At 47.6% G+C, this 694,591-nt stretch carries 555 protein-coding genes, 1 tRNA gene and 1 pseudogene (1 of these 557 only partly in view); 233 read left to right on the top strand and 324 right to left on the bottom strand.

The window, feature by feature from the left end; genetic code table 11:
• Window positions 1-273 carry the beginning of a hypothetical protein gene (locus tag AC1XUF_RS05815; RefSeq protein ID WP_483340725.1) on the bottom strand. Its footprint begins 408 nt before the window's first position, so the window shows 273 of its 681 coding nt (coding positions 1-273); its start codon is at window positions 271-273; its stop codon lies off the left edge, out of view.
• Window positions 274-602: 329 nt separating this feature from the next.
• Between AC1XUF_RS05815 and AC1XUF_RS05820 the strand changes: the two genes are divergently transcribed.
• The gene (locus tag AC1XUF_RS05820) at window positions 603-974 is read left to right on the top strand and encodes a hypothetical protein (protein ID WP_483340726.1); all 372 of its coding nucleotides are present in this window, start codon (window positions 603-605) and stop codon (window positions 972-974) included.
• A gap of 86 nt (window positions 975-1,060) precedes the next feature.
• On the opposite strand, the gene AC1XUF_RS05825 is transcribed toward AC1XUF_RS05820, so the two are convergent.
• Window positions 1,061-1,627, bottom strand: a complete 567-nt coding sequence (locus AC1XUF_RS05825) for a hypothetical protein (protein ID WP_483340727.1) — start codon at window positions 1,625-1,627, stop codon at window positions 1,061-1,063.
• Window positions 1,628-1,893: 266 nt separating this feature from the next.
• On the opposite strand from AC1XUF_RS05825, the gene AC1XUF_RS05830 reads away from it, so the two are divergent.
• Window positions 1,894-2,670 (top strand): DUF899 domain-containing protein, encoded by a 777-nt coding sequence (locus tag AC1XUF_RS05830; RefSeq protein WP_483340728.1) that lies wholly within the window; start codon window positions 1,894-1,896, stop codon window positions 2,668-2,670.
• 113 nt (window positions 2,671-2,783) lie between these two features.
• Here AC1XUF_RS05830 and AC1XUF_RS05835 read toward each other — a convergent pair whose 3' ends face one another.
• Window positions 2,784-3,158, bottom strand: coding sequence for a DoxX family protein (locus AC1XUF_RS05835; protein ID WP_483340729.1), 375 nt, complete (start codon window positions 3,156-3,158; stop codon window positions 2,784-2,786).
• Between the two features lie 123 nt (window positions 3,159-3,281).
• Here AC1XUF_RS05835 and AC1XUF_RS05840 point away from each other — a divergent pair, with 123 nt between their 5' ends.
• On the top strand, window positions 3,282-3,662 hold the full coding sequence (locus tag AC1XUF_RS05840; RefSeq protein ID WP_483340730.1) for a winged helix-turn-helix transcriptional regulator: 381 nt from the start codon (window positions 3,282-3,284) through the stop codon (window positions 3,660-3,662).
• Here AC1XUF_RS05840 and AC1XUF_RS05845 read toward each other — a convergent pair.
• From AC1XUF_RS05845 to AC1XUF_RS05880, 8 genes are all read right to left on the bottom strand, one after another.
• The gene (locus tag AC1XUF_RS05845; RefSeq protein WP_483340731.1) at window positions 3,637-4,566 is read right to left on the bottom strand and encodes a hypothetical protein; all 930 of its coding nucleotides are present in this window, start codon (window positions 4,564-4,566) and stop codon (window positions 3,637-3,639) included. The genes AC1XUF_RS05840 and AC1XUF_RS05845 overlap by 26 nt on opposite strands.
• A gap of 879 nt (window positions 4,567-5,445) precedes the next feature.
• A complete protein-coding gene (locus tag AC1XUF_RS05850; protein WP_483340732.1) occupies window positions 5,446-6,705 on the bottom strand; it encodes an ankyrin repeat domain-containing protein in 1,260 nt (419 codons plus the stop codon).
• Between the two features lie 310 nt (window positions 6,706-7,015).
• Window positions 7,016-8,644 carry an alpha-amylase family protein gene (locus tag AC1XUF_RS05855; protein ID WP_483340733.1) on the bottom strand — a complete coding sequence of 543 codons (1,629 nt, stop codon included), beginning with the start codon at window positions 8,642-8,644 and terminating at the stop codon, window positions 7,016-7,018.
• Window positions 8,645-8,704: 60 nt separating this feature from the next.
• A complete protein-coding gene (locus tag AC1XUF_RS05860; protein ID WP_483340734.1) occupies window positions 8,705-8,887 on the bottom strand; it encodes a hypothetical protein in 183 nt (60 codons plus the stop codon).
• A gap of 70 nt (window positions 8,888-8,957) precedes the next feature.
• Complete coding sequence (locus tag AC1XUF_RS05865) at window positions 8,958-11,933, bottom strand: glycosyltransferase family 117 protein (RefSeq protein ID WP_483341281.1); 2,976 nt, start codon at window positions 11,931-11,933, stop codon at window positions 8,958-8,960.
• A 437-nt stretch (window positions 11,934-12,370) separates the two neighbouring features.
• Window positions 12,371-13,021 carry a response regulator gene (locus AC1XUF_RS05870; RefSeq protein WP_483340735.1) on the bottom strand — a complete coding sequence of 217 codons (651 nt, stop codon included), beginning with the start codon at window positions 13,019-13,021 and terminating at the stop codon, window positions 12,371-12,373.
• 54 nt (window positions 13,022-13,075) lie between these two features.
• Window positions 13,076-14,413 (bottom strand): sensor histidine kinase, encoded by a 1,338-nt coding sequence (locus AC1XUF_RS05875; protein ID WP_483340736.1) that lies wholly within the window; start codon window positions 14,411-14,413, stop codon window positions 13,076-13,078.
• 505 nt (window positions 14,414-14,918) lie between these two features.
• A complete protein-coding gene (locus tag AC1XUF_RS05880; protein ID WP_483340737.1) occupies window positions 14,919-15,116 on the bottom strand; it encodes a hypothetical protein in 198 nt (65 codons plus the stop codon).
• A 259-nt stretch (window positions 15,117-15,375) separates the two neighbouring features.
• Between AC1XUF_RS05880 and AC1XUF_RS05885 the strand changes: the two genes are divergently transcribed.
• Complete coding sequence (locus AC1XUF_RS05885) at window positions 15,376-17,193, top strand: DUF1800 domain-containing protein (RefSeq protein WP_483340738.1); 1,818 nt, start codon at window positions 15,376-15,378, stop codon at window positions 17,191-17,193.
• Between the two features lie 28 nt (window positions 17,194-17,221).
• Window positions 17,222-18,487 carry a DUF1501 domain-containing protein gene (locus AC1XUF_RS05890; RefSeq protein WP_483340739.1) on the top strand — a complete coding sequence of 422 codons (1,266 nt, stop codon included), beginning with the start codon at window positions 17,222-17,224 and terminating at the stop codon, window positions 18,485-18,487.
• On the opposite strand, the gene AC1XUF_RS05895 is transcribed toward AC1XUF_RS05890, so the two are convergent.
• From AC1XUF_RS05895 to AC1XUF_RS05915, 5 genes are all read right to left on the bottom strand, one after another.
• On the bottom strand, window positions 18,440-20,962 hold the full coding sequence (locus tag AC1XUF_RS05895) for a zinc-dependent metalloprotease (protein ID WP_483340740.1): 2,523 nt from the start codon (window positions 20,960-20,962) through the stop codon (window positions 18,440-18,442). The genes AC1XUF_RS05890 and AC1XUF_RS05895 overlap by 48 nt on opposite strands.
• 231 nt (window positions 20,963-21,193) lie before the next feature.
• Window positions 21,194-21,895 carry a DUF4097 family beta strand repeat-containing protein gene (locus AC1XUF_RS05900; protein ID WP_483340741.1) on the bottom strand — a complete coding sequence of 234 codons (702 nt, stop codon included), beginning with the start codon at window positions 21,893-21,895 and terminating at the stop codon, window positions 21,194-21,196.
• Between the two features lie 24 nt (window positions 21,896-21,919).
• On the bottom strand, window positions 21,920-22,702 hold the full coding sequence (locus AC1XUF_RS05905; protein ID WP_483340742.1) for a DUF4097 family beta strand repeat-containing protein: 783 nt from the start codon (window positions 22,700-22,702) through the stop codon (window positions 21,920-21,922).
• 109 nt (window positions 22,703-22,811) lie between these two features.
• Window positions 22,812-23,600, bottom strand: a complete 789-nt coding sequence (locus AC1XUF_RS05910) for a HEAT repeat domain-containing protein (protein ID WP_483340743.1) — start codon at window positions 23,598-23,600, stop codon at window positions 22,812-22,814.
• The gene (locus AC1XUF_RS05915) at window positions 23,584-24,102 is read right to left on the bottom strand and encodes an RNA polymerase sigma factor (protein ID WP_483340744.1); all 519 of its coding nucleotides are present in this window, start codon (window positions 24,100-24,102) and stop codon (window positions 23,584-23,586) included. The genes AC1XUF_RS05910 and AC1XUF_RS05915 overlap by 17 nt, the downstream gene beginning before the upstream one ends.
• A gap of 204 nt (window positions 24,103-24,306) precedes the next feature.
• Here AC1XUF_RS05915 and AC1XUF_RS05920 point away from each other — a divergent pair, with 204 nt between their 5' ends.
• Both AC1XUF_RS05920 and AC1XUF_RS05925 read left to right on the top strand, forming a co-directional pair.
• Window positions 24,307-24,651, top strand: a complete 345-nt coding sequence (locus AC1XUF_RS05920) for a PadR family transcriptional regulator (protein WP_483340745.1) — start codon at window positions 24,307-24,309, stop codon at window positions 24,649-24,651.
• 2 nt (window positions 24,652-24,653) lie between these two features.
• On the top strand, window positions 24,654-27,281 hold the full coding sequence (locus AC1XUF_RS05925; protein ID WP_483340746.1) for an ABC transporter permease: 2,628 nt from the start codon (window positions 24,654-24,656) through the stop codon (window positions 27,279-27,281).
• Here AC1XUF_RS05925 and AC1XUF_RS05930 read toward each other — a convergent pair.
• The gene (locus tag AC1XUF_RS05930; protein ID WP_483340747.1) at window positions 27,259-27,561 is read right to left on the bottom strand and encodes a hypothetical protein; all 303 of its coding nucleotides are present in this window, start codon (window positions 27,559-27,561) and stop codon (window positions 27,259-27,261) included. The genes AC1XUF_RS05925 and AC1XUF_RS05930 overlap by 23 nt on opposite strands.
• 493 nt (window positions 27,562-28,054) lie before the next feature.
• On the opposite strand from AC1XUF_RS05930, the gene AC1XUF_RS05935 reads away from it, so the two are divergent.
• Window positions 28,055-28,873 carry a tetratricopeptide repeat protein gene (locus tag AC1XUF_RS05935; RefSeq protein WP_483340748.1) on the top strand — a complete coding sequence of 273 codons (819 nt, stop codon included), beginning with the start codon at window positions 28,055-28,057 and terminating at the stop codon, window positions 28,871-28,873.
• Here AC1XUF_RS05935 and AC1XUF_RS05940 read toward each other — a convergent pair.
• The 11 genes from AC1XUF_RS05940 to AC1XUF_RS05990 form a co-directional block, all read right to left on the bottom strand.
• A complete protein-coding gene (locus tag AC1XUF_RS05940; protein WP_483340749.1) occupies window positions 28,870-30,534 on the bottom strand; it encodes a hypothetical protein in 1,665 nt (554 codons plus the stop codon). The two genes, AC1XUF_RS05935 and AC1XUF_RS05940, sit on opposite strands and share 4 nt — an antisense overlap.
• Window positions 30,535-30,552: 18 nt before the next feature.
• Window positions 30,553-32,724, bottom strand: a complete 2,172-nt coding sequence (locus AC1XUF_RS05945; RefSeq protein ID WP_483340750.1) for a hypothetical protein — start codon at window positions 32,722-32,724, stop codon at window positions 30,553-30,555.
• The gene (locus tag AC1XUF_RS05950) at window positions 32,717-33,832 is read right to left on the bottom strand and encodes a BatA domain-containing protein (protein WP_483340751.1); all 1,116 of its coding nucleotides are present in this window, start codon (window positions 33,830-33,832) and stop codon (window positions 32,717-32,719) included. The genes AC1XUF_RS05945 and AC1XUF_RS05950 overlap by 8 nt, the downstream gene beginning before the upstream one ends.
• Window positions 33,832-34,731 (bottom strand): DUF58 domain-containing protein, encoded by a 900-nt coding sequence (locus AC1XUF_RS05955; RefSeq protein WP_483340752.1) that lies wholly within the window; start codon window positions 34,729-34,731, stop codon window positions 33,832-33,834. Before AC1XUF_RS05955 ends, AC1XUF_RS05950 begins: the two co-directional genes overlap by 1 nt.
• An 84-nt stretch (window positions 34,732-34,815) precedes the next feature.
• Complete coding sequence (locus AC1XUF_RS05960; RefSeq protein WP_483340753.1) at window positions 34,816-35,799, bottom strand: AAA family ATPase; 984 nt, start codon at window positions 35,797-35,799, stop codon at window positions 34,816-34,818.
• Between the two features lie 195 nt (window positions 35,800-35,994).
• The gene (locus tag AC1XUF_RS05965; RefSeq protein WP_483340754.1) at window positions 35,995-36,612 is read right to left on the bottom strand and encodes a DUF4159 domain-containing protein; all 618 of its coding nucleotides are present in this window, start codon (window positions 36,610-36,612) and stop codon (window positions 35,995-35,997) included.
• Window positions 36,613-36,634: 22 nt separating this feature from the next.
• Window positions 36,635-37,972, bottom strand: a complete 1,338-nt coding sequence (locus AC1XUF_RS05970) for a TldD/PmbA family protein (RefSeq protein WP_483340755.1) — start codon at window positions 37,970-37,972, stop codon at window positions 36,635-36,637.
• Window positions 37,973-37,983: 11 nt separating this feature from the next.
• Complete coding sequence (locus AC1XUF_RS05975) at window positions 37,984-39,621, bottom strand: TldD/PmbA family protein (RefSeq protein ID WP_483340756.1); 1,638 nt, start codon at window positions 39,619-39,621, stop codon at window positions 37,984-37,986.
• A 220-nt stretch (window positions 39,622-39,841) separates the two neighbouring features.
• A complete protein-coding gene (locus AC1XUF_RS05980) occupies window positions 39,842-41,158 on the bottom strand; it encodes a TldD/PmbA family protein (RefSeq protein WP_483340757.1) in 1,317 nt (438 codons plus the stop codon).
• Between the two features lie 171 nt (window positions 41,159-41,329).
• Window positions 41,330-42,973 carry a TldD/PmbA family protein gene (locus AC1XUF_RS05985; protein ID WP_483340758.1) on the bottom strand — a complete coding sequence of 548 codons (1,644 nt, stop codon included), beginning with the start codon at window positions 42,971-42,973 and terminating at the stop codon, window positions 41,330-41,332.
• Between the two features lie 252 nt (window positions 42,974-43,225).
• Complete coding sequence (locus AC1XUF_RS05990; RefSeq protein ID WP_483340759.1) at window positions 43,226-43,579, bottom strand: response regulator; 354 nt, start codon at window positions 43,577-43,579, stop codon at window positions 43,226-43,228.
• Window positions 43,580-44,101: 522 nt separating this feature from the next.
• Between AC1XUF_RS05990 and AC1XUF_RS05995 the strand changes: the two genes are divergently transcribed.
• Window positions 44,102-45,472: a thioredoxin domain-containing protein gene (locus tag AC1XUF_RS05995; protein ID WP_483340760.1), complete on the top strand. Its 1,371-nt coding sequence runs from the start codon at window positions 44,102-44,104 to the stop codon at window positions 45,470-45,472.
• Between the two features lie 2 nt (window positions 45,473-45,474).
• Here the strand turns inward: AC1XUF_RS05995 and AC1XUF_RS06000 are convergent, their stop codons facing one another.
• Window positions 45,475-46,833, bottom strand: coding sequence for an acyl-CoA dehydrogenase family protein (locus AC1XUF_RS06000; RefSeq protein ID WP_483340761.1), 1,359 nt, complete (start codon window positions 46,831-46,833; stop codon window positions 45,475-45,477).
• Between the two features lie 163 nt (window positions 46,834-46,996).
• Here AC1XUF_RS06000 and AC1XUF_RS06005 point away from each other — a divergent pair, with 163 nt between their 5' ends.
• Window positions 46,997-47,215, top strand: coding sequence for a hypothetical protein (locus AC1XUF_RS06005; protein ID WP_483340762.1), 219 nt, complete (start codon window positions 46,997-46,999; stop codon window positions 47,213-47,215).
• Here the strand turns inward: AC1XUF_RS06005 and AC1XUF_RS06010 are convergent, their stop codons facing one another.
• The 5 genes from AC1XUF_RS06010 to AC1XUF_RS06030 all read right to left on the bottom strand — a co-directional run bounded on the left by AC1XUF_RS06010 (window position 47,216) and on the right by AC1XUF_RS06030 (window position 52,864).
• Window positions 47,216-48,973 (bottom strand): glycoside hydrolase family 9 protein, encoded by a 1,758-nt coding sequence (locus AC1XUF_RS06010; RefSeq protein ID WP_483340763.1) that lies wholly within the window; start codon window positions 48,971-48,973, stop codon window positions 47,216-47,218. It abuts the gene before it with no gap.
• Window positions 48,974-49,011: 38 nt separating this feature from the next.
• Window positions 49,012-50,370 (bottom strand): NADH:flavin oxidoreductase, encoded by a 1,359-nt coding sequence (locus tag AC1XUF_RS06015; RefSeq protein WP_483340764.1) that lies wholly within the window; start codon window positions 50,368-50,370, stop codon window positions 49,012-49,014.
• Window positions 50,367-51,449 carry a shikimate dehydrogenase gene (locus tag AC1XUF_RS06020; protein ID WP_483340765.1) on the bottom strand — a complete coding sequence of 361 codons (1,083 nt, stop codon included), beginning with the start codon at window positions 51,447-51,449 and terminating at the stop codon, window positions 50,367-50,369. Before AC1XUF_RS06020 ends, AC1XUF_RS06015 begins: the two co-directional genes overlap by 4 nt.
• A 348-nt stretch (window positions 51,450-51,797) precedes the next feature.
• The gene (locus AC1XUF_RS06025) at window positions 51,798-52,211 is read right to left on the bottom strand and encodes a Dabb family protein (RefSeq protein WP_483340766.1); all 414 of its coding nucleotides are present in this window, start codon (window positions 52,209-52,211) and stop codon (window positions 51,798-51,800) included.
• 89 nt (window positions 52,212-52,300) lie between these two features.
• Window positions 52,301-52,864, bottom strand: coding sequence for a DUF1697 domain-containing protein (locus AC1XUF_RS06030; protein ID WP_483340767.1), 564 nt, complete (start codon window positions 52,862-52,864; stop codon window positions 52,301-52,303).
• A 58-nt stretch (window positions 52,865-52,922) separates the two neighbouring features.
• On the opposite strand from AC1XUF_RS06030, the gene AC1XUF_RS06035 reads away from it, so the two are divergent.
• From AC1XUF_RS06035 to AC1XUF_RS06050, 4 genes are all read left to right on the top strand, one after another.
• Window positions 52,923-53,366 carry a cupin domain-containing protein gene (locus AC1XUF_RS06035; RefSeq protein ID WP_483340768.1) on the top strand — a complete coding sequence of 148 codons (444 nt, stop codon included), beginning with the start codon at window positions 52,923-52,925 and terminating at the stop codon, window positions 53,364-53,366.
• A gap of 71 nt (window positions 53,367-53,437) precedes the next feature.
• Entirely contained in the window at window positions 53,438-54,304 is an 867-nt protein-coding gene (locus AC1XUF_RS06040) for a hypothetical protein (RefSeq protein ID WP_483340769.1), read from the top strand.
• A gap of 329 nt (window positions 54,305-54,633) precedes the next feature.
• On the top strand, window positions 54,634-55,677 hold the full coding sequence (locus AC1XUF_RS06045) for a hypothetical protein (protein WP_483340770.1): 1,044 nt from the start codon (window positions 54,634-54,636) through the stop codon (window positions 55,675-55,677).
• On the top strand, window positions 55,674-57,389 hold the full coding sequence (locus AC1XUF_RS06050; RefSeq protein ID WP_483340771.1) for an arylsulfatase: 1,716 nt from the start codon (window positions 55,674-55,676) through the stop codon (window positions 57,387-57,389). The genes AC1XUF_RS06045 and AC1XUF_RS06050 overlap by 4 nt, the downstream gene beginning before the upstream one ends.
• A gap of 8 nt (window positions 57,390-57,397) precedes the next feature.
• On the opposite strand, the gene AC1XUF_RS06055 is transcribed toward AC1XUF_RS06050, so the two are convergent.
• The 4 genes from AC1XUF_RS06055 to AC1XUF_RS06070 all read right to left on the bottom strand — a co-directional run bounded on the left by AC1XUF_RS06055 (window position 57,398) and on the right by AC1XUF_RS06070 (window position 62,819).
• Window positions 57,398-58,948: a carbohydrate-binding domain-containing protein gene (locus AC1XUF_RS06055; protein ID WP_483340772.1), complete on the bottom strand. Its 1,551-nt coding sequence runs from the start codon at window positions 58,946-58,948 to the stop codon at window positions 57,398-57,400.
• Window positions 58,949-59,036: 88 nt separating this feature from the next.
• Window positions 59,037-59,711 carry a response regulator transcription factor gene (locus AC1XUF_RS06060; protein WP_483340773.1) on the bottom strand — a complete coding sequence of 225 codons (675 nt, stop codon included), beginning with the start codon at window positions 59,709-59,711 and terminating at the stop codon, window positions 59,037-59,039.
• Window positions 59,712-59,714: 3 nt separating this feature from the next.
• On the bottom strand, window positions 59,715-61,118 hold the full coding sequence (locus AC1XUF_RS06065) for a sensor histidine kinase (protein WP_483340774.1): 1,404 nt from the start codon (window positions 61,116-61,118) through the stop codon (window positions 59,715-59,717).
• Between the two features lie 81 nt (window positions 61,119-61,199).
• The gene (locus tag AC1XUF_RS06070) at window positions 61,200-62,819 is read right to left on the bottom strand and encodes a hypothetical protein (protein ID WP_483340775.1); all 1,620 of its coding nucleotides are present in this window, start codon (window positions 62,817-62,819) and stop codon (window positions 61,200-61,202) included.
• A gap of 216 nt (window positions 62,820-63,035) precedes the next feature.
• Here AC1XUF_RS06070 and AC1XUF_RS06075 point away from each other — a divergent pair, with 216 nt between their 5' ends.
• Both AC1XUF_RS06075 and AC1XUF_RS06080 read left to right on the top strand, forming a co-directional pair.
• Window positions 63,036-63,815 (top strand): GLPGLI family protein, encoded by a 780-nt coding sequence (locus tag AC1XUF_RS06075; RefSeq protein ID WP_483340776.1) that lies wholly within the window; start codon window positions 63,036-63,038, stop codon window positions 63,813-63,815.
• Window positions 63,816-63,838: 23 nt separating this feature from the next.
• Window positions 63,839-66,583, top strand: a complete 2,745-nt coding sequence (locus AC1XUF_RS06080; RefSeq protein WP_483340777.1) for an outer membrane beta-barrel protein — start codon at window positions 63,839-63,841, stop codon at window positions 66,581-66,583.
• Between the two features lie 300 nt (window positions 66,584-66,883).
• Here AC1XUF_RS06080 and AC1XUF_RS06085 read toward each other — a convergent pair whose 3' ends face one another.
• The 5 genes from AC1XUF_RS06085 to AC1XUF_RS06105 form a co-directional block, all read right to left on the bottom strand.
• Window positions 66,884-68,896, bottom strand: a complete 2,013-nt coding sequence (locus tag AC1XUF_RS06085; protein WP_483340778.1) for a T9SS type A sorting domain-containing protein — start codon at window positions 68,894-68,896, stop codon at window positions 66,884-66,886.
• Complete coding sequence (locus AC1XUF_RS06090; RefSeq protein WP_483340779.1) at window positions 68,886-69,404, bottom strand: Riean_0653 family protein; 519 nt, start codon at window positions 69,402-69,404, stop codon at window positions 68,886-68,888. The genes AC1XUF_RS06085 and AC1XUF_RS06090 overlap by 11 nt, the downstream gene beginning before the upstream one ends.
• A 323-nt stretch (window positions 69,405-69,727) precedes the next feature.
• Window positions 69,728-71,275, bottom strand: a complete 1,548-nt coding sequence (locus AC1XUF_RS06095; RefSeq protein ID WP_483340780.1) for an alkaline phosphatase family protein — start codon at window positions 71,273-71,275, stop codon at window positions 69,728-69,730.
• Window positions 71,276-71,290: 15 nt separating this feature from the next.
• A complete protein-coding gene (locus AC1XUF_RS06100; RefSeq protein ID WP_483340781.1) occupies window positions 71,291-72,088 on the bottom strand; it encodes a YncE family protein in 798 nt (265 codons plus the stop codon).
• Between the two features lie 73 nt (window positions 72,089-72,161).
• Complete coding sequence (locus tag AC1XUF_RS06105; RefSeq protein ID WP_483340782.1) at window positions 72,162-74,873, bottom strand: PQQ-dependent sugar dehydrogenase; 2,712 nt, start codon at window positions 74,871-74,873, stop codon at window positions 72,162-72,164.
• Between the two features lie 166 nt (window positions 74,874-75,039).
• On the opposite strand from AC1XUF_RS06105, the gene AC1XUF_RS06110 reads away from it, so the two are divergent.
• Window positions 75,040-75,636, top strand: coding sequence for an OmpH/Skp family outer membrane protein (locus AC1XUF_RS06110; RefSeq protein ID WP_483340783.1), 597 nt, complete (start codon window positions 75,040-75,042; stop codon window positions 75,634-75,636).
• A 73-nt stretch (window positions 75,637-75,709) separates the two neighbouring features.
• Here the strand turns inward: AC1XUF_RS06110 and AC1XUF_RS06115 are convergent, their stop codons facing one another.
• The 5 genes from AC1XUF_RS06115 to AC1XUF_RS06135 all read right to left on the bottom strand — a co-directional run bounded on the left by AC1XUF_RS06115 (window position 75,710) and on the right by AC1XUF_RS06135 (window position 80,573).
• Window positions 75,710-76,465, bottom strand: a complete 756-nt coding sequence (locus tag AC1XUF_RS06115) for an MBL fold metallo-hydrolase (protein ID WP_483340784.1) — start codon at window positions 76,463-76,465, stop codon at window positions 75,710-75,712.
• A 304-nt stretch (window positions 76,466-76,769) separates the two neighbouring features.
• The gene (locus tag AC1XUF_RS06120; RefSeq protein ID WP_483340785.1) at window positions 76,770-77,192 is read right to left on the bottom strand and encodes an SRPBCC family protein; all 423 of its coding nucleotides are present in this window, start codon (window positions 77,190-77,192) and stop codon (window positions 76,770-76,772) included.
• Window positions 77,193-77,351: 159 nt separating this feature from the next.
• Window positions 77,352-78,851, bottom strand: coding sequence for a choice-of-anchor I family protein (locus tag AC1XUF_RS06125; RefSeq protein WP_483340786.1), 1,500 nt, complete (start codon window positions 78,849-78,851; stop codon window positions 77,352-77,354).
• Between the two features lie 145 nt (window positions 78,852-78,996).
• Window positions 78,997-79,809: a 3-keto-disaccharide hydrolase gene (locus tag AC1XUF_RS06130; RefSeq protein ID WP_483340787.1), complete on the bottom strand. Its 813-nt coding sequence runs from the start codon at window positions 79,807-79,809 to the stop codon at window positions 78,997-78,999.
• Between the two features lie 296 nt (window positions 79,810-80,105).
• Complete coding sequence (locus AC1XUF_RS06135; protein WP_483340788.1) at window positions 80,106-80,573, bottom strand: hypothetical protein; 468 nt, start codon at window positions 80,571-80,573, stop codon at window positions 80,106-80,108.
• Between the two features lie 157 nt (window positions 80,574-80,730).
• On the opposite strand from AC1XUF_RS06135, the gene AC1XUF_RS06140 reads away from it, so the two are divergent.
• The 3 genes from AC1XUF_RS06140 (at window position 80,731) to AC1XUF_RS06150 (ending at window position 82,187) form a co-directional block, all read left to right on the top strand.
• Window positions 80,731-81,207 carry a DUF1772 domain-containing protein gene (locus AC1XUF_RS06140; protein WP_483340789.1) on the top strand — a complete coding sequence of 159 codons (477 nt, stop codon included), beginning with the start codon at window positions 80,731-80,733 and terminating at the stop codon, window positions 81,205-81,207.
• 318 nt (window positions 81,208-81,525) lie between these two features.
• Window positions 81,526-81,795: a SemiSWEET family sugar transporter gene (locus tag AC1XUF_RS06145; RefSeq protein WP_483340790.1), complete on the top strand. Its 270-nt coding sequence runs from the start codon at window positions 81,526-81,528 to the stop codon at window positions 81,793-81,795.
• Between the two features lie 197 nt (window positions 81,796-81,992).
• Window positions 81,993-82,187 (top strand): hypothetical protein, encoded by a 195-nt coding sequence (locus AC1XUF_RS06150; RefSeq protein WP_483340791.1) that lies wholly within the window; start codon window positions 81,993-81,995, stop codon window positions 82,185-82,187.
• Here the strand turns inward: AC1XUF_RS06150 and AC1XUF_RS06155 are convergent.
• The 3 genes from AC1XUF_RS06155 to AC1XUF_RS06165 form a co-directional block, all read right to left on the bottom strand.
• Window positions 82,184-82,828, bottom strand: a complete 645-nt coding sequence (locus AC1XUF_RS06155) for a TetR/AcrR family transcriptional regulator (RefSeq protein WP_483340792.1) — start codon at window positions 82,826-82,828, stop codon at window positions 82,184-82,186. The genes AC1XUF_RS06150 and AC1XUF_RS06155 overlap by 4 nt on opposite strands.
• Before the next feature lie 63 nt (window positions 82,829-82,891).
• The gene (locus tag AC1XUF_RS06160) at window positions 82,892-83,725 is read right to left on the bottom strand and encodes a sugar phosphate isomerase/epimerase family protein (RefSeq protein ID WP_483340793.1); all 834 of its coding nucleotides are present in this window, start codon (window positions 83,723-83,725) and stop codon (window positions 82,892-82,894) included.
• A 103-nt stretch (window positions 83,726-83,828) separates the two neighbouring features.
• The gene (locus tag AC1XUF_RS06165; RefSeq protein WP_483340794.1) at window positions 83,829-84,389 is read right to left on the bottom strand and encodes a hypothetical protein; all 561 of its coding nucleotides are present in this window, start codon (window positions 84,387-84,389) and stop codon (window positions 83,829-83,831) included.
• A gap of 174 nt (window positions 84,390-84,563) precedes the next feature.
• Between AC1XUF_RS06165 and AC1XUF_RS06170 the strand changes: the two genes are divergently transcribed.
• The 6 genes from AC1XUF_RS06170 to AC1XUF_RS06195 all read left to right on the top strand — a co-directional run bounded on the left by AC1XUF_RS06170 (window position 84,564) and on the right by AC1XUF_RS06195 (window position 92,966).
• Window positions 84,564-85,259, top strand: coding sequence for a LytR/AlgR family response regulator transcription factor (locus AC1XUF_RS06170; protein ID WP_483340795.1), 696 nt, complete (start codon window positions 84,564-84,566; stop codon window positions 85,257-85,259).
• A 148-nt stretch (window positions 85,260-85,407) separates the two neighbouring features.
• Complete coding sequence (locus AC1XUF_RS06175; RefSeq protein WP_483340796.1) at window positions 85,408-87,579, top strand: ATP-binding protein; 2,172 nt, start codon at window positions 85,408-85,410, stop codon at window positions 87,577-87,579.
• 23 nt (window positions 87,580-87,602) lie between these two features.
• Window positions 87,603-88,439 carry a polysaccharide deacetylase family protein gene (locus tag AC1XUF_RS06180; protein ID WP_483340797.1) on the top strand — a complete coding sequence of 279 codons (837 nt, stop codon included), beginning with the start codon at window positions 87,603-87,605 and terminating at the stop codon, window positions 88,437-88,439.
• Window positions 88,440-88,450: 11 nt separating this feature from the next.
• On the top strand, window positions 88,451-91,060 hold the full coding sequence (locus AC1XUF_RS06185; protein ID WP_483340798.1) for a phosphatidylglycerol lysyltransferase domain-containing protein: 2,610 nt from the start codon (window positions 88,451-88,453) through the stop codon (window positions 91,058-91,060).
• Between the two features lie 34 nt (window positions 91,061-91,094).
• Window positions 91,095-91,787, top strand: a complete 693-nt coding sequence (locus tag AC1XUF_RS06190) for a hypothetical protein (RefSeq protein WP_483340799.1) — start codon at window positions 91,095-91,097, stop codon at window positions 91,785-91,787.
• Window positions 91,788-91,925: 138 nt separating this feature from the next.
• Complete coding sequence (locus tag AC1XUF_RS06195; RefSeq protein ID WP_483340800.1) at window positions 91,926-92,966, top strand: alpha/beta hydrolase; 1,041 nt, start codon at window positions 91,926-91,928, stop codon at window positions 92,964-92,966.
• Window positions 92,967-93,108: 142 nt separating this feature from the next.
• On the opposite strand, the gene AC1XUF_RS06200 is transcribed toward AC1XUF_RS06195, so the two are convergent.
• The 5 genes from AC1XUF_RS06200 to AC1XUF_RS06220 form a co-directional block, all read right to left on the bottom strand.
• Window positions 93,109-93,894: an oxygenase MpaB family protein gene (locus AC1XUF_RS06200; RefSeq protein ID WP_483340801.1), complete on the bottom strand. Its 786-nt coding sequence runs from the start codon at window positions 93,892-93,894 to the stop codon at window positions 93,109-93,111.
• Complete coding sequence (locus AC1XUF_RS06205; RefSeq protein WP_483340802.1) at window positions 93,891-94,292, bottom strand: ribosomal maturation YjgA family protein; 402 nt, start codon at window positions 94,290-94,292, stop codon at window positions 93,891-93,893. The genes AC1XUF_RS06200 and AC1XUF_RS06205 overlap by 4 nt, the downstream gene beginning before the upstream one ends.
• Before the next feature lie 74 nt (window positions 94,293-94,366).
• Window positions 94,367-94,771, bottom strand: coding sequence for a response regulator (locus AC1XUF_RS06210; protein ID WP_483340803.1), 405 nt, complete (start codon window positions 94,769-94,771; stop codon window positions 94,367-94,369).
• A 207-nt stretch (window positions 94,772-94,978) separates the two neighbouring features.
• The gene (locus AC1XUF_RS06215; protein ID WP_483340804.1) at window positions 94,979-95,455 is read right to left on the bottom strand and encodes a PH domain-containing protein; all 477 of its coding nucleotides are present in this window, start codon (window positions 95,453-95,455) and stop codon (window positions 94,979-94,981) included.
• Between the two features lie 55 nt (window positions 95,456-95,510).
• Window positions 95,511-96,443, bottom strand: a complete 933-nt coding sequence (locus AC1XUF_RS06220) for a TraB/GumN family protein (RefSeq protein WP_483340805.1) — start codon at window positions 96,441-96,443, stop codon at window positions 95,511-95,513.
• Between the two features lie 213 nt (window positions 96,444-96,656).
• Between AC1XUF_RS06220 and AC1XUF_RS06225 the strand changes: the two genes are divergently transcribed.
• Window positions 96,657-97,301, top strand: coding sequence for a hypothetical protein (locus tag AC1XUF_RS06225; RefSeq protein WP_483340806.1), 645 nt, complete (start codon window positions 96,657-96,659; stop codon window positions 97,299-97,301).
• Between the two features lie 91 nt (window positions 97,302-97,392).
• Here AC1XUF_RS06225 and AC1XUF_RS06230 read toward each other — a convergent pair whose 3' ends face one another.
• From AC1XUF_RS06230 to AC1XUF_RS06240, 3 genes are read right to left on the bottom strand one after another with little or no spacing between them, the layout of a single operon-like run.
• Window positions 97,393-98,277, bottom strand: a complete 885-nt coding sequence (locus AC1XUF_RS06230; RefSeq protein ID WP_483340807.1) for an alpha/beta fold hydrolase — start codon at window positions 98,275-98,277, stop codon at window positions 97,393-97,395.
• A 4-nt stretch (window positions 98,278-98,281) separates the two neighbouring features.
• The gene (locus tag AC1XUF_RS06235; RefSeq protein WP_483340808.1) at window positions 98,282-98,743 is read right to left on the bottom strand and encodes an SRPBCC family protein; all 462 of its coding nucleotides are present in this window, start codon (window positions 98,741-98,743) and stop codon (window positions 98,282-98,284) included.
• Window positions 98,733-99,065 (bottom strand): ArsR/SmtB family transcription factor, encoded by a 333-nt coding sequence (locus AC1XUF_RS06240; RefSeq protein WP_483340809.1) that lies wholly within the window; start codon window positions 99,063-99,065, stop codon window positions 98,733-98,735. Before AC1XUF_RS06240 ends, AC1XUF_RS06235 begins: the two co-directional genes overlap by 11 nt.
• A gap of 140 nt (window positions 99,066-99,205) precedes the next feature.
• Between AC1XUF_RS06240 and AC1XUF_RS06245 the strand changes: the two genes are divergently transcribed.
• The 7 genes from AC1XUF_RS06245 (at window position 99,206) to AC1XUF_RS06275 (ending at window position 109,493) form a co-directional block, all read left to right on the top strand.
• The gene (locus AC1XUF_RS06245; RefSeq protein ID WP_483340810.1) at window positions 99,206-100,480 is read left to right on the top strand and encodes a metal-dependent hydrolase family protein; all 1,275 of its coding nucleotides are present in this window, start codon (window positions 99,206-99,208) and stop codon (window positions 100,478-100,480) included.
• A 267-nt stretch (window positions 100,481-100,747) separates the two neighbouring features.
• Window positions 100,748-101,176, top strand: a complete 429-nt coding sequence (locus AC1XUF_RS06250) for a VOC family protein (RefSeq protein WP_483340811.1) — start codon at window positions 100,748-100,750, stop codon at window positions 101,174-101,176.
• Window positions 101,177-101,434: 258 nt separating this feature from the next.
• Window positions 101,435-104,824, top strand: a complete 3,390-nt coding sequence (locus AC1XUF_RS06255; protein ID WP_483340812.1) for a patatin-like phospholipase family protein — start codon at window positions 101,435-101,437, stop codon at window positions 104,822-104,824.
• 216 nt (window positions 104,825-105,040) lie between these two features.
• Window positions 105,041-106,981 (top strand): hydroxysqualene dehydroxylase, encoded by a 1,941-nt coding sequence (locus AC1XUF_RS06260; RefSeq protein WP_483340813.1) that lies wholly within the window; start codon window positions 105,041-105,043, stop codon window positions 106,979-106,981.
• Window positions 106,982-107,004: 23 nt separating this feature from the next.
• Window positions 107,005-107,673, top strand: a complete 669-nt coding sequence (locus AC1XUF_RS06265) for a transmembrane-type terpene cyclase (RefSeq protein ID WP_483340814.1) — start codon at window positions 107,005-107,007, stop codon at window positions 107,671-107,673.
• Window positions 107,670-109,076, top strand: coding sequence for a sensor histidine kinase (locus tag AC1XUF_RS06270; RefSeq protein WP_483340815.1), 1,407 nt, complete (start codon window positions 107,670-107,672; stop codon window positions 109,074-109,076). The genes AC1XUF_RS06265 and AC1XUF_RS06270 overlap by 4 nt, the downstream gene beginning before the upstream one ends.
• 150 nt (window positions 109,077-109,226) lie before the next feature.
• Window positions 109,227-109,493: a DUF3072 domain-containing protein gene (locus AC1XUF_RS06275; protein ID WP_483340816.1), complete on the top strand. Its 267-nt coding sequence runs from the start codon at window positions 109,227-109,229 to the stop codon at window positions 109,491-109,493.
• Between the two features lie 72 nt (window positions 109,494-109,565).
• Here the strand turns inward: AC1XUF_RS06275 and AC1XUF_RS06280 are convergent, their stop codons facing one another.
• Entirely contained in the window at window positions 109,566-109,985 is a 420-nt protein-coding gene (locus AC1XUF_RS06280) for a hypothetical protein (protein WP_483340817.1), read from the bottom strand.
• A gap of 285 nt (window positions 109,986-110,270) precedes the next feature.
• On the opposite strand from AC1XUF_RS06280, the gene AC1XUF_RS06285 reads away from it, so the two are divergent.
• Complete coding sequence (locus tag AC1XUF_RS06285) at window positions 110,271-111,245, top strand: 3-keto-disaccharide hydrolase (RefSeq protein WP_483340818.1); 975 nt, start codon at window positions 110,271-110,273, stop codon at window positions 111,243-111,245.
• 1 nt (window position 111,246) lies between these two features.
• Here the strand turns inward: AC1XUF_RS06285 and AC1XUF_RS06290 are convergent, their stop codons facing one another.
• Both AC1XUF_RS06290 and AC1XUF_RS06295 read right to left on the bottom strand, forming a co-directional pair.
• Window positions 111,247-112,008 (bottom strand): DNA alkylation repair protein, encoded by a 762-nt coding sequence (locus AC1XUF_RS06290; RefSeq protein ID WP_483340819.1) that lies wholly within the window; start codon window positions 112,006-112,008, stop codon window positions 111,247-111,249.
• A gap of 103 nt (window positions 112,009-112,111) precedes the next feature.
• On the bottom strand, window positions 112,112-112,516 hold the full coding sequence (locus AC1XUF_RS06295; protein ID WP_483340820.1) for a DoxX family protein: 405 nt from the start codon (window positions 112,514-112,516) through the stop codon (window positions 112,112-112,114).
• 170 nt (window positions 112,517-112,686) lie between these two features.
• On the opposite strand from AC1XUF_RS06295, the gene AC1XUF_RS06300 reads away from it, so the two are divergent.
• The 8 genes from AC1XUF_RS06300 (at window position 112,687) to AC1XUF_RS06335 (ending at window position 122,528) form a co-directional block, all read left to right on the top strand.
• Window positions 112,687-114,807: an alpha-glucuronidase family glycosyl hydrolase gene (locus tag AC1XUF_RS06300; RefSeq protein WP_483340821.1), complete on the top strand. Its 2,121-nt coding sequence runs from the start codon at window positions 112,687-112,689 to the stop codon at window positions 114,805-114,807.
• Window positions 114,804-115,523, top strand: a complete 720-nt coding sequence (locus tag AC1XUF_RS06305) for a hypothetical protein (protein ID WP_483340822.1) — start codon at window positions 114,804-114,806, stop codon at window positions 115,521-115,523. Before AC1XUF_RS06300 ends, AC1XUF_RS06305 begins: the two co-directional genes overlap by 4 nt.
• Window positions 115,524-115,806: 283 nt before the next feature.
• Window positions 115,807-116,604, top strand: a complete 798-nt coding sequence (locus AC1XUF_RS06310; RefSeq protein WP_483340823.1) for a LuxR C-terminal-related transcriptional regulator — start codon at window positions 115,807-115,809, stop codon at window positions 116,602-116,604.
• 52 nt (window positions 116,605-116,656) lie between these two features.
• A complete protein-coding gene (locus AC1XUF_RS06315; RefSeq protein ID WP_483340824.1) occupies window positions 116,657-117,925 on the top strand; it encodes a hypothetical protein in 1,269 nt (422 codons plus the stop codon).
• Between the two features lie 3 nt (window positions 117,926-117,928).
• Window positions 117,929-118,825, top strand: a complete 897-nt coding sequence (locus tag AC1XUF_RS06320; protein ID WP_483340825.1) for a glycoside hydrolase family 25 protein — start codon at window positions 117,929-117,931, stop codon at window positions 118,823-118,825.
• A 3-nt stretch (window positions 118,826-118,828) separates the two neighbouring features.
• Window positions 118,829-119,998 (top strand): S8 family peptidase, encoded by a 1,170-nt coding sequence (locus AC1XUF_RS06325; protein WP_483340826.1) that lies wholly within the window; start codon window positions 118,829-118,831, stop codon window positions 119,996-119,998.
• 464 nt (window positions 119,999-120,462) lie between these two features.
• Window positions 120,463-122,037, top strand: a complete 1,575-nt coding sequence (locus AC1XUF_RS06330) for a hypothetical protein (RefSeq protein WP_483340827.1) — start codon at window positions 120,463-120,465, stop codon at window positions 122,035-122,037.
• Between the two features lie 41 nt (window positions 122,038-122,078).
• Window positions 122,079-122,528: a D-Ala-D-Ala carboxypeptidase family metallohydrolase gene (locus AC1XUF_RS06335; RefSeq protein WP_483340828.1), complete on the top strand. Its 450-nt coding sequence runs from the start codon at window positions 122,079-122,081 to the stop codon at window positions 122,526-122,528.
• A gap of 84 nt (window positions 122,529-122,612) precedes the next feature.
• Here the strand turns inward: AC1XUF_RS06335 and AC1XUF_RS06340 are convergent, their stop codons facing one another.
• The 4 genes from AC1XUF_RS06340 to AC1XUF_RS06355 form a co-directional block, all read right to left on the bottom strand.
• Complete coding sequence (locus tag AC1XUF_RS06340) at window positions 122,613-123,107, bottom strand: DUF1572 domain-containing protein (protein WP_483340829.1); 495 nt, start codon at window positions 123,105-123,107, stop codon at window positions 122,613-122,615.
• A gap of 57 nt (window positions 123,108-123,164) precedes the next feature.
• Window positions 123,165-124,076 carry a hypothetical protein gene (locus AC1XUF_RS06345; protein ID WP_483340830.1) on the bottom strand — a complete coding sequence of 304 codons (912 nt, stop codon included), beginning with the start codon at window positions 124,074-124,076 and terminating at the stop codon, window positions 123,165-123,167.
• Between the two features lie 426 nt (window positions 124,077-124,502).
• Window positions 124,503-125,756: an RNA polymerase sigma factor gene (locus AC1XUF_RS06350; RefSeq protein WP_483340831.1), complete on the bottom strand. Its 1,254-nt coding sequence runs from the start codon at window positions 125,754-125,756 to the stop codon at window positions 124,503-124,505.
• 129 nt (window positions 125,757-125,885) lie between these two features.
• Window positions 125,886-126,227, bottom strand: a complete 342-nt coding sequence (locus AC1XUF_RS06355) for a YciI family protein (RefSeq protein ID WP_483340832.1) — start codon at window positions 126,225-126,227, stop codon at window positions 125,886-125,888.
• 159 nt (window positions 126,228-126,386) lie between these two features.
• Here AC1XUF_RS06355 and AC1XUF_RS06360 point away from each other — a divergent pair, with 159 nt between their 5' ends.
• On the top strand, window positions 126,387-127,553 hold the full coding sequence (locus AC1XUF_RS06360; RefSeq protein WP_483340833.1) for a DUF748 domain-containing protein: 1,167 nt from the start codon (window positions 126,387-126,389) through the stop codon (window positions 127,551-127,553).
• Window positions 127,554-127,571: 18 nt separating this feature from the next.
• Here AC1XUF_RS06360 and AC1XUF_RS06365 read toward each other — a convergent pair whose 3' ends face one another.
• The 3 genes from AC1XUF_RS06365 to AC1XUF_RS06375 all read right to left on the bottom strand — a co-directional run bounded on the left by AC1XUF_RS06365 (window position 127,572) and on the right by AC1XUF_RS06375 (window position 132,262).
• Window positions 127,572-128,018: a low affinity iron permease family protein gene (locus AC1XUF_RS06365; protein WP_483340834.1), complete on the bottom strand. Its 447-nt coding sequence runs from the start codon at window positions 128,016-128,018 to the stop codon at window positions 127,572-127,574.
• An 84-nt stretch (window positions 128,019-128,102) separates the two neighbouring features.
• A complete protein-coding gene (locus AC1XUF_RS06370; protein WP_483340835.1) occupies window positions 128,103-129,305 on the bottom strand; it encodes an FG-GAP repeat domain-containing protein in 1,203 nt (400 codons plus the stop codon).
• A gap of 74 nt (window positions 129,306-129,379) precedes the next feature.
• Complete coding sequence (locus tag AC1XUF_RS06375) at window positions 129,380-132,262, bottom strand: PVC-type heme-binding CxxCH protein (RefSeq protein WP_483340836.1); 2,883 nt, start codon at window positions 132,260-132,262, stop codon at window positions 129,380-129,382.
• Window positions 132,263-132,538: 276 nt separating this feature from the next.
• Here AC1XUF_RS06375 and AC1XUF_RS06380 point away from each other — a divergent pair, with 276 nt between their 5' ends.
• Both AC1XUF_RS06380 and AC1XUF_RS06385 read left to right on the top strand, forming a co-directional pair.
• Entirely contained in the window at window positions 132,539-132,952 is a 414-nt protein-coding gene (locus AC1XUF_RS06380; RefSeq protein WP_483340837.1) for an antitoxin Xre-like helix-turn-helix domain-containing protein, read from the top strand.
• Window position 132,953: 1 nt separating this feature from the next.
• A complete protein-coding gene (locus AC1XUF_RS06385) occupies window positions 132,954-133,427 on the top strand; it encodes an RES family NAD+ phosphorylase (protein ID WP_483340838.1) in 474 nt (157 codons plus the stop codon).
• Window positions 133,428-133,444: 17 nt separating this feature from the next.
• On the opposite strand, the gene AC1XUF_RS06390 is transcribed toward AC1XUF_RS06385, so the two are convergent.
• Window positions 133,445-133,831: an iron chaperone gene (locus tag AC1XUF_RS06390; protein WP_483340839.1), complete on the bottom strand. Its 387-nt coding sequence runs from the start codon at window positions 133,829-133,831 to the stop codon at window positions 133,445-133,447.
• Between the two features lie 454 nt (window positions 133,832-134,285).
• Between AC1XUF_RS06390 and AC1XUF_RS06395 the strand changes: the two genes are divergently transcribed.
• The 4 genes from AC1XUF_RS06395 to AC1XUF_RS06410 all read left to right on the top strand — a co-directional run bounded on the left by AC1XUF_RS06395 (window position 134,286) and on the right by AC1XUF_RS06410 (window position 137,475).
• Entirely contained in the window at window positions 134,286-135,206 is a 921-nt protein-coding gene (locus tag AC1XUF_RS06395; protein WP_483340840.1) for a hypothetical protein, read from the top strand.
• A gap of 70 nt (window positions 135,207-135,276) precedes the next feature.
• Window positions 135,277-135,945, top strand: coding sequence for a glycosyltransferase domain-containing protein (locus AC1XUF_RS06400; protein ID WP_483340841.1), 669 nt, complete (start codon window positions 135,277-135,279; stop codon window positions 135,943-135,945).
• 20 nt (window positions 135,946-135,965) lie between these two features.
• Complete coding sequence (locus AC1XUF_RS06405; RefSeq protein ID WP_483340842.1) at window positions 135,966-136,721, top strand: glycosyltransferase family 2 protein; 756 nt, start codon at window positions 135,966-135,968, stop codon at window positions 136,719-136,721.
• Between the two features lie 364 nt (window positions 136,722-137,085).
• A complete protein-coding gene (locus AC1XUF_RS06410) occupies window positions 137,086-137,475 on the top strand; it encodes a VOC family protein (protein WP_483340843.1) in 390 nt (129 codons plus the stop codon).
• A 162-nt stretch (window positions 137,476-137,637) separates the two neighbouring features.
• On the opposite strand, the gene AC1XUF_RS06415 is transcribed toward AC1XUF_RS06410, so the two are convergent.
• Window positions 137,638-137,976 (bottom strand): winged helix-turn-helix transcriptional regulator, encoded by a 339-nt coding sequence (locus AC1XUF_RS06415; protein ID WP_483340844.1) that lies wholly within the window; start codon window positions 137,974-137,976, stop codon window positions 137,638-137,640.
• A gap of 128 nt (window positions 137,977-138,104) precedes the next feature.
• Here AC1XUF_RS06415 and AC1XUF_RS06420 point away from each other — a divergent pair, with 128 nt between their 5' ends.
• Window positions 138,105-138,461, top strand: coding sequence for a hypothetical protein (locus tag AC1XUF_RS06420; protein WP_483340845.1), 357 nt, complete (start codon window positions 138,105-138,107; stop codon window positions 138,459-138,461).
• Window positions 138,462-138,594: 133 nt separating this feature from the next.
• On the opposite strand, the gene AC1XUF_RS06425 is transcribed toward AC1XUF_RS06420, so the two are convergent.
• Together AC1XUF_RS06425 and AC1XUF_RS06430 are read right to left on the bottom strand one after the other, a co-directional pair.
• Window positions 138,595-139,038: a hypothetical protein gene (locus AC1XUF_RS06425; RefSeq protein ID WP_483340846.1), complete on the bottom strand. Its 444-nt coding sequence runs from the start codon at window positions 139,036-139,038 to the stop codon at window positions 138,595-138,597.
• A 52-nt stretch (window positions 139,039-139,090) separates the two neighbouring features.
• Window positions 139,091-139,543 carry a hypothetical protein gene (locus AC1XUF_RS06430; RefSeq protein WP_483340847.1) on the bottom strand — a complete coding sequence of 151 codons (453 nt, stop codon included), beginning with the start codon at window positions 139,541-139,543 and terminating at the stop codon, window positions 139,091-139,093.
• 94 nt (window positions 139,544-139,637) lie between these two features.
• Between AC1XUF_RS06430 and AC1XUF_RS06435 the strand changes: the two genes are divergently transcribed.
• The 3 genes from AC1XUF_RS06435 (at window position 139,638) to AC1XUF_RS06445 (ending at window position 143,520) form a co-directional block, all read left to right on the top strand.
• The gene (locus tag AC1XUF_RS06435) at window positions 139,638-140,357 is read left to right on the top strand and encodes a CPBP family intramembrane glutamic endopeptidase (protein WP_483340848.1); all 720 of its coding nucleotides are present in this window, start codon (window positions 139,638-139,640) and stop codon (window positions 140,355-140,357) included.
• A 292-nt stretch (window positions 140,358-140,649) separates the two neighbouring features.
• Window positions 140,650-141,249 carry a DUF6436 domain-containing protein gene (locus AC1XUF_RS06440; RefSeq protein WP_483340849.1) on the top strand — a complete coding sequence of 200 codons (600 nt, stop codon included), beginning with the start codon at window positions 140,650-140,652 and terminating at the stop codon, window positions 141,247-141,249.
• 15 nt (window positions 141,250-141,264) lie between these two features.
• On the top strand, window positions 141,265-143,520 hold the full coding sequence (locus AC1XUF_RS06445) for a response regulator (RefSeq protein WP_483340850.1): 2,256 nt from the start codon (window positions 141,265-141,267) through the stop codon (window positions 143,518-143,520).
• 61 nt (window positions 143,521-143,581) lie between these two features.
• On the opposite strand, the gene AC1XUF_RS06450 is transcribed toward AC1XUF_RS06445, so the two are convergent.
• Window positions 143,582-144,457: an SDR family oxidoreductase gene (locus tag AC1XUF_RS06450; RefSeq protein ID WP_483340851.1), complete on the bottom strand. Its 876-nt coding sequence runs from the start codon at window positions 144,455-144,457 to the stop codon at window positions 143,582-143,584.
• A 95-nt stretch (window positions 144,458-144,552) separates the two neighbouring features.
• Here AC1XUF_RS06450 and AC1XUF_RS06455 point away from each other — a divergent pair, with 95 nt between their 5' ends.
• A complete protein-coding gene (locus tag AC1XUF_RS06455; RefSeq protein WP_483340852.1) occupies window positions 144,553-145,398 on the top strand; it encodes an AraC family transcriptional regulator in 846 nt (281 codons plus the stop codon).
• Here AC1XUF_RS06455 and AC1XUF_RS06460 read toward each other — a convergent pair.
• The 11 genes from AC1XUF_RS06460 to AC1XUF_RS06510 all read right to left on the bottom strand — a co-directional run bounded on the left by AC1XUF_RS06460 (window position 145,391) and on the right by AC1XUF_RS06510 (window position 162,467).
• Window positions 145,391-147,130, bottom strand: a complete 1,740-nt coding sequence (locus tag AC1XUF_RS06460) for a serine hydrolase (protein ID WP_483340853.1) — start codon at window positions 147,128-147,130, stop codon at window positions 145,391-145,393. The two genes, AC1XUF_RS06455 and AC1XUF_RS06460, sit on opposite strands and share 8 nt — an antisense overlap.
• A gap of 85 nt (window positions 147,131-147,215) precedes the next feature.
• A complete protein-coding gene (locus tag AC1XUF_RS06465) occupies window positions 147,216-147,953 on the bottom strand; it encodes an ImuA family protein (RefSeq protein ID WP_483340854.1) in 738 nt (245 codons plus the stop codon).
• Window positions 147,954-148,092: 139 nt separating this feature from the next.
• Complete coding sequence (locus AC1XUF_RS06470; protein WP_483340855.1) at window positions 148,093-150,366, bottom strand: FG-GAP-like repeat-containing protein; 2,274 nt, start codon at window positions 150,364-150,366, stop codon at window positions 148,093-148,095.
• 90 nt (window positions 150,367-150,456) lie between these two features.
• Complete coding sequence (locus tag AC1XUF_RS06475) at window positions 150,457-150,996, bottom strand: hypothetical protein (protein ID WP_483340856.1); 540 nt, start codon at window positions 150,994-150,996, stop codon at window positions 150,457-150,459.
• 90 nt (window positions 150,997-151,086) lie between these two features.
• Window positions 151,087-151,992, bottom strand: coding sequence for a prohibitin family protein (locus AC1XUF_RS06480; RefSeq protein WP_483340857.1), 906 nt, complete (start codon window positions 151,990-151,992; stop codon window positions 151,087-151,089).
• Window positions 151,993-152,117: 125 nt separating this feature from the next.
• Window positions 152,118-153,137 (bottom strand): DUF6807 domain-containing protein, encoded by a 1,020-nt coding sequence (locus AC1XUF_RS06485; protein WP_483341282.1) that lies wholly within the window; start codon window positions 153,135-153,137, stop codon window positions 152,118-152,120.
• 69 nt (window positions 153,138-153,206) lie between these two features.
• Complete coding sequence (locus AC1XUF_RS06490; RefSeq protein WP_483340858.1) at window positions 153,207-154,547, bottom strand: Gfo/Idh/MocA family protein; 1,341 nt, start codon at window positions 154,545-154,547, stop codon at window positions 153,207-153,209.
• Window positions 154,548-154,671: 124 nt separating this feature from the next.
• Entirely contained in the window at window positions 154,672-156,042 is a 1,371-nt protein-coding gene (locus AC1XUF_RS06495) for a 3-keto-disaccharide hydrolase (protein ID WP_483340859.1), read from the bottom strand.
• Between the two features lie 683 nt (window positions 156,043-156,725).
• On the bottom strand, window positions 156,726-158,405 hold the full coding sequence (locus AC1XUF_RS06500; RefSeq protein ID WP_483340860.1) for a RagB/SusD family nutrient uptake outer membrane protein: 1,680 nt from the start codon (window positions 158,403-158,405) through the stop codon (window positions 156,726-156,728).
• Between the two features lie 45 nt (window positions 158,406-158,450).
• The gene (locus tag AC1XUF_RS06505; protein WP_483340861.1) at window positions 158,451-161,588 is read right to left on the bottom strand and encodes a SusC/RagA family TonB-linked outer membrane protein; all 3,138 of its coding nucleotides are present in this window, start codon (window positions 161,586-161,588) and stop codon (window positions 158,451-158,453) included.
• 492 nt (window positions 161,589-162,080) lie between these two features.
• On the bottom strand, window positions 162,081-162,467 hold the full coding sequence (locus AC1XUF_RS06510) for a hypothetical protein (RefSeq protein ID WP_483340862.1): 387 nt from the start codon (window positions 162,465-162,467) through the stop codon (window positions 162,081-162,083).
• Between the two features lie 258 nt (window positions 162,468-162,725).
• On the opposite strand from AC1XUF_RS06510, the gene AC1XUF_RS06515 reads away from it, so the two are divergent.
• The 6 genes from AC1XUF_RS06515 to AC1XUF_RS06540 all read left to right on the top strand — a co-directional run bounded on the left by AC1XUF_RS06515 (window position 162,726) and on the right by AC1XUF_RS06540 (window position 172,463).
• The gene (locus tag AC1XUF_RS06515) at window positions 162,726-165,899 is read left to right on the top strand and encodes a glycoside hydrolase family 9 protein (RefSeq protein ID WP_483340863.1); all 3,174 of its coding nucleotides are present in this window, start codon (window positions 162,726-162,728) and stop codon (window positions 165,897-165,899) included.
• Window positions 165,900-165,936: 37 nt separating this feature from the next.
• Window positions 165,937-167,943 carry a CehA/McbA family metallohydrolase domain-containing protein gene (locus tag AC1XUF_RS06520; RefSeq protein ID WP_483340864.1) on the top strand — a complete coding sequence of 669 codons (2,007 nt, stop codon included), beginning with the start codon at window positions 165,937-165,939 and terminating at the stop codon, window positions 167,941-167,943.
• A gap of 112 nt (window positions 167,944-168,055) precedes the next feature.
• Window positions 168,056-170,830: an alanine--tRNA ligase gene (alaS, locus tag AC1XUF_RS06525; RefSeq protein ID WP_483340865.1), complete on the top strand. Its 2,775-nt coding sequence runs from the start codon at window positions 168,056-168,058 to the stop codon at window positions 170,828-170,830.
• Window positions 170,831-170,887: 57 nt separating this feature from the next.
• Window positions 170,888-171,244: a type II toxin-antitoxin system RelE/ParE family toxin gene (locus AC1XUF_RS06530; RefSeq protein ID WP_483340866.1), complete on the top strand. Its 357-nt coding sequence runs from the start codon at window positions 170,888-170,890 to the stop codon at window positions 171,242-171,244.
• Window positions 171,241-171,555, top strand: a complete 315-nt coding sequence (locus tag AC1XUF_RS06535) for a helix-turn-helix domain-containing protein (RefSeq protein WP_483340867.1) — start codon at window positions 171,241-171,243, stop codon at window positions 171,553-171,555. The genes AC1XUF_RS06530 and AC1XUF_RS06535 overlap by 4 nt, the downstream gene beginning before the upstream one ends.
• A gap of 53 nt (window positions 171,556-171,608) precedes the next feature.
• Window positions 171,609-172,463, top strand: a complete 855-nt coding sequence (locus tag AC1XUF_RS06540; RefSeq protein WP_483340868.1) for a HEPN domain-containing protein — start codon at window positions 171,609-171,611, stop codon at window positions 172,461-172,463.
• Window positions 172,464-172,537: 74 nt separating this feature from the next.
• Here the strand turns inward: AC1XUF_RS06540 and AC1XUF_RS06545 are convergent, their stop codons facing one another.
• Together AC1XUF_RS06545 and AC1XUF_RS06550 are read right to left on the bottom strand one after the other, a co-directional pair.
• A complete protein-coding gene (locus AC1XUF_RS06545; protein ID WP_483340869.1) occupies window positions 172,538-173,023 on the bottom strand; it encodes a CHRD domain-containing protein in 486 nt (161 codons plus the stop codon).
• A gap of 401 nt (window positions 173,024-173,424) precedes the next feature.
• Window positions 173,425-174,525, bottom strand: coding sequence for a hypothetical protein (locus tag AC1XUF_RS06550; RefSeq protein WP_483340870.1), 1,101 nt, complete (start codon window positions 174,523-174,525; stop codon window positions 173,425-173,427).
• Between the two features lie 199 nt (window positions 174,526-174,724).
• Between AC1XUF_RS06550 and AC1XUF_RS06555 the strand changes: the two genes are divergently transcribed.
• Window positions 174,725-174,985, top strand: a complete 261-nt coding sequence (locus AC1XUF_RS06555; RefSeq protein WP_483340871.1) for a hypothetical protein — start codon at window positions 174,725-174,727, stop codon at window positions 174,983-174,985.
• Between the two features lie 231 nt (window positions 174,986-175,216).
• Here the strand turns inward: AC1XUF_RS06555 and AC1XUF_RS06560 are convergent, their stop codons facing one another.
• From AC1XUF_RS06560 to AC1XUF_RS06575, 4 genes are all read right to left on the bottom strand, one after another.
• Window positions 175,217-177,037, bottom strand: coding sequence for an STN and carboxypeptidase regulatory-like domain-containing protein (locus tag AC1XUF_RS06560; protein ID WP_483340872.1), 1,821 nt, complete (start codon window positions 177,035-177,037; stop codon window positions 175,217-175,219).
• Window positions 177,038-177,052: 15 nt separating this feature from the next.
• The gene (locus tag AC1XUF_RS06565) at window positions 177,053-178,042 is read right to left on the bottom strand and encodes a FecR family protein (RefSeq protein WP_483340873.1); all 990 of its coding nucleotides are present in this window, start codon (window positions 178,040-178,042) and stop codon (window positions 177,053-177,055) included.
• Window positions 178,043-178,048: 6 nt separating this feature from the next.
• Entirely contained in the window at window positions 178,049-178,618 is a 570-nt protein-coding gene (locus AC1XUF_RS06570; protein WP_483340874.1) for an RNA polymerase sigma-70 factor, read from the bottom strand.
• A gap of 105 nt (window positions 178,619-178,723) precedes the next feature.
• Entirely contained in the window at window positions 178,724-179,050 is a 327-nt protein-coding gene (locus tag AC1XUF_RS06575) for a hypothetical protein (RefSeq protein ID WP_483340875.1), read from the bottom strand.
• Window positions 179,051-179,349: 299 nt separating this feature from the next.
• On the opposite strand from AC1XUF_RS06575, the gene AC1XUF_RS06580 reads away from it, so the two are divergent.
• Window positions 179,350-180,282 carry a LysR substrate-binding domain-containing protein gene (locus tag AC1XUF_RS06580; protein WP_483340876.1) on the top strand — a complete coding sequence of 311 codons (933 nt, stop codon included), beginning with the start codon at window positions 179,350-179,352 and terminating at the stop codon, window positions 180,280-180,282.
• A 249-nt stretch (window positions 180,283-180,531) separates the two neighbouring features.
• Here AC1XUF_RS06580 and AC1XUF_RS06585 read toward each other — a convergent pair whose 3' ends face one another.
• Window positions 180,532-180,942 carry a DUF4143 domain-containing protein gene (locus AC1XUF_RS06585; protein ID WP_483340877.1) on the bottom strand — a complete coding sequence of 137 codons (411 nt, stop codon included), beginning with the start codon at window positions 180,940-180,942 and terminating at the stop codon, window positions 180,532-180,534.
• A gap of 55 nt (window positions 180,943-180,997) precedes the next feature.
• Window positions 180,998-182,710 carry a PHP domain-containing protein gene (locus AC1XUF_RS06590; RefSeq protein WP_483340878.1) on the bottom strand — a complete coding sequence of 571 codons (1,713 nt, stop codon included), beginning with the start codon at window positions 182,708-182,710 and terminating at the stop codon, window positions 180,998-181,000.
• Between the two features lie 641 nt (window positions 182,711-183,351).
• Here AC1XUF_RS06590 and AC1XUF_RS06595 point away from each other — a divergent pair.
• The 3 genes from AC1XUF_RS06595 (at window position 183,352) to AC1XUF_RS06605 (ending at window position 186,098) form a co-directional block, all read left to right on the top strand.
• Window positions 183,352-184,620, top strand: coding sequence for an AGE family epimerase/isomerase (locus AC1XUF_RS06595; protein WP_483340879.1), 1,269 nt, complete (start codon window positions 183,352-183,354; stop codon window positions 184,618-184,620).
• A 162-nt stretch (window positions 184,621-184,782) separates the two neighbouring features.
• Complete coding sequence (locus tag AC1XUF_RS06600; protein ID WP_483340880.1) at window positions 184,783-184,980, top strand: CsbD family protein; 198 nt, start codon at window positions 184,783-184,785, stop codon at window positions 184,978-184,980.
• Window positions 184,981-185,096: 116 nt separating this feature from the next.
• On the top strand, window positions 185,097-186,098 hold the full coding sequence (locus AC1XUF_RS06605; RefSeq protein ID WP_483340881.1) for a 3-hydroxyacyl-CoA dehydrogenase family protein: 1,002 nt from the start codon (window positions 185,097-185,099) through the stop codon (window positions 186,096-186,098).
• 4 nt (window positions 186,099-186,102) lie between these two features.
• Here the strand turns inward: AC1XUF_RS06605 and AC1XUF_RS06610 are convergent, their stop codons facing one another.
• Window positions 186,103-187,338 (bottom strand): alpha/beta hydrolase family protein, encoded by a 1,236-nt coding sequence (locus tag AC1XUF_RS06610; protein ID WP_483340882.1) that lies wholly within the window; start codon window positions 187,336-187,338, stop codon window positions 186,103-186,105.
• A 133-nt stretch (window positions 187,339-187,471) separates the two neighbouring features.
• Between AC1XUF_RS06610 and AC1XUF_RS06615 the strand changes: the two genes are divergently transcribed.
• The 6 genes from AC1XUF_RS06615 to AC1XUF_RS06640 all read left to right on the top strand — a co-directional run bounded on the left by AC1XUF_RS06615 (window position 187,472) and on the right by AC1XUF_RS06640 (window position 194,031).
• Window positions 187,472-188,782, top strand: a complete 1,311-nt coding sequence (locus tag AC1XUF_RS06615) for a cytochrome ubiquinol oxidase subunit I (protein ID WP_483340883.1) — start codon at window positions 187,472-187,474, stop codon at window positions 188,780-188,782.
• Between the two features lie 39 nt (window positions 188,783-188,821).
• The gene (locus tag AC1XUF_RS06620) at window positions 188,822-189,844 is read left to right on the top strand and encodes a cytochrome d ubiquinol oxidase subunit II (protein WP_483340884.1); all 1,023 of its coding nucleotides are present in this window, start codon (window positions 188,822-188,824) and stop codon (window positions 189,842-189,844) included.
• A 222-nt stretch (window positions 189,845-190,066) separates the two neighbouring features.
• Window positions 190,067-190,822 (top strand): LytR/AlgR family response regulator transcription factor, encoded by a 756-nt coding sequence (locus AC1XUF_RS06625; RefSeq protein ID WP_483340885.1) that lies wholly within the window; start codon window positions 190,067-190,069, stop codon window positions 190,820-190,822.
• A gap of 100 nt (window positions 190,823-190,922) precedes the next feature.
• Window positions 190,923-192,176 (top strand): L-fucose:H+ symporter permease, encoded by a 1,254-nt coding sequence (gene fucP / locus AC1XUF_RS06630; RefSeq protein ID WP_483340886.1) that lies wholly within the window; start codon window positions 190,923-190,925, stop codon window positions 192,174-192,176.
• Between the two features lie 45 nt (window positions 192,177-192,221).
• The gene (locus AC1XUF_RS06635; protein WP_483340887.1) at window positions 192,222-193,010 is read left to right on the top strand and encodes an SDR family oxidoreductase; all 789 of its coding nucleotides are present in this window, start codon (window positions 192,222-192,224) and stop codon (window positions 193,008-193,010) included.
• A 7-nt stretch (window positions 193,011-193,017) separates the two neighbouring features.
• Window positions 193,018-194,031 carry a zinc-binding alcohol dehydrogenase family protein gene (locus tag AC1XUF_RS06640; RefSeq protein WP_483340888.1) on the top strand — a complete coding sequence of 338 codons (1,014 nt, stop codon included), beginning with the start codon at window positions 193,018-193,020 and terminating at the stop codon, window positions 194,029-194,031.
• A gap of 3 nt (window positions 194,032-194,034) precedes the next feature.
• Here the strand turns inward: AC1XUF_RS06640 and AC1XUF_RS06645 are convergent, their stop codons facing one another.
• From AC1XUF_RS06645 to AC1XUF_RS06675, 7 genes are read right to left on the bottom strand one after another with little or no spacing between them, the layout of a single operon-like run.
• A complete protein-coding gene (locus AC1XUF_RS06645; protein ID WP_483340889.1) occupies window positions 194,035-195,153 on the bottom strand; it encodes an ABC transporter permease in 1,119 nt (372 codons plus the stop codon).
• A complete protein-coding gene (locus AC1XUF_RS06650; RefSeq protein WP_483340890.1) occupies window positions 195,150-196,256 on the bottom strand; it encodes an ABC transporter permease in 1,107 nt (368 codons plus the stop codon). The genes AC1XUF_RS06645 and AC1XUF_RS06650 overlap by 4 nt, the downstream gene beginning before the upstream one ends.
• A gap of 2 nt (window positions 196,257-196,258) precedes the next feature.
• Complete coding sequence (locus AC1XUF_RS06655) at window positions 196,259-197,005, bottom strand: ABC transporter ATP-binding protein (RefSeq protein WP_483340891.1); 747 nt, start codon at window positions 197,003-197,005, stop codon at window positions 196,259-196,261.
• On the bottom strand, window positions 197,005-197,916 hold the full coding sequence (locus AC1XUF_RS06660; RefSeq protein ID WP_483340892.1) for an ABC transporter ATP-binding protein: 912 nt from the start codon (window positions 197,914-197,916) through the stop codon (window positions 197,005-197,007). Before AC1XUF_RS06660 ends, AC1XUF_RS06655 begins: the two co-directional genes overlap by 1 nt.
• Window positions 197,916-198,851, bottom strand: coding sequence for an HlyD family secretion protein (locus AC1XUF_RS06665; protein WP_483340893.1), 936 nt, complete (start codon window positions 198,849-198,851; stop codon window positions 197,916-197,918). The genes AC1XUF_RS06660 and AC1XUF_RS06665 overlap by 1 nt, the downstream gene beginning before the upstream one ends.
• A 33-nt stretch (window positions 198,852-198,884) precedes the next feature.
• Complete coding sequence (locus AC1XUF_RS06670; RefSeq protein WP_483340894.1) at window positions 198,885-200,165, bottom strand: TolC family protein; 1,281 nt, start codon at window positions 200,163-200,165, stop codon at window positions 198,885-198,887.
• 53 nt (window positions 200,166-200,218) lie between these two features.
• Entirely contained in the window at window positions 200,219-200,830 is a 612-nt protein-coding gene (locus AC1XUF_RS06675) for a TetR/AcrR family transcriptional regulator (protein WP_483340895.1), read from the bottom strand.
• 181 nt (window positions 200,831-201,011) lie between these two features.
• Between AC1XUF_RS06675 and AC1XUF_RS06680 the strand changes: the two genes are divergently transcribed.
• The 12 genes from AC1XUF_RS06680 to hslV all read left to right on the top strand — a co-directional run bounded on the left by AC1XUF_RS06680 (window position 201,012) and on the right by hslV (window position 213,066).
• Entirely contained in the window at window positions 201,012-201,371 is a 360-nt protein-coding gene (locus tag AC1XUF_RS06680) for a hypothetical protein (protein ID WP_483340896.1), read from the top strand.
• Window position 201,372: 1 nt separating this feature from the next.
• Entirely contained in the window at window positions 201,373-202,428 is a 1,056-nt protein-coding gene (locus tag AC1XUF_RS06685) for a hypothetical protein (protein ID WP_483340897.1), read from the top strand.
• Between the two features lie 70 nt (window positions 202,429-202,498).
• Window positions 202,499-204,286 (top strand): translation elongation factor 4, encoded by a 1,788-nt coding sequence (gene lepA, locus AC1XUF_RS06690; RefSeq protein WP_483340898.1) that lies wholly within the window; start codon window positions 202,499-202,501, stop codon window positions 204,284-204,286.
• Window positions 204,287-204,296: 10 nt separating this feature from the next.
• Window positions 204,297-205,985: a DUF6044 family protein gene (locus AC1XUF_RS06695; RefSeq protein WP_483340899.1), complete on the top strand. Its 1,689-nt coding sequence runs from the start codon at window positions 204,297-204,299 to the stop codon at window positions 205,983-205,985.
• Window positions 205,986-206,105: 120 nt separating this feature from the next.
• Window positions 206,106-206,837 carry a class I SAM-dependent methyltransferase gene (locus AC1XUF_RS06700; RefSeq protein WP_483340900.1) on the top strand — a complete coding sequence of 244 codons (732 nt, stop codon included), beginning with the start codon at window positions 206,106-206,108 and terminating at the stop codon, window positions 206,835-206,837.
• On the top strand, window positions 206,837-207,628 hold the full coding sequence (locus AC1XUF_RS06705) for a class I SAM-dependent methyltransferase (RefSeq protein WP_483340901.1): 792 nt from the start codon (window positions 206,837-206,839) through the stop codon (window positions 207,626-207,628). Before AC1XUF_RS06700 ends, AC1XUF_RS06705 begins: the two co-directional genes overlap by 1 nt.
• Window positions 207,625-208,449 (top strand): aldolase/citrate lyase family protein, encoded by an 825-nt coding sequence (locus AC1XUF_RS06710; protein ID WP_483340902.1) that lies wholly within the window; start codon window positions 207,625-207,627, stop codon window positions 208,447-208,449. The genes AC1XUF_RS06705 and AC1XUF_RS06710 overlap by 4 nt, the downstream gene beginning before the upstream one ends.
• Window positions 208,446-209,390, top strand: coding sequence for a D-2-hydroxyacid dehydrogenase (locus AC1XUF_RS06715; protein WP_483340903.1), 945 nt, complete (start codon window positions 208,446-208,448; stop codon window positions 209,388-209,390). The genes AC1XUF_RS06710 and AC1XUF_RS06715 overlap by 4 nt, the downstream gene beginning before the upstream one ends.
• Entirely contained in the window at window positions 209,390-210,133 is a 744-nt protein-coding gene (locus AC1XUF_RS06720) for a glycosyltransferase family 2 protein (protein ID WP_483340904.1), read from the top strand. The genes AC1XUF_RS06715 and AC1XUF_RS06720 overlap by 1 nt, the downstream gene beginning before the upstream one ends.
• 156 nt (window positions 210,134-210,289) lie before the next feature.
• A complete protein-coding gene (locus AC1XUF_RS06725; RefSeq protein WP_483340905.1) occupies window positions 210,290-211,981 on the top strand; it encodes a pyruvate dehydrogenase complex dihydrolipoamide acetyltransferase in 1,692 nt (563 codons plus the stop codon).
• Window positions 211,982-212,193: 212 nt separating this feature from the next.
• Window positions 212,194-212,430, top strand: a complete 237-nt coding sequence (locus AC1XUF_RS06730; RefSeq protein ID WP_483340906.1) for a hypothetical protein — start codon at window positions 212,194-212,196, stop codon at window positions 212,428-212,430.
• Window positions 212,431-212,523: 93 nt separating this feature from the next.
• Window positions 212,524-213,066 (top strand): ATP-dependent protease subunit HslV, encoded by a 543-nt coding sequence (gene hslV, locus AC1XUF_RS06735; RefSeq protein ID WP_483340907.1) that lies wholly within the window; start codon window positions 212,524-212,526, stop codon window positions 213,064-213,066.
• A 60-nt stretch (window positions 213,067-213,126) separates the two neighbouring features.
• Here hslV and AC1XUF_RS06740 read toward each other — a convergent pair whose 3' ends face one another.
• Window positions 213,127-214,149, bottom strand: a complete 1,023-nt coding sequence (locus tag AC1XUF_RS06740; RefSeq protein ID WP_483340908.1) for a hypothetical protein — start codon at window positions 214,147-214,149, stop codon at window positions 213,127-213,129.
• 82 nt (window positions 214,150-214,231) lie between these two features.
• Window positions 214,232-215,704, bottom strand: a complete 1,473-nt coding sequence (gene dacB, locus AC1XUF_RS06745) for a D-alanyl-D-alanine carboxypeptidase/D-alanyl-D-alanine endopeptidase (protein WP_483340909.1) — start codon at window positions 215,702-215,704, stop codon at window positions 214,232-214,234.
• Window positions 215,705-215,914: 210 nt separating this feature from the next.
• Here dacB and AC1XUF_RS06750 point away from each other — a divergent pair, with 210 nt between their 5' ends.
• Genes AC1XUF_RS06750 through AC1XUF_RS06770 form a run of 5 tightly spaced genes read left to right on the top strand, consistent with a single transcriptional unit; the run spans window position 215,915 to window position 221,256 of the window.
• Window positions 215,915-217,339 carry an MBL fold metallo-hydrolase RNA specificity domain-containing protein gene (locus AC1XUF_RS06750; RefSeq protein WP_483340910.1) on the top strand — a complete coding sequence of 475 codons (1,425 nt, stop codon included), beginning with the start codon at window positions 215,915-215,917 and terminating at the stop codon, window positions 217,337-217,339.
• A 31-nt stretch (window positions 217,340-217,370) separates the two neighbouring features.
• Window positions 217,371-218,324 carry an acetyl-CoA carboxylase carboxyltransferase subunit alpha gene (locus AC1XUF_RS06755; protein WP_483340911.1) on the top strand — a complete coding sequence of 318 codons (954 nt, stop codon included), beginning with the start codon at window positions 217,371-217,373 and terminating at the stop codon, window positions 218,322-218,324.
• Between the two features lie 6 nt (window positions 218,325-218,330).
• Complete coding sequence (locus tag AC1XUF_RS06760) at window positions 218,331-218,966, top strand: HAD family hydrolase (protein ID WP_483340912.1); 636 nt, start codon at window positions 218,331-218,333, stop codon at window positions 218,964-218,966.
• The gene (locus AC1XUF_RS06765; protein ID WP_483340913.1) at window positions 218,956-220,155 is read left to right on the top strand and encodes a site-2 protease family protein; all 1,200 of its coding nucleotides are present in this window, start codon (window positions 218,956-218,958) and stop codon (window positions 220,153-220,155) included. The genes AC1XUF_RS06760 and AC1XUF_RS06765 overlap by 11 nt, the downstream gene beginning before the upstream one ends.
• Window positions 220,156-220,212: 57 nt before the next feature.
• Window positions 220,213-221,256 carry a phosphotriesterase family protein gene (locus AC1XUF_RS06770; RefSeq protein ID WP_483340914.1) on the top strand — a complete coding sequence of 348 codons (1,044 nt, stop codon included), beginning with the start codon at window positions 220,213-220,215 and terminating at the stop codon, window positions 221,254-221,256.
• Between the two features lie 3 nt (window positions 221,257-221,259).
• On the opposite strand, the gene AC1XUF_RS06775 is transcribed toward AC1XUF_RS06770, so the two are convergent.
• The 8 genes from AC1XUF_RS06775 to AC1XUF_RS06810 all read right to left on the bottom strand — a co-directional run bounded on the left by AC1XUF_RS06775 (window position 221,260) and on the right by AC1XUF_RS06810 (window position 231,364).
• Complete coding sequence (locus AC1XUF_RS06775; protein ID WP_483340915.1) at window positions 221,260-222,555, bottom strand: sensor histidine kinase; 1,296 nt, start codon at window positions 222,553-222,555, stop codon at window positions 221,260-221,262.
• Window positions 222,552-223,925 carry a sigma-54-dependent transcriptional regulator gene (locus AC1XUF_RS06780; RefSeq protein WP_483340917.1) on the bottom strand — a complete coding sequence of 458 codons (1,374 nt, stop codon included), beginning with the start codon at window positions 223,923-223,925 and terminating at the stop codon, window positions 222,552-222,554. Before AC1XUF_RS06780 ends, AC1XUF_RS06775 begins: the two co-directional genes overlap by 4 nt.
• A 118-nt stretch (window positions 223,926-224,043) precedes the next feature.
• Complete coding sequence (locus AC1XUF_RS06785) at window positions 224,044-225,210, bottom strand: ABC transporter permease (RefSeq protein ID WP_483340918.1); 1,167 nt, start codon at window positions 225,208-225,210, stop codon at window positions 224,044-224,046.
• A 40-nt stretch (window positions 225,211-225,250) separates the two neighbouring features.
• Window positions 225,251-226,492 carry an ABC transporter permease gene (locus tag AC1XUF_RS06790; protein ID WP_483340919.1) on the bottom strand — a complete coding sequence of 414 codons (1,242 nt, stop codon included), beginning with the start codon at window positions 226,490-226,492 and terminating at the stop codon, window positions 225,251-225,253.
• Between the two features lie 50 nt (window positions 226,493-226,542).
• Window positions 226,543-227,205 carry an ABC transporter ATP-binding protein gene (locus AC1XUF_RS06795; protein WP_483340920.1) on the bottom strand — a complete coding sequence of 221 codons (663 nt, stop codon included), beginning with the start codon at window positions 227,203-227,205 and terminating at the stop codon, window positions 226,543-226,545.
• 14 nt (window positions 227,206-227,219) lie between these two features.
• Window positions 227,220-228,665 carry a TolC family protein gene (locus AC1XUF_RS06800; protein WP_483340921.1) on the bottom strand — a complete coding sequence of 482 codons (1,446 nt, stop codon included), beginning with the start codon at window positions 228,663-228,665 and terminating at the stop codon, window positions 227,220-227,222.
• A gap of 4 nt (window positions 228,666-228,669) precedes the next feature.
• Window positions 228,670-229,914 carry an efflux RND transporter periplasmic adaptor subunit gene (locus tag AC1XUF_RS06805; protein WP_483341283.1) on the bottom strand — a complete coding sequence of 415 codons (1,245 nt, stop codon included), beginning with the start codon at window positions 229,912-229,914 and terminating at the stop codon, window positions 228,670-228,672.
• Window positions 229,915-230,101: 187 nt separating this feature from the next.
• Window positions 230,102-231,364 carry an asparagine synthetase B gene (locus AC1XUF_RS06810; protein WP_483341284.1) on the bottom strand — a complete coding sequence of 421 codons (1,263 nt, stop codon included), beginning with the start codon at window positions 231,362-231,364 and terminating at the stop codon, window positions 230,102-230,104.
• A gap of 170 nt (window positions 231,365-231,534) precedes the next feature.
• Here AC1XUF_RS06810 and AC1XUF_RS06815 point away from each other — a divergent pair, with 170 nt between their 5' ends.
• Window positions 231,535-232,779 (top strand): ABC transporter permease, encoded by a 1,245-nt coding sequence (locus AC1XUF_RS06815; RefSeq protein WP_483340922.1) that lies wholly within the window; start codon window positions 231,535-231,537, stop codon window positions 232,777-232,779.
• 115 nt (window positions 232,780-232,894) lie between these two features.
• A tRNA-Leu gene (locus tag AC1XUF_RS06820) sits at window positions 232,895-232,978 on the top strand.
• A 302-nt stretch (window positions 232,979-233,280) separates the two neighbouring features.
• Here AC1XUF_RS06820 and uvrA read toward each other — a convergent pair.
• A complete protein-coding gene (gene uvrA / locus AC1XUF_RS06825; protein WP_483340923.1) occupies window positions 233,281-235,827 on the bottom strand; it encodes an excinuclease ABC subunit UvrA in 2,547 nt (848 codons plus the stop codon).
• 280 nt (window positions 235,828-236,107) lie between these two features.
• Here uvrA and AC1XUF_RS06830 point away from each other — a divergent pair, with 280 nt between their 5' ends.
• The 7 genes from AC1XUF_RS06830 (at window position 236,108) to AC1XUF_RS06860 (ending at window position 244,229) form a co-directional block, all read left to right on the top strand.
• Complete coding sequence (locus AC1XUF_RS06830; RefSeq protein ID WP_234612342.1) at window positions 236,108-236,401, top strand: putative quinol monooxygenase; 294 nt, start codon at window positions 236,108-236,110, stop codon at window positions 236,399-236,401.
• Window positions 236,402-236,500: 99 nt separating this feature from the next.
• Window positions 236,501-237,013, top strand: a complete 513-nt coding sequence (locus tag AC1XUF_RS06835; RefSeq protein ID WP_483340924.1) for a VOC family protein — start codon at window positions 236,501-236,503, stop codon at window positions 237,011-237,013.
• 94 nt (window positions 237,014-237,107) lie between these two features.
• Entirely contained in the window at window positions 237,108-237,323 is a 216-nt protein-coding gene (locus AC1XUF_RS06840; protein WP_483340925.1) for a hypothetical protein, read from the top strand.
• A gap of 176 nt (window positions 237,324-237,499) precedes the next feature.
• Window positions 237,500-237,724: a hypothetical protein gene (locus AC1XUF_RS06845; protein ID WP_483340926.1), complete on the top strand. Its 225-nt coding sequence runs from the start codon at window positions 237,500-237,502 to the stop codon at window positions 237,722-237,724.
• 719 nt (window positions 237,725-238,443) lie between these two features.
• Window positions 238,444-238,773: a PadR family transcriptional regulator gene (locus AC1XUF_RS06850; RefSeq protein ID WP_483340927.1), complete on the top strand. Its 330-nt coding sequence runs from the start codon at window positions 238,444-238,446 to the stop codon at window positions 238,771-238,773.
• Window position 238,774: 1 nt separating this feature from the next.
• The gene (locus AC1XUF_RS06855) at window positions 238,775-241,438 is read left to right on the top strand and encodes an ABC transporter permease (protein WP_483340928.1); all 2,664 of its coding nucleotides are present in this window, start codon (window positions 238,775-238,777) and stop codon (window positions 241,436-241,438) included.
• Between the two features lie 439 nt (window positions 241,439-241,877).
• Window positions 241,878-244,229 carry an ABC transporter permease gene (locus tag AC1XUF_RS06860; RefSeq protein WP_483340929.1) on the top strand — a complete coding sequence of 784 codons (2,352 nt, stop codon included), beginning with the start codon at window positions 241,878-241,880 and terminating at the stop codon, window positions 244,227-244,229.
• A gap of 280 nt (window positions 244,230-244,509) precedes the next feature.
• Here the strand turns inward: AC1XUF_RS06860 and AC1XUF_RS06865 are convergent, their stop codons facing one another.
• Complete coding sequence (locus tag AC1XUF_RS06865) at window positions 244,510-244,929, bottom strand: winged helix-turn-helix transcriptional regulator (RefSeq protein ID WP_483340930.1); 420 nt, start codon at window positions 244,927-244,929, stop codon at window positions 244,510-244,512.
• 101 nt (window positions 244,930-245,030) lie between these two features.
• Here AC1XUF_RS06865 and AC1XUF_RS06870 point away from each other — a divergent pair, with 101 nt between their 5' ends.
• Window positions 245,031-245,774 (top strand): SDR family oxidoreductase, encoded by a 744-nt coding sequence (locus AC1XUF_RS06870; RefSeq protein WP_483340931.1) that lies wholly within the window; start codon window positions 245,031-245,033, stop codon window positions 245,772-245,774.
• Window positions 245,775-246,036: 262 nt separating this feature from the next.
• Here the strand turns inward: AC1XUF_RS06870 and AC1XUF_RS06875 are convergent, their stop codons facing one another.
• Entirely contained in the window at window positions 246,037-247,779 is a 1,743-nt protein-coding gene (locus AC1XUF_RS06875; RefSeq protein ID WP_483340932.1) for a serine hydrolase, read from the bottom strand.
• A gap of 1,605 nt (window positions 247,780-249,384) precedes the next feature.
• The gene (locus tag AC1XUF_RS06880; RefSeq protein ID WP_483340933.1) at window positions 249,385-251,316 is read right to left on the bottom strand and encodes an LTA synthase family protein; all 1,932 of its coding nucleotides are present in this window, start codon (window positions 251,314-251,316) and stop codon (window positions 249,385-249,387) included.
• Between the two features lie 123 nt (window positions 251,317-251,439).
• Between AC1XUF_RS06880 and AC1XUF_RS06885 the strand changes: the two genes are divergently transcribed.
• From AC1XUF_RS06885 to AC1XUF_RS06900, 4 genes are all read left to right on the top strand, one after another.
• A complete protein-coding gene (locus AC1XUF_RS06885) occupies window positions 251,440-251,886 on the top strand; it encodes an SRPBCC family protein (RefSeq protein WP_483340934.1) in 447 nt (148 codons plus the stop codon).
• On the top strand, window positions 251,873-252,196 hold the full coding sequence (locus tag AC1XUF_RS06890) for an ArsR/SmtB family transcription factor (protein WP_483340935.1): 324 nt from the start codon (window positions 251,873-251,875) through the stop codon (window positions 252,194-252,196). The genes AC1XUF_RS06885 and AC1XUF_RS06890 overlap by 14 nt, the downstream gene beginning before the upstream one ends.
• Before the next feature lie 12 nt (window positions 252,197-252,208).
• Complete coding sequence (locus AC1XUF_RS06895; RefSeq protein WP_483340936.1) at window positions 252,209-252,586, top strand: SnoaL-like domain-containing protein; 378 nt, start codon at window positions 252,209-252,211, stop codon at window positions 252,584-252,586.
• Window positions 252,587-252,648: 62 nt separating this feature from the next.
• Window positions 252,649-253,119: an SRPBCC family protein gene (locus AC1XUF_RS06900; RefSeq protein WP_483340937.1), complete on the top strand. Its 471-nt coding sequence runs from the start codon at window positions 252,649-252,651 to the stop codon at window positions 253,117-253,119.
• Between the two features lie 58 nt (window positions 253,120-253,177).
• On the opposite strand, the gene AC1XUF_RS06905 is transcribed toward AC1XUF_RS06900, so the two are convergent.
• From AC1XUF_RS06905 to AC1XUF_RS06935, 7 genes are all read right to left on the bottom strand, one after another.
• A complete protein-coding gene (locus AC1XUF_RS06905) occupies window positions 253,178-254,212 on the bottom strand; it encodes an outer membrane protein assembly factor BamB family protein (protein ID WP_483340938.1) in 1,035 nt (344 codons plus the stop codon).
• 335 nt (window positions 254,213-254,547) lie between these two features.
• Window positions 254,548-254,763, bottom strand: a complete 216-nt coding sequence (locus AC1XUF_RS06910) for a hypothetical protein (RefSeq protein WP_483340939.1) — start codon at window positions 254,761-254,763, stop codon at window positions 254,548-254,550.
• Complete coding sequence (locus AC1XUF_RS06915; protein WP_483340940.1) at window positions 254,750-256,348, bottom strand: sulfatase family protein; 1,599 nt, start codon at window positions 256,346-256,348, stop codon at window positions 254,750-254,752. Before AC1XUF_RS06915 ends, AC1XUF_RS06910 begins: the two co-directional genes overlap by 14 nt.
• A gap of 129 nt (window positions 256,349-256,477) precedes the next feature.
• Window positions 256,478-259,042 (bottom strand): TonB-dependent receptor, encoded by a 2,565-nt coding sequence (locus tag AC1XUF_RS06920; protein ID WP_483340941.1) that lies wholly within the window; start codon window positions 259,040-259,042, stop codon window positions 256,478-256,480.
• A 270-nt stretch (window positions 259,043-259,312) separates the two neighbouring features.
• Window positions 259,313-259,633, bottom strand: coding sequence for a hypothetical protein (locus tag AC1XUF_RS06925; protein ID WP_483340942.1), 321 nt, complete (start codon window positions 259,631-259,633; stop codon window positions 259,313-259,315).
• A gap of 8 nt (window positions 259,634-259,641) precedes the next feature.
• Window positions 259,642-261,090: an arylsulfatase gene (locus AC1XUF_RS06930; protein WP_483340943.1), complete on the bottom strand. Its 1,449-nt coding sequence runs from the start codon at window positions 261,088-261,090 to the stop codon at window positions 259,642-259,644.
• Between the two features lie 22 nt (window positions 261,091-261,112).
• Window positions 261,113-262,351, bottom strand: a complete 1,239-nt coding sequence (locus tag AC1XUF_RS06935) for a mandelate racemase/muconate lactonizing enzyme family protein (RefSeq protein ID WP_483340944.1) — start codon at window positions 262,349-262,351, stop codon at window positions 261,113-261,115.
• 601 nt (window positions 262,352-262,952) lie between these two features.
• Between AC1XUF_RS06935 and AC1XUF_RS06940 the strand changes: the two genes are divergently transcribed.
• The 4 genes from AC1XUF_RS06940 (at window position 262,953) to AC1XUF_RS06955 (ending at window position 269,227) form a co-directional block, all read left to right on the top strand.
• Window positions 262,953-263,372, top strand: a complete 420-nt coding sequence (locus AC1XUF_RS06940; protein ID WP_483340945.1) for a hypothetical protein — start codon at window positions 262,953-262,955, stop codon at window positions 263,370-263,372.
• 114 nt (window positions 263,373-263,486) lie between these two features.
• Window positions 263,487-264,569: an efflux RND transporter periplasmic adaptor subunit gene (locus tag AC1XUF_RS06945; protein WP_483340947.1), complete on the top strand. Its 1,083-nt coding sequence runs from the start codon at window positions 263,487-263,489 to the stop codon at window positions 264,567-264,569.
• 28 nt (window positions 264,570-264,597) lie between these two features.
• Complete coding sequence (locus AC1XUF_RS06950) at window positions 264,598-267,804, top strand: efflux RND transporter permease subunit (RefSeq protein WP_483340948.1); 3,207 nt, start codon at window positions 264,598-264,600, stop codon at window positions 267,802-267,804.
• Window positions 267,794-269,227 (top strand): TolC family protein, encoded by a 1,434-nt coding sequence (locus AC1XUF_RS06955; RefSeq protein ID WP_483340949.1) that lies wholly within the window; start codon window positions 267,794-267,796, stop codon window positions 269,225-269,227. Before AC1XUF_RS06950 ends, AC1XUF_RS06955 begins: the two co-directional genes overlap by 11 nt.
• A 166-nt stretch (window positions 269,228-269,393) precedes the next feature.
• Here the strand turns inward: AC1XUF_RS06955 and AC1XUF_RS06960 are convergent, their stop codons facing one another.
• On the bottom strand, window positions 269,394-270,452 hold the full coding sequence (locus AC1XUF_RS06960; protein WP_483340950.1) for a hypothetical protein: 1,059 nt from the start codon (window positions 270,450-270,452) through the stop codon (window positions 269,394-269,396).
• A 170-nt stretch (window positions 270,453-270,622) separates the two neighbouring features.
• Between AC1XUF_RS06960 and AC1XUF_RS06965 the strand changes: the two genes are divergently transcribed.
• Window positions 270,623-271,804 carry a PQQ-dependent sugar dehydrogenase gene (locus AC1XUF_RS06965; protein ID WP_483340951.1) on the top strand — a complete coding sequence of 394 codons (1,182 nt, stop codon included), beginning with the start codon at window positions 270,623-270,625 and terminating at the stop codon, window positions 271,802-271,804.
• Window positions 271,805-271,905: 101 nt separating this feature from the next.
• On the opposite strand, the gene AC1XUF_RS06970 is transcribed toward AC1XUF_RS06965, so the two are convergent.
• Window positions 271,906-272,052 (bottom strand): hypothetical protein, encoded by a 147-nt coding sequence (locus tag AC1XUF_RS06970; RefSeq protein WP_483340952.1) that lies wholly within the window; start codon window positions 272,050-272,052, stop codon window positions 271,906-271,908.
• Window positions 272,053-272,300: 248 nt separating this feature from the next.
• Between AC1XUF_RS06970 and AC1XUF_RS06975 the strand changes: the two genes are divergently transcribed.
• From AC1XUF_RS06975 to AC1XUF_RS06990, 4 genes are all read left to right on the top strand, one after another.
• The gene (locus AC1XUF_RS06975) at window positions 272,301-273,836 is read left to right on the top strand and encodes a tail fiber domain-containing protein (RefSeq protein ID WP_483340953.1); all 1,536 of its coding nucleotides are present in this window, start codon (window positions 272,301-272,303) and stop codon (window positions 273,834-273,836) included.
• Window positions 273,833-274,525, top strand: coding sequence for a T9SS type A sorting domain-containing protein (locus AC1XUF_RS06980; RefSeq protein ID WP_483340954.1), 693 nt, complete (start codon window positions 273,833-273,835; stop codon window positions 274,523-274,525). The genes AC1XUF_RS06975 and AC1XUF_RS06980 overlap by 4 nt, the downstream gene beginning before the upstream one ends.
• A 92-nt stretch (window positions 274,526-274,617) precedes the next feature.
• The gene (locus AC1XUF_RS06985) at window positions 274,618-279,141 is read left to right on the top strand and encodes a M4 family metallopeptidase (RefSeq protein WP_483340955.1); all 4,524 of its coding nucleotides are present in this window, start codon (window positions 274,618-274,620) and stop codon (window positions 279,139-279,141) included.
• 3 nt (window positions 279,142-279,144) lie between these two features.
• Window positions 279,145-279,525, top strand: coding sequence for a T9SS type A sorting domain-containing protein (locus AC1XUF_RS06990; RefSeq protein ID WP_483340956.1), 381 nt, complete (start codon window positions 279,145-279,147; stop codon window positions 279,523-279,525).
• A gap of 357 nt (window positions 279,526-279,882) precedes the next feature.
• Here the strand turns inward: AC1XUF_RS06990 and AC1XUF_RS06995 are convergent, their stop codons facing one another.
• From AC1XUF_RS06995 to AC1XUF_RS07025, 7 genes are all read right to left on the bottom strand, one after another.
• A complete protein-coding gene (locus AC1XUF_RS06995) occupies window positions 279,883-280,380 on the bottom strand; it encodes a GyrI-like domain-containing protein (RefSeq protein WP_483340957.1) in 498 nt (165 codons plus the stop codon).
• Between the two features lie 106 nt (window positions 280,381-280,486).
• Complete coding sequence (locus AC1XUF_RS07000; RefSeq protein WP_483340958.1) at window positions 280,487-280,825, bottom strand: hypothetical protein; 339 nt, start codon at window positions 280,823-280,825, stop codon at window positions 280,487-280,489.
• Window positions 280,826-280,982: 157 nt separating this feature from the next.
• The gene (locus AC1XUF_RS07005) at window positions 280,983-282,236 is read right to left on the bottom strand and encodes a sensor histidine kinase (protein ID WP_483340960.1); all 1,254 of its coding nucleotides are present in this window, start codon (window positions 282,234-282,236) and stop codon (window positions 280,983-280,985) included.
• Window positions 282,233-282,910, bottom strand: coding sequence for a response regulator transcription factor (locus AC1XUF_RS07010; RefSeq protein WP_483340961.1), 678 nt, complete (start codon window positions 282,908-282,910; stop codon window positions 282,233-282,235). The genes AC1XUF_RS07005 and AC1XUF_RS07010 overlap by 4 nt, the downstream gene beginning before the upstream one ends.
• Before the next feature lie 167 nt (window positions 282,911-283,077).
• Complete coding sequence (locus AC1XUF_RS07015) at window positions 283,078-284,490, bottom strand: hypothetical protein (protein ID WP_483340962.1); 1,413 nt, start codon at window positions 284,488-284,490, stop codon at window positions 283,078-283,080.
• Window positions 284,491-284,571: 81 nt separating this feature from the next.
• Window positions 284,572-285,153: a DUF4136 domain-containing protein gene (locus tag AC1XUF_RS07020; RefSeq protein WP_483340963.1), complete on the bottom strand. Its 582-nt coding sequence runs from the start codon at window positions 285,151-285,153 to the stop codon at window positions 284,572-284,574.
• 138 nt (window positions 285,154-285,291) lie between these two features.
• Window positions 285,292-286,803 (bottom strand): Do family serine endopeptidase, encoded by a 1,512-nt coding sequence (locus AC1XUF_RS07025; RefSeq protein WP_483340964.1) that lies wholly within the window; start codon window positions 286,801-286,803, stop codon window positions 285,292-285,294.
• A gap of 394 nt (window positions 286,804-287,197) precedes the next feature.
• On the opposite strand from AC1XUF_RS07025, the gene AC1XUF_RS07030 reads away from it, so the two are divergent.
• From AC1XUF_RS07030 to AC1XUF_RS07060, 7 genes are all read left to right on the top strand, one after another.
• Complete coding sequence (locus tag AC1XUF_RS07030; protein ID WP_483340966.1) at window positions 287,198-287,752, top strand: RNA polymerase sigma-70 factor; 555 nt, start codon at window positions 287,198-287,200, stop codon at window positions 287,750-287,752.
• 19 nt (window positions 287,753-287,771) lie between these two features.
• Window positions 287,772-288,800: a FecR family protein gene (locus tag AC1XUF_RS07035; protein ID WP_483340968.1), complete on the top strand. Its 1,029-nt coding sequence runs from the start codon at window positions 287,772-287,774 to the stop codon at window positions 288,798-288,800.
• A gap of 207 nt (window positions 288,801-289,007) precedes the next feature.
• The gene (locus AC1XUF_RS07040) at window positions 289,008-292,340 is read left to right on the top strand and encodes a TonB-dependent receptor (protein ID WP_483340969.1); all 3,333 of its coding nucleotides are present in this window, start codon (window positions 289,008-289,010) and stop codon (window positions 292,338-292,340) included.
• A 20-nt stretch (window positions 292,341-292,360) separates the two neighbouring features.
• Window positions 292,361-294,007, top strand: coding sequence for a RagB/SusD family nutrient uptake outer membrane protein (locus AC1XUF_RS07045; RefSeq protein ID WP_483340970.1), 1,647 nt, complete (start codon window positions 292,361-292,363; stop codon window positions 294,005-294,007).
• A gap of 138 nt (window positions 294,008-294,145) precedes the next feature.
• Window positions 294,146-297,184 (top strand): PVC-type heme-binding CxxCH protein, encoded by a 3,039-nt coding sequence (locus tag AC1XUF_RS07050; protein WP_483340971.1) that lies wholly within the window; start codon window positions 294,146-294,148, stop codon window positions 297,182-297,184.
• A gap of 29 nt (window positions 297,185-297,213) precedes the next feature.
• Complete coding sequence (locus AC1XUF_RS07055) at window positions 297,214-298,554, top strand: neutral/alkaline non-lysosomal ceramidase N-terminal domain-containing protein (RefSeq protein WP_483340972.1); 1,341 nt, start codon at window positions 297,214-297,216, stop codon at window positions 298,552-298,554.
• Window positions 298,555-298,588: 34 nt separating this feature from the next.
• Window positions 298,589-299,392 carry a polysaccharide deacetylase family protein gene (locus AC1XUF_RS07060; protein ID WP_483340973.1) on the top strand — a complete coding sequence of 268 codons (804 nt, stop codon included), beginning with the start codon at window positions 298,589-298,591 and terminating at the stop codon, window positions 299,390-299,392.
• 72 nt (window positions 299,393-299,464) lie between these two features.
• Here the strand turns inward: AC1XUF_RS07060 and AC1XUF_RS07065 are convergent, their stop codons facing one another.
• A complete protein-coding gene (locus AC1XUF_RS07065) occupies window positions 299,465-300,070 on the bottom strand; it encodes an RNA polymerase sigma factor (RefSeq protein ID WP_483340974.1) in 606 nt (201 codons plus the stop codon).
• 402 nt (window positions 300,071-300,472) lie between these two features.
• Between AC1XUF_RS07065 and AC1XUF_RS07070 the strand changes: the two genes are divergently transcribed.
• Complete coding sequence (locus AC1XUF_RS07070; RefSeq protein WP_483340975.1) at window positions 300,473-301,612, top strand: thioredoxin-like domain-containing protein; 1,140 nt, start codon at window positions 300,473-300,475, stop codon at window positions 301,610-301,612.
• Between the two features lie 137 nt (window positions 301,613-301,749).
• Here the strand turns inward: AC1XUF_RS07070 and AC1XUF_RS07075 are convergent, their stop codons facing one another.
• Together AC1XUF_RS07075 and AC1XUF_RS07080 are read right to left on the bottom strand one after the other, a co-directional pair.
• Window positions 301,750-302,517, bottom strand: a complete 768-nt coding sequence (locus AC1XUF_RS07075) for a PIG-L deacetylase family protein (protein ID WP_483340976.1) — start codon at window positions 302,515-302,517, stop codon at window positions 301,750-301,752.
• Window positions 302,518-302,533: 16 nt separating this feature from the next.
• Complete coding sequence (locus AC1XUF_RS07080) at window positions 302,534-303,883, bottom strand: amidohydrolase family protein (RefSeq protein WP_483340977.1); 1,350 nt, start codon at window positions 303,881-303,883, stop codon at window positions 302,534-302,536.
• Window positions 303,884-303,922: 39 nt separating this feature from the next.
• Here AC1XUF_RS07080 and AC1XUF_RS07085 point away from each other — a divergent pair, with 39 nt between their 5' ends.
• A complete protein-coding gene (locus AC1XUF_RS07085) occupies window positions 303,923-304,162 on the top strand; it encodes a hypothetical protein (protein WP_483340978.1) in 240 nt (79 codons plus the stop codon).
• Window positions 304,163-304,337: 175 nt separating this feature from the next.
• Here the strand turns inward: AC1XUF_RS07085 and AC1XUF_RS07090 are convergent, their stop codons facing one another.
• Both AC1XUF_RS07090 and AC1XUF_RS07095 read right to left on the bottom strand, forming a co-directional pair.
• The gene (locus tag AC1XUF_RS07090; RefSeq protein ID WP_483340979.1) at window positions 304,338-309,068 is read right to left on the bottom strand and encodes a sialidase family protein; all 4,731 of its coding nucleotides are present in this window, start codon (window positions 309,066-309,068) and stop codon (window positions 304,338-304,340) included.
• A 140-nt stretch (window positions 309,069-309,208) separates the two neighbouring features.
• Window positions 309,209-309,742: a YceI family protein gene (locus tag AC1XUF_RS07095; protein ID WP_483340980.1), complete on the bottom strand. Its 534-nt coding sequence runs from the start codon at window positions 309,740-309,742 to the stop codon at window positions 309,209-309,211.
• A gap of 207 nt (window positions 309,743-309,949) precedes the next feature.
• Between AC1XUF_RS07095 and bla the strand changes: the two genes are divergently transcribed.
• Window positions 309,950-310,696 (top strand): subclass B1 metallo-beta-lactamase, encoded by a 747-nt coding sequence (gene bla, locus AC1XUF_RS07100; protein ID WP_483340981.1) that lies wholly within the window; start codon window positions 309,950-309,952, stop codon window positions 310,694-310,696.
• 5 nt (window positions 310,697-310,701) lie between these two features.
• On the opposite strand, the gene AC1XUF_RS07105 is transcribed toward bla, so the two are convergent.
• The gene (locus tag AC1XUF_RS07105) at window positions 310,702-311,157 is read right to left on the bottom strand and encodes a DinB family protein (RefSeq protein WP_483340982.1); all 456 of its coding nucleotides are present in this window, start codon (window positions 311,155-311,157) and stop codon (window positions 310,702-310,704) included.
• Window positions 311,158-311,368: 211 nt separating this feature from the next.
• Here AC1XUF_RS07105 and AC1XUF_RS07110 point away from each other — a divergent pair, with 211 nt between their 5' ends.
• Window positions 311,369-312,256, top strand: a complete 888-nt coding sequence (locus AC1XUF_RS07110) for a pirin family protein (RefSeq protein ID WP_483340983.1) — start codon at window positions 311,369-311,371, stop codon at window positions 312,254-312,256.
• A 222-nt stretch (window positions 312,257-312,478) separates the two neighbouring features.
• Complete coding sequence (locus AC1XUF_RS07115; protein WP_483340984.1) at window positions 312,479-313,567, top strand: hypothetical protein; 1,089 nt, start codon at window positions 312,479-312,481, stop codon at window positions 313,565-313,567.
• Between the two features lie 128 nt (window positions 313,568-313,695).
• Here the strand turns inward: AC1XUF_RS07115 and AC1XUF_RS07120 are convergent, their stop codons facing one another.
• From AC1XUF_RS07120 to AC1XUF_RS07150, 7 genes are all read right to left on the bottom strand, one after another.
• On the bottom strand, window positions 313,696-314,349 hold the full coding sequence (locus AC1XUF_RS07120; RefSeq protein ID WP_483340985.1) for an oxidoreductase: 654 nt from the start codon (window positions 314,347-314,349) through the stop codon (window positions 313,696-313,698).
• A gap of 20 nt (window positions 314,350-314,369) precedes the next feature.
• The gene (locus AC1XUF_RS07125; RefSeq protein WP_483340986.1) at window positions 314,370-314,579 is read right to left on the bottom strand and encodes a hypothetical protein; all 210 of its coding nucleotides are present in this window, start codon (window positions 314,577-314,579) and stop codon (window positions 314,370-314,372) included.
• A gap of 172 nt (window positions 314,580-314,751) precedes the next feature.
• A complete protein-coding gene (locus tag AC1XUF_RS07130; RefSeq protein WP_483340988.1) occupies window positions 314,752-315,990 on the bottom strand; it encodes an RNA polymerase sigma factor in 1,239 nt (412 codons plus the stop codon).
• A gap of 47 nt (window positions 315,991-316,037) precedes the next feature.
• The gene (locus AC1XUF_RS07135; RefSeq protein WP_483340989.1) at window positions 316,038-316,388 is read right to left on the bottom strand and encodes a YciI family protein; all 351 of its coding nucleotides are present in this window, start codon (window positions 316,386-316,388) and stop codon (window positions 316,038-316,040) included.
• Window positions 316,389-316,422: 34 nt separating this feature from the next.
• Window positions 316,423-316,875 carry a carboxymuconolactone decarboxylase family protein gene (locus AC1XUF_RS07140; protein ID WP_483340990.1) on the bottom strand — a complete coding sequence of 151 codons (453 nt, stop codon included), beginning with the start codon at window positions 316,873-316,875 and terminating at the stop codon, window positions 316,423-316,425.
• Window positions 316,876-317,041: 166 nt separating this feature from the next.
• Window positions 317,042-318,067: a sugar phosphate isomerase/epimerase family protein gene (locus tag AC1XUF_RS07145; RefSeq protein ID WP_483340991.1), complete on the bottom strand. Its 1,026-nt coding sequence runs from the start codon at window positions 318,065-318,067 to the stop codon at window positions 317,042-317,044.
• Window positions 318,068-318,095: 28 nt separating this feature from the next.
• Window positions 318,096-320,816 (bottom strand): PQQ-dependent sugar dehydrogenase, encoded by a 2,721-nt coding sequence (locus AC1XUF_RS07150; protein WP_483340992.1) that lies wholly within the window; start codon window positions 320,814-320,816, stop codon window positions 318,096-318,098.
• A gap of 136 nt (window positions 320,817-320,952) precedes the next feature.
• Between AC1XUF_RS07150 and AC1XUF_RS07155 the strand changes: the two genes are divergently transcribed.
• Window positions 320,953-321,717 carry an NUDIX hydrolase gene (locus AC1XUF_RS07155; protein WP_483340993.1) on the top strand — a complete coding sequence of 255 codons (765 nt, stop codon included), beginning with the start codon at window positions 320,953-320,955 and terminating at the stop codon, window positions 321,715-321,717.
• Window positions 321,718-321,739: 22 nt separating this feature from the next.
• Here the strand turns inward: AC1XUF_RS07155 and AC1XUF_RS07160 are convergent, their stop codons facing one another.
• The 3 genes from AC1XUF_RS07160 to AC1XUF_RS07170 form a co-directional block, all read right to left on the bottom strand.
• A complete protein-coding gene (locus AC1XUF_RS07160) occupies window positions 321,740-322,864 on the bottom strand; it encodes a T9SS type A sorting domain-containing protein (protein WP_483340994.1) in 1,125 nt (374 codons plus the stop codon).
• Window positions 322,865-322,980: 116 nt separating this feature from the next.
• On the bottom strand, window positions 322,981-323,613 hold the full coding sequence (locus AC1XUF_RS07165) for a response regulator transcription factor (protein WP_483340995.1): 633 nt from the start codon (window positions 323,611-323,613) through the stop codon (window positions 322,981-322,983).
• A 48-nt stretch (window positions 323,614-323,661) separates the two neighbouring features.
• Window positions 323,662-326,697 carry a ligand-binding sensor domain-containing protein gene (locus AC1XUF_RS07170; protein WP_483340996.1) on the bottom strand — a complete coding sequence of 1,012 codons (3,036 nt, stop codon included), beginning with the start codon at window positions 326,695-326,697 and terminating at the stop codon, window positions 323,662-323,664.
• Between the two features lie 169 nt (window positions 326,698-326,866).
• Here AC1XUF_RS07170 and AC1XUF_RS07175 point away from each other — a divergent pair, with 169 nt between their 5' ends.
• Complete coding sequence (locus tag AC1XUF_RS07175; protein WP_483340997.1) at window positions 326,867-327,358, top strand: heme-binding domain-containing protein; 492 nt, start codon at window positions 326,867-326,869, stop codon at window positions 327,356-327,358.
• Between the two features lie 104 nt (window positions 327,359-327,462).
• Here AC1XUF_RS07175 and AC1XUF_RS07180 read toward each other — a convergent pair whose 3' ends face one another.
• Complete coding sequence (locus AC1XUF_RS07180) at window positions 327,463-328,497, bottom strand: LLM class flavin-dependent oxidoreductase (RefSeq protein WP_483340998.1); 1,035 nt, start codon at window positions 328,495-328,497, stop codon at window positions 327,463-327,465.
• Between the two features lie 117 nt (window positions 328,498-328,614).
• Between AC1XUF_RS07180 and AC1XUF_RS07185 the strand changes: the two genes are divergently transcribed.
• From AC1XUF_RS07185 to AC1XUF_RS07200, 4 genes are all read left to right on the top strand, one after another.
• Window positions 328,615-329,727: a sensor histidine kinase gene (locus tag AC1XUF_RS07185; protein WP_483340999.1), complete on the top strand. Its 1,113-nt coding sequence runs from the start codon at window positions 328,615-328,617 to the stop codon at window positions 329,725-329,727.
• Entirely contained in the window at window positions 329,724-330,488 is a 765-nt protein-coding gene (locus tag AC1XUF_RS07190) for a LytR/AlgR family response regulator transcription factor (RefSeq protein WP_483341000.1), read from the top strand. Before AC1XUF_RS07185 ends, AC1XUF_RS07190 begins: the two co-directional genes overlap by 4 nt.
• Window positions 330,489-330,613: 125 nt before the next feature.
• A complete protein-coding gene (locus AC1XUF_RS07195) occupies window positions 330,614-331,396 on the top strand; it encodes a hypothetical protein (protein ID WP_483341001.1) in 783 nt (260 codons plus the stop codon).
• Between the two features lie 61 nt (window positions 331,397-331,457).
• Window positions 331,458-332,741 carry a Gfo/Idh/MocA family protein gene (locus AC1XUF_RS07200; RefSeq protein WP_483341002.1) on the top strand — a complete coding sequence of 428 codons (1,284 nt, stop codon included), beginning with the start codon at window positions 331,458-331,460 and terminating at the stop codon, window positions 332,739-332,741.
• 7 nt (window positions 332,742-332,748) lie between these two features.
• Here AC1XUF_RS07200 and AC1XUF_RS07205 read toward each other — a convergent pair whose 3' ends face one another.
• Complete coding sequence (locus AC1XUF_RS07205) at window positions 332,749-333,108, bottom strand: helix-turn-helix domain-containing protein (protein ID WP_483341003.1); 360 nt, start codon at window positions 333,106-333,108, stop codon at window positions 332,749-332,751.
• Window positions 333,109-333,118: 10 nt separating this feature from the next.
• Entirely contained in the window at window positions 333,119-333,421 is a 303-nt protein-coding gene (locus AC1XUF_RS07210; RefSeq protein ID WP_483341004.1) for a type II toxin-antitoxin system HigB family toxin, read from the bottom strand.
• 78 nt (window positions 333,422-333,499) lie between these two features.
• Between AC1XUF_RS07210 and AC1XUF_RS07215 the strand changes: the two genes are divergently transcribed.
• A complete protein-coding gene (locus tag AC1XUF_RS07215) occupies window positions 333,500-334,303 on the top strand; it encodes a DUF6597 domain-containing transcriptional factor (protein ID WP_483341005.1) in 804 nt (267 codons plus the stop codon).
• Between the two features lie 78 nt (window positions 334,304-334,381).
• On the top strand, window positions 334,382-335,338 hold the full coding sequence (locus tag AC1XUF_RS07220; protein WP_483341006.1) for a nitrilase family protein: 957 nt from the start codon (window positions 334,382-334,384) through the stop codon (window positions 335,336-335,338).
• A gap of 28 nt (window positions 335,339-335,366) precedes the next feature.
• Here AC1XUF_RS07220 and AC1XUF_RS07225 read toward each other — a convergent pair whose 3' ends face one another.
• From AC1XUF_RS07225 to AC1XUF_RS07270, 10 genes are all read right to left on the bottom strand, one after another.
• Complete coding sequence (locus AC1XUF_RS07225; protein ID WP_483341007.1) at window positions 335,367-336,221, bottom strand: endo alpha-1,4 polygalactosaminidase; 855 nt, start codon at window positions 336,219-336,221, stop codon at window positions 335,367-335,369.
• 472 nt (window positions 336,222-336,693) lie between these two features.
• A complete protein-coding gene (locus tag AC1XUF_RS07230; RefSeq protein ID WP_483341008.1) occupies window positions 336,694-339,315 on the bottom strand; it encodes an ABC transporter permease in 2,622 nt (873 codons plus the stop codon).
• A 3-nt stretch (window positions 339,316-339,318) separates the two neighbouring features.
• A complete protein-coding gene (locus tag AC1XUF_RS07235) occupies window positions 339,319-341,943 on the bottom strand; it encodes an ABC transporter permease (RefSeq protein WP_483341009.1) in 2,625 nt (874 codons plus the stop codon).
• Window positions 341,944-341,946: 3 nt separating this feature from the next.
• Window positions 341,947-344,616: an ABC transporter permease gene (locus AC1XUF_RS07240; protein ID WP_483341010.1), complete on the bottom strand. Its 2,670-nt coding sequence runs from the start codon at window positions 344,614-344,616 to the stop codon at window positions 341,947-341,949.
• Between the two features lie 3 nt (window positions 344,617-344,619).
• Complete coding sequence (locus tag AC1XUF_RS07245) at window positions 344,620-347,340, bottom strand: ABC transporter permease (protein ID WP_483341011.1); 2,721 nt, start codon at window positions 347,338-347,340, stop codon at window positions 344,620-344,622.
• Entirely contained in the window at window positions 347,337-347,675 is a 339-nt protein-coding gene (locus AC1XUF_RS07250; protein ID WP_483341012.1) for a PadR family transcriptional regulator, read from the bottom strand. Before AC1XUF_RS07250 ends, AC1XUF_RS07245 begins: the two co-directional genes overlap by 4 nt.
• A 152-nt stretch (window positions 347,676-347,827) precedes the next feature.
• Window positions 347,828-348,253 (bottom strand): VOC family protein, encoded by a 426-nt coding sequence (locus AC1XUF_RS07255; protein WP_483341013.1) that lies wholly within the window; start codon window positions 348,251-348,253, stop codon window positions 347,828-347,830.
• 114 nt (window positions 348,254-348,367) lie between these two features.
• Window positions 348,368-350,998, bottom strand: a complete 2,631-nt coding sequence (locus AC1XUF_RS07260) for an ABC transporter permease (protein WP_483341014.1) — start codon at window positions 350,996-350,998, stop codon at window positions 348,368-348,370.
• Window positions 350,995-351,330, bottom strand: a complete 336-nt coding sequence (locus tag AC1XUF_RS07265; protein WP_483341015.1) for a PadR family transcriptional regulator — start codon at window positions 351,328-351,330, stop codon at window positions 350,995-350,997. Before AC1XUF_RS07265 ends, AC1XUF_RS07260 begins: the two co-directional genes overlap by 4 nt.
• A gap of 21 nt (window positions 351,331-351,351) precedes the next feature.
• On the bottom strand, window positions 351,352-352,521 hold the full coding sequence (locus AC1XUF_RS07270; RefSeq protein ID WP_483341016.1) for an acetyltransferase domain-containing protein: 1,170 nt from the start codon (window positions 352,519-352,521) through the stop codon (window positions 351,352-351,354).
• Window positions 352,522-352,633: 112 nt separating this feature from the next.
• On the opposite strand from AC1XUF_RS07270, the gene AC1XUF_RS07275 reads away from it, so the two are divergent.
• Window positions 352,634-353,965: an ankyrin repeat domain-containing protein gene (locus tag AC1XUF_RS07275; protein WP_483341017.1), complete on the top strand. Its 1,332-nt coding sequence runs from the start codon at window positions 352,634-352,636 to the stop codon at window positions 353,963-353,965.
• A gap of 36 nt (window positions 353,966-354,001) precedes the next feature.
• On the opposite strand, the gene AC1XUF_RS07280 is transcribed toward AC1XUF_RS07275, so the two are convergent.
• A complete protein-coding gene (locus AC1XUF_RS07280) occupies window positions 354,002-355,204 on the bottom strand; it encodes a thioredoxin family protein (protein ID WP_483341018.1) in 1,203 nt (400 codons plus the stop codon).
• A 281-nt stretch (window positions 355,205-355,485) separates the two neighbouring features.
• On the opposite strand from AC1XUF_RS07280, the gene AC1XUF_RS07285 reads away from it, so the two are divergent.
• Entirely contained in the window at window positions 355,486-359,052 is a 3,567-nt protein-coding gene (locus AC1XUF_RS07285) for a two-component regulator propeller domain-containing protein (protein WP_483341019.1), read from the top strand.
• A gap of 183 nt (window positions 359,053-359,235) precedes the next feature.
• Window positions 359,236-359,592: a hypothetical protein gene (locus AC1XUF_RS07290; RefSeq protein ID WP_483341020.1), complete on the top strand. Its 357-nt coding sequence runs from the start codon at window positions 359,236-359,238 to the stop codon at window positions 359,590-359,592.
• A gap of 45 nt (window positions 359,593-359,637) precedes the next feature.
• On the opposite strand, the gene AC1XUF_RS07295 is transcribed toward AC1XUF_RS07290, so the two are convergent.
• Window positions 359,638-360,036 carry a GNAT family N-acetyltransferase gene (locus AC1XUF_RS07295; RefSeq protein WP_483341021.1) on the bottom strand — a complete coding sequence of 133 codons (399 nt, stop codon included), beginning with the start codon at window positions 360,034-360,036 and terminating at the stop codon, window positions 359,638-359,640.
• Between the two features lie 142 nt (window positions 360,037-360,178).
• Here AC1XUF_RS07295 and AC1XUF_RS07300 point away from each other — a divergent pair, with 142 nt between their 5' ends.
• Window positions 360,179-360,553 (top strand): hypothetical protein, encoded by a 375-nt coding sequence (locus AC1XUF_RS07300; protein WP_483341022.1) that lies wholly within the window; start codon window positions 360,179-360,181, stop codon window positions 360,551-360,553.
• A 75-nt stretch (window positions 360,554-360,628) separates the two neighbouring features.
• On the opposite strand, the gene AC1XUF_RS07305 is transcribed toward AC1XUF_RS07300, so the two are convergent.
• Together AC1XUF_RS07305 and AC1XUF_RS07310 are read right to left on the bottom strand one after the other, a co-directional pair.
• The gene (locus AC1XUF_RS07305) at window positions 360,629-362,740 is read right to left on the bottom strand and encodes a M56 family metallopeptidase (protein ID WP_483341023.1); all 2,112 of its coding nucleotides are present in this window, start codon (window positions 362,738-362,740) and stop codon (window positions 360,629-360,631) included.
• 8 nt (window positions 362,741-362,748) lie between these two features.
• A complete protein-coding gene (locus AC1XUF_RS07310) occupies window positions 362,749-363,150 on the bottom strand; it encodes a BlaI/MecI/CopY family transcriptional regulator (protein ID WP_483341024.1) in 402 nt (133 codons plus the stop codon).
• Between the two features lie 228 nt (window positions 363,151-363,378).
• Here AC1XUF_RS07310 and AC1XUF_RS07315 point away from each other — a divergent pair, with 228 nt between their 5' ends.
• Window positions 363,379-365,793: an ABC transporter permease gene (locus tag AC1XUF_RS07315; RefSeq protein ID WP_483341025.1), complete on the top strand. Its 2,415-nt coding sequence runs from the start codon at window positions 363,379-363,381 to the stop codon at window positions 365,791-365,793.
• A gap of 643 nt (window positions 365,794-366,436) precedes the next feature.
• Here the strand turns inward: AC1XUF_RS07315 and AC1XUF_RS07320 are convergent.
• The 4 genes from AC1XUF_RS07320 to AC1XUF_RS07335 form a co-directional block, all read right to left on the bottom strand.
• Window positions 366,437-367,447: an alkaline phosphatase D family protein gene (locus AC1XUF_RS07320; RefSeq protein WP_483341285.1), complete on the bottom strand. Its 1,011-nt coding sequence runs from the start codon at window positions 367,445-367,447 to the stop codon at window positions 366,437-366,439.
• A gap of 196 nt (window positions 367,448-367,643) precedes the next feature.
• On the bottom strand, window positions 367,644-369,341 hold the full coding sequence (locus AC1XUF_RS07325) for a GH39 family glycosyl hydrolase (RefSeq protein WP_483341027.1): 1,698 nt from the start codon (window positions 369,339-369,341) through the stop codon (window positions 367,644-367,646).
• 156 nt (window positions 369,342-369,497) lie between these two features.
• Window positions 369,498-370,352: a transglutaminase family protein gene (locus AC1XUF_RS07330; RefSeq protein ID WP_483341028.1), complete on the bottom strand. Its 855-nt coding sequence runs from the start codon at window positions 370,350-370,352 to the stop codon at window positions 369,498-369,500.
• A 44-nt stretch (window positions 370,353-370,396) separates the two neighbouring features.
• Entirely contained in the window at window positions 370,397-371,506 is a 1,110-nt protein-coding gene (locus AC1XUF_RS07335; RefSeq protein WP_483341029.1) for a fatty acid desaturase family protein, read from the bottom strand.
• Between the two features lie 345 nt (window positions 371,507-371,851).
• Here AC1XUF_RS07335 and AC1XUF_RS07340 point away from each other — a divergent pair, with 345 nt between their 5' ends.
• Window positions 371,852-372,520, top strand: coding sequence for a LuxR C-terminal-related transcriptional regulator (locus AC1XUF_RS07340; RefSeq protein WP_483341030.1), 669 nt, complete (start codon window positions 371,852-371,854; stop codon window positions 372,518-372,520).
• Between the two features lie 139 nt (window positions 372,521-372,659).
• Here AC1XUF_RS07340 and AC1XUF_RS07345 read toward each other — a convergent pair whose 3' ends face one another.
• Together AC1XUF_RS07345 and AC1XUF_RS07350 are read right to left on the bottom strand one after the other, a co-directional pair.
• A complete protein-coding gene (locus AC1XUF_RS07345) occupies window positions 372,660-373,028 on the bottom strand; it encodes a hypothetical protein (protein ID WP_483341031.1) in 369 nt (122 codons plus the stop codon).
• A gap of 24 nt (window positions 373,029-373,052) precedes the next feature.
• Window positions 373,053-373,226, bottom strand: coding sequence for a hypothetical protein (locus AC1XUF_RS07350; RefSeq protein ID WP_483341032.1), 174 nt, complete (start codon window positions 373,224-373,226; stop codon window positions 373,053-373,055).
• Between the two features lie 193 nt (window positions 373,227-373,419).
• On the opposite strand from AC1XUF_RS07350, the gene AC1XUF_RS07355 reads away from it, so the two are divergent.
• Together AC1XUF_RS07355 and AC1XUF_RS07360 are read left to right on the top strand one after the other, a co-directional pair.
• Window positions 373,420-374,232: a DUF6597 domain-containing transcriptional factor gene (locus AC1XUF_RS07355; protein WP_483341033.1), complete on the top strand. Its 813-nt coding sequence runs from the start codon at window positions 373,420-373,422 to the stop codon at window positions 374,230-374,232.
• 83 nt (window positions 374,233-374,315) lie between these two features.
• Window positions 374,316-375,089 (top strand): isocitrate lyase/PEP mutase family protein, encoded by a 774-nt coding sequence (locus tag AC1XUF_RS07360; RefSeq protein ID WP_483341034.1) that lies wholly within the window; start codon window positions 374,316-374,318, stop codon window positions 375,087-375,089.
• Between the two features lie 30 nt (window positions 375,090-375,119).
• Here the strand turns inward: AC1XUF_RS07360 and AC1XUF_RS07365 are convergent, their stop codons facing one another.
• From AC1XUF_RS07365 to AC1XUF_RS07395, 7 genes are all read right to left on the bottom strand, one after another.
• Window positions 375,120-375,908: a tryptophan-rich sensory protein gene (locus AC1XUF_RS07365; RefSeq protein WP_483341035.1), complete on the bottom strand. Its 789-nt coding sequence runs from the start codon at window positions 375,906-375,908 to the stop codon at window positions 375,120-375,122.
• A 50-nt stretch (window positions 375,909-375,958) separates the two neighbouring features.
• On the bottom strand, window positions 375,959-376,858 hold the full coding sequence (locus AC1XUF_RS07370) for an NmrA family NAD(P)-binding protein (protein WP_483341036.1): 900 nt from the start codon (window positions 376,856-376,858) through the stop codon (window positions 375,959-375,961).
• A 245-nt stretch (window positions 376,859-377,103) separates the two neighbouring features.
• Complete coding sequence (locus AC1XUF_RS07375; RefSeq protein WP_483341037.1) at window positions 377,104-378,333, bottom strand: hypothetical protein; 1,230 nt, start codon at window positions 378,331-378,333, stop codon at window positions 377,104-377,106.
• 20 nt (window positions 378,334-378,353) lie between these two features.
• Entirely contained in the window at window positions 378,354-379,259 is a 906-nt protein-coding gene (locus tag AC1XUF_RS07380) for a hypothetical protein (protein WP_483341038.1), read from the bottom strand.
• 11 nt (window positions 379,260-379,270) lie between these two features.
• Complete coding sequence (locus AC1XUF_RS07385) at window positions 379,271-379,852, bottom strand: hypothetical protein (protein WP_483341039.1); 582 nt, start codon at window positions 379,850-379,852, stop codon at window positions 379,271-379,273.
• Window positions 379,849-380,358, bottom strand: a complete 510-nt coding sequence (locus AC1XUF_RS07390; RefSeq protein ID WP_483341040.1) for an RNA polymerase sigma factor — start codon at window positions 380,356-380,358, stop codon at window positions 379,849-379,851. Before AC1XUF_RS07390 ends, AC1XUF_RS07385 begins: the two co-directional genes overlap by 4 nt.
• 89 nt (window positions 380,359-380,447) lie before the next feature.
• On the bottom strand, window positions 380,448-382,556 hold the full coding sequence (locus AC1XUF_RS07395) for a GH92 family glycosyl hydrolase (protein ID WP_483341041.1): 2,109 nt from the start codon (window positions 382,554-382,556) through the stop codon (window positions 380,448-380,450).
• 243 nt (window positions 382,557-382,799) lie between these two features.
• On the opposite strand from AC1XUF_RS07395, the gene AC1XUF_RS07400 reads away from it, so the two are divergent.
• Window positions 382,800-385,385: a galactose oxidase gene (locus tag AC1XUF_RS07400; RefSeq protein ID WP_483341042.1), complete on the top strand. Its 2,586-nt coding sequence runs from the start codon at window positions 382,800-382,802 to the stop codon at window positions 385,383-385,385.
• Between the two features lie 4 nt (window positions 385,386-385,389).
• Here AC1XUF_RS07400 and AC1XUF_RS07405 read toward each other — a convergent pair whose 3' ends face one another.
• The 5 genes from AC1XUF_RS07405 to AC1XUF_RS07425 all read right to left on the bottom strand — a co-directional run bounded on the left by AC1XUF_RS07405 (window position 385,390) and on the right by AC1XUF_RS07425 (window position 394,567).
• The gene (locus AC1XUF_RS07405) at window positions 385,390-386,955 is read right to left on the bottom strand and encodes a glycoside hydrolase family 43 protein (protein WP_483341043.1); all 1,566 of its coding nucleotides are present in this window, start codon (window positions 386,953-386,955) and stop codon (window positions 385,390-385,392) included.
• Window positions 386,956-387,021: 66 nt separating this feature from the next.
• Complete coding sequence (locus AC1XUF_RS07410) at window positions 387,022-388,332, bottom strand: glycoside hydrolase family 99 protein (protein WP_483341044.1); 1,311 nt, start codon at window positions 388,330-388,332, stop codon at window positions 387,022-387,024.
• 360 nt (window positions 388,333-388,692) lie between these two features.
• On the bottom strand, window positions 388,693-389,382 hold the full coding sequence (locus AC1XUF_RS07415) for a DUF3823 domain-containing protein (RefSeq protein ID WP_483341045.1): 690 nt from the start codon (window positions 389,380-389,382) through the stop codon (window positions 388,693-388,695).
• 136 nt (window positions 389,383-389,518) lie between these two features.
• Entirely contained in the window at window positions 389,519-391,414 is a 1,896-nt protein-coding gene (locus tag AC1XUF_RS07420; protein WP_483341046.1) for a RagB/SusD family nutrient uptake outer membrane protein, read from the bottom strand.
• 12 nt (window positions 391,415-391,426) lie between these two features.
• Window positions 391,427-394,567 (bottom strand): SusC/RagA family TonB-linked outer membrane protein, encoded by a 3,141-nt coding sequence (locus AC1XUF_RS07425; RefSeq protein ID WP_483341047.1) that lies wholly within the window; start codon window positions 394,565-394,567, stop codon window positions 391,427-391,429.
• A gap of 630 nt (window positions 394,568-395,197) precedes the next feature.
• Here AC1XUF_RS07425 and AC1XUF_RS07430 point away from each other — a divergent pair.
• The 4 genes from AC1XUF_RS07430 to AC1XUF_RS07445 all read left to right on the top strand — a co-directional run bounded on the left by AC1XUF_RS07430 (window position 395,198) and on the right by AC1XUF_RS07445 (window position 401,605).
• The gene (locus tag AC1XUF_RS07430) at window positions 395,198-395,443 is read left to right on the top strand and encodes a hypothetical protein (protein WP_483341048.1); all 246 of its coding nucleotides are present in this window, start codon (window positions 395,198-395,200) and stop codon (window positions 395,441-395,443) included.
• Window positions 395,444-395,545: 102 nt separating this feature from the next.
• Complete coding sequence (locus tag AC1XUF_RS07435; RefSeq protein ID WP_483341049.1) at window positions 395,546-399,898, top strand: CusA/CzcA family heavy metal efflux RND transporter; 4,353 nt, start codon at window positions 395,546-395,548, stop codon at window positions 399,896-399,898.
• Between the two features lie 11 nt (window positions 399,899-399,909).
• Complete coding sequence (locus AC1XUF_RS07440) at window positions 399,910-401,058, top strand: efflux RND transporter periplasmic adaptor subunit (RefSeq protein ID WP_483341050.1); 1,149 nt, start codon at window positions 399,910-399,912, stop codon at window positions 401,056-401,058.
• 124 nt (window positions 401,059-401,182) lie between these two features.
• The gene (locus AC1XUF_RS07445; protein WP_483341051.1) at window positions 401,183-401,605 is read left to right on the top strand and encodes a hypothetical protein; all 423 of its coding nucleotides are present in this window, start codon (window positions 401,183-401,185) and stop codon (window positions 401,603-401,605) included.
• Window positions 401,606-401,613: 8 nt separating this feature from the next.
• Here AC1XUF_RS07445 and AC1XUF_RS07450 read toward each other — a convergent pair whose 3' ends face one another.
• The 5 genes from AC1XUF_RS07450 to AC1XUF_RS07470 all read right to left on the bottom strand — a co-directional run bounded on the left by AC1XUF_RS07450 (window position 401,614) and on the right by AC1XUF_RS07470 (window position 404,933).
• Window positions 401,614-403,044, bottom strand: a complete 1,431-nt coding sequence (locus tag AC1XUF_RS07450) for a PQQ-dependent sugar dehydrogenase (RefSeq protein ID WP_483341052.1) — start codon at window positions 403,042-403,044, stop codon at window positions 401,614-401,616.
• Between the two features lie 35 nt (window positions 403,045-403,079).
• Complete coding sequence (locus AC1XUF_RS07455; RefSeq protein WP_483341053.1) at window positions 403,080-403,490, bottom strand: hypothetical protein; 411 nt, start codon at window positions 403,488-403,490, stop codon at window positions 403,080-403,082.
• Window positions 403,491-403,647: 157 nt separating this feature from the next.
• Window positions 403,648-404,157, bottom strand: a complete 510-nt coding sequence (locus AC1XUF_RS07460) for a DUF6265 family protein (RefSeq protein WP_483341054.1) — start codon at window positions 404,155-404,157, stop codon at window positions 403,648-403,650.
• Between the two features lie 12 nt (window positions 404,158-404,169).
• A complete protein-coding gene (locus AC1XUF_RS07465) occupies window positions 404,170-404,775 on the bottom strand; it encodes a GNAT family N-acetyltransferase (protein WP_483341055.1) in 606 nt (201 codons plus the stop codon).
• Entirely contained in the window at window positions 404,775-404,933 is a 159-nt protein-coding gene (locus AC1XUF_RS07470; protein ID WP_483341056.1) for a hypothetical protein, read from the bottom strand. Before AC1XUF_RS07470 ends, AC1XUF_RS07465 begins: the two co-directional genes overlap by 1 nt.
• 196 nt (window positions 404,934-405,129) lie before the next feature.
• Here AC1XUF_RS07470 and AC1XUF_RS07475 point away from each other — a divergent pair, with 196 nt between their 5' ends.
• Window positions 405,130-407,589 carry an outer membrane beta-barrel protein gene (locus tag AC1XUF_RS07475; RefSeq protein WP_483341057.1) on the top strand — a complete coding sequence of 820 codons (2,460 nt, stop codon included), beginning with the start codon at window positions 405,130-405,132 and terminating at the stop codon, window positions 407,587-407,589.
• A gap of 127 nt (window positions 407,590-407,716) precedes the next feature.
• The gene (locus tag AC1XUF_RS07480) at window positions 407,717-410,104 is read left to right on the top strand and encodes an ABC transporter permease (RefSeq protein ID WP_483341058.1); all 2,388 of its coding nucleotides are present in this window, start codon (window positions 407,717-407,719) and stop codon (window positions 410,102-410,104) included.
• 135 nt (window positions 410,105-410,239) lie between these two features.
• Here AC1XUF_RS07480 and AC1XUF_RS07485 read toward each other — a convergent pair whose 3' ends face one another.
• From AC1XUF_RS07485 to AC1XUF_RS07500, 4 genes are all read right to left on the bottom strand, one after another.
• Complete coding sequence (locus AC1XUF_RS07485; protein ID WP_483341059.1) at window positions 410,240-411,865, bottom strand: DUF5060 domain-containing protein; 1,626 nt, start codon at window positions 411,863-411,865, stop codon at window positions 410,240-410,242.
• Window positions 411,853-412,932, bottom strand: a complete 1,080-nt coding sequence (locus AC1XUF_RS07490) for a sialidase family protein (RefSeq protein WP_483341060.1) — start codon at window positions 412,930-412,932, stop codon at window positions 411,853-411,855. The genes AC1XUF_RS07485 and AC1XUF_RS07490 overlap by 13 nt, the downstream gene beginning before the upstream one ends.
• Before the next feature lie 102 nt (window positions 412,933-413,034).
• The gene (locus AC1XUF_RS07495) at window positions 413,035-413,784 is read right to left on the bottom strand and encodes a LytR/AlgR family response regulator transcription factor (RefSeq protein ID WP_483341061.1); all 750 of its coding nucleotides are present in this window, start codon (window positions 413,782-413,784) and stop codon (window positions 413,035-413,037) included.
• Entirely contained in the window at window positions 413,759-414,862 is a 1,104-nt protein-coding gene (locus AC1XUF_RS07500; protein ID WP_483341062.1) for a sensor histidine kinase, read from the bottom strand. The genes AC1XUF_RS07495 and AC1XUF_RS07500 overlap by 26 nt, the downstream gene beginning before the upstream one ends.
• Before the next feature lie 276 nt (window positions 414,863-415,138).
• Here AC1XUF_RS07500 and AC1XUF_RS07505 point away from each other — a divergent pair, with 276 nt between their 5' ends.
• Window positions 415,139-416,170: a GntR family transcriptional regulator gene (locus AC1XUF_RS07505; protein ID WP_483341063.1), complete on the top strand. Its 1,032-nt coding sequence runs from the start codon at window positions 415,139-415,141 to the stop codon at window positions 416,168-416,170.
• Here AC1XUF_RS07505 and AC1XUF_RS07510 read toward each other — a convergent pair.
• Together AC1XUF_RS07510 and AC1XUF_RS07515 are read right to left on the bottom strand one after the other, a co-directional pair.
• On the bottom strand, window positions 416,162-416,380 hold the full coding sequence (locus AC1XUF_RS07510; protein ID WP_483341286.1) for a hypothetical protein: 219 nt from the start codon (window positions 416,378-416,380) through the stop codon (window positions 416,162-416,164). The two genes, AC1XUF_RS07505 and AC1XUF_RS07510, sit on opposite strands and share 9 nt — an antisense overlap.
• Window positions 416,367-416,816: a hypothetical protein gene (locus AC1XUF_RS07515; protein ID WP_483341289.1), complete on the bottom strand. Its 450-nt coding sequence runs from the start codon at window positions 416,814-416,816 to the stop codon at window positions 416,367-416,369. The genes AC1XUF_RS07510 and AC1XUF_RS07515 overlap by 14 nt, the downstream gene beginning before the upstream one ends.
• An 832-nt stretch (window positions 416,817-417,648) precedes the next feature.
• On the opposite strand from AC1XUF_RS07515, the gene trpA reads away from it, so the two are divergent.
• Window positions 417,649-418,476 (top strand): tryptophan synthase subunit alpha, encoded by an 828-nt coding sequence (gene trpA, locus AC1XUF_RS07520; protein WP_483341064.1) that lies wholly within the window; start codon window positions 417,649-417,651, stop codon window positions 418,474-418,476.
• A 287-nt stretch (window positions 418,477-418,763) separates the two neighbouring features.
• Here trpA and AC1XUF_RS07525 read toward each other — a convergent pair whose 3' ends face one another.
• Both AC1XUF_RS07525 and AC1XUF_RS07530 read right to left on the bottom strand, forming a co-directional pair.
• On the bottom strand, window positions 418,764-419,066 hold the full coding sequence (locus tag AC1XUF_RS07525; protein ID WP_483341065.1) for a hypothetical protein: 303 nt from the start codon (window positions 419,064-419,066) through the stop codon (window positions 418,764-418,766).
• Window positions 419,067-419,285: 219 nt separating this feature from the next.
• Complete coding sequence (locus tag AC1XUF_RS07530) at window positions 419,286-420,239, bottom strand: RHS repeat-associated core domain-containing protein (protein ID WP_483341066.1); 954 nt, start codon at window positions 420,237-420,239, stop codon at window positions 419,286-419,288.
• A gap of 20 nt (window positions 420,240-420,259) precedes the next feature.
• Here AC1XUF_RS07530 and AC1XUF_RS07535 point away from each other — a divergent pair, with 20 nt between their 5' ends.
• Entirely contained in the window at window positions 420,260-420,505 is a 246-nt protein-coding gene (locus AC1XUF_RS07535) for a helix-turn-helix domain-containing protein (protein ID WP_483341287.1), read from the top strand.
• 31 nt (window positions 420,506-420,536) lie between these two features.
• Here the strand turns inward: AC1XUF_RS07535 and AC1XUF_RS07540 are convergent, their stop codons facing one another.
• The 4 genes and pseudogenes from AC1XUF_RS07540 to AC1XUF_RS07555 all read right to left on the bottom strand — a co-directional run.
• Window positions 420,537-420,944 (bottom strand): hypothetical protein, encoded by a 408-nt coding sequence (locus AC1XUF_RS07540; protein ID WP_483341067.1) that lies wholly within the window; start codon window positions 420,942-420,944, stop codon window positions 420,537-420,539.
• The gene (locus AC1XUF_RS07545; RefSeq protein ID WP_483341068.1) at window positions 420,941-421,291 is read right to left on the bottom strand and encodes a hypothetical protein; all 351 of its coding nucleotides are present in this window, start codon (window positions 421,289-421,291) and stop codon (window positions 420,941-420,943) included. Before AC1XUF_RS07545 ends, AC1XUF_RS07540 begins: the two co-directional genes overlap by 4 nt.
• A 423-nt stretch (window positions 421,292-421,714) precedes the next feature.
• Window positions 421,715-422,818: a hypothetical protein gene (locus AC1XUF_RS07550; protein WP_483341069.1), complete on the bottom strand. Its 1,104-nt coding sequence runs from the start codon at window positions 422,816-422,818 to the stop codon at window positions 421,715-421,717.
• A 242-nt stretch (window positions 422,819-423,060) separates the two neighbouring features.
• A pseudogene (locus tag AC1XUF_RS07555) lies at window positions 423,061-423,597 on the bottom strand (IS982 family transposase); the annotation flags it as partial.
• A gap of 27 nt (window positions 423,598-423,624) precedes the next feature.
• Here AC1XUF_RS07555 and AC1XUF_RS07560 point away from each other — a divergent pair.
• Window positions 423,625-424,245, top strand: a complete 621-nt coding sequence (locus tag AC1XUF_RS07560) for a hypothetical protein (protein ID WP_483341070.1) — start codon at window positions 423,625-423,627, stop codon at window positions 424,243-424,245.
• A gap of 42 nt (window positions 424,246-424,287) precedes the next feature.
• Here the strand turns inward: AC1XUF_RS07560 and AC1XUF_RS07565 are convergent, their stop codons facing one another.
• From AC1XUF_RS07565 to AC1XUF_RS07590, 6 genes are all read right to left on the bottom strand, one after another.
• Window positions 424,288-424,926: a T9SS type A sorting domain-containing protein gene (locus AC1XUF_RS07565; RefSeq protein WP_483341071.1), complete on the bottom strand. Its 639-nt coding sequence runs from the start codon at window positions 424,924-424,926 to the stop codon at window positions 424,288-424,290.
• 12 nt (window positions 424,927-424,938) lie between these two features.
• On the bottom strand, window positions 424,939-426,234 hold the full coding sequence (locus AC1XUF_RS07570; RefSeq protein ID WP_483341072.1) for a hypothetical protein: 1,296 nt from the start codon (window positions 426,232-426,234) through the stop codon (window positions 424,939-424,941).
• 151 nt (window positions 426,235-426,385) lie between these two features.
• Window positions 426,386-426,646, bottom strand: a complete 261-nt coding sequence (locus tag AC1XUF_RS07575; protein ID WP_483341073.1) for a hypothetical protein — start codon at window positions 426,644-426,646, stop codon at window positions 426,386-426,388.
• Window positions 426,647-426,717: 71 nt separating this feature from the next.
• Complete coding sequence (locus AC1XUF_RS07580) at window positions 426,718-427,008, bottom strand: hypothetical protein (RefSeq protein ID WP_483341074.1); 291 nt, start codon at window positions 427,006-427,008, stop codon at window positions 426,718-426,720.
• 4 nt (window positions 427,009-427,012) lie between these two features.
• Window positions 427,013-433,405, bottom strand: a complete 6,393-nt coding sequence (locus tag AC1XUF_RS07585) for an RHS repeat domain-containing protein (protein ID WP_483341075.1) — start codon at window positions 433,403-433,405, stop codon at window positions 427,013-427,015.
• Between the two features lie 77 nt (window positions 433,406-433,482).
• Window positions 433,483-434,472: a M43 family zinc metalloprotease gene (locus AC1XUF_RS07590; protein ID WP_483341076.1), complete on the bottom strand. Its 990-nt coding sequence runs from the start codon at window positions 434,470-434,472 to the stop codon at window positions 433,483-433,485.
• 300 nt (window positions 434,473-434,772) lie between these two features.
• On the opposite strand from AC1XUF_RS07590, the gene AC1XUF_RS07595 reads away from it, so the two are divergent.
• Together AC1XUF_RS07595 and AC1XUF_RS07600 are read left to right on the top strand one after the other, a co-directional pair.
• Window positions 434,773-435,231: a (2Fe-2S)-binding protein gene (locus AC1XUF_RS07595; protein ID WP_483341077.1), complete on the top strand. Its 459-nt coding sequence runs from the start codon at window positions 434,773-434,775 to the stop codon at window positions 435,229-435,231.
• A 12-nt stretch (window positions 435,232-435,243) separates the two neighbouring features.
• A complete protein-coding gene (locus AC1XUF_RS07600) occupies window positions 435,244-437,418 on the top strand; it encodes a xanthine dehydrogenase family protein molybdopterin-binding subunit (RefSeq protein ID WP_483341078.1) in 2,175 nt (724 codons plus the stop codon).
• 12 nt (window positions 437,419-437,430) lie between these two features.
• Here AC1XUF_RS07600 and AC1XUF_RS07605 read toward each other — a convergent pair whose 3' ends face one another.
• Window positions 437,431-440,208, bottom strand: coding sequence for a DUF6797 domain-containing protein (locus AC1XUF_RS07605; protein ID WP_483341079.1), 2,778 nt, complete (start codon window positions 440,206-440,208; stop codon window positions 437,431-437,433).
• 96 nt (window positions 440,209-440,304) lie between these two features.
• Here AC1XUF_RS07605 and AC1XUF_RS07610 point away from each other — a divergent pair, with 96 nt between their 5' ends.
• Both AC1XUF_RS07610 and AC1XUF_RS07615 read left to right on the top strand, forming a co-directional pair.
• The gene (locus tag AC1XUF_RS07610) at window positions 440,305-441,603 is read left to right on the top strand and encodes an NCS2 family permease (protein ID WP_483341080.1); all 1,299 of its coding nucleotides are present in this window, start codon (window positions 440,305-440,307) and stop codon (window positions 441,601-441,603) included.
• Window positions 441,604-441,611: 8 nt separating this feature from the next.
• Window positions 441,612-442,409 carry a 5'-methylthioadenosine/adenosylhomocysteine nucleosidase gene (locus AC1XUF_RS07615; protein WP_483341081.1) on the top strand — a complete coding sequence of 266 codons (798 nt, stop codon included), beginning with the start codon at window positions 441,612-441,614 and terminating at the stop codon, window positions 442,407-442,409.
• Window positions 442,410-442,422: 13 nt separating this feature from the next.
• Here the strand turns inward: AC1XUF_RS07615 and AC1XUF_RS07620 are convergent, their stop codons facing one another.
• A complete protein-coding gene (locus AC1XUF_RS07620) occupies window positions 442,423-442,716 on the bottom strand; it encodes a type II toxin-antitoxin system RelE/ParE family toxin (RefSeq protein WP_483341082.1) in 294 nt (97 codons plus the stop codon).
• Window positions 442,717-442,722: 6 nt separating this feature from the next.
• Window positions 442,723-442,962, bottom strand: a complete 240-nt coding sequence (locus AC1XUF_RS07625; protein WP_483341083.1) for a type II toxin-antitoxin system ParD family antitoxin — start codon at window positions 442,960-442,962, stop codon at window positions 442,723-442,725.
• Between the two features lie 119 nt (window positions 442,963-443,081).
• Here AC1XUF_RS07625 and AC1XUF_RS07630 point away from each other — a divergent pair, with 119 nt between their 5' ends.
• The gene (locus AC1XUF_RS07630) at window positions 443,082-443,615 is read left to right on the top strand and encodes a GNAT family N-acetyltransferase (protein ID WP_483341084.1); all 534 of its coding nucleotides are present in this window, start codon (window positions 443,082-443,084) and stop codon (window positions 443,613-443,615) included.
• 74 nt (window positions 443,616-443,689) lie between these two features.
• On the opposite strand, the gene AC1XUF_RS07635 is transcribed toward AC1XUF_RS07630, so the two are convergent.
• The 8 genes from AC1XUF_RS07635 to AC1XUF_RS07670 all read right to left on the bottom strand — a co-directional run bounded on the left by AC1XUF_RS07635 (window position 443,690) and on the right by AC1XUF_RS07670 (window position 452,341).
• Entirely contained in the window at window positions 443,690-444,421 is a 732-nt protein-coding gene (locus AC1XUF_RS07635; RefSeq protein ID WP_483341085.1) for a LytR/AlgR family response regulator transcription factor, read from the bottom strand.
• A gap of 15 nt (window positions 444,422-444,436) precedes the next feature.
• Window positions 444,437-445,588, bottom strand: coding sequence for a sensor histidine kinase (locus AC1XUF_RS07640; protein ID WP_483341086.1), 1,152 nt, complete (start codon window positions 445,586-445,588; stop codon window positions 444,437-444,439).
• 129 nt (window positions 445,589-445,717) lie between these two features.
• Window positions 445,718-445,951, bottom strand: coding sequence for a hypothetical protein (locus tag AC1XUF_RS07645; protein ID WP_483341087.1), 234 nt, complete (start codon window positions 445,949-445,951; stop codon window positions 445,718-445,720).
• Window positions 445,952-446,088: 137 nt separating this feature from the next.
• A complete protein-coding gene (locus tag AC1XUF_RS07650; RefSeq protein ID WP_483341088.1) occupies window positions 446,089-446,769 on the bottom strand; it encodes an START domain-containing protein in 681 nt (226 codons plus the stop codon).
• Between the two features lie 505 nt (window positions 446,770-447,274).
• Window positions 447,275-448,366, bottom strand: coding sequence for a type IX secretion system outer membrane channel protein PorV (gene porV, locus AC1XUF_RS07655; protein WP_483341089.1), 1,092 nt, complete (start codon window positions 448,364-448,366; stop codon window positions 447,275-447,277).
• A 91-nt stretch (window positions 448,367-448,457) separates the two neighbouring features.
• Window positions 448,458-449,228, bottom strand: a complete 771-nt coding sequence (locus AC1XUF_RS07660; protein WP_483341090.1) for a DNA-formamidopyrimidine glycosylase family protein — start codon at window positions 449,226-449,228, stop codon at window positions 448,458-448,460.
• A 157-nt stretch (window positions 449,229-449,385) separates the two neighbouring features.
• A complete protein-coding gene (locus AC1XUF_RS07665) occupies window positions 449,386-450,807 on the bottom strand; it encodes a T9SS type A sorting domain-containing protein (RefSeq protein ID WP_483341091.1) in 1,422 nt (473 codons plus the stop codon).
• Between the two features lie 562 nt (window positions 450,808-451,369).
• Complete coding sequence (locus AC1XUF_RS07670; protein WP_483341092.1) at window positions 451,370-452,341, bottom strand: phytanoyl-CoA dioxygenase family protein; 972 nt, start codon at window positions 452,339-452,341, stop codon at window positions 451,370-451,372.
• Between the two features lie 142 nt (window positions 452,342-452,483).
• On the opposite strand from AC1XUF_RS07670, the gene AC1XUF_RS07675 reads away from it, so the two are divergent.
• The 5 genes from AC1XUF_RS07675 (at window position 452,484) to AC1XUF_RS07695 (ending at window position 461,453) form a co-directional block, all read left to right on the top strand.
• On the top strand, window positions 452,484-453,329 hold the full coding sequence (locus AC1XUF_RS07675) for a helix-turn-helix domain-containing protein (protein ID WP_483341093.1): 846 nt from the start codon (window positions 452,484-452,486) through the stop codon (window positions 453,327-453,329).
• A gap of 148 nt (window positions 453,330-453,477) precedes the next feature.
• Window positions 453,478-454,125, top strand: a complete 648-nt coding sequence (locus tag AC1XUF_RS07680; protein WP_483341094.1) for a 2'-5' RNA ligase family protein — start codon at window positions 453,478-453,480, stop codon at window positions 454,123-454,125.
• Between the two features lie 592 nt (window positions 454,126-454,717).
• Window positions 454,718-456,211, top strand: a complete 1,494-nt coding sequence (locus AC1XUF_RS07685) for a S41 family peptidase (protein ID WP_483341095.1) — start codon at window positions 454,718-454,720, stop codon at window positions 456,209-456,211.
• Between the two features lie 702 nt (window positions 456,212-456,913).
• Window positions 456,914-459,253, top strand: coding sequence for a T9SS type A sorting domain-containing protein (locus tag AC1XUF_RS07690; protein ID WP_483341096.1), 2,340 nt, complete (start codon window positions 456,914-456,916; stop codon window positions 459,251-459,253).
• A 205-nt stretch (window positions 459,254-459,458) separates the two neighbouring features.
• Window positions 459,459-461,453 carry a tetratricopeptide repeat-containing sensor histidine kinase gene (locus tag AC1XUF_RS07695; protein ID WP_483341097.1) on the top strand — a complete coding sequence of 665 codons (1,995 nt, stop codon included), beginning with the start codon at window positions 459,459-459,461 and terminating at the stop codon, window positions 461,451-461,453.
• Here the strand turns inward: AC1XUF_RS07695 and AC1XUF_RS07700 are convergent.
• The 5 genes from AC1XUF_RS07700 to AC1XUF_RS07720 all read right to left on the bottom strand — a co-directional run bounded on the left by AC1XUF_RS07700 (window position 461,437) and on the right by AC1XUF_RS07720 (window position 466,421).
• Complete coding sequence (locus tag AC1XUF_RS07700) at window positions 461,437-463,140, bottom strand: T3SS effector HopA1 family protein (RefSeq protein WP_483341098.1); 1,704 nt, start codon at window positions 463,138-463,140, stop codon at window positions 461,437-461,439. The two genes, AC1XUF_RS07695 and AC1XUF_RS07700, sit on opposite strands and share 17 nt — an antisense overlap.
• Window positions 463,112-464,146 carry a hypothetical protein gene (locus tag AC1XUF_RS07705; RefSeq protein WP_483341099.1) on the bottom strand — a complete coding sequence of 345 codons (1,035 nt, stop codon included), beginning with the start codon at window positions 464,144-464,146 and terminating at the stop codon, window positions 463,112-463,114. The genes AC1XUF_RS07700 and AC1XUF_RS07705 overlap by 29 nt, the downstream gene beginning before the upstream one ends.
• Window positions 464,143-464,658, bottom strand: coding sequence for a hypothetical protein (locus AC1XUF_RS07710; protein WP_483341100.1), 516 nt, complete (start codon window positions 464,656-464,658; stop codon window positions 464,143-464,145). Before AC1XUF_RS07710 ends, AC1XUF_RS07705 begins: the two co-directional genes overlap by 4 nt.
• 306 nt (window positions 464,659-464,964) lie before the next feature.
• Window positions 464,965-465,621, bottom strand: coding sequence for a response regulator transcription factor (locus AC1XUF_RS07715; RefSeq protein WP_483341101.1), 657 nt, complete (start codon window positions 465,619-465,621; stop codon window positions 464,965-464,967).
• The gene (locus tag AC1XUF_RS07720; RefSeq protein WP_483341102.1) at window positions 465,618-466,421 is read right to left on the bottom strand and encodes a sensor histidine kinase; all 804 of its coding nucleotides are present in this window, start codon (window positions 466,419-466,421) and stop codon (window positions 465,618-465,620) included. The genes AC1XUF_RS07715 and AC1XUF_RS07720 overlap by 4 nt, the downstream gene beginning before the upstream one ends.
• A gap of 378 nt (window positions 466,422-466,799) precedes the next feature.
• On the opposite strand from AC1XUF_RS07720, the gene AC1XUF_RS07725 reads away from it, so the two are divergent.
• Both AC1XUF_RS07725 and AC1XUF_RS07730 read left to right on the top strand, forming a co-directional pair.
• The gene (locus AC1XUF_RS07725; protein WP_483341103.1) at window positions 466,800-467,534 is read left to right on the top strand and encodes a hypothetical protein; all 735 of its coding nucleotides are present in this window, start codon (window positions 466,800-466,802) and stop codon (window positions 467,532-467,534) included.
• A 17-nt stretch (window positions 467,535-467,551) separates the two neighbouring features.
• The gene (locus AC1XUF_RS07730; protein WP_483341104.1) at window positions 467,552-467,974 is read left to right on the top strand and encodes a hypothetical protein; all 423 of its coding nucleotides are present in this window, start codon (window positions 467,552-467,554) and stop codon (window positions 467,972-467,974) included.
• 25 nt (window positions 467,975-467,999) lie between these two features.
• Here AC1XUF_RS07730 and AC1XUF_RS07735 read toward each other — a convergent pair whose 3' ends face one another.
• The 4 genes from AC1XUF_RS07735 to xth all read right to left on the bottom strand — a co-directional run bounded on the left by AC1XUF_RS07735 (window position 468,000) and on the right by xth (window position 472,769).
• Complete coding sequence (locus tag AC1XUF_RS07735; protein ID WP_483341105.1) at window positions 468,000-470,246, bottom strand: xanthine dehydrogenase family protein molybdopterin-binding subunit; 2,247 nt, start codon at window positions 470,244-470,246, stop codon at window positions 468,000-468,002.
• 5 nt (window positions 470,247-470,251) lie between these two features.
• Window positions 470,252-471,250, bottom strand: a complete 999-nt coding sequence (locus tag AC1XUF_RS07740) for an FAD binding domain-containing protein (RefSeq protein WP_483341106.1) — start codon at window positions 471,248-471,250, stop codon at window positions 470,252-470,254.
• On the bottom strand, window positions 471,247-471,891 hold the full coding sequence (locus AC1XUF_RS07745; RefSeq protein ID WP_483341107.1) for a (2Fe-2S)-binding protein: 645 nt from the start codon (window positions 471,889-471,891) through the stop codon (window positions 471,247-471,249). The genes AC1XUF_RS07740 and AC1XUF_RS07745 overlap by 4 nt, the downstream gene beginning before the upstream one ends.
• 101 nt (window positions 471,892-471,992) lie before the next feature.
• Entirely contained in the window at window positions 471,993-472,769 is a 777-nt protein-coding gene (gene xth, locus AC1XUF_RS07750; protein WP_483341108.1) for an exodeoxyribonuclease III, read from the bottom strand.
• A gap of 267 nt (window positions 472,770-473,036) precedes the next feature.
• Here xth and AC1XUF_RS07755 point away from each other — a divergent pair, with 267 nt between their 5' ends.
• Complete coding sequence (locus AC1XUF_RS07755; RefSeq protein WP_483341109.1) at window positions 473,037-475,565, top strand: PAS domain-containing protein; 2,529 nt, start codon at window positions 473,037-473,039, stop codon at window positions 475,563-475,565.
• Here AC1XUF_RS07755 and AC1XUF_RS07760 read toward each other — a convergent pair.
• Window positions 475,562-477,310, bottom strand: coding sequence for an FAD/NAD(P)-binding protein (locus tag AC1XUF_RS07760; protein ID WP_483341110.1), 1,749 nt, complete (start codon window positions 477,308-477,310; stop codon window positions 475,562-475,564). The genes AC1XUF_RS07755 and AC1XUF_RS07760 overlap by 4 nt on opposite strands.
• Before the next feature lie 27 nt (window positions 477,311-477,337).
• Window positions 477,338-478,633 (bottom strand): YihY/virulence factor BrkB family protein, encoded by a 1,296-nt coding sequence (locus AC1XUF_RS07765; protein WP_483341111.1) that lies wholly within the window; start codon window positions 478,631-478,633, stop codon window positions 477,338-477,340.
• A gap of 130 nt (window positions 478,634-478,763) precedes the next feature.
• Here AC1XUF_RS07765 and AC1XUF_RS07770 point away from each other — a divergent pair, with 130 nt between their 5' ends.
• Both AC1XUF_RS07770 and AC1XUF_RS07775 read left to right on the top strand, forming a co-directional pair.
• Complete coding sequence (locus AC1XUF_RS07770; protein ID WP_483341112.1) at window positions 478,764-479,558, top strand: MOSC domain-containing protein; 795 nt, start codon at window positions 478,764-478,766, stop codon at window positions 479,556-479,558.
• Window positions 479,559-479,868: 310 nt separating this feature from the next.
• Window positions 479,869-480,960 carry a PAS domain-containing sensor histidine kinase gene (locus AC1XUF_RS07775; protein WP_483341113.1) on the top strand — a complete coding sequence of 364 codons (1,092 nt, stop codon included), beginning with the start codon at window positions 479,869-479,871 and terminating at the stop codon, window positions 480,958-480,960.
• 100 nt (window positions 480,961-481,060) lie between these two features.
• Here AC1XUF_RS07775 and AC1XUF_RS07780 read toward each other — a convergent pair whose 3' ends face one another.
• From AC1XUF_RS07780 to AC1XUF_RS07790, 3 genes are all read right to left on the bottom strand, one after another.
• Window positions 481,061-483,184 carry a metallophosphoesterase gene (locus tag AC1XUF_RS07780; protein ID WP_483341114.1) on the bottom strand — a complete coding sequence of 708 codons (2,124 nt, stop codon included), beginning with the start codon at window positions 483,182-483,184 and terminating at the stop codon, window positions 481,061-481,063.
• Window positions 483,185-483,573: 389 nt separating this feature from the next.
• Complete coding sequence (locus AC1XUF_RS07785) at window positions 483,574-486,825, bottom strand: error-prone DNA polymerase (RefSeq protein ID WP_483341115.1); 3,252 nt, start codon at window positions 486,823-486,825, stop codon at window positions 483,574-483,576.
• Between the two features lie 46 nt (window positions 486,826-486,871).
• The gene (locus AC1XUF_RS07790) at window positions 486,872-488,371 is read right to left on the bottom strand and encodes a Y-family DNA polymerase (RefSeq protein ID WP_483341116.1); all 1,500 of its coding nucleotides are present in this window, start codon (window positions 488,369-488,371) and stop codon (window positions 486,872-486,874) included.
• Between the two features lie 173 nt (window positions 488,372-488,544).
• Here AC1XUF_RS07790 and dinD point away from each other — a divergent pair, with 173 nt between their 5' ends.
• Entirely contained in the window at window positions 488,545-489,384 is an 840-nt protein-coding gene (dinD, locus tag AC1XUF_RS07795) for a DNA damage-inducible protein D (protein WP_483341117.1), read from the top strand.
• A gap of 14 nt (window positions 489,385-489,398) precedes the next feature.
• Complete coding sequence (locus tag AC1XUF_RS07800) at window positions 489,399-489,998, top strand: alpha-ketoglutarate-dependent dioxygenase AlkB family protein (RefSeq protein ID WP_483341118.1); 600 nt, start codon at window positions 489,399-489,401, stop codon at window positions 489,996-489,998.
• Window positions 489,999-490,444: 446 nt separating this feature from the next.
• Here the strand turns inward: AC1XUF_RS07800 and AC1XUF_RS07805 are convergent, their stop codons facing one another.
• Window positions 490,445-491,089: a hypothetical protein gene (locus AC1XUF_RS07805; protein WP_483341119.1), complete on the bottom strand. Its 645-nt coding sequence runs from the start codon at window positions 491,087-491,089 to the stop codon at window positions 490,445-490,447.
• Window positions 491,090-491,293: 204 nt separating this feature from the next.
• Between AC1XUF_RS07805 and AC1XUF_RS07810 the strand changes: the two genes are divergently transcribed.
• On the top strand, window positions 491,294-491,794 hold the full coding sequence (locus AC1XUF_RS07810) for a VanZ family protein (RefSeq protein WP_483341120.1): 501 nt from the start codon (window positions 491,294-491,296) through the stop codon (window positions 491,792-491,794).
• 254 nt (window positions 491,795-492,048) lie between these two features.
• On the opposite strand, the gene AC1XUF_RS07815 is transcribed toward AC1XUF_RS07810, so the two are convergent.
• The gene (locus tag AC1XUF_RS07815; protein WP_483341121.1) at window positions 492,049-492,291 is read right to left on the bottom strand and encodes a hypothetical protein; all 243 of its coding nucleotides are present in this window, start codon (window positions 492,289-492,291) and stop codon (window positions 492,049-492,051) included.
• A 434-nt stretch (window positions 492,292-492,725) separates the two neighbouring features.
• On the opposite strand from AC1XUF_RS07815, the gene AC1XUF_RS07820 reads away from it, so the two are divergent.
• Complete coding sequence (locus AC1XUF_RS07820) at window positions 492,726-495,233, top strand: HD domain-containing protein (protein WP_483341122.1); 2,508 nt, start codon at window positions 492,726-492,728, stop codon at window positions 495,231-495,233.
• 613 nt (window positions 495,234-495,846) lie between these two features.
• Here AC1XUF_RS07820 and AC1XUF_RS07825 read toward each other — a convergent pair.
• The gene (locus tag AC1XUF_RS07825; protein ID WP_483341123.1) at window positions 495,847-498,504 is read right to left on the bottom strand and encodes an ABC transporter permease; all 2,658 of its coding nucleotides are present in this window, start codon (window positions 498,502-498,504) and stop codon (window positions 495,847-495,849) included.
• Complete coding sequence (locus tag AC1XUF_RS07830) at window positions 498,501-498,827, bottom strand: PadR family transcriptional regulator (RefSeq protein WP_483341124.1); 327 nt, start codon at window positions 498,825-498,827, stop codon at window positions 498,501-498,503. Before AC1XUF_RS07830 ends, AC1XUF_RS07825 begins: the two co-directional genes overlap by 4 nt.
• A 475-nt stretch (window positions 498,828-499,302) precedes the next feature.
• Here AC1XUF_RS07830 and AC1XUF_RS07835 point away from each other — a divergent pair, with 475 nt between their 5' ends.
• From AC1XUF_RS07835 to AC1XUF_RS07855, 5 genes are all read left to right on the top strand, one after another.
• Window positions 499,303-500,319 carry an SIMPL domain-containing protein gene (locus AC1XUF_RS07835; protein ID WP_483341125.1) on the top strand — a complete coding sequence of 339 codons (1,017 nt, stop codon included), beginning with the start codon at window positions 499,303-499,305 and terminating at the stop codon, window positions 500,317-500,319.
• Window positions 500,320-500,417: 98 nt separating this feature from the next.
• On the top strand, window positions 500,418-501,113 hold the full coding sequence (locus tag AC1XUF_RS07840) for a class I SAM-dependent methyltransferase (RefSeq protein WP_483341126.1): 696 nt from the start codon (window positions 500,418-500,420) through the stop codon (window positions 501,111-501,113).
• A 10-nt stretch (window positions 501,114-501,123) separates the two neighbouring features.
• The gene (locus AC1XUF_RS07845; RefSeq protein WP_483341127.1) at window positions 501,124-501,936 is read left to right on the top strand and encodes an NYN domain-containing protein; all 813 of its coding nucleotides are present in this window, start codon (window positions 501,124-501,126) and stop codon (window positions 501,934-501,936) included.
• Window positions 501,937-502,040: 104 nt separating this feature from the next.
• Entirely contained in the window at window positions 502,041-502,427 is a 387-nt protein-coding gene (locus tag AC1XUF_RS07850) for an ArsR/SmtB family transcription factor (RefSeq protein ID WP_483341128.1), read from the top strand.
• A gap of 1 nt (window position 502,428) precedes the next feature.
• Window positions 502,429-502,938, top strand: coding sequence for an SRPBCC family protein (locus AC1XUF_RS07855; RefSeq protein ID WP_483341129.1), 510 nt, complete (start codon window positions 502,429-502,431; stop codon window positions 502,936-502,938).
• A 30-nt stretch (window positions 502,939-502,968) separates the two neighbouring features.
• Here AC1XUF_RS07855 and AC1XUF_RS07860 read toward each other — a convergent pair whose 3' ends face one another.
• Both AC1XUF_RS07860 and AC1XUF_RS07865 read right to left on the bottom strand, forming a co-directional pair.
• Window positions 502,969-503,211, bottom strand: a complete 243-nt coding sequence (locus tag AC1XUF_RS07860; RefSeq protein WP_483341130.1) for a hypothetical protein — start codon at window positions 503,209-503,211, stop codon at window positions 502,969-502,971.
• Between the two features lie 220 nt (window positions 503,212-503,431).
• Window positions 503,432-504,061, bottom strand: coding sequence for a WG repeat-containing protein (locus tag AC1XUF_RS07865; RefSeq protein WP_483341131.1), 630 nt, complete (start codon window positions 504,059-504,061; stop codon window positions 503,432-503,434).
• A 68-nt stretch (window positions 504,062-504,129) separates the two neighbouring features.
• Here AC1XUF_RS07865 and AC1XUF_RS07870 point away from each other — a divergent pair, with 68 nt between their 5' ends.
• Window positions 504,130-504,690: a hypothetical protein gene (locus AC1XUF_RS07870; protein WP_483341132.1), complete on the top strand. Its 561-nt coding sequence runs from the start codon at window positions 504,130-504,132 to the stop codon at window positions 504,688-504,690.
• An 86-nt stretch (window positions 504,691-504,776) separates the two neighbouring features.
• Here AC1XUF_RS07870 and AC1XUF_RS07875 read toward each other — a convergent pair whose 3' ends face one another.
• Window positions 504,777-505,589: a hypothetical protein gene (locus AC1XUF_RS07875; protein ID WP_483341133.1), complete on the bottom strand. Its 813-nt coding sequence runs from the start codon at window positions 505,587-505,589 to the stop codon at window positions 504,777-504,779.
• A 230-nt stretch (window positions 505,590-505,819) separates the two neighbouring features.
• Here AC1XUF_RS07875 and AC1XUF_RS07880 point away from each other — a divergent pair, with 230 nt between their 5' ends.
• The 4 genes from AC1XUF_RS07880 (at window position 505,820) to AC1XUF_RS07895 (ending at window position 508,242) form a co-directional block, all read left to right on the top strand.
• Window positions 505,820-506,146 carry an ArsR/SmtB family transcription factor gene (locus AC1XUF_RS07880; RefSeq protein ID WP_483341134.1) on the top strand — a complete coding sequence of 109 codons (327 nt, stop codon included), beginning with the start codon at window positions 505,820-505,822 and terminating at the stop codon, window positions 506,144-506,146.
• Window positions 506,136-506,639, top strand: a complete 504-nt coding sequence (locus tag AC1XUF_RS07885) for an SRPBCC domain-containing protein (protein ID WP_483341135.1) — start codon at window positions 506,136-506,138, stop codon at window positions 506,637-506,639. The genes AC1XUF_RS07880 and AC1XUF_RS07885 overlap by 11 nt, the downstream gene beginning before the upstream one ends.
• Window positions 506,640-506,651: 12 nt before the next feature.
• The gene (locus AC1XUF_RS07890) at window positions 506,652-507,074 is read left to right on the top strand and encodes a VOC family protein (RefSeq protein ID WP_483341136.1); all 423 of its coding nucleotides are present in this window, start codon (window positions 506,652-506,654) and stop codon (window positions 507,072-507,074) included.
• Between the two features lie 295 nt (window positions 507,075-507,369).
• Window positions 507,370-508,242, top strand: coding sequence for a CE1 family esterase (locus tag AC1XUF_RS07895; protein ID WP_483341137.1), 873 nt, complete (start codon window positions 507,370-507,372; stop codon window positions 508,240-508,242).
• 29 nt (window positions 508,243-508,271) lie between these two features.
• Here the strand turns inward: AC1XUF_RS07895 and AC1XUF_RS07900 are convergent, their stop codons facing one another.
• Entirely contained in the window at window positions 508,272-509,084 is an 813-nt protein-coding gene (locus tag AC1XUF_RS07900; RefSeq protein WP_483341138.1) for a DoxX family protein, read from the bottom strand.
• A 144-nt stretch (window positions 509,085-509,228) separates the two neighbouring features.
• Between AC1XUF_RS07900 and AC1XUF_RS07905 the strand changes: the two genes are divergently transcribed.
• Complete coding sequence (locus AC1XUF_RS07905) at window positions 509,229-510,518, top strand: hypothetical protein (protein ID WP_483341139.1); 1,290 nt, start codon at window positions 509,229-509,231, stop codon at window positions 510,516-510,518.
• A 53-nt stretch (window positions 510,519-510,571) separates the two neighbouring features.
• Here the strand turns inward: AC1XUF_RS07905 and AC1XUF_RS07910 are convergent, their stop codons facing one another.
• The 6 genes from AC1XUF_RS07910 to AC1XUF_RS07935 form a co-directional block, all read right to left on the bottom strand.
• Window positions 510,572-512,146 (bottom strand): SusD/RagB family nutrient-binding outer membrane lipoprotein, encoded by a 1,575-nt coding sequence (locus AC1XUF_RS07910; RefSeq protein ID WP_483341140.1) that lies wholly within the window; start codon window positions 512,144-512,146, stop codon window positions 510,572-510,574.
• Between the two features lie 31 nt (window positions 512,147-512,177).
• Complete coding sequence (locus tag AC1XUF_RS07915; protein WP_483341141.1) at window positions 512,178-515,339, bottom strand: SusC/RagA family TonB-linked outer membrane protein; 3,162 nt, start codon at window positions 515,337-515,339, stop codon at window positions 512,178-512,180.
• A gap of 464 nt (window positions 515,340-515,803) precedes the next feature.
• Entirely contained in the window at window positions 515,804-516,592 is a 789-nt protein-coding gene (locus AC1XUF_RS07920) for a sialate O-acetylesterase (RefSeq protein WP_483341142.1), read from the bottom strand.
• Between the two features lie 92 nt (window positions 516,593-516,684).
• Window positions 516,685-517,326, bottom strand: coding sequence for a response regulator transcription factor (locus AC1XUF_RS07925; protein WP_483341143.1), 642 nt, complete (start codon window positions 517,324-517,326; stop codon window positions 516,685-516,687).
• On the bottom strand, window positions 517,326-519,170 hold the full coding sequence (locus AC1XUF_RS07930; protein ID WP_483341144.1) for a sensor histidine kinase: 1,845 nt from the start codon (window positions 519,168-519,170) through the stop codon (window positions 517,326-517,328). The genes AC1XUF_RS07925 and AC1XUF_RS07930 overlap by 1 nt, the downstream gene beginning before the upstream one ends.
• A gap of 45 nt (window positions 519,171-519,215) precedes the next feature.
• On the bottom strand, window positions 519,216-520,535 hold the full coding sequence (locus tag AC1XUF_RS07935) for a nucleotide disphospho-sugar-binding domain-containing protein (RefSeq protein ID WP_483341145.1): 1,320 nt from the start codon (window positions 520,533-520,535) through the stop codon (window positions 519,216-519,218).
• A gap of 214 nt (window positions 520,536-520,749) precedes the next feature.
• Here AC1XUF_RS07935 and AC1XUF_RS07940 point away from each other — a divergent pair, with 214 nt between their 5' ends.
• Window positions 520,750-521,619 (top strand): AraC family transcriptional regulator, encoded by an 870-nt coding sequence (locus AC1XUF_RS07940; protein WP_483341146.1) that lies wholly within the window; start codon window positions 520,750-520,752, stop codon window positions 521,617-521,619.
• A gap of 40 nt (window positions 521,620-521,659) precedes the next feature.
• Here AC1XUF_RS07940 and AC1XUF_RS07945 read toward each other — a convergent pair whose 3' ends face one another.
• From AC1XUF_RS07945 to AC1XUF_RS08060, 24 genes are all read right to left on the bottom strand, one after another.
• Entirely contained in the window at window positions 521,660-523,036 is a 1,377-nt protein-coding gene (locus AC1XUF_RS07945) for a hypothetical protein (RefSeq protein ID WP_483341290.1), read from the bottom strand.
• 100 nt (window positions 523,037-523,136) lie between these two features.
• Window positions 523,137-524,216 carry a dipeptidase gene (locus tag AC1XUF_RS07950; RefSeq protein ID WP_483341147.1) on the bottom strand — a complete coding sequence of 360 codons (1,080 nt, stop codon included), beginning with the start codon at window positions 524,214-524,216 and terminating at the stop codon, window positions 523,137-523,139.
• The gene (locus AC1XUF_RS07955; protein ID WP_483341148.1) at window positions 524,197-525,057 is read right to left on the bottom strand and encodes a 3-hydroxyacyl-CoA dehydrogenase family protein; all 861 of its coding nucleotides are present in this window, start codon (window positions 525,055-525,057) and stop codon (window positions 524,197-524,199) included. Before AC1XUF_RS07955 ends, AC1XUF_RS07950 begins: the two co-directional genes overlap by 20 nt.
• A gap of 28 nt (window positions 525,058-525,085) precedes the next feature.
• The gene (locus tag AC1XUF_RS07960; RefSeq protein ID WP_483341149.1) at window positions 525,086-526,384 is read right to left on the bottom strand and encodes an aspartate aminotransferase family protein; all 1,299 of its coding nucleotides are present in this window, start codon (window positions 526,382-526,384) and stop codon (window positions 525,086-525,088) included.
• A 44-nt stretch (window positions 526,385-526,428) separates the two neighbouring features.
• A complete protein-coding gene (locus tag AC1XUF_RS07965) occupies window positions 526,429-527,412 on the bottom strand; it encodes a 3-hydroxyacyl-CoA dehydrogenase family protein (RefSeq protein WP_483341150.1) in 984 nt (327 codons plus the stop codon).
• 11 nt (window positions 527,413-527,423) lie between these two features.
• Complete coding sequence (locus AC1XUF_RS07970) at window positions 527,424-527,807, bottom strand: RidA family protein (protein WP_483341151.1); 384 nt, start codon at window positions 527,805-527,807, stop codon at window positions 527,424-527,426.
• 111 nt (window positions 527,808-527,918) lie between these two features.
• Window positions 527,919-528,698 carry an SDR family oxidoreductase gene (locus tag AC1XUF_RS07975; protein ID WP_483341152.1) on the bottom strand — a complete coding sequence of 260 codons (780 nt, stop codon included), beginning with the start codon at window positions 528,696-528,698 and terminating at the stop codon, window positions 527,919-527,921.
• Between the two features lie 232 nt (window positions 528,699-528,930).
• Window positions 528,931-529,857 (bottom strand): Gfo/Idh/MocA family protein, encoded by a 927-nt coding sequence (locus AC1XUF_RS07980; protein WP_483341153.1) that lies wholly within the window; start codon window positions 529,855-529,857, stop codon window positions 528,931-528,933.
• A gap of 58 nt (window positions 529,858-529,915) precedes the next feature.
• Complete coding sequence (locus AC1XUF_RS07985) at window positions 529,916-530,872, bottom strand: aldo/keto reductase (RefSeq protein ID WP_483341154.1); 957 nt, start codon at window positions 530,870-530,872, stop codon at window positions 529,916-529,918.
• Between the two features lie 9 nt (window positions 530,873-530,881).
• Complete coding sequence (locus AC1XUF_RS07990; protein WP_483341155.1) at window positions 530,882-531,682, bottom strand: HpcH/HpaI aldolase family protein; 801 nt, start codon at window positions 531,680-531,682, stop codon at window positions 530,882-530,884.
• Window positions 531,683-531,888: 206 nt separating this feature from the next.
• Window positions 531,889-532,821, bottom strand: coding sequence for a hypothetical protein (locus AC1XUF_RS07995; RefSeq protein WP_483341157.1), 933 nt, complete (start codon window positions 532,819-532,821; stop codon window positions 531,889-531,891).
• A gap of 21 nt (window positions 532,822-532,842) precedes the next feature.
• Window positions 532,843-533,619 (bottom strand): SDR family oxidoreductase, encoded by a 777-nt coding sequence (locus tag AC1XUF_RS08000; protein WP_483341158.1) that lies wholly within the window; start codon window positions 533,617-533,619, stop codon window positions 532,843-532,845.
• A 37-nt stretch (window positions 533,620-533,656) separates the two neighbouring features.
• Window positions 533,657-534,412 (bottom strand): phytanoyl-CoA dioxygenase family protein, encoded by a 756-nt coding sequence (locus tag AC1XUF_RS08005; protein WP_483341159.1) that lies wholly within the window; start codon window positions 534,410-534,412, stop codon window positions 533,657-533,659.
• Window positions 534,413-534,782: 370 nt separating this feature from the next.
• Window positions 534,783-535,982, bottom strand: a complete 1,200-nt coding sequence (locus tag AC1XUF_RS08010) for a sialidase family protein (protein ID WP_483341160.1) — start codon at window positions 535,980-535,982, stop codon at window positions 534,783-534,785.
• A gap of 21 nt (window positions 535,983-536,003) precedes the next feature.
• Window positions 536,004-536,720, bottom strand: coding sequence for a DapH/DapD/GlmU-related protein (locus AC1XUF_RS08015; RefSeq protein WP_483341161.1), 717 nt, complete (start codon window positions 536,718-536,720; stop codon window positions 536,004-536,006).
• 49 nt (window positions 536,721-536,769) lie between these two features.
• Entirely contained in the window at window positions 536,770-538,269 is a 1,500-nt protein-coding gene (locus tag AC1XUF_RS08020) for a hypothetical protein (protein WP_483341162.1), read from the bottom strand.
• 69 nt (window positions 538,270-538,338) lie between these two features.
• A complete protein-coding gene (locus AC1XUF_RS08025; RefSeq protein WP_483341163.1) occupies window positions 538,339-539,607 on the bottom strand; it encodes an MFS transporter in 1,269 nt (422 codons plus the stop codon).
• Window positions 539,608-539,803: 196 nt separating this feature from the next.
• The gene (locus AC1XUF_RS08030; protein WP_483341164.1) at window positions 539,804-541,255 is read right to left on the bottom strand and encodes a hypothetical protein; all 1,452 of its coding nucleotides are present in this window, start codon (window positions 541,253-541,255) and stop codon (window positions 539,804-539,806) included.
• Window positions 541,256-541,282: 27 nt separating this feature from the next.
• Window positions 541,283-541,981 carry a fibrobacter succinogenes major paralogous domain-containing protein gene (locus AC1XUF_RS08035; RefSeq protein ID WP_483341165.1) on the bottom strand — a complete coding sequence of 233 codons (699 nt, stop codon included), beginning with the start codon at window positions 541,979-541,981 and terminating at the stop codon, window positions 541,283-541,285.
• A 5-nt stretch (window positions 541,982-541,986) separates the two neighbouring features.
• Complete coding sequence (locus tag AC1XUF_RS08040; RefSeq protein WP_483341166.1) at window positions 541,987-543,447, bottom strand: hypothetical protein; 1,461 nt, start codon at window positions 543,445-543,447, stop codon at window positions 541,987-541,989.
• Between the two features lie 10 nt (window positions 543,448-543,457).
• A complete protein-coding gene (locus AC1XUF_RS08045) occupies window positions 543,458-544,936 on the bottom strand; it encodes a RagB/SusD family nutrient uptake outer membrane protein (protein WP_483341167.1) in 1,479 nt (492 codons plus the stop codon).
• Between the two features lie 30 nt (window positions 544,937-544,966).
• Window positions 544,967-548,197, bottom strand: a complete 3,231-nt coding sequence (locus tag AC1XUF_RS08050; protein ID WP_483341168.1) for a SusC/RagA family TonB-linked outer membrane protein — start codon at window positions 548,195-548,197, stop codon at window positions 544,967-544,969.
• 215 nt (window positions 548,198-548,412) lie between these two features.
• Window positions 548,413-549,939, bottom strand: coding sequence for an esterase/lipase family protein (locus AC1XUF_RS08055; RefSeq protein WP_483341169.1), 1,527 nt, complete (start codon window positions 549,937-549,939; stop codon window positions 548,413-548,415).
• 52 nt (window positions 549,940-549,991) lie between these two features.
• Window positions 549,992-554,041 (bottom strand): cache domain-containing protein, encoded by a 4,050-nt coding sequence (locus AC1XUF_RS08060; RefSeq protein ID WP_483341170.1) that lies wholly within the window; start codon window positions 554,039-554,041, stop codon window positions 549,992-549,994.
• Window positions 554,042-554,407: 366 nt separating this feature from the next.
• Between AC1XUF_RS08060 and ppk1 the strand changes: the two genes are divergently transcribed.
• Window positions 554,408-556,420, top strand: coding sequence for a polyphosphate kinase 1 (gene ppk1 / locus AC1XUF_RS08065; RefSeq protein WP_483341171.1), 2,013 nt, complete (start codon window positions 554,408-554,410; stop codon window positions 556,418-556,420).
• A gap of 3 nt (window positions 556,421-556,423) precedes the next feature.
• Here the strand turns inward: ppk1 and AC1XUF_RS08070 are convergent, their stop codons facing one another.
• The 9 genes from AC1XUF_RS08070 to AC1XUF_RS08110 all read right to left on the bottom strand — a co-directional run bounded on the left by AC1XUF_RS08070 (window position 556,424) and on the right by AC1XUF_RS08110 (window position 568,349).
• Window positions 556,424-557,488, bottom strand: a complete 1,065-nt coding sequence (locus AC1XUF_RS08070; RefSeq protein WP_483341172.1) for a cobalamin-independent methionine synthase II family protein — start codon at window positions 557,486-557,488, stop codon at window positions 556,424-556,426.
• An 85-nt stretch (window positions 557,489-557,573) separates the two neighbouring features.
• Window positions 557,574-558,119 (bottom strand): hypothetical protein, encoded by a 546-nt coding sequence (locus tag AC1XUF_RS08075; protein WP_483341173.1) that lies wholly within the window; start codon window positions 558,117-558,119, stop codon window positions 557,574-557,576.
• A 98-nt stretch (window positions 558,120-558,217) separates the two neighbouring features.
• Window positions 558,218-559,405, bottom strand: a complete 1,188-nt coding sequence (locus AC1XUF_RS08080; RefSeq protein WP_483341174.1) for a hypothetical protein — start codon at window positions 559,403-559,405, stop codon at window positions 558,218-558,220.
• Window positions 559,406-559,634: 229 nt separating this feature from the next.
• Window positions 559,635-560,675 (bottom strand): LamG domain-containing protein, encoded by a 1,041-nt coding sequence (locus AC1XUF_RS08085; protein WP_483341175.1) that lies wholly within the window; start codon window positions 560,673-560,675, stop codon window positions 559,635-559,637.
• Between the two features lie 24 nt (window positions 560,676-560,699).
• Window positions 560,700-562,199 carry a RagB/SusD family nutrient uptake outer membrane protein gene (locus AC1XUF_RS08090; protein WP_483341176.1) on the bottom strand — a complete coding sequence of 500 codons (1,500 nt, stop codon included), beginning with the start codon at window positions 562,197-562,199 and terminating at the stop codon, window positions 560,700-560,702.
• 20 nt (window positions 562,200-562,219) lie between these two features.
• Complete coding sequence (locus AC1XUF_RS08095) at window positions 562,220-565,657, bottom strand: SusC/RagA family TonB-linked outer membrane protein (RefSeq protein ID WP_483341177.1); 3,438 nt, start codon at window positions 565,655-565,657, stop codon at window positions 562,220-562,222.
• Window positions 565,658-565,661: 4 nt separating this feature from the next.
• Window positions 565,662-566,690 (bottom strand): FecR family protein, encoded by a 1,029-nt coding sequence (locus tag AC1XUF_RS08100; protein ID WP_483341178.1) that lies wholly within the window; start codon window positions 566,688-566,690, stop codon window positions 565,662-565,664.
• 110 nt (window positions 566,691-566,800) lie between these two features.
• Complete coding sequence (locus AC1XUF_RS08105) at window positions 566,801-567,412, bottom strand: RNA polymerase sigma factor (protein WP_483341179.1); 612 nt, start codon at window positions 567,410-567,412, stop codon at window positions 566,801-566,803.
• Window positions 567,413-567,623: 211 nt separating this feature from the next.
• Entirely contained in the window at window positions 567,624-568,349 is a 726-nt protein-coding gene (locus tag AC1XUF_RS08110; protein WP_483341180.1) for a 3-keto-disaccharide hydrolase, read from the bottom strand.
• Between the two features lie 309 nt (window positions 568,350-568,658).
• Between AC1XUF_RS08110 and AC1XUF_RS08115 the strand changes: the two genes are divergently transcribed.
• Window positions 568,659-571,436 (top strand): vWA domain-containing protein, encoded by a 2,778-nt coding sequence (locus AC1XUF_RS08115; protein ID WP_483341181.1) that lies wholly within the window; start codon window positions 568,659-568,661, stop codon window positions 571,434-571,436.
• Between the two features lie 41 nt (window positions 571,437-571,477).
• On the opposite strand, the gene AC1XUF_RS08120 is transcribed toward AC1XUF_RS08115, so the two are convergent.
• Window positions 571,478-571,750 (bottom strand): DUF4242 domain-containing protein, encoded by a 273-nt coding sequence (locus AC1XUF_RS08120; RefSeq protein WP_483341182.1) that lies wholly within the window; start codon window positions 571,748-571,750, stop codon window positions 571,478-571,480.
• Window positions 571,751-571,842: 92 nt separating this feature from the next.
• Complete coding sequence (locus AC1XUF_RS08125) at window positions 571,843-574,440, bottom strand: helix-turn-helix transcriptional regulator (protein WP_483341183.1); 2,598 nt, start codon at window positions 574,438-574,440, stop codon at window positions 571,843-571,845.
• A 127-nt stretch (window positions 574,441-574,567) separates the two neighbouring features.
• On the opposite strand from AC1XUF_RS08125, the gene AC1XUF_RS08130 reads away from it, so the two are divergent.
• Window positions 574,568-575,263, top strand: a complete 696-nt coding sequence (locus AC1XUF_RS08130; RefSeq protein ID WP_483341184.1) for an SMUG2 DNA glycosylase family protein — start codon at window positions 574,568-574,570, stop codon at window positions 575,261-575,263.
• Between the two features lie 90 nt (window positions 575,264-575,353).
• Here AC1XUF_RS08130 and AC1XUF_RS08135 read toward each other — a convergent pair whose 3' ends face one another.
• On the bottom strand, window positions 575,354-575,665 hold the full coding sequence (locus AC1XUF_RS08135) for a hypothetical protein (protein WP_483341185.1): 312 nt from the start codon (window positions 575,663-575,665) through the stop codon (window positions 575,354-575,356).
• A gap of 577 nt (window positions 575,666-576,242) precedes the next feature.
• On the opposite strand from AC1XUF_RS08135, the gene AC1XUF_RS08140 reads away from it, so the two are divergent.
• Genes AC1XUF_RS08140 through AC1XUF_RS08150 form a run of 3 tightly spaced genes read left to right on the top strand, consistent with a single transcriptional unit; the run spans window position 576,243 to window position 582,032 of the window.
• Window positions 576,243-578,468 carry a DUF7133 domain-containing protein gene (locus AC1XUF_RS08140; protein ID WP_483341186.1) on the top strand — a complete coding sequence of 742 codons (2,226 nt, stop codon included), beginning with the start codon at window positions 576,243-576,245 and terminating at the stop codon, window positions 578,466-578,468.
• A 17-nt stretch (window positions 578,469-578,485) separates the two neighbouring features.
• Window positions 578,486-580,651: an outer membrane protein assembly factor BamB family protein gene (locus AC1XUF_RS08145; protein ID WP_483341187.1), complete on the top strand. Its 2,166-nt coding sequence runs from the start codon at window positions 578,486-578,488 to the stop codon at window positions 580,649-580,651.
• A gap of 16 nt (window positions 580,652-580,667) precedes the next feature.
• Window positions 580,668-582,032, top strand: a complete 1,365-nt coding sequence (locus AC1XUF_RS08150) for an enolase C-terminal domain-like protein (protein WP_483341188.1) — start codon at window positions 580,668-580,670, stop codon at window positions 582,030-582,032.
• An 18-nt stretch (window positions 582,033-582,050) separates the two neighbouring features.
• Here the strand turns inward: AC1XUF_RS08150 and AC1XUF_RS08155 are convergent, their stop codons facing one another.
• The gene (locus AC1XUF_RS08155; protein ID WP_483341189.1) at window positions 582,051-583,538 is read right to left on the bottom strand and encodes a serine hydrolase; all 1,488 of its coding nucleotides are present in this window, start codon (window positions 583,536-583,538) and stop codon (window positions 582,051-582,053) included.
• 286 nt (window positions 583,539-583,824) lie between these two features.
• Between AC1XUF_RS08155 and AC1XUF_RS08160 the strand changes: the two genes are divergently transcribed.
• Together AC1XUF_RS08160 and AC1XUF_RS08165 are read left to right on the top strand one after the other, a co-directional pair.
• A complete protein-coding gene (locus AC1XUF_RS08160) occupies window positions 583,825-584,157 on the top strand; it encodes a PadR family transcriptional regulator (RefSeq protein ID WP_483341190.1) in 333 nt (110 codons plus the stop codon).
• Window positions 584,154-586,862, top strand: coding sequence for an ABC transporter permease (locus tag AC1XUF_RS08165; protein ID WP_483341191.1), 2,709 nt, complete (start codon window positions 584,154-584,156; stop codon window positions 586,860-586,862). The genes AC1XUF_RS08160 and AC1XUF_RS08165 overlap by 4 nt, the downstream gene beginning before the upstream one ends.
• Here the strand turns inward: AC1XUF_RS08165 and AC1XUF_RS08170 are convergent.
• Entirely contained in the window at window positions 586,848-587,582 is a 735-nt protein-coding gene (locus AC1XUF_RS08170; RefSeq protein WP_483341192.1) for a LytR/AlgR family response regulator transcription factor, read from the bottom strand. The two genes, AC1XUF_RS08165 and AC1XUF_RS08170, sit on opposite strands and share 15 nt — an antisense overlap.
• Window positions 587,557-589,074 (bottom strand): sensor histidine kinase, encoded by a 1,518-nt coding sequence (locus AC1XUF_RS08175; protein WP_483341193.1) that lies wholly within the window; start codon window positions 589,072-589,074, stop codon window positions 587,557-587,559. The genes AC1XUF_RS08170 and AC1XUF_RS08175 overlap by 26 nt, the downstream gene beginning before the upstream one ends.
• Window positions 589,075-589,275: 201 nt before the next feature.
• Between AC1XUF_RS08175 and AC1XUF_RS08180 the strand changes: the two genes are divergently transcribed.
• The 13 genes from AC1XUF_RS08180 (at window position 589,276) to AC1XUF_RS08240 (ending at window position 605,041) form a co-directional block, all read left to right on the top strand.
• Window positions 589,276-590,175 carry an ABC transporter ATP-binding protein gene (locus tag AC1XUF_RS08180; RefSeq protein WP_483341194.1) on the top strand — a complete coding sequence of 300 codons (900 nt, stop codon included), beginning with the start codon at window positions 589,276-589,278 and terminating at the stop codon, window positions 590,173-590,175.
• Window positions 590,169-593,699, top strand: a complete 3,531-nt coding sequence (locus AC1XUF_RS08185; protein WP_483341195.1) for a M1 family aminopeptidase — start codon at window positions 590,169-590,171, stop codon at window positions 593,697-593,699. The genes AC1XUF_RS08180 and AC1XUF_RS08185 overlap by 7 nt, the downstream gene beginning before the upstream one ends.
• 37 nt (window positions 593,700-593,736) lie before the next feature.
• A complete protein-coding gene (locus tag AC1XUF_RS08190; RefSeq protein ID WP_483341196.1) occupies window positions 593,737-594,054 on the top strand; it encodes a DUF6660 family protein in 318 nt (105 codons plus the stop codon).
• An 82-nt stretch (window positions 594,055-594,136) separates the two neighbouring features.
• Window positions 594,137-598,570, top strand: a complete 4,434-nt coding sequence (locus tag AC1XUF_RS08195) for a CusA/CzcA family heavy metal efflux RND transporter (protein ID WP_483341197.1) — start codon at window positions 594,137-594,139, stop codon at window positions 598,568-598,570.
• 154 nt (window positions 598,571-598,724) lie between these two features.
• Window positions 598,725-599,903 carry an efflux RND transporter periplasmic adaptor subunit gene (locus AC1XUF_RS08200; protein WP_483341198.1) on the top strand — a complete coding sequence of 393 codons (1,179 nt, stop codon included), beginning with the start codon at window positions 598,725-598,727 and terminating at the stop codon, window positions 599,901-599,903.
• A 24-nt stretch (window positions 599,904-599,927) separates the two neighbouring features.
• Window positions 599,928-600,785 (top strand): helix-turn-helix domain-containing protein, encoded by an 858-nt coding sequence (locus tag AC1XUF_RS08205; protein ID WP_483341199.1) that lies wholly within the window; start codon window positions 599,928-599,930, stop codon window positions 600,783-600,785.
• Window positions 600,786-600,865: 80 nt separating this feature from the next.
• On the top strand, window positions 600,866-601,981 hold the full coding sequence (locus AC1XUF_RS08210) for an FAD-dependent monooxygenase (RefSeq protein ID WP_483341200.1): 1,116 nt from the start codon (window positions 600,866-600,868) through the stop codon (window positions 601,979-601,981).
• Window positions 601,982-602,292: 311 nt separating this feature from the next.
• Window positions 602,293-603,186: a hypothetical protein gene (locus AC1XUF_RS08215; protein WP_483341201.1), complete on the top strand. Its 894-nt coding sequence runs from the start codon at window positions 602,293-602,295 to the stop codon at window positions 603,184-603,186.
• Window positions 603,187-603,227: 41 nt separating this feature from the next.
• Window positions 603,228-604,115, top strand: coding sequence for a hypothetical protein (locus tag AC1XUF_RS08220; RefSeq protein WP_483341202.1), 888 nt, complete (start codon window positions 603,228-603,230; stop codon window positions 604,113-604,115).
• A 33-nt stretch (window positions 604,116-604,148) separates the two neighbouring features.
• Window positions 604,149-604,277, top strand: a complete 129-nt coding sequence (locus AC1XUF_RS08225; RefSeq protein WP_483341203.1) for a hypothetical protein — start codon at window positions 604,149-604,151, stop codon at window positions 604,275-604,277.
• A 118-nt stretch (window positions 604,278-604,395) separates the two neighbouring features.
• Window positions 604,396-604,539, top strand: a complete 144-nt coding sequence (locus AC1XUF_RS08230) for a hypothetical protein (RefSeq protein ID WP_483341204.1) — start codon at window positions 604,396-604,398, stop codon at window positions 604,537-604,539.
• Between the two features lie 20 nt (window positions 604,540-604,559).
• Window positions 604,560-604,820: a hypothetical protein gene (locus AC1XUF_RS08235; protein WP_483341205.1), complete on the top strand. Its 261-nt coding sequence runs from the start codon at window positions 604,560-604,562 to the stop codon at window positions 604,818-604,820.
• Between the two features lie 14 nt (window positions 604,821-604,834).
• Window positions 604,835-605,041 carry a hypothetical protein gene (locus tag AC1XUF_RS08240; protein ID WP_483341206.1) on the top strand — a complete coding sequence of 69 codons (207 nt, stop codon included), beginning with the start codon at window positions 604,835-604,837 and terminating at the stop codon, window positions 605,039-605,041.
• 95 nt (window positions 605,042-605,136) lie between these two features.
• On the opposite strand, the gene AC1XUF_RS08245 is transcribed toward AC1XUF_RS08240, so the two are convergent.
• Together AC1XUF_RS08245 and AC1XUF_RS08250 are read right to left on the bottom strand one after the other, a co-directional pair.
• Window positions 605,137-605,541, bottom strand: a complete 405-nt coding sequence (locus AC1XUF_RS08245; RefSeq protein WP_483341207.1) for a globin domain-containing protein — start codon at window positions 605,539-605,541, stop codon at window positions 605,137-605,139.
• An 88-nt stretch (window positions 605,542-605,629) separates the two neighbouring features.
• Window positions 605,630-607,402: a tetratricopeptide repeat protein gene (locus tag AC1XUF_RS08250; RefSeq protein WP_483341208.1), complete on the bottom strand. Its 1,773-nt coding sequence runs from the start codon at window positions 607,400-607,402 to the stop codon at window positions 605,630-605,632.
• A 519-nt stretch (window positions 607,403-607,921) separates the two neighbouring features.
• On the opposite strand from AC1XUF_RS08250, the gene AC1XUF_RS08255 reads away from it, so the two are divergent.
• Complete coding sequence (locus AC1XUF_RS08255; RefSeq protein WP_483341209.1) at window positions 607,922-609,016, top strand: hypothetical protein; 1,095 nt, start codon at window positions 607,922-607,924, stop codon at window positions 609,014-609,016.
• Between the two features lie 138 nt (window positions 609,017-609,154).
• On the opposite strand, the gene AC1XUF_RS08260 is transcribed toward AC1XUF_RS08255, so the two are convergent.
• From AC1XUF_RS08260 to AC1XUF_RS08310, 11 genes are all read right to left on the bottom strand, one after another.
• A complete protein-coding gene (locus AC1XUF_RS08260) occupies window positions 609,155-609,496 on the bottom strand; it encodes a hypothetical protein (RefSeq protein ID WP_483341210.1) in 342 nt (113 codons plus the stop codon).
• A complete protein-coding gene (locus AC1XUF_RS08265) occupies window positions 609,493-611,172 on the bottom strand; it encodes a hypothetical protein (RefSeq protein ID WP_483341211.1) in 1,680 nt (559 codons plus the stop codon). The genes AC1XUF_RS08260 and AC1XUF_RS08265 overlap by 4 nt, the downstream gene beginning before the upstream one ends.
• Window positions 611,173-611,233: 61 nt before the next feature.
• Window positions 611,234-612,517 carry a hypothetical protein gene (locus AC1XUF_RS08270; protein WP_483341212.1) on the bottom strand — a complete coding sequence of 428 codons (1,284 nt, stop codon included), beginning with the start codon at window positions 612,515-612,517 and terminating at the stop codon, window positions 611,234-611,236.
• Window positions 612,518-612,535: 18 nt separating this feature from the next.
• Complete coding sequence (locus AC1XUF_RS08275; protein ID WP_483341213.1) at window positions 612,536-613,696, bottom strand: glycan-binding surface protein; 1,161 nt, start codon at window positions 613,694-613,696, stop codon at window positions 612,536-612,538.
• A gap of 32 nt (window positions 613,697-613,728) precedes the next feature.
• A complete protein-coding gene (locus AC1XUF_RS08280) occupies window positions 613,729-615,408 on the bottom strand; it encodes a RagB/SusD family nutrient uptake outer membrane protein (RefSeq protein ID WP_483341215.1) in 1,680 nt (559 codons plus the stop codon).
• Between the two features lie 12 nt (window positions 615,409-615,420).
• Window positions 615,421-619,002 carry a TonB-dependent receptor gene (locus AC1XUF_RS08285; RefSeq protein WP_483341216.1) on the bottom strand — a complete coding sequence of 1,194 codons (3,582 nt, stop codon included), beginning with the start codon at window positions 619,000-619,002 and terminating at the stop codon, window positions 615,421-615,423.
• A gap of 243 nt (window positions 619,003-619,245) precedes the next feature.
• Window positions 619,246-620,517 (bottom strand): FecR family protein, encoded by a 1,272-nt coding sequence (locus AC1XUF_RS08290; protein ID WP_483341217.1) that lies wholly within the window; start codon window positions 620,515-620,517, stop codon window positions 619,246-619,248.
• Between the two features lie 73 nt (window positions 620,518-620,590).
• The gene (locus AC1XUF_RS08295) at window positions 620,591-621,187 is read right to left on the bottom strand and encodes an RNA polymerase sigma factor (protein ID WP_483341218.1); all 597 of its coding nucleotides are present in this window, start codon (window positions 621,185-621,187) and stop codon (window positions 620,591-620,593) included.
• Window positions 621,188-621,344: 157 nt separating this feature from the next.
• Complete coding sequence (locus AC1XUF_RS08300; protein WP_483341219.1) at window positions 621,345-623,708, bottom strand: phosphoketolase family protein; 2,364 nt, start codon at window positions 623,706-623,708, stop codon at window positions 621,345-621,347.
• A gap of 5 nt (window positions 623,709-623,713) precedes the next feature.
• Window positions 623,714-624,940, bottom strand: a complete 1,227-nt coding sequence (locus tag AC1XUF_RS08305) for an acetate/propionate family kinase (RefSeq protein WP_483341220.1) — start codon at window positions 624,938-624,940, stop codon at window positions 623,714-623,716.
• A 192-nt stretch (window positions 624,941-625,132) separates the two neighbouring features.
• Window positions 625,133-625,534: a hypothetical protein gene (locus AC1XUF_RS08310; RefSeq protein WP_483341221.1), complete on the bottom strand. Its 402-nt coding sequence runs from the start codon at window positions 625,532-625,534 to the stop codon at window positions 625,133-625,135.
• Between the two features lie 284 nt (window positions 625,535-625,818).
• Here AC1XUF_RS08310 and AC1XUF_RS08315 point away from each other — a divergent pair, with 284 nt between their 5' ends.
• From AC1XUF_RS08315 to AC1XUF_RS08325, 3 genes are all read left to right on the top strand, one after another.
• Window positions 625,819-625,983 carry a hypothetical protein gene (locus tag AC1XUF_RS08315; RefSeq protein WP_483341222.1) on the top strand — a complete coding sequence of 55 codons (165 nt, stop codon included), beginning with the start codon at window positions 625,819-625,821 and terminating at the stop codon, window positions 625,981-625,983.
• Window positions 625,949-626,146, top strand: coding sequence for a hypothetical protein (locus AC1XUF_RS08320; protein WP_483341223.1), 198 nt, complete (start codon window positions 625,949-625,951; stop codon window positions 626,144-626,146). Before AC1XUF_RS08315 ends, AC1XUF_RS08320 begins: the two co-directional genes overlap by 35 nt.
• Window positions 626,147-626,209: 63 nt before the next feature.
• Complete coding sequence (locus tag AC1XUF_RS08325; RefSeq protein WP_483341224.1) at window positions 626,210-627,499, top strand: glucuronyl esterase domain-containing protein; 1,290 nt, start codon at window positions 626,210-626,212, stop codon at window positions 627,497-627,499.
• 318 nt (window positions 627,500-627,817) lie between these two features.
• Here AC1XUF_RS08325 and AC1XUF_RS08330 read toward each other — a convergent pair whose 3' ends face one another.
• The 5 genes from AC1XUF_RS08330 to AC1XUF_RS08350 all read right to left on the bottom strand — a co-directional run bounded on the left by AC1XUF_RS08330 (window position 627,818) and on the right by AC1XUF_RS08350 (window position 636,591).
• Window positions 627,818-629,176 (bottom strand): enolase C-terminal domain-like protein, encoded by a 1,359-nt coding sequence (locus AC1XUF_RS08330; RefSeq protein ID WP_483341225.1) that lies wholly within the window; start codon window positions 629,174-629,176, stop codon window positions 627,818-627,820.
• Window positions 629,177-629,459: 283 nt separating this feature from the next.
• A complete protein-coding gene (locus AC1XUF_RS08335; protein WP_483341226.1) occupies window positions 629,460-631,238 on the bottom strand; it encodes a RagB/SusD family nutrient uptake outer membrane protein in 1,779 nt (592 codons plus the stop codon).
• Between the two features lie 40 nt (window positions 631,239-631,278).
• The gene (locus tag AC1XUF_RS08340; RefSeq protein WP_483341227.1) at window positions 631,279-634,773 is read right to left on the bottom strand and encodes a TonB-dependent receptor; all 3,495 of its coding nucleotides are present in this window, start codon (window positions 634,771-634,773) and stop codon (window positions 631,279-631,281) included.
• Between the two features lie 136 nt (window positions 634,774-634,909).
• Entirely contained in the window at window positions 634,910-635,929 is a 1,020-nt protein-coding gene (locus AC1XUF_RS08345) for a FecR family protein (protein WP_483341228.1), read from the bottom strand.
• Window positions 635,930-636,039: 110 nt separating this feature from the next.
• On the bottom strand, window positions 636,040-636,591 hold the full coding sequence (locus tag AC1XUF_RS08350) for an RNA polymerase sigma-70 factor (RefSeq protein ID WP_483341229.1): 552 nt from the start codon (window positions 636,589-636,591) through the stop codon (window positions 636,040-636,042).
• 289 nt (window positions 636,592-636,880) lie between these two features.
• Between AC1XUF_RS08350 and AC1XUF_RS08355 the strand changes: the two genes are divergently transcribed.
• The 6 genes from AC1XUF_RS08355 to AC1XUF_RS08380 all read left to right on the top strand — a co-directional run bounded on the left by AC1XUF_RS08355 (window position 636,881) and on the right by AC1XUF_RS08380 (window position 642,691).
• Window positions 636,881-637,966, top strand: coding sequence for a helix-turn-helix domain-containing protein (locus tag AC1XUF_RS08355; protein WP_483341230.1), 1,086 nt, complete (start codon window positions 636,881-636,883; stop codon window positions 637,964-637,966).
• Between the two features lie 170 nt (window positions 637,967-638,136).
• Window positions 638,137-639,543, top strand: coding sequence for an outer membrane beta-barrel protein (locus tag AC1XUF_RS08360; RefSeq protein ID WP_483341231.1), 1,407 nt, complete (start codon window positions 638,137-638,139; stop codon window positions 639,541-639,543).
• A complete protein-coding gene (locus AC1XUF_RS08365; RefSeq protein WP_483341232.1) occupies window positions 639,492-640,304 on the top strand; it encodes an outer membrane beta-barrel family protein in 813 nt (270 codons plus the stop codon). Before AC1XUF_RS08360 ends, AC1XUF_RS08365 begins: the two co-directional genes overlap by 52 nt.
• A gap of 73 nt (window positions 640,305-640,377) precedes the next feature.
• Window positions 640,378-640,884 carry a GbsR/MarR family transcriptional regulator gene (locus tag AC1XUF_RS08370; RefSeq protein ID WP_483341233.1) on the top strand — a complete coding sequence of 169 codons (507 nt, stop codon included), beginning with the start codon at window positions 640,378-640,380 and terminating at the stop codon, window positions 640,882-640,884.
• Window positions 640,885-640,937: 53 nt separating this feature from the next.
• Entirely contained in the window at window positions 640,938-641,765 is an 828-nt protein-coding gene (locus tag AC1XUF_RS08375) for a thiol-disulfide oxidoreductase DCC family protein (RefSeq protein WP_483341235.1), read from the top strand.
• Window positions 641,765-642,691: a TIGR01777 family oxidoreductase gene (locus AC1XUF_RS08380; RefSeq protein WP_483341236.1), complete on the top strand. Its 927-nt coding sequence runs from the start codon at window positions 641,765-641,767 to the stop codon at window positions 642,689-642,691. Before AC1XUF_RS08375 ends, AC1XUF_RS08380 begins: the two co-directional genes overlap by 1 nt.
• 30 nt (window positions 642,692-642,721) lie before the next feature.
• Here the strand turns inward: AC1XUF_RS08380 and AC1XUF_RS08385 are convergent, their stop codons facing one another.
• The 3 genes from AC1XUF_RS08385 to AC1XUF_RS08395 form a co-directional block, all read right to left on the bottom strand.
• Window positions 642,722-643,657, bottom strand: coding sequence for a polysaccharide deacetylase family protein (locus tag AC1XUF_RS08385; protein WP_483341237.1), 936 nt, complete (start codon window positions 643,655-643,657; stop codon window positions 642,722-642,724).
• A gap of 13 nt (window positions 643,658-643,670) precedes the next feature.
• The gene (locus AC1XUF_RS08390; protein ID WP_483341238.1) at window positions 643,671-644,444 is read right to left on the bottom strand and encodes an OmpA family protein; all 774 of its coding nucleotides are present in this window, start codon (window positions 644,442-644,444) and stop codon (window positions 643,671-643,673) included.
• 70 nt (window positions 644,445-644,514) lie between these two features.
• Window positions 644,515-644,757: a hypothetical protein gene (locus AC1XUF_RS08395; RefSeq protein WP_483341239.1), complete on the bottom strand. Its 243-nt coding sequence runs from the start codon at window positions 644,755-644,757 to the stop codon at window positions 644,515-644,517.
• On the opposite strand from AC1XUF_RS08395, the gene AC1XUF_RS08400 reads away from it, so the two are divergent.
• The gene (locus tag AC1XUF_RS08400; RefSeq protein ID WP_483341240.1) at window positions 644,751-644,948 is read left to right on the top strand and encodes a hypothetical protein; all 198 of its coding nucleotides are present in this window, start codon (window positions 644,751-644,753) and stop codon (window positions 644,946-644,948) included. The two genes, AC1XUF_RS08395 and AC1XUF_RS08400, sit on opposite strands and share 7 nt — an antisense overlap.
• 713 nt (window positions 644,949-645,661) lie before the next feature.
• Entirely contained in the window at window positions 645,662-646,015 is a 354-nt protein-coding gene (locus AC1XUF_RS08405; protein WP_483341241.1) for a hypothetical protein, read from the top strand.
• On the opposite strand, the gene AC1XUF_RS08410 is transcribed toward AC1XUF_RS08405, so the two are convergent.
• Entirely contained in the window at window positions 645,982-646,269 is a 288-nt protein-coding gene (locus AC1XUF_RS08410; protein ID WP_483341242.1) for a hypothetical protein, read from the bottom strand. The genes AC1XUF_RS08405 and AC1XUF_RS08410 overlap by 34 nt on opposite strands.
• Window positions 646,270-646,450: 181 nt before the next feature.
• Here AC1XUF_RS08410 and AC1XUF_RS08415 point away from each other — a divergent pair, with 181 nt between their 5' ends.
• Window positions 646,451-646,786 carry a helix-turn-helix domain-containing protein gene (locus tag AC1XUF_RS08415; RefSeq protein ID WP_483341243.1) on the top strand — a complete coding sequence of 112 codons (336 nt, stop codon included), beginning with the start codon at window positions 646,451-646,453 and terminating at the stop codon, window positions 646,784-646,786.
• 195 nt (window positions 646,787-646,981) lie between these two features.
• On the opposite strand, the gene AC1XUF_RS08420 is transcribed toward AC1XUF_RS08415, so the two are convergent.
• Window positions 646,982-647,404: a response regulator gene (locus tag AC1XUF_RS08420; protein WP_483341244.1), complete on the bottom strand. Its 423-nt coding sequence runs from the start codon at window positions 647,402-647,404 to the stop codon at window positions 646,982-646,984.
• Window positions 647,405-647,538: 134 nt separating this feature from the next.
• Entirely contained in the window at window positions 647,539-648,687 is a 1,149-nt protein-coding gene (gene dgoD, locus AC1XUF_RS08425) for a galactonate dehydratase (RefSeq protein WP_483341245.1), read from the bottom strand.
• Window positions 648,688-648,908: 221 nt separating this feature from the next.
• Here dgoD and AC1XUF_RS08430 point away from each other — a divergent pair, with 221 nt between their 5' ends.
• The 6 genes from AC1XUF_RS08430 (at window position 648,909) to AC1XUF_RS08455 (ending at window position 653,738) form a co-directional block, all read left to right on the top strand.
• Entirely contained in the window at window positions 648,909-649,532 is a 624-nt protein-coding gene (locus AC1XUF_RS08430) for an ASCH domain-containing protein (protein ID WP_483341246.1), read from the top strand.
• Window positions 649,533-649,601: 69 nt separating this feature from the next.
• Window positions 649,602-649,994 carry a response regulator gene (locus AC1XUF_RS08435; protein WP_483341247.1) on the top strand — a complete coding sequence of 131 codons (393 nt, stop codon included), beginning with the start codon at window positions 649,602-649,604 and terminating at the stop codon, window positions 649,992-649,994.
• 120 nt (window positions 649,995-650,114) lie between these two features.
• Window positions 650,115-651,824 (top strand): circadian clock protein KaiC, encoded by a 1,710-nt coding sequence (gene kaiC / locus AC1XUF_RS08440; protein ID WP_483341248.1) that lies wholly within the window; start codon window positions 650,115-650,117, stop codon window positions 651,822-651,824.
• Between the two features lie 18 nt (window positions 651,825-651,842).
• A complete protein-coding gene (locus AC1XUF_RS08445; protein WP_483341249.1) occupies window positions 651,843-652,142 on the top strand; it encodes a circadian clock KaiB family protein in 300 nt (99 codons plus the stop codon).
• Entirely contained in the window at window positions 652,139-652,456 is a 318-nt protein-coding gene (locus AC1XUF_RS08450) for a circadian clock KaiB family protein (RefSeq protein WP_483341250.1), read from the top strand. The genes AC1XUF_RS08445 and AC1XUF_RS08450 overlap by 4 nt, the downstream gene beginning before the upstream one ends.
• A 13-nt stretch (window positions 652,457-652,469) precedes the next feature.
• On the top strand, window positions 652,470-653,738 hold the full coding sequence (locus AC1XUF_RS08455) for a sensor histidine kinase (RefSeq protein WP_483341251.1): 1,269 nt from the start codon (window positions 652,470-652,472) through the stop codon (window positions 653,736-653,738).
• 76 nt (window positions 653,739-653,814) lie between these two features.
• Here AC1XUF_RS08455 and AC1XUF_RS08460 read toward each other — a convergent pair whose 3' ends face one another.
• From AC1XUF_RS08460 to AC1XUF_RS08475, 4 genes are all read right to left on the bottom strand, one after another.
• The gene (locus AC1XUF_RS08460) at window positions 653,815-654,132 is read right to left on the bottom strand and encodes a hypothetical protein (RefSeq protein WP_483341252.1); all 318 of its coding nucleotides are present in this window, start codon (window positions 654,130-654,132) and stop codon (window positions 653,815-653,817) included.
• A 79-nt stretch (window positions 654,133-654,211) separates the two neighbouring features.
• Window positions 654,212-655,453 carry an ice-binding family protein gene (locus tag AC1XUF_RS08465; RefSeq protein WP_483341253.1) on the bottom strand — a complete coding sequence of 414 codons (1,242 nt, stop codon included), beginning with the start codon at window positions 655,451-655,453 and terminating at the stop codon, window positions 654,212-654,214.
• A gap of 136 nt (window positions 655,454-655,589) precedes the next feature.
• Window positions 655,590-655,973 (bottom strand): cupin domain-containing protein, encoded by a 384-nt coding sequence (locus tag AC1XUF_RS08470; protein WP_483341254.1) that lies wholly within the window; start codon window positions 655,971-655,973, stop codon window positions 655,590-655,592.
• An 80-nt stretch (window positions 655,974-656,053) separates the two neighbouring features.
• On the bottom strand, window positions 656,054-656,614 hold the full coding sequence (locus tag AC1XUF_RS08475; protein WP_483341255.1) for a helix-turn-helix domain-containing protein: 561 nt from the start codon (window positions 656,612-656,614) through the stop codon (window positions 656,054-656,056).
• Window positions 656,615-657,200: 586 nt separating this feature from the next.
• Here AC1XUF_RS08475 and AC1XUF_RS08480 point away from each other — a divergent pair.
• On the top strand, window positions 657,201-657,521 hold the full coding sequence (locus AC1XUF_RS08480) for a hypothetical protein (protein ID WP_483341256.1): 321 nt from the start codon (window positions 657,201-657,203) through the stop codon (window positions 657,519-657,521).
• A 137-nt stretch (window positions 657,522-657,658) separates the two neighbouring features.
• On the opposite strand, the gene AC1XUF_RS08485 is transcribed toward AC1XUF_RS08480, so the two are convergent.
• The 3 genes from AC1XUF_RS08485 to AC1XUF_RS08495 all read right to left on the bottom strand — a co-directional run bounded on the left by AC1XUF_RS08485 (window position 657,659) and on the right by AC1XUF_RS08495 (window position 666,602).
• Window positions 657,659-660,067 (bottom strand): ABC transporter permease, encoded by a 2,409-nt coding sequence (locus tag AC1XUF_RS08485; RefSeq protein WP_483341257.1) that lies wholly within the window; start codon window positions 660,065-660,067, stop codon window positions 657,659-657,661.
• Window positions 660,068-660,217: 150 nt separating this feature from the next.
• On the bottom strand, window positions 660,218-664,417 hold the full coding sequence (locus AC1XUF_RS08490; RefSeq protein ID WP_483341258.1) for a hybrid sensor histidine kinase/response regulator: 4,200 nt from the start codon (window positions 664,415-664,417) through the stop codon (window positions 660,218-660,220).
• 127 nt (window positions 664,418-664,544) lie between these two features.
• On the bottom strand, window positions 664,545-666,602 hold the full coding sequence (locus tag AC1XUF_RS08495) for a tetratricopeptide repeat-containing sensor histidine kinase (protein WP_483341259.1): 2,058 nt from the start codon (window positions 666,600-666,602) through the stop codon (window positions 664,545-664,547).
• Between the two features lie 319 nt (window positions 666,603-666,921).
• On the opposite strand from AC1XUF_RS08495, the gene AC1XUF_RS08500 reads away from it, so the two are divergent.
• Complete coding sequence (locus AC1XUF_RS08500; protein WP_483341260.1) at window positions 666,922-667,206, top strand: hypothetical protein; 285 nt, start codon at window positions 666,922-666,924, stop codon at window positions 667,204-667,206.
• Between the two features lie 26 nt (window positions 667,207-667,232).
• Here the strand turns inward: AC1XUF_RS08500 and AC1XUF_RS08505 are convergent, their stop codons facing one another.
• The gene (locus AC1XUF_RS08505) at window positions 667,233-668,030 is read right to left on the bottom strand and encodes a glycerophosphodiester phosphodiesterase (RefSeq protein WP_483341261.1); all 798 of its coding nucleotides are present in this window, start codon (window positions 668,028-668,030) and stop codon (window positions 667,233-667,235) included.
• Window positions 668,031-668,167: 137 nt separating this feature from the next.
• Here AC1XUF_RS08505 and AC1XUF_RS08510 point away from each other — a divergent pair, with 137 nt between their 5' ends.
• Window positions 668,168-669,691, top strand: a complete 1,524-nt coding sequence (locus AC1XUF_RS08510) for a glycoside hydrolase family 32 protein (RefSeq protein WP_483341262.1) — start codon at window positions 668,168-668,170, stop codon at window positions 669,689-669,691.
• 26 nt (window positions 669,692-669,717) lie between these two features.
• Here AC1XUF_RS08510 and AC1XUF_RS08515 read toward each other — a convergent pair whose 3' ends face one another.
• From AC1XUF_RS08515 to AC1XUF_RS08530, 4 genes are all read right to left on the bottom strand, one after another.
• The gene (locus tag AC1XUF_RS08515) at window positions 669,718-670,140 is read right to left on the bottom strand and encodes a hypothetical protein (protein WP_483341263.1); all 423 of its coding nucleotides are present in this window, start codon (window positions 670,138-670,140) and stop codon (window positions 669,718-669,720) included.
• 64 nt (window positions 670,141-670,204) lie between these two features.
• A complete protein-coding gene (locus tag AC1XUF_RS08520; RefSeq protein ID WP_483341264.1) occupies window positions 670,205-670,885 on the bottom strand; it encodes a GNAT family N-acetyltransferase in 681 nt (226 codons plus the stop codon).
• An 84-nt stretch (window positions 670,886-670,969) separates the two neighbouring features.
• Window positions 670,970-672,232: an amine oxidase gene (locus AC1XUF_RS08525; protein WP_483341265.1), complete on the bottom strand. Its 1,263-nt coding sequence runs from the start codon at window positions 672,230-672,232 to the stop codon at window positions 670,970-670,972.
• Window positions 672,222-673,379: a glycosyltransferase family 1 protein gene (locus AC1XUF_RS08530; protein WP_483341266.1), complete on the bottom strand. Its 1,158-nt coding sequence runs from the start codon at window positions 673,377-673,379 to the stop codon at window positions 672,222-672,224. The genes AC1XUF_RS08525 and AC1XUF_RS08530 overlap by 11 nt, the downstream gene beginning before the upstream one ends.
• Window positions 673,380-673,940: 561 nt before the next feature.
• Between AC1XUF_RS08530 and AC1XUF_RS08535 the strand changes: the two genes are divergently transcribed.
• From AC1XUF_RS08535 to AC1XUF_RS08555, 5 genes are all read left to right on the top strand, one after another.
• Window positions 673,941-676,994, top strand: coding sequence for a SusC/RagA family TonB-linked outer membrane protein (locus tag AC1XUF_RS08535; protein ID WP_483341267.1), 3,054 nt, complete (start codon window positions 673,941-673,943; stop codon window positions 676,992-676,994).
• Between the two features lie 12 nt (window positions 676,995-677,006).
• Window positions 677,007-678,392: a RagB/SusD family nutrient uptake outer membrane protein gene (locus AC1XUF_RS08540; protein WP_483341268.1), complete on the top strand. Its 1,386-nt coding sequence runs from the start codon at window positions 677,007-677,009 to the stop codon at window positions 678,390-678,392.
• A 36-nt stretch (window positions 678,393-678,428) separates the two neighbouring features.
• A complete protein-coding gene (locus tag AC1XUF_RS08545; protein ID WP_483341269.1) occupies window positions 678,429-679,919 on the top strand; it encodes a S10 family peptidase in 1,491 nt (496 codons plus the stop codon).
• A gap of 58 nt (window positions 679,920-679,977) precedes the next feature.
• Window positions 679,978-681,594, top strand: coding sequence for a S10 family peptidase (locus AC1XUF_RS08550; protein WP_483341270.1), 1,617 nt, complete (start codon window positions 679,978-679,980; stop codon window positions 681,592-681,594).
• 151 nt (window positions 681,595-681,745) lie between these two features.
• Window positions 681,746-683,284 (top strand): amidohydrolase family protein, encoded by a 1,539-nt coding sequence (locus AC1XUF_RS08555; protein WP_483341288.1) that lies wholly within the window; start codon window positions 681,746-681,748, stop codon window positions 683,282-683,284.
• A gap of 790 nt (window positions 683,285-684,074) precedes the next feature.
• Here the strand turns inward: AC1XUF_RS08555 and AC1XUF_RS08560 are convergent.
• Together AC1XUF_RS08560 and AC1XUF_RS08565 are read right to left on the bottom strand one after the other, a co-directional pair.
• On the bottom strand, window positions 684,075-684,956 hold the full coding sequence (locus AC1XUF_RS08560) for an AraC family transcriptional regulator (RefSeq protein WP_483341271.1): 882 nt from the start codon (window positions 684,954-684,956) through the stop codon (window positions 684,075-684,077).
• 410 nt (window positions 684,957-685,366) lie between these two features.
• Window positions 685,367-686,587 (bottom strand): proline dehydrogenase family protein, encoded by a 1,221-nt coding sequence (locus AC1XUF_RS08565; RefSeq protein ID WP_483341272.1) that lies wholly within the window; start codon window positions 686,585-686,587, stop codon window positions 685,367-685,369.
• A gap of 221 nt (window positions 686,588-686,808) precedes the next feature.
• On the opposite strand from AC1XUF_RS08565, the gene pruA reads away from it, so the two are divergent.
• Entirely contained in the window at window positions 686,809-688,434 is a 1,626-nt protein-coding gene (pruA, locus tag AC1XUF_RS08570; protein WP_483341273.1) for an L-glutamate gamma-semialdehyde dehydrogenase, read from the top strand.
• Window positions 688,435-688,541: 107 nt separating this feature from the next.
• The gene (locus AC1XUF_RS08575) at window positions 688,542-689,177 is read left to right on the top strand and encodes an NUDIX hydrolase (protein WP_483341274.1); all 636 of its coding nucleotides are present in this window, start codon (window positions 688,542-688,544) and stop codon (window positions 689,175-689,177) included.
• A gap of 18 nt (window positions 689,178-689,195) precedes the next feature.
• Here AC1XUF_RS08575 and AC1XUF_RS08580 read toward each other — a convergent pair whose 3' ends face one another.
• Both AC1XUF_RS08580 and AC1XUF_RS08585 read right to left on the bottom strand, forming a co-directional pair.
• Entirely contained in the window at window positions 689,196-690,113 is a 918-nt protein-coding gene (locus AC1XUF_RS08580) for a helix-turn-helix domain-containing protein (protein ID WP_483341275.1), read from the bottom strand.
• Between the two features lie 18 nt (window positions 690,114-690,131).
• Window positions 690,132-691,028, bottom strand: coding sequence for an NAD(P)H-binding protein (locus AC1XUF_RS08585; RefSeq protein ID WP_483341276.1), 897 nt, complete (start codon window positions 691,026-691,028; stop codon window positions 690,132-690,134).
• A gap of 277 nt (window positions 691,029-691,305) precedes the next feature.
• Between AC1XUF_RS08585 and AC1XUF_RS08590 the strand changes: the two genes are divergently transcribed.
• On the top strand, window positions 691,306-692,319 hold the full coding sequence (locus AC1XUF_RS08590; protein ID WP_483341277.1) for an OmpA family protein: 1,014 nt from the start codon (window positions 691,306-691,308) through the stop codon (window positions 692,317-692,319).
• Window positions 692,320-692,612: 293 nt separating this feature from the next.
• On the opposite strand, the gene AC1XUF_RS08595 is transcribed toward AC1XUF_RS08590, so the two are convergent.
• Window positions 692,613-694,418: a sensor histidine kinase gene (locus AC1XUF_RS08595; RefSeq protein ID WP_483341278.1), complete on the bottom strand. Its 1,806-nt coding sequence runs from the start codon at window positions 694,416-694,418 to the stop codon at window positions 692,613-692,615.
• Window positions 694,419-694,591: the final 173 nt, after the last annotated feature.

The raw sequence follows: 694,591 nt of genomic DNA on the forward strand, positions 1-694,591 counted from the left end.
CGACTGACCGATTTCTATTCGTGCTATTTTTTCTTTTCCCGTTAATAAAAGCGTATCCCCTGCCGCACTTATAAATTGAACCCGCCCATACTGATAATTGTAATTAAGCATCGCTTTCGCCCTGGTCCCATTCCGAAAATGAACGGTCCCTGCGCCAAAATTCTCATACCTGTAAAACCGCACAGGCATTATTACCTTTTCATGTTGGGTCACGGCTGCACTTACAGGACAAAAATCCCGGAACAGCAAAAGAAGCAATAGGATAGAAATCATCACAAAGCAAAGGTGAGGTGAACAGAAGTTAACTTGGTTATTTTAAAGACGTCCAAAGAGACCCTCCATACTCTCCTCATTGATCTCCCGCAGCCAAAATTTTCAACATGCTGCTGGACAGGCTCTTTTGCTGAACTATTCTACAATATGGGTGCGGATATCATAGATAATATCGAAATTTAAGTAATAGTATTACTACATTTTTTACGCTTAACGTATATATTTGAGGGTGAAGTAAGTGAATCCAGCGGTTTAAGGTCATCATCCTGTTATTTCTGGTCTGGGGTATAATTTTGGTACCAATACGCTTATTATCAAGAGACTAAATCATGGAAATAGGAACCATTAAAGCTGTTCACATTTATATTCACAACGAACAATATGTTACAGCTGAACTCGAACTGAATGTAAAAGGCGCTAAATATTCGTTTGGTGGCGATGCAATGTTTTTGTCGGGGCCAAACGGCGGAGGGGCCTTCGATGCTCCATATTTAGGCAGATTTCTTTTTAGATGTATGGAAATAGGGAATGTTGCGAGCTGGGATCTGCTAAAAAGTAATAAAGTCTTAGTTGAGCTCGTCGATGGCAAGGCGATTGCCATCGGCACCGTAGCCGGCAACAAATGGTTCAATCCAGCAACCGAGTTTGATACAATGCAAAGAGAAAAACGGGACATCCTGAACGAAAATCCAATTAAATAAGCATAAAGCGGGAATTTAGCCCAAAAGCAAGGCCTGCCGGAATTCCGGCAGGCCTTGCTTTTGGGACTGTATGATCAATGACCCGATTATTTTTGAGGTATTCTTCCAGCACCGCCAGGAATTGTAGAGGGAGTGGAAGTACTTCCTGGCACAGTCGCAGAAGGTGTTGTTGTGTTGTTAGGTATGGTCGAAGGCTGCGTGGTTGTACCTGGATAAGTTGTTGCTGGTACATTGTTGCTGTTAGGCAATGTCGAACTTCCCGGGATACTGGAAGACGGTACTGTGCCTGGCGCTGCCGCAGGTTGAGTTCCGGTCCTTGGAACATTCATGGAAGGCTGCGGCGTACTTACCGGATTGGTAGTCGTAGGAGTCGTTGTTGTAGACCTGTCTGGCAATGTTCCAGGCGGTATGGTTGCCGGCTGTGAAGAGCTGCCCGGTATGGTACTGGTCGCTGGTTGTGCTGTACTGCCAGGCTTGCTGGCACCAGGCAAAGTAGAAGGCTGAACTGTACTGCCCGGAACCGTTACCGGCTGCGTTGATGTGCCAGGTACTGTACTGGTTGGTGTGGTGCTCGATGGGGTCGTTGTTTGCGCAAACGCAACGGTTGATCCCATGATCGCCAGTGCCATGATGTTCAATTTTAAGGTTTTCATGATCGTCTATGTTTGTTGATTATATGAAATTACAGGTATAGTTATAAAAATAATCGTACCAGAAACGCAGGGCAATTCAACGGGTCTGGCTGCCCGTGTTCCGCCGCAAATCGGGCTTGTTTTTACACGCTTCACGATGATTGTAAGGCTGAGCGTGAGCCAGAAATCCAGTAGATGTCTCAAATACCCCCCATATTAGACGCTATCGCACATCCTGTTTTTTTATTTTATGTGAGAGATTTGTACAAATCAAAACCTTGCACACCATGGACAAACAGCAGGAACTTTTAGCCAAACTTCCGGGCCCGGGCCTGTCAGGTCACCCGGTTGTTTCAGAAAAAGAATGGATAGCAGCCCGTAAGGCACTTTTAAAGAAGGAAAAAGAATTGACCAAACTGAGCGATGCGCTTAGCGAACAGAGAAGAAACCTCCCTTGGACAAAAGTGGTTAAAGACTACCGTTTCGAAAGCGCGGAAGGTACCGCCACGCTCGCCGACCTGTTTGCGGGGAACAGCCAGCTCATGATTTATCATTTTATGTTTGCGCCGGATTGGGAAGAAGGTTGCCCAGGCTGTTCTTTTATGGCCGATCACATCGACGGCCCCAATCTGCATCTGGCCCATCACGATGTATCCGTGGTAGCGGTATCGCGCGCGCCGCTTTCGAAGATCCTTCCTTTTAAAAAAAGAATGGGATGGCATTTCAAATGGGTGTCCTCCTTCGAAAGCGACTTCAACTACGATTACCAGGTGTCCTTCACCGAGGATCAGATCAAAAATGGCGAAGTGTATTACAATTACGAATATGCGGCCCATGATTCGGGTACCGAGTCACCGGGAACCAGCGTATTTTTTAAAGATGCTTCCGGGGCAGTTTACCATACGTATTCGAGCTACGGACGAGGCGGCGACATTTTGCTGGGTGCGCACAACTTCCTGGACCTTACCCCAAAAGGAAGGAATGAAGACGGTGTTATGGATTGGCTGCGCCACCATGACAAGTACGATCATCTTAAAAGCGGTCCCGAAGGCTGCTGTCATTAGTGCTCCGGGTCATCTCGTCTAGAAACTTCTCAACGATATTAAACCAAGCTGCCTGCGAGGGAAACCGGTTGCGGGCAGCTTGGTTTACAGGCTTACGAGAAAAGGTCTGACTTTCAGTTTGCCGCAGTGGACGATCGCTGTGTTACAGGGAGGAAAATACTGGAATCCCTCAGAAATGCGGCGATCCAGATCAATACCATCGGCAACACTGCGTTGAATGGCGTGCCATGTGACAATTCGGTAGCGATAGCCCCAGCAAAATAACAGTTTAATAACAAAAAGCCGATCTTCATGGTCTTCGGATAAATGAACAGCGCGGTAAATCCGATTTCCATCATACCCAGGACCGTCAGATAATCCCCTACCCCTACTTTGCTGAGTCCGGCGACCACCTCCTCACTTTTCACAAGCTTCATAATGCCGCTAACAACCACGAGAAGAGATGCAATAGCGGTAAATGCAATGGTGATGATTTTTTTTGCTTTCATTATCATATTTGTTTTGAACAAAATTAGCTATCTTTACTAATAAAATGTTAGTAGTATACAAAAGGTTAGTGATAACCTTTTGGTAAGCAATCTCATATGCGCAAACTGGATAAAACGAAGACAATGCCCACTTCTGTCGAATGCAATGGCAAACTAGGCGCAGTGGGCGACGCTCTTTATGTAATTGGCGGGAAATGGAAATTAAGGGTCATTATCGCGCTGTCGGAAGGCAATAAGAGGTTCAACGACCTACAGAGGACGATTACGGGCATTTCGGCGCGGGTATTGTCCAACGAGCTCAAGGAACTGGAAATGAATGGTTTTGTAAAAAGAAAAATCTATACAGAACCGACCCTGATGATCGAATATGAGCTCACCGAATACAGCGACACGCTCGACCCTGTGCTCGAGTCGTTGATTAACTGGGGGGAAATGCATCGCGCGAAGATCAAAAGTGAGGCGAGGGCCGAGGCAAAACTTATTGCTCAGGGAGAGAGACAGTGATATGCCACATATCACCTGAATTGGTGACTTTTTCAGTACCCCAAACACCCTCACCGCCATCGGCCCGGAGATATACCCCAAACACCAGCGTACTGATATCCGATCCTTTGATCAGCACACTGCCGCAGGCGGCGCCGGTATCGCAATTGCCGGTAATGGGAGATTTGGAGTGCAGGATTTTCTTTTTCGACGGGTCGATCAACATTTCCTTGTTGCCAGATAGTCTTGTCAGGGTCAGTGTGGGCGTCTGCAATTCTAACTCAGTGGTGAAACCCAGTCGCTTATTGCCAAAGTTGGTCGTAGCACCCAGCCCCACCAATGAAATGACCGGGTTCTTTACCGGACGACTGAATTGCAGACGTAATTTGCCATAATAATATCTGTTGGTATCTGCCTTAGGTGCGTTCGAAAGCAATAGCGGCTTTGCGGACAGAAAAACCTGCAGCCCTGCATTCGCATAGAGGTTGATACCCCGCCCCGCGGGGCCGTCAGGATGGGCGGTGAATATAGTCCTGGTGGTGTCGGTATAATAATAATTAGTGTTCACAACCGGAGCCGCCTTGATCTGGGCTGTGCTGGCACCGGATGCTGCACCGAACGTCATACCGGTAACATGCTGCGGAACAGTCACATAAGGCTGATCATCAAAACTAAAAGTAACAGATAAATCAGTCCCTGGCTTTTGAAAATAGATGCCCTCATCTACGCTGCCATTTTTGTTAAAATAAAAAGTAAGCGTCTGGGGGATGGAAGTCGGCCCTTTGGGAACTGGCACCGGAGAGCTGTTATTTACGCCATCCTGAACAAATTCGAGTGTATTCTGGGCAACCAGCTGGAGTGATGCGCCGATCCAAATTAACAAGAGGGTTACCGGAAAGCCCGGCATAGATGATGAAATAAGCATGTGTGGAAATCAATATCATGGTGAATATCTAAGTGCAAGATATGATTTCAAAATCATGCTTGCCACTATTTATCCACACACCTTTTCAGTTTTACAGTAAAGTGCAAATTATTCTTGGATTATTTTTACATACCCCACATTGCATGTAATTAACTGATTGTTAACTTCATATAAATTCAACTGCGACTCAAATCTTAATTTCCGAACTAGTTTTTAGAGCCATTCTGCATTTTGTCATATAATTTCCCCGCCACAGCTACACCTAAATGCGAACGATCCTCTGTTTACGTCCGCAGCTGCCACCTCGTTGGCCGATACAATTTTCCACTTTTCGAAAAGTTTCTTCAAAAGGGTTACCCCACCGATTTCCTAACCAATTTTTACTTCCCCAGCCTCTTTTTTCACATTGACCTGGAATGCCGAGCTTTTCGAACGAAATTGTCTTTCCAGCCAGCAGGCTCAATGTGTTGTAGCTCAATAAACGCGTATAATTTGTATAAGCATTTCCCGCAAACCCGCTGCAAATGCCAAGTTTCCCTTTAGTGTAAAAGGGCGATTCCCTGTCATAAGGAATGTCAGAGTGTTGCTAGACAGTTTTGTAATCCTCCCTGGCAACTTGCTGCTGTATCCATTTTTACGAAAATTCGTCGCGGTGAAGACCAATCATTAGACCTCGAATCCCAAATAACCGCTCGTTCCGGTGAAAACCTTAGGTTACCTTCTTTTTTACCATATAAGCGAGCCAACGGTGCCACTTGTCAGCAGTATGCCTTCATCCCAGGCCTTGGGCAGGCTTTCCGTGTATTTCGAGTCGCTGGCGAGAAAGACCGCTACTACCCACAAGTAAAAAAACAACAAGTATAAGTTTGAGCATTACTCCTATATGTCATATCTCTGCAGGACCTCGGCAACCCGCTCGTCCAGGGGTGGAGTAAGACCAGCAAATAGCCACCATGAGTGTATTCTGGCACCGGCCTCAATCAATTTAGTAATAATTTCGAGGTGGTGGCTACCTAACCCTCTGTTGACCGTCGCCCAGAGCGTTTGATCTAGAACCGTCCCGCCGAATTCGTTACGGGCTTCCAGGGGCGCCTTTCTCTTCAGCAGCAAATCGATAATTTCAGGATAACCCAGGTATGCTGCCCAATGCAATGCAGTCCATTGTTTTTGGTCACGAGACAACGTACTGACGCCTCTGTCCAGCAGATAGGCAACGGTTTCTCTTCTGTTCAGCATAGCAGCCCAAACCAGTGCCAACTCTATATTGGCTTGCGGTGTTTTAACATTCTTAAGCCATCCAACGTTGATCAGCGGTGCCCCTGGAAGCAACCTGCCATAACCATCCAAGTATTCATCAAGCATTTCGTGCTTTCCCATCGCAGCGGCCAGAACCACATTGTCGATTCGTACCCCACGCCTTTCCAGCGCGTCTGCGGCTTCGGGCTGATGGAAATAAATGGCAGTGGCGAGCGGGGAGCCGTCATCCACTACCCCATTGATCGCCGCCCCATGGTCCAGTAATTTTTCTACCAATGCGGATAGTACTCCTGCTTTTGCAGGATGCGGGCTTGAAACGGTAAGTTCGAGAGTTGTACCCCATTTGTGTTCGCAGACGCTTGCCAGGGCATCCACTTCACTGCCGGAAGACAACAGGATCTCGGTGATGTCAACCGCATTTTCCGGCGTTTTCCGTCGGTAGCTTTCTATCCTGTTGGCAGCCACATAATGCAACAACGTAGCCTTATGAGCGCGCGAAGAGCGGCTCTGAACTAGCCCCCGATTGCTATGTATCAATGCGGCCAGCAAATCGGTGTCACCGCGAATGATAGCTTCCACTGCCTGCTCAAATAGCCTGGTAGACGATCCATCCTTGGCGTACTCGCCTATATGACTGCAAAATGCCTCAAAATCTTCAAACCCATGCTGCCTGGCGAGGATCAGTCGGGCATCATCCATTCTGAAATTGGTTACTGGCCTGTTGATATCTGCCAGCTTTTCAGGATTGGGATGGTATTTTCGGATATATTGAATGGTGTGATTGTCTACTGATTTACAGGCCTCAAATAACTCACATGCCTTTTTTTCATAATATTCTATAGTAGGGTATTCGATCAGAGGAATTACGTCTATGGTAGTCATTGAGTATATGAGTAAATAATCCAATCATCCGGTAAAATTTAAATGATTAAACCAAAATAGTACATCGATCAGGAACGGTGTCCAACAGGCGACCCTTGCCTCTCAAAAATGTGACAATAGGTAGACCCACTAAGAAATTTTACATACAATTTGAAAAGATAACAAAAGATAAAGGGCGAAACCACAAATCAAAAACTCGATTTTGGATTCCAAAACCCGCTGAATAAATAAAAATAAATGGAAAAATAATATTTATGCAAGTAAGACCTGTAATTATTCCTAAATGATGGCTACAAACTACTGGACTGACTTATTCGGGATAAGCCTTAAACCAGCGATAGCCATAGGCCTCCAATGTAATGGTGTGCCTGCCACGTTCATCCAGAACACTCTCAATGTTATTCATCAGGTCTACAAGCCTGCCGGTACCAGCCTGTTTTTCAGGAACAATAAGCTCTAGTGACTTTTCTTCGAAGTTGTGCCAGATCAATAATACCCTGCTTTTCCAGGTATATCTCATTCCGAGTATCTCTTTGTAACCTGTGTCCATGATTTCCCAGTCTCCGTATCCAATCTCCGGACATTCTTTTCGAAGGCGGATCAAGGTAGTCATCCAATTGAGCAGCGAGGACGGGTCCCTGCGCTGGTCTTCCACGTTCATATGTTCGTAAGAATAGTAGCCATCTTTAATAATGGGATTAACAAGCCGTTCGGCTTTTGAGAACCCTCCCTGCCTCTCCGAAGACCACTGCATGGGCGTCCTGACCGCCTCACGCTCGCTCAATGTCAGATCGTCTCCCATCCCAATTTCATCGCCATAACGGATTACAGGTGTACCGGGATAGGAAAACATCAAGCTATAAGCTAATTCAGTCTGCGCACGGTTTCCGAGCATTGGGGAAAGTCTCCTTCTGATACCACGGTTGTAAAGCTGCATGTCGGCATTAGGCCCAAACCTTTCGAAAACCTTTTGCCTCTCTTCTTCGGTAAGTCTCCCCAGGTCCAGTTCGTCGTGGTTGCGCAGGAAATGTGCCCATTGGCTCATTGCCGGAATATCCCTGGTGGCTTCAAGGGCCTTGATAAGCGGCGTGGTATCGGCAGTAGCCAGCGCGTAAAAAGTATACTGGTTTACAAAAAAATTGAACATCAGGTGGATCCCATCACCCTCATCGCCGAAATATTTCTTACTCTCGTTTGGCAATACATTGGCTTCGCCCAAAAGCACCGCATCCCCCTTCCGCCATTGGAGAAAGCTCCTCATCTCTTTCAGGTACTCAAAGTGCATGGAAGGTTTTCTACCGTCGAGAGACGGCGATTCCAGCATAAAAGGCACGGCATCTACCCTGAATCCGGCTATCCCGAGTTCGAGCCAATAACCCATAATACGGTTAATTTCCTCACGTACCTGTGGATTATCAGCGTTGAGGTCAGGTTGGAATTCGTAAAAACGATGAAAATAATAAGCCTTCGTCACCTTGTCCCGCGTCCAGGTTGCTTTCTGGACACCCGGAAAAACCATCCCCTTATTCCAGTTTTTGGGGCGCTTGTCCGACCACACGTACCAGTCCCTTCTTGGGTTATTCTTTGAAGAACGGGCTTCCCTGAACCAGCGGTGCTCATCGGAGGTGTGGTTCACGACCAGGTCGATAATCACTTTGATCCCAAGCTTTCTGGCTTTATGAATAAAATCGACAAAATCCCCGCTGGATCCATGGCGAGGGTCGACCCCATAAAAATCGCTGATATCATAACCATTGTCGCGATTGGGAGTAGGCTGAAAAGGCGCTAGCCAGATTGTGTCCAGGCCAAGTGCGTGTAAATAGTCCAATCGATTACACAAGCCCTCGAAATCACCGGTACCATCGTCATTTCCGTCCATGAATGTCTCGAGATCGAGACTATATATTACTGCGTTTTTGTACCAAAGCTCTTCAATCATAAACCAAGATTTTTTTCCAGGTCCCGCTAAAAAAGCAGTGCCATGCAGTTTCCGTGTTGCCTATATGTCTTCCATATAGCGCCATTCCATAATATCTGAGCTGTTATGGGTAACGGTTTCCTGTGCATAGATCTCGATGAACATCTGGTTCTGCTCATCGAACTCACCTTCTTTCCAGTCGTCTTCGTCAAATCTTTTGAACTTGACGAGTGAGCCGTTTTCCGGCAATTTCCTGTTATCCATTGGTCAAAATAAAAAGATGGGCAATGCTACAATTTCACATTGCCCATCCAATAATAAAACCTTGCCTATTCTATTTTTCCCCGCTGTACATATTGAAGGCCAGCAAATGCTTTCGGAAAACGGTATCGTATTTGTCGGCCTCGACATCCCTTTTCGCCCTTCTGCATTCCTGCACAATGCTCTGCAGAATAAAAAGATCTACGTTTACATCCCTGCTCTGCTCGCCTCCATTCTTCTTGATCCATGTGAGGTTTTCGTCAGAACGCAATGCCATGGTTTTGGCGGAATCCAATGCTTTTTTATTTTCGCCTACGTCAAAAAGCGGGCCAATGAAACCAACGGACACCTGATCAAATGGAATGGTATCGTCCGGCATAACGGCCATTGCTTTGTTCAATACCTTTTTGGCCTTATCCATTTTTCTTTCGGCAATAAGCTGCTGCGCCAGTCGAAGAAAAGATAGCCTGGCCGTGAATACCGGTGCGCCACGGTAGGTATCGTCGTAATAAACTTTCGGATTATCCATTTCCCGCCAATAGGTTTTGTTCATCAAATTATTGTACATCACGTCCGAATTGACATATCCGTCGGAGGCGCCTTCCACGCGCACCGGCAACAGCCTGTAAACATACCCTTCTAACTGAAAATACTCCTGGAGGCCAAGGTTATGGGAAGCCCCCATCGTGGATGAGAAGTAAATGGGCCGTTTCCAGTTATTGCTTGCAATAATGTCCAGCATCACCAGATCTCCTTTCAGCAAGTCCTTCTCTCCTATTTTCCAGCTCATGGAGTCGGCCATAAATGGCACTAATTCCTTTTTCACGATACCCATCGATCCGACCTGCCGCTTGTCTACGGGAAGAAACAAAGTCGACGAAGGCAAAATAGACGTCATATCGCCACTAGTAAGTGGTACCTGGATGGCCCTGTTATCCTGCCGGATCAGTTCCAGGTACTCCTTCAGGTTGATCCCGTTCTTGACCGATGCAATTTCATAGAACGGGACATATTCATTCTTGCCGGTCTGGTAATTATTGGTATCCAGCGTAAAGGGCAGCGCTTCCGACTGATTGATCTTACGCTTCAGTTGTTGGATATACCAGTCCGTGCCCAGAAATGTCTGAACACAGACGCGCACATCGGTCCTGAACCCCTCTACTTCCTGAACATACCACAGCGGAAAGGTATCATTGTCTCCGCCTGTAAATAAAATCGCATTGGGCGCGCAGGAATTGAGGAGGTTACGGGCAAAATCAACTGAATGGTATCTATTGCTCCGGTCGTGGTTATCCCATCCCTCGGCAACCATCATAATGGGGACAGACATGCTGGCAACAACAGCTAAAATCGGGTGGAGTAAAGGCTTTTGGATGAACCTCCTGGTGAAATCGGCGACACCCATTACGCCAAACCCTATCCACATGCAAAAAATGTAAAAGGAACCTACATAGATATAGTCCCTTTCTCTGGGCTCCGATGGCGGTGAGTTAAGGTAAATCACCAACGCGACACCGGTTAGTGCAAACAGGAGCCCAAGCACCAGTAGATCTTTGCGGCCCCGCGCATACATATAAACCAGGCCCGCCAGGCCCAACAGAAACGGGAGCATGAAAAAATTGTTATGTCCCCGGTTTTTCATCAGGGATGCCGGATAATCTTTAAACGAGCTCCATGGCAGCAAAACACCCGCACCTTCCTGGTCGCTTTCACGACCCACAAAGTTCCACAGGAAATATCGCCAGTACATATGCCCTATCTGATGTGAAAACATATAGGTCAGATTTTGTTTCATCGTGGGCTTTTGTCCTGCTGCTACACCGGTCATTTGCTGATAAAGCTGTGGGTGGCCGGGCTGAGAACTGTACATCCTTGGGAACAGCATATTGCTTCCTGGTTCGTACTCGTATATCGGACGATAGTCAATAACCACATACTTTCCGTCCTTTTTGACATATACCGGGGCACCTCTTTGCTGGCCTACCGGATGCGAAATAAATGACGGGCCGTAGAGAAGAGGCCGGTTTTCATATTGCTCCCGTTTCAAATAAGAAACAAACCGCAGTACGCCGCTGGGGTTGTTTTCATTAATAGGCGTGTTATATCCTGAGCGTACCAAAACCATTGTATACGAGGAGTAACCGATCAACACAAATGCGAGGGAAAGAAGGCCGGTGTTAAGTAAAATTTTACCCTTTTTCTGTGAATATCTGATACCCCAAACCAAAGCGCCAAGGAAGAAAATGATAAAAACAGCCACCCCTGAATTGTAGGGAAGCCCCAGCGAATTGACGAAGAATATCTCAAATTTACCGGCTAGTTCGGGCAGTCCAGGAATGATACCGGAATTGATCACTGCCAATACGATCAGCCCAAGCAGAAAAGCGGCAGAGGCCCCAAAAACACCTGGTTTGGGAAATTTCTTAAAGTAATATACCAAAGCAAGCGCAGGTATCGTAACCAGGTTTAGAAGATGGACGCCAATAGATAAACCGACGAGGTACGCCGTGAGGATTAGCCAACGATTCCCGGCAGCAGTATCTTCTATGCTTTCCCATTTGAAGGCGGCCCAGATGACAACGGCGGTGAAGAAAGAAGACATCCCATAAACTTCGGCTTCTGCGGCTGAAAACCAGAAAGAATCGGACCAGGTATAAGCCAATGCTCCAATGACCCCGGAACCTATAACGAGTATCATATCACCATGAGTCAGATCTGTATTTTTTTTTGCCAGCAGTTTGATAGCCAGCATGGTGATTGTTTTGTAGAGAAAGAAGATCGTAAACGCACTACTCAAGACGGAAACCATATTAACCCAATATGCAACTTGGGTAAGATCCCCGAAGGCTAACAAGGAGAACAACCTGCCAATCAGTAAGAAAAAGGGCGCGCCAGGTGGGTGCGGCACTTGTAACTTGAATGCGCAAGCGATAAATTCACCGCAATCCCAGAAACTGGCTGTACGTTCCATGGTAATCACGTAAGTGGCCAGAGCAATGGCGAACATACCCCAGCTGACCAGGTAATTCCATTTTTTGAAAAGCGTCATCATAATTAAAGGTGTTTTGATCTGATTTGGACAAGTGCCCAAAACTATTCACAACACCCCGAAGCGCTATTTGTGGAGGTCTTAAAAAACGTTAAGAAAAACCACAGCAAAAGCCGGTTTAACTTTATTTAACATGCTGATTATTTGAATAACAAACAGGAATGACACCTAACAGATTAGGTTTCTATCACACACCAAAAATGCCCGGCTTATCTGATGAGAAGCAGTTGATAAATAAGGTAAATAACTGTGGTCCATAATGCAGAACCCAAAGTGACTGTCAACAAGACAGTACCAAAAAAAGGTAATTCCGCCGATTTGGGGTAATTGACAGCCCTTTCCATTAATTAAAATCGTTGTTGTGAGGGGTAAAAACTACAATGATAAGCGTACTGCGCGCATGTAAGCGGGTATTTAAAATAGCTAAACGCATACACTTAAAGCATTCTTGCTTTTCGCTTTTTATAAATTTCAACTTTTTTAAAAAGCTCTAGAATATTGGTCACATTCAGCTTTTCAAAAATCCTAGCTTTGTAGGTACTTACAGTACTTTCTTTGATGTTCAGGTCCGTCGCAATATCCTTTGTCCATTTACCAATAAGCAGCATATCCATTATTTCGAGCTCCCTGTTGGATAAGATCTCCAGCGGGCTTTCTTTCCGCTCCCTTTCGAGCACTGCATTGCTGATCAGCTGATTTCGAACCACGTTGCTGAGATAGGTTCCGCCAGCCAGAACAGAAGTAATGGCGTTTTCAAGTTCTTCATTAGACGCATCTTTGGGCAAATAACCGCTTGCTCCCGCCTTATAATAGTGTAAAGCATAGAGCTCCTCATCCTGTGAAGAGAATACCAGTACTTTAACCTTGCTCTGGATCGCCTTGATTTTGTCCATCATGTTAAAGCCTTCACCACCAGGAATTTTGACATCCAGTACCACAAGATCAAAGGACCTTGACTGCAAATGTTTTAAAGTCTCGCTAAAACTGCCTGCCTCTATCACGTCGACAAATGGGAGAAAATCTTCAATCAGTAATTTCACACCCATTCGAACGATCGAATGGTCTTCTACCACAAGTACTGTCTTCATCGGCCATCTATATTTTCAAAACTTATTTAAAGGTAATCGAATATCCATAATTTCTTATAACGAAAATTCGTCACTAGAATTATTTTTCGAAAAAATAATATGAACCGACGTCCCAGAAGGCAAATTTGATTCCACAAAGAGCTTTGCGCTGACAAGTGAGCTCAATTCTTTCACGATCAGCAACCCCATTCCAAAGCTTTGGGAATTGTGTTCCGGTCCGGGGATTTTGCTGGGACTATTAATCCATCCCATAATTCTCGGGTCCATTCCCGGCCCCGTATCGCTCACTGTAAGGCGGACCTCGCTTCTGAAATCCCGGCTACTCACAGTGATCGTGCCGTCGTGAGTAACCTTATTGGCATTATCGATCAGATTATGTAAAATAATGCCGACCAGTTGCGGATTGTTTTTAAGAATGGCGCCTGGTAATATCTGGTTAACCAAGACATTGGAGTTGCTGTCGGCCTCGGTAGCAAAAATCTCGAACTTTTGTTCTACCAGTTCATGAAGATCGAGATAAACAAAGCCAACCGCATTACTCTTATATCTGAGCTCGGTGTATTCGAGCAGGTTCTTCATAAAATTATAAAGCCGGCTGCTCGATTGGCTGATTGCCCTCACGGTAGGAAGATCGGGATAATTTCTCGCCAGCCGCGTTGTGGTAGTCATCAGAAATCGCAGAGGACTTTTGATATCATGTGAAATACTTGCGAGCAAATGTTTCTGATGACTTAGTTCCTCCTCCTGTTTCCTACGCGACTCTTCCAGCGAAGTCAAAATGGCAGTAAGGTCGGTGGTCCGCGAGTCGAGCGCCTGGATGGTGTCGTAAAAAGAATTAAAAAAGTAGTAATTGATCAGGACCAGAAAGAAAAAGTTATGGAACAGCATGATACCCAGGCCGAAGTTACCGGAGCCTTCTGGCCCCCAGGGAACCACAACGCCTGCCTGGTGTCCGGTCAGAATATAAATCGCAAAAGGCACAGTTGCAGTTAACGAATAGGTCAACCCCCAGAAGTTACCCAGACCATAAAACGCGCATGTACTCACGATTGCGACATACTGAAGAGTTACCAAGTGGAACCCGTTGTCGAAAACAAACAGATTCGTCCAAATAATCGTAAGAAAGATCAGCACAGCCCCATGTATGGCTTTACGCCAGGCGAAGCCCAAGGCTACAGCAACATAGAAAAATATAGCGATACTAAACAGAACTGCGATCCGTATAGTCTGGATCTGATAATTCTGTGTGAGATAAAAAGCAAAGAGTAATCCGGTTGTCAAGAGCCTCAGATGTAGGGCGTATGATAAGATCCTGATCCGGGCTTTATGCAGGATATTTGTTTCCTTGGCAAGTTGCTTTCTAACCGGCCACTCCAGAAAAGATAAATTCATGCGTGCAGATTTTGAAACCAATCTGTTTGTACTGTCATCTATATACGAAGGGCAATCATCCTTAAATGTACAGACAAATTTTTCCCAAAAGAATATGCGGAGACTCCAAAACTAGGTAAAAATACTCAATCGAAGTTGTAGAGAAATTGCTACAACATAAATTATGACTATCTACACCCAAAATACAATTCGTATAGTATTATTGTAACTTATTTCTGGCTCTATTTGATCGAAGCGTTCGTTTTGAGGTTTTTGATCCGGAAGAAGCTGAAATATGTTATAAACGTTGAGTATATCTTACACCTTCCGGTAGCCATTACCTGAAGGTGTTTTGTTTTCGAACCTTGTGGTATTTTTGATATTGAAAAGTCATCTGGCCTAAAAGTACGGCTGGCCGTTGGAAGAGCATAAAATGGCGGATAGTACCCCTGATGGAACGCTGACGCTTGCTGTGTATGCCAGCGGGTGAGGTAGGAACGTTGAATAGTGTGATTTTTAGAATGATCTAGTTTTTGTCTCTCGTCTTTTTGGCCCTTTTTACCTCGCCTGGCGTAAATTCGCCATTGATCCATCTCACAAAATTCTTAGACTGAACCTGATAGACCTGAGCTGACAAAGGCTTAAGATCCGACTTTTGAATTTCCAGGAGGTAGTCCGCCAACAGACGATTAATTTCATCCAGATACTTGCTTTGCGTTTTCATAAAAGGGCAATTAAAATGTTAATGAATCAAGAACTTTTTAATATTCATTGTCAAAGCACCGCTTATCTAACTAGCTACAATTATAATTTATTCACTTTATATAGCTTGCTTTTTTGTGGTGACACTGCTGGTTTAAAGGGGTGTAACCTACCTTCGTTGGGGGCAGTATTTTTGCTGTGGCCCAATCCTTGCAGTAACTGTTAAACCTTTTTTAACTACTCTTTGTCTAACACCATTTATCAATTAAAAATGTGTTTCTATGATGAAGAAAACGAAAATGTCCTTGTTTTGGACGCTAATTGCCGCCTTTAGTTTTTCGTTGGTTTCCTTCAAAAAGGATGTCGGTTACAAACCCGCCGGATTTCCTTATGCGCAAGGCGGGCTTACCGAAAGACAAGCTGCCGCCCATTTGCTGAGCAGGTTCACCTATGGCGCAAAAACTGGACAAATCGAAGAAGTAATCAGACTAGGCCCAGAGCGATGGTTTGCACTCCAGCTGGAAGGCAACATGGACGACGATACACTGAAGCGCATGCTGGCATCGTACGATGCATTAAATCTTAGCAACAGTGAAATTGCGCGCATTTACCCCGCAGGAGGGAGTGTAAAGCGAATGGCCCTACGCGATGGCGGCACGAAGGATTCCTTGGCACAAAGCGACGGGAAGGATGATAAAGCTGAGCTTGCAGAATACATGAAAGCAAATGGTTACCTCCCACAAAATGATTTATTCAAACAGCTTATTAATCAAAAGATCTTACGTGCGACTTATTCTCAAAACCAGTTTCGCGAAGTTCTTACAGAATTCTGGTTCAACCATTTCAACGTCTCGCTGAGTAAAAATCCATGTGCTCCATTCGTGCTCGGGTACGAACGCGACGTAATCCGCCCTCAAGTAACGGGCAAGTTTGGTGATCTTTTACTTGCGACGGCTCAGGCCCCGGCAATGCTTTACTATCTCGACAATTTCAGTAGCTCAGTTTCGAACCAGGAAACGGATAAGGACGCCGCACAAATGAGCGCTAAAAAAAAGAACCGCGGATTGAACGAGAACTACGCACGGGAGGTGATGGAGCTTCACACCCTTGGTGTAGATGGTGGTTATACACAAAACGACGTTACCGAGGCTGCCAGAGTTCTTACCGGCTGGACGGTATACCCAATGGGCCCAAACGCTAGTGCGGGCATGATTCAAAACAAACCCCAGGCAAAGGCGGACGGTAATACGGAGAGCAACGATCCCGCGGAGCATGGTGATTTCAGGTTTATTCAGTCCAGGCATGACAACGGCGAGAAAACAATACTAGGGAAAAAATTCAGCGCGGGCGGAGGTTACAAGGAAGGTGTCGAACTGCTGGACATGCTCGCCCACCACCCTTCAACAGCACAATTTATTTGCAAAAAACTGGCTATCCGATTTGTGAGCGATACGCCTCCAAAAAGCCTGATAGACAAAATGGCCGCGACCTTTCGTGCAAAAGACGGTGACATTTCAGCCGTGCTTACTACGATGGTTTACGCTCCCGAGTTCTGGGCTAAAAGTGCCGTAAGAGAAAAGACAAAATCACCTTTTGAATTGGCCATCAGCACAGTTCGTGGTCTTGATGCAGATGTTCAGCAACCTAATCAGTTATATGTATGGACCAGGCGGATGGGGCAAGATATTTATCATTATCAGGCTCCGACCGGTTTTCCTGACTACGCTAAGTACTGGATTAATACCGGCGCTTTGTTGAATCGAATGAATTTCGGCCTGGCAGTCGCAAGCGGTAAATTATCAGGTGTTAAAATAGACCTGCTCCGACTGAATCATAATCATGAACCCGAAAGTTCCGACAAGGCTCTGATTACCTACGGCACGCTGCTTATGCCAGAAAGAAATCTTTCAAAAACTGTGACGATGCTGACACCCCTTTTAAACGATCCTGAATTGGAAAAGAAAGTAAGCAACGCGGTTAGTAAAGTCGATACGGCTAAAATCAAGGAGCCTTTACTGGCAAAAGCGCCGACCCCAAAAAGCATGATGGCCCAGGTGGTGGGTATCTTACTGGGTTCACCGGAATTTCAGCGCAGATAATTCTCAAAACTTTTAAAATATAAAATCTATGGCAACTAGAAGAGGATTTCTAAAAGCCGGCGGACTTGCCTTGTTTGGTATTGGAATGGGCGGGGTCCCACAATTTTTGACTCGGGCCGCAGCCGCCGGCAATAACTCCAATAAACTGTTTGAGAGAAAAAAAATCCTGGTGTGCATCTTTCAGCGGGGCGCCATGGACGGCTTAATGGCTGTAACCCCATTTACCGATCCGTATCTGAAAGCAGCCAGGCCAACTTTATTTATGTCTCCTACGGACACGGATGCTGCGCTACTGGACCTGGATGGCAAATTTGGTCTTCATCCGTCGTTCAAAGCATTTGAAAGCGTTTTCAAAGAAAAAAGATTGGCAATCGTACATGGTATCGGCTCTCCTAATAATACGCGTTCCCATTTTGACGCACAGGATTATATGGAGTCGGGCACCCCTTTCAGCAAGACAACACCGAGCGGCTGGCTCAATCGGGCTGTGGGTTTATTAGGCCATGAAGCTACCAGCCCTTTTCAGGCTGTAAGCCTTACATCGGCCATGCCAAGATCGCTTTATGGGGACAATCCATCTCTGGCGATCAGCAAGTTGAGCGACTTCGCAATTCAAATGAAGGGTAACCCCGGAGGTGTGAACATGGCAGCACAATCGTTCGAAGATCTCTACACAAAAACCTCCCAAAGCCTGCTTCAGGAAACCGGAAAGGAAAGTTTTGACGCGCTGAAAATTCTTAAAGCATCTTATGACCCCAAATACCAGCCGTCAAACGGAGCAAGCTATCCCAATTCCGCACTTGGCAGTTCGCTTAAGCAAATTGCCCAGTTGATTAAAATGAACGTTGGGCTGGAGGTTGCATTTGCAGAATCCGGCGGCTGGGACACCCATTTCAATCAGGGAACCAAAACAGGCGTTTTCGCCCGCAATGCCGCCGATCTTTCCGATAGTATCATGGCCTTCTGGGCAGATATGAATGGGTTACAAGATGATGTGACTGTTATGACCATGACAGAATTCGGACGTACGGTCAAGCAGAATGGAACCGGAGGGACCGATCATGGACGGGCTTCCTGTAACTTCATACTTGGGAACCAGGTAAAAGGCGGCCTTGTGCACGGCAATATCCAGCCGATGTCTGTAGATACTCTGGAGGATGGCCGTGATTTGCCCGTGTCTACCGACTTCCGTAGTGTATTCAGTGAAGTGGCCGACAAACACCTGAAAATCAACAATGACCAGAAGTTATTCCCTGAGTGGAACGGAAAGAAAATCGGGGTAATGCTGAGCTGATTGTGAGCAGCCGATAAAATCCATCAAGCCCATGATCGGCGCGCCGGGAGGCATTGCAAGTACTTCGGCAGGTTCAAACTTACCTGGGTTATCAATGAACTCCTTGATCTGATTTAAACCAAAGAGTAGGTTCGCTTTTTGCTTCGGTACAGCGGAGGCGACCTTCTCTTTCATCCATTGGCTGAGTTCTTCTACCTTCAAAAGGGCTTCTCCCCTGACATTTTCGGCCGCCTTTTTATTTGCCGACAATGCCAATAGATATTTGAGGCACAAGTTGTTAACCAAGATTTGCAGCTCACCCTGGTAACCGCCTTCCGGCGGCGACTTCCAGGTCGACTCAATGATTCTATCAAGAACCGGCATCAGGCCGGGTTGTTTCTCATCCCGTGCATGGTACTCAATCAATCTGGCTGCACGCTCTGGATCAAACAAATACGATAATGTCGTTCCCGCCGCAGTTTCAGCAGCAGCTATTGGATCAAAAGTAGGACCGGTGTGGCGATCGAAGATTTCCATACCGGCTGGGTAACCACTTGGCCTTGGCGGTATCTTACTGATCAATGCATCCGGCAAGGCGAGGGCATCGGGCCTAATTGTGCTCAGAAGAGATTCCAGTGCGCGCCATTGTTCCCCTGGCTCTACCATTTTAGTCACAACTTGCCCGTCATTTTTTACAGCATGGGTAAAATAGAGGCCTCCTACCGACTTGGCAACCGCTTCAATCTGGTAACGGTGTAGCAGGTAAACCGGAACCAGCACTTCTTCCATAGTCGCCATCGGCTCACCTTTCGGGATCGCCCTTTCTGAAAATGTATCCAATACCTTTCTCCTGACCGCTAAAATATTAGCCATCTGATCAATGGGATTGGCCCCATCGTCCCATTGGTGAGATGTTGGGTGCGCATTTCCGCCAATATCCGGAATGTACACAAATCCTTGTTTCAGGGTCTCCTGCATAATTTTCTCCAAACCTCGCTCTTCGCTTTCACTACTGGGAAATGGGGTATAACCCCACATAACGGCCCGCTTATCCCAAGCCCCAATGCCCTTTGCATAAGAATCGGAGATATCAACCGTCCCGTCCGCCTTCAAAGAAAATCTCGGAAAAGGGTAATCCATCACTGAGCCACGCTCCTTCGGACTGGCCGCAAAATTGTGGTTGAAACCGAGGGTATGTCCAATTTCATGCGCCGACAACTGCCTGATACGCGCCAATGCAAGCTCCTGCATAGCTTTACTGACGGGCTTTCCATCCTCGTAAGGCTGCAGTAAACCCTCAGCGATCAGATAATCCTGACGGTGACGGTCTGAACCCAATGTCACCACGCCTTTCATAATTTCGCCTGTCCGCGGATCAACGAATGAAGAGCCGTATGAAAAACCCCTTGGACTCCCGCTCCGGTTGATCCAGTTCACAACGTGATAACGAATATCCATTGGATCTGCGCCTTCAGGTAATTCCTTTACCTGAAAGGCATTCTTGAAACCCGCCGCTTCAAACGCTTCATTCCAAAACGCGCCGCCTTGGATCAAGGCTGTCTTAACCGGCTCTGGTGCACCTCGGTCAACATAATAAATGATTGGCTTAACCGCTTCACTGACAGCTAAATTGGGATTTTTCTTTTCAAGTCTGTGCCTTCTGATAAACCGCTTTACGATCGGTTCCGACATAGGCGCGGAGAAGTCCATATAACTGAACATGCCAAATGCAGAGCGAGGGTCAAATTTACGTGGCTTGTATCGATCGTCGGGCAATTCTGCAAAAGACTGATGCATATTGACCGTCACCGAAGTTGGATCGGGGGCAATGCCGCCGCCGGATCCGCCACCCGGTAATCCACCTGTAAACGTGATCAAAGCCTCAAATTCGGTGTTTTTTGGAAAGTTCTTTGTATTCTCCATATAGACCACTGAGCGGGTTTCATCGACGCGATAAGGATTACCGGCCGGCGCATTACCACGACGGGCAACTAATCTCCCCCCAATATTCTGGCTGTCACGGATTATGAACGGAGTGATATCGATCAGGAATTTGGCCCCTTCGATCGCTACGGGGACAAAGCCCCAGATTACTGACTTGGCAAAGGCATTTTCGACCGCCTTCTTTTCCGCTGCATGAGGAGAAATTGCCCTGTAATTGGTCACAGGTTCAATCAAAAGGATTTTAGACCCTACTTTCACAAATTTCGCAAGCGCCGAAGAGGCCTGCCCGCGCTCCGGCCCGCCATTGCCAACGCCGTCCGTAAGGGAAGAAAAATAGAGGAATTCCTTATCGAGCTTATCCACTTCCAGAAACAGCTTACCCGCCTTTTCGTCGTAATAGAAGTTGAAAAAGCCTTCAAATTTTTTCATTTCCTCGGCAAAGGAGGTGATCGTAGCGGGGGTTTGCGCCTTGCCCTGGCTGCTGACTGCATTCTGCGCAGGTACGATTTGACTAGCCAATACAAACCCCAATAAGCTGCAAATGAATTTCATATGTCCTGTTGTGTTTTCTCGCAGTAAACATGTACCAGACTAATTTAACTACTTATTGAGAAAATCAACGGAATGGATGCGAATGGTTCTACTTTGTATTGATAAATATCATTTTTAATTGAAATAATACTGAAAGTAACCTATTTGTGAAATTTTATTCTGTAATAAAAAAACAGGAGGTCCCTAAGAGACACTCCTGCTAGCGAACCAGACCTTAGTTATATTCAATCCTCAGTCTTTTTTGCGTAGATAAACATCGTTGCTGATCGATTCCAGCTTTACTGCCGGGCCTCCGCCATTTGAAGTTCCCTCGAGCAGATAACCCACAATAGGGTGTTTCTGCTTCTCAGTTCTAAAGTTGATATCAAAATCAGTGTAAACTTCTCCGGTAATGGTCTGCATTGCCACATTGATCCCTTTTGATTTTGGCCAGCTCATGTCCACATACCCGCTGATTGTCTTGGCAAAAACAGGCGTCCCTGTTCCCTGAATATCAATGTTTCCGTCGATGGTTTCCAGTTTGAGCTTGGCATTGCGGGGCAGGAAAACCTGATAATTGATTTCCTTGCACATGTAGTACCTGTTTTCGCCGTTATTGTCATTCCAGGTGCTTCTGTTTTTTCCCGGACAATCCTCCAATTTCCCCTGCTTCATCATTTCACGGTCGAAATCTATTTCCAGGATCACCTCATCGGCTGTGGTGCGATCTTTCACCAGCAGTGCGTCGTTCAGCTTGTTGCTGTTGATCACGGCCCTGATTTTTACAAATACTTCCTGCTTGTCCCAATACCTTACCCGAATGCTGTCTGCGAATTTCAGGTTCAGATTGGCGGTCTGCCCGTCTTTGTAAGGCATGTGTTTCTCGATGATCTTTTGGGCAAATAACTGCGAGATCAATAAGGTAAGTACGAATGTTAAAAGGCTTCTTTTCATGACGCTAGATGCAAAAGTGATTTGTTATTTTTTCCTGATATAAATATTGCTGCTGATCGTATTCAGCTGAACCTCAACGCCCCCGCCATTTGTAGTACCTTCAATATTGCTACCGCCGCCCACCTTGGACAGGCCGCCTTTGGCGCTTTTTACACCTAGGTCAAAATCAGTGTACATTTCACCGTTGATCGAGCGCAGTTTCATGTCCGACTTTGAATTAGCGGGCAGTGTCACATCAATTTCGCCGCTGATCGACGATATAGCAGTGGGCTTGGTTTGATTGAGGTTGGAAAAAACAACATTGACATTGCCGCTGGTCGTGTTCGCAACGATCGGGCCGGTCACGTTGTTCAGGTTGATGTCCGCTCCATTGGTCCGTATTTCCAAATCCCCGTCCATTCCGCTGACAGCGATTTTAGAGCTTTGCCAGTTTGTTTCCTGAAATAGCAGGGCGACGTTCTTAGGCAAACGGATTGTATATTTCGCGTCCTTCCGGGTTACTTTTTCGATCTTTACCCCGCTGGCCTCGGACGTGACGGATAAGCCGATGCCCGTATTGTCAACGCCTGTGTTATAAAGCGGTTTGAGACCTTTGGCTCGTTCCGGTGGTGCCTCAAATCCCGCATTGGCCTGTACGATCACCTCGTCTCCGGCATATCCTTCGACCTTCACATGACTTCCCGCCATTTCGATGATCACCTTCTTGTCTTTGGTATTGGCAAGCTTGACTTTGTACTCGCGTTCCTGTGCATGCAACTTAGTAAGGCACAACAAAATACCCATACTCATTAAAAGTACTTTTTTCATGGTCTCTGATTAAAATATGTAATTGATTGAAATTTAAGTTTGACTGATCATGCTGGCGACCAACACCACTTGGGATCATCTAATTTGCTGTCAAGATGTCACCGCCATCTCACACATCCTTGGCTCCGGCAGCCGTCAATTCATTAACGCCCTCTTCCGCCTTAAGCCTGACCACCTCCATCACTTCCTGATTGCGCACCAGCTGCTGGAAAGGGGCCACCGCCCTCTTTTCCTTGATAGAAACAAGCACTTCGATCAGTGAAATCTGGATATTCGGATCTGTCTGAATGGCAAGAGATTGCACCAATGCCTCGCTCACATTCGGCTCGTTCGCAAAATGCTGCAATGCCTGACACGCCGCCAGCCTGACATTGATATTGGGATCGAAATTGAGGGTGTTGATCATCAGTTGCGTAATGTCCCTATCAACATCCGACAGCTCATAACTTTGGTTTATCGCATGGATACGTTCGCTTGCCGACGTTACATTCATTTTTTCAAAAGTCAGCACATTCTTCATAGCCGTTTCAGAAGCAATGTCTTTTGAATTGGCGAACAAATTTTCACTTTCCCCTTCTTTACTCGCCTGGAACATCCAGCCACCGGTAAAACCGACAATCAGAAGCGCAAGACCCGCGGCAATCCGGATCAGCCAGCTTCCAAAGCTACGTACCGGGCCCTGCTTCGGCGGGTCAAGCTTCATGGCCAGCTCGCTGCTGAAAAGCAACGATGGAAACTCATTTCTGGCCTGCACAAAATAGCCGAATTGTGCCGCGTGGCTTTTCAGATGCTCTGGAACGACTTCGTTTTGAAAAAACCTTTTCAGCTCTTTTTCTTCCTCAATGGTTGTTTCGCCTTCGTAATATCTTTCCAGTAATTTTTCAATATCCTGTTTCATAGTCGTTTGCTTTAAGGTAATTCTCGCGCAGCTTCTGCCTTGCCCTCGAAAGGATCACCCGGATATTTGCATTGCTCAATCCCGTAACCTGCTCAATCTCTTCGAACGAATATTCTTCTACATCACGCAGATGCAACACCAGTTTATGTTGCTCCGGCAATTCACCGATCAGCCTGTGGATCAGCGCAGCGCTGTCTGCGTTTTCGAGCTGGCGATCCGGCGACAACTCGTTTGCCTGGACGCTCATGACGTCGGCGTCGTTCTGCATCTTCTGTTTGTGATGCGATTTAAGTCTATCCAGACAAAGGTTTTTGGTCATTTGAACGGCCAATGCATCGATGCTCTGGTAACTTTCGAGCTGGTTCCTGTTCGTCCACAACCTCAGCAGCACATCCTGAATGGCATCTTCCGCCTCCTCGCGATTGCGAAGAAACATTTGCGCCAGTCTGAAAAGGCGCCCCTGAACGGGAAGTATGCGTTGGTTAAAGGCTTGTAAATCCATTTCAATTACAAAGACGACTGGCCTCGCGATTCGTTACAAAACATCCTTAAATATTTTCGCCGCCTGTTCCAAGCCGGACGCTTCCTGTTCGCTTTCGGACAAATTAAAATCTACAAATCATCGATTCTAGCATTTAAAGGCGCATTTTGTAAACTGGCAAGCTATTTGTTTTGCATAATTAAAACTAATCGATCTTTTGGTTTTATGAAGAGAACATTCCTGGGCGAGTTCGAAGAAATCGTCCTGCTGGTCGTCGTCGCCTGCGCCGAGCCTGCCTACGGAGTCAACGTGTGGGAGAGTATTCAGCAGGCCACGGGCCGCAGTATCACTCTGAGCGCAGTCCACGCCACATTATACCGATTGGAAGAAAAAGGATTTCTCACTTCGGAGATGGGTGGCGCGACTACCGAACGGGGCGGTCGGAGAAAGCGCTTTTTCACCATCACCAATTACGGAAACCGTGCATTGCAGGAGATCCAGCAGATCCGCCAGCAATTATGGCAATCGATCCCGCAGGAAAAGCTTCAACCGAAACTTAGCTTTTCGTAATCATGCAAAGAGACAAGAATAATCCTCCCAAATGGATCGATAAGCTGCTCAAAACCATCATAGCGCCTCATTTTCGTGAAGATGTGATAGGCGATCTGCATGAAGTATTTGTGATCCAGACCAAATCAAATGGCCCAAAGAAAGCAAGCTTCTACTACCTGCTTGCAGCATTGAGATACATTCAACCCTATTTTATTAAAAGAAAACCCAGTCCCTATTCTTCCACTTATCTGTTTAGCCCTGAAATGATCAAGAACTATTTTAAAATCTCCCTGCGCACGCTGGTTAAAAACAAGGCGTACAGCTTTATTAACATTACCGGTCTGGCCATGGGTATGGCCGTAGCTATGCTCATTGGCTTGTGGATTTATGATGAACTCTCTTACGATAAGTATTTCAAAAACTTCGACACGATCGTGCAGGTAATGCAGCACCAGAGCCGTAATGGCGAAGTCAACACGCAAGTGTCCATGCCCTATCCACTTGGCGAGGAACTGCGCCGGACCTACGGCAACAATTTCAAATACGTATTAATGTCGACCTGGACCAACGGGCACGTGCTGGCCGTGGGCGATAAGAAAATCAAGAAAATGGGGAATTTCATTGACGAGCATGCGCCGGAAATGCTGACCCTGAGAATGTTAAAAGGGACTTGGGCGGGCCTGAAAGATCAAAACTCGATCATGCTGTCGGCAAGTACAGCAAAAGCTGTTTTCGGTGACGCTGACCCGATGGACAAAATCATCAAGGTCGATAACAAGATGGACCTCAAAGTGACGGGTATTTACGAAGACCTGCCTCATAACACTTCATTTAGACAATTGGAACTGATGATGCCCTATACATTGTACCAGGCTAATAATGCTTACCTGGAAACAATGGAAGATCCGTGGCGGCCCAACAGCCACCAGATTTTCGCGCAATTGAATGACAATGTCAATGTAGACCAGGTCTCTGCCCGGATCAAAGACGTAAAAAAGAAGCATATACGCCCGGAACAGCAGAAATTCAAGCCGGACGTTTTTGTGAACCCGATGGAGAAATGGTATCTCTATTCCACATTCAAAAATGGCCAGCGCGTGGGCGGCAGGATCGAGAATGTCTGGCTTTTTGGTGTGATAGGCGCATTTGTGTTGCTGCTGGCGTGCATTAATTTCATGAACCTGAGTACCGCGAGGTCCGAAAAACGGGCAAAGGAAGTTGGTATCCGCAAGGCTGTAGGTTCAATCAGGAAACAGTTGATCACGCAGTTTTTCAGCGAATCCTTCCTGGTGGTCGGTTTTGCATTCGTAATTGCGATTGCGCTCGTGCTGCTGGCACTTCCTTTTTTCAACGAAGTAGCCGACAAAAAGCTGACAATGTTATGGACAAATCCGCTGTTCTGGATTATGGGTGTTTGCTTCAGCATTGTTACTGCGATCATTGCCGGAAGCTATCCCGCGCTATATCTGTCTTCATTCCAGCCTGTTAAGGTTTTAAAGGGAACATTCAAAGCAGGCCGGTTCGCGGCTATTCCGAGAAAAACGCTGGTAGTAGTGCAGTTTACTGTTTCGATCATTCTCATCGTCGGCACCATTGTGGTTTACCGGCAGATTCAGTTTGCGAAAGATCGTCCAGTGGGCTATACCCGCGAAGGCTTGATTACGGTGTATCTGTCAACAGACGATATAATCAAACATTTCGACGCAGCCCGCAGTGAACTGATCAGCAGCGGGGCAATCCTGGATATGAGCGCGTCGAGTAGTCCTGCTACCAATTCCTGGTCGAGCACGAGCGGTTTGGTCTGGAAAGGAAAAGATCCCGCCATGTCTTCCGATTTTGATTTCAATGAAATTTCTTATGAATATGGAAAAACCGTAGGCTGGAAGTTTGTAGATGGCCGCGATTTCGATAAACAGCTGGCCTCGGACTCCGTAGGATTGGTGATCAATGAGGCGGCAGTTAAATTCATGAACCTCAAAAACCCCGTCGGGCAGGATATGAAGTGGTTCGATAACTCCTTCCACATCATCGGCGTGATCAAGGATATGATCACCGGCTCGCCCTATGAACCGGTCAAGCCGATCGTTTTCACCGTTGGCAAAGGCGGATTTGACGTAGTTAGCGTTCGAGTCAACCCTTCCATCAGCGTCAGCTCGGCATTGAGCAAAATTGAAGCCGTTTTCAAAAAATACGACCCGGGCGTTCCTTTTGAGAGCACATTTGTAGACCAGGATTATGCCGGAAAGTTCTACGAAGAAATGCGTATTGCCAAGCTGACGACATTCTTCGCGGTCCTCGCCGTGATCATCAGCTGCCTCGGACTGTTTGGCGTTGCGTCCTTCATCGCGGAGCAGCGTACCAAAGAAATCGGAGTGAGAAAAGTACTGGGCGCCACGATTGTCAATGTATGGGCCATGCTTTCCAGGGATTTCGTGATTTTGGTCTGCGTTGCATTCCTGATCGCGGCACCGATATCCTATTATTTTCTGAGCGGCTGGCTTGAAAAATATACCTATCGTACCAGCATTTCCTGGTGGATTTTCATCGTGACCGGCCTTGGCACTATGCTGATTACATTGCTGACGGTCAGTTTTCAAGCCATCAAAGCCGCATTGATGAATCCGATTAAGAGCCTCCGGTCCGAGTAGCCTTCACCTTGTAAGGTATGGCCTTAACCAGGCGGGTATTGTTAAATTCTTCAATAGTACGGACGTTCTCGGCGGGAATAATGCCCCTGTTGATCCAGTTAACCACCGTTTCGACATTCTTCACACCAAAACGATTACAATATTCCTTCATCGTAACCCATTCAGCCAGGTCGACTACTTCGCCCTGGCTGATGAGGTAATTGGTAGCCTCCTTTATCGCAATATCGGCTTCTGCCAGCAATCGTTCGATTTCTTGGGTTAACTCTGATTTCGTCTCCATCACTTCCTGGTTTAATCTTTTGAAAGCTTTTCTAAAACCTCAATCACGTCCTGCAACGCTTCAATTTGTTCCAAATATCTAACCTCTGATCATCAGTCATCTCTTCCGACTTGTCTCTTAATAGCTGTCTTAGTGCAGCAAAGTGCATTCGCAAAGTAAAGATTTGCATAGTGTGTTATTTTCCTAAAAAATAAAAAACGTTTGGTTACCAAACAAGAACCAGTAAGAACACCTGCAACGGCATGCAGTGACAACACCTACAAGAAAAAGAGCCAGAGGCTCGACCGATAACCTAACTCCGAGTTTCAACCCTGAGTACAAAAGTAGTGTACGGAGACACGCGCCCCAGGACAGGCTAACTCATCTGTCCGTCAACGGATTGAAATCCGTTGTTAGGATATCGGTCGAGCCTCTGGCTCTTTTAGATATGCTTCCCGGCTTGATTGCGCCAGTGAGTAAAATGATTATTTTTACTATAAACCTGCTGATAGCCATGAAACTCAACGCAATCATCCTCCTACTCTTCTTTTCAGCGCCTGCTCTTGCCCAGCATGTAGCCGATTGCTCGCGAAAATCATTTCAGGACAGCCTGTTTCATGTTTATTCCAAAAGGGCACACCAGTTCAAGATGGACAACCCCGCCTGGATCCAGACTTTCGACACGCTTATTTCCATCTGCCCCAGTATCGCAGAAGCATATCAGGAGCGGGGAATAGCCTATGTCCTCGCGGGGAATATCGAAAAGACCTTTGAAAATATCGACAAAGCAGTGGAGCTCGACCCGTACCGCTGGCTACCCTACCGTGGTTACCTGCACTGCATCTTTGCCAGGCAATATGAAAAAGCCATAGCCGATTTTGAAGCTGCCGAAAAAATGATGCCTTTTGCTTTCACGATGGACCACTCTTTTTCCTTTTTTCTGGCCATGGCTTATACAGGACTAGGCGAATACGAAAAGGCGGAAACGTACTTCCTGAAAGATATCGCGACGCAAAAAAGGGGCGAAGGGCAAAATGACATCCATTACAATACCTTGCTTTACTTCGGGATTATGTATTACCTAGATAATGAGCTGGATAAGGCCGAAGCCAGGTTGCATGAATGTCTCAGGCTCTACGAACAACATCCTACGGCCAATTACTATATGGGATTGATCATGAAAGTTACCGGTAACAAGCAAAAGGATCTTTATTTTGAAAAAGCCAGACAGTATATGCAGGAAGGCTACAAGATCAATGAACCCAATTCGTTTCTCGTTCCCTATCCTTATCAGGTAAATCTGGCAGATTTGGACCGGAAAGATAATCACTAGAACTTGGCTTCCACCCAAAGCGCGGTCAGGAAGACCAGCAGCCAGGTAAACCAAAACCACTCAGGAAGTTTTCTGCCGACCGTGTTTTCGCTGCTCTTCATCTTTGCGTTACTATTCGAGAGCAACGAGCGGTAGTTCTCATGGGAATGGATAAAATCATCCATTTGAGCGGCCCGCATAGTGGCACCGGCATTGCCAACGTACACTTCTGCGGCAGCCGAATCATGCCACATAACCCAGCCGGAATCCAACGGCACAAATGTGGCCGAACCTGAGTTTTCATTCAGTGGCGATTGATCTGCATATAGGGTATCACTTCCTATTTTCAACTCCCTCCTGAAATCCCCGAAACCGTTTACAGAAATCCGGGCCATTGTTCCGGCATAAACCGGCGCATCAATTTCAATGTTGCGGGACAGTCCTGGACGGACCAGAGCCAGAATTTCGTTCCAGATTTTGCCATAACGGATACTATCGCCGGTGAGCAGCATGGGAAACGTCTCCGTCAGTAAACTTACGCCTACCTTTCCTTTCCGTTGTTCGATAGCAACCGGATATTGGCCCAATGTCAGCTGAAAAGCCGATTCCGAAAAATGGTAAGGCAATGCGCTGAGTTCGGGAGCAATCCGGATGGTTTCGTCATTCGAGATTTTTCGGACCCGAAATTTCGTCCCCAATGCCGCATTAATAGCCGCAACTTCTGTTTCCGGATTGGTAAAGTTGACAAATAGGACGCTCCTGCCCTTGTCAACCGCCTTTTTTACTGAAACATCTCCCACATTTTCGGGGCCGGTCACAAGCAGGTCGGGCTCTTTGGCTGTATTGATATTTTGGCTGGATCGCAAGTCCTTAGACAATGCGGTCTCATATTTCACAGCATGCCCGTTTCTCCCAAGCCAGGTTGCCAGATTACGTGTCTCGAAATCGGGGCTGGTCAGTAAAAAACGGGCGGTCAGCGTCTCAGCAGGCCGGGCGTAAAAACGGATTGTATCCAGAGTCTTTCTTCCCAGCACCAGCTCCGTTTCGGTACGCCCCTGTATAAAAGCCGGAAATTTCAATCTGAAATCGTGCTGGCCGGGCTTAAGGAAGGCACTGTCCAGCGTTTGATTGCCATACCTGACTTTTATGATTTGATTTTGGGCAGATGCAACAGTCCCGCTAACCATTTGCATTTCCCCTTTCCGGAGAATCCCTTTCCAATGCAGGGCCTGAAGCTGATCCTTTTTAAAGTAAGGAAACCATTGAAGAACGGGCTGGCCCTCCAGTTGTCTTAATGCCGAAAACAACGCAGGCTGAAAATCCTGGCCGGCCAAAATGAGCGTATCTGCATTTGAATTTCGCAAGTCTGCCAGGGTAACGGGTTCGGCATGAAGGCTGTCTTGCAAATGATTGGTAAAACCGGAAGGAACATTTGCTGCAGCAATGATCCGGCTCCGGGAAGATACTTTTTTTGCAATAAAGGGTTGGGTGACAAAGCCGATGATGCCAATCCAAAGCAAGAAATGAAGGGTCAGCTTCAAACCGAAACGTCCCAAAAAAATGGGACTTCCAGTCGCGCGACCTCTGTAAAGCATCCGCAATTGCAAAGGTAAAATTGCAATTGCAAAGCCCAGGACCACTTTATTCAACAAATCCGACCAGTCAAAATCAAATTGGATCATTCGTATTGCTTTTTCAAATCAGCGAAGTTCTTTCCAGAACGCTTCTTCCAGTTTCCTCTCACCAGCATACCCCTGCCTGCTCAGCACCGACCGGTTTGCATATTTATATAATGCACTTTTTAAATTTTGTTTCTCATGGACAGTCAGCACTTGATTGCTCACCAGCTTTTGCAGCGATGCAATGACCGGCCAGTTCTGTAGACCGCCATTAAATGGCCCGGTCTGGATCAACCTTTGGCTCAGTGTCACACCCAGCCACTGTAGCCTGGCCTGCTGGTGTTTACTTAAAATTCCATAATCCAGAAACCCAAGTACCTCGTTTGCAAGTTGCTGTATTTGTTGGTCGGTAAACACTTTGCTTGAATTGAGGTTAGTCGCCAGGTCCTTCATCTCGCCGGTCAGCCGCTTTTCCTGTTGTTTGATCGGCGGAGGATCGTACCCGCTTTTCTTCACATAAGTCCTCGCCTTTCGCTGGGCAGATTTGAGGTATTCCAATGCCTTATTCTCATAGGGGAGCGCTTTTTCCGGTTCATACATCCGAAGATGCAGCTCCGACTGCCACATTTGCTCCAGGGCCATTTTCAGCAAACTTCGCGTTGATTGTTCGTAGAAAGTATTGGTTTCCTCATTGTCATGCGCATGCGTGTATTGTTCCATCAAAGCCGCCAGCGGGTCCTTGACAGTTTCCTCTTTAGGCTTATTTTCGTGATGGTGCTCGGGTTCAGCGACGCGCTGCTCGGCACCTTCACCGGTGCCATCGGAATGATGTGTGAAAGACGCGACAACATCGCCCTCCGCTCCCTGGCCTCCGATACTCGTCTCAAATTCCTCTCCCAAATACTGGCCGTACCGCAAGCGGAGCACTTTTTGGTCAAAACCAATTTCATTGGAAGCCGAATTGAATTCTTGTTTGGGAAGCTTCTTTCGCTTCGCGATCAGCTTTTCAGTATCAATGATAATCTGCCGCTGACTGCGGAAATACTCAGGCATAATGTTCACCGCCATGGTTGCCAGCTCTGCCTCCTCCACCTGTGCCGTGTCTTTGTAAACCAGAAAATAAGTATCCGATTTGCTGAAATTTGCTTCCGGCTGCTTGTTGTCAACGGCTGCCCAATAATAGTAAAGCTCATCGCCTGGAGCAAAATTGAGTTCATTCAGATGGATTGTCTTTTGCAGGCTCGACTGCTTAAAATTCGAAGACAATGGAAAACGCACTTCGCGGAACTTCACATTCTCCCCCGCTCCTCTTGCTACGGTCGCAACAATAAATGCCTGTTTCACCTGAAAATCGTCGGAAATCTTTGCCGAGATTTTGATCGTCGGGCTGTCTTTCAGATGATGGTATTGATATAGTTCTTTGGAAGCGGGCTCAATTTTCGGAGCGAGGTCCGGTATTGCTTCCAGTTTGTAAAAGCCTGACTGATACACCAATGAATCTTTCCAATAACCTTTGATCGAATACAATCCGGAACCCGTCAGACGGTCGCTATAGGTGAAGGAGGTGTGGCTTTTGGCAAAGGAAATTTCCTCGCCTCGGCTATTCACCAGCTTTACTGCAAGCTGGTCTGCGTCATCGAACCGCACGTTCCACCGAATCACTGAACCGTAAAGTGCGCTGACATTCAAGTCTTGCGATTGGCGCTTTGGCAATTGAGCATAAGCTGGTGGCTGCACCGAAACCAGCGCCGATTCGAAAGCGGGCGGCACCAGCGGGTCCTTCGTTTCAGTTACATGACGTTCCGCCGAAACTGCATTGGAGGATCGCTTTGCAGAACCAACGAACTTTGGATAAAGCAGATAAAAGGTCAGTGAGACCGCTAAAATCGCTAAATACCAGTTGATTCCGGCATAGAGTTTCCCGAATGGGAACGTAGCTTCCCTGTCTGCGATCCTTTCCAATTGCAACCTTTCCGCCATATTAAGGTCGTCTTTTCCCAGCAGATGCAAGCTATATTCCGTCTCTCCCGAATACTGGTGGATGAGGCTGATGGCTTTCTGTTTCTTCTTCTGATAAATCCGGGTGAGAAAGATACCGGCAAGCATACCTGCAAAAGCCGATGGAACCGCAAGGGATGGTGAAAAGCCGGCGCCCAGGAGGTACGCCGAACCTGCCAGCAAAATGCACCGGACCGCATCGGTAACATACAGTTGGTTGGTGACGGAGCTGACAAGCTTTTCTAATCTAGGCATAAGCGGGATTCAGATTTTTACGCAGCGACATCCAGCGTTCCAAAAGCGCAGTCAGCACGAACAATAAAAGCAGCCATTTCCTCGCCTGACCGGCCCCGAGGTCCCTGGCAGGCTTTGTTTGGACAAACATCGCATTTAACTGCCTGGTGCTCAACGGTAGGTTATTCTCATTCAGCCGGTCGTGCTCTATCAGAGCCTGGCCAAACAGTTCGGGCAACCGGCCGTTCTCAACAGCTTCCGAGGTCGGCAGCCGGAGCGAATCAGTAATTTGCAATACGTTGGTTGGCACGTTGAACTTCTTGACTTTGCCCGAAACAATGTACAACGTATGCGGATCGATTGATTTTGACACACTATCGGTCAGCACCAGGGCGTATTTTTCCTTCACATTTGCAATCACATCTATCTGAAAATGAACTTGGTACACATCCAACAATGCCATCAGGCCCGCCCTGGCTGTTTCCCTTTCAACTGAATTTTTATAATGCAACAACACCTTCACTGCTTTCCCTGGCCCAAATTTCAGCTTGTCCATCTTTTGCCCCGACGAATCTACCAGCGCATCTATTTGGAAAGAAGCAGGTACATACACTTTCGGCAACGCTGCCAGCTGCTGGGAAGGATGGAGATATATTTTAAAACTGCTCGCCGCTTCCGCCGTTTTGTTGATCGTTGATTGCAAATACAAGGCGCTATCATCCGAGCTGGGAAACCCGTAAAGTGCATCGACCCGACTTTTTTCAGGACCGATCCAGTACACCTTTTCCCCTTTTTTCAATGCATTTTCCAATTCAAAACGAAAATTACTGACCAGGGCGCGATCAGGCTGAACAAGGTGAATGGTTTGTTTTTCAGCCGATTGGTTCAACCAACCCAACACCGGCTTACCCAATATCAAAGCCAGTAAAGTAAGCAACAAACACCGGATCAGCATGAGGGGGATCTCATGAAGCCTGATCCCGCGGTGATTCAGTGTAGTTTTATCCAAAAGCCAGCGGAAGGCGGCCCATTCAAGGGTTATGCCCTTTTTTTGGTTCCAGAAATGGATCGCAACCGGCACCGCCAAAGCCAGCATCCCCCAAAGCCAGGAAGGCTGCAACAATTCCATTATCCTTTTCTTTTGGTTAAAAATGTCTTCAATACCATTCCTATCGGGTCACTCAGCCGGGCGGTAACCAGATGGACCTGCGGGATTCGCAACTGCTCCTTTAAATTCGCCAAATACTCATCCATTCCACTCCGGAATTTCTCCCTTACCGATTCCGCATCCAGTTCAATCTCGCGTCCGGTTTCCAAATCCACAAAGCGGTAAAAACCTTTTAGGTTGAAATTTGCCTCTTCATCACCTAAAATCTGAAAAATAACAATTTCACGGTAAGGGTTCGCAAGCGACTTGACGAGTCTCAGCCATTCGTCACTGGCCTGAAGGAGGTCGCTGACAAAAATCAACTGCTCCTTCTTTTTAGTTTGCAATTCGGGAAATTTTAAAAGCCCCTCCGCCTGATTGCCCCATTCGCCGGCAGCGACCGTCTTTTCCAACCCGACCAATATTTTCTGAAAGGCCTGCCGCCCGGAAGAGGCTGACCCGCCGGTGCTTAATGTCTGTACAGTCCCGTTTTTCAGGGAATATAAGCTCATCTGATCGTTCTGTATATAGCATAAATAAGCCAGTGACGCCAGCAAAATTTGTGCATACTGCAACCGGCTGACGCCCTTTTCAGTATAATTCATCGAGCCACTCAAATCCAGTACAAACCGGATCTGGCGGTCGCTTTCCGTCGAAGATTCGCGGATCAAATGTTTATCGGTGCGTGCAAATAACTTCCAGTCGATGCGTTTGGGGTCGTCTCCAGGCTCGTAATGCCGGTACTGTTCAAACTCAATGCCAATCCCGGAACGTTTGCTGCTATGAATCCCCAACATCAATTCCTCGCTCACCAGCCTGCCGGTCAGCTGAAGATTTTTGAGTTTGATCAGGTGGGAAGCCAGGAGATTTGTTTGGGCCATTTTTTGCTTTGGTTCGTTGCCCCAGAAAAGAGGCGGGTGGCATTCTGCTAATCATCGCTTTAGAGGCAGGGGGCATGGCCCAGACTACGGTTTTACTATTTTCAATAACTCCCCGATTACCTGATCCGTGGTGATATTTTCCGCTTCGGCCCTGAAATTCATGGCGATGCGATGTCTTAACACGGGATAAGCCAGTGTTTGAATGTCCTCCGGAACAACCGCAAACCGTTCATTCATGACCGCTCTGGCCTTTGCACATAGCACCAATGCCTGTCCCGCTCGTGGCCCGGCGCCCCAGTCACACCACTCTTTTACAAAATCCGAGGGGCTCCCCTCCGGCCGTGAGGCACGCACCAGTTTGTTGATCCACACGATCAGTTCATCACTGATATGTACCTGCCTGGTCAGTTTTTGGAGCTCGCCGATTTCTACATCGTTCAGTATCCGCCCGATCTGTACACGGGCCGAACCGGTAGTGCCTTTCAAAACATTGAGTTCCTCGTGCTCACTGGGATAGCTCAGCTTGATGTACAGCAAAAACCGGTCGAGCTGGGCTTCCGGCAAAGGATAAGTACCGGCCTGTTCGATGGGATTCTGGGTTGCGATGATCAGGAACGGCCCCGGCAGTTCGTAGTTTGTTCCTCCGTAAGTCACACTTTTTTCCTGCATGGCTTCCAGCAATGCGGCCTGTGTTTTGGGAGGGGTACGGTTAATTTCGTCGGCCAATACAACATTGGCAAACAGCGGCCCTTTGTTGAATTTGAAAAACTTCTTTCCGGTTTCGTGGTCCTCTTCCAGTATTTCCGTTCCTACAATGTCCCCCGGCATCAGATCAGGCGTAAACTGAATACGCTTGAAACTCATATGCAATGCCTCAGACATGGTTTTCACCATCAATGTTTTGGCCAGTCCCGGCACCCCCTCCAGAAGGCAATGCCCCGACGCCAGCAAAGAAATCAGTATCTCATCGATCGCTTCCTGCTGGCCAACGATGACTTTGGCGATTTCTCTTTTCAGCAAAGGTAGCTTGGCTACGAGCGTTTTATAATGTTCTAATGTTCTATCCAATTTTGAGTGATCTTTTTATTGTCACCCTGAGCGGATCCGAAGGTCGTTACTGGCTAGGAAGAGCGCCCAACGGCGTAGTGCCCAGCCAGAAACGTGCTTCGACCGCCCGGCGGCCCGGTCCGCTCAGGGTGACAACTTTAATGAGCTAACACTGAAACAATAAATGACAACACCTGACAATCCCTGACATTCCCTTTACGCCGTCAGCGCATACATCACGATATTCACACCAAACCGCGTATTATCCACTGCTAAAAACCTTTTGTTCCTGAAATCGTAGTCCCACTCGCAGCCGTAGTCTTTATTGCTATACAGAACCCCGATACGGCCGTTGATGGTGATCGCTTTCAGATAATCGTGCACGAGGTCGTCGCCCCAGCCGTTCAGTTCAAACGAAGTAGTTGGGGGGCCGTCTTCGAATTTGAAAAAACAATTGTAAATCGGGTGATTGTTCGGGATCTTCTGCAAGGCCTTGGGTCCGAATGTCCGTTCCATTTCCTGCTCAAACGATTTTGCAAAAAGTCCGTCGATATCATGATTGCAATCATCGACGAAAACGAAGCCGCCATTCCGGACATATCGTTTGAAATGGTCGCGCTCCTGGGATGAAAATTCGACCAGTTTATGGCCGCTGAGGTAACAGAACGGGCTTTTAAAAATCTCGTTACTATTGAGCTGTACCACTTTTTCTTTTTCATCGATGGGAACTGTAGTATACTCAACCAGCGAATGCAGCAGATTGGACGGCATCCGCTGGTCTGTATCCCAATTTCCAGAAGTATACTGAAGTCTTGTAAAGAAAAAAGGTTTCATGCCTCCGTATCAACCCATCAAACTAAACCGCGTCGGAAAGTGATGAAAATGTGAATTCCCTGATTTTCATTGGCGGGACCAAGTAATTCCGGTCCGATTCTGTACTTACTACCCTTTCAGGCTTGCCCAATGTCTCGAGATTATTGAGCATAATCACAGGGCTTTCGTTAAAACGGAAGTTTTTGATCGGATGTTTGATCACGCCGTTTTCGATATAAAATGTGCCGTCGCGGGTAAGGCCAGTGAGCAGCAATGTCTGTGGGTCCACTTCGCGGATGTACCAGAGCTTGGTTACCAGTATTCCCTGCTTGGTCGATTTGATCATTTCTTCCATTGTTGCGGTGCCCCCTTCCATGATCACATTACTTGGAAAAGGAACGGGTTTCACATTGTTCTTTTGCGCCCAGTACCTGGAATAGACCAGGTTTTTAACGACCCCTTTCTCAATCCAGTTGATCCGTTTGACGGGCTGCCCGTCGCCCGAATAAGGGGACCCTGGCAGGTCGGGATTTAAGGGATCGGAGTAAATATTGACGCGTTCGTCGACAATCTTTTCATTGAGCTTGGTTTTGCCTCCCGGCTTGCTCAGGAATGACCGGCCTTCATCCGCGCTCCTCGCGTCAAAATTGAAATAGATATTTTCAAGCAGGACAATCGCAGCCGTCGGCTCCAGAATCACGGTATATTTGCCCGGTTCCAAAGCCTTCGCCTCAACCGAACCCAATGATTTCTGAATGGCAATCCTGGTCGCAGCGGCCGTATCCAGTTTTTTCACATCACTGTATCCCCTCGCTACATATCCCGATCCCTTTCCGTCGGGGGTTCTCACAGTCAGCGTAAAATTGACGCTCGTACTCGGATAGTAAGCGAACAATCCTTTGGAATTCATCATGGCGGTGTAGCCTTTCTGATTTTCCAGAAAGCCGGCCGCGGTCAGGTTCTGGGCTCTCGACAATTCGAGGCTTTTCATGACCGCCTCCGCGCGGAAATCAGGATTGACTGCCGCTGTCGATTCAAAAAAACCGCTTGATTTGAGATAAGTCTGGGGATCGAGTACACTCACGTATTCGGGGTTCTCCGGGGCCAGTTGCGCCAGTTCTTCCGATCTTCGCACACATCGCTCAATGGATTCGTCACTGAATTCATCTACAGTGGCAACACCCACTTTCTTACCGTAGGCGGATTGGACCTGCAAATTTTGGTTGATCAGGGATCCGCTGGTTGATACTTCGTTTCTTGCGTAACGAAGGTTACCCCTTTCCTCGCCCAGAATGTTTGCCTCACACTCATCGGCTTTGGAATATTTGAGCACCTTTTGCAATAGTGCTTTTGCTTCTGCTTCAGTTAATATGATTGACATGGCTGTTCTGGTTAAATTTTTCTTGCAGTATTGATCACATTCACTCCGTTGAAACGGGCCGTTGCGCTTCCGTGCGAAACAGCGCTGGACTGGGACGGCTGACCTTTTCCATCAAAGAAAGAACCACCCAAGCGATAGTCTTTTTCATCACAAACCTGCACGCATGAATTCCAGAACTCCTGGGTATTGGACTGATAAGCCACGTCTTTCAGCATACCCACAATTTTTCCATCCTTAATTTCATAGAACAACTGGCCCCCAAACTGGAAGTTGTAGCGCTGCTGGTCGATTGAGAACGAGCCGTCACCAATGATGTAAATACCCTTTTTGACGTCCTTGATCATGTCATCGACGGACAAAGGCGTTTTGCCTGCCTCCAAAGAAACATTCGGCATTCTCTGGAATTGAACAGAGCTCCAGCTATCGGCATAGCAGCATCCCTGGGATTCTTTTCCTCCGATAATATGCACCTGGTCGCGGATCGCCTGGTAATTCACCAGCACACCGTCCCTGACGAGGTCCCATTTTTTGGTATTCACACCTTCGTCATCCCAGCCAACCGCTCCCAGCGAGCCCACCTGCAGCTTGTCGGCGACAAGGTTTACCTGCTTGCTGCCGTATTGGAAATTTTTGGATTGCCATTTGTCCAGTGTGGCAAAGGAAGTCCCCGCGAAATTCGCTTCATATCCGAGTACACGGTCAAGTTCCAGCGGGTGACCTACCGACTCATGGATCGTGAGCCACAAATGGGAAGGGTCGAGGATGAGGTCGTATTTACCAGCTTCCACAGACTTGGCAGTCAATTTTTCCTTAGCTTGTTTGGCGCCTGCCGTGGCGTCTTCAAGCATATCGTAGCCCATCTTATAACGGGTTGTCACGCCGGCAACCTTGTCTGCCGGGTTGCTTTGAAGATAGTCGTAGCCCATTCCCATGGGCGCACTCAGCGCGTTCCGCGTCTCAAACTTTCCGGTTTTGGGGTCAATGGCCGTGATGTTAAAAATGGGCCATATCCGGTGAATGTCCTGATCGATATAGGAACCGTCTGTCGAGGCGAAATATTTCTGTTCATTGACCAGAAAAAGAATGGAATTCACATAGTTGGCGCCGTTTGACATTGCCGCCGCATTCACAGAAAGCAACAGGTCAGCTTTTTCTTTTACCGGCACCTCAAATGCATTCTTTTTGATCGGCGCCTTCCAGCTTACTTCGCCAAAACCTTTTTGAGGGGCAAGCTGTACCGGTTCCTTCATGAGTTTGGCATTGGCTTTTGCGATCGCCACGGCATCTTCGGCAGCTTTCGCCATTTGGGCCTCGCTTTTTACATCTACCACGGCCGCAAAACCCCAGCATCCGTTGGCGATAACCCTTACACCTACCCCATAGGATTCGGTATTGACGATGTTCTGTACTTTGTCCTCACGGGTAATTACAAATTGATTAAGATAACGCCCGATCCTGACATCAGCATAAGAAGCGCCTTTGGATTTGGCTGCATTGAGGGCTGCATCGGCCAGCTTTTTCTTGACGGCAACGTCATCTCCCGGATTGAGAAATGCCTCCGGAGAAACAATCTTCCCCATTGCAAGGCCAGGTAGCAGGAACGCTCCGGTTCCTAATCCAGCCAATTGTACAAAGTCTCTTCTTTTCAAGGTGTAAATGTTTGCTATAAGTGATGATATAAGTTTGGGATTGGAAAACGCGCAATTCATAAGGTAATGAAAAGGGGCGCCCCGGTCAATCCACTTTGTATGTAAGGCCGGATATTAGTTTAAATGGCTTTGTCTTTCGAGAAGTAGCTTTTAGCCCGACATAGGGTAATTCCCTCATTTACACTGCGTCAGTTACACTGCGTCAGTTACACTGCGTCAGTTACACTGCGTCGGACAAGCTGGTGAATGTGAAGTCGCGGATCTTTAACGGCGGAATGAGGTTGCCGCTGGCACGTACCGGCTTGCCTATAGCTTCCAGGTTGTTCAGCATGATGACCGGGCTTTCGTTGAACCGGAAGTTTTTCACCGGATATTTGATCTGTCCGTTTTCAATGTAAAATGTACCGTCGCGGGTTAGGCCGGTGTACAGTAAAGTCTGAGGGTCCACCGCACGGATATACCAGAAACGGGTTACCAAAATCCCTTTTTCAGTTCCTTTGATCAGGTCGGCCAATGACTCGGTACCGCCCGCAAAAATAAAGCCCGACGGCGGCGGAATCGCCTTCAAACCTTGTTTTTGAGCCCAATATCGCGAGTAATACATGTTTTTAACCACTCCGTTCTCTATCCAGGATACCTTTTCCTGCGGCCTGCCGTCTCCACTGAACGGTGCATCCGGAATTTCAAGGTTCATCGGGTCCGAATAAATATTGACCCGCTCGTCGAATAGCTTTTCGCCAAGTCTGGTTCCGCCACCTTTTTTTCCTAAAAAGCTGCGCCCTTCGTCTGCGTTCCGGGCGTCCATACTCCGCATCATATTTTGAAGCAAATCTACGCCTGCCGTGGGTTCCAGGATCACGGTGTATTTGCCGGGCTCCAATGCCTTAGTATTCACAGAAGCCATTGCTTTTTGCATGGCAATCTCCGTGGCCGATTTGGTGTCGAGCTTAGAAGCATCATTGTAATCGCGGGCAACATAACCCGAACCCTTTCCATCGGCCGTCCTGACTGTGATCGAAAAATCGATCGAGGTAGCTTTGCTGTAACCAAACAGCCCTTTGCTGTTGCCAATGGCCGTAAAGCCGGCGCTATCCTGTAAAAAACCTGCTGCCGTCAGGTCCTTTTTGACGCAAGGGTCAATACTATTGAATGCGGCCTGCGCGCGATAATCCGGATTGATTGCCGCCGTCGCTTCCGAAAAAGGGTTGGTATCCAGATATTGCTGAGGCCCCAGCACTGGCATATACTCAGGGTTATCCGGTGCCAGTTTGGCGATTTCCTCAGCGCGCCTCACCGTTTTTTCCAGCGAGGCATCATCAAATTCATTAATTGTCGCCGTTCCCGATTTTTTGCCGAAAACGGAGGTTACGGAAAGTGAAAGGTCGTATGTCTCTCCGCTGGTTGAGACGGAGTTTCTGGCGTAGCGTATGTTCCCGCTCTTATCGCCTGCAAGACTGACACTCATCTCGTCGGCCTTCGAAAATGCCAGTACTTTATCGATTATTTTCTTTGCTTCTTCTTTGGATAAAATAGCCATTGGTTATCAGCTTTTATAGGAGCTTGTGAGTATGTTGTGTCTTTGGGTCAGGAATGATTTCTACGTCCTCCCTGGGGAGCCGGGCGGTCTGCCAAGGTCCAAGGGCGCATGCACGATGCAAAAAAGGCTTTGTGCGACTCCATGGCGTCATCGGACTCCGTGTAATGAGGTTCAAATTTTCCTCCCCGTATTAATCACATTTACACCGTCGAAACGGGTGGTCGAACTTCCGTGAGAGACAGCGCTTACCTGGCCTGGCTGGCCCTTTCCGTCAAAAAACGAACCGAATGTGCGGTAGTCGTCCTTGTCACATAACTGCGAGCACGAGTTCCAGAATTCCTGGGTATTGGATTGATAAGCTACATCGTCGAGCATCCCGGTGATCTCCCCATTCTTGATTTCGTAAAAGACCTGTCCGCCAAACTGGAAGTTATAGCGTTGCTGATCAATCGAATAAGAACCCCTGCCAATAATATAAATACCTTTCTCAACACCTTTGATCATATCCATCACACTCCGCTTCTCGGTACCAGGTTTCAGGGAGATGTTCGGCATGCGCTGAAACTGCACCGAATTCCAGTTATCGGCATAGCAGCAGCCATGCGATTCTTTTTCACCAATGATCTTGACCTGATCGCGGATCGCCTGGTAATTGACCAGGATACCCTCCTTGATAATGTCCCATTCCTTGCAAGGCACACCTTCGTCGTCATAGCCCACGGCGCCCAAGGTATGCGGCTGTGTTTTATCGGCAATGATATTGACATGCTTGCTGCCGTAAGCGAAACTTTTGGATTGCCATTTGTCCAATGTCGCGAAACTGGTACCCGCGTAATTGGCTTCATAGCCCAATACCCGGTCCAGCTCGGTCGGGTGACCCACTGACTCATGTATGGTCAATCCCAGATGGTTGGGGTCTAAAACCAGGTCATACTTGCCCGCCTGGACAGATTTTGCTGTAATTTTCTCCTTCGCCTGTTTTGCAGCAGTTACTGCGTCTTCCACCATATCATAAGAGTCCCGGTAACCGACAAGCCCATTGGGGCCTGCAATTTTTTCGGAAGCAAGTCCGTCCAGATATTCATATCCCATGCCCATTGGTGAGCTGATGGCGTCGCGCGTCTTGAATTTACCGGCTGCTTTATCTGTGACCGTTACCGTAAAAGTGGGCCAGATCCTGTGAATGTCCTGGTCAATGAACGACCCGTCGGAAGAAGCGAAGTACTTTTGTTCGTTTACAAAAAAGAGATTTGATGTAACAAAGCTGGCGCCGCCATCCACAGCTTTGCCATTCACATTCATCAATAAATCAATTTTTTCACGGATCGGGATTTCAAAGGCATTTTTTTTGATTGGTGTTTTCCAGGTTTTGTCCCCTACCCCTTTCTGTTCCGCAAGTACGACTGGCTCTTTCTGGAATTTTGAGTTGGCTTTTGCAATTTCTACCGCGGTTGCAGCGCACTTCGCAATACCATCGGGTGTCACATCGCTTGTCGCCGAAAACCCCCAGGTCCCATTGGTGATAACCCTGATCCCTATCCCATAGGACTCCGCATTGACAATGTTCTGGACCTGTTTTTCGCGTGTAAAAAGAAATTGCTGAAGATACCTGCCGATCCGTACATCCGTGTAGGTAGCACCCTTGCTTCTGGCCGCGTTCAAGGCAATTTCGGTCAGCCGTTTTTTTTCTGCCGCGTCCAGCCACGATTCCAGCAGGTATTCGGCAGCAACAGGATGGCCAATGACGGGAACGGAGGGCAACATCAAAGCGCCGATTCCCATACCAGACATTTGCATGAAATCTCTCCTTTTCATTATATAACGTTTGGCCTTTCGGTTGGAATGAAGAATGAAATCTATGAAATTGATCTCACAATGTAATCAATATATTTTCAACAAATATTCGTAAGGCAATTTTTTTGTACCTCTGTATGCCAGTGAAGTGCGCATTACCACTGCTTTTTTTCACAACAAAGCCACCATTGATCCTCGCCCTACAACCGGCAAAGACAATCGTGGCCTAAGTGGGTGCGGACAACCACACTTACTTTGATGTGAGTACAATACCTAGAGCATGTGAGAGATCATGAGGCGCCTCAGCTGCTGCTCGTCCCATGGCTTGTTAACATAATTATGAAAGTACCCTTTTTGCGCAGCCAGCTTAAATTCGTCGGTGTAGGCATTGCCGGTAAGTACAACCCGCACTGCCATCGGATATTGGCTGGATGCCATCTTCAGGAATTCCAGTCCTGTCATACCGGGCATTTGATGGTCGGCGAAAATTACGTCGATCTTCTTTTCGCTTAAAATCTTTAAGCCTTCGGCTGTTGAGCTGGCAACATATACTTCGGCATCCCTGCGGAAAGTCGCCTTGAAGGAATTGAGGTTATTAATTTCATGGTCAACGTAGAGTATGGACATTTTTTGGGTAGGGTTTACAGAGGTCAAAAATGCAAAGGAACTATGCTTCCAAAAACAATTCTCTCACTACACATAATCAATTTTATTCAATTGTTTAAATCAAATGTTCCTTTGATCATTTTCCGAAACATATTTCGCTTATAATCAATTACATTATGTTGAGATATACTTATTTAACGGTCATTTTCGGAAATCAAATTTCTATCTTTTTCCGCATTTTTGCCGCCCGGAAGGCCTTAATTTTTTTGTGCGCCTGACAATCAATAGTTTGCGCGGCATCCCGTGTCCGCTATTTTTCACGTTTCGACTGTCCTCCAACTTACTTCGTAGCTGTGTGCTTTTCTTCTGCTAGAGTAACTTCACATGAACACGTTGCAGCTCATGGGCGCCCAATCTGAGGGCTACGTCCGACACTCCGAAAGCGATCTGGCAGGGCAAACTGATGACAGAATTTAACAAAAACACAACAGGCGGTTACATAAAAAAATTTACATTTGAATGTCTCACCAAAAGCAGGTATTCATGAAATTCACTCTAAGCTTCGTTTTGGCGCTCCTATCCCTTTCAGTTTCAGCCCAGATTACATTCGTTGATCCGAACACTACCTGGGAACAATTATCAAAAAAAGCACGAAAGGAAAAGAAACTGATTTTCATCCATTTGGAAAACAGCCAGTGTGAGCAATGTAATGAGGTAGCTTCACAGGGTTTTGCGAGCTCTCTCTTAAAAGAAAAATTCGAACAGAATTTCGTGGCGATCCGCAGCAACGTGGAAACTGAGAACGGGAAAAAACTTGCAGAAAAATTACAGATCAAAGGGTCCTTGCTTTCACTGTTCGTGGACACGGAGGGGAACATATTACACCGTTACAATGGCTCGACCAATGCGGCGATGGTTTATGCGGAGCAGGCGGACATTGCATTGGGCAGAAAAGGAAGCAAACAATTAAACGATTATGAAAAGGATTACAAATCGGGTGAACGCAGCCCCCAATTGCTGAAGGAATATATTGTAAAGCGTCGTGCGGCACGGCTACCCGCAGATGACCTGCTGGACGAATACGTCAGGGGCCTACCGGCCGATTCCATGAACAATTTCAATACCCTCAAATTTATCTATCAGCAAGGCCCTGCCCTGGACAGCGAAACGTACCAAAAAATACAAAGCGCCACGAAGCCCTCGCTGATTGACAGTTTGTACAGATCCGTTCCTGTTAGTCAGGCCATTGCTTTCAACAACGGCATTATTGGCAGTTCGTTCAGGAATGCTGTCGCAAAAAAGGACGCCGCCCTGGCTACCAGAGTAGCGTATTTTGCCAATAATACATACACAAACCAACCCGAAAGAGGGCGAATGGCCTACTACGGAACTTTGCTGAACTATTACCACGCTGTGAAAGACACATCCATCTATCTCGCCGCAGCAGCTATTTTTATAGAAAGATACTACCTTCCGGTAACCCTGGATTCATTAAAAAGGATGGACCAAAAAGCCCTCGACCAGATGAAGGCAAGCAAGCCGGTCATCAAACAAGGCAGCAGTACGCAGACTTTCAAGACTTCCATGCCCTCTCAATTCTACCACATTGAGCTGAACAACAGGGCCTGGCACTTCTGGGAATGGGCCACAACGAAACAGGATCTTGAAAAAGCGCTGGGTTGGTCCCAAAGGTCTATTGAATGGTCTGACGAATTAATGGCACTCAGGACAAACAGCAAGCCAACCGGAAACCCCGGTTACCTCGATACTTATGCTCATTTGCTCTATAAACTGGATCGCAGGATCGAAGCCGTGGAATGGCAGACCAAAGCAATAGAAGCGCAAAAAGCCACCGGAATGACTTCTACTTCATTCGAAAATACGCTTAACCGGATGAAATCAGGGACTTTGTAGCCTTACACGAAAGCGCTTTCCCCGGTAATAGCCCTTCCGACGATCAGAGAATTGATCTCTTTGGTGCCTTCGTAAGAATAAATGGCCTCCGCGTCTGCCACAAAACGGGCAATGTCGTATTCCAGCAAAATACCGTTACCACCGAAGAGTTCCCTTGCGTGATCGACGATGGAGCGCATTCGTAATGTGCAAAATACCTTTGCAAGGGATGCATGCTCGTCGGTCAGCACACCGCCATCCTGCAATTGCGAAAGGCGAAAAACCATTGTTTGCATGGCGGTCAGATCACCGAGCATAGTAACCAGCAGATCTTGCACCAGTTGGAACCCGGCGATCGGGCGGCCAAATTGTTTTCTTTCCAGGGTATATTTTAACGCAAGCTCGTAAGCGCCCCTGCCACAGCCCACCGCCTGCCAGGCGACGCCAGCCCTGGTCATGCGCAGGATGTTCGCCGTGTCCTTAAAAGAATTGGCATTCTGAAGACGGTCTGAGTCCGGTACCCGGCAGTCCGTTAGTGTGATCAAAGCATTCTGTACCGTTCGGAGTGCCATTTTATCTTCCATTTTTTCGGGCTTGAAACCGGGATTCTCTTTTTTTACAATAAATCCTTTTACCTGATTGTCATCCAGATCTCTCGCCCAAATGATGGTAATATCAGAAAACGTAGCATTGCCGATCCACTTCTTCTGGCCGTTGATCACCCACTCGTCACCGATACGTTTGCAGGTAGTAGTTAACCCGCCGGCGGCTCCCGAACCCACTTCCGGCTCCGTAAGCCCAAATGCGCCAATGATTTCCATTTTTTGCATGATCGGAAGCCAGTACTGTTTCTGTTCTTCGGAACCACATAAGTAAATAGACCCCATCGCCAGACCGCTGTGCACCCCGAAAAAAGTGGAAATAGACGAATCCACTCTGGCCATTTCCATCGCAATAAAACCTTCCAACAGCGCCGACCGCCCTGCGCATCCGTATCCTTTATAAGTCAACCCGCAAATATCCAGCTTAGCCATTAATGGGATCATGTGCATCGGGAAATGCGCCTTGTTCCAGTAATGATTGGCGATGGGGCGGATCTCCGTTTCCATAAAGTCCCTTACTTTCTGCTGGGTTTCACGCTCTTCGGGCAAAAGTGTTCCCGCCAGTTCATAAAAATCACCATTTATAACCGGAGCCGCTTTTTTCTTTCCGGAGCCGCTTTGCATCAATTTTATCATTTTGCTCAGGTCCTCCTCACTCATTTTGGAAACGATGCCCATCAGTTGGTTGAGATCCACTTTTTTGGAAAGCTTGCTCACCGCACGGATATCAATGGTTTTTAGCAGCGTACTCAATTGGGAAAATGATTCGAAAATGCTCATGGCGGCAGATTTTTAGTTAGAAATGATGGTTTGATCAAAATAAAAGACTTCAGACCTTAAAATCTATTCCGATCGGATCCCTTTAAAGGGAGCGGGTGGGGAATTATAGGTACATGATACGGCAGGAATAAAAATTGACGGTGTATTGAAAAACACAATTACCATGAGCCAGCAACAAACCAACGAAGAAGAGGAAATCGAGGGAAGCACACCTTCTCCCTCTGGTCCGCATGATCAAACAAGGCAGGAAGATGACAGCGAGAAACCGTCAAAAGTTCTCAAAAAAGAGGCCATTGACGAATCCGAGTCTGAGAACATGAATGGAAAAAAGGGCTATAACGAAACCCCACCGACAGTGCCAGTAAAATCTGTTAAGCAATAATCATTTTGCTTCCATCAGCGCTTCCATCGCCGCCGCGAGATAGACCATTGGTGCGTTCCAGTTGATAGCTATCTCATTAGAAGCGTAGGAACAGTCGTTATCGGTAAAGGATTCGTCCGCGAACTTGCTGGGGTAGGTCGTACATTTGTCTTGCTGTCCCGGATTAGGTCCTCCAGAAAGCAAACCTGGAACGGGATCCGCAATGCCGTCTGCTATGGACGGCCTGTGGTGTGGATGCATCACTCTTTTGGAACCGAAGCCGGTCAGAAAGCAATAGCCGGTAGCGTTGCGGCCCAACAGATAATCCAGATTCCCTAATGCTGCCTGCGCATACGTTGGATTCTTCGTCAGACGATACGCATAGAGGAGCGCAATTCCCTGGTTTGCCGCTACCGAGCTGCTGCCCCACGCGTAGTCATTGGCGGTTTTACCCATAGCCGTGTGATAGGGTTGTTTTTCAAGATCGGTCAGTAACAGATCAGAAAATCGGATGATATGGCCCTTCAACGCCTCAGCCAGCTGTTTTTCCAGTTTGATATCATCTGCCAAACGCAGCAGCGTGTAATAACCAAGTGCTTGTACCTGGCTCCATGTGGGAAGCGGCATTGGTTTGCCAGTTTCCAAGTTCATGCCCTTGATATAATCTTCTTTTTGGGTCAATGCATACATTTCTGAGGCGGCCCATATCCATTCGTCACTTGCATTTCGGTCCCCATAAGCACCGGTTACAATGTCCGGGTCAAATGTTTTGTTCAGTTCATCCTGATTGTAAAAAATACCCGGGTTCTTTTTCGCCCACTCCCAGCCCTTCACCGCGGCAGTGATGCAAGAGTCGGATAATCCGGGAAATTTGTCTTCAAAGTTTTTAAGTATGCGCCCTGCCTGGGCGGTTACCGCGACTAAGTCCAGCGTGGCGATGGTATTTTTCTGAACCACATATCTTGGATTTTTTGCAGCATCCGGCATTACCATTCCATCAAAACGCGGATTGGTCAGTTTATGGTAAACGCCCCCATCGCCCGGGTCCTGCATGGTGAGCATCCAGCGAAGATTCCAGATTACTTCATCGAGCAGGTCGGGAACACCATTATTGCTTTCCGGGATGTTTACATTGAAATGCTCGAAATACGAAGGATAATCTTCGTAAAGTGAGAGAAGTGTACCCATGGTAATGCCCGAATTCACTACGTACTTATTGTAATCGCCTGCATCATACCAGCCCCTTGGCGAGCTGATGACCGCATTTTCAGGTCTTCCTTCCGAAGCAGCCGACGCGTGGACCAGTATTTTATCGTCTGGGTGCCCGGCTGGCCTGGCCCACTTTCCGGCGAATTTCTCAGGGAGTTCCAGGGAAGCACGCTGATAGTAAAAACCTTTCAATGCTGCTTCCGCTACTTCGCGATGGATATGTTCCTTAATTTCGAATGGCGCAGATTTACCGAGGGCGGGCACCGCCATCACATACTTACCTGCCTTTTGCAATTTTGTAAAGTCGGCCACCCGGCTGATTTTGCCCGAATGCTGGCTGGTGCGCGGCATGCCAAGTTTTCCCTTGAATACAATTTTGCCGGAGACAATGTCCTTTACTTCAAACTCTTCATTTTTTTCACCAATTACCACCGCGATCTTTTCTGCCTTGGGGTAAAACCCGATCTGGTTCATCCGGATATCTGATGAAAAGTCCTGTGCAAAAAGAGAGGACGGGACGAAAAACGAGGTCAGGGAAAGAGCAAGTATGATTTTGAAAAGAGGTCTCATATTTTAAGTTGGTCAATGACAGATAAAAACAAAAGACATCATGCGCCTGTCTTTACCTCTTCATTGAATATGCTCATGATTTCCGCGATCATAGACTGATAGCTTTCGAAACGGCTCTCGTCATAACAGCCCAGCGGATCTGTCAGAACATGTGCGAGGCATTTATTGCAATAGCTGCAGGGTTTTGATGGGCCATCGAGTCCCTGTTCGAACATTTGCGGCAGATCGGGATTCGCCATCAAGGGCCGGGCAATGGTTACAGCATCGCAAAACCCATCCTGAAGCGCCGCCCTGATTACCGGGGCAGTTTGAAACCCGCCGGTGCAAAGGACCGGGATCTGTACGGCCCGTTTGATCGCCCGACATTCTTCGAGGTTGATTCCCTCTCTCGTAACCGGCTGTCTCCTCGCCCAAAGCCATTTGATAAGCGGCCAGAAGAGTTTGTAGCGAAATGTGAGGTAGTTAAAAAAAGACAATTTTCCACTTGGTATCATCGAAACATAGGTTTCCGCTGCGCTTTCCACAGGCAGGGGCCCGACTGGGTTACGCGGATGGGGAAACTGGCTTCCGGTTGAAATATGCAATGCGTCCACTCCCGCGCGCTCCAGCCATTGCGCAACCTGGATACCGTCTGCCAAAGTGTTGCCCTTCCCGAAATTCAGGATATAATCGCTGTGATGGTCTGCCGCATTGAATTTGACCTGAAAGTGATAGTCATCGCCCACTTCCAACCTGACGGCTTTGACAACTTCCATCAGAAACCTGGCCCTGTTTTCCAGCGGCCCTCCAAATTCATCTTTTCTTTTATTGATCGCAGAACTCAGAAATTGCGTGAAGAGATAACCATTGGAAGCGTGCAGCTCGATGCCATCCATGTTTGCGTATCTGGAGCGGCCTGCAGCTTCGGCAAACTTACGAATCGCCCATTTAATCTGATGATGGGACATCTGCGCGCCCGCAATCCCATGAAAGTGCTCCGAGCCGCCGACGGAGCTCAATGGTAAATGGTATTTATTTTCTACACCTTTTATATCCTGCTGGTGCCCCGACATAGAAAGCTGACCGATGAACTTGCAATCGTGTTCGTGGACGGCTTGCACCAAATCCCGCCAGAAAGGGACTCTTTCTTCACGGTCGATCATGGCGTAATTGGGGAGTATCCTTTGGGACGGGTCCACAGGGATATGCGAGCTGATAATCGCGCCTACCCCGCCCCGGGCAAACTTTCGCTCCCAATTGATCCTCGCGGGCGTCCCCGAGCCGTCGTAGTTATCAATCCTGCCGGATATGCTGGAACGGAACAGCCGGTTTTTGACCGTCAGATTGCGAAAACGGACTGGCTTAAAAATGATGTCCTGCATAGTCGTAATGGAGGAACGTTGAACGACAAAGATCAATAATGCAGCGTTTCAGGCTCGCTCGAGAAATCCGCCGCCATCTGTTGCAGCGGTTTTCCGAAGCTATGATCGGGTGCAATGCCAAACCCCAGGTAATTGAACTCGCGCGCCAGCTTGCTCATGATTTCAGCCTGCTCCAAAGTAGGGTTACCAATTGAAAAATCTTCGTTCCAACCGGCTTTTGCGAGGAGCATGGTCTCTGCAAGGCAGGCAAAAGAAATTCCCTCTGGCAATCCCAAACGACCTATTTTGTTTGTCTTCAAATGATTGACTGAAACCAGCCCGCCGTCTATCAAAGTAATATCAGGCCTTTCCCTCCATGCTTCCTGGCTGATATTGCGGGGTTGGGTGGCGTCGACCACCACCGTGTTTCGCTTCAGCCGGGTAACATCCAAAGTGCTTTCTGCCGAGCTGGTCACAAGCACGACTACATCAGCCCGGCCCGCGTCACTCATATCAGTTGACAAAAGCGGGTTGATCTGACCATTCACAGCGGCCATTTCGGCAGCCAGTCGGGACAGCTTTCGCTTGTTTCTGGCAATCAGCAATACATCTGCCGAAATGCCGTGTCTTGCAAGAAGCAACGTAACCAGCGAACCAACGCTTCCGGTTGCGCCAACAATCGCTACCAAAGGTCGGCTGGCTGTCCTGGTGTGGACCAATTCCGCAATTTTATTCTCAAGGACCACGGCGGTATACGCATTGCCGTTAGTCAGTGCGAGGTTCGAAGTGCCCGCCAAAAGTTTACCACCCAACGTCACAGGCGAAGTAAGGGCGCCTAAACCTGCCACCTTCGCTCCTTTTGATACAGCCAGATCGAGCGCTTCTTTGATCAGCGGCAGCATTTGCTTTTGTTGTTCAAGAAGTTGTTTTCCCGAATAAGGAACCATTATGATGTATCCTTCCGGCTCGTCAAAGCCTGGCGTGAGCTGCACCTCGCTCCATATGAAAGGACTGAGTGGGCGGTTGCGCAAAAGAAAACGATATACCCGCTCGGGAATCCATCCCAAAGGGCGCCACATTTCGCCCAAATCCTCACGGTAACTACGCAAATGCACTAAAAAAGCGAATTTATGCATGGCTGGAGAAATGGACGGGGAAAAACTGGAACGCTGATAGAAATAATACGATGTCGGTTTTGACCAGCCTGCTAACTGGCGCACAAGTCGGTTCGGTCATATAGATTGCTTTGTTAATTTGATTTTCGGAAAGCCGTCAAATTAGCATTGCAGCCTTTACTAGCTCTGTAAATTGAGGGAATGGCGGGTCACAGTTAACCAAAGGAACTACACACAATCTCCTTTATTTCAGCAAGTTAAATAATTTTCAATAAAATTAATAAGTAATATCAAAAGGCAGGACCGAATTATTTTATGAGAACCAGGATAAACAAATTAAGTAGTTTCGGAAACCAGTTCACGGTCATTCTACGAGACCTTTTTTGGTCCAACCGAATCGTAGACAACCACTTTCTCCCACAAACCGGAATACTCCTCTATAAAAGCCAGGTGAATCGGGTGGGTCTGGTAAATTTCTTCTTCGATAATGTTTTTGAAAAAGCACATCCATGAAAACGTATAATCTCTGACGATCACCGGGCGGCTTGTCTGGGCAGGCCTGCCGATATGTACATACTGGATCGTCGGGACCTTGGCGAGCTTATGAAGCCCTTCCAGCAATTTTGCCTCATGTTGGGCATTGTTGGGTTCTTTCAGATAAAAATAGACGTGATGTATGAACAACTCTTTCGTCCTTTCAGGCTCGGCCGTCAGGGGCGATATGGACGCCAGGGTAGCCAAGCCGGCATTTTGTAAAAACCGGCGTCTTGATTTGTTTTTCATGATTTGTTAAGCGGAAGTAAGGCGGAATTTTGGATTTGAGATTTGCATTTGAAGCCAAGAATACCATTTCTCCGTCCATTATCCAAGGGTCAGCGTTTTGCTGCCAGTTCTCCTCCCAGCCTCACCAGCTCCGTGACTGTCTTCCAATTGCGGGTTGTAGCGGTGAGCCTGAGTTTATTTTCAAAAAAATGATTGGTCAGCCTGGTTTGCCCATAACCATTGGGACAGAACAGATAAATGGCCCGGTCTGAAAGAATGAACTCGTCGGGCAGGTATTTTTCGGTGTCAATTTTGTCGGCTTTCTCTGTTTCCGCGTCTCCGGAAAGGAATGTTACATGCAGTTTGGAAATGTCTTCTTGCCTGGTTTTTAAAAACGGGTTGTTTTCGAACACTTTCCTGACCGTTTTCAGTTCGAGTACATTCACCGGGACCGTCAGTTTGAATTCATCGTTAATTTCCCTTTCAATCTGTCGTGCCAACTCCCCGGTTTCCGAAGTTTGATAATTAAAAAGCACATTGCCGCTTTGTATGTACGTTTTGACATCTTCAAAGCCCGCGCGCTCGCACATTTTCTGCAATGCGGGCATTTTGATCATGTTGCTGCCATTGACATTGACGCCCCTTAAAATAGCGATGTAAGTTTCCTGCGACATACCGATAGGATTTATAGAAGAACCACTTTATACACGCAAACCATTCGACCAAAAAGTCATGACAATTACAAAACGAGACTTCCTAGTTGCTTCATTCACTGCATGTTTGACATTAACAGTCATTTTTGCCAGTTCCAAAACCAACGTGATGGATTCCTCCATTTTCGATTGGAATGACATTGCGGTCAAAAATACAAAAACCGGCTCGGTCAGAACGTTCTTCCGCTCACAAACCGCCACATTGGACGAACTAGAATGCCACGTCACGACATTAAATCCCGGAGAAGCTTCGCATCCACCACACCAACACCCCGAAGAAGAGATCCTGATCATCAGGGAGGGGACTGTTGAAGCATTGGTAAACGGCGTAATGAAGCAGGTCGGCCCTGGTTCGGTCATCTTTCAGGCTTCCAATCAGATGCACGCGATCAAAAACGTGGGAAATACTGCGGCGACTTACCATGTTTTCAGCTGGCATTCACCCGGAACAATGAAGAAGTGAGTTTTCAGGCTTGCTTTCTTTTTCTACTTCTGTTAAGTTGTGGATGAATTATTACTCACCGTCCCGATACCATGTTTTCTAATTTCAAGCATGCGACTCTGATCAAATTAATAGGCGCTTATGTTGCCATTCTGACTTTATTGGGACTTTGGCTGGATATCAAAGAAAAAGTAGGGCTGATGGGCCTGGCCGGCTTATCCGTTCTGGCAATCGGGCTCGCATTCGTTCACGAATATCTCCAGAAAGGACAAAGCAGTGGAAATCTGAAAACCTTCACCGACGAGCAATTCATGTTTGAATTCGTCGATTCATTTGTTGAGAAAAAGATCGAGGGCGTGCCGGATTACGACGAGCAACACAAAATCAGCCTGATCCGCAAGGACATGTACATTGACGGCGCCAATGTGTGGCAAACCCGCATTTACATAGGTAAAAACGTAAAACAAAAGCTGTCTTCGGGACTGATTGTCAAAAGGATAGGCGGATCCTCCATCAACAGTAAATCGATGAGGCTGAAATACTACAACTCGCCCGACACCATGACCCGGAGCGAGCTGATCCCGGACATTACGTATAACGGGGACAGGATAAAAGTATATACCATGCGCTTTGGCACTCCGATAGGCTGGGGAGAGAAATTTTACCTGGAACTCCATGAACCCAATTGGGAGGGTTGTATGAGGACAGACTATGACTTCACGTTTTTCAATATGCATAACTATTTCAAAGAAGGGATCGACGAAATGGATGTCAAAATCCACTTCCTGAGAGGGGAGCTCGAAAGTGTTAAAATTTACGTCTACAACCGGAAAACGAACAATATTGAAAAGGACAACATAGCCACCTTGACAAAGATTGATCCCAAAACCTACGAATGGAAGAGGTCGGTCTTTACGCAGGGCGAGACTTATTTGCTGATGTACCGTTATGTGGTTTGAAGGGTTTTGCGTCCCCGGGATAAATCCCAAGGTAATCGAAAATAGGTTTCAAGCAAAAAATGCCGGCAGGCATGACCGATATCCTAAGTAGGGATTTCAATCCCTACAGACAGATAGACCCACAGACTGGCAGACATACATACCGGCGCCCACAGAAAAATGCTGCCACACGAAACAATCCAAGCAATCCGGAAACCCTAGCAACCACACTCTCTTCCAAAAGCTCCCGCCTTCTGCTCATCTTGATGAAAACCAAGTAATAAAAAGTTACCTAAACATGATTCTGTTTTGACAAGTGTGATATCTTAGGCCCGTATTCAAACCTCCCTATGAAAATACGTTCTGCTTTTACCCCTCTCCTGCTGGCCTTAGCTTTCATTCCATCATTAACTTCTGCACAAAGCATCAGCGATGTGCGATGGATTTCTCAGGACACGACTGTCGGAAAAGTGCACGTCGTCGCCCAGTGGCAAAAGGGCGAACAAAGGAAATTCAGGGCGCGGAAAATCACAAAACAGTTTCAGGAGGACAGCCTGATGTCGGAAAAAACAGAACTGGATTGTATCGTCCAATTTGAAGTCTCCGATTCGACAGCCCATTCGTTTAAGCTTTCTTACCGGATGCTTGAAAACAAGCGCGACACCTCGAAGGACCCGAACATCGATTTCAGCGACCTGAACCTGACGGCAGAAGACCTCGAATTATACTACGACACAGACGCCAACGGTGCCATCACATCCTATGTGAACAGACAGGTCGTGGAAGAAAAACTGGACAAAGTCATGCAGCTGATCAGCGCCAAGGCGAAAGAGCAATTTAAACCCAAGACAGAAGCGGAGCGGAAAGTTTTTGAAGCGATGATGGCTAAGCTAGTGAATGGCAAGGCCATTTTTAGCAGCGTTTATGAGGTGTATGTCAGCTACTTCCATAATCTTCACGGTTACACTTCGGGTATCAACGACACGTTGAACTACCAGGAAAAAATGCCGCAGGTTTTCAGCGCAAAGCCGATAAACTATGATTGTTACCTGTATCTGACCTCCCTCGACTCTACCAATGAAGCCCGTTTTGATATCGAGAAATATGCCGATATGAAAGACTACATGGCCGAGTACGCTACATTTCTGCAAAAATCACGGGCCGAAGCCGGGGCTGAACAAAACGACCAATTTCAAAAGGAACTGGCGGCACTGGACATGAAAATGGAAACGTACATTACGAGTTACGTCGATTTAAATACTGGCTGGCCAACCTTCCTGAAAGTAGTACGATCGGTCATTGCCAAAGATCCCAAGACTGAAGTGACAACAGTGAAAGACGAAATCTGGTCACTGACCAATGATCTTTCCGATATCAAACCCAAACCTGAATGAAACTACACAAGCTTTTCTTTTTAGTAACATCAATCATCGGGTTCACAGCTCTTTTTGCCTGGAAAACCAGAAATCCTGATATTTCAAATCGGGCCCCGGAACGCCCAAACATCATTGTCATCCTCGCCGACGATATGGGTTATTCCGATCTGGGCTGTTACGGTGGAGAAATCCAAACGCCAAACGTTGATTTTCTGGCTAAAAATGGAATCCGTTACCGTCAGTTTTACAATACTTCCCGGTGCTGCCCGACGCGAGCATCTTTACTGACCGGTCTTTATAACCAACAAGCCGGTATTGGAAAAATGACGGACGCAGAAGATCTGCCGGGTTACCAGGGACATATCACAAAAAATACCGTCACATTGGCCGAAGTTTTAAAAACCGCTGGTTATCAAACCGGCATGGTCGGTAAATGGCATGTATCCAATACATTAGTCCAGCCCAACAAGCAGGACCAGCTGGATTGGCTTAACCACCAGAAAGATTTCGGTGCATTCTCGCCCATCGAACAATATCCTGTGAACCGTGGTTTCGACAAATTCTTCGGTACCATCTGGGGTGTGATCGATTTCTTTGATCCGTTCAGTCTGGTGAATGGAGTTGAGCCTGTGAAAACAGTTCCGGAGGACTATTACCATACTGACGCAATCAACGACACGACGGTTTCCTACATCAGAGCATTTTCGAAAAAAGACAAACCCTTCTTCCTATACATTGCGCAAAACGCGCCGCACTGGCCGCTCATGGCCAAGCCAGAGGATATTGCGAAATACAAGGATACCTATAAGATCGGCTGGGACGCGATCAGCGAGGCACGCTACAAACGAATGATTGCACTTGGATTGATCGACCCTGTAAAAACCAAGCTGCCTGAAAAACCAAAAAGCGCGATCAATTGGGAAGATAACCCCACCAGAGAGTGGGACGCCATGGCGATGGCTGTACATGCTGCCATGATCGATAACATGGACCAGGGTATCGGAAGGATCATCAATGCATTGAAACAAACCGGTGAACTCGACAACACACTCATTTTATTCCTGACCGACAATGGCGCCAGCCCGGAGAACTGCGCCAATTATGGCCCTGGTTTTGACCGTCCAAATCAGACCAGAAACGGCAAAGAGATCGTTTATGCTACCAAAAAGCAGGTAATGCCAGGCCCGCAAACGTCATACACTTCCATCGGACCGCGCTGGGCGGGAGTATCCAATACACCTTACCGGTATTGGAAAGCCGAATCGTACGAAGGCGGTGTCAACAGCCCCATGATTGCATGCTGGCCGAAAGGTATTACTGCGAAAAAAGGCAGTTTCAGTGATCACGTCGGGCACGTGATAGATTTGATGAAAACATTTTGCGAACTGACTGGCGCGAAATATCCTGAAACTTACAAAGGAAACCCGATCAAACCGACCGAAGGGATCAGCCTGGTCCCCTCCTTTTCGGGCAAGAAAACAACAGGGCATTCGACCTTATTCAATGAGCATTTCGGGGCCAGATATGCAAGAAGGGACAATTGGAAACTGGTATCTCTTGCCAGCGATTCGACCTGGCATTTGTATGACCTTGCAGCGGATCGGACGGAAATCAATAACCTTGCCGCAGAAAATCCTGAAAAGGTAAAGGAATTGACCGCCTTATGGAGCCGCTGGGCCGGGACTCACCAAGTTTTTCCGAAACCCGGCCCTGCGGTTCATCAGAAATAATTCTGCAATTACCTGCCGGGGCCATTGCTGCCTCCTGCAGAGGTTACCATGGAACTGGTGGTAAATGAAGTCCCTTTGGTCCCGTCGGTGTAGCTGCCGGCCAGAAATAGTCCGTTGTAATCTACACCTTCCGATACACTTCCACCCGTGTAGACGCTGTATGTGGTGTTGAGTTTCAATTTCGGACTTGAAAACAGCATGGTTGTAAAAGTTTTCGGTACTGTGAAAGTCAATGCTTCCGCGCCATCGTCGGACCGGATGTGGTAAATCTGGTTGGCAGAAGCGCCTCCCAAGATCACGGAAGGCTGCGTACTTACACTGGCGGTAGGAGAGCTCGTCGCCCCTCCTATACCCACCATGACCCCACCTGTAACCTTAAACGTATTCCGGTCACAATCAAACCCTTCCTCAGGCGATGCCGCTCCTACCGAAATGATTTTCCCGCCGGTGATCGTCATCGGGCCATTGCTGTCGATTCCGTCATTGGAAGTACTGTACACATACAAATTACCTCCATTGATGTTCAGCTTTGTTCCCGCATTCAGTCCGTCGTCGGCTGTTTTAATTGTAAAATCGCCGTTATTGATCGTCAGTGTGCTCTTGCTTTCTATGCCTTCTCCGGCTGAAGAGGTGATATTGAAAGTGCCGCCGTTGATCGTGACAAAGGGATCAATGCTGGCATCGGTATCCCAGTTGGCGGTGATGGCCTTATCCGCCACTTTGATGGTAAAATTGCCGTTATTGATCACGATATAACCTTCTTCGCACTGGATCCCGTCACCGGAAGTCGTGATATTCACTGTCCCGCCATCAGCGATAAATGCGTCATTGGCATGGATTCCATCAGACGCAGCTCCAGTCACCGTAATATGACCGCTGATCACCCGGATATAGTCGTCGCTGGCGATGGCATGCTTGTAATTTCCTTTGATACTGAGGCTGCCCGTTCCACTGAAAATCATCTGGCCTTCTGCAAACAATGTAGCTTTCATATCTTCTTCGCCGCTGGCGGCATATGTCGCACCATCGGTTAATGTATTGGTTGTGTTATCATTAACAACAATAAATGCCCTCTTTTTCGACTGTATATTGATTGCCGGGCCATCGGAATTGGTGATATTCACCCCGTTCAAAGTCAGTTTGAATTTTTTGTCGCTGTAAATCTTGACCGAACCGTTGGTGGTTGTGCCAGAAACCACATATTCCACTTCCGCGACTGTGGCAGTAATGACCACGTCCCCATTGGTTTCCGTAGCCGTTACACCGGCGGCGGCAAGCGGATTGGTAATCGTTACCGTGGTTCCAAACTGAATGGTTACCACGGAAGAAAAGGTCGAATTAGCCACCAGGTCCTCTTCGTCAGCCGCCGGATCGGTATTGCCTTCTACGGCAGTAGAAATCGTGGAAACACTGTCGATGCTGGTGGTTCCATCGGCATTTGTCCCGCCGGGACTTACCGTATCGTTGTCTTTGGAGCAGGAAATCAGGAAGGCGGTCAGCGCCCAGGCAATGACGCGCAGGTTGGCCATTTGGATTGTCTTAAAAAAGGAATTCATCATTGAGTTAGATTGGTGCCGTTGTAAATGTTCTTCAGCGTTTAGTACGCCGGCGAGCCAAATTCTGACGCAAAGCCTCTCCGTTTTATGCTCAGACAATCAGCTTATACCCGATCCCCCGAATATTGACGATCTGTATTTTAGGATCTTCGCGCAAATAACGTCGTAACCTGGTAATGAAAACGTCGAGGCTGCGTCCATTGAAAAACGAATCGTCACCCCACAATTCCTTTAATACGGAGCTGCGTTCGAGCACCTGGTTCTTTTGTTCAAACAACCGCCGGAGCAACTCGGCCTCCCTGTGCGAAAGAAGCGCCTCGTGACCATTGAACGTCAGTTTTTGTTTGGCGGGATCAAAAGCATACTGGCCGACATTTACCGTCGAAGTGATCTCCATCCTATAATTCCTGGGACGCAGCAGCGCATGGACCCGCACGACCAGTTCGTCCAGACTAAATGGTTTTTTGAGATAATCATTGCCGCCCAGCTCAAATCCGCGTACCACATCGGCCGTTTGCGAGCGGGCCGTGAGAAACATGATCGGGATATCCGGATCGTCCTCTCTAATGCGTTCAGCCATCGTAAACCCGTCCATATCCGGCATCATGACATCGGCTACAATGATATCGGGCTGGTTTGCGCGAAATTGTGCCAGTCCGTCATGGCCATTCTCAGCATAAATCACCGTAAATCCCCTGAATGTCAGGCTGTCGCGGACAATCATTCCAAGAGCAGGTTCGTCTTCGATCAGTAAAACTTTCGGCATAGGTTAAAATGTTAAGATAAACTCACTGCCTTTCCCGGGCTCGCTGGCTAAGCTGATTTTACCTCCGTGCCTTTCGACAACCTGCCTGACGTAGGCCAGCCCCAGTCCGAACCCCTTCACCGTATGCAAATTTCCCGTGGGAACCCTGAAAAACCGGTCGAAAACCGCATTTTGATGAATTTTTGCAATACCAATCCCATTATCAGCTACCGCGAGTTGCCAGCCTTCCGCTTCTTCACGGAACTTGAAACAGACCGTTACTTTATCGTAAGAGTAGTTGATCGCATTGTCAATCAGGTTGTTAATCACATTGGTAAAATGCATCCTATCCACCGAAACCGTCACTCCTGACGGGATATGCAAATCAAAGCGCACTGGTTTCGCTGCACGCACCCGGTAATTGTTCGTCAGGTCACTCACCATTTCGGCGAGGTTAACCGGCTCGGGATACAGTTTCATTTCCTGCTTTTCCTCCACGGCCAGGTTCAGGACTTTTTCGACAAGATCAGAGAGCCGGATCAGGTTATTTTGAGAAATCGCGAGGTATTCCCTGGTTTTTACGGGATTATTTAAAATGCCAAAATTCATCAGGGCTTCAACGGCGGCGGTGACGGTCGCAATGGGCGTTTTGAGCTCGTGGGTCATGTTATTGATGAAATCGTTTTTGATTTCCGACAATCTCTTTTGCCTCAGGATGGTGTTCAGCATCAGCAGAAAACAACCCGTAGTCAGAAACAACAAAAAGACAGAACCGCCGAGTAGCCAGCCCATTCTCTGCAACAAATAAGGGACGGGCGTGGTAAAAGAAGCCTGCACAAACAAGTGCTGCACCGGATTGATCGGTAAGGGTGCCGTTCTCACCAAACCATCTTGCTTCGACCCGTAGGGTTTGCTATCGAAAATCAGCACATTCTTACTAGATTTTGGGGGGGTAATCCTTAACGTATCCAATGTAAAACCGGCCGCGACGGAGCGCCTGGAAAGCTCTGCCCGATAAGCTTTTTCAATCTTTTTTAAGTTGATATGATCACCTTCTGCCCAGCCTTGTACCAGAATCTTTGAAATGCGCCGCGCCAATGTATCCGTAAGACTGGATTTTGGCTCACGACCAACAGTATCCCTTGCATGGTTGTAGGACAAACGGACTTCTCGGCCTCCCGGATAATCGTCCCGGCGGATGATCACGCGCTTTTCGTTCCCCGATAAGCCTAACTTTTTGCTGAAAAGCCTGTCGGCCTCCGCCACTTGCTGCCCTTCCAAAACCTGGAACAATGCATCCTGGACAGTACGGGAAAATTGCTGCCTGTTCAGCTGATAAGTAGTCCAAAGCCAATAACCCTGAAATGCATTGATCGACACAATGCAAATGGTCATCAGCCAGAAAATCGCCCGTATCCGTACGTTCATAGTATCACAAATCTACGATCGACAGATATTGTTTCTGAGGGGTTTAACACTATTTAACGTTAAATAGCAGTGGTTAAAGGATCACCTCTCCTTCTTCCTCTTAAAAACCAAAACCCCATTGAACCGCTCAAGAAAATCATAATGCCGCTCCACATATTCACGGACCACGGGGACTTTGTCGTGCGACAAAAATAGATTGCCGCGCTCGGAATAGTTCGGGACCATTGCTTCGATAAACAATTCGGGCTTATTCTGTTCCACATCGAACAGGAAATCCTTTGTCCAATACGGTACCAGGGGCGATTTCATCGAAAAATGAAACGGATGGACATCGCGGTAACCCATTGGTCTCTTTGTGATGACATGCAGCTTGTCACGCCAGCCCCATATGATCACCGCGTCCGACGGCTTACTGTTTCTATTGATACTTCCAATCAAATTTTGATCCAAAACCAGATTGTTCGGGTCGTCTATGTAGGGATTGAGGTATTTGATATTCACGGCTGTCTGCCCCAGGCTACCTAAGAGCAGAAAGAGCATCAGGTATTTCTGTACAACCGGCTCACTGATGGCAATCAGGATCGCGCTGAAAAGCAGCAGGGGCACAAACAGATAAAATTTATAGTGCTGAAAGTCGTTGCCTGCCTGCAAAACCGCATACATAGACGATAACAACAAAAGAAGCGCAAAGAGAAGCCATTGCTTTTGCCGGTTGGCAAGCCCCGGGATCTGCCTTAAACTGATCAAAAGGGCGGCAGGGATGAGCAATGCGAATACTGTAAAGTAGATACGGGAATTGGCCCAGTAAAACATGAAACGGAATATTCTCATCAGACTGAAACGCTCCTGTATGGGCATAGAAGAAAACTGGGTGGTGTAGGAGTAGTAGAAATAATTCCAGAAATACGAATTCCAGAAAACACCCGGCTGGCCCTGGGCTGCGTAATAGCCATTGATTAGCAACGTCGGCAATACACTTCCGGTGATCAGAAAAACCACATTGCGCCACCTGGCAGCCTGCACCATGAAAAAAATCAGAAAAACCCCGATCAGCATGCCCATCGGGACGTTTTGAAACTTGGCGTAGATCAGACTGCCCAGTAAACAGCCCATCAGAAAAGCGGTCCAATTGCCCTTCCATTTTCCATGGACGTAACAAACCAGCCCGTAGATACCCAACATGAGCATCAGAATGCTGACTTGCTCCGAATTATAGGCTGATAAATCGGGGGAGACGGTTGCGATATAAAGACATAAACTGCTAACCGCAAAGATGCTGACCGCTGGGCCAACAAGAAACAGACAAGTACGGTAAAACAGGTAAGAGGTACCCAGCCAAAGTAGCAAGCCAATGAGCTCCGCGCTGGTGTAGCTGACCGGCAGGCCCAGCCAGCTTCCTGCAATAAGGGGAAAAACGGTGAGAGGGCGCGCGTCGGTGTAGTTCAGTAGCGTCCAGAGTTTATCGGGGTAATGATTGAAGGAAATCACCGCGCTAAGCCAGGTGCTCGTGTCAACATCCAGTTCCATATCCCGCAAATACAAGCACCTGATCACGAAAGTTGCGCCTGTTATTCCCAGGACAAGCCGGTCTGCTCTCCTTCTTGGAATTTCAGGCGCCTCGAAATAATAAATCAACAGCCAGCCACCGGCCGATACCAGAAATACCAACAATAAGATCCTGAAATAAATAGCGTAGATCATTCGCAAACAGGAAGTTGAGTGTATAGATAACAAAGGTAACCCTTCTAACTATACGGAGAAAGCGGCTGTCTATGAAATTACTTAGTGGCGGGTAAGACCAGCACGATCAGTCCCTCCTAGAACCAAATGGTTTCATAACACTATTTAACACTAATTACCAGTGCCTAACAAAGCATCGCCCGACCTTTGATCCATAAATCAAAATCAGCGATTGTCATGAAAATCCAAACACTCATTTTCCCTTTGCTCTTTGCAGCAAATGTTCAGGCATATGGCCAGCTTTCGGGCCAGATCAATTATGAAGTAGTCAGGAAAGTAGATCCTGCAAATATCCGGATCGTATTCAACGGGGAGCAGCTTAAGCCCGGCGACCCCAACTTTCCAACGGATATACCCGATACCCGGACCTTCGGGCAAAAAGTGTTGTACACCCAAACCTTCGTCAAAGAAAACCGTGACGAGCAAAACGGAATGCTGCGGCGTTCCATGGATAGCAGAATGGGCGGCGCACCGCAAACGACAAACCTGGGGCGACCTTTTGAGGAACAGGCATTTGTGGATCTGGTCAATCAGAAAACCATTGTTTTGGTAACCGTCGGCAAGGATAAGGAAGCCAAAACCTACAAAAGTGAAACCCCGGTACAACGCGTGCCTGGCTGGCAATGGACCGACCAGACCAGGAAAATAGCAGGATATAACTGCCGGAAAGCAACCGCTGATTTCAAAAAAGAAACATACACCGTCTGGGTTACCACCGAACTGCCCCTCACCTATTCTCCTATTCCGGAGCTCACCCCCGAAAAAGGCGTGGCACTGCTGATTGAAGGAAGTCGGGAGCAGTACAGGGCGACCAAAGTGAGTGCAGAAAACGTCGACCCGAAAAATGTGGAGCCGACGGCACAGGGCGAGGCAGTCAGCAAGGAACAGTTAACAGACATCCGGGAAAAAGCGCGCGCTGATTTTCAACAAAAAGTGATGATGGGAGAAGGGAACTGATCCGGGTCCGACATCTTTTAGCCATGAAACTGATATTACCCTTGCTAGCAGCCATCTTTTCCCAAACCGCGCTGTACGCCCAAAAAAGTCTTCCCAAATCGGAAATAACAGGTATTGTCCTCGATTCAGCGAAACAAAAACCACTAAGGACGGCTTCTGTTTCGCTGTTGACCGCCAAAGATTCGTCCTATGTAACTGCTACCATCACAGATGGGGACGGACGTTTCCGGCTGAAAAATGTGTCGCCGGGTACCTACCGACTGCTGACAACGTTTGTCGGTTACCGTAATGGTTCGAAAACAGTTTCCGTGAATGGGGAAGCGCGTATTGCCGCCGACACGATTTTCCTGGACGAACAAGGGACGCAGCTGAATGAAGTGGTGATCAAACAGGAAAGTGCACCAGTCACCATCAAGGCGGATACTTTGGAATTCAATGCCGGATCATTCAAGACAGAACCCAATGCCCAGGTGGAAGAACTGCTTAAGAAACTTCCCGGAATGGAAGTCGGCCGAGACGGCAGTATCCGGGCCAATGGTCAGGCGGTGAGCAAAGTACTGGTCGACGGCAAACCGTTTTTTGGGAACGACCCGAAAATGGCGACGCGAAACCTGCCTGCCGAGATCGTGGATAAGGTGCAGGTTTACGACCAGTCCTCCGACCAATCGCAATTTTCGGGCATTGACGATGGAAACCGGGAGCGCACGATCAACATTACGATCAAAAAAAACAAAGGCAAAGGCTATTTTGGCCAGAATGCCGCGGGAATTGGCAATGCAGCAAGATACCTGGGCAGACTGAACGTCAATAGGTTCAACAACAGTAATGGCGGCCCCGGTAAGCAGCTCTCGCTGATAGGCCAGGCGAATAACCTGAACCAGCAGAACTTTACGCTGCCAGAGGGAGGCGGTGGCGAACCAGGCTCAGGCGTGCAGGATCTGAACACTTCCCCTTCCAATATCACCGAAGTGAAGGCAGCCGGGATCAATTACCGGACCGAAGGCTCCAGGCCAAGATGGGGAAAAAGAGCCGAAATGGCTTCCAGTTATTTTGTAAACCAGGCCATTACCACCACCGACCAGAAAAGCCACCGGGAGAATATAGTACCCGGCCAATCGTTCCTCACAGATCAAAACAATGATAACCGGAACAATATTATCACACATCGTGTCGCCGGCCGTTTAGACTGGCAGCTCGATTCGCTGACCAGCCTACGCCTGTCGCCCAATATTTCCTGGCAAACAACCGCTTATGAGAGCCGGAACCATAGTTTTTCATATCTCCCAGTCGGAGATTCGCTCAACGCCGGAAGTACCCATTACAATTTGAACAGCAATGGCCTGAATGGTTACAACAATCTCCTGCTGATGCGCAAATTGGCAAAGGAAGGCCGGACCTTTTCCGCTAACCTGAATTCGGTTTTGAATAACGGAAAAAGTATGGCATACAACCGGTCCTTCAACTCCTTCTACGAGGTAGCCGGCAGCAAACCAGTGACCAGGCAGCTGGACCAGCGCAGCCACCAGAACAATTACGCTTTGCAAAATACGCTCACCGTGTCGTTTACAGAGCCCCTTTCGCTCAATAAAAAGATGGAGTTTAAATACACATTTATTCGCAGCCTGAGCCGACAGTCGAGGGAAGTGTTTGACAGAAATGACGAAAACGAAATGTACAGCGTACCGGATTCAACGCTCAGTAATCGGTTTGCCGGATTGTTTTCGGCCCATCGCGCCGGCGCAGCATTGCAAACACGCAGGTTAAAGTACAATTACGCCTTCGGGCTCGACTTACAGCAGGCCAGATTATCGGCGGAAAACCGGACGAGCGACTCCTTGCTAAGCAGAAATTATACCCATTTCCTGCCCAATGCACTGTTCAGCTACACGTTTTCAGGAAACAGGAATATCAGGTTACAGTACCGGACCCGGATCACGCCCCCGTCGGCAAGCCAGCTGCAACCCGTTACCGACAACACCAACCCACTGAATATCAAGGTTGGAAATCCCGCACTTCGCCCCGAATATGACCATACTCTTACATTTACCTACAATGGTTCGGCCGATGCCGGACAAAAAAGCCTGTTCATTTCCGGAAACCTGAACATGAGCCGCAGCCACATCAATTCGGCTACAATCATAGCCGACAATGGCGTGCGGATTTCCCAACCCGTGAATACAAAAGGCTATCGCGCATTCAATAGCTTTTTGGCATGGAGCCAGCGCCTTAATCCGCTGAAGATGACCGTGAGCCTTACTACCCTTGCAAATCTGGCACAAAACAACAGCCCGATCAACAACCAGAACAATATGACGCGGAATATAACCGTGGGCCAGGAATTGCGGGTACAGTCCAATTACACCGGCAAAATCGACTATGGGATCATGGGCAGGATCAGTTACCAGCAGGCAAACTATTCCCTCTTACCGCAACAAAACACCAGGTATTGGTCCCGGTATGCGACAGCCGACCTGCATGGGCAGTTACCGTTCCGTTTTGTGCTGGCCACCGACCTAACCTACACGGCAACTTCCGGCAGATCAGCAGGATACAATCAGAAGTTTACACTATGGAACGCATCCATTGCCAGGCAGTTCCTCAAAGGACGCCAGGGGGAAGTCCGCTTACAGGTTTTTGATATTTTGGACCAGAACCGAAGTTTGGTAAGGAATACGGGCGAATCTTACATCGAAGACGTCCAAAGCAGGGTTTTGAAGCGGTATTTTTTGGTTAGCCTGGTTTACAATCTGCGTAAATTTGGAATTTAACCAGCGTGGTACTGTTGCAATCGAATTTGGAGATTTATCTACTGAAAGATATCGTTCGTGCCGCTGGCACTTTTTAGGATTTTTCTTTGCTATCGGTTGCCCAGGGATAAATCCCAGGGCAAAGAGATTGATCGTGCCGCTGGCACTTTGGCACAATGCAAAAAGTGCCAGCAGCACGACCCATCTCATCTCCCAAGCCAGGGTGGCCCCTCAAGGTGGCCCCGCCAGGGTTTCAACACTGGCGACTAGCTGCAATCGTGAAATCAAGGTAAGAAGCTGCAAGGAAATCCAATTCAGGAATTACTCCTTCACAATCATATGACTTCTTTCAACACCATTTTCAAAAACAATTTTCACTACATACTGACCTGGATTGAAACTTTTAATATTAATCTCATCAACAATCGTTTCTAAATAATATAACCTCCTGCCTTGCTGGTCATAAATACTTACATTTAAAATCCGCTCATCCCCAGTAAATAGCGAAAGCTTTCCGTCACTCTTAACCGGATTTGGATAAAGAATTACTTTATCATCTTCAAATTGTAATTCTTGCGTATGGCTATAGGCAAATGAGGCATCTTTATCGATCATTTTCAAGCGATAATAATTATTGCCAGGATATGGGTTTTGATCTGTGAAAGAATAAATACCCTTTAATGTCCCATCATTTGAAGGACGCACAGCACCAATATCTGACCAATTCTTTCCATCCCGGCTTCGCTCGACATTGAAATGATCGAAATTGATTTCCGAAGTCGTCTGCCACAGAAGCAATGCTGTTTTATGTTCTGGCTTTACAGAGAAATCAATCAAAGTTACAGGCAGCGCCGGATCTACACAAACAGGAACCGTTGCATTGAAAATTGAAACTTCGTTTAAAATCCAGTCGGCCAGTGCGAAATGAAATAAAAGAGGGAGTTTATGATCAAAATTATCGACTGTTGCAAATATAGATGCAAATGGCGTTTTCGCCATGCGATTAGGATCGGCGGAAATATTGTGATACCAATTGTTTGTCTCAAAGTCAAGGGCACTCACGGTGGGTATAAAACAGCCATTGGGCATTCGAATATTTGAGTTTACACCAACGCCATTCAGATTTTCCGCAACTTCCTTAAAAATTGGCGTGAAGCTGCCTGGCATTACATCTGCTGGGATCGGCGCGTTGTAATAACCAGTCTGATAGCTGCTTGTAAAGATCGCACTGGCCACTGATATGTACATCACTCCAAATGGTAATCCGGAAAAAGGGACTGTGATATTGTATGGAAGCGGGGCGGCTTGTCCGGCAAGAGCGTATCCGATAAAGGGCGCATTATTAGCCCCCGTAAAATTGAAAGCAAGGGGATTAGTAGGCAAAACGACTCCTGTATGATCAGTCCATTTGTCCGCATTATTCATATAGGCTTGTCCAAGACCTGTCCAATTCCCTAGGCTCGCTGCAATCTTTTTGCAGTCACTGGGATAGCCATTTCCACCAACCAACCCTTTCATCTGGTTATAGAATGCTGTAAATGCAGGATTTACAGTGACGTTGTCACCCGCAACATAATCCGTATGATATATTAGCATTTGCTGTGCAGCGTAGGAATGTATGGATCTAACCTGCTTTTGAATATCCGGGCTTAAACCGTAAGTGGCTATATTGTTATCAAGCCAGTTAATCATGTCCTGCATTCCCAAAGGAATGTTGGCCCCACGTTGGGGAGCGTCAAATGAAAAGAATAATCCTACATTATGAGGCAGCGCGTTTGCCTCCATATAGTTCAGGGCATATCTTGAAACAATTCCTCCCATACTGTATCCGGCCAGAATGATTGGGCAGGTTGAATTCTTTATAGCATTAATTTGCTGAATCAGTTTTACAAGCAGAAATGCATTTCTTTGAATTAGCTGACCTCCATCGTCATAATCCAGCACAACAAGATCGTATCCTTGAGTTCTTAAGTTTTTAGCCACAGCATCAAAACTTGATCCGCTGCCATTCATTAACTGAATAACATTATCTGTACTGTATTGGTCGTTAGGATCAAAGCCTTCTGCAATAATAATAGGCCTTATTATTTTACCTGATTTATTCTTGTCAGCATAATAAATAGAATAACTCCCACTAGCCACCTGGTAAGAATAGGGATCACCTGCAGAGCCAGGTGTTGCACCAGGTACAGAAAAATGTGTTTTTACTTCATTGACTGCAGCTGCGTACCCAATGTCGGCAGTAATAGGAATGTTGCCCTGTCCATTAGCTTTCATAGAAGCAATGCATAAACAAACCAAAATAAATAATTTGGTAGAATTGTTAGTTTCCATATTTGACATCGAAAATACCTTGTGTTAAATTTTTAATAGCATTTGTCTTTTTGCCCTTCAATTGAACTTCGAAGGTCCCTGATACAATCTTATTGACTGTATCCAACTTGGTAATATTGACTTTGTTTATTCCTCCGGCGTATGGGTAATAGTCATCGTCAACTAGTTTTCCATCATACTCAGTAGGAGCGCCTTTCTTTTCGTCAATACTGAGAGAATAAGTCCCCACGGACTTTACATTTAGGACGGTAATTTGAATTACCTCCTCATTAGTAGCCTTTTGTGCAGTTATGCCAAATAAGCCTTCGTCCTTGTAATACCCCGAATGGATTTTGTCCCCGCCAAGAATATCAAAACTTCCTGCAGGCAACCAAACCTTCCCGTCAATCTTAACCCCGAAAGTATTCTTCCCTTCCTCAGTCGCATCAGGCAGGACCTGCTTCACTCTGCAGCCGATACACAAACCAGCCAAAACAATTGCAATCAATCCTAGTTTTAGTTTTACCATTTTCGTAAAGGTTTAAATGTAAATCGACTCCAAATGACCCGGCTAGTTCCTGGGATTTGGAGTGGATTTTTGAAACTTTTTGGTGTACTTTTTTGCCTCATAGGATCTTGTTTTTTTGATGAATGAATAACAACTTCCCAGTCAACCGGATCAATGTACTATGACAAATGACCATCAGTTACTTTCAGGCAATATGAAATATATTTGATGGAGGAAAAGGATTGATTATCAAACGGCAGGGGGTGAATTAACCAAAGGAAAAATAAAAAAGCCGGACTGCGCAGCGATGCACAATCCGGCTTTCTGAACAAGATATGCGGATGTTATTTCGTAAAAACCCGCTCAGTCCTGCTGTAATCAAAGTACCGGTACTTGCCCAGAACAGTCATTTCCAGAAAAAGATTATACATGCCCCACGGATACTGGATGCCGGTTTTCACGATTTCTTTCGTTGCCGTTCCCGGAGATTTACCCCGTTTTTTCAGGATTTCCGAGATCACCCGACCATCCATTTGGTCAGGAACAGGGAGGTCGTACATGCCCAGAATGGTCGGGGCAATGTCGATATTGGACGTAGGCAGTTCCGTGATAACGGCATTTTTGAAGTCCGGGCCCTTGGCAAACAGTGCAATGTGGATCTCGTAAGGGCTCGAACCACCGTGCCCCGCTTTTCCTTTGGTGTAGTCGGTTCCCTCAAAACCTTTGTCGTTCTTGTGGTCGTTCCAATCCATCTCGACCAAAATATCCCCGGTGCGCTGCGGATGATTGAAATGGATCGCATCAAATGAAAGTGTCCCTTCGATCCAGCCGTGCATATCGCCCGCCGCTTTGGCTTTGGTAAAAATGGCCCCGAAAATTTCTTCCCTCTGAAGCGCTGAAACGATTTTCTGGATTTGTTCAGGGTCGTGGTTTTTCACATAAATGCTGCCTTCCGCAAGCACCACATCATCGGAATCCTTGTCCTTTTTCAGACCTTCCTGAATCAGGAAATCGGAAAGATTAATGCTTCCTACATGCGTTACAAATCCGTGGTCCGTAGAAACAATAATGTTGTACCGGTCAGCCAATCCCCGGCTTTGTAAGGCTTCCAGGATGCGCCCAAACTGGCTGTCCACAAATTGAATGGCTTCCACAGCCTGCGGCGAGCCGATGCCGTTGTCGTGTGCTGCGCCGTCAGGATCCGAAAGCCAGATCGCACTGACCAGCGGCGCGTTTTCAGCAATTCCGTATTTCAGCAATGCATCCGTTACCCATTTGTGACGGTTAAAATCTTCCGATCCCGTTGTCGGAACTGCTCCAATGCCACTCATTACCTGCGTCTTAAATCCTCTTGGAAGAATCAAGTCAGGATTGACAATGACACCGCCGCTCACCTTATAGTTTTGTAAAAAGGCCTGTCCGGTTGTACCTGAGCTGAAAACCGCCATTTTTTCTCCCGCCGATTCCAAAATCTCTCCCAACGTTGGTGCCGTCAGCAACGGCCCCGAAATCGTGCTGGCAGCCCGGCTGAGGTCACCGTAGCTGGTACCAATGGCTTTGGTGGAATCGACCTGTGGAAAATACACTGAGTTGCCCAATATCCCGTGCGTCCCGGGGTATGAGCCGGTTGCATAGGAAGCGGAATTGACCCGCGTGACCGTCGGAAAAACGCTGTGATGCTGCTTGCCGAAACAAGCTTTTTCTTTGAACGCAAATAAGTTAGGCATCTGCCCGGCCGTGATATAATCGGGTCTCAGCCCGTCAAAAAATACAATCAGCGTCTTGTTCCGGGGTTTCTTTGTCCCGGTCTTGGTTTTGTTTTGACCCCATGCTGCGAGCGAGAGCTGAACCGCAATGAGTAAAGCAAAAAAGGTCAATGTCCTGATTTTCATAAAGAGTCTGTTGAATTACCTGATTTCTGATAATGTCACGCTGTTCTCGGCGCGTCTGATGCCATAAAGCAAGGTTTTATTTTTGACAGAATGGTCAATCGCGATGCCCTGACCCTGGATGGGTGCGGGCAATGTTCCTACGTATTCCAGCGTATAGCCCGATTTCGGAATTTTTAAGGCATACACTTCCTCCCTGTCATGCCCGGTGCAATAGAGAATGCCATTGCTTCCCCACGCACCGCCCGAGTTACTTTTTGGCGTAAACAGCTCCACCAGGTTCTTTGGGAAAACCCAGGCTTCGAGCTGTCTCCATTCCAGATCATATTTGACCAGCGAAGTCCAGCGTACGTCCCTGCCTTCGCTCGCCTCCTTACCCGCGTAATGTGCAAAGCCAATCCACCAGAATCCATCCTTCTGGTCAAGCCAGGTTAATGAGCCATGTTGTGCGATACCAAAGCTATGGGTGCCCACATGCTGCATGGTATTGACGTCAAAAATCTCGACCGAGCTCGCCATCGGGATCTCCGGGTAATTGGAGTTGGCGCAATACATTCTGCCTTTGATCACGACTCCGCTGTTCAGGTGTTTGATGCCTTCACCGGCCCCGTCCCAGGTTTTGATGAGCTTTCCGTCCTGCTTATCGTATTTACTGATCGTGCTGTTATTGATCACGTAGAAGGACTTTCCATCCACAGCAACCGCCTGCTTTGCCTCCCTGACCTGAAATTTCCGGATTTCGGTAACCGTTTGCGCGGCAAGCCTGAACCCGATCAATAAGTAAAAGATCACAAAGGCTGCTGATTGTTTTTTCATTTCTTCTGTGTGTTATGAGTTTCTTTTTGAGCCACGGATGCCGAAGTTTCACGAAAGCGGAAAAAAAACCTGGTTACTGCTCAAAATACATCCAGTCGATATGGAAGAGCGGGCCTTTCGCCTTTTCGTTTCTGAAAACAAAATACAAGTCGTGCAGACCAGCGCCTCCGCTGACCGGCAGTACTATTTCTTTCCAGCCTTGTTTCAAATCTGCAATCTCGCCTGCAGCCAATGTTGTTTTTCCGAGAAGTAATCCTTCCTTGCTATCCTGCCTCAGCTCAATGGTCCCTCCCGCACCATGCTCCTGCACCCTTAGCCTGATCGCCCTGATCCCTTTCAGATCGATTTCGTTAAACCGTACATATTTCCCATTGGTGATGTTGGCAATGTAGGAAACGAAACCGGTGTTCAATGTCGCGATCACGACACCTGCGTTACCTTCCTGGTAATCTTCCAATTGCACCAGCGGGCTTTTCAAAACGATATACCCGGCAGTTTTCAGCGGCTCAATTCCGTTTGCGCCTTTATCGGTATAGGAAGCCTGAAGCACATAAGCACCTTCATTTCCTTTGCCAATATGCTCGTTCAGCCTGATTGTGCCGGACAGCGGCGTTGTCTTTTTCGGTTTACCCAAAGACAATATATAACCCGCCAGTTCACCCGCATCCTTTAGGGTCAGGTCGGGATGAGGCGGCATGGGATAAGACCCCCAGTTGCCGCTCCCACCGGAAATGATTTTTCTGGCAAGAAAATCCTGGCCATTTTCCTGGTCTCGGTATTTTTTTGAAACATCGGTTAAAGCTGGCCCAATGGACTTTGTAGAGATCGTGTGACAGGATTTGCAATCCAATGAGGCATAAAGTTTTGCCGTCGCTGCATAAGGAATGTCGTCATCCGCACCCGACAGCGCACTGGCAAGGTCTTTTCCAAATGGCAGATAGTGAAAGCTGGCCTTGACTTGCGCAGGATCAATTTTGCCATCTTCCTTATCGGAAACCTTTATGTTGTAAGTCAGAGAAGCATTATCCCAGTAAAAGCTACGGTTCCCGGTCGTTTCGATTTTAACAGCAGGGGGCGCGTTACCTACTTTAACTTCTGTCGTAGCCGTCGATTTTCCCCCATTCCGGTCTGTAACCGTAAGAATGATCTGATGAACGCCCGGTTTTGTAAATGTGAATGTTGCGTTTGTCTCCTTTTTGATGACATTTCCCGATTTCCATTCATAGGTCAATGCATCGCCTGCATCGAAATCTTTGGAATTTTTGGCCGAAAGCCTGACTGTCAATGGTGCGGCACCAATCGTGCTGCCTTCTACATCCACCTTAGCACTCGGATTGCGGTTCCCTTCCGAATATTCCACCCTGATAATCCCTGAATCTGTATTCCTGGCAAACCAGTTGGTACCATAAGCCAGAAGATATATGGCGCCATCCGGGGCAATGTGCATATCCATCGGCGCAACGACTTTCAGTTGCGGCAAAAAAGGCTCCATCGCTACGTAATCTCCATTACTATCCATTGTAACCGCCATAATCCATTTGCGGATCCATTCATAAATGAACAATTTGCCATTGTAATAATCAGGCAGCTTAAAGGGTGCATTGGGATATTGGTCACTGTAATAAACAGGCCCTGCCATGGCGCTGGCTGCTCCCTTCCCAACCATCGGCCATTTTTTGGAAGGCCCTTTCCCATACCAGATAAATGCAGGCTGAGCCGGGGGCAATTCCTTTACGCCCTTGTTGTTGGGAGAATCGTTTATAGGGCGAAGCGGGTCCTTTCCCGGGCCTTCCTTTTTTGTTTCAAAATCATAATCGGGAAATACCTCATTATTTCCCAAAAAATAGGGGTACCCGAAAAATCCCGGCTTGCGAGCCTGGTTGATCTCGTCATAACTTAACTTCCCTTCACTCGCCGGGACTTCAGTATCCGGCCCCACGTCGCCCCAATACACATATTTGGTTTTGGGATCAACCGAAATGCGGAAAGGGTTGCGGACGCCCATGACATAAATTTCAGGCTTGCCTTTGGAACCGTCTTTCGGAAAAAGATTGCCATCCGGAATGCTGTACCCATCTGCCTCCGGCTTAATGCGCAGGATCTTACCTCTGAAATCGTTACTGTTGGCCGTGGCGCCCTGATCGTCGGCAAGCTCGTGGCCCGGACGCTCGTCCGTGGGGTTATGCCCCTCTATTTCCTCGGCATTGGTATTGTCCCCGATCGACAGATACAACAACCCGTCGGCATCGAACGTGAGGTAACCCGCTGAATGGCAGCAATATTTACGCTGGGTAGGAACCTCCAGCAACACCTTTTTCGAGGCCTGCACCAATTTCTTGTCTTTCAGTTCGAAACGCGCCAATTGACTGATACTCTTATCTCCTGCCACTCCATAATAAAAATAGAGCCAGTTATTATTCCTAAAATCCGGATCAGCTGCCACGCCCAGCAACCCGTCCTCAATGCCACTGAAAACATTGAACTGCGCTATGGCGGAAAGCTCTTTGGTGGTGTTATTGAAATATTTGACCGCACCCTTTCGCTCCACAATCACCATATCGTAATTGGGCAGCAACGCCATTTCCATGGGTTCGTCCAGGCCCGAAACCAACGTGGTGTACGTAAACCGGCTCGAATCGGGGCCGCTTTTGACAGGATCCGACTGGATTTGCAAACTACCCGGGTGCGGCACTTCTAAAAAAACCGGCAACTCCTTCCGGGGAACCGATGCCAGGCAAAATAAGGTGATGATGAATAATCCGGAAAGAAATCTGATTTGCTTCACGATGCTGGAAGAGTTTAGGACGCTGAGTTGCGATTTCGGCGACATGCAATTTCAAAAAAAGGACGGAAAGTGTGATAAGGCATTTTTAACATTTTTTAAGACAATAGATCAACTAAGAACGCCGTTGTCGGATTGAGTTTCACCTTTTACAAACAATCCATACATAATGAGACACTTAACTGTACTATCGCTTTTTTTGCTGACCTGTCTGCATGTGAGCTACGGGCAAGGCACCGACCAAAAAATCGGCTATGTGGACCAGCAGCACATTTTTGAAAACCTGCCGGAATTTAAAAAGCTCAACCAGGAAATTGTGGTAAAGGGGGAGCAGTATGATAAGATTCTGAAAGACAAATACGACGAATTCAAAATGAAATCGGATGCGCTCGAAAAACTGGCTGCCGGAAAGGCCGATGAAGCCATCCTCAGGGATAAAGCCGCAGAACTTCAGAATCTGAAGAAGTCCTACGAAGATTTCGAAGTAACATCGATGAACGAACTGAGGGAATATTATGCCAAAAAATTTGAACCTATCAAACAGAAGGTCAATGAGGCTATTGTCTTTGCGGGGCGTCAGAAAGGATATGCATTCCTGCTGCGGATGGACCTCAACCCCAATGGCGGGGAAATATGGCCGATCGTTTTGTACGCCCGCGACTCCACGGCTAACCTCACCGCCGATATTCTTAAAAACCTCGGCATTAATGCACCTGCGGCTTCAACCAGAAAAATAGGCTTGCCGCAGGTTTTGAAACAGAAGTAACAACGCAGTTATCACGCAAAAAGACCTTTTCGAAGCTGGCGAAAAGGTCTTTTTGCGTGACAGAATCCTGTTATTATTTAATGGTATACCAATCCTTCAACCGCACATCGATCTTAGGGTCACCATCATTGACCAGTTTCTTGAAAGCGCTGGTATCGCTGAATCCATTCTGGCCGCGGTAATGATAGGGGTACACCATCTTTGGCTTGAAATCCAGCACCGCAGAACTCGCTTCCTTGATATCCATGGTGTAAGGCAGATTCATGCAAACAAATGCGACGTCGATGTTTTTCAAAGCACGCATTTCGGGGATACCGGATGTATCTCCACTGATGTACACCGACTTATCGCCAAATTTCAACACATAACCATTCCCTCTTCCTTTGGTATGCTTGGAATCGGCAGCCTCCGGAAGATTGTACATAGGGATTGCCGTGATGGAAACACCTAATTTTTCGATGGTCTGGCCATTGTTCAAAACGGTGGTTTTGGCTTTCAGCTTGTCCGACATCAGATCCACTACCGCTTTCGGGGCGATGATAATAGCTTTGCTGAGGTCCAGCGCATCCAGTGTCGCTGCGTCGAAATGGTCGCCATGGATATCTGAAATGACGATCAGGTCCGGCACTGCGATTCCCGCGAAGGTTTTGGCACCGCCGTAAGGATCTGCATAAATTGTTTTCCCGCTCCATGTCAGCGCCAGGGTCGCATGGTTGAGTGGCTGCACTTTCAAATCTCCTTTAGAAGTCTTGATCGCATCCGCGGCGGGCAATTGTGCCCAGGATGTGGCCGACAGGAGTACTAGTAATAGGGCAATGGCTGCTTTCATGATGTGTTGATTTGTTTTCCCCAAAGTTAACTGTCCCTACCTCTTAAGCAACTTCTTTCAGCGGTTTTACATGGTTACTGATCGAAGCTTACGAACCCGAGCACTATGCAGTTGATCCTCCCGATCCCATGGAGGCCATGAAGCTGAAAATGGATGAAAAACCCTCAAAAGTGAGGATCTGGCGCACTGGGTGGGAAGCAAAAGCTACGTGTTCCTGCCAAGCAACGGGAAGAAGCCCCTTACTTTGAAGCTTGCAAATGGTTCATGAAAAACCCGGCATTCGTGCTCAGGTACTGATGAGCTGCTACAAATTTTCGGTGTACTTCTTGAAATTATCCATGATCGCCTGCCAGCCCGCCTTCTGCAATTCAGGCGAATGTACGCTTTCGGCGTCGAAGCTTTCCGTGACAACCGTCTGATCGCCCTGAGATTCAAAAGTGATCTTTACGACTCTTCCATCGCCAAGCGTGTAAGCGATCAGTTGATGATCAATCACCTCATCATAGATCCCCGCAAAATCAAATCCGAAGCTGCCGTCTTTGGCCTCCATGCGTGATGAAAAAGCCCCGCCGGTACGTGGGTCGTTTTCAGCTTTTGTGGTATGCCAGTCGTCTGACGCCGCATTCCATTTGACAATGTGCCCGGGTCCGGTCCAGGTTTCCCATACCTTTTCGATGGGTGCGTCAATTGTTGCCCCTACGGTAATCACTTCAGGTGAATTTGCCATTTTTCGTGAATGGTTTGTTGGTTTTTGATTTGCTTTTGCGGGAAAAAGACGTTTGCATAATCATCTTACTGAAAAGAAAATGCGCGAAATGCAGGTACATCACAAAGTGAGCCGCCCCTGACAGGAACGGCCCACTTTCGGACTATATAACCGCTTGCCCTATTTGGTTTGATAGAACTTCACGGTACCATCGCCTTCGTTACTGGTCACCAGCAGGCTTTTGCCATTCGGACTTTTATCGGCGGCAATAAACAATATTCCTTCAGGTGCATCTCCGGTTTTGATAATCTGAAGAAACTGCGGGGCTGCCGGGTTGCTCATATCATAAACACCGATCGCGTCCGCCCTTTCCATCGCGATAAAAGCGACAGGCTTGTTATTCATCGTCCCAACGGTTACCCCCTCAGGCTCAACACCTTTGTCGTCGGACCGGTCGTCGTCGTAGAGATTGGCCGCCACCACTTTTTGCTCCATTCCCGAATCAGCATCGTGAACCAATTGCATATTCGAGGCGTCGAAAATGCTGAAACCACGTCCGCCAAAACCATATAGTACATCGTAATCGCCATCATTGTCCGTATCGCCCAGCGTCTTGGTAATTCGCAGACGGCCCAAGTTCGCAGGAAGCTGCAACGTAGCAGCGTTCGGAAAGACGGTAGGATCCAGTTTTACGGAACCGACGCGGGTCTGCTCATCAAAGGCGGCATATTCGCGAGCATCGCCTTCATTGGCGGTGATCAGGTAATTAGAGCCGTTTACAGAAAAATAGGATATTGCGTCGGGCAGGTACAGGGATTTAACTGGCGCGGTAACAAACGAGATTTTGCCGTCTTTATCGCTGGGATCCATAGCATTGGCCAGCTGGCTGATGTCCCTTGTGCCCAGCGGGTGAATTTTCAGGATCGTACCGTTTTCCAGGTCCACTTCGGCGATCCCGTTGTTTTCCTGAAGGGTTACAAACGCCTTTTTAGAATCACTTGAAATGGCCACGTACTCGGGCTCAATGTCCTGCGCAAAACTTGCATTGGGGCCATAAACACGGAAGCTCTTCTGAGCCAGTGTCGGGAATGAGCCTGCAAACGCGTCGAAAGTCAATGTTTTCACACTGAAATTGTCGGCAACATTGATAACCGAAACAGAGCCTTTCGGGTCGTTTGCGTAATCGGCACTCGGTTCGCCTTCGTCGGCCGTGACGATGTACTTTCCATCCGGACTGAAAGTCACCATGTCGGGCAACGCGCCGACCGGCACCTGCCTGATCTGGGCCAACGTACTCGTGTTCACCACGATCACGCTTCCGTTGGACTGCTTGTTAGTTCCTTCCAGGGCAATCGCCAGCATGCCGCCATGAACCGATACACTGTTGGCCACACCGCCAAGGGCAGAAATGTCGATCGGAGTGAGCTTTGTGATCGTGGGGAATGCCGACAAATCCAGCACGTCGACCAATGCTTTTGATTCATTGTTCACTGTGAAAAGGCGCTTTGTAGCAGGATCGTAAGCGGAAATTTCGGAAGCCGCGGCACCTCCCAGATCAATGCCGGCGACTTCTTGAAATGAAGAAGGATTTTCTTCAACGGGATTCTGCGGAAAATGGTCCATCACACAGCCATTCATCACTGCCGTCAGTGCAATGACCAGTACGTACTTGTTTTTCATTTTGAGTAAGTGAGTAAGTTTTAAAAATCAAATTTACTCTCCGTCAAAATGTACGGTTGATGGGATTCTGAATATTAACAATTTGATAATTTGAAGAGCATAGCCCCATCTTTCTTTAACGAACGTAAGACTGCCGGTAGCCTGTTCAGGGTTTCCGTATCCCTTCCGGCAAGCCATTGAGCGTAATCGGCTCCAAAACCAAATTTCGATAAAAAACTTCCGCTCCCTCGGACTGGAGCTGTATCTGGCCCCTGGTCAAAGGCTCTTCTTTCCCATTTACCATGTGCCGGGTATTCGTCAGAACCATGTTGACCTGGCCATTAATCATATGCACAGCAACTCCTCCGAAGCAATAGAGATCGATGGTATTCCATTCGCCGGATTTTAATTCGTTATCAAAACCTTTCAGGCACGTACGGCCATTGGGCGTTTTATCCCGGAATGTGACCCGCTCTGCCCCCTTCTTGTAAACATATTTTCCCTTCTCATTTTTGAGGGCTTCTACCTCGGCAAGCACATCCATGACACCCCAGAAATCCCCGCAGTCACCCTCCTGTACCTGAAATTCGAATGATTCCTTCCAGAGAAATGAAGAGCCGTAGTCTCCGACGCTGTGGAAAAGCAACCCGCTGTCCCGCGGTTGGTCCAGCTTGGGCGCCCACTTTTGTTTGCCCCATTTGAATTGCAATCGTAAATGATAATTTTCAAAACTTTCGAGCGTGGTAACCGCACCAAAGTTCTCTCCCGAAATCCGGATCGCCGGTTCGCCATCTTCGATTACTACTGAAAATACTTTGTTCGGGTCCTTATTAAGGCCGATCGGCCCTTTCTCTTTGTTTTTCTGGTCCTTATCCAGATAGGTTTCCCAGCCTGTGAGGTCTTTTCCGTTAAATAGTGGCTTCTGGGCGAACGAAGGGGTGACAACACCCAAAAAGAGCAAAAGGGCAATCGATCTCATAGTAACAGTAGTTTATGGCTATACAAGACCAGTCGCCCACCATCTTACTGCCTTGAATTCCAATCAGCAGCGACCTTCTGCAATGAAACTCAGGATCGCCGTCTGCCAAACCGTCAGTCTGGGAATATTGATGCAGCTTTTCTAATGCATTCCGGTCTGGTTTAAGCTGGTTTGGACGTCCACGGATCAATGTCGATCTGCGGAAATATTTCGATTGGGAACAAGGAGCTCCGCGTAGTAGAAGTCGCCTCGACGTATCAATGGAGCGCTTTACCAGTCGGAACCTGTTTGAGAAATCATTTCTTCAACCTGACGTACTTTTCTGTATTAATCCGTTCTACGCCCAGGTTGGCCACTTTCTCCACGCCACGCTGGATTAACGTGTCACCTTGAATTTTGATGGTAAAAGGAAAGTTATTGCCCTCCCATTCCCTGGCGCTGCAATATTCGAGGTATTCTGTGTAAAGGCTGTCAGCAAGGGTATATTTGCCTCCCCCTGCTACGAAAACAGAATCTTTGTCTCTTCCCTTTGCCAGGTCGTGCTGCAAAAAGGCAAAGTGGCTATCATTGATGATCTTGATGAATGAGACGTTCCCGGTATATTTTGTCACCGTGGTATCCCCTTTCTCTATCAGAGTCCCCTGTACCAGCTGCCATGTCCCGACAAGTGGATTTTTCGCGGTTTCAGGAATATCTTCGTCATTTTTTGAAACACAGGAAGCCAGCAGGCACAGGCTTAGGCCCAGGAAGTATAGATTTTTCATGTGTAAATATAACGACGGTCAGTCTCATTTTCGAAAGGTTTGTCTTTCATTTTCGCCAGTTGATTCCCATTTGGAGGCGCTGTCGCGGCTAATCACTTAGGTTTGCACGGTCATCCAATCCCCGTAAAGCCGGGCCAGATCAGCAACTGCCAAAAACATGCGTTTAACTTCTGAAATTCTCCTCACTCTTTTCGTCCTCAACCTGGGCATCGTATCCGGAGCGGGCATCTACGAAGCCAGGATCATACTTCCCATGTGGTTCCGCAAATCGGCAACCGGGGGTTATCAGGTCAACCGAGAGGCGGTCCATACCACAGATGTGGGAAGGAAATTCTGGGCCTATGCCTCGACGATCCCACTTACGTTGCTGACGTTATCCGGCATTTTTGTTGCGTGGCGATCCGCCCTGCCAGGCTATGATTGGTGGTTTGCCGCAGCACTGGTCGCATTGGTTGAACGGATCAGCACTTTTGCGTTTTTCATTCCCGGTATAATCAGATTGGCCAAAGCCGAACATCAGCCCGAAGAATCGGGCAGCCTGGCGTCACTTTGGATCATTGCCAATTATTTTCGGATCGGTTTGTCGCTCATCGCGTGGCTGGCAGCTTTGAAAGCACTGACTATCTGCCTCTGAAAACTCTTTTCTTTACCCGCAACCGCAATAGCACATACTCCCGCACCGGCCCGATATTGGTCCTGAACTTTTCGCAAACGCAATCCCTTTGGGTCCAGCCTGTACGAAAGGGCTACATTCGGTCAGGTTTTGGCGCAGGTGGGTCTGACGTTAGGAGCCGCCCCGTATGGGTCGATCATGTTGACATCGGAAAGATGGTCGATAGACATGACATCGAGAGCATTGGTTACATAGCAATTTCGCGAAAGCAGGCACTCCCGAAAAACGGGGCATGATTTTAGGATGGCTGTAGCCCAAACATTTTCAGAATACCCACCCATGGATTTTACCGAGATCATAGGCATCGCAGCCGGTGCATGTACTTCTTCATCTTTGATCCCTCAGGTGGTCACCACCATTCGAAAGAAACAGGCTGCCGAAGTTTCCACTTTTATGTTTATTGTCCTGCTGGCAGGAAATGGTCTGTGGATGTATTATGGCATTGAAAAAAAAGATGTCCCCATCATCGCAACCAATGCACTTTCGCTTACATTAAATATTGTGATGCTTTTTTTGAAACACAAGTACGCGAACAGGGAAGAGGCTTGAGAATAAAGGCCGGTTCGGTCGCAAATTTTTTTGGTTCCTATCCTCAGGTCTGGGCAACCCCGGTCTTGGAAAACAATATGAAGGTCGGCCGGGACGACTCCTTGCCTGTGGCAAAAACTTCCCGCCATTTGGCTATGAAAGAGCAGGCATGAAAATCATCATACGATCATGACAGTATACCAAATCAAAAACTTAAGATGGCTACAACCGGGGTTTTTAAGTTCAAAGAAGATGAGTCTGCCCAAATTGAGATCTCTGACAGCGAAATTGAGGAAATCGTACCTGATGCGGATTTCAGGTTCAGCCTGCTTATCCTTAAGAACGGCGACAAACATTTCATTTGCGGCACGGAAAAAGAAGTACGTGAAAAACTGGGGATGGAAGGGGATTAAACCGCATGCAGCTCCCTGAGAAACCGCTCAATATCCGTCAGGCCGCTTTGCGTCGCATAAGGCGTGAATAAAAATGCTTTCAGGCCCAGATAATGGTTCATCTCATCTTCCAGGCGGTGTCGGTTGCCCGAGAGTACGGCTTCCGACATCCAGAATCTATTTTGCAGGCTATTGGTCGACACGATCAGCAATTGCTCGGCTTCCGATTTGAATTTGAGGTAGTTGTTCTTAGCAAGCAGGCTGATGTCCTGATGCAATCCGCCCTGGCGCACAGTTTCAGCCCGTTCATAACTGGCGGCAATTTTAGGATTCTGCTCAATGAGGTGTACCATACTCAGCAGCAATGCCTTATATCGAAGGCCGTTCTCGAACAGAAGCTTGTTTTTTTTGAGAAAATCATAGAGGCTTTTGACCGGGTTATCCTTGTGGACCTGGAAATTGGACGCTGAATACGCCTCCGTCAGACTGAAAACAAGGTCGTCTTTGGTAGGGAAATAATACGTGAGGTTGCCGATCCGCAAGCCGAGCTCGCCCGCCAGTTCCCTCATGCCGACATACTCGATCCCCTTTTCATTGAACATCTCCAGCGCTTTGTCCAATATCCGCCGCTGCGTTTCATTTATTTTTTCAGATCTGTTCATTGTCGGTTTTTGAAGATTGAAAATGATCGGCTACCGGGTGGTCAGTTACCCAAACCCCTGGCACTATTTTTTCAGCTTCCCCAAATATGCCAGTGCAGCCTTCACATCGGCCATATTATGATCCCAGTTCGCTTCACGTTCGATGTAGGCAATGCCCGAGAAATTCTGCCTGTCCAGTTCCCGTACAATAGCCGGGTAGTCTAGTACACCCGTTCCGACGACAACGTCGTTTGCTTTAATATGGTTGAATGTGTCGAGATCCTTCACGTGGACTGCCAGGATTTTGCCCTGCAGCTTCCGCAGACATTCCACCGGGTCCAGCCCGCTGCGCACCCAGTGCCCGAGGTCGGCGCAGGCACCGATGTTGGGGTGCCCCTTCATGGCCGCCACCACCGAATCGGGATGCCAGTAATAACTCAACCCCTTGCCGTGCTCGTGGATGGCTATTTTCACTTTATATTTTCCGGCAAGACTGTCAATAAGGTCCCAATCCTTTTTTTCGGGCTCGCAGCTCAGGAATTCGATGCCCATCTTTTTGGCGAAAATAAAATTAGCCTCCCACTCTCCGGAGTTTTTCCCATTGCCTGCATAGAGCGACTTCATGGTCAACCCCTTTGCCGCAATCAGTCCTTTCATTTTTGTGATCTCTTCGTCGGGCAGGTTCGGGATCGTGTGACCGTTAAAATCCTTTCCCAACTGATGAAAGAAAAAAGACTCGATATACTTCGCATCGGCGCTGTCGGCCTTACTTAATGCTTCGCCAAACGAAAACCTGTTAAACGAGTAAAGTGCGACACCTGTTTTCCAGGCGGCTTTGGATGACTTGAAACTGTAAAAAGCGCCCGTAACAATTGAAATTGCAAGGATTCCTAAGGCAGCGGCAACACTTTTTTTCATAGCACCGTCAAAAAGGATTTGATTTTGGAATGGGCGATAAGATACAAAAAACTCCCGCGTGTGGCTGTGCGGGAGTTGTAATTATTGATGAAGTGCTTTTGGATCAGGATATTTTTTTGAAATAAGAAACATTACCATCTGTGGAAATCATCAGGGCGATCTCTTTGTTGCCTTTGGTGACGGTAATAAAGTAATGGTCGGCATTTTCAAACTGTGTTCCGAACATCATCATTTTGGTATCATTGGCCTGGTTATCTTCAAACATGACAACCGCTCCGGTGGTGTAATCGGCATAACGTTTTTTGATCTCTTTCTGCGCTTTTGCCGGAAGGTCGGAGAATTTCTTGATGCTGGTGGTACCTACTAGTTTGGAAGAATAGTCATAGTAAGCTGTAACCGGCTTACCATCTTTGATAAACGATGCCTCGTCGAATGCGCTGCCCCTGGACCATTTCACATTGGCAACATCCCCGAAATCGCTGTAAAAATGATCCTTTGTCAGAACTCCTACCCCGTCAGAAGTCTTATGGCCGGATTCTTTTTTTGTACTCAATTTCTCTGCTCTGGCTTCCTTTCTTGTTTCTTTGGCGAGGGTTTGCGCGTTAACCTGAACAGTAGCAACGGTTGCGAACATTAAAATGGCGGATGCGATTAATTTTTTCATTGTGATTTGCTTTTTTGTTTCTGGTAATTGATTGGTTCAAAGCTAGTTCAAGAGCAAAAAACCTGAAATACCAAATAGGCAGAAAGGCAAAATGGGTCGGCGAACTCCCCTGAAGTATCTTTATAATTGCTTTCTTTACATGGCTATAAACCCCTGCAAAGCATACTCGACACCATGAATTGCCTCATCATCGACGATAACATCATTGCCCGGACGACCCTGAAACAACTTGTGCGCAAAGATCCAAGCCTGGTATTACTGGGAGAATGCGAAAGTGCCGTGGAAGCTTACCAGATGATCATGAACGAACCTGTCGATTTACTGCTGCTTGATATCGAGATGGAGGCTATGACAGGCATTGAGCTGGTGAAAAGCCTGGGCAGCAAAAACCCGATCATCATTTTCACCACCTCTAAAAAGGAATACGCAGCGGAAGCATTCGAACTGAATGTGGCCGACTATATCACCAAGCCAGTCACAACTGCCCGGTTTTTACAAGCCATTGAAAAAGCACGGGAGATTTATAAGAGCAAAAAGCAGGAAGTGACGGTCCACGACAATTCATTCATCTTTATACGCGACTCCAATATTGTACGCAGGCTTAAAATCGACGAGATCCTGTACGCGGAAGCAATGGGCGACTATGTGAAGCTCTATACTCATGACAGGTTTTATTCTGTCCATTCGTCCCTCAAAGAAGTAGAAAGCAAACTGCCGGAATCGCTCTTTATGAGAGTACACCGGTCGTTCATTATCCAGGTCGGAAAAATCGACACCATTGAAGGCGGCACGCTGATCATCAATAAGAAAATGGTCCCGGTAGCCGATACCTACCGCTCTGCGCTGAACCAGCGTCTCCGCATTTTATAGATGAACTGGCAGATTTTACCGACAGTTTTCCGTTTTGTACCGACCAATTAGTGCTTTCCGGCTTTTGAATATTGCGCGACCAAAAGGGCATCTTTAAATTTATAACTGCAATCAGCCGTTTCAAGTACCCAGTTTAAAGGCGCTTTCTATGAGAATCAGGACACTTATCGTTTACATTACCACTGGTTTTGTCGTCGGCATCATTGCTTTGGTAGCAGTGCAATACGTGACACGTTCCAATGTGAAAGAGTTGATCCGCGGCAATGAAAGCCTTCTTCAGGAATATAAGCTCAGTAAAGAAATGGTTGGACTGCAGAAAGATCTTTTACTGCTGGATAATAGCATCAAAATCGCCACAACCTCCGGCGACTCTAGCAAGTTAAGGGATTTCGAAACAGGCATCTCAAAGCTCAGGGAAGATGCCGAAGCACTGAAAAAGTCGAACGCATCCCTGAAAGAGGGGCGCGAGCTAGCCTTGCTGATCGGGCAAAAAATTACATTCAGCAACCAATTGGTCGACAGTTTCTATAAGGTCCGTGCACCAATCCCGGAAAATCTGATCGCCCGCCACAAGGCACTGCAGCTATCCGAACAAATTACCAGCCTGATGCTCCGGATCGATACCACCGGGCGTATGACGCTTGCCCAAAAACTCAAAGTGGTGGACCGTAGCGGGCAAAAGGTGATGAACTGGAATCTCTACATCATCGTGCTCGTGCTTTTCTTGCTCACGGCGGTATTTTTCATCATCGTTAACCGCATGCGAAAACAGGCTGAGCTGATCCGGCAGCTTAATACCAGCGAGAAAAAACTGAAAGAGGCCGTTCTTGTCAAGGAGAATTTTCTCGCCAACATGAGTCACGAAATCAGGACGCCCCTGAATGCTATATTGGGATATACCAACTTACTCCAAAAGAAAAAGCTGGATGACGATGCACAACTGCATCTGGCAACAGTGCATCAGTCGGGAGAAACGTTGCTGTCTATCGTGAATGACATACTTGATCTTTCCAAAATCGAGTCGGGCATGATGCGCATTGAGCAGGTACTTTTTGACCTGCGCATTCTGGTGAGTTCAGTAATGGCGATGTTTCGACATAAAACGGATGAAAAAGGACTTGCCCTGACACTGAATATGCCGGGTGATATGCCCGAAACGCTGGTCGGCGACGCTACCCGGCTTACACAGATCCTGGTCAATCTGATTGGTAACGCAGTCAAATTTACATTTGCAGGCAGAGTTACACTCGACATCCATGCGCATCCTATCGATCGGGAATATCTTGAGGTTTCATTTGAAATCACAGACACCGGCATCGGTATCGCACCGGAAAAATTGGAAACCATCTTTGAAAGGTTTCGGCAGGCCGAGGATTCTACCACACGCAAATTCGGCGGCACCGGCCTGGGCCTCTCCATTGTGAGGGATTTGGTTTATCTGCAAAATGGCCATATTGGTGTACGCAGTACACTGGGTTCGGGCACCTCAGTCCTTGTAACACTTCCCTATCTTACGGGCGAAAACCAGGAAGTCACAATTCCAACAGATTCAAAGCCTGAAAACCTGCTCCTGACTCAAAAAAAAGTGCTGATTGCGGAGGACAACCCGATCAACCAGGGGCTGATGGCCCGGTTTATGCAGGAATTCGGACTACCCTATTCGATCGTCGGCAATGGGAAACAGGCGCTCAGTCTATTGGAGAAAGAGCACTTCGACCTGATCCTGATGGATATACAAATGCCCGATATGGACGGCTACACAGCCGCTTGGCAGATCAGGCACCTATTGAAACTGCATACGCCGATCATTGCCCTGACAGCCAACGCGATGGCCGGCGAAAAGGAAAAATGCATCAGCTACGGCATGAATGACCACGTATCGAAACCGGTGAGGGAGGCCGATTTGCGCAGGATATTCTCCCTTTTCCTCGAAACGCCGGATCCACCCATGGCCGAAAAGCTACCTGGCATCGCCAACGATTTTAAGATTATTGATCTCGCTTATATGAAAGAGATCAGCAGCGGCGACCAGGAGTACGAGAAACTGGTTACTGGCCAGTTCCTTGACCTCGTTCCCAAACAACTCGCACTGCTAAGCCAAGCTACAGACCAGCGGGACCATGCGGAAATCAGACGCATTTCGCACGACCTGAAAGCCAGCATTTCGATCATGGGGCTTGATGAAATACTGGGTGAAGAGCTGGACGACCTGGAAAAAAAAGACTTATCGGACGTCGATTCAGAAAAAATAGTCAGAAGGGTTACCCGTATCTGCCACGACGCACTGGCGGAAGCCGGGACATTTTACAGTCAGTTTTGATCATAATCCAACAGACCATCGCGATGAAATATTTGCTGTCATTGTCATATTTCTTACTGATTTACCCCGTTCATGCCCAACCAACCGCTCTGTTGAACGACCAGTTCCTTCACGGACTTTATCGGGATTCATCCTATATCCGAAAAAAAGACCAGGTCGACCGTGAGTTCGCGCATACATTGCCGGGAAGCTGGGGGGAATTTGTAAAAGGGGTCGACGAGGATATCATTACAGACAAAAAAATCATTGCGCTGACGTTCGACGCCTGCGGCGGACCACACGGAAGCCAGTACGATTCCGAACTGATCAACTATCTGAAAGAGCAACGGATTCCCGCAACGCTTTTTGTGACCGGCAAATGGATCGACGCCAATTACAGCACGTTTTTGGAATTGAGCAAAAATCCGTTATTTGAAATTGAAAACCATGGCCTGAACCACAGACCATGCTCCGTAGACGGCGAAAGCGAATACGGTATCAAGGGAACACCCGACATCCCCGACGCTTTTGATGAAATAGAAGCAAATGAGCGCAAAATCGAAGTAATCACAGGCCGCCGGCCCCTCTTTTTTCGTTCCGCTACGGCATTTACCGACGAAGCCTGTGCCAAAATCGCCCGGCATCTTGGCGTTACCATGATCAGCTTCGATGTCCTGTCCGGCGACGCGGTACCATTTACTCCTGTGAAAACCATCGAGCAAAGCGTCCTTGGACACGTGAGGCCCGGCGCATTGATCATCATGCATTTCAATCACCCGGAATGGAATACATTTGAATCCCTGAAAAAAATTGTCCCGCAGCTGCGAAAGCAGGGGTATTCTTTTGCCCGGTTACAGGATTATCCGCTTAAAGGAAAATAACCACACGATCCATGGCTATCAGCATGTCACCCGGCGGGTTTTCGAGTCACAAAAGCATCGTTTTTCTTCGTGAAAACGTCAAAATCATTGGCCAATACATCTTTACCGTATTCTTCATTGGCATGGGGATCTGGTTTGTCCGTCACGAAGAAACCGAGCTGCATCATGTCAGGCATATCCTTCTAGCGTCCAGATGGGAATGGCTTGCGGCCGGGACTGCCCTCGTGGTAGTTTATATTGTTCTTCAGGGACTCATGTATGTTGCTTCGTTCGCGGCCGTAACCGGGCACAAGATCCGGCTCGGCGATGCAGTCCTGCTCTTTTTAAAACGTAATTTCGTAAGTGTTTTCCTGCCGGCGGGAGGCATTTCATCACTGGCATTTTTTACGTCTTCCATTGAAAAAAAAGGGCTCAGCAAGTCGGAGATCCATTTTGCTTCCTCTATCTATGCATTTGTGGGCATACTTTCAGTGGTGCTGGTTGCCCTTCCGGTTTTCCTAGTCTCGGTCTTTAAAGCCAGTATTGGTGCCAGCGATTGGCTTGCATTGGCAGCTGTACTGATACTGGTGACAGCGCTATATCAGCTTTATAATTCCACCATTTCGCGCGGGCGCCTTTACCACCAAATGATCCGATTCCTGCCAGCTGCCGAAGCATATCTGGAGAACCTGCATATCAACAGGATCAACAAAAACCATTTCGCCCTCACTGTTTTTTACAGCATACTCATCGAATTGACCGGCATCGCCCATATTTACATTGCCATGCTCGCCCTGCGGATGGACCCGTCGTTATTGGCAGCTTCCATGAGCTACATCATCGCCGTGGTTTTCTTGATTGCCTCGCCGTTTTTGCGTGGAATGGGTGCTATAGAGGTTTCAATGAGCTATGTGCTGATCCGCTTTGGGTTTACCGACGCAGGTGCGATCTCCATCACATTCTTTTACCGTTTCCTTGAATTCTGGCTGCCGTTAGTCGCTGGCGCTGCCAGCTTTTTATTGAAGATCAACCGGTTATTGATGCGTGTATTTCCGGCGTTATTGCTGCTTCTTTTAGGAATGGTCAATATCATTTCGGTACTAACACCTGCGATCAGCCAGCGGCTGCATTTCATTAAAGGCTTTTTGCCGCTGGACGCCATCACGGTATCCAATTATTTCGTGTTGATCACCGGCCTGTTTTTACTGGTAACCGCTGCCTTTATGCTGAAAGGTTTACGGACAGCCTGGTTTTTCGCGGTCGCCTTCTGTCTGGTTTCCATCATTGGCAACCTGACAAAAGCAATTGATTATGAAGAAGCCATCTTTGCATCGGCCGTACTGGTGATCCTGGTAATCTCCAGAAAAGAATATTATATCAAAAACAATCCCAGGTTGGGTATCATTGGTATCCAGACCACGTTTTTGAGTTGTTTTGCGGTATTGCTCTATGGTTTTCTCGGATTTTATTTTTTGGACCAAAAGCATTTCAACATCGATTTCAGCTGGTCAAGCGCTGCCACGTATACTCTTCAAAATTTTCTGCTGGTCGGGAGCAGCGACCTCGAGCCACAGGATCAGTTCGCCAGAGATTTCCTGTATTCGCTCCATATCAGCGGTTTCTTGTGCGTCGGGTTCCTGGTTTACACCCTGGTAAGGCCCTACATCATCAAAGCGACCACCGGCGCCGCCGACCTGGAATGGGCAAAGCAGCATGTGAAAACATATGGAAACTCACCGCTCGATTATTTTAAATGCTACCCGGATAAAATCATCTTCAGGGCAGAGCAAGCCGACAGCTTTATCGCGTACCGCGTGGCGGGAAACTACGCCATTGCACTGGAAGGGCCCGTGGGACCAGCGGAAAGAGCCGGGGATTGCATCCGGCTATTCGACCGTTATTGCCTTGAAAGCGGGTTGAAAAGTGTTTATTACCGGGTGCCTGAGGAATGCCTTGGCATCTTCGCTGGAAAAAGAAACCTGATCCTGGGCCAGGAGGGTGTGATGGACCTGACCCTTTTCAGCCTGAGCGGCGGATCGAAAAAATCCATCCGAAACGCATTGAAAAAAATAACAGACAGCGGTTGTCACAGCAATATCTATCAAGCCCCGCTCAGCGACGACCTGTTGAAAAAGCTCGCGGCGGTTTCGGATGAGTGGCTTACGGAAACTGGCCGGTCCGAAATCGTTTTTTCACAGGGTATGTTCCTGCCCGACGAACTTCGAATGCAAACCGTGATCACGGTCGAAGACGCTGAAAAAAAGATCATCGCATTCCTCAATATCATTCCTGACTATGCACAGGGAGAAGCCACTTACGACCTGATCCGCAAGACTAAAGATGCCCCGAATGGCGTTATAGATTTCATCACCGTTGAAATGTTCCAATATCTTAAAGAACTAGGTTATGACACTGTCAATCTGGGATTTGCGCCGCTGTCTGGCATCGATGGGCCACGGAACTTCCCCGAAAGATCGATGAAATTCGCCTATGAAAAGATTCGGGCGTTTTCGCATTACAAAGGCCTGAGAGACTATAAGGAAAAATTCTCGCCGGTTTGGTATAACAAATACCTCGTTTACGATCAGGATTACGATTTATTTCAGATACCGACGGCGCTGAACAAGGTGATTAAGCCCTGACACCTGCAAAAAACGGGCTTGAAAGTATCTTTTTATGAAAGTATTCTCGACCAGTATCTGTAAAGCTCAAACTGCAGCATGGAGTATCATGGGCCTGCTTCTGTTTGCCTTCCAAGTCTCCGGCGAGGCGATGGACTCCGCCGCTGTCAATAAAAATCCCCGTTTCATTTTGAGCCTGGATTCAAGAAGCACATTCATTGACGGGCGGCAGGTAAGGATCAACGGTGCCCTGACGGGGCTTGGCTTTGGTGAAAAAAATCACAAAATCACGGTCGGCTACTATTGGCTAGGTTACGATGCGTCCAAAAGGCTGATCAACTGGCACAAGAAGTTATCACAGGCTGTGAACCTTTCTTACTACACCAAAACCGATGTCCAGTTTATCAGTTTCGCTTATTGGTATCCGGTGATACGGAATAACAAATGGATACTTTCGGTGCCCGTCGAACTCGGTGTCGGCCAGGAGGCAGCGCATTATCGACAGTTGTCCAATGATGCCTCCATCCGAAACAGGAACTTTCATTTCGTGCCTTGTCAGGTCGGCATTTATGGCGAATACCGCGTTACCAACTGGGGCGGGCTCGACGTACAACTGGGTTACCGCAATGCTTTCTCCAACGGCTACTTCCGCAAGCATTTTTCGGGAATTTACTATAGCTACGGGATTACGCTCTATCCCGGCAACATTTACCGCGACCTGAAAAACTATTTTGCAAAAAGAAAATAAGCCGGGCGCCGCTGCCGCCAGTGAATGGGTTGAAAGTTTTTGTTGCATAACATCATGGAACAATTTTCAAACGCGGCAACACGGTAGAGGCCTGCATCGCATGACTTTGTTGATAAAACACAAAGAATGCTTTCGTCCATGCATAGAAAACTGTTACCGGCTGCGATGCTCATTTTCCTTTGCGCTTCATCGCTATTATCCGCACAAAATCCCCTCCTGGGCTCAATAGAACGTATCAAGGTCCACGGAAAAGGACTGGAGGGTAACCTCGAAGGCAATTCTGCCGATCCGGATGTTTCGATCTATCTACCTCCCAGTTATAAAAAAGATACGAAGCGGCGCTATCCGGTCATTTATCTGCTCCATGGTTTTACGGATACCGATGCGCAATGGTATGGATTGGTAAAGCATTGGATTAACATGCCCGTGATTGTCGATCAGGTATTTGCGGCAGGTAAGGTAAATGAAATGATTATCGTCACACCTAATGCGTATACCCGGAGCGGCGGGAGTTATTATTCCAATTCCATCACCACCGGCAATTGGGAGGATTTTGTCGCTAAAGAGCTCGTCAGCTACATTGACCAGCATTATCGCACGGTACCAAAGGCTTCGAGTCGCGGGCTCGCGGGCCATTCGATGGGAGGATATGGCACGATCCGGATCGGGGAGCGGCACCCGGAGGTTTTTTCGAGCATCTATTTGCTGAGCCCGTGCTGCCTGGCACCGGGTGCAGAGCGGTCCGCAGAGTCTTTGGCGAAAATTGAGGCTGTCAAAGAGCCCGCCGATTTTGCCAAGGCCGATTTTTCAACAAAGGCAGCATTTGCATATGCGGCAGCATGGTCGCCTAATCCGTTGAAACCGCCTTTTTATACCGATCAGGTAGTTGAAAACGGTAAATACCAACCACAAACCGAAACCAAATGGACGGCTAACCTGGGTTTGACGACAATCGACCAGTACATTTCCAATTTGAAACAACTTAAAGGTATTGCGTTCGATGCGGGGGACCGGGATCAGCCTATTGCAAGCAACCTCAAAACTTTGCACCAGCTACTTGATAATTACAAGATTGAACATGCTTATGAAGAGTACCAGGGCGACCATTTGAACCGGATAGGCGAACGCATTGAAATGAAAATGCTGCCGTTCTTTTCAGAAAAGCTGCAAACCAGGTAAAAGGGGGCAGGCAAAACGATAACGAGCAGAAAGGTATCATTAAGAACATTGTTATGTTTGAGACACGATCGTTACCTGCTATTCCTCTCATGGCCGGCTCAGTTGAAACTGTTTTAAAACAAAAACATATTCCAGATTGAGGCTACCCAGCTGACATGGACCCAGCCTGATGCACGATGTCCAATTCAACGATTTGAGATTTATAAGCATCAGGCAGAAGCAGGTCCCTGAGCATATGATGGACTCCGAAAACCCGCATGAACTTGTATGCAGGGAGCAACATCTTAATCGCAGGGCTTCGTCCCAGGGAAAGCAGCTCATTCACTATTTCAGGAACGATTTCCGCCTGCACTTCTTTGAGTAAATAGTACCTGCCAAAACCGAGATGTTTCCTGTATTGCTTATACAAATCAGTAGAAAAACTGCTTTTTACAAGATCTTCGCGCAGGTGATCCACCCTCGTCATCACCCACTCGGAGTAAGAACCGGGCAATCCGGCTAAACCCATTCTCAATCCCACGCGATTAAATACTTCGAAAAGCTCTTCCTTTTCTGCAGGCGTCAACGCTCTTTCCAGTAACTCAAAAGATCTTATCGAATAATCCACCAGCATAAACAGAACGTCCCTGTAAGCCCAATCCGGGATTTGTGCCCCACGTTTGGCTTCAACTTCTTTGTGGATAGCCGTAATCTGATCAATCACCCTTATCGCATCGCCATATTCCGAAAAAACAATCTTCCTAGCATAGGTAACCGTTGAAAACAGCCTTCCGAGCGGATCAGCAGGGAGTTTTCCTGTAAAATACAGCCAGTCGACTGCTTTGTTCACCGCAAATTCAGCAGAAGCGCCGGCAAAAATGAAAAGAATGGTATCAGCCTTTCCCCAGATCTCCCGCACAATAGAACCTTTTTTGACGAACCATTTCATGTTTTCTGAAAGCTTGACGCAATTTTTTCGATAATCAAGACAACTGCAATGCCCAACGTATAAGCTAGCATGTCCGACCAGGAAAAATGAGTTCCTATGATCGTCCTCGCCAATCCGTTGTTTTCAAGGCCCAGCATTTTAATAAGCTGGAAAAACTGCAACGTCTCAATGAGATAGGAAAAAACAAGGACTGCTAACGCGGTATCCTGCACAGGAAGATTTGTAACGCATTGGAGCAGGCAATAAAGCAGAATCACTACCAAAAAATCACCTCCCCACGGTCGGATAAAGGTATCGGTAACAAATTGTGCAATGAAAACCTCGGCGACTAAAAGGATTAGTGTAGCAACCAGATAATTTCTTTTGAGAGCAAATTTGGACGGATGCACGCGAAGCATAGCCTAAATATTTAAAAGTACTTTGTATTGCAAAGTAAGTTTCAAAATGTTCAGAATCCAAATGTCCGGTTGAATTAGGCTGCGCCGAAAAATTTTGAGATGATTCTTTTGGCTATGTCAAGTAGCGCCCTGAACGAATTGGGCTTGACAATGAAATCATTGACCCCGGCAGCGAAGGCCTTCTTTTTTAGCTCGGGGTTATCGGAGGTCGAAAGCATGACGGCGGGCAAATCGGCCATTTCAGGCTCAGACCTGAGTTCCTTGATTGCTTCTATGCCGTTCATCCGCGGCATATTCATATCCACTAATACGACCGTGTCAGAAAGGTCATCAGAATTTTTTACATTCTCCACCAACTCTGCTCCATCTTCAGCCTCAATCACCGTCAAATTCGGATTCACTTCCTCCAAAGCGTCTTTGATGAGCATCCTGTCGTCTTCATCATCGTCTGCCAGGTGGACTGTCTGACCTTCTCCCATAGATATGTAAAAACTTAAAAATCAAATATAAGCAATGATTGCATTTTACAGAAGTAACCTTACCCGGAAAAAAAATGCGCCGCCAAGAACCTACCGGCGTGATCGTTCCCAAAAAGTACCTTTAAGACCTACTTGCCGTGCGGAATGCAGGCAGGAACAACCGTTGCTTACAAGAAATTTACCTTCTGCCGGGAAGCTCAGTGAAGCTCATTTCAGTTGGGCTGCAAACTGTTCGGCGTTGTCCGGTGTAAGTATCCAGTTTTTGCCTTCGGTGGTCTTCACTAACACGGTATTGCTGCGCCGTGTCGCATACCAGGTCATTCTCCCGATTTTAGAATTGTAAAATCTCCCGTAAAACCCAAACAGGCCCCCTACGCCAAAGACCCGGATGGTCCATTTCAATTGACTGTCATCCAGTAGCTGTGCACTCTCAATATTTCTTCTTTCGAGAGAGACTTCGTCGAAAGGCCTCTTGATGACCAATCGTGTTGATGTAAGTTCATAATGTACCGGTCTGAACGCATAAGTAATCAGATAGGTCGAAAAAAGTATAGCCCCAATCACATAGCGTGCGGCCGGCCCGGTGTTTAAGAAAAAGGAGCTTGTCAGGATTCCAATGTATAAAACGGTAACACCAATAGTGACAAATTTGGTAAAGTTATCCCAGGATGCTTTATAGGTCATCGCGCTATATTTAAACATTTTTACATTAATGAAATATGCAAATGAAAAGTTCGGATTAATCCCGTACGTTGTTTACTTTGACGGCCTCGACCCGATATCCCCTTTCCCGCAGCAAGCCAATCAGCCCGGTGCTGTACCGCAAATGCCCGAACCCCACGGCAATCAGGCAGGACTTTTCACGGATGTTTTTCTCGATCTTCGGTATCCAGTAGCGGTTCCTTTCCTGAATAGACATATACTCGTATTCACTTTCAATCCTGATATCCGTGGAATCAGTTTGATCGAAATGATACGGAACGTTCATTTGCTTGTACAACCGCATTATTTCCTCGATCTGATCCTGGTTCGAATAGATATTCCATTCCGGCCTGTCGCTGCCCGCGATACGACCTATCGCCTGTCGCATGACCAAACGCGCATCAGCAACCTGGGTTGAATCGAAGTCGTAATTTTTTATCTTATCCAGTCTATCGCTGCCCTTGCCCTGCGACTTATAAAGGCGGAACAAATCGAGATCCATGAATTTGGATACCCCATTTGCGCCCGGCCTGTCCAGTACCAGTGTTTGAAAAATAGCCGACCGCATTTCCCAAACATCCATTTCCTCCGCATCAGGATTATTCCGGAGCCCCTCCCCGACCCGTGCCACAAAAAAGGAATCCAGCATATTGTATTCCTCAGCGGTGAGCACGGACAAAGCCTTCAATGCACCCTGCTTTTTTTCAGGCATTTCCATTTCTATACTAAATGCCTCATTAAGAAGATATTCAGTGTTATCCACTACCGACCTGATCTCCGGAAAGCTTAGCAGCCAATCTAGTTCCAGCAAGTGCATGGTTCCCAGCAGGTAAGATGGCTTTTTCACATCCTTCCCGGTGATTTTCCACAGAATGGTTCGGGGATCCCGATTTACGATTTTTTGCCCGTGACGCTGCCCAAGGGCAGCGAAGGAAAGAAACAGGAGGATAACCGCCGTGAGCTGTTTCATAGGATTCTTCTTTTCCTGTATGGATTTCAAACAGCAAAGAACTTTGGCCCCGGATTATAATCGGCACATACTTGTCTGAACAAAAATAACTCAAAACAGTACCCAGGAAATGAACACGACGGGATTTGAAATATTCCAGTTTGACCTGCAACGTTTTATTTCGGCAGCGTGTCGTGGTAACATGTCACCTTTTCTTACGTTCCTGCCACTCTTATGAAAAAACGCTTTCGCCTTTTTCCCGTCGCATTGCTGTTTCCACTTATTTGTTCTGCCCAGTGGAACACCCAGTTGGGTCTGAACGTCGTACCACTGGTTGCCAAGTCCTGGGAGTTTACTTCGGAATTCAATAAACATCCTGGCTACTCGCTGAATTTGAATGCAGGTGCGACTTTTGGCGCCGAGCATCTCGGCATGGTAGACCATCAGGTGTTTGATGGAATAAGCCGCAGAAAGACGAACGGCGCTTTTATGAAAGCAGGCGGACGGCTATATCTGGCAAGCCTCAAAGGTCGCGAACGGTGGAGCAATTTTTATGTGGGGGGCCTCGTCATCCTTTCGCAGTACAGGCAAACCGCCATGCAAAGGACGCTCGATGAAGACCTGAATTATTCGCAGAGAGAAACGCCCGTTCTGGCAAAAGGAACCACGATTTGTCCAGCTTTTACACTGGGGTTTTCACGCCGGATCAAAGAAAACTTCACACTCGACTGGGGAATCCAAAAAGCGTTTGTCATCGGAAGAAATGACTATCTCGGCACCAAAAAACGCAATTACCAACCCGGTGTCGGCAGCAACCAATCGGATCCGTTTGTAGGGTATATTCAGGGTAATCTTTCTGTAAAATTCAGGTTGCACTAGGCCGAAGCTAAGTTAAACCCTGTCTGCGATTCAGGCCGAAATCCGGATCAACCGGCGATGGGTTCGGAATGGCAGCTTTTTTTTAATCCAGTTATTCGTTTAGGAATTCTTCTACCAACGCAGCTGTCATTTCCGGCATCCTGCTACCCTTTTTGGCCGTGCAAACCTCACCAATAAACGACCCATGTATGCCGGGAAGTACAGCTAGCTGCGCTTTGGGTATCAGACGGGACATTTTCACTACATGCTCAACCGTCATCACGTCCTTATCGGCCACCATCAGCAATGTCGGGGCATGAATGGATTGTAAATCGGCGTCGGTCCAGTCCTCAAAAGCCAGTCTTCGCGACCTGTCTTTATTAAACATGGATACAAACTTGTTTTTATCCGACGATACTTTGTCATAGCCTACTTTCAAAGGTGCAGGCATATTGTCCAATGAGGCATTTTGCATGTTCTCTGCAAAGCCGGGTATCATGCCCTCATTTTTGTAATTGGATGAAATCACTACGATTTTGTTAAGGATGTCTGGGTAACTCATGGCAATTTGCATCGTTGTGCACCCCCCGTCGCTGAAACCCAGCACGTCAACTTTGTGGATCTTAAGGAATTTCAAAAGTGCCGCCACATCCGCTGCATCCTGTTTGTAAGTTTCAGGTGTGTCCCGGTCGCTCGTGCGGCCGTGGGCTTGCATTTCAACTGCAATGATTTGACGACGGACCGAAAGCAGCGGCAGCAGCTCTCCAAAACTGGTTTCAATTGTGGAGCCGCCGCCGTGTATCAGCACAAGGGGGATAACGCCTTCTCCGTGGATTTCATAATACATGTTCAACCCGTTTACCGGGGCAAATCCTGATTTTTTTAAATTCTCCATCTGATTCTTAATTGTTTGGGCCTTTAATGGTATTGCCAGCACAATGAGGATCATCAGCAATACTGCTTTCGATTGACAGATATCGTATCCTGAGGTCTTCATCGCGTTATTTGATTTTCAGGTTTGCCAGGTAAACATTGAGCTTTTCGACATTTTGTTTTTGCCCTTCCGCAGCATTGTGTGCTTTGATGACCTTGATAAATGACTCCTTCGAATCGAAGAGCATGTGCCAATTAATCAGCGTTTCTTCCCCCTGGGCTTCAAATTCGACAGTTGCAACAAAATGCGGATGTGAAATATGCTCGTAAACGATCTTTTTGAAAAGAACGACTTCGCGGAAAATACTGTGATTGATAAAATTCGCACCGTCCGGGCCGTGCATTACCAGGTCCCATGCTCCGCCAGGCACCATATCCATTCTCTCAATGGTGTTTGTAAATCCGTTGGGTCCCCACCAGTTGGCAATATGCTCCGGCTTGGTCCAGACTTCCCATACCAGCTCAACGGGTGCATTCAGTTTTCTGGATAATCTCAGTTCCCGGTCTTCGGTGCTTGTGTTACTTTCCATATCGTTCTTTTTTTAGTTGTTCCAAATACTTTTCCATTGCATCCAACTTGCTTTCCCAATGCTGCTTGTACTGGTCTATCCAGGCAGATACTTCGCTCAGCCGGTCGAGCTGCGCTTCGCAAATGCGGTCCCGTCCTTGTTGTTTTATTTTAATTAAACCGCAGTCCGTCAATATCTTGACATGAAGCGAGACCGCCTGACGGGTTACGTCGAACTGTTCGGCTATGGCGTTCACATTCAAAGGTTTTGAAGCAATCATACTGATAATCGCCCTCCTAGTCGGGTCCGCTATAGCCTGGTATACATCACGTCTCGTTTCCATAATATGCAAGTAAGTGCTTGCAAATATATATGCAAGTATTTGCTTGCGCAATTTTTTGGTTAAAAATTTCAGCTAAAAGCCTGTTTCTTCTAAATGCCTGATTTTAAGATTGCATGAAGGCTTTTCATTATTTTTGAAATATGAAAATCAAAACAATCCATACTTTATACTTGTCGGCATTGGTGTTCTTCTATGGCGCTGCACCCCATGCTTTTTCTCAAAAAGCTTATCTGCTCCAGCCCGATCGGGTATTCGACGGAACGGAGGTGCATGAAAATTGGGCGGTGCTTGTAAGAGACAAAAAAATAGCTGCAGCTGGCCCGGCATCACAACTGGGCATACCAAAAGATGCGGAGGTTATCACGCTGAAAGGCTGCACGCTACTGCCAGGTTTGATTGAAGGGCATTCACATTTGTTCCTGCATCCCTATAATGAGACGCCATGGGACGACCAGGTTTTGAAAGAGCCTCGCTCCTACCGCACCGCCCGCGCAACGCTCCATGCACAGCGGACATTGATGGCCGGATTTACAACCGTGCGGGATCTGGGAACCGAAGGGGCTGAATATGATGATATAGGGTTAAAAATAGCTATCAATCAAGGCATTATTCCAGGGTCGAGGATGATCATCGCTACCAAAGCGTTGATCGCAACAGGAAGCTACGCGCCAAAAGGATTTAGTACAGATGTGACTGTCCCGCAAGGTGCCGAAGAGGCAGACGGCCATGATAACCTCATCAAAGCGGTTCGAAGCCAGATTGGAAAGGGTGCCGACCTGATCAAAATATACGCGGATTATCGTTGGGGACTGGAAGGAGAAGCCAGGCCAACATTTTCGGTTGAAGAGATTACTCTGATTGTTGCAACGGCCGCGAGCAGCGGAAGGCCTGTTGTGGCACATGCAAGCACAGCCGAAGGAATGAAACGTGCCATCCTCGGCGGCTGCCAGACGATCGAACACGGCGACACCGGCACGTCCGAAATATTTGCAATGATGCGCCAGCGGGGTGTCGCTTTATGCCCGACATTGGCTGCCGGAGACGCGATCAGTCAGTACCGGGGCTGGCAAAAAGGCATTGAGCCCGAACCTGAAAAGCTAAAGAACAAGCGGATCAGTTTCAGGCAGGCCCTTGATGCGGGCGTGACGATTTGTGCGGGTGGCGATGTTGGTGTTTTCGCCCATGGCGACAATGCGAGGGAGCTGGAAATGATGGTTGATTATGGCATGAAACCCATGGATGTACTTCGCTCCGCCACCTCAGTCAATGCAAAGGTCTTCCACCGGGACAACCTGGGTAATGTTAAAATCGGCTTTTCGGCCGACCTTGTTGCCGTTGAAGGCAGGCCCGATCAGGACATGAAGACAATTAGAAACGTAAAGCTGGTCATGAAAGACGGCACCATTTACCGCTAGGCCCCATTGGCCGCCCCCCCCCTGAGCCATGTACTGTATCCAGATCATAACCATCACAGAAAGCACCAGCCGATTCAGGATCAGGGTACTTCATCATTTGAAGTCCAGGCTTGTTTGAACAAGCCGCCTACCCCGGGGCACCTTCAAAATTTTGTCCTGGCCACCCCCTCTAAATGTCCGTTTCACGGATCTTGCGTGTCTGGAGGAAATGCTAGTTTTGGATAGGCAAATTGACAACTAAACTATTAACATTAAAAATTTCTATCCATGCCAAAATTAAACACTTACCTCAACTTCGACGGAACCGCGGAGGAGGCTTTCACCTTTTACAAATCCGTTTTTGGAGGGGAATTCGGAATGATCAACAAAATGGCCGACATGCCGGGCGCCGACCAACTGCCCGAAAATGAAAAAAACCGCATTATGCACGTTTCCCTGCCGATCGGCAAGGAAGATGTACTGATGGGTTCCGACATTGCGCCATCCATGGGTCACAAGCTTACTTCCGGCAACTACTCCTACATTTCTGTATTTACAGAAAGCCGTGAGGAAGCCGACCGCCTTTTCAGCGGGTTATCTGTGGGAGGAAAAATAGAAATGGCAATGGAAGATATGTTCTGGGGCGACTATTTCGGAAGCTTCTGGGATCGATACGGTATTGGCTGGATGATCAACTTCCCTGCACAGCACGCCTAGCCGCATCGCTTCAAAAACGAGGCCGTTCCAACTTTCGGAGCGGCCTCGTTTTTTGTTGCATAATCCACGCAAATGATTCCTGCAGTTTATCATTGGACCTACCTTATCGTGCATTGCTAATGAAGTAGTTGGCCAAAGACAGCGTTCGTTACCGTTCAATAAGAAAGTGCTGGAAAAAACAATCAATTTGATAAATTGACTGCCTTATGTTTTCAAAAACATATCAAGCACTCAACGCTCTTTTCCTGACACCCGACTATGCCTGTTTCTGCTACTCCCGAAGCCTCTTTACAGCTGTTCACCATTCTCGAAGAAGAATACAAGTACATTCATGAAAAAGGGAAAGACGAAGTTAAACCCCTGAATTATGAGATAGATCCAGGACTGATCACGCGGCTGAATATAGAAGCAGCGAATCAATCTGCCGCGGGTGAAGTCAAGCCCGCAGTTACCCCTGAGCCCGACAACATAAGAGGCAAACTCAAGAAAAGTCTTACAGCATTCATGGCTAAGAATCAGGACTATGAATCTCCCTATTCCAAACTGGCCAAATGGATAAAAGAGGACGAAAAGCATAAAAGCAGCAAAATCATAACCCTGCAGGTCATCGAGGAAGTCCTGGAAAGTAAAATTAAAAATCCGGCGCTCATCGAACAGGAGGCCTGGCTTCAGGATATCCTTTCCCTGCAACCCTATACACGAGGTTTGCTTTCGTCCTACTTCACTAATAAAGACACAAAAAAAGCGCTGACAACGGATGAAATCATCGAGTTGAACAGGCTTTTAATCCGTGATGCATATTCGGAATACATCAAGTCTACGGATAGCCTGACATTGGAAAGCATTTTTTCAAAAATGCGCGCCTCCGAACAATCTGCGCTCTGTTTTTCCGGTGGCGGAATTCGCAGCGCCACATTTGGATTAGGGATTATTCAGGGACTCGCCAACCTGAATGTGCTGGACCAGTTCAAATACATGTCCACCGTCTCGGGAGGCGGTTATCTGGGTTCCTGGCTCAGCGCGTGGAGCCACCATGAGGGTTTTGATACAGTGCTCAAAAAACTAAAATCAGAATCGAGCACGCCCTTTACAGTAGAGGCCGATCCGATTGTCCACCTCAGGAGGTACAGCAATTATCTTACACCAAAACTGGGGCTTTTCTCCGCTGATAGCTGGACGCTTTTTTCCACGTATCTGCGGAATCTGCTGCTGATCTGGCTGGTCATCGTGCCATTCCTGGCGGCGCTGGCGGCAGCGCCCTGGCTCGCTGTCAATGTTGCCGCCTCTAAATTTGGTTCATCTGGTCCGTACGCATTTTGGCCAATTGCCGCATTGGCACTCACAGCGGCAGTACTGCTGATCATCGCCATTAGGTTTCTGCACGCATTCATACCCGAATCGCAGCTCTTGTCGAAACCGGACGGGGCTTCGGCGAAAGGAGCCGTAAAGACCAGGGATACAAAGGCTTTCATCAGATATTGTTTTGCTCCATGCCTCATAGCCAATCTATTGCTGATGATCGCCTGGATCTGGTTTGTCCAATTAAAATCCTTCCCACTTCAGTTTGTTGAGGACATCCACAAATCGCTGCGCCTGCACACGGAGACCGATCTGCGGATCTGGTCGTTCGGCGGCAGGTACATCATGTTCAACACCGCATTTTGCCATCTCATCGGATGGTTACTGGCGAAGCCAACCGCCAAAAAGCCTGGCCTCATTATCGGACAAATATTGGTCGTCTCCGCCACCGGGGCTTTTGCAGGCTTTTTATTGCTGCTGATATTGGGGTTGTTCCGCCCGCATTTCCTGGGAGAAGCTCATCTACCCATATTCATCTGCCTGGGTTTTCCCAGCGCATTATTGGCAATTCTTTTGTCGGGATATGTTTTTGAAGGCATTATCAGCCGCTGGAACGATGACTCCCGGCGGGAATGGACCGCCCGTTACAGCGGATTTTTGTTGTTGGCAGCGTTATCCTGGCTGGTCTTAACCGCCATTATCCTCTATGGACCCGGATTAATTGAAGATATCAAGCTGAAAATTGCCAGTCTCGGTTTTGGGACCGGTATTTTGACCGCATTGCTTGGTGGCAGCACTAAAACTGCCGGAAAAGGAGAAGCTGCCGGGTCACGCCAGGGGAAAGGGCCCGCACCCGGCATTGGAAGCCTGATGTCCTATCTGAGCCTCCCAGTCGTGGCTTTGATCACGCTGGTTGTATTGATGACGATGTTGTCTGTATTGGACCTCAGGCTAATGCGGATCTTTCATAATTTAATGGAATACGGACAAGCCAATGTGTTTTGGGTAACACAGACAAATTTCCCCACATTTCCGGTTTATGTCCCGTTTTTAATACTGGCAACATTCATTATTCTGGGGTTCGGGATGGCTGCTGCCATTGATACCAACCGGTTCTCACTGCACGCCATGTACCGCGCAAGGTTAATCAGGGCGTATCTTGGTGCTTCCAGGCCACAGACCGAACGTACCCCGGACCCGTTTACGGGCTTCGACGAAAATGATAACATGCCCATGGGCGAGCTGGATCAGCAACAAAGTGCCTCCACAAGAGCCAGGTCTGTGAAAAAGCCCCCTTTCCACGTTGTTAATCTTGCGCTGAACCTGGTTAGCAGCCGAAACCTGGCTTTGCAGGAGCGAAAAGCGGCTGCATTTACAGTGACCACCCTGCATGCCGGGTCAGTAGCCCTGGGGTACCGGCGGACAAGGAAGCCCCCCTTCGCGGATGCCGATAAAAATCAGAACAATAAAAACGTCACTACCCGCCTGTATGGCGGCAAAAACGGAATAAGCCTTGGTACCGCCATGACCATCTCGGGAGCAGCCGCCAGCCCGAATATGGGCTATCACTCCTCTCCTCTGATTGCATTTCTGATGACCATGTTCAATGTGAGGCTGGGCTGGTGGCTAGGTAATCCCGGGCCGGCGGGCGACGAGACTTTCGACAGGACGACGCCCTTTTTTGCAGTGAAACCGATTTGGGATGAGTTACTTGCCAATACCGATGAACTTAACAATTACGTGTACCTGTCCGACGGCGGCCATTTTGAAAACCTTGGACTTTACGAAATGGTGCTGCGGCGCAATCGCTTCATTTTGGTCAGCGATGCAGGCTGCGATGAGAAATGCACCCTGGAAGATCTCGGTAACGCCATCCGCAAAATCCGTATCGATCTGGGTATACCGATTGATTTCACGGGGGATTTCAAAATCAGGGCCAGATCCGACAATGCTTCCGCAGAAGGTCGGCCATGGGCCCTTGGACGGATCCGTTATTCGGAAGTTGACAAACGAGGCGTCGGAGAACAGACCGCCGAAGATCTGGACGGGATCCTTCTCTACATGAAGCCGGGACTCTACGGAAACGAGCCGCGTGATGTTTTCAACTATGCATCTGCAAAACCCGCATTCCCTCACGAATCTACCGGGGACCAGTTTTTCTCCGAAAGCCAGTTTGAAAGTTATCGCGCATTGGGAAAACACATTATGGAAGATCTGAGCAGGTCGATTCAAACTGAGACTGGGATATCGCTTCAAGCGTTCTTTGCGAAGGAGGGGCGCCAGAAATATTGGCAGCATCTGGCCAGCCAGAAAAGCAAGGCAGATGTGGTCAGAGAATCCCTGCCTTAGTTGTCCCCACGGACCAAAACCGGGCAAGGCCCAACCGGTTCTTGTAAAAGTAATTGTATAAACGTATAGTAATTATAGTTCAAAACTCGGGAAAGTCGCCGGCCAGTGCGCAGCATATCCCTTGTAATTTGGATCTATTTTGCTAAATAGTTCATTTCGTTCCACTTAATGAAAATTAACTGTATATTGCCTTAGTACTACTATCCTCTATTCACTATGCCCAAGGTTGTCATTCTCGGAGGGGGGGTTGCCGGCATGAGCGCGGCACACGAATTGATCGAGCGCGGATTTGAAGTTGACGTTTACGAAAAGAAACCGCGCTACCTCGGCGGGAAAGCCCGTAGCGTGGATGTGCCAGGCTCCAATCTGCAAAGCCCGGACGCATATCTGCCAGGCGAACATGGTTTTCGCTTTTTCCCAGGTTTTTATCGGCATATTACCGACACGATGAAGCGCATACCATTTACGGATGCCAGGGGGCGTGCCAACCGTTTGGGCGTTTTTGACAACCTGGTGGATGTTTCGAGGGTCGGGATCTTAAGGAATGGGAAAAAGCCTATCATTACCATTGTAAGCTTCCCGAAATCGCTTGCAGATATCGAAGCCGCCATTTCCGTCCTGCATACCCATGACACTGGCCTGGAGCCCGGCGAAGCGAAGTTTTTTGGCATGAAAGTACTGCAGCTGATGACCTCCTGCCAACGCAGGCGCGACCTGGAATACGAGAAAATCGGCTGGTGGCAATACATGGACGCCGACAACCACAGCGACGGTTACCAACATTTGCTGGTCGAAGGGTTAACCCGGACACTGGTGGCCGCCAATGCGAAACTGGCCAGTACGAAAACGGGGGGCGATATTTTTATCCAGCTGCTGTTCAACATTGCCAATCCCGGCATGCATACCGACCGTGTGCTCAATGGTCCCACCAATGATGTCTGGCTCAAACCATGGGAAGAGTACCTGACAAAAAAAGGGGTACGTTTTTTTAAAGGAGCACTTGTTGAAAAGCTGATCTGTGAGAAAGGCCTGGTAAAAGGTGTCCAAATCCAGGACTGGCAAAAAGCGGCTAACAACGAACCATCGGCCTACGACCCGCCGGCGTCGGGAGATTATTATCTTCTGGCAACGCCCGTGGAAGTGGCCGCAGTTGTGATTCCGGATGAAGTAAAAAAAGAGAACGGAAGTCTGGAATATATCGACGAACTGGCGAAAGACGTAGCCTGGATGAATGGGATCCAGTTTTACCTGAACACCGAGCTGGATGTCGTGAAGGGGCATTGCATTTATGTAGATAGCGAATGGGCACTCACATCTATCTCACAATTACCTTTCTGGGGAGACTACGATATTCAGCGCCGCGGTGATGGCAAAGTGAAATCGATCCTTTCGGTAGATGTGTCGGATTGGGATGAACCGTTCCCTCCCTTACCCAAAAAAGATTCTTCGGGCAATCTGATCCACGATAAATCCGGCCTTGTCCCCATGAAAGCCAGTGACTGTCAAACCTATGATGATATTGAAAAGCGCGTATGGGAGCAGCTCAAACGCAGCCTGAATGTAAATGGCGTCGAAATATTGACCGATGACATGAAAACAGGGATTTATGTAGACAATACGCAGACTTACAAGGGCTATTATCTTGATCATTCCCTGAACGAAGAGGCGCCGCCCGCGTCAAAAGATGACACGGCTTCGGTTGTCGGGGCGAAAAAACCGGGAAAGTACACACTGGTCGATCATGAACCGTTGCTCATTAACACCGTCAACAGCTGGGCAAGCCGGCCGGATGCGTTTTTACCGGGGGTAAGCAATCTCTTTCTTGCATCCGACTACGTGCGCACCAATACCGACCTGGCTACCATGGAAGGTGCGAACGAAGCTGCGCGGCGGGCGGTCAATTGTATCATCGATGTATCCGGAACAGATGCTCCCGCCTGCGAAATCTGGAACCTGCACGAGCCGGTTTTCTTCGTTCCGTTTAAATGGTACGATGCATGGAGGTACCGTAAGGGAATGCCATATAAAAAACCGCCCAAGTGGTTCGATGCCATCATGGTTGTGTGGGGACTGATTTACGGAGCAGGCTTCACCGCATATACGGTATGGACATTAATGAAGTCCTGGTTTGCCAAGCTCACAGGGAAAAAAAGCTGATTATCGAATTCTGTCAAACCGCAATGGAAAATTCTTTACTAAACCTGAAAGACTATACGATCCCGGAACTTGTCACGTTCGGGACAGGCTGTTTTCTTTGGATTGTCGTCTACTTTTTCACGTTACGAAGTATTTATAAACATCAGTTTATAGAGATTCCGGTGTTGACGGTATGGGGAAATATTGTCTGGGAATTTTTGTGGAGCTGGGTATTTGTGCCGGACATTGGAAATCTTTTTACCTGGGGTTACAGGATTTGGTTTTTTATGGACTGTTTCATTGTGATCGGCGCATTCCGTTACGGCTACAAGCAAATGAACCTTGCCCCTTTTACCAGAAATTTCAAATTGCTGAGCATACTGGGCATTACGGCATGGATCCCGCTTTTGTATTATTATATTAGGATTTACGATTATCCCCTGAGCAGGATGGGTGCGTATTCAGGTTATGTGCTGAATGTGCTCATTTCCGCCTTGTACATTACCATGTCCCTGAGAATGAACCAATGGAAATTGTTTTCGTACCCGGCTGCCTGGGCAAAGGGTATTGGAACGTTGCTGATTTCAGTCTTTTGTTTTCTGCGTTTTACCGACGGCTTTTTACTGACTATGTGCGTGATTACAGGTATCCTTGACGGATTTTATATTTACATTTTCACCCGGGAACGTAGCAACCCTAACAATGTGGCATGAGACGCTTACTATTCGAAAAAGGCTATTTCTGGAGTCAGCTCGGTTTCGATGGTCTCGACGAAGAGGAATTCAAGAAAAGGACTACTGCCGTCCAGCTGGCTTTATATAGTGCCCTGGGCGGGGTGGTTTATTGCCTGATTTATATGTTCCTGGGCTTTCCTTTTGTAGGGTACGCGGTCGCTATTTACGTGATCGTATCTCAGCTAAATCTGCTTTACCTCAGGATTACTCACAATTACGGTGGATTTGGTATCATACAGCTTGTACTGATCCTGCTATTCCCGCTGTCGACCCAGTTGACCATTGGCGGGTATATCGAGGCCAGCGGCGTTGCTTTGGCTGCGTTTTATGCGCCGGCCGGTGCATTGCTTTACGCGAGGAAAGATGTTGCCAGATTGTGTTTCTATATTTTCGTCGTAGAAATTGTCGCCGCTGCTGTCTGGGAATATTACTACGGAAAACCCGAACCCACACTCCCAAGAAGTATCATTCTGTTTTTTTTTGCATCAAATACCATAACGACCTTCGGAATTCTCTATATTCTTCTTGAAAGTTTCTTAGAAAAACAAGAGGCACTGAGGATTGAGCTGCGTGAATCGTTAAGCAACCTTCGTAAGACACAAACCCAATTGATACAAGCAGAAAAAATGGCCAGCCTCGGTCAGCTTACCGCAGGTATTGCCCACGAGATACAGAACCCGCTCAACTTTGTGAACAATTTTTCGGAACTCAACACCGAGCTGACGCAGGAAATACAGGAAGAGCTTGAAAAGCCAATACCCGATTCCGGGCTGATCAAAGAGCTGGTCAGCAGCTTGTTTCAGAATCAGGAAAAAATCGTACATCACGGCCAGCGAGCATCTACAATCATCAAAGGCATGCTCGAGCATTCGCGGTCAGGAACCGGGAAGCACGACCTGGCTAATATTAACAGCCTCACAGAAGAATTTATGCATTTGGCTTACCACGGCCAGCGGGCAAAAGATGGCACTTTCAACGTGAAGCTGGTAAGCAGCTTCGATACCGATCTGCCGCAAGTCAACGTGATTGCACAAGATTTGGGAAGGGTAATTCTGAACCTGCTGAACAATGCTTTTTATGCAACAAAAAAGAAAGCCCTCCTTCACATCAAGGACTATAACCCTACCGTTTGGATCAGCACCGAAAAGCAGGGGAATGTCGTCAGGATCAAAATTAAAGACAATGGTACCGGAATTCCCGAAGACGTTCTCAAGAATATTTTTCAGCCGTTTTTTACTACGAAACCAACTGGTGAGGGTACCGGTCTCGGGCTATCTCTTTCCTACGATATCATCACAGGCGGACACAACGGTACCATTGAGGTGCAAAGTACGGCCGGCGAGGGGACTGAGTTTGTCGTTTCATTGCCGACCAAAATCTGATAATTAGTTCCAGATCATCAAAAATGGAGCTAAGTAATTGAACCCGTAGTTTATTTTTTGCGGATGAACGACATAAGTCTGAACAAAGTACTGAATCAATATCGGCTGGCGTAGTTTTTGTATCCGGTAATCGAAAAAACATCAACAAACATGGCCAATACACATAACACCCTGCCGGAAGAGGCCGAAGATCCGACCAATGACAGCAAAATAATCCCCAAGGGATCCAATACAATTAAAGATCCTGATGAATGGACCACAGGTGAAGAACCGATGACTGGCGCGCAGCAATCTTATTTGAAAACGCTTTCGGATGAAGCTGGAGAAGAATTGGATCCAACATTGACCAAAGCGGAGGCTTCGAAACGAATTGACGAACTACAGCATAAAACAGGAAGGGGCCTGACCAGTTCATAATGGATGATGAAGCATCGGCTGTAGGATCCGGGGCCAACAACATACCCGGATGGCAAACGATTTCAAAGATTATTACCTTTTATATTTCTTCACGTCGGAGGTCGTACAGCCGGTCATAATCATTTCACCAGCCCCATATGCGATCGTCCAGACCTGACATTGGGTGCAGCCGGCCGTACAGGCCTCATTACCAGGAATATTCAGGGGTTTATTGATGGGAATGATCGAACCATTGATATTTAATGAGGTCGGATGGCAGCATATGCGCCTTTCGTTGTTGTCCAGTATGACGCCATCAAACCTGATGTCGATATTGTTGTCAGCATTAAAAGTGACCGGCTGCCAGACGGTGGCCCCATTGTCCTGCACCTGGATTTCCGCCAGTTTCCAAACCCCGACGATCGGCTTGATCCTGGGGTTTGGTTCCGTGCTCTCCGTCTTGTTACAAGCGCAGACCAGCAATATCCATAAAAAGCTGTATCGAAAGTTCATGATCTACTTTTGATTAAATATAGTGGTTTAAAAAGTTTTTCAAAATTCTCCTCGCATTCAGATGCATATTCCGCCGGACGTGCCGGATAGCCTATGTATCCGGCGCATGCGAGGTGGGACGCCTGTGCAGCAACGCGTACAAACCGCGAGGACCTTTAAACTGGTGGCGGGCGAAGCACCTGTTACGCACTGAATATGGAAATAAGTTTTTGATCGCGATATTCAGGCAAAATCAATTTTCTAAATTTAATCTCTAAATTGACCCCTTTAATATCCAAAAAAATCATGAATAATAAATTCCAAACCTACCTGTGCCGGATTTCGCGGCAAGCACTCGCTTCAGCATTGAGCATGTTGCTGGCAATTCAATTTCAGGCGAATGCCTCCAGACCCGCTGCCTCTCCCCTCGAAGGCCGCTGGGACATTACGGTTGACGTCGAAGGCAAACCATTACCTTCCTGGCTGGAAGTAAGACATTCTGGTTACAGTACACTGGTGGGCCAGTTTACCGGCTTTTCAGGAAGTGCGCGCCCTATTGCCGAAGTCATTTTCAAAGACGGGAAGTTCAGCTTCGCTATTCCGAAACAATGGGAAAAAGGGGACAAAGAACTGAAGGTAGAAGGGACAGTTTCAGGCGAATCGATGACCGGTTCCCTTACCACGCCCGAAGGGAAAACTTACACCTGGAAAGGCGTGCGTGCCCCGGTATTACGCCCCAAAGCACAGCCTGCATGGGGTGCGCCCATTAAATTGACAGCCGGAAACGAAATCAAAGGCTGGCACCCAATGGGATCCACCACAAACCAATGGATCGCAGAGAACGGTATTTTGCGCAGCCCAAAATCAGGCGCGAACCTGGTAACAGATCAGAAATTCGGTGATTTCAAATTACATATCGAATTCCGTATCCCGAAAGGAAGCAATAGCGGCGTTTATCTCCGTGGCAGATATGAGGTGCAGGTAACCGACGCAAAAGGCATGGAACCCGCATTGGACCAAATGGGCTCTGTTTATGGTTTTATCAGCCCAAGCGAAATGGTCGCTAAGGAAGCAGGCGAATGGAACACCTATGATATCACCTTGGTGGGCAGGATGTTAACCTTGGTTGCGAACGGCAAAACGGTGATCAGCAATCAGGAGATTCCTGGTATTACCGGCGGCGCGTTGGACAGCAACGAAGGTGAGCCGGGTCCTTTGTACATCCAGGGAGACCATGGTCCGGTAGAGTATCAGAATATCGTGATCACGCCAGCCAAATAAATTATTTTGATTGCTTCAACCCCATGTAGTGGCTCCGTAGCGCCGGATCGAGATGTTCGATGGAATAGCGGAGCGCCGTACGGGGCATGCTAGCGGCATATTGATCCAGAAAGTTGAGCAGCAGCGGGCGGTTGATCTGTCCCGCGCTGCGCAACATCCAACCCGTCGCTTTGTGGATCAGATCGTGCCGATCTGCGAGAAGGATTTCCGCAATTTTGAAAGTATCGGCAATATCTCCCTGCCTGATGAAATAACCCGTTGCCACAATCGCGGTGCGCCGCTCCCACACGTTTCCTGATTTTGCCAGTTTAAAAAGAATATCCCGCGACTCATCCGATAGATACAGGTACCCTCCTACCACATAGGGCGCGCAGATATCCACAAGATCCCAGTTATTGATCCTGTCGGTCCTGCGCAGGTACAAATCATAAAGTACCTTCCTTTGGGCCATGGTAGTCTTCTTGCTGCGTGCCTGCTGATTGATGATACTCAGCCCGCCTGTCCTGATCTCATGGATAGGGCTTTCGAGAAGTTTTTCCACTTCCTCGGCCGACATATTGACATAAGCCTTGGCCAGGGCAAAGATCTGGCCCATCCGGACGCCCATGAAAATATCGCCCTCTCCGTACTCCCCTTCCCCCGTTTTGAAATAACGCATCAGTTTCATCGCCTCCGCCGGGGATCGGTAGGCTTCCATTTTGGCAGCGAACTCGGCAGCTGTGGGGGTTTCCGGTTTTTCGGGAACAGGTTGAATTTCAGGCATAACCAGGTGAGTATGAATGTGCGCTCCAAATATAGTCATATCACGATGATCGTCCCTTATCCATTTCGTCAGGTACCGGACCTATCGATGAGAGATACCTTCCCTATCTCCTGAACGGGATTAGCTCACGCAGTTTTTCATCCCTGAGATATAGTCCCGCCCAAACCAGTATCCCGAAAACCAGTGCGCAGTAAAGGGGCTGCCCGGCCCGCACCATGATGGCGATCGCGCCGCCAAGGTATCCGGTGATCAGGACCGCACCGAGGATCGCCGTACGCGGAATGATGTAGAGGATGGTCGAGATAAGCAGTACGATTCCTATGCTTTGAACCTGATCCACCGGCCAGCCCAGTTGTGCGGAGCCTTCTATGGAGTGTGATTCTTTGATGACTTTCATGATCGCGTCAAAAAGAAGGAACAAAATGCACAGGGCGCTGATGATTTTCCCGGCAAGTGCTGTTTTGGAGGTTTTGCTCTTGTCGGGCTGATTAAAAAATGTGGCTTCCATGATTTCCTGAGGTTTAAGTGTTTTTTTGATTGATCAATTGATATGACAAAGCTAACGACCCGGGATTTCCTTTAAGCTGTGCAAAAACGGCAATCATAGGGGCTCTTTGCGACATGAAGTAGAACCCAGACCGACCTGGCTTATCTAATACTGAAAAAAACCGCACATTGATGAAACTACTGAAACGCTGCATTTTCACCTTCTTCTTATCTGTTACGCTGGCCAATGCCCGGGCGGACGATGGTTACCGGCTTTGGCTTCAATATGATCTGATCAAAGTGCCGGCTGTACGGAACAGCTATCTTAAGTCAGCTCAGTATATTGCCATATCCGGGCAAAGCGACGTACTGAAAAGCGCTGCCTCGGAGCTGCAAGCGGGTTTACAGGGCCTACTGGGTGCTAACATCCCGATCGTCAAAACCCCGCTGGTAGGGAAAAACGGTATCAGGCTGGAAATCTTATCTGATAAAGACCCGGCTAGCTCATCCGTCCAAAGTGAAGGTTATATGGTTTCAAAACAATCGAATAACATATCGATAGGGGCAAAAACGGATGTTGGCATATTATACGGCACGTTCGCGCTCTTGCGGCATCTGCAGCAACACCTGCCGCTGAATAAGGTTGCTATTCAAAGTAATCCCCGGATACAGTTGCGGATGCTCAACCACTGGGACAACCCCGAAGGGACAATCGAGAGAGGTTACGCGGGGTCGTCGCTCTGGAAATGGTACGACCTGCCCGAGGGTGTAGACCCCAGGTACAAGGATTATGCACGGGCAAACGCTTCGATCGGGATCAATGGGACGGTTGTTAACAATGTCAACGCCAGCGCGCGTTTCCTCACAGCCGAATATTTGCATAAGGTAGCCGCCCTGGCGGGCGTTTTCCGGCAGTACGGCATCAAGACCTATCTCTCAGTTTATTTCGCCGCGCCCAAGACATTGGGCGGTCTGAAAACTTCTGACCCGCTGGACCCGGAGGTAAGACAATGGTGGAATGCAAAGATCAAAGAGATTTACAGCATCATTCCTGATTTTGGCGGCTTGCTTGTGAAAGCCAACTCCGAAGGTGAGCCCGGCCCACAGGACTACGGACGGACGCATGCCGACGGTGCCAACATGCTTGCAGAAGCACTGCAGCCGTACAAAGGTGTCGTGATCTGGCGTGCATTTGTTTACAAAGCAGATCCAAATGGCGATCGGTTTAAAGCGGCCCACGAGGAATTCACGCCCCTCGACGGGAAATTTGCCAGGAATGTCATTGTTCAGGTCAAAAATGGCCCTATCGATTTCCAGCCAAGGGAGCCGTTTTCGCCGTTATTCGGGAATATGCCCGAAACGCCGCTCGGGATGGAATTTCAGATCACGCAGGAATACCTGGGCTTTGCAACCCATCTCGTTTATGAGGCCCCGATCTTCAAAGAAAGTCTGGATGCGGATACCTGGGTCAAGGGTCAGGGATCGACGGTCGGGAAGGTTGTCGATGGGACACTTCATCACTATGCTGTAACTGCCATTGCGGGCGTGGCCAATACAGGCTCCGACCGCAACTGGACGGGACACCCGATGGCGCAGGCCAACTGGTATGCTTTTGGAAGGCTCGCCTGGGACCACACGCTCACTTCAGAAACGATTGCAGCAGAATGGGCCGGAATGACATTGACACAGGACCAGGATACAAAAGACAGGATTGTTAATCTCATGATGAAATCAAGGGAGATATACGTGAATTACAATACACCACTGGGGCTTTCACGGCCCTGGTCGGGTGCCCATTATGCCCCCGAGCCGTGGCAAAATCGCAGTTCACGTCCCGATTGGACGGCCGTTTATTACCACCGCGCCGATTCGATCGGTCTTGGCTTTAACCGCACCTCTTCGGGAAGCAATGCGTTGGCCCAATACCGTCCGGAAGTGACCGAACTATGGAAAAATCCGGAAACTTGTCCCCTGCCCTATTTGCTTTGGTTCCATCACGTGGCGTGGGATCAGAAGCTATCTTCCGGAAAGAGCCTTTGGGACGAGCTTTGCACCCGATTCTACACCGGCGCAGATTCTGTAGGCTGGATGCAGCATGAATGGGCAGCGGTAAAAAGTTACATTGACCCCGAAATCCACAGAGCTGTGGCTGCACGTCTGGCAAAGCAACAAAAAGAGGCAATCTGGTGGCGTGATGCCTGGGTATTGTATTTGCAGGAGTTTTCAAAAAGTCCGGTCCCAAAGCCATTCCAACCATCAAGCAGAACATTGGAAGAAGTAAAACAATCCGTTAACATCTATCTATTGCGATGAAAATCCATCCGGGCCCTCTGCTGCTGCTTGCAGTTGCATTATCCTTCTGTCAGTGCAAAAGCATGAAGGACAATGCGAAGTTCAATTTTGCCGATGGCGTCTATAAAACGAAGATCCAAGGCCATAAACAACACGTTTATGTTGAAAATACCGACGATTCCATCAGCATCTACTCGCTTCAGAGAGGTTGGAAACGAATGACTGTTAAAGCGTCCACGCTGTCCCGGAGGACATTTGCACAAAATACCGCCAAGGAGACCATTGGCGCAAACCGATATTGGCAAAACAGCTTCGACGTGGACATTCTGACCATTCCATTGAAATTCAGGCCCTCGGTTTCATCATTTCCCAAACAACTGAGCAACAACCTGAACGGTGTGGTATACATGGGTTACAGAAGCGATAACTACAGGCTGTCGTACGACAAAAATCCGATTGGCGGCATTAACCAGAAAATTAAACACTACGGGGTTTCTGCGGGCATCATCACAGGTTTCGGGATCACGGCTATGAACTCATGGGTAACCGATAACGCCATTTCCATTGAATACGACGGCCTGGTCTGGTCAAAAGGCATTGCAGTAATTATGGGCCTGGATAAGATCACATTCGGGCTGGTGGGAAGCATCGATCACCTGATGGATGAAAACAAAAATGTATGGCGCTACCAAGGCAAACCCTACCTCGGCCTGGCCGTCGGCCTGAATCTCAATTAGGCTCCCCGCTATTTATTATTCGGTTACTTTCGCAGCTTCTGGTTCTTTATTTTAGGGAAAATTACGGTGGTCAAAAGGGTGATTCCAACCGTGACACCCTGATTTTTAAAATACATATTTGCATACTTCATTGACATCACGAGGCTGCTAGCTTCTTCTTGCCTGTTTTCTGATTAACTGTTGTTCGACAGTCTGCCGCATGTCGGACAGTTTACGCCGTATACACACTACCGTAAATCTCGACAAATTGGAAACCCATTTTTTATCAACCTTCCTCTATCTTATGACAAGTACATCTACTGCAATTCAGCATTTCCCAATGCCGTTCTCCAAATCGGGGACTCCATTATCAGAACAGACCAATCCGTCCGGGCCGAGCACCAGTTTTAATTTCAGTGAAATCGGCTCCCAGCTTGCCTCTATCCTAAATCATTCAGCCTGTGTAACCTGGATATTGGATGTTGAGACCCAAAACTTTGATTTTATCAGCCACAATACGTTCGACTATTTTGGCTATGATCATTTTGAATACATTGGAAAGGGGCATCAATTCCACGAAACGATCAAGCACCCGGAAGACGCTGTCAACATCAGAAAATTAGACAATTGTATTTTCAATATCCTGAACAGGGTGACACCCGAAAGCCGTTCGGGCTACAAATTCAGCTACGATTACAGAATCATCCAGCCCAACGGCAAGGTTGTTCGCATTCTCGAGCAGAATACGATTCTTCGCCAGGATGCACAGGGCAATATTTCCCACCTGTTGGGCAGCTGCATTGATATTTCACTCTGGAAGAAAAATGAAACCCAGCTGGCATCCCTCTTTTCTGCGGAAAAAAAGCAATATTTTTTGTTCACAGCCGAAAACGACGCTTCGAAATCCCAAACACTGCTCAGCAAACGCGAGCTTCAGATCCTTAAACTGATTGCCGAAGGACGGAACAGCAAATACATTGCCGAAAAGCTGTTCATCAGCTTTCACACGGTAAACACACACAGACAGAAGATGATCGAAAAAACAAATACGAAGAACACAGGCGGACTCGTCCAGTTTGCGGTGTTTAATGGGCTGATTTAGTCCTCAATGGCCAAAAAACTAGTGATATAATAAACATCAAATAGCAACTGATATGTTTCAAACTCCTGTTTTAGACATTGTCATAGGACTTGTCTTTATTTACCTGCTTTACAGTTTGCTTGCTAGCATTCTTCAGGAAATGCTGGCCTCCAAACTGGCCTTTCGTTCAAAAATCCTGGAAAAAGCCATTATCAGAATGCTTGAAGATGGTAAGTCGACTACCAACTACGGCTTTCTGGACAGGTTCCTTTCTTTATGCCGACTGCTGGGAAAACCCAATATGCTGAAAGGCCGCGAAGTAGCATCCTGGTTCTACGCGCATCCATTGATCAAATATCTGGGCGAAGACAATTTTTACAGTAAACCGGCTTACATCTCTGCCCAGAATTTTTCAAAAGTAATTGTTGATCTGTTAAGAGGTTTTCATAATGATTCCGGCAGCGATATCCAGTCGATCAATAATTCGATTAAGTCGGGAACGATCTACAATCTGCCAGTCGATTTGAATAACGATACCAATAACCCGGCCATCAAGGCAGTACGAGCAAATATCCAGAATCAGAACCCGTCGCCTGATGAGGAAACGGTTGTTGTATCGCCGCTCAGCACGACTCCCATCAACAAAGACACTGCACTTTTCCTGCAATCGATATGGCTCGAATGTAACGGGGACCTGGATAAGTTCAAATTGCTGCTGGAAGGATGGTTTGATGGTACGATGGAACGTACAACGGGCTGGTACAAAAGATATAACAGGTATTTCCTGTTTTTAATCGGAATGATGCTGGCAGTGGGGTTCAATATTGATACAATAAGCATCGTAAAACGGTTAGGTTCAAACCCCGAGCAGGCAAAACAGTTGGTTCAAATGGCCGATGTATACCTGAAGAGAAGCGAAGCTGCTCAGAAAAACGCAGGAAAACCAGACACCAAAGAAAAGTCTCTCTTAGAACACAGGGACAGTCTGATCGCACAGGCAGACACATTGTTAAACCGCGATATCAGGGGAGTAAACCAGTTGATGGGGTTGGGCTGGGAAGCAGATAGTTTGCATAAAAAAACGTTTTTGGGAATAAAAACCAATGGCTTCCTTTGCTTCAGATGCAATCATCAGAGCCCGTCATCGATTATTGGCTGGCTGCTCACTGCTATGGCGATTTCATTGGGGGCACCATTTTGGTTCGATCTCCTTAACAAGTTCATGAAACTACGCGGCACCGGATCACGGATTGAAAGCTCGGATGCAAAGGCAGAGCCCGCATCCCAGGCACCGATCGCAGTTAACATCAACACTCTGGCCAGCGAGGAGGCGCAAGGATAATTTATGGAACTCATCGTAGTAGTAGCGAAACTGAATCAAAGGAGCTCTGTTCCCCAAAACCTGGCGGATAAGAGCAATGTAACGGGCGTAGTGCTAAAAGGGTTTAAGTTTGAGGGCGAAGAGGTTACTCCCGGACCTGGCATCACGTCGGGGAAATGGTACAAAGACAGGCAGGGCTTTCACTATTGGGGAGGCGGCTTGCTCATTCTGTCCCAATCGTCGGCAAAGCCCAATTTCGTAGAGGGCATTCTCCTGAATCTTCCACAAGGTTACAAGTTAGGGGCAGACCTATCTCACCACAATGACAAGCCCGACTGGCAGGGTATCCAAAAGGCGGGGGTTAGTTTTGTCTTTCTGAAAACCAGTGAAGGGGTAGGTACGCCAGATAAAAAAGTACCTGAACACGCTAAAAATGCGGTCAAGCTCGGTATCAAAGTTGGGTATTACCATTTTTGCCGTCCCGATACCAGAAATGGTGGAACGGCAATCGCAGATTCGACGGCGGAAGCCAACGACTTATTGAAAACTATCAAGCCACTGCCGGCACCTGATCTTCCTGTTGTACTCGACCTAGAGAATACTGATAAATTCGATACCCCTTTGAAACCAGCAGAGTACCTCGAATGGATCCATCATTTCATTGACATCGTAAAAAAGGGGACCGGCATGGATCCGATTATCTACAGCAGGAAGGAATACCTCGATAGGAAACTCCCGAAAACCCATGACCTGGGAAAATACCAGCTATGGATTTCACGGTATTCTATTAAAGATTGTAACAAAGTGGAAGTTCCGGTAGGCTGGAAGGATTGGGCTTTCTGGCAGTTTACGGAAAGTGCGAAGGTGGGAGGAAATGCCAAAATAGATCTTAATATTCTGAAAGATGGATCACTATTTTAGCTTATGGCCACACTCAAAGTTGTAGTTAACAAACTGAACAAACGAAAGTTTCCTGTCGATAACTTCGCGGATAAAAGTAATATTATTGGGGTTGTCTTAAAAGATTCCGAGCTCGAAGGTCAACTAGACCGTACCAACCAACTAGGCGATTGGTATAGGGACTCTGATGGATATTTTTATTGGGGAGGCGGGTTAGAAATTCGCGATTTGCAACGTCAACCGCGCTTTAATATCTCTTTCGACGCTACCAGGATGAGCTGGGGACACAACTTTTGCCAGATCCCATTTATTTGGAACGATCTGAAAACCTTTGGGGCAAATGTGACCGTTGCTGTGATTGATTCAGGAATAGACCATACCCACCCAGATCTGGCTACCAGCATTCATCCGGATTCAAAGAGCTTTATCAATAATCCCCTGGGTAAAAAGTTTTCCGAGGCTCCCGAATTAATTTCAGACTCCGATGGTCATGGAACCCAAATGGCAGGGATTATTGGTGCAACCGGCAAAAACCGAATTTTTGGGGTCGCCCCCAATGTGAAGTTGTTGGTTGTGAAAGCAACGGAAAAATCCGACGTGGTCTTGCCTGAAAATATCAAAATTTTCGCTGACGCACTGAACTATGTTTCTTCGATTGAAGAAGTCGATATCATTTCAATCAGTTATTCATTCGATGAAGATCAGAAAATACTGAGCCTTGCAATTAAAGCCTGTTTATTAAAGAATAAGATTATTTGCTGCGCAGTCGGGAACATCAGAAGCCTGAACCCCCAAGACAAAATTGACTTTGATACCTTCCCGGCTCACTATGACGGTTGCCTGGCCGTGGGATCTTTTGATCCTTCAGGTCAACTAAACGCTCAGTCAGGATGGAATGACAAACTAAAAGTATCCGGTTTGCTTGCTCCAGGTGATAACACGATGCTGACTACCTCAATCCACAATAGTACGGTATCCAACGGCGCCGGCACAAGTATAGCCACGGCCTTTACAGCCGGATCTATTGCATTAATGGTTTCCTACTCCAAAGCAAACAATAAGTCAGTCTCCAAGTGTGTCGCCACCCTTTTAGAGAACTGTGATGATATAGGTCCCACCATAGGGCCTGACGAAAAAACCGGTTCCGGTCGATTGAATTTGAGAAATGCCATAGCCAAACTAAAAGTCCCATGAAAAACATCTTCTTATTCTCTATTCTTTTTATCTTCAGTTTTGTTGAAAGATCATATTCTCAGATAGCATATTACGATGCGACTGATATCAGAAAAGATTTGGTAATTGAAAATAACGGACACTTCATATTTTCAGGGTCCAAGAAAGCAGAGCTCGCCAATTATTTAAAAAATTACCTTCTGGCTAGCACAGGGGAAGTTGGCGCCGACCAAATTTTCCGTACTTATAAGAACAACCCGTTTATCGGCCCAATGCTCTCATCTTCAGGTTTTTTTTCCGGCTCGTCTCCAAAAAATGTTTCTGGAAAGATCGAAGAAATCGCTTCTTCCGTTGGAAACCTTGGTGTCACAAACTTAACTGACGGGATTGCCAGGTTTCTGATTGAAAGGGGGCGGGAGGAACTGAATGTTGCATTTTTCAATCGCTTCAAAGTCTTTCTTGAAAAGCACGAGGAATGTAAGACTTTGTTTCCGGCAACAACGGATTTCTTAAGTAATATTGCGTCCCATCGATATGCAGAGTTCATACAAAGCCTGAGAGAATCATTCCATCAAGACCTCAGCAACATTGTTATTGGGCTAAATCAATTGGTTAATCTTCCGAAATACCAAACGCTGCTTAAAGAATTGCCCGAAATAAGGGCAGCGATTGCATCTCTCAGTATTGTCAGTGAATTATCCCAGTCCAATTTTTCAGTTCAGCCCGACCAGGTAATTGCCCGATTATCTCAATTACCTAATTGGACGGAAATCCATCCCAATCTTGGGAATTCATGGAAATTGTTGAATATCATTTCCGAAAGTGTCCGCTCAAAAGACACGCGTCAAATTTGGATTCCTATTAGCTCGGTCAATGGCTTGGTGCAGGATTCTGTTGCTCTGAAAATCTATCTCGGGCTGATATTTCAAAAAGCTGTCACGCAACAAATTGATTTTATCGATTCCAAAAACATCGCCACAAATAAATTCCAAGATTTTATGACGCAAAATAAGGACAACATTTATATGTTATCCGGCCTTGTCCAGAATTTTGCCTTATTGGCCAATGATGTTGATTTAACCATTCAGAATCTGAAAGAAAAAAAAACTAAGAATGCCTTGTCAGACGAAGATTATTACACCTATATCGGAAAGGCAATTAATATTACGGAATATGGATTCAAACTGGCGAATAGTGTAGATCCTAAGAGTATTCATATCCTGGATGATCGGTATGTCATTATTGCCCGTAATGCAAATGAATTGTACAAGAGCATTTATACAAAAAGTTACAACGATGCCGTAGTCAATACTTATAAAATACTTGATCAAATATTTAACCACAGCGAGGAACTTGCAGAAGAAAAAATTGCAAGAAAAAAACTTCCACTGAACCGTGCCACGGATTTGAAAAGTATTGCCTCTGATAAAAAGAATCTGCTTGATCCAAAGGTTATTGAAGAAATTTTAAGGTATGGAACACTCATGGCGTCCGTGGTTAAATCTGCATCTCCCGAGGATGTGCAGCATGCGATTGAGGCAGCCGCGCTACCCGCAGGCAGCTCGTCCATCAAGAAAAACGATTCATTTAATATCGCATTAAATGCCTATATCGGTTATGCGATTGGCCCAAAAGTTACCAGTACTCAAATCGATTCCTGGAATAATAACAGAGGAGTCACAGCGCCCATCGGAGTTACAATAAGTACATCTCTAGGTAAAGTCAAAAACTTTAATCTTGGGTCGTTAAGTTTATACGGGACATTGTTGAATGTAGGCTCGGTTGTGAATTACCGTTTGAATGATGATAGCACCGCTATCAAGCAGGAGATAAAGCTAGAAAATATTTTCTCTCCTGGAGGATATTTGGTTTATGGCCTATTTGCCAATCTTCCAGTTTCGATTGGGTACGGTTTTCAATATGGGCCGCGCATTTTCAAGGTGGAATCTGATAAAGTAGGGCTTTTGGACAAACCCACCTGGCGTTCCAATTTCTTTTTTACCATTGATATCCCGCTGGTTAATATCTATTCCAAAAGCCGTTTTAAAAGAAATCGTTAGATCTCGACCAGCATGATATTCTGATTTTAAACTCACCCCCTATGGCAACACATCTTTCCCCCCACTTTACACTGGAGGAGCTACTTAATTCTCAAACCGCGGTCCGGTTCAGGTACGATGAACAATTCGACCCGCCGGCCCATGTAGTGAAAAGTCTCGCCGAACTTTGCGAAAATGTACTTGAACCAATCCGGGTTACACTGAATAAATCCATCAGGATTTCAAGTGGATATCGTTGTCCGCGGGTGAACAAAAAAATCGGAGGTGCCTCGAAAAGTCAGCATATGGACGGAGAAGCGGCTGACATTCAGGTAGCAAATATGACGGTGGAAGCGTTGTTCCAATTGATCAAAAATGGGGACTTTCCTTATGACCAGCTCATTCAGGAGTTTGACTCCTGGGTGCATGTGTCGTTTGGTCCAAAAAAAAGAAAGGAGGCACTCAGGGCTACCAAGCTGGGCAACGGACATACTAAATATGAGCTGGCGTAATGCTGGTCACGATTTCCGATTCAGGTATTCGTCTGTAAAATGTGCCTTAGCTTTCGGTTCCTCAAATTTCTTGTCATTATATTGCTAAGAACCACCCCTCGGAATCGAGAGCGACTTCCATTGATCATCCAGGAGCATCTTTCCGATAAACACGATTTGTCCGACGTGATAGGGATAATGGGCGAGCTGCCGGTTTATGGCTTCTGTAACCGTGTGTCCCTGATTTCGGATGTAAATGACGGTTCCCATGTTCTCTTCGTTGACCGAATCCAATGCTTTGAAGAGACTATCCCAACCCTGGTTCCAGATATGCATCAATTCCTGGCGGTCTGCAATGTCATTTTCAAATTCAGCCTCTCTATCCCGCCATTTCTTTTCACCGTCGGAAGTCAGAAAATCGGTCCAACGGGAAAGCATATTGCCGCTCAGATGTTTGACGATCATTGCAATACTATTGCTTTCGGCATTAAACTGAAAAAACAACTGTTGGTCCGATAACTGTTCGATGGTTTTCTCCCCCAGCATTTTATAATACTCGAATTGCTTTCTGGCGCTTTCGAGATAGTCGCTTTTCATCATCAATTTTGACCTTATTCTATCATACTACGGGAAATATAAAGCATGACCTGCGGAAAATCAATCAGCACCCTTCGTGCCCTGCACCAAACTGATCTCCTCTGCCACAATCTTCCAGCCCGCATCCTGTAATTGCCAGACTCGTACAAAGAAACCCCGTCGGGCTGCCTGTCCATCGCCAAGGGTTACCTCGCCGTAACAATTGGCGAGGTCGCCTTTTTCTGAGAAACCTTCACTCATCCCTTTGAAATGATAAGACCCCGGTTTTTCATTGATGATCATTGAAAGATTAATTTCTTTGGATAAACCGGCGTGACTGTCATTTCTTAGCATCAGCGAGATTTCTCCCAGGTATTGGCTGTAAGCTTTTCGAGGATCGCGGGCCGCCGCAGCAGCAAAGGCCATTTCGGCCGCCCGGGGATCCTCTCTCGTATGCTCAGGTGAGTAAGTCATTTTGAGAAAGTCATCATCGGCGGTATCGGGCTTTGGATTGGAAATAAATACCTCAGAATGGTCTCTTGAACCCGGTACGCCGCCGTCCAGGATCAGCTTGAACTGCCCCTGCGCATTCCTTTTCCATATCGAAAAAAAATACCCCGAACCAACCGGCGCCTTGCCGCGCTCTGCAAAATACTGGTATGGCCCGGAGGTAAATCCTAAATCGCCGGAGACGGATACATGAGCCACTGTGGGATACCAGCTCAGCAAATCGTTCCGGTCGTCAGGTACATGTGTGTATGCTTCAATTCCATTGACCGGCTTTGCATGATTGAACAAAACACCGGCACTATCCAGATGAGCCAGGAAGGCATTGCGAATGCCCGTTTCTGCCGCCGACTGGGCAAAACTGTTTTCTACGCGGATCAAGTCCGTGAGATCACGCCCTGCTTCCTGTGATTTTGCATGAAAAGCAATGCAAAGAAGAGGCAGGAAAATGCTGCCCCATTTCACGAAGGCGCTTTTTTGTATCATTATATATCTCTTTTCCAAAAACTTAGCACTTCCTTTTTCCTGATTGCATTACAATAGTAAGTGATAAGGTTGTTCAAAAAAAGTTGGACAACCTGACCGTCGACGAAAAACCTGGTTCATCGATATATTGCATTGGGCGGCACTTGCATTATTTACCGACATCTACTTTTTCGGTCGGTCGTCGATAAAATTTCGTATCGTGGGGTCTTTTACTTTCGGAACGCATAACAGCCAGTCCATAACCAAAAGGGAAGATGATGAAAGGTTTGATCAAGGCGATGCACGAGATTTCCGCCACCGGGCTATTTGATCTGTGTTCATAGATCGTTCATTGTCGCATTGAGTAAAGTCAAAAGATTTGAGATAAACCCTTTATAATTGGGCCGAACCAGGTCCCGATCGAGAGGATTTACAGGAATGCGTTACTTAGACTGTTAAGCTGACTTTGGCGATCTTCTTCAAAATAATCGTCTGATCTGCTTTGGATTTGGTCAGCCCCAGGGAAGCACTGAAATGTTCAAGCGCTTTGGAATTGTCGATGTCGGTGTAAAGTTCTCCGAGGAGTGAATGGTACAGGTGGTGATGAGTCAGGTTCAACTTTTCGGCTTCTTTGATCGCCGCTTCTTTTCCGTTGGCTTTCGACAGCGCAAAAGTCCTGTTCAGCGCCGCCATCGGTGAATATTCAATAATCAGCAACTGATTGTACAATTGTAAAATATGCTCCCACTTTTCCTTGCTGTCTGTTTTGATGGTGTGAAAATAGGCTATGCCTGCCTCCAGATGGTATTTGGAAAGCCGGTGTCCGAATGAAGCCTGGTTCATAAAATATTCTCCCTGCCTGATCAGCTCTTTGTCCCATAGCGATTCGTCCTGATCCTGATACAGCACAGTTTCACCCTGGGCGTCGGTCCTGGCTTCGAACCGGGAGGCGTGAAAACACATCAGGGCGAGCAACGCGTAAACCGGAGGCTGGCTGGTGATTTTGCTTTCGAGAAGCAGGTTTGTCAGCCGGACCGCTTCCAGGCACACGTCCTTTCTTAGGTTAACATCCTGGCCGGACGAATAATAACCCTCGTTGAAAAGCAGATAAAGGGTGGTCAAAACATTTTCAAGCCGGTTGTTTACTTCGGCAGCATTGGGAAACTCGATTTTCACCTGGTTTTGACGCAGTTTTTCTTTCGCCCGGAAAAGACGTTTTTGAATGGTCTCCTTGTTCGTTAAAAAGGCGGCCGCAATTTCGCCGATCCCAAATCCGCAAAGAATATGGAGGGATAGCCCGATCTGCGCCTCAGCAGGAATGGACGGGTGACAAACTGCAAACATCATCTGGAGCTGGCTATCGGCAATGTTCCGGTCCGAAAGATCGATCTCGATCTCCTCAGGACCGGATAACCCCAAGCTGGTTTGTTGATAAGTGATTTGTCGGGCAATTTTCTCGTTGAACAGGGTATTGCGTTTGAGATAGTCTTTTGCCTTATTCTTCGCGACCGTATAAAGCCAGGCCGTCGGGTTTTCCGGAAGCCCCCTGATACCCCATGTTTCCGAAGCCAGCAGAAAAGTATCACTTGCAATATCCTGCGCAATTTCAATGTGTTCCAGACCGAAAAGCTTGGACAAAACGGCCGTTACCTTCCGGTATTCTGTCCTGAAAAGGTGTGGTAACAGGTCTGGCTGGGTCATTTCCTTTGATTTTTTTACCAGAAAACCCCTGAAGGCGCTTCTTTGCTTTATTTGTGCCGACCCAAAGGCAGGCTTTCAGTTACACTCCTTAGCAAAGATTAAAGTCACCTTCAGGGGATCGCGGGGGAACTACATACTTCCGATTTCTCTTACCTCCACGTTGCCTCCGAACATCAAGATCGGGCAGCCCTCGGCCAAGGCAGTGGCTTCTTCCAATGATGCGGCCTTTACAAGGGTGTAGCCACCAATTGATTCTTTAATCTCGGTGTAAGGGCCGTCGGTAATTACCATACCCGGGCGAACTACCTTGCCACTCGCCAGCAAGCGATTCCCTCGGTCAACCAGCTTGTTCTGGGCAGCGATGCCACCGATCCAATCCATCCACATCTTCATGCTCGCCTGCATTTCTTCGGGTGACGGTCCTGGTCCCGGACGTCCTTCTGCTCTGAAAATAAATAAGAAATCTTTCATGATAATCCATTTTAATGGTTAAAAACCAATGACGATTGAACCAGGCGTGACTGGACAGGGAATAGAAAAAAATCTGATTTTTTTTTGTAGCCTGCTGGTATGATTGTTTCCCAGTCTGTTAGCATTTGAAAATAACACATTCTCTAACAGCTGCAAAACATGACGACAGGATCTTCCACACATCAAAGAACAAAGAAAAGAAGGGTCGGAATATTTATTGTTGCGCTGGTGGTTATTCTTGTAATAATCAGGCTGGTACTGCCGTACATTGTGCTGCAGTACGCCAATAAAAGCCTTGCAAATATGCATGGTTACTATGGGCATATCGATGACATTGACCTGGCCATTATCAGGGGTTCCTATAAAATAGACAGCATTTATCTCAACAAATCGGATACACTTACGGGAAAACAGACGCCTTTTTTTGCCTCATCGGAAATCGATCTCTCGGTAGAGTGGAAAGCACTTTTCAAAGGATCTATTGTTGGTGAGCTCACTTTCCAAAAGCCGTCCCTGCTTTTTACCAAAGACAAAGTCGAGCCAAAAGAAGTCGTGAAAGACTCAGCCGACTTCCGGAAGATCCTAAATCAATTTATGCCGCTGAGCATTAACCGTTGCGAAATCAACAATGGTACGATCCAATACAATGATTTCACCTCATCGCCCAAAGTGGATATCGCGATGACAAACCTGCATTTGCTTGCTCAGAACCTTAAAAACAGTTACGATTCGTCTGCGGTCCTGCCCGCTTCCATCAATGCGACAGCCGATATCTACGAAGGAACACTGCGCATGGATGCCCAATTAAACCCGCTGGCCGAAGATCCCACTTTTGATATGAGTGCGGAGCTAAAAAATACCAATCTGGTTAAATTGAATGACTTTTTTCAGGCCTATGCCAAAATCGACGTCAACAAGGGCAGGTTTGGACTGTATACCGAAGTCGCAGCGAAGGACAAAGCCTTTGCGGGATATATCAAACCGCTGATCCAGGACCTGGACATCCTGGGCAAGGAAGACAGAAAGGATAATTTGTTTCAAAAACTTTGGGAAGCCGTCGCAGGCGGTGTGGGTGAAATTTTCAAGAACCAGCGAGAAGACCAGGTTGCCACGAAGATTCCATTCAAAGGAAGACTGGACGACCCGAAAACCAACGTATGGCTTGCCATTACCAGCATTTTGCAAAATGCCTTCATCCATGCACTGCAGCCCACCATTGACAATGAGATCAGCATTGCTTCTGTAAAAAACCCGAAAGAAGAGAAAAAGACCTTCCTTGAGAAAGTATTCTCAAAAGACAACAGGAAAAAAGACAGAAAGAAGTAGGGTCGGGCCAGTGACGTCTTAATCTCCCTGTGCCTTGTCTAACCCACCTTCTTTTAAAAGAGCCTTCTTGCGTTTATGGATGTGCTTAGCGACGTCGATCGAATGTGACTTGTGGATATCCGCGTCGGCTTCCGAAAGTTCTGCCAGTTCCTTATAAAACTGGTGCAAAATGTCCAGTTCCGATTCGCTCAGGTCTTCAATGTCCACCATTCTGTTGCTCGCCGATCTGCTTGCAGCGATCAGTTCATTGAGTTTAAGCTGAATCGCTTTGGAATCCTTATTCTGAGATTTCTGGATCAAAAACACCATTAAGAAGGTAATAACAGTGGTGCCGGTATTGATCACGAGTTGCCAGGTATTGGAATAATCGAAAATCGGGCCTGTTATTCCCCAAACCAGTATAACCCCGAAGGCAATTACAAAAGCAGCTGAGCTACCAGTCCAGCTGGTGATCTTGGTAGCCATTCGTTCAAACAGATTAACCTTTCCTTTTTGCATAATATTGAAAATAAAAGAACAAAATGTTCCCCTCAATATTACACCGAAAAGTTATTTTCCGAGCATGTTTTCGAATAAGAAGACTCCATTTTTATTAGCTATGACGATATCCGGCCTTTTATCTCCATTCATGTCCTCGACAGTGACATTCAGTCCTGATCCTGAGTTGTCGTCAATCTGATGTTCAATAAAATAGGGTTCCTTACCAGGCGTAAATTCAAACCACAATAAGATTGCCGGATCGCTGTCGCCTGGGTCGCGGCCGTGGTGCGCCAGGAACCGTTTTCCGGTTATGTAGTCTTTCTTGCCGTCGCCGTTCAGGTCAGCCATGATGGAGGAGTGCGTCTGCGCCGTGGTTTTACTCATCAAATGGGTTTTGAAATCGATCCTGCCGCCGTCATTGATCTGCTCATGCCACCAGATGCCCAGCGCGTGCGCCGAAGCGCTTACCACGTCATTTTTGCCATCGCCATTCACATCCAGTACCTGCATATGTGAACAGGCTTCTCCAAGATGGGCAGGCATAAATTTCCAGTCCCCGCCCTTTTTATCTTTGGTACCTTTGAACCAGCCCTCTTTAATCACCACGTCTGGGATACCGTCCTGATCTATATCCCCATAGCCGATCCCGTGAGAGAAATTCTCGGTGCCGTCTACATTTGGTTTACTGAGAGGGTATTTTTTCCATTCCGTTTCGCCCTTTTTTGTAGGGGCCTGCAGCCAGACGATTTGCCTGTTCGCCTTATCACCACAAAGTATTTCCATTCTGCCGTCGCCGTCCATATCAATAAAACCAGGTGATTCATTGGCTATGCCGGTGGTGTCTGCAATAAAGTGTTTCTTCCATTCGCCTGGCTTGTTCTTCGGGTTTTCAAACCAAAATCCCGGCTTTCCCGGAAAGTCGATGATCACTGCGTCAGCCCAGCCGTCGAGGTTGACATCCATGCCGATATTCAGAAAAGAGTTGCTATATTCTTTTCTCGGATCAAAAACCCGGGAAGGTGCCATTTCGTGTCGGGTCCAGGACGGAGCTTCAAACCAATAATATCCGGCGATAATGTCCATTTTTCCATCCTTATTCAAATCTGCGACTGCTGCCCCTTCCGAAATAAAATCCCTTGTCAACCTGGTCTTTCTGAAACCATGGGCTACCGGGGACTGGACTGGTTGTGCGAGTGCCGTATGCATCGCTAAACAAGTTGCAAGCACAATGCCCAAAACGTGTACCATGTGATGCCATACCGCATTTTTCATCTGATTTCCCTTTTATTGTTCTTACTAATCCTATTCAAATAGGTGCTAACCTTTGATCCATAACCATTAACCCATTATTCATCAAGCACTTTGCTGATCAGCATCTGGCTTTCGTGGAATTCGTGAGAGCCGCTGTGTCCTAATTTTTCATTCAGGTCTTTCAGTACTTTTTTGGAATCCTCTGTATTGATTGCTGCGACCCTTTGAATGGTATATGGGAGGATCTTGGGCAATTTTGCTTTTTGCGCCATTTGCAATGCACGCTTCATATCCAATGTTGCCAAAGGTTCTGCGGCATACCACACCATCAACGGTAAGTTGTGATCGTCCTTGTCTTCCGACCTTTGCATTAATGCTTCTACTACATCCCATCTTTGGGCAGGATCCAGCCGCAACATGGCAGAGGCAAGGTACAATCGTACCAATGGGGAGCTGTCGGTCTGCGCCATTTCACCGAATTTTTTCAAAATTTCCGGTGAAACCGTTTTATCTTCTGTAAGTAACTGGACTGACCAGCTTCTGAGGTATTCGCTATCATTGGCAAGCAAATCTGTCAAGTCTTTGTCTTCCAGCCCCTTTGTGACGTGCAATGCCCATAGTGCGCGCAATTTACGTGTGACATCGGGGTTTTTCGCAAGCATTTCTTTTAAGGCCTTATGTACCTTCTTGTTCGGGCCGCGTTCCTGCAAAATGGTCCTGGCTTGTCTTACATACCAATCGTTGTCATTCAACTGATAATTGACCAATTCCATATCTGATGCTTTTGTCAGGTCCACCTTGACCCATTTATCGTTTTCATGGGTGATCTTGAAGATACGTCCCATGGTTTTGTCGTGAACGTCGGGGTTGGGGCTGTGGCATTGGTTCTTATCATACCAGTCAATCGCCCAAACTGAGCCACTGGCATCGTATTTAAAGTTCAGCCATTGCGACCAGGAGTCGTTCATCGCCATAAAGTCTGGCCGGTGCGACGCGATATAACCTGAGCCGCTTTTCTCGAAATGGTCTACATTCAATCTCGCACCATTGATATTGTTCATAAAAATTTCGTTACGATATTCCTTCGGCCAGCTATTGCCCAGATAAATCATGGCCCCTGCGTGGGCATGTCCGCCGCCAGCCGCTGCTGAACGGAAGTTTCCGGCATGCGGGCCACGCTGGCCAAGCCAATGCACGTGGTCGCCGATGGTTTTGATATCATCGTAGGTATATGGATTGAAATGGTTCCCAGCCTGGCGCTGGTAGCGCGCACCCTGAATAACATGGTACATATGCGGAATGACACACACCGTAATAAATGGATGCCCGTAGTCATTGAAATCGATACCCCAGGGATTGCTCGAACCTTCTGCAAAGACTTCAAACTTATGCATTGTCGGGTGGTAACGCCATACTCCGGCATTGATTTTCGTCCGCTGCTCTTCGGGCGTGCCCGGTTTTCCGACACTGGAATGGGTGAAAACGCCGTGCGTTCCATAAAGCCAGCCGTCGGGGCCCCATCTCAGGCTGTTGAGTACTTCATGGGTATCGTGCAAGCCCCATCCATCCAGCAATGTTTGGGCGGGACCTGCGGGCTTGTCGGTTTTCGGATCTATTGGAATGAATAAAAAATAAGGAGCCGAACCTAGCCAAACGCCACCCATTCCGACTTCTATACCACTGATCAGGTTCAGGTTTTCGGCAAATACTTTTTTGCTGTCCAATGTTCCGTCCCCATTGGTGTCTTCCAGGATCAGTATCCTGTCCCTGCCCTGCCCTTCCGGGGCGCGGACCGGGTAAGTATGTCCTTCCACCACCCAAAGTCTGCCTTTGGGATCGATAGTAAAGGCAATCGGCTTTACAACTCCCGGTTCCGATGCCGCCAGGGTAACTTTGAAACCTTTGGGAGGTGTCATAGCAGCAGCAGCCTTTTCACCCGAAAGTCCCGCATTCAGTACGGGGTCCAGGGGAGGCAAAATGATGATATCCTGTTGTTTTAATTCATTTGGAAAGTCTGGACGGCTTGGGTAGAACAGAAATTCGTCAAAGTTGATGTGAGCCCATTTGTCGTTTGCGATGTAAGGGATCTGGGAGATACCAGTCTCTTTATCAATAATCCGGATAAAAATTTCCTGACCCAGGTATTTTTGAAGATCGACAACTGCCGGCTGAAGTGTAGCCCTGCCTTGACCCGTAATGTGATAAATTACGCTATCCGTCCCTGCCAGCACCAGCTCAACCCGGGTATCGACCAACGCGCCTCCGGAAACTTTGAATGCGGCAAATGGCTGAGTTATTTTAAATGGAACGGAAGTCAATGTTCCTGTTAGCTTGTAGTTGGTGTTACCTCCGCTACTGAGAAAGTATTTGCCTTCGAAGCCGATGTGCATTTCTTTTTCGTGGACCGGCGACGGATCGGAACTGAACAACGGATTTACAAATGCGTCGCCTGTGGCGGTCCAGTCTTTTAAGGTACCTGTTTCAAAATTCAGGTTCAACGGTTGTCCGTCTTTGGTTGGAAGCTGGCCTGCAACGGTCTTTTCGTCGACATTACCTTCGACCACCTCGAAACTTCCTACCATACCTGCGGCGCGGTGTCCCGGCACGGAGCAGAAATAGGTATCGCTTTCCTGCGCTACGAAGTTAATGCTGGTACTAGATCCTTTTTCAAGGATAACCTTGCTCTTGATACCGAGTTTCTCCAATGAAATGTCGTGCGTCATCAGCTCGCCATTGGTGATCTTGATCCGGACTTTGTCCCCCTTGTTGGCTTTCAGGGTAGGATTGCGGGCCCCGTCCGGCGCAAAGAAGCCAAGCATGGTTGCTTCCAACGCGTAGTCACGGTCGTATTTTGTTGTATCCGCTTTTGCCGCGGATGCCTTCGCTGATGCAGCTTTGGGCTTTTGGGCGATGACATCACTTTGAGATGTCGAAACGACAATTAAAAGAAAGGCTAAAAAATGACTGAACCTTTTCATATTCCGGGAATTAAATGGGGAAAATTCTTCTGGTAAAATGAAAAAGAGAACCAAACCGGCATTTTACTTATGTCGAAGCGTGGTGTCTGGCGCAGGAAAATCGATTGATGGAAAATAACGAATTTCAAACCTTTGCGGGCTTTGAAGATTACTTTCCTAAGGCAAATCCTCAGATTTTTATGCTTTGCGATTATTTAAAATTGTTTATTGAAAAAATTCGTTTCAACAAAAGAAAAAATTCGTTATGTTTGGGCTCAGTTACTCAATGCGATAAATATGAAAACGAGCTTACATACTAAATTCAGAGAAATAGATATGGCCAGTAACTTTTCAATTGTGGTTTCTGCCCGGAAGGGCCTGAATACCAAAGTATTTTATGATTTTGCGGCAGCTATCAAAATGCCGGAAAAAAATCTTGCTTCCATCATCAACCTGTCGGCCAGGACCATCAGCAACTATAAAGATTCCCAAAAAAAGCTGGAACCACCATACGGTGAGCATCTCCTGAAACTCATCGCGCTATTTGAAAAAGGTGAAACGCTATTCGGAAATGTGGACGAATTCAATTATTGGCTCCAAAAACCCTTCTGGAATTCGACCGAGAAACCTGCGGAATGGCTGACAACCAATGGCGGGGTGGATTTTCTGGCCGAAGAGCTGGACAAGCTTGCACAAGGATATCCTGTATAGCATGCTCGTTTACAGAATCGTGCATAAGATGTTTAGCGACAGTCTTTTCGCTTCTGGTATGAAAGGGCGGTGGAACAGCGCTGGCAACAAAGTACTTTATGCAGCGGAATCTATCCCACTGGCTTTCATGGAAAATATGGTCCGTCGGCAGGGGGTTGGGTTTAATGACGATTTTAAGATCATGTTCATTGCCATTGCCGAACCCTTTTCCATTGCTACTGTACTACTCTCCGACTTGCCCGCTTCCTGGCGAGATCCCTACGATTATTCCAGCTGCCAACCCAAGGGAGACCTGTGGTTCCAGGAACGGAAATCTCTGGTCCTGAAAGTACCATCCGCCGTAATGCCCGAAGCTTTTAACTTTGTTATCAACACTTTGCACCCCGACTACGGCAAGGTTACGCTTACCGCAGTGACCAACCTGGTCCCGGATTCGAGGATCGAAGAAATTCTGAAAAATTACCACGCTGGTTAAATCCTAAAAAGGACACATTAGCCGGCTTTCTTTCCCAGCCCTGATTCCCTCGCTGTCTCAGCAAGTCTTAACTCCACAATCCTGGCAATCAACTCCAGTGGCATCGGTTTGTTCAGCGGAAAATGTACTGAATGTTTAGTCCCCTTGAAACCAGCCAGCTCAGCGGCAAGCCTCTCAGCCATTGATTTGGTGATTGGATACATAGCGATGTGCTTTTTCCAGCCTGCGAAATAAATCACATAAGAGCCGTTCAGGCTGACAGTGGGCATATCGTACGAAATCGTTTCTTCTGCGCCAGGAATCGCCTGTAATATTGCCCGTCTTACTTCTTCCAGCGCGAGCCTTGTCTCGACCGGGAAACCTGCGATGTATTCATCCACTGTATTCGGTTTCTGAGTTACCATACCTGTTGAGAATGAGATGCATTTTTCTATAAAAACCCGCCCGGCGGGACAAATACTCAGCATTGCGACTCAAGTAAGCTGAAAGTACCAGCATTTGATCCTCAGAGACACAAACACGTATATGAGCTTACGTTCACCATACCAATTCCTGCAAAGCGCGGGCCGGGTTAATATTCCCGGCGTTTTACTTTCTATTACAGGAAAAAAGTGCTAATTAGGGGTACATTTTACTACTCAACGACATGAATTGCACTGGGCAATCCTCTTATCCGGACCACTATCTTCTTGAATACACATAATTTGGCTCGATGCGATACCAGATCCCTACGAAGGAGGGCCGCGTAATCGAGGTAAAGCTCAATACATCTGGTAATCAACAGATCGGATCTGAGTCAACGTTGAGGAGGCTTCCTTAAACCCTGTCAAACACAAATGCCTGAACCTAAAAATAGAAATGAAAATCTGTGCCATTACGACCTATTTCAACTTTACCAAATCAAAAAAACGTCTCGAAAACTATCTCATATTTGCTAAAAATATCCCATTCTTCTTGATAACCGTTGAGCTTGCCAATAACAATGATGACTATCAGCTGGACAAGACTAACGCCGACATTTATATCCAGGCCAGATCCAAAGATATGCTGTGGCACAAAGAGTCGCTTTTGAATATAGCACTCGAACATGCACCCTCAAATTTTGAATACATCGCTTGGGTAGACTGCGACATCATCTTTAATGACCAATCCCTCGCAGCTCATATTCTTGAAAAGATGAAAAACAACAACCTGGTACAGCTGTTCTCCAGAATGTATGATATGGGCCAGTTTGAAAGTCAGATACCTAAACATATTGAAAAAGTATCCGGATATGGCATCTCCTATCTAAGTGACAAAAACGAAGTCTCTGAAAATGCATTGCTACCCAAAGATACGATGGACATGAGAAAAACATTATTTGGTCTGGGCTGGGTTTCTCACAAATCGATACTTAAAGAAAATAGTTTCTATGATTTCTGTATCACCGGGAGCGGCGACAGGGCGCTTTACTGCGCCGCAAGTGGACAATATGAAGTCACAAAGACTAATCTGTTTATGAACCAGAACAGATTTGAACATTATATGATATGGGCAGAAAATTTCAACAAAGCCATAGATGGAAAAATAAGCTATATCGACGGCTCTATTATTCATTTATATCATGGCGATATTACAAACCGGCAATACCGGGACAGACACCTAGAATTTAACAATTTTGATTTTAATCCCTTTTTGGATCTTAGCCGCTCAGAAGAAGGGACACTGGAATGGAAAAACAATTCGAGCACATACAATAATTTTTTTCTAAATTATCTTAACAAACGAAAAGAACTTTAACGGTCCCGGAACATCTGCAGTAAACTATTTTAATAAATAACCCTAAAATCTTAATCAAGGAATATACTTTATGAGAGTTGCCTTAGTTACATGCCTGCTAGGAAAGTACGATAAACTTAAACCTATTAATACCCTCGGTGAATTCGATGCGATCTGTTTCTCCGACCAGCAATTTGAAGATTCAATGGGATGGATCATCAAGCCAATTAATCAAACGTATTCCACCATTGATGAACGCGTAAGAATTTGCCGGAAAGTCAAAATTATGGTTCATGACTATCTGCCAAATTATGATGTATGGATCTGGACGGATTTATCACTGAAATGGAAAGTATCACCATTGAATATCCTGAGTTATTTACAGGATAAAGAAATAGCAACGTTCAACTATTATAACCGGAACTGCCTGTACGAGGAAGGAAACGCCTGTATCAAAAGGGGGAAAGACAGCGAGGTCGTTATCCGGAGGCATATGCAAAAGTATCGGGACGAGAACTTTCCTACAAACTATGGTTTGGTTGAAACGACTGTTCTGGTCCGAAAAAACAGCAATTCTGCGATCGACTTTTCCAAGCTATGGTGGAAAGAAGTAGAAAACGGATCGAGGCGTGACCAGCTTTCATTTAATTACGTATCCTGGAAATTAAACAATCCCTACTCAATCATTCCCGGCCATCGTGTCAACAACCCGTTCGCTGAATGGACCCAGCACGATGAAATCATTTATTCTCCTCAATAAATATTAATTAATTCACAAAAATGAAAATTACGGTTATTTTATTGAGCTTTAAGCGAATTGAAAACCTTCCAGTCATTGTAGAGTCTATCAAAAATCAGGATATAGAAACGCATTTAATTCTATGGAATAATAATCCGGATATTAAATTGAGTAAGGATAAAAAGTTATCCAGGGTGGATGTTCTTGTGAATAGTGATGAGAATTTGTTCTGCAATATTCGTTGGGAACTCGCCAAAGAAGCGGAGACCGATTATATCCTGATCATCGACGATGATTTATATTTTGCGGATAATAGTATACTCAGGCACCTTCTGTCTGCTGGTATCAAACATTATGAGCAAGGCAGAATGTTTGGGACAGAGGGCGTTATTTTAGGCACAGACCTCACGTATTTCAATATTTCTGAAAAGGGTAAGACTTTCCTACATAAAGAAATTCCTGAGCATAACGCAACCGCGCTTCACTTTGCAACGCCTCATGAAAATCTGAAAGTTGACATTATCAAGGGCAGGTTAATCCTTTTTAACAAGAATGATATTTTATCCCTTAATGCAATCCCCAGAGAATATATTGACCGCGCAGATGATATTACTTACTCGTTATGGATGGGGAATAGAGATCGCAATCATATGCTGATTGGAGAATGCGGGGGCAGAATCAAAGATTTTGAAAATAAGAATGATGCAAATTCGCTTTCAAGTGACGCTGATTGGAAAACTTACAGAAATGATGCGGTTAAACATTTATTAAGTCAAAAAGAAATGGCGTTTGGTTAAGTTTGAAAGAAAATACTCGGGTATTTCCCCGAGTTTCATCAGTCATTATGTAAGGCCATTCATCATTACTTAATGTAATTTGCAATCATGAAAAATAAGACAGCCGTGCATGAATTTTTTTAAAATCATAAAAACGTATAACTACCTACGTTAAAGACCAAAATCCCAGCATTCGCTATATTATCACTTGCGGTAGATTGAGCGGATTTAGAAAAAGCATTTTGAACGCGAGACTGCAGTTTTATTTGAATTTGCCAAATGGATTTTACGGTGACGTGGCTTATCTCGGATGTTAAACCGAAACAGACTATTATTTTTTACTATGAGTCTGAATTGATAAATTTGGTATCAAAGACAGATCATTATGCCAAATACCACCACTTTCGCGCCCCAGCTTTACATTCCAAATGGAGTGATCAACGTTGATTTCTACATAAATGCCTTTGGTGCCGTGGAACTGAGGCGGTTTTCAAACGACGACGGCAGCATACATGTCTCCGAGTTATCGATTGATGGCACCATTTTTCATTTGCATGAGGAAACGGGTAACCCTGCTGCGTTTAGTCCGAAACGGCACCAGGGGACTACTGTTAAGATCGGACTATTCGTTGCGGATGTGGATGCGGTGATGAACAGCGCCATTGCTGCAGGTGCAGAGGTAACTTCGCCTGCGCAGGATTATGATTATGGATACCGGCAGGGAGAATTAAAGGACCCTTTCGGGCATGTCTGGCTGATTGAAATGGCGATTTAGGCCAATAGTAAATCCTGCGGCTTTGCTGTCGGAGGGAAAATGATCCGCTGGTAAGGATCTACATCATTCGCGGTCTGGGAATTCGGTCGCCATGAAAATTTTGTTAAAAGGTGCATTCAGGAAGGGTTAAAATAGCCCGATTTACTACCTTCTTTTCGGGAACTACCTTCCAATCACCTCTTTCCGATGCTTCAATCCCCAATCGTATAATTCATCCAGCAGTTTTTGGAGCGATTCCCCGTGTGGCGTAATACTATATTCGACGGTTGGCGGAAAAGTGTCGTAGACATCTCTCTTTACGAGTTTATTGGCTTCCAAGATCTTCAGTTCTTTGGAAAGCATCTTATCCGTAATGCCTCCTATCTCTTTGGATATCTGTTTGAACCGCTTCTTTCCTGTTGACAATGAAAGCATAATGAGGAGCTTCCAACGACCTTCGAGCGCGTCCAAAGCATCTTTAATTGCCAATACATTTGTGGGGCACCCCTGCCTGGTAATCATTCTTTTTCCGTTGGTGTCTGGTACACGATACTATCTCACCGGATATCGCTATCTAACCGGATAGTACTATCCCACGGATAGCAAACAAAGATACTTTTGTTTCATTATATCACAGTCAAAAATCTACAATGACAATTAGAACCAAACGTATCGCAGCCACCGTGCTACTAGGCATTCCTGCACTTGTCCTGATGATAGGCGGCATCCTGAAAGTAACAGACAAGGAACCTGAATCGGTCATGCAATTCCTCACCAAAGCGGGATTTGGCCATTACATAATTCCACTTGGTATCAGCGAACTGGCCATTGCGGGCTTACTTATTTTGTCCAAAACACACAAAATAGGTTTTCTCCTGGCCAGCAGTTACTTTGGCGGTTCTTTAAGCCTGGAATTATCTGGTGGGCAGCTGCCTGTCTCGGTCGTCTTCCTCACCGTACTTTGGGCTGGGATGTTTCTGAAAAACAAGGAGTTGTTTTTTGAATAGAGAATACCTCTTTGAGAATCAGCGAGGAATAACAGCTTTGAAAATGATACAATCTCGAAACATTTAAAACAAACAAAGCCCAGAGAGATCTGAGCTTTGTTTAGCAAAAATTAACCATTCGCGACGCATCTTATCATGGGCGAAAGATAGGGAACAATGTTCTCCATTTTTTCCGGGACGGCCTCGGTACCAGCTCGCTCAGGTAATTAAAGTCTGAGACAAAAGAGCCGTCTCTTGATAGAAGTGATTTTCTGATCTTCTCTCGGTCCCATGTTTTTACGAATTCCAGCAGAGGTTTTTTACTTCCGACAGTATCGTCAAGTTCCGGACAAAGCTTTGCTATTTTCGCAATTTTGTCGGCAATTGAAATACTCTTTTTTTCATAGTAAACCAAGTTTTCTGCCTCACTGTGGCTGAGATAATAGAAATTATCCTGATCCAGTATATTGTCGATTGAATTCAAATACCCTCCAATCCGACGATATGCTGAAAGATAATTCTTATCATAGGTCCGAATAAAAAAGATTACTAATACGATTAAAAAGGTTGATCCGAACCCTGCTGCTAGTATATTCATCCTAGAAAATGATTGCATCCCGGTCCGAAATCTAACTTTACTATCCGCATGGTTATTGTTCTGTGTCTTTAAAAAAGTCATGTCTTATAGCCCCAAAGACAATTTTCCCGTTGGTCAATCTCACGTAAGCCCTGTAAAAGACTTCTAATTGCAGCTGATTACTATTAAAAACAAAGCTTTTGAATCTTGAGCCTGTGGTGGCTGGCATATCAAATTTCAATTCAGAATCATTTTCATTGACGTTCTGATTAATCACAGCGCCATTCGCGTTGGAGCTGAAAAATATGCCGTAATCAGCGATACCAACATTACCTAAACTAATCATATCCAGACCAAACGCTACGCTTTTAGTAGTACCGGATGCAGTTAAGGTGGTAACCACCGGTAAGACTTCCACAGGAGGTACAACATGGTCCTTCATGGAACAGCCCCATAAAATCGGGATCAATAAAAATGCTTTAAACCTGAGGTTCAATACTGACATAAAAGTAGCTCGTGTCATCATTATTTTTGTAGTTAAATTATTACTGCTGCAATTATCACAGTTTATCCCTTAAGTTGACTGGCCTCTCTTCATCCCAGTTACCCTTCGGCTAAATATGAATTATCCATCGGTTAAACGGTGTGTACCTCAGGGTAATCTCAAAGACAGGAAAGCTTTGTTGGTGGCTGGTGAGCATTATGGCAAGGTTTCTTTGCAAATAACTACCAACCTGCCTATATTCAAAAATGAATGCGAACAAAACCTGCCCCGCAAAATGAACTCTGAAATGAAGTCCGCCTTGCTGCGTGTTGTCCCATTCCTAATCATACCTGTCGTTCTTTTTGTCCGTATCCGACAAGGGAGAATTAACCCGGATGAGATCTTTTTAAACCGGCCTGTTTCCAATGCGCGCTTTTTAATATGGGTAGCAGTATTTCTGGCTTACATACTGCTCACTGAATTTGCACTGAACAAACTGGGGCTCCTTGAAATTAACCGTTGGGACCATCCGCTGACATCTTCGATCATCAGGATTTTGGGAGCTGTGATTTTGGCGCCAGTGGTTGAAGAGCTTATTTTCAGGGGGCTAATGCTGTATGCACTGACCCGAAAGCTTAGTAAGCATTTATCCATATTCATACAGGCGTTCTTCTTTGTACTCCTGCACAGTTTCGCCTACGAAAACACATTATCGTCCAACATCGGCATTGTTCAAAGTTTTTTTGACGCCTGCTTGTACGGTTACGCCAAGTACCATACGAAGTCCCTTTATACCTCCATGGCCATGCATGCTACTGGTAACCTGGTGGCAACTTTGGAACGGTTTATGATTTAGCTGCAAACACATTCGTAGAATTCGTGTATTCGTGCCTGCCTTCATTCCCGCTTCCGCGCGAAAAGACAGTCTGGTAGTTAGGAAATACAGTTCCGCTTATCGGAAATTTCTAAACTTATCAAAATATAATTATACAGGGATCGGCTGAATGACAAGCCGTATTGGACAGACAGGACTCATTCGTAAAAAATCACGCATCCATCGCCAAAAAATAGCCTTGATACATAATTTTTAGAGTAAATTTGATAGCAATATAAAATAGTATTACAGGATTCTCATTGAATAACCCCTCATGATAAAAACAAGCTTGGTCATTGCTTGGCTTACGCTCTTGCTGTCTTTCATAGGAGTGTTGTTTTGGCATAATGAATGGAAATACAAGCTCCCCACGCCAGTCCCCGAAAATTACATTCCCGTTCCGACAGGCTCAAAAATTGATCTGGGCAGAGTCATTCAACTTGTTGATAAAAAGCCGGTTTTTCTGCATTTCTACAATCCGGAGTGCCCTTGCTCAAAGTTCAACAAGAATCATTTCCAATCGCTCGTAAGGTCTTACGGCAAAGTAATTCAGTTTGTGGTAGTAGTATTATCAGATAAAGTTTATTCTGTCGAAAAAATCCAGGATAAAATAGGTCTGAGAATTCCTGTTGTCTTTGATCAATCCATTGCTACCCGTTGCGGCGTATATTCTACGCCGCAGGCTGCATTGATCGACAACAACCAGAAACTCTATTACCGTGGTAATTACAACGCCAGCCGATATTGCTCTGATGAAAAAACGGCATATGCAAAAATTGCCCTGGACCGGCTACTGAAAAGTCAGTCGCTGCCCGTTCTGAGTGTACAAGCACTTACATCTTACGGCTGTACCATGCCGGTTTGCAAAAATTAACCCTCTAAATTAAGTATGAATCGAAGGAATGCTTTGCCGAAAATCCCCATCGGCAAATTTCAATCAGGGATCAAGGAAAGGTCCGACCATCTGATGAACTTCTTTTTACCAGGCTACTTTTTGATAGGCCTGGTTTTAGCCGTTTTCTACGACACCTGGTTTATCGCTATTGGCGTTGGCGGTATTCTGCTGGTGGCGTACTACTCCACCAAACTTGCATTGCCAGAATCGGACCTTTACCAATATGTACTGAGTACAGTACTGGGCATTTACATGGCCCAGTTTATTTATCAGATGCATGGTTTGTTCGAGATGCATTTCTTCGCATTCATTGGCAGTGCAGTACTCATTACCTTTCAGAAATGGAAACTCCAGATCCCGATGCTGATCGTTGTATTGCTTCATCACGCCACCTTCGGATACCTCCAGAATTCCGGTCTTTCCAAAATTTACTTTACCACACTGGATTATTTCGATCTTCTGACTTTCACCATTCATATTTTGCTTGCGGCCGCCATCTTTTTTATATGCGGATTATGGGCCTATATGCTGGATAAATACTATGAACTGCAAATCAATCAGGCTACGCAAATGGCGGATCTGCAAAAAGAAGTGCAACTTTCACTGGCAAGGAAGCAAAATGAGGAAGCTCAGAGAAGGGTAAACGGGAGGCTTCGCGCAGCCAATGCCGAGCTGATCAAAGCACGACAGGATGCAGACAAGGCCAATCAGGCAAAGAGCGTTTTTCTGGCTACCATGAGCCATGAGATCAGGACCCCCATGAACGGCGTAATCGGAATGGCGGCGCTTTTACAGGAAACACAGCTTACCGAAGAACAGCGGATGTTTACGGAGACGATCGCCACCTGCGGAGACACGCTGATCAATGTAATCAACGACATTCTTGATTTTTCAAAGATCGAATCGGGAAGCCTCGAGCTTGAAAATGAGGACTTCAATCTACGTCAGAACATTGAGGATGTACTGGATATCTTTGGCAGCAAAGCGGCAAAAATAGGCCTGGATCTTGTGTATCAGATTGAAGAAGACGTACCGGCCCAAATCGTTGGCGACTCTTTAAGATTGCGGCAGATATTAATCAATTTGGTCGGCAATGCCATGAAATTCACCGAACGGGGAGAAGTGTGCGTGTATGTTACCCGGGAACAGCCAGCAGCAGACGATAAACTGAAATTGCGTTTTGACATCCGGGATACTGGGATCGGGATCTCCGAAGACAAAATGAACCGGCTTTTTAAAGCGTTTTCCCAGGTCGATTCTTCCACTACCCGCAAGTATGGCGGTTCAGGCTTGGGCCTGGCCATATCCGAAAAACTGGTGAACCTGATGGGGGGCGAAATCAGCGTCACCAGCGAGGTCGATCATGGCTCGACATTTTCTTTTACATTAAAAACCAGCAGAAGCACCAAAATCCTGCCGACTTACGTGGACCAGGATATGGACGAACATCGGGGAAAGAAAATCCTGCTCGTAGATGATAATGCCACCAACCTGGCAATTCTGAAGCGCCAGATGGAAAACTGGAAATTACAGCCAGTGCTGGCGTCTTCAGGCGCAGAAGCAATGGAAATATTATTCGGCGATCACGAAATAGACCTGGTGATTACCGACATGCAAATGCCCGAAATGGACGGTATTGCCCTGGCGGGGAACATCCGGCGCTATTCGCCTGAAATGCCAATCATCCTGCTCAGCTCTATTGGTGAGGAGCTAAAAGACCAGTACCGGCCACTTTTTGCATCTATTCTTACCAAGCCGATACGACAGCATGTGCTGAACAATCACGTGATGACTGCCTTACAGCGCAAATTACTCACAAGGACAGATGTAGCTTCCAATAAGCTTTCTACCGATTTTTCAGAAAATTATCCGTTCCAGCTTCTTGTAGCTGAAGATAATCAGATCAACCAGCATGTGATTGTCCGTATACTGCAAAAACTGGGTTATGAGCCTGATGTTGCCAAAGACGGACAGGAAGCACTCGAAGCAGCAAACCTGAAAAAATACGGGCTAATCTTTATGGATATGCAAATGCCAGTCATGGACGGTCTGGAAGCAACCCGACTTATACGCAAAACGGTTGTTGACCAGCCTATAATCATCGCCCTTACAGCCAATGCAATGGAAGGCACCCAACAGGAATGCATGGATGCGGGCATGAACGACTACATTAGCAAACCCATTAAGCTAGACGAACTGATGTCCATGATCAGGAAATGGCACCAGATCACTGAATACGCAAACAGATAATCTAATTAAAATGCTTCAGAGCCTTCCTGTCTGGCTTTGAAGCATTTTATTTGGTCAGGGATTATCTAAACAATGCTGCATAGTCGGCGGCAAAAGTATCGAAAGTTCTGGGCTGGGAACCGGTTATATCCCACAACCCACCAGTCATTTCGGCCGCCTCCCCTCTTTTGTAATGTGCGTAATCCTCAACAAGACCTTCTGCCTGCCATTCAGGAAAACCGACTTTCAGAAGCATATCGTGAAGTACTTCCGAAGGGATATCCACAAATTGAATTTTCTTGCCCGTTGCCCGGGATAACTTTTCGGCCAGTTCATCATGACTTAATGCTTCGGGTCCCGTCAGATCGTAAGTTTTGTTTTCATGCTTTGGGTCCGCCAGTGCTTCCCCTGCGGCGGCGGCTATATCACGGGTATCGATTATACTGACTTTAGCATCGCTGATTGCTCCGAAAAACTGGCCCTGAAAACGTATTGTATCCCTGAAACCGAGCAGGCCTTGCATGAAAAGGTTAGGGCGGAGAAAAGTAAATTTCATCCCCGATTCCCGAATTTTCTGTTCAACCACCGCATGATACCGCAAAAACCGGACGGGTGAATGTTCATCTGCGGCCCATTGCGATAATTTCACGATATGCCTCACCCCTGATTCGATTGCAGCATCTACAAACCTTAGCTGCTGCTCTTCTGCTTTCTCCGATGAATTGGTAAGAAGAAAAGCTTTTTCAATTCCAGTCAGGGCATCTGCAAGGGAGCTATGGTCATTGAAATCTCCTTGAACCACCATGCCGCCTAAAGTCTCTATATCGGCTTTGCTTTCCAGAGAGCGCATCATTGCCTTGAAAGGTATTTCTTTTGCAGATAGATATTTGATTAACTCTTTTCCGATATTGCCGGTAGCTCCCGTGATGAGGATTTTGGGCGATTTCAAATCTGACATTTGGCTGATTGTTTAAATGTTCAACTTATTTTTCATCAAAACTAGGTCCAGCCCAGGAGTAAAAATTGTAAGAAAACGAAAGCAAAAACTGACTTATGGATCTGATTGGGAGACATATAGATATAACCGGCCCGCTCAGTGACGTGATCAAGCATATCTACTGCATCCGCACTGATGACGATTTTACGAAAATGGACCAGCACCTGTCACCGAGTTTGGAAATGATGCTGATATTCAATTTCGGCCCGTCATTGAGATTGTCATTTGGAGATCAGGATTATGGAAACATGTCCATTGGGAAACTTGGGCTGATTGGTCCGCTCAAGAAAATGTTAAATTATGAAGTGCTGCCACAAACCAATCTGATCACGGTTGTTTTTAACCCTGACGGATTTTATCGTCTGTTCCAAATCCCGGCGGATGAAGTGCAGGACAACAGGGTATATCATCCGGACGAGCTATTACATATGACCGGATTTGGTGATTTATGGGAAATTTTAAGAGGTTTACAGACCCTGGAAGACAGGATCGCGGTGCTGATCGAACATGGGAATATTTATTTCCAGGATGCAAATGAACAAACAGTTCCCTTGCTGGAAGGAATACAAAGTTCAAATGGGATGTTTACAGGATCTTCTAAAGCAATAGCAATCGAGACAGACCTTTCGGAGCGCACGATTCAGATGCGATTCAAAAAATATATAGGCTTCTCAACCAAGGAGTTGTCCAGGTTCCTGCGTTTCAAGCAGGTTATTCATTTTATTCAGGAACAGGAAAAAGAAATCGATTGGCTATCGGTCGTCGACCAGTTTGGCTATCACGACCAAAGCCATCTGATCAAAGATTTTAAACATTATCTTTCCACGACACCTAAAAAATTCATCAGGGATTTTCTGGATAAAGAATTCTGCGTCAGCCGTCCGGCAAAAACGATCATTTAGTACCGACAGGAATTGCTCCGGCAGCGAAATCATCCGGCAGCTTTTTGAAACGCAAATTCATTACCCGCCCGTTGGACATTTTTAATCCGGTAATGTTTCCGGAAGTATCCCTTACTATATCAATACTTTGGACAAACCACCACGGCGCACGCAATTTATCATTGCTTACTACCTTTAAATCCACTTCTCCATGATGTACGTGCCGCAGTTTGAGGATGTCGTCTTTGAGTGCAATGGTGTAAAGCGTTTCGAGTTCGGGACTGTAATAAGTGCCCACGAACTGCCCCTTCGGAATTGGTTTTTCCGATTTTGGTTCCACACGCGTTGCAGGATGGTCGCCGTTTTGTTTCAGGGTAAGCCGGGTTACTTTGCCTTCTTTGGATTTATGAAAAACAACCGACGCTTCCACCACTTTCAGAAAAAACGTAGAGTCGGAGGAAGGGAATATTTCAGCCCACGGCTGGCCGGTACCCTGTGTCATATATTTATCCCCTTCTTTTTTAAAAGTCAGGACAAAATCCGGAGCTTCTGTCAAGGCATATGACCCGATGTAATTTTTGAAAAGGGTTGAGTCGAATTTAAACTCACCAGCAGATGCATTGCCTGGCTTTGCAGCAAGTTTATCTTCTTTAAAAAGCTTGGACATGTACAGGTCCGCAACTTCAAAACTCTTCTTCGCCGCATCAAATTCTGCCTGATTGCTCAACACAATAAAACCATAATCCTCCTTTGGAAAATAAGCTATATTGGACCGGAAACCGGCATCGGCGCCGCCATGTCCGTAATAATCAAGGCCCTTGTATTTTCCGTACATCAGGCCCAGAGCATAGGATAACGTGTCGCCTTTGGTTAACCTCCCCTTTTCAAGCATTTGTTTCATCGTAGCCTGAGTACCCACCTGGGGAGAACGGAAATTGTCGATCCATAACGCCATGTCATTGACGGTCGTGAACAAGCTGGTAGCGCCTACATTGCCATAACTAAGAATGCTTTTATTGAACATTGTCGGCCCCAATGCGCCGGGCGTTTTATGAAATGAGTAAGCCCGACCCTTCACGATCTTCTCCTGATCGTCGTAAAACAGGGTATTTTTCATTCCCAGCGGTTTGAAAACATTGCGTTCCATCCAATAAGTAAAAGGTTGCTTGGTAACCCGGCTGACGATCTCGGCCAGGAGCGTATAACCCGTATTACAATACATATATGCTGAGCCCGGCTCGAAATTCAGCTCTCTTTGTCGTGTGATAAGGTTGAAAACATGTTGTTTGGTGATCACATCATCCAATTGCCAGCCTGCCATGGCCAGTAAATTCCATTGATCTCGCAAGCCGCTCGTATGGTTAGCCAGATTTCTGATGGTGATGGGTTTTCCAAAATCATACAATTCGGGAATGTATTTGCGGATATCATCGTCCAGCGATAGCTTGCCCTGCTCGGCCAACAAAACAATCGCATAGTCCGTAAACTGCTTGGATACCGACGCCACGTGAAATATGGTCTCAGGACTAATTTTTGCCCCTGTTTCCAGGTCGGCCTCTCCAAAGCCTTTGGCATAGATGAGCTTCCCCCCATGAACCACCCCCACCGCCGCCCCAGGCATCCCGGGTTTGTTCCATTCCTTGAAGATCGAATCGATTTTGGCCGCAGGCACTGCTGTTTGTGCATTACAGGAGGAGAAGCTTTGCAGCAGGATCAGGGCAAAAAGAAGTACAGGCAGAGTTGTTTTCATCATGGAAAGGTAAAAGGAATGTTGAATCTTGAAAATACGAATATATAGAAATTCAATCCGAAAATTTGTGATGACCGGAAGCGTGAAATCATCCCGCCTGAAGCAATTTCTTTTCCTCTACCACCATCATAGGTTTCCTGACATGCTGAAATGCCCCACCCGACCATTCCAATTCCCATTCGCCCGGCTCGCCGTTTCGTACTTTCAATAATTGCACATTCCATCGCGGGTATCCAACACCAGGCATTCCTGGTTCCAGCTCACTGGGTACAGACCTAATTTTCCAGCGGGAAACGCAAGCTAGTGTATTGGCATTCCTGGGATTATATCGGTGTAAAAAACCAGTGACCCTGCTTTGCTCCACCGCAAGCTGCAATCGCCTCGATTCCGTCAGGGTAATTTCCTTTATTTCGCCAACCACCGCTGTCAATGCATCGCATTTCAATGCCTCCTCTATTGCCCAAAGTAAATCCTGCTCTTTTTTCAGATCAAGGAAAATAACCTGGTCGGGCTCTATTCCGAAAAATTTCAGTGCCGGTGGAAACACGGCGCGGTTTGTACTGATCCAAAGACATGTACCGCGCTGCTGCATTACTTGCCCGAGTAAGGCAGCCATGAAACCGGTTGTTGCGGCGGCATCCTCCTGCGCTAAACTTAAAAATTCGTGAACTGCGCCTATTGGAAACACGCCATTTGGAAATGCCTTTTCAATCTCTCCCAGCCCAAAACGTTTATGCTGACCATCGGAAGGCACTTTAAATCCCTGCAAAGAAAGGATTTCTCTTTGCAGCTTTTCCGCAACATCGCTTTTGGCCGATTGTTTCATTGAGGTATTGATGAATTGTCATTTAAAGTAACAATTTTCTGATCTCAAAAATAACAACCGGCCCGTTAAATTGTTTGCTTTTTTAAAACATCATTGGACTATTGCAGGGTACTTCCTATTCATACCAACTGAAAGTACATTAAATAGACGCTTTGGCCACGGGAAGACAAACCGGTATCCCTTGGTGCATCTTGTCATTAAAAGTCAGCTTTTTACGTGCCAGCTTTTCAATCTTATCGCTGCCTTCCCGGATTTTGATAAACTGGTTTGGAACTACATTTTTGATCCTTTGTACCAATCCGCTACCATGCCATCTGATTTCGATTTCATCGATGATGGATGCCTGTCCCAGTCCGATCTCTTTCTTGAAAGGCGCCGATCCAAAGCTTCCCCCGGAATTTACATCCCTGTAAACGCTTCTGCTGACACCATTTTCTCTCAATGTAATTTTAATTCGCGAGCCCACGGCAGCCACATTTGCCTTGGTACCTTCCAGGTTGACAGATATCCAATTGTTTTTCCCCTGGCCCGGGTTCATAAAGAAAGAACTCGGGTAAGCATCGCCGGTATACGCCCCGCCCATATCGATGTAAATATCCTGGTCGCCATCGTTGTCCAAATCTGCAAAAGCAACGCCATGGCCTTTCTGGAGGCTGCCAACCTGGGCAGATGTGGTTACATCCGCGAACATTTTACCGCCCATATTTTTAAACATTTTGTTGGGAACCAGTGATTTATAGCTTGGATTACCAGTTCCTACGAAAATATCGAGATACCCATCATTATCGATGTCACCAAAGCTGCCACCCATTGCAAATGCCGTTTTATCCAAACCAATCTCTTTAGTGACATTTTTGAAAGTACCATCCTGATTGTTATGGTAAAGCACAGGCTGCCCATGGAATTCCGGAGCGACGCCCAACTGCTCTGCCGCGGCATAGTAGCTCAGGTTATGCTGCATCGAATAATCCCCCGCGAGGATATCCAGCCAGCCATCGTTATCATAATCCCAGAACCAGGTCGTGAAACTACGGTTTTGATCAAAAAGCAACCCGGCTTGCTGGGTTACATCTTCAAAATTCAGCCCTTTGGCGGCATTCGCTTTTGATCCGCTTAAACCTTTATTCCTTAACAAAAAACTGCGGCCGCTCATGGTCGAAAGAAAGATATCCTTCCAGCCATCATTGTCAAAATCTCCCGAGGTGACCCCCTTAACAAATGCTGCAACATCACTTCCTGCAATTTTAGCTACTTCGGTAAAAGTCCCGTTCTGATTATTCAGGTAAAGTTCGCAAGGATGGAAGTTGTCACCGATACTGGTTTCATTACCAATAAAAACATCCAGCCAGCCGTCGTTGTTGAAATCGTTCCAGGTGGCAGTTTGCGTGGGATGAAAAGATAGTAACCCTGCATCGATCGTCACGTCCGTAAACGTCCCGTTCTTATTGTTCCTCAAAAGCGAATTGGGCTGCTCCCCGTAAATCCCGTTCAACCATGCACCGCGCAAAACGAAGATATCCTTGAACCCATCGTTGTTGTAATCGGTTTGCATGATCTGCAATCCTCCTGTAAACTTATCCAAGCCCGATTTCTCCGATAAATCTGAAAAGGTACCATCTCCGTTGTTTTTAAAATAATGCATGGCTTCGCCCAGGTCCCAGCTCGACATTGCCAGATCCAGAAAGCCGTCGTTATCGAAATCTTCTGTGATCACACCTCCGGCCATATTCTTTACGTCCATGCCCATTGCTGGCGCAATATCCTGGAACGGTTCGACTGTAACTTCGCCCGGCTCGTCCAAATGCGGTATCAGCATTTTTTTCGGAACACTTTCAGGGTATTTACCCAAAGTCATATAAGCAATGTTCAGTAGCCAGCGTGCCTCCAGGTCATCAGGATTTGCAGTCAGCATTCGCTTATAAATCTCAACAGACCCTCTGGAGCCTTTTGTATCCTGATGAACGCCACCATTTTTGATTGGCAGGATACAGGCATCTACCGAATGGTTCATGGTACAGTTGGTTTGCTCGCCCAGCCTGAGATAAGCCAGTGCCATATCGTCTTTGACTTTGAGCATGATCCCGGGAACGCGTGCTGAAATCGGATCACGTTCCAGTTTTTTCAGGATCTGAAGCGCTTCTTCCGATTTTCCAAGCTGTAAAAGGGTATTGGCCTTAAAATGGTTCATTCTGAAGATCTGCCCGGATTCCGTCTCTGGCAATGTTCTGATAAAAGAATCAAGATAAACCAGTTGCGCATCGGGGCTGAAACCATTTTGGTAATGGTACACTTTGGCTTTTGTTTCCTGCAATAGCAAGAGCATTTTCTCCTCAGATGTGGGTTTTGTGCAAAAGCTGATCGCCAACGCACCCACCAGAATGAGTGTTACAGATAGTATAATATTTCTTTTCATTTCAATGTATGGATCTGAAGTTTTGATAAACAGGATACATGCACAGAACCCGCTGACATCGTGACAGCGGGTGCATGTAAAAAAAACATTTCAGATTGTCGCCTGAGGCGGCGGGGAGTGGAGCTCAGAAATTCCGCCTTGCAAAGCACAGCGAAGGGCAGGGAATCCGATTTTTGGAGTGATGCCCTCGAAATCCTTTTTGCATTCAAATGCGGCAACGGGAATGGGCAAATATACTTTCAGTAAGTCATTCAGCATTTTGATGGTACGGCTCACCGGATTGGTCGCTTCTTTATCCGTATTCACTTCCTGCATCATGTCCGACAACTCCGAAAAACGTTGCCATGCAGAAGCATTCACCTGTAGTGTCGTGTAGAGCGTATCATGCTGATATACCTGATGGATAATATTATAAAGCTGATCATCAATACGGTAAAGACCTTCCTGCGTGCCGGTATTTTCCAGTACCGGTTCGGTGGGGGCGTAAGTTTTAACCACAAGTATCTCACTCTGATCGGTCACTTCGGGGGCTACTTCATATTGCGTTTCAAGACAAAGCACGGCCACTGACAGCCCCAGCATATTGTAGAGCAACAGTAGAAGAAGGACGATACCAGCAGCGGTTTTCATCAGGATGTTTGAAATCCCTTAAAACTACAATTAATGAACGGATAAGTAAAATTCAGGTTGATAATTTAGTCAAAAATGACACAACACTTCCTACTTTTCATTCAAAATCAAAGGAACATTTCCCTTCCCACCCATTACCACAATCTTTGCATTAGGAGAAGCAGCCAGTTCCTTTTGCGCTTTAATGCTTTCGTATTGCAGCTGACGGTCCGTGAGACTTAATGCGATGATTGTCTGATAATCGGCAATACCTCTTGCTTCAACACGCTTGCGCTCCGCTTCCTGTCTTTCTTTTTGCAATACAAATTCCATCTTCTGCGCATCCTGCTCGGCATTGATCTTCGATTCAATAGTCTTCTTCACTGATTCCGGCAGATTGATATTCCGGATCAGAAGTTGTTCCAGGACTAGTCCCCGACTTTTGAAATCCTTGTCGATCGTCTGGTAGATCCGGTTCTGGAATTCGTCCCTCCGCTTGGAATACAGCGCTACCGCATCATAGTAAACGGCATTGTCGCGGATCCGCGTCCGGGTAATGGGACGAACGATTTTGTCTTTGTAATCACTGCCAATCCCCTTGTAAATGCTCGGCGCTTTTTCCGGCATGATCTTGTACAAAACCGTCAGGTCAATTACAACCTCAAGACCGTCTGCCGAAAGCACCCTGATCGCGTCGTCACCTTCTAGCTCGCCTTCCTTTGTGGATGCAGACATGGTGTAATTCTGCGTTTTTGTGTCAAAAATTGCTACATCTACCAATGGGTTTACAAAATTGAGCCCGTTTTCCAATACTTGGGGACTCACTTTCCCAAATAACGACTGGACACCAATGGTACCGGCGTCGATCTGACGAATCGACGACGAAAGAATGCCAAGAATCACCACGGCAACACCAGCCGTTTTCAAAATGGGTGCATACCGCGAAATAGGGAGTGATGATTTACTAACCGCAAAACCAGCAAAGGCTATCAGAATTCCGATTGTCGCAAAAAACATGGGTTCATTGGGCTAAAATTTGAATTATCATATCAAGTATGATAAGCATTTATCATCCTGATCATACTTGATAAACAAAAAGCCCCGAAGTTTCCGGGGCTTTTTGTCCAAATTCGTTGTTGATTCTACTGCGTCTTACCATAGGCTGCTGCCATGTCATTCAAGGTTGCATCTTTCAAATGCTCGGAAGCGATTACCAGGCGATAACGGAAAGTTGTAGATTCTCCCTTTTTCAATTTGAAGTTAAGGGTTTCCTTTCCGTCACTCAATGCTTTCATTCCCAACGGGTTTACCGCAAATAACCCATAACCTCTTGCATGCCAGTAAGCAGGGTATCCTACATTTTTAGGGTGGTCAATTATCGCCACACTGATATTTTCGTCCTTAATCTTGCCTGTCAGATTACACCAGACCGCACGTTTACCCCAAACAGCTTCTCCTTCAATACCGTTGCTATTGCGGTAATTGCCTGTAATACCTTCATTGTTCATGACAGGCACCTTCGTCGCAATTCCGCTCGCATCCGTGAAAATTTCGGGCTTATTAGAAGGAAGTTCAAGCTCCCTGGCCACACGAATTGCGAACATGCCATCCTTCACATCAGGCATTGCTACCTCGTCCAGGACCGCAGTCAAAGTTGTTGAGCGGTCAATGATACGGGTATCGCCTTTTCCGCTAAAAACATAGGTCGTTGTTTCCTTCAAGGTCAGGGTACCGTTTTTATCTACCCAATCCGCCGTCACTTTCAGTTCCCCTTTGTCTTTTCCGCTTTTCATGGAAGTGATGCCTGTGTGGATGATCGTTCCGTAGGCCCTTTTCGCATGGTCAACGGCGTCCGAGTTGTTCCAGTAATCGTTACCGTTAACATCCTCATAATTAAGCCATATACCTACGTGATGGGGGTGATCCACACGCTCTCCCGGCCTCGGGTCCAGCGGCCAGCCCCGGGTAATGATCGTTCCTTTTGCGGTTTGAACTGGATAAAGGACTGCCTTTTTAAGCACCTTTTCGCCTGGATAGAAATAAGACGTAAAAGGTTTTCCATCGATTTTGACCTCTACCTTTTTCTCCTTTTCGTTGTTGACCAAGTCCACTTTTTGGGCATTTACCAGACCTGCCCATGTCGCAAAGCAAAGAGTAGCCAGGGTGATACCTGTGTTTTTTGAATTCACTTTGACCAGTTATTTAAATTGATTAATACGAAAACCTGTAAACTAGCTCAACACGATCTCCTTCTTCTTGTGGTCCCAAGTCACCCTTTTTCCGGTATGTAGCGCTTTGGTAGCCATGATATTAGCAACAGAGTGATTGAAGCCCACCCGTGCTGGCGCATTGGATTCTTTCCGGCTGCGGATACATTCCATCCAGTTTCGCATATGCAGCGAGGTCATCGGATCGGCCCCAGTATTGGCATCGGTCGCTATTTTATCACCTGTTTTCAGTGACATTTCCGGCAGAAGATTCGCTTCCATTCCCATCGATTTGGCATCTTTGGCTTGCAAACCGCCTTCGGAGCTAATCTTATTGGTATCCAGATTGATCATTCCCCCATTGGAGTAATAATATTCTTTTACACCGCCGGCCTCATTGTTGAAACGGGAAGAGTAGATTACCTGAAAACCTTTGCTCTTATCGTCAAAGGGACCATATTCAAACGCTGCGCTGAATGTATCCACATTTGTACGACCATCCTTCCAGGTATAAATGCCCCCATTGGCAACCACGTTTCTTGGTGCTTCCAAACCCGAGAACCAGTGTACGGTATCGATCTGGTGGGCCATCCATTGGCCCGGGATACCGGAAGAATAAGGATAGAACAAACGGAATTCAAGATAGTAACGTGGGTTCCATTCTACTTTGGGGCGGTTCATCAGGAAGCGGTCCCAATCCGTATCTTCCTTCCTGATCTGGGACACCAGCTCTTTACGTCTCCACCTGCCCGGCTGGTTTACATTCCAGGTCATTTCAACCGTGGTAATATCACCGAACTTACCCGACTTAATGTATTCATAAGCAGCCCAGTAGTTAGGAGCGCTCCTTCGTTGGGAACCTACCTGAACAATTTGTTTGGAGGCTTCTACTGCTTTCAGTGCGATTTTTGCATCTTCCAGTGTTTCGGCAAAAGGTTTTTCGACATATACATCCCGGCCCGATTTCACGGCCTCGGCACAATGCAAGGCATGTTGAAAATCTGCAGTACTGATGATCACTGCGTCCACATCCTTCCGCGCAAGCAATTCTTCATTGTTACGGGCCTTTACAAACTCGTTGGAAGCATACGGCTTGCCTTTCATAAAGGCCTCCGCCTCGTCGCGACGACGGTTCCAGAGATCCGAAATACCCATAAACTCGAAATTCAATTCTTTGGCGTGATCGGAAAAGCTGGGTGCCAGAGAGCTGCGAAAACGGTCCGAAAACCCAATAATGCCAACCCTTACCCGGTCATTGGCACCCAGTATCCGCCGGTAGCTGGAAGCACTGAATGCACTGGTCCCGACAGCAATCCCGGCAGATGCCAGTGTTGTATTTTTTATAAATTCCCTTCTACTGCTCATGATATGCTTTTATTATGAAAGTTAATTTTTCTACTGTTTTTTTAGAGATCCCGTCGGCAACCAGTTGAAAATAATGTCCGCACGATTATCTACTGTATTTTTCCCTGTTTTTTCAGCTTGCCTGTCAATTGGTTTCCCGAACTTTTAAACTCCTGAAGGATACATTGTCGCCGTGATCTTGCAGGAGCAGGTTCCCTTGCTGCGACATACCAAAGCCTTCGAAGCCTTTGAATTTAGAGGCTGCTACAAATTCTTTAAACTGAGGTGAACCGCGGACATATTCAAGCACTTTGTAACCATTCAGGAAATGCTGGACGGTACCATCCTTTTTCACAACGATTCTCCCCTGGTTCCATTCACCGATCTTTTTCACCGAATTTTTAGGGCTGTCGGCCGGGATGACGTCATAAAACGATGCAATGGTACGATTCCCATTTTTTCCAAGTTTGGCGTCCGGGTGTCGCTCGTCGTCCAGGACCTGGTATTCACACCCGATGCCCGACTTCCCGTTTGCATTGAATTTCTGGTCCACGAAATACTTGACGCCGCTGTTCGCCCCTTCCGTCAGTTTAAACTCAAATTCAAATTCAAAAGCTGGGCCGTACAGTTTTCGGGTCACGATATCATTGCCTGTTTCCGAGCCGTCCGATTTTGAAATAACAATAGTACCATCGTCATGCGACCAGCGCTTTGACGGGAAATCCGTTCCGCCATAAGATCTCCATTGATCCACAGACTTACCGTCGAACAAAAGCGACCAGCCCTGCTCCTTTTCTGAATGGTCAAGCGTGTTGGGGATCAGGTTAACAATGGCAATGTTGGCTGGCGCACTTGGCTTCAGGTTAGAAGTTTTAATCCGAATGTTTTTCCAGCTAACTTGTGTTCCTTCGAGGTCTTTGTTGTTCCCAATAGAATGTACCTGCAGACAAATAAACCCGCTTGGCGTCAGATCATCGATCACGTGTGCGACTGGTACCCCGTTCAGAAAGGTTCGGATCGAAGTTCCGATGGCTTCTATGCGGTACTTATTCCATGCTTCTTTCTTAAAAGCCTTTTTCGCATCAGGGTTCAGGTCGAGCGGATAAAGCCAGCCCCGGCGTGCCTCATCATAAATTCCCGCAGAATAGGCGCGGTCGCTCGGGTCAATTTCAATCTGGTAGCCATGCACACGGCCATTTTGATATGCTGGTGTGGATAGGCTCCTGATCTGTATTCCCGAATTAAGCTTGTTGTCGACTTTTACATCGCATTCCAATATAAAATCACCATAATTCTTCTCCGTGGTAAGAAATGAATTGGGAGTGTCCGTTACAGAAGTACCTACAATGGTGCCATCTTTCACTTCATATTTTGCCTGCCCGTTAAGCTGCTTCCAGCCGGTGAGGTCTTTGCCATTGAACAAATCCTGCCAGCCGTCTTTCGACTTTTGTGCGTAAACCTGGCACAAGGTTACCATCATAAGAAAGCTCGCGAGCGATAATCTGTATTTTTTCATTTTATAAAACTGAATGTGTTTGCGTCCATTATATTCCATAACGAAGTATTGATGTTAATACCCTTACAAATGCGGTTAAGGCTAGCGATTAAATCGGATACTTCAGATTCTCCGCGATGTATTTTTATAAATAACCGTGCAAATCTGCTCTGATTTCTCGGGATCGGGCACATTGTCCAGCTAGATGCCGCCCAGCCTTTGAACTGGATCTTGCCCAGGGATTTATCCCGGCGATGGGTAAGGTCCATATGAATGATGTGGTTTAAAAATGATATTTTCCAATTCCTTGCATATTGGGGCGACTTAAAGTAGAAAAGCCCCTTGCGCGGGGCTTTTCTACTTACCAGGGGCATCTTTATTTCAGAATTTTGATCAAAGGCGCAACAATCATTTTATATCCCAATAGCCGTTGTTGTCATTGCTGTTCCCTTTGTATTTCACTGAATTGCAGGCGATGAAAGGATCCGTGCATATGACCGGAACTGATCAGGTACTGGTACCGCAACGGATTTCCACCCTTTGCGATCGCAATTGCCATACCTTAATCGTGGGAAAATCAGCACCCGCTTTCCCATAAAAAACACGGGTTAAGGTAACCTGTGCCTTCCGCTGTATCAGGAAGTCTCGATCACCCTAACCCGTGAACTAAGCTAAAGATGTATTTAGTTTGCCGATTTCAGCTTTTAATATCCTGGATTCTGAGGGAAGGTCGATCCTCCGTCAGCTGCTTTTTCAGAGCGGTCTATCTGGGTCTGGGGTATGGGACGAAGCAAGTGCGTATCTTTGATGTTAGCCGCCGCGTCAGTGTTATATTTCTTAGCCCTTTCAACCAGATTTCCCCACCGTTTAAGGTCCAGCCACCTGGTTTGCTCACCCATTAATTCACGTCCCCTTTCTTCCATGAGAAACTCAAAAGTCATATCGGCTTCTTTGATTTCCATGGCGGCTTCCTTCCCTGGGAAAGCAGCGCGACGGCGAACCATGTTGATGTTCTTCGTGGCATCAGCCACTTTTTTCTGCATCAACTGAGCTTCTGCCAACATGAGGTAGGTGTCCGCCAAACGGAAGGCCAAATAATCACGGCTTCCGGCCTCATAAGTCTTATCCGGACGAAGCGGGTCCATAAATTTGACAAGTGTAGGAAACAATGAGAGACTGTACAAACTGGGCACCAATACCTGATAAGGCTTTGCCGCGCGCTGCTCAAGGGTCCATTCCACTCCGGGAATATATATCGTCGTGTCTCCGGTTTTAAAAGTCACCGATTTCTTTGAATTATCGAATACGTTGGTGAATGTTCCTCCGGCTGTATTGCAAAGCCAGGTATCCCTGAACGTCTTTTTGTAGCGCGAATCATTCACACGATCTTTGAAGACAGTTTCCAATGCATAGGGAGTTGGTCTGAGGCGTTTGAAAGGCCGTCCATAGGCAATATCACGCTGCATACCCGCCTGCACATCGTATTGCATTCCGAACAAAAGGTGCAGGTTATTTCCAGAACCGTTCGTCAGCGCGTCGGATGTATATTGTACAGAAAAAACGACCTCGTCATTGATTTCGCCCGCGCCTTGCGAGAACACACTCGCGAAATCGGGAAGCAGCTTGAATCCGTAATTGTTGACCACATTCTGTGCATAGGTTTCAGCCTTGGCATAATCGTCAGCCGCCTTCGAAGAAGAAGTAGCTTTGGCAAGGTAAACTTTGGCTAGTAAATGCTCGGCTGCCGCCTTGGTAGCACGGCCATAGTCTGCAGACTTTGCCTTATTTTCAAGACCTGGCAAAGCAGCTTCCAGATCTGCAATAATGGCCTTATACATTTCATCGCTTGATGCCCTGGCAGTCTTTTTAGTCGGCAACAAAGTTTCGGTCAATCGCAAATCTACGCCGCCGAACTGCTGGAACAGGATAAAGTAATAATGGGCACGCAAAAATTTTATTTCCGCAATACGCTGTGTTTTAATCGCATCAGTAACGCCAGTAATATTTGGAGCCCTGTCGATCAATGCGTTACAGGTATTAATCCCTTTATAGAGTTCGTCCCAAACCTCCTGAATGATCGTTACGGTACCGATCAGTTGGGAATCATAGAAATGGAAACCCTTGTAGCTTCCGTCAGCACCAGCCGAGTAAAGGTCTGTTCCATATTCTGTCATGGATAAGCCTCTCTCCGTTCCGTAGAAACTTCTAAGGGAAGAATAGGCGGCATTAACCGTAGAGTTGAAGCCGGCAGTTGTATTCAAGTAGTCATCCCCGATACTGGAAATTACTTTCTCATCCAATACGTCCTTGCAGGATTGCCCTGCCAATAGCATACCCGCCAGGCAGAGTACTGTGAATGACTTTTTAAATCCTATATGTCTCATTTTGATCTAATTTAATATTTTGAATTACCTTTTCCCCCGTGATCATTAAAACTTCACATTCAGACCTAATGTCGAAACTCTGGTAGCAGGTGTTACGTCGTTATTGACGTTGCCGTCCGCCGACTCTGGGTCTATACCGTTGTATTTAGACCGGTATTTCGAGAAAATGAAAGGCTGCTGAATACTTGCAAAAAGGCGAAGCGACTCAATACCCAGTCTTTGAGCAAATTTCTGGGTGAATGTATACCCGAAGTTGATGTTACGCACTTTGACAAATGAACCATCAAAATAGATAAACGAGGTGTTGTATACCGGGAACTCCTGGTTGAAATTAGGTCTCGGAAATTCATTGGTCGGGTTGTTCGGGGTCCAGTAATCCACTTTGATCTGGTTGTAGCGTCCCTGAAGGGTTAAGCTGTTCTGGTGGAATTTACTGATGATTTTCTGGCCGACACGGGCAAAAATGAAAAACGATAAATCAACGCCCTTGTAGCTAAAGCGGTTGGTAATACCTCCCTGCCATTTTGGAATATCTGACCCCAGGATCACACGGTCGTTAGCTGTAATCTTTCCATCGCCGTCGGTATCCTGCAATTTCACCTGACCTACACTAAAACCGTATGATTTTGCCGCATCTGCTTCGTTGGTTTGCCAGATACCCACTTTCTTGTAATCGTAGAAGGAATTAAGCGGCTTTCCGATGAACCATTTGTTACCCGTGTCATCCACTTTGCCGTTGTACAAGGAAATAATCGCTTCCGTATTCTTATAGAAAGTGAAATCGGTTGTCCACTTGAACCCTCCCTTTGAACTGATGTTCACCGTAGATACGCCAAGTTCGATACCTCTGTTCCTGGTTTCGCCTACGTTACGAGTGACCGCCGCAAAGCCTGTTGAAGTGGGAAGCTGGTCAGAAAGAAGGAGATCGGTAGTATTGGTCTGATATAATTCCAGGGAACCAGAAACACGGCCTGAGAAAAAGCTGAAATCAACTCCGATATTTTTAGAAGCCGATGACTCCCACTTCAAATCCGGGTTACCGATGGTATTAGGGCGGTATCCATAGGCAGCGGCTGTACCATATGCATAAGATGTACGGGATACCAATGCCTGTGTCTGATATGGTGCAACACCCTGGTTACCGGTTTTACCATAGCTGGCGCGGATCTTCAATTGATCGATCCATGAAACACTTTTCAGGAAACCTTCATTATTGATATTCCACGCAACTGCCACGCCGGGGAAGGTACCATATTTCGTATTTTCTCCAAAACGGCTTGAACCATCACGACGTGCGGTGATTGTAACCAGGTACTTGTCATTATAATCGTAATTCAGACGGAGCATGTAAGAGTTCAGCGTCCACTGGATCAGGTTACTTCCCACGCCTAAAACAGTGCTGGCATTGCCAAGGTTGAGGAACTCCTGCCCTTCTACGGGTACCCCTTGTACAGACACGTTGTTGTATTCGAAATTATCGTGCTGGATAGATTGAACCGCAGTCACATTCAGGTTATGGACGTTATTGAATGTTTTTCCGTATGTAAGAATGTTCTCCAGTGTATAATTAAACCCAAACTGGCTATTGGTCGCAGCCGTTGGGTTACCACCTTTGATGTCGTTGGTTTGCGCACCAACGAAACGCCCTGCGCGCGAAATCGAGAAGTCGGGACCGAAGTTGAAACGGTATTTCAATCCGCTCAAAATGTTCACTTCCCCGTAAACGCTATTCAGGATCCGGTATTTTTTTGTTTCATCGATTTGGGCGCCTTTTACCAATTCCGCCATTGGGTTGGTAAGCAGGGCATCGCTGGTTTGGGCAAAGATCAATTTTCCATCGTCGTCATAAGCCTTTGCCAGCGGGTTTTGGCCCAAAGTGTAGCCATAAGGGTTACGGTTCGCTCCATTGCGCAAACTGTACATGGTATACGAAGAAATACCAACCTTGATTCGCTTGTTGATATTGTGGTCAATATTTACACGCAGGGAAGTCCGCGTAAAATCAAGCCCAGGAATAATCCCTTTATCTTTAAAAAAACCTCCAGAGATATAGAACTGTGTCTTTTCATTTCCACCCTGCACCCCGAGCGTATGGTTCTGCTGGAAGCCTTGCCGGATCATCATTTCCTGATAATCCGTCGTTCTGTTTTTAGCAATTCCATCCAATTCTATAGGTTCGAAAAGTTTTGAATCAGCGTAAGTGTCAATAACACCAGTTGGCACGGGGTTTCCGTTGGCATCCTTATAGGTGCCCAACGTTCTTCTCGATTCTCTTTTGAGCTCAGCATAACCCGGTCCATCCAGCAGCTTCACTTTGTCGAGCGCATCGGTTACCCCCACGTACGTATCATAAGAAACGGTTGTTTTACCTTTTGGAGCACCTCTTTTGGTCGTGATCAAAACCACGCCATTCGCACCTCTCGCACCATAAATGGCAGTTGAAGTAGCATCTTTCAGAATTTCCATCGAGGCTACGTCGTTCGGGTTAAGATCCTCATAACCGCCTGAGACAAAATCGAACGGACGGGTTGCCGCCAATTCGTTGCGATCGCCCGAAAGAGGTATCCCGTCGACTACGTACAGCGGGTTATTGCCAGCGTTAAAGGACCGGCGGCCTCGGATGGTGATTTTCGGAGTGGTGCCCGGCTTGCTGCCTGACTGTGCTACGTCCACCCCGGCAACACGGCCCTGCATGGCCTGACCTACGTTGGTAATGGGCATTTCACTGATCATCTTGGACGAAACAGAAGAAATCGCCCCTGTCAGCTGACTTTTCTTTTGAGTACCATATCCCACCACAACCACTTCACTCAGCGTTTTCAGGTCACCTACCAGAACAATGTCGATCACGCTTTTCGATCCGACAGCAACTTCTTGTGTTACGAAACCCACTGCGGAAAATACCAGTACCGCATTATTGTCCGGAACATCTACTTTAAACTGGCCTTCGACGTCCGTGTTTGTACCGCTCCTGCTTCCTTTCACCACAACGGAAACACCGGGGATCGGCAAATTGTCCTCGGCCGCGGTGATTTTCCCTGAAATAGTCCTGTCAATTGTCGCCAACATGGTTGCCGCAGGTTTCTCTTTCGCAAAAACCTCTGCAGCAAAGCCCGTAACAATTACACCGACCATGGTCCAACGCAAAAAGCGGTGCCCACAAGTTGTAAAGTTTTTTTTCATACGCATGAATTGATTACCATTAAAATTGCTTGATTATTAATTGCTTGACGGTCATTCAACCGATTACCCCTACAAAAATTAATATATCTTCTAAAGATTATCTTACAGTATTTAGATGGTTACTTATTAATCGATACAGGAAGTTCAGCGGTGTCGGACTGGGATCGGACCTTCAGGACAGCATTATTGAATGATTCCAATAACCCTATTATTTGTATGTAAAATACAATTTGAAAATCCGATTGAGGATAGAGATTTAGGAAGAAAATAGGAAATATTTGGCTTATTTTATTTATGCAATCGATGTCGGGAACGTTGCCAAGATATGCCAGTTCAAATAATAAATTGTAAAATATTTACAAAAATCACTACAAAATTGATGCTTTTGAAAATGTAAATCGGACACTTATTGTATTAAATCAAGATTGACTGAAGGCAAATCCGGTAAACAAAAAGCTGGTATTCGCGGCAATACAGTGTGAAAACCCCTGATCAGGGATTGGCGAAGAAAAAATAGATCATAAAAAAAAGGAAGGTAACCGACATAATGATCAGTATGATTCCCCTTACAATAGCATTACCGCCAGCCTGGCGGGTAACGGAGCTTTTGGCCTCCCGGTCTCCCCTGATTTCCAAGGAAGAGCGTATACGGCCCCAAAGAGAGTTGACTTCCTGATTTGAAAGGTTTTCGATCCGCCAGTCCGAAGCTGTCAACACCAGCTCTCTCGCCCTGTCGACGGTATCCTTTCTGGAGGGGTATTTAAGTATCCAGTTCTCCCAAAAAGACCTGATCGGCGGGTCGTCCGGGAAACGCACCCACCGAATGAAGAGGTTTTCCATCGCCAATTCCTCTGCCGATAACTCCGAAAACGGTTTCATTTTTTAGCGCGTTAATTTTTAGGGCCTTATATAAATTAACCCCGGAATTTTCTCAACTCCATTGTTAATTCTTTGTTAAGCATTTCATTAAAAAAGGACGTGTACATCCGATTATACTCACCCGAAAGAATGCCCCATTTTTGACCGGCAAATAACCCATACGTACTGTTCAACAACTATTGCACCATTTGCTCTCAGGCTGGCCCCATTCTATTGAGTCAGAATTGTACAATAAAACCACACTTCAATTCAATAATCATGAGATTTGCATTCATTATGATCACGATTGCAACATTAGCCCTCGGTAGCGCTTCCGCCCAAAATAAAATATTGTGGAATGGCGAGGTATCAGACCCATCGTCGTGCAACAAAGCATTTGGCTCCATACTCCCGGGTGCCGACGCGCACAGCGGTACTTATTTTTTCAGGGCTGAGCCAGACAACTCCCATATGCCCAGGATCGGCTTCAATTGCAGCGGTATGTGGCGCACAGATGTTTCCGGCTTTGATGAGCTTCGCTTCTTTATCAAAAGCAACATGCCGGACCAACTAACTTCCGTACGGTTTACCACTTATTTTGCCAAAAGCCAATGGGCTGACCTGTCGCCCTATATCCAGGGCGGCGGAAAGATTTCTACCGAATACAAAGAAGTTAGGATTCCGCTCCAGGCAATGAAATCGCCTGACTATAATCTCAGTTCAGTCGAATATCTCGAATTCGGCACATCGCAAGCCCCACAAATTCAGTTTTTCGTGGATGACCTGGAAGTATTTGACAGCACGCCACCCTTGCTACAAATCCAACCTGTTTCAAATCGGGTCATCAAAGTGCTTGTCAGTGAACGATTTGACACAACCGGCTGCTACGACAAATTGAATTACGGTCTTATGAGCCCAGCAGATGCCGATTATCAATTAATAGCAAACCCTGTTAAAATCGGGCGCCATACCTACGTCAGACAATTGAACCCTGGTTCGGGCAGTCCTGTGGTCAGCTTTGAACTGTTCCTCATTTTCGACAAGCCGCTTAAAAACAGCGCTGTTTACGAGTTAAAAATAAGCACATTAAAAGATGCGTCCGGGAATGTGGCCAGCCTGGATACGGCATTTCAGTTCTCTGACCTTGACCTTTACGGCAATGTAAAAGCCAATCAGGTTGGTTACCTGCCCAACAGTCCTAAGCTTGGCAAGCTGGGAAATTTTCTGGGCGACGCGTGGTTCATGCCTATTGAAACTGGCAACGCACCCAATTTTCAGATCCTTAACGGTTTAGATCAGGTTGTTTACAACGGAACTGCAGCATTCCTGAAAGCAGATTCGGCTTTTAGTGGCGAGAACGTTTTTGAAATTGACTTTTCAACCGTGACCACGCCTGGCCAATACCATATTTACCTACCTGGCTACGGCCGTTCAGAAGATTTTGTGATTGCTGAGGATGTGTACGATCCGGTTTATTTTCATACCGCCCGGGCATTGTATTACCAAAGGACCGGCCACCTCGAAGCAGCCAACGCGGGAACCTGGGCAAGGGATGGGTTACCGGCCCTCAATGCGGAAATACACCCTTCGCAAGCTGCTTCGCCACTCTATACGGATTTGGATTACCCACCCGGGACACAGATCCCAATGTCCAAAGGCTGGCTTGACGCCGGAGATTACGGACGATATGTCCCCACAGCGGCCAGTGCGCTCTTCATCCTTTTTACGGCCTTCGAGTTATACCCGCAAAAGTTTCCGGACAATCATTTAAACATACCTGAAAGCGGAAATAACATTCCTGACATACTTGATGAGCTGAAGTACGAAACCGACTGGCTTAAACAAATGCAGGCCCCGGACGGCGGAGTGTACTTCCGCGTCACGCCCGCCACCTGGTCATCCGGGCTGCCGGGCGAAGAGAACAATACCCTTTTTGTTTCCGAGAAAACCACACAGTCCACTGCACTATTTGCCGCCGCGATGGCCATGGCGCATCGCAACTTCAAAAAATACTTCCCGGTTTATGCCGACAGCTGCCTGGAAAGGGCCAAAAAAGCCTGGACTTTTTTGCAAGCGCATTTGGCCGCTTCTGCGCCGGTTAATGTCCCCGGCATTTCGGCTGGTCCCTATCCGGATCCCGAGGACCGGGATAACAGGGCTTGGGCTGCTGCGGAGCTGTACAAAAGTACCGGAGATGCCATTTACAACCAGGATTTCCTGAATTGGTACGGCCAAATCCCCCATGAATTCCACGCAACGATGAGCTGGCAGCAACACACGGTAAAAGCGATCTGGGCGTATTCCACCACTTCATTTCCAACCGATCCCGTTGCCGTGAATGAATTTAAAAGCAAGCTAAAGAGCGAAGTCCTGCTCAACTATTACACCCGGACCATGCTGACGCACGCTTATCATGGTGCTTATCACCCGTTTAAAGGCTACATCGGCTACGGGACATTTGCCATGGCCCAGAGTTATGCATTCGATTATATTATGTTCAGTTACCTGCTCAATCAGCCTGATTTGCTGGATTATGCCAAAATTCAGCTCGACATTCCGCTGGGAAACAATCCGCTTTCCCGCAGTTTTATCACAGGTTTAGGCAAAAACCCTCCGAAGTTGCCTTTGCACTGGTCTACTGTTCCAAATAAGTTTATTGAGCCTGTTCCCGGGACTCCGGTTTTCGGGCCAGCCGCGTCGCTGGTCATGAACCGCCCTTCCTCTTTTGCCATTCAGGATTCGACCAACCGATATCCCTATGGATTTACAAAAGAAGACCCCTATCCCGTACTCAGGCGCTATACAGATGCACGGGAGGCTGTTGAAATGGCTGAATTCACGATACAGGAAATCGCGGTAACTGCTGCAGCATTTGCCTTTTTCAGTTCCATCGTCGCCAACCCTCTTCCAGTGAAATTGGTCCGTTTCGGGGCAATGCCTGATCAGTGCCAGATTATTCTTTCCTGGACTACAAATGAGGAAATCAATGCCGATTATTATGCAATTGAAAAAAGTAGCGATGGTCATTCGTTTTCTGAAATCGGCAGGCAGCAAGCCGGAGGCAACACCAATACCGTAAGAGAATATACCTTTTCAGATACCCAGCCGGGCGTGAGCAATTACTACCGACTGAAAGAAGTGGATTGGGATGGAAAGTCGGAATTTTCACGGATCATATTTGCGGCAGATCCCTGCGTCGGCTTCCGAACGAAGGTTTCCCCGGTCCGAAGAAATGTTTACGAAGTGGAAACAATCTCCGAAAACCATGTTAGCAGTAACAGTCTTGAAGCCAAAATTTTTAACGTTCAGGGCGTCGAGCTGAAACAATTTCGAGTCAGGATCAATGCCTTAACCGACCTGGATTGTACGGATCTCATTCAAGGCATATACATTCTCAAAATTTTCGACGAATACAATCAGGCCGTTTTTACTACGAAATTACTGATCTATTAAAACGGTTGTCCATTTGGCCAAATCATAAAACAAAGCGATGATGTTGACGAATCACTTATTCAGGCTGTTTTTGTTACTGGCTCCCTTTACCTTAAAAGCGCAGCCTGTCAAATCACTTTTTCAAAAACTGGAAGGATTTACGGGCATCAAAGGGCAGGTATTTGAAGGTCAATCAGCCAGTCCGATCGCTGCGAGGATTCTCATCAAGGATTCAGCAGGAAAAACGCAGGCCACTTATTATCAGGTTTTTGATGGAATTTTTACCGGGGAAGACGGCACATTTTCCGTTCCTCTGAAACCTGGTTCGTACACCATTCAAATCTTTCACGGTATTGATCATATTTCCCAGGAACATGCATTTGTGATTAAGGAAAACCAGGGAATAAAAGCAGCTATTCACCTGCAAATGTGGGTCGATTTAAAAAAGCGGGGGTGGGTCAACGGGGATGGACATGCCCATTTGTATTCAGAAAAAACAGCCAATGATACCATGCTGAGGCAGGTAAGGAAGATTTGCCTAGCCCAGGGAGTGGACTTTATAAGTGCCTGCCAGGGTTGGGCCGGCTACGATGACCTGACCCACAAAAAGGCCTATGCTGATGTGAGCGATGATCGGTTCAGGTTGTACTACGGAGCGGAAATGCCTAAATACCGCACCAGCCATACCTGGTGGCTGGGCCTGAAAAGTACCTTAAATAACTTCGGAAACCTGATCGATTCCACATACGAAAACCAGTATTACAAATCGGAACAGCACAAAGACTGGGACTATTCCTGGCTGAAATTTAAATCCATCCCGGATATGGAAGTGATTTCCAGGTATGCCTATTCCCAACATGCCACGCCAATCATACCTCACCCCACTTCGTGGTGGATGCAGCAGCGCGGAGATATCAGCAAGTACACAACCAATGTGGTCAGCAACCTTGCTTTTGGCCTTCTTTCGGGAAATATCTGGAACGGAATGGCGGTGATGGGGTATTTAAATGACAATTATTTTTACCAGAATATATGGTTTCACGTACTCAATGAGGGATACATGATGCCACCGTTTGCGGAGCTGGACGGCGGCTATCCGAGAGATCATAAATTTTACTACGGCTCCATGCGGACCTATTTTTTAACAGATTCCGCCGCCCCTAACAAATCCATTGATCAGATCACCGCGGCTGTCAGGAAAGGCAGGACTTTCGTCACTTCCGGTCCGATCATTTTTGCCGATATCGACCAAAAATACCAGGTTGGGGATGTGATTGTGAAAGACAACAAGAAGCATCAGCTGCATATCAATGCTTTCGCGTCTGGCGAAACGGCTGACTACTTAACCTATATAGTGGTTTTCAGAAACGGGAAAATACATCATCTGTGGGACTTGCGTGAAAAACAGCCTCGCGAATTCAATGCTTCATTACCCATTCAGGAAAAGGAAAATGCCTGGTATGTCGTCAAAGCGTACGGAAAGCAGTCCTGGAAAGATCCCGAAAATATAGATATCCTCGCCCATTGCCTGTCTTTGGAGCAAGCCAAAGAATTACAGACATTTCCCGGCAGTAAATTCTCCGTTGCCTTCACATCGCCATTTTATTTCAGGGATAAAAACGCTGCACAGCCCAAACCCTTGATTTCAAAACTTGATCTGAACATTTTGTCTCCCAAGACCGGGAAACCGGTTCCGAACTGCCGCATTGATGTATTTACGGGCGGTATCAAGACGGATTCCGCACTTTTCGCTCACGGCAAAGGTCATTTAAACATTCCAATCAATGCAATCTTAAAAATCCAAGTACCCGGTTACGCGCCCATCACAAGAAGCCTTTACAGCGATTATGCGCCCTATCTTGACATCATTGAAAAAATCGCAAACGGTAAATGGCGCGAAGAAAATGGCTGGAAAAATACATTGATCAGCGGCCATGTTCCCTGGTCTGTTTTTCAGTTTGAGAAGACCAAAAAAGTATTAGAAAACGTCCAGTGGGAGATTAGGCTGGAACCAAACGAGCGGGAGGATTTATGGACTAGTTTTGAAAAGTTATTTGACAAATGACCCTGATTTAACGTATTGACCGAATCAGGAATCGGCTGGCCGTTTCCGAGTCGCTGTTTTTCCTTACCTTTGCCGCTTATTTCGTAAGACTAATCAGTAGCAAACATATCCAATGACCTCGCATCAAATACGTCAGGCTTTTCTTGATTTTTTCCGCAGCAAAGAGCATTTAATCGTACCATCGGCACCACTTGTCGCCAAGAACGACCCTACCCTGATGTTTAACAACTCAGGTATGGCGCAGTTTAAAGACTTTTTCCTGGGCAACGGAACTCCTCCCGCCCGTCGGATCGCCGATACCCAAAAATGCCTGCGGGTTTCAGGAAAGCACAATGATTTAGAGGATGTTGGCTTCGATACCTATCATCATACGATGTTCGAAATGCTGGGAAACTGGTCTTTCGGGGATTATTTCAAAAAAGAGGCCATTACCTGGGCCTGGGAACTGCTGACTGAGGTTTACAAGCTACCCAAAGACAGGCTGTATGTGTCTGTTTTTGAAGGCGATTCAAAAGACGGCGTGCCTTTCGATCAGGAAGCGTGGGATTTGTGGAAACCGATTGTAGGCGAAGACCGGATTATTCTAGGCAATAAAAAGGATAACTTCTGGGAAATGGGCGACACCGGCCCTTGCGGTCCCTGCTCCGAAATTCACATTGATTTGCGTCCGGCTGCGGAAGTTGCTGAAATCTCGGGTAAGTCGCTGGTCAACAATGATCATCCGCAGGTTGTGGAGATCTGGAACCTCGTATTTATGCAGTTTGAGCGCAAGGCAGACAGTTCGCTGGTACCGCTCCCGTCGACGCACGTGGATACCGGAATGGGCTTTGAGCGTCTGTGCATGGCTGTCCAGAATAAAACTTCCAACTACGATACTGACGTTTTCCAAAACACCATTCAGGTATTGGAAACATTATCCGGCAAAAAATACGGAGCTGGCGAAGAACCGTTTGCGGACATTGCGATGCGTGTGATCTCCGACCATATCCGCGCCGTGGCTTTTGCGATTACGGACGGGCAACTGCCTTCCAATAACAAAGCAGGCTACGTGATCCGCCGGATTTTGCGCCGTGCGGTTCGGTACGGATATTCCTATCTCGGTTTTCAGGAGCCGTTTTTCTATAAGCTCGTGCCTGTTCTGGCGGAACAATTTAAAGATGTGTTTACGGAATTGAAATCTCAGGAGGACTTCGTATCCAGGGTGATTTTGGAAGAAGAAAAAAGCTTCCTGAAAACCCTTTCTGCTGGAATTGAAAAACTTGACAATTATTTCAACTTATCACAAGAAGGTCGTCTACGAGAAAATAAAATATACACAAACAGGGGGTTTTATGGCTTATTAAATTTTTCCCAATTAGATGCTGCGAAAGAATTTACCGAAACCAAGACGCTACCAGGTGAATTTGTCTTTGAACTTCAAGACACTTTTGGGTTTCCACTTGATTTAACTGCTCTTATTGCACGTGAAAAGGGTTTTCTATTAGATACTGATGGTTTTCACCAAAATATGAGCGCTCAGCGAAATCGGTCTAGAGCAGACTCATCTTCTTTAAAAAGCGACTGGATGATCCCAGAATTTGTTGATGATCTAGAGTCTAATACTTTACCGGAATTTATAGGATACGATTTCAATGAAGTGGATGACTGTACCCTTCTTAAATATAGAAAAGTGACGAATAAAAATGGTTTTGAATATCATATTGTGCTGGATAAAACACCTTTCTACCCAGAAATGGGAGGACAAGTAGGTGACAAAGGGGAATTAATAATTAAAGATTTTGCGTTTGATACGGGTCAGCCAATACCAATAAACATAATTGATACTAGAAAGGAAAATGATCTGATTTATCACATTTCGAAAGACTCCGATCTCGAGAATCGATTGGATAATGCAAGCAGGGGAATTATAGCAAAAATCGACATTGAACGCCGCGACAGGATCAAGGCAAACCACTCGGCGACGCATTTAATGTTATCATCGATGCGCGAAGTGCTGGGAACACATATCGGCCAGAAAGGTTCTTTCCTGAACGACGAAGTTTTGCGTTTCGACTTTTCACACTTTTCAAAAGTGACGCACGAAGAATTGCAGAAAATTGAAGATCGGGTGAATGAGAAAATCCGGGAAGACATTGCGCTGGACGAAAGAAGAAATGTCCCGATTCAGCAGGCTTTGGATGCCGGAGCAACGGCGACATTCGGCGAAAAATATGGCGATTTTGTTCGTCTGATCATATTTGACCCAACATTCTCCTATGAATTGTGCGGTGGCACCCACGTTCGGTCAACAGGAAAAATCGGCGTTTTCAAGTTCATTTCCGAAGGTTCGGTTTCTGCAGGGGTTCGCAGGGTTGAAGCTGTAACAGGCGAAAAAGCCCTGGAAATCATGCGTCAGCAGGAAGAAACGCTGGATAAGATCAAGGATCTGCTCAAAAATCCGTCAGATCTGGTTAAAGCAGTCGAAAGTCTGATCGACGAAAAAAACAGCCTGCAAAAGAAAATCGCGGCTTTGGAAAATGAGAAGATCCAAGCATTGAAAGCGAGCTTGGTCGACAACATGGAGAAACACAGCACATTCAACCTGATCGTTGAAAAAGTAGATGTGCCTTCCGCAGACGCATTGAAACAACTTTCCTACGAGCTTCGCGACCAGATTGAAAACCTGATTGCTGTTTTCGGAACGGAGATAGCAGGCAAGCCGCAACTTTCCGTTTTCATTGCTGAAAATATTGTTCAGGAAACCGGATTAAATGCCGGCAAGATCGTGAAAGACCTGGCAAAAGAAATCCGCGGCGGCGGCGGCGGGCAGCCTTTCTTTGCGACGGCTGGCGGATCGGATGCGAGTGGGTTGGATTCGGCGCTGGAAAAGGCGAAGGGGTTGTTTTAAATAATAGGCAAAAGTTTCGTTGTAGCGAAACTTTTGCCTATCTTGACACTTACACACATGGGTAAACTTTTTGAAGTTATACTGCTAGATGAAGCGCTTGATTTTTTGAGCGGACTTGAAAGAAAGCATTATGAAAGAATCATTTACAACATTCGTAAATCACAAATCAAAAATGATCCTGAACTTCTCAAAAAATTAACTGACGATATCTGGGAATTTAGGACGATTTATCAAGGACTTCAATACAGACTTCTTGCATTTTGGGACAAAACCTTATCGACAGAAACATTAGTAATCTCCACACACGGTTTCGTAAAAAAGCGAAATAAAGTTCCGGACAATGAAATTCAAAAAGCAGCAAACATTCGAGCTAAATATTTTTCGGAAAAACAATTAAAAGATAAGAAAAGATGAAAACATACACCTTGGACGAAGTGCAGGACAAACTCATTGGAAAAATTGGAACACCGGAAAGAGATATTTTTGAATACGAACTTCAAATGGATTTGATCGGTAAGGCGATTAGAGAAACTAGAAAAGAAAGGAATTTGACGCAAGAGGAATTGGGAAAATTAATTGGCGTACAAAAAGCCCAGATTTCGAGACTTGAAAGCAACGCAAGTAATGTTACAATGGATACTTTATTAAGAGTCTTTATGGCACTAAAAGCAAAAGTGAAATTGCAAGTTGAATTACCTAATTTGAATATTAGCATCGGAAAATAGTGTGACACGTTAACATTCCAGTAACCGTAATCACACTAACTACCACACATAAATTGAAAACCTCCCTCTCCCACCTCCCCGATCACAAGCAAGAAGAATTAAAGGAAATCGCTGAAGTTATTGTCGAAAAAGTACCTGCCGAAATGATCATTCTTTTCGGAAGTCACGCGCGTGGCGATTGGGTGGAGGATTACCAGGAAAATACTGACTATGTGAGTGATTATGACATTCTTGTCATCACCAAAGACAGAAAATCAGCCAAAGCTGATGAAAAGTGGCGGAACCTGGGAAAAACACTAAATAGTAGTGCCGAGCAAACCAGAGTCAGCATCATTCAGCACGGCATTGGCTTTGTAAATCATAATATCGAACAAAATCAATATTTCTTTGTCGATATTTTGAAAGAAGGAATTATGCTTTTTGATTCCAGAAATTTCACTTTATCGAAGCCGAAAGATTTAAATCCGGAAGAGAGACAGAAAAAAGCGCGTGATTCATTTGAGCGTTGGTTCAAAAGTGCAAGCGATTTTCAAAAATATGCTGACTTGGCATTTCAAAATAACGACAATAACATTGCAGTATTCAATCTTCATCAAGCCTCCGAAAGATATTACACCGCTATCCTTCTAGTCTTCACAGACTACAAATCAAAAATTCACGACATAGAGGAATTAGGAAAGCAAGTCGAAAAATTGCATCCTGGCTTTGCAGCGGTTTTCCCGAAAAATAATCCTGAAGAAGAGCGAATGTTTATACTCTTGAAAAGAGCGTATGTCGATTCGAGATACGATATGAATTACAAAATCGAAAAAGAAGAACTGGAATATCTGATCGATCGGGTGAAATTGCTAAAAGAATTGACGGAGCGGATTTGCAACGAGCGCATTGCCCAATTCACTGGAAAATAAAACCAAAGCAAAAGAGCGGCGCCAAATATGGCCCGCTCTTTTACATAACGCTGAGTTATAAAACATTGATCGTTCTATTCTTCTGCTTTCAATTGGCCGCGGATTGCGCCGTTTGGATACTGGGCAGTGTGAATGTTCACGTAATACAATCCGGCTTTCAGGTCAGCTACCTGCGCTTCTGTTAAAGTGTCTGTAAATGCAAAGGGTGAGGTAAAAGTCTTCCCGAAATCGATCACGACCGCTCCGGATGAATCCACCGGTGCTTTGTGAATGTGCCATGCTGTGGGCACGAAGGCAGAATCCGTAGCAGCCGAATCCGACGAAGCGGGATCACTGTACATAATGTTGATTTTCAGCACTCTGCTTTCCTGATCTAACGTACCATCTACTGAACCGGTCGCTGTCGATGGATTAGCCGGTACTTCGTTTGCCCCCGAAAGTGTTGTACTCACTTTCAACTCTGGCAGCACGGGAGTTGGGTCTGTCGTTTCATCGTCATCACTACATCCTGCAACCATCCCGGCGATTAAAAACACACCCACAAATGCTAATTTTCTCATAATGCTTTGTTTTAGTAAATAATTGGACTGGCCGCTACCCGTTAAAACATTAGTCCCGCAAGCCCAATCATGCACCAAGGTACTGACCATGAGAAAATTACAATTTTAACCCAAAAACGGGATATTGGGGAGAAAGCCTACCTTTTGGTGAATTATACATCAATTTCTAACCTAAATCCTACCTTTTCCGTGTCTTGCAATACTTCCAGCGGTTGCGTGACCAAAGCCATAGTTCGGGCTGCCTTCTTATTGTGGCTTCAAGTGCATGGTAGTAGCTCCGTATCAAATGGCTTTCGTCCAAATTGGAGGCGTTCGAAACCAAAGATTTGAAACTGAAATGATAGCTGTTTCTGGCTGTTTTTTGTACATCCAGGTACACAACCGGGCATCGCAAACCCTCATCAAAGAATAATCTGAACGCCCGCATTAAAGCCTACATAACCCCCCTGAAAATCCTTTGTCCCATCATTTTTCCAGATGAATTTCTTGATCAAGTTGTAATGATCCTCCCTTTCGTAACTCACATAGTTGACCGTCGGCCCGCCAAAGATTTCAAATCGCTGCCCAATCTTATATGCCGGGAGGATCCGCAAGGAATTTTTGAAATAACTTCCGCCTTTAAAATCCGTCAACGTTTGCGTGACCGCTTCCAGATTGATACGAAACGGATCTGCCACAGGAATATGTGCCCCTAAACCTGCCTCAACGCCGTATAAAGGTTCATCATTGTCTTTCAAATTATACCCGACACCCGTGATTCCATACAACACCCGTCCACCCGATCGGAAGGATAGCATGCCCGTCATCGTCTCGTCGACCGACAAACTGAGTGATTTCTCTCCGTTTTTGATAAAGTTGAAAAGCGCGATCGGGTAGTCGCTGCTGTCTGCAATGTTGATAAAACCCGCGAATTGGACCCCCGTCACTTTCCTGGCCACATTGGCAAACCCGGAGATCTGGGAATGCACATTTTGAGATTTATTCAGAAAACCCGCCAATTGAAAACCGTTGCCATTTTTGGTGGCGATATTGGTAAAACCGGCAATTTGGGCGGAGTTGACAGCGCCTGTGAGATTCATAAACCCGGCGATCTGCGCGCCCTTCGCTTCGTTTTTAATGATATTGGAAAACCCGGCAATCTGCGCGCCAGACGCATTGTCGCCGATCACATTCACCGCGCCGGCCAGTTGAACGCCCGTCGCCGATTGACCGATCACATTGGCCGCTCCGGTAATTTGCACGCCTCCCGCATTCTCCTTGATAATGCTGGAAGCTCCGGATAACGTAAAGCCAGTTTCCGATTTGGATAAACCGGCGATGGCGTGAAGCGAAAACCAGTTCGTATAATCTGCTGCGTGCCGGCCATTGGAACTGATCGGATAAACAAGCCCTATATTTATTCTGGAAGTATTCTCGCTCTGGGCGACTGAAATCAATGATACAAGCATAAGTAATGCGGAAATAATGCTTGTGCGTAGTCTGCGAAATGGGGAATTTTTCATGGTCATGTATTTAAAACAGATTAGTTAAATACATACAGGCTTGTTCGGAGCTCAGATTGCAGGCCTTCAATATGGTCCTCTTGCCGTATGCAAAGTACCGACAACATGAAGCGGGGTTACCCTAAGTTTGGGGGGAAATTTTTGTTTTTTTAACCACCAAGTTGCTTAAATTTGATTTTACACATTATAGCTAGATACAATGAATACAGAGGATGAAATTAGCCTGGATGAAAGTGTCAAGAGGCTGCGGCTCGAAACGCTGGAAAAGAGCTTTCCCTTCATGATCCACGACAAAGAAGTGGCTGGCGAAGGCTTTATCCTCGAATATCCTGACGGGGAAATGAAACTCATGGAACTTGCCTCAAACAATCAGGACATTATTGAAGTAAGATCATTTAACTCAACAGAAATTACTCAAATTCGGAAAAGGCACAATCTTCCCCTTTTCCAATATGCCTGAGCTTTTTGTAATTATTCGACATTAATAGGATACTCCAACGGAGTTTAGCCACCTAAATGTCCTTCTTTTACTAGAAACAGGGAGGCCCTCCCGGGCCTCTTTTTGTAAACAATCATTCTTAACAACCTCCGGGCTCTATGGGAGCCTCCTGTTTATAGGAGCTGCCTGGGAACCCAATTCCGGGGCTCCTAAGGAGCCTCCTGAAAAAATTCGTCAAGCATCGACGCAATATCACAATTTCCCATAGCGCCAGCTAATCCCAGCCTGCCAGCCAAACCACGACGCGAGCTTATCATTGAAATCAAAGCCAGGATAGCCTTTCAATGGAAAATTTTTATAGTCTGGCTTCTTTCCAGCTACATCATTTTGATAAACTGAAAACGCAGGCCCGGCAAACAGCAGAAACCTTTTGTTCAGCTTATAAGTGGCGGCAGCCTGAAAACGGAATAAGAAAGGCATATTTTCCCAGCTTCCCAGGAATACGTTCTGATTGGAAATCTCGGTGAAGAAACCTGCTTTTTTGAAAGGGAAAAATTCCCTGCCGATACCCACTCCGAATATATAGGCTTTTTTACCCGCCCCGGTGGCGGCTCCCGCATTCAGTATGCTGTAAAATTTGTGTGTGCCCATTTTCCAGGCAACATTAAATGGTACCAGCTCACTTGCATACACCGAGATATTGGAAGTGCTTTTCCTAACAATGTTGAACAACCCGATACTCACACCCGACGAGCTATCCGCAATGTTTAGAATACCCAATTGAACGCCCTGCAAATTCTTGGCATAATTGAATGATCCGATCTGCAAACCGGAAATGGTTTTCCGGGCGATATTCACCCCCCCAGCAATTTGCCCTCCGTCGATATCAGCGCGAGCCAGATTGGCCGCACCGGCAACCTGAAAGCCGGAATAACGTCCCGATACCTGGTTATAACCGCCCGAAATCTGTGCCCCGCTGCCGCCCGCCTTGATCAAACCAAATGCACCCGAGACCTGTACGCCGTGCAATGCGCTCTTCGCCTGGCTTGCAAACCCGCTGACCTGAACGCCACCGATATGATCCCTCGCCAATCCGCTGAAACCCGAAACCTGTACGCCATTCAGGGAATCCAGTACCTGGTTGAGAAAGCCCGCAACCTGCACACCTCTGACATGCCCCGACACCAGGTTAAATACGCCGGCGATCTGAGCAAACCGCACATCCTGTTTTGAAATATTGAAGCCTCCCGCAATCTCTACACCGCTTACACCTGCGGTGTATCCTCCCAAAAGATTCAACGAAAACTTATTCACCACCTGGGAGCTCATCCGGCCATGTGTGCCCAGCCCGGGCGTTAGAGAAGCCTGATAAGGCAATGCAACGAAAAATTTGCCAATATTCCTGCTCTGTGCCCGCAGCTTTGCGGAGAGGAACAATCGTCCAAGCCAGCTCGATTCCCCTTCCGAATACCGGACGATCAACGGATCAAGGTCAACAGCTTTCTGAGACAGACTGATCCTGAGGTTAATATCTTCCTGACGAGCGATCGCAATCGTTGAGTCGCCATAACCTATTTTGCTGATTGTAATGTGGACGGGAAAAGTCCTGTCCCTGATCCTGAGCCTGAAATGTCCGTTGTCCTCCGAAAGTGTTGAAATCAATAACTGCCGTGAGTAAACGCTCGCATAGTCAACTGACGCGCCCGTTTCCCGATCTGTAATGTACCCGTCTATGTAGGTGATCTTTTCTCTTGGTACCGGAAGGATAATCAGGTAGTCACCCTTTTCTTTATACCGGTAACCCGCTCTGAATAAAAGGCGTAGAACCTCACCGACTGGTCTGGCTGCCACGTTCAGGCTCACGATGCTGTCTCCTGGTATCAAATCACTATTATAGGAAAAGTAAAACTTCCCTTGCTCTTCCATTATCTTCAAAACCTGCGAAACCGGTTGCCCTTTCACCGAAAGAGTAACCGGTTTATCCAGAATCTGCTGGCCAAAACTGTAACAGGGGATTACAATCAGAAAAACAGCCAGTCGTGCAATTTTGAGTAAACTAAAAGTCAAATTCATTCCGAAAGATAAACGCTATTTCAAAATGATCTGCTTTCCGGCGTATTCCACTTTCACGCCCAATGTTTCGCTGATAACTGCTAAAATATCTTCCAATGATTTATGGTCAAAAGTGGTATTGATCGTCAGGCGATACAGATTTCTGTTTTCAATGCTGATCCCGGCATCGAACGTTTCGTTCAGAATTTCGACGAGCCTTGGAAGTGGGGTATTATCGCAGACGAGCTTACCAGTCCTGTAATACTTGTGAAATTCTTCACTGGTTTCCTGTTTGATCAATCCCGGGACTGTTTTGCTAGCCGTTGCCATTTCCATTGGCCTCAGCTTGACTATTTCGTGATCTTTGGCTACTTCCACAATGCCGGTTTCCACAATCACTTCGGTGGTTTTATCATTGTCCTTTACATTGAACGACGTTCCGACAACCCTCACCGTCACTTCATTTACCGAGATCATGAATGGCTTGCTTTGATCGGGGGTTACCTCAAAAAACGCCTCCCCGGTAAGGGTCACTTCCCTTGTTTTACCCGAAAATGCCCTGGGATAGGACAAGGTAGATTTCTTATTCAAGGTAACCACCGAGCCGTCGGGCAATGTACAGATCAGTGTCTTGCTGCCTGAGCTGATCGCCAGCTGCTCTGTTCGGCCCTGTTTGAAAAACGACAGATAAGCGAGCCAACCCACACCGATTGCCAGGGCTAACATAGCTGCGATCCTGACGATACTCAAAGAACGTTTCGGGTAAAGGGGAAGCACTCTCGGCTCGTCTTTCTCGATCTGCGTACGTCTTTTGAAACGCTCCCAGGCAGCATTCTCATCGACTTTGCTGTGACCGGCCAGCCGCTTACTTTGCTTCCAGATCATTTCAAAATGTTCGAAATAACGCTGGTTATCGTCACTGTCCGATAACCATTGGTTAATCTCGATCTGTTCGGCCATGGTCGCCTCGTCCAGTAAGGACTTCACCAACAGATCGTCTATATGATAATTTAATTCTCGTTTCATGGCTGATTAGCTGAGGAAAAATAGTAGAAATGTAGCGGGCAAGAAATCCACCAGTTTGAGTCTCAGAAGCCGTAAGGCTTTGCCCATCTGATTTTCGATTGTTTTCAAAGGCAATTGCAGCCGCTCGGCGATTTCGTGGTATTTCAGTTCTTCAAAGCGGCTCATCTGAAAAATCGTCCTGCATTTTTCCGGCAGTTCTTTGAGTGCCATATCCAGCCGGCCTTCCAGCTCTGCCAGTTCCAGGTTTTGCGAAGTATTGTTACTATGTTCCATTTGATTGATTGCATACGCTTGATAGGCATCCCTCACTTTCAGGTGTTTAATATAATTCAGACTTTCGTGGTAAACCGAGCGGTACAGATACCCGCTGACCGACTCACGGATTTCGATATGATCATTCTTCTCCCACAACCGGCAAAAAACATTCTGCACCATTTCTTCTGCCATGACATCATCCCGGAGAATGGTGCTGGCGTAGGCATGCAGTCCTTTGAAATGCGTTTTGAAGACCTTTTCGAATTCCGTCTCTCTGTTCCTGCTGAAAACCGGCGTGTGGTCGGCGATGGCTAGATTCATTGCATTGATCTGATTGTTAACAAAATAAGCGCCCGACTTGGGTTGTACATTGGAATGACAACCAGTCGGGCGCTTACCCTAATTTTTTCAGAAAATATTTTACGCTTATTTCTGCTTCTTAGCAGCTTTTAGTGTATCCGCTTTGTTGGCTTTGTAACGCTTATCAGGCGTTCCGTCTTTTTTCAGGTTTTTGTTTTCGGCATACCTTTTATCAGGCGTGCCATCGGCTTTGAGCTTTTTATTCTCCGCGTAACGCTTGTCGGGCGTCCCGTCCGCCTTCGTTTTGACGGTAATCGCCGTTTTATCCTTGCCGGTTTGTTTCGTCGCTACGGTTGTTTTGGTAGTAGCCGGTTTTGCCGGGGTTGTTTGGGCAAATAGCGGTGCGGTCAGCGTGCAAAACGCGAGCAGGATCAGTGCTTTCAGATTTTTCATTGTCTTTGGATTAAAAGTGTGATCGTTTCAACTAAAAACCAAAATTAACTTTAAACCTCAAAAAATCTGGCCAACTGATCGACTAAAAATGAAATTTAACGGAGATTTAATGGCAATTATCCCCTACCAATTATCAATGCAACACCTTGCTGCTCAACACCATCCTTCATCTGCACCTGATAAGAGCCCGTTTTAAGGTAACTAATTCACCAAGATGAATATGATGCTCCCGAAGACGAAATCAATCAAACCAATAGCTATTATCTTTGCATAAATAACGTCTATTCTATTTACTCTTCATGAACATCCAGCAGTTGGAATACATCGTCGCCGTCGACAATTACAGGCATTTTGTGCACGCCGCCGAACATTGCAACGTGACCCAGCCGACCTTGTCCATGATGATCAGAAAGCTGGAAGAAGAATTATCCGTGAAGATTTTCGACCGGACCAAACAACCGATAGTCCCTACCAGTATCGGACGGGAAATCATTGACCAGGCGAAAGTAATTCTTCGTGAAGCCTCCCGAATGAACGAGATCGCCAGGCATTTCAACGGAGATTTATCGGGAGAACTGCGGGTTGGGGTTATTCCCACGATTGCGCCTTATTTGCTTCCGCATTTTGTAAATCCTTTCATAACCAATTATCCGGATATCAAGCTGCACGTATCCGAAATGATTACCGAACGCATCATCAGCGAGCTCAAACTGGGTAATCTGGATGTGGGTATCATCGCTTCACTCTCAGAGGAAAGCAGTTTGCGGGAGGTTCCGTTGTACAAAGAACGCTTCTACGCCTACGTTTCCGAACATACAGGCTTGTATGCAAAGCAGTACATTTTACCGACGGACATCGAGCCCAATGAGCTATGGTTACTGGAAGAGGGCCATTGTTTCCGGACACAGATCCAGCGGCTCTGTGAGCTGAGTCGCAACAGCCAGTTCGGCAGCAGTTTCAGTTACAGGTCGGGAAGTATCGAAACATTGATACGTATGGTTGATAAAAACGGGGGTATTACCATTCTGCCCGAAATGGCGTTGATGGAACTGTCGGAAGAAAGGAAAAAGCACATCCGCCATTTCAAATTCCCCGAACCCGCCCGCGAAGTATGTCTGATCGTCAACCGCGAACAAATGAAAGCCCGGCTGATCGATGCTTTGAAGGCAGGTATTACGGCATACCTGCCTCCGGAGATTTTCGAAACGCGGGAAGAGTTGCGGGTTTTGTGATCACTTATTTAATGTGAAAATCCGGAAAAATGAGAAAGGAGGATGTTAACGAATAAAACCTCCCCATATAAATCCCTCAAAAATCTGGATCGGGTGTCGGCCCGCTACATAACATCTATCAATGGCAAGATTTTGCGCGAGGGATTTTGTGTTTTTTAAATCAGCCTCATTTGCAGTTTCCTTAGCTTCAAAACATACATTTTTGTTGACAATAAAATCAATCTCTCTGCCTGATTTTAACTGATAATACTAAACCTCCCCTTTGTGCATCAATTGATTAAATACCGCATTTTCAAATTTAGCCCCGCTACCCAGCTCTCCGGAAAGCGACGCAATACCATTGTCCAGAAAATAAACTTTTTTTGATTTTACAATTTCACGGTCAGGACTATTGGAGAGCACCGGTACAGTCTTAATAAGGTAACTTTTTCCCAAAAGATCGAGATAGTTTTCAACGGTCCCTCTTGTAAGTCCTGTTAAACTGGTCATTTTGGAAATATCCAGCTTCGTTCCAATCCTTATTGAAAGTAATCGGATAAGCTTAAAGAGATTGATAGGGTTACGGATATTAGAAAGAATGGCCAGGTCAAAATTGATATAAGAGCTCAAAATGTCACTGATCAGGTCCTTTTTCTCTGTGATTGAATCGGCCAGTACCACTTCCGGGAAACCACCGTAACTGACATAGGAATTATAAAATGCTTTAAGTATTGTATTATTTTTTCAATCTTTCTCCCAAATACGCCTCCATCCTCCCCAGCGAAAACGCATTGAAAGTCATATCCTTCGTCAACCCGCCTTTTCTCGCATTGGCCACGCCATAGTGCATATCCAGATAGCCTTCCATTGCGTGCGCATCCGGATTGATGCTTAGCAAAACCCCTTTTTCCATACAATACGAAATCCAGCGCCAGTCCAGGTCGAGCCGCCAGGGGGAGGCATTGATTTCCATTACCACCTTATGCTCCGCGCAGGCATCGATAACCGCCTTGTGATCAATTGGATAGCCCTCACGGGAAAGCAAAAGGCGGCCTGTGGGGTGGCCAAGTATGGTGGTATAAGGGTTTTCGATGGCTTTTATCAGCCTGGCAGTGGCTTTCTCCTGCGACATAGTCAGGTTGCTGTGCACTGAAGCAACGATATAATCGAAGGAAGCCAGTATTTCGGCCGGGTAATCCAGCGAACCGTCGCCCAAAATGTCCGACTCGATGCCTTTCAGAATCTTGAAGGGTTTTTCAGGATTTTCGCTCGCGAACCTTGCGTTCAGCTTTGCGATTTCTTCATGCTGGCGGATCACTTCTTCGATACTCAGCCCCTGCGCGTAAACAGCGGTTTGAGAATGGTCGGCAATGCCCAGGTATTCAAAACCGAGTTCCCGGCAATACAAAGCCATTTGCTCCAATGTATGTTGCCCGTCGGAATAGGTGCTGTGGTTATGCAAAATGCCTTTCAGGTCATCCCACGTAACCAATTGATCAGCCGTATGTGTTTCGGCCCAGGCAAATTCACCCGCGCCTTCGCGCATTTCAGGCACAATGTAGGGGAGTCCGGCTTTTTCGTATATCGTTTCCTCGCTTTCCGCAGTTTCATAATAAGCCTGTCGCCAGATCGTGTTGCCTGCAGCATTGGCATAGCCAAGATGTTCTGCATCGGCAGTTTCCAGGAAAAGTTCATTGACTGTACGTTCGGGGCTTACCGCTACAATTTCTACGGAAACCGCCACTTCCTGCACATTGCCGCGCCAAACAAAAGGAGAAGACTGCTTTTCATTTTGGACCAAATAGTCAATTTCCCCGATCATATTTTGCAATAGAGCCGGGGAATCGGTACTCACCAGGATTTTAATATTGTCCACAATTTCAGATTTCCTGCGGATATCACCAGCAGCGTGCACCTGCCCGAAGTTCTTTTTCAAATCATTGATAATCAAATTAGCCACAGATTCCGCCTTATCCATTCTCAGTTTGCCTGCCTGGTCTTTCAGGAACGCCAGCGAATCGAGTATCTTTTGCTGGATACTTCCGCCAAAACCTTTGAGCTTAGCTACCGAGCCATTCAGGCAGGCCAGTTCCAGTTCGTGCAGGTTATCAATGCCCAGCTCTTTCCATAATACCGCAATCTTTTTGGGGCCGATACCCTTGATATTGAACATTTCCATCACACCAAGCGGCGTATTGGCGATCAGTTCTTCCAGTTCCGGGAAGGTGCCGGTCCTGGCGATCTGCAGAATTTTGCCGGCCGTACTCTTGCCTACTCCCTGCAGCTTCACGAGTTCCTGCTCGGTCATGTACTGAAGCTCACTATCCTTGTATTTATCCAGATAAAATGCGGCTACCCCGTATCCTTTGATCTTAAAAGGATCGGCGCCGTGCAGTTCCAGCAATTTGGCAGTTAATTCAAGTACCTCGACAATTTCGGGATTGCTCATATGATTTCGGATTGAAAAGAATTCTTTGCGAATTACGAAGTATGATCCAGCATTTGCAAATGTTAATTAAGACCTTATTCGTGGGTTCAAGTAGTTATCCTGACAGGTTGTCTTAACTAAAAAACCTAAGATCATGGATACGAATGTGGTGAGTCCTTTTTCCCGGCACCGTTTCCAGCTTGTCGGCGCAGGCTGCCGTCAACCCTTGTTTTTTCGCCCCATGTATTTGCATTCAAGATACCGAAGGACTGGCTTAGCGTAGCATCAGCAGGGTTGGGTTAGGACAACACCGATATGCGGGCCCCGGCTTTACAAAAATTAAAAACTGCTGCCTCGCCAGGATTGCCACAGGTAACCTTGAGATAAGAACTTGGACAACGATAAAAACTTTGACACGATAGCCAATAACCTTTCTTTTGGTGTAATACATATATCGTATTGGACCATTCCATGCGCCGGAAATATGCCGGCCTTGCTGCCCAAGCCGGGAAACACCATTTTGGAAAGTTAGCTCAGGTGAAGAGGGTGTGCACGATATCGCATCGCCAAAGCGGTATACCGGGATGCCCAAACCGGAAAAAGTAAATTGGGTTAAAAACAGGTATACAAGGACATAACATGTGACAGATATAACATTTGATATGAACATAGACCAACTTAAAAGTTACCGCCAGGAAATGGAGCAGCATCTGGTCAGTGAGCTGCTGCCTTTCTGGGAAAAGCGGATTGTTGACCAGGAAAATGGCGGATTCATTACCCATTTTGACAAAGACGGCAATGATTCGGGCGAAGATGAAAAATCACTGATTGCGCAAACCAGATCTGTTTACACGTTTTCCTCCGCCCACCGTGCAGGTTATGGGGACGGCCGATATGCGAAAATTGCAAAGCACGGCGTCGACTTCCTGATCAATAAAATGTGGGATAGCGAATATGGCGGTTTCTATTGGATGATGGACCGGAAGGGTAACGTGAAGATCGACGAAAAGATCATTTACGGACACAGCTTCGCCATTTACTGCCTCTCTGAATATACATTGGCAACCGGCGATCCGGTCGGTCTCGAATATGCTGAAAAAGTGTTCGACCTGCTTCAAAAATACGGTGCGGACACGTATTACGGCGGCTATTTCGAAATGTTCCACCGAAACTGGGAGTTGAAGGGCCCTGGCCCGGCGGGAGGTGACCGCAAAACTTTGGATGCCCACATGCATTTGATGGAAGCATTCACCACTTTATATGAGGCAAGCCAAAAGCAAGTCCATAAGCGGAAACTGATCGAAGTGATCCAATTACTGGTCAACAAAATGATGCATCCTGAATTCAAAACAGGTATTCCGCAGTTCTGGGCCGACTGGTCGGTAGCACCGCAGATCAAATTTGATATTATCTGGGGATGGGACCGTTTTACCGAAGATGGCATGAAGGGCGCCGCGGAGGATAACACCAGCTATGGACATAATGTAGAATTCGCCTGGCTGCTGATGCATGCACTCGACATAGCGGGCATACCCTACTCCGACTACGGAAACCAGCTGGCAGCTTCCTACAACCACGCAGTTGATTATGGTATCGATTGGGAATATGGCGGCGTTTACGTAGAAGGCTCTCATGCAGGACAGGTTTACGACCGTGAAAAGGAGTTTTGGCAACAGGCCGAGGTGATCATTGGATTGCTGGATGCTTACCGGGTTTACGGTGACGAAAAGTTTTTAAAAGCTTATGATGCAACCCACCGGTTCGTCTTCGACCACATGGTCCACACCGAAGTTGGGGAGTGGCTTCCCTTGCTCACTCGCCAGGGTGAGCCGATCTGGACACATATGAGTCACTCCTGGAAAATCAACTACCATACTGTGCGCTCGATGGTACAGGGGATCATCCGGCTGGACAAACTGATCGGAAGTTGAATTTTATACACAAAAACCTGGACAGTACCGGGAAAAAAATTTCTCAAAAGCGAGCGTGCATCATTGATTTTTGTCGGTCGGGCGGTTTGGAACGGTTCTTGATCTAAGTGCATTAGTAATGTGCTTTAACAGCACTTTTTTTCAAACTAAATAACCAAAGTCATGAGCGCGTTCTCACAACAAATTAAAGGAAACTGGAATGAACTGAAAGGTAAATTCAAGCAACAATATGCTGATCTGACGGATGATGATCTGCTGTATGAAGAAGGAAAAGAAGATGAGCTGTTAGGAAAAATTCAGAAGCGAGTTGGCAAGACCCGTGAAGAATTGGAAACAGAAGTGAACAACTGGTCAAACTAAGTTTTGAGATTAAATACAGAAAAGCCCTGGAATCGTTGATTTCGGGGCTTTTTTTGTAGTAGGATGGTTTCAGGTTTCCCTTTTTAAGCTATCGATAAAAACTTAAAAACTGATTGATGAATCCAAGAGAAATACCTGTGGGAATAGTGGGTTTGGGATTAATGGGATGCAGTATTGTAACCTGCCTTTTAATTGCCGGCCACCCGGTGGTAGCAGTAGCGCCGATCAGTGCCGATATGCTGACTGCAGAAAAAAGGATCAGGGAGCACCTGCTCAATTCGTGGCAGAACGGGCTGATCGACAATGAACCGGAATTCTATCTGAAACAGCTGATTATCACAGAAGATTATTCCCTTCTGGAACCCTGTAAGCTGGTGAATGAATGCACCATCGAGAACATGGAAATCAAGGAATCGGTTTATAAAAAAGTGGAAGCTGTTATCGCTGCCGACGCGATTCTCTCCAGCAATACTTCAGCTATCCCGATCAGCAAACTTCAAAAATTAACCCTTTACCCGGAGCGCTTTCTGGGCCTTCATTGGACAGAACCCGCGCATACGACCCGCTTTCTGGAGGTGATCTGCGGCGATGAGTCCGACGTGAAAAAAGGAGAGTATGTTTATGAACTTTCGCATTTGTGGGGCAAGGAGCCCATCCTGGTCAGGAAGGATATTGCCGGGTTTATCACCAACCGGCTGATGTACGCCATGTACCGCGAGGCGATCAGTCTGGTAGAAAATGGTTATGCGACGATCGATGATGTGGACCGCTCATGCCGGAATAATGCAGGCTATTTTATGACCATGGTCGGCGTATTTCGCTGGATGGATTTAACGGGCGTTCCGGCTTATCATACCGTCATGAAAAATCTGCTGCCGACGCTGAACAACAGCACCGAAGTCCCGGAACTGATCGATAAGGTAGTTCGGGAAGGCGGAAAGGGCGTCCTTAACTCTCACGGGTTTTATGAGTACGAGCCGGGAGAAGCCGAAATCTGGGAGGAAACGTTCAAGGAGTTCACCTATGACATCCGTGAACTGGCACTTAAATATCCCGGGGACATCGTCAAACAAAGGCTCAGAGCAAAGCAGAGTTCCGCAACCGAAGATCCAGGCTGATTTCCTACTGAAAGATAAACTCACTTGATGCGGAAAGGTTCCGGTGATCCTTCATGTGAAAAAAGCCATACTTAAAACCACCGTCCGGCATCGCCGTCGATAGCGTATGCTTTTCGGCATCGATTTTCGCTTCCTGTTTCAGCCAGACCCTTTCCTCGTTGGTGGAAGTTGTGTCATTGGAATAATAAAAATCCGCATACCACAAGGAAACGGGCGCCTGATAGAAGGCTTTGATTTCGGCAGGGCCCTTCACTACATTGGCAATATTGCTCAGCGGCAATTTGTTTTCCAGCACACTTTCCATGAAATACCTGATTTCATGCGGCTCCCATCCCCAGGGGTGGCTGTGTTTCATATCTGGCAGCAAAAGCACCTGCCGCTTGTTTTCAGGCACCAGGTTGTAAGTTTTGCTGTAAGGGACCACATTGTAGTGTCTATCTTTGTTCCCATTCACAAAACAAAACCGGGGACTTGCGTAAGGAAGATAAGCGGACGGATCAAAATAACGCATCCACTTCTTCCGGCCAGCAGCTGAAAGATGGTTCAACGGCTCTTTAAATACATCCGATTCATCGTAAAAGCCACATCCGTAAACAGGAACGGCGGCTTTGAATCGACTATCCAGCGAAGCTACCATACAGGTCAGGTAGCCACCCCAGCTGATGCCGGTAACACACGTTTTGGTCTGGTCCACTTCCGGAAGGTGAAGCAGTACAGAATGTGCCAGGATAGCTGATGCCACGGCATGATAGCTCCAAACGTTTTTTAAGTCTGCGGTTTCTATTTTGTCAAATTTATTCTCACTGGACTGCTCCGGTCCGGGCTTCGCCAGTTTTTTACCATCTATGCCATTTCCCGACAAATCCATGGCGATCGCCGCGTAACCTTCCGACGCCCATTTTTCCACCCATTCCTTAAAGGCCTTTCCCCCTCCTCCATGGATCAGCACAATACCCGGAAATTTACTCTTGCCTGTTCCTTTCCCGCTCAGTAAATAAGGGTTTGAGTAATAAGCAAATACCTGTGTAGGATGACCTTCATAATCAACACTTTGATACAGCAACGTGTGAACGGGGCTTTTTTTGTCAAGCCACTGCACTTCCGGCGCCTTGCTAAGTTTGTCAAGGTCCCATAACAACGAATCGATTTTTATCGCCTTGCGGTCAATAACAACGTCGGCCTTTTGCTGACCAAAGGCAGTGAATGTGATCATTAGTAAAAAAACAATATTTTGTTTCATTGGATACGTCTGACCTTTTTTAAATGTAGGTTTTCAGCCATTTCTTTTGACTTATTTCGGCGCAAAAGTGGTTCTTATGATAAGACTTAGATAGTTTTGAGCTACTGCATTCTTCAATAAAGCTTATCTTGAAATGAATGATTTTATAGCAGCAAGATCCCAGATGGCTCTCTCCCTGGGATTCCATATCATATTCTCCTGCATCGGAATGGTCATGCCGTTTTTTATGGCTATAGCACACTACTACTGGCTCAAGACCGGCCAGCCCGTTTACAAAAACGTTACCAAAGCCTGGAGTAAAGGTGTGGCGATATTTTTTGCCACCGGGGCCGTTTCAGGAACGGTACTTTCGTTCGAACTCGGGCTTTTGTGGCCTGGTTTTATGAAGCATGCGGGGCCCATTTTCGGAATGCCGTTTTCCTTAGAAGGAACGGCATTTTTTATTGAAGCGATTGCATTGGGCTTTTTCCTTTATGGGTGGGACCGTTTCAACAAGTGGTTCCACTGGTTTACAGGTGTTATAGTTGGGGTGAGCGGGCTCGCGTCGGGGATATTGGTGGTTGCGGCCAATGCCTGGATGAACAGTCCTGCCGGGTTTGAATATGTGAATGGTGAATATCTCAATATCGACCCCATTGCTGCGATGTTCAATGATGCCTGGTTCTCGCAGGCATTACATATGACCATCGCAGCATTCGCGGCCACTGGTTTTGCTGTCGCGGGAGTGCATGCATTCATGGTCCTCAAAGGCCGGAATGTACTTTTTCACACCAAATCATTTACCATTGCAGCCGTTTTCGGGTGCGCAGCCGCGATATTGCAGCCATTGAGCGGAGATATCTCTGCCAAGGATGTGGCAATCAGGCAGCCCGCCAAGCTGGCCGCTATGGAGGCACATTTCCACACCGAAGAATCGGCTTCCCTGATCGTCGGCGGCATACCTGACGAAAAAAACAAAAAGGTGGACTATGCCATCCAATTACCAGGATTTTTAAGCTTCCTGGCACACGGAGATTTCAAATCCGAAGTGACTGGCCTGGACCAAATCCCCGAAAAAAATCAACCCCCGGTTGCCATCACCCATTATGCATTTCAGATCATGGTGGGCACAGGTATGGCCTTGATGCTCATTTCGGCGATCTATTTCTTTGCCCGCTGGAAACATAAAGAATGGGAAACCAGCCCCTGGTTATTGAAATTGTTTACAGCCGCCACGCCATTAGGGTTTATCGCTGTTGAGGCGGGCTGGACGGTGACAGAAGTGGGCCGCCAACCCTGGATCATCTACAACATCATGCGCACCGCCGACGCGGTAACGCCGATGCCCGGCATTGCTTATTCATTTTACCTGTTCACAGCCGTGTACGTCTCGCTGGCGGTCATCGTCGTTTTCATGTTATACCGGCAAATCAAAATGGTCGGCAAACTGTACGATCGGGCATGACGGTCATTCAGTAAATCACGCATTCAATTATTAATCCATATGCTCTACGTCGTTATCACCTTCCTCTGGGCTTCTATCCTGCTTTACCTCCTGTTGGGAGGGGCCGATTACGGTGCCGGTATCATTGAGCTTTTTACCTCGCGGAAAAACAAAGAAATTACCCGCAAAACCCTTTATTCGGCCATCGGGCCGATCTGGGAAGCCAATCACATGTGGCTGATCATTGCGATTGTGATCCTGTTCGTGGGATTTCCTGTTATTTACTCAACCATGTCGATTAACCTGCATATCCCACTGACAATCATGCTATTGGGTATCATTGCCAGGGGGACGGCCTTTACATTTAGGCACTATGACGCCGTGGTGGACGATATGCAGCACATTTACAATTCCATATTTGCTATATCCAGTTTTGTTACCCCTTTGTTTCTGGGGATCATTGCTGGAAGCGCTGTTTCGGGACATATCGATCCGCAGGCCGACAGCTTTCTGTCCGCTTATATTTTCAGCTGGCTCCATTGGTTTGCTGTCACAGTAGGGCTTTTTACCGTTTCTATTTGCGGTTTTCTGGCTTCGGTGTATCTGATTGGAGAAACAGATAACGAACCGGACCGTTTACGTTTCGCGCACAAGGCACAATTTTTCAATATCGCGGCGGTCCTATGCGGCATCCTGGTTTTCGCCGCAGCCTATTTTGAACATATCCCACTGATCAGCTGGGTTTTCGGAAACTGGGTGGGGAGGATTGCCATCATTTCGGCCACACTCTCATTGATATGGATGTGGTATTTGCTTTATCAGGGAGATATCCGGATGCTGCGCCCCCTGGCAGGTTTTCAGGTTACCATGATCCTGCTGACAACAACTTATCAGCATTTCCCGAATATCGTCATCCTGAAAGACGGTGGATACCTGTCGCTGCTGGAACACAGCGGTCAGGATAAAACCATGCAAGCACTCGGACTGGCCTTGCTGATCGGAAGCGTGTTCATACTTCCTGCTTTGTTCTATCTGATTTACAGCTTCCAGAAAAGGCCATTGAACTACGGGGACCCGCATTGAACCTTCCGCGGCCTTTATTTTTCTTCATTCTTTGTTCAAAAACAGCTCAGCAAGATCTCATTTTTGTTTCCGGCTGCCACTCCTGCGCTTACCCTTTTGATAAACTATCACTACCGATGGAACATTAAAAAGTAACGCTGCCACTCATTCCGTTTATTTTGAGAAACCGAAAACATTTGTCTATCAAAATGTCCGGACGTCAAGGTAAATCCCACTTCTTGTATGATAAAAGTTCTGATCATCGATGATGAATATAAAGCAAGAAACATTCTCCAGCACTATATCAGTGAATTCGTTCCGGAGGTCACCGAAGTGAGGGTCGCCTCCTCTGCGGAATTTGCCCGGCAAATTTTACGAAGTTACCGCCCCGCCATCGTTTTTCTAGATATCGAAATGCCTCAGCAAAACGGGTTCGATTTCCTGCGCAGCCTTAAAAAATTGCCCTTCGAGATCATCTTCACCACCGCCTATAATGAATATGCCGTTCAGGCGATCCGGTTCAGCGCGCTGGATTACTTACTCAAACCTATAGATCCCGATGAGCTGGTACAGGCAGTCCATCGATTTATTGCAAAAAAAAAATCCGAGCGTCAGAAAAAACAGCTTTACGATAACTTATTGCAGAACATTGGAAGAAGGGATGTTACAGACTTCCGGCTGGGTGTCCCTTCGAGCGACGGGGTTTTCTTTTTCGCTGTCAAAGAAATCTTAAGAATGGAAGCCGACAGAAACTATACCATCATTTATGTGAAAGACAAGCGTCCTTTTATAGCAAGCCGGACTCTCAAGGATTTCGAAATCATGCTTGAGAAGTTCAAATTCATTCGCACCCACAAATCCCATCTTGTCAACGCCTCGCACATTGTCCACCTCAGCAAAAACCACGAATTCCTGGTGATGTGCGACGGCGAACGGATCGAAATTTCGCGCAGAAAAAAAGAGACAGTCCAGCGCATACTCAATCTGGCCGGAACCTGATATGAGGCTTTTCAGGCATTTCTTCCTAAAAAATATAATTCCTTTGCATTGTTTTGTTTTACTTTACATCCGTTCCTGAACCTATTAATTCCTGACCTCTATGACCGATCGTAAAACGCGGCTGGCTGTTATTCTGATCACATCATTATTTTTTCTCTGGGGCTTTGCCCTCAACCTCAATCCCATTCTCATCCCGCATTTAAAGAAAGCATGTCAACTCAGTGATTTTCAGTCTGCGCTGATCGATTCCGCTTCATACATTGCTTACTTTCTGATTGCTTTGCCTGCAGGTCTTTTTATGAAAAAGTACGGGTACAAAGCAGGTATCACCCTTGGATTGCTCCTGTTTGCTTTCGGGACTTTTCTCTTTTACCCAGCTGCCGAGATGCGTCATTTCGGTTTTTTCCTGGTGGCCCTGTTCATCATCGCCAGCGGCCTCACCATGTTGGAAACCGCAGCCAATCCCTACATTACGGTTCTCGGGGATGCCGATTCCGCAACGCAACGCCTCAATTTCGCCCAGTCTTTCAACGGCCTCGCTGCATTTCTCGCACCTTTGATGGGCGGGACGTTCATCCTTTCCGGGAAAACGTTATCCGAACAGGAGCAATCGGGTATGTCTGGGGCAGATCTAAACAGTTATCTCAATGCGGAAGCCTCTTCCGTTCAAATGCCCTTTATCGTGATTGGCGTGGTAGTGTTGCTAGTGGCGGTAATGTTCTGGCGTACGCCTCTCCCCGAAATCAAGGATGAAGAAGAAACGGGCTTAAAAGTGCAGGGTTCGATCTGGGAAGAAAAAAACCTGATCATGGGAACCGCTGCCCAGTTTTTCTACGTCGGTGCGCAGGTTTGCATCAGTAGCTTTTTTATCCGCTTTGCAGATAAAGTGGCGGGCATCGACGAAAAAACAGCGGCTTATCTCCTTTCCGGTGCTTTTTTGAGCTTCATGATCGGACGATTTATCGGTACCTACCTCATGCGTTTCATTGCTCCGCCACGCCTTTTGGCACTTTACAGCATTATCAATGTCGGTTTGCTGATCATTGCTGTTTTCACCACAGGTATGTTCTCCGTTTACGCACTGGTCGGTGTGGAGTTTTTCATGTCCATCATGTTTCCGACGATTTTTGCGCTCAGCATCCGCGGACTGGGAGAGAAAACAAAGATCGGCTCGTCACTGGTCATCATGTCCATTGTAGGTGGGGCGGTTTTCCCAGTGATCATGGGCCAGGTTTCGGACCTTTCTTCAATTCAAACCGCCTACCTGGTTCCGGCAGTCTGCTTTCTGGTGGTACTCTATTTCGCCATTAAAAACAATTCCATCAAAAGCGTAACCCTGGGCACGTCGCACTGACAGCTCCAACCATATTTAAGCATTAGTACTTCAATTTTAGATCAAATGGACTTACAACTTCAAAATAAGATAATCATTGTTACAGGCGGGGCGAAGGGAATTGGAGAGGGAATTGTGCAGGTTCTGGCTTCGGAAGGCGCCATTCCTGTCATCGTAGGGCGCAATGCCGAAGACAACCAAAAAATGGTGGACGACCTGGCGTCAAAAGGTTGCCAATCCTTCCAGGTTGTTGCTGAGCTTACAAACCCCGAAGCATCTGAAAAAGCCGTTGCGGCGGTTCTGGAAAAATATGGCCGGATCGACGGGCTGGTCAACAATGCCGGAGTTAACGACGGCGTCGGCCTTGAAAACGGCGATTACGAAAGTTTCATCGCTTCCCTGCATAAAAATGTGGTGCATTACTATCTGATGGCACAACACGCGCTCCCTGCCTTGAAAGCTTCAAAAGGGTCCATCGTCAATATCAGTTCCAAAACTGCCGACACAGGCCAGGGAGGTACTTCAGCATACGCCGCTGCAAACGGCGGCAGAAACGCCCTGACACGTGAATGGGCTGTCGAACTGCTTAAATATGGTATACGTGTCAACTCGGTTATTGTCGCCGAATGCTGGACCCCACTTTATGAGCGCTGGATCCAAACATTGCCAAACCCGAAAGAAAAGCTAGAATCGATTGTATCCAAAATCCCGTTGGAAAACCGGATGACCACCGCCGAAGAAATTGCCAATATGACCGTTTTCCTGTTATCCCAGCGTTCAAGCCATACAACCGGACAGTTAATTTATGTCGATGGCGGCTATGTTCATCTCGACCGCGCGCTCGCTAACTCCTGACACGCCAATGGAAATATTAGTTTGCACAACCCCTGGGACATTTTCATACCAGGAAACCGAAATGCCTCTTGTCGCCGAAGGTCATACGCTTATCCAGATCAAAAGGATAGGAATTTGCGGAACCGATCTGCATGCTTTCGAAGGGACACAACCTTTTTTTAATTACCCCAGGATTCTCGGACATGAGCTGGCAGGCGAGATTGCAGAAACGGACAACCCCGATTTTCGTGTTGGCGAGGCCGTCACATTCATTCCGTATTTCAACTGCGGCAAATGTATTGCCTGCCGAAAAGGCAAGCCCAACTGCTGTACCACGCTGAAAGTTTCCGGAGTACATATTGATGGCGGCATGGCCGAATACCTGTCGGTCCCCTCCTATTCACTGGTTCATGGCGAAGGTCTGAGCTTCGATGAGCTGGCCCTGGTAGAACCGCTCGCAATCGGTGCGCATGGCGTGAGGCGTGCGGATGTTCAAAAAGATGAATTTGTTTTGATAGTTGGCGCAGGGCCTATCGGATTGGGGACAATGGAGTTCGCACGCATTGCCAGCGGAAAGGTGATTGCATTGGATATCAATGACGCACGACTGTCCTTTTGCAAAGACCGCCTTGGAGTGGAACACACCATTAACGGCCTTACCCGGAATGTCGTGGAGGATTTACTCGAGATCACGGATGGTGAAATGCCAACCAAGATCATCGACGCAACCGGTAATTTACGGGCTATCAATACGGCTTTCGGTTACCTGGCGCATGGAGGGGCGTATGTATTGGTGGGTTTACAAAAAGGCGACATCAGTTTCAGCCATCCCGAATTCCATAAACGGGAAGCAACCCTGATGAGCAGCCGGAACGCTACGAGGGCTGATTTCGAACATGTGATCCAGTGCATGAAAAATGGCTTGGTTGATCCGAAGACCTACATCACACACCGGGTTGCTTTCGGGCAGGTGAAGGACGAATTTGAAAGCTGGCTCGATCCGGCTAATGGTGTCATCAAAGCCATGGTATCCATGGACTGACGGTCAGTTTGTTTTTTTGTAATTCAAAATCGCCCATCCATTCAAAATAACAGCCATTATGGAAACAATCCCGAGGTGCGGCAGGACGTCTCTCAGGCTGCTTCCTTTCAGAATGACCATCCGCATCACCTCTATCATATAGCGTACCGGATTGAAACGGGTAATGAACTTGGCCCAATCCGGCATGCTATCGATGGAAGTAAACAAACCTCCCAATAAAATAAACACCATCATGAAAAAGAACATGATGAACATCGCCTGCTGCTGGGTGTCGCAAAAAGTGGACACCAGCAACCCGAAACCCAGAACGGTGAGCAGGTAAATGGCGATGAAGACGTAGAGGGTTAAAAGGCTTCCGACAGGCACAATCCCATAAATTAATCTGGCAAGGACCAGTCCGACCGTGAAAATGATATTGGCCAGGACCCAAAACGGGATCAGTTTTCCCAGAATAAAAATGTGCTTTTTGATGGGTGTCACATTGATCTGCTCAATGGTGCCTATCTCCTTCTCCTTCACAATATTCAATGCCGAAAGAAACCCGCCGACCATGGTTACCAGGATGGCGAGGATCCCGGGAACGATAAATATTTTGTAGTTCAAAACCGGGTTAAACCAATTGGAGGCGACAATATCAATCACGGGAAACTGACTGTAACGTGGCTGCTGTACCAGCTGCATACGAATCTCCGCATTGAATGCGCCAATGATACTGCCCAGGTACGATCCTCCCAGATTCGCCTTGGTACCGTTAATTGCATTGACGGCCACAAATAATTTCTGCTTATCCTCCCGGATGAGGTTGCGTTCGAAGCCATGTGGAATTTCCAGGATCAGATCTGCCTTATCCGATTCGATCAATTTGAAAGCTTCGTTGTAGGAACTGTTGTAACCTTGCAGTTTGAAATAGCCAGAAGCGATTACTTTCGATATCAGCTTTTGGGAATAAGACGATTTATCATTGTCGACAACGGCCAGGTTCACATTCCTTACCTCGTAATCGGCAGCCAGCGGCATCACGATCAATTGGATGCAGGGCATTAAAAAGATCAGCGCCATAATTGCCTTATCCCGAAAGATCTGCCGGAATTCTTTGCGCAATAAAAATTTCAATGTCCTCATTGCAAGCGGATTTTAAAACTCTTCAAAGTGATCGTCAGCAAAAACAACGTCATCCCGAACAGGATAAGCGTTTCTTTCCAGAGCGCCGAAATACCCAATCCTTTGATCATGACAGATTTCACAATGATATAGAACCATTTGGAAGGGACGATATTGGAAATGATCTGTAAAGGCAGCGGCATGTTTTCGATCGGAAACAAAAAACCACTGAACATGATGGTTGGTAACAGCATACCCATCAGTGAAATCAGCATGGCCACTTGCTGGGAATCTGTTTTAACAGAGATAAAAATGCCCAACGAAAGACAGGTGATAATGAATAAGGTGCTTTCTGCAAAAAGCAATGGTACGTTTCCTTTCACCGGAAGGTCCAGTACGAAAACGCTCAAAAGCAGGATAGCCGTTACATTTACCAGCGAGAGGATCAGGTACGGAAACGCTTTCGCAAAAATCACCAATATAGGCTTAAATGGCGAAACAAGTAGTATTTCCATTGTTCCGGTTTCCTTTTCCCTGACAATCGAAATAGCAGTCATCATCACCGAAACCAGCATTAAAACCAGCGCCATTACTCCTGGCACAAAACCATGCGCCCCTTTCATTTGCGGATTGTAGAGCATCCGGGTCTCAGGCGTGATCTGATAAGGGATTTTCAGGCTTTCGTTGACCTGGTTCTGATAATCCTGGATGATGGCCGACAGGTAATTGGTGATCATATTGGCCGTATTGATGTCGGTCGCATCCGTAATGATCTGGACCTGGGCTTTATTGGTGTGCAACAGGTCCTCATTGAAGTTCGCCGGAAAAACAACAACGGCCTTGATTTTCCCTGCCTGAAAGGTTGCCAGGATTTCCTTGTGCGTTGGCGCAACCTTTCGGATCTTAAAATAACGGCTCGCGCCAATCCGGGTGATCATCTGCTGGGATGCATCGTCTTTGGCATCATCTACGACCAAAATCTCCGAGTCCTTTACTTCATTGGTCAAAGCAAAACCAAAGAGCAATATCTGCGCAATAGGCATTCCGAACAGGATCAGCAACGTCCTGCGGTCCCTCAGCACATGGTAAAATTCCTTCCTGACAAAGGATATGAACTGTTTCATGATCAATCCCCTCTTTTTGCGTTTCTCGCAAGCTGGTAAAATACTTCATCCATGGAACCGACGCCAAAGCTTTTTTTCAGATTAGCGGGTGTGTCCAGCACCTCCATCCGGCCATCGACCATGATGGATATACGATTGCAATATTCGGCTTCGTCCATGTAGTGCGTCGTCACAAAAATGGTAATGCCCCGGTCGGCAGCTTCGTAGATGAGTTCCCAGAATTGTCTCCGCGTAACAGGATCTACGCCGCCGGTAGGCTCGTCGAGGAACACGATTTTCGGCTCATGCAAAACGGCCACCGAAAACGACAGCTTCTGCTTCCAGCCCAGCGGCAATGACCCTACCAGCTTCTTTCCCTCACTTTTCAGGCCCAGCCGGTTAAGAAGTCCTTCGGTTTTGATTGCCAATTGCCGGTCCGTCAACCCGTAAATACCGCCGAAAAACTCGATGTTTTCCAGCACCGTCAGGTTTTCGTACAGCGAGAACTTCTGGCTCATATAGCCAATGTTATGTTTGATCTGTTCCGTCTGGCTGTACACATCGAAACCCGCGATGGTCGCTTTGCCCGAGGTGGGGGTGGATAAGCCGCACAACATGCGCATGGCGGTTGTTTTCCCTGCACCGTTTGCACCAAGGAAGCCAAATATTTCCCCTTTGCTTACTTCAAAAGTAATTTCGCTGGTGGCAGTAAAATCGCCGAAGCGCTTGGTGAGTTTCTCGCAAACAATCACTTTTTCGTCCTGCGCCATCAGTTAAGTAGTTTGATAAATGAATCCTCAATGGTCGCTTCTATATTTTTGATCTCGATGCCAGTCAGCTGTTTATCAGCCAGGTAACGCTCAAGATCCTCTAAGTTCCTCGTCTGGTCTTTGAATGTGGCATGTGCATATTCTCCGAAAGCGTAGCTGTTTAATATACCGGGATCATTTTGAAGGGTTTTCAGCAGAGGGTACATTTCATTGGCTTTGATCGCATACAGTTTTTCAGGGTAAGCCTTCACAATGTTTTCGGGGGTATCTATGGAGAGCATTTTCCCGCCCTGCATCAATGCAATCCGGTCGCATAGGGATGCCTCGTCCATGTAGGGAGTGGATACGATGATCGTGATATTTTGTTCTTTCAATCTTTTCAGCATTTCCCAGAACTCCTTTCTCGAAACCGGGTCTACCCCGGTTGTAGGCTCGTCCAGGAAAAGTGTCGCTGGCTTATGGATCAATGCACAGCACAGCGCGAGCTTCTGTTTCATCCCTCCCGACAGCTTGCCTGCCCTGCGTTTTTTGAAGGGTTCTATCTGCACATAAATATCCCTGATCAGATCGTAGTTTTCTTTAATGGTCGTCCCGAATATGGTCGCAAAAAAATGGAGGTTTTCTTCAATGGTTAAGTCCTGGTACAAAGAGAATTTTCCGGGCATATAGCCGACCGTGCTCCTGATACTTTTGAAATCTCTGACCACATCAAATCCGTCCACAGACGCAGTGCCGCTATCGGCGAGCAGTAACGTGGTCAGTATCCTGAAAATGCTTGTTTTTCCCGCACCATCCGGCCCGATCAGCCCGAATAACTCCCCTTTTCCGACAGAAAAAGAGATATCGTCTACGGCTACTGTTTTCTCTTTGCCGTAAGTTTTCGTAATATTTTGAACAATAACTGCTTCCATTATTTCAAGATGACTTCGCCGTACATGCCTATTTTCAGTAAACCATCATTTTTGACACCGATTTTGACTGCGTACACCAGGTTAGCCCGCTCATCCTTCGTTTGAATGGTTTTTGGGGTAAACTCAGCTTTACTGCTGATCCAGTCAATCGTTCCGGGCAATTCGCGGTACTTACCGTCTTTGTCGTCCACCAGCACCTTCACGGGCTGGCTCAATTTGATACCGGGGAGCTGGTCGCCGGTGACATAGGCCCGCAAAATGATTGTTGTCAAATCAGCGATCTTATACAGCGGCTTTCCGGCAGCCGCAATTTCATTGGCTTCGGCATACTTGCTCAGCACGGTCCCATTTACCTCATTCACGATTTTAGATTTGGAAAGCTGGTCGTTGATCTGCTCAATCTGCACAGCAAGCGGCTGAACATCGGCCCTCAACCCGGAAGTCTGCGTTTTCAACACCGATTTCTGGGCGGCGTCCTGTCTGCGGATCACTTCCAGCTGTTTCTGCAACTCCTCTATCTGCGCATTGATGTCGTCTAACTGTTTGGGAGCAGCCGCATCTGCTTTTAGCAGGTTTTGAACCCGGTTTCTCTCATGTAACAGATTCTCCAGCCGCACTTGGTTTACGGCGATCTGTTGTTTGTAAACGTTGGTTTGAGCAGCAATATCGGGAACCCTGCTGCCTGTTGCACGGATCTGTGCTTCGAGTTGCTTTTTCTTGAGGAACAGCTGTACACTATCAATATAGCCTACCACTTGTCCTGCTTTGAGTTCCTGGCCTTCCTCGAGGTTCAGCTGCATTATCCTGCCCGTTGCTTCTGCGGATATGATGGTTTCTACGGCTTCAAATGTCCCGGATGCGTCGTAAATATTCTCCTTGCTCTTACAGCACGAAAGTCCGATGATGAGTATCAGTATGGAGGCCGGTGTTTTCATGTGATGGGTATGTATTCGATTGTTGTTAAAAACTTACTCAGTGGGTCTACCCAACGTGGTCTGCAGATGATAAGCCGACTGGAGCAGCTGGATTTCGTGGAGAATTTTATTCAGCCGGGCCTGATCCTCCGCGTTTACTTCCCTCAGATAGTCATTGGTATTGATGACGCCGTATTCAAGCTGGGCCGCAGCAGTGGTCTTGATGCTTTCCCGAAGGAGGATGATCTCCTGATCAGTAGCAAGCAACTGCTGCAATCTGCCAACCTCCGCATTTTGTTGCTTCAATGTGATATTGGTATTGTATAAAAAAGTCTCCCTTTGCAATTGAATGGCATCCCGGTTCATCCGGATCAATTCCTGGTCATTCCGGGCGGTATACAGTCCGGACAAAGACCAGTTGAACCTTACACCAGAGACGTAATAGGCAGCAAAACCATTGTTCAGGATATTCAATGCGGGCCTGCCGTAACCTACCTGCAAAAAGAAGCTGAATTTGGGGCGGTTTCTTGCCTGTATCATTTGCGACTGAATGTCCAGGCTTTGATGTTGAAAGTCATATAATTTCAACTCCGGGCGGTTCATGTCGCCTGTCAGACTGAGCATCCGGGGCTTGATCAGCAGTGTTGAATCATTCAATGGCTGGTTTAACAGAACACCCAACGCATCCATATAAGCCTTGCGGTTCGCGACGAGGTCAATGGACCGCTGATCTGCTTTCAGCAACTCCGCCTTTAAGGTATTTCCATTGCTCTTGAAGGCGATGCCATTGTTGATCTGGGCTTGTACCTTATTGATCCCCAGCTGGATATCCTTTTTCAAAAGCGCGTTCTCCTGCATCTGTTCATCGATCAGCAGCAATCCGAAAAAAAGCTGGTTAACCCTTTCGTTCAATTTGTAAAGTTCCACTTCGAGCTTTTGCTGTTCCACCGCCGCACTGGCTTCATGCGATTTGATCTGTGTACGTACCATGCCACCATCGTAAATTGCCTGGCTCACATCCGCATACACTTTATACTGGTCTTTACTGATCGTGGGAAACTCCACGCCAGGGATCGACACCGGCAGCTTGAATTCCGTCACAGCCGATTGGTAGGTAGCCTGCCCAAGAATATTCACCTGCGGCAAATAGCCTTTTGCCGCATTTTCGACCGAGTAGTCCCTCGTCCGGGCAATCAGCTCATGCTGGCGGATCATAGGATAATTTCTGCGAGCCAATTGGTAGGATTCTTCAATGGTTAACGGCCTTCGTTGCGCTATGGCAATCGTCGCCCAGCAAAAGCTCAGTAAACCCAGAAGGCAAATCTGCTTAATCATTTTATTTATTCGTTTTATTTAATCATTTGATTAACACAGGACTAAAAAAAAGATCACCGATCATCGAGCATTAACCTGATCCACCTAGGGATCAAATATTTACGCTGTTCCATCATGGCTTTGTAAAGGTCTTCTCCGCCAATAATCGGTTCGAGAATAGGCTTTCCGATGAACGGAAAAAGTATCATCCCCAGCAGGTTCATTAAAAAGTGGAAAGGGTTGACATCCTCCCTCTTTTCCTTCAGCTGCCTCACAAAAACCGAGTCGGTCAGATGCTTACGAGCCTGCAACCGGTCGGCCAGCTGCTGCGGATTACTACGGATTTCACTCAGAACAAAAATCGGCAGGTCCGGGTGTTCGATCAGCATATTGATATAGTTGGCCGTGATTTTTTCGAGCTTTTCGTCCAAAGTGGTCGACTCATCATACAGCACAGGTGCCAAAACACTAAAAAGCTTACCGATCCGCTCCGCCATAATAATATTAAAGAGCTTCTCTTTGCTGCGGAAGTAATAGTTGAGCAAGGCCAGGTTGATTCCTGCTTCCTCCGCAATATCCCTCGTACGCGCATTTCCGTACCCCTTTTTGGTAAATACCCTGCTTGCCGCCTCTTTGATTTTCTGCTCCGTGGTAAGATCCAGTTCTGCTTTCACACTCTTTGCCATTCCGATGGTCTGCTTTTAGCACTCAAAAGTAAAAGAGGTTTTTGAGCCGTACAAATTATTTAATCAAATGATTAAATAATTTGTGTAATAGCAAATTTAAACGCGCCTTTCTTTCACTTTAATACTTAAATTTATCATTTTTACCATATAACAATCCTCCTGTCCAAGCACACTACCTACCATGAGCAATTCCAAATTCAGAAATTGGGCCCCCGGCCTGCTTTTTCTTGGGGCACAAATGATCAATACCATTTATGAACTGACGAGAGATACGCGAACGCTGTCATGGGCGCCGCATACCACGCAGATCCGCTACCATATCACCGCTTTTGAAAATGGTTTCCCGTGGGATCAAAAAAAGACTGAGGATCGATATGGTATTGCCCAAGGTGCGTGGGAAGCGCATGCAGTTGGAAATCTGACCCGTATTATACAATCAGCCGAAAAAACGAAAACAGATCATCCCGATAGCGTCCACGTAGTCTACTCGAGGAATGGGGGACCAAACCGCACTTACCGCTGGATTGCAGCTTCGTTCTGATATGCGACATCTGAACCCATTTTATCTGCTCGAAAAGCAGGTTTTCCCAGAACTGGTTTTACTGGTCAGGCTGCTCTCGGTGTACTTATTCATGACTGCGGAGTCCCCTTTTAAGGGAAATCAGGGCGGGGGCAGAGCTTTTCCTGTTTTTGAATTTCTTGGCAGAATCGGGACAGACTCCCAGTATAATCAAGGTATACATGTCTGGTTTATATCCGGTATAGCCATCTTACTCTTTTCTTCATGGGTCCGGACTGGCGCATTCCTGACGGGCAGCGCATTTCTGGTCGGCACACTTTCCTGCCAGACCTGTATTTCGGTCGCCCATTTGTTTACGGCCTGTCTTTTTCTCTGTACGGCGTTCAGCAATGCCGAAACCGGCACCGGTTTAATCCGTTTCCAACTGATTGTCCTCTATCTCGGGGCCGATTTGAACAAGATATTCGACATAGACTGGTGGACAGGCGCGAGTATGGAGACACTTTTGATCACAAAACATCAGATACCTTTTTACATTTCGATAGCCAGGCGATTTCCGCCCATGGTCCTTTCGCAACTGACGGGCATCAGTGTGATCGTTCTTCAGCTGGGCATCGCCTTGCTCCTGATCCGAAGCAAACTTACCAGGTGGGCCATGCTGGGCGCGTTGCTTCTCCATTTGCCGATGGTTATCCTCATGCGAATGACATTCGGCCCCTTCCTGATGGCTTTGATTCTGGCATATGCGACACTCCTGAAATGGCCCCGGAACCTCCGGTATGACAGCTCTCAGCACAGTCCGTGGCTGACTACGCTGCTTAAAGCTTTCGATTTTAATCAACAGATCGAGATGGCATTTGAAAAGGGCGGGCCCGATTCCCTCCGAAAATGGTACCGGACACTGCTTGATTTCTTCCCCCACCCTGTGATACTACTATTTCTGACAGGGTTATCTGCCTGCCTGATCCGTTATGGAAAACTTTTCCCGTTGGTTGTTTTAGTTCTTTTTCTGTTTTACAAGAAAGCCTGGATGCCGGGAAAAGTTGGAAGTTCACGAGAAAAGCTGTTGAAATATTAATTACCCTTGTAATTTTGTGATTGCTTTGGCCTGAACTTATACTCCAAGGCATTTGATTAGTCACTACTTCATGAAGAAAATCCGTAATTTTTGCATTATTGCCCATATTGACCACGGTAAAAGTACTTTGGCGGACCGCCTGCTGGAATTCACAAAAACGGTTACCCAGCGTGAAATGCAGGCCCAGCTATTGGACAACATGGACCTGGAACGCGAGCGCGGCATCACGATCAAGAGCCACGCGATCCAGATGACGTATCTTTACCAAGGCGAAGAATACACACTCAACCTGATTGATACCCCGGGTCACGTCGATTTCTCGTACGAAGTATCCCGTTCCATTGCAGCCTGCGAAGGTGCTCTTTTACTGGTAGATGCATCACAAGGCACAGAAGCACAGACCATTTCCAATCTATACCTTGCGATCAACCATGATCTCGTCATTATTCCGGTCCTCAATAAAATTGACCTGCCCGGGGCCATGCCCGAAGAGATCAAGGACGAAATGGTAGAGTTGCTGGATTGCAAAAGAGAAGACATTATACCCGCCAGCGGAAAAGAAGGAATTGGCATTGAAGACATCCTCAATGCGATCGTAGAGCGTATACCTGCGCCGGTGGGCGATCCGAAAGCGCCTTTACAAGCTTTGATATTCGATTCAGCCTTTAATTCGTACCGGGGCATCGAAGTCATATTCCGTGTCAAAAACGGGACCATCAGAAAAGGCGACCGCGTCAAATTCATGGCGACAGGCAAAGAATACATTGCCGACGAAATTGGGACCCTGGGGTTAGCCCAAATCCCGAAGCAGGTTGTGGAGTGCGGTGATGTGGGTTATCTTATTTCAGGAATTAAAGTTGCCAAGGAAGTGAAGGTTGGCGACACTTTTACACATATTGATCGTCCTGCCAGTGAGGCTATCGTGGGTTTTTCTGAAGTGAAACCCATGGTTTTTGCCGGTATTTATCCGGTCGACACCAGCGAATTCGAAGAACTGCGTGAGGCCATGGAAAAACTGCAGTTGAACGACGCGGCACTGGTCTGGGAACCGGAGACATCCGCAGCACTTGGCTTCGGCTTCCGCTGCGGCTTCCTTGGGATGCTGCACATGGAGATCGTCCAGGAGAGGTTAGAACGCGAGTTTGATATGACGGTCATCACAACCGTACCGTCTGTACAGTTCAGGGTGCTCACTACAAAGGATAAGTTGCTTAACATCAGCGCACCTTCGGAAATGCCCGACCCTACCGTCATTAAAACAATCGAAGAACCCTATATCAATGCACAGATCATTACAAAGTCGGATTACATTGGCCCGATCCTGAACTTGTGCATGGACAAAAGAGGGATACTTAAAAATCAGGTTTATCTCACTTCCGAGCGTGTGGAGTTACAGTTCAAAATCCCGTTGGCTGAGGTTGTTTTCGACTTTTTTGACAGGCTTAAAACCATTTCAAGAGGTTATGCCTCATTGGATTACGAGCTGGCGGGCTATCAGGAATCCGATATGGTAAAACTGGACGTGATGCTGAACGGCGAGCCCGTTGATGCTTTGTCGGCTATTGTACACCGTTCGAAATCCTACGAATGGGGCAAAAAGCTTTGTGAAAAGTTGCGCGAGCTGATACCTCGCCAGATGTTCGAGATTGCCATCCAGGCGGCCATCGGACAAAAGATCATTGCCAGGGAAACCGTGAAGGCCATGCGAAAAGACGTTTTGGCGAAGTGTTACGGAGGTGATATTTCCCGTAAACGCAAGCTGCTTGAAAAACAGAAAAAGGGTAAGAAAAGAATGCGCCAGGTAGGCAACGTCGAAATACCTCAGGAAGCATTTATGGCTGTTCTTAAAATCAACTAGATTTTTGCATATGAAGGCAAAATACGGGCAGTTTCACGTCATCGGTGTAACGCTTGTATTTTGCCTTTATCATTTGCCCAATCTGCTGTTAGGGCAAAAGGCCTTCTTCAACGCTTTCGATTCGCTGGACTCCTACGTCGTATGGCACAGGATCGTTACCCAAAACGGCTATGCATGGGCGCCATCTTCCGCTATCGTAGAGCCTTTTATGAATGGGGTCCCCAAGTTTACATTGGTGAGCACCTCCCATTTTTATTATTGGCTTAACCTGATTCTGCCCACTTTTTATGCGTATCAGTCACTCATTCTGGTCATTAGCCTTGTAGCTTTGGCTGGTATGTGGCTCTTATGCCGCCACCATCTCGGTCTAGACAGGCTCTCTTCTGCTTTTTTGGCACTTTCCTTCGCCTTTACGCCGTTTCTGCCCACGTGGGGCCTGAGCATTGCGGGACAACCTTTGCTGCTGTTTGCGGTCTTAAACATCCGGAGGAACAAGAATAAGAGCTGGGACTGGCTGATTGTAGCCTTTTTCCCGTTCACATCCAATTTCCAATCTGCGGGCGTGTTCATCCTCTTTGCGTTGTTGGTTCTGATCGTGTACGATGTGATCAAAAAGCAATTTGTCCCTCGTTTACTCCTTGCGTTCGCGGTTCTTTTATCGGTGTTCCTGCTTACCAAGCTGGATTTAATGGAGAATCTTTTGGCAGGAAAAGGATTCGTCTCCCACCGGATAGACATGCTCCGTTTTCCTGCCCCTATCGGTATTTGTTTTAAGATTTTTGTCAGGTATTTTCTCCTAGGCAATGTAGATGTGGCACTCTCGCTGCATACGTTTGTCCTGTTACCGTTCACACTGCTGGTTTTTTGCTTCCATACCATAAAAAACAAAAGACTCCCCTACGGTCTGGCAGCTACAATCGCTTTCATCACCCTGATATGCCTGTACATTGCGAGCCTTCAATGGGAACCGGTAGTTAATCTCAGGAACAAATCCGATTTACTGAGGATGTATAGCCTGGAACGTTTTCATATTTTCCTACAACTTTTGTGGCATTTGGCTGCTGCTCAGGCGATTCTGTTATTAGGTAATACCCATAAGAGGCAGATCATATCCGCAGTTTTTGCGTTGCAAATGGCAGTTTGTTTTGCCTACCAGCCTACTTATTATGAAAGATTTTTCAAAAAATGGGTCCATATACAGCCCTATCATTATATTTTCACTTATAAAGACTATTACGCGGAAGATCTTTTCAGGAAAATCAGGGACTACATGAATAAGCCCATCTCATCTTATCGTGTAGCAAGCATTGGAATCCCTCCTGCTGTTGCTCAATACAATGGATTCTGGACAATTGACGGTTATTCAAGCAATTACCCGCGCACTTACAAGTCCGCATTTAGAAAAATTATTGCTCAGGAACTGGAAAAAGATGCCACGAACAAGGGCTTTTTCGATTATTGGGGAAGTCAATGCATCATTGTCTATGACCAAAAGATCGGCTATTTCAATACGACCATGACCAAAGACATGACACCACCTGAACGCGACATCGTTTTATCTTCTGTTGCGTTGAAAGACTTGTCCTGCCGTTATATTCTCTCCGCAGAAACGATTGCACACCCGGAAAAATCCGGTCTGCGTAAAATCGCCGACTTCGAATCGGCAATCTGGCACGTTACGCTATACGCAGTTCTGTAAATCAGCTAATTAAACGGTCGCTCATTTCCGGGGACGCTAGATAATTCTGTAATTCATTTATTGCGAGTCATTTCAATTTATTTTATATTGATTGCAAAAAGAAACTAACCGCTTTCATCCATGAGTATTGTAGTTTCCAATATTCGGTTCCATAACAATCAGCAGCTCGACTATTTTGGGCATAAGATCAAGAAGACCATGATTCCCGTTTACTCTCCGTACGTCCGGAGGCACGTCAGGGAAGTGATCGACTTCGCAGGCATCAAAAAAAGCGACAGGATTATTGATGTGGCCTGCGGCATGGGCAAGTATACGCTCAATTTCCTCGCCCAGGGTTACAAAGTGGAGGGCCTCGACTTATCCCCTTTTTTATTACAGCAGCTTTTAGTCCATAACGACAACAAATTCCCCGTCAAGCTGCATGCGGCTGACATACTCGACGCTCCCGAGGAACTAAACGAACAATTCGATGTGGTGATGGGCTTTATGGCACTTCACCATTTTCATAATCTGGCAGCCTGCTTCCAGGCGATGTACCGCATTGCGAAGCCCGGCGCAAAATTGGTATTCCTGGAACCCAATGCGTACAACCCCCTCTACTACCTGCAGATCGCGCTCACTCCGGGAATGTCATGGCAGGGCGACAAAGGGGTAGCCGATATGACCAAAAGCAAACTTTTCGGGGCAATGGAATATGCAGGGTGGAAAAACCTGAAAATCAAACGTTTCGGATTTTACCCCCCTTTCCTGGCCAATACGCCAGTCGGACAGAAAACCGAAAGGGTACTTGAGAAACTACCGGGACTGAATACCTTTTTGCCTTTTCAAATCATCACTGGGGAAAAAATATAATGGTCGACAACAGGGAAAACTGGATTGTCTCTTATCCCGACGATGGGAACACGGTTTGTTTCGAAATGGAGGACATGTCTTTCTGGTATCAGCACCGAAACGACTGCCTCGTGGAAGCCATGAAGGCGAACCAATTTCCGCGGGAATTTTACGATATCGGAGGGGGTAACGGAATTACGGCGCTGGCCATGCAAAATGCTGGCTATGAAGTAACCTTGATCGAACCCTACCTTTCGGGCATCCAAAATTCCCAGAAAAGAGGTATCCGGAAAACAATCCACAGCACGCTGGAAGATTATGTTACAAAAGTAGAAGGTACGTTACCCGCAGCAGGCTTTTTTGACGTCCTGGAACATATCAAGGACGATAACCTTTTCCTGGAACGAATCAACGGACTACTGGAAATCAACGGGTTGGTGATGCTAACAGTGCCTGCTTTTGGGAGTCTATGGTCTGATAATGACGAGCAGCTTGGCCATTTTCGGCGTTATACCCTGGATGGGCTGACCAACATTCTCGAAGGAGCCGGGTTTGAAGTAACTTACAAAACCTATTTTTTTTCGTTGGTCTGGTTGCCTATGTGGCTGATGAGGGTGTTGCCCAACAAGCTCGGTATCAAAAAGAAAAATTCTCCCGGAAAGAAAAAAAACGAGCACATGGCGGGGAGGCCTTTTGCTTCCCGTTTTCTAAGGCAACTGCTACGTTGGGAAATCACGGCCATTAGAAATCAAAACAAAATACCCTTTGGAACCAGTTGTCTCGTGGTCGCCAAAAAAACGAGGAATCTATGAATCACACTTTACCGAATTCCAATGATTTTCAACTTTTTCTATTCTCCAACAATCCTCTGATTGCACGCAGCGCTATCATGGCAGGTGTAGACGGAATTATCATAGATTGGGAAAATCAGGGGAAAAAGACCCGGCAAGACCGGTTTGACACCCAGATCAATTACGATTCTTATGAGGACTTATGCCGTGTCCGGGAAGTGCTTCCGGAAGGCAGGCTGATTTGCCGGATCAACGGTTTTTCACCGGAACACACTTTGTATGAAATAGAACTCGCGATCGGGGCCGGGGCAGATGAGATCTTTTTGCCGATGGTCCGCTCGGCAGAAGAAGTTAGGCAAACTTATAATCTGATTGGAAAACGCGTCGCTTTAAATATTTTGATTGAAACGGTACCTGCGCTTGACTGCCTGGCAGAGCTTGCAGCGTTACCACTGAAAAGGGCTTATATCGGCCTGAACGACCTGCACATCCAGCAAAATAGCAGGAATATTTTTGTACCGCTGATGAATGACACTGTCAGGAATGTCAGGAAGCAATTCAGTATACCCCTAGGTGCAGGCGGCGTCACCTATCCTCCCAATGGCAAGCCCATCGCCAGCAAATATCTCATTAACGAATATGCCCGACTGGGGATTAATTTCAGCTTTTTGCGAAGGTCTTTTATGAATGACATTCGGAATTACAGCATGGAATTGATCGTTCAAAGCATCAGGAAAGCCTATCGGGAAGCACTTTCCAGGTCAGAAGCAGAAATTGAATCCGATTACCAGCAATTCAAACAGCAGGTTGAAAGCTGGACCACCAATCCGCATTATGTATGATCCTTTTAATGTACGAACCGGTACCGGATCATCTAAAAAAATTACAGGAAATCGCTGCAAACCACGAAATCAGATGGGCCTCAACGCAGGAGGAAGCCCAGATGCTGATCCCTCACGCAGAGATCGTGTTAGGGAACCGGTTTTTTCTTCAGAGTTTACCTTATGCCGAAAAGCTTCGGTGGATGCAATCCAATTCTGTCGGAGTTGATCTCATTTTGCAACAAAAGCAGGCACTGCTTGACAAAAATATCATACTCACCTGTGTCAAAGGAATTTATGACGCTGAACTGGCAGAACATACATTGGCACTGCTACTGAGTCTTTTTCGTTCCCTGCACTTATTAAGGGATGAACAGACCGGAAAAACCTGGAGACGTCACAGACTACCCACGCTACATGGCAGTAGGTGCCTCATTGCAGGATGGGGAAGCCTCGGGCAGGAAATTGCGCGGCTCATTCAAGCCATGGGCGGAAAAGTGGCAGGTATTAGAAATCAAACGGGCGATTCGTCCGACGGAGGTTTTAACGTATACGGGTCCAGGCACTGGAAGAACCAACTGCCTGATACAGACGCGTTGATCCTTTGTCTTCCCAAAACACCCGATACATTCCATTTTATCGGAAAAGAAGAACTTCAAAAATTGCCGGAATCTGCTTTCGTCGTGAACATTGGGCGTGGGGGCACCCTGGACGATCATGCCCTTTTGGAGATAGTACGGGCAGGTAAAATAGCGGGCGCTGCCCTGGATGTTTTTGAAACGGAACCTCTTCCCGGCAACCATCCGATCTGGGAAGAGCCCCGCATCATCGTCAGTCCACATGTCGGCAGAAGCCTGGAAGGACCTGCATTTCGCTGGCAGGCGTTATTTGAGGAAAATCTGAAGCGCTATCTCTCCGGAAAGGAATTACTCCACGTTGTGAATTATCAAAAAGGCTATTGATGACCAGGATCAGCATCGTGGTACCCGTCTATAAGAGTGCTAAAACGCTTGTTGCGCTGCACGAACGAATTGGGAGCGTTGCAACCCGGGAAAACTGGGACCTGGATATCATCTATGTGAATGATCATTCTCCTGACGATTCTGCATTGATACTTGAATCCCTTCCAAAAACTTCCCCATTTCAAGTCATCAACCTGCGACAGAACCTCGGCCAAAGCAGTGCGCTTCTTCTCGGCATGTCATTTGCCAAAGGTGAGATCATAGCCTGTATGGATGCAGATTTGCAGGACGAACCGGAATTCCTGCCCGAAATGGTTCAGGCACTAGGAAAAGACGAAGACGTAGTTTTCGCGAAAAGAAACGGCAGCTACGAATCCACGGGCCGTTTGCTCACCTCTCTTGTTTTCAAATCACTTGTTTCATGGTTCTCGGGAGGCAGGGTCCCGAGGAACGCAGGTTTGTTTTTTCTGATAAAAAATAACGCAGCTCGAAGACTATTGGGATTTCTTCCCTACGGCCCCTATCTCATTGGCGCTATCGCAAAGACCAGCCTCAAATGCACCGGCATATCTGTAAAACGAAACGGCAATACGCTCGGTGAAACCTCCTACACATTCAGAAAGCGGTTAAAAGTCGCGAAAAATTTTTTCAGGACTTTGAGAATGACACCTTTAACGGGTGAAAGTGCTTTAAACAAATGGGTTGACGCCCAAGTGGAATCGGCCAGGCAATTTCCGGAATAGATATATCGTGAAAAATACCGCACCGTTTACCCTCCCGCTAAAACATTCGATTTGGTCAATTTTATGATATGAAAGGCCTGAGGTATTCACCTTTTGTTGTAATTTTGACGTAATTCTAATTTCAGACCAAGAAACTAAAATACCTTAACGAGCGATATGGCAGAAGTAATTCGTATGCCCAAAATGAGCGACACCATGGAAGAAGGTGTTATCGCAGAATGGCACAAAAAAGTAGGTGATACAATAAAATCCGGTGAAATCATCGCAGAAGTCGAAACCGACAAAGCGACTATGGACCTGGAATCTTATTATGACGGTACGCTTCTTTATGTCGGTGTAAACAAAGGTGACGCTGTGCCCATCAACGGGATTATGGCCATCGTTGGCGCCCAGGGTGAAGACTATAAGGCACTCTTGGACGGCGGCAACGGTGTAGGCAACGGGGCTGCTTCGAATGGAAGCGCGGCGCCCGCGCCCGCCAAGGAAGAAGCAAAACCAGCGCCTGTTGAAACCGCTACTCCTCAACCTGCTGCCAAAAAACCTGCTGCACCCACTGAGAAAATCAACGCTGCTGTCGTTCGTATGCCGAAAATGAGCGATACCATGGAAGAAGGTACGCTGGTTTCATGGCAGAAAAAGGTTGGAGATAAAGTAAAATCAGGAGATATACTGGCCGAAGTCGAGACCGATAAAGCGACCATGGAATTGGAAGCTTATGAGGATGGCACTTTGCTTTTTATCGGCATTAAAGAAGGGGAATCTGTTCCTGTTGATGCCATCATTGCCGTAATTGGTGAAGAAGGTGCGAATGTAGAAGCACTGATTGCCAGAGAAAATGGTGAAGGCGCGCAGGAATCAGAAAACACTGCTCCAGCTGAAAGTACAACATCTGCTGAAAATTTGAATGGCAACGAGAAACCGGTTTCTGTGGCAGATTCGGGCGATCGTATCAAAGCCTCTCCATTAGCGAAACGCCTGGCAGACGAAAAAGGGATTAAGCTAAACGAAGTTGAAGGCACTGGTGAAAATGGAAGGATCATCAAACGTGACGTTGATGAGTTTAAACCCGCTGCGAAAGCTGCTACGCCTGCTGAAGTACCGGCCCCAACGTCGGCTCCCGCGCCAAAAGCTACTGAACCTGCGGCTACAAGTGCTCCTGCCACTGGCGACTTTGTAGATACGCCAATCTCCCAAATGCGCAAAACCATCGCGCGCCGGTTGAGCGAAAGCTTATTTACAGCTCCGCATTTCTATGTGACCATGGAAATCGTGATGGATAAAGCAATGTCGCTCCGTCCGCAGCTCAACGAGGTTAGCCCTGCCAAAATATCATTCAATGATATGGTGATCAAAGCCTGTGCGCTGGCATTGAAACAACATCCTGCCGTCAATTCGGCCTGGTTGGGAGATAAAATCCGGAAATATAATTATGTAAATATTGGGGTTGCAGTTGCAGTGGACGAAGGTTTGCTGGTTCCCGTTATCCGCGATGCGGATAAAAAAACGATGTCTGTGATTTCTGGCGAAGTGAAAGACCTGGCAGGAAAAGCGAAGGACAAAAAGTTGCAGCCTAAGGATTGGGAAGGGAATACTTTCTCTGTTTCAAATCTGGGAATGTTCGGTGTGGACGAATTCACAGCCATTATTAACCCGCCGGATTCCTGCATCCTGGCAGTGGGTGGTATTAAAAAAGTAGCTGCTTTCAAAGAAGACGGAACGGTGTACCCGACCAACATCATGAAGGTAACGCTTTCGGCCGATCACCGCGTCGTGGATGGTGCGACTGCCGCTCAGTTCCTTTTGACAGTCAAGAAGCTGCTGGAAGAGCCTATGAGTATGCTCGTTTAAGTTCTTAAGATTTAAACGCCCATTTTTAAATTCACACACCATGACACCTAGCCAGAGTTAGATCAAATTGGGCCGGTTCTTGCCGAGTTCATTGTCAGGTTTGATGTTATGGAGAAGAAAGTCGATAATTTGACGCATTTGGTTTTAAATATCGGCCGCATTGTCGAAAAACAAAGTGATGATATACTTTCTTGCTGAAAGGTCAAATGGCCATGTCCGACGAGATTGGCAAAATCGAACGCCGGATTGATCAGATTGAGGTTCGACTTGACAAGATGGACGGTCGTTTTAATAACATTGAAAATCGATTGGATAAAATGGATGTTCGTTTTGACAGCGTCGAAAACCGATTGGATAAAATGGATGTCCGTTTTGACACGCTTGATACCAATGTCAGTAAAATTGCGGCAACACAGGATGCAATTTTAGCCATTCTATTGAAGAACTAACCAATTTTAGACAAAACATACAAAGTGTCAGGTTTTCAGCCTGGCACTTTTGTTTTAAACGCGCTTTATAATTTTAATCAGGATAACCACTTCATGGAAAAAATACATGCAACCACTGTTCTTGGCGTACTTCACAACGGAAGCGTGTCACTAGGTGCGGACGGACAGGCAACAATGGGCAATACGGTTGCGAAGGGCAACGTAAGAAAGATCAGGGTTTTGTCGGGAGGAAAAATATTGGCAGGCTTCGCCGGATCAACAGCCGACGCATTTACGCTCCTGGAAAAATTTGAAGAAAAACTGAATGCATACGGCGGCAATATGAAACGCGCGGCTATCGAATTGGCAAAAGATTGGAGGACAGACCGTTACCTTCGAAAGCTCGAAGCCATGATGATTACAGCCAGCAAAGACGAAATATTGGTCATTTCCGGTACCGGGGATGTGCTGGAACCCGAAAATGGGATTGCCGCGATTGGGTCAGGAGGAAATTATGCGTTATCGGCTGCCCAGGCACTTAAAAAACATGCGGGGCATTTAACAGCAGAAGAAATGGTACGGGAAGGATTAACAGTAGCTGCAGACCTTTGCATCTATACCAATCACAATTTTATCATTGAGAAAGTCGTGCAGTAACATTGCTTTCTGCAGCAGAAAACCGGGGTGTTAGGCACTTCCGGTTTTCTGTCAAAAATGTTATCGACTGACTATCAGATTAATCGCTTTTTTTACTTTATGCTCGTACAGATCGCGCTTTTGCCCCAGTTTCCCGTAAACTGTCCGTAGTCTGGCCAACATTTTATAGGTAAAATCCAGAGATGCATCCGTATTGAAGTTTTCTTTCAGGTATTTCAAAGCATTATCCTCGCTCAGATTGTAGTTATCCTGCTTGGAGTAAGCATGTATCCCCTGCCCGACCGGATTGAAAGCCGAATGCAGCGCATAGTCTTCCAAAACAAAATGTTTAAACTTGAAGCCCTGGTTCACCATCTGGTAAAACCAGCCGGTGCCTAAATCGGCCGTAAAGCCCCAGTTACCTCCAAAACACACGTTATCGCCTTTTGGCAATGTCTGCCTGCGATAAATGGCCAGGTCTATCATACAGGCATATTCATTAAGGCGGCACTCAGGCATCGGGTAGTGACGCCCCGTCTCGATCACTTCGATGTCCTTTTCTTTGCGTGGCGTATCAAATCTTTCGTGAAGCTCCAATGCTTCTTCATAGGTGGGGATGAATTCATGGTATTTTGAACCATGGCACACGCCGGCGGAAAATCCAGGGCACGACCAACACTGACCAATAGAACCCGTTCCTGCGATCTGATCGTCGCCCGTAATCACCGGAAGCATATCCCCAATCATATCTTTATGGAAAACCATATCATTGTGCATGATAAAAAGGTAATCGCAAGTTGCATTGTCCAAAGCATATTGATACGGGATTTGCCAACGGTACTCCGAATCCGTGCGGGTACGGTCGTAATCCAGGCCACCCAGGTTATAAAAGTATTTGGGATAGTACAAATCAATTTCAATAAGCGGGCGGATCGCATTAATCACCTGGTACACATCCCCGAACTTGTCGAAAGGCTGACGTTTTTCAACCGTAATGTATATTTTATTGATGTGCTGGCGACTGAATTTCAGGAGTGTGAGGATCGAAATAATGGTTTGATAAGGCTTGCCATAGTAAATAACACAAACGTCAGTTTTAATCATAACAGGAATTTCTATTGGGTTGCTGTAAAGCAATTTTAATTTCTAAAAACCTAAAAAACAATGCAAAGCTATTCAATGAAGGTTATAATTGCGCTATCAAGGTCATTAACCTGACCAGTTCATCCGATACAAGACGCTGGCTTCCAGGCATATACTTATTTGCAATAACCGTAAAACTCAATAAAGCACCGGACTTGGATGTAGCATATCCCGCAAATGCCCGGGTACCTTCGATAGAACCGCTTTTGACATGCATATTGCCTGCCGCTCTGCTCCCTTTCCCCAGGTTCCGCACGGTCCCATTCTGCCCAAGCACGGCGATGCTTTTGTAAAAATCGCTGAAACTCGCATCTGCATTTGCCAGATTTAGGATATCCGTCAAGCTATTGGCCGTGATCGCCCCCGACGGGGAGAGCCCGCTTCCGTCCTTGATGTAAAATCCCCTCAGGTCCGCACCTTTTCCCGCCCAAAATGCAGTGACTGCCAAAGCGGCATTGTCATAGTCCGACTTACCAGACAGTCTTTTTCCGGCTTGCTTGAAAAATGTATCAGCGAAAAGATTAATACTCCAATAATTTGCCTGCTGACATAAGTCGCGCAATGGCGGAGACTTGTATTCGTCCAGGACCACTTTGGTGGTCGGGTTTATTGCATTGGTGATTTTTGATGGTAAAATCTCTTCCATTACCAATACGGATGCAACGGTCAGGTTTCTTTTAAGCGCAAACGCCACATACTCGGCCGGGTTGGGAATGGAACCCTTTACTATAAACGTCGCCACGCCCGCAGGGACTGTCCCGGTAAGAACGACATTGTTTCCAAATGGGCTGCTATAAACGATGGTTTTGTCCCCCGACCCTCTTTCCCCGGTCGAAACCTGATTGACAAATGACAAATAAGGTATATCAGGCTCAATTCCCAGAAAACCCGCCGGATCTCCCGGTTCGGTACCCGGCTTGAATTTGATCTTATATAAATTTTCATTAAAGTTAAGTCCCTGAACACCAGCACCATAATAATTGCCAATATCACCCCAGATCCAGGTGCTGGCCACTGTGCCACTATCAAAAAATGACGCGTCGGCCAGTACCTTACCTTTGATGTATTTGATACCTGCTTTCTTCACGGCCGCCGTCCATCTGTATAACAACTCATTGGATTTCAAGTATCCGGTAAATCTGTCGCTGCCCAGGGAAGGGTCACCGGTTCCGCGGATGAATAAATTGCCAACCAAGGTATCCCCCCTGATTGAACCGTCATATTCAAGAAAAGTCTGAAATTTGTAATCTCCGCCAAACACTGACAAAGCAGTCGCCGTGGAAACCAGCTTCAAGGTCGACGCGGAAGGCAAAGAGCGCTCCTGATTGAAACCAAACACAAAGCCTTTTTCTTTGACCGATTTCACGCTGACGCCAAGTGAGCCGCTCCTCATCATTTCGCTATTCTGCAGTTCCAGAACAGCGTCACGAAGGCTGTTAAGTGCAGTGCTGTCGATGGTTTGGGGAAACCCCTTTTGAAAGAAAAATATTAAAAAAAAGAATAGATAAAATCTCATAAACGTTCACAAAGGTATCTGGATGAGGCGAAAACAGGGATACCGGAATCTAAACTAATAAGGAATGTCCAAATCTCACGCTCTTTTTTGGTACTTTTGTTAGATATTAGGCATTTGATTCGCTGTTTGCAATAACAGGATAACATAGTCATATTGCTTTCTCCCGCTGAGAGAGAAACCCCAATATAATATTCACACCCCTTTTAATATATGAAATTGACATTTTGGGGAGCTGCACAGCAAGTTACAGGTAGCATGTTTCTCCTGGAATCAGATGATTACCGAATACTGATTGATTGCGGCTCTGACTTTGACTTGGACGAGATTGGTAAAAGGACCAGATATGAAGAACAAAAGGGTGTCTTTCCCTTTGAACCAAGCTTAATCAACACCGTACTTTTAACACACGCACACATTGATCATTCAGGCAATATCCCTAATTTATACAAAGAGGGATTTGAAGGCCGGGTGGTTTGTACAGAGCCTACCCTTGCGCTGACTTCGCTGCTGCTAAAGGATGCCGCAAATCTGCATCAAAAACGCCTGAATGCCCGGAACGGCGCTTCAGGCAAGAAACGTGGCAAAAAAGCAAAAGAAGTGCCGAGAGACTACTTTGTGGAAAAACACGTGCTGGAAGCCATGGAAAACTTTGTCCCGGTTTCATTTGCGCAGAGATATCGCATTGCCGATAATGTTACCGTTACATTTTATGCCGCCGGACATTTGCTTGGTGCAGCCCACATTGTCGTGGAAGTTTATGAGGAAGGTCAGAAAAAAAGGCTATGCTTTTCTGGTGACATCGGCCGGAAAAATTATCCTCTCTTGATCGATCCTCAGGAAATCCCACAGGTCGATTATCTGATTTGCGAATCAACTTACGGCAACCGCCTGCACGAAAGTAAGGACCTGCCGGTAGATGCGCTGGCCGATGTGATCCGTCGGACCTGCATTGACATTCCGGGACGCCTGATTATCCCCTCTTTCAGCGTCGGGCGGACCCAGGCATTGCTCTATACTTTGAACAAGCTTTACATGGACAAATCGTTTCCATATATCAAAGTGTTCTCGGACAGCCCGTTAGCCCACAGCAGCACCAAAGTTTACCAGCGTCATGTAAGACTTCTGAACAAAGAGGCACGCAATTTTCAGGAGGATAACGATATGCTTTTCGATTTTGAAAACCTGATTTACCTGGAAAGTTCTGATGCCAGCCGCGCGGTTTCCAATTATAATGAACCGTGTATCATTATATCCTCTTCTGGAATGGTACAAGGAGGACGGGTAGAGCAGCATGTGGAAGCAAACATAGGCAATCCCTATGCAACCATTCTTATGATCGGTTATGCCTCTGAGGGAACACTGGGATGGCGGCTGCTAAACGGGCAGGATACGATTTCTATCCGCGGAAAGCAATTGCCCGTCTTGGCTAATATTGAAAAAATTGACGTATTTAGCGGCCACGGAGACCAAAGTGACCTGGTTAAATTTGTCGGGATGCAGGACCCGGAAAAACTGAAAGGGGTTTTCCTAGTTCATGGGGAGCAGCAGAGTATGGCTGAGCTCCAAAGTATTATTGAAAAACTAGGCTATAAATCTGTAGAAATACCGGAGAGGGGTCGCACCTATGAACTTTAAGACCCGCTAGCCAAACCACAAGAACCTGAATATGAGAACATACCTGGATTTCGAAAAACCTATGTCCGAGCTCGAACGCAAGCTCGAAGAAATGAAAACATTAGCAAAGGAAAACAATGTAGATTTTTCCGATGCCATTTCCTTACTGGAAAATAATATTACAAATCTTCGAAAAGAAATATTTGAGAACCTTACGCGCTGGCAGCGTGTACAGCTCTCGCGTCATCCCGATCGTCCGTATACATTGGACTATATCGAACTGATCTGTGACGAGTTTATCGAGTTGCACGGCGACCGCCAGGTGCGCGACGATCCGGCTATCATTGGCGGTTTGGCCAATGTGGGAGGCCAATCGTTTATGCTGATCGGACAGCAGAAAGGACGAAACACGAAGCAAAGGCAGCACAGAAATTTCGGGATGCCCAATCCTGAAGGTTACCGTAAGGCACTACGCCTGATGAAACTGGCCGAAAAGTTCAACAAACCTATTGTTACCCTGATCGACACACCGGGCGCATTTCCCGGCATGGAGGCAGAAGAGCGCGGACAGGGCGAGGCCATCGCCAGGAACCTTAAAGAAATGTTTATGCTGAAAGTGCCGGTGATCTGTATTGTCATTGGCGAAGGAGCCTCCGGGGGCGCACTGGGCATAGCGATCGGCGACCGCGTACTCATGCTCGAAAATACCTGGTATTCTGTGATTTCTCCTGAAAACTGCTCCGCAATCCTGTGGAGAAGCTGGGATTTTAAAGAGCAGGCAGCCGAAGCAATGAAAATTACAGCCAAGGATATGAAGAAGAACAACCTTATCGACGGTATTATCGCAGAACCGCTGGGGGGTGCGCATCTCGATCACAAATGGATGGCTGAAGAATTGAAAAAGGTAATACTTGAAAATATCACTGAACTTACTGCTATTTCAGAGCAAGACCGGATTGACCAGCGCATTGAAAAGTTCTGCGCAATGGGTGTTGTTGTTGAATAACCTGTCATGAAAAACACGCAAATCAAAAACATCATCTTTGACCTGGGTGATGTAATCCTCAACATTGACGTTCCGGTAGCATCTAAATCATTTGCCGAGTTGAGCGGAAAAGAGCAAAGCGAAATCCTGACCATATTTAAAGAAAACGACCTTTTTCGACAGTTCGAAACTGGCAAATTGGACGAAAATGGTTTCAGGGACTTCGTTCGGGAGATACTCGATTTCTCGGATCTGTCCGATGAAGCGATTGATACGGCATGGAACAGCCTGCTTCTTGATTTGCCGCCCGAGCGTGTGGAGCTGCTCAAAAAGCTATCCGAAAAATACCGCATATTCCTGCTGAGTAATACCAGCTCAATCCATATTACACAGGTTAACAAAATCCTTGAAGCTTCTACAGGCATCAAAAAACTGCATGATCTTTTCGAAAAGGTATTCCTCTCCTACGAAATGGGCCTGATGAAACCGGATGTGAAAATCTATCAGAAAGTACTCGAAGAGGCAGGTCTTGAAGCGGAGGAAACTTTGTTTCTGGACGATAATTACGACAACATCCAGGCAGCCTCATCGATAGGGATTGATGCGATCCACGTTCAAAAACCGGTCACCATCCTGGAATATCTGAAAGACTATGCAGTCTAACACGCGCACTTACCTCATTCAGGCGCTCCTTTTTGTGGTAACCGTAATCACTACGACCATGGCTGGTGCAGAATGGATGTTCGGCAACATCTTTTCGTTCATCTATGACTTTGTTGTTTTCCTTGGCGGAAGCAGTGAAAGCGCGGAACTTCCTGAGAACACAAAATTCATGGGTTGGTACCAGTTTGTTCAGGGATTTCACTTTTCGATCCCCTTCCTGGCTATTTTAACGATTCACGAATTCGGCCATTATTTCGTCGCGAAATACCACCGCGTGAAAGTGACGCTTCCTTATTATATCCCATTGTGGTTTGGGATATCGCAAAGCATTGGCACAATGGGTGCCTTTATCCGGATTAAGTCCGTCGTAAAGTCACGCCTCAAATTTTTCGATATTGGTATTGCCGGGCCGCTGGCAGGTTTTATCGCTGCGCTTGTGGTACTTTTTTATGGATTTACACATTTGCCACCCCCTGAGTACATTTTTAAAGTCCATCCGGATTATGCCCGCTACGGTCTGGATTATGCGCAGTTTGTTTACGAAAAGGCTTCGGGAAACCTGGTTCTCGGAGATAACATCCTGTTTTGGCTTTTTAAAAATTACGTTGCTGATCCTGCCCGTCTCCCTCACCCTTATGAGATCATTCACTATCCGTATATTTTCGCGGGGTATCTTGCATTGTTCTTCACATCTCTGAACTTAATTCCGATCGGACAGTTAGACGGCGGCCATATCCTTTACGGACTGATCGGTAAGAAGAAATTTAATGTGATCGCACCGGTGCTTTTCGGGATTTTTGCTTTTTATGCGGGGCTGGGCTTATTCCGTACGGACTCGTTCGCGACGGGCAGCAACGCGGTATTTTATGAAAGGTTCTTTTATCTGGCGATCTATATCTACTTTCTGTATATCTGCTTCAAAAGAGTGAGCGACAATCCCGCTACGGCTCTGATGATCAGTCTGATCATTGTCGTGCTGCAGTTTGCAGTTTCCTACATTCGGCCTGAATGGCAGGGGTCAACCGGATTTTTGCCTTTTGTGTTTATCCTTGGCAGGTTCCTGGGAATTCGCCATCCAGAAACGGAAGAAGACGTGCCGTTAGATACGCCCCGTGTGATTCTGGGCATTTGTGCGCTGATCATTTTTATCATATCGTTCAGTCCGACTCCATTTATTATCATTGAATAAGGCCTTCGTGATATGACGTATGGAAGGAGCTATTGATGTCAAAAGTCCTTTTTCCGCATGTGCAACGATTCCAGACAAGCTGTGTACCGGGGTTTTTCCCGCAGAAAATTCCTGCAGATCTGCACCGCAACCTCACTTTTTCTGCCAAAAATCAGTTTTGAACAGCCCGTCACGTACTCTGTCAAAGGAAGAATAAATACCGCCGCTCTGGGTCCATGCCTCATTCATGAGCACGTTCTTGTCGACTTTATTGGAGCGGATCACATTACTTCCGATCGTTGGAACCATGGCGACGTGATCAAGAAAGTACTGCCTTACCTGCTGGAAATCAGAAAAATGGGTATCAAAAGCATCATGGAATGCACACCTGCATTCATTGGGCGCGACGTGCGTTTGCTACGAAAACTGTCTGAACAATCGGGATTAAATATCTTGACAAATACCGGCTACTACGGTGCTTCTGATAACAAGTACCTCCCTGCATGGGCTTTTACCGAAACAGCCGAACAGCTTTCCAAAAGATGGATCAGCGAATTCAGAAACGGGATCGACGGTACCGATATCAAACCCGGTTTTATCAAAACGGGTGTCAACAGCGGCCAACTTTCTCCTTTGCACCAAAAGCTGGTAACTGCCGCCGCGCTGACGCATCTGCAAACCGGCCTGACCATTTGTTCCCATACGGGGCCTGCGCTTCCAGCGAAACAAGAAATTGAAATCCTGAAAAAAATGGGAGTTAATCCCAAAGCGTTTGTGTGGGTGCATGCAAATGGTACCCACGAAGAAATGTTGAGCAATGCACAAAGCGGCTGTTGGATAAGTCTGGACGGGGTGAGCGACGATAGCCTGGCCAAAACCGCCGAATTGATCCTTTTCCTTCGCACAAACGGCCTGTTAAATCAGGTGCTTGTCTCTCACGACGCAGGTTGGTACCGCCCAGGAGAACCAAATGGCGGCGAATTCAGGGGTTTCACGACCATATCAGAAAAGCTCATTCCGCTTTTAAAAACAAAGGGATTTACGGAAAAAGACCTGAACCAACTGATGGTCGTCAACCCTGCAAATGCTTTTGCCATTCAGGTCCGCAAATGGCGAAAATGACATTCAGGCACTCATTTCAATAGTAAAAGCTGTCCAGCCGTCAGCTCCTGTTTGTAAAGAGAAACCAAACCCGTGATTGGTCAGAATTTCCCTGGTTAACGTCAAGCCTATTCCCTGACCGTCGGGCTTGGTGCTAAAAAAAGGATTAAACAGCTTAACACCTGTTTCCGGGTTAATCGGCCTTCCATTATTCCTGATCACAATCGTATGCTCCGACGCTTCCAGAACAATTTGGTTCCCTTCTGCACAGGCCTCGATGGCGTTCTTGATCACGTTAACCAGCACATGTTCCATCTGTCCCCTGTCCAAATTCCTGGTTATGATTCCTCCCGGCAACGACATGCAGATTGAGACGCCCTGCTGGGAAGCTGCAGGTTCCATAAATACCACTACATCCTTGATGAGCGTAATGATATCCGTTTCTGAGCTTGTCGGCAGAGGCAGGCGCACTACGTCGGCAAAATTGCGCATGAAAACGGTCAGCCGCTGATTGCGTTCAGAGGCAACCTGTAACGCTTCCCGGATGTCGCTAAAGTCTGTATTGGAAAGCACGTGACTTGTTGTCTGCAAAATAGAGTCCGTCGCACCCAGCGTATTATTCACTTCATGGGCCATCATCCGGATCACCTTTCCATATGCATTTTTCTCCGATTCCATGATCTCGCTGGTTAGTTCCTCGATCATCAGGAATGAACGGCTGAAGCCCTGGTCCATGAAATGCGAACGCTGCACTTTAAAGGTAACCGCCCCATTGGTTTTAACAATCCTCGCCTCTCCGTCCTGCATCCCAGTCAGCTCGGCAAGCAAAGGAAAGCCGGTTTCTTCCAATTTCCTTCCCACCAGCCAACCGCTTTCATTTCTGAATTGCTCCCTGGCTTTGAGGTTCACTGAGGCAATATTCTCGTCGAAATCGAGGATAATGATTGCAATGGGCGATGCTTCAATGAGTTTTTCAAGAAAGAAATGCTGTTCCTGTAATTTCGTTCGCTCTTCCCGGAGCTGGTCGATCATCAAATTATAGACCTCGATCAGCGAATCGACCTCGCCTTTGCCGGTAGGCACAAACTTGATCGAAAAATCCTTGTCTTTGATAGCTTCAATACCGGATCTTACAAATTGGATAGGTTGCATAAAATTTCGGTAAAGTTGAATGGAAGCAGTAGCGGAAAGCAGCAGGAATACCTCTGAGCCAATAAAAAGGGCTTTGTCCTGAAACAGGATTTTATAAACCAGAAACACCAGTACCAAATGCAGGAGCGATATGTAAAGAGTATACCTGGTCTTTGTAGATAGCGTCATGCTTCCTCCGATTCATAAGAGATGCCATATTTGTCCAGCCGCCTGTAAAGCGCAAAACGTGTAATACCAAGCGAGCGCGCAACCTTGCTCACTTTGTTCTGATGAAACTGCATGGCCCTGGTAATCATCTGGAACTCCATTTCTTCCAGTGTGATCGTTCCTACTTCCGGCAGGTTTTTCGATGCTGGTACCGGGGAGCCCAATGTGAGGTTCCTTTGAAAATCGGCGATATCCAGCATGTCCTTCGACGACAACAATACGGTTCTTTCGACCAGGTTTTTCAACTGCCGGATATTGCCTTGCAGCGACAACGTTTTCAACCATTTCAATGCTGCCGGACTTAGCTGCAGGTTGGGGCGCTGATAAATGGCTTTGAGGTTATTGACAAAAAACTCGGACAAGAGCGGAATATCGCCCGGCCGTTCCCGCAACGAAGGAAGCTTCACCGTGATCAGGTTAATGCGATAGTACAGGTCCTCCCGAAAGCTACCATTTGCCACCATTTCTTCCAGGTTCCGGTTGGTAGCGCATATTACCCGCACATCCACCGTCCGGCTTTTGCTGCTGCCCAATGGCTCAAACGTTCTCTCCTGCAATACCCGGAGCAACTTAACCTGGCTGGAAAGATCCAACTCCCCGATCTCATCCAGAAAAATAGAACCTTTATGTGCCATTTCAAAACGGCCCATCCGGTCGGACTTGGCGTCGGTAAACGCACCCCGAACGTGGCCGAACAATTCACTTTCGAATAAAGTGGAAGATATCCCTCCCAGATTCACCTTCACAAAAGGCCGGGACCTGCGTTTGCTATTGGAATGTATCGCTTCGGCAATAAGTTCTTTTCCAGTTCCGCTTTCGCCTGTAATCAACACCGGGGCGTCGGTTGAAGACACCCGGCCCACAGTTTCGAGGATATCCAGCAGTTTCGGGTCCTGTCCCACAATATTTTCGAAATGATACTGCTGTTCCAGTTTCCGCCTGTTCGCAGATTGCGGTGTTTGCGAGGCCAGGTTGAGTATTGTACGAATGGATTGCAGCAAATAGCTGTTCTGCCAGGGTTTGGTGATAAAGTCGATGGCTCCTTCCTTCATCCCCTTCACCGCCAGATCGATAGTCCCCCAACCGGTAATCAGGATCACCGGAATTGCGGGATTGAATTTCTTAATGCGCTGGAGCAAATGCATTCCCTCCTCTCCCGAGGTCTCGATGGAAAAATTTAAGTCCAGCAGGATCAGTTCCGGCGTTGTTGTCCTTAGTATTTCAAAGGTATCCTCTGGCGATCCAGCGCCTTTTACCGTAAATCCCTCATTTTTCAAAAGCAAAGCGAGGGAAGTACGGATGGCAAGATCGTCGTCAACAATTAGAAGCATACCTTCTGGAAAAGGGTTAAAAGGTGAAAAGATTAATAGGTGAGGCGGGCATTTGTAGGTCAGTGGCTAAGGCCGTAACCCGTTAACCCTTCACCTTTTACCATTCCCCTTCACCCTTTTATTCTTCATGTAATGCCACCGCCGGGTGTATCCGCGATGCCTGCTTGCTCGGGAGCCAGGCGCAAAGCGTTACAATGATATAAATTACTATAACTGCCAGGAAAATCGCCATGATGTACACGCCGCTTTCCATATCAAATACGTTCATTAAAGGAAACTGGACTGCGAATATTAATCCCAATATCAGACTAAAAGTCGCCAATACCCATATTTCTCCTAAAAACTGTATGGTAACCCTTCCCTCTGTTGCACCCATAGCGCGTCGCAATCCAATTTCATTTTTGCGTCGCGATATATTCAGGTTCAATATTCCGAACAGCCCCAATGCTACGTTAGTAAGCAAAAATCCACTGATAATGAGAAAGATAACCACAGGAACAAGGGTCAGATTGTGCCGGTTCAAGCGGGAGTCTTTCAGATAACTCACTTCAATTCCCCAGCCTGGAAGCATCATGGCAATTTCCTTAACCAGTCTGGCCTCAAAATGAGCGTCGGTACCGGGGCGTGTTTTGATCAGATAATTGGAATTCCAGGGATGGTCTTTTGGCATCATTTTCACTACCATGGGATTATCCGACATAAACTCTCCTTTGGCTTTGAACCGCTCCACCACCCCTGTCACTTTGAAATACTTGTCATCATCAGCCTTGATCAACTTATTCAAAGGAGACTCGTCCAGGAACAATTTGTCGGCCATTTTTTTGTTGATCACGATCGGGACAAATTTTCCGACCATATCGCCTTCATTGAACCACCTTCCTTTTTGCAAAGGTAAATCAATGGTTTTCGCCAGGTTTGGATCGCTATCATAAGAATCACAAGGGACTACCACTTTTTTGTATGATAAGGAGTTACCTATCTGATTGGCAGAAAACGGCGTATTGCTGCTCATACGCGACGCAGACTCCACTTCTTTGTATGTTTTTAGCCTTTGCATGACACGCTGCAACTTCCCGGCCACGTCAACCGTATCCTGATTGGAAGCAAGTTCAAGGTTCCAGACGTGCTCGTATTCGAAGCCGATCGGCTGAAGGTAATTTCTGACATTGTAAACAATGAGTGTAAGTACTCCGAAAAGAACCAGGAAAGAGGCCCATATCTCAATGATCAGTAAAGAATGGGTGCCCTTTTTATTCCATATGAGCTTGAAAAGATGTCTTAACATAATTTTGAATGATTAACCGGTAACCGGTGCGATGAGTGAATCAGGATTTCAATGCATCTACGATTTTCAACTTGGACATTCTGAACGCGGGCAATACACCGGAGAGCAATCCAAACAAAAGACAAACCGCAATGCTGATCAGAAAGACATTGAAATTGATCGTCAGGTCCGCATAAGCTATCCATCCAGCCGAATTGATAAATTGAATGATCAGGAAGGATAAGCCAAGCGCAAACACCCCTCCGATCATTGTGATAAAGACATTTTCAATGATAAACTGCCAGAGCAATGCTTTGGAAGGCGCACCAAAAGCTTTTCGTACCCCTATTTCCGAAGCCCTTTCGAGTATTCTGCTTACGTTCACATTGACGAGGTTAATGGCCGGCAAACCCATGAACATGATGATAATCAAAGCCACAACCGAATAAAAGAGAACTTTCTGCGTATCGTCCCTTGCAAAGGTGTTCAGGAAATGATCGAAATATTTGTCGGCTCTGACGATCAGGATGGTAAAATTTCCCCCGTCCCGAACCTCTTCCATGGGAATGGATGCAATATGGCTGTTAAACTCCGATTGTATCTCCGGAAAGTCCGAGGCGCTTTTTGCCAATACGATAGCCACGTACCGGCCCCGCATGCCTTTGTTTTCATAATTGCTCTTGGGTGCGGTATAGGGGAAGTAAATGTCAGAATAAGTATATACCCGCGTAGGCGGGCTACCCTTCACCACGCCGATCACCCGATAATTGATATTTTCAATCTCGATGGATTTACCAACAACCGGCCCGCCTCCTTCAAAGTATTGGTCTCGCAGCCCGTCGGTGATCACCGCCACGTGATCTCCATTCTGGATATTGTTCTCATTGTAAGGCTTGCCTTCCAGAAATTCGAAACCCGTCACAAACCAAAAATCGGCGTCGGTATATTTGGTATTCAGCTTTATTTTCTTTCCATTGATATAGGTGTTGGAAAAACTGAAATTGGAAAAGATTGAGACACGCTCAGCGGATTTCAGGGATCTTGCATGTTTTGTCAAAAATGGAAATGAGGCCGGTCCGGTCGACATCGAGGTCTTCGCGGAATCCCGCTGCATCACGGTGCCAATGTAAAGAGACCTGCTGCGGTTCACTTCCGGGTAATGCGCCCCAAACAGATGATCGAGAAAGGAGGTCACGACCATCAGCACCGTAAGGGTCAGGCTGATTCCGAACAAGGTGATGAATGTATAGAAAGGATGCCGCAGCAGTACTTTCCAGGCAATTTTGATATAGTTTGAGAGCATTTCAATGATGGGGTTAATAGTTGTAAACGGTCAAAACAAAAAGTGACACATCACATCACTTGCGTTCCATCGAACAGCCTCACTAATCTGTGCGTCTTCTTCGCCATCGCGTCGTCGTGAGTGACCATTACGATCGTAGCGCCCCCTTCATTGAGTTTTTGAAGGATACCCAGGATTTCGTTACCCATGGCACTGTCCAGGTTACCGGTAGGTTCATCGGCCAGGATGATCTCAGGCTTGCCCACGATGGCGCGTGCAATCGCGACCCTTTGTTTTTGTCCGCCCGACAGCTGTTTTGGAAAATGCTTCATCCGATTGCTCAACCCTACTTTTTCCAATGCTTCCTGCGCAAGTTCCCGCCTTTGCTTACCCGAACTGCTTCGGTAAAGCAAAGGAATTTCTACATTATCGATCACCGACAGGTCGTTGATCAGGTGAAAACTTTGAAAAATGAATCCCAGTTTCTGGTTCCTCAAATGCGCGAGATCCTTGTCATTGTATGTCTCAACCTTACTCCCATCGATTTCGATATGTCCTTTTGAAGGCACATCCAACAACCCCATGATATTTAGCAACGTACTTTTTCCGCAACCCGAAGGTCCCATAATGGAAATGAACTCTCCTTTTTTCACGTCCAGGTTGATGTTGTTCAAAGCAAGGGTTTCAATGGAGCTGGTCCTGTAAACTTTTTCTACGTTCTGTAGTTTAATCATGGCTCTTTTGCTGGTTAGTAACTTATTTTTTGATTGTGTTCAAAGTCATACAATGTGAGCAGGCGCAGGCTGTAGTAAGACTGCCAATAACCCTTCAGTGCTAAGATATAATCCCTGCGGGCGATGTCTTTTTCCTGGGTTGCGATGCCAAGGTCTGTTACGCTCAAATCGCTCAGGATGAACCTGTCTTTTGCAATCTGGTAACGCTCGGCCGCAATGTTATCGGCCAGTTTGGTCAGCTTGACCTGCTTTTGAAGCATTTGCAAAAGGGTAACCTGCGTAAAAATCTCCTGCTCGAAAGTCAGCTTATCCTGTTCCACAGACTGCTGGGCGAATTCCTGGTTAGCCCTGGCTACTTCTGTCCGCGCTTTATTTCGTCCCCAGGTCATGATCGGCAGCGTGAGCTGCAACTCTACAAACTCCCGGTCTTGCGGGTTGACGTAAATTTCCCCCGGCAAGTTTCCCTGGTTCGAAAGTCCAAATGTTGCATTCAATGATGCATTAAGGCCATTTTCCTTTCGGGCATACTGCACATCCCGCTCGGCTTCGAGCAGTTTTCGCCGGAAACCAATGGCCGCAGAGCGGTTGGCAAATGCCTCATCCAGCGCAAGCCGGGTGTCGACATGAAATTCACCCGCTTCCAGAGGTATTTCGAGGACAAGCTCATGCTCATCCCGGGAGCTCATATACATCTTCAGTTTGAGGGACGCCACCGCTGCGGACTGCTGTGCCGAAGCCAGGTCTTTTTGGGCGGTGAGTAAGCCCATTTGAAGCTGTAAAAGATCGTTCTGCGAAATTTTCCCTAGCTGCAGCTTATGCTGTGCGATTTTATAGAGAGTATCATTATTGCTGCGGTTCTTTTCAGCGATCTGAAGATTTACCTGAGCGACGAGCAAATCGAAGTAAAACCCCGTCGCGTCCAATGCGACCTGTTCGAGCGACTGCACAAACTGCTGGTTTCCCTCCTGGTATTTCAGCGGCTGGATCTTCCGGTCCCACTTCATCGCATTGAACATAAAAAGCGGCTGGCTGAACCCGATTTCAAAGGGTATACCATTATATCGGGTCGTGTTTCTCGCAAAATCATCGAAACGCTGCAATTGCTGCTGGATATAGACTTTGCCGCCAGTTAATGCAATGCTCTGGCTTAGCGACAGCGCGACCAATGAGTTATTGTTGGACACCGGCTGAAAGGAAACAGTCCCGTCGGGCTGAACCACTTCGATATAGGAGCGCGTGAAATTTGGCACCGAGCCGGTCAGGCTGAGCTGCGGTTTATAATCCGCCAGGAACGAGCGGTACTGCCAGAAGTTCGTTTTCTTCTGCGTAATCGCCTGTTTGGATGCAATGGATTGCTCTCTGGCCGTTTGCACCACTTCCTGCAAAGTAAGCCTGGTTACCTGGCACCAGGCTGGCTGCCCTGCGGTAAAAAGGAAAGCGAGGATAAAAAGATTTCTCATGGCGTTATTGGATTGAAATCTCTTCCAGGTGCTCGTAAGAATTCATGTCCGTCAGGATCACCTTTTCACCCAGTTTCAAACCGCTTTTGATTTCCACAAAATCAAAATTGGATAAACCCGTCTCAACCTCTCTGCGATAAGCCTTGTTACCCTGCAAAACATAAACAAACTGTTTTCTTTTCCCCGTAAAGGCCGGTCCGTTTGCGACCCGGAGCGTGTGAAGGCTTTTGCTGGTAACCACGTAAACTTCAACCTTCATATTAGGCCTCAGCGATTCGTTTCTCGCATTCTCCAGTTGAATGGAAAAACCAATGACGCCGTCCTTTACAGCCGGCTTCACCTGCGTAACCACGCCTCTCAGCATCGTTTCATTGATCTTGATGATCACCGAAAGCCCGGTTTTAACCTGGTCCGCGTACACGTCAGAGCAACTCCCTTCCACCCTGAAACTCCCCAGATCCGCGACTTTCGCGAGCATTTCGCCCTCGTTGACCGACGAGCCAATGTTTTCATTCACCCAGGTAAGTACTCCCCTGCGGTCGGCAATGATATCGGCCATCTTGAGTTTGTGTTGTAATTCCTGAAGATTTTTCCCTTCTATCTGGGCACCCAGTTCGGTTTCCTTCAGGCTGGCGCTCATCGACTCTCGGTTGTATTTCAGGTCATTTTCAAGCTGCTGCTTTTCCAGTTCCGCAATCTTGAGTGCATTTTCTGCCCTTGTAATGTCTTCGGCCGTTCCGCCGCCTATCTTCATCAGCCGTCTGGCGTCTTCAAAATCAGCTTTCAGCTTATTGATATTAAGCGATTTGATCTTGTCATTGATTTCGGCATCGTACAGGTCCTTATTCAGCTTCATCCGGAGCTGGTCTATGCTGTTGCGCTTTAATTCCAGCTGATCCTGGTAGCGCTCAAATTCGATCTGGGTCAAAGATTTGTCCAGCTCCAGAATCGGCTGTCCAGGTTGTACCTTCGTTCCCGGCGTAAGGAGTATTTTCTTGATACTTGCGCGGATCGGACTGGTGAAAATTTGTTCGTAAGCGGGGATAATCTCTCCGGAAGCCGTCAAAGTATTTTCCACGTCGCCGGTTTCGACGATACCTGTCCGAACCCGCGCGCTTTCCAGCGAGCTCGTCAGCGATTTTCGGAACAAAAATAATAGGGTGACCATGGCGACGACGACAACCACAATGATCAGCCATCGTCGGTTTCTGGTTGTTTTAACTAATTCCGGTGCAATTTCCCGATCCATTACTAATTGACTGGAGGTTTGGAATGATGATTTCATGGCTAATGTGACCTTTTTAACCACAATTCCATACCAAACTATAATTTCCTGTAAATCAATTAATTAATGGATTTTTAAAAAGAAAAAACCGTGCGTTAGCGCACGGTTTGTGTGATTTGGAACCATCACTTCTGTAAGCTGTCTGATCCGCTTAGGTTTTAAGTTTTTTCTTCTTGGCGGCGGGAAAGAGAATATTGTTGAGGATCAGCCTGTAACCTGCTGAATTGGGATGTAAATTCAAGTCCGTTGGCTCTTCCCCTACCCTGTGTTGATAATCCTCGGGATCATGGCCGCCATAGAAGGTAAAGAACCCTTTTCCGTGGGTGCTGTGAATATAACGGGCCTCTTTTGCAGATTTATTCTCCGCCAGGATAATGACCTCCGGTTTGATCAGGCGGTTCTTGAAGGCCGTAGTTTGTCCCAAAAATCCTTTGATCAATGTCTGATGATTTTGGGTTAGCATGCTCGGCACGGGGTCCCATTTGGCGGAAAACTGGAAAAGCGAGAAGAAATCGTTTGATTCGCTCAGCCCGCGCTCGTCGGGCTGATTGTCGATATCCGAAAACTCAATCTCGTAAGGATACGGAATGGTTTTAAAATCTCTGAAAGCAAAAGTGTTATCGTAATTGAGCTTGCCGTTGGCGGTGGGATCGGCAGGCGTGCCGTCATACATTGCTTCGACGATATCTATCCCGTCGGCGGCAAGGGCAATATCAAAAGTATCCGTGGCATTGCACATGGCGAACATATAACCGCCGCCGCTCACAAACTCGGCGATTTTTTTGGCCACCGCCAGTTTCATCTGCGGCACGCTGGCAAACTGAAATTTATTGGCCGTTTCCTCTGCCTCACGCTTTTGTTCACGGTACCAGGGGTAATCCTTATATTGAAAAAACTTGCCAAACTGCCCGGTAAAATCTTCATGGTGCAAATGCAGCCAATCGTATTCGGGAAGTTTCGTATTTAATACTTCATCGTCGTAAATTACATCGTAAGGTATTTCCGCGTACGTCAACACAAGCGTGACGGCATCATCCCATGGAAGCTTTGATTTAGGCGAGTAAACTGCGATTTTAGGCGCTTTCTGCAACTTTACCGCATCCATATTCACATCCGGCGCGCTGATCTGGCTCAGGATCTGCCCTGCCTGGCCTTCTGAAATCACTTCAAAACTTACTCCTCTCACAGTCATTTCCGAAGCAAACTGCTGGGTGTACGCCACCATAAAACTACCTCCCCGGTAGTTCAGCAGCCAATCCATTTCCATTTCAAAGTTTTTGAGGATCCAGTAAGAGATTCCATACGCTTTCAAATGGTTCTTCTGGCTCTCGTCCATAGGGATCAAAAGCCTGTTAGAGGTGCTTTTAAACGATATAGCTAAAAAAATGATAAGCGGGATAAACAGGCGTATCACTGGTTTGATTCTTTGAGGTTTCATGCGCAGTTTTACATATTGTAAATACTAAATATAGGAAGAAATTAGAACGTTCCGAAAAGTCTTATCCTCCAAAGACCCGTTTTTCTTTCCTATTTCCGGTATTTAACGACAGAAATCTTTTAATGGTGTACCTGCTATAAGCACTTATGAACATCCGCGAAAATATAGATGAAGGACTCCGGTCCATCCAGAGTAATCTTTTAAGGACAGTGCTCACTGGATTGATCATTGCCATCGGTATCACGTCGCTTGTAGGAATCCTTACTGCCATTGAGGGGATGCAAAATTCGGTGAACAGCAGTTTCGCCGACCTCGGCGCCAATACTTTTACCGTAAGAAATATGTACGACGACGATTTTTTCGACAGGGGCCGTCGGCGGAAGAAATACCCACCTATTACCTATCGGCAGGCGCATTTGTTTGCCGAAAAATTCAAGGCATCCTACCCTGCCACAGCTTCGCTTTCCGCAGGCATTGGCGGGGCGGTACAGGTCAACTACCAGTCTATCAAAACAAATCCCAACAGCAACGTAGTAGGCTCTGACGAAAATTATCTGGCCATCAACGGGTACAAAATAGACCAGGGACGTAACATTGACAAAAACGACCAGGAAAATTCATTGAATGTTGCTGTACTTGGCCAGGAAATCGCGCGCAAACTTTTTGTCAGGATTGACCCGATTAATAAGCAGGTTACATTTATGGGAAGTAAATATCGGGTCATTGGGGTTTTGCAGAAAAAGGGCTCCCTGGGCGGAAATAATGATTCGGACCGGATTATCCTGGTCCCTCTTGAAAACGGTCGCGGCCTTGCCGCAAACAAGGCACTGACTTACAGCATCACCGCTTCTCCTACGAATGCTACAGACGGGGATTTTATCGTTGAAGAGGCCCGGGGCATTATGCGAAGAATCCGGGGCGACGACCTTGGAAAACAAGATTCCTTCGAAATCGATCGCGCCGACGCCATGGCCAAGGATTTCGAGCAAGTAACCGGCTACCTGCGTATTGGAGGATTCGGAATCGGCATCATTACCCTTTTGGGTGCGTCCATTGCTTTGATGAACATCATGCTCGTATCGGTTACCGAGCGTACCCGGGAAATCGGTATCCGGAAATCGCTGGGTGCGACGCCACGGGTAATTCGTTTCCAATTCCTGATCGAAGCCATCGTAGTCTGCATTTTAGGTGGCATCGCGGGACTTTTCCTGGGCATTATCATTGGCAATGTCATTTCCAATCTGATCAGTAGCGGCAGTTCATTTGTAGTACCCTGGCTGTGGATGCTGATGGGTATTGTGGTCTGTGTTTTCGTAGGCGTCATTTCCGGAATTTATCCAGCGATCAAGGCATCCAGGCTGGACCCTATTGAAGCATTGCGCTATGAATAAGCAAGTTGTGCGTGGTCCTTCCCATGCGACTAAATTTCTATCCATTTTTTTAAACAAGAAAACTTGCTTAATCTCTTTTTCTCCCTACTTTTGCACTCCCAACAAGTAAGAGAATGCCCAGATGGCGGAATCGGTAGACGCGTTGGTCTCAAACACCAATGAGGTTACACTCGTGCCGGTTCGACTCCGGCTCTGGGTACAAAAGCCCTTCAACGCAAGTTGAGGGGCTTTTTTTGCTTTTTGAAGCGCGAAAAATTACCATTAAACCCAGCTCTTGTGATATTTTCATGCCATTTTGATTCGATGCCGGTCGCCGCGACCAAACGGAACTTTTTATGCAGATCTTAAAATGAAAATAATATTTAACCATCATTGATTTGATTATCAGCCCAATACAACTTACAACCCAAAATACTTTTCCGGTTCGACAGACTATATGCTAACCCACTAGCACAAGCTAAAAATTTAGGCGTCGATTTATTAGCCAATCGGCATAAGAGATCATCCTGAATTTTTTAATGGCGTTTTCTCATTAAAATAGCTAGCTAAATATTTTCCCGTTTGACTTGCCGGTTCAACGGCAACAGTCGCTGCCGATCCGCAAACAACGATTTTACCGCCTTCATCTCCGGCACCCGGCCCGACATCGATCACCCAGTCGCTGTTTGCGACGACATGCATATCGTGTTCGATGACAATGACCGTATTCCCCTGATCAACCAGCTTATTGAGCTGGACAAGTAAATTATCGACATCGGAAGGATGCAGCCCTGTTGTGGGCTCATCAAGAATATATAATGTATTGCCATGCTGGGCCCGCTGCAACTCGGTGGCCAGCTTTATTCGCTGGGCTTCGCCTCCGGAAAGCTCGGTAGCCGGTTGCCCAAGGCGCAGATACCCCAGACCAACCTGACGAACAACATCCAGTGCCCGGTTGATCTGAGGTTCAGACTCAAAAAAGTCAAATGCCTCATCCACAGTCAAGGCAAGCACCTGGGCTATATTTTTGTCGTTATAAGTAACTTCGAGCGTCTTTTCATTGTAACGGCTTCCTTGACAGACCGGACAGGGTGTATAAACACTGGGAAGAAACAAAAGCTCAACCATTACAAAGCCTTCGCCTTCACAGTTCGGACAGCGACCTTTTGCAACATTGAAAGAAAAACGACCTGCGTCGTATTTCCTTCCCTTTGCCATTTTGGTATTTGCAAACAATTTACGGACATGATCAAATAGGCCTGTGTAGGTGGCCAGGTTTGACCGGGGCGTGCGTCCGATCGGTTTCTGATCTACTGGTATTAACCTGCGGATATGATTCATCCCTTCTGAGATATACCCCGTAGTCGTTTGCGGTCTTTCGGTTTGAAGAAGGTTATCTTCCTGATCCTCAACGCCCGGTATTTGCTGTCCTAATTTCTCCAAAACCAGCTCTACAAGCGCTTGGCTGATCAGACTGCTCTTACCCGAGCCGGATATGCCGGTTACGCTGGTCAATGCGCCTATTGGAAAGTCGGCATCCACATGCTTCAAATTATTTCGGCTTACGTCCCTTAGCCGCAGCCACCCTTTTGCCTCTCTTTCAAACTTTTGACTTTGATCCACATTGAACAGATACCGCCTTGTAACGGACTTGTCAATCTTTTCCAATCCCGGCAACGGACCACTGTAAAGTATTTCACCCCCCTTTTCACCCGCGCCCGGCCCTACATCCACAACCCAGTCCGCATGGCGTATGATTTCTACCTCATGTTCGACAACAAAAAGCGAATTCCCGGCTGCCTTTAACCGGTCCAGTGCCCGGAGCAATGACTGTGTGTCGGCTGGATGAAGACCTGCCGACGGTTCGTCGAGCACATAGACGACGCCAAAAAGATTGGAGTGTATTTGGGTCCCCAGCCGCAGGCGCTGCAATTCTCCCGGCGAAAGTGTCGGGGTGCTTCTTTCAAGGGTCAAATACCCAAGTCCGAGATCAATCAGCACATCCAGGCGGGATAAAAGATCCTGACCTATCCGTTGAAGCACCAATGTTTTTTCGGGATGTTTCTGGTCCAGATCGGTACTTTTGGCTTTTACGGATGAGGATATTATTTCACGTAAACTCTTGATATTAAGCTGATAAAATTCCGCAATGTCCATTCCCGCAAACTTTACGGATAAAGGCTCGGGACGCAGGCGCTTTCCATAACAGACAGGACATTGGGCGCTCAACATAAATTTGGACACGCGCTTTTTCATCGCCTGGCTCTGTGAATTGGCAAATGTTTGCATCACGTACCGCTTGACGCCGGTAAAGGTACCCATATAGCTAGGCTCCATCTTTCGCGCCAGGGCTTGTTGGACTTGTGCCATCGTGAGTCCGGAATAAACCGGAACAACCGGTTGCTCCTCCGTAAACAAGATCCAATCCCTGTCTTTCTTCGGAAGATCACGCCAGGGAATGTCCACATTATAACCGAGCGTCATCAATATTTCGCGTAGGTTCTGCCCCTGCCATGCGGTGGGCCATGCCGCGATGGCCTTTTCTCTGATCGAAAGTGAATCATCGGGCACCATCGAACGCTCGGTCACTTCATAAACAACGCCCAGACCGTGACATTCCGGACAGGCGCCTTCAGGTGTGTTTGGTGAAAACGATTCTGCGTATACGATGGATTGGCCGGCAGGATAGTCTCCTGCCCTCGAATAGAGCATCCTGATCAGATTTGAAATCGTTGTGACGCTGCCCACTGAGGAACGTGTGCTGGTTGCTCCCCGCTGCTGCTGCAAAGCGATGGCCGGAGGAAGACCATCGATACTGTCGACCTGAGGAATGGACATCTGATTAAAAAGTCGCCTGGCATACGGAGAGACCGACTCCAGATAACGACGCTGTGCTTCAGCATACAAGGTCCCGAATGCTAGTGATGATTTGCCCGAGCCCGAGACACCAGTAAATACGACCAGTGCACCTCTGGGAATTTCAAGATCCACATTTTTCAGGTTATTCTCTTTGGCACCTCGTACTTTAACAAAGTCGGAAGCAGGTAGTAATGGTGATTCTTTTGACATAAGATCTGGGTAAATTTTACCGTGAAAAATAATCCCAGAGCTTTCGCAACCGTTTATCTGGAAGTCCGTGTGAAGCAAATCTCGCTACTTTATTTCAGCCCTGTGCAATCGAATGTTAAAGTAGTTAAGGTTGGTGAGACAAAGGCAGAAATACCGCACCGGATATTTTTGATTACTAACAAATACCAGCAGTATAATCCCAGAGATTAACGCTTGACTTTAATACCATCTCATCACAAGGATGTATTAAGTTCATTTCATTTAAACTAATCAAACAGTTATGGTAAAATTGGGAATTCTGGCAAGGCTCGAAGCTAAGCCAGGTAAAGAGCAAGACGTCGCGGACTTTCTCAAAGGTGCCTTGCCTTTGGCGATGGAGGAAGCAGGTACCATCAACTGGTTTGCCCTGCAAATAGGTCCTTCCACATTCGGAATTTTCGATACATTCGAAACTCAGGAAGGCAGGGAGGCACATTTGGGAGGCGAGATCGCCAAAGCATTGATGGCAAATGCGCCGGACCTGCTTGCAGTTGATCCGGTCCTTGAAATGGTCGACTTACTGGCAGTCAAGTAAAACATTGAGTACTACCCTTCACAATAATTGTGTTTAGGCTCTTCATAGAAAATCTAGATGCGGCAGTGATCCTATTTTCAAAATAAACAATTTATAAGCATGTCCACTTTCAAGAATCTGTTAATCCTTGCTACACTCCTCTTTGGCGGTCTCGTTCATGCACAATCCAATTTTACAAGTAAATCCATCGGAGTTGGCGTCGTGGTAGCAGACATGCAACGCTCGTTGGATTTCTATATAAAAGGGATCGGCATGGTCAAAACCGGCAATTTCACAATCAGTGCAGAATTCGGTAAACGAGGCGGTTTAACAGGTGGTGAAGCGGTCGACGTTAACATTCTTAAACTGGAAAACAGCCCTGAAAGCACCGATTGGAAACTGATGAGTTTCGGGAAAAAGGGAGGTCATCCAAAGCCAAAATTCATTCAGGACGATACAGGTCCGCAGTATATCACCATTCAGGTCAAATCCTTAAAACCCATCATTGACAGGCTGAAGGAGCAAAACGTGACTTTCCTGGGCAACACACCTACGCCTCTGACAAAAGATTCACACTTCGTACTGGTCCAGGACCCGGACGGAACATTTGTGGAGCTGATCGGGCCGATGTAATCGTGAAGTTTTCTTTCGCTCCGAAATTGTGCATTGATTAGGCAGGAGACCGTCAAGTTCAAGTATGAAGAGCATGGCGAAAAACAGTTTAATTATGGAAGAAAACAAACATGACTTCAATAATGTGTTTTTCCAACAGGCTTCAAGACTGGCCAAAATTGGAAGTTGGGAAATTGATGTGGTAAATGACAAACTCTACTGGTCAACGATGGTTCACGAACTGCACGAAACGAACCCAAAAACTTTCATCCCTGATTTAGAAACAGCCCTTGGTTTTTACCGTTGTTTCGGTTGGGTGCTGAAATATTGAGAGGAGAGAAAAATACGGACTCTAAAAATATCCGATTCATTCGTGCCGCCCTATGAAGTTGCCTGGAAATTTATGAGCAACATGAACCTGTTCACGAGGTTCCCAGCGGATGCCAATGAAAAGGACTCATCAATCCGGATCTCTTTATTATTTACCAGGCCGGCAAAGAGTTTTCTTTGCGAAGCTATGCCCAACTATTTTACTCACAATATCCACTTATTAATGAAGGCAGGGAAATAGTCGGTAAGTATCTGGGATTTGAAAGTGACTTGTCTTTGAATTACAAACCGATCAAAGGGATAAAAATCATTTATGGATTTTCGTTCACCATTGCCAACAAGCGCATGGAGCGGCTCAATAAGGTTCGGATGCTGGAAAAATACCGGTCTGGAGCCATCTGATGATATTATATACCCCTCGCCTACTGAGCCAGAAATGGTTCGAACTTCGATAACCATCTCACAGATACTTTTTCATAAAATCCTCATTTTATGAAACGATGCTTGTAGCATCCGCCTATTGTGTTGCACACAGAGCCGGTTGCATGTGTTTGGCTATATTTAGTTGTGGCCCCAAGGAGACGATATGAAAATGGCCATCTAAATTTAAAGAGTTACAGTGTAACAACCTCTGGCAGCTTCGCAAACACCCTCTGGGTAACAACCTTATGTACCAAGAGTTTAGTCTCAGTCACTACACATTGGCAACATTATCAAATAAACTAATATACTCACTTATAGATACTTATATCTGCCAATTTTTTTAAACCCATTAGCAAATGGTTCGACATTTGTCCCGTTGCGGGTACAGAAGCCCTTCAACGCAAGTTGAGAGGCTTTTTTGTGTTTACAAGCCCCGCCAAACCCATGTTTCTATCGCTTCCTGGCGTATTCCCGGCTCAACTCCGGCTCTGGCAATTAACCAGAGCTTTGGCAAAATTCCGCAACAGATCAGATCGATGCTGTCGTCCATATTTGAACTGAATATTGTTCAAAAACGAACAAAAATGAACCACTAATCCTGTTAAAAGTGCCCTGAATTAATCTAAATGCACATTATCAATGCTGGCGTATAATTTGCTATGCAAAATGATAAGATATATCCGCGAACCTTATTTCTGATGAAGGGTACACATTTAGGTGAATTTGAGGAGATCGTCCTGCTGACCATCGAAATGCTTTACAACGACGCTTACAGCGTAGCCGTGCTGGACTCCCTCGATGACAGACTTGGCCAGCCGATGAGTTTGGGTGTTGTACACCGTACCATGCAGCGGCTGGAAGAAAAGAAACTCGTTCACTCGCTTTTCGGAGAAGCCTCTGCCGAACGCGGCGGTCGTCGGAAACGCTTGTTCACCGTGACCGCGGCAGGTGAACAGGCATTGCGCGAATCGAGACGCATTCGAAATGAGCTCTGGGATAGCATTTCTGAAACCGCTTTTGTGAACTGATATGGCCGGAAGAAACAAGCACGATCAAAAACAGACTGATCATCCATCCAAGCCACCGCGGTGGGCTGAGTGGTTAATGACTCAAATTACAGCCGGGCATTTACGCGAAGAAATTCTGGGGGATCTGTACGAACTGTTCCAAAAACGGAGCACGCGCTACGGGTATCTACTATCCCGGATATTATATGTACTTGACATGTTGCTATTGATCCACCCCCGGCTATGGCGCAACGACGCAAAGCAACCATACAAACAGGAAGTTATTTATTCAAAACCCAATCCAATAGCCATGCTCAATAATCATTTTAAAGTTGCTTACAGGAAGTTAAGTCGCCACAAATCCTATACAATCATCAATACAATTAGCCTGAGCCTGGGAATCTGCTCGGCCATACTCATTTTTTCCCTGATAAAATACCATCTCAGCTTTGATGATTTCCATGCGGGTAAAGAACGCACTTACCGCGTGTACACCGAAACACACGGAGACAAAATTAACTATAATACGGGCGTCCCAAATCCCTTAGGGCATGCTTTCCGTACCGAATTTGGTGTGGCTGAAAAAGTAGGTCGAATTGCATTCCTGCCCAAAAGGGTCGTTTCGCTTTCTGATCAAAAAAAGTTTGAAGAAGACATTGCATTTGCTGACCCGGCATTCCTGGATATTTTTAATTTCCCTCTGATTGAAGGAAGTACACACCACATTTTAAAGGATAAAAATACGGCCCTGATCACTGAAAAAACTGCAGAAAAGTATTTTGGGACGGAAGATGCGGTGGGCCAGTTATTGCGGATCGATGACTCACTCATGGTTCGGGTTACGGGCGTATTGGCTAACCTTCCTTCAAATACAGATTTTCAATCCCAAATCTTTATCCCGTTTGACAACCTGGAAAACCACAGTCCCTGGATGGTTGAAAAAGACTGGTGGTATAGCGTTAACAAGGACATGCAATGTTATGTACAACTCAAACCCGGCATATCCGCAGATCTGGTCAACAAAACAGTCCTGCCCAGGATTTCAGAAATACATTATGATAAGGAGAATGCCAAACACTTCCGATTTAAGCTCCAACCACTCAACGACATCCATTTTAACACCACGCTCCGTGGAAAAACAGATAAGAAAACACTTGGCACCTTTGCCTGGATCGGGTTCTTCCTGGTATTGACAGCATGTGTGAATTTTGTTAATCTGGCCACGGCGCAGGCAGTCGGACGGTCCAGGGAAATTGGCGTCCGGAAAGCATTGGGTAGTCAGCAAGGCTCCCTTTTCTGGCAATTCATGACCGAAACTGCAATAATCGCGACTCTGGGGTTATTCATTGCAATTTTGCTGGCATGCCTGGCGCTCCCTTTTGTTAACCAATGGTTTGAAATAAAATTGGTCATTGATCCATTGAAGGACAAATATCTGACTGTTTTTATGGCAGTTCTGCTGCTAACAGTCATTTTCTTTTCCGGGGCTTATCCAGGTATTATCCTTGCGAAACTGCAGCCGATCATGGCGCTCAAAGGAAAGTTATCACAAAAATCTCAGGGGGGCTTTTCGCTTCGAAAAAGTTTGGTTGTGGGACAGTTTGCGATTTCACAGCTTTTGATAATAGGCACATTGTTCGTAACCAATCAATTACGCTACTCCCAGCAAACGAACATGGGTTTTGAAAAGGAAGCGGTTATTATCCTGCCCATTCCTGAGAATAAAATAGCGAAAATATCCGCATTGGGAGCCGAGCTGACGCAGTCCGCCGGCGTAGAAGGGGTAACATTTTTCAGCACACCGCCCGCCTCCGAAACCATTGGAAATACAAGCATTCAATTTGATTCACGCCCGAAGGCGGAAGACTTTGCAATTTCACTCAAGGCTGCCGACGCTCAGTATGTTCCCACTTTCCAGATCGCAATGCTGGCTGGCAGAAACCTGAATCCGTCGGACACGGTCCGTGAATATCTTCTGAATGAATCTGCCGTAAAATCGCTTGGATTGGCTTCGATCGACGAAGTGGTGGGTAAACTGGTGAATATAAATGGCAGGCGCGGGACGGTAGTTGGTGTCATGCGGGATTTTCATTTTCAATCGTTGCGATCGGGCATTGAGCCGCTATGTTTGACCACGAACAGCGAGAATTATCGCAGTTGCGGGGTTAAAGTCAATATGGCAAATCTGGCGCCGACGCTGGAAAAGCTTGAAAAAACGTGGACTGGAATTTACCCGTCGTCCATTTTCACCTACCGCTTTCTGGACGGAGATATCGCCCAGTTTTACAAGCTGGATCATATGCTGTTGCGACTCATTCAAGCTTTTGCTGCTGTGGCTATCTTCGTCGGCTGCCTTGGCTTGTACGGGTTGGTGTCTTTTATGGCTAATCAACGAACAAAAGAAATCGGCGTTCGCAAAGTTTTAGGTGCAGACACTGCAAATATCCTATGGTTATTCGGTCAAGAATTCCTCACCCTGTTAGGTATTGCGTTCTTTCTGGCTGCTCCGTTGGGATGGTGGATCATGCAGCAATGGCTAAGTGATTTTGCATATCATTTTGAACCCGGAGCAGGCATTTTTGCCTTGGCTATCATGATCACGTTGCTTGTTGCATTGGTGACGGTCGGATTTCGTTGCTTGAAGGCATCGATGATGAATCCGATCAAAACACTTCGTGCGGAATAAGGTTAGTATTTGACCCGACAGCATCTTGAAAAAATGCTGGCTTGCAGATCGGCAGTAAATGCAATATGCGAGTATGCTGCAGACCATTGGAGATGATCGCAAACTACTCAGGTCCTACTGATGATTATGAAGCACCTAAAGAAGACATAGCCTGCAAATCACCAAACCTTCGTTCGACATTTGTACCGATGCGGGTACAAATCCCTTCAACGCAAGCTGAGGGGATTTTTTCGTTTAAAACTTGAAAATTCCATCACGTAATTCATATCCGGTTAGACAAACCAGATTGTTCGGTTCTTCAAACCCGCTGTCCGCTACCGGACACTTACCAGTTGTAACTTATTGAAAAAGAACAAAGTATCATCTGGTACATTTTTGATAAAATCGAAAACAGTTATTTACGGTCGTATTCCAACAACCATTCTTTGGCAACCAGATCATGCTTCAAAATTACTTCAAAGTAGCTGTGAGGAGTTTGTTAAAAAATAAACTCTTTTCGTTCATTAACATTTTCGGACTGGCGCTCGGCATGTCCTGTAGCCTTTTAATCGGGTTGTGGGTGAAAGATGAGGTTTCGTTCAACCGTTTTTATCCCAATTTAAACCGCATCTATTTCGTCCGGTCAGGGTTTGACTGGAAGGGACAAAGAGGTGTCGGCGAACCAACTCCCGGGCCGTGGCAGGAGGCCATTGAAAAGCAGGTTCCCGAAGTGGAAGCGATCACAAAAATTACCTGGAACCGTGATTTGCTCATCAAGGCGGGAGAAAAATCCACCAAGGAAAACGGCATCTACGCAACTGGCGACTTTTTCAAAGTATTCAATACGCCTTTTGTCAGTGGCAGCGCTGTCAATGCCATCGCACAACCGAATTCTATCGCCATTTCACGGAAGCTGGCCGAAAAATATTTCAGTTTCAAAAATGCGGTGGGCAAGACGGTCAAAGTAGATAACAAGACCAATTTTGTCGTCAGTGCCGTTTTTGAAGATATTCCTTTGAATGCCTCCGAACGTTTTGACTGGATCATTAATTTCAAAGTACAGGAACAGGATTGGATGAAATGGTGGGGCAATTCCAGCTTCAAGACCTATGCGTTGCTCACCCGGGACGCAAATGCCTCTCATGCGGAAAAAGTAATGCGGCAGGTAATCAAGAAAAGCGCCCCACCCGAACTGGTCAGTTTTCCCCTGCTTCAAAGTTTGCAGGATGTTCATCTTTATTCTGACTACGAAGGCCTGAAACCTGCCGGGGGCCGGATCGAATATGTGCGTGTGTTTTCCATCGTCGCCATTTTTATACTGCTGATCGCCTGCGTCAATTTTATGAATCTGGCCACCGCACGTTCGGTAAAAAGGGCAAAAGAAGTTGGCGTTCGCAAAGTAGTTGGTGCGGAGAGAAAATACCTGACCATGCAGTTCCTGGGCGAATCGCTGATCGTGAGCATTCTCGCTTGCATGCTTGCCCTTGTTTTTGTGGCTTCCGTGCTACCATTTTTCAACGAAGTGGTTCAAAAGCAGATTGCACTTTCCTGGATCGACCCGTCGCTATGGCTTTCCCTGCTTGCCTTGTTACTGGTTACAGGACTGGTGGCAGGAAGTTATCCGGCATTGTATATGTCAGCACTCCAGCCTATCCGGATACTAAAAGGCAGACTTGCTTTTAGCAGTAAGGGGACTTTTTTAAGAAAAGGTCTGGTGGTATTTCAATTTATGCTTTCTGTGTTTCTGATAACCGGCATGCTGGTTATAGGGCGTCAGATGAACTATATTCAGACGAAAAGGCTGGGGCTTGACAGAGAGAACGTGGTTTATATCCCGATCGAAGGCAATTTAATTGATAAGTTGGAGGTAGCCCGGCAGGAAATAATCAACTCGCCTTTAATCGTGGCAGCCACGACCACAGGCGCTGTACCCACCAACATTACCAGCAATTCAGGTGATCTTGACTGGACAGGACGCGACAAAAATCTCGACAATACGGTGAGCGCAACATTTGTCGGTTATGATTTTGCAAAAACAATGAACATTCAAATGGTCGATGGCCGCGATTTTTCAAAAGACTTTGCGGCCGATACAGCCAATTACATCATTAATGAAGCCGCGGCCAAAATGATGAAAATGACTGATCCGGTTGGTAAACAGGTGAAATTCTGGATGGGTAAAGGGACTATTGTAGGTTTGATGAAAGACTTTCACATCTCCACATTTCACGAAGCGATCAAGCCTTTGATTTTGGTTAATTACAAAGGACTGAATACGGAGCATATCATGGTCAGGACGCAGCCGGGAAAAACCCGCGAGGCACTCGCACATATTGAACATGTGACTAAAAGCCTGAATCCGAATTATCCGTTTTCTTATCATTTCCTCGACCAGGATTACGAAAAGATGTACCGTTCCGAAATGGTTGTCAACACTTTGATCAAGGCTTTCGGATTTCTGGCCATTATCATTTCCTGCCTGGGACTTTTGGGCCTCGCTGCATTTACTGCCGAGCAGCGGACGAAAGAAATCGGTATCAGAAAAGTGATGGGTGCCAATGTGGCCAATGTGGTCACTTTGCTTTCCAAAGATTTTGTAAAGCTTGTTGCGCTCGCCATTATCCTGTCCACTCCCCTGACCTGGTATGCGACTCATCATTGGCTGCAAAGTTTTGTCTATCGGATCGATTTGTCATGGGAGATCTTTGCGATCGCGGGCAGTATTGCCATTTGCATCGCACTCGTCACTGTAAGTTTTCAAAGCGTCAAAGCCGCCATTGTCAATCCTGTAAAATCCTTGAAAGCCGAGTAGCGATTCCCGAAAAGACAAAATTTAATTCAGAGAGTCCATTCTGTCAATTTCCGTAAATCATCCAATATCTGGTTCGACTTTTGTTCCGGGTACGAAAGCCCTTCAACGCAAGTTGAGGGGCTTTTTTGGTTTACGATACCCAAACATTACGATCACAACCTATTTTGGATAGCATCTTATAAAGTCCTCAGTCTATCGATCCGGCAGATTATATGTAAAAATGGCTTCTAGTATGGCAAGGGATGGTCGCCAAGGAACCTGTCAGGTTGTCTGCGCGTCTTTAATCCAACCCATGAGATCGCCGCTCGCTTCTCAATTTATCCTGCAGCTCCGCAATCGCTTTCTTTTTGTTCTGCTTGATCTGGGTAAGCAATGGTCTGGGGCCGCCGTCTGGGTTGTACCTCGATCCCCACTCAAGAACTTCTACCATGACTGGCACCAGCTCGATGCCTTTGTCGGTGATCAGATACAGGAATTTCGACGCGTTTTTGGGCGAGACTACCTTCGAAACAATTCCTTCGTCCACTAACGTGTTCAACTTCTCGGTCAGTACTGCGGATGATATTTTCTCGGCTGATGCCCGAAACTCCAGAAAAGAATTTTTGCCGTTAAACATCAAGTCCCGCAAGATCAATAGCATCCATTTATCCCCGAAAATTTCCACCGAAAAATTAATGGGACAGGCTGATCTTCTCTCCATTGTTTTCATAATATTATAGTTAAAAGCAGTTTGTTTTTCAAACTACTTTTGGTAGATTTGCAGTTCATAAAACAGACTGCAAAAATAGCTAAAATTTAATTATGGACTTCACAGGCAAAAACGTCATTATTACAGGCGGAACATCAGGAATAGGACTGGCAACAGCAAAAGCATTTATTAATGCAGGTGCAAAAGTGTGGATTACCGGAAGAAGCGCGGACAATCTACAAAAGGCAGGCACGGACATAAACAGCCCGAATCTGGTTACTGTTGTATCGGATACTTCAAAACTCTCAGATATTTTGGTTCTGGAACAAGCATTTGCGGAAAGTGGAAATAAACTGGATGTTCTCTTTTTAAATGCAGCGATTGGAGTATTTGAGCCTATAGAAAAAGTCTCAGAGGCAAATTTTGACGCACAGTTCACCACCAATGTGAAAGGGCATTTCTTCACACTGCAAAAATTGCTTCCGCATCTGGCAGACGGAGCATCCGTGCTATTCACTTCTTCATCGGCTGCCACTGCCGCAACCCTGGGAACGAGCATCTATTCTGCAACCAAGGGTGCGCTGAATAAAATTGCTCAGATCGCAGCTAATGAGCTGGCAGCCCGGAAAATCCGCGTAAACCTGATTAGTCCGGGACCCATTGCTACACCGGGCTTGGACAGCGTCTTACCTCAGGAAGCACAGGCTTTCCTGGCTACCACCACCGCATTGCAAAGGCTCGGCCATCCCGATGAAATTGCAAAAACAGTATTGTTCCTGGCCTCAGATGCCGCTAGCTATATCTCAGGGACAGAGGTTGTAGCTGATGGTGGCTACCATACCTATGCATTGAAATAACAGTCAGACTGCATGCGCACTTCAAGAATCGCATCGTAGTCGTACAGTTGATTGAATTACGAAATAGTTGAAGAAGCTATTTTCTCTAAACTGAGCGGCATTTGGTCCGCTCTTGGTACGAAAGCCCTTCAGCGCAAGTTGAGGGGCTTTTGTGCCAAAATTTCACGCATATCTAGGCCTTTTTTTATCATCGAACATTTCTACGGCAACTCCTAACTACTGTCGGCAGCGAAGTACCTGAGTAATTCGCTGCAAATAGCTATTATTTTTCAACGAGATCGCAATCGGTAACCAAGCCGTCGGAGGTCAGATGGACCAGTATATATGTGTCCGGCTGATCGGACTTCAATTGGTAAGTTACTATTTCACTTACGTCGCTGTCATGACGTTGAATTCCCCGGCCTGCGACGTTTTCTGAATGAATAAAAGTCAGTGATTTCAAAGTCTCCGGCTCTCGCATTCCTCCTGCAAAATCGCGTTTGGCTCCCGAAGTAATGCCCGATGCTTCTTCTAATATTTTACCACCTTTTACCATAGCCTGCAAAGCCGCCATGATTTTGGGTGTGCGTGACGGATCAGGATCGGCATGGGTTTGATGGGCGTGGGCAAGCGGCCCGATACGTGGTACTGTTCGCTCATAGTTTTGATCATGGTCTTGGAGCGTGAAGCCAGTCACATTTCCATTGACGTCGGGACTGAAAGTCACAGATACATTCCGGTCAGTCGATGTAAACTTATTGTGAGCGACAGGCACAAATTCTTCATCAACAAAACCATCTTCTATCGTGAAAAGCCGCTGATTTTCAGCTTCAAAAGTAACAATTCGATTATTAAATAATTCATATCGACCCTCGAATGCCTTTAATGTCCGGGAATCCACATCCACCGCGGACGGCTTAGCGGTCTTTACAGGAAAACCGTCCCAGTGGTAATATTCAGCGATAAAATCAACAATCCTGCCCATCATATGCGAGTTATCATTCGCATTGATCATGATCACAATGCCTTGTCCTTTGTCCACACTAGCGGTAAGTAACGCATCAAAACCCTCGTCGCGCCCACTGTGACCGAAGCGGAGCGTAGTACTGTCACCCTGCAAAAAAACACCAAGTCCATCCCTGTTTTTCTGATCTGTCAACATTTGCCGGGTCATGGACGGGGATAATACACTTCCTGATTTTCCAGCATAAGCATTCTGAATACTAATCGCGAACCGGGCCAGATCGGACGGCGTGGTCCACAATCCCGCTGCTGCCATCTCAGGATAAATGTGCCAGCGCCCCTCCACTACACTACGATTGTTGTAGTGACCGGTTGCCGTCAATTTGGCCAGTTCCGAAGGTAAAGGTTGCTGGTAGGTACTATTTTTCATTCCCAATGGCGAAAGCACATTCTTTTTCATGAATTCCGGAAATACAGCGCCAGTCACATCCACCATCAGTTGTTGCATGACGGTATAACCGCCACCTGAATACCTCCAACGGGAGCCCGGAACAAAATCTACGCGAACCGGTGGTGTATTGGCCGGGGCCGTCCCATCCAGAATCTGCACTACCGAAGGGATCTTCGCGCCCACAGCGTATCCCGGGAATCCGTGCACGGTAAGACCTGTAGTGTGACTGAGTATCCCGCGCAGTGTAACTTTTTTGTCATTTGTAAATTCATTGTCGGGGACTTTCCAACTTTTAAGTTTTACGTTCACATTCTCATCCAGAGAGAGTTGGTGCTGTTCGACAAGGTACAAAGCGCCCATAGCCGCAACCGATTTACTCACCGAGCCTGCCTGAAACAAGGTGTTCGTCGTGACGGGCACCTTTACGTCCTTACCAATAAACCCGTATGCCTGAGCCTTCAGGATTTTTCCGTCCTGAATGATAGCCAGGGACAAACCGGGAATACCCCGCTTCTGCATTTGGCTCCGGATAAAATCGTCCAGGTCATCCGCCTGGACGTGAAACACAACTAATAGAAAGGAAAGGATCAGGAAGAGGCGTTGGTTTTTCATGGATGGTTTGGTCGAAATGGTCTTTTATCTCAATATTAAATTAGAAATCGTCATAGCCGAGGGGCCTAAGTAGCAAAATTGGGACAGTATATACGAACACAGCTCTTTTGTTTTCGAGGATCTCAACCACTGCGATGTCCACAAAGCTAAAGGTTGTTATCCTGTCGTCTGTCAATGACCTGTAAAAGAATGTTACCGAAACGTAAAAGCAGATTTTACAAATTGCTATGGATTTTAGGCTTTAAGAAGTCGGATGCACTATAACAAAACGTTGCCTATAAGACTGCCTCACAAACACTCGATTTTTGCGACAAAGGTGTTTATGATTTGTCAGATGTGTCCACAAACGAGCGACCGTCTGTTTGTATTTGTGGATTTTGACATTCAATTACAGATTGATAATATATTGAATTTTGTCAGGCGTTGGGTAGCGCTCTAAGCAATATCATTAAAATCACCTCCGGAGAAAGCGCAGACTTTCGCCTTGCGCTGGGGAGCCCATTTCTTCGATTTCATTTAAAACAACTGTATAATATAGATCAGCTATACACTACTTAATGCCTCATAACAAGGAGTAAAAACGATTGCATGAAGTGGGATCAGGGAAAAGGAGTTCAACAGGTGCAAGCCAAAGGAAAGTCAAGCATCACTTACAAAATCATCATTGATTTAAGATATAACTTGGGGAGAGATCCCGGAATTGGCGATGAATTTTTACAATATTTTGCCCGATCCGACGGAGTAATTCCAGATCATTGATTGGACTATCGGACGCAATGACGTTTACACTGGATTTTCAAAAACGCGAACATTCCGTAAAGCTTCACTTAATGCAGTTCCACAAACCTGTGGATTAATGGCTGTAACCCGACGATATACTTTCAACTCATTCCGGCAAAATCCAGCGATCGCCAGTTATGGCAAGAAAGTCGCTGCCAGCCGAAGTAATGTATAATCCCCGGTTATTGCAAACTCGCTTTTCCCGAAAAATTTCATCGAATGCAGCACGCAGCGATTTCTTTTCTTGCCAAACAAACTCTTGCCAAAATGTCAAAAACAAAGGGGTATTGGACAACCGTGTGGGGCGCCCCTACTACTTGCCCTTAACTGTTCCGACAGATTCGGTCTGTTTACCTGATGTTGAGCATCCGTCACCTTGCTCGTTTAAATCCAAATCAGCGCCTTTTTTGACCCAAGAGCGACTTGGGGTGTAAATCAGCATAAATAGAAGCATTACGTAAATCCGTTTCATGATTATTTTAATAGAGGGGTTGGTATATAACTTCCTGTGGGCAATCTTCAGAACTGATTGCAATGTGTGCCTCTCCAGCCGTAATCATGAAGAGTAATTAGGGATAACTGCCGCAACCATTCGATTGCACGGGGTGTACAAAATGCGACCGGACAGGGCGAAAATAAAGTGATTGTAACAAACATTAGGACGAGGGAGAACATTGGGTAATACTACAAATTCTTGACTTAATTACAATAAGAAAATGAAAGAAAATTCCGATGCGTCTGGATTAGCGCAAATGGTTTCCCCATATGCACGATTCAGCACCCGATCGCCATAGGGTGACCGAGAAAGAATGCGCTGAAACAATGCTATTTCATTAGCTTGTGTTGAAACTGATAGCTGGCCGTCTGGTACCAGCTGATCGCTTCATGCGTCAGCGCCTGGCTGGATTGCGTATGCAGCGCGGATCCATCGCTGAAATCAGGGATAAAGCAATCTACCTTACGCTGCGGCCTCAGGACGACCAGCGTGTCTTTTCGGATGTAGCCGAGGCTCTGATATGTACTGACAAATGCCCGCTCGCGCCCCGGTTCCAGTTTGAAAATATCGTATCCGTAGAACTTGCTTGTATACGAAAAATTGAGAAGCCCCAGGATAGTAGGCCCTAAATCGATCTGGCTCATCAGTCGCTGCATTTTTCCGGGCTTGATCAAGCCCGGCGAATAGATGAGCAACGGTATCTTGTATTTGTTTACCGGCAGGTCGGCCTTTCCTGCGCTGGAAGCGCAATGGTCGGCGACAATGACAAAGAGGGTATTTTTAAACCAGGATTTTTTCGATGCTTGCCGGATAAACCGCCCAATCGCATAGTCGGTGTATTTGACGGCGCCTTCCCTGCTGGTATGCGACGGAATGTCAATACGCCCCTCGGGATAAGTATACGGCCTGTGATTGGAAGTCGTCATGACATGGGCAAAAACCGGCTTGCCCGCTGCGAGCGTATTTTCTATTTCCTTGGTCGCCAGCGTAAAAAGATTTTCGTCGGCAACACCCCAGATGTTCTCGTAGTCGATATCCTTTTTGGCGATTTGGGTCCGGTCTGTCACTTTATAATTATTGTTTGCAAAAAAATAACCCATGTTGTCAAAGTAACCGTAACCACCATAGATGAATTTGCTTTCGTACCCTTTCTGCTCAAATACCCTTCCCATCGAAAACAACCCTTCATTTTTGGGCCGACGAACAATAGATTGGCCGGGTGTCGGCGGTGTGCAAATCGATAGTGCTTCCAGGCCCCTGACAGTGCGGGTCCCCGTTGCATACAAATTTGTAAAAAGAAGGCTTTGACCGGCCAGAGAATCCAGATTGGGGGTGATATGCTCCGTATTGCCAAAAACACCCAGGAAATCGGCGCTCAGACTTTCGACGCTAATTAACACAACATTCATCCTTTTTTCCGGGCCCTGGTTTCTGATAGTCCTCTCGATACTGAATGGATCTTCATTCACAAACCGGCTTTCAGGGGTTTTCGTCAGGGTACGAATCCGGCTGAAAGCTTCTTTTTCGGGCAACTTTTGATAGAACTGCGCATAATCCAGTTCGTTATGAAGATAAGCTGCAAAAAGTTCATAAATCCCGTTGCCCGCAAGTTCATTGACGTAGGTGTTTTCGCTGAACTGTTTGAATTTATTGCTAACTATCAAAAACAATCCTGTCAGCAAAGACAGGTAGCCGAGCATGACAAGGGACCGGATCTTGAATGAATAGCCCTGGACTTTCTTGTTGATGGCCGACCGTATCAAATACATGATGGCGGCGGTTGTCGCCAGCAGCACCGTGACAATCAGCCCAACCGGATACGACTGCTCGATGTTCCCAATGACCTCGTTGGTGTAGACCAGGTAATCCACGGCAATAAAATTGAACCGTGAGCTGAACTCATCCCAGAACACCCACTCAGAAACTGCATTGAAAAGCAGTACAAACAGCAGCAAGGAAAATATCCCATAAAGCAAAACCTGCTGCCAGCGCTTCTTCCAGAACCTGCCCGGCATCAGCCAGATGTACATCATCAGTGGGGCCACAAAATAAGCCGCGTTGACTAAGTCATAAAACAACCCTATCCCAAAGATTCCCAGCAAGTTGGCGAAAGTAAAGTCGATTGCTGAAGCAGATTTGCATAATAGGGCCAGCCTGGTAAAAAACGATAGCGCAGCCACAATGGTTACTAAACACCCAATCAGGTAATACGAATTTCTTTCAGCTGTTTTTACTGAGGTTGTTTTACGAAGCTGCATCATGATCAAAGAGGGATAGCTAAAAAGCCTGGGATAAACCTACGGCGAAAAACTGAATTTTTTCTTCAAAAATTTGCGTAACCCAAAAGTTACCCATACATTTGCGTAACTCCAAAGTTACGCATTATGGAAAAGATCATCAAGCACCATTTTTTCTTCTCACATCCGATCGAAATCGTTTGGGATTACCTCACGAAATCTGAGCTGATGGCGCAATGGCTCATGAAAAATGACTTTCAGCCGATTGTTGGGTTTGACTTTCAGTTCAGGACGAACCCTATACCGAGCCTCGATTTCGACGGGATCTTCTATTGCAAGGTATTGGAGGTACTGCCTTTCAAAAAAGTATCCTATACCTGGCAATCCGGCCCCGGCAACGGTGAGATTACGCTCGAGTCTGTTGTTGAATGGACATTGCAGCCCACGGAGCAAGGAACCCAGGTGCTCCTGGAACATAGCGGCTTTGCAAAAGAGGAAAATCTGAATTTTTACAATGGCCTCCTCAATGGCTGGCTGGAAAAATTCGACAAAATCGCCAACCTTTTAAACAGCGCACAACATGGCCATACCTGAACTTGATGTATTTCAGGTCATCGGGGATCCCAGCAGAAGGAAAATGCTGATGTTACTCTCCGAAGACAGCCTGACGATCAACAGCCTGGCCGACAATTTCGATATGAGCCGTCCTGCCGTTTCCAAACACGTCAAAATACTTCAGACTGCAGGTTTCATCTCTATACAGGATATCGGGAGGGAACGGTACTGCACGCTTAAAAAGGACGGTTTCGAAGAGCTAAAGGCCTGGATTTCTTATTTCGACGAGTTCTGGCTTTCGAAATTGAAGAAACTGGATACCCTGCTCAACAACAGATTAAACAGCTAAAATCAAAGTCCGATGTCTCCAAACAAAACAGTATTAACCACTCAGGAAGTCGCAGCGCGGTTCGACGAGCTTGCTCAGCAGGAAAAATGGTTTGAAATCCAGGACGCGTTTTTCGCGGATCACGTAACCAGTACTGACCCTCCCCATTCTCCCTATTTTGGCTACGCGGAAGGCAAAGCGGCTGTCCGCAAAAAAGGGGAAGATTTTGTAAGTAAGATCCGGGATTTCCATGGAGCGTATACAACCCCGCCTGCCGCAGCCGGTAATCACTTTGCCGTAGGACGCGGCGTAGATATCACCGTGGAAGGTTTTGGAAGAATAAAAATAGATCAGATCATGCTATATGAAGTAAAAAACGGCCAGATCGTGTCTGAGCAATTCTTTTACTGAGAAATCCTTTATTGACCAAAATACCATTCAATTGTAAAGCGCATCTTAGAAAAATCAACAAAATGGCTGCATCAGATTTTACGGTAACACTATTGTCCGACCAAACCCCGCAGGAAGTATTTCAAACGATTACCAGCGTTCGCGATTGGTGGTCTGGGTTTTACGCCGAAGAGATTGACGGCGGCACAGCAAAACTCAATGATGAATTCAGTTTTCGCGCTGCGGGCGGGGCTCACTTCACGAAGCAAAAACTAGTGGAGGTCGTACCCAACCAGAAGATAGTGTGGCTGATTACCCATAGCGAGCTTAGTTTTCTTGACAAAAAGGACGAGTGGCTGGGTACGAAGGTAATTTTTGAAATTTCAGAACTGGGCGACAAAACCCAGCTCGTATTCACCCATGAAGGCCTGACCCCGGAAATAGAATGTTATGAATCCTGTGCGCCTGCGTGGTCCCAGTATCTGCTGAACAGATTATTGCCGCTGATCAACGACAACAAAAATACCACCGAAACCAACGACGTCATCGCCTGATCAGTACTGACTTAATCTGCCACGATACCCTACGGAATAACCAGAACAGGCTGGTCCATTACATGCCCGATTCGGGCATGTAGTAGGCCTTAGCACCTTTGGTAAACAAGGTCATCGGCCCAATTCTTCCAGCATCTGACAAGACCTTTTTTCGCCAGACGATGCTCCCCGATTGGATGTTGTAACAGACCACTTCATTTCCACCAATTGTGGTATAAACCATCGTATCCGTTGCAAGTGCATAAGGGACCAGCATCAGGCCGGTATTATCTGTATAAAGGGGCCGACTCCATATGAGACTGCCATTTGAAGAGTTAAGTAGATCCAACTGGTAGGCGTAGTCACCCGCAGCGTTGTCGGTCCTGACGATTGCAGCCAGATAAATGCTTGCTGCGCTCCATGCTTTAGACACTACCCTGCCTTGCTTTGGAAAATACTGCCAGATCTTTGCGCCCGACATTTTATTGACTGCGACAATACCATCGGTTGCATTGGGATTGCCGCTTATGTAGCTGAACACTTTGTCCCCGAGAATCAAAGGGCTGTTGGAAGACTGAATGGAGGATGTTGTTTCCCAGAGTTTCCTGAAGGGGGCTGATGTGTAGGCGACCATACCATGCTCACCCTCCGACCGCACCATGTAATTGTCCGCAAAGTCCGGGTGACATTGCTGGGTATCGTAATACCTGCCGTTGTCTGTGAAACCCGTCCCCGTTGCCGGATTACCGATAATGATATCGCCTCCTCCGGGATCCAGATCGTACCGGAGCCCGAGCGATATCCGATTTTCGGTCAACAGTGCGAGGCCGTTTTCCCTGAAATCTTTTCCTCCATAGACCGAAAGCTTCTGGTTCCAGACCGGATTGCCCGAATTCGCGTCCAATGCAAAAAGCCCCTCGTTATCCTGCGTAATAATCAACCCGTTCACCGCCACCGGATAGGTCGGTTTGTGCCTGTTCAGGGATCGGCGGTTCCAGGTGATGTTTCCATTGGTGATGTTGATCGCTGACAAAGAAGCCGTTCCATCGCCCGGCACCACATATTGGTCGCCCACGATAAGGCGGCCCGCAACAGGACTTGTGCTGCCATTCAAACTGGCATAGCGCAGTTTTCCTGGTTAAGCGGCAGCGTTTGCGGGTAAGCCCGAACTGGCAGGAACAGCATCAAAAGCAGCACTTTAAATAGAACCATTGGCCGGGCCAGCATGCGGGTAACGTTGACGTACACGCTCAAATCTAAGAAAAGACCTGAAAGATTCACCCGGTTGTCGGAAGAAAAAACAACCCCTATTTTCCTATCTCGCTTTCGTTGGAAAATAGCCTGCTTTCGTGAGAAGAAAGGGATATTTCGTCAGTTCAACATTGGAGCGTACGGAAATGTGGCTAATTTTTGTCGTGTAAAAAATCCCTTTATTCAAACGCATCAACGTCAATATAGCAGTTCAAGATTCCTGACCGGACGGCTTGCATAGGCATCGCTGCCGTCGATAATGCCGCGGGCGGTGTTGACCCCGTAAACATAATCCCGCAATGTACCAGCCAGTTGCGTCCCCGTTTTCAGAAGTTCTGAAAGCCAGAAGCCCGCTAGGATCAGTGCCAGTACGGACGCGACTAATCCTTTCTCCGGACTTCTATTTTCTATCAACGCTGTGTAAAGCTTCTTCAAAATCACTCTCACTGATCCAGCCAGCCTTTATTTTTTCTCCTTTTCTAAAACGATTGTAATAGTCGCGCACTTTGGGCTCGGCGTAAGGGTATTGGTCAAAAAGAGAGCCTTTCCCTGCCATGCGCGGGTCATGCTGCTCTTTCAGCTCTTTCTCCAGTTGTACACGCAGACCGGTTTGTATTTCCCGGAATTCCGCCTTCCCAGCCAGGTTGTGCATGGCGTAAGGATCTTTTTTAAGGTCGTAAAGTTCTTCGCCAGGACGCATGCCAAACGATAATTTCCAAAATTTATCATCCCTGCCGGCCTTGCCTGCATTGAGAATGGCCGTTTTTGTGGGACTTCCATCGGTATCCATATAGCCGGTTTCCGGATTTCCCGTTGGCCAGCGGGAAGGTTCATGGTTTTTGATATAGATCAAATGATCCTTCACAATGCCACGGATCGGGTAACCCTGGTCATCCGGCCTGCCCACATCATTCCGCTCTTTTCCAATCAGCACATGGTCGCGCCCCGGCCCTCTCTCCTCCTTGAAAATATCCGTGAGAGATTTTCCCTGAACAGGTTGCATGCCGCTTTTTGCGATACCGGCCACTTCCAGAAAAGTAGGCGCAAAATCGATGAAACTTACGTAGGCCTCCACACTCCTGCCCGGGTTTTTAATACCGTTTTTCCACATCACAGCCAGGGGCAAATGATTGGAATATTCATATGCGTGTCCCTTCGCACGCGGAAAAGGCATTCCGTTGTCAGAAGTCACGACGATCAAAGTGCTCTCCAGCTCATTATTTCTGGCCAGTACGTCCAGAATCTTTTGCAATTGCTGATCAAAATATTCGATCTCGTACCCATAATCCAGCATATCGTTTCTGACCACCTCGTTATCCATCCAGAATTCCGGTACCTCGTCGATATCACCTAGCTTTTTGCCTCCCTTTGCAATGCCGGACCCATATTCGTAAGCCCTGTGAGGCTCGTGGCCACCGTACCAGAAACAGAATGGCTTATCGGCTGGGCTTTGTTTCAGAAATACTTCGAAATTACCCGCATAATCGACCGCTGAAATGGCGGTAGTAGGTGCATCCAGTTTTTTATCGTTGAAAGCGCGCCCCGTCAGTTCCCGCACTTTTCCGTTGATCTCGCCGGGATTCCCCGGCGCCCACCCTTTTCCTGTAAAACCGGTTTCATAGCCATGCTCACCCAACAGTTCGACAAATGTTTTGAATTTGCCGGGAAAATAGGGAACATGGTTGGCCGCTTCTTCCAATTGCCATGGATTTCTGCCCGTGAGAATGCACGACCGGGAAGGAGCGCATTTAGCATTGGGGGTATATGCGTTTGTGAACAGCAAGCCTTCTTTTGCGACCCGGTCAAATGCCGGCGTCTTCACCCATTTGCAGCCGTAAGCACTCAGATGCCGGAAAGTGGCATCGTCGGCAATGCAAAAGAGGATATTCGGGCGTTTCGGATCCGCAGGCGCCTGCGGATTGTTTTGTATCACAAATCCGGCGGAAGACAGTAGCAGCAGTAATGCAGAACTGATGATGAGAGAGAAACGATTCTTCAAGGGTTAGACTTCATAAGCAATGGGTGCTATAAAAAGAAAGACAGTAGCAAAACAAGTCTGCTACTATCTTTCTGTGAACCTTAATCAATGTAAGACCAACAGTAATCTACTGTCAGGCAACTCATTATCTCAATATGTAAATCGGATGGTTACTCCGTAGGTGCGCTGATCACCAACAATACCTGCATATTGTCCGGCACTTCCGGGCGCAGCCAGAAGTTGCTCGTAATAGTTCTTGTTGAACAAGTTTCTGCCCCACACGAAGAGTGTAAGCCCGTTAGAAGCCCTGAAACCCAAACGTCCGTTAGTTAGTCCGTAGCCACTAATATTCAGGAACTGTGAAGGGGAAGGGCTTGATGAAAAGCCTGACCGGTAAAATTCATCGATCCCCAGAAAGTAATTACCCTTCAGACTAATGAGTGTTCCTTTGACAGTTACTTCGCCGCCCACAGAACCCGACCATTTAGAGATACCCGGAAGTCGTCCACCAGAAACATCCTTGAAAGCCTGCGCGCCGCCCACTTCTTCCAATGGCACCGGTGCATTGGCAAAACGTACATATTTACCGTCGGTGTAGGCTACGGCTGCATTCAATGTCAGGTTCGTAAAGCGGATGTTACCATCTACTTCAGCACCTTTTACGCGTACCTTTTCCGCATTGGCAAGATACCCCCGGTTTACACCAGGCTCGGGCGTTTGCACCTGGGTCTGATAATCCTTGATGTCCGACTGGAACACTGTCACGTTCAATACTGAGTTGCGCGACAGTTTAGTTTTGATACCCAACTCCTTGTGGTCCACATATTCCGGTTTCACATTGGCCAGGTCAATCAAAATAGCGCCATTGGCAGTCGGCAGACCACCTACGTTAACACCAATTGGCTTATAACCAACAGAATAAGTTGCATATGCATTGAGATTAGCGCTCGCTTTATATTGTACCGACAGCTGTCCGGAGAAGTTGCCTTTAGCGTAATCCGTGTTAAACGACTGGTTGGTATAGACGGCGTTTTTCAGCGCGATCAAGGCTGCATCAGAAGTTTGCAACCCACCATAGGTTACCCTGTTATAATCGACAACCTTCTTGTCGTAATTATAGCGTACACCTGGCAAAACATGTATTTTATCCGTCACTGCCCAGTCGGCCTGCGCGAACACCGCCAAGCTGGTGCTCTTGATTTCGTTTGTCGTGCGAATTCCAAAATTATCGAACAGCCCCGGCGTTTTCCAAAGAGCGCTTGTTGAGCTCTGTGCAAACCGCCATTGTGCCGAGCCTGCCTCCTCGGTCTGTACGGGATCGGAAGTCAGGTCCTGCCAAAGGCCGAATAACCCTACCACACCGCTCAATTTGGGCGATATTCTTCCTGAATACCTGATTTCCTGCGACCATTGGTCATGTGCGGAGTTACCCGAAGATATAGTAAACACGGGCAGCCCGATATAATCCCTGTCATTCAGCGGCGTCCATTTCCAATACCTCCAGGCGGACGTAGAGGTCAATGTTCCATTCCCGATTTTGATGTCCGCATTCACTGAAACACCTCCCAGTTTGTTGTCGGCTTTCGAAGGCGTGTCAAGATCGACGATACGGTCGAACGCGCTTTTGTAAGGAAGGGTATAACCCAGGTCAGCTATGATGTTGTTGAACTGCCTGTAATCAGCCCTTTTCGTTTTCACGACCCCCGCAACAGGCCAGCCATAACCATTGGGTTTCTGGCTGGACATATCCCCGATCACTGTGATCTGTACATTATCGCTGGGCTGATATAAGAACTGGCCTCTGACACCGATGTTATTGATATCGTTGATCGGCAATTGCGTATGAACATTGTAAAACAAGCCGTCGCGCTGGGTACCCGTGAACGAAACGCGGGCAGCCAGTTTTTTGCTGATAGGTCCCGTAACCGATGCTTTCGCCTGGACGAAACCGAAATTACCGTAGCTCAATTCGAAATTGGCTCCGGGCGTAAAACTCGCTGCCCGGGTTGTAATGTTGAATGCACCCGCCGTGGTGTTTTTACCGAAAAGAGTTCCCTGCGGCCCTCTTAGCACCTCAACGCGTTCAATATCAATAAAGTCGAGCGCTGTGGCAGCCGGACGCGCATAGTAAACGCCGTCCACATAAAAACCTACGCCCGGGTCAACGCCGTCGTTGGTTAACCCATAAGTCGACCCCAATCCGCGGATGTTGAGGGTTGTATTTCGTGCATTGGAAGCATATAACTGTACCGTAGGCACCAGCTCTTTCAGACGGTTCACATTAAATGCCCCGGCATCTTCAGCCCTGGTTCCACCGATTACGGAAATGGGGATAGGCACGTCCTGGGCCGATTCCTGGCGACGACGTGAGGAAATGACCACGTCTTCCAGCTGCGTATTATTTAGTTCTAGCTTGATTTCAACTTTGCTTTCGTTGATCAGCACTTCCTTCTTCAGATATCCTACATAGGATACCACCAGGGTAAAAGGCAGTTTCTGACCTGTAACCAGGCTGAATTCCCCGTTTGCATCGGTGGTGGAGCCATTGGTGGTACCTTTAATGGTGACGGTAGCACCAACGAGGGCCTCATCGTTGCGGGCGTCCAGTACTTTACCCGAAACCGTTGCATTAATCATAGGGCCGTCTTGTGCGGACACAAAAAATGGGAGAAGAAGTGCTCCCGTTAAGAGGATTGATTTTAAGAATTGTTTCATGCTTTGTAATTGATGGTATCCAGTTTTGTTAATTATTTAGCGTCGTTAGGAAAGGAACTCTCCGCTCCTTTGGTATCGGTCCGGTTTTATTCAGACAAGCCAATTAGTTAATAATGAGACACCTACAACAGCAAAGCTTCATCAGCAGATTTCTTTTCATTAGGGCGATTTTTTGTTAGCAGGAACAAAGGTAAAAATTTTATATAGTATATAGACTTTATAGGATAATAAAATATGAAATAATGACAATTGCCGTTCCGGAAGGGTACTTCATTGGACCAATACCAACTCGATTGCCCTGATATCGGCAAATTTTCGCCCTTTCAGTTCCGACACCGAAAGTTTCAGCTCACCCGGTCCTTTCTCCAATTGCCATTCGCCAACCGGCAGTGTTTTAAATTCCTTTTCATAAGATTCGCCCTGCCGTTTTACGCGGTCCGGACTTGGTATGAGACCGGGATCAAAAGCTTCTGTTATTTGGCCTGAAATATGCTTTCCATTCAGCTCTGCCGTGAATGTACTTCCTACGCCGGATTCGGGGCTGGTATAGAGGACATTCACTTTATATTTCCCGGTTGTATGCAGATCCACGTTCCAGGTTACATAAGATTGCGTATCATCCCAATTGGCGATCCAGGATGAATTAGGCGCCGAGCTGCTATAAGATAGCTTTCCGGTTGGCGAGGCATGCAGGACAGCATCCTGCGACGGAAGCGTCGTCTTAGGAAATAAAGGGTAACCCACAGGGAGGGATCTTGTCGAATCGATTTCCTGGTAAGTGGCTTTGTACCAATTGTCGAGCTCCTGACCCAGCTTTTTTGCCAGCTCCGGGTTTTGAGCAGCGATATCGTTTGCTGCGTCGAGTCTTTTGAGAGATCGTACAGAGCGCCGTTCTGAAACACGTAATGGCCTTTTCTAACGCTGTGTGTTTTATTAATGGAGGAAAACAAAAGCCGCTCTGGCACATTGGCAGCCTTACCCGTCAACACTGGTTTCAGGCTAATCCCGTCCATTTTTTTTGTTCCTTTTGCCGAAATACCGGCCAGGTCTGTCAGCGTTGGAAGCAAGTCAATGTAAGCTGCATTGCCTTCCACGATTTTCCCTGCGGGGATCACTCCGGGCCAGCGGATAAAAAAGGGCACCCGCACACCGCCTTCGTCGGCCATACCTTTGCGCCCCCTCATATCGCCGTTCCAGCGCCAGGAATTCGGGCCATTGTCGGTGAGGTAGATCACGATGGTATTTTCAGCGATTTTTAATTCGTCGAGCTTTTTCAGTATCCGGCCCACATTGTCGTCGATGTTTTCGCACATTGCCAGTGCCGAAATTGTCACCTCTGTTTCTTCCTGCGTTTTTTTATGGCTGAATTGTTTAATACCCCTGGCTTTAACCCGGTCGTAATATGGGTCAGGTACCTGAAAAGGGGAATGAGGCGCATTGAAAGGGACATAGCATACGAAGGGTTTGTCCTTATTTTTTTCGATAAAACCAATTGCCTTGTCCGTCAAATCGTCGGTGATATAGCCTTTGCTCCTTACCGCCTCGCCATTGTGGTCGAGCATCGTATTGAAATAATTGGCATAATGCCCGCTCAGAAAACCATAGAATTCGTCGAAGCCACGTCCATTGGGATGATACGGATACTGGCTTCCGTTATGCCATTTCCCAAAACAACCTGTGGCGTAGCCTGCTTTCTTAAACAGGTCTGCGAAGGTCACCTCATCCAGGTTCATAAATTCCCTCGAATTGCTAACTCCCCATACGCCTGCCCGGTAATGGTAGCGCGCTGTCAGCAATCCGGCACGCGTCGGCGCACATAGCGGCGCCACATAGAAACGGGAAAACCTGGCCCCATCTCTGGCGAGCTGGTCGATATGGGGTGTCCTGACATTTGTATTTCCGTTGATGCTCAGGTCGCCCCAGCCCTGGTCGTCGGTCAGAATAAACACAACGTTCGGGCGCTTCTGGCCACTGACATTTCGTACCGAAAAGCTCAAAATAAGTAACAGGCAGAGTGCTTTCAGATTAATAAAAGTATATTTTTCCATACGCGAAAAGATCATGTTCAAATTAAACTGCATGCTTCTTCAGCAAAGTTGTATTGAGTTTGTGCCCCAGGCCCGGCGTATCGGGTACCTCTATGTAGCCTCGTTCAAATCGCTCTGCCGGCGAGAGCAAATCTGCCCGCCAGGGAACTTCGCCATAAGCATATTCGAGTATCAAAAAATTGGGGATCGAAGCGCACACCTGCACACTCGCCGCGGTCGAAATTGGTCCGCTTGGATTGTGCGGCGCCACCACCATGTTCTCTGCCATTTCGGCCTGTGCGGCTATGAACCGAAGTTCCTGGATACCACCGCAATGTTTCACATCAGGCATGATAATGTCCAGTGCCCGCGTCGTGATGATTTTGTTAAACCCCTGTCGGCCAAAAATAGACTCCCCTCCTGCCGAACCCTGTTTGATCGCGTCGGTAATCGCCTTCGTATCCTCCACATATTGCTCAGGATCAATCGCTTCCTCAAACCAGTACAAGTCCGACGGTTCCAGCCGTTTTGCAGTAGCAATCGCCAGTTCCTTATTCAAATGACTGTGCACATCGATCAGGAGGTCAATTTCTTTCCCGATGGTTCTTCTAACTGCTTCCACGCAGGAAACCGCATAGTCTATATCGGATTCGATCTGCCTCTGATCTGCTGTTTTTAATGGCTTCATGTCGTCAAATGGTGCTAGCTTGACGGCTTTAAAACCGCTTTCCAATGCGTTTTCAGCATTTTGCTGAAAAGAAGAAATCAATCGCCTCCCGCCGGCATCCCTTTCATTGGTGGCGCGGTTAATATTGGCATATACTTTCAATTTGTTCCGCAGTTTCCCACCAAGCAGGCTGTATACCGGAACGCCCAGTGCTTTCCCAGCCAGGTCCCAAAGCGCCTGCTCGATCGCGCTGAACGCCGTAATAGCTGTTTTGCCCTTTTCCGAGGCACTTTTCAATCCACGTTGCCGGAACTGTTCAATCGAAAACGGCGATTCACCTTTTACAAATCCAAAAAATGTGTTGATCTCGGCATGTAACAACGCCTCGCCGTTTTTTGCAGCGGCTGAAAATCCATGGGATGCCTCTCCCAGCCCGGTAATGCCTTTATTGGTTTTTAACTCGACAAAATGCCAGTTTCCTCGCGCGTTCACTTTGACCTGATGAACGGCAATACCGGTTATTACCAGTTTTTCGTCGGGGAAACCCAACGCAGGTATCAAGGCAGCCGGCCATAAACTGGCGGCTTTCATAAATCCTCTTCTTTTTATCGTCATTAGGCCACCATTTTGAAGTAAGTTGTATAACAGGTTAAACCTGTGGCATTTGCATCATATAGTCCCACGGGTGGCCACTAAAAAATAACATAATCTACTTAATCGATAGGCAAATAAACAAATAGTTTCCGATTTGCCAAAAGGCTTATGAATGCATTGTCTCCTGCGAAATAAGCCCGCTGATAAAAGTCTGACTACAGAAATCACAAGGCCACTAAGTAGAAGCCCTCCATGGGTACCTTAGTATATTTTCCAAGAATGTTCATTTCTTGTTTTTTTTATTTTTTTTGAACGATAAATACCAGGCGCCTTGGAGATATATGAAACCGCCTGTTACAAAATCAGCCAATCCCCGATCCTTCACATAAACGACCACAGAGCCCCGATTATCAATTGGATTTAGGAGGTTGTATCGCTAAACGTGGGAAATATTACAAAGTACTTGCGCTCGATGTCACGCATTTTAATACCTTTTTAACATGCTTTTAACACCTTATTAAGGATTATGTGCGGTTTTTGTATGCGATTATAAAAAGCTCGCTTCTATGAAAAATCTAATTTCTCCGTCAGTTAGTAGCCAGCCGGTTCATTCCACTAAGAAATGATCAAAGCGTTGAAGAAATATATTCTGCCCCTGTGCATCCTCGTGGCAACTGGATACGGCTTTTTTCCGGCCCGTTCACGTCAGGCCGATGCGCATTTTAATCAGGGAAAAGCTTTGGAGCAATCGCAGTATGCTGGATTTTGCATTTCCGATTGTCATACTTCACCTTTTGGTCATATCGTGACCGCCACAAAAGGAAAGCAAAATCATACAATTTATTCCGAAGAAAATGAAGAAGAGAACTCGGCATCCGTTTTTGCAAAAGCCTATTTCGGTCTCCGCAGTTACTTCATTCGGGTCTGTGCAGGAATACAGGCGCACTTTTTCTTTACCGTAAGAGCACATTTGCCGGTTTTTCAACACTGGTTCTACTCTTCGTCTTACAGGTCTATCATACTTCGGGTAATCAGGATATGATCCAAAACCGAACAGTATACGGGTTGAAAATACCTGCGGGCCTTTTACCAAATCCGCTTACTACCTACAAACAAATAATTAAGAAAATCATATTATACTAACTCGCAAATCATAATGAAGAGAATTCTCATGGCCATGAGCTTGTGTGCGCTATTGTTCCACACGGGCTGTGAATCCAAAAAAGAAGAAAAGGAAGAGGAAGTCCAATTCCTAGTAACCAGCCCTTTGCAAAAAGACACGCTGATTACCAAAGAGTATGTTAGCCAGATCCGCGCGATCAGTCACATTGAGCTGCGGGCTTTGGAAAAAGGTTATCTCCAGAAGATTTTTGTTGACGAAGGTCAGTCTGTCAAAAAGGGCCAGATGATGTTCCAGATCATGCCGATGCTTTATCAGGCAGAACAGCAAAAGGCGCAGGCAGAGGCCAGCTTTGCAGAGATCGAATATAAAAACACCAAGTCGCTTGCCGACAGCAATGTGGTTTCCAAGAACGAGCTGGCGCTGGCGAAAGCGAAGCTGGACAAGGCAAAAGCGGAGCTGGGACTGGCCACTGTGCATCTTGGATTTACTGAGATCCGTGCACCATTCGACGGTATCATGGATCATTTTCAAGTGCGACTGGGAAGCTTGGTAGACGAGGGCGACCTGCTGACCACACTTTCTGACAACAGTAAAATGTGGGTCTACTATAACGTCCCCGAAGCCGAATATCTGGACTACAAAACCAAGATCAGCAAGGACGGCGGCTTGAAAGTGAACCTGCTAATGGCTAACAATAAGATGTTTGATTATCCCGGAATCGTCGAAACCATCGAGGCCGACTTCAATAATGAGACCGGTAACATTGCTTTCAGGGCAACATTCCCGAACCCAAACAGGCTTTTGAGACACGGTGAAACGGGTAATATTGTCGTTAAACTGCCATTCAAGGACGCGCTTCTGATTCCTCAGAAAGCCACTTTCGAAGTGCTCGAAAAGAAATATGTGTACGTGCTGGATAAAAACAATGTAATCCGGTCGAGAGAGATCAAGATAGGAGCAGAATTACCTCACATTTTTGTCGTCAGCTCCGGTCTGAACAAAGATGACAAAATTCTTCTGGAGGGCTTGCGCCAGGTAAAGGAAAACGAAAAAATACACTCGAAATTCGTGAAGCCTGATTCTGTTATCTCCCATTTAAGTCTGTATGCCGAATAATCAGGTATTTTAAAAAGCACAAAAAGACATGTTCAATCAATTCATACGAAGACCTGTATTTGCTATCGTGATTTCGATCATGATCGTTTTTATAGGCATCCTGGCAATTGAGAAATTACCTATTTCCCAATTCCCGGACATTGCCCCGACAACCGTAAACATTTTCATTGCATATCCCGGTGCGAGTGCCGATGTACTTGTGAAATCCACGCTGATCACTCTTGAACAGGCGATCAACGGGGTGCAGGATATGCGTTATATTGCTACCGATGCAACCAGTGCGGGGGAGGCGACGCTGAGGATCATCTTCGAGCCAGGGACGGACCCCAACGTAGCCGTAATCCGGGTAAAAACAAGGGTGGACCAGGTTATGCCTCTCTTACCCGAATTGGTTCAGCGCGAAGGGGTTATCATTTCGCCGGTCCAACCCAGTATGCTGATGTACGTCAACCTCTACTCCAAAGCAGAGAGTATCGACGAGAAATTCCTGTTCAACTACGCTACCGTTAAAATGATCCCTGAGCTCCAGAGGACCAAAGGGATAGCCAGGGCGCAGATATTAGGTAGCCGCAGGTATGCGATGCGTCTGTGGTTAAACCCGGAGCGTATGCGTGCCTACAACATCTCTACAGAAGAAGTCATGAAGGCCGTTGGCGAACAGAGTATTGTGGGCCGTCCTGGCCGGATCGGTCAAAGCTCCGGTATTGCTGCCCAGTCGCTGGAATACGTACTTACCTATAAAGGCCGGTACGACAAGCCGGAAGAATATGAAAGTATCATTGTCAGGGCCAATTCAAACGGAGAAAGCATCCACCTCAGGGATATCGCCAAGGTCGAACTCGGAAGTGAGTTCTTCGATATTTATTCCAACCTCGACGGTCATGCTTCGGCGGCCATCGTATTGCGGCAAAACTATGGTAGTAATGCCAGCGACGTAATTGAAGAAGTGAAAGCAAAGCTTGCCGTCATGAGGAAAACCTTCCCGCCAGGGGTGGATTACAAAATCAGCTACGACGTTTCTAAATTCCTGGATGCATCTATTGAGCAGGTGATCGATACCCTCCGCGATGCATTTATCCTCGTTGCTTTGGTGGTTTTTGTGTTCCTTGGCGACTGGCGGTCTACTTTGATACCAATCCTCGCGGTGCCGGTATCCTTAATCGGGGCATTCTTTGTCATACAGGGTTTCGGGCTTTCCATTAACCTGATCACACTCTTCGCGCTTGTACTTGCAATCGGTATTGTGGTCGATGATGCGATTGTCGTCGTCGAGGCCGTCCATGCCAAGTTTGAGGAGGAACCGGGCATATCGCCTTACAATGCGGTAAAAAAAGTACTTGCTGAAATCAGTGGTGCGATTATCGCGATCACAGCGGTTATGGTGTCGGTATTCCTCCCGATCTCGTTTATGTCGGGGCCGGTGGGTACATTCTACCGCCAGTTCTCGATCACGATGGCAAGCTCTATCGTGATCTCGGCCCTCATCGCCTTGACGCTTACCCCGGTATTGTGCGCCATGTTGCTTAAGAATCATCATGGGCACCCTAAAAAGAAAAACCTGCTTACTAAATCGCTCGACGGCTTCAACCATGTATTTGACAAAGTGACCGGAAAATACGTTGGCTTGCTTAAAAGGATCGTCAGCCGGAGAGTTGTGACGTGGGGTGTATTGCTGGCATTTTGTGCGGGGATCGTGTATGTCAATAAAGTGTTACCCGCGGGATTTATTCCAAACGAGGATCAAAGTACGATTTATGCGATTATCCAGACACCTCCGGGGTCTACACTCGAAAAAACAAACGAGGTATCGAGACGTCTTCAGAAGATTTGCGAAGAAGTGGATGGAATTGAGTCCGTATCATCCCTGGCAGGTTATGAGATCATGACTGAAGGACGGGGTTCCAACGCCGGTACCTGTTTGATCAACCTGAAGCCATGGCACGACCGCAAGCACAATGTGAAGGAGATCATGGAAGAGCTGGAAGGATTGACGAGAGGACTGGGAGCCGTAGTCGAATTCTTCGAACCGCCGGCAATCCCGGGTTTTGGTACTTCCGGTGGTTTCTCCATGCGCTTATTGGACAAAACAACCGATACAGATTATGCGGAATTTGATAAGATCAACAAGAAATTCATGGAGGACCTGGGCAAACGTCCTGAGTTGACCGGCTTGTTCACCTTCTTTGCCGCGAATTATCCCCAATACGAATTACAGATCGACAATCAGCTGGCGATGCAAAAGGGCGTATCGATCGGAAAAGCGATGGATAACCTGAACATCATGATCGGTAGTACTTACGAACAAGGTTTTACGAGGTTCAACCAGTTCTTCAAAGTGTATGTGCAGTCCGATCCTAGTTTCCGCCGACTTCCATCCGATCTTTTAAAGCTTTTTGTTAAAAACGATGCGGGCGAAATGGTGCCTTACTCTTCATTCATGAAGCTTAAAAAAGGACAGGGCCCTAACGAGATTACCCGTTTCAACCTTTATAATTCAGCAGCGATTCAAGGTCTTCCCGCCAAGGGATATACTACTGCGGATGCGATTGGAGCGATCAGGGAAGTAGCTGCTAAAACATTGCCGACCGGTTACGACATTGCATTCGAAGGTCTTTCCTATGACGAATCGATCCGTGGAAATGAATCCCTGTATGTATTTCTGATCGTACTTGCATTCGTGTACTTCGTATTGGCCGCACAGTATGAAAGCTTCATTATTCCATTCGCGGTAGTATTATCACTGCCGGTGGGGGTATTCGGTTCTTTCCTGCTACTGAAATTGATGGGCCTGGAAAACAACATCTATGCGCAGATCGGGTTGATCATGCTTGTCGGGTTGCTGGGTAAAAACGCCGTATTGATCGTAGAATTTGCTGTTCAGAAGAGACATCAGGGAGAGACGATCCTGAACGCCGCCATCGAAGGGGCGAGAGTACGTTTCCGCCCGATCTTGATGACTTCTTTCGCTTTCGTCGCAGGTCTTATTCCGTTGATCATCGCAACCGGGGCAGGTGCCATTGGTAACCGTACGATCGGTGCATCTGCAATGGGCGGGATGTTATTCGGTACCATCTTCGGGGTCATCATCATCCCGGGATTGTACGTTATATTTGGCACGCTGGCCGATGGTAGAAAAATGATCAAAGATGAAGAGGACGGCTCATTGTCCGAGCAGTTTGTTCACGCAGTCGATGCTTTCCCTCAAACTAACGAAAACGAAAACAATGCGCATTAACAAAATATTGAACCGGCTTGGGATAGCGCTCACCGTCCTGGCCTATGCGGGCTGTAATGCGCCCATGCAGGTTCCGCAAACACCAGACAAAGCAGTACCTGTGAGCTATAACGGCTCACAGGACTCTACCAACACGGGTAAAGTTACCTGGAGAGAGTTTTTTACAGATCCCAACCTCGTCGCGCTGATCGACTCTGCAATCGCAAGAAACCAGGAGTTGAACATTACGGTCCAGGAGATCGCCATGTCTAAAAACGAAATTCAGGCCAGAAAAGGGGAATACCTTCCTTTTGTAAACCTGGGTGGAGGCGCCGGACTTGAAAAAGCACCGCGTTACACGCAGATCGGTGCGGCTGAACATGCCAACGAGATCAAACCAGGAAAAGAAATGCCTGACCCACTGCCCGACTTTGTCGTGAGCGCCTACGCCCGGTGGGAAGTGGATATCTGGCATAAACTGCGTAACGCAAAAAAAGCGGCGGTGTCCCGGTATCTGGCCTCTATCGAAGGCCGGAATTTCATGGTCACCAACCTGATCTCCGAAATTGCTAATTCGTACTATGAGCTGCTTGCGCTGGATACCCAGCTTGACATCCTGCAAAGGAACATCGAGATCCAGAGCAACGCGCTGCGGATCGTGAAAATGGAAAAGGAGGCCACCCGTGTTACTGAGCTGGCTGTACGCCGGTTTGAGGCGCAGGTACTTCACACCCAAAACCTCCAGTACGATATCCGTCAGCGGATCGTTGAAACCGAAAACAGGATCAACTTCCTGGTCGGACGTTACCCTCAGCCGGTACAGAGAAATGCCGAGAACTTCGAAACACTGGCACCCAAAGCCATGCAGGCAGGTATTCCAGCACAGTTGCTGGAGAACCGTCCGGATATCAAACAGGCGGAACTGGAACTGGCAGCAGCCAAGCTGGACATTCTTTCGGCACGGGCAAACTTCTACCCTTCCCTGGGGTTGTCGGCAAGCTTCGGTTTACAGGCTTTCAACCCGACTTACCTGGGAAGATTGCCCGAATCGCTGCTTGCAACATTGGTAGGAGACCTTGTAGGCCCGCTGATCAATAAAAATGCGATCACAGCAACGTATAACAACGCAACCGCGAAGCAGGTGCAAACGATTTTCAACTACCAGCGCACCGTATTGAATGCTTATATCGAAGTTGCCAATCAGGTATCGAAGATCAGCAACCTTGAAAAAAGCTATGATACCAAATCCAAAGAAGTACAGGCACTCAACGAGTCGATCAACATATCGAACCGCTTGTTCCGTTCTGCCCGTGCCGATTATATGGAAGTATTGCTGACCCAGCGCGACGCACTGGAATCCAGGTTCGACCTGATTGAAACCAAAATGCAGCAGCTGAATGCCACGGTCAATATCTACCGCGCATTGGGAGGCGGCTGGAATTGATTGGAAAAATGTTAAAACAAAAGCCGTCTCAAATGCTGAGGCGGCTTTTTTGCTTTTATAGTTTCAAAGTTACTATATCCTGCCTGGTTAATTAGCCCCGCCTCGAACAGCCCGCGCTTCTAAGGCGTTCAAAATATAAAAGCGACAGAAATGAAATACCTACCCGCTAAAAAGCTTTTCCCGAACCTCTTTTTTGAACCTCAACTAGATAATGCTTTACCGCGTCTTTTTTTATTTTGTCTCTCAATGCCTTTTTCAAGATCCCGTAATGCGCACGCATAAAAAGCAACTCATTGTCGTCTTCCAGATAGTAGGAAAGAATCTGCGCCCTGCTGATACCGGATTTCTCGTACCGGCCTTCGAGCCGTTTCCGTTTTGCATTCCAGATATAACTAACCTCCGTTGAACCATTGGAAATAACAGGATCTACTTCCGCGCCAAAAGGACCTGAAAACTCCTGCCGGTAAGTCATTTTAATTTTGAGCGGACGTGTCAACACTACCTCAGATTTAAATTCCAATATCCGCGCTCCCCAGGAAAATTGCTGGCTGGATTCTGCCAGTTCATTAAGGATAGGAACAATCGCATTCTGATCATATTTATAAAAGAAAAAATTAGACCACCGGATGCCGGACCCCTTCGTAAAATTCTCTTTGTAGTAAAACACAATGCTTCCGTCGTTATCGGTATAGTGTTTTAGTTCGAAGATACTGTGGTGACTGACCGTTAATTTCGAAAGCAACCGGTTATTTCTAAAAACATAAAGTTCACATTCCTGGGCAATGTCGGGGTAACCCAGCACAACAGCGAATTCGTTGAATTTCTTTTTGCTGAAACCATAATAACTGATTGGCAAATCGCCTTCTCTCCAATAAGAACTGTCAATGGAGTCATCACTGAAAAAGGCCTTTGCAGTCGTATAACTTAATTTTCCGGAAATCAATGCGTGTTTGAAAGCTTCGAATAAGTCGCCGGGGATTTCCCTGTCAATTTTGCTGATACTCCTAAAAACTGAGTCACTCATCGCAGATGCAGCGTCCATTATCGGCCGGGCCGACAGGTGGCCAACACTATCCAGAAATGCTTCCAGTTGCTTTTCGTCACTGACTGGTTTGCTTCGGAAAAGGTTATTTTTGAATAAAGGATCACGAGAAAGACAGCCCATTTCCTGAAAAAAGCTGATCAGCAGGAAAAGAACATTGACGGGCATCAATAAACGTACCATAATTTCCAAGATAGTGTGGTTGTAGAATCTGGCAAAAACCTCCTGCTTTCTCCGAGGTCTGGTCCTGGCCTCAAAAATAGGTAAATATCGGTAAATGAAACGGCGAACCATAGAAACCGAATCGGGGTTACTAAGTTGATCACTGAAAGCATCAAACCATCAGTTACATCATGACAAACAAGATCCAATCCTTTTCCTTCTTCGCTTTTTTCCAGTTGGCTTTGGCACTGAGCGAGCTATCGGCCCAAAATGTAAAACTCCAATTGATTTCCGATCAGCTTTCCCACCCCACTGCGTTTGCGGTAACCAAGAAATCTCCTAACCTCCTTTTTGTATGTGAACAGGAAGGGCGGATCAGGGTTTTTGAAAACGGAAAGCTGTTCGAAACACCGTTTTTGGATATTACCAAAGATGTGCTCAAAAAAGACGGTTATGACGAACGTGGATTGCTTGGCCTTGCTTTTCATCCAGACTACGCCGACAATGGCAAGTTTTATGTCTATGTCAGCGTGAGGTCCGAATTCCCGGCCAAAGGGATAGACCACCAGAGTGAAATCCGGGAATATGTGGTTTCTCAAATCAATCCAAAGCTGGCCAATCCGGACCAGATGAAGAAAATACTTGTGTTTGACCAGCCGGAGTCCAATCACAACGGAGGCGATCTTAAGTTTGGGGCGGATGGGTTTCTGTACATTTCCGCCGGAGATGGAGGCGGCGGCGGCGACAAACACGGAACATACGGCAACGCTCAGAACCTGGGTAATTTATTGGGTAAAATCCTGCGAATTGACGTAAATAAAGTGCCCTACGGTATCCCCGCGGACAATCCGTTTGTCAGAACCGAAAATGCGAAACCGGAAATTTACGCCTATGGGCTTCGCAATCCCTGGCGCTTCAGTTTTGACCGCGAAACAGGCCAGCTTTTTGCAGGCGACGTCGGACAAAACAAGTTTGAGGAAGTCGATATTATTCAAAAAGGCGGCAACTACGGCTGGCGGGCTATCGAAGGTTTTCATGAATTTAAACCGGAAGATCCTAAACCAGCTAATCCAATTGCCCCTATTGCCGAGTATCCGCATCAGGAAGGGATCAGCATCACGGGCGGTTTTGTCTATCGCGGAAAGGCGCTCCCAGCTTTGGAAGGAAAATACATTTTCGCGGATTATATGGGTCCGGTTTGGCAACTAAGCCCCGGGGCTGCAAATGATTGGAGCCGTGAAAAATTGTCTATTTCAAAAGATCCTGGTTATTGGCAGGTTTATAGTTTCGGGGAAGATATCGTCGGAGAGCTTTATGTACTGGCTGTTTTAATGAACGGCGGGAAGGGGGCTTTATTTAAAATCACGCCCTGATCACACCGGCAAGACTGTTTGAAATGAACGTCTGCTGTCTGCTTCCGTCAATTCTGTCACCAATAAAAAACTAACACAATCTACTCATAATGAATTAATTGTCATAATTTCATCAATGTGGCAGGCAATTTTATCAGCAAAAAATACACTTGTTTGAGACAGCTGGTGAACCCCTCCGGCAGCAGGTAGCGTGTGATGTTGATCCCGTCGGCGATAGCCCGCTTCCAGGCGATCAATGCACTTTTCACTAATCTTGTCTAGTCACTTCGCTCCGAGTAACCAGGACGTAGATCCAAATCATTTTAACTTTCCCGATTCTTCTCAACCCAACCGGCCTCTTCCTGCTATACGTCCGGCCGGAATGAGCCGGATTTTATTTTTTCAAAGTTCTTTTTACCGATCGTTAGATTACTCCCAGCCGTTTGAAAATTAAGACCCGATTCCTGACTGACGAAATATACTTTTGTCAGGGTCTCGAAAGTCAAAATACATTTCTATGAAAAGAGTAATATTAATTCTATTTGTTCTGTTGAACGGCATGCAGGTTCTATGCCAGACACCGCAGGAGTTTGCATTTCAGGGAGTCGCGCACGGCGCAGCAGGAGGAGTGGCTGCCAATACACCAGTAGGTTTGCGGTTCTCTATCCGCAAGATCTCCGCGCTGGGACCTATTGTTTATCAGGAAACACACATTGCCCAAACCAGTCCACAGGGCGTTTTTTCAGTTAATATCGGAGCAGGGACTTTACAAAGCGGTCTATTTAAAAATATTGACTGGACGTCTCCTGAAATTTTATTTCTGCAGGTTGAAATGGATCCGAACGGGGGAACGAATTACGTCAATATAGGCACCACACAACTGGTAAGTGTGCCTTACGCATTACAATCCCAGGAATCAACTCGCTGGGCGAACGACGAACCTGTAGTGCAAATACCCACTACCAACATCTCCAATGATCTTCCCGCACTGCCGATCGTCGGAGAGGGAACAAGATTGATCTGGTATCCTAAGAAATCTGCATTTCGCGCTGGAATTGCTGCGTCGAACAAGTGGGAGAATGCCCAAATTGGCATATCTTCCACAGCATTTGGTTCTTCCACCACTGCAAGCGGAGACAATAGTTTTGCATTAGGACATAAAACTAATGCCAGCGGGAAGTTGTCAATGGCATCAGGTGAGGAAACCGAAGCAAAAGGTTGGGCATCAACCTCGATGGGCAATGGAACCGTTGCAAAAGCAGATGGAAGTTTATCAATTGGACACTACAATGATGATTCTGATGATCCTCAAACTTCAGAGCGTGTTTTTCAAGTCGGTATTGGGCATGGTGGTTATCCCAAAGATGCACGAAACGCAATCACTGTATTGAGAAACGGAAACACCGGATTTGGGGATAATGTGCTCAACCCTGAATTTACTGTCGATATAGGCGGAAGAGCCCGGATTCGCCACTATTGGTTTGGCGAGACCGCCGGGTTGTATTTTGACGATTCCAATCATAAGCCAGCCGGTTTTGTCGGCATGAAATCCAATACTGAAATTGGACTCTTCAACGCCGGAAAATGGCTTTTCTGGATGGATTCTGGCGGTAATGCACATATTTCGGGTTCAAATTACAACTCATCTGACCGGCGCCTCAAACGTGACTTCTCCTTTTTAGAAAAGAGTTTGAGCAGGCTGGGCAGTCTGAACGGATACCACTATTTCTGGAAGGAGCAAACACTCGATCAAAAACTTCAAACAGGCCTCATTGCGCAGGAAGTTGAAGCAAGTTTCCCTGAGCTTGTCAAAACCGACGAAAGGGGCTATAAATCAGTTAATTATATCGGGTTGATACCTCATCTGATCGAGGCAGTGAAAGAACTAAGTCTTGCCAATCACAAATTGTCAGCATCCAATGCGGACCTAAACGATCAAAATGGACTGCTAAAAATGCAGGTTGACAAAAGCCTGGGTCGAATTGAAGCCATTGAATCGCACCTGCGGGTTCTGATCCATAACTCTTCCATCTCGAACGATTCTAAGAAATGAGAATAAAATTTTTCATTGCACTGATGGTCATGTCCGGGCAGCATATTTCGGCGCAGCAGGTTTCACCTTCGGGTATCTATGGCGCAGCAAATTCCGTTACCGTTGGCAACCTTCATGTCAACTGGGTGCTGGGTACGCTTACACCTGTTACGATCTCGGCGTTGCCCGTCAAGCTGATCAGTTTTGAGGGCTACCTGACAAAGAATGAAGAGGCGCAATTGGAATGGAAAATCTCGGAGGAATTCAACAACAAAGGCTTTGAAGTCCAAAAATCCACGGATGCTAAAAATTTTGAAGCCATCGGCTGGGTCGAAGGCGGCGGTACTTCCAAAGGGGAGAAGTCGTTCCGCTTCCTAGATCCCCATTTCGCGACCACCAGCTATTATAGGTTAAAACAAGTGGATTTTGATGACAAATATGCTTTTAGCAGAACCTTGGTGGTAATTCCCGAGGCCGAGAGCCTGGAACGCCTCCTCGCATATCCGAATCCAACGGCCAATGGAATGGTGAGAATAAGGCTGCCGAACAAAACAGTCTCAATACAATTGGTAGACCTGAATGGGAGAATTATTCTAGAGCAAACAAACCCCATGCTCAATCAATCAATAAACCTGCCAACCACCGGAACATATGTTTTGCGTATAAACAACCTCGTTGGAACGAAGTCGATAAAGCTCATCAGGAAATAAACAGGTCTGGCGTAGGGTTACCATAATGATTTTCGCAACTCAATAGCAATCAATCACATTCACAATATGTATCTATAACTACCACACTAAATATGTCAGAATTCAAATCAAATTTAGCCCAAAAAATCTTTCTGGTGCTCCTGCTGGCCATTGCCAGCATTTACACCTCCGGCGCAAATGCGCAGCTTCTTTACCAGACGGCAACATTCGGCCAGCTCGCTCCACCTCCTGGCTTACTGGGCACACTTTACAACCCGGAAACCTACCTGATCACCAATGTGCCTACCACTTATCATGGTAACCAGAATGTGTACGCGACGGCCTACCTGCCGTATATCGCTTCTCAATCTGATCCAGACCACACGATTGAAACCTTTGGCCCTTTTTATAAAACCGGCATCGCCATGTGCTCCAAACGAGATCCGGCGCTCAGGTTGTATGCGCCCGTACAAGTGGCCATAGGTTCACAAAAGCCGGGCCAGCCGGTTAGTGGCTTGTACGCACTGGCATCCATCATACCCTACGGCAATGACCAATATAATTACAAAGGGCCCTATAATACCCTTCCGCAACTGAATGCACCCGATGCTGGTTTTGTCAGCCCCATATCCAGCGAGCACGCTGTTTCCACCCTGGAGGCTGCACAAAAATTTACCAAGTTTTCCCATGAACTGCTCACCGACGTAAATGGCATTGGCTGGGACGGTTTTGACAAAGCTGGGAATTTACCGATTACCATTGTCCTGGACACGACCTCCGGGCTGAGTTTCTATAATCCCAAGTCTAAATGGATAATTTTAAAAAGTAATGATCAATTTGATTTTGATGCAAGCCGCACAGTCATAGGGCACGAGATCACACATGGCATCCTGGCAAATACTGCTGCTATGGCAAATGGAGCGCTTATCAGTAACAGCCGCAAAGAGCTCAACGAAGGCTTTGCGGATATCCTAGGCGTGGGGTTCAGCAACTGGGCCGAACCAGGCGGTTTTAATAACCCAAAATGGGATTATTTCTGGGAATATATTAGCACACCTGGCTATGTGAATTTGCCATTTGATAACCCCAAAGCAAGATCCCGGCCTACCACTTATATGGGGGAGTTTTACCAGACGGACCCCCAAGACCCACAATATGATGAGCATATCAATGGAGCTGTATTAAGTTACTTCTTCTACCTAGTCAACGCCGGTGGGGAGGGGTATAAAGATGACGATCCCAATTATCCATTCACAGTTCTTCCACTGATCTTCGATAATGAGGAAGAGACATATCGAATTGCATTAAAGATATTGTTCAGGGCATTCTCAGAAAAGCTCACAGCTACCGCTGATTATCCCGAATTAAGACTGGCTACACTCGAAGCGGCTAAAGACTTTGGCTATGGCGTCGGATCAAATGTGTATCAGCGAATTGCCAGAGCATGGGAAGCTGTGGGCGTTGGCACACCAGTATATAACACCATTTGTGCCCAGGCTACTGCCGAAACTTGCATTTATGGCAACGTTACATTCAGCGCCCAGGAGGGAACACTCAAGCCTGATCCGCAAAGTCAGAAGGTCTCGATGCTTTATGACTGCGCCAGCCCAAACCAAGTCAAAACAATGTACAAGGATTATGCCAGCACCAACGTACTAGCCATCGACTGGGACAATGACACGATCTATTCAGATTACAGTACCTTCTGGTCTTACCGTCTTGTTACGCTTCATGCCTTTACACAGGTGACCCGCGACTGGTTTATCAAAAAGCTCAAACACGACGGAATGGATGGGGGTGGACAGTTTACAATTAACAACCTACTTACGGATGATCCGGCAGATAACACCAACTATGTAATCTCTCCCAGTGGAACTAAAAATTCCGCCACCATCCCTTATCTCTCAGAGAAAAAAATATCCTGCAACCGTGACTTGATAAGTAAAAATTACTTTGAAGGTATCAATTTTTTTGCCAAATATATCCCGCAGCAAAACCCGCCGCCTACCAACCCTGAATGGAAAACATTGATCAGCGGGCTTTCAGGTATCTTTTCCCTTCAAATCAAGAAAGATTATGAAAAGGAGCAGCTCAATCCTAATGCTGATGATATTTGGACACTAAACGAAGGGACATCTGACCCTTTGCAAGTCATAGACTTCTCCAATCCCAAACTCTACGGACAGCCTGCCGTATATCATGGAGACAAATGGGACGACGGCAAGCCTGAGAATAATTCGGGCATCCTCAACCTCTTTTACTACCTGCTCGTCCATGGCACCGATGAACCGGATGGTTATACCAATGATGAGCCCGGCAGCAGGACCTATTCCATTTTTAAACTTTACCCGGAACTTGTAACAAAGGTGCTCTGGCAGGCTTATAAGGCGGTCCCGGCCAACTCAGGCATTGAAGAATTCAGGGTCGCCACCATGAACGCACTCCACCAGATGGACCCCGCCTATGGGCCTAAGTCCAAAGAACATATCGCATTTTATGATGCCTGGGCTGCCGTGCTCGGACTGCCCGATTATGCTTCTACATTAAACCACCTCCCCGACGATGGAGCCGCTGTTTATCCATGGCCTGCACAAGTGGGCGTGGAGGTTGAATACCCACAATACGAAAGCTCACGCCTATTCCAGGTCAGCAAAAGTCCCATCTTTGACAATAAAGAGGCGCCCGTTTACCAGTTCCTCAACAAAACCGCGCCCAATGCCGCAACGGCAATGACTTTTGGTGATGTGAACCTTGAACCCGGCGAAACATACTATGTACGCTCCCGACTGACAGAAAGCGGCGACCCCAGAAATGGTTGTGCTGTAACACCCGACCCCGTATTCTGCGAGTCCCTGAAAGGAAAAAGGAAATGGACCTTGACCTACGAATTCAATACCGAGAAAATCCCCGCCATCACGGGATTGAGCCCTAAAACGGGACAGACTATACCTGCATGGGACAGCCCTTTTAGCTGGACTGGCACAAAAGGTTCACAAGGGTACGACCTGCTGGTTACCGATACCGACGGAAAGGTCGACCCTCAAACCATCAAAATCGATGACTCCTACGATGACCCGGACCCGGAAGATGAAAATCCTGCGCCAGTGGTGGTCAAAACAAATATGGCCTTATCCAAAGAACGCAAGTATACCTGGAAAATAGCCCCAAGGCAAAAGCTCGGGTCGCAATGGGCCTGCACCGAACTGCCCAATGGCATGACCTCCCCGCTCAGCGAGGAAGAAAAAGCGGCTTTCCCCGACGCATACGGAGAATGGACACAGGAGCAAGCATTTCTTACAGACCTGCCAACGCTGGTGCCTGGCGCCTACCCCGCACAGGGGGAGCATGTGCCACTGATCGGGCCGGCCATCAACCTGACTGCCAGTGAGGACAAAAGGGCAGACAGCTATTATTTTGAATACAAAAGTCCGCAGCATGGTGGATATGCAGATAAGCCTGTTTATGCCATGAATGTCTGGAACATTCCAGGCATCGCAGATCTCGAACAAATCGACTGGTCATTTACTCCTGTTAAAAACATAACCCCGCCATTTATTGTAGAAGAAGAAAAAGGGGAAACCATTTGGAGAAGCTTTATTGCGGATCTGAGCCTTGTCGAAAAACCCAAGCGCTTTAAATATAGTGAATGGACTTGTGTCGATCAGGGGGGAAATGTAAAACTGGAATGGGAGAAGGTTGAGGGAGCTCAAGGCTACAAATATACCGTCAAGGAATTCGGAACAAATATTGAGGTTGCCTCGGGAATCAGCAACTTGAGCCCTTCTCCAATCGTAAGTGGTGCCAGCAACTATCCCTCCCCTGGAAAATATACCTGGACCATAGCCGCAGGAATCGAAAGCCCTAAAGGCAATTGGCTTTTCGGGCCTGAAAATTCCTTCACTTATGGTGTCAGCCCCGAAAGGCCAGTTCTTTTGTCCCCGCCTGATGCAAGTGGAGTAGCACTTGGGTCAAATAATTCTATTAATTTCTCTTGGGATCCGGGAACAGATCCTAATTTGCAGGCCGGACATCCGTTTTTTCTCCAAAAGTTAACCGAAAATAGTCAAGACCCAATACAGGATGTCGTCCCATTGTCAGCCATTTCGGCAAATCAGTTATTAGTAAACAACCTAGAATTTAACTCCCAATATCAATGGGCTGCGGGAAACATAACAAACATCTCAGGTTGCCAATCACTTCAAGCTGGCCATTTTACCACAGGCGAAGATCCTAATAAGGTGATCCCTGAGCTTAATTTTGGCTTTGTTTTTTCTGTTTCAGATGATTGGGACTTGCCAGACTGGGAGTTGCAGTACAACATCACGATCCACGCACCTGGCGGCGCAGTTGTGTACAATCAAATGAACCTGATGTCAGTACAGCAAATAGCTACAGTACTGCCCATCGTAGATGGAAAATATGAAATTGACGTGATTGTGATCGGTTTGACAGAGCGCATTAAGCAATACAAAAACAAACCGACATTTTTTTATACAATTCAAGTATTGGATAAAGGCCCAGGAAACAAAGGGCAGTTGGCGTCGGATATGCAATCCACAACAGTGGAGCCAATCCTCAATGCACAAGGGCATCTATTTTTCAAATATGATACAAGTACTAACATTGTAAGCCACTAAATCATGAAAAAAATCATCCGTTTAACTACAGCAACCTTGGCATTCATGACAGGTTTAACCTTAATTGGCTACGCCCAGAATGTCAAGCCGAATAAGACAGGCAAGGTAATTACCATTCTCCCCGCAGAGTTTATTTATCCCCTGCAAAAGCTACCACTCTACCCAAACCCCGCAAGTCGCCAGGTTGAACTTGCCCCTTACGGTGACGCGAAAAATGAAGGCTTCAACCTTGAAGTGTATAATAGCCTTGGGATGCGTTTGGTAAACCAGCCATGGAAAGGAGAAAAACTCGATGTTACAAACTATCCAGCCGGCATGTACGTCGTAACCCTAAGGAAGAAACAGCTGGTTTACACGCAAAAGCTGGTAGTCAACAGGGATTAACAGAACAAACTAGCCACAGTTTGAACAATTACCTCAAACTGTGGCTGATACTCTGTCCCTACTTTCAGGACCATAGCAATCCGAACCGGATAAATCCCGCGCACGTGGCATCGCTCTTACGCGGGGAAGTAATTTGCAATTGACTGATAAATTACGCCCGACAGATACCTTCAGCAAAACGTCCCTGAGGCGTATCACGCAGGTTTGCTATAGAGCGGATACTTCGCAACCCGTCCAAAAACTGACGGTTATACAATATACGTTTTTGCACAGCCTCTACATTGACCCGGATCACTCCCGTTGTGTGCTTTGTCTCCGATCAAGTGAAGACATGCCTGGTTCAGTGTCCTGATTCTTCTAATCCTCCAGAAGAAATGCAATCTCGGTTTGCCATCTCCCTGGGTCGGGTTCATTATCCGGATCTACAAGATAAAATTCGGTGCGGCCGCCCCATTGGGTATATCCCTCGTAAGCCTGGATCTTTTCCCGAAGGCCCTGTTTTTTAATCCAGGCTTCCAGTGCCATATGCGCTTGCATTAAATCCTTGAAATCCCCGGTATAAATAATAGTCGCGTAGTTGCCTTCGGGAAACGTACCGGGTCTCACGCGCTCGTCGCCTGTAGCGGCCTGAGCCACTGTAAAGCCAACGTCGCATGCAAGCTCACCAGCGGCATTCATTGATTTATATAGAAAGAAGTCCGGGCCGGCTGCCTCAATATGACGGGTTTTCATCCATGTTTTCACCTCAGGGATCAACGGCGGCAAAACCTGAGGGATGTCGTGCATATGCACGGTTTTGGAAATGGCCAGATAGTGCCGCTCCTCGCGGTATTCGGTTTTAGGATCTGAGAGCATTTGGTCTGAATTTGGTTCAGTTACAAAGCTATTCTTTACCAAATCAACCTTTGGGGTGCCAATGCGTCAAAAAAGATGGTGGATTGCGACGTGGGTCAGAAGTCGTTTAATATTCGAACTCTTTTTTTACTTTTTCGGCAAGTTTTTCCACTTTACCCACAAAACGTATACATTCTTCTTCCGTCATGGTATCTACAGTGTGACGAACCGCATTCATCACCATAAATCCATCTTCATCTCGTTTAACGCCTTTTTCGTTTGCTTGTCTCTGCAAATCAGTCCAATCAGCAGCAAGTTCCTCCGAGAAATACTTAGGGTCAATGATGTTGAAATACGAAGATTGTGATTTCAACTTGTCTTTCAAACTTGTTTTTTCAGTGTCTTTTTTCAACGCTTCCACCAGTTTCGACAATTCGATCAGAGCAAAGACATTTGATTTCTTCATAATTAAATAACGTTGAGGGTAAAAAATCTTATTAAGACAAATTTAAAAATGATTTAGCTATTAAGATACACGTTAGCAAATTAATTATGCAGAAAGAAAGATCAATGAATACTTTCTTCTGAAAAACGGCACAGACAAGTCAAAAGACATATTATTTTTACCAGCTAACAGACAGCGTATGCCATTCATTATCAATATCATAGCCAAGATGAAGCTGATTTACCTGACAAATGGTTTTCACAAGTGCAAGCCCGAGGCCTATGGATGACGATTGTGTACTTTCTTTTCGAAACCGCTCAAAAAGCTGCTCTGGCGATACGCTGATCGGATGCCCGGTATTTTTAACTGTAAGCTTTCCAGGCTCAAGAGAAATAAAGATCTTTCCGTTTTCAACATTGTGCCTGATCGCATTTGTGAGCAGGTTATTTACCATAATCTCAGCTAATGCGGGATTCATAACGGGGCCGGATGGTTGTAAAGAAGTTTGGATTTCTATGTTACGCTGCTCAATTAAATCTTCCAGGTCAAGCAGTTTTCTGTCAATAATCTGAACCAAATTGATTTCCGCATCGCCAGCCAGAAATTGATGATTCTCGATCTTTGTAAGTAACAGTAAAACGTTGTTAAGCTTGCTCAGCCGGTTTGCAGCTTCGCTGACCTCGAGCAATGCAACGATCTGAGATTCCCGCAAAGTTTCGTCCTGCAGCAATCCTTCAATTTTAGACATGATAACCGCCAGCGGCGTTTGTATTTCGTGGGCTGCGTTTTCAGTAAATTCTTTCAGATTTTGGTAAGAAGTAGCCAAACGGGCTGTCAGTTGGGACACCGATTTATTGAGCTGATCAAATTCGATGGTCGGCTCGTTGGGAAACTGCAGAATTTCGTGCTTTTCCAGTTTGTAGGCATCGAGGCTAGCCAGGGTTTTATAAAAAGGCCTCCATACCCTCTCGGAAAGCCAGTTATTTAAAAGTAAAAGCGAAACCAGCAACAATGCCGCAATAAAGGTAACGGTCATCACCACCGCATACAGCAGCTGCTGCCTTTGCAGCAAAAGCTTGCTGATTGTAACCCGGTACCATTGGCCTTCCACCTGTTCGTAGAAAACCAGCTGACGGTACGGCTGAAACTCCCCGGTCGCCTGGTCAAAAAGACTACTGTCGGTCATATTGGGTTTCCTGGGGAACCTCACCGCATCCAGTTGCAGGCTATCTCCCAATTGCAGGATATAAACGGGTAATTTATCTATGTTTCTCAGCTGCCAACTTACCTTCGCCTGACTGCTCAGCAGTTCCTGGTTTACCTCCCTATCGATCAAAAAACGGACCGATACATAAAAAAGACAGGCTCCAAGAATCAGGACTATGACGGAAGTAATGATATGGTAGCGAAAGATCCGAACTAGCAGCTTCATTTCTCGCTGAATTTATAGCCCACACCATACATGGATTTCAGATAGTCGGGACACCCCTTGTCCATGAGCTTTTTCCGCAGGTTTTTGATATGTGTATAAATAAAATCAAAGTTATCCATGAGGTCCGCGTCGTCCCCCCAAAGGTGTTCCGCGATAGATTCTTTGGTGAGGACCCGGTTCTTATTGGAAATCAGGTAAATCAGCAAATCGTATTCTTTGCGCGTCAAGATGATTTCCTGCCCAGTAACCTGTACCAGATGCTGCTGTGGATCAACTTTTATCACGCCAAAAACGATGTTCTGGTTGCCCTGAAAACTCCTCCTGCGGATAACAGCCTGGACACGTGCATTCAACTCCGAGAGGTGAAAAGGTTTGGTGAGATAGTCGTCGGCCCCCATATTTAAACCGACAATCTTGTCATCGAGTGAGTTTTTGGCCGATATAGTAATAATGCCGGTGTCCGGCGATTTTCTTTTCAACTCTTTAATCGCATCCAACCCGTTTCCATCTGGCAGCATAATATCCACCAGGACGCAATCGTAACGATAGATATTGATCTTTTCAATTGCGGATTCATAGTCCGATGCCCATTCACAAATAAAATTTTCGCGCTGGAAATAGTTGACGATGCTTACAGCAAGTGCTTTTTCGTCTTCTATGAGTAACAGTTTCATGGGAATGAATTTTTAGCAAATGAAAACACTTAATCTGTTGCAATTTTGAAGTTCCCCTTATTTCTACAAAAGACAATAACCCAATAAAGCACCCGGAAACCCGTTTATAACGAAAAGGGGATGGCCTGCTGCAGACCATCCCCTTTTCGTTGAATCAAGATCTGGGTTTACCGGCGTCCGCCCCGGAAGCCTCCGCCGCCGCTGAAACCGCCGCCACGGCTAAAACCGCCGCCGCTGAAACCTCCACCTCTGCTAAATCCGCCGCCATTGTAAGACCTGCCGGCTGATCCGTTGTAGCCTCTGTTATAGCTTTGAGATGGCATTGAGCGATAGCCCTGCATCCTGCCTGCATTGTAAGATCGACCATAGTTAGCCCCACCATTGTAACGGGACGACATACTGGGATTGAAATGTCTCTCAGCAGCTGTTGCAAATCCGCTACGGGCATAAATAACCCTGTGAGGATTAATGGTGTTGCGGTAGTAGTTACCGTAAGTCCGGTACAGGTGGGGATAATACCGGTAAGCGCCTCCAAAAAACCAGTTGGAAAATCCAAGCGATGGGTAACCGTACATACCCATTCCATAATACAAACCACCACCGAAACCAAATGCGCCTGGGTACCACATCGCCGATCCGTACCAATATGGATATCCAAACCAGTAGGAATAAGGATTGGTATAGTAGTTCACCACTTTATCGCCGGTCGGAGCAGGGTAGCTGTAACCATTGGTAGTCGCATATTGTTGCGCAGCCTGGTTATACTCCTGCAAAGCCTGTGGGTCCTGAGCCATATCATGCTGATAATTAGCCAGTTCCTGATCATTTTCGGACTGCAGTTTGTCATGCAGGTCTGTTAGGTGCTGACGGGTTCCTTCGGGGTCATTTTTGAAATCCGCGGCCAGGCGGTCGGTAAGGTCATGGTGATCGTTCAGGATGGACAGCACGTCGGGCATTTCCTCCAATGCCTTGAAAGCCATTTGGCCCTCAGCGTCCAATGGACTGATCAAGTCTTGAAATGCGTTTACGGCATTTTCATTCAGGTTGTCCACAGCCACCAGATCGTTGTGATGGTTGTTATACAATTTCCACGCAGCTTCTTTCAATTCCTGAGATGCATTGGGGGTATTGGCAACCAGGCCGTCAATCTGCTCCCGTGACTCCCGGCGTGGCGCTGTTGCCAGTGCATGCATCAGTTCTGGGTACCGTGAAACCTGATAAAACCACTCCTGTTTCTTCTGAGGATAATCCTGGATGATATTCCGGAATGCGGCTCCGGTATTATCCCTGATTTGCGCCAGCTTTTCCAGGACTTCCGGATATTGGGTGGCTGTTAAAATGTTATTCCTGATTTCTTCGTCATATTGGGCAACCATCGGCGCGATGCTTTGTCTCACCCTGCCCTGCTGCTGATCCGGGGCATATTGCTGATTATCGTTACGATACTGGTCATTCTGACCAAAACCCGAAATCGAAACTACCATCAGACCGACAACTAGGGGAAATGAAAACAAGCGAAATGGAAAGGTCCAACTCCTGCCGATGGCTTGATTTGGATTGCCTTTTTCTAGCGGTTTCATAATGCTGATTGTTTAACTTGATTTACCTTTTTTCTTTCATGAGTTAAAAGTAGCGTGCGATTCTGTTGGAATCCTGTACTTTCAGCCCTTTACCGGGAAATCTTTCATTAATTTTCTCACTCCTTTATTGATCCTCTTATCCAGGCTATTAGGATTGCTGACATCCCCTGTGACTGCTTTCTGCCAGATGATATCCCCGGTTTTCGCGTCAACCAGGTCAAGGATCAATGTTCCGTCGGTCGTGTTCGAAGTCCTGGGATAGTTGCTGTAACCATATCCATAGCCGTAAGGCATTCCCCAGCCGTACCGTGCGTAACCCATCATAGGATATCCCATAAAAGGATACCCCATCATGGGATAGCCTCCGCCTATATAATTCCTGCGCACACGTTGGGTGTAAGTATGGAACTGGAGCAACAGGTCGGGGTTTTTGGTTTCCCTTACCATTCCCCTGCTGGCAAGTGCCTCGTCTAGCGCTTTCTGGATACGCTGACGGGAATAGTTGCTGCTGTACATCGGATTTTGGTTTTTCTTCATGTCCGGAACGATCCAGTTATAAGTACGTCCCTGCACACCAGGCATCACTTTGGGCTTGTTGTTACTTGCAAAAACCATGTTGCTCAAAACCACAAGCACTCCTAAAAACATCAGGTTCTTTTTCATTTTGTTTACAAGATTAATTTTTGAAAAAAATAGATCCCGCACCTGAGCACGCAGCCGAGGGCGCAGCAAAACGCGTAGCGCAACCCCGGTGGCCAGAAGCTGACTGTGCCTGTGCACAGCCAACCCCTACCTCCGCTCTCACAATCCAACAGCATAATATTGTGTTTCCTGATTACCGGGATAAACCCCCTCGATCATCACGCCACCCTTCTTGCCTTCTAGCACTTTCACTGCCTGCTCCACGCTGCTCACCGGTGTTTTATCTATCTTGGTTATAACGAAACCGTCCTGCATATCTGTATTCTGACGGATCTTTCCTGCATTAATTTGGCTTACAATGACCCCCTGCTGAATATCCCAAGCCTTTTTCTGCTGATTGGTCAGGTTTTGCAACTCTATACCCAGGTTGTCCAGGGTTTTCGCAGCGGTCTCCAATTCCACCGAGCCGGAAGTGCTTTTCAAGGTTACTTTGATAGCCTTATCCACACCGTCGCGGTTCACATTCACCACTACTGCGTCGTTGGGTTTATGCTGGGCAATTGCTTCCTGGAGCTGAGGGACACTCTCAATGGTTTGTCCGTCGATTTTGGTAATCACGTCGCCTACTTTAATACCCGCTTCACGGGCTGCGCTCTGGTCTGCAAAGTTTTCGACCCTGACACCTTCATTTACTTTCAGATCAAAAGACTTCACTTTATCTCCATCCACTTCACTGATTCCCACACCGAGGTAACCCCGCTGAACCGAACCGAATTTTGAAATATCCTCTACGACTTTATGTGCAATGCTGGAAGGTACCGCGAACGAATAACCCGCAAATTGGCCTGTCTGGCTGGCAATGGCGGTGTTGATACCAATTAAGTTACCATTCAAATCCACCAGTGCGCCGCCCGAGTTGCCTGGGTTGACGGCTGCGTCTGTCTGGATAAACGATTCGATCGGCGCTTTAGAATGCTCTCCCAGGATATTGATGCTCCTGCCTTTTGCACTCACAATGCCCGCCGTAACGGTCGAAGTGAGGTTAAACGGATTGCCTACCGCAAGGACCCACTGCCCTACTTTCACACCCTCCGAACTGCCAAATGCAAGCGCGGGAAGATTTTTCGCGTCAATTTTTATCAGCGCAATATCCGTATTGGGATCTGTTCCAATGACTTTGGCCTTGAATGTACGTTTGTCTGAAAGCGTCACATCCAGTGTTTCTGCGCCCTGGATCACATGGTTATTCGTTACAATGTAGCCGTCCGGGTTAATAATCACGCCAGAGCCCGAAGCCTGCGCTTTTTCACCTCGACCGCCGCGCGGGTCCTGATTTTCAAACGGGTCCCTGCCACCAAAGAACTCTTTCAGCTGATCGGGCAGCTCGGCCTGGCTTACTGTCCGCTCAGGTTTCAGTGTGGACTTGATGTGTACTACCGACGCAGTCGCTTTCTGGGAAGCATAAGAAAAGTCTGCGGGGATCATGGCCACATTTGCCCCGGCGTTTTTTTCGTCGAAACGGGCTTTTACAATGGGCGTACCAGAATTTACCCATGCAGTCAGGGTATCGGCTTTTCGAAAATGCTCGTAAGTAGCATAGGAGGTACCGCTGATCAGCGCAATGGCAAGTGCGCCGGCGGCTATTTTTTTAAGATTAGGTTTTACAGACATTTTTGATTTTGAAATAACAGGTTGAAACTGATTTTTCCACCGGTTTGCCGGAATGCTCAAAGAAGGCCAGCTGAACCCTCTTCGCCACCTCCGGCGCCGTTTGTTATTTCAAAGTTGCCATACTATTCTGGGGACTTTCTGGGGAGATTCTGAAGGAAAACTGAAGTTTAAAAAAAAGGTCAAAGGTAACCGTTTAAAGGTGCAGGGACATTGGTTGATCGTAGTGTGCGGTTATGGTCAAACAATACTCCTTCACCTTTTAAACCATCACCATTTACCTTCTTTCTCCAAATAAAATTCCACTATTTAAAAACATCTCAAAATATTTTTAAAAAACGTCTAGGGGTTTTTCCTTCTAAGTTGCCTTTAGAGCATCTTAGCATTTTGAACATCTATGTACAAACGTTTTACCGATGAGCAGCTAGTGGAATCGCTCCGGAGAGGGAATGCAAAAGCCTTTGAGGAGATCTATCATCGATACTGGTATCGCTTATACACCATCGCCTACCAGGAAACGGGGACTAAAGAGGAAGCCGAGGAATTGGTCCAGGATGTCTTTGAAAACCTCTGGCATAAGCGTGAAGAATCGCTCATCAAACATTTAAGGGCTTACCTGATTGTTTCCATGAAGCACCGGGTAATGAATTACATCAAATCCGCCATCACCCAAAGAAAATACCAGGAATACCTGATCTTCCACGAGATCCAGCAGTCGTATGGTACGGATGAAATTGTCAATTTCTCGGATTTATCCAGGGCTGTGGAAGAGGTGATGAAAAAGATGCCGGAAAAGACCTCCGAAGTTTTCCGCCTGAGCCGTTTTGAAAACCGTTCGGTGAAGGACATTGCTGAGAAACTCAGTCTGACCGAAAAGGGTGTGGAGTACCACATCACCCAGTCGCTGAAAGTTTTGAAAGACCATTTGAAATATTACAATTCAGACAACTAAGAATCGAAAAACACATCTGATGAATCAACACGATTTCGATATATTATTACAAAAATATCTCTCGGGCGCTTGCGATCAAGAAGAGGAGCGACAGATACTGGAATGGTCCGAAACTGCATTTGCAGACGGTTCGATGGTCATCAGCAGTTCCGAACAGGCCGTAGTCGAGAGAAGGATCTGGAAACGTATAAAGGGTTCCGTATTTATAAAAAAACCACTTATCAAACGGTTTGCATGGCCATGGCTGGCGGTCGCAGCAGCAGCAATCATTGTTTCAGGCCTTGCTGTGTTTGTCCCTGAGTCACTTGTGAGGTTCAACCGGAACTTTATCTCCAAGGTCTCGTCATCCGATCCCGACCTGGCTCTGCAGGATTATGTAGAGATCAGCAACACAAGCGGAAAACCCAGGACTTTATTTCTCGAAGATGGTACAACTGTGACATTGACCACCGAAAGCAGCCTGAAATATTCGAGACATTTCGATCACAAAAAGCGCCAGGTCGAATTGGAAGGCGAGGCATTTTTTGAAGTAAAAAAAGACTCCACGCGCCCGTTTTTCGTGTATACCGGCGAACTGGTTACCCAGGTTCTCGGCACCAGCTTCAATGTTAAATCCTATAAAGACTCCAAAACCATTGAAGTGAAGGTCATCAGCGGGAGGGTTTCGGTTTATGAAAACAAACAGAAAGCCCCTCATAACCGTAACGGGGTTATTTTGAGGCCCAACCAGAAAATTACCTTCGACAAAGAATCAAAAAAACTAGTCCCTGAGCTCGTGGAAGCACCTGTCATGCAGGCTTCACAAGAGAAAAAACTGGAATTTGTTTTCGAGGAATCCACCCTACAGGATGTCCTGGCGATCATCCAAAAAGCTTACTGCGTGGAAATCGTCGTAGAAAAATCGACTTTAAACGATTGCATCTTTACAGGTGACCTTACCGGCCTGCCATTGCACACACAGCTCCGCTTCATTTGCAAATCAGTAAACGCCAGTTATGAATTGCGGGGAACCACTTTCTTTATTAAAGGTGACGGCTGTAAAAAATAGCCTTCAAAAACACAAAAAACCTGCCTATGTAGAAACCGTTTTCCCAAAGAAAAAGCCAACAATGTTGCGAGCATTATTGGCTTCGTAGTGGTCCAGTCAGAACGCCAATCCTGGCCAGGACACCAGTGTTCATGAGTCTGTAACAATTCAAAAACATTTAAAATTATGCAAAAAAATGTATCTGTCAAACGGTATCTAATTAAAGTCATGCGAATAACTGTTACACAGTTAATGCTTTGTGCCCTGTTCTGCGACCTTTCTTTTGCAGTGGATACACGTGCCCAGGAAGCACTTCGTAAAGAGGTTTCCCTTCAGATGGAATCCGCGGAAGTAAGGCAGGTTTTAAGCCGAATTGAAAAGCAGGCCAATGTAAAGTTCATTTACAGCCCCAACAGTATCCAGGCGCGTCAGCGGATTTCTGTAAATGTTGCAAACAGGCAGTTATCCAGGGTTTTAGACGAATTGCTGACACCGATCCAGATCTCTTTTGAAGTAGTAGATTCGAGGATTTTACTTCACAAAAAACCGCTTGAAGCACTCGCAATTCCCGAGATTCAGGAAGTTGACAGAACCATTACCGGTGTCGTCTCCGACGAAAAAGGCGAGACCTTGCCGGGTGTGAGCGTCATTATTAAAGGTACCCAACGAGGCAGTGTCACCGGAACAGACGGTAAATATGAGCTTGCCATTGAAAATGACGCTGCCGTACTGATATTTAGTTTTGTCGGCTACGAAAGCCAGGAACTTGCGGTAGGCAGTCGCACCACGATGGATATCTCCATGAAAGCCAGCATTAAAGCATTGAGCGAAGTAGTGGTAGTGGGTTACGGAACGCAAAAGAAAACGTCGGTGACCGCTGCCGTATCGACATTAAAAGGGGAACAGCTTGCGGCCACACCATTGACCAATCTGAGCAATGGATTGGGCGGACGGGTTTCCGGCGTGATCGCGAAGCAAGCTTCAGGTGAGCCGGGCAGGGATGGTTCGAGCATTTACATCCGGGGGGTTTCATCCACGGGGAATAATCAGCCTTTGCTGGTTGTCGATGGGATTCCCAGAAACTTCCAACAGCTGGATCCCAATACCATTGAAACCTTCACAGTACTCAAAGATGCCGCAGCTGTGGCACCCTACGGTGTTGCCGGGGCAAACGGGGTGGTGCTGGTTACCACCAAGCGGGGGAAAACCGGAACGCCCTCACTCACATACAATGCTTACGTAGGCTTTCAGAACCCGACCGTGATGCCCGATTACCTGTATGGCTATGAATTTGCCACTTTGAAAAATGCCGCTGCTAAAAACGCCGGCCTGCCGGTACCGTATTCCGACGAAGCGTTGCAGAAGTTCAAGGACGGTTCCGACAATGATTCATATCCGACCGATAACTATGTAAAAGAACTGGTCAATCGCAATGCGGTGATCACAACCCACAACATCGAGCTTTCGGGCGGTGCCGAAAGGATTAAATATTACGCCAGCCTGGGTTATCAATACCAGGCTGGTATGTGGCCATCCACCAGCAACAAAAGGTATAACCTGGCTATGAACCTGGACGCACAGGCCACTAAAACCACCAAAATCTCATTCAGCCTGAACGGCCGGCTCCAGAAGTCCGAATACCCCTCGATTGGAACATCACGGATTTTTGAGCTGATCGGCTATTCTCACCTCCAAAACGGTCCGCTCTTTTTTAGTAATGGCATGAACGGAACCTATGTGACCGGCAGCATTTATAACAGTGGTTATCAGAAAACAAACACAACGGCTTTATACACACAATTATCGGTGGAACAAGAGATCCCGTTCATTAAAGGCCTTTTTGCGAAGGGGACGATTGCATACGACCCCACTATGTTGATGGACAAGATCTGGACAGTACCTGTGCATTTGGCGACGATCAATCCGGTGACCAAAGTAATCACCGACGGTATTTTCGGTACCGCCAAAGCATCCCTAAGCCAGAATTATAAACAATACCAACAACTTACCTACCAGGCCAGTCTGAACTACGCGCGGACATTTGGCAAAAGCAATATCGGGGCGCTGGCGGTTTTCGAGGCCAAAGCCAACGATACCCTTGCATTAGGGGCTTCGCGCCGGAACTATAACCTGGGCATAGACGAACTGAACATGGGCAGTTCGAGCAATGCTGATATGACTACGAACGGAACATCCAGCTTTGGTCGCCAAATGGGCCTGGTATACCGTGTTACGTATGACTACGCAGACAAATATCTGTTCGAGGCCAGCGGCCGCTACGACGGCAGCTACTATTTCGCTTCCGACAAACGGTTTGGTTTCTTTCCCGCTTTTTCTGCGGGCTGGAGAATTTCGGAAGAGAATTTTATCAAAAATAATGTCCAATGGGTAGATAATTTAAAACTGCGCGCATCCTACGGCGAAGTGGGGGCTTTGGCGGGAAGCGCATTTCAATACATGAGCACGTACAGTGTGGCTGGTCCCGCATATGTGATCGGCGGCAGCGCGGTCCAGGCGATCCGGGAACGTAACGAGCCCAATCCGAACATTACCTGGGAGCGCGCTAAAAAGACAGACATTGGCATTGAAGCGACATTCTGGAAAGGCTTGCTGAGCGTAGAGGCGGACTATTTTCACGAAAAACGCTCTAATATGCTGGTCAATCCAGACGTGATCGTTCCTGCCGAATACGGTATCGGACTGAGCCAGGTGAATGCGGGTATCATGCAAAACCAGGGTATCGACCTGTCCCTGGGCTCTTCGCACCGGTTCTCGCCGGACCTTCGCGTTGCTCTGAACGGCAATGTCACATACGCTAAAAACAAGCTGCTTCAGGTGTTCGAGGCGGGTGCCACCTACAATAATCCAAACCGGCGGCTAACGGGGAAGCCGTTAGGCACCCAATTTGGCTTTCAATCTCTCGGCCTATTCCAGGTTGCTGATTTTGACGATGCCGGAAATCTGAAACCAGGCATTGCAATTCAGCCTTGGGGTGCGGTCCAGCCAGGCGACATCCGTTACCAGGATATGAACAATGACGGAAAAATCAACGACGACGACCGTACCCGAATTGGCGATGCCGTAGCCACTCCTCGTATGATCTATGGCCTTTCTCCAAGTGTTCAGTACAAAGGCTTTACCCTGGATATCCTTTTTCAGGGTGCCGCGAAAACAAACTTTTATTATACCGGCAGCGCTGCCTGGGCCTTTGCAAATGGAATGGGCGCAGTTCGTGAAACATTGGACTACTGGACACCCGAAAATCCGGACGCATCGTATCCAAGGATCACCAACGCGCCTACAACGAACAATACGCAGGTTTCTTCTTTCTGGATCGGGGACGCGAGCTATCTGCGCCTGAAGAGCGCCACTTTGTCCTATTCTGTACCGTCGGCTCTTACCCGAAAAGTCAAAATCCAGAGTGCAAGGATCTATGTTTCCGGTCAGAATATCCTGACCTGGACCAAACTGCGGAATTTTGACCCTGAAATAACACAGGTGAATGCATGGAGCTATCCGCAGCAAAAAGTGATGTCCGTTGGTTTAAATGTTACGTTCTAATCCCCTTGAAAACCGATACAATGAAACTCCATAGATTTATCCATTTGAATGGTAAAGTAGCTTTGCTGTTCATGCTATTGAGCATATTTTCCTGCCAGAAGTTCCTGGAAGTAGCGCCCAAGGACCAGATTTCCGACACGTCCGTCTGGACGGATACAGGCACGGCAGATCTGTTCCTGAACAATGTATACTCCGGGATCCCCGGCCCGTTCAACTTCTTCGACCCCTGGGAAAATTATACCGACAACTCCATGAACGGTGTCAACGGGCTCGATAGCAGGGTTTTATATTCGCCTTCGGTGTACACGCCCAGCAACGCACCCAATTGGTGGAGCCAATACGCCAACATACGCAGGGCCAACCTGTTCATCGAAAAAGTAACGGCATCTGCATTTCCGGATACCTGGAAGAAGCCCAAGCTTGCCGAAGCACGGTTTTTGCGAGCCTATTTTTACCAGTTGCTCTGGACGGCTCACGGCGGGGTCCCTATCATCACCAATACACTGAACCAGAACACCCAGGGCGAGGACATATTTCATGCACGGAATACGGACGAAGAAACTTATAAATTTATCGTAAATGAATGTGCGGCCATTGCGGACGACCTGCCATTGAAAGCCGAAGCGGGGCGCGTTTCCAAAGCCACAGCGTTGACCCTGAAAGGATTCTGTGAACTCTTCTGGGCGAGTCCGCTGAAAAATACGACCAACGACAAATCGAGATGGGCCGCAGCGGCTGCTACCAATAAGCAAATCATCGACCTGGGTTCGCATAGCCTGTTCGCTAATTACGAAACCCAGTTTTACGAGGATAACAATAACAACGTGGAAGTGCTTTTCGCCAAACAATACCTGGGCGGCACTGCATTGGGTAGCGGAAAAGAAGGTTTGTGGGGCCCCTGGATGGTGGGCGGCGTGCAGAAAGCTTACGGGGGCGTAGATCCGTCGCAGGAACTGGTGGACGAGTATGCCATGGCTAACGGACTTCCAATTTCAGATCCAGCATCAGGATATGATCCTCAAAACCCTTATGTGAACCGGGAAAAACGGTTCTATCAATCCATTGTCTACGATGGATCGATTTGGGTAGGCGCCGAAATGATCATGAAACAGGGCGTGGGAAGCCGAAATGCGACTGATTTGAGCAATACCAATGAAGCCACCAATACGGGTTATTATTTGAGAAAAACACTGAACCCGAAATACACGGTAAACGGCAACAACCTCCTGAACAGCGGCAGTTTCATCATTTACCGTTACGCAGAAGTATTGCTGAGCTATGCTGAAGCACAAAACGAAGCAGTCGGCCCGGATGCATCGGTTTACACAGCGATCAATCAAATCCGTACGAGATCGGAATTGCCTGCATTGAAAACCGGATTAACGCAGGCCGAAATGCGCGTAGCTATTCAGCGCGAACGCCGGGTGGAACTGGCCTTCGAGGAACGTCGCTGGTTTGACCTGATCCGCCTGAAACTGGCAGAAAAGAACCTGAACGGAACGCTGCACGCCATGAAAATTGAAGTAGTTGGCGGAATGACGGTGTACACCGTCATTCCTGCACCCGAAGGAGGCAAAAAATTCTTTCCGGAAAAAAATTACCTGCTGCCTATTCCGCAGTCGGCGATCAACCAGAATTCCAAGCTGGCCCAGAACCCTAATTATTAGCATGATCCTATCCCTTTTCCTTTTCTGAATTATTTACAAAAACGCAAAGGTAATTTCAGGGACGGCAGGCTTATTAGTTACAGTCCGTCCTTGAAATAACCCTTGTACCCGCTAGTGCAAACCAAATTGTAGATTCCAATGAGTGGTAACCACATGATGAAGCCTGTAACCGGATTGCTTTTATGCATTTGTCTGCTTTCCGCAGGCAGCAGGCCCAATACGCACGAAGTCCCGCCTGAAAAAGCGCTGGCTACCTTTCAGGTTGCGGACGGTTTTCAAATAGAAATGGTAGCCAGTGAGCCGCTGGTAGCCGACCCGGTGGCTATGGAGATCGATGAGGCAGGCCGTATGTATGTTGTGGAAATGCATGGCTACCCGCTGGACAAAAGTGGCTCGGGGAAAATCAAGCTCCTGAGTGACACCGACGGCGACGGAAAAATGGACAGGAGCATTGTCTTTGCCGAAAAGTTAATGCTCCCTACCGGCGTCATGCGTTGGAAAAAGGGCATTTTAGTCACGGACGCTCCCCATGTACTTTACCTGGAAGATACCGACGGCGACGGAAAATCGGATGTCCGGGATACGCTGATAACCGGCTTTGCGCTGTCCAATCCGCAGCATAACCTCAACAATCCAATATTGGGTCTGGATAACTGGATCTATCTGGGCCACGAGCCCGCTGTTTCTACCCAAACTTTCAAAAGTGAATTTGGTGACAGAGGAGGCGATGTTTTTTATCCGGATAAAAAAGACAGCCCGCGCCTACCCGATAATGCGCGCGGAAGAAGCGTGCGCATGCGCCCGGACCGGACGGGACTGGAAATCCTTTCGGCCAATACACAGTTTGGACATACATTCGATAATTGGGGACGGTACATTCTGGTGAGCAATGCCAACCACATTATCCACCAGGTAATATCGGCGGGGTATCTCAAAAGAAACCCAAACCTGCTCGTTTCCAATGCTGCCCAGTCCATTTCCGATCACGGGACCGCCGCAGAAGTTTTCCCGATCACCAAGAACCCATTGAACCAGCTACTCACCGACCTCGGCGTTTTCACTTCTGCCTGCGGATCAAAAACTTACCAGGGCGGTATTTTCCCTCCTCCGTTTGATAGTGTGATGTTTGTAGCAGAGCCGGTCAGCAACCTCGTACACGCGGATGTGATGCACGACAAAGGAGCAACTTTCACGGCCAGCCGGCTTTATGAAAACAAAGAATTCCTTGCTTCCACGGATGCATGGTTCCGTCCGGTGAACATGTACATCGGTCCTGACGGCGCATTATATGTAGTGGATTACTACAGGCAGATTATCGAGCACCCCGAATGGATGGCCGACGACGTGATCAAGTCCGGCGAACTTTATAATGGAATTGACAAGGGACGCATCTACCGCATCACACCAAGAGGCACCAAGTCGCTAACCTGGGCAAAGGATCTGAAAACTACCCAATGGACCAACGATTTGCTGGTAAGCAAGCTGGCCGACCCGAACATCTGGTGGCGCCGTAATGCGCAACGTTTATTGATCGACGGTAATGATCAAACGGTGGTGCCCTCCCTGGAAAAAATGGTCGTCAATGAAAAAAACCCGCTTGGCCGCCTGCATGCGCTTTACACATTGGAAGGCTTGAATGCCCTGAAATCCGCGCTTTTGATCACCGCTTTGAAAGACAATGCGCCAGGTGTGAGAGAAAATGCGATGAAACTATCGGAACCCTTCCTGAAAGAAGCCGGGCTTCAAAACGCATTGATTGCGCTGCAAAGAGACTCCAATGCCAAAGTGCGTTTTCAGTTGCTTTGTACGCTGGGCTTTTTGGATAGTCCGGAAGCCCTGAAAGCCAGGGAAAATCTCTTGCTCGAAAACATCGCCGACCCCTGGATGCAAATTGCGGCATTATCGGCAACGCCTTCGACCAAAAGTGACCTGCTGGGAGCCGTCCTGAACCGGTACCAAAAAGACAATGCCTCGTATGCTTCGCTGGTGGAACGATTAAGTACCATGACCGGAAACGGCGGTACGGCTGCCGAAGTTAAAACTGCGATTGCAAGGGCATTGGAACCTGCTTCGGGCAGCAACAGCGGCTGGCAGGCGGCGGTTTTGCAAGGACTGTCCATGGGTTTGAAAAACAATAAAGCAGCCGCCACGTCACTTAAAAGTGAGCAGGACTTACTGGTCAGCGCAGCCACAACGAACCCTTCGCCTGCGGTTCGACAAGGAAGCATCCAGTTACTGAACGTGACAGGCCTCACCCAAAATACCAGTACGAAACTGGCGATCAGCAAATCCGTCAAAACAGCGCTGGACAAAAAAGCGAGCGTTGAAAACCGCACCGCTGCCATTCATTTCCTGGCACTCGGCGATCCAGGGTCATACATTGAGCCGCTTCAAAAACTGATTGCTCCTACCGAACCCCTGCCGGTACAACTGGCCGCATTGAAAACCCTCAGCGCGGTTCCCGACAATACCGTCAGCCATTTTGTGGTAGAACAATGGCCTTCTCTTACGCGTGAAGTCAGGAACGCGGCGATCAATACTTTTATGGTGAATGAGTCGAGGATCTCGCTGCTTCTGGATGCATTGGAAAAGAAAATCATTGACCCTTCCGCCATTGGCTGGCCAAGAAGCGTGGGACTGATGGCGCAGGGAAATGCTGCACTGAAAGCCCGCTCCCGACAATTACTGACCAAAAAAGACGATGGCCGGATGGAAGTCGTAAAGGCTTACGCACCAGCATTGACCATGGCCGGAAACATGGATAACGGCAGGACCGTATTTCAGAAAAACTGTTCTACCTGCCATCAGATAGGCGGAAAATCAGGTACAGCCTACGGGCCGGACCTCGGTACGATCCGGAACAGGAGGCCGGAATCGATCATGGGCGACATCCTGAACCCTAACCTTTCTATCGCCGACGGCTTTGATATCTGGTCCATCGAAATGAAAGAGGGCGAGCCGGTGCAGGGACTGATCGCCGCAGAATCACCTACGGCACTGACCATTAAAAACTACGGTGGGCTGGAAACGGTGATCGCACGTGCCAATATCAAATCTTTAAAAGCGTTGGGAATGTCGGTCATGCCGGCCGGACTGGAAAACCAGATCAGTCCACAGGAAATGGCGGATTTACTGATCTACCTCAAACAGGGAAAGCAAGACACCGCGGCCCACTAATTTTTATTTTTTTTAACCAAAAAGGAACGATGATGTCAGATCATAGCATTTCCCATGTCCGGATTTTCAAAAAATGGCTTTTTGCGCTCTTCGCAGTGCTTTGCTACCTCAGCACGTTACCATTCGCTGCGGCAGCCGGTTTCCGGGCTTCGGTGGTAAAAGTGGATATTACCCCAACCGACTCACAATATTTGCTGGGTTATGGCCCGCGCAAGAACGAAAGCGTGTATGACAAAATATACCACCGCATTGTGATGATGGACGACGGCGTGACCCAATTCGTGCTCATCTCCTCGGACCTCGCACTGGTAGCTCCTTCGGAATACGACAAAGTTGCGGCAAGGATTCAGAAAGAACTGAAAATCAACCCGGTTAATATCTGGTGGACCTTTACCCACACCCATTCTGCGCCCGAAGTCGGCCCTCCCGGCCTGCCCGTTGTATTCCTCGGCGAGCGTTATCAGCACGAGTACGATAAGGCTTACACCAATCTGGTGGAACAAAAACTCATTGACGGAATTGCGGAAGCGCGTAAAAAGCTGGCTCCCGCCAAGCTCGGAACAGGCTGGGGATTTGCGTCGGCCAATATCAATCGCCGTGCCAGGCTTGCCGACGGAAGGATCACACTCGGCATGAACCCCGACGGCCCTGTTGACCGGCGCATCGGATTGATCCGACTTGAAAAAGAAGACGGCAGCTTGCTGACCGTGATCGCCAACTATGCAATGCACGGCACCGTATTCGCTGCCATCACCGAAATCAGCGCCGACGGACCTGGTATTGTTGCAGAATATGTGGAAGAAAAACTCGGCGTGCCGATGCTTTATATCAATGGCGCAGCCGGAAACATTGCGCCGCTTTATAGCCAGCTGGACGCCCCGAATGGAAAAAGGGTGTTGCCGCAGTTCAAAGTGATGCTGGGAGACAAAATTATCAAAGCGAATAAGGAAATCCTCTCAATGTCGTCGGATATCAAGCTTCGCAGCAGTGCAATGGTTGTGGAAACCCCGAGAAAAGCCGCAATGGGCTGGACAGACGATATGCTGAACTATACGAGGACTACCAAAGAGGGTGTCAACCTGGTGAAGCTGCCGGTACGTTTTCTGAAGATCAATGAAGACATGGCTATATGGAGCGCCCCGCTTGAACTTTTTTGCGAGATATCCAATGAAATCCGCGACCGTTCGCCCTTTCCCTATACGATGTACTTCGGGTACGGCAATGGCTGGCTGGGATATTTGCTAACCGAAAAAGAATATGCACAAGGCGGGTACGAAAGCACGGTAACACCTTATTCGCCAAAAGCCGCACAGGACCTGACCGACGCCGTCCTCAATTATCTCCAGGGAGAAATGAAGAAACCCAATTAAAAACCAAGCCTGTACCATTAGAACTCTCATTGTTATGTTGAAAATCTGTTCGCTTCTTATTCCTGCATTCCTTCTGCTGTTTGCCGGAAAAGCCGTTTTTGCACAAAATAAAACCTTCAAATGGCCGGAAGGCAAGAAGATCGCGCTCAGCTTGTCTTTTGACGACGCAAGGGCGAGCCAGGCCACAACGGGTATCCCATTTTTGAACCGGTACCAGGTAAAAGGTACGTTCTACCTGGTACCTGCGGCGGCGGAAAAGCAGCTGGCAGGATGGAAAACAGCCGTGTCGAGCGGACAGGAGATAGGCAACCATTCGGTTCACCACCCCTGCTCGGGAAACTTTCCCTGGGCGAGGCCGAATGCGCTGGAAAACTACACCCTGGAGAAAATGAAAGCAGAACTGATCGATGCCAATAAGCGCATTGAGCAGCTGCTGGGCGTGAAACCGGAAGTTTTCGCGTATCCATGCGGCGGCACATTTGTCGGCCGGGGTGTTAATACCAAAAGTTATGTCCCGGTGGTGGCTGAACTATTTCTCACTGGCCGCGGCTGGCTGGACGAAGGGCCGAACGACCCTGAATTTGGCGACTTTGCCCAGCTGACCGGTATGGAAATGGATGGTAAAGATTTTGAGCAAATACTCCCGATGATCGAGCAGGCCAGGGCGAACGGGCAGTGGTTGGTCCTCGCCGGGCACGAAATGGGTGAGAGCGGCGGACAGACTACCCGGCTTTCGATGCTTAAAAAGCTGATCGAATACGCTCAGGATCCTGCCAACGGCATCTGGATCGCGCCGGTAGGGACAGTTGCCAAATACATCAAAACGCAGAAAAAGTGACCGCTGTACTTCAACCCGAAACCAGCCTTCGGTAACGGACAAGAGCAGCAAACCTCAACAAATGGAAGGCGTTCAGGCATGAGCGGAGTATTCCAAATGCACCGGTTTGGTGAGTTCGTGATGCAGGTTTCCTATCGCCTTAGATACCAGGTTATAGGTAGAATCCGTGCTGATGGACATCATTGTAGCGATTTCGGGGTAGCTCAGACCCGCGTAAAATTTAAGACAAACAGCTTCCTTCTGCCGCCTGGTCAGTGCGTTCAGGGCGCGTCCTACTTTTCGGGCCTGTTCCTGCTTGCTCTGTTCGGTGATCATTTGTTCTTCTTTGGAATGCACCAATGGGACCTCCGCGAAAAAATCCGTCTCCAACCGCCGGAGCTGTTTCTTTTTGATATGCCGGAATATTTTCCTTTGAATGCAGCTGATCAGGTACCCTTTCACACAATCGGGAACAACCATGCTGGCTTTGCTCGTCCAGATTTCCATAAAGAGATCATGGATGCAATCCTTCACCAGGTCCCTGTCATCGGACACTTTTAAACCGTTCTGAAAAAGAATCTTGAAATAGCGGTGATACAACACAGAGAATGCATCCCGATCCCCCTTTCTGAATTCCGCCCAGATCACTTCGTCGGATTCCGGATTCCAGGATGCCCCCGATCGCATTTCTGTTGTCATGACACGTTTGGTTAGTATGGCGTCAACACCAAATAATCTTTACCTATGCCCGCCGTTATTCAAAATATTCGATTTAACAAGTGCAAGTCTACAATGATTTATTGATCGATTTTGCGTTTCGATAGTAAATAGTAGCGATAACGTTCTCGCTCCGGTTATCTGATATTGAAGTTGTTTTCTGACCAGCACAGAGCGTCCTGCTCCTGGCCCTGAAGGGGTTCTTTTAGTCATCAAACCGATTAAGCGATTGGGACATAAGGATAATGAAAATCTCTTAACCTAATTCTTTTCGGCAGCCTCGCTATCGTTTCTAAAAGAATCCATAAAAGACAAGAGTTTGTTGTTTATATTTTATATATAATTATTTTATATATATTGCCAAATAAACTAGCTTGTCTCGCCATGAACCTAAATTTTATTCACGCACGATGCATTAGGCATTCTATTTTTCCAACGAATTGGATTTGGATATTTCTCGCTTTGTCAAGTTGTGGTGACCGAGACGAATACGTCATTAATGTCGATCTAAAATCAAATCAGTTCTTGGAAGGGAAAAAAGTCTATTTGGGAGAGCAGGCTACGAAAATATTCTTAGATTCGGCAATAGTGAAAAACGGAAAGTTTCAATTCCGAGTTAAAACTGATCAGCATTTTATACCATTCGAGGCCAGTATGCTGTATGCAACCGGTGACTCAAATTATCCATTTTGGCTGCTAGGTTATAAGAATCCTTTCAAGGAGAAAACGTATATGAGCCAGTTCTATGTAGATAGAGGTGTAATGAACTTTGTCATAGATACTTCCTCCAAGGTCAAAAAAAAGGAAGTCATTGCCTTTACTTTTTTGAATATAAATAAACAAACGGAAGCTGCTTATAAGTACTGGGCCTTTACCCCATCAACAGGCAACATAAAAAAGGAAAAAGATCATAATGCACTTATTATCAAACAATTTCCGATGTCTCAACACCTTTTACGGCAGATCGATTGGAACAAGAGTAAAATAAAAGACGCGGAGCTACGGGAATTGCTATTGCAATTTGATGAATCGGTTCACAGTACCCCAAACTATAAGCGATTAGTGGAATATGTTAATTATCAAAACAATAACGGAAATAGTATTCCCCAGGACATCGCAGTTTTCGATTCAACTTTTTTGCCGTCTAAGCTAAAAATTGACAGTACTCGATATAATTTAGTAGTATTTTGGGCCAGCTGGTGTGGGCCATGCAGACAAGAAATACCCCAAATCGCTAAAGTGTTTCATGCTCAGCGCAAAAATTTAAATGTCGTGAGTATTTCGATTGATCAAAATGAAAAAGCATGGATACGTGCTCTAAAGCAGGAGAAAATGCCTTGGCCCCAGATGCTTTTAAGGCGCGATAGCTCATTTACAAAGTTTGATAAAAAGTACAATCTGAGCGCAATCCCTGTTTCTCTTCTCTTTGATCATCAAGGCAAATTGATTAGTCGTCAGCTTGGAATAGCAACTGGCGAGGAGGGAATAGATCATAAAATAGCAGGACTTATTTCTGGCAAATAGGGGGCTATCAAAGGCTTGTAACGTATGGCCGCCGATACTAGGTTGGAAGACAAGGCGTAAGTATGATAAAAATTCCTTAACGTAATTCTTTGTCCATTACTAAAAGAACCCCCCTGAAGGGGAGCATATTATATATTTTATTTTGAAAAGGGCTGCGGGAGCGGGCTGCGACGCAACAGCTGCACGAAAGCCTCCGCCGCCTTCACGCCAATGGTAAGGCCGAGAAAATCTTCCATCAGTCCGTGATCCTTCTGATAGACCTCCTGACTTACAAAACCCTGACTTTGATGGCAGAAAACGGCCCGCCTTTTTTGTGCCTGGGTATCTGTAATATCCACATAATCAGTGGGAATGAAATTTTGAGTTTGGGAGCCTGTACATACTTCGTAAAAATACAATGGAATATCCCTGCCCAGCTCCGCATGTACTTTCTGAGTCAGTATGCTGGCGACGAGGTGGTCTTTGTGGGAGTCAATAGGCCAATGCGCGAAAAGTATATCCGGATCTTCTGAACTCAACAATGCCTGCATTTTGGCATACCATTCATTATTTGCGATCGTGCTGCCATTGACCTGGCCGGCAAAGCGTGGTCTTGCATTCAGGATCTTACAGGCCTGCAAGGCTTCCCCGTGGCGAATTGTTGCGGTTTCTTCCGGATTTTTTCCCTTAATGCCGGTTTCGCCTTTGGTCAGATAAATAATAGTTACCTGGTGCCCCGCATTTGAGAACTTCGCCAGGGTGCCTCCACAGCCGGTTTCGGGATCATCGGGGTGAGCTCCCACACATACTATTTTAAGTGGCGCGCCTGTTTTTCCCTTACCGGTAAAATAGGCAGAAAGAGACGGCAGGCCCATGCCTGAAACAGAAGTACCAATAAAATCACGGCGTGAAATTGACGCTGACATTAGAAATGGATATGCATTATCTAACCCAGACCCCGTTGAGCATGACTTTGACGACATTTCTGACCGCCTTCATGTCCTGCAGCGGATTTCCTTTGACCAGAATCAGGTCAGCGATTTTCCCCTTTTCAATGCTCCCCAGCCGATCGTCGATTCTGAAATTCCTGGCATTTTCCATAGTGGCGGCGACAATAGCCTCCGATGGCGTCATGCCGCTTTCAACAAACAATTCCATCTCGCGCTGGTAGGCCCATCCCGTCTCGGCATATGCAATCATCGAATGTGAGCCCAGAACAATCTTGACGCCCCCTTTTTTAAGTTTGGCGGTCAAAGCCTTCATGTTGTTAAAGCCCAGTAACTTTGTGGTATCTCTCAATTCCTTCGACGTATCGGCTGGCATCCGGTATTCAAAGGCCCCCAGCGTCGGGCTTACGAATGTTCCTTTTTTTGCAAGGAACTGCACGAGGGAATCGGCCCGCCAGCCATTGATGTCCAGTTTTTTCCAAACCTCGTAACGACCCTGTTTCCTGGCGTTGTTATCAGCCAAAACCATCTGGCGGTATTTTTCCCCCTCCATTTGCGGCTGAAGGCTCAATCCAAAAGAAGTAATGTGCTCAATTCCATCCAACCCGGCTTCAATGGCTTCCATCGCTTCGGTGGTTTCCAAATGCCCTGTTACCGGCAGGCCCCTGCTATGTGCCGCCTTGCAAATTTCGCGGATCATACCTGGCGGGACCCTGAAATAGACTTTGATCACCGATGCGCCCCGATCGGCCATTTTGTTGACCTGGTCAACCGCTTCCATTGCATCCCGTACAATGTATGCGTCTTTCGGATAAGCTACGGGGTACATATCCACGTGCGGGTCGGCCAGAAATAGCCGGGGCAGCGGCTTGCCCGATTTCCTTTCGCCGTCATAAGCCTCGATCCACGCACCCGGGTCTCTCAAAGAAGTGATGCCGTGTTGCAAAAACAGGGACGGCAGCCCTTCTTCCCCGTCCAGGTGAAAATGCGAATCAATAAAACCCGGCAGCAATGACAAACCTTTCGCATCCACCACTTCGGCCCCGTCGGGAATCTCGACCTCTCCGTTTTCACCCACCGCCGTGATGAAACCGTCGCGGACTACCACACAGCCATTGGGAAGTGGCTGACCTCCGTTGCCATCGATAAGGGTTGCGCCCGTGATGGCCACGATCTTTGCGCCTTTCGGGATTTCTTTGTGGTTGATTTCCTGGATGTTATGTTTTCCTTCGCTGTCAGAGATTTCGGAATTGCAGCCTGCCAAAACGATGGCAGTCCATAGGCATGTGACGCCTGTTCTCCATTTTGAAAAAATATACGGGCTAATCGGATTTGAAAACATCATCAAATTTGTTATGGTGCTCTGTACTTTGAAGAGTAAAAAATGAAGGTTCAAATTCACCTTTTAACCCTTCTGATCAACGGCGCCGGATACCCCGGACCTCATTCAACTTTAATCCAGTTCCGGAATGCGGAACAAATCATCGTCCTCGCTGCGGTAACGTGCCCGATACTAGCCAGTATAACCGGCCACCTGGCCATGCTGCCCCGCCTTCACCCGCCTTCACCCGCCACTTCGCCGGAAATAGATTTGCCGAAATGGCTTTCTTCCGGTGCCGCGTAACTGGCCGTGACGAAAAAAGCGGCACAGAAAACCTGCATAGCCACACTGAGGATCTGGTGAAGGAGTGCATTGGCAATAAAAAAGGTTTTAGACAGTTGCTGTATTCCCAATGGTTCAACCCGGCGCTTTTCTGTCAGGAGCAGCCGCGCAGAAATATCTCATCAAAATTTTCGGGTTATTTTACGATGTCCTCCAAGGCAGCTTCATCGCCCTTCGCCGGTCCGTACCAAATCCCTCCCCCAAATGTCACAATGAATATTTTTTCAGGATCGCGCGGATCGGGATCAACCCTTTTTCCCCATTTAAAGTTGTAGCCTTTGATACGCGCCCAGGAATTGCCCGAGTCTTCCGAACGGTAAGCCGAACCACTGAAGCCGCAGGCATAAAATCTTTTGACCCGTTGATCATAAGTAATGTCATGGATATGCTGGTCGCTTTCCAGGACAGGCTTCCAGCTTTTAGCGTCGTCATCCGACACATAGATACCCCCTCCCACGTCTGGTGAAAACCTGCCACTCGTTTTACGTCCCCATGCCGACAGGATCAGGCGCTGCCCGTTTTCCGGATCGATCGAAAGGCTGGTGGGCGCATTGGTTTTTCCCGGCAAACGCACTTTATTCCACGATTCGGCTCCATCCGTGGAACGGTAAAGTGCGCCGTCCTCCGGCTTGCCAATGCTGCCATCCTCGCTTCGCCGGTTGACGAGCAGGAACAAGGTCCCGTCTTTTTCCCGTTTTATAATGCGCCAGGCAAACGGTTCTTTTCCTTCAATTCCCTTGTTTTTCTGAGTCCAGGTTTGGCCTCCGCTGGTGGACTTGTATACCCCCTTCCCGAAAACACATACATATAAAGTACGGCTAGCCGGATTGCTCGCTTCATCGATCAAAAGATGTGTTGCGGCGCCCTCACCGATATCCACACTGGCAGGTTTCCAGGTTTTTCCGGCGTTCTCACTCACCAGTACGCCACCTTTGTAGTCTTTCACACCATTGCTCCGCCACATTTTTGGTCTTGGCAAATCGTGTGTACCGCTCATGGCCGCCCACACCCTGCCTTTTACTTTGGGGTCAAACTGCATCCAATAGGTGCTGTTCGCCCAGCTTTTGGGAACGCCATTATCCCGGGTGGCGCTCAGCCAGCTTTCGCCGCCGTCCTTGCTTTCCATAAGACCAATGTCTGTATTGGCTATAAAAACGTGGTTTTGGTCAAAGGGATCAAAAACGACCGCATAACTTGTTGTCACTTCGAGGCCCCGGGATGTCCAGCCCCCGCCATCCTTCTTGTCGGTGAAAACCTGCTCCCAGCTTGTACCGCCATTATTTGATTTGACGGTCCGCCCGAAATCAGTCGCGTAACAAATGTCTGGATCTGTGGGCGATACACCGATTGAAAATGGGTTTTCGCCCCAGGTCGGCCCGAAACGCTCGTTGATCCACTCCTTCTCGAAGTTTTTTGATACGAGATTTCCGTTCTTGGTCAGCGCATCTTTCCAGACCAGTGTCCAGGTTCTTCCGTAGTCCTCACTTTTTGCTACCCCGATACAGGTGGTGTCCGAATGCACTTTCAAACCAGCGTAAGAAACATAAATGACTTCCGGGTGCATGGCACTGGTGGCAATACTGCGCCATTCGGGCATTTCGGCACTACTTATTGCCCATTTGACCAAACCCGCTTGTCTGTTCTCCCAGGTCTGGCCACCGTCACTTGTATAGTAAATACCGGATTTCTCCTTTTCCAGATTGAAGTAGGAAGTCCCGGAAATGGCGTAGATGACATAACTGTTACTGTGCTTATCAAAGCCTCCTGAAAATTCAGTGAGGCTTGTCACTCCGGCGGGGCCTTTATTGGTTTTCCAGATACCCCGCTCACGTTTTACAATCCCTTTTTTCCCACAAATAAATACCGTCCGGTCGTTTTCGGGGGAACTGGGTTGTACGAAAATGCTCCTGGTCCCCTCTGGCAATTCCTGCTCTTTCTGCCAGCTTGCCCCGCCGTCCTTTGACACATAAAATGCCGATTGGCCGTCGATTACGATTGCAGCATATAACTTTTTCGAATCAGCCGGATCTACCGCGAGCGCCAGCACTTTGCGAATGGTACTGTCTCTGGTCACGACCATTTCATTGGCGTGGTCGCCTTTCGAAACAAAGCCGTCCACTTCTTTTGGAGAAGGATAAAAGAGCGACCACGTATTGCCCCTGTCGATACTTTTGAACAACGCAATGGAATTAGCGTAAACCGTATTGGAATCAACCGGGTCGAAAACATAGTAACCGACCGGCCCTTTGAGGTTGAACATCCGCCAGGATTTGCCCCCGTTGCGGGTAGCAAAGGAACCCGTCATATCGCAGCTCACAAAAACACGCTCCGGGTTATGCGGGCTCACGGCCGGGTAAAACATGGCCCCTCCCCCACCAAATCCCATAAATTCCCAGGCATCGTTCCGCCCGTTCGGATTAGCACGCTTTGCATTCTCGACCACCGGAACGCCATGCCACACGCTCGATCCAAATGTGTTGATGTAAATCTGCCCCGGATCATTGCGGTCAATGGTTATCCTTTGCCCCCAATGAAAATCGTAACCCTTTATTTTATCCCAGGTTTTGCCATAGTCGTCGCTCCGGTAGGCGGCGCTGTTGAATGTATTGCAATAAAACCGTCCCGGATGAAAGGGGTCGGCAGTGACATCGTATACATATTGTTTCTCGTCAAAAATGGTTTTCCAGGTATCCCCGCCATCCTCGGAAAGGAATACCCCGCCGGGGATGTGCAGCTTCTCATTGCCTCCTGTAGACCGTGCGACATCTCCGCCAACCAGGTCGCTGAGGTCAATATCAGCCCAGCCGGCGAGAAAGATCCGGTTTGGATTTTGGGGGTCAGATTCCATTCCGTTTGGAAAAAGAAGCCCGTCCGAAACATGCAGTTTGATCCAATTCTCGGCACCATCTGTCGATCTGTACACGGCGCCCGGGTAAAACGCTCTTCCTTTTTTTCCATTTTTGTGCATAGGCGTGGCGCTTACCGTCAGGAAGAGCGTGCCGTTGCCGGTACGGGTCAGCTCGAAAGCGCAGGTATTATCCCCGATCCCTTTGTTTTTCAGCTGCCAGGTTTTTCCGCCATCCGTTGATTTGAAAACCCCTTTGGAATAAACGCTGGCATACAACGTCCGATTTCCAGGGGCCGAAGCCGGATCAAGCACCATGCTGGTCACCGGAGAATCTTCCCCCATCCCTTCCGTGCTCGGTTTCCAGGTTTTTCCGCCGTCATCGGAAACGCAAATACCCCCTTTCGCCCGCATTTTCCAGGAAGCGTCACGGGTCATCTTACCCCGCGGATAGTCATGCATTCCCGACCAGGCCGACCAGACTTTACCTTTCACGTCTGGGTCAAATTCAACCCAATAACAGGTATTGACCCATTCGGATGGCACTCCTTCCACGGACCTGGCCCAGCTTTTCCCACCATTGAAACTATGATGGAGACCGATATCCGTATAGCTGATCGCTATGTGGCTGCTGTCGAAAGGATCGAAATGGACGCCGTAGGTGGTGGTAACGTCAAGGCCCCTGCTCTTAAATGTCCCGTCGCTCTGCTGCTCACTGTAAATCTCCGTCCAGGTTTTCCCGGCATCTACGGTTTTCATCGTCCTGTACCAGTCTGTGACAATGGCTACCTTGCCGTCAACCGGCGATACACCAACGTCCATCAGACGGATATACTCGCCGCCAAATGCCTTTTCTGCCCATGCATCTTTCAGATTCGCCACTCCTATCCCATCTTTCACCCCATATTGCCCGGAACCGCCTCCGGCTTTCCAGACCCAATCCCAGGTATTTCCCGCGTCGCCTGTTTTCAGGGCCCCATACCAATAGACCAGCTTTTCACCCTTCTTCTCTTCATAGCGATTGGTAACCAGATACACCTGCCTCGCGTCGAATTCGGCACAGGAAATCATGGAATAGCTTGGCTTTATCCCTGCCCTGGTATTGGCAATGAATGCATTGGTGCTTTGCTTCCATGTATTTCCCTTATCCTCCGAAATCCACAGCTCGCTGTGCCCGAACTCCTCCCGGATTTCCTGATTGGGATCGTGGTGCAAGGCGTAAAAAATTTCCTGCCCGACCCGCGATACCGTCCCAGCCGAAAACGAAAACGCCGGGGCCATGGCTTTGGGGAAGGTTCTGAGGGTGATATTTTCCGTTTTCTTGTTAAAAACAAAAGCGCACTCCGGCGTGAAGATGATCAGTTCATTTTTCATCCCTCCCGCATTGGAATACAGACTTTCGATACGCTTTCCAATGTTCTTCTTTTTCCAGCTCTTACCCCGATCAGATGAACAAAACAGAAATGAGCCCATGCTGAAATACAGCGAGGAGCTGTTTACGGGATCTACACGGATACTTGTAATGCGGTCCGACGACTTTTCGTACAGAGAGCCAGGCTTGATTTCAATGTTAAAATCGGCATGGTCGCCGGAGTACGACTCACTTACGACATCCGATTTTATTGGAAACAGCTGCTCCCAGGTTTTACCTCCGTCCCTGCTTCTGTTTAAGGTATTGGAACCCATGTAAATCGTAGCGGAGTCGGCCGGATCATAGGCAAAGCTGGCGGTGCCATTTGGAAAATTGATCTGAGTATAGGAAATACCACCGTTTTGGGTCAGGTAAGATCCTGTCATGTCGCATCTCAGCAGGAAATGAGCAGTGCTGTGGTAGGAGAATGTGGGAATAAAAGTAGCGCCGCCGCCTCCCGGGCCGATCTTTTCCCAATGCGGTTTTTGATCCTGTGTTACAGGACCGGACTGGAATGCGAAAATACCTGTGAGCGCACTGAGGAAAAGTACAGCCTTCCCGATCTGATTGAAATACATAAACCGACTTGAAAATGGAATGATTTTACCCATTACAGAAGGGAGTATACATTCCTTATTTTCTCATCACGGCTTTCGATTTAATTTTAACGGAAGAGCCTGCAATGGCAGTTGGTGACCCCGGAAACAGGGGATCACCAACCGCGAAACTGACAATTTGGGGCGGTGTGGTCTTAAGCCGGCCTGCCCACCTGGATGTTTGCCACAATCTTGATTTTTTCACCCAGAGCCAATCCACCGGTCTCGGTGAGTGCGTTAAATGTAACATCAAACTCTTTACGATCGATCGTGCCGGTTACTTCAAAACCTACTTTGATATTTCCCCACGAATCTTTTTCGGTACCGCCATATTCTACATCGAGTTCTATTTCTTTGGTGATCCCCTTGATCGTCAGGTTGCCGATCAGCTTGTAATTGTCTCCGCTTGTTTTTTTGAAAGAAGTAGAAACAAATGTGAACTGCGGATAAGTCTCAGCCTCGAAAAAGTCCGAGTTCTTCAAATGCGCATCGCGTCCCGGCTGACCCGTGTCCACGCTGTTCACGTCGATGGTAAATGTAATTTCCGCATCCTCGAACTGGTCGCCTTCGGTAATGGCCTGGCCGGCAAACGATTTGAAGGAGCCGGTAACCGTTGAGATAACAAGGTGCTTTACCTTAAATTGAACTTCCGAATGCAGGTTGTCTACATTCCAAATTGTTTTTGACATGCTGATTGATACTTAATGTTTAAGGCCCAAATTTACCTGCCGCACCAACGCGAAATGGACCAGTATCCAGAAGTATAGTAGTAACCTTTGGTATAGCACCCGATTCAGCAGGCCTCTCCGCAGCGTTACCGGCAGTGGTGTAAAATCCAGCGTGCCATATTATATTGGAGGCATTTTCCAGGCACTCTTAACACGCATTTTTTCACAATGACCTCATCGACAAAGGACTATCTCTTCTTAATCATCATGTTCCTGTTCTGTAATTACACGACGGCGCAGGTAGCGGGCAATGGGTTCAGCTCGGACAAAATCCTCATCGAAAAAGTCACCGACAATGTGTACCGGCATATTACCTATCTGCAATCCGAGACGTTTGGAAAGGTGTCCTGCAACGGCATGATCGTTTTTGACAAAGGAGAGGCTGTTATTTTTGATACCCCAATCGACGATTCCACTTCCGCGGTCCTGATCGATTGGCTGAAAGACAGCCTGCATTGCAAAGTGAAGGCAGTGATCGCCACCCATTTTCATGAAGATTGCGTAGGTGGCCTGAACGAATTCCACAAAAGAGGTATCCCTTCCTATGGCAGTAACAAAACCATTGCCTCGGCTAAATCAAGCAATTTCCCGGTGCCTCAAAAAGGTTTTGACCATCAAATGGACATGAAAGTGGGTAATCGAAAAGTTAAAACGGCTTTTTTCGGTGAAGGTCATACGAGGGACAATGTGATCGGCTATTTCCCGAGCGACAAGATCATGTTCGGCGGCTGTCTCATCAAAGAAGTCGGGGCCGGAAAAGGCAACCTGGCAGATGCGAATGTAAACGACTGGTCGGCTACGGTAGCCAAAATAAAGGCCACGTATCCGGAGGTCAAGGTCGTAATTCCCGGCCATGGCAAATCTGGCGATACTGCCCTGCTGGATTACACGATCAGGCTGTTTGAGCAGAAATAGCCTGGCTAGACCAATTTCGCAAATCTGATATAATCTGTCCCCGGCGGCGTGATCCCCAGGCCGCGGATGAGGTAAATAACCTGCCCTCTGTGATAGGTGGAGTGGTTTACAACATGCGTCAGCACATCTTCCAATGTGTTCAGATTAGGCTCACCAGCCATATTTTTATAAGGAAGCGCGGCACGGAGGCTCTCGCCATCCTGGTTTTGGATAAATTGAACCCACAGTCTGCCATTCTCGGTTAACCGCTCTGCAAGGGCTTCCAAAGGAATGTTGCCCCAGACGGGGACATCGTTCTGCGCCTGTAAAACACGGTAGTACCAGTTGCGCTGTGCATGGGCGATGTGGCTCATGAGCCTGATCACCTCCTCGTCTTCAATGTTATTTTCTTTCAGAAACTCGGCGATCTGGTGGTTCGCCCAATTGTTGAAGGCAAAAAATCTCAGGTAGAATGTTTTCATCAAATGGTTGGTCAATGCGTGATCGAAGGGCAAATTATTGAAATTCCGGGCGAAACGCCACACCTATTAATCCATGATTGACTAAATTTTTCGGGAAGCCGGCGCTAACCAAATGTATAGTGCGGATGAAGGCACAGCCACCACATTATTTTTGTTGGCTATCTGGTGCAGCAACTGCCCGCAGAATGATCCTGACAAATTTTTTAAGGTTATGAAAAATCAAATTGTGAAACGCAAATTAGTCAATATAAAGGCCCCGGCCGCACATCAGGGATTTCTTGGCCCCGACCATACAGCCCGCGCGGTGATCCAAAACGAATTCGCAAACAGCGACCCGTTTATCATCTTGATGGACGATTTTCTCGACAAAAAAGACAGTGAACCAGTTGGCGGGCCGCATCCTCATGCAGGTTTCGAAACCGTATCCCTGCTCATCGAAGGAGAAATGGGCGACTCCGCCCACATGATGAAGGGAGGCGATTTCCAGATCATGACAGCCGGCAGCGGAATTGTGCACACCGAATCCATTGAAAAGGAATCGAAAATGCGTCTTTTACAAATGTGGCTGAACCTGCCCAAAAAAGACCGCTGGGCTCCGCCACGTGTGCAGGATCTGGCATTTGCAAGCGTTCCGAAAAAAACAGAAAATGGTGTTGAAATCAGGCTATACAGCGGATCGTTTGCCGGCTTGAAATCGCCGGTCCAAAACCACACGCCTTTAATTGTGGCCGATATCCATTTGCAGCCGGGCAGTACAACCACCCAAAAACTGGATGCTTCCTACAATGCATTTCTGTACGTAATCGAAGGCAGTATTGAAGTGGGGGAAGATGATCAAATCTTAAACCAAAACCAGATCGGCTGGCTGGACCACGCCTCGGATGGAACATTGTTTGAAAGTGAAATCACGCTGACAGCCGGGGCTTCGGGGGGGCGGGTTATTCTGTACGCAGGACAACCCCAGAATGACCCGATCGTTTCGTATGGTCCATTTATAGCCGACAATGAACAGGAGATCAAGGACTTGTACCGCGATTTCAGACACGGAAAGATTGGCCATGTTTCGGCTTTACCGGCTGAGCAGCGGTTGAGTTATTGAAATGGTCTACTCTGCCGGTTGCCTGCGTAGTGCTTGTTTTGACCCCAATCCCCCGAAGAGGACTATTCGGCTTATGCTACCTTTTAACGTCCTTAACGGGGGAAATTCAATTTACAGATCGCAATAAATCGTTCTCCACTGAATAGACCAGGGCGCATTCGTCGGAAAACACTAAATTCAGGCTTTTTAGTGTTGTCTGACCATTTTCCTAAATTGAAAGCGATGACCCCATTCAGAATAATGTATCTGATTTTCCTGCCATTGTGGATGCATTTTTATCCGCCGGCAAACCAGAAGAATACAGAAAACGTATTCGATCTGGGCGCCGGGAAACAGCCCGCCATTTCTGTGTCTCCGGCAGGTGTGGTCCACCTTGTTTATGGTAAAGAAAATGGAGCGTCAAAAGATCTGATTTATGTTTCTTCAAAGGATCGGGGGAAAACATTTTCGGCACCGCACATACTTGGTACATTTTCAAAAATGGGCCTTGGAATGGGCCGGGGCCCACAAATCACTGCCACAAAAGATTTCACGGTGGTTACCGTCAGCGACCTTGGCGGTAATCTTTTTTCCTACAGACTGAACAATGCAACCGGCGAATGGTCGGAGCAGGTTAAAATTAACGATGAGGACGGTACCGCCTTAGAAGCATTGTCCGCTGTGGACGCAGGTAAGGACAACAATGTGTATGCAGTATGGCTGGATACACGTCTGGACAAAACCAATAATCTGTACGGGGCCTTATCCAAAAACGGGGGCCTGACCTGGGAACCTGATCAATTGATTTACCGTGGTGAGCCGAAAGGGATTTGTGAATGCTGCAAACCTTCGGTTTTCATTGGTCATGACCGCCGCATCCGGGTTATGTTCCGGAACAAACTCAACGGGGCGCGGAACTTGTACCTGATGACGTCAGAAAATGGTAAAGATTTCGGGAACGCCCAAAAACTGGGGACAGGTGATTACATGATCGATGCATGTCCCATGGATGGTGGCGATCTTAGCGTAGATGCGAACGGAAATGTTACAACGGTTTGGCGTAGGGAACTCGACATATATCAATGTCAGCCTGGGAAGGCAGAAGTTAAATTGGGCTCAGGCCGTACTCCTGTGGCTCTCTCCACATCCAAAGGAACATGCTTTGCCTGGGAGCAGAAGGGTGTGATCCAACTGCGGAAGCCTGACGGATCGACGGACACTGCGTTTGAAAAGGGGCAATATCCGAAGCTGGCAGTCACGCCGGATCAACAAAAGATCATCTGTACATTCGAACGCGCCGGACAGGTAATGGTTAGAACGGTGGATTTATAGCGGCTGACCCTTGATCGCGGAATCTTTCCTCCGTCAAAAAATCTTCGGCCGATACCAAAATGTTAAATACTTGAAAATAACCTGCTCAGCGGGTAGCTTCATCGAAGAAACCGTTTCAGGCCCCAGCCTTACAGTAGAGTGCTCATTTCCTGCCATTCATAAATCATGACTTTCCCGGACTGATTTTTGGCTGCTTTGAGCATCGCTTTCGCAACATCCCTGCCTTCTATCCCCCGGTATTTTTTGACGGGCCCAACCAAAAGTGGATTGATCAAAGAGAACAAACCAATGAGGAATTTTTCCAGCGGGCGGCTTTCCTGGCGGTTTCCCATGATCATCGATGGTCTGAAAATGTGGGTATGTGGCAGATCAAGCGCGATGATATCACGCTCTGTTTCGCCTTTTGTGCGGACATAAAAAACATTGGAAGCCACATTGGAACCGACTGCGGTAACGATTAAAACCGCTTTTGCGCCGTTTTCCTTCGCCAGCTTGGTCGCAAGTACAGGGTAGTCGTGGTCGACCTGGTAGTAGATCTTCTCGTCGGGTGTATTCTTTTTTGTCGTGCCCAGCGCGATGAAAACATCGTCCGCAATGAGCTGGTCTTTCAATGCCGGCAGGGAGTTAAAGTCGCCGATCAGCACTTTCAGCTTGGGATGCGACTTATTCAAATCTTTCCTGACTACGACCGTAACCTGATCGTAGTCAGGATCATTCAACAGTCCTTCCAAAAGATACGAGCCAATGAAACCGCTGGCTCCGAATAATATGGCTTTTTTCATTTTTCGGGACTTTTTAGAACTTAGTTTTTTTCTAACTGGGTCAAAATCTGGCTCAGTTTATCGATAACCAGCGATAAGTGCGGCCTGCCGCTTGGCGTAGTGCCGTTTGCATCGTGAATCGCCTGAAGAATCAGGTTTTGCTGGGCCAGTTGCAGGGATTCAAATTTGGTCAATTCAGGATATTTCTCCCGAAATCCTTCTGCCAGTTCGTCTAGACTATGAGAAATCATGTTCTTAAAAATTTAAATGGTTGATCATGTAGCAAAACCCAGATGTTAAGATCTAGTACTGTTACCGTAACACCATGCCGCAGTCGCTTCGTTCGGGAGTTTGAAAATTATCTTCTCTTCTTCCTTCAATCGCTTGAAGCTGGCGTTTACAGAAGCAATGGGCCAGTTGACATTATGGTAATGTTGTCAGGCGGGAGATATTTTTCTCTACGGCTGTCTGATCTGCTTTGGAAATGGCTAGTTCCAGCGCAGTCTCGAAATGCCGCAATGCTTTTTGATTGTCCAAACCGGTATACAGATGGCCCAGTAACGAAAAATAGAAATGGTTTCCGGTCAGCTTCAACTTTTCCGCTTCTACAATCGCTTCCGCTTTGCTTCTTGCCTTAGCGACCGCATAAGTGCGGTTTAACGCGGCAATCGGCGAATATTCCAAAATCAGAAGGCTATTGTAAAGATCCAGGATGTTCTCCCACTTTTCGGGCGTATCTTCTTTCTGGGTATGCCAATAGGCGATGCCGGCTTCCAGATGATACTTCGATATCTCATATCCCCTGGACGCATCGTTCAGATACCTGGCTCCCTGGTCGATCAGCTCGCGGTTCCAGCGCGTTTCGTCCTGATCTTGGTACAAAATAATCTCCCCATTCTCATTCATCCGCGCCTCAAACCTCGACGAATGAAAACACATCAGCGACAACAAAGCATTGACGGCCGGCTTATTGGTCGTTTCATTCACAACCAGCAGGTACGCGAGCCGCATCGCCTCCGCACAAAGGTCTTTGCGCAGTGTCGTATTTTGAGAAATGGAATAATATCCTTCTGAAAAGAGCAGGTACAAGGTAGTCAGAACAGTGTCCAACCGCTCATTGATTTCCGAAAGTGTCGGCTGCTCGATTTTGATCGCCGCTTCTTTCAGCTTCTCTTTCGCACGTTTCACTCGTTTGTAAATCACATCTTTATTGGTCAGAAAAGCGTCTGCAATTTCCTGGATACCGAAACCGCAGAGTAAATGCAGGGCCAGCGCAACCTGTGATTCTGCGGAAATCGCAGGGTTGCAAACTGTGAAAATCATCGCCAGCTGGCTGTCCGCAATGTTTTTGTGCGAAAGATCAATTTCAACTTCTTCCGAGTGAGGTGTTTCGTACCTGATCTGTTCGGAGATTTTTTGCTCAAACAGCGAGCTGCGTTTCAGGTAATTCGTGGTTTTGTTCTTGGCTACGGTGTAAAGCCAGGCAGCCGGATTTTCGGGAAGTCCTTGCACGCTCCACAGCTCTGTGGCAGACAGAAATGTTTCGCTCACAATATCTTCGGCCAGCTCAACATGTTCAATGCCAAACCGGTAACAAATCACCCCGACAATATTCCGGTATTCTGTCCTGAACAAATGGGGTATCAAAACCTGCTCTTCCATATCATCCAAAAAAATGCCTTTGCAAAATACAAAGGCATTTGGTCACATCATTGCGGAGAAGGTACGGCCATCCGCACTTCAACCGTCGCACCCCATTCGAGGATCGGGCAGCCTTTGGCGATCTCCACGGCGTCGTCATAATCTTCGGCCCGGATGAAAAACATGCCGCCGATCGACTCCTTGATCTCGGCATACGGACCATTGAGCACCGTATTGTCTTTTTTGATCACCCGGCCGCCCGAATCCCAACGTTTCGGCGGGGCAACCAGTTTATTTTGAGCGGCAATGCTGCCGATCCAGTCCTGAAAAGGCTTGATCGCGGCCTGCATTTGTTCCGGCGACGGACTCGCATCCTTGCTCGTCAGGTCGCGGTGAATGGCTAAAAGGAATTCTTGCATTGTTTAAAATGGTTAATAGTAAAAGGTGAAAGGATCAACCAAACATTCCTACTCTGTAAGTACCCGGAACATTCGGAAAGGAGAGATTAAGCCGGTTCCAGGTATTTATGGTGGTGACTACCATTGTCAGATCCACCAGTTCTTCGTCTGAAAATTGCTTTTTGGCCTCGGTATAAACATCGTCGGGCACCTCACATTTGGTTACCGCCTCAGCCCATGCGAATGCAGCCCGCTCACGATCCGTGTAGTAGGGCGACTCACGCCAGGCACTCAATCCGTATAACCGCTGCTCGGTCTCGCCTTTCGCGCGGGCATCTTTGTAATGCATGTCCAGACAATATGCGCACTGATTAATTTGCGATACCCGAAAATTAACCAGCTCATGCAGACTGGCTTCAATCGTTGATTTTTTAAGATAGGCGCCCATGCCGAAAAGTGGTTTCAACGCATTGGCTCCCTTTTCCTGGATGTTCAGTCTCTGTTCCATTTTGTTTTTTATTTAATGCTAAAAACAAGTGACAACCGGGTTTTCCGGATTGGACAAAATGCGGGCAATATTTTTTGAAAAAATAAAAAAAGCAGCCCGGATAGAGCTGCTCTTCAAAAAGATAGAGGATTAAACGCGAAATTGTTTGGCGGGGCGAGGATTTCATTTAACCCAATTCCTCCAAAACCCTTTCCAGCAACGCTTTCGTCTGGCGGATACCTTCGTCATTGGTGGGTTTGGACATATCGCCGCCCATGTCACGCATGAGGCCGCCTTCGTATTCAATGCCGACGATACCATTGTTCCAGCCGGAGGCTTTGATGATGTTGAACATTTTGATAAAATCCGTTTCACGATCATTGCCCTTGTCGTCGAAGCTGTGGGTCTTGGCGCTGATCCCTTTGGCGTAAGGCATCATTTTCTTCACGCCCTCGTACTTTTCATGTTCTTTCACGCAGGTTGTTGCCATAATACCTTTTATGTCATTTGTCGCCGGCTTGCTTCTTTCGGCACAAAAATTCCCGAAATCAGGTAGCAGACCTTTGTTTTTGGCAGGAAGCTGCTTCATCACGCCTACCAGCCAGTCAGGATCAGTCGATACCCCGAAATGGTTTTCCACGATCACATTCAAACCCGCTTTTCCGGCATATTCCAATAGCTTTCCGTAACCATCCACTGCAGCCGCCGCCAGTTCCGCAGGCGTCCCCTCCTCTTTTTTACCCGATAACATGGCCATTGCATCGCCGAGGTTAACCCGGATCGAGGTACATCCCAAAAAATTGGCGGCATCCACCCAGGGATAATGTGCCTCTACGGCCTTTTTGCGTGCGGCAGCATCAAGAGCTGTCAAATTTTCACCGTCGACCATGATCAGGTGATTTTTCATACCCAGGTCGTCGCAGCGTTTTTTCAGTTCGTTCAGGTAAGTCTGGTCGGTATGTTTGTTGTTAAAAAAACCCGAAACGTATTCCAGAATGCTGATATCATAATCATTCTTGGCCCTGGCTGGGAAATCCATATTGGTCATTTTTCCTCCATAGAGCTCCGAGGCGAAAGAGAATTCGGCCAGCGAAATGTCAAAATTGAACTTGGCGGGCAGATTTTTGGCAAAAAGCACGTCCATTGAGGCGACGCTGAGTCCTGCGGTAGCCAGTCCGAGCTGGCTGATAAATTGACGGCGGTTGGTATTCATAAGGTTAGCTAAGTTAAAGTCCGGTCGATTATTTAGTTAGGAATGTCATGGAAAACGGTACAAATAGCGCCCCTTTTGCGGTGTCATTTTTAAATACAAAAACAAGATCACTCACGCCAGTCTGAGGCGGTATGGTCACATTGTAAGGCTTTGGCGGCTTGCCGGAAGCAAATGCATTTGGGTCGGAGCTAGGCTCTATGAATTCGGTTTTGCCCAGAAGCTCACCATCCGCAGTGCCTTTATGTACCTCAATAATCCCGCCTTGCGCATTGAGTTGCTCCTTCGGCGCGGCGACCACCATGCTCAGCCCGGTAACATCCGTCAGGTCAATGTTTTTGAAGACTGCGGATGTATTCGACGTCATCACGATCAGCAGGTTATTTTCGCCCATTTTAAACCGCATCGCATTTTTGGCCTCGTCGGCATTGCCGAATAACACCGTCGGGCTTTTCAATGTCAAGGTTTTTTCGGTCACCTCGGCGGGCATTCCGTTCGCGCCATTGCCCTTATAAGAAGCCGTGATTTTATAGATTCCCTTGCTGGCATCCGCGCCGTCGGGAATTTTCGCAATGACCTCACCGGCAGGCGGTAACATTTGCGCAGGCACTTTTTCATCGGCCAGGCTGAGAATGTATTTTACCATTTGCCCGGCCTCAGGCAACCCGATCGAAGGGTGCGCCGACATCGCAGTTTCACCCCATACACCCGCGCCGCCTTTGATGATCTTGTCGGAAAGCGAGGCCACCGCACCATTATCAGCCTTGTACTTCGCAGCCACGTCCTTAAATGCCGGCCCGATCGATTTTTTATCCACAAAATGGCAGGCTTTGCAATCGCTTTTTTCCATCAATGTTTTCCCGGCGGTAAATGTCACCGGCGCTTCCTGGTGGCCGCCCATGTCGGTTTTGGGCTTATCCTCTGCATCCTGATACGCAGCGGTAATTTTCACTTTCGACGGGTCAATGCGCTTGTTTTCAAGGCTTCCGTCTTCCTGGTCGGTCACATTCACCTTGTACTGGATCGGTTTTTCAGGAAAAAAGAATGTCTTATTGCCAGCCGTCAATTCCAATGCGACTTGCGGCGGATCATTGCCAGCCTGTACGCTCAGCGATTGCGAATCCTTCAATCCTTTTGAATCCGTCACCGTCAGCTGGACTTTATAAATACCCTTTTTCTTGAATGTATAAGTCGGGTTTGGCTCTGTGAGTATGATCGGCGCGGTACCAGCGGCGGAAGTAATTTTCCATTGATACTGCAAAGAATCTTTGTCAAAATCCTGCGTTCCCGCAGACGACAATTGTACTGTAAAAGGCACTGCACCAGCCTGTTTATCAGCGGTGGCGGCCACAAAAGGTTTACGATTTCCGCCATTGTATTCAATCCGCACCAGCTTGGATTCGGGATTCCCCATGAACCAGCCCTGCCCATATTCCAGGATGTACAGGTCACCATTTGGGCCAAAAGCCATGTCGATCGGATGTTCCAGTTTCAGGTTGGGCAGGAAGCGCTCCATTTTTACATAATCACCTCTCGGACTGATGGTTACCGCAATGATCCAGTCGCGCATCCATTCGTAGATGAAGAGTTTTTTATTATAATAATCTGGAAATGCCCGCTTCGCGTTTTTGAAATCGTCGGTATAAAAAACCGGCCCGCCCATCGCACTTCTGCCGCCAGAACCGAATAACGGGAACCGCTTGGTTTCCGCAGCCGTGTACCACAGAAATGCTTTCTGCGCAGGCGGCAGCTCTTTCAGGCCAGTGTTGTTGGGGGAATTGTTGACCGGCTTGTCAGGATTGAATTTTTCACCCGATTTTTTGGTCTCAAAATCATAATCCCAGTAAGCCTTGTTATCCCCCACAAAATACGGCCAGCCAAAATTCCCGGCCTTCCTCGCCTGCCCGAACTCGTCTTCCGCCGCAGGTCCGAGTCCGCTCGAATCTTTCCCGGCATCAGGCCCTACATCACCCCAATAGAGGTAACCACTCTTTTTGTCCACCGAAATGCGGTAGGGATTGCGGTGTCCCATCGTGTAAATTTCAGGGCGCGTTTGAGGGGTACCTTTTGCAAAAAGATTGCCTTCGGGAATGGTATAGCTTCCGTCAGGCTCAGGGTGGATGCGGAGAATTTTCCCGCGAAGATCATTGGTATTGCCTGATGATTTTTGCGCATCAAACGGACTTCTTCCCGGCCGCTCGTCGATCGGCGCGTAACCGTCGGAAGCACGGGGACTGGTATTGTCGCCGGTAGAGAGATACAGATTTCCCTGCGCATCCCAGTCGATGGAACCGCCTGTGTGACAGCAGTTATCACGCTGAACAGGAATTTTCAGCACTACTTTTTTGGAATTCAGATCGAGTACATTGCCTTTCAGCTCGTAACGCGCCAGAATGTTTTCCGGGGTCGCTCCGGCAGGCGAATAATAGAAGTAAACCCAGTGATTTTTGGTAAAATCAGGGTCAATGTTCACACCCAGCAGCCCGTCTTCCGCCTCCGAATTGTCGGTATATTTCGTACTGACCGGTATAGTTGCGATCACCGACGTCTTTTTACCCACAGGATTATACAGCTTGACGGCCCCGTGACGCTCGATAAAAAGCACGCGCTCATCCGGCAAAATCGCCATTTCCAACGGCTCATTGAGGTTCTCGGTCAGGACAACTTTTTGAAAGCGGTTCTCCTCGGGGACCTGGGCTTGGAGCGTGAGAGCACTTAGTAAAGTGACGAGAATGATAAATGTTTGTTTCATAGATCACCTACGGTTACAAATAAATATTTCAATAAATAATTGAAACTTATTAATAAAAAATTCCCCGCAATGATAAAACAAAAAAATCATTGTGTATAATTTACGCATTGAAATTTTTCTAAACGCTTAACAAATAATGGATCAGGATTTAAAGGCCTATTTTGCTAAAACCCTTCAGGAAGTATCGATCGACTGCGTAATCTTCGGTTTTCACGCGGGGGAATTGAAAGTATTGCTGCTGCGCTGGAAAGAAACGGACGGGTGGAGCCTGCCCGGCGGGCGGATTTTCAAGGACGAATCGCTGGATAATGCGGCGAACCGGATTTTGCAGGAGCGGACGGGTTTGAGCGATATTTTCCTGCACCAATACTACACTTTCGGAGAGGTAGACCGGAACAAGCATTTTACGGAAACCGAAATGCTGGAAAGGCTGGAAATGACTTTTGGGAAAGGCATTTTCGACGATCTGATCCACAACCGCGTAGTATCGGTCGGTTATTTTGCACTGGTGGAATTCGCGCTCGTGCAAGCCACGCCCGACTGGTTTACCGACGAATGCCGCTGGTGGAACATGGGCGAGGTACCGACATTGCTTTTTGATCACAACGAAATGATCATCAGGGCATTAAAAGCATTGCGCCAACAGATCCGCAACCAGCCGGTAGGCTACGACCTGCTGCCTGAAAAATTCACGATGCCCGAACTTCAAAAGCTATATGAAACGATTCTGGACAAACAATTCGACCGGCGGAATTTCCAGAAGTTGCTCATGAGCTATGATATATTGGAAAAACTGGACGAAAAGCGGATCGGCGTCGCCAATAAGTCCCCATTCCTGTACCGGTTTGACAAACAGAAGTATGAAAAAGCGATCGTCGCAGGGGTATCTTTCTCCATGTAAGAGCGTTGATGCTTCCTGCTCTCTATTGCTTAACCACTTTCCGGACAACGGAAGTCCCATCCGACATTACCACATGCATCATATAACTGCCGGAAGCCAGGTTCTGGACCTCAATGTGATTGGACGGCTTGCTACCCGACGCATACACCAACTGGCCTTTTACATTCACGATCCGGATCTCCTTTACCTGCGACCAATCCCGGATGTGAACAAGAATTTGATTACTCGAAGGATTGGGGTACGCAAAAGTAGCCAGCTCAGCATCGTAGGTCATGTCAACACTTCGCAGGCTGCTGTAAGTAAATGTCCCGTCGAGGTCAGTCATTTTGAGGCGGTACAGGTTTGCGCCTTTAATAGGCACCAGATCTGAAAATGAGTAATTCGTTTCCGAACTGGCCTTTCCGGCGGCCTTTACCAAGCCTATCTCCTGCCAGTTTTTCCCGTCGGCGCTACGCTGAATCCCGAAGTTTGCGCTGTTGTCTTCCTCCGCTGTTTTCCATTGGAGCAGCACATGGTGCTCCTGCTTACCCGCTTCAAAAGAGACCAGCGTTACTGGTAGGGTACTACACGATATCATCACTTGCTCCGTATCCATACAATCGCCGCCGTTATTGGATATGGTAACAGACATCACCCGGGCCATCCTGGAAGCTACCGGGTGCGCCAGGTAAAAGCATATGGACTCCACAGCACAGTTGGTCAATGCAGGATTATTGGTGATGATCAGGTTCAATGAAATGAACATGGCGTGATTGAAGCCGTTCAGGTTCGCAAGGATGGCGTTGTTGTCCAGTGTCAGGTGGCCTACTATGGAGGTCAGCTGTTCCAGCCCGTCTATGCTGGCGAGCAGGGGATTCCCGGAAATCGTAAGGCTACCGTTGATTTCGGTAATGTTGGCAAGCCCCGCCAGCGTTGTAATGTTACTGCCGCCGATCGTCACATCCCCGTTTATAATGGTGATGTCTTTGTCAAAGCCGTCTATCTCGGCCTGTGTGGCAAACGTCAGGTTACCGAAATACTCTGAAGATTTTGGATGTGCTGTATGATCACGAACATGTTCCGAAAAGCTATTTGGGCCTGTCAGGACAATCAGGATCACAGAAAGGAGCACAGTAGGATTGCAGACGGAACGTAGTGGTTTTTTCATAAGTTGAGCAAGATTTTCCGGGACAAATCTATGCTCATTTGTCGTTGGTTGTCAATAGCTTAAAGCAGCTAACAATAAGCCAACAATCTGACAACAAGGACATTAAAAACCGTCATTTATACGATCCTCTTATAAATAGCTTTGGAAACAGCTTCGGAGGCATTGTGAACATGCAGCTTCTGGTAAATCCTTTTCAGGTGGTTATTGATTGTAAAAGGCGACAGGCTCAGCTCCACTGCAATGTTTTTTTGGCTCAGGCCTTTTACCAAAAGGCCCAGTATCTCAATTTCACGTTCAGAAAGGTTAAAATCTTCCTTTTTAACCGATTGCTGATCTTTGAAAAACTGTAACAATTTGAGCGCTACCGAAGGCGTCATGGGCGCACCGCCATGCATCACTTCACGAATCCCCTCGAGCAGCTTTTCCGGGGGAGCTTTTTTCAATATATAGCCGTGGGCACCCGATTTGATACTTTCGAAGATCTGTTCATTGTCCTCAAAAACGGTTTGCATGATAATATACGTGTCCGGAAAATACTCCTGCACCAGCCTTACGCCTTGTATTCCATTCACGACCGGCATATCAATATCCATCAGTACCACATCGGGCACATCCGCACTCAGTAATTCCCTGAGGTTGTCGCAATTCACGAACGTACCGGTACAAACCATATCCGGGGTCATTTCCAGCAACATGCGCAGGGCGTCGCGACGGCTGGGATGGTCATCGAAAATGGCAATTTTTATCATGATCCAAATATAACCGGCACGAACAGGATTGAAAATGACTTAAATAAGCTAATGCAATTGAAATTCCAGGGAAACAGTGGTCCCGGATGAGGGAATTGAACTGATTTGAAAAGCGCCTTGAAGATTAGCTGCCCTCGATTGCATATTGGCCAGCCCATTCCCCGGACGGAAATTTTTCTTTTTATCAAAACCCCGGCCATTATCCCGGATGCAAAGTTTCAGCACGGCGCCTGTCCGGATGATCTCGATATAAACCGCATTTCCGTTCGAATGCTTCACGATATTGTTCAACGCCTCCTTATAGATCAGATAAAATTCACGCCGCCTCACCATATCCAGTTTGATTCCCGAGGTGTTTTCGGGTGCCATAAAAGTGAGTTCGTAACCATTGATATCACAGAGTTGATTGGCATAACCTCTCATGTGATTCACTACGTTTTCAAACTGGTCGTTGGCCGTGTTGGTACTCCAGATGATATCCTGCATTGCCTCCTGCGCCTGCGTCGCATTCTGCCTGATCTTTTCAAGAATAGAACCCAGTGAGTTCTGCGGCTGCTTCAATTGTTCGCTGCCCACTTTGGCATAAATGGTAATGGTACTGAGGGTGGACCCAATCTCATCGTGCAGGTCTCTGGATATGCTGTTCCGGATATTTTGTACGCGCATAACCTGCTGCAACCGGTATCGGTAGAGGCCGTAGAGCATGGCGGCCAAGACGGTTGCCGCCAATATAAAAAACCACCAGCTAAGCCACCAGGGCGGGATGATCCGTATGGCAATCACCGCCGGACTGTCGCTCCACGTCAGGCCGTCGTAGCTTGCTTCTGCCATAAAGCGGTATTCCCCGGGATCCAGGTTGGTGTAAGTGGCTTCGTGTGCGGTCCCGGAATAAATCCATTGTTCATCAAAGCCTTCGAGCATATAACGGTATTTGATCTGCCCGATCTGATGGTAATCCGCAACCGCGAATTTCAGCCCGATCATATTCTGGCTATACTGAAGGTTGATTTCGCGGGTGTACGAAATATCCCCCGACAGCGGGCTGTCTTTTCCGGTAAAATCTACAGCCCGGTTGAAGAGTTTAAACCCTGAAAAAAACACGACCGGCGCTGCATGCGACCTGATCTGCTCAGGTACGAAATAATTCACACCTTTGAGCCCGCCAAAATACAGCGTATCATTCCTTTTATGGTAGGCATACCGGTTAAACTCATTGTCCTGCAACCCGTCTTTAACAGTAAAATTCTGAAAAGTGGAATCCTTCTTGAACAGCCGCGACAAGCCATAATTGGTGCTGATCCACAGATCGCCGGTTTGATCAGGCAGTATACCATACACCACATTGTTGGGCAGCCCGTTTTCATCGTGATAATGCTGAAACTTACCGGTCACTTTGTCGAGACGTTCCAGCCCGGCGCCTTTTGTACCGGCCCAAATATACCGGTCCGCCGACGTGGTATCATTGTACAGGCAGAGCAGCAAGTTGGAACTGATGGAGCTGGGGTCATTTTTATTGAAACTGTAGCTTTTCCACCGGCTTGTTTTCAGGTCGAACCGTAACAATCCCGAAACCGAAGCGATCCACAACCCGCCGCTGATATCGCCGGTAATCGCCTCGATCAGCGAGTAGCTGTCGGAAGTAGGTTTCAAAGGCATGGCGAAGGTTTTAAATGTCTTCCGATAGGTGTCGAAGGCAATCAGAAACCGGTTGCTTGCCATCCATAAGGTGCCGGATTTGTCCAGATAAGGCGGGAAAATCTGCAGGTCGCCCATTCCTTTGAGAGGATACTGCCGCTTTTGTTTCGTTTTTGAGTTAAAAAGAAATACACCCGTTTTGGAAATAAACCAATAATTGGAAGCTTTATCAACCGCGACAAAGGGTTCGTAGGAATCGCCCCCGGGAAGCTGGCTCACCAGCGAGGATTCCCTGATTGTTCCTTTCGGGCCGATCCGGATTACTTTAGTACCGTTGACGATCATTTCGCCGGTGGGCGAGGAAGTGATCGGGTAAGCATTCACATCGGGAAGAATGTGGTGAAAATTGGCTTTGTCGGGGTTGTACCTGAGAACGCCATAGCCGAAAGTCCCCATCCAGATCGTACCGGTCCTGTCCAGATAATGGCATATCGTATTCTGGACAATGGGCAGCAGGGTTTCATCTCTTCCAAGGGAGTCGATAGCGCGGGATGTGGTATGCAACAACAGGAATTTACCCCTGTCCTCTATCCACAGCCTCCCTTCCCGATCAAGAATGCCTGCTTTGATGTTTGAGCCTGACACATATATTTTCTCAGGACTGGCGAAATTTTTGTCTTTGAATTTCCATAATTCCTTACCTGCCAGCCAGAAATAAGACTTTCCTTTATCGTCTTCCAGCAAAGTGGCCTGGATATCATTGTCGGGTAGCGGCAATGCGAAGCGTTCTACCGGCATATAGCTCTTTTGTTTGCCTTGCCCGGGCTCCATTTCCCAAATCCGGGTTGTCGAAACAAGGTATATCCGCCCGTTACCCGGGATATAAAACTTGTAAAAGGACTTCATATAGCCGGGCGGTTCCTGGATGCGGACGAACCGGAACAGCGGCTCGCCAACGCCGCGTTCGCTTACTGTAATCCGGTAGATCCCTTCCGACGTACAAACCCAAAGTGCACCCGACCGGTCCTCGGCAATGCTCCGGATATGATTGGAGGCCGCACCTTTCGCCAATGGATTGCCGACATGGATAAAACGCCCTTTTTTGCGGTCAAAAAGTTCGAGACCTTTAAATGCCGTCCCGATCCACAACCGGCTTTGGGAATCTTCAAAAATGCTCCTGATCGCGTCGTCAGCAATGGAATACGGGTCGCGGGCTTTGTGCCGGTAAACGGTGAATTCGTAACCGTCGTATTTGTTAAGCCCATCATTGGTGCCGAACCACATGAAACCGATCTTGTCCTGAATGATCTGTGTCACAAGTCCTTGCGATAAGCCGTCATTGCCATTGAGTAACTCAAAATCGAGCTTCCTCACCGTCTGTGCAGCGGCAAGAAGAGGGAGCGAAAAAACGAGAAACAGAAGGGAGCGGATCAGAAGGGCACGCGACATTTGCTTCGCCAGGTTTAGCATACCGCAGTTACAAATCGCGATATGCTAATTTAAGGCAAACATTTTTGATTTCTGGAACACTCCAGAAAAAGAGCCGTTTAAGTTGATTTTGCTGCCGGAAATTTCTCATATTGGTACGGAAATCTCCAGTATCTAAACACCCGAATCTATGCTGAAAAAAATTCTTATCGCCCTCCTGGTTATCCTCATCGTCATCCAGTTTATCAAACCCGAAAAGAACCTTTCGGATGATCAGACCCACCACATCGCAACGAAATACCCTGTTCCTGCGGATGTCAGCGAAATCCTGAAAACCGCGTGCTACGATTGCCACAGCAACAAAACCGAATATCCCTGGTATGCTCATATCCAGCCCATTGCCTGGTGGCTGAATGACCACATTACCGAGGGTAAAAGCGAACTGAACTTTTCCGAATTCACTACGCTGTCCCTCGCCCGCCAAAATCACAAACTGGAAGAAACCGTTGAGCTTGTTGAAGAGAAAGAGATGCCGCTATCCTCTTATACTGCGCTGGGAATGCACCAAGATGCAAACCTGACGGACGCACAGCGTAAGGCACTCATTACCTGGGCCAGGGCGCAAATGAATATGCTCAAAGCAAAATATCCTGCCGATAGTCTGGTTATGAAAAGACACTGAACCGCTTCTTGCTCTCCCCCGGGACTATCGGCAGCAATCGGTAATATGAACTCACGAACAAGCCAGGAACGCACTGCATATCAAACATCTCCGGATCTTTTCTGCTATTTGCCCAAGGCTTTCCTGACGGCGGGTGCAACCTGGTCGCCAAAGAGTTCGATCGATTTCATGAGGTCACGGTGGGCCGGCGCCCCCACATCGGTATGCAGCAGAAAACGCGTCAATCCGAACATTTCCTGATTTTCGAGGATTTTTTCGGTGACTTGCGAAGGGTCTCCTACAAATAGCGCGCCTTCACTGCTGCGGCCACCTTCAAATTGTCCCCGTGTGTATGGTGCCCAGCCCCGGCTGCGCCCCACACGGTCCATCTGGGCTGCGTAATCCGGGAAATACTTGTCCGAAAGAGCGTCACCATCTTCTCCGATCAGGCCGTGCGAATGCGTGGCGAGCTGCATCCGGGCGGGGTCGTGGCCCGCGTTGAGGTATTCCGTTTTATATAATTCAAAAAACGGCTGGAATTGCGCCGGTCTGCCACCGATGATGGCGACGATCAGTGGAAATCCGAGGCGCGCTGCCCGAACCACGGATGCGGGAGTACCTCCCACGGCGATCCAGATATCCAGACGGCCATTCGCAGGCCTGGGCAGCACATCCTGCTTGTCCAGGCCTGCACGGTATTTTCCCTTCCAGCTGATGTTCGTCGCTTCGTTGATCTGCTTCAATAAGTCGAGCTTTTCGGAAAACAGACCATTGTAATCATTGAGATCATAGCCAAATAGCGGAAAGGATTCGATAAAGCTTCCCCGGCCCACGGTAATTTCGGCCCGCCCATTGGAAAGCAGGTCGACCGTTGAAAAATTCTGGTAAACACGCACCGGGTCATTGGAGCTCAATACAGTTACGGAGCTGGTCAGCTTGATTCTTTTGGTAACGGATGCTGCGGCAGCAAGTATAATTTCCGGGCTCGAAACGGCAAAATCGGGGCGATGGTGCTCGCCGATGCCAAATACATCAAGGCCCACTTCGTCCGCCAGCTTGATTTCTTCCAGCATATCCTGCAATCGCTGCTGCGCCGGCTGAAATGATCCGGTTGCCTGATTATAACCCAGGTCCCCAAACATACTTATTCCTAATTCCATGTGATTCGATTGATCGTTTACAAAAAAGAAAAGGCGATCCTGCCACAATAAAGTTCCTTTTCGCGTTCACAAATCGACGGCATCCTATCCCTTTAATTCCCCAAATGATCCTTTACTTTGAGAAATACATTCATACCCAAAATGCGGCCTTACATCTTCGGCCAGAAATGGTTACTTGGTTTTGCCCTGGCGCTCATTTATATCCCGTTACGTACCTACATTAACGTTCCACAGCATATCTGGGAAATTACGTTCAAAAAATTCCCGCTGTTTTGCATGGAAATCGTGATCAGCACCGTGTTCTATACGACTTGGATCTATCTGGTTGACTGGTTTTTACGTAAACTCGCTATCTGGACAGGCACCACGGATTCACTGGAATTCAGCATCTCCAATCAACTGATCACCCTGATACCCGCCATCTTAATGGCTATCCTGTTCAATTTGATACTCAGCTATACCTGGCAGTTTATGGACCAGTTTTGGAGCCACATGCCATCTCCCGCTTTCCGTATCAGGAACCGGCCGCCGGGTTGGCCAATCTGGAAACGTGCCAACGAAGCACTGACCATTCTCGCGCTGATCGCAGCGTACTATCTGTGTGTCAATAACCAGGTGCAGGAAAAATTAAAAAAACTGCTGGTAGACTCCGAAAAACTTGAAAAAGAAAATATGAGCGCCCGATTTTTGGCATTAAAGAACCAGATCAGCCCGCATTTCCTTTTTAATAACCTCAGTGTACTCTCGTCGCTGGTGGAATCGCGGCCTGAGAAATCGAGCGAATTTATTCAGCAATTGTCACTGGCTTACCGGTATATCCTCGAACAGGCTGAACTGCACCGCATCGGTTTGAAAGAAGAAATCAGGTTCCTGGAAACCTACACTTATCTGCTACTCACCCGGTTTAAGGGAAAAGTGATCATGGAAGTTACCCTGTCCGCAGATGACCTCGAGCGTTATTCGATCATCCCGCTTACCTTGCAGCTGCTGATTGAGAACGCGGTCAAGCACAATACGATGTCCCTGAACAATCCGCTCACCATCAGCATTACGATCCAGGATGGCATGCTGATCGTCAGCAATCCCATGCAACTCAGAAAACTCAACGAACCGACTACCGGGTTGGGGCTGAAAAACATCGTCAGCCGATATAAGCTGTTACTTGACAAACAAGTGATCATTGCAAAAACGGACGATTGCTTTGTCGTAAAAATCCCATTGATATCATGAATGTCCTGATCGTAGAAGACGAGGAACTAAGTGCGGAGCGACTGCAGAAGCTCATCTCGGGAGTCGACCCTTCCATTCATGTTTTAGCGATTATCCCTTCTGCTTTTGAGACCATTGCCTATCTCCAGAACCCGACGAACATCCAGCCGGACCTGATTTTTATGGATATCCATCTGGAAGACGACAACGGTTTCAGGATCATTGAAAGCCTGAACCTGATGGTGCCCATCATTTTCACGACCGCTTTTGACGTCTATATGCAGAAAGCCTTCAAGACACACAGCATCGACTATCTTTTGAAACCCGTTAACCCGCTCGAATTACAAGCTTCCCTCAGCAAATTCAGGAAAATAGCCATGCTCCCGCCGGGAAGGGCCGATGCGCTTTTAGCGGATATCCTGCCTTCGATCGTGCCGGAAAAGTACAAAGACCGTTTTCTGGTCACCGCCGGCTCGCGGATTTTCACTTTCAAAGTTTCGGAAATCAGTTACTTCACCATCGAAGAGCGGGCCACTTTTCTGCGCTTGTTCGACGGCAGGCATTTCGCTGTGGAGTACAGTCTTGAAAAACTTACACAACTACTCGATCCAAACGAATTCTTCCGTGTCAACCGGACCCTCATTATTTCCTTCAACGCGATCAGGGATATCCATTTCATTTCAGCCGGAAAACTTAAAATCGAGCTTTATCCTGCCATCGCGCAGGAAGCCTATGTGAGCTCCGATCGCATATCAGAATTCAAAAACTGGCTGGGAAAGTAAACGACGGTTACAACTCCGCATTGAAAAATGACTGTTCGGGCGCCGAAAACCGGCTTTCCGCCTTTTATAATTTTAATTGATACGCTGATTTCCAAAATTGGTATGGAAGAAATCCATTTTGTGATATGTCAGCACTCAAATTTCACGCACGCAAAAAATTTCATTTGCTCCAAAGTAAAACCCGGACCTGGGAAACCAGCCCGCATTATCAGGAACACTACCGGATCATTTTTATCATGTCCGGCGAGGGAAATTTTATATGGGACGGACACATGCGCAGCTATTCCCGACAGGGCGTTATCTTTCTGAAACCCGGCCAGCAGATCCTGTTTCAGGAAGACGGGGAAACCGAGGTTTTTCTGATTGCCTTCGATACCTGCCTGTCCGAAAATTTCCAGGAAAAAAAGGCACTGAGCCCCGATTTTGCGGACACTTACAAGCAGGCGGAAAACCTTTGCAACAACAACAGGCTCAGTCAGGGGAGGCCTCTTCAGAACGAGCACGACGGCCAGATGATCGCCTACCTGATCAGCCAGATCTCCTTTGAAGTAATACAGCGATCGACCTCGCATCTGAAATTGATACAGGGAAGCGTTGAATTGTTTGTGACTATTTTAGCAAGGAATAATTTTGAGAGTAAAAAGACAGAAGAAAAAACTTCCCAGCAGACGCTGACCGATTCAATGATCGAATACCTGAGAAACGAACTTCATCAAAATAAGACGATCCGGGTGCCTGAGCTGCTTTTCAGGTTTAACATTTCCGAAGAAGCGGCCAACCTCTGTATCATGAATAAAACCGGCATGTCGCTCCGCAACTTCATTTTCAAATACAAAGCCGACCTTTTCAAAAGCCGGATGCTGAAAATGGATATCATGGAATTATCGCCCTATTTGCGGCCTCATTAGGGGCAATCAGAGTAATTTCGGGCGTAATCGGGCTTTGGATCTATATTTCAACCCGATCAGCATGAGCGTACATACCAACAGGAGGGATTTTGTTAAAATGGCCGGCCTGGGAGCACTGGGTTTTTCCATATTACCATCACTATACGGCAAGGCTGCCGCCAGTGACCGTTTGCGGGTTGCGCACATCGGTCTGGGCGGAATGGGCAATAACCACATGAAATGGTTTGCGAACTTGCCCGAAGTCGAAATTGTCGCCCTCTGTGACGTGGACGAACTGCATCTGGGCGAAACAAAGCAAAAGTTGCTGACTATGCAACCCAATGCCAAGGTGGACACGTATGGCGATTTCCGTCATATCCTGGAACGTAAAGACATTGATGCCATTACCATCGCAACGCCAGACCACTGGCACGCACAAATAGCCGCACTGGCGTTTCAGGCCGGCAAAGATGTGTATGGCGAAAAACCACTCTCATACAGCGTGAAGGAAGGGAAAATGATGCTCAAGCATCTGAATAAGCACGATCGGATTTTTCAGATGGGCAATCAGATCCATGCGGGAGATAACTTCCACCGGGTCGTGGAGATCATCAAATCGGGTGCGATCGGGAACGTGCATACCGTAAGGTTATGGAAAAAACCGACCACCAAAGAACTCGGTTCTCCTACCGTACAGCCCATTCCAAAGACTTTGAATTGGGATATGTGGCTGGGCCCCGCCCCTTATACCGATTACATTCCGGAAAAATGCCATTTCACTTACCGTTACTTCCTGGATTATTCGGGAGGCGAATTTGCGGATTTCTGGTGCCATATTGCCGATGTGGTGTATTCTTCCATTCAGCCGAAAGGTTTGAAAAAGATCAGTGCACGCGGTGAAGCATATACCGGAATTGCCGATGCGCCGAAAACGCTGGACGTGGATTATGAATTCGACGGATTGAAAATATTCTGGACTGCCATTCCCCCTGATGTTCCGGGCGCCGCCGACCGCGGGATCGGCGCATTTTTCGAAGGCGATAAAGGAACGCTGATTTGTGATTACAATACCAAAGAGATTACCATCAACGGGGTGACCATGGCCGACATACCGGAAATTCCCATTACCAATACAAGGTCCCCCGGCCACCAGCAAAACTTTGTGGATTCGGTCAAATCCCGCAAACAACCCGAATCAAACCTCGCCTACGCACGTGAACTCACCATCCCCATGCATCTCGGCCTGATCTCTTACAGATTGAAAAGAGAACTGACCTGGAATGCCGATAAGGAGAAGTTCGTAGGGGACCAAGAAGCGAACAGGCTGCTTTCTCGAAAGCCCAGGAAGAAGTGGGATTTGGTTTAGTGGTTGCTTAGGCAAGCAACGTCTTGGCTGGAATGCCGAAATCATGGTAGAGTGACCTTATCATTTTTAAGGTCAACGGTTTTTTCCTGCCTAATACCTCGGATACCCTGGATTTTGTGCCAAAATATTTTATCAGATCTTTTTGGCTAAGACCCTCTTCCTCCATCTTATACTTGATTGCCTCTATCGGATCCAATTCAGGTAAGGCATGATACTGTTCTTCGTATTTTTCTACGACTAACAAGAGCAATTCCAATCTGTCGCCTTCCTGTGTATTGGGCTTTGCTTCCCAAACTTCCTTCAATTTGATCAGAGCCTCTTTATACTCTGCCTCACTTTTTACGGGTCTGATCTGATCGTTTTCCATTGGGTAATTTTTAGTGATTTTCGACCGTTTTTGCATCAATTTCGTCGTATTCCTTATGAGTTCCCACAAATTTTATCCAGCAAGCTTCAAACTCATAATTGAAGGACACGATCAAACGATATTTATTCCTGGCTATATTAAAAACAACTCTGTCATTACCAACATAGTCCGCCCCTTTAAAATTTGCTAATACTTCCTGGGGGTTATTGTATTGACGACTTCCCATTTTTTCATACCAGCTGAGCAAGCCAACTATAGCATCCGTGTGGATCTCCCAGAATTCTTCTAAAGTACTCCTCTCAATGATTCGCATGAGAATATAAAGGTATCAAAAGTTCCTAAAATTGGAACTTTTGATACCTTTATATCACCAAAGCCGGATATCAATGCCATGCAAATCACCCCCTCCCCCACACTTTCCCATTTGATCAGGCATTTCCTGATCATTGAGGCGGATTGTGAATGGCCCGCGAGGCACCGCTTATTTTCGGATGGGAACACCGGCATCGTGTTCAATTATGGCGACGGGCTGATTCAGGAAAACAATAGTTCCGGTTTTCTTCCCGATTGCTTTATATATGGCCAGCTCGATCATTACCAGCATGTAATTTGTCAGGGGCAAATCCGATTGATTGTCGCTGTCTTGCACCCCTATGCTGCCTCTGCCATGCTGGGTATATCTGCATGTGAACTGAGAAATTTTTTGGTAGATCTGACGTGCTTCTTTCATTCAGATGACATCAATCGTGTCGTTGAACAACTTTTTCTGACTTCCGGCCCCGTCACAAAATGTGCGGTCATTGAAGATTTCTTACGTACCAGAGTAAAAGGTCCTGGCGACCGCCGGACACTGGTAATCCAGGCCTTGCATCTGATCCATCAGCGTGACGGAAATCTGCCGGTGCGTGACCTTGTTACCGAACTGAGCGTAAGCGATAGAAAACTGCAACGCATTTTTGATGAACAGGTTGGCCTGTCGCCCAAACATTACTCGGGCATTATCCGCATGCAGCGCTTTCTCAAATTGCTCAGAAAAAATACTTCCCACGAAACGATCACGGCACAGGCTTACGAGTGCGGGTTTTACGACCAGGCACATTTGATCCGGGAGATGAAGCACATCACGGGCATCACGCCGCGGCAATATATCAATCAGAAACTCCTTGCCGCCAACTTTTTGCAGTTGCCGGTGTAATTGCCGAGGCTGACGGATTTGTACAATTTCGCCGGTTTTCAGCCTGTTATTTTTGCCTCAACATTTATAACAACAGTCATGGAACCCATCAAAATCGCAACCGCACAATTTGAAAACCAAAGCGGTAACAAGCCTTATAATCTTGAAATCATCCGGCAGCAATCCCGGGAAGCCGCTTCGAAAGGCGCTCAGGTCATCGCGTTTCACGAATGTTCCATCACCGGATATTCTTACGCCCGGCACCTTTCCCGCGAGCAGATGCTGGCAATCTCAGAGTACATTCCCGATGGCACAAGTATTCAGACGCTGACAAGCATTGCAAACGAAAACAATATCATTATCCTGGCTGGTCTTTTTGAAAAAGACGAAAGCGATAAAATGTACAAAGCCTACGTTTGTGTGGGTAAAAATGGCCTGATCGCGAAGTACCGCAAACTGCACCCATTTATTAACCCACACCTTACTCCCGGCCACGAATACGTTGTTTTCGATCTCCTAGGCTGGAAATGCGGTATACTGATTTGCTATGACAACAACATAATCGAGCATGTGCGGGCTACGAAACTACTGGGTGCAGATATCATTTTCATGCCCCACGTCACCATGTGCACACCTTCCAGCCGCCCGGGTGCGGGCTTTGTTGATCCCGTATTATGGCACAACCGTCATGCCGACCCCACTTCGCTCCGGCAAGAATTTGATGGACTGAAAGGAAGGTCGTGGCTGATGAAATGGCTCCCTGCCCGTGCCTACGACAATGCGGTTTACGCCGTTTTCTCAAACCCGATCGGTATGGACGACGACCAGCTGAAAAATGGTTGCTCGATGATCCTGGACCCGTTTGGAGATATCATTGCGGAATGCCGGGAGCTGGACAATGCGATTGCCATAGCGACTTTAATCCCCGAAAAGCTGACGCTGGCGGGAGGCTATCGTTACCTCAAAGCCCGTCGGCCCGACCTGTATAAGGATATCATCGGCAAAGACCATACGCCTGATCAAAAGGTGGTATGGCTTCAGGACAATCAGACCTGAGCCAAGTACCCTTTTTGATACCATTCAACTACTTACAATGGAATGTCGGCCTGTCCAAATCCCTGTTCTTTAAGATCGAGTAAAATTTCAGGGATTGGGACAGAGGGCACACGTTGGAGGAAAAAGCGCTCTGCAACATATTATCGGTGTATTCAACTGCAAAAACGGGCTTGCCTTTTGCAATAAACGGCTTCATATCGTCCTGCCAGCCCTGATCGAACGCGTCCTCGGTCAAAGCCCAGTCAAATTTTACACTGAATTCACCGGTCAGCTCGGGAACGTTTTTCTGGCCAATGCCCAATCCGTTTTTGTGTGCCAGGCTAATCAGGAAGTCGCAATAGATCCTGGTATCGGCCTCGCTGACCGCAAAACCTGTTTCATTGCTAAAACTATCCAGGTTATCCGGCTCAATGGCGTCAAACCCCTTCTGAATGATCATATTGAAGCGGGAGGTGAGCCAGGGTTTCAATTTTTCCGCCTGCCGGATATCCAGCCATTTTTCATCAGGCCACTCGTCATACACCTTCCCGATAACACCTTTCGGTAGCAGGTTCTGATCCGGTCTGTCATTTTCAATGGTTCCGACCGAAAGATATGCGACCACCTTCTTTCCCTGCGCATGTAGCGCGGCCACTTGTTCCCTGGTAGTTGTAAATGCGTCCACATCTACTACCTCAGCATCAAAATGATCCTCCCCAGTCAGGTCCGCCAGGTCCCAATCGAACGTAGCGCCCACGGCCGGTTTCCACCAATCGGTTTTGTCGGAGGGTAAGGCTGTAGTGTCGACGATGTTGTCCGGATCAAGGTCGACTCCGTCGTTGCCGCAAGAAACGATGAAAAATGCCAATGGGGAGAGGAACAAGAGTTTTCGTGGTATATGCATTCAGGAATGTAATTTAGCTGCTGACTAACGTCAGGCAAAACGACGACCCCGTACCAAATATTACTGAAAGGAATCAGCCTGATCTGACATTGGAATAGCCCTTTAACAGCGCGTCTCCCTTCGCGGTCGCGTTCTTCAAAAACTGGGTCAAGTTCTCGATATCCGGATCAACCCTGTTGTTTCGACCTCCGAATCCACCAGGAAGATCACGCCGATCTTCGACAAATTCAATACCAGCTTATACCTTCGACTACCGGCTTGCCGGGCTCACTCCAAAACTATCCGTACCGCACTCATCTTTCCTGGTAGGTTTTCGGGGTGTCGGGGGTTGGCGCATTGGCGATTACGCCGGCAACCGTCAGTTTTCTATACGTGAAAGCTGCATTACCGGATCCGGCGAAAAGTTAAGGGAGCGAATAAGCAACGAGTCCGATAGGGCAATGTCGACCGGGATTTAAATTGAGCTTCATGGTTACTCGCTGCGCAAACTTTTAACAGGGTTTACCAGCGCAGCTTTTACGGCCTGAAAGCTAACCGTTATCATGGTGATCAGCACAGCGAGCGCGCCGGGCACTGCAAAGATCACCCAGCTCAGCTCAACTCTATATTCATATTTGTCCAGCCAGTCTCTCAGAAAATAAAGCGCAATGGGGGACGCTACCAGGCATGATACCATGACCAGGTAAACAAACTCCTTGGATAACATCATCCACATTTGTACCACACTTGCGCCCAATGCCTTCCGGATGCCGATTTCCTTTGTACGTTGCTCTGCCGTGTAGGCAGCTAACCCAAATAATCCGAGGCAGGAAATCAAGATAGCGAGCATCGCAAAAACCCTTGAAAGTTTGCCGATCCGCTCTTCCGCCCTGAATTTAGCCTCGTACTCCTGATCGGTAAATTTGAAATCGAACGGCGTATCCGGGTCATATTTCCGGAAAATGGCCCCTACTTTTTTCAATGCCTGACCTATCGGCTGACCAGGTACGAGCTTCACATTGATATGGTTGATCCACGAATAGCTGATCATAAAGATGGTCGGCACAGCGGGCGAATACGGCGAATCCATGACCATATCCCGCACCACTCCCACCACATGCCGGAGCTGCCCGTTGTACCGGATCGTCTTGCCGATGATATCGTTCATCCCGATCAGCCTGACGGCCGATTCGTTGAGGATAAGAGCGGCCGTGTCGGTCGAGAAGTCCCGGGAAAAGTCCCTTCCCCCGGCAATCTTCCATCCTATGGTTTTACCAAAATCGTGCGTGCAGCCGATGGTCCCAAATGACGGCGCTGAGTTCGGGTCCATCCCTTCCCATTCAAATACGGTCTGGTTGGATTGAATACCCGTGGCAGAACTGGAAGACTCGCTCATTTCATACACCACCCCAGATTTTTTGAGATCGTCCCTGAGTAGGGCATATTTGCCAAGCAGGTTGGGGCTCATGTTAATTTCCAACAGTCCCTCCTGATTGTAACCAACCGGCCTGTTCTTGGCATGTTGTATTTGTTGGAAAACAATAATGGTGCCTATAATGAGCGTAATCGATACCGTAAACTGGACTACCACCATCACTTTTCTGGGCAATGCCGACCCAGTACCAACCCTGTAAGTACCTTTGAGTACAACCAAGGGATTAAAGGAAGAAAGATAAAAAGCCGGGTAACTCCCTGAAATTAGTCCGGTGAGGAGTGCGAAAGCGATTAAAATCATCCAGAAAACCGGGTACTGATATGGAAAGCTCACCTGTTTACCCGACAATTCATTGAATGCAGGAAGGGAACCAAACACAATCAGCACTGCCAGGACCGAAGCAAAGAAAACCACAAGCAGCGACTCCCCTAAGAACTGAAATACTAGCTGACGGCGCAGCGAACCTACCGCCTTGCGCAAACCCACTTCCTTCGCACGTTTGGCCGAGCGGGCTGTGCTCAGGTTCATGAAATTGATACAGGCGAGCAATAGTACAAATAAACCTATAATACTGAAAAGCCACACAAATTCGATAGCACCGCCCACATTAATCCCTCCCTTGAAATCGGAATACAAATGCCAGTCGCGCATGGGATGCAGAAAATATTCCGGACGCTCTGCCCGGGAAGCAGCATGGGGCTTTTCAATGTCCCTAATTTTCAGGGATACCTTTTTCATATCGGCATGGTCGGCGAGCTGGGCGAAAAATTGAAACCAGTGATGTCCCCATTCCTGCTGCGCTTTCCTTACCCAATCGGTTTCAGCCACATACAGACTCCATGGCATGATCATTTTCATATCCCGGAAAGCGGAATTCAAAGGTATGTCCTCATAAATCCCAGTCACCTTCACATTGCTTTTGGTATCGACCCTGAGCGTCTTATTCATGGGGTCCTCATCCCCAAACAGTGACATTGCAGCCGATTCTGACAGGATAATGGATCCGGGTTCTTTCAGAGCATGGGCATAATCCCCGCTCCGCATTTTTAATGACAGCATTTCGGGAAGGGCCGGCTGTGCGTAAGTACCGGGTATGTTAAACTTTTTGTCGCCATTCACCAGGAGATGGGGATAATTCCATGCGACCAGGGCCGTGTTTTTAAAATCAGCTCCGTATTTGTCAGACATTTCGGTGGCAGAGGGAATAGAAACACCGGTCCCGCTATTGGTACTTTTATTGAAGGTCTGGTTGATCCACACCTGTGCCAGCCGGTCGTAATTTTGGTGATACCGGTTAAATGAAAATTCATCCCAAACCCATAATCCGATGAGAACTGCCACGGCGATTCCCGCCGCCAGTCCGGTCATATTGAGCAAAGAATAGACCTTGTTCTTGGCCAGGCCCCGCATGGCGATCTTGAAATAGATACGTATCATATTTGGGTGAAAAAGAAATGAGCTCTTGTGATTTGTCTTTTGCTTTCTTCTGCGCACAAACGGCGGCAATACGGATATTACATTCAATAAGTATTTGAAATTAGCAATTGTTCTTCCGGACTGCTGGCACCAGCATTCATATAACTCGTCCAAATCACCCACCACCTCTTCCAAAGTATTCTCAGGATGAAGCCAGGACATTAACCAGTGCATCCAACGGGGCGGACTTGGATTGCGTTTCATATCTTATTCGCTGCGCAAGCTTTTGACCGGGTTCATCAGTGCGGCTTTGATGCTTTGAAAACTGATTGTCAGTAAAGCAATTGTCAATGACAGGGAACCGGCCAAAGCAAAAACCCACCATCCTATATCAATTTTATACGCAAAATTCAGCAGCCATTGATTCATCACATACCAGGCAACCGGTGAAGCAATGACAATGGCGATGAGCACCAGTTTTACAAAATCCTTTGACAACAAAGCCACAATGCTTGATACGGATGCGCCCAGCACTTTCCGAACGCCGATTTCCTTAATGCGCTGCTCTGCCGTAAAAGCTGCCAAACCGAACAATCCAAGACAAGCAATGAAAATAGCTAAGAGCGCGAAAATGGTTGAAAGCGTTCCTACAACTGTTTCACCTTTGTAAATATGCTGGTATTCGCTATCTACAAATGAATATGCAAATGGAAATTTAGGATTCAATTTCTGGTAAAGTGTCTTGATACTTTCAAGTGCCGCCTTCGTTTGCCCTGGTTGTGTTCGCACCAGAATGTTGCTATAATAGCCGTCCGCCAGGCGAATGATCAAAGGCGTGATGGGCTCGTGAAGTGAGTTGAAATGAAAATCTTCCATCAAGCCAACGATTTTTCCCGGCTTGCCCCAGAAAGTGAGCGGCTGCCCGACAGGATCTTTATAACCCATACGTTTTGCTGCCGCCTGATTGATCAGATAATTACTCGAATCGGTGCCGAACCGGGAAGAAAAATCACGACCGCCAATAAATTTCATTTTTAAAGTCTTCGCAAAATCATAACCAACGGCCGTATTATGGAACGAAATGGAGGCATTAGGATCCTTTCCAGGCCAGGTCACACTTTCGGTCGTGTTGCCATTTCCCAACGGACCTCCGGACATATTTGTGACAGATTGTATACCAGCCATCTGCAACAGTTCCTGTTTAAATACGGGATAAGTTTTCGCTAACTCCCCTTCAATAGGGATACTGATCAAATTTTCACGGTCATATCCCAAATTCTTGGTCTGAACGTATTGAAGCTGCTGGTAAACCACTACCGTTCCGACTATTAAGAGCATCGACATGATGAACTGGAAAACCACCAAACCACGCCGGAACAACTGCGCGCCAATACCATTACCAATCCGTGACAGGTAGCCAGACCCTTTGAGCACTTTGACAGGATTAAGTGACGACAAAAACAGCGCCGGATAACTACCTGAAAGAAAACCTGTTACAAACAACAATCCTGACAAACTCACCCAGAAAACAGGCTTCCTTAACGGTAAAACAAGTTGTTTGTCAGTCAGCTGATTAAAAACAGGCAAAAGCAGGATGACCAATATCAGGGCCATCGTAAGTGAAAGAGCTGTCAACAGCATTGCTTCGCTCATAAATTGGGCAACGAGTGATGCATGCCCTGCACCGACTACCTTACGAACGCCCACTTCCCTCGCCCTTTTCGCGGACCGCGCCGTGGCCAGGTTCATGAAATTGATGATCGCAATTAATAACAGGAATACCGCCACAACGCCAAGCAAACGCACATATTCAATACGCCCGCCATCCCGGTAACCGTCCTTAAAACTGGAATAGAGATAGGCCTCGGTTTCTGGCTGAAGAAAAAGATTGATATGGAAAGTTTTGCCGAAATCCGTGTTACGTCCTTTCAGAAACCATTTGAGCTTGTCATTGAATTTGTTCGCGTCGCTATCCGGTCGGAGTTGAAATCTGGTTTCGGGGCCCGCATTGGTCCAAATTTTCGCCCAGGGATTACGGGCCAGAAAATCCTGCCAGCTTAATAAAAACTCATATTGATCAGATGAATTCGCAGGCAGATTTTCGAAGACCGCGGTCACCTGGTAATTGACCGTATTGTCAAACTGAATCGATTTACCGAGGGCCTTCTGCGCATTGCCAAAATAGCTTTCTGCCAGTTTTCGCGAAATGGCGAGGCTATTGGGTGAGTTAAGCGCCGTGGCAGGCGTGCCGGCAAGTAGTGGAATGCTGTACATTTTAAACCAGTCGGCACCAGCGTAACAACCTGTTTGTCTCGCTATATGACTACCTGCTCCCAGCAAATGACCTTCCTGCCAGGAAAAGCCTGCTGCGTGAACCACTTCCGGAAACTGTTTTTTGAGTTCATCGGCCAATAAACCACACGTATTATCATCCGCTACAACCTTGCCGTCGGTAAACTCCCGCTCCATGATTCGATATAGATTCGGCGCATTTTCATATTGCCTGCCAATACTTAGCTCATCCTGAATCCAAAGGAAAATGAGCAAAGCAGAGGCCATACCCAGCGCCAAACCCAACATATTGATCGCCGAAAAAGCTTTGTTGCGAACCAGATTTCGCCGGGCAATCTTGAAATAATTGAGTATCATATCAGGGTGTGAATTTGAGGATTGATAACATTCATCCTTTCGTTTTCGCTGGCGCACAAACGGCGGCAGTACAGAGACGACATTCCATATATACTTGAAATTCGCAATCGTTCTTCCCGACTTTTGGTGCCAGAATCCGTACAATTCGTCCAAATCACCCCCTACCTCTTCCAAAGTATTCTCAGGATGAAGCCAGGACAATAACCAGCGTATCCAGCGGGGCGGAGCTGCATTGTTTTTCATATGCTATTCGCTACGCAAACTTTTCACGGGGTTCATTAGGGCCGCCTTAATGCTTTGGAAACTCACGGTCAACAATGCAACACCAGCCGCCAGCACACCTGCAAGTGCGAAAACCCACCATTCAATGGTAATTTTATAGGCAAAATCAGCCAGCCATTTATCCATGGCCCACCAGGCCACCGGCGATGCGAGCAGCAGGGCAATCAGGATCAGTTTTAGAAAATCGGTTGACAATAAACCCACAATACTGCTGACCGAAGCACCCAGTACTTTCCTCACCCCAATTTCCTTCGTACGCTGCTCTGCTGTAAAAGTCGCAAGACCAAATAAACCCAGACAGGCAATAAAAATCGTCAGCCCCGAGGCCAGCGTCAAAATCTGCCCGGTTTTTTGTTCGCTGCGATAAACATCCGCAAACCGCTCGTCCAGAAAAGAGTACGCAAATGGCGCCGCGGGACTAAACGATTCCCATTCCTTTTTAAGGGAAGCCAAGAGTGCGGGGAAATGATCTGCCCTGGATTTGACAATGATACTGCCTGAGTTATTTCCCAAATACATGATCAGCGGCCCGATTTTTTGTCTTAATGATTCAAAATGAAAGTCATGTACCACACCGATCACCTGGTAATAACGTTTGGTTCCATCATTATCAGACCGCACAATCATCTTCCCAAGGGGATTCTTTTGCCAGCCCAAGGCCCTCGCCGCTGTTTCATTCAGGATGACAGCGCTTGAATCGGTCGGGAAATTTTTCGAAAAATCCCTTCCTTGCGACAACCGCATACCCATCGTTGTAAGATATTCTGTATCAACATAATACTGCCTGCTAACCACCGCTTTATCCGGATTATCCTTCGGCATCACTGCGCTGTTGCTGGAGCTGGTCGCACCCACTGGCACATCACCGGACAGCGTCGACTGAATCACCTGCGGGTTGCCGGCCAGCTTTTGCTGAAAAACCCTTTCATTTTTTCCAAGCATATAGGTGTCGTGGATGACCAGCATCTGTTCCTGGTCAAAACCTACTTTTGTAACCTGCATAAATCGCAGTTGACGGTCGGCGGTAATGGTAGCAATGATCAGGGCAATGGTGACGAAAAATTGAAAAACCACCAATCCGCTCCGAAAGCTCAATAACTGGCGGCCGGTTGTAAACCTGCCCTTTAACGCCAATACCGGTTTGAACGACGCCAGATAAAATGCCGGATAACTTCCTGCAAGCAACCCAACGATGAATGTCCCGGATATCAGCCCCGCCGCGACATAGGGATTCAAAAGCATATGCAGCGATAACAACTTGCCGGTCAACTGATTGAATGAAGGCAGGGTCGCCGCCACAATGATCAGGCCCATCACGAGGGCTACGATGGCCAGCAGGCCGGATTCAACCAGGAATTGCTGCCTTAGCTGCCGTCCGAGAGACCCAAGCGCCTTCCTTACTCCCACTTCCCGCGAACGTTTCAACGCGGTCGCTGTCGACAGGTTCATAAAGTTGACACACGCAATCAACAGCATAAACAAAGCAATCGCCGACAGCACATACAAATTGCGGATATCGCCTGTTGGCCGTAACTCACCGCCGCTGATCCCCGAATCCAAATGAATGTCGGTCAATGGCTGAAGAACAATGCCGAAATCGTCTCCCTTTTCCCGGAATTGTTTCAAGCTGATACCTATATATTTTTGAATTTCGCCGCCGATATATTTTTCCGCCAGCCTGGACACCTTCGGTTTCAGTTCCTGATAGTCATAGTTTTCGGGCAGGACCAGATAACTGTAAAAATTCATGTTGCTAACCCAGCCTGTCTCGCTGGCTTCGCTCATGCCTGTCAGCGACGCCAGAAGATCGAACCGGAAATGCGAATTTTCCGGGACCTTCCCCGTTACGCCTGTGACCCGGTAGGGCGTCTTATCGCTCCCAAAACCCAGTGCCTTGCCGATCGGATCTGCATTTCCAAAGTATTTTCTGGCAGTTTCCTCGGTGATGACCACTGTATTAGGTTCCTTCAAAGCAGTTTGCGGATTGCCTTTTAACAAGGGAATGGTGAAAACCTGAAAAAACGATGGGTCGGAATAAAGGATATTTTCCTCCTTGAAAGAAGTGGTCCCGTAGCTCACAAATTTGCCCCCCTGGTTTCTGAGCCTAACGGTTTGCTGCACCTCGGGATATTCATTTTTCAGGTCACCAGCCATCGTTGGCCCTACCGTCGGACCGTCGAGATCACGTCCGTTCAGCCGAAGATTAATGCCAACGCGCACGATCCGTCCCGCCTTCCGGTTGAACCGATCAAACGACAATTCGTCTTTCACATACAACATGATCAGCACGCAGGTAGCGATGCCGATCGAGAGGCCTATTACATTAATGGCAGTAGAAACTCCCTGGCGTTTCAGGTTCCGGAAGGCGATTTTGAAATAATTACGGATCATGGCAGGCTGCAAGGTTGAAGGTTGATCATATTGCTTTTGTGTTTTTCGTCGGCGCACAAATGGCGGCAAAACCGATAAGACATTCCATAAGTATTTGAGACTGGCAATGGTCTTTCCGAAGTTTTGATACCAAAGTGCGTATAGCTCGTCCAGATCGCCATCCACCTCCTCCAAAGTATTTTCAGGATGCAGTTGGGACAATAACCAGCGCATCCAGCGGGGCGGAGCCGTATTGGTTTTCATCGCTTATTCGCTGCGTAAAGTCTTAACCGGGTTCGTCAATGCGGCTTTAACCGACTGAAAACCAACCGTAAGCAATGCAATTCCAATCGCGGCCATGCCGGCCAAAGCAAACATCCACCATTCGACATTGATCTTGTAGGCAAAATCCTGCAACCAGCGGTCCATGGCGTACCAGGCAAGTGGCGTCGCGAGGAGAATGCCGATCAATACGGGTTTCAAAAAGTCTTTGGACAACAAGGTAACAATGCTTCCGACGCTCGCCCCAAGCACTTTTCGTACCCCAATCTCCTTGGCACGCTGCTCAGCCGTGAAAGCCGACAGCCCGAACAATCCCAGACAGGCAATAAAAACAGTGGCGAGTACCATGCCGATAAAGATCGTCTGCCGCCGGGCATCTTCGCGGTAAAATAAAGCCAGTTGCTGATCCAGATAGTGGTATTCAAACAAATCTTCCGGATCGATTTTTTGCAGGATGTATTTCATCTGGGCCACGGTTTCCGGTGCATCCTTGCCCGACAACCGGATCGTGAAATAGTCAATCAGTTGGATGGGGTTCACGCGGTAGCCAATCACCAGCGGTGAAATGGCTTCCCTCAGCGAACGGAAGTTAAAGTCCTTAACGATCCCCACTACACGTACCTTCATCGGGACATCCAGCAGGTGCATATTTCCATTGCCCTCCCTGCGCGGAATTTCTATCCACTGGTCGCCGGCAGATCGGATCCCCAGTTCTTTCGCCGCCGATTCGTTGATCAGCACCGCGGACGAATCAGCAGGTGCATTGATCCCGAAATTCCGGCCGGATAGCAATTGAATGTCGAAGGTTTTTAAGAAATCTTCATCAGCCCCGATAAATGTCATATTTGACTTCACACCTGCGGGCGCTGCGGGAACATGTACTTCCACCAATGCCAGGTTTTTCCATTCGCCAGGTACCCGCGAAGAAACCGATACCTGATTCACACCTGCCAGCTTGCTATACTCTGACTTAATAGCCTGGAAATTCTCCCTCACCTTGCCACTGTTGATATCCACAACAAGCAGTTGTTCTTTGTTAAAACCCAGGTTTTTAGTCCGTACAAACCGGAGCTGCAGATAAACCACCAGCGTGGCCACAATCATGACCACAGATAAGGTAAACTGGAATACCACCAGTCCCTGTCGCAATTGGGTCTTGTTAGTCCCCGGCGTTGTGGTAGCACCTTTAATCAGCAGCAATGGTTGAAACTTCGAAAGTAAAAAGGCAGGGTAACTTCCCGAGAGGAAACCTGTGAAGAGCGCCGCCAAAATAACAATCATCCAAATTCGGTAATCAGAATGAAAATTCATTGCAAGTGCCTTTTCCGTAAAAGCATTGAACTTCGGCAGGGCCAGTTGCACCGCGAGCAGCGCAATGAACAAAGCGATGAATGTGATCACCAGCGATTCCATTAAAAACTGGAAGGTAAGACTTCCCCTGTTTGCACCGGCCACTTTCCTGACACCAATCTCTTTGGCACGGCGGGAAGCACGGGCGGTCGTCAGGTTAATGTAATTGATGCTGGCGATCAGCAGGACAAATACCCCGATAACCGCAAACACGTACATGTAAGTAATATCGCCCATCCGACCCACGCTATTGTTGCGCTCGGCGCTGTTGTCAATATCTTCGGAATAAAAATGAATGTTGCGAAGTGGCTGTAAGAAGAATGTGCCCGGTTTTTTCTCAGCAGTTGCATGAGCTAATGCCGCATTCCTGATTTTCGCCGCAACAGACTGACTATTCGCATGATTTTTCAGTAAAAGGTACGTCACAAAACTATTGGAGGACCAATCACCTCCCGAGCGCTCCTTATACCATTGATCACTGTGGATGGTACTTTCCGAAAATAGGATGTCAAACTGAAAGCTGGAATTTTTCGGCACGTTTTCGCAAACGCCTGTAACCCTGAAAGGCGCGCCGAAACCATCGGTATCAACGATTTTACCTACGGCATCCTCGGTGCCAAACAGGTTTTTAGCCATTTGGCGGGTGACCACAGTGGTAAACGGTTGCTGCAAAGCCGTAGCACGGTCACCTGCAATGAGCTTATAATCAAAAACCGGGAAAAAGTTCTGATCGGCCATGGTTACTTCCCGGAGAAACACATTCCTGCCGGTGGTATCGGAAACATTCATGCGCCCCAGTGCCGTAACCCGAACCGCATTCTCCACTTCGGGTAATTCGGTTACCGCATATTTGCCAATCTGATAACCTACCGAGGCGACATGCGTTTGCTTGCCATTTTCCGAAATCTTCTTTTCGGTGATCCGGTAAATACGATCGGCATTGGCGTGAAATGCATCGAACGTCCATTCGTCGAACAAATAGAGCGAGATCAGGAAGAAGCAAGTCATCCCGAAAGTCAGCCCCACGATGTTAATGGCAGAATTCGCCTTATACTTGGCGAGGTTGCGGAAAGCAATTTTAATGTAGTCTCTGATCATGGCTATGTTTAGAATTGAAGATTTCTCGTATTGATTTGCCGGTTTTCGACGACGCAAAAATGGCGGCAGCACAGACATGACATTCCACAGGTATTTCAGATCAGCCGGCCATTTTCCGGATTTCCTGTACCAGTGCTCATACAATTCGCCCAGGTCACCCTCCACTTCCTCCAAAGTATTCTCCGGGTGTAACCTCGCAAGTAGTTTGTGTATCCAGCCAGGCGGCGCTTGTACGTCAGCTTTTTTCCCGGCATTCATATCCCGCTCAATTTCAAGGCGCTCGAAGGAACCATTTTCCAGAGATCCTGGCGAAGCTGCTGGATGTCCTGCAATGCCCTGCTGCCTAATGCCGTCACTTTGAAAATGCGTTTCCGCCTCCCGCCCCGCTCGGTACTTGCACCGCCCAGGTCGGATTTTACAAAACCCTTTTCTTCCAGCCGGATCAATGTATTGTGGACCGTCCCGAATGTGACGCTGCGGCCGGTATGTTCTTCCAATGCCTGGCTGATCGTGACACCGTATCCCTCGCCGTCCAGGATGGCGACCATGAGTAAAACCATCTCCTCAAACTCTCCCAGATAAGTTCGGCGCATTGTAAATGTGATTAGTTTCTATTTTATCGTACAAATCCGTGCCACTTTTGAAAAAGCGCAATAATTGGCCTGATTGGCCTGGTTTCGGTGTTTCTTAATGAAAATATTTGTTCGCAAAAGAACGGGAAGTGTCCGCAAATGAACAGCTGCCCCTATTCCACTTCCCAATGAAATACGATGGTGTAACCGTCCGGATCTTTCAGATCAATGGCCCTGAAACCATAGCCGGTGATGTAGGGTGCCTTTACACCAATGCCGCTGGACTGAATGTGCCGGTACATTCCGTCAATGTCCGGACTTCCGAAATAGAGGGTTGTGTCGCCATGAGCCATTACCCGGACAGGATCGGGCGAGGCAGGGCGGAAGGGCAGTTCGTACAAGGTATTCAACATGAGCCAGATGTTGCCAAGCCGCATCATTGCCCAGCCCGTGTCTCCTTCGGGACCAGCCGACTGAACCAGTTCAAACCCTAAAATGTCGCAATAAAAATGCAGGGATTCCGGCATGTCGAATACCATCAGCATCGGGCACATGTCCTGTATTTTGCCTGCAACTCCTGTGTTTGGATTTGTTTCCATCTTCGCTTCATCGGTTTTTAATCACGATCTATACCATGCCCAAAACAGAAATAGGCAATGCTTCGCCGTATATCTTCTGCATAAAGAACCAGGACAAGTGATTCAGGTTTCATATTACTCGCTTCTTAAGAATTTGACGGGATTACTCAAAGTGACACGTATGAGGTAGTAACTGACCGAGAGCATGCCAACCGCAAGAATGCAGATCCCGGCTTCGATAAAAAAGGAAGAATCCAGGCCGATCCTGTATTGAAAAGTCTGCAGCCAGAGATTACCCAGATACATGGCAATCGGAACACCGACCACCACAGCCAACAGGTTAAATACCGCATAGCGCGAATAGAAGCGCGTGATGATCGCGCGCCTGTTGGCGCCTAAAACTTTCCTAATCGCTACTTCTTTCAGGCGGCCCGAAAACAATAGCGAGCTCATGGCAAACATACCGTAGCAAGTCAGGTACAGCGCCACCAGGGTAAAAAACAGCATCAAGTTGTTGAGATTGACTTCGTTCACATACAACTTATCCAGCTTCTGATCCAGCATCTGGTAACGGAGCGGCTTACCGGAAAATTTCTTCCAGGTCTTAGCAATGTGCGCAATCGCCCCCGGAAAATCCTTGCCAGACATCCGGATCAAGGCGGTACCAAACCCCGGGCTGAGGGTAAGCACAACGGGTTTCACCGGTTTATGTAAAGACTCGAAATGGTAATCGTCCATCACCCCTACTACCCTGCCTTCCGCCATGATCCCGGTCGTTCCTGCCGCAAAGATTTTCATTTTTCTGCCGATCGGGTTGTCAATCCAGCCAAGCTCCATGGCCGCCCGCTTGTTGATCAAGAACGGCCATACAGAATCCTTTTCGTAGGCTTTCGGGTTTTTGAAATTTTCTCCCGCCAATAACTTAATGTCCAGTGTCCTGAGATAATCCTGATCCACCCAGGCCAGGGGGAATAGGAAAGGCTTTTCCAGTGATCCGCCTTCGGGCACAAACCGCCAGCCATTATGCAGGTCGCCCGGAACAGCGCCACCGCTTACTTCGCTTATGTTACGGTCTTTTTTCAATTCATTTTTAAATGCCTCTTCATGGCTGTACACATCCTCATTAAGCTCAACCAGCACCACATCTTTCTTATTAAAACCCAGGTCTTTGTTTTTGAAAAATTCGATCTGACTGCTGACGACCAAAGAAAAGACCAGCATCACAAATGAAAAACATACCTGCATGCCGACAAGCAGATTCCGCTCGCCAGCGGAACCTGGCCCCAGGAATTTTTGCGACAATAACAGGTGCGAGGAACGCCGGGCAAAGCTGAGCGAAGGACGAACCACTGCGGCCAGGCAAATAAAAACAATGCCTGCAAACGTCCAGGCTAAAATCCGCAGACTGGGGCCCGAAAAAAGACCGAGGTCTTTCCTCACCAGCAGGTTGAATTTGGGAAGAAAAACAGCACACAAGAGCGCTGCGAGGCCAAAAGCCAAGATACCGATCAGGATGCTTTCGATCGCAAGCTGCATCACAATCCGGAACGTATTTTGGCCTAAGATCTTGCGGATGCCCACCTCCCGCATCCGGCTGAAAATCTTGAAGCTGGACAGATTAACGAGGTTAATACCGGAGACGAGCATGACCACGAACGCGACGACCGCGAAAAGCCGGACATGTAACAGATTCCCTCCCGGCTCCATTTCATTGCTCATGCCCTGGGAGAGGTGAATATCTGTCAAAGCCTGTAAAGCCAGGGCACCGCCCTGCTTGTACCGGTCGGGGAAGTGGATATTGACGATGGATCTCAGTTTCGAAACGGCCTGGTCCCTCAAATGCCCTTCCTTTAAGAGCACATAGGTATAAGCACCGATCCAAAGCCATTTATTTTCCCTCCCTTCTTTGCCCGTTTCCTCGTTCCAGCGGTTCAGTTGAAAAGACAGCGGCACAACTGCTTTGAATTTGAGATGCGATTGCTCGGGGATATCTTTAATTATTCCTTTCACAATCAGCGGCCTACCATATAATTCAATGGTCTTGCCCAAAGCACTTTCCGCCCCGAAATATTGGTGAGCCGTCGTCTCCGTCAAAACGATGCTGGCGGGGTCATTCAATGCGGTACGCTCATCACCTGCCAGAAAAGGGAAAGAAAATACCTCAAAGAAAGCCGGATCGACCCACGCGATCTTTTCCTGGAATTTTTCCGGGCCCATCGCCAGCTCTGTTTCGTCAGGAAGGATCCGCACGGTCCGTTCCACTTCGGGAATGGAGGCTTGCAACGCCGCCGCAGCGGGAAAGGCGGAGGTAACCATATGGTACTCGACGTCACTGATTTTCAGATGGGTATTCAGCCTGTAAAGGCGGCCTTTATGCTTATGAAATTGGTCGTAGGAAAGTTCGTCATGGATAAAAAACATGATCATTATGAACGACGTAAGGCTGAACGCCAAACCAAGCAGTGAGGCTGCATAATAGCCGGGATCTCTTCTGACCAATCTGCCAAAAAACAAAAGAGTATGGTTGAATACGTGTACGGTGCGCTGCAGGGACGCATATCGCGGCATCCGGGCCATTCTCAGAAAACCCAATGCTTCCAGTGCAAACAGTGTTTTGGCTTTCCAGGGCGAAAAACCCTTTTTCAACCGGTGCCGGAATTTCTCTTCCAGATCGCCCAGGGACGCTTCGAGGGTACGGCTCTCCAGAAAGGCTGTCAGGATCCTGGTAATCCATTGGGGTGGATCATGATCGGCAGGTGTTCTCATACAGCCAGGTTGAATGCCGTTTGCGGAATGGCGTGCCACAGTTCATTGCGCATTTCCCTGGCATTGGCCAGCGACTTCTGACCATAGGTGGTCATGCGGAACAGCAATTTTCGCCGTCCTCCCCGCTCATGGGTAGCCCCGTCGAACCGCGATTCGAGATATCCCTTTTCTTCCAGGCGGTGCAGGGCAACATGAATTGTGCTGAGCGTTGCTTTACGGTCGCAGCGTTGTTCCAGTTCCTCCTGGATCGCGACGCCGTAAGCATTGTCATACAGCACGCCGACGATCAGTAAGATCAGTTCCTCAAATTCACCAAGATTCGTTCCTTTCATTTTTTTACAGCTTAATGCAATTCAGAGATAACGGAGCCAGGTTTTTTCCGGATGACCCGCTTTGTAGGAAGCATACCATTTACATATCAAATAAAGCACGATCACATCTACCGCAAACACGAGGTAAAGCGTGCTCAGGTTCCAGTGGTACTGCTCCGGAAGCCGGCTGTATGGGGCGGTTGCATAGCCTTCGGCAAAAACCTGTCGGAAAAGAATCAGCTGGACCAGGAATGCGCTGAGGTGGATCACGAGAATGTGCAGTAGATAATAAAAAAACGGGACCCGCCCGATGGTTACAATCGCCTTACCTAGTGTACTTCGGACATTTTCGGTAAAAGCAAGTAAAAGTACCGCCGGCCCGAGCGTCATCAGCAGGTAAAGTTGCGAGGCAGGGTATTTCCGCTGATTGAGCAACCGCATGACGAACGGTATATCGGCTCCATTTTCAGGATTATTCAGGATTTCAAAACTGCCAATCAACACAAAAGCAACGATCGAAACGCTGCCTATCAGCATAAATGTTTTCTGCCTTCTAGCCCTTTCTGACGTAAAAAATACGCCAAATGCATAGCCAGCCGCCATCACGCCAATCCATGGCACGAGCACATAAAGAATCGTGATCCCCGGGGGGCCCTCCAGGTCGGACGTGTAAATAAACGCCCAGAAACGGCCAAAAGAAAGTCGGAACGATTCGGGCAGCAGGCCGGGGACTAACGCAAACACGTCCTGAAAGAAAATGATCAGCAATCCGATGATACCGACGACTGCTGGCTTCAGCCTCGCCAGAGCAGCCATGAAAACCATGCACCAGCCGATCATCCAGATCACGCCAGCCAGCATAAAACTGGAAAAATCCAGGTTGAAGGTCCACAGGAAACGAATGACGGTCAACTCGAGTACCACCAGCAATATCCCCCTGGTAAGCAGATACCCCGACAGTTTTGATTGGTCATGCAGTTTTAAACCATACAAATAGGCGCTCGTACCGGACAAGAACACAAACACCGGCGCGCAGAAATGGGTGATCCATCGCGTAAAGAAAATACCGGGCTCCGCCCCTCCCGCCGGTAATCCGGAATAAACCCGGACATGATCGATGGCCATTAACACCATGACAAGCCCGCGTACGAAATCGATCGCATCAATGCGGTCGCCCGGCACCATCCGTGCCGGTGTAGCTATCTTTTCCATCGCTAATTGTTTGATCGGACGAAAATTAGTATTTCTTTCGTATTTGTCAAATAACTGGCATGGTAAATTTTCCTATTTCTTAACTTTCCATATTAAAAATCAAAAAACGGCGATGGCTGAAAGACCCGAACATTTAGCTGCAGAAGATATGCAGACCGCCTTTATCCGCGCTGCGATCTGGCACGGATCACTTGACGAGGCAGATGCTATGTTGGCATTGTATCCGGAACTCACCAGCCATAGCTTATTTACGGCTGCGATATTAGGCAATCCGGAACTCGTCCGCGAATTCATCGACGCCGATCCCGCCAGTGCGACGCGTATTGCGGCGCCTTTTGGCGGTAACGCATTGGTTTATTTGTGTATGTCCAAATATCTCAGGCTTGACAAAGAGGCAAGCGGTGATTTTCTGGCGGCGGCAAAAATATTACTGGACACCGGGGTTGATCCGAACTCGGGGTTTTGGACCCACGGCGCTTATCCTGAGTTTGAAACTGCGCTTTATGGCGCTGCGGGGATAGCCCACCATGAACAAATGACCAAACTGCTGCTGGAATATGGTGCAGACCCAAACGATATCGAGGCGGTTTACCATTCTCCTGAAACGCACGAGAATGCTGCGATGATGGCATTAGTCGAAACCGGCAAGGTCACCGACGAAAACCAGGTGCTGATGCTCATCCGCAAGCACGACTTCCATGATTACGACGGCGCAAAATACCTGCTGGAACGAGGCGTGAACCCGAATGGGCGGTGGACCTACACCTCTCCTTTCCAGCATGCCCTGACGCGGTGCAACCACATTTCGATTATATCACTTTTACTGGACCATGGGGCCGATCCGGGATTGGATTGCAACGGTATCACAGCCGCAGCACTGGCCGCCCGGGAAGGACGGAGCGATGTGCTGGCAGCATTCAGAAAACGAGGTTTACCTTATGTGCTGAATGGCCTTGACCAGTTCATAGAAGCCTGCGCATTTGCCGATAGCACATTGGCAAAAAGCATTTTACAGCAAGACCCGGCACTTTTGCCCGAACTGCTTGGTATGGGCGGCAGGCTGCTTGCGAAATTTGCCGGAGCACGCAATGTGCATGGCGTAAGGCAGCTCCTCGACCTAGGCATTAGCCCGGATGCCCCTTTTACTGATGGTGACGGGTATTTTGAAATCCCCAAAGACAGCCTGGCCATTCACGTGGCTGCCTGGCGCGCCAGTCATGAGGTGGTAGCGCTGCTGGCCGAGAGGGGCTCACCCATTGATACGCCTGACCGGAACGGAAGGACCCCCTTGCAACTGGCGGTCCGCGCCTGTGTGCATTCTTATTGGATGGAGCGGCGTTCGCCAGAGTCGGTCAGGATATTGCTAGAGGCAGGTGCAAAAGCAGATGCCATATCCCTCCCTACGGGCTATCCGGCCATCGACGAATTGCTCATGCCGGCATAGGCTTGTCCATGATCCCGGTACCAAGTCCTCTGATCGTTATAGTTTCTTCGTTTTTGAAGCTGTGAGCTCGGACACCAGTTCGGCTGCATCGCTACTGTCTTCGCCTGTATCCCTGGCTAACTTCACCGCTTCCTTCGCTGCATTCAACGCCAATGTCCGCTGCCCGATCTTGCTCAGAAGTGAGGCGTAAATGGACAGGTTTTCGTAACGCTTATTCATTCCGATCACCTGCTCCATGATCTGTACACCAATTGCCAGGGTTTCTTTGTCTTTGGCAAAGGCCCTCAGATAAGCCCCTGTTTCGTACAAAGTCTGCCAGTCATTGCCTGCCTCGGTTTTTCCATATTTTGCAGTGGATTTTGCGTAGTTAAGCCAATCCTGTTGTCCATTGTAAAAATAGATCTGCGCCAAAGCAAAGTACCTGCTGGTATCCATACCGGCAGAAACGATAGTTTGCTTCAAATCATAGAACATACCCGGATCTTTGCTGCGCCCCGCCTCACCTGCCCTGAACGTAATGACTCGCAGAGCTTTATGCTCAACTTCCTCTGCGGCGTATAAAGGAATAAACTTTTGCTGATTTGCAAGAAAATACTGCGTAGTGGCCGCCTCAAATCCAAGATAGCGTGTAAATATAAACCGCAGGTTAGTTTCGGACGCCAATTGGCTGGCCGACTGTGTACTCAGATATTCACCTGCTACCTTTTCCTGCGGGTTCTCAGGATTTTGATAAAAGCCCAGTGCTTTGCTATAATTTAAAAGCAAGTTCTCCGACCTGTCTCCCTGATCATATTTTCCCTGCAGCGAAAATAGAGCGGCTTGCGGATCGGAAGCATTTTTACCGTCTGCAATAAAATCTTCCGGCGATTTGGATGATGAACTCTGGTGCACCTTTCTCCCGTCCTTGTCAAAAAAAATGTAAGTAGGAAAACCAACGATCCCGTACTGTTTTGCAAGAGCTTCCCCACCTGCCTTATCTTCGATGTTGATTTTATAGCTGATAAAGTTGACATTGTAAAAATCGGCTACCTGGGGCTTCGTGAAAACCTCCTTCTCCATTTGCCTGCAATACCTGCACGACGGCGTGTAAGCGTACAAAAATATCTGTTTCCCTTGCTCACGGGCACTTTGTAAGGTCTGTTCCCAGTCCGACTTTGTAAAGCGGATTGTTGAGTCAGCGGCCGCACGGCTCTGAAAGTTGCAGAAAAACAGGAGCGTGAAGGTAAGGAGCGTTTTCATTGTCAATGGTTTAGGGTGTAACCGGCTAACTACACAAAGCTAGGTCAAAAATCAATTCTTGATTACTTCAATCGGGCCGATTTTAGAAAAATCGGTCACAAATGCATGATCACGAACGCGACAGGTTTAAACAGCTGTGTAAAAGGGATTAAATGCTCCTGATAAAGCGGTTTTGCGAGTTTCGCCTGCTTGTACGGAGCGGTCGTTAGAAAAATTTAGTAGATTAGTCGACACCCCGGATTTTGTACTTTCGAAAATCTCCCCGCTATTGCGGCCTTTCCATGATCAAGATTCTATACTTACTGCTTGCCGTCGGTCTTTCCATTTCTGCTTCTGCACAGAATAACCAGCCTCAGTACGAGCATGTCAATGTCGAAAACGGCCTGCCCAGCGCACGTGTCACCAAGTGCCTTCAGGATAAGTTTGGTTATATCTGGATAGGGACCGAAAACGGGCTGGTCAGGTATGACGGGTACGTCAAAAAAGTCTACAAACTGGAAACCGACAAACCCCAGGACCTTATTTCGCTGAACATCCAGGAGCTATTTGAGGATTCGAAAGGAAATATCTGGGTAGGGACATTCTATGACGGGGCATTCAGGTACAACCGGAATACCGACAATTTCACCCAGTTTAAAAGTCGGAATGGCCAGAAAACCGGGCTCGCTACCAATGATGTGCACAGCATCAGGGAAGATGGTGCCGGTATCCTTTATTTTTACACCTATTCGCATGCCAAAAATATCGGGTACCTGAACCAGTTTGATCCAGACACTCAAAAATTCCGAACCTTCGGGCCGGACATGAAGGTGGCAGACCAGATCCCCCTTTTGGATGTGTTCCTGAACTGGTACAAAGACAAGGGCGGAAATCTTTGGATAGCCAGCAAAAATGGCCTGTACACTTTTGATCGTCGGAGCAAACGGTTTAAAGGGTATTTGACGGAGACGGACAGCACGCGGCAAAAGGTGATCAGCAAGCTCTATCAGTCGCCGTCCGATCCGAATACACTGTATTTCGCGGACCTTACTTCAAAAAACGAATTTCGGGACATCATCAAATTCAACACGGCTGATCACACTTTTAAGGCTTATCCGTTTGAAGGACTGAAGGCAAACGATCTGGGTTCCGTCTTTTCATTTTTTGAAGACGAAGAGAAACGGCTTTGGATCGGGAGCAACCAGGGACTTTCCCAGCTCGACGCAAAGCGTGAAAAGCTATTTCATTATCGTGTAGACAGCTTTTTGAATCATACCAACACGCCGGAAGTCTTTACCATTACCGAGGATGATACCGGCCTGCTGTGGCTTTCGATAGCCAATGGCATTCTTAATTTCAACCCGGTAACCCATCAATTCTTCAATCAGAATAATCTGTTCAAAGATGAGTTAGACCCTAACAGGGTTTACTATTTTCAATCTGCCTTTCGGGACCGGTCCGGCAGTCTGTGGTTCAGGGACCGGGAGGGCGTACACCGGCTGAAAAAGGAGTTTTCATTATTTAACCAATATAAAAAGGAAATGTCCGATCCCGGGAGCTATCCGGGTAGTTATCTGTATGGCTTGGCGCAAACAGGTCGCGATACCTATCTACTGGCCAGCATCAAAGGGCTGTATTTCTGGAATATCAAAGATAACCGGTTCCGCAAACTGGACCTACCGTCCCAGGTGGAAAAAGTAGATATCGTCCTGAAAATGGCGATCGATCAATCCAATCATTTGTGGGGTGCCCTGGTGAAAGGAAATTACAATTTCAGGGGCCTGTTCAGCTATGATCTGCTGACTAAAAGCTTCAGGTTCTATAAACATGATCCGGCCGACCCGCGCAGTCCAAGCAGCGACATGATCAACTTTATATTTACAGACAGCAAAAATGACGTTTGGATTGGTTCGTTCAACCAGGGTGTCTGCAGGTACAATCATCAAACCAAAGATTTCACCCGGTTCCCTTTTACTTTCAGGGAAACTAAGAAGCCGGACGGCGAACTGGACGATTTTACCGTCAATTGCATTTATGAAGACCGGCAGGGCACAATTTGGATTGGGACGGCAAACGGGGGACTCAACCGTTTCGACCCTTCGACCGGTAAATTCAAAGCTTATTTCGATACAAAAAAAGGTTTAAGGCAGATCGGCTCCATTTATGAAGATCAAAAGGGCCGCTTTTGGGTGGGCTCGGAGGTGTATGGCCTTCATTTGTTCGATCGTAAGACAGGAACTTCCCGGCTTTTCACCGAAAAAGACGGTCTTTTGTCCAATGGGATCACAGGAATCGCCGAAGACAGCGCAGGCCATCTGTGGCTATCGACCACGCGTGGATTGTCCCGTTTCGATGTCGAGAGAAAGACTTTTCAATCTTTTACCAAAGAACAGGGACTGCCGGAAAGCCACCTGACCTCTGCCACCGCACGACTGGCCGACGGAAAAATTTTACTCAGCAACTACTCAGGCTTCATCACATTTGACCCGGCGAAAATCACCATTAACACGGTTCCTCCCCAGGTACTGATCGAGTCCATTTCTTATGTTCAGCCAATCAGGGGCAGCGATCAAAGCACGGACGTCGTTTTGCCCGCATTTGAACGGGAGCATTTGAGACTGACCCATGAGCAGAACAGGCTCAGGTTTGATTACGTCGGCCTGCATTACAAAAACGCCCCTAAAAATCAGTATATGTACCAGTTGGAGGGTTATGACACAGATTGGGTGCAGGCAGGTACACACCGCTCTGCTGTATATACCAATCTTTCGCCTGGCAGTTACACTTTCAGGGTAAAAGCCAGCAATTCGGATGGTATCTGGAGTCCAAACGAAGCCAGAATCGCTTTTGAAATCATGCCTCCCTGGTGGCTCACCTGGTGGGCCTATCTGCTTTATGCACTTGCTTTCGCGGTATTGCTCCGGAGTTACATTTATTTCCGCTCGCGTACCCTGCTCCGTGAAAACCAGCAATTAGAGGAAAGGATCAATCTGAGGACAAGGGAGCTGAGCGAGGCAAATGAGGAACTTAATGCACAGCAGGAAGAAATCACCGCCCAGCGGGACCAACTTTCCGAAACGATCGACGAATTAAAAAGCACCCAGCAACAGCTTATTCAATCGGAAAAACTCGCGTCACTGGGCGAACTTACTGCGGGTATTGCACACGAAATCCAGAATCCGCTGAACTTTGTGAACAACTTTTCCGAGGTAAGTCTGGAACTCGCTGAGGAAATGGAACAGGAACTAAAAAATGGCGACCAGGAAGAAGCACTCATCATTGCCACGGACATTAAACAAAACCTGCAGAAGATCATGCACCACGGCCAGCGGGCCGGCGGGATTGTCAAAAGCATGCTGCAGCACTCGCGCAAAAACTCAGGGGAAAAAGAGCTCGCTGATATCAACGCACTGGCGGATGAATTCCTAAAACTCAGCTATCACGGAATCCGGGCAAAGGATAACAGTTTTAATTTCAAGATAACAACCCGTTTTGAGCTCGGCCTGCCGAAGCTTGCCATCCTATCTCAGGATATCGGACGGGTACTGATCAACCTATTCAACAACGCGTTTTACGCCCTGCGCCAGCGTCAGAAGAGTGGTGAAGAAGGTTACCAGCCGGAACTGCAAGTCAGTACCGCTTTGAATGATAAATTTGTCGAGATCAGGGTCATGGACAATGGTACCGGTATCCCGGACGCGATCAAAGACAAAATTCTGCAGCCCTTTTTCACTACCAAACCCACGGGCGAAGGAACCGGACTGGGCTTATCCCTGAGCTACGATATTCTTAAGTCCCACGGCGGCAAAATGGATATTGAGAGCAAGGAAGGTGCATATACGGTATTTATCGTTTCGCTACCGGTGTGACATCGTTATCCTTCGTTCACCAATAGTCACGAAACAAGCTTAACCAAATCTTTCAATGCTGCTCACCTGTACCTTCTGATAGCCGGACTTTCAATGATCGCATCTGCCTGCGCCCCGATGAAGAATATCGTTTTTTTTGGCCGGTTTCGGGTAAATTAGCGGCAGTAAAAAACAGAAGTGACTATGGTAAGGAAAATCTTGAGCGTGATCGCAGGTTATGCCATTTTTGCAGCGGCATCCCTGGCTCTTTTTAAACTGTCGGGACAAAAACCGCACGGGGATCCAACCATGGTTTTTGCCGTTTTTTCGGCTGTTTATGGTACAGTTTCGTCCTTCATTGCGGGAATGGTAACCAGGCTGATCGCCAGGATACGCGGCCACTGCGTTAATAATGTATTGGCATTTATCATAGCGGGGTTTGCCGCTTTTTCCATGTTCAAATCCGGCGGCAATCATTGGACACAGCTGCTCGCGATTTTCATTTTTGCGCCGGCGTCGTTTTTAGGAGGTTTATTTTACAACAGAAGGTACAATCCGTAACGCGCCGCTTTCTGCAATGGACGTGGCAGGACTTTCGCAAGCATGCTATTGGGTCCGGTAAATTGTGAATGCCCGGTCTTCTTTTGCAAAACCGATTTTAGGATAATATTCAAAAGCGGTAGGAACGGAAAGAAGCAGGATCATGCATTGCTCCCCTACTTTTTCTTTGGTCAGTTCAGTCATTCTTTTGCCGATGCCGCTCTTTTTGTAATCCGGATCCACAGCAAGGTCTGCCAGATAGCAGGACCAGGCCCAATCCGTAATACAGCGGCAAATGCCGACCAGCTTGTCGCCGTCCCAGGCCGTCACAACAAGGCTGGAGTTCTCAAACATTTTCCGGATCCTCCCGGCATCCCCGATAGGCCTGGGCAAACCAGCCCTGCCGTACAGCCCGATGATCTGTTCAATGGCTGGAATGCGGTCAGAAACGTATATTATTTCCATTTTATCCGGGTATAGTATCAATTAACAAATTAAAAATATGACATTACGGGATTTGTGCGGCGCACTAATTTTTCTAAATTTGACTGCAACTGCCGCCCATATCCAGTAGCCGGCAACTAAAACTATCTAATCCATTTTAAAGATGAAAGCAAAGTATTTATTATTGGTCATGATCGTGGCAAGCTTATTTTCATTTGCCGCAAAAAAAGCATTTACTGCGCATGAGCTCGTCGGAACCTGGAAATACACCGTTTCCAATGTTCCGCCCGAATACGAGACGGGTTTTATGACATTTGAAGAAAAAGACGGTAAACTCACAGGTTACCTCGGACAGAGCGAGAAATCAGAAATGAAGGAACTGACCGTAGACCAGGGAAAAGTCACATTCAAACTGGACTTTCAGGGAGGTATCCTCGACATCACCATGAACAAGGAAGGCGAAAAGCTGAACGGAACGATCGTTTCTCAGGACGGCGAATTTCCCATCACCGCTGTGAAGGACGTCCCTAAAAACTGATTCCCGCGCTATCCACAAACTGAAAAAGCCCGTTCGCAGACTGCCAACGGGCTTTTTCATTTGCACAACTGCGCCTTATAAATCACCCTTATCCAGAAAAACGCCCTTTCCGGTCATTTTTACAGGCCCGTAATAAAGTCCCTGCCCTTCGGTAATGTTATACTCCCGTTTCAATTTCTGCTGCAACTCCGCAGGTTGTTTCCGGCCGTTCACGATCAGTTCCTCTTCACTCAGCCCAAACCATTCCAGATTTGATTTGTTGCTGATCACCTTGCTATCCACCAGTGCATCAATGATTCCCCTGACCCTCGCCTGGTCCGCCGAAATATCATTTGGTTCAGGCATTCTTTTGATCCCGTAAGGGCTATGCTTTGCAAATACTTCGCCGCTTCTCTTCAAGTCCAGATCCTTTTTGCGCCCGTCCCATTTAATACGTTCCTCCTCCTTGCGCCACAATTTCGCGTCCTTATCCGGTTTAAACAGTATTTTTTCCGCAGAGCCAAAATCCTTTTGCTTGAAATCAATGACTCCTTTTTTGAAATCTTTATCGCGTTGTTCAAAAACAATGTCGCGTTTCTTAAAGTCAGTTTCCTTTTTAAAGACAAGTCCATTTTTGAAACCGGCATCTGCTTCGGAGAAGCGGAGGAGGTGCGCTTTCTTGAGATTTTCCCTGCGTAGCGCCCTTTCTTTTTCCGATATCATTCTTTTCTCCTCGATCAGCCGCATCTTGCTGTCCCTGGCATTGTTCCAGGCCCTGTCGACCTCCGTCAAAAGAACTTCGTAATTGCCGAGGTCGCTTTCCGGTACCCCTACCCCGTTGATTTCTAAGCTGGTCAGTTTTCCATTGCTGACTTTAAGCTCATATACATTGTTTTTGTCATCCCTGACCGTCATGTCACGATTGGACATACCCTCATTGGTTTCTTCAACACGAATGCTTTTAAACTTGTAGGCAGTATCCGCTCCCGACACATGCTCCATGTGCCCGACAAATTCAAGTTCCCTGCTCCGCTCTTTCCCCATGGTGGCCGATGCTACAGCCGGGCTGGCAACCTCCTTTGGAATTACCGCCGCGCCGTCAGACTTCACTGGCTTCCTGGGCGTTTTTTCAATAACAGACGACAATCCTGCCTTTCCCCGGTTTTGGACTGGTTCCGACAGATAACAAAATGCGCTGATCCCCAGCACTCCTGCAAACAATACGATTTTTTCCATGATACTGATCCGTTTATTTTCCTGGTTAATGATTCGTTTCAAACGGTTGATCAACTGGTTTCCCCGCAGGCTCAATGCCATCTTCAGTTTGTTAGGTTCGTTATCATATTGATGGAAGGCAAGCAGCGCTTCCAGGTAATTGCTTTTGCCGGTTGTATGAGCCAGCACAATATCGTCGCAGCATATTTCCCGCTCCTCACGGATCAGCGCCGACAGCCATAACAGGGCAGGATTGAAGAAAAAAACCGTTTCCAGGACACTTTGAAGCAGGTTTACGAGATAGTCCTTTCTCAGGACATGCGCCAGTTCGTGAATCAAAATCGTTTCTATCTGCTCATAGGGAAGCTGTAAAATCATTCCCACCGGGACCAGGATCAAGGGTTTCAGATAACCCACCGTTACCGGCACTCTCACTAGTTCCGACTGTAAAAAGGCGACTTTTTTTGTGACACCCAGATTTCTGCTCAATTCCTTGAGTTTCCCTTCCCAATGTGTTCCTGCCGGATGCACGTGACGCGTCCTGATGCGGTGGATGTACAGGACGCCTACCACCATCCGCGTACTTTTAAAAACAAAAAACACAAACCAGACCACAAATATCAGGGCAGACTGGCGGTCTATAAAACCGGTAAGCTGGCTGAGCATCTCCGAATTTTCAGTTTTGAAAACGGTGTGGCCTGCCTGCCCGGTGTCAGTCGACGGCTGGCTGTATACACTGTCCTTACTTATCAAAGAGCCGGCATTGCCTGAGGTTTCCAAATGAAAAACAAGACCTGTCGCCAGAATAAAAATCAGCAGGCAGGCACATAAAAGTCTGTAACGCAGTGGAGAAGCTGATTTTTGCGTTGCCATGAGTATCACGCCCGCTCCTCCCGCAATGAACATGCCAATCCAGAGCGAATGGATCAACGTCCAGCAAATCGCGCTGACCGCAGGCTCTGCAAGCAACCGGGCTAAAAATGATGTCCCCATCGGATCTGTTATTTCTGGTCTATCTTTTTGATTAACTCCTTGAAAGTTTCCATTTCCTGGTCCGACATTTTTTTGTCACCCAGCAACTGCATCATCAGGCTACCGGCCGAGCCATTGAAAATCGTGTCGACCACCTTTCCCAGCAGCATGCTTTTCGTTTTCGATTCCTCCTGCACGGCCTGGTACACATGCTTCATCTGGCTTTCATCCTTTGTAAGCAGTCCTTTTTCTACCATAATCTGCATCAGCTTCAGGGTCGACATATAGATGACCGCCCGTTTGTGCTGGTTCAGGTGGTCGTTGACAAACCGCGCAGTGGACGGCCCGAATTTCCAGATCACCTGAAGAATTTCAAGTTCGGATTTGGTGGGCTCCTGGCTGCCTTCGCTTTTTTCCGTTTTGCTTTTCATCAAGCAAACATAAGAAAGATTTCTTACAAAACTAAGAAACGTTTCTTATGTCGTGCATATTTTTTTTGATACTTCATTTATTATCAAAAAGTAACCGTCCGATAGCGATCTCAAATGTCCAAAACCGGACAGCTTCGAGTCAGAAAAACAGATCAACTATCTGAAAATTAAATATTTAAATTACAGGTACGATTTTATTCGTACGTTGGATCGATACCATTCATAACCATGATCAGAAACTACTTCAAAATTGCCTGGCGGAACATGCTCCGCAACAAAGCCTTCTCGGCCATCAACATCATAGGTCTTGCGTTGGGGGTTGCCGCGTGCATACTTATTTTGCAATACGTTGCATTTGAATTAAGCTACGACAACTTTCACAAGAACGGCGCCCAGATTTATCGCGTCCAGCAGGACCGCTACAATGAGGGCAAGCTCAGTACCCAGTGGGCAGCAGGGGCCTATGCGGTCGGAAACTCGTTCAAAGAAGCTTATCCCGAAGTGGAGGATTATGTGAAACTGCTCGGTCGGGGAAAGAGCCTGCTCGACTACGGCGATCGCAGCATCAAGGTAGAGAAGTATTACCTGGCGAGTTCGTCTTTTTTCACCCTGTTTTCCTATCCCCTGATCCTAGGGAACCCGAAGACTGCGCTCTCCGAGGCCAATACAATTGTACTGTCCGAATCCGTGGCCAAGCGGCTGTTCGGCGACGAAAACCCATTAGGTAAAACCGTTCGCGGCAATAAGCGGAAACCCTTGAAAATAACAGGCGTGTACAAAGATATGCCTGCCAACACGCACCTGAAATCGGAAATGCTGGTATCCTACGCGACATTCCTGGCCGATGTAAAACCCGACGACCCCGAAACCGCATGGCAGTGGGATGGCTGCTTAACGTATATCAAGCTTCGTCCCGGAACGGACACCAAAGCCCTGGAAGCAAAGTTCCCGGCCCTGGTAGACAAGCTGGCAGGTGCAGATCATAAAAAATACAGGTCGGCGGCCGTATATCTTTTGCAGCCGCTCCGGGACATTCACTTGTATTCGCACCTAATGATGGAAGCCGAACCCAACGGCGACGGCAAAACCGTATACCTCCTTTTGGGGATTGCGTTCTTCATTGTCGTCATTGCCTGGGTCAATTATGTAAACCTTGCTACGGCGCGGGCCATCAACCGGGCAAAGGAAGTAGGTGTACGCAAAGCTGTCGGCTCTTTGCGCGGACAGCTGATCGGCCAGTTCATGACAGAATCCGTTCTGCTTAATGGGTTTGCGGTAATCCTGGCACTGGTACTCGTGGCTTTGGCCTTACCCAAATTCAATGAAATATCCGGGCAGGAATTGTCCTTTGCCTTGCTCCGCAGCAAAATGTTCTGGCTTCCATTGGTCGGCTTGTTTATAGTAGGCGCATTCTTTTCCGGCTTATATCCTGCTTTTGTGCTCTCGGGCTTCAAGCCAGTTGCAGTATTGAAAGGAAAAGTTTTGGCGACACGCCAGGGCATCGTGCTCCGGAAGTCGCTAGTGGTATTCCAGTTTGCCGCATCCCTGTTCTTATTGGTCGGCACACTGGCCGTTTTCCAGCAGATCCGCTATATGAGGGCACAGAGCCTGGGTATCAACATCGATCAGACGTTGGTGATCAATCCGCCTATTGTGGCCGAAGACTCCACTTTTATGCGCCAGCTCGCCGCCTTTAAGGCTGAACTCCTGAGAAAATCGAACATCAAAGGCATCACCGCCTCCACGGTAGTCCCGGGCCAGGCATCAGATTGGAACGCCGGCGGGATACGCCTGAAAGGGACCGACGAAGGTCAGGGCAGGCAATACCGGGTCATTGGCGTGGATTACGATTTCCTGAAAACGTACGACCTCAAACTGATCGCGGGGCGTAATTTTTCCAAAGAGTTCGGTAGCGATCCAAAGGCTGTGATCTTCAACAAAATGGCGATCAAGCAATTGGGCTTCAGCAATCCGGAGGACGCGATCGGAAAGGAAATCGATTTCTGGGGCGACACCTTCACGGTGGTCGGCGTGACCGATAATTTTCACCAGCAATCCTTGAGGGACGCCTATGAACCGCTGATCCTGCGTCTGATCCCCGATTTGAGAGGTTATTTCTCTGTCAAGCTCACGGGTGGGGAAGCCAGCAGCGCAGTTTCGGGCATTCGGGAAGAATGGAACAAATTCTTCCCGGGGAATCCGTTTGAATACGAATACCTCGACGACCGTTTCAATGCGCAATACAGGGCGGATCAACGGTTTGGGCAGGTATTCGGCATTTTTACCGGTCTGGCGATCCTGGTCGCGTGCCTCGGATTATTCGGGCTCGCCTCGTTCACAACCGCGCAGCGCACCAAAGAAATCGGCATCAGGAAAGTATTGGGCTCGTCGGTTTTTGCGATTGTTGAAATGCTGTACCGGGAGTTCGTGATCCTGGTTGCCATCTCCTTTGTGATCGCGACGCCGCTCGCCTGGTTTGCCGTCGGTCGATGGCTGGACAGTTACGCATTCCGGACGGACATCCAATGGTGGCTGTTCCTGATACCCTTCGTTGCCGTATTGTTTATTGCATTGCTCACAGTCAGTTTCCAAAGTATCAGAGCTGCATTGACAAACCCGGTGACCTCTTTGAGAAGCGAATAAACCAACGTTCTCTCTATTTAACCATGCAAAAGCTCCCGGCGTAATCCGGGAGCTTTTTGCTGATAATCAACATATTCAACAATATACATGCCACGTGTGCCCGCGCGACAACATCCTTTACGGTTCAGTAAAACGTGCTTTTTTATTTCGAATGATTTTGTCTTTTATCTCAAATCAATGAAAAAATACGCCTTCGCGACCTTGTCCATTTTAGCATTTGTCTGCCATCCGGCACTGGCTCACAACAAAAAAGGTTGATGATCCTATTCGCGTGCAACAGTTCTCCCACTCACTTTTTCGGCATTGCAACCAACCTGATGAAGGTATTGTAGGACAAACCGGTTGCTTCGAAAAGACCGGCGCATCAAGTGATGGAATCGATGATCGCTTCCATAGGCGCGCTGCCGTTGCCGAGTATAAGGTCATGAAAAAGGACACCGGACATTACTACATCGACTGGATCTCCATGGACTTTCTTGGAAACCAGCCGTTTACGAATCTATGAAATCCAGGGGTGAAAAGAAGATACTATGGTATGGTTTGAAAAGGATTTGGCAATCAATCCTGAAAGTGAGGAAGCGCGGAACCGCCCGAGGAACTGGAAGTCACAAAACAATAGCCGCAGATTCTTTTCCCCGTATCATCAAAACCGGATCTCCTGCGTGAGGTAGGTAGCCTGGTTATCCCCGTTAATCCTGACTGTTGCTTTAAGTGGCTTGCTGTTCCAGTCTATCGTGATCAGACCATAGTTCAATTGGGCGACCATCGTTCCCACGCGGTACTTATTGGGTTCTTCGTGCGGTTTGGAAACGTGGGTTAGGCCGCTGCTGGTGATATCAAAAAGATCGTAATTCAGTCCCGGGATGGATGTTTTTGCGATTTCGGCAATATGGCGGTCTCCGCTGATGAGCATCGCGCCCTTGGGTTTGGTTTTGCTCAGCAGGTCCAGAAAGCGTTTCCGGGCGGTCGGGAAATTGGCCCATTTTTCATAAACGTGCTCCTCGGCCAGGAACTGGACCCCACACCCAATCAGATGAATGTCCGCATCGGAGCCTGTCAATTCGCTTTCGAGCCATTTCCATTGCGCTTCTCCCAACATATCGCCCGACGGATCGGGTACATTCACCTTGTCTTCTTTTTTCAGAGGGTCGCGAAAATACCGGCCATCGAGCAAGATCACTTTTACCTTTTTTCCTTTGGTGCCATAAACGTGCGACGAGTAACTTCCTTCTCGCTTACGAAGCGGGCTGTTGGCCGGGACATCCATGAAATCAAGCATTACCTGCTGGCTTTCCTTCCTTTTTGGATACTCTTTCCCGCCGTCGTTTACACCGTAATCATGGTCGTCCCAAACACCGATAACCGTGGTTGACTTCCGCAATTGGGTATAAACCGGGTTGGACTTCTGCAGATCGTATTTGGCCCTGAGCGTATCCATGCTCTCCGAATCCCCATAGATATTATCGCCCAGCCAGATCCAGAGGTCGGGCTTCTGGTTTACGATATCATCCCATAGAGGCTGCGGGCGTTTCTGATCGCTGCACGAACCAAATGCGATGGTCGTGATATGTTTCCTGCTTACATCCTGTGCGCTGGCGGGCCGCACATCCAATAAAACAAGGGCGAAAAAGGCAAGTATAAAAAGTTTGTTCATCATGTTACAAGAAACTGGCACCACAAAATTAGAAAGTGAATCCATACCTGAACCGTGTTCACAATTTGATAATGTGGAACGAGGGAGCCGTTCTGCCTGGTTTACCCCAAGCTCCCGAAGGCTTATTTCTTAAAGTACAACGCAAAGCCCCTTGATCGATTAAGGCGCCAGTGATGAACGCCGAGCGTTGGCTGCACTACCAGCTGAATTTCAAAAGCGACACGCCCTGGCGCGGAAGCACAATGTGGATGTCCGCCTTTCCGTCTTTCGGGTTGATCCATTCCGGTGAGGTCAGCAACTGCAATTGCCCGGCTTTTTCAAGCTCGGAGACCTGCTCCGCGGCGGGGGTTTTCGGGGAACCCATTTTTTTCCATGCTTCATAGGCATTGCTATTTTGGTTATCGATGCGGTAGTGCTGCATCAATAGCCTTTGCGATGGTAATCCGTTTATTTTGATGGTTATCTCCGCATCTGGGCCGGCCACATTGTCGTCATGGTAATTCCAGACCATCACCGCAGCAGACTTTGTATCCTTTGTTGCAAAAGCGTTGATATCGGCTGCCCCGCGCACACTTTCGTCCCGCACTTTTTTGAAATCATAAGCCAGGTTTTGCCTCACCTCGGCGCGGTTCCCCTCCATCATCCCAAACATCCTGAAAACGTTCAATACCGGCTTATCGACCCCATTGGTAGCCAGGTCGCGAAACCCGCGGAACCAGGCCTGATCTTCAAATTCAAAGGCCCAGGTCACCGCTCCCAGCAGGTTAACGCCCCGGCTTTCGGCCAGGTCAGACTTTCGGGCAAAAGAAGCGGCGGTGTAGCTCGAATACATCGTTCCGTTCCGGTAAGCATTTTGCGGATGCAGGTCCTCCGAGCAGGCAGCGCATCCCTCGGGGTCAGATTCGCCTATGATGATCGGCAATTTTTTCAATGCAGGATAGGACGCCACCGTTTCGAAGCCTTTATCGATATCACGAAATTGGGTCCCCATGTTCATCTGCACATGGCCGTCCACAACCTTGGGGGCGCCTTTGGCATGAAAAGTTATGAAGTCGATCGGTGAGCCTGTCTTACCCGTCACATAGTTTTTCCCGGAAGTGACGTGATGCAGAAAAGCTTTCAAAAATGCCTGCGCCTTATCCCATGAAGGTCCTGTGGTTTCGGGCCCGCCGATCTTTGCAGACGGAAGTGCCCGTTTGACCGCGTCGGCGGTGTAGTCGTACATTTTGATATATTCCTCGGTAGTGCCCTTCCAATAGCCTATGTTCGGTTCGTTCCAAAGTTCCCAATACCAGCTCTCCACTTCTTTCTGCCCATACCGCGCCACTGAATGTTTTACCCATTGAAATACCAGTTCGGCCCACTTGACATAATCCTTGGGAGGATAAGCCCACCCGGTGTAGATATCGTTGTAATTATCCCCCGGTTTCCAGAAATGGCGGTAAGGCTGCGGTTTGGAAGACAATGCTTCGGGCATAAAGCCAATCTGCGCAATCGGCTTCATGCCGCGCTCTATGTAAGTATCGAAGATCTTGTCCACGATTGTCCAGTCATAAACTGGCTTTCCGCTGGCATCTTCGGTGTAGGCATTGGTAGACCCCCATTTCAGGGCGGCTGTCCCGTCCCCGGTCACCAACAGGCTGTGGGCCCTCACATAAACAGGCACTTTGCTGAGTTGCGAAATTTCGGAAAGCAGCTTTTTGCCATCCTTCATGTAAGTATAATTAGGCTCGTCATAACCAAACCACGCCCAAACGGGCCTGACGGGGCCTTTTGACTTGGCCAGGTCTACTTCAATCGTTACTTTGTCTGTAGTTTGGGAATTTGCTGTATTGATCAATCCGCAGGTTAATGCGAGCGAGAGCCAAAATGTAATCCTGTTTTTCAAAAACATGCCTGAGTCCTTTCGTGATAACCTCAAAAACAGAATTTGCTTCCTGTATACTCGGCTCAAACCCCACTTTCTGAAATGCTGTTGCCGGTGTTGTCACCGGCGACCTGCGTTCGTACAGCGGTGCATGTTGTTGGTAATAACCTATCGTTGGCCTCGCTAAACTACCTGATACGAAACCGTATGCTCGTAGGAGATCGTGGATATACTGGGTGTGGTGGTGCCGGTAACCGGCATGGCATCTTTCGGCCTCGGGCTGCATGCGAGTGGAATATGCCCCTCGCTTGCGAACAGGCCGCTTGTAGCGTCCAGGCCGATCCAGCCTGCGCCGGGAATATACACTTCGGCCCAGGCATGCAAATCCACCGAACCGATACCGCCTGTTCCCAAATTCTGAACAAGGTATCCCGATACGAAACGGCTCGCCAGCCCCAGATGGCGCAGTACCTGCACTTGCAGCCAGGCCGTGTCGCGACAGGCGCCGATGCCGTTCTGCAATGTCTGCTCGCTGGTCAGCACCCCCTCCTCCATTCTGGTACTGTATGCAATCTCATTGAAAATCAAATTATTAAGATTCACCAAAAAACTAATGGTGTCTCCCGATAAATTCCGGGCACGGTCCACCAGCGACGAAAGCATCGGACCATAATCGGTAATTTCGAAATACGGCCAGAGGTCGTTCCTGGTTTGCGGGGGATAAAAGAACGGGGCTGATGTGGCATAGTCGTCGATCAGGAAATCGAAGGGATTGGTAGGCGTTAGTGTCGCTTCCAATCTGATTTCTACGGACATTTCCTGCATAGGCCCGTCAAAATCAACCCTTGCAACAAAGTTGCCGCTCACATCCTGCTGCCAGTGAATTTGATGTGCAGCCGGGAGGATGTGAAAAGAATAGCCGTTGATGACCGATGGCGAATGTGCAGCGGGTTTCAGCCGAAAAAGATGAGGTGAAAGAAAAACCGGACGATCGTAGGCATACGAAGTTTTATGGTACAGCGAGATCAAAAAGGACATGGCGGAAAATGGGAAGCTCTTAAGATATGCGCCCGGCGACCGTACTAATCGATCGCTTCATTAAAGTGCGGGGCACCAAACCTCTTCAAACTATTTATGTGAGATTTTAAAGCTATCAAAAAAGATTTGTTTTCCAGGTAGTTCAGGCCAAATTCTTTTGCGGTCTGCCGCACCAGCGGCGCCAGTTTCGGGTAATGCACATGACATATCTTCGGGAAAAGATGGTGCTCTATCTGAAAGTTCAGTCCGCCGATATACCAGCTCAGCCATTTATTGCCCGGAGAGAAATTGACCGTCGTTTCCATCTGGTGAATGGCCCAGTCTTTTTCGACGATACCCTTTTCATTGGGTAGCGGATGCATGGTCCCTTCAACAGAATGAGCGAGCTGGAAAATAACCGTCAATACCAGCCCGGCAGTGAAATGCATCAGCAGAAAGCCCATCAGGACGTTTGCGAACGGGATGTGAAACACAAACACCGGCATGCCAAAAAGAATGGCAAAATACACCATTTTTATTCCGATGAGGCCGGCCAGCATCTGCCGGTTTTCTCCTGCCGACTGGCGGTTGATCCCCGATTTGATGAACGTCCGGTACTGAATAAAGTCCTTAAGAACGACCCAATACAAGGTCAGTATGCAGTAAAAGAAAAACGCATAGAACCATTGAAAACGATGGTACCGGTGGACATGCTCATAGGGTGAGAGTTTGATGACCCCCCGGTCCTTGATGTCCTCGTCTACCCTGGCGATATTGGTGTAGGTGTGGTGGAGTATGTTGTGCTGCAGTTTCCAGTTCATCACACCGGCGCCGGCAAGGTTGATCGTATTGCCAAGCCATTTATTCACAGTAGGATTGGAGGAAAATGCTCCGTGATTGGCGTCGTGCATGACACTCATTCCAATTCCGGATATTGCCATACCCATAATCAGCCAGAGAAACAGGCTGACCCATAAGGGAGGCATAAAAATTAGCAAGGCCAGAAAAGGAAAAACGTAGGCCGATAGCAAGACCACCGTTTTCACGACCATCGTTTTGTTCGCAAACCTGGATTTGTTGTTTTCTGTGAAATACTGATCGACCCTTTTTTTTAATGTCGGGAAAAACAGGCTTTTGTCTTGGGCGATAAATTTAATTCTTTCTTGAGGTTTCATAGTCCTGGATTTAAAACTCGTTGGTCGAAAGACCAGTTGAGAGAGAGGGAGAGTTTTAAATCTGAGTCTGGTCAGGAAGTCGTTTCTTATATTTGAAACGACGGGCACCCCGTTTTATTTGAATTTAAGACAAAACAAAATGTAACATCTTCTAGTATTAATTTTATGTATACAGCAACAAGGTTTGAAACAGGCCTAGAACACAACAATATCTGAGATTTACTTCACAGCAACAAAGACGACAATAAACTAATAATGAGTAACTTAACAATATATTTACTGGGTAATATGTAGCCTTTTGAAAACTAAATAGTGTAGTTGCGCGCTTAGCAGCTACCTTTACCCATGCTCATTCCTACCGTTTCTTCTCCTACTGTTGTCATCCTGGATACACACCCTGTTATGCGAATGGGACTTGCGGTACTTCTGAGGGAACATCTGAGTCATTTTCAGATCATTGACGCCAAAAATCTCACCGAATTCGAGCAAAAAAATAGTCAGTCTGCTTTACCGGATCTTTTTATCCTGGTGATCAACGAAGATTTCGAGGAAGAAACACTGGACCCGATTGAAGCTGTAAAGACGCATTTTCCGTCTGCTTTCCTGATCGTTTTCGGCGAAGAAATCCAGCCGGATGTGGTGATAGATTACCTGAAATCAGGCGTTAATGGCTATTTATCAAAACGCAAAGACCTGATTGAGCTGGTCACCTGCGTGCAAACTGTCATCGGTGGCAAACGTTACCTGAGCCCGGACCATATGGAATTTCTGTTTGGTTACCTGATAGAAAACTACAAAACCCTCAAAAAACAGGACATCCTGACGCCCCGTCAGAACCAGATTGCCAACTACCTGATCCAGGGGTTGAGCACTTCGTCCATCGCTGAAAAGACAGGGCTGCACATGTCCACCATCAGCACCTTTAAAGCTGCTATTTTTGCTAAACTCGGTGTGGACAGTGCGCTGAAACTCAAGGAAATATTACAGGGAGATGAAAATCACCGCAACGGTTGATCCCTCATGCCAGGACAAGGGGAAATAAAACGGAATTAGGAACGTAGCGATATATACGCAAAACACCAATAAAAAATCCCTTGGCCGACCATGCGAAGGGATAAATTTTGCTCATTATTCGATCCTGCGGTTTGCGTTTTCAGCCGTGCCTCAATTCAAAGCTCTGGTCCGACTCATAATATTCCTGCCACACATCCAGCATGTTGTGGTCTCCTTCCCAGGCCGACCCGTCAAAATTGAGGATCTGGTTCGCGCCGGAACCTTGCTTGAAAATAACGTGATGAATGTTCCCGTCTTTTGTTCTCAGAAAAACTTTGACAGAGTATTTCCTTACGTAGGTAGTCTGCCACTTCCGTGGATTAGGCACTGGCTTGGCGAAATCAGATTCCGGGTAAAAGCGACGATAAAACTCCTGTATGGCCTGCTCGTAATCGGACCCGATGAGGTGATCCGTGTGAAATGCTTCTGACTTAAAAAAGTCCCTTAGTTGCTCCGGGGTTGGTTTCATAACTGTTTTGTTGCATTTAATGCTCTATGGCTGCACCGGGGCAATAAGTTCTCTCTCAAAATAAGAAAGCAATTGATGTGTCTCATCGCCGATCCGCTCGCAATAATAGATCCTTTTGATATAGTGGATAATGATTAATTGGATTGACGGCGCCTCGATGGCAGTAATCATTGAACCTTCCTCATATTTGTTATCCATCTTCTAAGGTACGCTTATTAACCGTCCAAAACTAATTATCATTTGAAACGCCCCCGTATTGCCTTGCCGGGGAACGACCCCGCCTCCTTCTCAATGTGATCAAACATCAGCCAAGGGCCGATTTATACAATTTGTTGGCCGGGACGAGCCATTTCTTTGTCAATCATTGGTAAAAACCCGATCATTGCGATATATGGAATTCAAGCATTATAACCCGTCCGAAATTTTAACGCCTTATGTCAGGCATTACTATCTGTTCGAGTCGGATGCCGACATTGCATTCGAGGACACCGTATTTCCGAGCGGCGACATGGAGGTGATTTTCAATCTCGGTGAGGGTATCTGGGAGACTAAGGAATCCGGGATTTTTTCCAAAAACGCTCCCATTGAACTCTGGGGACAAATCACGCGGCCACTGGTTGTGAGGTCAACAGGCAGGCATTGCATGCTCGGTATCAGATTCTTCCCACATTCGGCTGCATTTTTGCTGGACGACGAAATTGGGACATTCAACGAGCACGTTTCTGACTTCGGCGAGGTAATCGGAAAAACGGCCGCCATATTGCATGCGCAGCTGCTCGAAACCCGGGATGTTCATCAGAAAATCGCTCTCATCGAAAGCTTCCTTTTAAAAAGACTAAGGGATAAAGAGAACAGGGCATTCATGATCAGCAAAGTCGGCCACATTCTATCCGGCCTCGAAACCGGCCAAGGCGGAAACAGCATTGGTCGGATCGCTTCAAAGCATGGCATATCTTCCCGCTACCTGCACAAACTGATCTACAGCCATACCGGGCTTTCGCCGATCTCGTTCCAAAAAATAAACCGGTTCCAATTCAGCCTCAGGCTGCTTTCCCAAAACGAGTTGCCGCTGACGTCCATCGCATACGATGCCGGTTACTTCGACCAATCCCATTTCATACGAGACTTCAAATTATTCACCGGCATTACGCCCTCTGCTTATCTCGAAAAAAACTTCCCCGTCAATCAGGTCATGCTGCCCTGATTGACGACTGTTCCGATCCGTCCAATTTTGACAAAAGGACCCGGCTTAACTTTGTTTATCTCCATGATTTAAACAAACGCAGTATGAGTTCTTTCGAAACATTTTCACAGTTACACCGGAACGCAGCCCCGCTTTTGCTGGGAAACATCTGGGACATTCCAAGCGCAAAGGCCTTCGAAGCAAATGGTTATCAGGCCATTGGGACATCCAGCCAGGCCGTCGCACTGACACATGGGTACGAGGACGGCGAGCAATTGCCGTTTGAAATCTTGCTCCAATTAGCCCGGAGCGTTGTTGCGACTGTCCATATTCCTTTTTCAATGGATATAGAAGGAGGTTACAGCAGGAATATCGCCAGGATCACCGAAAATATCACGAAACTGCACGATGCCGGTGTGGTGGGTATCAACCTCGAAGATTCCGTTCCCGGCCCAAACCGTCAGCTGCAGTCGCCTGATGATTTTCAAAAAATCCTTTCCGCCGTCACCGATCACCTCAACCGGAAAAATCTTAAAATATTTGTGAATGTTCGTACAGACGGCTTTTTGCTCGGTATGCCCAACGCACTGGAAGAAACAATTGCCCGTATCAAAACCTACGAGAATGCCGGTGCCGACGGGATCTTTGTTCCTTGCATTACTCGTTCGGACGATATTAAAGAGGTGGTAAAAGCCACACGGTTGCCGATCAATGTCATGTGTATGCCCGATCTGCCCTATTTCAGTGAATTGGAAAAGCTGGGAGTGAAGCGGATCAGCATGGGGCCGTTTCTTTTCAACAAGGCGTACAGGCATGTGGGCCAATTGGCGAATGCTGTGCTGAACGGACCAAACTTTTCAGCCATCACTGCGTCATAAAGGGGCCAAACGCGCAATTGCTTCGCCGGCTCAGACAGGCTTATTTCTGATGGTAAACCGTCGCCCCCTATTCAGATAGCCGTGCACGCTTACATTGATAAAAATCAGTACGGCAGCCGAGATAGCCGCGTAAACGATCACCTGCCTGCCCTCCCAGTGAGCCACAGCGATAGCCACCAGCGCCCAAACGCCTACCATGGCCGATTCCCGGAGATTCCTGAACCAGACCATCAAGATATAGACCAATGCGGCAATGCCGATCATGATAATGGTCCAGTTAGCCTCCGGGATCCCAAAGCCGTCCCACCTGATTTTGGTGAGGTAGGCGGCCACATTGGCAACCAGTGCAACGGTGATCCAGCCGAGATAAATGGCAAAAGGCCAGCATTCCAGCGCGATCTTTTTGAATGAAATCAGGTCCAGCTCCATTCGGGTTTGAAACACAATGAGGATCAGACAAAGCAGTAATACGATCATAATCAGCACCGAAGTACCGGTGAAATCGTACAGCCAGGCCAGTATCCAAAGGCAATTCGCAACACAGGAAGCCACAAACGTCCAGCCCATTTGTCCAACAACAGCAGGTGTTTTTCCTTTGTACAGAAGCCCTCTCGCCTGACGAACCACAAATGCCGCCAGCCCGATATAAATAATCCCCCAGATCGAAAATGCATATCCGGCCGGCGTGAAAAGGTTATGATAAGAATCCGACACCGACGCCATGGTGTTTCCATTGAACACGCCGGTATTGGACAGATAATTCATGACAATGGTGATCATCAACGCAATGATATTCGCAATCTGTAATGTCCTGGTCATACTAAACTTTCCTTTGATGTTTTATGGTAATGCGTTCGGGTTAACCTTGTTTATTTTTTGAGCACTTCGCGTACCGGTGTCCAGCGAATTTCCGGATAACGGTCATTGTCCAACGGTTCCAGTTTGGGCAACCCGCTCAGCATGTTATGCAAATACTGCATGCCCTGCCAGGGCGGAAATACTTCCTCTTTCATTGGAAAAAGGGTTTTGCCTATTTTGATCATGGCCGCCAGCATACCCAGGCCACCAACCCTCACAATCCGGAACTTCTCCCCGGTCGCCACTTCCGCCTCTATTTTCAACCCTTTCATGCTGGAAACCTCTCCGGCAACACGCAGAAAACGAGGAGTTTGGATATCCATGGCCGCCTCGGCAGTGAATTCTGCTGTGTTCTCAATAGTCGTAAAATCCATGAGCTGATCGGCGCTGCCCCAGTGCAGCACCAGCTTCGGGCCAGATAACACCACAGGCGCCTCCCCTTTCAGCAGGTCTGTAAACATGCCGTTCAGGATAGAAGTTGCCGAAATGGGGGCTTTATCGAGTATTTCACAAAATTCCCTGCGCAGGTCCAGGTTACGATTGGAACCGTTTGGCAATTTGGTAAAATCAATGGAATAATCTGAAGGGATGAAGCGACGAACGCCCGATTTTATAGCGGCGTACAGCAGCCTGGTCTGCATATTTACAATCACGTCCCTCAGGCCGGATAGCGCGGACACTACACAGGAGCCTCCGGAACACGCTTTTGCCAATTCTTCGGCATTGTCAAAATCTACTTCGACGACGTTTACACCTAAGCCTTGCAGTTTAACAATCTTTTCGGGGGCGCCTCCTTTGCGAACCAATCCTCTGACAGTTGCGCCGCGTAAAAGTAAAAAGTGAGCAATACGCTGACCAAGATCGCCGGTTGCGCCTGCCAGAATAATCGTTTTGTCTGATATCGGGTCCATATACACCGGCCGGGGGTTTCGTACATCACAAATCCGGCCAGTAATGATGCTATAATTATTGTTCCCGCAGTCTTTTCAGCACAAACCGCCTTGCAACGTTTCTCGGCAGGCCTGCCTCGATTGCGCCACGAGCTCAGCTTCGCCATAATCCTTCTAAAACGTAAATCCAATCGCAACCTTGGAATATAAATTAAAACCCCAGGGTGATTTTTTGTAGTCAAAGGAAAATTGCCGGAATAGTGTTGTCAGAAAGTAAAGCCAATCGCCGCCTTGGAATAGATCCTGCCGAACGGCCCACCTGTAACGGAAGGATCAATGACTTTGGAGTAATAAAGGGACGCATCGATGAAGAGTACTTTGAAAAACCGCTGCTGGTATCCCAATGTGAATGACGCGATGGAATATTGATCTTTGCGTTGTCCGAGCTGCTCAATGGAGCTTGTTGCTTTGTACCACGCGAAATAATAGTTGGCCCCAATGCTGGCATAAGGTCCTGAGAAGTTATTCCCAGCGATGCCTCTGCGCATTTGCATTTTCTGCAAATAGTAATACCGCAATTGCAGCCCGCCATTTACGTAGGATTGACTTTGGACGATATCAGAAAACTTCCGACCAAAAAACCAGCCATTTACATTTCCCTCCAATGAAAAAGGGCTATCCGCAATTTTGCGCTCATATGCCAGACTGCCATTAATGGTCTGCATTTTACGACCAATTGTGATATCGGGAAGTTGAAATTTCCATTGGTCCCGGATTTGTTCATCGCATAAAAAAACATCGCAAGTAGGAACCTTCCTGGATTTCCAGTCACCCAATGCAATTCCAATGGACGATTGGGTCGTCAGGACAAAATCCCTGATGGAATATCGCTGGTTTCCTGCGAGGTAGTATTGGTCACCGTCGTTCCAGGCCGCTTTGTTGAATAATCCGATGGAAATATCTGCATAGCCGTGGTTCAAAAACCTGCTCTGAAAACCATATAACAGACCTACTCGTCCTGTTTTCTTCATATATCCGCCGAAATCGCCGAACGTATGGACAAACTGTTCATAAGCAACTCCGACGTAACCGCCATTCATATTATTGGCGCTCAGCCCCTTCTCCACCCGATTATTCATCTGATAAAACCAGCGCGTTTTTGCGGCTCCCCAGACATGTACGCGCGGAACATTGAAGTTAACGACGCCAAAAGAAATACCATTAGACTGGGTATAGATAGCCGCTTCGACAGAAACGTTTGGGAAAATTTTGTACTCATACCCCAATCTGAATCCCGCGCCCTGGTAACCCGAGTAGCCAATTTTGAACATCTGCTTTGTCGGCACTTTGGTCATGAAAATATTTTCATAACGATCGATAAAGCGCTGTTTTACAAGTGTATCCGCTTCCTGCGTGAACTTGACGGCAATGCTGTCCTGTGCGCAGGACGGCTGAATGATGCTTAAAGACAAAAGCAACAGAAGAATTCTTTCCATAAAGGTGGTTTAAGTTTTGCCTATTTGATCGTCACGTGGCCAAACTCGGCATTGATATCGACGGTGGCCAGTTGGTTTTTCTCGAAGAATGCTTCTTTGAAATCAGCTGTATTGCGTTTCCATTTAAATCCGTTGGGCAGCTTCATGGTCGCATAAGCACTTTGGATCGTGTAATCGAAGATCTGCCAGTTCCTGGTCAGCAAAGTCACTTCCGCTTTTTTCGACCTGATTCCCAGACTGGTAAGTCCGACTGCTGGGTAGATCTCAACTTGTCCATATTCTGCGTCCAGTTTGATTGCGCCTGCGATCTGCACCAAGTGGATTTTGGTATGATCACCGGAAAATGAAAAGGTACCCGAGATCACATTGCCTTTCAGCTCCCCAAAAGTGGTGATCACCTGTCCTCTTCCATTGATATCAGCCAGATTGGTCGTGCAAAAATCGGCTTTCAATTGCAGCTGATTGGTCAACCCTTTGAGGATGATCGTCCCGAAAGAATTTTTGAGATCGACCGCGCATGATGATGGAAGATGGATGATATACCTCGCTTTGAGGTTCGAAACCGGCTTGCTTTCGCCCTCCTTCAGCACGATATAATTGCGTAGAAAATAATCTCTTCCGTTACGGTCTGCTATATACTGCACTTTCGAGAGATCGCTGGCCGCCGTGCTTCTGTCGGGATGCCGGGCAGAAAGCTCCATCACGACCGTGATGTCCGGCTTGTCCCAGGTCGTCATTTCAATGTCTGCTTTCTCAGCGGTAATGTACAGGGTCCGGATAGCGGGCGCACCTATCGTTTTCTCAATGGTTTTGGTCGCTACCTGCAGAACGCCCTGGGCAGTTGCCTGTCGCGACGCGGTATTGATGATCAGCATTGAAATCACCCCGGAGAGATATCTCAGAAAAAGAAGTTTGGACGGTTTCATGTCGTTTGTTTTTAAATCATTTTGGCCATTTCATTCAGTATTTCGGCCTTTTGTGCTTCCACCATACTGAATTGCCGTATCAGTTCGGGTTCGGTATTGTAAGCCCCAATGGCTTGCTGCAATTGTTCTGCTGCCGCATTGAGTTTCTCATATTCAAGCTGTAATCTTTTGTAATCCTTGCTGTTACAAACCAAAGTTTCGGTTTCGCAATAGGCTTTCAGCTTTTCATATTTTTCGTCGGTAATCTGTGTCGCGTCGGTTTGCAGGCGTTTGTCAACTGTTTCTTGCGAGTACGAAATCCGCTGTGCATTGCGATTTTTGAAAAATCCGATGCTTGCCAGGCTCACAAAAGCCATCGCCGCGGCAACGTACCACCAGGTCACCGAACGCCTCCTGACCGCAGGCTTCCTCACAATTATTTCCCACAGCATTTCGTCCGGTTCGTATTCTGGCAGTGCCGCCAGAGATTGCCTCAACGGCAGCTCATCCAACTGAACAGTGAGCCCTTGCCAGACATTTTCCCTAGGCAAATAATCCGGGAGTTTTGCAAGCGCTGCTTTTAAAATATCCTGGTTGTTCTCCATCTTTCTCATCTTGAAGTTAACATGCTGCGTAATCTTCGTTTGGCATGGTGTAACTGCGATTTGGAAGTCCCTTCGGAAATATTAAGCATGACTGCAATCTCGCGATGGGTATAGCCCTCCACCTCCGCCAAAACGAAAATTGTCCTGAAACCATCGGGCAGTGAAAGCACGGCTGTCTCCAGATGCGCCGCATTGATGTCTGCCTCGGCCCAGTTGATATTTTCACCCGGGTATTCGTCCACATTTTGCCAGATCACCAGCTTCTTCTTTTTGGTCGACTTCCGGACGACGATCTGTTTGATCCAGGCACCCAATGTTGCGTCGCCGCGAAATTGGTCCAGATGCCTGAACACTTCCAGGAATGCGTCCTGCAATACATCGTTGGCATCGTCGAAATCGCCTGTGATCCGGTAGGCCAGGGTATACATGGCCTTTTTATAGCGATCGTAAAGCTGCCGCTGGGCAACCCGGTCGTGCAAAAGGCAACCCGAAATCAACTCCGCCTCCGAGGTCATAAATGTTTTTTAACGTTTTCAGGTTAAAGAGGAGCTGCGGAGGCGGAATGGTTGTATGAGAGGATTTTTAATTTGAAAAAAGAACCTACTTACTCCCCCAGCCCCCAGCTTTTGTTGGGCTTGGGGCCCATTTCCAGTTCAAGCGTCCCGCCTGCCATAAGCTGCGCATGGGTGAAAGTGGGTTTATTCAAAGCTTTGCCATCGAATTTGGCACTTTGTATGTATTTGTTTACGACGGAAGCCTTGTTCGCCAGTATCGTGAATTGTTTGCCATTGGCCAGGTCAATGGTCGATTTTTCAAAAAGCGGACTGCCGATGGTGTACTCCGGTTTTCCGGGCGTGATTGGATAAAAGCCCAGGGACGAGAATACCACGAATGCAGTCATCCCGCCGCCGTCTTCGTCGCCGGGAATACCAAAAATATTATCTTTAAACCACACATCCAGCAAGAAACGTATCTGCTTCTGGGTTTTCCAGGGGGCCGTGTAATTGTAGAGATAGGGAATGTGGAAACTCGGTTCGTTACCCATCGAAAATTGCCCCACAAGCCCGGTCGCATCCGGAAATTTAGCCCAGAATTCATATTTGCTGCGTCCAAGGTCCTCGCGGTACAGCTGGTCCAGGCCGGCCTCGAATTTTTCTTTTCCTCCCATCAAACCGATCAAACCGGGAATATCGTGCTGTACCTGCCATTTGTAGGTATACCCGTTATTTTCATCGTAAAATTCCCTGCCGCCCATGCCGCCGTCAAATTTCGGGTCGATCCTGATCCAGTTGCCTTTGCTGTCTTTCGGGATAAACATGGCCTGTTCGGGATTCCAAAGGTTTTTGTAATTCAATGCGCGCTGGCTGAACAACTTATGATCATCCCCTTTCCCCAGTTCCTGTGCCATTTGCGCCACTGCCCAGTCGTCATACGCGCCACCCAGTGTTACCGCCACAGCCTGACGTTTTTCAAATGGCGTCACCCTTTTGACCGTTTCTTTTTCACCTTTTCCAAGCGCCGGGTAGTATCCTTTGGCATGGTAAAAATCATCCAGCTCGCATTTCGGGCCATTCACCCACGGCAGCATGGTCGCTTCATTGGCGTTCTTGACCATACCTTCGTATGCTTTGGAAAAATCGAAGTTCCGCAATCCCTTACGGTAACCGTCCAGCAGCACGATGGACGAATGGAAACCATTCATGCAAGGGTTATCCCCGAAAAGCACCGGGAAAGTGGGGATCCAGCCGCTCTGTTTGTACATATCCACAAACGATTGCAGCATATCCTCTTCCTGCTCCGGATTCAGGATCGTCCGCAAGGGGTGATGCGCGAGGTAAGTGTCCCACATCCAGTCATCCACGAAAAACGGACGCGCTGTCTTGTGGATCTGTTTGTCGTAACCGCTGTAATATTGTCCGTCTTCGGTGATATCCACCATACGTTCGTAAGTGCGGTAAAGCGAGGTGTAAAAGCTGCGCTTCTGTGCCTCGGTACCGCCTTTTATATTGATCTGCCCCATGACCCTGGACCATTCCTGCTCACCTGCGGCTTTCAGTTGTTCGAAACCGGTTGATCTTAGCTCGTTGTCAAAATTCTTTTTAGCCTGTTCGGCGGAGACGAAGGAAATGGCGTATTTGAATTCGATCTCCGATTTGCCTTCCGGAAAATGGACCGTAGTGCGGGTTTCCCTGATTTCGCTGGTGCCTATTTCGCTGAAAACGCCATATAAGTGAATGGGGATGTCGTTATTGTAGATTTCCGTCGCGACGACCTCTTTTCCGTTTGTCACATTCCAGCTTCCTTTTTTTCCATAGAGGCCTAGCAAAATATTTCTCTGGCCTTTTTCGGGAAATTCAAAACGGAAAATCCCGGTCTTTTTTCCAGGAACAAAGGAGACAGTAATCTCATCATCAATAAGATAAGTAGAATAGAACCACGGCCGGACTGTTTCCAGGTCATGATCATAAGCCATTTTTGCTCCCCAGCTTTCGGTGGTAACCGGTTTTACAGACGGCTTGACAGAAAATGCTTCGCCAAGGCGGTGCGATACAATGATCAGCGGGAAACTGGATATCTGATCGTCGAGATAGTTGGCGCGGATCGGCGCCATACGGATCATTTGATTGGGGAGCTGTACCGTCGGGCGGGTAGGTTCCAGCAATTGCCCGACATTCCCGATGCGGGGATCAATGTACTGCAGGTTTTCGGACAAGCGCTTTGATGTATTATTTTGGGCAAAGACCGGACTGAATAGTATCAAAAAAATAAAAGCAGGAAACGTGAATTGTTGAATGCGCATATGTTCGGGTACATTTAGAAAGTAGCATTGGCCTTGGACTGAATTGATCCAGTCGCCGTGATTTTAGACCGCGAATTAAGTAAATCGCACTTAAAAAAAGCTTAATATTTACTTAATACCCACGACTAGGTAATCTCTCGACCCAAAATTACTTCATTGCAACAAACCCTAATTTCTTTTCAGTCCGGCATGTGCTCGCGCGTCTTGTTCCTTTTCTGGTGTTTGCTCATGTGGTCGGGCTTTGAGAATACGACCTGTGCACAATCGTATGGACTTGGCTTTGAGAGCTTTGAGGCAGTTCAGGATAAAAGAACGGGATTGGACCTCAGCCCGGAGAAGCCCCTCTGCTTCGAAGGTGATTTCGAAATTTCTTTTGAGCTCTCGTTTCTTGCAGATAAAAAAACTTACTTCGGCTACATTGTTCGGCTCATTGAGGACGATACCCGCAACATCGACGTCCTTTACGACAACTCCGATGCGGTAACCCATCATTTCAAGTTGGTGACAGGCGACCGGTTCTCCACGATTGCATTCAATATCCCCGAAGCTGCCCTCTTTCATAAATGGAACAAGATCCGGCTGCTTTTTAGTAAAAAACAAAAAACCATTACCCTTATATCCGGCTCCCAAAGCTTCCGACATCCTTTCGAAGGCGACGGCAAAGGCTGCTACAAAGTGCTCTTTGGCGCGACGCGCTATAAGAATTTCAACACCACGGACGTACCGCCGATGAAGGTCCGCAATTTGCAGATTTCCAGACAAGGAAAGCTCCAGTACCACTGGCCGCTGGATGAAATGGCCGGGAATAGGGCCGCGGAAACCATTGCCCACCGCGACGCATTGGCGACCAATCCATTGTGGATCAAAAAGATGCACTATGAATGGCAGCCATTGAGTACTTTCACGCTCAAAGGCCAGGCCCGCGTCGCCTGCGACCAGGAAACCGGAACGGTGCACATCGTAGGCCGCGATTCCCTGATCAGCTACCGCGTGGCGACCAACCTGAGCCAATATTTCCGGTATCCGTCCCAGTCCATTTTTATGGACGACCAGGTTTTGTACGAAAAGTCACTGGACCGGATTTTCAATATTCATATCAATGAAAAACAAGTAAGCGAGCTGGACCTGAAAACCCATTCATGGAGCCGGAGCATTGCGGATTCCTCTTTGAAAACCCACTTTCTTCACGCCAATAAATTTTACGCTCCGCAGGATTCATCGATTTACGTGCTGGGCGGCTACGGACATCTGGAATACAAAGGCAACATCCAGAAGTACGACCTCAGGAATGGAGCCTGGACGGACCTGAAAAGGACTGATACCGTTTTTACACCGCGTTACCTGGCATCGCTGGGGCCTGTTGCACAAGGCGCCTACCTTCTCGGGGGTTATGGGAGCACCACAGGAAAACAGATCCTGAACCCGCGCAACTGGTATGATCTGCTTTATTTCAATGCAAAAGAGGGGTCTTTCAAAAGGATTTACCAGCTACAAACGCCGGCAGAGGATTTTGTCTTTGCCAATTCGATGATCGTCCGTGAAAACGAGTCCGTGTTTTACGCGTTGATCCATCCGAAAGACAGGTTCAACACCGAGCTGCAATTGATCAAAGGCTCTTTGAAAAAGCCGGAATATCTTCCCGTCGGTTCCAAAATACCATTTCAATTCCTGGATACAGGCTCCTTTGCCGATCTGTATTTCGACAAACACAGTAATCGTTTCGTAGCCGTGACGCTGAACAAGACGGACAAAAATCAAACTAAAATTTCGATTTACTCCCTGTTTGCGCCACCGCTGGAAACCGTTCCAGAAACAGCCGGTGCGCCGGAAAAAAGTACAAAAATGGCCTGGCTGATTGTAGCAGGTGCGATCCTGCTGGCTTTACTCGCAGGATACGCCTGGCGAAGAAATTCAAAAAAGCCGGTGCAGACCGAAGTTGCGCCTGTATTGAATGCCGAAACGGAAATAAGTCCCGAAGTTTTCGCGGAAACCAAGCCGGCCCAGCGTAAAGCAGCCCCATTGCATAACTGCATTATGCTGTTTGGCAACCTGCAGATTTTCGACGGGCAGGGCCATGAGATCACTAAATCCTTTACACCGCTTTTGAAAGAACTGTTCCTGGTATTGCTGCTTTATTCTACCAAAAGGGAGGGGATCAGCTCCGAAAAGCTCAAAGAGTTGCTTTGGTTTGACAAGAACACGGAAAGCGCGCGGAATAACCGGTCGGTGAACATTGCTAAGCTCAAAGCTGTGCTGGATAAACTCAAACATTGCGTTATCTCAAAGGAGACGGGTTACTGGCGGCTGAATGTAGATTACGAACATATCCGGGTCGATTATGCCGAATATCTGGACCTTGTTTCGGGTAAAAGGCTTCTGAGCAAACTGGATATTACCGAGCTGGCCAATATTACCAAACGCGGCAGCTTCTTGTCCAACCAGGAATATGAGTGGCTCGACAGTTTCAAATCCGAAGTGTCCAATGAGATTGTGGATGCTTATCTGCGCTATGCTTCCTCTGTCACGATTTCGGACGACCCCGAATTCCTGATCCGGCTGGCCAATTACATTTTCTATTTCGACCCCGTAAATGAAGAGGCCATGATCCTGAAATGCAAAGCACTGGCCCATCTGGGCAAACATTCAATGGCTAAAACAACGCTGGAAAATTTCGCGCGCGAATACAGCCGCATTTACGGAGAGGAGTTCAACAAGGATATGCCGGAGGTCTTACATTCCTGAACGGCTAATTGTATTTCATTTGCACCGCCCGGATATCCCCTTTACCATCTTTTTTACCTGAAACATTGATCCCGACCCGTGGAGCCCGATCCCAGCGGGGGAGCCAGGCGGCTTCTATTTTGATAGGATTTGGAACATCTATTTTCTGGCCCTTTACATTCCAGCTGAATTCATAAAAGCGACCGTAGCGGCAATTCAGTTTCAGTTCAAGCACTTCGTATTTGCCCGGAATATCCTGTTTGTTAAGCACTTGTCTTTCACCATCCTTGATCTGCCAGAGCTCGACCATTCCTTCGCGTGCGCCAAAACCCAGTGCATTGTCGCCGTCACCATAGAGGATGATATTCTGCATCAGGTCCTCCTGCAAGCCTACCTCCGCGGAAAAATGGTAAGTGCCCTTTTTAACAACCAGACCAAGAAAATTACCCGTCACGAGATGGTTATCATTTTGAACGCGGAGCGAACTTCCCTCGACCGCATATCTCGGCTTTGGGAATTTGACGTCGAAAACCCAGGGAATTTGCAGGGTATCCTTATCATAGTTCACCGAAATATCGGAATTCGCAATAGCGACGGAACTGGTAGGCGACGCGGCCTGTGCGGGAGTAGTTTTGCCATATCTGAATGATGGCCATTGCGTGGTTTCGTCCCAGACCATCTCGCTCAAAACACCCTGGCGGCCCGCGAATGTAAAGTCGACGCCATTGTATGCGTGGTGTAAATAAAAATAACGTTTATCAGGCGTGACGACAACCGTTCCATGCCCCGGGCATTTCCAGGTTTCGTCGCCAAAAAGCATCGGGTTACCCGCATATTTTTTCCAGGGCCCTTGCAATTTCTCAGCCCTCGCCATTCCGACCTGGTAATCGCATTTTTCGCCGCAGCATGCATTGCCGGAATAGAGCATGTACCAATAATTTCCCCGTTTAAAAATCGTCTGGCCTTCCGCACCTCCTCCCTCCCAGCCCGCCGCGTCCGCTTCGATCAGACTGAATTCCTTTCCCACGACTTTCAGGCCATCTGCCGAAAGCTCCGCACCGAGGATTTCAATTTCTTTGCCTTTGTCCAATCCATAAGCTTTCCAGGTGATAAAAAGCTTGCCTTTATCTTCCACCACAAACGCGTCAATCGCCTCATTGGTCCATTCAATGATGATCCCATGGTCTTTGAACCCCTTGCTGAGGTCCCGGGTGCTGGCTACGCCGATGAAGGATTTCTTGTCGGATTTGCGCCTCGCAGTATAGTAGACGTAAAATGTATTGTTCCTGTAAAACAGCTCGGGTGCCCAATAGCTGCCCATCGTCCAATCGGGTAACTCCGCAAACACCGGTCCCACGTAGTCCCAGTCGACCAGATTTTTGGAGGTATAAATCGGATAAGCTGGTCCCCATTCCGACGACGTACCTGCCGCATAATAGGTGTTCCCCACCCTGATTACCGAAGGATCAGCGAAATCACCTGCAATGACGGGGTTTCGGTAAGTGATAACGGATGACGGGCCGGCTTTCTGGGCGAACGTATTTCCGGTAAAAGCCAGGATCAGGGAAATGGCAACGCAGTGAAGTTTCATCTTTTTCAATGGAATGGTCTGGCAAGAAAAAGAATTATTTCAACTATACGAAGCTATTTGCCGATACTATTGTGTCCGCACCGGCCTTTGCGCACCATATCCGCTGCCGCCATGAAACCATTTTGCACCCTCTCCTGTCAGCCAGAGATAATGGTCCGACGGCAAATCCGGTTCGATCCCTACGAATTTACCGTCCGCATTCAAGGGTGTTTCTCCTTCCTTTTTGGTTTTAAAAATAGCAGTACCCTCGTCGACTTCATCAAACATAGCCACATACAATGCCTCGGCGCCCGACATTTTGGCACCCGCGATTTGCTGCCACAGGAAATCGCCCTTTCCGCGCGGGATCTGATTGTAAAGTGATTTGTCATTTTTCAGGTTTCCCCAGCTGAAACCCGGAAAAACCAGCGGAGCATAGTCAATGCCATTGGTTTTACACCAGGCGATATCGGCGGGCAAATGCGTACCGGCAATGCTGGTGTAGCTCGATGCGTTGTACCTTCCTACCGCCCAGGGCATGATCACATCCGCACTTTTGATGAGCGTATGCAGCAAAGGCGAATTTTCCGTATCGTTCCCCAATGTGCGCCAATAGTAAGGCACACCGAGCAAAATCGACGCTTTTTTGGTCGGGCCTTTCAGTTTTTCCACCAGTTTCTGAATGTCGGCAATGGTATATTTTCGTCCGTCATTGAACCCTACACCCCAGATGGCCAGCAGCGGGCGTCCGTTATGTCTCAAATATTGCGGGTTTTCCTTGTTATCAAAAAGAGAAAACAGTTTCTGCAACTCCTCCCAGTCTTTGACAATAAAATCCATATCCGAAGAGCCGGAACCACTGAGATCGTACATGATACTGATCGCACGGCCATATTTTTTGGAAGCTTTCAATGCGTTGGCAAGTACTTTATTAAAATGCCTTTTGCCGTCTTCTCCTTTGACCTCACTTACAAACCGTTGCATGTAAACACCATCGATATCGTGCTCCTTCATCCATTTGAAATGCAAATCCACACTTTCCTCGTCGTAAGGACTATACACTTTCGCAGTTTCCCCCTGTGCATATTTAAATGCAGTATTGTAGGTTTTGGAATACTCGGTCACATCCGGCCAGAAATCAATCGAAGCATAGCCAGGCTCGAATTTTCCATTCTTCTGATAATGGTGCCAGCCGCGGCCTGCCCCATCGCCCTCGGCAGTAAACCAGCCCTGGTATCCTGCCATTACCAGTCCTTTGTAACTTTTAAAAAGGACACCGGTTTCGTCGTATTTTACTTCTTCCACGGGTTCAGGATCAATTGGTTTCCCAGTGTCACCAGCTCCGCCGCAACCAAATGAAAGAAAAGATAAGGGTAACAGGAAGTTTAGAAATTTCATGATTTATTGTTTTGTTAAACGTCACATTTCAAATGAAAGAGCCAGAGGTCAGACCGATATCACAAGATTGTTAGTGTTGTCACCCACAACGAGGATTATGTTTGCGCAGGGTGCCATGGCAAACACCAGCAATGGCGCGCAAAGAGCCAGAGGCTCGACCGATCTCGTGGCCCCGGATTTCAGCCCGTCCAACGCCAACCAAAAGCCCCACGCGAACAAGAGCCAGAGGCTCGACCGATCTCCTAAAGACGGATTTCAATCCGTCAGATCACCAGACTACAGGCTCCCGGATTGAAATCCGGGGCCACGAGATCGGTCGAGCCTTTGGCTCTTGCTGGCTCTTTTTGGTTTTTGTTTGATTTATAATCCGATCCTTACCGCTTTGGCGTAATTAAACTTAGACTCCGGCGCGTCAATAATCGCTCCTGCGCGGAAAAAGTATTGGTTCCCCGTTTTCAACACATTGCTGTTTGAAGCTACATTCAGTTCCAAAGTATAAACCTTATTTGGGTCAGTAATCCCATTGATTTCCTGTTCTACCAAAGCGGTGCGCATGGGTTCGCCTACGGTCGGCTCAGGATGCGCATACAAACCAATTTTCCGGACGTTGTTAATCACCGTTTGCTGCAACTTAAAAGTCGCCACAACTTTGGTACCGACTTTCTCAATTTTGACATCCTTCACCCGGATATATGGCTGCACTTTGAAATCCAGCTGTGTTTCGCCCTTCACCGTCACATCCTGCGGCGTCGTCGGAACAAAGTTTCCCCGCACGGGAGTGATGGTGTAGGTATTGGAAAAAATCAGGTTATTACGATAAGTCCCGTCATTTTTGACAATCATGGTCTGTTTAGTCTGCGAGGCATACCCATGCTCAATGTACTCAATGGTACTGCCGCGAATGATATCCTGCTCCACAGGCTCATTGGTCTCAGCATCCAGAAATGTCCCGTACAGTTTCCCGTCGGGCGCGGGATAGTTATCGATACTGCAGGCACTGGCGAAAAGCATCAATGCAAAAGCAGGAATGTATATATGTAGTTTTTTCATAGTTCTAATTTTTAGCTTTAACAATAAGAGGGGCTAACGGTTAAAAGGTTAAAGGAATAAATTCCTGCTACTTCCTATCCATTAACCTTCTAAGCCTTCACTTTTTAACCTTTTAACCCTTCACCTTTTAACCTTTTCAGTACAGAGGATTCTGCACCAACCCATTTGCCCCGATGCCAGGGATCGAGCGGTAATATTGCTTGTAATCAAAAGTCGACGGATTGCTTCGGGCAACGTTGGTGCGGACGAAAATGTATTGGGCCGGGGTTACCCTCAGATCCAGTACCGGCAAAATCGCGTGGCGCATGGTGTTGTTGAACGTGGTGTGGTACTCGCGTCTTCGGATCAGGTCCCAGAAGCGCTTGTTCTCGAATGCCAGCTCTACCCTTCTTTCGCGGATCACATTGTCGATCGTGAGCGGGATATCTGTCTTGTGACCGGCTCGGTGACGGATGTCGTTCAAAGCCTTGGCCCCTTTTACCTTGTCGCCGGTGCCGCTTTCAATGATTGCTTCCGCATAGATCAGCAGGATTTCGGCATACCGGAAATCCGCGAAATCGGTGATGCACTGGTTCCAGCCCGGTGCAATGTTGACGCCTTCGTTCAGGAATTTCTTGAAACTCACGCCCGTGCGGGTATTGTTCCCGCCCCAGGTATCGAAGCCCGAATATTGCGTCCGGTCCCCCGAACCATAGGTATAATACGTTTTTCCGTTTAAGCTAAAAGGGTCGCCCCCCATGATCTGAGCGTTTCCGTCGGGTTTGATAAACCCGGCCTGGATCACAATCTGCTGTCCTTTCCACTGGGTGCCCGGCAGGATCATCGTCGCCCACATTCTGGCGTCCTTCCCTTTGAAAATATCATTCGGGCCGGCAAAACGCTTGTATTGCTTCGCGGCATTGAAACCATTGTAATCCGTGAGGTCATTCCCAGTTTCTGTGGTAACAATGGGAGCGCTGACACCAGGCTTATCGTAGCTTTCATATACATCCATGAGTTCCAGAGTCGGGTTCATGCGTCCGGGGTGAGGCCAGCCGTTGGCGGTTTGATTGGGCTGGTACCAGATCCCGTAGTTATGCCCTGTTCCCGAGCCTGGTCTTGCGTAACCCTTGATAAAAATCGCCTCTTCCGGCGCATTGTTCGGGTCTTCGAAAAGCAGACGGTAATTGTTGGCAGCTTCTTCGGGCGTAGCGGGGGAAGGTTTATACAATGCAAATTTGCCTGAACTGATAATGGCCTCGGAAGCGTCAATGGCAGCTTTGTAATAGTCAGTGGCAGCTGATTTTTCCAATCCTACCAGTTTCTGATCCACGGCTGTTCCGGAAATCGGCGAGCGGTCACCATATTTGGCGAGGGAAGCCGCATGCAATGCGGCCCGCGCTTTTAGAGCATACGCTACCCATTTGGTCGCCCGCCTCTCGCCGCCCGGCCATGAATCGGCCAGGTTAGCGATCGCCACGTCGCATTCTTTCATCACAAAATCCCAGGTTTCTTTTTCGGTGCTTCTGGGTACTTTCAATGCTTCCACGTCGCCTTCATATTTCTGCACAGAAGTGATAAGCGGTACGCCACCGTATCTTTTGGCCAAAGCAAAATAGCTATATGCACGGATAAAGGCGCTTTCGCCGATCAATGCTTTATTTTCTTCGTCGGTTACCGTCAATGTGGGAATGATATCAATGAGGATGTTGGTATCGCGGATCAGCTTGTAACCCTGATCCCACCATTGGAAATCGCCGTCGCCTATAAAGTCCCCGAACTCGGTGTGGACTGCTTCGTCGGTGATCATAGCCGGGGCAAACCCGCCATTGTTCGGGTCGCCCGTGTTCCAGTTGAAACCCTGCCTGAAAAACGTAAAATCTTCGATCGGCAGCTGGTAATACAGGTTTGCCATATAAAGCTTCACACCTTCCGGGTTGGAAAACAGGTTTTCTCCCTGCAGTTTATCAAGTGGCTGTTTGTCGATAACATTTCCGCAGCCGGCAGCCAGGAGAAATGTGACCAGCAGCCATGTATTTTTAATGAATTTCATTTTTCGCAGCTGTTAAAATTTAACATTGATACCAAAATTGTAGCTTCTCGTCACCGGGTAAGTAAGTCCCGCGCCAAACAATCCTTCAATTTTTTCGGGGTCAAAGGGCTTCACGAATGGGTCGGCCCAAGTGAAAATGTTGTGCGCATTGGCATACAGACGTACGTCCTGGATCCCGATCTTTTTGAGCCAGCCTAATTTGAGCGTATAACCCAGCTGCGCGCTTTTGAACCTCAGATAAGATGCGTCCTTCCGCCATGCCGAGCTCTCGGCGTACATCGCGCCCACATTGTAGTTGAAGCGGGACGCAGGCCAGGTCCCGGGGATCCATTGGCCATCGTCGCCCTGGTGCCAGCGATCGTAAAAGTACTCGGGCGTATTGCCCCGGAATGCGAATACTTCTGCATATACCTCCCGGAAACGCACGCTGTATTTACCGGAGCCCTGAAACAACGCAGTAAAATCAAAACCCTTCCACGCCGCATTCAGCGTAACCCCATAATACATTTTCGGGTCGCCTCCGAAGAACAACGGGATTGCATCGTTTCCGTCGATCACACCGTTTCCATCCACGTCCTTGTACCTGAAATCGCCCGGAAGTTCGCGGGTATTGCCCAGGTCGCCGTTCTGAATGGGGGCATAAATCACCTCGTCCTGGTTCTGGAACTGGCCTTCCAATTGGTACGCCCATACCACGTCGTTCCAGCGGTTGGCCGCGCCATTCCGCCATTTGTCCATACTGTTCAGGAAATCGCCCCTTTCTACATACCGGTTCATGGTCCGTGCATAGTTGAAGTTTCCGGAAATGCCGTATTTGAAATCCCGGATCTGGCCGCTGTAACCCGCCGAGAACTCGATGCCTCTTACCCGGTCGCTGTTCAGGTTTTCTTCGGGCAATGTTCCCCCGAAAGTATTGGGTAACGATACGTTCCTCCGCGCAAGCAAGCCCTTGCGGTCTCTTTGGTATACATCAAAAGTGAGGTCAATCTTATTATCCCAAAGGCCCACATCGATGCCCACATCCTGGATATTGGACTTGAACCAGGTCAGTTTCTCGTTCACGATCGCCGGCGAGGCGGCTCCGGTGGTGTAGTTGCCGTTAGTGAATTCATAACCACCGCCGCCAGTCAGCGAAAAGCCCGGTACATATTGGAACGGTGCACCGGCATCCGCACCAACCAGACCATACGAACCACGCAGTTTCAGCATGGAAATGAATGGAATTTGCTTCATGAACGCTTCTTCGGAAATCCGCCAGCCGGCCGAAACAACGGGGAAAAGCCCCCAGCGGCGATCGGGATGGTAGCGGTACGAACCGTCGTAACGGGCCGCTACTTCCAGCAGGTATTTTTCTTTGAAATCATAATTCAGACGCCCCACAAAAGACTGGCTTGCATATTCGCTTTCGGAACCGCTGGTCGTCTGGTTGTTCAAACCGGCTTGGTCAATCTGGTCATTGGTAAAAAAGGCATACTCTCTGCCCAGTCCGGCCCAGCGGTTTTTAGATTCCTGCTGCTCGTAAACCAGCGTCGCTCCGAGGTTATGGTTTTTTGCAATAACCTTATTATAAAACAATTGGCCCTGAAAAGTCACCCGGTTGTTGTCCGAAAAATTATTGCTGATACGCGAAGGGTTACGCTGTGCGTGCGCCGTGTATTTGTCCAGCGTGGCGTCGTAAGTATAGAGGTTGTAGCTCTTTGAAAGCGACTTGTTGCGGTAATTGTTGCTATCGTAAGCTACCAGGCCCTTCACCCGCAATCCAGGCAGAAATGGAACAGTGTAAGTCAGCGCGAAAGTGGACTGGAAGAATTTGTTCACGTCCTCGGCATAACCTGTGAGGTCGCCGTTTGCCAGCGCAACCGGATTGTACCCCCCGCTCAGAAGTGCAGGATACTTGGGATTGTCATTGGCATAAGGCCGCTCCGTCGCCAACGCAATGCGGGTACCTTTGTAAATGTTGAAAAAGTTGTCGCCCGGCTGGGTCCTTTTGTCAAACAAACCCGAAAGTATGATATCCGCTTTCAGGTTTTTAGAAAGGTCGATACCCACATTTGTACGGAACGTGTACTTCTGGTAACCCATATCATTGCTTTTCAGCAAACCATTTTCTTTTTGGTAACCAAAACTGGCGAAATAGGAAGTGGAGCCTTCAGCGCCGGATGCCGAAATGAAGTGCTGCTGCTGGGAAGCCGATTTGTTCAAAACCTCTTTATACCAGTCTGTGCCCTGATAACCCGGCGCGCCGGACCTGAACTTCTCGATCTCTTCGGGCGAATAAATCGGATTTTCGCCCAGGTTCTTCGCCGCGTCATTCCGCATTTCGGCCCATTGCAACGCGCTGGTCATTTTGGGCACGTCGGTCGGACTTTGGCGTCCATATACCGCACTGTAACTGAACTGCGGTTTACCCTGTTTTCCTTTTTTTGTAGTCACAATAACGACTCCATTTCCGGCACGAATCCCGAAAATTGCCGCGGAAGCATCCTTCAACACCGATATACTTTCGATATCGTCCGGGTTGATCTTCTGAAATTCATAACCACCGTCCCTGGCAACACCGTCGACCACATACAGCGGCTCGCCAAAACCACGTATGTTGATGTTGGTACTGAACGAGCCCGGTTCACCGGAGTTCTGGCGTATCTGCACACCAGCCACTTTCCCCTGAAGGCTTTGGGCCAAACTGGTATGCGTCGTCGTTTTGATCTGTTCGGAAACAATGTTGGAGATTGCGCCTGTCAGGGTCTGCTTCCTTTGCGTTCCATAGCCTACCACCACCACCTCATTCAGTTCATCGGTGCTCAGTTCCATCTTAATGTCAAAGTTAGTCTGACTGCCCACCGTTATTTCCTTGCGTTTGTAACCCAGAAAACTAACGATCAGCACCGATCCCGATTTGGGTACCGAAAGTGAAAACTTGCCTTCCACGTCCGTCGTAGTGCCTTTTGTAGTCCCTTGCAGCACAATGCTTGCACCCGGGATCGCCAGGTTCTTTTCATCGCGGACATCTCCGGCAACTACCGTTTCATCAATTGTATTTTGTGCAAAAACGTGGCCGCCCAACAGCAATATCAGGCAAACCACAACGCCTATCCCTCGCATTTTCCGAAAGCCCCACATGTCTTTCTGTTTTGATAAAAGTCGATTTTTCATACCATTTGTTTGGGTTCAAGTAGATGTCTTTCCTTGCGGTATTCCCGGAGGTGGAACCGCTTTCCAATTCTTACCATAATTAAATTTAAGTACTGATGAGTTATATTTTGGCTGGCCTAACCATGGGTCCAAAGAAAGACGTGCCCTATTAAGAAATGGTTAATAAATGATTAATGGATTGGGAAAACCCATTAATTTTTTCATTATCCGGGTAATTAATTGAGAATTTTGGGGTTGGAAGAGAAAATCGGAGCGCTCCGTGTACCCGAAGACTGGATTGCTCAAAGGCTCTGTCCGGTTTCGGCAGGGAAGGAGAACCAGCTGGTCAACAGTTGTCAGGTCCGGCAGAATTGAAGTGCCCCCGCTTTTCCTGATAGTCAGGCCCCCCCTTTTTATGCGGGATGGTGTGGCTGGCGATAGAACAGAAGGATTGAACCTATCCGTAAATCCGCTTTCCCCTTGCAATCCTCCCATTGACCCCTTACCTTAGCAATTGTGAAAAGGTTTATTCTACATATCCTCCTAACAATCGTCCTGCTTGATACCACGTCACTGTATCAGGTCTTCAAAGTCCCTTCACTGATAACACATTTCATAGAACATAAAGCATTAAACCATGAAATCAGCTTTATGGACTTTCTCTCTATGCATTATTGGGGCGATGATTTGAATGACGACGATGATGAGAAGGACATGCAGCTTCCCTTCAAAAAATTTGAAATCCAGCATACCAGCTTCCTTTTCATCCCTTTTACGACTTCTTTTTCCTTTAAAAATACCGATTGGCCTCCCATCAAGGCTGATTACGGCCCCGACAAACCGCAGGTGCAATACCACGCTGCGCTTGGCTCTCTCTTTCGCCCTCCGCGAGCTTAAATAAATTACATGCTTACGGCGCCCAAGGTGCCGGCCTCTTATGCCTGCATGGTTTCGTGCACGCGTAACATTTTTTGCTATGTATTTATTTATAAATAAGTTATGCTCAATAAAATCATCCTGTTTTCAGTCAGGAACAAACTGATTGTTGGCATATTCATGATGCTGTGGGTGATCTACGGTATCTATGAAGTGACCCAGCTCCCGATAGATGCCGTCCCCGATATTACCAATAACCAGGTCCAGGTGATCACCACTGCCCCCGCACTGGGAGCCGAAGATGTGGAGCGTCTCATTACTTTTCCGATCGAACAGGCGATCAGCAACATTCCGGGCCTGAAAGAAAGCCGCAGCATGTCGCGGTTCGGGCTTTCGCTGATCAGCATTGTTTTCGAAGATGGCTCCGATGTGTACTGGGCCAGGCAGCAGGTAACCGAGCGGCTGGCCCAGGTGGAGATGAACGAAAACGCCGATACGCCTGAACTCGCGCCGGTTACGACTGGATTGGGTGAAATTTACCAGTATGTGATCAAGCCGAAAGACGGTTATGAAAAAAAATATTCGCTGGCCGATCTCCGCACGACGCAGGATTGGATCGTACGCAGACAATTACTGGGCACCGCGGGCGTAGCCGATGTCTCCACTTTCGGGGGCGACCTGAAACAATATGAAGTGGCTGTTAACCCCGCCAGCCTGAAATCGCTTAACCTTTCGATCAGCGATGTGTTTACCGCATTGAGCCGCAACAACCAGAATACCGGCGGCGCATACATTGAAAAGGGGCCTTCGGTGCTCTATATACGCAGTGTCGGCCTGGCCGGCTCGATGGACGATATCAATCACATTGTTGTCAAAACCAGCACGAACGGGACGCCGGTGCTGATCAGCCACGTAGCCGAAGTCCGCATAGGTTCAGCCATCCGCTACGGGGCGCTGGCCATGGCGGGGAAGGGCGAACTTTCGGGTGGAATTGTGATGATGCTGAAAGGCGGGAATTCTTCAGAAGTGATCAAAAATGTGAAGAACCGCATTGCAGAGATCGAGAAAACGCTGCCAGAAGGCCTAACCATCGAGCCATTTCTCGACCGGACCAAAATGGTAAATAATGCCATCGGAACGGTGGAGCATAACCTCCTCGAGGGCGCGCTCATTGTGGTTATTGTCCTCGTTTTGTTCCTGGGTAACCTGCGGGCAGGGCTGATTGTGGCTTCGGTGATCCCGCTGTCCATGCTTTTTGCGATTGCGATGATGAACATCTTTGGCGTGAGCGGTAATCTGATGAGCCTGGGCGCGCTGGACTTCGGGCTGATCGTGGATGGCGCGGTGATCATCGTAGAGGCGATCCTTCACCATTTGCATTTCTCCAAAAGGTATGCGGCTGTCAACCAGATCTCACAGGATGAAATGGACAGCGAAGTGTCCGGCTCGGCCTCCCGGATGATGAACGCGGCTGTTTTTGGTCAGATCATCATTCTCATTGTGTACCTGCCGATCCTTTCGCTGTCAGGCATTGAGGGAAAAATGTTCAAGCCCATGGCACAAACGGTTGCGTTCGCGATCCTGGGCGCATTCATTTTATCCCTGACTTACGTGCCGATGATCAGCTCGATGTTGCTCAGCAAAAAGATTTCGCACACCCCCAATTTCTCCGATCGTGTCATGCTAAGGCTGGAAAATGGTTATCAAAACTTGCTTTCCCGTGCTTTAAAATTCCGCAAAATGATGGTGCTTTCGGCATTTGCCTTGTTTGGGGTGGCTGTTTTCCTTTTCACCCAAATGGGCGGCGAGTTTATCCCGCAACTGGAAGAAGGTGATTTCGCGACCGAAACGCGACTACTGGTGGGTACCAATCTCACCACCACCATCGATGCCATCAACCGCATTTCGGAAAAATTGAAGCAGGATTATCCGGAAGTAGAAAAGGTAGTGTCCCGGATTGGCAGCGCCGAAATACCGACGGACCCCATGCCGATCGAAGGTGGGGATATGATCATTGTTTTAAAAGACAAATCGGAATGGACGAGTGCCAAAACTTTTCCGGAAATGGCCGGCAAAATGGCCGCTACGGCCCAGGAGGTAGTCCCCGGGGTCACCACAGGATTTCAGTATCCGGTACAGATGCGTTTCAACGAACTCATGACCGGCGCCAAACAGGATGTGGTTTGCAAGATTTTCGGGGAAGACCTTGGCAAGCTGGCTGCCTATGCAGAACAATTGGGAAATATCTCCAAAACGGTAAAAGGCACGGCAGATTGGTATATCGAAAAGGTTACCGGGATGCCGCAGATCGTGATCGAGTTCAACCGGGGCGAAATTGCCAAATATGGTCTCAATATTGACGAAGTAAACCGCACCATCAATGCGGCATTTGCGGGGGCCGCCGCCGGGCAGATCTACGAAGGCGAGAAAAAATTCGACCTTGTCGTCAGGGTCGGCAGTGAGGGCCGGAAGAATATCAATGACGTGCAGAACCTGCTGATATCAACTCCCTCCGGCATCCAGATCCCACTTTATCAGGTAGCCAGCATCCGGGAGATCGAGGGGCCGAACCAGATCCAGCGCGAAAACACCCGCCGCAGGATCATTGTCGGGTTCAATGTAAGAGGCCGGGATGTTCAGTCGATCGTGGAAGAATTGCAGGGGAAAGTGGATGCCAAAATGAAGTTCGATGCCGGGTATAGCGTTACTTATGGGGGCGCTTTTGAAAATCTGCAACAGGCCAAAGCCAGGCTGGGCGTCGCAGTGCCGGTAGCGTTGCTGCTGATCTTTATCATGCTTTATTTTGCTTTTTCATCGGTTAAAGACGGTGCACTGATTTACACGGCGATCCCCTTATCCGCCATTGGAGGCGTGTTTGCATTGGCATTGCGCGGGATGCCATTCAGTATCTCGGCCGGAGTGGGTTTCATTGCGCTCTTCGGGGTGGCAGTTTTGAATGGGATTGTTTTGCTGTCTGAATTTAACCGGATCAGGAAAGAAGGCGTGATCACCGACGCCTGGCAGCTCGTCATGACCGGCACACGTAACCGGCTTCGTCCGGTATTGATGACTGCCGCTGTTGCCTCGCTTGGGTTTTTACCGATGGCCTTGAGTAACGGGGCCGGTGCGGAAGTACAGCGACCACTCGCCACCGTAGTGATTGGCGGACTCATTACCGCGACCCTGCTTACCCTGTTTGTACTTCCGGCTCTTTATCTTTTGGTTGAAAGGAAGGTAAAAGTGAACAAGGCGGTCGCCGCACTTTTTCTGATCATTATCGCCGTGAATCAAAGCAATGCGCAATCTCAGAATGCCATTACGTTGGAAAACGCGATTAAAATTGCGTTGGAAAAGAACCTTCAGACCCAAAGTTCAAGGCTGAATGAAATGGCGAAAGAACGATTGAAATCCACTGCCTACGATCTTTCAAAGACCAATGTCACAGCGGATTACGGGCGATTCAACAGCATCAACCACGATACACGTTTCGCGATCAGCCAGACGTTCAGTTTCCCGTCGGTTTACTCCAATCAAAAAAATGTGCTGCATGCCAATCTCCTGGCCGCACGGGCACAAACCAAGGTGACCGAACAGGATATACGGGCTGGTGTCAGGCAACTTTTTTACCAATATGCAGTCCTGTCTGAACAGAAAAAGCTGCTGACCTATGCCGACAGCATTTACCGGTTCTTTGAGGAAAAGTCAAACCTGCGTTTCGAAAAAGGGGCTGCAAATGTGCTGGAAAAAACGGCCGCCCAGTCCCATCGGCAACAGATCAACAATCAGCTCAGTCTGCTCAGCAGGGACCTTGAAATCGTGATCAGCCAATTCAATTTTCTGATTCAGGACGGCCAGCTTTATTATCCGTTGATTGATGATCCCAAAATTTCCAATACACTTACGTTCGCCGATACCGCCGTGGCGCATCTGCCTCTGGCGGAACTAGCCTTCCACGAGCAAAATGCGGCGCAGTTCCGCTGGAAAGCGGAGAAATCAAAGCTTCTGCCGGATCTGACCCTCGGCTATAACAATCAAAGCCTGATTGGCCCGCAGACTGTCGGCGGCCAGGAATTATTTTACAAAAGCGGCGACCGGTTCAGCTACCTCAATGCCGGGGTCGCGATCCCGCTGTTCTTCAAAGCACAGTCTGCCCGGGCCAATGCGGCCAAACTGGAATGGGAAAAGAGCCGCAAACAAACCGATCAGATCGCCTTGCAGCTCAAAACCGAATCGGCCAATGCGTTCAGTCAGGTCCGGAAATACCTCGAAAGTCTGGAATACTACGAAAAAGAGGCGCTCAAAAACGCGGATCTGATTATAACTACGGCCGATCACCAATTTCAGGAAGGCGAAATCGACTATTTGCAATGGGTGATCCTGGTGAACCAGGCGATTACGATCAAAAGCGGGTACATCGGGATGCTTGGCAGCTATAACGAGGCAGTGATCCAATTATTAAAGTTGAAAAATCTATAAAGACATCAAAAATGAGAGCGTATAACCTATTATTGCTGAGCCTGTTGTTGCTGACAGCATGCGGAAAAGAGCAAAAAGAAGAATCGTCCGAAACGGCAAAAAAAGCCGATTCGACGCAAATCGCGCAAACGGTTTCCTTCAATTCCGGACAGCTCAAAAGCGTCGGTATCGAAGTGGGCACCCCCACTTTGGAAAATATCAGCGGCGTACTCACACTGACCGGAAAGATTGACGTACCTCCACAGAGCACTGTAAGCCTGAGCTTCCCTCTCGGCGGCTACCTGAAATCGACGAAAATGCTGCCGGGGATGCACGTCAGAAAAGGTCAGGTGCTGGCCGAATTGGAGGACATGCAGTTTATCCAGTTGCAGCAGGATTACCTCACAGCCAAAGAAAAATTCGCTCTGGCCGAAACCGAATACACCCGGCAGCGTGACCTGAACGCCAGCAAAGCCAGCAGTGATAAAGTGTTGCAACAGGCCAGGTCAGAAATGGAAACGCAGCGGATCCTGATGAGTGCTCTGGGACAAAAATTGGAAGTGATCGGTATCGCGCCCGTAAAATTGAAAGCCGATAACATTTCCAAAAGTGTTTCCATTGTTTCTCCGATCAATGGTTTTGTGTCGAAAGTGAATGTGAACGTGGGCAAGTACACGTCGCCAACCGATATGTTGTTCGAGCTCGTGGACCCGGGCGATATCCACTTGGCGCTGAATGTCTTTGAAAAAGACCTGGCGGCATTGTCGGTCGGGCAGCACGTGGTGGCCTACACCAATAGCGACCCAGGAAAGAAATTCGAGGCCGAAATTATTTTGATCAGTAAAAACCTGGACCAGGACCGGATGGCCGAGGTGCATTGTCATTTTGAAAAATACGATCCTGCTCTGGTTCCCGGCATGTTTATCAATGGAGAAGTTTCCGTCCGTAACAAAAAAGCGCTTACAGTGCCGGAAGAAGCCGTAGTGAGATGGGAAAATAAGTTTTTTGTGTTCACCGACAGCGGTAACGGCCATTTTGAAATGGAGGAAGTGACGCCCGGCGCAATCAGCAATGGCAGGCAGCAGATTGAAGGAAAGGATATTCGCTCGGATACCAGGCTGGTGGTTAAAAATGCCTACGCGGTGTTGATGAAAATCATGAATACCGATGATGAAAGCTGAGGGCCGGGCACCGGAACGTTTTCAAACTTTGCTAGCAACCCGGCAGGCTTCTTGTCCGTATTAGGAGATGGAAGCCCATTTGGGTTCCGACATCATCATACCACTTTTATTCCCCGACAAATCTATGAAAACAAGATCCTTTTTGCTGTTCGTTTTCTTTTTTTCAACCCTGAGCCTGCTCAGCTCCTGTTCGAGCGACGACAATGTCAGTCCCGATGTCACAAATGGCACGCCGGGTACGGGCTGGAAAGTTTCTTCGTTCACAGAGCCTCAAGAAGATAAAACCAATGACTTCAACGGATACCTGTTGGAATTTGCAGAAAATGGTGTCCTTCATCTTTCTGGAAATGGACAAACCATTTCAGGGACCTGGAAACAATTTCAAAATGACGGTCTAACCAAATTCCAGATCAACCTCAATACGACGGATAGTAAAATTTCGAAATTAAACCACGACTGGGTTATCGTGACAAAAACGGACAAGCTCATTTCTCTGAAAGATGACAATGCAGCGAGCAACGAGCTATTGCAATTCTCAAAAAACTAAAAACTGCATTAATGCTGGCTGACAGACTTTCTTTTGTTCAAAATAAAGTCTGTCAGCTTTTCAATATCCTCTTTTACAATAGCGCCTTTCCAGGCGGGCATCCCTTTGTCAGTGATCCCATTGGTGATGTTATTCAAAATTGCGGCACGGTCGGAACCATAGAAAAGTTCCGTCCCTATCAACCCCTTGGCCCGCTGCGTACCTTCCAGATTGTTCCCATGGCAGCTGCCGCATAATTGCTTCACGAGCATTTCGGGACCGGTATTGCCCGAGACAACCAGGCTACCGGCTGCCGCACTCATTGCCATAAGCGGCAGTTTTACATTTTTACCCGAAGGCCGCATGCGCAGCACCATATCAAACGGGGGGCCGCCCTGCCCTTCCGCGGGATCAACCTGTGATGTTGAAAAATAGATATTCCCATCCGGCCCCGTAACGAGCGACCTGATCCGGCCATACTGTTTTTTCAAAAAGACCTGCTGACTGAGGATGCTATCCTTCACTGGTTGCAAAACCAAAATCGATTCGCCCCTGAGGCAAGCCACCAGCAGCTTCCCCTGCAATTCCGGGAACTGCTTTCCCGTATAAAACATCGCCTCCGACGGCCCGATAGACGGTGTGTATTGCACAAGTGGCGAAACCATGCCCTCTTTTTTATCCTGGTGATGCACCCCCGGCCACCCATAATTCTGGCCCTTTTGGATCCGGTTGACCTCGTCCCCTCCGGTCGGCCCGTGCTCCGAACTGTACAGTTGATGGGTACCGGGCTGAAATGCCAGCCCCTGCGGATTGCGATGGCCGTACGACCATATTTCTTTTTTTGCCGAATCTACTTTTACAAAAGGATTGTCCGCAGGAATGGAGCCATCGTCATTTACCCTCAGTATCTTACCGTTATATGCTTTCAGATCCTGCGACAAGGCAGGCTGGTCGGCGTCACCGGTTGATACATACAGCTTCTTGTCCGGCCCGAATACCAGACGGCAGCCCGTGTGGTTGCGATTGGCCGGTATGTTTTCAAAAATGATCTTCGGTACTGTAAGCGAGTCATGATCAAAGTGGTAACGTACCACACGCAGTTTCATCGCATTGTTCTGCGTATAATTATGGGCGAGATAAATGTATCTGTTCTTACCAAAATCGGGGTGTATGCACATGCCCAGCAAACCCGATTTATTGTTCAGAGGTAAGTTTGGAAAAACGGCAACCGGCTTTTCCAGTAATTTCCCGTCGCGGTAAATCCGCAAACGCCCTTCCCTTTCCGTGAAAAGCATGGTACCGTCGGGCAGGAAAACGATCTGCCAGGGCACGACCAGGTTACTCGCCAGGGTGTCAATTACAAATCCCTGAACCGGGTGAAAAGAATGCGTTGGTTTATTCTCTGGAATAATTAATACAACGGCCATCCAAATGAAAACCAAACCTGCCTGAATTTTCATAGGATCTGCTGTTTAAATTTTGAGGCCGGTCAATTTCACTGAAAAGGATTTAACCCCTGCAAGAGCTGGGCTCCGGTAATTTCGTGAGAATCAATATGTCCATTGATACTTCCTTTGAATTGCAAGGCAGCCAGCCGGTCGTCGGCGCGGTATAAAAAAGAGATCAGTGCCCGTGGCTGACCGATATTGAAAGCTTTGGACCCAACAGTAGGGTACGCATCAACCAATCGCTTCAGCACTTCCCAGTCCCTGAATTCCAGGCATTTGAGTGTATACCTGAGATCGTCTCCGTCCCAGTTCAGGTACAACAGGAAGCGTTCTCGGGGTTTGATTTCAAAATAAAAATTAAACCGTGGGTGAGTAGCAAAAGCGCTTGAAAGCATCAGCTCCGAAGATTCCGGAAAATACGATCTGATCTCTTTACGCAAATAATTCAATGCATCCATTCTGGTCTGTTAAGGTTCAGGGTTTGGCACACAGCCTGAACAAATATATCAATGCCGGTTTACAATTTCAATTGTAAAACAACTTGTTTGACGTCAAAAAAGCCTTTTTTTGATAAGATAGGAGTTTTTTGAAGAAGCTCGTCCGATTGCGCAACCGTTACTGCAATTTTCGCATTTTGAACTTCTGGGACTTAAGTTGTCCGTTCACGATTCCGGAGGTCACCGCATACAGCGAATCCCCGCCAATCCGGGTATAACTGATCTGTTGGGGAAAATCATGTTCCGGATTTTCAAATACCATTTCAACCGGCGACACCGACTTTGATCTGAAGCTGACCGGCTTCCCGTTGTTCTGGTCAGCCACCGTAGGGATATAAAAAAGACTCTCATTCTTTTGTATCAATTGAACACGCTCAAAAACCAAGGTATCGCCGCCCTTAACCGAATAACTTTTACCGGCAAATTCGGCGTCGCCCACTTTCTTCCAGGTTTCAAAAACGAGGCCTCTCTTTGTGGTGGTTTCCCAGGTGCCGAGCAGCCATTGCAGATGAACAATGGAGGGCTTTACGATGGGCTCGCTTTGTTTCTGCTGGGCGAACAGGGTGCAGGACGTTGTGAAGATTGCCAGGACAGTCAGGCAAGTTGCTGAGAATACTTTGTGTTTCATGACCGTAAATTCCTATTTAGCACTTGTGTTTTCAGGCATCTCTTTTGCAATCCTGATTTCTTCAAGAACAGCCTTGATATCAAAATACATAGTCCTGTAATTTCCTGCCGGTGGCAACTGCTCTGCCGGTTGCGTATACCGGAATCCAAATTGAGCATAATATCCGGACACGTCATAATCAGAATCTACATCATACAAGGCATCGACTGTGACAAACCTAATCCCAACCCTGTTTACCAAATCTTGGGTAATGTACTTTATGGCCCAGTCCAGCAGTCTTTTCCCGGCACCCTTTGCTCTCTTGTCGGCTGCCAGCCATCCTATTTTTATCGCAGGAAAGGTGGTATAGCCAACTCCCTCATTCTTCAAAACAGGTGTTTCCATCGTAAGCTTGTCTGCCATCAAAGTGATGTAACCGGCGATCTTCTCGTCGTGTGCAACAATCCAGCATTTACTTGTTAATGCCTTACATTCAGTTTTGATTTTGTTCCCTTTCAAATAGGTAGCAAAATCATTTCTTAAACACTTAAAACCCTGGCCCAGGTTCTCCAGGTCAGGGTTTAGCTCGGTCACTTCGTGTTTGGAGAAGTTCAGGCCTTCAAATCGTGGTTGCGACATTACCTACCCTCTTCTTGTAGTATCTGTTGGGCAATTCTTTTGGCGGTTGCAATCGCCTTTTCATTTGCAACGTAACCTCCTGTTCTCATCGCTTTGGATAGGATTTTGGCTTCCTTTCCAACTACAGGTTTGGAAATTGTATTCCCGGTGTACTTCATGATGTTTGATATATTAAGTGTATGAATGGCAATCTCCTATCTATTCGGGTCGCATACAATCTTGATGCGAACTATAAATATCCAAAAAAAAAGCATTTGGTCAAAATTCCTGTACCAGTCATCCCTTCCATTTCTTCTAATCGCCTACCCCGTGTTCTTTTGAATCATCAATATCAATCAAAAGAACCATTTCGCCATGAGACTTCTTCGCATCAGCCTGATAATGGGGCTAATAACCAATTACGCATTTGGCCAAATCACCGGCAAACTTCAGACAAAAGATGGCCAGCCTGTCCTCTTCGCCAATGTGCTCCTGATGAATCCTGCCGACAGTTCACTGGTGAAGGGCGCTGTATCTGATGAAACCGGAGCCTATACGATTGAAAAGACCAATCCGGGCACCTATTTTCTGAGAGCTACCGCCGTCGGTTACAAAACCTTTGACTCCCCCTCTTTTGCAATCGCGCCCAATGAAAGCGGCAAAAATCTGGGTGAAAGCATTCTGGAGGAGGACATCCAGACCATGGGCGAAGTGGTCGTAAAAGGGCAGAAGCCTTTATACCAGCAGGAAATCGACCGCACCGTCGTGAACGTAGAGAGCAGCATCATGTCAAAAGGAAGCTCAGCATTGCAAGTCCTCGAACGCTCACCGGGCGTATTTGTGGATATGCGCAACAGCAGCATTGCGCTGAACGGGAAAAGCAGCGTGCTCGTGATGCTCAACGGCAAGCTGATGCGCCTGCCCATGTCGCAACTCGTAGCTATGCTGAACAGCATGAGTGCCAACGACATTGAGAAAATAGAACTGATCACAACGCCGCCGTCGAAATATGATGCCGAAGGATCGGCGGGGATGATCAATATCGTACTCAAAAAACGGGAAGACTTGGGCACAACCGGCTCCGCGTCAGTTACCGCTGGCTACGGCTGGGCCGAAAAAGGTGCTGCCAATGCCAGTATTTCACGCAATACCGGCAAACTGAGCGTGTATGGCTCCTACTCATTTTTGCATGATCACTTTAAAGACGGCTGGGAAGCAAAAGGTACCCAAAATATGCCTTCGTTTGGGGGAAATCTTTACGTGGAAGCAGGAAGTACACAAATAGCAAAATCGGACAACCACCATGCAACTGCGGGCTTGTCTCTAGACCTGGGCAAAACGACGCTGGGTGCGAATGTTACTTTCAACAGCAACCGCACGAACCGCCACCTTTATAACCACGGTTCCTATGCGATCGCAGACACCGATTCGCTGCTTGTGATGCGGGCCGAGGTGTTGGGCACAGGCAGGTGGAACAATACGATCACCAACTTATTCTTCGAAAAACGGATGAATGATGGAGAAAAACTCAACATAGACCTCGACTACCTGGCCTACAACAGCCGCAGCCCGACCGAAGGCTACACCACTTTTTACGACGGTGCCGGGAATGAAGCTATCCCCAACGGCAGCATATTTTCCAACCGCCAGAGTGGTATCGCCCGCTCGCCCATCCAGGTAGGCGTTTTCAAGATGGATTATTCGCGGCAGTTGGGAATGAAAGCCCGGCTCGAAGCCGGCGTAAAAGGCACACATACCACCAGTTCGGCCCTATCGCGGATATTGAACCAGGTTCATGGCGAATGGGTGGGCAGTTCGAGGTACACCAATGATACCAAAATGCAGGAAAACATCGGGGCGGGCTACACTTCTGTAAATGTCGCATTCAATCCTAAGCTGAATCTCGTCGCAGGACTGCGGTACGAATATGCATACACGCATGCGGATGCCGACAAAGAGGAAAACAAGATCGACCGGCGGCTGGGTAAGCTATTCCCGAGTGTTTTCCTGTCCAGGAAATTCAACGAACGGTCCGAAATCCAGCTTTCCTATACCAAAAGGATTACACGGCCTTCGTTCAATGACCTTTCGTCCTACCTGCTTTATAACGACCCGATGTCGGTTTCCACAGGCAATCCATCTCTCCGTCCGACGATTACCAATAATTTGAAGTTCGGCTATCACTACCTGGGTTACTCGTTTTCGGTCACGGCCTCGCGGGACAAAAACCCCATTGTGCTGTACCAGCAGGCCGAGACCGCCGCACAGGACCTTATGTACCAGGCACCGCAAAATATGGCTTATCAAAACAACCTTTCATTGCAGGCCAACCTTCCTTTTTCCATTACCAGCTGGTGGAATGTCTCCCTGACAGGCATTGCGAGCATCCGCCGGTTCAAGCTGGAACATACCCGCGAGAAGCTCGAAAAAACATATACAGCCTACAATTTTAACGGTAACCAAACCTTTTCCCTGCCACGCAACTTCACTTTCGAGATCTCGGGCTGGTACAATTCCTTTACTTACGAAGGTTCCAAGAAAATCAAACAGTTGGGCATGCTGAATGCGGGTTTGAAAAAGGAGCTGAAAAACAATGGCGGAAGCTTCCAGCTGGCGGTTACGGATGTTTTCAAATCCATGCGGGTCCACGGCAATTTCGGCGGACTTACCCGCGAAGCTTTTGACCTGACCGCAAATTTTACCTACAAAGCCGAGTCTGCCCGCACCAGGATCGTAAAACTGACTTATTCACGTTCTTTCGGAAATAACAAGGTAAAAGGCCAGGCCTCACGAGGTACCTCGAAGGATGAAAATGAAAGGATCAGGAAAAACTAGCGGACAGATTTGTTCAAAATCGGACGAATTAAATACGTAAGTCTTTTAATATCAATTCGTTAGAATCAAAAATTAGACAGGCATGATAATTTGGTTATTTTGCAGCGAAGCAAATCAACCAATTCTCATGCTGCAAAACTACTTCAAGATCGCCTGGCGCAACCTGCTGAGGAGCAAGACATACAGTATCCTGATCTTAGCGGGCTTATCCTGCGGTATAACCTGTGCGATTGTACTGGGCCTTTATGTGAATGATGAATTGAGCTTTGACAAGTACCATCGAAATGCGGACCGTATTTACAGGTTAAATCTAGACATCAAATGGGCCGGCAATGAATACAATATGGCTACCGCCGCAACGCCGTTCGCCCCTGCTTTGCAGCAGGAATACCCCGAAATCCAGAAAACGTTAAGGGTGAAAACCGGCGGGCAGATTTTCAGAAGTGGCGAAAATGCGGTCAATGTGAAGGAAATGATTTATGCCGACTCATCCTTGTTTGGTTTTTTTGACTACGATTTCATCGAAGGCAATGCAGCAAATGCTTTAACCGGCACCAATAACGTAGTGCTGACCCAAAAGCTCGCCAATGTATTATTTGGTAAAAGTTCAGGCCTCCTTGGCAAAACAGTTCTTGTGAAAGATAGTGTCCCGTTTACAGTCGCTGCCGTCATCAAAGATCTCCCCGGCAACCACCATCTCAAATTTGACGCGGTCCTGCCCTATTTTAACTACAAGATAAATATGGTAAGGCCTGACAACTGGGAGAACTTCAATACATTGACTTATCTCATGCTCAATGACGCTTCCACAGCCCGAAAACTGGAAAGCAAGATGCCAGCTTTCTATAAGAAATACATTGCGAAAACAGTTGGTGACGAAGGTGATCAAAAAGTAACATTCAAAGTCTTTTTCCAGCCGCTCAGCGAGATTCACCTCCACTCTTCGCATCTGCTTGGCGAGGAAAATGGAAGTACGATGCGCTACATATATACTATTTCGATCATCGGCTTTTTTATTCTCCTGATCGCCATTGTGAATTACATCAACCTCGCTACCGCCCGAGCAACCGGACGTGCCCGCGAGATCGGTGTCAGGAAGGCAGCAGGATCACAACGTTTTCAGCTCATCGCGCAATTTCTGGCCGAGTCGGTGTTAATATCTTTTCTAGCCATGTCGGCTGGTCTTCTGCTCCTGTATTTATTGCTGCCATTTTTTAATTCCGTGGCCGATAAAACGTTGGTATTGGACCTGTTCAGTCTCAAAACTGCCGGATTGTTTGTTGCATTAACACTTGCGGTAGGCTTCGTCAGCGGGCTTTATCCGGCATTCATTTTATCAAAATTCAATCCGGCAATCGTACTCAAAGGTTCTATTGCATCCACAGCTCAAGGAGCATTGCTGAGAAAATCATTGGTAGTGCTGCAATTCTCTATTTCCATGATCATGATCGTCGGGACGATTGTGGTGTACCAGCAACTACAATATATGAGTAATAAAGAACTGGGATTTAACCAGCAGCAGGTAATCAACATTTCGCTGAGTTCACCGTCTTCGCAGCAACATGCCAAAGCATTGAAAGATAAGTTACTCCAAAATCCGCTGATCCGACATGTGAGCCTGACGGACGGCACCATCGGGGGTGATTTGAACAACCAGTCCACCTTTTCATTTTATAAAAAAGGGACCGAGATACCGGTCAGTGCTGAATATTTTAATGTGGATGAAGACTATCTGAACGTCCTGCAAATGCATGTAAGAGAGGGTCGTAACTTTTCAGCCGTACTGGATAATGATTCTTCGGACGCCGTACTGGTGAACCAGGCCATGCTGAGACGATTGGGCTGGAAAACCCGCACGGCCGGGCTCATCGAACTCGATACCCGAAAGGTGGAAATTACCGGCGTCATCAGCGATTTCCATTTACGCTCGCTGCACAACCAGATCGAGCCGCTTGTGATGGTCTTGAAAAAACAGCGGGCCGACCAGCTACTCATCAGAATTCAGGAACAGCATATGCAGAAGTCTTTGGCTTATATCAAAGGCGTTTTTGCCCAAATAAATCCGGGCCAGCCATTTGAATACAACTTCCTGGACCAATCGTTTGCTAACCAATACAAATCCGACGAACGCAGGGGTACCTTATTTATGACTTTTTCGTGCATCGCGATATTTATCGCCTGCACCGGTTTATTTGGCCTGACTACCTTCACCGCACAGCAGCGCACCAGAGAAATAGGTGTCCGCAAGGTGCTGGGTGCCTCAGTTGCGAGCGTGATAACGCTGTTATCTGCTGATTTTCTGAAACTTGTGATGATCTCGATCATTATTGCCGCACCGATCGGCTGGTATCTGATGCATACCTGGCTCCAAAGCTTTGCCTATAAAATCAGCATGGCATGGTGGGTGTTCGCGCTAGCCGGGATGCTGTCCATCCTGATTGCACTGCTCACAGTCAGTTTCCAAAGTATCAGGGCAGCCTTGATGAATCCTGTGAAGAGCTTGCGGACGGATTAACTCCTAACGCATCAGCTTCAGCCAAACCGGCATATCTCGATGGCTCAGGTTTCCCCAGGCATAAGAAAGCACCAACCGCACCTTGATCGTGGCTGGCCTTTCCGTGGACCCTTCCTGCATGTTTCAGTTGGACTTTCAGTCGGCTTTTAACTGGACCAGCCTCAGGGCCAGGTAAGGCCGCATGGGCAGGCGAATGGTCTTTCTGTTTGTATCAAAAACCCTGTAGTCTGTCGGTTCGGGCACTTCGAATACTTCCGGTAATTTTTGAATGGTCATATTCCAGGTATCGATCAGTTCTATGCTGAATTTGCTTCCTGCTTTCGGGCCGCCCTTTCTGGGGAGGTTTATTGCCCATTCGGACGCCATTTCCTTCCCAAAATAGATCAGGAAATAGCTGCCGCTATCGGCCCTTGCCGTTTTGTGATCTTTCCAGGGGTCAGCCAGTTCGAGCGGCCCCGGCGCTTCTTCCAGTATTTTCCTGAGAAAACCAATGCGGGCAGGACTTGTTCCAATTAGCCTGCCGCCTTTCGCCCAGAAAATGGTGTCGCCAACATTCATGAAGGTTTCTCCATGCGTAACATAAGTGCCGGCAATTACCCCTTGCCAGAAAGCCTGCGTCATTTCCTCACCGCTCAGTCGGCCCCAGCGCTGCGGGACATTCCCTTCATAACAAACCTCGTCATAGATCATGGGCCGGAAAAATACATCCCGAAGCAAAACAGCCCGCCCGAAATCCTCAACCGCCGAGCCATTCTGAATGCTGACGTGCGTGAATTCCGGCTTCCAATTGTCGTAATAGGCACTTCCGTTATGTATGGAACACAAATGTTTGTACGGATCAGCCTGTACCACCGCTTTGCTGTACACATCCCAAACTTCCCTTGGCTTAGTCTTGATGTAATCGAATTCATTGGCCATCGACCACCACACATTCCGGAAAGAAGATAACCGCGCTGTCAGGTACTCAATGTACCGAAGGTCCGCTTCCCTGCCCAGGCTGTCGAAACCCCAGTGGCCTTTGTCGTACGGGTGGAAAAGGATGATATCGGCTTCAATACCCAGGTTTTTCAGGTCATCGATACGCTTTTCGAGATGCTGGAAAAAGACCGGGTCGAACTTCGTCAGATCCCAGGTGAATTTCTTTTTACCGTCTGCGCCGACCGTTTCGCCTTTTTTTACGAAAGGATAATACAGCGGCTCATTTTCGACGTGCGCATAGTATTTGGGGAAAACGCACATCCGGACTTTGTTGAATGGCGCATTCGAAAGTGTTTGCAAAGTAATTTCTTCCAAAGCGGCCGGCTGGTGCGTCCAGGCGTACAATGTGGTACCAAACGGGTAATAACGCGTTCCGTCCGCATATTTAAAATGGTAGGTATCCGCCACTTTCACCGGTCCGTGATTTTGACCAGACGCTTTTTCGCACACAAATTTCCCGGTCTTGTCGCTAAGCAATTTCAAATTGCTGGCAGTCCTGAACTGCCAGGTGCCAGTATCCGAAGGCATAAAACGGATCTTGTAATTTCCGCTGCCGTCGTAAAAGCCTTTGACCGTGACCTTTTCCCTGCCTTTACTAAACTCGGCACTCAGCTGCACATCCGCAAACGGATTCCCTGTTTGTGGGCCGGGCAGTATGAGCTCAAACCGCTCCCAGCATGCGACCCTGTCCTGAGAAAATCCAGATTTTGCAGCGAACAGCCCAAGCAGAAGCATTGCCACAGCCATGCCTTTCAGATTCATGCTCCCAGTCATTGCGGCCATTGCTCGTTTTGAATGGATTTAGTCATAAGCTTGGCAGGATCGATCACCACGTGCTTGATACGCTCCCGCCGCCAGGTATAGACGATATGTACCAGGCCATCTGCCGTCTGGATCACCGAAGGATAAGAATATTGGCCGATGGGCGAATCTTCCAGGACCAGTGCGGCATCCCAATGGACGCCGTCATTGGAAATGGCAACATTCAATGGTGTCCGCGGGCCTTTTTTCTCTCCCTCCGGCGGTTTCACATGGTTGTAAACCAGCAGTTGCCGGCCGTCACGCAACGTTACCGCATCGGTACCAGAGTTATTATTGGGCATTTGGGCCGGTTTTAATTCCGACCAGGTTTTGCCGAGGTCATGCGACCAGGATTCCATGACAGAGCGGTTCTGGCTGCGGCACAGCACCTGCAAATCGCCATTCTGATGGAAAAGTACACTAGGCTGGATTGCGTTGATGGCCACACCGTCGTTGATCGGGGCCGTTTTTTGCCAGGTTTTCCCAAAATCCGGTGTCATTTCAAAATGTACTTTCCAGCCGTTCCCTTCTGTGCTCGACGGGCAGAGCAGCATTCCATTTGAAAGCAGAACGGGTTTATTTTTGATAGGCCCGAGAAAACCCTCTGGCAATGCCTTTGGCTTCGACCAGGACTTACCATGGTCTTTGGAGGAAAGCATGAAGCCTTTCCAGCCAGGCACATTAGGGCCGACCTTATAAAAAAGCAACAATTCGCCCTGCGGTACCTGATATAATACCGGGTTCCAGCATGCATACCGCAAAGTGTCGTTCACTATCCCATTCGCCACTTCTACCGGGGCCGTCCACTTGTTGTCGACAAGCCTGCTTACCCATATCCCTACGTCGGGATTCCGTTCTTTTGTGCCTCCGAACCAGGCGGCTACTATACCGTCGGGCGTTTGGGCGATGGTGGAAGCGTGACTTTCGGGAAAAGGTGCCTTTTCAAAAATGAATTCATCCTGGACGATGCCTTCCTTCCAGGTTTGGGCAAATAAGACGCTTCCGGGCCATCCGCACATACAGATCAGCAAAAAGGATATTTTTCTCATTGGTCTTAAAATAGCGTTGTACGCTGTCCTGCCAGCATCGTTAAAAACCAATGTCCCGAAAATTATACTGTGATGAACGGCCCGACCATTTTTGGTACTGACTCAATTCCATTTGGCAAAAAGGGCTTTAAAAGGCTCTTTGTAAAAATCCCCGACCGCCAGCTCGACATTCCCGATTTGGACTGCGTTTTTCCCAACGAAATCGACCTTGCTGATCGCGACAATAAATGACCTGTGAATTCTGAGAAAGCGGTTCGGCGGAAGTTTATCTTCGATGGCTTTCAGGCTGCTTAGTGCGACAACCGGCCCCGACGCTCCTACCAGATGGATTTTAACATAGTCTTTTAAAGATTCGATATACGCAATGGAGTCAAAATCGACACGTACAAGTTTATAATCCGATTTTACAAACATGTAAGTGTCATTGCCCTGGACCTCTTCCACGATATGGTGTTCCTTCAAATTTTCAAAATACTTTTTGGCCTTCGACGAAGCGCGCAGAAATTCGTCGTAGCCGAATGGTTTTAGCAAATAATCGAGCGCATCTACTTTGTATCCTTCCACCGCGAACTGGTTATAGGCCGTTGTGAAAATAATCCTGGTTTGTCCCGAAGCATTGGATTGGCTGATCACCTTGGCCAGGTCCAGGCCATTCAGGTCGGGCATCTGAATGTCCAGAAAAACCAACTGGACCGGTTCCCCGCGGCTGGCCCAGTAATGCAATGCCTGCAGTGCCTCCACCGCGTTCCCAAACCTGCCTTTCAAGTCGAGAAAAGGTGTCTGCTCGGCAAAAGCGCTGATCAGGTTTAATGCAAGCGGCTCATCGTCAACTGTTATGCAATTCAATTTCATTATTTATCGGCTCTACCGGCCCTTTCTGGACATTGATGGTTAACAATACTTCGTAGGTTTTCTGGTCCGGATCTTCATGGATGATCAGCTGATGTTTTTCAGGATAAAGCAGATTCAGTCTTTTTTTTGTATTGACCAGCCCAATCCCTCCCCGGTCGAAATTATAACCATCTTTTTCATGCGATATATCGTTCATCACATGAAGTTCGAGTATACCCCTACGAATGTATAACTCTATGACAATCTGAGCCTTTTGCATGGCGCTTGTGCCATGCTTAAAAGCGTTTTCAATAAAAGGCAGCAATAGCATGGGCGCCACGAGGTACTCGCCATCTGTTTTCGGGTCCTCAAAATGCAGCGTGGTATATGCGTGCAGCCGCAGCCGCATTAATGCCACGTAGTCTTTAAGGAAAGCGATCTCCTGGCTGACCAGCGCGGAGTCATGCAATGTATCATACAGTACGTAACGCATCATCCTGGACAGGGTCAGCAGGGCTTCCCTGGAAACAGGTATGTCCGAAAAGGTCAGCGAGTAAATATTATTCAGCGTATTGAAAAAGAAGTGCGGATTGATTTGCGCCTTTAGAAGAGCTAGCTCAGACGCCATGTGCTGCTTTTCGATCTTTTCGCGCTGTTGGGCCTCCTCCTGCCAGCGCCGGATCATAGCCAGGCTTGTGCTGACCGCCGCCACCATCAGTGCGATCATGAACAAATGCACATCCAGCGCGTAAGGGCTTTTGACGCTCTTATTTGATATTAAAGCCATCTGCCTTGGCACATCCAGCTGTAACTCCACGACCCTCGCGATCACAATGATCAGGAATACCAGAGAGAACGCCCAGGCGATGAAGCCGAACTTATTTTTTCTGAACAACAGCCTTGGTGCTCCATACAGCACGTTACAATAAAACCCGCCCATCATCAGGAAAAGGTTGATGACCTGCTTTGCCCAAAAACCCGCGGGAACAGTGATGTCCCACGTGAGCGGGGGATAGAACAAGAGGAGAAAGCCTAGAAGTGACCAGGTGATCACATGTATAAAAATCGTAAAGCCGTTTTTTGATCGTCCCGGGTCCATGATACAATGGTTGAATTACAAGATGAAGGGAATTGCCACAATTGTCAAATAAAATCGACCGAAAGCCAATTTTACCGGTCGCAGGGAAAAAAATACCCTGTAAAAAAAATGACCGGTGAGCACGACAGCCAAAACTGCCCCGGCGGTTGCAAATGGCTTTCTGTCCGGGACTTCTCCCTGCCGGTCTAAAACTTCAGACTACAAGTCGGTTTGTAGTTACATTATCTTGCTATTTACGGCAAATGGACCATTGTGCGCTGACCTTTGACAGAAAATATGGACGAATTCAGATTGGAAGACCATCTTCGCATCGATAAAAATGTGGCAACACCAGTTCACCGCCAGCTTACCGAAGGCATACTTGCGGCGGTTAAAGATCACCCGTCGGCCAGCAGGAGCAAAATGCCGTCGATCAACCAGCTGAGTAAGCATTACGGCGTTTCACGGGCCACGGTCGAAAAGAGTTACGGGGACCTGAGGGATATGGGGATCTTGTCGTCCAGCCACGGGAAAAGCTTTTTTATCAGCAGTACAGTACCCGCTCCCGAATTTAAAGTGCTCATGCTGTTCAATCAGCTGAATGCCTATAACAAGGTAGTTCACGATTCATTTGTCAACTCGCTGGGCACAAAGGCTGAGATTGATTTCCATGTATACCACGACAGCGCGGCGCATTTACGGCATTTGCTGAAAAAGAAACAGGATAGCTACTCCCATTACGTAATCATTCCCCATTTTTTGGACGAGCCCGAAACCGGCCATCAGGTCATCAACCGTCTCCCTAAGAACAAGCTGATCCTCTTGGGACGAGACCTGGGCGAAATTTCCGGGAAGTTCGGGGTGGTATTCGAAAATTTTGCGCTAGATATTTTCAATGCGCTGGCGCAGATCAAAGGTCAGCTGAGAAAGTACCATACCATTAACCTTATTTACAGCGCACAGGGATCATTTCCCGAAGAGATTTCCGAAGGTTTCGTGCGTTTCTGCAACGACCACAGGTTTTGTTTTAAAATCCTCCCCGAGGTAACCCGTGGTGCGGTCCGTGATGGAGAAGCTTATGTGGTCGTTTCAGACGACCATATGATGTTTCTATTAAAGGAAATCAATGATTCCAACCTGGTCACCGGCCAGAACGTGGGTGTGATTTCGTACAATGAGAACAATGCAAAAAAGCTGATGCTCAATGGCTTGACGACCATTTCAACGGATTTTAAAGTAATGGGCAAGTCCGCCGCGGAAATGGTACTTACCGGTTCGATGGCGCGGATCGCCAATCCGTCGCGGCTGATACTGAGGTCTTCAGTGTAACCGCATAAGTCTCTGCGGACGTCGATTGTAGTCAGTTGGTTTAGCTTTGCTCACATTTCGCTTGGGATAAATTGTGTACAAATTCATAAACCTGTAAAGCCTTCTCACCCGCTTCACACCAACGGGATACCCTAAGCCGAACAGGTAATCGGGCATACGTTCCACTCCACAGAACGGACAGTCTAGGAACTGACGGTCAATCGCTTTCATCAGTTGCTGATTGAGCAGGGATTGCCCTCTTGGCTTGAAGCGGTCCGCCGCCGCGGTAGTAGCTACTGCGTTGTATATCAATTAGCTTGCATTGCGCCGAAACGCTTAAAGCAATATATTCAGGGGAAACAAGACTGCGTTTCTCCATCACACTGTATCGGCCCGGCTGGACTTGAAATTCGCCGATCGTGAAATATAATTCTCCACTTTGTATTTTCAGCGTCACTCCCAGTTGCCGGTATCTCCTTGCTGAACACGAGCTCGGCCTTTTTCCAGAAACGCTCGCTTCCAGACCGCTATCTGTGTCGGATGGATCTCGTACTTGGAGGCTAGTTCCTGGACGGTTCGAACCTCTTTGATTGCTTCCATCGCCACTTTGGTTCGCACCGGCGACCCGGTTGAAGCTTGCGCTGAATTTCCTGCGTTGCTTTTTCATAGTCAATTACTAAATCAGGAATTTAAGTAGCTGTACAGATTTAGGGAGTATTATACTACAATGTCCGTAGGTATATTCCGGGTTAAACTATTTGAATCCAATGGCTTTTGAAGAATTTGTATTACCCAAAGGCAGGATTAAAATTGAAGAAATAATAAAATCAACTAAATCGAGAAATGTGTAAACAAAAACTAAATCACGTCATATTACTTTGTGACAATCTTCGCGCCAAAGGCGACTTCTAAAACCTATTTTTTTCTCTGCACACAAATAATTAAATAGGCAACATTTGCTTCTTTCAATTGTTTGATCTGCCTGCTTTTTACCATAAGTTAAATAATATTCGCCGCTGAATCAGTTTATTTTCCCCTTTCTGAAGTATCAGGTAATTACGCAAAATATATCATCAAGGTAAAATATACTTTTCAGGAAATAGAGGGGTTCGATATAGACCGATGCATACCGCCAAAAGACTGTGAGTCAGCAATCTAGTTGTTAATTAAACGACATTTACTTAATATCTATATATGACAGTGTGGACGAAATAGTTTTGTTATAACATTGAAAGTTATGTCTAAATATACAGATGTTGTAAAAGTGTGTTTTATAAATTGAATGATTATCATTTCAATTTATTATCAGTTTCATTTTACGTGCGCCCCTATTTTATAAACCTAAAAACCTTTGAAATAGATATATCAAAAAATCCTAATATTGAATTTTGGTATAGCGATCTTAATCATAGTTAATTACATCGAAATCTGTGGATACGGCGTATTTCAGGGCAAAGCAGATAGACCATCACCATATCTAAAAATCAATTTAACCATTTATGAATCGCATTACATCACTGTTTCGAAACGGAGCCAAAAGTGAAATAAATAGGCTTCTGAATATTTATTATACCGCTGGCTTCCCAGAACTGGATAGTACCATGCAAATTCTTCACGAACTACAGAGCTCAGGCGTAGATCTGGTCGAAATTGGTATTCCTTGTGAAGATCCGACCTTAGATGGAGTGACTATCCAGAACAGTAATAGTCGAGCCCTTTTGAATGGGATGAATCTTGACTTGCTCTTCGAACAACTTTTGAATATGAGGAGGACTATTAAAGTTCCCGTCTTGTTAATGGGCTATCTAAGCACAGTAACTCGATACGGTTTTAGAAATTTTTGTAAAAAATGTCAAGAGGTTGGTATAGATGGTGTCATTTTACCAGATATGTGTTTAGATTCATACATAAATCAATACCGCGAAGTTTTTGAAGAGTTTAGTATTTTGAATATTTTTCTTGTAACCCCAATAACACCTGATGAGGATGTTCGCAAAATTGACGATCTTTCGGAAGGCTTTATCTATGTTGTTTCCTACGAGGGTGTTACAGGAGGCAACCTTGTTGTAAATGAAAAAACGATATCATATTTTGAACGTCTTAATAAAATGAATTTGCGAAATCCGATGTTAGTTGGATTTGGAATCAATGATAACACTACTTTTGAAAAGGCATCTGAATACGCTCAAGGCGCAGTGGTTGGGAGTGCATTTATACGTGTTCTATCCGTAAGTAATGATATTGGTAGGGACATAAAAGGGTTTGTTGACAACATTCGGAAGAGAGATTTTCAACAATTCAATAGAGTTGGCTCGTTAGTGTCTTGAAACAGGATTTTTCGTTATACGATAAGAAACAGGAATGAATTATGTTCTTTAATTGCCGTCCTTAATTCATTAATAACATAATTGAATTAGCCTCTTGATTGATAGCCTCAATTACTTGCATTTAGTTATAAACAAGCATATCTTATACTAAATCCGATTTAGATTGACGCATTTTTAATATGGAAAACATGTGATTGAGATTACATTGTCGACAAATTCTGAGATCTGCTCAACAATTTTCTCAATTCTTATTTGTGTAAATTCCAGAGTTTCGAACACTTTATTTTTTAAGTGCCTACGAACTTCTTTGAAAAGCTTTCTAATGGATTTAGCTCTGGACAGGCCGGAGGTAGTTTTCTAAATACCAATTTATCTGCATTAAAAACTTCCTCTTTATGCGCTTTCGCGCCGTCGGCAATAAAAAGTGACCGCGTGGGCGGCCCCGTTTTACCCAATGCTCTTTTCCACTTGTTGAACAAACCAGCCAAAGGAGGAACTCTCCAGCCTTGCTCCCGTTGAGGTAATTGTACTATACCGGTAGCGATCTGCGGTGTAACAGTACTTGCCCTACTTGTTGCATCAGCTTGCATCGCTGTTTGCGGGCAATTGGGAGGGCACCCACCACTATCATTTCCTCTCCCAGTACCAAGTTGAGCTGCCAATGCATCTTTGTCTGCTCCTGTATACTGTGTGCGATCACCCAAATCTTTTACATCCCTCCCATCCGGATCAATAAACCTAATTGGATTCCCATTCCCATAAGCATAAGGACTCCAACGCCGGTTCCCTTCACTTGCCGGACCAACCTCTCACCAACTCCCCAACACCGGATCATACCACCTTGCTCCGAAATCGTAAAAGTTCAAATCAAACTCATCATTCAACTCCTTGGCATTGTAAAGATACCGATACTTTGAAGCCGTGGCATCATTGTACCAGGCCCCGTCGAATGCCTTTCCGAATGGGTAATAATGCGTTTCGCTGAGTATCTCCGTGTCGTCCTGGATTCCGGCGGCGCCTTTATCGGTGAATACGACCCGTGTGTTTCCCAGGTGGTCGCGCAAGGCAAATTCGTACCGGTAAGTCTGCCCTGCCGCGGAGGTGTTGATTGCCCGCCCCTCTTCATTGTAGACGGCATCCACCTTGTTGTTTTTCAGTTCGATGCCGTTCAGGTAATCCTGGGTCAGCGTGACCACATTGTTGGTCTTGACCGTTTTGCGAAGCTTGTTTCCCAATCCGTCGTATAGGAATTCAATCATATTGTTCGATCCAAAATCAAACTTCGAAGGCAGATTCAAATGGTTATGCGGCGCATCCAAAGCAACGTGCGCCGCCGGAACGCTGCTGACGCCAGTGCTTTCGGTGGTCAAATTCCCTCCCGCCGGGATGACCATCGTCTGGTTATCCACCGTGCCAGCGGTATATTTGGTGGCACCTTTGATCAACCCATTACGGGTAATGCCGGTGATATTTCCACGAATGTCGAAAGTCTGCGATTCGCCATAGTAATTGACGGGATCAATGGTGTTCGCGGCAGTATAATTGGAATAACGTGCGTGGGTGAGCCTGTCGAGGTAATCATAAGTAAAGCCATAGGCCTGCGTGGCACGGCCCCGCACCTGCCAGATCATTTGACCGATGTTCCCGCTTTGCTGGACCGTGCCGAACAGACCTGGTGTTAAAGTATTGTATTCCAGCACCTCCCGGAATAGGTCGCCATTATTATTGCCCGAGAATGTCGGCGTATTGAAGTTTGTCAGCATATTGCTGAGCGGAAGCAACTATCGTCGTACAGTATGAAAGAGATGAGATAAAGCCTTCGATCGAAGTGGCCTCTAAACTGGCCGATGCCCTGGGGGTAACGTTAGATTGCCTGCTGGGTAAGTCCGATAACATGGTACTCGACAAAAAGAACCTCCAGCGCCTGTATGACATTGAAAACCTCTTCAATGAAGATAAAAACAATATCTTCTATACAATAGACAACCTGATCAAGGCCGCTAAGCTTAAAAATATCGCTGCACCGTAATAGCAAAAAGCCCCGGATGACTGGGCTTTGTTCAAAACCTAACAAGAAATGTAATAGTGCTAATTTTAGGAGGTTTCCTTTTGTCCGTCTTGACTATTTTTATTTTAGAAACACATTTTTTCAAAAATGTCTCATACTTAGAGATAGTATCATTTTTAATATTTTGCTCTAACTGATAAGATAGCTTGAGCCTTCCTGATAATTGTAATTTCTCGATTTCTGTGCTTTGAAGCTTGCCCAAGGAGTCGATAACTATTGTAACTCCTGCAAAACCTCTTGTATCCTTACCCCCTAAACTTTCCGGTAGCTGTACAACTGCTGTTTTTCTCTTAATTACAAAATAAGGAAGATCGACAGGATCTATTATCGTTTGTGCAAAGGAATTAACATTCAAGGCAAACATTATTAATATTGGGGTAAATAATTTTAAGTGGGTCATCTTATTAGGGGGAAAAGCCGTTTGATTACGGGATTATTGTCATTAGGTATCACTTTGAATTTTCTATATAAGCCAAAAGCACTTCCATTATTCCCAACACTTCCTGCTTTAAAATTATTCACAGCTGTATTGCAAAGTGATTGATTGTATTTATCAGAAAAAAATAATCCGCTCATTGCCTTATCATAAACTTGCACTTCTTTGGAGAAATTCCCAAAGCCAGAAAATCCATATCCCAATGAAGTGGAAACGGCTCTTCCATATAAATAAGCAGCAACTTCTTTGTTTACACTAGCACCTTTCTCCCCATTTTCACCCTGATATGCATGAAATAGTTCGTGGGCCACATTTTCAATGTTTGACCCTTCTTGAGAGGATCGCTTCGCCAGGCTCGACATCCACTTGGACTAGCCCATTCAACGGGGACATTCTGTAAACCGGAGAGTCGAAAGGCGGCAAATCCTTATATGATCGAGGGTCCATATTTTTCCACTAGCATCTTTCCAAACATTTATTTTTATAATGTCTGGGTTAGAAGTTGCACAAGCTCCGACATATTGAATTTATTCGGGGCTCAAAAATGGGCCACGTCCACAGCAATTAATTTTCTTCTGCTTCGTAAAAATGCACTTTCAACAAAGACACGCAAAATTTACCCAGTCCCGCAATTTTTTCTATTTTACGATAGGAAATAGCTAAACTTGAGAAGAGGCCAGGCTCTTTGCGTGACGTTTTTGACTTCTATATATCAAAAGCTAAGTAATGTGCAGCTAAATGCTATTAATTCCACCAACTTGTGAACCCGTGGTAAGATCAATTTCGAATGTTTCATTAGCTTCACTCCGAATATTCCAGAACTCCCCCTTTAAAGTACATTCTGTTACTTCTGTTATTTTAAAACTATCATAAGCTAACCGTTTTGTTCTCCACTTAACCCCCCTTTCATCATAAGCTACCAATTCTGTAAAATCTGCAAATGTAATAATTTTTTGATGCTTTATTGAACGAACATCCATAACTGGAATTGCCTTCACTTCTTGCCAATCTTCTGGATTATTTGATGAAACAATATAGCCAGATCCTTTTGATACAACGCAAAACTTATTCGGGTCAGGTGTACTATACAAACCTGATATACCATTGGGGCTGATTTCACCAAAACCAAAAACACCGATCCAGCTCTTGCCTTCGGAGGAAATCACTTCAACTATTAATCCATCCTTACCTCCTTGAGTATTTGCACCTGGATAATAATGCCGTTCGCCTGACCCTAATTCTTCTATAATTTCAACGTTGTAATTATTTTGAAAAGTTAAATCAACTATCATTTCATTATCGTATTGGATTAAAAATCTATGTATAATAACTTCTGTTCTTCCCGTTAAAGAAGGTCTGACCCCTATTTCAAAGAATCCTTGTGTGCCATTAACAGTAGCATAAGGACTCCACCTTCTATTCCCTTCACTCGCCGGAACAACCTCCCACCAACTCCACAACACCGGATCATACCACCTTGCTCCGAAATCGTAAAAGTTCAAATCAAACTCATCATTCAACTCCTTGGCATTGTAAAGATACCGATACTTTGAAGCCGCCGCATCATTGTACCAGGCCCCATCGAATGCTTTTCCAAATGGGTAATAATGGGTTTCGCCGAGTATCTCCGTGTCGTCCTGGATGCCGGCGGCGCCTTTGTCGGTAAATACGACCCGTGTGTTTCCCAGGTGGTCGCGCGAGGCAAATTCGTACCGGTAACTCTGCCCGGCCGCGGATGTGTTGGATGCCCGCCCCTCCTCATTGTAGACGGCGTCCACCTTGTTGTTTTTCAGTTCGATGCCGTTCAGGTAATCCTGGGTCAGCGTGACCACCGTCATAAACCTCCCAGTCGCTGGATCATAAAACCTGGCTTGGAAATCTTCCAGTTCGTCTCAGGTCGACCCTCTTTACCTAAGAATGTATACCTGTTCATCCTCGTTATTTTTGCATTTTCAAGTCCGAAGGGGATACTTATTTCAAAAAACAATCAGCTACTTGACACAACTAACATATAGTCATTAACTCGTCGATAAGTACATATGAATCCATTCTGCTTGCTCTAAATTAACGTGAATTCGGGTTAAGCTGCTGTTAGAAAAAGTTGGTTTGTTTTCACTTCTTGAATGTTAAGTGACGGTTTTTTTGAAAAAAAAACCATAAGCAACCGATGCACTTAACATGTTCATTATGAAGTTATTTACTTATCTGTGTCGGGTGTGCTCGACCTGACACAGGTTCTTCAATTCATCGTTTATAGTTTCAATAATTGCTCTTTTCCTGAGTAAAAGAATGTCTTTCAACTCCATAATATGTCCTTTGACTGGGCGTCCCCCATATTTTTTCTGACCTTAGTTACCAGCTGGATGCCATCCGCAAATAACATTTCCCATAAAGCTTTTGAGAGATAGCTTTTGTCAGCGTAAATCTTCCCAAAAAGCTGTTCAGTAAGCTTCTTAATGTGTTTGGGATTACGATCGTCGATATTGCCCTTAGTTAAATAAAAGGAAAGCAATTCACCTTTTTCGTTGCAAATCAAATGTAGTTTGAAGCCATAGAACCATCCCATAGAAGACCGGCCCCGCTCGGCCAAAGTTTTGAATACTTTTTCCATGTATACCACGACAGCGCAGCGCATTTAAGGTATTTGCTGAAAAAAAAGCAGGAGAGCTATTCCCATTATGTCATCATTCCGCATTTCCTTGACGAGCCGAAAACCGGTCATCATGTCATCAGCCGTCTTCCAAAAAACAAGCTGATCCTCCTGGAACGGAACCTGGACGAAATTTCCGGGAAGTTCGGGGTGGTATTTGAAAATTTTGCGCTGGATATTTTCAATGCGCTGGCGCAGATCAAAGGTCAGCTGAGAAAGTACCATACCATTAACCTTATTTACAGCGCACAGGGATCATTTCCCGAAGAGATTTCCAAAGGTTTCGTGCGTTTCTGCAACGACCACAGGTTTTGTTTTAAAATCCTCCCCGAGGTAACCTGTGGTGCGGTCCTCGATGGAGAAGCTTACGTGGTTTCAGACGACCATATGATGTTTCTATTAAAGGAAATCATTGATTCCAACCTGGTCACCGGCCAGAACGTGGGTGTGATTTCGTACAATGAGAACAATGCGAAAAAGCTGATGCTCAATGGCTTGACGACCATTTCAACGGATTTTAAAGTAATGGGCAAGTCCGCCGCGGAAATGGTACTTACCGGTTCGATGGCGCGGATCGCCAATCCGTCGCGGCTGATACTGAGGTCTTCAGTGTAACTGTATAAGTCTCTGCGGGCGTCGTGACATGATCAGCTGTTCTCAATGCTTTACCACTTTGCCGAGTATTCGGAACCCGTTCCGGATCAGCGCCCTGACCATGTAAAGCCCCGAAGGAAGGCCGCTTACGTCAATCCCCTCTTCCGGAATAGCCCCGGCGTCCAGCACCACTTTGCCGGCAACATTTACCAGCTGAACACTTGTGGCCCCCACACGCCCAATTTTCAGCCTGTCCCTCACAGGATTCGGAAATAACGCGATTTCTGCTCCGAAACTCAGGTTTTTGATTTTGCTGTAAGTGAAACTGCCATCCCTATCGACCATTTTCAGCCGGTAGAGATTCTCGCCCTCCATCGGAAATTGATCTTTAAAAACATACTCCGCTTGTGAAAAACGGTTGCCGCCAGCTGCCACAGCTCCCCTGTTTTCCCAGCTTTTTCCATCCGCGCTCCGTTCCACCTCAAACCGGTCAGAATTGGCTTCCGATGCGGTTTTCCAGGATAACAATGCCGCGGTACCCTCCGCATCCCTCGAGGCGTCGAAGCTGATCAACGTGACAGGCAATGCAGGCCCACTGATTCTTTTAATGCGATTTCCGGAGGTATCATGCGTGTAGGATATCTGTGCGCCAGCCATTCCGGACGTGGATAGTAAGAAAAGTAGTGTGTAATTTCTGATCATGTGTGTAGTGTTTTAGAGTTGATATAAAATGCCTGAACCAGCTGAAAAAATACGCGAAATCTGGTCGTACCTATATTGGCTGACAAAATTCAACTTCTCAAAATGCTCGTGATCGTAAGGCGAATTATTGTCTTTTCTAACGATATTCTCAGACAGGAGGGTTCTTGGATAAATACCTCCCTGAAATTTCCCAAAGACATTCAAAAACAGCCGCCCGCCGACATGATAATTAAAACCCAGGCCGACATTCAACGCAACCATCAGTTCTTTTGAATGCGATCTGTACCAAAAATTACAGCTCTTAGTATCGCTTGCGTCTTTGTATAAAATAGATTCCTTCATTTGATGGTTCTTCATGATGCAGATACTCGGCCCTGCAAAGACAAATGGCTGCAACTTACGTTTGCCAGGATCTGCCAGCAGGTATTTTAATGATAGGTCATTATTGAAGCTAAAAAAACTATAATTGCTAGCCTGAGGAACAGGATTATATCTCTCCTTGATCGCAGGAGGAATACCTACTGTCTCATAACTTCCCCAGGAATAAGAAAAATCATTTAACAATAGCTGATAATAATATGAATTCAATTGCACATGCCAGCGCGGGGTAATGCTGGCAGCAATTTGTAATCCAACCGGCGCAATGCTATTATAATATTTTCCGGTTCGCACTAACTCATGATCCTTCTTCAAATCACCCATTAACCGGAGCCATGTACAAACTGAGGCAACACTTACAAATGGCCCGACATAGAATTTCGACTTGAACTGGTTAACATTTTGCCGATTTACGGACTGAACGTCATTATTAACAGCGTTCACAAATGTTACTACTTTCGTAAAGTACTGGTACGAATAACTCTCATGCTTACCATAAATCTGATAAAATGAATTCATTTTGTCCTCTCCGAAAATAAGCGGCAGTGCACGGTTAATATGATCTTTTGAAATATACAATAGCGAATCTTCATTCTCTATATAAAAATGTCCCTGGGGTTCGTCAAAAAGCAAACCATACCTACCCCGGACAAATGACACCATCATTCGCGGCTCGCCGTTCCGATGCTTTTTGAGAAAATACTTCCCATTGGCTAGGTTAACAGCTTTTACATCCTCAAAATCAATGGAATCATTGAAATCTCGATCCTTTTGTCTGGCTAGAATAAAATGTTCTTTGTGACTGAATTTAGAGACGGAAGTTGTCTCAATGGATCCATTTTCGTAGTAAATGGAATCGAATTGGCTGTTTTGGGCTTTGGCATTGTGTGTGATTAAAATGATCAAGAGGGTAAAATAGCGTTTCAGCATAGTTTTAAAAAGTGTGTTTGATGATTAAATGATAATCCGAAAATATATTTGTTTCAAATTAATTTATAATTTTTCGATGCTTTTGAAGTATCGATAAAGTAATAACTGCTTGATAGGAATTACAAATAACATTTTTAATGTAATGACAATATTAGTTAACCGTTCCAGCATGTAGTTTTTCAAGAGTATCTAAAATTCTTTCTTTGAGCTCTTCTTCATTGAAATGAATCATTAAGTAGTCAATCAGTTTTTTCTTATAAATCGTGAATTGGCTTGCCAGCTCATCCAGGTCATGGAATAAGCAGAGTTCCAAATCAGTTAAGGTCTTATGATCAACTTCATAATGATACAATTGATAAAAAGTACCGCAAAAGGTGATTCCATCCATTGATCCGGCTAAATATGAATTCATAGTGGTGTACAGTTTATTCTTGTCTGTTTTTGTGGTCATTTTATGTTATTTTATTTATAAATATTATATTATTACTCCTTATTTTTCGATAAAATATTAGCTATACAAGAATAACTAACCATCAATAAAACAATGGTAGTCACAATTACGAGGATATGATTTAATATGTTGCCTTTTCTCTTTTTAATAGTCTCACCTTTCTCAGCAGCTAGTCGCACTTCGCTAGGTGAATTGGATATTCCCTCTAACTGAGTCTCATATTTCTCACTTACTAAAAGATCTAAATAGTCACACCCTTTCAAACCTAAAACAGAAAGAAGAATAAGGACTAGAATGACTATTGTAGTTTTGGTTGCTTTCATTTTTTTATTGTTTTGGCCCCCATAGCGCTGGATTATATCCATGCTTAATTGATTCAATATTTTTTAAGTAAAAATTAAGCGTTGATGGAGTCTCATAGTTACCTAATCTTGCACCTCCTGAGTTAAGACCTTGACAAACAAAAGTCGAACAATTTCTTCCGAACAAATAGTAAGTATCGATAACTCTCCCTGTATTGGAATAACTATCTCCATTTGAGCTAATAGCTCTCCCAGAATTATATAGGCCATTCATATAAGAATACGCCTGTCCCGCATTCACGCTAATTTTATACGACTTTGTCGGGTACTTTTCTGTCCTTTCTTTGATGAATTGTTTAGCATCCTCACCTTCTTTCTTTAATAGAACCCCGTTGCCTATGGGGCCAAATCTTCCAGAGGCTGGCGAATAACTGCCGTTGTATCTACCGTACGAAAACACAGTGCCATTAATTTCTACATAAACATGCCCAATGCCATCAGTCTCAATATAAATAGTAGCTTCTCCATTGTTTTCTTTATCGTCTGATCCAGCTATTGTATTTGCATTTTGTAGATATTCTCGTTGCAAACCTTCATCAAAGGAATTACCACCATTTTGGGTGGGCTCATTTCCATGTTGGGCAGGGATTCCTAGAAATCCGGTAGCCTGATTACCAAAATTGCTGATTTCATGAGTCCTATACCAACTCATCAACTCATCCTTGGTCATTTTACCATCCGGATCAATAAACCGTACCGGATTCGCATTACCATAAGCATAAGGACTCCAACGCCGGTTCCCCTCGCTAGCCGGATCCACCTCCCACCAACTCCCCAACACGGGATCAAACCACCTTGCCCCGAAATCGTAAAAGTTTAAATCAAACTCATCATTCAACTCCTTTGCATTGTAAAGATACCGATACTTTGAAGCCGTGGCATCATTGTACCAGGCCCCATCAAATGCCTTTCCGAATGGGTAATAATGGGTTTCGCCGAGTATCTCCGTGTCGTCCTGGATTCCGGCGGCGCCTTTGTCGGTGAACACGACCCTGGTATTTCCCAGGTGGTCGCGCAAGGCAAATTCGTACCGGTAAGTCTGCCCGGCCGCGGCTGTGTTGAATGCACGGCCTTCCTCATTGTAGACGGCGTCCACCTTGTTGTTTTTCAGCTCGATGCCGTCCAGGTAATCCTGCGTGAGTGTGATCGCATTGTTAGTCTTGACCGTTTTGCGAAGCTTATTTCCCAATCCGTCGTATAGGAATTCAATCGTATTGTTCGATCCAAAATCGAACTTCGAAGGCAGGTTCAAATGGTTATGCGGCGCATCCAAAGCAACGTGCGCCGCCGGAACGCTGCTGACGCCATTGCTTTGGGTGGTCAAATTCCCTCCCGCCGGGATGACCAGCGTCTGGTTATCCACCGTGCCAGCGGTATATTTGGCGGCACCTTTGATCAACCCATTACGGGTAATGCTGGTGACATTTCCGCGGATGTCAAAAGTCTGAGATTCGCCGTAGTAATTGACGGGATCAATGGTGTTCGCGGCAGTATAATTGGAATAACGGGACTGGGTGAGCCTGTCCAGGTAATCATAAGTAAAGCCATAGGCCTGCGTGGCACGGCCCCGCACCTGCCAGATCATTTGACCAATGTTCCCGCTTTGCTGGACCGTGCCGAACAGACCTGGCGTTAAAGTATTGTATTCCAGCACCTCCCGGAACAGGTCGCCATTATTATTGCCCGAGAATGTCGGCGTATTGAAGTTTGTCAGCATATTGCTGAGCGGAAAAGTGCTGCCGTTCCATGGCACCGTTCCGTTGATATTAGATAGCAGTCCGTTGGTCAGGTAGCCGTAGTCAATCTGTTGCAGCCCGTTCCCCAGCTTCTTCCAGCTTAGCTGGTCTTTGTCGGTATAAGAAAGTTGGCTGATGACCTTGTCGCCCTCATTGTTCAGGTTCTGGCTCGTTTGAATGAGCCGGCCCCAAGCGTCAAATACACGCGAATTAACGACATTGACTGTTCCCGCGCCGCTGACACTCGCCCGTGTTTCGGTCAGGATGTGATCGCCGTGGTCATAGCCATAGGTCACGCTTTCGGCATTAAGCGCACCAATGTTGGTATGGTTATTACCGGTAGTAGTACTGACCCTGCCATAGGCGTCGTAAGCAAATGTGGTCTGCAGCACCGCATTTGCAGCCGCCGGAGTGACCACCGGATCGGCCACGGTGAATGCCTGCACCTTGCTGGTTTTCAGTTTGTCGATCTCTATGCCGCTCGCTCCGTAAACGTTTCCGATGATTTGATTGGCAAGCACAATGCCATCACCGCTGCCGCTGGCATAAACGCCTTTTTCGGTCAGCCTTCCATAGTCGTCATATTTGCTTCCCATCCAGCGATTGCTGTTGGCGCGCAGAATGGGGTCCTGGTATTTGACCGGCAGGTCACGGCTATTGTATTCAAAAACCTCATATGCCTTGCCAGGTACCTTTTTCTGGCTGATCAGGTCATTGTTGGTATATTGGTAGGTAAATACCAGTTCGGCATCGTTCCAGCCTGCGCCCGGGGGGATCACCCGCACCAGCCGGTCTTTATCATCATACACGTAATATGTATCAGCCCTGTTGCCCTCGCCGGCATCGGCTTTGCGGCTGAGCAGGAGACGGCCCTTTTTATCGGTAAAGCTGATCGTCTTATTACCATTGCCGTCCGCCAGTGTTGTTTTTGACAGCAGGTTGTCCGCAAAATTGGACGACGTGCCGGTTGCAAAGTGATAGTTCAGCACGGCGTCGCTTCCCGCATTGGCCCCATAACTGTTCACCTCCGCAAACCATGCCGGAGGCGTAACTTTCCAGACGCGGCCGAGCGGGTTACTCTCATATTCCGTTAACGTAAATGGATTGGCGCCGGGCACCTGGTAACTGCCGTCGGAAACGGTGCTGGCAAAAGGTTCAAAGCTCTTGAAAATCCGCCCCTGATTATCATAAGCATGAGCTGCTACCTGGTCTTTGCCCGCTGTGGCTTTGCCTTTATAAACCGTTTCAATGCTGCGCCCCAATCCGTCGAAATACTGGAAGGTCTCCTGCGTTCCAAGGCCGCTTCCCGCTACGGCGGTGTAAACGGTACTGGTTTTCACGTTGCCCAATGCTGTAATTGTCCCCGCACCATTGACTGTCGGATAGGTATAGGCGTACGTGGTGACCACATTGTTCGCACGGGCCTTCATCTGCCACAGCCGCATGAGTTTATCATAGGTGTATTCCGTAAACTGTCCGTCTGGATTCGTTATTTTGCTGACCAGGCCGGTACCCGCCACATATTCGTATTGCCAGCTGAAATTGCTGAATTGTCGCTTTTTGATCAGTCCCGCAGCATTCCATTCGTAAGTTTCGGCCAGCCAGCCACTTTTGGTGAATTGTTTGGGCAAGCCCGCCCTTCCGGTCGCCGAGCCAATACCATGGTAGCTGTCGATCTGTCCTTTCTGCACCCAGGCGGCCCCTTCGTAATTTTTGAACTGATAGGGCCGTATGAAGGCGGAAGGGCTGGAAACGCCGGCACTCGCAAACGCGCCGGAAACATTGTCGAAGAATGCAAACTCCGTTTTGGAACCCTTTACCTGCGTGCCGCCTACTTTGACATTGATTTCCAAAGGGACCAGCAGGTTCAGATTTGCAAACGTACTTTTCTGATCGGGAGAGATGTCAGCCAGATCGGCCGGATATTTATATTCTGTTTCAGTTGCCTTGCCGTCGGAGTTAGTCAGGGTTTCCCTGGTAAGCTGCAGATGATTGATGCCGTTGTATTGCTTGTCAATGGTGACCAGTTGCCCGTCGCGAAAAGTTTCGACTTTCTGGTACCGGAAAGGACGGGTATAAATGGTGTAGCTTTTCCAGATCGTAATGGCGTTAGCGGGGTCGCCGCCCCGGAAATAAGTGTTGAACTTCGCATAGGTTCCCTGGCCCAACTGCGCAGGCTCGGGCGTTTTTTCATATTGCAGATCATATGCGACGTCCGCGTTATTTGCGGTTCTCTGCCTTTTAGCAATCAGCTGGCCCGAAGAAATCCGGGGCTGCGCAGGACTTACTGGCAGCCCGGTAAACCCCGGCGAAGGCATGTTGATGTATTGGTAAAGGTTGTAATAACCTGTACCCGCCCCGTCAAAAGACTCTTTGACAGTCGAATAGCCTAAATGATTACCCTCAAACGAACCCAGCGGGACAACCGGGTTTTCAAAAAAGAAATCATAAACATACAGCTTGCTGCTCCCGGAACAAGGCATCGCCGGATCGACAGAAAACTGGCATAATGCAGGATCTATGCAGGCTTTAAAAACATGCCCGTAAACCGGATCATTGTATAAAATCCCGCTGGACTGAGCGGGGTTCGATAAAGGATCAAAGTAACCATAGCTTTTAACCACATCGTTGGCCACAGAGACGCCGTCATTACTGGTCACTTTTTTGATCCGGAGGCCACCGACTTTGATATTGTCCGTCACTTTTACAGATGAGAATATGCTGAACGACAATCTCGAAGCCACGTTCTTGCCCCAAACCTCAAAACGGACGGGCACACCTGGCGGAATACCGGGAATCAGCTTTCCCAAAACGCCTTCCTTCACGAGCGGGACATCGTTTCCGCTGTCATTGTCATTGGTACTTACCGCCGTGCTCACGGTTTTGATCAGCGCATTGGTAGTATTGTTATAAACCCTGATTTCCAGGCTCGTCCCATTGGTACAGTTCATCTGTACCGCCTTGGCACCGATCGACTCCCATTTATAGTAAGCAGCGTCGGGATCATTGAAAGTTTGGACCAGCGTTTTCATCAACACAGGAAAGCCGGCTACGCACTGGCCTAATGGCCAGGAGGCATCGAGGGTATCGGGCGAGGCGCTGAAAGTGTTGACTTGTCTTGACCCAAAATAGGTATTCGCCTCATAATCAAATGTTGTGGAACCACCTGTTGGATAGGTCATTTCCTTCAAAGTCCCCAGTTTCATCGGCTCCTCGCTGGTTTCACGGTTGGACGTTCCTTTGACGATGTCCATTTGTTCCCCAAATTCATTCAGGAACTGTAAACGGGTGGCGGGGATGTTCAACCCGGCAATGGTGTTGCCGCTGGCTTTGTTGTAAAAACCCCAATGGTCCGTGGCAGAAGACAGCCGGCTTGGCAGAAATGTCACGGTGGCCGGGTCTTCATAGTATTGAAATAAATATGGGTTAACCGTTACCAGCCCATCGCAAGATTTCTCTTGAATCCCACTCAATTTCAAGCGTTTATCTTCATTATCATTACCTGTTTTTAATACCGATGCATCCACATAATAACTTTGAGAAAGTTCGAATTTTTTGCAGAAAGTACCCGACTGAACCTGTATGCTTTGCAATACTTTTGCGGGGTTGGGGGACGCGTTGTCATTGAAATCCCGGTTATCCAGGTCTTCGCGGTTATTGCCGGCGTTGAATGTGATCGTCGAGGTGGGCGTGGTAATGCTGCTTAGTCGCCAGCCTTCCACATAATTGGCATTTTCGCGGTATCCGTTTACCGGTGTGCTCTGGTATCCAAGCGAAAATCCTGCCCTGAACCCATACCGGTATTTTTCCTGCACATAATCCAGGTTAATCGTATAGTTATTGTCGGCTGAGGAAATTTTCCTGAGATACCAGCTGCTGGCCATCAAACTGTTCGCCGGGTTTGTCCGCGTCAGTTCAATTCCCTTGGCATTGGCGCTGTTGTCGATGTTCCCGAACTGGTATCTGGTGCCGTCGGGAGTAGTAATCGTAAATGCTCTCAGCCTGGCAATATTTGCCGTTGTTCCGTCCAGTTCGTAGTCAATGCGGATATCCTGCCTGGGGACAAGAACAATCTTGGGGTTCACAACACCATCATTGGTTTGATCTGCCTCAAAGAAAAACTTGCCATTGTATTCGCCGACCGAAAACGAGAATAGGTCTGGTTCCGCATCACCGGCACCACTTCTGAAACTCTGATAGTTGTAATCCTGTCCCGACGATATGCATCCCAAGCCATCCACGGCCAGATTGGTACCCGAATGAAAATACCCTCCTGCACGCTCATCTTCTTTCCCCTGCACCGTTCTGGTAATCACGCCGCCCGCTTGCAGCGACCAGCCAAGCCCCACCCAACTAGCCAGCTCTCCCACTTTCAGGCCGCCTGCATGGTATGCCAGCGAGACCGGCAACTTAACCGGCCCATCTGATGCGGTGAAAATCGGTATGCCAATACTCTGGACACCCGTATAGTAGCCTACCGGAATATCCCCATATTTCCCGAGGCTAGCTGCATTAGGCGGAGGCATTACCGCATCCTTGACGGAATTATTCACCGGCTGGGCATAAGACCGGCCTTGGAGAAAAACGACAAAGAGTGCGCAAAAAATAAAAGCTTTTTTCATATGGGCAGTTTTTGCGTGTGTATGCGGACGCCGATGCGACGACCGGTTGATTGATTGAACATTTGAATCGGCAGCCGTTACCTTTTGATCAGTCCGCTCCGGGGACCGCCTTCGGCAAGCATGGCACGCATCCGTGTTTTCTGGCCTTTGGTGAACAGCGTAAGGAACTCGTCGTCGCTGTTGTCCATGAAGTTCATGTACATTGCCAGCGTGTACCCCTGACAGTGCGTGACGGTTTCGTGATTGGCTTCTTTGCTGATCTTGTAATGAGGGCCTCCATGGGGAGGTGTATCTGCAACCAGATCGTCCTGGCAGGGATTGCGATCGTTCCATAACTCATACAATCCCAGGTAAGTACCCATCAGATGCACCAATGTTTTGCCCTGATTGTAATAGGCCTTTGTCAGGTCTTTGTTATTGGCGAAATAGTCGGTATCAATAACAATACCGTCGAGATCAGTCGGTGCGCCTGGGAGATGTGCGTAACCTGCGTTAAACCAATCCAATTCGCCGATCCAAATGTTGACTACTTTTTTGCTATCAAAAGGCGCTACTCCTCCCGATCTTGGATCCTGGATTTCATTGCCGATACCGAAGATTTCCTTGCTTGTATTAACGAAGTCAATGCCTTTAACACCTCCCAAATCTTCTGGTATATAGAACTGTATCAAAGGATTAGCACCCAAAGGCTCAAATTTTTCAATGGCTTCATTCGTATAATCCTTCTTATCCTGTTCGTAGGTCCCGAAATGTTTGTTCAGTACTTCCAGCTGGTATTTGATCTGTGCCTCGTCCATCCTCTTCTGAGGGTCCGAAACCAGAATATGAAAGACGACCGGAACCCGATAAACCTGCTGATCATCTGTTTTGCCTTCAAAATCAGCAATAAAACCCTCTAGTTCTTTTATATTTTCTGCATAAACGGGATACTTTTTGAGGGTTAGCTCCCTTACTTCCTGGCTATTGAACTTCCGGTAAACACGGTCCTGAGCCAAGCTGCTCACATTCATCAAGAGAGCCAGAAAACCAACTAAAACGAATTCTCTACGGATGTAAAAGTGCAGCATAGTGTTCTGTGATTAAGAAAATTTCAGTTTTAAATAGAATTATTCAGATCGTATATCGATAGAAATAATTGAATTCGCGACCGATATAACCTGGCCGACTAGTTACAAGAATTTCTAAGCTCACAGACTTTTCAATGAGCAGGCGGTTGGACCCCAATTATTCTGCGTCAATCCGGCGATTTCAAAAACCTGTCAAAAAAGGTATTTCATAATTTGTCACAAGCAGGTCGTCAAATGAATTCGGAGAGTTTGATCATGTTTTTTAAATTGGAAAAGATAATGAGTAACTGAAAAACCAATATGCCATCTTACGATCTAAACATCAACGGTAAACCCTATACGGTCATCGCCGACGAGCAAATGCCGCTGCTTTGGGCGATCCGGGATTTGGTCGGACTTACCGGAACCAAATACGGCTGCGGTATCGCACAATGCGGCGCCTGTACCGTGCACCTGAGCGGAGCGCCCGTGCGATCGTGCTCATTTCCGGTTTCTGCGGTGAGCGGCCAGCCGGTTACGACGATTGAAGGCATCTCAACAGATAATTCTCATCCTGTTCAAAAGGCGTGGATCGCCGAGCAGGTACCGCAGTGCGGGTATTGCCAGAGCGGGCAGATTATGTCGGCAGTAGCATTGCTGGCCAGCAATGCCAATCCAACCGACGAGGATATCGATGCTGCCATGAACGGCAACATATGCCGGTGCGGTACTTATCCACGGATACGCAAAGCCATCAAAGCTGCTGCAAAAAGTCAATAAACCCATTTAGCCATGAAAAATCAAGATCCTGCCATCTCCCGCAGAACATTCATCCGCCAGACCGGTATTTCGGGTATCGCTTTGACGCTGGCCGCATACTTCCCGGCCGCTGGCAAAGGAGCTGTTGAAATTATCAATGCAGGCACAGGAAATGATATTGGTAAGGAATTGATTTCCTGGATTTCGATCAGCCAATCGGGTCAGGTGACGATTATGAGCCACCGTTCGGAAATGGGACAGGGTACTTTCCAGGCGATGCCACAGATCATTGCGGAGGAGCTGGAAGTTGACCTCGATCACGTAAATATCATTTTTGCTCCGGCAAATCCGAAAAAATATGGGCCCCAACCGCAGGAAGGCAGCTTCTCGATCAGGGGATGGTACCAGCAGCTTTTAAGGATCGGAGCTTCCGGACGCGAGATGCTGATCAGGGCAGCGGCAGAAAAATGGAATGTGCCCGCCCCAGAATGTTATGCTGAGAACGCGCAGGTATTTCACAAGCCTTCGGGGAGAAAGCTGGGTTATGGAGAGCTGGTTGAAGTCGCTTCGGGCTACGCCCCACCCGAGCATGTGACATTGAAGCTCAGAAAAGATTATAAGATCATCGGAAAGCCGCTGCCCCGGCAGGACATTCCGCTCAAAACCAATGGTACCGCTATTTTTGGATTGGACAAAAAACTGCCGGGCATGCGATATGCCGTGGTAGAACGCAATCCCAGGTTCAGGGGAAAAGTCAAAAGTTTCGACGATACGGACACAAAAAAAATTCCCGGGGTTACCCATGTCTTTAAAGTACAACGGGCGGTCTTTGCCAGTTTTTACGAAGGCGTGGCAGTCGTTGCAACTTCCACCTGGGCGGCGATGCAGGGACGCAAAGCACTGAGAGTCGAGTGGGACGATACCGGGTTTGATTTCCCGGATTCGGCAGAGCTTACCAAGCAAATGCATGAAAATCTGCTTAAACCAGGCCCTTCCGAGCAGTTTGAAGATGCCTTGAAAAATGCGGCCAAAAAGATTGAAGCGATTTACGAAACGCCCTACCAATCGCACAGCTGCATGGAACCGCTCAATTGCATTGCAGATGTAAAAGAAAACAGCATCGAAATCTGGGGCCCGTTGCAGGAAGCTGTTTACACGCAGGCGGACCTGAGCCAGCGCATGGGCATTCCGATTGAGAATGTGAAGGTGAACATGACGTTTCTGGGCGGCGGCTTCGGCAGGAAAGCATTTAGCGATTATCCGCATGAGGCCGCTTTGATCTCCCGGGAGATCAAAGCGCCGGTGCAGGTGATCTGGACGCGTGAGGATGATATGAGCCAGGGGCCTTTCCGCCCGGGTGCCAGTTATCTATGTAAAGGCGGGGTGGATCATGATGGTAACATTCACGCATTCCAAACGGTTACGGCCACGCAATGGCTTGGTCAGGAATGGACTCCTGAGCCCTATGGCGCTCCCGGCCCGATGGAATATAACAAGGGATCGATAGAAGGCTTATTGGAACCGTATTATCATTCCATCCCGAATTACAGCTTCGCCGGTGTCGGTACCCGAACGCCCGTTCCTGTGATGTGGTGGCGCTCCGTATATGCGTCGACAAATGGTTTCGCCTGCGAAAGTTTTATCGACGAGCTCGCCCACGCCGCGGGAAAGGACCCTTTGCAATTCAGAAAAAATCATTTAAAAAATCCTCGTTATTACGCTTTACTGGAGCAAATCGAAACAGTAACCGATTGGAAGAACAGAAAGAAAAATGAAGGCTGGGGCGTAGCAGCGACCGAATGTTTCACCGGCCTTTGTGCGCACGTCGTGAAAGTCAAACGCAAACCCGACGGGAAAGTAAAAATCGAAAAAGTGTTTGCCGTGATGGATTGCGGATGGTATGTGAATCCGGATATCATCAAAGCACAGGTAGAGGGCAGCGTCGTCATGGGACTGGGAGCCGCCATTACCCACGAGACGACATTTAAAGATGGAAAAGCAGTTCAGCAAAATTTCGATACTTATCCTATGCCACGGATCATGGGTATCCCCGAAATCGAGGTGCATATAGCTGAAAACAATGAAAAGGCTTGCGGCGTAGGCGAGCCCGGGCTACCTCCGTTTGCTCCGGCGTTGTGCAATGCGATTTTTGATCTGACCGGGAAACGGATCAGGAAACTGCCGTTCAGCCTGGACGACTTTACCTGATCCAACTGAGTTCTATTTACCCGAAAGCGATTTGATATAAAGGATCACCGATTCAATTTCAGGATCGGAAAGCACACCGACGAACGAGGGCATTTCTTCATTATAGCCTTTTACAATGCGTTTGGAAGGCGTTAAAATGGATTCGCGCAGGTAATTTTCATCTGCCACGACTTTTGTACCATCTTCGAAGACCCTTTGTGACTTATACAAATTCTTGAAAGGCGGCCCGTACATCCCGTCTGTTTTCGTTCCTGGGGAATGACAACCTGCGCAAGCCATTTTCTGGAAAATCTCTTTTCCCTTTTCCGCTGAGGCCAGTTCTGGCTTGACAGGCTGTGCGGCCATTTCCGCTTTCTTCGCGGTTAATAACGCAAGGTCAACATTTCCAAAACCGTATTTTTTGAGATCAAGGTCGTCGGAACTATTGACCGTAAAATACAAGTGGTCGTTCATTTTACTACCATCCTTGGCCATGATCCTGTAACCGACCTCCATTTGCATGATCTCCTTCATGTCGGGCACGAGCAATAGAACCTTCTTGCCGTCGGCCGACAAATAAGAAGCCGCTACCGGCAAAGTTTCTTCGCCCGTGCTGCCGTCCAGTTTAAAATGGCCCGACCCGTATTCCTCCGTTCTCTGGTAGTTATATCTTTTCACCTCAAAGTTAGCTGGATTTGCTGTGGCAGCCTTGTCCAATGCGGAGTCGAAGCCAACGATAATGCCTTGGTTTCCAGCGTGGAACTGATTGGGCATGTAGCTGGGCTTACCGGTATAGCGTAACCTCAGCAAAGCGCTGATGCCCGTGGATGCAGAGCCCCAAAGGTTAAAGCCGACAACATACAATTGTTCGTCTGCGGGGTTTAAGGCACCTTTTGAAGTGGGTGCCGGATAGTTGGCGTTGATATAAGATACCCCACCTTGGATGACCTTTGAGGTACTGTCAAACAAAACCCGGAATAACCCTGGGGTACCGAATGAAAAATGGACAAGGCTACCGCTCAACGGGCCCATTTTATTGCCGGTAACCCAAGCCTGCCCCAGGCTCGACCGGTCGACATTATGGGGGATCCAGGTAAGTGGGGGCGCTACGGGGGGATTATCATAGCGGTGCGCAGTAGGGATTACGCCATAGTAATCTCCTTTTTTGATGATATAGATAGGTGTTGACGGAACAAAATTACCTTGCTGGTCGGTAGCGGTTAAGATTCCTGTTTGTGGATTAAAACCCAGGTATGGCCCACGTAAACCCGTCGCTACCATTTCGAACCTTCTCCCATCTGGCGAAATTTTCAGGATTGTGCCGTTTTGGTCCGAGCCCGTCCTGAAACCTTTGCCAAACGCCATGGCTGTCATTCCCGGACCATTGCTGAGGCTCCCTCCTTTGGCCACATAAAAACTTCCATCCGGCGTGTACACCAGATCGGCAGCCCACTCTCGCGACTCGGCGGATTGGGACATGACGTTTGAAAAATTCTCATAATAATCCGCATTCCCGTCCTGATTGAGATCGTGCAGTTTGACAATACCGTTTCTGTCGAACACGTAAATTGTGTCTTTCACGACTTCGATACTCATCGGTTCGTGTAACCCGGATGCGAACCGTCTCCATCTCACATTTTCCAGTTTCCTGTCAATACCCGCGATGGTCCACACATCTCCCTCAAAGGTGACGACCGCAGCCCGGCCATCTGCAAAAAAAGCGATATCAGCTACCCTGACGTTCCGTTTCCATGGATTAGCCAGCGGCAATTCAACCTGGTCGGTAACAAAAGCTGCCGTGTCGGGCGAAATCTTTCCTTTGGTTACAATGGTTTCTTTCCAAAGCGTCGGCCCTCCTTTCGTAAAATCCGGCATGGCGAAGGGTTTCTCGCGGCAAAGTTTTTCAAACGCTTTAATGGATTTAACCGGGCCTTTCCAGATCAAAACCATTGCTTCCGATTGCTTAGCGCCGGCGGGCACTTTCACTGTCAGATACCTGCCCTCCATAATCTCCGGCTGCCAGTTGCCTTTCCCCGAGATCCCGATTGCCGTTACCGAATCCCTGTTCATACCCTGATAGACATAAGCCACTTTTCCCTTTACCTCGCTGCTGGTCGCGTTGCAGACCTCGGCCGCCGTCATATAAAGATCTCCGGCAACCTGTTCCGCCCTGATTGTCCTGGTGAACGCAACCTGTTCGCCGAATCTGGCACTGCCCGGCATCTCAAATATCCTGCTATCACCTACCGAATACGACAATATGGCTTGATTACCATATACATAAGAACCGCCCCACCTGGCCTGCCCGGCGGGTAATGCTTTCCAGGAAGGTTCGATCAGCGCATTTCCGTTTCTGAAAACGGGCTTTCCTGCCGTCCATCCCGCATAAGGGCCTGTGGCGATTTTGGGTTCGCCTGTCACTTTTGCTATGCCGTTATTTTTATTAAAAAAGTCTTTATAGGAGACCTGGGCCATTAAAACCATTGGTAAAAATTTGCCGGTCCAGGCCACCGACCACCTTAGCAAGTCGGTATCAAAGCAGGCGTAAGCACTGTCACCCAGTTGTAACGCCAATGTACGTGCCGCCTGGTTATCCGCCGGAAAGCCAGCGCCTAACTTGCGGGCATCTACAGAAGTTGAAATATAAGTAAAGCCAGGCTCTACAAATGGATTAAGGTGAACCGAGTCGGGCGTCGATGAAATATTGGGCTGATTATGGGTGTAACCGGTGAGCAGGACGGTAGCCAGGGACAACACCACGAAAGACAACACTCCCCATTTCCCGACCTGATTTTTAAGAATTTGCGACATGAAAAGACAGATTGTTAGATTAAGTCCAAAAGTCGGGCGTCAGCAAAACCTCCTCATTCGATTTAAATCAATATATTTGAACTAAACCGCGCTCCTATGTTTTCTTTTTCCGGGCTAAAAAAAGAGCAGACCTCGCTTTCTACAGAAATCCTGGCGGGGGTTTCCTCCTTTCTCGCAACGGCCTATATCATTGTTGTTAACCCATCGATTTTGAGTCAAACCGGGATGCCGTTTTCGGCTGTGCTGACTGCAACCATCCTCGTATCATTTTTCAGCAGCATGATGATGGGCATTTATGCCAACAACCCGATCCTGGTAGCACCAGGAATGGGATTGAATGCGTTTTTTACGTTTTCGGCGGTTCTGACTGATCAATTAAGCTGGCAGGTTGCGTTAGGGACCGTCTTTTGGTCGGGTGTTTTCTTTCTTCTGCTATCCGTTTTTAATATTCGATCTTACATTGTCAAGGCGATCCCGAAGCCATTGCGATATGCAATTGCGTCGGGCATCGGTCTTTTTATCACCCTGATTGGCCTGGCAAATGCGAAATTCATTGTAGCCAATCCAGCCACAATGGTTAGCCTGGGCCGCCTGAATGCCCCAACGCTTACCTTCCTTGCTGGGCTTCTGATTACAGTCGTTTTGCTGATCCGCAACATGAAGGGCAGCATTCTGATCGGCATCATTGTTACTTCACTTCTGGCATGGCCTATTGGCCGATGGTGGGGCGGAACAGAACCTGTGATCACGATCAGCAAACTGATCGCCATGCCCGATTTCAGCCTGATCTTTCGGCTGGACCTGATCAACTCGTTGAAATGGAGCCTTGCCCCGATCATCCTTGCGTTTGTTTTTACCGATATGTTCGACAGTCTCTCCACATTTGTGGGATTGGCGGAAGCTTCTAATTTGCTGGACGAGAACGGCGAGCCGAAAAACATCCGGAAATCACTGATCGTGGATGCATTCTCTACCACCATAGCGGGCTTGGCGGGAAGCAGTCCCGGCACTGCGTACATCGAATCCGCAGTGGGCATTGAGCAGGGCGGCAAAACCGGACTGACCGCAATTGCAGGGGCCGTGCTTTTTCTCCCGTTCTTGTTTTTATCACCTTTATTAAGTGCAGTGCCTGCGATTGCGACCGCGCCGGCATTGGTTTTAGTGGGGGTATTTATGATGAAGCCCGTTGTTAAAATCAATTGGGACCAGTTGCATGAAGCATTTCCGGCATTTCTGGCCATGGTACTGATTCCTTTTACGTATTCGATCACCCAGGGGATCATCTGGGGATTCCTGAGCTGGACTGCCCTGCACTTATTAACCGGCAGGGCCCGGCAAATCAGCCTGGCCTTGTGGGTCATTGACATATTCGCCGTTCTGGCGTTAATTTTTTAGAAACAACAATGAAAAAACTCCTCGTTACGCTTTTTCTAATTTTCCCTTATCTCACTATTGCACAGGATGTTACAGGAATATTGGGCGCATTCCCTCCTGAGTTGGTTCTGTTGCAAAAGAAAATGGAAAACCCGAAGGATACCATTATCAGCAACACGCGTTTTACAAAAGGAAAGTTAAATGGCCGGGCGGTAGTCCTGGCGCAAACTGGTGTCGGCAAAGTCAATGCGGCGATTACAACCACTTTAATGATCCAGCATTTTAAACCAAGGGAAATTATCTTTTCGGGGATCGCAGGAGGCATTGATCCGGCATTATCGCCAGGGGATCTGGTAATCGGCACACAGGTTGGTTATCATGACTTCGGTGCATTGAGTGACGACGGAATGAAGTACTGGGCCACCAAAGACCCTTTTACCCAAAAGGAAAATCCGGCTTTCTTCAGTTGTGATCCTGCATTGGTACAAAAGGCCATCGCTGTTTCGAAAGTGCTGAGATTCACAAAGGTGAACCGCGACGAAGGCAGCATCGCCCCGACCGTCAAAAAGGGCATCATTGTGACCGGCGACGTGTTTGTCTCCTCTGAAATCGTCACAAAACGTTTAATGAGAGATTTAAATGCCGTCGCCACTGAAATGGAAGGAGCCGCAATCGCGCAGGCCTGCTACCAGCAGCATATACCTTTCCTGATCATCCGGAGCCTGAGCGACAAGGCCAATCATAAAGCCAAGGCCGATATGGATACCTTTTATGAGATTGCGGCTGAGAACGCGGCAACACTGGTGATGGCCGTTGTAGGGGATTGATGATCAGTCGTTTTCACAGTCGATTTTTAACATCCATGCTGACGTGAAGAATACGGATAATCTCGATCAGGTTGTCCTGAGTTTTACGGTAGAAAATGTAATGTTTAGAATAAAGTGCTTTGCGGTAACCCTTGCTGACCGAATCGGCTGATTTCCCTTCTATTCTTCCGTCCGCGATAGCAATAAAAGACGACACTAGTCCTCGAATGTATTTCTCCGCCTGATTAACAGACCATTCCTCAACAGTGTACTCCCAGATTTTTTCAAGATCTTTTTGTGCGCGTATAGTTATTCTGTATTCTGCCATATTAAACTAACCACGTTTTTTCATTTTGGCTATAAAAGCTTCCGGGTCAAAATTCTCAACCCAGCCACTTTGCTCACCCTCAATGAGTGCTTGTCGTAAGACTTTCAACTTTTCCTCTTCCTCTTCCAATAATCGCAGAGCCGCACGAACAACTTCACTGCTCGAAGCATAGCGGCCACTTTCAATTTGACTTTTAATAAAAGAATCAAAGTGAGGGCTTATCGATATAGAGGTGTTCTTTCCCATAAATTATTGATATCTTATTTTTGATATTAAACAAAATTACCAAAAATTGGTAATACAAATGATGTTCAGGGTTCAAAAAGCGCATGAACCTGATTACATCCGAAACAAAATTTAGACCAATGATCCATTTGAGACCCGCTACCATCGACGACCTCGCTCTGCTTCGTCATTGGGAAGACCAGCCACACAGCATTGTCTCTGAGCCAGGCGACCGGTGGGATTGGGAAACCGATCTGACTCAGAAACCGGACTGGCGAGAGCAATTTATCGCCGAACTGGACGGAAGGCCCTTGGGCTTTATTCAAATAGAAGATCCTGCCAAAGACGAAGAGCACTACTGGGGCGACATCGCGCAGAATTTGCGGACAATCGATATTTGGATTGGGGAAGCGGAGGATCTTGGGAAAGGATATGGTACTGCGATGATGCACCTTGCTCTCGATCGCTGTTTCGCCCAAGATTCAGTAGCCGCAGTCCTTGTTGATCCGCTAGAATCGAATGCAGGTGCACGGAAATTTTACGAAAGGCTGGGTTTCAGATTTGTAGAGAACCGTATGTTCGATGAAGACCATTGCGCGGTGTACCAGCTGGACCGGACGACCTGGCGAGAACCTGCTGAACTGGGCCCTGAGATCTTGCCTCCAATCATGTAAACCGACCTTTCGACAGGGATATCACGATAACAATCCAGAAAGATTTTCCTCAAAATTCCCCTCGTTCTTAAACCTTAAAGTCCTCTGTTTTTGTCTAACAACTTGCTGTTAACCACCTCCTCGATCACCTGCTCACGGTAATTCCGGCTGATCGGCACCACGTGCGAACGGATGAAGATTTCATTCCCTTCAATTCCCTCGATTTTGGCAATAGACACAATATAAGATTTGTGGACACGGATGAAATGACGGCTGCTCAGTGTCTGTTCGAGATTTTTGAGATTAAGCAACGTGATGTACTTTCCATTTACGGTATAAATAGTCACGTAATTCTGCATGCCTTCAATGAAAAGGATATCTTCGAAAAAGATCTTCTCGTACTTGCTGCCGCATTTAATGAAAAAGTAATTTTCTGTGATCTCGTTTTTTGAGCTATCCGATTTGGTTAAAAGTTTATGGTAGTCTTTGGCTTTATTGGCAGATTTGAAAAAGCGGTCGAAGGTGATGGGTTTCAGTAAATAGTCCAGCACATTCAGCTGAAAACCTTCCAGCGCATAACTGGGATAAGCAGTCGTGATGATCACGATGGGCGGTTTCTGAACAATTTTCAGAAAATCGATACCGTTCATTTTTGGCATCTGTATATCCAGGAAAATCAGATCAACCTGCGTTTTATCCATCAGCGTCATCAGTTCCAGGGGATTTTCGCAAGTACCAGTCAATTGCAGGAAATCCGTCTCCCGAACATAATCCGCAAGCCCTTCCCTGGCCAGGGGTTCATCGTCAATAATGGCACATCTGATCATTTTATAGGGTTGATTTTAAGCTATTTGTGTATCGGAGGTTAATACGACGGTTTCAAGCATCACATTGAAATGAACCTCAAAACGGCCGGGAATTTCTATGATATCCAGTTGGTACCTGCCCGGATAAATCAAATCTAACCTTCTCCGAACATTTTTCAAGCCAATGCCTCCATAATTAACAACTTCATTGCCTTCGTCGGGAGAGGTACTGTTAACGATACAAAAGTCGAGCTTTTCCCTTTCAACAACTAACTTGATTTCAATCCAATTGGGGGCCCCACTGTTTTTCGACACATGCTTGAAAGCATTTTCCAGGAACGTCATCAGTATAAACGGGGCGATTCCCAAATGCTCCGTTTCCATTTTCTGGCAGTCAAAACGAATCTCAATATTCTCGTTCTGCCGGAGTTTTTCGAGTTCTATGAAGTTTTCGAGATAGGTGATCTCCTTGCTCAGCGGGATTTCATGGTCGTTGCATTCGTACAATTGATGGCGCAATAATTCGGAAAATTTGGCCAGCGACGCCGACGCCATATCCGGGTTTTTATGGATCAGGAAAAATATGGAGTTGATGCTGTTAAATAAAAAGTGGGGATTGAACTGGTATTTAAGAAAATTCAGCTCCGTTTCCAGCTTCTCCTTTTCCAAAAGTTGCTGGCGCCTCTGGGTTTGCAGCCAGTTTTTGGCTAGTTTGATGCTCATTGCAAAAGTGATTGCAGCTACCGTGGAAGAAAGAGGCCCTCCTACCGCCATGTGCAGAAATTCGTAGTTACCTCCGCTACCATAAAGCTCCTCCATGGTTTTTCCTGCCACATAGGCCCCAAAATAATATCCGGGTGTGATACATAATGCGGTACAGATAATGGTGATCAGCAAGCAGGCTATGTAACTGGCGAACCGGCCCTTTTCCAGAAATTTCGGAATGAGGTAATATAAGTTAAAATAGACCGCAAGCGCCTGAAAAACAAGATAGAAAACGAATTTGGAAGCCAGTGGCGTAAACAGGATGTTGCTGGCCGCCCTCGCAGGGTTTCCTGTCGCGACGACCCACCACAGATAGTGGTATACGATCCAGAACGGAATGTGGTACAATTTATACTTCTGAAACCAATCCAGAGTGGCCTTGGGCAGTCTGGGCACGGATTCATTTGTTGATAAACTGTTCATTTGCAATTGCTTGTAGTTTCATGTGAATGTCCGTACAAGTTACGCGAACTGACTTAAATTTCACCTTTCAATACACCAATTCAGCGTTTTAATTGACCACCCACCTGCCTTGCTATACGACTGGCAGGATCAGGCCAGGATAATCCCGGTTGGCGCCGTGTTTTTTTTCGCCTCCTCGGGATACTGCAGTTTGAGTTTCTTGCCCTGCTCGTCGGCTTCTTCGAGCAATTCAAAGGTTTTACGTTCTCCGACCATCAGCAGCGCCTGGAAAAGTACCCCGGCATAAGCGCTTTCTTTCGTACCTGGCCCTTTTTGCTTGGCGAGATCATTATAGTACCCAAAAAGATCTTTACCCTTACCCATCGTCTGTTTCGTAATGTCTTTAACTATTCCAATACTTTTTACTAAAAATTAATGCCGAAGGCCAACCAGCTTACAGGGCACATTTATAACAGTCGAAAGTATTGTTGCATAAATACCTACTTATCAACAAATTGGAATCAGTGGCCTGCAGACCAGTGGGTCAGCCGCGGATCGTAGCGATTTTCCACATTTTTATCGCGTCTCAGGAGCAGTTCCTTCTTCATATTGGTAAAAGTTTCAATCGGTCCCTGGCATGCAAACAGGTTAACGACGTTGGCCGGTATGAGTCCTCCCGGATCCACCTGCAGGATATATTGCACTTTTACCTGGCCCTCTTTCATCGGTGTTATCGTCCAATTGCTGTCTGAATGATTTACTCTCACTTTTCCATGCTTTACTGGCATCATTCCCTGGATGGCAGAGGAACTCACTATCGCCACGTTTGTCTCGGGATTTTCTGAAACTTTAAGGTGAGTTACAAAATCCCGGTTGTCAATCGGCCATGGCAGACTTACTTCACTGTAATAATACAGTTCACGATCTGACACCGTCTTGATTAATGAACAGGATTTGACATGACGGACCCACCTCCCGGAAGCAGAAATATCGAGGAGCAGGTCGATCACCTCGGCGGTACTTGCCTGAATGGTGCATTCCACCTTAAGCGCCTTTACTCTGGAGTTCGGAATGGTTCTGTTGTAAACCTTAATATCCTCTTTTCCTGTCACATAATTCCACTGAGGCTGCTGTTCAGACTGACCAAACGATGATCCGATTTGAATGGATAACGGAATGATAACGAAGATTAAGTTTTTCATGGCGATGCAAAATTTACAGTTAAGATACTTTACCAGACATGCATATTTCCCAGCACAGCAGAACCGGCCTGGGCTCACCTCAAAACCCGTGTCAACGGATGAATTACAATTTTGCCGTAACAAACCCTTACTAGTATACGCAAATTAGTAAACCTGCTTGCCAGAAAAATGGCCGTTCCCAACTATGACAATTGACAAGGCAAATACCCCTTTGATTCTGGCAAATACTTTTCAACAGGCTTAAATTTGTTCACGTCAATTTTTCCGAGTTTTATGACAAGCGTCCAGGAGCTAGAAAAGCAAAAAAAGTCCCACCCTCTTATCACACAAGGTGGGAGATTTTATTGATTTTACTTTGGAGAAAAAAGTGGATAAGACTTCCGTCTCCACTCCATCCAAACGAGTTATCGGCTTGTTGAAAGGGAAAATGAATCACATTGGACACTGATATTAAAAAGTATGACCTGGTGTCCATTTGGTAAGACATCCAGGTCAGGTTCGCCAATTAACTTTTTGAATTGCTGCTACCGAAATAGGCAGCAACCGACAGCCGCAAAGTCTTAGCCAAAGGACTACCCTGCGTTACGGGAATGAAATAGGAAATATCGGCTGTGTAATGCTTGAAAAGGCGGATACCAGCCCCGGCGGTCAGAAACCGGCGGTCGCCTTTTATTTTGCTTTCCCCAGAATAACCTCCCCGTAAAGCGATCTTATCCTCATACCAGTATTCAGCGCCGATGCCGACTGCTATTTCCTTCAACTCTTCCCGAAATCCATCCGGAGCATCTGAGAACGAGCCGATTATGCCTTTAACTAATGGTTTTGCATTTGGATTTTGATTGTCACGGGGAGTCGGGACCATTAGTTTACTTAAATCAGCAATGACATTCAGTCTATGTTTCCCGCTGGCGGTGTAAGAGATGCCGCCACCGATTTTCAATGTGGTAGGCAGAAAATATTCTCCTCCAGCCCCATAATCAATTTTACCACCCAGATTGGAAATGACAGCACCCAGCGACCAGTTAAAATCTTCCCCGGCTTGCTCGCTCCTGATATGTTTACGATAATAGGCGCTCAGGTCGCCAGCCACAGCGCGGCCCGGCAACAATTGCTGACCACCAATCACCCCGCTCCCGACCTCAGATGAAATGTATTTCAATGTCAGACCCATGGAAAAATTACGGCCTAACTGCCTGGCGTACATGCCACTTAAGGCTAAGTCAAATGCATGGCCGAAATTTTGAGTATTAAAATATTTGATCGAAGCTCCGATGGCCTGTTTTTCTCCCAGTTTCCTGTATGCACTGGCGTATCCAAGCCACATATCATCGACCAAATTCCTCAACCAAGGCGTATAGGAGGCCGAAATTCCGTATTTCTTGTCTGCAACCGCCAGTTTCGCGGGATTCCAGTAAGTTGCATTCGCATCCGCACTCAGCGCAACGCCTGCCTCTCCCATTCCCGCGCTCCTTGCATCAGGAGCAAAACCGAGGCTCGCGGGATAACCATTTGGAATTCGAATCTGGCCATACTGCTGGGCAGAAGCATCAAAGCATGCAAGCGCAGCAAAGCACACAAACAGATCATTTGCTTTCATTTGATGTTAGGATTAAGTTGAAGGTTTTTATAACAGCGGTTACAAAAGCAGGAACGTGACCTAACATGAATTATTATCACATTTTCGTGATTTAATACTTCACCTGCTCCTCCGTATAATACGTCTTCTTCCCTCCCACGCTTGCCGTCAAAATTTCCTTCCCAGTCGGGCTGGTTTTGCGTTTGTGGTTGTGGACGGCCATGAAATCGCGGATTTCCCCGCTGATCATATCCGGATGTTTTTCTTTTATTTTTTTGATTGAATCCTGAATTACGCTGCTAATTGCCTTGGCGAGTTTATGCACTTCTTTTTTGGGAATATTTTGGGGGCTCGAATCCGGACTGATCCGTGCCTTCCAGAGGATTTCATCTGCATAAGCATTACCAATTCCGCCAATCACTTTGGGATCAGTCAAAGCCGTTTTAATAGCTGCTTTTTTCCTCTTTAACTGCTCTTCCAGCCATTCGGGTGTCATTTCCCTGGAAAGTGCGTCGACCACTTTGTTTTCTGGTGGATTCAGCCTGGCGTTTGCGGCTTTTTGGTAATCCGTTAATACCAATGGTTTTTCATTTTCAAAAACGAAAGCTATGATGAATTTTTCAGGCAGATCGTCAGGCATGCTCAGCTGGCCATGAAGCATTAAATGCATGGAAACCAATCGATTTTCACCGAAATTGAAATAGAGCTCTTTGGCATGTCTGAAAATTTCTTTCAAAGTTTTTCCGGAAATGCTGTCATTAAATTCTTTCTCGGAAGCCTTCATCTTCGTGCCTTTACCGATCTCGACCTTTTTGAGCTTCTTATTTTTATAGATCTTCTGAAGGTTTTCTTTAAACACTTCCAGATCACATATTTCCGGCATAATGGTGTTAATTGATGAGTAGGAATCTTTCCAAAATAACTATACCAAAAAAAGACGGCGTTGGCGTTTCTGTAACGCAATTGCTGTTAGTGAATTTTCAAAAAAGAAAATGCCGGCCTGAAAACAGACCGGCATGAGTATGCATGAAATTAATCCCTTATTTTTTCACCATCACTTTGTAGCTACCCGTTACGCCGTCCTTTGTTGTTATCTTGACGATATACATCCCTGATATCAAATGTCTTACGTCGATAGAATTGGTTGATACACCGTTAGATTTGTAAACCGCCTTTCCTTTTGTATCATAAATACGGATCTCAGAAATTTGATCCAATTGAACTCCCTTGATTTTAAGTTCGTCCATAACCGGATTGGGATACATCGCCACTTTAGATTTGACTTCAGGAGTAGAATTAACATTCCATTCCGAGGGAGCTGGCGCAGCCGCAGGGCAGTCCCGCTTGGATACCTTCACTATAGCAGTGGAGTTATTTGTGTTGTAACAATCATTTTCAGTATCATAATAGAAAGCATAATATGTATTAACTAACACTGAGGCATGAGTCGGATCGAGTACCGGCCAACCTGAATGCGTTGGATTAGTATACCATATAAGTGTTGCTCCCGCCGGCAGAGGCCCAGGAAAAGCGCTGTTCAAATCCACGGTGCTAGTAACGGGGCATTCGTTGGTTAGAGAACTTTTACTTAATATCACCTGGCCATCTCCCGGAAGTGGCGGGTTGATAGTAACTGAAACCTTTGCAGTGCTAATATCGGTGTTGTAGCAATTATCCTTATAAAAAAAGGCGTAATAATCTCCAGACATATTGACCAAACTCGGGAATAGAATAGGCGTGCCCGAATGCGTATTGTTCTTAAACCAGCGAAGAAACCAGCCTTGTGGTACGACACCTGTAAATGCGTCATCGAGGTTAGCGTATGGTGAAAAACATTTATTGTGCAAGCTTGTTTTACTTAAAATAACTTGTGGATTCACTCCACATACAGCCTTGATTGCACCCGAATTGATGCTGAGATTAGCAATAGACCCTTTGGCAGTTTGCCCAAGGGTCCGGAAGGTTAATTTCGCCGTAGGCCCACTTGCCACAAACTGCAACTTTCCCGGAATCCAAACGGAAGAATTGGCAGCGCTAAAACTATATTGACTCAAATAATTCGTAGTAGCAATAGCCACTTCCGCTGCATACGCAAAATCCGTTAGGCCGGCAGGTGTGCTCGCCGACGCCGTCATGACATTATAGCTAAATTCATACAACCACCCAGCTGTGAGGCCCGTAATGGTTGTGGAAGCTTCCGTGATCACACTATTGTTGCTATACAAACTCAAAAAAGTCGCATTGGGCTGTCCTGGGACAGCGGGAACGGAGCCGTTTTTCCAGGGCTTTGCAGCATTACCCTGATAATTGGTTTTACTCGAAGTAGAGGCCGTGGCACCAATCCATGATGCCGGGGGGTTTACAGATGCTGCTCCGCTACCCGTTGGAGGGATCGTTTGGGCGCTCAACTTTACGATCGTGATAAACCCGATCAATAGTGCTAGTAATGTAAATTTTTTCATACTAAACTGGTGTGTTAAAAATGGATATTTTCATATTGAATGAAACTGATAGGCTCATTCTATTTTTTTCGAGAAGAGTTGTCATTGTTGTTAACGGGCCTGCGTAACAGATGGTGGTTTCTTTTTCATGACGTTTAATTTAGACCAGAATTTTTATTGAATTAACTCAACAAAGGTGATTGCAAACCGCTGTTTTTAAATGAATAAATGAATTAACGACAGGCCTCAGTTATTATCTGGCACCAGGCGAATCCACAAAAAAACATTTGCAATTAACTTCTATGAAGCATCATTAAATAGTTTGCTATGACGCATTTTAACTAACGGTATGCCGGTTTGCATCTTACATTTATTACAAAACGACCAATAATTACGACCTAACTGAAATACATATACGTTCAGCCATTCTTTGCTGATGATTTCAGATGTCATGACGACCACATGCAAGTGGTAAGCACAAAAAAAGCCAGGCTCAAAAGTAGCCCGGCACCAACCAAAACTCGAAAAATCCTCCTCTTTAATCCTTTCCCCTTTAACTTTTGACCCTTAAAAATTACCCCTTCTACCACCGATCCAATCCCAGCAACTTCCTCCCCAAATCCGACAATTCCGCAGTCTCATATTTCGTCTGCTCCCAATTTCGCGGATCGCCTGGAAATGCATATCCCTCCGGAGCCACACGGTTCTTCCAGGAATTGATCCGCCACTGACGTAACGCCTCGTCATCTTCCTGAGCAGGCATCATGGAGATGTATTGCGCCAGCCGGACTTTGTTTTCGCTTCTGTTCGCCCGTATTCCATGCGGTTGAGCGCTATTGAAAATCAATAAGTCGCCCGCATTCATTTTTACTTTAACCAACTCAAAACCTGTGGTATCCGGCTGAAAATGATTACGGTCTTCTGGTTGTGTCAGTTTCCAGGTATCATAAGTCCTGAAAAGCTCGGGAATGCATTGAAAGCCGCCCATATTTTCATCATCCTGATCGGCCAGCGCGAGCACCCCCTGAACATTTTGTGGCTTGGTTTCCGGATCGTAATCCCAGTGTATGAAACCCTTATAGTCAAATCCCGGCCGCAAAGGCAGATTTAGGTTGGCGCGGTCGATGGTGACCCAAAGCTTTTCCGTTCCCCAGATATCCGTAAATGCTTCATGCACTTTGGGAAACTGCCGGTTGTCCCACAAATACTGGTGATTGTAAACTTCGACCATGCCCGTGTTGGTCAGTTCTTTCATTTTCATCTCAGCCCGTGGGGCCGTATACCAGGTTTCCGGATCGTTCGGGTCCTTTTCCTCAAATTCCCAAAGGAAATCCGCAAGCCTTTTGGCCTGTTCTTTTGGAACGGCGTCTTTCACAACGATATAACCATTCGTAACCCAGAAATCCCAGTCCGTCTCGCTAAGCAAACGGAGCGGCCTCCCGTTGCTCCTGTCGTTCAGCCTCACATTACTGGATTTGGCAGTCGACGGGTTGCCGGGAATATCCTGATGCGCGTTGACAGGCGCCATCGTAGGTGCCATGGCATGATGTTCCATTTTTATTTATGTTTTTTCGTGAATTAACAAAACAAATTTACCGGATTGAACGCGCGTATTTCTACCTTTCAGATAACCACTATTTGCTCTCTATTGATATTAATTGGAAATTGTAGAGCCCATTCTGCAAATCAAGGCCCGCATGAAGATCATAAAAGAAGAAATCTTTCCTGACCGGGGCAGTTCCTTCAAAGTATTGCTTACTCCCGGCTTGAACGATACTTTTCTCTGGCATTTTCACCCGGAGTATGAAATTGTATACGTAGAAGGTACAAGCGGGACACGCCACGTGGGTGACCATACGTCGGTTTACGAAGGCAGCGACCTGGTTTTTATCGGACCCAATATCCCGCATTTGAATTTCGACTACGGCGTGCGAACCGCATGCGAACAGGTGATCATCCAGATGAAAGAGCATTTCCTAGGCAAAGACTTTATGCACCTTCCCGAGTTTGCTTCTGTTAAGGCCCTTTTCGAAAAGTCACATTATGGTATATCGTTTTCAGGCGAAATAAAACAATTGGCTGGCGAAAAACTGAAACAACTGCCCGCCCTGGAGCCATTCGACCAGCTAATAGCATTACTACAGATTCTGAAATTGCTGGCCGGCTCGGACCAAATGGAAATTCTGAATGCCACACCGGCCGCCAGTAAGTCGCTGCAAAAAGAGCAGCATCGTATGGACGCTATTTACAAATATGTGGAAACGCATTTTGATCAAAATCCTGATGTAAATTTCATTGCCGAACAGGTTAACCTCACTACCGCAGCATTCTGCCGGTTTTTCAAAAAGAATACCCGGATGACATTTACCAATTTCGTAAACCAGTACCGGATCAACCAGGCCAAGAATTATTTGTTACAGAACAAAACCATTTCCGAGGCCTGTTTTGCCGTTGGTTTTGAGAGCCTTTCTTACTTCAATCAACTTTTCCGTAAAGTCGTCGGAGAAAATCCTTCCGATTTCAAAAAAAGCTATGTGAAATAATCCGCGTTTTAAGCTAGTATTCCCACAAATTACATCCTGCCAGCCCGTTACCGAAAATATTTCAGATATTTTTGGGATCTTTTTGTTGATATTTAAAATACCAATTATTATTTTTACATGGTAATTACACTTCATCAATAATGATACTATGAAACGGGTTCACATCAACAACAACCACTGGAATACGCTGGTTAACATCCGGCATCACATGTATGAATATCTGCTGGTATTTTCGTGTGATCAGGTTACTGAGGCGCTCATCCACAATGTCAAGCGGTATTTTCAAGAAAATTACGGCTGCCATTACGCGGCCAATCTGGTTCCTCATCTTACGCTTTTCAAGTGCACGATCCATGAAAGTAAAGTAGAGCGGATCATTCAGGGTTTTTCAAAAGTCGCGAGGCATATGTCGGCCTTCCAAATCGCACTGACCCAATTCAACAAATACGAGCACGGCACTTTTTATGTCGATCTGGAATCGAATGCTTCGCAAGAAGTACTCGAATTGGTGAAAAAACTAAGAAACGAAGTTGGAAACCACGTTAAACAATGGGCGCCGGCTGAGTATCATTTTTGTGAAGACCCTCATTTTGCGGTGGCCCGGAATATGACTGCTTTACAAACTGAAAGAGCTGTCATGGACTGGCTTTACCGGGAATTTCAGGCGTCTTTTCAGGCCAATGAAATGAAATTAATGCGACGTTCACTGATCAATGGCGCTAAATATGAAACGGTCGCACGATTTCCGCTTTTAGGGATGAAAGAAGGGCAGTATATGCAGGCTTCGCTGTTTTGAATAATAAATTGTGCCTTCCTGTCACGCGTGAGTTGCCCCTTCTAGTATTTCATCTGGAACTTGTGTTCGAGGTAAAACCAAGGTAAATCAACTTGCGCGAAAAAGGCTGTCCGGTCCAGCCAAATTTTTTCATTTCACTTACATGCAATTCCTCAAAAGCAGAGTATTCCGATTTAAAAATTCCACTGCACAAGTTCATTCAGTTTCACTGCTATAGTCTCATTGGCAGTGGCGCAATCTGACGTTTCGATATTGGCAACATTACTCACCATGTAGCCTATCAAAGAATCATGATGGCAGAAAATGGCAAAAAGAAATAGCGGATAAAATGCGGAAAAGGACGTGTAAAATGGAAGACCATCATCGGAATTGCTACGAAGTGCGAAAGAGTTGCTTTATAAGTTTCATTGGAAGTCATAATTTAGGTCTTAATCCTATCTGCAAACCGATGTTTCCGCAAGGCGGTAAACAAATAATTCTTTAAAAGTTACGCATTCATTCCGTAACCTTTCTCAAAAACGACAGTTTTCATATCGCCTTTAGTCTTTCCCAAGGTTCAATAATTCTCTAATCCATCCCTAAATGAACCGGCATGAAAATTCTCTGTTTACTGACATTGTTTTTGTCGTCGTTAAGCACGCTAGCTCAAAAAAAAGAACCAGCAAACTATGCTGTCGCTAAACAATATTTACCCAAAGCGTTACAAGAAGACTTTTCGATTTTCCGGAAGGCGCTGGAAACTACCTATCCAAGTCTATATCGGTATTCCGATTCAATTGCCATTGGTGCTTATTTGGACAGGCAACGGGGTTTGCTCAACAAACCAATGGACGAAACTGAATTTTACAAAATAATTGCGCTCAGCTGTGCCCGTGTAAACGATGAGCATCTGATTGCCAGACCTTCGCCTGATTATTTCACGGATCATTACTTCAGGAAGGTTAAAAGTTTTCCGTTTACGTTCAAGATCATCAATCGCCGGTTTTACATTTTAAGAAGTGCGTTCAATCCGTCTCCAATAAAGTTAGGTTCCGAACTTATTTCCATCAATGGGCGGCCAATGGAGGAGATCTTAAACCTGTTACTCCCTACCATTCCTTCCGACGGTTATATCCAGACGTTTGATGTCAGACACCTGGAAGATTATTCAACGACTCAGGTCGAAAACCTGTTTGATTTGCATTATCCATTTTTTGTGGAGCAGGCTACCTCTTTTCGGCTCGAATATATTCCATTTGATGATCCTTCGGTCAAGCAAACCATAGAAGTTCCCGGTCTGACGAGAGAAGCGTACAGAAAATTTTACGATGAGCGGCGGACCCTGGATCCACCACTCACGTTTAAGTATTTGAAAAATGGAGTAGCATATTTAAAAATTACGTCTTTTCTGGGATGGCACCGACGAGCGTTCAAACAAAATTTCGATTCACTATATCAGGCTATTTTTGAAGAGCTTCGGATCAAAAACACACAAAATCTGATTTTGGACCTGAGAAATAACGAGGGAGGGGATCATACCGGCGAAGAACTGATCTCCTACTTGCTTGAAAAGCCCTATAAGCACTTTGATTATATCGAGAAAAGATACGTGGGTCTTCCTCCGGTAAGTAATTATCTTGAGAATGGAAAAGATCTTTACCTGGCGGATTCGATTTTCTACAAAGTGCCTACCGGCAACTACCGGGTAAAGAAAGAATATTTGCACAATTGGACGCCGCTATTACTGGAGCAGCAACCCAAGGAAAATCACTTCAACGGGCAATTGACGGTACTAGCCAATGGTGCTTCGGGCTCGATGGCTGCAATAGTCTGCAGTTTTCTGAAATCGAATCGGCGGGCTGTATTTGTTGGTGAAGAAACCGGTGGGGCAATGGAAGGTCCAACTTCAAGGTCTTCTGCGAAATTAAAACTACCCAATACCTGCGTCAGTATTGATGTGCCATTAACCAAAACAGTTAATTCAGTAAAGTTTACAAAAGGCAGAGGGGTCATCCCGGATTATCTGATCGAACCTACCATCGAGGATCTGCTTTGTGGCGAGGATACAGAACTAAACTTTGCATTGAAGCTAATCGATCGAAAATAACTGGAATTCGCCGCAATATGCTCCGAACGTTGAATTTTGTAAAATATAGATCTCGATACACTACGTGTCAACATAGCTAAAAACCCACCTACCTTGTTATCAGTAATTTATGTTCTAAAACTCACTTTATTTTTGAAAATTATTCCCTAACATTGTACTATTATTTCTAACAATAATACTCAACGATTATGAAACCAGCCTATACATCTTCTGAGTAATCAAAAATGCCCCTGAAATTTTGCTCCCCTACATTTCCGCACCTGTGTATGTGAGCGATCCTTATATTTCCAGACCAACTCCGCGACATACCCCATGATCAAAACTTTACTTTCTTGCATTGCATTAACATGTTTTTTGCTATGCCCTCAGGCACCATCAGTGGCCCGCGTCGCGGGCAAAGAGCCAGTAAATACGCCTAATCTCATTCACCCCATTCACAATACCGATAAATCGCTTTGGGCAGTTTTTGTCCAGTCTAGCCGATTTGATTATAATCTCAGTGATAGAGAAAAAAATACTCTGAATGTTGAAGACCCTTCATGCCCGTTAACTTTAACAAGTGCATCCACCTTTTTTGACTGTACTAGGTCGACTATAAGACTAAATGCCAATACTACTGCGCCTAACCCGAGTTATCTTTGGAACACAGGAGCAACCACACGATTTATCGATGTTAGCCTGGCAGGAACTTACACCGTTACAATGACCAGCGGGAGCTGTACCTCAACTCTCTCTAAAACCATAACCGGAACTAGTGGGCAGGCAGCTGTCAGCATTTCAGGCAATACGGTGATCAGCTGTACCCAGCCAAGTGTAAAACTTACCGCCAGTACCAGTTCGCCAGGAGCAACTTATTTGTGGAGTAATGGTGCTACAACTAAAACAATTTCCGTCGCGGACGCCGGTACCTACACCGTTACAATGACCAGCGGAACATGTACGGCCACTGATTCGAAAATCGTAACAGGAAGCTCACAGGCCCCCGTCGTCACTATTACGAGCCCTGCAACTCAACTGACATGCGCGACACCTCAAATCAAGCTTACCGCTGTGACTACTGCAACCAATGCTACTTATAAATGGAACACGGGTGAAACCACAAAAGAGATAACCGTGACAACTGCTGGCACCTACTTGGTGGAAATGACCAGCAACGGATGTAAAGCGCTTTATTCTGCGGCTATTACCGGAAGTGCCGCACCCGCCAGCGTCAGCATCGATGGTCCAACCGAGCTGAATTGCGCGCAGCCCAATGCAACCCTTACTGCCAGTACTAGTTTTCCGGCAGCTACTTATAAATGGAGCACCGGTGCGAAAACAGCAGCCATTAACGTCACCAACGCAGGGACATACACGGTCACTATGACCAGCGGGAGCTGTACGGCAACATCTTCTAAAACGATAACTAAAACCAACGTAGGACTTCCTGTAACCATAACCGGCGATACCGCCCTAAGTTGTATCAAACAAAATGTTACCCTAACCGCGACTACAACAGCAGCAACCCCGACCTATCTATGGAGCACCGGCGCGACGACGGCAGCCATTAATGCCAATGCATACGGTATTTACAGTGTCACCGTTACCAGTGGCAACTGTACAGGCAAAGATTCTGCTTTTGTAACCGGTAGCGCAGAAGCGCCCACCGTTACAATCACAAGCCCGACTACTAAATTGAGCTGCGCTACGGGAAGTATCAGGTTAACGGCCGCCACGCTCTCAGCCAGCCCAACATACAAGTGGAGTACCGGAGAAACCACCAGGCAGATTTATGTCACCAAAGCTGGGACATATACGGTCACAATTACGAGTGGGGGCTGTACGGCCACGTTTTCCAAAGTCATTACCGGCAGTAACGAGCCAGCCACAGTCACGATATCCGGGGACACGGAAATAAACTGTGCTAGGCAAAGTGTGACACTTACTGCCAGCAGCACATCACCGGGCGCTACCTACGAGTGGAGCAATATGGTCAAGGGACCGTCCATCACGGTTTCCAACATAGGCACATACTCGGTTACCATGTACAGTGGAAGTTGCACCGCACAAGCTTCCAAAGTAGTAACGGTGAATACCGCAGGACCTTCGGTAACCATAACCGGCGATACCGCCCTAAGTTGTATCAAACAAAATGTTACCTTAACCGCGGCTACAACAGCAACAAACCCGACCTATCTATGGAGCACCGGCGCGACGACGGCAGCCATTAATGCCAATGCATACGGTATTTACAGTGTCACCGTTACCAGTGGCAACTGTACAGGCAAAGATTCTGCTTTTGTAACCGGTAGTGCAGAAGCGCCCACCGTTACAATCACAAGCCCGACTACTAAATTGAGCTGCGCTACGGGAAGTATCAGATTAACGGCCGCCACGCTCTCAGCCAGCCCAACATACAAGTGGAGTACCGGAGAAACCACCAGGCAGATTTATGTCACCAAAGCTGGGACATATACGGTCACAATTACGAGCGGGGGCTGTACGGCCACGTTTTCCAAGGTCATTACCGGGAGTAACGAGCCAGCCACAGTCACGATATCCGGGGACACGGAAATTAACTGTGCTAGGCAAAGTGTGACGCTTACTGCCAGCAGCACATCACCAGGCGCTACCTACGAGTGGAGCAATATGGTCAAGGGACCGTCCATCACGGTTTCCAACATAGGCACATACTCGGTTACCATGTACAGTGGAAGTTGCACCGCACAAGCTTCCAAAGTGGTAACGGTGAATACCAGCGGCTGTAACAGCCGACTGAGTGCTATTGACGAAATGCAGACAAACGCCCCACCCCTGTCCCTGTCCACTTATCCAAACCCCGCACACCAAAAGCTGGAGGCCGAAATAATCAGCAATGGAAGGAATCCGGTATACCTTCGCCTGCTGAATATGAAAGGCATAGTCGTTACCGAAAGAGACCTTGCACCTTTTGATGGGACGCAGAAGGTGAACATCCCGGTCGAGCGTTTTTCTGTTGGACTTTATTTTTTAGAAGTGACCTCCGGAGAGGAGAAGGTTTACAAACGCATGATAATCGACTGACCAAGGCGTTCAACAATTAAATAGAAGGCCGTCTCTGTAGTCGAGGCGGCCTTTTATTCTGTAGTACAAACGCCCAAGTAGTCAAATATATACTCTTGCAGAATCATCGCACTTCCTGCCTCAAATCCTGCTCGTTCACAAAAAGTGTCAAATCCACACTCTGTATTGAATATTTTGAGTATTTTTCAATGCCAAACCCACTCACATGTTCTTCTTTATCATCCATACGACAAGGAGCACATCCAGACGTAATTACTCGATGGTCCGCCATTTGTTGTTGACTATTATTATGACGTTCCCATTATGGTGTGTTGGACAGATCCCCTACCAGGACAGCCTCCGTCAAGTGCTCAGCAAAATACCCCGGAACGTTCATTCGCTCGCGAGCGACACCGCCAGGGTGACGATTTTATGTAAATTAGGAAGCGGGAAAGATCAGAATGGACTATTTATTGGAAATTACGAACAATGTATCGTTTGGTTGAACGAAGCCGATAGTTTATCAAAAAGACACAATTGGACCAGAGGTTTATTAATGTCCAATCTGTACACCGGAGTATGGCACGCCTGGAAAGGGAATACGTTAAAGAGCTTGCAAAAGATGCAAAAGGCTGCCTACTACGCCGAAAAACTAAAAGAACCGCTTTGGCTATCCAAAAGCTATCGCCACCTGGGCGACCTTTATTATCTTCTCGGAAATTACAATCAGTCTATTCACTATCTGACACTTGCGCTGGATCCCGCAATGAAAAGCGATCAGGTCACTTATCTCATTGTCCTCCAAAATCTTGGAACTTCCTATTTTGGAAAAAAGGACTATAAGAAGGCGTCATTTTGGATGGAAAAGGCGTACGGGGCTTGCGTCCGCGCCAAGAATGAGCAGATGCTAAAATACGTGATCCTGAATTGGGCCGAAGTATGTATTGCCGCGGGAGACATCCGAAAGCTCAACGCACTGATGACTGAATATCCTGACGTGCGGTTTACCGACCGCGCCTGGGATGTACACTTTTTTTCGCTCAATGCACAACGCCATCTTTTGGAAAATGACGCAGCTGGCGCATTAAAGGAACTAAAAAAGGGGGTGGTTTACATAGATCAAGCCAGTGATGAGCATCGGCAGGAGATGTATTTTCAATTTTCGCGGGCTTACGAACGTCTGGGTAACCCAGCTCAGTCGCTTGCCTATTACAAACGCTACGCGGCGTTGTGGGAAAAGGACACCAAGTCGTTTCAACAGAGGCAATCGGAGTATCTTAAGTACGAATATGAGAACCTGCGGCAAAAAGATGCCATTAAAATGCTCAATAAGAACGTTGAGCAAGAAAAAAGCGCACGGAACCGGTTGTGGATCGGGATCGCCCTCGCATTTTCTTTTGTAGTCCTTCTGATTTACAATAATCGCCTTTTAACCCTGAAAAACCGACTCATCGAAACCCAGCGCAACGAGATGCTGACTTTAAAAGACCAGTTAGCCGATTCGAACGAACAATTGGTCAGGTTCAATGATGAACTGGAGGAGAAAGTAGCCAAACGGACCGAAGAACTGCTGATCGCGAATGAGCAGCTTACCCGGAAAAACCGCGAGATCAGCGAAGCCTTTGTAAACGGAAAAACCCAGGAACGTAAACGTGTGGCCTCAGAATTACACGATAACCTGGGAAGCACGATTTCAGGGCTGATATGGCAGTTGCAAAATATTATGCCGGAAAACCTCTCGATCAAAGAACAGGAAATCTATGAAGGCCTTATCTCTCAAATGCAGAACGCTTATTCCGAAATCAGGCATATATCGCATCACCTGGTTCCCACGGAATTGGAAAGAGGCCTCGACGCGGCTTTGGAGCGGCTATTACATGATCTGAACGCCAATCCCAGGATCAATTTCCAGCTCAAAGGGGATTATCCCAGAAACCTGATCACCAGGGAAAAAGAGGTCGAACTCTACAGTATCTGTCTTGAACTGATCAATAACACGATCAAACACTCCGAGTCGACCCAATGTCTTCTCACGTTCGCGGCTGCCGATTCCACGATCGAACTGGTGCTGAGCGACAATGGCAAAGGGTTTGATACGACTGCCCTGACCAAGCGGGGGAAAGGGTTGGCGAATATTCAGGAACGCGTCAAATCATTGCAAGGGACGTTCCTCATCGATTCAGAACTCGGGCGCGGGGCCAGGTTTAAAGTTTCAATCTGACAATTGCATAGGGATTGTGCAGGCGCAGGTATGCATAGCCATATGCTGCGAATCCGAAACGGATGTCTGCACAGAAATGGTCGCTCCCGTCCAGCATATTGCCTATCGGCCTTTCAACGTCGATATGGCTATTGATAATGTGCGCTAATATTCCTGTAGGTGAAAGTCTGGGTAACTCGTCACCATCGAGAGCGGCCCTGATTTCATCCTTTAACTGCTGGCTGCAAAATCTTTCAGATGCTCCGACGTTATTTTTGTTATTGACAAATAGATCTTTTCCGGCGGAATCTATATTTCCCGGCAAGTTCGCATTCATGGCTTCATAAAAGTTTTTCGCACATGCCAGCACATGCTCAATCACTTTATCCCTGATTTCCAATTTGATAAACCCTTCCAGGAAAGTAATTACCCCCCACAGTCCGGCGAAGCCATTTTGAGTCTCCAGCAGCCGGTATCCGCATTGAGTGGCATCTATTGCCTGATAGCTCATCCAGTTACATTGTCCTTCGCTGATCCAAATGGCTTCCCTGCATAAAAGCCGGGCGATGTACCATGCAGCTGCCAAAGGTTTGTTCCCGCCGGTTTCGTAAAATAAAAAGGGTTTATTTTGGGTGAAAACAGAAAAATCGAACCGGAAACGCTGCTCAGGATTGAGATAAAAATCGGAAAGGCTTCCCCAGGTGTCAACGAGGCGCTTTTCCAAAGCTGCGGGATCGGGATTCGCCTGGAGGTCTATGATTGCCTTCGCAATGGCAGTCGCCCTGGCGACCCCAAAACTGGTCGTTTCATTATTGGGACTGATCGCGAAACCGATACCGTGCATCAACGGCTTTACAAAGTAAGGTAGTCCCGGATTGAGAAAACGGCAGATATCTTCATGGACAGACCGCAACAGGATCGCAGCAATGTCAAAATGCCTGCGCTCAACATACAACACACAGTGATCGCTGCGCTGAAATTCCTTGTTTTTCAAAGCGAACTTTAATTGGAAGGGGATCAGCCGTTCATTGAACACATTAGAGATTTTTGAAATTACAGCCGGAATAGAAATAACCAACTTATCAACGTCAAGCCGAAGGTAAAATCGAACAACCGCGCCCGGCCCGCTATTATCCAATGGATATTTACCGAAAACATATTTATAATCCAGCCCTATTTCAAATTTAGGGAATAGCATACTCAGGTACTGGGTTTCTCTGAAATCGGCCTTCCCGTCTTTTGGGTCGAAACGCTCAAGAACCAGCTCGTCTTCTGCAAACTGCCGTGCCTCCACGATCCGGGTTTCATACCCCAGGGTCAGTACAGGGCGTTCGAGCTCCTGCCCTTTACGATCGTACCTCCAGAAACGGTTCCTCCAGTAAGCATTTGCCCCATCCTCGAACATTTCATCAAATGGGAAGTGATTTTCTTCCGAACGGCCGTTCACAGGGATATTTCCTCTGTTCTGATAGTAGTGTATATAGATCCAGTTGATCAAAAGAAATTCAAAAAGCTCCCTGTCGGGCAGCTTGTCGGTCACTTCCACATGATACCGGTCGCAGAGTGTCTGTCTGATGCCCGAGCCACCACAGCTAAGGTCAATGAGCGTATTGCCATTGAAAACGATATTGGCTACGATCTTACCAATCTGGTCTCTGACAATCTGCTCATACGCAACATCACTTATTAAGGAGGAATATTCGCTCATAACATTTATCCGTATCTTCTATGAGGGTTAGGCCGTATTTTAAATCCAGCGTTTTTCGGCTCGAAATGAATAATTGCAATAAATAAATGCCTGCCCATTGCAGTATCTCCTTTTGCTCCTCCGGTGAAATCAAACCGTAGCCTTTGCAGAAACTGACAATGCACGGGTAAACATCGGCCGTCGATCGTTTCAGTATCCGCGAAGGAAGATTGGGCAAATCCGTGTCTTGCAGTAGACTTCCGACAAAAGCCGCTAAATCCCAAAACCAGGCACCATAGCTGACATATTCAAAATCGAACAGGAACACATTATTACCCTTCTTGCCAAAGTTCCTAATGTCGCTGTCTCCATGTATCAATCCTTTGATACCCTCTTTCCACTCTTTTCGCCATTCCAGAACACGCTCAGTACGGGTCGCCAGATAACTCAGCAACTGATTGATATAGATGTCGTTTCTAAGCTTAAGACTGAGTATGTCAGAATTGGTCATTCTGATGATCATCGGCTCGTAACGTTTGAAGTCGTCTACCCAGGCTGTCTGCCTGGGATAGATTTCTTCAATCGCCGTTTTTTCGCACGTGTCATGCAAAAGCCTAAGGATCCTGCCGGCCTCTCTGTAGGTACTTGCTCCCTGGTGAACGATAGGCCCTATACCGCGCAGGTAGCTTGTCATAATGATACCATTGTAATCATCATAATAGACATACCTGGGCAGGTAGGCAGCCAGCTCTTTCCTCCAATTGTCATTGACCATCAGATAGAACTGCGCTTCACTCCTGATATCAGTGAGGTTACTATCGGAAAGACTTCTCGATTGTTTAAAAAAAAAGTTTAGCTGATCATTCCGAATGTCAACACAGATGAAGCATTTGTTACGGGATTCTGTTGGATGCTCCGCAAAAGCCAGCCCATAGACGTGCTTCCAGTCAACGTCCTTGTAATCACCAGAAAATTCTACCGAGTCGGCCAGATAATTGGCCAGCTTGTACGCCGAAAGGGCTATCATCGGGCCAGCCTTCTTGTGTGCGTATGCGTAATATTGAATGGTTCGTCGTCATTCGTTTCGAGGAATGCGTTCAGGGAGCTTTTCATCTCCCGAAGATTCACCGACGGCTTGATCTCCCCTTTTTCCAGCCAGGTATCCAGCGCGGTGTAGTCATTTTGAATGGAAAGAAATTTGGCTTGAGGGAAAAACAGGATCTCATATTCTGTTCCGGCCGACTCTCTTTCAGTTTCCGGAAAGGTAACACCTGTTTCTTCCCAATAAAAAACATTATCGGTCAGATCATACCGAAAATACACGTTCCGCTGATCGGACGTCGTGGCTTCATCATTAACGCCACCTCCTTTATTGAACATCAGGATGCGGTAGGTAGCAGGATCGTCTTCCGACAAACCCTCTGCCTCCCTGAGCAGGGAATTTACGGCATCATTGCACTCATAAAGGATGCCTTTTACCGCGATTAAAGCGTCGTCGATGTTGTACCTGAAATTGGCGATTTCTTGTGGCGTAGCCATAATAGTTGAGGGTTTTGGTTAGATATATTGAACACAAATTAAAAAGCACTTTTTCTCAAAAGTTTATCCACGGTTACTAATAAATAATTATTACGATGACCAGTGTGCGTTTACTGATGAATATTCCGCAGGATAATCAGAAAAGTGACAGGTCAAAATTATGCAAAGCGGCTATAGGGGCAAACCGGAAATTCACCCTTCGTTTGACGGTATTAAAACCGAAGTGTTACGGACAGCCACGTTGTCAATATCCCGATTTGGTGTATTCCAGGCGGGAACATTGGCTAATCTTGCCGGGTCGGTTGATCAGATGTTCCCTATGTCAACCATTTTGAGCTTGATCGCCGTCAGTACCATTCCAACCCGGCTTTTCACATTCATTTTCTGGAAAACGGACTCGCGATAACCATCCACTGTCCTTGGGCTGACGCACATCTTGTCCGCAATTTCAACATAAGTGAGGTCGCTGCAGGAAAGTTCGATAAAGTGTTTTTCCCGTTCATTCAGACCCAGTTGATCCGCAGGATTGATCAGATTCTCCGGGGTAAGGCTCTTGATCAGCTGGCTTGTCATATAATCTGTGTAGTAAAATCCCTTTTGGACCAGGGATTCCAGGGCCAGCTTGAGTTCCTGGGGTTTGCAGCCCTTCAGCAAATAACCCCGTGCCCCATTCCTGAGCATTTTCACAATCGATTCCTCTTTGTCATTCATGGATAGTGCCAGGATTTTGACGGCCGGACAATTATTTTTCAGCCAGAAGCAGACTTCGTACCCGTCCATGCCCGGCATATTGATATCGAGCAGGACGATATCAGGGATCATATTGAGCTGGATCCGCTGGATCAGCGCGTCCCCGCCGGATACCTCGTAAATAACGTCGTACCCATCAAATTTCTGCACCAGCCCTGATAGTGCTTTGGCCATAAGCTCATGGTCGTCAACAATGGCAATCTTTGTAATCATACTGTTTTTTCGGAAGGGATCTCTATGACCAGTCTCACACCTTTATTGATTTCTGAATCGAACACATATTGTCCCCCTATAATAGCAATTCTCCGCTTGATATCCTTGATACCCGACGATTCCGCCTTTTCCCGGTCAACCGCTTCGAGGTCCATTCCTACGCCATCATCGCACAAAGTAATCTCCACTTTATCAACGAGATAAGTCATTGCTATTTTCAAATTTTTCGCCCCCGAATATTTGATGGAATTGCTTAAAAATTCCTGTGATATCCAGAGCAATACGGCCTCTACGTCAAAATCCAGAGGGTATACTTCCCCGTGACAAGTCAACTCTGTCTTAAATCTACCAGTCTGCCTGATCCTGGACAGTTCGTAATCCAGCGACCCGATCAGTCCATAGTGCTCGATAAAGTTGATATCCAGACCTTTGGACATAAAGCGAACGACCTGAATTACTTTGCTGACCAGGTCATTCGTTTCTTTAAGCTTTCCCCTGATTTGCTCGCTGGTGCATGGATCGTCTTCCAGGACATTGAGATTGATCCTTACAATGGCCATCAGCTGGCCGAGGTTGTCGTGCAGTTCGGCGCCGACCTGCCGGAGCGTGTGATCCCGTGTTTCTAACTGGACCTGCAGCATTTCCTGTTCGTATCGGGAGCCGGACGATCGTTCTTCAAGAGTGAATGCAGACCGCCACTGCAGCCATCGCCAAAAAATGGTGACAACAGCCGCCAGGATCAATGAGATGACCATGATGGCAATTGGGTTCCCAATAACCTCCTTTCCGAATAACTCCATGCTCCTCTTTTTTCCCGGTTGATATAAATATGTTGACAATCAGATCTGTTCGAATACAAAGAATTCACGGCAGACAGACCCACCAATAAAATTAGGTAGGCAGTGTGACGGCCCAATCGGGTTTTCACCCGTTTCTGACCCAGAAAATCCCCGATTTTAACAGCCAGATTCAACAGAAGGCAAAGAGATGGAAAACCGCAGAGCCTCCGCCAGGGCGGGCCAGCTAACGCCGCCCGCCCCAAAAACCGCATAAATACCTATTAACAACGGTAAATCCCCCCTGGACAATGGTCTCCCGCCAGGATAGCTTTGACCTCACGATAGATTACCAACCTATCCGTGCATTTCAGTGCCAGATTATAACCCACAAAGAAAATTATGAAAAGCCTTTTAATAGCCATGGCTGCCCTTTTCGCGTTCCTGACGATCATTGTAGCGATTTGGACCATTACCTACGAATCCAATGTGAAACCCGTACATCCGCCAGCCATCGGAAAACCAATACTGGCATTTGAGTTTGCCGACAGCTCCGAAGAAATCACAAGCCTTTTTTCAAATCATTCAGGCGGGCCGGATCAAAAGTTCATTGATAAAATGACCGATCTCACCCGGCTGGACTACGTTTTCATCCTCTGTTACACACTCTACATGATTTCATTCGCTATGGAAACAAGATCGGACAGACACAAATTCTGGAACAATGCTGCCTTGATTACGGCCATGGTCTCGGGCTGCGCAGACGTTTGCGAAAACATGCTGCTTCTGCATATGCTGCATACCGTTCAAAATAATATCCATGCCAAATTCACTTCCGAACTAGACTGGCTTCCTCTATTTGTATGGATCAAATGGGAATCAACAGGAATTTTCATGCTTTTCATGACACCCGTTTTGTGGGCGGGCAAGTGGTGGTCCAAAGGGCTGGCCGTACTGTCGTTTACCGTATTTGTATTTGGCGGCTTCGCTTTGACAGATCTTTTAACCAATCATTCACTGAATGGAGGGCTGCAATTCACGAATGCGGTGTTCCTGGCGCTGGGCATATTTGCCATTTATTCAATCGTTCATTTTTTTTCAATGCTTGTCAGAGAATATAAATTTTTGACATCCTAAATATACCTCCTATACCTATGAAGCAGGAATGTCCAAAATCTATACTTATTCATAAGCTTGCAGTCGGCGAAAGCAAGTTGGTAACCGTTGTCGCCGCATGTATTTATTCGCCCGAACGCGTCTCTGTCAATGAGGGGGAAGAGTACGAGATAAGCTGTGACCGCTACCAACGCTGGACGGATGCGATTATACCATCGTCACCAACCGGTTTTACGAATGTGCTGGCGATTTTAGCCGGCCTAAGACTGAAAGGCACGAAATGCTTCTGCCTGTGCGGCGCATACAATGAAACCGAAGAGGGAATTTTTAAAATCGGCTTGTTCAGAAATATCACTATACCGGTGGGGAAAACGTCTCTTTCGTTTTTCGCCAACGACTCGCTTAAACATTACGGCAACAATAAAGGGTCGATTATCATACAAATTAAAAGACTGAAGTAAAAGACAATAATCCTGTAATAATGCATTAAATCAACTTTTCCACCGTAATCGGCAATGCCCGAACCCGTTTTCCTGTCGCATGAAATACCGCGTTCGCTACGGCGGCAGCTACCCCGACAATAGCTATCTCCCCAAGTCCTTTTGAACCGATCGGGTTCACGTGGATATCAGGTTTGTCGATATAAAACACATCGATCTGGGGAATGTCTGAATGAACCGGAATGTGATAGCTGGCAAAATCCTGGGTAATGTACCTTCCATATCGGTGGTCCATTACAGAAGCTTCCATTAATGCCATCCCAATGCCGCCAACGACTCCACCGATGGATTGACTCCTGGCCGTCTTATCATTGATGATTTTACCGACATCCGCACAGGTTACCACCCGTTTCACACGTACTTCGCCAGTAAGCGGGTTTACGTGTACTTCTACAAAATGGCAGCCGAATGAGTACATCGAATACTGGTCGCGTTCGACGCCAGGTTTCGATTCTTCATGAACTTCAAGCTGCTGCAGCTTATGAAATTTCAGAATATCAGCATAAGAAACCCCATGGGATGCACTGGCAGCGGGATACACGGCCCCGTTTCTGACGACTGCTTCTCCCGGCTTTACATTTGCAAAAACAGGCATCGAAGCCGCCAGCCCGATCAGCTTGCTTTTTAGGGATTCACAGGTAACATGTACCGCCGACCCGACGCTGGGAATGGTAGAAGAGCCGTTCTGGCCGGGCGCGTCAGGTAACGTGGAATCACCCAGATCAAACCGGATTTTCCTGGCGCCAATACCCAGTATTTTTGAAGCAATTCTCGTCATCGCAGTACCTGTCCCTGGCCCGATATCCATAGTCGCGCTTTGTACAATCACCGATCCATTGGCCAACATCACCGCTCTGGCCCTCGATGGGTGCCGGTGAAAACCATATAAGCTCGACGCCATACCATACCCTACCAGCAGACCTTCGGATCTCATGGAACGAGGTTCTAGTAAGCGGTTTCTCCATCCGAATTTCTCTGCGCCCAGTTCATAGCATTCTTTTAAGGACTTCGCCGACCACGGCAAATTCCGTTCGGGATCAACCTCTGCGTAATTTCTCTGGCGAAATTCCAGCGGGTCCAGTTTCAAAGCGAATGCCATTTCATCCAATGCCGATTCCAGTGCAAACATACCCGTGGCATCCCCGGGACCGCGCATCCATGTAGGTGTGTTAACGTCCAGGCTGAGCAGCCGGTAACGCGTGGAAATATTAGGACAGGCATACATGACGCGCGTCGCGAGAATGGTCCGCTCCAAATGCTCCTCGTAGGAAGAAGTCTGCCCGGTACCTTCATGCGTGATCGCCGTTAACAGTCCGTCCTTGCTGGCTGCAATTTCTATTTTCTGCACCGTGAAGGGTCGGTAACCAACCGAAGTAAACATAAGCTCCCGTCCCAAAACAAGTTTAACCGGGCGCTTTACCTTTTTTGCAGCCAGTACTGCGGCAATCGTATGCGGCCAGACACGAATGCCCGAGCCAAATGCACCGCCAATGAACTTCGAGATCACCTTTACATTGTCCCGGGGTAACTTAAAAACCTGCGCGAGATTCCCCTGCGCCGACTTAACGCCCTGGTTTTTATCATAAACCGTCAATTTGTCCTCCGCTTCCCAGATCGCGATGACCGCGTGTGGTTCCATGGGCTGGTGATGCTGGGTCGGTATGGTGTACGTCGCCGCTATTTTCACGTCGCCGACCTCCTTATCCGGAGACTTACCCCGGTCGTAATCCTGAAAAGGCGAATTTTTATTCCTTTGGACGCTGGGGGCGATCGTGGCTTCGGAGATATTATCTTCAAAATCAGTCCGATGCATTTCTGCCTTATACTCGATCTGCACAAGCGAGGCAGCGTGCGTGGCCTGCTCCCAGGTTTCGGCGACAACCATTCCGACAGGCTGACCGCTGAAATAAACCAGTTCGTCATAAAAAACTCGGAAAGCAGTTCCCATCGGTGCACGTTCAGCAGGCTGCTTTGCAATACCATAACCAGGTACTGCCGGACTATTCAAGTGACTGATTACTGCCAAAACACCTGGTGCATGTTCCGCAAGCCCGGAATCGATATTTGTGATTTTTCCCCTGGCAATCGTACTGGTGATCAAAACCGCATGGGCGAGACTGCCGACAGGATATTCGGCAGAGTAAGTGGCCGCGCCGGTCACTTTCACACCGCCATCAACGCGATCGAGAGAAATGTCCTGATCGGCGGTAATCAAATGGGATTGGTCAGTCATAGGGTTCACGAAATACCAGCGGCTATCTTCAGCGCTTCCACGATTGCATTGGGCACCAGTTTCAATTTAAATGCATTATGCTCAAATGACCTCGCTCCCTGAATGGAAATTTCGGCAATCTGGCGAAACGCTTCTTCGGTAACCGGCTTACCGATGAGCATCTGCTCGGCACCGTATAACCGCCAGGGCTTGTGGGCCACACCTCCAAGTGCAAGCCTCACAGACTTTATTTCCTTCTGGTCAATATCCAAAGCCGCTGCTACCGAAACGACCGCAAAAGCGTAGGATGCCCGGTCGCGAACCTTCAGGTAATGGATGTTTTTAGTGAAACTTCTGTCAGGCAGTTCTATTGCAAGTATCAGTTCCCCTTTTTCCAAAGTCGAATCCGCCCCGGGTTGGTTGGCAGGCAGCCGGTGAAAATCCTTCATGGCGATACGGCGCTCGCCCTTCGGACCAAGCACATGTACCGTGGCTTCCAGGGCAGCCAAAGCGACCGACATATCACTTGGATTTACCGCGATACAGGATGGGCTAGCCTCATTTTCGTCCAGACCGAAAATCGCGTGCATACGGTTGATACCGTCCAAAGCGCCACACCCCGCACCAGGAACACGTTTATTACAAGGAAAAGCTGTATCGTAAAAATAAGCGCAGCGGGTCCGTTGCAGCAAATTCCCTCCCACAGTCGCCATATTCCGCAACTGTCCCGAGGCGCCCGCTTGTATGGCCTGTGCCAGTAAAGGATGCTTTGACAGAATCGCCTGATGAGAAGTGACTTCGCTGTTTAACACCAAAGCGCCGATCCTGAATGATCCAGCTTTTAGTCCCATTTTTCTGAGCGGCAAATGCGTGATATCTACCAGTTTTTCAGGACCTGCTATCCCGCGTTTCATGAGCTCAATGAGATTGGTACCACCGGCGATAAACTGGGCATGCTCTTCAGAAGCGACTATATCGATTGCCTCCTGAATGCTTTTCGGGCGAAAGTACTGGAATGGCTTCATACCTTTTTCCCATCCGTTTTAACTTCCATAATGGCGTTCACAATATTGGGATATGCCCCGCACCGGCACAGGTTGCCGCTCATATATTCCCTTATCTCCAGCTCGGAATTGGCGTGCCCTTCCCGGATACAAGATACCGCGGACATCAGCTGCCCTGGTGTGCAGTAACCGCACTGAAAGCCGTCGTGCCTGATAAAAGCATCCTGCAAGGGATGCAGATGGCCCCCACTGCTCAAACCTTCAATTGTGGTTATTTTTTTTCCATGCTGCATCACTGCCAGGCTCAGACAGGAAAGTACCCGCTGCCCATCCGCGTGAACCGTGCATGCGCCGCATTGGCCAAAATCGCAACCCTTCTTGGTGCCTGTCAATCCCAGTTGTTCGCGCAGCAGATCGAGCAGGGTAACCCGGGGATCTATGGAAAGGCGTTTCCTGACTCCGTTGACCGAAAGGGACAGTTTTACTTTTTCAGCATTTCCGGTGGGTATTTCATCTGCTTCCGTGTCGGATGAAGCCAGCAAACCAGCGGGTGCCAAAGTCAGCCCAACCAGTGCTACAGATTGTTTCAGGAAAAACCGGCGGTCCTCCTGCAAATGCTCCAGCGGCGTTCCCCCGTCCCCTTTTTGATTTTCTCTCTTCATCAATTTCTGTTTTTTGGCATAAAAGAAAAAAGCGAAAAACGCAATGTTTTACTGCATCAGGCCACATCAGCACAAGGATCATCTATTTTTCAAGACTTTCATCAACTGTCCGCGATTTCAATCCAGGCAGGCGCGTGGTCGCTGGTTTTTTCCCAGCCACGGACCTCGCTGTCCACGCCTCCCGCAACCAGGCGACCGGAGATTTGCGGGCTCAGCAGAAAGTGGTCGATCCGTAATCCTGCATTCCTGGCATAAGCATTTCGAAAGTAATCCCAGAAAGTATAGATCTTCTCATCCGGATAAAGCAAGCGCAAAGCATCTGTCCAACCCTGATCTACAAGCTCTTTGTACGCCTGCCTCGACTCCGGGAAAAACAACGCATTATCCACCCAGCTCGACGGCTTGTAAACATCTTGCTCGGTTGGTATGACATTGTAATCACCTGCCAGTACCACCGGAACTTCCTCTGAAAGCAGGTAGGCCGCATGCGCTTTCAACCGCTCGAACCAGCGCAGTTTATAATCGAATTTAGGCCCCGGGGCAGGGTTGCCATTCGGCAAATAGAGGCAGCCGATCAGGACATTATCGATAATGGCTTCAAGATAACGGCTGTGCAGATCCTCTTCATCTCCCGGAAGCGTATTCCGCACTTCCTTCGGCTCGACGCCCCGGCCGAGAATTGCGACCCCGTTCCAGCTTTTCTGGCCATGCCAGATCGCATGATAACCCGCGTCGAGCAATGCTTGTTCTGGAAATTTTTCCTGTGGCGCCTTTAGTTCCTGAAGACAAACCACGTCGGGTTTAGCTTCTCCGAGCCAGCGTAGCAATACGGGCAGACGACCGTTGACCCCGTTGATATTATATGTTGCTATTTTCATTTCACGTCACCGATTTTAGGTTTATCCGTCCAGGTCATAAGCCCGGTTTCATTGAAATCTAACAAGAACACACGGAGGTGATCGGTATTCGCTTTTTGAGAACTGGCTTAATTTTTGTTTCCAACTGATCTGTTGCGATCAATAGCCCTCATCGTTTCAGAGACTTTTACCTATTCATCAAGTAGTTTGAAATGTCCGCACCGCTGAATACCCGCCTGACTTGATTGATGATCAATAATAAAATACTTTTAGGCTTTTCCCGGAACCATGAATAGTAATTCTCCTCAATTTTTAAAAGGCGGTGGCGAGATGGGCGCTTTAACCAGAGCTTACGATTGGTCGGGCTCACCTCTGGGTGCGCCTGACACCTGGCCGCAGAGCCTCCGCACAACGGTTGCCATGATCTTGTCCTCGCGCTTCCCCATGTTTTTATGGTGGGGAGAAGACCTTATCCAGTTTTATAACGACGCGTATCGTCCCAGCCTGGGCAATGAAGGAAAGCATCCTACTGCCCTGGGACAACGTGGGGAAGAATGCTGGCCGGAGATCTGGCCGGTAATCAAACCGCTGATCGACCAGGTACTGGCCGGGAATGGGGCGACATGGAGCGAAAACCAGCTCATCCCTATTTATCGGAATGGCAGGCTCGAAGATGTTTACTGGACTTTCAGCTACAATCCTGTAATGGACGAATCGGAGGGAATTGGCGGTGTACTGGTGGTTTGCCAGGAAACAACAAAAGCAGTTACCACACTTCAGAAATTGGAATTGAGTGAATCCAGGTTCCGAAGTATTGTGGAGCAGGCACCTGTTGCCACCTGTCTTTTCGTGGGACGTGATATGGTGATTGAACTGGCCAATGAGCCTATGATCGGCTACTGGGGAAAAGATGCGTCGGTGATTGGCAAACCGCTCAGGGAGGCATTGCCAGAACTGGTCGGCCAACCTTTTCTTGGGATTCTGGATGAAATTTATGAGTCCGGCAAACCTTACAGTTCCATCAATGCGCCCGTCGATATCGAGGTCGACGGGGTGCAAAGTACCTATTATTTCAATTTTACTTACAAGCCGGTTTTCAACAGTGCGGGGGAGGTTTTCGGGATTGTCAATATGTCTATCGATGTGACGAGGCAGGTCCTTGCCCAGAGAGCGGTCGAGGAAAGTCAGATGCAACTGCTCTCCCTGTTCGAACAGTCGCCGGTGGCGATTGCCCTGATCGTCAAAGAAAATCTGACATTTACCATGGCCAATTCATTTTACGGTGAAATGGTCGGAAGGACACCTGAAAGCATTATCGGCAAGCCATTATTGGAAGCCTTGCCCGAACTGGCGGGACAGGGCTTCGACCAGCTACTCTACCGGGTTATCGAAACCGGAATTCCTTATATATCGAAAGAGCAGTCGGCTAACCTGGTCAGGAATTCCACTCTCCAGACCATTTATGTGGACCTCATTTATCAGCCTAAGGTAGACGTCGGCGGCAAGATTAGCGGCGTGCTCGTTGTTGCAGCGGATGTGACGGAACAGGTACTTGCAAGGAGGCAGATACAGGAGGCAGAAGGAACCCTGCGCGGCGCGATCGAACTCGCAGAGCTGGGTACCTGGGAAATGGAACTGGTCACAAAAAAAACCACGTTTTCGAAGCGCGTCATGGAATGGTTCAACCTGGACGACGCGCCACTTATTTCGATCCCCGACCTTTACGGACATATCCACCGATCGGACAGGAAATCGGTGAGAAAAGCCTTTGCAAAGGCCACGAACCCCGACAGCGACGGTGTTTTCGATATTGAATTTCGCCTGACCGGAAATGACGGGGTAAAACAGAGGATCTTACACGCCCATGGGAAATCTCATTTTAACGACAGCGGGGAAGTGTTCAAGATCAATGGTACAGTTCAGGACGTAACACGCCAAAGAAAGATCCAGCTGGAACTCGAAAATCAGGTACAGCTGCGAACGGAGCAGTTGCAGGAGGCGAACAGGGAATTAGCCGCCAGCAACACAGAGCTGGCTTCGATCAACGTAGAATTCATGACCATCAATGATGAGCTGACCCAATCGAATCATCTCCTTGCCAGGTCCAATGAAAACCTTGAGCAGTTCGCTTACGTTGCTTCTCACGATCTGCAGGAACCCCTGCGGAAAGTGCAGTCTTTTGGCGACTTACTCATGAAAAGGCATTCCGGGCAGCTTGGGGATGGGGAAGACTATGTGAAAAGAATGCAGCTCGCAGCCAAGCGCATGTCTGTCCTGATCGACGATCTGCTTACCTTTTCACGGCTGTCGGTAAAGCCTGATACTTCCGAACCGGTTGAACTCTCAAATGTCATCCGCTCAGCGATATCTGCATTGGAACTGACGATTCAGGAGACTGGTGCGAAAATCCTGGTGGAAGAACTCCCGGTGATCATGGGCGATCGCCTGCAACTGGGGCAGCTTTTCCAGAACCTGCTGAGCAACGCGCTAAAATTCCGGAAAACAGGCGTATCTCCCCATATCACGGTAAGAGCAGCAACCGTAACCACCGACAACCTCCCCAACCTCATCAAGCCCTTGCGTCACCAGGGGATTTACCACCGCATCGATGTCACAGATAACGGCATTGGCTTCGACGAAAACAATGCGGCGCGGATCTTCCAGGTTTTTCAACGGCTGCACGGTAAGAACGAGTATCCCGGTACGGGTATCGGGCTGGCGATTTGCGAAAAAGTAGTTGCAAATCACGGTGGGGCGATTACCGCGTCAAGCCGCGAAGGTGAGGGTTCCACTTTCAGCGTTTTCCTCCCATTTTAACCTGCAACCTCCACTTTTTCCATACCTTTCAACACCTGCGTCACAATCCCCGACGATGCTTCCTCACAGAAGTCGAGCCCTGAATAGTCCGGGTTGTAGCCTCCGATATAAGGAACAGCCATGATATAGACGCGGGGGTTGGCATTTCCTTCCGAGTCTACGATCTGAAAGCTGTCGTTGATCGTAATCCCGGGTACTTTGAGATAATAATCACCATCGGCCGCCTCTTCAACTTTTTTACTGTTCTTGGCGAGTTCGGCAACCGCATTTTGGCTGTGCTTAAACCTGATACGCGCCGGGCTGACTGATCCATTGCTCAAAAGACCTTTATAGGGAAATTCCTCATAATCCAGATGCGGCTGGCCGACACAGTCTACAAAGGTCTGGTAGTAAACAGATTGACCTTTATTGTTTTCATCCACATAGTAATAGCTGACGCCGCCTTTACTTTCCGGTTCCACTTTGCTGTCCTCCCCTACCGAAACAATATCCAGCTTTCCCGCGTCGTGCAGGGCAAGCAGCTCTTCGCATGAACTCTGGGGTACAAACGCAATCACCATGGAGATCAGCGGCATCAGCACTTTCTGAAGACGGAGCATGTCTTCCGCCGACAAATACTTGGCCGGGTAATTCATCGTAAAGCTGAGCACAGCAAGCACCTCCTTCCAGTAAATAGACTGCCGGTGTTCAATGGATTTCTCGGCTTCGGCATACTCTTCTTTAAAAAGCTGAAAGGGTTCCTTGTTCTCCCGGTAGCCCATCATGGCGTCAACGAACTCCTCAAGGGTGAGGTCTTTGATTTTTTTGTAAAAAGCCTTGTCCTTGCTCCGAAATTGCTGTTTAAAATTTTTATCGAACACATAATCCAGTGAAAGAAAGCCGTCGTTTTCTTCCCGGTTCTTTTTTAGCTCCTGAGGAGTAAGCATGGATTCGTCCGATAACAGGGGTTCTTCAAGATGAAAGCGAATAGCTGGCAGCATGCCGCTCCTGGAATGCATCACCAGTTTGAAATCAGGCGAATCTTTTGCCGGATGGAAAACCATCTTATCGTCCGATACCTGTTCAAAACTTCCATTATGCCTCGAAAGCGTCCTGATCGCGTCTATGGCCGTAAGCGAGGAGCCCTTGATCGCAACGGGGTGATTAAGTTTCAGTCGCAGTTTCGAGGGCGGATAAGGCGAATCGAAATAGCCGGGGACGGCCCCTTCGTGCTTTCTGGGCCAATTGTGCCCGGTACAAATGATGACCTGATCAAATTTCCTGTTTCTCCGGCCGGCAATTTTCAAACTAACCTTCCCGCTGCCAGGCAGGTCTGAAATATCTACAATTTTACAGCCAAAATGTACCGACACGGCAAGTCCCGCTTCTTTAGATGTTTTTAAAAGCAGGTCGAACTGATCCGAAAGGTACTGGCCAAATAGCAGCCGGGGCAATACATTGTATTCGCTGAATCTTTCTTTATCGATGCCATAATCAGACAACGTTTTGTCGGGGACCGTCTTTATCCATTCCGAAATGGATGTAACAATTTCGGGAATTTCGTTGTCCGACACATTGGTAATGTGCTCAGGATTGGCACCTTCGGCGCTATATGGCATCCCGGCGCCCAACCGTTTTTTGGCTTCAAAAATGTCAATCTTAAAATCCGTCCTGCCACTTTCTGCAAATCTCTTTAAAACAAACAAGGCGCTCGGCCCGCCGCCGAGAATCGCGATGTGTGGTTGCTTCTTTTTTAGCGCTGTCATCGGTGCGTTAATTGTTCCGGCTTCTGGTTAAAAATTCGTTTTTGGGGAGTCATTGTGGGTACTGCCGGTCCGCATCAGCATTTTGCGAATTCCAGTGATCAGGTTCTTACCATAAATAATACTTAGAGCCAATGAAATAACAGTCGATCCGAGTAAAATCACGTATCCCCAGTAGTCGCTGTTCAGGCTCCTGTTAAGCAGGTCGCCCAAAATGAGGATAATGGTAATCGCCGTGACAAAAGTGATCAAAGCCAAAACAGCGTAATAAGTGAAGGGCGAGGCCACTTTTACAAAAATCGACTTCATCTCTGTCCTAAGCAGGTCCAGTTTCCCGTCAATAAAATCTGTGAAAATGGACAGCAGTTTGTTCTTGCCGCCTTTAACGACTTTGTCTGCCCCATGCTTTGTTTCCGGGACGGGATTAGCCATTTCGGCCTCATGCCTCGTCATCAGTACCGCATGTTCATTCGGCGCGATCGCCACCCCGTCGGATTTGGCATATACCTTGGTAAATTCTGCCCCGAAATAGAGTATGATCGACGAATAGTAGATCCAGGTAAGCAAGATCACAATAGACGCGGATGTCCCGTATGCTGCGCCCAGATCGGCCTGGCCGAGATAGAAGCTGATCACGAATTTCCCAATGGCAAATAAAACTGCGGTAAACGACGCGCCGACAATGCATTCCTTCCATCTGACATGCCCGTCGGGCAGTACTTTAAATACAACAGTAAAAAGTGCCGCAATGATGACCAGTACCAGCCCAACATTCAATACCGAAAAGATGACCACCGAAACCTCCGAAAAATAGCGTTCGAGCCTGTTGCTCAGCGCATCGACCATTGCATTAACGCCCAGGGAAACGATCAGGAGAAACCCAAGGGTGACGATAAGGGAGAAGGACAACAGCCTGTTTTTCAAATATTGGAGCCAGCTTTTCTGCGGTTTAGACTTAATAGACCAGATATAGTTGATCGAATCCTGTATCTCGGCAAAAACGCCCGTGGCACCAATCAACAATGTCAACCCACCAATGGCGGCTGCCGTATTGGATTTGTTGGTAATCGAGGCATTCTTGATCAGTTCCTGCACCTGCGCAGCAGCCTGTTTCCCCACAAGCCCGCTGATCTGTCCAAACAGCTCCCCTTCGAATGCCTCCTTCCCATAAAAAATACTGACAATCGAAATAATCAGCAACAGCATGGGCGCAAGCGAAAAAATAGTGTAGTAGGATAAGGCCGCACTCAGTTTGAGCGCATTATCCTCTGAAAATTCCGAAAAACTTTCTTTGAATAAAGAAATAATAAATTTGATCCGGTTCATTTGATGCACGTAATGGGGAAACCATTGAAATGGCTGTCCGATCCAACTAAACAATTGTACCAGCAGCCTTTCGGGAACGATTTTAATACAGTTTAGGGCATCAGTGCCTTTACCCGAACAAGTCAATACTATGCATCTGTCTGAAATATGGATCTATCCCGTGAAATCGCTGGGTGGCGTACGCGTTTCGGAGGCACAGGTGCGTGAAAGGGGCCTTCAATATGATCGCCGCTGGCTGATTGTGGACGAAAACGGCAAATTCCTGACCCAGCGGGTGAATGCACAAATGGCGCTGATCGACGTGGCGCTGAAACCGGAAGGTCTGTTATTGCGCAATCGACTGAAGCCGGCGGATGGCACGATGGTTCCCTATGAGCCCGCCTCCAACATTCCTACCGAAGTGCGGATCTGGAAAGATACCGTTACCGCTTTCACAGTTTGCGATGAGGCAGATGACTGGCTTACCAGGCAACTTGGAAAAAAGGTAGGGATCGTTGCAATGACAGAAAATTCTGCACGAAAAAGAAGCCCGGAGTATTTCAGGAAGGGCGAGGAAGTGAGCTTTGCGGATGATTTTCCTTACTTGCTCATTTCACAGGCTTCACTGGAGGATCTCAACAAGCGGCTGGACAGGCCGGTCGGCATGAGGCGTTTCAGGCCCAATCTAGTTATTTCGGGAACCTCCCCTTTTGATGAAGATTCCTGGCAGTTTTTTAAAATAGGTACGGCATCCTTTGAAGCAGCGACTTTGTGCGAACGGTGCATCATGGTGAATATTGATCCCGAACTCGGCACAAAAACCGCCGAGCCGCTTAAGACACTGGCCTCTTTCAGGAGAGAAGGCAAGAAAATCTTCTTCGGGAGAAACGCTGTCAGCATTGAAAACGGGACCATCATGGAAGGGGATGAAGTAATATTACTGTGAAAAAATCACGCAGTTATCAGATCAGACATCGCGGAATTCCTGTCGGCTTTACAGGTACCGGATGATCCTGCTCTGGACCGGACAGCAGCAAAAATATCCGGATGCCGCGTCCCGGCGATTGGCGAGAAAACCTAAAAGAACCATTTAACAAATAAATTCTACACAATGACTTTAAACAAACATCCACACGGAGCAGCCATAGGTAATTTAGTATACCTGTACTGGACATGCCAACGATTCCACAAATTAATTCGGTAGTTATACGAATATTTGTGTTTTAAATTAGTAGTCCAACATATAAATACCCCGTATGGATCTCATTACCAAGGCACCCTATCAAGGTAACCGATTTAATAAGGAACTTTTCTTTGAAATTTCTCAGGATTACCTGTGCATTGCCGGGTATGATGGCTATTTCAAGCTGGTAAATCCTGCTTTTTCGAAATTGATGGGCTATTCCGATGAGGAGCTGTTCGCGAGGCCGATAGATACCTTTATTTACCCCGAAGACCGCAATGTAACTGCCCAGTTCCGCAAAAAACTCATGGAAAACGTCCCTCTGTTAAACTACGAAAACCGCTATGTAACCAAAGACGGCGAAATCGTATGGCTGGCGTGGACATCGATGCCGAGAAAAGAGGATCAGTTGGTGTTTGCGATCGCCAAAAATGTTACGCACAAGAAAATCCTGGAGAGGGACCGCAATATATTACTGACCAACCTCACGCGTATTAATAAGGAGTTAAAACAACTTACGTACACCACTTCGCATGACCTGCGTTCCCCCGTAAATAATTTGCTGGCCGTGTTCGACTTGCTCGATACCTCTAAAATAGGGGACGAGGAAACACTGGAATTCATTGATATGCTAAAATCCGCAACGGAAAATCTGAGGGATACCTTAAATCATTACGTAGATACCCTTGTACAAAAAGACCTTTTATCTGTTAAAAGAGAAGAGGTGAACCTGCAAAATACCTGGAACTCGGTAAGACATTCCCTGAGATCGCTGATTGAAAATTCGAATGCCTTGATCAGCGTCGATTTTTCGGAATTTGAAACCATCCGTTTCAATGCTGATTACATGGAAAGCATCTTTCTGAATTTGATAACGAATTCGATCAAATATGCCATTCCTCAATCATTCCCCGTCATACATATCTATACACAAAGAGCTGGGAACCTCAAACAGCTTGTCTTTTCAGATCAGGGAACTGGGTTCGATATGGAAGTGGTAAAAGATAGGATATTTGGTTTGAATCAGACCTTCCATAGCCACATTGATGCCAAAGGGGTTGGTCTGTACCTGGTCCACAACCAGGTAACCAGCCTGGGCGGGAATATCACGCTGGAAAGCCAGCCGAATAAAGGGGCTACATTCAGGCTGTCGTTCAGAAATTAAGCGGGACTCGAAGGGCCGGAATGTAGATTCAAGTTGAGTCAGCTATGATCTTCCCACAAATGATTTACCGGGAGACATAGAAATTTTGTTCGGTGCTCTCCTACTGGATTACAAACCTTTTCGTGATGGTATGCGACTCCGATATGATTTTGAGGAGGTAAGTTCCCTTGGGGAGCATCCCCGGAAAGACGACCCTCCTACGGCCTGCTAAGGTAATTTGTTCAGCCAGTACCCGATTACCGGAGATATCGTAAACCAGCAGTTCTCCGGTAACGTTTTTTCCAGCCGCTAATTCAACCGTAACTTCATTTCCAGAGGAGGGATTGGGCAATATCCTGATATCAAACGCGGGCCATGTTGAATTCAGCTTCACAGCGATTACCCTAGAGTAAGAGTAGCTCCCATCCTGATCGACCTCTTTCAACCTGTAATAAAGTGTATTTTCCTTCCCATCAATTGTCAGCTTGTCCAACCAGCTGTAACGCCGGGTTTCTGCCGAATTACCTACGGCTTCGATCTCCGCGATCTCTTCGAAACCTTTTCCTGCCAGGAAGCGCTCGAGGATGAATTTGTACGCGTTTGCCTCAAATACGGTACTCCAGTTCAAATTAATATGGTTATTCTCGTCGGCGAGGCCATTGAAAGAGATCAGCTTCACCGGAAGCGCCGGGCTGACTTTTACATCAAAAGTATCGCTGACGCAATCGAGCCCATCCTTGACAATGTATTGGGTATCAACAATGGGAGACACGGTCACAGAACGGGTTGAGCCGCCCGTATTCCAACTGTAATTTCCGATGAAAGAAGCGTTCAAGGCCACACTTTTTCCAGACACGAGATTAACAGTTGTTTTCTGCCCTACATTTTTTTCCATTGTAAACTGGTCCCTGATTATACCGTCGGCACCAATCCATTGAGCATCCAGCCTGTTTGCTTCCACTTCAAGCAAAATCACACCGCCGTGCGTCGCATCTGCGATCGGCAGGGCATCGTGAGGGTAACCTGCCTTGGTACCACCAAGCTGACCGGCCGATCCTGCAACGACATATACCGTCCCTTGTGCCTTCGATGGACTTTTAATGTATGGACAGGAATCGACGCTACCGTCGTACCTGCCTGTGGATGTGCTCAAATCATGGACGGCCGGATCGAACGAGTTTTCCAGACCATAGTGACCTTTCATCAGTTTGGAGCGTTCGTAGTCGTGACTGTGCCCGCAGAGTATCAGGTCAACCCCGTTGCGTTCCAGTATGCGAAGAAAGTTTTCCCTGATCTTCACCAATTCCTGCTCCATATCCGAATCATGCGACCCCTTTGTGTATGGAGGATGATGCCAGTAAGCAACGATCCAATCCTTATTTGCATTTGCGGCAAGATCTTGTTTGATCCAGGTCACCTGCTTTCCAAGCGTATCGTAAAGTCTTGTCGCATTATCCTCCCGGCCATAAGAATCCAGCGACAGAAAATGTATATTTCCATAATCAAAGGAATAATAAGCCTCTGTGCCGGAAGGAACGCCACCAGATTCGCCCTGTTTTGGCATGGTGAAAATATCATAGTAGGGCACCTGATGATTGTCCTGCTTGACAGCGTTATCAGCATAATCGTGATTTCCGGGAGACGGGTACAATGGGCTATTCTTCAGAAAGCTGTCCTTGTAAACATTGAAAAAGTTAGATTGGTATTCGGCGTCCGTGCCTGCATTATAAGCATTATCTCCCAATAATATCCAGGCGTCGAGGTAGTTACTCCCAAGGTACGCACCCAGGTGGTCCCTTACATTGATCTGGTTAACCGAGTTATTGCCACAATCGCCAAAAGCTGCAATCCTGTATTTGCCCGTGGATCCAGGCAAAGGGGTTGTTTCAAAATAATGATCTGCACCGCCTTCTAAAATAGCCGCAGAAGTGCCAACAGAATAGAAATACCTCGTTTTTGCAGTTAAACCAATGAGCTTGATTTCGTGTTCCGTGACGAGCGAATTGTCCGTCACCGCCTTATTTAAGTCGCCCGGAGAGCTGCCAAATTTCACCTGACTGTCTGTCGGTTCGTCGGTACGCCAGCGGATTACCATGCTCGTAGCAGAAGCCGATTGCAGATAAGGGCCGCGGATCACGCTGGGTATCAGTTGGTGTTTGAAATCAGGGCTTACCGCACGCCCCTCCCCCTCAAAGCTGCTCCCTGCACACAAAAAGAGGTATAACCAGAAATTCAACTTTCTCATTGTCAGCAAATTGAACCTTCATTAAATCTTGTACTCAAGATGAAAAAAGTTCGGACATTTCAAAAAATGAATGTACTAAAAGACATATCTATTGATCAAACGGCAAAACAATGTTTGGGCTTACAATAAGAAATAAATAACATATTGATTTGAATAGCCAAACCTGTTTGAAACCAGCTATCATCAGTCAGTCTCTCTAAAAATTCAATCATATCGCTCGTTTCCCTTGCTGAAAGTCGGAGCGGCAAATGCGAAAGGGTTTGATTAGGCACATCCAGCCCAATTCCTGCGCCGCCCGGCAGACAGCGTCCCTCAACAATACGATCTGGGAATCGGGACTGAAGAGCAGTATGAACTGGCGCAGATTGCGAGTAATTAGGGATAGTACATTACCTGAAATTCCGGCCGGAAGGAAAGATTTCCGTCTGAACATCTTTCCTGACCTGCGTTCTTTTGTTGATTGCCTGGGAAACATATTCATCCTTTTCGTCTGCGCGCGAGAGGGTCAGGATATCCGGGTTTGGTTCTTCCGTTGCTGTGAGCTTTCGGAGTAAAACCGACAAATCATAGCATTTCTGGACAATCACATGGGTTACGTCACCTTCGCGCTGCAGCTTTCCTTCTACCATCAGCAGCCTTGCCCGCAGGATTTCCTTCCGGTATTGTTCAAATAGCTTTTGAAAAACAACCAGGTTCGCACAGCCTGTTTCATCTTCAATGGTAATGAAACAGACACCGCCGGCAGTCCCTGGCCGCTGACGGACCAACACTAACCCGGCCACTTTGACCATTCTTGCATTGCCGATCTGGTCCAGTTCTTTGGTTGAAAAAACTTTGAGTAATGACAATTTCTCCCGCACAAAACTCACGGGATGCGCTTTCAGTGACAACGAAGTGGAGGTATAATCCTGCACCACATGCTCTGAAAGCGTCATTTGTGGCAAATTCACGGCAGCCTCCATGGAGCTTTCCGACGCATGCCCTTCGAATAAACCGATGGGCCGGTCATTCAAAGCCGATACTTCCCAAAGTGCTTCTCTCCTATCCAGACCGATTGACCTGAATGCATCCGCATCGGCCAGTTTTTCCAGTGCGGCTTGCGGAACCCCTGCATCACGCAAGCTATGTATGTTGGTGAACGGCTTTTGTCTTGCTGCCATCAGCAATTGCATGTCATCCTCCCTCAAACCTTTTACCTGCCTGAAACCCAGCCTGATCGGGCAATAATTCTTCTCATCTTTCTTTACCTCCAATTTCTTTTCTTCCAGAAGATTATCCCAATCCGAATAGTTAATATCCACCGGCCTTACTTCCACGCCATGTTTTCTGGCATCAATGATAATCTGTGCGGGCTGGTAGAAACCCATAGGCATGCTGTTCAGCAAAGCGGTGGCGAAAACATCGGGATATACACATTTGAGGTAACAGGAAACATACACCAGCAATGCAAAACTGGCAGCATGGCTTTCCGGGAAACCATAACTGCCAAATCCTTCCAGTTGCTTGAAAATGCGCTGGGCAAATTCCTCCGTATAATTATTCTTAACCATCCCCTGAATCAATTTCTGCTCCAAAGCCTTCACAACACCCTTTGATTTGAAAGTAGCCATACTGCGCCGGAGTTCGTCTGCCTCGGTAGGTGTGAAACCGGCAGCTACGATTGCAATTTTCATCGCCTGCTCCTGAAAAAGCGGCACACCCAATGTTTTTATCAATATTTCTTTTAATTCCTCCGTGGGATATTCAACGGTCTCCTCATCATTTCTCCGTCTTAAATAAGGGTGCACCATATCCCCCTGAATGGGCCCTGGGCGCACAATGGCCACCTCTATCACCAGATCGTAAAAACAGCGCGGCCTCAAACGTGGCAGCATCGATTGCTGCGCCCGGCTTTCGATCTGGAAAACACCGATGGTATCCGCATTGCAGATCATATCGTAAACATCGTCTCTCTTCTGAGGTATATTAGCCAGTGTATAGTCTTTGTCATAATGTTTTTTGGCAAGGTCAAATGCTTTCCGGATACAGGTCAGCATCCCCAGCGCCAGCACATCGATTTTCAGGAAACCCAGTGTATCAATGTCATCTTTGTTCCATTCAATGCAGGTCCTGTCCACCATTCGTGCATTGAGGATGGGGCATAAGTCGGATAATTTGCCTTGCGTGATTACGAAGCCGCCGGTATGCTGCCCTAACTGACGGGGGAAGCCTACGTATTGCCGGGTCAGATCAAGGATTTTGATTAAATGCGGATCATTGGGATTAAAACCTTGCTCTGCCACCCGCTTTCCTTCAAACCATTCATCCGTAAATTCCCAGATCGAATTGGAAAGCCGGTTAATCGCATCCAGGGACATGCCCATTACTTTGGCCACGTCGCGGATCGCGCCGCGCTGATGCACTTGGGTAACGGTTGCCACAATGCCCGCCCGGTCGCGCCCATACTTTTGATAAATATATTGGATCACCTCTTCCCGGCGCTCATGCTCAAAATCTACATCAATATCCGGCGGCTCATTGCGTGCAGAGGAAATGAAGCGTTCAAAAAGCAGGTCTATTTCGATTGGATCGACAGACGTTATTCCCAAACAATAGCAAACCGTTGAGTTGGCTGCCGAACCACGGCCCTGGCAAAGGATCTTTTGCTCTTTTGCAAAACGCACAATGTCATACACGGTAAGAAAATAAGGTGCATATGCCATTTCCTCAATGAATTTCATTTCGTACTCAATGGCAGATCTGACTTTCTCGGGTACTCCGTCTGGATATCGTTCTTTCGCACCTTTCCAGGTAAGGGCTTTCAGCTCTTCCAGGGGCGTGCGTTCCCCGCTGGTAATTTCTTCGGGGTAAATGTATTTTAATTCGTTAAGGGAAAACTGGCAGGCCTCCGCAATTTCCTGCGTACGATGTACCGCATCGGGATAATGGCGGAAAAGTCGCAGCATTTCGTCCTTTTCTTTCAGAAACCTCTCCCCATTCTGGTAAAGCCGGAAACCTGCATTGTAAATCGTACATTTCTCACGGATGCAGGTCAGGATATCCTGCAATTCACGGCGGCCAGGATTGTGGTAGTATACATCATTGGTAGCAACCATCGGAATATCCAGCTGCTCCGCCAGTTGAGAAATGCGGTACAGTCTTTTGGTGTCATCGCCCTGATAAGAACGAGCAGCGGCCATGTAAATATCCTTTCCAAATGCCCATTTGTATTCCCTTAGGGCATTTTTAAAACCCGGTTCAAAATCAAAATGTGTGTTCAATGCAGCGGGAGGCACCACCATCAGTTTCATGCCTTTTGCATAGCGGTAAACATCCGACTTATATAAATCACACTTGCCCTTTTCAGTCCGAAGATTACCCTCGGTTAGCAATGCAGAAAGCTGCGAATAAGCCTGTTGCGTAGTAGGATATGCCAGCAAACTTGGCCCGTCCAGCAGGTCCAGCCTACAGGCAGGGATAATTCGGATGTCTTTTCCCTTGGCGGCAGCATGGCCCCGGACAATGCCCGCCAGCGTGTTCCGGTCGGTAATGGCAATTTTTTTATACCCGAATTCCAATGCCTGATGCACCAGTTCCTCGGGATGCGATCCTCCGCGGAGAAAGCTGAAATTGGTCGTTACCTGCAGTTCGGTGTAATTCATCTTTGGCTGGGATTTGGATTACGGGCCTTAAAGACTTATCCATTTATCAACTAAAAAACCCATGTAAAAACCATTTTGAATTGCGCTCGTCGTAGTGCCCCAGACGGAAAATCCAATATCTGGCACCGGATTGATCTTCTACGCAGTAATAATCCCGGTGAAGGCCTTGTTCCAGCCACCATTCCCGCTCGATCCGCTCCGGCCCGTCGGCCCTTCTGACTACATGTACCTGGTTTTGATACACAAAATTCATGGGGGGATAATCAGGTACCGGAGAAGTGGCAGAGATAGGTTGGGGATGACGCAATAAATGCATGGGCCTTGGTCTGTCCGTACGCCAAATCGTATCCGGCTTTTCTTTTAAAGACCCTGCAATTTTAACCGAGCGTTCGGGCCAGTGATGCTCATCGGGCAAATAGCGATGTATCGACTGCAATCCCGCCCTTCCGGCAAGCCTGTCGAGCAGTTCCATCAAGCTTGCATTGTCGGCGTTCCCTGTCATGTTCCAAAGCGTCTCCTGAACAGGATCAACATCCTCTACAACAGGCGCTTCCAAAACAAAAAGCTCCATCCCCAAATCGGGCTCCATAGTGGCTATCTTCAATTCGAACAGCTTGAACAAATGCTCGATGTGATGAGAAGCACGGTTTGTGACAATATCGATCTGCTCTGTTTTTCCATCAACCCGCATTCCTTTAAAAATGGCCATCCTGATCCCCTTTTCCTCTTTTACCAACCGGCTGCACAAAATTTCCAAAAGCTTTCTCAACGCAATCCGGATACCCGTAGCCGTTACAATCGGCTCCATACAAGGCAGCCTTTCCTGATAGGGTACTACTGGCTGTACCGGCTGAATAATCTCGATCGCATGCCCCAGAGCCTGGTCCATCCGGTCCAAAAGCGGCTGGCCAAAGCGCCTTCTCAGCACCGACCTCGGCATATCGATAAAAATCCGGATCTGATAAAATCCTAGTTTCTGCATCCGTTCCAGGACCGGCGGCTCTAGACGCAATGCGGCAGGAGGCAAAGGCAATAATGCTTCTGCCTGCGCATCCGGCCGGATAATGCGCTTATGCTGACCATAATGCGAAACCGCCCAGGCTGCGCCGATGGTATCGGCAATAGCCGCACTGACATCATATCCGATTTCCCTGAGCCTGGCAACAATCTCTTTCAGGTAAGCCCGCTCCCCACCCCATAGATGTGCGCATCCGGTAATGTCAAGGATAAGGCTATCGGGCATATCCACAGCGACAACAGGTGTATAACGTATGCACCATTCCGCCAACCCGTTCAACAGCTCCTCTGCCTTGCCTGGCTTATCATCGATTACTTCCAGTGCAGGGAACAGCGCCCTTGCGTCCGCCACTGCCATTCCTACATCAATACCATTTACAAGAGCCTCTGCGCTGGTAGCCTTCACAACCATACGCCCATGCTCCGGCGCAGCCAGCACAAACTGCCTACCGGCAAGTCCGGGACGCTCGATCACAACCCAATCCGTGATTAAATGTTTGAACCATATGTTTGCGAAGCGCTGCGACATTGCTGGGCAATTAGTAAATACAACTATCTATAAAACAATCATTTATATATTTATTGATACTTTAAATATCTTAAATTTGATTACAATAATATCAATTCGCTTGTTTATATCCAAGCCTTTTTTCAATTTTGTTACAGACAAATATTCTTTCAACACACTTAAACTTTTTGGTCATGAATACAAATCAGAAGCGTTCCCTGTTCGAAGAAATCAGAAAAACCGATGCGTACGGAAACGAATTTTGGAGTGCCCGTGAACTGGCAAAAATCCTGGAATACACGGAGTACCGACATTTCAAATCCGCCATCGAAAGAGCGAAAGAAGCTTGCAAAAACAGCGATTCCAGCGTTTCGGATCATTTCGAGGATATGCTCGAAATGATCGAACTAGGAAAGGGGGCAAAACGGAAAAGTGATAATGTGAGGCTTTCACGCTACGCTTGTTATCTCATCGTGCAAAATGCCGACCCATCAAAGGAAGTGGTTGCCCTGGGCCAAACCTATTTCGCTATTCAAACCCGTTTGCAGGAGCTCAGGCAAATGGAGGAGTACCAAAACCTGCCCGATGATGATGAAAAACGCATTTTTCTAAGAGGCGAAGTCGCCCGGCATAATCTGCTCTTAGCCGACTCAGCGAGAACTGCGGGTGTTGTGGAACCGATCGATTATGCTGTTTTTCAAAACCACGGCTACATGGGTTTATATAGTGGATTGGATGCAAAAGCAATTCATGAAAGAAAAAATCTCAAAAAAAATCAGCATATCCTCGACCACATGGGCAGTTCTGAATTGGCTGCCAATTTGTTCCGCACTACTCAAACCGACGACAAACTGAGAAGAGAAAACATTACAGGGAAGCAGCAAGCGAACAAAACACATGTTGAAGTGGGCCAAAAAGTTCGGCAAACCATTCAGGAGTTGGGAGGTACTATGCCGGAAAATCTTCCCAGCGAAAAAAGTATAAAAAGGCTTGCCACAAAAGAGCCGAAAAGAACCGGAAAGAAATTAAAATGAAAGAATCGTGAGAAATGGAACAGTTGAAATTATTTGATGATCGACCGCATATTTTGTTGCCGCAACATTTGATGACTTATGAGCCGGAGTTCTTCAATGCTGCTGACAGCGAGCGATATCTGGATACTTTTCTGAAAACTGTTACATTTCAGCAAAGTAAGGTCATGATGTATGAAAGGGAAGTGCTCACACCCAGGCTAACCGCCTGGTTTGGAGACTGTACGATTCGTGATGGTGATCCGCGGGCGCCGATCGCTTGGACCAAAGAGTTGCTGGAAATTAAATCGAAAGTGGAGGATTTTACGGGCATCAAATTCAATGGCGTACTGCTCAATTATTACCGCGATGGCAATGATTCGGTAGCCTGGCATAGCGACAAAGACACCATCGTCGGTCTTAAAACTGAAATCGCCTCCGTCAGTTTCGGCCAGCCCAGGAATTTTGATTTCAGGAATAAGGAAAATCATCGGCAGCAATATTCGCTGGAACTGGGGAATGGATCGCTGCTTTTGATGAAGGGGGATTTGCAGAAATATTGGGAGCACCGGATTGCGAAGTCTGCAAAACCGATGAAGGCGAGAATTAATCTGACTTTTAGGAAGATTTTGTATTGATGTGATAAATAGGCATTCTGTCTCGCTCATTCGCAACGTTATGATTGCATAATATAAACGCAACTTTATAGTTGCGCAAGGTTTTTTGAGATGTTTCTTTTAGCGCTAAGTTTTGCATAGTAAAAAGAGCCAGAGGCTCGACCGACATCCTAACCCCGGGTTTCAACCCGGGGTACAAGAGTAGTAGGCCCGCCGCTTTGATGTGCGTTGGTACGGACTAACGGACAAGTCCCAAACGGTGGAGGGGCAAGTGGCGCGGATAAATCAATAAGGACAAAGTAGTGAGTATCCAGCGGATAGGGTCAAGTAATGAGGATCAAGCGGTAAGAGTCAGCTACTACGGTCAGGCGGATGCGAGCAAGCGGCTAGGCTCTACGGATTGAAATCCGTAGTTAGCAAATCTGTCGAGCCTCTGGCTCTTTTAGCAAATCAATCAGCAAACTCCATCAAAACCGCTTGCCAATACTCACCGACACCGTCGGAAAAAACACATCGCCCTTAGAATCAGCCTGAAAACCGGCAACAATACCCGCTACCAAATCTTTCCCAAAAGTATATCTCCCAAAAAGCTGCAACATCCCTCCTACTGCCACGGTCCGCTGAGGTTCTGTGTTGCGGAGAATTGTCAGCGGTAGTGGATAACCGGTGAGGATCGGAAATAGGACTTCGCGATCATTGGCGGTTGACGAGGACTGATAACGCACCAAACCGCCCAGTTTCAAACCTGCATCAATGTTTTTCGATCGCAAGAAATGATAGCCCAATTTCCCCGCAAGCTGAGCGCCTGCCGTGGTGTGGCGATAAGACAAATCTTCCTTTCTCCCATCATCCCATGTCACGAGTAACAAATCTGAGCCGTCGTGGATCGTCATTCCTAATTCCGAAGACCACGACAATTTCGGGCGGAACATTTTCTCATATTCGACACCCAAAGCCAGTCCGTACCTATCACCAGAACCTGCTTTACTTGCGCCCATGTTGACGGACAGCATTTTGCCGGGTAAGAAACTGTCAGGCATTGGCTGTGTTTCCTGAGCCAATGAATTGTAAGACAAGAACATTACGAATGCGAGTAGTAAGTTTTTTTTCATAGTTTATTGATTATTCAGCCAGATAGGCGGCGAATCCGCGGTAGGTACGTCGTAATATTAAGCTTTTCTCAACTAAGAACCGCGCGGGAACGCTAATTGTAGCTGTCCGAATACCACGTTATTAAGAATCAGGGAATTGAAAGAAATCAAAAGTCGCCATCTCGAATTATTATCTTGAAAAATCCACTTGCTAATAAGCGCATTATGACAAAAAAGTTATCCGTTGGCTTGCTGGTTTTATACATAGCCGCCCTGGTCTGGCTGGTGCTTTTCAAACTAAAACTCAACCTTCCGCTACTATTCCAGGATCAGCAAAGAAGCCTCAATTTGATCCCGTTTGCCGCTCCTTCCATTGTAGACGGACGCATTAACTATGGAGAAATGATCATGAATTGTTTGATCTTCATCCCATTTGGCTTGTTACTGAGCGCCAATTTTAAGAAAGCCGGATTTTTGCCGAAGCTGGCTTTTATCCTCGCATTCAGCTTAATAGCAGAAATTCTACAACACATATTCGCCATCGGAGCAACCGATATAACAGACTTAATCACAAATACCTTAGGCGGATTTCTCGGACTCCAACTCTATGATTGGATCAATAAATATGTTTCCGACAAAAAATTAGACCGCGCAATTATCGCCATCGGCATACTCCTGCTCCTCATTTTCCTCTTCGTGCGCTTCATATTTATCATTCTGCGGTGACGACATAGGGACTTACAAATTGCCATTTTCTACCTTCCGGCTACAAGTGTTACGGCGCTCTGCGCCTAAATCATGCCATTGAACGGATTAAATGACAGGTGCAGAGCACCGCAAGACTTGTAGAAATTAACGAGTCTCCAAACCAACCCAAGGTGCAGCGCACCGAAACCAAAAGCCACATCCCAAATTACAGCAAAGCCAGACAACCGCTAGGATTGTCTGGCTTTGTTGCTGAATCTGAGCGGCTGCTCGCCTTACTTTTTCATCGCCTCAATCCGCTGGAAGAAAAACACCAGCTCTTTGAACGACGTGAAAATGTCGGCGGCGCGGTGGTTGTAACCCAGCTCCCGCTGCGCCACCATGTAGCCCGTGTAAATGTCCCAAAGGTCATTAATCCAGCTGGCGGCGTGGCTCTGGCTGAGCAGCTCTGCGACTTCCCGGCCATAAGCCAGGAGCTTCGAATCCTCAGATTCGTCGGAATTTGGTTGTGTTTGCATTGCGTTACATTTTTTTAGGATAAAAATTAAACTGAGGCGCCCTGTCTACAGGTGTCCTAGCAGATGTAACACCGCTCGGGGAGCTTTCGCCGACCCCCACCATAACAGGGCATTTCTTGCAAGATTCTTCATAAGTTACATTTGATTAGGAGCTTGAAGGTTCAGAAGAAATTTGGAGAAATGCAAATTTGGGGTTAAAATGAGATATGGGCGCAGGTGCAAAGCTTCTACATGATTTGGCCATTTAAAAAGTATTTGCCAGAACCGACGCCATTTATAAATATATAGTCTTCCTACTAGAAAATCTTAAAAGAACAAATCTCGAAAGCCAAAGATTTAACAGCAATATTCTAATTCCACAACATCGGCTATCCGAAAATCTTAGTAAATTATCCCCTCAACTCAATATCCTCTATAACAAAGTCAGATAACTAATGAATTTCTTAGAAAAACACCTAGCAAACACTGATCCGGGTCTGTTCGCCAAATTCGAAGAGACGAAACTAGAAGTCAATCTACTTTTAGGGAAATATTCCGCAAATTTCCCTGACTATACAGATCATTCCGTAAGTCACACGTTAGAAGTCTTCAAAATTGCCGCCGAGCTTATTTCCGATGAAGAAATCGAGGTACTAGACGCAGATGAAATATACATATTGTCAATGGCATGCATCCTACATGACATCGGAATGTGTATTCCTGAGGATAAAATTAAAGACATAACTGAATCCCAAGAATTGATTGCTTATAAGGAATCACACCCAAACCTGACAAATCAAGAATATTTAAGGGACATCCATCATCAATTAAGTAATCAATTTATTTTAAAAGAATGGGAGCTACTCAAAATTCCAAATAAACAATATGCAAAGGCCATTGGCCTCGTAGCAGAAGGACACAGAAAGGTCGACCTAAGCAACTTCGAAGTATACGAACCCAGACACTTTGTAAAAAGTGGAAAGGAATTTGTTTGTCTGCCATATCTTGCATGTATTCTAAGAATTGCCGATGAGTTAGACGTAACAAATTCCAGAACACCGAGACTGTTAACAAAATACTACATGCCAAACAACGAGGTTAGTATAAGGGAATGGTCCAAACATATTGCAACCTCGCAGCGAAATTATTTGGATGGAAATATAATTTTTAAAGTTGAATGTTCAGACCAAAATATCTATGCAGCATTACAAGATCAATTTGAAAAAATTCAAAAAGTCATCAACAGTTGTCAAAAAGTGATAAGATCCATCCCATATTCGAGCAACAAACAGTATAAATTCTCCTATGGTCTTGTAAAGGTAAATTACATTTTTGCTGGCTTTCACCCAAAAGGTATCCGATTCTCATTTGACGTACAAAATGTAGTCACGGCATTCATAGGTGAAGATTTATATAAAAATAGAATGACATCTTTGCGTGAGGCAATTCAAAATGCGATTGATTCATGCCGGTATAAAAAAACTATAATTGAAGGTTATTCTGCGAAACTATCAATTTACTTAACTCCCGAGTATATTCAGATCGAAGATAACGGAGCTGGAATGGATGAATTTATCATTGAGAATTTTTTTGGCAGACTTGCAAGCAGTTTCTACGAACAAGAAAGGATCAAAACTCAATTTGAGGCAATTGGCCAATTCGGAGTAGGAGTATTTTCGTATTTTCTTTTAAGTGAATACATAGACATTGAAACTAAAACGTCCAAAAGTGACGCATTAAAGTTTCGATTTGACAAAGACCCAAAAAGTTACTTTCATTTTTACGACAAAACTTATCGAACGGAGGCGGGCACGACCATTACAATGTACATTAAAAAAGATTTGTTGGAAGAAATCACTTTCCAAAAAGTCGAAACTTATGTTAGAAACGTATTTAATCACATCGAAATCCCCATTAGTATTAGTGACGAATCGAATAAAAGTGTAATAGAATTTTTACCCTTCGAAATTGATGCCAAGTTCGAAATAAAAGAAAGATTAAAACTACAAAATAAGCGAATCGAAAATGACCTTCAACTTTTCACTGCAAAAATAGATGACGACGATTTGGAAGGAGTTTGTGGATTAATTATTGCGAACAATTATTCTGAACCGTTTAAATACCATACATCTACTTTTGATAGTGAGCAGTTTAGAACAGTAAATCATCGACACCCATTCAGTCAAATCTCAGTATCCCAAAAAGGAGTATTTGTTAACAAGTATAATTCGAGCTCTTTAAACCTTTTGATTGGAGATATAAATTTAAAGAAAAAAATAAAAATAAATATTGATAGAAACGAATTCTCTGACGAAGATCAAATTTCTCGGTTCATTCAAAAATTTGAATTCAAAATTTTGAATAATATATTTTCAGAAATAAATACAAGATGTAAAGTAGATAGCGAATTTCTTGATATATCAGATAATTTCTTAAATAACTACCTAACTGTATACTCTGAAGATTTCTTACCTGAGCAAATTAATCTTATTCTGAATTTCGTAAGAGTTCAAAATTGGTACACTGGTGATGTTTACAAATTAATTGATTTACCAAATAAGTTTTCCGAGTTCATTTTGATGTCCAATGAAGAAGAGGAGTTGCCAAAAAGACTAAACCGAAACATCATCATGGCAAATGAATTAGAATATGTTGGCCATTTTAGCAGTCTCAGCACAATTTTTACTACTTTTTTAAAATACAATGACCATGTGGTTTTTGAACATGGGAAATTTTATAAAGCATTTACATCAGAAGATTTACCGGAAAAATATTTATCTGATATTGACGCGCTGCGCAGACTATTGGATAAAAAATACTTTAAATTCAGTGCTATAAATTGCAATCATCTAGTAGTTCATATATGGAAATACAAGGAATCATCAATGAATACCTATTATGATGATGAGGATATATATTTTAATTACAACCACCACTTTATTCAATATATATTACCAAAATAAGCGGCAGTCCGGAGAACAAAAAAATCTTAAAATCTACCTTTGAATACTTATATGAGTTGGCACAACAAGAAATCCAGAAAACCGCACTTCAAAAGTTGAATGATATAATCCATCCTTTGAATAAAATTTCAAAGGTAAAGAAATTTGCAAAATCAGATTTTAATTAGTAACAGGAATGTACTACTTTGTTTAGAAAAATTAACATCCGCATTCTCGGGGTCGAAATTTGGGGTTTCGGCACCGAGAATGTCCTCCATTTTTTTTTACTTCTCTTATAAATTGAGCACTCTTGGGGCGAAAGGCACTAGTTAAAAGCGAAGAAACAATAATATCGTCGCATAAATTTCACTATGAATAACGCTGGGCACTCCAATAATTACTGCCCTATTTAGCGAAGTAAAAATTTACTCGATCATGCAGGCTTGCATATAGTGTCACCAATACGACATTTGAACCAACAAAGTGAGGTGTAGCATCTGAACTGACCATTGTCACACTGAGCGCAGTCGAAGTGCAGAAGCACAATGCAAAAGGCATAGTGCCGAGCCAGTAGCGACCTTCGACTCCGCTCAGGTTGACAAATAAAAATGCCAGATAGCTTCAAGCCAATCCCCTACTCCGACCTCAACGCCTTCACAGGATTCATCAACGCCGCCTTAACCGACCGATACCCCACCGTCACAATCGCAATCAAAAAAGTAATCCCAATCGCTGCCACAAAAATGGTAGCATTGAGATCAATATGATATTGAAAATCAGCCAAATACTTTTCCATCAGCCACCAGCCAATAGGCGCAGCAATGACAAAGGCAATCACCAGCAGCTGGGCGAATTGGCGGCCGAAAAGCCATACAATGCTGCCGACGCCGGCGCCGAGGGTTTTGCGGACTCCGATTTCTTTGGTTTTTTGGGCGGCCATGAACGAAATGAGACCGTACAGGCCGAGGCAGCCGATGAAGATTGCGATGGCGGCGAAGAGCCACATGAGTTGCAGCATGAGCTGGTCGGTTTCGTAAAAATGCTGCAGGTGCTCGTCCAGGAACTGGTAATTGTAAATGTACTCGGGGTTGGTTTCATTCCACGCTTTTTCGATGGAAGCGAGTGTCGCGGGCAGGTTGCGGCCGCTGATTTTGAGAGCACATTGGGAATAGTTATCGGCCCGGGTGGTAAGGCACACAGGGTCAATCTTCTGGCGGAACGAGGCATTATGGAAGTCTTTCATGACACCGACGATGGTACCATTACGGTGATTGATGTTCACATTCTTCCCGATCGCTTCTTCCGGTTCGACGCCAAGTTTTTTGACGGCCGTCTCGTTCAGCAGATATTCCCGCGTGGTGTCTGATTGTGCCAGATTGCGGCCCGCCACCAGTTTTAGCCCGAATGTGGACAAGTATTCCGGGTCGCCGGTTTTGTAAAAAATATTGAATTTCTCATCCTCAGGCCTCCCCGCATACCGGATGCCGGTATCCAGATTATTCTGCGGCGATGCCGGCGGGACATTCAGAAACGTGATTTTCTCGACTTCCGGCAATTGCGAAAACCGCGCGCGCATGGCGCTTTGCTTAGCCACGGTGGTTTCTGGCACCGGCAGCACCACAATGGCGTCTTTTTTGAAACCCATATCGGCCTCGCTGTTGAACCGCATCTGGCTGGTGACGACGATGGTACCGATCAGGAGCGTTTGTGAAATGGCGAATTGAGTGACGATCAATCCTTTACGAACGGACAAACCCCCGACCTGGTTTTGTGTCAGCTTTCCTTTCAGCGCCATAATGGGCTGAAAACCCGCCAGTACCAGTCCCGGATAGGAACCCGAAATGAAGATAACCACCACGAGGAGGCAGGCGATGAAGATGGGGTGGCTGACGTCTTTCAGCAGGTCGAGCGAGACGCGGGTCGAAAGCGTTTCATTCATGTATGGCAAGGCAAGGTACGACAGCCCGATGGCGAAAATGAAGGCTATGAGCGTGATAAGGGCCGTTTCGGTGATGAACTGCCAGAAAAGCTGGCCTTTCCGGCTACCCATTACTTTGCGGACGCCGATTTCTTTACTCCGTCCCAACGCCTGGGCGGTGGCGAGGTTGATGAAGTTGACGCAGGCCGTGATAATCAGGAAAATGCCGATGAGCGAGAGCGCAATAAGCTGACTTTTGGACACGGAGGCGTCGAATTCCTCATCCATGTGCATTTCGGAAAATGGTTGCAAATGAAATTTGAAAGTTTCGGCATCTTTCGCGTTGTAATATTTGGTGGAAATGCCTGCCAGCGCTTTGTCGGCTTTGGCGGGATCGGTACCGGGTTTCAGCAGAACGAATGCCTGGGTGGTGCTTAAAATGCCGCCCCAGGTGTTGAGCCAGGGTTGCGTCTGGCTGATGCTGGCGTAGGAAAGGTATATTTCGTGGCGGATATCGGTGTTTTCGGGCAGGTTTTTGAGGATGCCGGTGACGGTGAAATCGGTTTTGTTATCGAGCCGGAAACTTTTGCCGATGGCATTTTCGCCAGGAAAATATTTTGCGGCCAGCTCCTCTGTGATGACGGCCGTATTGGGCTGGGAAAGTGCGGTTTTCGGATCGCCTGCGACAAACGGGAAATCCATGATCTGGAAAAAGTCAGGCTCCGTATAGGCCACACCGTCACTGAACTTCGCATTGTCTTTCCGGGATGGAAATGAAATGTTTCCGCCGAAATTGATGAGCATCGACACTTTTTCCACAAATGAATAATCCTCGCGCAAGGCGGCACCGATGGGTTGCGGCACACTGCCATATTTGATGACGGTCTCATTGTGCAGCTCGGAAGTCACGCGGTAAATGCGATCGGCTTTTGAATGGAATTGATCGAAACCCAAATGATAATTGATCAGCGAAAAGATCAATATCCCGCAGCTCATGCCGAGTACGAGGCCAAGCACATTGGTGATCGTGTAGGATTTGTGACGGGAAAGCGTCCGCCGGGCAACGGTGAGATAGTTTTGTATCATGGCTGGGCTTAATGATTTCGGGCTGGAATAATGGTACGGACTTTTCTTCGGCTTTGGCCTTGGTTTAAAAAGGCTTGCAATGCGTTTTTTCAAAAAATAAGGTTTTGCAAATTTGATCGCTTCCCATGCATAAGTCCGGCTGGCAGCAAACTCACCCGACTTTTTTACATCCAGTTCAAACTGCTCCTGCATATCCCCTTGCAGCTCTTCAAACAGTTCGGGCGGACATAACATTTTGAACAATTGATCTGCCCAGCGCGGCGGCGCCATATGGTTTTCGTTTTTCATGATTGGGCGGGAGTTACGATTGCATTCCAAAACTGGTTACGCACTTCCTGGATCTCAGCCAGCATTTCGCGCCCGGCTGTGGTGACGCTGAAAAGCCGTTTCCTCCGCCCTCCCCTGCTCAATGTCGCCCCGCCCATTTCGGAAGTGACGTAGCCTTTTTCTTCCAGCCGGTACAATGCAATGTGCACGGCGCTGAGGCTGATGGTGCGGTTGGCGCGCTGGCGGAGCTCTTCGGCAATGCTCACGCCGTAAGCCCCGGTGTTGAGTACGGTGACTGCGAGGAGAACTAGTTCTTCGAATTCGCCCAGGTAGGATCTTCCCATATTTGTTGGAATGTATTTTCTTGATATTTGCTAAACAAATGGCGTGCCAGGGTAAAAAGTACATGATAACCTATTCTTGACCAGCGAATTAACGCATTGTATTCATTTTGCTGGCGTTCAGAAATGGACGGTGCAATCAAGTTACCGGACATCCGCACGCTGATTAGGATTGCAGTCGTGCCCGCGCAAAAAAGAAACCGATTTGTGATGCTGCGTTTTTACCTCACCTGGAAAAACTGACGGTACTGGGATGGGAGGATGGTAAATGGATTAAAATACCTTCGAAAGTGGACAACTTCTCCATCCTGGACAGGTGACGATATGGATATCGAAACACTTCCGGATGGGGTCTGTAATCTTATTGCGCCGGGAGAATCGGAGCATCGCATCCAGTCTGAATTGTGGTCCGGAAGTAAATAGCTCCGCTGGAAAAAACAGATTGCCGGTGGATAATTTTCTTGTGCAAAACTGAAAGATGCTGGCGAATATGTTGATCACATTTATCCTGATCAACATGAAGAAATTTGCAATTGCACTCGTGGTAACGTTTACTCTATTTCAAACAAATGTCGAAGCGCAGGTCATGGGCAATGCCCAATACAACGTGGCGGAATCGGCCGGAAACAGTATTTATGCCAAAAGTACCCCACCGCGGTATAATGACCGGTTTCATCGTAACAGTCCCGATCTCACTGACAGCACGGTTGTAGTTTCGGTCAAAGGATTGATCAACGTATTGCCTGACACATACGTTGCTACGTTCAGTATCATACAAGCCGGCGAAAATCCGGAGACCACAGACAGACTCATGCGCGAGCGCATTGACAGGTTCAAAATAAATTTGAGAGGCCTGGACATCGCGTCAGATGCGATCAGCACGGACATGATCTCGTTTGTACCGAAATATGGCTTTGAAACGGAAAACCGGATTTTCAGCAAAAACTACAATGAAATCCCGGCGGGTTTTGAAATGCAGAAAAACCTGAGTGTCCGGTATAAAGAGTCTTCGGAGCTTGATGAAATGGTCACAAAAGCCGCACAGTCGGAAATCTACGACCTTGTGAAAGTGGATTGTTTTAATTCAAGATTGGAAAGCTTCAAAGATAGCCTGCGCATAAAATGCTTTCTGGATCTTAAAAACAGGGTAAAATCTTTTGAAAATCTGAATTTGCGGCTCGATACACTCCGAAAAACCATTGCCGAAGACTTTTACGTGGTTTTGCCCGAAACGCGCTATTCCGGCTATCAGGCATTTGCAAGAACTTCTCCAAAACCGGGCAAGAAAGGCAGCCTCACCGAAGCCGTGAAGTCGGTTTCCCAATATTACAAGGCAATCACTGATGAGGATTTCAATGTCGTCATGAACCCGGTTGTATTGGAGCCGATGATCCAGGTTACATATCAGCTCGACGTCATGTATCACATTAAGCCAGTTAGCAGGTATTATGTCATTACGCCTGCTGGCGAGAGCAAGAAGTTAATTTTAAAATGATATGGACAACAGAATTTAAACGCTTTTCTGCGATTTCCTGCAAAACGCCTTACCTTGTCAGCCAAAATAGACCAGCCTGCCAGGTAACCTGAAATTGCATGAAAACAGTCGAAATTTTTGAAGGCCCCAGGGCACAAACCTATGACCAATCCATCCGGATCTGGTGTCCTGCATACGATTCCATTCAAGGTCTTCTGCCTTCTTTGCTTGGGTATCATCTCGGAGTTGGCGAGGAGAAAAAAGTACTGGTCGTGGGCAGCGGTACTGGTGAAGAAATTGTAAACCTGCTTCAATTTACCGGTTCATGGAAGATTACCGGAGTAGATCCGTCGCCCGATATGATGGCGCAGGCCGAGACCCGATTACAAGCCTCTTATGCCAGCAGTAATTATGAACTGATCACCGGCCTGATCGACGAGCTACCGGCGGGGGAAAAGTGGGATGCGGCGCTTTCCATATTGGTTTTTCACTTCCTTCCGGACGACGGCTCGAAATTGCATTTGCTTAAAAACATTGCGCTGCGATTAAAGAAAGATGCTCAGCTCGTTTTTGTGGACATATTCGGTGCGGGAGAAGCATTTAATTATAACCTTACCTTGCTAAAAGCTCTTTTGTTGGGCAAAGGATTTGAACCGCAGCTGGTTGAAGGCGGCATCGAGCACATTAGAAAATCACTTTATCCGATTTCGCAGGAAAGGCTGTCAGAGTTGCTGGATGAAGCCGGGTTTGGAAAACCGCATTTATTTACTCAATCTCTTATATTCGGCGGCTGGATTGCCACCAAACTTAACTAATGTGAACCAAATGAGCGAAACCAAATTCAACATTGCAGTATTGATCGACGGCGACAATGCGCAGGCCAAATTCATGAAAGAAATGTTGGAGGAAGTTTCCAAATATGGAAAAGCCACAATCAGAAGGATTTATGGCGATTGGACCAGCTCGCACATGAACAGCTGGAAGGAAACGGTTAACAATCACTCCATTAGTCCGATCCAGAAATTTTCCTACACCACCGGCAAAAACTCAACGGACAGCTCGCTCATTATCGACGCCATGGACATTCTCCACAGCAAAAGCGTCGATGGATTTTGCATTGTATCGAGCGACAGCGACTATACCGGACTGGCAAAAAGGATACGCGAAGAAGGACTTTTTGTAATGGGCATCGGCAGAAAAACCACGCCGCTTGCCTTTGTGAACTCCTGCGAAATTTTCACATTCAGCGAGAACCTGATCGCGGAACTGGACGTGGCCATCGAAGAACCGGAGGCCAAAAAGGTCGATATTACACCGCAGGAGAAAATTCAGAAAGAAGCTAAAAAGCCGGAAGCAAAGAGAAAATTCCCTAAAATTGACATGACTGTCATTGATAAGGCATTTGAAATTTCTACCAATGAAGAAGAGGAAGCATTGATCTCAAAGTTTGGCTCCTCGCTCCGCAAAATCGATCCCAGCTTCGATTCCCGTACTTATGGATTTAAGACGCTGACCCAGCTGCTTAAAAGTCTGGCAAAATACAAGATCGTCAACAATGAGGTCAATGGGTTAAATCATCCTTTGATCAAACTGAAACCCAAACGCGAACCGGAGCGGGTTCGCGACCCCAAGGCTTAAACTGCGACTGATGAGATTTGGCGACGTCCGATAAAAAATTTCCGAAATAATTTGCGTAAGTAAATGCTTACATATATTATTGCGTAAGCAAACACTTACATATTATGCCGATCGAAGCAAGAAGGGACGTTTTCCAGGCCATCGCCGACCCGACCCGGCGGCAGATCATTGGCTTGATCGCGCAAAAGTCGATGAACCTGAATGCCATTGCAGATCATTTCCAGATCAGCCGACCGGCGATTTCCCAGCATGTCAAAATCCTGACCGAGTGCGGCATGGTAGTTGTGCGACAGGAAGGACGCGAAAGATTTTGCGAAGCGAAATTGGACGGACTGAGCGAAGTGTCCAACTGGGTAGATCAGTACAAGCGGTTCTGGAATGAAAAACTGGATTCGCTGGGAAGTTATCTCAGCAGGGTCCAGGCCAATAATCCGTCGAATGAAGCATCAAATAACAACCAATCAAACAACAACCAATCAAACAACAAATAATATGAGCCAGCAAGCAGAAAAAAAGGAAGGTTTGAAAATCGTAAGGGAATTTAAAGCGCCTAAGACGCTTGTATTTGACGCCTTTGCGTCGCCCGAAGCATTTAGCGAATGGTGGGGGCCGACGGGCAGCCAGCTGACGGTGGAAAGTTTCGATTTCAGGCCAGGCGGCCAAACACATTACAAAATGGAAGGAAACGGCCACGTGATGTGGGGCTTGTTCCAGTACAAAAACATCCGGCGGGCGGACCTGCTCGAATTCATTAATTCGTTTGCAGATGCGGAAGGAAATATCATCACCTCGCCTTTCCCCATGGATTTTCCCCTGGAGATTTTCAACCAGATCACCTTGGAGGAAACCGACGGCGTGACGACGTTAACGATCCAGGGACATCCGGTCAATGCCACACCTGCTCAAGAAGAAACCTATTTCTCGATTATGGAGAGCATGCAGCAGGGATTTGGCGGGACGTTCGATCAGCTGGCCGCTTATTTGGAAAAGATCCAGGGATAGTCGGGAATGGACATTTCCGGTCGGGTACTGTCATTTGTTGTTTCCAATCACGAATGGTGAATGGTGGTACCTGACTAAAAATGTAAATGTCTGAATGTTAACAGGAACAATCCAGACAGGTGTGCTGACGGTTTCATGAAGACGAATATACTTCGAAAATTTCCCGTCACTGGTTTCCTTGCTGATGTAAATATATTCCTTGCCCCAAGCTGCTGCTGATACGACATATTCTTGGTAAGCGGAGCTTGTTATACTGCCTTTTCTGAAATCCATAGTTCTGTGGGAACCGACTGTAAGGTACCGGGCAATACATTCAGCTTCGCGCTCATGAATGGACAGGGAACTAGTGATGTTTGTCAAAAGTCTGGATACATTTCTTTCAATTTCATGAATTGCAGTGATCGAGCTTACTGCCAACTGGCTCTGACAATAATCAACCAATTAGTCAGGCAATACTAATCCTTTGGACAAGCGGGATCCGAGGCCAAACGCGTTACTGGGTCAAAATCTTTCTGATTTTCCCCTTCCTATCTATCAGAACATGTTTTTTGTTTTGTGTCCACACCTCGGCATATTTTTGTTCAAAGCCGGATACACCAGCAAATTGTGGTGAGATCACTTCAATTCCCCTCCTGTCAATAAATCCCCATAATCCTCCTTCCCAAGTGGGATGTTCCGGATTTCTGTACTCCGCGTGCCCGCCAACATTAAAAGCAGCCAACCCATTTACAAAAAAAGAAACACACTTGAACCGTGCGGGGATCACTTTCTCCCCTTTTCCGTTTGCAAAACCAATCTTACCATTTTCTTCAAATCTAAAAAGTCCTTCCCTCAATTCGTCGGGACCGTTGTCATATATGTAGGGACTTAAAAGGACGCTGTCTTTTCTGTTAATCCCAAACCATTTGAATTTGTAAGTCACGAAAGCAATGTGATACATTTTTGCGGTTACTACAATTTCATATTTTGGTTGAATGACTATTTTACCATTTCTGGACTTGAAACCATATAATTCTTCGCCAGACGATGTGTCAGAAAACGGCAAAAGGTAATCCTGGCTATTTTGAGCAAAGCCAATAAAATGCATCAGGATTAAAATGAAAACCAGATAAACTTTTGACATAATCGTTAAATTTGGTTAAACAGTATTGCAGGCCGCACTATTAAAACGCATAACAACACTCAGAAAATATGAACATCTGCTACACTGCCAGAGCAGCATTTGGAAAAAATTCCGACGAATACAATGTCGGCTGGGAAGGTTACAGCCAATGGCAAAACCGGCAGGATTTTGATGAAGTAGTCACATTGGACGGGCATCTCAATCGTTCGCTTATCGATATCGGCGAATTAAATAGCGAAGAAGACTGGTCTTATGTGGTGTCAGATGGGGAAAGGCTAACCGGCTTTTTCAGCAGTCTCGATTTTGTGATCAATTGGGTAAAGAACAAAAAGTACAACCTGCTGGCAGTAGCGATCGATCCGGAGGAGGCTTGTGAAAACCTGACGCTGGATAACTTCGAATTCGTGGGCTATGACCTGCTGGACGACTGGTATAGCATTAGTTCCTTAACGAACTGCGGGGGCTTTGTCGAATCCTATTCATTATCAGACATTAACGAATTCGGCCTGTTTAGCGATTGGCAAAAGGCGTTCGATGCCAAGCATAAACTTCTGGAAAACAATCCCGGGCATCCGCATGCAGATACCCACGTAATCGCCGTTTGGCGACATCAAGTGATTGGAAGATAAGCCGTGAGCATTTTGGATGGAACGTGTCTTTCAAAAAGCCAAGTGTATTCAAAGTGTCTGTTTTCAACCACGGTGAAGAAACCCCTTCAAAATCCGTACTCTACCCCTTCCGGCAACGCTTCCACGGCCACTCTCATCCATTTGCCTTTTATTTTAATCACCACAATATCACGGTCCTTATCGTAAAAAATAGTGCCGTCCCCGCCATTTTTGAGCTCTTTGTAATTCACATACCTGGCTTCTTTTTCAGCGTTTTGCTCATCGTCGCCTTTGGGTTTTGTATCAGAAATATCGTCCTTCCCGATCGAACCTAAGGTCAATGCATTGGTGAGTTTCAATGATCCGTAAAACAATGCTTTGTCCCTTCCGAACATAAACGAATGCCCGCGAACGTCCGAACCGATTTTAAACCAGTTATAGGCTGTCTCATCGTGGTTGTAAACTGTTGAATAGTAATACAATTCCGCAACTGGCCGCTCCATTTCAATATGTTTGTTGACCAGCATGGTAATGCGCGACTGATCGTCTTTGGCATAACCTTCAAAAACATGGTAACCCCAGCGCTTTTTGTTCCGCTCCTCCGCGTTACCCCGCACCTGTATCATGTAGGGCGTAGACAAAATGCCATTGACAGTCGTATACATGGGCGTTTGGGAAGGTTTAAACCCAAAGCTGTAACCGCGCTCTTTCCAGCGAAACCAGGTCGTATCAATGTCCGAGTGCAGCTCGATCCGCTTTTGATCGGAAGTTTCGCTGCCCTTAACGAGGCTATAATAGCTATCCCGAACAAAAGATGTATCGCGCGCCTGCTGGGCAAGCGCCGCATTCGAGATCATGAAAAGAAGCAAAAGTGGAAAAACTTGCATGGAGCTTTCAAAGTCAAGTGGACGATCACGCATAATTTACAAACGTTTGTCGGGATTGGTATTCGAAAAGTTTGCAAAAAACTGCATTCCGCTTCCCGTGAATCCCCGAAAGATCATTCTCTTCTGCTCTGAAATCAGTGTTGCATCAAGCCCCCGACCTCTTCATTTCTCTCAGACAAAAAAATTTTCGAAAAACATTTGCGCAACCAATCAATTGCATATATATTTGCAACCAATCAGTAGCAAATAGAAAATCAAAAGAGATGAGAAGGGACGTTTTTCAGGCCATTGCCGACCCGACACGCAGGGCCATATTGTCATTGATCGCATTGCAGGCGATGACGCCCAATGCGTTGGCGGAACATTTCGACACGAGCAGGCAGGCGGTTTCAAAGCATATCAAAATATTGACAGAATGCCAGCTTGTGAACCAGGAGCAACAGGGAAGGGAAATTTATTATCACTTTAATCCACAGAAAATGAAAGAAGTAGCCGACTGGCTGGCGCCATTCCAAAAAATGTGGGAAGACCGCTTCGACCGTTTAGACAACATATTAGACCACTTAAAAACACAGCAACATGCCAAGTAAAAACGCAACCAAAATCACGGCCGAACAAGGCAAGCAGGAGTTTTTCATCGAACGCGAATTTGACGCGCCACGCGATCTCGTGTTCCGCGCTATCAGCGAACCGGAGTTTCTGGTCCAATGGATGGGACCCAATGACATGGACATGCGCATAGATAAACTGGACAACCGTTCGGGCGGATCGTACCGTTTTGTTCACTCACTTTGTAACGGCGGGGGCGAGTTTGGTTTTAATGGCGCAATCCACGAAGTGGCTGCTCCTGAAAGAATGATCAGAACGTTTGAGTTCGAAGGACTGCCTGAGCGCGGACACGTTTCGCTGGAATTCCTGACGCTGATCGAATTGCCCGAAAACAGGACTAGGATACACATTCAATCCGTTTTTAAATCCGTGGAAGACCGCGACGGTTTATTGCAATCGGGCATGGAAGGCGGATTGAATGAAGGATATCAAAAACTAGACGAATTACTAGCCCAAAGCATCGTAAACAAGTAAACTTCAAATCAAATGATCAAACCAATTTATCCCTGCCTTTGGTACGACGGAAATGCCAAGGAAGCCGCCGATTACTATTGCTCCATTTTCAAAAGCTCCAAAATCCTGTCAGAAAATCCGATGGTAGTCATTTTTGAAGTGAACGGTTTCAAATTCATGGGCCTGAACGGTGGCCCGCATTATCAATTCTCTCCCGCTACTTCGTTTGTGGTAGAATGCGACACACAAGAAGAAATCGATTATTACTGGGAAAAACTGGGAGAAGGCGGCAAGTACAATCGATGCGGCTGGCTCGACGACAGGTTTGGGATGTCGTGGCAAATTGTGCCTACTGTTTTGTCCAAACTGATGTCCGATCCCGAAAAAGCGCCGAGGGTGATCGAGGCGTTTATGCAAATGAGTAAGTTTGATATTGCGGCATTGGAGAACGCTTAGCCAAACCCGATTGCAAACATTTCTAAAATAGTCCAAAGGGTTTTTAGAAGCCAGACTGTGAACCAGCACTGGCTTTTTTGTATCGTTACTCAATGCAAAACCACACTTTGGGTCTCGACTTTTAGCCCGTAAGCCTGCCAACTACACCCAAAATACGATTTAGTGTGACCGCTTTTCAACGGAGGTTTCTAGTTTGCCCAAAGCCTATTAAGAGAAATCTCCCACCAACCTATCGGGATACTTGTAATGATATCGGCTTGATGTAACTTGCGCAATACATTTAGCCGTTTTCAACATGCTCAGATACGCTCTAGCCACCCTGTTTTCTTTCTCTTTTCTTTTTGCCGAGGCCCAGTTAATTACCGACTCCCTCCTGATCGAAAACCATTACCGCGTTTTCGTCTACGACAAATCCGTTAAAGTCAAACCAGGTGCCAGTCTTGTGTTTGTGATGCACGGCTCGGGCGGTGAACCCATGGGTTTTGCGCCACGTGCAGCTAAGCTGCAGGCCAGGGCTGAGACGGAAAACCTGGTTTTGGTCTACCCGGCTGGCTATAAAAGATATTGGAATGAATGCCGCAAAGCTTCTACCGCGGCGGCAAATACGGAAAATCTGAATGAGGAAACGTTTTTCTCGGGTATGATCGATTTCTTTTCCAACAAATACAAGATCAACAAAGCACACGTTTTCGCGACTGGCTTTTCGGGCGGCGGACATATGTCGTACAAGCTGGCGTTGACCATGCCTGGGAAAATCAAGGCGATTTCCGCTATCGTGGCGAATCTGCCAACCGAGGAAAACATGGATTGCACACCCATGAACGTTCCGCTGCCGGTGATGATCACCAACGGTACTGCCGACGAAACCAATCCTTACAACGGCGGTGAAGTGAAAACCGCAGGTGTAACGCTGGGCACCGTACGTGCCACCGATCAGTCGTTTCAATATTGGGCGAAGCTCGACGGCTACAGCGGCTTGCCTGTTAAATCCATGATGCCCGACGGAGATAAAAACAACAATGTTACCGTTGAGAAATACACATACCAGAAAAAAGGAAAACCCGAGGTAACGCTGCTCAAAGTCATCAACGGCAAACACGAATTTTTGACCGATTTCGATATTTTTGAAGAAACCTGGGCATTTTTCAAAAGGCAAATGCAGAACTGAGCCTGCCTGCTGCTACCCTGATTTAACCATTATTCAAAAATCTCCGACAAGTCCCACCGCAAGTCTTTCAGCGAGATCACCCATGCGATTCCACAAAATGCCAGCGCGTCGAAGGCGCTGGAGACTTCGTTACCCCGGGACGAGAATGGCTCGGCGATTGCCCGGGGCAAATGAAGCATCAACACCCATAGCAATAACATGATGCTGAGCAATCCGGCAACTGCCCCGCGCCGGATCCGCAAAATAATCGCCGTGCCTGAACTTACCAGCAAGGCTCCGCTGGCATAAGTCCAGAAAAGATGGTCGGGAAAAGCTGCGGGCACCATATTCTGTACAAAGTCCGCATACATCAAATGCATCAGGCCAAAACTGATCATTGTCGTGCAAAAGAACAGGTGTCCGAAAGGGACCAGCTTTTCCAATGCGCTTATTAAAACAGGTCTATTGGGATTGGATACAGCATTTTGGAACGAACCCGCCATCACAAACGCACCACCGGCCAGAGCAAGTTCTTTAAGTGCATCCGTCCACAGAGCTAAATGCAGGCTGCTGTTCACTTCCCCGAACATTTCAAAAGGTACGTGCACAAACAAAAAGGAAGCCAGGAATATACCCCCCAAAACCAGTGACACTTCTTTTCCTTTTTTATCAATGATTACCGCAATCCCTGCCGCAATGAGCCCGACCCCGGCCAGACAGGCCACCACATTTAACAATGGCAAGCGGACCTGCCAGGCAGGTAACTGAACGTTCCTAAAATTACCGTAAATCAACTGTTGAATTCCATAAGCAATCATGGCTGCGCCGTAAAATATCCGGCCCGATCTGGCTGTTGTTTTCATTAAGTTCGGGGTTAATTTCGCTTCTAAAGGTTTGATGGTTAACGGGAGCAAGTTATGTGGGCAACCACCGATATTCACCAACAAAAACCATTCAATACCCCTGCAAAAGCCAAACAAAATAGGAACGCTAACCTTTCCAGCCATATGACCGAACAAGGAATCGTCAAGGCAAGCCTGGGCGAAATTTTCAGAAAGAATGGCTATACAGACCTTAACCGCCTGACGCAACGGGATTTTGATCACATAAGCCACCAAATCGAGTCTGAAACGGGGATCTTGATCAGCGCCATGACCATCAAAAGGCTTTTGGGAGGAAATTTCAGCCGACTGCCGCAAGTGGCAACGCTGGATGCGATTTCAAAATACCTTGGCCATAAAAGCTGGCAGGAGTATCAATCCGCAATGCGGCAAGCGGAAACGGGCAAACCGGAGCTTAACCAAAAATCCTCACCTAAAACACTTCCTTATCGGTTCATGGCCATTCCTGTCCTGGTGATCGCCATCGCCGCGGTCGGGGCATTTATTCGATTCAACAAAACAACAACCGGCCGGAATTTCGACAAGGCGACATTCTCTATGCGGAAGACCACAGCGAACGACATACCCAATACGGTTATTTTCAATTACAATGTAGACGACGTCGAGGCCGATAGTTTCTTTATCCAGCAATCGTGGGATAGCAGCAAAAAGGTCAGGGTTTTCAAGCACAAATACACGCTGACCGACATCTATTTTGAACCGGGTTACCATATCGCAAAACTCATTGCAAACGATTCGGTGATCCGCGCAGTTGACGTCAGCATTCCCACCAACGGCTGGTTTTTATTCTCAAAAAACGATATGACCAGCAAACCGGATTACATCAAGACCAGTGACCTCGTTGCCAATGGCGCGTTCAGGGTAACGGAGAAATCGGTACGGGACAATCGTATTGACGTTGAAAAGGAGAAACAATACGTCTATACCTTTTTCCCCGGCTCCGTACAGGTCAGCAGCGACAACTATCTCCTCAAAACGAAAGTACGGGTAAATGAAGTGAAGCGAAACTCCTGCCCGTACATTGCGCTGGAGGTTTTTACACAAAAGTACCCGATGTTTTTTACGAGCACGCCGACAGGCTGCGCCAGCGAAGGCATGCTGCAATTCGGCGAGCAATATATCAGCGGGAAAGACAAGGACCTGGCTTCGCTGGGAGCGGATGTAACCCAGTGGACCGACTTCGAATTACTGGTCAGGAATAAGGCTGTAAAAATCCGTATCAACGGTCGCGAAGCCTTTGCAACTTCTTTCGGGAATACCTCGAAATTCGTGACCGGTCTGGGTTTTATTTCCAATGGCCTCTGTGAAATTGATTTCGTTGAGTTGAGCGGACTGGACGGAAAGGTGGTTTATAAAAATGACTTTGGCAGCAACGGATCAATCGCTGTCCCATGAAACAAAAAAGGGCTGCTCTTTACAGAAACAGCCCTTTAATCGTTGAGAATGTGCTATTTACCGCCGTCCCACCACATTTTCGTCATGAAATGGTCACCGCCCATACGGTTGATGGCAGCACTGTAGTTCACCGGATTGGATGCGATTTCGTTTTCCCAATATTTGAGTCTTCTTGGGATCGCATTGGCTTCGTAGCGGTTCGGGTCCTGCGTGGGGGTCAGTACCGGATAATTGGTCCTCCGCCAGTTCGCCCAGGATTCGAGATCGTTCAGATAAGTCGCTGCCCAATACTCTTCTCCGATCAGACGAAGCTTGTCTTCGGTCGTGGCAGCAGCAAAGCCCCTGCCTGCGATGTAGGCGGTCGTAGTCGCTGCCGGTACCGCAAAACTTGCGTCAAATGCAGTCCAGGAGTTGATTGCCGCAGTAACGCCAGCCGTAAAATGTGCTGCCGCATCGCCGGTGATCCAGCCTTTCAGGACAGCTTCTGCCTCCATCAATTCCACTTCAGCATAGGTTTGCAGAATGTAGGGATCGGCCCAGTCCAGGTATTTCAGGTTCAGCATGGAATAAATCTTATTTCCGCTGGCGTCAAAGCCCGGAATTTCAGCGGCAGTAAGCAACGGACGGATGGTCGCGGAGGTATACCCGTTTGGAAGGCCTTTCTGCGCAGACGGGGTAACGTTCCAGGTTGCAGGCACATCCGGATCGCCCGTTCCGCCCGAAACGATCATCAGGCGAGGGTCGTTGTTGGTCACCATCCAGTTCAGGAAAGTGCGGCTGATCTTGCAGTCCCTCGAATACTTGTTACTGTTCCAGTAGCCGTCGTTCAAGCCGTTCCTGTTCACGCCCTGGGGACCATCTGCATAATGAATATAGGCATTGTCGGCATTGGATGTAAAAGCACCGCTCGTGTAAGCTTCGGTAAAAACAGCCTGTGCCGTGGCAGGATCCACGTTGCTCATCCGTAATGCAATCCGCATCAGCAAGGAGTTTGCAAACTTTTTCCACTGCGCCACATCACCGTTGTAAAGAAAATCCTGCACACCCAACGATTTCGCCGAAGTGCTCATTTCGTCCCTTGCAGCTTTGATATCGGCAATCATGGCAGTATATACATCTTTCTGGTTTTCGTAGGCCGGAAACCAGTTTTCTTCTCCCAAAAGCCCTTTTCCGGCAGTGGTATAAGGGATATCGCCATAAATATCCGTCATGCGGTGCAGGTCAAATGCATTCATGATCTTCGAAGCGGCGTGCAGGTTTGCGAGTTCCGCATCCCCCTCGGTGGTGGTGATCACCTGCGAATAAAGCTTCACCACATTGGTATAATGCGTTTCCATATAGGCACCACTATAGGCCGCACTGTAATAATATTTATCACCGCTGAAATAGCCCGCCAGAGAAGCAGTGTGCTGGATCATCGGCGCGGCATATAGCATCGGGGCCCGGGTATTCTCATACTCCGCCCCGATCCTGAGCGTGGCGTAAGAAAACAGGTAGGACATATCAATATCTGAAACAGCATTCTTGTTGACATTCAACTCTTCCAGATCGCTTTCGCTGCACGAGCTGAACGCCAGGGCGAAAGCTGTCAGAAGACCGGCAAATTTACTTTTATGTAATATTTTCATTTTCAAGTTTTTAATGTTGGCAAAAAGTGGGTTAGAAGCTAACAGCGAGGTTAAAACCTAAACTCCTTGTGATCGGCATAGCGAAATATTCCAAGCCTTGGGTCGCACCGCTGGCAGCATAACCCGACTCCGGATCTACGTTAGGTGTTTTGGACCAGAGCAACGCCAGGTTCCTTGCAACCAGCGACAGCGACACTGCTTCAAACGGGGTCTTAGCCAATACTTTCGACGGGATCGAATACCCGAAAGAAAATTCCCTCAGTTTGATATAAGAAGCATCGTAAACAATGTTGGAAGTGATCTGCGCGTACCTCGCATAATAGTTATCGATACGATAGTTTGCTGCATTGGTAGGGTCTGCCGGGATTGTCCAGGTTTTCGCCTCGCCGGTTGTGGTAACCCCTGATACCGTCAGACTTCCCGCATCTCTTGCAGCGACTGTTTCCTTTTGGTAACCATTGGCATAAGCCACGTAGTTGGTACCCGACATCATGTGACCACCAAAGCGCGCGTCAATCAGGAAGCTCAAACGGAAACCTTTGTAGGTAAAGTTGTTGTTCAGACCTGCCGAAACCGGATGGCGGCCCTGGGCTATCGTTTCAAAACCTGCCGTAGCCACCGGATAACCGTCGGCATCATATACTTTTTGTCCATTGATCTCCTGCTGTTTGTAACCGGTGATCATACCCGCCGGCTGGCCCACAACGTGACGGATCATATCTCTCTGCAGACGTGACTGTTCGAGGTTGATCGAGGTAATCGGGTTACCGCCTGCGTCAACACCCAGGCTTACCACCTTGCTTTTGTTTTTGGAATAATTGAGGGAAACGTCCCATTTAAAACCATTTATCTGGACTGGCGTACCCGTCAGCAATAACTCGACACCGCGGTTTTGAAGCTCGCCGATGTTAATCGTAGTAGAGCTGTAACCCGAGGTAGAGGAGATACCGGTGGAAAGGATATCATTGGTCGTCTTTCTGTCGTAATAGGCGAAATCGACTCCCAAACGGTTTTTGAGGAAACGCAGATCCGCGCCGATTTCAGTTTCAGTGGAAACGAACGGCTGTAACTCCGAATTCGGGATCGACGAGTTGTTGATCTGCGCAAGGCTGCCGCCATTGTGGCCCGATCCTACCAGACCATACGTCAGATTGAGCGCATAAGGGCTGGGCGCACCACCCCCTACCTGTGCCCATGAAGCGCGGATCTTGGTCATCGTAATCGCAGTGGGCATGGTTATCACGTCGCTCAGCAGAAGGCTTAAACTGGCCGAGGGATAAAACAACACATTGTGGTCGGGAGAAAGCGTCGAGAACTGGTCGCGGCGGCCCGTCAGGTTCAAAAACAGGAAATCCTTGTACCCAATGTTCGCAGACCCGAAAACAGAATTGATGCCCAGCTCGGAAAGTTCTGACGTGACAGAAGATGAAGACACGTTGGTAAGGCTATGAAAATAAGGCACGACCAAATTATTACCGCCGGCACCCAGGTTCTGATAATATTGTCGCATGCGGTTGCCGCCGATGAGGGCGTCAACAGAAATGTCTTTGAATGTTTTGTTAAAACCAATAAACAAATCCGCATTGTCCTCCCGGTTGGTACGCTTGGATTGATTGTAGCTTCCGCGCATGATGTAGGCGGTGCCGTATGGCTCGTAGCTGTCGTCGATCCGGTTTTGATAATCGGTTCCCAGTCTTGCCTGAACATACAACCAGTCGGTGAGGTTGTATTTGACTGAAATATTGCCAAGAATCCGGTCGGTAACGTCCTTGCGATAGAACTGGTAAGCTGCCCAGTACGGGTTTTGCAGGTAAACGCTCTGGGTATATTGCAGCTCGCTTCCGTCTTCGCGCGCGCCCAGCTTGTCGGTTGTGCCTTTCAGTACCGAGTAGGGCAGGTTGCCCGGTTTTGTCATCACGCTGTAATTCGCATTTCCGGGCGAATCCGACAGCCGCGGGCGGTTGTGGCCTTCCTGCTTTGAGTATTGTCCGGTAAGCGCAAAAGTGAGTTTTTTCAGCTTGCTGTTGACATTGATGTTGGCAGCCCTTCTCTTGAAACCGGCATTCGGCATGATGTCCTTGTTGTTCAGGTCTGAGAACGAGAAACGGTACGTACCTGTCTCATTGCCGCCGCTCAAAGCCACAGAGTTGTTGCTTGTTGTAGCTGTTCTGTAAAAATCGTTGAGGCCTTCGCCGGTATAGCTGTATGGTGCCATGGATCCATCGAAAAGCGGGGACTGGGCGCCATCATATTTTGCGCCCCACGCGTTCGTTCCGGCTTCCATTACCTCTTTGGCTGTGTTGCCGCGTTTGCCATCGGTGCCTGGCCCGTATACGTGCTGGAAGTCGGTACGGTCCATGGCGCGGTCGAAGGTCGTGTTGGAGTTCAGCGAGATGCCTATTCCTTTGCGTGCCTTGCCCGATTTGGTTGTGATCATGATCACCCCGTTGGCAGCACGGGCGCCATAAAGCGCGGCAGCGGAGTTACCTTTCAAAACAGAAAGGCTCTCTATATCATCCGGGTTGATCGACGAAAGACCGTCCCCTGAATCGTTTCCGCCCCACATACCCGCCGAGCCCATATTACCCGTTTCGATAGGGATACCATTGATCACGTACAAAGGCTGGTCGTTACCGGTAAGGGACGATCCTCCGCGGATCACCACGCGGGTAGAACCGCCCGCACCAGTCGACGGCATTGATACATTCACACCGGCAATTTTACCCGACAGTGCATTGCCGAGGTTGGCCGTGCGGGAATCGGTGAAACGGTCACCCGATATCTGCGATACCGAATAACCAAGTGCCTTTTTCTCTTTTTCCATACCGAACGAGGTCACAACCACTTCCTGGAGTTCGGCAGTGTTTTCGACCAGTCTGATATTCAGTTCGGACTGGCTTCCCACAGTCACTTCTTGCGCCAGGAAGCCGATAAAAGAGAACACAATCGTCGTTTCGTTTGTAACAGTCAATGAAAACTTTCCATTTACATCGGAGATCGTCCCCGAACGCGTCTGTTTGTTCTGGATGTTCACGCCAGGAAGCGGCGAGCCGTCGGTCGCATTGGTTACCGTTCCGGAGATCTGCCTGGATTGCGCATACAATTCGGCAACGGTCATACATGCGAAACCCAGCATCATGAGGGTTTTCAGAAACCTGGAACGAACCGGTCTGTAATTGTTTTGGTCATGCATTGAATTGGGACTGTTCATCATTAGGTTAAAATTAAATTGGTATTTGAACTTAGTAAGGGCACAACAATTACATAACCTCACGCGATATACGTCGCCCAATCAGGCGCCGTAAGGGTGGAGGCTTTAAGGAAATAGTTACCGGCCGGTAATTTTTGTTAGGAGACAGGCAAAACGATTTACTGTTTCATCTTGTGAATGAAAAAAATGTAACTGAACAGCACCTGATCGATAAATTACAGCTGGCGCAGCCCAGGTTGATTGTACATACTTACATGTTGATACGGTAAATGTAATAACAAATCCTACCCATACAAATCGATTAAATAGGAATTTTCTTACATTTCAAGCTGCATAATAGTTTTTATACAAAATATTATATTTTATTTTAGATTAATAGTAAAATAAAATATGCTTGCTAATATTGTATAAATTTCACTCAGGAAGGGAAAAATAAAAATATTCCATTAACGCCTGGCGCGCAGCTGTTTTTGATAAACCTTTGCGTAACGTTTTCCCAGCTCACGGGCCGAGGGACTATCAAAATGGGTTTGATCGCCTTTTTCTTTTAAACCGGAGGAATTCACGACAGCCGTATTGCCTACATGCTCCGGCAGTTGCGTAATGGCTTGATTGATGGTCCTGACGTCAGGATGACCGGCTTCATAAAATTCTGCAATAGTACCTGCAACGAATGGGAGCGATTTCATTTTCAGGTCTTTCCGGAAGCACCTCACCAATAACTCAAGTTTTTCGGCATAGAGAGGCGCATGCAGAGAATCGCTGTCCGATTCGCCCTGCTGCCAGAGAATGCCTTTCAGTTCGCCGCTTTTCATAGCGACTTTTGTCCTGCGTATGGCATCGTCGTAGGGATGGCTTTGGGTTGGTTCGTAGTATTTTCCGGGCTCCCACACTTCGATTGGCGAGCCTCCCACTGCGCATGGTATCAGCCCGATCACGATCTGGGTATCCATTTCTGCCATTGCTTTCCCGAATGCAAAACCGGGGCCCACGCCTATCACGGCGGGTTTATCAAAATGCAACGGCTCCGAGGCAAGTTGCCAGGTATTTTCTTTGGTCAAAACCCAAACTCTGGGATGCTTTGTGCTGTCTTCTTCCTCTACCTTGCCGCGCCCGGCCATATTGGACTGGCCTGCCAGGAGGTATAAATGGAATTGCTTTCTGGCGACGGTTGGCTGGGCATATGCAGCCTGGAAAATCAATGCTAAAAATACAAATCCAGATAAGAGCCTCATGGTTAGTTCATTGGGTTAATGAACTGCAAATGTAAGGAACCGGGGTAGAATCATCTCCCCGGCACCTGAATTTTGGATGGAACAATGATTACTTACCAAACATGGTCCAGCGCAAAGCGCAGAAGGCTGTTCTTTCCGGTCAGGTTCAGCTTTCTTGAGATGTTCATCCGGTGGTTAAAAACCGTTTTTTCGCTGATAAAAAGCGTGTCCGCAATTTCACGGCTGGTTTTGTATTCCGATATCATTTTAATGATCAGGGTCTCGGTTGGGGTCAGCAAGTCTTTCAGTTCCTGCCTGGGCTGGCGATTGGCTACCTGGGTTTTTCTGAGCAGGTAAGACGATATTTCAGGGCTCAGATAGGAATCCCCGTTTTTGACTTTGTAAATGGCGTGGACAATGTCGGTAGCGGCGTTTTCTTTCAGCACATAACCCATCACGCCGATTTCCAGCGACTTGATGAAAGGAGCCTTTTCTTTGTGCATCGTGAGCATAATAATCGGCTGATCGCCTTTGATACCCAGTATTTTCTCCGCAGCTTCCAAACCTGTCATCAGCGGCATATCGATATCGAGCACCACCACATCCACGTTGTACAACTGGAAGTGCTGCAGTGCCTCCCTGCCGTTTTTGGCGCCTGACACTACTTTCAGGCCCTCATCGGTTTCGATCACCTCGGCAAGGCCTTTCAGGAAAATGGGATGGTCGTCGGCAATGAGCACTCTGATGGGGTCCATTAGTAATTGATTTTGATGCGTATCACTGTTCCATTCGGGCTGTTTTCCATGATTTCCAGTGTGCCGTCCATGATACTCACACGCTCCCGGATCCCCACAAGACCGAAACCGCCCGACAACGGTGCCTCAGCAGGTATCCCGATACCGTTATCTTCAATCGAAATAACAATCAGGGCTGGACGAACATGGATCGTGACCCAGGATTCCGTTGCCTGGGCGTGTTTGACAATATTGTTGAGGCATTCCTGCACGATCCGAAAAACGTTCATCTCATTGGACTTGGAAAGCAGGTTGTCCAGGTTATGGATATCCGGATGCACCTTCACCAGCCCGGATTCGCTGATGTCTTCCAGAAGGCTGCTGATAGATTGGGTAAGGCCCAGCAATTCGAGGTGCAGCGGCCTGAGGTTGTAGGATATGTCGCGGACTTCCTGGATGGTCTCCCCCACCATGGCTTCAAGGTCCAGGATCTGTTGCTCCGTTGCCTGCGCAATGTTCCTTTTCAGAAGCAATATCTTGTTTTTGACCATGCCCAGGCTTTGCCCGATGCTGTCGTGCAATTCCGAAGCCACCCTCTTCCTCTCAGCCTCCTGGGATTCGATCAGCTGGCCCGAGAAAATGTTCGCCTGCCGCAAGGCAAGCGCCTGACTTGCCATCTTTTCTTTTTTGAAAATGTTCAGCTTATTGGCCAACGCAAACGATAAAATGATCGCCTCCGACGCGGACCCCACCTGAATGGAAATATCCGTAAACCAGTTATCGGGCAAAACGGCATTGTCCTTCAGGATATAAATCGTTAACCCGCCAAAGAACGCCCCGAAACCTAAAAGGTAAAACCGCGCCGGCCGAAAACCGTTGGACAGGGCCGTGAAACCCGCTTTCACCAGAAAATAGATAAAAAAAAGGCATAGCACCCAGTTGATAATAAAACTGGTCAGCAAAAAACCGGCTACGGAAATCGCAAAGCTAAGCAATGCAAGTACGATGATCAGCCGACTTAGCGTTCGCTGTCCCGGGCAATTCTTTTCGATATCCAGAAAATCATTCGTAAACAATACGCCGAACGCCAGGGCAAATGCGCCGGAATAGCTGGAATGATTGGCTATGGGGAAATCCGGAATGACGAATTGCAACAGATAACCCCTGATATAGGCCACGTTACAGGCAAAAGAGAAAACGTAAAAGACATAAAACAGGTAGGTCCGTTCCCGGATCGAGACATATACGAACAAATTATAAATCAACAGCGCCACCAGCAATCCGAAGTAAAACCCGTTCGCCACGTCGGCGGCCTGGCTATCTTCAAAAATAAACTGCATGCCCGCAATCTTCATCGGGATCCGTAACACCGAATTGCTCCTTACCCTAAGGTAATATTCGGAGGTATCCCCTACCGCCGGATCCAGCGGAAGCACCATTTGCCGGGACAAAACGTACCGTCTGTGAAACGGCCTGTCCGACCCCAGCGAATGATGGATAAACTTCCCTTCCCCTATTTTTTTATACAGGTCGACCTCCTTCATGAAAGGCGCGTCCACATACAGGAACCACTCCTTTTGAACTTCGTTTTTAACCGAAAATTTGATCCAGACGCTGAAATTAACCGGCCCGAGATTAAGAGGCTCCTGCTGTACTTGCTTAAAATCCGCATTACGTTTCAAGACATCCGAAAGCGACATATTGCTACCTTCATCCTTCAGGACGAACAATCGGCCCGTCAGCGGATATGTAGCATCCGCATCATGGATCACGATCGGCCCGGAAGCGGCCCCCTCTGCCTGCCCTGACCATACCAGCAAGAAAGATAAGCCCGACAACAGGATAAGCCTCAGACACGTATACATACCGGCGTTAAAAAGCTTTGGTTACTTTTCCTAAGGATTTTCACATCAAATATACTCGGGATAAGTGTGATAGTTTTCCGGGCGGCTGCCCAGTACTTCATTTACGCAAGCTTCACAAAGCGAAAGCGGGTCGTAGTTTTTAAACTCCCGGCTGAGGTTAACGACATTCGTCTTATAAAGTCTGTCCGAGATGACTCTTTCGACACTCTCCCTGATCTGGGCCGGTTTAGGAAACTCGGTTTTCAGGTCAAGCCCCAGTTTAAAATAGCCAACCCTTGCATTGATCTCGTTTTTGCCTTCGTGGACACCTGCGACTACCAGGGGCAACTGGTTTTCGATACCTAACATCACCCCGCCGTAACCTCCGTTTGTCACATATACATCGCAGTGCGGCATGATATCAGCGAATGGGATAAAATCACGGATCACCAAATTGCCCTGCGGAAAACGGGCCTGCAGTTCTGCTGTTTTAGATCCCCCCGTCGTTGCCACAACAAGATACTGGCTGTCTTTGAAAGCTTCCAATGTTGGCACGATGATTTTTTCAGGGTCTTTTTCCATTGTACCCTGCGTGACCAGAACCACCTTTGAATAGCTTTCCAGTTTCTGGCCAAAATCAACCACATGTTTCTTCGTGCCGGAATACGGCAGCAATGCACCGATAAAGCGAATGTTCTTGCTGAGATCGCTCCTTTCATACTCAAACCCAGGCGTGCCGCTTTGAAGCAGCAAGTCCGACTTTTGCCCGCATACGTCGAAAAGGTTCCCCTTTGCAGGCCTGATCCCCTCTTTCCTGAATTGCTCATTCATCAGCGCCGAAGACTCCTTAAAAATAACCTGGTCGGCTATGAACCGAAGGACATCCTGCTTTTTCCGGCCCATAAATGATTTGGAAGGCAGCAATCCCAGCCCCGCAGGCGGCAAGTCCCGGGAGTTCTCCGTAAGAGGAAAAACACCGATTGAAATCACCTTTTTATTCAGCTTCTCTTTCACAAACGGGATTCCCGTGAAAGCGATATCACTGATCATCAGGTCAAAATCCCAGGATTCATTGATTTTTTTGATATCCTGGTAAAATTCGGGCGCACGGAGGATAAAATACTGCCTGAGGTCAAACTTGAGGCGGCTTACCTGCCCCTTCAGTTTCAGCCTTTCGGGAAAGATCTCATTTACATTGTGCTGGTTGTAATCGACCGCCTTCTCGAAAGGATAAAACGGAATATGGAGCCGCGCGAGCTTTTCTTTGTAAGCATTGGCGGTGTACCACCTTACGTCGTGCCCCTGTGCTTTCAAATGCATGGCAATGCCGGTAAGTGGATTAAAATGTCCGTCGAACGGAATGTTGGCAATCAGGATTTTTTTCATGGCTAATCATATTGGGATAAGTAATTTGATTTAACTCGACAAAATTATCCTCAGTCCGAAGCACAAAAAATAGGTAGTACTGCTCATATGAGTGAGCGGTATTGCCGGCCATGGTGCCGATGCTACTTTTCTCTTTATTTCTGATACTATCTTTCACAAAGTGGCTTGAATTGAAAATTTGTATTAGTTTACAGTAACAATCATAACCCGCTCCATGAAAGCTGTTGAATTCCATCTGCCTCAGGATGTTGACAAATCCTTTATTGTTTTCCGCGAAAAGGGCGACTTCTTTCCCGCTCCCTGGCATTATCATGCTCACTATGAGTTTGTTCTGGTCAACAAAAGCACCGGCAAACGCATGGTGGGTGATCATATCGGCTATTTTGAAGAGGATGATCTCGTTTTCATGGGTTCTTTACTTCCCCATGTCTGGGTGAATGATCCTATCTATCTGGAAAGGCGGGCCGAGGAGCAGGCCGACGCTCTGGTGATCCATTTCACCGATGATTTCCTCGGGGAGGATTTTATGAATATTCCGGAAATCGAAAATTTCAGAAAAGTATTAAAGCTGGCGGAAAGGGGCCTTGCATTACGTGGCGAAACCCGTGATAAAATCAATGAGCTGATGCGCAAAATGCCGGCTATGAACGGACTGCAACGCCTGTCGCATTTGTTCCTGATCTTCGATATTATGTCCAGTACGACAGAATACGACCTTTTGGCCAGTCCCCGCTTTGTTCAGAACTTCCATTACGACTCGTCGGACCGGTTTAAAAAGATCACCGGCTACATCATGCAGAACTTCGATAAGGATATTAGTCTGGCAGAAATTGCTTCGGTTGGCAATATGGGCGTGACTGCATTTTGTAACTTTTTCAAGGAACAGTTCCGGGTCACATTCGTGGAATACCTCACCACAGTCCGCATCGGGCATGCTTGCAAGCTGCTCTCTGAAAACGATCGCAACGTTGTGGAAGTGGCTTATGAATGCGGGTTCAACAACCTGGCGAATTTCAACCGCCAATTCAAGAAACTGAAAAGCATGACGCCAAGCGACTACCGGAAAACATTAATTATCCGGTAATAACTTGGCTTATTTGAATCGGAATTAATGAAATATAGTATTAGTCCTGCGCAGTACCAACCGCACCTGCCAAGGAAAGTAGTTTCTCACGGATGATTTCTTCCGCACCTGGCACCATACAACTGTACCTGCAGCGCCAGGTTTCGTAGCCGCCTTTTGCGATTTCGGAAGCAGGCGGAACGTATCCTGCATTTCCATTGGCCATGCTGATGGTGAAATAATGTTTCGCGGGAGCATGCGCTTTCAGGTAAAGCCCCGTTTCGGAAAAGAACTCTCCCGCCAGCGCACCAATCACGCCATCTCCGATACGAATCGCCTGCACCGGGCATTCCCGTAACGACGGCATCTCATTCAATAGGATCTGCTCTCTGGCGTAAATCTGGCGCAGGCCATCCTGAGTGGGTTCGATGGTTTCATAACTCGCGGTTGCAACCAGCAGAGCGGCACGGGCAAGTTCTTCCTCGGTTGGTTTGACAATGTCAATTGCAACATGGTCCAGCGCCGCTCCCAATACCGGCTCACTGTCCCATGGCAGTCCTGCTATCGCAATATCCTGAAACACCTTATCCGCCAGATCCGACCCGATCAGTTTGCTCTTTTCAAAATGTGCCTTCGGATACCGTTCGCTATCGAGGAAGTCCCAGATATTGACGTCCCCGCTGGTTCCATTGCTCATCATCGCGACGAAATCGCTGCCAGCCTGCAATTTCTCGGCCAGTTCCGCGCAAAACACGCCGAAGTAATCCGCGGATATCGTCCCGTTTTCCCAATCGCCGACATAATGCAAGGAATAATTTGCTAACAACCCGATCCAGCTGTCATCCATACCTTTAACAGCCAGATACCCTAATCCGGGGTCGGTTTCCGCTACACTTCTTATAATAAATTCCTCTGCCCCAAAAGGATTGGTTTTCACAAGATCCGCTTCTCCTGTCACCGGATTGAAGGGCGCATATCCTTCGGTCATGGCATATCTGCGGCAGAGCAAATGTTCCGGTGCGTCGACCGATCCAAAGGCAATCTGCGCTGGTTTCAGATTCTCCAATGCCCGTCTGACAGACTCCACGATCAAACCGGGCAGCTTTTTGGCATAAGCCGGGTCCAGGCTTCCCAAATGTACGTCTGCCACCGAACCCGCCGCATGGGTATGCGTACTGGAAATAAGAATATGCGATGCCGGAATGCCGAAAAGCGTATGAATTTCCGACTTGATCGGATCCAGAAAGTCTTTCGGCATCACGCAAATATCCACGACCACCATTACGATAACAGTATTCCCCAGCCTGAAAACCAGCGCTTTGGAATATAAATCATCATGAATGTAAGTCGCATAATGTGTGATAAAGTCCCCATTGATCCGCGTCCCCAGTGGAGGTGTGGTTTTGATACGGGCGGACCCTGCGAAAAGTTGTGGCATTTTTAGAAGGCTTTTGACTGTTTGCAACTAGCTTTTTCAAAACGATAATGATGAAAGATGCCCATTCAATGACGCGGGCCGATAGCACCGCATCGGGCAACTACCGCCATGCTTTCCTTAAAAAACGGATCCAGTTCTGGCTGAAAATGTTGTCGATATCTTGTTCGGTATAACCTCTTTTGCTGAGGATCCCTTCGTATTTCTGTAAATCGGCGATGGAATTCATGTCCCAAGGTGATTGCTCCGTACCGAATATGCCGTCAAGATCGCTGCCAATGGCCACGTGATGGCTGTTCCCGGCAATCTGACAAATGTGGTCCCAGTGATCCACAAGATGTTCCAGTTTGATATCCAGCTGCCAGGGATCCGAAACCATATCGATAAATCGTATATCCATCGCCCAGCAATCCAGCATCCCGCCAATTACCGCACCCCGCCCGATCAGTTTTTTAATCTGGTCGTCAGCCAATTGGCGCTGGTTTGGCACTATCTTTCTTACATTGTGATGACTCGACCAGATGGGCCCGTCGTAAAAGTCCAGAACCTGATCAAAACCCTCGTCCGTCAGATGCGTCGTATCCAGGATCATATGCAGTCTCGACATTTCGCGCATCAGATCAAACCCCAAAGGCGTCACCGGTCCCTGTGTTTTCGTCCCCGGCGCATATCTTCCCGGCCCGAAATGCGAGAGGCCGATCGCCCGTAAACCATAGTCGTAAGCACGCTGCAAATACGATACATCAACCAGGGAATCAGCGCCTTCCAGGCTTAAAATATATCCAATTGGCTTTTTTTCACTGGCAACAGATGCGTCGTCCCAAAGCGCCAGATGCGCATCCAGTCCGTCCAGGTCCCTGATCTGTACCATTTCCCCCGAAGCTTCCATTTCGCTGTACCAGGCCAGCTGCGCCTGCGTCATTGCCCAGGCCTGCTGAGGGGAATTCCAGCCTGACAAGGCACTGCCGAAAGGTGCAAAACGGGCCAGTTGCGTAGCCACAACGATTCCGACGTTTCCTTTGCGGAGTTCCGGCAGGCAAACCGTCCCCTTGCCACGGTCGTTTTTATCAGACATATGCATTTCCCGCTGACGGATCTCATCCAATGGGCGCGTCAGATCGCGGTTCCATTCGATTGCATTCATGGAAAGGTCCAGGTGCGCGTCAAAAATGAGTCGGTTCATGCTGATAATTAAAAGGATACTTATCTATCAATTCTTTCACTTCAAAGCTGAATTTTGTCAATAATTCGTGCCACTTTCCGGCTTCGCCGTCCTCATATTGGTAAAACCCTTTTCCGGTTTCCATACCCAGTTCGTTTTGCTGGATCATTTTCCGGAAAAAGTCTGGAACATACTGGTCCTTCGAAAGCTCGGGGTTCAGGTCTTTCATCACCATCCCATAAGCATAGGTACCCATCAGGTCCATATACCGCAGATTTCCGGCAAAAGGCAGATAATAACCGGCATCATTGCGGCAAGCGCGGTCGATGTCCTCAACGGTAGCGTAACCGTTTCTGACCAGGTAAAAAGCCTCGCGGATCAGCGCTCCCACCAGGCGCATACGCACGCCGGTATTCCCGTGTATGACGTAGGGATCTTTATTCCAGAAGTCGATGGCTGCTCTGCAGATACGCTCAACATAAGCGGGGTTTGTCACTTCATTGGCAATGATTTCCAGGAAGGAGGTCGTATCCGCCGGCTCCGTCCAGTTTGCGCCAAGGATACGGTCGGGATAGCGGGCACCTTCCTGCAAAAGGTTAAGCCCGATGGTTTCTGTGTTAACCGCAATAATTGTATCCCTTCCTAAAATGTTTTCCAGCCGTTTTATAGCATTCTTCTTAAAATCAAGATTCTCAGCCGTAACAATGATCGCCAGGTGGCAGGGCTTGTCATCCACAAATTCCAGCCCGGTATCCGTTGTCAAAGGATATCCTGCATTGCGCATGCAGGAGGCAATACTGAGGGTTAACCTGCCATCTCCTGTCAGCAAAACAGGTTCTTTTTCTTGTCCCCTTTCTTTCATTGGATTGATTTGGGTAACTCCTTGTTTGTCAGATTTGTTTAAATACTTTCGCGGCCGTGGTGATGGCGATTTCAATATCTTCGTCGGTGTGAACGGCACTGATGTACCACAATCCGCGACCGATGATCCGGACGCCTTCATCGTGCATCCCGGCAATGAACTTTCCGAGCTTTGCTTTGTCGGCGAGCAATGTGTCACGATAGTCGCCGGTCTTTTCAAGCCCGGTAAAACTCATCGCGAACATAGGCCCCGGCCCTTCCACGAGCAAGGCATGACCGGTTTCTGCAGCAGCTTTTCTTAGCCCATCCATCAGTTTTTTCCCTAATCTGAACATACGCTCATGCGGTTGCTCTTTTTCCAAAACAGTAATTGTCGCTAATGCGGCGGCCACCGTAGGGTTACCTGCATTCATTGTCCCGGCGTGGATCACTTTGGCTTGTTCGATCAACTGCATCCACTCATATTTCCCCACGATCGCGCTGATGGCGTACCCGCTCGCAATGGCTTTGGCGAAAATGGACAAGTCGGGCGTTACGTCGAAATAAGTTTGCGCCCCGCCCAGCGAAATCCGGAAACCGGTTATCACTTCGTCAAAGATCAATGCAATGCCATATCCGGTACAGATTTCCCTCAACCCTTCCAGAAATCCCGGGTTAGGTTCAATGCACCCGTTATTGCACATGATGGGCTCGGTAATCATGGCCGCTATCTCAGAAGATCGTTCCGCAACTGTCTGACGGACCAATTCCAGGTCATTCCAGGGTAAAATGATAAAATCATTTTCTACGCCTTCGGGCAGCCCCTGTGTCCATGGAAAAACATTCGGGTTTTCGCGGCTGCCCAGCGCTTCCGGCGACGGAGCCGAAATACCCCAGCATACATTGTCCATCCAGCCATGGTAATGTCCTTCAAAACGCAGGAACTTATTCTTCCCTGTCTTCGCCCTCGCTACCCGAAAGGCGGTTTGCACCGCTTCGGAGCCATCGAGACAAAAGCGCATCATTTCCGCGGAAGGAATAAGTTCGTTCAGCTTCTCCGCCAGCTCAATTTCACGGATATGCTGCCCGGCAAAAAGCTGGCCCTGTTCCGAGTATCCGGCAATGGCTTTCAGCACTTCCGGATGTGAGTGACCGAGGATCAGCGGCCCCTGGCTCAATGTAAAATCCAGGTACTCATTACCATCCACATCGTATATCCTGCTCCCTTTTCCGTGCGTGTAAAACAAGGCGTGAGGATGGTTGTATTTTCTGAATTCGGACGAAACCCCGCTGGCAAGGACCTTTTTTGACCTTTCGAGGAGTTCTGCCGATTTGGTATAAGTTTTCATGGGGGCTTGTTAGCTGTTAGCGGCAGGGTTTTGGCTTTTTAGGGCTATCTGCCTTTCAATTGTTGTTTTACCTTGTCTTCTGAATAATTGGCGGCAAGGCGATGGATTTCCTGGTTGAATTTGGTAAAAGCTTCGTCCCATTGCCTCCCTTCCTGACCTTCGTAAGCATATAGCCCTCTGTTATTGTGGATGCCGCGTGCGCCGTCTGCTACCATTTTCTGCATCACTTCCGGTACAGTCGTTGCATTGCTCAATTGAGGAAAAAGATGGGTCAACACGGTACTGTAGTCTCCAAGGCCCATGTAATCCATTCTCCTGAAAACACCCATCAGGGTCATCCATGAACCTGCGTCGTAACGGAACGCCTTGTCCAGGTCCTCCCGGGAGGCATTTCCGATTTCGATCTGGTGAAATATCTCTCTGTAAACGGCATACATCAGCCGGTTGGTGATAAAACCGCGGATGTCCTTTTTAAGCAATGTCGGTTCTTTGCCCCAGAGCTGCGCAAGTGCGACAATGCGGTCGGCATATTCCCCGGCAGTCTGTTCCCCGCAGGTGATTTCCAGAAAGCGGGTCATAAATGCCGGTTCGGCCCAATGGATGCCCAGAAAACGTTCGGGTTTGTCAACATACTTTTGCAGTTCGCTGATCGGAATGGCGGAAGTGTTGCTCCCAATGATACACTGCGGACTTACTACTGAAGTAATTTTTTCGTACACTTCCGACTTGATCCCGGCCTTTTCGATCACGCATTCAATTACCGCACTGCATGGCGAAAGAATACTGTAACATTCTGATATACTGAGTAAATCGTCGTATTTCTCTATCGATTCAATTAATCCTGCATCCAGACATTGGCTAAGCTGGCCGAGTATGCGTTCGTGCGCGCCAATGGCATCTGCGGGAATGGGCGCTATGGCTTTCACCGGATGCCCCGATATCAGGAGCGCAGCGACAATGCTGCTGCCCATCAATCCCAAACCCACCACGCCAACCGGGATTTCCGCTACGTTAGACTGTTCATTCATAGGAGGCGTGCTCAGGCGGGCAGTTTGACGATACAGTCTATTTCCACTTTGATGTTTTCTGCCAAAACGGATTGTACGGTGGTTCGGGCAGGCTTTATCCCGGGGAAGTAGGTGGTATACACTGCATTATATCTGTCGAAGTCGTTGATATCAGCCAAATGCGCCGTGCATTTCACCACGTTTTCCATGGAGGCCCCGGCAGCTTTGACGATTGCCGCAATATTATCCAGTGTGCGCGCCGTTTCTTCCTCGATCGTCCCCAGAACAAACCGGGAAGTCTTGAAATCAACGGCTGCCTGACCGCTCACAAACAAAAAACCATCCACTACGATGCCGTCGGAATAAGCTCCCGTAGCGAAGTTGGGGTCTCGGTCAGGATGAATTACTTTTCTCATAAAAACAAAATATTATTTTAAGAAACTCCTACTTTACAAAAGTACATATCACCGAGTCTCGGGTTCTCCTACTTTTGTGTGGATTACTGATACTATTTTTTACCCGTATTTTCAGGCATTCAGACCGCCATCCATGAGAATATTCTCCCCATTGATGTAAGCCCCTGCATCAGAGGAAAGTAACACCACCAGGCCCTTGATATCGTCCTGATTGGCCATGCGCCGGAGCGGCACTTTTTTGCAGTAATTGTTGAGAAAAGCCTGGGGCTGGTTGTTGAAAAGCCCGCCCGGACTGATGCAGTTGAAACGGATATTTTTCCCCGCATTCATCTGCGCCATATAGCGGTTCAGATTGATCAGCCCCGCATTGTGAAAGAAATAATCAGGCGGCAGGTCGCCCATATTTTCGGTACCATCATAATTGGACAGGTCCGGACCGAACATGCCCATCATGGATGCGATATTGATCACGCTTCCGCCCCCGCTTTGCACGATAAGGTCCGTCATTTCGCGCAGCAGGTCCACCATTCCGGTCGCATTGACCTGCATCGATTCCTCAAACTGGCTCAATGGCGCGTTGTAACCTTTCATCGGCCTGGACACTGCGTTGTTGACAAACCCGTGAAGCGCGCCAAACTTTTCGGAAATTTCGGCACGCGCATTCATAACAGATCCATGGTCCCCCTGGTCCAGCTGCATGGCATGCACATCCAGACCTTTTTCCTTGAAAAAAGCGGCATTAGTTTCCGCGGAAGCCAGACTTCGAGAAGAAGTGATCACGGTAGCATCCGCTTCCGCAAGTCCCTCAACAATGCATTTTCCATAATTCCCGGAACCACCTGTTACGAGAATGACCTTATTTTTTAAACTGAGCAGATCTTTGACGTTCATGGAAAGCGATTTTAAAAATGGATTAAAGGCTAAGGGTCAAAAGGTTAAGAAAAAAGAAAAAAGAAAAAAAGCCGAAGGTAGTAGGTTGGACGTAGTCTCCGGACTACGTCATCTGAGTCTGTCGGTCTCCAGACCGATTACACGATACAATCAGGTAATTGCACTTCCACATCATACCATGCCGCTGTCGGTCGCAAGGCTAAGGTCAACCCTTTTAACCTTTCACCCTTTTTCAATCTCTGTCCAAAAACACAACCTCTCCTGCCTTTTCCCTGCTTTCCTTCGCCCCGATCATGATCCGCATCATCCTTTCGGTTTTCTCAAATGCCAGCCTTGGTTTCCCCTCCTGCACCGACCTGATAAATTCAATGATGCTGTCCCGGAACGAGGAATAGGAATTACGGATATCGATCAGTTTCCAGCCGGTTTGACCAAAAAGTGAGATCTGGAATGTGCCGGTAATGTGATTGAACAAATGCAGGGTAACTTCCACGCCGCTTTCCAGGCGGAGGTGGATGATCTCTCTGTTCAATTCGCCGATGTGCCTTACCGACACGGCTTTAGGATCATCGAGTATTCCGAATACCCCTTCCAGCAAGTGTACACCATATTTTTTCCAGTCCTTCTTGCCGACGGCCGTTACCAACTCGATCTGCCCGAACGATTTGAGCTCCTGGCGCGCAATGCGGCATTCATTGGCATACCTCATGGACGAACAGGACATGATGAATTTCCCCGCTGCATTTTGTTCCGAAAACCAGTTCAGGTCCTCCGCGGAATAGGCCAGCGGCTTATCAATAAAAATAGGGACACCGGCTTCAATAAAAGGCATTGCCATTTCCTTGTGGTGATCGGGATCGTCCCGCGCCAGCATGACGGCGTCCACTTCACCGATCATATCTTCCAGGTCGTCTACCACAGTCGAAATCCCTGCGGCTCTGGCTATGCTTTCCGAGATTTCCTTTTCCTGAGCCCATACGTGGGTAACCTTCGCAGCAGGTAAGCCCAACGTATCGCGATTGGCTTCCAGATAGGCGGTCACCGCAGGGTAGCCGATCCTGGCAATTTCTTCCCCATCAAAAAAACCATTGATAATGGCTGACCAGGAGTAAGGGTGGGCATTGCCCGGGCTCATGCCGATGATTCCGATTTTTAGCATTATTGGGTTTTAGCTATTAGCTGTTTGCTTTGAGCTCTGTTTTTTGATGTTTCTTTACTTATTTCAACCAGCCCATTTTGTCCCAGTAGGGTAAATTCAGGAATTCAGGCACCGGGTAGGCTGCTTTTTTTACTTTTTCGAGCATTTCCCGGCTCATGTATTTTCCATTGGCCGTGGCCAGGGCTTTGTCCAGGTATTCCGATTTGTCTATTCCTATGAGTACCGAACCCATATTTTCGAAGGACAAGACAAACTGGGTTGCAAGCGTCGGCAGGTCGGGGAAATTTCCGTTTAACAAATGCTGATAGCCTTCGATGTGCGCTTCCACTTCCGAGAGTGCCGGATGCAGATTTTTCCCACGGTCACTAAGCAATCCCTTCATCAAAACCGACCTGACGACCAAGCCAACTCCTTCTTTTTCCGCAAGATCAAAACATGCTGACTGCCTCTGGTCCATCATATTGAATGGTAGCTGGATGACATCCCAGTGACCGGAATCAATGGCGAGAGCCGTCTCGGACACCAAATAGGTAGAGGCTCCGGCTGTACGGATCATGCCTTTGTTTTTAAGATTTGCAAAAGTTTCAGCTATCGCCTCATTACCAAGTATCTCCGCATCAGCCTGATGTAGCATAAAAACATCCACATATTCCGTTTGCAATGCGCTGAGGCTTTCGGCCAGGGAATTTTCGATAAACTTTTTCAGCAGATGGTCGGCAGGCAGCTTCCCATCCGTATTTCTAAAATGCCTGCATTTGGTGGCCAGTACAATATCCTGACGGCGATCCTGAAAAGCCTTTCCCATGATGGATTCGCTTTCGCCGTACATTCTGGCGGTATCGAAAAAATTGATACCCTTGTCAACAGCTTCATGAAGCAATGCAACCGCCTCTTTTTCCGACAACATATCGGCCTTACTTTCCACCCCAATGCCGTATGGCAAGCCGATTTCCACTCCGCCAAATGCGATTTCGGAAACTTCCAGGCCGGTTTTTCCCAGCAATCTTTTTTTCATGACCAAGCGCTAATTCTCGAGGTAGGAAGTAGCTGATTTTGCAGCTTTGGATGTCTCAAAGGATTTCAGCAGGTCCTGACAGTAGTTTTTCAGACCCACTACATCGGCGCCGATGCTGACAAACTGGTAACCCATGGCAATCAGTTCATTGAGATTTCCGGGTCCTCCGACGGTACCCGCAAACTTTCCATGTTTTCTCGCGACCTCCGCGACCCTGATCCGCGTTTCGATCAGTTTGGGATGGTCCCATTGCCCCGGCGAGCCAATTCCCTGACTAAAATCGCCCGGACCGAAGAAAAGCATGTCGTAACCTTCCAGTGCCGCGATTTCTTCCAGCTGCTCGAGAGGTTCGGGGTCCTCGATCTGCAGGATCACAAAGCGCTGTTCATTCGCTTTCACGAGGTACTCATTGAAATCCATCACGGTATAAGCGCCATCGGAGTTCCCGCCATCAATAGGACGCAGACCTATCGGATGAAAGCGTGTCATGTGCACTACCTTTTTTGCATCTTCCAGGTTCATGATATGCGGCACCATAATGCCGGTCGCGTCCAGTTCGAGCGGACGGATATAGTCGCTGTAACTGCCCCGGGCAACCCTCACCAGGATATCGGTATTATGCGCCTTCGTCGCCCAAACATTCCCGGCCAGTATAGACCAGTCCGTTCCGATATGTTCCTGGTCGGCCCACACGCAATCGAACCCGGTAATCGCTGCAATTTCCGATACGCGCGGGTCCGACAAATTGATCTTGAGACAACTGACAGTTTCTCCTGCCCTGAGTTTTTTTAAGACACGGCTTTCACGCATTTCCAGTCTGATTTCCGGGTGTATAATTGTATCTATGTTTATTCAAAAGTAATGGCCGGAACCTTGGTTTGCTATTACTTTTATAGGGGATAATGGTACTATCTTTCAGATTTGAGTTTTGAACTGCAAATCCGTTATTTCAGTCGTGAACAAAAGACTGGCGTTATCAAATAAATTATTCGACGAAGAAGGGATCCAGTCCTGATTTACCTTTTCCCAATCCTCAAAATCGCATAAGCTGCCGCAGCCCTCACGTCTATATCATCCGACTCTTTTCCAATCGGATTTTCATTATGAAAAAGAGATTCCAAAACAGGCAAATCAAGTTCTGTTCCTTTCTCTGCCAATGCCATTGCCATTTCGGTAAGTTCGGCTTTATTTTTTGATGTTTTGTATTTCAAAAGCGCTTGATGGATGAGCGCTGACTCCTTACTATTACTGCGATCCGTTTTGGGACAAGTCACCCATGCAGCGCTAAGCAAATTCACTTTTGAAGCAGAATAATCCGGCTCATCCAGGGCCATTTTCGAAAATTTTACCCAATCTGCCCATGAAATACCGCCAAGCTGACGAAGCGCGTAGCCAGCTATTGACTTGACCACATCATCCGGCCCGGATGCCAATGCAATCAGTCTTGACTTTGTGTCTTGCAGATGTGTTGCGGAAGTAAAAGCATTGCTCCACAATGTGTACATAGTCAGCGCCTTAAACGGGTCCTGCAATGTTTTTGCAAATAAATCAGGATCATCGTGGAAAGCTGAAATTCTCAGCTTTGCAAGTGTTTCAGCGGCATGTAAACGATCTGATCCGTTGACATTCAGAAATGCCTTTTTGATCTGATCCGTCCAATGCTGCTGTTCTTTTGGCGACGCCGAAGCCTCTGCCAGCACGCGCCAGATCCCGATCCGATAAGGCGACCGGGAGCCAAATCGCTTATCCTCTTCGAGAAACACTTCCCTGACATCCTGGGGATAACCCGCCCAAAGCAGATACTCCGCCGCATGGACCTTGATCCATTGAGGCTGCTCATGCATTACTTTTCTCAAAAGGGAAACATACCGATCATCCCCAAAGCCTTGCGGTCTGTGGGAAACCGGTACAAGCCCAAATAAAAACAGGAAGGCTATGGTCAGGCCCATGGCAATGTTTCTAGCTATTGACTACCAGCTCGTCCAGCCTCCGTCGACCGCCAGGTTATGGCCCGTTATGTAAGAAGAAGCGTCCGAAAGAAGGAAAGCGACTGCCCCTGCCATCTCCTTCGCCTGCCCCACACGGCCCATGGGCGATTTGCCTGACAGCCGGTGAATAAATTCCGGATGGTTTTCCTGGACTGCGGCATTGGGAAAAGGGCCAGGCGAAATGCAATTGCACCGCACATTGGACTTGCCCCAATGGACAGCCAGATAACGCGTCATTTGAATAATCCCCGCTTTCCCCACCCCATATTCAATCGGATTTTTATTCATGGGCTCCTCGTAAACGTCCGGATTAGGGGATACCATTCCGTACATACTCGAAAACAAAACGACACTTCCCCTTTTCTGAGCGGCCATTTCAGTTCCTACCTGCCTTGCCAAATGAAACGTGGCCGTCAGTCCGCCGTGATTCACTTCATCGAAATCGTACGCTGTAAGATCTTCCAGTTTTTTGGCGGTGGTCGCAGCGGTCAGGTTAACAAGTCCATGCGGGACACCGCGTTGGGCAAGCCAGTCAGAAACCGCATTTTCGCAGGCTGGAATATCAGAAACATTCAAGCCCGCGGACAAAATCTCATTTGTGAGGCCGTGTTGTCCAATGAAATTTCCGGCACGATCGTCCAGGTCGACACAAAGGATTTTAGCACCCAAACCATGGAGCGCCAGGACAACGGACTGACCCAGATAACCCGCGCCGCCAAAAACCCAGACTTCTTTACCTTGCAGACTGAATAAATTCACTGATTCGTCATTTTTGTTTCCCTGATTTTTTTCTCGCTCAATTGGCTTGCATGCTCAACCGCTCCTGCCTCAGCTTCTCCTGATATGCCTCCTTCGCCTCCACATCCTCCCTGGCCGACTCTCCAAAATAAACCAGCCCCACTACCCTCCTTGACCGGGTAAGGCTTCGGTTGCCGGGTGCACGATGGATGGTCATTGAATGATGTACCAGTACGTCGCCTGCCAGCACGGGCATGGCAACCTCTGCTTCAAGGTCAGCATCCGTCCCGAAATCCGTAATACATTGTGAAAACCCTAATGTGTCATTTTTTCCATGCGGCCTCATGCCCTGCCGATGTGAACCTGGAACATAATGAAGGCAACCGTTCTCATCATCGACATCTTCCAGTGCGATCCAGAACGTGAGCGCCTGAGGCGGAAATAACATAAAGTAATAAGCGTCCTGATGCGGCGGGGTAGGTTTTCCAATCCCTGCGGGTTTGTTAAAATATTCCGCCTCGCCCTTTACCATTTTCTCCCCCAGCAACATTTCGGCCAGCTTTTCAAATTTACTGCCGTTGACCATTTGTACAAAGAAAGGATCATAGTCAGCCAGATGAAAAAGCTGTTTTAATGAGCCAGGATCATTTTTATCTTCGAAAAAGGCGTGGGCGGACGGCATAGCGGGTACCACGTCGCGGATCAGTCTTTCGAGGTTGGAGCGGATTTCAATAAGTTCGTCCGGGCTTAAAAAAGATTCTAGTTTGATAAAGCCTTCGGTATCGAAGCTTTCCCTTTGTTGTGTCGTGATCATTGTTGTTTGTCTCTACGGGTTGAAACCCGTGTTTGGGAGATCGGTCGTGCCTCTGGCACTTTTTGCTTTTTTCGTTGCCTCGTGTCACGGGTTGAAACCCGTGGGTAGGAGATCGGTCGTGCCTCTGGCACTTTTTTGCTTTTTTTCGTTGCCTCGTGTCACGGGTTGAAACCCGTGGGTAGGAGATCGGTCGTGCCTCTGGCATTACTACACCCTGTCAGTGCCAGAGGCACGTGTCATTCCGCAGCCCTAGATTTCAATCCAGGGCAATCCAGGACATCTGTCGTGCCTCTCACCCGATCACCCTGTCAGTGCCAGAGGCACGCTTCATATCACACAGCGCTGGATTTCAATCCGGGGCTACGCGAGGTCATTTACCAATCTCCAGGATCGTTCCGGCAATATGCCTTGTCCCTTGTTCTATGTTAAAATAATAAGTTACCAGCACTTGCCTATCATTCAGCTCTACGGCCCAGGGGTAGCCAATATCATAACTGCCCCCGTCTTCCCGCAGCACAATTTCTTTGGAAGCGGCATAATCCGTACACTCGGCATTCAGTATCCGCGCCCTGATCCCGAAAGGTTTGTGCCGGTAGCCGTATACCAGCAACACCCGCTGATCGGGAAGGCGCATAGCCTGCAAAGGATGTCCCTGAAAACCCATTTTCTCCCACTTTTGAAAACTTTTGCCACCATCCGTCGAACGTGCAACGCATGCCTGGTCGTCCAGATCGGCGGTGCGCAGAAATGCCACCAGGTCGCCTTTCGGCGTTTCGTAAACCGACGTTTCATTGAAAGAGGCTTTATCGTCGACCGCAACCGGACAGGAGTATTTCCAAGTCAGGCCTCTGTCTTCCGAAATCAGCAAATGATTGGAGGTCTTTTTAGGTGCATTGGACTCCGAGGCTGCCACTACCCAAAACACCCTGCCGTCTTTTCCCTCGTACATGGCCCCGCGGTTGTAGGCCGGTACTGGCTTCCCAAATGCATCGAGATTGATTTCAGGCTTGATGGCGATCGGATAAAGAGGCCCCTTCCAGGTTTTAGCACCATCTGTAGAGCGAAGTATATAACCGCCCTGAAAAATTGCTCCGCCCACTTCGAAGTAAGGCTTTTTCAATTTTTCAACTCCGTCGGGCCGGAGAAATGCCCAACCGTAGCTGGCACATAACAGGGTACCGTCTTTAAGCCGGATCAGGCATGGATCCTGCGACCCTCCGAAGGGATGGGCGTACAATAGATCGGGGTCTTTTGTCCAGTTAATCCCATCTTTTGAACGGACTGTGACCAGATAGCTATTCGGGTCGACATGGCTGCTTGCTTTTTCGCCAAAATTCTTCCTTTCAGGCGCTCGCCTGAATGCGACCAGCAGCTCACCGTCTTTCTTTTTTACAACCGAGGGAAAGGTGGAGTAAAACTGCTTGTCTTCATAAATGATTACATCCCTGACTTTACGCACGCCGGGAACGCTATCCGTTTTCATTTCACGGATCGGCTGCAAGTCCCGCGAATAAGCTGTTGGTAAAAATCCAATCAGTGCCAGCCCGTATCCAAAGGTTTTCATTTTCATTTTTTCGAAAGGATTTGATAGCTATTCTTTCCCGGGAAAATCTTCGTCCTGCCACGAATCATCGCCCGGCCTGTTATCCCAAAGATCCAGTCCTTTGAATATCTGTTTCGGGTCATTGCCTTTCCCGAATTTTTCCGGGAGCGGCCTGAATTTCGCGGGGACGCCGTAAACAAGCGAATTCGCGGGTATGTCCTGCATCACCACGGAACCCGCCGCTACAAAAGAATTCTCGCCAACCGAAACGCCCGGGCCAATCGTGACCGCGCCCCCAATCACTACATGGTTTCCGATGGTAGCCCCCGCAACAACGGGCTCCCGCATCGGCATCATCGCATTCAGGAAATTGACGCCCGGTCCGATAAAGACCATACTCCCAATCGTTGTACGGCTGGGAATGTACACATGCGCCATGATCTTCACCCCTTTCCCGATTTTCAATTTGCCTTCCAGAGTACTGCCATGCAGGATTACAACCCTATCCCCAATTTCACATTCCGCACGGATTGTTACATTGTGCCCGCAAGTAAAGTGATCGCCTATTGTCGTATCCGCATAAATGACAGTCCCGCTGTGAATTCTGGCGCGTTTGCCTACCTGTAAAGGGATTCTGGAGCCTGGATATTGATATCCCAGCATCACATTCGGCTCAATCTCAGCCCCTTCCCCGATTTCACAATTCCGCATCTCCAAAAAATTCTCCATCTTTTTCTCTTTGCCGTCGGCTAAAGCCGGCGGCAATTGATTATTAGTTTTATAAACTTCAGTTTCAGTTGGATTAGCCGACGGATTACCGGGCAAATTGGGCTAATTTGTTGATTGCTACTACCGAGCAGGCGTCGCCCCCCGGGGCTTTGTATGGCGGCACATTGCCTCTATACCTGAAGAATCCGGCCTGGTACTCTCTGTCGTCGCATGCGGAGGCATCGGGGATATACCCGTAGCTTCCGTCTGTATATCCGCCTGTCAACACACAGGGCAATGCGGCTTCACGCTTGATTTTCAGCCCGGTTTTAACAAAAGGCTCATAAGGAAGCCCCACAAATCCTACATCCCCAAACCGCGCCACTACAATACTGATCGGGAGTTCTGTCGGGACATTTTTGAGGTTGTTGGTCTTGTGCTGCTCCAATGCCCATACATACCAGGGACGGACCGACTCCACCAGTCGCGCCCGGTATGGCGGCGTCAACGCCTTTGGAAAATTCATACCAACACATTCATAGGTATTTTCATCCCCGGCATCGCCGCGCTTTACAAAATCGTCGATCGAATCCAGGTCCTTTTGCAGGCTGGTTTGGCTCGGAAGGGGCGAAAGGGGAACGTTCACGATTTCCCTGCTCCATTCCAATCCGGTACGTTTCGATTTTCGCAAGGATTTGGCCGCGATAATGAACGTATCGCCCAATTGCTCACCCAGGAGTCTGGCTTGTTCGATGGTTCCTGTCAGCATATGCTTTGCATTGACATCCCCTCCGCAACCCTGGATAAACGCAACCGGTACACCACCCAGATACTTGGACAGCTTTTCCGAAGCAACTTGCGGAAATTGGCCATAGCTCATCATTTTTTCGGGGTTATAAGCTGCCACGGGGTGCCCGGTAAAAAAGGACATCGCCGCCACGGGTTTATCTGTTTTCCCCTTGAGGATCACGACCATCGCTTCGGGGTCAATCAAGCCGAGGTAGCCTTCGCCGACAAGCATCCTGTCCTCCTCACGCATAAAATAGGATTTTCCATTCAGTCGCCGACCTCTACGGTTATACGTAATCCTGTTTTCCTCAGCTACTCCCCATTCTATTGAGACGGGTTCCAATGTTTTTGCCAGTTGGATCGCGGCCTTCTGCATTTTTTTCAAGAAATCCTGGCCTATCTCCCGCGAAAGCATTTGAGGGCTCCCCGTTTCGGGAGCTTTGGTACTGTCCATATCCAGCCATGGGATTGTATGGTTGTGAGAACCAGAAGTTACTACGGCTTCCGGAGCAATTTTTAAAGTTTTAGATAAGATAGAAACACAAGCATCATGTACAGGGCCGCTTTCCACGATCAGTGGCGACGTGACGAAGCAAAGCCTGTTTACCCCTTCTTCAAAAAGCACAAGGGTAGTTTTCAGGTCGCCATACACTACCTCAATCTTATTTCCGGTCTTGGTATGGCCGGCCGGGGTACCTATTTTGGGGGTTACAGCAAATGTTTGGGCAGAGGCTTTTAAAAAAGCGTCCTGTGCTGAAACGGGAATAATGGAAAGGGCTAAAATTATGAAAGTCGTCGCACAGAGAAAATTTCTCATAACAAATGGGAATTATGAATAAAGAAAATGACTTACAAAATGAGATGGCTAACAGATCGGGCGCCGATGTTATGGAGGTTTAAGCGTTCCCTCAGGTTCATCCTGCATAATTGGCCTAATTCTGTAAAGCAAAGAAGCGCAAATCAATATGGTAAATGCTGCTACCTGGAACATCGTGCTGAGATCTACTTTGGCGTCCCTGAGCATACCTCCGGCATAAATTCCGGCACCTCCCACGATACAGCTGAACAGGTTCAGTATCCCGTACGCTGTGGCCAGATAGCGCTGGTCGGCCACCATGCACAGGATCGGCATCATGTTCGCGTCCAGGAACGGACGGGTAAATGCATATATCATGAATCCAACTACCGCTACCCATGTAATGTCGGTATTGCTCGCCATCAAAATCCCCGGCGCGGCAATCACCAACCCCAGTGCCGGAAGCAGGATACGTGCCCTTTTGTTGGTTTTATCCCAAAAGTCGGCGATTGCCCCGCCGGAAAGTACGCCAAGGAGCATAGCCGTAAAAAAGTAGCCGGTCGCATAAATGCCTGCCTGGGTCTGCGTCAGATGAAAATGCTCCTTGTAGTAAGTAGGAAGCCAGCCGACGATCATCCAGCTGGCCACTCCCAGTAAGCCCCAGGCAGCGAGCGCGGTGAGGTACGCTCTCTGCTTCAATAGGTTTTTCATCGCATCCAAAAAGCTGATACGCTCATTTTCGGATTGTTCGGCAGCCGTGAGTATGGTTTTAGGAGCATCTTTCAATGAAAAAGCAAGTAGGACGGAATAAACCACGCCGATCGCGCCAAACACCATAAATGCAAAATTCCAGGTGCGGCTTTCGGCGAGCCAGCCGCCAACAAAACCAAGGCTCTGTCCCACGTAGACACCTGCTATGTGGATCCCGGTAGCCTTGGACCTCGTGGGCCCTTTGTGGTATTCAACAATGAGCGCCAGCGCAGCTGGTATATAGCATGCCTCGCTGATTCCCATCAATGCCCTCGTGATGAGTAGTTCTTCGAAAGTGGCAGCATGGGAAGTAAGCCACGTGACGAGCGACCATACAAACAAGCTGCCGATGATCACCCGGCTCCGGTTAAAGCGGTCGGCCAGGTAGCCTGCCAGCGGACTCAAAAGACCGTAAATCCATAAAAAAGAGGAAGTCAGCAAGCCAAACTGCGCCTCGGACATCGGGATCGCCTCTACAATGGACGACCGCATGGTGGTGATCATCGTGCGGTCGAGGTAATTAAGCCCTCCTACCACACAGAGCAACAGAACAACAAGCCAGGGATAAGAAAACAATCTGGGGGCGGGGCTTACATCACTTTTAAGCATCAGAAATCGTGGGTTAGGAATAATCAGCGACATTGTAGGCAACATCTCATTCCAGCCTACTTTTGTACTGTCTTTTTTATCTTATACAAAATTATATTTCATAAAGATAGCATTCCTCTACTTTCGTTTTCATAAGTGATATTATCTTTCACCGGAGGATGCCGCAACCTTAACCAGCTTTCTGAAGACTCGTGCCTTAGTTGAATTTAAAGGAATACAAGTCCGCGTCTTTGATGACGATACGAAGCCTGACAGGTTTTGAAGCCAACTCAGACAAATCCTCACTTCCCTTCCATGAAACAATCCGTTTGATCTCATTTCCGATAATGGTCTGGCATTCGTCCAGTGTAAACCCCGGGATAGCCTTGCCTTTTGCGTCCTGTATTTCGATCCTGATCTCGCCCGCTGCCGAAGTGGAGTAGTTAATTTCGAGCTCGTCGCCTTTGAAAGTAAATGGCCTGGTGATCATCTCGCCACCTTTGAAAGGCGCATGAAGTGACGTAAAACCGTCTAAACGCATCGAATAACGCTTGATATGGGATGTCGGCTGGGCATACTCCTCGTTGACGTACAGCGACATCTCGGTATCGCTGGTCTGCACCACGTTCAATGCAGGGTAGTTTGATCTTGAAACCCAGTTTGCCAGGCCAATCCCCGGCCGGATAAACGATTCCATAAAAGTGCGGTCGTACGTGCTGCCACCTCTCGACGACATGAATATCGCGTCGGAGCAGTCGTTATAATACTTGGGGTTCACGTTCAATTGAACCGCCTGTTCATCCGAAACAACCTTCCGGTCCGGCATAAACCTGGCGCCGATGGCTACGTAAATGTGCGGTGCGCGGAAGTACGGACTGGTTTGCTGGGTGTATAAATGTTCCAGCGGCGTATCCCCGAATGTCATCGCCACCGGCTCAGACCAGTGAATGAAATCATCGGACGTGGTGCGGCTAACCGACCTGAATCCTTTGAAACCATCCCCCGTCCAGCTCCTGAAATAGCAAACGTAACGTTGCTCGCTTTCGGACCAGAATGATACATTTTGCGAGTCGAACAGGCCTTTTGTGAAAACACTTTCATCTTTTAATTTCTTCCAATGAATACCATCCGGTGAAGCATAAGCCATTAATCCGCTCTTTTTCGTCCCTCCCAGAGCTTTGTATTTTTCACTGGGTTTTACTTTGGGATTTTTGTCCAGAAAAGGACTGAAATTGTGCGTGACGGGTGCTTCATGGGCCAGGATCACATTGTTATTTTTCGAACCGTCCACTTCCTTCAAGCCCAGGTCTGGTTTAGTCCAGGTAATGCCATCTCTGGACTCGGCATAACAGGTCGTTTCGCCCTCGTTTCCGTCAGCCCCTCCGTCCCGCACGCCGCGATAGTACGCACGGAAGAGATTTCCGTCTTTGATCATGGTGCAATAAGCGCTGAAATTCCCTTCCCACGGTTTATCAAATTTCAAAACCACCCCCTCGTTGCGAGGATTGTGCAGCACGATCGACGTCCCATCCATCCTGTCTATCAGGTATTTATCAACAAAAATTTCTCTCCGGTTACCAATTTCAAGCGCTTCCTGGGCATTTGCGGCATTGCCGGCGGGCAAAACAGCCAACAGACAGAAGAAAAGGAGATGAAAGGTTGGTTTCATAGTTGGTTTTTTAATACATCACGTCAATTAGTCTTTCACCAATCGCACGGAAAGCCCTGCGGTCATGACGAAACTATTTTTTTCCAAACCTGAATTTTTGTAAGATAAAATCCGGCAGTAGCTGTTGTCTACCAGGTACCTGGTCGTACTCCACCAGTATCCGCCCGCTCCGGCCTGAAAAAAAGGACCGCCATAATAAGCGGGCTTTTCATGGCTGCGGTACCCGCCGGGGATGCCGTTGAACCCGCTTTCATTATTCCCGTTGCCGCCGTCTCGCCAGCCTTTGAGCGATTTCAAGCTTTTCCCGGCGGCATCGCTTCCGCCTAATTGTTCGGCCAGCTTCGCCCATTCCTCGTCACTGGGCACATGCCAGCCCTCGGGTGCCAGCTTCCTTTTATCCATCACCGCCCAAAAGTTGTACAACTTGCCCAACCTCTTATTCTTCACCGGATCATTGTCGTAATAACACCAAACCGGCGTTCCTTCAATACAGGCTTTTTCCCAGGCTTCGTAGCTATCTGCTTCCCGGATCGCGTCGCCGTTGCGGAACTTGCTCACGTCCAGGTTTTCGGCGGTCCATTCCTGAGTGCCGATTTTAGTTGATTTTAGCGCTGTCACAAAAGAATTGCTCGTGGTGACAGTCGCGTCTTTGCGGATTCCCAGGTAATTGCCAAGTGTGACGACGGACAATAATGCTATTAAAACAAAATGACTCATTTTCATCATTCAGATCATTTAAACCGGATCGAATAAAGATCCGCGTCTTTTAAATAAATATGTAAACGGACAGGTTTGGAGGCCAGTTTGGACAGATCGGCGCTGCCATTCCAGGTCACTGTCCTGGCGGTTTCATTCCCTACCAGTTCCTGTGAATCGAGCATCGAAAATCCAGGGGTATCTTTGCCGTTTTCGTCCTGGATTGCAATCCTGATCTCTCCCACCGCAGACGTAGCGTAATTAATTTCCAGCTCTTTACCAATGAACGTGAAGGCTTTGGTTTTCATCGCCCCGCCTTTGTAAGGTGCGTGGAGCGAGCTGAAACCGTCGAGACGCATGGCGTAGCGGCGCAAATGCCCGGTAGGCTGCGCGTAGTCCTGGTTTACATAGAGCGACATTTCGCTTTGGCCGGTGGGCACCACGTTCAAGGAAGGATAATTGGTGCGTGCCGACCAATGGTTAAGTCCCACAGCCGGTCTGATAAACGCCTCCATAAAGGTACGGTCATAGACATTTCCACCCCTGGAAGTCATCAGGAAAGGTTCCGATAAGCCTTTGTGCTGACTGGGGTCCACTTTCAATTCGTTCAATTGATCCAGGGAAGCAATCTGGCGGTGCGGCACGAACCGCGACCCGATGGCAATGTAGATATGCGGGGCCCGGAAATACGGACTGGTCTGCTGCGTATAAATATGTTCGTAGGGCGTATTGCCGTACGACATTTCGGCGGGTTTGGACCAGTGGATAAAATCTTTGGAGGTAGCGCGGCTTACCGACCGGTAACCTCTCTCCCCGCCGCCGGTCCACGAACGAAAGTAGCAAACGTACACCTGCTCGGTTTCCGACCAGAATGATACGTTCTGGGAATCGAGCAGCCCATCCTTAATTACGCCCTGTTCACTCATTTTTTTCCAGTGAATACCGTCTGCGGAAGCATAGGGCATTAGCCCGGTTTTGTTGTTCCCGCCAAACGATTTGAATTTCTGATCAGGCGTCGCATTGGGATTTTTATCCATAAAAGGGCTGAAATTATGCGTAAACGGTGTTTCGTCGAGGATCACATTGTTTTCTTTCGACCCATTGACCTCGATAATCCCCAGGTTGGGCTTCTCCCAGTTGATCCCGTCTTTGGACTGGGCATAGCAGGTATTGTCGCCGTTTTTACCGTCTGCCCTTTTGTGGCCGCCCCGATAGTATGCCCTGTACAAATCCCCGTCTTTCAGGATCGTGATATAAGCCGGCGCAAAAGTTTCCCAGGGTTTGTCAAAATGGATCACCGCCCCTTCGTCCCGGGGCGCATGCATCACGAGTTCGGCCCCTTTCAATTCCTGGATCAGGTAGTGGTCTACAAAAATTTCGCGTTTGCTGCCTAATCCGATGACACTTTTATCCTGGGCACGCTCTGCCCCCGTATAGCTGCACAGCGCAACCGCGACGGCAAGCAAAGCGCATCCAAAAACTTTGATTTTACTCATTTTAAACGAATTAATATCCAGGATTTTGCTTTACAAGCGGTTCGAGGCTCAGGATCGTCTCACTCAGCGGGAACAGCAGGTCATTTTCTGTTTTGCCTTTCAGAAGCGGTACTTTCTCCAATGCCTTGCCAAATCGCACCAGGTCGTACCAGCGTTTTCCTTCCTGGATAAGTTCGAAAAGTCTTTCCTGAAGAATCGCATCGTCATTGGCTGCCTGGGTACCATTTACAAATGTGTGCGCCGCAAAGTTGGCCCCATAAGCACGTTTCCTGATCAGGTTCATCGCTTCCGAAGGATCCTGCCCCAAACCATTCTGGGCTTCTGCCTTCATCAAAATGATGTCCGCATAGCGATAAAGGATAAAATCGTCGTACATTACCCTTACGCCGCCAGTAATTACGCCCGGCCATTTCTGATCAATGTTGTAAAGGAAGGTGGTAACGCCGTCTTTGGTCTGGTTCACTTCAATGAAAGTCGCATCCTTCCGGAGGTCGTCATTGCTGAATTGCTTGGTGACCAGCGTAGACATTTGCCAGTATCCATCTTTGCCCGAGTAAGGTAGCAGTTTGTCGATCACGCTTTGCGGGGTGAATGGTGCAGTAGGCGCCGCCAGGGCAGTTACCCCGCCGAAGACAGACCGCGCGGAGGATTCGCCTTCCGCAAACCGCACACCCATGATGATCTCTTTATTTCCTTTGTTGGTAAAGCTGAACACCGATTTGAAATCCGGCAAAAGCTGTACATCGCTTTTCTCCACTTCGGCAATCGCAGATAACGCGGTCGTGAAATCGGCAGCGCCTCCGTTGAGTTTCTTGGCAGTCCACAGAAAAACATCTGCCTTCATCGCATTGACGCCCGGTTTCGACCACTTGATACGTCCGGCGGGAATGTTGTTGGAAGAAAACAAACCCAGCGCACTTTCGATATCCTTTTTGATCAGGGTAAAAACGGCACTTTGCGGGGACCTCTCCTTGTAAATTTTTTGAGGATCAAAACCTTCCGTTGGTTCTTCCAGCAGGATCAGGTCGCCCCAGGTTTTTGTCATCGTGAAATAAACAAATGCCCGTGTCGCATACGCCTGCGCCAATATGTCGTTCTTGTCGGCTTCGGTCGTGAAAGGAATGTCCGGCACATATTTCAGGATCAGATTGGCATCCTGGATCACGGAATACATGGTCGACCAGTCGGGACCGGCATTGACGCGACTCAGCGCATTGGTAAAGGCATAAAAGTTGATCGATGGGTCAAAACCAAAATTCTGTACCCAGATCTCGCTCCGTGCTTCGCCCCAGATAAAAAAGTTGGTCGCCGCTTGTGTCCGCATCCTGACATACATCCCGTTCAGTGCGCCTTTTGCGTCTTCCTGGGTGTTCCAGAAAACGGTATTGGTGATCTGGCTGATCGGTTTCAGCGTGAGATCGTCGGTACAGGACGAGACGGTCATCGCTGCCAGGACGCTGAATATCAATGTTCGTATGATTGGTTTCATAATTAAATGCTGTTTTGGATTCTGTATTTTTTAGAGGGCCGGGGATATCTGCAAACCGAAAATAATGTTGCGCGGCATCGGGTACCGTCCGCTGTCGGTGCCTCCTTCTTCGGGGTTTAAGCCGGTGAACCTGGTGAAATATTTCAGGTTGTTGGCCGTCACATGCAATCTTACATTACTCAGTTTCAATTTCTTGATCATGCTTTGCGGGAAGACGTACGACAGCGATATCTCTCTCAGGCACAGGAAATCGCCCTTTTCGTAGTAATGCGAGTTGCCGCGGTAGAGGTTCGACTGCTGGTTTTGATCAGCCCAGAAATAGCGCGGAATGTCTGTAATGTCGCCCTGCTTCTGCCACGACCTGGTCACTGCTTTCGAGATCGCGTTTTGTCCCGAGAAGTTGCCGAGTACCCGCGCCTTGGTTTCGTTGTAGATCATATGGCCCACGGTATAGTCCATACGTACGGCCAAACCAAAACCTTTGTAGTTGAACCGGTTGGTCATGCCACCCGTCCAGGTTGGGTACGGGTTGCCCATGTACACCCTGTCCTTGTCGTCTATGATGCCGTTTTTGTCGGTATCCTGCCAGTTTACGTCACCACCGTGCTTGGTTTTGTCGGTACCCACCACGAGCATATCTTTCGGACCCGCCGCCGCTTCCTCGTCGGTAGAATAAATGCTCAGCTGCTTGTAGGCAAACATATCGCCGATCCGGCCGCCTTCCTGCAGACCTCCTTTCCAGGCATAAGTACCGGTTTTTTCGTCCCAGATATTGAAGCCGCCGATCCGGTTTTTGTCGATACCGTTGTTCGGCAATTTCAGAATTTTCATCTTTACATGACTGGCATTGGCAGAAACCGTCCACTGAAATTCTGATGAAGACGGGAGTATTTGCGCGTTGATTTCAAATTCCAATCCTTTGTTTTCAAGACTTCCCAGGTTTGTCAAAATACTCGTAAAACCGGTTGTTCTCGGTAGGGCCAGATCCGTCAGCAAGTTATCCGTCACCCTTCTGTACATATCGAAGACACCAGTAATCCTGTTGTTGAAAAGACCCAGGTCGAAACCAAAGTTCAATGTTTTAGATCGCTCCCACTGCAGGTTCGCGTTGGCCAACGCAGAGTTATAAATCGCTGCTTCACCATTGTAACGCTCTCCGACGGCATAGGCTCCCTGCGCCTGGTAATTTCCAAGTCCGCTGATATTTCCGTTCACGCCGTAGCTGCCCCTCAATTTCAGGTTGGTCACGGCCGTCGGTATCACTTTCCAGAATTCCTCACGGTGCAGGTTCCATCCGACTGAAACGCCCGGGAAAAAGCCCCATTTGTACTCAGCCCCCAGGTTCGACGCACCATCGTAGCGCGCATTGACGGTTACCAGGTATTTCTGGTCAAAGTTGTAGTTGATCCTTCCAAAATATCCGTACAGCAACTGTTCTGATTCTGTGCCGGTTACGCTCCATGGCGTGGCAGAAGCATTTAATGTTGGAATGATATCCGTCGCCGCATTCCTGCCGACCGCCTTCGTATCGGTAGTACTAGCTTTGAAATACGAATAACCCAATGTCGCCTCGAAATTATGGTGCGGGCCGAATGATCTGACGTAGTTCAAAACTGCATCGGCCTGTTGCTGATTTAACACAGTCGTGGCATAAGTAGCTTCGCGGTTCTGGTTGAGTACCAGCGGGCCGTCGAGGTAGGATTTCAAAAAAGTGCGGTTGGCAAAATTGTTGTTCATGATCGACAATTGCGGCCTGAATGTCAGCCCCGGCAAAATGTCCCATTTGGAACCTACTACGACCGTATAGGTATCGCGGCGCCTTTTTGCGTCGTAGCGGCTGATGTAGTAGGCAGGGTTACCATTGGTAAAAAGCCTCCCGGGAGCGAGTGAACCGTCTTCAAAAGCATATTTCGATGTCTGGGCCGTGTTAATGTTGTTTTTAAATACAACCCCTACATCCGGCACCTGGGCGTCGTCCACATTGGAATAGTTGAGCCTGCCGAAGAAATTCAGGCCCTTTGTAGCCTGCACATCACCGTTCAGGTTGAGCGACAGCCTTTTATAATCGGTATTGATGGAAATCCCCTGCGCGCTGAGGTAACCCAGGCCCATGCTGTAATGTACCTTCTCCGATCCCCCGGAAACATTCAGGTTATGATCGTGGGTGTAAGCCCGGCGGAAAACGGTTTTTTGGAAATCGGTCCCTTTGAAGATCAGCTCTTTGCTTGGATCGAGCGGGTCGGGTGCCGTTTCCCATTTCGCGCCCCACTGGTCGGCCGGAAGACCCAGCAGATATTGGTTCTCCGGTGAAAGGTACATGGTGGTAAAGGCCGTTTTGTTGGTCAGGTCGTTGCCCGTACCGCCCGCATTTGCCTGCGTCAAAAATGCCAGAACGCTGGGTGATTTCACCCCACTGGCCGCTATCCCCATTCGCATGAATTTGATAAAATCTTTTGCATCAGCTAGTTCGTACGTATTTCCTACCTTGGAGGTAGTCAGGTTGTAATTGTAGCTCACCTGCGTTGTACCCGTTTTCCCGGATTTGGTTTCCACAATGATGACCCCGTTAGATGCTCTTGAGCCGTAGATGGAGGTGGAAGCTGCATCTTTCAAGACCTGGATGGATTCAATGTCCGTCGGGTTAATGTTGTCCATATCGTTACGGATAACGCCATCGATCACATATAACGGCGTCGAACCATTGGGGTTGTTGATCGAAGTCCCTCCTCTCAGGATTACCCTGGGCCGTTCGCCCGGCTGTCCGGAGGTACTCTGGACGCGTAAGCCTGCAATGGTCCCCTGCAGGGCCGAAGCAGGGTTGGCGTACGTTACGTTCTGGAAAACCTTGGTGTCCAGTTTTGAGATGGAGGTAGTGACCGTTTCACGGGACTGGGAGCCGTACCCCACCACTACAACTTCTTTGAGGACAGATATATCCGCAATCAGCGTCACATCAATCGAAGAGCTGTTCCCTGCGGCGATCTCCTGGCTTTTGTAACCGATAAAAGAAAATATCAGGTTCGTGTTTTCAGAAGGCACCGTGATCGAATAGCTTCCGTTGGCATCGGTGCTTGCGCCGGTCGTAGTCCCTTTTAACTGGATGTTGACTCCGGGCAGCGGCTCGTTTCTTTCATCGATTACTTTTCCTGAAATTTTTCTGACATCCTGAGCAAATGCAGTAGGTCCGGAAATACACAGTAACGTGATGACAAAAACGGCAGGCTTACAAAGAAAAAGATTTAATAAAATTTTCTTTTGCATAACAATAGGCTTAGAAGGTTTCGCAAGATTAACTTTTGACAAAATTACCTTCTAACAAATGCGTAGTCCGCTACTTTTGTTTGCTTTTGTAATACTATTTTTCAAAAGTGGAATCGGGCATTCCTTAACCCGTCAGCATCGGCTTCTGAGACCATTTTTTATAAAAAAAGCCCGCAGTTGAAAGCCGCGGGCCACAAAAATCGGACTGTAACCCGCTATCGCATGGCCACGTCTTCTCCCGATTCGTCGGCAGCAAGATCATCCCAAAGCGACGCGTGAATGCAGAATGAGCCTGACAATGTCCTGGATTCCCTGAAAGGAAACCGGAATACGCCGTCCTTCAGCTTTGCGGGGGACCAACTGTCCTGTTGGCTTGCGTCGGTTGTCTCCGACAGCCATCTGAACTCGACGGTAGCGCCATTTGCCAAGTTCAACCTGACATCCATGCTTTCGCTGTAAACCGGCCTGTCAGGGAATTGGGTTTCGAAGGAGAATCTTTTCTTCACCTGGTGTTGGGTCACTTTGAAAGTCAGCAGGAAAGCCGAAAACGGGTCCCCATTGGGGCGCAGCTTCGTATCCAGGAAGCCGGTATGGATGTGTAAGCTTTTTAGCGGAAAATCTTCCCGGTTCTTCCGAAATGCATTTTCGCAGGGATTTTGTTTGCGCTGATGCAAGTAAACCCCCGTCCCCCTGACGGATAATGAAAACTCGATGTCAAAAAACTCTGCAGCTCCGTCTGTTGGTGCCTTGATGAGCAAGTTCACATCTTCCAGCCACATCCTAACCCGGGTATCCCCAAACAAAAAGCGCCGCACGTTTTCATAGGTTTCGAAACTATTGACAATGCCTCTTCTTCCCGAATGAGCCCTGTGAACATTAGCCCAGTAGGCCCCTTTGATATAAGCTTTGTCTTGTTTAACCAAACCGTCGCTGTGGTCTCCTGTGGCCTTTTTTACAAAATTATAGCTATTGTAGTCGCTGCCTATGATACAGAGGCATCTTCCTTCCGGAAAGGTGCCGTTTAAAGACTGCAGGCTCGGAAGGGGCTGGTTCGTCAGATTCAGATACTGCCGCATGCGGTTTTCCTTGAATATCGCCCCGTTCAGCAAATTTGCCTCACCTACAAGAAGGTCTTCCAGAAAATCGGGGATTGCACCGAGCTCTATCCCGCCATGAGGGGTCCCCATTGTAACGAAACGATGAATCCAACGTTCCGGACCGTCGCCAACACCTGTTGACAGAAGATTTTGGATAAGGCAGCGGCTTACCAGCCCACCCATCGAGTGGGCGATGATGATCACTTTATAGTCTTTCCGCCCTTCGCCCAAATCTGCTCCTGCGTCCTCCATTTCCTGCGGAATTGTTTCGCAGATCAACTGCCTCAGGTCCTTGGCATGGTCTATGATATCGCGGACACTGCCTCTAAGCACATCCTCATCGTAAAATCTGCTGATCCAGAGACTTCTGGTTGGATTTTGCATCGTCCCTCCGCCATTGCTAAGCGCCAGTGCCAGACCACCATTTGCGGCATCCACATAACCGTACTCTTTCAAAAAGCGAATGAGCTGCCCTTCAAATATGATAGGCTTGCCATAGTCGGGTGCCGGCGCATGGCGCTTGTCGACGGACGTTTCGCTATATCCGTAATAAGCGTCAAAAAATGCCTCTTCCCTCGATCCAGAGGTAGGCGTGAAACCCCTTACGTAAACAATCGGATAAAAATTTCCTTCAATTTTAACCATACTTATTATTGATTTGACAAACAATGATTAAAGGGGGCCAGTCTGACGGGACTCACGGTGTTTTTTTATCCGCCGACGCAGGCTGTGTTGAAAAAACATGCTCCAAGACACCGAAGATTTTATAGATGGTGGGTACTGTGACGGTGATTAACCCCACGTATTTGATAATCTCGGAATAGGCCTCGTTCTGGGATGCATAAAGAAAAATCAGCACCGCCACAGCGATTACAATCAACGGTGTTTTCAACTTGTTCCAGTTGCCGCTCTCCCTGATCTGATTTCTGATCAGCATCACCTCCGAATTCCCGATGGCGGTCAGGATGAATGTCCTGAAACCCTCGTTGAAAAGCTTTAAAAGCCCGTATTTCCTGATGATCAGGCCTTTGCTGATCAGAATCGTAATGTTATAGTCATCGTACGGATTCACCAGCCCGTCTTCGGCCAGGTCGTACAGCAGGAATTTTTCTTCCTTGGTGAGCGACTGCCAGACATAGGTATAAAAGTAATGGGCGGATATTCCGATTTTTGCAGCCAGGGATTTTCCTTCGGCATCGGTTAACGTCTTGGCTTTCTGAAATTCCAACTCGATCGGCTGCTGCATTTTGACCAGAAAATGGCCCCTGTTAGTTTCCTCGGCCAGTACCCGGATTCCCGGCGAACACACTTCTTCCGGGTTAAAAGTCCCGGTTTCAAGTTTACGAATAACGATCCTGAAATGGCCCAGCAGCACGTGCCACCGCTCCCGCTCGTTTTGGGACATGCTTTCAACGGGTCTCCTGTCCGGCGACTGGTTATTCAGGGAGTCCAAAAACTGCATCGGATGCACCGTAGAAACGATCATCACCTTCGTATCCTTCTTTTGGGTCAGCTTTTCCAGCAAATCCAGCTTGTAGTAATTCGTGGCGGGGTTCTTGATATCGTATTCGAAATGATTGACGATGACCAGTAACCGTTTGCTCGCAAGAACATCATTCACCAGCTTGGTCCAACCCTGGTCATCGACTTTCTCTCCCACTTTTTCGGGGATCGAGAACAAATCCAGGTAATCGCATTCCTCCTCCAGAACAGGCACCCGCCTGTTGGAATGATCCAACATGGTAATCTTCTTTTCCCTGATCAGCTGTCTCAGCAAATTCATCTTGCCAGTGCCCGGTGCCCCGATCATAAAAAGCTTGGAATTCAGGTGAGGCTCTGTAAAGATGATTTCATCGATTTTGTCCCAATTTTCCTGGGCAGGAAAATCCAATGCGAACAGTTTCCGGAGGATACGGTGGAGAACAGCCCAGAAAAGGAATAAGGATGTTCCGAAAATGAGCCAGTACACGGAGCCTCGTTTCGGGTTATTGAGCAAATTGAGCGACGAGTTGTAACGCAGCCCCGCCGATGCTATCCGGATGTAATTGCCTGACTGTAACCTGCGGAAAGTGATACCCTGTCCATTTGCTTTATTATAACAATAGTAATAATTACTGGCCTTGCCATGGTAAAACTCTTTTAACCTGGACTCAGCATCGGAACGCTCTATCGTCATCCTGATATACAGGCTATCGATGCCGGGCGTACTGAAATACTCTGAAGTATCCTTCACAAAAAACTGATTCCCCACAACGCTTACCCTGCTTACCCAAACCAAATCACTGAACACATTCGGAAGCCTGATCTTTTGGTAAACCGACCGGGTGTCCGGATCTGGTTTCTGACTGAGTTCGCTGTATTGGGTGAATAATTCATCCGCAAACTGCTTTTGCCTGTACCGGGTAATCATTTTCAACTCTTGGTTATAAGAGGTGCTGAACAAAATAATGATGGGGATCCCGCTGGTGACGATCAAAGCCGAAAATATCATTACCGAAAACCCGTGGCTAAAATCCAAAAACACAATCCTGCTCTTTTTTAAAATCCATTCCTTTTGCTTGCCGAATGGCCGCAATGCATCCAGCAGGGATATTAACACGATTTGATACCCGATCAGGAACCAGGGAAATTCGGGCAGGCGGAAACAGGAAATGAAGTTAATCAGAACGATAATACCTGCTAAAAACCAGGTAACCTTCCGCTTCAGATCGTATTTATGATTGGATCTTTCCTGGTAAAATAATTGGTACTGGTAATTTAAAAACAAGATGATGGTGGTAACGGAGACCAGCAAAACAGCGAGATATTCAATGAAGTTGATGAATTGATACAGCGCGACCAGTAAAATGATGTTCAATACATTCCAGAAAAAGGCAAGAATATACTGATCATGAAACCGTTCGTCCGGACCAAGCCAGGAGACGTCGAAATAATGCTTTTTGAAATAAGACCTGTGATAAGACAACAGGAATACAATCGAAAGCTTGACGATCATGACCAGGAACAAGACAGTCAGTACAGAACAGCAAAAATAGGATACATTGATATCCCGGCTGATCAGGACACCCTGATCCTCGAAAACCAGGACATGATATGGCAGGTAACTCAGGGGTTTTGCGTATATGTTGTAATTTTTTCCACGGTATTTCGACGAAAAAAGCACATCTGTCCTTGCAATTAATGCGGATCGCAGCGAGTTGCTGTCTGAGAGCTCGTTCAGCAGATCTTCATTGAGGTTTCTCGATGCATTGGAGTGATACAAGACCCTGCCATTTTCATTGACAATGCACAAGGAAGTTCCTGCACTGACAATGGGTTCCATCATGCATTTCAGATTGACCGCTATGGCGGCGATTGTATCTTTGTTCGACCGCTTGGAAATAACCGACACAAATTTCCCGGTCGTCCAGGACACAACCGGCTCAAGATACATGGGCTTGCTGATCTTGTTGTTGAGGTAAAAAGGCTTGTCCTCATCAATTTTCCGGAAGTACTCGCGGTTAGCAAAGTTTCCCGACGGCGATTTGTTTGGAAGCGCTACCCAGGACTTAATGGCCTGTCCATCTTTCCTCATCCAGAATACTTCCTCGACACCCCATTTTTTGAACAAAGAATCTATCCGCCCATAGCCCTTCAGCATTTCCTTTCCGGTAAGATGCGGCTTGTCCGTCAACGTGCCAACGTGGGCGTCAAATGTGGCCAGCTTGTTGTAAGCGATTTCTACTTCCGTTTCAAAGACCGTCTTGAGTTTATTGGCCAGATTAATTCTCAGATTCTGGGAACCATTCCGCCCCGGGCGAAATTTGTAGTCGTATTTGAACAAAACAAAGAATAGTACTGAAATGAAAAGCATGGCTATGGGGAACGTCAGCATACCATCCGCTGCCGTGAGCCGGTCCTGGCCGCCGATCTGGTATAATTTAATCCACGGTAAAGCGAGGATCGTGGCTATGGAGATAATCAGCAAAAAAATCACCGCATTGCCGGGCAGCTCATTTTTTTCGTCCTGGTAAGTTCCGTTTTTCAGGAGCCCGATCACCCTGAGCACTGCTTTATCGAGGTTCATTTCCTGGGCAAAAAGCTTGTAAGGACTGCCCCCGATGACTGCATTTTTCACCTGTTCCTTCGAAAATGCGCCGTGCCTTGTCGGAAGCGAGTCTACCGGGATTGCAGTAATCCCGCTTTGGAATGTCTGGTACACAATGGCAGTATCCAGCATGATCAGATACTGGTCGAAATTATCGAGGGGCAGCAAAGCGCCAAAGAACTGTGCGACGGTATATCTCATTGTAATACTATAGCCACCTTTATACAGGTTGATATTTATCTGATCACCCATAAAAACGATCACCACATTTTCCGGGAACGCGGCATCCACCTCCGCCAACACATTTTTTGAACGCTTATTAACAGGGATCTTTTCATTTTTGATACCGCCCTGAGGCTGCATCAAAGTAAAATTATTCTCCGGGTAATCCGCTATATAATCCCGGAGGGTTTTTCTATCGTAGGCTGCACTGTCGATAATATACGTTACCAGTAAAGTTTTAAGCAGTGCCACCGAATTATCCCTTTTGGCCCGTATGTTGGCCTGGATATTCTGAAGACATCTGAACCGCTGCTCCTCGACCCTTCTTTTATTGTTGGGTATATAAATAAAGATATAAGCGGCACCCAGAATCAGCACCGACGCCATCGTCAGCATGATGATCGTCTGGCTTCGGCTGAAAGAGAAAAACTTACTCATATAGGGTCCTTAAATCTGTGAATCCGGCAATACACCTTTGGAGGTTGAAACGCAATGCTTCTCCGGCCAAACGGGCTTTATGGTTTAAAGCATAGTGTGGTGGTGAATCAGGAATTGAATTGGGTTATGAAAGTGGGCGGGACAATTTGCCTCTCATTCGGAAGCCGGCATTTCTATAGCTGAAGAGTAGTGTGCAGACGCCAAATTGCGGACAGATCCGTTGAATTTTAGCAGGTTAAATTTGGATAAAAAAACGCCTACTTCTCCAGAAATCGTCCGGGTTATTGTTAAAAATTTATTATCCGGTATCTAATTGCGCTTTACCTCTTAAACTTGCGGCACAATCAAACGCGTATCCTCCGAACCATGTCCAAATACACGTTTTTCAACCGCGATATCAGCTGGCTTTCTTTTAACGAAAGGGTTTTGATGGAGGCTGAAAATGAAGCTGTTCCGCTAATGGAACGAATCAGGTTCCTTTCCATTTACTCTTCCAACCTGGATGAATTTTACCGGGTCCGGATGCCCGTTTTGCAAAAGGACCCTCAGGGCCAGGAAGATTATGAACGTGCGGCCGAGATCATTAACAAACAGCAGGACCGCTATGGAAAAAATCTGACGCAATCCGTTATTCCGGAGCTTGATAAAACCGGCACCCATTTTTGTTACCGGGAAGAAATTCCGGAAGAATTGACCATACGAACCACCGAATATTTTTTCAGCCAGGTAGCAGGGTTGCTTCAACCGGTTTTCCTGACAGCCGATTCCGTGATTTTTCCCGAAAACAATGTCCTGTATCTCGCTGTGATATTAAACCTGGAACCGGGCGGGGAACGGCTCGCTTTTGTCAATGTCCCTACCAACCATCTGAGCCGCTTTTTTAAAATCACGGACCGTGGCGTGGACTATATCATTTTCCTTGAAGACATCATCAGGCAAAACCTTCGCTATCTTTTTCCGGCCGCCGTCCATATCAAAGCTTTCAACATCAAGGTAACCCGCGATGCGGAACTGTACCTCGTCGATGAGGACGGCGACGACATGACCGACAAATTCGAGAAACAGCTGAGCAAACGCGACCGCGGATATGCGACAAGATTTTTGTACGAGCCGGGTTTGCCGCTTCGGCATCTGCAAAGCATTGCCACTATTCTTGATCTTAAGCATGCCTCCCTTGTGGAGGGGGGCGTTCACCATAATCTGAAAGACCTTGCCTCGCTGCCAGTCAACGGCGCAGCAATGTCGTACCAGCCGTGGCCTCCCCACCGCGGTTTCGATGGCACCGACTGCGACCACACACTGTTCCAATCGCTCGTCAAACATGATCTGATGGTCCATCCGCCTTACCAGAGCTACGATACCGTGCTCCGATTTTTTAACGAAGCGGCTATTGACCCCACCGTCAGGGAAATTCATACGACCTTGTACCGGGTTGCCAACGACTCTAAAATTGCATTGGCGCTCATCAGCGCTGCCCGTAACGGAAAGCAGGTAACCGTGCTCGTGGAGCTGAAAGCGAGGTTCGACGAAGCCAACAATATCCAGTGGGCCAAGAAAATGAAATCGGCCGGCGTGAAGATCGTGCATAGCATCAACACACTCAAGGTACATGCGAAGCTTGCCCTGGTGAAAAGAAAGCATGCCGGACTTCCGCTTTTGGGATTACTGGCTACCGGCAACCTCAATGAAAGCACCGCGAGGTTTTATACCGACCATATTTTACTCACTACCAATCAGCCAATGCTCTCGGAGGCCGAAAAGTTGTTTTCGTTTTTGAGCAAAAAGAAAAAACCGGAAATCACCGACAAGATTTCCTTTTCGCATCTTCTGGTAGCGCAGTTTAACCTGCAGACCGAGTTCCTGAAACACATTGACCGGGAAATTACCCATGCGAAGAAAGGGCTGCAAGGCATCATCACAATCAAGCTGAACAACCTGGAAGAGGAAGTACTTATCAACAAATTGTACGAGGCTTCCAATGCCGGGGTGAAGATCAATCTGATCGTCAGAAGCATTTGCAGACTGATACCCGGCGTTCCAGGCCAGAGCGAGAACATCGTGGTGAAGAGAATAGTAGACCGGTACCTGGAACATGGCCGCGTTTTCATTTTCCACAACAACGACGATCCGCAGGTCTTCATGGGATCGGCCGACTGGATGAACCGTAACGTCTACCGCCGCATCGAAGTATGCTTTCCTATCGATGATCCCAAACTAAAAAAGCAGCTTATGCATATCATCTCCCTCCAATGGGGTGATACCGCACAAGCTGTTTTGATCGATCAGGGGCTGAATAACGTGAGGTATCCGGAAAACGGAAATGGCACCGCTTCGCAGGAAGCGATCTATCGGTATCTGGGTCAAAAAGATCAGATGTAAATGCTACCCAATCCGCTCCTCCGCCAGTTTCGTCCCTTGTATCCGGGCCTTTATTTTTTCAAATGCAATTGCTCGGGCAGTTGAAACGTCGTCGGCAAAAGGGGAGAAACCACAATCGTCTGTTGATCCCAATTGTGCAACGGGGATATATTGCGCTGCTTGTACGAGCAGATCGGACACTTCTTCCGGCGTTTCGATCCGCGGGTTAAGTACGTCGATCACCCCGAGGAATACTTTCTGGTGGGCACCGATATTTTCTTTGATGGACTGCAAAACCGTTTCCTTGTCTTTTTCTCCGGCATATTCCAGGTAAAAATTACCCGCGTGGAGCTTGAAGAATAGTGGCAGCAGCTCGGTATAAGGAATATCCGCGCTGTGTGTCGAATCGTGGTCGCCACCCGGGCAGGTATGCACCCCAATCCTGCTTTGCTCGGCTTTTGAAAAACGGTCGAGTACCTGGTTGTTGAGATCGATGAACTGGGACAACAAACCTTTACTTGGATCCAGTTTCAATGCCAGCCGGGCTTCGGTAAAGTCAATCTGCACATTGTAGGCACCGGCATCGAAACATTTACGGATATCGGCTTCGGCCTGATCGAGCAAATCGCTGATGAACTGCTGCTGCGAATACCCCTCGATGCCTTCGGCGGGATACAACAGGCTCATTGCCGAGGCCGAAATCACAGCTTGTTTAACGGGAAGTGAAGTATACTTTTTTGCCTCGATAAGGTAATCCGCCGCAAATTGTTCGTATTTAAAGGGGCCTGCCGTCAGTTTGGGAAGTTGCCGGGTGTGCCCGTCAGCAAATGGGATCACAACCCCGCCTGGCGCCAGATTGGGGGAACCGCTCAAGGGATAAGTGGCAAAACTCGGCTTGGACTGTTCCCCGTCCGAAATGACGGGCGACCCGGTTGTTTCCAGCTCGGTAATGGTTTCGCGTGTGGCTTGCTCAAATAGTTTAGACAGCTCCGTTTCCGAAATCTCGCTGTTTTGAAACGCCTGCATAGCTGCCTGTAGATAGGCAGGTCTTGGAATGCTTCCTATGGGTTCGGTTGAAATGGTCGACATATCTTAATTTTATATACAATGAGATATGCCCGGCTACAGCGATTAGCTCGGGCCGGGCAAAAATAATTCTAATGAAGTTGCTAAATCAGGCGGCTTCCGGTGGCGGAGAGTGGAGTTGCAAAACTTGCGAAATCAGATGATAGCACACCTCGGCATAGGTGACCCTTGCCGCACGACTTTCAAAGCCAGTGCCATATTCAAATGCGACGACTTTTAGCGGCAAGTAGATTTTCAATACGCCATTCAGCAATTTAATCGCTGTGTTAAGCGGGTTTGACGCTTTTTTGTCCGAATGGACCTCCTGCATCATATTTGACAATTCCGTAAAACGCTGCCAGGCGGATTCGTTCATCTGAAGCGTCACGTATAAAGTATCGTTTTCATGTACCTGACGGACCACATTGTAAAGCTGGTCGTCGATCCGGTAAAGCCCCTCAAATTCTTCGCTGCCCTCCCAGGTACCGGCGTAGGGAACTGCTGGGACGTAGGACTTTAAGATTAAAGTTTCACCCTGATTTGTGGACGGAGCGGCTACCTCAAACTGCTGTTCAATGCACAATACCGCAAGGGAAAGCCCCAGCGTGTGGCAGAACATGAGGAAGAGTGGAACTACACCGGAAAAAAATTTCATCTGGAATACAACAAATCCCTTAAAACTACGATGAATGATTGAATTATTAAAACCCAGCAAAAGGTTTTGTTAAAAAAAATCTAAAAAAATCACCAGTATTATTTGCCCAATGCCGACAGTAGTTCCGGGTACTGTTCGATTTTCTGAAAAGCCCATAATGCTTCAATAGTCGACTCGGCACCCGAGTTCTTATTTACATCAGTTGCAGAACCGATCCCGTCAAAACATCTTCCCGTTTGAACATCGTACATATCGGTGTTAGCAGGATTCTGTTTCAGATACCAGCCCGCAAGGACTGCTGCCTCCCTGATATATTTCTGATCTTTACTTATATCGTACGCCTCCAGGGTAGCCCAGATCATTGGCCTGATACCATAAGAAATCTGACTGAATTGCGACTCTTTCACTTTGGAAACACCGACACCCGATTGAGCCACTTCCAATGATTCAAGATATCCCCTGCTGATCAGATAAGGATAAAAATAGTCCACTTCCTCCCTTGCAGCTCTGATCCATGCATCCCGGCCCAGTTTTTTGCCCGCTTTCAACAATGCATAAGCGGCGTCGCTTCCGTAGGCATGCCAGGTATTTTGAAAGGACAGGAAGGCCTTGAACGGATACTTGTCCGCTTCCCCTTTTTGCATCAGCAAAATCCCGTCGCCCAGCTTTTGCATTCCGTTCAACACCGCAGCGTCGTTATGCCGGTCGCGGTAAGACAGCAGTCCCAGTAAAAGTATAGCAGACTGATCAACTGCAGAACCAAAAGGCAGCCAGGTTGGAACCGTCAGGCCAGCAACGACTTCTGTATCCTGAGATTGATTAAGGACATCTTTTTGGATCAAATCCCAAAGCTTCTGCGTAGCGACATCAATGCGGGTCGCTATGGCCGGGTCTTTGCTTTTGTAATAGGCGTAACAATCGTTCAGGCACCAGAACGCACGCCACGACCACCAGTTGGGCTCGGCTACGCTGGTTTTGAATGTCTTATTAATGGTCAGATTCCCAAAAAGAAAATTATAGAAATAGCCGTTATCGGCCTGCATCTGCAAAACAAACGCAACCAGTTTGTCCAGCTTTCGCTGCTTTTCCAAATTGGTTGAAATGTCTGGTTCATTCAGGTAAAACAAGGCGGCACGTGCCACGTCGTCCACACAAGTCAGCCCTTCGTCGTCGTCGGCCACCCACGTATAATCGGGATAATTGCTGTAAATGACAACGGTCCCGGCAGTAGTGCCATCGGGCATTTTTACTTCATTATACAGGTTTTCCAGGTGTGAAGTATTCACAAACGGACGCTTGGATTCAACGACAGGGTCGGTTCCTTTTTCCTTGCACGAGCTAACTGTCAACAATAGTAAGCTTATTGCCAACACCTTACAGCATTTCAACATATTTTCAAAAAAAGGATCAGATGTAGCTTGAGTGAATTCAATCTAAAATTCCGTGATACGGACACGCCCCAATGACTAGGGTGTATCTGTACCACGGAATTGTCTAAAACTACCTGACTATGGGTCAGGGTTTTTCAGCATTGTAAATCGAAGTAATCTGCGTGGTACTTAAAACGGTGTTGTACATCCGGATATCGTCCATATCGCCTTTGAAATAACCTCCGTAATTCAGATAAAAAGGATCTTTGTCCGAAGTTGTGGTATAAACCGAAGTAGGAAGGTCCTGGCCGATGGTCAGGTTGACATTCTGAACGGCCATGAAATCGCCTGCCACGTCGGTATACACTTTCACCTGCGTGCCATTTACATAAAATGCCATTTCACCTGATTTATAGGACACGGCCAGATGGTACCATTTGTCTTTCTCCAGGGCCAGCTCGTTGTCCTTGTCAATGTACTTATCGTCGGCTGTATGCACGGTCAGAAACGCGCGGCTGGTGCTTTGAGTCTGGAATTTGAACCCGTTCCAGCGGTTCAACGAAATCATATAATTGTCTGCCCAGTTAAGGGTATCCATTTTCATCCACAAGCTGATCGTCATTTCTTTTTGCGGGTTCAGGCTCGTGGCGAAAGGAATTTCCACATTAGCGCCTTTGGCAAAATGATAAGCCTTGTCCGCAACGCCGTAACGGTCTTTGGTCAGCGTAGGCGTGCCTGCTCCCCAGCGTGCATGGCCTTTCATCAGCGTGCCGTCATGTTTATTGCCGGAAGCATCTTTCGCGTCCCCGTCAAATTTCCAGAACGCGATCAGCTTATCGGGGGCGATCTCCACTACTTTTTTACTGGCAAACGTTTCGGTTGCCTTTCCCAGGTTTACGGCCGCATTGGCAATTTCCGAAGCCGTAACGCCGGATTTATCATACACGGTCTGGGCGGCATCAATCGCTGTTTTAAATACCGCCTTCGATCCCACTTCGTAAGTTCCCACCGCAGTTCCTTCCACTGCGGGAGTAAGCATTGCATTGGCAGCATCCAGGGCGGTTTTCAATGCAGACTTATCGACGGGCGTGACCACTACTTCATCATCTTTTTTACAGGCGGCGAAAAGCACGAGGCATGTAGCAAACAGGCCTAAAACAAATACAAGACTCTTGTTCATTTTCATTGACAGTTGGATTTAAAATAAAAATTATAGTGTAAGACTTTCATTGGTATCACGCTCGCTTTGAGGGATCGGAAAATACCGGTTGGTTTCGTAGCTGAATGATTTTTTATCTTTCAATGCGGTGGAAGCTTCATCCTTTCCCCAGCGCATGAGATCAAAAAAACGGTGAAATTCAAAGCCCAGCTCCGTCCGGCGTTCATGGTGAATCAGGTCGCGGAGGCCGTTTTGATTGGTGATTTTAATGTCGGGCAGCAGGTCTTTCGGGATAGCCCCGTACCCTTTCAGGCTTTTGTCGTAGAGATAACTTTCGCGCGCGCGCTTGCGGACCTGATTCAGGAATTTCAACGCTTCTTCTGGTTTCCCCAGTTCATTCAATGCTTCGGCCTGCCAGAGCAGTACATCGGCATAGCGGATCGCGACGTAATTGAGGTTGCCGTTACCTTTGATGCTTTTGGGGATTTCGGAAACCGGTTGCAGGTTTTTCTTTTGTAAAAACCCCGTAGGCGACCATTCGGGATCGAAAACTTCGCCGTCAAACCAGGGTTGCCCCTGTCTTCCCACTGAATAATCCAGCCTAGGATCGGGTATTCCGGCAGCGGTTACTTCAAATGCATCCACAAAACTCTGCGTCGGCACATCGAAATAGTAGCCGGATTCATTTCTGGGCGCAAACCATTGGTTCAGCCGGTTACCAAGAAATGGTACCTGGTTGGTCAGATGCTGTACCGAAAAAATGGACTCGGCATTGTTCTTGAAACGCTCATTGAAATTGTCGGAGAAAACCGGCATCAGTGCATAATTGCCCAGTGGTTGCACCAATGCCGCCGTGGCCGCCGCCTCACTCCATTTCTTCTGATATAAATAGGCCTTGGCGAGAAGTGCAGTCGCCGCTCCCCTGGTTGCCCGCCCCACTTCAGCATCGGTTAGCAATGCAGGCAGCAACTCGATTGCAGCCTTGCAATCGGCTTCAATCGCACGGGTGTAAATGTCTCCAACCGGGCTTTGCGCGATCTGGAGTTCCTGTGCATTCTTAGGTTCGAGGATCAAAGGAACCGGCCCGAAAATATTGACCAGATAAAAATAGTAGAATGCCCGCAGGAAATGGGCTTCTCCCAATATCCTGTTTTGCAGCACTTTATCCATTGCGATGACCGGCACTTGTTGCAGGATTTTGTTACACCGCGTAATACCCTCATAATAAATCCCCCACACGCTTTCGATGTTTCCGTTGATCGGATAGATCTGCGTAAAATCATCGATATTACCAATGTCTGCCTGGTCGCCAGGATTCCCGCCTTTATTCGCATCATCGGAAGCGACGTCGCCGAAAACCCACAACCTGTTCTGATCGTTGGAAAAAGACAAGGGCTGGTAAGCGGCGTTCACGGCGAGTTCCGCCTGGGCAGCCGTTTTGTAAAATGCATCGTCAGGGTAGCCCGCTTTCACCTGCTCGTTCAGGAAATTGGAGCAGCCGGAAACGGTTCCGATCATGGAGATGAGGAGGATATCTTGCAGGATTTTCATGGCTTTCATTGGTTGCTATTTCAAAAATTAAGGTTGATGCCAAGGGAATAAATCCGGGCAGACGGATACGTTCCCCAGTCGATTCCTGCCGCCACGTCCCCGCCGAATTGTTCATTTCTCGTGTTATCGCTGGTCGCCATTTCGGGGTCCATGCCCGGATATTGGGTGAAAGTCAGCAGGTTTTGGCCGCTGATATAAATCCGCGCGCTCCTGAACCCGAGCTTTTTAGCGGCATTGTCTTTGATCGTATAGCCCAGCTGCACATTCTTCATGCGGACATACGATCCGTTGGCCAGAAACCGGGTCGAAGGCAGTTTGTTATTGGACGAGCCTAGCCAGGACACCCGCGGCTGGGTATTGCTGGTGCCTTCGCCCGTCCATCGGTTGTCATATACGCGCTGCGTAACATTGAACGCCCGGTAAAAGCCTTCAATATCGGTCGCTACCTGATAGTATATCTTATTCCCGACAGCCGACTGGAAGAACAAGGACAGGTCAAAGTTTTTGTATTCAACATGCGTGTTCAGGCCAAATGTCGCTTTCGGTATCGCGCTTCCGACGTGTGTCCTGTCCTTTTCTGTGATCAGTCCGTCGCCATCCACGTCTTTGTATTTTACATCACCCGGACGGATATTATTACCCTGGTAAGCATGCGTAAAAATATCGCCTTCGTTCTGGAAAATGCCTTCCATCTGATACAGGAAAAAGGATCCGATCGGGTAACCTTCCTCTGTCCGCGTCGCAAAAACGCCATTATCGATCCTGCCGCCCGGAATGGGCCGCCCGTTGGTGAGGGAGAGGATTTTGTTTTTGATAAAAGTTGCATTTCCGGAGATATTGAAGAAAACATCGCCGGCGTGGTCTTTATAGGTCAATTCCGCCTCGAACCCTTTGTTTTCGACCTTTCCCGCATTTACGTAAGGGGCTGCAGCGCTTCCTCCTGTTTTGGGAACAGGGATCGGGATCAGCATATCAGAAGTCCTTTTGTTGAAATAATCCGTGACCAGGACCAGCTTGTCATTCCATAAGCCGATCTCCAAACCAATATCGGCCTGAGTCGACGATTCCCATTTGACATTGGAATTGCCCCGGCTGACAATCGCGTAGCCCGAACTCGGGCTCTGCACCGTCCCGAATGGATAGTTATACCCGCTCGCTACCAATGAAGCCCACGGATAATTGCCGATATCCTGGTTACCCAGTTGCCCGATACTCGCACGTACTTTCAGCAGCGAGATCGTTTTTGAAAGTGATGCCATGAAAGCCTCCTTGTCAATATTCCAACCTACCGAACCCGAATAAAATGTCCCATACCGGTTATTGGCCGAGAAGCGGGAGGAGCCATCACGGCGGACGTTGGCCGAAGCCAGGTACTTACCCTGATAGCTATACGTAGCGCGGCCAAAGAGCGAGAATAAAGCCCAGCGGTTATCATTTTCAAAAACGCCGCGTGACTGGATGTTCAGCCCCTGCCCCAGATAGCGCAGGTTATCGATCTGGTCGATGAAATTGTAATCCGTCGCCCCCATCGGCCTGCTGATGCTTTTGATCGCCTCGGTACCCACCAGCATGGTGAAGTCATGCTTTTCATTGATGACCTTGCTGTAAGTCAGCGTATTGTTAAAGTTGACCGTGGAATTCAGGATTATGGTATTGTTCAATGTGCTGGGGCTGTTGATCCGGAGATTGGTACCCCAGTTTTCATTAAAGCGTTTCTGGTTCACGATGTCAAAGTTCAAACCGCCATCTGATTTGAATTTCAGGTTTTTCAAAATCGCATATTCAAGGTAGGTGTTGCCAAAAACCCGGTAACGCCTTTCCTTATTATCCATTTTCAGCGCCAAAGCAACAGGGTTATAACCGTCCCCGAAAAACTGTGGATTGTCGGGCAGGTCTGTGAATTCGCCATTTTGATCGTAAACCGGGATAGCAGGCGTACGGAACAATGCATAACGCACTACACTTCCGCCGTTCCCTCCGTATCCGTCGCCGGAACTGCCAATGATGTTCCGCTGGCTGTAAAGCATATTGATATTCGTGGATACCTTCAGTTTTTTGGTGACATTGATATCCATATTGGCCCGCAGGCTGTACCGGTCGAAGCCTGAATTGAGCACGATACCCTTTTGATTGAAATAATTACCAGACAGCAGGTACCTCACTTTGTCGGAGCCTCCGCTGATCGTCATCTGGTAATTCTGGATCGGCGCTGTCCTGAAAATCTCCTTCTGCCAATCGGTGTTGGCCATAGCCAGGCCGGCCGGGATCAGTTTCCGGTTGAGCGTAGGATTGTTCAACTGTGTATTATCGGCATTGGCCGCTTCATTATACAGCTCCACATACTTGGGCGAATCCACCATTTTGATCAGCTTTCCATGCTGCTGCAACCCAAAGTAGGAACTGAAATTAACTTGCGGTTCTCCGGTTTTACCTCTTTTGGTCGTGACCAAAATCACGCCGTTTCCTGCCCGCGCCCCATAAATAGACGCCGAAGCTGCATCCTTTAAAATGGAAATACTTTCAATATCGCCGGGTGTTAACACCTGAAACGCGTCCTTCGTCGGAATACCGTCAACGATAAAAAGCGGGCTGTTGTCGTTAATGGAGCCAATTCCACGTATCCTGACAGTCACGCCCTCCCCCGGTGCGCCGGTATTTTGGGTAACATTCACACCCGCAGTCCTTCCCTGCAAAGCCTGGTCAATGCTGCTCATGGGCAGATTGGCGATATCTTTCCCGGAAACCAATGAAAGAGAACCTGTTAAGTCCGATTTTTTCTGGACACCATAACCGATCACCACCACTTCGTTCAAGACTTTCGAATCGGGCAGGATCTGGATTTGCAGCCTGCTATTGTTCCCGATCACCACTTCCTGGGTCAGATAACCAATGTAGGAAGCCACAAGCGTGCCGCCTTCATCCGGGACAACAATTGAAAAATTTCCTTCAGTGTCTGTGGAAGTGCCCGTTGCAGTGCCTTTCAAAAGCAGGCTTACCCCAATGGCCGCTTCGCCTTTTTCGTCGGTAACTTTTCCAGTCACGGTACGGTCCACATCGACGGGCAAATTGCTGGTTTCGTTGGTTTTAGGCACCGCTGGTTTTTTAATCACCGGTGCACTTTGAATGACATACAATGATTTATCGACGAGCTTATAAGTCAGCCCGAGCGGGGAAAGAATGCGTGCCAGGTTTTCGCCGATATTTTTCGAAACGGGGATCGAGGAGCTCACCATCATGCCGTCGATCAGCAGGTCGTCGTATGCAAACTGGATGTTATATTCAGTTTCGAAGCCTTTGAGGACATTTTTGAGCGGCTTTTTTAAGCCCGACGCCTTTGCGGTTTTTCCATTCTGGCCACTCACCTGAATGTCCTGAGCCCCGGCCATGCTCGGTGCAAGCGCCAACAGCACCGAAACGATAAAGGAAAAGCAGATATGTTCTTGCAAGCGGATTGGCATGGTCCTATTTGTCTGTGATGATTAATTTCTTATCCAGTTGCGTAATGCTGACATTGAATGATTCTTCCAATGCCCTGATCAGGATTGGTAAGCTGTTGGTAGGAAGCGTGGCTGTGAATGTCTTTTTAGCGAGTGCCGGTTTGGCGATCACAACGGAAAACCCATAATTATCTTCCAGCATATGTGCCACATCCAAAATGGAAGTGCGATCGAAGACTAACTTTTGGTAGATCCAGGAACTGTAATTTTCGGGATTGACTCGCCGGACCTGAAAATTTCGGCTGGTATCCGAAAACATCGCCAGATCGCCGGGTTGCATCGTAATTTCGTGAACGGTCCCGACATGGTTATTGATTTTGATCTTGCCGGAATTCAAAACCACCGTGCTCAACTTGTGCCGGTCGGTCACATTAAATTCGGTCCCGAGCACCTTGACGTCCACCTGCGAAGTATGCACTGTAAACCCTACGGGTTCCTTTTGCCTGGTAATTTTAAAAAAAGCCTCACCGCTGATCCACGCTTCCCTGCCGGCATACCAGCCCGAATGGATGACGACTTTCAGGCTGCTGTTTGCATTCAGCGTTACCAGCGAGCTGTCCGACAATCTGAAAGTGGCAATTTGCCCGTTTCCGGTCCCGTAAGTACGGGAAACGGACGATCGTCCTACCTGCAGCCAGATCAACGTGGCCATCGTCCCAATCAAAGCGAGGACAGCTGCAAAGCGCATGAAGAACTTGGGATTAATAGATATCCTTAGGGCCGACCGCTCCTGCGCATCGAATCTCTCGGAAAGGATATCCCAGGTCCGTTCAATATTTTCCTGGGTATTAAAATCTTTCTCAAAACCTACATGCCCTATGAGTATCCTGGCCTCCAAGACTGTGCCCCGCTTCGACGGATTCCGCAGTAACCAATTTTCCCAGAACGAAAGGTCCCTGGCAGAGGGATTTTTCACCCAGCGTACAAAGTGGGGATCCAGCACAAAATCCGTGACGGAAAACGAGGCATAGTCGGGTGTAGGGTTACTCTTCAAGAGTTCATCTGGTTAATTCACCAACCAAATGCATCTGCCCTACCGCATTATCCCTTCATAGTGAAACTATTTTAAAAAATATTTACATTATTTTCTTAAAACGCTGTCGGTCAACCATTCAAGCGACATACGGCGTGGAGTTGTATGAGTACAATCGCGTAGTCCAGCAGTAGCCTGCTATGAAGGTTATCAACAGCCTTGTAGATGATTTTGTAAACAGAAGATTGTTCAATTCCCATCACAGCCGAGATCTGTTCGAAGCTCAGATCTTCAAAAAAGCGGAGAAAAATGACCTCCTTTTGGCGCGGGGGCAGGTTGTCCAGCGCTTTGTGCAGCTGCGACGAACGTTCAGCCGAAAGTTGTTCCTGGATCATATCGTGCTCGCAGGAAAACACGACGTTGAAATGGTTCTCCAGGTCAACATGGCCATTGACATACCTGGCATTTGCTTTCATTCCCCGCATTAAATCCCTTCTGAGGCATTTGTACAAATAAAACTTGATGGAATCGGTCTTATTGATTTTAGCGCGGGTGACCAGCAACCTGATAAAAAGCTCTTGGATGCAATCCTGGGTAAGTTCCCGGTTGGAAGTTATTTTGAAACCATAGTTGTACAAAAGTGGTGCATAGGTACGGTATATCAATTCGTATGCATTTTTGTCCCCTTTTCTGAAATCGTTCCAAAGGACGATTTCATCGGTTTTTTCATGGTTAATTGTCATCGGCTAAGCCTCAATGGCTCTGTTATCTAGTGCATGTCCCGCATCGGCCCGATTGATCTTTTTTCTGAAAGAAATCGCATTCCATGCGTTTATACCCCTAAATGTACAACTTTTAATTGGCTTAGCACAAAATAATCAAGCACAGCTACAGGTTTGAACCCCGACAGTATCAGCTCACGCAATTGCCTCGAAATAGAACTAAGAGCCCGCTTTACAGCTTCCGCAGCTTCACGTTCCGGTACCAAACCGTGCTCCCCCAATCCTGCAAGCCAATACGTCCCGCATAGGACCCCTTAGCGATAGGCGCTGCCTTCAGGCCGCTGCCTGCGATTTTTTGCTTCCAGTCGGTGCTGTTCAGGTCGTGTTCCTGCACGATGAACTCGTCCTGGTAAACGGTCAGCTTTCCCTTTTTGATGATAAAATGGATCTTGTTCCATTCGCCCTGCGGTTTTCCTTCCCGAAGGCGGGCATTGGCGACACCAAAAAAGTCGCTGGCGCGGTGGGTATTTTCCTTGGCGCCGTCGTAAATTTTATCGTCTATGACCTGCAGCTCCAGCCCGGTATCATGCATGTTCGGATATTTGGCGGCTTCATTGACGAAAAAGAAAATACCGCTGTTGGCAAACTTGCTCACTTTCCATTCCGCTTTAAATTCGAAATCGCCGTTGATGAGCTCATCAGTAACAATGTCGCCACCATTTTTAGCTTTGTTCCCCGCCCGCTCAGGCACGTTCAATTTAATTGCGCCTTCTTCGATGATCCAGGCCGAGCCCACGGCTTTTCCTCCGTACGCGTGCCAGCCCTTCAGGTCCCTGCCATCGAATAATAGTTTCCACCCTTCCTTTTTCTCAGTCGGTGTGAGGGTATTGAGAGTCTGTGAACTTGCATCGAGAACGGCTAGTGTTAAAAGCAATGCGGATAGGGAAAATCTGAACATCTGGATATCGGGATAGCGTTTCAAAATAGGACAAGTAACACAGCACATTAAAATACTGATCACTCTGGTAAATAGTATTTATCAACCAACTATGGAGATAAATCCCATAAGATCCCGGGATTGTGAAAGCCAGCCAAACGATCGCCGCAAAATAATTCCCAGCCGTTAAATAATTTACAGAAGCCCGAAATACAATAACCGCCCGCAAAACAGGACCCGAAACACTAGTTTTGCTACGGCTATCCGACATTCCAGCCAGACTGTCTTTGCAATGTTCCCTCCGAAACCGCAACCAACCCTAATCACACTATGAAGGCAAACTTGCTTCTATCTTTTGTACTATTAATCGCCCCGCTACGCGCCTTTCCACAAACCGAGGCCCCGCAGCAAACCTTAAATCATTATATCGAATTCCTCGACCAATCGACATACGTGCTCATCAGCAGGTTTGACATGCTCCGCGCTTATCAGGCGGAAGTCGACCGCTACCGGAAAAAAGCTGATTTCCAGTTACGGTTACCATCCTCAGGTCCCCTGGAAGAATTTTATTACCAGAAGGCACTGGCTGGCAAGGGGATCAAAGGCGGGGAAAGGCAAAATCTGAATGCCGGGGCAAGGGCGATCTGGGCACTGCTCACAAAGCTCGACGAAGCTGGCAAAGCTTTGGAAACTTATGTGCGCCTGAATGCCTACAAAGATGATAACCTTAAAAAATCCGAGGTCCTGGTGGCTGAAATGCTGGAAGTTTTCAACCAATACAGGGAGCAAAAAGCTGCGTTTTATCAGGAAATCAAACAAACCTACCTCCAGTACCAGCCTTACTCATCAACCGATCCTTACCTGGGCACCGAGAAAGAAATGGAGCAGGTTGTGCTTACTCAGCAACAGCTGTTGGAGGCACTTCCGTACTTTCTGCACGAAGAAAACGGGACGGAGTGGCCCACGGCCGTCGTCCAGCGCAGCCTGCTCAACGACGAGAAACTACTCTCTCAATTTGGAAATTCGGCATCCAGACTGGCTTACCCGGCATCCGATGTCGTAAAGGACTTCAAAGCCGGGATTTTGGCAATGCAGACAATCAAGAGGCGTGCGGTAGATGACCACAATTTCGCCGCAAGCCAATCCGCAAGCCATGGAAACGAAGTTTATCTGTCGTTACTGAAAGCATACAACCACGATTTGCTGGCGATGCACAAATCGTTTATCAACTATAGCCAGTCGGCCAAAAGAATGCTTTACATTCCTGCATTCAGCCCGGTGATGGCGCCCGAAACGAATGCCCCGGATAAAGAAGGCAAAGCCACGACTCCTGCCTTTCAGGATAAACCACTCGTAACATTTAACCCTAAACGTTCAAATTCACCGGCTTCCGGGGCCACCGTTCGCGCGCTCAACGAGTATGTGGAGTTCATCAACGAATCGTTGCGGCAAATGCATTTGATGCAGGTGCTCATCAGAAATTACCAGTCGTCCGCTGAATACTACAGGGAACCCGAACGCGCTCAGAAACGGGCCGGACTCACTTATTCGCACGATGATTTTAAGGTGCCCTTATCTGCTTACCAGCTTCTGATCAATGCCAGCACTTCTGTTCCCCTGCCTTATCGGGTCTCCATCAACAACCAGGCAGAGGTGCTCAGGAATATTTTGCAGGAAATGGATGCCCTGAGCATAGAGCTTATCAGGTATACCAGTGACAAACGCTATCTGAAAGATCAATTGAAAAGGTCAGATGCGATCCTGGACCGCTACGTAATACTTTTTGACACCTTTGACCAGAAAAAAGAGCAGCTCTACAACGATGTACGCCGTATTCATGAAAGCTTCCCGAATGCAACCCCGGCTTCTTCCTGGGTCAGGTCGGGTAATGCACTGCTCGCAACAATGGACGACGACAAGGAGATTTTATTTGGCGTAAAGGATTATTTCAAAGGTGAAAAAGTAGAGGTCCCGTCGACGGGCAAGCTTGAAACAGGTGCAAAACAGCTGATTGCTGACGAATACCAGCATATGAAGGGACTGAAACGCTACGGACGCAGCAACGGTCTGTGCCCTTACTCCCCATACGAAGATCTCTCGGCAAACTCCTCCCGTTTTGCAGAAAAGGCCCGGAAAGTGAAACCGGCAACTGCTGCTCATGCTTCCCATCCCTACGAATCATTTTATTATTTCTACAATAATGAGTTGGTTTACCAATACAACAAATTTATCGAGCTCGCCGATGCGGGGTTGCTCAAAGTAATCAACCAGCCCGATTTGTTTGCATTCCGACGATTGTCCGCTCAAAAGCCAGCCGGTACGCAGCCAGATCAACCAGGCCCGGATTCCAAAGAACTGCCTGCGGATTCTCACCCGATCAGTATGGCTGCCAATCTTGAAAACACGCCGTCGTCACAGGTTGTTAAACCCCATGCAGCATCAACCGAACGGCCCGCCGACCTTCGCCGGGACACGGTATACGTCGAGCGGGTCAGGGTCGATACGGTTTTTGTAGACCGCACAGCCGGACAACACGAAACTGCGCGTTCTCTCGAAGGTTTTGCGGCCAATAATATGGTGCTGCTCCTGGACGTGTCCTCATCCATGAGCTCACCGCTCAAAATGCCGTTGCTGAAACGTTCTATCAAATCACTGCTTACATTGCTTCGCCCCGAGGACCAGATTTCCATTGTATTGTATTCAGGAAAGGCACGTGTCGTTTTGAAACCTACCTCCGGTTCCAAATCTGCCGAAATTGCGAGAATGATCGATCTACTGAAATCGGATGGGGATACCGATGGCAATGAGGGCATCCGGCTCGCATACAAAACAGCCAACAAGCAGTATATCCGCGGTGGTAACAACAGGATCGTGCTGGCGACCGACGGTGAGTTCCCGATCAGCGAAGAAGTACTCCGGATGATCGGCGAAAATGCGCGCCAGGACCTATTTCTGACCGTTTTTACTTTTGGCCGAAATGAACATACCGGTCAAAAGTTAAAAAAACTAAGTGAATTAGGTCGGGGCACCTATGCCCACGTCACCGAAGAAACGGCCGACCTGCAATTGATTCTCGAAGCCCAGGCAAAAAAGCAGGTGGCCAAATAGGATGGTGTGAAAGACCCTTGATTTGATTCATAATGGTTGCCCTACCGGGCCGTCATCGGATCAATCACCCCCACCACTTCGCTGATCGAGTTGACCGGAAAGCCGCCGATCCGCGCGTGTTCCCGAACCGCTTCCTCGCTTTCAGCAATATGAATGCAGTAAATCTTGTCTTCGGTCACAAACGACTGTACCCACTGATAAGCGTTGCCTATTTCGCCGATCACATCACAGGAAGTTTTGGCGATGTTTTGTAGTTCTAAGGCGGACAAATTGCCTGCGCCTGGCAGGTTTCTTTCAATAACAAACTTTTTCATAACAGGATTTTTGAATGGTTGATGCCGCAAAATTGCCGCTATTATCCCAGAATCCCGTCAGGAACGTTCCCTATTTAGTATATCCAGGTTCCCTATTTTAGGATTCCCAGCCGCAAAGCTTCCTTCACCGCCTTTCCCCTTGAATTGACATCCAGCTTCACGAGAATCGACGAAATATGGTGATCGACGGTTTTGGGTGAGATAAAAAGCTGGCCCGCAATCTCCTTATTCTGCAGATTGTGCTGAAGAAGCCGCAGGATGTCCAGCTCTCTGTTTGTCAGCTGCATCGGATTAGCCTGGGTGGTCTGGCGCATGCCGCGCGGGATTTTTTGGATACCTTCCGCCCGCATCTCCTGCTTCATTTTTTCATTGGCCACAACCGCCCCAAGATCATGCATGATGATGATGGCCTCCCTTTTTTCTTCCTCAGTTCCACCAAACAGGACAAGTGCCCGTTCGTAGGCACAGCCAAGTTCTTTCCACATCCCGGCCGCCAGTTGCCGGCATTCGCTTGTGGAAAAATCATAACCAGGGAACAGGTCGGGAACCTGTAAAACCTTGCTTCTGACTTTCATCAGCCAGAAGGCGAATTCACTGTTTTGAATGCTGCTATCCCGCTTTTCTACCAGCCGAATGGTCATTTCCAATGCTTCCTCTTCGATCATCAACTCGCCGGTTAACCATTCATATTCCAGTAAAGCCACGAATACCGGGGCAATCCGCTGTACTTCCTGCGTAACCAATGCCATGCGCCTCGCCTCAGAGAGCAGAGCCGGCGCGCCGCCTTCACCAGTCCGCATTTGAACCGTTGCCAGTACCGTCATGGCCCCTATCTTCACAATAGGAGCCTGTTGATCGCTTTCAAGCAGGTGGGTCGCGATCCGATGCGCCTCCGTCCAATTCCCGGTTTCCAGGTTAAGCCGGGCTTTGAAGGAAAGCATGTATTTTACCCACGAGTCCAGGTCCCTCTCTTCGCAATAGGCTATGCCTTCATCCAGCGATTTCCGGGCCAGGTCATAGTCCTTACGGACCACCGCATTGGCGCCCAGATTGGTATATGCCCGCGCCACATGTTCGTGATATGAATTTTTGAGAGCAATAGACAGACTTCGTTCTAGCAGCTCATCCGCCATTTTCTCTGTTTCTTTACTTCCCATTTGCGCGGTCCCCACGTTGTTCAATGCATGGGACAATATCTCCTCATCGTGAAGCTCCTCTGCCATGTCGATGGCTTTCATGCCCCAGAACAAACAGTCGGCAAGCTGGTCGGCAAGCATTTTCAACTGGGACATATTACTGAACGCCATGGCTTTCACGCGCGAGGCGGGTTGGTTTTGCAACACCTCAATCGCATCCATCCCAAATTTCTCGGCATGTTCCCGGTTTCCCTCAAACCACCATAACCGCGATAGAAAACGCAGGCTGTTACCTACCTGCAGGAGATCATCCTTGTTTTTCCAGATCGCCAGTGCCTTCCCCTGGTAAATGATCGCCTCTCTCGTCTGATTGGTGAGATAACACTCATATGCGTACGCCTCGTACCAGCCTACGAGTAAATCTTTGTCATTTCCCTGGTAATATGCAATGGCGGTCAGGTACAGCTTGGAAGCCTCAATGTGTGCACCCACTGATTTGGCATTTTCTGCGGCAACGGGCGCATAATCAACAACCAGGTCATACGCGTTCGCATTTTTCGCGTGGTGGATAATGCGCTCTACCTGCCCGTGTTTTTCAAAAACCTCCCGGAACAATTGTAATATCTGCTTATTGAGCGCAATTCTTTTCAGTGGCGATAGGGATTGTTCGATCGTTCTCCGGTACAATTCGTGCTTGAAAAGCAGCTTACCATCTGCCAAAACCAGGATTCTGGATGCCAGTGAATTTTCAACCGCCGGTTCATACCCAGGCTCGATTTCTTTCAGGCATTCAAGCTCGAGGCCGGTAGGCAGGACAGACAGCGTCTCCCAGATGTGTTTGGTGATATTGTCCTGCCGGTTAAACACAAAAAGAATGGAATCTTTGATGTTATCCGGGATACCCGGGCTGTAACTCGCCAATATCTCGTTGACATAAAACGGGTTGCCTCCGGAAATGCTGTACACATCTTCCCCCTTATATCCTCTTTCCTCCGCCATTTTCTCAACAGCACTTCGTGATAAAAATGGCAGCAACAGCCGTGTGTAAGTGCCGGGGACCAGTTCGCCCAATACATTTCTCAGCGGGTGCCGCGGAAGGATCTCATTGTCGCGATAGGTGAGCAGGAACAGGCAGCGTGTTTGCGTAATGCGCCGTGTGAAGAATTTGATGAAATCCAAAGTAGCTTCGTCGGCCCAATGGATATCTTCAAATACAATAATAACTTGTCCCTTTTGTGAACTCAACGCATGAAAGAAATGGGTAAACAAGATGGCCCGGTCTTCCATGCTCCTGCTGGTTTCCAGGATATCACCGCCCATTTGCAATGCGATGTCGTACAGCGGGGCCAGCGGACGCGGGGAGAATAACGCGTCGCAGGTTCCGACATAAACCTTGCAATCAGCCCTTTTTTCATTGCAAAAGGTTTTGACCAGGGTGGTTTTCCCGATCCCGGCTTCCCCGCAGATAAAAATGGTATGCCCCTCCCCTTGAACCGTTTCCTGAAATTGCTCCCTGAGAAAATCAACAAACCTTTCCCGCTCTACTAGTTCCATATGGCCCGCTTTAAAATGAAACAGTAACAAACTAAATTAGAAACTCCGAAATCTCGTTCAAAAAGTTGTTTTTACTGATTTATCGTATGTAGTTTCAACCATATTGACGACCCATACCTTCTTCCCAATGACCTTTGCCGAAAAAGCAATTCTTTTCAATAAGCAGCTGAGCTATACCGGGGTAACACTGCCGGCTGGCATTCGCGCCATGAACCCTTTCCAGGAATTCGGGCAGGCGTCGCAGATTGCGGAGACATTTTATCACAAATACTACAACGACAACCGCGAAAGACACCTCGTTCTGGGTATCAACCCCGGCCGGTTCGGGGGCGGAACGACGGGGATCCCGTTTACCGACCCGAAGAGATTGAAAAGCGAATGCGGCATTCCTTACGAAGGCAAAATCACCCACGAGCCATCTTCTGTTTTTATCTATGAAATGATCCATGCATATGGTGGGCCCCACGCATTTTACAACAACTTTTATATCAATTCCCCCTGCCCGCTGGGCTTTGCTTCAGTAGAAGGCAATGGAAGGGAAAAAAATTATAACTATTACGACAGTAAAGAACTCATGGCTGCTATGACGCCCTACATGATCGAAAACATCGGGAAGCTGATCGGGCTGGGCATTAAAACAGATGTCGCTTTCTGCCTGGGGACTGGCAAAAACAGCTTGTTCCTGCGCAGGCTGAACGATGAACACGGCTTTTTCAAAAAGCTCATTGCACTGGAACATCCCCGGTTTATCATGCAGTATAAAAACCGCGAGAAGCAAACTTATATCGACAAATATCTTGAAGCCTTTAAGATGACTGCCTGATCGGGAGGAAAATGAAGCTGCTTCGTAAAATGAAGAAAGGCGATCTTTACAGACCGCCTTTCTTGTTGATATCAACTAAAATCCGGAATGTCACGGACGCACGCCTTCTCCCCCTTCTGCCAGTTTTTCAAATCCGCCGCTGAAATTATTTCCCGCGCCGTCACCACTCAAAGCATGTCCATCGTCGCCCGAAAGATTCCGGCCGGTTCCGCCTTCCGCCACGCCTCTTTCAAAGCCGTGGTTTACGATTTCAGTAACCAATTGATGGGCTACTTCCGCAGCGTAAATGCTGCTAGCAGCAAAACCATTTCCAACGCGACCGCCCGCGTAGGCGCTTTCCCCGAAACCACCCATGGCCAATAACAAACCAGCCGCAATGCTGAACTTCATTTTTGTTTTCATAGCTTTTCAATTCGAGATTAAAAAAGGAAGGAACTCTTTGCCTGCTAACATGTTATGACATTCCTTTTGTTTCAAAAAAGATGATTTAATGGAAAAATAATATTGTACCAAAAATCACAAATGCCCAAATACCTGGAAAGCGTACAATCCGGTACTGCTATAAGTGATACCCCGATCCACTTCCTAACGAAACACGAATAAAATTCAAGCCGCGCTTCCTTCAATTAATCATTTATTAATGCTCCTGTTAATCCTGAGGAACCTTATTTGCCTTTACGTTTTTTCCCTGCCGGATCCGTCGAACATTAAAACCGGCAGCTTGGTGACTTATTACTGAAATGCTTTCCTAAACCGCTACATCCCGATCCGCTATGACCATTTCTTGCGAAAATCTGGCAATCGGATGAGCTTAACCCGTATTCATGAAATACCTCTATACTGACCTTTTTCTTTCCCGGGGCACTGGCAGCCAGCTGCCCAAAAAGAAAAATCTTCTTATCCGATTTACAAGCCCCGAAAAACAAGATCTACAACCGAACCTGTTAACCCTGCATTTCCTTTAACCCTATCCCATTTTATGAGAAACAAAATCTGGATTGCTGCCGTCGCAACCGCTTTCATACTGGTAACCTGCCAGGTTTCCCGGCAAAAATCACGAGGCAACATGTTGAGAACCACAGACGAGAGCGTCAGTGCCGTACCCGCTTTTACCGACAACCCTACTGGCGCTTACCTCACTCCGGGGCAGAGCATCAAGACTTTTAAACTCCCCAAAGGCTATCACCTTGAACTAGTGGCCAGCGAGCCGATGATCCATGAGCCGGTCGCGGTGGCCTGGGACGGGAATGCCCGCATGTACGTAGCGGAGCTCAACACCTATATGCAGGACGTGGAAGGTACGGACGAGCACGCGCCGACCAGCCGTGTGATGCTTTTGGAAGACACCAACAACGATGGTCAAATGGATAAGAGCAGTGTTTTCATTGATAAAATGCTGTTGCCGAGAATGCTCCTGTGCGTCGGGAACGAACTATTGGTCAACGAGACGGATACTTATGATATTTTCGGCTACAAAGACACCAATAAGGATGGTGTTGCCGATGTGAAAAGGCCGGTTTACACCCCTGGCAAGAAATCACCCGGAAACCTGGAACACCAGCGAAGCGGATTGGACTGGAATGTCGATAACTGGATTTACATGGCGGTGGACCCCGTCAGGTTTCGTTACAAGAATGGGATGTTACAGCCCGACTCGATCCCGAGCGGATCGAGCGGGCAGTGGGGCCTCACCCACGACAATTATGGCAGGCTGTTCTTTTCCTCGGCCGGGGGTGAAAATCCGGCATTGGGGTTCCAGATCAATCCGATCTATGGCCGGATGGAGTTTGACGACCAGTTTACCGAGGAGTTCAATGAGGTGTGGCCGATCATTAAAACACCCGATGTCGAAGGTGGCCTGAAAAGGTTGCGCCCGGATACGACACTGAACCACTTCACCGCGAGCTGCGGCCAGGTGATCTACCGCGGCGACAGGCTTCCTGCTGATTTACAGGGTGATCTGCTGATCAGCGAACCGGTAGGACGCCTGATCCGGCGAGCCAAGGTCATTAACAAGGACGGCAAGATCACTTTGGAAAATGCCTATCAAAAACAGGAATTCATTGCTTCCACGGATATGAATTTCAGGGTAGTGAATATGTACACCGGCCCCGACGGCTGCCTGTACCTGGTGGATATGAACCGGGGTATCATCCAGGAAGGAAACTGGACCGGGCCCAAAAGCTACCTCAGGCCACAGATCCAACGTTTGGGATTGGATAAAAACATTCAGCACGGCCGTATTTACCGCATGGTTTACGACGGCATCAAGCCTGGTCCCAAGCCAAAGATGCTGGAAGAAAAATCCTCCAAGCTGGTAAGTTACCTCGGCCATCCGAATGGCTGGTGGCGGGATAATGCGCAGAAAGAGCTGATTATCAGAAACGATCAGTCGGTCGTTCCGGCATTGAAAGCGATGGTGGTCGGCCGGCCCAGTGAGCAGATCAAATCGCCTTCCGCATTGGCCCGCCTGCATGCGTTATGGACTTTGGAAGGCCTGGAAGCATTGGATCAGACGATTTTGGCCAATGCCATGAAAGATACCGACCCCGAGATAAGAAAAGCAGCAGTGAGACTTACCGAGCCTTATCTGAAAAAAGACCAGCAGATGCTCAGCAGCCTGGCATCCCTGAAATCCGACCCAAGTGCCGACGTGCGCATGCAGCTTGTATTCTCGTTGGCATACAGCAAGTCTCAGGAAGCCAAAAAGTTGTCCGAAAATATTGTCGCAAGTGCCAACAGAAACCCCATATTTATCCGTGCAGAAAGAAGCATTGAGAAAAATGAGGATGCTAGAAAGTTCGGCATGCGCCTGGGAAGGCTCGATGCTGTCGACAGGGGTTTGGTGATGAATGGTTCTGTCATCTATAAATCGCTTTGCGCCAGCTGTCATGGTGCCGATGGTAAAGGATTGGCGACCAAGGCGGCCCCGCCCCTAAGCGGCTCGAAAAGACTGGCCAGAAATACGGATGCCGCCGTGCACATCCTACTCCACGGACTTTCCGGGCCGGTCGATGGCCAGACATACCCCAGCGAAATGCCTTCCATGCAGGACAATGACGATCAATGGATTGCCTCGGTCGTCAGTTATGTAAGGCACGAGTTCAGCAACGCGCCGGCTATCCGTCCCGGGGCCGTCAAAGCGATCAGGGAAAAAACGGCTTCGCGCACAACCGCCTGGACACTGGAAGAACTTCAGAAATAATTTACCAGGGAAAAACGATGCGGAAAATTATTGTGTCCGGGATATTGCTGAGCAGCGTTCTGATGTACGGCGCGGCAGATAAGCTCGCGGGACCTGATACCGACTGGCCTCATTACGGCGGAAACAAAGCCGGAAACCGGTACTCCCCGTTGGATCAGATCAACAGGGGGAATGTGACGAAACTGGAAGTGGCCTGGATGTACGACGCGTCCGAAAAACCCGACCCGGCCAATCCCGGCCGCCAGCGTAACCGGGCCATCCAATGCCAGCCAATCGTCGTCAACGGCATACTGTACGGTACCACACCTGAATTGAAGCTATTTGCACTGAAAGCTGGTACCGGTGAGCAGATATGGAGATTTGAACCCTACAAAGACGACCGGCTCAACTCGAACAGGGGTGTTGTATACTGGGAAAACGGAGGCGACAAACGGATTTTTTATACCGTCGGTTCTAGCTTGTATGCCGTCCATGCGCAGACCGGCGATATCGTGAAAAGTTTTGGAAAAGAAGGCCGCGTGGACCTGCACGAGGGGCTTTCGACCCATATGGACCACGACGTGAGCAAGCTTTCGGTGAATGCGACCAGCCCGGGTATTGTGTATAAAAACACGTTCATCATCGGCTCTTCGGTTTCCGAAGGCGGTGATGCTGCACCCGGGCACATCCGCGCATTTGATGCCGTCACGGGGAAACTGAAGTGGGTTTTTCATACCATTCCCCAACCCGGCGAGTTTGGGTACGATACCTGGCCCAGGAATGCCTACAAGCGAATTGGCGCTGTGAATAACTGGAGTGGCATGAGCGTGGACGAAGAAAGAGGGTTTGTATATTTCGGCACAGGCTCTCCCGCCTCTGATTTCTACGGTGGCGACCGTGAAGGCGCCAACTTGTTTGCAAACTGCATCATGGCGCTGGATGCCGAAACCGGCCAGATGAAATGGTACTACCAGACGATCCACCACGACCTCTGGGACCGCGACCATCCAAGCCCGCCCAATCTGGCCACGATCACTTTCAATGGAAAAAAACGCGACGTGGTGGTTCAGGGCACCAAAGACGGGCTCGTTTATGTTTTGGACCGGGACAACGGCACTTCGCTGTTCCCGGTAGAGGAAAGGCACGTCCCCACCGATGGGTTGCCGGGCGAACATCCCTACCCTACCCAGAAATATCCTGCAAAGCCAGCACCTTTTGCACGGCAGATTTATACAGAAAACGACATCACCGACATTTCGCCCGAAGCCCATGCCTACGTCAAAGAGCGCTTTTTGAAACTCAAATCCGACAATAAGTTCACCCCTCCCAACACCACCGGCACTTTGCTTTTCGGTTACAGTGGCGGAGCCGAATGGGGAGGCAACGCCATTGATAACGACGGCATATTTTACCAGAATTCCAATGACGAACCCTGGGAATTGCTGATGATGGACGCTAAACAAAAAGCCTCAGAAGCTCCCCGCACTGCCGGCAATATGCTTTATATGGCCAATTGTTCGGCCTGCCACGGCCAGGACCGCAAAGGCAGCGGACCAGAATTGCCCGCCTTAGTGGATATCGGCAAGAAGCTTCGTCCGGACGCCATCAAAAGCCTGCTCAGAACCGGCAGCGGCAGAATGCCTTCTTTCCAGCATTTGTCCGAAAAAGAACAGGATGCGATCATTGGTTTTTTATTAAATACGGAAACAGAACATAAAGTAGCACAAAAAGCAGAGCCCAAATCTGCGACACCGGCTCAAACCGAAGGCTTCCCGCTGAAACCTGCCTACGTGACCAAAACCTGGCAGCGCTTCACCGATCAGGACGGTTATCCGGGCATCAAACCGCCCTGGGGGACTTTGAATGCCATCGACCTGAAAACGGGGGAATATCTCTGGAGAGTACCGCTTGGAGAATATCCGGAACTGACTAAAAAAGGAATTCCCATCACAGGCACAGATAGTTACGGCGGGCCGCTCGTTACAGCGGGAGGACTCGTTTTTATCGCCGGGACGAAAGATGAAAAGATCCGTGCTTTTGATAGAAAAACCGGAGAAACGGTTTGGGAATACCAGCTTCCCGCAGGTGGGTTTGCCACACCTATTACTTATCAGGTTGGAGGGAAACAATATGTTGTCATCGCGGCAGGAGGCGGAAGGGGACAGAAAATAGGTGGAAATTACATCGCCTTTGCATTGAAATAAACTAAACCTTAACTGTATGTCCAAACAAGAAAACAATTCAGAAAGCAGCCGACGTCATGCGTTGAAATTGCTTGCAGCAGGATCCTCAGCCGGGCTTTTCTCCCTTTTCGAAAGTCCCGCAGCGCGTGCCGAGAGATACGAAACGCCCTTTTACGCGAAGGGAATGGCACCAGTCACCATCAAAAGCGTAAAAGCCATCACCACCGCGCCGGGCGGTTCCAACCTGGTGATCGTGAAAGTGGAAACTTCCGAGCCGGGATTGTACGGATTGGGCTGCGCCACTTTCACACAGCGCGCCATGGTCATGATACCGGCGATCGATATTTACCTGAATGAATTCTGTGTCGGTAAGGATGTAGACAACATTGAAGATATGTGGCAGTCGGCGTACGTCAGCTCTTACTGGCGCAATGGGCCTGTACTGAACAATGCATTGTCGGGATTGGACCAGGCACTTTGGGATATCAAAGGCAAGCGCGCGAAGATGCCGGTATACCAGCTTCTGGGCGGGAAAGCACGCATTGCGGTGGATACCTACACCCACGCCAGCGGGCCGACCCCCGAAGCGATCGCCGAAAAAGTGCAGCAGTATATGGAGGAAGGTTTCCGCCATATCCGCATCCAGCAGGGCGGTTATGGCGGCGTGGGCGCAATGGACGAAATCAAGCCCGATTTTAAAGCAGCCGGTTTCGGCCGGGCCAGCGACGACTTCTCCGACCAGCGCACTTATCTCAAACGTGTCCCGAAAATGTTTGAAATGGTGCGCAAAAAATGCGGAGAGGACATCGAACTGCTGCACGATATGCACGAGCTGGTAGAGCCGATGGATGCCATTAATATGATCAAGGGTTTGGAAGAATACCGGCCTTATTTCATTGAGGACCCCTTTTCACCTGAAAATATGGGCTGGTTCAGGCAACTACGCGCCAGTACCACCGTACCCATCGCTATGGGCGAGCTTTTCAATAACATCAACGAGTTCCGCGAGCCGATGGCCAATCAGCTTTTCGACTACATCCGCTGCCATATTTCACAAATCGGCGGGATTACGCCCGCCATGAAAGTGGCCCGGCTGGGTGAATGGTTCAATGTGCGCACCGCATGGCACGGACCAGGGGACACCTCGCCGGTGGGGCATGCGGCCAACAACAACATCGACATCGCCGTATGGAACTTCGGCATCCAGGAATCCCAGAAATTCAGTGACAAGGTCAAAGAAGTGTTCCCTGGCTGCCCAACCATCAAAAACGGCTATTATACCATCAATGAAACCCCTGGATTGGGCATTGACATCAATGAGAAGGAAGCGGCGAAATACCCGATTGGCACTAAGTCAAGATGGACCGTACGAAAGAACGACGGGACTTTGCTGAAACCTTGAAATAAGCGGCAAGCAACCTCATTCCGAGGATAGCTTTTTGAGCATATCCTTGGCAAAATGATTTTCAGGATTGATGGATAACGATTTCCTGAACATCATTTTGGCTTCTTTAGGCTTATGATTGCTCATCAGCAACTCAGCGTAGCTGTTATAGGGCTGCCACGCGACCGGATCAAGGAACGTCAATAATTTGGAAGTTTCCAATGACTGCTCCTTGTATCCGTTTGCGTTCAATTGCCGGGCCGCATAATCCAGCTCTCCCGAAGAAAACCGGTATGCGGCAGTATCCGGCTTCAGCTCGTGCAAATGAGCGGCGGCGTAATCTGTTCCCTCTTTCAGCAGGTCTGTGACATAAACTTTCACCAATGATTTTTTCTGGGGTACCAGTGATCTGCCCAGAAGTAAATTCAGGGCATTTTCTCCGGTCAGATGCAGCCCGTCACTCTCGGCATTGTCCAGCACGATTACAGTTTGCCGGGTAGTAATGTTTCTCAAAAAGATCGTTGCTCCGCCAGGTATCGAGCCGGAGTGCATGACAACCCTGCCTTTCGACATATCATTAAAAATAAACCAGCCCAATCCAAAGGAAAGCTTACCCGGCTCGACAACTGCGCTTTGGCCATTTTTTAACTGAACCGGGGCATAAGCCTCGTCAAGTGTCGCGGATTTCAGCAGCTTGCCTTGGTGTAACGCCTGATCAAAATGCAGGAGATCATAGGCAGTGCTAGCTATAAATCCAAGTCCCTCCAGCCCACCAAAATTAACGAGCAATGCTTTGAACCGTTTCATGGTATCTACTTTTTGCAACTGATAGGAATAGATAGGCATTTGATAGCTTTCCGCCCGGAATTTGTCCTTCGAAGTTCTTGGAATGGAAAATGGGTAGGTATTGTTCATGGAAGCTGGCTTCCAGATATGTTGCCTCAGATAGTCCTTAAACGGCAATCTGGCCACCTTCTCGATCACCAGAGCAAGTACGCAATAACCCGGATTAGAATAGCTCCACCTTTCTCCCGGCTCAAAAAGCAATTTTCCAGATCTTTTCAATGCAGGGATCAAGAGCTTGTTGTCTACGATCAGATCGGGCTGCCCGGCTACGTATGGATCGAATATTTGCAGATCGGGCAAGCCGGAAGTATGCGAAAGCAGGTGCCGTACTGTAATATTTGGAAAAGGAAATTCGGGAAGATAGGTAACCACCTGATTATCAAGGCGTATTTTCCCTTTTTCGGCTAACTGCAGAATCGCTACCGCGGTAAAAGTTTTACCAATCGAGGCGAGCTGAAACCGGGTCGAATCGCTGTTCAAAATATGCCGGTCCCCATCCGCATAACCGAACGACTTTTTGTAAATAACCCTTCCCTGATCCGCAACCAAGACATTACCATTCAGACGATGATCATTGTACAACTGAGTAAAAAGGCTATCGAGCCTATTGGTCTGAGCGGAAACCTGCCGGCAGATTCCGGCAAAAAGGAAGATAAAAAATAACGTAGATCGTTTCATAGAGGTTTAAATAAAAAGCTAACTACGATAACCATCGTAAATAGCGTACCAAAATTTTATTGTCTTGATAATCAACAATTTAATTTAATGTCCAAATTCGCCTGCTGTTCGCTAACGGACAGACTCTTACCTCCATCAGTTCATCACCGTACAACGAGTGTCCACTCCCGGACATCATAAAACAAAAAAAACTGCCTCTATTCAGCCTAATCAGCATTTTTCATTTTTGGCACACTATTTGTTTAGCAAATAACAGAGAAATAAAACCTTCCCTGTACGCTGTAAAATGGAGAGATCATACCTGGGTGAATTTGAGGAATTAGTCCTGCTTGCGACCGCCGTTTTGGAAGGCAGCGCTTACGGGCTGAATATCGTGTCCGAACTGCAGCAGCGAACAGGCCGGGCCATCAGCTTGAGCGGTGTGCATGTGGCATTATACCGGCTGGAGGAAAAAGGATTACTCAGCTCGGAACTGGGCGGCGCAACCGCCTCGCGCGGCGGAAGGCGAAAGAGGATGTTCCGGATCACTGCCCCGGGCAGACAGATGCTCGACAATATCCGGCAGGTACGCAATGAACTGTACAGTGCCATTCCAGGCGTGACCCTCGCTTCCAAATGAAACAGCTGTCTCAATCCCCGCAACCGCCAAAATGGCCCGAACGCCTCCTGCGTACCGTTTGCCCGCCCGACCTGACCGAAGAATTATTGGGTGACCTCCACGAGCAATTCCTGGAAGAACTGGCCGGAAACGGCGAGAGAAAGGCCCGCCAAAAATACATGATCGAAACTTTAAAGTTTGTGCGCCCTTATTTCCTGACCCGGAAGGCGGCAACTCAGTCCAGAAAAAACAAAACTCCCAATCCATATCCATCACCCTTTTTTCTTCATCCCGACATGCTGCGTAATTACCTCAAAATCGCATTTCGCAACCTTTGGAAAAGCAAAGGCTACACGGCCGTGAATGTAACCGGGCTTTCGGTTGCATTTTGCATCTGCGTGTTCCTGTTCCTGATCTCTTATTTACAGCTGACATTCGATTCTTTCCATGAGGACCGCGACCGGATTTTCAAAACCTATTTTGTGAGCAATGATCCTGGCGGTACAGTTCGGGACGGTAACGTGCCGCTGCCGCTGCAATCGGCGTTAAAAGCAGATTTCCCGGAAATCGAAGCGGCGGCACGCATCATGTCGGGCAGAAAAAGTGCCATTGAATACAATGGAAAATATTTCGATAAAATGGTCGTGATGACCGATCCCGATTTTTTTGACATGTTTTCCTTTAAGCTGATTCAGGGAAATAAAGCGAGCGTGCTCAACAACCTGAGCAGCATGGTCATCAGCCGGAATATGGCCGACGATATCTTTGGAAAAGAGGAGCCCATAGGTAAAACTGTCATGGTCGGCAGCGGCATCAACCTGAAACGGTATGTGGTAACCGGAGTCACAGAGGATATTCCTTCCAATTCCTCTATCCAATACGATGCACTGATCCGGATTAAAAACGCCGGCAACTATGCCAGCGACAAAGACAACTGGAGCGCCAATTCACATGAATTATTCGTCAAATTGTCTACGCATGTGAGTCAGTCATCCATTGAAACCAGGCTCAAGGCTTTTACCGGGAAGTATTTCGCCGGAAGGATAGGCGAACTGACGAAACAAGGTGCGAAACCCGACCAGATGGGAGACATTTTCGCGCTCCGGCTACAAAACCTGTCCAAAGTTCATTTCGACCGGGAGATCTCGGGCCGAAAAGGCACGCCGATCGCGGTCGTGTACACGCTTCTGGCAATCGCCGTTTTTATTCTCCTGATCGCCTGCATCAATTTCATCAATCTCAGTATCGCCCGTTCCTTCACCCGCGCCCGTGAAGTGGGCGTCCGCAAATCACTGGGCGCATTAAAAAAACAGCTCTTTGTCCAGATCTGGGGTGAAACGACGGCGATCTGCCTGGTTGGCTTTTTGACCGGAATTTTCCTGACTTACGCCGCTCTTCCCGCATTCAACGCAGCTTTTAATTCGAAAATGAAATTTGACATGATGCTGCAACCGGGTTTTGTTGCGCTGATATTCGGCATTTTCGCTATCGTCACGCTCGCAGCCGGAGGTTATCCCGCCTGGCAAATGGCGCAGTTTAATGCGGTGGAAGTCCTCAAAGGGAAACTGTCGATGAAAAAGCCCGGATTTTTACGCAACTCGCTGATCGTAACCCAGTTTGCAATTTCAACTTTATTAGTTTGCTGTACCATTATCGCGATGCAGCAGGTGGACCATATGCAGTCCATGCCGCTCGGTTTTCAGAAAGAACAGGTGATCAGTATTCCCGTCGGTAACCAGCTGAACGGTCGGCAGGTACTGGCCCGGATGCGCAATACGCTCGCCAACGATCCTTCGATCATATCCATAGCCGGAACGGGCGTTAACCTCGGCCGCGGGAAAGACCGGGTAAGTTCAAGGTCGGTGGTTGGTTTTAAATACAAAGGAAAAGATGTTGAAACAGACTGGCTGCTGGTAGATTTCGACTATTTGAAAACATTGAAAATTAAACTGAAATCTGGCCGGGATTTCGACAGGTCTTTCGCCGCCGACTCTTCCAACAGGGTCATTATCTCCGAGAGCATGGCAAAAATGATGGGAGAAAAGGATCCTGTAGGACTGTTTCTGGGCGACGATTCGGATAGTACCGGCGCCAAATCACAGATCATAGGTGTGGTGCCCGATTTCCAGGTTTATTCGCTTGCCGACGAGCGCCGGCCTTTGACCATGCACATTTCAGGCTCGGAATCCATTTATTATATTTTGGTGCGGGTAACCCCTCAAAATTTGGAAAGCGCGATGGACAAAATGAAAAATGTATGGAAGCAGGTAGCGCCAGAATCCGAATTTATCGGAAGCTTCCTCGATGAAAATGTGGACGGCTGGTACGAAAATGAGAGGCAAATGTCTCAAATATGCAGTCTGGCCTCCGGAATCGCCATATTTCTTTCCTGCCTCGGGCTTTTTGCAATTGCGCTGATGGTGATCGAGCAGCGTACCAAGGAAATCGGCATCCGCAAGGTAATGGGCGCTAGTATCCCCAATATCATTTTGGTATTGTCCAATGATTTTGTCAAACTCGTGCTGATTGCGTTAGCGATTTCGATTCCACTTGCCTGGTTCGGGATGCAGCAGTGGCTTGCCAACTATCCTGAGCGTATTGAATTAAGTGTCTGGGTATTTGCGGGCGTTGCGCTGGCGGCTGTTGCAATCACGATGCTGACGGTCGGTTTTCATACCGTCAAAGCCGCGCTTGTTAACCCGATCAAAAGCTTACGAAGTGAGTAATGAACTGTTGGAAAGGAGCTGCCTGTAATTTTTCCCGACGGGCAGCTCCTTTCCGTTTTTGAGATGGACCACATTTCCTTCCAGGTAATGGATGAATTTTTTGTTGAGGATGAAGGATTTGTGAATACGGATGAACGCATCCGCAGGCAGCTGGTCTTCGAAACTGCTTAATGTCCGCGGCGTAAGTATGAACTTTTGTTCGACCCAGACTTTCACATAGTTACCCATACTTTCCAGATAACACACTTCGTCCAACTGTACTTTCACCAGCCTTTTGTCTGACTTAACATACAGCTGGGCAGGCTCCGAAAGTGATTTAGTTGTGGCTATGACCGGTTTTGGAGCAATGGTTTGTTTGCGCAAATTAAACTGCGTCCATGCCCGGTTCGCGGCTTTCAGGAACCGGTCAAAACGAAAAGGCTTCAGGAGATAATCGCACACCTCCAGGTCAAAACTCTCCAGGGCGTGCTCTTCGTGGGCTGAGGTAACGATGATCAGCGGGCGTTGCTGCAATGTCCGGATGAATTCGAGCCCGTTCAGTTTGGGCATGCGGATGTCCAGGAAAATCAGGTCCACGGTTTGGTTATTCAGAAAAACCAGCGCCTCCGTGGCCAGATAGCACTGCCCCGCAATCTCAAGGAAAGGGACATCCGCCACGTAAGCGAGGATCACTTCATGCGCAAGTGGTTCATCATCAACGATCAGGCAACGCATAAGCATAACTTTCCAATTCCAGTTCGGCCCTGAAAATAAGGTTTTCTTTTCTGATTTGAAGCCGGTGTTTGCCGGGATACAGCAAATCCAGGCGCTTTTGCAGGTTACCCAGCCCAATTCCCGCGTGATTCTCCGGCTGATGCCCGAAAGAGTTTTCGCAGGAGAAGTACAGTTTTTGGTTCTCTGTTTTTACTAGAATGTGCAAAAATGCATGGGGTTCCGCCAGCTCGATGCCATGTTTAAACGCGTTTTCGATCAAGACGATCAGCAGCAGCGGCGCAATGGCGAAACTTTCATCGCCCATCTCGACATCAAACCGAAGGTCAGATTTTTCCTTCAGGCGGATCGACTGCAATTGAAGATAATCCCGCAGGTATCGTACCTCATCTTCGATTTTGACACTAGGCTCTTTGGCTTTGTAAATCACATAACGCATCAGATCAGACAATTGCAGGATCACTTCTGGCGTCTCCTGCGATTGCTGCAAGCTCAAAGCGTAGAGGTTATTGAGGGTATTGAAAAAGAAATGGGGATTGAGCTGCTGTTTGAGCAGGTCCAGCTCAGCTTGCGCCTTTTCTTTTTCCAAAGCGACAATTAGCGCGTTTTGTCTGGACCAGTTGGCCACCAGCAACACCGGCAGGCTGACCAGCATGATGATGATCGCCCCAAAAGCATTTTCCCAGACAAAAGGATTTTGCGAAAAAACACCGCCCAGTTGTTTGCTAAAAGGAAGTATCGCCAGCAATTGCCCGATCGCCGGGTAAAAAATACCGACCACAGCCAGGGAACTCAATACATACAGCAATAGCCCTTTCTGCTTCAGCACGCTGGCTACCAATATCCGGCTATTGACCAGAAAGAAAAAATAACCGCAGAGGTACATCAAAAGCAATTGTACCGAGTAAATCAGGAAGGTACCGAACCTGGACAGTACCTTGAAAAGATTAAATTCAAAACCAATCAGTAATTGCTCTTTCGTGTGATAAAGCGGATTGTCCAGGCTGGAAACCGCCATGGCAGATAGCATCAGGGCAATAAACGTGAGGGAAATGAAAATTGCTTTTTCCAGGCTTAGCTTTTGGATCCACTGAGCAGTGGATACCCGCCGGGCATAATACTGATTGGCGACAAGGAGCATTTCCAAACCCCATGTGCAAACCGCCCCCGACAGCACAATTTCCCGTACTTCTGTCTCCCTGTCGAGCATCATGCTACTGCCGAGCGCCAGCACAGGAAGGTAAATCCCAAAGCATGCGGCCCAGTACCTGCGGTATTGTTGGGGCGGGGCTTTCCTTCTCCAGTCCTCCTTTTTCCAGGCAAACAGGAATACCGGTAATTGAGAAATAAGGAGTGCCGACACAAAACCACCGTACCGATGCCAGCTGCCCCCGCCCCCATCCAGATTCGCCACAATCGCAACCCATAGTAACAGTCCGAGGTATAAAAAGAAGTCCAGCTTATCGGGGTAAAGCCTTATTTTTTGAAGCCATTTGATCATAGGGTATTAAAGAAACTGCCAATAAAGCTGCCCGCCAAATAAGAATGACGAAAGTGCCTTTTTCGGTGATATTGGTCAAAAATCCCTTTGATCCAGGTTTGTTGAACGTTGGTCACGGGATTCGGCGCTCAACGCATCATTCATTGGTAACCAGTGCCGGCAAACACACTTTTGAGGATACTTTCTCAAAATACATATCCAATGCGGCTAGAAATCACTCAACTTACCAAAACCTACCCCAATGGCGTAAAGGCGCTGGATAACGTTTCCCTGGCAATCGGCAACGGCATGTTCGGATTATTGGGACCCAACGGCGCCGGGAAATCCTCGCTGATGAAAATACTCGCCACATTACTCTATCCCACCAGCGGAAAGGTACTGTTCGATGGAACTGATATCCGGCAGGACCCGCATTTTCTGAGGAGCCGCCTTGGCTATCTTCCACAGGATTTTGGTGTTTATCCCAAAATTTCCGCTGCAGAATTACTGGAACATCTGGCTGTATTAAAAGGAATTACGCACAAAAATGACCGTAGGGAGCAAGTAGCGGCATTGCTGCAGCAAACCAACCTGTACGAAAACAGGAAACGGGCTGTCAGTACCTTTTCGGGCGGCATGCGGCAGCGTTTTGGCATTGCGCAGGCTTTGCTGGGTAACCCTCAGCTGATCATTGCCGACGAACCCACTGCGGGGCTCGACCCGCTGGAACGCAACCGGTTTCATGACCGGCTGAGTGAAATCGGCGAGCAGGTGGTGGTTTTACTATCCACTCACATTGTAGAGGACGTACGCGATCTGTGCCCCGAAATGGCCGTGCTGGTCCAGGGCAAGCTCATTTTAAAAGGCAAGCCAGGCACACTGGCCGAAAAACTGAGCGGCCAGGTATGGCAAAAAACGGTGACCAAAGAAGCCCTGGCTATTTTGCAGGAAAGCAGCAATGTGATCTCGGCGCGGTTTATGGGCGGCCGGACCCAGGTTCGTATCCTTTCCGATGCCCGGCCGGATACCGGTTTCGAAATCGTGAACCCCAGCCTCGAAGATGTTTACTTCTCTACCCTGTTCGGCACCCAGAGGCCGGGAAAGGAACAGTCGGTATGCTAGCGTCCCTCCTGCGTTTTGAACTGAGTTATCATGTCAAACAAATTACCTTCCACGCTACCGCAATTTTGTTTTTCGGTCTTGGCATGCTAATGACCCAGGGCAGTTTCGGGGGAGCCGAAGTATTTAAAAACGGACCGTATGTGATCAATTTCATCATTGGTCTGCTGTCAATTTTCATGATCTTCGTGGCTGCGCTTTTCTGTGCTAACGTAGTGCTCAGGGACAGATCCTGGCACACGGATGCTCTGATTTTCCCAACCGGCATCAGCAAAAGTGCTTATTTTAGCATCAAGCTGGCCGGATTGCTGCTATCGGTTTCCTTCATCACAGGCATTGCAGTTCTTGGGATCTTTGCCGGCTCCCTGTTATTATCACAAGGCCAGCAGGGCGGGTCACAAATGCTGTATTATTTGCAACCATTGCTATTCTTCGGATTGCCCAATGCGCTGTTTTGCAGCAGCTTCATTTTTGCAGCGGCCATGTGGACGCAAAATGTGAGGGCAGTGTATGTAGCGGGGGTATTTCTTTTTATTCTCTATTTTACCGCCTCCATTTTCGGCAACTCCCCGTTAATGGCCACTTCCGCCTTGAAGCCCGGAGGCCCAAACCTGTTGTCGGTGCTGGCAGATCCATTCGGGCTGACGGCCTTTTTTAGCGAAACCAAAAAATGGCCGGTATGGCGACGGAACCACGACCTGTATCCGCTCAAAGGTGCTTTCCTCGGAAACCGGTTGTTTTGGACGGCTATTGCTTTCCTTGTGATTACGCTCAGTTACAGGCATTTCAGGTTTGGCTCAAGCGCTTCCAGACGGGCGCTCAAATCCAAAATCACAACCAGGGTATGGGAGAAGGTGCCATACAGACCTATAGCTCCACGGACATCGGGATCCGGGTATTTTGCCTCTGCCCTCCTCTCACAATTACGCCTGGAACTGGCGTCTCTGTTCAGGCAGCAGCATTTCCTAGCCCTCGTAGCCCTCTGGATGTTTCTGTATGCGACCGAGTTAAAGGAAAATCTTTTCCACGGCCCTTATGGCATTCGTTTTCATGCAACCACGGCAATGGTGATCGAACAATTGCTGCCGGTGCGGCTGGCGCTGCTGCTGCTTGTGTTTTATGCTTCTGAGCTCGTCCATCGGGAGCATGTGACGAGGATGCAGGCACTGGTTTTCTCTTCGCCTATGCCCCATGCAATTCTTTTCCTGGCAAAAACAGGAACTCTGGCGGCATTGATCGCGGTGCTGATCAGTTGCAATGTGATTACCGGACTCTCGTTTCAGTTGATCGCCGGCTATCGGCACATTGCGTTTTTACCTTACCTTTCACTCTTCTATTACAGTGGTTTCCAGCTGCTTTTGTTCGCGGTACTGATCATTTTTATTCAATCCGTTATTCCAAATAAGTACCTTGGCATGCTATTAAGCATGGCTATTCTGGGGGCTGCTATTTTCGGCAAAATGCTTGGCATCGATCACGCTCTGCTGCGATTTGGCTCAGCACCCGCGCTCGTCTATTCCACGATCAATGGTTTCGGACATTACACCAAAGCCTTTAACGGGTACATGCTGTTCTGGGCAATTCTAGCTTGTCTGCTCGGCCTTTTCGCTTCCCGGTGGTGGCCAGACGGAACACACGATACCTGGTGGCAACGGATCAGGGCCGGTTTACAATCGTGGAATGCGGCTTCGAAAATCGCTGCACTCTCTGGTTTGCTGCTGATGCTCTGCACTGGTTTTTATATTATCCAAAAAAGCAAAGGCATCAATTCCGGTGGCATTGGTGCCAGAGACATTCCATGGCAAAAACGGTATGAACAAAAATACAAGTCCGCTGAGGCGATCACGCAGCCTGCGATAATTGCTGTCAAACTCAGAACAGACATTTACCCCGAAGACCAAAAATATTCAGTAACTGGATCTTACAGGATAAAAAACGAGTCTGAAAATGCGATTTCCAAACTATGGCTCGGCATTGACCCGGGAGTGACTTCTTTTGATTTACAAATCCCGGGTTCCCTTCGAAAAACAGTAGACGGGGAGTTCAATCAGTGCATTTATGAACTTAAAAAACCGCTGATGCCCGGGTCCGAAATGCTCGTCCGTTTTTCTCTGGAAGTGACCCGTTCCGGTTTCCGGCCTTTTGACAGCGAAAATTCAGTTGTAAGCAATGGCAGTTACATTGAGCTGGAAAAATACCTGCCTTCTTTTGGTTACAACGACGGTCTTGAATTGGATGATCCATGGGTCAGAAAAGAGAATGGGCTAGCACCACAAACAACGCCAGGCGAAACCGATCATCGCTACCATCTGATTGATTTTGAAAATATCATATCAACCCAGGCAGACCAGCAAGTGGTAACAGTCGGCACCCTGCAAAAATCATGGAAATCAGGCAACAGAAGCTATTTTCATTACAAAACTGAGCGGCCTGTTGCATTCATGCTGGCTTTAAGCAGTATGCGATATGCTGTAAGGAAAGAAACGCACAATGGTATCACATTCCAGGTTTTTTACCAGCCCGGGCAAACGCAGAATCTGTCCACTATCATGCAGGGAATGAAAAATGCTATTGATTACGGACATGCTGAATTCAGTCCATATCAGCTCAAAACCCTCACGCTGGCCGAAATCCCGGCCTATCCCGGCTCGGCGACGGCTTATCCCGGCGTTATTTTCAGCAATGAAAAATTTAATTTCCTGATCAATTCTGACGATAGTACCCGTTTCAATTTCGTTTATGCCACCACGGTACATGAAACTGCGCATCAATGGTGGGCCAGTCAAATCCGTCCGCAAACCGGCCCCGGCTACGCACTGCTGACCGAATCGCTCGCCAAGTATACAGAAGCGATGGTCGCGGAAAAGCATGATGGAAAAGAGCGTTTAAAGGAATACTTGCAGATCGATAACCAACTGTATTTCGATTTGAGGAATGCGGCTGGAAAAAAGGAGCAGCCACTGTATCAAACATGGGGTCAGCCTTTTGTCCATTATCAAAAAGGCGGATTGGCTATGTATGCGATCCGGGAAGCTTTGGGAGAAAAACGCGTGAACAATGCGCTCAAAAATCTGGTTGCCCACTTTTCTTACCCCCATAAAAAACCGTCCGCGGGTGATTTCATTGATGAGTTAAATCAAAATGCAACTCCTCTTGAAAAAACATGGATCGATCAGCATCTGAAAAAAGTAGTTGTTTACGATAACCGCATCAAAGTACTCTCCAATCAATCAATTGGCAAGGGAAAGTTCAGGCTCAGGTTGCTGGTTTCTGTCCAAAAAACGGATCAGACAGGTTCAAAACCCAAGCAACTGCAACCCGATGATCTGATTGATATTGCCGTTTTCGGAGAGGAAGTTGCGCATAGAAACCCGGCTGACCGGCCGATTTATTTTCATAAGTACCACATTACCAAGGCACAGACTGTTATAGAATTGGTCTTGAACAAAAAACCGAAAGCGGTTGCTGTGGATCCTTACGGGTATGTATTGGATGATAATAAGGAAGATCATATTTCCACTTTTTGACTCCCTGTTGCACGTCCATTTACATTAGATTTGCGACATGATGCGACTGGCCCTTGTTTTTTTGGCACTTTACACCGTAATGCTTTCTTTCATTCCCTGTCAGGATGAGGTAGCCATGGCTTCGCACGATTCGACAAGTTCCGTTTCGGCCAGCGACCTTCCCCACCCTGCCGACCCCGACCTTTGTTCGCCATTTTGCGTCTGCAGCTGTTGCGCAGGAATTACACTTCAAGCGGAAATTGCCTCAGCGCTGCCCGTATCGACTTTTATTCTTTTTAAAGAAATTAATTTTGCCTACACCCCAGGCAAAAATAGCGGCGATTTAACTTCCATCTGGCAACCGCCCAGGATCTAGCATAACTGTATTTTTTGGTGGCTTTTGACCGCGTCTTCCCGACGTGGTGATTGGCTTATTCGTACACGCTAGCCAGATTCTGATGTTAGATAAAATCATTCATTTTTCCATTCACAATAAGCTCGTTATTGGCATTTTCACGCTCGCACTGCTGGTTTGTGGAGGCTACTCGCTTACACAGCTTCCCATCGACGCCGTGCCTGACATTACCAATAACCAGGTCCAGGTGATCACCACCAGTCCTTCACTTGCCGCTCAGGAAGTAGAGCGTCTCGTCACTTTCCCTGTGGAAACTTCCATGGCGACGATACCCAATATTGAGGAGATCCGCTCCATTTCCCGTTTCGGGTTATCGGTCGTTACCATTGTTTTTAAAGATCAGATTGACGTTTACTGGGCCCGGCAACAGGTCTCCGAACGCCTCAAGGGTGCTATCGAGCAGATACCTGCCGGCGTAGGCTCGCCAGATCTCGCTCCCGTTACGACCGGTTTGGGAGAGATTTATCAGTATGTGCTGCATACCAAAAAAGGTTTTGAAAATAAGTACCCGCCGATGGAGCTCAGAAGCATCCAGGACTGGATCGTGCGCCGGCAACTACTGGGTACCGAAGGGGTTGCGGATGTCAGCAGTTTTGGAGGGTTCCTGAAACAATATGAAATCGCGATTGATCCTTTCAAACTGAGAAGCGCCCAGATCTCGATGAGCGAGATCTTCGATGCACTGGAACAAAATAACCAGAACACCGGCGGGGCCTATATCGACAAAAAACCCAATGCGTACTTTATCCGGAGCGAAGGGCTCATCGGAAGTTTGCAGGACATTGAAAAAATTCAGGTCAAAACTACTTCAAACGGACTTCCGGTTTTGGTGCGCGACATTGCGACCGTGCAATTTGGCAGCGCTGTACGATATGGGGCGATGACACGCAACGACGAAGGCGAAGTAGTGGGCGGCCTTGTTTTAATGCTAAAAGGTGCCAATTCTTCCAAAGTGATCGGGAATGTAAAAGACCGTATTGCCCAGATCCGCAAATCCCTGCCTGAAGGTGTCGTGATCGAACCGTTCCTCGACCGCACCAAACTGGTTAACAACGCGATCCACACCGTGTCCAGAAACCTGATCGAAGGCGCGTTAATTGTCGTTTTCGTGCTGATCCTGTTGTTAGGCAACCTTCGGGCCGGGCTGATAGTCGCATCGGTGATACCGCTGGCGATGCTTTTTGCAGTAAGCATGATGAATCTTTTCGGCGTTTCGGGCAACCTGATGAGCCTCGGCGCCATTGATTTCGGGCTGATTGTCGACGGGGCTGTGATTATTGTCGAGGCTACGCTTCACCATATTGTCGGGAAAAAATATAAGCGCGACCTGTCGCAGCAGCGGCTGTCGCAACAGCGGTTGTCGCAACAGCGGCTGTCGCAACAGGAAATGGATTCCGAGGTATACGAATCTGCTTCAAAAATCAGGAATTCGGCTGCGTTCGGTGAGATCATCATCCTGATCGTGTACCTGCCGATCCTGGCTTTGGTAGGTATCGAGGGCAAAATGTTCCGCCCGATGGCGCAGACGGTGAGTTTTGCAATTTTGGGCGCATTTATACTCTCACTGACCTACATACCCATGGTTTCCTCGCTGTTTCTCAGTAAAGAAACCACTCCGAAAACCCATGTTTCCGATAAGATCATGGCTTTTTTCCACAAGCTTTACCTACCGGCCCTGGATTTCGCACTGCGTCGGCGGCTTATCGTTGTCGGCGGCGCATTTGGACTGTTTGGTCTTAGTTTATGGATGTTCCTGCATCTGGGCGGTGAGTTTATCCCGCAACTGGACGAAGGCGATTTTGCCATAGAAATGCGCCTGCTGACGGGAAGTTCGCTTTCAGAAACCATCGATGCCGCACAGAAAGCAGCAGGCTTAATCAATAAAAATTTCCCAGACGAAGTGATTGAGGTAGTCGGCAAGATAGGCACCTCCGAAATCCCGACGGACCCGATGCCTGTCGAAGCGGGCGACGTGATGGTGATCTTAAAAGAAAGATCCGCCTGGGCCAAAGCTTCCAGCCGGGAAGAGCTGGCCGGTAAAATGCAGGCGATGCTCACAGAACATATTCCTGGGGTCACATTTGGTTTTCAGCAGCCGATCCAGATGCGTTTTAATGAGCTGATGACCGGCGTTAAACAGGATGTGGCGATCAAAATTTTCGGGGAAGACCTGGACGTGCTGGCCAGGCAAGCCGGTAAAGTCGGCAAGCTTGCGCGATCGGTACCCGGCGTGCAGGATCTGTATGTGGAAGAGATCAGTGGTCTACCGCAAATGGTGGTCACTTTTGACAGGGCGCGTCTGGCCACGTTTGGTATCAGCATCGAACAGGCCAACCGTGCCATCAGTACGGCTTTTGCCGGAAGCAGCGCTGGGTTGGTCTACGAGGGGGAAAAAAGGTTTGAGCTCGTGGTCCGCCTCGCCAGTTCCAGCCGCAGGACACAGGATGATCTCAGCGCATTGTTTGTGACTTCGCCGAACGGCCACCAGGTACCCTTGAACCAGATTGCAAATATTGAAATGAAAACCGGCGCCAATCAGATCCAGCGCGAGGATACCAAACGAAGGATCACCGTCGCTTTCAACGTCCGTGGCCGGGATGTTGAGAGCGTGGTGAAAGAAATTCAGGCAAAAATGGACAGCCAGATAAAGCTGCCCACAGGTTACTACGCCACCTATGGCGGACAGTTTGAAAATTTACAGGAAGGCAATAAGCGCCTGGGCATTGCGGTACCGATTGCACTGCTGCTGATTTTTATCCTGCTCTATTTCACTTTCAACTCACTCCGGCAGAGCCTTTTGATTTTGACGGCCATTCCATTGTCGGCGATCGGGGGGATTATCGCGTTGTGGCTCAGGGATATGCCTTTCAGTATATCCGCAGGTATCGGCTTCATTGCGCTTTTCGGCGTAGCGGTTTTAAATGGGATCGTCCTGATCGCAGAGTTTAATTTTTTACGCAAAGAAGGAGAAAAGGACATCAGAACGGTCATTTTTCAAGGCACGGAAACACGATTACGACCTGTGCTGGTCACTGCGCTGGTGGCCTCGCTGGGTTTCCTGCCAATGGCATTGTCCTCCAGCTCGGGCGCGGAGGTGCAAAGGCCGCTGGCGACCGTGGTCATAGGAGGGTTGGTATCGGCTACTTTGCTGACCTTGCTGGTGCTGCCGGTTTTGTATGTTCTGATAGAAAAGCGGTTCGCGACGAAGCCGGTTATTCGATCAATGGTTTTACTGATGCTGCTTTCCGCAGGAACCTGTGTGCCGGTGGTCGGACAGACTCCCGAAAACACGCCGCCGGCCCGGAAAATTTCGCTGGAACAAGCCATCAGCGAAGCGACGACCAGGAATCCGGAAATCAAAGCGGGTGTATACCAGGTCGATTATCAGAAAGTACTGACCGGAACTGCGGTGGATATGCCCAAAACCGACATTTCATGGATGGGCGGACAATACAACAGCCGGAAATTCGACAACCAGTTCAATCTATCTCAAACCTTTCACCATCCGAAAGTAGCGGCCAGACGCCGGGAGTTGCTTTCGGAACAGGTGAGGGGTACGCAGGCGAAGCTGGAACTGAGCAGAGCGGAGTTGGTACGACAGGTCAAAAGCACTTACTACAGTTTGGTCCTGATCCGCGAAAAGGAGAAACTGTTATCGGAAGAAAACCAAAGGGCAGGGCGATTTATGAAAGCTGCGGAACTCAGGTATCAAACCGGCGAGGCCAATCAACTGGAAGTATCAGTTGCCCAAAGTGCCCAGGGAGAGATAGAAACGCAGATCCTGCAAAACCGTGGTGAAAAACGCAACCTGCAAAAGCAATTGCAGACATTCATTTACAGTAATGATCTGATCGAACCCGCAACCGACACGCTTGTAAAACGACGTCTGGAAGGAATGGCCATGGACACGTCAGGACTAGCAGAAAATCCTTACCTACAATACCTGCACCGGCAGATCATCATTGAACAAAAGTCAACTGAATTGCTCCGGACAAGCCTCCTGCCCGATTTTACCGTCGGTTATTTCAACCAGTCGTTGATTGGATTCCAGAATACCACTGGCAATGAGGTTTACTATGGTGCGGGGAAAAGATTTCAGGGATTTCATTTTGGTGTGTCGATACCCATTTTCAATGCGGCACCAAAAGCGAGGGTAAAAGCTTCTGAAATCAGCGAAAAAGTGGGGCGCGCGCAATTGGAGAATTCAGCCCTGCAGCTCAGCAGCGCTTATCAACAAGCGTTAGAAACTTATCAGAGCGCCAGCGAAAGCCTGAATTTATATGAACAAAAAACGCTGGTACTGGCTGATGCGATCCGCAACAATGCAACCAAAGCTTATGAAGCAGGAGAAATCGGATATGTCGAATTTTCACAGGCGCTTAACCGGGCACTGCACATCAAAGAGCGGTATCTTGATTTGCTTGGGTCGTATAACGAAGCGGTGATTGAAATTGAATTTCTGGCCAATAAAAGGTAGTAGCAGCAAGTAACATTGCCGACCTGAGCGCATGGGGCCGCCCGACGGTCGAAGGACGCCACTGGCTCGGCACAATGCCTTTTGCGTACTGCTTCAAGCACTTCGACTCCGGGGGACAACATTGCGAATTATAAAATGAACTAAAAATATCGAAATGAAAAAAATAATAATCCTATTATACCTCGCGACAGGCCTTCTTTCCTGCAATCAAAAAGAGGAAGAAAAACCCAAAGTTGCCTCTGAGGCACCAACGGAAACAGAAAGTAACCTGGTGCAACTCACAAAGGAACAATATGAAACCGCCGGCATCGAGATCGGCACAACGACGATCCGCAATATCAGCGACGTCGTGGTTGCCAATGGCGTGATCGACATACCGCCACAAAACCTGGTCAGCATTTCGGCGCCTTTGGGCGGTTTTGTGAGAAAAACAGCACTTTTGCAAGGTATGAAGGTTAAGAAAGGAGAAATCCTGGCGACGGTCGAAAATCCGGAATTTATTCAGATCCAGCAGGATTACCTGGAAACCGAAAGCAAGCTGGAGTACGCCCAGTTGGAATTTGCCCGGCAATCTCAGCTCAGTAAGGAAAATGTGAACGCTCAGAAAACACTCCAGCAGGCTACATCAGAAGTGAAAACTCAAAAAGCCCGGCTTGCCGGCTTAAAGGAACGGTTACTGACAGCGGGCATCAACCTGAACCTGCTGGAAAAAGGCACGATCGTAAACCATACGAACATTATTTCGCCGATCAGTGGGTCGGTGACCACGGTAAATGTAAACTTAGGCAAATACGTGAACCCAACCGACGTGATGTTTGAAATCGTAGATACCGACCACCTGCATGTGGAGCTTTCCATATTTGAACAGGATATCCCCAAAATCAAGCTCGGGCAGCTGGTGCGGTTTACAGTGAGCAATAACCCCCAAAAGGAGCATCTGGCGAAGGTTTACCTGATCAACCAGAAAATCAATGAAGACCGGACCGTGCGGGTACATTGCCATCTTGCTCACGACGATGCGGGATTGCTGCCGCAAAATTTCGTCAGGGCGATCATCGAGACAGGCGCCAACCCGGTACCTGCCCTGCCCGATCAGGCAATCGTCGATTTTGAGGGGAAATCCTACGTTTTTATCCGGAACGGCAAACCGTCCGGGGAAAAAGAACGGGGTTTGGTTTTTGATATGACCGAAGTAATCCGGGGCGTTTCCGAGAACGGGTTCTCACAGGTGAAATTTCCGGAGGGTTTCAGAAACGACGAACCAAAAATTGTGCTGAAAGGCGCCTATGCACTGCTATCCAAATTAAAGAATTCGGAAGAGGAAGAAGAATAGAAAAAGCCGTTATGAAACCAGGTCATGCGTAAAAAAACCAAATCGATTCCTGTTAATTATTTCGGGGGGGAACATCATCCAGGCATTTCCGTTGAAAAAATAAAGCTCAACGATCTGCCTGATTTCAAGGAAGAAGAGCAGTCCGAACGGCACGACCGCCATTCATTCCATTTGGTTGAAGAAGGTTCGGTTACGATCGAAATTGATTTTCATAGGCATGAAATCAAGGCGCCGTCCCTCACCTACGTCCACCCCGATCAGGTCCACCGTATCCTGGGATTTGACAATGTAACCGTCAGTAGCTGGGCGATCAACAATGAAAACCTGAATCCCGAATACCTCAAATTACTGGAAGAGATCACGCCTGCGAAACCACTGCTGCTAACAAAGGAAATGTTCTCCATGATCTGTGAAGCAGTAGCACTATTTATCCGGTTTGCCGAGCGGAAGAACGACAAACTCTATCATTCGCTTCTCAAAGATCATTGCAATGCATTGGTCGCAATCGTGATCTCGCAGTATCTGGATCAATCCAAATCAACAGACAAACTTTCCCGGTTCGAACTGGTTACCAAAGCATTCAGACAAACATTGGAGCGTAATTATGTTACAACCAAGGGCCCGGCCGCCTATGCCCAGAAACTAAACATATCCGCGCCTTACCTGAACGAATGTGTTAAAAACGCAACAGGCTATTCCGTTTCCTATCACATTCAGCAAAGGGTCATTTTAGAAGCAAAACGCCTGCTTTATCATTCCGATCAGTCGGTGAAGGAAATTGCCGCCGCATTGGGTTATGACGATTACCCCTATTTCTCACGGCTGTTTACCAAAGTCACAGGCATGACTGCTCTGGCTTTCCGGACTAAAAACCGCGATTAGTCCAATACCTACTACGTTTTGCTGTTTTTTATCCATCTGATACGATGCTGTTTTGCATAGTCAATCAATCGTATCAAAAAATGGAATCAGTTAAAAATGTACTCGTTTCGGGTGCCAGTTTCGCGGGGCTCTCAACTGCCTATTGGATGAACAGAATGGGTTACAAAGTAACCGTTGTTGAAATCGGAAGAGCGCTTAAAAAGGGGGGCTCGCCCGTCGATATTCTTGGAGATACTGTGAACATCGTCAAGCGAATGGGGCTTTTTGAGCAGATCAAGGCAAACCGACTCGGCCTGGAGCTATGGGAATTTAAGAATGCGGAGGACGTGACGGAAAGCTCCCTCGAATTGAAACAACCGGAAAAGGAATTTCCGGACGATGCTTTTGAGATCGAAAGGGACCTGTTACTCGATATGTTGTTTGATACCATAAAAAATGATGTTGCGTTTATTTTCAACGACAGTATCATTGCCCTAACAGAAAGTAAGGACAATATCCAGGTCACTTTCAAAAATAGTCCGCAGACGAGTTTTGACCTGGTATTAGGCTGCGACGGTATCCATTCGGTGGTTAGAAAACTCTGGTTTGGCCACGAAGCTGAATATGCCCATTTTCTGAAAGCTTATTTTTCGATCACAATCGTGAACAAGCTGCTGATCAAGGAGAAAACAATGCAGATATATGGCGAGCCGGATAAACTGGTCATGCTGAATGCCTATCACAACAAAACCGACATTGTTCTTTCTTTCCGTTCGGAGGAGGAAATCCCTTACGATTACCGGGACGAGGAGCAGGCAAGAAAAATTATCCTGGCGCAGTTTGGAAAGGCGGGCTGGCGGACCGCAGCGTTACTGGAGGAAGTGTTAGATTCAAAAACGTTCTACTTCGATCAATTCTGTCAGATCAAAATGCCGTCGTGGACCAAAGGCAGAGTGGCGCTGGTAGGCGATGCGGGCTACTGTGCTTCGCCAGCCGCGGGAAAGGGCGGATCGCTGGCGATAGACGGAGCGGCCGCATTGGCTGATGCTTTTCAGCAACACGCCGGGAATTTCGAATTGGCGTTTCAGGCTTATAACCAAAATTTCCGCCCTTTTATAGAAGAGGTTCAGGCAGCAGCCGTAAGCATGCTGGAACAGCTTGTCCCCAGAACCGAAGAAGCGATCCGCAAAAGAAACACAGAAGGGTTTTCGGTATAGACAAAAAGAATTGACCCATTTCGTAAAAAAACGGCATGATACCATGCCGTTTTTTTTGCTTTTGACCCATATCCCAAATTTCCCTGCTGCTGGATTCCTTCCGCCGCAGATTCCTGATTTAAGTGTCCCAAATCGCTGAAAAGCCTGTTTATTAGCCCAAATCAGGCCTTGTATACCTTTTGTACACCTGGTATTTCAGGGCATCTACCTTTTGTATACCCCCGAAAATAGTTGGCATGTTTGATCCGCCCTACGTTTGTATCGCCTTCCGGCAAACACCCCATTTCAACTCATTCATTTTATCTGTTGCCATGAAAAATCTATTTTTAAATGTACTTGTATTAATGCTCGTACTCTCCTCCTGCAAGCAGGAAGACACGATTGCCCCGGACCAGCCCACTACCAAGGCGACCACTCCGGAAGACGCCAAGATGAAAACAAACGGCCTCGTGCCCGTTGAGAAATACATTCTGACAGCACATGGCTTAAATCCTTTAACCTACCTCAATGGCCAACTCGCATCGGCACAGACCGATATGGGGCCATGGAATACATATCTGACCCGGTACGAATATAAAGGCACGCGCAGCACGTCAGAAATTGAGATAAAAGCGACCGTTTATAATGACGGACAACCTGACAAGATCTCTAAAATCTCCATGTACAAGGTGGACCTGGCCAACGGCCTTTGCTTCGAATCCACACACCAGGCTTTTGCTATCCCAGGCTACCTCAACCAGCCGACAGATCTGAAACCAAAAACCTGGCGCTATATCTATAATGCGCAAGGTCAGCTGGAAAAACGCTTTAATAAGGATAACCTGCTGGAATGGTTTAAATACGACTATATGAACGGCGATATGGTCAGGGCCACTACTTACGACGAAAAGGGCAAAAAAGTGAAGGAAATCTGGTTTGGCTATGCCCAGCCCGGGGGACAGCAATTGAAAAAGAACCTTTACCCTTTGTATATCGAGGCAGCAGACCTCCCCGATCGCTTCCTGAAAGTTTTCGGAAAATCCAGCAGCCATTTGCTGACCACCGTTTCCAAAAAATACATCCCGCTCGTTTCATCCGCTCCCTACGAGCATACCTATACCTACGAGTATAATGCAGACGGCTGGGTAACAGGCGAGAGCAAATTCAAGCAGGGCGAAACCGAGCTTTTCGAATACAAAAGATTCGATTACAAAGTCAACCAATAACATCAAACCCTATTCAATCACTCAGTCATTCAATGAATCAAATGAACACCTCATTTCATCAAATAGCAGCATCCGTTCTATTCGCATTTTCTCTGGCATTAGTTTCCTGCCAACAGGGCAATCTTGTCAGTCCCGACGATCCCTCGGTCGCATCGTCCCATAGCATGCGGGAGGCAGCCCTGCCTACAGCCCCGAAACTATACCAGCTTGTGAAACACGGCACTTCCACGTTAACTTACTCCGAAGATGGCCGGCTCAAAAAAGTATCCTATGGCCAGAGTTATCGCGGAAACAACGCGCCTTATGTGTTGTACACTTACAGTGCCAGCACAATCGTGTCCAAATTATATAACAGCAGCAACAAGCTCCAGGAGGTGATCACCTATCTTTTGGACCCGAATACCGGCAATTGCTACGAATCGCATCACAAAGAATATACTAACCCTCATTCAAATCAGGCAATTGAAAGCACTTATGGGTATTATTACAATGTCAAAGGGCAATTGATGATGCGCCAAAACAAAGCCGACGTGAAGGATTATACGCTGCTCAGCTACGATACCGTCTGGAACCTTGTCAAAGTGTCCATTTATGGTAATCCAGGTAATGGCGGCCCGGCCAAGCTGGTACTGGAGTCCAATCTGAGCTACAATCAGCCCACAGGGGACCCGGTGCTGATCGATCTGCACCCGATCAATTGCGAGGTTGCTAATCTGCCTGACACTTACCTGCGCATCTTTGGCAAGCCTACCAAATACCTGGTCAAGCTGATCACAGAAAAGGGGTCATTAGGCGGAAGGTATTTCACCTACACCTTGAATGCCGACGGTTACCCTATCTCCCGGCAAATGTACCAGATAAGCGGCGGCGAACTCACCCAGACAATCCCTTACGATTACCTCGTAACCAATCTGGGCCTCAGCTTATAAACCGATCAAACAAGGTAGACCCCAAACTTAGCCATGAAAAAAATCAATCATCCATACGCACTGACACACGGCTTCATGAACAAACCCAGGAAAATCAACTACCGGTGGCTGATCGTGTTTTTAGTGACACTGCTTTGTAAATTATCCTTGGGACAATGGTGACACTGTTTTTCTTACAGGGGCAGGCCTGGCCCTGCTTTATGCAGTTACCCTGCTTGCCACCTTTCCATTCCTGGTTTATTTTGGCAAGCCAAAACCCTGGCAAAAAGTAGTGCAGTTTATGATGTCATTTCCACTGGATAATGAAGGAATGGGCTTCTTTTCCCTCGGGAGCGCGGTCATCTTCGTTTTTCTCAACGGACTGCTCTGGAGCCTCGCGGTTGTAGGAACTGTCACTTTGGCCAGGTTTATCATTGGTATCTAGCATCAACGAATTGAAAATATATGTCAACCATCAAAATCATCACCTATATCAATTGGCTCCTGATCGCTTATTACGGCTGGTCGGTGATCTGGGCCCTGCTGCAGCCAACTGCACCGAGTCACGAGATGCCGGGCGTTGAATCGGTCATCAAGGTTACGGGCTTCCTGTTACTGATCGGGATCATCGCCATGAACCTCTCATCTTATCAATGGCTAAAAATCACCGCGACGGTTCTGGTCGTGATCATGCTGCTCATTATACACTGGTTTTCAGATAATTAAAAAAAATAGAACTTATGAAAAACTTTGGAATCGCACTCCTGGCAGGGATCGTCGGATATGTGGCCCTTGCCGCCCTGAGCTACTGGCTCATTGGAAAACTGTCATCAAACGGCCACGACAGAGGCGTGGAAGCGAGTATGACCAGTATTTTTGTTTACGGGCCAATAGGCTTCGTTCTTGCCTTTATTGCAGGTTATATCTGGGCCAGAAACTCGTTTTAAGGCCTGCCAATCATTTCACCCGCTATAAACCTAACTATGCAAAATCGCCGGCACTTCACCAAGAGCCGGCGATTATTGTTCTTTGAGGGCACGACCTAAGCAGCAGCCCGGATCATCGACTCCGCCCAGATGGTATATAGCTCGTTCCAGGCTTCGCTGGCTTCTTCGTCCCATTTCTCTTCAAGCCTGTTTTCGAGTACCCACATCAGCGCATCGCCTACCGTCTCATAATGCTCTTTACGCACGCCATACCCTGCATGTCGCGTGGCCATGGCATCAATGTCTGCCTGTATTTCCTCCATCGTCTGAAGACGGCTTACCATAAATGTGATCATGTCCGTCAGCTTTCTGGTTTGGTCCGCCATATCGGGCGGGAACATGGCCTGCAGGGATGGGTCGAGCTCAAACAGCTTTTCATAAAACAATTCACCTGTCATTTCAGGCAGGGTAATGGCATAGCTCCATGTTGTTTTAACGATGAGGATCTTCCTGTTTGTCATGATTTTGATGAATTCTTATTTCCAGTTCAAGTAGAAAATTTTAAACGGCAACGGCAAGAAACGCACGTATACAAAAGGTAAACAGACATCAAATAGCCATTAAATAATCGAGCAGGTTGTCTTCTTCGTTCATTTTCAGCTTTTTCCGGAGTCTGTGGCGCGCTGTTTTGACACTGTCGGGCGAAATACTCAGCAAGGTCGCAGATTCCTTAAGATTGAGGTTTAACCTCACCAATGCGCAGAGACGAAGCTCACCCGCGCTCAGTTCAGGGTTCGCTTTTTTTAATTTGGAGAAGAAATCCGGGTGTACCCCTTCGAAATAGGTTTTGAACTCGTCCCAGTCCTTATCCAGGTTGAAACTGTAGTCGATCAGGTTGATGAGCCTGCTGAACAGCGGTGTGTTTTCGTCCCGCTGCCCCGATTTCAAGGCGAGCGAAACCGTCTGCCGGATATCTTCCAGGATACTGTTTTTCTGGATCAGGTTCAGCGTGTGCGTGGTCAGTGCCTTGTTCCTGAATTCGAGCTCCCTACGGAGATGCTGCTCTTTTTCCAGACTATTTTGAATTTCGATATCTGCCAGCGCTTTTTGCACGGCGTGCAGTTCTTTGTCCTTCCGGACTTTCAGACGCTGCCTGTTAAATGCAAGCGCCACCAGGATCAGCACAGCAGCCAACCCGATTACTATCGTATTCCTCGTAGCATAACCCAGGTCTTTTTCCTGTTGCAGCAACTTGATCTCCGTTTCCTTCCGCTCATTTTCGTAATGTACCCGGAGGTTGGTCATTTTAATGGTATTTTCTTCATTGAAGATCGAGTCTTTCAAAACCGTCGCAAGCTCCTGAAAACGAAAGGCATCGGCATAATTTCCCGTCTGCCCGTACACAGTCGCCAGACCTTCATAAGCCAGTTGCAATGCCGGCCTGATCCCATTGGATTTGGCAAGTTCCTCGGCCTGGTGGTAACTCGCCAGCGCCTTTGCATGCTGACCGGTTTTTGAATACACATGCCCCAAACCATTGTAAGAACTCACCATCGCAGGCTTGCGCTGAAACTCCTGGTTGATTTCCAGCGCTTTCTCGTACTCGACAGTAGCAGGGCCATATTCGCCTTTCTGAAAGTATATCTCGCCAAGGTTATTATGGCAGATGATCTGACCATTCGCGTCTTTAAACTTCTCAAAAAGCGCCAGCCCCTTTTTCGCACTTTCCAGTGCGGCTGCATAATTTTTCTTTTTGATATGGATCGTGGCAATGTTGATGTAGCTGCCCGCGATGGATTTCTGGTCTCCGATCTTTGCCCAGATTGTCTGCGCCTGCTGATAAAAATGCAGCGCTTCTTCGTAATTTTTCTGGTTTTTATGAACATTTCCAATGCTGTTCATAGTACCCGCCATACGTTTCTCGTCCTTTAATCCCTGAAAAATCGCCAGGGCGCGCAGGTAGTTTTCCAGCGCGAGACTGTAATTCCCCTGCTCGCCGTAAATGATGCCGGTGCTGGAAATGGCTTTTGCAATACCTACTTTATTTTCATTTTCCCTTGCGATTTGCTCGCTCTTAGCGTAATGTGCCAGGGCTTCGGGATATTTGTTTTTCTGCCAATAGTAGACGCCCAGTGCATATTCCCCGTTGGCCTCACCTTTCGGAAAGTTTATTTTTTTGGACAAAGCAAGCACTTTTTCTGCATTAGCCAATGTCTTTTCAGGCGCCGAACTCCAATGTTCCATCGCGATCTCAAAAAGGAGGTTCGCCTTCGTTGTATCGGCGGTGGTTTTGTTCAGAAGGTTTTCCAGGCTATCAATTCTGGGTGATTGGGCAAAAACAGGAAAGGTGATAGTGAGGAGGAAGTAGAGTTTAATTCTCATTGAGACGTATCCGTCAGTCATTTTAGGTTTCCGCGAAGATAGTTGAAAGAAAGAATTAAATTCCAGGAGCATTTGACTTGGGCAGCAGCTGCGCTTCAAATCGAACCCACAATGGATTTCTTCACGTATTCCCGTTGGTATAGGAATACGGCTCGACTTGCGAAAAGGGCCATCGAATCTGTCCGAATAAGGCAGGTAAAGAGCGTGAGGCCTAAATCTTTCAGTTTAATATAGCCAGGAATATCACGAAACAGGCTGTGCGACTTTTTTACTGATTGCAGTTGGCTTAACCGCCAGGTACAAGACAACCTGAGTATGCTTTCCGTGCAACGATTATCACAGACACGCAGCAACGGCCTGGGCTCGGCTAGATTCAAAACAGTGCCCCATCATGCTGTTTCAGCCGCTCGGGTATTTCGTCTTCTGCCAGCAGGTCGATTTCGATGTTGCGGACGATGGTACCTACCGTATTAATATGTTAATTATGTTTGCAAATCATTCTAAAATAGAAATAATGCCGTGGCCTCATATCCGGACAGAAATTCCGTTTTTATTGAAAAAGGTGGGATAATAGATTTTACAACAATCGCACCAGGTAGTTCATACCATCAATACTCACAATATCTTCAACTAGAAATTGATAAACTGCCCTTCGAAGATCGCCGATTTCCACCTGCTTTTTTCGGATACATTGCCGATTCTAGTCTTGGGGCTGCGGTAACAAGAAAAAATGGCAGATATTACATTGGTATAAATGCAGGGACAAGTTTCATCCTTCTGGACGTTTTTGATAGAATGCTTTCAAGTAATAAAATTCTGACTGAATATGGGCAAGTTGAAATTGAACTGGAATCAGAAAAACTATATAACTCTCAACTCAAAGAAAGCGAGTACCTGCCTAGCAAAAGGCCTATGCCCAAATGCCCTTACAGACGATTCTTGGCTAATCAGTTATACAACTATGCCATGAATTTCATATTAATGCATGAGTATGGTCATGTTTGTAACGGTCATTTGCGCCTACTCGAAAAACAAAGTGGTGAAATGAGTCTTAATGAAAGCCCTTCAATGTTTGGTGACCTCAGTAAGGATCCATTTTTACGTCAAACCCTAGAAATGGACGCCGACTGCTTTGCTGCAACTAGACAACTCTTAGAAATTGTTCGTGCAAGTAAAAATATAGATCAAATTGATGATTTTTACAAACCATTTTATAGTTCAGAATCAACGGGAATTTATTTTTGGAGTTTTGCAATAAGTACAACCTTTTTGCTATTTGGAGATATTGAAGTAAAACTCGATGAACTTAGAAAATTATCTCACCCTCCCGAAGGTGTAAGACATGCCCTTCTATTAAATGCTGTGAAATATGGCCTACCTAAGTTTTTGGACAAAAGTAAAATTGAAATATCCGAAAACCTTGTAAATCGCGGGATTTCAGATGCTATTCAAGCATTAGCGGAGATATCCGAAACGCCTCCGAACAAACAATCTTTTAGATTTGCATATCTTTCGCAAGGCAATGACTATGCACTGGCAATTATACATAACTGGAATAAGGCTCGCCATTTACTCGAAAAACATGCATATTTAGATCTTCCTCCCACAAACTAAAACATCTTGCATGATCGGAAATGTGAGTTGTTGGAAAATGCTCGATACTTCGGCAACCTACGTATCTAAGAGCGTGTTTCGTCAATGCAAAGATGGTACGATCTCCATTCTTCGCAATCTCCCAGCCGCTCTCTTGAATCAGGAACCCAAAAGAGCTAAAATCGCTGCTTCATCGCCGACGATCGCTTCGTAGCCCTTCCGTTCAGCGTACAATTTCCAATGCTGCTCCGCCACTTCCTGCGCGCTGATCATCCGCAGACCGGGAGGAAAATTGGCTAGCATACCCTTACCTGCCTGATCATCCATGGACACAAATGCCGCAATGGAAGCGATACCTGCATAGATACCATCCGCTTTCAGGTTATTGTACAGCAGCTTGGTGTAATTGAGCAGGCTTCCCGCAGCAATCCCGAAATTGGCAGTCACAACCACCGGACCTTGCGCCGCAATGGCCGTGGCAAAAATATTACACTGCTTCATTTTTTCTCAATCACCGCACTAACCATCCCCCTCGCAGGAACCGTAAACCTGATCCCTGAAGCTGTCAGAGCTGATTTAGGTTTCAAAACAGCATAATCAGCCGGACCGCCCGCAACGCCACCGGGCGCCGAGTTGTTGATGATCACCTTTCTTGAAAACTCCCCGTTGTCATTGCTTCCTTCCAGGCTGTACCAGTAAAAACGGGTGCCGGTTCTGAAGTTTTTCAACTTCACTTCCACCGTTTGGGGTGAACCCGTCAGGTTAATCAGGTTCACATTGGCTTGCCCGGACGAATAGGTGGAAGCATAAGCTTTTACATTGGTATTTCCGGTATTCATCTCGCTGTTTACCAGCCGGTCGCCCATCATTTTTTGGAGAAAATACAAATAATAGAATGAGGGCCTTGGCGTCCATTTGGCCACGCCTGGTTCATTCCCATCGCTGAAAAGTCCGTGATCATCGCCCTCCGCCCAGAAATTCAGCAAATCCCAGCGGGCGGCGAGCCCATATTTGTTGGTCAGCGATTCACCCAAAACAATGACAGCGAAAGCGCCGCTGACATTGGAAACCTGCTGTTTGGAACCCCTGGCCCACATATTCCATTCCGTCATGGCAATTGGTTTTTGCGTCACCCCGTTTTCGGCAATGGTTTTGGTCACAAAATTCATCATTTTGGAAGGCTGCGAAAGCGCAGAACCCAGGACGACCGCGGCGGTCGAATTCTGATCGTATGGAGTAAAATAGTTGTGGCAAATGTAAAAATCCGCCCGGTTATTCAGCTCAGGAAGCAGGGTGGCGTTCCAGGTTTTGGTGGTATTCACCTGCCAGGCTTCCGTTTCTGACTCATACATCACCGCGCCAATATAAATCTTTGCACCGATTTCGGTCGCCGCTTTTTGCATGGAATCCGCAAAGACTTTAAAATGCTGCGCGTACAGTTTACCTGTAAGGTATTCCGGCTGACCGTCCTTGTTTTTGGATACATCAATGCGGTAACCCCATTCCCAATCCGCGTAATTCTCGTTGCCGATCTCCCAGTATTGCGTCCTGCCCTTGTCGTAGCGAACCCAGTCAGCTGCCAGATGCGCCGCGGCCGCCACCGGATTAGCACTGGTCCCGTACCGGGCATAGCCGTAATTGACCGTAAAAACGCCTTTATTACCGCTTTGCTGGCGCATATCGTAATAATTATCCAGAGATGCCCGCCAGTTGTCGTTGGTCATTCCGTAACCAAACCCAGGATCTTTCCGCGTGCCATCGGCCGCTGTCAGCAACGGAGGCACATCCGCAGGAAGCTTGCCGGGAGAAGCGTTCCAGAAATAAACGTCGCTTCCGCTACCGGCAGGGAAACGGATGATATTGGGTTTCAGATTGGTGATATGGGTCATGAACAAGGGCTCGGTGACCATGGGCGACATCCAGATATTGGCATTGTGCCCGTAAATCGTTGCCGGGACTTTGGTGATCACTTTCGATGCATCGACGGTAACTGTCCCGCTGGCCGAGACCGGTGCCTTTTCTTCGGTAAATGCCGGTATTGCAAATGATTTCTCCACCCAGCTATCCAGGAAAAAGCCCATGGTTTTGGCAATTTCGGGATCAACTGCTGGCTCTATTTGTTCCTCCTTCGGGTCATCGGCTTTGGCCGGAACGTTATCGTCCTTGCAGGAAATCATGAGAAACAGCGGGATAAGGCACCCGACGAGTGCCCTCCCAGATTGTTTTTTAACCATAAAATTACTGTAAACCTACGTGGTCGATATAAACTGTCCCTGCCCAGCCCGTTTCCTGGAACATGAGATCGGTAAGTGTAGCCGGACTGCCGAGGTCGGCTTTGGCAACCTTATATTCTGTCCAGACACCCTCCTTCACTGCCACCGGAAATGCTTTGCCGCCGTTGGCCGACACATTGATAACCTTGTCCTTGGTACCCGCCGTGCCGAAAATAGAAAACGTGATCGTTGTGTATGCTGCGGTAGGCACGCTACCGTTCGCAAATTTCAAAGCACCCCATGACCCTGCGAAAACCACCTTGGCCGCTGCATTGCCGTCACGGACGTTTTCGGTATTCGCAAAATCGAATGTGCCTCCCCATCCCCAGTTCTGCCAGGAATTGAGCAGCGCATCTTCGTACATGGCATATTTCAGAGCTGCGAGGTCGGGGAGGTCGTCCGTAAATTTCAGCATATCAGCCGATTCGATGGTCAGTCCTGAGTAAGCAACCAGTGTAATCTTACCCCTGGTCGCCGTCTTCGGGATTTTCACCACCAGTTGGGTGGCCGTTTTACCAACAAATTCGGTGACGGGCGCCGCCACTCCTTTGAACATGACGCCCATTGTCAAATCCAGGTCCGTACCGGTGATCGTCAGATTTTTTTCTCGCTCGGCTACCGCCGGTGCAAAGCTTTTGACCGCAGGCAACGCGATCGCCAACTCGGTTTCGGATTCAATCGTCAATGGTTCGGTACCGCCGGTCGAGAAAATGATCGGGCCGGTTTCCGCGCCAAATGGTACGGTTACGACCAGTTCGGTCAATGACTGACTTACAAATTTGGTTACTGCCGTGTCTTTGGCGAATGTGATCGCTTTTACCCAGTTCAAATACTCACCGGTAATGGTAATGTTCTCCCCCGGGCGTGCCTGCGCCGGTATTTTGGTGATTTTCACCGCGACCTCAAAGCTCAGAATGGTTTTGGAAACAATGTCGCCCTGGGTTGTTTTCAGGGTTACCAGGCCTTCAGCGGTTTCATTGGGTACTTTCAATACAATCAGTTCGGACGATTGCTTCACAAATGCCGAAGCAGGAACGCTGGCACCGGTCAGTTCCACCGAGGTGACCTTATCCAGGTTGTTCCCGATCAGACTGATCTCGTCGCCGGGTTTCACGCCCGACGGGCCGAAGCTCAGCAGCTGAACTTCGTCTGTGGTTGTCACATCATTTTTGTCGCAAGCCGTCATCAGGCCCAGAAGCGTGACGAAACATATCACGGCCCAAAACCGTGGTTTGATTATCGTTTTCATTTGAATATCCGTTTAGGGCTATTTTTTGAGAATTTTTGGCACTACACGGAAGTTATCCAGCGAAATATCCGCGTCCAGATCACCCCCGCCATGAAACAACAGCCTGGTATAGTAACCTTTCGGACTGACGCTCGGCTTCACGCCCAGCTTTTCATAACTCGCCACAATCTCCTCGAAGGGGATAATAACCGTCCTCCATTCGCCTTTGGTGTCGTAAGGTGGCGCCCACAAAAATGCATCGTTCACAAAGTCATTACTAAGTCCGACGTTGATTTTCAGCATGTTGTTATTGTAGGGTTTCAATGTATTGACCTCAAATTTCAGGTTATAGTCCGACGGTTTCAGGATCGCCTCGTCCGGTACATTCTTGCTGATCGCTCCCATGGCATCCGGCGGGCCGCCCGCTACCTCTTTCCATTGCCAGCCGCTGATGGTTTCCTTTACCCGGATATAGTTTCCGTTGATCGCCACCGGGTCCCCCGCCCCAGGTTTGGTTACGACATAAGCCGCGTTCCACCAGCCGGTGAAAGGATCGCTGCTCAAAAAGATATTGCGGTTATCCCTGAACCAGAAATCGGATTTCGTCTCGCCAAAATTGGTGATCACAGTGACCTGGCCGGGAACAACACCTTCCGGCACGCGCACCTGGATGATCCGGTCGGTGACCGAAACCAGCTCACCCTTCACGCCCCCGGCAAAAGTGACGGTCAGCGGTTCGTAAAAAAAGTTGCCATTGATGGTCGCTACGCTTCCGGTTGGCACAAATTCGCTGTTCATTCCCGCCACTACCGGCTCGCTGATCTGCACTTCGAAATCATGTTCCAATATTTTCCCATTGGAAAAAATGATTTTCATCTTATTGGTGATCTCTTTGGGGACCATCGCCGGAACACTCACCAGGATGGATGTGCTGGTAATGTAAGTAGGTGTCAAAACCGCCTTTTGGTTATTGAACCAGATTTCACTGGCGTCCTGCAAATTCTCCCCCACAATGGCGATCAGGTTACTTTGAAACGCGCCCACCAGCAAGGAGTCCGAAGACGTCGGCTTGGTAACACGGATATACTTGATCCTCGGCTCACCGCCATTGGGAAGGTCCTCTTCCGAACAGGAGAACTGGAATGCGGCCATCAATGCCAGCAAGGCAAAGAATAGTACCGATCTGTATCTATTTTTCATTTGAATGTCGATTTGGAATAAACCTGAATGATTTATTTGCTGTAATAGTCCACAGCCGGTTTTTGAAGATTGGGCGCCTGGCTCAGCTCCGCCGAAGGGATCGGCAAAAGAAAGTTTCCGCTGTTGGCATCAATCGTACGCTCGGTGGTGGCCCAGGACGTTTTGGTGAACGTCCACGAAGTAGGGTTCGGGAAATGGTCGGGAGCCGTAAAGAACAACCCGCGGTCCTGGCTGTTCAGGATCGAATAGGCTTTGGCTGCATTGTAATAATGCAGGCTTACGAGATCGTACCAGGCCATTCCTTCCATCGCAAATTCGACCAGGCGCTCCTTGAAGATGACATCAAAAGTCAATGGGTCCGCAAAAACCGGCAGGCCCGCCCGCATATGCACCATGTTGAAGTATTTCAATGCGGTAGGGTCTGTTGTGGATGCATTGTTTCCCAGCACTGCTTCTGCGTAGATCAGGTACATTTCCGCCAGCCGCATCATGTACGTATCGTTTCCATAGTTTTGAGAAGCGGACAATCCGCCTACGTCTTTGGCCTTACCGGTGAGGTACTTCTTGATGGCAACAAAATTGTTATCTGTCCCGGTAAATGGGAAAACTAATCTTTGCTCGCCGCCCGGGATCGTTTGCGTAATTTCAGGATAACTGGCTCCCGGCAGCATAAAAGTCGCTTTAAGCCGCTGGTCCACAGTACGTCCCTGCATGCCGGTTGCAGTTGGCTTTATTCCTTCATATTGGCTGAGCATCCACCAGGTTGCACTTTTATCGCCGCCCCAGCCGTCGCCGTTAGCGATATCCGGACTGTAAGCCAGGTATGCGGGCGTTGAGTTTTGGGTACCCCAGGCGCCGGGAGAATAAACCCATTGCAGCGAGAACAATGATTCCGAATTGTTGTCATAAGGGAACAAAAAGAGGTCGCTGTAATTCTTCAGCAGGGACAACCCGCTTTGGGTGATCACCCTTTCCGCATAGTATTTGGCACTGTCCAGGAAAGCCTGGTTTCTCGGCCCCGACCCTTTTGACTCCACGCCTGCGCGGGTCAGGTAAAACCGTGCCAGCATTCCTTCCGCCGACCATCTGGTGATCCGGCCCGGACGCACCGGTGTTTCGGGAAGGTCCTCTGCTACCTGGCGCATTTCGCTGGTCAGGAATTTCCAGACGCTTTCGGGCGTGTTGCGGGAAACGGTGGTATCCGACAGCAGTTCCAGGTTATTTTCAATGATCGGCACCGCGCCCCAGTTCATCACCAGCGAACGATAGGCCACCGCGCGCATAAACCTTGCCTCGGCGATCGCCATTTTCTTAATGGCAGGCGACACCCCGGTACCCGCATACTGATTGATATTGCTGATGGCCAGATTGGATTGACCGACTACGATAAAAAACGACCGCCAGGCAGAACCGTTCTCGGGTGTGTTCCCCGTGGTATTGAAAAGCACGTTACCCCTGTCATTCCAGGCCGAAAACGCAGTCCCCGCCCTGAAATCGCCCAGATTGTAAGAAGCTTTGTCGTTGTAATCAAACCATACCTTGCTGTACAACAATGCGGTAGAAGCCAAAACCTGATCGTCCGTCTGGTAAAAACCGGCATCTACGATCGAGTCAACCGGCGGCCTTTCCAGGAAATCCTCGGAGCAGGAAGTAACGGCAAAGAGCGAAACCAAAAGGGCGGTCCGGTAAAGTATATTGTGGAAATTTTTCATGTGGTTCAGTTTTTAGAAGTCCAGGCCCAGACTAAAAGTGTAAACGGGAGTCAGCGGATACCGGCCGTAATCAAGCCCGATAGCCTGATTGGACGGACTGGAATCCCTGGAAACATAAGCGCCCACCTCGGGATCAAAACCGGTGTATCTGGTGAATGTGAGCACATTCTGCGCTCCTACCGATAAGCGTGCCCCTCTGATGATCTTCTGTTTAGACATCAAAGCCGCCGGTACATTATAGCTCAGCGAAACGTTTTTCAGCCGGATGAAGGAGCCATCTTCCACCCATTTATCGGTGTGCCGGTTGAAGTTACCATTGGGCCCGTTGGAGATCCGCGCCACGTCGGTACCGGGATTGGCCAGTACCACTTCGCCGCTTTCATTGGTCACCGGCTTGGCATAATCCATGGCGTGCACCAGCAGGTTGCGGCTCAGGTTGATATTGCTGGCATTGGTATTCAGCTTGCCCAGGTAATTGTAAATGTCGTTCCCATAGGTGCTGGTAAACAGCAGGCTCAGATCGAAACCTTTGTAAGAGAAGGTATTGGTAAAACCCGCAAACATTTTCGGCCAGGGATTTCCAATGTTGGTCAGGTCATTTTCATCAATTTTACCATCCCCATTGATATCCTTGAACTTCACGTCGCCCACCCAGATGTTGTTCACGTTGGTAGGCAGCCTGTTTCCGTTGTTGTCCACGGGCACGGCGCTGCCATCGATTTCGGCAACGGTCTGAAACAGCCCTTCTTCCACATATCCCCTGAAAAGCCAGGGCGCTTTACCCACTTCCGAACGCTGCGTCCAATCCTGTAACCACCAAGAAGTGCGGTCCACAAAGGCGCTTTCCGAGTAAAATGATTTGATCCTGGTTTTAAAGCTCGAAATGTTCAGGCTGCTTTCCCATTTGAAACCGCCGCGGTTGATGTTGACGGTATTGATCGTAAAACCAAAACCTTTGTTCTGCAATGCGCCGATGTTAACTGTCGGCGAACCCACCGCACCGGTTCCATTGGTTCCCATATACCAGGGCAATGGTTTTTCCATCAGCAGGTTATCGGTGTTCTTGATATAATAGTCCAGTTCAAACTGGATCCTGTTTTCCAGCAGGCCCACGTTGATGCCGAAGTTGTTGGTTTTGGTTTCTTCCCATTTCAAACCAGGATTGCTGTATTTGGTAGGTAAAAAACCCGTCGAGGTGGGCGTCGCACCGGTGCCCATCGGCGAGTAGATCCCGCCGCTGCCCTGGTTCCCCGTCACACCTGTTTCAAAGCGCAACTTCAACTCGCTGATTGCGTGTACATTGAAGAATGGCTCCTGCGATACCCGCCAGGCTGCGGAAACGGACGGGAAAAAACCCCACTTGTTTTCCTTACCAAAATTAGCCGAACCGTCGCGTCGCACGGTCGCCATGACAATGTACCGGTCGGCATAGTTGTAGTTTAACCTTCCCAGGTACGATTCCATTGCCCATTCGCCCGAACCACCTGAATTACTGGAAGTAAGCGCATCGCCCGCAGCCAGGTCAAGGATATCGTTGGTTAAAAAGCCGGTCCTGGTGGCGCCTACGTTCTTGTAGGTCGAAGCTTGTGCTTCGTGGCTTACCATGGCATTGATGCTGTGCTTTCCGAACTGCTTATTATATTCCAAAAGTTGGTTCCAATTGTAATAGGTGTTCACACCGTTCCCATTGGTCAGCGACGCGGTCACGTTTCTGGCCCAGCCAATCGCATAAGTCGGGATATAATAAGTGGAATTTGAAAAACCCAGATTGGTATTGAAGGAAGACCTGAAATTCAAGCCCTTCATCATCTCGATACCCAGGTTCAAACCACCCAGAAACTGCCTTCTGACCAGCTTGTTTGTCGTCAAATTCGCAATCGCAATGGGGTTGACCGGTGCAAACTGATTGGCACCATTATTCGTGTCTCCCCCGCCCCACGATCCGTCCAGATTTTTAACAGGTACCTGCGGCGTCAGCTGTAACGCACTGGCGATGATGTTTTCCTGGCTGGTGGTCAGGTTGTCATTGGTTTGGTTAAAACTGAGGTTCGCACCGATAGAAGCCCATTTTCTTGGTTTGTTATCCAGGTTCAGTCTGAAACCGTACCGGTTAAAGCCCGAGCCCAATGCCACGCCATCCTGTTTGAGGTACTCGCCGGACAGATAATAAGTAGTCTTATCATTGCCACCGCTGAGGCTCAGCTGATGCTTGTTCATCGGCGCGCTTTTAAAAAGCTCCTTCTGCCAGTCGGTACCGGTGCCCAGCAGCGAAGGGTCCAGAAATTCCTGTGGCGTTTCGCCCCCCGCCAATGCGTGGTACTCGCCTACCATTTGTGCATACTGGCGCAGGTTCATCACATCCAGCGATTGCGGGGCGGTTTGCAAACTGTATTGGTAACCGTAGGAAATCTTGGTATCCCCCGATTTTCCTCTTTTGGTTGTAACGATCAAAACGCCATTGGTAGCCCGCGAACCATAAATAGCAGTTGCGGAAGGACCTTGCAACACTTCAATCGACTCTATATCGGCGGGGTTTAATCCTGCAAGCGGATTGGACGAACTTTGCGACCCAAACGACACCGACTGGCCGGGAATCTGCACCCCATCCACCACATACAATGGTTCGTTGCTGCCGCTGATGGAGTTAACCCCGCGGATATTGACAGAAATACCCCCGCCCGGCTGGCCCGAATTCTGGGTTACATAAACACCTGCCGCCCTGCCCTGAATAGCCTGCTCGATCGTCGTGTTGACCGTCTTGCTGATATCCTTTGCCGACACCGAAGTTTGCGCGGTCGTGAGGTCGGCGCGTTTCATTTCGCCATAGCCCACCACCACCACTTCTTCCAGTGCCTTGGTATCCACCCCAAGTATGACATGGATCGTGCTCTGGTTCCCTACGATCACTTCCTTGGACACATACCCTACAAAAGAAAAGATGAGCACCGAGCTCGTACCCGGCACCGCCAGCGAGAATTTTCCGTCCGACGCCGTAGTGGTCCCCTGCGACAACCCTTTGATGACAATGCTCACACCCGGCAACGGTTCCCCCTTGTCATCGGTAACCTTACCCGTTACTTCCACAACCGGCAGCTGGTAGGCGGTCACTTTATTGGAAAGCAGGTTGGGCGCTCCCAGGTCGTTTTTTCCAAATACCGGCTCGGGCATATTTTCCTGCCTGATCGCCGGCATATCTATCTGCTCAGCGCTTGTTTTTTTCTTTTTTACGACAATCGTTTTGTCAATAATGGAATAGCTCAAAGGCTGATTTTCAAAAACCCGGTCCAGCACCGTTTTCAGTTCCGCGCCATTCACTTTGATGTTTACCGGGACAGTCTTTTTCAACAACCGGTTGTTATATAGAAAGTTATAGCCCGTCTGTTTGCGGATTTCATTGAAAATCCTTTCCAGCCCGCTGTTATTCTCGTTCAGCCTAACGGTTTGCGAATATACGCCGGCGCTCACCTGCATAAAAACTACAAAAAAGAGAAAGGCCGTAAGCTTCATAATCCTTGCTATTTTGACATAAAGCGGCGGTGCATGCCGGGTACCCGGCCGGGTATGGCCGTGTTGACTTAGTAAAGCATATTTCATACTTTTACAATGTTTAGGTTCAATTGTACATGATTTGGGTTTCTCGAAAATTCCTGACTGTATTAACCTCAACAGCGCCCCGTACTGAGTCCGGCCAAAGATTTCAGTAGGGTACTTGCCACTTCGGACGCCAATCCGAAGTGTTTTTTTTGGTCAACCAGCGTGTTTTGCTCAGCTGTCGTTCATATCTGGTATCTGGTTTTAAGAAAAATTATCTATAAGTAATTGTAAATCAATAAGATACTACTCCGCAGCCATCACTTCAACCCGGTTGTCCCTGACATTAAACTTCACGCCCCCGCCTTCTTCCAGAATGTTCAGCACATTGGAAATCGCCACTTTTTTTGAAACATAACCGGTAAACTGATCTTGCGGGAGAGGCCCCTTGTATACCACTTCCAGGTCGTACCAGCGGGAAAGCTGGCGCATCACCTCCTGAATATCGGTATCAAGAAATTTAAAATAGCCTTTCTGCCAGGCAATGGCACTTTCAGTATCCGCCTTTTCGACCGAGATCGCGGCTGTACTGGCGTTTGTTTGTTTTAAGATCGATTGTTCGCCGGGTCTCAAACGCACCGCCGTCCCGACCTTCCCGGCATTGCCGCGCACAGGGTATACTTTCACGCTTCCTTCCAGCAAAGTGGTTTTGACTGCCCCTTCGTCCCTGTAGGAATTTACATTAAAATGGGTCCCTACGACCTCGATTACCTGGTTGTTGCAGACGACCAGAAATGGAATCTTCCGATGATCCCGCTGGTAAGGTGATACCTCAAAATAAACTTCGCCTGTAATCTCGACACGACGTTCGTTCCCATCGAAAATGGCGGGAAAACGGATGGACGACAGCGAATTAAGCCAAACCTTCGTTCCGTCCGACAGGTTAATCTGATACTGACCAGCTTTGGGTGTCGTGATCTGGTTGAAGTTCGCCCGGTTACCGGCAGCGGACTTTTCGCTAACCGGCCTGGAATAGACCAGCTGCCCGTCCGTGACTTTGTAGATCTGGATGTCCGATTGCTTCGCGATCTGCCCTTCAACTGCTTCATTGAGGTTGATCCTCGACCCGTCGGCGAGGGTCAGCATTGCCTTGTTCCCTCCGGGCGCACCCTCAGCGGTTGTTACAGGCTGAGGGGCAGTTCCGGATTGCCGGGCTTTGCTGATGAAAAGGTAATAACCGCCAAAGCCGAGCAGGATAAATACTGCTGCGGCCGAAAATCTTCTGATGTAAGTCCATAAGTTTAAAACCGGGGCTACGGATGTGCTCACGGCAGCGTCGGCCTGGTCCAGCCGCGCTTCTATTTTCCGGACCAAGGCATCGTTCTGGTTCTGCATTTCCAATACGGAACGCATTCCGGCCATGCCGCCATACGCTTCCATGATCCGCTCAGCCTCCTGTGGTGGAACAGAGCTAAACCATTTGAGGAACTGCTCATGCTCTTCGGGAGAATGCCTGTTTTGGAGGTATTTTTCTAAAAATGCTTTACAGTCAAAGCTTTGGTAGTCGTTTTCTTCCATATTCCGAAAGACGTACGAGCATTCCGAAAGAACCCCTCGACAGTGAAATTATTTTTACTTTTTTTAGAACTTATTAAATAGAAGACGATAAATACATGAATATCACCACATTTGCTGTGATTTCTCCATGCTTGCGCAGGTAGTCCTTTACGAAACTGTTGGCTGCGTAAAGTTGCTTTTTAACAACCGATTTGGAAATCCCGAGCTTTTCGGCAATCTGGTCCAATGAAAATTCCTCTCTGGTTTTGAGTTCGAATATCTGTTTGCGTTTTTCCGGAAGCATGCGGATCGCGTCCTGGGCAAGCTGGAAACACTGCCCGTAAATCAGGTCGCTGTCGGCGTACTCCTCGCTTTCCTCCCTAACCGGCGCAGAGGACGACAGGTACCTGAGCTGTGTTTTCTCTTTCCGGAGATAGTCGAGCAACAGGTTTTTGGCTATTTTAAACAGATAGGGTTCAAAAAGCTGCACATTTTTCAACCCGTCGCGCTGGTCCCAGATCTTCACGAACGTATCCTGGACGATTTCCTCGCTGAGATCCTGGGATTTGGTAAACAGGTAAATGTATTTGAGCAAACCCGAGAGATAAGACTTGTACAATGCGGTATACGCCTCCCTGTCCCCCTCGGCACAGCGATCCAAAAGCATCCTGTCATCTGAAAACTCTCTCATTAACCGCCTTTAAATCAATTTGTTGTTTTGAACAAAACTGGAATGTTATTCTTCCTTTTCATGCAATGGCAAAATCCAAACAAGCCATTTTTACATTTATTCTACAATTTGTTCTATGCAAATTACTTAAATAAGCGGGGTTATTGCAATGGGGAAACTATTTTATATTACTTGTCCATATCCAATCTTTGATCTCCGGCATATCTTCCCCGTTTTCGTTGATATAACTCCGATGGAAGATCAGCTTATCCTGCATCTCCTGTTTCAGGTAGGCGCAGGTATTCCCCAACTGGGGCAACCGCATGATCACATCCTGTACCAGATGGAACCGGTCCATTTCGTTGAGAACGGTCATGTCGAAAGGCGTTGTGATCGTTCCTTCCTCCTTATAACCCTTCACATGAAAATTCTGATGGTTATGCCGCTTGTAGGTAAGCCTGTGAATGAGCCAGGGATAGCCATGAAAAGCAAAAATCACCGGCTTGTTCAACGTAAAAAGTGCATCAAATGAAGGATCGTCAAGTCCATGTGGGTGTTCGGTGACCGACTGTAACTTCATCAGATCGACCACATTTACGACCCTTATTTTCAGGGACGGCGCATGCGCCCTTAAAATAGAAACCGCTGCCAGTGTTTCCAGTGTCGGCACGTCGCCAGCACAGGCCATAACCACATCCGGTTCTGCATTTTCATCGTTGCTGGCCCAGTTCCAGATGCCGATGCCTCTTGTGCAGTGGTTTACTGCCTGCTCCATATTGAGCCACTGGGGCGCGGGATGCTTGCCGGCGATGATCACGTTCACATAATGCTTGGTCCGCAAACAATGGTCCATGACAGACAGCAGGCAGTTCGCGTCCGGTGGCAGATATACCCGGATGATCTCCGCTTTTTTGTTCACCACATGGTCGATAAAACCGGGATCCTGATGCGTGAAGCCGTTGTGGTCCTGTCGCCAGACGTGCGACGCGAGCAGGTAATTCAACGACGCAATTTCTCTTCTCCATGGCAGTTCGCGCGTCACTTTCAGCCATTTGGCATGCTGGTTAAACATCGAATCGATAATATGGATAAAGGCTTCATAGCTGTTCAGCAGCCCATGACGCCCGGTGAGCAGGTAGCCTTCCAGCCAGCCTTCGCACTGGTGCTCGCTCAGTACTTCCATCACACGGCCGTCTGTGTTCAGGTATTCGTCGGTATCATCCGTGGTGCCCATCCATTGGCGGTCTGTTGCTTCGAAAACATGGTTAAGCTTGTTGGACAGCGTTTCGTCGGGTCCGAAGATCCTGAAATTCCGCTGCGCCTGGTTCAATCGGATCACGTCCCTCAGAAATCCCCCGACAATGGTCGTGTCCGACTCCGTTTTCCCACCCGGCTGTTCCAGTTCCACCGCATAATCCCGGAAATCGGGCATCCGGAGATCTTTCAACAGCAAGCCGCCATTGGCATGCGGATTTGCGCCCATGCGCTTTTCTGCCTTGGGGGCAATCGCGGCCAAACTTTCGATTAATTTTCCGCCATCGTCGAACAACTCATGGGGCCGGTAGCTTTTCATCCATTCTTCCAGCTGCTTCAGATGCCCGGGGTTGGTAGCCGGACTTCCGATCGGTACCTGGTGTGCATGAAAACTTCCTTCAATCTTTACACCGTCCACTTCCTTTGGCCCAGTCCAGCCTTTCGGGCTTCTTAAGACGATCATCGGCCAGAACGGGCGCTGCCTGTTCCCATTTTCCAGCGCATCAAAACGGATCGCGCGGATCTGTACGACGACCTGATCGAGCACATCGGCCATTTGCTTGTGCATCACCGCCGGATCGTCGCCTTCGACGAAATAAGGTGTCCAGCCATACCCCTCCATCAACTTTTGCAGCTCTTCGTGGCCAATGCGAGCCAGAACCGTTGGGTTGGCTATTTTGTAGCCATTTAAATGCAGGATGGGCAGCACGACGCCGTCGGTAACGGGGTTTAAAAACTTATTGGAATGCCATGCAGTAGCCAGCGGGCCGGTTTCGGCCTCGCCGTCACCCACGACACAGGCCACAATCAGGTCCGGATTATCAAAAACTGCCCCGAATGCGTGACTGAGCGAATAACCCAGTTCCCCGCCTTCATGAATAGAACCCGGACATTCCGGTGAAACATGACTGGGGATACCACCGGGAAACGAAAACTGTTTGAATAATTTCTTTAATCCCGCTTCATCCTGGCTGATGTCGGGATAAATTTCGGAATAAGTGCCTTCCAGGTAGGTATTGGCAACCAGTGCTGGTCCGCCGTGGCCCGGACCGGATATGTAGATCATGTTCAGATCGTACTTATTAATGATCCGGTTGAGGTGGGCATATATAAAGTTCTGCCCTGGCGTGGTACCCCAGTGGCCCAGCAGCATTTTTTTAATGTGGCTTACCTGCAAAGGCTCCCGAAGCAACGGGTTCTCCCGCAGGTACATTTGTCCCACGGAAAGATAATTGGCTGCCCGCCAGTAGGCATCCACAAGGCTTAGTTCGTTTTTTTCGTTTTCCATATTCGTTATCGTGGAGTAGGTCCCAAGTCGTTTATTGCTTGCTGTGTAAGCCTGGCGATCATGTATTCTTCGTTGGCCGGGATTAAAAATAACTTGACACGGCTTTCCGGGGCCGATATCAAGGTCTGTCCTGATCTATTCGCCATCTCGTCTATTTGAATTCCTAAAAAAGCCAGCCCCTGACAAATCCGAAGCCGCACCCCGGGCGCATTTTCTCCAATACCTCCGGTGAATACAAGTCCGTCTAAGCCGCCTAACACGGCTGCCATTGCCCCGATCCATTTTTTTGCCAGGTACACAAATAATGCAATCGCCTCTGCGGCACGGTCATCATCCTCTTCCTGTTCAAGCAATTCACCCATATCGGCGCTGATTTCGGAAACGCCCAGCAACCCCGACTGGCGGTTGATCAGGTCCGAAAATTCGGATATACCAACAAGCTTGTTTTTAAGAAGGTAATCAATGATCCCCGGATCTAAATCACCGGTCCTGGTCCCCATCATCATTCCTCCGACCGGCGTAAACCCCATGGTGGTATCCAGGCTTTTGCCATCCCTCACTGCTGCCATGCTGCAACCGCTTCCCAGATGTGCCAGCACCAGGCGTCCGCTTACAGTGTCCGGGCCATATTTTTCGCGAAGCTGTTCGAGCAGGTAACTGTACGATAACCCGTGAAAACCATAACGTTTGATGCCCTTTTGAAGGAATTTTCGGGGTAACGCAAATTGGGACGCCACTTGAGGCAGACCAGCATGGAAGGCCGTATCAAAGCAAGCTACCTGTTTCAGCTGCGGCTTTCGCTCCTTTATTTTTTGGATTAAAAAAATCTCAGCCGGTAAGTGATCCGGGTCATATGCGCTGATTTCTTTCAATTCTTTTAACAGCAGATCATCAATTTCAACCGCATCCCGGTGATCCATTCCATGCACGATCCTGTGCCCCACTGCCTGCATTTTTTCAAACCCGATGTTTTTTTCAAGCCAGTCGAGCAGGAATTCTCCCGATGTCGCCATACTCTGCGCACCGATTGCCTTCTTTTCCCCATCGTCATCACCTTCCCGACGAAAGCTGAATGTTGCCTCCTCTCCACCGATACGGCCTATTTCTCCGGATAAAACGAGAGCCAGGCCTTCTTCTAAACTATAGACTGAAAATTTGATGCTGGATGATCCGCCGTTAAGGGTTAAAATCACCTGCTTCGCCTTGGTTTCAAACGCGTACGGATTACCCATAACCTTACTTTTGACACTAAATGTACGTGGATCAAAACTAGAAAATGCCGGTTTTAAAAAAGCATACCAATCTCACCTCAAAAACTAACCGCCGTCATAGTAGGTAATCCTTCGCCCACCTTTTATCCCCCAAGACAAAAAGCCCCGCGGCTCGGTGGAGCGGCAGGGCTTTTTATCCTGGGGCGGCTTACATTAACTCAGAGAAACAGTTCTGGTTGTCTCTGACGAATGTGTATTCAATTCGATGTCTTTTTCCTGTACGTGGTTACCTTCGATCAGGATCACTTTATAGGTACCGTCCGGAAGTTCGTTCAGGTCAAAGCGTGTGCGGGTTGCGGATTCTCCTTTCGTAATGGTTTTGCTGGCCAGCGTCTTGCCATATTGGTCTACGATGTTGAGAGATACCATTTTGGCCGACTTAACTACATTCACATCTACTTTTCCATTCTGGCCCGACACTACCCAGAATCTGGTCTCGGTATTCGGTGTGGCAGAAATGTTTGTTCCGGTAGCGGTCGTGCCAACCTGTGCAAAAGCAGTTGAAGTGAATGACAATGAGCAAGCAAAAATTACCGATGCGATGAGCGTTTTCATGGTTCTTTGTATTTAAAAAGTGATGGTTTTGTTTTTGCAGGAGCAACCCTGCCCCTGACTGATGATACAATGTTAAGGCGGTATTCATCAGCAGCAAAGCACATTCGACAGATAGGCAGGGAACGACGACAAACAGGTCAAATTTGATCATAATAACCTGTAAATGAATATATTATATCCAAATTTCCTGTTTAATAGATTAAAATGACGGTTTCGTAGAGCAGGACGGGTATTTCATTGGGTCGGCGGGCTTTTTTGCATAATCGTTCTATGGGACCCGAAGGATGAAAACGCCATTCCGAAATATTGCAATGGCACTGCTGTTCCGGCTGCAGGTGGTAGGAAGCGCCGCACAATCCTTATCCCGTGGTCTTTCGGCACGCCTGCTCACCAACCAAATCGGTTACACCAGTCATGGCGCAAAAACCTGTACGACAAAAGGGGAATAAGGTCAGACCGGAAACGCCCCTGCTGCCCGGGGTCGCAATGAATGAGCCGGGCGGCGCGCGCAGGATAACCCGTCTATCGGAACGGGCAACTACAATAGAGTATCGGACGCCCATGGTCGCTTGCACGCGGTGGCTGATGACCGAAATGGCCGTAGAAAAGTGATTTTTATATGGATTCATACCTCAACCAGATAACCGGTGCACCGGATCGCGCCATTACCAAACCATGAAAACAGCTCTCTTCACGGGATTGCTTGCGGCCATCGGGCTCGCAGCTTTTGCGCAGCAACCCGCAAACCGCCCGGTATTGGTTGCCGGATTTCCGGTCAATTATCAGGAAGACTCAGTAGGTAATTACACCCTGCCCGATCTGCTCAAATGCACAGACGGGCAAACAGTGACCAGCGCGAAAATCTGGACCGAAAAGCGTAGACCGGAGCTGATCAGGTTGTTTGAAGAAATTCAATTCGGCGTAACACCGGGCCGCCCCGGCGAAATGACGTTCAAAGTTTTTGATCAGGGTACCGTTGCATTCAATGGCAAGGCAATGCGCAAACAGGTAACCGTTTATTTTACAAAGGATACGTCGGACCATAAAATGAACCTGCTGATCTACCTGCCGACTGCGGCCGCCAAACCGGTGCCGTTGCTGATGAACATTTCATTTGCCGCTTACAATCAGACTATCGAAGATACCGGACTGCTGGTGAACAACATCTGGAACCGGGAGGGCAAGAGAGTCAGAGCCGACCAGCCAACGCCTTTCGGGAAAATGAATGTGGAACAATTTCTCGATGCCGGAATTGGTTTTGCGACGGTTTACTACGGCGATATAGAGCCCGATTTTAAGGACGGGATAAGCTACGGGATCAGGAAACAATATTTAAGACCAGGGCAAACTGAAACCGCGCCCAATGAATGGGGCGCTATTTCCGCCTGGGCCTGGGGACTGAGCCGGGCTATGGATTATTTTGAAACCGACAAGCAGATAGACAGTAAACGTGTTGCCCTGCAGGGAGCGTCGCGCCTGGGAAAAACCGTCCTTTGGGCTGGCGTGCGCGACACCCGGTTCAAAATGGTGCTCGCTAGTATATCCGGCGAAGGCGGGGCGGCGATCAGCCGTCGCAACTATGGCGAAACGGTGCAGCATATTACCGATCCCTCACGCTACCTCTATCAGTTTGCCCCCAATTACCATACTTATGCAGACAAGCTAGACAAGATGCCGATCGACGCCCATATGCTGGTGGCATTAATGGCGCCCAGGCCCTTGCTGCTCCAAACGGGCAGTACCGATTATTGGTCTGACCCGAAAGGTGAATTCCTGTCGGCTATAGCTGCCGCTCCGGTATACAAACTCTTCAAAGAAACCGCCCCGGAAACAACCACAATGCCCCCGGCGGGCGATACTTCGTTGCTCATGAACCACTTGGGTTATTACATGCACGAGGGCGGGCACACGGTTTTGCCCGGTGACTGGACGCTTATGATTACTTATATGAAGAAATACCTTTGAGCGTCAGGAGCTACTGAGTTAATTAGTGATCGCTTCATCTTATTCTTGAGTTACTTCGGACCGTTTCCCAAAGGATACCGCAACACTGGCATTGCCTCTTCTGTAAAAGGGTTGTACTCGTCATACCCGCTTTCATGATTGCGGGCGTCGCGCCGGAATATCTCCCCTGGCTTTGGATGCCAGTTAATCAACCGGGCGGGATCGGTGTCGCTCACAATGCTTTTTTCGCTGGCACCCGGGACGACCAACTGAAAAACAGCAGGAACATGAGAAAATAAAAAGGTTTAGAAAATAAATTCATACAGTAATGCTCGTAGATCAGGGCCTGAGAATGGTACCGTCGCTGCTTCTGATCTGCCAGTTGGAGCCTTTTTTGATTGGATATTTGGCGGCAAGGCTTTCGTTGATATCCACGCCAAGGCCCGGCGCCTCGTTCACATACATATAGCCCTTTTTCACATAAGGACTTCCCGGAAACACTTCCAGCATTTTGTCGGAAAAGCTCACCGCCTCCTGGATCCCCAGGTTCCAGATCGCAAAATCAATATGGCTGTTGGCTGCATGTCCTACCGGTGAAACATCACCTGGACCGTGCCAGGCCGTTTTAATGTTAAACCATTCGCCCAGTCTTGCGATTTTCATCCCTGGCGTAATACCGCCAACCTGCGAAATGTGGCAGCGGATATAGTCGAACAGCTGGTTCACCATCGCATCCCGCCATTCATTGGGATTGTTAAAAATCTCGCCCATTGCAATGGGTACCGTTGTACTCTGCCGCAGTTGTTTGAACCAGCCCATTTGTTCTGGCGGAAACGGGTCCTCAATGAAAAACGGATGATAAGGTTCCAGCTGCCGGATCATGTTGATCGCACCGATGGGCTGCACCCGCTCATGGATGTCGTGCAAAAGCTCAATGTCTTCGCCGCAGCGTTTCCTGACCACCTCAAACATCTTAGGGATGGAGCGCAGATAGGCAGATTCGTTCATATGTCCGTCGCCCGGGTAACCGTAGCCCGCTTCCTGGAAATCGGGCTTTTTCCCGGCTGGCGTGTTGGCGTAACCGCTCTGGATGCGCATATAGCCAAACCCCTCCTCCATGAATTTCAGAACATTATCCGCGCATTGTTCCGGAGTGTTTCCGCCGGCGTGGGTATAACAGGGTATTGCAAAACGCGCTTTTCCGCCCAGCATCTGGTACACCGGCATATGGGCGCGCTTGCCTTTGATATCCCACAAAGCCTGGTCGAGCCCGCTCAAAGCATTGTTCAAAACCGGCCCGTTACGCCAATACGAACTTACATAGGTCGATTGCCACATATCTTCGATGTTATCCACGTCCTTTCCGGTGCAGAACTCATTGAGGTAACTGTTCACCGCCGTCACCACCGCCTCGGCACGCTGTGTGAATGTGGCGCAACCCAATCCGTACAATCCCGGCTCGGTCGTCTCCACTTTTACCACGATCAGGTTATGCCCCATTGGAGCCGTCGCAATCGCTTTCACGCTTTTGATTTTTACAGACGCCATTCCTTTGGCATAGGCCGGAGTAGTAACATCTTTCGCCTCGGCGGATTTACCCCCGAACAAGCCAAGCAGTCCACCCGCCGAGCCAAGTCCGAGCATTTTCATTCCTTCCCGCCGGTTCATGGACGGGGCAAGATCTATTTTGTTAAGCATGGTTGTTTTTTTGATTCTTAAAACTGATTCTTGCCGGAGTAGCTATGATCCTGATTGAACAAGCTTCCATCAAAACTATCACTCAATACGCTATACGCAGTATCTTAAAGCATCTTCGTTGATGATCTATAAATACCTGGTGCAATTCCTGTATCGAATACAATAGCAGCGTTTTTACCGGCTGTACCGAAATTTGTCTGAAAAAATAGGGCAGCGCTTCAAATTTTGTGGGCGCCAAAAATGACGCCCACTGAGGTTTAGGAAGTAGTCGGCAATTAGCTTGTTAATATCCCGGGTTTTGCTTCATCCCAGGGTTGGTATTGGTTTCAAATTCCAGGGGCGATATCGGCATCGCGTAATGCTCGTCGCGCCATACAATGCTCCTGCCGGCAGCTACGGTTTTGAAAAATGCGGATTCCTGGGCACCGAGTCTCAGGCGGCGCACATCTTCCCACCATCTGGTTTCGCCAAAGAACTCCGCCCATCTCTCGTATAAAAGAGGGTTATTGGCCAAATGATCGTCCGCTGGTGCTTTGGTCCTGTCGGCCAGACTTTTGTAATCGACCGCGGAAGGAGCGTTGGGTGGGAAACCGTAGGCGCGTCTTTTTACTTTATTGATGTATTCCAAAGCAAGGGCCGGGTTGCTCGATTTCAGGATTTCGGCATACATCAGGTAAATGTCGGGCAGGCGAATGAAATAGAAGTTAGCGCCTGCAACGTTCTTGGTTTCTTCCAGCTTACCATCCAGGTATTGGTTCTTTTTGAGCGGCCAGCCGTAGAAATTTTCCTTTTTTAGCCCGGTTGCCGCATCCAGGTTATACCATTTCCCGAATTCCGCCTGCGCAATTTTATAGAATTTGCCTGCCACTTTGATCGAATCGAAAAACGGCTGCATGGCGCAAACATAAAGCCGGGGATCGGGGCCGTCGGCCTGTGTGCCTACCAGCGCGCGACGTGTATTTTGCTGCGTCACATAGGCTGGTTTTAATCTCCATTTGCCGTCCACCTGTTCCATCTGGTTAAATGGCGCATCGTCCACATATCCGAACCTTTTCAGGTTCTGATCGTGCATATACTGGTTGCTGTAACCCATCGCCTTCCTTTCGTCGTCGGCGGGATCAATGTAAAATGGCGTGTAGAGCAGGGAAACCGTCGAACCGGTGTTCTGCGCACGCGAGCCGTTGCCGTTTGCCGCTTCGGGCTGTGCTTTGTTGCCTACCTCGTAAAACGACTCCGAATTATACTCGTACTGCGTGTTGCCATTGAACATATTCTTGTACTGGGTAAAGCTCACCAGCGATTTGCCGCTGTTGTTGATACAATCTTCCAGATAGATTTTGGCGCTGTCGGGCTTCTCGGCAAACAAATATGCCTTGGCAAGCCCTGCCTTAGCCGACCATTGGGTGGCCCGGTGCACATCTTTCTGGGTTTCGAGCAATGTTGCGGCACGTTTCCAGTCTTCGATAATTGCCTGGTAGGTCTCTCTTGTTGTGGCACGGGGTACAGACATGGACGACAAGTCTTGCGGTACAGTCCGGATGATGGGCACCCCCATTCCGTCCAGGTTGGGCTGCCCGTAAAGGCTTTGCAAATGCCAGAGATAGAAGCCTCTCATGAACAGCGCTTCGCCTTCTTTGGTATCAATGGCTGCTTTTTCAGTTTCCGGCGCTGTTGTGCGGTATTTCGCAATGGCTTCCAGAGTACTGTTCGCGTAATAAACGCCTTTCTGGACGTCACGCCATTCCTGCGAAATTTTGTTGTCGCCCAGTTGGGCTTTGCCAATGCATATCCCGATCCAGGATTCATCCCCACGCCATTGCAGGTCGATGGTATGGTCCAGGCAATACATGGAATAGCCATGCCAGAAATGCCCCATGAACCCCCATTCGTGCTGGACGCCGTAAATAGAAACGAGCATTAAGTCCAGGTCGGCCAGCGATTTCGGGAAATCGGCGGGAGAAATGGAACTGTTGTCTTTCACGTCTAAAAATGAGTCGCTGCAACCGGTGTGGGTGCCGGTGATGACCGCAAAAAGCAGGATATAGATTAGTTTTTTCATCATTGAAATCTTTTTGATAAAGCCTGTTTTACTCGTTGATCTTTTAAAAACTCAGATCAAGTCCGACTGAATACAGCTTTGTTTGGGGATAAGTATCAATTCCGTATAAGCCGTGATTTTTTACATCGTTGGAAAACTCCGGGTCCAGGCCAGTGAACTTGGTGAAAGTGAGCAGGTTTTGCCCAGTCACATAAATCCGGAGCTTTTGCAGTTTCAGCTTATGCACCAGTCCTTCGGGAAGCGTGTAACCGAGAGACAGGTTTTTTACTTTCAGGTACGATCCGTTTTCAACAAAATAGGATGAATACCAACCGTAGTTCTTGCTTGGATCGATGATGAATTTATTGGGGTTTGAAGGATCGATCACACCCAGCCGGGGCTGGTTGGTAAGCCCGTTACCCAGAAAATACGACGCATTGAAAATTGCGGGGGTGGATTGGTAATCCTGCTGGAACGACTGTTCGAATATTTTGGAACCGTTGATCACATCGCGGCCGGTGATACCGAAGAACTGCACCATGAAATCAATCCCTTTCCAGGCCAGGTCGATGTTGAAACCGTACTGGAATTTGGGCCAGGGGTTGCCGATGAATGTTCTGTCGAGGTCCGTGATCTTGCCGTCGCCATTCAAATCCTTAAACCTGAAATCGCCCGGACCCGTATACTGCTGATTGTAGTAAGCAACCGCACCAGGCTTAATGGTCCCGGCTGCGAGTGCTTTTTCGGTCGCGGTAGCGTTCAACTGGTCCACCTCGCCCTGGTCCTTGATCAGTCCTTCCGTGATCAATCCATAAATCTGGCCCACAGGCTGCCCGTTGACGGTTTTGAATGGAGAATTACCACTCATGAATGCAAGGCTTCCGCTATAAATGTAGGCGGTGGGCAAACCGAGATCGACTACTTTGTTATGATTTTGAGAAATGTTTCCGGAAATGTTGTAGCTCAGGTCGCCGCGGCGGTCGCGGTAAGAAACCGTCAGCTCCCAGCCCTTGTTGGATATTTTTCCAATGTTGACCGGCATGGTACTGTTGGCTGCATTGAATGGCGCTATGCCCGACGACAAAGGAATAGGCAGGTTATACAACATATCCCTCGTTTCGCGGTCGTAGTATTCCGCGGAAAGCGATAGCCTGTCGCTGAACATGTTCAGGTCGAGACCTGCGTTCACGGTATGGATCTCCTCCCATTTGATATCCTTGTTAACCACCTTGATGGAGTTGAAACCGCCTACGATATTGGTTTCGTCAAAGCTATGCTGCTCCACTTGCTGGTAAGAAGGCTGATACGCATAGTTACCAATCGCCGCGTCGTTACCCAGGATACCCCAGCTCAACCTGGGTTTCAGCAAGGTGATGAGCTCGGCGCCGATGTGCTGGAAAAACGGTTCTTCATTCACTTTCCAGCCCACGCCTACTGAGGGGAATACCCCCCACCTGCTCGATGGCCCGAATTTGGTGGAACCATCCCGACGCACATTGGCGGTCAGGATATATTTATTCGCATAGGTATAGTTCAGACGGCCAAACTGCGACAAAAACCGGCCATAGCTCAGAGCACCACTGGCTGTTTTGTTCGGGTTCGTCGACAGATCAAATGATTCGGCCACCTGAACGGGAAACGAGGTGGCATTGGCACTCAGGCTCGACCCGACGGATTTTTTGATCTCGTACCCCGCCATGATCTTGAAATCGTGTTTTTCATTGAAAACCTTGGCATAGGTCAATTGCGTCGTGAGCTGGTAACTTTCACCGAAACTGGATGATTTGGAATAGGATTCAACCTGGGCAGTCCTTAAGAGCAGGTTTTTTTCCGTAAAATTGTCCGTAAAGCCTGCATTGAAACCGCCGCCTGCGGTTGTCCTGAAATTCAGTCCTTTCACAATGGCCCAATCGGCATATACCACTCCGTCGAGCAGCAGGTTGTTGTTTTTCTGATGCATATAAGCCAGCGAAGCCACATCGTTACCACCGGAAAACTCCACTTCCTGTGGTACTTTTGCGAAGGTGCCGTCTGCATTACGTACGGCCATGTACGGCAGTGTTCTCCAGGGAATACCCCTTGTGGCCGGATTTTGGGAAGTTTTGGCCATGTAAATGAGGTGGCCGAATGTAAAATTCTTGGCAAGCTGGTAATCATTGTTGATCCTCAGCGAATAACGCTCCCAATAATTGCTTTTCTGGATGCCATTTTCACGTTCATAACCCGCCGACACGTAGTATTTTGCTTTGGCCGTACCGCCATTCATGGATAACATGTAAGTCTGCTCATTGCCACTCTGGAAAAGTTCGTCGAACCAGTTGGTATTAGGCAGGTCGGGATTGTTCCAGAGGCCATAATCCTGCTTAATGCCCCTGCGCGCACGGATGTAGTCCGGCGTCTGGAGCATATTGTAGGATTTGGTGATGTTCCGGACACCTACATTGGAAGAGAAATTAAAGCTGTTTTTCTGGTTAAAAGAACCCTTTTTTGTTGTAATTAAAACGACACCGCCCGCTGCCTGCGCACCATATATTGCGGCTGCACTGGCATCTTTGATGATCTCGATCGACTCCACATCCTTCGGGTTGAAGTTGCTGTTGTTGCCACGCACGATGCCGTCGATGACAAAAAGCGGGTTCAGTCCATTGATAGAACCTACGCCCCGGATGATGATCTGCGAGTTGGCGCCCGGCTTCCCGTTTTCTTTGCTGATCATGACACCGGCAGCACGTCCCTGCAATGCTTCGGTGAGCGATCTTACTGGCAGGTTCTTGATCTCATCGGCTTTTATAGAAGCTACGGAACCCGTCAGGTCCGAACGTTTTTGTGTTCCGTATCCCACCACCACTACTTCTCCAAGTGCCTGGACATCCGTTTCCAGGGTTACATTCAACTCAGAGCGGCCGTTTACGGGAATTTCGCGGGTCACATATCCGATAAAAGAAAAGACCAGCACCGCATCCTTATCCGGGGCATTGACTGAAAATTCTCCGTTTGCATTGGTACTCGATCCGGTCGTTGTGCCTTTTACAACCACGTTGACACCTGGTATGGGCTCTCCACCCGAACCCGTCACCTTGCCGTCGACCTTATGGAAGACCTTCTCGAACCTGGGTAGCGCAGGAAGGATTTCGCCCAGCGAAGAAGAGTCCGAACGGACTTTGAACCTGTTGTACAGCAGGATCTGTCTGCCTGTCAGTTGGTAGGAAATGCCGGTATTTTTAAAAACCTCATCAAGTGCGTTATTGATCGTGGCGTTTACCACATTGACACTGACGATCTTATGCACATTCACTTGCAGGTCGTTGTAGAAAAAGCGGAATGGCGTTTGCTTTTCTATTTCTTTGAGCGCCTCTTTTAGGGGAGTCGCATGCTTCACGATCGATATCTTGGTGGGTTCCGTCGCAGGTTTCCCTGCTTGAGTCTGAAAGAAAGTGGTCAGAGTCAGGATGAACAACGTCATCATCATATTTCCGGATATTTTGTTCAGGTATTTGAGTCTCCCGAATAAAGCATAGCGCTCAGTCGCCACTCCGTTAGGAAGTCGAGATTTTTTCATAGATTTAAAAGTTTTTTTGACAAAAGAAACATGACGCTGCCGCTCTCAGAAAGTGGCAGTTACTACGCCGGAAGTGTTGGTAGCACTTTCGGCGTTCTTTTTTTTGAAAGGCGTTTTTACATAGGCGGATGGGCTTTTATTGACAGAGTTTACCAGTTATATACACTTCATTATCTTCGATCCGGAACTGGATTTGATGCGACACTTTGATCAGCTGCAGCGTTTCAAGCAGCCCCTCCTGTTCCAGGTCGGCCGTCAGCTTGCAATTGAGGTTTTCCCTGTTCTCGACATGTATTTTTACATTATAGCGCTGTTCGAGTGCGGTGAATACTTTGTTGAACGGCGTCTCGTCGAATATCAGACTCAGCGGCGCTTTCACCTGGGCATCTTTTACGACCACTTCGGCCACGTCCACAGATTTTACGATATCCAGTGCCTTGGATTGTTTATTGTAAACAGCCCGTTCGTTGGGGTTCAGGATAACCTCCGCATTTCCGGGAACATTGTCCTTTTCGATTTTGACTTTTCCTCTTACCAGCGTGGTTTCGATCGTGCCCTGGTTTTTATAGGATTTGACATTAAAAGCGGTACCCAGCACCCGGATGGTCAGGTCGGAGGTATGTACCAGAAAAGGTTTTTCGGAATTGTGCGCCACGTCGAAAAACGCCTCCCCTTCCAGAAAAACTTCCCGGTTCTCTTTGTCAAAAACCTTTGGATAGCGCAGGTTGGAGCCCGCCTTTACCCATATCAGTGTCCCGTCCGACAGCTTTACTTTGGAGAGGTTATTTTGGGTTGAAATATTCTGGAAAGCGGATACAGTCGGCGACGGCCGCATTTTCCAGTAGCCTATCCCAATGAAAATACCCCATAACAAAACCGCTGCGACTCGGTAAATCCAGGCCGGTACGCCAGTCTGAAGTTTTCTCTCCGGTTGAAGCGGCAGCACATTTCCCGCATTCATCTGCTCCTCTATCTGATTCCATATCTCGAACCGCAGGGTTTTCAAAAGCTCAGGATGTTGCGCCAGATCGTCTTCCAAGGCCCTTTCGCTTTGTGAAAAAGAATGATACCACGCGTCGAGCTCTGCAAGTTCAGACGCGGAAATGGTCCCGTTCTCGTACTTTTCCAATAACCGGGCTAAATGCGTTTGTTTCACTATATGAAGATTTTATATAATGAAGACAATCCCGAAAAGTGATTGTACTATAAGGAGAAAAAATTTATTTTATTGTTCTTCAGAAACGCCATAAGTACTTGTAACACAAGCTATGCGCGGAAGCGGGTGATCCGTTGGCGAATCCGTTTCAAGGAGGTGCTGATCTGATTTCGCACGGTTTGGTGGGATATGGAGAGCAATTCGGCTATCTGGGTGCCGCTCAATCCCTCGTCCTTGCTGAGAATGAATATTTTCCGCATTTGCTCCGGCATGCGGCTGATCTCGTCTTTGATCACGTCTTCCAGCTCGCTCATTTCCATACCGGGATCCATGTCCTGGTACAAGTTGTCTACCTCCTCCACATACCGCTGCAAATGTTTTTCGTCGGTAAGCCGGTGCTGGATGGTATTTAGGATTTTATTTTTCAGGGAAATGAAGAGATAAGCCTTTACAGACTCCGGAACGGGCAATGTGCTGCGTTTGGACCAGATATTCAGGAAAATATCCTGCACACAATCCTTTGCCTCGTCCTTATTCTGCAACCTTGTTTTCGCGGCGGCATAGAGCTTTAGCCAATACCGGTCGAAAAGCATTTTGAAGGCCGACAGGTCGTCATGCCGACAAAGCTTTTCAAATAGTTCAATGTCGCTTAAATCTTTCACCCCGGGTATTTTACGCGCTGCCTGCCAACAGAGAATCAGCAATGGCTATGAATGTAAGGTAAAGTACGGGGGGTGTGGAAAATAATGATGCGGGGGCTGTATTTAAAATGGGGCTTAGGAGCTTGCCCCTGAATCCCCTCAAGAAGACTTGACGTTTTTTGCCGAAAATGCTCTCCCCTTAGGGACCCGGGGCATACCAGGCGTCTTCAACATTTGCTAAATGTGCTGACCTATCCTAATTTTAAAAACGGTTAGGGTCACTTCCGGCCAATGATATCTGGTTTATTTCATGAATGAGGGCAAATATATCCTGTTTTTTCTTGGCGCACTGGGAGCTTTTAATGCCCTGATCCTGGGTATTTATCTGACCTTTTTCAAGAGAAAAAACCTTTCAGGCTTCTTTCTGGGTTGTCTGCTGCTGGCATTGGGGATCAGGATCGGGAAATCGGTTTTTGTATATTTTAATCCGACGTTGGCGAAAATATACCTTCAAACTGGCTTGTCTGCCTGTTTCCTTATCGGACCTGCACTTTATTATTTTATCAAATCAAGCATCGAGAAACCGGGAAAGATGCCGCGAAGCTGGAAGTTTCAGGCGGGTGCATTGGTTGCGGTTATTGTTATTGCCGGGTTGCTGGCACCTTATTCGACACATCCTGCCATTTGGGGCCGCTATTTCATCAGAATCATATATGCAGAATGGCTTGTTTATATAGCCGCCTCAGGTATTCTTCTGCGTGAAATGATCGGCAGGCTGGTCCGGGATAATGCTTTGATAAAGGCACCCGAGAAAAGGTTGCTGGCTGTTTTCTTCGCCAACGTGGCGATTTTCTTCAGCTTTTTATCGGCATTGCTGTCTGCTAATTTTAGTCAAATCCAATTTGGCGGATACATGTACTTCGGTGGTGCGCTGATTTTCACCTTTGTGCTTTACTGGATGATTTTCTCGCATTTTTTCCAATCTAAAATTGAAGATCCCTTTGCTGTCAAGCCTGAGCGGTACGCCAATAAGAAAATCGATCCCGCCGAAGCCGCCGTCTCATTGCAAAAATTAGAGCAAACCGTGGTTTCACAGGGATTATTCAAAAACCCCAACCTGACATTGAGCGAACTGGCGAAAGTGGTCAACCTCTCGTCGCACCAGCTTTCCCAATTATTGAATGACGCTCTAGGCAAAAATTTCGCGACCTACATCAACGAATACCGGATCGACGAAGCCTGCCGGATGATCGAAGCCAACCACCCGTTTTCGCTGGAAGCGATCGGGTACGAGGTAGGGTTTAATTCCAAATCTACTTTTTACAGTTCGTTCAAGAAGGTGAAGGGGAGTACGCCGATGGTTTATAAGGAGAGTCGGGCTTCGGATTTTTTTTAGCCACGAAGGCAGGAATCGAACACCAGTGCATTCGTGCCTTCGTGGTCAAAAAATGTCGACTTCGTACCAATTTATAAATCCGTACCCCTGAAATCATAAATCCAGACTTCCTCTAAAAAGTGCCTCCCTACATTTGAAACGTTCATTTCCCGAACCCATCAAATGTTTTTATGCTGAAATTTCCTTCACTAATGGGAGTCCTGATTTTTAGTGTCTCCGCGGTTTTTGCCCAGAGTAAAGTCACTCCCGCAGATACCGTGCAGTCCGTTCCCGAGCTGGACCCAAAGCTTCTGGACGCTTTGATCATCAGAGGAGAGCGCGCTCCGGTTCAATACGACGCCGAAAAAACGGTCCTGAATATTGCCGGCAACAGTGCTTTCAAAACCTCCGCCAACACCATGGATATCTTGCGAAAAGCCCCAGGCGTAACAGTGAACCCCGACGGGACCATGCTGTTGTCGGGCAGGAACGTCCCGGCCATTTTTATCAATGGAAAACCCATAGATATGAGTCCCGAAGAATCGCAGGCTTATCTGAATGGATTGAATCCCGAAACCATCGAGGCCATCGAAATCATCAGCAACCCGTCTTCCCGTTACGATGGGAAGTACAGGGCGATCATTGATATCCGGCTAAAAAGGGATTTGTCGGTGGGCTGGCTGGGCAATGTCGCCAGCAGCATCCGCCGCCATGTGTACACTTCATCGGACAACAATCTGAACCTTTCTTACCGGACAAAAAATCTGACCTATACTTTGCGAAGCGGCTATGTGGCGGGCCGCGATTACTATCAGTACAATGCATTGCAGCATTTGGCGAACAGAAATTTCATGACCACGTATACCCACACCCGAACCAACAATAATAACCCGGCTTTACAGCTGGGTATCGATTATGCCCTTAAAAAGAACCAGCACATTGAACTTTCACTAAAAACCTACCAGGCTAACCGAAACCTTCTAACAAACAATACATTGACCTTCCAGGATTCATTACGGCAAAATACCCTGGCAGTTAACCAGACTGCAAACAAAGCGAAGCCCACCCAACGCAATTATGCCGCTAATGCCAGTTACGATATATCATTTGGCGGAAATAAAATCGTGCTTTTTGGCGCGCTGACGCACATCAGCAACAGACAGAAAGAAGACATTCAGATCCGCGATCAATTGGACGACGATTTGATTAGCTATTGGAAAACAGCGCTTAAAAACGACATTGGAATTCGCAACATACAGGTTGATTATACAAAGAACTTGAAAAAAGGCGTCCTCGAAGCAGGCGGCAAATATGCTTTCATCACCACGGACAATGATTTGAAATACGATACGCTAGCCAACGTTTTCGTTCCCGACGCGGAACGCACGAATCAGTTTTTGTATAAAGAGCGCATCACGGCGGGCTATATTTCCTATGCTTACAAGAGCCAGGCACTAAGCTTTAACCTGAGCTTACGGGCCGAAAACACCAGTACACATGCCCATTCAATTACAAACAATGAAACCCAGAACAGAAACTATTTCAATTGGCTGCCGGGGGCAACTATTTCTTACAATACAAAAAAAGGGATCTGCTAAGCATCGCTTTCACGCGCCGGATTACACGTCCGGATTTCGATCAGTTGAATCCGTTCCGGTTTTATTTGAGTCCGCTCAATTACCGGGTGGGCAATCCATACCTGCGGCCGTCGGTCACCAGTGCCGTAAAGCTGAGTTACAATTTCCAGGAATTCAATGTTGCGCTTACGCTGGGGAGGGAAAAAAATCTGATGACCCGGTATCCTGAATACAACCCGGCAACCCATGAACTCCTATACCTGGGCATGAACCTGCCTTACAGCGATTTTGCCAATCTGGAATCGGGCTACACTTTTTCCATTGCACGTTGGTGGAAAACGTCGCACAACCTCAATGTGAACTACAACAAGCAACGTATGCCCTATTTCGGGAAAACTTACGAGATAGGCGTAGTCGATTTCGCGGTTAGCGGCAGCCAGGTCTTTATTTTGCCAAACGCGATTACTGCCGACGTAACTTACCGGTATAAGTCCAGAAGCGGTAATAGTCTTTACATCAACAAGGACATGGGTTCCCTGGACCTGGGTTTGCAAAAAAGCTGGCTTGGCGGAAAGCTGAACACGAAGCTGAATTTTTATGATCTTTTTTACACTTATCGTATCAGCCTCGTATTTCGCGAAAAAACCATCATTGATAATCAGTTTACACATCTGTTCCGTACACGACGGGCGGTGTTAACATTGAACTATCAATTGGGAAAAGCAACTTATAAAGCCAAAAGCACGCGAAAAAGCGACGAAGAAGGAAGGGCTGGCAATTAAGGGCTTTTTCAGTCGCGAAAAAATTAAACTTTCAAAAAGTTTTGAAAGTTTAATTTTGACTTTATATTTGTGTATGGAATTAGCAGAAGCAAAACAGAAATTTATCGAATCGTGGGGGAAGCTTGGTTCAGAATGGGGTATCAACCGCACCATGGCCCAGGTTCATGCATTGCTACTGATCTCTCCTGATGCTTTGACGACCGAAGAAATCATGGAAACGCTGAGCATATCACGCGGCAACGCCAATATGACCCTCAGGGACCTGATTGGCTGGGGGTTAATAGAGAAACAGCACAGGGCCGGTGAGCGAAAAGAATACTTTTTTGCAGACAAGGACGCCTGGAATATCGCCAAACAGGTCGCAAAAGAAAGAAGAAAAAGGGAACTGGATCCCGTCGTGAAAATCCTGGACGAGCTCACAAAAGTCACCGGCGACCCAAAGGACCCCGAGTTTGCCACATTTAATAAATCGGTTACCGAGATCAATGCTCTCGTCAAAAATGTGGACAAAACCATTGATACCATGATCAGCGCAGAGGAAAACTGGTTTTGGGGGTCTATTATCAAAATTTTCAAATAGATATTTTTTTAATTCAAAGTTTCAAAATTTACTGAAAATTCAATATTTACAATATGAAAACTTTAAAAGATCACCTCATTCTATTTGACGCTGAATGCCCGATGTGCCAGCTTTATACCAAGGGTTTTGTAAAATCGGGCTTATTGGAAAGTGAAGGGCGGGCAGCTTACCAGGAATATCCGGCCCAGGCCTGTCCCACACTCGACTGGAACAGAGCAGTTAACGAAATTGCATTGGTCAATCAGAAAACCGGCGAAGTCACGTATGGCGTGGAAAGTCTGTTCAAAATCCTGGCTTCCGCAGTTCCTTTGCTTCGTCCCCTGTTTCTATTCAAACCATTCTCCTGGCTCATGCAAAAACTTTACGCATTTATCTCCTATAATCGCAGGGTTATCATCCCCGCTCCGGCGGCCACACAAAATTTCCAATTTCAGCCTGGCTTTAAAAAGCCATACCGGATCGCTTATCTTGCGTTCACCTGGTTTATAACGTCGTGCCTACTTTCTGCTTACTGGAAGTTTACGTTCGGTATGTCCCCTGAAAAGTATCATTGGAGAGAATTCATCATTTGTGGCGGGCAGATTGCATTTCAGGCCATTGTGATCCGCATTTACAAAAGGGGAAAGACCTGGGAGTATCTTGGAAACATGATGACCCTATCATTTGGCGGGGCGCTCCTTTTACTTCCTGCTATGATACTGGGGACTGTTATGGAAATCAGTTTGGCATTTTGCTTCTTTTGGTTTCATGCGGTCGTGGCCCTGATGTTTCTCGAACACATCCGTAGATCCCGGCTTTTACAACTAGGTAATGTGATGACTTTCAGCTGGGTATTATACCGGGTAATCGTGTTTGTGATTGTTTATTTCAGGTTAATGTGATGAAATACAGAAAAATAGTTCTTGCAGGAGGTAACGGTTATCTAGGCAAAGTTTTAGCAGAATATTACAGACCGTTTACCGAAGAAATCATCATTCTGAGCAGAAGCCGTGCCCGGGCGAGAGAGAACATCTCTACGGTTTGGTGGGATGCGAAATCCGGCGGCGATTGGGAAAACGACCTGAACGGCGCCGATATGATCATTAACCTGTGCGGCAAAAATGTGAACTGCAGGTATACTCCAAAAAACCGCGCGGAAATCATCGATTCGAGGGTCACCCCTACCTTGCTACTGGGAAAAGCCATCGAAAAATTGCAGCTACCTCCCAGATTATGGATCAACGTCACTTCCGCAACCATTTACCGCCACGCAGAAGACCATGCTCAGGACGAAGAAAACGGCGAAATAGGTTATGGTTTCTCCATAGACGTTTGCAGAAAATGGGAAGAAGCATTTTTCCAATCTGATACGCCTTCAACCCGCAAGGTCACATTGCGAATGGGAATCGTGCTTGGAAGTCGGGATGGCGTTTTTCCACGCTTGCTCAATCTCGTAAAGTTAGGTCTGGGTGGAAAGCAAGGCGATGGACGACAATATGTTTCCTGGGTTCATGAACAGGACGCGGCCCGGTGTACCGAATGGCTATTGCAAAACCAGGAGATAAAAGGGGTGATCAACTGCACCGCGCCTGAACCAATTAAGAATACAGAACTGATGGGGCAAATAAGACAGTTCTATGGAATTCCATTTGGGCTGCCGTCACCGGCCTGGCTGCTTGAAATCGGTGCCTTGATGATTGGCACAGAACCCGAATTGATACTAAAAAGTCGCTGGGTTATCCCCAAACGTCTTTTAGAAAACCGTTTCTCATTTCTTTTCCCAAAAGCGGAACATGCAATAAAGGATATATTGAGTACCAAGGTTTGATCATGGAGGCAAGTTGCAATGGTGCCAATACTAATCAGCCAATTGCTTCACCGCCAGCGGTACCTCCGGCTCCCCGTTGCAAAAACTTTCCGGTTTCCCCTGTGTCAAAGCCCATCTTTGGATCCATGAAATCCCCTGGGGCCCAATGAAACGATCAGGTGACTGGTAAGCAGGATGTTTCAATGCTTTTTCCAATGTGATGAACTGGTACCCCTCCTTTTCAAGCCTGGAAAGCAGATCGCCTAAGTAACAGGAATTAATTGTATTGGCGTGCGTCAGTAAAACTTGTGGAATAGGGCTGTGGAAAAGCGAGTCAGCCTGCGATTCGTAGAAATGAACCGAAGCCATCATATATTCAACATATTGGTTTCCAATACTTTTCGCCAATTCCTCATCCTGATTGGACAAAGCTTTATCATAAGCCGAAGAAAAAAGATAGTCCCGGTTGTTAATGGTAACAGGCGCTTCCTGATACCCTGAGTTTCTCAAAAAAATGGTCAGCGAATCGAGCTTTCCAGCGGTATTGCCGCGAGCGAGGTATGGGTGACGAAAATAACGCAGTTGCTTGTCATATTTCAACACCAGCGGTTTGAGCAACTTTTCGCCTTCTAAAACGTCATGCTGATACTCCAAAGGGGAAATCTGATTATAGCCTTTATGCGCAAACGTGTGATTGCCCAATTCGAAGCCAGCTTCCAGCCAATGCTCCAATAATTTCAATTGCTCTGGATCTGGCGTTGATCCGTTTAAAAGCTTTTCTTCGATCACAAATCCGACAGCCGGGACTTTGTGTTGCAGAAGTGGGGCGAGTAAACGCCGGGTAAGGAAATTACGGCCGCCGGTTGTTTGATAAAAATCGGATACCGTGGGCAGATCATCGACCGTAATGCAAATCTGCTTTTGCGCAAAACCGGTGCCCGGCAAATCCACAACCAGCATTAGGACAACAACCAGAAATCGACGCATCAAGATTCTTTGTTTAGAAACGGGTTTTTACCCGCATTTCGACGCGCCGGTTCATTCGTCGGTTTTCTTCGGTATCATTTGGCGCGACGGGTATTCTGCTGCCAAAAGCTTTGATTTTAATTCTGGCAGAAGCTATCTGATTAGCAATCAAATACTTCTTGACCATTTCGGCCCGATCGCTGGAAAGCCTGAAATTTTTCGCAGGATCACCCTTGCTGTCCGTATGTCCTGCCAATTCAATTTCAACAGTTTCATGGTTCTTCAGAAACTGAAGCATCCGTTCCAGCTCCGGTTTTGATTTGGCCAGCATCATGGACTTGCTTTGACTGAAATAGAGTACCGAACTAATCTCTTCCTTCAGAACCGGTTTTGATCCCTCCTCGTGATCTCCCCATTGTGCACTTCCTTTTGCGAGATGACGATCACGTAATTTCGGGGTTAGGTAGAAGACTTCAGTCGAACTCATCTTACCCGCTGAAATCGACTCGCTCAATGTTTCGTAGCCACTGGCATAAATGGTCATGTTGCTGGTATCGTTTGGCGGAATTTTGAACTTGTAAACGCGGTCCTCAAAGGCGGGTATAATTTGCTTCCCAGGCTTTTGACCCACCACAATGATCGTCGCGTCAATGGGTTGCAGCGTATACTTGTCTAGCACCCGCACTGTAACCCGCGTTCTTGAAACAATTTGCGGCCTCGGGACAACTGCATCTGCCAAGTCCTGTGCGATCCCGGCAACCCAGCTTAGCAACGTGCATAGAACGGTAAATAAAAAGACCTTCATCATTAGTTCGCCATTTTACCCCCGGAAAATTCCGTACTAACACTCATATACAAAGTTTAACAATATATAAAACTTACTGCAACGATAAAATACCTCCGGCTTCCATTCCAAGAATGTTAAATTGTTTTGAAATTTTGCCCATACGCTTCGATTTTGGCAAAAGCCCTTCATCCAAAGCAAAATCCAAATCCTGCTCATGCAATCGACTGTTGAGCAGATCATAGGCAGGGCTTAGCCGGAAATCGCCCTGCGGGAGGAAATAGACAAACGATCCCAAAACCAGATCAACATCCCCATCCCCCGTCGTGATTGGCATATTTGATGATTGCCGTGATCGCGCCGGGCTTGTCCCATCGCTGGCAGCACGTCCTTCCAAACAGTTTTGGTCAGCAATTCAGGTTTTACAAATCCATGGCAACGGCTGCAATGCGCGATCGAAAGCTCCTTTCCGGAAAGGCCGGAAGCGAGCGGTTCTTTGAACTCAGGTTTTTGAGTTTGCTTTTTTGAGGTGCATGAGATCGTCAGAAGGGTTATAAGAAAGCAGAAGAAGGTCAGGAATCTCATATATAAGAAAAAAGGCAAATGCTGGCTAGTGGCAAATGACGCAGGTGGCATTCTAAAATGCGATAATTTGGTCAATAATTTTTAGGTTAACAACAGCTAACCTTTAAATACCTGATCCCTGCCGGAGAATAATTCCCTTAATCCGCAATACGATTTTCGCAAGTAAATCTAGCGACGATCAACTTATTTCTCCAAAATGGCGGACTTTTAGCGCATTTCGTTACGCACTAAATACATTGCACGATTGCCTATGAATAATAATTATCTCAAAAGGCACGAGGAAAGCCTTAAATCCTCAGAGGTACTCATCTACAATCACGCGCACTATTCCAATAGCATACATTGCGCATATTATTCTGTATTCCAATACATGCTGCATTTTCATAAAGTCCGAAGCTCACGAATATTCAGGTATAGAGATAAACTGGCTCGCAACGGTTCACATGATTCGGTCATAAATGCTACCTTTGATATTCTCTCTGCAATAGACCGTCAGAAAGCCGATTACTTTTATAGAGAAATAGTCAAATTAAAAGCGGAACGAGTGGTTGCGGATTATAAGGAGCACCATATCGATCACACCAGAAGCATTGTAGCATACGAAACAGCGACAAAGCTCACTTCGATTCTATTAGAAACTATAAACACCAGGTAAGGTGAAAAAAGAAAACAAGCTAGTTATCAAACTCCTAGATGCGCTTGCTGAAAAGCATGGCCAGATGTCATTTTTATACGGCTTTGATGTATGTGCAAATCATCATGTTGTCGAGGTGACGCCTAAGGAAAGCTTCGAAAGTGAGGCGTATATCCTAGACGAGGCTGATGCGATTGCGGAGTTTATATCCAATTACCCTAATCAGTGCATACTTTTTCTCAGCAATGACCCCTACCTTAAAGTGGAAAATCCAATTTACGACACCGCTGCGCATGTTCGTAAAGTGAAGCCAACAAGGCGATCGGCTTCATCTGCAACTTTTCAACAGGATTCCATGAAGGGTTTGGCAAAATAACCGACCCGAATTCCTTCTTCCTCAATACATTGACCCAAAAACCCCTTCGCCGACCTCTCCGAATAATCGTCGACAAAAAATCTGGCGGATGCTGCGTCTCTAAACTCCGCAACCCTTTCGATCATTAGCTCAACTCCCGTTGAATTGATTACAAATGCCGAAATCCGAACAATTTCTTTACCGTCTTCGCCGCAATCGCGATGGAGGCATACTTCGGTTTGCGTTTCGGGGAGAATGATGATTTTGAAGTTCATAATGTGTTTTAGTTTTAAGGTGATTTCGAAAATGTCTAGTGGAGGCAGATTTGTATATTTACCTCAACACAACAAAATAGTTACGATAACACAAATATATTATCCAATTGGATAATATAAAAGTCTTTTCATATAATAATTATTTCTTTTTAAACAATATATAGATACCGAAACAAGGTTTATGATTCCAGTCGAAAGAATTGTTTCTATCCTGAAAGCAAAAAATTTGAATCCAACCGCAGCGGGAAGGATCATAGATCTATCACCTTCGAAAATGAGCAAAGTAATGTCTGGCGAACAGACGTTTACTCCTGATGCAATTGGCAAGCTCATCAAAGAATTTGACATTCACCCAAACTGGCTTTTCGGATACATTGGAACTGCCGACGAAGTGATATATATGTCAAACCTCGTTCCAGAAAGTGAGTTGTTAGCACGCGACAAGCAAATCCAGGAATTGAAAAATGAATTAGGAGAAGTCTACAAGCAGCTGGCGGAAGAGCGAAGAAGCAAGTGACAGGCTCAAACCGGGAATCTCAACTACTATTAGACCAGGTATCGCATTCATAATGGATAATCAGATGATAAGATTAGTATCTATTCGGACACTTTTTGTCTCGCTTTCCTCATATGCCCGGAAGTCTTCTGACGCACGTCCGCCGGAATTTCTCCTGCGGACGTTTCCAAGAGATCGCTGAGGCTTACCTGCTGCCTAAAAGTTGTTCGGCGCGGCGCATTTCTTCCAGTAATCCACGATCACCTTAATGGTATCCATCAGGTCTTCAAATGAACTTGGCTTGATAAAAAAGCCCTGAGCAGACATACTGTAAGCATCAATCACCATTCTCTGGCTGATGCCTGTGGAGAAAAATAAGTAAGGGATACATTTCAGTTTAAGCTCTGCGTCTGTGTGCAGCTTATCCCGCAATTCAAAACCATCCAACTTCGGCATATTAATGTCCGACAAAATGATGAAAGGCGCGGCGGCTGTGCCATGCAGGTATTCCAGAGCGGCCAATCCGTCCGGAAAATAAACCCGCTTATTGGTATAGTTCAGTGTATCAAACACTTGCTCCAAAATGAACTGATCGTCAAGATCATCCTCAATGATTACAATTTCGCCGTTTTTGTTCATTTGTTTCAAATGTAGATACCCGTCGTTCGATTATAAAAATCGCGCCAATACCGCCAGGTTCCCAACGGATTACCTCAAAACAACGCGTCAGATCGGAATAAAATGGGTAGGTTTGGGCCACTCCGGCCCACGAGCTACCATTCTGCAGCGCTGCCATCAGCATGTGTCCATATGGGGTTTTTCCAGTTGTGCCCCACCTCTGCCATTTTCCTGACCTGCGCTTCGTCGACGAGAATGCCCAGTCCGGGTCCGGAGGGAATGTTAACAAAACCGCCCTCATAGCTGAAAACCGATTTGTCTTCGAGGTAATCCATCAAATCGTTTCCCTGATTGTAGTGTATGCCCAGGCTCTGCTCCTGGATGAATGCGTTGTGACAAGTGGCGTCCACTTGCAAGCAAGCCGCCAAGGCAATGGGTCCAAGCGGGCAATGCGGGGCCGCTGCCACGTCAAATGCCTCTGCCATGGAAAGTATTTTTTTGCATTCCGTGATACCTCCTGCGTGCGATAAATCAGGCTGGATGATGTCGGCATAGCCATCTGTTAAAAGATTTTTGAATTGCCACCGGCTGAACATTCTTTCACCCGTTGCAATCGGTATGCACGTATGGTTCGCAATTTCGCGCAATGCTTCATTGTTTTCGGGCAGTACAGGCTCCTCAATGAACATAGGCCGGAACTGCTCCAATTCCTTCGCCAGCACCTTGGCCATGGGCTTGTGGAGCCTGCCATGAAAATCCACACCGATATCCAGGCCGTAACCCACCGCTTCGCGGATCGAAGCCACACGGGCCAGGACCAGATCAATCTTTTCGTAGGAATCAATGTACTGCATTTCATCTGTCGCATTCATTTTGATGGCTTTGAAACCACTTTCGAACGACATCTTCGCAGCATGGGCGACATCGGCCGGGCGATCGCCGCCGATCCAGGAATAAACTTTGATCTTATCCCTGCATTTTCCTCCAAGCAATTGGTATACAGGCGCATTGTAGAATTTCCCCTTGATATCCCAGAGAGCCTGATCGATCCCCGCGATGGCGCTCATCAGGATCGGGCCGCCACGGTAAAAACCGCCACGGTACATGGTATTCCAATGTCCTTCAATGTCCATCGGGTCCTTACCAATTAATGTTTCCATCAATTCGATAACTGCCGCTTTTACTGTGGCGGCTTTTCCTTCAATAACCGGCTCGCCCCAACCTGTGATACCCTCGTCTGTCTCTATTTTTAAGAACAACCACCTTGGAGGGACCTGGAAGAGCTCGTAACTTTTGATTTTCATTTTTAACCTGTTTACATATAAAAAACGCGGAGGCTACACAGCGATGGTTCCCTCCATTGCCAAAAGTACGTAAACCGCATTTTATATCCCGAACTGCAAACGTTATCAATCTAAATGATATCGTCCGGCTGCGCCGATCAGTAGTAAAAGCAAAAAACCACCTCTTTGGAGTAGCGCAGATATCCTGCGCCGGACACGGTCCTCATGAATCATTGATCAACATGCTTTTTACAAATAAACATTTAGGGGGGATCAGATCGGGGCAGGTTACTTTGGCCTTCCGAAAATGGAAAAAGTTGGCCGTGAAAACCGGCAGCAGGATACAGACTGCCTCCGGGCAGGTTGAAATCACCGCTGCTGAGGGATGCCGCAGGGATGAAATAAGTGAACAGGATGCGATCCAGGCTGGTTTTAAAGATCTGAAATCGCTCCTGGCCGCACTGGACAAGGTCAGCGAAGGCACCATTTACAAAATGGGTGTGGCTTACCGCGGCGAAGATCCACGCATTGAGTTAAGAGCAAAAACCAGCATTCCTGATGACGAATTTGAGGCATTGAAGGAGAAGCTGCAACACCTGGACAAGGCAAGCAAGCTGGGCAACTGGACAACAAAAATTTTGAGGGCTATACAGGAAAATCCCCGTCTGAGGGCGGCTGATCTTGCTGTCAAAGCCCGCAAAGAAAAAGAGTGGCTGAAATTGAATATCCGTAAATTGAAAAACATTGGCCTGACGATCAGCCACGAGCCTGGTTATACACTTTCGCCGCTTGGTGAACTTTTTCTGGACAGGCTGGACCAAGACAACAATGTTACCTCCCGCAGTACATCGAGTATAAAAAGCTAACGACGAACGCCAGCCCTTAACATATCCGTTATTTTGCACACTTTTGCAAAACTACACCCAGCGTATGCAATGGACGATAAAATTATACTTTTAGCCGACGATGACGGTGACGACCGTTTTTTTATAAAACAGGCAATCGACATCTCGGGAATCGCAGCCACAGTTATTGAAGCCGAAAACGGGCTCGAATTGCTGGAAATCCTTCATACGACGAAATCAAAGATATCCCTCATCATTATAGATATGAATATGCCCAAAATGAACGGGCTGGAAACCATGTTACAGGTGCGGTCCGCACCTTTATTTTCCTCGATCCCGGTTGTGATGATATCCACTTCCCCAAATCAGGAACTGGCCGAGAAAGCTTATCTGTCGGGAGTCAACAGGTTTATGCCCAAACCAAATACATTTGATGAATTTACCGAACTTGTAATTTCACTGTACAAGCGTTTTTTGTCCTGACATTCCACAAACACCCAGCCCGCATTGCCCTGACCACCACTCTGTTCAGGCATGATATTTTTATTTGTGCGATCCAATAAGATCAATCAATTTCAAAACAGACGTTATCTGACTTCAACAATGCGTATTGAACCCTCTGAATCAAAATCAGCACTTCACCTTTTACCAAAATCCCGTTCCGGGATCAGCGGACTGGATGATATTACGCAGGGAGGGCTACCTTCGGGAAGGCCGACACTGATATGCGGGGCGGCCGGATCGGGAAAGACATTATTTTCAATAGAATTCCTGGTCCATGGCGCGAAAACGTATAATGAGCCCGGTGTTTTTGTGGCTTTTGAAGAGAAATCCGAAGAACTGGCCCTTAATGTTGCTTCTCTCGGTTTTGATTTGAAACAGTTGCAGGAAGACAAGTTGCTTAAGGTGGACCATGTACATATCGAACGCAGTGAAATCGAAGAAACCGGAGAGTATAACCTCGACGGCCTGTTTATAAGGCTGGGTTATGCCATCGACAGCATCGGCGCCAAGCGGGTAGTGCTCGATACGATTGAAAGCCTTTTTTCGGGACTCACCAATGAGGCAATCCTGCGGGCTGAGTTGAGGAGGCTGTTCGAGTGGCTGAAAGAAAAAAAAGTAACTACGATCATCACCGGAGAAAAAGGAGAAGCATCGCTCACGCGGCAAGGGCTGGAAGAATATGTATCCGATTGCGTTATCCTGCTCGACCACCGCGTTGAAAATAAAATTTCGACAAGAATCCTGAGGATCATCAAATACCGCGGCTCGGTTCATGGAACGAATGAATACCCGTTCTTGATCGATGAAGATGGCATTTCTGTATTGCCTGTTACTTCTTTGCTCCTGAACCATCCGGTTTCGTCGGGCCGTATATCATCAGGAATACCAGCGCTGGACAAAATGCTGGGTGGTCAGGGTTTTTTCAGGAATAGCAGCATATTGGTGTCCGGTACTGCGGGGACCGGTAAAACGAGCATTGCAGGCAGCTTTATAGATGCCTCCTGCAAAAAGGGGCATAAGTCCATTTATTTCGCATTCGAGGAGTCGCCTCAGCAGATCGTCCGCAATATGCGCTCCATCAATATCGACCTGCAGAGCCACATCGATAATGGACTGCTACTTTTCAGTGCGTCACGACCTACCTTGAACGGACTGGAAATGCACTTGCTTTCGATCACCAAACTCGTGGATAAATTCAAACCGGAAGTAATTGTGCTCGACCCGATCAGCAACCTGATTACCGTGGGATCGGCCAGCGAGGTCAAAAGCCTCCTCACCCGCCTGATCGATTTTTTGCAGGCCAAGCAGATCACCGTCATGTTCACGGCACTGGCATTTAACGAAAACAAAACAGAGCAAACCGACGAGGGCATCTCGTCGCTTGTGGACGCGTGGCTGCTCGTGAGGGACATCGAATTCAATGGCGAGCGCAACCGGGGCCTCTATGTTATGAAATCGAGGGGCATGAAACACTCCAACCAGGTGAGGGAGTTCGTAATTTCCGATGAAGGGCTTAAGTTGGTGGAGGTCTTCCTCGGCCCAGAAGGCGTACTCACCGGCTCGGCGCGGGAGACCCAGCAGCTGCTGGAAAAAACCACCGTGGCATTACATAACCATGCTGTGTCGAGAAAAGACCGCGAAATAGAACGCAAAAGGACAATCCTTGAATCGAAAATAGCTTCGCTGAAAGAGGAGTTCGAATCGTTACGGGAGGACTTAAATAAGACTTATATAGAAGAGGAGCTTAAAAAAAGCATCATTGAAGATAATCGCAAGGAACTTACCCGGAAACGTGACGAGTCACAATAACCCTTCACAGGACATTATATGGAAGTACAGGAAGAAGTATGGGAGCTCAGGCTCTATGTTGCCGGAAAAACGACACGTTCTGTGGCAGCACTCGCTAATTTGAAAAAATATTGCGAAGAACATTTGAAAGATAAGTATGTGATCGAGGTCATTGACCTACTGGTGCACCCGCAACTGGCGGAGGGCGACCAGATCCTGGCTATTCCGACGTTGGTAAAAAAGGTACCTGAACCAATACGCAAAATCATAGGAGACCTCTCAAACGAGGAAAAAGTATTGGTAGGACTCAATATCCGCCCAGCAAACAAACCGGAATGAGCGAAAAAACATATGACGAATGGGAAGCCAATAATGAACGAACAGAACGTTATATTCTGCGTTTGTTCATTACCGGCGCGTCCCTTAATTCGCGGAGGGCAGTGGTAAATCTGAAGGAAATCTGCGAGACGTATATCAAAGACAATTATTCGCTTGAAATCGTGGATGTGTACCAGGAAAAGTCTATCGCCGCCAAGGAGCAAATTATTGCACTTCCCTTGCTCATTAAAATCAGCCCTTCTCCTGAGCGGCGGTTGATCGGTGATATGTCAGACACTTCCAAGGTACTGAAGGGGCTCGGAATTTCTCAATAACGGCATAAGCAAAGTGAAGACTTACGAAGAACTGGTCAGGGAAAACGAAGAACTCCTGCTCAAACTGGAAGAAGCCACTGAAACCATCACGGCTATCCGAACGGGGCAGGTAGATGCACTGGTGGTGAACGACGGCGACCAGGGACTTCAGCTCTATACGCTTAAGACGGCAGACCAGACCTACAGGGTTTTTATTGAAAAAATGAATGAAGGTGCTGTTACGCTGAACGAGGAAGGCATTATTGTGTATTCCAATTCGATGTTCGCGTCCATGGTAGACGTCCCCCTGTCAAAAGTAGTGGGCTCTCCCTTCGAATTTTTCGTTCCGGCCAGTCACAAAGAGCTTTACAGAGCTTTATTCAAAAGCGGCTGGCAAGAAGATTCCAAGATGGAATTATCTATCCGCAAAAATGAGGGTACTGTGCCCTGCCAGTTTTCGGCAACTACCTTAGAGCTGGACGAAGGGCCGTCGTTAAGCATTATACTGACTGATCTCACTTTCCAGAAAAATGTCCAATCATTACTCAAAGAGAATAACAGACAATTGGAGGAGATCAACCGGGAACTGGAAGCCAGTAATTACGACCTGCAGCAATTTGCCTCTGTTGCGTCCCACGACCTTCAGGAGCCGCTTCGAAAAATCCTGATTTTTTCCACTATGCTCAAAACGAAGCATGCACACGAACTTCCGGAAGAGAGCAGGACGCATCTTGATAAAATTATTTCGGCTTCCCTGAGGATGAGGACAATGATCTCCGACATCCTCAATTATTCGCGGCTTTCTACCGAAGATGGTCATTTTGAAACGTTCAGCCTCTTCGAAGTGGTTCAGGAAGTGCTGGAAGACTACGAAATTCTTTTAGAAGAAAAGAAAGTAAAGGTGGTTATCGACGAGTTGCCTATAATCGAAGCCAATAGGGCGCAGATCAAGCAAGTTTTTCAAAATCTGATCAGTAACTCGATCAAATTTTCCAAGAAGGAACTCCCGCCCCTGATTGAAATCTTTTGTAAGCCCGCGATCGACGGTTCCCATCCCAATGGCATTTGCCATATCACCGTCGCCGACAACGGAATCGGATTTGACGCCACCTACCAGGAAAAGATCTTTTCCCTGTTTGAAAGACTGAATACAAAAGACAAATACGAGGGATCCGGTATAGGACTGGCCATCACAAAGAAGATCATCGATAAACATAACGGCACCATAACGGCCATCAGCAAAGAAGGAGAAGGCGCGAGGTTTACAGTTAGCCTGCCAGTCTCGCAAGATAGAAAGGCTTGATTTTCACATCAGACGCCATTGCGGCAGTAAGCTTTCGTTTGCATGGTACATACGGGCGAACGGACCAGAGACAAACCTACTCGGGTACCACTATCCTGTTATAGAGGTCTTTCAGCTCTTGCTGGTACCTCGATGCGGCATCCAGATTTACCTCCCTGATCGCATCAAAATCTTCACTTTTAAGCTTGATGTTATTAATTACCGACTGGTGAAAAACGTCCGCCCCACTCTGCGTGAGATCAGCAATGACGCCTTTGGCATTGTCGATGATGAATGAATTCCATGTTCCGGTGGTAATGGGCTGGCCAGAGCTGTTATACTTGTCGATGTATTTACTGATGACTGCCTGGGTCCTGTCCCTATGGCTGAACAATAAGTTATGAAATGTAATCATTCTAAGAGAAGAGTTTGGATAATAGAAGGCTGGATTGTCGGAGAGCTTAAAATAGTGTGTGCTAGTGCATTCGTACTGATTATCGCTTCACTATTTTCATCGTCTCAACAGATCCGTTGGTGTGTGTCACCTTCACTGTATATAATCCTGCCGGAAAATAATTCACGTTGAAATCAGAACGCATATTTGACAACGCGCTTTTCTTCTGATCGAGCATCAGTTTACCTAAGCTGTTGCTGAATTGCACGCGTTCTATCCTGGCGATATCATTCACCTCCAATGTCAACTGGGCGCTGGTGGGGTTTGGGAATAAGAAGGCCCTGTTGGCGAAAGCGATGTCAATGCTACGTATACGACTATACGCAAAAGTCTCGTCTTTATCGATCATTTTTAAACGGTACAGATTATTTCCCTCTTCAGGGGCAATGTCCGAAAAAGAATACGACAATAATGCGCTGCTTTCTCCATGCGAACTGATCGTCGCAAGCTTTTTCCAGGATTTACCGGTAATGCTATGTTCGATCTCAAAACGATCACTATTGGTTTCCGAAGTTGTTGACCATCCCAAAGCTACTGTCTGATTTTCTCCCTTTCTCACGGTAAACTCCACGAGTGTAACCGGCAATGCAGCTTCTGCGTTAGAAACCGTATTGTTATTCAGTGAGATTTTGCCTGCCGTAGAAAGAGCCCGGCCCGAAATAGACGCGCCTGATGCCAGGTTAATTGCACCCAGATTAATCAAAGTACCTTTGAAGACAGCGCCAGCCGCAAGATTAAAAGCGCCATTGACCTGCCAGTAAACGTTTTTAAGGGATGCACCGTTCGTGAACAAAATATTGACCGGGGTGTTTACCGAAAGTGCACCGTCGACCTTAATGATAAATACTGCGTTGGGATCACCTTCTCCGTCCAGAGTCAGATCGCCGGTTAAAACCGTGGCAGTAGCGCTGCAGGAAACACCCGGTTTTATTGTACCTCCTCCGCCTATCGGGGAAGTCAGTACCGCTCCGCATGGGTTAGTCACGTTACTCGACAGCTGCCCATAGGCCTGGGCAACATCCGTTGCAGCCTGTATCCCCTCTGGATCCCCGAAATGTTTACTGCCTATGACCGTCACCGGATCGCCGGTCACTGCTCCTACGCCATTCCCGACATCACCCGTAACCGTGGTGGCCCCTGTATTGGCAAATTCGCCGGCAGAGGTAAAAAGAGCAAACCCGGCTGCTGTACCGAGTGTTGGGGCTGTTTGGGCCCAGCTGAGCCCGGAAATAAAAATAACGGTAAAAATGGTCCCGATCGTGATGAATATAGTCTTTTTCATAAGTAATGGAATAACTGTGAAATTATTTTCACAATACAAAGATGCCTCCTTACCTACGCAATAGTGTTACGTATTACATCGAAATAGTTATCATATTCACACATTTCATTTTTCACAAAAAAGCCGTAAATGGCTACTAGGCGGCCCCCCAGTCGTTCGTATGCATATCAATAACCGGCAAATCCTCATATCCGCTTTTGATGACAGTAGTAACCATTTTGAACCTGTTACAAGCCTGAATCAGATTAGCCTGGTGTGCAGGAATGATGATCGACTGACCTGTTTCAAGTAAATGGAGCTGCCCGTCGATGATTACCTCTGCACGCCCTTCAATCACCTGGACGAATGTATCAAAAGGGGAAATTTTCTCTCCGGTTGTCTCGCCCGACTCGAAGGCAAACATGCTGACATTGCCCGTGATCTTTTTGACAATAGTCCTGATTACAATCGAATGCGGGACATATTGAACGGAATCTGCCAGAATGAAGGCTTGGGGCCTTTCAGGTGTGTGATTTTCCAATGGATTGTCGGTTAGAAAGGCAAAGGTGATTTTCTTGCCAACTTATTTTGTTACGTATATAGCAAAAGATGTTGTATAAATCACATGTTTTCGAGGGTATCACTCCTTTTACCTTTCAGTCGTTTATAAAAGGAAGGGGTCAGGCCGGTAATCCTTTTAAACTGATTGGACAAATAGGCGACACTACTGTAGTTCAGTTTGTAGGAAATTTCCGTGAGATTCAGCTCATCGTACAGTATAAGTTCCTTAACCCGCTCGATTTTATGCAGGATGATGAACTGTTGTATGGTTATGCCCTTTACCTCAGAGAATATATTGGCAAGATAAGTATAGTCGTATCCGAGTTTTTTACTAATGTACTCAGAGTGGTTGGTTTTCGGCAGCTCTTCCGAATAATGCACCATCTCGATAATTACATTTTTGATCTTCTCGATCAGGATACTTTTCTTGTCATCCAGTAATTCAAGACCCGATTTGAGCAGATTAGCCTTCAGCCGATCACGCTGTTCATTTGTTATACTTCCCTTGATTTCTACCATGCCGAGATCAAGAACAACATATTCAATCCCCAATCTTTTCAGTTCCTCTTTTACCATCATTTTGCATCGCAAACTGACCATGTATTTAATGTAAAGTTTCATTGCGCCAACGTTGAGGTATCAGGCTTTGTTAGAGATTATTTCATATTATAAAAGCGATAGATAGCATTAGTTCGGGTTTCACAACAAGACGCATCATCAGGTAAGACGAGGCATCTTTTGATGAGACCCTGCCAAATAACAACAAAATATTTCCAAATTACTACTACAAGCGGCGCACCAGTTTGGTCAGGAAATACTCATCCCCTTGGAATATGGCAAATGAGGCCTGAAAGCACACTTTCTACGGCAATGACTATCAAAAAAGAAAAACGCGCGCGAAGAAAAACCCGGTTTTCGCACCCATTGGCTTGTTGCCAGGAAGGCGGTAAAGGGGTGCGGCTGCGGGATGAATCGTCGAAGAGCTGGGCGCGGTGTGCATCGGTCAGTTCAGGTTATGCTGCTCAGAAAACATGTTACAGGTAATATCAAGAAGAAATTCGACTCAGCCAGCAGAATAAAATTTGGCACTTTCATAAAAAAAAGCCGTTTAATAAATTCAGCTTAACTTACGCAGCACGTGTTTACTTATTCCTGGCAAAAAATGAGGATTTTCGGATGTGTAATAACCTAACTCTCCGCTCACCCTATGAACAACAACGACCTTTACCGCCAGGAGTACGTCCGTCTCTTATGGGTACACACCCAGCAAATCAGCAACCAGTCGGCCAAAGCAACCGAGCAGAGAAGAGCATTGAAAGTCAGGCAAAAAAGAAAGCTCAAATCCCTGGATAAAGGGCTGGGCCTCTTCAAGCGCGCTTATTTTACAATCCGGCACCTTTCTGAAATGAGAGAATTTAACTGCATGGTAGAATATAACAAGGTCCAGCTGCTTAGCAGGCAGCAGGAGGAGATCAAAAGGCTGAAGTCCAGTTGGGAAATGCAGCGCTCCATGAGTAAGGCCGGTTGATTTAATTCGATTTGTGTTTTCAAACGAACCTGTCATGAATGAAAACCGCGCCTCAGGCCCCGGTACCTTTTTGATGGGAACTTCTCCGAGGGGATCGCATAGAAAAGGAAGAGCTGTTTTTCCTGCCCGGCCGACTTTCACTCCGACTTCAACGACTTCACAGGGTTCATCAAAGCCGCTTTCAGCGATTCGTACCCGGCTGTGGCACCTGCGACAATAAATGTAATGAGGATTGCAAACGACAGAATATCAGCGCTAATCGGAATCCTGTACTCGTAGTCCTGCAGCCAGGCGCGCATCAGATACCAGCCCGCCGGTGCCGCTATCGCAAATGCAACCAGGATCAGCAGGGCTATTTCTTTTCCAAAAATCCCCAGGATATTGGTCAGGCTTGCACCCAATACTTTTCGTACGCCGATTTCCTTCGTTTTCTGGGAAGCCATAAATTTGACGAGCCCGTACAACCCGAGGCAGCCTATAAAAATGGAGATCATCGAGAACACCCTGATCAGTTTAAGCATGATATTTTCCAGCTCATAAGTCTTTGCAATTTCCTCATTGATAAACGATTGCTCATACAAGTAGTCTGGGAAATACGCGTTCCACAATTTCTCTACAGACTTCATCGTCCCGTGCAGGTTCGTCGTGCTCAGCTTCACCGCGCAGTTATAATGGATATTTTTATAGGTAAAAATAGCCACCGGATCGATACCGCTTTTGAAAGAGGCATTGTTCCAGTTTTTGAGGACTCCGTAAATCGGCGCAGGCATGTCCCACACCTTCAGTATTTTGCCCACAGCGTCTTTGGGATTTTTGACGCCCAGTTTTTCCAGCACCTTTTCGTTGACCAGATATCCCCGTACCGTGTCGCTTTCGGGAATATTTTCGCCTGCCACAAGTTCGAGTCCGAATGTTTTGATATAGTGGTTGTCGGCGTTTTTGGTGTTGATCTGCCACAACTCGTCTTTTTGCCGGGTATCAAATCGAAAATTGGTCGTGTTGTTAGATGTTGTGGTCGGCGTAAAAAGGCAGAATGAAGCGTCGGCAATACCTGGTATGGTCAGAAGTCTCTGGCGGAAGGTGGTTTGGTTGATCTTGTCCGGCTCAGGTATCCTGATGCTGGCAATGCCCTTGGTTTCGTAGCCAACCGAACTGGAAAGCATATAATCCACCTGGTTATTGACAACAAGCGTGCAAATCACCAGGAGCTGGATCAGCACAAACTGGAAGACAATCAGCCCTCTGCGCAAAGAAATACCCCCGATATGCCTTGCCGTCACATTTCCTTTCAATGCGAGTACCGGGCGGAAACCTGCCAGAATGGTTCCGGGGTAAGAACCGGCCATCAGCACAACAGTACTAAAAAGAAACACCAGGAACGACCATAGCCACGCATCCGTCCAGTTGACATGGCTAGGCCAGCCGCCCGGCTGATTGAGCCAGACCGTAATGTTTGGCAATACCAGCACTGCGATAGCCAATCCGAAGACCATGGCCGTGAAAGTGATCAGCGCAGTTTCCAGCATAAATTGGGAGAATACCTGCCCTTTTGTTCCACCCACCGCTTTACGGACACCCACTTCCTTCGATCTCCGGAGCGCCTGGGCGGTTGCCATATTGATAAAATTGAAGCAGGCAGTTATGATCAGGAAAACGCCGATCGCACTCATAATATAAATCCACTTCATGGGCATCGACCCATCATATCTTTCAGAGTGGTGCATTTCTTTGAAGGGTACCAGGTAATGCGCGTAAGATTTGTAATCGTCGCCGTGATATTTCTTATTCAGTGCGACCAATTGCTTTTCAACGCTTTTAATATTTGCCTGCTCCGGCAACCGCGTAAAACAATACGTATTTGAATTCACGCCGCCCCAATGGTCGAGCCCGCTGCCGCCGTAACTGAATTTGGGGTTAGCTTCCAGGGTGGCGAATGAAACAAAGAATTGATAGGGCAGATCCGTATTTTCAACCGGATTATCCACGATTCCGGTCACTTCCAGGTTCAGCTGATTGGCCAGCCGGATCGTTTTTCCAATGGGATTTTCGCTACCGAAATATTTTTTCGACATATCCTCGCTGATGACGATCGCGTTGGGGCGGGACAAGGCACTTTTAGCGTTCCCAACCTGCCAGTGCGCATCGAAAATGGAAAAATATTCGGGATGGACATACGCAAGCATTGGCCCCTTTTCCTTGAATTTCTTAATTGTCTTCCCGGATTTATCCGGCACCGAAAGAAAAGCATTGTAATTTTCAATACAAATGCTGGTCGTATTCAACGGCATTTCAGTCCTGACCGCCTTCCACATCGGCGTAGGTACGCCTTTGGAGTAGCTTACGCCATCGAAATGAAATTCGGTCGTAATCTGGAAAATACGGTCTATATTTTTATGAAAATGGTCGTGAGTTGTTTGGAAACGGATAAACCAAAAAACGATCAGTGCACAGGCCAGCCCGAGGGATAGTCCGGAAATATTCAGCAGGGCATACAAACGGTTGCTAAGAAGGTTCCGCCAGGCAATTTTGAAGTAGTTTTTGATCATCGCAATCCGGGAGATTTTTTTGAACGTCAGTTAACAGATGGTATCAAACGGGAAGGCGTAAATTTTATGCCAACCAACATACCAGCTGATTATGAGGCATTTAACAAACGACCCCTGTTCGTTTTTGGACGTATCCTGTTCGCAACAAGCTCAGGCTTCAGTGCTTCGCGCGGCAAATGCTTTTTCCAAAGAGGTCTTTATCTCATCCACCCTGACAGGCTTGGACAAATAGTAATCCATTCCGGCCCGTAAGCATTCCTCCCGGTCCTCCTGCATAGCGTTGGCAGTCATAGCAATAATGAAAGGCTGCTCAATGGGCTGCAACCTTATCTGGCGTGTTGCCTCCAGGCCATCCATTTCCGGCATCTGCACATCCATGAAGACAACATCGAACCGCTGTGAAACAACCTTATCAAAAGCTTCCTGGCCGTCATGACTTACTGACGCTTCATAGCCCAGTTTCCTGAGAATGCTGAGGAACAATTTTTCGTTGACCGGGTTATCCTCGGCGATCAGGATCGACAAGGGGTATAGCAAGGCAAAAGCTGTCGACAATTTGGATGAAATAGGCTCCTGGAACGATGCAGGGGCTTCCCGATTTATCTTAAGCTGCATCTGGATCATTTTCCCAAGATGAAGATGCCGGACCGGCTTTGTCAAAATTGCCGCAAACAAGTCTTTTTGCGTCCTGCCCGACTCATCGCCTACGGAACTGAGCAGAAAGATCGGGACAGCCGGATATCTTTGTTTAATAAGCTTCGCAAGTTCTATTCCATCCATTTCCGGCATCTGCTGATCGGTGATCACCAGGTCAAAGGGAGGTTCAGTGGCCAATATCTGCAATGCCTGGTCCGCGGATAATGCCAGCGTCGCGTGCAGCTTCCATTGTTCCATCTCTGCCTGCAGAATACGCAGGTTGGTCATATTATCGTCAATGAGCAGGATCGATTTACCTTCATTGCCAGCAGAATTGAATACGACGTACTGCCGGGTAGCCTGGCCACTGATCTGGGCCATAATCGTAAAATCGAAACGTGTACCTTTGCCCACCACGCTTTCTACACCAATTTCACCGCCCATGAGTTTAACAAGCCGCTGGCTGATAACCAGCCCAAGACCTGTCCCGCCATATTTTCGTGTATGCGAAGAATCAACCTGCGAAAAAGCCACAAAAAGCTTGTTCAGTTTATCTGCGGGGATGCCTATGCCCGTGTCCCGTATCTCGAAATGCAGTTCAATGTCCTGTTCTCCTATCACCCTCATTAACCTTACGCTGATCACAATTTCTCCGCGCTCCGTGAATTTGACCGCATTCCCGACCAGATTGATCAGTATTTGACGAAGTCGCTGGCTATCTCCAATGATCTGGCTGGGAACCTGTGCCTCGATTTCATAAACCAGGTCCAGCCCAATCGACGCTGCTTTGGAAGCGAAGAGGTCGAGCACTCCTTCGATACAATCCCTCAGGTCAAAGCCGATCATTTCCAGCTCCATATTACCTGACTCAATTTTGGAAAAATCGAGGATGTCGTTGATAACCGTCAGCAGGCTGTCACCGCTGCTGATGATGGTTTCTGTGTATTCCTTCTGCTCCGGGGTCATTTCCGTTTGCGATAGCAGCATGGCCATTCCGATCACCCCGTTCATGGGTGTACGTATCTCATGGCTCATGGTGGCCAGGAACACACTCTTGGCCATATTCGCTTTTTCGGCCTCCTTTCTGGCCATCTGCTCCTGTCTGTTCTGAACTTTTAATTTTTTGTTAAGATCCTGCAGACGCTCCGACTGTTTCAAAATTTCAAGTTGCTGTCTGATCACCTCTCCGGTCCTTTCTTCCACCTGCAGTTCCAGCAGCCGCTTCTGCCTGCCGATCACCCGCGTACGTATTCGGTGAACACTGTAAGCCCCGCCCAATACCACCAATATGCCAAGTACCCGGAACCACAGCGTTTGCCAGAATGGCGGGGCTATGCGGATACGGATACTCATCCCCTCGTTGTTCCAGAGGCCATCGTTGTTCGCAGCTTTGACCCTGAAAGTATAGTCGCCTGGATCCAGATTGGTATAAGAGGCCTTTCTGCCAGTACCGCTATAAATCCAGTCCTTATCAAATCCCCTTAGCTGGTAAGCGTATTGGTTTTTTTCCGGCATCACGTAATTCAATGCAGCGAATTCAAATGATATAACGGATTGGTCATAATCCAGATTGATTTCCTCCGCCTCATGGATGTGTTTGGAGAGAGGTGACCCGCTGTCGCCAATTTCGACTGGCTTATTAAAGAGCTGAAAGCTGGTGAGGTACACAGGGGGCGCAATGGTGTTGTACACGAGTTCGTCGGGATAAAAACTGCTAAAGCCTTTCACTCCCCCAAAGTACATTTCCCCGTCCGCTGTCTGATAAAACGAATTGCTTTTGAACTCGCTACCCTGAAGGCCGTCGGCCAGACCGAAATTCCGGAAAACACGGGTTCGGGGGTTAAACTGGGAAAGCCCATTGTTGGTGCTGAGCCACAGATAACCTTTGCTGTCCTTCAATATACCATGGATCACATTGCTAGCCAATCCATTTTTTTCGGTATAAGCCTTAAACGCCCCGCGTGTGACATCAAAATAATTCAATCCACCGCCTAGTGTCCCAATCCATAAATTGCCGTTATCCGCTTCCTGAATGGTCTGGATTTTGTTACTGGATATCGAATTTCTGTCGGTTTCGCGAGTCTTAAAGTGTGTGAAGTGTTTTCTATCGGCTTGAAGAAGGTTCAATCCATCAAACGTTCCTACCCAAATCCTGCCATCCCTATCCTGAAAAACCTTTGTGACAATATCGCCGCTAATGGACGTGCTGTCGAGCGGGTCATGACGGTAATGGGTGATCCTTTCAGTTTCAACGTCGTAAAACTCAAGCCCGCCCTTCCAGGTTCCCAGCCAGATATCCCCGTCGCGGTCCCTGAACATGTTATTTACATCCGAAACCGCCAGACTAAACGGATCTTTCGCATTTGGCATATGGTGTATAAATTGCCCGGTCCTTTTATTGAAAAGATCAAATCCCCCCACGTGGTAAGCCAGTCCGAGCACATCGTCCGAAACCTGCACAACTGAAATGATATAGTCATTGCTCGGCGAGTTAACGTTACGATCGCTATGTCGGTAGGCTGTAAACTTTTTTGTTTTTCTGTCAAATAAATTCAGACCTCCCCCATCGGTACCAATCCAGATTTTGTTCTCATCCTGATCGCCGCAGATAGACAGGATCAGATTGTTAGTCAGCGTATTCTCTACCTGGCTGCTCTTACGATAAGTAGTAAATTTTTTACCAAAACGCGGAAGAAAATTCACTCCGCTTGCATACGTTCCGATCCACAGATTGTCCGTCCGGTCGCGGTAAATGCAATAAATCGAGTTATCACCGATGGAACTGTTGCGATCCTCTTCATGAACGATCGTCGTAAATGAATCCGATGACTGGTTATAGATGCTCACTCCGCCATTCTCAGTACCAACCCACAGCTTTCCGTCGCGATTTTGGGCGATCGACAAAATATCGTTATGGGAAATGCTGGCTGGATTACCGGGATCATGCAGGAAAGTCCGGAATGAATTAGTGGCGGGCTCGTATAACGAGAGTCCCCCACCATGGGTCCCTACCCAGACATTCCCTTTCTGGTCTTTATATAGCGCCTTGATCCAGTTTGATTTCAGGCTTGTCGGGTTATTTCCTTTAAAATAGCCAGCGTACGTGCTGGTTTCAGGATCAAAACGGTATAGACCATACTCCGTGCCGATCCACAGAGTGCCGTCCTTATCTTCAATCACGCTCGATATATTGGCCGGCGTCTTAAAACGGTGCTTTTGATCCACGCGAAGGAACTTTGTAAAGGAGCGTTTCCGGGCATCGAACAATAACAGCCCGTGATTGGTGCCGAGCCAGATCCTGCCTTTACTGTCCTGGAAAATGTCGTTTACGCTATGCTTGACATAATTATCGAGGTAATGCTCAAAACGATCTTTTCCCCGGTCGAACCGGTTCAGACCACTCGATGTCGCAATCCACAATTCGCCGTCCCTGTCTTCCAGAATGTCCTGAATGTAGCTGTCATCGATGCTGTAACGGTCTTCATTCTCATGTTTATAATGTTTGAAATCATATCCGTCGAAACGGTTGAGGCCATCATCACTGCCAAACCACATGAAACCTTTTTTGTCCATCAAAATAGACCCGACATGATTTTGAGAAAGTCCCTGGTTGGTGGTAAAGTGCTCGAAAGTCAGGTTCTGTCCCCACAGGCGCAGGGGAAAAAACACCGTAATGAATAACGTTAATAAAGAAACGACAACAGAAAAATTCATTTGCGTTAACCGGTCGCGGGTCCAAGTGATAATCCAATGTAGCAATTTTACTACATCATTTACAAGATACTTGCAAACAAAATAGGACTTAACACTTTGTAAACATAACTGTAACAGTACTGCCGGCTCAGATTTCATAAGCCTCCACTGTGCTTAAAGGTAATTCGATGTTAAAAGTGGTGCCTTTCTCAGTATTATTTTCGTACCAGATCTTACCTCCGTGCGCTTCCACAATTTGTCTGGAAATAGACAGGCCCAGACCGAACGATTCTTCGCCCGAAGTCCCGGGTCTATTGGCCTCCGTAAAACTGTCGAATATTTTATCCCCCAGATCCCGGGGGACACCAATACCCTCATCCTTTACCATAATGCGCAGGCTATCCTTGCCTCGCTCTGCTTTGACGTTGACCACCGACCCTTCAGGGCTAAATTTGATCGCATTTGAAAGCAGATTGCTGATCACCCGCCACATTTTTTCGTAGTTAACCTTGATAACCACCGGCTCAATTTCCATTTCAATTCGCTGGCTTTTTTTATCGGCCTGATGCTGGAGCATATCAGCGCAATACTGGATCAGGTCTACGAGATTGATGGTATCTTTCTTAAAATCTTCGATTACAGGTTTGTTGACTTGGAGGAGGTTATTTACCAGCCTCAGCGAATCTTCCCCTCCCGTTTTCATCATTTCGAGGGCTTCGGTATCTTCCGCGGAACGTCCGCCTTCCTGTAGCATCATGTTAGCCAGGGCAGTAATGGCTCCAATAGGCCCCCGCAGGTCGTGGGCGACTATTTTCATGATCCTGGTATTCTCCATCTGACTATTTTCCAATGCAGCCAGAGCCAGCTGTTTTCGGTAATTCAACCGGGTAAGTTCTCTCACATTCTTTCTCGACCGCTTCAGGTAGTACCAGGTCACCACCGCAATACCCGCAGTCAGGCTCAGGATCACCAATGCTCCAGCCAGGTAAACGGACTTCAATTCGTTATTCTTCTGAAGTAAGGACAGTTGAAACTCCTGCTGATGTTCTTTGAGCACCTGGTCCATATCCGCATTTTTCAATCCGCTGTTTATGTGCGCCAGCGAGTCGTTGAATTCGTTATACCTGCGAAGATACCTGTACGCGCCCGCAAGATTTCCGGTTTTGTCTTCGTACATCCATTTGAGCTTATACCAGATGTTCTGCACGTCGGTATGCATCAGGCTCTTTCCTCGTCCCGTTTCCAGATCGTCCTGCAATTGCTTCAACAAGCTATCAGCCGACTCCAACACATTGTTTTCGATGTAAAGTCTGGCAAGCTTTGTTTTGGCCGTTTGGGCATCTTCAATCCCAAACCCCGGCCGGTCATTGATGCTGATGTTCGTTCTTAAATGCTTTTCTGCCTCCCTAAAACGGTTCAACTGCATGTAAACGCCACCCAGATTCCCTTCGATTACTGCGGTCGCGATGCTGACAAAATCTTGTTTTTGGGGAAAATCTTTTGCCTTTTTTTGAATGAAGTCCAAAGCCTTATGGTAATACACGATCGCACTGTCGGGCTTGCCGGATTTTTCGTAGCACAGGGCAATTGTATTCAAAATACTTTGCGGAAGAATAAACCGATATTGAAAATCGAGCTGCCGACAACCCCCAACTTCTACAAATGCCTGTTCAAGATAAGGTACGGCCTCCATATACTGTTCCTGTTGGTACCGGATGTTCCCCAACGCATTACTGAAGTCCGTCATGCTGCATTGGTCCAGGTTCTTTTTTGCAAAATTCCAACCGTCATAGTAAACCTTAAACGCCTGATTGTATTTTTTCTCGGCGTGCAAAAGGCTGGCGAGGAAAAACATGGAATGCGCATATTCTGATTTGTACCGGCCATGCTCGCCTTGAAGCAAGGCCAACATGCTATCGACATACATCCGGCGCTGAGCCAGATCAGGATGGTAATAGGCATAGTAATGCGCTTTCGCATTGTATTTTCTCCAGATGTCGGCTATCCCGGCATCGGTTTTGAGGAGGTACGCCGAATCGATGTATCTGATACCATCAGCCGGTCTAGGCCCGTCCATCAGGTTGAAAGCGTGCTCACCGACGCTGTCGGCCCATGCAATATGGTCAGGATTATTATTTACGGATTCCCGGCAGGAAAAAAGCGTCCCGAGAATTGCAGGGAATAAGATACAGTAAACAATTTTCACGAACTCTTATGATTTTGGAGGTCAATTTGCTACAAGCTATGCGAATAAGTTTTGAAATATAGTACTTTTTTGAACGAATCTCGGGTTGCCCGACAAGCTGTATTCTCCGAAATCAAGCGCTTAGGTGAGGCCCACGTTGCCCCGGGGTGTTTCGGGCGTACTCCTTATATTTCAGATGTTCGCTGAACGGGCTATCAGGAAGCAAATCCCCTATTTTTGTCCTGGAACGATTGGCGTTCCAACTGGCAGAGGGGTAAAAATTAACAGTTCGATAATTTTATCTTGAATAGTTTTGCAGCGTACAAGAATGGAATGCAAGATGAAACTGGAAAAAGACATAACCCTTCACACAGGAAGAACAGTAAAGATAATCCTGGAAGAATCGTATAACCCCGATCAAAATGAAGTACTGATGGATCTTGACGTGTTGATCCGCGACCCCAAAGACGACAGTTTCCACCCGCCGATCCAAATGAACCATCCCAAATACTGGAAATTGAAAAGCATGGATTCCGGAAAGTCTAAGCTCATGCAGCTTAAATACAGCGGGGTCCCCGACAAATATATCCGCAAGGCTATCAAAGAATTCAAGCAAACCAGTTAATCCCTCTTCTGGCGTATCGAAAAAATTCAGTACGCCAGAAAACTCCGGAATTCGGAGTCGATCTGAAAGGCCATTACACCTGCGGCCAGCATGCGTTTACAGTCGGCGGCGGCATCCCTCATCATGTCCGCGGATTTCCTGTAATGAAATTTATTGACCGCGGCGACGACGAAAATTTCGTGTGCACCCGCCCATTCCACGTCCTCCCGGGTCAAATTAGCTGGTCTTTCGAAAAAGAAATAATGGGCTGGCTTGTAGCCGGGCCGCTGCATGTTTTCTTCGAGCTGTCTGCGTGAGCAGCTGAGCCTGACCTTGCCCGTAAAAAAATCGGTTGATTCGTCCGTTCCGATCATAAGGGCCGTTTCGCGGAGATGATACTGATCCAGCAAACCGATCAGTTTGCTGAACAAGGCTGTATCCAATCCGGCGATTTTGTTGTCGAGCATGACAGCCAGCTTATTTTTCCGGCAAAACCGGAATACCTCTTCCAGTTTTAAGGGGGTATTACCGTCCAGTTTACTTTTCAGCTTCCTGATGTCGCCCCATACGAGGTCGGTCACCTTTTTTTCCATGCCGTAATACCTTTTCAAATCGGCATCGTGATGGGCGATCAGGATACCGTCTTTGGTAACCCTGACGTCCGTTTCAATCATCTGATACCGATCCTCGGCCGCCCTTTTTAAAGCTGGCAGCCCATTTTCAGTATAGGTACTATCTACAACCCCTCCGCGATGGGCGATCAGAAAAGGGTAGGTCTGCGCATTCGACTGGCATGTTGCGGCAAAGCACAAGCAGAGGAAAATCAAGGCGCTTATTGTTTTCATACATTTTATTTACCAAAAAAAGCAATTTAAAAAAACCAGCCGCCTAAATTACCGTCGAAAATCAAAGACAACAGATTGATAATATATTATCGAAAGAATTGTCTCACAAAGTTTCACTTCACGTAACAATTCAGATCATGAATAAAGCCATTTCTATCGCTTGTCTGCTTATCGCTTTCTCCGGCTTCCTCGGCCTGAATGCACAGGATATGAAGGAAAAATACCGGCCCCAGTTCCACTTTTCGCCCAAGGCGAACTGGATGAACGACCCGAACGGCATGGTTTACCACAATGGCATTTATCATTTGTTTTTTCAATATTATCCCAACGACAAAGTCTGGGGTCCGATGCATTGGGGCCATGCAACCAGCAAGGACATGGTGTCGTGGACAGAGCAGCCGATTGCATTGTATCCTGACAGCCTGGGCTATATTTTCTCGGGAAGTGCGGTTGTGGATGCAAAAAATACGTCGGGTTTTGGAAAAAATGGCAAGGGTCCCCTGGTCGCTATTTTTACGCACCACAATCCGGTCCTTGAAAAACAGAACACCGGAAAACACGAATACCAGAGCATTGCCTACAGCCTGGACGATGGCAAGACCTGGACCAAATACCAGGGTAACCCAGTGCTGCCAAACCCCGGAATCACCGACTTTCGCGATCCCAAGGTAAGCTGGTATGCGCCGCAGAGGAAATGGATCATGACCCTGGCAACCAAAGACAGGATTACCTTTTATTCGTCACCAGACCTGAAAACCTGGAAAAGGGAAAGCGAGTTCGGGGCAGATGCAGGGGCTCATGGCGGCGTTTGGGAGTGTCCCGATCTATTTCCGATCATGCATAATGGGAAGCAGGTTTGGGTGTTGATTGTCAATATCAATCCGGGCGGGCCTAATAAAGGGTCGGCCGGGCAGTACTTTCTGGGCGACTTCGACGGCACGGATTTCAAGGCCTATTCCAAAGAAACAAAGTGGCTGGATTTCGGGGCAGACAATTATGCTGCTGTCACTTTCTCCAACACAGGCGACCGGCGGATACTGATGGGCTGGATGAGCAATTGGCAATATGCCAACCAGGTACCCACCGATCCCTGGCGCAGCGCCAATACCATTGCCCGTGAACTGGGACTTAAAGCAGTCGGTAAAGAGCTATACCTTACTTCGGTACCCGTAAAAGAGCTGGATGCATGGAGTACAGCCGGTTTCTCAGAAAAAAGCCTGAAAATAAAGGGCCAGATTGACCTTAGCTTCAAGGCCAAAAACAGCAGCGGACTCTTTCGCCTCGATTTTGACGCAAAAAATCCCGCTGACTTTGCGATCGTATTGGCCAATAAAACGGGGAACGAGCTGGTGATAGGCTACGATAAAGCAGCAAACCAATATTATATCGATCGTTCAAAATCAGGTAAAATTGATTTTGAAAAGGGTTTTGGAGAAAAACACAGGGCGCCCCGATTGTCTCAGGACCCCGAAATGCATATTACCCTGATCGCCGATGCTGCGTCGGTAGAGCTCTTCGCAGATAAAGGGCTTACTGCCATGACCGATATCTTTTTCCCGGATTCTCCTATGTCCGGACTATATATTAAGTCTGCCTCAGGGATTACCCTGGATCAATTAAAATATACGTTATTGAAAGCTTCGGTTGCGTTAAAGCGATAATGTCGGGCATCGTTTCCGTGCAACTTCTAATCTCTGAGGTATTTTGTTCTGGAGGTATTGTTGCAGCCAGCTATGATGATCTCGTCCCCTTTCAGTTCGATTTCCATGGTGGCACAATAGGCGCAGTCCACATAGAAGCAGACCGGATTGACAGGCAGACTGGGATCCGGCTTCACATTGAACACGGCTCCATTCACTTTCAAGGCGTTCGGTGCGCAACACCTCGGTAGGCCGGTGCTATCTAGTAATATCCCATCCGGTCTTACAGAAAAAACATCCGGTTTCGACTGATGCACAGTCTCCCAGACTTTACTCTCGCCACTTGGGACTTCGTAAGCAGTCAGCCTCCATTTACCAACAAGGCCTCCGAGATCGGAAAGCTCAACGGCGTCCTTTTTACAATTGATGAGGACAAAAACAAGCAAGAGAAAAGAGATCAGGTTTTTCATAGGGGAAGTTTTTTAGTCAGGACTGCTTTTAATTCTGAATGGTTGTAACCGGCAGAACAATACATTATTTTTTTTCCAACACATAAAAGAACATGTCTGTCCGCTTTTCAAAACCCAGTGATTCATAAATTTTAATTGCACGCCCATTATCCGCTTTGACATGTAAAAACGGAATTTCGGAAGCCGCCTGGACGCGCTTGACCTGGCGAAGCAGGAGTTTGCGTGCATACCCTTTCCCCAAATAATCGGGGTGGGTACATACTGCGCTGATTTCCGAGAAACCCTCCGGATGCATGCGTTGTCCGGCCATGGCAACGAGCCTGCCATTTTCGAAAATACCCTCGTAATGCCCAAAATCGATGGTCCTTGGAAGAAACGGCCCGGGGTTTGTGAGCTGTGTCAGGTCGAGCATGGCAGGAATGTGTGCTTTTGTCAGCCTTTCCGGTTCAACGCCTTCTGTTGCCGGGCTGTCGGGGCCTTGATAAACCATCTGAAAACCCTCTACGCACATCCGCTTTTCCCATGGGTCAAAAATCTCAGGTTTTTCACTTGTAACGAGGATAACCGTATCGTTGAAAGGAACTATCCGGTGCAAATCTGTCAGATGCGCCTGATGAGGTTCGGCTATCGCAACGAAAGGCGAAATATCTGGTAAAAAGTAAGCTGCTTTTTCGGTACGCCTGCCCAATGACCGGTTATTGGATGCCAGCGCATGCCAGGCCGGATTATCGAGGATATGTTTCATGACATTGAAGCGCTAAGTGGTTGCCTTACGGCCCCAAAAGTAGCACAAATTCAATTTTTGCCCTTATGCAATGTCAGGGCGCTTTTAGATCGAACCGAAAATCGCGGGACTAACCTTGTCATGTACACCGCAAGGCGACTCGGCTTCTTCCAGCGATTTCAGTGCACGCTCCACCATATCCTGCCCATTCCGCAATGCCGTTTCATAAGCGCTGTTCAGGATACGGCCGAATTTGCCCAGTTCCTCATCCGTATCCCACAGGCCGGAATGGTGCCATATTTCCAGTTGGTCCCAATCGGGCCGGTCGATCACCGGATAAAGGCAAATTCCCCACAGTGGCACATTGTTACCAATCGCCTTTGCACATTGCTCGGCGACCATCCGCATCCATAGGGGCCGGTCGATGCCGGAGTGGCTCGTTTCCGAAAGCACAATTGGCTTATGGTAACGCAAAAAGGCCTTCTCAAGGAGTTCTGCCAGCGGTACCCACCGGGGATCGGGGACCGGGTCGTTCCAACCCAGAAACTCGAAGCTGCCCACGATCCATTGGTTATTGTAATAGTAATTGAGGCCCAATATGTCCAGCAGATCTTCGCTCCCGCCCAGTTCGGGACATATCCTTCCGCAAAGCATATCCGTACACTGAAATTGCTGTTCATTTTCGGTGACCGCCACGGCCAGTTCATTCATGCCAGGATTCAACACCGGCACCATGTTAACCAGGGGCTCAGTGGTCATGATCAGAGCCCCGGGAAGGATCCTTTTTATAGCTTTCACTGCCGCAATGTAGGCTTTCATCAATGCATATTTGACCTCCCAGCCGTTGTTTACAGCATAAGGGGTAGTAGCACCTACCTGGCCGCCCAGCCACGAAATGAAGCTTACCTCATTCACCGGCGTGACGATCAGTGTCCCTCCGGGATTGTGTCGACCGTAAAAACGGGTAAATGCCTCGCAAAGTGCTACAAAGCGTGGTGTAAAGTGCGGATGCAGGGGACTTAGGTCATCTGGATAGCCAAAGTGGCATATATCCCAGATCTGCTGTACCCCGCATTCCCTGCCCGCTTCCATCATATCGCCAACTGCACCGAAATCATACTGATACGGCTTGTATTCGACCACACTCCATCTGATCCCCTCCCGGACAGTCGATATCCCCAGCGCTTTGATCCTCCGATAATCCGCGCGCGTCAGGGCGAGGTGTCCCGTCATTTCAAGCAGGTCCACTCGCTCGCCGCTGTTGTTCAGTTGGTCGCTGCATTCGAAGCCCCCCATCCAGAAAGATCGGAACGGCGTCGCTCCGCCCCCTGGCATTGTCATCAGGTCCTGCATCGGTTTAGCTGGCATTTTTAAACTCGCTGGACAAAATCACTTCGTTCTTTTCAATCATTGTGGATTGCATCAAGTCCCGCATCGCCTCGAAAGTGTGCTGCCACGACTTATCCGCAAGAAATGCATCCACGGCGTTCAGCCATGCTGCATTTCCCATGTTGCCCGATTCATGCTCAATAGCCGACACGAAGTCACTCGCTTCTATCCCCACACTTACCAGACCGTTTTTAACATAAGGAATAACCACGTCGCTAATCGCTGTAGAAACCACAGGCCGACCAGCGGCCAGGTATTCGGGTGTTTTAGTAGGGCTGACAAACCGGGTCGACTCGTTGAGCATAAAAGGGATCAACGCCACCTTCCAGCCGGAGAGGTAATGCGGCAGGTCCTGATAGCTTTTGCCGCCCAAATAATGGATGTTGTCGGCAACGGGCAGTGTAGCGGGATCAATCTTCACCACCGGTCCGATCAGAACCAGTTGCCAGTCGGGCCTCTGCTCCGCAATGCCACGGATCAGCTCTTTATCAAAACGCTCGTCAATCACGCCATAATAGCCTATTTTCGGGCCACGGATCGATGCCTGGTCTGCTGGTTCCGAAAGAATGTTACGCGCTTTTTCAAAATGCTCCTTGTCGATACTGCTTGGAAACGGATGAATGTTGTAGTGGCTTGATTTCTTCGCCTCAAAAAGTGTGTGACCGCCTGTGAAAACAATGTCAGCCTCGTCGAAAAGCTGTGACTCCATCGCTTTCAGCTCCGGAGGCGCAAAGTTAAAGGCCGATAATTCATCCATACAGTCATAGACGGTAAGACCCGGTTTGAAATCACTCGAAAAGGCAAGGGACATAGGCGTGTAATACCAGAAAATAAAGTCTGCAATGTCCCTGTCGGTGAAAAATGAGCGTAAAAGTGACTTCATGATCCGGTTCACATCCCCGGCACTGGCACCCGGTGACAAATGCGGTACACAGACCCAAAGTCCGGGGGTTTTCTGAACAAAGGAAATGAATGGCCTGCCTGCACAGTCATAAAGCGGTTCTTCCAGAAAATACACCTTCGAAATCTCCGCGAAACGGGTCATCAGGTGCTGCGGGCGCTGGTAAACAAAATCCCATCTGAGGTGGGAAAAGCAAAGTAAATTCCCCGGTAAGTCAATAGTCATGTCAATGAAGTAAAGTGATAAGTAATCGTTCTTGCCATCTGGGGCGCGTTTATGCGCCCGAAAAATCCAGCCCCTTTATACAATAAGAATTGTGCCAGCCATTTTGGTGCAAAAAAATGGCGAACCGGGACGAGGCAAAGCCGGACGCGAAATGGCTCCGTCCGCAGTCACATGCTCCGGCAGCAAAACACCTTCCTTACCTCCCGGCTGAATGCGCGCAGCCATCGGTTCGCACTCTCTAAGAATATAACAATTACAAGATATTCTAGTCCAAAACGAGACCAGAAAGTTTGATTTTCGCCATTCGTAGCTGCACAAAATAAAAACACCACAAATGATATTTTCGTAACACATTAAACTACTTCAATAAGTTTTTTCGGAATTTAATTTTGAATTAAATGACACACCCCAAATTAAGAAGGCCGTGAGTAACCTCGTTTTTACCAAAATTATCGCATCATAAAAGGATATTAGCAAGAACCCCGGCAGGCCCGCCGCAGGGCTAAATTGTCATTTTTCTTTTTAGTTAATTTATCGAGGTAAACGAAAACTTGAAAGAATATGAAAGCTAAATTACGATGGTTATTGTTGCTGTTTTGCGTGGTCGGTGCCGCAAGGGCGCAGACTGTCTCGATCTCCGGTGTGGTTGTAGCAAAGGAGGATAACCTGCCAATGCCCGGGGTTACCATCCGGGTTGCGGGCACCTCCTCAGGAACTCAGACGGACGTTGACGGGAAGTTTAAGATCGACGTAGCACCTGCTTCCAAACTCGTGGTGTCCTTCATCGGGTTCACGACGGTGGAGGTGCCGGTTACGTCCCAGAGCAGCTATAAAATTGAGCTGACTGCTGAGGCAAAAGCTTTGCAGGAGTTGGTCGTGGTAGGCTACGGCGAACAAAACCGGCGTACCGTCACCGGGGCCATTTCAACCGTTTCGGCCGAACAGATCAAAAATATCCCTAGTCCCAGCCCCGACCAGCTGCTCCAGGGCAGAAGTCCCGGTGTGCAGGTAAGCGCGGGGTCCGGCGAGCCGGGAACGAGCATCATGGTGCGCGTCCGCGGAGCCACCTCCATCAATGCCAGCTCAGAACCTTTGTATGTGATTGACGGCGTGCCTATCGTATCACAAAACCTGGCACGGACCTCTTTCGGCCAGCCCACAAACCCTCTGGCCGATCTGAACCCTTCCGATATTGAATCGATGGAAATCCTGAAAGATGCCTCGGCCACGGCAATCTATGGAGCAAGGGCTGCAAACGGCGTGATCCTGATCACTACCAAACGGGGGAAATCAGGCAAGCCCAAAATTTCCATTTCATCCTATGTGGGTACTTCCAAAGCATGGAGGGACCCGAACGAGCTTCGCGTAGACGGCCCTACATTTGAGAAATTGCAAAACGAAGCGTCTGCCAATAACTGGATTGACACTTACGGATCACTTTCGGCGACAAGTCCCTCCGGAGCGACATACAAGCCACAATATGCCGACCCGGACCATACCATCAACACCAACTGGATCGACCCGATCATGCAGAGCGGCGCGCTTTACAATATCGATGCGTCCATTTCCGGAGGTAACGAGCGGATCAAATACCTGGTGTCGGCCAATACGTTCAAGCAGGAAGGCATCATGAAACCGACGTTGTTTGACCGCAAAACTTTCAGGGCCAACCTGGACTTTGCTGCTTCCGATGCGATCAAATTCGGTACCAGCATTTTTTACTCCAATAGCAAACGTAACCGTATCCAGAATGGGAACAACACTACTTCGGCCCTGGCCAACGCATTCTTCTATCCAAGTAATGTACCGATTTATAACGCCGACGGAACCTACAACCGCCCTGTATGGGAAAACCCGGTAGCTATCGTGAATGAAATGGACTACCTGATGAATACCGACCGGATCATCGGGAATGTGTTTGGCGACTGGAAAATTTTGAATGGGCTTGTGTTCAGGACCAACTGGAGCATCGACAACAACTACATTTCTGAAAACAACTATTCGAATACGAACCTTATTGCAGGTGCAGCCGTGGGCGGCACCGCCACGAACAGTGTCGTCCGGGATTTCAACTGGATCAACGAAAACGTATTGACCTATCAGTTCAAGATCGCGGGCTCCAATAACTTCAATATCCTGGTGGGTAACACGCTTCAGAAAAATGTGAACAACGCTACATCTGCAACAGGAAGCGGCTTCCCAAGCAATGAGTTCAAAACCATTGCCTCGGCAGCTGTAAAGAATTCAACCGCCGACCAGACCTCGTGGGGCATTGCCTCGTTCTTCGGGCGCGTCAACTACGATTTTCAAAAGAAATACCTTTTCACGGGTAACGTCCGTTACGACGGCTCGTCCCGTTTCGGCGCCAACCACCGCTGGGGTATGTTCCCCTCCGCGTCTGTGGGCTGGGCTGTGTCCGAGGAAAATTTCATGAAAACGGTGAAGGTCATCTCAGAACTGAAACTGAGAGCCAGCTATGGTGTGACAGGTAACCAGAGCGGCATCGGAAACTTTGCGTCCCTCGGATTGTGGGGTGGACAAAGAGGCGGGCTACGTGGTGGTGGCGGCGTGACGCCGGGCTCCGGCGGGGCGGCAGCTTATGCCGATTTCCCTGGCTTCAACTCGATCCAGCTGGCTAACCCCGACCTGAAATGGGAAACTACCGCGCAATTTGATATTGGCGTGGACGTAGGCTTCTTCCACGACAAGCTGAATGTGACCTTGGATTATTATAACAAACAAACCAAAGACATGTTGCTGGAAGTGCCTGTGCCACGTTCAACCGGATACAGCACGCTGATCCAGAACTACGGTGCAATGGAAAACAAAGGTTTTGAATTGGGCATCAATGCCTCGGCGGTCCAGAAGGAGAATTTCAGCTGGGATATTGCATTCAACCTTTCCCGCAATAAAAACCTGGTAAAGAAGCTGGCCGCACCGATCAGCGCATTCACAAGGGATTATATCCGGATTGAAGAAGGTTATCCGTTGTTTTCATTTTATGTGCACGAACAGTTGGGCGTGGATGAGCAAACCGGGAACATCATCTGGAATACAGGCAGCGACGATATTTTCAATGTAAACACCGACCGGTTCATCCTGAAAAAGAGCGCATGGCCCGACTTCCAGGGCGGCCTTACCAATACTTTGCGTTACAAGGCTTTTGACCTGATGGCGTTTTTCCAGTATAGCTACGGAAACTACGTGTTCAACTACAACAGGTTTTTCTTCGAACACGGCGGCGAGCGTACCACGGGATACAGCTCCCAGCAATTAGACCGCTGGCAGAAACCGGGCGACAAAACGGATATCCCGCGTATGGCCCACGTGAACTACGACACCAATTTCCGCCCTTCCCGCCACGTGGAGGATGCCTCTTATCTGCGTCTGAAAAACATCAGCCTTGGCTTTACGGTACCCAAATCGATTGCCGGTAAGATCGGTATCGGAAGTGCACGGATCTATGTCGCGTCGCAAAACCTGCTCACTTTCACCAAATACACAGGATTGGATCCGGAAGTATCGGTCAGCCCTTCTGAAACAGTACAGGGTGTCGACCAGGGCGTGATGCCGCAGCCACGTGTGTTCATGGGTGGAATCAACTTAACATTCTAATTATCAAACACGATGAAAAAGATACTGACAGCAATATTATTGATCACCAGTGTTTCTGCCTGTAATGTACTGGACATCAAACCCTTGTCGCAAATCAGCAGCAGCCAGGCCTTCGCAAACCTGAACAGCGCAGAGGGGGTTGTGAACGGGATGTATAACAACCTGCAGACGGTTTATATGTGGCGTGTACAGGTGATCAGCGACGTGGCTTCCGACATGTCGCAGCAGGTGGATACCTGGGATGCCCTGATTTCCGCGGATGAATTCAATTTCAGTGCGGACAACTCGGAGGTGGAAGATTTGTATACCTCGCTCTACCGGTGCGTGGATATCTCCAATTCCATCATTGCCAATGTTCCGGAAATGACCGTCGCCCAAACCAACAAAGACGATCTGATGGGTCAGGCTTATTTTGTGAGAGGCTTGTCTTACTTCGACCTGGCGCGCTTTTTCGGCGGGATTCCCAATGTATACGGAACCGACGGTGTGGTGATCAAGCTCACCCCTTCCGTGGGTATTACCGAAGCGGATTTTTCGCCGCGCAATACCCTGCGCGAAACCTATGACCAGGTTGAAAAGGACCTTCTGGAAGCGATCGCCAAACTTCCTGAAACACGTGCTTCGACCCTGCTTAGCAAAGCCAAGGCCACAAAAAGCGCCGCAAGAGCATTGCTTGCACGGTATTATCTGTACAACCAGCAATGGGACAAAGCAGAAGAACTCGCGACTGCGGCCATCGCCAATCAATCCCTGAGCACTTCATTCGACGCGATCTTCAAATCAAAAAACACAGCTGAATCCCTGTTTGAGTTACAGTTCAACGCAACCGACGGTGCCGGGCTGAGACAATGGTATTTCCCTTCCAGCCTGAGCGGAAGAGGTGGTACCGCACTGCACGACCAGATGTATGCCGACATCATCGCAGATCCTTCCGACGTGAGGGCCGCCTTCACAGCCAAGAATACCACTGCCAACGTTTTTTATCCTACCAAATGGAGCACCGCACAAAATGCGGACAACGTACAGGTGCTGAGAATGGCAGAACAATTCCTGATCCGCGCTGAAGCCCGCGCTGAACTGGGCAAGCTGGCTGGTTCCCTGGAAGACCTCAATGTGGTCAGAAAGCGTGCCGGTGTGGCACCGGGCACCGCAGCAACAAAAGATGCGCTGATCACGGCAATCCTAAATGAACGGAAGCTGGAGTTCGTAGGTGAGGGGATGCGATGGTTTGACGTAATACGCCGCGGACTGGCACTCACCACCTTTGGCGCTGTAAAAAGATCAAAAGGAAGCCTTCCCTCCTACTCCATCAAGGTCGCTGGAAAACAGGTATTACCTATTCCTTCCGCCGAGATACGCACCAATACCAGTGTCGTTCAAAATGAAGTATACCGCTAATTCCAAACCTTTCAATTCCATATTAATTCCAGCCGTATGAAACAATTCCTCACCATTTGGATGCTCGCCGCCGTTGCAGTGTCGTCCTCATGGGCCCAAAACCGCACCATCAAATTCGACACGGACGTGGTTACCAAAGACCAGGTCACCATTAAAGGCCAGAAGGTATCCTATACCGCCACGGCAGGCAACCAGCCCGTCTGGGATGAAACAGGGAAGGCCATCGCAAGCTTGTTTTATGTTTACTACGAACGTACCGATATCGCCGACAAATCGGTGCCAAGGCCGTTGGTGATTTCTTTCAATGGCGGCCCCGGTGCGGCATCTTGCTGGATGCACCTCGGTTACACGGGGCCAAAACGACTTTTAATAGACGACGAAGGGTACCCGGTACAGCCTTATGGTATCCAGGACAACCCAAATTCTATCCTGGATGTAGCCGATATCGTTTATATTGAGCCAGTCAATACCGGCTTTTCGAGGGCGGCCAATGATTCTATTCCTAAATCCAAATTCTTTGGTGTGACCGCAGACATCAAATACCTGGCCGAATGGATCAATAATTTTGTGACAAGAAAAAACAAGTGGGGTTCAGCCAAATACCTGATCGGCGAAAGCTACGGAACCACAAGGGTCTCGGGCCTTGCCCTGGAACTGCAAAATGCGCATTGGATGTATCTGAATGGCGTTATACTGGTATCACCGACCTCACTGGGCATTGACCGGGGAGGTCCGGTGGCCGCCGCCAATTTACTTCCGTACTACTCCGCAACAGCCTGGCACCATAAAGTGCTGGCACCCGAACTTCAAAATAAGGACCTGACCGCCATGCTGCCCGAGGTAGAACAATTTACCATCAACGAACTGATCCCCGCGATCACGAAAGGCGGTTTTTTAGAGCCGGAAAAACGAAAAGCGGTCGCAGCGAAAATGTCAAAGTATTCAGGGATTTCCGAGAAAGTGATCCTCGAACATAATCTGATGGTGCCAACGGGCTTTTTCTGGAAAGAGCTCTTGCGCGACAAGGGTTACAACATCGGCCGCCTGGATTCGAGATACCTGGGAATCGACAAGGAAACTGCGGGCGAAAGGCCCGATTATTCGGCCGAAAACACTTCCTGGCAGCATTCGTTTACACCGGCCATTAACTATTATTTGAGAGAAGTGCTGGGTTACAAAACGGACCTGAAATATTTCGTGGCCGGACAGACCCGTCCCTGGGACAGGGAAGGCGCCAATACGGATAACACCGGCGAAAACCTGCGGCAGGCCGTTGCCCAAAACCCCTATCTGCACGTCATGATCCAATCGGGATACTATGACGGTGCCTGCGATTACTTCAATGCAAAGTATAATATGTGGCACATGGACCCGAGTGGAAAATTGAAGGACCGGTTCGAATGGAAAGGCTACCGCAGCGGGCATATGATGTACCTGAGGTCCGAAGATCTGGTGACGTCCAATGAAGATGTCAGAAATTTCATCAGAAAGACCACACCGAAACCAGGCCAGCCTGCGAAGTACTAATCAGCAGGTCAGTTATTTACATTCCCAATCTGTTATTCATTTTTACAAAATATATCCCATGAAGCAAATATTCGTACTTGCTGTACTTGCTCTGACGGTAATTTCCCCGTTAGCAGCACAAAGACCCGCTCGTCCCGGAGCCGGAGGCCCGGGAGCCGCTGCACCGGCCGCACCAACCCCTGATGCCAAGCCAGAAGCTAAAGGAAAACCAGACACAAAACCAGAACCACCCATCTCCCCATTGCCGAAACCGGTGAAGCTGCTGCTGGATTCGGCCAGCACGCTTAACCAGTCTGTAACCATCAAGGGTGTTAAAATACCCTACAACGTCACCGTGGGCACGCAGCCGGTCTGGGATGAGGCCGGTAAAGCAATAGGAGGTGTCTTTTACACCTATTATGAAAGATCGGACGTCAAAGAACGCAAAACCAGACCGCTGGTAATCTCCTTCAATGGCGGTCCTGGAACTGCCTCTGTTTGGATGCACCTGGCCTATACCGGCCCCAAATTGCTTAGCATTGACAGTGAGGGTTACCCCGTGCAGCCCTATACGGTGAAAGAAAACCCAAACTCGATCCTGGACATTGCCGATATCATTTACATTGACCCGATCAATACCGGGTACTCCCGGCCCGCCAACAAAGATGTGCCGAGATCGAAATTCTTCGGGACCAATGCAGACATCAAGTACCTGGCTGATTGGCTGAACACGTTCGTAAGCCGTAAAAACCGCTGGCTGTCACCCAAATACCTCATCGGGGAAAGCTATGGAACCAACCGTGTGTCCGGCCTTGCGCTTGAACTCCAGAATGCCAACTGGATGTACCTCAACGGTGTCGTACTGGTTTCCCCTACCAACCTGGGTATTGACCGCAAGGGGCCGGTAGGCGACGCCAACATGCTGCCCTACTACGCGGCAACTGCCTGGCACCACAAAGTGCTTCCGGCCGATTTACAGCAAAAAGACCTGGTACAAATGTTGCCGGAGGTAGAGCAGTTCACCACTTTTGAACTGATTCCCGCGCTGGCTATGGGCGGCTTTATCGATCCCGCCAAAAAGAAAGAGATCGCCGCAAAAATTTCGCGCTATTCCGGTTTGTCCGAAAAAGTAGTAATGGAGCACAATCTGGTGATCCCGGCTTCCTTCTTCTGGAAAGAATTGTTGAGAAGCCAGGGAAAAACCATCGGCCGCCTGGACTCACGCTACCTGGGCATCGACAGCGAAGACGCTGGTGAAAGGCCGGACTACGCGCCGGAACTGACCTCATGGCTGCATTCTTTCACGCCTCCGATCAATTACTATTTCCACGAAGTGCTGAACTACAAAACCGACCTGAAATACTACATGTTCGGCCCCGTACAGCCTTGGGGAAGAACGGGTGACGACACGGATAAAACCGGCGAAAACCTGCGTCAGGCCATGGCCCAGAACCCTTACCTGCATCTGCTGGTACAATCGGGCTACTATGACGGCGCCTGCGATTACTTCAATGCGCAGAACAATATGTGGCAAATGGATCCAAGCGGCAAGCTGAAAACCAGGATGGATTGGAAGGGGTACCGCAGCGGCCACATGATGTACCTGCGCCAGGAAGACCTCGTGTCCGCTAACAATGATCTCCGGGATTTTATCAAAAAGGCAACCCCGAAACCGGGACAACCTGCCAAATATTGAGATCAATTACCTTAATTGAAACAACCGAACAATGCCCGCAAAATTTGCGGGCATTGTTCGGTAAAAACTTAAAAATCAAACCCATCTTCCAATGCGTAGACTAACAAAATGGGGTGTCATTGCATTGAGCCTGACATGGCAATTCGGTGCTATGGGCCAGGGAACATTGAAAGCACCCGAAGTGAAGGAAGGCGACGGCCCTTATCCCCAGCTGATCATACGCGGGGCAACCCTCATCAACAGTACACTTGCGCCACCTCTTGGCCCGGTGGACATTGTGGTCGAGAAAAACAGGATCGTCGCCGTTACCACCGTAGGCGTAGAAGGCCAGCCGATAGATGCCAAACGCCGGCCCGTCTTGAAAGCAGGCGGTAAAGAGTTACAGGCAGAAGGCATGTACCTGATGCCTGGGTTTATCGACACCCATGCGCACATAGGAGGAGGTAACAAAAACGCCCATGCCGAATATGTGTTCAAGCTCTGGATGGCACACGGCGTAACCACGATCGCCGAACCCGGCAGCATGAACGGTCGCGAATGGACATTGGAAGAGAAGGAAAAGAGTGCCAAAAACCTGATCACTGCGCCGCGTATCAGGGCATATTCCCGGTTTGGCCTGGGCGGCACCGCACCGATCTCAACACCCGAACAGGCACGCCAGTGGGTGCAGGAAAATGCAAAAGCAGGTTCGGACGGTATCAAATTTTTCGGCGCCGCACCGGAGATCATGAAGGCCGCGATCGACGAAAATAAAAAGCTGGGCCTTCGCTCCATGATGCACCATTCGCAAACGGACGTCGGACGGTGGAACGCATTGAGCAGCGCCCGCGCAGGGCTCAATTCCATGGAACATTGGTACGGTTTGCCTGAGGCGCTTTTCGCCGACCGTACAGTCCAGAACTATTCGCTGGACTACAATTACACCAATGAACAGGACAGGTTCGGCGAAGCGGGAACGCTCTGGAAACAGGCCGCACCGCCATTTTCGGAGAAATGGAATGCCGTCATGAACGAAATGCTGGCGCTGAATTTTACCTTGTCCCCTACCCTCAATATCTATGAAGCAAACCGCGACCTGATGCGGGCAAGACGGGCGGAGTGGCACGAAGATTACACCATGCCCCAGCTATGGAAATTTTACGAACCAAGCTGGAATTCTCACGGATCCTACTGGCACTCATGGGGTACCGAGCAGGAGATCCAATGGAAAGAGAACTACCGGCTCTGGATGATTTTCCTGAACGAATACAAAAACCGGGGCGGAAGGGTAACCACCGGCACGGATGCGGGCTTTATCTACGAACTTTTCGGATTTGCCTACATCCGGGAATTGGAATTGCTGCGCGAAGCCGGTTTTCATCCGTTGGAGGTAATCAAAGCGGCTACACTCAACGGCGCCGAGTCATTGGGATTGGACAAAGACCTGGGCAGCGTCGAAATAGGAAAACTAGCCGATTTTGTGTTGGTCGAAGAAAACCCGCTTAAAAATTTCCAGGTGCTTTATGGTACGGGCGCGATCAGGCTCATGCCGGATAACAAGGTAAAAAGGGTCGGAGGGGTACGGTATACCATCAAGGACGGTGTTATTTATGATGCCAAAAAGCTGTTGGCAGATGTGAAGAAAATGGTCGATGATGAAAAGGCGAAAACCGGGATAAAAATTGTCCAGCCGGGGATGGAGCCTAAATAAAAACCACTTTCTCTGGGATCCCCGGGCTGAAGCCCGGGGCCAATGATTGGTCGAGCCTCTGGCTCTTTGCATACTGTGATGTAAGAGCCAGAGGCTCGACCGATTTCCTGACTACGGATTTCAATCCGTAGCAGTTTGATAAAAGCGGCTGCTGGGATTGCCAGCGCGGAAGCCCGGGGCCAGTGATTGGTCGAGCCTCTGGCTCTTGCATACTGTTGTGCAAGAGCCAGAGGCTCGACCGATTTCCTGACCACGGATTTCAATCCGTTGCAGTTTGATAAAAGCTGCTGATGGCATCAACATTGCCAGCGCCGAAGCCCGGGGCCAATGATTGGTCGAGCCTCTGGCTCTTTGTATACTGTGATGTAAGAGCCAGAGGCTCGAATGATTTCCTGACCACGGATTTCAATCCGTAGCAGTTTGATAAAGCGGCTGCTGGGATTGCCACCGCCGAAGCCCGGGGCCAATGATTGGTCGAGCCTCTGGCTCTTTTGCATACTGTGATGTAAGAGCCAGAGGCTCGAATGATTTCCTGACTACGGATTTCAATCCGTAGCAGTTTGATAAAAGCGGCTAGGATCGACATTGCCAGAGCCGAAGCCCGGGGCCAATGATTGGTCTAGCCTCTGGCTCTTTTGCATACTGTGATGCAAGAGCCAGAGGCTCGCCCGATTTCCTGACTACGGATTTCAATCCGTAGCATCCGTAGCAGTTTGATGCCGGATGCGATTGTTTCGGATGCCGGCGACAGCAACGGATATCTATATACGCCAATCAGGGTTTTGTCTTTTTAAGCGAACTTGTGCCGAAATTCCCTTTTGTAATCGCTTGGGGACATTCCGGTGGTTTTCTTGAATACCCGGTTAAAGTTGATCGCGCTGTTGAACCCTGTCTTGTAGGCTATGGTAGAAATGCCATCATAATCCCCGCTGATGATCTTCTTGCAGGCCTCGTTGATCCTGATTTCATTCAGGAAATTATTGTAGGTCTTCCGGGTATGCTGTTTGAAATATTTGCAAAAAGCATGAGGGGTAATATGTGCAATGGAAGCGATCTTGTTCAACGTAATGTTTTCTGCATAATTCTCTAATGTGTACTGGAAAATATCATTCATCCGGTTCCCGTCCGATTCGGAAAATGGCTGGTCGAAAAAACCTGTTGAGAGTGATTTCCAGCTGGTCACGTGCGTAGAAAAATACTGGAACATCTCGAACAGAGACAGCAGACGTTCCAGATTGCTCTGACCCGTTATCTTGCGGATAGCCGACGCCACATGCGCGCTAAACTCTTCCGGCAATTGCAGTCCTGTGGTACAGGACCCGATGAACTTCCTGATCGAACCGAACTCGGGTAACTGGAAAAAAGCTTCGGGAATACGTTCCAGATCGAAAAAGATATGGATCGCATGTGCGCTGTCCTTCTCCATATTGGCGAAATACGAAGGATTGGATTTGAAAATATGCGGCTGGTTGGCAGCAATCACATACACATCCCCCGATTTGAAGGCCTGTGAATAGTTGCCGACAATCAAAGTCCCTTCACCTTTGATGATCAGGCTGATCTGAAGTTCTTTGTGCCGGTGCAGGAAATTGTAAAAGTGTGGTAATAAATCTTCTTCTACCACTACGGCATCTTCTTTGGGAACAGGCGGAGTAAATTGAAGTACTTTCATAGGTTTTGAGTTATGGGTTAGCGTATTAAGAATTTAGGATTGAATGTCAAAATCAGACGGACCAAGGCTTGCCCTAGTCATGCTACTTTTTCTTAAAATATTAAAATTTCAATATCTGTATTTCCAGGAAAACTCCTGACTCATTGTCGGCATTGCGCCTGGAAACAAAACTGTGCGGATATTCTGTTTAGTTGTGCCTGCCAAGTGCGTTTTACAACCTATACCAATATTATCATTTTTCTTCGATAAAGCTATGGCTGGATTAATATTTGTTAAGTATTAGCGAAAAATTATTAAATATTATCACCCTCCATTTGATTGCCCCAAGCCCTTTTTAAAGGCAAAAACGGGTCTGAGCCCAATAAAAAGGCAATTCCCGTTTTTATATTATTTTAAGTGCCCTTGTTGTGCTAAAAAAGAAAAAAAGTCGCCAGGCGTCTCCTGCGCATCTCTTTACCCAGCAGAAATGCTTCACGCCCGGTCTGCCCGGCCACCGAACTGTTTTCCTGGGCTCTCCTCAGCAAATAGGGTATCACGTCAGTCACGGGGCCATAAGGCAGGTACTTGCTGGTACTATAACCTTTTCTGGCCAGGTTGAAACTGATGTTGTCGCTCATGCCATACAACTGCGAAAAGAATACCTGCCCGTTGCTGCGTGACAGCTGCTTCTCTTTCAGTTTTTCGGTGGTGTAAAAGTTGCTATACTCGTTATGGGTGGCAACAACAACCGAAATATCGTTCAGATTTTCCAGGCAAAAGCGGACTGCCTCATTGTAATCCCGATCGGTTGATCCTTTATCCGGTTGTATCGGCGACGGTTCATTGCGCTCCTTCGCCCTCAACGCCTCCTTTTCCATGTAAGCGCCCCGGACGAGCTTAACACCCAGGTAAAAATCGAGCTTCATTGCAACCTGATGACTGTCTTTTAAAAATGCAAGCTTGTCATGCCTGTAGAGTTGAATGGTATTATAGACCGTCAGCCGGTCGCGATTATAGGATTGCATTGCGAGCATTGTAATACCATCCACCGTGTTCTGAACCCACGATTCTTCAGCATCGATCAGCACGCCCATCTGATGCTCCAGGGCTGCCTTGCAAATCTCGAACGTCCTTTCCAGCACCTGAATCCATTCGCTGATCTCGTCCTGTCCCAGTTCACTGGTATCTATGAAAATCCCGTCCGGGCGGATCGTAACCCGGTCGTTAAGCTTTTCGAGGAGCCCGAAACGGGCCAGGGCTGTAATTTTTACGCTTATAAAAGGAATATTTTTCTGGGTCGAGGCGTACAGGACCGCTTTGATAAATTCCTGCTTGGTATGATTAAAGTTCGCCTCGCCCGCTTTCGCCTCGGCCCCGTAGTCAAGGATCACGTCCACGCCATGGTTTCCCAGCTTGTGGATAACGGGCGTCGCTTTTTCCAACGTTTCCCCACCGACGAACTGGCTGTAAAGCGTATGTTTCAAAATCCCGTTCACCGGTAAATTCCATTTGATGGCGCCGAGGATCATGCTGGTACCGAAGGAAACCAGCCGGTTGAACCGCATAGCCCTGAACATCCAGAATGCATTTCTCAATTCTCCGTCCGACTTATAGGCAAATGCATGCTCCGAGTCCTCGAACATTTTCTCCATATTGTCTTTGATGCTTTTTTATTCAAAAATAAAGGGCAAATTTTCAGATTTCCGGTTTTGCCAATTTCTGATTAGAGATGGATAATTTGCGATTAAACCGAATTAGTCCGGCTGGTTTACCTTTGATCAGAATGTAATTATTTCAATGTCAGGACGCCGTATCGCAGCTGATCCGACGATATAAAATTCAGAAAAAAATCAAACCTATTAAAGACCCCAATATGGCTAACGGATTTTTCAGCACCCCCGATCTGCAAAATGAAATTGTTCTTGATTATGCCCCAAACAGTGCTGAGAGATCAAAACTGATCGCCACATTGAAAGAGGCCAAGTCAGTTGAAGCCGACATTCCATTGTATATCGGGGACGGAGAAATCAGGACCGGCAAAAAAATAGCCATAAAACCACCTCACGAACATGCGCACATTCTTGGATATTACCATGAAGGCGATAAAAGCCACGTCAGGCTCGCGATCGATACTGCACTTGCGGCAAAAGCCGGATGGGAGGCCATGCCGTGGGAAAACCGGGCAGCTATCTTCCTGAAGGCTGCCGACCTGATCGCCGGGCCTTACCGGTATAAACTGAATGCGGCCACGATGCTGGGGCAGTCAAAAAATGCCTATCAGGCCGAAATCGATTCTGCCTGTGAGCTTATTGATTTCCTCCGGTTCAACGTAAAGTTCATGACCGAGATCTATGCCATGCAGCCAGCCTCGGGCAAAGGCGTCTGGAACCAGACCGAATACCGGGCGTTAGAGGGTTTTGTATACGCCTTGACGCCCTTCAATTTCACAGCCATATCAGGAAATCTGCCCTCTTCGGCTGCGATGATGGGTAATGTAGTCGTATGGAAACCCTCTGAAAACCAAATCTATGCTGCGGCAGTGATCATGGAAGTTTTCAAAAAAGCGGGGTTGCCCGCTGGCGTCATCAACCTGATCAGCGTCGACGGCCCCATGGCGGGCGACGTGATTTTCAGCCATCCCGAATTTGCCGGTCTGCACTTCACCGGTTCCACCGCGGTATTCCAGTCGATCTGGAAAAATATCGGATTGAATATTCACAGATACAAAAGTTATCCCCGCATTGTGGGCGAAACAGGGGGCAAGGACTTTGTGCTCGTGCATGAAACCGCCGACGTGGACGTGGTCGCTACAGCCTTGGTCCGGGGTGCTTTCGAATACCAGGGGCAGAAATGCTCAGCGGCTTCCCGCGCTTACATACATCGCGGTTTGTGGCCCGCCGTGAAGGAAAGGGTACTGAGAGATCTGGAAACGATTCAGATCGGAACAGTTGAAAACTTTGAAAACTTCGTCAATGCAGTGATTTCGGAAAAGGCATTTGACCGGATCGCTGCTTATCTGGATCAGGCCAGAATGGATCCCGAAGCGGAAATCATTGCAGGAGGAACATACGATAAGTCGGTCGGTTACTTTATTGACCCAACGATCATCGAAGTGTCTGATCCGTCCTATGTTACAATGCGTGAAGAGATTTTCGGTCCGGTACTTTCAGTTTACGTATATGATGATTTCGACGGAATCCTGGACGTGATCGACAGTACTTCCATTTACGCATTAACCGGCTCTGTGATCTCCACGGACCGCCATGCAATTGATAACGCATTGGTAAGATTACGGCATTCCGCTGGCAATTTTTACATCAACGACAAACCCACCGGGGCGGTCGTAGGCCAGCAACCGTTTGGGGGTGCACGCGGATCGGGGACCAACGATAAAGCCGGATCTATTTTGAACTTGTTGCGCTGGGTATCCGCCAGAACGATCAAGGAAACATTCGATCCACCGAAGGCATATCCGTATCCTTTTTTGCAAAAAGACTGATTTATTTCAAAACAGTATTTCTTTTCGACCCGACGGCTTATTTTGCGACAGGTTAATCCGCCAAAGATGAACAGATAACGATCGAGCACCTATTGCTGTAAGCCTTTATGACTCCTATTGATTGGTTACCCATTGCCCAACGTTTGCAGGCCCTCGCCCAAACCGGCCTTACGTATTACCAAAGCGAGTATGACCGGGAGCGTTATGAGGAGATCTATGCGATCAGCTTACAAATGCTGGCGCATTTAAGCAATGTCCCCATCGAAGCGATCATCCGGCTTTTGCCTTCTGAAATTGGTTACCAAACTCCCAAAGTGGATATACGGGCGGTCGTACTCCGCAGCCCGGATGAAGTTCTGATGGTGCAGGAAAAGGAGGATGCAAACCGGTGGAGCCTGCCCGGCGGCTGGGCCGATGTAGGTTATACACCATTTGAAGTAGTCCAAAAAGAAGTAGCAGAGGAAACAGGATTACAGGTTGAAGCCACCCGCCTGTTGGCGGTTTTTGATAAAAAGCGGCATGACCATCCGCCTCAACCCTGGTATGTTTATAAATTCTTTATCCTTTGCAAAGTAACAGGCGGCAAACTATTAAGCGAAACCACAGAAACCGCCGGCATTTCCTGGATCGACAGACAAATGCTGAGGAACCTCCCCATCTCGGTCGACCGGGTTACGTTGTCGCAGATCGAAACTGTTCTAAGCTTAGCGGCAGATCCTGGCCTGCCGACCCATTGCGATTAGCTCCGTCATTCTGCACACTCAGTTAAACGACTGCCTGAATTCCAGTGGCGAAAGGCTGGTTTTGGTCTTGAATAACTTACTGAAAGATTGCGGATGCTCAAAGCCGAGCTCGTAAGCAATTTCGCTGATCGAAAGATTGGTAACAGACAATTTCTCTTTGGCTTTCTCGATCAGTTTGTCGTGAATGTGCTGTTGGGTGGTCTGTCCGGTCAGTGTTTTCAGCATGCCGCTCAGGTAATTGGGGGAAATGTTGAGCTCTTCGGCTATGTTGTGGACGGTCGGCAACCCCTTTTTCATCATATCATTACTGTTAAAATAGTCGTCAATAATTTCCTCCAACCGATTGAGGATGTCGTGATTGGCTATTTTTCGTGTAATGAACTGCCGCTGATAAAAGCGCTCGCAATATTTAAGCAGCAGTTCCAGTTGGGCAATGATCAGGTCCTGGCTGAACTGGTCGATATTGGAACGGTATTCCTGCTGAATACTTTGCATGATACCCCCGATGACGTTCTCCTCCTTTTCTGAAAGGAACAAGGCCTCGTTTACGGAATAGTCGAAATATTCGTATTGTTTGATGGTTTTGGCCAGGGGTGTATTCCATAAAAAGTCGGGATGGAGGAGTAACATCCATCCCGATTGCTTTAACTCCGTATCCGGTTCAACTTCAAGCCTAAGTATCTGACCGGGGGCCATGAAAAACATCACGCCTTCGTTGAAATCAAATTCCTGCTGGCCGTATTTCATTTTCACATTGAAATTCCTTTTCAATGCAATGGAATAAAAATCCTTCACCAAACCCATTTCATTAGCAGGCAGGCGCTTGATCTCTTCCATGTTGATCACGCTGATCAGCGGGTGTTCGGGTTTAGGATAATTCCTGTACTGGTGGAATTCGCTGATCGTTTTGAATCGGTGAATTTGTACGTTTGACATATCACAAAGTACTCATTATTACTTAAACACGTGTGCAAATTCTTGCGCAAAGTCTTCCAGCTTTACCTTACCCATTACCGGTTTATTCCGATAATAATCCTCTGCCAACACCCCGTTGTGCAGGCTGCCATACATTTCAACCAGTCCCGCGGCAATTTTTGGATTGATCCCGATGTTTTCCAGTGCACTTTGAACTTCCTCGCCAGGAACCAGTATCCATTTTAAATCAGGCTTTCCGATGGCTGCACCCAAAACAGCCGCAGTATCATTGCCGGTCCGGTCGTCACTGGCCACATACCGAATTCTTCTTTGGACAGGCCGGGATAGCAGCTCCTCCGCAGCCACGGTCGCAATATCCCTGGGAGACACCCATGGTATCACATCTTCCGCACCGTAGTTTGCCATAATCACACCCTGATGCTTGATCATTTCCAGGTAATTATAAATATTATAAAAGAAAGAAGTAGGTCTCAGGTGCACAATTGCCACGTCCGAGGGTAGTTCATCAAGCATCAGTTCCAAATCGTGCGCGCCAATCAAAAGCCCGGAGCCCTCGCCAGCTCCCAGATGGGCGCCAATGGTACTGAGGTTAACCACTTGTTTTACATCCGACCGCCTGATCGCTTCTGCATAGTTATGGCCGAGCTCATGATAATATACCAATAAATCCAGGCTATGATCAAAATAGTTGGCTGGTGGCACCATGGTATACACCGCATCCGCTCCGGCAAATGTAGTGACCAGAAAATCAACATCTTGCAATGTACCAATCGCCGCGATGGCACCCAGCGCTTCAATGTCTTTTTGCTTTTCCGGCTTGCTGCTGATGACGGTAACGGAATGCCCTTTGGCTACTAATTCCTGGGTCAGTGGTTTACCGATATGTCCTATGGACCCTGTTAATACGATTTTCATTGGTATGTCCTTTTGGTTTCTGCAAAGTTCAGCAGCGGACAAAAAGCAGACTTAGCCAAATCTATGATTTTTGTAACCGAAAGAAGGATTGTCCCGCAATAGACCTTCAAAATAGCGCCGCCTAGTACCTGAACCAGAACCGCCACAGGAAAAGCGGCAAGCTTCGTACCATTTCCCAGTACCGGATATTATAATCAGGAATATCAGAACTTTATATCAAGAACACGCTTCGTGTCCTCATTTGAAAGACAGGAAATTAAAACCCCAATCTCAACTTATGCGCTACCTTTCCGCCCTGCTGGTTTGTCTGCTTCATTACAATGTAATCGGGCAAACGATCGATAATTCCTATCAAGCATTTGATTTCGTCGCCGGCGAAAAAACCATCTTTGACGGCAACACCCGCAGCGGCTTCAAAGACAAAACAAATCAGCCCTGGATTCTGAGTGGCGGGGAAGCGTCCGTCATCGATTTTGAAAACCAGAAATGCATATCCATCGACGCCTATTATACCAGGCTTACACCGGTCCTTTTCGGCTTGAAAGCTCTGCCCGACAGCATCTCCATTGAATATGACACCTGGCTGGATGAAGGCTACGATGGAAATCCCGGCGTCGAAATCCATCTGCTCAACGGTGATCTTGAGGAAGTGATCACACCCAACAAACACAACCTGAGCGTGTCTTACCCCGGCGACGGCAGGGAGTCCAGGGAAAATCCGGCAGCGTATTTTGGCGAAAACAAGTTTTACAACCGCTGGGTCCACATTTCGATTGCACAGTTCGGGAGCCGGACGATAATCTACCTCGACCAGTACAAAATGATGGATATCCCGAATACGAATCTGAAAGCCAAAACCCTGTTTGTGAGCGGCAATGCGTCGCAAAACATGAAAATCCTGCTTAAAAACTTCCGGATCGCTACCCGGTTCCCGAAAAAAATCACTTTCGATCACGGCAAGTTCGTGACGCATGCGATCAAATTCGATGTCAACAAATATGAATTGAAGCCTGAAAGTATTACCGTAATAGGGCAGGTATTCGAATACTTAACGCAAAACACCGCAGACCGCCTCGAAATCGGCGGCCATACCGACAATGACGGAACCCCGGAATATAATCAGGCACTTTCACAATCCCGGGCAGAAGCGGTTAAGGCACAGCTCGTGGCGATGGGAATCGACAAAAGCAGGCTGGAAGCCAAAGGGTACGGCTCCGCAAAGCCTATCGACCCGAAAAATACCGCCGAGGCCAAATCCTTGAACCGCAGGGTGGAGTTCACAAAATTATAGGTCGGTTTGTGTAACATTTATCGCGTCCGTCCGCTCCGATTCTCAGGGACACAACGATCGTCAAGAAAATCAAAGTACCAGCGGCTTTACCGAGCCGCTTTGATAAGAAACGAATATGGATCAGCGCCGCTGTTACCCTGCACGCCAATCTATTGGAGTGAAAGCGGAGATGACGAAACTGCACGCAGAGATGAAGTTTGCTACTATTCGGTAGCCCACTTTATAATAGCCGCACTGGCAAGTTAAGAAAGACAAACTGTCGTTTCTCGAGAAGAATACCAGCAATGGTTACATCATACCGGCAGGTAAACCGTAAAAACGGCCCCTTGCCCCAGTTGGCTGACACTCGAAATCGCACCTCCATGATTGGCGGCCACTCTTTCGCAAATAGCCAGCCCGATCCCCGTGCCGGGATACTCGCTTTTACCATGCAGCCGCTGAAAAACCTGGAATATTTTGCCGGCATGCTGCTGGTTGAAACCTATGCCATTATCCGCGATCTCAATGCAATGGTAATGATCACTTTTCCTGACCGGCTTAATTTCCATGGGTAAACTGCATGCCGGTCGTTCCTCATAGTTGATCTGTATCTTTGGGACATTCCCGTGCTGCTGAAATTTGAGCGAATTGCTGATCAGGTTATAAAACATTTGTCCAAGCTGTGTCTCGTCCCCTTCCACCATGGGCAAGGGCTCGGTAGAAATCACTGCCTTGGTGTCCTGGATCAGCAGTTCCAGATCATTCAACACGGTTTTCACTACCCATGAAAGCGAAATAGGGACAGGCTTGTCCTTATGGCTCGATATTCTTGAAAAGGCCAGCAAGTCCTCGATCAGTTGAGACATTCTTCTTGCGGCGGTCATCATCCGCCGCAGGTGATCGGCACCGTCGCCCAGCTGGCTTGCATGCCGTTTCTGCAGCAGGTCGCCAAAGGACTGGATTTTTCGCAACGGCTCCTGAAGGTCGTGAGAAGCGACAAAAGCAAATTGTTCGAGGCTTGCGTTGGATTTTTTCAAACGCTCGTTACTTGCAAATACCTTTTCGTTTAATTCGAGCAACTGTCGGTTTGCCTCCATCAGCTCTTCCGTACGTTCAAAAACGAGCTGCTCCATCTTTCCTTCCAATGCTTTTTCCCGGGAGATATTTTTCGTGACCCCCACCATCCTCACCGGTGCGCCATCGTCATTATACATGCATTTGCCCGAAGCAGATATCCAGTGTATTGTATCATCGGGCCACTTTACACGGTACTCCGCCTGGTAAACTCCTTGCATATCAATGGCCTGTTGGACCGCATCCTGTATGTGCGGCCGGTCTTCTTGCAAAATGCAGGCAATAAGATCCGAAAAGTTAAATACAGCACTTGACGGCAAACCGTGATTAGCTTTACACAAATCGGTACAGGTCATATGCCCCGACGATAAAAAGATATCGTAGGAACCCAGGCTCCCAGCTTGCAAGGCGATCTCGAGTTGCTGCGCGGTTTCCCGAAGGTTTTCCTCCGATCCCTGCAGTACCACCGTGCTTTGCTCATGCCGCGCGATAATATCATCGAGCTGGCTGTTCCTTTCTTCGAGTACCAGCTTGGCCGTTTTTAATTCCTCATTCGATTTTCTGAGTTGAATCAAGTTGACCACCTGTTTCGCCAATGTTCTTAATGCGGCAAGCTGGTTATCGGAAAGTTGCTTAGGGTCATGGTCGATCACACACAAAGAGCCAAGTGCAAATCCATCACGATCGACTAACGGAACACCGGCGTAAAAAATAACATGGGGATCACCTGTCACCAGCGGATTGTCCGCAAAGCGTTGATCCCTCCTTGAATCGGTGACGACAAGTATCTGGTCCGGGTTAACGATGGCATGATTACAAAATGCAAGTTCCCTTGGTGTTTCGCGCACATGGAGCCCGTGGTGTGACTTGAACCATTGCCGTTTGTCATCCAGAAGGCTGATCAGCGAGATCGGCGTATGGCATATTTCAGAGGCCAGTCTGGTCAGATCATCGTAATCCTCCTCTTCGATGGAATCGAGGATCCGATAGCTTTCCAGCGCGGCAATTCTTTTTTGTTCCTCGGTCTGAGGCGTAGGGATATTCATCAATTTTATGTCCAGATACGAAGGACCCTATCAGTGCCTCCTGCCAAATAAATATAGTAATAACCACTTTACTGGGTTGCCGTCGATCAGGATCGTTCCCGGTTGACGCAAATGCACCCCTCCATAGCCGCAAAGACAACCCGTCCACTAAAAGTATGCCCGCTAACTTTGCA

It is taken from the genome of Dyadobacter sp. HNCC25DJ185 (assembly GCF_056895195.1).

What these genes read in the sequence shown, in the direction of transcription:
- AC1XUF_RS05820 (WP_483340726.1), top strand. Translation starts at nt 603, where the DNA reads ATGGAAATAGGAACCATTAAAGCTGTTCACATTTATATTCACAACGAA.
- AC1XUF_RS05825 (WP_483340727.1), bottom strand. Translation starts at nt 1,627, where the DNA reads ATGAAAACCTTAAAATTGAACATCATGGCACTGGCGATCATGGGATCA.
- AC1XUF_RS05830 (WP_483340728.1), top strand. Translation starts at nt 1,894, where the DNA reads ATGGACAAACAGCAGGAACTTTTAGCCAAACTTCCGGGCCCGGGCCTG.
- AC1XUF_RS05835 (WP_483340729.1), bottom strand. Translation starts at nt 3,158, where the DNA reads ATGAAAGCAAAAAAAATCATCACCATTGCATTTACCGCTATTGCATCT.
- AC1XUF_RS05840 (WP_483340730.1), top strand. Translation starts at nt 3,282, where the DNA reads ATGCCCACTTCTGTCGAATGCAATGGCAAACTAGGCGCAGTGGGCGAC.
- AC1XUF_RS05845 (WP_483340731.1), bottom strand. Translation starts at nt 4,566, where the DNA reads ATGCTTATTTCATCATCTATGCCGGGCTTTCCGGTAACCCTCTTGTTA.
- AC1XUF_RS05850 (WP_483340732.1), bottom strand. Translation starts at nt 6,705, where the DNA reads ATGACTACCATAGACGTAATTCCTCTGATCGAATACCCTACTATAGAA.
- AC1XUF_RS05855 (WP_483340733.1), bottom strand. Translation starts at nt 8,644, where the DNA reads ATGATTGAAGAGCTTTGGTACAAAAACGCAGTAATATATAGTCTCGAT.
- AC1XUF_RS05860 (WP_483340734.1), bottom strand. Translation starts at nt 8,887, where the DNA reads ATGGATAACAGGAAATTGCCGGAAAACGGCTCACTCGTCAAGTTCAAA.
- AC1XUF_RS05865 (WP_483341281.1), bottom strand. Translation starts at nt 11,933, where the DNA reads ATGACGCTTTTCAAAAAATGGAATTACCTGGTCAGCTGGGGTATGTTC.
- AC1XUF_RS05870 (WP_483340735.1), bottom strand. Translation starts at nt 13,021, where the DNA reads ATGAAGACAGTACTTGTGGTAGAAGACCATTCGATCGTTCGAATGGGT.
- AC1XUF_RS05875 (WP_483340736.1), bottom strand. Translation starts at nt 14,413, where the DNA reads ATGAATTTATCTTTTCTGGAGTGGCCGGTTAGAAAGCAACTTGCCAAG.
- AC1XUF_RS05880 (WP_483340737.1), bottom strand. Translation starts at nt 15,116, where the DNA reads ATGAAAACGCAAAGCAAGTATCTGGATGAAATTAATCGTCTGTTGGCG.
- AC1XUF_RS05885 (WP_483340738.1), top strand. Translation starts at nt 15,376, where the DNA reads ATGATGAAGAAAACGAAAATGTCCTTGTTTTGGACGCTAATTGCCGCC.
- AC1XUF_RS05890 (WP_483340739.1), top strand. Translation starts at nt 17,222, where the DNA reads ATGGCAACTAGAAGAGGATTTCTAAAAGCCGGCGGACTTGCCTTGTTT.
- AC1XUF_RS05895 (WP_483340740.1), bottom strand. Translation starts at nt 20,962, where the DNA reads ATGAAATTCATTTGCAGCTTATTGGGGTTTGTATTGGCTAGTCAAATC.
- AC1XUF_RS05900 (WP_483340741.1), bottom strand. Translation starts at nt 21,895, where the DNA reads ATGAAAAGAAGCCTTTTAACATTCGTACTTACCTTATTGATCTCGCAG.
- AC1XUF_RS05905 (WP_483340742.1), bottom strand. Translation starts at nt 22,702, where the DNA reads ATGAAAAAAGTACTTTTAATGAGTATGGGTATTTTGTTGTGCCTTACT.
- AC1XUF_RS05910 (WP_483340743.1), bottom strand. Translation starts at nt 23,600, where the DNA reads ATGAAACAGGATATTGAAAAATTACTGGAAAGATATTACGAAGGCGAA.
- AC1XUF_RS05915 (WP_483340744.1), bottom strand. Translation starts at nt 24,102, where the DNA reads ATGGATTTACAAGCCTTTAACCAACGCATACTTCCCGTTCAGGGGCGC.
- AC1XUF_RS05920 (WP_483340745.1), top strand. Translation starts at nt 24,307, where the DNA reads ATGAAGAGAACATTCCTGGGCGAGTTCGAAGAAATCGTCCTGCTGGTC.
- AC1XUF_RS05925 (WP_483340746.1), top strand. Translation starts at nt 24,654, where the DNA reads ATGCAAAGAGACAAGAATAATCCTCCCAAATGGATCGATAAGCTGCTC.
- AC1XUF_RS05930 (WP_483340747.1), bottom strand. Translation starts at nt 27,561, where the DNA reads ATGGAGACGAAATCAGAGTTAACCCAAGAAATCGAACGATTGCTGGCA.
- AC1XUF_RS05935 (WP_483340748.1), top strand. Translation starts at nt 28,055, where the DNA reads ATGAAACTCAACGCAATCATCCTCCTACTCTTCTTTTCAGCGCCTGCT.
- AC1XUF_RS05940 (WP_483340749.1), bottom strand. Translation starts at nt 30,534, where the DNA reads ATGATCCAATTTGATTTTGACTGGTCGGATTTGTTGAATAAAGTGGTC.
- AC1XUF_RS05945 (WP_483340750.1), bottom strand. Translation starts at nt 32,724, where the DNA reads ATGCCTAGATTAGAAAAGCTTGTCAGCTCCGTCACCAACCAACTGTAT.
- AC1XUF_RS05950 (WP_483340751.1), bottom strand. Translation starts at nt 33,832, where the DNA reads ATGGAATTGTTGCAGCCTTCCTGGCTTTGGGGGATGCTGGCTTTGGCG.
- AC1XUF_RS05955 (WP_483340752.1), bottom strand. Translation starts at nt 34,731, where the DNA reads ATGGCCCAAACAAATCTCCTGGCTTCCCACCTGATCAAACTCAAAAAT.
- AC1XUF_RS05965 (WP_483340754.1), bottom strand. Translation starts at nt 36,612, where the DNA reads ATGAAACCTTTTTTCTTTACAAGACTTCAGTATACTTCTGGAAATTGG.
- AC1XUF_RS05970 (WP_483340755.1), bottom strand. Translation starts at nt 37,972, where the DNA reads ATGTCAATCATATTAACTGAAGCAGAAGCAAAAGCACTATTGCAAAAG.
- AC1XUF_RS05980 (WP_483340757.1), bottom strand. Translation starts at nt 41,158, where the DNA reads ATGGCTATTTTATCCAAAGAAGAAGCAAAGAAAATAATCGATAAAGTA.
- AC1XUF_RS05985 (WP_483340758.1), bottom strand. Translation starts at nt 42,973, where the DNA reads ATGAAAAGGAGAGATTTCATGCAAATGTCTGGTATGGGAATCGGCGCT.
- AC1XUF_RS05990 (WP_483340759.1), bottom strand. Translation starts at nt 43,579, where the DNA reads ATGTCCATACTCTACGTTGACCATGAAATTAATAACCTCAATTCCTTC.
- AC1XUF_RS05995 (WP_483340760.1), top strand. Translation starts at nt 44,102, where the DNA reads ATGAAATTCACTCTAAGCTTCGTTTTGGCGCTCCTATCCCTTTCAGTT.
- AC1XUF_RS06000 (WP_483340761.1), bottom strand. Translation starts at nt 46,833, where the DNA reads ATGAGCATTTTCGAATCATTTTCCCAATTGAGTACGCTGCTAAAAACC.
- AC1XUF_RS06005 (WP_483340762.1), top strand. Translation starts at nt 46,997, where the DNA reads ATGAGCCAGCAACAAACCAACGAAGAAGAGGAAATCGAGGGAAGCACA.
- AC1XUF_RS06010 (WP_483340763.1), bottom strand. Translation starts at nt 48,973, where the DNA reads ATGAGACCTCTTTTCAAAATCATACTTGCTCTTTCCCTGACCTCGTTT.
- AC1XUF_RS06020 (WP_483340765.1), bottom strand. Translation starts at nt 51,449, where the DNA reads ATGCATAAATTCGCTTTTTTAGTGCATTTGCGTAGTTACCGTGAGGAT.
- AC1XUF_RS06025 (WP_483340766.1), bottom strand. Translation starts at nt 52,211, where the DNA reads ATGAAAAACAAATCAAGACGCCGGTTTTTACAAAATGCCGGCTTGGCT.
- AC1XUF_RS06030 (WP_483340767.1), bottom strand. Translation starts at nt 52,864, where the DNA reads ATGTCGCAGGAAACTTACATCGCTATTTTAAGGGGCGTCAATGTCAAT.
- AC1XUF_RS06035 (WP_483340768.1), top strand. Translation starts at nt 52,923, where the DNA reads ATGACAATTACAAAACGAGACTTCCTAGTTGCTTCATTCACTGCATGT.
- AC1XUF_RS06040 (WP_483340769.1), top strand. Translation starts at nt 53,438, where the DNA reads ATGTTTTCTAATTTCAAGCATGCGACTCTGATCAAATTAATAGGCGCT.
- AC1XUF_RS06045 (WP_483340770.1), top strand. Translation starts at nt 54,634, where the DNA reads ATGAAAATACGTTCTGCTTTTACCCCTCTCCTGCTGGCCTTAGCTTTC.
- AC1XUF_RS06050 (WP_483340771.1), top strand. Translation starts at nt 55,674, where the DNA reads ATGAAACTACACAAGCTTTTCTTTTTAGTAACATCAATCATCGGGTTC.
- AC1XUF_RS06055 (WP_483340772.1), bottom strand. Translation starts at nt 58,948, where the DNA reads ATGATGAATTCCTTTTTTAAGACAATCCAAATGGCCAACCTGCGCGTC.
- AC1XUF_RS06060 (WP_483340773.1), bottom strand. Translation starts at nt 59,711, where the DNA reads ATGCCGAAAGTTTTACTGATCGAAGACGAACCTGCTCTTGGAATGATT.
- AC1XUF_RS06065 (WP_483340774.1), bottom strand. Translation starts at nt 61,118, where the DNA reads ATGAACGTACGGATACGGGCGATTTTCTGGCTGATGACCATTTGCATT.
- AC1XUF_RS06070 (WP_483340775.1), bottom strand. Translation starts at nt 62,819, where the DNA reads ATGATCTACGCTATTTATTTCAGGATCTTATTGTTGGTATTTCTGGTA.
- AC1XUF_RS06075 (WP_483340776.1), top strand. Translation starts at nt 63,036, where the DNA reads ATGAAAATCCAAACACTCATTTTCCCTTTGCTCTTTGCAGCAAATGTT.
- AC1XUF_RS06080 (WP_483340777.1), top strand. Translation starts at nt 63,839, where the DNA reads ATGAAACTGATATTACCCTTGCTAGCAGCCATCTTTTCCCAAACCGCG.
- AC1XUF_RS06085 (WP_483340778.1), bottom strand. Translation starts at nt 68,896, where the DNA reads ATGGAAACTAACAATTCTACCAAATTATTTATTTTGGTTTGTTTATGC.
- AC1XUF_RS06090 (WP_483340779.1), bottom strand. Translation starts at nt 69,404, where the DNA reads ATGGTAAAACTAAAACTAGGATTGATTGCAATTGTTTTGGCTGGTTTG.
- AC1XUF_RS06095 (WP_483340780.1), bottom strand. Translation starts at nt 71,275, where the DNA reads ATGAAAATCAGGACATTGACCTTTTTTGCTTTACTCATTGCGGTTCAG.
- AC1XUF_RS06100 (WP_483340781.1), bottom strand. Translation starts at nt 72,088, where the DNA reads ATGAAAAAACAATCAGCAGCCTTTGTGATCTTTTACTTATTGATCGGG.
- AC1XUF_RS06110 (WP_483340783.1), top strand. Translation starts at nt 75,040, where the DNA reads ATGAGACACTTAACTGTACTATCGCTTTTTTTGCTGACCTGTCTGCAT.
- AC1XUF_RS06115 (WP_483340784.1), bottom strand. Translation starts at nt 76,465, where the DNA reads ATGAAAGCAGCCATTGCCCTATTACTAGTACTCCTGTCGGCCACATCC.
- AC1XUF_RS06120 (WP_483340785.1), bottom strand. Translation starts at nt 77,192, where the DNA reads ATGGCAAATTCACCTGAAGTGATTACCGTAGGGGCAACAATTGACGCA.
- AC1XUF_RS06125 (WP_483340786.1), bottom strand. Translation starts at nt 78,851, where the DNA reads ATGAAAAACAAGTACGTACTGGTCATTGCACTGACGGCAGTGATGAAT.
- AC1XUF_RS06130 (WP_483340787.1), bottom strand. Translation starts at nt 79,809, where the DNA reads ATGAGATCGATTGCCCTTTTGCTCTTTTTGGGTGTTGTCACCCCTTCG.
- AC1XUF_RS06135 (WP_483340788.1), bottom strand. Translation starts at nt 80,573, where the DNA reads ATGAAAAATCTATACTTCCTGGGCCTAAGCCTGTGCCTGCTGGCTTCC.
- AC1XUF_RS06140 (WP_483340789.1), top strand. Translation starts at nt 80,731, where the DNA reads ATGCGTTTAACTTCTGAAATTCTCCTCACTCTTTTCGTCCTCAACCTG.
- AC1XUF_RS06145 (WP_483340790.1), top strand. Translation starts at nt 81,526, where the DNA reads ATGGATTTTACCGAGATCATAGGCATCGCAGCCGGTGCATGTACTTCT.
- AC1XUF_RS06150 (WP_483340791.1), top strand. Translation starts at nt 81,993, where the DNA reads ATGGCTACAACCGGGGTTTTTAAGTTCAAAGAAGATGAGTCTGCCCAA.
- AC1XUF_RS06155 (WP_483340792.1), bottom strand. Translation starts at nt 82,828, where the DNA reads ATGAACAGATCTGAAAAAATAAATGAAACGCAGCGGCGGATATTGGAC.
- AC1XUF_RS06160 (WP_483340793.1), bottom strand. Translation starts at nt 83,725, where the DNA reads ATGAAAAAAAGTGTTGCCGCTGCCTTAGGAATCCTTGCAATTTCAATT.
- AC1XUF_RS06165 (WP_483340794.1), bottom strand. Translation starts at nt 84,389, where the DNA reads ATGAAAAAATTAATCGCATCCGCCATTTTAATGTTCGCAACCGTTGCT.
- AC1XUF_RS06170 (WP_483340795.1), top strand. Translation starts at nt 84,564, where the DNA reads ATGAATTGCCTCATCATCGACGATAACATCATTGCCCGGACGACCCTG.
- AC1XUF_RS06175 (WP_483340796.1), top strand. Translation starts at nt 85,408, where the DNA reads ATGAGAATCAGGACACTTATCGTTTACATTACCACTGGTTTTGTCGTC.
- AC1XUF_RS06180 (WP_483340797.1), top strand. Translation starts at nt 87,603, where the DNA reads ATGAAATATTTGCTGTCATTGTCATATTTCTTACTGATTTACCCCGTT.
- AC1XUF_RS06185 (WP_483340798.1), top strand. Translation starts at nt 88,451, where the DNA reads ATGGCTATCAGCATGTCACCCGGCGGGTTTTCGAGTCACAAAAGCATC.
- AC1XUF_RS06190 (WP_483340799.1), top strand. Translation starts at nt 91,095, where the DNA reads ATGAAAGTATTCTCGACCAGTATCTGTAAAGCTCAAACTGCAGCATGG.
- AC1XUF_RS06195 (WP_483340800.1), top strand. Translation starts at nt 91,926, where the DNA reads ATGCATAGAAAACTGTTACCGGCTGCGATGCTCATTTTCCTTTGCGCT.
- AC1XUF_RS06200 (WP_483340801.1), bottom strand. Translation starts at nt 93,894, where the DNA reads ATGAAATGGTTCGTCAAAAAAGGTTCTATTGTGCGGGAGATCTGGGGA.
- AC1XUF_RS06205 (WP_483340802.1), bottom strand. Translation starts at nt 94,292, where the DNA reads ATGCTTCGCGTGCATCCGTCCAAATTTGCTCTCAAAAGAAATTATCTG.
- AC1XUF_RS06210 (WP_483340803.1), bottom strand. Translation starts at nt 94,771, where the DNA reads ATGGGAGAAGGTCAGACAGTCCACCTGGCAGACGATGATGAAGACGAC.
- AC1XUF_RS06215 (WP_483340804.1), bottom strand. Translation starts at nt 95,455, where the DNA reads ATGACCTATAAAGCATCCTGGGATAACTTTACCAAATTTGTCACTATT.
- AC1XUF_RS06220 (WP_483340805.1), bottom strand. Translation starts at nt 96,443, where the DNA reads ATGAAACAGCTCACGGCGGTTATCCTCCTGTTTCTTTCCTTCGCTGCC.
- AC1XUF_RS06225 (WP_483340806.1), top strand. Translation starts at nt 96,657, where the DNA reads ATGAAAAAACGCTTTCGCCTTTTTCCCGTCGCATTGCTGTTTCCACTT.
- AC1XUF_RS06230 (WP_483340807.1), bottom strand. Translation starts at nt 98,277, where the DNA reads ATGAAGACCTCAGGATACGATATCTGTCAATCGAAAGCAGTATTGCTG.
- AC1XUF_RS06235 (WP_483340808.1), bottom strand. Translation starts at nt 98,743, where the DNA reads ATGGAAAGTAACACAAGCACCGAAGACCGGGAACTGAGATTATCCAGA.
- AC1XUF_RS06240 (WP_483340809.1), bottom strand. Translation starts at nt 99,065, where the DNA reads ATGGAAACGAGACGTGATGTATACCAGGCTATAGCGGACCCGACTAGG.
- AC1XUF_RS06245 (WP_483340810.1), top strand. Translation starts at nt 99,206, where the DNA reads ATGAAAATCAAAACAATCCATACTTTATACTTGTCGGCATTGGTGTTC.
- AC1XUF_RS06250 (WP_483340811.1), top strand. Translation starts at nt 100,748, where the DNA reads ATGCCAAAATTAAACACTTACCTCAACTTCGACGGAACCGCGGAGGAG.
- AC1XUF_RS06255 (WP_483340812.1), top strand. Translation starts at nt 101,435, where the DNA reads ATGCCTGTTTCTGCTACTCCCGAAGCCTCTTTACAGCTGTTCACCATT.
- AC1XUF_RS06260 (WP_483340813.1), top strand. Translation starts at nt 105,041, where the DNA reads ATGCCCAAGGTTGTCATTCTCGGAGGGGGGGTTGCCGGCATGAGCGCG.
- AC1XUF_RS06265 (WP_483340814.1), top strand. Translation starts at nt 107,005, where the DNA reads ATGGAAAATTCTTTACTAAACCTGAAAGACTATACGATCCCGGAACTT.
- AC1XUF_RS06270 (WP_483340815.1), top strand. Translation starts at nt 107,670, where the DNA reads ATGAGACGCTTACTATTCGAAAAAGGCTATTTCTGGAGTCAGCTCGGT.
- AC1XUF_RS06275 (WP_483340816.1), top strand. Translation starts at nt 109,227, where the DNA reads ATGGCCAATACACATAACACCCTGCCGGAAGAGGCCGAAGATCCGACC.
- AC1XUF_RS06280 (WP_483340817.1), bottom strand. Translation starts at nt 109,985, where the DNA reads ATGAACTTTCGATACAGCTTTTTATGGATATTGCTGGTCTGCGCTTGT.
- AC1XUF_RS06285 (WP_483340818.1), top strand. Translation starts at nt 110,271, where the DNA reads ATGAATAATAAATTCCAAACCTACCTGTGCCGGATTTCGCGGCAAGCA.
- AC1XUF_RS06290 (WP_483340819.1), bottom strand. Translation starts at nt 112,008, where the DNA reads ATGCCTGAAATTCAACCTGTTCCCGAAAAACCGGAAACCCCCACAGCT.
- AC1XUF_RS06295 (WP_483340820.1), bottom strand. Translation starts at nt 112,516, where the DNA reads ATGGAAGCCACATTTTTTAATCAGCCCGACAAGAGCAAAACCTCCAAA.
- AC1XUF_RS06300 (WP_483340821.1), top strand. Translation starts at nt 112,687, where the DNA reads ATGAAACTACTGAAACGCTGCATTTTCACCTTCTTCTTATCTGTTACG.
- AC1XUF_RS06305 (WP_483340822.1), top strand. Translation starts at nt 114,804, where the DNA reads ATGAAAATCCATCCGGGCCCTCTGCTGCTGCTTGCAGTTGCATTATCC.
- AC1XUF_RS06310 (WP_483340823.1), top strand. Translation starts at nt 115,807, where the DNA reads ATGACAAGTACATCTACTGCAATTCAGCATTTCCCAATGCCGTTCTCC.
- AC1XUF_RS06315 (WP_483340824.1), top strand. Translation starts at nt 116,657, where the DNA reads ATGTTTCAAACTCCTGTTTTAGACATTGTCATAGGACTTGTCTTTATT.
- AC1XUF_RS06320 (WP_483340825.1), top strand. Translation starts at nt 117,929, where the DNA reads ATGGAACTCATCGTAGTAGTAGCGAAACTGAATCAAAGGAGCTCTGTT.
- AC1XUF_RS06325 (WP_483340826.1), top strand. Translation starts at nt 118,829, where the DNA reads ATGGCCACACTCAAAGTTGTAGTTAACAAACTGAACAAACGAAAGTTT.
- AC1XUF_RS06335 (WP_483340828.1), top strand. Translation starts at nt 122,079, where the DNA reads ATGGCAACACATCTTTCCCCCCACTTTACACTGGAGGAGCTACTTAAT.
- AC1XUF_RS06340 (WP_483340829.1), bottom strand. Translation starts at nt 123,107, where the DNA reads ATGATGAAAAGCGACTATCTCGAAAGCGCCAGAAAGCAATTCGAGTAT.
- AC1XUF_RS06345 (WP_483340830.1), bottom strand. Translation starts at nt 124,076, where the DNA reads ATGATACAAAAAAGCGCCTTCGTGAAATGGGGCAGCATTTTCCTGCCT.
- AC1XUF_RS06350 (WP_483340831.1), bottom strand. Translation starts at nt 125,756, where the DNA reads ATGACCCAGCCAGACCTGTTACCACACCTTTTCAGGACAGAATACCGG.
- AC1XUF_RS06355 (WP_483340832.1), bottom strand. Translation starts at nt 126,227, where the DNA reads ATGAAAGATTTCTTATTTATTTTCAGAGCAGAAGGACGTCCGGGACCA.
- AC1XUF_RS06360 (WP_483340833.1), top strand. Translation starts at nt 126,387, where the DNA reads ATGACGACAGGATCTTCCACACATCAAAGAACAAAGAAAAGAAGGGTC.
- AC1XUF_RS06365 (WP_483340834.1), bottom strand. Translation starts at nt 128,018, where the DNA reads ATGGCTACCAAGATCACCAGCTGGACTGGTAGCTCAGCTGCTTTTGTA.
- AC1XUF_RS06370 (WP_483340835.1), bottom strand. Translation starts at nt 129,305, where the DNA reads ATGAAAAATGCGGTATGGCATCACATGGTACACGTTTTGGGCATTGTG.
- AC1XUF_RS06375 (WP_483340836.1), bottom strand. Translation starts at nt 132,262, where the DNA reads ATGAAAAGGTTCAGTCATTTTTTAGCCTTTCTTTTAATTGTCGTTTCG.
- AC1XUF_RS06380 (WP_483340837.1), top strand. Translation starts at nt 132,539, where the DNA reads ATGAAAACGAGCTTACATACTAAATTCAGAGAAATAGATATGGCCAGT.
- AC1XUF_RS06385 (WP_483340838.1), top strand. Translation starts at nt 132,954, where the DNA reads ATGCTCGTTTACAGAATCGTGCATAAGATGTTTAGCGACAGTCTTTTC.
- AC1XUF_RS06390 (WP_483340839.1), bottom strand. Translation starts at nt 133,831, where the DNA reads ATGGTAACTCAGAAACCGAATACAGTGGATGAATACATCGCAGGTTTC.
- AC1XUF_RS06395 (WP_483340840.1), top strand. Translation starts at nt 134,286, where the DNA reads ATGAAAATCTGTGCCATTACGACCTATTTCAACTTTACCAAATCAAAA.
- AC1XUF_RS06400 (WP_483340841.1), top strand. Translation starts at nt 135,277, where the DNA reads ATGAGAGTTGCCTTAGTTACATGCCTGCTAGGAAAGTACGATAAACTT.
- AC1XUF_RS06405 (WP_483340842.1), top strand. Translation starts at nt 135,966, where the DNA reads ATGAAAATTACGGTTATTTTATTGAGCTTTAAGCGAATTGAAAACCTT.
- AC1XUF_RS06410 (WP_483340843.1), top strand. Translation starts at nt 137,086, where the DNA reads ATGCCAAATACCACCACTTTCGCGCCCCAGCTTTACATTCCAAATGGA.
- AC1XUF_RS06415 (WP_483340844.1), bottom strand. Translation starts at nt 137,976, where the DNA reads ATGATTACCAGGCAGGGGTGCCCCACAAATGTATTGGCAATTAAAGAT.
- AC1XUF_RS06420 (WP_483340845.1), top strand. Translation starts at nt 138,105, where the DNA reads ATGACAATTAGAACCAAACGTATCGCAGCCACCGTGCTACTAGGCATT.
- AC1XUF_RS06425 (WP_483340846.1), bottom strand. Translation starts at nt 139,038, where the DNA reads ATGAATATACTAGCAGCAGGGTTCGGATCAACCTTTTTAATCGTATTA.
- AC1XUF_RS06430 (WP_483340847.1), bottom strand. Translation starts at nt 139,543, where the DNA reads ATGATGACACGAGCTACTTTTATGTCAGTATTGAACCTCAGGTTTAAA.
- AC1XUF_RS06435 (WP_483340848.1), top strand. Translation starts at nt 139,638, where the DNA reads ATGAATTATCCATCGGTTAAACGGTGTGTACCTCAGGGTAATCTCAAA.
- AC1XUF_RS06440 (WP_483340849.1), top strand. Translation starts at nt 140,650, where the DNA reads ATGATAAAAACAAGCTTGGTCATTGCTTGGCTTACGCTCTTGCTGTCT.
- AC1XUF_RS06445 (WP_483340850.1), top strand. Translation starts at nt 141,265, where the DNA reads ATGAATCGAAGGAATGCTTTGCCGAAAATCCCCATCGGCAAATTTCAA.
- AC1XUF_RS06450 (WP_483340851.1), bottom strand. Translation starts at nt 144,457, where the DNA reads ATGTCAGATTTGAAATCGCCCAAAATCCTCATCACGGGAGCTACCGGC.
- AC1XUF_RS06455 (WP_483340852.1), top strand. Translation starts at nt 144,553, where the DNA reads ATGGATCTGATTGGGAGACATATAGATATAACCGGCCCGCTCAGTGAC.
- AC1XUF_RS06460 (WP_483340853.1), bottom strand. Translation starts at nt 147,130, where the DNA reads ATGATGAAAACAACTCTGCCTGTACTTCTTTTTGCCCTGATCCTGCTG.
- AC1XUF_RS06465 (WP_483340854.1), bottom strand. Translation starts at nt 147,953, where the DNA reads ATGAAACAATCGGCCAAAAGCGATGTTGCGGAAAAGCTGCAAAGAGAA.
- AC1XUF_RS06470 (WP_483340855.1), bottom strand. Translation starts at nt 150,366, where the DNA reads ATGAAAAGAAATATTATACTATCTGTAACACTCATTCTGGTGGGTGCG.
- AC1XUF_RS06475 (WP_483340856.1), bottom strand. Translation starts at nt 150,996, where the DNA reads ATGAAAACCGCTGCTGGTATCGTCCTTCTTCTACTGTTGCTCTACAAT.
- AC1XUF_RS06480 (WP_483340857.1), bottom strand. Translation starts at nt 151,992, where the DNA reads ATGTTTTTTGCGACAATCGGAATTCTGATAGCCTTTGCTGGTTTTGCG.
- AC1XUF_RS06490 (WP_483340858.1), bottom strand. Translation starts at nt 154,547, where the DNA reads ATGAGCAGTAGAAGGGAATTTATAAAAAATACAACACTGGCATCTGCC.
- AC1XUF_RS06495 (WP_483340859.1), bottom strand. Translation starts at nt 156,042, where the DNA reads ATGAAAAAATACAGATTATCGCTCGCGAGCTTTCTTATGATGGTAACC.
- AC1XUF_RS06500 (WP_483340860.1), bottom strand. Translation starts at nt 158,405, where the DNA reads ATGAGACATATAGGATTTAAAAAGTCATTCACAGTACTCTGCCTGGCG.
- AC1XUF_RS06505 (WP_483340861.1), bottom strand. Translation starts at nt 161,588, where the DNA reads ATGAAAAAAAACTTTACAACTTGTGGGCACCGCTTTTTGCGTTGGACC.
- AC1XUF_RS06510 (WP_483340862.1), bottom strand. Translation starts at nt 162,467, where the DNA reads ATGAAACCGTTTTCGGAGTTATCGGCAGAGGAATTGGCGATGGAAAAC.
- AC1XUF_RS06515 (WP_483340863.1), top strand. Translation starts at nt 162,726, where the DNA reads ATGAGATTTGCATTCATTATGATCACGATTGCAACATTAGCCCTCGGT.
- AC1XUF_RS06520 (WP_483340864.1), top strand. Translation starts at nt 165,937, where the DNA reads ATGATGTTGACGAATCACTTATTCAGGCTGTTTTTGTTACTGGCTCCC.
- alaS (WP_483340865.1), top strand. Translation starts at nt 168,056, where the DNA reads ATGACCTCGCATCAAATACGTCAGGCTTTTCTTGATTTTTTCCGCAGC.
- AC1XUF_RS06530 (WP_483340866.1), top strand. Translation starts at nt 170,888, where the DNA reads ATGGGTAAACTTTTTGAAGTTATACTGCTAGATGAAGCGCTTGATTTT.
- AC1XUF_RS06535 (WP_483340867.1), top strand. Translation starts at nt 171,241, where the DNA reads ATGAAAACATACACCTTGGACGAAGTGCAGGACAAACTCATTGGAAAA.
- AC1XUF_RS06545 (WP_483340869.1), bottom strand. Translation starts at nt 173,023, where the DNA reads ATGAGAAAATTAGCATTTGTGGGTGTGTTTTTAATCGCCGGGATGGTT.
- AC1XUF_RS06550 (WP_483340870.1), bottom strand. Translation starts at nt 174,525, where the DNA reads ATGAAAAATTCCCCATTTCGCAGACTACGCACAAGCATTATTTCCGCA.
- AC1XUF_RS06555 (WP_483340871.1), top strand. Translation starts at nt 174,725, where the DNA reads ATGAATACAGAGGATGAAATTAGCCTGGATGAAAGTGTCAAGAGGCTG.
- AC1XUF_RS06560 (WP_483340872.1), bottom strand. Translation starts at nt 177,037, where the DNA reads ATGAATTTGACTTTTAGTTTACTCAAAATTGCACGACTGGCTGTTTTT.
- AC1XUF_RS06565 (WP_483340873.1), bottom strand. Translation starts at nt 178,042, where the DNA reads ATGAAACGAGAATTAAATTATCATATAGACGATCTGTTGGTGAAGTCC.
- AC1XUF_RS06570 (WP_483340874.1), bottom strand. Translation starts at nt 178,618, where the DNA reads ATGAATCTAGCCATCGCCGACCACACGCCGGTTTTCAGCAGGAACAGA.
- AC1XUF_RS06575 (WP_483340875.1), bottom strand. Translation starts at nt 179,050, where the DNA reads ATGAAAAATCTGAAAGCACTGATCCTGCTCGCGTTTTGCACGCTGACC.
- AC1XUF_RS06580 (WP_483340876.1), top strand. Translation starts at nt 179,350, where the DNA reads ATGAACATCCAGCAGTTGGAATACATCGTCGCCGTCGACAATTACAGG.
- AC1XUF_RS06590 (WP_483340878.1), bottom strand. Translation starts at nt 182,710, where the DNA reads ATGAGCAATCCCGAAATTGTCGAGGTACTTGAATTAACTGCCAAATTG.
- AC1XUF_RS06595 (WP_483340879.1), top strand. Translation starts at nt 183,352, where the DNA reads ATGAACATAGACCAACTTAAAAGTTACCGCCAGGAAATGGAGCAGCAT.
- AC1XUF_RS06600 (WP_483340880.1), top strand. Translation starts at nt 184,783, where the DNA reads ATGAGCGCGTTCTCACAACAAATTAAAGGAAACTGGAATGAACTGAAA.
- AC1XUF_RS06605 (WP_483340881.1), top strand. Translation starts at nt 185,097, where the DNA reads ATGAATCCAAGAGAAATACCTGTGGGAATAGTGGGTTTGGGATTAATG.
- AC1XUF_RS06610 (WP_483340882.1), bottom strand. Translation starts at nt 187,338, where the DNA reads ATGAAACAAAATATTGTTTTTTTACTAATGATCACATTCACTGCCTTT.
- AC1XUF_RS06615 (WP_483340883.1), top strand. Translation starts at nt 187,472, where the DNA reads ATGAATGATTTTATAGCAGCAAGATCCCAGATGGCTCTCTCCCTGGGA.
- AC1XUF_RS06620 (WP_483340884.1), top strand. Translation starts at nt 188,822, where the DNA reads ATGCTCTACGTCGTTATCACCTTCCTCTGGGCTTCTATCCTGCTTTAC.
- AC1XUF_RS06625 (WP_483340885.1), top strand. Translation starts at nt 190,067, where the DNA reads ATGATAAAAGTTCTGATCATCGATGATGAATATAAAGCAAGAAACATT.
- fucP (WP_483340886.1), top strand. Translation starts at nt 190,923, where the DNA reads ATGACCGATCGTAAAACGCGGCTGGCTGTTATTCTGATCACATCATTA.
- AC1XUF_RS06635 (WP_483340887.1), top strand. Translation starts at nt 192,222, where the DNA reads ATGGACTTACAACTTCAAAATAAGATAATCATTGTTACAGGCGGGGCG.
- AC1XUF_RS06640 (WP_483340888.1), top strand. Translation starts at nt 193,018, where the DNA reads ATGGAAATATTAGTTTGCACAACCCCTGGGACATTTTCATACCAGGAA.
- AC1XUF_RS06645 (WP_483340889.1), bottom strand. Translation starts at nt 195,153, where the DNA reads ATGAGGACATTGAAATTTTTATTGCGCAAAGAATTCCGGCAGATCTTT.
- AC1XUF_RS06650 (WP_483340890.1), bottom strand. Translation starts at nt 196,256, where the DNA reads ATGAAACAGTTCATATCCTTTGTCAGGAAGGAATTTTACCATGTGCTG.
- AC1XUF_RS06655 (WP_483340891.1), bottom strand. Translation starts at nt 197,005, where the DNA reads ATGGCGCAGGACGAAAAAGTGATTGTTTGCGAGAAACTCACCAAGCGC.
- AC1XUF_RS06660 (WP_483340892.1), bottom strand. Translation starts at nt 197,916, where the DNA reads ATGGAAGCAGTTATTGTTCAAAATATTACGAAAACTTACGGCAAAGAG.
- AC1XUF_RS06665 (WP_483340893.1), bottom strand. Translation starts at nt 198,851, where the DNA reads ATGAAAACACCGGCCTCCATACTGATACTCATCATCGGACTTTCGTGC.
- AC1XUF_RS06670 (WP_483340894.1), bottom strand. Translation starts at nt 200,165, where the DNA reads ATGATTAAGCAGATTTGCCTTCTGGGTTTACTGAGCTTTTGCTGGGCG.
- AC1XUF_RS06675 (WP_483340895.1), bottom strand. Translation starts at nt 200,830, where the DNA reads ATGGCAAAGAGTGTGAAAGCAGAACTGGATCTTACCACGGAGCAGAAA.
- AC1XUF_RS06680 (WP_483340896.1), top strand. Translation starts at nt 201,012, where the DNA reads ATGAGCAATTCCAAATTCAGAAATTGGGCCCCCGGCCTGCTTTTTCTT.
- AC1XUF_RS06685 (WP_483340897.1), top strand. Translation starts at nt 201,373, where the DNA reads ATGCGACATCTGAACCCATTTTATCTGCTCGAAAAGCAGGTTTTCCCA.
- lepA (WP_483340898.1), top strand. Translation starts at nt 202,499, where the DNA reads ATGAAGAAAATCCGTAATTTTTGCATTATTGCCCATATTGACCACGGT.
- AC1XUF_RS06695 (WP_483340899.1), top strand. Translation starts at nt 204,297, where the DNA reads ATGAAGGCAAAATACGGGCAGTTTCACGTCATCGGTGTAACGCTTGTA.
- AC1XUF_RS06700 (WP_483340900.1), top strand. Translation starts at nt 206,106, where the DNA reads ATGAGTATTGTAGTTTCCAATATTCGGTTCCATAACAATCAGCAGCTC.
- AC1XUF_RS06705 (WP_483340901.1), top strand. Translation starts at nt 206,837, where the DNA reads ATGGTCGACAACAGGGAAAACTGGATTGTCTCTTATCCCGACGATGGG.
- AC1XUF_RS06710 (WP_483340902.1), top strand. Translation starts at nt 207,625, where the DNA reads ATGAATCACACTTTACCGAATTCCAATGATTTTCAACTTTTTCTATTC.
- AC1XUF_RS06715 (WP_483340903.1), top strand. Translation starts at nt 208,446, where the DNA reads ATGATCCTTTTAATGTACGAACCGGTACCGGATCATCTAAAAAAATTA.
- AC1XUF_RS06720 (WP_483340904.1), top strand. Translation starts at nt 209,390, where the DNA reads ATGACCAGGATCAGCATCGTGGTACCCGTCTATAAGAGTGCTAAAACG.
- AC1XUF_RS06725 (WP_483340905.1), top strand. Translation starts at nt 210,290, where the DNA reads ATGGCAGAAGTAATTCGTATGCCCAAAATGAGCGACACCATGGAAGAA.
- AC1XUF_RS06730 (WP_483340906.1), top strand. Translation starts at nt 212,194, where the DNA reads ATGTCCGACGAGATTGGCAAAATCGAACGCCGGATTGATCAGATTGAG.
- hslV (WP_483340907.1), top strand. Translation starts at nt 212,524, where the DNA reads ATGGAAAAAATACATGCAACCACTGTTCTTGGCGTACTTCACAACGGA.
- AC1XUF_RS06740 (WP_483340908.1), bottom strand. Translation starts at nt 214,149, where the DNA reads ATGATTAAAACTGACGTTTGTGTTATTTACTATGGCAAGCCTTATCAA.
- dacB (WP_483340909.1), bottom strand. Translation starts at nt 215,704, where the DNA reads ATGAGATTTTATCTATTCTTTTTTTTAATATTTTTCTTTCAAAAGGGG.
- AC1XUF_RS06750 (WP_483340910.1), top strand. Translation starts at nt 215,915, where the DNA reads ATGAAATTGACATTTTGGGGAGCTGCACAGCAAGTTACAGGTAGCATG.
- AC1XUF_RS06755 (WP_483340911.1), top strand. Translation starts at nt 217,371, where the DNA reads ATGAGAACATACCTGGATTTCGAAAAACCTATGTCCGAGCTCGAACGC.
- AC1XUF_RS06760 (WP_483340912.1), top strand. Translation starts at nt 218,331, where the DNA reads ATGAAAAACACGCAAATCAAAAACATCATCTTTGACCTGGGTGATGTA.
- AC1XUF_RS06765 (WP_483340913.1), top strand. Translation starts at nt 218,956, where the DNA reads ATGCAGTCTAACACGCGCACTTACCTCATTCAGGCGCTCCTTTTTGTG.
- AC1XUF_RS06770 (WP_483340914.1), top strand. Translation starts at nt 220,213, where the DNA reads ATGTGCAACGATTCCAGACAAGCTGTGTACCGGGGTTTTTCCCGCAGA.
- AC1XUF_RS06775 (WP_483340915.1), bottom strand. Translation starts at nt 222,555, where the DNA reads ATGACGCTATCTACAAAGACCAGGTATACTCTTTACATATCGCTCCTG.
- AC1XUF_RS06780 (WP_483340917.1), bottom strand. Translation starts at nt 223,925, where the DNA reads ATGCTTCTAATTGTTGACGACGATCTTGCCATCCGTACTTCCCTCGCT.
- AC1XUF_RS06785 (WP_483340918.1), bottom strand. Translation starts at nt 225,210, where the DNA reads ATGTTAAGACATCTTTTCAAGCTCATATGGAATAAAAAGGGCACCCAT.
- AC1XUF_RS06790 (WP_483340919.1), bottom strand. Translation starts at nt 226,492, where the DNA reads ATGCTCTCAAACTATATCAAAATTGCCTGGAAAGTACTGCTGCGGCAT.
- AC1XUF_RS06795 (WP_483340920.1), bottom strand. Translation starts at nt 227,205, where the DNA reads ATGATTAAACTACAGAACGTAGAAAAAGTTTACAGGACCAGCTCCATT.
- AC1XUF_RS06800 (WP_483340921.1), bottom strand. Translation starts at nt 228,665, where the DNA reads ATGAGAAATCTTTTTATCCTCGCTTTCCTTTTTACCGCAGGGCAGCCA.
- AC1XUF_RS06805 (WP_483341283.1), bottom strand. Translation starts at nt 229,914, where the DNA reads ATGGATCGGGAAATTGCACCGGAATTAGTTAAAACAACCAGAAACCGA.
- AC1XUF_RS06815 (WP_483340922.1), top strand. Translation starts at nt 231,535, where the DNA reads ATGAACATCCGCGAAAATATAGATGAAGGACTCCGGTCCATCCAGAGT.
- uvrA (WP_483340923.1), bottom strand. Translation starts at nt 235,827, where the DNA reads ATGTCAAAAGAATCACCATTACTACCTGCTTCCGACTTTGTTAAAGTA.
- AC1XUF_RS06830 (WP_234612342.1), top strand. Translation starts at nt 236,108, where the DNA reads ATGGTAAAATTGGGAATTCTGGCAAGGCTCGAAGCTAAGCCAGGTAAA.
- AC1XUF_RS06835 (WP_483340924.1), top strand. Translation starts at nt 236,501, where the DNA reads ATGTCCACTTTCAAGAATCTGTTAATCCTTGCTACACTCCTCTTTGGC.
- AC1XUF_RS06840 (WP_483340925.1), top strand. Translation starts at nt 237,108, where the DNA reads ATGGAAGAAAACAAACATGACTTCAATAATGTGTTTTTCCAACAGGCT.
- AC1XUF_RS06850 (WP_483340927.1), top strand. Translation starts at nt 238,444, where the DNA reads ATGAAGGGTACACATTTAGGTGAATTTGAGGAGATCGTCCTGCTGACC.
- AC1XUF_RS06855 (WP_483340928.1), top strand. Translation starts at nt 238,775, where the DNA reads ATGGCCGGAAGAAACAAGCACGATCAAAAACAGACTGATCATCCATCC.
- AC1XUF_RS06860 (WP_483340929.1), top strand. Translation starts at nt 241,878, where the DNA reads ATGCTTCAAAATTACTTCAAAGTAGCTGTGAGGAGTTTGTTAAAAAAT.
- AC1XUF_RS06865 (WP_483340930.1), bottom strand. Translation starts at nt 244,929, where the DNA reads ATGGAGAGAAGATCAGCCTGTCCCATTAATTTTTCGGTGGAAATTTTC.
- AC1XUF_RS06870 (WP_483340931.1), top strand. Translation starts at nt 245,031, where the DNA reads ATGGACTTCACAGGCAAAAACGTCATTATTACAGGCGGAACATCAGGA.
- AC1XUF_RS06875 (WP_483340932.1), bottom strand. Translation starts at nt 247,779, where the DNA reads ATGAAAAACCAACGCCTCTTCCTGATCCTTTCCTTTCTATTAGTTGTG.
- AC1XUF_RS06880 (WP_483340933.1), bottom strand. Translation starts at nt 251,316, where the DNA reads ATGATGCAGCTTCGTAAAACAACCTCAGTAAAAACAGCTGAAAGAAAT.
- AC1XUF_RS06885 (WP_483340934.1), top strand. Translation starts at nt 251,440, where the DNA reads ATGGAAAAGATCATCAAGCACCATTTTTTCTTCTCACATCCGATCGAA.
- AC1XUF_RS06890 (WP_483340935.1), top strand. Translation starts at nt 251,873, where the DNA reads ATGGCCATACCTGAACTTGATGTATTTCAGGTCATCGGGGATCCCAGC.
- AC1XUF_RS06895 (WP_483340936.1), top strand. Translation starts at nt 252,209, where the DNA reads ATGTCTCCAAACAAAACAGTATTAACCACTCAGGAAGTCGCAGCGCGG.
- AC1XUF_RS06900 (WP_483340937.1), top strand. Translation starts at nt 252,649, where the DNA reads ATGGCTGCATCAGATTTTACGGTAACACTATTGTCCGACCAAACCCCG.
- AC1XUF_RS06920 (WP_483340941.1), bottom strand. Translation starts at nt 259,042, where the DNA reads ATGAAACAATTCTTAAAATCAATCCTCTTAACGGGAGCACTTCTTCTC.
- AC1XUF_RS06930 (WP_483340943.1), bottom strand. Translation starts at nt 261,090, where the DNA reads ATGGAAAAATATACTTTTATTAATCTGAAAGCACTCTGCCTGTTACTT.
- AC1XUF_RS06935 (WP_483340944.1), bottom strand. Translation starts at nt 262,351, where the DNA reads ATGACGATAAAAAGAAGAGGATTTATGAAAGCCGCCAGTTTATGGCCG.
- AC1XUF_RS06940 (WP_483340945.1), top strand. Translation starts at nt 262,953, where the DNA reads ATGATCAAAGCGTTGAAGAAATATATTCTGCCCCTGTGCATCCTCGTG.
- AC1XUF_RS06945 (WP_483340947.1), top strand. Translation starts at nt 263,487, where the DNA reads ATGAAGAGAATTCTCATGGCCATGAGCTTGTGTGCGCTATTGTTCCAC.
- AC1XUF_RS06950 (WP_483340948.1), top strand. Translation starts at nt 264,598, where the DNA reads ATGTTCAATCAATTCATACGAAGACCTGTATTTGCTATCGTGATTTCG.
- AC1XUF_RS06955 (WP_483340949.1), top strand. Translation starts at nt 267,794, where the DNA reads ATGCGCATTAACAAAATATTGAACCGGCTTGGGATAGCGCTCACCGTC.
- AC1XUF_RS06960 (WP_483340950.1), bottom strand. Translation starts at nt 270,452, where the DNA reads ATGGTACGTTTATTGATGCCCGTCAATGTTCTTTTCCTGCTGATCAGC.
- AC1XUF_RS06965 (WP_483340951.1), top strand. Translation starts at nt 270,623, where the DNA reads ATGACAAACAAGATCCAATCCTTTTCCTTCTTCGCTTTTTTCCAGTTG.
- AC1XUF_RS06975 (WP_483340953.1), top strand. Translation starts at nt 272,301, where the DNA reads ATGAAAAGAGTAATATTAATTCTATTTGTTCTGTTGAACGGCATGCAG.
- AC1XUF_RS06980 (WP_483340954.1), top strand. Translation starts at nt 273,833, where the DNA reads ATGAGAATAAAATTTTTCATTGCACTGATGGTCATGTCCGGGCAGCAT.
- AC1XUF_RS06985 (WP_483340955.1), top strand. Translation starts at nt 274,618, where the DNA reads ATGTCAGAATTCAAATCAAATTTAGCCCAAAAAATCTTTCTGGTGCTC.
- AC1XUF_RS06990 (WP_483340956.1), top strand. Translation starts at nt 279,145, where the DNA reads ATGAAAAAAATCATCCGTTTAACTACAGCAACCTTGGCATTCATGACA.
- AC1XUF_RS06995 (WP_483340957.1), bottom strand. Translation starts at nt 280,380, where the DNA reads ATGCTCTCAGATCCTAAAACCGAATACCGCGAGGAGCGGCACTATCTG.
- AC1XUF_RS07000 (WP_483340958.1), bottom strand. Translation starts at nt 280,825, where the DNA reads ATGAAGAAATCAAATGTCTTTGCTCTGATCGAATTGTCGAAACTGGTG.
- AC1XUF_RS07005 (WP_483340960.1), bottom strand. Translation starts at nt 282,236, where the DNA reads ATGAAGCTGCTAGTTCGGATCTTTCGCTACCATATCATTACTTCCGTC.
- AC1XUF_RS07010 (WP_483340961.1), bottom strand. Translation starts at nt 282,910, where the DNA reads ATGAAACTGTTACTCATAGAAGACGAAAAAGCACTTGCTGTAAGCATC.
- AC1XUF_RS07015 (WP_483340962.1), bottom strand. Translation starts at nt 284,490, where the DNA reads ATGAAACCGCTAGAAAAAGGCAATCCAAATCAAGCCATCGGCAGGAGT.
- AC1XUF_RS07020 (WP_483340963.1), bottom strand. Translation starts at nt 285,153, where the DNA reads ATGAAAAAGAACCTGATGTTTTTAGGAGTGCTTGTGGTTTTGAGCAAC.
- AC1XUF_RS07025 (WP_483340964.1), bottom strand. Translation starts at nt 286,803, where the DNA reads ATGTCTGTAAAACCTAATCTTAAAAAAATAGCCGCCGGCGCACTTGCC.
- AC1XUF_RS07030 (WP_483340966.1), top strand. Translation starts at nt 287,198, where the DNA reads ATGTACAAACGTTTTACCGATGAGCAGCTAGTGGAATCGCTCCGGAGA.
- AC1XUF_RS07035 (WP_483340968.1), top strand. Translation starts at nt 287,772, where the DNA reads ATGAATCAACACGATTTCGATATATTATTACAAAAATATCTCTCGGGC.
- AC1XUF_RS07040 (WP_483340969.1), top strand. Translation starts at nt 289,008, where the DNA reads ATGCGAATAACTGTTACACAGTTAATGCTTTGTGCCCTGTTCTGCGAC.
- AC1XUF_RS07045 (WP_483340970.1), top strand. Translation starts at nt 292,361, where the DNA reads ATGAAACTCCATAGATTTATCCATTTGAATGGTAAAGTAGCTTTGCTG.
- AC1XUF_RS07050 (WP_483340971.1), top strand. Translation starts at nt 294,146, where the DNA reads ATGAGTGGTAACCACATGATGAAGCCTGTAACCGGATTGCTTTTATGC.
- AC1XUF_RS07055 (WP_483340972.1), top strand. Translation starts at nt 297,214, where the DNA reads ATGATGTCAGATCATAGCATTTCCCATGTCCGGATTTTCAAAAAATGG.
- AC1XUF_RS07060 (WP_483340973.1), top strand. Translation starts at nt 298,589, where the DNA reads ATGTTGAAAATCTGTTCGCTTCTTATTCCTGCATTCCTTCTGCTGTTT.
- AC1XUF_RS07065 (WP_483340974.1), bottom strand. Translation starts at nt 300,070, where the DNA reads ATGACAACAGAAATGCGATCGGGGGCATCCTGGAATCCGGAATCCGAC.
- AC1XUF_RS07070 (WP_483340975.1), top strand. Translation starts at nt 300,473, where the DNA reads ATGAACCTAAATTTTATTCACGCACGATGCATTAGGCATTCTATTTTT.
- AC1XUF_RS07075 (WP_483340976.1), bottom strand. Translation starts at nt 302,517, where the DNA reads ATGTCAGCGTCAATTTCACGCCGTGATTTTATTGGTACTTCTGTTTCA.
- AC1XUF_RS07080 (WP_483340977.1), bottom strand. Translation starts at nt 303,883, where the DNA reads ATGATGTTTTCAAATCCGATTAGCCCGTATATTTTTTCAAAATGGAGA.
- AC1XUF_RS07085 (WP_483340978.1), top strand. Translation starts at nt 303,923, where the DNA reads ATGAAGGTTCAAATTCACCTTTTAACCCTTCTGATCAACGGCGCCGGA.
- AC1XUF_RS07090 (WP_483340979.1), bottom strand. Translation starts at nt 309,068, where the DNA reads ATGGGTAAAATCATTCCATTTTCAAGTCGGTTTATGTATTTCAATCAG.
- AC1XUF_RS07095 (WP_483340980.1), bottom strand. Translation starts at nt 309,742, where the DNA reads ATGTCAAAAACAATTTGGAATGTAGACAACCTGCATTCGGAAGTTCAA.
- bla (WP_483340981.1), top strand. Translation starts at nt 309,950, where the DNA reads ATGACCTCATCGACAAAGGACTATCTCTTCTTAATCATCATGTTCCTG.
- AC1XUF_RS07105 (WP_483340982.1), bottom strand. Translation starts at nt 311,157, where the DNA reads ATGAAAACATTCTACCTGAGATTTTTTGCCTTCAACAATTGGGCGAAC.
- AC1XUF_RS07110 (WP_483340983.1), top strand. Translation starts at nt 311,369, where the DNA reads ATGAAAAATCAAATTGTGAAACGCAAATTAGTCAATATAAAGGCCCCG.
- AC1XUF_RS07115 (WP_483340984.1), top strand. Translation starts at nt 312,479, where the DNA reads ATGACCCCATTCAGAATAATGTATCTGATTTTCCTGCCATTGTGGATG.
- AC1XUF_RS07120 (WP_483340985.1), bottom strand. Translation starts at nt 314,349, where the DNA reads ATGAAAAAAGCCATATTATTCGGAGCCAGCGGTTTCATTGGCTCGTAT.
- AC1XUF_RS07125 (WP_483340986.1), bottom strand. Translation starts at nt 314,579, where the DNA reads ATGATTTCTCATAGTCTAGACGAACTGGCAGAAGGATTTCGGGAGAAA.
- AC1XUF_RS07130 (WP_483340988.1), bottom strand. Translation starts at nt 315,990, where the DNA reads ATGGAAGAGCAGGTTTTGATACCCCATTTGTTCAGGACAGAATACCGG.
- AC1XUF_RS07135 (WP_483340989.1), bottom strand. Translation starts at nt 316,388, where the DNA reads ATGCAAGAATTCCTTTTAGCCATTCACCGCGACCTGACGAGCAAGGAT.
- AC1XUF_RS07140 (WP_483340990.1), bottom strand. Translation starts at nt 316,875, where the DNA reads ATGGAACAGAGACTGAACATCCAGGAAAAGGGAGCCAATGCGTTGAAA.
- AC1XUF_RS07145 (WP_483340991.1), bottom strand. Translation starts at nt 318,067, where the DNA reads ATGAATACCAACCGCCGTCAATTTATCAGCCAGCTCGGACTGGCTACC.
- AC1XUF_RS07150 (WP_483340992.1), bottom strand. Translation starts at nt 320,816, where the DNA reads ATGAAACAAACATTTATCATTCTCGTCACTTTACTAAGTGCTCTCACG.
- AC1XUF_RS07155 (WP_483340993.1), top strand. Translation starts at nt 320,953, where the DNA reads ATGGATCAGGATTTAAAGGCCTATTTTGCTAAAACCCTTCAGGAAGTA.
- AC1XUF_RS07160 (WP_483340994.1), bottom strand. Translation starts at nt 322,864, where the DNA reads ATGAAAAAACCACTACGTTCCGTCTGCAATCCTACTGTGCTCCTTTCT.
- AC1XUF_RS07165 (WP_483340995.1), bottom strand. Translation starts at nt 323,613, where the DNA reads ATGATAAAAATTGCCATTTTCGATGACCATCCCAGCCGTCGCGACGCC.
- AC1XUF_RS07170 (WP_483340996.1), bottom strand. Translation starts at nt 326,697, where the DNA reads ATGTCGCGTGCCCTTCTGATCCGCTCCCTTCTGTTTCTCGTTTTTTCG.
- AC1XUF_RS07175 (WP_483340997.1), top strand. Translation starts at nt 326,867, where the DNA reads ATGCTGAAAAAAATTCTTATCGCCCTCCTGGTTATCCTCATCGTCATC.
- AC1XUF_RS07180 (WP_483340998.1), bottom strand. Translation starts at nt 328,497, where the DNA reads ATGGAATTAGGAATAAGTATGTTTGGGGACCTGGGTTATAATCAGGCA.
- AC1XUF_RS07190 (WP_483341000.1), top strand. Translation starts at nt 329,724, where the DNA reads ATGAATGTCCTGATCGTAGAAGACGAGGAACTAAGTGCGGAGCGACTG.
- AC1XUF_RS07195 (WP_483341001.1), top strand. Translation starts at nt 330,614, where the DNA reads ATGTCAGCACTCAAATTTCACGCACGCAAAAAATTTCATTTGCTCCAA.
- AC1XUF_RS07200 (WP_483341002.1), top strand. Translation starts at nt 331,458, where the DNA reads ATGAGCGTACATACCAACAGGAGGGATTTTGTTAAAATGGCCGGCCTG.
- AC1XUF_RS07205 (WP_483341003.1), bottom strand. Translation starts at nt 333,108, where the DNA reads ATGGAAAACGATCAGATCAGACCCGTAAAAAGTGAGGCAGAGTATAAA.
- AC1XUF_RS07210 (WP_483341004.1), bottom strand. Translation starts at nt 333,421, where the DNA reads ATGCGAATCATTGAGAGGAGTACTTTAGAAGAATTCTGGGAGATCCAC.
- AC1XUF_RS07215 (WP_483341005.1), top strand. Translation starts at nt 333,500, where the DNA reads ATGCAAATCACCCCCTCCCCCACACTTTCCCATTTGATCAGGCATTTC.
- AC1XUF_RS07220 (WP_483341006.1), top strand. Translation starts at nt 334,382, where the DNA reads ATGGAACCCATCAAAATCGCAACCGCACAATTTGAAAACCAAAGCGGT.
- AC1XUF_RS07225 (WP_483341007.1), bottom strand. Translation starts at nt 336,221, where the DNA reads ATGCATATACCACGAAAACTCTTGTTCCTCTCCCCATTGGCATTTTTC.
- AC1XUF_RS07230 (WP_483341008.1), bottom strand. Translation starts at nt 339,315, where the DNA reads ATGAAACGCAATCCAAGTCCGCCCCGTTGGATGCACTGGTTAATGTCC.
- AC1XUF_RS07235 (WP_483341009.1), bottom strand. Translation starts at nt 341,943, where the DNA reads ATGAAAAACAATGCAGCTCCGCCCCGCTGGATACGCTGGTTATTGTCC.
- AC1XUF_RS07240 (WP_483341010.1), bottom strand. Translation starts at nt 344,616, where the DNA reads ATGAAAACCAATACGGCTCCGCCCCGCTGGATGCGCTGGTTATTGTCC.
- AC1XUF_RS07245 (WP_483341011.1), bottom strand. Translation starts at nt 347,340, where the DNA reads ATGAATGCCGGGAAAAAAGCTGACGTACAAGCGCCGCCTGGCTGGATA.
- AC1XUF_RS07250 (WP_483341012.1), bottom strand. Translation starts at nt 347,675, where the DNA reads ATGCGCCGAACTTATCTGGGAGAGTTTGAGGAGATGGTTTTACTCATG.
- AC1XUF_RS07255 (WP_483341013.1), bottom strand. Translation starts at nt 348,253, where the DNA reads ATGGAAACAAATCCAAACACAGGAGTTGCAGGCAAAATACAGGACATG.
- AC1XUF_RS07260 (WP_483341014.1), bottom strand. Translation starts at nt 350,998, where the DNA reads ATGAGAACACCTGCCGATCATGATCCACCCCAATGGATTACCAGGATC.
- AC1XUF_RS07265 (WP_483341015.1), bottom strand. Translation starts at nt 351,330, where the DNA reads ATGAAAGGAACGAATCTTGGTGAATTTGAGGAACTGATCTTACTGATC.
- AC1XUF_RS07270 (WP_483341016.1), bottom strand. Translation starts at nt 352,521, where the DNA reads ATGGAAAAGATAGCTACACCGGCACGGATGGTGCCGGGCGACCGCATT.
- AC1XUF_RS07275 (WP_483341017.1), top strand. Translation starts at nt 352,634, where the DNA reads ATGGCTGAAAGACCCGAACATTTAGCTGCAGAAGATATGCAGACCGCC.
- AC1XUF_RS07280 (WP_483341018.1), bottom strand. Translation starts at nt 355,204, where the DNA reads ATGAAAACGCTCCTTACCTTCACGCTCCTGTTTTTCTGCAACTTTCAG.
- AC1XUF_RS07285 (WP_483341019.1), top strand. Translation starts at nt 355,486, where the DNA reads ATGATCAAGATTCTATACTTACTGCTTGCCGTCGGTCTTTCCATTTCT.
- AC1XUF_RS07290 (WP_483341020.1), top strand. Translation starts at nt 359,236, where the DNA reads ATGGTAAGGAAAATCTTGAGCGTGATCGCAGGTTATGCCATTTTTGCA.
- AC1XUF_RS07295 (WP_483341021.1), bottom strand. Translation starts at nt 360,036, where the DNA reads ATGGAAATAATATACGTTTCTGACCGCATTCCAGCCATTGAACAGATC.
- AC1XUF_RS07300 (WP_483341022.1), top strand. Translation starts at nt 360,179, where the DNA reads ATGAAAGCAAAGTATTTATTATTGGTCATGATCGTGGCAAGCTTATTT.
- AC1XUF_RS07305 (WP_483341023.1), bottom strand. Translation starts at nt 362,740, where the DNA reads ATGGGGACATCATTTTTAGCCCGGTTGCTTGCAGAGCCTGCGGTCAGC.
- AC1XUF_RS07310 (WP_483341024.1), bottom strand. Translation starts at nt 363,150, where the DNA reads ATGAAAAGCAAAACGGAAAAAAGCGAAGGCAGCCAGGAGCCCACCAAA.
- AC1XUF_RS07315 (WP_483341025.1), top strand. Translation starts at nt 363,379, where the DNA reads ATGATCAGAAACTACTTCAAAATTGCCTGGCGGAACATGCTCCGCAAC.
- AC1XUF_RS07320 (WP_483341285.1), bottom strand. Translation starts at nt 367,447, where the DNA reads ATGAACAAACTTTTTATACTTGCCTTTTTCGCCCTTGTTTTATTGGAT.
- AC1XUF_RS07325 (WP_483341027.1), bottom strand. Translation starts at nt 369,341, where the DNA reads ATGTTTTTGAAAAACAGGATTACATTTTGGCTCTCGCTCGCATTAACC.
- AC1XUF_RS07330 (WP_483341028.1), bottom strand. Translation starts at nt 370,352, where the DNA reads ATGTCCTTTTTGATCTCGCTGTACCATAAAACTTCGTATGCCTACGAT.
- AC1XUF_RS07335 (WP_483341029.1), bottom strand. Translation starts at nt 371,506, where the DNA reads ATGAAACCTCAAGAAAGAATTAAATTTATCGCCCAAGACAAAAGCCTG.
- AC1XUF_RS07340 (WP_483341030.1), top strand. Translation starts at nt 371,852, where the DNA reads ATGCTCATTCCTACCGTTTCTTCTCCTACTGTTGTCATCCTGGATACA.
- AC1XUF_RS07345 (WP_483341031.1), bottom strand. Translation starts at nt 373,028, where the DNA reads ATGAAACCAACCCCGGAGCAACTAAGGGACTTTTTTAAGTCAGAAGCA.
- AC1XUF_RS07350 (WP_483341032.1), bottom strand. Translation starts at nt 373,226, where the DNA reads ATGGATAACAAATATGAGGAAGGTTCAATGATTACTGCCATCGAGGCG.
- AC1XUF_RS07355 (WP_483341033.1), top strand. Translation starts at nt 373,420, where the DNA reads ATGGAATTCAAGCATTATAACCCGTCCGAAATTTTAACGCCTTATGTC.
- AC1XUF_RS07360 (WP_483341034.1), top strand. Translation starts at nt 374,316, where the DNA reads ATGAGTTCTTTCGAAACATTTTCACAGTTACACCGGAACGCAGCCCCG.
- AC1XUF_RS07365 (WP_483341035.1), bottom strand. Translation starts at nt 375,908, where the DNA reads ATGACCAGGACATTACAGATTGCGAATATCATTGCGTTGATGATCACC.
- AC1XUF_RS07370 (WP_483341036.1), bottom strand. Translation starts at nt 376,858, where the DNA reads ATGGACCCGATATCAGACAAAACGATTATTCTGGCAGGCGCAACCGGC.
- AC1XUF_RS07375 (WP_483341037.1), bottom strand. Translation starts at nt 378,333, where the DNA reads ATGGAAAGAATTCTTCTGTTGCTTTTGTCTTTAAGCATCATTCAGCCG.
- AC1XUF_RS07380 (WP_483341038.1), bottom strand. Translation starts at nt 379,259, where the DNA reads ATGAAACCGTCCAAACTTCTTTTTCTGAGATATCTCTCCGGGGTGATT.
- AC1XUF_RS07385 (WP_483341039.1), bottom strand. Translation starts at nt 379,852, where the DNA reads ATGAGAAAGATGGAGAACAACCAGGATATTTTAAAAGCAGCGCTTGCA.
- AC1XUF_RS07390 (WP_483341040.1), bottom strand. Translation starts at nt 380,358, where the DNA reads ATGACCTCGGAGGCGGAGTTGATTTCGGGTTGCCTTTTGCACGACCGG.
- AC1XUF_RS07405 (WP_483341043.1), bottom strand. Translation starts at nt 386,955, where the DNA reads ATGAAACTTCACTGCGTTGCCATTTCCCTGATCCTGGCTTTTACCGGA.
- AC1XUF_RS07410 (WP_483341044.1), bottom strand. Translation starts at nt 388,332, where the DNA reads ATGAAATTTCTAAACTTCCTGTTACCCTTATCTTTTCTTTCATTTGGT.
- AC1XUF_RS07415 (WP_483341045.1), bottom strand. Translation starts at nt 389,382, where the DNA reads ATGAAAAAACTACATATATACATTCCTGCTTTTGCATTGATGCTTTTC.
- AC1XUF_RS07420 (WP_483341046.1), bottom strand. Translation starts at nt 391,414, where the DNA reads ATGAAATTCATTAAAAATACATGGCTGCTGGTCACATTTCTCCTGGCT.
- AC1XUF_RS07425 (WP_483341047.1), bottom strand. Translation starts at nt 394,567, where the DNA reads ATGAAAAATCGACTTTTATCAAAACAGAAAGACATGTGGGGCTTTCGG.
- AC1XUF_RS07430 (WP_483341048.1), top strand. Translation starts at nt 395,198, where the DNA reads ATGGACTTTCTCTCTATGCATTATTGGGGCGATGATTTGAATGACGAC.
- AC1XUF_RS07435 (WP_483341049.1), top strand. Translation starts at nt 395,546, where the DNA reads ATGCTCAATAAAATCATCCTGTTTTCAGTCAGGAACAAACTGATTGTT.
- AC1XUF_RS07440 (WP_483341050.1), top strand. Translation starts at nt 399,910, where the DNA reads ATGAGAGCGTATAACCTATTATTGCTGAGCCTGTTGTTGCTGACAGCA.
- AC1XUF_RS07445 (WP_483341051.1), top strand. Translation starts at nt 401,183, where the DNA reads ATGAAAACAAGATCCTTTTTGCTGTTCGTTTTCTTTTTTTCAACCCTG.
- AC1XUF_RS07450 (WP_483341052.1), bottom strand. Translation starts at nt 403,044, where the DNA reads ATGAAAATTCAGGCAGGTTTGGTTTTCATTTGGATGGCCGTTGTATTA.
- AC1XUF_RS07455 (WP_483341053.1), bottom strand. Translation starts at nt 403,490, where the DNA reads ATGGATGCATTGAATTATTTGCGTAAAGAGATCAGATCGTATTTTCCG.
- AC1XUF_RS07460 (WP_483341054.1), bottom strand. Translation starts at nt 404,157, where the DNA reads ATGAAACACAAAGTATTCTCAGCAACTTGCCTGACTGTCCTGGCAATC.
- AC1XUF_RS07465 (WP_483341055.1), bottom strand. Translation starts at nt 404,775, where the DNA reads ATGTCGCAACCACGATTTGAAGGCCTGAACTTCTCCAAACACGAAGTG.
- AC1XUF_RS07470 (WP_483341056.1), bottom strand. Translation starts at nt 404,933, where the DNA reads ATGAAGTACACCGGGAATACAATTTCCAAACCTGTAGTTGGAAAGGAA.
- AC1XUF_RS07475 (WP_483341057.1), top strand. Translation starts at nt 405,130, where the DNA reads ATGAGACTTCTTCGCATCAGCCTGATAATGGGGCTAATAACCAATTAC.
- AC1XUF_RS07480 (WP_483341058.1), top strand. Translation starts at nt 407,717, where the DNA reads ATGCTGCAAAACTACTTCAAGATCGCCTGGCGCAACCTGCTGAGGAGC.
- AC1XUF_RS07485 (WP_483341059.1), bottom strand. Translation starts at nt 411,865, where the DNA reads ATGGCCGCAATGACTGGGAGCATGAATCTGAAAGGCATGGCTGTGGCA.
- AC1XUF_RS07490 (WP_483341060.1), bottom strand. Translation starts at nt 412,932, where the DNA reads ATGAGAAAAATATCCTTTTTGCTGATCTGTATGTGCGGATGGCCCGGA.
- AC1XUF_RS07495 (WP_483341061.1), bottom strand. Translation starts at nt 413,784, where the DNA reads ATGAAATTGAATTGCATAACAGTTGACGATGAGCCGCTTGCATTAAAC.
- AC1XUF_RS07500 (WP_483341062.1), bottom strand. Translation starts at nt 414,862, where the DNA reads ATGGACCCGGGACGATCAAAAAACGGCTTTACGATTTTTATACATGTG.
- AC1XUF_RS07505 (WP_483341063.1), top strand. Translation starts at nt 415,139, where the DNA reads ATGGACGAATTCAGATTGGAAGACCATCTTCGCATCGATAAAAATGTG.
- AC1XUF_RS07510 (WP_483341286.1), bottom strand. Translation starts at nt 416,380, where the DNA reads ATGAAAGCGATTGACCGTCAGTTCCTAGACTGTCCGTTCTGTGGAGTG.
- AC1XUF_RS07515 (WP_483341289.1), bottom strand. Translation starts at nt 416,816, where the DNA reads ATGAAAAAGCAACGCAGGAAATTCAGCGCAAGCTTCAACCGGGTCGCC.
- trpA (WP_483341064.1), top strand. Translation starts at nt 417,649, where the DNA reads ATGAATCGCATTACATCACTGTTTCGAAACGGAGCCAAAAGTGAAATA.
- AC1XUF_RS07525 (WP_483341065.1), bottom strand. Translation starts at nt 419,066, where the DNA reads ATGCAAGCTGATGCAACAAGTAGGGCAAGTACTGTTACACCGCAGATC.
- AC1XUF_RS07530 (WP_483341066.1), bottom strand. Translation starts at nt 420,239, where the DNA reads ATGCTGACAAACTTCAATACGCCGACATTCTCGGGCAATAATAATGGC.
- AC1XUF_RS07540 (WP_483341067.1), bottom strand. Translation starts at nt 420,944, where the DNA reads ATGACCCACTTAAAATTATTTACCCCAATATTAATAATGTTTGCCTTG.
- AC1XUF_RS07550 (WP_483341069.1), bottom strand. Translation starts at nt 422,818, where the DNA reads ATGACGGTGGTCACGCTGACCCAGGATTACCTGAACGGCATCGAACTG.
- AC1XUF_RS07565 (WP_483341071.1), bottom strand. Translation starts at nt 424,926, where the DNA reads ATGATCAGAAATTACACACTACTTTTCTTACTATCCACGTCCGGAATG.
- AC1XUF_RS07570 (WP_483341072.1), bottom strand. Translation starts at nt 426,234, where the DNA reads ATGCTGAAACGCTATTTTACCCTCTTGATCATTTTAATCACACACAAT.
- AC1XUF_RS07575 (WP_483341073.1), bottom strand. Translation starts at nt 426,646, where the DNA reads ATGAATTCATATTTAGCCGGATCAATGGATGGAATCACCTTTTGCGGT.
- AC1XUF_RS07580 (WP_483341074.1), bottom strand. Translation starts at nt 427,008, where the DNA reads ATGAAAGCAACCAAAACTACAATAGTCATTCTAGTCCTTATTCTTCTT.
- AC1XUF_RS07585 (WP_483341075.1), bottom strand. Translation starts at nt 433,405, where the DNA reads ATGAAAAAAGCTTTTATTTTTTGCGCACTCTTTGTCGTTTTTCTCCAA.
- AC1XUF_RS07590 (WP_483341076.1), bottom strand. Translation starts at nt 434,472, where the DNA reads ATGCTGCACTTTTACATCCGTAGAGAATTCGTTTTAGTTGGTTTTCTG.
- AC1XUF_RS07595 (WP_483341077.1), top strand. Translation starts at nt 434,773, where the DNA reads ATGCCATCTTACGATCTAAACATCAACGGTAAACCCTATACGGTCATC.
- AC1XUF_RS07600 (WP_483341078.1), top strand. Translation starts at nt 435,244, where the DNA reads ATGAAAAATCAAGATCCTGCCATCTCCCGCAGAACATTCATCCGCCAG.
- AC1XUF_RS07605 (WP_483341079.1), bottom strand. Translation starts at nt 440,208, where the DNA reads ATGTCGCAAATTCTTAAAAATCAGGTCGGGAAATGGGGAGTGTTGTCT.
- AC1XUF_RS07610 (WP_483341080.1), top strand. Translation starts at nt 440,305, where the DNA reads ATGTTTTCTTTTTCCGGGCTAAAAAAAGAGCAGACCTCGCTTTCTACA.
- AC1XUF_RS07615 (WP_483341081.1), top strand. Translation starts at nt 441,612, where the DNA reads ATGAAAAAACTCCTCGTTACGCTTTTTCTAATTTTCCCTTATCTCACT.
- AC1XUF_RS07620 (WP_483341082.1), bottom strand. Translation starts at nt 442,716, where the DNA reads ATGGCAGAATACAGAATAACTATACGCGCACAAAAAGATCTTGAAAAA.
- AC1XUF_RS07625 (WP_483341083.1), bottom strand. Translation starts at nt 442,962, where the DNA reads ATGGGAAAGAACACCTCTATATCGATAAGCCCTCACTTTGATTCTTTT.
- AC1XUF_RS07630 (WP_483341084.1), top strand. Translation starts at nt 443,082, where the DNA reads ATGATCCATTTGAGACCCGCTACCATCGACGACCTCGCTCTGCTTCGT.
- AC1XUF_RS07635 (WP_483341085.1), bottom strand. Translation starts at nt 444,421, where the DNA reads ATGATCAGATGTGCCATTATTGACGATGAACCCCTGGCCAGGGAAGGG.
- AC1XUF_RS07640 (WP_483341086.1), bottom strand. Translation starts at nt 445,588, where the DNA reads ATGAACAGTTTATCAACAAATGAATCCGTGCCCAGACTGCCCAAGGCC.
- AC1XUF_RS07645 (WP_483341087.1), bottom strand. Translation starts at nt 445,951, where the DNA reads ATGGGTAAGGGTAAAGATCTTTTTGGGTACTATAATGATCTCGCCAAG.
- AC1XUF_RS07650 (WP_483341088.1), bottom strand. Translation starts at nt 446,769, where the DNA reads ATGAAAAACTTAATCTTCGTTATCATTCCGTTATCCATTCAAATCGGA.
- porV (WP_483341089.1), bottom strand. Translation starts at nt 448,366, where the DNA reads ATGAAAGCAAATGATCTGTTTGTGTGCTTTGCTGCGCTTGCATGCTTT.
- AC1XUF_RS07660 (WP_483341090.1), bottom strand. Translation starts at nt 449,228, where the DNA reads ATGCCGGAAATATGTGATCTGGAAGTGTTTAAAGAAAACCTTCAGAAG.
- AC1XUF_RS07665 (WP_483341091.1), bottom strand. Translation starts at nt 450,807, where the DNA reads ATGAAAAAATTTACATTACTAGCACTATTGATCGGGTTTATCACGATC.
- AC1XUF_RS07670 (WP_483341092.1), bottom strand. Translation starts at nt 452,341, where the DNA reads ATGGAACATCATGCCATGGCACCTACGATGGCGCCTGTCAACGCGCAT.
- AC1XUF_RS07675 (WP_483341093.1), top strand. Translation starts at nt 452,484, where the DNA reads ATGAAGATCATAAAAGAAGAAATCTTTCCTGACCGGGGCAGTTCCTTC.
- AC1XUF_RS07680 (WP_483341094.1), top strand. Translation starts at nt 453,478, where the DNA reads ATGAAACGGGTTCACATCAACAACAACCACTGGAATACGCTGGTTAAC.
- AC1XUF_RS07685 (WP_483341095.1), top strand. Translation starts at nt 454,718, where the DNA reads ATGAAAATTCTCTGTTTACTGACATTGTTTTTGTCGTCGTTAAGCACG.
- AC1XUF_RS07690 (WP_483341096.1), top strand. Translation starts at nt 456,914, where the DNA reads ATGACCAGCGGGAGCTGTACCTCAACTCTCTCTAAAACCATAACCGGA.
- AC1XUF_RS07695 (WP_483341097.1), top strand. Translation starts at nt 459,459, where the DNA reads ATGTTCTTCTTTATCATCCATACGACAAGGAGCACATCCAGACGTAAT.
- AC1XUF_RS07700 (WP_483341098.1), bottom strand. Translation starts at nt 463,140, where the DNA reads ATGAGCGAATATTCCTCCTTAATAAGTGATGTTGCGTATGAGCAGATT.
- AC1XUF_RS07705 (WP_483341099.1), bottom strand. Translation starts at nt 464,146, where the DNA reads ATGATAGCCCTTTCGGCGTACAAGCTGGCCAATTATCTGGCCGACTCG.
- AC1XUF_RS07710 (WP_483341100.1), bottom strand. Translation starts at nt 464,658, where the DNA reads ATGGCTACGCCACAAGAAATCGCCAATTTCAGGTACAACATCGACGAC.
- AC1XUF_RS07715 (WP_483341101.1), bottom strand. Translation starts at nt 465,621, where the DNA reads ATGATTACAAAGATTGCCATTGTTGACGACCATGAGCTTATGGCCAAA.
- AC1XUF_RS07720 (WP_483341102.1), bottom strand. Translation starts at nt 466,421, where the DNA reads ATGGAGTTATTCGGAAAGGAGGTTATTGGGAACCCAATTGCCATCATG.
- AC1XUF_RS07725 (WP_483341103.1), top strand. Translation starts at nt 466,800, where the DNA reads ATGAAAAGCCTTTTAATAGCCATGGCTGCCCTTTTCGCGTTCCTGACG.
- AC1XUF_RS07730 (WP_483341104.1), top strand. Translation starts at nt 467,552, where the DNA reads ATGAAGCAGGAATGTCCAAAATCTATACTTATTCATAAGCTTGCAGTC.
- AC1XUF_RS07735 (WP_483341105.1), bottom strand. Translation starts at nt 470,246, where the DNA reads ATGACTGACCAATCCCATTTGATTACCGCCGATCAGGACATTTCTCTC.
- AC1XUF_RS07740 (WP_483341106.1), bottom strand. Translation starts at nt 471,250, where the DNA reads ATGAAGCCATTCCAGTACTTTCGCCCGAAAAGCATTCAGGAGGCAATC.
- AC1XUF_RS07745 (WP_483341107.1), bottom strand. Translation starts at nt 471,891, where the DNA reads ATGAAGAGAGAAAATCAAAAAGGGGACGGGGGAACGCCGCTGGAGCAT.
- xth (WP_483341108.1), bottom strand. Translation starts at nt 472,769, where the DNA reads ATGAAAATAGCAACATATAATATCAACGGGGTCAACGGTCGTCTGCCC.
- AC1XUF_RS07755 (WP_483341109.1), top strand. Translation starts at nt 473,037, where the DNA reads ATGAATAGTAATTCTCCTCAATTTTTAAAAGGCGGTGGCGAGATGGGC.
- AC1XUF_RS07760 (WP_483341110.1), bottom strand. Translation starts at nt 477,310, where the DNA reads ATGACAGCGCTAAAAAAGAAGCAACCACACATCGCGATTCTCGGCGGC.
- AC1XUF_RS07765 (WP_483341111.1), bottom strand. Translation starts at nt 478,633, where the DNA reads ATGAACCGGATCAAATTTATTATTTCTTTATTCAAAGAAAGTTTTTCG.
- AC1XUF_RS07770 (WP_483341112.1), top strand. Translation starts at nt 478,764, where the DNA reads ATGCATCTGTCTGAAATATGGATCTATCCCGTGAAATCGCTGGGTGGC.
- AC1XUF_RS07775 (WP_483341113.1), top strand. Translation starts at nt 479,869, where the DNA reads ATGGATCTCATTACCAAGGCACCCTATCAAGGTAACCGATTTAATAAG.
- AC1XUF_RS07780 (WP_483341114.1), bottom strand. Translation starts at nt 483,184, where the DNA reads ATGAGAAAGTTGAATTTCTGGTTATACCTCTTTTTGTGTGCAGGGAGC.
- AC1XUF_RS07785 (WP_483341115.1), bottom strand. Translation starts at nt 486,825, where the DNA reads ATGAATTACACCGAACTGCAGGTAACGACCAATTTCAGCTTTCTCCGC.
- AC1XUF_RS07790 (WP_483341116.1), bottom strand. Translation starts at nt 488,371, where the DNA reads ATGTCGCAGCGCTTCGCAAACATATGGTTCAAACATTTAATCACGGAT.
- dinD (WP_483341117.1), top strand. Translation starts at nt 488,545, where the DNA reads ATGAATACAAATCAGAAGCGTTCCCTGTTCGAAGAAATCAGAAAAACC.
- AC1XUF_RS07800 (WP_483341118.1), top strand. Translation starts at nt 489,399, where the DNA reads ATGGAACAGTTGAAATTATTTGATGATCGACCGCATATTTTGTTGCCG.
- AC1XUF_RS07805 (WP_483341119.1), bottom strand. Translation starts at nt 491,089, where the DNA reads ATGAAAAAAAACTTACTACTCGCATTCGTAATGTTCTTGTCTTACAAT.
- AC1XUF_RS07810 (WP_483341120.1), top strand. Translation starts at nt 491,294, where the DNA reads ATGACAAAAAAGTTATCCGTTGGCTTGCTGGTTTTATACATAGCCGCC.
- AC1XUF_RS07815 (WP_483341121.1), bottom strand. Translation starts at nt 492,291, where the DNA reads ATGCAAACACAACCAAATTCCGACGAATCTGAGGATTCGAAGCTCCTG.
- AC1XUF_RS07820 (WP_483341122.1), top strand. Translation starts at nt 492,726, where the DNA reads ATGAATTTCTTAGAAAAACACCTAGCAAACACTGATCCGGGTCTGTTC.
- AC1XUF_RS07825 (WP_483341123.1), bottom strand. Translation starts at nt 498,504, where the DNA reads ATGAAAAACGAAAACCATATGGCGCCGCCGCGCTGGGCAGATCAATTG.
- AC1XUF_RS07830 (WP_483341124.1), bottom strand. Translation starts at nt 498,827, where the DNA reads ATGGGAAGATCCTACCTGGGCGAATTCGAAGAACTAGTTCTCCTCGCA.
- AC1XUF_RS07835 (WP_483341125.1), top strand. Translation starts at nt 499,303, where the DNA reads ATGCTGGCGAATATGTTGATCACATTTATCCTGATCAACATGAAGAAA.
- AC1XUF_RS07840 (WP_483341126.1), top strand. Translation starts at nt 500,418, where the DNA reads ATGAAAACAGTCGAAATTTTTGAAGGCCCCAGGGCACAAACCTATGAC.
- AC1XUF_RS07845 (WP_483341127.1), top strand. Translation starts at nt 501,124, where the DNA reads ATGAGCGAAACCAAATTCAACATTGCAGTATTGATCGACGGCGACAAT.
- AC1XUF_RS07850 (WP_483341128.1), top strand. Translation starts at nt 502,041, where the DNA reads ATGCCGATCGAAGCAAGAAGGGACGTTTTCCAGGCCATCGCCGACCCG.
- AC1XUF_RS07855 (WP_483341129.1), top strand. Translation starts at nt 502,429, where the DNA reads ATGAGCCAGCAAGCAGAAAAAAAGGAAGGTTTGAAAATCGTAAGGGAA.
- AC1XUF_RS07860 (WP_483341130.1), bottom strand. Translation starts at nt 503,211, where the DNA reads ATGGATTTCAGAAAAGGCAGTATAACAAGCTCCGCTTACCAAGAATAT.
- AC1XUF_RS07865 (WP_483341131.1), bottom strand. Translation starts at nt 504,061, where the DNA reads ATGTCAAAAGTTTATCTGGTTTTCATTTTAATCCTGATGCATTTTATT.
- AC1XUF_RS07870 (WP_483341132.1), top strand. Translation starts at nt 504,130, where the DNA reads ATGAACATCTGCTACACTGCCAGAGCAGCATTTGGAAAAAATTCCGAC.
- AC1XUF_RS07875 (WP_483341133.1), bottom strand. Translation starts at nt 505,589, where the DNA reads ATGCGTGATCGTCCACTTGACTTTGAAAGCTCCATGCAAGTTTTTCCA.
- AC1XUF_RS07880 (WP_483341134.1), top strand. Translation starts at nt 505,820, where the DNA reads ATGAGAAGGGACGTTTTTCAGGCCATTGCCGACCCGACACGCAGGGCC.
- AC1XUF_RS07885 (WP_483341135.1), top strand. Translation starts at nt 506,136, where the DNA reads ATGCCAAGTAAAAACGCAACCAAAATCACGGCCGAACAAGGCAAGCAG.
- AC1XUF_RS07890 (WP_483341136.1), top strand. Translation starts at nt 506,652, where the DNA reads ATGATCAAACCAATTTATCCCTGCCTTTGGTACGACGGAAATGCCAAG.
- AC1XUF_RS07895 (WP_483341137.1), top strand. Translation starts at nt 507,370, where the DNA reads ATGCTCAGATACGCTCTAGCCACCCTGTTTTCTTTCTCTTTTCTTTTT.
- AC1XUF_RS07900 (WP_483341138.1), bottom strand. Translation starts at nt 509,084, where the DNA reads ATGAAAACAACAGCCAGATCGGGCCGGATATTTTACGGCGCAGCCATG.
- AC1XUF_RS07905 (WP_483341139.1), top strand. Translation starts at nt 509,229, where the DNA reads ATGACCGAACAAGGAATCGTCAAGGCAAGCCTGGGCGAAATTTTCAGA.
- AC1XUF_RS07910 (WP_483341140.1), bottom strand. Translation starts at nt 512,146, where the DNA reads ATGAAAATATTACATAAAAGTAAATTTGCCGGTCTTCTGACAGCTTTC.
- AC1XUF_RS07915 (WP_483341141.1), bottom strand. Translation starts at nt 515,339, where the DNA reads ATGCATGACCAAAACAATTACAGACCGGTTCGTTCCAGGTTTCTGAAA.
- AC1XUF_RS07920 (WP_483341142.1), bottom strand. Translation starts at nt 516,592, where the DNA reads ATGAGGCTCTTATCTGGATTTGTATTTTTAGCATTGATTTTCCAGGCT.
- AC1XUF_RS07925 (WP_483341143.1), bottom strand. Translation starts at nt 517,326, where the DNA reads ATGGACCCCATCAGAGTGCTCATTGCCGACGACCATCCCATTTTCCTG.
- AC1XUF_RS07930 (WP_483341144.1), bottom strand. Translation starts at nt 519,170, where the DNA reads ATGTATACGTGTCTGAGGCTTATCCTGTTGTCGGGCTTATCTTTCTTG.
- AC1XUF_RS07935 (WP_483341145.1), bottom strand. Translation starts at nt 520,535, where the DNA reads ATGAAAAAAATCCTGATTGCCAACATTCCGTTCGACGGACATTTTAAT.
- AC1XUF_RS07940 (WP_483341146.1), top strand. Translation starts at nt 520,750, where the DNA reads ATGAAAGCTGTTGAATTCCATCTGCCTCAGGATGTTGACAAATCCTTT.
- AC1XUF_RS07945 (WP_483341290.1), bottom strand. Translation starts at nt 523,036, where the DNA reads ATGCCACAACTTTTCGCAGGGTCCGCCCGTATCAAAACCACACCTCCA.
- AC1XUF_RS07950 (WP_483341147.1), bottom strand. Translation starts at nt 524,216, where the DNA reads ATGAACCGACTCATTTTTGACGCGCACCTGGACCTTTCCATGAATGCA.
- AC1XUF_RS07955 (WP_483341148.1), bottom strand. Translation starts at nt 525,057, where the DNA reads ATGAAAGAAAGGGGACAAGAAAAAGAACCTGTTTTGCTGACAGGAGAT.
- AC1XUF_RS07960 (WP_483341149.1), bottom strand. Translation starts at nt 526,384, where the DNA reads ATGAAAACTTATACCAAATCGGCAGAACTCCTCGAAAGGTCAAAAAAG.
- AC1XUF_RS07965 (WP_483341150.1), bottom strand. Translation starts at nt 527,412, where the DNA reads ATGAATGAACAGTCTAACGTAGCGGAAATCCCGGTTGGCGTGGTGGGT.
- AC1XUF_RS07970 (WP_483341151.1), bottom strand. Translation starts at nt 527,807, where the DNA reads ATGAGAAAAGTAATTCATCCTGACCGAGACCCCAACTTCGCTACGGGA.
- AC1XUF_RS07975 (WP_483341152.1), bottom strand. Translation starts at nt 528,698, where the DNA reads ATGAACGTCAAAGATCTGCTCAGTTTAAAAAATAAGGTCATTCTCGTA.
- AC1XUF_RS07980 (WP_483341153.1), bottom strand. Translation starts at nt 529,857, where the DNA reads ATGCTAAAAATCGGAATCATCGGCATGAGCCCGGGCAATGCCCACCCT.
- AC1XUF_RS07985 (WP_483341154.1), bottom strand. Translation starts at nt 530,872, where the DNA reads ATGAAAAAAAGATTGCTGGGAAAAACCGGCCTGGAAGTTTCCGAAATC.
- AC1XUF_RS07990 (WP_483341155.1), bottom strand. Translation starts at nt 531,682, where the DNA reads ATGCGTGAAAGCCGTGTCTTAAAAAAACTCAGGGCAGGAGAAACTGTC.
- AC1XUF_RS07995 (WP_483341157.1), bottom strand. Translation starts at nt 532,821, where the DNA reads ATGGGCCTGACCATAGCCTTCCTGTTTTTATTTGGGCTTGTACCGGTT.
- AC1XUF_RS08005 (WP_483341159.1), bottom strand. Translation starts at nt 534,412, where the DNA reads ATGATCACGACACAACAAAGGGAAAGCTTCGATACCGAAGGCTTTATC.
- AC1XUF_RS08010 (WP_483341160.1), bottom strand. Translation starts at nt 535,982, where the DNA reads ATGAAAATGAAAACCTTTGGATACGGGCTGGCACTGATTGGATTTTTA.
- AC1XUF_RS08020 (WP_483341162.1), bottom strand. Translation starts at nt 538,269, where the DNA reads ATGAGAAATTTTCTCTGTGCGACGACTTTCATAATTTTAGCCCTTTCC.
- AC1XUF_RS08025 (WP_483341163.1), bottom strand. Translation starts at nt 539,607, where the DNA reads ATGCTTAAAAGTGATGTAAGCCCCGCCCCCAGATTGTTTTCTTATCCC.
- AC1XUF_RS08030 (WP_483341164.1), bottom strand. Translation starts at nt 541,255, where the DNA reads ATGAAACCAACCTTTCATCTCCTTTTCTTCTGTCTGTTGGCTGTTTTG.
- AC1XUF_RS08035 (WP_483341165.1), bottom strand. Translation starts at nt 541,981, where the DNA reads ATGATGAAAATGAGTCATTTTGTTTTAATAGCATTATTGTCCGTCGTC.
- AC1XUF_RS08040 (WP_483341166.1), bottom strand. Translation starts at nt 543,447, where the DNA reads ATGAGTAAAATCAAAGTTTTTGGATGCGCTTTGCTTGCCGTCGCGGTT.
- AC1XUF_RS08045 (WP_483341167.1), bottom strand. Translation starts at nt 544,936, where the DNA reads ATGAAACCAATCATACGAACATTGATATTCAGCGTCCTGGCAGCGATG.
- AC1XUF_RS08050 (WP_483341168.1), bottom strand. Translation starts at nt 548,197, where the DNA reads ATGCAAAAGAAAATTTTATTAAATCTTTTTCTTTGTAAGCCTGCCGTT.
- AC1XUF_RS08055 (WP_483341169.1), bottom strand. Translation starts at nt 549,939, where the DNA reads ATGGTTAAAATTGAAGGAAATTTTTATCCGATTGTTTACGTAAGGGGT.
- AC1XUF_RS08060 (WP_483341170.1), bottom strand. Translation starts at nt 554,041, where the DNA reads ATGAGTAAGTTTTTCTCTTTCAGCCGAAGCCAGACGATCATCATGCTG.
- ppk1 (WP_483341171.1), top strand. Translation starts at nt 554,408, where the DNA reads ATGTCCAAATACACGTTTTTCAACCGCGATATCAGCTGGCTTTCTTTT.
- AC1XUF_RS08070 (WP_483341172.1), bottom strand. Translation starts at nt 557,488, where the DNA reads ATGTCGACCATTTCAACCGAACCCATAGGAAGCATTCCAAGACCTGCC.
- AC1XUF_RS08075 (WP_483341173.1), bottom strand. Translation starts at nt 558,119, where the DNA reads ATGAAATTTTTTTCCGGTGTAGTTCCACTCTTCCTCATGTTCTGCCAC.
- AC1XUF_RS08085 (WP_483341175.1), bottom strand. Translation starts at nt 560,675, where the DNA reads ATGAAAATGAACAAGAGTCTTGTATTTGTTTTAGGCCTGTTTGCTACA.
- AC1XUF_RS08090 (WP_483341176.1), bottom strand. Translation starts at nt 562,199, where the DNA reads ATGAAAATCCTGCAAGATATCCTCCTCATCTCCATGATCGGAACCGTT.
- AC1XUF_RS08095 (WP_483341177.1), bottom strand. Translation starts at nt 565,657, where the DNA reads ATGCCAATCCGCTTGCAAGAACATATCTGCTTTTCCTTTATCGTTTCG.
- AC1XUF_RS08105 (WP_483341179.1), bottom strand. Translation starts at nt 567,412, where the DNA reads ATGACAATTAACCATGAAAAAACCGATGAAATCGTCCTTTGGAACGAT.
- AC1XUF_RS08110 (WP_483341180.1), bottom strand. Translation starts at nt 568,349, where the DNA reads ATGTTCAGATTTTCCCTATCCGCATTGCTTTTAACACTAGCCGTTCTC.
- AC1XUF_RS08115 (WP_483341181.1), top strand. Translation starts at nt 568,659, where the DNA reads ATGAAGGCAAACTTGCTTCTATCTTTTGTACTATTAATCGCCCCGCTA.
- AC1XUF_RS08120 (WP_483341182.1), bottom strand. Translation starts at nt 571,750, where the DNA reads ATGAAAAAGTTTGTTATTGAAAGAAACCTGCCAGGCGCAGGCAATTTG.
- AC1XUF_RS08125 (WP_483341183.1), bottom strand. Translation starts at nt 574,440, where the DNA reads ATGGAACTAGTAGAGCGGGAAAGGTTTGTTGATTTTCTCAGGGAGCAA.
- AC1XUF_RS08130 (WP_483341184.1), top strand. Translation starts at nt 574,568, where the DNA reads ATGACCTTTGCCGAAAAAGCAATTCTTTTCAATAAGCAGCTGAGCTAT.
- AC1XUF_RS08135 (WP_483341185.1), bottom strand. Translation starts at nt 575,665, where the DNA reads ATGAAAACAAAAATGAAGTTCAGCATTGCGGCTGGTTTGTTATTGGCC.
- AC1XUF_RS08140 (WP_483341186.1), top strand. Translation starts at nt 576,243, where the DNA reads ATGAGAAACAAAATCTGGATTGCTGCCGTCGCAACCGCTTTCATACTG.
- AC1XUF_RS08145 (WP_483341187.1), top strand. Translation starts at nt 578,486, where the DNA reads ATGCGGAAAATTATTGTGTCCGGGATATTGCTGAGCAGCGTTCTGATG.
- AC1XUF_RS08150 (WP_483341188.1), top strand. Translation starts at nt 580,668, where the DNA reads ATGTCCAAACAAGAAAACAATTCAGAAAGCAGCCGACGTCATGCGTTG.
- AC1XUF_RS08155 (WP_483341189.1), bottom strand. Translation starts at nt 583,538, where the DNA reads ATGAAACGATCTACGTTATTTTTTATCTTCCTTTTTGCCGGAATCTGC.
- AC1XUF_RS08160 (WP_483341190.1), top strand. Translation starts at nt 583,825, where the DNA reads ATGGAGAGATCATACCTGGGTGAATTTGAGGAATTAGTCCTGCTTGCG.
- AC1XUF_RS08165 (WP_483341191.1), top strand. Translation starts at nt 584,154, where the DNA reads ATGAAACAGCTGTCTCAATCCCCGCAACCGCCAAAATGGCCCGAACGC.
- AC1XUF_RS08170 (WP_483341192.1), bottom strand. Translation starts at nt 587,582, where the DNA reads ATGCTTATGCGTTGCCTGATCGTTGATGATGAACCACTTGCGCATGAA.
- AC1XUF_RS08175 (WP_483341193.1), bottom strand. Translation starts at nt 589,074, where the DNA reads ATGATCAAATGGCTTCAAAAAATAAGGCTTTACCCCGATAAGCTGGAC.
- AC1XUF_RS08180 (WP_483341194.1), top strand. Translation starts at nt 589,276, where the DNA reads ATGCGGCTAGAAATCACTCAACTTACCAAAACCTACCCCAATGGCGTA.
- AC1XUF_RS08185 (WP_483341195.1), top strand. Translation starts at nt 590,169, where the DNA reads ATGCTAGCGTCCCTCCTGCGTTTTGAACTGAGTTATCATGTCAAACAA.
- AC1XUF_RS08190 (WP_483341196.1), top strand. Translation starts at nt 593,737, where the DNA reads ATGATGCGACTGGCCCTTGTTTTTTTGGCACTTTACACCGTAATGCTT.
- AC1XUF_RS08195 (WP_483341197.1), top strand. Translation starts at nt 594,137, where the DNA reads ATGTTAGATAAAATCATTCATTTTTCCATTCACAATAAGCTCGTTATT.
- AC1XUF_RS08200 (WP_483341198.1), top strand. Translation starts at nt 598,725, where the DNA reads ATGAAAAAAATAATAATCCTATTATACCTCGCGACAGGCCTTCTTTCC.
- AC1XUF_RS08205 (WP_483341199.1), top strand. Translation starts at nt 599,928, where the DNA reads ATGCGTAAAAAAACCAAATCGATTCCTGTTAATTATTTCGGGGGGGAA.
- AC1XUF_RS08210 (WP_483341200.1), top strand. Translation starts at nt 600,866, where the DNA reads ATGGAATCAGTTAAAAATGTACTCGTTTCGGGTGCCAGTTTCGCGGGG.
- AC1XUF_RS08215 (WP_483341201.1), top strand. Translation starts at nt 602,293, where the DNA reads ATGAAAAATCTATTTTTAAATGTACTTGTATTAATGCTCGTACTCTCC.
- AC1XUF_RS08220 (WP_483341202.1), top strand. Translation starts at nt 603,228, where the DNA reads ATGAACACCTCATTTCATCAAATAGCAGCATCCGTTCTATTCGCATTT.
- AC1XUF_RS08225 (WP_483341203.1), top strand. Translation starts at nt 604,149, where the DNA reads ATGAAAAAAATCAATCATCCATACGCACTGACACACGGCTTCATGAAC.
- AC1XUF_RS08230 (WP_483341204.1), top strand. Translation starts at nt 604,396, where the DNA reads ATGATGTCATTTCCACTGGATAATGAAGGAATGGGCTTCTTTTCCCTC.
- AC1XUF_RS08235 (WP_483341205.1), top strand. Translation starts at nt 604,560, where the DNA reads ATGTCAACCATCAAAATCATCACCTATATCAATTGGCTCCTGATCGCT.
- AC1XUF_RS08240 (WP_483341206.1), top strand. Translation starts at nt 604,835, where the DNA reads ATGAAAAACTTTGGAATCGCACTCCTGGCAGGGATCGTCGGATATGTG.
- AC1XUF_RS08245 (WP_483341207.1), bottom strand. Translation starts at nt 605,541, where the DNA reads ATGACAAACAGGAAGATCCTCATCGTTAAAACAACATGGAGCTATGCC.
- AC1XUF_RS08250 (WP_483341208.1), bottom strand. Translation starts at nt 607,402, where the DNA reads ATGAGAATTAAACTCTACTTCCTCCTCACTATCACCTTTCCTGTTTTT.
- AC1XUF_RS08260 (WP_483341210.1), bottom strand. Translation starts at nt 609,496, where the DNA reads ATGAAGCAGTGTAATATTTTTGCCACGGCCATTGCGGCGCAAGGTCCG.
- AC1XUF_RS08265 (WP_483341211.1), bottom strand. Translation starts at nt 611,172, where the DNA reads ATGATTTCCTGCAAGGACGATAACGTTCCGGCCAAAGCCGATGACCCG.
- AC1XUF_RS08270 (WP_483341212.1), bottom strand. Translation starts at nt 612,517, where the DNA reads ATGAAAACGATAATCAAACCACGGTTTTGGGCCGTGATATGTTTCGTC.
- AC1XUF_RS08275 (WP_483341213.1), bottom strand. Translation starts at nt 613,696, where the DNA reads ATGAAAAATAGATACAGATCGGTACTATTCTTTGCCTTGCTGGCATTG.
- AC1XUF_RS08280 (WP_483341215.1), bottom strand. Translation starts at nt 615,408, where the DNA reads ATGAAAAATTTCCACAATATACTTTACCGGACCGCCCTTTTGGTTTCG.
- AC1XUF_RS08285 (WP_483341216.1), bottom strand. Translation starts at nt 619,002, where the DNA reads ATGAAATATGCTTTACTAAGTCAACACGGCCATACCCGGCCGGGTACC.
- AC1XUF_RS08290 (WP_483341217.1), bottom strand. Translation starts at nt 620,517, where the DNA reads ATGGAAGAAAACGACTACCAAAGCTTTGACTGTAAAGCATTTTTAGAA.
- AC1XUF_RS08295 (WP_483341218.1), bottom strand. Translation starts at nt 621,187, where the DNA reads ATGAGAGAGTTTTCAGATGACAGGATGCTTTTGGATCGCTGTGCCGAG.
- AC1XUF_RS08300 (WP_483341219.1), bottom strand. Translation starts at nt 623,708, where the DNA reads ATGGAAAACGAAAAAAACGAACTAAGCCTTGTGGATGCCTACTGGCGG.
- AC1XUF_RS08305 (WP_483341220.1), bottom strand. Translation starts at nt 624,940, where the DNA reads ATGGGTAATCCGTACGCGTTTGAAACCAAGGCGAAGCAGGTGATTTTA.
- AC1XUF_RS08310 (WP_483341221.1), bottom strand. Translation starts at nt 625,534, where the DNA reads ATGAAAACGCTCATCGCATCGGTAATTTTTGCTTGCTCATTGTCATTC.
- AC1XUF_RS08315 (WP_483341222.1), top strand. Translation starts at nt 625,819, where the DNA reads ATGAAAACGCCATTCCGAAATATTGCAATGGCACTGCTGTTCCGGCTG.
- AC1XUF_RS08320 (WP_483341223.1), top strand. Translation starts at nt 625,949, where the DNA reads ATGGCGCAAAAACCTGTACGACAAAAGGGGAATAAGGTCAGACCGGAA.
- AC1XUF_RS08325 (WP_483341224.1), top strand. Translation starts at nt 626,210, where the DNA reads ATGAAAACAGCTCTCTTCACGGGATTGCTTGCGGCCATCGGGCTCGCA.
- AC1XUF_RS08330 (WP_483341225.1), bottom strand. Translation starts at nt 629,176, where the DNA reads ATGCTTAACAAAATAGATCTTGCCCCGTCCATGAACCGGCGGGAAGGA.
- AC1XUF_RS08335 (WP_483341226.1), bottom strand. Translation starts at nt 631,238, where the DNA reads ATGATGAAAAAACTAATCTATATCCTGCTTTTTGCGGTCATCACCGGC.
- AC1XUF_RS08340 (WP_483341227.1), bottom strand. Translation starts at nt 634,773, where the DNA reads ATGAAAAAATCTCGACTTCCTAACGGAGTGGCGACTGAGCGCTATGCT.
- AC1XUF_RS08355 (WP_483341230.1), top strand. Translation starts at nt 636,881, where the DNA reads ATGAATGAGGGCAAATATATCCTGTTTTTTCTTGGCGCACTGGGAGCT.
- AC1XUF_RS08360 (WP_483341231.1), top strand. Translation starts at nt 638,137, where the DNA reads ATGCTGAAATTTCCTTCACTAATGGGAGTCCTGATTTTTAGTGTCTCC.
- AC1XUF_RS08370 (WP_483341233.1), top strand. Translation starts at nt 640,378, where the DNA reads ATGGAATTAGCAGAAGCAAAACAGAAATTTATCGAATCGTGGGGGAAG.
- AC1XUF_RS08375 (WP_483341235.1), top strand. Translation starts at nt 640,938, where the DNA reads ATGAAAACTTTAAAAGATCACCTCATTCTATTTGACGCTGAATGCCCG.
- AC1XUF_RS08380 (WP_483341236.1), top strand. Translation starts at nt 641,765, where the DNA reads ATGAAATACAGAAAAATAGTTCTTGCAGGAGGTAACGGTTATCTAGGC.
- AC1XUF_RS08385 (WP_483341237.1), bottom strand. Translation starts at nt 643,657, where the DNA reads ATGCGTCGATTTCTGGTTGTTGTCCTAATGCTGGTTGTGGATTTGCCG.
- AC1XUF_RS08390 (WP_483341238.1), bottom strand. Translation starts at nt 644,444, where the DNA reads ATGATGAAGGTCTTTTTATTTACCGTTCTATGCACGTTGCTAAGCTGG.
- AC1XUF_RS08395 (WP_483341239.1), bottom strand. Translation starts at nt 644,757, where the DNA reads ATGCCAATCACGACGGGGGATGGGGATGTTGATCTGGTTTTGGGATCG.
- AC1XUF_RS08410 (WP_483341242.1), bottom strand. Translation starts at nt 646,269, where the DNA reads ATGAACTTCAAAATCATCATTCTCCCCGAAACGCAAACCGAAGTATGC.
- AC1XUF_RS08415 (WP_483341243.1), top strand. Translation starts at nt 646,451, where the DNA reads ATGATTCCAGTCGAAAGAATTGTTTCTATCCTGAAAGCAAAAAATTTG.
- AC1XUF_RS08420 (WP_483341244.1), bottom strand. Translation starts at nt 647,404, where the DNA reads ATGAACAAAAACGGCGAAATTGTAATCATTGAGGATGATCTTGACGAT.
- dgoD (WP_483341245.1), bottom strand. Translation starts at nt 648,687, where the DNA reads ATGAAAATCAAAAGTTACGAGCTCTTCCAGGTCCCTCCAAGGTGGTTG.
- AC1XUF_RS08430 (WP_483341246.1), top strand. Translation starts at nt 648,909, where the DNA reads ATGCTTTTTACAAATAAACATTTAGGGGGGATCAGATCGGGGCAGGTT.
- AC1XUF_RS08435 (WP_483341247.1), top strand. Translation starts at nt 649,602, where the DNA reads ATGGACGATAAAATTATACTTTTAGCCGACGATGACGGTGACGACCGT.
- kaiC (WP_483341248.1), top strand. Translation starts at nt 650,115, where the DNA reads ATGCGTATTGAACCCTCTGAATCAAAATCAGCACTTCACCTTTTACCA.
- AC1XUF_RS08445 (WP_483341249.1), top strand. Translation starts at nt 651,843, where the DNA reads ATGGAAGTACAGGAAGAAGTATGGGAGCTCAGGCTCTATGTTGCCGGA.
- AC1XUF_RS08450 (WP_483341250.1), top strand. Translation starts at nt 652,139, where the DNA reads ATGAGCGAAAAAACATATGACGAATGGGAAGCCAATAATGAACGAACA.
- AC1XUF_RS08460 (WP_483341252.1), bottom strand. Translation starts at nt 654,132, where the DNA reads ATGATTACATTTCATAACTTATTGTTCAGCCATAGGGACAGGACCCAG.
- AC1XUF_RS08465 (WP_483341253.1), bottom strand. Translation starts at nt 655,453, where the DNA reads ATGAAAAAGACTATATTCATCACGATCGGGACCATTTTTACCGTTATT.
- AC1XUF_RS08475 (WP_483341255.1), bottom strand. Translation starts at nt 656,614, where the DNA reads ATGAAACTTTACATTAAATACATGGTCAGTTTGCGATGCAAAATGATG.
- AC1XUF_RS08480 (WP_483341256.1), top strand. Translation starts at nt 657,201, where the DNA reads ATGAACAACAACGACCTTTACCGCCAGGAGTACGTCCGTCTCTTATGG.
- AC1XUF_RS08485 (WP_483341257.1), bottom strand. Translation starts at nt 660,067, where the DNA reads ATGATCAAAAACTACTTCAAAATTGCCTGGCGGAACCTTCTTAGCAAC.
- AC1XUF_RS08490 (WP_483341258.1), bottom strand. Translation starts at nt 664,417, where the DNA reads ATGAATTTTTCTGTTGTCGTTTCTTTATTAACGTTATTCATTACGGTG.
- AC1XUF_RS08500 (WP_483341260.1), top strand. Translation starts at nt 666,922, where the DNA reads ATGAAACTGGAAAAAGACATAACCCTTCACACAGGAAGAACAGTAAAG.
- AC1XUF_RS08505 (WP_483341261.1), bottom strand. Translation starts at nt 668,030, where the DNA reads ATGAAAACAATAAGCGCCTTGATTTTCCTCTGCTTGTGCTTTGCCGCA.
- AC1XUF_RS08510 (WP_483341262.1), top strand. Translation starts at nt 668,168, where the DNA reads ATGAATAAAGCCATTTCTATCGCTTGTCTGCTTATCGCTTTCTCCGGC.
- AC1XUF_RS08515 (WP_483341263.1), bottom strand. Translation starts at nt 670,140, where the DNA reads ATGAAAAACCTGATCTCTTTTCTCTTGCTTGTTTTTGTCCTCATCAAT.
- AC1XUF_RS08520 (WP_483341264.1), bottom strand. Translation starts at nt 670,885, where the DNA reads ATGAAACATATCCTCGATAATCCGGCCTGGCATGCGCTGGCATCCAAT.
- AC1XUF_RS08525 (WP_483341265.1), bottom strand. Translation starts at nt 672,232, where the DNA reads ATGCCAGCTAAACCGATGCAGGACCTGATGACAATGCCAGGGGGCGGA.
- AC1XUF_RS08530 (WP_483341266.1), bottom strand. Translation starts at nt 673,379, where the DNA reads ATGACTATTGACTTACCGGGGAATTTACTTTGCTTTTCCCACCTCAGA.
- AC1XUF_RS08535 (WP_483341267.1), top strand. Translation starts at nt 673,941, where the DNA reads ATGAAAGCTAAATTACGATGGTTATTGTTGCTGTTTTGCGTGGTCGGT.
- AC1XUF_RS08540 (WP_483341268.1), top strand. Translation starts at nt 677,007, where the DNA reads ATGAAAAAGATACTGACAGCAATATTATTGATCACCAGTGTTTCTGCC.
- AC1XUF_RS08545 (WP_483341269.1), top strand. Translation starts at nt 678,429, where the DNA reads ATGAAACAATTCCTCACCATTTGGATGCTCGCCGCCGTTGCAGTGTCG.
- AC1XUF_RS08550 (WP_483341270.1), top strand. Translation starts at nt 679,978, where the DNA reads ATGAAGCAAATATTCGTACTTGCTGTACTTGCTCTGACGGTAATTTCC.
- AC1XUF_RS08555 (WP_483341288.1), top strand. Translation starts at nt 681,746, where the DNA reads ATGGGCCAGGGAACATTGAAAGCACCCGAAGTGAAGGAAGGCGACGGC.
- AC1XUF_RS08560 (WP_483341271.1), bottom strand. Translation starts at nt 684,956, where the DNA reads ATGAAAGTACTTCAATTTACTCCGCCTGTTCCCAAAGAAGATGCCGTA.
- AC1XUF_RS08565 (WP_483341272.1), bottom strand. Translation starts at nt 686,587, where the DNA reads ATGGAGAAAATGTTCGAGGACTCGGAGCATGCATTTGCCTATAAGTCG.
- pruA (WP_483341273.1), top strand. Translation starts at nt 686,809, where the DNA reads ATGGCTAACGGATTTTTCAGCACCCCCGATCTGCAAAATGAAATTGTT.
- AC1XUF_RS08575 (WP_483341274.1), top strand. Translation starts at nt 688,542, where the DNA reads ATGACTCCTATTGATTGGTTACCCATTGCCCAACGTTTGCAGGCCCTC.
- AC1XUF_RS08580 (WP_483341275.1), bottom strand. Translation starts at nt 690,113, where the DNA reads ATGTCAAACGTACAAATTCACCGATTCAAAACGATCAGCGAATTCCAC.
- AC1XUF_RS08585 (WP_483341276.1), bottom strand. Translation starts at nt 691,028, where the DNA reads ATGAAAATCGTATTAACAGGGTCCATAGGACATATCGGTAAACCACTG.
- AC1XUF_RS08590 (WP_483341277.1), top strand. Translation starts at nt 691,306, where the DNA reads ATGCGCTACCTTTCCGCCCTGCTGGTTTGTCTGCTTCATTACAATGTA.
- AC1XUF_RS08595 (WP_483341278.1), bottom strand. Translation starts at nt 694,418, where the DNA reads ATGAATATCCCTACGCCTCAGACCGAGGAACAAAAAAGAATTGCCGCG.